General features: G+C 50.5%; 751 protein-coding genes, 11 tRNA genes, 1 other RNA gene and 8 pseudogenes. 272 read left to right on the forward strand and 499 right to left on the reverse strand.

The genetic code is table 11. The features are described 5' to 3' along the window. Window positions 1–208 precede the first annotated feature (208 nt). The 3 genes from Pan161_RS25715 to Pan161_RS25725 all read left to right on the forward strand — a co-directional run bounded on the left by Pan161_RS25715 (window position 209) and on the right by Pan161_RS25725 (window position 1,610). Window positions 209–424 (forward strand): carbon storage regulator, encoded by a 216-nt coding sequence (locus Pan161_RS25715; protein WP_145231616.1) that lies wholly within the window; start codon window positions 209–211, stop codon window positions 422–424. A 317-nt stretch (window positions 425–741) separates the two neighbouring features. Further along, window positions 742–1,230 (forward strand): Hsp20/alpha crystallin family protein, encoded by a 489-nt coding sequence (locus Pan161_RS25720; RefSeq protein ID WP_145231617.1) that lies wholly within the window; start codon window positions 742–744, stop codon window positions 1,228–1,230. A gap of 107 nt (window positions 1,231–1,337) precedes the next feature. Continuing rightward, window positions 1,338–1,610, forward strand: coding sequence for a BON domain-containing protein (locus tag Pan161_RS25725; protein WP_145231618.1), 273 nt, complete (start codon window positions 1,338–1,340; stop codon window positions 1,608–1,610). 195 nt (window positions 1,611–1,805) lie between these two features. Here the strand turns inward: Pan161_RS25725 and Pan161_RS30745 are convergent, their stop codons facing one another. From Pan161_RS30745 to Pan161_RS25740, 3 genes and pseudogenes are all read right to left on the reverse strand, one after another. After that, window positions 1,806–2,102 (reverse strand): rhodanese-like domain-containing protein, encoded by a 297-nt coding sequence (locus Pan161_RS30745; protein WP_197995527.1) that lies wholly within the window; start codon window positions 2,100–2,102, stop codon window positions 1,806–1,808. Window positions 2,103–2,163: 61 nt separating this feature from the next. Then, window positions 2,164–3,018 (reverse strand): IS3 family transposase, encoded by an 855-nt coding sequence (locus Pan161_RS25735; RefSeq protein WP_315851553.1) that lies wholly within the window; start codon window positions 3,016–3,018, stop codon window positions 2,164–2,166. A 12-nt stretch (window positions 3,019–3,030) separates the two neighbouring features. Further along, a pseudogene (locus Pan161_RS25740) lies at window positions 3,031–3,630 on the reverse strand (integrase core domain-containing protein); the annotation flags it as partial. An 805-nt stretch (window positions 3,631–4,435) separates the two neighbouring features. Between Pan161_RS25740 and Pan161_RS31485 the strand changes: the two are divergent. From Pan161_RS31485 to Pan161_RS25750, 3 genes and pseudogenes are all read left to right on the forward strand, one after another. Continuing rightward, window positions 4,436–5,350, forward strand: a pseudogene (locus tag Pan161_RS31485) (OprO/OprP family phosphate-selective porin); the annotation flags it as partial. Window positions 5,351–5,426: 76 nt separating this feature from the next. Beyond that, window positions 5,427–5,591: a porin gene (locus tag Pan161_RS31490; RefSeq protein WP_390620759.1), complete on the forward strand. Its 165-nt coding sequence runs from the start codon at window positions 5,427–5,429 to the stop codon at window positions 5,589–5,591. Between the two features lie 133 nt (window positions 5,592–5,724). Further along, complete coding sequence (locus Pan161_RS25750; protein ID WP_145231621.1) at window positions 5,725–6,252, forward strand: Crp/Fnr family transcriptional regulator; 528 nt, start codon at window positions 5,725–5,727, stop codon at window positions 6,250–6,252. 790 nt (window positions 6,253–7,042) lie between these two features. Here Pan161_RS25750 and Pan161_RS30750 read toward each other — a convergent pair. The 5 genes from Pan161_RS30750 to Pan161_RS25770 form a co-directional block, all read right to left on the reverse strand. Then, window positions 7,043–7,192, reverse strand: coding sequence for a hypothetical protein (locus Pan161_RS30750; RefSeq protein ID WP_197995529.1), 150 nt, complete (start codon window positions 7,190–7,192; stop codon window positions 7,043–7,045). A gap of 133 nt (window positions 7,193–7,325) precedes the next feature. Beyond that, on the reverse strand, window positions 7,326–7,514 hold the full coding sequence (locus Pan161_RS25755; protein WP_145231622.1) for a hypothetical protein: 189 nt from the start codon (window positions 7,512–7,514) through the stop codon (window positions 7,326–7,328). Window positions 7,515–7,659: 145 nt separating this feature from the next. Further along, the gene (locus Pan161_RS25760) at window positions 7,660–7,980 is read right to left on the reverse strand and encodes an ArsR/SmtB family transcription factor (RefSeq protein WP_145231623.1); all 321 of its coding nucleotides are present in this window, start codon (window positions 7,978–7,980) and stop codon (window positions 7,660–7,662) included. 73 nt (window positions 7,981–8,053) lie between these two features. Then, the gene (locus Pan161_RS25765) at window positions 8,054–8,998 is read right to left on the reverse strand and encodes a DUF1559 domain-containing protein (RefSeq protein WP_145231624.1); all 945 of its coding nucleotides are present in this window, start codon (window positions 8,996–8,998) and stop codon (window positions 8,054–8,056) included. Window positions 8,999–9,195: 197 nt separating this feature from the next. After that, complete coding sequence (locus tag Pan161_RS25770) at window positions 9,196–10,419, reverse strand: IS4 family transposase (RefSeq protein ID WP_145231625.1); 1,224 nt, start codon at window positions 10,417–10,419, stop codon at window positions 9,196–9,198. A gap of 756 nt (window positions 10,420–11,175) precedes the next feature. Between Pan161_RS25770 and Pan161_RS25775 the strand changes: the two genes are divergently transcribed. Continuing rightward, window positions 11,176–11,973 carry an acetolactate decarboxylase gene (locus tag Pan161_RS25775; protein WP_145231626.1) on the forward strand — a complete coding sequence of 266 codons (798 nt, stop codon included), beginning with the start codon at window positions 11,176–11,178 and terminating at the stop codon, window positions 11,971–11,973. Window positions 11,974–12,551: 578 nt separating this feature from the next. Here Pan161_RS25775 and Pan161_RS25780 read toward each other — a convergent pair. From Pan161_RS25780 to Pan161_RS25790, 3 genes are read right to left on the reverse strand one after another with little or no spacing between them, the layout of a single operon-like run. After that, window positions 12,552–15,623, reverse strand: a complete 3,072-nt coding sequence (locus Pan161_RS25780; protein WP_197995530.1) for a WD40 repeat domain-containing protein — start codon at window positions 15,621–15,623, stop codon at window positions 12,552–12,554. 14 nt (window positions 15,624–15,637) lie between these two features. Next, window positions 15,638–17,008 carry a FecR family protein gene (locus Pan161_RS25785; RefSeq protein WP_145231628.1) on the reverse strand — a complete coding sequence of 457 codons (1,371 nt, stop codon included), beginning with the start codon at window positions 17,006–17,008 and terminating at the stop codon, window positions 15,638–15,640. Then, window positions 17,005–17,550 (reverse strand): sigma-70 family RNA polymerase sigma factor, encoded by a 546-nt coding sequence (locus Pan161_RS25790; RefSeq protein WP_145231629.1) that lies wholly within the window; start codon window positions 17,548–17,550, stop codon window positions 17,005–17,007. The genes Pan161_RS25785 and Pan161_RS25790 overlap by 4 nt, the downstream gene beginning before the upstream one ends. A 475-nt stretch (window positions 17,551–18,025) precedes the next feature. Here Pan161_RS25790 and Pan161_RS25795 point away from each other — a divergent pair, with 475 nt between their 5' ends. Beyond that, entirely contained in the window at window positions 18,026–19,837 is a 1,812-nt protein-coding gene (locus Pan161_RS25795) for a sialidase family protein (protein WP_145231630.1), read from the forward strand. Window positions 19,838–19,957: 120 nt separating this feature from the next. On the opposite strand, the gene Pan161_RS25800 is transcribed toward Pan161_RS25795, so the two are convergent. Together Pan161_RS25800 and Pan161_RS25805 are read right to left on the reverse strand one after the other, a co-directional pair. Further along, entirely contained in the window at window positions 19,958–22,477 is a 2,520-nt protein-coding gene (locus tag Pan161_RS25800) for a DUF1592 domain-containing protein (RefSeq protein WP_145231631.1), read from the reverse strand. 2 nt (window positions 22,478–22,479) lie between these two features. Then, a complete protein-coding gene (locus Pan161_RS25805) occupies window positions 22,480–23,763 on the reverse strand; it encodes a DUF1552 domain-containing protein (RefSeq protein WP_145231632.1) in 1,284 nt (427 codons plus the stop codon). A 468-nt stretch (window positions 23,764–24,231) separates the two neighbouring features. Here Pan161_RS25805 and Pan161_RS25810 point away from each other — a divergent pair, with 468 nt between their 5' ends. Continuing rightward, entirely contained in the window at window positions 24,232–25,206 is a 975-nt protein-coding gene (locus tag Pan161_RS25810; protein WP_232103499.1) for a Gfo/Idh/MocA family protein, read from the forward strand. 348 nt (window positions 25,207–25,554) lie between these two features. Here the strand turns inward: Pan161_RS25810 and Pan161_RS25815 are convergent, their stop codons facing one another. The 9 genes from Pan161_RS25815 to Pan161_RS25855 form a co-directional block, all read right to left on the reverse strand. Beyond that, a complete protein-coding gene (locus tag Pan161_RS25815; RefSeq protein ID WP_197995531.1) occupies window positions 25,555–26,514 on the reverse strand; it encodes an SIMPL domain-containing protein in 960 nt (319 codons plus the stop codon). A 69-nt stretch (window positions 26,515–26,583) separates the two neighbouring features. After that, window positions 26,584–30,006, reverse strand: a complete 3,423-nt coding sequence (locus tag Pan161_RS25820; protein ID WP_145231634.1) for a HEAT repeat domain-containing protein — start codon at window positions 30,004–30,006, stop codon at window positions 26,584–26,586. Beyond that, on the reverse strand, window positions 30,003–31,412 hold the full coding sequence (locus Pan161_RS25825; protein ID WP_197995532.1) for a multiheme c-type cytochrome: 1,410 nt from the start codon (window positions 31,410–31,412) through the stop codon (window positions 30,003–30,005). Before Pan161_RS25825 ends, Pan161_RS25820 begins: the two co-directional genes overlap by 4 nt. 106 nt (window positions 31,413–31,518) lie before the next feature. Next, window positions 31,519–32,343: a DUF4159 domain-containing protein gene (locus Pan161_RS25830; RefSeq protein WP_145231636.1), complete on the reverse strand. Its 825-nt coding sequence runs from the start codon at window positions 32,341–32,343 to the stop codon at window positions 31,519–31,521. 71 nt (window positions 32,344–32,414) lie between these two features. Beyond that, a complete protein-coding gene (locus tag Pan161_RS25835) occupies window positions 32,415–35,291 on the reverse strand; it encodes a hypothetical protein (RefSeq protein WP_145231637.1) in 2,877 nt (958 codons plus the stop codon). Between the two features lie 214 nt (window positions 35,292–35,505). Then, a complete protein-coding gene (locus Pan161_RS25840) occupies window positions 35,506–37,812 on the reverse strand; it encodes a vWA domain-containing protein (RefSeq protein WP_145231638.1) in 2,307 nt (768 codons plus the stop codon). A 54-nt stretch (window positions 37,813–37,866) separates the two neighbouring features. After that, window positions 37,867–39,978: a vWA domain-containing protein gene (locus Pan161_RS25845; RefSeq protein WP_197995533.1), complete on the reverse strand. Its 2,112-nt coding sequence runs from the start codon at window positions 39,976–39,978 to the stop codon at window positions 37,867–37,869. Between the two features lie 70 nt (window positions 39,979–40,048). Continuing rightward, window positions 40,049–40,960, reverse strand: a complete 912-nt coding sequence (locus Pan161_RS25850; protein ID WP_145231640.1) for a DUF58 domain-containing protein — start codon at window positions 40,958–40,960, stop codon at window positions 40,049–40,051. Window positions 40,961–41,004: 44 nt separating this feature from the next. Then, a complete protein-coding gene (locus tag Pan161_RS25855; RefSeq protein ID WP_232103500.1) occupies window positions 41,005–42,012 on the reverse strand; it encodes an AAA family ATPase in 1,008 nt (335 codons plus the stop codon). A 620-nt stretch (window positions 42,013–42,632) separates the two neighbouring features. Here Pan161_RS25855 and Pan161_RS31495 point away from each other — a divergent pair. The 6 genes and pseudogenes from Pan161_RS31495 to Pan161_RS25880 form a co-directional block, all read left to right on the forward strand. Then, window positions 42,633–42,753 (forward strand): annotated as a pseudogene (locus Pan161_RS31495) (transposase); the annotation flags it as partial. A 273-nt stretch (window positions 42,754–43,026) separates the two neighbouring features. Further along, window positions 43,027–44,388: a hypothetical protein gene (locus Pan161_RS25860; RefSeq protein ID WP_145231641.1), complete on the forward strand. Its 1,362-nt coding sequence runs from the start codon at window positions 43,027–43,029 to the stop codon at window positions 44,386–44,388. Further along, the gene (locus tag Pan161_RS25865; protein WP_145231642.1) at window positions 44,385–46,973 is read left to right on the forward strand and encodes a GAP1-N2 domain-containing protein; all 2,589 of its coding nucleotides are present in this window, start codon (window positions 44,385–44,387) and stop codon (window positions 46,971–46,973) included. Before Pan161_RS25860 ends, Pan161_RS25865 begins: the two co-directional genes overlap by 4 nt. A 58-nt stretch (window positions 46,974–47,031) precedes the next feature. Further along, complete coding sequence (locus Pan161_RS25870; protein WP_145231643.1) at window positions 47,032–49,962, forward strand: coiled-coil domain-containing protein; 2,931 nt, start codon at window positions 47,032–47,034, stop codon at window positions 49,960–49,962. 46 nt (window positions 49,963–50,008) lie between these two features. Continuing rightward, window positions 50,009–50,845: a GYF domain-containing protein gene (locus Pan161_RS25875; RefSeq protein WP_145231644.1), complete on the forward strand. Its 837-nt coding sequence runs from the start codon at window positions 50,009–50,011 to the stop codon at window positions 50,843–50,845. A 64-nt stretch (window positions 50,846–50,909) separates the two neighbouring features. Next, window positions 50,910–51,776 carry a MotA/TolQ/ExbB proton channel family protein gene (locus Pan161_RS25880; RefSeq protein WP_232103501.1) on the forward strand — a complete coding sequence of 289 codons (867 nt, stop codon included), beginning with the start codon at window positions 50,910–50,912 and terminating at the stop codon, window positions 51,774–51,776. Window positions 51,777–51,784: 8 nt separating this feature from the next. Here Pan161_RS25880 and Pan161_RS25885 read toward each other — a convergent pair whose 3' ends face one another. The 10 genes and pseudogenes from Pan161_RS25885 to Pan161_RS31500 all read right to left on the reverse strand — a co-directional run. After that, on the reverse strand, window positions 51,785–52,681 hold the full coding sequence (locus Pan161_RS25885) for a hypothetical protein (protein ID WP_145231645.1): 897 nt from the start codon (window positions 52,679–52,681) through the stop codon (window positions 51,785–51,787). Further along, window positions 52,681–53,481 carry a hypothetical protein gene (locus Pan161_RS25890; protein ID WP_145231646.1) on the reverse strand — a complete coding sequence of 267 codons (801 nt, stop codon included), beginning with the start codon at window positions 53,479–53,481 and terminating at the stop codon, window positions 52,681–52,683. Before Pan161_RS25890 ends, Pan161_RS25885 begins: the two co-directional genes overlap by 1 nt. A gap of 80 nt (window positions 53,482–53,561) precedes the next feature. After that, window positions 53,562–54,764 (reverse strand): VWA domain-containing protein, encoded by a 1,203-nt coding sequence (locus Pan161_RS25895; RefSeq protein WP_145231647.1) that lies wholly within the window; start codon window positions 54,762–54,764, stop codon window positions 53,562–53,564. Window positions 54,765–55,223: 459 nt separating this feature from the next. Beyond that, complete coding sequence (gene tkt, locus Pan161_RS25900; protein WP_145231648.1) at window positions 55,224–57,248, reverse strand: transketolase; 2,025 nt, start codon at window positions 57,246–57,248, stop codon at window positions 55,224–55,226. 94 nt (window positions 57,249–57,342) lie between these two features. Further along, entirely contained in the window at window positions 57,343–58,983 is a 1,641-nt protein-coding gene (pgi, locus tag Pan161_RS25905) for a glucose-6-phosphate isomerase (RefSeq protein WP_145231649.1), read from the reverse strand. A 225-nt stretch (window positions 58,984–59,208) separates the two neighbouring features. Further along, window positions 59,209–60,795, reverse strand: a complete 1,587-nt coding sequence (gene malQ / locus Pan161_RS25915; protein WP_145231650.1) for a 4-alpha-glucanotransferase — start codon at window positions 60,793–60,795, stop codon at window positions 59,209–59,211. 108 nt (window positions 60,796–60,903) lie between these two features. Further along, complete coding sequence (locus Pan161_RS25920; protein WP_145231651.1) at window positions 60,904–61,509, reverse strand: histidine phosphatase family protein; 606 nt, start codon at window positions 61,507–61,509, stop codon at window positions 60,904–60,906. A 32-nt stretch (window positions 61,510–61,541) separates the two neighbouring features. Next, window positions 61,542–61,979 (reverse strand): cation-transporting P-type ATPase, encoded by a 438-nt coding sequence (locus Pan161_RS25925; RefSeq protein WP_145231652.1) that lies wholly within the window; start codon window positions 61,977–61,979, stop codon window positions 61,542–61,544. 152 nt (window positions 61,980–62,131) lie between these two features. Next, window positions 62,132–62,356, reverse strand: a complete 225-nt coding sequence (locus Pan161_RS25930) for a hypothetical protein (protein ID WP_145231653.1) — start codon at window positions 62,354–62,356, stop codon at window positions 62,132–62,134. A 167-nt stretch (window positions 62,357–62,523) separates the two neighbouring features. After that, window positions 62,524–62,841 (reverse strand): annotated as a pseudogene (locus Pan161_RS31500) (phosphoketolase family protein); the annotation flags it as partial. Window positions 62,842–63,203: 362 nt separating this feature from the next. Here Pan161_RS31500 and Pan161_RS31260 point away from each other — a divergent pair. The 6 genes from Pan161_RS31260 (at window position 63,204) to Pan161_RS25960 (ending at window position 69,886) form a co-directional block, all read left to right on the forward strand. Continuing rightward, window positions 63,204–63,335, forward strand: coding sequence for a hypothetical protein (locus Pan161_RS31260; protein WP_261342932.1), 132 nt, complete (start codon window positions 63,204–63,206; stop codon window positions 63,333–63,335). A gap of 216 nt (window positions 63,336–63,551) precedes the next feature. Next, window positions 63,552–64,475 carry a DUF1559 domain-containing protein gene (locus tag Pan161_RS25940; RefSeq protein ID WP_197995535.1) on the forward strand — a complete coding sequence of 308 codons (924 nt, stop codon included), beginning with the start codon at window positions 63,552–63,554 and terminating at the stop codon, window positions 64,473–64,475. 111 nt (window positions 64,476–64,586) lie between these two features. Then, window positions 64,587–65,555, forward strand: coding sequence for a DUF1559 family PulG-like putative transporter (locus tag Pan161_RS25945; protein ID WP_145231655.1), 969 nt, complete (start codon window positions 64,587–64,589; stop codon window positions 65,553–65,555). Window position 65,556: 1 nt separating this feature from the next. Then, window positions 65,557–67,185, forward strand: a complete 1,629-nt coding sequence (locus Pan161_RS25950) for a DUF1549 domain-containing protein (RefSeq protein ID WP_145231656.1) — start codon at window positions 65,557–65,559, stop codon at window positions 67,183–67,185. 17 nt (window positions 67,186–67,202) lie between these two features. Further along, window positions 67,203–68,495: a DUF1501 domain-containing protein gene (locus tag Pan161_RS25955; protein WP_145231657.1), complete on the forward strand. Its 1,293-nt coding sequence runs from the start codon at window positions 67,203–67,205 to the stop codon at window positions 68,493–68,495. After that, on the forward strand, window positions 68,492–69,886 hold the full coding sequence (locus Pan161_RS25960; RefSeq protein WP_145231658.1) for an EF-hand domain-containing protein: 1,395 nt from the start codon (window positions 68,492–68,494) through the stop codon (window positions 69,884–69,886). The genes Pan161_RS25955 and Pan161_RS25960 overlap by 4 nt, the downstream gene beginning before the upstream one ends. Before the next feature lie 69 nt (window positions 69,887–69,955). Here the strand turns inward: Pan161_RS25960 and Pan161_RS25965 are convergent, their stop codons facing one another. Next, entirely contained in the window at window positions 69,956–71,326 is a 1,371-nt protein-coding gene (locus Pan161_RS25965) for a Gfo/Idh/MocA family protein (protein ID WP_145231659.1), read from the reverse strand. A gap of 470 nt (window positions 71,327–71,796) precedes the next feature. Here Pan161_RS25965 and Pan161_RS25970 point away from each other — a divergent pair, with 470 nt between their 5' ends. Next, a complete protein-coding gene (locus Pan161_RS25970; protein ID WP_390620760.1) occupies window positions 71,797–73,170 on the forward strand; it encodes an efflux RND transporter periplasmic adaptor subunit in 1,374 nt (457 codons plus the stop codon). Continuing rightward, window positions 73,167–76,346, forward strand: coding sequence for an efflux RND transporter permease subunit (locus Pan161_RS25975; RefSeq protein WP_145231661.1), 3,180 nt, complete (start codon window positions 73,167–73,169; stop codon window positions 76,344–76,346). Before Pan161_RS25970 ends, Pan161_RS25975 begins: the two co-directional genes overlap by 4 nt. Before the next feature lie 53 nt (window positions 76,347–76,399). On the opposite strand, the pseudogene Pan161_RS31505 reads toward Pan161_RS25975, so the two are convergent. Next, window positions 76,400–78,467: pseudogene (locus Pan161_RS31505) on the reverse strand (FAD-dependent oxidoreductase). 305 nt (window positions 78,468–78,772) lie between these two features. Between Pan161_RS31505 and tal the strand changes: the two are divergent. Together tal and Pan161_RS25990 are read left to right on the forward strand one after the other, a co-directional pair. After that, complete coding sequence (gene tal / locus Pan161_RS25985; RefSeq protein WP_145231662.1) at window positions 78,773–79,858, forward strand: transaldolase; 1,086 nt, start codon at window positions 78,773–78,775, stop codon at window positions 79,856–79,858. 248 nt (window positions 79,859–80,106) lie between these two features. Beyond that, window positions 80,107–80,541, forward strand: coding sequence for a carboxypeptidase regulatory-like domain-containing protein (locus Pan161_RS25990; protein WP_145231663.1), 435 nt, complete (start codon window positions 80,107–80,109; stop codon window positions 80,539–80,541). 41 nt (window positions 80,542–80,582) lie between these two features. On the opposite strand, the gene Pan161_RS25995 is transcribed toward Pan161_RS25990, so the two are convergent. From Pan161_RS25995 to Pan161_RS26010, 4 genes are all read right to left on the reverse strand, one after another. Beyond that, a complete protein-coding gene (locus Pan161_RS25995; RefSeq protein WP_197995536.1) occupies window positions 80,583–82,688 on the reverse strand; it encodes a glycosyltransferase family 39 protein in 2,106 nt (701 codons plus the stop codon). A gap of 127 nt (window positions 82,689–82,815) precedes the next feature. Next, window positions 82,816–83,682 (reverse strand): DUF1559 domain-containing protein, encoded by an 867-nt coding sequence (locus Pan161_RS26000; protein ID WP_145231665.1) that lies wholly within the window; start codon window positions 83,680–83,682, stop codon window positions 82,816–82,818. A gap of 523 nt (window positions 83,683–84,205) precedes the next feature. Beyond that, a complete protein-coding gene (locus Pan161_RS26005) occupies window positions 84,206–86,686 on the reverse strand; it encodes an ATP-binding protein (protein ID WP_145231666.1) in 2,481 nt (826 codons plus the stop codon). 517 nt (window positions 86,687–87,203) lie between these two features. After that, window positions 87,204–87,422, reverse strand: a complete 219-nt coding sequence (locus Pan161_RS26010; protein WP_145231667.1) for a hypothetical protein — start codon at window positions 87,420–87,422, stop codon at window positions 87,204–87,206. A gap of 346 nt (window positions 87,423–87,768) precedes the next feature. Here Pan161_RS26010 and Pan161_RS26015 point away from each other — a divergent pair, with 346 nt between their 5' ends. Both Pan161_RS26015 and Pan161_RS26020 read left to right on the forward strand, forming a co-directional pair. After that, on the forward strand, window positions 87,769–88,527 hold the full coding sequence (locus Pan161_RS26015) for an HNH endonuclease (protein ID WP_145231668.1): 759 nt from the start codon (window positions 87,769–87,771) through the stop codon (window positions 88,525–88,527). 98 nt (window positions 88,528–88,625) lie between these two features. Further along, window positions 88,626–89,900, forward strand: coding sequence for a sialidase family protein (locus tag Pan161_RS26020; protein WP_145231669.1), 1,275 nt, complete (start codon window positions 88,626–88,628; stop codon window positions 89,898–89,900). 12 nt (window positions 89,901–89,912) lie between these two features. Here Pan161_RS26020 and Pan161_RS26025 read toward each other — a convergent pair whose 3' ends face one another. From Pan161_RS26025 to Pan161_RS26045, 5 genes are all read right to left on the reverse strand, one after another. After that, window positions 89,913–94,184 carry a M56 family metallopeptidase gene (locus Pan161_RS26025; protein WP_145231670.1) on the reverse strand — a complete coding sequence of 1,424 codons (4,272 nt, stop codon included), beginning with the start codon at window positions 94,182–94,184 and terminating at the stop codon, window positions 89,913–89,915. 51 nt (window positions 94,185–94,235) lie between these two features. Further along, window positions 94,236–94,625, reverse strand: a complete 390-nt coding sequence (locus Pan161_RS26030) for a BlaI/MecI/CopY family transcriptional regulator (protein ID WP_145231671.1) — start codon at window positions 94,623–94,625, stop codon at window positions 94,236–94,238. Between the two features lie 90 nt (window positions 94,626–94,715). Next, entirely contained in the window at window positions 94,716–95,534 is an 819-nt protein-coding gene (locus tag Pan161_RS26035) for a glycerophosphodiester phosphodiesterase (protein ID WP_145231672.1), read from the reverse strand. Window positions 95,535–95,615: 81 nt separating this feature from the next. Continuing rightward, window positions 95,616–97,100 carry a DUF1501 domain-containing protein gene (locus Pan161_RS26040; RefSeq protein ID WP_145231673.1) on the reverse strand — a complete coding sequence of 495 codons (1,485 nt, stop codon included), beginning with the start codon at window positions 97,098–97,100 and terminating at the stop codon, window positions 95,616–95,618. A gap of 7 nt (window positions 97,101–97,107) precedes the next feature. After that, window positions 97,108–99,888, reverse strand: a complete 2,781-nt coding sequence (locus tag Pan161_RS26045) for a PSD1 and planctomycete cytochrome C domain-containing protein (RefSeq protein ID WP_145231674.1) — start codon at window positions 99,886–99,888, stop codon at window positions 97,108–97,110. A 355-nt stretch (window positions 99,889–100,243) separates the two neighbouring features. On the opposite strand from Pan161_RS26045, the gene Pan161_RS26050 reads away from it, so the two are divergent. From Pan161_RS26050 to Pan161_RS26060, 3 genes are all read left to right on the forward strand, one after another. Next, window positions 100,244–101,401: a hypothetical protein gene (locus Pan161_RS26050; RefSeq protein WP_145231675.1), complete on the forward strand. Its 1,158-nt coding sequence runs from the start codon at window positions 100,244–100,246 to the stop codon at window positions 101,399–101,401. A 199-nt stretch (window positions 101,402–101,600) separates the two neighbouring features. Further along, window positions 101,601–102,725, forward strand: coding sequence for an Ig-like domain-containing protein (locus Pan161_RS26055; protein ID WP_145231676.1), 1,125 nt, complete (start codon window positions 101,601–101,603; stop codon window positions 102,723–102,725). Between the two features lie 29 nt (window positions 102,726–102,754). Further along, on the forward strand, window positions 102,755–104,185 hold the full coding sequence (locus tag Pan161_RS26060) for a sulfatase (protein ID WP_145231677.1): 1,431 nt from the start codon (window positions 102,755–102,757) through the stop codon (window positions 104,183–104,185). Window positions 104,186–104,200: 15 nt separating this feature from the next. Here Pan161_RS26060 and Pan161_RS26065 read toward each other — a convergent pair whose 3' ends face one another. The 4 genes from Pan161_RS26065 to mntR form a co-directional block, all read right to left on the reverse strand. Beyond that, window positions 104,201–105,601, reverse strand: a complete 1,401-nt coding sequence (locus tag Pan161_RS26065) for a DUF1501 domain-containing protein (RefSeq protein WP_145231678.1) — start codon at window positions 105,599–105,601, stop codon at window positions 104,201–104,203. A 291-nt stretch (window positions 105,602–105,892) separates the two neighbouring features. Continuing rightward, window positions 105,893–106,897: an amidohydrolase family protein gene (locus Pan161_RS26070; protein WP_197995537.1), complete on the reverse strand. Its 1,005-nt coding sequence runs from the start codon at window positions 106,895–106,897 to the stop codon at window positions 105,893–105,895. A gap of 35 nt (window positions 106,898–106,932) precedes the next feature. Continuing rightward, window positions 106,933–108,405, reverse strand: coding sequence for a sulfatase (locus Pan161_RS26075; protein WP_145231679.1), 1,473 nt, complete (start codon window positions 108,403–108,405; stop codon window positions 106,933–106,935). A gap of 129 nt (window positions 108,406–108,534) precedes the next feature. Then, window positions 108,535–108,954 (reverse strand): manganese-binding transcriptional regulator MntR, encoded by a 420-nt coding sequence (gene mntR / locus Pan161_RS26080; RefSeq protein WP_145231680.1) that lies wholly within the window; start codon window positions 108,952–108,954, stop codon window positions 108,535–108,537. Window positions 108,955–109,224: 270 nt separating this feature from the next. Here mntR and Pan161_RS26085 point away from each other — a divergent pair, with 270 nt between their 5' ends. Continuing rightward, entirely contained in the window at window positions 109,225–111,426 is a 2,202-nt protein-coding gene (locus tag Pan161_RS26085; RefSeq protein WP_145231681.1) for a hypothetical protein, read from the forward strand. Between the two features lie 86 nt (window positions 111,427–111,512). Here Pan161_RS26085 and Pan161_RS26090 read toward each other — a convergent pair whose 3' ends face one another. The 5 genes from Pan161_RS26090 to Pan161_RS26110 form a co-directional block, all read right to left on the reverse strand. Further along, window positions 111,513–112,205, reverse strand: coding sequence for an ABC transporter ATP-binding protein (locus tag Pan161_RS26090; RefSeq protein ID WP_145231682.1), 693 nt, complete (start codon window positions 112,203–112,205; stop codon window positions 111,513–111,515). Between the two features lie 3 nt (window positions 112,206–112,208). After that, a complete protein-coding gene (locus Pan161_RS26095) occupies window positions 112,209–113,426 on the reverse strand; it encodes an ABC transporter permease (protein ID WP_145231683.1) in 1,218 nt (405 codons plus the stop codon). A gap of 30 nt (window positions 113,427–113,456) precedes the next feature. Further along, window positions 113,457–114,248 (reverse strand): hypothetical protein, encoded by a 792-nt coding sequence (locus Pan161_RS26100; protein ID WP_145231684.1) that lies wholly within the window; start codon window positions 114,246–114,248, stop codon window positions 113,457–113,459. Between the two features lie 191 nt (window positions 114,249–114,439). Continuing rightward, window positions 114,440–114,832 (reverse strand): hypothetical protein, encoded by a 393-nt coding sequence (locus Pan161_RS26105; RefSeq protein WP_145231685.1) that lies wholly within the window; start codon window positions 114,830–114,832, stop codon window positions 114,440–114,442. A 484-nt stretch (window positions 114,833–115,316) separates the two neighbouring features. After that, entirely contained in the window at window positions 115,317–117,584 is a 2,268-nt protein-coding gene (locus tag Pan161_RS26110) for an RNA polymerase sigma factor (RefSeq protein WP_145231686.1), read from the reverse strand. A 397-nt stretch (window positions 117,585–117,981) separates the two neighbouring features. Here Pan161_RS26110 and Pan161_RS26115 point away from each other — a divergent pair, with 397 nt between their 5' ends. Next, on the forward strand, window positions 117,982–118,755 hold the full coding sequence (locus Pan161_RS26115; protein ID WP_145231687.1) for an SdiA-regulated domain-containing protein: 774 nt from the start codon (window positions 117,982–117,984) through the stop codon (window positions 118,753–118,755). A 21-nt stretch (window positions 118,756–118,776) separates the two neighbouring features. Here the strand turns inward: Pan161_RS26115 and Pan161_RS26120 are convergent, their stop codons facing one another. After that, window positions 118,777–119,892 (reverse strand): alpha/beta hydrolase family protein, encoded by a 1,116-nt coding sequence (locus Pan161_RS26120; RefSeq protein WP_145231688.1) that lies wholly within the window; start codon window positions 119,890–119,892, stop codon window positions 118,777–118,779. A gap of 285 nt (window positions 119,893–120,177) precedes the next feature. On the opposite strand from Pan161_RS26120, the gene Pan161_RS30755 reads away from it, so the two are divergent. The 3 genes from Pan161_RS30755 (at window position 120,178) to Pan161_RS26130 (ending at window position 122,129) form a co-directional block, all read left to right on the forward strand. Then, window positions 120,178–120,330, forward strand: coding sequence for a hypothetical protein (locus tag Pan161_RS30755; RefSeq protein ID WP_197995538.1), 153 nt, complete (start codon window positions 120,178–120,180; stop codon window positions 120,328–120,330). A gap of 402 nt (window positions 120,331–120,732) precedes the next feature. Then, window positions 120,733–121,815: a DUF1559 domain-containing protein gene (locus Pan161_RS26125; protein ID WP_145231689.1), complete on the forward strand. Its 1,083-nt coding sequence runs from the start codon at window positions 120,733–120,735 to the stop codon at window positions 121,813–121,815. After that, a complete protein-coding gene (locus Pan161_RS26130) occupies window positions 121,815–122,129 on the forward strand; it encodes a hypothetical protein (protein ID WP_145231690.1) in 315 nt (104 codons plus the stop codon). Before Pan161_RS26125 ends, Pan161_RS26130 begins: the two co-directional genes overlap by 1 nt. A 71-nt stretch (window positions 122,130–122,200) precedes the next feature. On the opposite strand, the gene Pan161_RS26135 is transcribed toward Pan161_RS26130, so the two are convergent. From Pan161_RS26135 to Pan161_RS26145, 3 genes are all read right to left on the reverse strand, one after another. Beyond that, a complete protein-coding gene (locus tag Pan161_RS26135; RefSeq protein WP_145231691.1) occupies window positions 122,201–122,470 on the reverse strand; it encodes a hypothetical protein in 270 nt (89 codons plus the stop codon). Between the two features lie 131 nt (window positions 122,471–122,601). Continuing rightward, window positions 122,602–124,905, reverse strand: a complete 2,304-nt coding sequence (locus Pan161_RS26140; protein WP_145231692.1) for a M56 family metallopeptidase — start codon at window positions 124,903–124,905, stop codon at window positions 122,602–122,604. A gap of 2 nt (window positions 124,906–124,907) precedes the next feature. Beyond that, complete coding sequence (locus tag Pan161_RS26145; protein ID WP_145231693.1) at window positions 124,908–125,279, reverse strand: BlaI/MecI/CopY family transcriptional regulator; 372 nt, start codon at window positions 125,277–125,279, stop codon at window positions 124,908–124,910. A 708-nt stretch (window positions 125,280–125,987) separates the two neighbouring features. On the opposite strand from Pan161_RS26145, the gene Pan161_RS26150 reads away from it, so the two are divergent. Beyond that, window positions 125,988–127,709 (forward strand): SulP family inorganic anion transporter, encoded by a 1,722-nt coding sequence (locus tag Pan161_RS26150; RefSeq protein ID WP_145231694.1) that lies wholly within the window; start codon window positions 125,988–125,990, stop codon window positions 127,707–127,709. 51 nt (window positions 127,710–127,760) lie between these two features. On the opposite strand, the gene Pan161_RS26155 is transcribed toward Pan161_RS26150, so the two are convergent. Further along, window positions 127,761–128,210, reverse strand: coding sequence for a YaiI/YqxD family protein (locus tag Pan161_RS26155; RefSeq protein ID WP_145231695.1), 450 nt, complete (start codon window positions 128,208–128,210; stop codon window positions 127,761–127,763). Window positions 128,211–128,504: 294 nt separating this feature from the next. Between Pan161_RS26155 and Pan161_RS26160 the strand changes: the two genes are divergently transcribed. The 3 genes from Pan161_RS26160 (at window position 128,505) to Pan161_RS26170 (ending at window position 131,753) form a co-directional block, all read left to right on the forward strand. Then, complete coding sequence (locus tag Pan161_RS26160; RefSeq protein WP_145231696.1) at window positions 128,505–128,924, forward strand: peptidase associated/transthyretin-like domain-containing protein; 420 nt, start codon at window positions 128,505–128,507, stop codon at window positions 128,922–128,924. Window positions 128,925–129,341: 417 nt separating this feature from the next. Beyond that, the gene (locus tag Pan161_RS26165; RefSeq protein WP_145231697.1) at window positions 129,342–130,322 is read left to right on the forward strand and encodes a DUF1559 domain-containing protein; all 981 of its coding nucleotides are present in this window, start codon (window positions 129,342–129,344) and stop codon (window positions 130,320–130,322) included. A gap of 459 nt (window positions 130,323–130,781) precedes the next feature. Then, a complete protein-coding gene (locus Pan161_RS26170) occupies window positions 130,782–131,753 on the forward strand; it encodes a DUF1559 domain-containing protein (RefSeq protein WP_145231698.1) in 972 nt (323 codons plus the stop codon). A gap of 313 nt (window positions 131,754–132,066) precedes the next feature. Here Pan161_RS26170 and Pan161_RS26175 read toward each other — a convergent pair whose 3' ends face one another. From Pan161_RS26175 to Pan161_RS26185, 3 genes are all read right to left on the reverse strand, one after another. Continuing rightward, window positions 132,067–133,449, reverse strand: a complete 1,383-nt coding sequence (locus Pan161_RS26175; RefSeq protein ID WP_145231699.1) for a tetratricopeptide repeat protein — start codon at window positions 133,447–133,449, stop codon at window positions 132,067–132,069. Next, window positions 133,446–134,747, reverse strand: a complete 1,302-nt coding sequence (locus Pan161_RS26180; protein WP_145231700.1) for an FG-GAP repeat domain-containing protein — start codon at window positions 134,745–134,747, stop codon at window positions 133,446–133,448. Before Pan161_RS26180 ends, Pan161_RS26175 begins: the two co-directional genes overlap by 4 nt. A 407-nt stretch (window positions 134,748–135,154) precedes the next feature. Then, the gene (locus Pan161_RS26185) at window positions 135,155–135,613 is read right to left on the reverse strand and encodes a hypothetical protein (RefSeq protein ID WP_145231701.1); all 459 of its coding nucleotides are present in this window, start codon (window positions 135,611–135,613) and stop codon (window positions 135,155–135,157) included. A gap of 157 nt (window positions 135,614–135,770) precedes the next feature. Here Pan161_RS26185 and Pan161_RS30760 point away from each other — a divergent pair, with 157 nt between their 5' ends. Further along, window positions 135,771–135,947, forward strand: coding sequence for a hypothetical protein (locus Pan161_RS30760; protein ID WP_197995539.1), 177 nt, complete (start codon window positions 135,771–135,773; stop codon window positions 135,945–135,947). 56 nt (window positions 135,948–136,003) lie between these two features. On the opposite strand, the gene Pan161_RS26190 is transcribed toward Pan161_RS30760, so the two are convergent. From Pan161_RS26190 to Pan161_RS26220, 7 genes are all read right to left on the reverse strand, one after another. Then, window positions 136,004–136,825: a phosphatidylinositol-specific phospholipase C/glycerophosphodiester phosphodiesterase family protein gene (locus tag Pan161_RS26190; RefSeq protein ID WP_145231702.1), complete on the reverse strand. Its 822-nt coding sequence runs from the start codon at window positions 136,823–136,825 to the stop codon at window positions 136,004–136,006. A 413-nt stretch (window positions 136,826–137,238) separates the two neighbouring features. Continuing rightward, window positions 137,239–137,312: transfer RNA gene (locus Pan161_RS26195), tRNA-Arg, on the reverse strand. Window positions 137,313–137,633: 321 nt separating this feature from the next. Then, entirely contained in the window at window positions 137,634–138,035 is a 402-nt protein-coding gene (locus Pan161_RS26200; protein WP_197995540.1) for a hypothetical protein, read from the reverse strand. Window positions 138,036–138,524: 489 nt separating this feature from the next. Then, window positions 138,525–138,815 (reverse strand): hypothetical protein, encoded by a 291-nt coding sequence (locus tag Pan161_RS26205; RefSeq protein WP_145231703.1) that lies wholly within the window; start codon window positions 138,813–138,815, stop codon window positions 138,525–138,527. Window positions 138,816–139,142: 327 nt separating this feature from the next. Continuing rightward, on the reverse strand, window positions 139,143–140,075 hold the full coding sequence (locus Pan161_RS26210; RefSeq protein WP_145231704.1) for a fumarylacetoacetate hydrolase family protein: 933 nt from the start codon (window positions 140,073–140,075) through the stop codon (window positions 139,143–139,145). Window positions 140,076–140,217: 142 nt separating this feature from the next. After that, window positions 140,218–142,446, reverse strand: a complete 2,229-nt coding sequence (locus Pan161_RS26215) for an ABC transporter permease (RefSeq protein WP_145231705.1) — start codon at window positions 142,444–142,446, stop codon at window positions 140,218–140,220. A 5-nt stretch (window positions 142,447–142,451) separates the two neighbouring features. Beyond that, entirely contained in the window at window positions 142,452–143,576 is a 1,125-nt protein-coding gene (locus Pan161_RS26220) for an HlyD family secretion protein (protein ID WP_197995541.1), read from the reverse strand. Between the two features lie 600 nt (window positions 143,577–144,176). On the opposite strand from Pan161_RS26220, the gene Pan161_RS31305 reads away from it, so the two are divergent. Together Pan161_RS31305 and Pan161_RS26230 are read left to right on the forward strand one after the other, a co-directional pair. Further along, on the forward strand, window positions 144,177–144,749 hold the full coding sequence (locus Pan161_RS31305) for a type II secretion system protein (RefSeq protein ID WP_315851554.1): 573 nt from the start codon (window positions 144,177–144,179) through the stop codon (window positions 144,747–144,749). Between the two features lie 486 nt (window positions 144,750–145,235). Beyond that, the gene (locus tag Pan161_RS26230; RefSeq protein ID WP_145231708.1) at window positions 145,236–146,072 is read left to right on the forward strand and encodes an OmpA/MotB family protein; all 837 of its coding nucleotides are present in this window, start codon (window positions 145,236–145,238) and stop codon (window positions 146,070–146,072) included. Between the two features lie 77 nt (window positions 146,073–146,149). On the opposite strand, the gene Pan161_RS26235 is transcribed toward Pan161_RS26230, so the two are convergent. Further along, entirely contained in the window at window positions 146,150–146,785 is a 636-nt protein-coding gene (locus tag Pan161_RS26235; protein ID WP_145231709.1) for a MarC family protein, read from the reverse strand. A gap of 33 nt (window positions 146,786–146,818) precedes the next feature. Continuing rightward, window positions 146,819–148,216 (reverse strand): sulfatase, encoded by a 1,398-nt coding sequence (locus Pan161_RS26240; protein WP_197995542.1) that lies wholly within the window; start codon window positions 148,214–148,216, stop codon window positions 146,819–146,821. A 195-nt stretch (window positions 148,217–148,411) separates the two neighbouring features. Here Pan161_RS26240 and Pan161_RS26245 point away from each other — a divergent pair, with 195 nt between their 5' ends. Further along, the gene (locus tag Pan161_RS26245; RefSeq protein WP_145231710.1) at window positions 148,412–149,395 is read left to right on the forward strand and encodes a Gfo/Idh/MocA family protein; all 984 of its coding nucleotides are present in this window, start codon (window positions 148,412–148,414) and stop codon (window positions 149,393–149,395) included. Between the two features lie 16 nt (window positions 149,396–149,411). Here Pan161_RS26245 and Pan161_RS26250 read toward each other — a convergent pair whose 3' ends face one another. Then, window positions 149,412–150,647 carry a lactate racemase domain-containing protein gene (locus tag Pan161_RS26250; protein WP_145231711.1) on the reverse strand — a complete coding sequence of 412 codons (1,236 nt, stop codon included), beginning with the start codon at window positions 150,645–150,647 and terminating at the stop codon, window positions 149,412–149,414. A 239-nt stretch (window positions 150,648–150,886) separates the two neighbouring features. Here Pan161_RS26250 and Pan161_RS26255 point away from each other — a divergent pair, with 239 nt between their 5' ends. The 4 genes from Pan161_RS26255 (at window position 150,887) to Pan161_RS26270 (ending at window position 155,410) form a co-directional block, all read left to right on the forward strand. Further along, window positions 150,887–151,474 carry an RNA polymerase sigma factor gene (locus Pan161_RS26255; protein WP_145231712.1) on the forward strand — a complete coding sequence of 196 codons (588 nt, stop codon included), beginning with the start codon at window positions 150,887–150,889 and terminating at the stop codon, window positions 151,472–151,474. Between the two features lie 127 nt (window positions 151,475–151,601). Next, entirely contained in the window at window positions 151,602–152,156 is a 555-nt protein-coding gene (locus tag Pan161_RS26260; protein WP_145231713.1) for a PspA/IM30 family protein, read from the forward strand. Window positions 152,157–152,597: 441 nt separating this feature from the next. Further along, the gene (locus Pan161_RS26265) at window positions 152,598–154,133 is read left to right on the forward strand and encodes a hypothetical protein (RefSeq protein ID WP_145231714.1); all 1,536 of its coding nucleotides are present in this window, start codon (window positions 152,598–152,600) and stop codon (window positions 154,131–154,133) included. A gap of 218 nt (window positions 154,134–154,351) precedes the next feature. Beyond that, window positions 154,352–155,410: a BPSS1187 family protein gene (locus Pan161_RS26270; RefSeq protein ID WP_145231715.1), complete on the forward strand. Its 1,059-nt coding sequence runs from the start codon at window positions 154,352–154,354 to the stop codon at window positions 155,408–155,410. Between the two features lie 60 nt (window positions 155,411–155,470). Here Pan161_RS26270 and Pan161_RS26275 read toward each other — a convergent pair whose 3' ends face one another. Then, a complete protein-coding gene (locus Pan161_RS26275) occupies window positions 155,471–156,295 on the reverse strand; it encodes a class I SAM-dependent methyltransferase (protein ID WP_145231716.1) in 825 nt (274 codons plus the stop codon). A gap of 440 nt (window positions 156,296–156,735) precedes the next feature. Here Pan161_RS26275 and Pan161_RS26280 point away from each other — a divergent pair, with 440 nt between their 5' ends. The 4 genes from Pan161_RS26280 to Pan161_RS26295 all read left to right on the forward strand — a co-directional run bounded on the left by Pan161_RS26280 (window position 156,736) and on the right by Pan161_RS26295 (window position 160,368). Beyond that, window positions 156,736–157,263 (forward strand): sigma-70 family RNA polymerase sigma factor, encoded by a 528-nt coding sequence (locus tag Pan161_RS26280; RefSeq protein WP_145231717.1) that lies wholly within the window; start codon window positions 156,736–156,738, stop codon window positions 157,261–157,263. Further along, entirely contained in the window at window positions 157,263–158,567 is a 1,305-nt protein-coding gene (locus tag Pan161_RS26285) for a FecR domain-containing protein (RefSeq protein WP_145231718.1), read from the forward strand. Before Pan161_RS26280 ends, Pan161_RS26285 begins: the two co-directional genes overlap by 1 nt. Window positions 158,568–158,753: 186 nt before the next feature. Continuing rightward, complete coding sequence (locus tag Pan161_RS26290) at window positions 158,754–159,752, forward strand: DUF1559 domain-containing protein (RefSeq protein ID WP_145231719.1); 999 nt, start codon at window positions 158,754–158,756, stop codon at window positions 159,750–159,752. 211 nt (window positions 159,753–159,963) lie between these two features. Then, entirely contained in the window at window positions 159,964–160,368 is a 405-nt protein-coding gene (locus Pan161_RS26295; protein WP_145231720.1) for a transthyretin-like family protein, read from the forward strand. 1,112 nt (window positions 160,369–161,480) lie between these two features. Here Pan161_RS26295 and Pan161_RS31510 read toward each other — a convergent pair. Further along, window positions 161,481–161,712 (reverse strand): annotated as a pseudogene (locus tag Pan161_RS31510) (reverse transcriptase domain-containing protein); the annotation flags it as partial. A 179-nt stretch (window positions 161,713–161,891) separates the two neighbouring features. Next, the gene (locus Pan161_RS26310; RefSeq protein WP_145231722.1) at window positions 161,892–163,259 is read right to left on the reverse strand and encodes a hypothetical protein; all 1,368 of its coding nucleotides are present in this window, start codon (window positions 163,257–163,259) and stop codon (window positions 161,892–161,894) included. 386 nt (window positions 163,260–163,645) lie between these two features. On the opposite strand from Pan161_RS26310, the gene Pan161_RS26315 reads away from it, so the two are divergent. From Pan161_RS26315 to Pan161_RS26335, 5 genes are all read left to right on the forward strand, one after another. Then, window positions 163,646–164,467, forward strand: coding sequence for a sugar phosphate isomerase/epimerase family protein (locus tag Pan161_RS26315; protein ID WP_145231723.1), 822 nt, complete (start codon window positions 163,646–163,648; stop codon window positions 164,465–164,467). A 559-nt stretch (window positions 164,468–165,026) separates the two neighbouring features. Continuing rightward, the gene (locus Pan161_RS26320) at window positions 165,027–165,281 is read left to right on the forward strand and encodes a hypothetical protein (RefSeq protein WP_197995544.1); all 255 of its coding nucleotides are present in this window, start codon (window positions 165,027–165,029) and stop codon (window positions 165,279–165,281) included. A gap of 246 nt (window positions 165,282–165,527) precedes the next feature. Then, window positions 165,528–167,429 (forward strand): transglutaminase-like domain-containing protein, encoded by a 1,902-nt coding sequence (locus Pan161_RS26325; RefSeq protein WP_145231724.1) that lies wholly within the window; start codon window positions 165,528–165,530, stop codon window positions 167,427–167,429. A gap of 204 nt (window positions 167,430–167,633) precedes the next feature. After that, entirely contained in the window at window positions 167,634–168,986 is a 1,353-nt protein-coding gene (gene hflX / locus Pan161_RS26330) for a GTPase HflX (RefSeq protein ID WP_145231725.1), read from the forward strand. Window positions 168,987–169,158: 172 nt separating this feature from the next. Continuing rightward, complete coding sequence (locus Pan161_RS26335; protein WP_145231726.1) at window positions 169,159–171,345, forward strand: tetratricopeptide repeat protein; 2,187 nt, start codon at window positions 169,159–169,161, stop codon at window positions 171,343–171,345. Window positions 171,346–171,394: 49 nt separating this feature from the next. Here the strand turns inward: Pan161_RS26335 and Pan161_RS26340 are convergent, their stop codons facing one another. After that, window positions 171,395–172,378 (reverse strand): ParB/RepB/Spo0J family partition protein, encoded by a 984-nt coding sequence (locus tag Pan161_RS26340; RefSeq protein WP_145231727.1) that lies wholly within the window; start codon window positions 172,376–172,378, stop codon window positions 171,395–171,397. A 367-nt stretch (window positions 172,379–172,745) separates the two neighbouring features. Next, window positions 172,746–174,563 carry a glycosyltransferase family 39 protein gene (locus tag Pan161_RS26345; RefSeq protein WP_145231728.1) on the reverse strand — a complete coding sequence of 606 codons (1,818 nt, stop codon included), beginning with the start codon at window positions 174,561–174,563 and terminating at the stop codon, window positions 172,746–172,748. A 397-nt stretch (window positions 174,564–174,960) separates the two neighbouring features. Between Pan161_RS26345 and Pan161_RS26350 the strand changes: the two genes are divergently transcribed. Continuing rightward, window positions 174,961–175,278: a tetratricopeptide repeat protein gene (locus Pan161_RS26350; protein WP_145231729.1), complete on the forward strand. Its 318-nt coding sequence runs from the start codon at window positions 174,961–174,963 to the stop codon at window positions 175,276–175,278. A gap of 87 nt (window positions 175,279–175,365) precedes the next feature. Here Pan161_RS26350 and Pan161_RS26355 read toward each other — a convergent pair whose 3' ends face one another. The 22 genes from Pan161_RS26355 to Pan161_RS26460 all read right to left on the reverse strand — a co-directional run bounded on the left by Pan161_RS26355 (window position 175,366) and on the right by Pan161_RS26460 (window position 206,554). Then, window positions 175,366–176,190, reverse strand: coding sequence for a hypothetical protein (locus Pan161_RS26355; protein ID WP_145231730.1), 825 nt, complete (start codon window positions 176,188–176,190; stop codon window positions 175,366–175,368). 90 nt (window positions 176,191–176,280) lie between these two features. Then, window positions 176,281–176,886: an ATP-dependent Clp endopeptidase proteolytic subunit ClpP gene (clpP, locus tag Pan161_RS26360; RefSeq protein WP_145231731.1), complete on the reverse strand. Its 606-nt coding sequence runs from the start codon at window positions 176,884–176,886 to the stop codon at window positions 176,281–176,283. A gap of 78 nt (window positions 176,887–176,964) precedes the next feature. Then, window positions 176,965–177,591: a ClpP family protease gene (locus Pan161_RS26365; protein ID WP_145231732.1), complete on the reverse strand. Its 627-nt coding sequence runs from the start codon at window positions 177,589–177,591 to the stop codon at window positions 176,965–176,967. A 475-nt stretch (window positions 177,592–178,066) separates the two neighbouring features. Beyond that, window positions 178,067–179,152, reverse strand: coding sequence for a DUF1559 family PulG-like putative transporter (locus tag Pan161_RS26370; RefSeq protein ID WP_145231733.1), 1,086 nt, complete (start codon window positions 179,150–179,152; stop codon window positions 178,067–178,069). Between the two features lie 149 nt (window positions 179,153–179,301). Next, window positions 179,302–180,384, reverse strand: coding sequence for a DUF1559 family PulG-like putative transporter (locus Pan161_RS26375; protein ID WP_145231734.1), 1,083 nt, complete (start codon window positions 180,382–180,384; stop codon window positions 179,302–179,304). A gap of 291 nt (window positions 180,385–180,675) precedes the next feature. Further along, window positions 180,676–185,397, reverse strand: a complete 4,722-nt coding sequence (locus tag Pan161_RS26380) for a hypothetical protein (RefSeq protein ID WP_145231735.1) — start codon at window positions 185,395–185,397, stop codon at window positions 180,676–180,678. 82 nt (window positions 185,398–185,479) lie between these two features. Continuing rightward, the gene (locus tag Pan161_RS26385) at window positions 185,480–186,997 is read right to left on the reverse strand and encodes a prepilin-type N-terminal cleavage/methylation domain-containing protein (protein ID WP_145231736.1); all 1,518 of its coding nucleotides are present in this window, start codon (window positions 186,995–186,997) and stop codon (window positions 185,480–185,482) included. A 56-nt stretch (window positions 186,998–187,053) separates the two neighbouring features. Next, on the reverse strand, window positions 187,054–188,370 hold the full coding sequence (locus tag Pan161_RS26390) for a type IV pilus modification PilV family protein (protein WP_145231737.1): 1,317 nt from the start codon (window positions 188,368–188,370) through the stop codon (window positions 187,054–187,056). After that, window positions 188,367–189,692 (reverse strand): pilus assembly FimT family protein, encoded by a 1,326-nt coding sequence (locus tag Pan161_RS26395; protein WP_145231738.1) that lies wholly within the window; start codon window positions 189,690–189,692, stop codon window positions 188,367–188,369. Before Pan161_RS26395 ends, Pan161_RS26390 begins: the two co-directional genes overlap by 4 nt. Window positions 189,693–189,696: 4 nt before the next feature. After that, the gene (locus Pan161_RS26400; protein ID WP_145231739.1) at window positions 189,697–190,779 is read right to left on the reverse strand and encodes a type II secretion system protein; all 1,083 of its coding nucleotides are present in this window, start codon (window positions 190,777–190,779) and stop codon (window positions 189,697–189,699) included. Window positions 190,780–190,819: 40 nt separating this feature from the next. Beyond that, the gene (locus Pan161_RS26405; RefSeq protein ID WP_145231740.1) at window positions 190,820–191,695 is read right to left on the reverse strand and encodes a type II secretion system protein; all 876 of its coding nucleotides are present in this window, start codon (window positions 191,693–191,695) and stop codon (window positions 190,820–190,822) included. 240 nt (window positions 191,696–191,935) lie between these two features. Continuing rightward, on the reverse strand, window positions 191,936–193,201 hold the full coding sequence (locus Pan161_RS26410; protein ID WP_145231741.1) for a type II secretion system F family protein: 1,266 nt from the start codon (window positions 193,199–193,201) through the stop codon (window positions 191,936–191,938). 67 nt (window positions 193,202–193,268) lie between these two features. Further along, window positions 193,269–194,975: a GspE/PulE family protein gene (locus tag Pan161_RS26415; RefSeq protein ID WP_145231742.1), complete on the reverse strand. Its 1,707-nt coding sequence runs from the start codon at window positions 194,973–194,975 to the stop codon at window positions 193,269–193,271. Between the two features lie 75 nt (window positions 194,976–195,050). Beyond that, window positions 195,051–196,169, reverse strand: coding sequence for a type IV pilus twitching motility protein PilT (locus tag Pan161_RS26420; RefSeq protein ID WP_145231743.1), 1,119 nt, complete (start codon window positions 196,167–196,169; stop codon window positions 195,051–195,053). Between the two features lie 398 nt (window positions 196,170–196,567). Continuing rightward, on the reverse strand, window positions 196,568–198,271 hold the full coding sequence (locus Pan161_RS26425; RefSeq protein ID WP_145231744.1) for a GspE/PulE family protein: 1,704 nt from the start codon (window positions 198,269–198,271) through the stop codon (window positions 196,568–196,570). A gap of 464 nt (window positions 198,272–198,735) precedes the next feature. Then, on the reverse strand, window positions 198,736–199,911 hold the full coding sequence (locus Pan161_RS26430; protein ID WP_145231745.1) for an aminotransferase class V-fold PLP-dependent enzyme: 1,176 nt from the start codon (window positions 199,909–199,911) through the stop codon (window positions 198,736–198,738). Window positions 199,912–199,938: 27 nt separating this feature from the next. Next, a complete protein-coding gene (gene moaA, locus Pan161_RS26435; protein WP_145231746.1) occupies window positions 199,939–200,940 on the reverse strand; it encodes a GTP 3',8-cyclase MoaA in 1,002 nt (333 codons plus the stop codon). A 93-nt stretch (window positions 200,941–201,033) separates the two neighbouring features. Beyond that, on the reverse strand, window positions 201,034–201,468 hold the full coding sequence (locus Pan161_RS26440; protein WP_145231747.1) for a molybdenum cofactor biosynthesis protein MoaE: 435 nt from the start codon (window positions 201,466–201,468) through the stop codon (window positions 201,034–201,036). A 36-nt stretch (window positions 201,469–201,504) separates the two neighbouring features. After that, a complete protein-coding gene (locus tag Pan161_RS26445) occupies window positions 201,505–201,759 on the reverse strand; it encodes a MoaD/ThiS family protein (RefSeq protein WP_145231748.1) in 255 nt (84 codons plus the stop codon). Beyond that, window positions 201,756–204,737: an anaerobic glycerol-3-phosphate dehydrogenase subunit C gene (locus Pan161_RS26450; RefSeq protein WP_145231749.1), complete on the reverse strand. Its 2,982-nt coding sequence runs from the start codon at window positions 204,735–204,737 to the stop codon at window positions 201,756–201,758. The genes Pan161_RS26445 and Pan161_RS26450 overlap by 4 nt, the downstream gene beginning before the upstream one ends. A gap of 231 nt (window positions 204,738–204,968) precedes the next feature. Beyond that, entirely contained in the window at window positions 204,969–206,003 is a 1,035-nt protein-coding gene (locus Pan161_RS26455; protein WP_145231750.1) for an alpha/beta hydrolase family protein, read from the reverse strand. Between the two features lie 38 nt (window positions 206,004–206,041). Next, window positions 206,042–206,554, reverse strand: a complete 513-nt coding sequence (locus Pan161_RS26460) for a hypothetical protein (protein WP_232103503.1) — start codon at window positions 206,552–206,554, stop codon at window positions 206,042–206,044. A gap of 108 nt (window positions 206,555–206,662) precedes the next feature. Between Pan161_RS26460 and mazG the strand changes: the two genes are divergently transcribed. After that, window positions 206,663–207,601, forward strand: a complete 939-nt coding sequence (gene mazG, locus Pan161_RS26465; protein ID WP_145231751.1) for a nucleoside triphosphate pyrophosphohydrolase — start codon at window positions 206,663–206,665, stop codon at window positions 207,599–207,601. Window positions 207,602–207,631: 30 nt separating this feature from the next. Here the strand turns inward: mazG and Pan161_RS26470 are convergent, their stop codons facing one another. From Pan161_RS26470 to Pan161_RS26485, 4 genes are all read right to left on the reverse strand, one after another. Next, window positions 207,632–208,588, reverse strand: coding sequence for an ornithine cyclodeaminase family protein (locus Pan161_RS26470; protein ID WP_145231752.1), 957 nt, complete (start codon window positions 208,586–208,588; stop codon window positions 207,632–207,634). Window positions 208,589–208,757: 169 nt separating this feature from the next. Further along, the gene (locus Pan161_RS26475; protein WP_145231753.1) at window positions 208,758–209,714 is read right to left on the reverse strand and encodes a GNAT family N-acetyltransferase; all 957 of its coding nucleotides are present in this window, start codon (window positions 209,712–209,714) and stop codon (window positions 208,758–208,760) included. Window positions 209,715–209,815: 101 nt separating this feature from the next. Next, window positions 209,816–210,769, reverse strand: coding sequence for a transketolase family protein (locus Pan161_RS26480; protein ID WP_145231754.1), 954 nt, complete (start codon window positions 210,767–210,769; stop codon window positions 209,816–209,818). 114 nt (window positions 210,770–210,883) lie between these two features. Next, the gene (locus Pan161_RS26485; RefSeq protein ID WP_145231755.1) at window positions 210,884–211,726 is read right to left on the reverse strand and encodes a transketolase; all 843 of its coding nucleotides are present in this window, start codon (window positions 211,724–211,726) and stop codon (window positions 210,884–210,886) included. Window positions 211,727–212,197: 471 nt separating this feature from the next. Between Pan161_RS26485 and Pan161_RS26490 the strand changes: the two genes are divergently transcribed. Next, window positions 212,198–212,620, forward strand: a complete 423-nt coding sequence (locus tag Pan161_RS26490) for a hypothetical protein (RefSeq protein WP_145231756.1) — start codon at window positions 212,198–212,200, stop codon at window positions 212,618–212,620. Window positions 212,621–212,629: 9 nt separating this feature from the next. Here Pan161_RS26490 and Pan161_RS26495 read toward each other — a convergent pair whose 3' ends face one another. Both Pan161_RS26495 and Pan161_RS26500 read right to left on the reverse strand, forming a co-directional pair. After that, complete coding sequence (locus Pan161_RS26495; protein ID WP_145231757.1) at window positions 212,630–214,225, reverse strand: sulfatase family protein; 1,596 nt, start codon at window positions 214,223–214,225, stop codon at window positions 212,630–212,632. A gap of 113 nt (window positions 214,226–214,338) precedes the next feature. Then, entirely contained in the window at window positions 214,339–215,046 is a 708-nt protein-coding gene (locus tag Pan161_RS26500; protein ID WP_145231758.1) for an LON peptidase substrate-binding domain-containing protein, read from the reverse strand. Window positions 215,047–215,180: 134 nt separating this feature from the next. Between Pan161_RS26500 and nth the strand changes: the two genes are divergently transcribed. Beyond that, complete coding sequence (gene nth, locus Pan161_RS26505; protein ID WP_232103505.1) at window positions 215,181–215,882, forward strand: endonuclease III; 702 nt, start codon at window positions 215,181–215,183, stop codon at window positions 215,880–215,882. 138 nt (window positions 215,883–216,020) lie between these two features. Next, a complete protein-coding gene (gene dcd, locus Pan161_RS26510) occupies window positions 216,021–216,590 on the forward strand; it encodes a dCTP deaminase (RefSeq protein WP_145231759.1) in 570 nt (189 codons plus the stop codon). Between the two features lie 92 nt (window positions 216,591–216,682). Here dcd and Pan161_RS26515 read toward each other — a convergent pair whose 3' ends face one another. The 3 genes from Pan161_RS26515 to Pan161_RS26525 all read right to left on the reverse strand — a co-directional run bounded on the left by Pan161_RS26515 (window position 216,683) and on the right by Pan161_RS26525 (window position 221,472). Then, window positions 216,683–217,705 (reverse strand): 2-oxoacid:ferredoxin oxidoreductase subunit beta, encoded by a 1,023-nt coding sequence (locus Pan161_RS26515; RefSeq protein ID WP_197995546.1) that lies wholly within the window; start codon window positions 217,703–217,705, stop codon window positions 216,683–216,685. Window positions 217,706–217,783: 78 nt separating this feature from the next. Beyond that, the gene (locus Pan161_RS26520) at window positions 217,784–219,652 is read right to left on the reverse strand and encodes a 2-oxoacid:acceptor oxidoreductase subunit alpha (protein ID WP_145231760.1); all 1,869 of its coding nucleotides are present in this window, start codon (window positions 219,650–219,652) and stop codon (window positions 217,784–217,786) included. A gap of 734 nt (window positions 219,653–220,386) precedes the next feature. After that, window positions 220,387–221,472: a class I SAM-dependent methyltransferase gene (locus Pan161_RS26525; protein WP_145231761.1), complete on the reverse strand. Its 1,086-nt coding sequence runs from the start codon at window positions 221,470–221,472 to the stop codon at window positions 220,387–220,389. Window positions 221,473–221,733: 261 nt separating this feature from the next. On the opposite strand from Pan161_RS26525, the gene Pan161_RS26530 reads away from it, so the two are divergent. Genes Pan161_RS26530 through Pan161_RS26540 form a run of 3 tightly spaced genes read left to right on the forward strand, consistent with a single transcriptional unit; the run spans window position 221,734 to window position 224,735 of the window. After that, window positions 221,734–223,104, forward strand: a complete 1,371-nt coding sequence (locus Pan161_RS26530; RefSeq protein ID WP_145231762.1) for a DUF1501 domain-containing protein — start codon at window positions 221,734–221,736, stop codon at window positions 223,102–223,104. Between the two features lie 27 nt (window positions 223,105–223,131). Further along, window positions 223,132–223,722, forward strand: coding sequence for a leucine-rich repeat domain-containing protein (locus Pan161_RS26535; protein ID WP_145231763.1), 591 nt, complete (start codon window positions 223,132–223,134; stop codon window positions 223,720–223,722). A 5-nt stretch (window positions 223,723–223,727) separates the two neighbouring features. Next, on the forward strand, window positions 223,728–224,735 hold the full coding sequence (locus tag Pan161_RS26540; protein WP_145231764.1) for a hypothetical protein: 1,008 nt from the start codon (window positions 223,728–223,730) through the stop codon (window positions 224,733–224,735). 36 nt (window positions 224,736–224,771) lie between these two features. Here Pan161_RS26540 and Pan161_RS26545 read toward each other — a convergent pair whose 3' ends face one another. After that, a complete protein-coding gene (locus Pan161_RS26545) occupies window positions 224,772–225,050 on the reverse strand; it encodes a transcriptional repressor (RefSeq protein ID WP_145231765.1) in 279 nt (92 codons plus the stop codon). 157 nt (window positions 225,051–225,207) lie between these two features. On the opposite strand from Pan161_RS26545, the gene Pan161_RS26550 reads away from it, so the two are divergent. Both Pan161_RS26550 and Pan161_RS26555 read left to right on the forward strand, forming a co-directional pair. Beyond that, entirely contained in the window at window positions 225,208–226,251 is a 1,044-nt protein-coding gene (locus tag Pan161_RS26550; protein ID WP_145231766.1) for a hypothetical protein, read from the forward strand. Between the two features lie 165 nt (window positions 226,252–226,416). After that, on the forward strand, window positions 226,417–226,893 hold the full coding sequence (locus tag Pan161_RS26555; protein ID WP_145231767.1) for a hypothetical protein: 477 nt from the start codon (window positions 226,417–226,419) through the stop codon (window positions 226,891–226,893). Between the two features lie 31 nt (window positions 226,894–226,924). On the opposite strand, the gene Pan161_RS26560 is transcribed toward Pan161_RS26555, so the two are convergent. Continuing rightward, complete coding sequence (locus Pan161_RS26560) at window positions 226,925–228,025, reverse strand: alkene reductase (protein ID WP_145231768.1); 1,101 nt, start codon at window positions 228,023–228,025, stop codon at window positions 226,925–226,927. A 315-nt stretch (window positions 228,026–228,340) separates the two neighbouring features. Between Pan161_RS26560 and Pan161_RS26565 the strand changes: the two genes are divergently transcribed. Both Pan161_RS26565 and Pan161_RS26570 read left to right on the forward strand, forming a co-directional pair. Continuing rightward, a complete protein-coding gene (locus Pan161_RS26565) occupies window positions 228,341–229,318 on the forward strand; it encodes a YihY/virulence factor BrkB family protein (protein ID WP_145231769.1) in 978 nt (325 codons plus the stop codon). 53 nt (window positions 229,319–229,371) lie between these two features. After that, window positions 229,372–229,797, forward strand: coding sequence for a DUF4112 domain-containing protein (locus Pan161_RS26570; protein WP_145231770.1), 426 nt, complete (start codon window positions 229,372–229,374; stop codon window positions 229,795–229,797). Between the two features lie 45 nt (window positions 229,798–229,842). Here Pan161_RS26570 and Pan161_RS26575 read toward each other — a convergent pair whose 3' ends face one another. The 4 genes from Pan161_RS26575 to Pan161_RS26590 all read right to left on the reverse strand — a co-directional run bounded on the left by Pan161_RS26575 (window position 229,843) and on the right by Pan161_RS26590 (window position 233,692). Continuing rightward, entirely contained in the window at window positions 229,843–230,298 is a 456-nt protein-coding gene (locus tag Pan161_RS26575) for a hypothetical protein (protein ID WP_145231771.1), read from the reverse strand. Window positions 230,299–230,350: 52 nt separating this feature from the next. Further along, window positions 230,351–231,295, reverse strand: coding sequence for a DUF1559 domain-containing protein (locus Pan161_RS26580; RefSeq protein ID WP_145231772.1), 945 nt, complete (start codon window positions 231,293–231,295; stop codon window positions 230,351–230,353). A 103-nt stretch (window positions 231,296–231,398) separates the two neighbouring features. Then, a complete protein-coding gene (locus Pan161_RS26585) occupies window positions 231,399–232,127 on the reverse strand; it encodes a GntR family transcriptional regulator (RefSeq protein ID WP_197995548.1) in 729 nt (242 codons plus the stop codon). A gap of 152 nt (window positions 232,128–232,279) precedes the next feature. After that, entirely contained in the window at window positions 232,280–233,692 is a 1,413-nt protein-coding gene (locus Pan161_RS26590) for a sulfatase (RefSeq protein ID WP_232103506.1), read from the reverse strand. A 276-nt stretch (window positions 233,693–233,968) separates the two neighbouring features. On the opposite strand from Pan161_RS26590, the gene Pan161_RS26595 reads away from it, so the two are divergent. Further along, window positions 233,969–234,664, forward strand: coding sequence for an SGNH/GDSL hydrolase family protein (locus tag Pan161_RS26595; protein ID WP_145231775.1), 696 nt, complete (start codon window positions 233,969–233,971; stop codon window positions 234,662–234,664). A gap of 38 nt (window positions 234,665–234,702) precedes the next feature. Next, a complete protein-coding gene (locus tag Pan161_RS26600; protein ID WP_145231776.1) occupies window positions 234,703–235,140 on the forward strand; it encodes a nucleoside deaminase in 438 nt (145 codons plus the stop codon). A gap of 305 nt (window positions 235,141–235,445) precedes the next feature. Here Pan161_RS26600 and Pan161_RS26605 read toward each other — a convergent pair whose 3' ends face one another. The 4 genes from Pan161_RS26605 to Pan161_RS26620 form a co-directional block, all read right to left on the reverse strand. Then, a complete protein-coding gene (locus Pan161_RS26605; RefSeq protein ID WP_145231777.1) occupies window positions 235,446–235,991 on the reverse strand; it encodes a hypothetical protein in 546 nt (181 codons plus the stop codon). Window positions 235,992–236,067: 76 nt separating this feature from the next. Then, window positions 236,068–238,248: a sialate O-acetylesterase gene (locus tag Pan161_RS26610; protein ID WP_145231778.1), complete on the reverse strand. Its 2,181-nt coding sequence runs from the start codon at window positions 238,246–238,248 to the stop codon at window positions 236,068–236,070. A 246-nt stretch (window positions 238,249–238,494) separates the two neighbouring features. After that, entirely contained in the window at window positions 238,495–242,874 is a 4,380-nt protein-coding gene (locus Pan161_RS26615) for a carboxypeptidase regulatory-like domain-containing protein (protein ID WP_145231779.1), read from the reverse strand. Window positions 242,875–242,905: 31 nt separating this feature from the next. Beyond that, entirely contained in the window at window positions 242,906–243,310 is a 405-nt protein-coding gene (locus Pan161_RS26620; protein WP_197995550.1) for a BlaI/MecI/CopY family transcriptional regulator, read from the reverse strand. A gap of 231 nt (window positions 243,311–243,541) precedes the next feature. On the opposite strand from Pan161_RS26620, the gene Pan161_RS26625 reads away from it, so the two are divergent. Beyond that, window positions 243,542–243,769, forward strand: coding sequence for a hypothetical protein (locus Pan161_RS26625; RefSeq protein WP_145231781.1), 228 nt, complete (start codon window positions 243,542–243,544; stop codon window positions 243,767–243,769). A gap of 264 nt (window positions 243,770–244,033) precedes the next feature. Here Pan161_RS26625 and Pan161_RS26630 read toward each other — a convergent pair whose 3' ends face one another. Then, window positions 244,034–245,428, reverse strand: a complete 1,395-nt coding sequence (locus tag Pan161_RS26630) for an alkaline phosphatase family protein (RefSeq protein WP_145231782.1) — start codon at window positions 245,426–245,428, stop codon at window positions 244,034–244,036. Between the two features lie 630 nt (window positions 245,429–246,058). Between Pan161_RS26630 and Pan161_RS26635 the strand changes: the two genes are divergently transcribed. Further along, window positions 246,059–246,517, forward strand: coding sequence for a hypothetical protein (locus tag Pan161_RS26635; protein ID WP_145231783.1), 459 nt, complete (start codon window positions 246,059–246,061; stop codon window positions 246,515–246,517). A 442-nt stretch (window positions 246,518–246,959) separates the two neighbouring features. Here Pan161_RS26635 and Pan161_RS30765 read toward each other — a convergent pair whose 3' ends face one another. The 4 genes from Pan161_RS30765 to Pan161_RS26650 form a co-directional block, all read right to left on the reverse strand. Further along, entirely contained in the window at window positions 246,960–247,136 is a 177-nt protein-coding gene (locus tag Pan161_RS30765) for a hypothetical protein (RefSeq protein ID WP_197995551.1), read from the reverse strand. Between the two features lie 114 nt (window positions 247,137–247,250). Beyond that, on the reverse strand, window positions 247,251–247,835 hold the full coding sequence (locus tag Pan161_RS26640) for a heme-binding protein (protein WP_145231784.1): 585 nt from the start codon (window positions 247,833–247,835) through the stop codon (window positions 247,251–247,253). Between the two features lie 41 nt (window positions 247,836–247,876). Continuing rightward, window positions 247,877–249,064, reverse strand: a complete 1,188-nt coding sequence (locus tag Pan161_RS26645; RefSeq protein WP_145231785.1) for a hypothetical protein — start codon at window positions 249,062–249,064, stop codon at window positions 247,877–247,879. A gap of 378 nt (window positions 249,065–249,442) precedes the next feature. Beyond that, window positions 249,443–250,900 (reverse strand): carbohydrate porin, encoded by a 1,458-nt coding sequence (locus tag Pan161_RS26650; protein ID WP_197994246.1) that lies wholly within the window; start codon window positions 250,898–250,900, stop codon window positions 249,443–249,445. 547 nt (window positions 250,901–251,447) lie between these two features. Here Pan161_RS26650 and pcp point away from each other — a divergent pair. After that, a complete protein-coding gene (pcp, locus tag Pan161_RS26655) occupies window positions 251,448–252,116 on the forward strand; it encodes a pyroglutamyl-peptidase I (RefSeq protein ID WP_145231787.1) in 669 nt (222 codons plus the stop codon). Between the two features lie 752 nt (window positions 252,117–252,868). On the opposite strand, the gene Pan161_RS26660 is transcribed toward pcp, so the two are convergent. The 4 genes from Pan161_RS26660 to Pan161_RS26675 form a co-directional block, all read right to left on the reverse strand. Beyond that, a tRNA-Pro gene (locus tag Pan161_RS26660) sits at window positions 252,869–252,943 on the reverse strand. Window positions 252,944–253,063: 120 nt separating this feature from the next. After that, window positions 253,064–254,557 (reverse strand): DUF1501 domain-containing protein, encoded by a 1,494-nt coding sequence (locus tag Pan161_RS26665; protein WP_145231788.1) that lies wholly within the window; start codon window positions 254,555–254,557, stop codon window positions 253,064–253,066. 13 nt (window positions 254,558–254,570) lie between these two features. Further along, entirely contained in the window at window positions 254,571–257,474 is a 2,904-nt protein-coding gene (locus tag Pan161_RS26670) for a DUF1553 domain-containing protein (protein WP_145231789.1), read from the reverse strand. 64 nt (window positions 257,475–257,538) lie between these two features. Next, window positions 257,539–258,234 (reverse strand): GntR family transcriptional regulator, encoded by a 696-nt coding sequence (locus Pan161_RS26675; protein WP_145231790.1) that lies wholly within the window; start codon window positions 258,232–258,234, stop codon window positions 257,539–257,541. A gap of 307 nt (window positions 258,235–258,541) precedes the next feature. Here Pan161_RS26675 and Pan161_RS26680 point away from each other — a divergent pair, with 307 nt between their 5' ends. Next, window positions 258,542–259,555, forward strand: a complete 1,014-nt coding sequence (locus tag Pan161_RS26680) for an alpha/beta hydrolase (protein ID WP_145231791.1) — start codon at window positions 258,542–258,544, stop codon at window positions 259,553–259,555. A gap of 85 nt (window positions 259,556–259,640) precedes the next feature. On the opposite strand, the gene Pan161_RS26685 is transcribed toward Pan161_RS26680, so the two are convergent. Beyond that, on the reverse strand, window positions 259,641–260,183 hold the full coding sequence (locus Pan161_RS26685; RefSeq protein WP_145231792.1) for a hypothetical protein: 543 nt from the start codon (window positions 260,181–260,183) through the stop codon (window positions 259,641–259,643). A gap of 21 nt (window positions 260,184–260,204) precedes the next feature. After that, window positions 260,205–261,350 carry a glutamate 5-kinase gene (gene proB / locus Pan161_RS26690; protein ID WP_145231793.1) on the reverse strand — a complete coding sequence of 382 codons (1,146 nt, stop codon included), beginning with the start codon at window positions 261,348–261,350 and terminating at the stop codon, window positions 260,205–260,207. Window positions 261,351–261,636: 286 nt separating this feature from the next. Here proB and Pan161_RS26695 point away from each other — a divergent pair, with 286 nt between their 5' ends. Beyond that, the gene (locus Pan161_RS26695; RefSeq protein WP_145231794.1) at window positions 261,637–263,232 is read left to right on the forward strand and encodes an amidophosphoribosyltransferase; all 1,596 of its coding nucleotides are present in this window, start codon (window positions 261,637–261,639) and stop codon (window positions 263,230–263,232) included. A gap of 38 nt (window positions 263,233–263,270) precedes the next feature. Next, the gene (locus Pan161_RS26700; protein WP_145231795.1) at window positions 263,271–263,672 is read left to right on the forward strand and encodes an acyl-CoA thioesterase; all 402 of its coding nucleotides are present in this window, start codon (window positions 263,271–263,273) and stop codon (window positions 263,670–263,672) included. A 128-nt stretch (window positions 263,673–263,800) separates the two neighbouring features. On the opposite strand, the gene Pan161_RS26705 is transcribed toward Pan161_RS26700, so the two are convergent. Both Pan161_RS26705 and Pan161_RS26710 read right to left on the reverse strand, forming a co-directional pair. Further along, on the reverse strand, window positions 263,801–264,790 hold the full coding sequence (locus tag Pan161_RS26705) for an acyl-CoA desaturase (RefSeq protein WP_145231796.1): 990 nt from the start codon (window positions 264,788–264,790) through the stop codon (window positions 263,801–263,803). A 280-nt stretch (window positions 264,791–265,070) separates the two neighbouring features. Beyond that, on the reverse strand, window positions 265,071–265,601 hold the full coding sequence (locus tag Pan161_RS26710; RefSeq protein ID WP_145231797.1) for a hypothetical protein: 531 nt from the start codon (window positions 265,599–265,601) through the stop codon (window positions 265,071–265,073). Between the two features lie 255 nt (window positions 265,602–265,856). On the opposite strand from Pan161_RS26710, the gene Pan161_RS26715 reads away from it, so the two are divergent. Next, window positions 265,857–266,168, forward strand: coding sequence for an ABC transporter (locus tag Pan161_RS26715; protein WP_145231798.1), 312 nt, complete (start codon window positions 265,857–265,859; stop codon window positions 266,166–266,168). A 73-nt stretch (window positions 266,169–266,241) separates the two neighbouring features. Here the strand turns inward: Pan161_RS26715 and Pan161_RS26720 are convergent, their stop codons facing one another. Continuing rightward, complete coding sequence (locus Pan161_RS26720; RefSeq protein ID WP_145231799.1) at window positions 266,242–267,819, reverse strand: hypothetical protein; 1,578 nt, start codon at window positions 267,817–267,819, stop codon at window positions 266,242–266,244. 371 nt (window positions 267,820–268,190) lie between these two features. Between Pan161_RS26720 and Pan161_RS26725 the strand changes: the two genes are divergently transcribed. Beyond that, entirely contained in the window at window positions 268,191–269,285 is a 1,095-nt protein-coding gene (locus Pan161_RS26725; protein ID WP_145231800.1) for a class I SAM-dependent methyltransferase, read from the forward strand. An 11-nt stretch (window positions 269,286–269,296) separates the two neighbouring features. Here the strand turns inward: Pan161_RS26725 and Pan161_RS26730 are convergent, their stop codons facing one another. The 6 genes from Pan161_RS26730 to Pan161_RS26755 form a co-directional block, all read right to left on the reverse strand. Continuing rightward, window positions 269,297–269,689, reverse strand: a complete 393-nt coding sequence (locus Pan161_RS26730) for a hypothetical protein (protein WP_145231801.1) — start codon at window positions 269,687–269,689, stop codon at window positions 269,297–269,299. Then, entirely contained in the window at window positions 269,686–271,323 is a 1,638-nt protein-coding gene (locus tag Pan161_RS26735) for a HEAT repeat domain-containing protein (RefSeq protein WP_145231802.1), read from the reverse strand. Before Pan161_RS26735 ends, Pan161_RS26730 begins: the two co-directional genes overlap by 4 nt. Before the next feature lie 248 nt (window positions 271,324–271,571). Further along, complete coding sequence (locus tag Pan161_RS26740; protein WP_145231803.1) at window positions 271,572–272,408, reverse strand: sugar phosphate isomerase/epimerase family protein; 837 nt, start codon at window positions 272,406–272,408, stop codon at window positions 271,572–271,574. A gap of 181 nt (window positions 272,409–272,589) precedes the next feature. Beyond that, window positions 272,590–273,249 carry a 3-keto-disaccharide hydrolase gene (locus Pan161_RS26745; protein WP_145231804.1) on the reverse strand — a complete coding sequence of 220 codons (660 nt, stop codon included), beginning with the start codon at window positions 273,247–273,249 and terminating at the stop codon, window positions 272,590–272,592. Window positions 273,250–273,457: 208 nt separating this feature from the next. After that, window positions 273,458–275,332, reverse strand: a complete 1,875-nt coding sequence (locus Pan161_RS26750) for a vWA domain-containing protein (protein ID WP_232103508.1) — start codon at window positions 275,330–275,332, stop codon at window positions 273,458–273,460. A gap of 198 nt (window positions 275,333–275,530) precedes the next feature. Further along, window positions 275,531–277,453: a vWA domain-containing protein gene (locus Pan161_RS26755; protein WP_145231806.1), complete on the reverse strand. Its 1,923-nt coding sequence runs from the start codon at window positions 277,451–277,453 to the stop codon at window positions 275,531–275,533. A 432-nt stretch (window positions 277,454–277,885) separates the two neighbouring features. On the opposite strand from Pan161_RS26755, the gene Pan161_RS26760 reads away from it, so the two are divergent. Then, window positions 277,886–278,461: a DUF456 domain-containing protein gene (locus tag Pan161_RS26760; RefSeq protein WP_145231807.1), complete on the forward strand. Its 576-nt coding sequence runs from the start codon at window positions 277,886–277,888 to the stop codon at window positions 278,459–278,461. A 206-nt stretch (window positions 278,462–278,667) separates the two neighbouring features. Here the strand turns inward: Pan161_RS26760 and Pan161_RS26765 are convergent, their stop codons facing one another. The 3 genes from Pan161_RS26765 to Pan161_RS26775 all read right to left on the reverse strand — a co-directional run bounded on the left by Pan161_RS26765 (window position 278,668) and on the right by Pan161_RS26775 (window position 280,756). Further along, a complete protein-coding gene (locus Pan161_RS26765) occupies window positions 278,668–279,081 on the reverse strand; it encodes a hypothetical protein (protein ID WP_145231808.1) in 414 nt (137 codons plus the stop codon). 163 nt (window positions 279,082–279,244) lie between these two features. Further along, window positions 279,245–280,177 (reverse strand): DUF1559 domain-containing protein, encoded by a 933-nt coding sequence (locus Pan161_RS26770; protein ID WP_145231809.1) that lies wholly within the window; start codon window positions 280,175–280,177, stop codon window positions 279,245–279,247. 399 nt (window positions 280,178–280,576) lie between these two features. Then, window positions 280,577–280,756, reverse strand: a complete 180-nt coding sequence (locus tag Pan161_RS26775; protein ID WP_145231810.1) for a hypothetical protein — start codon at window positions 280,754–280,756, stop codon at window positions 280,577–280,579. 211 nt (window positions 280,757–280,967) lie between these two features. Here Pan161_RS26775 and Pan161_RS26780 point away from each other — a divergent pair, with 211 nt between their 5' ends. The 6 genes from Pan161_RS26780 to Pan161_RS26805 all read left to right on the forward strand — a co-directional run bounded on the left by Pan161_RS26780 (window position 280,968) and on the right by Pan161_RS26805 (window position 286,058). Beyond that, window positions 280,968–281,387, forward strand: coding sequence for a MarR family winged helix-turn-helix transcriptional regulator (locus tag Pan161_RS26780; RefSeq protein WP_145231811.1), 420 nt, complete (start codon window positions 280,968–280,970; stop codon window positions 281,385–281,387). A 181-nt stretch (window positions 281,388–281,568) separates the two neighbouring features. After that, entirely contained in the window at window positions 281,569–282,537 is a 969-nt protein-coding gene (locus Pan161_RS26785; RefSeq protein WP_145231812.1) for an alpha/beta hydrolase, read from the forward strand. Between the two features lie 123 nt (window positions 282,538–282,660). Continuing rightward, on the forward strand, window positions 282,661–283,281 hold the full coding sequence (locus tag Pan161_RS26790; protein ID WP_232103510.1) for an HAD family hydrolase: 621 nt from the start codon (window positions 282,661–282,663) through the stop codon (window positions 283,279–283,281). Further along, entirely contained in the window at window positions 283,227–284,930 is a 1,704-nt protein-coding gene (gene istA / locus Pan161_RS26795) for an IS21 family transposase (protein ID WP_145223926.1), read from the forward strand. Before Pan161_RS26790 ends, istA begins: the two co-directional genes overlap by 55 nt. Further along, window positions 284,848–285,558 (forward strand): IS21-like element helper ATPase IstB, encoded by a 711-nt coding sequence (gene istB / locus Pan161_RS26800; protein ID WP_145223927.1) that lies wholly within the window; start codon window positions 284,848–284,850, stop codon window positions 285,556–285,558. Before istA ends, istB begins: the two co-directional genes overlap by 83 nt. A gap of 62 nt (window positions 285,559–285,620) precedes the next feature. Beyond that, window positions 285,621–286,058: an HAD-IA family hydrolase gene (locus Pan161_RS26805; RefSeq protein ID WP_232103512.1), complete on the forward strand. Its 438-nt coding sequence runs from the start codon at window positions 285,621–285,623 to the stop codon at window positions 286,056–286,058. Between the two features lie 51 nt (window positions 286,059–286,109). On the opposite strand, the gene Pan161_RS26810 is transcribed toward Pan161_RS26805, so the two are convergent. From Pan161_RS26810 to Pan161_RS26825, 4 genes are all read right to left on the reverse strand, one after another. Next, window positions 286,110–287,714, reverse strand: a complete 1,605-nt coding sequence (locus Pan161_RS26810; protein WP_145231813.1) for a response regulator receiver domain — start codon at window positions 287,712–287,714, stop codon at window positions 286,110–286,112. Window positions 287,715–287,740: 26 nt separating this feature from the next. Further along, the gene (locus tag Pan161_RS26815) at window positions 287,741–290,689 is read right to left on the reverse strand and encodes an ATP-binding protein (RefSeq protein ID WP_145231814.1); all 2,949 of its coding nucleotides are present in this window, start codon (window positions 290,687–290,689) and stop codon (window positions 287,741–287,743) included. Next, the gene (locus Pan161_RS26820; RefSeq protein ID WP_145231815.1) at window positions 290,689–291,768 is read right to left on the reverse strand and encodes a DNA cytosine methyltransferase; all 1,080 of its coding nucleotides are present in this window, start codon (window positions 291,766–291,768) and stop codon (window positions 290,689–290,691) included. The genes Pan161_RS26815 and Pan161_RS26820 overlap by 1 nt, the downstream gene beginning before the upstream one ends. Before the next feature lie 175 nt (window positions 291,769–291,943). Then, entirely contained in the window at window positions 291,944–292,357 is a 414-nt protein-coding gene (locus tag Pan161_RS26825; RefSeq protein WP_145231816.1) for a very short patch repair endonuclease, read from the reverse strand. A gap of 225 nt (window positions 292,358–292,582) precedes the next feature. Here Pan161_RS26825 and hrpA point away from each other — a divergent pair, with 225 nt between their 5' ends. Continuing rightward, entirely contained in the window at window positions 292,583–296,599 is a 4,017-nt protein-coding gene (gene hrpA, locus Pan161_RS26830; RefSeq protein WP_145231817.1) for an ATP-dependent RNA helicase HrpA, read from the forward strand. Window positions 296,600–296,902: 303 nt separating this feature from the next. Here the strand turns inward: hrpA and Pan161_RS26835 are convergent, their stop codons facing one another. From Pan161_RS26835 to hpnE, 4 genes are all read right to left on the reverse strand, one after another. Continuing rightward, entirely contained in the window at window positions 296,903–297,133 is a 231-nt protein-coding gene (locus tag Pan161_RS26835; RefSeq protein WP_145231818.1) for a hypothetical protein, read from the reverse strand. A gap of 67 nt (window positions 297,134–297,200) precedes the next feature. Continuing rightward, complete coding sequence (locus tag Pan161_RS30770; protein WP_197995553.1) at window positions 297,201–297,338, reverse strand: hypothetical protein; 138 nt, start codon at window positions 297,336–297,338, stop codon at window positions 297,201–297,203. Window positions 297,339–297,518: 180 nt separating this feature from the next. Next, window positions 297,519–298,577, reverse strand: a complete 1,059-nt coding sequence (locus Pan161_RS26840; protein WP_145231819.1) for a potassium channel family protein — start codon at window positions 298,575–298,577, stop codon at window positions 297,519–297,521. A 10-nt stretch (window positions 298,578–298,587) separates the two neighbouring features. After that, the gene (gene hpnE, locus Pan161_RS26845) at window positions 298,588–300,045 is read right to left on the reverse strand and encodes a hydroxysqualene dehydroxylase HpnE (RefSeq protein WP_197995554.1); all 1,458 of its coding nucleotides are present in this window, start codon (window positions 300,043–300,045) and stop codon (window positions 298,588–298,590) included. A gap of 252 nt (window positions 300,046–300,297) precedes the next feature. Here hpnE and Pan161_RS26850 point away from each other — a divergent pair, with 252 nt between their 5' ends. The 4 genes from Pan161_RS26850 to Pan161_RS26865 all read left to right on the forward strand — a co-directional run bounded on the left by Pan161_RS26850 (window position 300,298) and on the right by Pan161_RS26865 (window position 304,657). Further along, on the forward strand, window positions 300,298–301,056 hold the full coding sequence (locus Pan161_RS26850; protein ID WP_145231821.1) for a ComF family protein: 759 nt from the start codon (window positions 300,298–300,300) through the stop codon (window positions 301,054–301,056). Between the two features lie 72 nt (window positions 301,057–301,128). Then, complete coding sequence (locus tag Pan161_RS26855; protein WP_145231822.1) at window positions 301,129–302,316, forward strand: DUF502 domain-containing protein; 1,188 nt, start codon at window positions 301,129–301,131, stop codon at window positions 302,314–302,316. A gap of 81 nt (window positions 302,317–302,397) precedes the next feature. Further along, window positions 302,398–303,354, forward strand: a complete 957-nt coding sequence (hemC, locus tag Pan161_RS26860) for a hydroxymethylbilane synthase (RefSeq protein ID WP_145231823.1) — start codon at window positions 302,398–302,400, stop codon at window positions 303,352–303,354. A gap of 181 nt (window positions 303,355–303,535) precedes the next feature. After that, window positions 303,536–304,657 carry a citrate/2-methylcitrate synthase gene (locus tag Pan161_RS26865; protein WP_145231824.1) on the forward strand — a complete coding sequence of 374 codons (1,122 nt, stop codon included), beginning with the start codon at window positions 303,536–303,538 and terminating at the stop codon, window positions 304,655–304,657. On the opposite strand, the gene Pan161_RS26870 is transcribed toward Pan161_RS26865, so the two are convergent. Then, window positions 304,646–306,922, reverse strand: a complete 2,277-nt coding sequence (locus Pan161_RS26870) for an efflux RND transporter permease subunit (protein ID WP_145231825.1) — start codon at window positions 306,920–306,922, stop codon at window positions 304,646–304,648. The genes Pan161_RS26865 and Pan161_RS26870 overlap by 12 nt on opposite strands. Window positions 306,923–307,387: 465 nt before the next feature. On the opposite strand from Pan161_RS26870, the gene Pan161_RS26875 reads away from it, so the two are divergent. From Pan161_RS26875 to Pan161_RS26890, 4 genes are all read left to right on the forward strand, one after another. Next, window positions 307,388–308,752: a glycosyltransferase family 39 protein gene (locus Pan161_RS26875; protein ID WP_145231826.1), complete on the forward strand. Its 1,365-nt coding sequence runs from the start codon at window positions 307,388–307,390 to the stop codon at window positions 308,750–308,752. Window positions 308,753–308,992: 240 nt separating this feature from the next. Next, the gene (locus Pan161_RS26880) at window positions 308,993–312,049 is read left to right on the forward strand and encodes an LPS-assembly protein LptD (protein WP_145231827.1); all 3,057 of its coding nucleotides are present in this window, start codon (window positions 308,993–308,995) and stop codon (window positions 312,047–312,049) included. A gap of 11 nt (window positions 312,050–312,060) precedes the next feature. Further along, window positions 312,061–312,495, forward strand: a complete 435-nt coding sequence (locus tag Pan161_RS26885; protein WP_197995556.1) for a diacylglycerol kinase family protein — start codon at window positions 312,061–312,063, stop codon at window positions 312,493–312,495. 319 nt (window positions 312,496–312,814) lie between these two features. Beyond that, window positions 312,815–314,047, forward strand: a complete 1,233-nt coding sequence (locus Pan161_RS26890) for an alpha/beta hydrolase family protein (protein ID WP_232103515.1) — start codon at window positions 312,815–312,817, stop codon at window positions 314,045–314,047. A gap of 9 nt (window positions 314,048–314,056) precedes the next feature. On the opposite strand, the gene Pan161_RS26895 is transcribed toward Pan161_RS26890, so the two are convergent. Both Pan161_RS26895 and Pan161_RS26900 read right to left on the reverse strand, forming a co-directional pair. After that, a complete protein-coding gene (locus tag Pan161_RS26895) occupies window positions 314,057–315,985 on the reverse strand; it encodes a DEAD/DEAH box helicase (protein ID WP_145231830.1) in 1,929 nt (642 codons plus the stop codon). Window positions 315,986–316,049: 64 nt separating this feature from the next. After that, window positions 316,050–316,622 carry a hypothetical protein gene (locus Pan161_RS26900; RefSeq protein ID WP_145231831.1) on the reverse strand — a complete coding sequence of 191 codons (573 nt, stop codon included), beginning with the start codon at window positions 316,620–316,622 and terminating at the stop codon, window positions 316,050–316,052. Between the two features lie 309 nt (window positions 316,623–316,931). On the opposite strand from Pan161_RS26900, the gene Pan161_RS26905 reads away from it, so the two are divergent. From Pan161_RS26905 to Pan161_RS26925, 5 genes are all read left to right on the forward strand, one after another. Continuing rightward, window positions 316,932–318,233, forward strand: a complete 1,302-nt coding sequence (locus Pan161_RS26905) for a phenylacetate--CoA ligase family protein (RefSeq protein WP_145231832.1) — start codon at window positions 316,932–316,934, stop codon at window positions 318,231–318,233. 39 nt (window positions 318,234–318,272) lie between these two features. Then, window positions 318,273–319,751: a sulfatase-like hydrolase/transferase gene (locus Pan161_RS26910; protein WP_145231833.1), complete on the forward strand. Its 1,479-nt coding sequence runs from the start codon at window positions 318,273–318,275 to the stop codon at window positions 319,749–319,751. Between the two features lie 121 nt (window positions 319,752–319,872). Further along, entirely contained in the window at window positions 319,873–321,132 is a 1,260-nt protein-coding gene (locus tag Pan161_RS26915; RefSeq protein WP_145231834.1) for an outer membrane protein assembly factor BamB family protein, read from the forward strand. A 92-nt stretch (window positions 321,133–321,224) separates the two neighbouring features. Then, window positions 321,225–322,820 (forward strand): CehA/McbA family metallohydrolase domain-containing protein, encoded by a 1,596-nt coding sequence (locus Pan161_RS26920; RefSeq protein WP_145231835.1) that lies wholly within the window; start codon window positions 321,225–321,227, stop codon window positions 322,818–322,820. A gap of 48 nt (window positions 322,821–322,868) precedes the next feature. Beyond that, window positions 322,869–324,083, forward strand: coding sequence for an SGNH/GDSL hydrolase family protein (locus tag Pan161_RS26925; protein ID WP_145231836.1), 1,215 nt, complete (start codon window positions 322,869–322,871; stop codon window positions 324,081–324,083). A 12-nt stretch (window positions 324,084–324,095) separates the two neighbouring features. Here Pan161_RS26925 and Pan161_RS26930 read toward each other — a convergent pair whose 3' ends face one another. Both Pan161_RS26930 and Pan161_RS26935 read right to left on the reverse strand, forming a co-directional pair. Beyond that, the gene (locus Pan161_RS26930) at window positions 324,096–325,565 is read right to left on the reverse strand and encodes an arylsulfatase (RefSeq protein ID WP_145231837.1); all 1,470 of its coding nucleotides are present in this window, start codon (window positions 325,563–325,565) and stop codon (window positions 324,096–324,098) included. A 117-nt stretch (window positions 325,566–325,682) separates the two neighbouring features. Further along, entirely contained in the window at window positions 325,683–326,600 is a 918-nt protein-coding gene (locus Pan161_RS26935; protein WP_145231838.1) for a metallophosphoesterase family protein, read from the reverse strand. Window positions 326,601–326,780: 180 nt separating this feature from the next. Here Pan161_RS26935 and Pan161_RS26940 point away from each other — a divergent pair, with 180 nt between their 5' ends. From Pan161_RS26940 to Pan161_RS26970, 7 genes are all read left to right on the forward strand, one after another. Next, window positions 326,781–327,089 carry an ArsR/SmtB family transcription factor gene (locus Pan161_RS26940; RefSeq protein ID WP_145231839.1) on the forward strand — a complete coding sequence of 103 codons (309 nt, stop codon included), beginning with the start codon at window positions 326,781–326,783 and terminating at the stop codon, window positions 327,087–327,089. A 50-nt stretch (window positions 327,090–327,139) separates the two neighbouring features. Then, entirely contained in the window at window positions 327,140–327,670 is a 531-nt protein-coding gene (locus Pan161_RS26945; protein WP_197995557.1) for a rhodanese-like domain-containing protein, read from the forward strand. Between the two features lie 142 nt (window positions 327,671–327,812). Continuing rightward, window positions 327,813–328,349: a tetratricopeptide repeat protein gene (locus Pan161_RS26950; protein ID WP_145231840.1), complete on the forward strand. Its 537-nt coding sequence runs from the start codon at window positions 327,813–327,815 to the stop codon at window positions 328,347–328,349. Window positions 328,350–328,432: 83 nt separating this feature from the next. Beyond that, window positions 328,433–329,317 (forward strand): M28 family peptidase, encoded by an 885-nt coding sequence (locus Pan161_RS26955; RefSeq protein ID WP_145231841.1) that lies wholly within the window; start codon window positions 328,433–328,435, stop codon window positions 329,315–329,317. Between the two features lie 46 nt (window positions 329,318–329,363). Beyond that, the gene (locus Pan161_RS26960; protein WP_145231842.1) at window positions 329,364–330,128 is read left to right on the forward strand and encodes a DUF480 domain-containing protein; all 765 of its coding nucleotides are present in this window, start codon (window positions 329,364–329,366) and stop codon (window positions 330,126–330,128) included. Between the two features lie 37 nt (window positions 330,129–330,165). Beyond that, a complete protein-coding gene (locus tag Pan161_RS26965; RefSeq protein WP_145231843.1) occupies window positions 330,166–331,575 on the forward strand; it encodes a sulfatase family protein in 1,410 nt (469 codons plus the stop codon). 161 nt (window positions 331,576–331,736) lie between these two features. After that, window positions 331,737–334,016, forward strand: a complete 2,280-nt coding sequence (locus tag Pan161_RS26970; RefSeq protein ID WP_145231844.1) for a hypothetical protein — start codon at window positions 331,737–331,739, stop codon at window positions 334,014–334,016. 95 nt (window positions 334,017–334,111) lie between these two features. Here Pan161_RS26970 and Pan161_RS26975 read toward each other — a convergent pair whose 3' ends face one another. After that, on the reverse strand, window positions 334,112–335,359 hold the full coding sequence (locus Pan161_RS26975) for a coiled-coil domain-containing protein (RefSeq protein WP_145231845.1): 1,248 nt from the start codon (window positions 335,357–335,359) through the stop codon (window positions 334,112–334,114). Between the two features lie 306 nt (window positions 335,360–335,665). Between Pan161_RS26975 and Pan161_RS26980 the strand changes: the two genes are divergently transcribed. Together Pan161_RS26980 and Pan161_RS26985 are read left to right on the forward strand one after the other, a co-directional pair. Next, window positions 335,666–336,127 carry a GNAT family N-acetyltransferase gene (locus tag Pan161_RS26980; protein ID WP_145231846.1) on the forward strand — a complete coding sequence of 154 codons (462 nt, stop codon included), beginning with the start codon at window positions 335,666–335,668 and terminating at the stop codon, window positions 336,125–336,127. Between the two features lie 91 nt (window positions 336,128–336,218). Next, a complete protein-coding gene (locus Pan161_RS26985; protein ID WP_145231847.1) occupies window positions 336,219–336,944 on the forward strand; it encodes a creatininase family protein in 726 nt (241 codons plus the stop codon). Window positions 336,945–336,975: 31 nt separating this feature from the next. On the opposite strand, the gene Pan161_RS26990 is transcribed toward Pan161_RS26985, so the two are convergent. Then, window positions 336,976–338,052, reverse strand: coding sequence for a prenyltransferase/squalene oxidase repeat-containing protein (locus Pan161_RS26990; RefSeq protein WP_232103517.1), 1,077 nt, complete (start codon window positions 338,050–338,052; stop codon window positions 336,976–336,978). Window positions 338,053–338,440: 388 nt separating this feature from the next. Between Pan161_RS26990 and Pan161_RS26995 the strand changes: the two genes are divergently transcribed. The 6 genes from Pan161_RS26995 to Pan161_RS27020 all read left to right on the forward strand — a co-directional run bounded on the left by Pan161_RS26995 (window position 338,441) and on the right by Pan161_RS27020 (window position 343,819). After that, a complete protein-coding gene (locus Pan161_RS26995) occupies window positions 338,441–339,343 on the forward strand; it encodes an RDD family protein (RefSeq protein ID WP_145231849.1) in 903 nt (300 codons plus the stop codon). Next, window positions 339,330–340,418 (forward strand): stage II sporulation protein M, encoded by a 1,089-nt coding sequence (locus Pan161_RS27000; protein ID WP_145231850.1) that lies wholly within the window; start codon window positions 339,330–339,332, stop codon window positions 340,416–340,418. The genes Pan161_RS26995 and Pan161_RS27000 overlap by 14 nt, the downstream gene beginning before the upstream one ends. Then, window positions 340,415–341,335, forward strand: a complete 921-nt coding sequence (locus Pan161_RS27005; protein WP_145231851.1) for a hypothetical protein — start codon at window positions 340,415–340,417, stop codon at window positions 341,333–341,335. Before Pan161_RS27000 ends, Pan161_RS27005 begins: the two co-directional genes overlap by 4 nt. Beyond that, window positions 341,332–342,126: a DUF4129 domain-containing protein gene (locus Pan161_RS27010; RefSeq protein WP_145231852.1), complete on the forward strand. Its 795-nt coding sequence runs from the start codon at window positions 341,332–341,334 to the stop codon at window positions 342,124–342,126. The genes Pan161_RS27005 and Pan161_RS27010 overlap by 4 nt, the downstream gene beginning before the upstream one ends. Then, on the forward strand, window positions 342,098–343,372 hold the full coding sequence (locus tag Pan161_RS27015) for a DUF4350 domain-containing protein (protein WP_145231853.1): 1,275 nt from the start codon (window positions 342,098–342,100) through the stop codon (window positions 343,370–343,372). The genes Pan161_RS27010 and Pan161_RS27015 overlap by 29 nt, the downstream gene beginning before the upstream one ends. A 114-nt stretch (window positions 343,373–343,486) precedes the next feature. After that, the gene (locus tag Pan161_RS27020; protein WP_145231854.1) at window positions 343,487–343,819 is read left to right on the forward strand and encodes a Rieske (2Fe-2S) protein; all 333 of its coding nucleotides are present in this window, start codon (window positions 343,487–343,489) and stop codon (window positions 343,817–343,819) included. A gap of 10 nt (window positions 343,820–343,829) precedes the next feature. On the opposite strand, the gene Pan161_RS27025 is transcribed toward Pan161_RS27020, so the two are convergent. The 3 genes from Pan161_RS27025 to Pan161_RS27035 all read right to left on the reverse strand — a co-directional run bounded on the left by Pan161_RS27025 (window position 343,830) and on the right by Pan161_RS27035 (window position 356,466). Beyond that, window positions 343,830–344,513, reverse strand: coding sequence for a metal-dependent hydrolase (locus Pan161_RS27025; protein WP_145231855.1), 684 nt, complete (start codon window positions 344,511–344,513; stop codon window positions 343,830–343,832). A gap of 75 nt (window positions 344,514–344,588) precedes the next feature. Then, window positions 344,589–352,799 (reverse strand): hypothetical protein, encoded by an 8,211-nt coding sequence (locus Pan161_RS27030; RefSeq protein WP_145231856.1) that lies wholly within the window; start codon window positions 352,797–352,799, stop codon window positions 344,589–344,591. Window positions 352,800–352,962: 163 nt separating this feature from the next. Then, complete coding sequence (locus Pan161_RS27035; protein WP_145231857.1) at window positions 352,963–356,466, reverse strand: hypothetical protein; 3,504 nt, start codon at window positions 356,464–356,466, stop codon at window positions 352,963–352,965. Between the two features lie 534 nt (window positions 356,467–357,000). Between Pan161_RS27035 and Pan161_RS27040 the strand changes: the two genes are divergently transcribed. Then, window positions 357,001–358,422: a hypothetical protein gene (locus tag Pan161_RS27040; RefSeq protein WP_145231858.1), complete on the forward strand. Its 1,422-nt coding sequence runs from the start codon at window positions 357,001–357,003 to the stop codon at window positions 358,420–358,422. 14 nt (window positions 358,423–358,436) lie between these two features. Here the strand turns inward: Pan161_RS27040 and Pan161_RS27045 are convergent, their stop codons facing one another. The 5 genes from Pan161_RS27045 to Pan161_RS27065 all read right to left on the reverse strand — a co-directional run bounded on the left by Pan161_RS27045 (window position 358,437) and on the right by Pan161_RS27065 (window position 364,863). Continuing rightward, window positions 358,437–359,972 (reverse strand): HTTM domain-containing protein, encoded by a 1,536-nt coding sequence (locus Pan161_RS27045; RefSeq protein WP_145231859.1) that lies wholly within the window; start codon window positions 359,970–359,972, stop codon window positions 358,437–358,439. A gap of 58 nt (window positions 359,973–360,030) precedes the next feature. After that, entirely contained in the window at window positions 360,031–360,705 is a 675-nt protein-coding gene (locus Pan161_RS27050) for a hypothetical protein (RefSeq protein ID WP_145231860.1), read from the reverse strand. Window positions 360,706–360,910: 205 nt separating this feature from the next. After that, window positions 360,911–362,440 (reverse strand): uroporphyrinogen-III C-methyltransferase, encoded by a 1,530-nt coding sequence (gene cobA / locus Pan161_RS27055; protein ID WP_145231861.1) that lies wholly within the window; start codon window positions 362,438–362,440, stop codon window positions 360,911–360,913. 184 nt (window positions 362,441–362,624) lie between these two features. Then, entirely contained in the window at window positions 362,625–363,872 is a 1,248-nt protein-coding gene (locus Pan161_RS27060; RefSeq protein ID WP_145231862.1) for a DUF1207 domain-containing protein, read from the reverse strand. Window positions 363,873–364,200: 328 nt separating this feature from the next. Next, window positions 364,201–364,863 carry a hypothetical protein gene (locus tag Pan161_RS27065; protein WP_145231863.1) on the reverse strand — a complete coding sequence of 221 codons (663 nt, stop codon included), beginning with the start codon at window positions 364,861–364,863 and terminating at the stop codon, window positions 364,201–364,203. 339 nt (window positions 364,864–365,202) lie between these two features. On the opposite strand from Pan161_RS27065, the gene Pan161_RS27070 reads away from it, so the two are divergent. The 3 genes from Pan161_RS27070 to Pan161_RS27080 all read left to right on the forward strand — a co-directional run bounded on the left by Pan161_RS27070 (window position 365,203) and on the right by Pan161_RS27080 (window position 368,073). Continuing rightward, window positions 365,203–366,099, forward strand: coding sequence for an ABC transporter permease (locus Pan161_RS27070; protein WP_145231864.1), 897 nt, complete (start codon window positions 365,203–365,205; stop codon window positions 366,097–366,099). A 55-nt stretch (window positions 366,100–366,154) separates the two neighbouring features. After that, entirely contained in the window at window positions 366,155–367,504 is a 1,350-nt protein-coding gene (trkA, locus tag Pan161_RS27075) for a Trk system potassium transporter TrkA (RefSeq protein ID WP_145231865.1), read from the forward strand. Window positions 367,505–367,668: 164 nt separating this feature from the next. Continuing rightward, on the forward strand, window positions 367,669–368,073 hold the full coding sequence (locus Pan161_RS27080) for a PilZ domain-containing protein (protein WP_145231866.1): 405 nt from the start codon (window positions 367,669–367,671) through the stop codon (window positions 368,071–368,073). Window positions 368,074–368,077: 4 nt separating this feature from the next. Here the strand turns inward: Pan161_RS27080 and Pan161_RS27085 are convergent, their stop codons facing one another. The 5 genes from Pan161_RS27085 to Pan161_RS27105 all read right to left on the reverse strand — a co-directional run bounded on the left by Pan161_RS27085 (window position 368,078) and on the right by Pan161_RS27105 (window position 374,782). Next, entirely contained in the window at window positions 368,078–368,830 is a 753-nt protein-coding gene (locus Pan161_RS27085; protein ID WP_145231867.1) for an SDR family NAD(P)-dependent oxidoreductase, read from the reverse strand. Between the two features lie 116 nt (window positions 368,831–368,946). Next, on the reverse strand, window positions 368,947–371,097 hold the full coding sequence (locus Pan161_RS27090; protein ID WP_145231868.1) for a DUF1549 and DUF1553 domain-containing protein: 2,151 nt from the start codon (window positions 371,095–371,097) through the stop codon (window positions 368,947–368,949). After that, entirely contained in the window at window positions 371,090–371,656 is a 567-nt protein-coding gene (locus Pan161_RS27095; protein WP_145231869.1) for a sigma-70 family RNA polymerase sigma factor, read from the reverse strand. The genes Pan161_RS27090 and Pan161_RS27095 overlap by 8 nt, the downstream gene beginning before the upstream one ends. A 135-nt stretch (window positions 371,657–371,791) precedes the next feature. Further along, complete coding sequence (locus Pan161_RS27100) at window positions 371,792–373,066, reverse strand: DUF1501 domain-containing protein (RefSeq protein WP_145231870.1); 1,275 nt, start codon at window positions 373,064–373,066, stop codon at window positions 371,792–371,794. Between the two features lie 69 nt (window positions 373,067–373,135). Further along, window positions 373,136–374,782 carry a DUF1549 domain-containing protein gene (locus Pan161_RS27105; protein WP_145231871.1) on the reverse strand — a complete coding sequence of 549 codons (1,647 nt, stop codon included), beginning with the start codon at window positions 374,780–374,782 and terminating at the stop codon, window positions 373,136–373,138. Between the two features lie 429 nt (window positions 374,783–375,211). Here Pan161_RS27105 and Pan161_RS27110 point away from each other — a divergent pair, with 429 nt between their 5' ends. Beyond that, a complete protein-coding gene (locus Pan161_RS27110) occupies window positions 375,212–376,006 on the forward strand; it encodes an SDR family NAD(P)-dependent oxidoreductase (protein WP_145231872.1) in 795 nt (264 codons plus the stop codon). Between the two features lie 4 nt (window positions 376,007–376,010). On the opposite strand, the gene Pan161_RS27115 is transcribed toward Pan161_RS27110, so the two are convergent. Then, entirely contained in the window at window positions 376,011–376,628 is a 618-nt protein-coding gene (locus Pan161_RS27115) for a PilZ domain-containing protein (RefSeq protein WP_145231873.1), read from the reverse strand. A gap of 516 nt (window positions 376,629–377,144) precedes the next feature. Between Pan161_RS27115 and Pan161_RS27120 the strand changes: the two genes are divergently transcribed. The 7 genes from Pan161_RS27120 (at window position 377,145) to Pan161_RS27150 (ending at window position 383,375) form a co-directional block, all read left to right on the forward strand. Continuing rightward, the gene (locus tag Pan161_RS27120; RefSeq protein WP_145231874.1) at window positions 377,145–377,633 is read left to right on the forward strand and encodes a 3-hydroxyacyl-ACP dehydratase FabZ family protein; all 489 of its coding nucleotides are present in this window, start codon (window positions 377,145–377,147) and stop codon (window positions 377,631–377,633) included. Between the two features lie 76 nt (window positions 377,634–377,709). Continuing rightward, window positions 377,710–378,462, forward strand: a complete 753-nt coding sequence (gene fabG, locus Pan161_RS27125; protein ID WP_145231875.1) for a 3-oxoacyl-[acyl-carrier-protein] reductase — start codon at window positions 377,710–377,712, stop codon at window positions 378,460–378,462. A 197-nt stretch (window positions 378,463–378,659) separates the two neighbouring features. After that, window positions 378,660–379,046, forward strand: a complete 387-nt coding sequence (locus Pan161_RS27130) for an acyl carrier protein (RefSeq protein ID WP_145231876.1) — start codon at window positions 378,660–378,662, stop codon at window positions 379,044–379,046. Between the two features lie 157 nt (window positions 379,047–379,203). After that, window positions 379,204–379,692 (forward strand): 3-hydroxyacyl-ACP dehydratase FabZ family protein, encoded by a 489-nt coding sequence (locus Pan161_RS27135; protein ID WP_145231877.1) that lies wholly within the window; start codon window positions 379,204–379,206, stop codon window positions 379,690–379,692. 177 nt (window positions 379,693–379,869) lie between these two features. Next, window positions 379,870–381,153: a beta-ketoacyl-ACP synthase II gene (gene fabF / locus Pan161_RS27140; protein ID WP_145231878.1), complete on the forward strand. Its 1,284-nt coding sequence runs from the start codon at window positions 379,870–379,872 to the stop codon at window positions 381,151–381,153. Window positions 381,154–381,560: 407 nt separating this feature from the next. Further along, a complete protein-coding gene (locus tag Pan161_RS27145; protein ID WP_197995558.1) occupies window positions 381,561–382,601 on the forward strand; it encodes an alpha/beta hydrolase in 1,041 nt (346 codons plus the stop codon). 354 nt (window positions 382,602–382,955) lie between these two features. After that, window positions 382,956–383,375, forward strand: a complete 420-nt coding sequence (locus Pan161_RS27150) for a response regulator (RefSeq protein ID WP_145231880.1) — start codon at window positions 382,956–382,958, stop codon at window positions 383,373–383,375. Window positions 383,376–383,463: 88 nt separating this feature from the next. On the opposite strand, the gene Pan161_RS27155 is transcribed toward Pan161_RS27150, so the two are convergent. After that, window positions 383,464–383,880, reverse strand: a complete 417-nt coding sequence (locus Pan161_RS27155) for a transposase (RefSeq protein WP_197995936.1) — start codon at window positions 383,878–383,880, stop codon at window positions 383,464–383,466. After that, complete coding sequence (locus tag Pan161_RS27160) at window positions 383,877–384,314, reverse strand: transposase (protein ID WP_145226021.1); 438 nt, start codon at window positions 384,312–384,314, stop codon at window positions 383,877–383,879. The genes Pan161_RS27155 and Pan161_RS27160 overlap by 4 nt, the downstream gene beginning before the upstream one ends. Before the next feature lie 362 nt (window positions 384,315–384,676). Between Pan161_RS27160 and Pan161_RS27165 the strand changes: the two genes are divergently transcribed. Both Pan161_RS27165 and Pan161_RS27170 read left to right on the forward strand, forming a co-directional pair. Further along, complete coding sequence (locus Pan161_RS27165; RefSeq protein WP_145231881.1) at window positions 384,677–386,017, forward strand: metallophosphoesterase family protein; 1,341 nt, start codon at window positions 384,677–384,679, stop codon at window positions 386,015–386,017. Next, window positions 386,014–390,255 (forward strand): DUF4332 domain-containing protein, encoded by a 4,242-nt coding sequence (locus Pan161_RS27170; RefSeq protein ID WP_145231882.1) that lies wholly within the window; start codon window positions 386,014–386,016, stop codon window positions 390,253–390,255. The genes Pan161_RS27165 and Pan161_RS27170 overlap by 4 nt, the downstream gene beginning before the upstream one ends. 25 nt (window positions 390,256–390,280) lie before the next feature. Here the strand turns inward: Pan161_RS27170 and Pan161_RS27175 are convergent, their stop codons facing one another. From Pan161_RS27175 to Pan161_RS27200, 6 genes are all read right to left on the reverse strand, one after another. Beyond that, window positions 390,281–391,519 (reverse strand): CinA family nicotinamide mononucleotide deamidase-related protein, encoded by a 1,239-nt coding sequence (locus Pan161_RS27175; protein ID WP_232103519.1) that lies wholly within the window; start codon window positions 391,517–391,519, stop codon window positions 390,281–390,283. A 69-nt stretch (window positions 391,520–391,588) separates the two neighbouring features. Then, window positions 391,589–392,680: a glycosyltransferase family 4 protein gene (locus Pan161_RS27180; RefSeq protein ID WP_145231883.1), complete on the reverse strand. Its 1,092-nt coding sequence runs from the start codon at window positions 392,678–392,680 to the stop codon at window positions 391,589–391,591. Between the two features lie 67 nt (window positions 392,681–392,747). Beyond that, entirely contained in the window at window positions 392,748–393,449 is a 702-nt protein-coding gene (locus Pan161_RS27185; protein WP_145231884.1) for a hypothetical protein, read from the reverse strand. A gap of 67 nt (window positions 393,450–393,516) precedes the next feature. Then, window positions 393,517–394,566: a flotillin-like protein FloA gene (gene floA, locus Pan161_RS27190; protein WP_145231885.1), complete on the reverse strand. Its 1,050-nt coding sequence runs from the start codon at window positions 394,564–394,566 to the stop codon at window positions 393,517–393,519. Between the two features lie 233 nt (window positions 394,567–394,799). After that, entirely contained in the window at window positions 394,800–395,396 is a 597-nt protein-coding gene (locus Pan161_RS27195) for an NfeD family protein (RefSeq protein ID WP_145231886.1), read from the reverse strand. 1,134 nt (window positions 395,397–396,530) lie between these two features. Beyond that, window positions 396,531–397,592, reverse strand: a complete 1,062-nt coding sequence (locus Pan161_RS27200) for a 3-keto-disaccharide hydrolase (protein ID WP_145231887.1) — start codon at window positions 397,590–397,592, stop codon at window positions 396,531–396,533. Window positions 397,593–397,954: 362 nt separating this feature from the next. On the opposite strand from Pan161_RS27200, the gene Pan161_RS27205 reads away from it, so the two are divergent. From Pan161_RS27205 to Pan161_RS27230, 6 genes are all read left to right on the forward strand, one after another. Further along, window positions 397,955–398,197, forward strand: a complete 243-nt coding sequence (locus Pan161_RS27205) for a DUF3311 domain-containing protein (protein ID WP_145231888.1) — start codon at window positions 397,955–397,957, stop codon at window positions 398,195–398,197. Continuing rightward, entirely contained in the window at window positions 398,197–400,203 is a 2,007-nt protein-coding gene (locus tag Pan161_RS27210; RefSeq protein WP_145231889.1) for a sodium:solute symporter family protein, read from the forward strand. The genes Pan161_RS27205 and Pan161_RS27210 overlap by 1 nt, the downstream gene beginning before the upstream one ends. A gap of 103 nt (window positions 400,204–400,306) precedes the next feature. Next, window positions 400,307–400,738: an acyl-CoA thioesterase gene (locus tag Pan161_RS27215; protein ID WP_145231890.1), complete on the forward strand. Its 432-nt coding sequence runs from the start codon at window positions 400,307–400,309 to the stop codon at window positions 400,736–400,738. A 20-nt stretch (window positions 400,739–400,758) separates the two neighbouring features. Beyond that, complete coding sequence (locus Pan161_RS27220) at window positions 400,759–401,451, forward strand: ABC transporter ATP-binding protein (RefSeq protein WP_145231891.1); 693 nt, start codon at window positions 400,759–400,761, stop codon at window positions 401,449–401,451. Window positions 401,452–401,485: 34 nt separating this feature from the next. Further along, complete coding sequence (locus Pan161_RS27225) at window positions 401,486–404,992, forward strand: ABC transporter permease (RefSeq protein ID WP_145231892.1); 3,507 nt, start codon at window positions 401,486–401,488, stop codon at window positions 404,990–404,992. 147 nt (window positions 404,993–405,139) lie between these two features. Then, window positions 405,140–405,697 carry a hypothetical protein gene (locus Pan161_RS27230; protein WP_145231893.1) on the forward strand — a complete coding sequence of 186 codons (558 nt, stop codon included), beginning with the start codon at window positions 405,140–405,142 and terminating at the stop codon, window positions 405,695–405,697. Window positions 405,698–405,797: 100 nt separating this feature from the next. Here Pan161_RS27230 and Pan161_RS27235 read toward each other — a convergent pair whose 3' ends face one another. The 5 genes from Pan161_RS27235 to Pan161_RS27255 all read right to left on the reverse strand — a co-directional run bounded on the left by Pan161_RS27235 (window position 405,798) and on the right by Pan161_RS27255 (window position 411,605). Continuing rightward, complete coding sequence (locus tag Pan161_RS27235) at window positions 405,798–406,829, reverse strand: tetratricopeptide repeat protein (protein WP_145231894.1); 1,032 nt, start codon at window positions 406,827–406,829, stop codon at window positions 405,798–405,800. Window positions 406,830–407,895: 1,066 nt separating this feature from the next. Beyond that, window positions 407,896–408,369 (reverse strand): NIF family HAD-type phosphatase, encoded by a 474-nt coding sequence (locus tag Pan161_RS27240; protein ID WP_145231895.1) that lies wholly within the window; start codon window positions 408,367–408,369, stop codon window positions 407,896–407,898. A 649-nt stretch (window positions 408,370–409,018) separates the two neighbouring features. Continuing rightward, window positions 409,019–409,216 carry a 30S ribosomal protein S21 gene (rpsU, locus tag Pan161_RS27245; protein WP_081459387.1) on the reverse strand — a complete coding sequence of 66 codons (198 nt, stop codon included), beginning with the start codon at window positions 409,214–409,216 and terminating at the stop codon, window positions 409,019–409,021. Between the two features lie 232 nt (window positions 409,217–409,448). Beyond that, on the reverse strand, window positions 409,449–410,357 hold the full coding sequence (gene thyX / locus Pan161_RS27250; protein WP_145231896.1) for an FAD-dependent thymidylate synthase: 909 nt from the start codon (window positions 410,355–410,357) through the stop codon (window positions 409,449–409,451). Between the two features lie 183 nt (window positions 410,358–410,540). Further along, window positions 410,541–411,605 carry a Gfo/Idh/MocA family protein gene (locus Pan161_RS27255; RefSeq protein ID WP_145231897.1) on the reverse strand — a complete coding sequence of 355 codons (1,065 nt, stop codon included), beginning with the start codon at window positions 411,603–411,605 and terminating at the stop codon, window positions 410,541–410,543. A gap of 329 nt (window positions 411,606–411,934) precedes the next feature. Here Pan161_RS27255 and Pan161_RS27260 point away from each other — a divergent pair, with 329 nt between their 5' ends. Genes Pan161_RS27260 through Pan161_RS27275 form a run of 4 tightly spaced genes read left to right on the forward strand, consistent with a single transcriptional unit; the run spans window position 411,935 to window position 414,389 of the window. After that, window positions 411,935–412,279, forward strand: coding sequence for a hypothetical protein (locus tag Pan161_RS27260; RefSeq protein WP_145231898.1), 345 nt, complete (start codon window positions 411,935–411,937; stop codon window positions 412,277–412,279). Further along, on the forward strand, window positions 412,276–413,334 hold the full coding sequence (locus tag Pan161_RS27265) for a Gfo/Idh/MocA family protein (protein WP_145231899.1): 1,059 nt from the start codon (window positions 412,276–412,278) through the stop codon (window positions 413,332–413,334). Before Pan161_RS27260 ends, Pan161_RS27265 begins: the two co-directional genes overlap by 4 nt. Before the next feature lie 59 nt (window positions 413,335–413,393). After that, a complete protein-coding gene (locus tag Pan161_RS27270; RefSeq protein ID WP_145231900.1) occupies window positions 413,394–414,062 on the forward strand; it encodes a transposase in 669 nt (222 codons plus the stop codon). A 33-nt stretch (window positions 414,063–414,095) separates the two neighbouring features. Further along, window positions 414,096–414,389 (forward strand): hypothetical protein, encoded by a 294-nt coding sequence (locus Pan161_RS27275; RefSeq protein WP_145231901.1) that lies wholly within the window; start codon window positions 414,096–414,098, stop codon window positions 414,387–414,389. A gap of 123 nt (window positions 414,390–414,512) precedes the next feature. Here the strand turns inward: Pan161_RS27275 and Pan161_RS27280 are convergent, their stop codons facing one another. The 7 genes from Pan161_RS27280 to miaA form a co-directional block, all read right to left on the reverse strand. After that, window positions 414,513–416,138, reverse strand: coding sequence for a response regulator (locus tag Pan161_RS27280; RefSeq protein WP_145231902.1), 1,626 nt, complete (start codon window positions 416,136–416,138; stop codon window positions 414,513–414,515). 232 nt (window positions 416,139–416,370) lie between these two features. After that, window positions 416,371–417,279, reverse strand: coding sequence for a leucine-rich repeat domain-containing protein (locus tag Pan161_RS27285; RefSeq protein WP_145231903.1), 909 nt, complete (start codon window positions 417,277–417,279; stop codon window positions 416,371–416,373). Between the two features lie 16 nt (window positions 417,280–417,295). Continuing rightward, on the reverse strand, window positions 417,296–418,069 hold the full coding sequence (locus tag Pan161_RS27290) for an SDR family NAD(P)-dependent oxidoreductase (RefSeq protein WP_145231904.1): 774 nt from the start codon (window positions 418,067–418,069) through the stop codon (window positions 417,296–417,298). A 26-nt stretch (window positions 418,070–418,095) separates the two neighbouring features. Continuing rightward, complete coding sequence (gene nadB / locus Pan161_RS27295) at window positions 418,096–419,715, reverse strand: L-aspartate oxidase (RefSeq protein ID WP_145231905.1); 1,620 nt, start codon at window positions 419,713–419,715, stop codon at window positions 418,096–418,098. Between the two features lie 68 nt (window positions 419,716–419,783). Next, on the reverse strand, window positions 419,784–420,581 hold the full coding sequence (locus Pan161_RS27300; RefSeq protein ID WP_145231906.1) for an SDR family oxidoreductase: 798 nt from the start codon (window positions 420,579–420,581) through the stop codon (window positions 419,784–419,786). Window positions 420,582–420,654: 73 nt separating this feature from the next. Then, window positions 420,655–421,503, reverse strand: coding sequence for a menaquinone biosynthesis family protein (locus Pan161_RS27305; RefSeq protein ID WP_145231907.1), 849 nt, complete (start codon window positions 421,501–421,503; stop codon window positions 420,655–420,657). Between the two features lie 440 nt (window positions 421,504–421,943). Then, on the reverse strand, window positions 421,944–422,882 hold the full coding sequence (gene miaA, locus Pan161_RS27310) for a tRNA (adenosine(37)-N6)-dimethylallyltransferase MiaA (protein WP_145231908.1): 939 nt from the start codon (window positions 422,880–422,882) through the stop codon (window positions 421,944–421,946). A 176-nt stretch (window positions 422,883–423,058) separates the two neighbouring features. Between miaA and Pan161_RS27315 the strand changes: the two genes are divergently transcribed. Further along, window positions 423,059–423,505 carry an SRPBCC family protein gene (locus Pan161_RS27315; RefSeq protein ID WP_145231909.1) on the forward strand — a complete coding sequence of 149 codons (447 nt, stop codon included), beginning with the start codon at window positions 423,059–423,061 and terminating at the stop codon, window positions 423,503–423,505. A gap of 18 nt (window positions 423,506–423,523) precedes the next feature. On the opposite strand, the gene Pan161_RS27320 is transcribed toward Pan161_RS27315, so the two are convergent. After that, entirely contained in the window at window positions 423,524–425,152 is a 1,629-nt protein-coding gene (locus Pan161_RS27320; protein ID WP_197995559.1) for a flagellar hook-basal body protein, read from the reverse strand. A gap of 524 nt (window positions 425,153–425,676) precedes the next feature. Between Pan161_RS27320 and Pan161_RS27325 the strand changes: the two genes are divergently transcribed. Together Pan161_RS27325 and Pan161_RS27330 are read left to right on the forward strand one after the other, a co-directional pair. After that, window positions 425,677–426,957, forward strand: coding sequence for a lactate racemase domain-containing protein (locus tag Pan161_RS27325; RefSeq protein ID WP_145231911.1), 1,281 nt, complete (start codon window positions 425,677–425,679; stop codon window positions 426,955–426,957). 28 nt (window positions 426,958–426,985) lie between these two features. Continuing rightward, entirely contained in the window at window positions 426,986–427,717 is a 732-nt protein-coding gene (locus Pan161_RS27330; protein ID WP_145231912.1) for an RraA family protein, read from the forward strand. 460 nt (window positions 427,718–428,177) lie between these two features. Here Pan161_RS27330 and Pan161_RS27335 read toward each other — a convergent pair whose 3' ends face one another. Continuing rightward, a complete protein-coding gene (locus tag Pan161_RS27335) occupies window positions 428,178–430,181 on the reverse strand; it encodes a sigma-54-dependent Fis family transcriptional regulator (RefSeq protein WP_232103520.1) in 2,004 nt (667 codons plus the stop codon). 453 nt (window positions 430,182–430,634) lie between these two features. Between Pan161_RS27335 and Pan161_RS27340 the strand changes: the two genes are divergently transcribed. Next, window positions 430,635–430,925 carry a putative quinol monooxygenase gene (locus Pan161_RS27340; RefSeq protein WP_145231914.1) on the forward strand — a complete coding sequence of 97 codons (291 nt, stop codon included), beginning with the start codon at window positions 430,635–430,637 and terminating at the stop codon, window positions 430,923–430,925. 105 nt (window positions 430,926–431,030) lie between these two features. Beyond that, entirely contained in the window at window positions 431,031–432,722 is a 1,692-nt protein-coding gene (gene ilvD, locus Pan161_RS27345; RefSeq protein WP_145231915.1) for a dihydroxy-acid dehydratase, read from the forward strand. Window positions 432,723–432,797: 75 nt separating this feature from the next. On the opposite strand, the gene Pan161_RS27350 is transcribed toward ilvD, so the two are convergent. Together Pan161_RS27350 and ispD are read right to left on the reverse strand one after the other, a co-directional pair. Next, on the reverse strand, window positions 432,798–433,355 hold the full coding sequence (locus Pan161_RS27350) for a hypothetical protein (protein WP_145231916.1): 558 nt from the start codon (window positions 433,353–433,355) through the stop codon (window positions 432,798–432,800). 298 nt (window positions 433,356–433,653) lie between these two features. Beyond that, window positions 433,654–434,424, reverse strand: coding sequence for a 2-C-methyl-D-erythritol 4-phosphate cytidylyltransferase (gene ispD, locus Pan161_RS27355; protein ID WP_145231917.1), 771 nt, complete (start codon window positions 434,422–434,424; stop codon window positions 433,654–433,656). A 482-nt stretch (window positions 434,425–434,906) separates the two neighbouring features. On the opposite strand from ispD, the gene Pan161_RS27360 reads away from it, so the two are divergent. After that, window positions 434,907–436,406 (forward strand): sigma-54 interaction domain-containing protein, encoded by a 1,500-nt coding sequence (locus tag Pan161_RS27360; protein ID WP_145231918.1) that lies wholly within the window; start codon window positions 434,907–434,909, stop codon window positions 436,404–436,406. Between the two features lie 51 nt (window positions 436,407–436,457). Here Pan161_RS27360 and Pan161_RS27365 read toward each other — a convergent pair whose 3' ends face one another. After that, a complete protein-coding gene (locus tag Pan161_RS27365; protein ID WP_197995560.1) occupies window positions 436,458–437,030 on the reverse strand; it encodes a VOC family protein in 573 nt (190 codons plus the stop codon). Window positions 437,031–437,318: 288 nt separating this feature from the next. Here Pan161_RS27365 and Pan161_RS27370 point away from each other — a divergent pair, with 288 nt between their 5' ends. The 3 genes from Pan161_RS27370 to Pan161_RS27380 are packed head-to-tail and all read left to right on the forward strand — an operon-like array spanning window position 437,319 to window position 440,204. Continuing rightward, window positions 437,319–438,245: a TolB family protein gene (locus Pan161_RS27370; RefSeq protein ID WP_145231920.1), complete on the forward strand. Its 927-nt coding sequence runs from the start codon at window positions 437,319–437,321 to the stop codon at window positions 438,243–438,245. Window positions 438,246–438,290: 45 nt separating this feature from the next. Further along, window positions 438,291–439,238 (forward strand): TolB family protein, encoded by a 948-nt coding sequence (locus Pan161_RS27375; RefSeq protein ID WP_145231921.1) that lies wholly within the window; start codon window positions 438,291–438,293, stop codon window positions 439,236–439,238. Window positions 439,239–439,268: 30 nt separating this feature from the next. Then, on the forward strand, window positions 439,269–440,204 hold the full coding sequence (locus Pan161_RS27380; RefSeq protein WP_232103521.1) for a TolB-like translocation protein: 936 nt from the start codon (window positions 439,269–439,271) through the stop codon (window positions 440,202–440,204). Here Pan161_RS27380 and Pan161_RS27385 read toward each other — a convergent pair. Then, window positions 440,185–443,508, reverse strand: a complete 3,324-nt coding sequence (locus tag Pan161_RS27385) for a M56 family metallopeptidase (RefSeq protein ID WP_145231922.1) — start codon at window positions 443,506–443,508, stop codon at window positions 440,185–440,187. The two genes, Pan161_RS27380 and Pan161_RS27385, sit on opposite strands and share 20 nt — an antisense overlap. Beyond that, on the reverse strand, window positions 443,495–443,887 hold the full coding sequence (locus tag Pan161_RS27390; RefSeq protein ID WP_145231923.1) for a BlaI/MecI/CopY family transcriptional regulator: 393 nt from the start codon (window positions 443,885–443,887) through the stop codon (window positions 443,495–443,497). Before Pan161_RS27390 ends, Pan161_RS27385 begins: the two co-directional genes overlap by 14 nt. Before the next feature lie 307 nt (window positions 443,888–444,194). Here Pan161_RS27390 and Pan161_RS27395 point away from each other — a divergent pair, with 307 nt between their 5' ends. Together Pan161_RS27395 and Pan161_RS27400 are read left to right on the forward strand one after the other, a co-directional pair. Further along, window positions 444,195–444,737 (forward strand): DUF2617 family protein, encoded by a 543-nt coding sequence (locus tag Pan161_RS27395; protein ID WP_145231924.1) that lies wholly within the window; start codon window positions 444,195–444,197, stop codon window positions 444,735–444,737. 47 nt (window positions 444,738–444,784) lie between these two features. After that, window positions 444,785–445,477: a pilus assembly protein gene (locus tag Pan161_RS27400; RefSeq protein WP_145231925.1), complete on the forward strand. Its 693-nt coding sequence runs from the start codon at window positions 444,785–444,787 to the stop codon at window positions 445,475–445,477. 23 nt (window positions 445,478–445,500) lie between these two features. Here Pan161_RS27400 and Pan161_RS27405 read toward each other — a convergent pair whose 3' ends face one another. Both Pan161_RS27405 and Pan161_RS27410 read right to left on the reverse strand, forming a co-directional pair. Continuing rightward, the gene (locus tag Pan161_RS27405) at window positions 445,501–446,265 is read right to left on the reverse strand and encodes a CPBP family intramembrane glutamic endopeptidase (protein WP_145231926.1); all 765 of its coding nucleotides are present in this window, start codon (window positions 446,263–446,265) and stop codon (window positions 445,501–445,503) included. Further along, window positions 446,262–447,545: an HD-GYP domain-containing protein gene (locus Pan161_RS27410; protein WP_145231927.1), complete on the reverse strand. Its 1,284-nt coding sequence runs from the start codon at window positions 447,543–447,545 to the stop codon at window positions 446,262–446,264. The genes Pan161_RS27405 and Pan161_RS27410 overlap by 4 nt, the downstream gene beginning before the upstream one ends. Before the next feature lie 520 nt (window positions 447,546–448,065). Between Pan161_RS27410 and epsC the strand changes: the two genes are divergently transcribed. Then, window positions 448,066–449,001 (forward strand): serine O-acetyltransferase EpsC, encoded by a 936-nt coding sequence (gene epsC, locus Pan161_RS27415; protein ID WP_145231928.1) that lies wholly within the window; start codon window positions 448,066–448,068, stop codon window positions 448,999–449,001. 225 nt (window positions 449,002–449,226) lie between these two features. Here epsC and Pan161_RS27420 read toward each other — a convergent pair whose 3' ends face one another. Further along, the gene (locus Pan161_RS27420) at window positions 449,227–450,060 is read right to left on the reverse strand and encodes an FHA domain-containing protein (RefSeq protein WP_145231929.1); all 834 of its coding nucleotides are present in this window, start codon (window positions 450,058–450,060) and stop codon (window positions 449,227–449,229) included. Between the two features lie 375 nt (window positions 450,061–450,435). Further along, complete coding sequence (locus Pan161_RS27425; RefSeq protein ID WP_145231930.1) at window positions 450,436–451,533, reverse strand: hypothetical protein; 1,098 nt, start codon at window positions 451,531–451,533, stop codon at window positions 450,436–450,438. Between the two features lie 219 nt (window positions 451,534–451,752). Here Pan161_RS27425 and bioD point away from each other — a divergent pair, with 219 nt between their 5' ends. Together bioD and Pan161_RS27435 are read left to right on the forward strand one after the other, a co-directional pair. Then, a complete protein-coding gene (bioD, locus tag Pan161_RS27430; protein ID WP_145231931.1) occupies window positions 451,753–452,478 on the forward strand; it encodes a dethiobiotin synthase in 726 nt (241 codons plus the stop codon). Between the two features lie 120 nt (window positions 452,479–452,598). Next, complete coding sequence (locus Pan161_RS27435; RefSeq protein WP_145231932.1) at window positions 452,599–454,215, forward strand: hypothetical protein; 1,617 nt, start codon at window positions 452,599–452,601, stop codon at window positions 454,213–454,215. Between the two features lie 202 nt (window positions 454,216–454,417). Here the strand turns inward: Pan161_RS27435 and Pan161_RS27440 are convergent, their stop codons facing one another. Then, window positions 454,418–455,929, reverse strand: a complete 1,512-nt coding sequence (locus Pan161_RS27440; RefSeq protein ID WP_145231933.1) for a Do family serine endopeptidase — start codon at window positions 455,927–455,929, stop codon at window positions 454,418–454,420. Window positions 455,930–456,460: 531 nt separating this feature from the next. Here Pan161_RS27440 and rnc point away from each other — a divergent pair. Then, window positions 456,461–457,204 carry a ribonuclease III gene (gene rnc / locus Pan161_RS27445; RefSeq protein ID WP_145231934.1) on the forward strand — a complete coding sequence of 248 codons (744 nt, stop codon included), beginning with the start codon at window positions 456,461–456,463 and terminating at the stop codon, window positions 457,202–457,204. 519 nt (window positions 457,205–457,723) lie between these two features. Here the strand turns inward: rnc and Pan161_RS27450 are convergent. Continuing rightward, complete coding sequence (locus Pan161_RS27450) at window positions 457,724–459,019, reverse strand: transglutaminase-like domain-containing protein (protein ID WP_197995561.1); 1,296 nt, start codon at window positions 459,017–459,019, stop codon at window positions 457,724–457,726. A gap of 399 nt (window positions 459,020–459,418) precedes the next feature. After that, window positions 459,419–459,868: a hypothetical protein gene (locus Pan161_RS27455; protein ID WP_145231936.1), complete on the reverse strand. Its 450-nt coding sequence runs from the start codon at window positions 459,866–459,868 to the stop codon at window positions 459,419–459,421. 652 nt (window positions 459,869–460,520) lie between these two features. On the opposite strand from Pan161_RS27455, the gene Pan161_RS27460 reads away from it, so the two are divergent. From Pan161_RS27460 to Pan161_RS27475, 4 genes are all read left to right on the forward strand, one after another. Further along, window positions 460,521–461,708, forward strand: coding sequence for a BON domain-containing protein (locus Pan161_RS27460; RefSeq protein WP_145231937.1), 1,188 nt, complete (start codon window positions 460,521–460,523; stop codon window positions 461,706–461,708). Between the two features lie 197 nt (window positions 461,709–461,905). Then, window positions 461,906–462,634 carry a hypothetical protein gene (locus Pan161_RS27465; protein ID WP_232103522.1) on the forward strand — a complete coding sequence of 243 codons (729 nt, stop codon included), beginning with the start codon at window positions 461,906–461,908 and terminating at the stop codon, window positions 462,632–462,634. 294 nt (window positions 462,635–462,928) lie between these two features. Further along, window positions 462,929–463,366 carry a hypothetical protein gene (locus tag Pan161_RS27470; RefSeq protein WP_145231938.1) on the forward strand — a complete coding sequence of 146 codons (438 nt, stop codon included), beginning with the start codon at window positions 462,929–462,931 and terminating at the stop codon, window positions 463,364–463,366. Between the two features lie 44 nt (window positions 463,367–463,410). Then, the gene (locus tag Pan161_RS27475; RefSeq protein ID WP_145231939.1) at window positions 463,411–464,187 is read left to right on the forward strand and encodes an SDR family NAD(P)-dependent oxidoreductase; all 777 of its coding nucleotides are present in this window, start codon (window positions 463,411–463,413) and stop codon (window positions 464,185–464,187) included. Between the two features lie 45 nt (window positions 464,188–464,232). Here the strand turns inward: Pan161_RS27475 and Pan161_RS27480 are convergent, their stop codons facing one another. The 48 genes and pseudogenes from Pan161_RS27480 to Pan161_RS27715 form a co-directional block, all read right to left on the reverse strand. Continuing rightward, complete coding sequence (locus Pan161_RS27480) at window positions 464,233–465,720, reverse strand: PcfJ domain-containing protein (protein WP_197995562.1); 1,488 nt, start codon at window positions 465,718–465,720, stop codon at window positions 464,233–464,235. 245 nt (window positions 465,721–465,965) lie between these two features. Then, window positions 465,966–467,294, reverse strand: coding sequence for a dienelactone hydrolase family protein (locus Pan161_RS27485; protein WP_145231941.1), 1,329 nt, complete (start codon window positions 467,292–467,294; stop codon window positions 465,966–465,968). A gap of 176 nt (window positions 467,295–467,470) precedes the next feature. Beyond that, window positions 467,471–468,064, reverse strand: a complete 594-nt coding sequence (locus Pan161_RS27490) for a putative metallopeptidase (protein WP_145231942.1) — start codon at window positions 468,062–468,064, stop codon at window positions 467,471–467,473. Between the two features lie 310 nt (window positions 468,065–468,374). Further along, window positions 468,375–469,088: a bL17 family ribosomal protein gene (locus tag Pan161_RS27495; protein ID WP_145231943.1), complete on the reverse strand. Its 714-nt coding sequence runs from the start codon at window positions 469,086–469,088 to the stop codon at window positions 468,375–468,377. Between the two features lie 80 nt (window positions 469,089–469,168). After that, window positions 469,169–470,185 carry a DNA-directed RNA polymerase subunit alpha gene (locus Pan161_RS27500; RefSeq protein WP_197995563.1) on the reverse strand — a complete coding sequence of 339 codons (1,017 nt, stop codon included), beginning with the start codon at window positions 470,183–470,185 and terminating at the stop codon, window positions 469,169–469,171. 122 nt (window positions 470,186–470,307) lie between these two features. Further along, window positions 470,308–470,688 (reverse strand): 30S ribosomal protein S11, encoded by a 381-nt coding sequence (gene rpsK, locus Pan161_RS27505; protein ID WP_145231944.1) that lies wholly within the window; start codon window positions 470,686–470,688, stop codon window positions 470,308–470,310. A gap of 145 nt (window positions 470,689–470,833) precedes the next feature. Beyond that, on the reverse strand, window positions 470,834–471,217 hold the full coding sequence (gene rpsM, locus Pan161_RS27510; protein WP_145231945.1) for a 30S ribosomal protein S13: 384 nt from the start codon (window positions 471,215–471,217) through the stop codon (window positions 470,834–470,836). A gap of 63 nt (window positions 471,218–471,280) precedes the next feature. Continuing rightward, the gene (gene rpmJ / locus Pan161_RS27515; protein ID WP_002649734.1) at window positions 471,281–471,397 is read right to left on the reverse strand and encodes a 50S ribosomal protein L36; all 117 of its coding nucleotides are present in this window, start codon (window positions 471,395–471,397) and stop codon (window positions 471,281–471,283) included. A gap of 258 nt (window positions 471,398–471,655) precedes the next feature. After that, complete coding sequence (secY, locus tag Pan161_RS27520; protein ID WP_145231946.1) at window positions 471,656–473,020, reverse strand: preprotein translocase subunit SecY; 1,365 nt, start codon at window positions 473,018–473,020, stop codon at window positions 471,656–471,658. 127 nt (window positions 473,021–473,147) lie between these two features. Beyond that, window positions 473,148–473,600 carry a 50S ribosomal protein L15 gene (gene rplO / locus Pan161_RS27525; RefSeq protein WP_145231947.1) on the reverse strand — a complete coding sequence of 151 codons (453 nt, stop codon included), beginning with the start codon at window positions 473,598–473,600 and terminating at the stop codon, window positions 473,148–473,150. Beyond that, window positions 473,600–474,079: a 30S ribosomal protein S5 gene (gene rpsE / locus Pan161_RS27530; RefSeq protein ID WP_145231948.1), complete on the reverse strand. Its 480-nt coding sequence runs from the start codon at window positions 474,077–474,079 to the stop codon at window positions 473,600–473,602. Before rpsE ends, rplO begins: the two co-directional genes overlap by 1 nt. A gap of 36 nt (window positions 474,080–474,115) precedes the next feature. Next, a complete protein-coding gene (gene rplR / locus Pan161_RS27535) occupies window positions 474,116–474,481 on the reverse strand; it encodes a 50S ribosomal protein L18 (RefSeq protein WP_002649729.1) in 366 nt (121 codons plus the stop codon). A gap of 82 nt (window positions 474,482–474,563) precedes the next feature. Then, the gene (rplF, locus tag Pan161_RS27540; RefSeq protein ID WP_145231949.1) at window positions 474,564–475,109 is read right to left on the reverse strand and encodes a 50S ribosomal protein L6; all 546 of its coding nucleotides are present in this window, start codon (window positions 475,107–475,109) and stop codon (window positions 474,564–474,566) included. A 65-nt stretch (window positions 475,110–475,174) separates the two neighbouring features. Further along, window positions 475,175–475,570, reverse strand: a complete 396-nt coding sequence (gene rpsH, locus Pan161_RS27545; RefSeq protein WP_145231950.1) for a 30S ribosomal protein S8 — start codon at window positions 475,568–475,570, stop codon at window positions 475,175–475,177. Window positions 475,571–475,654: 84 nt separating this feature from the next. Next, window positions 475,655–476,200, reverse strand: a complete 546-nt coding sequence (gene rplE, locus Pan161_RS27550; protein ID WP_145231951.1) for a 50S ribosomal protein L5 — start codon at window positions 476,198–476,200, stop codon at window positions 475,655–475,657. A gap of 64 nt (window positions 476,201–476,264) precedes the next feature. Continuing rightward, a complete protein-coding gene (rplX, locus tag Pan161_RS27555) occupies window positions 476,265–476,618 on the reverse strand; it encodes a 50S ribosomal protein L24 (RefSeq protein WP_145231952.1) in 354 nt (117 codons plus the stop codon). Window positions 476,619–476,620: 2 nt separating this feature from the next. Further along, entirely contained in the window at window positions 476,621–476,989 is a 369-nt protein-coding gene (gene rplN, locus Pan161_RS27560; RefSeq protein ID WP_002649723.1) for a 50S ribosomal protein L14, read from the reverse strand. 110 nt (window positions 476,990–477,099) lie between these two features. Next, window positions 477,100–477,333, reverse strand: a pseudogene (gene rpsQ, locus Pan161_RS27565) (30S ribosomal protein S17); the annotation flags it as partial. 22 nt (window positions 477,334–477,355) lie between these two features. Then, entirely contained in the window at window positions 477,356–477,565 is a 210-nt protein-coding gene (rpmC, locus tag Pan161_RS27570; RefSeq protein ID WP_002649721.1) for a 50S ribosomal protein L29, read from the reverse strand. Between the two features lie 90 nt (window positions 477,566–477,655). Continuing rightward, the gene (gene rplP / locus Pan161_RS27575; RefSeq protein ID WP_145231954.1) at window positions 477,656–478,075 is read right to left on the reverse strand and encodes a 50S ribosomal protein L16; all 420 of its coding nucleotides are present in this window, start codon (window positions 478,073–478,075) and stop codon (window positions 477,656–477,658) included. Further along, window positions 478,014–478,715, reverse strand: a complete 702-nt coding sequence (rpsC, locus tag Pan161_RS27580; RefSeq protein ID WP_145231955.1) for a 30S ribosomal protein S3 — start codon at window positions 478,713–478,715, stop codon at window positions 478,014–478,016. Before rpsC ends, rplP begins: the two co-directional genes overlap by 62 nt. Before the next feature lie 79 nt (window positions 478,716–478,794). Beyond that, entirely contained in the window at window positions 478,795–479,139 is a 345-nt protein-coding gene (gene rplV / locus Pan161_RS27585) for a 50S ribosomal protein L22 (RefSeq protein WP_145231956.1), read from the reverse strand. 80 nt (window positions 479,140–479,219) lie between these two features. Then, a complete protein-coding gene (gene rpsS / locus Pan161_RS27590; protein WP_002649717.1) occupies window positions 479,220–479,486 on the reverse strand; it encodes a 30S ribosomal protein S19 in 267 nt (88 codons plus the stop codon). A 62-nt stretch (window positions 479,487–479,548) separates the two neighbouring features. After that, window positions 479,549–480,406 (reverse strand): 50S ribosomal protein L2, encoded by an 858-nt coding sequence (gene rplB / locus Pan161_RS27595; protein WP_145231957.1) that lies wholly within the window; start codon window positions 480,404–480,406, stop codon window positions 479,549–479,551. A gap of 80 nt (window positions 480,407–480,486) precedes the next feature. Beyond that, window positions 480,487–480,795 (reverse strand): 50S ribosomal protein L23, encoded by a 309-nt coding sequence (gene rplW, locus Pan161_RS27600; RefSeq protein WP_145231958.1) that lies wholly within the window; start codon window positions 480,793–480,795, stop codon window positions 480,487–480,489. A 52-nt stretch (window positions 480,796–480,847) separates the two neighbouring features. Beyond that, the gene (gene rplD, locus Pan161_RS27605) at window positions 480,848–481,477 is read right to left on the reverse strand and encodes a 50S ribosomal protein L4 (RefSeq protein ID WP_145231959.1); all 630 of its coding nucleotides are present in this window, start codon (window positions 481,475–481,477) and stop codon (window positions 480,848–480,850) included. A 54-nt stretch (window positions 481,478–481,531) separates the two neighbouring features. Then, window positions 481,532–482,221 carry a 50S ribosomal protein L3 gene (rplC, locus tag Pan161_RS27610; protein WP_145231960.1) on the reverse strand — a complete coding sequence of 230 codons (690 nt, stop codon included), beginning with the start codon at window positions 482,219–482,221 and terminating at the stop codon, window positions 481,532–481,534. A 161-nt stretch (window positions 482,222–482,382) separates the two neighbouring features. Continuing rightward, window positions 482,383–482,715: a 30S ribosomal protein S10 gene (gene rpsJ / locus Pan161_RS27615; protein WP_145044987.1), complete on the reverse strand. Its 333-nt coding sequence runs from the start codon at window positions 482,713–482,715 to the stop codon at window positions 482,383–482,385. A gap of 272 nt (window positions 482,716–482,987) precedes the next feature. After that, the gene (gene fusA / locus Pan161_RS27620) at window positions 482,988–485,087 is read right to left on the reverse strand and encodes an elongation factor G (RefSeq protein ID WP_145231961.1); all 2,100 of its coding nucleotides are present in this window, start codon (window positions 485,085–485,087) and stop codon (window positions 482,988–482,990) included. Window positions 485,088–485,278: 191 nt separating this feature from the next. Next, window positions 485,279–485,758 (reverse strand): 30S ribosomal protein S7, encoded by a 480-nt coding sequence (gene rpsG / locus Pan161_RS27625; RefSeq protein WP_145231962.1) that lies wholly within the window; start codon window positions 485,756–485,758, stop codon window positions 485,279–485,281. A 90-nt stretch (window positions 485,759–485,848) separates the two neighbouring features. Next, window positions 485,849–486,220 (reverse strand): 30S ribosomal protein S12, encoded by a 372-nt coding sequence (rpsL, locus tag Pan161_RS27630; protein WP_002649821.1) that lies wholly within the window; start codon window positions 486,218–486,220, stop codon window positions 485,849–485,851. Window positions 486,221–486,448: 228 nt separating this feature from the next. Next, a complete protein-coding gene (gene rpoC / locus Pan161_RS27635) occupies window positions 486,449–490,810 on the reverse strand; it encodes a DNA-directed RNA polymerase subunit beta' (RefSeq protein WP_145231963.1) in 4,362 nt (1,453 codons plus the stop codon). Between the two features lie 98 nt (window positions 490,811–490,908). Beyond that, window positions 490,909–494,625, reverse strand: coding sequence for a DNA-directed RNA polymerase subunit beta (gene rpoB, locus Pan161_RS27640; RefSeq protein ID WP_145231964.1), 3,717 nt, complete (start codon window positions 494,623–494,625; stop codon window positions 490,909–490,911). A gap of 527 nt (window positions 494,626–495,152) precedes the next feature. Then, a complete protein-coding gene (gene rplL / locus Pan161_RS27645) occupies window positions 495,153–495,563 on the reverse strand; it encodes a 50S ribosomal protein L7/L12 (RefSeq protein ID WP_145231965.1) in 411 nt (136 codons plus the stop codon). 134 nt (window positions 495,564–495,697) lie between these two features. After that, complete coding sequence (gene rplJ / locus Pan161_RS27650; protein WP_145231966.1) at window positions 495,698–496,216, reverse strand: 50S ribosomal protein L10; 519 nt, start codon at window positions 496,214–496,216, stop codon at window positions 495,698–495,700. Between the two features lie 75 nt (window positions 496,217–496,291). Next, complete coding sequence (gene rplA, locus Pan161_RS27655) at window positions 496,292–496,996, reverse strand: 50S ribosomal protein L1 (RefSeq protein WP_145231967.1); 705 nt, start codon at window positions 496,994–496,996, stop codon at window positions 496,292–496,294. A 95-nt stretch (window positions 496,997–497,091) separates the two neighbouring features. Then, on the reverse strand, window positions 497,092–497,517 hold the full coding sequence (gene rplK / locus Pan161_RS27660) for a 50S ribosomal protein L11 (protein ID WP_145231968.1): 426 nt from the start codon (window positions 497,515–497,517) through the stop codon (window positions 497,092–497,094). Between the two features lie 69 nt (window positions 497,518–497,586). After that, window positions 497,587–498,171, reverse strand: a complete 585-nt coding sequence (nusG, locus tag Pan161_RS27665; protein ID WP_145231969.1) for a transcription termination/antitermination protein NusG — start codon at window positions 498,169–498,171, stop codon at window positions 497,587–497,589. 175 nt (window positions 498,172–498,346) lie between these two features. Next, window positions 498,347–498,778, reverse strand: a complete 432-nt coding sequence (secE, locus tag Pan161_RS27670; RefSeq protein WP_145231970.1) for a preprotein translocase subunit SecE — start codon at window positions 498,776–498,778, stop codon at window positions 498,347–498,349. A 128-nt stretch (window positions 498,779–498,906) separates the two neighbouring features. Continuing rightward, a tRNA-Trp gene (locus Pan161_RS27675) sits at window positions 498,907–498,979 on the reverse strand. Between the two features lie 89 nt (window positions 498,980–499,068). After that, a complete protein-coding gene (rpmG, locus tag Pan161_RS27680; RefSeq protein WP_145231971.1) occupies window positions 499,069–499,224 on the reverse strand; it encodes a 50S ribosomal protein L33 in 156 nt (51 codons plus the stop codon). 116 nt (window positions 499,225–499,340) lie between these two features. After that, complete coding sequence (gene tuf, locus Pan161_RS27685; protein ID WP_145231972.1) at window positions 499,341–500,537, reverse strand: elongation factor Tu; 1,197 nt, start codon at window positions 500,535–500,537, stop codon at window positions 499,341–499,343. Window positions 500,538–500,689: 152 nt separating this feature from the next. Further along, window positions 500,690–500,762, reverse strand: a tRNA-Thr gene (locus Pan161_RS27690). A gap of 38 nt (window positions 500,763–500,800) precedes the next feature. Next, window positions 500,801–500,871 (reverse strand) — tRNA-Gly (locus Pan161_RS27695). Window positions 500,872–500,909: 38 nt separating this feature from the next. Continuing rightward, window positions 500,910–500,991 (reverse strand) — tRNA-Tyr (locus Pan161_RS27700). 82 nt (window positions 500,992–501,073) lie between these two features. Continuing rightward, a tRNA-Thr gene (locus Pan161_RS27705) sits at window positions 501,074–501,146 on the reverse strand. 464 nt (window positions 501,147–501,610) lie between these two features. Further along, window positions 501,611–501,670: pseudogene (locus Pan161_RS31515) on the reverse strand (hypothetical protein); the annotation flags it as partial. Next, complete coding sequence (locus Pan161_RS27715; protein ID WP_145231973.1) at window positions 501,669–503,339, reverse strand: sigma-70 family RNA polymerase sigma factor; 1,671 nt, start codon at window positions 503,337–503,339, stop codon at window positions 501,669–501,671. The pseudogene Pan161_RS31515 and the gene Pan161_RS27715, both read right to left, overlap by 2 nt. 686 nt (window positions 503,340–504,025) lie before the next feature. Between Pan161_RS27715 and Pan161_RS27720 the strand changes: the two genes are divergently transcribed. Together Pan161_RS27720 and Pan161_RS27725 are read left to right on the forward strand one after the other, a co-directional pair. Beyond that, the gene (locus tag Pan161_RS27720; RefSeq protein WP_145231974.1) at window positions 504,026–505,630 is read left to right on the forward strand and encodes a DUF1549 domain-containing protein; all 1,605 of its coding nucleotides are present in this window, start codon (window positions 504,026–504,028) and stop codon (window positions 505,628–505,630) included. Window positions 505,631–505,657: 27 nt separating this feature from the next. Next, complete coding sequence (locus Pan161_RS27725) at window positions 505,658–506,941, forward strand: DUF1501 domain-containing protein (RefSeq protein ID WP_145231975.1); 1,284 nt, start codon at window positions 505,658–505,660, stop codon at window positions 506,939–506,941. A 218-nt stretch (window positions 506,942–507,159) separates the two neighbouring features. Here the strand turns inward: Pan161_RS27725 and Pan161_RS27730 are convergent, their stop codons facing one another. Together Pan161_RS27730 and Pan161_RS27735 are read right to left on the reverse strand one after the other, a co-directional pair. Further along, window positions 507,160–507,579 carry a DUF6795 domain-containing protein gene (locus Pan161_RS27730; protein ID WP_145231976.1) on the reverse strand — a complete coding sequence of 140 codons (420 nt, stop codon included), beginning with the start codon at window positions 507,577–507,579 and terminating at the stop codon, window positions 507,160–507,162. Between the two features lie 14 nt (window positions 507,580–507,593). After that, entirely contained in the window at window positions 507,594–508,577 is a 984-nt protein-coding gene (locus Pan161_RS27735; protein WP_145231977.1) for a DUF1559 domain-containing protein, read from the reverse strand. A 487-nt stretch (window positions 508,578–509,064) separates the two neighbouring features. On the opposite strand from Pan161_RS27735, the gene Pan161_RS27740 reads away from it, so the two are divergent. The 6 genes from Pan161_RS27740 to Pan161_RS27765 all read left to right on the forward strand — a co-directional run bounded on the left by Pan161_RS27740 (window position 509,065) and on the right by Pan161_RS27765 (window position 516,994). Next, window positions 509,065–511,134 carry a hypothetical protein gene (locus Pan161_RS27740; RefSeq protein WP_145231978.1) on the forward strand — a complete coding sequence of 690 codons (2,070 nt, stop codon included), beginning with the start codon at window positions 509,065–509,067 and terminating at the stop codon, window positions 511,132–511,134. Window positions 511,135–511,172: 38 nt separating this feature from the next. Next, window positions 511,173–512,063: a DUF4974 domain-containing protein gene (locus Pan161_RS27745; protein WP_145231979.1), complete on the forward strand. Its 891-nt coding sequence runs from the start codon at window positions 511,173–511,175 to the stop codon at window positions 512,061–512,063. Between the two features lie 96 nt (window positions 512,064–512,159). Then, on the forward strand, window positions 512,160–512,459 hold the full coding sequence (locus tag Pan161_RS27750) for a (2Fe-2S)-binding protein (RefSeq protein ID WP_145231980.1): 300 nt from the start codon (window positions 512,160–512,162) through the stop codon (window positions 512,457–512,459). Between the two features lie 34 nt (window positions 512,460–512,493). Next, window positions 512,494–513,246: an ABC transporter ATP-binding protein gene (locus tag Pan161_RS27755; protein WP_145231981.1), complete on the forward strand. Its 753-nt coding sequence runs from the start codon at window positions 512,494–512,496 to the stop codon at window positions 513,244–513,246. Beyond that, on the forward strand, window positions 513,246–515,630 hold the full coding sequence (locus tag Pan161_RS27760) for an ABC transporter permease (RefSeq protein ID WP_145231982.1): 2,385 nt from the start codon (window positions 513,246–513,248) through the stop codon (window positions 515,628–515,630). Before Pan161_RS27755 ends, Pan161_RS27760 begins: the two co-directional genes overlap by 1 nt. 2 nt (window positions 515,631–515,632) lie before the next feature. Then, entirely contained in the window at window positions 515,633–516,994 is a 1,362-nt protein-coding gene (locus tag Pan161_RS27765) for an efflux RND transporter periplasmic adaptor subunit (RefSeq protein ID WP_145231983.1), read from the forward strand. A 24-nt stretch (window positions 516,995–517,018) separates the two neighbouring features. Here the strand turns inward: Pan161_RS27765 and Pan161_RS27770 are convergent, their stop codons facing one another. The 10 genes from Pan161_RS27770 to Pan161_RS27815 all read right to left on the reverse strand — a co-directional run bounded on the left by Pan161_RS27770 (window position 517,019) and on the right by Pan161_RS27815 (window position 527,412). Beyond that, the gene (locus Pan161_RS27770) at window positions 517,019–517,618 is read right to left on the reverse strand and encodes an Hsp20/alpha crystallin family protein (RefSeq protein ID WP_145231984.1); all 600 of its coding nucleotides are present in this window, start codon (window positions 517,616–517,618) and stop codon (window positions 517,019–517,021) included. A gap of 262 nt (window positions 517,619–517,880) precedes the next feature. After that, complete coding sequence (gene nqrM, locus Pan161_RS27775; RefSeq protein WP_197995564.1) at window positions 517,881–518,114, reverse strand: (Na+)-NQR maturation NqrM; 234 nt, start codon at window positions 518,112–518,114, stop codon at window positions 517,881–517,883. Next, on the reverse strand, window positions 518,111–519,190 hold the full coding sequence (locus tag Pan161_RS27780; protein WP_232103523.1) for an FAD:protein FMN transferase: 1,080 nt from the start codon (window positions 519,188–519,190) through the stop codon (window positions 518,111–518,113). Before Pan161_RS27780 ends, nqrM begins: the two co-directional genes overlap by 4 nt. Continuing rightward, window positions 519,177–520,400 carry an NADH:ubiquinone reductase (Na(+)-transporting) subunit F gene (gene nqrF, locus Pan161_RS27785; RefSeq protein ID WP_145231985.1) on the reverse strand — a complete coding sequence of 408 codons (1,224 nt, stop codon included), beginning with the start codon at window positions 520,398–520,400 and terminating at the stop codon, window positions 519,177–519,179. The genes Pan161_RS27780 and nqrF overlap by 14 nt, the downstream gene beginning before the upstream one ends. Before the next feature lie 45 nt (window positions 520,401–520,445). Further along, on the reverse strand, window positions 520,446–521,057 hold the full coding sequence (gene nqrE, locus Pan161_RS27790) for an NADH:ubiquinone reductase (Na(+)-transporting) subunit E (RefSeq protein WP_145231986.1): 612 nt from the start codon (window positions 521,055–521,057) through the stop codon (window positions 520,446–520,448). Window position 521,058: 1 nt separating this feature from the next. After that, complete coding sequence (locus Pan161_RS27795; protein WP_145231987.1) at window positions 521,059–521,682, reverse strand: NADH:ubiquinone reductase (Na(+)-transporting) subunit D; 624 nt, start codon at window positions 521,680–521,682, stop codon at window positions 521,059–521,061. Window positions 521,683–521,684: 2 nt separating this feature from the next. Beyond that, on the reverse strand, window positions 521,685–522,485 hold the full coding sequence (locus tag Pan161_RS27800) for a Na(+)-translocating NADH-quinone reductase subunit C (protein ID WP_145231988.1): 801 nt from the start codon (window positions 522,483–522,485) through the stop codon (window positions 521,685–521,687). Continuing rightward, window positions 522,475–523,719 (reverse strand): NADH:ubiquinone reductase (Na(+)-transporting) subunit B, encoded by a 1,245-nt coding sequence (locus tag Pan161_RS27805; RefSeq protein ID WP_145231989.1) that lies wholly within the window; start codon window positions 523,717–523,719, stop codon window positions 522,475–522,477. Before Pan161_RS27805 ends, Pan161_RS27800 begins: the two co-directional genes overlap by 11 nt. A 220-nt stretch (window positions 523,720–523,939) precedes the next feature. After that, window positions 523,940–525,286: a Na(+)-translocating NADH-quinone reductase subunit A gene (locus tag Pan161_RS27810; protein ID WP_145231990.1), complete on the reverse strand. Its 1,347-nt coding sequence runs from the start codon at window positions 525,284–525,286 to the stop codon at window positions 523,940–523,942. A gap of 443 nt (window positions 525,287–525,729) precedes the next feature. Then, a complete protein-coding gene (locus tag Pan161_RS27815) occupies window positions 525,730–527,412 on the reverse strand; it encodes a family 16 glycoside hydrolase (RefSeq protein ID WP_145231991.1) in 1,683 nt (560 codons plus the stop codon). 101 nt (window positions 527,413–527,513) lie between these two features. Between Pan161_RS27815 and Pan161_RS30775 the strand changes: the two genes are divergently transcribed. Next, window positions 527,514–527,651, forward strand: a complete 138-nt coding sequence (locus Pan161_RS30775; RefSeq protein WP_197995565.1) for a hypothetical protein — start codon at window positions 527,514–527,516, stop codon at window positions 527,649–527,651. Here Pan161_RS30775 and Pan161_RS27820 read toward each other — a convergent pair. Then, entirely contained in the window at window positions 527,639–529,111 is a 1,473-nt protein-coding gene (locus Pan161_RS27820) for a sulfatase-like hydrolase/transferase (protein ID WP_145231992.1), read from the reverse strand. The two genes, Pan161_RS30775 and Pan161_RS27820, sit on opposite strands and share 13 nt — an antisense overlap. A gap of 457 nt (window positions 529,112–529,568) precedes the next feature. Between Pan161_RS27820 and Pan161_RS27825 the strand changes: the two genes are divergently transcribed. Next, window positions 529,569–530,597, forward strand: a complete 1,029-nt coding sequence (locus Pan161_RS27825) for an ROK family protein (RefSeq protein ID WP_145231993.1) — start codon at window positions 529,569–529,571, stop codon at window positions 530,595–530,597. A 52-nt stretch (window positions 530,598–530,649) separates the two neighbouring features. Further along, a complete protein-coding gene (lepA, locus tag Pan161_RS27830) occupies window positions 530,650–532,458 on the forward strand; it encodes a translation elongation factor 4 (protein WP_145231994.1) in 1,809 nt (602 codons plus the stop codon). A 42-nt stretch (window positions 532,459–532,500) separates the two neighbouring features. Here lepA and Pan161_RS27835 read toward each other — a convergent pair whose 3' ends face one another. The 6 genes from Pan161_RS27835 to Pan161_RS27860 form a co-directional block, all read right to left on the reverse strand. Continuing rightward, window positions 532,501–532,848, reverse strand: a complete 348-nt coding sequence (locus Pan161_RS27835; protein ID WP_145231995.1) for an amidohydrolase — start codon at window positions 532,846–532,848, stop codon at window positions 532,501–532,503. Window positions 532,849–533,005: 157 nt separating this feature from the next. Beyond that, window positions 533,006–533,701: a hypothetical protein gene (locus tag Pan161_RS27840; RefSeq protein WP_145231996.1), complete on the reverse strand. Its 696-nt coding sequence runs from the start codon at window positions 533,699–533,701 to the stop codon at window positions 533,006–533,008. 68 nt (window positions 533,702–533,769) lie between these two features. After that, window positions 533,770–534,462, reverse strand: a complete 693-nt coding sequence (locus Pan161_RS27845) for a hypothetical protein (RefSeq protein WP_145231997.1) — start codon at window positions 534,460–534,462, stop codon at window positions 533,770–533,772. Window positions 534,463–534,559: 97 nt separating this feature from the next. Continuing rightward, the gene (locus tag Pan161_RS31170) at window positions 534,560–535,051 is read right to left on the reverse strand and encodes a DUF2752 domain-containing protein (RefSeq protein ID WP_145231998.1); all 492 of its coding nucleotides are present in this window, start codon (window positions 535,049–535,051) and stop codon (window positions 534,560–534,562) included. 96 nt (window positions 535,052–535,147) lie between these two features. After that, window positions 535,148–535,987 carry a diaminopimelate epimerase gene (dapF, locus tag Pan161_RS27855; RefSeq protein ID WP_145231999.1) on the reverse strand — a complete coding sequence of 280 codons (840 nt, stop codon included), beginning with the start codon at window positions 535,985–535,987 and terminating at the stop codon, window positions 535,148–535,150. Between the two features lie 69 nt (window positions 535,988–536,056). Beyond that, window positions 536,057–537,076: a 3'-5' exoribonuclease YhaM family protein gene (locus tag Pan161_RS27860; RefSeq protein ID WP_145232000.1), complete on the reverse strand. Its 1,020-nt coding sequence runs from the start codon at window positions 537,074–537,076 to the stop codon at window positions 536,057–536,059. Between the two features lie 443 nt (window positions 537,077–537,519). On the opposite strand from Pan161_RS27860, the gene Pan161_RS27865 reads away from it, so the two are divergent. The 5 genes from Pan161_RS27865 to Pan161_RS27885 all read left to right on the forward strand — a co-directional run bounded on the left by Pan161_RS27865 (window position 537,520) and on the right by Pan161_RS27885 (window position 541,746). Next, window positions 537,520–537,852, forward strand: coding sequence for a HesB/IscA family protein (locus Pan161_RS27865; protein WP_145232001.1), 333 nt, complete (start codon window positions 537,520–537,522; stop codon window positions 537,850–537,852). Between the two features lie 381 nt (window positions 537,853–538,233). Further along, window positions 538,234–539,016, forward strand: a complete 783-nt coding sequence (locus Pan161_RS27870) for an SDR family NAD(P)-dependent oxidoreductase (RefSeq protein WP_145232002.1) — start codon at window positions 538,234–538,236, stop codon at window positions 539,014–539,016. A gap of 262 nt (window positions 539,017–539,278) precedes the next feature. Then, window positions 539,279–540,166, forward strand: coding sequence for a DUF6677 family protein (locus Pan161_RS27875; protein ID WP_145232003.1), 888 nt, complete (start codon window positions 539,279–539,281; stop codon window positions 540,164–540,166). A gap of 70 nt (window positions 540,167–540,236) precedes the next feature. Continuing rightward, a complete protein-coding gene (locus Pan161_RS27880) occupies window positions 540,237–540,443 on the forward strand; it encodes a hypothetical protein (RefSeq protein ID WP_145232004.1) in 207 nt (68 codons plus the stop codon). 199 nt (window positions 540,444–540,642) lie between these two features. Further along, the gene (locus tag Pan161_RS27885) at window positions 540,643–541,746 is read left to right on the forward strand and encodes a beta-ketoacyl-[acyl-carrier-protein] synthase family protein (protein WP_145232005.1); all 1,104 of its coding nucleotides are present in this window, start codon (window positions 540,643–540,645) and stop codon (window positions 541,744–541,746) included. 3 nt (window positions 541,747–541,749) lie between these two features. Here the strand turns inward: Pan161_RS27885 and lptB are convergent, their stop codons facing one another. The 15 genes from lptB to Pan161_RS27965 form a co-directional block, all read right to left on the reverse strand. Next, a complete protein-coding gene (gene lptB, locus Pan161_RS27890; protein WP_145232006.1) occupies window positions 541,750–542,532 on the reverse strand; it encodes an LPS export ABC transporter ATP-binding protein in 783 nt (260 codons plus the stop codon). A 117-nt stretch (window positions 542,533–542,649) separates the two neighbouring features. Next, window positions 542,650–544,512 carry a signal peptidase I gene (gene lepB / locus Pan161_RS27895; protein WP_145232007.1) on the reverse strand — a complete coding sequence of 621 codons (1,863 nt, stop codon included), beginning with the start codon at window positions 544,510–544,512 and terminating at the stop codon, window positions 542,650–542,652. Between the two features lie 134 nt (window positions 544,513–544,646). Further along, window positions 544,647–546,395 carry a signal peptidase I gene (gene lepB, locus Pan161_RS27900; protein ID WP_145232008.1) on the reverse strand — a complete coding sequence of 583 codons (1,749 nt, stop codon included), beginning with the start codon at window positions 546,393–546,395 and terminating at the stop codon, window positions 544,647–544,649. Window positions 546,396–546,626: 231 nt separating this feature from the next. After that, window positions 546,627–547,271, reverse strand: coding sequence for a cytochrome c oxidase subunit 3 (locus Pan161_RS27905; protein ID WP_145232009.1), 645 nt, complete (start codon window positions 547,269–547,271; stop codon window positions 546,627–546,629). A gap of 105 nt (window positions 547,272–547,376) precedes the next feature. Next, window positions 547,377–547,925 carry a cytochrome C oxidase subunit IV family protein gene (locus Pan161_RS27910; protein WP_145232010.1) on the reverse strand — a complete coding sequence of 183 codons (549 nt, stop codon included), beginning with the start codon at window positions 547,923–547,925 and terminating at the stop codon, window positions 547,377–547,379. Between the two features lie 89 nt (window positions 547,926–548,014). Next, a complete protein-coding gene (locus tag Pan161_RS31175; protein WP_232103525.1) occupies window positions 548,015–549,097 on the reverse strand; it encodes a cytochrome c oxidase subunit 3 in 1,083 nt (360 codons plus the stop codon). Beyond that, the gene (locus Pan161_RS27925) at window positions 549,097–550,815 is read right to left on the reverse strand and encodes a cytochrome c oxidase subunit I (protein WP_145232011.1); all 1,719 of its coding nucleotides are present in this window, start codon (window positions 550,813–550,815) and stop codon (window positions 549,097–549,099) included. Before Pan161_RS27925 ends, Pan161_RS31175 begins: the two co-directional genes overlap by 1 nt. A gap of 109 nt (window positions 550,816–550,924) precedes the next feature. Further along, the gene (gene coxB / locus Pan161_RS27930; RefSeq protein ID WP_232103526.1) at window positions 550,925–551,923 is read right to left on the reverse strand and encodes a cytochrome c oxidase subunit II; all 999 of its coding nucleotides are present in this window, start codon (window positions 551,921–551,923) and stop codon (window positions 550,925–550,927) included. Window positions 551,924–552,022: 99 nt separating this feature from the next. Then, window positions 552,023–552,826: an SCO family protein gene (locus Pan161_RS27935; protein WP_232103527.1), complete on the reverse strand. Its 804-nt coding sequence runs from the start codon at window positions 552,824–552,826 to the stop codon at window positions 552,023–552,025. A 50-nt stretch (window positions 552,827–552,876) separates the two neighbouring features. Next, a complete protein-coding gene (locus Pan161_RS27940) occupies window positions 552,877–553,206 on the reverse strand; it encodes a hypothetical protein (RefSeq protein WP_145232014.1) in 330 nt (109 codons plus the stop codon). 50 nt (window positions 553,207–553,256) lie between these two features. Beyond that, window positions 553,257–554,498: a quinol:cytochrome C oxidoreductase gene (locus Pan161_RS27945; protein WP_145232015.1), complete on the reverse strand. Its 1,242-nt coding sequence runs from the start codon at window positions 554,496–554,498 to the stop codon at window positions 553,257–553,259. A gap of 60 nt (window positions 554,499–554,558) precedes the next feature. Beyond that, window positions 554,559–555,926, reverse strand: a complete 1,368-nt coding sequence (locus Pan161_RS27950) for a quinol:electron acceptor oxidoreductase subunit ActD (RefSeq protein WP_145232016.1) — start codon at window positions 555,924–555,926, stop codon at window positions 554,559–554,561. A 64-nt stretch (window positions 555,927–555,990) separates the two neighbouring features. Beyond that, window positions 555,991–557,409 carry an NrfD/PsrC family molybdoenzyme membrane anchor subunit gene (nrfD, locus tag Pan161_RS27955; protein ID WP_145232017.1) on the reverse strand — a complete coding sequence of 473 codons (1,419 nt, stop codon included), beginning with the start codon at window positions 557,407–557,409 and terminating at the stop codon, window positions 555,991–555,993. Window positions 557,410–557,499: 90 nt separating this feature from the next. Then, entirely contained in the window at window positions 557,500–560,595 is a 3,096-nt protein-coding gene (locus Pan161_RS27960; protein ID WP_145232018.1) for a TAT-variant-translocated molybdopterin oxidoreductase, read from the reverse strand. A gap of 11 nt (window positions 560,596–560,606) precedes the next feature. Then, window positions 560,607–561,290: a cytochrome c3 family protein gene (locus tag Pan161_RS27965; protein ID WP_145232019.1), complete on the reverse strand. Its 684-nt coding sequence runs from the start codon at window positions 561,288–561,290 to the stop codon at window positions 560,607–560,609. A 643-nt stretch (window positions 561,291–561,933) separates the two neighbouring features. Here Pan161_RS27965 and Pan161_RS27970 point away from each other — a divergent pair. After that, window positions 561,934–562,950 (forward strand): DUF1559 domain-containing protein, encoded by a 1,017-nt coding sequence (locus tag Pan161_RS27970; RefSeq protein ID WP_145232947.1) that lies wholly within the window; start codon window positions 561,934–561,936, stop codon window positions 562,948–562,950. Window positions 562,951–563,133: 183 nt separating this feature from the next. Further along, a complete protein-coding gene (locus Pan161_RS27975) occupies window positions 563,134–564,126 on the forward strand; it encodes a Gfo/Idh/MocA family protein (RefSeq protein WP_145232020.1) in 993 nt (330 codons plus the stop codon). A 206-nt stretch (window positions 564,127–564,332) separates the two neighbouring features. Here Pan161_RS27975 and infC read toward each other — a convergent pair whose 3' ends face one another. Next, complete coding sequence (gene infC, locus Pan161_RS27980; RefSeq protein WP_145232021.1) at window positions 564,333–564,839, reverse strand: translation initiation factor IF-3; 507 nt, start codon at window positions 564,837–564,839, stop codon at window positions 564,333–564,335. Between the two features lie 419 nt (window positions 564,840–565,258). Next, the gene (locus Pan161_RS27985) at window positions 565,259–567,811 is read right to left on the reverse strand and encodes a TolC family protein (RefSeq protein WP_232103528.1); all 2,553 of its coding nucleotides are present in this window, start codon (window positions 567,809–567,811) and stop codon (window positions 565,259–565,261) included. A 498-nt stretch (window positions 567,812–568,309) separates the two neighbouring features. Between Pan161_RS27985 and Pan161_RS27990 the strand changes: the two genes are divergently transcribed. Further along, window positions 568,310–570,367 (forward strand): efflux RND transporter periplasmic adaptor subunit, encoded by a 2,058-nt coding sequence (locus Pan161_RS27990; protein WP_145232022.1) that lies wholly within the window; start codon window positions 568,310–568,312, stop codon window positions 570,365–570,367. A 12-nt stretch (window positions 570,368–570,379) separates the two neighbouring features. Here Pan161_RS27990 and Pan161_RS27995 read toward each other — a convergent pair whose 3' ends face one another. After that, entirely contained in the window at window positions 570,380–571,627 is a 1,248-nt protein-coding gene (locus Pan161_RS27995) for an FG-GAP repeat domain-containing protein (protein WP_145232023.1), read from the reverse strand. Window positions 571,628–571,976: 349 nt separating this feature from the next. Between Pan161_RS27995 and Pan161_RS28000 the strand changes: the two genes are divergently transcribed. Continuing rightward, window positions 571,977–572,417 (forward strand): hypothetical protein, encoded by a 441-nt coding sequence (locus tag Pan161_RS28000; RefSeq protein WP_145232024.1) that lies wholly within the window; start codon window positions 571,977–571,979, stop codon window positions 572,415–572,417. 82 nt (window positions 572,418–572,499) lie between these two features. Then, window positions 572,500–573,621, forward strand: coding sequence for a hypothetical protein (locus Pan161_RS28005; protein WP_145232025.1), 1,122 nt, complete (start codon window positions 572,500–572,502; stop codon window positions 573,619–573,621). A gap of 27 nt (window positions 573,622–573,648) precedes the next feature. Here Pan161_RS28005 and Pan161_RS28010 read toward each other — a convergent pair whose 3' ends face one another. The 3 genes from Pan161_RS28010 to Pan161_RS28020 all read right to left on the reverse strand — a co-directional run bounded on the left by Pan161_RS28010 (window position 573,649) and on the right by Pan161_RS28020 (window position 575,731). Then, entirely contained in the window at window positions 573,649–574,005 is a 357-nt protein-coding gene (locus Pan161_RS28010; RefSeq protein ID WP_145232026.1) for a hypothetical protein, read from the reverse strand. Window positions 574,006–574,017: 12 nt separating this feature from the next. Next, a complete protein-coding gene (locus tag Pan161_RS28015; RefSeq protein ID WP_145232027.1) occupies window positions 574,018–574,923 on the reverse strand; it encodes a DUF58 domain-containing protein in 906 nt (301 codons plus the stop codon). A 100-nt stretch (window positions 574,924–575,023) separates the two neighbouring features. Continuing rightward, window positions 575,024–575,731 carry a 3-keto-disaccharide hydrolase gene (locus Pan161_RS28020; protein ID WP_145232028.1) on the reverse strand — a complete coding sequence of 236 codons (708 nt, stop codon included), beginning with the start codon at window positions 575,729–575,731 and terminating at the stop codon, window positions 575,024–575,026. A gap of 275 nt (window positions 575,732–576,006) precedes the next feature. On the opposite strand from Pan161_RS28020, the gene Pan161_RS28025 reads away from it, so the two are divergent. Beyond that, the gene (locus Pan161_RS28025) at window positions 576,007–577,482 is read left to right on the forward strand and encodes a sulfatase family protein (RefSeq protein WP_145232029.1); all 1,476 of its coding nucleotides are present in this window, start codon (window positions 576,007–576,009) and stop codon (window positions 577,480–577,482) included. Window positions 577,483–577,793: 311 nt separating this feature from the next. Further along, window positions 577,794–577,867 (forward strand) — tRNA-Met (locus Pan161_RS28030). A gap of 1,263 nt (window positions 577,868–579,130) precedes the next feature. Here Pan161_RS28030 and Pan161_RS28035 read toward each other — a convergent pair. The 4 genes from Pan161_RS28035 to Pan161_RS28050 form a co-directional block, all read right to left on the reverse strand. Continuing rightward, window positions 579,131–580,633: a sulfatase gene (locus tag Pan161_RS28035; protein ID WP_145232950.1), complete on the reverse strand. Its 1,503-nt coding sequence runs from the start codon at window positions 580,631–580,633 to the stop codon at window positions 579,131–579,133. A 164-nt stretch (window positions 580,634–580,797) separates the two neighbouring features. After that, complete coding sequence (locus tag Pan161_RS28040) at window positions 580,798–586,605, reverse strand: right-handed parallel beta-helix repeat-containing protein (RefSeq protein WP_145232030.1); 5,808 nt, start codon at window positions 586,603–586,605, stop codon at window positions 580,798–580,800. Window positions 586,606–586,738: 133 nt separating this feature from the next. Further along, the gene (locus Pan161_RS28045; protein ID WP_145232031.1) at window positions 586,739–587,827 is read right to left on the reverse strand and encodes a choice-of-anchor Q domain-containing protein; all 1,089 of its coding nucleotides are present in this window, start codon (window positions 587,825–587,827) and stop codon (window positions 586,739–586,741) included. 607 nt (window positions 587,828–588,434) lie between these two features. Next, window positions 588,435–589,112: a hypothetical protein gene (locus Pan161_RS28050; RefSeq protein ID WP_145232032.1), complete on the reverse strand. Its 678-nt coding sequence runs from the start codon at window positions 589,110–589,112 to the stop codon at window positions 588,435–588,437. Between the two features lie 988 nt (window positions 589,113–590,100). Here Pan161_RS28050 and Pan161_RS28055 point away from each other — a divergent pair. After that, window positions 590,101–590,865, forward strand: coding sequence for a TerC family protein (locus tag Pan161_RS28055; RefSeq protein ID WP_145232033.1), 765 nt, complete (start codon window positions 590,101–590,103; stop codon window positions 590,863–590,865). A gap of 31 nt (window positions 590,866–590,896) precedes the next feature. On the opposite strand, the gene Pan161_RS28060 is transcribed toward Pan161_RS28055, so the two are convergent. From Pan161_RS28060 to Pan161_RS28115, 12 genes are all read right to left on the reverse strand, one after another. Then, entirely contained in the window at window positions 590,897–591,937 is a 1,041-nt protein-coding gene (locus Pan161_RS28060; protein ID WP_232103530.1) for a ThuA domain-containing protein, read from the reverse strand. A 216-nt stretch (window positions 591,938–592,153) separates the two neighbouring features. Further along, window positions 592,154–592,681 (reverse strand): peroxiredoxin, encoded by a 528-nt coding sequence (locus Pan161_RS28065; RefSeq protein WP_145232034.1) that lies wholly within the window; start codon window positions 592,679–592,681, stop codon window positions 592,154–592,156. A 101-nt stretch (window positions 592,682–592,782) separates the two neighbouring features. Continuing rightward, complete coding sequence (locus Pan161_RS28070; protein WP_145232035.1) at window positions 592,783–594,000, reverse strand: NHL repeat-containing protein; 1,218 nt, start codon at window positions 593,998–594,000, stop codon at window positions 592,783–592,785. Window positions 594,001–594,085: 85 nt separating this feature from the next. Further along, a complete protein-coding gene (locus Pan161_RS28075) occupies window positions 594,086–595,123 on the reverse strand; it encodes a cytochrome-c peroxidase (protein ID WP_145232036.1) in 1,038 nt (345 codons plus the stop codon). Between the two features lie 249 nt (window positions 595,124–595,372). Continuing rightward, window positions 595,373–597,055 carry a hypothetical protein gene (locus Pan161_RS28080; RefSeq protein WP_145232037.1) on the reverse strand — a complete coding sequence of 561 codons (1,683 nt, stop codon included), beginning with the start codon at window positions 597,053–597,055 and terminating at the stop codon, window positions 595,373–595,375. Between the two features lie 89 nt (window positions 597,056–597,144). Then, complete coding sequence (locus Pan161_RS28085; RefSeq protein ID WP_145232038.1) at window positions 597,145–598,887, reverse strand: YfhO family protein; 1,743 nt, start codon at window positions 598,885–598,887, stop codon at window positions 597,145–597,147. An 82-nt stretch (window positions 598,888–598,969) separates the two neighbouring features. Continuing rightward, a complete protein-coding gene (locus Pan161_RS28090; protein ID WP_232103531.1) occupies window positions 598,970–600,670 on the reverse strand; it encodes a hypothetical protein in 1,701 nt (566 codons plus the stop codon). Between the two features lie 72 nt (window positions 600,671–600,742). Next, window positions 600,743–602,434 carry a hypothetical protein gene (locus Pan161_RS28095; RefSeq protein WP_145232039.1) on the reverse strand — a complete coding sequence of 564 codons (1,692 nt, stop codon included), beginning with the start codon at window positions 602,432–602,434 and terminating at the stop codon, window positions 600,743–600,745. 51 nt (window positions 602,435–602,485) lie between these two features. Next, on the reverse strand, window positions 602,486–604,222 hold the full coding sequence (locus tag Pan161_RS28100; RefSeq protein WP_145232040.1) for a hypothetical protein: 1,737 nt from the start codon (window positions 604,220–604,222) through the stop codon (window positions 602,486–602,488). 51 nt (window positions 604,223–604,273) lie between these two features. Beyond that, window positions 604,274–605,926 (reverse strand): hypothetical protein, encoded by a 1,653-nt coding sequence (locus Pan161_RS28105; protein ID WP_145232041.1) that lies wholly within the window; start codon window positions 605,924–605,926, stop codon window positions 604,274–604,276. Between the two features lie 5 nt (window positions 605,927–605,931). Beyond that, window positions 605,932–606,837, reverse strand: coding sequence for an ABC transporter ATP-binding protein (locus Pan161_RS28110; protein WP_145232042.1), 906 nt, complete (start codon window positions 606,835–606,837; stop codon window positions 605,932–605,934). After that, entirely contained in the window at window positions 606,834–607,232 is a 399-nt protein-coding gene (locus Pan161_RS28115) for a GntR family transcriptional regulator (RefSeq protein ID WP_145232043.1), read from the reverse strand. Before Pan161_RS28115 ends, Pan161_RS28110 begins: the two co-directional genes overlap by 4 nt. A gap of 222 nt (window positions 607,233–607,454) precedes the next feature. On the opposite strand from Pan161_RS28115, the gene Pan161_RS28120 reads away from it, so the two are divergent. After that, window positions 607,455–608,924, forward strand: a complete 1,470-nt coding sequence (locus Pan161_RS28120; protein WP_145232044.1) for a sulfatase — start codon at window positions 607,455–607,457, stop codon at window positions 608,922–608,924. A 302-nt stretch (window positions 608,925–609,226) separates the two neighbouring features. On the opposite strand, the gene Pan161_RS28125 is transcribed toward Pan161_RS28120, so the two are convergent. Next, window positions 609,227–610,600 (reverse strand): DUF1501 domain-containing protein, encoded by a 1,374-nt coding sequence (locus tag Pan161_RS28125; protein WP_145232045.1) that lies wholly within the window; start codon window positions 610,598–610,600, stop codon window positions 609,227–609,229. 625 nt (window positions 610,601–611,225) lie between these two features. Between Pan161_RS28125 and ilvB the strand changes: the two genes are divergently transcribed. The 4 genes from ilvB (at window position 611,226) to Pan161_RS28145 (ending at window position 616,478) form a co-directional block, all read left to right on the forward strand. Beyond that, window positions 611,226–613,007 (forward strand): biosynthetic-type acetolactate synthase large subunit, encoded by a 1,782-nt coding sequence (gene ilvB, locus Pan161_RS28130; protein WP_145232046.1) that lies wholly within the window; start codon window positions 611,226–611,228, stop codon window positions 613,005–613,007. Window positions 613,008–613,240: 233 nt separating this feature from the next. Beyond that, a complete protein-coding gene (locus Pan161_RS28135; RefSeq protein WP_145232047.1) occupies window positions 613,241–613,435 on the forward strand; it encodes a hypothetical protein in 195 nt (64 codons plus the stop codon). A gap of 100 nt (window positions 613,436–613,535) precedes the next feature. Next, complete coding sequence (locus Pan161_RS28140) at window positions 613,536–614,969, forward strand: hypothetical protein (RefSeq protein WP_145232048.1); 1,434 nt, start codon at window positions 613,536–613,538, stop codon at window positions 614,967–614,969. A 114-nt stretch (window positions 614,970–615,083) separates the two neighbouring features. Continuing rightward, on the forward strand, window positions 615,084–616,478 hold the full coding sequence (locus Pan161_RS28145; RefSeq protein WP_145232049.1) for a glutamate decarboxylase: 1,395 nt from the start codon (window positions 615,084–615,086) through the stop codon (window positions 616,476–616,478). 15 nt (window positions 616,479–616,493) lie between these two features. On the opposite strand, the gene Pan161_RS28150 is transcribed toward Pan161_RS28145, so the two are convergent. After that, window positions 616,494–616,907, reverse strand: coding sequence for a carboxypeptidase-like regulatory domain-containing protein (locus tag Pan161_RS28150; RefSeq protein WP_145232050.1), 414 nt, complete (start codon window positions 616,905–616,907; stop codon window positions 616,494–616,496). Window positions 616,908–617,028: 121 nt separating this feature from the next. Then, window positions 617,029–618,039: a DUF1559 domain-containing protein gene (locus Pan161_RS28155; RefSeq protein WP_145232051.1), complete on the reverse strand. Its 1,011-nt coding sequence runs from the start codon at window positions 618,037–618,039 to the stop codon at window positions 617,029–617,031. 624 nt (window positions 618,040–618,663) lie between these two features. Here Pan161_RS28155 and Pan161_RS28160 point away from each other — a divergent pair. Further along, window positions 618,664–619,446, forward strand: a complete 783-nt coding sequence (locus Pan161_RS28160; protein WP_145232052.1) for a 3-keto-disaccharide hydrolase — start codon at window positions 618,664–618,666, stop codon at window positions 619,444–619,446. A gap of 6 nt (window positions 619,447–619,452) precedes the next feature. On the opposite strand, the gene Pan161_RS28165 is transcribed toward Pan161_RS28160, so the two are convergent. Then, window positions 619,453–621,018, reverse strand: coding sequence for an alkaline phosphatase D family protein (locus Pan161_RS28165; protein ID WP_232103532.1), 1,566 nt, complete (start codon window positions 621,016–621,018; stop codon window positions 619,453–619,455). Between the two features lie 241 nt (window positions 621,019–621,259). Between Pan161_RS28165 and Pan161_RS28170 the strand changes: the two genes are divergently transcribed. Beyond that, window positions 621,260–622,042, forward strand: coding sequence for an SGNH/GDSL hydrolase family protein (locus Pan161_RS28170; protein ID WP_197995567.1), 783 nt, complete (start codon window positions 621,260–621,262; stop codon window positions 622,040–622,042). A gap of 30 nt (window positions 622,043–622,072) precedes the next feature. Here the strand turns inward: Pan161_RS28170 and Pan161_RS28175 are convergent, their stop codons facing one another. Together Pan161_RS28175 and Pan161_RS28180 are read right to left on the reverse strand one after the other, a co-directional pair. Then, window positions 622,073–623,188 carry a WD40/YVTN/BNR-like repeat-containing protein gene (locus tag Pan161_RS28175; protein WP_145232054.1) on the reverse strand — a complete coding sequence of 372 codons (1,116 nt, stop codon included), beginning with the start codon at window positions 623,186–623,188 and terminating at the stop codon, window positions 622,073–622,075. 53 nt (window positions 623,189–623,241) lie between these two features. Further along, window positions 623,242–623,511, reverse strand: coding sequence for a MoaD/ThiS family protein (locus tag Pan161_RS28180; RefSeq protein ID WP_145232958.1), 270 nt, complete (start codon window positions 623,509–623,511; stop codon window positions 623,242–623,244). A gap of 209 nt (window positions 623,512–623,720) precedes the next feature. Here Pan161_RS28180 and Pan161_RS28185 point away from each other — a divergent pair, with 209 nt between their 5' ends. Further along, window positions 623,721–626,102, forward strand: coding sequence for a peroxiredoxin family protein (locus Pan161_RS28185; protein WP_145232055.1), 2,382 nt, complete (start codon window positions 623,721–623,723; stop codon window positions 626,100–626,102). A gap of 21 nt (window positions 626,103–626,123) precedes the next feature. Here the strand turns inward: Pan161_RS28185 and Pan161_RS28190 are convergent, their stop codons facing one another. The 3 genes from Pan161_RS28190 to Pan161_RS28200 form a co-directional block, all read right to left on the reverse strand. Beyond that, entirely contained in the window at window positions 626,124–626,681 is a 558-nt protein-coding gene (locus Pan161_RS28190; RefSeq protein WP_197995569.1) for a hypothetical protein, read from the reverse strand. Then, window positions 626,678–627,226, reverse strand: a complete 549-nt coding sequence (locus Pan161_RS28195) for a pyridoxamine 5'-phosphate oxidase family protein (protein ID WP_145232056.1) — start codon at window positions 627,224–627,226, stop codon at window positions 626,678–626,680. The genes Pan161_RS28190 and Pan161_RS28195 overlap by 4 nt, the downstream gene beginning before the upstream one ends. Before the next feature lie 137 nt (window positions 627,227–627,363). Continuing rightward, window positions 627,364–628,101, reverse strand: coding sequence for an AraC family transcriptional regulator (locus Pan161_RS28200; protein WP_145232057.1), 738 nt, complete (start codon window positions 628,099–628,101; stop codon window positions 627,364–627,366). A gap of 184 nt (window positions 628,102–628,285) precedes the next feature. On the opposite strand from Pan161_RS28200, the gene Pan161_RS28205 reads away from it, so the two are divergent. From Pan161_RS28205 to Pan161_RS28215, 3 genes are all read left to right on the forward strand, one after another. Next, window positions 628,286–629,578, forward strand: a complete 1,293-nt coding sequence (locus tag Pan161_RS28205; RefSeq protein WP_145232058.1) for a Gfo/Idh/MocA family protein — start codon at window positions 628,286–628,288, stop codon at window positions 629,576–629,578. Between the two features lie 71 nt (window positions 629,579–629,649). After that, window positions 629,650–632,211, forward strand: coding sequence for a family 16 glycoside hydrolase (locus Pan161_RS28210; protein WP_145232059.1), 2,562 nt, complete (start codon window positions 629,650–629,652; stop codon window positions 632,209–632,211). A 131-nt stretch (window positions 632,212–632,342) separates the two neighbouring features. Further along, window positions 632,343–634,424 carry an ATP-dependent helicase gene (locus Pan161_RS28215; RefSeq protein WP_145232060.1) on the forward strand — a complete coding sequence of 694 codons (2,082 nt, stop codon included), beginning with the start codon at window positions 632,343–632,345 and terminating at the stop codon, window positions 634,422–634,424. An 8-nt stretch (window positions 634,425–634,432) separates the two neighbouring features. On the opposite strand, the gene Pan161_RS28220 is transcribed toward Pan161_RS28215, so the two are convergent. Further along, window positions 634,433–635,779, reverse strand: a complete 1,347-nt coding sequence (locus tag Pan161_RS28220; protein WP_145232061.1) for a THUMP domain-containing class I SAM-dependent RNA methyltransferase — start codon at window positions 635,777–635,779, stop codon at window positions 634,433–634,435. A 135-nt stretch (window positions 635,780–635,914) separates the two neighbouring features. Here Pan161_RS28220 and Pan161_RS28225 point away from each other — a divergent pair, with 135 nt between their 5' ends. The 3 genes from Pan161_RS28225 (at window position 635,915) to Pan161_RS28235 (ending at window position 639,246) form a co-directional block, all read left to right on the forward strand. After that, window positions 635,915–636,916 carry a sugar phosphate isomerase/epimerase family protein gene (locus Pan161_RS28225; protein WP_145232062.1) on the forward strand — a complete coding sequence of 334 codons (1,002 nt, stop codon included), beginning with the start codon at window positions 635,915–635,917 and terminating at the stop codon, window positions 636,914–636,916. Between the two features lie 153 nt (window positions 636,917–637,069). Continuing rightward, window positions 637,070–637,489: a vWA domain-containing protein gene (locus tag Pan161_RS28230; protein ID WP_232103533.1), complete on the forward strand. Its 420-nt coding sequence runs from the start codon at window positions 637,070–637,072 to the stop codon at window positions 637,487–637,489. Window positions 637,490–637,638: 149 nt separating this feature from the next. Next, complete coding sequence (locus Pan161_RS28235) at window positions 637,639–639,246, forward strand: arylsulfatase (protein WP_145232063.1); 1,608 nt, start codon at window positions 637,639–637,641, stop codon at window positions 639,244–639,246. A 186-nt stretch (window positions 639,247–639,432) separates the two neighbouring features. Here the strand turns inward: Pan161_RS28235 and Pan161_RS28240 are convergent, their stop codons facing one another. Further along, window positions 639,433–641,607: a cation:dicarboxylate symporter family transporter gene (locus Pan161_RS28240; RefSeq protein WP_145232064.1), complete on the reverse strand. Its 2,175-nt coding sequence runs from the start codon at window positions 641,605–641,607 to the stop codon at window positions 639,433–639,435. A gap of 224 nt (window positions 641,608–641,831) precedes the next feature. Between Pan161_RS28240 and Pan161_RS28245 the strand changes: the two genes are divergently transcribed. Beyond that, window positions 641,832–642,407: a class I SAM-dependent methyltransferase gene (locus tag Pan161_RS28245; protein ID WP_145232065.1), complete on the forward strand. Its 576-nt coding sequence runs from the start codon at window positions 641,832–641,834 to the stop codon at window positions 642,405–642,407. A 70-nt stretch (window positions 642,408–642,477) separates the two neighbouring features. On the opposite strand, the gene carB is transcribed toward Pan161_RS28245, so the two are convergent. Beyond that, window positions 642,478–645,732: a carbamoyl-phosphate synthase large subunit gene (carB, locus tag Pan161_RS28250; RefSeq protein WP_145232066.1), complete on the reverse strand. Its 3,255-nt coding sequence runs from the start codon at window positions 645,730–645,732 to the stop codon at window positions 642,478–642,480. A gap of 702 nt (window positions 645,733–646,434) precedes the next feature. Here carB and amt (Pan161_RS28255) point away from each other — a divergent pair. Continuing rightward, the gene (gene amt, locus Pan161_RS28255; RefSeq protein ID WP_145232067.1) at window positions 646,435–649,086 is read left to right on the forward strand and encodes an ammonium transporter; all 2,652 of its coding nucleotides are present in this window, start codon (window positions 646,435–646,437) and stop codon (window positions 649,084–649,086) included. A gap of 121 nt (window positions 649,087–649,207) precedes the next feature. On the opposite strand, the gene Pan161_RS28260 is transcribed toward amt (Pan161_RS28255), so the two are convergent. The 6 genes from Pan161_RS28260 to Pan161_RS28285 form a co-directional block, all read right to left on the reverse strand. Continuing rightward, the gene (locus tag Pan161_RS28260; RefSeq protein WP_145232068.1) at window positions 649,208–649,666 is read right to left on the reverse strand and encodes a DTW domain-containing protein; all 459 of its coding nucleotides are present in this window, start codon (window positions 649,664–649,666) and stop codon (window positions 649,208–649,210) included. Window positions 649,667–649,750: 84 nt separating this feature from the next. Further along, the gene (locus tag Pan161_RS28265) at window positions 649,751–649,942 is read right to left on the reverse strand and encodes a hypothetical protein (RefSeq protein ID WP_232103534.1); all 192 of its coding nucleotides are present in this window, start codon (window positions 649,940–649,942) and stop codon (window positions 649,751–649,753) included. 82 nt (window positions 649,943–650,024) lie between these two features. Continuing rightward, window positions 650,025–652,274, reverse strand: coding sequence for a BatA domain-containing protein (locus Pan161_RS28270; protein ID WP_145232069.1), 2,250 nt, complete (start codon window positions 652,272–652,274; stop codon window positions 650,025–650,027). A 21-nt stretch (window positions 652,275–652,295) separates the two neighbouring features. Then, the gene (locus Pan161_RS28275) at window positions 652,296–653,201 is read right to left on the reverse strand and encodes a DUF58 domain-containing protein (RefSeq protein ID WP_145232070.1); all 906 of its coding nucleotides are present in this window, start codon (window positions 653,199–653,201) and stop codon (window positions 652,296–652,298) included. Next, window positions 653,158–654,228 (reverse strand): AAA family ATPase, encoded by a 1,071-nt coding sequence (locus tag Pan161_RS28280; RefSeq protein ID WP_145232966.1) that lies wholly within the window; start codon window positions 654,226–654,228, stop codon window positions 653,158–653,160. Before Pan161_RS28280 ends, Pan161_RS28275 begins: the two co-directional genes overlap by 44 nt. A 125-nt stretch (window positions 654,229–654,353) precedes the next feature. After that, complete coding sequence (locus Pan161_RS28285; protein ID WP_145232071.1) at window positions 654,354–656,462, reverse strand: alpha/beta hydrolase family protein; 2,109 nt, start codon at window positions 656,460–656,462, stop codon at window positions 654,354–654,356. A gap of 360 nt (window positions 656,463–656,822) precedes the next feature. Between Pan161_RS28285 and Pan161_RS28290 the strand changes: the two genes are divergently transcribed. From Pan161_RS28290 to pyk, 3 genes are all read left to right on the forward strand, one after another. Continuing rightward, the gene (locus Pan161_RS28290; protein ID WP_145232072.1) at window positions 656,823–657,776 is read left to right on the forward strand and encodes an AAA family ATPase; all 954 of its coding nucleotides are present in this window, start codon (window positions 656,823–656,825) and stop codon (window positions 657,774–657,776) included. A 201-nt stretch (window positions 657,777–657,977) separates the two neighbouring features. After that, complete coding sequence (locus Pan161_RS28295) at window positions 657,978–660,617, forward strand: DUF255 domain-containing protein (RefSeq protein ID WP_145232073.1); 2,640 nt, start codon at window positions 657,978–657,980, stop codon at window positions 660,615–660,617. Between the two features lie 69 nt (window positions 660,618–660,686). Continuing rightward, on the forward strand, window positions 660,687–662,156 hold the full coding sequence (gene pyk / locus Pan161_RS28300; RefSeq protein WP_145232074.1) for a pyruvate kinase: 1,470 nt from the start codon (window positions 660,687–660,689) through the stop codon (window positions 662,154–662,156). Window positions 662,157–662,268: 112 nt separating this feature from the next. Here the strand turns inward: pyk and Pan161_RS28305 are convergent, their stop codons facing one another. Both Pan161_RS28305 and Pan161_RS30780 read right to left on the reverse strand, forming a co-directional pair. Then, complete coding sequence (locus tag Pan161_RS28305; RefSeq protein ID WP_145232075.1) at window positions 662,269–663,369, reverse strand: tyrosine-type recombinase/integrase; 1,101 nt, start codon at window positions 663,367–663,369, stop codon at window positions 662,269–662,271. Further along, window positions 663,350–663,544, reverse strand: coding sequence for a hypothetical protein (locus Pan161_RS30780; protein WP_197995570.1), 195 nt, complete (start codon window positions 663,542–663,544; stop codon window positions 663,350–663,352). Before Pan161_RS30780 ends, Pan161_RS28305 begins: the two co-directional genes overlap by 20 nt. Window positions 663,545–663,850: 306 nt before the next feature. Between Pan161_RS30780 and Pan161_RS28310 the strand changes: the two genes are divergently transcribed. Beyond that, the gene (locus Pan161_RS28310; RefSeq protein ID WP_145232076.1) at window positions 663,851–664,174 is read left to right on the forward strand and encodes a hypothetical protein; all 324 of its coding nucleotides are present in this window, start codon (window positions 663,851–663,853) and stop codon (window positions 664,172–664,174) included. A gap of 179 nt (window positions 664,175–664,353) precedes the next feature. On the opposite strand, the gene Pan161_RS31180 is transcribed toward Pan161_RS28310, so the two are convergent. Further along, window positions 664,354–664,605, reverse strand: a complete 252-nt coding sequence (locus tag Pan161_RS31180) for a hypothetical protein (RefSeq protein ID WP_232103536.1) — start codon at window positions 664,603–664,605, stop codon at window positions 664,354–664,356. Window positions 664,606–664,942: 337 nt separating this feature from the next. Between Pan161_RS31180 and Pan161_RS28315 the strand changes: the two genes are divergently transcribed. Continuing rightward, entirely contained in the window at window positions 664,943–665,356 is a 414-nt protein-coding gene (locus Pan161_RS28315) for a hypothetical protein (RefSeq protein WP_145232077.1), read from the forward strand. A gap of 2 nt (window positions 665,357–665,358) precedes the next feature. Here the strand turns inward: Pan161_RS28315 and Pan161_RS28320 are convergent, their stop codons facing one another. Then, a complete protein-coding gene (locus Pan161_RS28320) occupies window positions 665,359–666,063 on the reverse strand; it encodes a hypothetical protein (RefSeq protein ID WP_145232078.1) in 705 nt (234 codons plus the stop codon). 126 nt (window positions 666,064–666,189) lie between these two features. Between Pan161_RS28320 and Pan161_RS28325 the strand changes: the two genes are divergently transcribed. Then, window positions 666,190–666,507: a hypothetical protein gene (locus tag Pan161_RS28325; RefSeq protein ID WP_145232079.1), complete on the forward strand. Its 318-nt coding sequence runs from the start codon at window positions 666,190–666,192 to the stop codon at window positions 666,505–666,507. Further along, entirely contained in the window at window positions 666,508–667,296 is a 789-nt protein-coding gene (locus Pan161_RS28330) for a hypothetical protein (protein WP_145232080.1), read from the forward strand. A 17-nt stretch (window positions 667,297–667,313) separates the two neighbouring features. Here Pan161_RS28330 and Pan161_RS28335 read toward each other — a convergent pair whose 3' ends face one another. The 23 genes from Pan161_RS28335 to Pan161_RS28440 form a co-directional block, all read right to left on the reverse strand. Continuing rightward, on the reverse strand, window positions 667,314–668,186 hold the full coding sequence (locus tag Pan161_RS28335; protein WP_145232081.1) for a DNA-methyltransferase: 873 nt from the start codon (window positions 668,184–668,186) through the stop codon (window positions 667,314–667,316). Between the two features lie 59 nt (window positions 668,187–668,245). After that, window positions 668,246–668,782, reverse strand: coding sequence for a hypothetical protein (locus Pan161_RS28340; protein WP_145232082.1), 537 nt, complete (start codon window positions 668,780–668,782; stop codon window positions 668,246–668,248). Further along, window positions 668,761–670,095: a glycosyltransferase family 4 protein gene (locus Pan161_RS28345; RefSeq protein ID WP_145232083.1), complete on the reverse strand. Its 1,335-nt coding sequence runs from the start codon at window positions 670,093–670,095 to the stop codon at window positions 668,761–668,763. Before Pan161_RS28345 ends, Pan161_RS28340 begins: the two co-directional genes overlap by 22 nt. Then, a complete protein-coding gene (locus Pan161_RS28350; RefSeq protein WP_145232084.1) occupies window positions 670,092–671,003 on the reverse strand; it encodes a hypothetical protein in 912 nt (303 codons plus the stop codon). The genes Pan161_RS28345 and Pan161_RS28350 overlap by 4 nt, the downstream gene beginning before the upstream one ends. Before the next feature lie 123 nt (window positions 671,004–671,126). Further along, complete coding sequence (locus Pan161_RS28355) at window positions 671,127–671,924, reverse strand: hypothetical protein (protein ID WP_145232085.1); 798 nt, start codon at window positions 671,922–671,924, stop codon at window positions 671,127–671,129. Beyond that, window positions 671,921–674,446 (reverse strand): hypothetical protein, encoded by a 2,526-nt coding sequence (locus Pan161_RS28360; RefSeq protein ID WP_145232086.1) that lies wholly within the window; start codon window positions 674,444–674,446, stop codon window positions 671,921–671,923. Before Pan161_RS28360 ends, Pan161_RS28355 begins: the two co-directional genes overlap by 4 nt. Window positions 674,447–674,454: 8 nt before the next feature. Continuing rightward, window positions 674,455–675,402, reverse strand: coding sequence for a hypothetical protein (locus Pan161_RS28365; RefSeq protein WP_145232087.1), 948 nt, complete (start codon window positions 675,400–675,402; stop codon window positions 674,455–674,457). A 1-nt stretch (window position 675,403) separates the two neighbouring features. Then, complete coding sequence (locus Pan161_RS28370) at window positions 675,404–677,410, reverse strand: phage tail tape measure protein (RefSeq protein ID WP_145232088.1); 2,007 nt, start codon at window positions 677,408–677,410, stop codon at window positions 675,404–675,406. A 16-nt stretch (window positions 677,411–677,426) separates the two neighbouring features. Further along, window positions 677,427–677,636, reverse strand: a complete 210-nt coding sequence (locus Pan161_RS28375; protein WP_145232089.1) for a hypothetical protein — start codon at window positions 677,634–677,636, stop codon at window positions 677,427–677,429. Between the two features lie 41 nt (window positions 677,637–677,677). Continuing rightward, a complete protein-coding gene (locus tag Pan161_RS28380) occupies window positions 677,678–678,154 on the reverse strand; it encodes a hypothetical protein (protein ID WP_145232090.1) in 477 nt (158 codons plus the stop codon). 3 nt (window positions 678,155–678,157) lie between these two features. Continuing rightward, window positions 678,158–678,289 carry a hypothetical protein gene (locus tag Pan161_RS31270; protein WP_261342935.1) on the reverse strand — a complete coding sequence of 44 codons (132 nt, stop codon included), beginning with the start codon at window positions 678,287–678,289 and terminating at the stop codon, window positions 678,158–678,160. A 19-nt stretch (window positions 678,290–678,308) separates the two neighbouring features. Continuing rightward, window positions 678,309–678,746, reverse strand: coding sequence for a hypothetical protein (locus tag Pan161_RS28385; RefSeq protein WP_145232091.1), 438 nt, complete (start codon window positions 678,744–678,746; stop codon window positions 678,309–678,311). Between the two features lie 9 nt (window positions 678,747–678,755). After that, on the reverse strand, window positions 678,756–679,259 hold the full coding sequence (locus tag Pan161_RS28390; protein ID WP_145232092.1) for a hypothetical protein: 504 nt from the start codon (window positions 679,257–679,259) through the stop codon (window positions 678,756–678,758). Continuing rightward, complete coding sequence (locus Pan161_RS28395) at window positions 679,256–679,678, reverse strand: hypothetical protein (RefSeq protein ID WP_145232093.1); 423 nt, start codon at window positions 679,676–679,678, stop codon at window positions 679,256–679,258. Before Pan161_RS28395 ends, Pan161_RS28390 begins: the two co-directional genes overlap by 4 nt. Continuing rightward, complete coding sequence (locus Pan161_RS28400) at window positions 679,675–680,061, reverse strand: hypothetical protein (protein WP_145232094.1); 387 nt, start codon at window positions 680,059–680,061, stop codon at window positions 679,675–679,677. Before Pan161_RS28400 ends, Pan161_RS28395 begins: the two co-directional genes overlap by 4 nt. Then, window positions 680,061–681,014 (reverse strand): major capsid protein, encoded by a 954-nt coding sequence (locus tag Pan161_RS28405; protein ID WP_145232095.1) that lies wholly within the window; start codon window positions 681,012–681,014, stop codon window positions 680,061–680,063. The genes Pan161_RS28400 and Pan161_RS28405 overlap by 1 nt, the downstream gene beginning before the upstream one ends. A gap of 58 nt (window positions 681,015–681,072) precedes the next feature. After that, on the reverse strand, window positions 681,073–682,224 hold the full coding sequence (locus Pan161_RS28410) for a hypothetical protein (RefSeq protein ID WP_145232096.1): 1,152 nt from the start codon (window positions 682,222–682,224) through the stop codon (window positions 681,073–681,075). After that, window positions 682,217–683,626: a phage portal protein gene (locus Pan161_RS28415; protein ID WP_145232097.1), complete on the reverse strand. Its 1,410-nt coding sequence runs from the start codon at window positions 683,624–683,626 to the stop codon at window positions 682,217–682,219. The genes Pan161_RS28410 and Pan161_RS28415 overlap by 8 nt, the downstream gene beginning before the upstream one ends. A gap of 516 nt (window positions 683,627–684,142) precedes the next feature. Further along, window positions 684,143–686,239, reverse strand: coding sequence for a terminase gpA endonuclease subunit (locus tag Pan161_RS28420; RefSeq protein ID WP_145232098.1), 2,097 nt, complete (start codon window positions 686,237–686,239; stop codon window positions 684,143–684,145). A 31-nt stretch (window positions 686,240–686,270) separates the two neighbouring features. Continuing rightward, complete coding sequence (locus Pan161_RS28425) at window positions 686,271–686,690, reverse strand: hypothetical protein (protein WP_145232099.1); 420 nt, start codon at window positions 686,688–686,690, stop codon at window positions 686,271–686,273. A gap of 2 nt (window positions 686,691–686,692) precedes the next feature. Then, entirely contained in the window at window positions 686,693–687,322 is a 630-nt protein-coding gene (locus Pan161_RS28430) for a hypothetical protein (RefSeq protein ID WP_145232100.1), read from the reverse strand. 108 nt (window positions 687,323–687,430) lie between these two features. Next, entirely contained in the window at window positions 687,431–688,018 is a 588-nt protein-coding gene (locus Pan161_RS28435) for a hypothetical protein (RefSeq protein WP_145232101.1), read from the reverse strand. Then, the gene (locus Pan161_RS28440) at window positions 688,015–688,287 is read right to left on the reverse strand and encodes a hypothetical protein (RefSeq protein WP_145232102.1); all 273 of its coding nucleotides are present in this window, start codon (window positions 688,285–688,287) and stop codon (window positions 688,015–688,017) included. The genes Pan161_RS28435 and Pan161_RS28440 overlap by 4 nt, the downstream gene beginning before the upstream one ends. A gap of 173 nt (window positions 688,288–688,460) precedes the next feature. Here Pan161_RS28440 and Pan161_RS28445 point away from each other — a divergent pair, with 173 nt between their 5' ends. Beyond that, entirely contained in the window at window positions 688,461–689,336 is an 876-nt protein-coding gene (locus Pan161_RS28445; RefSeq protein ID WP_145232103.1) for a TIR domain-containing protein, read from the forward strand. Between the two features lie 78 nt (window positions 689,337–689,414). Here the strand turns inward: Pan161_RS28445 and Pan161_RS28450 are convergent, their stop codons facing one another. The 19 genes from Pan161_RS28450 to Pan161_RS28535 all read right to left on the reverse strand — a co-directional run bounded on the left by Pan161_RS28450 (window position 689,415) and on the right by Pan161_RS28535 (window position 699,645). Next, window positions 689,415–689,621, reverse strand: coding sequence for a hypothetical protein (locus Pan161_RS28450; protein WP_145232104.1), 207 nt, complete (start codon window positions 689,619–689,621; stop codon window positions 689,415–689,417). Beyond that, window positions 689,618–689,980 carry a PDDEXK family nuclease gene (locus Pan161_RS28455; RefSeq protein WP_197995571.1) on the reverse strand — a complete coding sequence of 121 codons (363 nt, stop codon included), beginning with the start codon at window positions 689,978–689,980 and terminating at the stop codon, window positions 689,618–689,620. The genes Pan161_RS28450 and Pan161_RS28455 overlap by 4 nt, the downstream gene beginning before the upstream one ends. Beyond that, window positions 689,971–690,432 (reverse strand): single-stranded DNA-binding protein, encoded by a 462-nt coding sequence (gene ssb / locus Pan161_RS28460; RefSeq protein WP_232103537.1) that lies wholly within the window; start codon window positions 690,430–690,432, stop codon window positions 689,971–689,973. Before ssb ends, Pan161_RS28455 begins: the two co-directional genes overlap by 10 nt. A gap of 3 nt (window positions 690,433–690,435) precedes the next feature. After that, on the reverse strand, window positions 690,436–691,182 hold the full coding sequence (locus Pan161_RS28465) for a bifunctional DNA primase/polymerase (RefSeq protein WP_145232105.1): 747 nt from the start codon (window positions 691,180–691,182) through the stop codon (window positions 690,436–690,438). A gap of 286 nt (window positions 691,183–691,468) precedes the next feature. Then, a complete protein-coding gene (locus Pan161_RS28470) occupies window positions 691,469–693,208 on the reverse strand; it encodes a putative quorum-sensing-regulated virulence factor (protein ID WP_145232106.1) in 1,740 nt (579 codons plus the stop codon). A gap of 80 nt (window positions 693,209–693,288) precedes the next feature. Beyond that, complete coding sequence (locus Pan161_RS28475) at window positions 693,289–694,155, reverse strand: phosphoadenosine phosphosulfate reductase domain-containing protein (protein ID WP_197995572.1); 867 nt, start codon at window positions 694,153–694,155, stop codon at window positions 693,289–693,291. After that, on the reverse strand, window positions 694,152–695,192 hold the full coding sequence (locus Pan161_RS28480) for a hypothetical protein (RefSeq protein WP_232103538.1): 1,041 nt from the start codon (window positions 695,190–695,192) through the stop codon (window positions 694,152–694,154). The genes Pan161_RS28475 and Pan161_RS28480 overlap by 4 nt, the downstream gene beginning before the upstream one ends. Before the next feature lie 16 nt (window positions 695,193–695,208). Next, window positions 695,209–695,937, reverse strand: a complete 729-nt coding sequence (locus tag Pan161_RS28485) for an ERF family protein (protein WP_197995573.1) — start codon at window positions 695,935–695,937, stop codon at window positions 695,209–695,211. Between the two features lie 11 nt (window positions 695,938–695,948). Continuing rightward, complete coding sequence (locus Pan161_RS28490; protein WP_145232109.1) at window positions 695,949–696,257, reverse strand: hypothetical protein; 309 nt, start codon at window positions 696,255–696,257, stop codon at window positions 695,949–695,951. Continuing rightward, a complete protein-coding gene (locus Pan161_RS28495) occupies window positions 696,241–696,846 on the reverse strand; it encodes an HD domain-containing protein (protein ID WP_145232110.1) in 606 nt (201 codons plus the stop codon). Before Pan161_RS28495 ends, Pan161_RS28490 begins: the two co-directional genes overlap by 17 nt. A gap of 10 nt (window positions 696,847–696,856) precedes the next feature. Next, complete coding sequence (locus Pan161_RS28500; protein ID WP_145232111.1) at window positions 696,857–697,042, reverse strand: hypothetical protein; 186 nt, start codon at window positions 697,040–697,042, stop codon at window positions 696,857–696,859. A gap of 86 nt (window positions 697,043–697,128) precedes the next feature. Next, window positions 697,129–697,201 (reverse strand) — tRNA-Ala (locus Pan161_RS28505). Window positions 697,202–697,228: 27 nt separating this feature from the next. After that, window positions 697,229–697,501 carry a hypothetical protein gene (locus Pan161_RS28510; protein ID WP_145232112.1) on the reverse strand — a complete coding sequence of 91 codons (273 nt, stop codon included), beginning with the start codon at window positions 697,499–697,501 and terminating at the stop codon, window positions 697,229–697,231. A gap of 12 nt (window positions 697,502–697,513) precedes the next feature. Continuing rightward, entirely contained in the window at window positions 697,514–697,744 is a 231-nt protein-coding gene (locus tag Pan161_RS28515; RefSeq protein ID WP_145232113.1) for a hypothetical protein, read from the reverse strand. After that, window positions 697,741–698,124, reverse strand: a complete 384-nt coding sequence (locus tag Pan161_RS28520; protein ID WP_145232114.1) for a hypothetical protein — start codon at window positions 698,122–698,124, stop codon at window positions 697,741–697,743. Before Pan161_RS28520 ends, Pan161_RS28515 begins: the two co-directional genes overlap by 4 nt. Before the next feature lie 21 nt (window positions 698,125–698,145). Then, window positions 698,146–698,901, reverse strand: a complete 756-nt coding sequence (locus Pan161_RS28525) for a hypothetical protein (RefSeq protein ID WP_145232115.1) — start codon at window positions 698,899–698,901, stop codon at window positions 698,146–698,148. Then, a complete protein-coding gene (locus tag Pan161_RS30785; RefSeq protein WP_197995574.1) occupies window positions 698,894–699,067 on the reverse strand; it encodes a hypothetical protein in 174 nt (57 codons plus the stop codon). Before Pan161_RS30785 ends, Pan161_RS28525 begins: the two co-directional genes overlap by 8 nt. Beyond that, complete coding sequence (locus Pan161_RS28530) at window positions 699,064–699,384, reverse strand: hypothetical protein (protein ID WP_145232116.1); 321 nt, start codon at window positions 699,382–699,384, stop codon at window positions 699,064–699,066. The genes Pan161_RS30785 and Pan161_RS28530 overlap by 4 nt, the downstream gene beginning before the upstream one ends. Before the next feature lie 3 nt (window positions 699,385–699,387). Further along, a complete protein-coding gene (locus Pan161_RS28535; protein ID WP_145232117.1) occupies window positions 699,388–699,645 on the reverse strand; it encodes a helix-turn-helix domain-containing protein in 258 nt (85 codons plus the stop codon). Between the two features lie 434 nt (window positions 699,646–700,079). Here Pan161_RS28535 and Pan161_RS28540 point away from each other — a divergent pair, with 434 nt between their 5' ends. The 7 genes from Pan161_RS28540 to Pan161_RS28570 all read left to right on the forward strand — a co-directional run bounded on the left by Pan161_RS28540 (window position 700,080) and on the right by Pan161_RS28570 (window position 708,758). Further along, window positions 700,080–701,390 carry a PQQ-binding-like beta-propeller repeat protein gene (locus Pan161_RS28540; protein ID WP_145232118.1) on the forward strand — a complete coding sequence of 437 codons (1,311 nt, stop codon included), beginning with the start codon at window positions 700,080–700,082 and terminating at the stop codon, window positions 701,388–701,390. Between the two features lie 504 nt (window positions 701,391–701,894). Next, complete coding sequence (locus Pan161_RS28545; protein ID WP_145232119.1) at window positions 701,895–702,881, forward strand: DUF1559 domain-containing protein; 987 nt, start codon at window positions 701,895–701,897, stop codon at window positions 702,879–702,881. A 196-nt stretch (window positions 702,882–703,077) separates the two neighbouring features. Beyond that, on the forward strand, window positions 703,078–703,488 hold the full coding sequence (locus tag Pan161_RS28550) for a hypothetical protein (protein WP_232103539.1): 411 nt from the start codon (window positions 703,078–703,080) through the stop codon (window positions 703,486–703,488). Window positions 703,489–703,709: 221 nt separating this feature from the next. Next, the gene (locus Pan161_RS28555; protein WP_145232120.1) at window positions 703,710–704,780 is read left to right on the forward strand and encodes an Ldh family oxidoreductase; all 1,071 of its coding nucleotides are present in this window, start codon (window positions 703,710–703,712) and stop codon (window positions 704,778–704,780) included. Between the two features lie 41 nt (window positions 704,781–704,821). Next, entirely contained in the window at window positions 704,822–705,463 is a 642-nt protein-coding gene (locus tag Pan161_RS28560; protein ID WP_232103540.1) for a thioredoxin family protein, read from the forward strand. A 45-nt stretch (window positions 705,464–705,508) separates the two neighbouring features. After that, complete coding sequence (locus tag Pan161_RS28565) at window positions 705,509–706,432, forward strand: DNA-methyltransferase (protein ID WP_232103541.1); 924 nt, start codon at window positions 705,509–705,511, stop codon at window positions 706,430–706,432. A 367-nt stretch (window positions 706,433–706,799) separates the two neighbouring features. Then, window positions 706,800–708,758 carry a preprotein translocase subunit SecA gene (locus Pan161_RS28570; protein WP_145232122.1) on the forward strand — a complete coding sequence of 653 codons (1,959 nt, stop codon included), beginning with the start codon at window positions 706,800–706,802 and terminating at the stop codon, window positions 708,756–708,758. Between the two features lie 15 nt (window positions 708,759–708,773). Here the strand turns inward: Pan161_RS28570 and Pan161_RS28575 are convergent, their stop codons facing one another. The 5 genes from Pan161_RS28575 to Pan161_RS28595 form a co-directional block, all read right to left on the reverse strand. After that, entirely contained in the window at window positions 708,774–711,113 is a 2,340-nt protein-coding gene (locus Pan161_RS28575; protein WP_145232123.1) for an efflux RND transporter permease subunit, read from the reverse strand. Window positions 711,114–711,293: 180 nt separating this feature from the next. Continuing rightward, a complete protein-coding gene (locus tag Pan161_RS28580) occupies window positions 711,294–712,253 on the reverse strand; it encodes an ABC transporter permease (protein ID WP_232103542.1) in 960 nt (319 codons plus the stop codon). Next, entirely contained in the window at window positions 712,250–713,755 is a 1,506-nt protein-coding gene (locus tag Pan161_RS28585; protein ID WP_145232124.1) for a sugar ABC transporter ATP-binding protein, read from the reverse strand. Before Pan161_RS28585 ends, Pan161_RS28580 begins: the two co-directional genes overlap by 4 nt. 3 nt (window positions 713,756–713,758) lie before the next feature. Continuing rightward, the gene (locus tag Pan161_RS28590; RefSeq protein WP_145232125.1) at window positions 713,759–714,724 is read right to left on the reverse strand and encodes a sugar ABC transporter substrate-binding protein; all 966 of its coding nucleotides are present in this window, start codon (window positions 714,722–714,724) and stop codon (window positions 713,759–713,761) included. A gap of 148 nt (window positions 714,725–714,872) precedes the next feature. Then, window positions 714,873–716,792, reverse strand: coding sequence for a polysaccharide biosynthesis protein (locus tag Pan161_RS28595; RefSeq protein ID WP_145232126.1), 1,920 nt, complete (start codon window positions 716,790–716,792; stop codon window positions 714,873–714,875). Window positions 716,793–717,269: 477 nt separating this feature from the next. Here Pan161_RS28595 and Pan161_RS28600 point away from each other — a divergent pair, with 477 nt between their 5' ends. From Pan161_RS28600 to Pan161_RS28635, 8 genes are all read left to right on the forward strand, one after another. Beyond that, window positions 717,270–717,875 (forward strand): anthranilate synthase component II, encoded by a 606-nt coding sequence (locus Pan161_RS28600; protein WP_145232127.1) that lies wholly within the window; start codon window positions 717,270–717,272, stop codon window positions 717,873–717,875. A gap of 13 nt (window positions 717,876–717,888) precedes the next feature. Next, window positions 717,889–719,103, forward strand: coding sequence for a molybdopterin molybdotransferase MoeA (locus tag Pan161_RS28605; protein ID WP_145232128.1), 1,215 nt, complete (start codon window positions 717,889–717,891; stop codon window positions 719,101–719,103). Window positions 719,104–719,337: 234 nt separating this feature from the next. Further along, a complete protein-coding gene (gene lnt, locus Pan161_RS28610; RefSeq protein ID WP_145232129.1) occupies window positions 719,338–721,230 on the forward strand; it encodes an apolipoprotein N-acyltransferase in 1,893 nt (630 codons plus the stop codon). Between the two features lie 302 nt (window positions 721,231–721,532). Next, complete coding sequence (locus tag Pan161_RS28615) at window positions 721,533–723,017, forward strand: DUF4339 domain-containing protein (protein WP_197995575.1); 1,485 nt, start codon at window positions 721,533–721,535, stop codon at window positions 723,015–723,017. A gap of 99 nt (window positions 723,018–723,116) precedes the next feature. Then, window positions 723,117–723,521, forward strand: a complete 405-nt coding sequence (locus Pan161_RS28620) for a hypothetical protein (protein WP_145232131.1) — start codon at window positions 723,117–723,119, stop codon at window positions 723,519–723,521. An 88-nt stretch (window positions 723,522–723,609) separates the two neighbouring features. Then, window positions 723,610–724,017, forward strand: coding sequence for a hypothetical protein (locus Pan161_RS28625; RefSeq protein WP_145232132.1), 408 nt, complete (start codon window positions 723,610–723,612; stop codon window positions 724,015–724,017). Window positions 724,018–724,266: 249 nt separating this feature from the next. Then, window positions 724,267–725,346 carry a DUF1559 domain-containing protein gene (locus tag Pan161_RS28630; protein WP_145232133.1) on the forward strand — a complete coding sequence of 360 codons (1,080 nt, stop codon included), beginning with the start codon at window positions 724,267–724,269 and terminating at the stop codon, window positions 725,344–725,346. 117 nt (window positions 725,347–725,463) lie between these two features. Next, window positions 725,464–725,781, forward strand: a complete 318-nt coding sequence (locus Pan161_RS28635; RefSeq protein ID WP_145232134.1) for a hypothetical protein — start codon at window positions 725,464–725,466, stop codon at window positions 725,779–725,781. 15 nt (window positions 725,782–725,796) lie between these two features. Here Pan161_RS28635 and Pan161_RS28640 read toward each other — a convergent pair whose 3' ends face one another. Together Pan161_RS28640 and Pan161_RS28645 are read right to left on the reverse strand one after the other, a co-directional pair. Further along, on the reverse strand, window positions 725,797–726,252 hold the full coding sequence (locus Pan161_RS28640; RefSeq protein ID WP_145232135.1) for a hypothetical protein: 456 nt from the start codon (window positions 726,250–726,252) through the stop codon (window positions 725,797–725,799). Between the two features lie 43 nt (window positions 726,253–726,295). After that, window positions 726,296–727,483 carry a ribonuclease D gene (locus Pan161_RS28645; RefSeq protein WP_145232136.1) on the reverse strand — a complete coding sequence of 396 codons (1,188 nt, stop codon included), beginning with the start codon at window positions 727,481–727,483 and terminating at the stop codon, window positions 726,296–726,298. A gap of 346 nt (window positions 727,484–727,829) precedes the next feature. Here Pan161_RS28645 and Pan161_RS28650 point away from each other — a divergent pair, with 346 nt between their 5' ends. After that, window positions 727,830–728,546, forward strand: coding sequence for an OmpA/MotB family protein (locus Pan161_RS28650; RefSeq protein ID WP_145232137.1), 717 nt, complete (start codon window positions 727,830–727,832; stop codon window positions 728,544–728,546). 49 nt (window positions 728,547–728,595) lie between these two features. Here the strand turns inward: Pan161_RS28650 and Pan161_RS28655 are convergent, their stop codons facing one another. The 3 genes from Pan161_RS28655 to eno all read right to left on the reverse strand — a co-directional run bounded on the left by Pan161_RS28655 (window position 728,596) and on the right by eno (window position 731,352). Then, complete coding sequence (locus tag Pan161_RS28655) at window positions 728,596–728,928, reverse strand: hypothetical protein (RefSeq protein WP_145232138.1); 333 nt, start codon at window positions 728,926–728,928, stop codon at window positions 728,596–728,598. A 323-nt stretch (window positions 728,929–729,251) separates the two neighbouring features. After that, window positions 729,252–729,842, reverse strand: a complete 591-nt coding sequence (locus tag Pan161_RS28660) for an FtsB/FtsL family cell division protein (protein ID WP_145232139.1) — start codon at window positions 729,840–729,842, stop codon at window positions 729,252–729,254. A gap of 235 nt (window positions 729,843–730,077) precedes the next feature. Continuing rightward, entirely contained in the window at window positions 730,078–731,352 is a 1,275-nt protein-coding gene (gene eno, locus Pan161_RS28665; protein ID WP_145232140.1) for a phosphopyruvate hydratase, read from the reverse strand. 554 nt (window positions 731,353–731,906) lie between these two features. Here eno and Pan161_RS28670 point away from each other — a divergent pair. The 7 genes from Pan161_RS28670 (at window position 731,907) to Pan161_RS28700 (ending at window position 738,668) form a co-directional block, all read left to right on the forward strand. Further along, entirely contained in the window at window positions 731,907–732,908 is a 1,002-nt protein-coding gene (locus Pan161_RS28670) for a phosphatidylserine decarboxylase (RefSeq protein WP_145232141.1), read from the forward strand. After that, window positions 732,889–733,779: a CDP-diacylglycerol--serine O-phosphatidyltransferase gene (pssA, locus tag Pan161_RS28675; RefSeq protein WP_145232142.1), complete on the forward strand. Its 891-nt coding sequence runs from the start codon at window positions 732,889–732,891 to the stop codon at window positions 733,777–733,779. Before Pan161_RS28670 ends, pssA begins: the two co-directional genes overlap by 20 nt. Before the next feature lie 54 nt (window positions 733,780–733,833). Then, on the forward strand, window positions 733,834–734,451 hold the full coding sequence (locus Pan161_RS28680) for a riboflavin synthase (RefSeq protein ID WP_145232143.1): 618 nt from the start codon (window positions 733,834–733,836) through the stop codon (window positions 734,449–734,451). Further along, a complete protein-coding gene (gene rsmA / locus Pan161_RS28685) occupies window positions 734,438–735,358 on the forward strand; it encodes a 16S rRNA (adenine(1518)-N(6)/adenine(1519)-N(6))-dimethyltransferase RsmA (protein WP_145232144.1) in 921 nt (306 codons plus the stop codon). Before Pan161_RS28680 ends, rsmA begins: the two co-directional genes overlap by 14 nt. Window positions 735,359–735,470: 112 nt before the next feature. Further along, complete coding sequence (gene guaB, locus Pan161_RS28690) at window positions 735,471–736,955, forward strand: IMP dehydrogenase (protein ID WP_145232145.1); 1,485 nt, start codon at window positions 735,471–735,473, stop codon at window positions 736,953–736,955. Then, the gene (locus Pan161_RS28695; protein WP_145232146.1) at window positions 736,894–738,117 is read left to right on the forward strand and encodes a hypothetical protein; all 1,224 of its coding nucleotides are present in this window, start codon (window positions 736,894–736,896) and stop codon (window positions 738,115–738,117) included. The genes guaB and Pan161_RS28695 overlap by 62 nt, the downstream gene beginning before the upstream one ends. A gap of 146 nt (window positions 738,118–738,263) precedes the next feature. Continuing rightward, window positions 738,264–738,668, forward strand: a complete 405-nt coding sequence (locus Pan161_RS28700) for a hypothetical protein (RefSeq protein ID WP_145232147.1) — start codon at window positions 738,264–738,266, stop codon at window positions 738,666–738,668. Window positions 738,669–738,684: 16 nt separating this feature from the next. On the opposite strand, the gene Pan161_RS28705 is transcribed toward Pan161_RS28700, so the two are convergent. The 3 genes from Pan161_RS28705 to Pan161_RS28715 all read right to left on the reverse strand — a co-directional run bounded on the left by Pan161_RS28705 (window position 738,685) and on the right by Pan161_RS28715 (window position 742,351). After that, the gene (locus Pan161_RS28705) at window positions 738,685–739,806 is read right to left on the reverse strand and encodes a glycosyltransferase family 4 protein (RefSeq protein ID WP_145232148.1); all 1,122 of its coding nucleotides are present in this window, start codon (window positions 739,804–739,806) and stop codon (window positions 738,685–738,687) included. Window positions 739,807–739,809: 3 nt separating this feature from the next. After that, window positions 739,810–740,784 (reverse strand): sugar phosphate isomerase/epimerase family protein, encoded by a 975-nt coding sequence (locus Pan161_RS28710; RefSeq protein WP_145232149.1) that lies wholly within the window; start codon window positions 740,782–740,784, stop codon window positions 739,810–739,812. A gap of 70 nt (window positions 740,785–740,854) precedes the next feature. Continuing rightward, window positions 740,855–742,351, reverse strand: a complete 1,497-nt coding sequence (locus tag Pan161_RS28715) for a hypothetical protein (protein ID WP_145232150.1) — start codon at window positions 742,349–742,351, stop codon at window positions 740,855–740,857. A gap of 363 nt (window positions 742,352–742,714) precedes the next feature. Here Pan161_RS28715 and Pan161_RS28720 point away from each other — a divergent pair, with 363 nt between their 5' ends. The 4 genes from Pan161_RS28720 (at window position 742,715) to Pan161_RS28735 (ending at window position 748,784) form a co-directional block, all read left to right on the forward strand. Then, on the forward strand, window positions 742,715–743,722 hold the full coding sequence (locus Pan161_RS28720; RefSeq protein WP_197995576.1) for a CNNM domain-containing protein: 1,008 nt from the start codon (window positions 742,715–742,717) through the stop codon (window positions 743,720–743,722). A gap of 218 nt (window positions 743,723–743,940) precedes the next feature. Continuing rightward, window positions 743,941–745,986: a methionine--tRNA ligase gene (metG, locus tag Pan161_RS28725; RefSeq protein ID WP_145232152.1), complete on the forward strand. Its 2,046-nt coding sequence runs from the start codon at window positions 743,941–743,943 to the stop codon at window positions 745,984–745,986. 529 nt (window positions 745,987–746,515) lie between these two features. Beyond that, entirely contained in the window at window positions 746,516–747,037 is a 522-nt protein-coding gene (locus Pan161_RS28730) for a type II secretion system protein (protein ID WP_145232153.1), read from the forward strand. A gap of 235 nt (window positions 747,038–747,272) precedes the next feature. Then, the gene (locus Pan161_RS28735) at window positions 747,273–748,784 is read left to right on the forward strand and encodes a sulfatase-like hydrolase/transferase (RefSeq protein WP_145232154.1); all 1,512 of its coding nucleotides are present in this window, start codon (window positions 747,273–747,275) and stop codon (window positions 748,782–748,784) included. A gap of 88 nt (window positions 748,785–748,872) precedes the next feature. Here the strand turns inward: Pan161_RS28735 and Pan161_RS28740 are convergent, their stop codons facing one another. Next, the gene (locus tag Pan161_RS28740; RefSeq protein ID WP_232103543.1) at window positions 748,873–751,338 is read right to left on the reverse strand and encodes a DUF1549 domain-containing protein; all 2,466 of its coding nucleotides are present in this window, start codon (window positions 751,336–751,338) and stop codon (window positions 748,873–748,875) included. Window positions 751,339–751,897: 559 nt separating this feature from the next. Here Pan161_RS28740 and Pan161_RS28745 point away from each other — a divergent pair. The 4 genes from Pan161_RS28745 to Pan161_RS28760 all read left to right on the forward strand — a co-directional run bounded on the left by Pan161_RS28745 (window position 751,898) and on the right by Pan161_RS28760 (window position 758,273). Then, window positions 751,898–753,244: a DUF1501 domain-containing protein gene (locus Pan161_RS28745; protein ID WP_145232156.1), complete on the forward strand. Its 1,347-nt coding sequence runs from the start codon at window positions 751,898–751,900 to the stop codon at window positions 753,242–753,244. A gap of 114 nt (window positions 753,245–753,358) precedes the next feature. Then, entirely contained in the window at window positions 753,359–755,542 is a 2,184-nt protein-coding gene (locus tag Pan161_RS28750; protein ID WP_145232157.1) for a COG1470 family protein, read from the forward strand. A 161-nt stretch (window positions 755,543–755,703) separates the two neighbouring features. Continuing rightward, the gene (locus Pan161_RS28755; protein ID WP_145232158.1) at window positions 755,704–756,927 is read left to right on the forward strand and encodes a DUF1570 domain-containing protein; all 1,224 of its coding nucleotides are present in this window, start codon (window positions 755,704–755,706) and stop codon (window positions 756,925–756,927) included. Window positions 756,928–757,061: 134 nt separating this feature from the next. Beyond that, window positions 757,062–758,273: an AI-2E family transporter gene (locus Pan161_RS28760; RefSeq protein ID WP_145232159.1), complete on the forward strand. Its 1,212-nt coding sequence runs from the start codon at window positions 757,062–757,064 to the stop codon at window positions 758,271–758,273. 113 nt (window positions 758,274–758,386) lie between these two features. Here the strand turns inward: Pan161_RS28760 and Pan161_RS28765 are convergent, their stop codons facing one another. The 3 genes from Pan161_RS28765 to Pan161_RS28775 form a co-directional block, all read right to left on the reverse strand. Continuing rightward, window positions 758,387–759,829 carry a right-handed parallel beta-helix repeat-containing protein gene (locus Pan161_RS28765; RefSeq protein WP_145232160.1) on the reverse strand — a complete coding sequence of 481 codons (1,443 nt, stop codon included), beginning with the start codon at window positions 759,827–759,829 and terminating at the stop codon, window positions 758,387–758,389. A 189-nt stretch (window positions 759,830–760,018) separates the two neighbouring features. Further along, window positions 760,019–761,173: a ribosome small subunit-dependent GTPase A gene (gene rsgA / locus Pan161_RS28770; RefSeq protein WP_145232161.1), complete on the reverse strand. Its 1,155-nt coding sequence runs from the start codon at window positions 761,171–761,173 to the stop codon at window positions 760,019–760,021. A 34-nt stretch (window positions 761,174–761,207) separates the two neighbouring features. After that, the gene (locus Pan161_RS28775) at window positions 761,208–761,714 is read right to left on the reverse strand and encodes an FHA domain-containing protein (protein ID WP_145232162.1); all 507 of its coding nucleotides are present in this window, start codon (window positions 761,712–761,714) and stop codon (window positions 761,208–761,210) included. Between the two features lie 173 nt (window positions 761,715–761,887). Here Pan161_RS28775 and rnpB point away from each other — a divergent pair. Both rnpB and Pan161_RS28785 read left to right on the forward strand, forming a co-directional pair. After that, an RNA gene (gene rnpB / locus Pan161_RS28780) (RNase P RNA component class A) lies at window positions 761,888–762,265 on the forward strand. Between the two features lie 290 nt (window positions 762,266–762,555). Then, entirely contained in the window at window positions 762,556–763,017 is a 462-nt protein-coding gene (locus Pan161_RS28785) for a hypothetical protein (RefSeq protein ID WP_145232163.1), read from the forward strand. A 186-nt stretch (window positions 763,018–763,203) separates the two neighbouring features. On the opposite strand, the gene Pan161_RS28790 is transcribed toward Pan161_RS28785, so the two are convergent. From Pan161_RS28790 to Pan161_RS28800, 3 genes are all read right to left on the reverse strand, one after another. Further along, entirely contained in the window at window positions 763,204–765,237 is a 2,034-nt protein-coding gene (locus Pan161_RS28790; RefSeq protein ID WP_145232164.1) for an FG-GAP repeat domain-containing protein, read from the reverse strand. Between the two features lie 33 nt (window positions 765,238–765,270). Beyond that, a complete protein-coding gene (locus Pan161_RS28795) occupies window positions 765,271–765,684 on the reverse strand; it encodes a transthyretin-like family protein (RefSeq protein ID WP_145232165.1) in 414 nt (137 codons plus the stop codon). A gap of 93 nt (window positions 765,685–765,777) precedes the next feature. Further along, the gene (locus Pan161_RS28800) at window positions 765,778–766,719 is read right to left on the reverse strand and encodes a DUF1559 domain-containing protein (RefSeq protein WP_145232166.1); all 942 of its coding nucleotides are present in this window, start codon (window positions 766,717–766,719) and stop codon (window positions 765,778–765,780) included. Between the two features lie 439 nt (window positions 766,720–767,158). Between Pan161_RS28800 and Pan161_RS28805 the strand changes: the two genes are divergently transcribed. Continuing rightward, a complete protein-coding gene (locus Pan161_RS28805; RefSeq protein ID WP_197995577.1) occupies window positions 767,159–767,854 on the forward strand; it encodes a GntR family transcriptional regulator in 696 nt (231 codons plus the stop codon). Window positions 767,855–767,931: 77 nt separating this feature from the next. Here Pan161_RS28805 and Pan161_RS30790 read toward each other — a convergent pair. Further along, window positions 767,932–768,011, reverse strand: a tRNA-Leu gene (locus Pan161_RS30790). 86 nt (window positions 768,012–768,097) lie between these two features. Here Pan161_RS30790 and Pan161_RS28810 point away from each other — a divergent pair. From Pan161_RS28810 to Pan161_RS28825, 4 genes are read left to right on the forward strand one after another with little or no spacing between them, the layout of a single operon-like run. Then, window positions 768,098–768,400: a hypothetical protein gene (locus tag Pan161_RS28810; protein ID WP_145232168.1), complete on the forward strand. Its 303-nt coding sequence runs from the start codon at window positions 768,098–768,100 to the stop codon at window positions 768,398–768,400. Continuing rightward, on the forward strand, window positions 768,397–768,819 hold the full coding sequence (locus Pan161_RS28815) for a hypothetical protein (RefSeq protein WP_145232169.1): 423 nt from the start codon (window positions 768,397–768,399) through the stop codon (window positions 768,817–768,819). The genes Pan161_RS28810 and Pan161_RS28815 overlap by 4 nt, the downstream gene beginning before the upstream one ends. Before the next feature lie 15 nt (window positions 768,820–768,834). Further along, complete coding sequence (locus tag Pan161_RS28820) at window positions 768,835–769,065, forward strand: hypothetical protein (protein ID WP_145232170.1); 231 nt, start codon at window positions 768,835–768,837, stop codon at window positions 769,063–769,065. Further along, window positions 769,062–769,382: a hypothetical protein gene (locus Pan161_RS28825; protein ID WP_145232171.1), complete on the forward strand. Its 321-nt coding sequence runs from the start codon at window positions 769,062–769,064 to the stop codon at window positions 769,380–769,382. Before Pan161_RS28820 ends, Pan161_RS28825 begins: the two co-directional genes overlap by 4 nt. A 10-nt stretch (window positions 769,383–769,392) precedes the next feature. On the opposite strand, the gene Pan161_RS28830 is transcribed toward Pan161_RS28825, so the two are convergent. The 59 genes from Pan161_RS28830 to Pan161_RS29115 all read right to left on the reverse strand — a co-directional run bounded on the left by Pan161_RS28830 (window position 769,393) and on the right by Pan161_RS29115 (window position 816,007). Next, window positions 769,393–770,088, reverse strand: a complete 696-nt coding sequence (locus Pan161_RS28830; RefSeq protein ID WP_145232172.1) for a hypothetical protein — start codon at window positions 770,086–770,088, stop codon at window positions 769,393–769,395. Further along, complete coding sequence (locus Pan161_RS28835; protein WP_145232173.1) at window positions 770,088–771,794, reverse strand: glycosyltransferase; 1,707 nt, start codon at window positions 771,792–771,794, stop codon at window positions 770,088–770,090. The genes Pan161_RS28830 and Pan161_RS28835 overlap by 1 nt, the downstream gene beginning before the upstream one ends. A gap of 4 nt (window positions 771,795–771,798) precedes the next feature. Then, window positions 771,799–772,821: a hypothetical protein gene (locus Pan161_RS28840; RefSeq protein WP_145232174.1), complete on the reverse strand. Its 1,023-nt coding sequence runs from the start codon at window positions 772,819–772,821 to the stop codon at window positions 771,799–771,801. Further along, window positions 772,821–773,618 (reverse strand): hypothetical protein, encoded by a 798-nt coding sequence (locus Pan161_RS28845; RefSeq protein WP_145232175.1) that lies wholly within the window; start codon window positions 773,616–773,618, stop codon window positions 772,821–772,823. Before Pan161_RS28845 ends, Pan161_RS28840 begins: the two co-directional genes overlap by 1 nt. Beyond that, entirely contained in the window at window positions 773,615–776,119 is a 2,505-nt protein-coding gene (locus Pan161_RS28850) for a hypothetical protein (RefSeq protein WP_145232176.1), read from the reverse strand. The genes Pan161_RS28845 and Pan161_RS28850 overlap by 4 nt, the downstream gene beginning before the upstream one ends. An 8-nt stretch (window positions 776,120–776,127) precedes the next feature. Next, window positions 776,128–777,069, reverse strand: a complete 942-nt coding sequence (locus tag Pan161_RS28855) for a hypothetical protein (protein ID WP_145232177.1) — start codon at window positions 777,067–777,069, stop codon at window positions 776,128–776,130. 1 nt (window position 777,070) lies between these two features. Beyond that, on the reverse strand, window positions 777,071–779,407 hold the full coding sequence (locus Pan161_RS28860; protein ID WP_197995578.1) for a phage tail tape measure protein: 2,337 nt from the start codon (window positions 779,405–779,407) through the stop codon (window positions 777,071–777,073). A 31-nt stretch (window positions 779,408–779,438) separates the two neighbouring features. Next, window positions 779,439–779,642 (reverse strand): hypothetical protein, encoded by a 204-nt coding sequence (locus Pan161_RS28865; RefSeq protein WP_145232179.1) that lies wholly within the window; start codon window positions 779,640–779,642, stop codon window positions 779,439–779,441. A 38-nt stretch (window positions 779,643–779,680) separates the two neighbouring features. Continuing rightward, entirely contained in the window at window positions 779,681–780,169 is a 489-nt protein-coding gene (locus Pan161_RS28870) for a hypothetical protein (RefSeq protein WP_145232180.1), read from the reverse strand. A 49-nt stretch (window positions 780,170–780,218) separates the two neighbouring features. After that, window positions 780,219–780,383 (reverse strand): hypothetical protein, encoded by a 165-nt coding sequence (locus Pan161_RS30795; RefSeq protein WP_197995579.1) that lies wholly within the window; start codon window positions 780,381–780,383, stop codon window positions 780,219–780,221. A gap of 79 nt (window positions 780,384–780,462) precedes the next feature. Continuing rightward, a complete protein-coding gene (locus tag Pan161_RS28875; RefSeq protein ID WP_145232181.1) occupies window positions 780,463–780,906 on the reverse strand; it encodes a hypothetical protein in 444 nt (147 codons plus the stop codon). Between the two features lie 4 nt (window positions 780,907–780,910). Beyond that, window positions 780,911–781,423 carry a hypothetical protein gene (locus Pan161_RS28880; protein ID WP_145232182.1) on the reverse strand — a complete coding sequence of 171 codons (513 nt, stop codon included), beginning with the start codon at window positions 781,421–781,423 and terminating at the stop codon, window positions 780,911–780,913. Beyond that, window positions 781,420–781,839 (reverse strand): hypothetical protein, encoded by a 420-nt coding sequence (locus tag Pan161_RS28885; protein ID WP_145232183.1) that lies wholly within the window; start codon window positions 781,837–781,839, stop codon window positions 781,420–781,422. Before Pan161_RS28885 ends, Pan161_RS28880 begins: the two co-directional genes overlap by 4 nt. Further along, window positions 781,836–782,219 (reverse strand): hypothetical protein, encoded by a 384-nt coding sequence (locus tag Pan161_RS28890; protein WP_197995580.1) that lies wholly within the window; start codon window positions 782,217–782,219, stop codon window positions 781,836–781,838. The genes Pan161_RS28885 and Pan161_RS28890 overlap by 4 nt, the downstream gene beginning before the upstream one ends. After that, on the reverse strand, window positions 782,219–782,884 hold the full coding sequence (locus Pan161_RS28895) for a DUF2190 family protein (RefSeq protein ID WP_145232185.1): 666 nt from the start codon (window positions 782,882–782,884) through the stop codon (window positions 782,219–782,221). The genes Pan161_RS28890 and Pan161_RS28895 overlap by 1 nt, the downstream gene beginning before the upstream one ends. Window positions 782,885–782,967: 83 nt before the next feature. Next, entirely contained in the window at window positions 782,968–785,136 is a 2,169-nt protein-coding gene (locus Pan161_RS28900; protein ID WP_145232186.1) for a phage major capsid protein, read from the reverse strand. Then, window positions 785,063–786,628 carry a phage portal protein gene (locus Pan161_RS28905; protein WP_145232187.1) on the reverse strand — a complete coding sequence of 522 codons (1,566 nt, stop codon included), beginning with the start codon at window positions 786,626–786,628 and terminating at the stop codon, window positions 785,063–785,065. Before Pan161_RS28905 ends, Pan161_RS28900 begins: the two co-directional genes overlap by 74 nt. After that, window positions 786,629–786,823: a hypothetical protein gene (locus Pan161_RS28910; protein ID WP_145232188.1), complete on the reverse strand. Its 195-nt coding sequence runs from the start codon at window positions 786,821–786,823 to the stop codon at window positions 786,629–786,631. 234 nt (window positions 786,824–787,057) lie between these two features. Continuing rightward, a complete protein-coding gene (locus Pan161_RS31550; protein WP_449267341.1) occupies window positions 787,058–787,135 on the reverse strand; it encodes a hypothetical protein in 78 nt (25 codons plus the stop codon). 100 nt (window positions 787,136–787,235) lie between these two features. Further along, the gene (locus tag Pan161_RS28915) at window positions 787,236–789,365 is read right to left on the reverse strand and encodes a terminase gpA endonuclease subunit (RefSeq protein ID WP_145232189.1); all 2,130 of its coding nucleotides are present in this window, start codon (window positions 789,363–789,365) and stop codon (window positions 787,236–787,238) included. 115 nt (window positions 789,366–789,480) lie between these two features. Further along, window positions 789,481–789,768 carry a hypothetical protein gene (locus Pan161_RS28920; protein WP_232103544.1) on the reverse strand — a complete coding sequence of 96 codons (288 nt, stop codon included), beginning with the start codon at window positions 789,766–789,768 and terminating at the stop codon, window positions 789,481–789,483. A gap of 592 nt (window positions 789,769–790,360) precedes the next feature. Beyond that, window positions 790,361–790,834, reverse strand: a complete 474-nt coding sequence (locus Pan161_RS28925; RefSeq protein ID WP_145232191.1) for a hypothetical protein — start codon at window positions 790,832–790,834, stop codon at window positions 790,361–790,363. Window positions 790,835–790,994: 160 nt separating this feature from the next. After that, window positions 790,995–791,255, reverse strand: coding sequence for a hypothetical protein (locus Pan161_RS28930; protein ID WP_145232192.1), 261 nt, complete (start codon window positions 791,253–791,255; stop codon window positions 790,995–790,997). Window positions 791,256–791,271: 16 nt separating this feature from the next. Continuing rightward, the gene (locus Pan161_RS28935) at window positions 791,272–792,192 is read right to left on the reverse strand and encodes a trypsin-like peptidase domain-containing protein (RefSeq protein WP_145232193.1); all 921 of its coding nucleotides are present in this window, start codon (window positions 792,190–792,192) and stop codon (window positions 791,272–791,274) included. Beyond that, window positions 792,186–792,560 carry a hypothetical protein gene (locus Pan161_RS28940; RefSeq protein WP_145232194.1) on the reverse strand — a complete coding sequence of 125 codons (375 nt, stop codon included), beginning with the start codon at window positions 792,558–792,560 and terminating at the stop codon, window positions 792,186–792,188. Before Pan161_RS28940 ends, Pan161_RS28935 begins: the two co-directional genes overlap by 7 nt. Further along, the gene (locus Pan161_RS28945; protein ID WP_145232195.1) at window positions 792,560–792,880 is read right to left on the reverse strand and encodes a hypothetical protein; all 321 of its coding nucleotides are present in this window, start codon (window positions 792,878–792,880) and stop codon (window positions 792,560–792,562) included. The genes Pan161_RS28940 and Pan161_RS28945 overlap by 1 nt, the downstream gene beginning before the upstream one ends. 167 nt (window positions 792,881–793,047) lie before the next feature. Further along, window positions 793,048–793,506, reverse strand: coding sequence for a hypothetical protein (locus tag Pan161_RS28950; RefSeq protein WP_145232196.1), 459 nt, complete (start codon window positions 793,504–793,506; stop codon window positions 793,048–793,050). Between the two features lie 175 nt (window positions 793,507–793,681). Next, window positions 793,682–794,596, reverse strand: coding sequence for an ArdC family protein (locus Pan161_RS28955; protein ID WP_145232197.1), 915 nt, complete (start codon window positions 794,594–794,596; stop codon window positions 793,682–793,684). Window positions 794,597–794,763: 167 nt separating this feature from the next. After that, window positions 794,764–795,123, reverse strand: a complete 360-nt coding sequence (locus Pan161_RS28960; RefSeq protein ID WP_145232198.1) for a hypothetical protein — start codon at window positions 795,121–795,123, stop codon at window positions 794,764–794,766. 57 nt (window positions 795,124–795,180) lie between these two features. Beyond that, window positions 795,181–795,486: a hypothetical protein gene (locus Pan161_RS28965; protein WP_145232199.1), complete on the reverse strand. Its 306-nt coding sequence runs from the start codon at window positions 795,484–795,486 to the stop codon at window positions 795,181–795,183. Between the two features lie 232 nt (window positions 795,487–795,718). Further along, window positions 795,719–796,252, reverse strand: coding sequence for a hypothetical protein (locus tag Pan161_RS28970; protein WP_145232200.1), 534 nt, complete (start codon window positions 796,250–796,252; stop codon window positions 795,719–795,721). Window positions 796,253–796,318: 66 nt separating this feature from the next. Beyond that, window positions 796,319–796,837 carry a hypothetical protein gene (locus Pan161_RS28975; RefSeq protein WP_145232201.1) on the reverse strand — a complete coding sequence of 173 codons (519 nt, stop codon included), beginning with the start codon at window positions 796,835–796,837 and terminating at the stop codon, window positions 796,319–796,321. A gap of 2 nt (window positions 796,838–796,839) precedes the next feature. Further along, the gene (locus tag Pan161_RS28980; RefSeq protein WP_145232202.1) at window positions 796,840–797,937 is read right to left on the reverse strand and encodes a helix-turn-helix domain-containing protein; all 1,098 of its coding nucleotides are present in this window, start codon (window positions 797,935–797,937) and stop codon (window positions 796,840–796,842) included. A gap of 206 nt (window positions 797,938–798,143) precedes the next feature. Beyond that, the gene (locus tag Pan161_RS28985) at window positions 798,144–798,368 is read right to left on the reverse strand and encodes a hypothetical protein (protein WP_145232203.1); all 225 of its coding nucleotides are present in this window, start codon (window positions 798,366–798,368) and stop codon (window positions 798,144–798,146) included. Window positions 798,369–798,371: 3 nt separating this feature from the next. Continuing rightward, the gene (locus Pan161_RS28990; protein ID WP_232103545.1) at window positions 798,372–798,851 is read right to left on the reverse strand and encodes a hypothetical protein; all 480 of its coding nucleotides are present in this window, start codon (window positions 798,849–798,851) and stop codon (window positions 798,372–798,374) included. 10 nt (window positions 798,852–798,861) lie between these two features. Next, window positions 798,862–799,656, reverse strand: coding sequence for a FliA/WhiG family RNA polymerase sigma factor (locus Pan161_RS28995; RefSeq protein WP_145232205.1), 795 nt, complete (start codon window positions 799,654–799,656; stop codon window positions 798,862–798,864). Window positions 799,657–799,682: 26 nt separating this feature from the next. Further along, window positions 799,683–799,949: a hypothetical protein gene (locus tag Pan161_RS29000; RefSeq protein WP_145232206.1), complete on the reverse strand. Its 267-nt coding sequence runs from the start codon at window positions 799,947–799,949 to the stop codon at window positions 799,683–799,685. Continuing rightward, on the reverse strand, window positions 799,936–800,118 hold the full coding sequence (locus tag Pan161_RS29005; RefSeq protein ID WP_145232207.1) for a hypothetical protein: 183 nt from the start codon (window positions 800,116–800,118) through the stop codon (window positions 799,936–799,938). Before Pan161_RS29005 ends, Pan161_RS29000 begins: the two co-directional genes overlap by 14 nt. Window positions 800,119–800,156: 38 nt before the next feature. Further along, complete coding sequence (locus Pan161_RS29010; RefSeq protein ID WP_145232208.1) at window positions 800,157–800,711, reverse strand: 5' nucleotidase, NT5C type; 555 nt, start codon at window positions 800,709–800,711, stop codon at window positions 800,157–800,159. Window positions 800,712–800,715: 4 nt separating this feature from the next. Further along, a complete protein-coding gene (locus Pan161_RS29015; protein WP_145232209.1) occupies window positions 800,716–801,012 on the reverse strand; it encodes a hypothetical protein in 297 nt (98 codons plus the stop codon). Further along, window positions 801,006–801,299, reverse strand: coding sequence for a hypothetical protein (locus tag Pan161_RS29020; protein ID WP_145232210.1), 294 nt, complete (start codon window positions 801,297–801,299; stop codon window positions 801,006–801,008). The genes Pan161_RS29015 and Pan161_RS29020 overlap by 7 nt, the downstream gene beginning before the upstream one ends. A 14-nt stretch (window positions 801,300–801,313) precedes the next feature. Next, complete coding sequence (locus Pan161_RS29025) at window positions 801,314–802,948, reverse strand: ParB/RepB/Spo0J family partition protein (protein ID WP_145232211.1); 1,635 nt, start codon at window positions 802,946–802,948, stop codon at window positions 801,314–801,316. Further along, on the reverse strand, window positions 802,945–804,219 hold the full coding sequence (locus Pan161_RS29030; RefSeq protein ID WP_145232212.1) for a helix-turn-helix domain-containing protein: 1,275 nt from the start codon (window positions 804,217–804,219) through the stop codon (window positions 802,945–802,947). The genes Pan161_RS29025 and Pan161_RS29030 overlap by 4 nt, the downstream gene beginning before the upstream one ends. Continuing rightward, on the reverse strand, window positions 804,191–804,427 hold the full coding sequence (locus Pan161_RS29035) for a carbon storage regulator (protein WP_145232213.1): 237 nt from the start codon (window positions 804,425–804,427) through the stop codon (window positions 804,191–804,193). Before Pan161_RS29035 ends, Pan161_RS29030 begins: the two co-directional genes overlap by 29 nt. A gap of 52 nt (window positions 804,428–804,479) precedes the next feature. Beyond that, entirely contained in the window at window positions 804,480–804,710 is a 231-nt protein-coding gene (locus Pan161_RS29040; RefSeq protein ID WP_145232214.1) for a hypothetical protein, read from the reverse strand. Between the two features lie 40 nt (window positions 804,711–804,750). Beyond that, window positions 804,751–805,110 carry a hypothetical protein gene (locus Pan161_RS29045; protein WP_145232215.1) on the reverse strand — a complete coding sequence of 120 codons (360 nt, stop codon included), beginning with the start codon at window positions 805,108–805,110 and terminating at the stop codon, window positions 804,751–804,753. Next, on the reverse strand, window positions 805,107–805,763 hold the full coding sequence (locus Pan161_RS29050) for a LexA family protein (protein WP_145232216.1): 657 nt from the start codon (window positions 805,761–805,763) through the stop codon (window positions 805,107–805,109). Before Pan161_RS29050 ends, Pan161_RS29045 begins: the two co-directional genes overlap by 4 nt. 21 nt (window positions 805,764–805,784) lie before the next feature. Continuing rightward, window positions 805,785–805,994, reverse strand: a complete 210-nt coding sequence (locus Pan161_RS29055; RefSeq protein WP_145232217.1) for a hypothetical protein — start codon at window positions 805,992–805,994, stop codon at window positions 805,785–805,787. Window positions 805,995–806,463: 469 nt separating this feature from the next. Beyond that, complete coding sequence (locus tag Pan161_RS29060; protein WP_145232218.1) at window positions 806,464–806,700, reverse strand: hypothetical protein; 237 nt, start codon at window positions 806,698–806,700, stop codon at window positions 806,464–806,466. Between the two features lie 108 nt (window positions 806,701–806,808). Then, window positions 806,809–807,348 (reverse strand): hypothetical protein, encoded by a 540-nt coding sequence (locus tag Pan161_RS29065; protein WP_145232219.1) that lies wholly within the window; start codon window positions 807,346–807,348, stop codon window positions 806,809–806,811. A 31-nt stretch (window positions 807,349–807,379) separates the two neighbouring features. After that, entirely contained in the window at window positions 807,380–807,994 is a 615-nt protein-coding gene (locus tag Pan161_RS29070; protein ID WP_145232220.1) for a hypothetical protein, read from the reverse strand. Between the two features lies 1 nt (window position 807,995). After that, window positions 807,996–809,039, reverse strand: a complete 1,044-nt coding sequence (locus tag Pan161_RS29075; RefSeq protein ID WP_145232221.1) for a tyrosine-type recombinase/integrase — start codon at window positions 809,037–809,039, stop codon at window positions 807,996–807,998. A gap of 745 nt (window positions 809,040–809,784) precedes the next feature. Next, window positions 809,785–809,869, reverse strand: a tRNA-Leu gene (locus Pan161_RS29080). Window positions 809,870–810,123: 254 nt separating this feature from the next. Continuing rightward, entirely contained in the window at window positions 810,124–810,840 is a 717-nt protein-coding gene (locus Pan161_RS29085) for a DUF6891 domain-containing protein (RefSeq protein ID WP_197995582.1), read from the reverse strand. Beyond that, complete coding sequence (locus tag Pan161_RS29090; RefSeq protein WP_145232222.1) at window positions 810,837–811,352, reverse strand: protein-tyrosine phosphatase family protein; 516 nt, start codon at window positions 811,350–811,352, stop codon at window positions 810,837–810,839. The genes Pan161_RS29085 and Pan161_RS29090 overlap by 4 nt, the downstream gene beginning before the upstream one ends. A gap of 29 nt (window positions 811,353–811,381) precedes the next feature. Then, window positions 811,382–812,029 (reverse strand): DUF6304 family protein, encoded by a 648-nt coding sequence (locus Pan161_RS29095; protein WP_145232223.1) that lies wholly within the window; start codon window positions 812,027–812,029, stop codon window positions 811,382–811,384. Then, complete coding sequence (locus Pan161_RS29100) at window positions 811,993–812,571, reverse strand: hypothetical protein (protein WP_145232224.1); 579 nt, start codon at window positions 812,569–812,571, stop codon at window positions 811,993–811,995. The genes Pan161_RS29095 and Pan161_RS29100 overlap by 37 nt, the downstream gene beginning before the upstream one ends. Beyond that, the gene (locus Pan161_RS29105) at window positions 812,568–812,807 is read right to left on the reverse strand and encodes a hypothetical protein (RefSeq protein ID WP_145232225.1); all 240 of its coding nucleotides are present in this window, start codon (window positions 812,805–812,807) and stop codon (window positions 812,568–812,570) included. Before Pan161_RS29105 ends, Pan161_RS29100 begins: the two co-directional genes overlap by 4 nt. 1,298 nt (window positions 812,808–814,105) lie before the next feature. Further along, window positions 814,106–816,007, reverse strand: coding sequence for a carbon starvation CstA family protein (locus Pan161_RS29115; RefSeq protein ID WP_145232227.1), 1,902 nt, complete (start codon window positions 816,005–816,007; stop codon window positions 814,106–814,108). A 665-nt stretch (window positions 816,008–816,672) separates the two neighbouring features. Between Pan161_RS29115 and csrA the strand changes: the two genes are divergently transcribed. Beyond that, window positions 816,673–816,903 carry a carbon storage regulator CsrA gene (gene csrA, locus Pan161_RS29120; protein WP_145232228.1) on the forward strand — a complete coding sequence of 77 codons (231 nt, stop codon included), beginning with the start codon at window positions 816,673–816,675 and terminating at the stop codon, window positions 816,901–816,903. Between the two features lie 145 nt (window positions 816,904–817,048). Here the strand turns inward: csrA and Pan161_RS29125 are convergent, their stop codons facing one another. After that, entirely contained in the window at window positions 817,049–817,744 is a 696-nt protein-coding gene (locus Pan161_RS29125; protein WP_232103546.1) for a class I SAM-dependent methyltransferase, read from the reverse strand. Between the two features lie 125 nt (window positions 817,745–817,869). Beyond that, on the reverse strand, window positions 817,870–820,410 hold the full coding sequence (locus Pan161_RS29130; protein WP_145232229.1) for an ATP-dependent Clp protease ATP-binding subunit: 2,541 nt from the start codon (window positions 820,408–820,410) through the stop codon (window positions 817,870–817,872). A gap of 608 nt (window positions 820,411–821,018) precedes the next feature. On the opposite strand from Pan161_RS29130, the gene Pan161_RS29135 reads away from it, so the two are divergent. Further along, window positions 821,019–822,581, forward strand: a complete 1,563-nt coding sequence (locus tag Pan161_RS29135) for a thiamine phosphate synthase (protein ID WP_145232230.1) — start codon at window positions 821,019–821,021, stop codon at window positions 822,579–822,581. Between the two features lie 34 nt (window positions 822,582–822,615). After that, entirely contained in the window at window positions 822,616–823,683 is a 1,068-nt protein-coding gene (locus Pan161_RS29140) for a tRNA dihydrouridine synthase (protein WP_145232231.1), read from the forward strand. A 145-nt stretch (window positions 823,684–823,828) separates the two neighbouring features. Here Pan161_RS29140 and Pan161_RS29145 read toward each other — a convergent pair whose 3' ends face one another. Beyond that, on the reverse strand, window positions 823,829–824,245 hold the full coding sequence (locus tag Pan161_RS29145) for a transposase (RefSeq protein WP_197995936.1): 417 nt from the start codon (window positions 824,243–824,245) through the stop codon (window positions 823,829–823,831). Next, window positions 824,242–824,679 (reverse strand): transposase, encoded by a 438-nt coding sequence (locus tag Pan161_RS29150; RefSeq protein ID WP_145226021.1) that lies wholly within the window; start codon window positions 824,677–824,679, stop codon window positions 824,242–824,244. The genes Pan161_RS29145 and Pan161_RS29150 overlap by 4 nt, the downstream gene beginning before the upstream one ends. Window positions 824,680–824,850: 171 nt before the next feature. Between Pan161_RS29150 and amt (Pan161_RS29155) the strand changes: the two genes are divergently transcribed. After that, window positions 824,851–827,841, forward strand: a complete 2,991-nt coding sequence (gene amt / locus Pan161_RS29155; RefSeq protein WP_145232232.1) for an ammonium transporter — start codon at window positions 824,851–824,853, stop codon at window positions 827,839–827,841. A gap of 7 nt (window positions 827,842–827,848) precedes the next feature. Here amt (Pan161_RS29155) and Pan161_RS29160 read toward each other — a convergent pair whose 3' ends face one another. Next, complete coding sequence (locus Pan161_RS29160) at window positions 827,849–829,384, reverse strand: YifB family Mg chelatase-like AAA ATPase (RefSeq protein WP_145232233.1); 1,536 nt, start codon at window positions 829,382–829,384, stop codon at window positions 827,849–827,851. 301 nt (window positions 829,385–829,685) lie between these two features. On the opposite strand from Pan161_RS29160, the gene Pan161_RS31520 reads away from it, so the two are divergent. Then, window positions 829,686–829,784 (forward strand): 50S ribosomal protein bL37, encoded by a 99-nt coding sequence (locus Pan161_RS31520; RefSeq protein ID WP_002645378.1) that lies wholly within the window; start codon window positions 829,686–829,688, stop codon window positions 829,782–829,784. 178 nt (window positions 829,785–829,962) lie between these two features. Here Pan161_RS31520 and Pan161_RS29165 read toward each other — a convergent pair whose 3' ends face one another. The 12 genes from Pan161_RS29165 to Pan161_RS30805 all read right to left on the reverse strand — a co-directional run bounded on the left by Pan161_RS29165 (window position 829,963) and on the right by Pan161_RS30805 (window position 839,659). After that, on the reverse strand, window positions 829,963–830,607 hold the full coding sequence (locus Pan161_RS29165) for an RNA polymerase sigma factor (RefSeq protein ID WP_145232234.1): 645 nt from the start codon (window positions 830,605–830,607) through the stop codon (window positions 829,963–829,965). A gap of 30 nt (window positions 830,608–830,637) precedes the next feature. Further along, entirely contained in the window at window positions 830,638–831,564 is a 927-nt protein-coding gene (locus Pan161_RS29170; protein ID WP_145232235.1) for a hypothetical protein, read from the reverse strand. Continuing rightward, window positions 831,561–833,594, reverse strand: coding sequence for a serine/threonine protein kinase (locus Pan161_RS29175; protein WP_197995583.1), 2,034 nt, complete (start codon window positions 833,592–833,594; stop codon window positions 831,561–831,563). Before Pan161_RS29175 ends, Pan161_RS29170 begins: the two co-directional genes overlap by 4 nt. Before the next feature lie 108 nt (window positions 833,595–833,702). After that, window positions 833,703–833,927, reverse strand: a complete 225-nt coding sequence (locus Pan161_RS29180) for a PLDc N-terminal domain-containing protein (protein ID WP_145232237.1) — start codon at window positions 833,925–833,927, stop codon at window positions 833,703–833,705. Window positions 833,928–834,145: 218 nt separating this feature from the next. Further along, window positions 834,146–834,370, reverse strand: coding sequence for a PLDc N-terminal domain-containing protein (locus tag Pan161_RS29185; RefSeq protein ID WP_145232238.1), 225 nt, complete (start codon window positions 834,368–834,370; stop codon window positions 834,146–834,148). Window positions 834,371–834,425: 55 nt separating this feature from the next. Beyond that, on the reverse strand, window positions 834,426–835,088 hold the full coding sequence (locus Pan161_RS29190) for an FHA domain-containing protein (protein ID WP_145232239.1): 663 nt from the start codon (window positions 835,086–835,088) through the stop codon (window positions 834,426–834,428). A gap of 219 nt (window positions 835,089–835,307) precedes the next feature. Further along, a complete protein-coding gene (locus Pan161_RS29195; RefSeq protein WP_232103547.1) occupies window positions 835,308–836,114 on the reverse strand; it encodes a hypothetical protein in 807 nt (268 codons plus the stop codon). Between the two features lie 204 nt (window positions 836,115–836,318). Beyond that, window positions 836,319–837,401 (reverse strand): dipeptidase, encoded by a 1,083-nt coding sequence (locus Pan161_RS29200; RefSeq protein ID WP_002645371.1) that lies wholly within the window; start codon window positions 837,399–837,401, stop codon window positions 836,319–836,321. A 79-nt stretch (window positions 837,402–837,480) separates the two neighbouring features. Further along, on the reverse strand, window positions 837,481–837,963 hold the full coding sequence (locus tag Pan161_RS29205; protein WP_232103548.1) for a DUF423 domain-containing protein: 483 nt from the start codon (window positions 837,961–837,963) through the stop codon (window positions 837,481–837,483). Window positions 837,964–838,015: 52 nt separating this feature from the next. Next, window positions 838,016–838,597: a DJ-1/PfpI family protein gene (locus tag Pan161_RS29210; protein ID WP_145232240.1), complete on the reverse strand. Its 582-nt coding sequence runs from the start codon at window positions 838,595–838,597 to the stop codon at window positions 838,016–838,018. 24 nt (window positions 838,598–838,621) lie between these two features. Continuing rightward, entirely contained in the window at window positions 838,622–839,500 is an 879-nt protein-coding gene (locus tag Pan161_RS29215) for a sulfite exporter TauE/SafE family protein (RefSeq protein ID WP_145232241.1), read from the reverse strand. Between the two features lie 12 nt (window positions 839,501–839,512). Next, on the reverse strand, window positions 839,513–839,659 hold the full coding sequence (locus tag Pan161_RS30805) for a hypothetical protein (RefSeq protein ID WP_187781903.1): 147 nt from the start codon (window positions 839,657–839,659) through the stop codon (window positions 839,513–839,515). 183 nt (window positions 839,660–839,842) lie between these two features. On the opposite strand from Pan161_RS30805, the gene dprA reads away from it, so the two are divergent. Genes dprA through Pan161_RS29235 form a run of 4 tightly spaced genes read left to right on the forward strand, consistent with a single transcriptional unit; the run spans window position 839,843 to window position 843,257 of the window. Next, window positions 839,843–840,973, forward strand: a complete 1,131-nt coding sequence (gene dprA, locus Pan161_RS29220) for a DNA-processing protein DprA (RefSeq protein WP_145232242.1) — start codon at window positions 839,843–839,845, stop codon at window positions 840,971–840,973. A 41-nt stretch (window positions 840,974–841,014) separates the two neighbouring features. Beyond that, window positions 841,015–841,692, forward strand: coding sequence for a class I SAM-dependent methyltransferase (locus tag Pan161_RS29225; RefSeq protein WP_145232243.1), 678 nt, complete (start codon window positions 841,015–841,017; stop codon window positions 841,690–841,692). 5 nt (window positions 841,693–841,697) lie between these two features. Continuing rightward, the gene (locus tag Pan161_RS29230) at window positions 841,698–842,522 is read left to right on the forward strand and encodes a ferritin-like domain-containing protein (protein WP_145232244.1); all 825 of its coding nucleotides are present in this window, start codon (window positions 841,698–841,700) and stop codon (window positions 842,520–842,522) included. A gap of 18 nt (window positions 842,523–842,540) precedes the next feature. Continuing rightward, a complete protein-coding gene (locus tag Pan161_RS29235; RefSeq protein ID WP_145232245.1) occupies window positions 842,541–843,257 on the forward strand; it encodes an HAD family hydrolase in 717 nt (238 codons plus the stop codon). 643 nt (window positions 843,258–843,900) lie between these two features. Here the strand turns inward: Pan161_RS29235 and Pan161_RS29240 are convergent. Then, complete coding sequence (locus tag Pan161_RS29240; protein WP_232103549.1) at window positions 843,901–845,385, reverse strand: sulfatase family protein; 1,485 nt, start codon at window positions 845,383–845,385, stop codon at window positions 843,901–843,903. 80 nt (window positions 845,386–845,465) lie between these two features. Continuing rightward, window positions 845,466–848,600 carry a PVC-type heme-binding CxxCH protein gene (locus tag Pan161_RS29245; RefSeq protein ID WP_145232247.1) on the reverse strand — a complete coding sequence of 1,045 codons (3,135 nt, stop codon included), beginning with the start codon at window positions 848,598–848,600 and terminating at the stop codon, window positions 845,466–845,468. A 438-nt stretch (window positions 848,601–849,038) separates the two neighbouring features. On the opposite strand from Pan161_RS29245, the gene Pan161_RS29250 reads away from it, so the two are divergent. The 6 genes from Pan161_RS29250 (at window position 849,039) to Pan161_RS29275 (ending at window position 854,659) form a co-directional block, all read left to right on the forward strand. Further along, window positions 849,039–849,422 carry a LexA family protein gene (locus Pan161_RS29250; protein ID WP_145232248.1) on the forward strand — a complete coding sequence of 128 codons (384 nt, stop codon included), beginning with the start codon at window positions 849,039–849,041 and terminating at the stop codon, window positions 849,420–849,422. A 92-nt stretch (window positions 849,423–849,514) separates the two neighbouring features. Continuing rightward, window positions 849,515–850,195, forward strand: a complete 681-nt coding sequence (locus Pan161_RS29255) for a hypothetical protein (RefSeq protein ID WP_145232249.1) — start codon at window positions 849,515–849,517, stop codon at window positions 850,193–850,195. Between the two features lie 59 nt (window positions 850,196–850,254). After that, window positions 850,255–851,352, forward strand: a complete 1,098-nt coding sequence (locus Pan161_RS29260; RefSeq protein ID WP_145232250.1) for a hypothetical protein — start codon at window positions 850,255–850,257, stop codon at window positions 851,350–851,352. Window positions 851,353–851,501: 149 nt separating this feature from the next. Continuing rightward, window positions 851,502–852,875 carry a Gfo/Idh/MocA family protein gene (locus tag Pan161_RS29265; protein WP_145232251.1) on the forward strand — a complete coding sequence of 458 codons (1,374 nt, stop codon included), beginning with the start codon at window positions 851,502–851,504 and terminating at the stop codon, window positions 852,873–852,875. A gap of 197 nt (window positions 852,876–853,072) precedes the next feature. Further along, on the forward strand, window positions 853,073–853,618 hold the full coding sequence (locus Pan161_RS29270) for a hypothetical protein (protein ID WP_145232252.1): 546 nt from the start codon (window positions 853,073–853,075) through the stop codon (window positions 853,616–853,618). 288 nt (window positions 853,619–853,906) lie between these two features. After that, window positions 853,907–854,659: a zinc metalloprotease gene (locus Pan161_RS29275; protein WP_145232253.1), complete on the forward strand. Its 753-nt coding sequence runs from the start codon at window positions 853,907–853,909 to the stop codon at window positions 854,657–854,659. A gap of 56 nt (window positions 854,660–854,715) precedes the next feature. Here the strand turns inward: Pan161_RS29275 and Pan161_RS29280 are convergent, their stop codons facing one another. Genes Pan161_RS29280 through Pan161_RS30810 form a run of 9 tightly spaced genes read right to left on the reverse strand, consistent with a single transcriptional unit; the run spans window position 854,716 to window position 867,719 of the window. Then, complete coding sequence (locus Pan161_RS29280) at window positions 854,716–855,360, reverse strand: class I SAM-dependent methyltransferase (RefSeq protein WP_145232254.1); 645 nt, start codon at window positions 855,358–855,360, stop codon at window positions 854,716–854,718. Then, window positions 855,360–855,848, reverse strand: a complete 489-nt coding sequence (locus Pan161_RS29285) for a class I SAM-dependent methyltransferase (RefSeq protein WP_145232255.1) — start codon at window positions 855,846–855,848, stop codon at window positions 855,360–855,362. Before Pan161_RS29285 ends, Pan161_RS29280 begins: the two co-directional genes overlap by 1 nt. Further along, on the reverse strand, window positions 855,845–857,743 hold the full coding sequence (locus Pan161_RS29290) for a hypothetical protein (protein WP_145232256.1): 1,899 nt from the start codon (window positions 857,741–857,743) through the stop codon (window positions 855,845–855,847). The genes Pan161_RS29285 and Pan161_RS29290 overlap by 4 nt, the downstream gene beginning before the upstream one ends. Then, entirely contained in the window at window positions 857,740–858,768 is a 1,029-nt protein-coding gene (locus tag Pan161_RS29295; RefSeq protein WP_145232257.1) for a hypothetical protein, read from the reverse strand. Before Pan161_RS29295 ends, Pan161_RS29290 begins: the two co-directional genes overlap by 4 nt. Then, window positions 858,768–860,102 (reverse strand): hypothetical protein, encoded by a 1,335-nt coding sequence (locus Pan161_RS29300; protein ID WP_145232258.1) that lies wholly within the window; start codon window positions 860,100–860,102, stop codon window positions 858,768–858,770. The genes Pan161_RS29295 and Pan161_RS29300 overlap by 1 nt, the downstream gene beginning before the upstream one ends. Next, the gene (locus Pan161_RS29305; RefSeq protein WP_145232259.1) at window positions 860,102–862,183 is read right to left on the reverse strand and encodes a hypothetical protein; all 2,082 of its coding nucleotides are present in this window, start codon (window positions 862,181–862,183) and stop codon (window positions 860,102–860,104) included. The genes Pan161_RS29300 and Pan161_RS29305 overlap by 1 nt, the downstream gene beginning before the upstream one ends. An 8-nt stretch (window positions 862,184–862,191) precedes the next feature. Beyond that, window positions 862,192–865,062, reverse strand: coding sequence for a hypothetical protein (locus Pan161_RS29310; RefSeq protein WP_145232260.1), 2,871 nt, complete (start codon window positions 865,060–865,062; stop codon window positions 862,192–862,194). A 12-nt stretch (window positions 865,063–865,074) separates the two neighbouring features. Next, on the reverse strand, window positions 865,075–865,785 hold the full coding sequence (locus tag Pan161_RS29315) for a hypothetical protein (RefSeq protein ID WP_145232261.1): 711 nt from the start codon (window positions 865,783–865,785) through the stop codon (window positions 865,075–865,077). Then, a complete protein-coding gene (locus Pan161_RS30810) occupies window positions 865,782–867,719 on the reverse strand; it encodes a coiled-coil domain-containing protein (protein ID WP_197995584.1) in 1,938 nt (645 codons plus the stop codon). Before Pan161_RS30810 ends, Pan161_RS29315 begins: the two co-directional genes overlap by 4 nt. 21 nt (window positions 867,720–867,740) lie before the next feature. Between Pan161_RS30810 and Pan161_RS29330 the strand changes: the two genes are divergently transcribed. Next, entirely contained in the window at window positions 867,741–868,019 is a 279-nt protein-coding gene (locus Pan161_RS29330; RefSeq protein ID WP_145232263.1) for a hypothetical protein, read from the forward strand. Between the two features lie 223 nt (window positions 868,020–868,242). Here Pan161_RS29330 and Pan161_RS29335 read toward each other — a convergent pair whose 3' ends face one another. The 13 genes from Pan161_RS29335 to Pan161_RS29390 all read right to left on the reverse strand — a co-directional run bounded on the left by Pan161_RS29335 (window position 868,243) and on the right by Pan161_RS29390 (window position 878,134). Then, a complete protein-coding gene (locus tag Pan161_RS29335) occupies window positions 868,243–868,605 on the reverse strand; it encodes a hypothetical protein (RefSeq protein WP_145232264.1) in 363 nt (120 codons plus the stop codon). A gap of 20 nt (window positions 868,606–868,625) precedes the next feature. Further along, window positions 868,626–869,030, reverse strand: a complete 405-nt coding sequence (locus Pan161_RS29340; RefSeq protein ID WP_145232265.1) for a hypothetical protein — start codon at window positions 869,028–869,030, stop codon at window positions 868,626–868,628. A 54-nt stretch (window positions 869,031–869,084) separates the two neighbouring features. Next, entirely contained in the window at window positions 869,085–869,984 is a 900-nt protein-coding gene (locus Pan161_RS29345; RefSeq protein WP_145232266.1) for a phage tail tube protein, read from the reverse strand. 10 nt (window positions 869,985–869,994) lie between these two features. After that, window positions 869,995–870,453 (reverse strand): phage virion morphogenesis protein, encoded by a 459-nt coding sequence (locus tag Pan161_RS29350; protein ID WP_145232267.1) that lies wholly within the window; start codon window positions 870,451–870,453, stop codon window positions 869,995–869,997. Continuing rightward, a complete protein-coding gene (locus Pan161_RS30815) occupies window positions 870,390–870,659 on the reverse strand; it encodes a hypothetical protein (RefSeq protein WP_197995585.1) in 270 nt (89 codons plus the stop codon). Before Pan161_RS30815 ends, Pan161_RS29350 begins: the two co-directional genes overlap by 64 nt. Further along, a complete protein-coding gene (locus Pan161_RS29355) occupies window positions 870,656–871,108 on the reverse strand; it encodes a hypothetical protein (RefSeq protein ID WP_145232268.1) in 453 nt (150 codons plus the stop codon). Before Pan161_RS29355 ends, Pan161_RS30815 begins: the two co-directional genes overlap by 4 nt. Next, window positions 871,105–871,446: a hypothetical protein gene (locus tag Pan161_RS29360; protein WP_145232269.1), complete on the reverse strand. Its 342-nt coding sequence runs from the start codon at window positions 871,444–871,446 to the stop codon at window positions 871,105–871,107. The genes Pan161_RS29355 and Pan161_RS29360 overlap by 4 nt, the downstream gene beginning before the upstream one ends. Then, window positions 871,446–872,108, reverse strand: a complete 663-nt coding sequence (locus Pan161_RS29365) for a head-tail connector protein (RefSeq protein WP_145232270.1) — start codon at window positions 872,106–872,108, stop codon at window positions 871,446–871,448. Before Pan161_RS29365 ends, Pan161_RS29360 begins: the two co-directional genes overlap by 1 nt. A gap of 123 nt (window positions 872,109–872,231) precedes the next feature. Further along, complete coding sequence (locus Pan161_RS29370; RefSeq protein ID WP_145232271.1) at window positions 872,232–872,744, reverse strand: hypothetical protein; 513 nt, start codon at window positions 872,742–872,744, stop codon at window positions 872,232–872,234. A gap of 81 nt (window positions 872,745–872,825) precedes the next feature. After that, window positions 872,826–874,100: a phage major capsid protein gene (locus Pan161_RS29375; protein WP_145232272.1), complete on the reverse strand. Its 1,275-nt coding sequence runs from the start codon at window positions 874,098–874,100 to the stop codon at window positions 872,826–872,828. A gap of 89 nt (window positions 874,101–874,189) precedes the next feature. Then, a complete protein-coding gene (locus Pan161_RS29380) occupies window positions 874,190–875,593 on the reverse strand; it encodes a hypothetical protein (protein WP_145232273.1) in 1,404 nt (467 codons plus the stop codon). 335 nt (window positions 875,594–875,928) lie between these two features. Beyond that, window positions 875,929–876,615, reverse strand: coding sequence for a YkgJ family cysteine cluster protein (locus Pan161_RS29385; protein WP_145232274.1), 687 nt, complete (start codon window positions 876,613–876,615; stop codon window positions 875,929–875,931). Window positions 876,616–876,832: 217 nt separating this feature from the next. Then, a complete protein-coding gene (locus Pan161_RS29390; protein WP_145232275.1) occupies window positions 876,833–878,134 on the reverse strand; it encodes an aminotransferase-like domain-containing protein in 1,302 nt (433 codons plus the stop codon). A 342-nt stretch (window positions 878,135–878,476) separates the two neighbouring features. On the opposite strand from Pan161_RS29390, the gene Pan161_RS29395 reads away from it, so the two are divergent. Then, window positions 878,477–879,994 (forward strand): sodium:solute symporter family transporter, encoded by a 1,518-nt coding sequence (locus Pan161_RS29395; protein WP_232103550.1) that lies wholly within the window; start codon window positions 878,477–878,479, stop codon window positions 879,992–879,994. Window positions 879,995–880,030: 36 nt separating this feature from the next. Here Pan161_RS29395 and Pan161_RS29400 read toward each other — a convergent pair whose 3' ends face one another. Together Pan161_RS29400 and Pan161_RS29405 are read right to left on the reverse strand one after the other, a co-directional pair. Continuing rightward, the gene (locus Pan161_RS29400; RefSeq protein ID WP_145232276.1) at window positions 880,031–881,470 is read right to left on the reverse strand and encodes a phage portal protein; all 1,440 of its coding nucleotides are present in this window, start codon (window positions 881,468–881,470) and stop codon (window positions 880,031–880,033) included. Between the two features lie 51 nt (window positions 881,471–881,521). Further along, entirely contained in the window at window positions 881,522–883,204 is a 1,683-nt protein-coding gene (locus Pan161_RS29405; protein ID WP_145232277.1) for a hypothetical protein, read from the reverse strand. Window positions 883,205–883,542: 338 nt separating this feature from the next. Between Pan161_RS29405 and Pan161_RS29410 the strand changes: the two genes are divergently transcribed. Then, on the forward strand, window positions 883,543–884,397 hold the full coding sequence (locus Pan161_RS29410) for an alpha/beta hydrolase family protein (RefSeq protein ID WP_145232278.1): 855 nt from the start codon (window positions 883,543–883,545) through the stop codon (window positions 884,395–884,397). A gap of 23 nt (window positions 884,398–884,420) precedes the next feature. Here Pan161_RS29410 and asnS read toward each other — a convergent pair whose 3' ends face one another. Next, entirely contained in the window at window positions 884,421–885,812 is a 1,392-nt protein-coding gene (gene asnS, locus Pan161_RS29415; RefSeq protein WP_145232279.1) for an asparagine--tRNA ligase, read from the reverse strand. A gap of 533 nt (window positions 885,813–886,345) precedes the next feature. On the opposite strand from asnS, the gene Pan161_RS29420 reads away from it, so the two are divergent. Together Pan161_RS29420 and Pan161_RS29425 are read left to right on the forward strand one after the other, a co-directional pair. Beyond that, on the forward strand, window positions 886,346–886,900 hold the full coding sequence (locus tag Pan161_RS29420; protein WP_145232280.1) for a hypothetical protein: 555 nt from the start codon (window positions 886,346–886,348) through the stop codon (window positions 886,898–886,900). Window positions 886,901–887,002: 102 nt separating this feature from the next. Next, window positions 887,003–887,917: a hypothetical protein gene (locus Pan161_RS29425; RefSeq protein ID WP_145232281.1), complete on the forward strand. Its 915-nt coding sequence runs from the start codon at window positions 887,003–887,005 to the stop codon at window positions 887,915–887,917. 17 nt (window positions 887,918–887,934) lie between these two features. Here the strand turns inward: Pan161_RS29425 and Pan161_RS29430 are convergent, their stop codons facing one another. Continuing rightward, window positions 887,935–888,951, reverse strand: a complete 1,017-nt coding sequence (locus Pan161_RS29430) for an alpha/beta hydrolase (protein WP_145232282.1) — start codon at window positions 888,949–888,951, stop codon at window positions 887,935–887,937. 204 nt (window positions 888,952–889,155) lie between these two features. On the opposite strand from Pan161_RS29430, the gene Pan161_RS29435 reads away from it, so the two are divergent. Beyond that, window positions 889,156–890,265 carry a protein-glutamate methylesterase/protein-glutamine glutaminase gene (locus Pan161_RS29435; protein WP_145232283.1) on the forward strand — a complete coding sequence of 370 codons (1,110 nt, stop codon included), beginning with the start codon at window positions 889,156–889,158 and terminating at the stop codon, window positions 890,263–890,265. A 619-nt stretch (window positions 890,266–890,884) separates the two neighbouring features. After that, complete coding sequence (locus Pan161_RS29440) at window positions 890,885–893,344, forward strand: ATP-binding protein (RefSeq protein WP_145232284.1); 2,460 nt, start codon at window positions 890,885–890,887, stop codon at window positions 893,342–893,344. Here the strand turns inward: Pan161_RS29440 and Pan161_RS29445 are convergent, their stop codons facing one another. The 3 genes from Pan161_RS29445 to Pan161_RS29455 all read right to left on the reverse strand — a co-directional run bounded on the left by Pan161_RS29445 (window position 893,345) and on the right by Pan161_RS29455 (window position 896,853). Then, complete coding sequence (locus tag Pan161_RS29445) at window positions 893,345–894,325, reverse strand: L-threonylcarbamoyladenylate synthase (RefSeq protein ID WP_232103551.1); 981 nt, start codon at window positions 894,323–894,325, stop codon at window positions 893,345–893,347. It lies immediately after the preceding gene. Window positions 894,326–894,516: 191 nt separating this feature from the next. Continuing rightward, a complete protein-coding gene (locus tag Pan161_RS31525; RefSeq protein ID WP_197995587.1) occupies window positions 894,517–895,698 on the reverse strand; it encodes a S41 family peptidase in 1,182 nt (393 codons plus the stop codon). Between the two features lie 930 nt (window positions 895,699–896,628). Further along, window positions 896,629–896,853: a carbon storage regulator gene (locus Pan161_RS29455; protein WP_145232286.1), complete on the reverse strand. Its 225-nt coding sequence runs from the start codon at window positions 896,851–896,853 to the stop codon at window positions 896,629–896,631. Window positions 896,854–897,915: 1,062 nt separating this feature from the next. Here Pan161_RS29455 and Pan161_RS29460 point away from each other — a divergent pair. Both Pan161_RS29460 and Pan161_RS29465 read left to right on the forward strand, forming a co-directional pair. Next, on the forward strand, window positions 897,916–899,208 hold the full coding sequence (locus Pan161_RS29460; RefSeq protein WP_145232287.1) for a hypothetical protein: 1,293 nt from the start codon (window positions 897,916–897,918) through the stop codon (window positions 899,206–899,208). A 161-nt stretch (window positions 899,209–899,369) separates the two neighbouring features. Further along, complete coding sequence (locus Pan161_RS29465) at window positions 899,370–900,215, forward strand: hypothetical protein (RefSeq protein ID WP_145232288.1); 846 nt, start codon at window positions 899,370–899,372, stop codon at window positions 900,213–900,215. Here Pan161_RS29465 and Pan161_RS29470 read toward each other — a convergent pair. Then, entirely contained in the window at window positions 900,207–900,920 is a 714-nt protein-coding gene (locus Pan161_RS29470) for a class I SAM-dependent methyltransferase (protein WP_145232289.1), read from the reverse strand. The genes Pan161_RS29465 and Pan161_RS29470 overlap by 9 nt on opposite strands. 1,270 nt (window positions 900,921–902,190) lie before the next feature. Here Pan161_RS29470 and Pan161_RS29475 point away from each other — a divergent pair. From Pan161_RS29475 to Pan161_RS29495, 5 genes are all read left to right on the forward strand, one after another. Beyond that, complete coding sequence (locus Pan161_RS29475) at window positions 902,191–902,607, forward strand: ExbD/TolR family protein (RefSeq protein ID WP_145232290.1); 417 nt, start codon at window positions 902,191–902,193, stop codon at window positions 902,605–902,607. A gap of 1 nt (window position 902,608) precedes the next feature. Further along, entirely contained in the window at window positions 902,609–904,858 is a 2,250-nt protein-coding gene (locus Pan161_RS29480; RefSeq protein WP_145232291.1) for a prenyltransferase/squalene oxidase repeat-containing protein, read from the forward strand. A 131-nt stretch (window positions 904,859–904,989) separates the two neighbouring features. Then, window positions 904,990–906,504 (forward strand): carboxypeptidase M32, encoded by a 1,515-nt coding sequence (locus Pan161_RS29485; RefSeq protein ID WP_145232292.1) that lies wholly within the window; start codon window positions 904,990–904,992, stop codon window positions 906,502–906,504. Between the two features lie 47 nt (window positions 906,505–906,551). After that, entirely contained in the window at window positions 906,552–907,100 is a 549-nt protein-coding gene (locus Pan161_RS29490) for a TlpA family protein disulfide reductase (protein WP_232103552.1), read from the forward strand. A gap of 70 nt (window positions 907,101–907,170) precedes the next feature. After that, window positions 907,171–907,986, forward strand: a complete 816-nt coding sequence (locus Pan161_RS29495; RefSeq protein WP_197995588.1) for an alpha/beta fold hydrolase — start codon at window positions 907,171–907,173, stop codon at window positions 907,984–907,986. The last annotated feature ends 235 nt before the right edge of the window (window positions 907,987–908,221 follow it).

A 908,221-nucleotide genomic window follows, 5' to 3' on the forward strand; every position in this document is an offset into this window, starting at 1 on the left:
GCCGATTTGTCGAATGAACAAATCCATCAGATGACGCGCGAGGAATTGGTACGAGTGATTCTGGCTGCCAAACTAGATTTTTTGGATCTGGGTGGTCAGCATCGAGTGTCCTGTTTCGATCGCGTCACATTGGAACGACTGGCATATTTAGCTCGTTTTTGTTGTCAGAATCAGATGTCGCGTACATTCAAATCACGGAAAGAAAGCCATGCTTGTTCTAACACGAAAAAAAAATGAACAGATCCAGATTGCTGATGATATTGTATTGACGGTAGCCAGGATACGGGGAGGAAAAGTGAAATTGGGAATAGAATGTCCTCGCAAAATACCGATTCGTCGAAATGAGGTTCCAATAGAAACTTTAGATGAACTTGAGACTTTGCTGGCACTGCAGTTCGGCAAGCAGGAACAGATAACTCTTTAGGTAGTATCTTGCAGATGGATTGATTCTGGTTTTATGCCAGAGGTAAGCAGTGTGCAGAATCTTAGATTTATCGGGAGTTTCCTGAGGTTAGCAGTAGGGTAATCCTGCATTGGCTTTTAGCGGATTTTCTGATTTATACTCAGTCAAGGTTTGTTACGAAGTATCTGAATTTAATGGGAACGCTCTATCAAACTTAAAAGAGACTCGGTATGGCTAAGTCGATTAGGAGAGAATGCATAAACGAAGAGTCATTGTTGTTGATTCAACAGCTTGTTGTATCTTCAAGGTTTACACTAGTTTGAAGGAGGAGAATTACAATGACCACTACACCAGCCGTAAGAGGGACAGCCACAAGACCAGAGCAATCATTAGCAAGGTCTGGTCCGTTTGGGGGGCGGGCGCCATTTTGGGTGCTTCGTAATGAGATGGATAATTTAATGAGTCGTTTTTCCGGTGATGGGAGTCTAACTCAAGCTTTTGATGCGTTGCTCGATATGTCGGAAACCGATGATGAAATCGAAGTTCGGATGGATGTTCCTGGTATTCAACCTGAAGAGATTGAAGTCGAAGTCACTGGAAATACTCTGTTGATCACAGGAGAACGGAAAGAAGAGAAAGAAGAAAAGAGTAAAACCTATCATCGGATAGAACGAACGAGCGGTAGTTTTTCTCGATCCATGACACTTCCTTGTGAAGTGGATAGCGATCAAGTTTTGGCTGAATGTGACAAGGGGGTTTTGACGGTTCTCTTACCCAAGTCTAATTTGAGTAAGCCACACAAAATTACTGTGAAACCCAAATTCTAAAGAATATCTGGAAGTCGCTGTATTAAAGGTGGTGTACCATAGAGGTTCGTCTGTGGTACACCCTTTTATCTCTGTTATTGGATGAAAAATAAAAGACTAAGGAGAGCATGGTGGAACTGCAAAAAGAAACGAGAATCGTTTTGGCTCCCAATCCGGATAATCAACTCGTCGCACGGATCAGGCGGGTTCTACGATTATCGGGGTATGCTGCCTTGTCTCAAATTCGAGTTGCAGTAGAACAAAGAGACGTGCGCCTCGAAGGGCAGGTTCCTACCTATTTCTTAAAGCAGGTTGCCCAGACTCAGGTTCTGTCATTAGAAGAAGTCCAGTTCGTGAGTAATAATTTGGTTGTTGAAGACGGTTACAATAACCATTTTTAATTTTGGCTACACTTTTTTAGGTGTGCTACGAAAAAATGTTTCTTAAATTGTCAGACTTTAGGCCTAAAGGTTGAGTAAGTCGGATGCTGGAACGCACCAGATTTCGTCTTCACCCGTAACATTGGGTGTGTGCCAGCATACTTTGAATGATCTGAAGCGAAAAAAGTACATGCAGTAACCAGAGCCATAAATCGATTATTCAACGAAAGAGAGAAACCCTTGTTGTTTATCTGGTGCATTCGATTCGGAGGGACCATGTTCGATTGGAAGCTGGGCAGCGTTCCAATCGACTTTGCCTGGCTCATAATCGTAGACACTTTGGTAACCCAGTTTCAAAAGACACTGCATTGCCTGCTCTGAATTTTTACATTCAAAATTCAAGCTGTAGACAATGATGGTTTGATTCTTGTCGAGGATTTCTTTCAGAATTTGTTCTTCAAACTGATCACCTTGACATGCCCCCTTTAACCGAATCCAGAGTTTGATATACAATTCAGGTTTTTGACCTTGCCCCCAACCTTGTACCAGTTGGAATGTTAGAGATCCAAGGTAATCATGCCCGGCGCGCCGGGCATGATTTTGTCGCAAACTCCACTGGGGTCTGATTTCCCAATGAGCTATGTGGGCGGTTTTCGTTGTAGTCCAGCCGCCACTGGTCAACTTGTTCTTGAGCATCTGCCAGACTTAAAAACCAATGCTGGTTTAAACATTCCTGGCGAACTCGCCCGTTGAACGATTCAATATATGCATTATCCGTCGGTTTTCCAAGCCGACTGAAATCTAGAGTCACGTTGTTGAAGTAAGCCCACCAGTCCAGACTCTTTGAAATGAACTCGGGGCCGTTATCTACACGGATCGACTGGGGACAGCCTCGATCCTCTTTGACGCGATCCAGAACTGCTACCACATCATCGCCAGTCAGCCGCGTACCGACCTGAATGGCCAGACTCTCACGACTAAAGTTATCGACTAACGTCAGCAGCCGGAATCGCTTCCCGTCAAACAGCTGATCGGCCATGAAGTCCATGCTCCAACTCTCATTGGTGCGGCTGGCTTTCGGTCGCGATACTCGAACCTGACAACTCCGATTCCGTCGTGGACGTTTTCGGCGCATTTGCAAGCCTTCTTCGACATAAAGTCGGTAAACCAGCTTGTGGTTCACTTTCCATCCTTTACGAAGAAGGAGTATATGTAACCGCCGATAACCGTAATGCACACGAGTACTGGCCAGATCACGTAACCGGATTCGTAATTCGGTCCGCTCGTCTCGAACGCTTTTGTAACGGTGGCTGGCACGTGGAAACCGTAAAGCACGACAAGCTCGGCGTTCACTGATTTCATAAGCGTGCTGCAGCCGTTTCACCACTGTTCGACGACGATCAGACTGACATGCCCCCAAGTATGACACCAGTTACATGACTTAGTGTTCGATTGTATCAATGACTGTTCTGTTTGTCTGCTGGAGCGGAGCGGAAGCAGGCAAACAGAACAGTTTTGCCTCCGGTACCGGGGCCCGGTATCCCAGAGAACTGTGTGGTCGAATTGTGTTGTATTCTTTCCGCCAACGTTCTATCAAAACCTTCGCTTCCAATAACGTATCGAAGACTTCTCCATTCAGCAATTCATCTCTTAGCTTTCCATTGAATGATTCAATGTATCCATTCTCCCAGGGACTGCCTGGCTCGATAAACTGCGTCTTCACTTCGATTCTCTGTAACCAGTTGCGAACTTTTTTGGCTGTGAATTCAGGACCATTATCACTTCGAATATGATCAGGAACACCGCGACGTACAAACAGGTCACTTAAACGCTCCAATATGTTTTCACTGTTGAGCCTCCTTTCAACATCAATGGTCAGGCACTCTCTGGTAAATTCATCTAGCATGGTCAACATTCGGAAGGCCCGTCCATCGTGTGTGCGACAATGCACAAAGTCATAAGTCCAGACATGGTCTTTATGCAAGGGGCGAAGCCGGATACACGAGCCATCATTGAACCACAAACGAGTAGAACGGCTTTGGAGACAGGAAGGACTGAAAGTGCCTCTGTAATGAAATCATTAATATTAAGCAATGGACTTAAGATCCATTAGGGGTTTCATATGGAGAGCTCAGAAAGCGAGGTGCCTAAGCCAAGTTGAATAAAATTCATTGGAAAACGCTGAAGAAAATTCTGAAGCACATCAAACCACGCAGGAATCGTTACGCAAAGTCACGGAAAATGTATTTCTGACTGTGACTACTAACACACACTAAATCACTACAGACCTTCCCTTAGCTGTTACATGAAGGGACTACAAATTCTTTAGCCAAAATTCCATTTTCCGATATTTTAGAATTAAATTGTCACCGCCAGCATGTCTTAACCGATATATAGGACAAGGCTTGCCTATCCCACAAACTCATGAGGTAAGTAACACGCGAAACATTGTAACTAAGCTGAAGGCACTATCGTTGCTTTACTTCAAAGAATAAATAGTTAAGGGTTTTGAGGAAAACTGAGTAATGAACGCTAGATATAATTGGCAATACAAACGTCAACCAGCAACTACTATCCGAGATCTTTCAATTCGATTCCCAGTCGTGCTGTGTCTTTTGGCTTTTCTTCTGGCGGATGGTTGGGCTCAAATGCCGTCAGAGGAACAAAGCGAAACTGGAATTCATTCTCAACTCCAGACCCTACAGATGCAGATTGACGAATTGAAGGCTCAACAGGCGATGACGAATCAGTACATCAGTGAGCCGAGCATGTCTGAAGATGATGAATACGACTCAGATTTACCTTCCCTTCTTAACGATGACCTTTCGAACGGTAAAAAATATCCTATGACTCGTCTGACTGGTTTTTTTCAAGCAGACTCAGTCTGGTTTCATCAGGATTCCGGCAACATCCAGGCAGTCGGCGATGTACAAGATGGTGCCGACTTTCGGCGTGCACGTCTAGCAGCAACAGGAGATGCCTGGGAGAACGTCGGATACATGCTTGAGATGGATTTTGCATTCCCAGGACGACCTAGCTTCATGGATGTATGGTTGGAGGTGCGCGAGGCAATAGGAAATAATACCGTGAGAATCGGGCAATATCGACAACCCTTTGGAATGGACGCACTGACCAGTGTGAAGGAACTCACGTTTCTTGAACGGGCTTTACCGTTTGCCTTTACACCGTTCCGACAGGTTGGCGCTATGACCTTTGGGCACTCTGAGAATGAACAAATGACCTGGGCGTTCTCTGGGTTTCGTTTTCCGACAGATACCTATGGAGGAAATGTTGGTGACAGTGGGGGCTATGGTCTGGCCACGCGTCTGACGAAATTGTTAATCGATAATGGTGATGGGGACGGGCTCTTCCACATTGGAGGAGGATTTAGTTTCGGCAATCCGGCCAATAACCTACTCCGATACCGGAATCAACCAGAAATATTTGTATCGGAGACTGGGGGAGCAGCACTTGTCCCAATAGGTGTTCCCACAAATGTGCCTCCCTTTGTGGACACAGGATTGATTCCGACCCAAAAATTTAATCTGTTTAGTGGGGAATTGGCCTTCGCCGTTGGTTCTTTTTATACCCAATCAGAAATAATCTATTCTGTCGTTCAACAACGAAATGGGCAAAACAACTCATTTTCCGGGGCATATGCGCAAGCCGGCTATTTTTTGACGGGAGAATCACGAGCCTATAACCGCAAGGCAGGCGTTTTTGGCCGTGTTGTTCCTTTGGATCCCTACAATAGAAATGGCGGATGTGGAGCATGGGAAATTGCTGGCCGTTGGTCGTATATTGACCTGAACAACAAGAGCATTCAGGGGGGGGCAACTGACGGACCTTACTCTCGGATTAAATTGGTATCTCAACCAGTTTACCAAATTTCAATTCAATTACATCCATGCATTCCTCCAAAGCAGTCCAGCTAGAAATGGACCTATTGTCAACGACAGCAATGCAGATATTTTTGCGATTCGAGCACAAGTTGATTTCTAATAGCTTTACTTTCAACAATATATTCAGCAAGAATTAACAATACACTCCTGTTTGATAATATTACGTGTTCTGACCAACATGTAGTTTGTTTGGTAAGAGGTTATTTAACTATTTCCGACGAGGACATTGCACAATGTACACAACCGTTTTGTCTATCATGCCTCAGTGCGAACTTTTTCGAGGATGCTCCACTCAAAACTATCAGTTGATTGCAGACCTATTACAATTTAGCACCTTCACACCCGAGACTACAATTCTTCAGGCCGGTCATTCAGAACGTGCCTTGTGGGTTGTATTGTCAGGGCAATGCAGGGTTGTTGGCATCACACAGGATGGAGTAGAAATCGAATTGGCTCAACTCAGTCCTTCAAGTATCTTTGGTGAATTGTCATTCTTCGTGCCTGCAGCACATCGAGTATCCGTACTTACCAAAACAGACGTGAAAGTTGCTCAACTTCTGCGTGAAGATTTTGATACTCTCGCTTCGAACAATGTGGAGCTCGCACACCAGCTAACTTGTAATGCTGCCTCAATTCTCGCCAGGCGTTTACATCGTATGGACGAATTAATCTGCCGTACAGTGGTCGAAGCAAGAATCGCCCACCAAAGTGAGTGGCAGGAGTTTTGTCAGCTGATGCACATCACCCCCGAATGCACGTGATAATCTCAGGTCGATATGTAGATTTCAAGAGCCAGTTGAGTTCATATTGTGATGTAATACCCATGTATAAACATAGGATAGAAGAATACGAGTGCGAAGATTTTTAGTCTCAAAAAATATTCGCACTTCGATTAAATCTTTCTGTAATGAAAGAAAAGTGCCCGCCGTTATCCACCCGCTCTAATGGATACGGGAAGGGCGTAACTGAAACACTCACAAATCCCGCTGTACGACGGACACTTTTCCCACGATTTAGCAAACATTGTGCAATTTTAATCGAAGGTATTAGTAACGTTTCCCCACTAAATCTCTTGAGTCCCATTATTAAGTAATCACCTTGGCCGTATCTCGCTCACGGCCCGATTCCAAATATGTGGTAATGGTTTGTATTTCAAATACGTAGCTGCTGTTAGTAATCCACAATCAAATCGACAATAACTTTAGTCTGTTCGTTGCTTGATATTTTTCGATTTTTTCTGTGATGGTTGAATTAAAATTAATCTATATCATTAATGAATGAGCGGACTCGTCGGGTACAAAAAGACTGTCACCGGTTAAGTTCAACGGCCAATTGATCTTTGACAACAAAACCTGGTGAAAAAACTGACGTGAGTCGGAGCAGGTATGCCGTGAAGGATTGTTGGTTGTGACCTTTTAGGAGCGAACGCGCGTACGCTGAGCATGAAGAAATGGCTTGCTTCTCGATTTGATCTACGCGGCAATCCGCTCGTAGGACTTGATCAGCCCACCGAGATGTTCCTCGCAGCGGATCTCATTGAGCTTGATCGTCTCAAATTCCGGGGGCGGCTCGACAGAGCAGGTCATCCAGACCACATTTATCCCGCTTCCATTCTCGGTAGCGGCCGTGTGACAGACCAATCACACGCAGCACTGTTTTCAGTGGGAAATGTTCTCGCGAATATTCGATGGCCTGCAACACTCGAAGTTTTTTGGGCTTCTTGCGGAAGCCGAATTTGTGACAACGTGAAGCGAGTCACTTTCATGATGGTGGTGATCAGACGCAGCAAAGCGATAAGTCGGGCATTGCGACGTCGTAGCGAGATCGCCTTACGTTACAGTTTTTCCAGACTCATATCTAAGACGTCTATGGTGATCACGTCAGACATGGTTTTCGTCAGCCAACCTCGGGCTGTAGATCGAGGGACACCACGTTGAATTGCGACATCGATATTGCCGGTAGATCGAACAAGTTCTTTTAGCCGATGATCATAGCTGCGTTGCTTACGTGTGCTTTTGGACATAGCCTGATTCTTGAAAATCAGGACAACTGTGGGAAGGGATCATCAATCTTTTACGACTTGGGAGACGAGAACTCGCGCCTAAATGTTGGGAATGTCATGACAAACAGCACCGCTTGGTGCTGGAATGGCTCAAATCAATACAGAATCACTCGGCCATTTCAATTCGACAGCAGCCCAAGTCGAGATAGTGGTTTGATTCGTTACAGTTCTGGAACAATTCGGAGTGCAGACGATAATAGATATAGCGGCCTTCACGCCGCGGCGACACGATTTTCGAGTTCTTCAGGATCTGTAAATGGTGTGAAACGGTGACAACCTCTGTCTCCAGAAACTCAGCAATATCGGACACAGTGAATTCGCCTGAACGAAGTAGATTTACGATTCGTAATCTTAAAGGCTCCCCCAGAGCCTTCAGTCGTTCTGCACAATAGTCAGCTTGGAACGTATCGGCATCCAAATATTTCATCCTTAAAGTTCCTGATAATATTCTCTGACGAATTTAACATACTTTACATTTTTTATAGCCCAGAGAATTCAGCTTAAAACTCTCCCACGACCTCACCACCATTACGTGTCGTCAAACTATCATACACATCGACAGACATATTTTCTGACAGAAAATGAACTGAGCCATCAGCGAGGAGATGATGCGCACCTCCGACATGAAAACTGGATGGCCCCCAGTTCTGGCCAATCGAACCGGGAAAGACGCCTCCAGGAAAGTAAGGCTGGTGATTGATCGAGACTGAGGCTCCCGCATATGCTGGGGGTGTGAGATCTAACCATCGAGCCGCGACAGCAGCCGCAGATCCATCAATCCAGACTGCCGCTTTTTCCTCTCGTGTTTCAGCCAGCAAGATGGTATTCGTGGTTCCATCCGTAATGTCACGAAACCTTGTTTTCGACCCGGCGTACATCACACCATCGGCGGGAATAGAACCAGATAACCCGATGACAGTCCTCGCCCCCAGAGCAACATAATTCCTGATAGCAAATTGATTGAAGCCAACGGTCGTGACATAAAGTGGATCGTCGCTGAAAGCAAGCCCTGCATAGCTCGGACACTTGTAATATTCAAGTAGCTCAGATGCAGCACCCTGATTGACCGGATCCAGAGCAGAGACATTGAAATTGATTGTATTATAGAGATTTGCTGCTTCCAGATACGGCAGAAGCAAGCTGGCAAAGCTATGCAGGCGGACGTCAGGATCATTAGGGCCGGTACCAGGATAATCCCAGACACCTTTTCCGAGTCCGCTAGTGCTACTGGGAGGAAATACAGTATGAGCACTTTCATAGTTGTGCAGCGCCAACCCGAGTTGTTTCATATTATTTTTGCACTGACTACGCCGGGCGGCTTCCCGCGCTTGCTGAACTGCAGGAAGTAGTAATGCAATCAAAATCGCAATGATGGCAATCACTACAAGGAGCTCAATCAGGGTAAAACCACGTACATGTCTTTTATGTAAAGCCATTTGTTGCATCGAAAATAAATCCATCAGAGAAAAAAAGGGGGCGGGTCCAATACTGTTCGGCACAAGGGTTGCTTTGGCCGTGCAAAACAACAGCGAAAGACTTTGAGTTATTGTAGAAGTTGCGGAGATGAGATGCGAGTGTTTGAAGCTTGCGAAAACCGGCGCAGCGTTAAGGAAAGCAAACGAGACATGCCAGCGGCCCGCGTTCAGTCGATCTGTTTTTTCAGTTTGGAGATGTGTGACAACAGTTCTTCTTCGTCACACATACCGGTGAAGTACCAGCAGATCATTTCATACGTTCGTAGTGTGGGCTTACGCCCGGTCCACAGACTGATCAGCATGCTGGCGATGATTGCGCAGTAGGTTTGAATTTCTATCCCATTCTGTGAATGGCTCAGCAGATGACGACAGCCCAGCATGTGCTTGAAGAAGCGAAAAAAGATTTCAATCGTCCAGCGATACCGGTATAACAGAGCGATGATTTCCGCGGGAACATCCGTGAGATTGGTCACAAGACGTAGCACGCCATCGCAGGAAGGACCAGTTTTCTTTCCGCCGTAACGAGTTCGTTTCTGGTGGGGAGCCATCTCGATTTGAATCAGTCGCAGCGGATGGTTGGGTTTTAATTTCTTCTGAGCCGATCCCAGTTGAATGTTTTCGTCGCTTAATACACGAGCGGCCCTGTCTGCCTCGCTGAGTTCTCGTTGAGAGACCACATCATAAACACTGTTGTTGCGAATTCGGCAGACGTAACTGCTACCCGCATCAACGATGCGGTTAAACAGTTCGAATTTCGCATAACCACGATCCATGACATAAGTGCGATCTGATTCAACAGCGCGCTCCATTACGGCTCGCTCATCGTATTCTCCGCCTCCTGTTGGTGTGACGTCAATCCGCGTGGGAACATGACGGTCTACTTCGAAGTGCGTATGTAGAGTCCATTTCAACGTACCTGTGTCGCCAGACTGGGAATCCCGAAAGGAGGCCATTGCGATTCGAGGTAATGCGGTGATGACTGTACCGTCAACCAATGTCAGCGTGTGTTTAATATCCTGGAGCCGGCTGTCTTTGGCAATCGGAGCCAGCTTTTCGCCTAGCGCTGCGATGATTGGTTTGAGCCGTTCTGAATCGAAGACGGCCACCGATTCAGAGAGCGAGCCCAGGGATGCCCTTGGGCACTTTAGTTTTTTCTGGACCTTCTTTAATTCGCTGGCCTGCTGTAAACCGCGCAGGGAAGTCACGATGGGATTGAACAGATAAAGCAGAATCAACGTGCAATACTGGTCCATGTGCAGACTACGATTACCTGCCCGGTCACGTTCACATCCGACATCATGCAGTGTTTGCAGCAAGCTGTCGAGCTGACGGAAGTATTTCAGCCCGGTGATATCCTGCTCTTCGATTTCAGCGCGTTTCGCACGTGGCATAACGGATGCCTCTAACAGTCAACGCGCCTTCCTGCGTGCAATTTGACCAATTTACAAACCACGAACATCACAAAACCGACAAAATAAACCTGTTCGCGACACAATTAAAAAGATAGCATAAACCGTGCCGAACACTTTTGGGGCGGGTCAGATGTCAGTAGCGGGTTTATATACAACATTCTGACGATTGTCAGAATAATATACGTAAAAGAGACCAGAGTCAAGCATCTGTTTGACAGAAACAATTTGCCTGTTGATATGAACGGATATCTCAGGTTTGCGCAAGTGAGATCCAGCAGAAGCTGGCTAATAATTCGCATTTACAAGACTTTCCAAACGGTGCGCGTGTTTTTTTACAGAGGGAAACGTTCCCAAGAATATTTATATCATGCCGCGTTTCGTCATACCTGACGACTGCCTGAACACCAACAGCGGGTATGTGTATCGGACATGAAATACAGCTCTTTTCTACATGTGATTTCCAAACGGCATTCTTGATCTCAAAACACTTTTCGACATAACCGCTTTCTGAGAGTAAGTAAATACCGGAGAGGTTCTTGAATAGCAAGAAGATACCTAGGGGATTTCCCTATTGAAGATGAGGCTAATATCCGGTTTTCTAAGGAGTACGGGTTCTGTAACGTGATGCATAACAACAAGGTGTAATTCAGAAGCGGTGATGTGAGTGTTACTAACACTGGGGGGAGGTAATTTCTACTTCATTGATTTTGTAATACTTAATGATTTAATCATATTGTGATTCAACAAATTTTGGGAGATTATGAAATGTGTCGACTAGCACTTATACTTCTTTTCGGGCTTTTCGTTGCGATGATCGGTAGTCTCAAAAGTACGATCGCCGGAGAGACAAAAAAAACGGGCTTAGTTCAATACGGCAAGATGCATGAAGTGATCGGCAAGCAAAAACATCAAGGCCGTGTCAAGTTTTCTGACCTGACCGCGAAGCCACATTTTTATGGAGTTGCAGCACTGGAATCTCTCGCTGGTGAAGCGACCGTTTTTGATGGAAAAGTCATTCTCACGAAGGTGAATTCTGATGGTGCTCTCAGTTCGGAAACACTTTCCCAGAAAACGCAAGCCGCATTACTTGTGGGAGCTTATGTCGAGTCTTGGACTGAGCATTCCGTTACTACGACCGTTAAGTCTGACGATTTAGATTCACTGATTGAACAGACAGCGAAGAAAATAGGTCTCAATACTAATGAACCGTTTATGTTCGTCATTCAGGGTGATTTCCAAAATGTCCGTGCTCATGTGATCAACGGGGCTTGTCCGATACGAGCCCGAATGCAAAAAGAGGATCTCCCTGAGAGAAAGCGACCTTACGAAGCGGATCTCATAAAAATCACAGGAAAGCTTGTTGGAGTCTTCGCTAAGGATTCTGTGGGTGATATCACACACCCCGCGACATCAACCCACTTGCACTTACTCTATAAAGATGATCGGAGTGGTGAGATGCGGACTGGCCATGTTGAGCAAGTCACGTTACAACCAGGTGTGACTCTGATGCTGCCGGAGGAAGTAGCGAAATAGAAGGATTGATCGAAGCTCTGTGATGTCGAATCTGTTCGGATGAATGACGTTTGGTGGGCATATTCGCATCCTTTTAATGGTCCAGAATGACTTTTCTGTTTGTCTGCTGGAGCGGAGCAGAAGCAGACAAACAGAAAACTATGCCTCCGGCAGCCGAGGGGACTCATTTGACTTAACAACCGAGTTGCTCAAAATATTTGTGGCACTTTTGTGGCATTTATTTTTGCCTATAAAGGATTAACTGCTGATACTAGTTCTTGACAGGTGGCAGAATAAGTCTATTATTATAGTCTCATACACATAGGTAGCCCGGCAACAATTCAGCGGTCAGAGAATCCCCCTCTCTCCGCATCCAATGAACAATGGCTCGTAACCTCTTGTAAATAAGTGGTTTGCGAGCCATTGTTTTTTTTGTGCTCCCCTTTTGTCCCGTTTTTGGCCTTGCTCAGAAACTTCTGAGTTGGGGTCACTCGCAGTAACAGGGCCAGTAAAAACATCGCTCCCAAACAGCAAGGTTCATAGGGACTTCCCCCTGAGTTTTGGCCTGTGTATGCTGAAAGGCGAAACGACGGTATGGCTTATTCTCCGCCGATACTCCATACGAAGACTCGTCCCTCTTGTGTGCCAGCGATGATCCGGTTGCTTTTGGACGAGACATTGAGATCTCCAATCGAACGCGTCGGAACATTGAATTCCGACAGACGCTTCAGTGAACCGGCCTCATCAATGAATACCCCATTGCTGAAACGGAGCATGACCAGAAACGGGCTACCCGGAATGAAATCTATATGAGACAAACCATTCCGACGCGTTAAATTGCTCAACTGCTTTCCGGTGGAAGCATTCCACCTGCAGACCTGGCTGTCTGCACCGCACGAAGTAATTTCCGTTCCATCTTCGCTGAATACGGCACCATTGACACTGGTTCGATGTCCCTTAAACTCCACAATCAATTTCCCATTGCTGGAGTCCCAGAGCTGGAAACGTCCAGGGAACTTCCAGCCACGCTCATTGATTGTGCTGGTCAACAGCTGCTTACCATCAGGAGAATATTTAACAAAGCGGACAGCGCTGTCATGGGGTATTGTGAGTCGTGTTTTCCGCGTCGCAAAGTCCCAGACCCTGACGGTCTGATCTTCAGATCCCGACGCGACTTGATTTCCATCAGGCGCAAAAGCGAGCGCCCAGATGCGACCTTTATGGCCATATCGTTTGTCGAGTCGCTTCATCTGATCTAAATCCCAGAAGAACACCCCGCTCCCGAAACCAACCGTGACGGCATTCAATCCATTCGGTGAAAGGGCACCCGCTGAAATTACCTCTTCGTTATCAAGTGATTGAATTAACTTTCCGTTGTTGACATCCCAGATGCAGAGCTGTTTGTCATGACCGCCGGTCACAGCTCGCAGTCCCGATTCATCAAGCGCCGCAAACCGGACATAGCCTTCGTGGCCTGATAGCATGCGAGGCGGTTTCGGGGATTGCCAGCATTTTATAACTTCGCCTGGAACGATCGAAACCAGCAATGACGAACTGTCATCGGCAAACTTTAAGTCGCTGACCGGTCCTCCTGTGAAGACCATGGACAATTCACGGAAATTGATAAGATCAAAGGTCTGAACATATCCGGTGACGGTACCGACTGCTAGAACACGCTGATCCGCATTGAATGCAAGCGATGTAATCCCCTCGTCCGGGAAGGTGTCCTGCCACCTTATCATCTCAGCCATTACGGGATGATCCTGTGATTGAAGCTGAGCGGAGCGCAACGACTCTTTCCAGACCAGTTTACCTGTCTGTGTATCCCAGAGCCTGAGTTCTCCCTGTCGATCACCGCTGACCAGCAAGTGACTGTCCGGGCTGAAAGCCAATGCCTGGACTAAACCGTCATGACCATTCAGAGTCGAGCGTTTGGATTGTTGGGCGACATCCCAGATCACAACAATGCCACCCTCGCCAGCTGTGGCAGCCCAGCGTCCATCAGGTGAGTACGCCGCCGCTCTGACCCGGCCTTTATGCGCTTGTCGAGAAACCGGTGGAGAATCGTTCCCCAGATTGACCCAGACTGCAGTCCCGACTGCGTCGCCTGCCAGTAACTGTTTTCCATCTGGTGCCAGTGACAGCGATGTGATTGCAGATCCAGATCTGGATACCGGAATGCTAGCTGTCAAAGTGGATTTCTTCAAATCCCATACCTCAACTTTGCCAGTATATGTTCCACAGTAAATCTGGTCAGGATCAGCCACAACTGTGGTCATATAGTTCTTGTCGTTCATCGCCTTCGATTCAGGGAAGGTAATTTGTTGTTGCACCAGGCCGGTTTCGATGTCCGTTCTGATGATGTTGTCGGGGCCTTTCACTGAGACAAGTGTCTTGTCGTCTGAACTGAATTTCGGTGCAACCAGGGGGCCGTCGATTTCCTGTTTTTCTAACCACCGGGGCGCAAACAATTGATCGCGGGTGATCACCAGTAAATCCCCCGTCTCTGTTGCGGCAACCCAGAACCGTCCCTCCTGATCGGTCGCAAGCGCAGCCACAGGGGTGTCAAGTTTCACTTTTTCTGTTTGTGCAGGTTTCGTTTGATTCCCGAACGTAAGTGTCCCATTCGCTGTCGCATAAGCAAAATTCTGTGACCGCGAAGCGACGGCAACGGTGGTCATTCTTTGCGAGGGCTTCAGTGTTTTACTTTCAGTAAGGGTCGGCTGAAATGGGGGAGGCATCAAATCTTTTCCCGTGGAAGCCGCGATGACATGCAGGCTGAGATCCGGGAACAGACCAAAGAGACTGTCGTCGTCAGCCGCCTGAACCCACGTATTTTCCGGCAGCTTGACTTCATTCTTGAAAACGAGTGCATTGTTTTTGAAATGATACCAGCGGAGTTTGTCGTCCGTTCCCAGCGTCCAAAGTCGATCCGGCGCGACAAATTTGACTTCAGAGGCAAAGCGGTCCTCTCCATCAATGGCCTGGGAAATTAACTTTCCGGTTTCGACATCCCAGATGAAGAGTCGATTGTCGTGACCTAAACTGGCTAATTTTTTCCCATCGGGCGAGAAGTCGAGTCCCCCGATTGACAATCGGTGCCGCTCCCAGCGTCTGGCTGGTCCCTCAGGTATCGGCTGCAGTACCACAGTTCGGTCCCTGGCTCCATAAGCCAGAACCTGACTGTCAGGCGAAAACGCTACGGACGTCACTCCCAATGGTTCGTGGCACTCTTTGACCACCTGTCCAGACTGCAGATCCCAAATTTGCAACAATGATCCCTCGGCATTGATGTGACGACTGACGGCAGTATATCGTCCATCCGGTGACACACTGAGTTTTTCGATACTTGGAGTAGAATAAACAACAGCATCCTGCTTCCCACCAAAGTAGCCGGGACCGATCCTGGGGGAAGTATCAGTCTGATCAACAGCAACCGGTGGGGACGACGGCACTTTGTTTTCTAATGGAGTTGCAGGAGCGTCTACTACCGTCTCGGAAACAGTGGCCGGGGTGCTGGAAACCGCCACCGTTTGAGGCTGTTCCTTACTGGAACTGACAGCCACCTTCGACTCGTGAGCAGGCGTGGCTGTGTTACTGTCTGTGCGGTTACATCCCTGCAGGGTTAACAGACCGAGGATCAGGGACAGAAACACTTTTGGGTTGCTCAAATAGTTCCTCATGCTCACCTCATGCCATTAGTTGATGGAACATCATTGTGAATTTGGGGAGACGACCTGTTTGCACGTGTGACCCAGATGCGATCGATCATGAAACCATCCGTTTCGCTTTCACCACTGAAAGTGATTTGCAACGGGATACAACCAAGTGCCGGATTGTCTTGCGTATAGGTTTGCAAATGAAATTCAGACAGAGGAATGCTGACCGTTCTCCATTCACCGGGCTGAGTCTGCCAGAGTCGTAAATCAACGTAACAGTAAGTCAAAACTGGCTGGGGATTCTGATAGGTTCGGGCGTGCAAATAGATGTGAAACCAGCCTGGAGGTTGTATTTTAAATCTCAGATGGAGCAGCGAATCATCATGCCAGAAAAACAGGCCTGACGGGACCTGAGGTGACTGGATCTTCTGAACCGTCTGCATATCCTGCCGAACGGAAATCGATCTGACGGCCCCCTGGGAATTATTCGGCAGTGCATGCCTCACCTGTTGCCCCTCCCAGCCGACCGGAAGGCCATTTTCAAAATCGACGCTCCATTCATCCGCGGGACGCGGCCAATCGACTACAGAAAGTGGCCGTGATTCAAATACCGGCAGGAACTGCCCGGTTGACACGAACCGCTTTGATCCGTCAGATTTCCGCGTGACCTGGACTTTGCCTTCCAGGACCGCAACCTCGCTCTGCCCGGGTATTGAGAGCAACTCAAGTTCAGTTCCCAGTACCTGCACTTCCGCATTAGGCAGGAAAAAAGTGAGTGGATTTCCAGGACTTTGTGTCGTGACATTCGCGTTAATGCTGCCCGACGGAACACTGATTCCGCCGGTGGATTGGGGATAAACGACAACCTCTGTTTTCGGTTGCATTCGAATTCTGGTCTGATCTGAAAGCTGTAAAGTTGCCGAACTCCCACGCCCGGTTTGCACGCTATCTCCTGGTTGCAATGATTGAGAATTTCTGATCACCTCTTCTGGAGAAATCCAAAAGGGGGGCTGCTTGTTTCGAACAATTCCAACCCGACCGGAGACGCCGACTATTTTTATGGGTGCATCCTCAACCGATCCATTCCAGTCCAACCAGCCGACGACAACCATCAGCAACATGATCACCGCAAGCGAGACCTGCCACCAGCCCCTCTTGGAACGGATTGGGCGAACTGGAGAAACCTGTTTCTCCGAGGTGGGTAAATCGTCTGGTTCAACGTCATACTGCCAGCGTAATTGAGTCAGTAGCTGGCAGAAGCGAACATACTCTACACGAAATTCTTCATCAACCTGCAATAATTCGATCAGCCGGCGTTCCTGTTCCTCGGTCAGTTCGTTATCTGCCATTGCGTTGAGCAGAATTGACCGTTCTTCTGACTGATTAAACTGAGTCATGAGCGCGCCTCTGCAGACAGGGTCCGTTCGATACACTGACGCAATTTCTCTCGAACTCGCCGTAAGGATTCAGAGACCGCCTTGGAGGTTTTCCCAATCTCGGCCGCTAATGAATTGACGGCACCGTCTGGCTGATATCGGCGGGATATTAATTCCTGCTGAGAGGTAGTTAGTTTTTGCATGCAATTCTGCAGGGCGGCGTTCCGGTGATCGTATTGCTCTGATTCCGTACTGGCAACCTTTGCAAGCTTCTCCAGTAAAACATCATCAAATGTAATCCCCTTGCGGGCCTGTTGTGATCGGTGTGCCAGAACCTGGAGACGAGCTATCGCAAATGCCCAGGCCAGGTAATTAGTGCCCGGCTTATACGTCTCCCGTTTTCGCCACAAAACCACGTTCGTTTCCTGCAGAATGTCATCTGCATCGGTCGAATGCCCCACGAGAGAGTAAATGAATGCATAAATCCTGCGTTGCGATTGAGCAATTAACCGGACATGCTCCCCGGATTCAGTTTCTGCTGCTTGATTGTCATCGTTATTCATACTGATTACCCCGTCTTAAGGGAATAAACTCAGCCTGGAATTTCCCACGACAATTTCTATGGATATTTAAAATTTATCAATAAATCACTGGCTATTACAGATGGAAAGCCAATTAATCCCTAGTGCTTTGTCAAGCTACAAATTGAGGGATGGGGGTGTTGTTTACGTGCTCCGTTGTCGCACTCTCGTAATATCTATCAACCCAAATTTTAAGAATGACACTCCACTAATGTTACTTTTCGCCTTTTCTTCTCACATTCTACCTGGATCAGGAAACGGTTGCAGACTCCATCAGCTCTGCAACCGGAAAGTGTATCTCAAGCTCATCATTCTTAACCTGGCGGTAATTATCAAATAATGAAATGACTTTTGAGTGATGCGAGGTTTATAATAATTACTTTCTCATTCTTCGAGTGGAATCACTTTGGGACTTTCGGTGTATTGAAACAGTATTTTGATTAAGAGGAATTACGTGATGCTCACCCGATTTACATTCGCGCTCCTGCTTACTCTGGCCAGTCAGTCCCAGGCCGCGGAACCGCCACAAATGCTCTTCCAGGGTGAAGGGGTTCACGATGCAGAAGCGACTGGTGGAGCGAGAACGGCTTTTGCCATCATGCGTCTACCCGATGGGAGTTTTGCGTTTTATGATCGGTATCAGCCGGAGAAAGGTCCACTCTCACTACCAGATGTTGAAGGGAAGCTTCACCCATTACGGCCTCACCTGCCAGAAGCAATCGTGGCGAGTAAAAAGATCATGCAAAGCGGGGTACTCAATAACACCCAGGTCGTTCTATCGCAGGATGGTCAGATCAAAAGTCTCCGGGTTCAGAACGAGTCACTGGACAAGGAGTCCGCGAAGAAAGCAGGACTGCCTCGTTACTTGAATACCTGGATTGATCGCGTTGGACCTGCTGGAGCGAGCAAACCCCTCATGACTTGGCGCGGGTACAATGGTTCCCTGATGGAATATCAGGAATTGAACAGTGGCCGGCTTCTGGTTCCTCATGGCAGCCTTATCCCTCATACGCGTGCCGTTCCGCCAACGGGACGGCACGAAACAGTGATTCAGTTCTCCGATGATGGTGGTGATAGCTGGAAATTGAGTAAGAGCAAGTTAATTGCGCCCTGCTATCCGGGGTTTAACGGATCGAACGAAGGCGCTTGTGAACCAGCCTTTGAAGAACTGAAAGACGGTCGAATCTGGATGTTGATGCGAACAACGGCAGGATTCCTCTACGAATCGTTTTCTTCTGACAGGGGCACGACCTGGACACCGGCTCGCGCGAGTCGGTTCAACACTTCCACTGGACCGCCAAATATCATGCGTCACCGCAACGGATGGCTAGTCGTGTGTTGGAACAACTGCGAGATGCCACCGCGTTCTAATGGAGAAGGTGTTTACGGCGGTCGCGACGCGCTGCACATCGCGGTATCCGACGATGAAGGCGAGACCTGGCGCGGATTTCGGGAGATCTATCTGGATCATCGACGCAATGGAAATCCCGAAAAAAATGGCGATCGTGGAACGGCTTATCCGCTAGGCTCTTATACCGACGATGGACGCATCGTGGTTCTAGCTGGTCAAGGGAAAGGGGGACGGAATCCCATCCTGATCGATCCCGAATGGATCGTCGAAACCGAGGCAAGCACCGATTTCACGGATGGATTGAAACAGTGGTCGACTTATACACATCATGGGCCCGCAAAGCGATGGTGGCGAGCACGAGCGCCAGGGGCGGCACTGATCGATCATCCGGATGAAAAAACCAGGAAGTGTCTTCATGTTCGCAAACAAACCGAGCTTCCCGCGGATGGAGCGACCTGGAATTTCCCGAATGGTTGGAAAGGATCTTTGGAAGCTCGAATTAAAGTCCCCGCTGGCTCTCAGGGATCGATCATTTCGTTAAATGATCGGATGTTTGATCCGACAAATGACTTCGGTGAAGAATTAGCAGTGTTTCGTGTATCTTTGAGCGATCTTGATTTGGCGCCAGGAGAATGGAATGTGTTACGTTTTGACTGGGATCTTTCCGCCCAACACTGCCTCTTGAAGATCGATGGAAAAAAGCCCATCGAATTGCCTTTGTGGCATCCTACGTTAAATGGTTTGTCCTATATTCGTTTCCGCGCGACCGCGAAGGAAACTGACCCGCTCGGCTTACTGGTGGAGAAGGTAAAAGTAACTATCACGGCCCCTGCTGCACCAGCCTGTAGTGCCCAGGAACTAAAGTCGCACGAACAACGATACATGAAACAAGTGGTTTCGCGTTGGAAAGATCAGTAGAACGGACATTGCAGTTCAGCCCATTCCGATCTCGGGAGATTTCAATGAGAACGGAACAAACGACGAGACTCAACGTGCGACAGTCTATTTGTACCAGACGACTACTATTTGCTCATTGTTTTATCGCGATCGTAAGATCTGAGAGGTCATAACTTTGATCACGATTGTTTGCAGACCGTACTGTTCGGCTTTCACACGTTCCAGTATGTCTTCGATCTCGTACTGGTCGGACCGTTCCATCTGTCGTCCGGTTGAGTAGGTAAGCAGCTTTTCGATAAGACAGAAGGTGAACTGATCGAGTCGGTTTTCGAGCAGCACATGTTTAAAGCTCGTAAAATCAGTGAATGTTTCGCCAGAAGGCAGTTTGCCTGTCGGATCGACGTTGGGACCAACTCCTTTTCCTTTAGGTTTGGGGTACTTGTCTCGCCACCGGCCGATGGGGTCAAATGATTCAAGTGCGTGACCGTGTGGATCGATATTTCGATGACAGACGTAACAAGTTTGGTCCGTGCTGTGTTTTGCCAGTCTCTCACGAATTGTCGTTGCCCCACTGACATCAGCCTCAATGGCAGGCACTTCGTCCGGCGGCGGCGGCGGGGGTGTTCCGAAGATATTTTCTAGTACCCAGACACCTCGCGTGACTGGAGAGGTATCAACGCCATTGGCGCTGACCGTCAGCACGCCAGCCATGCCTAACAACCCTCCACGCTGTTTGGTCTTAGTGAGCTTGACACGCTGAAAGCCATCATTCAGTCGCAATGTGTCTTTCTCTGGTAACCGATAGAGATTGGCCAATTTCTTGTCAACAAAGGTGTAGTCAGCGTCCAGAAATTTCGCCACCGATTCGTTCTCGTCAAGCAGGGAACGAAAAAACAATCGTGCCTCCTGTTTCATTGATTCCGGCAAATTCTGCGCGTAGTATTCCCACGCAGCTTTTCGTGGCGGAGGCAGATCACCGATTGCTCGAAGATTGAGCCAACTGTCAAGAAAACCATTGACGAATTCATTAGAACGCGGATCTTTCAACAGGCGTCGAACTTGCTTGTTCAATTCATCCTTTTCCTTCAGGCGACCAGAAGCGGCCGCAGCGAACAGTTCTGCATCAGGCGGTGCTGTCCATAAAGCATAGGAAAGACGTGACGCAAGATCATACGGGTGTAACTCGCGTTCATCCTCTGGAGTGATCTCGCTGAGATATAAAAACGAGGGAGAGCAAAGTATCATCTTCAATGTATCAAGAGCCGCCTGACGTGGAGTCGCTTGCTCGGACAATCGCTGCTCGTAAAGCGCTTTGATCCGCCGTTGATCGGATACATTCAAGGGACGCCGATAGGCTTTTTTCGCAAAGATAAAGAGTTGTTCCAGAGCATGGTCTTCCTGAAACCCCTCTTTCCCGAACACCGCGACTTCTTCTTTGCTGCCGACCGGTTCTAAAATCGGACCATGGATTTTGATTTCGCCGATCTTGATATGAGGCAGCTTTCCCTCGCGAAGCAGAGCCTTCCGGCTGACACCGGTATCCGGCTTCTTAAATTCATGTTTATAGCGTTTGTTGACTGAGATGACCGATGCCCGCGACTCATAAGGTCCGTTAGGAAAAATGAAGCGAGGTGTCTGTCCCACTTCAAGCCAGACACGAAATTTTAACCACTCTGGCTGGTTGTCCGGAACAACAGCACTTGCCAGAACCGGTTCGATCGCCTGGGGATAATGAATATGTCCTTTCGTCACATCGCCGGGAACAACGGCCAATTGAAATGGTTCTGAAAAGTCGATGCGAAAAATCTTGGGATCGTAGTGAGTATCGCGGTGCATCGCTTGCGCATGAACTTGAATGTCATAAATTCCTGAGACCGGTACGCCCGCCAGGAAATCTTCGATGTGTCCATAACCACCTTGACGTGTGTCTGTGTTGGGCTGTTCGTAGAGACAGAGATACCGATATTTGAAGACACTTCGATGAGAACCCGACAGTTCTTCATACTGTTTGAAATTGTCAGTAAAGTGCCACGACTTGGGTTTCATCGCAGGTTTTCCAAGCCGAGCCTCGACCAGTCGGGAGGCTGCCTGAAAATACTGATCCAGCAGAAATCCGGAAGTCACCAGCGACTCACCGATATTGTCCATGTGCTGACTGGTCTCTTCTTTCGGAAAGTCCGCAGTTAAACCCAGCGTGTCGACACGACGGTCAAACAGGGTGGCCAGGGTATTTTCATATTCCCGATTGGATAGGCGACGCATGATGGTGCGTGACCCGGTACTTTCAAACTGGTCTCGCGCTTCCTGGATGCTGTCGCGCAATGCCCCGATTAAAACGAGCCTCTCTTTATCGGTCGGCTGATCCGCATCTGCTGGTGGCATTTTCCGAAGTGTGACCTGATCGATAATCCCATCGGCTGTGATCAGTTGCTGCTCAGTTTTGATCGGCAGTGAGAATGATTCAAACTCACGTTCCCCATCAGCAGTCGCGACGTCATGGCATTCAAGACAGAATTTACCTAAGAGTTTGCTGACCACCGGATTATGTTTATGCGGCGGCTCCTCTGCAGAGCAAGGCTGCAGGAAAGAAACGCAGATAGCCAATCCGCAAACGGCGCGAAATGCTCTCATACGGATCGTCTTAATGAACTGCGTATTCATCGTCAGGAGAACCTTCCGGTGCTCGTTCCGAATGATTCCTTCTCAACACCCATTCTCTGAGCAATATCGACGAAGAGATTACACAACGGAACCTTGCCTGGGCCTTTCGAGGGAGCTTTCTTGAATTCGCCAGTCCCATATCCACCTCCAGCCAGAATGATTGGTAAGTCTGAGTTGGTGTGTGAATTCGCATTTCCCATGCCGCTGCCGAACAGTACCGCGGTCGAATCGAGTAGTGTTTGCTCCCCATCTGGTATGCCCGCCAGACGGGTCAAAAATTTCCCAAATTGCTTGAGTTGATATTTCTCAAGCGTGACCAGGTGCGCGACCGACTCGTCGTCATTACCGTGATGTGACAGACCATGATAGGACTTATTAATACCCAGATGCTGTGGCAAAAAGCTGCCGCCAATTTCGAGCGTTGCGATACGCGTTGAATCTGTCTGCAACGCGAGAGCGATCAGCTCGTAGAGCATGGGGAGGTCCTCAACCGTGTTTTTATCGGCCGGCTTGTCGAATGGTGCCTTCGGCTTCGGCTGATCAGCCCAGACCTGGCGAAGCTTCAGTCTTTTTTCGACATCGCGAATGGAACTGAAATACTCATCCAGTTTTGCTTTGTCTTCACTATTGACTCGTTTCGAAAGGGAACGAGCCTCGTCGTGAATCGAATCAAGAATCGACGCTTGCAGTGAATTCTCCTTCACTTTCTGTGCCTGAAGTTGTTTCGAATCCGCTATGAATAATCGATCAAATAGTTCCGCCGGCCCCGTAATTGGTGGAACCCGAACCCCTGACTTCGTCCATGAAAGTTGACAGCCACCGTGGATACCGCCTTCAGACCCGACCGTGAGCGACGGAAAGCGTGTCTGATTTCCGACTTCGTCAGCGATGAATTGATCAATGGTGACGTTGCCATCCGTGCGGTTCTTGGACTCGTGATGCAGCAAACCCGACAGAAACGTATGCACGGCAAAGTGACCACCGCGAAGTCCGTGATCGAGTCCGCGGTAGACTGTGAGCTGATCACGATTCGCTGCAAGAGGCTTGAGCAGCGGCGTTTCTTCAAATCCTTTACCTGCTTTCTCAGGAAAAAAATGCTTCTGTTGAAAACCGAGTAAGTTACCGACGGCGACAAACCTTTGAGCACCTGCACCTGCCCCGCGAGACTCGGTAATCGTTGAATTCCCTGCAAGTGAGCCAGTCATCAGAGATGGCAGACCAGGCAAAGCAAGAGATCCGGCAACGGAACGAATAATGAATCGGCGGCGATTGATTGTATTGTTCATGCGAGCAGTCTGTTCAATGACAAAAGGAAACTTAGAGCCTGATTAAAAGTCTCGGCGTTTGAAAATCGCTTATTGAAGCGATTTTAGTATTTTTATTACGTACGGCGCTTAATCTAGAGCCTGAACCTGACTTCATCATATTACCCGAAACGGTGACGCAACACCATGGATCTTTGTATCAAGATACCCAATAACACCTGTGGTTACAGCAATAAGCCCACCTGAGTGGACTTGAGCCTGTCTAAGGTTCTTTAGCTTTACAACTTCCAGAATCAGTCCTCGTACGAGTCGTTACGAAGAGGGTTCTGTACGGGACGGGTAAAATCATTTATCTTCGCCTGGTTTCTATCCTGAATTAATCGTGTATTTGAGTCTTGATGGTGAAATTAAATATTCTATATAGTAAAGCTCTCAACAAAATCTGCGTCTCGCTGCGGACAACATTTCAATAAATTCTGAGGATAACCGATGACTACAAAGAGTTTTAAGCCGGTGAAAACAGGTGTCATCGGCTTGGGTCGGTTTGGGCGATTGCATGCATTGACGTTATCTCGGCTGGCAGAAGCGGAACTGGTAGGGGTGGTGGCGCGTCGACAGGAGAGCCTTGCTGCTATCAGCAAAGAACTTCCCGATGTGCCAGGGTGGACGAACCTGACTCAAGCGATTGAGGAATCTGATGCAGAGGCATGGGTTGTCGCCTGTACGACGCAGTCACATGTGACTGTCGCACGAGAACTGCTCGAACGTGACAAAGTGGTGCTATTGGAAAAGCCGATTGCAGATAGTCTGGAAGAAGCAGAAAGCCTTGCTCCATTGGTGCGGCCCGATTCCAGTAACCTGATGATTGGACACATCGTATTGTTTAACAGCGAGTATCAACAGTTGCAGGAGGTGGCCCGAGAGCGGGGCCCGATTTCTTATATTGATTGCGTACGACATCGACCGGCGAGCATTGTTGAAAACTTTCCAGGAGAGAACCCATTACATGCGGCGATGGTGCATGACCTCTACGCGACTCAGGTGTTACTCGATCGTGCGGAACCGGATCATTTCAGTGCACAATTTCATCGGACGGCCACAGGTGACATTGATCTGGCTGTGGCACAACTCAAGTGGAACGGAGGTCCGGTGGCATCGTTTGCTGCCTCGTATTTAACTCCCGCAGGAATGCCGCCACGCGGGTTTGACAGAACTGAAGTGTTTGGTGCGGGTTGGTCTGCTCGCATTGAACCTAACCCACGTCCGATCTCTGTCTGGGACAGTGAAGCCTCCTGGCCTCTGGCGTTGGAAGTGCGTGCCAACCCACCCAGCGGAATGATGGCTGAGGAGTTGCGTTGCTTCTGTCGGGTTGTGCGTAACATGGAAGCCGTGCCAACCGGAGCCACCTACTTAGATGCAATGCAGGTACAACGCTGGATGGAAAAACTACATGCGTTTGTCTGACCAACCAGTTACCCCCGCCCCACGCAGAGAAACAAACCACACGGAAATCTACAATCGCCGGTGAAGCAGAAAGGGCATTGCCGAGCCGGGAACAAATCAACCTCCGCTGTCATGTCGGGTTTCCCGAATAAATCATCTGTGAACGCAAGTCTAAGGGAGTTCCAGTTGAACCTATAGATGAAGTTCACCAGAAATAGTAGGCGCCGAGTTCAGGTTATACTGCCTGCTTAAACATTTCGGGGCTCTCATAGCCCAGAGATGAATAAAGCCTCTCCCGGTTCAGCTTCAATCTATCTTGAGTACACTAACATGTATGTGACATTCATTCTGCGATTCATAAACAGGATTTTATTTCTCTTTCAATTCAAAACCAGCCGTCACTGTGACTCGATATTTCAATTGTCCCGGCATCACGCTGACTGCCTGTGATTGACCGTCCTCCGTATTCGCATCAGACCTCATTCTCTGAAGTGCGGCGTAATAAACAGAATTATATCCGTATTCGCTGTTTTCGTCGCTGGCGCTCCCGGAACTCCCGGAGATCGACGTCAGTTTCCCGAGCTCTGCGCCAGATGCATTTGCCAGTCGCAATGCTTGTGACCTTGCTTTTTGATATGCTTCCGACATTGCCTTGTCTTCTTCCTTCTCAGAGATTGAACAGGCGAAGGAAAAGACCGGCTCTCCCGGCTTGGCTTCGCGATCGCCGCCATACATGGAAGCTCCCTCCATCTCTTCCATCAGTTCCTGTTCTTCAGGACTCAGCTTACTGGCTGCTTTCAGGCCGGCCAGGTCGGCCTCTTTGATTTTATTCTGCAGAGGATGCGAAGCTAATAATAATTCCTCGTCCGTCTTTGCCTGCAGTTTCCATTCAGCAGTCAATTGTGCAGAAACGGTAAGAGGCGTAGTGACAATGCCCTTTTTCTTGCCCGATCCATTGCCGCGCCCCCTCATCCTTTGGGCGAGCATCATCTCAATTTGCTGTTGCCTCTCGGATTTTTCTGATGAAACTTTCGGGGAATCGATTTTGATCGATTCTTTGTCGGCTCCCAATACGGCAAGTTGAGCGCGTGTCGCCTCAATGCGGTCTTTAAGACCGGATAACGCTCCCTCCAGAGTGCTTGCTTTGGAAAGGATCTCAACCTGCATCCGCATGACAGCGGGTTTCTTTACGATAATGACCGTGCCAGTTCCAGAAACCGTTCCTTCTCCCGCTTCAAACAGATCGCTTGATCCAAATTGGGGAAATGCAGGTTTTCCACTTACACAGAGAACCAACACGATCAATGTACATATAATACAATTTTTCATAACAGATCTGCTCCTGATGTCTCTTGCTGACATTTTATTAATGAGAGTGTCCTGTGGTTTAAATCGGGATTAACGCAGCCGTTCCATTCCGACTTCATCTCGAATTCGTTTTCTGAAAGCGAGAATCTCCGGACCGGACATAATACGAATCGTCCAGTAAAAATCTTTCAGGTCTTTGTCATAATATCTTCTTTTATCGATATGCTTTTCGTAAATCGTCTTCAACAGAGGCACATAGGTAGTATCGTTTTGATAAGCGATCGCACGGTACACGAGGCGTGTCCACTGTGCATCCTGTTTCGCGTTTTCTTCCCAATAACTAAGGAGAGGGGAGAAGCCTTGTGGATCGTCAAACAGTGTTAAGAGATATCCTGCATAGGCGACCGTCTGTGGATCACTTGAATTCAGCAGAGGAGTCAATATCTGGGAATCTAATTCTTCCGGGGCTTCAGGGATAATAGGTATACCGGCTTTCTCAAATGAACTACTGACGAGAAAACTGCTTTCCAAAGCAAGTTTTTTGTTCGCGACTGAGGAAACTGCCTGGGGTCCCACGGACAAATACGCCAGAGCGATTTGTTGCAGCATCGGATTTTTATCGGTAAGTCTCTGGAGTGCCATTTGAGTCGCCTGTGATTTTGATTGAGAGGCGAGAACAACTTGAAAGGCGACTTCACGGAGGTCATCTGATGTCGATTTGTCTGATAAAATGCGATTGGCAAGTTTATATGCTTCTTCCCGGGAAAGAGAAAATAATGCAACTAAAGCGACGGTTCTCTGCCAATACAACCCAGATAGCGTATGCGGAATCAGATCAGCGACAGCACGATTTTTTGCACCGACAGAGACATCGTCGAGGCTATAATACCGAGTGTTAAAATAGATCTTCCTCATCGACATAATCATGCTATGTGCAAAGGCGGCATCGACATCCCTGCGGGCCAGCAGGTCCCAGAAAGTATTTAACGCACGGTGATCACGAGGCTGGGACATCTCGTTCATGACTTCGTATAAATCGGACAGACTATCGGCTGACTGAGTGATTTCGAGGAAGAGTTGAATTCGATCTTCCCAGAGTAACCAGGGCAGGACACTGGCAATGGTGCTACTGTTTTCGGGGTGTAATTTGAGAATCTCACGTAATTTGGGGATGGCCTGGCGATCCTGTCCCAGGCCAGCTAAAGCACGCGCGCCGGCCAACTGTTCTTCCACAGATTCGTGTTCAATCAACCGTTCCAGTTGCGGGGCAAGATCGAACATCCATGGCTCTCTCATTTTGCCCTGCCTGATCGCAGCAAGCATATTTTCATATTCCCGCGTATGGCTTTCATCCGGATTGTCTGTTGTTAAGGTTTCGTCTGTCGTTTTTTCATCAGGAAGCTCTGGTTGGCTTTCCCCTGCATCCGTTTTGAGAGGCAATTTACCGTTCGTTTCCGGGATAAACGAATCAAAAGGGCTGTTTCCGGTGATGGAATCTGAGGGGGAAAAGGTTTCTGAACTGAGGAGTTTAAAGAGTGCGTTGGCAGCAGCTGTGCGAACGAGGCTGTCTTCATCAGAGAGCAACTGCTGTAACTCATTTTTTACTTCAGACGGGATGAGTGAGCTTAATCCTGTGATAGCAGCAGCCCGAACTTCAGGTTGGTCGTGAGTGCAGAACTTCCGCAGGTAGGGGATCGATTCCACTCCCTGTTTTTCCCCGTGAGAGAGCGATTTTACCACTTCCGCTGCCAACTCGGGATGCCGGGAGGCCGCTTTAGTCAACGGTTCGACAGCCACGATAAGATCAGCGTCGGAAAGTGCAGCAACAGCGCGACTGACAACAAAACTGTCTTCGTCCTCAAGAAGTTTAATCAAAGCCATGTAGACATCGGTATGCAATGCTTTGTCAGGTGAATAATGGCCAACCACTTTAGTGATTGATTCTGCGGATTCTGCCCGAACTCTCCAGCTGGGATGCGAAAGCAGTTTGATCAGAGCCTCGGCGGCTGCATTTCCCTTTGCTTCGCGAAAAAGACGTACTGCGTGCACAACGAGATCCGGATCCTTTTCCTGCGTTACGTATGCAGCGATTTCGGGAACAATCCTGCTGGATGGTTTTTCAGATAATTGTTTCAGCACGGCGGCACGTACATTGGGTTCGGGATCTTTCAATAAACGGATCAGTGCATCGCTGGTGCTGGCGCCTCCTACTTCCGTCAACGTGCGCAAGCTCAGTTCGCGCACCAGCGGTGAAGGATCGCTGAAGAGTTCCAGAAGCAGTTCCTGTTCCTGTGAAGTCGCCCGAGTGGAAAGTTCATCGATGGCATTATGACGAATAGCAACATCGGTCGCCGCCAGACGTTCAATCCCTCCCGGCCATTCCAGGACCAGCTTGTCAGTCGCAACGAGCCGGTAGCGGAGTGCCGTCAATCGTTCACGATCCTCGTCTGATTCTATGGATTTGAGACGGCCGGTAACTTCAGCCAGTAATAACTTACCGAAGCGGGCGAGCCGTTCCCTGATGGCACGCGTTTCATCCGGCGTGGCTGTGAGCATTGATGTGATCATCTTTCGGCAAGAGTCAAGCTCGGAAGAAGTCAGCTCTTTTTTAACCGGTATCGCCTCTGAGTGATCAATGTGCTCGATCCAGGCAGACAGTTTTTTCAATCGTTCAGGGCTGATGGATTTCGGGTCCCAGGGATCAAGCCCTTCCACGGGCGCTTTCCATTCCCGCAGTAATTCGAGAGCTGTCAGTTGTGAAGCAAGTGTTCCTTCAGAGAAAGCGTTCACAACGATGGCGGCTGCGGGATCCGGATAGGGGATCAGCTTCTGAATTGCTGCTTCCCTGAGCACGGCATCGCGATGTTTGAACAGCTTAACCAGACGGATCACGGCAAGGGCATCAGGAGGTCCCGAGGCCAATAATGATTCATCTGGAACGACTGTAGCGCTGCTATAGTGTTCCTGCAGCCATTCGACAAGGTTTTCAGCAGACAGGGCGCCGTCTTTTGATTCGATAACTTGTCCCGTCGGTGTAAGTATGCGTAGAGCGGGAATCGGACCGACGGCGAGTAATCGAGCATCTGCAGGAGTCTTATCGATATCCAGTCGAACCAGTATCCAGCGTCCCAGTTCGGCCTGAACGATTGTTTTTTTGATTTCTGCATTGAGTATTTTACAGTAGGGACAAGATTGACCTTCGATCTTCACAAAGATGGGCATGCCCTTCAGCCGCGCTTGTTGATATCCCTCTGCCAATGACTTGAGCCAGGGTTGCTCCTTGGAATGCTCTTCGGCTTTCTCTACCTGTTTTGTGAGCCCCCTATTCGGTTTCACCGCTTCCAGAACTTTGGACGTGGGTTGCGCGAAAGCTGCGTGAGTGAAAACCACCATACTCCAACTGGTCAATAGAATTTGATATTTCAGGCAGGAAACAACATGTCTCTTAGAACCCTGACTCAGACCCGCTGGACGCGTTTGAACCCTCGAGATCAGCATGTTTCTGATTTTCATGGTTGGGGCTCCGTATTTGATTCAGGGTCCTGTTGGCCATGAATGATTTGACTCCAATATTTCTCGAATTTGAACTCGGGACTGTTCTCGCGGTCATGGCAGTAAATGCATTGATCTTTAGCCAGAAACGGTGTCCTGATCTTCGTATTCCGGGTATGAGCGGCTGAGGGACCGTGACAGCTTTCACAACCAACATTCACCAGATTGAGACTACGCTTAACAGAAACAAAACCGCCGGGTAAACCAAACCCTGTAGTATGGCATCTCTGGCAGTCAGCATCCACGTGTGCTCCCGATCTCCTCAATGTTTTCCAGGCATGCGCATGAGCTGAATGTTCCCAATGTCTGGCATCATCCTGGTGGCATTTCAGACAGGATTCGGTTCCCGAGATTTGATAACCGGGTGGTGGATTGATGGGAAGCGGCGGAGAAAATCCGGTTTGTGCAGCCGTGAAATCCTGTTTGCTGAGTTCCGAGTAAAATTGCTGGAGGTTTTGTTTTTGAATCGCGTCATCTTTAAAGTCCTGATTGACTTCAACCACACGCCCTTTCCAGCGGTCCTGATCGTTTTTGAAAGGAGCCTGCAGATGGACGAGATATTTCCCCTTATTGGTTGCCGCCGCCAAGGTGGCGGGCCCCACTGAAGCAGGAGCAATACTCTGATGGGTGGCGCCCCCCAGAATGACATCTGCCTCAGGCAGGTCGGATGCAAAGCTGCGTAATTCTCTTTCAGGCATATACGCCAGAACGATCAACCAGTCATACTGTTTAACGTATTCATCGGCGATCGCTAAAACCGCATCACGGGGGGAACTGATTTGCAGCCCGGAAACAGCATATAGGGATGAGACAACACCTACGATCAACAGGCGTTTCCCACTGACGTCTATGACGCGATGTGTTTCCACGATGAAATCCCCGTCGCTATCCCGAACGTTGGCCGAGACAAAGGGAATATCAAGTTTTTCCTGAATCGCCTGCAGATAATCGCTTCCCAGCTTCAATTCCGAACCCCCTAAGTTATGGGCGGCAATTCCCATCTTAATTTCCCCCTGGAGAATTGCCTCCAGTTTCGACTGATCATAGGGAGAGGTTCCCCCTGCTGCGCCACCAACATCGACGAGAATAACGTTCGAAGTTTCTTTTTCACTGGCAACAATGGCACCACGACGAAGTAGCCCCCCTGATTGATTTGAAGTACAACCACAGGGAACAATCCAGCCTGCCGTATCACCACTGGCAATCAGCGAAATCGGACGAGGAACTGTGTTTTCAGATTTGTGAGTCGTTTTGCTTTCTTCCCGTTTCAGCCCTTCGACTACAGCAACACCGGCAACAGCAACGATACCAACTCCGACAATGGTCGACAGGATGAACCGATTTCGTTGTGAATGCGAAGAAAACATGCAGAAAACTCTTAGTTTTTTCATTTGAAAAGAGTGCTGGGGAACTATCGCGTTAATTTCTCAGATGCTGGTAAGCTGTTGGCCCGATTTCAGATGGTAAGCAGTTTTAATAGATTAATGAGTATGCGAGAATGTTGACGTTCACCTGAACGCAGTTGGTAATTTCATTTCCGCCACAACAGCAACAACCTTGAGTATGTTCTGTGTCATTTAATCCATCCTGGGAATAAATCACACCCAAGCGACCTTCATACGATACCCCGTTGAGCGGACGTGGTTTTCCATGTTTGGCCACTAATTCTTTGATCTCATAAACGGTATTGAATACGGGGTGATTCATTGCGATCTGGCTCAGGGGATGTTCTGGAAATACCACCGCCATCTCTTTACGGAATGAGCGATCCCACTCACCCGAGGAGCAGCCCGCTGAAGCCAACAGAAGTCCACCTCGTTCAACATAGGTCCTCAAATTTTTACGCTCGGAATCGGTTAACTGAAACACACCTTCGCCAGTCATGATAACCATCGGAAAATTAAAGAGCTCATCCGAACTAAGCTTGACGGCGTGGAATCGTCGACTGGTTGATATAGACGAATCCTTTTCGACTTCAACCAGAAAGTGATCTGAAAAACACTGGCTGCTTTTCACACCAGCATAAACAAGGTTGGCTACCTGAACGATGCTTTCCGATTCCCGCCCGACTTGTTTGGGATCGGGAACTCTCTGCAGCGAACTGCCTGTGATACCATTACGGTTCTCTGTACTGGAACCTGCAGATTGCGCAGAGGAAGTGGTCGTCGAAGACTCCTCTTTGGGAGGGTTGGTATTCTGGGCAGAACCATGTGCAACCCAGGCAACGAGGACCGCTAATAGAATCATGACTCCAAACCATTTTTGATTCGATTTTCCGGAATATTTTTTCATGATCATCGACTGGTTATCCTTCTTATGTTTGAGATCGAAACCATTGGAGAACACAGAATCCTCCAGGTAAATATTTTTTACTGGTCTCCGACTTCATCTGCGATCCGTTGGAAATAGCGTCCGACTTTTCGTCGGTATTTAAGAGGAACCAGCGATTCGCCTGATCCAGAGGCTTTAAATTTTCCGCTGGAGTCGAATGACGATTGATCCTCTTGGTGTAAAAGTGATTCTCCATTTGAGCGACCGGTTGCATTTTGAGAATCGTCACTGGAACTGCCACTGTGCGCTGCAGCATGTTCAATAAAAGGAGAATCACCATAGAGACCAACATTTTGCATTGTACTGCGCTGTGCACTAAAGCCTCCACCAGCACCGGTACCTGCTCCCGTACCAGTTCCTGATCCCGGTCGAAATCCAGTTTCGGCCAACAACTGGCTGATAGTTTTACTGAGACACTCTCCGAGCGCTGGTTGGAATCCTTTGCAAATATTTTGTCCGGCTTGTGCCATCCCATTGCACTGGGATAGAAATTTCTGAAGTATATCGGCTGCTTTTAATGCACCAGCATGTCCCCGCGTTCCAGAGAACTCAGCCAGTCCCTGAGCAGCTTCTGTCATCGCTTCTGTGGCTCCGCTTTTCCGGACTGCTTTGACAAATTTCAATGCGGAGTCTCGCAATTCTTCGAAACGAGGTTCTGCAGGAACCATCTCAATGTGTTCTTCAATGTCAGAGAGTAATTGAATAAGCTCTTTCTGGAGCAGGTTCTGCTCGGATTCGAGATCCCGCATGCGTGCTTTCAGAATCGGATCATCAGTATCCGGTTCTCCCTTGAGTGATTCCAGACGATTTGCCAGATCACGCTGCCGTTGATAAATCTGGACAAACCGGGACTGGTCCTGCATCAGCGGCATAATTTTTGAGAGTGTATCGAGGGGTGCCATCATTTCTGAATCGAGGTGTTCCCGCTGATCGTTAAGTGACTTCAACATCTCCTTCAGCCGTTTTGATGTCAGTTCATTAGTTGCATCCTTGTTCTTAGTGAGTGTTTGTAACTGTTCTGACAGTTTCTTTAATGCTTCAGCCTGTTTCTTCAATTGTGGTGACAGCTCATTGTCAAGCTGATAGGGAAGTTGTTGATCGGCGAGTTTTTTTAGAGTATCTGCTTCTTTCTCTAATAATTTACTCAGTTTTCGCAGTTCCTGGAGAGTTTCCTCTTTTAATCTGGAGTCGGCTGGCAGTTTGTCTATTTTCTTCTGTAGTGTTTCCATTTCCTCTGCTAACGATTCCATGCGGCGGCGTGCCTGCTGGTATTTTGACATAAACATTTGCAGGCCGTTGCGTCTACGTTCCATGCTGTCATATTCTTCCTGTGAGATAATGCGAATTACAACGACTGAACTTTCCGATCCTTTCCCGATAATCTGCGAGGGGTTTGATCCATCCCGATTTCCTGTATTCGGGTCGTTGTCCTCGACGCGAGCGAATAAACGGATTTCATCTCCCGCTGCAAGGCCATATTTTGACAGTGGGAGAAACACAACTTCATGTGCATGAGTGGGAGGGGGCATAGAGACAGGAACTTCCAGGGGAAGGAAGCGAGAATGGTTCAGACTGCGGAATAACTGAATTCGCGAGAGGCCAAAATCATCTTCGGCTGAAATGACAACCGGAACCCTGGCTGAGGGAGTGGCCAGTGAGAGTGACTTGGGTTGTAAGAGACGAACAAAGGGGCGTTCATCGACCAGTACTATCACCGGAACCGTCACTGCGTCCTTTGATTCCTGGCCATCGACATCAGTAACCGTTAAGACGATTTGGCCTGGCTCACGTATCGTAAATTCGCCGTTAGCTTCCTCACTGGCTTTTGCAGATGCAATGAGATCCACTTTCTGTTGTTTGTCTTTGGTCAGGTATTTCAATTTCCCCCCCGAGAGCGGACGATTGCTGAACAAGGTGACTTTCACCTGAGTACCGGGCAGACCAGACAGACCTCCCTGAGGCAATGGACCTTCATATTCTGGAAGTCCCGTATATTCTGGCGCCGTCACCCGGAAACGTGCATCCACGATATTAGGGACAGTGATCACTTCAATATTGTATCTGCGACTTCGCGCGCTATGGGAGCGGACGTAATAAGTGAGCGGAGTTCGAATGTCAGAGATCGTAACTCTCCAGCGATTCCCTCCTTCTGGAAACATGGGTAGAACATCAATGGGAATCATCTTCGACTGATCATCGTATGTGACGTGTCTGTTGAACGGTTCCAGTACGAGTTCCAGATCCTCTGCCGATGTGCCCTTAAGAGTGACATAAATATCGATACCTTCGCCAAAGATGACCTTAGCACCTTCCGGCTCAACCTGGAAATTGATGTGCGAAAAGGGAGGATGATCGCCAGACGGATTCGCAAATCGATTCCACTCGGTTGCCGCCAGTTGAGGTAACAAAAGAGCAAATAAAAGTGGCAGGACCAGCAGGCTGAAAAACGTGATAAATGAGCGTTTCAATGGATCTGTGGGAACAGCCTGTGAGTGATTGGCATGCACAGCCAGATCCGCAGCGCGGCTGACTGCCATTTCTGCTAACGCTTGAGTCATGTCAGGGTTTGTAGAGTAGGAATGGGAGCCATTCCTCATAGAAAGTTCCAGACCGGAACATATCTGTCCCCGTGCGTCCGCGATGTGGTCCAGTCGGGCAGCAATCATCCGGGGGTTACTTTGAAAAGCAGCCTGGAGTAAAACTGTCATTCCCAGAACGCAAAAGGCGGTTAAAGACAGTATCAAGGTGCCGATGCGAAGTGTTGGTGAGAATTCCAGTACCAGATCCATCCAGACGCCTAAGATTAAGCAAATTAATCCCAAAGCCAGTCCCCAGCCGAGACCGGAAGCCCCTTCGATCCAAAGCATACGCCGACGAAGCTTCAAGAGTATTTCGGCTAACATTTGATGAGCCATACCTGTTTCCCTCAAGGCGAACAATATGAACAACAACAGGTGTTATTCAGACTTCCAGATTTTCCCCTGACTGAGCGTCCAAAACGTTGAATTTTATTAGAACATGGCTTTCCGTGCTTCCATTCCTATATTGTATGGCCTCCACCGGGGATCTACAAATCGCGATCTTCGATCTGGCCTGTTTTCGGAGTTTTCTCTGCTGGATTAAACCGATTCAAATCAAACCCCCTGAGCGTCTAAGCCCCCATACAATCCCCCAAATCAGGATGACACTGAGTAATACCCACCAGCGATCCCAGGCAGAAAAACGAACAGTCCGTTGTGGGAGTGAATGAGAAATATGTTCCTGAAATTCCTGGGCGATTTGATCCGGATTAGGGTCTTCAATAACGGCTCCCCCGCTTTCACTCGCGATTCTAGCCATAATATCAGGACGAGCAGTGACCTCAATCTTTTCCAGGAACTGTTGTCTAACATCAAATACAATCGAGGTGGAAGACTTATCTGCCGATGCATCTTTACCTATGACGGAGGAACGGTAGTGACCTTCAGGTAACTGACCGAATAACACCTGATAGACTCCCGGCTCCTCTCCCAGGGGAACTGGCGCCACGGTGTCGAGGGTCTTGCCTGCAGAATCGATCAGTTCTACTTTTGGAACAGCATCTCCGGTGGCATCTTCGCGCATTAACAATAAAGCAGAAACAGATTCATCAGTAGAAAATCTGACCTTTTCTGATCTCAATACCATGTCCTGGCCGGGAACCAAACCGACACTGGAGACAAGCCACCGTAACAGGCTTTGCCAGAGTGAGCCGTAAATGGCGTCGTGCTTCTGGAATTGAGGTGCAAGGAATGCCCAACGCCACATACCTGAGCCTTCAATCGCTACAACTCGTCCTGTGCCATAAGTCTGGTAAGTGACAACTGGTGAGCTTTCGTCTGATTTTTGTGAACGGGCCAGGACGACGGCCAGCGGCTTGGGGCGTTCAGGCGTCGCTGAGGTTGTCAAAGAAGGAAGTTGGTCGAGGATCTTTTCATCACTACCTGCGGACGGCATCAACCAGTTAAGACTCGCACCACGGTCGGTCAGGCTCATGCGAAAGCGGGATTCTCTGGTTTGCGACCAGCGGACCGGCAGCATCTGCCCCAATCCCTGGCTGACGCTGGCGACAGGCGAACCACGATAACAGACTAAAGATCCCCCATCGCGTGAAACCCAGGTCTTCAACCGTTCGACCAGTTCTTCTGACAAGAAACATTCCGAGTCGCGTCCCAGTACAACCACCTGATATTCTGAAAGACGATCCGCGTCATCAATAATAGAACGGGGATCGTTCAGAATCGTTGAGGATTCAATTCTGTGAATGTTGACTTCAGGCGACTTCCCGTCTGTTGAACCGGGCTGAGCCCCCTTTGATTCGAGACTGGATTTTTGCAGTCGTAGTGAACGCTTCAGATACCGGGTTTCCGATAATCTGACAACCGCATCCAGTTCCAGGGATGGGTCGGATGCCAGTGTTCGCATCAGAAATTTTCCATCCCAGTACGGTTTGCCTTCCAGCAGCAGTACACGGATTGGCTCTTGAACAACCCGTAACAGTAAGGTTGCTGAATTATTGGCTGTGGTGGCTTCCTGGGGCATGGGTTTCAGTTGCACTTCGTATCGGTATAGGCCCGCCTGTTTTTGCTGGACCTCAAATTGAACCGTCGCCTCGTCATTAGCTGCAAGTGAGACTTCTTTGTTATCAATTTCCTTACCGTCATACATGAGACTCACGTTTGATTTATCAGTGACTGATCCCCGTTGTTTCAGAACTACAGTGACCGGTACCTGTTGTCCAACAAAAGAAAGCTCCTGTGGTCTGCTCAATGAGACTTCCAGATCTTTCAATTGCGAATCACCACCAAAAGTTTTTGTATAAATGGGAATTGCCATCGCTTTCGTAGTGCGTAAAACATCCAGTAAAGATGTGATGCCGCCTGGCCCGTTGTGGATACCGTCACTCAGTAAAAATAAAGCCTGCCCCTGGGGGCGGTCGTCAGTGATACTGGACGTGATCGCGCCGGTCATATCGGTGTCAACTCCCTCTGGAGAGAGCGCCGCCAGTTCGTTCAGGTCTGCAGGAGTGGCGATGCTGGAGAACTTTCTGATCCGGACATCAAACCGAGATTGCAGGTTGGCTGACAGGACATTCGCAATTTTTATTGCTGATTGATAACGTGTTTCACCTTCTGCAACATCATCAATGTCCATACTGGCGGAATTATCTAACAACAGCGTTAACAATGGTTTACCGGCAGGAGGAGCCACAGGCTCAATCCAGGTTGGATTGAGCAAAATCAGCAGGACTGCACCAATCCCGATTGACGTCAGGCTGATGATGGTGATCCAGCGGTGCTGCGAGAGCGTACCAACTCTGTTCCACCCATACCACATGAGTATGACTGCCGAGACAATCGCCAATGTAATCCACAACGCAGGCGAGATGAAAGGCTCAAATGTGAGGCCACGAAACATTCAGTGTATTATCCTTGAAACTTTTCAATAAACCCGTTCACAACTACGATATCATCATGTACGGAACAGTTTGAGGGCAACCAGTTCTCCCATCAAACACAGCAGGCAGGCGATGGCAAACCAAGTCCAGATCAGGTCGGTTTCGTTACCATCGGTAGATTCAACAGAGTGGAACTGAACCGTACGTTCTCCAGCCAGACGTTGTTGAAATACCTCGGGAGCCAGGCTCCTTAAATCACTTTCCTCCGGTGAAAGAGCAACTGCCATCGCATATTCAGTCTGCTTTTGACGGTTGACCAGATATACCCCCGGATCATTGATTGATTCAGCACTCCAGACAACGCCGAAAGCTTCCTGGTTTAACCTGCCCATGTTCTTTATTTCTGGATTGGGTCCGCTAATTTTTAATCCCTGCAGGCTGCCGCTATCACTGGGAAGATCAACGACAAATGATTCCCCGCAAATACGATCTTCTTTCCCCTGCCTGCGTTGCAGTATGTGATTTTGCACCAGTTCAGCCAACAGGGGAACATAGATCGGAGATTGATGTAAGTTTGAATTACCAAGATCCGCATTGAGTACAGCCAGAGAACCCGCATCAGACGATGTAACAACAAGTAGCGCAGATCGATCACTTAGTGAAGCAAGAATATCATCTTCCAATGCATTTTCTTTGCGACGAGTTGAAAGTCCTCCAGAAAAACGTAACGGTTCAATCGCGGTATTGAGATTGTCCCCGAATATTAAAAACGGGGTTCGATCACGCCGCGGTTCAGTCAATAGCAAATTAAGTCGTGGCTCGCTTGAGGGGGGCGGAAAAAATTCGACTGGCATTTGTAAACCAGTCCCGACTGTTTCAGTCAGCAGACGTAAATTTACCGCATCGATCGGTTCGGAGGCAATGTAAAGTATTCCGCGTCCCCGCCGCAGTAATGCGGCTAGCTGTTTGATTGTATCTTGCGCGAGCCGTCCTGGATGGTTCAGCACGATGACTTCCGCGGAGGCAAGTACCTGAGAATCGAAATCATCTGGATCAAGACGTATCAGTCGCGAACTGCTATGCGTATTTCGCGGTTCCATTGGCAACAGCCCACGTTCTATAAAGTAACTCGATGAAGGCCGCTGTTTTTCTGGCTGCCTGGTGATCAATACATAGGTAGGCGGCTGTCGAATTTCGATAACACACGGACGACTATTGTCAACAGGAAGTGCATCATCAACGCCAACCAGTTGCGCTTTACCAGTTAACCAGCCGGCTGCGCGGGGAATGATTTTATCAGTCAACCTTGTTTTGGAATGAGGCGAACAGACTCCTTCAATCTGATAGATGGCATCTCCCAAAGAAATGTTTACGTGCACCTGTCGCGGCGTTGAAGAATAATTTCCCACGTCGACCTCTAGCAGCAATTCTTGCCCTACTTCTGCCCGACCTTGAGTAGAGACGCGTAATATTGCCAGATTGGATGGTTTTTCTTCAGGCGCAACAGATAACAACTCAATCTCTGTATCTTTTGGCAAAACGGAAAAGTCGGCACTGGACCAGTTCGTCCGCTGAAAATCACTCACAAATACTAATTCGCGTCGAACTTCGTCTCCCTGATTTCCCGAAACTTTATCCAGCAAATCGGCAGACATATTTAAAGCCAGTTGGACATTCAGCTTTTCAGGACGGGGAGAGGCTGCAGCTAATTCTTCCTGTAGTGCAGGAAAATTTGTAGAAGGAGTTCCAAAAACAGCTCGTGATCGAGTTCCTGCCAGAATCAAGTCTGCCTTCAGATCGGCCTGGTATTCCAGTTTTCGGGAAGCCAGTGGACGTCCGCGTTCAAACATTTCAATACCACGAATTCGTGTTGCCATACTTTGGCTGATATCCATGAGAACCACTCTGATCACCTTAGCCTCATCAGGGGCTTTAGCTTTCTCTCTCAGGCCAATCAAGGGTCGCGCCAAGGCAACGGCAAGCAGAATTACAGCAAGTGTCCTTAACGTTAATATAATGAAGTCACGTAATCGATGATGCGTACGCCGCTGTTGGAGTGCGTTTCGTATAAAGCGAATCGTAGAACTCGGTACGCGTATCGGTTTCGGTTGAGTCAACTTATGAATCAACACCGGCAAACCGATGGCCAACGCTCCCAGTAATAAGATCCACGGATGTAGAAACATTTTTAAATCATTCGATGATGGAAATAAATGCATTTTTAAAGCAGAATGAACGATTTGCGGTCCTGTTGTTTTATCCCGTTCGTTCTACAAGGAATTCTCCCAGAGTCTGTAAATAGGGGATCGCCGTCGAAACACGCAGATAATCACAGCCATTTGTCAGTGATAGTGTTCGAACGGAGTCTGAATGAGCCTGAAACCTTTGCTGATAGAGTGACTGGATCTCTGCCGGCGAACAATCGATGCTTCCTTCATTCTCGAGACCTTCAAATCGATATGCCGTACCTGCCGGCAGACGTTCTTCATCAGGATGAATCAGATGAAGTATGATGACTTCTGATTGACGATGCCGAAATAACCGCACTGCAGCAAACAGCTCATCCAGATCATCGACTAGAAAGTCGCTCAGCAACATCAAAACCCCACGCGACTTTGTCTGCTCAAAAAGATCCTGCATTGCCCCGGACATATGGGTTTCTGGGACGGTTTCAATCTGTTCGATCAGTTCCTGAATGTGAGCAACATGCCCTGGTGTACTCCCGGGAGAGAGCGATTCCTGCAATTGATCCGTCATAATTGCCAAACCTACCTGATCCTGTCCGCGACAAATCACATGTGATAATGCCGTCGCCAGGTACTGGGAATATTCCAGCTTCGAGCCAGTCATGTCGGCATCAGTTTTCGACCCGAATTTCATCGAAGCGCTGGCATCGATTGCCAGCGTGCATAGCAGATTTTTTTCATCCTGAAAGAGTCGGACGTATGCCTTGCCGGTTCGCGCCATCACTTTCCAGTCAAGGCGACGCAGGTCTTCTCCATCGGTGTATTCGCGGTAGTCAGCAAATTCGCCAGCGCCTCCCCTTTGGCGGGACTGATGACGCCCACTATATGTTCCCTCAATACGATGCCGTGTTGAGAATCGCATGTGTTCCAATGCCGCTAATGCTTTCAGTTCCAGAAACGGGCTTTTTGAGTCAGTTCTCATGATGGCTACCAGCAATGAAAAAAAGGGACGCAGGGAAGCAGAACTTACTCTCTGGCTGTTTTTAATAACTGTTCGATGACGTCCTGTGTCGTAATACCGTCTCCCACTGCACGGTGATTGATGCAAATCCGATGTCTCAAAACGGGTAAAGCCACTGCGATAATATCAGCTTCGGTGGGTGCAGTTCTTCCCTCAAGTAACGCGTGTGCTTTGGCAGCGACGACCAGATTCTGAGAACCACGGGGCCCCGCGCCCCAGGCTATATAATCTTGAACAAATTGGCTTGCTCGTTCATCCTGTGGCCGGCTGGAACCGCATAAGCGAACGCTGAATTTTGCAACATTATGAGGAACGGGGACAGCCATGACCAGATCTCGCAATTGCAGAAATGAATCACGATCAAAGGCAGCCTCCGGAAGAGAGGGGATTCCCCCTGCCATTTTCATGACAATTTCTTCTTCCTGTTCCGGCAGCGGATATCCGATGCGAATCTCCATCATAAAACGATCTAACTGTGCTTCAGGCAGGGGATAGGTACCTTCCTGTTCGATGGGGTTCTGGGTGGCAATAACGACAAAGGGATCTTCCAGATTATAGGTCTGCCCACCAACCGTGACTTGCTTCTCTGCCATGGCTTCCAGCATAGCTGATTGCGTTTTAGGAGCAGCGCGATTAATTTCATCAGCCAACACCAGATTTGCAAACACTGGACCGGGCCGAAACGTCATGCTTGGGGAATCACCATCGGTGCTCTTCCCCAGTAATTCATATCCTGTAATGTCCGAAGGCATGAGGTCGGGAGTAAATTGGATGCGGGAATATTTCCAGTGAAAAGTGGAAGCCAGCGCCTTAACCATCAAGGTTTTGGCTAAACCTGGAACACCTACCAGTAAAGCATGCGAACCGGTTAAGGCACAGGTTAACAATAAATCGATCGTTTCATCCTGTCCGACGACGACCTGGTGCAGACTCTCCCGAATTGAGCGGACACGATCTACGAATATTCCGACTTGCTCCTGAGCGATTTCGATCGTCATAGCTTGCTCTTTCATCTGTGTGTTCTCTGGATTTAGTAACAGGAATGAGAATTCTAAAGAAACAAACTTGACCAATCCGCTTTATTCATATTGATGCGAAGACATAATAAAACGGTATGAATTTGCAGTCATCGAAATTGATTGATCCTGAATTTTCATGTATCCAGCTCAAAGCTTTTGAAATACCCGAATTACAGGCGTTCGTTCTATAAGGCGAAAAAGAGCTATCGAATATCGAGCACTTCATTGAGTTAATTCTGTACAAAGAAGCAGATCAATGCAAATAAAATCCTGTAAGGCTGCAAGATTCTCTTAATTCAAGCAATCTAGAAACGGACCTGACTGGCTGATCGAGACAAAGACAGGTTCGTGGCTATAACGATGAAAGTCTAAGAACTCCGTACAGCAATGATTTCAACTCTGAACTGCTATTGAGATACCGCCACACCAGACTTTCAATCATCTTGCAGGGTGGCGACCAATTCGCTCGTATTGAAGGTTGACCTTCCCCCCGCTTCTTAATCATTGCAAAATACGAGAAATATTGTTCTGTTGTATTCAGAAAAAGCATCAGATTTATGAAATGAAAACGTAACAGAAAAACGCGACAGAGAAGAACAAATCGCTTTTGCTTTACAGAAACTCCAGTGTCTGAGGCCACTCGCAAGATGGGAATCTTCGAGTAGGCTTTTATACCCCTGGAAAAAGAACTTTGCTGGTATGGGTATCACTGAGTTGCGACGTCTGAAGCAACTTGTATGTGTAGCACTTTATGTGTTTAAGATACTGGAGGCAGCAGTCTATCGTAATCGGAGCAAACTTTTCGGCTCATGCTGCGATACTCGGCTTCAGCCTTTCAGAATCGAAGACGGACACGGATTTCAAAAGTGAAGTGTCTAATCAATCATATACTTGAAATCTGTGCGGTAAACAAATTGATTTACGTACTTCCAACCGGCATAATGTCTATATGTTTGTTGATCATTAAGCGATATTTAGATGCGTTTCAGTCAGAGTATAAGGCAATCCATGCGTTCACCGCAAAAAGAAACTGATCGGCTTGGTTTACGCTCCAGGATCACCTGTCCTCACTGCTGGCAGGAATTTGCCGCTCACGAAACTCACTGGATTGCCGTTCATCCAGACCTGAGTGGCGATCCGATAGCAGGTTCCGATGAGCAACTCCGCTTTCTACCCACCCGGTTTAATGTCAACGGCCAGGCGATTGATATGAATGGAGTGGCCTGTAGTGAGCTTGCCTGTCCTCACTGTCACCTCGTAATCCCTCGCGCGCTGCTCGAGATGAAGCCGCTCTTTTTCTCGATTCTGGGGGCACCCGGATCAGGTAAATCCTATTTCCTTGCCTCCATGATCTGGGGTCTGCGAAATATTCTGAGGCGATCATTTCGACTGGCCTTCTCCGATGCAGACCCGCTGGCAAACCAGCTGCTCAATGAATACGAAGAAAAACTGTTTCTCAATCCTGATTCGAATGAACTTGTAGCGCTCCCGAAAACAGAAAAAGAAGGAGAACTTTACCAGGGGGTCTCGATGGACCAGAGAACCGTCTGGCTGGCCAAACCCTTTGTTTTTTCTCTACAGCCCGACACCGATCACCGGCTCGAAACAAAATCCAGCCAGCTCTCTCGGGCGGTCTGTCTCTATGATAATGCCGGCGAACATTTTCTTCCGGGAGGTTCGAATACGAACAATCATGGTACACAGCATCTGTCTCTCTCCCAGGCTTTATTTTTTCTGTTTGATCCGACACAACATCCCCGGGTACGTTCTCGCTGTTCGGGTAAGTCAGCAGACCCACAAATGAAAGATCATGCCTGGACTCATCGTCAGGACCAGGTTTTATTCGAGGCCGCCAGCCGCATCCGCACGCAAGCCGGAATTCCTCAAAATGCCAAATACAAACGCCCCCTGATTGTAGTCGTAACCAAATATGATGCCTGGTGCTCCCTTATCGGTTGTCCCCCTTTAAATTCCGCCCACCTTGTATATGAATCAGAGGCGGGCGGCTTTTTACTTGACACAGAACGCATCCTCAAAGTCTCTGATAAAATCAGGACGGTACTTTCTGAACTGACGCCGGAATTCATTTCCGCCGCGGAAAGCTTTGCAGAAGATGTCACTTATATTCCTGTCAGTGCACTGGGCACATCGCCTGAGATTGCCCCCCATGGAGGATTTCTCGCCATCCGACCGTCACACATTCGACCGATGTGGACCGAAATCCCCTTCTTATACGGGCTGCATAAAGCGGTTCCCCATCTCATCCCTTCTGCTTCCTCTACTGCCCGCCGGAGTACACCTGGAGTGGATCAGATCAGTGAAACACAGCTACCTGCAGGGACTCGGAACCCCAGGGAGGCCGGTTCATGAGCCAGGAGATTCTTTACACTTCTGCCCCGGAAGGATTAAAGCCCGGCAGTTCCGGCTTTTGCACCGTAGTCAGTACTTCCGGTATGGCACAGAACCTGGCGATGAAGCTGGAGTCCATGAGTGGATATCGGCACGCATTCCCTCCCCACAGTAAAGAAGCGAGATTCAACCCGGTCAATTATTCTCACCTGACTATTCAGGTAGGCGGCCGCAAATATCACGTACTCTCCCGTATTGCTGATGCGGGCCTGGATTATACACAACGCTCAAATAAACTGGCCCATCACGTGGCGCTCGATCAGGCCGATCTCCCCCCGGCGGGACCGGCTGCCCTGCTTGCGACACCAGGATTTTCGAGTATGAAGTGGGATGGCCAGGTTCAACTCATTCCCCGCCGCCTGGAAATGGAATCACCACCCGTGGCGACGGGCCCCTGCCGCGTATGGGAGAATACCATGGGTGACGCTGGCTGGGCGGGTGTGGTTGCCAGCCATTTGCTGACCCGGCCAGACAAAACGATCTCGATTATTTTCCCACGTGGAACAGATACACTGTCTCTGGTTTGTGAAGTCTTTTCTCTGCTGCCGGAAAATCACCGCTGGCAGACTACCTTCAGTACCTACTTCACAAAACTGCCAGCTGGCATGGACTGCCAACTCCGTTTCGTGCTCGATGGTACCAGCGAAGCCACTGCGCTACGACGTCATCCGCATGCCGCGGTGATTGATCTGGCGGCTTCTGCAAAAGTGACGGAAAGCCATCCATTGATCACACTCGCCCGCAGTGGTCAGATTGAGAAACCACGGCCCCCTGTCCCACGAAAACCGGTACCTGTCATCCCCACGCCTCCCCTGACGGGAAATCATCCTTCCGCTCAAGAGGCGACCGAATTTGAGGTGACCACACAGAACCTGGTGGCAAATACTGAGATTGCCGGAACCTATCAGTATGGCAAACCACAGGGGCGTCCAGCAAACGGACAACGGCTTCCGGGAGCACATTTGCCACCTCAGAAGCAAGCCGATTATTCCAGGAAAAAACGCAGAAGTAACCGGCTGTTGAAATGGCTGATGGGCGGCAGTCTATTGCTGATCCTGCTCCTGCTGGCATTTCTGGCAGGATCTCGGTTTGGTAATCACAATCTGCCGGTTCCAACAGATGACGGCGCACAGGATTCCAAACCAGCGTCTGCTGATGCAGAACTGATTCCAGATTTAGGAAAACAACACGCGCAGTCAGAGCCTGATACGACAACTTCGAAAACGACTTCTGCCCCAGCAGGAGCGGAATCATCAGCCACAACAAAAGATATGACATCGGCCCCCGGTTTCAAGACAACAAAACCAGAACCTGAGCCTGCGGCAGCGAAACCCAAAGCGAAAACAGACCCGTTTGAGGATATTGCCAGTAAGGAATATTACCTTCAATTACCGATGTTCGAATCCACAGAAAACAAAGCACTGGCCAAGCTGATACTTGAGCCAGAACAGCAGTTAAAACTGGCTGTGCGGGGAGGGAAACTTCTTTTCAATGGAAATGCCGACTTTAAAATTGTTCCGGAATCAGCCACAAAATCAGAGTCTACCTGGAAAGTCATCAAGTTTTCTGAGAATCCGCTCAATCCAAACAGCGACATCGGAATATTTCAACTGAAGGACGATCTCTTGTCTTTCAAATGGTCTGAGAAAAATAACAAAGATGATTTCATTTTTCAGTTCGCAATTCTCTCTCTGGGAATTGATAAAATCGAGAAAGCTGTTTTGTGTAAGCTGAACACACCACAGCGTAGTATTCCTCTCGAAATGAAAAGCAGTTCCGCAGCAACCGCATTTGCCATGCATGCTGACATCCCGGTTCCAGATGTCCTGAAATCGGTCTCTCAGCATATCTATCTCGAAATCAACAAGATTGATATGAATTCGGAGTTCACTCAGGATATTGTCATCCCTCAGATCCCCCTTCCAATCGTGGATGCCACTTCAGGGCAAGCGAATGCCAGTAAAGATCAATTCACCGTAAAAGTCCTTGCCAGGCCGGCCCCCAATATTACGCACCTGTCCGATAAAAACGCTCCTCGATTCAATATCAACTTTCAATGTATTCGAGACCGCGAACAGAATACACGTCTGGAAGGCAAGTTATATGCTTACCCCTGGTACATTATAAAAACTTATGGCCAGGATGATTTTGCCATTGTTTCTACTGCGACCCCTCAATCCAATGAGACAAATAACTTCTTGTGGAGCTACAAACATAGAAATCATTTAATCAGGGAATTGAAAGATACACAAATTGGGAATAAGACTTTGAATTCGCTGGATCAGAAAATTAAAAAAGAAAAGTCCAAGTTGGAAAAAAACGCAAAAAAAGATGAGAAAGATGAGCAGGAGAAATCCCGAGAACTAATTGCCAAATGGAATAAACAAAAAGAAGAAATCAAAGACCTCATTACCTACTACCCGGAAGAGCTTAAATTCTTTGAAGAAACCTTTAAACCCGGAACGACCGGCTGTCAGATCCATTATCGCCTGTTTCTGAAATTGGATGATCATGAGATCGATTTATATCGTTCACGTGAAAAGTGATTAATCCCAGCCACTGAAACCATCAAATGTCGCTGATAGAGTTGAGATTGCTAACGTAATGAATGAGATACAGCAACTGGTAGAAGAGATCCAGGCGATTCTGGCTGAGCCTGCGCGACCCCAGTTTGAGACAATTGATAGTCTGAACCGAGCGTTGATGGAAATGGTCAATCGCATGAACGGTCGCCTGCGGCGCTGTGATGCATTACTGAGCCAGGGACTGCGGACGGAAGCCATTCAACTGGCAGAGCAGGCCCCTGATGTGCTCACCGCGATTTCGTATCTGGATTTCCCTGAATGGGATGAATGGGCCGGACTGGTGCGCGAAGACGGGTTGAATGCCCCCCCTGAACCGCTGATAGAAATCGCGGCGGAAATCAACCAGTCTTACACCGTTGCATCAGCACTGGAACACCACCTCAATCAGCATCGGGTACTGGCATTGGCGCGGGCTCCCCTGTCAAAACGCCTGATGGTCATGCGAAAGATCAGAAGACTGGACGCCGACAATCCCATCTGGCAGGACGATATTCTGGTATTTGAAAAACAGCGATTCGAACAGATTCGTAATGAAGTTCAAGTGGCGGCGCAGCAGGGAAACGCAGACATCCTGGCGACTCTGGAACAGGAATTGACTTCCACTCCCTGGCAGAAGTCTCCTTCTCAGAAACTGGTATCCAGAACTGTCGCAGCTCACAAACAGAGCCGTATGCTGAAAGCAGAACAGGAACTACGTACACTCGAGCCGAAACTGACCGAAGCGTTTGCAGAACTGGACCTCGAAAAAGCGCGCCCCCTCAGAAGCCGCTGGAATGCTCTTATGCAGATCGCAGGCCCCACTGCAAATGATTCAATTCTGGAAATCCAAAATCTCGTGCAACCGGCGCTGAACTGGCTTGAGGAGACAGACCAGACCCAGGCAGAAGATCAGGCGTACGAACAGGCCGTTTTCAATCTGGAACAGGCGATTACAGACCAGAAACCTGCAGAAGAACTGCAGGCACAGTATCACGAAGCCACGAAAGCGGGACGAAACCTCACGCCGCATTTATATCAGCGTTATACAGACTCTCTGCAGCATCAGGAGACACGTTCACGCAGAAAGTTTTTCCTGCTGGTAAGCGGCACCCTTGTTTCTTTATTGATCGTAGGTCTGTTGCTGGGCTACCTGATTCGGAAGTCGAACCAGGATCAGCAGATTGCCGAGCATGCCGCCACTCTGCACGACCTGGTTCAATCCGGAAAATTGACCCGGGCACAAGAGTACCGAGAACAGTTAAAGCCCCAGCCCTGGATCCTGGAGAGCCCTGAAATCCAGCAGCACTCTGCCAGGCTGGACGAAGCACTGGAGCAGGAACAGGGAAGGAGCAAACAGTTTCAGGCAAAATTGAATCAGATCAGTTCGCGGATCCACCCCCAGATGAACTGGGAAGAAATTGCTCAGGTTGAGTCTGCTGTCCCCCCCGTCAGTCAATTGGCGGTCACTGCGGATGAAAAGGTCCAGCTGGAACGTTTAAAATTGACTCTCGCGCGGGAGCGGTCTGACTTGCAACAGCAGTTTGACAACCAGTTCAAACAGGATCTGAATGTTTTCACTAACCGGATTCAGTCTCTGCCAGAAGAGGAAATGGTCGCCATCAATAATGCACTGACCAGTCTGCATGAACTTCAACAGCGCAACCACATCTCAAAATCACTTAAAAATGATTTGCCCAAACTCAAAGTCATGCTGGAAGACAAACAGGCCATCATGCGGCGCGAAGAGGATCTGCAAAGGCAGTATCAGAACATCAGTCGCTCGATTGGTGATTTCGACCGGTATCAAAAAGGCCTGGAAGAATATATTCTCAAATTCCCTGAGACTTCACACAGCAATGAATTTAAAAAAATCATTCAAAAGGAACTGCCTCTCTGGAAAAAGTTCGTAGAATGGAGGCAGCCCACGCAGGAATGGGAACAGATTCAGATCAGAGAACTCACTCCACAGGCTGCCCGCAAACTGCTTGAAAAAGTCAACACTCTGGAAGCAGCTTCCAAACCGTTACCCGTACCCGTCTCAATTCAACAGCTGCGTCCTGCTGTCACTGCAATCACCGGCCGCGTGGGGGAAAACCAGATCCCCGTCTATCGCCCGCTGCTCGAAATCCTGAAGGGCCCCCTGTATTCAAATCTGAATCTGGTTCTGACTCAGAATAACAAGCGATATTATACCCTCGAAGTCCCTGATGCGCTGGGGAGCCGACTGCTGTTCAAGAAGTTCGATAACATCTCATTGACCCGATCAGACAAATTCTCGATTGACCGGTCTGAAGTTATCATGCCCGAAAAATCACCCGATCAGGACTGGTCCTCTCCGCAAAGCCGATTCACCAGAAGTATCACTGCAAAAGTTCCCGAAGCACTTAATGGCGCATGGGAATCGATTTTTATCACACTTCTCCAGGAACTGTATGCCGACGAAAAGATGGAACCCATCCTCAAGTATCAGCTGCTACGCAGCGTATTGGAACTTGGCTGTAAAGGTAGTCTGCCATTAAAGGAAGTCTTCGCGGATGACTTAATAACATTGTCAGCAGTGAATGTCGATCCTGCAGCCAACTGGATCGACCCGGATGATCCGCGTGCCCTCTTTGCCCGAAAGCAGGTCACCGATAAGCTGAAAGAATTCTCATCGCCTTTAAAAAAGCAGGCAGAGATCGAGAAAGCCTTTGCAAAGCTGGAGCAGATTAAACCCGATGACAGCTACCGGTGGGTTGGCTGGATCAGTCGCAATTCCAAAGGAAAACCCGTGATGCGTATTAACGTCAATCATCCCCCACAAGATACCGGCGAACTCATGGTTATTGTCCCCGATGCTGAACCGGAAAACGTTTATCAGCCAGTGGGTACCATCAATAAGGGAAAGTTCCACCTCAACCCCCCGGTCAGTCCGGAAGCGGCAACCCAGATCTACAAAGCAGGACGCGCTGTTTTTGTGAAATCGAAGTAGCTGACAATGTTGAAACGCTGGTATGAAAAGATGACGGAGAATCAAGGTGGATGAATCGCAATATTATATAAGAAATCGAGGTCGTATTCAGGGACCATTCGATTCACAGACTCTGCAGTCACTGGCACGTCGCGGGCGATTTGCCAGGCATCATGAAATCTCGCATGATCAGAAAACCTGGTTTCTGGCATCCGAATACCCAGAGTTATTTCCCGAACGTCCTGCTCCCAGAGCGACAGTACAGGAAGTCGCTTCTGAGACTCCCCGCCCGGAGCAGGAACACGATGCGATGGCTGACGAACTCATCCAGGAGCCTCAGCACGTGAATTCGCCTGCACCGACTCCCCCTCCAGAGTCAGATGAGCAGAGCCAGTGGTATTATATTTCGAATCAGCAGGAAACGGGCCCCGTTCAATTGTCAGAGTTAATTTCCCTGTTGAGGCAAAACCGGATTGCCCCGGATACCTATGTCTGGAATCCGACTCTACCGGACTGGGTGAACGCCAATACGCTTCCCGAGCTGTTCCCACCTGGACCGACCCATGCTGCAGAGGTAAATAATACAGCTGTCCTTCTCACGAACTGCCCGCAGTGTCATTCCGTCCTGGAGCAGCCAGCCGCCTTCTGCCCGATGTGCGGGGCCAGCCTGCGTCATGCTCCAGATCATCTGGCAGGGACACGACACCAGCGTAACAGCACGACCGCCCTGCTGCTTTCCCTGTTTGCCGGTTCCCTGGGAGTCGACCGTTTCTACCTGGGCTACATCGGACTGGGTTTTTTAAAACTGATCACGCTGGGTGGACTCGGCATCTGGGCTCTGATTGATATCATCTTAATTGCAACAGGTAAACTGAAAGACGCTGATGGAATGCCATTAGAGTAACGGAACAGGATATTCCGCAGATCTTGAACTCTGAGCGCCAGCTGAAATACTAAAGAAAGACATCATGCAACACAGGGCTAACGAAACATCAACACAGCGGCTCTCCTGGGTGAAACAGGACATCGAACAGCGACTGTTATTCAAAGGAGGCAGGCACACACGCGTGAATAATGTTCTCTCTGCCTTGCTGGGTGTATTAATCACCATCCTGGTTTATAGCTGCCTGTATCCGTTCCCGCATTCATCGATCACCGTCATGTTCACGCAACGGGGTCCCATCCCTTATTTTATTGTCTTTTTTTCAGCCTGGTCACTGTCCATCCTGTTCTTTAAGTGGCGGAAACTGAGGTATCAGCAAAGCAGTCTGAAAATCATAGTTGTCCCTCCTGAACACGATTTTATCCTGTCTTCTGCCACCGTAGATCAGGTGATGGACGAGATTCAATCCGCCGTCGACGATCCGAAACAGTTCGTGCTCTTCAACCGGATTGTGGTTGCCCTGTCAAATCTTAGAAACCTGGGACGCGTGACCGACGTCGATGACATTCTGCGTTCACAGGCAGATACCGATGTTTCCTCTATGGATACCAGTTACAGTCTCCTGTCAGGCTTCGTATGGGCGATCCCCGTTCTGGGATTTATCGGGACCGTCATCGGGCTTTCCGACGCCATTGGAGGCTTCGGTTCAGTGCTCCGGTCTGCGGAAGATATGGACAAAGTCAAAGCGGCTCTCCAGGACGTGACTGCGGGCCTGGCCACCGCATTCGAAACCACTCTCGAAGCGTTAGTGGCTGCCCTGGTGATCCAGTTGCTCATTACTTTCATCAGAAAATCAGAAGAAGAATTTCTCGATCAGTGTTCTGAATATTGTACTCAGTATATTGTCAATAAGCTGCGGATCATGCCTTACGAAACCGACTCGGTACGCTAACTTTCTACCTACTGACTGCGCATCACCCGGGAGGTCGCGCCATAAGCCAGCCTCTCTCCTTCAGGCAGCAATACCAGCTCATATTGATTTCCGCGTTTGACCAGTGTTTCCCTGACGAGATTCCACTGGGCATGCGAGTCTGGTGAAACCCAGATGCGAATCAGATGCCGGCCGGGAATACCCCGCGCCTTGAGCCTGGCTGCGACGAGTTGTGGATCCGGATTTTCTGTTGGAATCTTTAATCCGGCTGACAAAACGGGATCAAGAAACCGAATTCCGTTTTCCTCAGAAGATCGAGATTCGGAAGGATGACCGAGATCACAGAGAACGCCCTTTTTCAATATGAAGTTGGCATCAGGGCTTCCCGAATTCTTTTGCGCGGTAGGAAGTTGGGATTCGCGGGCATTTTTCTGGACCACCCCCTGCAACTTGACTGATAGGTTCTGCAGCTCGGTGCGTGCATTCTTTAAATCATCTTTCTGTTGCTCAAGTTGATCAGTGAGCTGATTGATATCCTGTTGCATCACGGCTGTCTCTTCACCGCCCCGGGAATTCGAAAGTACCGTCTGAGACACTTCGAGCCTGGTCTGGCGCACCTCTCGCGAAAGCCTGATGGATTCCTGGCTGGTGAACTGAGCTTTGATCGCTTTCAATCGGGACGTGGTTGTGGTGAGTGTCTCCAGACGTTCGCGCGAACGTTCCAGGTCCTGTTGCAACTGTAACAGCTCGAGATCCAGTTCCGCACGGTTTTCCTGTGGATTGCGCGGAATTTCTCTGCTGCTCATATTGACCAGCACGATCACCAGAATCGCAATAAAGAGAACACCACCGAAAGTATTACAGATGGTGTCCAGCAGCAGTTCCAGGCTGCTTTCTTTGATTTCTGCCGATGCTCGTCGAACCATTAGAAACCTGCTCCTTCTTTAGGATCGATCACGATTTTCTGATCATCGATCGCATCATAACCAAAGGAAATATGCTGCTGGTCCAGCATCTTGAAAATTTCCTGATAAGTCCGTGCCGTCTCCGGTCGTAACACGACCATGCAATAATCGGAAGCAGGGGATAAACGAATCAGCCAGTTCCGAAATTCTTCATAGCTGGCAAACTGCTGAGGCGTCGATTTAACCCCCATACGCGCTACCAGGACCGTCTTCCCGGAAACATCCACCAGCCAATGGGTTTTCGGAGTATTCTTTGCAGGACGAAAAATCAGCCGCTTCCCCTCCTCCAGCTTCTTCAGCTGCTCAGATTTGTGCGCGATTTCATTTTTCAGATCCTCGATTTCTTTTGCTTCCTGTCGACGCTCTGCAGCGCTCTTTCTGATCTCATTAAGCTGTTTTTCCGTTTCTGATTTTTGAGTCGTGACTTCTGCTGCATCTGCGGAAACACGTTGCTGCAGCTCCCGGATTTCAGTTAACGTCTGCTGCAGCGTGGTGGCGTCCTGAAATGCCTCCGGTATGATTTCCTGATTTTCGGCATCAATCTGCTGCTGAAGCAGTTCACTTGCCTGTTGATTTTGAATCAACTGCTGTTTTAACTGCCTGATCAGATCCGCTGTCTCTGCGTGTGCAGATTTGGGATGCCTTTGAATCAGTTCAAGACTCATCAGCAGCGTGACAAATATCACAATCCCGGTTACGGAGGTAATGATATCCTGAAAGGCAAACAGCGAAAATTTATTCTGAGTTCTTCTTCGTCTCATATTGATTTCATATCAGCCTGAAATAATTCTCTGGTTTGTGAACTACCTGCATTCAGTCGGCCTGCTGCTGCAGAGTCCCCTCAGGGAACATACCTGTACGCGCCCCTGTTTTCTTCAGCGATTCGTTTCAACAATGGCTCGCCAGACTTATTTTGAAAGGCAATCGTATGGATTGCTATGTTACCGGTGTTGTTAGTTTTGATAAGATCCGCAATTTTTGAATCGAAAACGCCGTCGGTCATCAGGAAAATGGCATCAGGTGAAAGCGACAACGCGCGCAACAAGGCTGCCTGAGGTTTTGTCCCACCACTCATATGAAATCCGTCAACCCACTTTTCCAACTGTTCCACATTCTCATCTGTGGCTGGCAGTGGACGAGGGGCTGCTTTGGCCGGGAAAAACATGGGATAATCCTGGTCTGAGAAAAAGATGACATAAAAGCTCTGTTTGAGATTCAACTGGCTGATTGATTTCTTCAGTTCCTCTTTGGTCAGTTTCATCGGTGAGCCGGACATGCTACCCGAACAGTCAACGACATACACAAAAACTGGCCCTTTGGCTTCAATTCCAAAAAACCTCGCTGTCCCGACCGAAAAGGAAGGTGGGATATCTGCCGGAGTCATTGCACCCTTAGTAGTTACCGGTGGCGGAGGAAGACTGCTTGAGGACGTTGTTTCCACAGGTGAAGGATCGACTGAAGGCTGAGGCGTTGCCGGTGAAGTTCCTTCAGTTGAATTTGAGGATTCTGACTGAGCCCCCTCTGTCTGTTTATTTCCAGACGTAGCTGAACCCGCTCCCTGACTGCCGGACGAGCTGCCTGACGGACTACCGGAGGGGCCGCTGAGAAACATCCAGTAAATCAGGCACAACAACAGGATCAGAATGAACGCACCGACCAGTACTGCCAGTATCAGTTTCTGACGCCTCTGCTGTATAGCGGCACGGTTGACAGACGAATCGGGAACACGCCTGGGTAATTCCTGCGAGGGACCATCGGTCGTTCGCTGCGGAGATGACTTTTCGATTCTTTCTGATTCGCCTTGAGGGACTGGACGCCTCGCAATGCCTGTAATCTCACGTTGAGACTGCGTTCCTGCTGCCCGGACAGTACTTTCCCGCTGCTTGCGTATCACTGGTAGCTGTTCAATTTGAAGCCAGCTTCCCTGCTCTCCTTCGCGTACCAGATGTCCCGCATCTAACTGCCCCTGACTCTGGAGATAGAGCAGTTCCTCAGTTGAGTAGGGTCCCTCCACGCGATTCTTGATTTTCAGATAAAAGTGCACTATTTAATCCCGCTGTTTCGCAAGTGTGTTTCAAGCCTACTCTGTTTACAGGATACACTTTTTTTGAGATCTTTCTATACAATATGTGGACACAATCAACCTGCTCATCACAAGAACTTACAAAAGCAGCAGAGACACTCACTTACCAGCTGTTTCAGTTCATCATATTGTCGGAGTCCGCCGAAATTTTCTAACTAGTGCTTTGTCAAGCTACAAATTGAGGGTTGGGGGGTGTTATTTACGTGCTCCGTTGTCGCACTCTCGTGATATCTATCAACCCAAATTTTTAAAATGACACTCCACTAGAGCGCATCACATTTAACCATAGCGTCTCTCAATCTATGAACACGTTGCAAATGGCTCTGAAGACGCTACAGAAAACTGGACGCAGTCTAGATTTCATTCAGGTGGCACGTCAGCCAGTGGTGAGACCGACATGCATTATCACTCCTCCTTCGATTACTTCAGCAAAGCGAATGCCCGCTCGCAGACGTTTTCAACGGTAAAGCCATATTCCCGCATCACAGTCTCTCCCGGCGCTGAGGCACCAAAGCCAGTGATGCCAATCGCAGCAGTCTGGGAACCGAAATAAGTCTCCCAGCCTAAAGTCGAACCAGCTTCAATGGCAAGCAGAGGCACACCGGGTAGGACGACCTGATGCCGATACGATTCCGGTTGAGCCGCAAACAGTTCCCAGCAAGGCAGGCTGACGACCCGCGCCCGGACTCCTTCACCGGCAAGCTGCTTTTGTGCTTCCAGCGCCAGGTGGACTTCGGACCCTGTCCCGACCAGGATCAGATCGGGTGTCCCGTTACCATCAGCTTCAGCCAGAACATACCCCCCCTGCGATACACCGGTCGGGAGACTCGGATAGTGTTCCAGGTCGAGGATCGGAAGTTTCTGTCTGGTCAATATCAACGCCACTGGACCATTCCGACGCCCCACAGCAACGCGCCAGGCTTCAACGGTTTCGTTGGCGTCAGCGGGCCGGATGACAAACAGATTGGGAACGGAGCGCAGGCAAAGGAGTTGTTCGATCGGCTGATGGGTCGGGCCATCCTCACCCATACCGATGCTGTCATGAGTGAAGACGTAAATTACGGGCAAGCCGTTAAGCGCCGCCAGCCGCATTGGAGGACGCATATAATCACTGAAAACCAGAAAAGTGGCGCCGTAAGGAATCAGACCCTGATGATATGCCATACCGTTAAGAATGGCGCCCATAGAATGCTCGCGGATGCCGAAATGCATATTGCGTCCCTCCCGCTCATTCGACTGAAAGGTACCAACGCCTTCCATAAATGTTTGTGTGCTGGGTGCGAGGTCAGCAGAACCACCCATTAACTCAGGCAATCGTGGTGCAATTGCGTTAATACATTTTCCCGATGCGGCACGGGTCGCCAGCGCGCCGCTCTCTGCGGTGAAAGTCGGCAGAGACGCGTCCCAGTCTGCAGGCAACATTCCGCCCATGATCCGGTTGAACTCTGCGGCCAGCTCAGGATGCGCTTTGCCGTACGCCGCAATTTTTGCTTCCCATGCGCCTTGCAAGTCCTTTCCCCTGGTGACGGCCTGTCGGAAATGATCCAGGGCCTCAGCGGGAAGATGAAACGCAGGTTCTGCGGGCCAGCCGAGGCGTTCCTTGGTCAACTGCACTTCATCCACTCCCAGTGGCTCACCGTGAGCCGACGCACTGTCCTGCTTGTGCGGGCTGCCATAGCCGATGTGCGTTCTGACAGCAATCAGCGACGGCTGGTCTGTCTGTTCCCGCGCGGCCTGGATCGCTGCTGTTACAGCCTCCAGATCGTTTCCATCCGCAACATGCTGGACGTGCCAGCCGAAGGCAACAAAGCGGGCGCAGCGATCCTCCGTGAAGGCAATCTCCGTGTTCCCTTCGATCGTGATGTGATTGTCGGCATACAGTACAACGAGTTTGCCAAGCCCCAGGTGCCCTGCCAGGGAACCCGCCTCCGAAGCAATACCTTCCATCAGGTCGCCATCACTGGCAAGCACGTATGTGAAATGATCTACGACGGTGTGATCGGGCCGGTTAAATCGCGCCGCCAGATGGGTCTCCGTGATTGCCATCCCGACTGCATTGGCAAATCCCTGTCCCAGTGGTCCGGTCGTTGCTTCCACACCCGGAGTCATACCGTACTCCGGATGCCCCGGGGTTTTGCTTTCCCACTGCCGAAACTGTTTCAATTCATCCAGTGACAAGTCATATCCCGTGACATGCAGCAGCGCATAGAGCAGTGCGCATCCATGGCCGGCCGAAAGCACGAAACGGTCGCGGTCGGGCCAACTTGGATCGGCGGGGTTGATCTGGAGAAAGCGGTCCCACAAAGCATAAGCCATGGCGGCAGATCCCAGCGGCAGACCTGGATGCCCGGATCCCGCTTTCTGTACCATGTCTACCGACAGCAGACGTAACGTATTGACACAAAGCTCGTCCAGAGCTTCTGAAGAAATCGCAGCGGGGGTCATATGTAATTGCCTTTAAAAAGTTCGTTTTTCAAATAATTATATTCATTTCTCACAATCATTGCAGGCGCTGTGACTGATCAAATTTAGAAAGCTCTCAGTTCTTCTTCAGCTTCCTGTAGCGACGAATGAGGCAATTCGTGGAGGAATCGTGATTGAGTTCTGGTTCTGTCTGGCTTTCAAGCTCTGGAGTAATACGCTGGGCCAGCGCCTTGCCGAGCTCGACCCCCCACTGGTCGAACGAGTCGATATTCCAGATGGCGCCCTGGGTGAAAACCGAATGTTCATAGAGTGCGATCAGCTTGCCGAGTATTTCTGGCGTGAGTCGCTCGATAAGAATCGTATTCGACGGGCGGTTGCCTTCGAATACTCGATGCGGTACGAGTCGGTCCGGCGTACCCTCTGCCTGAACCTGCTCGGACGTCTTACCAAAAGCCAGCGCCTCAGCTTGCGCGAAGACATTTGCCAGGAGCATATCATGATGCCTCCCGAGCGGATTGAGTGGTTGCCCGAACGCGATGAAATCGCAGGGGATGAGCCGGGTGCCCTGATGGATTAACTGGTAAAATGAATGCTGGCCGTTAGTGCCCGGTTCACCCCAGTAAACTGGTCCGGTATCATAGTCAACATGGGTCCCATTAAGTGTGACATGTTTGCCACTGCTTTCCATCGTCAGTTGCTGCAGATAGGCCGGGAATCGTTTCAGATACTGTTCGTAGGGCAGAATGGCAACGGTCTGTGCTTTCAAAAAGTTGGTGTTCCAGATGGTCAGCAGCCCTAAGATCACCGGCAGGTTTTCCGCGAACGCTGCCGTGCGGAAGTGCTCGTCCATCTGATGGAACCCGTCCAGCATTGCCAGGAAATGCTCGGAGCCAATCGCCAGCATCGTGGAAAGACCAATTGCCGAGTCCATCGAATAACGTCCACCGACCCAGTCCCAGAACTCGAACATATTTCCGGTGTCGATGCCGAACTCAGACACTTTCTCAGCATTCGTCGAAACGGCGACAAAATGCTTAGCGACTGCTTTAGTATCACCGCCGAGACCTGCGAGTAACCAGTCGCGCGCACTGTGAGCGTTGGTCATCGTCTCGGCTGTGGTAAAGGTTTTCGAGGAAATGATGAAGAGTGTTTCCGCCGGATCAAGATCACGCGTTGCTTCTGCCAGATCGGTACCGTCGACATTGGAGACAAACCGGAAAGTAAGATTGTGATCGCTGTAATACCGGAGCGCTTCGTAAGCCATCACCGGTCCGAGGTCAGAACCGCCGATACCGATATTGATGATGTTACGGATCCGCTGGCCGGTATGACCCAGCCATGCACCGCTTCGAACCCGATGCGAAAAATCAACCATCTTGTCCAGCACGGCGTGAACCTGGGGAACTACGTTTTCACCATCCACGAGGATCGTTGCCCCTTTCGGTGCCCGCAAAGCCACATGCAGAACCGACCGGTTTTCAGTGAGATTGATTTTGTCTCCCCGAAACATGGCGTCAATGTGTGCGCGCAGGCCCGTTTCCTCTGCCAGATCCAGGAGGAGTTTGAAGGTCTCATCGGTGATTCGATTCTTGGAGTAATCGAGATAGAGGCCCAACGCATCAACAGTCAATCGCTCGCCGCGCGCAGGATCGTCGGCAAAGAGCGTCTTGAGATGCAGACCCTGGACCTCCTCATAATGAGCCTCGAGCTTCTTCCAGGCCGCACACTCTGAGAGTAACTGGTCGCCGGTCGTCATAATTGTATTCCTTTTCGTTTCTCGTATTAAGTAGTCAAGTTCATGAGTCGGCATTCGCAAGAGTTTTCGCTCGTGGCAGCCTGATCGAATTTTTCGGGTTCGAGGTCAGCCCTGTCACCGGGAGTTCGTTGATACTGCGCTGAAGTCTTCCGCTGGTAAGTAAATCACAAGTAATACCGTCGAGCCAGAGACTTTGCCCCCGATGGTGGAGTTTTTGAGTCGCTTTCAAAATGTTACCTCCGGATCTGGCTGGGAATCAAGTGCTGGTTGTAAAGCGGGCAGGCGCTGGGACATTGCCGTCATTTCCCGCAACGATTGAAATGCAGACGGGGACAACATCTCTTCTGTGCAGCGCCAGCGCCAATTTCCTTCGCTTTGACCGGGCACGTTCATTCGGGCATCCTCTCCCAGGTTGAGCAAATCCTGCAGCGGCATCACTGCCAGCGCCGCCACGGAAGACCACGCCAGATGCAACAATGCCGCTGTGGCTTCGCTGCTCTCGATCGAGGGACGCTCCAGATACTGAGATACAATTTTTCGTTGATCGTCGCTCAATGTTTCGTACCACCCGCGCGTGGTATTATTGTCATGAGTACCGGTATACACGACGGTATTCGAAACGTAGTTACGAGGAAGGTATGGATTATCAGTTTCACCATCAAAGGCGAACTGGAGAACGCGTGTTCCAGGCAAGTGAAACTGATCGCGAAGTGCACCCACGTCCGGCGTAATAATTCCCAGGTCCTCCGCAATGAATGGCAGACCATCGAGTTCTTGCTGGACCGAACTGAAATAATCACTGCCAGGTCCGGGCACCCATGCACCTGATAAGGCCGTCGCAGCATCTGCCTCTATATGCCAGGCAGCTGCAAATCCACGAAAATGGTCCAGTCTGATCAGATCGACATGAGCCAGTAATGCACGCACGCGGTCGATGCACCATTTGTAGCCAGCCTGACGCATCGCATCCCAGTCATAGACGGGATTGCCCCAGAGTTGGCCATCAGCGCTGAAGTAATCGGGAGGGACACCGGCTACAAATTGCGGCTGTAAATGTTCGTCGAGCAGAAATAGTTCCGGATGAGCCCAGACATCGCTTGAGTCGGGAGAAACAAAAAACGGCAGATCGCCGATCAGACGTACGCCCCTGCTTTCGGCATATTTCTTCAGGCAATTCGCTTGCCGGAAAATCAGGAACTGTGCCAGGCGAATCTGATCGATTTCTTTCGACAAAGTACGCCGCGCCTGCTCCAGGGCAACCGGCTCCCGTCTGACCAGTTCGAGCGGCCAATTGAGGTAACTCGCGCCCTGGTGCATGGTTTGCAGGGCCTGAAATAAAGCAAAATCATCCAGCCAGTGCCGTTCTTGTTGACAGAATTGCTCAAAGGCGGGTTTCAGAACGTGTCCGCGTCTATTGTTAAAGTGGGTCCAGACCGATTTGAGTAATTGATGTTTGAATGTGTTGACAACATCGTAGTCAACGTTGGTTTGTGAAAAAGAGTATCCGGCAGTATCGCTTTCCTCCAGCAGTCCATCCGCGATCAGATCGTCTGGACTGACCAGAAGCCAGTTGCCGGCGAACGAAGACAGGGGTTGATATGGCGAACTTCCGTACCCTGTCGGCCCCAGAGGTAAGATTTGCCACCAGGTTTGACCCGCTTCTTGAAGACGATCAACCCAGCCCCGTGCCTGCGGTCCCAGATCACCGATCCCGTATGGCGAGGGAAGTGAAGTAACATGCAACAATACGCCGGAAGCCCGGTAATCTGGCGGAAACGGAGGTAAACTCGTCCGGAAACTACGTTCGCTCATGTTTTTCCTTATGTCCGGGCTCGAATTCGCGTGCGGCTGATGGTGTTGTTGTGAGATAATCCGCGCAGACCGGCGGCCAGGGTTGTTATACCATAACTGGTGTTTTTCTCAATTGCCTGCGTGATTACAATCGTTCCAGAGCCGGATCACCGGATCTTGCCGGCCATGGTGATACCCCAGAATACTCAATGCTGTTGTGTTGAGAAAAAAGTGTCGGCCGATTGCTGCATTCAGGCCCAGCCAGCGCGCAGCGAGCATAAGCAGAAAATGACCGTGAGAAAAGAGCAAGACGTTACCCTCAACGGTGCGAAGTCGATCAATGACTCGATCAGCTCTGGCGGACACTTCTGCAACCGACTCGCCACCCGGACAACCGTCGCGAAATAGCTCCCAGCCGGGCCGTTGCAGGTCAATTTCTATAGAGGTCATGCCTTCGTAATCGCCATAGTTCCATTCGACGAGATCATCATCCACACCTGCAATCGTACCAAAACCGGACAATTCACATGTATGAGAAGCGCGTTGTAGCGGACTGGTGAATACGCGGGCAAAGGTCTCTGATTTAAGTCGTTCGCCAAGTCGGCGGGCGTTAAGCGCACCGCGTTCCGTCAACGGCAGATCGGTCAAGCCTGTATGTTGGCCTGAGATGCTCCAGGATGTCTCACCATGTCGCGCGAGATAAATCAGAGGTAGCGGTTGAACTTCGTCGCTCATTACAGGATTACCTTCACTTCACATCACTTCGTTCAAAGAAAACGAGTATCGCTTGACGTCCCAATTGTGTTTGCTCCCGTGGCATAAATCATGGCACCGATTTCTCCCTGAGGGACGATTGAACCGGAATAAATCGCATTGTCCGCCTGATGTTCTTCCCAGAACCCGACTACCGCTTTGGTTAATAAGAGAATCAGAATGATAAAAAAGTCCACCCAATGCTGGGCCACCGCTGACAGAACCACGGCTGCTTCGATCATCCAGGGGATTGGTCCCCAGAAATAGCTCAGGAATTGCAGCAGCGGACTGGTTTCTTTTTCGATAATTTCGTTGGGACCATATTGGGCCAACCGTTTCTCCGCCTCGGCTTGTGTGAGGCCCTCCGGCGATGATTCCAGTTTCTGTTCCACTTCCGACAGGGGCAGGGATTTCAGACCGTCGTTTGCCTGGGGTTGCTGGCCTGTTTTCATCCCTCTCTACTTTCTATCGCCGATTTCCTGGACGCTCAGGCAAATAAACACGCACACGTGACTTCAATTAAACACTGATGGCAATGAAACGTGTTGCCGCTGGTTCGCAAATCTGATATTCCGTCGGGTTGAGATAGTGAGTTGACTTCCTGCTATTCTCCAGCGTCGATGGCTGCCGGCGGTTGCGGTGTGTCGGCAGGTTGCTCTGACAAATCCATAGTCATTACATAGACGACCATACCTGCGAGCATCAAAATCACAGCGACATAAGTTCGCCAGTCACGGTGCGCCCCTTTCCAGTAAGATGGATGACCTTGATGATGAGCGTTGCCTTTTGAGTCGCTGTGCTGATCTTGTTTGTGCTTAGATTGATTCATAGGGTCCCTGTTTTCTCGTTTATTGGTTCAGATCCTCTGCATCACATTACATTATCCCGCAGTTTGCTGGGCTCAAAGGTTATTTAAGTGATAATCGTCAGGGATCATAAAAGTATTATATTCCAAATCCTGCTGCCAGAAGACTCATCAAAGCCACACTTTACGGATTAGCCACATTTTGATGATTTGTGTCGGGACAATCTAACAAAGTAGCGTGGCGAGCAGAATCGGTCAGTAGAGCGGCGGTAATGCTGTAAATCCTTGAGCTGCTGTTTCAGGTAGACCCCTTTATCGCCGGTCTGCGGCAGGCGGACGATTACGTCCATTACAAGATGAAAACGGTCTAAATCGTTCAACACAGTCATATCGAAGGGGGTCGTAATTGTCCCCTCTTCTTTATAGCCTCGGACGTGAATGTTGTCGTGATTGGTGCGGCGGTAGATCAGTCGTTGAATCAGCTGGATTGAGCCATCCGACTCGAATAATGCAAACTTGATACTCGACGAGCCACCATTAATCGTCAGGATGAGTTGATCAACTGGTTTAATGGGAAACTCCTTTCTCGTTCAGCATTCAACCGTTTTATCGCTATCATCGTATCCACTTTTGTCTGGAAATGTCGAGCTAATTGTGCAAAGTGAACTTTGACGCCCAATCATTTTTTCTTGGACAACTGAGCGAACGATTAAAGACGCACCACATACCAGCCATAGTAATTGGTTCAAGAATTCCTCAATATAAAATCAAAAATCTGACATCAGTGATTTTTTATGCCCACAATCCCTGCACGCGTCCTGCAATATCCCTGCATAAGATCAAGTCCATATTCAGCCTGAAGTGGATACTCATGACCTGCTCACCCGTCGCTTCCAACAGTCTAAATATTACAGTCTCTGATGTACGGGAAGTCCGGCAACAGATCAGTATTCAGAGAATTCGTCTCTCCGCTGTGAACCACATCGACCTGATTGTTCTGTAGAGCACAGCAACCAGCGTCTATCGGTCACCTCCCCTACAGCCTACCTGTCTGTTTTTTCGACCGAGGATGCGATTCTTTCAACACACTCACCAAACGCTCTCTGTATCAACTGCATATATCACGTGAATTCGCAGTCATGTGGTTTGGCACGGCTGTTGCTACAGAAATTGGCATAACTGGAATGTCTATATGAGCCCCTACAGGAGAACAGACTTCGTGGCTAGAACGTCCACAAGAAAGCAACACGCCGCATTTACGTTGATTGAATTACTTGTTGTGATTGCGATCATTGCCATACTTATTGCGCTGCTTCTGCCAGCAGTACAGCAGGCGCGTGAAGCGGCCCGGCGGATGAGTTGCAAGAACAATCTGAAACAGATTGCGCTGGCGGCTCACAATTACGAATCGGCCTTTCGCGTCATGCCGCCCCGTAGAATTCTGACTAACGGCAACCGTCGGGGCTGGGGACCAGCCATTCTCCCTTATCTGGATCAGGCGAATCTGCAGGGACGCTATGACTTCAACAAAAATTTTTATGATCCTGAGAATGAAGAAAACATTCGAGTTCCGCTTGCCGTTTTCATGTGCCCGTCCGCTCCAGGGCCACGACTGGTTACAGTTATCCAAAGCGGAGTGACATCCGAAGGCATTGCAGGCGACTATTTCGGGCCGAACAGTTTCCGTTCAGACGAATTTGGTGTGACATCGTTGAGTGGGAATAATCAGATTACAGCCATGGATGATCTGCCTCGCACGCGTCGTTTTCGTGATATTACCGATGGCACAACCAATACGATGTTCATCACCGAACAGGCGGGCCGCGCTGACTATTACATTCGTGGCATAAAACAGACTTCCAATGCCGGGCTGAGTCAGGCAACCAGTTGGGGGTCCTGGCCTTCCTATCAGGTCTTTCAGGTGCAGGTCTTTGGCTCGGACGCAGTCACAAGAGACGGACCGGGGGGAACCTGTTCCATTAACTGTAATAACAGCCAGGGAATCTACAGTTTTCATACGGGGGGAGCGCATGCTTCGTTCGTGGATGGCTCGGTGCACATGCTGTCGGAATCGATCGACGCCAATGTTCTGTTTGCTCTGATTACGATTAACGGCGGAGAAGTCATCAACCAGGATTTCTAAAAGGAAGCCTGATATTTGAACCAACGGTAACAATATTCGGAAACGGGCTAACTGCTGCCATCGAATACTCAACAGAGCTTTACACTGCTGTCCTTATTCTCGAGAGAACCTATGCGAGACTGGCTTAATCCCCTTGAAGTCGTCGTTATTACCGTCTGTCTATTAATCCTCTCGGGGCTGCTACTGCCTGAAATGCTCGTGGCGCGGGATACCGCACGAGAACAGTCGTGTCATGATCGGCTGCAGCAAATAGGTTCTGCCTTCCTCCAGTACGAAAAAGTTCACCGCGGCCTGCCTCCTCGACGAAGCGGGTTTAACGATGGAAACCCGTATGGCGGCTGGGGGGGATACATTCTGCCGTATCTGAAGCTGGCGGATCAGGCAGACCAATACGATACCGGCTACGACTTTTTTGATCCCAAAAACAAGGCGATTGTCGAAACACAGTTACCCGTCTTCCTCTGCCCGGCGAGTCCTGCTGAACGATTCGTACAGATTCAGTCCCAGGCTTCAACCAAGTCGCTCAATCCTGATAAAGCGACCGTCTTTACCTGCAAAGCTGCTGCCGTTGATTTCATCACGTCAAATGGCGTGCAGATGGCCCGGAACGGATATGGCATCAACGCGATGGGAAGAGAAGGTCGAATCGGAAACCAGCGTCAGCCAATGACCGACAATAAAGATTTGCCAATAGCGAAGATCACAGACGGCCTCTCCAATACGCTCCTGCTGATCGAACAAGCAGGACGTCCGGCTGCATGGCGAAATAAAACGAAGAAACCAGGGGAGGGACAGTTCGGCATGAGTCCCAATGCCCGCGGTGCCTGGGCGGGCTGGGGTTCGATCTCCTTCGGTGCCGTGAACCCGGAAACAGGCGAACGACCACCGCGGGGCGACAGCACGGACTGCAGCGTCAATTGCAATAACTGGCTTGGCATTTACAGCTTTCATCAGGATGGCGGTAATGTATTGTTTTGTGACGGCAGTGTGCGATTCTTCGGTACAAAACTGGACCCACTGACCTTTGCTTATCTGACAATTCGAGACGATGGGCATCTGATCCAACTTGACGATTTTTAAAATGAACGAACTAAATCATTTAACGCCGCGTATGCACCGGGACGTATCTGTAATCCATCAAAATACCCGAGCCCGCCCGATGATGCGATTGCAGCCTGCCTGGCTGTGCCTGTTCATCGTGGTGTCTGCTGTGACCACCTGCCGCGCAGCGGATATCAGTCCGCTTATGGTCTCCCGTTTGATCGACCAACGTCTGGGAATGGACGCTGCAGATCACAGCCAGTTTGCCAGCGATGCGGAATTTCTGCGACGCGTCACACTGGATCTTGCGGGCCGCATTCCCACAATCATCGAGGTGCATGATTACTTGAGTAACACATCTGAATCGAGACGCATCGAAACCATTGATCGCCTGATGCATTCGGGCGTGCATTATCGAAATATGGCGACATTCTGGCGACGTGCATGGGTCCCTCAAGCCGATACACCCGAATTTGACTCCGTCACAGATGACTTCGAACGTTGGCTGGTGCATCGCCTGCAGAAAGGGACTCGCTACGATGAACTGGTTGTGGAAATTCTGACGCTGGATCATGCCAATAATGTCCCGGCGAGTACGACGCCCATTGGTTTTTATTATGCCAACCTATCCAAGCCGGAAAACCTGGCAGCCAGCGCCACCCGCGCGTTTCTGGGAATCAACCTGGACTGTGCGCAGTGCCACGACCATCCGTTTTCCCGCTGGACCCGCGAGCAGTTCTGGCAGACAGCCGCGTTTTTTGTGGAACCTCAAACAAATGAGAAGTCACAGCCACAACCGCCGAAAGTTCGCATTCCGGATACAAAAATGGAATATGAACCCGCTTTGCTGACAAAAACAAAAATTGAATGGCCAGAAAAACTGGATTCCGTATCACTGCGTTTGATTCTGGTCGACTGGATGAAAGTGAACGAGGAACAGTTACTGGCAAAGAACGCCGTCAATCGACTCTGGGCTCACTACTTCGGAGAAGCCATCATCGAGCCGGTTGATGATCTCAGTCGCGATGAAGTTCAAACCGGTGATCGCGCTCGGTTGTTGAACGATCTCTCTGCAGCATTCATCGCCAGCGGTTACGACCTGGATCTGATGACCGAGGGGATCGTCAGTTCCCATGCATACCGCCTGTCAGCTTCTCCAGCAGGTACCAGTAAAGGGTCAGAATCTGATCCCGATGCCCCCGGTCCTTTCAGAATCACACGTGCCACAGTGCGGGGACTGACAGGCGAGCAACTGTATGACAGTCTGCAGACCGCAGCCAACCGGCCTTCGGAACGCAAGGATGTCGGCGGCGGCTCCGATCGCAGCCAGCGGAGCGAGTTTGCTTCCCGCTTTTACATCGAACGCTCTTTCAGTGCGGAGCGATCCATTTCGCAGGCGCTGACATTGATGAATGGCTCTTTCGTAAACGAACTGACAACGAAACAGGGAAACCTGATGCTGGCATCGCTGCTCAGTTCTCCCTTTATGAGCTTCGACGAACAAATCGATACGGTCTTCATTGCGGTTCTGGGCCGTCACGCGCGAGAGACCGAACTGAAGGTGATCAAACAAAGTTTCAAATCACACACGAATACCACCCGTGAATCACATTTAGGTAATCTGTTCTGGGTACTCATCAATTCTTCCGAGTTCAACACCAACCACTAATTGAGGCGAAGGTTTCTATGCCCAACAAACTTCTTTCACGACGCACTGCCTTACAAAATATGGCGCTGGGGGTCTCTGCCTGGTCCACTTCCAGCTGGTTACCCACGCTGGTAAAAGCGGCTGCAGAAACAGGCAGTCAACCCAAATCGGTGATTCTGATCTGGTTGAACGGCGGCCCGGCGACGATCGACCTGTGGGACTTGAAACCCGGAAATAAGAATGGCGGTCCCTTTCAGGAAATCGAAACACAAGCACCGGGCATGAAGATCAGTGAGCATCTGCCTGCCCTGGCTAAACAGGCGTCTGATTTCTCTATCATTCGATCCATGTCGACCCGCGAAGGGGATCATTCCCGCGCCCGTTTTGTGACGATGACCGGCTACACACCTCAGGGCGCCATCAAGTTTCCCGCGCTTGGTTCATTGGTCGCTAATGAATTCCATGTCGAAAATGATATCCCCTCCAATGATATCCCCTCCTATGTGCACATCGGCGGACGACCGGCTGTTGGCGGAGGAGGTTTTCTGGGGCCACAATTCGCTCCGTTCGTGGTCGGTGGGCGCAGTCGTCGGGGAGGTCCAGACAGCGCCGATCTGAAAGTCGCCGATCTCGCTCCCGCATCTCCCGCGCAGCAGGCAGAACGACTCCAGCTACAAGCGGGCTTGAACTCACTATCGTCCATGCCTGCTTCCCTGGTAACTGACACTCTGGAATCGTCCCGCAATCGGGCACTGAGGTTGATGAACCCCAAGGCGGCGTCGGTGTTCGACCTGGAGCAGGAAGATGCTGCCCTCCGTCAAGCCTACGGCACCGGTTCGTTTGGGCAGGGATGCCTGATGGCGCGTCGCCTGGTGGAACGAGGCGTGAGTTTCGTTGAGGTCTCACTGAATGGCTGGGACACGCATTCCGATAACTTTGAACGCGTGAAGGAACTGTCGCAGCAACTGGATCGTGGCTGTGCCTCTCTGCTGAATGATCTGCGTCAACGCGGATTACTTAAAGACACCCTGATTGTCTGCCAGGGAGAGTTTGGTCGCACACCTCGCATTAACGGTCAGTCCGGTCGAGACCACTGGCCTTCGTCCTGGTCGATGATGCTGGCCGGTGCGGGAATTCGTGGCGGCCAGGTCGTCGGTCAAACGAGCGAAGACGGCACAAAAATCGAATCCAGGCCGACGCGAACAGCGGACCTGATGGCCACCGTCTTCCGTGGGATTGGGCTTGATCCCAGAAAACAAAATATGTCAAACGTGGGCCGACCGATTCGACTGGCAGACCCGGATGGTAAAGCGATTGAGGAGTTGCTATGAGAACCGTTTTATTTGTCATGCTGTCTATCCTGACCACCGGCATGCAAGTGAATGCGGGGCAGGACAAAGCCGAGCAGCAGCCAACGACATTGCTGGCACTAAGTGAAGCCGGACAGACACGCTTGATCGATATCCAGGTGAGCGTAGATCATCTGCCCTACGACAAGTATTGGACAAAGACATTCGACGCTCTCTTCAATTTCGCCGACTGTAATTCCGATGGCGTTCTGAGCGAAGCAGAACTTCGACTCGTTCCTTCTGCACGCGCGGTACGGTTATCGCTGGGCAGCGCCTTTACTCCGCCGGTCGCATCCCTGCAATCTCTTAAAGAAATCGTTGCAGATGAGACGCAGAAGTGTTCCAGGGAACAGCTCAAGCAGTATTATCTGAGCCACGGTGCCGGCAGGTTGCAGATCGGCTCTGGTAAACTCACTAATACAGCAGCAATCACTGCGGCGTTGATTCAGACTCTCGACACAGACAAGGATGGCATACTTTCGCAGGTCGAACTGCAAAACGCGGAAACTGCGCTGCGGCGGCTTGATACCAACGATGATGAACTGATTGGCGTTGGTGAACTCGTCCCTAATGCAACCTATCCCGGAACCTGGGCTGCCAGGGCCCTGCGACCGGCCACAGAAGTTGATCTCTCTTCCACGAACGAGAACAGACTTGTTTTGAAGCAGTTACTGACACGCCCTGCTGATCCTTCGATGGAGAAATCACTCTGGCAGATTAATATCGCCGACCAGCTTGCAGATCAACCTTTGAAAGTTGCTACGAACGCACAATGTAAGAGCTGGAGTGTTCCAGGACCGCAAAAAGAACTCTTTCATGAGTTACGTGAAGAAATTGCTAACGCCGCAGCCGAGCCCCCTGAAGAATCGACGGGAAATAGTTCGCGAAACCGGCGTTCCTCTCGTGCGTGGCTGACTCCGCTGGCCGACCGCGATTCGGATGGAAAACTCTCTCAGCAGGAAATCGATCGCTGGCTGGAACTGCAGAAACAGTTGATTCATGGCCAGCTCCTGATCAGCGTTTATTATGGAGGCGGACTTTTTGAATTACTGGATACCAATCACGATGCTGGACTGTCAATTCGCGAATTAAGAAGTGCCTGGCAAATTTTGGATTCCGCTTCCTGCACTTCAGAAAATCATGCTGATCTCACTCGGGTTCCCAACGTAGTACTGTTCGTTGTAAGCCAGGGCTATCCCCAGAGTCTCGCCAGGACATCTACGCCAGAGGTAGAATGGTTTCGTCTGATGGATCGCAACAGGGATGGAGATGTCTCACGCAGAGAATTTACCGGATCTCCTGCTGCCTTTGATCGACTGGATCAGGACCATGACGGTTTGATCTCACCTGATGAAGCAGGGAAAGCCAACTGAATCCAGACAATGTTTCCCTGATGTGGAATTTCCGGAATCAGTTGATTCTTTCTCCTGCAGCTTCACAGCTTACATCTTAATCTCGTAACCCTTGCGGTTTTCACGCGAGAGAAATGCGTTTGCCTGAGCGTCATCGATAATTTCCCGTTTCACAGGGTTCCAGTTGAGATCGCGTCCTAAACGCATGGAGATATTGGAGAGGTGGCAGATCTCCAGCATGCGGTTGTGCGACCATACATCGGAGATCGGCTGCTTGCGTGAGTTCATGCTCTCGATGAAGTTAGCGGTGTGGTTCGCACTGACCTTACCACCATAAACTTTTTCGATCGCGTCTTCCGGCAGTGGATTGTCTTTCAACGCTTCCACAGGTGCCCCGACGATCTTGCCACGGTTGACGAAGAACCGGCCTTCTGTGCCTTCGAAGAGAATGCCGTTGTCACCATCACTGGTGATAATCATTTCCACGTCATTGGGCATATCGACTTTGATTTTGAATTCCGTGGCGGCATTGTACTGATCGTTGACTGCTGGGAAGCCATCCTTATATTCGACGGGTAATTTGTATTCAAGCGGTGATATTTTGCTGGGACCTGTATCGCTGGCACCGAGTGCCCAGCAGGCGATATCGACATGATGTGCGCCCCAGTCAGTCAATTTTCCACCAGAATACTCATGCCAGTTTCGGAAGGAGTAGTGACAGTTGCTGTAAAGCGGAACGCCTCCGCCGTACCCTTCGCGCATTTCAGGGAGTGCGCGGTAATCCACCTTTGGAGCCGGTCCCAGCCAGAATTCATAGTCCAGTCCTTCTGGGACAGAAGCCACGGGGATAACGGGCGACCCTTCCATTCCATTAATGCCACATGTCACTTTTTTCACTGTGCCGATGCGACCATCGCGGATCAACGCGATCGCCTGCAGGAATCGCTGTCCTGATTCTGACCGCTGCATGGTACCCACCTGGAAGACGCGGCCCGTGTCTTTCACGACTTTTTCAATTAACTTGCCTTCGTCAATCGTCAAAGTCAAAGGTTTTTCACAATAGACGTCTTTGCCAGCGTACATTGCTTCGACTGCTATTTTTGTATGCCAATGGTCGGGCGTGGCGATCATGACCGCATCAATATCTTTTCGATCCAGGACTTTCCGATAGTCCTTGTAAGCGTCTGGCTTCTTGCCCTGTTTCTTTTCCGTTTTTTCGACATTCGCACCAAGCACATTCGCGTCCACATCAGCAAGTGCTGCAAAATCTGCGAACTTAAATGACTTCGAAGTAATTGCCCACCCCTGGTTTCGCAGTCCGATCGTGGCAAAGACCGGGCGGTCATTAGGCGACTGATATCCGAATGCTCGATGTGCCGAAGGGCTGAAAACACTGGCAGCCCCTGCGAAGGCGACTCCCTGGATAAAATTGCGGCGCGTAATTTTTCGAGATGTTGACATCGAGTGATTTCCTCTTGGAGATATTGAGCAGAAGTCCTGTAGATCTAAGTACGATGACACCATTGATGGCGTTGGATGTGCCACCAATGTGGTGAATGTTCAAAATAGGATTCTATGAAAAATAAGTTGTTGAGTACACCGTAAACCGGTCATCGTCAGTACACATGTCGCCTGCAATCTGTTGCTGTTACACGCTTTGGAATCTGCCAAGGATACAACTTTCAGTTATTTTGCCGCAAATTTCAATTTCCTAAGTTGCCTTGCCATTCCCTCAGACATAGACTACATGTGAATCATTCCCATAAAGACTATTAGTCAGGCTTACGGTCTGATGATCCCCCCCGGCGCCGCTCACCAGAATACCATTTACGCGAAGAACCATGACATCCAGCAGGGTACGCCTGCTAACTGGAGACATTGTTACATTGAAAAGTCACCTGAAATTTCAGCAGAGTTTTACGTCAGTCCTCATGCTCAGTTTTTGTGTCGGTCTGATTGGTTGTAACCAGCAGAATTCCGCCCCTGCACCAAAAACGTTACCGGCTGTCACTGTTGCAAAACCAGTCACTAAGCAGATTGTGGAGTGGGATGCCTACACGGGGAGACTCGAAGCGATTGATTTTGTTGAGATCCGGGCACGAGTCAGCGGATATTTGAAAACGACACATTTTGATGAAGGACAAATCGTCGACAAAGGCGACCTGCTTTTCATTATCGACCCGCGCCCCTATCAGGCTGAACTCAACGGAGCTCGTGCCTCACTGAGTCAGGCGAATTCTCAATTGATTCAGGCTAAGGCGCAGCTGGAAGAAGCAAAAGCACAATATCAACAATCAGAAGCGCAACTGGTATTGTCGACCGCACAGTTGAATCGGGCGCGCTCTCTAAAATCGAAAAATGTAACGACGCAGGATGAGCTGGATCAACAGGAAGCGGCCTATCTGCAGGCGAAAGCCGACCACGAAGCCAGCCAGGCCGGAATCAGTTCTGCGAAAGCGACCATCGAAACGGCAAAGGCGGTGATTGAAGCAGCAAAAGCCAAAATCGAAACGGCGCAACTGAACCTGGATTACACGCGAATTTATGCCCCGGTTGCCGGTCGCATCAGTCGTAAAAATGTCTCTGAAGGAAACCTGATCAATGGCGGCACTGCGAATTCGAGTCTGCTGACTACGATTACCTCAGTGAAACCCATCTATTGTAATTTCGACGCCAACGAACAGGATGTATTGAAATACATTCGATCGGCCCAGGCCGGGAAGCGGGCCAGTTCGCGCGAAGCCAAAAACCCTGTCTTCCTGGGTCTGATTGATGAAACAGGCTTTCCTCACAAGGGACATATGGACTTCGTTGACAACCGGTTTGACCCCGACACTGCCAGTATGCGGGCGCGGTGTGTCTTTCCTAATAAAGACCAGGTACTGATTCCGGGGATGTTTGCACGCATCCGTATTCCCGGCAGCGCCGCTTATGATGCGGTTCTGATCCCTGATTCCGCAGTCGGCACTGACCAGTCAGTACAGTACGTCTATCTTGTCGTCAATGATGTCGTCCAGCGTCGTACGGTAAAACTCGGACCGATTGTGGATGGACTGCGTGTGGTACGCGAGGGATTAACCGGCGGCGAATCGCTCATCATCGAAGGTCTGCTGCAGGTGCGACCGGAAACCAGAGTACAATCCCAGGCAGGAGTGATCGAGGTCATCGAAGACGGTTTACCTGACGATTATGAACCGCTGCCTCCCGAGCAATGGATCTCACCCGCCCCCGCACCCACTCCGCACCCTGCTGCGGGGACAGCCAAAGTGACTTCGATTATTGATTCACGAGGTGCTGTCCAGTGAAATTTCCGCACTTCTTCATTGAGCGTCCGATCTTTGCGTCTGTATTATCATTCATGATTGTTCTGATCGGAGCAATCGCTTATACCGCGTTACCGGCGTCCCAGTATCCCAAAGTGGCACCTCCTACCATCGTCGTTCGCGCCAGTTATCCCGGCGCAACTCCCCAGGTCATTGCTGATACCGTTGCCACTCCCATCGAACAGGAAATGAATGGCGTCGACAACATGCTGTACATGGAGTCGTCATCGAGCAGTGATGGCACCATGCAGCTAACGGTCACTTTCAAACTGGGCACAGATCTGGATGATGCTCAGGTGATGGTACAGAACCGTGTTGCGGTAGCCGAATCACGCCTGCCAGAAGCGGTGCGTCAGATTGGTGTAACAACCCGTAAGCAGATTCCCGACATGCTGATGGTGGTGCATTTGAATTCGCCAGATAACAGTCGAGACCAACTCTATATCAGTAACTTCGCCTTTCTGCGGATTCGTGATTCTCTGATGCGACTGGATGGTGTCGGCGACATCCGTGTGGCTGGTGGTAATGAGTATTCGATGCGGATCTGGCTGGATATCGAGAAGATGACGCACGTCGGCCTGACGGTAGGCGATGTGGTACAACAGGTCCGTCAGCAGAACGTACAGGTAGCCGCCGGCGTAATCGGTCAGCCCCCTATCGATGACAGCGGCGCGTTTCAATTGAATGTGACCACACAGGGACGACTGCAGGAAGTCGAAGAATTCGGGCAGATTGTCGTCAAGCGAGGCGACGATGGCCGTGTCACACGTTTGAGTGATGTGGCACGTATTGAACTCGGTGCCCAGGACTATTCGCGCATCAGCTACCTGGACGGCAAACCGGCCGTCGCCATCCTGATCTATCAAAGACCGGGAACGAACGCCGTTGCTGCTGCTGATGAGGTCAAACAGACAATGGCCGGGTTAAAAAAAGACTTTCCAGATGGGGTGGGCTATGAAATTGCCTACAACCCTACCGATTATGTAGAAGAATCAATCGCAGAGGTCTTCGAAACGTTATACATTACGACCATTCTGGTAGTACTAACCGTCTTCCTGTTTCTGCACGGCTGGCGTCCCACAATTATTCCCGTGATTGCGATTCCCATTTCGCTGATCGGCACGTTCGCTGCCATGCAGTTGTTTGGCGTGACACTGAATACACTATCATTGTTTGGTCTCGTGCTTGCCATTGGGATTGTCGTCGATGACGCCATCGTGGTAGTCGAAAATGTGGAGCGGTTGATTGCCGATGGTCTTTCTCCGCGCGAAGCAACTCATAAAGCGATGGATGAAGTCAGTTCAGCTCTCATCGCCACTACCCTGGTATTAATCGCGGTTTTTGTTCCCACCATGTTTGTTCCCAGCCTCAGCGGTCGCTTCTATCAGCAATTCGCACTCACCATCGCGATTTCCACAGCATTCTCAACATTTGTCTCACTGACACTGAGCCCTGCCCTCTGTGCATTGTTGCTCAAACCAAAAGACGCCGAGCGAAACAAAATGGGAAGACTGGTCGACTTACTGTTTGGCTGGTTTTTTCGACTGTTCAATCGATTTTTCGACTTCACCGGTAACATTTATGCCGGCATCATTTCGCGTATCATTCGAGTCTCCAGTGTTTCTCTGATTATTTACGGGGGACTGCTGGTTGCCACCTGGTACAGCTTCGGGATGGTTCCATCCGGATTTATTCCCGCACAGGATCAGGGTTATATTATTGTCAGTATCCGGTTACCTGATGGCGCGTCGCTCGCGCGTACGGATATTGTCACCCAGCGCGTCGCCGCCATTGGCAGCAAGATTGACGGTGTTGCGCACTCCGTCGGAATTGCCGGTCTGTCCGGTTCCACCTTCACGATCAGCTCCAACGCCGCTGTTTCCTTTCTTCCGCTGGAAGATGCCAAGGAGCGGGCGGCAAGGGGACGGGGAATTAATGAGATCATCGCCGACCTGCGTCGTGAAGTGGCATCAGTCAATGAGGCTCAGATTTTTATTATTGCTCCACCTCCTGTCCGTGGAATCGGACGAGGTGGCGGATTCAAAATGTATGTGCAGGACCAGGGGGGAGCCGGTGTGACCGCGTTGAACCAGGTAGCCGAACAAATGGTAACGGAAGCCAATCAGCAACCGGGACTCGTGCAGATTTTCTCAAACTTCCGGGTGAGTGTTCCCCAGATTTATGCTGAAGTGGACCGCACGAAAGCCCAGATGCTCGATATCCCGATCAGCAATGTGTTTGAAGCTCTGGAGGTCTATCTCGGTTCGGTCTATGTGAATGATTTTAACTTTCTCGGACGAACATACCGCGTGACAGCGCAGGCAGAACCGGAGTTCCGTGACGAGCAGGATGACATTCTGCGTTTGCGAACTCGCAGCGCCCGCGGGACAAGTATTCCCCTGGGGGCAGTGGTGGAATTGAAACGTACGTCCGGACCGGACCGTATCGTCCGCTTTAATCTGTTTCCTGCTGCGGACATTAATGGTCAAACAGCTCCGGGTTACAGTACAGGTCAATCACTGGCAACGATGGAACAGCTTGCCGATGAGAACCTGCCACCAGGATTTGGATATGCCTGGACAGAAATCGCTTACCAGGAAAAGCAGGCAGGCAATACGATTCTGTTTCTCTTCCCGCTGGCCGTCCTGTTCGTGTTTCTGACTCTGGCTGCACAGTACGAAAGCTGGCTGCTGCCCCTGGCGATTATTTTGATTGTCCCTCTCTGCCTGCTGTTTGCGATCATTGGTATCTGGTTCCGAGGCATGGATAATAATATTCTGACGCAGATTGGTTTCATCGTATTGGTGGGACTGGCTTGTAAGAATGCGATTCTGATTGTCGAATTCGCAAAGGCGGAAGAAGATGCCGGCAAGGACCGTTTCCAGGCTGCCGTCGATGCCTGCCGGTTGAGATTACGCCCGATTTTAATGACGGCGTTCTCCTTCATTCTGGGTGTGATTCCACTACTGATCGCCACCGGTGCCGGGTTTGAAATGCGGCGTGTGCTCGGAACGGCGGTCTTCAGTGGTATGCTGGGTGTGACTCTGTTCGGCTTGTTTCTCACCCCGGTTTTCTACGTCGTACTGCGACGATTCGCACGAAAACCGACCACGCAGCAACCGGCAAAACTAACCACCACGGGAACGGGCAATGCATAAACGAGTCCCCTCCCAACCGTGTTACGAAGTAGCCCGGTTGAGAGGAATTCGTCTTATTTGACTGGCAGTAACTGGATTGCATCCAGGATGACAAACCCGTTCGTCTCATCATTGGAAATCGTAATCGTGATTTCTGTATTGCCCTTTAATTCGATGATCTCCAGCGGACGAAATAGTTTTCCCTGAGGCAACGCTCTGGTTTGATCGACGATAATTGTTGATTTCTCTGCTCCGGAAGAAACCGTCAGCGGGACATTTTTCGCACGCGTCTCATGAGCAGAGTAAGCCATCAAGAGCTGGTAGCGACCACTGTGCGGAGCCTTAAAACGGAAAATGGCCTTCGCCTTTCCATCACCCTGCCTGGCATCATGAAGATAGCCGCTACCGATGTGGGGTTTGAAATTGGTCGAGTGGTTCCAGTCACCTGAAAGTTCGGCGCTGGTATCGTCCAGAACAATACCAGGCAAAGTCTTCAGATCAATCGAATGCGTAACCTTTGAAGCCTCTGCTGGCGGAGGCAATTCAAGTACCTGTCCCTGTGCCAGAAGTCGATCACGAAGCTGTTTGTAAGGCAGGTCTTGAACGGAAATTGCGTTTCGGGCGGATAATGCGGCAGCAATCCCGGCACTTTGCCCCAGAATCATCCAGGTCGGTTCCACGCGGAGTGAAGAAATGCCGACGTGTGTGCAGGAGAGCGCCACGGGAACAAGCAAGTTGGTACATTCTTTCGATTGAGGCAGAATGGAACGATATGGAACGTGATATGCGTATCCTTGTTTGGGACTGTTTTTCCTGACAGGAAAGATCGTCCCTTCATTAATGACACCCCCGTCTTTTAAGGCGATCCGCTGGCAGTCATGTGAGTCGATTGGGAACGAAGAGACTGCAATGGGGTCTTGCTTTTCAGGTTCTTCCAAAATGTCTTTCTGACTTAGTACGTACAGGCCTCGCATGCGTCGCCCCTCACGAACATACAGCGCAGGAGAGAAATGACCATAATCAGGGAATTCGTCCTTGCAGAGACCCAGTCTGGCATACGATTTCCGGACTGTCTCAGGCACTGCAGGATCGGTGGTGAGAAAATGATAAAACTCCAGCGTGTACTGCTTATGCTTTTCCCAGATGATGGCCCTCGCGGCGGCGTCGGCTTCACTCCAGCCATTGCCGCCACCGACCAGCCCGAGGGAGAATTGTCCGCCGATCGAATTGTTGCCATCAAGCTTTCCACCAGGCAGCGGATAAAGATCCCATCCCAGACGGCCGCCTGATTTTGCAAAACGCCGCATTAGTTCGAAACGGGCGGGATCGTATTTGTCAGGTTTCGGGAAGGGGACTCGGTTATCAGGATTATTCAGTCAGACAGAGTCGAAAGCTGTAAACCATGACATTGGAATCTCCTTCGTCCTCCGGGCCGGCATCAGTCGTGGTGATCAGTGGTAGCATTTTTCCATCGCGGCCAAAGCCATCTATATTCATCCTGCTTTTCGGATAACGCTTACCGGCGAGAGATTCACCAAATTCCGCTTTCCCTTCTCGACCGATCGTCCAGCTGATACCAGCTGCTGCCAGCAGATCACCTTCATAAGTGGCGTCGATAAAAGTTTTAGCAGTGAACGCCCCTTTGCCGGTGTCCAGGCTGGTAATTCGAGTTCCATCCTTCTTAACGGATTGAAGGATATGTTTCGTCAGAACTTTCACATCGGCTTCTTCCAGCATCTGCTTCGTGACACGCAGCGCCACATGTGGTTCGTAAGTCCATTTGGACTGATCTTTGATACTGACCTGATAAGGTAATTCGATCCCTCGGGCAGCATAGTCTTTTTCGATACGCGTGTGCCATTCATCGAACAGCCCCATCACGGTACTGCGGACAGTCTGGTTTGAATCACTGAAGCTCAAACCTCCAGTATTCAAGCCGCCAATATGATCGGTCGGTTCAAGAAGAATCACACTCGCACCTTCTCGTGAGGCTGCAATCGCTGCGCAAAACCCACCCGGCGTCGATCCATAAACCACGACGTCAGCGCTGGTCATATCCCTGGCCGTCTGATCGCGGGCAGAAAGTCCGACTGGCAGTATCTGCAACAGGATAAACAGCGTGCTAAACAGTCGTTTCTTCATTGATCATCATCTCCAATTTGAGCTGGAGTGGAAATTGAGTTGTTGACAGTACGGAATGACACAAAATACTCATTTCAGAAGATTTAGATTTTGAACGATTCAATATACTTATATTTGAGCACTTTTCCCAGTCGATGGAAGTCGAAGAGAAAGTGGAATGGAAGCCATCACGAAATATTGTCGCACCCGCAGAGATGCAGTCCGACTCAGCCTTCCATTAACACAGGGAATTGACGACAATGAGACTTTTAAATGACGGATTAAATCACTTTGCTTGCTTCACCACCAGATTCGGAGGTAATACTATGTCAGCCACTCAACAACTCCACAACCTGGGACAAAGTCTCTGGCTGGATAACATCACGCGTGACCTGCTCACCAGCGGAACTCTGCAGCGTTATATCGATGAACTTTCAGTAACCGGACTCACTTCCAATCCGACAATCTTTCATCAGGCGATCAAAAACAGTCAATCTTACGACAGTTCAATTCAGGAAAAGTTTAAGAACAGCAAGGAAGGCGAGGAACTGTTCTTTGAGGTGGCGATCGAAGACATCACCCAGGCCGCCGATCTGTTCCGGCCGGTCTGGGACCGTACCGATGGTGTGGATGGCTGGGTTTCTCTGGAAGTCTCTCCCCTGCTCGCTTATGACACGGAAAGTACTTTGGCAGCAGCCAAAGATCTGCATGCCCGTGTCGGTCGTCCCAATGTTCTGATTAAAATTCCCGGCACGAAAGAGGGACTTCCCGCGATTGAAGAAGCCACGTTCGCCGGGATTCCCGTGAACGTGACACTGTTGTTTTCCAGTGAGCATTACGTCGCTGCTGCGGAAGCCTATCTGCGTGGTGTCGAACGACGCATTGAAGCGGGGCTCAATCCCGCCGTCGGTTCGGTTGCTTCGCTGTTTATCAGTCGCTGGGACCGTGCCATCGTAGACGACGTACCGGAAACGCTCCACAACCGCCTGGGGATTGCCATCGGACAGAAAGCTTACAAAGCATATCTGGATCTGATCAGCTCACCCCGCTGGCAGCGTGCTTTGAACTTTGGCGCTCGACCACAGCGTCTGCTCTGGGCCAGCACTGGTTCGAAAGATCCCAATGCGTCCGACGTATTATATATTACCTCCCTCGCGTCTCCCTTTACCGTCAACACCATGCCGGAACAGACCCTGCAGGCCTTTGATGATCATGGTGAAGTCGGAGACACACTGTGCGTAGAGGGAGGTGACAGTGAAGCCTTACTCGACGAATTCACACAGGCGAGTGTTGACAATCAGGCGTTAGCCGCCCGGCTCCAGAAAGAGGGAGCTGAGTCTTTCGTCAAATCCTGGAATGAACTGATGGAAGTCATTACAACCAAAAGTGAATCACTCGTTCAGGCAGACTGAGCTACAGGTTCTACATCAAGTCAGTTTAAAACAGAAGTCAGGTCTCTCTCGTGTGCAGAGATCTGACTTTTTTCTTTGCACACTGGTTTGTATATCTTCCCACCTGTTGAAATTCTGATTTCAATATTTTTTCCATGTAAAGGACGGGTGTGCTGTGGATTCAGCAGTCAGATTTCGATAACGTCGTCTGGTCTGTCACAAATCTCAATATTAAATTTTTTCTTACTCTCAGGAAGAAGACGCTCTTAATGAAAATTGATGCTCGGATTCGCGTTGTTGTATTACTGGCATGCGGTATGTTTTTGTTTGATGGTTGCAGCTCCGGACCCGATGATGTCCCGGAAACAGGCACTGTTACCGGAACAGTTACCCTGGATGGCGCTCCGCTCGAAGAAGCTTTGGTTCAATTCCAGCCGGAAAGCGGGCGGATCTCATCAGGTACTACAGATGCTGAAGGAAAATATGAGTTGGATTACACGGGGATACTCAAAGGAGCCAAAATCGGAACACATAAGGTGAGCATCACCACGTTCAAGGCTCCTGAAGAAAATCTGGAAACGAAGGAAGCACAAAAACAGATTCCCAAAGAGAAAGTCCCCGCCCAATACAATCAGGACACCACGCTGACGGCCGAAGTTAACGCCGGTGAAAATACAATCGATTTCGATTTACAGTCAAAATAATCGATCCGACTGAAATAATTCGCTGCTCGCAGCAATGCCACTTAGTTCTGCATTCCACTGCGCCGCCTCGCGATTTCAGCCAGTTGTAATGCGTGCTTCTGGAATGGCTTGCGCCCGGTCTGTTCATAGAACCGGGCCAGTTGTTCCAGACTCCGGGCAGCAGCCTGAAACTCTTCTGCAGTCAGATTTGAATCTGGTGACATCACCAGAGGCTCCAGACCTTGTTCTGCCAGTTCAAACTCGGGGTGCTCTTCCAACAGTTGATTCAAATCTGCCAGTGCCTCGGAATGCTGTTCCAGTCGAATTTTATTTCGGGCGAGATTGTATCGCGCAAAAGAATTCCGTGGATCGAGGCGGAGGGCTTTCTGCCAGAATTGGGCCGCTGTTTCAAACAGATCTACTGTGTTTTCCTGCTGAGACGTTTCAGCGGCTTTCTCATACGCACTCCCCAGATTATTACAGATTTCTGCGTCATCCGGATCCAGTTTGTGAGCCTGTTCCAGATGTTTTATTGCCGCCTGCCACTCCCGGGTCTGCGTTAAGATACTGCCGAGGAAGCGTTGAATCTGCAGATTATCGGGATATTTCTCGGCAAGAGGCAGCAACAGATCGCGTGCTTCGTGAAAACGTTCCAGCTGCATCAGGGCAGACGCCAGTTGAATCGCTTGACCAGTATCATCCGATCCGACCTGTTTTTTCAGTCGGTTCACCTGTTGCAGTATCCGCTGGCGTGACTGTAGAAACTGGTAAAAGGCGGCTTCGTCTTCCGGATAACCAGCCTGTATTCTGCCCGATTGCGGCAGCATGCAGAGTAAAGTCGTCAAGATCACAAACGGCACTGCAGCCAATCTGGGCCAGCGAACTACAACCGGTCTGGACCAGGCAGCCCAAAGCCAGTCAATCCCCACAGCAGCAAACAGCAGCCAAAGCGGAAGCAGTCCCGCGCGAAACCGTCCAAAATTATAAATGAGTAAGATCGAAATGATATGCGCCAGCAGTAACCCGATCGGCAGGAGCAACTGCTTGCGCCGGGGGAAAGAGACGATCAGGCCCAGACATCCCAGCCCGCTGAACAGCCCAAAGGTGGGAAGATACGCCAGCGGCGCAATAAATTCTCGAGTCGTCTGAAAATAGGCACTGTCTGGCACTTCGTAGTCATTCAGCAGAATCTGTAATTTTGTGATTGTCAGCTTCAAAGTTCGCAGAGGATTGGCGGCCGCGTATTTCATGCCCTGCCAGAACCAGTATCGCGAACACGCCGCTGGTGACAACGTGGGTTGTCCTGTTCGCTGGCGGGCCTCTAAGCGAAAGTCTTCATGTTCAAACAGCGGATGTGTGCGAATGAATGGAGGCGGTGAATAATAGCCGTTCGCATCCGGCCCCTGAGCCATATAAAACACTTCACCACCGCCCGTCGTCACCGCAATAAATTCTCCCGTTACCAGGGTATTTCGAATTGCAACAGGAATCAGCACCACCGCGCACGCACAAATTAAGACGAGAACTGATTGATATCGAACCTTCTTCATTACTCGATCGGCGTCTGAACTCTGCCAGAGAAACAGCAACACCGGGAACATCAGCAGGATATGGTTTTCACGAACCAGAACTGCTAATCCGATCGATATACCTGCCAGCCACAACCAGAGCAGATGCTGCTGTTCCCGGAAACGCAGGCACGCATAAAGTATCAACGCCGTAAAAAACGGGCTGAGGAACGTTTTCATCAGCATGACATCATAAAAGACGAGCGGCCCGAATCCGGCTGTCAGGATGCCTGCGATGAGAGCCACTCTTTGACTAAACAGCCTCCGGGCAGAGGCGTAGATTAACAGGCAGGTTCCACTACCCACGCAAGCCTGCAGGGTCAGAATCAGCGCCTCCGGACTGTCAAACAGCCAGTACCAGAAGCCAAGAAAATACGCATATAACGGGCCCTGTGTAAACGCTGCGGTTGCATCTGCCGTCTCCTGGGAGAGATCCAGTCCCCAGTCACGATAGAACTGGTGATCTGTACGATAATGCCCTGACAGGGGAGAATTGAGATACGACACCAGATAAAACAAACGTACGCAGAGCGCCAGACAGTAAATGCCTGCTCCCTGCCACCAGCCTTTCCCTGGCTTCGAATTGTCTTTGCGCTTCAATTCCATTTTTTTGACTGACAGTCTGCTGTTAGAGTCACTGTCTGTAGAGTACGAAAAAGCCCGACTTCTTAAAAATAAGAAGTCGGGCCATTTTAAAAGTCTCTGCTCAGGTTAACCAGTCACCTGATTAGAATTCGCCGAGCACATTTCCATCATTGATGGAAGCAAGATGGTCATAAGTCGTCTTGTCGATATTCTCACTCAGGAAAATGACGCGGCCATCACCCAGCAGGAAATGAGCCCCGCCGACATGCGAACTGCTGAAGCCATATTGTGCGTTCGTCGTTCCATTAATCTGAGTCGACATCAGATACAGCGAAGGATCGGACTCCCGCAGGAACTGAGGCGCACCGTGGATTTGATAGCCAGCACTGGCTCCTGATGAACCAATCCAGACACCGCCAATATTCGCACCCTGGGTGGTCCGTTCGCCTCCCAACATGGTGTTACTTACGCCGTCGGTTAGATCGCGGATGCGGACATCACTGTTACGACCAAAGGCAATAATCGGAGCAGAAGCAGGATACTTCGAACCCACGGTCAGGTAATTAGACTTACCATAACCACCGGAAATATCTGAGTTGGTTCCCCCCATCGGATCGGAAGGGCAGATAAATGCAGGCAGAATCGTTTTCGCGGGACCACTTGTAATGGCAGTCAGTGTATTCCACTTTTTGTCAAACCCTCCATTGGTCTGAATCTGATTATACAGATTCGCCTGATCGATATAAGGAAGAATGAAGGTACCCCAGCCAATGAAATTGTTGTAGTCGCCAGTTCCGGCGCGGCAGTAACCGGGAGGGAAAACCCGCTGCGTATCGTGGTAATTATGAAGCGCTAAACCAATCTGTTTGAAGTTGTTTTTACAACTACTTCTACGGGCAGCTTCACGCGCCTGTTGCACGGCAGGCAATAATAAAGCAATTAAAATGGCAATAATGGCGATCACAACGAGAAGTTCAATTAATGTGAACGCCCTTCTTCGTAGAGTCATTTTCAACTGAGTCTCCATCCATATTAACATCAAAAAACAAAATGGTGGTGCGAGCTACAATGCAAACACCGGATAGATCAATCTGTAAAATCACATTTTTTACTTAGAATTTGTGTAAAAAAGTTTGAATCAGATTTGTAGATGATTTGATAAATATTGATAAATAAGGAAAGGTTAATTTTATATATCTTCAGGAAGCCTGCTCTGTCCATTCTAAAGGCACTGATTTATCTCAACTAATTAAAATGACCTGTTTACACCAGCACAAATAGATACATAATACCCGTAAACCCAGATAAACACTGGCTTTATCTACAGTACCCCGAAGAGGGCGAACTGCTTTAGTCACTCCTCTTAATACGTTCTTAACGCGGATATAGCTGGCGCTGAAATGGAGTTGAGCGGTCAGGAGTCTCCTAATTCACCACGACATAACTATTCGTATGAACAGACATCATCGGCTTCATCAAGGCAGAATTAGACACATCAGATTTCGGGTCGAAGCGCTAGTGGGCTATCTGAGTTAATCCCGAAATCGTGCCGCCTGTTCCTGTCGCTGAGTCTGGAGCGCGTCTGTGGTGACTTCTTCGGAATACCGCCAGACCATCTCAACCATTTGCGCGTGATCAATGGGCTTTGACAAGTAATCATCACAGCCTCCCTGCAGGCAGCGTTCGCGATCTCCCTTCATGGCGTCGGCGGTGAGCGCGATAATCGGTGATTCCAGACCTGCAGCCCGCAGCTCTGAAATCGCCTGTAAGCCATCCATCTTAGGCATCTGCATATCCATCAGGATCACATCAAACGGATCACCCGCATCACGGGCAATCAACGCCATATCGACCCCCTGTTGTCCGTCTTCGGCTGAGGACACAGCCGCTCCTGCTTTCTCCAGGAAATGCTGACTGATATGCCGGACTTCACGTCGGTCATCAACGACCAGTACGCGACAGTTGAGACGATGGACTTTCGGTGCCGGATCTGCACCATCTGTTTTTCTCTCCAGGATGCCAGATTCAATCAGCGGAATCCCTTTGATGGAACCGGCGGGAAGTCGCACTCGGAAAACAGACCCCTGCCCCACCTCACTCTTGACCTTGAGCTGGCCTTTCAGCATCTGTACCAGTCGCTTACTGATCGCCAGCCCGAGTCCGCTGCCTCCATACGCTCTTGTGACCGAAGAATCTCCCTGTGAGAACGGTTTAAACAGACGCTGAATCTGGTCATCACTCATGCCAATCCCTGTGTCCTGCACGGCAAATTCGATGGTCGGCGTCTCAGCATCAGCCAGCAGTCTGATCACCAGTCGCACCTCGCCCTGATCGGTAAATTTGATAGCATTTCCAATCAGATTGATCAGAATCTGACGCAGACGGGTTGCATCGGTCATGATCAATTCGGGCACCTTCCCGGAAAACTTGATATTCAACATCAGGTTCTTTTCGTCAGCCCGTACCTGCATCAGCGCTTGAACGTCCGCAACCAGTTCACGGAGAGGTGCTTCTTTCAGATCGACTTCCAGTTTACCGGCTTCAATCCGTGATAGATCAAGAATATCATTAATCAATTCCAGCAGGTGTTCCCCATTCCGCTTCATGATCATGACGCAGTTCAGATTATCGGGATCATTCAGATGCCCAAGCAGAACATCGGCGTAACCTAAAACAGCAGCCATCGGAGTGCGAATTTCATGACTCATATTCGCCAGAAATTCACTCTTGGCAAGGTTAGCCTGCGATGCCTGCTGTTCGCTATCCCGTAATGTTTCTTCCATCTCTTTACGGGCAGTGATGTCCTGTACGATAGAACTCACTCCCCAAACCTCACCGCTCCTGTGTGTCAACGGGTGATAATTCACCAGCCAGCAGCGTTCTTTTTCACTGGCAGGAGTCGTGCCACGCACTTCCTGATTTTTCACAGCCTTACCTGTCCGGAAGACTTTTTCATAGAGCGGTTTGATCCGGTCTGCAATTCCAGGAACTAAGTCAAAATAGACTTGACCCAGATGCGCTTCTCGGGGTATTCCATTAATGCGGGCCAGCGTATCATTGATCCGCAGATAACGATATTCGCGATCAACCAGCCCCATGCCTACAGGTGCCGTATCGTAAATCAGTTCCAGCTCGCGTTTCTGGCGACTGGACTCAGCTTCGGCTGCACTCAGACTTTCTTCTGCCATCCGCTGCTCATGAATATCACTCACCGTGCCAACCCATTCCAGGATTTGTCCATCCTGATCAAAGACCGGAACGGCTTCTGTAATCACGGGGCGATACGATTCGCTCTTTGCGTGCCAGATATGACCATGAATACGATAACTGGTATGACCATGCTCACGGTAACTACTATGTTTCTCGGTTGGCTTACTCCACAGAGCAGACAGTTCAGCGCGATCTTCAGGCAGCAGGGCTTTCAGCCACCCGTCACCCTGATGGTTTTCCCAGGTCTGCCCGGTGAAACGCTGCCAGGAGATCTGCGGTACAATAAACTTCCCCTGCGGATCAGTGGTCCAGATAATACTGCTGGTACTATTTAAGAAGGCTTCATAGCGGGACTGCATCCAGCGCAGGTCCCTTTCGATTTCCTTCCGCTGCTCGACTTCTTCCAACAGTCGTGTATTGGTTGCTGCGATCGAGGGCAACTGCAACAGACGCGGCATATATTTGATCAGCACAATCACCGCTGCCCAGGAAACAATGGCTGTCGCCAGTTTCAACAATCCCGATATTCGATAAATCGGATACCAGAATATGATCGCCTCGACCAGATGCACTGTGCCACACAACAGGATGAACGCAGCGAATAAGCCAAAAAGCCTGGTATAGGGAATGTCACGCCGTTTAAAAGTGAAATAGAGCAGTACAACAGGGATCGCTGTATAAGCAGACCACGTGCCGACATCGGAAAGTATATGCAGCCAGCCTTCGCCGCTGGTCCAGTTGCCACAATTCCAGCGGGCAGGATAGTCCGACGTATCAAAGAGCTTCGAAAAGAACTCAACCATCCACTCAGCTTTCTCCCCTGTTTACCAGGTACGCTTCCAAACTGACGCTTTTCATTTCAGATACCAACGAAGGGGATTCCACTGTATCCGTTTATTCCCCGACCTGTTCCGTTTCTCAGACACTTAACGTCACTTTCACGATGCTGATTTACCAGGAAGACAGGGTACAATACTCCAGAGTTTCGGCATTATGCCACCATAACCACTCACTGGTTGCATTCTATCTGTAATAGATTTGTGATGAGGTTAGTGTATACAGTCGTTTTAACTTTCTCAATAGTTTAATTTTCCGACGGCAGTGGATGTACGCACTCAATCGGATCGCTGCAAGTCCTTGATAAAACTGGCTCAAACAAGTCTGAAAACAGCCTCTCTGCGTACTGTCAGATTGACTGAGCAAGACCCTTATCGTCAATTATCTCGACCGAGTTTTCCCGAAGTTAGACTGCCTCACCCAGGTCAAACCCGTGTCGATTCAGAGGACAGCCCATTCATCAGGTCCGACAAAATGCCGCAGCTAGTTCCTGCCAATCGGGTAAATCCCCAGGTTCCATTGGATACTTCCCGAAAATTCACGCCCCTCGTCGAGCGAGATATCCTCCATCCGAAAGATGCTCTGAAGCATACACAGCTCAGGATCCGGAAGCCCCTGCTCACTTAACCAACTGGGAGCAGCCGAGCCTTTCAGCCCCAGTCGAGACAGGCCACTCAAATCACACAGGCTTAGCTTGTACATTGTTCTCTGTTCCTGCTCGCGAGTTCTTCAAATCGCCCTCCTGATTGAGCGCAATGATTTGGATACCCACGATACCCACCCCGACCTGACAAAAACCGACAAGTCCACCGCAAATACAACGGCACCGCCCCCCTTCTTCCAGGCCGCTTTTACACTGGCGGGGAAAGTGAACTGGTAGGGGTTTGAATTTGTTTCAGAGTATTGGAATGATTGCTGATTGCCGTATGTTCGATTTTCAACTTCAAAATGATACCTGAATCGATGGTGACAGTCTTGTCCTGGTATTGCTCAGAGCTTTGATTATACTGTAGATTCATCCTGATCACACTTCTGGGGCAATTAGATCATGGCACGTAATTGGACTCGTGACGAACTGATTCTAGCCATGAGCCTTTATTGTCGCTTACCATTTGGGAAGTTTGACAAAGGAAACCCCGATGTCATCCAACTGGCTGATGCCATTGATCGAACACACTCAAGTGTAGCGATGAAACTCTCTAATCTGGCGTCTCTTGATCCGTTCCATCAGGAACGAGGTATCAAAGCACTTCCTAATGCTTCTAAAGCTGACCGACAAATCTGGCAGGAATTCCATTCTGACTGGGAAGGATTAGCGGATGAATGCCTACGACTTGAAATTGAATATCACCTTCAGCCAGTCGAAGATGCTATTGAGGAACAGTCGCTATTTGAAGGCGAAACAGAATCGACTCGCGTGACAAAAGTCCGGCGTGCCCAGCGATTCTTCCGCTCGACAGTTTTGGCATCCTATGAATACCGTTGCTGTATCACTAAAATCGATCTCAAGGAATTGCTCATTGCGAGCCATATCATCCCCTGGAGTGAAGACTCAGCCAAGAGAGCAGACCCCCACAACGGTCTCTGCTTGAACGCGCTCCACGACAAAGCCTTTGATCGTGGCTTGATCACACTGGATGAGGAATACCGCCTGATCTATTCTCGATTACTTAGTGAATCTCTTTCAGTTAATGCAATGAATCAATTCTTCAAGCCATATGAAGGCAAAGCAATTCAATTTCCATTGCGATTCCGTCCAGATCAGAATTGTCTGCGGAGACACAGGGAACACATTTTTCTTACCTGAATCCTACTGTTATTGTAGAATAATACTCTGAACAAAATTCACTCTAAACTTCTGAATTCAGACACTGTGAGAAAAGATACTTCTTAAGAGGCCCAAGTATGACTTCCAATTACCTGACTCGTCGTGATTTCATCCACACTTCCCTTTATTCTCTCGCCGCTGTATCTGCTGCCGGAACGGCTGCGGTGCAGGCCGTGGAATCGAGAGAGTCGCTGATTAGCTCCATCTCCAAAGAAACGCTGTTTCGCAATCGCGATGGTGCAGGTATCACGTGGTTTCATCCACGGGGGTGTATGATTCCGGGGGCGAACGGAAACGCGACGTTTTTTATGAACCTGCAGGAGATCGGGGGTTCCGACTACTTCGGGCCGGTTCACTGGTGTGAATCGAATGATCGCGGGAAGACGTGGACAAAGCCGGCGCCGATTCCTGCGCTGGACCGTGATCCGGTCAAGGGGCATCCAGGTCTGCAGGCGGGCGTCTGTGATGTCACGCCGCAGTATCACCCGCAGACCGGGACCATCCTCTCGCTGGGACATGTCGTCTTTTATCGAGGGCCGCGGTTTGCAAAGGGGGATCAACTGGCCCGCTACCCTGTGTATGCTGTGCGTGACAAAGCAGGGCAATGGTCTGAGCGGAAGATTCTCAAATGGGATGATCCGCGCGGCTCAGAAATCTATACCAACAACTGTGGACAGCGTTTCGTCATGCCGAACGGCGATATTATGATGTCATTTACCTTCGGCGCGAACAAACAACCGCGGATGGTGGCAGGCGTCCACTGTGCTTTTGACGGGTCTGAGCTGACAATCCGCGAAGTCGGACCACCATTACAAAATGAAATCGGGCGTGGCTTGCTGGAACCTTCGATCACGCGGTTCCAGGACAAGTTCTTTATGACCATTCGCGCCGAAGACGGGCACGGCTATGTCGCGGTCAGCCCGGACGGATTGAACTACAAACCGCAGACGGCATGGGCCTTCGACGACGGCACGCCCATCGGCATGTCGACCACGCAACAACACTGGCTCACCCATTCCGACAGTCTGTTCCTGGTCTACACCCGCAAAGATCAGACAAACGCCAACGTCATCCGCTGGCGCTCGCCGCTCTGGGTCGCGCAGGTCGATCCGGAGAAGCTCTGTCTGATTCGCGAAACCGAACAGGTTGTTCTGCCCCTGGTCGGGGATGGCGTGAACGATCCCAACCAGGTCGCACTGATGGGCAACTTCGCTGTCACGAACGTCAGCCCGCAAGAATCGTGCATCACCGTCGGCGAATGGATGCCTCGCAACCAAGCGAAAGGCGACGTGCTGCTCGGCCGGATCAAGTGGAACAAGCCGAATCGTAGTGTACCCGACTTTGTGAGTTAAACCTGATCGCCCCTACTCACTTTTATCTGGTGAATCCAGCAGTTCCACTCGCCAGATGAGCCGTTGCTGTTTCTGAGTGGTTTTGCGATTAAACAGATCCAGCGGCCCCTTCCCCGTACGGGCAATCGAAACTCCTTTGACTGACGGGACTCCGGCAATGGGCACGCGGGGGACCGTCAGTTTCTCTTTGATCGTATCATCAATTTGAAGCTCTGCATCAGACTGACTTTGATCCTGCTGGTTGTCAGCAAGATGCAGGTGCAGATTGTGCTGACCTGCCGACAGTTCCCGGGTGAAATAGTCTGTCTCGACTGGCTGTCCTCCGGAAGCATCGACCGAGAACAGATGCACGCGGGCAGTTTTTCCCTGCGGAACCACACAACTCCAGGCATGCCAGTTTTTGTAGTCGCGACGACCACCGCCGACAACCAGATGCCCCGGTTCTACCTGCAGCGGGACAAACTGATGGGAATGCTCCAGGTCCACCTGGTACAGTGGCTTCCCCTCCACGCTTTCCCGGACCGGGGCAATGAACTGCTTATGGACGCCGTCCCAGTAAATTTTGCGTGGTGCCTGGGTTCCATTGGGTAAAACGCCACAGACAAGATGATCCGGTCTACTGCCATTAAACCCTAAATCCAGATAACCAAATTCTGCCAGTGGCTGCGAAGGGCCTGGCTTGCCGCTCCAACTGGTCGCGTTCGCATAGCCATAAAAGGTGAGCGCGGGCTTGTCTTCTTGTCCGATCTGATACCAGTGCTGGATATATTCAAAGGGACCATGCGTTTCAAAAGCAGAGGTGGTAATGAAATAATCATCGGTCCCCCCCAGGTTATTGAGCATGACATTGCAGTAGGAACCTCGGGAAGAAGCCCAGCCCCCCAGCATTCGAATCAGTGTGCCTTCCGCATCGAAGACAAACGCGGCCCGAGGCGGAAACCGGAGTTTGGGTTTGAGCTCCCAGGTAGCGTCTTTGGGGCGGACTGCACATAACACGATGACGCGTTCGCCCTGCGGTGTGGCAATCGTAGCGATCGGAGATCGTTCAGACTTTTTTGAACTGTTTTTCCCAATCAGGTTCCAGTCGCTCGTAAATTGAAGCGGTGTGGCAGCGTCGAACTGATTCATTTTCAGCAGTCCATTAAGAACGACCATTGAGGGTTGTGTCTGCAGTTTTTTGAGAAGTAGTTTCGGCAAATGACTCAATAGTGCTTCCGGCTTTTCATAGGCGACAGCAACATCAAAGAACTGGTTTTTCTCCTTGGGGGCTTCTTTGGAAATGGTCAGCACAACCACCCGCCCGTCAGCTTCGCGGGGAATGATCAGTCTTTTGCGTTGTACGTAAGCGTCGCGTAATGTGCCTTCTATTTTCACACGCCCCTGAACGGTAATTCGCAGTCGGGAGACCGCCTCCCCGTTGACTTCCAATGGAAGCTGCAGGCGAACGATGCCGTCATCCCCCGTTTTCTCTGAGGCCATTGGCCCAAACCGCTGGGACGCCCAGAGCTGCCAGTCATCAGGAGCGTTTTCAAAGGCGATTTCGTTCACAGTGACGGTGATACCGGGAACCGGTTCAGCGTTTTGATTCACGACAAGAATTTCCCGTGATGAGACCGGCACATATTTTTCCATCGTAATGGTCCGTCGCAGCGTTTTACCGCCTGACAGATCAATTAAGGCGTATCGCCTCGGCCCATCTTCAAAGGAGTTGGGGTAAATCGGCATTTGATACCCATCCGCAGAAACCTTGTAGGATTCACTGTCGTCGGCGGGCAGATTCCGTACCCGGGCAATTCCCTGTGCATCCGTTTTCACACCCAGAAAGGTATCGTTCCCCCATTGATAGCGCTGTTTGACTTCCTCATTGTTATGACGAATAATCTGGTTCGACATCTCTAAGGAGACTATCGCCGGAATGAACAGCTCCCCACTAAAAAATAACCCGTTGGGATTGAATTTGACTGTCGCCCCTTCGATCGGTTGTCCAAGGGGATCGACCACTTTGACGTCCAGTGATGTCGTTGGCGTGCAGGGAAGTTCCACCTCGGTTTTATAAAGACCCTGTGTGAGCGGAAACAGGTGCGGCCAGAACGCGTCGTGCCGCTGGATGGCATTGTCGAGAATCGATTCCTCTCCGGCGTTGTGCCGCTTCAGATAGTTTTTCAATGACTGAACCGTCGGTCGCGTCGACTGATGACCGTCCACCAGCGCAAACAGCTGCACGTGACCGCCGGTCGGCAGGGAGTCGAATTCGAACGTGCCGTCTTCTTTCACATCCGCGGTCTGCTCCCAGGTCCAGCCTCCGCCGATCTTGTGATCCTGACCTTCATTGATATAGAGTTCCACGCAGCCATTTTTGAGTGGCCGCGGCACCGAGTCGTCCAGTCGACCTTCCAGACGGATGCCCGGTTCGAGGATCGCCACAATTGTGCCGTCCTCTTCCACACGTTCTGGACTGGTCACATCAATCAAGCGACTGAACAGAACGGTCCCCTCTTCTTTTCTCGCCACAACCCGCATCCAGCGACGGTCCAGTTCGACGACGGGTGAGGTAAAGTAACCCAGGCGCCGATCGTTCTGTTTGAATTCGCGACCCAGAATGTGCGAGTCTTCCAGCAGGGGATACGCATCGGGCAGTCGGTTTCCTTTCACATCCATCGCTTTGACACGAATGATCCGCCCCGGCTGCAGGACCAGCTTGGGACTGCCGCTGAGTGAATATTGTTTTCCGGCTTTTGCATAGCCCTCCGCTTCAGCAGAAATCTGTGCCCGGGCAGCGCCCTCAGGTACCTGGATGGTCACTTCCCCTTTCTGATTGGTGATCGGAGGATTGATGACAATTTTGAGCTGCATGTCACCTTCGTTATCCTCCCACCAGCCAACACGGACTTTGGCACCTTCAACGGGTTGATCCTTGTCGTCGACAACAGTCACGATTTTAGGTGTTGTCTGCTTCAGGTTGATGTCGGCTTTCCCCGGTTTTCTGACGCGGGACGCGTCAGCTTTCTTCGGATCTGCTTTGAGTTTTTCTTTGTTGTCTTTTGGTTCGGTATTTTTGACTTCTTCCGGCTGATCCGGTTTTTGTGCGATCACCTGGGGACTGAAACGAACAGAGGCAATGCCGACTGACAGCAGCACCGCCAACAACAGGCATGCATAGCAGCGTGAACGTTTCAGCCTGTGAATAGAGCGTGGAGTTTCCAGCCATTTTAACCTGCGGAGCAGGAAACTGCGATCGGCCATTGCAAGTGCCGACGCGCGGGTTTCTGCTCCCTGACGATGCAGCGCCCAGCCAGCCAACAACTGTCGATAGCTTTCAATGTCGTCAATCGAATCTGCGGCCAGCGCATCGGACATGTGCTCACACGCCAGCCGATGCCGTGCAGTCAACCGCCAGACCAGTGGATGAAACCACCAGATTGCAGACACGAGACGTGAAAGCAGGTCCCAGAATAAGTCGAAACTGGCCACATGCGATAATTCATGCATTAGAATCGCGCGGCGTTCTGATTGCGAAAGTTCGTTGATCCAGGATACCGGCAGTAACACCGTCGGTTGAATCAGTCCGATGGTACAGGGTCCTTCTAACTGCGACGAAACGCGCAGCGGTGGTACATGTTTGAGATTGAACTGCGCCGCCAGCGCATCACATTCTGGCTGTAGTGAAGCGGGCGCTGTTTCTGAATAATATAACAGTTTCCTCATGCGTTGAATCTGCCAGCCGATGCGCAGAAGTAACAGCAAACTGATGACGATCCAACAGACCAGCCACCAGGGGAATTCTGATTGAACTGGCGACGATGCCTGCCGGTTTGTAAGAGAACGCGTTCTGATATTAGATTCAACAAGAGTGACTGCCGCCGCTGATCGTTCTGGTTCAGATTGTGTATCTGAAGGAATATCGGCAACCAGTGGTTCTGATGATATCTTCGCGTCAGATTGTTTCGGCTCCGGAGAAATTCCCGGTAAGTTCAGTGGTACAGGTTGCAGGGAAACGGCAGGCTCCGGCTTTACGCTTTCTGAAATGACAGGTGTCTCATTTTCTCTGAAAGTCTCTGTCGAATCTGCGGTTTGTGACTCAACCGGGGGTAAAACCGCCAGACTGGTGACAGGCAGACAGAGACAGGCGAGCGGCATCAACAGCGCCGCTGAAATCAGGCAACGTGAGGTCAAAACAGACCAGCGCGGATTGTGGTTGCGGATCAGCCTCAGCGTCACCCAACCCAGTACCAGTAACAGACTAAGTCGGACCAGTGTGTATATGATGAAAGTGACGTCATCCATTTTCAGGTCCTCAACAAGTTTGAATTTCAAAAGGAAGAAAATCGCTGTCCGTCACGATTCGCCGCGGGCAATCTTCTTGAGCTGTTTGAGTTCTTCAGGACTCAAACGTTCCTTCTCAGCCAGTTCCATCAGCAGTTGGCCCGTGGAACCGCCGGTAAAGACTTCTGCCAGCCGCCGGACTGTCTGTCGCAGTTGTGTTTCGCGTTTGACCTTGGGTGTATACAGATAAGCCCGTCCATTTCGTTTCCGAGACAGCAGTCCCCGCTCGACCATGCCGACGAGCACACTCCGCAGAGTGCCGTTATCAATGTCCCAGCCAAACGATTCCTGCAGCTCAGCCGGTTTTTGAGGTGCGCTATTCCATAACAGTCGCAGCACTTCCAGTTCATTCTGATTGGGTTGATCCATACGAAAGCCTCGCTCCAAAAGGGAAAACGCCATTCCTATCTGTGATTTTTTCACACTTCGAGAGAGACTTCAAGAGCAATATGTGAGTTTTTCACAGTTTTATTTTATTCAACAAAGGACAGCTCAGTCAGACTGAGACTGTTTCAACCGCAGCAGCAGAGACGGCTCGTCGGTATAAATGCGTTCGATACCCTGTTTTAACAGTTGCTTCATGACTGCGGGATCGTTGACGGTCCAGGCGCCTGGTTCGAGACTGGCGGCTTTGATCTGCTGGACTTTCTCGAGAGTGATTCCTTTGAAATGCAGAACGAGTGCTTCGAAGCCACGCTGTTTGGCGATGTTGATGTCGGCTTCGAGATCCGTGTCGGCCCCTCGATCCCAGAAGACAGGGATTTCCGGCGCCAACTGCTTGACCTGCGTCATATAATTCAGGTTCCCATCATTGAAGCCGACCCAGGATTCCATCTTGAGCTGTCTGACCAGCGCGATGGTTTCTCTCACACAGTCTGCTTTGGGTTGAATCGAGACGCGAGTCTTCTGCTGCTGCTTTATCATGTTGAGCACCTCTTTCAACAGCGGCATCTGCTGAGGCGGGCATTCTTTTTTTGTCAGCTGATGTCGTTTACGGAAGTCAGTCGCGACGTCGACCGTTTTGAGTTCCTCAAAAGTCGAGTTAGCGACATCCAGATCCTTATCGCCGACGCGCTGTGTGGTTTTGTCGTGTGTGACGACCAGTTGACCATCCTTGGTCTGGAAGATATCGAGTTCGATCCAGTCTGCACCGACGGCAACTCCACTGCGAAAGGCGGGCATTGTGTTCTCGGGATGCGCTCCCGAATTCCCCCGGTGTGCGGTGACGCCGTTGTGCAGAAATGCAGGTTCCGCAGCAGACAGCAGTGTCGTCAGGGTCAGAGCGAATAGAATGGTAAACGTGGACTTCATCAGTAGAGACTCCCTTAAAATAGCCGAAAACCATGCTATCGGTTGGAGATGAACATCTCAAGAAGAGGCGATGAAATTCACTCAGGCGATGATATCGTGCACAACGTTGGTGGAGAACTGATGGGTCAGGCGTTCGCCCAGCCCGTTGCGTTCGTAAACCAGCCGTTCGTGATCCAGCCCCAGCAGATGCAACACCGTGGCGTGCCAGTCCTGGATGCTGACTCGATTTTCCACCGACGCGTAGCCGACTTCGTCGGTGTTACCGTAGACGAGCCCCTGTTTCACGCCTCCCCCGGCCATCCAGGCGGAGAAACCATACGGGCCATGATCGCGGCCGGCGACATTCATTTTCGCGCTGGAAGTGATCTGAGCGGTGGGCAGGCGGCCGAATTCGCCTCCCCAGAGAACAAGCGTCGAATCGAGCAGACCCCGCTGACGCAGGTCTTTCAACAGTCCGGCGACAGGCAGGTCGGTCTGACCGCAGGCGGACAGCAGCGATTTCTGGATCTTGGAATGATTGTCCCACATCTGGCCTCGAGTATAGAGTTGCACAAAGCGAACCCCCTTCTCGACCAGCCGGCGTGCCAGCAGACAGCGTCTGCCGAAGCTGTCGGTTTCTTTCTGATCGATGCCATACATATTAAGGGTGTCGGATGTCTCTTGTGAGATATCGAGCGTCTCTGTTGCTTCGAGCTGCATGTTAGCGGCCATCTCGTAATTCTGGATGCGGGCTTCCAGTTCCTGCTGACCAGGCCGCTGCTTCTGATGCATACGGTCGAGCTGTTTGAGTAGTTGTTGTTTATTGCGACTGACCTGTTCAGCGTGTGCGTAATCAGGAGCGAGATTGAGCAGCGGCGATCCGGTGGCTTTCATGCGTGTGCCCTGATACAGGGGCGAAAGATAACCGGACATCCAGTTATCCACATTATTGACGGGCAAGCGGTTGCTGGGATCGGCGAGCACCACGTAAGCAGGCAGGTTCTGGTTTTCATTTCCCAGCCCATAGGTAATCCAGGAACCCAAAGCCGGATGGCCCGGGAAAGTCTGCCCGGACTGCATTTTATAAATCGCCGGTTCGTGGTTGGGGTGCACGTTATACATGGAACGCACAATGGTCATCTGGTCGACTTCCTGCGCGATATGCGGCAGGGCATCAGAGACCCAGGCACCTGATTTCCCATGACGTTTGAATGCGAAGGGACTCTGCATCAGTTTACCGGTGCGGTCCGTTTCGAAGACAGCGTTGCCCGTCAGTTCGCGGGGCGCGGTCTGGCCATGATATTTTTTCAAAGCGGGTTTGGGATCGAACAGGTCGACCTGACTGGGACCTCCCTGCATACAGAGATGAATGACTGACGTGGCGCGGGGTTTGAAATGCGGACTCCGGGGCTTCAGGTTTTCCGGGAGACGCTGCGCATGATGTGTTTCTTCGGCTGCGAATGCCTGTGACTGTTGACCCAGCAGCGATGTCAGCGCGACGCCATACAGGCCGTCAGTCATGCGGTCAAAAAATCGACGCCGCGAGATTTCTGACATCAACTCAGGTTGTGCAGTGGAATCAGTCATGATCGTATCAATCGAGGTAAAGAAATTCGGCGGAGTTGAGCAGCACGTGGCAGTATTCGGTAAAACCGTTCTGTGCCGATTCCGATTTTGTACCCTCTTCGGCGGGCAAACTTAATAACTGGATCGAATTCAGGGCCAGTTCGGTTTCTGCAGGTGTCGGAGGGCGCTGGAAGGCGAGCTGGTAGGCCAGTTCGATTCGCTGACGCGGGTCTTCTCCAGCTTCGGCACGCACACGGCGGGCGAAGTGATCGGCCAGATCATGAACCAGTCGATTATTCACCAGCAGCAGCGGTTGCGAAACCACGTTGGAAATTTTGCGTTCGGTACAGTTCGGATTCATTTGAGGCAGGTCGAATACTTCCAGCATTGTGGGCATATCTTTGCGGCGATGTCTTACGTAGATGCTTCTGCGCCAGCCGGCAGAAGTTCTTTTTGACGTCACTAGTCCATCTGCGCGGACTTTAACATCGACGGGCTGACCAAATTGAGTTTCATCGAGCTGGTCGGCGGTGAAGATCAATGCATCGCGGAGTTCTTCGGCTTCAAGTCGTCGCAGCGGCATCCGCGAGATCAACCGATTTTCCGGATCCAACTTCTGATGCAGAGGCGTGACGACTGAGGACTGGCGGTAGGCCTGCGAAGTCATGATCAGCCGCTGCATCTGCTTGATGCTCCAGTCCTCTTTCACAAAGTGGACCGCGAGCCAGTCGAGTAGTTCCGGATGACTGGGAGGCGTTCCCAAAGCACCGAAGTTATCGAGGCTTTCCACAATTCCGGTCCCGAAATGTTTGTTCCAGATTCGATTGACGATCACACGGGACGTCAGCGGATGATCGGGCTGTGTGAGCCAGCGGGCGAATGCGAGTCGGCGACCGGTTTTGGAATTGGTCTGCTGAACCGGTTCCACATGATAGGGAGAAATGCCGTCGGCAATCGCGGACGGAGGGCCGGGTTGCACGAGACGTGTCGGCTGATTCTCATCGCCACGTCGATAAATGTAAGTGGGTGACGGACGGCCGCGATCCCACAGGGCACGAATCATCGGTGGTGTTTTGAGTGAAGACTTCAGCTCTTTGAGCTGTTTCTCCAGTGACTTCTTCTGATCTTTCGCCAGTTTTTTGTCCTTGAGCTTCGCCTCGATTTCGGCAATCTGCTTTTCCAATGGCGCATTGTGCGCATCGATGGCGGTCTGTTCCTGTTGTGGAATCACCGTTAATAATCGACTGCGGGCCCGCTTCCACTGGTTACTGAAGGGTTGCGGCGTCATCCAGTCGTATTCGTCATAGGCACCTTTAAAAATTGCTACGACACGATAGTAGTCCCGCTGCGGAATCGGATCGTACTTGTGGCTATGACAGCGGGCACAGTTCATGGTCAAGCCGAGCACGCCGCGCGAGAGCACATCGATTTCATCGGTGATGACTTCCATCCGGTCCGAAACCCGGTTCACAGGATTGGCCGACGTCCCATCAGGGGCCATGCGCAGAAAACCGGTCGCCACCAGTTTCTCAATCGTTTCGGGTGTCGCGTTCTCCGGGTTGCCGTAATCAACCAGTTCATCGCCGGCCAGTTGCTCGGTAAGGAATACGTCGTATGCTTTGTCTTCCCCAAATGATCGAATCACATAATCACGATAACGCCAGGCATATTTGCGAATCAGGTCGGCGCTCCGTTTGCCTTCGGAGTCGGCATAACCGGCCAGATCGAGCCAGAACTGCCCCCACTTCTCCGCGTAACGGGGAGACTCCAGCAGCCGATCGATGAGCCTTTCATAAGCCTGCGGACGGTCGTCAGCCAGAAACGACTGCACTTCTTCAGGAGTCGGAGGCAGTCCGGTCAGTACATAGGTCGCGCGACGGATGAGCGTGCGCCGGTCGGCTGCCGGTGAATAGGTGAGCTGCTTTGCTTCCAGCTTCCGAAGCAGAAAGGCATCAACCGGGTTTTTGACCAGGGACTGTTGCTTTACCAGCGGCGGTTCAACCTGCTGAGGAGGCTGGAAGGACCAGAACTGGCGATCAGATTTTGTGACCAGCGGATCCTGATCGAGATTAAAATCCTGGGGTTCATCGGTAACAACATTCAATCCCTGCGCGATCCAGTCTTTCACGGACGCTAATTCTTCCGCTGTCATCGGTTCGATACCGGCACGACTGATTTCTGCTTTGGGCGGGCAGTTTTTTTCCACGATGTATTTGACCAGCAGACTCTCATCCGGTTTGCCGGCGATGATGGCTGCGCCCGCGTTGCCTCCCTTCAGCATGTCGGCTTTGGTGCGCAGGTCGAGTCCCCCTTCCTGGTATTCAGGGCCGTGACACATTACGCAACGGCGATAAAGTATCGGCAGCACATCATGCTGGGATATCAGAGCCTTCGAACTGACTTGCGGTTTCTGTTGAAACTTCATCCCCTGCGTTATCCACTTGTGAATCAACTGCAGTTCTTTTTCAGAAAGTGGCTTTGAACCTTCGGGTGGCATCTGACCATCGTGCAGATATTCATAGAGCAGACTTTCATCCGGCTTGCCTGCAACTAAGCCGGCTCCCGATTCGCCTCCCTTGAGCAGCGCAGCGGGAGAGCTCACATCGAATTCTGCTTTGCGATTTTTAGTGTTGTGACATTTCAGACAGTGCGCCTGGAAAATCGGCAGGATCGTGTCTTCATAGATCAGGGGAGAAGATGAAGTGGAGGAGCTCGGTTTTTCTGCAGAGTCAGCCACCTGTGATCCCTGAAAAGAGAACAGCAGACAGTTCAGCAGCAGACAAAAATACTTACGCCGGGAAACGTCCATTGCTGTTGTTTCTCGCGATTGAGGAAGGAATCGTCAGGAGGCTGACAATCAGGTCTGATTGTCCAGTTACTCATGCAGGTAAGTATTCCGATCACGGAGAGCGGCCCGCATCCCGGAATAATGCCATTATAGCCGAATTTGCACTCAGAATGTCAAGCACTTAACGCCAGGTCTGGCAATTCGCTCCCAGGTTTCTGTGCTCCTGGCCTGATTGTTTTCCCGTTGTGAAGAATCGACGCAAAAGCGGCTTCTGCAGACAATCTTGTTGACTATCAAATTTCAGAGAATTACGATTAAAGTCAGTTGGTGGGGAGGGGAGACCCTCGATTTCAAGTTTTTTAAGGGAATCAGTTTGATGATCAGATCAAGACTCATGAAAGGCACCGTCAGTATCCTGGCGCTGATGCTGCTGTTGGCAGGCGATCCGCTGTTGCAGGCGGGCGTGACCAAAGAAGCAGCGAGCAAGTATCTCAAAGATGTGCAAAAAGGAAATCCCGATTTCAAGTCGGTTGGTAAAATCACATTTGGACCCGGCGGATTGCTGGTGGTGGCGGACCCTGCGAAAGCGACAATTACAGTGATCGATACTCATGATGCCGGACCGTTAAAGAAACTGGAACAAAAAGTTCCCAAAGTGGATGTGGCGGTCGCATCCAGCCTGGGTGTCGAGCCCGCACAGATTGACATCGCCGACATGGCCGTCAATTCGCAGAGCGGTAACGTGTATCTTGCCGTCAATCGCAAGACCGACGGACAGGCAGCGATTCTGATGATTGATGCCCAGGGTAAAGTGAAAAACTTTGACCTGTCGGAAGTCGACTATATTCAGGTTGCGCTGCCCGGAGGAAAAGATTCCAAAATCCGCAACATCACCGGCGTCGCTCTGGCCAGTGACCGACTATTGGCGGCGGCACAGTCGAACGAAGAGTTCGCTAACAAGATCTATTCGATTCCCCTGCCACTGACGCATGGAACCTCGGCTGATATTTACAGCGCAGAAACCTATCATGTCGCACACAAAAGATGGGAAACCAAAGCGCCGATTCAGTCGTTTGTACCTTACTCGAACAAAGGCAAAAACTACATCGTCGGTGCCTTTGCCTGCACACCCATCGCCAAGTTCCCCCTCGATGAACTGCAGTCCGGCAGCAAAGTCAAAGGGACCAGCGTAGTGGAACTGGGTTCCGGCAACCGACCACTGGACATGCTGACTTATGAAAGTGACGGCAAGGAATGGCTGTTGACCAATACGTTCCGCTTTCACTGGAAAAAGAGTATGTATGGCCCGAGTAAATGGTGGGGCGTGCGAGTGAATATGGATTACCTGGACGCGGAAGACATCAACGAAGAAGCGGCCCGCCGCGATGTGAAACAGAAAACCGGGCCGAATGGCATCGAAATTGTCGATCAACTGTCCGGCGCTGTGCATATTGACAAGCTGCAGAAGAAAGAAATCGTTGTGCTGCGTGATAACGACGGGCACCTCGATCTGGAAATTACTGAACTGCCATAGCGAGAGACCTCCTCCGGTTCACAGACTCTTTTCTGTTCAGGTTTGGGAATGGAAAAGAGTCTGTTTTTTTCGAGTCAACTGTTGATTGCTCCGGCACTGTATTTTTTGAAGGCATGACTCTCAGATGTTAAAATCATCATCTGCAACTGGCCGCTCATTCAGCCGGCGAATCCTGCAGTTTATAGTCTGTGTTCTCTTAATGGATATACTGGTTTGCGCCGCTGGTATGCCACAGGAAGAGCCATTTCATCTCGCGTTTGAAGCAGATGCGAAAGTTCCTCGATTGTGCCGCGTGGTGGTGACCGCAGAGAGTGTCCGATTCTGGGTATCTCTTATCGATGCGGACGAAGCGCAGTTCCAGCGGGTACTCTCACTAAAGCGGAAGTCGCAAAAAAACCAGAAGCTGCCTGCCATGCTGGGAAATTATCAACTGAAAGAGGATCGTCTGGAGTTCAAACCGGCGTTTCCGCTGGTACGAGGCAACCGCTACCAGGCGACCTTTGATCCCGCTGCATTAAAGCTGGTGACAAAAAAACCGGACCAACGCTTGCAGGCCACCTATGCACTTCCACTGCCCGACAGCAAGCCGCCGCGCGTACTGTCGATCTATCCTTCGGGTAATCAACTGCCCGCCAATCATCTGAAATTTTATATTCAATTCTCCGAGCCGATGCAGCAGGGAGATATCTTCGAACACTTTTCTCTGTTCAACAAAACACAGGGGCAGCTCGTACCCCGCCCGTTTCGTCACACGGAACTCTGGTCACGCAATGGCAAACAGCTGACGCTCTGGTTTCATCCGGGACGCCAGAAAACGGGAGTGAATCTGAATGTCGAACTGGGCGCGATTCTGAATGCCGGGCAGGATTATGAACTGCGAATCAGCCCGAAATGGGCCGCGCTGTCGGGACATCCGCTCGGAAAAGAAGCGAAAAAATCTTTCAAAGCGGTCGCCATGGATGAACACCAGCCAGACATCCACAAATGGAAATTGAATCACCCCACAGCGGGAACACGTGAGCCATTGATTTATGAATTCGATGAGCCCCTTGATTACGCGCTACTCTTCAGCCAGTTTGCTCTTAAAGACATCAACGCGAAGGCGGTTTCGGGAAAGATCGAGGTGGCGAAGAACGAAACCATCTGGCGATTCATCCCCGATTCACCGTGGCAGGCAGGCCGATATCAACTGGCGGTAGGGACGGTGATCGAAGATCTGGCGGGCAACAGTCTCGATCGTCCCTTTGCCATAGATCTTTCCCGACAACAGACGCCATCGAAGTTGGTTGATCGTTCTTATACTATTGTGTTTCCCATTGAATAATTCCAATCTCTTTTGTTTAAGGTTCACTGATGCTGCGCTCTCTGTTTTGTTTCCTGTTTTTCTGCTTGTGCTTACCTCTGAATTATGCAGCCGAAAAGACCAACATCGTGTTCATTCTGGCAGACGACCTGGGCTGGAAAGACCTGGGCTGTTATGGGGGCACACTCGCGGAGACGCCCCACCTGGATCAACTGGCGAAACAGGGGCTGCGATTCACGAATGCCTATTCTCCCGCACCGATCTGCAGTGCATCGCGGGCATCAATACTGACTGGACGCAGTCCTGCACGACTGCATTTTGAATTTGTCACCAAGCCGGCCGGAGTGGAACCGCCCGCACGTCAACTGCAGCCGCCCGCGTACACACGGGACCTGCCTTTGAAAGAAGTGACGATCGCGGAGATACTGCGACAGGCAGATTACCAGACCGGTTTCTTCGGAAAATGGCATGTCTGTGAGCATTACCAGCATTACCTGGGCTGGAGTCCGACGCATGGTCCACAGCAGCAGGGATTTGAGTCGGCGAAAGAGACGTTTGGCAGTCATCCGTATGCAAAGAAATTCGACTGGCAGCCCGGCGACTTCGCGGAGGGAGAATTTCCACCAGATGCGGTGACAGAACATGCGATTGATTTTCTGAAGCAGAAACGCGAGCAGCCTTTTTTTCTGTATCTGTCCTACTTCCATGTACATACGCCGGTCCGCGCGCCGACTGACTGGCTGGTAAAAAAATATCAGAAGCGCGCCGCTGCCGGCTCAGGTGATGAGATACTCCACACACATTATGGCGCGTTCATTGAAACACTGGACGCGTATGTGGGGCAGGTTCTGGCTGCATTGGATCAGCAGGGCTTACGCGAGTCAACGCTGGTCGTTTTCACATCAGATAACGGCGGACATCCTGAATACGCCGACAATGCGCCGCTGCGAGGCAGTAAATGGAATCTGTATGAAGCGGGCATCCGTGTGCCTCTGCTGGTGCGCTGGCCGCAGCATGTTGTGGCTGACTCTGTCTGTTCAATACCTGTGAGCGGCACTGATCTGTTTCCTACCTTTTGTGATGTGGCCCGCGTCGACTGCTCCAACCTGACGCTGGATGGCGAGAGTCTGCTTCCTCTGTTTCACGGGGCAACTGCTGCCTGGCCTGAACGGTCTTTAACGTGGCATTTCCCTTATTACCATCCGGAAAAAGGTTATTTGAACGCGAAGCCCGATATTGGCGTCAATGATACTGTTATCAGCAAAACAAAACCGGTGTCTGCCATTCGCAGAGGGGACTGGAAACTGCTGCAGTTTTATGAAACCGGTCAGAATGAACTGTATGACTTGAAAGAGGACCCGGCAGAGCAGCACGATCTCAGTAATGCTCATCCTGAGAAAGCAGCAAAACTGCAGGCAGAACTCAAGCAAAGTCTGAAAGCACAACAGGCGCGGATGCCTGTCGCTGCAAAAGCAAAGTGAAGTTGAGACAGCGAATTAACCAAGCTCAGCAATCGGAGCGGAAGGACCTTCAACCAGTGGTGTGGGACGTCCGCCCGGTTTGATCCAGTGGCCGTAGGGGTCGATGCCCAGTTTCTTGAAGACGGTGGCCCCCAGGTCTCCGGGGCCCAGTCGACGTTCAGCGATTTCACCGCCGCGACGATCGGTGGCACCAATGACCTGACCGCCGGGCACTCCTGCACCCGCTGCCAGCATCGACATGACGGGAGTCCAGTGTCCGCGGCCATCGGTTTTGGTAATGACGGGACCTCGACCGAATTCACCCAGGACGAGCACCAGCGTCGTATCGAGCAGACCTCGTTCATCGAGATCATTGATCAGTGTCGCAATGCCATGATCGAGAACCGGCAGCATTGGCTTGAGGCCTTTGTTGATGCCGCCCCATTTGACTTCGTCACCGTGATGATCCCAGTGCCCCCAGGCATCGCTCATCGTAATGAAAGTCACCCCCGCTTCGACGAGTCGGCGGGCCAACAGTGACTTCTGGCCGAAGGAATGTTTGCCGTACTTCTCGCGAACCTCTGCTGATTCCCGGTTCACATCAAAGGCTTTGGCGACATTTCCAGAGAGCACCATGTCGTACGCTTCCTGCACATATCGATCCTGCAGGGATAGTTCGGGCGAGAGCTCTGTATGTTTTCGCAGTCGATCAAACTGCTGACGTAATTCTTCGCGATCAGTCAGACGGGCAGTCTGCACTCCTGCAGGCATACCGAACTTTCCGGCTGACTTGACGCCGTCCAGGGGTTCATAACGATGACCGAGATGACCGGCACCATAGATGTCGGCGGCCATGCTGTCGGCTAATGCGACGAAGCCGGGCATGCCGGGCACATTGGGACCACGGAATTTCGCGGCAACGGAACCCATGGAAGGATAGCCGCCGCCATCCCGATTGTCGTTCGTACGACGTGATTTGGGATTGCAGGCCTGGAAAGTCGTCGGTGTATGGTTACTGGTTGATGCATCCATGGAACGGATAATGGCGAACTTGTCCATCATCGCAGCCTGCTCTGGCATATGCTCACAGATTTCAATGCCGCTGACGGAAGTCTGAATTGGATTGAAGGGACCACGGATTTCTTTCGGTGCCTGCGGTTTAAGATCCCACATATCCAGCTGACTGGGTCCACCAGACAACCAGATCATAATCACAGACTTGGCCTGAACCGGATGCGTGAGCTGAGCCTGTGGTGCGGCCAGCGCCTGTCTTTTGAGTAATTCCGGCATCGAGAGCCCGGCGAGACCGGCCATTCCCATCTGCAGAAACCAGCGACGGCTGCCGACGTGCACCAGATCAGAACCAGGAGCGAATGCGGAAAATCCGCTGCCGGACTGGTGATGTTGTCCGTGGGAACTTTTGAGTGGCTGGGACATCCGAATTCTCCCGTAGTGTAATCGAAGGTTCGATTATTTATTTAGGGTTACATAGAAATCAGCTTCTGAAATAAAAAGAAGCGTTTTTCTGTCGTATCCCCTGTGGTGAGCAGCTCAGGCAGGACTTTGAATTAGTATCAGCATACACGAATATGATCGGAAATTACAACGCGAAGTTCCCGGGAATTATTAAGATTCCTCAACAATGTGTCCATTTTTACAGCACCCCAGCGGAATAATTCCTGTAAAACCTGCCAACCGAACAATTCAGGGGGCCAGTTCCGCGTTAACTTAAGTCAGTTTCAGAACTTTGATGGCATTTTCACGATTAATTTTCGCGCGGACCTCAGCCGGCAGTTCCAGTTTTTCGAACAGTTCAAACTGAGGTACGTTCTGCCCTGGTGCGAGATAATCGGTACCGAACAGAATCCGATCCTGGCGACGGATTAAAAACTCCGTGCCGAACTCCAAATCACGGGAGATGGAATTCGCACCGGAACCTGCTGAGAGATCGCCATAAATATTGGGATAACGACTCATCAGATCATCGATGGCGCCTCCCGGTTTGACTTTGTCTTTCGGATAGCCCCCCAGTTCTTTGGGAGTGAGGCCACCGGAAATAGAAGCCCACCAGCCGGGACCATGGCCGATGAAATTCAGTTCGGGAAATGTTTTGAGGGCGTTTTCCAGGCGCTTCAGTCCGGGGACATCTTTGCCGCGAATGGTATCGATATGAAACAGCAGCGGGATGCCGACTTCCTGACAGGCTTCGTAGACGCGCATCATCAGGGGATCATCAAAGTTGAGCCCCACCTTATGTTCTCCGAAGCCTTTCGCGCCCTGATCGACCCAGGCCTGGATCATCCCGACCAGCGCTTTCACACTGCCAGCGTGTGTGGTGCGCGGGTCGACGGAGCAGAAGGGAATCAGCCGATCCGGATGAGCTTTGGCTGCAGCAAGTACTGATTCGGTCGTCTGCAGATACTTGGTCGATTCCGGCGATGTCAAAGGCAACACACAAGATTTTTCAATCTGGTTCTCGTCCATCCACCTGATCAGACCTTCCGCCGTCAGATTCTTTTTCGGATCGGTATAGGTGCCAATGTGCGTATGGACGTCAATGAAACCGGTGCCTGCTTTGATGCTGGGTTCGGCTGCCCGGACTGCTCTGGTAGGCCATTGACCGGCGGTACAACTGAGGCCAGCTAAAACGAGTGATTTGGAAAATTCGCGGCGGGAGAGATTCATATTTCGTTCCAGATAATCATTGGAGGGATCGAGGTGCGTTGATTCCATTAAAACGACCGTCGCAGGAAATACAAGTCTGGGATTCATTTTTGTTTGGGAACGCGACGGCGGTTCTCGAAGGTAATTTGCTTAACACCTTTGGGCGCAACATTCGCCTGTTCGATGCGTTCGTGAAGAATCTGTGCTAATTCGTCGCGTAATTTTTGAGTCTTCGCCTGGTTTGCCAGGTTGTGCATTTCCGCAGGATCAGACTTGTGATCGTAGAGTTCCACCCCTTCACTGCCGTTTTTGCCCCATTCGGTATAACGAAACGTGGGAGTGCGGATACTGTAACCGTTCGCATACTGCGTGAGTGCCGTTTTGCGGGATGCAGCAGTGGCGTCTTTTAAGGTCGGAACCTGGCTGATACCGGAAACCGACGCCGGTGCTTTCAGTCCACACAGGTCGGCGAGTGTGGGATAAAAGTCGACCATTTCTGCAGGAGCAGCAGCGGTCTGCCCTTTGGCGGTGACACCGGGGCCGGCGATAATCAGAGGCACGTGGGTTGCGTTTTCAAACAGTGTCGTTTTCTGCCAGTGTCCATGTTCGCCCATGTGATAGCCGTGATCGGAGGTGAATACAACGATGGTATTTTCATCAAGGCCCGTCTCTTTGAGAGCAGACAGGATATGTCCCAGTTGGGCATCGGCGAAGGTAATCGATGCGTAATAGGCCTGAATCGCCTGGCGGGCCAGCTTGTCGGGCAGATCAACCTGATTTTTTTTGCGGGTGACCGATTTCCGTGCCGACGCGGGAATGGTTTTCAGATATCCGTCCGGGCTCTGTGGTACTTTGATTTGATCGAGGGGATATTTTTCGAAATAATTTTTCGGTGCGACATAGGGGGTATGCGGTCGATACAGGCCTACGGCGAGGAAGAATGGTTCTTTGGATTCCGCGAATTTCTTTAACTGCTGAATCGCGATGTCGGCGGCAATGCCGTCGGTCTGTTCGGCATCGGTTCCCTCCGCAGCCAGCCAGCTGAGTGTGCCCCCAAAACTCCCCGGCACAAGACTGAAGATCTGGTCTTCGTCATCCACATCCCGACCGCGAGGATTGAAAGTCTGATTCCAGGAATAGGGGTCATCGTGTCCGCCAGAGCCAATGTGTTTGGGAACATTATAGTGATATATTTTTCCCACACGGGTCGCAAAGTAACCGTGATTACGAAACATCTGCGACATAGTTATTACATTGGGCACATGTTCCCGAATATAAATTCCATTGCGATGCACGAGCGTCTGATCGGGATACATGCCTGTCATGAACGAGGCTCGGCTGGGACCACATAACGGGAACTGACAGTAGGCGTGCTCAAAGCGAACGCCCTGCTTTGCCAGTTGGTCAATATTGGGAGACTGTACCTGTGTGTGGCCATAACAGCCCAGGTCACAGTTCAGATCGTCGCAGATCAGAAACAGAACATTGGGTTTCGAATCGGCGGCGGAAGCAGGTTGGGTGGTTATGAGAACACAAAACAGAAAACAGAAGATGAATCGACCGAGGCTGTTGATCATGAATGCGCTCCGTTATTAAAGAATGGAATGACATTGTCTGTTCCATCCATGCTAGCAGACCCGGTCCTTGAATTCAGCTAAGAATTTTGCATTGGAGCCAGAAAAAGTGTGATCCTTTTCCGGTAATGATCACCCCTGCACTTTGGCGACGAATGATTCCATGATCGCCAGTGTTTCCGGGCTGACATGATGTTCGATGCCTTCGGAATCTGTCGCAGCCGTCTCTTCGCTGACGCCGAGTGCAATCAGAAAGCTGAGGACGATTTCATGGCGGCGGCGGGAATCTTTCGCAAGGCGCGCGCCCTGTGTGGTCAGTTCGACAGGACTGTAAGGCTCAGTGGTGGCATAGCCATCCCGCTGCAGACGGGCTACGGTACGATTGACGGTCACATGGCTCACAGCAAAGTGTTCCGCCAGATCTTTCACCCGGCAGACGCCCTGCTCTTCTATCATTTCTGCAATCGCTTCTACATAGTCCTCTGCAATTTCGGTTGCATGATCCACACGCGTGCGTTCGTGTTGATTCTTAGGTTGCTGCTTCTTTGCCATCCTGTCTCGCCTTGAGTGTCGTTAGTGATTTCTGGCGTTCCATGGTACCGAGATCCGGGTGAGTTTGACAGCCTTAAAGAAACGGAATTGGATTCGAAGTGCAAGCGAATTCAACTCTTAACACAATGAGCACTTTCCATTGAATGCAGGAACAAAATCACTGCAAACTGAATGAAATTGCGATAAATTCCTGATAACTAATCTTGTTTACAGTAGCTGTTCAACCTAATCTAATGATTTGTACCAGAGTTTTTTTATATCAGGTTTAAAATGATTCCTCGATTCGACTTTTCTGTTCCCGCTGCTGTTTGTTCTGTGTTCCTGCAAAATACTAAGCCAGACCGCAGACGCTGGCAGCCTTTGATTATCTCACGTTTTTTGCTGGGACTGTGTCTCTGTCTGGCAACTTCCTGCGGCAGTTCGACTACCACGGAAAAGAAAAATTTGTCCCCACTGCATGAAGCCATTTCGTCATCTCAGCAATCCAATAACAAGGGTTCTGCCCCCAGCAGACCACGGGAGCGTCCATCCCCGAAAACATCCCGTACTGACAATTCTACAGCAATGCGGCCTGATAAGAATTCGACCGAGCTGGTGTTTAAAATTGTTGCCTTGCATAAGAATGTGAATCAGTTTCTGGATCGGCCGGATAAGAAAATCGATCAGGCGAGCAGTTCAGCGCAAAGATCCCTGGATTCCACACTGCAACAAAACTTCAGTTTTTATCGGCCCGGTTCGGTACGCGTCGATCTGAGACAGAACAGACTCTCACTCAGATCGAACGCAGCGGACATCAGCGATCTGGTACGAAAGATGAATGAGGTCTGCTATCAGATGGTGACGATTGCTCCGTTGGACGAGACGCTCCGCGAAACGCTGGCGGCAGAATCCGGCGAGGACTCCCTGGTAAAACAGGAGCTACACTATTTCATTCACAAAATCAGTCCTGAATATCAGACACAGGTGGACCAGAATTTTCAGATCGGTTCGGAAGCGTTACGACTCATTCTGAATGAACGCTTTAAAAACGAAGTGCCTGAATATGTACCAGGCTCACTGGTGCTGGACCTGGAATACAAAAAGCTGACCTTTGAGGTCATTACCTACCCCAGCCAGAATCTGGGTGTTCAGATCAATAGCCTGTATCAGCTGCCAGTTTCCATTGGAGCCAAACCCTATCGAACCATCGAACAGCGCACAGACCAGCAGCTTAAACCCAGCCAGGTCACCTACGAGATTGTCGGTATCGCTGATTTTCATGAACGCGCCATGGAAGATCAGTACGGTTATAATTTCTGGCGCAGGGATCTGATCAGGACTCTGACGGATCGTCTGGAAACCGGTCTGCCGGGCTATGTACCAGACACCCTGGATGTCAACCTGGTAAAGAAAACCATCACGTTTCAACTGGATCACACCCCTGATCACCGGGTGAGTGACTTCATCAACAATAAATCTGGTGATCAACTTGCAAGCGTGAAGTTTAAGGTACTGGCAGAGCCTGTTCTGGTGGAAGACCCCGGCCCGGTCTACCGGACACCAAACAGACCTATGAAACGTGTTGTGCTGAAGATTTTACTCGTCGAAAAGATGCTCGTAGAGAAATTCAAACGGCCTCAGTCACTACTCGCAACTCAACTACAAGATATCTATCGCCATCTGGATGATTATCTGGGAAGAGGTGTCGACGGATATATCGGAAAGTCAGTCGGAGTTGACTTTGAGGCTATGCAGCTCTCCTTTCTGATTGATCGTGTCCCCCCGGATGACCTGACTAAAATGGTGAATGGGATTCGCTTTCTGGATCTGGATGTCGACCAGGAACTGGTTTCTGTGGAAGATTTTGAGTATGACCCGCAAGCCTCTGAAAAAACCATGTATTTCAGTTTTGTCAATCGGGGACAAAAACTTCCGCAGTTTGACAAGATCACACAGAAGCATGTAGCGGACGGAAACCTGGGGGCAATTGAAGGCTATATTCCGGGTTCCCTGAAGATGGATTATGATCAGGGAACATTTAACATCCGGGTACGTGTGGTAAATGAAGATGCCAGTGATATCGAGGCAGCAACAACATCTTTGGCCAGGATCAAAATTGAATGCAATCACCTGAAAACCATCCTGCCTGAATCAAGTGGTACAGGGAATCCACTGCAGCCTGGGATGACCGCAAAACAGTCAGCTGAACCAGCGCTTGTAAAAGAAAACGTCAAAGTAACCGTAAAATATGGCCTGTATGGCGGTAGAGCCACTGGGAAACCTCAGAAAAGTGCCCGAGATGCGCTCGACGGATTTTCCTGGATTGATCTCAAAACACTGCAGTTCGATGTCGAGAAGAAGGAATTCTCCTTCGAGACCACGGGCCCCTTCAATCGCGGGGCTCTTGAGCGTTCATTGAAACGGCAGAAATTCTATCAGTGCGTCATTTCACATGAGACGCTCACGAAGAAAGAAGAGCCGAAAGAGGAATGATCATTCAGATTCATTTCATTCAAATAATAAAGCGGGCTGGTTCACCAATCTGAACCAGCCCGCTTTTGATTGAAATCAAAAGCAGATTATGCCGTCTTGAGTAACTGATTCTGCTGAGTATCGCAGATGGATCCCTCAGAGAGGGTCAGCGTTTTTCTGGCGCAGTCGGCGGCGGACAGATCATGGGTCACCATGATAATTGTGCGGCCTTCTTCATTGAACTGGGTCAGAAACTCCATCACCTGCTCTTTAGTATCCGGATCAAGGTTCCCCGTCGGTTCGTCGGCCAGAATGATCGACGGATCGTTGGCCAGCATGCGTGCCAGAGCGACGCGCTGCTGCTGACCGACACTCAACTCGGCCGGCTTATGCTGCATACGATCCTGCAGGCCGACTTTGGCCAGCAGAGCTTCTGCTTTTTCCCGCTGTTCACCACGATGTTTCTTCGCCAGCACCATCGGGATCTGCACATTTTCGATCGCCGTCAGATAAGGAATCAGGTTGAACGTCTGAAACACAAAGCCGATCTTGTTCTGCCTGACTTCGGCACGTAGATTGACGGGTAGATCATAGATCGATTCCCCATCCAGCAGAATCCGTCCTTCTGAAGGGGCCGACATCGCGCCCAGCATGGAGAGCAGTGTCGTTTTACCACTGCCACTGGGTCCGATGATGGCGATAAAATCACCGCGGGCAATTTCCAGGCTGGTGGTATCGAGGGCCACCACCTCGTCCTGTTTCTTGCGATACACTTTGCGAACTGCCTCTAATGTTAACATGGATCAGACCTCCTTGAAGCACATACAGGGATCGAGTTTCGCCGCCTGTCGTGCGGGGATATAACTGGCTGCAATCGTCACCAGCACGGCAATCGCTGCAGAGATGAATGCCAGACTGGGAACGGGCAGAACCGAGACATCGGCAAATGCCGGGCCCAGGAACATAGCCAGCACGCTGCCAGTGATATAACCGGTGATGCCGCCTGCGAGTCCCAGCAGAGCCGCTTTTGCCAGGAACAGTTGGGTGACGAAACGGGGTGTAGCTCCCAGCGCCATCAGCGTGCCAATTTCGCGACGGCGTTCCATCACGTTGGCAAAGCTGGCACTGGCCATGCTCGCGCCTCCCACAGCAATCAGAATCGCCAGGAACAGGTACGAGAGATTGGTCATCATGCGATTGATGGAAACCTGGGTCTCCACGACGTTTGCAATCGTGACCACTTTCGTGCCGGGCAGCAGCGACTGCAGATCACCGACCAAACCGTTGGCGATGTCTTCGCAGCAGCCCATGACTTCGATAATGTTCACGACTTCACCCGACTTGGAAAGACGCTGCACGGTATGCAGGTGTGCGAAGACGCGGCTGTCATCCACGGTTCCCGTTTCCGGCAGTGTGGTCAACACTTTGAACTTTTCGCCCAGCAACTCCAGAGAATCGCCGGCGGCCAGTCCATTGCTGGCAGCATAGTCTGAACCAAGAATGACTTCGTCTTCATTCAGATTCTGCAACGCCCGCCGTTCTGCCAAAGCTTCCGGCGCATCCTGATTTTCATCGATCACATTGATTTTGGCTTTACAGCCTTCATGCTTTTTAAAAATCATGCCCCCCTGCCAGGCGGCCATTTTCTGAATTTCTTCCTGAGGCAGGATGCCTGTGAGAATCACATTCTTGCCGTCAATCTCGGTCGGCACACACAGCTTGGGAGAAATGGCTTCCACGCCTGTCAGCCCGGCGAGTGCCAGTTCGGCGACATGCTCTTCGGGAATGGTTTCCGCGTGCATGTCGGCTGAATAGTAATCCTGCAGCGTGACACCTTTGGGCAGAATGAGCACGTTGGCTCCCAGTTTATCGAGCTTTCCAGCGACTTCTTTCTCTGAGAAAATTGTCACATTGCGGATCGCCACTAATGCGGTCACACTCAGCATGATTGCCAGCAGACTGGCAATTAACGCGGTCGGACGTTCCCGCAGCTCTTTCCAGATGATAGATCTCATCGTCATGAGACAGTCTCCTTAATAGAATGTGACGAATTATTTACAGTGCTTACAGCCTTCAACGCCACAGCTTTTCCCGGCCTTTTTCAGTTCGGCAATCAGCTGCTGGCTCGTCACATTTCCGTTGTACATGCCCACCATCACACCGGGAGGCGCCATGAAAACAACCTTCGTATTCTGTCCGTCCTGGGGCACTTCAAGTTCTTTCAGGAAGTCGGCTTCTGCGGCTTCTGCCTGTGAGACGTTGACCACTTCTACGACATTCTGATAGCAGGGAACGGCTTTGAAGTCCTGCACGCCTTGGGGCAATGTTGTACCAGAACCCGGATTCACACACAGCAGGACCATTTTACGGCTCTGCAGAGTCTTCATGCAGCGGCACTTGGCCGGCGAGACGAACGACTGCTGAATGTAGTCAGCGTTGATCTGTTTCACAAACGAACCGGTGATCGCGCCATTAGGAGCCACCGCCAGTGTTAGCGGCATCGGTGCGCGGGAAACGCCATATTCTTCGACCAGCTTGGCTTCCGCCGGATCGCTGGTATTAACGGCGACAAAGGTGGTTGTGTCATTTTTGCCTGACAGGTTCTGCTGCAGAGTACTCCACATGGCCTTGGTGGCATCATCCTGGTTTTTCCAGAACATGATGAACGTATATTTGTTCTCCTTCGCAGCCGCGGCTCGCGAGGTTTCGACTTTACTCAGTGAGGCGACTTTTTGTACTTCCTGGGCAGAACTGACCGATGTCAGCGCCATGACGAAAGCACAGACAACACACAACTGCAACCGGTTATTTTTGAACGAACTGAAATTCGCACGTGTGAACATATTAAGTTTCCCCTGTTTTGTATTAATGATTTGTATTTATTTCAAATGAAAGTCCCAGAGTCGCTTCCCGGAAGGAGACTGACTGACACGGAACATCACTGATCGTAAACGCTGTCTCACGCAATCTTCATACCAGTGACGGGACAGCACGCTGAAATCAGGCGGTGGACCAGCGGGCCCGGAAAGAAAATCTATAAGCGCAAAGGTGCGGTAATCGTTGCTTGTGAAGTATCGATGGCGGTTGTATTTAAAACGGCCAGGCGGCCCGGTAAATGATTCTCGACGATCAGCATATTATGGGTGACTGTCATGCTGCGGAGATTCACGGCGGGTGTGGTTTGCGCAAAAACAATTTCAGAAATATGGCAGACACAGGGACAATTATGCTGCTCATCGTGTTCTGTGGACTCATGGAGATCGTGCAGATGACATGCAGGGGAGCAACACGCAGGACGGCTCGCAACACAGGATTCCTGTGCCGATTCCGCCTGTCCCAGTTCGCCGATCGCAGCCACACCATGTGCCCAGCAGACGGGGCACGGTTGCAGTAAGAGGGCGATCAAAAACAGACGAAGCAGTTTCATCGGATAATTTCACTCAAATCGTAACGACAGAGACTGACTGTGTGTATTCGTCCTGACCCGCGGAGCACGCGCGGAATATTGTGATCAATGTGACCACAAGCCGAATCTCTATGAATACCCTGTTTATCGTCAGCAGCAGTTCGACAGCTTTACTGCAACTTGCTGTTTGATGTGGTCATTTGCTGTTCATTTGGGAACAGATCGTAAGAATTTACATCAACACCCAACCGACTATACGCCCCAGATTGCCCAAACCTGATAACCAAGGAAGTGCCGTAATATTTCAGAGGCCTCATTTACGTCGATTCGGTAGTATGAGATCAACACATCAATGTGCTTCGGAACAGGAACCCCTGCACATAGCCCCCTTGTGTGCAATACTTTATCGTGTTTTTCAATTGGGAGCATGCAAGGACTATGTATTTCCACTCCGATCACGGCAGTCGAGAATTGCCGTGCATTGGGGAAAAGGGTCGCGTTCTGCTTAGGGAGATTCTTGAATCTGTTTCAGCAGCGTGGGAATGGGTACCTGATCGGTGGCACTGGGAGCCCGCAGACCTTTGCGTCCGTAGACGAAGATCACCAAACGCCCCTTGCACATACCTCGATTTTTCCATGCACTGTTGAGTCGGCGTGCTTCTTCCGCATTGCCGCAGCAGAATGCATAAACAGCGCAGAAGCCGTCGAGGTCGCGTAGTACGAAGGGATTCATATAGATTCGCGTGATTAACGCGTCGACAAATTTCAGTTCTGGAACATCAGTTAATCCAAGCTGAATCACAGTTTTCGCAGGCAATCTTTCATTCGGCGTGGGCATCGGGAAGCCGTTGTCATACCGCATGAGATACCAGCCGTCAGGAATTCGTTCTTCGGGCACCGTGATGGTGGCTGACTCGGCTGCGTATTTCCGGATGAGCGCCAGTTCCGAAGGACTCGGTTTGAACACCGGCTTCTGATGGGGAAGGATTTCCGGTACGTCGATTGTTGTGTGGGTTTTCTGCCTGGTTTCTGTTGCCCAGATTGCGTTTGCCGTCAGACCTGCCCCCAGTGCGACTGCCAGACTACTGACCGCCAGGAGCGGCAGCCAGGCGGATCGTGGTAATACGAGCCGTACCTTGACGACTCGTCGCAGCAACAGGAGACTGAAGATGAATCCCATGCCGGCTGTCATCACAAGTTGCGAAGGCAGGCCTTTAGGCGGCACTGGTGGTTTGAAGGCGGCCGGCACCTCGACTCTGACACCTGTGCCGTCCTGTGTGTAACGATAAACAACCGGTTCATTCTTTACCGGTCGCTCGGGCATAATTACTGACTGCAGCATGACCAATGACAAAAGTGCGACAGCCCCCAACATCAAACCGCCAATCAAGATGACGTGATAGCGCCGTGCGACCGGCTTGATGTCGACACTGTCCTCGCTGGAAACAACGTTACCGAATGAAACATCACCCTTGCTCCGTTTTCGCCAGCGTTCAATAAGTTCCCAGACAGCCATACCGGAACATGCGACAAACCAGGACCAGAATAAAATAGTTCCGATTGAGAAACTAAACAGTTCTTCGCGCGGCACACTCGACAGCCAGATTGCAGCAATCACGATGAAAAAAGAGGCCCCGACCAGAAGCTCCCATAAGGACCACTGAGGCCGCTGTTCGGTCAACTGATCCGCGGCAGTCAGTGGTTGGTTGCGCAGCGTCCAGATGCGCCAGGCAAGCCGCACCGCAAGCGTCAGAAATAACATGGCCATCAATCCAAATGCCATAACAAAACCGGGCATTGTCGAGATTATTGCGGGATCTTTTAAAGCCACAAGACCGAATGTAAGCCCGACATACGACAACACAAACAATCGCTGTTTCCAGTCGGCTGGAGGAATCGTCCAGGTCCAGCGTCGGAAGGGATACGTGGGATGAGCGGCATAATCGCGGCCGAAGGCCTGCGCACGCATAAGTTCACGGACCCAAGCCGGCGGTCGTATTAACAGCGCGACCCCGATGACCACGAACAGCAGCAGAATCCAGCCTTTCAGAAACAGAAACAACAATATGTTACCGGCAATCGCCCCGAGCGTTACGGTAAACGGAAGCAGGCCCCCCGGCGCGGACTTGGCGACAGTCACACCCACCCCGCTAATTCCGATCTTCGCCAGTGATGCGGTGAGTGAATTCGACGCGGCCTGTGCCGAATTTTCACCGAAGAACGACGTCACCGCCGCGATGGTCGTCATCACACCGAAGCTTTGGAGTCGCTTTCGGAGCTGTTCCACACCGCGTTGCAGTCGGCGCGACATCGTCGCCTGATTCACCCCCAGCTGATCTGCCACCTGCTGCTGTGTCTTGCCTTGCAGATAGTGCAGGACAATCGGCAACCGCAGATCGTCGCTTAATCCATTGAGAGCCCGGTCGATGAGCGGCTGCATTTCGCTCCACTCGGATGATTCAGTGATGATGGCCGGGGAATTTGCCACGGCCTGTTCCCGACTTGTTCTCCGCCTGCGGGACCGAACAATGTTCAACGATCGGCTTGTCGCCAGTGCGTGCAGCCATCCCGCAATATTCTCTCGCACCGTGTACGCTTTACGGGCTAGCTCCAGAAAACACTCCTGACACAGATCTTCCGCCGTGTGCTTGTCGCCCGTCACGCGCAGGCCGATGCTGTATACCATTCCCGCATACCGATCGATCAATTCTCGGAATGCAGCCGGATCGCCTTCGTGGCAGTATCGGTGCAGCAGCACTTCGTCCGAACTCATTCACCCTCTCCTCAGGTAGTGCTCCTTTATTAGACTTCTCTCAATATATGACACCACCGGCCGAGAAAATATGCAGTCAGACCATTCACAGGTGAGAAAAAAGGCGAATACCATTTGCTGCCAAGACGAAGGAGACTCAAAAAATGCATCATGTAACGCTACAAAGTTTTGAGAAGGGAACAGCATTCATCGGTTCTTCTCAGCCAGATACGCAACAGTGCGTTTTACTTCTGTTTTTCCGAGAACAATGAACTTACCTGTTCCACATTTGGTATCCAGGTGTTTTCAGGCTGAATCAGGATGATTATTTCTGAGATTCGTGTATCATGGGAGGAGGGTAAAACATGATACACGAATCGTAAGATCAGAGTTTTCTATTGCCAAATAGTTCTTTTGAATGTCAAACATGCTGAAACTGGAATTGGAATCCCAATGTTCGATCAAGGACAAGAAAGCCGGGCTGTTGGAGCCCTCAGGTCTGGCGCTCGCGCCGGATGGTTTACTCTGGACCGTCTGTGATGAGAACCGCCGCTTATTTCGGATTGATTTTGAAGGTCGGATTCAGGAATCTCTGAAGATTGGGAATCGAGGACTGGAAGGCATCACCTTTAATGCAGCGGGCCAGATCTGTGTGGTCGATGAGGATGTCAGCAAACTCATCGTTTACGATCCACAAACGGGTGAAGAAATTTCAGATCGACGGCTGAAAGATCTGGAAGGCTTCACTAGCATCGCAGCACATTTCGAAGACATTGACGGTAATGGGCTGGAAGGGATTACCTTTGATTCCTTCCGCAACGAACTGTTACTGCTTAAAGAAGCAGATCCAGGATTACTGATCGCCGTCTCTGCCGATCTGAACCGAATTACGTCTGTTGAGGTTCTCGAAGAGCAAACAGGTTTTACTGCCGAGGGAAAAAAGATGGATTTTTCCGGCATGTGCTTTGATGCGAAGCGCGATCTGCTCTGGATTTTAAGTGAAGAGGCACGCTGCGTATTCACATTCGATCGGCGGCAGAGTCGCGTCGTACAGCGACACTCTCTGAAAAAGGATCAGCAGGGACGTTCGGTTCGTTTTGCAGAAGGGGTCGCCGTAGATGGTGACTCAGAGCGTCTGTATGTGGTCAGTGACGACGATGCGAAGCTCACAGTGTTTCGCATCATCGAATGAGGAACTGTCCCGGAAATCTGATCACAAATGTTTTTCAACAAACGCCCAGGCTGCTTTGTCGTTGAATTCGTGTCCCCCTTCGAAGATGACGTGTTCGAAGCGGTCACCCAGGTTGAGCCGTTCATAAAATGTCGCAGCGCGGGGCGCAATCTGCTTTCCTGTTTCGCGATGGGATGCATTGTCGCGTGATCCCGCCTGAATCTGATGCGCCCGCGGACAGATCAGCGCGACGAGGTCGGCGTCGTTAAACAGCGTCATGCGATTCATGAACCGAAAGTCGGACGGAACCGAAAGTTCCTCTTTGGCATAGCGACCTTCCTGCACGCCGAAGTAACAGCTGGATACAGAGACTTTAATCCGTGGATCGACGGCCGGTGTGACCTGTGCGTAGTATCCGCCATAAGACAGACCCACCATGCCGATCCGGCTGGCATCGACTTCGGGACGTTTGATCAATTCATCAATGGCATACGTGATCTTGGCGATTTCAACGGCGGTGATACTGGTGCCGATGAGTCGCATCCGGTCATCAATCTGCCGACGGATGTCTTTCGGAAATTCATCAGCCCGGAACAGGTGCTGTGGTGCATACACAAGATAGCCCCGTTTCACCGCACCGCGAACCATGTCTCGATAGTTGGCACCGCCATTGAACAGCGCGACTTCAGGCGAACCACCGCCCCCGTGCATGGAGATGATGAGCGGCGTTTTTCCTGTGGCAAATTTCGGGACAATGAAAATCCCTTCGGAATGCACGTGCGGCAGAATCGGGAACATCGCCCGATAGTACACGCCGATGCTGTCTTCACCGATCTGTTTATAAGTGGCAGGCTGATCGGGCCGCTTACCAGGAGGCGGATAACCAATGCTTTCACAAAACGCGGCCCGCAAAGGTTCCGCGGATTTCTCGAAGGCAGCAGCGGAGGAATAATCGGGCTGGAACAGTTGTTCGAATCGCCGGCGGTCCGCGGCAATGGTTTTGATATATTCATCCAGTTCCCGCGCCTGCTCCGTCCGCAACGGATTCGAATCGGCCACGCTCTGATTGAAGTAGTCAGGTTTCACAGGTTCAGATTGTGCACACACCAGTGCAGGAATCAAAATCCAGATCAACGCAAGTAACTGAGCCGCCTTCATACCTCTGTCCTTTCAATGCTGTGTCTGCCATTCAGTATAGAGCCTTTTTTGATATTTTTATTCTAACCAGCTGGATATTCAGCGTCTATCTGCTGCCATTCAGTCAAGATTATCACTGGCTGTAGTTACCCTCTTCCCACAGGTGCCTTTCCGTAAAATAACCGGTGGAGACTGCGCTCTGTTTTCAGGAATACCAGAGGCGGAAGTGCTTCTATTTTAACAGCCTGTATGCTGTAGAACTGTCTTCTCTTTTCTGCTTTTGTTTTTGTGACGGGGAGCTCGATCATGTTGTCTGCTTTAAATGAAAAACTGACGGTGAACAACGGGAACTGGTTGTGGCGATATGTTTTGATACAGGAACGAGATAAGCATGAACCTGGTCGATGTCGAGGCGGGAGCGAAGTGAAGTGCGTCGATCCGCAGTTTATTCGACTGTGAATCAGGAACCAGTGAAAACAGGAGTCTATCATTTTTGCAATTTTCAAGGGGGTTTTATGGTGCTGGAACAAACAGGTTCAGGAACATGCAGTTGAATAAAAACTGGACACGCGCGCGACGCAGATTATAAGAGGGTCGCGATTGGCGCGTGCGGGTCAAGTCGAATTTGTTTCGTGAGGGGGAATCTTTGCAGGAGTGCCCTGTTTTCAGGTTTCCTATTGAGCGTCTGACGATCCGGTTAGATCCCGGGATATTTTTTTCCAGTTTTCGATTGACAGAAATGTAGCATTGGCTACAATAACACGCAAATGTAGCACATGCTACATTTTTTCGCATACCATTTTGTAGCGCTGGCTACTTTTTGAACACGCCGTTTTTGCACTCCTGTTAAGGTTGATCGAGATGAGATACCCGCCCTCCCGACTGTCCCGCCCCGGCTTTACGCTGATTGAACTCCTTGTCGTCATTGCCATTATTGCAACGCTGATTGCCCTGCTGCTGCCGGCGGTACAACAGGCACGTGAAGCGGCGCGACGCAGTCAGTGCAAAAACAATTTGAAGCAGTTAGGTATCGCGCTGCATAATTATCACGATACGCATTCCTGTTTTCCCGCCGGCTATTATTCGTACGGAACCAGTACCGGATCAGGACCTGCCTGGGCAGCCATTGATCCTGACACCTGGGATGCGGCTCCGGGCTGGACCTGGGGGACAATGATTCTCCCCTTCATGGATCAGGCAGTACTCTATAACGCGCTGGACCTGAATCGGCCCTGCTGGGATCTGGCGAACGCCAGTGCCGCGCAGACGAAGCTGCCTGTCTTTCTCTGCCCTACTTCTTCGGGGGGAGATGAACCGTTTCTCGTGCAGGATGCCAGTGGCAGCCCGCTGGTCAAAGGGGGTTCACAGTTGCGGTTTGGTCGTTCGCATTATGTTGCCAGTCATGGTCAGGAATCGTGCTGGGGGGAATGTGGTTCGAGTACGACGGGCGTCGTTTTCACGAACATCTACACCAAGACCACCAAAACGGTCACCATCAATGGCGATGCTTCGAAAGTGGCAGACGGGCCCTTCTTTCGAAATTCGCGCACGCGAATGCGGGATGTGACAGATGGAACGTCCAATACGATTTTCCTGGGCGAACATTCTTCGAAACTGAGTGATAAAACCTGGGTGGGGGTGGTGCCCGGTGCGTATACACACCCCCGGTTCACTTCACCTGAAAATGGTCCAGACGCAGCAGCGACACTGGCATTGATTCATGCAGGCCCTTCCGGCGGCGAACTGGATATCACCGGTTTTCCGATCGTCCACCCTGTCAATTTCCCTACCTACCACGTCGGCCAGATGTATTCGGAGCACACGGGGGGCGGACATGTCTGCATGGGGGACGGTTCAGTGCGGTTCGTTTCTGAAAATATCGATCTGCTGCTATGGGCGGAACTCTCGAGTATTAACGAGGGTGAAGTAACAGGAGAATTTTAATGCGAAATCAAAATACCCTGTTTTTGACAATCTTGCTTCTGCTCACTCTGCTACCTTTGAGTGGTTGTGGCTATCCGGCTGTTTCGCCAAAGACATATGAAATTTCCAAAGCGCTGTACTCGGTCTGTAATCAGAAGAGTACAGACCGTTTGAAAACCGTGCAGACGTTGATAGGCAGTTCCCTCCAGGAAAAGGAGATCAATGAGAAGGAAGCAGGCTGGTTGAATGCGATTGTGGCATCAGCGAATGCAGGAGACTGGGACACTGCGACGCAGGAAGCACGCCGCCTGATGGAAGATCAGACGGGTCGCTGATGTCCTTCGCATTCACCGAGATACAGCGCGAAACTGACTCTGCCATTCTAACGGTTTGACGTTGATATCGGTCAGGAAGCGACAGTTTCTACAGTTTCCGGTTCGGGTTGGGAATCCGGGCTTTCCTTAAGCAGGTTGAGGACGGAAATCAGATGCACCTGACAAACGAGATCTGCGATAAAGAGAGTCGTAAAGATCACCATGAAAACATCTGTGCTACGAGAGGTGAAAATCTCCTGAAGCATCATAGAAATGATCAATACCCCAACCAGGATATAATTTCGTTTACGACCTTTTTTTAAAGACTCAATGTATTGGTCCACTGTCAGTTTCTGTGACATGTTTTCATTCTCCCGCACACTAATGAAACTGTTCAAAACGACTAAAAGATACTTCCCGTATTCTACTCTTTGAACTGCAGTTTTACAGGAGAATCTGAAATGTAATGACGGGAACAGGAACAATGGTTTCTTCACTCTGCTGGTTGACCCGACGGGTTGGGATGGACCAGTGTCGCGGGAAGATCCGGGTGCCCCAATATTTCCGCTTTCATCAGCAGGTATTGAAAACGTTTGGAGTGCAGAGTGGGAGGCAGTGAAATCAACAGTGAGTGCTTACCGCTCAAATCGGCGGCGACACTGATGCGTCTCTGTTCGACGCTGGGAACCTGGAAGTTGATTTTTTTGCCTGAGACCTGTGTCTCCAGAGTTTTGACGCGGGAGATTTCGCTTTGCTTGACCAGAACTTCGAGGCGTACCGCTGTGTGATCTGCTGTGAGGATCGGCCTGAGTTCAAGCGTCATTCCTTCAGCGATGACTTTCAATTCCGGTTTCAGTTCTCCGGATTCCGCTTTATGTACGCCAATGACGAATGGCCTTTGCACCTGATTGACGATGGAGCCTTTCTGGCCATTGAACAACGTGACCTTCGGATTAAAAGCACAATGACTGCGTTCGTCGCTCTGGGCAGCCTGGATCAGTTTGAATTCCTGTTGTTCGTTGATCACTGCCACACTGATGGGAAAATACTCTTCGACCGCGGCACTTGCCTGGACGACCGGACGAGGATTGGTTTTGTCAAGGTGCGGCTGGTGCGGAGCGGCGGTTGTATTTTGGAAGCCAGCCAGACCGGTCCAATTGATGCCAGTTTGTGCCGCAACATCAGAGGCGGTTTCCATGAGAATACTGGCGAAAGTAATCTGACCGCAGCCACTCTGTTCCCAGGCACGGAGTTGTCGACTCAATTCTTCGTGCAGCGAATCCGGCGCATTGACCACGAGACGGTTTTGCTCATCGTAATCTGCAAGTGCCTGTTTCAGTGGTTTCTCACCTGTCTGGTATTTTCGATTTTGAATTTCCAGAAGAAATTTGACGTGCGTCATGAGATACCCGTATGCCTGTTCTTCAGAAAGTGATCGTTCCTCGGAAATCCTGTCGATCACTTTTTTGACCTGATAGATCCGTAAGTCGAGCGGCTCTAAACTTTCGTCGTCATGTGGCGAGAGTGTAGGGAGTTCAGCAAACCAGTTGTGCTGGAGTTCATTTTGAATCTGCATTTGCTGGTTTGCCGGGGTTGTGGAGTCTTTTACATCCGACAGCCCCGTCGCAGTAAAAAGCGCGATGACAATGGTCACAGTGGTTGTCTGTATCGGGTGAACCCGGGTTGTCGCGCTACGGAGCGCTTTGAGGCGGTTGGTGAGCGATCGCTTACGTAACGGGTTTTTCAGAAATCCGAGCATCGAGACCGGCAGGGAGACCCGCCAGCGAGATCCCGTATTCGGCCGCTGGGCCAGGGTCAGCAGGAGTTCGCTGTATTCACGGGCAGAATCGTTCTGAGTGTTATTGCGGTCTTGCTGTTCTTGCCAGCAGAGGACCATCGCATCGCGGGACTGTTCGCGGAGGCTGCCAAAACGAGTGGCTGCCAGCCAGTAGAGGGGATTCCACCAGTGCAGTAATTTCAAACCAAACAAACACCAGTTGACCCACAGGTCCCGCCGCTTAAGATGCGCTAACTCATGGAGCATGATGAGCTGAAGCTGACTGTCGCTCAACTCTGTGAGATCGGTGGGGAGCAGCAGTTTTGGTCGCAGGGCTCCCATCACAGAGGGTTGGGATATTTCGTCGCAGACAATCACTGGAACAGCGCGGCGAAAATGAATCTGCTCACAACAGGTGTTCCAGAGTTGCAAGAGTCGCTGATCTGTGGAAACCGGAAGTCGATTGATTATTCGAGCAAATCGCCAATGAGTGACCAGCATACGAATCAGAATGAAGACAGCACCCACAAACCAGAGTGGTGGCAGGATACGCAAGAACCATTCGAGGAAGGTGATGAGATATTCCTGAAGCGTTTCGGTGAAACTTACTTCAGAGGTTTTCGGTTCGAGGAACTGGATGTCGTTCATGTGAGTCGCGTTCGCGAAAGCCGGAGACGTCGAGTTGGCGTCCCTTACCGGCCACGGTTCAGGCAACGGTTCAGGCGAGTAGATATCTCGGGGCGGCTCAGCAGGCGTAGACTCCTCTATGAATTCAACAAGGAGACTTGTCAGGCTATACGAACTCTCGGGAGCGAAACCATAGGGGACGGCGAGCCGGATGAGGACCAGTGCCCAGAGCAGTCCCATCTGTCCGGCGGTCAGCCATTTTCGCGCGAAGAGGTTCACGAGCAAAACAAGTGCCGCCAGCAGGCCTGCGGTGATCGTGGGGATGATCAAGAGTTCCAGGATTTTATCCGTAATTTCAACATAGAGATCTAAAGCCAACAGGAATCCATTCATGATCAACGTTCCTTGTCATCGAGAATGCGGCGGAGCTCTGCAATTTCTTCTGCAGAGAGTTTGGTATGTTGCATGAAATGCGCGAGCAGTGGCGCCGGTTCACTGGAGAAAACCCGGTCCAGAAAAGCACGGCTGGCCTGCTTGATACAGGCCGAGCGTTTGACGCGGGAGCGATAGACATAGCGGTTGCCCTGCTCTTCAAAGGTGAGCACCTCTTTTTTGACGAGGCGGTGCAGCATGGTTTTGATGGTCTGGGGAGCCCATTCGGCCTGGCCGGAAAGACGAGACACAATCTCCTGGGCGGCGAGCGGCTGGCCGTCCCAGATAATATTCATGACCTGCCATTCGGCGTCGGAAATGGAAACCTGTTTCATATTGAGTTCTCCTCCTTGAATGTTTACAGATGTAATTAACTACAATTGTAAACGGAGTCAAGAGGAGAGTGTACATTCCGTGTGATCGTGACGTTTTTTTGAGTATTCAAATTTCGGTGCAGCGATCTGGAAAGAAGTCAGACCAGACCAGAACGATGGGTTATCCTCACCGGAAGTGTGAATAACCGGTGAAACTGGTGTAAAATCGGAGTTTCTTAAAGGTTCCCGCTTGTGACAGATGGCAGAATGCATTAAAAGAGGTCGTGGATTTGTAAAGAACTGAGGGATAGTACGCCTTCAATTCAAAATGTTGATCCCCTCAACATCCCACCTGATTATCCTGCAACGCGCTCCCTGAGATGGTCCTGCGTCTCGTCGAAAGGTTCTGTTTGAATCTGAACAGTAAATCGTGTCTTATCAGACCTTAAATTGCACATTGGCCGAAATGGTCCGTACGCTCGTTGGCGTACTCACCTGACTTTGACCACCTGCCAATACAGGAATGATGGACCAATAGTTTGTGTTGCTGAATCTTGAGTTTTTTGGATTTGCGAGACAGCAAGCCTGAGATTCAAGTCTGCTTTTGCACTCGAGCGGTCAGTTTCCAGTGCGCCCCGTTTCCGTGTAGGCACGGAGAGTCTGCTGGCGAAGGGTTCGCCTTCCAGGCTGACTGTGCAGATCAACCTTGAGAATGTTATTGGAGTTTAGATGTTAGCGTTTTTTTCGAAGCATACCGCTTCCGTCAAGAATGATGTTCTGTCTGGTTTAACCGTGTCGCTGGCGCTGGTACCGGAAGCGGTTGCCTTTGCGTTTGTCGCAGGAGTTCCTCCCACCGTCGGTCTGTATTCTGCATTCTTTATTGGCTTCGTGAGTGCATTAGCCGGTGGCCGTCCCGGTATGATTTCCGGAGCTACCGGCGCGATGGCTGTTGTCATCGTCTCACTGGTCGCCATGCATGGCATTCAATACCTGTTTCCAGCAGTCATTCTGTGTGGTCTGCTACAGGTAACCGTGGGCGTGCTGCGGCTGGGAAAACTGATTCGACTGGTCCCCCACTCCGTGATGCTGGGATTTGTGAATGGACTGGCCATCGTGATTGGCCTGGCACAGATTGGAAGTTTCAAAACGCTGGGCGTTGATGGCAACATGACATTTCTGTCGGGCCTTCCCATGACAATTATGATCGCACTGGTTGCGCTGACGATGGCAGTGATTGTGCTGCTTCCCAAACTGACCAAAGCGGTTCCCAGTTCGCTGGCCGCGATTATTATGGTCTCCATGATTGCGGTCGGAGTCAATCAATTTGCCCCAGAGAGCTGGATTCCTACCGGGCAGAATAACGTCGTGCAGACTGTGGACGACCTGATGATGAATAATCTGAAAGCGAAGGCGGTTACTGAAGCAAAGCAGGAAGCGATTGCGACTGCTGAAACAGACGCGACAGAACAGCCTGCTGACGCCGCAATTTTAAATGAAACACAGATTGCGACAGCAGTCGCTTCCGTGCAGCCCACCAAAGAGCCTTTACCAATGTTATTCTTCATGGACTCGCGCTATGTCCTGGCGCCGTTTTCCTGGGAAACGTTGATGATCATCTTCCCCTTCTCGCTGATTCTGGCCGGGGTCGGGTTGATTGAATCACTGATGACCCTGACTTTGATTGACGAAATCACCGAGACCCGCGGAAGCGGAAACCGGGAATGCATCGGTCAGGGCGCCGCGAATATTGTCTGTGGACTGTTTGGTGGCATGGGTGGGTGTGCGATGATTGGCCAGTCGCTTATTAACGTTAATTCGGGCGGTCGCGGACGTCTTTCCGGTGTGGTCGGAGCCGTAGGGTTGTTGATGTTCGTGGTGCTGCTCAAACCAGTCATCTCCATGGTTCCTATGGCGGCGCTGGTCGGTGTGATGTTCATGGTGGTGATCGGGACCTTCGAATGGAGTACGTTGCATACCTGGAACAAGGTTCCTAAAAGCGATGTGCTGGTGATGGTACTGGTTGCCGGTTATACGGTCCTGTTCCACAATCTGGCAGTCGCTGTATTGCTGGGAATTATCGTACAGGCGTTGATCTTCGCCTGGCATCATGCGACTCACATGATGGCTGACATTCACTTCGAGGATGATGATAAAAAAGTGTATCAGCTGCATGGCCCGCTGTTCTTTGCCTCGGTCAGCAGTTTTCGCGAACTGCTGGATCCAGTGAATGATCCGCCGATCGTTGCCATCGATTTTTACTTCTCGCGCGTTTACGATCAGTCGGCGATTGAAGCAATCAACAAGATCGCGGAACGGTATCGCCAGGAAGGCAAATGCCTGCACCTGCGAAATCTGAACGCTGACTGCAAACGTATGATCGAACGGGCCGGCGGCCTGGCCGAAGTCGATATTTCTGAAGAGCGCCACTACCACATCACGAAGATGATCTAAGATCATTTTCCACTGAGACAGTAAACGCCCGGACGGTCAGCCTTCCGGGCGTTATTTTTTAGCAGCGGTCAACCAACGATCCAGCTGATTGGCAAATGCCTGACGATCTTTGGCATTGAAGTTCGCCGGACCGCCTGTGATTTGCCCTTCCCCGCGCAGGTCGTCCATCAGATCACGGACCGCGAGTCGTTGGCCAATGTTTTCGGCAGTGTAAAGCGCACCGCGTGGATTGAGTGCCTGTCCGCCTTTCTCCACCACTTGCGCTGCCAGCGGGATATCCGCGGTCACCACGAGATCCCCTTCCTCAGTAAGCTCAACAATACGCTGATCTGCAACATTCAATCCCGCAGGGACCAACAGGCTGTCGACGTACTCGGAGCGCGGAGTGCGCATCGGCTGATTGGCAACCAGGGTGACCTTGATCTGCGTTCGCTTAGCTGCACGAAACAGTAGTTCTTTGATTTCTGCCGGACAGGCATCTGCATCTACCCAGACTTGCATCCGGAACTCTCCTGTTAACTAAATCGATGATTCTCTGTGGTACTTCAATAAATATCGTAGTTTATTTTCATGTTGCAGTCTGCAGAAACGTATTTTCGAAACGATCTTAATTATTTGCATGCGAAAAAAGAGACACATCTGTAGAATCTTGCATCAGAGTTGATTTATTCTGCGAAATTCTCTGCATAATTGATTTTAAAACATACGCATAAGTGTGATTTCATCACTCGTTCCTAATTATAACAAACTGCTTCTCAGGATTGTGCTCGTTCTCATATCGTATCAGGAGTCAAAATGAAGTTTCTCAAGTCGTTCGAAATCGTGAGTCTGTCAATTTTCACTTTGTTTATTGCTGCAGGTTGTGGTGGCGGCGGTGGCAGTGACCAACCCGATCTGGGTACTGTGACTGGGGTAGTCACAATGGATGGTCAACCACTGCCGAATGTAGTAGTTACTTTCAGTCCGGAAAATGGCCGCCCTTCCATCGCCCGTACTGATGAGGCTGGCAACTATGAACTGGGATATACGGCTGAAGCCAAAGGCGCCGTGATCGGCAAGCACAGCGTCAGCATTTCCACACCACAGGAAAATCCGACCCCTCCCGGTCAGGTCTATAAGGATCCCGTTCCTGCCAAATACAATTCCAAAACGACCCTGTCAGCAGATGTGAAGGCCGGAGCCAATACCTATGATTTCCAGCTGGAATCCAAGTAAATAATTTAACATTATTTAGACCGCGGTGATGATATGTATCATCTTCATATAAACTTCACCTAATACAGTGTACTAATACTGTGCACATACGATACCAGCAATGAATCAATGAGTTATTTTTTTGTTGACGCCTCAAAACCCGAACGTTTTCTGGTTATAATTCATTGATACTTCGGTCATAATAGATATGTTCGGGCTCGCCATAAAAATCTCAACCCGTTGTAAGTTAGTAGAGTCTTCTACCCGCCGCTTTACACAGATAATTGAAAGAGACGCTAAAAGTACTGTCCCGCCATTTTAATAATTAATACCAATTTAGTTTCAATGTTTCACGGGTTAGATTAGTTCGAATTTTTATCGATCTTATTCCACTTCAATTACCACTTCATATTTCTTATTCTGGAGGAAACGATACTGATGAGACAAGTTGAACGAAAAGGCACATCATTTTTTAAGTTCGGTTTTACATTGATCGAACTTCTGGTTGTAATCGCCATCATTGCGATCCTGATTGCATTACTCTTGCCAGCAGTACAACAGGCGCGTGAGGCAGCCCGTCGCAGCACATGTAAAAACAACATGAAGCAGATTGGACTGGCGTTACATAACTATCATGAAACACATCGTATTTTCCCGCCAGCTTACATCGATAATACCCCTGCCACAAATACATCACATCTGGCACCGGACAACCTGAATGGTCTGGGCTGGGGAACGATGGTTTTGCCCTTCATGGATCAAGCTCCTTTATACAATCTGATCGGAACACAGACAGGCAGTTTTGCCTACAACTGGCAGGATTCTAATCACGATGGTACAGGAAGTGTTGCAGATGCCATCGCAGCAGCAAAAACCATACTGCCCGCATTCATCTGTCCCACCGACCCGATGGAAGGTATTAATACGGACATGAACAGCTTTGGAAAATCCAATTACATTGCCAGTTCAGCCACCGGTGCCAACGCTAGAGACGGCGTGATGTATGTGAATTCTCCCACCAGAATGAAGACCATCACCGATGGATTGACCAATACGATTTTCATCGTCGAACGCACTACCGAAAATGATGGCAGTACTTCTACAAACTGTGGCGGTTCTCCCTGTAGCTGGAGCGGTGGACTTTGGATTGGGCCTCGTCTGTCGGGCAGTACTGTCGCATGGCACCCGGGTTTGTCTTCACTGGATGTTGGCAACAGCGGCGGTTCTAGTACTACCTACAACATTAATGGTTCAGCTGCGACCTGGGGTAGTTCCTGGATTGCTTCCAGCAGCCATGAAGGTGGAATCCATATCGTTCTCGGCGATGGTAGTGTTCGCTTCCTGTCAGAGAACATCAACCTGGCCACCTATAAGGCCTTGGTAACACCTAACAAAAAGGAAATCATTGGCGAATTTTAATACTGATCGTTACCAACGAATCATTTAAATCACAACGAAGCCCGATCGCCACTTTCAGCAGTGATCGGGCTTTCTTCATAAACCACATCTTACTTAGCTTTCTTTATAATTATGCACCTTTCCCGACCCAGGAAAGTGTCCACCCAGACCAGTCCAGTAGAAACGAAGTTTTCACATCGGATTATTCGTGTTCAACCAGATATACCAGTGTAATATCCACGAAGTTGATTTGTGAACGACGTTGTTCACTGGAAGTTCTGCCTCTGAATTCTCTAAAATTGAACCTGGATGCTTCAGGTGATTAGAGGAACCTACTGGCCCGCCGGTCATTCTTTTCAGTGATGCTGATTTCCTTGGGAGTCTCTTCCCATATTTCTGACTGCGAAGCAAATCCTGTCATTTCAGACACAATCTATTGATCACATTTTATCTTTATTTATTTCATAGAAGGTACAGATCATGAAACGTCTACCATTCGGATTCCGCGTGATTTGGCAGCGTGGTTTCACGCTGATTGAACTACTGGTGGTTATCGCCATCATTGCTATTTTAATTGCGTTGCTCCTGCCGGCAGTGCAGCAGGCTCGTGAAGCGGCCCGTCGCAGCACGTGCAAAAACAACCTGAAACAAATCGGTCTCGCGCTGCATAATTATCATGAGACACACCGTGTATTCCCTCCCGGCTTTATTGATAATGAGCTCGATTTCACAAGCGCAAAAACAGCAGATCCCAGTGCGAACAATAACGGTCTGGGCTGGGGTGGATTCATTCTGCCTTTCATGGATCAGGCGCCGCTCTACAATCAATTGTCTTCCCAGACCAACCAGTTCGGGGAGCATTGGAGTGTCAGCGCTTCCGATCTGGCAAAAACGGTTCTGCCAGCCTACATCTGTCCCTCAGACCCGATGGGCGGCGTAAATACCGACAAAAGCAGCTTTGGAAAATCGAACTACCTTGGCAGTCACGGTACGGCAGCAGCTACTACCAGCAACGGAATTCTGTATGGCAACTCCGCTACAAAAATTCGTGATATTACAGATGGTACCAGCAATACGGTCCTGGTTTCCGAGCGTACCACACAAAATGATGGTTCCAACTCCACAAACTGTGGCGGGACAGCCTGTAACTGGCAGGGTGGATTGTGGATCGGTCCCCGTTATACCTCATCCACTTCAACCTGGCATCCTGGTGTTCTGCATTATGATGTGACCAACTTCGGAGGTGGCAACTCCACTTATCTGATCAATGGCACTTCGGCAAGCTGGGGCGATGACTGGTGTGCATCCAGTTCACATGTTGGCGGAGTGCATATGCTGTTTACAGACGGACGCGTCCGTTTTGTCAGCGAAAACATGAGTAGTGGCGGATCCAACACCACCTACCATAAACTCGTCACCCGCAATGGCGGCGAAGTAGTAGGGGAATTCTAAGGGCGCATCACATTTTACCATAGTGTCTCTCATACTATGAGACTCAGTTCAAATGTCTCTGAAGATACTAAAGTAAAACTGGGCACAGTCTAATAGAACAGGTTTCTATTGATTCAACGAAATCAGGCGGCGCATCAAATTGTTGATGAGCCGCCTTTTTCGATTTGATTCCCTTCGTGGACTCAGGCCAATTGAGACCATGTTGCTGCAACGACAGCACGTCACACTTAACCATAGCGTCTCTCAATCTAATATACTCGGGCCAAACAGCCCTGGAGACGCTACAGTAAAACTGAACACAGTCTGGAGCAGTTTATGATTGATTCAACAATGCGAGTTCTCTACTGGCCCGTCCGTGATTCGGATTGAGCTTGAGACACTTCTGATAAGCTTCTTTCGCAGACGCCTGATCACCGAGCACACGCTTGATTTCTGCATAATAAAACCATGTCTGGGGATCCAGAGGATTCAGTTCCACCGACCGGACAATGGCCTCCTCCGCGGGTTTCAGTTGATTATTCCTAAAATTGATCATGGCAAACAACAGCGCTATTTTCGCCTGGTGGTAGTCGCGTTTTTCCGTATTCTTCTGTTGATCGTAATAATCTGCCAGAGTCTGATGCACTTCAATCGTAGGTGACATCTCCAACACTCTCTGCAATAGAGGAACTGCTTTCTCCATATCTCCTGAAAGCAGGTAAGCACCGGCTTCGAACTGCAGTGTCTCTGCATTTTCGACCCCAAACTCCTTTAATTTCTGTATCAGTTTCAGCATCCGTTCCGGATTCTTTCTCTGGAATTCGACTTCGAGCATACTGATCAGGGTTGCTTTATACTGTGGAATACGGCGTTCGCTCATCAACTCCAGTACCTCGTCCAGTTTTTTCGCGAGGTGATCCATATCATTGCGTTCCAGTAGCTGATTATAGGCTTCCACCTCTTTTTGAATGCCATGTCGTTTGCTGTAAGGTGTCAAAAAGTCGGTATTAAAATTTAACGGGATCTGGTACATCGCACGTTCCAGGCGATCCTCTGCCTGCTTTGCCTCTGCCAGGCGCCCCAGCGATTCCAATGCTTGTGCCTGTAACTGGTTGAAGATCAGTGAATAGGGCGTTGCTGCCAGATTCCGTTCAATATAAGGCAGTGCTTCCTCAGCACGTCCTGACCGGACGAGTAACTTTGCCAGTTGATAATCTGCTGGCGGGAAGCCGTTATTTTTACGAAATATCTCCTCTGCTTTCTCTACATTTTCTTCCCGCAGGTAATTCCTGCCAATGGCATACAGATAATGACGGGGACTGGCAAAGGGAGTGTCTGTCTTAGCTGAGTAGGCTTCCAGCTTTTCATATTCGCGGGTACTGACCTGCATACGTCCCGTGCGTTCCAGACAAAATGCATAACTGGCCTGAGCCAGCGCATCATCAGGATCGATCCTGGCCGCCTGTCGAAAACAATTCTCCGCATATCCATAAAAGCCCTGCCCCAGAAAAGCCTGTCCGAGTCGGATCCACTCTCGGCTGGAACCGGATTCCGCTTCCGCTGCCAGTTCCCGGTAATCAGCCATCAGTAGAGGGTCGATATATTTAGCCTCAGGCAGTACGGGTATCGGGCGGGCCAGTCGTTCCGCGATCAGATATCCACAATATCCCAGCTCCGCTACCAGTAGTATTAGCAAGAGTCGAATCAGCTGAATCATGGCTTGTCCTCCTGCAGATTCAACCAGGCATCAATCCGACCGATCCTTGCGAAAGGCTTCCGTAAATTCAGCCCTCCCGCGACAAGATCTTCTCGACCATCTCCATTGAGATCACCTGTGGCGACAGTGACAAGATGAATGGGATCACTATCAATCTGCCAGGTTTTAAAATTCTGTTTCCCGTCGTTTTCCAGCCAGACCACACTGGCCGTTTCCGGGTCATACCAGTCATTGGTCATGCTCACCAGCACCACATCTAAATCTCCGTCTCCATCGATGTCCCCTGTATCGGCAGCGTAAGTTCCACCCAGATCAGAAATACGATGTGACTCAAATTCCCAGTTGCCTTTATTCTCGAACCACAGGCAGCCATGATATGGTTGTGGGTAAGCGTCAAGATCTTCCAGGTTATCTCCCGCAGGCAGAATCAGATCTTGATCCCCGTCCTGATCAAGGTCAGCGTGGATCAGCCCCGCGCCTCCCAGATCGAGATTGACGGTAAACCAGAGTCGCCTTTTTTTGAACTCACCCTTTCCGAGGTTTTCAAACCCCCACAGTTCTTCTTCATCCTGTGTCACAATTGCTGCGATGTCCAGATCGCCATCACCGTCGTAATCGGCGACGGGCACATGGATGGTACCAGGGGCATTCAAAAGTTCATGATCGCGGAACTGCAGTTCTCCTCGATTCTCCAGCCACAATACAGAACCGCGGCTATAGCCAAACACCGCAACTGCCAGATCCAGATCGCCATCACCGTCGAAGTCACCAGGCTGCACATCAGCCACACGTCGGACATCATTCAGGATCACGTGCTTTTTATAACCGTCTCCCTCACGTTCGTAGAGCTCCACGCGCCCGATCACGCGATCGTCGGGCATGAGATTACCGAGAATCGAAACGATGATATCCTGATCGCCGTCGTCATCGATATCGACCACGGTTGCATGGGCGGGTGCAGCCAGATCCGTGAGCAGAACTTCTTCCCGCCAGGAGGCGGGACCATCCTTTTTAAACAGTGAAATAATACCCCGCCCGGCATCGCAGCCGACGATTTCGTTCTCACCATCGCCATCGAAATCCAGAATCTGCACGTTCGTGATCAGGGGTAACCCCACCGGTGGGGAGCCGACCGTCGCCCGCTCAAATTTCACGGGAGAAGCAGGATAGGTGGTTCCTCCCGAAAAGATTTCCGCGGGTTGTCCCAACGAAGGTAACGTTGGAATCACCAGCCAGGTGACAATCGGAATGGCGATAATCAGGACGACCAGAATGAGCGCGCGGGCTTTCGATGACATATAAATCCATTATAGCTTGCAGTGAGTGAAACCAGAGTCGATTACACAAAAGCAGGGATACCTTGATGTTCCAATCATATAAACCAGACAAAGGCATCGCCATTCACTTACTACGCCAAAAACAGCGGTGGTAAGAGAAAAAACAGTTGAATTCTAACCAATGGATTACTTCAGTCTCTGAATTTTGATGCGGCGTAAGGTGTGAACACCACTCCCCTTTCCAGTTCGGAGCTCGCGCAGGCTGAGTCGCAAAGAAACCGCCCCGCGCAACAAAAAAGACAGATCAGCAACAAAACGCGCTGATCTGCCTTTATCACGATGCAAACCTGACCAGCGTTTGCTGATCCGGTTCGCGGTAGTGCCCGCTACATTATTTAACCAATTGCTCCGCCAATGGCATCCTGTTATTAATTGTGTCCTCTACTGAATCCGGTTCCCCAGTGACCATAATGAATTCCGGAGAAATCATGGTGGCCGTGAGCATGAGAACCAGCTCCGATGTACTGGGTTCCATTGTAATCGCTGTTCGAGTAGGACATGCTTGGTTCCGAGTTGTTGAAGTTCATCGGATCAAAGGGTTTCCAGGTCCCATTGTGTTCGACCAGCCACTGTCCCTGTTTGGTCAAAAACCACCAGGATCCATTGTGGTAACGATACTGTGCGCGGGTAGCATCATCAATATTCAGATGCGCTGTTCCTGCACGTACGACGGGATCGATCTGGGCTACGGACTGATCGGGCAACATCTTGCTGGCTGCATCTACTTGTGCACCAGAAGTGTCAGCCTGTATCTGTGCCGATAAGGCGAGGGGGCTGATTCCCAACACTGCTGCAACGGTCAATACTTTTAAACTGAGCGCATTCATGTGAACACCTTTCTTTCATTCAAGGTATTGTATGATCATTCCTGACCGCGATGATTATCTTAAGAAGCAAACGTCATACCGGCTTTGAAAAGCGAGGTGAATTTACCTGGATCTGACACAGGAGTTTAACCTGTCGCCACAGGCAGGAACTTTTTTGATGAACTTCAACCTGGCGGAAATGATGAAAACAGAATCGGTTACATCACATTCAACGCGAGGGGATATTTCTGTTCCCAGGAACAACATGTTTAACGCCGCTCTCTTCCATTACGATTTGAGTCTGCAGAAATTTGCTCATACCTGCAAATTCCTGCCTGGCCAGCAGGGAGATTGAGAACAGAAAGCCTCCGCCATTCATCAGACCTGATTTGGTTTTTCACATTGAGACGTTTAAGGACTGTCCTGTATTTGCGGTATCAGAAAATCACGCAGCTTTTCAAGCTGGTCGGTATTGATATGATCGACTCGCGCATCAACGAGTTCCTTCCAGAGTTCTTCAGATTCGGGTGTCGCCCAGAATCGAATGCGCCGCCCTGCCGCATGTGCCTGCCTGACAATCTCCCTGAGTTTTTTGCGCTCTGCCTCAGTCATCTTTCCCTTGCCACGATATTGAAAATGTGACGTCCAGCGGTCGCTGATCAGTGGCATCAGTTGTGACGGTTTATCGGAATCCAGATCACTCAGACGACCATCAATCCCTGCATAACGCGGGTTATCAGCTTCGATCATTTCGATGGGCCGATCTCCCGAGATCACGACCTGCACCGGGTGACGAACTGTTTTCCCATCCTGACAGGAAGTGAGAAGTTCCTCATATTCCCGCAGTTGATTCCGCAAAACCTGATAAACGGCTTCTCCATCGGTTTTGATGTCGATCAGCAAAGTGAAGGGCGGAGACTTCTCGTCAGGCTCCCGTTTTTGAACCTGGAAGTATTGCTTCAACGGATCGAGATATAACTTGCGAAGCGTACGATCTTTTGATAACTCATCACGACTATGGCCAACGAGTAATTCCCCATCGACGAGAAAAACATCCGCTTCTACAGACCAGAAGCGATTTTTCAACGCGTCCTGTAGTGGTCGGCTCTGTTTGTAATCATTATGGGCATGCGCTCGATAGAGAGGTGTCTGCTGGAAGCTTTGTGTCAGACCAACCGAAGTATGGCTGACCACAACCAGCAAAATGGTAGAAAAGAACTTCAAGTGATACATTCACCAATCCCGTTATTCACACAGAAACCACATCCCGGCCACAAGCCTACAGGGATCAACCTTTGAGAGTATGTCATGCCAGAGCCAGCCCTCCGACGCCCCGGTAATTTCGGAGCACATGAGACTCAAACCAAGGTACAGGCTAGTAGTCTGTGAAATGATTATCCAGTCATTCCCACTGGATTCATCAATTCTTAACGAGCGGCGATCTCCTGAATCAGCTCAGTTTGAATGAGCTTTTGAACCGACTAAGAAAATGGTCAAGGTTTTGCTTCAAGCTGACACACGTTTTTCTACGCATTCGTAGATCCGAATCAGGAAGATCTTAAAATAAGGGGGGAATGCCAAAGGCCTTCGTCGGGGGGACGAAGGCCTTTGGGTTGTAAGTGGTTTTCTCAGCGTGAGAAACGAAGTACACCCCGCAGGGTTCGAACCTGCAACCTTCGGTTTCGTAAACCGATGCTCTATCCAATTGAGCTAGGGGTGCCTGTCCCGGATGGGAAAGCGTATTTTAGCGAGGGGGTTCTCCCTTTTAAAGTCTTTCGCAAGCTGGATTTGAATCTTTTTACGAGCTGCTGACCAGAATTTCGCTTCTCAACCTGTCGAAAACAGTGATTATGACGCTTAGAGACACACTTTCATCAACGGTTGCTGATCTTTTCAGGTACTGCAATATTCGACAACGAAATCTGAACTTTGGTTCAACGCATCTATAAAAAAAGGCCCTGTTTGTAAAAACAGAGCCTGGAAGACCACTTATTCATGCGATCTTCTCGCGAGATTCCTCCCTTTGAGGGATCATCTGGGATTAGTGATGACCATGATGTCCATGGTGACCGCCACGATGTCCGCCATGTCCTCGGTATCCGCTACGATAACCGCTTCGATTTCTACCATAGTAGCCGCCTCGTCCGTAATTGTATCTGGACCCACCGCTGTAAATCCCAATCCCGAAGGAAGGACTACTGTAATAAAATCCGCCGGAACCATAGGAAGGATAAGAGTACCCGCGGCTGTAACCGTAGCCGCCGTAGCCACTCCCATAGCCGTAACCTGAAGAGCAGCCATAACCGGCATCTGCCTGTTGGGTTGGCATGATTAAAAGGGCTCCCCCCAGAACCATTCCCATACAGACTGCCAGCCTGAGACCTCTTCGCTTTTTGGTTGGAGTTGATTGAGCCTGGTCAACCGTAGCTGATGTGTTTCGCATTGTTTCGCTCCTTGGAAAAATGAACCATAAATGAGTGCAGCAGAATTTAGTAAGCGTCCTCTCTTATTCTCTGTCACTCGAATGCAGTACGGTTGAGATTCCATCATTCATCATCTGTTTCTCCGTCTGCCTTAACTAAAAGAATCGCTATAAGCATGCCAGAATCAGTTATTTGTAATTATGAGACCTTAACCTCTTAAATTTAATAGAGTTAACCGGTGTTGCGTTTTTTACATTTCTGGTAAGCCTTTGAAAACTGTCTCAGAATCGCGGCAGTTGAGATCAATCTGATATCAGTAAAATCTTATTTTCTGGCAGGATCTGCCGGTAAGAATTCAATAAAAAAACAAGTCTCTCACTCAAATGGTCGGGCCGAACCATAAGAATAAGAGACTTGTGAGTATTTGCCTGCGTGAACCTGCTGAGAGGAACCGGCCCGACAAGATCAGCTAATTCCTGATCGTGGCGGATTTATTAAAAAACCAGGGATCAGAATCCATAGTAGAAACCAAACCCGGGTGAATAGTACCCTCCCCTGTAGCCGCGATAGTAGTAGTTGTTGTAACCCCGATTGTATCTGCGGTTATAGTGTCGGTAGTTATTTCGGTATCTGTTGTAACTGTGTCTGTAATTTCGCCGTCCGCGATTATAATCACGTTCAAAATGGCGATAATGGTTTCGCGCCCGTTTCCAGGCTGGTGGTCTGGCTTCTGATGATTCAATGGCGCCTATAAATAAGACACTACATGCCAGCGTGGCAATTGTGAGTGCACGTTTCATGGTCTTGTCTCCTTGATAAGAACCTGCTGCCGGATTGATCCCCGGTTGAATCAATCCGGCAACTGACGATATTTCAATTTTCGTTTCTTACTTCAGGAAAGATGCAACAGGTGTGCCAATCGTAGGGAATTTGAGATTAATGAACTTAAACCGCATGAATGTGCAGAGTTTAGAGTATTAATTATTTTGATCTGCAAATTTATGCAGACTTGATTTGTGGTAGAAACGAAAAAAGTGTGGTCGGAAAGAGAACAATAAAGTCGTTCAACGACCACACTTTTCAAATCTGAACAATCAGATCATCAGTATATATTTATTCGTTTGGCTTCAAGCAACCGGATTGGTTAATACACCAATCTGATCAATCTCTGCTTTCATCACATCACCATTTTTGAGGAACTTATTCTTCGAGGCACCGACACCACTGGGGGTTCCCGTTGAAATCACATCCCCGGGTTCGAGTTGTACAAAACTGGAAATAAATTCGATGATCGCCGCGACCGGGAAAATCATCTCTGCTGTGGAAGCATCCTGTTCGACATTCCCATTGACTGACAATTTCATCTTAAGTGTTTGCGGGTCCGGAATGTCATCCGCTGGTGTGACACAGGGCCCCATCGGACAAAATGTGTCGTGCCATTTACCATGCTGCCAGTCAAAGAAGGTATCTTTCTCTCGCAATGTGCGTCCGGGATTGGGTCGAAATTTCCGATCAGAGATATCGTTAATCACGGTATAGCCGGCGACATAGTCCAGCGCTTCCACTTCAGAAACTCCTTTGCAGGATTTACCGATCACGATTCCGAGTTCGAGTTCCCAGTCAATGTAATCTGGAGAGACTTCCGGTATCTTGACCGGCTGTCCCGGATGAGTGAGTGTCGTCAAAGGGGGTTTCATAAAAACATAAGGGAACGTTTTCTGTCGTTCTTCGGCTTTGCCCCCCCCTTCTTCGATATGCTTGGAATAATTTCCGGCCAGCAGTAACAGCTTGGACGGTTCCGGAACAGGAACCAGCAACTGGACCTCATCGGTCTGGATCGAAAGGGGAAACAGTTCTTCATCCATGGACTGTTTGAGCTGGGTTTCGACGGCCAGAATCAATTCCCGTTGTGCGCCGCCAGGCAGAAATGGCAGCAGCCCCTCTGATTCATCCAGAAGAACTCCCGCCAGCTCTGCAGCAGCACTGAAGGGGATAATGGTATCTTCCGAGTAGAAACCACACGAAATTTGATTTTCAGATTGATAGCGACAAAGTCTCATACTGTTAGGACTCCTGAACGGTGAGATCAAGTGGGAGGTAGCTTCCGGCCCAGCGATTTTCGCCTCGCCTGATGCCATCAAGTTGGGCACGCGTTCTCCTATCCTACCGGAAAGCAGGCGACAGACCAATTCTCAGCAGCGGTTATGAGAGCTGCTTTTGGAATCTCTTTAAACTGATGCCGATGATGGCGATGCAGCAGAGGCTGAGCCCCAGTACATAAGGCAGCAGGTCAGTCAGGTCCGCACCACGCAGCACGATTCCTCTGAGAATCTCCAAGTAGTATGTCACCGGAATTATAAATGTCACCAGATAAATAGGGAGTGGCATCTGAGATCGAGGGAACATGAATCCCGACAGCAGCACAGAAGGAAGCATAATTAGAAATGCAAACTGGATGGCTTGCAGTTGAGTTCGGGCAATCGTGGAGACCAGCATGCCCAGCCCCAGACCACAAATCAGGAACAGTAGCGATAACAGCATTAGTTCCCAGAGATTCCCATGTATGGGGACACCAAAGAAAAAAACCATCAGAGTGAGCACGATTAGCGTTTCAACGAATCCGATCAGGGCATAAGGTGCCAGCTTTCCCAACAGCAGACCGGATTTACTGACGGGAGTTACAAATAGTTGCTCGAGAGTTCCCAACTCCCGTTCCCGGACAATTGCGAACGAGGTCAGAAACAGAGTCACCAGCTGCAAGATAATTCCCACCAGGCCGGGAACAAAGAAATGCGAGCTGTCCAGATCCGGGTTGTAGAGCAACCGTGGTCTGATTTCGACAGGCAGCGCCGGCTGGCCGTCGGCATCGCGGGCAGGTACGACGTTCAGATTTTCTGCAAAGCTTCTGGTCATGCTGGTGGAGAGATTGAATCCCAGCAGATTCGAGGCGTTCAGGGCTGTTGTCGCCACCTGGGAATCGCTGCCATCAATCAGCACCTGTACCGATACCTGCTCCCCTTTTAAGAGACGGTCTGAGTAATCGGGAGGAATTGTCACGCCCACCTTGGCGCGTCCCGACTCGAATGCATTGCGAAAATCTTCATGGTTATATACGTGTTCTACAATTCGAAACGTGCGCGTATTGGCAAACCCATCCTGCAGTTCACGGGAACTGGCGCGGCCATCCAGGTTGAAAATTACCGTCGGGATATTTTCAATCTGTGTATCTATGGCAAAACCGAAAATCAGGGTCTGCAGAACGGGAACGGCAAATACAAACAGCAATGTCGATGGTTCGCGGCGGACATGAGAGAACTCTTTAATCAGGATCGCCCAGAACCCGGCCAGGATCCCCGGATTCATCTGTGCCGATGCTGGCCGCCTCACAGATTGTTTCTGTTCACGCGGTAATTCTTCCTCCATTTGATCCGGAGGTTCTCTCTCCAGCGGTTGCTGACTGGGAGTCACAGTAGTCGGGAAGCTGGCATCCTGATGATTCAGTTCTTCTGCCCGGCTTAAGGTTACAAACACATCTTCCAGAGAAGGTGTGATGTGCCTGACCTGTACGGCTGCGGATTCACCTGAAACCTGCCTGACAAAATCGTGTTCGGAGAGACTCTGATCTGCGAGCACATGAATTGTCTGTCCAAACAGAGTAGCATCCCGGACGCCTTGCATGGTTCGAAAAGTAGTCAGGTAAGTGGCGGGATTCACTGTTTCAATTTCCCAGCGTGCGGTCCCTTCCGGGGTCACGGTTGGTAATTGTTTGAGCTCATCCGGTTTACCACAGACGATCAGACGCGAGTTATAAATATAACCCACGTCACTGCAGCGTTCTGCTTCATCCATATAGTGAGTGGTGACAAACAGGGTCACGCCCTGCCCGGCCAGTTGGAAGAGCAGGTCCCAGAGATCGCGTCGGGCGACCGGGTCGATCCCGGCCGTCGGTTCATCCAGAAACACCACTTCTGGTTCGTGAATCAGCGCGCAACCCAGAGCCAGCCGCTGCTTCCAACCTCCCGACAGATTCCCGGCCAGCTGATCCAGTCGATCCTGCAACGAGGTGAGCTCGATGATTTCCTGAAAGCGCTGATCCAGTTTTTCAGGACTGAGTCCATAAATGCGTCCATAAAATTCAATATTTTCCCGTACGCTCAAATCAGCGTACAGACTGAAGCTCTGCGACATGTAACCAATATGTCGTTTGATCAATTCTGCGTCATGTACAATATCATAACCCAGTACCTGTGCGGAACCAGCAGTCGGCTCAAGCACGCCACACAACATACGGATGATTGTTGATTTCCCGCTGCCGTTGGGTCCCAGTAAACCGAAGATGGCTCCGCGCTGAACTGTAAAGCTGACCTGATCAACGGCCTTTAAAGAGCCGAATGCTCGCGAAAGCTGATCTATCTCTATGACTGTGGTCATGAAATCTATTCCTTCCCATGGAGCCAGACGTCGGCAGCCATCCCGGGACGGAGCAGTTTGTCTTTATCTTTGATTCGGACTTTGATGCGAAACACCTGCTTGGAACGTTCTTCCGGAGTCTGTACATTGCGGGGCACAAACTCAGCCTGGCGGGACACAAAGCTGACGCGACCTTGGAACGTTTTATCGGGATAGCTGTCGATGGTGACATCGACTTTTTGATCGACTTTGATGTCCAGATGATTTTCCGGCACATAACAGCGGACCCAGAGCTGATTCCAGTCCAGGATGGAAACAACGGGCACATTGCTACCCACCAGATCACCGGGCTGCAGAGTGACTGCTTCGATCGTTCCATCGAGTGGAGCAATAATTTTCAATTCTTTGATCTGATCTTCGATGGTCGACAGGAACGCTTCCGCTTTTCTGACACTGGCGGCCGCCTGTTCAATGTCTTCTTTGCGACTTCCGTTTTTCAACAGCTGCAACGCTGCTTCCGCCTGCTTCAGCAGTGCTCTGGCCTCATCAATTTCTTCCTTGCGGGTCCCTTCGTTCAGTAGATCCAGATTTTTCTGCTTGACTTCTTTTTTTGATGCAGAAACCTGCATTTCTGTATTAGCGGTATCCAGCTCATCCGCTGATGCCGATTTCTGTCCAAACAGAGTTTCCACCCGCATCTGTTTGGATTTTGCGAGTCGATATTCCGAATCTGCCAGATGCAGTTCTGCGATGGCTGAGTCGATTTCCTGCTGCCGGGGTCCATTGATCAGCAGTGTCAGGCGGGCCTTCAACTGATCGACTTTGGCTTCGGCTTCGTCGATTTCTTCGGAGCGGAAGCCGGCCACCAGTTCTTCGTGTTGCGCTTTGACTTCAGCCAGCCCCGCGATTGCCTCGGCACGTCGTTCCAGTAAATCGTAGGGCTCAAGTTCGATCAGCAGGTCGCCTTGAGAAACGGATTGCCCTTCTTCAATCAACACCTGTTTCACACGTCCGCCGACACGCGACCCGGGCCTGATATCGTCGGCTTCAATGAAACCAGATACTCGAAGCGGGATATGACGTTTCTGGCTGAACACCAGTGCCACAATCAAAGCTGCACCGACAACAATCAATCCTGCTATTTTCTTCAAGGGGGTTACCTCATGGTTCTCAAGCAAATCGTCTCAGGCAGGGATGCGGCCACATTCCAATGGTCCCTGTGCCATGTTTTCTGAATCGATCAGCGTGCATCTTACTCGAATCCGGGGGTAGACTATAGTAACCCTGCCTGCTCTCCCGGCGCACTGAAGAAAAAGAAGCTCCGAACCTGTAATGGATTGCCTGCACCGCTAATTGAACAACATATGATTCGGTAGACAGAAGGAGATGTGCGAGTTTTCTGCTGAATCAGATTGCACAAGAATCAGGCATGTCCCCAGTCTGGCTGCGGGAGTTTGATGATTCAAAAAATAATATACCGTGAATACGGTTTAGTCAGAATAGCCTTATCTTGTTATTGTGACTCAAGATAAGCCCCTGTAACCAGGTGTCATCAAATCCACAGAACTGGTTTGGCACGTGATTCGCTTTTCAGTAATTCACAATAATCATCAAACAGAAACATTCTCTTAAACAAGTGCCCTTATAACTCCGGGCGTTCAAAGAATGTGCTCGAACCTGTTTGATGAGCATATTGCCAACCTGTTTTAAAAGGAGAGATGGTGTCCCACTTACCATCTAAAAGAAGAGGAATGAGAAGAGGATTCACACTAATCGAACTAATGGTAGCGATTGCAACGATCGCTGTACTGATTGCATTACTCTTACCCGAAATCCAGAAGGCCCAGGATGCCTCACTGAAATCAAGTCAGAAAGATGGCCCCTACTGGGTGTACCGTGAATACGAATACGCGGGTGGCCCTGTGATTTCAGAAATTTCCGGAACATATAAGCATTCGCTTCAGGAAATCCTGGACATGTATGCGATCAATCTGAAAAAACAGCAGAAACAGAATGAGCAGGAACTGGAGCAGATTGCTCAGTTGGAAGAGGCGGGATCCAATATCACTGTCGCTATCGCCCTGAAATCTGCCGAAACAGAAGAAACAAATACGCGTCGCGACCCCGTTGGGCACACCCGTCATACCGATTTTAAAAATCAGAAACTCTCCAGGGAAACAAAGATTGCGAATACCAAACGGGCATTGAAAAACTTTAAATTTGACCTGACCCAGGATACTGCTTCTCTGGTCGCACGACGAAATCTGGTTGATGCAATCGAACAGCTACAGAACGATTTAAAACGACTGGAATCACAAGACTGAACAGAACTTCGGTTCGGCTGACTACTTAATATGACTCTCCAGCAAAACAGGTGGGGCTTGATACGGTTATCAGGTTTCACCTGTTTTTCTTTTTCCGTGTTCCAATATCCCACTTTTCCAACTGTTTTTGTAGATATTTCAAACTTTTAAAAAGCGATCTTTTTTTGTGATGTTGCTCTTGGCAGAAAAATGAAGACGCATTATAAATCCGCCTCTGTTGACTTCTGGATGAGTAAAACTCTCTCACTTCACAATACTCATTCTCAAGCTCAACAGGATATGCAGCCGCATATCATATCTCAAAAAACCTACCATCCCATTCAAAATTGATTTTTATGCCATTCATCTTTCCTTGAATCAGCGTGGCTTTTCAAGGGTGTGTGGATTTTCAGAAATTGACTGATGCCTTCGCTGCAACTCAGGTCTCTGGAATCGCGCTCCCGGAAAACGTGATTCTATTCAGAGATCGATAAAGGAGCACTCAAGATGCCCATCCTTGTACGGGTATGCCTGCTTACCGCAGTTAGTTTGTTTACGATTTCACAGTCAGCCTGTCAGCGTGGACCGAACGCCCAGTTGCGTCAGAGTATGTACCGCTCCCAGCAACTGTATGACCAGAGTATGGAACTGGCCATGCAGCGAGATCAGTTTCAGCAGTCCGCGAATGCGTTGCAGCACGAACGGGATCAGCTGGCCATGCGTGCTCAATCGCTGGAATCCAATCTGAACATCGCCAACAAGCGGCTCGATAATCTGAACTCCGAGCGTTCGGAAATGCAACAGCGATATGTCAGCCTGATGAAAAAAGCCAAAGGCCAACCCAGCCCCCTGGATGGCGAAGCCACCCGTCGTTTTCAGGAACTGGCTGATAAATATCCCGATTTCGAATTCGATCCAAATACAGGCGTCAGCAAATTTCACTCAGACATTCTGTTTTCCTCCGGCAGTGATAACCTGAAGCCTGCCGCTCAGGAAATCCTGAACCAGTTTGCCGCGATTATGAATGACGGAAATGCCAAGCGATTGAATGTTCTGGTTGTGGGACACACAGACGATAAACCGATCTCGAAAGCCAGCACACAGCGTCAGCACCGTACCAACTGGCATCTATCAACGAACCGGGCGAACTCCGTTGTACTCACCCTCTCTAAATTCGGTGTAAATCAGGCTCGCATGGGAGCAGCCGGCTACAGCATGTTCCAGCCGGTTGTGCCTAATCAGAACGATTCGGCTCGACAGAAAAACCGTCGTGTGGAAATTTTTGTTCTCGCACCTGATGCCGTTGTCGCCGGCTGGGATCCGAATCCCACGCTGTTGCATTAGAGTGAACCGACACAGAAACACAGACTCGTTCATAGCGAGTCTGTTTTCATTTCAGGATGCTAATGCTGCCTGAGAAATCAACCGTTTGGTCCGATCTCGAAATAGGTTTTGATCCCACTCAACACACTGTCGACGGCTACCGAAGCCAGAATCAGCCCTCCAATCCGGCTGACCACACTCGCTCCTGCATCTCCGATCAGTTTCTGAATTCGCCCCGCCAGCAACAGGAACCCGAGCGTGATGAGGAGGACAGACACCATTGTCAGTGTGGAGATCAACTGTTGTCCGATGTGAAAACGATGGTTATCAGTAATCAGCACCACAGCCATCATCGCACCGGGAGAAGCGATCGAAGGAATCGCCAGAGGGAAAACGGCTTTATTCTGATGGGCATTGATGTGCGACGATTCTTCAATCTCCACTTCCGGTTTGCTTTCACCAAAAATCATGGTTAAAGCAAACAAAAACAGGACAAGCCCCCCTGCAATCTGAAATGCGGCAAGTGGAATCTCAAGCAGATCGAGCATGATCTGACCACCCACGATGAACAGCAGCAGCACCAGGCCGGCTGTGATGATTGCCTGATACGCAATTTTCCGCTGCACCATCCTGCTCGTACCGGCGGTAACTGCAATGAATACCGGAATCGAACCAATTGGATCAATGACGGCCCAGAGATACACAAAATCTCTGAGAATATCGTCCCATTCCATGCTCTATCTCGTCTTTCCGTTGAATTCTGATTCTCAATCTTCCGGCTTGTACTTTGGATTCAACTCAGTAGGGATCGCTGCCTGAAGGTGTTTCTGCCAGCGATGAAGGGCCTGCGATAATTCCTGTACTTTATCGGGGTGACTGTCAGACAGCTCCTTTGATTCCCCAATATCGAGCCGCGTATTATAGAGTTCCTGATGTCCGTCTTCGAAAAACTCCAGCAGCTTCCAGTCTCCCTGACGAATCACAGAAACGGGCGTTGTACGAAACCGCTGCTGCATGCCCTGGTATTTTTGCAGATAGGCGGGGAAGTGCCAGAACAGACTCCTTGATTCCAGTCGAGTTTGCGGATCTTTCAGCAGCGGCACCAGACTTTCGCCATCTAATAACTCACTTTCCAGAACCGGTATGTTCGTCATTTCCAGAAAGGTCGGATAAAGATCGACATTAATCACAGGTTCATCACTCGCACTCCCAGACTGTGTCACGCCGGGCCACTTAATCAGCAGCGGTACGCGAATCCCCCCTTCATACAACATGCCCTTCGATCCGCGTAACGGTCGCATGCTGGTGGCTGGCCCGTATCCGCCATTATCGGACGTAAAAACAATGATCGTGTTCTGATCAAGCTGCTGTTCCCGCAGAGTTTGCAGAACGCGACCGATACTCTGATCCATGCTGCGAATCATCGCTGCATAGGTGGCATGCTGAGGCAGTTGCCCGGCTGGTTTCGATTTAAAATATGCAAAGTCCTGTTGTTTAGCCTGTAAAGGAGTGTGGACTGCGTAGTGTGTCAGATACAGAAAAAACGGAGACTTCACATTGTCTTTAATGAATCGGCAGGCTTCCGTGGTCAGGCGATCTGTCAGGTATTCCCCCTGCTCTCCATCGCTCAACTGTGGGTTTTTATACGGACTGAAATAACCGCCCCGCGGGCTACCCGAGGGATTCCCGGCGATATTCACCTGAAAGCCCTGCGAAAGCGGGGACTGTCCGAGATGCCATTTCCCCACACTGGCACAATGGTAACCTGCCTGCGAAAGTCGTTCGGCAATCGTCGTAAACCGATCATCTAACACAGTATTATTCTCAGCAGGAATCAGCTTTCGAAATCGGCTCTTGCCACGGGCAGGGTCTCCCACCGTATAGACACCATGCCGCGGCGTATAGAGACCTGACATCAGACAGGCACGACTGGGAGCACAGTTGGGCGCTGCTGAATACGCGGCGGTGAACTTCATTGATTCGCCCGCCAGTCGATCAATGTGAGGCGTCTCGAAGAAATCGCTGCCCATGAAGCCCACATCACGCCAGCCTAGATCGTCAATAAAAAACAGGACAATATTAAGCCTTTGATTCTCGGCATTGGTTTGTGTCAGCATCGAAAGATGCCAGCAGAACAACAGCGCGACCACCAGAGTACGAGGCATCGGATTTCCTTCCAGAATGAAAAGGAGTGGTTTTTCCGGAGTGGTTTGTTTACGATCAATGACTGCTGACTATTCTAAACATCTGCAGGTTCCCTGTCATGGCTGCCGTTGCCTGCAGAAGTAATTCCCGCCGGCTGCGAGCTAAGACCGCTGTAACATATTGAATACCTGAAAACTCCTGTGAGGAAGACTGTCGTGAAGAAAATCAAAGTAGGACAGATTGGGGTGGGGCATCCGCACGCGGGTGGAAAAATGCAGGCGTTTCGTAAATCGGAAGACTACGAAGTCGTCGGCGTGGTCGAACCCGATGAAACGCTGCGCACTTATGCTGCTTCAACAGGTATCTATAAAGACCTGCCATTCCTGACACAGGAACAGTTACTCAACATCGACGGACTGCAGGCAGTCGCCGTGGAGACACTGGTCCCGGATCTGTTGCCGACCGCGGAGACCTGTATAGCGGCTGGTAAACATATTCATCTGGATAAACCCGCGGGCTTATCTCTGCCTCACTTCAAACGCATTCTGGATCAGGCGGCTCAGAAGCATCTGCTGCTGCAGATGGGCTACATGTACCGTTATAATCCGGGCGTCGTTCTTCTGCGCGATCTATTGCAGAAAGGCTGGCTCGGAGAACCGTTTGAAGTGCACACCGTCATCAGTAAAAAAATGGATGCCGCCAGTCGCAAGAATCTGGAATCACAACCGGGAGGCATGATGTTTGAACTGGCCTGCCATGTGATTGATCTGGTCGTACAAATTCTTGGTCGTCCCGATCAGGTCACTCCGTTTGCACAGCATGCCTCTGACATTGATGACACTCTCCAGGATAATATGCTGGCGGTATTCAGTTACCCCCGGGCTCTGGCAACGGTAAAATCGAGTTGCAATGAAGTCCAGGGATTTGATCGACGACATATCGTCGTCTGTGGATCTGAAGGAACCTTCCATCTGCAACCGTTTGGCAGGCCGTCCGCGCGCCTGACGCTTTCCCAGGCGAAAGGGAAGTATCGTAAAGGGCAGCAGGAAATTTCGTTTTCAGGCTATACCCGCTATCAGGATGATGTCGCAGACATGGCGAAGATCATCCGCCGCGAAAAAGACATCGATTTTTCATATCAACATGACTACGACGTTCAGGAAACCGTCTTAAAGTCAGCCAGTCTACCCGTCACCTGATCTGTCAGTGCGTAGATCATCCCTGTTTCAAGTGGCCGTAGGCATATTGCGCGGAGGCGATGACAGACACGGTCTCATCTGACTGCAACAGTCGCTGCACTTCCGCTTCATCTTCCAGCGGAATAACAAACAGGTCTTCCACTTCATCACTGCTGACTTTGCTGAGCAGACAGATCAGCGCCCAGTCTCCCGTCAATGCCATCTGGGTCGCGGCCAGAAGATCTCCCGGCTGACTATCGCGCAGAGGCTTGATCGCATCCAGCGGTTCATGACAGCGGGACAAAATCTGCAGCCCTTCACCCAGCTCGGAGTCGATCTGTGTCAGCAGGACAATACGTCCATCTTGAGTCACCAGATTACGGGCGGTTTCCAGTACGCTGCCCAGTTGATTCCACTGATGGCCGGTGGGGCCATCCTCGACGGCTATAATTACCATCTCTGACTTGTATTCCGGCTCCAGTTTCCAGTACTCATCCAGTAACTGTTTGGCTTTTCTGAAAGTTGCTTCGAGGCTGCCAAATACAATTTCCGCTGTGGTCTGCCCACCGGCGGGGATGACCTGCAGACTGTACTGCAGCCCCAGCATCCAACCTATCTCGTCAATCAGCTGACGCAACGGACGACTTTCCGCAGGAGTCAGTTCGCGATGTGACTGTCCGCGGCTCTTGATAATCGCTTCCTGCGAGGAAAGACCCGGATAGATGGAACTGCCGCCACCTGCATAACCGATTAATGGATCAAAGCCGACTTTTTCAATTGGTAGAATGAAATCCGCTTCGAGCAGATGCCGCGACAGATAGATTCGTTCTCCCCCAGCCGAAGTTCCCAGGTAGCCGACTTCTTCTTTGGAGTCCGGATCATGGATCACCCATGATGCGTGTTCCTGCAGTTCGGAGGTCACTGCTGCTTTTAATTTTTCCTGCAGGGCATTCGATTCTGAACGTGTCTGCAGAATAGTCACATCACCGGCTTCGATTCCACAATCGCAAAAGTAGTCCCAGACCGCATTAATGATTTCGGCAGCAACTGGTGCCTGATAATCGACGGCAATCGTGATTTTATCCCCAGGTACAACCGCCAGATCCAGCGGGGGTAATTCCAGGGGACTGTTTAATACCTGCGTCATCCGGGAAGCAACATTGTCGATGCCGGGAGGTGCCTGGTGATAATAGATCAGCCGCTCGGATGGAATTTCACATTGAAATGTACCGTTAAAGCCATAATTTAATTCTATCTTGACCGTTTCCGTCATCGAAGCTGTTTCATCCCGCTTGACTCGACTTAGTTTCGTACTGATTCAACTGAGAATCGTGTTTTTTACGAATTGGAGAGTTGAATTCCGTTAAAAGTGGACCAACACTGGAATGTTAGCGGTTTAGAGGTGATTTCTACAGGATATCTGATCACAATATTAGAAAGTCACTGCAGATTGCAACGTAAGTTACATTCCGGTTTGAAGGATTTCGCCGGGTTCGCTACAGGAACGTCACCATGACAGAAGACGATCAATTAATGATTCGAATTCAAAGTGGCGAGCTGCGCGCGTTTGATGAACTGGTTGAAAAATATCAGGGCCCGCTGATTGGTTTTTTTTTCAGAAATACCCGGGACTCCCAGCTTTCAGAAGACCTGTCTCAAGAAACATTGCTGCGTGTTTATAACCAGTCGTGGGATTATCTGCCCCAGGGACGATTCCGGGGCTGGATGTATCGGGTAGCCCGCAACCTGCTGATCGATAATATCCGACGCCAGTCACACGATGCGTTGATTAAAGCCTATACAGGTAAGCAGGCAGATGAAGATGATTCACTCAATCGTCTGGCCTGTGAAGTCGTCTCGCCGGAAGAGAAGGCTAATATCAAAGAACTGGCGTTGATTGTCGATGGACTACTGGCAACGATCCCGGAAGATCAACGTTTAACATTTACACTGCATCATTATTCAGAACTGACACTGAATGAAGTCGCAGAGGTCATGGAAACGAATCTGGCCACAGCCAAGAGTCGACTTCGACTGGCCCGGGAAAAACTGCGAGAGAAATTAACACTGATGGGCGTTACAGGCCCTCAAAAAAATTGAGTTACTGTTATAATAGAGAGAATTTCAAAAAGAATTGAACCCGATCGAAGCGATTTACGTTGACTCCCGCGGGCCAGCAAAATCGCTTTCTTTTCACTAACACCTGCAACAGTACGGAGTAGAGGGGATGAGCTATTTCAGTCGGCTCACTGACATTGTTACCTGTAACTTGACTCACCTTCTTAATAATGCGGAAGATCCTGTAACGGAGATCGAACAGATTATTTCTGAGATGAAAGAAGGAATTGCAGGCGCGAATCGCAGTGTGAAAACAGCCTCTTCTAATGAACAGACGATTCAGCAGGAACTGTCTGATTATGAACGTCAGATTTTCCAGTGGAAAGAAGCAGCAAAAAATGCGCTGGCTCTGGGTGATGAAACAGAAGCACGAAACTCTCTGGTTCGCAAACAGGAAGTGGAAGATCTGAAAGCAGGCCTGGAACAGCAACATCAGGCCGCTGTCGCAACCTGCGAGCATTTGACCACGACCCTGCATGCCCTGGAAGCCAGATTAGCAGAAGCTCGACGCAAGCAGCTGGAATTAACGGAACAAGCCGGACTTTCAGAAACATCGTCACAAAATCCCCCGCATGCCACCGATGCTGAATCTCCCATGACTCTCTCCCGCTCAGAACAGATCGATTCGGAACTGGCTGAATTAAAGCGGGAACTGGGCCAGTAGCCGAGGGATCCGAGGTTGTCTGGCTCAAATTGACGAGCAGTGAAGCAGAATACGCTATAACCCGTGTAATCGATTTGTCTTAAGGAACCTTATCCTCAATCAATGTGAACATACGCTTTGTAGCCCGGATTGTTGCTTAAGAATGGATCATTCAACAAGATGGTACTTGCAACCGATCAGTTCTAATTTAGAATTAAATAATAGATAACTGGATGATCGGGAAGTACTTCTTGATCCCAAGTTCCGGTTCGGATCAGAATTTCCGGAGAAGGCTCCGGCAGGGCTGATACGATTCAAAGAATCCGCAAGTTCTTCGCAAAGGCTTTTGTCTGACGGGTTTCAGATTTGATATGACTGAAATTCTCCAGCCAATTGTCCGATGATGATTTACACACATCCTCAATTCCTAATTTACATCAATGATGTCGGAGTCGTGCCACCATGGCCAAAAAATATCTGAACCTCGAAGAAGCAGCCGCCGAGCTGGGCATGGAAAAAGAAGAATTGAACCGCATTCGAGAAGCGGGAGATATTCGTGGTTTTGCCGATAGAGGTGCCTGGAAATTTCGCATGGAAGATGTGGAAGAATTAGGACGTAGCCGCCAGGCAGATTCCGATCCTGCGATTCCCCTGTTCAACAATGAAGATCTGGAAGATGACGACCTGTTCGATTCTGCCATTCTCGACGACGATGGTCTGACTCTGGAATCAGACAGTGTCATTGATGAAGATGAAGTGGGCGAACAGGCAACTGTAATCCGTGGCAGCGTGCACGATGACGATGATGAACCAGTCGAACTCAGCAGTTCCGATAGTGATGTACGACTCGTGGTCGACGATGGTGACGATCTGCAGCTGGACAGTGAGCCGGAACTGGTTGCGGTTGGCGAAGATTCTGACAGTGATGTGCGCCTGACTGAAGATTCCAGTATTGACCTGGGCAGCGACAGTGATGTCAAACTGGTTAACACCGACTCGGAACCGGACTTTGAAATCCTGGATCTGGATACAGGCAGTGACAGTGATGTCAAACTCGTCGCTGACGACTCCAGCCCGATGGGCAGTGAAAGCGATGTCGCTCTGATTGGTGAAGACTTTGATCTGGGCAGCGACAGTGATGTGGCCTTAGTATCTGACGATAGCGATGAATCATCAATCCTCGCAGAAGACAGCGGACTTTCCCTGGCCGAAGACAGCGGCATCTCATTGGCATCCGACAGCGGTATTTCTCTGGCAGGCCCACTGGACAGCGGCATCTCTCTGGAATCGGCTGATGAAAGTGGGATTTCCCTCGTCGGTGACGACGCCAGCGGGCTTTCACTGCAAGATGATGATACTGGCAGTGATATTTCCATCACTGCAGACAGTGGTATCTCACTCGAACCATTTGACGTGGAAGACGCCGATCAAACTTCTCCCATGGTGTCTGCCGGCGCAGGAAAAGATGCGACCATGGAAATTCCAGCGCTGGACGATGACGAAGATTTCGCCGACAGCAGCTTTGACCTGGAAGACACTAATTCCGACACCAGCGTTCTGATGCTGAATGAAGACGGCGATACCGGTGGTTCTTCAGGCTCTGTGATACTGGATTCAGATGATGATGAAGGTGAGTCGGCGATTTTTGATGACGATGAGTTTGCCAGTGATGATGGCATGTCAGACGTCTTCGATGATGAAGATGACTTCGACGATATCTATGATGCGGACGACGATGATTTCGATGACTCCTTCCAGAGTGGTGAAAGCCATGCCGAGTTTGTCGCTCCTGCTTCCTTTGCAGGTGGACGAGGCGCTGCGATGGCGGCCCCCGAAGCGGAATGGGGAGTGGGGACATTCGTGGCATTAGGTATCTCAACACTGTTAATGAGCATCTGCGGCGTGATGATGTACGATCTCATCCGCACAATGTGGCATTATGATGATCCTTCTGCTGTCAGTTCATCCTTGCTGGATATGGTCCGCGGACTGTTTTAAACAACGTCTGCTGTCAATCATTCCAGCTTGAGCTCAGTTGTTTCTCATATCAATCTCCTGCGCTGATATTCTGAACGCTCAGTAACAGCAGACAGTTTTTTTCTGCTTCTCACCAGATGTTAACGCTGTGGTCGGGACTCAGGCGGATCAGGTTTCTATAATGGAAACCATAACGTGATACCCGCCCTGACCACACTGCTTTGAACTGGTGAAAGATTATGTATCAGAAATCCCTGTGTCTCCTCGTTCTGCTCACTCTCGTTATTTCATCCCCCCTGCAGGCGGCTGAGCGTACGCTGCGCTATCGCGATCGCAAACCTCAGGAATACAAGCTGACGGCCCGCGCCAGCAAAATCGACCCCCGCACGAAAGAACATCCGGAGATCGATTATGTCTTCGAAGCGAAAGGTAAGCCACAGGACGTGGAACATGCTGTGGTAGATACCCGCGTCAAACCACGCGGCAAACTGGTAATCTGGCTGATGGGTTACAACAGCCAGCTGTTTGACCGGCTCTCCAGCTACGGCCTGCATGCCATTCAGGTACATTACGCCAACCGCTGGTTCTCCAAAGTCTGTCGCGAAAATCCCGTCGGCGAAACCTGTCGTGGTAATGTCCGTCTGGAAGCAGCAACCGGTGAAGATTACAGCGACCAGGTTTCGATCCCCCACCCAGATGGCATGAAAGAACGGGCATTACAGTTTGTGAAATGGCTGGCAAAAGAAAACCCGCAGGGTCAGTGGAATTATTACCTGACTCCGGATGGGAAAGATCTTCGCTGGGAAGATGTGATCATGGCAGGCAGCTCGCACGGTTCCACAACGGCGGCCCGGTTTGCAAAACATCAGAAGGTCAGTCGCGTGGTCATGTTCTGTGGCCCGCGCGATCAACTGCAGAACTGGCAGATGCTGCCTTCCGCGACTCCCACGAACCGCTACTTCGGTTTTTCGCATGTTCTGGATGGCGGCTGGACTGCCGACCATTACTGCCGCTCCTGGGAATTGATTGGCTTGAATGAATTTGGCCCGATCGTGAATGTAGACAAGGCAAAGCCGCCCTATGGAAATACCCGGCGTCTGATTACCGACTTCGATGTGAAAAACAATACCCGTCGCGCCCATTCCTCTGTGGTCCCTGGGGGCAATGCAGGGAAGAACGCGAAAGGCCAGTACATTCATGAAGCAGTCTGGCGTTACCTGTTTACCGAACCGGTTGACAAAGTAGGAAAGCCAGTGCCCCTGGATCCTGGCTGCGAGAAAAATCAACGAGACAGCTGATGTGTGAAGAAAACCGGATCTTCTGCAGTACCTCATTTTTTTGATGGTTGAATCATTAAGTCAGGCAAAAGGGAGTCGCCCCCAGACCTGGATGACACGGGGGACTCCGGATAATGTTTTGGGGTCTGCGGCATAGTCATAGAGTTGTCTGACAATCTCATCGATCTCCCCTGGAGTAGCGAGCCCGTCTTCGAGAATCGCGTCAGCGATGTTTTCCATGGTGAGGCCATTCAGCTGTTTGACTTCACCATGCATTCCCGTGGGCTGAACGACGGAGACATTCATGTCCTGTAAACCACAATCCCTCAATATGGAAGGTAGCCGTTGCCCGATGTTCGGGTCGCCGCCTCTGTGACGAACGACGGTGTTGTACAAATCAAAGAACTTTTGAAAAGCGGGACTCTCCGGGTAGTTGAATGAACCGCTGAAGTCGATGTCTTCCAGAACCAGGTAACCGGTGGGACGCAGTTGTTTCAGAAATGATCTGACTGCGGAAACCGGATCCTTAAGGTGGGTGAGCAGAAATCGGGAGTAAACCAGATCGTACTCCGGCACCGTTGGAATCTCGCGGGCATCCGAGAGACGGAATTCAATATTCGTGAGCCCCTGCTCTGCTGCTTCCTGGCGGGCGATCGACAGTTTGGTCTCATCAATATCGACGCCAACCACTTTTCCCGCCGGTGCCACGCGGCGGGCCAGTTCGCGAGAGACATCACCACCGCCACAGCCCACATCCAGACAGGCCATCCCTTCAGTCAGATTGACCTGATCAATCAGTCTTGCAGTACTCTCCTGCATGACACGCCCCAGCACGCGAAGGCGCTCCCGCCCCTCGACGCCGCCGCGGATAACATATTGAGTTTTTCTGTTCATAAGCTCACGCATGAATTATCTTTTCTCATTATCGCAACCTGAATTGATGTAACTTTCCTCCCTCCAAGCAGGTAACGTTGAACTCTCAACAAATTCACGTATTATTACTCGATTGGAATTCATATTTTCAATAAAAAAATAGTCACACTCGCCCCGTTAAGTTTCCAGCCAGATCCACCATCTTAAATTCTCTATCTCATTGCCTGCTTCTGAGCTGAACCGACGCTCAAACACCCCACAATCTCACTCCGCATTTTCATATAGCCAACACAGTATTTTACAAAACTGAAAACACACTGCCCTCTTTCGATACGCGTAACTTTATCAAAATGTTAAATAAAGCTGGAAATTTGAAAATATTCTGTAGTCTGCCCCCGATTACTGGAATCTAGTTAGCAGGGGATCTGTATTACAGTGTTTCTACGCGCATCCAATCAGAACTGATTTATCTGATGAACGAAGTCATTTTGAACAATGAATTTTTCCAACAGTTGCTTAAGCATCAGGGGCAGCTGCATGCCTATGTGCTTTCTCTGGTTGGAAACACGTCCGATGCCCACGATTTACTACAAGACGTGAATCAATGTCTGCTGGAGAAACAAAGCAGCTTTACGCTGGGTACGAACTTCCTGGCCTGGTCACGAAAGGTAGCTTTCTTCAAGATTCAGTCATACTGGCGCGATCAGAGCCGAAACCATATACTATACGTCGATGAGCTGCTTAACAGCTTGTCAGAAACCATCGAATGCATGCCTGATTTATATAACGAACAGATAGAAGCACTCAAAACGTGTATTACCCACTTACCGTCAGACAAACAGATACTCATGCAGCAACGATACGGACAGTTTCTGCCTCTGAAACAGATTGCTGAATACTGGGGAAAATCTGAAAAAGCGTTAGGCGTGATGCTGCTGCGTGTCAGACTGCGGCTGCAGGATTGCATCCAGAAATCCATCGCAGCGAGGTCCCGCATCTGATGATTAGAGAAAATTCAACCAGCTGGGAAGACCCACTCCCGAAACTGGTGGCCCTGTATTTCGATAACCAATTGAATGAACGCGAATTGAAGCAGTTGCAAACCCGGTTAAAGAGCGATCCGGAAGCACGCATCTTCTTTGTTCAGTTTTCTACCCTGCAGACTCAACTGGAATGGATCCATACCGACTCATCCTCCCCGCAGGAGATGACACACTTACCAGGGTCGATCTATTCCAGAAAAAAGAACTGGAATCTCATTCTATATGTCACTTGCTGTGTCTGTCTGGTTCTGGGGGGCCTGTTCTCCATGCACCTGATGACACCCGTTGCCCACGTATTTCCGGAACCCGGCAGTGTTTGGAGTTCTGGCAATATCACGACGGAAGAAAAATTGCTGCCCGGTTCTCGCAGGCATTTGTTAAGAGGGGCGATCGAAATTCGCTTCACTTCGGGATCAGTTGTGAATCTGAAGGCTCCCGCGCAGTTTACCACTCACAACTCAAATGAAATCTTCCTGCAAGCAGGAAAGCTGGTAGCTGATGTCCCGGAATCAGGTCACGGGTTTACTGTGGAAACGCAGACGGGAAAGATTATTGACCTGGGTACTTCGTTCTCCGTAAATGTCGGTGCTGAACTGAACACGGAAATCAATGTCTATCGCGGCAAAGTCCAGGCCGCAAGTTCCAAAGAGACAGAACCGCCTCGTGAAATCCTGGCAAATGAAGCGGTTCAGATCGACTCGGTTACGAATTTGATTCAACCCCGGGATTATACCAGCAGTGATTTTATCCCACTCATTTCGCGAGATTATGCGGTAGATCAATTTTCTGATAATGTCATTTTTCAGGAACAACTGCCCGATCAGATTGCGCAGGGCGAATTCCAGGTACTCGAACGGGACGGAACGATTTTTCTGTTCCCAGAAAAACGCGATATTCTGCTCTCGGAGAATTTGCCGGTCTCAATTAGTCAACCGGGCGACTACCGGGCAGAAGAGCAGATTGAAAAAGAAACCGATTTTGTCTCGCGAGGCATGAAAGTGGATTGCTATCGGATTTACTACGATCCCGCCAGCAACCATCGTGAAATGATTCGTGCTGAAGGAGTGGTTCATTTTAATCAGCCCATACTTGGTTTGATCACGACAAAGACACGCCTGCTTGAGACAGACTCTGTCTTGAACCCGCTGTGTGCCGGTGGCAATTGCCCCCCCCATTCAACATCAGGAAGTCGAAGCCCGGGTCGAAGAAGATGGCACGCATCAGGACATATTGAGTCTGTCAGAAGATCGCAAAACACTTAAATTTATTTTACAAACGGGAACCAAATATGTTGACGAATTTCGTGTTCTGGTTGCCAGCCCCTGATTTTATTCAGCAAACGTAACATTTTTTTATCGCTGAAGCTCATTGTTCACACGCTGCATCTGAAAGAGTGTTGTGTGTCATAAATTAGTCATTATCTATTGTTTATTCACAAGGAGACACTTATGAAAATTCCTCGACCTGCAAAACGCCTTCGCGGCTTCACATTAATTGAATTACTTGTTGTGATTGCCATTATTGCAATTTTGATCGCCCTGTTGCTGCCAGCGGTTCAACAGGCGCGAGAAGCAGCCCGCCGATCCCAGTGTAAAAACAATCTGAAACAGATTGGTCTCGCGTTCCAGAACTATCACGACACATTTAACATGTTCCCTCCCGGTTATGTTGACGAGCGGGGTTCAGGTGGAACACTAGCAGATAACGAAGGGCACTGGGCCTGGAGCACAATGATCTTGCCCTATCTCGATCAGGCCCCCCTCTATAACCAGATGAACCCTGGCCCAATCACTCCTTCAACGGCTTTGAATGATGCAGCCATCCGCACCAGCATGCAACAGCCACGCGCCGCCTTCCGCTGCCCCTCCGATACCGGGCCAGCTCTGAACGGAAACGCCGGCCAGGAAATCCAGGCGGATAGTGGAACGAATTTCGGTCTCCCTGTGTCAAACTATATTGCTTCCAATAACAACCGTACCTTGCGGCAGTCTCGTTCATCGAACGGTGCCAACGGTGGTTCAGGGGCGACAGGCGCGTTCTGGCGCGACAGCAATTTACGGTTTCGTGATATCACGGACGGAGCGAGTAATACGATCCTGGTCGGAGAGCGGTCCTATAAAGTGGGAACCGTCGATTTTTATGCAGGAACTCTATACGCGGCTCGTGAATATGGTGGAACGAATGGACCGGAGCAGGCGAGTGGAAACCAGGGACTGATTGCCATCTTTGGCGGCTCGACGTATTCCATCAACCCGACCAACCCGTCAAACGTGGCGACTCGTCAGACCTACAGCAGTCAACATACCGGCGGAGCTCATTTCGGGCTTGGAGATGGTGCGGTACGGTTCATCAGTGAAAACATAAACCTGAATACAGACGATGCCGTCAACAGTACGCTGGAAAGTTTAATCGGGGTTGCCGATGGTCAGATCCTTGGGGAATTCTAACCATCTCCACTGAGGAATCGTCATACCTGTAATTCGGGTTCGATTTGTCAAACGGTCTCGCGTTAGCGGGGGCTTTCGATGATCGACACCCGAATTTTCAATGATGGTGATTTATTTTAGTGTTGCTGACCTGGAAATTGCATGAGCCGTTTTGGTTGAGTACATATATTGCAGTAATAGGATCATTTTCATGATGCTCAGGATTTTAAGTTTGTGCTTGTTGAATAGTTTTACCTGCCTGATATTGTCAGGTTGCGGGAATTCGGGCCCTGAACTTGCTACCGTAACCGGTAACGTCACTCTCGATGGTAAACCCGTACCTGATGCACGGGTTGATTTTTCCCCGCAGGAAGGACGTGCATCGGTCGGTACTACAAATGCTGAAGGCGTTTATGAATTACAGTACTCCCTCGAAAAAGAAGGGGTAGTGGTTGGTTCGCATAATGTCAAAATCACCACGGAACGTGCGACGACAGGGGGTGAAGGAAATGAACCGCTGGTACCCGGCTCCAAAGAACTGCTTCCGTCAGTATATAATTCGAAAAGCCAGCTGACTGCTGAAGTCATACCAGGTGAAAATGTCATTGATTTTTCTCTCCAGAGTCAACCCGACTAACAGGAATCACACAAACAAAAAAGGGCGGCTGACCTTAGATCAAGACGACAGCAATCGATCAAAGGATGGTCGAAGTATAACACTGAGTTTAAGGGAGATCTGATTTTGATCAGCACTGAGAATGTTGATAAAATGCCATGTCAGAGACATGCGGCGGCATGACTTCGCAGCGCTACGCGTGGTATTTTGAAAAATTAATCAATAACTGGGTGTGCAGTAGATACCTTGGCTCTCTCTGGTTAAAAACATCCTTCAATTCAGATAAGACCAGCCAGGATTTTTAAGCATGATTTCATAACTTACCTGATAATGCCCCCACAGCCCCCTTCTTCGCAACGCCGAAATAGAAGCTGGTCTCTAAAAGACCCGAACAGTTTGAACAGGCCACCTAACCTTAACAACGCGCCCACTATTCCTGGGGAAGTCCAACCCTACATTCCGAGCGAATTCTTAATCATGAATAAGGAAACTGAATCAGGTGGCTAATTAACTTCTGTAGATCTTCCGACAGATTTTTTCTCAAATTCGGTTAAGTCTTCGACCCGAGTAAGTGATTCATCAGAAGCCTCCTGAAGCCCCACCAGCAAAGTAGCGCATACCGTAAGACACATTACGAAAAGCCCAAGTAAGAATATTCCAAGAGTACTCATTTAGTTTGGCCCCTTCCTTGTAACATGAGACATCCAAAGGACAGGATGGAAGGAACCCAAATGCCTACAAACATTCCTTCTTCTCTCTGGCCTCCAAACCACAATGAGACTGAGAACAGAAACGAGATGAATGCAGCAAAGATAAACAAGATTTTTCCATATTTTATTCGTTTCACAGTTACTACTATCCTTTTATGAGATTAATTCGACTTTGATATCAGGCATTATTTAATTTGGTCTTCTGAAGAGATTGCCAGGCTGAAAGCCGCTACAAAGACAATCGCAAATACGATTAAACCAAATTTGAAGATATCAAAATCGTTGATGGTTGAACTCCATATTGAAAGATTAAGTCAATACAAATACTTTAGATCGCTCATTGGATTTGCCAAGTGGTGAATCAGGCTACAGAGCTCGGACCGACTGGCAATGGTATGGAACACAACACATCTCCCCGCCGTTCAGTTCGCGATCGAATTCATCGAGCAGGATATTGGATAACAGCGACGAGAGCGGTCCCCCTTGCGGGGTCCTTTCACAGCGAGGGCTGGCGATGCCCCTCCCTGATTCCCGCCCGCAGATTGGCACGGATCAGCTTCAGGATGCGTCGGTCCTTGATCCACTGTTCCAGACGTTCCATCAGGACGTCGTGATTCACGCGATCAAAGAACTTTTCCAGATCCATGACCCAACGCTGGTTTCAGAAATCCCGGAGTTGTTCGACGGTAACACCGTCGATTCCCGGCTCACTTTCGCTAACCGGTTGACAGCGTCATGCCTGACGCACCAAAAAAAGGGCGGCTGATCTGAGATCAACCGCCCTCTCGCAGTTTCAATTTTCAATTACTGAAAACTCTTCTGGCGTCTCGTTGACTAGTTGCTGACACAAGTCTTAGGAGCAGGTGCCGTGCAGGTCTGCGGCTCGGGGCAGCAGGTGGGCACGGGTACCTTGCGGCATACTTGTCTCGGCACACATCGGGTTTTCGTCACGCAAACAGTTCGCGGTACACACTTGGTTCGGGTCACATACCGTGTGCAGCAGACCTGCTCACAGGTAGTGTAAGGAACTTTGCGGGTACAGGTTTTTTGCTCATAGCTGCAGGTAGTGTAAGGAACCTTGCGGGTCCGGCATTCTGAAACCATGGTGCAAGTGGTATAAGGAACCTGTTTGGTCACACATTCTTCTTTCCAGCAGCAGGTCGTGTAAGGAACCTTGCGGGTTCGGCATTCACGTACCATCTGGCAGGTCGTATAAGGAACCTTCTTGGTTCGTGTTTCGCACTCATAACGAACGCAGGTGTACGGTACCTTCTTGGTAATCGTGCAGGGAACTCGCTCACATACTGTGTAAGGAACCCGCTCGGTTTTGCACTCACGTTCGTAAGTTGTGCAGCAGACTTTTCGGGTGACCGTCTTGGGGCACCAGACTCGTCGGCAGATTGTAGTGCCGGGGCACTGTACTTTGACTGTTTTGCAGCAACCGGGTTTATAGATCGGGCAGCAGGAGCTGCAATCGTATTCCCAGGTTCCTGGTTCACAGACACATTTCTCAACAACCGGTCCGGGGCAGTGCTCTGTGGTTGTTTTCCATTCGCCACAGCAGACTTCAACATCATGCCAGGTATGAACGGGTTTGCAGACAGTGCGGCAGACATCCCGGTAGCAGGTTTTGTAATTGGTTTTGTAGATCGTGCAGCACACATCACGGTAGTGTGTTTCACAGATCGGGCGGCGGACGGTGTAGCAGACATCCCGGTAGCAGGTGTTATACACCGGCTTGCAAACTGAGTAGCAGACATCGCGATAGCAGGTGTTATACACCGGGCGACGACGTTTGCAGCACACAGTTTTATAGCAGGTTTTGTAGACAGGTCGGCATACATTATAGCAGACCTCTCGGTAACAGGTCTGATACACGGGCTTGCAGACCGTGTAACATTCATCACGGTAGCAGGTCTTGTACACATTCTTTGAGTATTGCACGGGAACTTTTTCACAGACAGTATCATAGACTGTCTTCTGGCAGGTGTAGTTCTGCTTTTCCCATACGGTTTCAACTACGGTTTTATAGCAGGTACTTGAGCATTCTTTGGCAGCACAGTAATCACCACAAGAAGTACATGCCTCTGTGGGGCAACACTTGTATCTACCTGCTCCCAGGTAACCTGCCTGGGCTTGTTCCCCAAAGCAGGCCATAATCATAGCGGCCGCCAGAAGGGGAATCCAGGTTGCATTCTTCATCGGTCTATTCCTCTACATGAGTTATTCAGCATACAAAATTGAAAACTGGAAACAGTTAGAATCTACTTCGTCATCAAAGTTAGCACTGCTTAACCGATACACCCATTTCCCCACAGCTTACCACCCATCCCGTTCCCCGAAGACACCACAAACCATTCGATCACTACAACCGATACCGGTCTGACGTTTGCCAGGCATGTTCCCCGGTTCTCCTCCAATGATTATGACTGTTATGCCGATAGGAATGATCTAAGTACCTGACTGGTAATCTCCAAAAGCTGCTGGAAGATTTGCGGCTAAGACTCGATCAACGAATGCCTGCCTGTTATCCTCAAATGACTCAAGGAACCTCTAATCTGTGTTCAATAATAAAGTGAGACATTTAAATGAAGTTTGGCATTTGTCAGGAATTGTTTGTTGACTGGGACTGGGAAAAACAATGCGATTTGATCGCTGAAATCGGTTATACGGGGATCGAACTCGCGCCGTTTGCTTTTGCCGAGCGCCCCTCGGACATTTCTGCAGAACAACGGGCATTCCTGAGGAAAACCGCAGAAGACCGTGGGCTGCAAATCTTTGGCCTGCATTGGCTTCTGGCAAAAACAGAAGGCCTGCATCTGACTACCGCGGATGCCGCCGTGCGGAAAAAAACGGCTGATTATCTGGTTGAACTCGGGGAACTGTGTGCCGACCTGGGAGGCGATTTGATGGTCTTCGGTTCTCCTTTCCAGCGAAATGTTGAAGAAGGCATGTCACGCGAGCAGGCTTATGAGAATGCTGCTGAAGTTTTCAGGAACTGTCTGCCAGCCATTGGTGAACGTGGTGTGCGAATCTGTATGGAACCGTTGACAACCAAAGAAACGGATTTTGTGAATACCTGTGCCGAGGCGCTGGAACTGATCGATATGGTCGGAGCTGACAATTTTGTATTGCACCAGGATGTCAAAGCGATGCTCGGCGCAGAAACAGAATCGATCCCGGAACTCATTCACAAATATGACACACGAACCGGTCACTTCCATGTTAATGATTCGAACCTCCTGGGTCCCGGCATGGGAGAGACCGACTACCATCCGATCTTCAAAGCGCTGAAAGAAAGTCGATACGACGGGTGGATCTCGGTGGAAGTTTTTGACTACAAACCCGGCTGTGAATTTATCGCGCGCGAAAGTTTTCGTTACATGAAAGAGGTCTGGGAAAGCGTCTGAACGACTCAAAACAAGCGATGAGGCAAAAATATTTTTGAAAACCTCAAAATAATTCTGCCCCCTTTTTGCTGTTGTTTTGAATTACCACAAGCGTGTTTTATAACAGCGTCTTTTTAAAGACAACGACATTAATGCAAAATCAGAATGATCGATTTTTCCCTATTTTTATAGGGTGAAATCGATCTCTTATTTTATGCATCGCAAACAAAACGCGGTAACAACAACACGCGTTATTTGCATTTTCTTTTTTAAACGCCCTTGACGAGTCAGTTTACAACGAACAGAAAAGATGCTTTTCATAAGAGAATTGGCTTGCAGAATTTTTCGAAATATTTACGATGATGGCCATTAAATAGATGTAAGTCCTTAGTGCGTAATGAGTGTCAATTCAGAATTCGTTTTGGTTGAAAAATCATTCATTTTAATCGGGGACAAACATCGGAGTTTGTCAAGGTTGACAGACTTCAAATTCTTATTCGTTGTGGCAGACCTTTGCCGACTTATAGCCCGGAGCCAGCGGCAAGGCAGCCCTCGTTTAACTCTCAAAGGAGGATTTGCGGTGGCAAAGAAAAAGGCAAAGAAAAAGGCAAAGAAAGCAGCACCTAAAAAGGCAGCATCAAAGAAAGCTGCTCCCAAAAAGAAAGCAGCCCCAAAGAAGAAAGCAGTGAAGAAGAAAGCTGCTCCAAAGAAAAAGGCTGCTCCTAAAAAAGCTGCTAAGAAGAAAGCCGCCCCAAAGAAAAAGGCAGCTGCAAAGAAAAAAGCAGTTAAAAAGAAAGCTGCTCCAAAGAAAAAAGCTGCTAAGAAGAAGAAATAATCTTATTTCTGTTAGCAGCAGGAAACAACAAGCCATAACGAGTAAGAAGCGATCGGTTTTTCGATCGCTTCTTCTATTTACATGACGGTCCATTCAGCGAACGTAAGTTCCAATATTGCACCCGCACAGCATAAGTATTCATTAATACACTTCACCCACTCTTATGCTGGCACCATGACTTGATTTAACGCTACAATCAAATCTCGATTCATTCGTGATTCTGATGAGACGGAAAGTGCCCTTGCCTTGAATCAGCTCAGCACAGAACGGCCTGTAAAACCGAAACGAAAATTGTGGCGTACCCGGTTTAAAGTGGCGCGAAACACATTATGTTTTGCACCACGAATTTCTTATGACGATGTCTGTCAGCCCGCGGTCTCTGAAGAAGAATTACAACATTGGGGCGAATCGATTCTACTCTCCGATTCCACCGCAGTGTTGCATCGCGATGGTACCATAACACGACGCGCTCACAACATGACCGCGCTGTACGCTAATGAATCTCTGGCGCAATGGGATGAAGTCTACCGGTTTCATGATCGTCAGACAGCTCTGCATAAAATTCAGACTGCCAAAGTCTATCTACCTGATGGCAGTGTCAGAAAAGCAAAGAAAGTAGTACAGCCTTACGGCCAGACAGCGGTCAACTTTTATCCGCTCCGCCCCGGTGTCACAGTCGAACTGGAGGAACAGCAGGACTACTTTATCCCGGATCGGATCGCTGCCTGCATGTGGGGACAGGAATACTTTCAGTTCTCCATTCCCTGTCGACGACTTCGCTATACCGTCGCTGTCGCGGAACCGTTTACTCTCCAGTACCGTTTGCATCTCACCGATTTGGAACCACGAACCTGGAAGCACGGATCCTATCAGGTCTATCAGTGGGACCTGCATGATCTGCCCGGCTACGAAACCGATGATGGCACTCCCCATCCGCGCGAGGTACTGCCCTGGGTTGATCTCACTACGCTCACTTCCTGGGAACCCATCAATCGTTTTTATCTGAATGACCTTGAGCCACCTGAAAAGACACCGCCACAAATCCAGAAGCTGTCAGAGGAACTGATTCAGGAGGACCAGACAGAAGAAGAGAAAATTTTCACTGCTTACAAGTACGCGTCAGAGGATGTCCGGTATGGGCGGCATCCGAACGAACTGGCTCTGGAAAAAACACGCGAAGTGGGATCAATGCTGGAAGACATGCGCGGCGACTGCAAAGATAAATCTTCGCTGCTGGTCTCCCTGCTCAGGCACCTGGGAATCGAATCTTCAATCGCCATTCTTCTGACGCGCATGAATGGTTCCGCAGCATTACTGCCCGGTGCGCGTTTCGATCATGCCATCGTCAGTGTTACCACAGCCAGTGGAGAACGCCTGTGGCTGGACCCCGCGGGGGGACCGGTAACCTTCAAAGATATTCCCTATAATGATCAGGGAACACAGGCTCTGCTTCTGAATCGTGAAGCCGGCGAACTTACAACCATTCCGGAAGGTGGTCCCGAGCTGCATCAGATCAATCGTGTTTGTGAAGGGACTCTTGCAAGCGACTGCAGCTATCAATTCACATCGGAAGTCACAACATCCGGTGATACCGCGATGGAGTTTCGTTTAAAATATGTGAACCGTAACGAAGACTATACATCGCTTACTCTGGAAAAAGAACTGGCTGCTTCATGGACGGGTGCCCGCATCGAGGCGCCGCGTTTTCTTGATTTGAAAGAGATTTCACAACCGGTCCGCTACAGCTGCCAAACGACTCTGGACCAATGGGCGCGCCAGATTGAAGACATCATTCTGTTTCGAATTCCCTGGATCGGGTCCATGCAGACTGCCGGTCTGATCAACGTTCAAAAAAGAAATTCTGCCCTGCAGACTCCCAGCCCGATCCGTTTCTCCGACAGCCATCGCATTCAGATCCCCGCTGGATTTTCCGGCTACGGTTTGCCTTACGAACATCATTTTGAATGCAAATGGGGCCATTATCAGGCATCCGTCCGCGTTGAAGATTCGTTCCTGATCTGCGCGAGGCAGGTAGATCATCTGGGTGGCATCGTGTTGCAAAATGAGTATCCGGAGTTCAAAGAATACTGGGAATCCTGCACACGCGCCGACGCGCTGGATATCGTCTTAATGAAACAGGGAATTTAAACACCTCTTTCATTCCACGATCTCAGGCTATCAGTTCCCGATTGTCAATCCAATTCTGAACTTCCAGACAGGAAATGGTGTCAGAGGGAGATAAATAGCCTATTCTCTCAGGAACAACCTGTTAAAATAGAGAGTAGGAGGCAGGGCGCCCGTTTCGCCCGAACATTACTCTCCTCTTTTTATACTAGATAAGGTCATAGCTCCTTGGCGGATCCAAAACGAGAAGAACTACAAGTTAAAGCAAAACGAGCCATACTGGTCTCTGTTGTTTCTCCTTCAAATCACATCGATAAGAATCAGGCCCTCGACGAATTAAAAGGACTTGTGGAAACTGCGGGGGTTAAAGTGGTGGGTACTCTGGTGCAGAACCGGGAGCATCCCCATCCGGCCACCTGTCTGGGAAAAGGGAAACTGGACGAGCTCAAACAAATGGTAAAGCACGTCGATGCGGAGCTTATCATTTTTGATAACAATCTTTCCCCCTCTCAGGGGAGGAATATCGAAGAGGAAACAGGCACGGTCATAGTTGACCGCAGTGAACTGATCCTCGATATCTTTGCGACTCACGCCAAAACTTACGAAGCCAAATTGCAGGTCGAGCTGGCACAGTTGCTTTATTTCCGACCACGTTTGAAACGCTTGTGGACCCACCTGGAACGTATCGAAGGGGGTGTCGGCGCGGGTCGTGGACCTGGTGAAAAGCAGCTGGAAACCGACCGTCGACTGTTAGACAAACGGGTGGCTGAACTGAAGCGCAAACTTTCGGAAGTTGAACGCCGCCGGGAACGAACCGTCTCCAATCGATTCCAGCAGCTGACCGTTTCGCTGGTGGGATATACCAACGCTGGTAAAAGCACGCTGATGAATGCGTTGACGGGCGCGGATGTCTATATCGCGGATCAGCTGTTTGCCACACTCGATACACGCACGCGTCGCTGGGAACTACCACACTGGGGTGAAATATTATTGAGCGATACCGTCGGGTTTGTTCGCGATCTGCCTCACCATCTGGTCGCCTCGTTTAAGTCCACGCTGGAAGAAGCACGACAGGCAGACCTGCTACTACACGTCGTTGACTGCAGTAATCCTGAAGTCGAGCATCATATCAAAACCGTTAACAAGGTTCTGGATGAAATCGAGATCGAACATAAGAACGCCATCCTGGTGTTCAATAAAACGGATAAGGTGGAAGACCGCTCGAAGCTGGATGTGCTGCGTCTGAAATATGACAACGCAATCAGTGTCAGTGCGGTTTCGGGTGAAGGGCTCGATCGACTCTCCCAGGCCGTCATTGATCGTCTGGCCTCGGGCTACGTAATCGTCGAACTGGAAACGCCGGTAGGAAATGGCAAGCTGCTTTCACAACTGGAGGATCATTCTCTGATTCTGTCACGCGCATATTCCCATGATGATAGCCGGGTGACCCTTCAGGCTCGTATCGCCAGACGGTTTCTGCCGATGCTGAAAACCGACCCCGATACCGAGCTCAAAATCCATGATGATGAGCAGGCTGTTCCCGGTGATATGATTCCGGAAGAAAGTGTCAACGAACTCTAAGGACGGTTCCCGACCCGGTACGCTTTCCCCTCCCAGCAAAATTGTGTATTACTGATTCATATAGAAACGTTCTCAGACGTGAATGGAGTGATGACCGCATCGTTCGGAAAATAAAAACTCCGGAATAATATCCACCAGATTTCCAGAGACAGACTGACAAAGCACCAGCGCGATGAAGAAACGATGGATTTACGGCATCATAATTTTTCTGAGTATTACTTCCATCGGTCTGGCGATCGACTGGTGGTCGGCTCTACCTGAAGGCGAACAGGCAACCTATGTCGGTCGACAAACCTGTTTCCAATGCCATCAGAAAGAAGCCGCGGAGTGGAAAGGTTCGGATCACGACCTGGCCATGAATCCGGCCACTCCCGAATTTGTACTCGGGGATTTTGATAATACCGAGCTGGAACACTTCGGCATCACTTCTCATATGACTCATGAGGGGGACAAGTATTTCGTCACCACGCAGGGTCCGGATGGCAAACGGGCGCGGTTTGAAGTCAAGTACGTGATCGGTGTGCGGCCACTTCAACAGTATCTGGCGGAGCTCGAGCGAGGCAGGATTCAGGTGCTCCCGGTGACCTGGGATACGGAAATGAAACGCTGGTATTACGTCAGTCCCGATGAACCGTTTGGTCCTGATGACCCGCTGCACTGGACCGGATCCGCTCAGAACTGGAATCACATGTGCGCGGAATGCCATACGACAAACTGGGCGAAAAATTATGACGTCGCAACCGATGCGCATCACTTCTCTTTTTCAGAGATGCGTGTGAGCTGCGAAGCCTGCCATGGCCCGGGTTCGATACATGTCAAACTGGCCAATTCGCATTCGGTGTTCTGGGATCGTCGTTACGGATATGGTCTGGCAAAACTGAAAGCGAAAGACGCCACCGCGCAACTGGAGAGCTGTGCTCCCTGTCATTCGCATCGACGGCATGTCGCTCCCGGCCATACTCCCCTGGACCGTTTTCACGATCATTATGCCCTCTCCCTGCTGGATGATCATCTCTACCACCCCGATGGCCAGATCAATGAAGAAGTCTACGTCTTTGGTTCCTTCACACAGAGCAAGATGTATCGCAAGGGTGTGCGCTGCACTGACTGCCATAACCCCCATTCGCTGAAGCTCAAGTTTGAAGGTAACAAGCTTTGTACCCAATGTCATCTGGAAGCCAAGTACGATATCCCCAGCCACCATCACCATAAGATGGGTACTAAAGGAGCCGCCTGTGTCGAATGCCATATGCCATCCAAAACGTATATGGGAGTCGACCCGCGACGAGATCACAGCCTGCGGATCCCCCGTCCTGACCTGAGCGTGAAGTTAGGGACTCCCAATGCCTGCAATCAATGTCACACCAAACCTGAAGAGAATGCAGAATGGGCGTCACATAAAGTAGAGGAATGGTATGGTCCGAAGCGACGGGACGACCCACATTATGGAGAGATCCTGGCGGCTGGTCGCGCTGGCAAACAGGAAGCCGAACGGTCGCTCATCAAACTGACCCGCGAAAAAGAGGTCGGTCCGATTGTTCGCGCCACTGCTGTCTCCCTACTGGCGACACGCTACAACACACCCGAAAGCCGCGAGGTCGTCGAACGGGCGTTGAACTCGAAAGAAGAACTGGTACGTCTGGCTGCACTCCAGGGGTTTGAAGGTTGGACTCCGGGTCCCGAACAGGAAGCCAGCGAGATCGGCAAACTGCTGGCAGAAGGACTGACCGATTCTTCGCGCGGCGTGCGGTCTGAGGTCGCCCGCATCCTCTCCGGACTGCCGATCATGCCGGATACCAGCCAGAATCAGAAAGCATTGAAACAGGCGCTGGAAGAATACAAGGCAGGTCTGCTGGCGGATGGAGACCAGTCCGGGTCCCACATGAGCCTGGGGATTCTCTATGCCAATCAGGGAGACATGAAGAAAGCGGAAGCGGAATTCCGAACGGCTATCAAACTCTCACCAGCCGTCGCGGGTCCGCGTTCCAACCTCGCACAATTACTGGAACAACAGGGCAGAGCAGACGAAGTCAAAACGTTACGAACCAAAGAAGCAGAGTTGCTGGCGCGAGACGCGCGACTGCTTCCGGAAAATCCCATGCTGCAATACCGTCTGGGACTGCTCTATTATCTGCTGGGAAGGGAAGACGAAGCGGTCACCGCGCTGACGAAAGCCTGTGATCTGGAACCACAGTCGGCTGACTTCCGCCTGATGCTGACCCTGCTGTATGAGAAACAGCAGCAGTGGAAGCTGGCATGGGAATCAGCGGCAGCGTTAGTTCGACTCCAGCCGAACAACCCGGAGTTTCGTCAGATCTATTTGAATATGTATCAAAAAGCAAACCCGGAAGGCAAGTGACTGCATCCCGGGTTTGCGGCTGGCTGTAAGTAATCGGCTGACGAATCCGTCAGGCTGACTTTCTGAGAACCCCTGTGATCCGCTCGAAGCTCTCATTGGAATCAAAGGGAATCAGGATCTGTCCCGAGTGTTCGGTCTTGAGTTTAATCTCTACCTGGGCTCCCAGGATCTCCCGCAACTGCTGCTGCAGATCCACCAGATGGTTGGTCATCTGCGGGGCTGACGCGGGTTGTTTCGTGTTCTCGAAGGGGACCGTGTCTACATCCCCTTTGAGGATTTTTCGAACCTCGGCTTCAGTCTTGCGAACTGAGAGCGACTCTGACTGAATCTGCTCGCAGACAGCAATCTGCTTCTCGCTATCCAGACTGAGCAGCGTCCGCGCATGACCAGCGGAGATTTTTTCTGCCTGCAGCGCCTGCTTGACAGGTTCCGCCAGGTCGAGCAGACGGATCATATTGTTGACGGTTGAACGATCCAGGCTCAGTCTCTGGGCCAACTGTTCGATAGTACTATCAAATTGCGACAGGTAGTTTTTGAAAGCCTGCGCCTTCTCGAGTACGTTCAGATCTTTCCGCTTGAGGTTCTCCTCAATCGCGACTTCACAGACCTGTCGCTCTTCCAGATTCATCACACGGCAGGGAACCGTTTTCAATCCGGCATCACGGGCCGCCTTCAGACGACGTTCCCCGGCAATCAACTGGTACGCCCCTTCGAAAGGTCGGACGAGCAGTGGCTGCAAGACTCCATGCTGGCGGATACTGCCTTCAAGTTCTTTGATTGAGTCAGCAGCAAAATCCTGCCGAGGCTGGTAAGGATTACGTTCGATCAAATCGATGTCAATCTGATCCTGTTCAGCGGGCACGAATACTTCCTGCGCCTCTGAATCCGGGTTGTCGTTCTGCTGGTCCGAATCGGAGTCACCACCTCGACCAAGTAAAGCGTTCAAGCCGCGACCTAATCTGCGACGGGGTGCGCCGGGAGTTTCTGTGGGATCAATCTGTTGATCTTCTGGATTCTGGTTTTGATCTTCCATGACCTTCTTCTCTTATAATTAAACTGCCTGACAATAACGGAGGGAATACACGGCGCGGGATTCTATTTCGAATTCTGAATTGAAGCAAGAGGGCTTTCGAAATCTTGAGGGGGTGATTTAATAGTGGCTGGTGTTTCACGTGGAACACCCACCTTGCCTGGGTTACTTGTCACGCTTCAACAGCACCAGTCCGAATCAGCTACGGGATGCTAGAGCGCATCACATTTAACCATAGCGTCTCCCAATCTATTATACTCGGTCCAAATGGCCCTGGAGACGCTACAGTAAAACTGGACACAGTCTAATAGAATTGCGCAGTGAATTATCAGAAGCTGCTGTTTCACGTGGAACGCCTGACTTACCAGAGTTACCTGGCGCGATACAGCAATACCGGCTCTGTTTCAGATACGTCGACTGGCGAGGACTGATTTAATCTGACCAGGAGGCTGGGAGAGTAATCGTAAGAATGAACCAGTTCGAAACGGTCCCGTACTGCTGCGAACTGTTTCTGAAAATCCGGATCGGTTGCCGCATGGGGGCCCACAATCAGGTAGGCGGGATTCTGAGCAGAAAGCGAATTCAGAAACTCCAGATCAGCTACCGGACCTGTCAATGGATGTCCCTGAGACTGGATGTTAAAAAACAGAGCAGGCTCCGCATAGGTGTAGAGGATGGCATTCTCGCTTCTGACATCTGACTGGGAGCGGAGATCAGCAAGTATGTTTTGCGCGATCGCCTCCAGGTCGTTACGCGGCTGCCAGGCAACCATCGTCCAGGGCTTGAATACGACGACCAGCAATACCGCCACCGTGACCACACCTACTGCCGGAGTGAAGCGGAAGCGATTCTGGTCTGATTCGGAGGAGGAGAGCAGGTCAAACAACGACCCACCCGCGCGCTGCTCCAACCAGCCAGCGAAGGCAGCAGTACCCAGCCAGGCCGCCATGGTCCAGGGAATCGTCAGACGGGGATAGGGATAGTAAAGCGGTGTTGCCAGCAGCAGTCCACAGAACCAGGCAGCCAGTAACCAGACAGCCAGTTCGCGATTCAATTCCGATTCTGTCACCTGGCTCTGTTCTGTTGACAGAGCGAGCCGAAAAACACCAGAAGCGAAAAACAACTGCAGCAGAATACCGACACTTGCCAGTAGACCAAGCACGGGGCTGATCCCCACGAACGCGGCGAGCAAAATGGGAATCGCGGCAATCAGACCAGACAGGATCAGGTTCCACGTGGAACCCGGAATCTGATTGTCGGTGACACCAGAAGATTGGGTTCCAGACTTCGACATTTTCCAGCGGACAGATACCAGGCAGAGCGCCAGGCAGACCACACCCAGACTGAAGAAACCGGACGTGCCTTCCAGCATTCGATGGTTCTCCCATTGACGCCAGAAGGAATCGAACCAGCCGGAGAACCCGACGACGTAGCGGCTGTGATTGGCAGCGACAACAGAGTACCCGCCCGACTTCTGCAGTCCGATGAGAACGGGAGACCAGACCAGAAACGCGACAATCGCGATGACCAGCCAGCGGAGAAAATATCTGGCAGGCTGCAGTAGCTGGCGGCGGCGAAACAGTAGCCACGGAATCAATCCCGACAGACCAACGGCCAGAGGCAACCAGCCATTGTATTTGATCGACCAGCCAGCCCCCGTCACGATGCCCGCCAGCACGGGCCACTTCCAGTCATCAGCGATGAAGCTTTTCCAGGTCAGGTAGACTGCCAACAGCAGGCAGAAACCCAATCCGACATCGGTGAGCGCGACCCGGCTGTAAAGTAGATGCAGGTCGCTCAGGCTGGCCAGCGTGACTGCGACCAGACCCGCGGCAGGACCAAACCACGCGCGGGCCACCCACCAGGTCAGCAGCACGGTCAATATTCCGAGAAACAGGGACGGCAGGAAGACACCCCAGACGCCACTGCCAAGAAAGATCATCGACCATTCGATCAGGAACGGGAACAACGGCGGGGCATAGAAATGGCGTCCCGGATACGCGCCCCCCTGCTCCGCTGAAAACCACAAATTCGATGCATAGACTCCTTCGTCAAAATGTTCGATCCCGGAATCGGAAAGAAACAGAACCCGCAGCAGGCAGCCCACCAGCAGGATCAAGGCAACCACGATCGTTTCCGACCGGAGGATCGATGTTGTTTTCTGATCTGTCTGCTTGAGTCGCGCCACGTCCTGCTTTCAATATTTATGTCGATAAGGGTTAGACTGTGTCCAGTTTTACTGTCACGTTTCCAGCGGCGTTGGGTCCGCACATAATGGATTGCATGATGCGATCTTAACTGTGATGCGGTCGATCATCCAAGTTTTTAAATTCTACAGGAACTGCGGCTTTATGCCTATCAATTCCACTGATTCGTGAATTATCATGGACAGGACGGTAGCTGCAATCTGAACTGCGAATCGGAGACCGGAAGAAAACCAGGAACACGAGTTGGGATTCTGTTCTGTCTGCCTATAATTCAGTGAGTGATATTATCGAATTTTGGCCTGGAAGACAGCCCTGTCTGATCGGGATCTGCAAACGTCAACAGAACATTTTTGTTATCAGAAGAGAGAGATTAATCAGATGAGTACTCCAGCAAGCCTATATGATGAAGCAGTCAAAACCTATGAGGGTGGTGATGTTGAGCAAGCTGTCGAGAAGCTGAAAGAAGTTCTGGCGATCGATGAAAACTACACCCTGGCCCATTCCGCAATTGCCGTTTACTACCAGAAGCTCGGCAAGTTTGATGAAGCGATCGCTCATGCCACGAAAGTGACCGAACTGGACCCGGATGATTATTTTTCCCACATGCAGCTCTCAGTCATCTGCCAGCGCTGCGGACGGATTCAAGAAGCGGAAGACGCGTTAGCCAAAGCCCACTCAATGGGACAGCGAAAATAACACGGCAGAATCAGATCTGATAAAACACAAAAGCCCTCACCCGAATTTCGAGTGAGGGCTTTTTTTGTATCTCATCTGATGCCAGGTTTACTCGTCGCTGATCACGCGAAAGGGTGACTCATCTTCCGCAGGGAACGCTGGCTGATCCGAGACCTGTTCCTCACGAATTTCTGCAAATGGATTTTCATTTTCAACAGTGATACTGGCAGACTGTTGCTGAATGACAGCTGGCTTTTCATCAAACAAAATTCGCGCCGGTTCTGCCGGCGTAAGCCGCGCTCGGGAGACAGCCTGCTTGACTGGAGAGTCATTTTCGATCTGCGCAATTTTGAGTGACGAGGTCGTATTAAAGCTGCGACCATCGGGAGATTTCATGCGGACAATCAGAGTCAGTTCTGAATTGCGTGGCGTGGTTTGCCAGGGAAGTTCAAACCGGAACCCGGAACCGGCGAAGCCGGAGTACCAGTGGGAACGGACTTCCTGGCTGTCGAAGGTCCATAAACCGACACGGCGATTCTCTTCCGGCTGATTCAAATCCACCAGTTCAAGTTCGAATGCAGCGGGCAGTTTCACCGTTTCCCCATCTGCGTCATGAGGAGTAATGACGGTCGTCCAGAGTTCGTCACCCTGCTTGCTGTCCAGATCAACGCCACCGGTGAGCAGGCTATTGACCTTCACTCCGGTCACCTTGTAAAGGGCTTTGGTCTGCTCGGGCAGCAGGCTGCCGTTGGATGCTTTCGCCAGTTGTTTTGACATCGCTTCAGACTGATGTCGTGCCGAATCCAGCGCGTGCTGCGATTCTTTCAAATCGCGCTGCAAGGCAAAAATACTGTCTTCCTGCTGACGCAGTCGGGCTTCCAGCAAATCAGAATTACCACGACCTCCACACCCCATCAGGGTGAGAATCAACAACAACGACATCCTTGTCGTAAGGTATTGCTTCATCGGAAATCAATCAAAGCAGAAGACGTCTCTTCTGCCCTCCTCTAAATCAGATTACAATTATTCTTTGGTTCCGGGCAGTTGCAGGTGCTCCAGAACATTGTCAATCAGACCATACGATTTGGCTTCCTGGGCGTCCATGAAGTTGTCGCGGTCTGTATCCTGTTCAATTTTTTCGAGCGTCTGACCAGTGTGATGCAGCAGAATCTCATTCAGACGCCGCTTCATCTTCAGTACTTCTTTGGCGTGAATTTCCAGGTCGGTTGCCGTTCCCTGCATTCCGGCGAGTGGCTGGTGAATCATGATGCGGCTGTTCGGTAACGCATTGCGTTTTCCGGCGGCACCCGCAGTCAGCAGCAGGGCACCCATACTGGCAGCCTGCCCGATACAGTAAGTGGCCACATCGCAGGAGATGTACTGCATCGTATCATAGATGGCCATTCCCGCGGTTACGGAACCACCGGGAGAATTGATGTAAAAATGGATGTCTGCTTCGGGATCATCGAACTGGAGGAACAGCAACTGGGCGACCAGACTTTGTGCCACCTGATCGTTGACCTGTGACCCCATCATCACGATGCGGTCCTGCAACAGACGACTATAGATATCCATGGCCCGTTCATCGCGGCCATTTTTTTCGATCACATAAGGAGTAAGGACCGTCATATAACACTCACTTCAATTGATGATAAATTTGATGGTTGATAATCATTCGACAGTCTGCCTGCCGACGTATGTTGTTTTCTATTCTTTGTCTTTATCTTTTTTATCGCGAACCAGCAGTTCATCGACCAGGCCGTATTCAACCGACTCGGGAGCGGTCAAAAAGCGATCGCGCGAGGTATCGAGGGCAATCTGTTCGATTGACTGACCGGTGTGGTTGGCCAGAATCTGGTTTAAAACTTCACGTGTATCGAGGATGTCTTTGGCCTGAATTTCGATGTCGGAAACCTGTCCGCCGACTTCGCCGTAAGGCTGATGGATCATCATTTTGGCGTGGGGCAGAATGTAGCGTTTGCCTTTTTGACCACCGGCGACCAGAATTGCTCCGCCACTGGCTGCCAGACCCACACAGTAGGTGGCAACATCGCATTCGATAAACTGCATCGTATCGTAGATGGCCATGGTGGAGGTCACGGAACCGCCGGGGGAATTGACGTATAAATTGATGTCCTGATGCCGGTTTTCAGACTGCAGATACAACAATTTCATCACGATTAAATTCGCGCTGGCATCGTTGATCACGCTGTCCAGAAAGATGATCCGGTTGTCCAGCAGGAGATCGCCAATCCCCATCTGACGCTGCTGTGAATAACTTCTGGCACGCTGGTTTGCCTGGGTTGGCATCGGCCCGGATAGGGGGTCAAACATGATATGATCCTGAGATGTAATGGTTGCTATAGTGACTCGTGACGAGGTTAATTCTGATTTAACTCTCACATCGTTTTGAACCACCGACTATGGCTGGCCTGTAACAGGCAGTCAAGTGGCAGCTCGATTATTTCTGTTCCCTGACAGGGAGGAAGAGGGCCTGTTTTGACCCGCACGCGTTCGCGCAGGAAGACCCTCCTGTTGATTTGAAAATTATATACCGTTCCTTATCCGATTTCCCTGTGATTCGTCAAGAGACGTTATGCAAAGTTCCCTTTCGCAGCAGTCTCAACATCGCTATCTTTTTCTCTTCAGGAAAGCTTAGGTTCTCAACACCCTGGCAAAAAGCGTACATGCATACAGTATCAGAAATAACGGTAAAAAAACACCAGAGATCCGGAGAGCTCTGGTGTGATCATGTTGAAATCAATCGGTGAGCAAGGCGCTTTACAAGGACTACGGGACCTTGCCTCGATCAGAAAGCGCCCTTCTCTATTTCAGCCTGTCCATAACGCTGACCGGCGGGAGTGAGCAGGCGGGCGTAGATGGCAGGATCGATTTCGGGCGCCAGCGATTTTCCGCTCCCATCGCAGAAGATCACATTCACAGAACCGCCGGGATGATTCGAACTGGGGCGCCAGGCTTGTCCTTTCTTCGCTTTCAGATTAGAGCCGATGCGAGAATCTGTTGAGGTGGTCTTATTCTTCAGATCGAATCCGGCCGGCAGTTTCAGCGATGTGCTGCCACTGGGGTAGACACCCTGCATATCGATGCCGAAACCCAGACTGCCCGTATCCTGGTCGGCCCAGTTCCCGGCCTGCAGATTTTCTGACAGCATTAATGTCTGAGCAAGTCCGTCCCCTTCCGAAATGAAATCCAGAGACATCCGCGAAGTGAACGGTCGCCAGAAGACGCCGCTGGCATACTTGACCGGAATATCGTCTGTCGTCGAGGGATCACCATCCAGCCCTCCATCGCCGGCCGGATGATGACCGATTCCTGTGGAGGCGTTATAACCTACCCCCGTCTTATTATAATTGGCCGTCACATATCCAACATTAACAACATAAGAGAGTGCCCCCTGATCTGTTGCAGACTCGTCACTGGGGCAGGAGAAGACGGGAAAGCGAATCGCGTTCAACGCAGCCAGTTGTTTGATCGCGTCTGAATTCGTATTTGTGTCTGCTGCCAGATTCGCAGTCGCATCCCACCGCTGACGAAAACCGACATTGTCCAGGAAGGGCAGCAGCGTCGTACACCAGGTCAGGTCATCATAACTGGCATTCGCATTCGGTTCATCCTCGGTAGAAATCTGCAGGTAGGGATCGACCAGAAGTGGCAACTCAGAGTTGTTCCCCGAGGAAAAATTGACCGTCGCCAGACCGAGATTTCGCATGTTATTCAGACAAACCAGTTTTCTGGCTGGTCCATGGGAGCTCGGCCCCATCGGCATGATCACCGCCAGCATCAGGAGCGCGATGACGAACAGGACTACCAGCAGTTCGATCTTTGAAAAGCCGTTGCGGTGCAGTCGTGGCTGTCTGGTTCTCTGAATCTGCATAAGATACTCCTTCTCTACCTGAGACGCTGTCACCGTTTCTAAACCCGCCACAAAAAAAGCACCAGAGATCCCAAGATCCCTGGTGCCCACATGTTTGAACCGATTTGAGAACAATGACTCAAATCATGGTTGCAGTCAACTTCATTCGCTTAGAAAGAAGTTCCGTCAACCACAGCCTGGCCATAACGCAGACCAGCGGGAGTGAGCAGACGAGCGTAGACGCCTGCATCCATCTGTGGTGTCAGTGATTTTCCACTACCATCGCAGAAGATCACATTCACGGCACCACTGGGGTGGTTCGAGCTGGGACGCCATGCGGTTCCTTTGGCGGCGGTCAGATTAGAACCAATACGTGAATCGGTTGAGTTCGTTGTGTTCTGCAGATTGAAACCGGCAGGCAGAGCCATGGTGGTGCTGCCGCTGGAGTAGACGCCACCCATATCAATACCAAATCCGAGGCTGCCTGTATCCTGGTCAAACCATTCGCCGGCCTGCAGGTTTTCAGAAAGCATCAGCGTCTGAGTCATACCATCGGCAGCAGAAATGTAGTCCAGAGACATACGTGATGTATGAGGACGCCAGAAGACACCGGTTCCAAATTTAATTGGAATGTCTGCAGTCGTCCCGGAATCGCCATCCAGTCCACCATCGCCAACAGGATGATGACCTACACCTGTGGTTGAGTTGTAACCAATGCCAGTGGAATTGTAATTAGCTGTTACGTAGCCAACATTGACGGCGTAAGACAGTGCTCCCTGGTCCGTAGAGAACTGGTCGTCAGGACAAGTAAACACGGGGAAACGAATCACGTTTAATGAAGCGAGATTCGTGACGGCGGCCGAATCTAGTGTGGCATTAGCGGCTGCACTGGCAGTCGCATCCCAACGCTGACGGAAACCGACGTTATCCAGGAATGGTAACAGCGTGGTACACCATGACAGGTCGTCATTGCTGGCCTGTGCATTGGGTGCAGCGGTTGTGGAAACTTCAATGTTAGGATCCACCAACAGTGGCAACTGAGAATTGGCACCGGAGGAGAAGTTGACGACGGCCAGTCCGACGTTTCGCATGTTGTTCAGACAGGACAGTTTTCGCGCTGCGGCACGGGCACTTTGAATGGCCGGCAGGGTCAGCGACACCAGGATGCCGATAATGGTGATCACCACCAGCAGTTCGATCAGCGTAAACCCTTTACGCTTCTGCAGCTTTTGTTTCATTTTTCGTGTATTCATGTCATTCTCCTCACTTAGAAATACGGTTCAAACAGATTATATATTACTTGTTGCCAAGTATCAAAAACAAACTCAAAAACATCTCGATTCCACAGGAAACCAGAGGATTCCCGGACTAATCCACTCTACAGGAACAGACGTTTCAACCGTCTACTTCCCACAGACTCTACTCACAGGCCCGCGACCAGAGCTGGTAACTTAGGTTACATGTGATTCCCCCTCATTCCTGTGCCTTATCTTACTATTATACCCAATTGTCCTGTTGTAATGATCAGGTAAAACATAAATTCGTTAATCTTCCTGGATCGACTGAATCAAATGGCGATAGCGAACCAGTCGTTTCCAGTTGTCATATTTTTTCGTGGTCGGCTCATAGGCTTCTTCCACACGGGTCCGGTCCACCACAAAGAAGCCACGATAATCGGGAACATGAACCGATTTACCGTGTGCCCGGTCGCCGATCTGCACGACGTCATCATGGGCTGTCAGGCCCGCTCCAGAAGCTTCAAAGTAAGCCACTGACATAAAAACCGTAAACGTGTTACTGCGGGTAGTCATATTTCCCATAATCTTGGACAAAATCCGGTTCCGCGAATGGAAGTCAGCCGGTCCGTTTTCATGATCGGATCGCGTAGCCACTTCAAATAATAATCGAGGATCGTCGACATGCCCACTCGAAATATCCGTTGGCAGCGATCGAAACAGACTATTCTCTCTTAAATCACGAACCCCCGTGGTTGCTGCATTCCGAGATCCAAAGAAGTCGAAGCTGCGGAAGGGGCGTGAACCAGGCGTTCCAGGCAATTCGATATTTGCAATAGGATCAACAGCATCGCGTGATCTAATAAACTCCGCCCACCAGTTACGGGCAGATCCTTCGCTGGTATCGTTGAGACGATGAATTTTATAGGCATTCGTGACATCAGTGTTATACGCCCCACCGTCGAGGACACTGCTTGTCGTTCCCATATCATCAATCAGTGCCGCCAGGACTGAAGGATCTCTGATCGTGTTCGGATTCAACTTACCGGGAACGCGAAAATCTTTGAGTGGATTGGCCAACTGGCGATGAATGCGTGAAGGAACTTCAACATATTCAAATAGTCGGAACCAGAAATTATCGTCGTCATCAGGCCCTGTATTATTTTCGCCATCCGGATTCAGAAATTTCTGAATCCCTGCCGTCTGCACACCATCAAGCACACCAATTCCCGACTGCTGCATCGCACTGTCGACCAGGGCATAAGTCATCAGTCTGCGTCTGGTTTTACCCGCACTGGACGAACCATCCAGGTTACTTCCATTGGGGCCCGTCGCGGAAACGGGTAAGGTCTGCGGTGCCACGATCTCCTGGGTTGGCCCGACTATGGGAATAGAAAACAGTTCCACTGGTGATGAAAAATCGCGATCGAAATGCGGTTGCCAGGCAGTAAAGTTTGTGGTCGTACGTGAATTCTGCTGACCGATCGTATTACGAATATTCCCGGAAGCGATCGTATTCACGGTATCAGACCGTTGATGTAACGGCTGTGACCGTTCCTGGCTTTTCATCGCTCCCCGGTCGAGCTGCGCCTCTGCGGCCGCGGCGGTATCGGATGTCAGATTGAAATCACTTTTGGGAACTGAAATCTCATCTACCAGAATCCAGGGGTTATCACTATCCGGAACAGGAGTCCCGGTTGTCACATAAACATCGCGGCCCAGATGTGCCTTACGGAAGAGTTTGACTTTCACGTCGGTTGCAGTCGCAGCTAACTGAGTTCGTCCCTGGTCAAGGAAACTTCCCGCGCTGGTGGTAATATCAGTGAAGCTGTCATTCAGAACCGTGACGAGAGACTGTGTTGTTGCCTGATCCGTCACCATATCAATTTTGTCACCGGCGGCGATGGCGACGGCGGGAATAATCCGTTCTCCGGCAGCTGTAAAATCGCCGTTCCCGTCCAGGTCGACCCGTAATTCACTGTAGGGATCGCCGCCCCCCGATTCAAATGTATCACCACCACTGGAACTTAACAGAGTAAATAATTCTCCCGCACGCACACTTTTGTTTTTGGGGATGGCATAGCTTACCATGCCTCCGTCTACTTCCAGTCCGAGCATCCATTTTCCACGTGTGCCAAATGAGACCGTGTAAGGACTGTTATTTCGTAGTTCAATGGCGCTAAAAAATCGCTCTTTATCAGTTCCATCAACTTTGTCATCAGGGAACTGCGTCACAGCGTGATCTGTCATCTGATCTTCGCACTGAACCAGAGTAAACTCACTGAGTGTCAGTTCGACAGCTTCCACACCCCAGACCACTTTACGCTGTCCAGTCGCCTGCTCAGCCGAAGTATTCGTAAAAGGATTGTCATCCAACCCCCAGCCATCACCTAAATTAGTATCGTACTCAAAACGGGTCATGACACTATCGGGGTCAAGGCTGTCGACCAGATTCACGGCAAACTGGGCCATTTGCAGCATTTCATCCGAGCTATAATTTCTAGGATATGGATTTGCAACTGTAAATGAATCAGATGATGGTGACGTAAAACAATTCAGGGAATAGAGAAGCGTATAAATATCGCGGGCCATCCGCTGACGGTCATAACGAGCCCAGAATTCCTGTTGTTCATTGGTTGTGGGAGGATAAGCGGGCAGACTGCTGCTGCTCCAACTGGTATTGATGGCAGTCGCAGGTAATAAATCCAGCATGGTATTGCCATTCAGATCTTCTCCTGTATCCAGGGAACCATTACCATTACTGTCTTCGCCCGGATGGGATGTAAGCGGACGATACGAGACTGTACGACCGGTTCCCGTATTTTCTAAAACCAATAACTGGTTCAGATTCAGTTTGGTTTGATGGGGAGTGGAGATTGTCCCTTGTGGTAAGCCAGTTCCCAAAAGCTCCAATAATTCAGGTCGAAATGGATTTGTGGGATAAGGTGGAGGAAATTGATTCGTTATTCCGCTAGTAGAAACAGGTTTCGAAAACTGTTTCAGATCCCAGGCGATGGTCGTAAACCGTTTGCGGCGTTCGTAGTCTGTGCCTCCCGTGGTTCCAAAGTTCCGAGGCATTAAGGAGGCCAGACGGGACGTCACGCCGGAGCTCACAATGTCGGTCCCGGAAAGCTGCAGATGCGCCATCTCTTCCGGACCGAAAGGGTCATCATAGGGGCGCTGGACCTTCTCCATATCCACGACGATTTCATCCGAATCGTCCAGCAGGTAGTAATCTCTGGCCGGATCAGAGGGGTTACCAAACAGCGCGGAAGGCCAGCGGACGGAAGCCGGTGTATTGAATAATTCAGGGCCGGCAATTTCATAATTCACATAATAAGGCCAGGTTGCCGGACCACCAAAGGGAGCCTGCAGATTGGTACGACGGTAGTCCGCTCCCGATCGCCAGGTACGGCCGGCACCGTTATGAGCGAGCGGGTGTTTGAATGAAATCGCACCCGCGCGTGACCCCTGCAGGGAACCACTCTGGTTACTGCCTTCATAACGGTCTCCGTTATCGTCGACCCCACTTTGGCCCGGTCGTGAAAATTCACCGGGTACAAGGTTATCACCAGTAGCATCCCGCTGCGCCGCATACAGACGGTTGGGTTCACCCCAGCGACCATTGATCAGGTCGCGGATATCGGACTTGATGCCGTAGTCAATGGTAGCAGGAACCGTAAAATCGGGGCGCCCGTAATTCAGGAAGAAATATTCCATGTTGGAGAGTTCCGGCCAAGTGGTCGGCTCTGCGCCAAAAAACATGTGATGCTGATTGAAAGCGGTGCCGGCAGGACTGGGAATCCGTGCTGTCAACGCCCACTGTGGATTGATCTCACCGGGAGAAGACAGCCCCTGATGAGAGCGGGACAGGAAAATGAACTGGTTCGAACCAGAGCCCGAGGTATTGTTACCGAAAGTACCGGCAGGGGCATAGTTCAGGTCGATGCTTCCCGGCTGCCGCATATTACCGGCGGTATTCAGATCGATCAGACCGTTGGTGTCATACACGGTGAACGAGAACAGGGGGATGATATAGTCCCCCGGGTTCTGCGGGTCTTCGATCGGTGGAAAATCAAGATCCAGCCAGACCCCTTCCTTAATCGTATCGCCGTCGTTGTCGACGTCGAGGGTATAATCGGTATCCGCGTCACTTGTCCAGACTCCCAACGCCCCCGCAATGTCAAAATCAGTTGTATTAAACCGTGGTGATCCAGAGTCTGTATCCGTATCACGATGAATAAAATGATGCTCATTATGCGGACGGAAAACCCGTTGCGGTGAAATTGTGGCTTCGTTATAGGGATCCGCTATTGGATTTCCACTATTATCACGTAAGTATTGAGGCCGATGAAACGAAGGGATAATGACCAGTTGTACGTCGTTTAAGTTGCCCGGCCAGGTGGGTCCGGGAACATAACCTTTATACGCCAGAAACATGTTGTTAATATCTGGTGAAGTATAGTCAACGTCGGGCTGAGGATAATTATTATGTAAGCTAAGATTTGAAGGAACAGTTAAACTAGCAGAAGGAGAAATATTAACATTTAATAGGTTATTACTATCTGCAGAACCATCGTAATCTTGATCAACGATCAGACCATTTGATCCATCTAAAATCACATTGATTCCCTGGCCATTGAAAGGGCTCTGATCCATGCTTATCACATCAACACCACTCTGGCTTGTTTTTACTGTTCCCAGCATATTGTAGATCATTGAGTGGCGGGGATAATCGCCGCCCCACAGGGCGCTGTTTTTACGGTATTTGTCGGGTCCTTTGATCAGTTGTTCGAGGCCCCAGTTGAACAGGACGTCTGCCTGCAGGCCGGGATCGGCTTCGTTGATGGCGGCATCGGCAAAGTTTTCGGCACTGGTCTGTTCCTGCGCGGACAAGGTGTAGAACACCACCGCCATCAAAGCGAGAATGGCGAGCAGCGCAATCACAACGAGCAGAGTGGACCCGCGCCGCTGGTGAATGATCTGGTTCTGGCAGCTGCCTGTTTTTTGTTTCATTAAAATGGATTTCATTTCCATACCTCCCGAAGTGTCTGATGACCGTGACCCGGACCGGCACTGGGAAAACATTGTTGGGGTTTCAAAATATCAGGAATCACTCCGCCAGCAGATTGCGTAACGGATGAATGATCGTCATTTGTCGTAACTGATCAGATGAGACGTCTATGTATCGAATGGTAATCTGAATCGCTTTTAACGCTTTGGGGTTCGTGGAACCGTCGACGGGCCGGAATGGTGGCGGATCCTCGCCGGTTGCATGATCATTATCCCCGTCGGCATTGTCGAGGTCATACTGGATATGCCAGGTGTCATAAATATTGGTTGCATGGGTCGCATCCGGATTATTATTTTTGTACGCAGGAGTAGCACTCGTGGCGTAGTCCACCGCGATGGTATTCCCGATATCGGTGAACTGACCTAATGCCTCATCGAACAGTTTAATGTCAAAGGCAATTACGTTCGGCAGCACCAGATCTTCAGAACGCCGTAAACCGGACGCATACTGGTTGACGACATTCGTCGTGCGATCCAAAACCAGGGTGGAACCAGAGGGGCTCATTGGATTGGAGCCGCCGGCTGTTGAAGGCGCCTGCGGATACCGGAAATCAATGTCGGATGTTTCCTGGTGGGTAAACCGACCAATAAACTGCGGGTATCCATCAGCATCATCCACATACTCCCGCGGCAATCCCGTAGCATGATTATAACCAAAGCGAAAACGGGTACGCCCCAGTGAAAAATTCGGTGCTTCCAGTGTGGTATTATCCAATGACTCTACACCATGAAAGTTCGCATAAGCGGTTGGGGTGCCGTAACGATAGACGGAAAAATCAAAATCATTCAAGAAATTACCAGAGGTATAAGAATCTAAACCGACGTCGTATAAATTGTTGGCCGGGTCGAAGAATTCCCGTCCCCCCGTGGTCATTGCATTTTCAGCAGTCTGCGGTTGGGTGGAATCGGTGGTTTCCAGATCCAGTGGCTTGCGAATTAACATGGTCCGTCGATAGAGGTTTCCGCCTCTCATGAAATAGCAGACTTCAGCATAAGGAGACACAGAGGTCGTATCGGAGCTGATCCTGGCGTCATCGGTTTCGGGTTGATTGGGATGGGCAATCGATGGCTGTTGTCCAGAAGGTGTCACAGTAGCTCCCAGCACAGACGCTTTCCCGTAATAGGGGGTCGTATCCAGAAGCTTGGCGGTAATGTTGGCATCGACTGTAAACTGAATCAGGTCATCAGAATCGTTATTCGGATCGTTCTCCGAAATGACCAGATATCCTTTTCGATCTGTAAAATCGCTGACTCTGAAAGCGGTTGCCTGCTCAGTGGGGTCAAAGGGTATCACATTCTGAAAAGTTCGTTTATTCAGGTCGGATTGGATGAGTGTGGTCAGCATGCGTGCCCGTTGATCGTTTTCAGAGAGGCCACGCTGGGTGGTAATCGAGTTGGCAGCGATCTGGAAGATCTGGGTAAACATCACCATCATCAACAGAACCAGCGCAACAGATACCAGCAACTCAACGAGCGTAAACCCGCTCTGAGTGATTGCATGGTACTGCCTGCTCTTTCGTCGGGCAGCGAGTTTTCTGTTACCTGCTGAGTATTTCATATTGAATTCTCAATTTCCGTTCGATATGTCATTTCTTTTGAATCGTATCCAGGTGATCAGTTAGAAGGGTCCAGTTTGTTTCCCAAAGCATAAACCTGAACCACATCCGAGCGGACGATCACGCCATCCGCAGTCTCAGCAAGGCCCGCCGAGTTCCGAATATCCTCCGCGATGGGTTGATCCAGGACTACGAGGGCTGCTGTGGCAGTACTGTTTTCTGTGTAGTTCTGAATGCGATACCAGCGCGCGTTTTTGACATCAAAGATGTGCCCCCCCTTCTTGAGGGGCGGCCTGACATGATCAACGGACACGTTCAGAGGAGGTCCTGTAATGTTGTTATTGTAATTCAGTGTGAACTGATAGTTGGGTTCGTCATCCGAACCTTTCCAGCCCAGTTCACCCCGCTCATCGGTGGTTCCATCCTGGTTATCATCTTCGCCAGCAACTCCGGGAGCCCCGTCTGCCCCGGTCGTGTATCTCACAAAATCACTGACGCTGTGTACGACTTCGCTGAGCGGAGAAAAGTCCCGTTTGAAAAATACGACTACATCCACAGAGGCGACCCGGGTAGGCTGGTGCCGTACAGAGAGGAGATAACTGTAACGCTGTTCCTGGATTTCAATACGAACCTTCGACACAATCCCCAATCCGCCTGAATCGACGTAGCGCAAATTATCCGGAAGAGCCGTAAAACCTGTTAGCGTATGGCTGGAAATATTAGCGGGAGGAATCGACGTCAGGGGGCGTACCTGGGCGATTTTTCCCGATTCATCAAAGATCACAATTCGAGACCAGATCCCCTGTGAATAACCGGCGACCGCATTCTGGTCAATTTCTGTCATCAGTTCGGTCGACAGATCTTCCGGATAAAATTCGAGCTCGGTCAGAGAATTCGATTTCGGGATCCCTTCAAACTGAACTCGCCAACTGTCCTGCTGAGAGAAGAAATTCGGTCCCGAGCCCATCGCAGTAAAACCGGCATCGAAACGGATCACCCTCCCGTTTGCAGCCCCCTGGCCATCATTGCCGAAACGTCCCCGATAAGCGGGATCATCTGCGAGCAGATAGCCAATCGGATCTACAATATATTTACGGTTGGTGTAACGGTGCTCATCGCGATTTCCATCATTATCGGGATCGTGCAGTAACCGGTCGGGGAACGCATCGATCATGGCTTCGGCGTTATAACGTAATATGGTCGCGTTGGTCAACTGGGTCGCCTGCGCACTCCGCCTGACGGAGATTGGGAACAGTGTTGCCAGTGGAATCACGCCCAGCCCCATGATCATGACAGACATGAGGACTTCCATCAAAGTCACACCACGACGGCGACTGACAGCGTTCTGGCCGATTGTTTGATAAAGGGATCTCATTTGGCTGTCGCTCCCGTTTCCGCATAATAAAAGACGTCTGGTGGCAATTGCGTTCTGGCATCAATGCCCATGGGAAATGCATTCACGCTACCCGTGCGGGTAAAGATCGTCAGCAGTGAAGGAGTCGTATTCTCCACCACCTCCCATTTTGCCGAACCGTCCGTAAATATCTTCCCCGTATGACGGGGACCATTCAAAGCAGTGCTTAGGAACACGGCAGCATTACCACCGCTGGTGCCGGCTTTTCTGCAGATGTATGTTCTGTCGTAAGGCATATATTGATATGTGCCCCGCGCTGGAAGCTGTACGATAGCCCCTTCGGGATAGTCGGTATTCCTCAGCCAGGAAGATTGAATATTGGCGAGTGTATCAATCACAAAATGAATTTTTCCGCTGCTGGCTTCGCTGCCCATAACCGAACCACGGGGCGAAAACATCAGATCCAACTGGTTGGAATAGAGGCGAAAATCGTCTGAGCCTGGCCAGAGTAATTCGGCGTTATCATCAGCGCCACCACTGAGGTCATCATCGATCCCCGCTTTGCCTGGAGCTCCATCAGGCCCCAGATTTACATGGGCTGTATCAGCGGGAGGCTGCCAACTGGCAGGCAGGAACGAACGGTCCAGGTCGATCCCGGTATCATTGGGCAGTAGAATCGGTTCTTCGCCTGAAAGGACAGCAGGAGGCAATTCCAGCAGATAAGTAGAAGGACCACTTCCGGGAGAGAAGGCCACAACCTCATCCGGTTCTGAAGTTCCCGCATCTCGATAGGGGGTGGTTAACCGCAACAGTTCTGTCCCACCTGAAACTTCCGACCCAGTGACGTCAACCACATACCAGGTCCCGCTGTCATCGCCGGGAATCTTGATGCGTATATTTTCTTTAATCATGCCGCGTGTATAGAGTGTGGCCCAGTCGGTTCCCACACCACTTACATAGTAGATATCCGGAGAGTCAGCGATGTTATCTGAAGGGCTATTGTCGGGCCGCTCCATCTTAATGAGTCCCTGTTGCCAGTAAGGGCTGGGGGCAATATAGACCATACTGGTAACCGCAGTCGGGTTATTAGGGTCGAGCATAAAGCGGACACCCCGGGGTGCTTTGGCATAAATGGCACGATCCCGTGCACCCGCGAGATACGACTGCACCTGGCGAGAGGCACTGCGGGTCAAATCGGTAGAGAGCGCAAAGTTGATCGAAGTGACTGTCATCACAATCAGGATGGCGATGATGGAAATCACGACCAGCAACTCGACGAGCGTAAAGCCGACTCGTTTTGAAGATCGCAGCTTGAACTGATTGTTCCTGTGAAAGGCTGGCATATGCTTACCTTCCTCCGGCTCGTTGATTGTGATTGGTAATATTGTCAAAGACCCCTTCCACGGGTGGTACAGCCGTCGGTTGTGCCAGAACTCCATTGTTGGTGAAGTCATGCGGCTCATACAGTCCGAGGATTCCATCTTCACCAGCAGAAACGATCAGAGGCAGTGAGTAGGTATCCAACACCCCGTATTCGCAGGGAAACAGGCTGGGTAGAGCAGTCGTGTCGTAATAATAACTGGCAGAGTCGTTAAACAGTGTTTGGACCAGGCCGTTCGAACGGGAGTTCTCGTTGGCAAGCCGCCCCAGTGGATCATCTGCATCAACTTCCAGAGGATCCCGTTCGGAAGAGGAAGTGGGCACCGGGGGCAGGCTACTGAAAAATGCGCCTGCGACATCACGCCGAATAGCACCCCCCGCCCCGTAAGGGCGAAACAGGCGTGACGGCCAGTGATAGAACCGCAGAGGCCTTCCCCAGCCATCAATAAACTCTTTCAGTCCGTCACCATCGGTATCAGCAACTTCGGAAGCGTTAAACGCATCTTCTCCTATAGGAGCAATACCCAGTCCGTTAAATTGTGTCAGAACGAAATAGAGATATTCAGAACTGATGCTGAGTCCATCGTCAGAACCGAGACTACCTGCAGTCCCTGCGGTGACACCAGGCTGAGCATCCATGACGTCATTGATTTTTACATTGTCTCCGATAAACTGCGGGAAATTTTCCCGAAAGAGATCTTTGCGAACCAGGATTTCGACAATTGGATCAGTGAGCGAGTAATATTTCTTATTGCCCAGTTCTGAAACAAGCTGTCCCCGTTTACTGCTCAAACGAGGCTGAATCAGTTTGTCAGACCGCTTGGAATCCAGCAGCTTGTGAAAAGCCTGTATCCGCTGGCTCAGCAAACCATTCACCTTGATGATATTCGCCATGGAAGCTTTTTCACGAGCTTTATTGCCGATATTACGTACCACGAACGCTGAGGTGGCAATCAAAAATAACAGGATTGCCACGACCATCATGAGTTCGATGATGGTAAAACCATCTCGGCTGGCTCGAATATCTTGATGAGTCTGAAAACGACGCATGAAAAAACCTGACTTAAAAATACGGGCCCGAGTGACTTAATTATTTCAGCGATCCGCTGGTGAAATTCGTGATATTATCTGCTTCTACAGTGCGTCCTGCAGGGAAGTTTGCATCCTGGGAGTAGTTCCCGCCGGTCCCAAATTGAGAGTCAGCGCCTGGTGAAATAATCTGGAATGATTTGGGCTTGAAAGCCGGCCCCAACGTATCGCCAGGTCTACCCTGATGATACACGTTAGTAACATTCAAACCTAAGGCAGGTATTGAAGGCAATTCTGAAGTACGATAACCGCGTCCGCCGTAACTGCTGAAGTACAGATAAGGCAACTGCTGACTGGGAAACGCATCTTTATATTCGACTGCCGTATCGTTATCGATATCAGTGAAACGTGAGATGTCGAATTCGAAATAAGGCCCCTGACGATTCGTCCCGCCGGAAGCAATCGAAAAAGGGTTGGCAGGATTTTTAGAAAATCCATTTGGCGTTTTCCCCGTCGAATCGAAGACACCTCCCAGGAAAAAGACCAGACATTCTCCCGCATTCAGAATGAACTCATCTGATGTGTCACCATCGTTGTTAATATCTTTACTTAACCCAAAATTAAATTGAGGCCACATCTTGCGAATTAATGCTTTGCTGTGTGCATCCCAAGAGGCACCACCCGCTTCATGCAATTTGATGTAACTGGGCGGATCAATTCCGAAGTCGGTTTTGAAATTGGTAATCGCTGCTTCCAAATTAGCGATTTCCGTGCGAACCTGTGACTGTTGTGCCCTCAGTCGGACAGAGCCGATGGCGGGGACGAGCAGACCGATCAGAATCAGGATAATGACAATCGCGATCATCAGTTCGATTAAGGTGAACGCACGCCTGCTATACTCTGACGCCGAGAGGGTAATTGGCGGCCGACGTTTCATTGTTTACTCCTAACTCTTTACGGAACAACAGTTTGAGACTGGAAAACCCTGTCTGCCAGTGCTTGAGAGCGAAATCAGCAGAGAGTTTTCTACATTATAATAGAGGCAAATTTCATGCCTTGATACCAGCAATAAACGTAACCTGTTGTTATTGTTTACTATATCGCTATTTCACTACGTCACAGACAGGTGATTTCGTGGGAAAAATCTGTATTATTCTGCAACACCCTGTCCAAAACACTACGAAAGATCGTTCAATAGTTTAATTAAGGGCATGAAGAGGGCGATCACGATGAAACCCACAATCAGCCCCAACACGATCACCATGAGTGGTTCGAGCAGACTCACGAGAGCGTCCACGAGCACGGCGACTTCTTCGTCGTACACGTCGGCCACTTTATAAAGCATATTATCGAGTGCACCGGTCTCTTCACCGACGTCCACCATATTGACCACGATATCATCGACGATTCTCGCCTCTCGTAATGGCACCGCCATGGTCTCCCCTTCGCGGATCGCGGCGTAAATGGTATCGAACGCGCGCTGGAAGACCATATTTCCTGCGGTATCGCGGGCAATGATAATCGCTTCCAGAATGGGAACCCCGGAGGCGATCAGCGTACCTAAGGTACGGCAGGTACGTGCCGTCACCGACTTACTGATAATCTTTCCTAATAACGGTATGCGCAGCGAGATCCAGTCGACCACGAACGCCCCCTTCTTATTCTTCTTCACAATCTTGATAAAGATATAAAACGCCAGCGGCACCGCCGGAAAGAGGTAAAAGTAAGAGACGACAATATCACTGATACCCATGAGCATCAGGGTGATACCAGGCAGTTCGGTACCGAAATCCAGGAAGATCTTTTTGAACTTCGGAATGATCCAGTACATGATGAACCCGACGATCAGGCCGGCAACCGTGATCACGGCGACCGGATAGATCATGGCCCCCTGCACCTTTTTCTTCAGACTCTGGGCACGTTCCTTGAACTCAGCCAGGCGTTGCAGAATGATTTCGAGGGCACCACCGGCCTCCCCCGCTTTCACCATGTTGACGTAGAGGTTATCAAAACATTTCGGCTGTTTGGCCATGGCTTCGGAGAGCGTGTTCCCCGATTCAATATCATCAATCACGCCATCCAGCGACGCTTTGAGCGGACCGGGCTTGGCCTGTGCTTCCAGAATTCGCAGACTTCGCAGGATCGGCAGACCGGCATCCTGCAGTGTGGACAGCTGACGGGTAAAGGTACAGAGCTGCTTAGGCCGCACGCCACCAATGGAGAAGCCCCCTTTTTTGGCACTGGCTTTTTTCGCTGCACCGCCGCCCGTTTTTCCGCCGGCTCCTTTTTTCTGTTTCTTTCCGCGACCTTTTTCGGCAATTTTGGTAACAAAAAAGCCCTTCTCTTTAATGAGTGTCTGCGCATCAGCTTCAGAAGGGGCCTCGATCGTGTCTTTCACTTCGAGTCCAGTATTATCCATGGCCTCATATTGATAAACCGGCATGGCGTTACTCCGTCAAAAGTCGTCTTAAAAAATGGTTTGTTTTGTAAATGAGCCTGATGGCTCTCAATTATGCAATGTCTTCCACCACGGTTTCGCGGACCACTTCGTCGATAGTGGTGACGCCGTCAAAAATCAGTTTCAGCCCCGCTTCGCGGAGGGTGGTCATCCCCTGGCTGCGGGCCATGTTGCGTATATCATCAACCGACGCATCTTCGGTAATCAGGTCGCGAATTTCATCGGTGACATCCATAAGTTCATACAGACCGGTACGGCCTTTATAACCCGAGTTATTGCAGGTCGCACAACCTTTGCCGTAATAGAAGCTGTACTGGCGCGCCTGCTCGATCGGGAGCTGCAGTTCCATTAACAGTTCATCGCTGGGTTCAAATTCAGTGCGGCATCCCTTGCAGATTGTACGCACGAGACGTTGTGCCTGAATGGCTTCCACGGTTGCGGTGATCAGGAACTTGGGAATATCCATATCGAGCAGACGGGTAATCGCTGAGGGCGCGTCGTTGGTATGCAGGGTGCTGAATACCAGGTGGCCTGTCAGCGCCGACTGAACGGCGATTTCTGCTGTTTCGAAATCGCGAATTTCGCCGATCAGAATCTGGTCGGGATCGTGACGCAAAATCGCACGCAGAACGGTAGCAAAGGTGACTTGAATATCGGGATTGACGGGAACCTGAATCAAACCATCGATATCGTATTCGATAGGGTCTTCAGTCGTAATAATTTTTTCTTCGATGACGTTGAGTTCATTTAAAGCGGAATACAGCGTTGTCGTCTTGCCACTTCCCGTTGGCCCCGTCACCAGTACAATTCCGTTGGGGCGGTGAATCATTTCACGAAAGCGTGACAGGGTGGTGGGATCCATGCCGATCTTATTGAGGTCCAGCTGCACCACGGTCCGGTCGAGCACCCGCATAACAACCGCTTCGCCAAACAGGGTCGGCAGCACACTGACCCGCAGGTCAACCGGGTTACCGCCCACGTTGAGTTCGATACGACCATCCTGTGGCATACGGCGTTCTGCGATATCCAGGTCGGCCATAATTTTCACACGCGAGACGATGGCATTGGCCAGGTGGCGTGGTGGCGGCACCATTTCATAGAGCACGCCATCGGCACGCACGCGAATTTTGAATTCGTCTTCGAAAGGTTCCAGGTGGATGTCGCTTGCCTGATCTTTGATCGCCAGCAGCATTACCATGTTTAACAGTTTTCGAATGGGAGCGGCGTCGGCAACTTCTTCGGACGAAGAGAGGTCGTAGACATTTTTTGTTTTATGTTCACTCAGCTCGTCTTCCATTGAGCCGATGACATCTTCAATGCTGTCCTGACGCTCCGCGTAGTGTCGGGCAATCGCTTCTTCCACATCTTTCAGATTGGAAACGGCACCCCGGACATCATACCCCAGGAAGTTACGCAGGTCATCCAGTGCGGACACATTCTGGGGATCCGCCATGGCAACGGTGAGCACCCCATCTTTCAGTGACACCGGCATAATTTTGTAGATGGAGGCCATCGTTTCCGGCACGAGTTCGAGCACCTTGGAAGGGATATTGGTCTCTTCCAGCTCGATGACGGGCATACCCCACTGCTCAGCGAGCGCCTGGGTGACTTGTTCATCAGTCACCAGCCCCATGCGGATGCCGACCTGACCGATGACCTCACCCGGGCTCTGCTTCTGCTCTTCCAGGATATCCCATAACTGATCTTCTGAGATATATCCCAGATCGACCATGATTTGACCAAGGCGTCTCGCTGCCATGTATGCCTACCTTTTCAGTTTGATTATTCTTTCCGAAATGACTGACGCGACCTGGTGCTTCCCTGCTCCCGATCATTAATCTTCAAAATCATCATCATCCTCTTCGTCGTCATCTTCGAGCAGTCCCTTCTTGGCCATGGCGATTTTGGCTTTGAGCTCGCCGGGATTATTCGACCGCATGACGACATCTTTTTCCTCGCAGAGCCCATCGCGCCAGAGATTAAACAGCGCGTCATCCAATAACTGCATACCGTACTTACGTCCGGTCTGAATACTGGAGTTGATACGATAGGTTTTGGCTTCACGAATCAGGTTGGCAATCGCCGGCGTTACTACCAGCATCTCATACGCAGCCACCAGCCCTTTTGGTTTTTTCGGCATGAGAGCCTGACTGAGAATGCCGATAATAGACGAGGAAAGCTGAGTTCGAATCTGGTCCTGCTGACTGGTGGGAAACACGTCGATAATACGGTCGACAGTCCCCTGAGCCCCGGTTGTATGCAGTGTCCCAAACACGATGTGTCCGGTTTCCGCAGCAGTAATCGCAGCGGAAATCGTTTCCAGGTCACGCATTTCCCCCACCAGAATCACATCGGGGTCCTGCCGCAGAGCACGCCGCAAGGCTTCGGGGAATGTGGGGACATCGACGCCAATTTCCCGCTGGTTGATCGTGGATTTATTATGCTGATGATAATATTCAATGGGGTCTTCCATCGTGATGATATGATGGTCCATCGTATTATTCATGTGATTAATCATACTGGCCAGACTGGTTGTCTTACCACTACCCGTTGGTCCCGTCACCAGAAACAGACCGCGCGGGCGTTCGAGCAGATCTGAAATCACCGAAGGCAAACCCAGCTGCTCGAATGTCAGAAACTCGTTGGGAATTCGTCGCAACACCATGCCGATCTGGCCGCGCTGTTTGAAAACCGAAACCCGGAAGCGAGCTTTATCACCAAAGGCAAACCCGAAGTCAGTCCCCCCGACTTCCTGCAGTTCCTGCTGGTTTCGTTCGGGTGTGATACTCTTCATCAGGGCGACAGTATCATCGGGCTCCAGGCTTTTGGTTTCCAGACGCACCATGTGTCCGCCCATGCGAACAACGGGGGGCTGGCCTGTGGTGATATGCAGGTCACTCACCTTTTCTTTAACGACCGTCTCCAGCAATTTGTCAATCTGAACTGTTGCCATCCAAAGTACTTTCTGAAAACTCTTTGACTGAAAAGTGAGCGATCACCGAAAGTTCACGGGAACGACGATTTACGCCAGAAGTCTGGATCATTCTTTGGTTTGAGTTATTCCATTTCCCAGAACGAATCAGCTCCTGGATCTTTGTCCCTGAACAACCGGGTCTAACAAGAATTTAGTGAAACGAAAATCAGTAAAATTAAGGAAATAAAGATAAGACGATTTAGAAATGTAGTATGAAATCAGGCCGCTTTTGGCGTGCCTGGCTTAATTATCCGGTATTCTGCAGCAAAACTCAACAAATGCACGAAAATAGATCAAACTCTTCACATGAAAGCAGAAGCTGTTTTTTCCCCCGTTTCACCTGAAGAATCCAATCGAAGTCGCTTTTTCTCCCCTGTTTATGATCCTTCCAGACCTTTTGCCAGCTTCATTGCTTCCGACAGAGTTGTGATGCCCTGCAGAGCTTTCTCGGCAGCATCCTCAGCCAGCGATTTCATGCCGTGAAGCCGGGCCTGTCTCCTGATGTTCTGTGCGGCCTCACTGCGAAAAGTCATTTCACGTATAGAGGAATTCATCATCATCAGCTCAAACACCGCTTTACGCCCCTTGTAACCAGTGTGTGAACACGTGTTGCACCCCTTACCTCGATGATGAATGGCATTTTCGAGCTGACTTTCGGTAAATCCGAGGTACTCGAGTTCCCCCGGATCAGGGACATAAGTCTCCACACACTTTCCACAAACGACACGTACCAAACGTTGCGCCATGACTGCCATCACACTGGAAGCAACGAGGAACGGCTGTACCCCCATATCAATCAAACGTGTAATAGAACCGGGCGCATCGTTCGTGTGTAGCGTACTGAATACCAAGTGTCCTGTCAAAGATGCCTGGATCGCCATCTCCGCTGTTTCTTTGTCTCGAATTTCACCTACCAGAATCACATTCGGAGCCTGTCGCAACATCGCACGAATAATGCGTGAAAAATCGAGTCCAATATTATGCTTCACTTCCACCTGATTGATACCGGGTAGATAGTACTCGACAGGGTCTTCAGCCGTGATGATCTTGCGGTCTGGCCGGTTCAGTTCACCGAGAGCACTGTACAAAGTGGTCGTTTTTCCGGACCCCGTGGGACCGGTCACCAGAAAGATGCCGTTTGGCCGACGAATGATCGTCTGGAAGCGGCGATAATTTTCTTCCGAAAAACCGAGGTTACGAATCCCGACTTTGATGTTATCGCGGTCCAGGATACGCATGACCACAGCCTGGCCATGATTGGTTGGCAGAATACTGACACGCAGGTCATAGTCCTTGCCGGCAATCGTCGTTTTAATTCGACCATCCTGAGGACGCCGTTTTTCGGCGATGTCCATAGTCGCCATAATCTTGAAACGGGAGACCAGTGCCATCAGCAGGCGGCGGGGTGGGCTGTCGCGTTCTATCAGTACACCATCAATGCGGTAGCGGATACGAATCCGGTCTTCGAAAGGTTCGACATGAATATCACTGGCCCGCATATTAACGGCTTCACTGATGATCAGGTTCGCCAGCCGAATCACAGGGGCACTGTCGTCTTCTTCCGCAACATTATTTGAGCTGGCAAGTTCGGTGGCGGTGATATCGATGGCCGTTTCCGTAAACTCCTTTAACATCGTATCGACCGACTCGGTTTCACTCTGACCATAATGCCGATTAATGGCGGCCTGAATCGATTCAATGGGAGCCATGACTACGTCAATATCACGGTTAATAATGAACCGCAGTTTATCGAGTACTTCGTATTTCATCGGATCATGCAGGGCAATCTGCAGCGAATCCCCATCCATTCGCACGGGAATCACGGTATTTTCCCGCGCCATGGATTCCGGAACGAGTTCGATTACCGACTGAGGGATTTCGAAGCCTTCCAGTTCGACAAACTCATATCCATACATGGACGCCTGGGCCTGCGCAATGACTTCGGCTCCTACATATCCCAGTTTGACAAGTGCTTCTCCGGGGGAAATTCCCATGGAACCGGCCAGACTCGAGGCTTCATCCAGCTGCGCCGGACCAAGAAACCCATCATCTACTAACTGTTGCATCCAATCATCGGCCATTCAATTTCTCCACGGAATAGAATCAGTTTTAAACTGCGAGGACTCTGTTTTTCCCATAACATACAGTTGGAATCAAGACTCCGGTCAAATCTGGTTTATGAAAATTATATGAACTCCCAGTGGCATTCCACCATCCAGCAGATCTAAATCCTGCTGAATCCGTTCGTCATACCCGCATCAACGGAGCGGACTGCTTTCTACTTTTCCAATACGCGATTGGGGAAATAAGAGGTTAGATATGTCGAGCGAGAATTGTTCAAGGTGTCTGGAGCTGATAGAGCGACTTCCCCGGAACACGTTTTGAATCGAGTTGACGGGAAAACTCTATAATCAACCAGAACAGGCTATTTTAATTTTGTAGTAGACGTTGAAGGGTGTCAAGGATGTAAATCACGATACTGATAATACTTGAGAGAGTTTTCACATTCTCCCTTTCCAGCAGGTTCACTGCTGGTCCAGAAGTCTCAGCCCGAAAAAGAGAGTGCCATCTCCTGCATGGCCGCTACGGTTGTGTTAATTTGCTCCACTGTTGTAAAAGGCCCGGGACTAAAGCGAAGTGTTCCCCCGGCTTCTTTTGAGCCAATACAAGCGTGAATTCGAGGGGCACAGTGTAAACCTGCCCGGATCTGAATCCCGAAATTCTCATCCAGAATGGAGGCCAGTACCTGTGGTTCAGCGGATTCACTAATCAGACTGACCACCCCTACCCGTTCTTCGGCCGCTCGGGGTCCGGTCATCAGAAAACCGGGGAGTTGCTGTAGACCTTCCAGCAGTTGTGCTGTCAATTGCTGCTCATGCTGGCGGAGTGCAGAGATCCCCTGTTCGAGCACGTACTCAAGGGAAGCACGCAATCCAATCAGCCCCGGGGCGTTGTGATTCCCTGATTCGAATTTTTCAGGTATGGAATCTGGTTGTGTTTCTTCTTCGCTACGTGTGCCGGTTCCCCCCTGGCGAAAGCTTTCCACCTGATCGGCCAGTTCCGCACGCAGATACACCAGGCCAGTTCCCAGCGGGCCCAGCAAACCCTTATGGCCGGGACATGCCAGGAAATCAACAGGCATCTGGGATACATCCAGAGGCAGATGACCGGCTGTCTGAGCGGCATCGACCAGAAAAAGTACGCCCGCCTGGCCTGCGATTTCCCCAACTTCATTCACGGGTTGAATGGTGCCCGTCACGTTTGAAGCATGATTGAGCATGATGAGCCGCGTGTTTTTTCGAATGGCCTCCCGAAATGCCATCGGTTCGACCAGACCAGCCTGATCTGCGGGAATGATGGTAGTCTCCAGTCCCCAGCGGTCTTTCAATGTCTGCAGCGGCCGCAGTACCGAATTGTGTTCCACGTCCGATGTGATGACATGATCTCCGGGCTTCAGCACGCCATGAATAATTGTATTCAGGCTGTCTGTCCCGTTGAAGGTGAAAGCGACTTCTTCAGGACGTGCTGCCCCCAGCAGTCTGGCAGCGAGTTTTCGACATTGATCGATAGAGGTCTGCAGTTCGATTGATTTCCGATAGGCTCCACGACCGACGGCGGCACCTATGTTTCGATTGTAATCATCCATCGCAGTGTAAACGGAATCTGGCTTGGGAAAGCTGGTGGCTGCGTTATCCAGATAAATCAACGACTGCTCATTCATGGTTCAAACTCAATCCACTTTCAGATTTCAACCACCGATGGAATACATCGGGCGATCCGGCTGAATGAATCGTGCTGTGTTGATTTCATGCCCTTCTTTTTTCGCGGTAATACTGCTGTGTACCGCCGCGATAATTTCCGCATCGGGGGCGTTCGCATGAAACAGCCCGCGGATATCCGTTTCCTCCAGACTGAACAGACAGTTGCGCAACTTCCCGTCGGCGGTTAACCGAAAACGATTGCAACTCATGCAGAAGGGGGCACTGATTGAGGAGATAAACCCAATCCGTCCGACACCATCCTCGAAAATAAAATTCGAAGCGGGGGCACTCTTATCAGGCTGTTCCTGCGGTACCAGTGGCATGATCCCCTGTGAAAGGATCTCCTGAATTTCATGAGCGAACAGTACTTTTTCGCGTTCCCATTGATTATCCGCATCCAGTGGCATGAACTCAATGAAGCGAATTTCGGCACCCGTTTCCCGGGCGAGTTTTCCGAAGGGAACGATTTCTTCTTCCGTCAGATTGCGAATGGAAACCGCATTGATTTTCACGGGATCAAAACCGGCGTCATGGGCAGACTGAATCCCCGCCAGGACTTTATCGTAATCATCGCGGCGGGTGATCTGTTTAAACTTGGCGGCATTCAGCGCATCCAGACTGATGTTGATCCGTCTCAAGCCGGCATCATAGAGTTGTTGTGCCTGTTGTGGCAGCAGGATACCGTTCGTGGTAATGCCGATATCCTTAATTCCCGGAATGTCGGCAATCATTTTCACCAGCTCGGGAATATTTTTTCGAACCAGAGGCTCTCCACCGGTCAGTCGAATTTTGTCGACCCCCAGTGGTACTACCAGTCGGATGAAGCGAACGATCTCCTCGAATGACATAATCTTACTGCGATGCACGAACTGCACATCTTCGGAAGGCATGCAATAAAAGCAGCGAATGTTACAGCGATCCGTTACGCTGATGCGAAGATTATTATGCACACGTCCAAAGGTATCTATCAGTTGAGTCAGATTTTCCATCAATGCCTCTTACGATCAAGGTGGGAAGTACGGCCTGCTGTCTTCCGCCGGTTCTTTACTCCTATTATAGTCAGTCTCAGACCGGAACCTGCTTTATTTTGCTTTGATTTCCGGATGTTCCCATTCGGTTGTGCCATCGGACCAGTTTTCCTTTTTCCAGATGGGCACAATCTCTTTGAGCCGATCAATTAGAAAATGCCCTGCTGCGAAGGCTTCCTTGCGATGCGCGGAACTGACGGCGATGGCCACACTGATTTCCCCCAGGGTCAGGTGCCCGACCCGATGTTCGATGGCAATCGCGTGCACGTCCCACTGGTCGCGTGCTTCGTCGATTAATTGCTGCATCATCTGGTCAGCCATCTCCGGATAGGCTTCATAGTCTAATGCCACAGTCTGTTTACCTGCGGTCATTTCCCGCACGGTCCCCATAAACAGAACCACGGCACCACATTCATTAGAGCGCACCTGCTCGGTGATGGCGGCGTAGTCAATGGGTTGATCTGTGATGGAAATGGAGTCTGTTTTCATGATCGGTAACCAAAATACCTGTTTGTAAGATTCACTTCAGCCACCACTGACGGGGGGAAAGCAGGCGACTTCCTGTGTTTCCGTCAGCAACTGGTCTTCTCCGGCGTAGGCATTATCAACGGCAATTAAGAGCCGTCCACTTAATGGCTGTAACTGCGGAACCTGTTCGGCGATGGCCTGACGCAGACGGGCGACCGTTGTTTCTCCCCCCACCTGGACCGAAATCAAATCGCTGTTTGCCAGTTCGCGGGCGCGGGCGAATAACCTGACCTGAATCTGCTGGGCTGTCATGACACTACCAGTTTTTTCTTTTGCGGCTGCAAAGCCCGTCCCAGTTCAGGCATCAGTCCATAAGAGAGTGCCAGCAGTTTGAGAGGGTGAATGGTGGGAATCCGGCTTTCCTGTTCCATCTGCATTTTGCAACTGCTGCATTCAGTCACACCCGCTTGAACGTTTGTTATTTTCATGTGATCGATCAGCTCCCGACCGATCTGCCTGGAGGTTTCAAAGGTGTCGCGGGCCAGACCGTAGGTCCCGGCCATGCCCGAACAACCTTTTTCAATTGTATTCACCCGCAGCTCAGGAATCAAAGCGAGAAGCGCATTTAAAGCCGAACGGGACGATAAAGCCTTGATATGACAGGGTGTATGGTAGTCCAACTCCAGATCCAGGCCCCCAAAATCGGTCCTTAAGCATTGCTCTTCATATCGTTGCCAGAGGAATGCCCCTGCTTCACTGACCTGTTCAGAAATGACCTGGCTGTCTTCGCCGGGCACCAGCATCGGATACTCCTGTTTCAGACAGATTGCCGCTGCAGGTTCTGTGCAGATAATCTGATGCCCTTCTTTGGCAAATTCTGCGAGGATTTTGATATTCTCTTGCGCAACGCTGCGTGCCGCGATTAAATCACCGGCGGAAACCATCGCCATCCCCGATGCCAGCTGCTGCGGAGGGACGTACACGGGAATCTGATTGTGCTGCAAGACCGCCAGCATCGCGTGGGCCAGTTCGGGATCGTGGTAGTTGGCGTAATAGTCGACAAAAAAGATGACCAGATTCGGGTCACTGCCTGGTCGCGGTCGTTTCAAATATTTCTTGGGGACTGATCTCAAAAATGACCGCCGCGAAAAGAAAGGCAGCTTGCGATCGCGGTGAATGCCCATCATTTTTTCCATGAGCCAGCGCGCGGAGGAATTATTGATCGCCCAGTTCGCCGCCATCGAAAGTGTACTGCCAAATGCGCCGAAAGAATGAGCCCTCGACAAGATCCAGTCGGTATGATCCAGCCCGTTCGCAGAAACATACGCTGCTTTGGCTTCGATTGCCATCTGAGGAATATTGACGGTTGAAGGACAGTCCAGTTGACATTGCTTGCAGTTGAAACAGGTGTCGGCGAGATGTTTGGTTTCTGCTGAGGAGAGTTCATTGGGGTGCAGTGCACCAGAGAGCAGTCCGCGGAAGAGATTCGCTTTAGCACGGGGGGAAGCCTCTTCCTCAGGGGCAATCCGAAAGACCGGACACATCCGCGAGCCGGCGTCCTGTCGACGGCAGGAACCACAACCATTACAGCGCGATGCCTCGTCCTGCAGCTCCTGTGGTGTCCAGGCAAGCTGAAGATCAACCAGTTCAGGAAACTTATCAGGAACCGGTCTTAAGTTTCGAATGGTCACATGCGGATCATCGTTGATAATCTTGCCCGGGTTGAGCAGATTGTGCGGATCAAATATATCTTTGACCTCACGAAATACACGATACAGATCACCGTATTGAGAGCGAATAAAGGCAGTTCGCGCCAGTCCGTCGCCATGTTCACCGCTGATCGTGCCATTCAGAGCGAATACCGTCTGGTAGAGTTCGCGGGCAATGGTTTCCAGAATGGGTGCGTTACGATCTGTCAACGCCGGTAAAAAGGGACGCAAGTGAATCTGCCCGGAGGCGGCATGGGCATATAATGTCGCAGTGACCTGATGTTTCTGAAAGACTTTTTGTGCTTTTTGCGAGAACTCATACAGGCATTCGGGGGGAACGGCGATATCTTCGACGAACGGCTGAGGCCGAGATTCACCAGGAAGACGACTGAGCGAGGGAACGACTTTTTGCGGCAGTGACCAGAGAAAATCCACTTCGTCCGGCTGATTGGACTCCATGGCGACGACCACACGGGAATTAATATTCTTCACTGCGAGGATCACGTTATGCAGTCGCTGTTGCACCTGAGCATCACTGAAGCCGACCTGCTCAACCAGCAGCGCCGCTTCCGCCGCGGGAGAAATCAGCGATGCGAACCGCGGGTCTGCGTCGCGTGCCAGTGACAGCAGACGCCGATCCAGCAGGTCACAGGCCGAAGGCTGCTCGTGAATAATCGTCTGCACAGCCTTGATGGCAGAGGCCAGATCTCCGAACAGCAGCAGCGTCACACCCCGATGCGCGGGCAACGGTGAGACATGCACCAGCGCTGAAGAAAACAGAGCCAGAGTGCCTTCCGATCCAACCAGCATCCGCGCCAGATTCAAATTTTGTCGACTTCTAATCCCTTTGAGGAAATACCCACTGCAGTTGGGAATCCCGGACCGCTGTTTTTCCTGAATCAAGGCGGCATGATCGGTCAGCAGTTTGGAGAGTTTGCTCAAAATCGTACGCTTGGCCTGTTCGCCACGTGCTTCGGGAGTCGGCTCGTTCAGGAGTGATGTCCCGGACCCCATTGGAAACGGCTGGTTCAGAATCGACAGACTTTCATTTCCCACTTCGAAGCAGGTTCCATCTGCAAGAATCAATTCCAGTCGATTGACATAGTCGCGGGTCGAGCCAACACGAATCGCCCTTGAACCGGCAGCGTCGATCGCCAGCATACTGCCCAGCGTCGTCACTTCCGTATTGGAGGGATCCGGAGGAAAATAGAGCCCCTGCGTTTTCAGAAAACGATTGAGCTGTGCGTGCACCACACCTGGTTGCACGTGGACCAGATTATCGCTGATCAACTCAAAAGCGTTCATGTAGCGTGCGCAGTCAATCACAATCCCACAGCCGACTGCATCGCCAACCAGACCAGTCCCTGCTCCGCGTGGAATCATGGGGACATTCATTTCAGAGGCATAGCGGGCAATCGAGATCAGATCGTTGCGATCACGGGGAGAGGCAATACACAGCGGCGGAACCTGGTACAGGCTGGCATCGCTGGCGTAAATTGACAACGCAACGGGATCGCATCGTACATCACCTGCAATCAGACTGGAAAGATCTTCTGCAATTCGTTGCTGTTGACGGTCCAAAGTTACTGGCTCTCAGGTTGAAATATTCGCACGCAGATCAAAAGTTTTTGAGGCAGGTTCCATTGTATGCGATTGAAGTACCCGGTTTGAATACTCAATCGACCGAATCAGGCTTCGAGCCGTTGATTCCATTGCCGCTGTGAAAGAACCCCTATAATACACGCAGCCCACAACATTTATCCATCCTACCTGTTCGACACTGCTTCACCAGCAAGTCAGACTCCAGTCGCTTCAACGCGCTTCAGCAGACTTCTTGCCGAAACCAGAGGTATCGCGTGACTGTGTTGAGAGCCACTCGCAGGCAGGTTCCGGTAAGCCTTCATGGCCTCCCTGAAAAATTGTCACACGTGCTTTACCCGATTTTCGTCTGAGATGAATGTCGCGACCGTAGGTTTTATCAGTCGCCTGATCGGAGGGCTGAGGATCTTTCAGGGCACCCAGGTCCCACAACTGTTCTATTTCTGCCTCAGTCACAGGGGCCGTCTCGTTCTTTTTCGACAGTACGTTAAAGGCATTAATTGTATGTGCGAAGGGAACCGAACCGGTTTGGCCATCCGTCACACCGGCATTGAGATCCAGGGGTAATTCCGTCGCATTTCCGATCCAGAAGAGAGGAGAACGATCGCGGTATTCGACATCAATGGCTTCAGAGGTGCCCGGCTTGTCAGTCAATGATTTTAAAATCATGCGTGCATAATTCTGCGGCACGCCGTCTTTGAGATGAAAGCGGTACCACTCCGCCAGATCGCTGATGCCGACCCAGGCGGAAGCCGCCGAGAAACGATCAGGATGATGACCGGCCATCAACATCGTCATGTGTCCGCCTCCTGAAGAACCGGCCAGGTAAATGCGTGACTGATCCACATCGTAATGTTTGATGACATAATCAATGGCATCCAGAATATCCTGTCGCGCCAGTCGAGAACCACAGGCTTCGGGCTGCTGATTGACGCCCCGAAAGTCAGGGTGCAGGTAAATCCAGCCGCGCTGTTGGGCTTCTTTCAGCCACTTTGCATTGTTCTGCTTATAATTGCCACTCCAGGAATGCAGAAAGACAAACAGCGGTGTCGGAGTTGTTTTCGCAGCAGCGGGAGCCCAGAGCATAGAGGGTTGCATGCTGTCATCCAGACTGCTGTTGACTTTGATGAGCTCCAGCCTGGCCGGATTCTGTTTCACCTCAGAGACTTTTTCCGCTGCTGACAGACATTCCGAATTTAAGCAAATCATTCCTGCTACGAAGAGGGAGAGCAATACGAATTTTGACATGGATGCGGTTTCCTCAGTTCTTTGATATGACACAGTACTTATTTCTCTTCCTGCGACTCTGGTTTCTGGTCGGCATATTCAATTCGGCCCCAGAGGTTTCCGCCGACCTTACCATGCTGCCAGGTACCGGCATAGCGGCCTTCGAAAAACATTACGCGCGAGGTGAAGGTCCCCAGTCCGGGGATGGTCATGTTGGTCAGAGAGATGACGGGGGTGTCACCTGCCCAGAAAACATTCAGAGGCATCGGGACATTGACATCATTATCGCCGTACTTGATACGGGCGGTAATCAGCCACTGGTCTCCCTGCAGTTTTTTCATGGAAGCGATTTCATAACGTTCTTCGCGGGGTGGTTTGCCGTTCTGTTTTCCATCGACGCTGAAATGCCCGACCAGCGTTGCACCGCTCATCTGCTGTTCCAGTTTTTGTTCCAGTTCCGCCTGACCAGTTGTACCTGAACCCTTCTCATCCGCCTGTTGGGCCGCAGAGACTGCTACAGATGTCAGCAGCAGCACACAGACAGTCAAAAAACGATTCTTGAGAAAACTCATGATTTCGGCCTCTCATTTTCTTTGTGAATTTTCAGAACGAAGTAAATTCGCTACGATACCTTAATCCTACACGATAACTGCTCAGAGGTGAATCAACCGGTCGAACATATGACAGAATCAGATCATCAATCACAGCCTGCCGGCCCCATCGGGTCGGGAGCCCCCTTGCCGGGAACTCCCCCTGATTATAGCATCTTAACCCCTGCTTTTGAAAAGCTTTGCGATGTAATCGCCCGTCTGCGTTCACCGGAGGGCTGCCCGTGGGATCGGGAGCAGACGCTGGAATCCATCAAGCCTTATACGCTGGAAGAGACCTACGAACTGCTGGAAGCCATCGATTCCGGCAACGACGAACACATAATCGAAGAGCTGGGTGACCTGTTGCTGCAGATTGTACTCGATGCACAGATTGCCGCCGATGAAGGTCGATTTGATCTAACGCATGTTGTCGATCGACTGACTCAGAAAATGATCGAACGCCATCCGCATGTGTTCGGCAACGTCGCTGCCGAGACACCCGATGAGGTGCGGCGCAACTGGGACCAGATCAAAGAGCAGGAAAAACAGCGAAGTTCGATCTTTGATGGCCTGCCTGCAGCGCTACCGGCATTGGCCCGGGCGTCACGCGTGGCAGAGAAAGCGGCCAAGGTCGGCTACGATTTCCCGCAGCGTGATATGCTGTTTGATAAACTGCGCGAAGAAATCCAGGAACTGGCAGACGAAATTTTCCCCGATGGTCAGATTCCTCATACACCGGCAACGGTTGAGGCAGACATTGTCGCTGATACGGAACTCTCGGACCCTGAACTGCGGGCGCGGGTGGAAGGGGAACTGGGAGACATCCTGTTTGTGGTCGCGAATATCGCCCGCCGCTGGAAGATCAACCCCGAGGAAGCGCTCCGCAAAAGCAACAGCAAGTTTCAACAGCGTGTACAGAAAATCGAACAGGAACTGGAGCGAGCCGGTGGTTCCATTCAGAATGCATCACTGCAGGAAATGGAGCAGATCTACCAGGCGGTGAAGTTACAGGAAAAGCAGGACTCCTGAAACTTTGACCTGCCAGCAGCAATCAGGAGACTAAAAAGGCAGGTCAACGCCCAGCCCTTCTTCGAGAGCCAGCTCATAAACTTTGACGCCCATGGCGACATCTTCGACCGCCAGTCCGACGGATTTAAACAGGGTGACCTGATCATCGGTGGCCCGGCCGGTTTCGCGTTCTGCAACAATCTCACACAGGTTATGCATTAACCGCCAGTCGGTAATGCCTTCGTCGACGGGCTGCATGAAGTCGCCTGCTTCAATTTTGCATTGTTCAATGTCGTCGCAAACAATCACGTCGGCCCGTTTAATGGTTGTACGGTCGATTTCCCGTCGCGTGCGGTGATTGGATCCGATCACATTGAGGTGCGTACCTTCATCAAGCACACGCCCGTCAAACAGGGGGGCTTTACTGCTGGTGGCGCAGATAACAATATCTTTTTCCGCAGCCGTTTCATCGGGAGAGTGTGAGGCGGTGACTTCAACATCACATAATTCGGTCATTTCTTCGGCGAAGCGGCTGCAGTTCTCGAAGTTGCGTGAGTAGACTGAAACAAATTCGATTTTTCTGGTTAAACAGATCGCCTGTAACTGAGTGCGTGCCTGAAGCCCGGTGCCAAACAGGCCAACCACTTTGGAATCGGGTCGCGCCATATATTCGGTTGCCACCCCACTGGCAGCACCGGTGCGAAGCTGACCGAGAAAATCTCCTTCGATCAAAGCCTGCATTTCGCCAGTCTGCTGATCATAGATGGCAACGTGGAACTGGGCAGCATCTTTGGTGGTCGTGTAGGCTTTCCAACCAACATAACCCAGATATTCACTGGCAGCTGACATGGTATGCAGCATGATCCCGGGCGCTTTGACTCGTTGCCGGGGCTCATTTTTTGCGCGACCGGCGGCCAGTTCCTTGAAGACCTTATGTGTGATCAGGATGGATTTCTCCATGTCCATGAGAGAACGAACGTCGTCTTCGGTGATATACAGTGCCGCCATGTACGGTTACCTTTGCAAGTGTAGCCTGTGTTCAGGATTACTGTAGCGTCATCTGAGTCGAGTATTATAGATCGAGAGGCGCTATGATTACATGTGATGCGTTTTAAAAATCACTGGTGCACATCGATGATGTCGTCCACAAAAGACGACGTCACCATCTTATTACACGCTAACGTGAAACCAGTTGATATACAATACCAGTATCAACCTGATAGTAGCCAACCGCTTCCGCAACATTCCAGGCAACTGTATTAGTCTCATCGACGTGCAGTTCGAGCTTGGTGATCAGTTCATCCTGCAGTCGGCGGGCGATCTCCAGCAGTAACGACTGACCATACCCTTTGCCGCGTTCCTCTTGCTTCACGAAGACATCGGTCAGTCCGATCACGCGTTCTTCCCATTTGGGTATGTAGAGATCCAGGCCGACGATGGTAGCAGAGGCGACTGCCGGCTCACCTGTTTTGGAAGCAAGTTCAAAATGCAGCGTTTCAAGTCGTCCCAATCGGGTGAGCCACCACCAGTTGGGTGCCTGGAAATCATCGGAAATGTTCAACTGCATTTTCCGGCGGATCGTCACCAGATGAAATTTGATGGGCGGTTTCTGGCCGAGCAGATCTCGCTGATAGATGCGGGTTGAACCAATCGATTCATAACCCAGGCTTTTGAAGAAGGGATCCGCCAGTGGATCAGACAGTAGAAAACCAGAAGGACGAGTGCCCCCATACAGGCCCACCAGATATGGGGATCGCTGTCCGGAAGGTCCCGCAGTAATATCGGTCGCGCCTTTGGATTTGAGGTACTCTACTGCCCTTCGCACGAGTTCGCGACCGATTCCCTGGCGACGGTGATCCGGGTGCACAATAACAGCACAAATCACGCCTTTGGCATAATCCAGCGCCGAGCCTGCCTCATTGGCTCCAAAACCGGCAAGAATAAACCCGACCCTCTCGCCGTTCTCTTCCGCAATGATCAGACCATCGGGATCGAAGTAGGGTTGTGAGAAAATCAAAACTTCGAAGGCATCGTTGCTGAGACATTCCGCGGCTCCTCTACCCAGTCCTGCAGTATGCCATAATTTCAGCAGCTGCGGTGGGTCAGTATTATGAAACGCGCGAAACTCAGTCACAAAGCTCTCTCACAAAATGTGAACGGGACTTAGAATCAGATATTCTGAAACAGGAATAGAAAAAGCCCTCTTGCGAAATCCCAAGAGGGCTTGTTGATTCCTTATTTTACTTTTTTAACAGCTTCGATAATAGCGGCAGCGGTCAGACCGTATTTGTCCAGCAGCCCCTGGGGATCTCCACTTTCTGCAAAACAGTCACCCACGTTGACGTAAGCCATGGGAACCGGATTGGCCTGCGAAACCGCCATGGCAACAGCAGAACCGAGTCCCCCGTGTGAGAGGTGCTCTTCTGCAACGACAATCGCACGGGTTTCATGGGCTGCTTTCTGAATGGCTTCCACATCCAGTGGTTTGACAGTATGCATGTCGATAACACGTACACTGACTCCTTCTTCAGCCAGCTTGGTAGCAGCATCGATCGCACCAGCGACCATCAGGCCATTCGCGATAATCGTGACATCGTCACCTTCACGAACCGTATTTGCTTTACCAATTTCGAAGGTATCACCCTCGGTATAAATTTCGGATACTTTAGGACGTCCCAGACGCAGATAAACAGGTCCATCGTACTCCAGCATGGCAGCGGTTGCCGCTTTAGTGGAAACAGCATCGGCGGTGACAATCACCACCATGCCCGGCAGACTGCAGGCCAGCGAGACATCTTCGATACCCATCTGTGAAGGACCATCTTCGCCGATGGAAATACCGGCGTGGGTTCCCACCAGTTTCACGTTCATATGCGGGAACGAAATTGACATTCTGATCTGGTCGTAAGCATTACACAGCAGAAAGGCGGCAAAGCTGGCGACCACCGGGATATGTCCCGTTGAAGCCAGGCCCCCGGCCACACTGACCATGTTGCTTTCTGCAATCCCGACATTAAAGGCCCGTTCCGGATAGGCGTGGGCAAAGACTTCTGTTCGGGTGGAGTTCCCGACGTCACCGTCTACCGTCACGATTCCCGGATATTTATCACCCAGCTCTTTTAATGCATCACCAAACGCATCGCGGGTGGCTTGTCCAATTTTCAATCCACTCAGTTCGCCTAAATACATAATGATCAGTCTCTTTTTGTATATGTTAACTTTAGATGTTATTTGTTTCGATCCTCCAGCGGTGTTCGACTGTCCGGAACCGATTCCGTTCAGGGACACCTGCTGGCATAGGTTCTAAGCAAGAAACGCCAGAGCTTTTTCTGCCAGTTCCGGTGAAAGCGGCTTACCGTGATAGTTCACATCGCCGGTCTCTTCCAGGATCGGAAGAATTCCATACCCTTTTTTCGTCTTTGAAATAATTGCTTTGGGACGATCTGTGACGTTGGCTGCATTTTCCAGGGCTTCCACTACCGCTGCCTGGTCGTTGCCTTCAATTGTCTGTACGTACCAGCCAAAAGCGGCAATTTTTTCTTCAAAGGATCCCAGATCGAGTACATCATGAGTCGCGCCGGTCTGCTGATATCCGTTCTGATCGATGATGGCAGTCAGGTTGCCCAGTTTGTACTTTTCGGCAGCCGCTAATGCTTCCCAGACCTGGCCTTCTCCCATTTCCCCGTCACCGATGACGACGAAGACGTTGGAACCATTGTCGTTCAAACGTGCGCCGAGGGCCTGCCCGATTCCCAGTGAAAGTCCCTGCCCCAGTGAGCCTGTCGAGGCTTCAATCCCGGGCAGACGTTTCATGTTAGGGTGACCTTCAAACGGGCTGCCCAGTTTGCGGAGGGTCATCACATCGTCTTCAGAGAAGTAACCTGCTTCTGCCATAGCTGCGTACAGCACGGGAACGGCGTGGCCTTTACTCAGAATGAATCGATCACGGGCTTCCCAGGTCGGGTTTTCGGGATCATATTTCATGAAACCACCAAACCAGAGTGCGTTCACAACTTCCACAGCAGACAGACTGCTGCTGGGATGTCCGCTGCCGGCTTCAGTGGTCATACGGATGATCAGACGACGAAGGACTTTACCTTTTTCCTTCAACTCTTCCAATGATAAGGCATTTGCTTGAGCAGCCACTGTGTTTCCTTCAATTCTTCAAGACAGACAAAAAAGTCGCCCTGTTCCCATCCGACTTACTTCCTTCAGTTTGTAATTATGACGAACTGATTGTACATGACTGAAGAAGTGCGGTGCCGAAACCGGGTAACCGTAGATTTGAGCGGCGACAGCATTCACGCGCCACCAGGCGCAACTTAAGCGCGTCGATATATTAAGCGTATGCTAACGAGCAAAGCTGCCAGCGACAACCATTCCGGCAGGAGAAACCGGTTTGACAAACTGGAAAAAGGGCTTACCTGACCCGATTTTTCGCTAAATTCACAAATCTCTCCCTGAACTTTCATCCGGGTAACACTCTGTCTCTGTTTTAGCGAAATACACAACTGTTTACACAAATTACCTTTAAAGCCTGAGACACTTCACGCATAATAGAAATTATTCCACCAGCCAGATCATCGTAGATCCTGTCAAAAGTGAGGCTCTCAAGTCATGCCTGAAAAACCGTTTACAGACCAGGAACTTCTGGCCTACCTGGATGAAAATCTCTCGGTCGCGCTGATGTCTCAGATTGAAGACGCGCTGCGGCATTCTGATTCACTGCGGGTCCGACTGGCTTCGCTGTCACGACAGCGGAACGAGGGCGTGCATTCGGTGGGAGAAATCTGGAGACGCAATCGGTTGAGCTGCCCTTCCCGCAGCCAGCTGGGAGGTTATCTACTCGAAACATTGTCACCCGAGTATCACGAATTTATCGATTTCCATTTAACGGAAACCGGTTGTCGCTACTGCGAGGCGAATCTGGAAGACCTGAAAGCAGGGCTCTCTGCTGCGTCTCAGGATTCGAATCGACGTCGCCAGAAATACTTCCAGTCTTCCGCCGGTTATCTGTCCGCTGACAAAGACGAGCAATAACCAGCGCCGTCAGTCAAGCGGCTGCGACTCAAAGTCGGTTTCATTGACCCAGCCTGCTTTGATTTTTTCACCCTGCATAAAGCGTTCATAAAAGCTGCGTGTACGTGGATCGGAGTACTGATAGTTCTCGAAGATCGAACCGTTCCCCAGTACCCGCGGATCTTTTTGTGCCGTCAATTCGTCCTGCAACTGTTTTTTCAGTGAATTCTTCACCCCCTGATGGGCGGGCAGTGTTGCCAGGTTCTGCATGCATTCCGGGTCCTCGCTGATGGCATACAGTTCTTCTGCTGGTCGTCTGCCGAACGCCCACTGCCAGAAGTCTGCCTGTTTTCCGTCGCGACGCAGCTGCAGGATGACCGATTTGGTCGGGCTGCCATCACAGTTCAGATAACCGGTTTCAGGATTGCCGGCCGGCCAGCGACCGGGTTCGTCATTTTTGAGATAGAGCATCCCCTGCTTGACGATGCCTCGAATCGGATATCCCTGATCATGAGGTCTGCCGATATCGTGACGTTCTTTACCAATCAGAACATGGTCGCGCTCTGGATTAACAATGCCCGATTTTTCTGACTGGAAAATATCCGACAGACTACGTCCGGTGATCGGCTGCATGCCCGCATCTTCAGTGGTCAAACCCGCGACTTCCAGAAACGTCGGCGCGAAATCGATGAAACTGACATAATCTTCGATCACCCGGTTACCGGTGGGAATCCCCTGCTTCCACATGATGGCCAGCGGCAGATGGTTGGAACGTTCATACTCCTGTCCCTTCACTCGGGGGAACGGCATCCCGTTATCGGCGGTCAAGACCACCAACGTATTATCCAGTTCGCCACGTTGTTCCAGCAGATTCAGCATGCGCACCAGATGCTGGTCGAAGTGTTCAATTTCATAGGCATAGTCGAGCATATCCGTGCGAATGGTTTCGTTATCAGGCCAGTAAGCGGGAACACGATCGATGTCGGTAAGCTTCTTGCCAGCTTTCTTTATACCCGCGCCGTACTCATATCTACGATGCGGTTCGAATCCGCCATACCAGAAACACCACGGCTTTTCTTTTGCACTTTGTTTGAGAAACAGCTCAAAGTTGGCGGCGTAATCGATGGGTGAGATCCCGCTGGCTGGTGGCTTCGTCTTTTTCTGATTAAAAGCGGGTCCTGCCAGATTGCGGCGTTTGCCGTTCGCATCGACGGCGACACCGGGAGCCCAGCCTTTCGCCGTCTTCCCCACTGCATAACCGGCATCCGCCAGTGATTCGACGTAGGTTTTAAATTCCGGAGGGAAAAACGCCATATGATTGCCGGCTTCCTTAAGCTGCCAGGAATTGCGGCCGGTCAGAATACAGGCCCGTGAGGGCGCGCACTTGGCATTCGGCGTATACGCGTTGTTGAAGAGCAGTCCTTCTCGCGCCACCCGATCGAAGCCGGGCGTCTTGACCCAGGAACAGCCATATGCGCCCATATGAGGAAACGAGGCATCGTCGGCAATACAGAACAGAATATTCGGACGTTTTTTCGCTGCCGCTTTGGACTCTGCTCTGGTTACACCGGTGCAGAGCATTCCGAAAAGTAACAGGTATATTACTGCGGTCAAACGGTTCTTCATTTCAACTATTCTCCGGTAGAGCTATCCAGGGTGGAAGCAGTGACGGCTGTAAGATCGATCAATTATCTTACGCGACCAGAGATGCAGTCTCAAGAAAGAAAGGCCCGCGCGGCTCAGTTACAACTGAAGTCAGTCGAAAGTACACAGGCGACAGGGTTCTGCTGCCGTTCGCGGTGCCTGTTTTTGAGGAAGCTCAACAGGAGATCACTGCGGAGGTCGACATCCCTTTCATTCAGGAGCATCTGGCTCAACGCCGGCTCCAGCCTGATCGTACCGGCCAGCGTATCACAAAGTGTTCCCAGGCTGACCTCACAATGCAACTGGTGATAATACATCGGATTGGAAGCGTGATCCATATAGATGCGGGAATAAAGTTCCAGCAGTTCCAGTTGACGATGGTCGCGGTGAATGACAGGCTGATCAGCATAATAATCTGTTTTCAGATCGAGCAGCGCTTTCTGATAAGGCAGCGTTGAATTCTGCAACACCACCATCTGTGCGCGACACAGACCCTGCAGCAGAATCGAACGGGCTCCCGACTGCAACTGGTAGGGTGCTTGAACAGAAGCGACGCAAACGGTGCGAATCTTGGACTCGGGGGAAAGTTCCGTGCCCGTAGCAGGACACGTCTGCTTGAGATCGACGGCGATGAATCCATGGGCATTCAGGGCATCATCGATCAACTGGCAGTCAGCGGGATCGGTGAGGCGGAGTGGAATCACCGCATGCGGCAGGAGTACGCAATCTTCCAGCTTCAAGACGGGAACCATTCCGGTGACGGTCTTTAACTGCTGCTCGATTACTGCGTTGTCTGTTAGCATTATTTATATTCCAATTCCATACATTGAAAAACCATTCCGAGTCCCCCATACTGAGTCTGTTCTTGAATCTCAGCTGGCGGGTCAAATCATGTCCGTCAGAGTAGCACCTCAATTTGGGAATTGTCACGCAGAATATGGCTAAAAATAAATCGCAAATCGCAGCCGGTTCCGGTTATAGCGACTCACTTGATGACAAAAAGAAACATGCCCGCAAAATCGCGAGGGGGCTGGCACGACTGTTCCCGGAACCCGAATGTGCGTTGATTCATGATTCGCCGTTTCAACTGCTTGTCGCAACCATTCTCTCAGCACAATGCACTGACGAACGCGTGAATGCGACTACGCCGACCCTGTTCAAAAAATATCCGACTGCGGAAAAACTCGCGGCCAGTAAACAGGAAGATGTTGAAAAGATTGTGTACCCGCTCGGGTTCTTCCGTGCCAAAGCAACGAACATCCGTAAGATGGCCCTGGCGATCACAGAAGAACACAACGGCGCGATTCCCCGCACACTCAAAGAACTGGTGGCGTTACCCGGTGTCGGCCGCAAAACTGCCAATGTGGTTCTGGGAACCGCATTTGGAATTCCGAGTGGCGTCGTTGTTGATACGCACGTCAAACGCATCTGCAATATCTTCGGGCTGACCACCAGTAAAAACCCGGAGATCATTGAACGCGACCTGATGGAAGTCCTGCCGAAAAAAGAATGGATCGACTTTTCCCATCGCGTCATCCTGCACGGTCGCGCCACCTGCGTGGCCCGCAGACCCCGCTGCACGGAATGCAGTCTGCTGAAGATCTGCCCGCGGATCGGGTTGAAGCCGCTGGTGGAGTGAACGCTTTTCACCAGTGGAGTGCTGGTACTTGGCTCTGTTTCCGAAAAGGTTTGCCCGAACTGTTGAAAGCCGGTGCGCGTCGGTTTATGGTTCCAGTATGCAGAGTCTTTTTCCAACCTTCACAATAATGAGAAGCCAATGATCCTGACCGGGAAAGAAATTGAATCACGCCTGGGAACAGATATTGTCATTGAACCCTACCATAAAAAATATCTGAACCCCAACAGCTATAACCTCTGCCTGCATAACGAGTTGATGGTCTACGAGGAAATCGTACTGGATATGGCCCGCCCGAATCGGCTGGGAAAATATGTCATCCCTGAAGAAGGCATGGTGCTCTACCCCGGTCAACTCTACCTGGGTCGAACCATCGAACGGACCGAAACGCACAATCTGGTGCCGCTGCTCGAGGGACGCTCTTCAATCGGACGGCTGGGAATTTCCGTACACGCTACTGCAGGCGTGGGCGATATCGGTTTTTGCGGTTACTGGACGCTGGAAATCACGGTAGCGCAGCCGGTACGCGTTTATGCGGGTGTTGCGATCTGCCAGATCATTTACAATACACCGATTGGGGAAATCGTCGAATATAACAGCGACAAGTATCAGAATAACAAAGGTATTCAACCCAGTCTGCTGTTCAAAGAACTGGATCCGGCAGAGTCTCGCCAGATGCGGCTCTCCTTCGGCGAAGAAGTATCCCAATAATCTGTTTTCACTGATCACAGAGTTGATTGAACAACAAAAAAGGCGTTACAGAATTCACTGTAACGCCTTTTTTTATTTGAGATTTGATCCGCTTACACGGTCCAGGTATCACCGGTGTTAAACAGTGCTTCCAGATCTCCTTCGCCGTTACGTTCGGTGGCAGCCTCCACCTGCTGATAGACGGCTTCGTTGTAGGTGGGCTGATCAACGGCTCGGAAGACACCCATCGGTTCCGGCATTTCCGGATACCGCATGCTGGCCAGCAGAAACGCCAGGTTCATATCTTCTGACTTTTCATCGTGGAACAGCAGATCGTCTTCCGTGACTCCTTTACCCAGTTCGACCACTTCCGGCTGGTCGTGACTGTTGAGGCGAACGCCTTTATCGCGATTTTTACCAAAGATCAATGGCTTGCCATGCTCGAGGAAAATCACATTCTCTTCCTTTTCCCCTTTTTTGGAGGCAAATGCAAACGCACCGGAGTTGAACACATTACAGTCCTGGTAGACTTCCACGAAAGCAGACCCTTTGTGATGTGCGGCACGCTCCAGTATGCTGGCCAGGTGCTTCACATCGACATCGACAGAGCGGGCGACGAATGTGGCCCGGGCACCGATGGCAACCGACAGTGGATTCAAGGGACGGTCGACCGAACCGAAGGGCGTACTTTTCGTTTTGGTTCCCGTAGGACTGGTAGGCGAGTACTGACCCTTGGTCAAACCGTAAATCTGATTATTGAACATAATCACTTTGAGATCCACGTTGCGACGCAGTACGTGCATGAAGTGATTCCCGCCAATCGACAGCGAATCACCATCACCGGTGATCACCCAGACCTGCAGATCGGGGTTCGCCAGTTTGACGCCGGTCGCAATCGCAGGAGCCCGTCCGTGAATACTATGCATGCCGTAAGTGTCCATGTAATACGGAAAACGGCTGGAGCAGCCAATCCCGGAAACGAACACGAACTTCTCTTTAGGAATACCCAAAGTCGGCAGGACTTTTTTCATCTGGGCGAGAATGGAGTAATCACCGCAGCGTGGGCACCAGCGAATTTCCTGATCACTGGCAAAATCTTTTGGCGAGAGGACAGGTAGTGGGATATCAACGCTCATTTATTTCTATCCTTAAACGCAATTGCAGTTTCTTAAAATGGTAGATTATTAATTTGAAAACCAGAGGGAACCGTAAAATTATTTCTCGTCAAGCATCTCTCTGATTTTCTGTTTGACTTCACTGATCAGGAATGGCTTACCCTGGACCTTATTCAGGCCAACCGCATCAGCCAGATAAGTACCGCGAATGATCATACGTAATTGTCCGGTATTCAACTCGGGAATCAGGACTTTCTTATATCGCTTGATCAGATCGCCCAGATTTTTCGGGAACGGATTCAGATAGCGGATATGGGCATGCGCCACCGACAAACCTTCCTGAACCGACTGTTTCACCGCTGTGCGGACCGCACCGTAAGTCCCCCCCCAGCTGATCACCAGCAGGTCGCCGGATTCAGGACCTTCGACGGTCTGTTCGGGAATGAAGTCGGCAATCCCGGCAATTTTTTCTGCCCGGAGTGTCGTCATGAACTGGTGATTTTCGGGTGAGTAATTCACGTTGCCGGTCACGTCCGATTTTTCCAGACCGCCGACACGATGTTCGCAGCCGGGTGTGCCGGGAATGACCCACGGACGAGTTTTCTTTTCATTCCGCAGGTAGGGCATGAATTCCCCATCCGTTTGCGTATTTTTCTGGACGATCGGAATTGGTTTGAGTGACGAGACATCAGGAATTTTCCAGGGCTCGGCACCGTTGGCGATATAACCATCGCTGAGTAAGAGTACGGGCGTCATGAATTCCACCGCGATCCGCAGTGCTTCCTGTGCCATCTCGAAGCAGTCTGCTGGTGTCGCAGGTGCGATGAGAGGCATCGGGCAGTCACCGTTGCGGCCGAACATGCACATATACAGGTCCGACTGCTCTGTTTTGGTAGGTAGACCCGTGCTGGGTCCGCCGCGTTGTACATCAACCACAACCAGCGGCAATTCCATAATCGCAGCCAGTCCCATACCTTCACCTTTTAAAGCGATGCCGGGACCACTGCTGGCGGTAATCGCCAGATCGCCGGCGAAAGCAGCACCAACGACACTGGTAATCGCGGCGATTTCATCTTCCGCCTGAAAGGTGACCACGTTGAAATTTTTCAGTTTGGAAAGTTCGTGCAAAATGTCACTGGCGGGAGTAATTGGATAACCGCTGTAGAAGAGTTGCTTGCCAGCCAGTTTGGCTGCCGTCACAAAGCCGAATGCCAGTGCTTCGTTGCCGGTCACCTTGCGGTAATTACCCGGTGGCAGATCCGCGGGATCAACGCGGTAATGCACGGTAATCGCTTCGGTAGTGATGCCATAGTTATAACCGGCGTGCAACGCTTTGAGGTTCGCTTCTACCAGTTCGGGTTTCTTGGCGAATTTGGATTTGACCCATTCTTCGGTCGGTGTGGCATCACGCTGATAGAGCCAGTACACCAGGCCCATCGCGAAAAAGTTTTTGCAGCGTTCGGCTTCGCGTGGTGAGAGTCCCAGTTCCGCGACAGCATCACGCGTCAGGCTGGTCATGGGCACTTTCTGAAGCTGGTAGGCAGCCAGTGCTTCTTCGTCGTCGAGCGGATTACTGTCGTAGCCGGCTTTCGACAAGTTGCTTTTTTCAAAGGCGTCTTCATTGACGATCAGCGTACCGCCACGTTTCAGGTCTGCCACGTTGGTTTTCAAGGCAGCAGGGTTCATGGCAACCAGTGTATCGACTTCGTCACCGGGTGTGAAAATATCGCTGCTTGAGAAACAGATCTGGAAGCCACTCACTCCCCCCAGCGTACCGGCGGGTGCGCGGATTTCTGCGGGGAAGTCAGGTAATGTTTTCACATCGTTACCGAAGACAGCAGACACATTCGTGAACTGCGTGCCGGCCAGCTGCATTCCATCGCCACTATCACCACAAAAACGAATAACAACAGCATCCAGTTGTTCGCTGATCTTGCCATTAGCACCAGACACATCAGTGGTCGACATTCTTTTATTTACTCCCCGGTAGTCGCCTGGGTTCAGGCGGTACAATCTCAGTTGAATGAAAAAAATATTTTAATGGTCTGTCTTCTCGGCGATCGCAACTGCCGTCCGATTACAGAGACGGGTTTGCTGGTCTGGCCCTGTTTCTCGATAACGAAAAACCAGACGCTTCATCACTGACAAGTTGAAACCGTGGAAAACGCGATGTGCTCTCTCAGACATGGTTCGGGACTGAATTGCTTCAGACCCCGCAGAAGGAGGGAAAGACGCAGGAGTAGGCCACACTTGGTTTTCACAATTTACATGCATCATTTCGTCTGTCGGGCGATTCCTTTCAATCCCTTGCGAGCATTGAAGTTCCGGCTCCAGACATCCGTGCTTTCCATCACGGCCTGCTTACCATCACTCCTTTGAACGGCAAACTCAACGTAACAGATTTATTCCTTATAATCGGCATTTTTGCACTATATTCAACAGTTGGAAAGGCCTTAAACATCACATTCTTTGCTGATTCTTCAGATTTTCTCTCATGAGATGCGGCAGACCTTCACTCATATTAAATTATAGGCAGCCTTTCCTGTCATCCAAACTATTTTATACCCTGATGTCCTGTTTTAATTCCCTGGCTGATTTCAGACCAAGGTCAGCGATACAACTTGTCCTAAGTCCAATGAAAACAGGGAGTAAAAACCAATTGGTTCCCACTCCCTGTAGAGACACGGTTCACAACAACCTGTTCAACTCATTTTCGTCATTGTGTAAAAATAATTCATAATATCGTGAGGCAGCTCCTGAACATCAATATTATTGAAGCCAGCCTCTTCCAGCATCGAACAGGCCAGTTCTTTGCCCCAGCAGGTTCCCAGCCCCGCGCCTCCCTGGGCCAGAGAGACGGTCATGCAATGCATGGTCGAGATCGTATAGAACATCGGCCCCAGTGGATTTGCAATATTCTGCTCCACATTACTGGAGGCGGCGATATCCTGCATGAGAAAGGTTCCCCCCGGTTTCAGAGCCGTATTGACCTGGCTCAATACCTGGTCCGGTTTAGCCTGATCGTGAATCACATCGAAGGCGGTAATCAGATCAAAAGTATTGGTCAGATTCATCTGAGAAACATCCTGCACCTGGAAAGTCACGTTGGTCACGCCCCGTTTTGCGGCTGAGGCTTGTGCCCGGCCGATCGATTCTTCTGAGATATCGAAACCGGTAAAGCGACTTTGAGGAAAAGTCGCGGCCATTTCAATCAGCGCCAGCCCACTGCCACAACCGATATCCAGCACTTCAATGCCTGCGTTCAGTTTCTCTTCGAGTCCGGGTACCAGTGGCAGAATATGTTCGAACAGGCCACACACAACCGAGTTATAACTCTCTTCGGCCATGACTTCGTGGAAGCGGGCGAACTCGGAATAAGGGACTCCGCCCCCTTCACTGAAGCAGTCTACGATCTGATCTTCCACGGAGCCGAGCACGGAAAACCACTGCATTGTCGTGGCAAAGTTATTCGAACCAGCGGCCCGCGTCAGCAGGGCGGCATGCTCAGCAGGCAGAAAATAAGTCTTCAAAACCGGGTCGTATTCCATAATTCCGCCTGTGACCATCGCCCCCAGCCACTCGCGGATATAGCGTTCATTCATGCCGGACTGCTCTGCGATGGCCTCGCTGGTGGCATGCTCCATCTCACTCATGATGTCAAACAGCCGGGCCCGGTGACCGATTGAGAGCATGAATGACAACGCACTGTGATTGACGATCTGCAGCAGTTTCTGGCCGAACTCGTCTGTCCGCTCCGCGTCAATATTCAGATTACAGTTGTTACACATTGTGAATCCCTTTCTTACTGATTCCGTTGATCTAATTGGTTCTGATTTCCAGTCCGCGGGAAGCCCGACAATCCCGCGGATAAATTACTGAGCGAAAAAGTCGACCGAATGTTACCTGTTTTTTTGAAAAACACGAGACTGGATCCAACTTTGTCCACCAGATGCATAAAGAATCTCTTGTGCGATAGACTTACACAGGCATCGAGTGCTAAAATAGCGTCTCTTCCGATCCGGAACACATCCGCACACAGGAGGCCGCTGATGCCAGGCAGATTATCAGACCGTCGTCTATCGCGCCGCGAATTGTTACGCGTGGGCGCACTGGGTACCGCCGGTCTCACCCTGCCTCAACTGCTGGCATCACAAGCGGCGCGCGCCGCAGACTCGGTGAATGGTCCCGCAGCGAAAGCCGATGCCTGCATCATCCTGTTTTTGAATGGCGGCCCCAGTCATCTCGACATGTGGGACATGAAACCTTCCGGTCCGATTGAAATTCGCGGCGAATTCAATCCCATCGCCAGTTCGCTGGAGGGGGTCCAGGTCTGCGAACATCTGCCACTACTCGCGCAGCAAATGCATCACACGACTTTAATTCGTTCGATGAATCACAGCGTTAACAATTCCCATGCGGCTGCCGTCTATGCCGCACTCACCGGACACGATCGCGGCGAACAGGGAGGCGTCGCAAAACCCGATGATCATCCCTGCCCGGGAGCCGTGCTCGCCAAACTGCGACCGACGCCCCACGGTTCGCTGCCCTATATCTCACTTCCCTACAAAACCAAAGAAGGTGCCGCCGGCCCGCTGCAGCCCGGTTTTCTGGCCGGCTTCATGGGCGCGACCTACGATCCGTTCTGGGTACTCGATGATCCCAATCAACCGAATTTTCATGTCCGCAATCTGGCGCTGCCGGACGGCCTGGCCATGGATCGCATGAACGATCGTCGCAGCCTGCTCTCATCACTCGACCACGGATTAGACCTCGATTCGAATCAGACGCTGGCCTCGATGAACGATTTCCAGAGACAGGCGTTTGACCTGTTAACATCCAATAATGCCCAGCAGGCATTCAAACTGAGCGAAGAACCAGACTCTGTCCGCGACCGTTACGGCCGCAACATCTACGGACAGAGTGTGCTGCTGGCGCGACGACTGATTGAAGCCAATACACGTGTCGTCACCATGTCGTGGGCGCCGCATGCGAATGCCACCTGGGACACACACGGTCAGAACTTCAACAAACTGAAAAACGAGCTGCTGCCGCAATTCGACGCCGCCTGCAGCAGTCTGATCGCCGACCTCGCTGAACGGGGAATGTTACAGCGCACGCTGGTTGCCGTGCTGGGCGATTTCGGCCGCACACCGAAGATCAATAATAACGCCGGTCGCGACCACTGGAATTCGTGTTATTCAATCATGCTGGCCGGCGGCGGGATCAAGCCCGGCTTCGTCCTGGGAGCCAGCGACCGCTCGGGCGCGGTTCCCACGCACAGTCCCGTCTCCCCCGGCGACATCGTCGCCACCATGTATCGCCTGCTGGGCATCGACCACCAGCATCTGATCTACGACACACTCAACCGCCCACACACGGTTGTCCCCGAAGCCCGACTTGTACCGGAAATTATGGCGTGAGTAAGTTTGTATTAGTCGGAGTGAGCAATGATAAATGGCATGATCACCTGGGATTACTCAAAACGGACGTCCCTGGTCTTCCTGTTTGTCTCACTGGTCGCAGGTCTGCTCTCCTGCAGTTCTGAAACTTCCACACAGGTTTCGAAAGAGGCCTCCCTCAAACAACTGCAGCAGTTGAAAGCCGAATTGTCGTTCAATGCGCAGAGACAACTGATCGCCATTGATCTCTCTGAACGCGATCTCGCGGATGCGGATCTACCCGATTTCTCGCCGTTTGTGGAACTGCGTGAATTCCATGCCATTTACACATCACTTCGCGGCCAGTGTCTCTCCTCACTCAGTCAGTGCCCAAAACTCGAAGTGCTCAACCTGTATGCGGCACCGATTGAAGACACATACTTAAACCACCTGTACGGTGCCGCCACTCTCAAAAAAGTCAATCTGACAGGATCCAGCGTTTCAGATAAAAGTATCTCTATCATTAAATCCTGGAAAAATCTGGAAGAACTGGAACTCGGAGATACCAGATTCACCCTTGAGGCAATCGAAAAATTACACAGAGAACTACCGGAAATTGAAATTTACCCAACGCCGTCCTCTTTACCTGCAGGCCTGTGAGCAAAATGGCTTCGACTCGCTCACCCCGTTTCCGCAAGTTTTTAATCCTGGCAGGGATCACGCTTGTCTGTCTCTGTAGCTTCATTGCCTGGCAGATCATGAAACCCAGATATCTGTTATCAGGTGTTACCAGATCATGCTTCAATGCAGAGTATATCGCGCCTGAAACCTTACTGGCCGTTGGAAATCGAAAGCTTTATGAATTCAAAGGCCAGAACTATTCAGAGTCAACGATTTTGTACGCTTCGGAAACGCGGTTATTTTCTCTGGGGATACACCGCGATTCGCCCGTGAAAGTCATCGTTGGTGATTTAGAGGGTCGGATTCACTTCCCAGAGACTGATCTGGCTCCAGTGAAAGCCATTGGGGGGGTTGTCTTTGCCTGTGGCATTAAAAGTTCCCGGGATTCCTCTGAATGCACCATCATCGCCGCAGGACATGACGGCGTCCAGGATATGGGATGGGGAGGAAATGTTCGCCTGATTCGATACAACGGCAAAACACTTGAACTCGGGAAGAACTACGAATTCGAATGGACGCCAAAGAGCTTGTGTATCGCCCGCAAAAGCAACACGATCATTGTCGGCTGTGCGTCTAAAGAAGTCATACACATTGACCTGGATACTGATGTGCGCAAAACGATTCGAGTGGAAGGAGGTGTAATCAACTGCGTTTTGTCGCACGATGAAAATCTGCTCGCGGTCGACGAATACGAGTCTGTGACTGTACGGCGTGTTGCGGACCTTGAAGAAGTCATCGCAAGTATCCCCATTCAAAAAAACGAGCAGAGGGTTCACACCTGTATCCGCTGGCATCCGACACAACCAGAAGTGCTGATGATCGCGGAAGCCGGCGTTGGTATTAAACTGCTCAATGTTTCCAGCCAGGAAATTCAGATCATCAAAAACCCGGACATCACAGAGCCAACCACGATCTGGTTTTCAGAACACGATCACACTTTCAACCTCGTGGAGAGAGACTGGCGTTTTGTGACGATGAAACTGGATAAATGATAATTAAGATTGATTACCTGGTCAGACCTCTCCGTCTCAATCCACATTTTTCCGATAGACGAAATTCATAGTGTCGAGTTGTAACAACATGCTCAGTTCGACCAGCATGTACAGGGTGCGGTAGATGGTTGCCCGCGCACAGCGCCTCTGCTCTGCCTGCTGCGCTTGCATCGCTTCAACCAGTTCCTCGGCGGTAAACTCGTCCGGCTGTCGGGCGACTGCCTGGGCTACCAGCAAACGTTCCCGGGTCAACCTGTGGTTTTGAGAAATTTCGTGCGTCTCAAAGCGTGCCTGCAGTTCATCTTTAAAGCTCATGCTTCTCTGCCGTCACCAGATCGCAAAAAGTGGAGAAAAATAACCACGTGTTAGACACGGATGGACCGCCGCAGTTATAATGAAAAGTAATCCATGCCTCGCGCGATTCCAGACTGATCCATATTGAGAATATCTGTTTACAGACATTTGGAACATCATGATCAAATACAAAATCCCCCACTCCCTGTGTTTCTTATGCTTCGTTCTCATCCTCTGGTTCAGCATTGACTCGTCTTCCGTGCGAGCAGCAGATGAGCAGTCGAGCAATAATTCGTCGGAGACAAAAGAAGATGCTCCGTTGCGACAGCAGGAAAAACAGTTCCGCTGGAAATTTGAGCCGGGTAAAAAATATTTCTGGTCGTCTATGTTCGAAACCAACTTCACTGTGCCTCAGGGGGATGCTGTCGTGAAAGCCGCCGGAGGGTCCACACTCGATTTTGAAATCCTGGTACTTGATCGAACCGGGGATCAGAATCTGACCAAACTGAAAGTTTCCCTGGTGGGAGTACGTGCCCACAGTACCATTCCGGAAATGGAGTTCGATTACGATTCGTCGAAAAAAATCGATGAAGCAGAGCAGAATGAGATTTATCAACTAACTGCTAAAATGTTTTCTGCGATTATCACGGAATTTAAACTGGAATGTCTGGTTGATGCACGTGGCGTGGTCAAAGATGTGAGCTATGACAAAATTTTGATGACGAAACTGGAAACGTTACCGAATTCTCAGTCGCTCACCGCATTGTTGACTGCTAAAGGATTGAATTCCTTATTCTATGGCGGGTTGATTCCTTTTCCTGAGGAACCATTGCAAAAAGGAGACTTCTGGGGTCAATCCTATTTTGGTCAAGCCGGCGGATTGGGCACAATAAAAATTGAGTTCATACCCCGCTATGCAGGTCCCGTAAAACGGGAAAACAAACAATGGGAACAATTTGATGTTGAGTTAAAAATGCATTTGCTCAGATCTTTTCAACAACTGCCTGTCAAAATAAAAAAACGAACTTCGACCGGCGTCTTTTACTTTGACCCGCAATCGCAAATCGTACGCAGTAGCGAGTGGGAGTTGAAGTTCGATCTCGTCTTAAATGACGGTGCCGCTAAGGGACAATTTAACTTTAAGGGAAACTCGCGCTTTGGTTTTGCTGAGGAACGAAATAAAATAAAAGCCAAAGCCACTGAAGCAGAAAACCAGAAATGAACCAGGTATGGTCTACCGTGCAGAGATTACAGCCGGTGCAGATTCAATTTATGTCTACTGCTCCCGATATCCCTTGAGATTGAGATTAACCTGTAGCAGCGAGTCATTACGTTAAATTTTTTCAGATTGATCTGACAACAATGAAACTCACCAAGGCGTTTCGCGATGTCCAATACGATTCCTGGATTTGCTGAATTCGCACAGCAGCCTGATATATCCCATCAGGAACTGGTGTCCCGACTGGAAAACAGTTCCGGCCTGGGTGTCTCTCTAATGGATCCGAGCGAACTATATAACTTTCCTGACAGCCATCTGCCAAGCGAGTCTGCGCTGGTATTTCTGGTTTCAGACTATCCGCGCAGCAAAAACGCGACTTACCTGGTTGACGGTCTGGACTTTGCGCCGGAAGCAGACATTGACTTGCCACTTCGCAGCCGGGATCGTCTTGAGCTGATCCTGTTGCTCATCGAGTCGCTGTTCGAGAACTACAATATTTCCCGGCTCTGTATTGCCTTTAGTGACATGGATCAGATTGAAGCGGTCATCAAAACCGGTCAAGCCGATCTGCGTAAGACAATTTTAGAGGATTGCGAATCCAATATCATGCCCCCCTGCTCAATCTATGACATCGTGGCAGATTGAGCGGTTCAATAATATTGAAGCGTGAAGCCCTTCATGCCTCTTCTGCGACGGGGAAATCGGTATAACCTTTGGCACCGTTGGGGCTGTACCAGTCCTGCATTTCGGCTTCAGGCGCGAGTTCCAGGCCTTCCGCGAACCGGTGGACCAGATCCGGGTTGCTGATAAAGGGACGGCCGAAGGCGATCATGTCGGCATCACCGGCGGCGATGGCTGCTTCGGCTGATTCCTGTGTGTAACCGCAGTTGCCGATCAAAGGGTGGTGAAAGACCTTACGAAACTCGGCAAGCGTCATCGGCTCACCCAGTTCGTGAAAGCCGAAACCCAGGCCATCCATGACGTGCAGATAAGCCAGGCCGAACTGATCCAGCTGAGAGGCGACGTAAGTAAACTGCTCCCGATAGTCGGGGGAGCCCATGTCGTTGAAATTTCCATTAGGGGAAAGCCGCACGCCTACACGATTTGCCGGCCAGACTTCGGTCACCGCAGAGACCACTTCGCCCAGCAGACGATACCGGTTCTCCACGCTGCCGCCATACGCGTCATCGCGGTGATTGGTTTTCGACTGCAGGAAGGTGTCGAGCAGATAGCCGTTGGCCGAGTGGACTTCGATGCCATCAAAGCCAGCCCGTTTCGCCCGTTCGGCCGCCTGTTTGTAGTCGGCGACGATAACCGGCAGCTCTTTGGTTTCCAGTGCGCGGGGGACTTCGTGTGGTTCTTTGCCTTTAGGCGTATGAATATATTCCGCGTCGATGGGAATGGCTGAGGGCGCGACGTGCTTCTCTCCGTTATGGAAACTGGGATGCGAGGCCCGCCCACAGTGCCAAAGCTGCAGAAAGATTTTCCCCCCCTGCTCATGGACGGCGGCGGGAATCTGCTTCCAGGCCGCTTCCATTTCGTCCGTATAAATGCCGGGACTTTCATTCCAGCCATTCGCCTGCGGGGAGATTGTGGTTGCTTCCGTTAGAATCAGACCGGCAGCGGAGCGCTGTTTATAATATTCTGCCATCAAAGCAATGGGAACTCGCTCTGTTCCTGCGCGAGACCGCGTCAGGGGAGCCATGGCGATCCGGTTGGGCAGTCTGAAATCACCAATTGTGACAGGCGTAAACAACTGGGGTGAAGTCGTGGTCATAACAGATTTCCTGGATGAAGTCAGTTCAGAATGAGCGCTCATACAATGCTTAAGTCCGGCTGGTCAGTGTAGTTCACCATACCCGTGGAATAAAAGGTTACGGCACCCGGTTTATTCTGAGGTGCGTCGGTTCGCAGTGGTACGGGCAGATCCGGGGAGATTTACGAAACTGGCAGTTTAGAGACCAGACCGCGGGCTGAGACGTCGATGTTCAGGTCTATTTCCACTTCCAAACGCCTCGAATAGGTCACTGGCATGTGAATTGCTTTTAAGCAGGCCGTACCCGTTGCATCGTATTTTGAGGATCGAAGCCCCATGAAAATCAGTCGCCTGCGAAATGTGTTGAAACAGACCGGCTCTGAATTCATGTCCGACGAATGCATGGGCAGCGGTGCGGCGATTGCGTATTACATGATCTTTTCACTCCCCCCCTTACTGGCAATCGTATTCGCAGTGGCGACTCAATTCTCATCACCCGAAAGAGTGACGACGGTCATCAATTCCCAGCTGGGGTTACCTGTCGAGCAAAATAATGTTGAGACAGACGGCAGTTCGTCCTCATCCGCGTTTAATCTGACCAGTGTTGCCGAGCGTGCTCAGCCTGGACCTAAACCGGAACACCCCTGGTGGTCGCGCATCCTGGGAATAGGGATTCTCGTATTTTCTGCCAGTGGCGTGCTGGCCCAGTTGCAGGGTGCCTTGAACAAAGCCTGGAATGTCGAACCCGATCCCCGTCAAAGCGGAATGATGTCCTTTCTCAAAAAAAGATTGATCTCCCTGGGGATGCTGGTCGTTATCGGACTGCTGTTACTCGTTTCCCTGGTGCTGACCACGTTTGTGGATGAGTTCACCCGCTGGATTCAGGATGGCGAACTCACCGCTGGCATGCTCACAGTGATGATGGTCATTAATAGCATCTTGACTTTAGGGCTGGCGACCTTATTATTTGCCGCCACGTTTAAAGTCCTGCCTGATGCACAAATTAGCTGGCGCGATGTCTTTGTGGGAGCAGGCGTGACAGCGTTCCTGTTTGTGATCGGAAAAACCGGTATCGGCTGGTATCTGCAGGTTTCGGAGGCAGGGTCCAGCTGGGGAAGCGCTGCGACGTCCATGATTGGAATTCTGATCTGGGTTTACTACTCGTCCCTGATCATATTACTGGGAGCCGAATTCACACAAAACTGGGCCATCGAATTCGGCAGCGGCCTCAAGCCGGCTCCGGGTGCCATTCTGGTCACCGAAGAAAAAAACTATCACCGCACAGAAAGTGAAGTTCTGCTTCACAAAAGTTGATTCCGTGTAATCGTTATCCCCTCCCTGATGACCCGTATTGAAAGGCATGTATCATGATTCAGAAAGTAAAACGCAAACAGTCGTCCCCCGTCAAACCCATTGTTCTGCCCGCGCGGGACAGTGCTTACCGCGCAGAACGCGCCGATCGCTTTGCACAGTTTGAAAAGCTGACCCGTTTTCTGGATGATGCCATCAAAGTGCCGGGAACCAACATGCGAATCGGCTGGGATTCCCTGATAGGAATTGTGCCCGGCCTGGGAGATGTGGTTTCGACTGCCTTATCCGGCTACCTGATTTATCAGGCAAAACAGCTGGGTGCCTCTAAATGGGTGTTGACCCGTATGGCGGGCAATGTGGGACTGGACTTTTTGATCGGCGCCGTCCCCGTCGTGGGAGATGTCTTTGACGCCTTCTTCAAATCGAACCGTCGCAATTCCCAACTGTTGAAAAAACACCTGGATCGACGCAACGCCGGTTGATTTCCACTGTCGGAACAGAATTGCTTCACTCTACAGAAAATCGACCTATTTCAGTTCGAGATCATAGGCCCCTGGCGGGGCGTCAGCTTTGACTTCGATCCGCAGTTCGGTGGTGGCAGGGTCGCTGTATTTTTTATCGAAGGTCGGCAGTTTGACTTTAGGAGCACCACTACCCGGTGGCGGCGTGTAAGGGAAAACAACGACTTTATACCAGCCGGGGGGCGCCCCGTTTTTTGCAGCGGCAATCAATTCGTATTTCCCCGTGTCATCAGCGGCCCCGCCCGGTTGATATGGAGCTGTGTTCCCCTGCTCCGCGTCAGGTCGAAAAGAGATGCCGACTTTCGGCAGTGGTTCACCATTCACACGGACCATTCCCGATACGGGAACCAGCGTGGGACCCGCCTCCTGCGAACTGCAACTGCTGAGACAGCAGGCGGTCATCAGCAGGCACAGCTCACTCAGAAGACGGTTCCCGAACCGCCGATGATACCAGTCAGTCATCTTATATATCTCCTGCATTTATTTTTACACAATCAAATTGTTGTCGAGTTTTTTAAAACTCTCCGAGTATTTCTCCGCCATTCGTACTCGACAGGTCCCGGTACGTTGCCAGATCGATGTTGTCTGAAATGAAACGTACTGCGCCGTCGGCCATCAGAAAATGACCGCCGCCTGTATGCTGGCTGGCAAAGCTGTGCACGACATCCCAGGGCAGCGTCAGGGGAGATCGCGAGTTGTAGGTATTTAACGGGACGGCACAACTGGCATTACATTCGGCGGCGTTCATCCAGCTCCAGCCGGGACGAAAGCTGGCCGCCATTGCTTCATTCGCCACCGATTCCCCCACAACGGTCGTATTACTGGCGCCATCGGTAATATCTCTGAGGCGTCTGAATTTCCGATAACTGAGCGCGAAAAACAGCCCGTTATTGCTTTCAAAAGAATCACCACCCACGGTGATAATGTTGTTGGTGTAAGCGCCCCACTGCCAGTCGCTCCCCATGACACCTTTGTAATCGGTGCGTGCGACATTGGTACCTCCCGTTGTATAGGGAGTTGATTCAGTGATCACCGCCGGCGCCGGATCGCTGGGGCAGAGGAAGACGGGAACGACTGTCGCCAGATGCCCGCTGTCCAACATCGTTTTATTACCCGGATCGCATTCGTTATAGAGCGAAGCCTGGTCGATATAAGGCAGAATCCGTACCATCCAGCCCCAGGACTTTGAGGTCTGGGTATGGCCTCCAACTTTGGCTGTATCTCCGTAGCCACCGTACAGATTGACGGGAAATCCAGTAAAGGCATCGTGATAATTGTGCAATGCCAACCCGAGCTGTTTCAGGTTATTTCGGCACGTGCTGCGCCGGGCGGCTTCGCGCGCCTGCTGTACCGCTGGCAGAAGCAGTGCAATCAATATGGCAATGATTGCGATCACAACAAGTAGTTCGATCAAGGTAAAACCGGTCTGACGGACCGGAAGACGGGATCTGGCCTGCATAGGACACCTCCTTAATAATAAGCTCTATTTCACCTGTTAATCATAGCGTTTATGAATCACTGTGTCAGAAACCACGGGAGCGTCTGCTGTTTCTGAGATCAATTTATTTCCGGGTCGCAGTGTAAGTTTGAATGTTGTTCCAGTAGTTGGCTTTAAATCGTCCAGTGCTGTAATCATCGAGCAACAGCTCCAGTACGGACATGATTTGAGAGACCATTGATTTTCGTGCTGCATCAGGATCATGTTGTCGGATCGCGCGCAGCACGGTTCCATGTTCCCGACAGACACGCGAGACCATCAGCGGTATCGGCTCCGGAGTCACTTCGAAGAACATGTCCATAATATGTAAGTTACTGACCAGCTTTTCAGCCGACTGATTTCGGGCAGCGTGTACCACCGCCATATGAAAATCGAGGTCAACCTGCTGCCACTCTTTCATGAGAGTGCCTTCCAGCTTCGTCAGTCCCTCGGCGCGGATCTGCCTGGCCAGTTGCAGCATCCGACGATGGACGGCAGTAATCACTTCAATCGCCTGGGGGGTGGCTTCCAGAGCCGCTTTTTCGGCCGCAAAACCTTCCAGCGCGGATCGCAGTTCGCACCATTCCCGGATTTCGTCGCGACTGGGGAGTTTGACGAAGGTCCCCACCCGGGGAACCTGGCAGAGAATGCCTTCGCTTTCCAGTTGTAAGATGGCTTCGCGGACTGGTACCCTGCTGATGCCCAGCTCTTTCGCCAGCTTCAGTTCTTCCAGGCGGTTTCCCGCGGTTAATTCACGGTGTTGAATTTTATTTCGGATGTGAAAATAAGCTTTTTCTCGCAATGTCGTGAGCATTTTGGCCTCCACGCGAAAAACGGACGCTGTGTATACACAGAGTATACACATAAATAATTGCGCATAACATCACAATTTTTAAATAAATGGCAGTTTATGAATAAATGATCAGAATTGCGTTACTGGAATTTTGTCAGTATCTGACGAAGATCTCAGTTTTGCGGATTGGGGACCGGCAGTTGTGCACCGACCTGTTTGAGATGCTCCTGCAGCCGCCGTTCAAGCCGGGCGGTGAGTTCCGGGTACGTCTTTGAAATATCGCTGGTCTCACTCAGGTCGTCAGCCAGGTTGTAGAGTTCATCGTGGCCGTCTTCATAATAATGGATCAGCTTATACTCGCCGACACGAATGGCTGAATAAGGAACGCCGATGAACACGTTGTAATGTGGATAATGCCAGTAAAGGGCTTCGCGGTTGAGTGTCGCGGCGGGGTCTTTCAGCAGGGGAACCAGGGAGAGTCCGTCGACGCTCTGATTGTGGGCCGCGTTGCCTTTAACGCCGGTGATGTTCAAAATCGTCGGATAAAAGTCCATGGTGATGACAGGTTCCTGACAGACAGAGCCTGCGGGAGTGACGCCAGGCCAGAGCACGATGGCAGGCACGCGGGTCCCCCCTTCCCAGTGTTGCCCCTTCTCGCCGCGGAGGGGATCGTTATTACTGGTTTTGCGGCGGACTCCGCCATTATCGGATGTAAAAACAATCAGCGTGCGGTCCGCGATGCCACTCTCTTTCAGTTGGGCACGGACGCGGCCGATGGCTTCATCGACGCTTTGAATCATGGCGGCGTACTCGGGATTTTTGTGCCGTTTACCGGCGGGTAAGCCTTTATACTTCTTTACCAGATCGGGGCGGCCCTGAATGGGGGAGTGCACGGAATAGAACGAACAATACAGAAAGAAAGGTTTATCCTGCTGCCCGCGGATGAGTGCGACCGCTTCGTCGGCCATGCGATCGGTGAGATAACGATCCTGCCGCTGTGCTTCCGTCAGACTGCTGTCCCACTTCATCGCATCACCGCCATAGGGGAAGTGATAACTGCGGGGCAGACCACGATTCGTCCCGCTGATGTTGACGTCAAAGCCATGATCCTGCGGAAGATTCCCGCGGCCGCCCAGATGCCATTTGCCGACATGAAACGTCTGATAGCCGGCTGTGCGCAAGGCCTCGGGCAGCGTCGTGTATTTCTGATCCAGATGTTTTTTCCATCCGGGCGGCTTCAAAGGGAAATCGGTGTAGGACTTGGCCCAGCCGGGAATCCAGTCGGTCAGATGTGTGCGTGCGGGATACATGCCGGTCAGGAGCGCACCCCGGGTTGGCGAACAGGCATTACAGGCGGAATAGTTCTGCGTGAACTTCATCCCCTCAGCAGCGAGTTGATCGATGTTCGGACTCTGGTAGAAGTCACTGCCATAACAGCCCAGATCGGTCCAGCCCAGATCATCAACGAGGAAGAAGACCACGTTCCAGGGCTTTTGGTCTGCGGCGTGTGACGTTCCTGGGACAGCAAACATCGACGATAACAGGAGCACAGCCTGTAAAACCAGTAACAGCATGCGATACATCATCAGTTCTTTTCTCACTCCTGGTTGGAACTCAGAGATCAGACTTGAACACAACATGATCTGACCTATCGTAACAGGTTTGAGATGCGGAAGCATTCGATAAACAACTTAAAAGCGATGAATGGACAACAGTTGCAGTAGTGAATTATCAAATTTCGGAAAGAGTTGACAAAGTGAATTGGTCGTATTGGAATTGTCGGTGACATGCTGTTTCGGTTAGCATGACGGATGTCAGAGTCACCCGCCGAATGATTATGTTCCCTTCGAAAGTCAACTACCATGCTCCAGAACTGTTTCCTGTTTCTGTTCTCCTGTCTCTGCCTGGTCCCGATAAAAGCGACTGCCGCGACGGTGATTAACGCGGGTGTGGGTGGAAACCGGAGTTCACAACTCCTGAAGCGACTGGACCGCGATGTGCTGGCGAAAAAGCCGACGACGGTGGTGCTGATGGTGGGCACGAATGACCGGCTCAACTCGGGCGGGTTCATCGACATTCAAACCTATCGGAAGAATGTGGAATCGCTGATCGATCAGATCGAAGCAGCCGGCGCAAAAGTTTTGCTGATGACACCTCCCACGTGTCTTCCCGAGCTGCTGTTCAATCGACATGACCGTAAGAAGTATGACGATCAATCACCGATTGAGCGGATGCAGGAAGTACGAAGCGTGCTGCTGGATTTGGCCCAACAGAAACACGTGGGCCTGCTGGATTTCCACGAATATCTGATCCAACACAAGATTGCCGACGATCAGAAAACGAGCATGCTCCGCAACCCGGCGAACAGTGGCGTGAAGGATGGCGTGCATCTGATTCCCGCGGGATACGAGCTGCTGGCAAAGCTGGTCGCCGAGAAGCTTCAAGCAGGTGAATTTGATACGACGACGGTTGTCTGTTTCGGAGACAGTTTGACCAAAGGTTCTGCGAAAGCGAATTACCCGGCGTCTCTGCAGACGATTCTGAATACCGGGAAGTGACAACAGGTCAGCTGGCATAGTTAAAAGGAGTACACACGATGGATGAGTTCATGCAGGCGGCGATTGAAGAAGCCGAAAAAGGACACGATGCAGGAGGCGTACCCATCGGGTCGGTGCTGGTTCACGAAGGCAAAATCATCGGCCGCGGACACAACCAGCGACAGCAGAAAGGAAGCGCGATTCTGCATGGCGAGATGTCGGCATTGGAAGATGCAGGCCGGCAGCCGGCCCACGTGTATCGTAACTGTGTGATTTACACAACGCTCTCCCCCTGCCCGATGTGCAGCGGCGCGATTCGCCTGTACCAGATCCCCCGCGTCGTCATCGGCGAGAACCAGACCTTCCTGGGTGACGAACGCCTGCTGAAATCGAGCGGCATCGAAATCGAAGTCCTGCAGGACCCACACTGCATTCAACTGATGGAAGAGTTCATCGCCGCCCACCCCGAGATGTGGAACGAAGATATCGGGGAGTGATACACGGGTAAAATTTTCTTAGCAGCTCTGATGACGATACTACAGACCTGCTTTTCTGTGCGATTCCCTGGCAATCATGGAAATGTGTCATTGGAAGGAAGAGCATCTTCACAAGCTTTATAGAGATTTGCAAAAACCGGGGCTAATGGTGAACTCCTTGCAGTCGACTGTGTGACAGAAGATTGAACGCCGATTTGTGAATCAACAAGATCAGCCGCACGGCGTTAGCCGCGGTTCCTGTCCACTTCATTTGGCCTGCATAACTTGATTGCCTTTTACAAAGTCTCATTCGAATTGAGAAGCAATTACCAGGACTGAATCATCTCATCACCGCGATCAAGTACTTCGCGAATGGCAGTTACCAGTTCATCGAGGGTATGAAGGCTTGTCGTTGAAAACCCGAATGATTGTGGTTCCTTCTGCCGGGAAGCAATTGCCGGTCTGACAACAGCGAACTGAAAACTCGGCTCTAATTGATCGACGTGCAGATCGCTGATCAGGTCCACGTCCCGTGCCACCTTACAGGCTGGGACATCAAAGAATTGCGCGATCGCTTCTCTTAGCTCGAGTAACAGCGAGGTATCTTCGCATGGTCTGGCTGACAGAAACTGTTCGTCGGTTGAATCCCATGAGGCGAGTAAATTGCCACGGACTTTCTTTATCGTGGCAGAATGCCTGGCAAAGTCCCGGCTGCCCAGCAGAACCGCGGCAAAGAATGTGCAGAAGGCAGGTATCGAGGCCCCCACCAGCCGTGCGATCCAGGGCCCATCTGTAATAAAGAGTGAGACCACAAATCCGATCACGAACGGCACAACAGCCAACAGTCCGGAAAATATCAAGAGGAATCGCATTGATCAGTCATCTCCCCCACTGAGTACGCCGAACGGGATCAGGACTATTTTACATAACAATGCAAAGGCAGCCTCTCTACTGAGTCTGCACCAGCACACGTAATCGCTTCACTTCGTATTGTGAGGCGTTGGACATGAAGGTCCAGTCGCGGGTTTTTCCGGTACTGTTGCCGATGCCGACGTCTGCGCCGGGTCCGCTTTTCCACTGGTTGATGGCGAAGATCGTCTGCTTCGCCTCATAGTTGTGGACCTGCATGCAGCCGTAACCGTCTGAAGGCTCGGATGGTTCATCGCCGAAATCCCAGAGGGTCGCACTGGCGTTGGGGATGTTCTTCGCATTCAATGGGCCGTAGTTGCTCGGCCAGAATTCGATGTTGCCGCCGGGCAGACCTTTACCCGTCACGATACCGGGCACATTGGAAACCACATTGAGATTATTCACCTTCGTTTGAAAGCTGGCTTTGCTCTCAAACGTGGGCACAGCAATTTTAGTGATATCAGTGGTGAAGGCGTCCATGGAGACATACACGTATTGCGTTTCTTCACCGATCTTCTGCAGCTCCAGGAAGTAGGCGATGCGGCCATAGGGCGTGGTAAAATCCTGACTCGAATTGAAAGTGTAATTGATTTTGCTGCCCAGATTTTTCAAATCAAGATCGTAGACCAGTGTGTACTCTTTGGATTCTTCGACTTTGAGTGACATCCAGTCGCGCTGGGGCACATCGCCTGCCCGGAAGGGAGTCGCTGGCAGACCTTCTTTGTTGGACAGATTGGGTTCTGCCAGTTTATTCCAGCCGAACCGCATGGCGGCGGCCTGCTTGACTTTGGGAGAAGACAGAATCACCGAGTCCCCTTCAATGACAGCTTCGGCGGGAACGAAGTCGGTTTCTTCGCCGATGATTTCGAACCAGTTGAGCGGTTTACCATCGCGCGAGACGAGTCCGCTGCCGACATGATCGAAGGTCACACGCAGTTTGGCGCCTTCTTTCTTAAGCGATTTGAAGACCGGCCCGGAATGCACAAGGCCTTTCTGGCCGTATGTGTTTGCCAGCGCGATCAGTGCCAGACGATCGCCGACGTCCTGCTTGTTGGTGGGATGGATGTCCTTCAAATCGCCGATATCATGAATCACGACCTGCCCGGTATGGGGAATCTCCAGCGCCTTGTTCTGCGCTTCCCAGAAGACAGGCAGAATACTGGGCGATTCGCTACCGTACTGAAAGGGAGCGATCTGAACGTAAAGGAAAGGAAATTCTCCCTGGTTCCAGACTTCGCGCCAGCCGCCGATGAGGGCTTTCATTTTTTCATAGTAAAGCATGCCTTCGCCGTGATTGGATTCGCCTTGATACCAGATGGCACCACGAATGGCGAACGGAACGAGGGGATGAATCATACCGTTATAAAGCGTGGTGGGAGAACTGCGACTGGTGAGCGGCTGAATGGCCGTGGGATACGCAGGAGGCGGCGCGAGCGGCGTTTCCGCTTTCAATGCCGTTTTTGCTTCCGCCGTCCAGTTTTCCAGGCCTTTCAGATAATTTCCCAGAGTAGCCTGATAGGCGGCGGTTGCGGGGTTGGTGAGTTGCACCTGTTTCTCGATGTCGGCCAGCGCGGGAACTTGCGCAAATCCTACAGGGGGCGTCCAGGGTTCGATGCGAGTGCCGCCCCAGGAAGAATTGATCAGCCCGATCGGGACATTAAGTTCCCTGTGTAATTTGAGACCGAAGAAATAACCGGCTCCGGTATAGCTGCCTACGGTTTCGGGCGAACAGACGGTCCAGGCGGCATCGACGTCATCTTGTGGAAAGCCATGGGGAACCTTGGGAATTTTGATGTGACGAATCAGCGGGTAGTTGGCGGCCGCCTGTTCCTGTTCGAAATTGTTGCTGCGGGAAACGGGCCATTCCATGTTGGACTGTCCCGAGCAGAGCCAGACTTCGCCGATCAGCACGTCTGAAATTGTGACCGTGTTTTTTTCTCTGACCATGAGCGTTATCGGATCGCCGATCTGCTGAGGTGGCATTTTCACCATCCACTCGCCTGCAGCGTTGGCAACTGTAGAAGTAATAGAAGTGCCCAGTTTCACCGAGACCTCATTCCCCGGATCGGCCCAGCCCCAGACCGGAAGGGGCTGCCCACGCTGCAGAACCATGTGATCCCCAAAGATATGGGGGAGACGGACTTCCGCCTGGGTCTGTGCGGTCACACAAAACAGAACAAAGCAGGTCACAGCGAACAGTGAGATGCGATTTGATTTCATCAGGGTTTCAATTCGTTTGGAGTAATACGTGAGTAGCTGGCAGGAAACAAAGAATGAGGAATGAATCCTGCTCTCTATTAAAATGATCACCAAATTTTGCACACGACGCAAGGGAAATGCCTGAGATTCACAACTATCGCTCAATACCAAAGCAATCTGCGCGACGGTGTTTCAGTGAGACGGAAGATATCGGCTGGCGCTCTGCCGGACCTGATACAGGGGGAATTGGGCAACAGTACTTCTGTTTCAATCACCAAGTGGTTTGAGGCGCAGTGTGAGGGTTACCTCATCGGGATAGCGCCCGTCCGGTCCGGAGCTAAGCAATTCGACCTTCTGACGCTGCGTTTGAAATCCCGGATAGGACGCGGTGAGTTCATAGATGCCCGGTGGTCCTGCAAACGAATACCTCTCATTCTGCTGGCTGTGAAGGGAGATTGTTCCCGAGCTGTTTTGCAGTTCAAGATCACAGCCTGGCAGCGGGACCCCATTCTGGGTGAAGACGTTGATCACTCGTAATGCCATATTCCTGGACGGATTTTTAATGTCGTTGGGAGTCAGGTTCAGGGATTTCGTTTCCTGCGCTTTGAGCGAGACCGGAAACGATTCAGTGGGATTTCGAATATCCTGTCTGGTTAAAAAATAGTTGCCCGCGGGAATATTGCCAGCCGTAAAGTTCCCCTTTTGATCAGGGTAGATGTGTGTCAGCAGCTGTTTATCCTCGCTCCATAATTTGAGCGAAGTGCAACCACCCGGGCCACAGAGCGATTCGTCCAGCTTACCCTGCAAGGATGACACACCTTCTGGTAATGGCAGCGTGACAGTGGAGTTCAACGATTCGGGAGTGACGCTGATTTTCTTTCGCACCGCAGGATAACCGGGACGCTGGGCGACTAATTCGTATTCGCCCGGCGGGACCAGATTGAAGACATAAGGTTCACTATTATTCTGGCGTGGTGCCAGGATGCCCGTATCCAGGCCGAATGTCCAGACGGGGTTGTAAGTCTGAAGCGTCAGGCGCAGGTTTTCGGTCGCCTTTGGCGTACATTTCACCGTGAGCGTGCCGATTTTCTGTTCGATGGTGCCGAGATCCTGATCTTTTGCAAGCAACTGGAACGAGTCGACGCGAACCCATTTATCATGCATTCCCGGGACCGCGTAATACAGAGTTCGTTCGGCGGGACCTGCTCCATAGAATTGAAATCCTCCATCGCCGCCGGTGATGGTAAACGCACGAAAGATGCCAAAATTCGGGTTCTCGCCGGCAAGCAGTAGACGCGTGTTTGATAAGGGGGCTCCGTTGACTTTCAACCGTCCTGTCAATTCGGGACGACCACCTAGATTGAGTATGCTGGTCTTACCATTTTCAGGCAGAATGGCCTGACGCACGACGCCATTCGAATTCCCTTCGTCGGCTCGTAGCACGTAACAGAGTTGTTCGGGCAGATGCGCGACTGAGTACTGGCCTTTTTCATCGGTGATCACGGTGGCTAAACGTCCCGCATCACTGGTGGCACTACCGCTGTAGCCAAAACTGTCTTGAAAGAATAAGGTCACGTTTGGTTCCGGCTGGCCTGCGTCATCAGTAACCAGTCCCTGTACCGTACCGCCACGTTTGAGAGTCACCTTGATATCAGGAATCGGAGTGGCTGTAAGGTCGATCGCTTTGACAATCGCAAAGACATAGTCCGGGTGAGTAACTTTCAGGGATTCCCTACCGGCGTCAAGGTGGGTCAGGGTGAATTTTCCATCAACGGTTTTTGCAGATCCTTCCTCTGTTGTAAAAGCCCCTAATGCCGGTGGCATGACGCCTCTGGATTTGGAGAGGGGAATCACGGTGGCTCCGTTGATCGGCTGACCTTGTGCATTCACAACAGTTCCAGAAAGAGAAACCCCCGCTGTCAGTTTGACCTGGATCGGTTTCCCCTGGTTTTCATCGGTATTGATCGGTTCGCTCAGGGTTTGTGCAAAACCGTTCGCAGCGACTTCAATCCTGTAAATTCCAGGTCCATTCACTTCCACTGCGAATTTCCCGTTTAAATTATTGACGTCCTCCCAGCGGGAGCTCTGTACAAAATTAGGACCACGTAATGTCCTGATCTTGATCGCACGAACCTGGTATTTTTTGACTGGCAGAGAGCTATCGCCGCGGACGACCGTGCCTTGCAGTTTTGGTTTTCCTTTCACCACCACATTGAGAGTGATATTTTCAGACGGAGCGGAGACATCGTGCGCCCCTTGCAACTCGAAATTGGGGGACTGGATATCGAGTTTATATTTACCACGCTGAATGGGATCGATCCGAAATTCTGTCTTCCCTGGCCTGATATAGACGCTGCCACTCCGCTGCGGGTCATCTGAATTTGCGAAGATCCAGAAACCACGATATTGCTGAGGGTCGCCAGTAAAGTTGATCTTGCCGGAAATTGAGACCAGCGAGGCGGGTGAAGGATAATGGAGCTTTAAGGAGAGAGGTTGCTCCTGCTTCAACAGAGTGGTTGAGTTGAGCATCGGCTTTCTCGTAAATGTGCTCCCCCCCGCAGGTACAGACACCGTGACGTTGTAGACATCATCCACGATGTGAGGCAGAGTAAAGGTACCATCCTTGCTGATCTCATAACCAGAGGGAGATCTGCCGAAGGTCCACCAGTCGGGCAGCGCAATGATCTTCCACCCGGCCGGAGGTTTGCCGTCCGAGCAGAGGACTTTACCTTTTACTTCGATTCCCTTGCGCTGTACCAGTTTCCGTTTGACGATTTTTTCAGGATCGTCGAGTTTGATCACCAGTCTCGCAAAGCCATACTTCGACGAGGAGGTCGCAATCTGGTATTCGAACTCAGACGGTTTCAAGCCCAGTGTCACCTGGCCTGTGCGATCGGTGGAGACGGTTTCCGGACTGAAACCACTTGTGTCTGTCAAAGATTTGGCATGAACGGTGACATCAGGCACAAGTTTACCCTGCTCATCCACGGTTTCGATACGCAACTGGCAGGCACGTTCGAGTGTGATATTCTCTACCGTATGTGAATTGGATGAGAGAATGACGCGCGGACAATCTGTGCTTCGTTCAACCCCCACCCACCGCAGCGACTTGATCATCATCCGGTGCTCTCCCGGCTTTTGGATCTTCGAAAACAGATAATATCCTTCCTGATCCGTTTTTGTCTGAATCAGACGCCCGCCATTCTGGTGCAGGAGTATGACCTCGGCATCGGTCACAGGCGCGCCAGATTGATCTACAATGCGTCCACTGAGGATGCCTTGCGAGACAGGTGATTCTTTTTTGACACTTTTCGGTTGCGCTGAAGGCTCTGATTTCTGGTTCGGTTTCTGCTTCGCCTTCGTTGCCGCCGTCTGATTCGATTTTGGTTCCTGCTCTGTTTTCGCCGACGGTGCTTTGTCCTGTTTCACTTCCGGATCAACTGCCGCTTGAGAACGATCCATCCGCGACATGGGCAGCAGCAAGATGCCAGCAAGGATGATGGTTGCAAAACCGGCAAACCCCAACCTGGCAGACCGGGGAACAGGACGCGAAATAATCCGTCGCACACGCTGTGCCAGCGGCTTACGCGGTTCGAGAATTCCAATCAGTTGCAAGCTGAGCTTATCTGGAAACGAGGTCAGAGCCGCGATATCCAGTAACGTAGACGAATACTGGTGTGATTGCACCTGGAGTGTCACCAGCACAGTTTCATCCACGGCCTGTTCGCGTAAGCGTCTGAGCATGCTATGAGCAATCCACACCAGTGGATTATAAAAATAAAGAATCAGCAGCAAAGTCTGTAGACAGTTCAACTGCAGATCGTAGCGTTTCCAGTGCGCGAGTTCGTGCACGAAGACCTGCCGCAGCTGATCGTGGTTAAGTTGATCCAGCAGGTGACGAGGCAGGATGATCGTCGGTTTCCAGAGTCCACAAATTGCCGGACTGCCGACCTGATCAGAGATTTTCAGTTGTACAACATGTTGTTTGAGACCAGACAGCTGACAGCAATCATTGAGCAGGTTGACCAGTTCAGACGGTGCACCATCTGCTCGTTTGACAAGATACCGAACCTGGCGTGTGCGACGGACGACGAAAACACACAAGACTACCACGACCGATAACCAGGCCAGTAACAGCATTGCTGTGGGGTTGAGCCGTTGATAGGGAACGGGAGTTGCTTCGCGAGGTTCTGCAACTGGCAGAGGTGGAACCGGTGTGACGCTGGAAGCCATTGAGGGAAATTCAGCGGGCTCTGGTGCGACATCGGGAATCACAACCGGAACAGGCGGTCGTTCTGTTGAAACAGGTGCTGTTGGTGTGGTCTGTAGTTTGAAAGATTCAGTCGATTCGACGTTCACCACGGCGGGGGAAGATTCGACTGGAGAATTTGCGGGAATGTAGTCCGTTAACCAGTACGCGGCGCTGGCAGGAGAGTAAAGCGTGACTGGTAGAATAAGCTTGAGCAATACCAGAGACCAGAGCCAATACCGGGTGACGGCGCGCACTCTATGGCGCAGGCATAAATCGACCAGCAGCAAAACGACCACCAGGACACAGACCTGCGCAAACATCGCACTGCTGAAACTCCAGAATCTCTCGCCATAGTGATTGAGCAGTGTAATGATCTCATTCAATGGTTCAGCCATGTCTCTGACTCCCAATCTTAAAATGTGTTGCTTACTCAGGCTTGCGATCGGCACGTTTGATGATCTTGCGGAGTTGCTGAATCTCTTCGGTAGTGAGTTCTTCTTCGTCGACGATGAACTGCAGCATGGGAGTCAAAGCACCATTAAAGGCGCGACTGAGCAAACGCTTCAACTCACCACGTTTCGCATTGTCGGGGCTGATAGCCGAGCTGAACAGGTTCAGGTTCCGGATCGACTTCCTGGTTAACAGCCCCTTGGTCACCATGCGATCCATCGTGGTCTTTACCGTGCTGTAAGCCCAGGCGTAAGATTCCGCCAACGCTTCCTGGACCGTTCCCGCGGCACAGGGTTCGTGCTCCCAGACCACGTTCATAATGACCCATTCCACGTCGGTCATGGTTGTGGACGGCTGATTCGATTTTGCTTTTTTGCCCATCAGTTTCTCCTCATATTCGACACATGCCGACATTACACTACATTTGTCGAACTGTCAAGAAAATGTTTTCCAGATTATCAGAAAATAAATCAGAGCATCCGAAGCAGGATCGTACGGATCAACGCGCGGACGACTTCAAAAATTAATCCTCTGATAATCGGAATTGAACAATTTCGAGAATAATGGACCTGCGTAGAGAATTTGTAAGCGAACTTAGAGGACAATGATTCCATGAATGAACCTGTTGCACCGGAAATGGCTGGCATTGCCTGTTTGTGTCTTGGATTAGCGCTGATCATCTGCGCGACCTGGTACCCTCAATTTCTTCTCTACCGCATGCATGCAGACCGAGTGGCCAGACATTGTGGAGAAGCAGCCACTAAGAAATTATTTCAATTGATTGGCATCGTTTCTGTCGGGTTCAGTATCAAACACTTCCTTGGTGCCTGGTTTTCATGAATCACCGGCCGTCTGGTAATTGATCTCTGCTTTGTGGGTTTGTAAACCATCACAGAGCGGATTCAGAAAGGCGGGTACGTAAAAATATCGCAAACAAATCGCGATTCGAACGTGCGACCTCTACTTCCCGAACTTATTGATTGCATATACAGCTTCTTGTGGTCAAAAGCCTGGCAGGCGATCACCTCGTTCAAAACGGTTGAGGGACCGTCGTGTAGTGGAATTCGGCCGCGGTCTGCGGTGCGTGATCAAGAAACATGCTCTTCAGTCGCTGGTCTGCATTGCTTCCAACAGTGGTTTACTGTCGACATCAGGGTATTTGAGGCCCAGTAGTCTGGCGATGGTGGGAGCGATCACGGTATTGTCTACAGCGGGAAGTTTTATTCCTGTTCGGATGCCAGCACCAGCCAGGATGCACATGGCGTTCATCTTCGGAAGTTTTGCCAGAAACCCATGAGAGCCAAGCGACGTTCGCGCTTCTTCATACGTGGTAACAAGGGTATCTCCTGTCACGGAACCCGAAACAGCGTATCCCTCTTTCGCGACCAAAATGGCGTCGGGGACCTGGTTGTATTCACGCGGGTGCGGGAATCCGACTTCGTCGAAGCGATCTGGCAAGAGAACGTCGGCAACGCCTTCTTTTCCAACGAACATTTTCTTGAAATCAGCAGCTGCCCGAGCAGCCTCAGCTGGATTAGTGCAGTACACAAGACCAATGCCACCTTCTGGAATGACATGCACCTGTGCCTGCGTCAGCTTTCCATCTTCGACCTTCAACAAACCTGCCTCTCGCAGTAAAACGTTGGGCCGAATCGCTTTGGGTGTGAGCGTAAAACCATGATCAGCCACCAGAATAATCGTCGTCTTTTCACGAATTCCAGCATCATCGATCGCGTCTATAATTCGAGACACACACATGTCTGCATATGCGTTGGCGGTGTAGCCCGCTTGTGACTGTGGCCCCCGCCTGTGATGGGTCGCATCATTATTCAGCAGATGGATAAGCATCAGATGTGGTTTTCGTTCACGAATTAAGTGACACGCTGCTTCAGTCCAGACATAATCCAACCCGACGATGCTGGCTTTCCGAAAAGAGGCGTGTGTCTCGTCTTTCAAGAGCCCCTTTTCAATCAGTTCTGTTCGTAATCGGGGCGTTGTATAATCAAGGGCATTGGGAACATCAGGAAACTGGTCATCAAATGACTTTGAATTGCGAGTACATGGCCAGTTCACTTCAGCGGTTCTCAGCCCTGCGGCATGAGCCACATCCACCACGGTGGGAACTTTCACAAGATCACTCTGGTCGCGATGTGAATCAATCTTTACTGGCACTCCAATTCCGCCACGCACCAGAACCCCATTTGCAAGTACACCATGCCGACCGGGTTTCATGCCTGTCACCAGAGTTGTGTGGTTGGGCCAGGTGACAGAAGGATCAGAAACTTTCATTCCACCATCCACGATACAGCCTTCGCGCGCGAGTCGACGAATTGTTGGCAATGGTACTTTAGGATCATCAACAAGATAGGCTGCTAACCCGTCAATGCTGATCACAACCACGTGATGTTGCGCATCGGCTGCTTGAGCCACAGTCAGAGTGTTTAGACAGACCAGAGCAACAACAATCAGACAGTAGAACCGACAATAACTATAACGCATGCAAGCTTTCTCCCAGGCGATTGGTCTATTGAAATATCACCTTCACCAGCGTTCGATCAGTACTTTGACTTACTATAACGTATCGAAGACTGCCCCATTGAGCAATTTATCTCTCAGTTTTCAGTTGAAGGATTCGGTGTAGCCGTTTTTTCAGGGACTCCCCCAATGCACAAACAGCTAACTCAGGCGTTCCAGAACACTTTCACTGTTCAGCCTACATTCGACATCGATGCACAGGTACTTTCGTGGTAGTGCTGTAGCGACGTTCTAAAGATGCTCCGGTTTTTTCACCACAGAGGGGAATAAATGATTTTGATTTCGAACACGGCAATCACGAATTCACCCTGGGTAGACCACGATGAGTATTGTGTGATTCAGCAGACCTACGCGAAAACGAAGAATAAAGTTACATATTGAAAATCTAATTTTGCTTGGTATTATTTATAGCATGCTGGCATTATTTCCAGCATCTATGTGTGATATGAAGCAGCTGGGCATCATAACAGAACTAAAACCGGTTATTTTGTGCGTATTTGTTCCATATCGGTGTCATATCAGAACAAGGCCGTGCAGGTTAATAACAAGTTATTTGGCACGATCACGAATACTCACACAGATCGGAGCGTCTCGATGAAACTAACGATGATTCTATTGCTTGCCGCCATTGCGACGCCCGCCATTTCCCACGGTCAAGAGAAACCTGCTAAAGTGGATTTCGTCGCTGCTCTCAAGCTCAAAGAGTTTGCGCAACTCAAACGCCTTTACATCGCTCTCGAGCATATGGAGTTTCCGAATCCAGAAAACCGGATACGAACCTGGAAGCAGCACAACACCGAAGGAATTGCTGGTGAATCTGATCCCGGCCTCGGAATTACGATCGATGCAGACGAATGGACGCTCGAACGAGTAAAGAGTATCTGGAAGATCAACTGGAAGGATTACGATTTGTCGACTGTCGCCGTGATCACGAAACGTGGCAAACAGATTCAATTTGTCGACATGACCGGCGACAATGTCGACAAGGTGAAGGATTTGCCGATTCGACGTGGCGATGCGGTGATCTTTCTTAAGAAAGAATTGGCCAAATAATATTGGCATGAACGCGAAGCCGCCGATCGCGCGTATTCAAATGGAGCATCAACCGCGGCGGCCGGGTTATGCCAGACGTTATCCAATAAACTCATTTGTTTCTTCAGACGTCCTGTAATTCGACCGTTAAACGGTTTCGCGTCACTTCGATCTGATCTGGATTTGATTCATGTCAGTCCGACCGCTCAATTGTGTTCGCGAAACTTGTTGAATCCAGGACAGCAATCGAAAACGAATAATATAGCAAACTTCTTATGTACTCTCAAAACTCATAGGTTTTCGTGGGACCTGGCTTAATTAGACGAATCGCATTCCTGACAAATCTATTAATATTTCAATCACAGTACGCGCGCTTCTTGCAAATTTAGTCTGAAAACGCTCCTGGTTCACTAACATACAACAACAGTCGGTTGAGAATGGATATCATCAATTGATTTCAAAACTAGATTGTCAAAGTACTTAACGCGCGACTGAATAAATTGTCCATACGTGGTTTTTCGTTTTTGTCAGCTGCCCAGTAGAGAAAATCAAGTGTGTAACCGCTTACGTTATCACCACATACCGCATCGACCAATGAGCATAATTTCCAACCATTGCTGTCTTTAATCTCCTTCGCCATTAATAACTTCTTGGCTATATATGCTGAGGATCTAAAACGCGAAAATGTAATTTTGAGTACTAGGTTTCTGAAGCAAATTCATGCGACTTTTGAAGATCGAGAAACCTTATCCGATTATGGTTTGACGTTAGATTTCTGCTTGCCTAACATCGTTCCAAAGGCTTGTGCAGCAAGTTGCGCGAGGGAGTCGTCTTCCGGTCCTTCGACAGAACCTGCAACACCCACCCCTCCAACAACAACATTGCCGACCTTAAGGGGAACTCCCCCCATCAAAAAAAGTGCCTTCTGCGCATGCGGGAGTTGCCCATCATCTCCGTCATCACTTTTGATGGTTTTGAGAACATCGCTTGTGGATGCCTTAAAATTCACTGCTGTCCAGGCTTTGCGAGTCGCACCGGTAATGAACTGTTCGGTGCCCAAGTCGGTCCGGAGAACAACGAGTGGAATTCCCGCCTCATCAACAACGGTCACGGCGAGATGATCGACTCCCTTCTTTTTACCTTCTGCGATAGCGAGGCGCGCAATTATCAATGCCGCTTCAAACGTCACGCTTTGTTTCTCGGTCGTCGCCGATGTCACGCTTTTAGGAGGAGTAACTGACTTAGACGTTTGGGATTTCGCGCAACCCCAAATACTCATCATCACTATGCCGATGACCGGTACTTTAAGCATTCGCAGGCACATAATAATAATTACCATTCCCTCGCGCGTACGCTATCTAAAAAGTGAAACTCATAAACTTAATTGCGGCGGCGCTGTCTAATGCGAATAGCGCCGTCGATTGAACCTGTCTGTTCAAGAGTTGCTGGTCCGGTACCGCTCTTGGGATCGGTTCGCCACGGCCATTCAGTCGAATTAAAGGGCGACATCGTTGGGAGAATCGGAGTCATCCCCCTTTTTTGGCATTGCTCTTCAATGGCACGTCGTGCGCCACCACCAAGCAATTCATAGTCCATGAGATAGTAATTCCCAAAGTACACCATTCCCAGTGACCTGTCAGCAATGACCCGCGTTAACAGGCTTAGCATTTGCTCTTCTGAGGTTACGAATTCCGTTGTCTCAAAGAGGATTAAACGGCGATGAATCGATTCTTTGCCCATGTATTGCACAAGAATGCTAAACAAAATGTTGTTCTGGCGAGTGACATACATTGTATTCGTGGCGGCGTGAACTTTATTCCAATCATCACCCAGCATTTTTTTCCATTGATCAAGGACCGTCATCCAATGCGAGACCTGCTCATCAGCGGCAAACCAGATTGCCTTCTCAGCCAACGGCTTGAACTTCTTCGCAAAGTCATCAAGATCTTCGAGAGTAAAGGTGCCGTTTTTAAGAGAATTATCCATGAAATCAAGATTGTTCTGTAATATTGCGCGTAAGACTTCCCGTTGATCGTCAGTGACTTCCAGAGAATCTAAAGAACCCACTGCTGTCTTTATCTTGCCTCGATACATTTGCATTGGTACGCGCCATTCACCACGTGATGGATTGGTGATGTAAGGTACGGTAAGCTGATAGATGGCCATCGCACTGTGACCGCAGGACTTTACATACTGATAAACAATCGAAGGTGATGGTGCGACAAGTGGCTCTTTTCCAGGACGATAAAGGGTCATTTCCCCACCGCCACCTGTGAAACGGGCGATGATAATCGGCGTTCGGGAAAGGATGTTCTTCTGAAACTTTTTTAAGGCACTGGCGTAGATGGGCATCATTGCCTTGTCGAGGGAGAGAACATTGTTCGAGGCGACTTGCCCCGCTGTTGCATGTTGAGAGCTAGAATTAGGCTGTCTTGTTTTGGCAGGTGAAAGAAGTTCTATGTACTCAGGCAGCTCTTGAGCACGTACTGCTGAGCAACAACAAAACAATCCTACAAGGATGATACCGGAAAGAAATCTGAACGACATTTGTAGACAATTTGTTTTCATGTTACCTCCTGAAGCATACAAAATGAGCCCTAAAACACTAAACTAAAACCTCCTCGTCTAGTCCTTTGCCTAGTTGACATTCGACAAGGTCAAATGTCAACTATTTTTCCAGTGTTTTCAGGACTCCACAGACATTGGATGCATCACTTTTCAATATGAAAATTCATGTAAAACTCTGAAACTGGTTCGCATCTAGTAACGCTGAAACGTTCATGTTCACTACTGACCAGATTCATAAATTTGATGATGTTCGAAAAACAAAGCCGGTAATAGCAAGAACTCATTGAATGATCGCCGCTTCAAGACGATGAAACAAAATCCAAGAGAATAAGTACGGTCTAAGAAACTTCGCTACAGGCCAGTGTGACAATAGGCATGTCAAAATAAGAGCAAAGCACGAAAAGTGAGTGCGAACACGTCAGAAGCACTGGGATTGGCTGCCGGGGTGCTGATATAGGTCAGGTTTTGTTGGAAAAAGAGATTCTTGCACAGTTTCATTTGATAATACCAGGTATAGATCTCTTCCTGAGGCCCGAGACCTAAAGTCGGATCATCGTTCATTTTCCCATAAGCAAAGGCAAAGCCTATCGAATCTTCATCACGTGTGGGAAGCGGGCCAAAATAGGTAAGACCAGCTCCAACGTACCGGTGCGTTTCAATGAATGCGGAATTGGTCGCTGCGAGTTGCAGGAAGGCGACAAGTCCATCCGGACTCTCACCCGGCCGCTCGTAAAAGAGTCGCTGCGAAGCAAAAAAGTAGCCTCCATCAGCACCATTCACGTTACCAATTGAGGCCGCCAGTGTCCCGGTTTGATACCAACCACCGATACCCATTTTGCCAGGTTTATTATCGAAACCGAGAGTCCAATTGATGCCGGTTTCGGCAACATGGAGGTAGTGACCATCGAAACGGGGTCCAGTCAGGCCCGTTTTACGCCCCGTGGCCAAACTACCATCGTAGAATCCATATTGCACATAGAAATGATTATTGGGAGTAAACGAAGCCACAACTCCTGTGGCTGAATCGTAATACCCGGGCATAATTCCAAGTTGAGTTGGGCTGACATAAAGCGGTGTCAACATCGCCCCTGAAAGACCTGGTATATTCAGGTCCTGTTCGGGATAGGGTATCGATCGCAATACATTGTTGAAATCATAAGTCGGAACTGACTTGCCAAAACGCAAGATCAGCCGGTCGTCGAGAAGAGCCTGACGGTACCAAAGCTGGTAAAGCTCCACACGCGAGTCAGGCGGCCCCGCGTCCAGTGAATTATAGCCCATGACGGTAGCAGCGTTATTATTCACCGGGTCACCAAAATAGAATAGGACCTCGGTTCCGATCATGCCTCCCTTCCAATTGAAGGCTTTTTCTGTGTCGAGCGAGAAATCAAGAACGGTGAGAGTATTTCCACTCCATTTTCCTGGGGTATTTCCGCCGGAGACCTGCCCGTTGGCATCAGTGATATGCAGACCTCCAAATCGAAAGCCATTCTCGTTGATCCCCAACCAATCGCCCAATTCACCAGACCCAGTAGTAATGTTGACAGCCGCTGGGTTACCACTGATCGCAGTTGGCAAGGTCACCGACTGCGATGCCATCGAATTATAGTCGATGGTGTGGTTGTTGAATGGTAGCACATCTTCATTTGTATTTGTTACCGGTGGCGCTGGTGGAATATCAACACGAAATTTATCGTCTAACGAAACATTCTCGTCACTTTGACTTCTGGGAAGTGTTTGAGAATAAGCAGAGCAGACAAAAGTGGACAAAGTTATTAGCGTTGTGCAGAGGAATACGCTCCAAAACCTGTTCTGTACTGCCCGAATCCTTTTCATTTTCAACCCTTGGCATAAAAGCCACAATGATATTAAACGTTTTATTATTATCGTCTGTACAACATCGTACACCATAGAATCTTTAGTGAGTTTCAATAAACCATCAAAGATTTCCCTAACCTGTTTTTAAGTAAATAGTAACGTCCGATATCGCTTCTTGAGGTGCTATTTTTCCAAAGTAAAACGGTAGTCGGTTGAGAATTGATAGGATCGCCCTGTTGGCGATTCCGCCACCGACAACCTCTGAAGGTGTGAATTGAACAAGTCGACTAGGGGAAAACGTGGCTCTTAATTGAAGTATGCGCGCCGAAATGAGTTTTCCGTCCGCTGTGGCGCAGTTGGACGCCGCCGATCCTTGCCCTCCCAGCCGCAAGAGGGGGCCGCAAACTGGCCAGATACTGGACTCGGGGAGGGCGTAATATTATGATAGGTAGTGAAAGATGCTTAGGGTGTTTTCAGGCTCAACCCAAATGGGAAATCCCGGATTATACGTATCAATGTGAAAGCGGTTCATCGTTCCATGGCCACGTACTAAAAGGGAATTGCTATGCCAAGAGTACTTTTAACAGGATTTGATACGTTTGGAGCCATACCCGTAAATCCTGCAGGAAAAGTTGCCCGATCTCTTGATGGCAAAAAAATCAATGGAGCCACAGTGATCGCTAGAATTGCTCCGGGCGTGTTTTTTAAATCCATTGACTTTGTGAAATCAGCTATTTCAGAAGTGAAGCCGGATATTGTTATTATGCTGGGAGAATATGGGGGCCGTTCCATGATTTCAGTAGAGCGGATCGCGAATAACCTGAATGATTCCACTCGATATGGCTTAACCGATAACGAAGGTGGCTCCATGCAAGATCGATTGACAGTCCCCGATGGACCAGTTGGCTATTTCACAACGTTACCAATCCGCGCGATGGTAAAAGCCATGCGTAAAGCCGGAATTCCTGCTGACATCTCAGACACGCCGGGGACGTTTGTCTGTAATCATTTGATGTATGGAATCCTGCATTATATTACAATTGCAGATCTTCCCATCCGCGCCGGATGGATTCATCTCCCGCATCTCCCCAGTGTGGCCGCCATGGAGTCTAATCTCGGCGCCCCTAGCATGTCTGTAGAAACAGCAGTTACCGGACTGTCTGCCGGGATTGAATCTATTTTGAATCATAAAGAAGATATTCTCGATCCCATTGCATCGGCTTGGCAAATCTGAACTTAAAACGAAAAATTGAAGTCCATCGCGGTTTAGGTACTGGAGACGTTCGGTTTGGTATGTCACTTGCAGAATTATGACGTACATTCCAGAAAATATATCTGAGAACTGAATGGGCGGAAAACTTTAATACAGTTCCGTTTTTCAGCAAACATCGATGACTCGGCTCAGAGTTGATAGTGGACAGAAATGAGATTCATGTGCGTTTTGCGGAAAACACCATATGCTCTCCAACTCGCCCACCGTTGCGACGAGTTACCCAGAGTCTTCGGTGGCCATTCAGGCAGATTCGAACAGGCTACCGCTGTACCGAAAACCCGTTGGAAACCCTTTTGATTGATGATTTGCTCCGTAAAAACACCCTTTTAGCTGGCGCATCATCATGGCCTGACATGACTACATTTGATCTACGCTGAATCTCATACCGAGCTGTCGAGAAGGAACAACCGGTAACCTTCGTCCCTTCCTGATTCGACCAACTATGTGCCAATCGATGCTGATTTCTTAATAAGTCCTAGCCAGATATCAGCCAGGCGGCGGACAGCATCCTGAGAAGCCCTCAGGAGCGATTTAGGGGCAGGATGTAAGAGAAGAGTTCAGGAGGCGGGAGCAGCGATTCTGGGCGGCTCAGAGCGTTGTAATTTTGCATGGAAAATTACAGAATAACGGACCACTTAACGGACCAGGGCGATCCGAAGAATAACGGACCAAAAAGCGTTTTTGTAAGTCGTTAATATAAAACAACTTAAAAGTCGGGGCGACACGATTCGAACGTGCGACCTCTGCGTCCCAAACGCAGCGCTCTAGCCAAGCTGAGCTACGCCCCGCAACTTAATCAGAGGCACAGTTTAGAGAGACACGATGAAGCCGTCAATGGTTCTCTGTGTTCTCTTCCAAAAATATGTAACCTCTACTGATGCAAGCAGATATTTAAACCATCATCAGCATTAAGCGAGGATTTCTTTAATCAAATTTCCATGAACGTCGGTCAGGCGGCGATCGAGGCCATTATTATAGTAGGTCAGCTTATCATGCTGGAAACCGAGCAGATGCAGGGCGGTCGCGTAAAAATCCCAGACGGTGGTCGGATTGAGCTCGGCCCGGCGACCAAACTCGTCAGTGGCACCATAGCTGGTGCCCCCTTTAATACCGGCCCCCATCATCCAGCAGGTGAAGCCATCCGGATTGTGATCGCGGCCGAGCGTCCCCGATTGATGTGTGGGCATACGTCCGAATTCTGTGGTCCAGAGCACGAGCGTTTCGTCTAACAGGCCACGCTGTTTCAGATCGGTAAGCAGCGCCGCCGTCGGTTGATCAAAGATGGGACAGTGTCGTTCGTAGTCGGCTTTGAGCGTTTTGTGAGCGTCCCAGTTCAACAGGCCATCCACGCCTGATGCCCGCGAGGAACAGTAAAGATTCAGATAGCGCACGCCCCGCTCCAGGAACCGTCGCGCCAGCAGACAGTTGCGCGCGTAGGACGCTTTCAGCTTATTGGGGTCTCCCGTGCCATACTGTTCGTGAATCGACTTGGGTTCGGAAGCGAGGTTCGAGACTTCGGGTGCCGACAACTGCATGCGGGCCGCAAGTTCGTAGGCTTCGATCCGCGCCTGCAGATCGGTGTTGCCCGGCCGCTGTTCGGCGTGTTTCTGATCGAGGAACTTTAAGAACGCACGCGTGGCTTTCTCTTCTTTGGGTGAAATCCCTTCGGGAATTTTCAGATTGCGAATGGGAGACTGCGCATTCATCACGATCGCCTGATGCTGGGCGGGGAGGAAGCCGTTGCTCCAGTTGGCTTTGCCGTTTGGGGGTTCGCCGCGAATATCGGGAATGGCGATGTAGGCGGGCAGGTTTTCATTTTCACTGCCCAGCGCATAACCGAGCCAGGCACCCGCGCTGGGATAACCTTCAGTATCGTGGCCGGTATTCATGAACACACAACCGGGACCGTGGGTGTTGGTTTTGGTGGTCATCGAATGAATGAAGGCGATGTCATCGACATGGCGAGACATGTGAGGCAGCATGGTCGTACACATTTTGCCCGTCTCTCCCTGGGGTTTGAACGCCCAGGGGCTTTTCATGAGGTTGCCGTTTTTCCCCTGAAAGCTGACGAAGTTTTCTTCGCCGGGCAGCGGCTTGCCATGATATTTTTCGAGGCTGGGTTTGTGCTCCCATAAATCCATATGCGAGGCGGCACCGGGGCAGAAGATCTGCAGGACCCGTTTGGCTTTCGGGGGGAAATGGGTTTCATCGACGCCGGGCTGCCAGTCTTTGTTCTGCTTTGAATTGCCCGATTTGGAATTCGCGGCTGACAGATCGTTGAGCAGCAGGTTCGTCAGTCCGAGACCGGCCATGCCTGTATAGACGCTGGAAAAAAACGAACGGCGGGAATGCACCTGTTGTAACAGGCGTCGCGTCGTGAATTGGTCAAACGGATTCAACATATGGTTCACCAGTTCAATCGAGATAAATCAGTTCGTTGGAATTAATCATGGCCCGACACAGGGCTTCCAGGCCACTGGCGGCGATGAGCGCGCGGGCGGCCTGTTGTTCTTCAGATCGAGGACTACGGGAATACAGTAATTGGAACACGCGATCAATCTGTTGATCAACATTCTCCGCGCCCGCCTCCTGCCTGAGACGTTCGGCGAGAAAGCGGGAGAGATCGAGCGTGAATTGATGGTTCATGAGCGTCAGTGCCTGTAGCGGCGTGGTCGTCGCGTTTCGTCGGGGAGCGGCAAAGGCATTATCGGGACAGTCGAAATCGGTTAACAGATCGACGCGGGCCGCGCGGGCATTCTGATGATAGACGGCGCGACGGTAGGTTTCCGGGCCGAACTGTTCGAGGGGCACATAGGTGGCGACGTTGTCCTGCAGATATTCATATAAACGAAAACCGCGGCCGCCCATTTTGAGGTCCAGTTTTCCGGTGACGGATAACAGCGTGTCACGAATCTCTTCTCCCGACAGGCGACGGGGCGGAAATCTCCAGAGCAGGCGGGAATCGGAATCGATGCGGGCAGCGTCTTCGCGGAAGGTGCTGCCCTGCTGATAGGTTTCCGAGAGCATGATCTGTTTATGGATATCTTTGAGACGCCAGCCGTTATTCTGAACCTGAAGCGCGAGCCAGTCGAGCAGCTCGGGATGACTGGGCTTGGTTCCCATGTAGCCGAAGTCACTGGGCGTGGAGACGATGCCGGTTCCAAAATGGTAATACCAGAGCCGATTGGCGAGCACGCGCGGCGTAAGCGGGTTCTCTTTGGAAACGATCCAGCGGGCCAGTTCCAGACGACGTTGACCTTGCGGTGCATTGGCGTCGAGCTTATAGCCTTCTGTCACTTTATTGAGTGTGGTCATGCTGGCAGGGACGACGGTCTCCCCTTTACGCTGCGGGTTACCGCCCACAAAGATGTGAAAAGGTCCATTGACCTGACTGTGGTTACCCACCCACCAGGAGGGGGGATTGGGAATGGCGGCCAGTTGTTGATCAACGTGTCTGATTTGTTTATTGAATTCATTGAGCTGGCTGCGTTCTTCGACCGTGACTTCCAGATCGTAGAATCGTTTGCGGCGGTGAGACGTACTGACGGGTTTGCGATTGCGGGAGGAAGCGACTTCCTGCCAGGTTTTGCCATCGGTGGAAACTTCGAGTTTGTATTCCGCCAGAAAGGTGGCTTTGTAGTTGCTCATAGCGGCGCCGGAGCGATCGCTGGAGAAGCGCACCCGATTGATAGTCTGTGGCTCAGCGAGTTCGATGGTCAGATCGGGGCTGCCGGCAATCCAGCAGGCACCGATTTTCCCGTCGATGGTCAAGCCAACATCATAGGCTCCGGCAAAGTCGCCGGCGACGCGACTGTTGGCGCCGGTGGCTTTGCCGCCGTTTTTCGCGAGCGCGACATTCTGTGGCGTTTCGCCGGCAGACCAGACTTCAAATTCATCGACGCGATATCCGGTCATGGCGCGGGGATTGGTATCGAGTCCCTGCGAAGTGAGCCGCACAAATTTGGCTGTGACGGGGGAAAACGATTCTTCCACTCCTGTTCGTTTTGCTGGTTCGCGGGTCCACTCTTTTTCGTACTCGGCGGCTTTCGCCTGGGCTCGTTTCTGAATGGCGTTTTCGATTTCGCTTTTCTGTTTCAGCAGTTCAGCTTTTTCTTTTTGCAGTGGCTGGCGTTTCTGGAGTTGCTCCTGACGGTCTTCCGGACTGGCGATCACGCGGCTGCCATGCCTGACGCCGGCGAAGGTCGCATAGAGACTGTAATAATCCTGTTGTTTAATGGGATCGAATTTATGATTGTGACAGCGACTGCAACCAACGGTCAGCCCGAGGAAGGCTTCGCCTGTGGTACGAATCATATCGTCAATCGTGTTCGCACGAATCTGGGCGGCCTGCACCGGGTCCTGATTACCGACGTTGTCATAGGGACCACAGACGAGGAATGTACTGCCGACGACAACATCGGGGTCATTTTTGCCGATCACATCACCGGCCAGGTGTTCGATGACCATCTGATCGAAAGGTTTGTCTGCATTGAATGACCGGATAATATAATCACGGAACGGCCAGACATTATCAATGATCACATTGCGTTCGAAGCCATTACTCTCGCCGAAGCGAACGACATCCAGCCAGTGGCGGCCCCAGTGTTCGCCGTAACGGGGTGAGTCGAGCAGTCGATCGATGAGTCGTTCGTAAGCATCAGGAGCTGGATCTTTTTCGAAGGCGGCAACTTCTTCGGGCGAGGGAGGCAGACCCGTCAGATTATAGGTGGCCCGTCTGATCAGTTCGCGTTTTGTGGCGCGCAGTGACGGCTTGAGATTTTTCTCTTGCAGCTTTGCGAAGATGAACTGGTCGATGGGGCTGTTCTGCCAGTGGTCGGGAGCGGCTTTGCTTTCGGGGGGAACTGCATTTGCCAGAGGTTGCAGAGACCACCAGCTGAGATCGGCTTTGGATTTTTCCTGAAGTATGAGGCTGTCGGGCCAGGCGGCTCCCTCTTTGACCCAGCGGGTGAGCAACGCGACCTGTTCTTTCGCGAGAGGCGGACCTTCTTTGGGCATGGCGGCTTTGCCGGTATCGGGGCTGGTGTGAACCACATCCAGCAGATAGCTTTCTTCAGGCTTGCCGGGCGTGAGGTAGCCTGCGTCTTTGATCGACTGCAGCGTGGCGAGGGAGAGATCCCCTTTTTCGTTGCCCGGGTTGTGGCAGCGGATGCAGTGATTGACGAGCAGCGGCGCGATTTCGTTTCCGAAATCGACCTTGGGTGTTGAGTCCGGTGTTGTTTCTGCCGCTGTGAGCAGCAGGCTGAGACACGCCGAACAGAGTGCGATCAGACAAAGTCGGGATACAGGAGATTGAGTCACTGAGCCAGTCCTTCAAATTTACTGTCGTTCACCAGAGGATGATTAAGGAAATATAGTACGCGGTTTATGTCTCCTGGCGCTGAAACAGATCGCGTTCCAGCCAGACAGGAGTCTGCTGCAGATGTTCGTGCATGGCTTTGGCGGCTTTGTCGGGATTCCCCTTGATCAAAGCCTGCACGATGCGCAAGTGCTCTGCATTCTCTTCCATATGCTCAAAATCTTTGACATTCTGTCGTTTACTGTGGCGGACCTGTCTTAATGTCTGATGGAGTACCCGGTAGCGGTTAATTTCCAATGCCAGCCGCTCGCTGCCACAGGCACGGTAAATGAGTTCGTGCAGGTAGTCGTCCCACTGTTGTGTTCTTTCAGACCACTCGATGGTTCTTTTTGCAGATGCCAGCTCACGGAAGGTCTGCTCAAGCTGCGCCAGCTCGTGCGGCGTGATATGCCCGCAGGCACAGCGGGTGGCTTCGCTTTCCAGAATGCGGCGGACCTGGCAGATTTCATGCAGTTCCTTCACGCCGAAATTACGGAGCACGGCACCACGATTCGGAAAGATTTCCACGATGCCGATGCCTTCGAGTTCCACCAATGCTTCACGAACCGGGGTAGCGCTGACATCCCATTCCCGGGCGAGTGACTGAACCGTCATGCGCTGATTGGGCTGGTATTCCCCCTGAAAGAACTTGCTGAGCACCTGCTGCACCAGCGTCTGTCTGCGGGAACCATGAGTAATCTGTCGGGTGACAACGGTCGCCATGATTGTTTGCTCATTCTCTTAAAACAGGGGAAACATCAACTCGTTCAGGATTATATATAATTTAAGCGTATTCAATACAATAAAGCAAGCGTTGTCTACTTTTCTGCATTCCCTCTACTACGACGTCAGACGGTCCTCGGGAGGGTTGTATTTTGCAATTTGGGCTGCCCCCCATCGATCGGGCATTGGCAGGGCCCGCAGAATTATTTCGAATTTATGCAAAAGATCAGGGAAACCGATCGACTCAATCAGGGTTTATTGGATTACACAAGTGCTTCCATATTATCTTAACCAGTGAGGGTTGGTGATGCGTTATTTTGTATCACGTATTTTGATGGGACTGTTTCTACTGGGACTCGTGACATGTCTGATCCCCGAGCCCCAAAAGAGTTCCGCCCAAAATCAGAAGGGAAAAAAAGAAGTCCCGATTCTGTCGAATATCGCGCCTCTGCCTAAAGATTTGAAGATTGTGGAGGACATTGAGTATCGCCCTGGTGACCGCCGCGCCTGGAAACTGAATCTGGTGATGCCTCGTGAACGTGGTGAAAAACCGCGTCCGGCTATTATCTTTGTGCACGGTGGCGGGTGGTCGAGTGGCGACAAAGGTCGTGGAATCTTCAAGAGTGGCCCTGTGGAATACGCGAGCCTGGGTTATGTCTGTATCAGTGTTAATTATCGTCTTTCGGATGAAGATCCGTTCCCCGCCTGCCTGCAAGATGTGAAGTGTGCCGTACGCTGGTTGCGGGCGCATGCGGAAAAATATAATGTCGATCCTGACCGCATTGGCGGGTTTGGAAATTCCGCGGGAGCGCACCTCGTCAGCCTGTTGGGACTGGTAAATAAGAATCAAAATCTGGAAGGTGATGGTCCGTGGCAGGATCAATCCAGCCTGCTCAATGCCGTATGTGTCTCCGCGATCCCGTCCGATTTTGTCAACTGGCCCGGTGGAGCCAGGAATAAGCGAACACTCTTCCAACTGCTCAACTCAAGTGAAACAAGTCTGGAAGAACTGGCAATTCAAGCGTCTCCGATCACCTATGTGAATAAGCAGGCCCCCCCCTTCCTGGTCTTTCAGGGAGCCGGCGATCGGCTTGTGGATGTCTCCCAGGCAGACAGTTTTGTCGCCGCTTTGAAAACTGCGGGTGCTGTGGATATCACCTATCAGCGATATCCAAAAGCGAATCATGATGTCTTTACCAGCCATCGTCGCGAAACCTACCCGGAGATGGAAGCCTTCTTTGATCGCGTGCTGATGAATTCCCCTGCCAAGATAAAACCGACAGGCGGGGCTTATCGCAAAACAATTCCTGCGGCCAGCTAAAGCACATCACATTTAACCATAACGTCTCCCAATCTATGATACTCGGTCCAAATGGCTTTGGAGACGCTACAGTAAAACTGGCCCGTTATTGGACTGAAAACGTTCTCAGACGATCTCCCGTAATTGGATTCAGGCGGGTGACTTCCGTGACTTTCCACTCGCCTCCCATTTTCAGCCATCTCAGTTCCCAGCGCGTGGGCTGCTTGCCGGAAACTCCTGCATACATGGCGGTTCCATTGGCGCGGAAGTGCATGATCGCGATAGAATCTTCCGACTTCATTTCCGTTGAGACATCGGTAATTCTGAGATCATCGTTCAGCGTCACCAGTGACAGAGCGAGTTTCACCATATCCTGCAACTGGTTCGCCCGGGGGCTGATATAATCCAGTGTCTTCTCTTGCTCTTTGTGCTGAAAGGCATCGATCAGGCTATAGAGGTCGGCTTCCACACGCTCACGTGGTGTGACGATATTCTGTTCGAGCGCATAAAACCCAACCGTTACCAGAACCATGATCAGGCTGCCGATCAGAAATTTCCCCAGACGCCGCTGATACCATAATATAAACAGGATCGCGGCAATCGCGGAGCAAACGACCATTGGCGGGATCGCGGTTTCAGTAAACCACATGTGTCAGTCCTCTTACAGTTCCTACAACGCAGGATGGTTTTCCAGAACCGCCAGATTATCCCGATGAATCACTTCGGAGTACGGGACGGCTCCCAGTATGGTGGCAATCTGATCCGAACGTCGCATCACTATCTTTGCCAGATCGTTTGAATTGTAATTACTCAGCCCGCGGGCGAATTCTTCTCCCGAAGGGCTGACCAGCGTGACGACTTCACCACTCTCGAAAGTGCCATCAATCGAACGAATGCCAATCGCCAGCAGAGATTTTCCCCCTTCTCGAATGGCTTTGGTCGCTCCCTCGTCCAGATGAAACTTACCTTTAGGGCGAATCGTATATCCAATCCAGCGTTTCCAGGCAGAAACGGAAGCCCCCTGCGCCAGAAAGAGTGTGCCGACATCATCACCGTTGAGGATTTGATCCAGAATCCCTTCCTGCGTGCCATTGGCGATAATAACATTTTCTCCCACTGCAGTCGCGGAATGCACCGCCTGCAGTTTGGATTTCATCCCGCCGGTGCCGAGCGAACTGCTGTCATCGGTGGCGAGGGACAATAACTCAGGTGTCCAGTCCTGGACCTGCGAAATGCGGGCGCTGTCCGGAGATTTTGGATCGCCGTCATACAGGCCGTCGACAATAGACAGAATCACGAGCAGTGGCTTCTTGACCAGGCTGGTAACCATCGCGGCGAGATGGTCGTTATCGCCGAACTTGATCTCTTTGATACTGACGGTGTCGTTTTCATTGACGATAGGTACCGCACCGTATTCGAACAGAGTATGTATGGTGTTACGTACATTGAGGTAGCGGGTGCGATGCTTGAAATCATTGGCTGTCACCAGCAGTTGCGCCGCATGGTAGCCGTGCTTCTGCAGGCAGCGATCATAGCGACGGATCAGATGGGCCTGCCCGACGGCGGCGGACGCCTGCAGGTGCCCCAGATCTTTGGGTCGCTCTTTTAAGCCCAGCAGTCCCATGCCGGCACCGATGGCACCACTGGATACGACCACCACTTTGCGGCCAGTCTGCTTGACGCGGTGAATCTGTTCCGCCAGTGACTCTATGCGTGCGGGGTTAAGTGTATCGTCCGCGCAAGACAGAACGTTTGTTCCAATTTTAATCACCAGCGTTTCCGCTGTATCGATCACTTCACGTCTGGTTCGACTCACAGTCCGCACTTTTTCCGGGAATCACTAAAAATTTTCAAAGAGGCACTCCCCACCGGGTCCCTATTTCTTAATATTTATATAATATAGAAGTCAGTGGCTGCAGCATAGACACAGAACAAAGCGAGTTTGGCAGGAAAACAGGGGCGATTTTCACTGAAATCGTCTCATTTTTCGTTATTACGCCTGATTTTGTTTGTCTCTCCTCGACAGTCCTGAAACAATTTACCGCATAGTTCACCCGGTTCACACTGATTTTGAAACCCTTATTCACGAACTAAGGCATTTTATGTCGGAACTATACCACGAATGTGGCGTTGCAGCTGTCTACCATCTTCCTAACCGGGAAACCAGTCCGCTGGCCCCGCTGGGATCTCCTGAGAAAACTTCACAACTCATTTCCCGTCTACTGCTGGATATTCAGAATCGCGGTCAGCTGGCGGCTGGAATGACAACATTCAACCCGGCCCGGAACCAATTGATCGATACACATAAAGATGTCGGTACCGTTACCGAAGTCTTCCAGCTGAATCACCAGCAGACATTTAACGCGCTGATGAAGAAGTATGAAGGTCCCGCTGCGATCGGACATGTGCGCTATGCCACCTGTGGTAAAGATGACCGCAGCTATGCCCAGCCTTTCGAACGACATCATATTCAGAAATCCAAATGGTTCAGTTTTGGCTTTAACGGCCAACTGGCCAATTATCAGGATCTGTGTAAAGAAGTGCTGACCGAGTCTGATTTTCACCTGGCGCGGGAAACGGACACCGAAATCCTGATGCATCTGCTTTCGCAGGAACTCTCCAAAGAGAATCCGGGTGAGTTGCATGAAATTCTGGGCACACTCAGCAAACGGCTGGACGGCGCCTATAATATTGTTTTTCTGGACGCGCTGGGCAACATGTTTGTCTCGCGGGATCCCGTTGGTATTCGTCCGCTGTGTTATGCATTTGATGGTTCACTGTTTGCGGCTGCTTCGGAAAGTGTCGCGCTGGCAAACATGGGATTTGATGAAGATCAGATCGAAAGCCTGGCTCCCGGCTCCGCAGTCATCATCAAGGATGGCGAACTCTCGATCCACGAATATGCCAAGCCCACACAGAAAGCACACTGCTTTTTCGAATGGATTTACTTTGCGAACGTCTGCAGTACGTTGGATGACCAGAGCGTTTATATCACTCGTAAACGTCTGGGCGAAGAACTGGCTGAACAGGAAACGGTGCCCATTGATGACGACACGATTGTCGTTCCGGTGCCCGACACGGCCAAAGCAGCCGCCGACAGTATGGCCTATCACTTGAGTGTGCCCTGCCTGGAAGGCCTGATTCGTAACCGCTATATTGGTCGTACCTTTATCGAAGGCGCGAATCGCGGCGACAAAGTCCGGGCGAAATACACGCCGCTGCCTGAAGTTCTGGAAGGCAAACGCGTACTGCTGGTGGAAGACACCATAGTGCGTTCGACAACGATGAAAGCGTTAATCAGCCAGTTGAAAGAACGGGGACGTGCGAAAGAAATTCACGTGCGTGTTGCCTGTCCGCCGATCATCGGCCCCTGTTTTTACGGGATCGACATGTCGACCATCAACGAGCTGTTTGCCCCCCGATTCCTGGAGGGTGGCGAAATGAATCCCGAAGTGGAAAAAGCGATGGCCGCTGCCATTGGCGCCGACAGTCTGAAGTATCTGCCGAAAGAGTCGATCGCCCGTGCCGTTGGTCTGCCCGGAACATCACTCTGCCAGGCCTGTATCGACTCCACCTACCCCACCGAAGCGGGTCGTAAACTGTATCAGATCGCCGTCGATAATTCTCAGAACGAGGACAGCGGTTCCGATTCTCAAAGGACTTACGATGTCACTCCCCCTACGCCGGTTCGCTCCTGACGGTCTGATCAGAATTCAATAAAGGAATCCACGGTCCTATGTCTGCCTCGCATGAGATAGAAATCCGCGTCCGCTACAACGAAACCGACGCGATGGGTTTTCTGCATCATGGTAATTACTTCACCTATTTTGAAATGGGTCGCACGGAACTCTTCCGATCTCAAGGTGGCAACTATCGCGAGATGGAAGAGAAAGGCTACCTGCTGGTGGTCGCGAAGATCGAATGCAAATACCGGCTGCCGGCCCGCTATGACGATGTGTTGACGCTGCGAACCACGCTCTCCCGCGTTACCGGCGCCAAGCTGGAACACAAATATGAACTGTTTCGTGACGGCGCGAGTGTTGCTGTCGCTCACAGCGTTATTGCCTGTGTGGACCGCGAAGGAAATATCCAACGCATGCCCGCGGCGATGGAGCAACTGGGTACCGAGAGTGAGTAGGTCTCTTCCATAGCTCAACACAGGTGCAACACCAGCACAAAGCTCCCGCTGCATCGAAAGCAGGCTGCGGTTCTATGTGTCCGCACTACGATCAGGTTATCGAATGTGATGCGGGGGCACTCAGTCTGTCAGTTCTTCACGGTCTGCTGTTGTTTTGCAAATTGGGGCGGCTTGACTGCTGACTCTTTGTCGTTGGGCGGAATCGTCTTGACGACTTTCCAGGCCAGACCCAGTTTTTCGAGGACGAGAATCGCACCGTAGGTCATATCGAGTTCCCACCATTTGTGACCGTTCTTTGCCATCCGCTGGTACTTGTGATGGTTGTTGTGCCAGCCTTCGCCGTAGGTCATCAAAGCAACCCACCACAGGTTTTTGCTGTCGTCGGTCGTTTCATAATTGCGATAGCCCCAGATGTGGGTAGCCGAATTGACGAACCAGGTTGCGTGCAGCACGTAGAACAGACGCACGAACATACCGTAAACGACCATGCTGATCGCAGTTTCTCTGCCACCCAGCCAGTAACCGATGCCATATAAAATAGCGCCCAGGCCGATGTGCCAGAACAGAAATGTTTTCTGCAGGAACCGCATGAACGGGTCTTTGAGCAGATCAGGGGCGAACCGCTGATGGGTGCTCTGAATTTCTTCAGAGCTGTGATAGGGAACCAGCCAGAGAATGTGGCTCCACCAGCGACCGTCGCGCGGCGAATGCGGATCGCCGGGCTGATCGCTGTGCAGATGATGTTTCCGGTGATTGGCGACCCATTGAATGGGAGGTCCCTGCCCGGCCAGTAAACCGATCAGGCCGATCGCACGGCTCATGAAGGAATACGTCTGAAAGCTGCCATGGGTGAGCAGGCGATGATAGCCCATGCAGATCCCGATGCAGCCGGTCAACCAGCCGAGGAAGATGCAGGTCAGCAGACCGGTCCAGGTAAAGTAAAAGGGAGCGGCCAGCAGTCCCAGGTGAATGGCGACGACCCAGCCGATATTTGCCCAGTCGGTGGTCGCATATTTACCTGGCAGTGATGTCTCAGGTTCGGGCGTCTCAGCAGCTGCGTTTTCAGGAAGAAGTGGGTCCGTTTCCGGAATTGGCGCGAGTGTCTGCTGTGAATTCATATTTAATAGCCCGATGCGATCAATGTCTGAAAGTAAATAAAAAGTCGGCAGATTTTACGGGGATCGACGAATTGTGTCTATAGCGGTGGGGGCGATTGGGGAAAGAAGGGAGATTTCTTAAGACGGGTGTACAGAAGCAGATACGATTTTCAGAGCAACAGAAGCGACTATCGGTCCTCATTGATTCATGAGCGAATGACATCTTCAACGTTCACGTCAAAAGTAAACTCTCTTTCTGGCGGAAGTTCGGAATTCAACTGCATGCGTCAATTTTCTTTGCTCACGGATCAATATGGGCTGCCCTGTAAGACGGCTGTGTCTGTAGCTCGCGCAGCTTCCTGATTTCGGGTATCAACTGCTGCTTGTAGATCCCCTCTATGGTAATCGCGCGTTTGATGACTTCATGCTTGGAATTTTGTGCCAGCAGAATGACTCCCAACGGAATCGTATCGTTCAAATATCCCTTCAAGACTTCGAGCTGTTCTTCAGGCAGTTCTGCAAGATCAATCTGGTAACAGGCGATGGGCTGACTGTAAACCAGGCGGAGCATATCAGGATCGCGCGAGTACTCGTACTCGTATCCGTATTCGTGCATTGCCGAACTGATACACCAGCTGGCTCTGGCGCTGATCAGAACCAGCCTGCCTTCTTCCAGGTACTGATGAATGTCTGCCAGCGAATACGGGGTCCATATGATCCGATTTGATTTGGCGGGAAACGGAACCAGAAAAGAAAGTAGGACCAAAGCCAGTGTCACCAGTGTACCTGCGGCGAGGTGAGTCAGATGAATATTTTTTCTTTGACGGTACATTCCTGTCGCTCCTTTCGTTAAGAACATTTAATCTGAACCTGCTTGCAGAAAAGAGTTTGCGTCGTCATGATAACCGGCACAGTAAGTTAACGGGGATCTCCGGTTCATTGAAATCCACTGAAATTTTATGAACCTGGTAGGAATGCGAACCATCCTTTCGTTATAATGACTCTTCAGCCAGTCTTGAGCCCTTTCGACGGGCAAACAGGGTCCGATACTTACTCGCCTTCTATCAATCTGACCGTGGGAACGACTATGAAATTTCAACTTGTACTTCAATTTAATGGAGCCGTAATCTCTGATTACGATTCACTCGTTGATCTGGAATCAGTACTCATCGATCAAATCCAGGTGGACGGAAAGACCATCGTTGACGGTCATGATTTCGGCAGTTCGGAAATGAACCTGTTTATGACCGTTGATGATCCGGCAAAAGTATTGAGTCAGATCCGGACGCAGATTGAACATCCGCTGATGAACCGTTTCAAAGCCGGTTATCGCCCTGTATCTGAAGATGGATTTCATGCAATCTGGCCTGAATCGCTGCATGAGTTCTCGATCAAATGAGACGGGAGTCGCTGCTCAGATTACCCGTGGTCACAGTGAACCGTCAACGCGGTCTGCTCGCTTGAGCAAAACCTTAATTCCCGCAGATCTCAAATTCGAGATTCGGATATTTCTCGCGTGCTTCCAGGGAGAGTGGTACTGGTTTTTGAATCGCGATATCACACCATTTCAATCGGGAGAGCTGGGGCAGCTTAGTGAGCAGCGCCAGTCGTGCGTCCGTCAGAGTCGTCGGATCCCGGATTTCGATCTGCTCGACATGAGACAACCAGGGAAGCAGATGGGCTGACTCGTCACCAAAGTTCAATGCATAGACATCCAGGCTTTTGAGAGCCGGCATTTTTGCGAGTTGTAATAATGTTTCCTGGTTCAGATTCAGGTTTTTACAGTAAAAACTTTCGAGTTGCTTGAGTTGGGTGATTGGCTGCAGCGCATAGGCATCAGGCAGTGTGATCGGAACTTGACAGTGCTCCAGGTTCGTAAAGCTGCCCAGCAGACTGAGCGCCTGGCGGGCCTCTTCCCCGGTCAGATGAGTTCCCGTATCCCAGCCAAATGTCAGATCTCTCATCCCAGGCAGATCGCTGGCCAGTTTCTCCAGCAGATAAAGCATCTCATCCGTGGATCCCGAAGGGATCTTGAGGGAAGTGAGCTGGGGAGCGAGTACGAACGCATCCGCCAGTTTCTTTCTGGGGAAGATACTGCGGATCACCCACTTATTCAGCTTCTGATGATCCCCGGTTTTCAAAAACTTGACGAGCACATCCTGCTTGACTGTTCCGCAGTCGACTTCTAAAGACACCAGTTGTGAGCAGCCTGCAAGTTTCATCCAGAACGGTGTGACATCTTTAGATGGCAGAGCAATACATAACTTCAAATCTTCCAGGTAGGGTAGATCCAGAACTTTTTCTGCGACGGAGTAATTGATTTTTTTCTTGCCGAAATGCAGATGCAATCGTCGTAAACCGTCTATTTGAGCAATCTGCTCCAGGGCTGTTTCATCCAGATGTGAATGCAGGATTTCCAGATTCTGAAGTCTGGAAAGTTTGCGAAGTGCCTGATAACCCCGTTCGTTAATGCGACAGTAAGAGAACTTGACTCCCGTCAGTTTTTTAATTCCTTCAACTGCTTCGATACATTCTCCCAGTTCCGGGTTGGACTGGTCGCGCGTGCCATAAAACCAGACACGGACAGGGAAGGGCAATTGATTGATCAGGGGGACTGCTTTTTGAAGTGCTTCCGCATGCTGATAGGTTTTTTTTCCGTCGACGATCTTCTCTGGATTTCCCACCCAGATGGAGAACGGTTCGCCATTCCGGGGGAACCAGAGTGTCAGTTTTTGATCGCGGATCTGCTGAAATAAATGATTTAAAGCAGGGTCGTGCCATGGTGCCTGTGAATCGTTGTTGGCATTCACCGGTCGCAGGCCACTCAATTGAGGAACCCGACTGGCAATCACCTGATTAATTTCATCCAGCCGACGACCAGTCTTTTGTAAATCGGTATGTGTATGATGTTGAATGGAAGGGGTGGCATCAGTCAGCGCCTGTTTATCAGCGACCACAGAATGTGTTCGATCTGTGTTGATCAGAACCCCCCCAATGCCCGCCACTGCCACCAGCACTGCCACAACCGGAATCACCAATTGTCGAAACATCCGTATTCTCCTACTGTCAACATCTGGTTCCTGAAACCGATGCATGCCCCTCGTAAGCCGTGCTTCTCGTGATGGAGTTGCCCAATCCACCTCCTGAGCTAAACACTTCACTAACTTATTGTACAGAACAAAACAGGTGTTGTCCGCTTTCAGATTTACAATTTTTTAGTTCCGATCAGTCCACTGACAGGTCACTTTCCCTATGTCATAGCGTGTTAAGAGGTTATCGCATTTCGTTATCAGTCACCACAACTGAGTAATTTCCCTCCTGTTTCGTGATTTTTTTCAAAAAACCGGTAACAGTCGGGCGGAATGTTCGCTTGGTAGTTCAGGCAGGGTTTTCTCACTCACTATTGGAAAGGGCTGACAATATGACAACTGACACGGCTTTCACATTCGGCTGGGAAACGACGGCTCACTTTGAGTGCCGTCTGCAAGAGATGATTAATCAAGGAAGCCTGACTTTGATGCTTTCGATAGGTTACCGAACCGGTTTATTCGAAGTGCTGGGAACACTGGACGCGGCGAGCTGTGAAGAAATTGCAGAGCGTGCCGGCCTGAAACCACAGTATGTCAAGGACTGGCTGGAAGTAATGACGACAGGCGGGATTCTGGAGCATGATTCGCTCTTCCAGACTTACCGTCTGCCTGCTGAGCAAGCTGCGTTGTTGCTGCAACGTGGAAGAACGCATTCTTACGCAACCAGTGTGCAATGGGTGTCCCTGTCTGGCAAGCTTGAGGATGAGATTGTGACCTGCTTCCGCGAAGGAGGTCCGCTGCCTTCGGACCTGTTTACTCAACTGCAGTCACAGCTTGCGGAAGATAATTCCGTTTCGATCATGAACGGTCTGTTTCAACATGTATTGCCCCTTGTTCCCAGTCTGATCATGCAGTTGTGTGAAGGCCGTGATGTATTGGACCTGGGTTGTGGATGTGGTAATACGCTGATCGAACTGGCCCGCATGTTTCCTGCCAGTCGTTTTTCAGGCTATGACAGTTCTTCGACTCTGATTGAGAAAGCCCGACGAACTGCAGAGGAAGAGCAGATTGAGAATGTAACTTTTATTCAGCGCGAACTGTCAGAAATTCACGCGATTGATGCCTTTGATCTGGTTACGGCTTTTGATGTACTGCAGGATCAGGCTCAGCCGTTTCGTATTCTGGACCAGGTCTTGACCGCCTTGCGACCGGAAGGACTTTTTCTGATGCAGGATCTGGCGCGCTCTCGAAGCAGAGAGATCAACCTGCAGAATCCGCTGTCTACTCTGATGTTCTCCCTGTCCTGTCTGCGGAGCATGGTAAACGCAGAGCAGGATCAGACTGCCGATGGTTCCCGCTGGTGTCAGGAAATCGCGTTGCAGACATTACAGGAGGCAGGCTTCACTTCGATCGACGTTCATACGCTGCCCCATGATCTGGTCAATGACTATTATGTCGCCAGAAAACCACCGAGGCCTGTCGCCTGAAATTGTCCCGTTTACTTCCGGAACAGTCGTTCTTCCAGCAGTTCATAATAGCGGGCATCGGCTCCCGCCTGACTGGTACAGGCATGCAGGATTGCGGGATCAATGAAGACCATGGCTGGCTGTTCCTGACAGTGCGTGGTAGAGGCTCTCAGCAGGTAGTTGATATCAGCACGGTTCAGGCGATGCGTTTTACACAAATCGTAAAATAGTCCCTGGGGGGTATCCGTATTTGCTTTGCGCTGCAGCTGCAGGTTTTCCCAGAGATACAAGACGAGCCAGACCACGCCAATCACGATGGTCCCCGAAATCAGCAGCCAGTTTTCCTGCAGCAGACTCCGATTGCGAAACGCCCGGGAAACTTCGTCGGTATGTCCTGCCAGCAGGAACCAGAAATCGATGTTCATGTTTCGCTTGTCCCTTCCACCTGATTCAGATCGGGTTGTTCCTGCGTCAGCGGTCTCTGCAGTGCTTTAACGACGATTTCCCGGATGCGCGAATTTTCATCATTCACCAGTGTTGCCAATGACTGTCGCGCGGCGGAATTCGAGATGGTGGCTAGAATTTCCGCACTGGTTCTGCGAACCAGATCATCGGAATCTTCCAGCAGCGCCGCCAGTGCGGGTACTACCTGATCATGTAATTTCAAAGCATGGGCACAACGGGCCGCCTTGATACGCCGTTTCCGCAGTGGGTGTGACATGGCGCGGCTCAAATCGACGATGCACCGCGGATTCAGTTTCTGCAGCAGCTTTCCCACCGAGGGACAGACCTGAGAATTGAATTCTTCAAAATGTTCGAGGACATACTCGACGTCAAAACTGGCCAGTTCCTGCCGCGCTGCTTCACGGACTTCTTCTACCGGACTGTCAATTTTATTAATCAGCAGATTCATGGCATCCGGGACATGCTGCGACCGGAGCTGGCAGGTAGCCCAGGCCTGCTGAATGGGATCTTCCGAATCCAGACTTTCCAGGACCATTTCCGTGACTTCGGCGGTATCCAGGTTCCGCAGCATATCGATGGCGGCTTCTTTTGCGGCAGGCGTCCCATGCTGTAGCATCCATTTTTGGGCCTGTTTTTTGCTGGCGATATCGAGGTTGAGCAGGCTGATCAATCGAATCAAAGCGACCTGCAGAACCTGGGGTATGCGACTGAAATCCTGGCGATCGGCACGGAGCCAGATCACCTGATCAATCTGCCTGAAATTCGAGTGCTGCAAGTCGGTCGTTTTTTCCGGCAGCCAGCGCAACAGATGGGCGATGAATTCGGGGTCGTCGCGCGTTGAGATCGCTTCCAGCGCTTTCGCATTCGGATAATTCACTTCCGTAAAGTCACAAATGAGCTGCATGACGCCGATGTGTTTACTTTGTTTCAGTACCTGTTCCACCAGTCGCCGGATATCTTCGTGCGAGTTCCAGAGTACCTTTCTGATGGCAGGATCTTCGACATTGCCCAGAATCAGCAGGCTTTCCATGATTTCTTCAGGACGATCGAATTCCTGCAGATGTTCGGTTGCTGCGACGAGTGCGTTGAGATTGTCACGCCTGATCTCTTTTGCATTTTTCAGGAACGCACGGGAGTAGACGGAATCGACCGAGGGATTCAGAAAGTATTCGTAGAGCCTGCCTACCAGGTAACGGAGGGTTTGTGATGTCAGATCCGGCTGATGATTAACCAGCCGTTTATTTTCAAACAAAGAGATGATTGAGGAGATCTGTTTAAAATCACTGGTAAGACGGACAAATTCCAGACCGCAGTACTGCAGTTCGCGATTGCCGTGCAGCAGGCATTGCCGAATGGCAGCATCGAGTGCATTCGAATGAGTCTCCAGCAGTTTACGGATACCGGCAGTATGGGTGGGGTACCGCCGAATCACTTCGACCAGTCCGCGTGAACTCTGCTGCTGCAGTAAAGCGAAGACGGCCTGCTCGCGAATTTCCGGATTTTCGACGTCGAGAGCCAGAATCAATGCGTTTACTGCATGAGAATTTCGGCTCTGCGCAAGAACGTCAAAAGTTTTAGAGATTGATGAAGCCATGCCGACATGAGATCGTATAAAGAGTGCCTGGATCTACAAAAGCAGAAACAATCATATTCCTCGGGTGATGACTGCCACATCATTCTCCCGACATGACTGAAAATCCTCTGCTATTGCCCGCTATCTCTATATCGTATGCAGGTACAGTAGAACTCAAGTTTCCCTGCTCTAACGCGACTATCCGGAATAATCGCTACAATCCAGTGAGAATACATTAAACCGTGCCTGTCGGGTTGTAGCGATGCTGTTCAGCCAGCCTGGATGAGGTCCGTCAGAAACGCGTACGACTCACGGACGACATCTGGAGCCATGTGACTGTGACGGCTCAATTCGACGTGCAGGCCGCCGGGATATTCTATCTGTCGCAGCCCTTGAATGACATCCGGAAAATCGATGTCGCCTGCGCCGAACCTCAGATGATCGTGTTCTCCCTGGACCATGTCTTCAATATGGATATTGAAGATCCGATCTTTCCAGGGCGCCAGAGACTGGCTGATCGGCAGCTCTCCCATACACTGCAGATGTCCGATATCAACGGTCAGGCCGAAACTGGGATGACTGACGCGTTCATTCAACTCTGCGAAGTCCTGCAGCGTTTCAATCAGCATGCCCGGTTCCGGCTCAAACGCCAGCCGGACTTCTTTCTCAGCGGCATACGCGATGAGTTCGCGGCAGCCTGCTGCCAGTCGGTCCAAAGCGGCTTCACGAGGCAGGTCTTCTTTCAGCTGACCCGCCCAGAAAGAAACCGCATCGGATTTGAGAAAAGCAGCCAGGTCAACGCAGCGCTTCAGAAAATCGACACGTCGGACGCGGGCCTTTGGATCGGCGGTCAATAAGGTTGGCTCATGTTTCTCTCGCGGATCCAGCAGGAACCGGGCACCAGTTTCGATGACCGAAGATAGCTGAAACTTCTGGAGCAGCGACTGCATTTCCTGCAGCCGGCAATCCAGATCGGCAGCGTAAGGATTCAGACAGTAATGATCGATGGTCAGCGCCACCGACTGATAACCGGTCTCTGCCAGTAGACGGATGGCGTCATCCCAGCGATGAAAGGCCAGACCATTCGTGTTGTATCCCGGTTTCACAATTCGATTTCTTTATGCTGTAACAAGAACGCATCACGTTTCACCATAGCGTCTCCCAGCCTATTATGCGCAACCTAAATGGCCTTGGAGAAGCTACAGTAAAACGAGACACAGTCAAAGAGAAGAAAAAAGCCCTCGATCTTCAAGATGAGGGCTCAAAGTTCCATCTGTGCCACCAGGCTCAGTCAGCCAGTGGTTTGACACGGATATTTTTGTAATACACGACGCTTTTGGGATCATGGGCCTGCAGTGCAAAGCTCCCTTTTTCACCCAGTGAAGGAGAGCCGGTCGCACCTTCCGGCTCGGTGTAATCGACGACCGTTTGATCATTGATTTTAACAATGACATGACGACCGTTGACGATAATATGCTGAGTCCACCATTCGTTATCTTTGGCGGGTGTTTTAAACAGTTTGACCCGGTTATAGAGACTGCCGGTTTTGACAGGATCTTTGTGACTCACGTTGACCTGTGATTCATATCCCTGTGTCGGCCAGCCTTCTTCCTGGAATTTAGTGTGGAAGAAAATACCCGAGTTGCTGCCCGGAGTCGTTTTCACATCTGCTTTGAACTCAAAGTTTTTGTACTCTTTGTTGGTGAAGAGATGCGAGCGTTTCCCCGTGACTTCGATCACGCCATCTTTCACTTCAAAGGGTCCCCCTTCGGCGACAGTCCAGCCAGTGAGATCTTTACCGTTAAACAACTCGACCCAGCCCTCTTCAGTTTCAGCGGTCTTCTCACCTGAGTAGGCACTGCTGTTTCCAATCAGGGACGAGACGAGCAGCGCCGCCATCAGTCCGGTACATACATTAAAACAGTTGCTAGCGCGGTATTGGTTCATCGTGTAGATCACTCCTCGGTGTCATCAGTAATAATACGGTTTTTGTGTCGCCTTTGATTGAGCGTTGGCTGAGTTCACAGCAGCAATTCGGAATACCATATATGCTACGCGGCGACTGAACCGGTTAAAAGCAAACAGGGCACTTCCCGGCATATTTTCCGGAAAGTGCCCTGTCTTGTATTAAGGACATTAAGTAATTCGCCGTGGTTTACAGCTTGGGAATTTTGATATCTTTTCCGACTTTGTCGTATCGCGGATCACGAAATCCTTCTTTGAAATACATTCCAAACCCCTGTCCTAGCTCATACTGAGCCCGTTGTGCCCAGGGGGTTCCCGCGTGCTCTTTCATTACAAGTTTGTACTGTGCTTCCGCCTTCTTCAACTGCTTATCCAGCTCTTCGGTGCTGACCTTTGTCAGCTTGACCTGCTCTGGATCGGGAGGCAGCATTTTTTTACGTCGATAGACATTCCAGACATTACTTTTTTTCTCTTTAAGTTCCGGCATATTTTTCGCGTGCTGATCCATGGCCAGACAGTACTGAAACAGACGTACGCGATAGGCCAGACATTGTGCCAGCGCCAGGTCGTAGGCGGCACGCCAGCGGGATGATTTTTCCTGCGCCCGTAGCGGCTCAACGGATTCCAGAATACCGACGGCGAGCTGCAGCAGCCCCATGGCGCGGATCGCCTTGGGAACTTCTTTACTGCCGACTTCATAAAACTCTTTCTGCTTGATTGGATAATAGAGCTCTCTGATGTTTAATTGTTTATCCAGATGTGGATTGAGTGTGGCAATCACCTTCCAGATGGAAGTACGAAACTTACTGGCGCTGCGTTCTGCATCGTAATCACGACGAGCCAGCAGGAGCGGTTGATACTCTTTCATATCCTGGAAACGGAATTGCCGATCAGCGGTACTGCCGGCGCCTCCCAGTTCCCCTTCTTTTCCGGGCAGGACGAAGAAGATCCCCCCGGTTTCACGGGCGATACGCACCTGTTCGTAAGGTCCGAAGCCCGCAGAGAATGCGTCCCAGCGACCATGCAGACCATCGTACTGCAATGCTTCAGGAAACGCGGTTTCCGGACCACGATTGATCCGAATCCAGTGTCTTAGATTATAGACCGGATCTCTCCAGATCTGGCGGGCATAAGGATAGCCGAAGACCGATTCCCGCCCGAGGATGTAAATGGGCGTTTTGAGGCGTTTGGCACGGGTAATGACGTCTTCCACCTTGCTGCCATCATCGCCTGATTCATCGGTGACCAGGACGAGACAGAGCCGACGATCGGTTTTCCGGGCCATAAGGGCGTACTTATCGAGTGTGGCGGAAACGGTCTCACACATGTTTTCCAGACCGGTTTCATCGGTCGGAATTTTGTTAATTGCGTCCTGAACTTCTTTCAGGTCGGTCGTGGGTTTGGGCGTGTGGACATGGACTGTGGCGCCATAACTCAGAATGGATGTCAGCAGTGTCTGATCCCGATCACGGGTTTTTGATTCCTGTTTGGCAGCGATCCCCAGTTCGCCGTAAATTTTATTGAAGTTATCTCGGATTTCTTTCTGGTCGTCTTTCATACTGCCCGACTCATCGAACAGCCAGACAACCATAATTTTTTCTTCCCGCATGATGCGGATCAGTTCTTTGGAAATCCGGCTCATGGCTGACCCGTAGCCTGCTACGACAGCCCCCACTTCACCGGTGACTTCACCCACTCCCAGGTCCTGGCCGAGGATGTCATCGCCGGGCGCTGTGATCTCGCCCGCGTTGATTTTGATTTCAGGTTCTTTCAGGCTTTCTGATGTCTCGATCTTCTGTGAAGAAACGGCAGGCGCTGTGGAAGCCCCGACGTTAGTGGAAACCATCCCGCCAGACGTCACACTCAGGTTCTCGGAAACTTCCAGATTGGTTTCCAGCACCTGTTCGAACTCAGCGTGATCACGTTCCTCGTCGAAGATCGTTTCGATCGCCACTTCCGGCTGACTGTCTGTCAGTTGATGGTGTATCAACCCCATCCCCAGCAGAATCACCGCGTGTACAATTAAAGAGGTGAAGAAAGCGGAATAATCTCGCGCCTGAGCCATCTGTAATAACCCCCCGGTCATTTTTATAGCAAACTGCTATTGAAAACGAGTGCCTGTTTTGTCTCAACAAATATTGAAAAGTTGCTGATCCGGTTTCGAAAAATGATATGAATATAAAATACCGGTCTGCGCTGAATATTCCTGTCAGACCAGTCGCTAAACTGATTGTATTATTAGAGATCGTGGTATTCAACAAGGTCAGATTTTGAGTGGCTGGTTCCCATTGACGCCCCGTTTCTTCAACGCCTCTTTTCTCTTACGTTGTTCTTCTTCGAAACGTGGGTTTGGTTTGCGAACGCGATTTCCCTGGGGATCCAGGTTCAGCTTCATTTCCTGCCATGACCAGCCCAAAGGTTTGTCCAGCTCTTTGGCCGCCAGATAGGCCCAGGGAGTGCCAGGATGTTCGTCGATCAGGCCGTTCAAAATCTCCTGAGCCTGTTTGCCCAGTTTTCGCACGGTGGGACTGGACCGCACATCTTCTGCGGGCACCAGTCGCCAGGCGTTATTCTCTTTTTTCTCAAATGTTTTCGGGCTGCTCTTCATATCTGCCAATATGGTATTGTATCCAAAAGCCCGCACGCGTGCTGCCAGTACACGTCCCAGAGCCAGGTCGTAATTGGCCCGCCAGCGGGGTTCGCTGATCTTGGGACGATCTTTCAGCCCCTGTTCCAGAAGCACCTGCAGCTCATTGAGCCCGTAGTCGAGTTCGGAAACAGGTTTTTGTGCAACCGTGATCGCCTGTCGTAACGCATTATCGGTATTGGCCGGGAATTCCAGTGTGAGGGTCGGAATCCTCCGTTTTGAGTTGCGGGTGGCAGTCGCCGCCATGACCAGAGCCCGCTTTGCCATATTTTTATTGATACTATTCTCGTAATCACGAATGGAAATATAGTCGGGGTGATAGGCCCGCATGTCGGCTGGTTCAAATTTGGGTCCACTGGTTTCTTCAGTGATGAAATAGATCCCATTGGTTTCTGCACACAGACGTGTCAACGCATAAGGACCATAGCCAGAAGAGATCTCCTTGATGTCATAGCTGCTCTGTCCCCAGAAAGGCAATTTAATACGTTCTGCCGCGACCGTTTCCGGTCCGGTTTCAGAAACAGCGGGAACAAAGACTCCTGGTTCGATTTCGAAATTGACAGTCACTTCACGCTGGCCGAAGGGGGCTGCATTTCCGACGACATAACATTTAATCCCTTCACGTTTAGTCGCTGAAATAGCATCTTCCAGATTGGTTTTGTCATCGGTGCCCGCTTCGTCCGTCACCACAATCACCATCATGTTACGACGGCCCTGCTTTTTATAAGAGCGATAGCGTTTGGCGATCTGAGTGACGGCTGAAAACACATTTTCGTTACCGGTTGTATCTTCTTTAATCGATCGGATCTGCGAGACAACTTCTTTGACGTCGCTGACCGGATCTTTCGTGATGAACTGGGTCGTGTCACCGAAGGCGGCGACCGCGGTTCTCAGTGAGCTATCGTCTTCCGCTGCATCCAGCAGCCCCAGTTGCTTGTAGACGTTTTCAAACCGGTCGGCGATCTCATTACGTCGCTTGCTGACGGAAGGAGAAACATCAAACAGCCAGACGACCAGCAGTTTCTTTTCCTTGGCAGCGGCTGCGATTTCGAGTGTCAGGCGGTCGATCGCGCCGGCGACTCCGCCATCGGGTCGGTCGGTTTCCCCAGAGACTTCAACCGCAGCCATCAGTTCTTCTTTGGCGGGTTGAGTCATCAGGTCATCAATGATGGGCTCGGGGGCTTCTATTTCCGTTTCGAGCTGTTCCTGCATCGCCTGCTGCTGTTCGACTGATGTCTGTGGCGCCGCAGCCATGGACTGGGTCATCAGTGCGGTATCACCCGCGGAGCCGACAACGTCCTGGATCGTGGGATCAAGTTTAAACGAATTATCATCAAGCTCTTCAATCGAAGAGATGATCGCGTTTTCAGAATCAAGCAGCGTGATGCGCGTGAAGCTTGCCAGCATGAACAGGATGAGCAAGTGAACCCCCAGACTGATCAGCCAGGCGGGAACTTCCTTCAGGTTCAACCAGTTGTGAGGTTCAACGTCTACAATTTCTTCGACATGAACTTCCCGGGTGGAATTGACAACACTCACGGCCTGCTCCTTTAGGATTAGACAAATACTTTAGCCTGTTCTCCATTTCACACAGAAACAGCGAACAGAATTCGTAGTGAACATGACGGGCTGATAAAACCCGCGCATTACATCAGACGACATTGATGATTATAAGAATTGTCGTCCGGAAATGGTTCCTCAAATCTACGATTTTACCCCTGAAATCAGACAAATACAATCATTGGCCGCTCAAGCTGACGTAATAAGTGTACCCTTGGACACATTTTTCTGACATACAGGGGAAAAAGACGCTACTTAATAACCGCAGAAAACGGCTCAACATTCGTCATTTTTTTACATTCTCTAATATTTCACAACGATTTACGAAGAACGATTACCAATACCAGGTGAAATCAATAAACTGACGTCGCAGAGACCCTGGTATGTTTTCTTCCTGCAGGTACCCAATTCATGTCATTTGAGTGGCTCACAGACTGGCTCCCCTTCACGTTTTACTACCTGATGGTGCTGCTGCTGTTTCTGGCGAACCTGACTTCGTGGGTATCAATCCTGTTTCTGGTCCCCGGTAACTGGATCATGGTATTCCTGTCGGCCCTGTTTTATCTGTTTATGCCGGGCCGGGACGAGCATGGCATTTCGCTGACCGTACTGGTGATTGCCATCGCGCTGGCCGGACTGGGCGAAGTCGTGGAAGCGCTGGGCAGTTCGGCGGGTGCTGCGAAAAAAGGGGCCAGCCGCCGTGCCATGATACTGGCTCTGCTGGGGACGTTCATCGCCAGTGTCATCGGGGCGACCGTCGCGACTCCGCTGCTGCCTCCTTTGGGAACCATCGGCGGTGCAATCTTTGGCGGCGCACTGGGTGCTTTTGCCGGTGCGTATCTGGGTGAAGTCTGGAAAGGCAATCAGGAAGTCAACCGCATGCACATCAGCACCGCGGCGTTTGTAGGTCGCCTGCTGGGTGTCGTCGGCAAACTGGCGATCGGCGTTGTCATCCTGGTGATGCTCACAATCGACTCTCTCTTCTAGAGCGCATCACATTTCACCATAGCGTCTGACAATTTATTATACTCGGTCCAAATGGCCCTGGAGACGCGACAATAAAACTGGACACAGTCTGAGCAGGTCGCAATTCTGTCTTGTGTGCGTAAAAAAAGTGCTCTCCTTCCAAAAAAAGAGAGCACCCTTTTAAGCCAGTTCATTGTTCAGGAACTGTCAAACATCTCGAGGTCAAACTACTCGAGATCAAATTTAATTTCGTTGTCGCCTTCTTTCACGACGGCAGTCAAACCGGATGACTTCTGCATATTGTACTTCGTCGGAATAAATGAGGGCTCCATGGACGCTTCCGGATCTTCCGCAGAAATGCCTTCCATATCACGTTCGGAAATGATGGTTACTTTATGCGTGCCGGGAAACGCGCCATCGCCTTCTTCATAGGTGGTCAACTGAAAGCTGCCATCGGGTTGAATCTTACCGTGTGCAATCTGCTCTCCCGAGTCGGGGAAGAACACAACTTCGCCGGTTTCCAGAGGCTTACCTTCATAGGTGACGATACCTTTGACAGGTGCCGTCGGTTTCTTATCGATCTGCTCACCACAGCCTGTCATGATTGACAGCAGGAGCAAAACCGAACACAGGGATATCATATTTAACTTCATTTTGGAGCTTTACCAGAGAATAAATTGTGAATGAAAAGACCAGGCACGGCACAGTGAAATCGCCTAAAGTGGTCCCCGTTGATACGGAATTCAAACAGTGAGGAACTGCCTGTTTCAGACAGTCCCCCTGATTGAATTGGTTGAGTTCGATTTAATATTCGCCGAGGACTTCTCCGGTCGAGCGAGTGGCCAGACCTTTGAGCGTGTCCAGGTTCATGCTGGCAGACAGAAACTGCACGCGTCCGTCACAGAACAGCAGATGCGCGCCGCCGACATGGGCACTTCTCCAGGAAACACCATACTGACTGTGTGTGCTGGATCCAATCGGGTACTGAGTGGCCTTGGTATCAATCATCAGGAAGCCATCGCCGCCGGTATTACCACCGTACACATAAGTGGCCCAGGTCCAGGTCACCATGTCATCAAAGCCGGTGTTGTTGCCCCAGCCATTCAAACCCGAAGAGAGTTCACCCAGCAGGAACGTGTTGGATGTCCCATCGGTAATATCTCGCATACGAGTTTTCGATTTGGGATAGAGCACCCCCGAAGTGGTGTAGTTGTGAGTTGACGTGGAAAAACCGGACTGCAGCCCGACATCTACCGAACCGCCATTTCCCCGATAATGCAGCCCGCCATGTTGGGCGGGAACAGTGGAGTGCGTGGGAGCCGTTGAACCCAGTTCGGAAGACGGGCAGAGAATCACCTGAATGGGTGTGGTAAACTCCTGACGCGATCCAATGGAAGCGGAACGCCAGGGAGTGATCTCGTTAATCTCGCCTGTGATGGAAGAGATGCTGTTATAAAGCGGAGCCTGATCAATGTAAGGCAGAATCCGGGCGACCCAGCCAGTCTGATATCCACCCTTTTGAAAGTAACCGGTGGGCATCATCAGGAAATTATCATGATAATTATGGAATGCCAGTCCCAGTTGTTTCAGATTGTTACGGCACTGAGACCGTCGGGCGGCTTCCCTGGCCTGCTGTACTGCAGGCAACAGGAGGGCGATCAGGATTGCAATAATCGCGATTACCACCAGCAGTTCGATCAGTGTAAAGCCACGTCGCTTCTGTGTGTTTAGATTCATGTCACTCTCTCAACTAAATAAAACAAATAAAGAAGATCGAAATCTCGATTTCGGTCACCCGACAGGGGCATTGACCAAAACACGGAAATACTCAAATAGAAAACAGACGGTCTCTCTGAATGACCGACTTACATAGATATATTAAGTTATTACTACTCATATTATTAAATATTTTTTACAATACAATATTAATATATTGATAAATAAATTATATCTACTGGACTTACGTCAAAATATCACATCGCAATAGCTTTATATGTAACAAGATACAGACACGATCCGTTCTTGATGTATTACCAGCACAATCGGACAAAAGGGCCTTAAGAGCCAGCACCCCACACCACGCATTCAACCCACATTGACATGGCAAATCAAAAGAAAACGGGGATTGAAAACCATTCAACCGGCGTCTTTCAGATCAAAAGAGAACTCACTGGCGTCCTCTTTCACTTCAAGCTCGAGCGGGCTGGACTGGCTGTCGCGAAACTTCGCCGGGATCGCGGGCGAGACTTTCTTTATCGCAGCTGTCTGCCCTGGCTGGGGAGGGACAGGATCCATTTCAGGAGGCAGGATGGTCACACTGTATTTGCCCCGCGCGACATTCGGGATGCTGACGAAACCTTCCTCTGTCAGCGCGTCCCTGTTCTTGGATCATCATAAATCTGGTCCCCTCACGCGTTGCACTCCCCTTCTCGAGTTGCACTCTCTGAAAGAAATCTGCAAACTGAACCAGACGAAAGTCTCCGATACCTGACTTGAAGAACGCTCCCTCAGAGAAGGACCAGTGCGGATGACCGTTGATGATACGATTTCCATGCGATTAAGACGGGCTTACCTGACGATGCATCGCGCGGCGCAGGCGCACTTTGCTGAATTTGGTGTGACCGTCGATCAATACGTGCTGCTGTCGGTGTTGGCTGATGCAGAAGGCATCATCCAGACCGAGCTTAGCGAACGCATGTCATCCGATGCCAATACGATCGGTGCCATGTTGAGACTGCTGGAACAGAAACAGCTGGTCCGCCGCGAAGCCAGCGAAACAGATCGCCGGGCACAACGCGTCTATTTAACAACCATCGGGAAACGGCTGCAGAAAAAACTGGTCAGGCACTCCAGCCAGATCCATCAGACCCTGGAAGCAGCCCTCACGCCCCGTAAGAAACAGACCCTGATGAAGGGCCTCGAAGAAATCACCCAGGCTCTGCAATAGACCCAATCAGAGGCAACTCCTGCAAAATCATTCACAAAAAATGGGAGAAACCGCGAAACTTCCCCCAGCCGACCGGGTTCTATCTGACATAATACGTATACGTGTTATTTCGATCGTTTTGTATTCCACGCCTTCAAACGGGCGTCGTAATAAACCAGTCCGAGCACTTCAGGAGACCCGCATGACGCCGCTTTTACTCAGAACCTTGATCGTGTGCCTGGCATTCACTGTTTGCCTGGGAGAACTGAGCTTCGCACAACGGCCCCGCCCCAACAGGCCATTCCGGGCGAGACAGAATCTGATTGAACACCGTGACCTGGAATATGCAAACGTCGATGGCTCGTCCCTGCTGCTGGATCTGTATCTGCCCCGCGATGTCAAGAACCCGCCACTGGTGGTCTGGATTCATGGCGGCGGCTGGCGGAGTGGCAACAAAGGACGGGGCGGCAAGTTTGTGCCGCTGCTGACCGATGCCGGTTACGCCTGTGCCAGCATCAATTACCGCCGCAGCGGCGAAGCGAAGTTCCCGGCCCAGATCAACGACTGTAAAGCCGCCCTCCGCTGGCTGCGGGCGCATGCGAAGAAATATGGATACGATGCCACACACATCGGCGTCGGCGGCGCTTCCGCAGGCGGGCACCTGGTCGCGTTACTGGGAACCAGTGGCGGGGTCAAAGATCTGGAAGGCAACGTTGGCAAACACCTCGACCAGTCCAGTAGAGTACAGGCCGTGTGTGACATGTGGGGGCCGACCGACTTTCTGCAGATGGACAAACATGCGATTCCCGGCTCGCGGCTCAAACACAATGATCCCCGTTCCCCCGAATCACTGCTGATTGGCGGCCCGATTCTGGAACACAAGGACCGCGTCGCACGGGCCAACCCGATCACCTACATCGACCAACAGGATCCCCCCTTCCTGATCATCCACGGCTCCAAAGACCCCGCGGTCCCCGTGCATCAAAGCATCATCCTGGAACAGGCGCTTAAGAAAAATAAGGTGCCCGCACAACTGCACATCGTCGAAAACGCCGGTCACGGCGGCCCGGAATTCAACGCGCCGAAAATCAACAAGATGATCGTCGAATTCTTCGATCAGCAGTTGAAGCAGCCCAAAAAAGGACCTGAAAAACGACAGCAGAAAAAATAACGGTCTCGTGGCAGCTGCGGAATGCTCTGGAACCAGGCGGCGGATGCTGTCATACTGACTGCTGACGATTGAGGCTGTTGTCTCAACTGAACCCATTTCGTCATTTCTCCAAAGGATTTCAGAATGACGTCTGCTCCGGAACCTGACCATACCGTTGATGCCGCATCCAGTCGGCGGAATTTTCTCACCGCTACCGCCGGCATTGCCGCTGGTCTGTTGCCCGCTACTCTTTCTGCAGAGGAACCCACCATGCCCTCGGTCTCCACCCGCCCCAAATGTCTATTCTTTGATGTCAACGAAACACTGCTCGACCTGGATGCGATGAAAGAGAGTGTCGCGGCAGCGCTGGGAGGTCGTCCCGACCTGCTGCCGCTGTGGTTCACGACGATGCTGCAGTATTCGCTGGTGGCAACCGTCGGCGATCACTACGACGATTTCGGCGTGATCGGCGCTGCCACACTGCAGATGGTGGCCCGCAATCATGACATCGATCTTTCAGACGACGCGGCAAAGCAGGCGCTCGCACCGATCCGCTCTCTGCCGGCCCATCCCGATGTGAGACCGGCCCTCGAATGGAGATTGGCGTGCAAAGCGGACCCACTTTGGGGGAGTTATTGGCGCGTAAAATGGACCCATCGTAGCAAGTTCCTGATACTGGAGGCTTTTGACCTTCAGTTTCGGGGTGAAGGATGCTTACGGTGGACGATTACGGACGTATACGGCGTGCTCATCGCGACGGGATGAGCATCCGGGAAATCGCTCGGACATTTCATCATTCACGGCGAAAGATCCGCGAAGTATTACACGGTGCAGGGCAACCGCAACAATATTCGCAGCGCCAGACTCAGGCGGCTCCCCGACTGGGCCCCTTCCATGAGACCATCCGACAGATTCTCGCCGATGATGAATCGCAACCACCCAAACAGCGGCACACAGCACAACGAATCTTTGAGCGACTGCGGGACGAGCACGGCTATCTCGGCGGTTACGATGCAGTTTGTCGATTCGTGCGGAAGCACCGAACCAATAAACGTGAAACATTCATCCCGCTTGATCACCAACCGGGCCAACGGCTGGAAGCCGACTTCGGCAAGATTTATGTCGATTTTCCCGACGGACGACGACGGGTTTCAGTGTTGATTCTGGTCTGGTCGTATTCCAACGCCCCCTTTGTGATCGCTCTACCGACGGAACGGACCGAAGCGATTCTGGAAGGCATGGTGCAGGCGTTCGAGTATTTTGATCGCGTTCCCAAAGAAGTCTGGTGGGACAACCCGAAAACGGTAGCCGACGCGGTGCTCAGCGGGCGGAGTCGCAAAATCAACCAACGTTATGCAGCCCTGGCAAGTCATTATGTCTTTGAACCACTGTTCTGCCTGCCGGCCAGCGGGAACGAAAAACCGGTCGTTGAGAATCGCGTGAAGACGTTGCAGCGGAAATGGTCGACTCCGGTTCCCAAGATGGAAGATTTCGAGGAACTCAACAACTATCTTCGGCAATGCTGCCTCCAGGAACAGCAGCGTCTCAGTAGTGGTAAGACAGAAACCATCGGCACACGATTGGAACAGGACAAACAAAACGCCGCCGGGTTGCCCAGGCACCGCTTTGATCCGTGCATCCGCCGGGAAGTAAAGGTCAACAAGTATCAGTTCGCCCGGTTTGAGAACGTGGATTACAGCGTGCCGCGACAGTGTGCGTTTCAGACGGTGAGCGTCAAAGGTTACGTTGACCGTGTGGAAATGGTCTTTAAGGGAACTGTGGTGGCAACCCATCAAAGAAGCTATGAGAAAGGGTGTCAGATTCTTAACCCGTTGCATTACCTCGCAGCTTTGGGGCGGCGACCGGCTGCGTTAGATCATTCCAACGTCTACCGTCAGTGGAAGCTACCGCCGGTGTTTGACGAACTTCGCGAACGGCTGGAAAACCGGCATGGCTTATGTGCGGGAGCAAAACAATATGTACGAGTGCTACAGCTATTGTCCGCACATCCAGTCCAGCGCGTCCAGAAAACCATCGAACAGTTGCGTGGCCCCGAAGGAGCGGATGCCGACCGGATCATTCGCCGGGTCAAACGCAGTACCGCGCATGCCCGCAATCAGCCTGATTTCTCTCCGGCAACTCTGAGCAAAGAAGAATTGAGTCGTCCGGAGGTCTTGTCGGTACAGGTTCCCTGTCCGAGCCTGAACCATTTTGATTTGTTTCTTTCTACGTCAACACAAGGAGATCATCGTGCCCCCACAAACAATACAGAAGAAAAACGATCCGAATCTACTGCTGCAGAGCAATCTCAAGCAGTTAAGGTTACCGGCCATGAATGCGGAGTTCGAGAAGTTGGCCCACGAAGCGGCCAACTCAAATCAGACGTTCGAGCAATATCTGCTGCAGTTGACTGAACTGGAAGTGGCGGCACGGTCCACGAATGCGCTGACCAGCCGGATCAAACAGGCTCAGTTCCCAGTGGAAAAAGGGCTGGAAGATTACGACTTCGCGGCCATGAAATCAGTCAACAAACAGAAGGTGTTGGAGCTGGCCCGTGGTGAATGGGTCCGGCAACATACCAATCTCTGTCTGCTTGGTCAGCCGGGAACGGGCAAAACCCATCTGGCGATTGCACTGGGCCTGGCCGCCTGTCGTGAAGGAATCCGAACGAAATTCTTCACCGCTGCGGCACTCGTCAATCAACTGGAAACCGCGCAACAGCAATACAGTCTGGAGCGTCTCCTGAACAGGCTCGACAAGCTCGATCTGCTGATTGTCGACGAGCTGGGTTATCTGTCTTTCAGCCGTGCTGGTGCGGAACTACTGTTCCAGGTGTTTGCTGATCGTTATGAAAGACGAAGTCTGCTGATCACCAGCAACCTCGCCTTCAGCGACTGGGGCCAGATCTTTCAGGGCGAACGGATGACGGCAGCACTTTTGGATCGATTAACGCACCATTGTGAAATATTTGAGATGAATGGTGAAAGCTATCGGTTCAAAGAGTCGATGAAACAAAAGAAGCCACCTCGCAAAAAAGCCTGAGTCGCTTCCACACTTTGGCATACTGACCACCACGTTACCCCACGTGGTTAACCCAACCCCAGGTGGGTCCCATTTCCGCGCCAAAGTGGGTCCGCTTTACACGCCAATCTCCACTCGAACAGTTAAAAGAAGCGGGCTACCGCATGGTGACACTGACCAATTCCTCACAGGCGGGCGTCGATGCGCAAATGAAAAACGCCGGACTGACGGATCTGTTCGAAGACCGCCTGAGTGTGGAAAACGTGCAGATGTTCAAACCGCACAGCCACGTTTACAAATGGGCGTCGCGCAAAATGAACGTGCCTCCGGAAGACTGCATGCTGGTCGCCGCCCATGGCTGGGACATCGCCGGTGCCCTCTGGGCCGGCTGGCGCGGCGCCTTCGTCGCCCGCCCCGGCGCCCAACTCTACCCCCTGGCAAAGCAACCTGAAATCAACCAGCCAGATATGAAACAGGTGGCAGCTGAGCTACTGCAATTGGGCGGAGAATGTTGTTCGTAATCCAGAAATGCTAGAAGCATAGCTGTAACTAGAGAATCATTTTTTAAATGATTAGCCATTTCCATGTAACCTTTGCCATTCAAATTCATCTAGTCCAACTCTAGAGAGTTGCGACATTATTCGATGAACTAATCTCTGGGCAAATACAGGACGCAGTTCAGCAATCCAAATGAGTTTAGTGTTTCCACTCGGTGTAAAAAACCATTTATCACCTTCTTTTTGGGGTATTATACACGCCGTCTCGTTAGAACCAAAATTAAAGACTTTTGTTGCAAACGGTTCATGTCGAAAACTTAGGCAGATATTTTTGTTATCATCATTTATTACCAATTCAAATGGTTGATTCGGCTTTATAGATTCCTTGAATTTCCCAAATATAAATGGATTTTTTTTATTTGGTTCTAAGCGAACACAATCACACAAAGGTTGAAGGCATACGTAATAGTCTTCAGTCGTTTTGGTTCTTAAAATTGATCCTAGTTTTATTTGAGGGATTACTGTTCTCAATTGAGAGTTAATTTCGGTTCTGAGTGACGATATACGGCTTAATTCTAAATATCTTTCTCTTCCTACTTGGGTATCTTGATGAAATAATGGATAGATTCGTTTGTACAAAGTTTTTGTCTTTTTCCACAGTGTTTCATCAAAAACATTTGTGTCTAATGAGGTGATCACATCCTCTTTTTTTAATTCAATAAATTTTTGCTCTTCAAACTCCGCAGTTTCTTTGATAAGTAATTTATCGCATGGGTACACCCCATCTGTGATATACTCTGTTAAGACTTCCTGACCTACAGATTTCTCTATTAATGAGGAATAATCAAAAGTCGCTTTAAGCTCATCTGCTATTAATTCAATCAGATACCTTGATGCCTCTTCTTGATTATGGAGCAATATTCTGTGAGCTATAAAAGCGCCATCAAGTTCTTTTCTAAAACGCTGAAGAACATGCTGAGCGTTTTCTCGAACTTGGTGAATTGCAGCCATAACAGAATTTGGTACAAGTCCACCAGCAAATTCAGCAAAAGTTTGAATGATAACATTCGGCAATTCTTTTTCGCTTATGCCTTGAGGATCTTCTCCATCTTTCTTCATAACGAATTTTACTCGAATATTATTACAGCCTAGTACTACTTTATCTCCATCGATCTCTTCTAAAATCTTTATTTTATCTCGAACCGATTCATAAGGAATCGTGAGATCACCCTCTCCTGTATAGATAACGAATAATCGCAATCTCCCACCACGATTGCTGTCCTCTTGTATCAGGTCTTTTATGATAGTTTGCGCTATTTCGCCATCATCTCCGTTAATTTGCCAGTCAAGTATTACAACATCTGCATTTTGAGCAACGTTCTTTGTGTACTTAACTGGATCTTCGTTGTGAGCGGGGGCTAATACAGCACATACTTGACCATTATTCGCAAATGAATCAATAAGTATCTTTGCATCTAATCCATGTTTTTTTGATGGTGGCCTTGAATTCTGATTTTCATCATCAGTACCGCCAATATTTCCACGTGGTGATGGATCTATTATTTCTGAATTAGATTCCGCCTCAGACTCTGGTTCCCTTAAGTAAGATTCATCGTCCAACACAACAACTGTTTGAAGAAATTCGGAAACTATTTCATTCGTGATATCTGAAAAACTCATGTTGTATTCTTTCGACATAAAATCATCTATTTCTTGTCCCTGTGCCTTATCCGGAATACAACTCCTTTACCTCGTTGAGGGGGATCAAGTGTAATCTCATAGCCAATACGATCAAAAGTTTGCTTGCAAACGTGTAATCCCATCCCTTGTCCAGATGGTTTTCGAGTAAAACCGAGATCAAAAATTCGTTCTACATCTCTTTTATGGATTCCAGGTCCAGTGTCTGAGAGAAGGATATCTTCACCATCCATGTCCAGATAAATATTTCTTTCACCTCGTCTATCACTTAGCCAAAAACATGAGTTATCTACTAAGTTAACAAAACATGGAAAAATCGAAGATGGATATTCAAATAAGATATGTTTTCTGAATGCGAGAGAGGCAACTAATTTAATTTGATGCCGATCGAATCTTTGTGAAAACAGATCCTGAAGATACTTGTTTATCTCGCTACCACTAATATCAATTTTCTTTCTATTCAGTCTGCGTGTTAACGGAGTAAAAAGAGTCAAATAGCCATCCAAATGATCAAAATTAGTTCTTATCTCAGAATATAATTTTGCTAGAGCTTGGTTTGAGTCTGCCCACCTCTTCAATTTTCTAAGTGATTCGCGCAAGCCACGTACACAACTTCTAAACTCATGGTGAATCACTCCTAAGGCCATTCCTAACTGAAGTAATTCGTTCTGCGAAGCAAGACTCTCTTTTAATTCGACAAGCTCTTCCTCTAGTACTTCAGTCAGTTCGTCAGCCGAAGGACTATTAGGTAAAAATAAAGAGCTTATTTCTGTAACTAACTGTTTAAGCTTATCTATTTCTGGTTCTACACACTCGCGAAATTCATTATCCCAATTGACTTGAAGTGTCTTAATTTGAGAATCGGTCAATTTAGCAAATTCAGTACTGGAAGCTTGGTCTAAGACTCTAGACGTTGATTCAGAAATATTATTAAAATGAAAAATAGATTGCTCATTCACGCGTGATTGAAGACAATTAAGTTCATCATGTGAGCTGGTTATCAGATCGTTGGCAATTTCCTTGTACTCTGTTGTTTTCCCTTCTAATCCCAGTGTAATAAGATCACTTTTACTAATTGTCTGACCTTCGTAATTCAGTACATCAGATATATAAAGTTCTATTTCATGTTCTGCCGGTAAAAATAATTCATTTTCCAAACGCTCCCATTCAGTTTCAAAAGATTTGAAATCGTGTGCCAATTCCTTGGATAGCCCAACCCCTTGTGGTTTAGTGATCCTCAACGAAGCTTTTATTTGAGCCAGCATATTCCTCGACTCTTTCAGAATACGCGCTATCTCTGTTTTTTGATCAGACCGCTTTCTTTTAAGTTTAGTTGTCTCGTTTTTAATTTCGGATTTTAAATCATCAATTGAAGTCTGAGGAAAGTCGTTGTTTATATGTAAGAAAAACGTCTCTAGTTGGTGAGCTAGTTCATTGCGTTTTCGCTTTGCCTTTTTTTCTCTCTCTCTCTTGATAATATCTTTCTGTTTTATCTCTTTTTTTAATGCATCAAATATTTCTGAATTTATTCCCCCTTCTCTGAAAAAATCTGCAGCAAGTTGAATGAAAAAATTCTTTAATATTCCTCTAAATTCACGATACGCTTTATTCTCACGAAATCCTTCGCGACCAGCTTTTTCAACTAGGTTTTGATTGTTCGATTTTGTTAATTCAATTGCTCCAAAAATTCTTCTATAGGAGAAAAAATAATAACCCATTCCCTTGGTTCTACGTTTTTCAATATCTAGAAAGTCATAATCTGAATCACCGTAAGGTAGAATTCTAATACCATCCCGATATATATAAATTCCTCCTATGGTATTTAATTTGGAACTAATGAGTGCAAATTCATCTGACGGAAGAATCGACTCTGAAGGGCTTCCTTGAACATAAGCAAAATTAATATTAAAGGGCCCACAACTTGTCTTTTTTTTCGATGAGTTATTCCAGCCTGTTTCATAATCTAATGGTGCTTGCCCGTATATACGTACCTTCCCTTTAAAATGACCATATTGATCAAACCGTCCTATAAATTGATGATCAGCATTTCGAGCTTCATCTTCTGTAAAGAATTGGTTAGGTCCTATTAGTTCTTTGATAGCTCCTTCGTTGGAATGTTGACGGAACTCTGCTATCAACGGTACTTTCCTACGAGATGAACTCATAGTGTTAGTAAAACCTATTAACATCTTCACAAGTGTTGATGAGGGCTCAACGCTATCTAATGCGATATCTTCTTTAATTATTGAATCTGCTGGTTTGATATAAAAATGAGTCCCATGGTCATTTGATGCATTGAAAGTCGGGCCAACTGGAAGAAAGTTAATACATTCCTGAGGATCAAAGTCAAACTTGGACATTAATGAGAGGATTCTTTGCACTTCCTTGGAATCCTTATCAGGTGCGATAGTTTCCAGATTAACGGCAGATTCTGAAACCATTGAAGATACGTCTTCTACGGTAGGTAATGTACTTCCCTCAAATTCACGAATAGGAATTTCCACATCAACAAGGTCAATTTGTGGAAGTGAGAAGACATCCCAGTTTATATATGCAGCAACTAATTTTTGTGACCTATTTTTTCCTTCTATTTGTTTGGCACGAGTTAAGATAAACACCTGTGGGCCTAAGGCTGCAACGGCAAGTCGTCCAATTCCTTTTTCACCTAAAACGGCTCGAGCTTTTTGTTCGGGATCAACAAGAGATGAAGCATTTTCTATTAATTTACTCTCTGTTCCCAATGTCAACCAATTCGATTCGAATTCGTCTTTAGACATTCCGAGACCATCATCACGTAATACGAACAGGTCGTCATATTCATAATAATCTACGACCACATTTTTAGCGTAAGCATCGTGAGCGTTTTTAAAAAGCTCGCTGATTGCAGTCGGAATTCCTGCGATTTGTTGACGTCCCAGCATGTCAACAGTTCTAGCGCGAACTTTTATTTTCGCCATTAGAGTCCTTCTTTCACAGCTTGACGATGATACCGTCGATAGTGGCTAATAATTGCTTTCCCAATTCTCTCAGCAAGAAGTGCAGGTACAGCATTCCCGATATGTCGCGACATGGATTGAAGAGAACCATGAAAAATAAAATCGTCAGGAAATGTTTGGAGTGATGCTGCTTCTCGAACACTAATTGCTCTGTCCTGCACAGGATGTCCAAATCTTCCGTTGGATATTGTTATACATTTAGTGGTAAGAGCCGATGCTGGTCGATCCCACCAAAGTCGACCGTAAACATCAGTATGTCCTTCATGTTCTTTATGACATTCTAGCAATAAATTCTTAGGCCAATTTCTGCGATCACCTCCAGCCGGAGTCTGTTGTAAACGAGTTAAATTTTGAAGTGATAAACCACGTGCTCTGTGGTTTGGAACATCTTGGTGCTCCTCACCGGCAGTAATCGCAGGAAAGTGCTCAATCCAATCTCTGACAGTAGAGAATTCCGGATTTTGTGTTCCTTCTCCATGTGTTGCCTCTGGAATGGAAATATCTCCCAGTCGGCTACCAATAAGAAGCAGTCTCTGTCTTCTTTGAGGAACCCCATAATCTTGTGAGTTAACAACACGATCATCAAATGAATATTTTAGTGATTCTAAAAGCTTGATAAATCGAGAAAAAGGACCAGACCTTTTAGATACTTTTTGAAGACCAGGAACATTTTCTACAAATACATATTCTGGCAAAAAAAACTTCAGAAATCGATGAAACTCATCCAGCAGTGATGCGTCGTGATCTTTAGTGATACGTTGAACTTTATTTCGATTCTGTTGAGAGAAAGGCTGACAAGGAGCACATGCAGAAAATAGAAGCGGGTATTTACGATTAACTGATACGTAACTCTCTAAATCTTTTGGTACTACATTGCGGATGTCTTCACAAATAAAATCAGATCGTGGAAAGTTCCTTCGATAGGTAATTTCTGCGTCGGACGCATTATCAATTCCAAGAAGAATTTTCATACCAGCGGATTTCAAACCACAACTGGTTCCCCCACATCCTGAAAAAAAATCTACGACTCTGATCTTCATAAAATACCGCCCTTTTGTCCACGTGCATAGTTTGCATCTAACCGTATATTTTGGATCGGCGAATGTCACAAGTCTACACTATGTAGATGTTTTTAAAACATCCATTAGAAATAACAGCTGGTGATATCAGCTGTAAGAAATTACCTAAATTACAATTTATGACAAAGAAATAAGTTCATGCCTTCTCAATACTTAGTCTTTTTTTTAGTTTTTTTTGCAGGGTATCAGGTTTTTGAGTTTCACACTCCCAAATAACAATAACTTTCCAACCCTCAGATTTAAGGAGCTTAGTATTTCTTGCATCCCTTTTTTTATTTTTCTCTAGTTTATCGTCCCAAAACTCCCTATTAGTAATTGGACGGCGTCCCTTAGGACAATCATGACCATGCCAAAAACAGCCATGAACAAAGATTGCCGCATGATATTTGGGAAGTACAATATCAGGTTTACCAGGTAAATCTTTGCGATGCAGACGAAATCGATATCCAGTAGAGTGTAACAATTTTCGAACGATTTTCTCAGGTTTTGTATCCTTTGAACGAACTCGGCTCATGAGTTTTGATCTTTTAATTTTAGAATAGTGATCCATGAATAAATCTGCTTATTTCGCTGTAATTTACTTTTAAACAGTTCATACTTATCTGTTTGTCTATCAGAAATTGTATTTAATCAATCATATACTTCCTATGTAATCTCCTACCCTCATTTCCCACAAAACCCGGTGGAAACCCTATGCGCTGCCGAACTTTCGCTGCATAATGCGGGTCCTTATGCTCACAATAGTGCGTTTCCCCGTTTTTTCTGTTGATGTCTGATGTCCCGCGGTGATGTGAATTCGGCTGCTGCTGACGCTGGTGCTGCCAGTGAGGCGGCTACTGCTGCGCTGTCGGAACTGCCGGCTTTGATCGCGCGTGCGATGGCCGGGGACCAGTTTCGGCTGTCACAACGACTGCGGTCGATTAAGCAGGCACAGAAAAGTAAAAAGCCGTTCGATAAGAATCTGCAGCGGCTGCGGGAGGAACTGGAGAAGTCGCTGGCCCGCCGCGAAGAACGGCGCAAACTCTGCCCCAAAATCACCTTTGACCAGAGTCTGCCGATCCATGAGGAACTGGAGTCGATCCAGAAAACGATTGAAGAGAATCAGGTGGTGATCGTCTGCGGGGAGACCGGATCGGGGAAATCGACGCAGCTGCCTAAGCTGTTACTGTCGATGGGACGCGGGATCAGCGGCATCATCGGGCATACACAGCCCCGCCGCATCGCGGCCCGCTCGGTCGCCGCCCGTATCTCAGAGGAACTGGGCCGTGAACAGGGAACCGCGTGTGGCTTCAAAATTCGCTTCACCGATACGACGAACCCGAACACCTATATCAAACTGATGACCGACGGCATCATGCTGGCGGAAACCCAGACTGACAGTTTCCTCAATCAGTACGACACGATCATCATCGACGAAGCCCACGAACGCTCGTTGAACATTGACTTCCTGCTTGGCTTCCTCAAACGCCTGCTGCCGAAACGCAGAGACCTGCGGGTGATCATCACCTCGGCGACGATTGACGCGGAACGCTTCAGCGAACATTTTGCCAGCCGCCAGGGACCCGCGCCGATTCTGAATGTCTCGGGGCGCACGTATCCGGTCGAGATCCGCTATCGTCCCTTTGATGACGAACCGGCTGGTAAAGAGACGGGCAAAGAAACTGGCAAGTCCCATCATAATTCATCCCAGAACAATTCACGCGACGAACAGTCGCAACTGGCGGATGCGGTCAACGAACTGGCGGCCATTGATGACGGCGACATCCTGATTTTTGTCGCAACCGAATGGGATATTCGTGAGACGGCCAAACTGTTGCGGGGTCGATCGATCATCGGTGATGACGGCGGACGACAGACTGAGATTGTGCCCCTCTACGGGCGACTGTCGACGGCAGAACAGAACAAGGTCTTTCGCCCTTCCTCGTATCGGCGGATTGTGATTGCGACCAACGTGGCGGAATCGTCGATCACGGTGCCCGGCATCCGCTACGTGATTGATACGGGGCTGGCACGCATCAGCCGTTATTCCAGTCGATCACAGGTCCAGCGACTGCCGATCGAAGCGGTCTCGCAGGCGTCCGCCAATCAGCGAGCCGGTCGCTGCGGTCGTGTCGCACCGGGGATCTGTATCCGACTCTACAGCGAAGCCGATTACAACGGTCGGGATGAATTCACATCACCGGAAATTCTGCGGACCAACCTGGCGTCGGTCATTTTGCAGACGCTGAATATGCGGCTGGGGGCAATTGAAGAGTTCCCGTTTCTCGATCCCCCGAAGCCCACGGCAATCCGCGATGGCTACAGCACACTGTATGAACTGGGAGCGATTGACGAACAGAATCGGCTGACGGACATTGGTCGCAAAATCAGTCGCCTGCCGGTCGACCCGCGGATCGCACGCATGATTCTGGCCGCACACGACGAAAACTGTCTGCACGAAATTCTGATCATCGCCGCGGCACTCGAACTGCAGGACCCGCGGGAACGGCCGATTGAAAAACAGCAGGCCGCCGACGAAGCCCACGAGCAGTTTCGCGACCCCGATTCGGATTTCCTCAGCTTTCTCAAACTGTGGGACTTCTATCACAAGCTGAAAGAAGAGCAGTCACACAGCCGCTTGCGACGCGCGTGTGTGCAGAATTTTCTGTCATACAATCGGCTGCGAGAGTGGGCAGACATCTTTCGTCAACTCAGACAACTGGTGGAAGAGAGCGGGATCAAACCGCATCCGCGGAAAGACGATTCGGCGGCCATTCACCGGGCGCTGCTGCCGGGCCTGTTGTCGAACATCGCCATGCGTTCGGATACACACGAATACACGGGGGCGGGACAGCAGAAGTATTTTCTCTGGCCGGGCTCGGGGATTTTTGAGAAGAAGCCCAAGTGGATCATTTCCGCCGAGCTGATCGAAACGAGTAAACGCTACGCGCGGACCGTCGCGAAGATTTCGCCGAACTGGATTGAGCCGGCGGCACCGCACCTGGTGAAGAAGAGCTGGAGCGATCCCCGCTGGAACGGCGAAGCGGGCTCGGCGGTGGCGACAGAAAAAGTGACACTGTTCGGCCTGACCATCGTACCCCGCCGCCCCGTGCATTATGGGAAAATCGATCCGGAACATTCGCGGACTCTGCTGCTGCAGTACGGACTCGTCGAAGGGGACATTAATATCAACGTCGACTTTCTGGCACACAATCAAAAATTCATCGAAGATCTGGAACAGCAGCAGGCCCGCTCGCGGCGTTACGATTTGATTCCTTCTCAGGAACAGCAGTTCGCCTACTATGACCAGCGGATTCCGGAAGACGTGTATGATGGTGTGAGTCTGAAGAAGTGGTGGAAGGTCGCCAGCCGCAAAACGCCGACGCTGTTGAATATGCGACTGGAAGATTTCTTCGATACGCAGTCGGAAGAGATCGACGAAGGCGAATTCCCGGACGCGATCAACATGGGCAAGATGCAGTTCCCACTGGAATATCATCTGGAGCCGGGTGCCGAAGAAGACGGCGTCACCGTTTCGATTCCGCAGGAGAGTTTGAATCAACTGTCGCCACAACGCCTGGGCTGGCTGGTGCCGGGACTGCTGGAAGAAAAAGTGGCCGCGATGATCAAGGCGCTGCCCAAAGCGGTTCGCCGGATGCTGGTGCCGGCACCTGAGACGGCAAAACAGGTTGTCAGTAAGCTGGAGTTCGGCAAGGGTTCGTTTGAAGAGACGGTGGCTGAGATGCTGTCACAGATTTCAGGCGAACGAATTACCGCCGACCAGTTTGAGATCCAGCGCCTGCCACAGCATCTGCAGATGAATATTCGCGTGCTGGACCAGGGAGGCGACGCGATCGCCGTCAATCGGAATTTGACTCAACTGCGTCAGGAGTACGGTTCGAAAGCCGCCAGCAGTTTCACGGCACTTTCGGATGATCACTGGAGCCAGTCTGGCTTGACGGACTGGACGTTCGGTGATTTTCCGGCAGAAGTGCAAATTCAGCACGATCAACTTTCGCTCACCGGTTTTCCCAGTTTAGTGGATGAACAGACGACAGTAGCCCTCTGCCTGCGGGATACGCCGGAGCGGGCCGCCTACGAAACGCGGTTTGGATTGCGGCGGTTATTTGTCTTGTCGGAACACAAACGACTGAAAGCCCAGATCGAACACTTACCCGATCTGAACCGGATCTCATTGTACGCGACCGCGATCGGCGGGATCAATTTGCGGGAACAACTGGTCGAACTGCTGGCAGAACGGACCCTGTTTGGCAGGAAAGAACAACTGCCGCGGAACGAGGCTCAGTATCGTCAACTTGTGAAGGAGTGGCGGAACCAGATTCCGGTTGCAGCGCAGGACCTGGCGAGTCTGCTGCCGGGACTGTTTGAGCAGTATCATAAGATGAAGGTGACCCTCGATAAGACGAAGGTGCCTGCCTGGAGTGAGCCTTTGCATGACATGCGGGCGCAGCTGAATGCGATGATCAACGCCCGGTTCCTGGTAAGTACGCCTTACCCGTGGCTGCAGCAGTTTCCGCGTTATCTGCAGGGCATGGAGATGCGATTGAGCAAGCTGGGGGGAACCGGTCTGAAGAAAGACATTACGAACATCCGCAGTATTTCACGCTACTTCGAATTGTATTCACAGCGGGCAAAGCAGCATCACGAGCGGGAGATTGTGGATCCGCAGTTGATCAAATTCCGCTGGATGCTGGAGGAATTACGCGTGTCGCTGTTTGCCCAGAAGCTGGGCACGGCTTTGAAAGTCTCGCCGAAAATTCTGGATCAGCAGTGGGCGGCGGTGCGGGACTGATTTTTTGCTCCCACGAGAAGATAGCGAGCGCCAGACCTGATTGCTGCCTGACCGTAAATTGTATGCAGAAGCTGTGACCTCCTGCTCACTATGCGCGGCCAGAATTGCATTCGAGATTACCCTTACACCTTCTTTCGTGCTTTCGTGTCATTTCGTGTTTTTCGTGGTAGGTAATTCTGATTTGAATGTCTGCTCTGTCAGTTTCCTGTTGTCTGCGACAACCCCGAATTGCGTTCGGGGCTATCCCCTGATCTGTTTTCAGTGGTTTGGGATATTCATCTGCAGATACTGGAGGCACTTCTTTTATAATGTGGATGAACCAGGTAAGAAGGCGTTGATCACAGGCACTGTCGGACGAGCCGACAGATGGTACCCGGCAGAGATTGTTTTTCTACCACGAAAAACACGAAACCACACAAAAATGAATTGAGTTTGTTGTATCAGACGGGGCAGAACGAAACTGATGGCAAATGCCGTGTTGAACGAGCCGCCAAAGGGAACTGGTGCTTTATTATGATAGGTATTGCGCTGCATTTTAGTTCTTTTGCAGGAGGCTTGATTTCATGTGGGAGGGTAAATCTTATGGAGGGGCGTGAGGGGATCAAGTGGATTTTGAGAACGGGTTGGCGATCTGTGTTGATACGGGTCCGATGCTGGGATGAGCAGTGCCGGGGCCGGGGTGAAAGGCTGCGATGTGTGGCGACCCGCAGGCATACATCACGAACTGGTAACGTTTCATGCAGTGCAAATCTGGAAAAAACAGGCTCATTTGTAGTGAAGATCAAGAACAAGTGTCGCGTGTTTCAGTGCACTGTAAACTGGGCACGCGCGCGACTCAAAACAGCGTTTATCGCCGTTGGCACGGCGGGGTCAAGTGCAGTTTGAGCAGTTGAGGTGACCGGTTTGTCAGCGGTGCGGTTTATACAGGTGCTTCTTCGAACTCGTTGAATTCATCCATGAGCGAGTTGATGGCAACGGACGAGCCGAGAACATAGATGCTGTCGCCGGCGTTGAGGATGGACGAACTCGGAGGTGGCATCTGAGGCTGCTGACCGGGTCGACAGATGCCGACGATCATGATGCCTTTAGTGCTGAAGTCGGTTTCGTGTAATTTTTTGCTGCAGTAAGGATTGCTGTCTGTGATCTGGAGGTCGGCGACTTCAAAGCCACCAACGTGTTTGCTGGCAACTTCGACGAAATCTTCGACAGCGGGATGAATCATGAAGCGGGCAATTTTGACAGCACCGCTGCGGAACGGACTGACAACACGGTTAGCGCCGGCGTGCCGGATTTTATCGCCGGCTTTGTCATCACTGGCGCGGGCGATGATCTGGAATTCTGGATTGAGCATGCGGGCGGTGAGCACGACGTAGACGTTATCGGCGTCGCTGGGCAGAGCGGCTGCCAGTGACTTGGCGTTTTCAATGCCTGCGTTTTGCAGGACAAAGTCATCGGTGGCATCACCATGAATATACAACCAGCCTTTATCTTCGCAGGTCAACCGCAGACGTTCTTCATCTTTGTCGATGACGACGAATAGTTTTTCACGTTCGTAAAGGTATTCACAGATGGAGGCGCCCATACGACCGATGCCACACACGATGTAATGGCCTTCCAGATTCGAGATTGCTTTCTGCATGCGACGTTTCTCCAGGATTGAACTCATCTGCTGACGAACGATCCATTGACCAAGCTGGGAGACAGAGTAAGTAAAAATCCCCAGACCAAACATGAGGTAGAAGATGATAAACAGCTTGCCATTGTCGGACAGTGAAACGGGATCTTCATAGCCGACGGTGGTTGCTGTAATGACGATCATATACAGGCTGTTGAGCCACGAGGCACCTTCAATCCAGCGAATGCCCACCGTCCCGAAAATGGTAAAGCCGATCAGCAGCACGACGATGCGAACAAACTGCGCAACCGATTGCTTCTGCTGTTTCGTCTGATTCTGGGGTACGATGAAATGAAAAACCATGCGTGAGAGTTTACAGCCTGAACAGTATTTTAGATAGAAAACTCGCTTCGGCAGGAGGTAATAAAATGGATTCGGGCTTCTTCAGATCGGCGAGCAGAAACTCGGCTGCCTGAATTCCGCTGCGAACGGCGCCTTCCATAGTGGCAGGCCAGCCAGTGGAAGTCCAGTCTCCTGCCAGATACAACCCGTCGACTTCCGTACGCTGAGACGGGCGGAGTTGTTCCACGCCGGGCTGAACGGAAAAGACGGCCTGATGCTCGGTGACCATGCGGCTGTGCAGCAGTTCTGCCGAGTTCGCTTCCGGCCAGATCATCGCCAGTTCAGCGACGACTTCACTGATGATCTCTGACTGCGAACGTCCCTGCCGTGCAGACCCTGTCAGTTCATGGCTGGCGGAGATGACGATCTGGTAGTAGTAGCCTGCATCTGTCTTCGCGTCCTGCATCAGGCGACTGCGGTTGAACATCCACTGCGAGAGCGTGTCTACGAAGACGGCATGCGGGAGGCTGGTGATCTCGCGATCGAACCAGAGATGGACGCTGGTGATGGGCGCGGATTCGAGCTGTTGAATGCGGGTCATTTTTTCGCGCCCCGGAAACTCTGCAGGCAAGAGATCAACAACCCGCTGGTGAGGAACGGCGAGTACGACCCGCGGACAGTCGATTTCGGTTCCGTCGCGTAATTGAATTCCGGTGACCTGCTGCCCGTCGATCCGGATGTTTTCGACACCAGCCTGCAGGGATATTTTTGTGCCACGCTGTTTGAGATAGTCCTGAATGACCGTGCCATACAAGTGTTCGAGGGGAACGGTGGGAATCAATACCTGCCAGCTGTCGCGTGCTCTGAGAAAGCCATCGACGAAGACCTTCCGGGCATGGGAAAGGCTGATTCGATCAAGGCTTTCGCTCAAAGCGCTGACGAGGACCACATTCCAGAAACGATTTATGACAGTGGAAGCTTGACCGTGTTCGGCGAGCCAGCCAGCGATGGTGGGTTCCTTGTCGGGATCAATTTTTGCAAGCGCCAATTGCTTGAGACCGCGGGCGAGCTGGATTTTTTCAGGCCAGGAAAGATAGGAGAGACCGCCGAACGCAGGCAGCAGATGCAGGGGGGCAGGCAGCAGTGGGTTGGCGGCAAAGCGATTGACTTTGAGATTTCGGCCCTTCGAATCGGGGCCGATAGAATCGGGGCCGATGAAATAGAGTTCTGACGCGCGCTGGAAGGAATTGGCAATACCGACGGTTTCACAGAAGCGGTTGAATTCAACACAGCAACCCATGCTGACATGCTGGCAGTTATCGATAAGCTGTTCCGACTGCTTGTCGGCGAAGGAACTGGCACGGCCGCCTAATCGGGGACGCGACTCATACAGGGAGACGGGGATCTCGCGATCTGCGAGTGTGACTGCACAGGCCAGTCCGGCCAGACCGCCTCCGATGATGACAACTTCTGACTGACTGGTTCTCAACGGATCATCCTGACGAACTCTACTGATATATTAAGAAAACGAGTCTGGCCTGAACATTGGATCTGTATTTTCTGACGCGGCTGACCTAGACTATGTACAGTTTTACTGTAGCTTCTCCAGAAGCATCTGGACCGAGTCTCATAATTGGCCCGAGTCTAATATTACGAGAGGTGCTAAAATAAAATGTGCTGCGATCCAGTATGTGAGGATATCGAAAAATCAATCTGATCCTAGTGGTGACTCTACGAAAACATGAAATATCCGGGGATTGAGCGACTACAGCGTTTTTCAACACGCTGGCTGCAGACGGGACGCAACTTTCTGTATCCGCCCCGCTGTACTCTGTGTGGCATTGAAGCCGTATGTACCGGCGTGAGTTGTGGAGAACAGATTGAAGAAATTGTGCCTGTGCTCTCTCGGGTCTGTCAGCGGTGCGGCGCTCCAGTGGGCCCGCATCTGGAGACTTCCGGAGGCTGTATTGATTGTCGAAGTGAGAAATTCGAGTTTGAGCGGGCGGTCGCGCTGGGGAAATATGAAGGTGCGTTACAGGAATTCATTCTCAATCTGAAGCAGAACCATGGCGCGTATCTGGGGGGTGGGCTGGCGAATCTGCTGTATTATCGGAATCAGGATTTCTTTGAGCAACTGGGGGTAGAACTGGTTGTTCCGGTCCCATTGCACTGGACATCCCGTCTGCGTCGCTCCCATAATCCGGCCAGTATCATCGCAGAGGCCCTGTCACACCGCTTGCAAGCGAAATACAGCGGGAATATACTCGCCAAACGAAAGAAGACTCCCCCACAGACCAGTTTGTCTCCTCAGAAGCGGAGAACGAATCTACGAGACGCCTTTCATGTCCGTAGGCCCGGTCGGGTTAGTGACTTACGAATATTACTGGTTGATGATGTCATGACGACAGGATCAACTGCGAATGCTGCGACTCGTGCCCTTCTGCAGGCAGGTGCCAGCAAAATCAACGTTGCAGTCATAGCCAGAGCGCCGCGTATATGACTATAGAAAATCAAATCTCCACACGAGACGGTTGCTGTCAGCGTGGATACAACAGACAAGGTAAGTACCTCGATGGATGCGAGTACCACTCCTCCTGATAATAATCCTGCTCAGAAGCCGGAGAAAAGAAAGATTGGCAGAAACCATCGATTTTTTCTGCGCGGGCTGGCCATCAGTCTGCCTCCAATTCTGACGCTGGTGATTGTGATCTGGGTCGCCGGGATTGTGAACGACTACATTATCACGCCGACAACGACCACGGTGCGATACTGTATTGCGTACTTCACAGACGATTCTCAGCCCCGTGATAATTTTGTGGAAATGGAAAACCTGCCCCCGCTGGAATACTGCCGCAAAGATTATCTGATCAGCAGAAAAGATGTGGACAAGATCAGAGCGCTCGAGTTGGAAGCCGGATCTCAACCTGTCAACCGAAATAAGCTCAGCGCTTACGCCTGGGTCCCCTTTGGCGATCGTGCGGTCAAGTATGTCGATTATCGTGAAGTCGCCAAGCGCATCCGTGAATCGGATATGCCGACGACCGCGATGGGCCTGTATATGGAACTGGCAACGACTCGCTGGTTTAAAAGTCTGTTTCACTTAAGTGCCGTGGCAGTCGCATTGACCATTGTCGCGCTGTACTTCCTGGGACGTTTCGTGACCGCGCGCATTGGTGCCTGGATGGTCGTGAAATTTGAGCAGGGTGTGCTGGCAAAACTGCCTGTCGTGAGCAATGTGTATTCTTCGGTCAAACAGGTCACCGACTTTTTCTTCAGTGAACGAACCGTGGATTACAGTCGCGTAGTGGCAGTAGAATATCCCAGGCGGGGTATCTGGTCGCTGGGTTTTGTCACCGGCGACAGTATGCTGGAGATGACGGTCACGGCCGGAGAGCCTCTGGTGGCGATCCTGATCCCGACCTCCCCGATGCCTGTGACCGGCTATACGATGAGTGTGCCTAAAAGTGAAATCGTCGATTTAAATATTACCGTGGATCAGGCCTTCCAGTTCTGCCTGTCCTGTGGTGTTCTAGTGCCGCCACAGCAGCGGGTCACTGATGACCTGCTGCGGGAAGAGCTGGGAAAGCGTCTGCTGGGAGATCGTAAGCTGGCGGGATTCAAAGTCCAGATTGCTCCTCCGATCCCAACCACACAGACGTCGACAATTGAGAGCGAACACACAACAACAAAGGAAAAGCCGGAAGATCCTAATGGTTCCGAGTCTGAAACTCCGAACCAGCCACCCGAGGATTCCAAGTAATCTGAGCCTCTGGTGCATAACCGGCATGGCGACTGAGCCGCTAATCGAACGTAATTTTGAGTAGAAGTGGAAAGTGGAGTGATGGACCAGAGGTCTGAAGAACGTCCTTTACGGATTGCAACCCGTGCCAGCAACCTGGCGCTATGGCAAGCCTACTACGTTTCAGATCTGCTGAAAAAGCAGACCAGTGAACGTCCGATTGAAATCGTGCACATCACATCGGAAGGGGACCGCGATCTGACGTCGCCTCTCTCAGAATTCGGGGGACTGGGTGTCTTTACCCGCGAAGTACAGAAAGCAGTGCTGGATGGTCGCGCCGATTTAGCCGTCCACAGTCTAAAAGATCTGCCTACAGAACAGGCGCCCGGATTACAGCTGGCGGGCATCCCGGAACGGGGACCTCTCTACGATGTACTGATTTTCCCACAGGGGTCAGATGCAGTAACGAGCATTGCCGCATTGCCTGCTGCAGCGAGGATTGGCACTGGCAGTCTGCGAAGACGCGCACAACTGCTGCATCAGCGCAACGATCTGCAGATGCTGGAAGTGCGCGGCAATGTGGAAACCCGTCTCAAAAAACTGGACTCAGGGGAATACGATGCGCTCTGCCTGGCAGAAGCCGGTATGGTACGACTGGAGTTGCTCGAACAGCGGGCTTCCCTGCTGCTGCAGCCTCCGGAAGTCTATCCGGCGGTAGGACAGGGCGCACTGGGAATCGAATGTCGGACGGATGACAGTGAAACGGCAGTGTTGCTGACCGGCTTGTCTGATCCGTCCACGCAGGCGGCAACAACTGCGGAACGGAGCCTGCTGGCATTTCTGCGTGCTGGCTGCCATGCACCCATTGGAAGTCTGTCTCAGGTGTCAGACGACCAGTTGACTCTGGAAGCGGTCGTGTTGAGTGCCGATGGACAGGAACGGATTTGTGCTTCGGTCACCGGCTCATTTTCCGAAGCTGAGGAAATCGGCGTGAAGGTCGCTCAAGCGCTGCTGGCAGACGGTGCAGGTCGGTTGATTTCGGGAACAGAAGATTCCTGAATCTCCTGCCAGCAGTTCACTGGTGGATGTCAAGCCTGAAAAAGACCTGTAAATTATTTCCCTATTCTTAAATAAATCGCTGTGTATCATATGTCGATTCTGCGGGGCAGATGCGTTATACTCTGAGCATAAATGGACTGCCTCTCAATAACGTAATCAGGAAGTGCGGAAGGATCGAGACATGGAACGTCACCCTTATCGCCCCGGCTTATCCGGGATCGTTGCTACTGAGACTGAGATCTCTCAGACTCAAGAAGGACTTACTTATCGGGGTTATCCGATTGATGAACTGGCACGAGGAGCGGCCTTCATCGAAGTTGCCTACCTGCTGTTGCACGGCGAACTACCCAGCCATGAGCAACTGGCTGATTTTCAGACACTGCTGATTGAAACCGGCTCGCTGCCTCAACCTGTCATGGTGGCGGTTCAGGCAATCCCCCCCCACATCGACATGATGGAAGTGATTCGCAGTGGCGTGAGCCTGCTGGCGCACTTTGATCCGCAGATGGAGTATGGCGTATTCCAGTCGGAAGTTTCTAACGCTCAATACCTGCTGGCGATGCTGCCTCAGCTGATTGCGTATCGTTATCACCAGGTGCGCGGCTCCCGTCTGATAGAACCAAACTTTCATCACTCTTACGCAGGCAGCTTCTGGTATATGCTGAAAGGGGATGAACCTACGCAGCTGGAAGAAGAGGCGTTTAATGCGGCTCTGATTATCAATGCGGACTACGGATTGTCCCCCTCGACTTTTGCCGCACGGGTTGTGGCGTCGACGGGCAGCCCGCTGTACTCTGCGGTCTGTTCGGCCATCGGTTCCATTAATGGTCAGCTACACTGCAGTTGCGGAACGGGCGTGCTGGATGTACTGCAGGAAGCGATGCAATCGGGTAATGCCGAGGAATGGGTTTGTCAGGAAATCACCAAGGGACGGCGTGTTCTCGGATTTGAAAACTCGCATCACAAGCCCCGCGACCCCCGTTCTGCGGTTCTGAAATCATATTGTGTTCAGCTGGCAGACGCGTTGGGACAGAACGAGATGGAAAACGCTGCTGATACCATCGAAGAGATCATGGGAAAAATCCAAAAGGTACATCCCCGGGTGGAATGGTATGCCAGTCGTCTGCTGCATTATCTGGGTTTCGAACCGGAATTGTTTACTCCGATTTTTTCTGTTTCGCGGCTTATTGGCTGGGTCGCTCATATTATTGAGCAGAGTGAGAATAATCACCTGTATCAGCCGCTGTCTCGATATGTGGGCATGGACCAGCGTAAATACAAGCCACTTCCCTTACGCAGCTGATTTAACCTTGTCTTTATAGAACAGTCGCAAGAGGATTGGCAGCAGAACCAGCGACCCCAGCATGCCGCCGACCATGGCAACGCTGACCAGTGCACCGAAATAGATCAACGGAATAAAGTGTGAAAGCGTAAGCACGCTGAAGCCAGCCACCAGCGCACAGGTGGCAAAGATGATGGCCCGGCCCACCCCACGGTGAGTCCGCCGAATCGCATCAACGACCGATGCACCCCGTGAACGTTCCCGTAGAAAGCCGGTGATAAAGTGAATGCTGGAATCGGTCGTTAAACCCATCGAAACACTGGCAATCATGGCGGTGCCAATATTGAGGGGTAAATTGAACCAGCCCATTGCACCGACGACCAGTATGATGGGAAATAGATTGGGAATCATGGAGATAATGCCGATTTTAAGGCTGCGAAAGGCAACCGTCATCATTGCCAGAATGCTGGCCCCCGCGAGTAGAAAGCTGAAGAGCTGATCGTTCAGCAAGCTGTCGATCAGATAGGCCAGCAGGATAAAAATGCCCGCTGCCTTGCCGGATTCGGCGGTTTCCACATCAGAACTATCTGTTTTTTCTGTGACTTTCGAACCGGGGAAATGTTTTTTTGCCAGCGCATCGACTTTATCGATGAGCGAGAGCTTTTCTTCTGCAGACTGACGTTCGAGAGCCCGCAGCACAATTCGCATTCTCCCTTTTTCGGAGTTATACAGACTGCTTTCAAAATCGGGCTGGAGAGTTTTGATGGAATCGAGTTTGGACTGAAGCGGATCAGAGGCGAATGGAATTTTCGGGATAAAATCCAGCGTATCGGTAATCGAAATGACTTTGGTCAACTGCTGCTTGCCTGGCGGATTGACCTGTTGCAGATCGCTGGCCAGTGCGCGGACCCGATCCAGGTAGTCATCATTCAACTGAGGAGGAGCCGGGAAGTTGACTTCCCAGGTCGAGGCACCGCCCAGTCGCGTTTCCACAAAATTGAGGGCCTTGACAATATCACTGGAGTCGCGAAAGTTCTTACTGAAATCGGTTTCCACTGTCAGGCGAGAGAAGCCAGCTGCGGCAAACAGGACGAGCAGAACAGTTCCCGAGAGAATCAATCGAGGGTACTGCTCTGTTCCCAGACAGACTTTTTTAAGGATGCGTTCCAGCCCCTGTTCGGAAGAATGTTTGAGGGGTGCACTGAGATAACCCAGGGAAATTCCGCCTGGCAGTAAAACCGTTGCTGCGATCAGCACCATCATAGTACCAATGGCCATCATAATTCCGAAGCTGCGAACAGGTGCAATCTCACTGGAGAGCAGCGATGCGAATCCAGCGGCTGTAGTAGCACAGGTCCAGAAAATCGCGGGCAGAAGTTCGACCATCGTCTGGCGAATGGCCCGTGGTCGCGAGATATTATTGCGCTGCAGTTCCTGGAAGTGGACTGCGACGTGCGCCACTGTTGCGATGCCGATAATCGTCACCAGTGAATTGAGCATAGAGCTGACCATACTGAGCTGAAAGTGTCCCAGCACGAGAATGGCTTCGGTCCAGAGAATCGAGCAGATCACTACCAGTAACGGCAGCATGACCCACCGCAGGCGTCGAAACAATAGAAACAGAACCAGCGCCAGCAGATTCAGCGAAACTTTGAACAGGATGTTGCCGTCTTCTTCAACATAGCGGAACATATCGTGTACCTGCACGGGTTCGCCGACGACATAGGCTTGAGGCGAGTGTCCCTCAGCCAGTTGACGAATGCGACGGAATGTTTCTCCACGGGAAACCGGAGAATCCTCTTCGGGTAGCAGCCTGAGCACGATAGCTGTGGTCTGATTATCATCGCCAATCAAGACCCCGCGGAAGAGCTCGGTCATCTCATCCTGTTTTCTTCTAATCAGGGCGCGGAGAAAGAAGTTGAGTTTAGGAGGCGAGAGTGCATCAGCGAGATTCTGGGTAACTTCCGCATTCACGCCAGGAACTTTACTGAGATCCTGCGAGAACCTGCGGACTTCGAGGAGCCCTTCTGGCTCGAGCAGTTCGGGGGTGGTATACGCGACGAAGACAAATTCATCACCGCCGAACAATCTCTTACTTTCAAGATAATCGAGCAGGTGTGGATCATCTTTCGAATAGAGTGATTCGATCGACTGTTCAAAAGAGAGCTGAGAAGCAGGGTAGATGGCCAGTCCGGTCAGGACCATGAAAATCAGCAGCAAAATCCAGCGCAGCTTGTAGAGATAATCTACCAACGATTCCAGCCAGCGCTGCGGGTGACTACTCATAAGGAAAGACCATATCCTGCTGCCTGTCTGGCATTCAATACATAACTACGCGGCCCGTTGCTATGATACAGGAATACTTCCGATGTTCACGCAACCCATCTACTCTAGTCGAACTATAGCCCACAGAAGCCATGATTTCATAACAAAGTGTACGTTTTTTACAACGTGTTGATTTTTTTCACCCTGCATACTTCAGAACCATCAGCATCGATATTTCCAGATATCTGGATCATTCCGCGCCGCACTCTTGCACAGTCCCTATAGCCGGCAGAAATCTCATAAAACCCCATCTCATGTCTGGAGTGTCCCCTTGTTTCTGACGTACGAGACCTGCATACTTGATTGCAGTCTCCTCCCGGTTAACTGCCGTGTCAGCTTAGCCTTGGGAATCAAAGTGCCAGCTTTGCAAAACGCAAAAATCTAGCGGCCTGACTCAGAAACCGCTGTCTACGCCTCTTTGGATTGATGTCTGTGACAAAACCCGGATTCTTAACGACCACCCTGCTGCTGGTTCTGTTTCTGGCCAGCGGTCTGCGTCTGACGATGGTGGTGCTGCAGAGCGATCAACTGCAGGAAGACCGGGATGCCTACATCGCGATTGCCCGGAACCTGGCTGCGGGACATGGTTTCACGTCGAGTCGGGTAGCGGAGGGACCAGATGTCGAGCCGACTGCGTTTCGTCCTCCCTTATATCCCTGCCTGCTGGCAGCCCTCTATTATGTGAAAGCGGGGGCTCTGGGCGTAGGGCTGATGCAGGTGCTACTGGGGGCACTCACCGTCTGGTTCACATGGAAAACGGGTCTGCGATTACGAATGCGTGTCGGGGCGCTGGTCGCTGCAGCAATCGTGGCAACCGATCCTGTATTGCTGCAATATACGTCGTATGCGATGACCGAAGTGCTGTCTGCATTCCTCACCAGCCTGTTGCTCTATATGCTGGTATGCCAACTGACAGAGGAACCGGGTCAGCCAGAGCCCCAAAATAAGGCTTCAAAAACTTTCGTGACGGGCCTGGTCTGGGGACTGGCAATTCTGTGCCGACCGACTTATCTCGCTTTTTTCGGACTCTGGTTTCTGGCTCGTCTGTGTGGACCGGTCTTGAAACGCGTCCTCAAAACGCAGCCTGCCGGTTTTGCGAACCGTCATTTGACTTATCTTTCCGCGGGAATTCTGATTGCTGTTTCCCCCTGGCTGATACGAAACCTGATGGTTTTTCACGCCCCCATTCTGACCACGACACATGGCGGATATACGTTGTTGCTGGGAAATAATCCTGTGTTCTATCAGGAAGTGGTACTACAACCCTGGGGCACAGTCTGGTCTGGCGAGAGTCTGGACGCCTGGCAGAAAAGCCTGGAACGTGATCTCGAGAATACAGTCCCCCCCATCAAGAGTGAGCAGGAACGTGATCGCTGGATGTATCAACGAGCGAAAGCCAATATCGCAGCTGAGCCCTCTCTGTTTGTCCAGTCTTGTCTACTCAGATTGAGACGCTTCTGGAATTTCAGCCCATTAAATAGCCACCTGGTTGAGTCGAAACCTCTGATCGGCTGGGGGATCGCTGGTTACTATCTCCTGATCCTGACTGGCACTTTGGGAGGCTGCCTGCTGTTAATCTGGAAGAGAGAGCCAGCCTGGGGGTCTTTATTCTGGCTCATCGTCAGCTTCACGGTGGTCCATATTTTCTATTGGACCAACATGAGAATGCGGGCACCACTGGTGCCGGCGATTGCCTTGCTGAGTGTTTATGGCTGGTCAAAATCTGCTGATTTTCTGAAATTCCGGAAACCAACTGAGACAAGGGAACACGACATCCGCAACACGTTATAAATCAATAGTTTACAACACTTTATTGAGTTGTTCCGTGGCAGCGATTGTTATTGACACTCTTTCAGAAATCGACCTATAATCCGCGCCCATTTATCCCGGTCCAGTGGACGGAGTTAAGTCAACTGACCTCAATTCGTTACACTCTGTCTACTGAAGCGTCAGTACCAGAGCGTGTTCCTTTCCCTACCATTTCCCTTCAACAGAAGATTGACCTACCCGGTTATCACTTCAGGAGTGCCCGTGTCGGGCGAGATCAATTCCGTTACCCGGTATGTTTCGCATCGCATCTGGCAGGTAATTGTTTTCTTAACATTGCTTGGCGGACCGGTGACGATTGCGCCTGCTCAAACCAGTTTCTTCGGCGCCCCCAAAGCATCCTATGAAGAACCGGAATACGAGCCTTCGGAAAAAGAGCCGATCGCAATCACTGCGGAGTATTCGCAACAATGGGAAGAAGATTTTGTCAGCGTCTCGATCCTGAAAGGGAACTGTCGTATCAAGCAGGGTGATGCCACTCTGCAATCGAGGCAGATGGTGATCTGGCATCGAAAAACGCGTCAGGCCGATCGTATCTCGGTTTACATGGAAGGCGAAGTTCGCGTCGATCTGCCCGGAGAATCCAAAACAGAAAACAGCCTGCTGGTCAATCTGGTCACGCAGAACGGTCTGAACCGGAACTTCAGACGTCCCACTCAAACTACAACTGCTCCCGATGATCCTGTTTTGAATCGCGCGATCGAACGACGAGGAATTCCTCACGATCATCAACTGAAACGCGCCCAGTTTATTGTCGAGAAGCCACCTCTGGAAGGTCCTGAATTAAGCCCGATTCCCGCGCAGGAAACGATAACCGATTTTCGCAGAATTCAACTCTTTCCCCGCAGCGCAGTCCCCTACAACGTCCAGGGTTTTCCTTCGACTCACACCGTCCCACCGGAACAGATCTGGGTCATCACCGGCGGAGTGAACCTACTGATCGATGGTGTGGAGGATCAGGAAATGATTGACATGTCCGCCGACCGGATCATTATCTGGACGGACGGACGCAATACTCAGAACTTCAACTCCGAAATCAGACAGTCCAAAGAATTACCCTTTGAAATCTATCTCGAAGGAAACATAGAAATTCGTCAGGGCACCTACTTCCTCAAAGCGAACCGTGCCTTTTACGATGCCCGGGAAGAACGGGCCGTCATGCTGGACGCGGAACTGAAAACCCATCTGCCTGAACTGGATGAAGATGTCAGGGTCCGAGCCAGCCAGATTCGTATGCTCTCGAAAGGCGCTTATCTGGCACAGAATGCATGGGCTACCGGCAGCCAATTCGGAAAACCGGGATACAAAATGCAATCTTCAGACGTCTTTATCGAAGACCGTTATACGACTCCCTGGCTGGGATCGGGAGCCCAAGAACTTGACCCGATTACAGGTCAGCCACTGCCTAACAAACGCGCGTGGATGACGAGTTCCAACAACACCTTCGAGATCGGCAACGTACCACTGTTCTATCTGCCTTATGTCACCAGCCCGGTGGAAGATATTTATTTTCCGATCACCGGTTTGCGATTTGGAAACGACCGCATCTTCGGTTTCCAGGTTGAAACGGAATGGGATATGTTCAAATTGCTGGGTCTGGAACGACCAGCGGGTACAAAATGGGAAGGTCAGGTTGACTACTATTCGTATCGGGGAGTCGGGATTGGGCAGTCTGGCAATTACCAGGGAGACAACCTGTTTGGCTTTGACAATATCTTCAGTGGAAATGCAGAAGCCTTTTACATTCATGACAGTGGCACAGACAACCTGGGTCTGGACCGTCGCGATCTTGTTCCGTCTACCAAAGATCGTTTTTTCCTGAATCATCAGCACCGACAGACTTCTCCCTTTGGCATGACGCTGACCAGCGAAGCCGGTCTGTTTTCTGATCGAAACTTTCAACAGGAATATTTTCAATCTGATTTCAATAACCGTAAAGATGTGGAAACACTGTTGCATCTCAAGCAACAGCAGGACAACTGGTCCTGGTCGGTCATTGGCAGAACCAAGCTGAATGGATACGAAAACACGACAGACTGGCTGCCCAAAGCAGATCTGTTCCTGCTGGGTGAACCGCTGTTTGGAAACCTGGTGAACTGGACTTCGCATTCCTCTGTGGGTTATGGAAAACTGAAACCGGGTTCTGCGCCATACAATCCCCAACAGGATGTCTTTACTCCCCTGCCCTTCATTGCCGATTCACAGGGGCTGGTGGCGATGACCCGTAATCAGTTGGAAGCGCCATTCAATCTAGGGCCTGTTATTCTGACACCGTATGTGATGGGTGAAGCAGCTTACTGGGAACAAGGCCTGCAACAGCAGCAGATCGACCGCCTCTACGGTTCTGCCGGCCTGCGCGGCAGTATTATGGCAGAGCGTATTTTCCCGGATGTCTACAGTCCTTATTTCAATTTGAATGGCCTGGCCCATAAGATGGTGCTGGAAGCAGATTACTCTTACAGCGATGCCAGCGAAAATCTGTCCGGGATCGCCCAATACAATGAATTTGATGACAACGCTCAGGAAATGTTCCGTGAGCGACTGGTAATCAACACCTTTGGTGGAGTTCTGCCACCTCAGTTTGACCCACGATTTTATGCCGTTCGTACAGGAGCCGGCCGTGGGGTCACAGACCCTTATTACGAACTGGTTGATGATCAACAGGTACTTCGGATGGCGTGGCGGCATCGACTGCAGACCAAAACGGGTCCACCGGATCAGTTGCGGACCAAAGACTGGATGACTTTGGACCTGGAAGCATCTTATTTCCCGGATGCAGATCGAGACAACTTTGGCGAAGACTTCGGCCTGCTGGGTGGACATTATAAATGGTTCCTCGGAGATCGAACCACGATGGCAGCCAATGCCTACTACGATGTCTTTGACGGGGGACAACAACTCTGGGACGTGTCGCTTACCAGCCAGCGCACCAATAGACTGTCCGTCAATGTAGCGTTGCAGCAGATAAAAGGTGGTGCCGATCTGGATAGCCAGATTTTATCAGCCGGACTCAATTATGTAATGAGCCAGAAATGGAGCGCGGGTGTCAGTACTGCTTATGACCTGGGTGAAAATGTCAATCGCGGACAGATCTTATCCCTCACCCGGACTGGTGCCGATTTTATCACGAGTCTGGGCATGTCTTATAACCAGAGCACAGGAAACGCTGGTATTGGTTTGACAATCATGCCACGATTTGGAAATTTTGGTGGCGGACCTTCTGATTTATCTTCAATACTAGGTAACACTGCTACACAATAGGAATTGGGATCGTGATCAAATCACAGAATACTCAAGCTGAACCTTTTCAACGGCAATCGACCGCCGCAGCGGAATCAGAAAAATTACGTCCCGAATGGAGACAGCGTCTGATTGATGTTGAAAGTGGTATCAAATTTGGCATCAGGCTGGACAGCACCTTCTTTATCCACTTTTTTGCTGGCAGTGCCGTCATCGCTGCTGCGACTTTATTGGGTTTATCTGCGACGCACTGGGCCATTCTGATTCTGTCTATGACAAGCGTGCTCTGCGCCCAGATGTTCAATCAGGTTTTGAAATCGATCTGGAGCATCCTCGGCAAACATCTGCCTGCAGAGTCTCAAAACACATTCAAAGCGGGTACGGCAGCGGTCGGTGTCAGCATCATCGGTTCGATTATTACAATCGCCATCGTTTTTGGATCGGCCCTGTATCGCCTGTTGTTTTAGACTGTGCTCAGGTTCCTGGAGCAGCTACAGCGACCTTAGAATTCAGTAAATACCTGAAAGAAGCGATTCTAATTCAAAAGATGCACCCGGTTCCTGAAACTATTCGCATGCAACCGGTATCCCCGTCAGAAGAACCGTGTCGATTAATCTGATGCAGCAACTTTTCTCAGTCAGGGAAAAGCATTCAAAACAGTTCTACGCTTGCGTCTGCCGTTTCTGTCTTTAATAATCATGGTACACCTTCCCTTCCATCATTTGATTAACGACAGGTACGGCCATGCAGATTGCTCACAACTTCAAAGTTCTCATGATACTCCTGATGACTGCTCTCCCAGTCACTGGATTGATGGCCGCGGGCGATGTCATTCAACCTGATCCCCGTCTTCCGAAAACAACGCCCTGGGATTTGAAGGCACTCAGCATAGCACCTGAATTCGATTGGATCGATGAGAAATCACCGGTCAGATCATTGACGTATCAGGGACTGGAATATCGTGGCAAACCGACTAAGGTGTTTGCCTTTTATGCATCCCCGGCGACACTCAATCCTGAAGAACCCAAAGATAAGAAGTATCCCGGCATTGTATTGATTCATGGCGGGGGTGGAACGGCCTTTCGGGAGTGGGCCGAGTTATGGGCCCAGAAAGGGTATGCCGCCATTTCCATGGACCTGGCAGGTTCTCAACCTGTAGATGGAAAAAATCCGCATGATCGCAAGCATCGAAACCGACTTGAAGCGGGGGGCCCTGATCAGTCTTATAAAGAGAAATTCGAAGCGGTAAAAGATGACCAGTCGGAACACTGGTGTTACCATGCCCCTGCAAATGCTATTCTGGCACATTCTCTGATCCGCTCTTTCCCGGGAGTCGACAAAGATCACACCGCTGTCACGGGGATTTCCTGGGGTGGTTATCTGACCTGCATCGTCGCCGGACTTGATAACCGCTTCGATGCTGCTGTTCCCGTTTACGGTTGTGGTTTTCTGAATGACCATTCTGTTTTTGAATCATCCATCAATAAATTACCCCCCGCAGACAGCCAGCGCTGGATGCAGCTCTATGATCCGGGCCAATATCTGCAAGCCGTTCAAATGCCGATCCTGTTTGTGAATGGCACAAATGACTTTGCTTACTGGCTGAGTGCCTATCAGAATAGTTATGAAGCCGTACCGGAATCCACGCCGCGGAATATTCGCATTCAAGTCAAAATGGGACACAGCCATCCGGCAGGCTGGAAGCCTGTTGAAATCGCTCGATTTGTCGATCAGTATCTGAAAAAACAAACTCCGCTGCCAGTAGTTCAAAACCCCGCCATCAAAGAGGGAAAAGTCACAGCGGAACTGGCTAAGCCTGTTAAAATAAAAACCGCAGTACTCAACTACACAACTGATGCCGGACCGAACCATGAACGAAAATGGCAATCCATTCCCCTGGAAGTGGATGGAACCAGGATCACAGGCCCTGCTCTTCCCGCTGATACGAAAATCTGGTTCATCAATGTCACTGATGAGTCAGACGCCATGACATCCAGTCCGCTGGTCTCAAAGCAATAGCAGGTTCAATCAGGCGGCGGATTTCCCGGGAACCTGGGGGGCGATTTTTTTCGTCACGTCCCCCTTTTTCTGTTTGAGGTCAAACAGCCCGAATATTTCGGAAGCGGTCAGACTCCGCGATTCACAAGTGGTATCGCCGTCTCCCAGAATGGAACGGAAGAGTTCACGTTTCTGTTCAAGGACCATGTCGATCCGTTCTTCAATCGTATTATTACAGACGAATTTAGTTACGATGACCTGTGTTTTCTGTCCAATACGATGTGCCCGGTTGATAGCCTGATCCTCAATCGCCGGATTCCACCAGCGATCAAACAGGAAGACGTAACCAGCAAACTGCAGATTCAAACCGACGGCCCCGGTACCATAACTCATCAACAGCAGGTGTGAATCCGGATCATGCTTGAACTGATCCAGGATCGGCTCGCGCTGCTTTGTGGGAATCCCGCCATGATAAACGAGTGTCCCAAACCGCTCTAAACGTTTCGCCATAAAGTCCAGGGGTTTCGTCCACTGGCTGAATAAAATGGCTTTGCCACCGCTGGCAGCAATTTCTTCCATGTCGGCTTCCAGGCGGTCCAGCTTACAACTGTCCCCGGTCACCGGATCGAAGTTGGTGATCTGTTTGAGTCGTAAAACCAGCTCAAATACATGTTGTACGGTGATGGAATCTCCCATCTCATTCAGCTGGATCACACCATCTTTTTCAGCCGTATCGTAGGCATGTTGTTGCGCCGGATTAAGGTCCAGGTACGCGGGACGGTCCAGCCGCGGAGGCAGATCGGTCATCACCAGATCTTTGGTGCGACGCAAAATAAATTCTTTGGAGAGTACCTGTAACTGCCGCAAATCCGGAGTGGCTCGGGGCGGAACGATTTCCATCCATTCAAATAACGACGACATTTCCTCGTGCCGGTTTTCGATCGGTGTTCCCGTGAGTGCCCAGCTCCGTTTACGGGGAATAGAACGGGCGGCTTCTGCTGTGCGGGATTCGCGGTTTTTAATGCGTTGCGCTTCATCGAGAACGACCAGATCAAAGCGAGGAATATTCTCTTCTCCCATCGTTTCAAAGTCGCGGGACATCGACTCATAATTGGCGATCAGGATGGGCGTATTCGGCATTTCCCAGATCATGCGTCGCCGCGCCGTATCGCCCTGCACTACGGTCACCGGTAATTCTTCTGCCCAGAATTTAAATTCACGCTGCCAGTTGGGGATCAGGGGTTTGGGACAGACCAGCAGGATTCGGCGCACCTGCCCGCTACGCAAAAGCAGTCGCACGCCGGTGATGGTCTGCATCGTTTTCCCCAGTCCCATTTCATCCGCCAGTAAAGCCGACTTCTGCGAGAACAGCCAGGCGATTCCCTCGTACTGATAGGGGAATGGCTCGAAAGGCATGATCAGTTCCTGACCGGCCAGCCACGACTGCAGCGGAGGTTGAAGCAGATAAAACAGGCGATCTTCCAGCGAAAGTGCATTCGCAGGCGGTTTGAGCCGCGTGCTTTTTTTGCGTTCACCCGGTTCCTTGCTGGCGGCTTTGGGGCCTTCAATCTGACTCAGTTCCCCTTCGCTTTCTTTCTCCTGTTTGGGAGGCATGAATTCCAATCCGTCAGGAAAGGTCATCCCAAATGTTTTGACGCGCGGCCTGGTCGGTTTCCACTTGGGTTGCAGTCCTGCTTTCTCAAGTAATGCCAGTGTCGTCGTTTCGAGATTGAATTTGCGGGTGAGCGCACCATTCATCCCTGAAGCAAAAACCGCGGCCGTCATAGCCAGAGAAGTCGATTCACTGCTGACCTGTTGTTTAATCTGCCAGCGATCTGCGTCTGTGATGACTGCCTGCGCAGAATTCTCAACGGGAGGAAGAAAATGAGGCCCACCGGAATGACCGGTTGACGGTTCTATCTGTTGTTGACTCTGAATGTCTGGCTCTGAAAAATCCACGTATTGACCTGTTGGAGAAGAAAGTCTGATCAGCTTGTTTCAATACCATAGTTTGAACGGCGGTTTAACGGGATGATCCCATTTTCACTGCTTCGCTTAAGGCTTCACGCACTCGCTCAAATGGTTCGCCCAGATCGGCATCCGTCGGTATATTTCGGCTGGTACTCTCAATGGCCGATTTTCCGGTCTGGTGTCCCGCATCAAACCGTAACCGGTTCTTCCCGATCTGCTCGCTGATGAAGGCGGAATTTTCTTCAACGATCTGCTCGACATCAGTCAGAATCGCCACCGGTATGGAAATATGATTCTGCAGTTCAATCGCCAGTTCCTGTTCGATCAGAATCAGGTTCGGTTTGACATTCATTTTTTCAACCAGAGTTTGACCGATCACCTCTCCCAGTAGAAAGGGAAGCAGGGTCGGACCATACAATACTTCCTGAGTTCTATTTGCTTTGACAGGAGTTGTGCATTGAAATTCCAGCGGCCTGCCAAAGTGATTTGTGACCAGCAAGCCGCCGATCAATGAGCCATCGGGACATTCAATCGTAGTCAGGAATCCCAGTTTCAACTCTTTACTACCGCCATCCGTCCCCATAAAGTCCTCGTCTCCTGATGTCATTTCTTCTGTTGTCGTCAATGATCAGACGATCCTGATTCTCACCTGAACCGTATCTCTTTCGATAATCAGGACAGCCTACTGTATCGATATCATCGTCCTTCATAATTTCTGACTTGAGTGCTTGTTGTAATGGTCGTGTTAGATAGTTTCACTTCAATAACCCTTTAAATAACAAATGGTTCCAGAATGGGGAACGTTTGAATTCCAGCAGATATTTTCTACCGTGGATTGCTCTTTAGGTTGGAAATTCATTCAAGTTGCGACAGAATAAGGGAGAACCCTGAATCTCCACTATTGATCCCCCCAGACAACTGAGCTAATACGAACATGAATGTACCAGAAACCGAGCCGGAAAACCTGAATCAGAAGGATCTCCAGGCACGCCAACTGCAACGCCTGCAACACCTTCTGAAAGAAGTCTCTGCAACCAATGTGTTCTGGCAAAAGAAATGGGAAACAGCAGGCGTCGATGTCAATTCAATTCAGAGTCTCTCTGACCTGCAGAAAATGCCGGTCACCACCAAATCGGAACTGGTAGAAGATCATCTGGCCCACGCGCCTTACGGTACAAATCTGACTTATCCCGTCGAAAATTACACACGCATGCATCAGACATCGGGAACCACCGGTTCACCCATGCGCTGGCTGGATACGAAAGCCAGTTGGGACTGGTTTGGCGAATGCTGGGCACAGATCTATCGTATGGTCGGTCTGTACCCGGAAGACCGACTGTTCTTCCCTTTTTCGTTCGGCCCTTTCGTTGGATTCTGGGCTGCCTTTGAAGGTGCAACACGTCGAGGCAATTTCTGTCTGGCTGGCGGAGGTACAGGCAGCGAAGCCCGACTGCAAATGATTCTGGACAATCGTATTACTGCCGTCTGTTGTACGCCCACTTATGCATTACGACTGGCGGAAGTAGCAGAGGCAGAGAACATCAATCTCGCCGCCAGCCGAGTGCGGGCGCTGGTCGTTGCCGGCGAACCGGGCGGAAACATTGAAGCGACCAAACTCCGCATCGGTCAGGCCTGGGGAGCACGGGTCTTCGATCACTGGGGCATGACGGAAATCGGGGCACTGGGAATTGAACCGCTGGAAAGTCCGGGCAGCCTGAATATTCTTGAAACGGAATGTATCGCTGAAATCGTCAATTCAGAGACACTGGAACCAGTGACACCGGGAGAACAGGGAGAATTGATTATCACCAATTTGGGGCGGATCGGCTCTCCTTTAATTCGTTACCGCACGGGAGATCTGGTCTCGGAAGATACTTCCCCCTGCCCTTCCGGACGTAATTTGCTGCGTTTGAAGGGAGGCATTCTTGGACGCGCGGATGACATGGTAATCATTCGCGGCAACAATGTTTTTCCGTCCAGCCTGGAAGCGATTCTGCGTACATTCGATCGAATTGCCGAGTACCGGATCGAAGTCCGCACCATTCGTGCGATGCAGCATATGAAAATCGAACTGGAGCCGACTGATGCGGCTGCAACGGAGCCACATCTCTTGATTCGAGATGTCAGCCACGCGATCAAGGATCGACTGAACTTCAACGCGGAAGTGATCACCGTCGCCCCCGGTGCCTTACCCCGTTTCGAACTCAAAGGCCGACGCTTCTTCAAAATAGACTGATACTACTTTTGCGAAGCTCATCTAATACAGGAATAAACCATGAAAGCTCACCTGCGAACTCCATTGATCCTATTTCTGATCTTTTCCTGCTATTTCATATCACTCTGTCGTACTTCGCACGCTACAGAAAAAGCCGCACGTCCCAATATCCTGTTTCTCTTCAGTGATGATCAAAGGGCTGACGCTGTCTCGGCCTATGACAACCCCCACATTCAGACTCCGAATCTGGATCAGCTGGTAAAATCGGGATTCAGTTTTCGTAATGCGTTCTGCATGGGATCAATTCACGGTGCCGTCTGCCAGCCGAGTCGCGCCATGTTGAACAGTGGTCGCTCGCTGTACCATGTTCCCATGGATCTGAAAGGGGTCATCACACTACCCCAGTTATTGAAGCAGGCGGGATACGAAACCTTTGGCACTGGTAAATGGCACAATCACCGAGATTCATTTCAGAAAAGCTTTACGACAGGAACCGCGGCTTTCATGGGTGGCATGTCGAATCATCTGGAAGTACCTGTGGTCGACCTGAAAGAGGGCAAGTTTGAAAACAAGCGAACGGGTAAGAAGTTTTCGAGCGAACTCTTTGTCGATGCCGCCGTCGATTTTTTAAAGCAGCAGCCTGCAGAGAAACCCTTTTATGCCTACGTGGCATTCACGGCGCCGCATGATCCGCGAATGCCGCCGGAATCTGCGATGAAGGCTTATGAAAACAGCCAGCCTCCGCTCCCCAAAAACTTCATGCCGCAGCATCCCTTTAACAATGGCTGGTTAACCGGCCGGGATGAATCACTAACCGGCTGGCCACGACAACCGGAAATCGTACGTGAACAGCTCGCGGAATATTACGGCATGATCACCCACATGGACGCACAGATCGGCCGCATCCTGCAAACATTGAAAGAGAGAAAACTCGAGAAGAATACGATTGTCATTTTCTCATCTGATCATGGTCTGGCATTGGGAAGTCACGGTTTACTGGGAAAACAGAACCTGTATGAGCACAGCATGAAAGCACCGTTGATTTTTAAAGGGCCCGGAATTCCTGAAAACCAATCCAGCGATGCCCTGGTTTACCTGTATGACATTTTCCCGACGGTCTGCGATTTGACTCAGATCCAGGTTCCATCAGGTGTGGAAGGTTCCGACCTGGCTCTTCTCTGGCGTGGAAAAACAGATCGAGTTCGTGACTCACTGTTTACCACTTACGAAGATCTGATGCGAGCTGTTCGCGATGAGCGTTGGAAACTGATTCGGTATCCTCAGATTAATAAGACCCAACTGTTTGATCTCAAAGAGGATCCGCACGAACTTCAGGATCTGTCCGAACATCCGGATCAGAAAGAGCGCATCGCAAAAATGCTGGTAGAGTTGAAGCGCTGGCAGAAAAAAACAGACGATAAACAATCGCTCACATCTAAGTATCCCAAACCGGAAGCCATCGATCTGACGGGACGAAAACGGAAACCCGACCAGCACCAACCTGACTGGATCGTGAAAAAATACTTCGATTCTGAATGAAATCTGTTTTCTCCCCGTGCTATAATCGGTTTTCTCACCATGTAGTAGAGTCCAACCCTAAATTTGAATTGCTTGCCTAAATCGGTTCACAAAAAGATTCACACTGTCTGAGGTAATTATAATGAAAGCTTTACTGGCAACCCTTACTCTATCCCTGTTCATCGCCTCGACGACTCTTGCCGGTAACTGGCCAGGCTGGCGTGGCCCCTCTTCCAACGGCGTCGCAGAAGGTTCCGGTTATCCCGTGTCCTGGGACAGTTCCAAAAATATACTCTGGGAAGTCGATTTGCCGGGTAACAGTGGTTCGACTCCCGTGATCTGGGGGGACGATCTCTTTCTTACCACCACAATGGAAGGAAGAAACGAAGTCCTCTGCCTGGACAAGAATTCGGGAAAGAAAAAATGGTCAACTGATTTCGGCACTGAACGCGCTGGCAAACACAGGAAAGGGAGTGGCAGCAGCCCGTCCCCTGCCGCCGATGACCAGTTTGTTTTCGCTTATTTTAAAAGTGGTGACCTCGCCTGCCTGAACCGGGAAGGAAAAATCGTCTGGCAGAAAAACCTGCAGAATATTTATGGCGAAGACACCCTCGGGTGGGACTTGGGAACGTCCCCGGTTCTGACTGACAACCTGGTGGTTATCGCCTGTATTCAGAGCGACAACTCTTACATCGTGGCTTTCGATAAAGCGACGGGAAAAGAAGCCTGGAAACAGACCCGTAATCTGGATGCACCGGAAGAAGCGAATCAGAGTTACACAACACCCGTTGTCGTCAAACAGGATGGCAAAGAAGTTATTTACGTCCTGGGAGCCGACCATGTCACTGCCCATGATGCTCAGACCGGAAAACAGATCTGGCAGGTGGGTGGTTTGAACCCGGGTCAGTTCAAAAACTACCGCTCGATCTCTTCACCTGTCGTCAGCGATGGCTATCTGATTGCCCCTTATGCCCGGGGCGGTTCCTTGACCGGAATCAAACTGGGGGGCAGTGGCGATGTGACTAAATCTCATGTTGCCTGGACCAACGAAGAAAAAGGAGAGTTCTCAGACGTCCCGACTCCCGCTGCTGTCAACGGCCGCTTTTATATCTGTTCGGATAAAGGAGATGTCCTTTGCTTAGACGTCAAAACCGGCAAAAAGATCTGGGGGGATCGACTTCCCCGCAACCGAAATAAATTCAGCGCCTCTCCGATCCTCGCTGATGGACACATCTATGTGACCCGCGAAGATGGCACAACATTTGTGCTCGATCAGGGAGATCAGTTCAAACTGGTTTCTGAAAATCCGCTGGAAGGATTCGTGCTGGCTACTCCCATCTTTTCTGATGGAAAAATCTACTTGAAGATGACCGACAAAATTTACTGCATCGGTAAAAAATAGTCGGCCAGGATCATTCGTCGTCATGAGGGACAGGCATTTCTCCTGTCCCTCTTTTTCGAGCCTGCCCTTGACTAAATGAAGCTAAGAAAATCATGAACGATTCTCAAAAAGTCAATCGGCGAACTTTTCTGGGCGAATCTGTGGCGGCAACCGTACTCTCGGGTATCCGTGTCGATTCAGAACTGCAGGGAAGTGAGTCCGATCATCGTCTCCAGTTGTTCTGGGGTGATCTGCATAACCATAATGCGGTCGGCTATGCGAAAGGCTCTCTGGAACGTTCTATCGAACTGGCTAAAGAGCACTTGGATTTCTTTGCATTCACCGGTCATGCATCATGGCATGATATGCCGAAAATGCCCGGTGACCGTCATATGAAATGGGTGAATGGCTTTGAAGTCCATTCGAATCACTGGGCGAAAACGCGGCGTCTGATGCAGGATGCTAACTCAGACCAGTTCGTCGCCTTTCTGGGTTACGAATGGCATTCCAGCCAGTTCGGCGATTACTGCATGATCTTTCCTGAAGACCAGCCGGAGCTGTTCCTCCCCAATCATGTGGAAAAACTTCTGGACTTCGCGGAGAGTCAACAGGCACTGGCGATCCCTCATCATGTGGGATACAAACAGGGTTGGCGCGGAGCGAACTTCAAACACTACCGCGCAGCAGCGTCTCCTGTGGTCGAAGTCTTTTCGGAACATGGCTGTACGGAAACGGATCGCTCTCCTTACCCGATGATCCGTCACAGTATCGGCGGGCGTTCTGCTGCGAATATGATTGTACCTCAACTGCAAAAAGGCATGCGTTTCGGCTTTGTCGCTTCCACAGACGATCATCTGGGATATCCGGGCGCCTATGGAGAAGGAGTTGTGGGAGTCTGGGCGAAAGACCTCTCTTCCCCATCATTGATGGAAGCCATTCGTGCCCGTCGCACCTATGCGGCGACGGGAGACCGAATTGCTCTGGAAGTTTCTCTGAATGGTCAGCCCATGGGAAGTGATGTGCCAGCAACATCTGACCGGCAGATTGACGTTCGCGTGCAGGGAGAAGACGCGATTTCCATGGTCGAACTGATCCGCAATGGACAGGTCATTCAGCGATACTTCCCGGAAGACCATCTCGAAGACAAACCGATTCTGCCTGGCAAAGTCAAGTGCCGTCTGCAATATGGCTGGGGTCCGTGGGCCGACCTGGCAATGGGCCGTACCTGTTTGTGGGATATGAACATTAAACTGGAGCAGGGACGATTCACCCGTGCCATCCCCTGCTTTCAGTCGGCACCCTTCAGCGAAAAGCTGCGTGACAAACTGACCGTCATCTCTCCGCAGGAACTGAAACTGGATTCCAATACAACGCGCGTCAAATGCTACGGTGAAGATCCCACCAAAGCGGTCGTCTGCGAAATTGAAGGAAATTCTGACTCAGTCCTCACGTTACAAATTCGCAAACCTTATGAGAAAACGATCAGCGCCCGCCTGGGAGATCTGATCGATGACAACGTAGTTGAATTTACAGGCGTGTTTACCAGTGAAAGTTATATTCTGCATCGGCTGGTCGGGCAGAGTGAATATTCAGCAAAAATCCGCTGGAATGATCAGCAGAGAGACACCAGTTCCACCGACTGGTACTACGTACGCGTCACTCAACATAACGGCCAGCTCGCCTGGTCCAGTCCTATCTGGGTTGGATAACTTAATTCGAAACCATTCCCCTGCTTCACTACTTTTGATGGACCTGAGATGAAAACACGACTTACATTCAGAATGCTGATAGCATTCGTTTTGTTAACTCCACTCCACTTTACCTCCGCCGGCGAAGCAAAACCTGAGACGGAACCGGAAACTAATACGGAAGCGAAAGACCCGCTCCGGTTGGTTTTGCCTCCTATCATTTACGCAGTTCCTGGAATAGAAACCAGTGTCTATTTCGATAACGTTTCGCTGACAATCAATCCTGCAAATTATGTTTTCGATGTGCATTGCAACCGAGGTCACCTGCAGCAGGAGCGCTGGACTTACACTCCTGATGAGAAAGAGATTGGCGACTATAAATTCACGTTGAACGTCATTGACCAGAATAATGAGATTATCGCCAGCCAGGACTCAAGATTACGCGTGGTCCCCACTGCCGCTGGCAAAGACAAGCCGGTCAGCTTGCTGATGATTGGCGACAGTCTGACACATAACTCAATCTATCCCCGTCATGTCCGCCAGCTCAGTCAGAACTTTCAGGGTCCCAATTTGAAACTGATTGGTTCCCACAATCCGAATAAGGATGAAGGAGTTCAGCATGAAGGTTATGGTGGCTGGACCGCTGTCCGTTTTGCAACTCACTTTAAAGAGAATGCCCGCCAGGGAAATTACCGCGAACGAGGCAGTCCGTTTCTGTATGCAGGAGAAGACGGAAAACCCAAACTCGATTTTCCCCGCTACTGTAAAGAATTCAATGATGGAAATGCCCCGGATCTGGTCACAATCTTCCTCGGGCCGAATGACGTTTATTCAGCCACCGATGAAACCATTGGTGAGCGTACCGATACAATGGTAAATCACCTCGATATTCTGGTAAAGATGATACACGACTTCAGCCCGAAAACCAAAATTGGTCTAATGCTACCCGTCCCCCCTGCGGCGACACAGGATGCCTTTGGCACAACCAAAGGTCGCGGTCAGACACGCTGGCAGTACAAGAGAAACCAACACTATGTTGTTGAGCGAATGGCAAAACATTTTGGTGACAAAACAGATCAGCAGATTTTCCTGGTACCAACACATATCAATCTGGATTGTGTCCACAATTACCCTGCAGTCAAAGTTCCCTGGAATGCGCAAACCACAGAAGAGACAGTACGCCAGAATAACGCCGTTCACCCGGCAGCAAATGGCTATCACCAGATTGGCAATAGTCTGTTCTGCTGGATCAAGGAAGTTTCGAAACAAGAGGACGCGAAGTAATCCCCTGTTAAGTTACTGCTGATCCAACGCCGGAAAGGGAAACATTTTGGAAGGTGTGCGCCCCGTTTTCATAATCGTTTTGATACGGGCCACCACTTCCGGATGTTGATCTGCAACGTCATGCTGTTCGCCGGGATCTGCTTTGAGGTTGTAAAGTTCAATCTTCATTTGAGGCTTTTTCTTGAGCAGATTCTGACGAATGCCTTTCCAGTCACCCATATGCACCGCCTGCTGCCCGGTGTAGGCGGGGAATTCCCAATACAGGTATTCATGCTGTTTTTGCTGATCAGGGTGCCCCTCCAGCGTCGGTACGAAGCTGATGCCATCAATGTCTGCAGGTGCTTTCGTTCCCGTCAGGTCTGCGATGGTTGGCATGACATCCCAGAATGCTGACAGATGATCGGTGACCTGTCCCGCTGGAAAATGCCCAGGCCAGCGCGCGATCAGAGGCACGCGAATCCCACCTTCGTACAGGCTGCCTTTAAACCCGCGCCAAGGTCCTGCTGACTGGAAGAATTCCGAATCCGAGCCTCCCAGCCGATTGTAAGTCGGACCGTTATCTGATGTGAAGAAGACTACTGTGTTGTCATCCAGCTTGAGTTCTTTTAACAGAGACATGATCTGTCCCACCCCGTCATCCATCTGCGTAATCATAGCTGCATAGCCGGCCCGGGGATGCGGATGTTTGATATAGCCCTTATGCTTGTAGTCTTCTTCAGGGATTTTACCCCGGTATTCTGCAACATACTTTTCCGGTGACTGGATAGCCAGATGGGGTATCGCGAACGGCAGATACAGAAAGAAAGGGTCCTTCTGATGTTCGCGAATGAAGGCCAGTCCATTCTCTACAAATTGATCCTGCGAGTGAGTCTCGCCGTATAACGTTCGATCATTTCCAGGCAGAGTTTCTTTAGTATGATTCCGCCATAAAAAAACAGGGTAGTGATTGTGCGCGTGCACCTGGCAGTTAAAACCGTAAAACAGATCGAACCCCTGTTTATTCGGATCACCGGTGGTTCCAAAATGCCCCAGCCCCCACTTGCCCATCGCGCCGGTTGCATAGTCATTCTGCTTGAGCATTTCGGCGATCGTGACTTCCGCATCGGGAATCGGATGCTGGCCGGGAAAACTCCAGCCCTGTTCCTCTTTCATATTCTGTACATATTCGGGCTTACCGTTATTCCGTACATGAGCATGACCGGGATGTTTGCCTGTCAGCAGGTTACATCGGGAGGGGGCACAGACCGCGTTTCCAGAATAGAACTGCGTAAAGCGAATGCCCTCTTCGGCAATCTGATCGATGTTTGGGGTTTTGATCCACTTCTGACCATAACACCCTAACTCGTTGTAACCCAGGTCATCCGCGATAATGAAAATAACATTCGGTTCCCGCTGAAACGCAGCCGCGTCACTTTCAGTGATTACGCTCAAAAAACTGAGACAGAAAATAGAAACGAAGAAATGTCTGGCAAAGCGGCGCATCGCTGGCTCCTGGATGGATCGATCAAGTGTGGTGTGAAATCCAGACTCCATCTTATACAGACCGGACCGGAGATCGCAACATTATCCGGTACTACGGAACGATATCCCACTGGTTTTTCAGGACCAGCGGTAATCCTTCTGTTTACGAAAGCCATTCAGTATCAGTGAACCATCTTCATAAACATCCAGCGTACTGTAACCATTATTGTCCAGGCCTGAGCCTTCCACCATGGCGACCATGGTGCAGTAATGGATACCTTTGATTTCTGAATATTTATTGCGATGACTGTGCCCCTGAAAGACCGCAGTGACTTTACCTGACTGTTCCAGAACCTTACGAACTTCTGAAGAATTTTTAACGGCGTGGGAATCCGTATCTTTCAGATCAAGAGGTTGATGGGCGAAAACAATCGCAGGATACGCAGTTTGCTTCAGATCAGCCTGCAGCCAGGCCAGTTCTTCTGGCGGGATATTTGCATCGGTCCACGTGAAGTTCTTCCGACCGTATGGAGTGCCATCACTTTTGAAACAGGAGTCCAGAACGACAAAATGAAATCCGTTCTGGTCGAAAGAGTAGAACGATTTTTTCTGCCCGACTCCCTGCAGAAACTCGGCTTTTTTCAACTGATCGACGCAATGATTTCCCAAAACATAATATTTCGGGAAAGGTATCGCCGAAATCGCATTGACCACCGTCTGCAAATGTGTTTTTTCCTGCTCCAGTGATTTTCCGGAATCGATCAGGTCACCTTGAAAGACAACAAAATCGGGGCGATCACTGTCAAACTGCGTGGCGGCTTCCTTTAACTTGGTCAGCGTCTCACGATAATAACGCGAGCCGACAGGAGGCTTGTCTGCATAATGCAGGTCCGTGACCAGCCCGATTCGTACCGCGCCGCGTTTGGTTGTATCGAGGTCTCCCAACGCCGTACGACTCCAGGGTGAAAGAGTCAGGCCCGACAGGATCAGTGCACCATTTTTCAGGAACGCACGTCTTGTCAGGGATTCGACCGGGGACTGAGACTCCTGTTTCATATTGCGACCTCTTAGATACGACATGTGAGTTATCGACATAAGTCTTTATTGTGACAGATATTTATGAAGATACAATATCCAGTCGCTGAATTTCAACTCTCTCTGTTTTCTATGAAAATGAAAAAACCCTCATTGACATGTCGTAACATCACGATATTATATATATGAGGTCAATGAATTATGAAACTGAAAGAAACACCCGAATATAATGGAACTGCGTTAGAACAGGCTGCCGAGTGCCTGAAGGTTTTGGCGCACCCCGCCCGAATCCGCATCGTGCAATTATTGCTGCGCGGCCGTTATACAGTTGGAGAACTTGCTGAAGATTGCGGGATTCCCAGTAACGTCGCATCAGAACATTTACGACTGATGCAGCGTTGCGGTTTTTTCGTCAGCGAACGCGAAGGCAGAAACGTCTATTACCAGATTGCAGAACCTCATCTGAACAAGATTATGGACTGTATCGAAGGCCGATTTTTTCAAAGTTGAGTTTTTTTGAAACATCATATCGTAAAATTGCGACATAACGAGGCATTAAAATGGCAGAAATCAAAACAATTAAACCAGACGCCCTGGCAAAAACACAGCAGGACAAAGAAGTTCATCTGGTCGATGTCCGTACGCCAGCCGAATTCCGTGAAGTCCATGCCCCCATCGCCGTTAATATTCCACTGGACCAATTGACTGCGGAACAAATCAAAGGTCTGGTCAATGGAAATGGGGCAGATCCAGTGTATCTGATCTGCCAGAGCGGAAACCGCTCTTCCAAAGGCTGCCAGAAACTGATCGATGCCGGTTTCGATAATGTCGTCAGTGTTGAAGGAGGCACTAAAGCCTGGGAAGCCGAAGGTCTGCCTGTGAACCGGGGTAAAAAGACGATCTCACTGGAACGACAGGTACGTATTGCCGCCGGGTTCCTGGTGCTGACAGGAGCAGTGTTAGGTATGTTTGTGAACCCCTGGTTCAGCGGACTCTCAGCGTTCGTTGGCGCAGGTCTGATGTTCGCTGGAATTACCGACACGTGTGGAATGGCCATGATTCTGGCAAAAATGCCCTGGAACCGTACATGATGACCGAAAGCACCGACGTGAGATAAGCATTCGATGAATTTATAGAACTCAGAAAATATCACCATAGATGCAATAGAAAAACCTCTGCCTGTTCCGGTAAGATACAGGCAGAGGTTTTTTCTTTTATTTTCAGGTTTTTCCTATGGTATTTCTGCCTGCTTCCCGCCCCAAACGGTACCTCGATGCCGCGGAAGGTTTTCTGATGCTTGAGATGCCAGAACAGGCTCTGCGAGAGTTATCCCGCATTACCCTATCGGATCGAGATTCAGAAAAATACTATCGACTGCTGGGGCAGGCCCAGCAACTGGCGACCCACTACCAGGAAGCTTTAGACGCCTATCAGCATGCTTATGATAAAGATTCAGAAAACCTGACAACCCTGATGGGTATGGCCTGGTGCTTTAAACGGACCGACCAGTTGTCAGCCGCAATCTCAATCATGGAAGAAGCATATCAACATCATGCTGACGAACCCATCGTGCTGTATAACCTTTCCTGCTATTTCGCCCTGGCAGGAGATAAGACAAAAGCACTTTCCTGGCTGGGACGTTCACTGCGGATGGAATCTGGATTAATAAAATTAATCCATGAGGAACCAGACTTCGATTCTCTGCGGAGTGACAAAGACTTCCAGTTCGTAGTAGAATCTGCTGAGGATAAATCGTCTCAGAATACGTAGCATGATTTCGACCACCAGAGTAAACCGGTCAGTAAGATCCGTTTTGCTTCCCCTGGTCGCTAAGGGAATCGAAAGTCATCAATATGGATATTGACACCCGCCGCCTGAAACAACACTGCGATGAACTGTGTAAAGTGATCCGTCCTGCAGAAAGTGAAGCACTGGAGACAGCCCGTCTGTATGTCATCGGGGAACTGGAATCAGCAGGCTGGCAGGTGGTGCGGCACCCGTTTCAAGCTCAGGATTCCCTGTTGACTCAGTGGTCAGGCCAGAATCTGATCGCCCGACATCCCGATCTGACGATACCCGACAAACCATTGTTCTGTGTCGGTGCTCACCTCGATACCCGCCCTGAATCACCCGGAGCCGATGACAATACAAGTGCTGTCGCTGCCTTGCTGGAAATGGCACGGTTGCTTCCCGGTGCTTCAAGTTCTGAAAATCAGTGGAGTATCGAGCTGGTCGCCTTTGATCTGGAAGAAAACGGGATGCTGGGAGGTGCCGAGCATGCACAATTTCGTTCACAGCAACAAACTGATCTCTGGGGCATGGTCTCACTGGAAATGCTGGGATACTGCGATCACACTCCCGGTAGCCAGACGCTGCCACATGAACTGGTGGGCCTGTATCCGGATACCGGTGATTTCATTGCCGTTGTCGGTAATCAGAACTCGACCAGCCTGATAGCCGCATTTCAAAATGGAATGCAAACTGTTCCAGAGCTGCCGGTAGAAGTCCTGCAGGTTCCGCAAAACGGTGAAATGCTGCAGGCCACCCGCTTGAGCGATCATAGCCCGTTCTGGGACGCTGGCTATCCGGCGTTGATGATTACCGACACCAGCTTTCTACGGAACCCCCACTACCACCAGCCGACTGATACGGTTGATACACTCGACTTTGAATTTCTGGGAAAAGTTTCACAAGGCTGCCTGGAATCGACAAAATGGATCCTGGCAAACGGCTATTGATTTCTTTGACTTACCTTTCAGCGCAACAGGGAATAATTGATCGAATATGAATGACACTACTCAGGAAGAAAAAGAGCTTCTCCATGTTACAGAACTGTCCCGACAGCAACGACGTGTCATTGGCGTGTTGTTGGAGAAAGCATTTACCACACCAGATCAGTATCCGCTTACCTTGAAAGCAGTCACCACAGGCTGTAATCAGAAGAGCAATCGGGACCCCGTTTCAAACTACAGCGAATCTCAGGTTTATGAAACGCTGGATTCATTGCGGGAAATGGGACTCGTGGCGGTAGTTCATTCAGACAGTGGTCGCACGGAACGTTATCGCCACTACATGCGTCGCCGGTTTGAATTCACAGAACCCCAACTGGCGATCCTGACTGAGCTCTGGCTGCGTGGCCGACAGACCATGGGAGAATTACGTAGCCGCGCCAGCCGCATGGTACCCATCGAAACACTGGATGAGTTACGCACCGAATTTAAAGGACTTCTGGATCAGAAGTATGTACAATCTAATGGAAGCATCGAACGTCGTGGAATTGAAGTCGATCATAACTGGTACCAGGAGCGTGAAGGCAAGACACTGGGATTTGATGCTTCTGCAGAAGAGGAACCTGCCGCGATGGAGAAGGATTCATCCCCCTCAACTGCTACCAAAACCGCTGCACCTGATCTCTCTGGATTTTCTGCGGTCATTGAACAGCTACAGCATGATAATCAGACTCTGAGACGGGAGATAGATACTCTCACCCAATCGCTGGATGAGTTAAAACAGCAACTGATTGAACTGAAACAGGAACTGGGTAGTTAATCACTGAAAAGATAATGCCATCTCAAATCGAGTCGCCATGATCAAGCCATTTTATGTAGCCTCATATCTGTTGCTGATCTTAATTACCTTGTCTGACCTCTCACTAACCCAGGCTGCCGACCGACCTAATCTGATTTCAATTGTGACCGACGATCAGGGTCGCTGGGCCATGGGACTGTATGGGAACCAGCAGATCCATACTCCACACATGGACCAGATTGGAAAACAGGGCGCGGTCTTTACTAATGCATTCGTAGCTACCCCTGTCTGCTCTCCCAGTCGGGCGACTTTTCTCTCCGGCAGATTCCCAACGGAGTTGAAAATTACGGACTGGATTTCTCCTGAGGAAGCTCAAAACGGAACCGGTCTCACAGCGATGACCTGGCCGGAAGTTTTAGAGCAACATGGATACCAGACCGCCTTGATCGGTAAATGGCATCTGGGAGAACAGAAACAGTTTCATCCGCATGAAAAGGGGTTTGGACATTTCATGGGATTTCTTGCAGGAGGCACGCGCCCCATGGATCCCACGCTGGAATTGAATGGAAAAACGGAGAAACGGAAAGGCTCCCTGCCCGATCTGCTGGTGGATGATGCGATCGATTTTATCCGCAAATCTAAAGACAAACCATTTGCCCTCTGCCTGCATTTCAGAGCCCCGCATACCCCCTATGGCCCGGTTCCCAAACAGGATTCAGCACATTACGAGGGGATGGAGATTGATGTGCCCATCACTGAGGGAGCCATACTAGAACAGATTCGGCAGAAAAACAAAGAATATTATGCCAGTGTTTCTTCGGTCGATCGGAATATCGGTCGGCTGCTGGAGGTACTCGATCAGTTGCAACTCGCAGAGAATACACTGGTCATCTTCACCAGTGACCATGGTTATAACAATGGTCGCCACGGAGTCAGTACCAAAGGAAATGGGCACTGGATTGCAGGCGGAGTGACCGGTCCCAAGCGACCTAACATGTGGGACACTTCCATCCAGGTGCCACTGGTCATGCGCTGGCCCGCCGTGATCAAGCCGGGGACCCAATTCGACGAAATGGTATCGAATATTGACATGTTCAAGTTCGTTTTAGGTGCGTTGAAAATTCCACAGCCGGCGAATCTGAAGCTGCATGGAATCGACTATTCCCCTTTACTGTTCGGCCAACCCGTTCCCATCAGAAAAGTACTGTTCGGTCAATATGATTTGCATAACAATGGACTAGCCTATCTCAGGATGATCAGGACTCCCCAATTGAAGTACGTGAAACACTATCGTGCCAAAAACATGGATGAGTTATACGATCTGGAATCGGACCCCGGAGAGAAAACGAATCTCCTGCATCGCCGCACCAGAAAAAACTGGCAAGAGACTGCTGACCTGTTAGAGAACCAGCTGATCGACTGGCAGAAATCGATTCAGGATCCAATTCTTGAACCTGCTTATGAATAACAAGTTAAGTCATAAAGCAGGAAACAGCTGTCCCCTTCTCTATTTTCAGAAGATTAGTGATTTTTATTTAATATCCATCAACATTTGTATGGAATTCGTATAAAACCAGAATACGAATTCCATTTTTGAGATCACCCGTACTTAACCCTTTGAGGAACAATATGTTTTCTATTTCTCGCATTAGCCTGCTGCTGTGTCTGCTCATGATTTCTGCGGGCTGTCAGAACGCCTCAGATTCAGCAACTGACTCCAAATCCTCTTCGTCCGACGCTTCGACTTCCGATGTGGAGTCTCCCCCAGCTGACGCCAAAACATCCGAAATGGCATCGAAAGAAGCAGGAGATGAGAAAGCAGAAAAAGAAGGTCCCAAGCCTTTTGAATTACCGAAAACGGTCAAAGGAAACTGGGTGCTTATGCTGCCTCGGCAGCAGCAACTGATGCCACTCTATCTTTTCAAAATCACCCCCCCCAGCGAGTCTGCTGCTCCAGAGAAAAAAACCGATAACAAAACAGATGATAAAACGAAAGCAGGTACTGAAGCAGTCACCCTGCTTTCAAGAGGTGCGGAAGTTTTACCGGCTAAGATACTGTCTTCCAAAGCAACCGCTGAAACGGTTGAATTTGAGGAAAGTCTGATTAACGAAGGTGAAGAGGTCATCCGTTTGAGCTTTGAAGGTACTCTCAATAAAGCCGCCATCCTGGGGAACATTTCATTTAATGGTGAAAACTGTGTGCCAGCACTGTTGTTGCCCACACCCGATAAAGATTTTTCAAGCGTTCCGGATAAGCTTCAAGCTCCCGGGTTTCTGGAATTCACGAAAGCGATGCAGTCAGATGATCCTTTCAAGAGTTTGAACGAATTCACAAAAAACGAAAAGATGCAAACCGTTCCCGCGGCTTTGGATGCTTTCACTAGTCTGATCGCATATTCACTCAGTAAGAAAAAAGATGCCAAAACCGTGGAAGAAATTGTCAATCGTTATATTGAAACTGCCGGTATCTGGGGCAGACGACTCCAGGTCAATGCCATGGTCAGCTCAGGCTCAATGCTGGCACGCAGTGAAACTGACGCAAGTATTGCTACCCAATATCTGGACCAGGCACAAAAAGCCATTAAAGAAGGCGTGGCCCCACTGAAAGGCTGGGATCAGGAAATGGCTCTGGCCAGAGCACGAGTAGGGCTCAAATCCAATAATCCCGAGCAGATTAAGGCGGCAGGCAAAATTCTGCAGGAAGAAATCAAAAAGCACCCTCATGATCGTGAACTGCTCACAGAACTGGTCAGCTATGAAAAGACCCATGGCAGTATTGATAAAGCGATCGACCACCTGGGATATCTGGCTGCTTCACCTCTCTCATTCCAGGAGCGACAGTTGATTGCAGCTTCGCGACAGCAGCCGGATCTCGTCAAATTTGAAAATCCGCGTGATACTTTGACAAACCTCTGGAAAAAGAAACATGGTTCAACAGAGGGACTGGATGAATATCTCACAAAATCCTTCCGGCGTTACCTGGACAGTTTCGTTTCCAAGGAAGCAAAAGAAGTTGATTTGAAAAAGGGAAACCGTGTCTCTCTGATTGAGCTGTTCACGGGAGCGTCCTGCCCTCCCTGTGTCGCTGCCGATCTCGCGACAGGGGTGATTGAATCATCATTCCCTCATTCCAAGGTAATCGTTCTACGGTACCACCAGCACATTCCCAGGCCCGACCCCCTGACTAATACTGATTCAGAAGCCCGGTTCATCCTGTACAATCACGGTGGAACCCCTTCGACGAATCTGAACGGGCAGGTGGTTCCAGGAGTTGCCGGTGGTGTCGAACAGGTAGAATCATCCTACAATCAACTTCTTGAGGCTTTGATTCCAGCACTCTCAGAAAACACCGATGTCAAAATCGAATTATCGGCAGTAGCTAAAGATGGAAATCTGGTACTGAAAGCAAACGCCACCGGTACCAAGGATATAAAAGAGCCACTTCGTCTGGTAGCAGTCCTCGCGGAAGAAGAGTTGTCATTTGAAGCCCCCAATGGGATTAACGTGCATGACATGATTGTCCGTTCCATGCTGAGGGAACCGAACGGTTTTCCGGCTGTTGATGGGAAATTGACATTGGATAAGACAATTTCTCTGAATGATTTCAAAGGTCGAATCACAGATTATCTCTCTGCCTTTGAAGAAAAATCAGGTGCCAACTTCACTGGCGCACCACTGGGACTGGACCATCTGGAATTTGTCGTATTTGTGCAAGGCGAGCTTTCGAAAGATATCTTCCAGGTCGCTTCTGTTCCCGTTTCCGGGAAGATTGAATTCAAATCAGCCAAGCCAAAAACTGAAGCCAAACCGGAAACTCCTAAACCAGCGACCACACCTAAACCAGCAGTCAAGGCTGAAAAGCCGGAAGCGAAGCCGGAAGCGAAGCCGGAAGCGAAGAAAGACAAATAATTTTTCTTTCACTAGCGATAACTGATACGAAAAAACAGGGCATGGATCATCCATGCCCTGTTTTTTGTTCAAGCCACTTTCAGCCAGGAGACTGTTCACTCTTCCTCAGCGGGCGGTGTGGGAACCAGATTCTTTTCCACAATGCCGCTGTCAGATTCTTCATTAAAAACGGGCTCACCATCCAGAATCAGTTTCGTTGTCCGCGAGGGAGTCGGCTCGCGTTGAATTCGACGAAACTGGGCAGGTAGCTTCCCAATGCGGGTGTCACGCTGATCCATGATGACTCGTGCCGCTTCCCGAACTTCGGCATCACTCAACCGGTTCAGATTCCCCAACTGGGCCAGGGGTTCGAGAATCCGGGTTGCTTTGGCAACAGTGCTCTCCATCAAAATCACGTCCAGCAGTTCACGTCGCATACCCTGCATTGAAGCCACCTGCTCTTTCACCCGGTCCTGCAGGTCACCGAGCACTTCCAGCGTTTCCACAGCATCAACCACGCGCCCTGTCTCGGCCAGAAGTTTGGTCTGAATCGTCATCAGCGACTGCAGATTCTCACCAGCGATTGCCACGTTCAGTTTCTCATCAGTTAATGTTTCCTGCAGTGAAACCAGTTGCTGTGCACTTTTCTGTGCAGCAGCCAGTGGTGCTGTCTGGGCAACCAGGCTGTCCTGAAGGGCAATCATCTTCTGGCTGTTTTCACGAGCCACTTCCAACTGCTGCGACTGATCGACGATCTGCTGTTTGAACTGCTGGAACTCACGGAATGCAGTTTGAGCATCTTTGATCCCGCTGCTCTGATCCACAGCCAGCTTCTGGATCTTAAACATCTCTTCTAAAGTGGAATGGGTCACTTTATTCTGAGCATTCTGTGAAGCCAACTGATCCTGCATTGCCAGCATTTCATCGAGCGTACTGCGGGCCTGCGACGTGATCTCTGCCTGTTCCAGGACCTGCTTCTGGAACTGATTGATCTTCTGGAAAGAAGCCAGTGCTTTTTCGGTCTGATTTGACTCTTTATCAATAAGCAGTCTCAAGTCCCGGATTTCCCCGATGGCGGACTTGGCTTCTGCCAACTGTTTCGCCTGAGAGTTGAGCACAGTCAACAGATTATTGACCTGCCAGGCACTGGTTTTCGCACCGACCAGCTTATCCATATCCTGTTGGACTGCTACCAGTTCAGTCTGCAGATGACCGATCTGACTCAACATTGGTCGTGCGACCATAAAATACATACCCAACAGGCCTGTCGCGACACCGACTGCTAAAAAGGTCCAGGTATTCTGGACAGTCGAGATGCGGGCGTTGGTATCCAATCGATATTGTCGTTCCCCTGAACTTCTCAAGGCTCTATCTCCCAGCGTGATGATTAAACATGGACGTAAAATAGGCACATCCTGTGAGGTTTAGCCATGCATCCTTGCAAAACCATTTATGCTGTAATACCTAATATCGCCATTTTCACAAAATGAGTTGCTTCTTTATTTGATAAATGCACAAACAATTCAGAAAATCTTAGCCCCAACAATAAAAATCTAATCCCGACTGGAGTAGAGTTAATTGAACACAAACTGTTTGATATCAATGACAATGACGGTTTCAGCGATTCGCTGTAACACACTCAGAATGTACTGGAAGGGCAGGTTCCTCTTATGTTGAACATCCATATCGATCGGGCAACCCCGGAAGACTGTGACATCATTGCTGATTTTAATATCCAGTTGGCTCTCGAGACGGAGTCAAAACATCTGGACCGGGAACTGGTCAGAACTGGTGTGCTGGAATCTCTGGGAGATGTAAGAGGGTGCCAATACTATGTAGCCCGTTATCAAAATACAGTCGTTGGTCAGATCATGTTCACACGGGAATGGAGTGACTGGCGTAACGGTGAATTCTGGTGGTTTCAGAGCGTCTATGTCTCTCCCGACTATCGACGTCAGGGTGTATTTCAGCAACTGTCGCAACACGTACAGTCGCTGGCGGAATCCAATCCGGATGTCGTGGGTCTCCGACTTTATGTTGAATTAGAAAATGAACGCGCTCAATCCACTTACCGGCAATTGGGCTTTTGTTTCCCCGGTTATCATGTGATGGAAAAAATGCTGGACCGTTGACATCTTCATCCTGTGCACGGCATATTGTCTGTAAAAATAAATCGTATCTCGAACGCCGCTTTCTTTCTCAACTTTATACTCAGGTCGAACCATGTCTGATACTTCTTATACAAGAGAAATACTGCTCCATAAGCATACCCGTCGTGAATTTCGCGAGCGGATGCAAGCCGGTGAATTAAAAGCATGTATCATTCCCGTAGCCGCCACCGAACAACATCTGGAACATCTGGCGATGGAACATGACTGGCGGAGTGTAATGCTCGTAGCGACCGAAGCCGCCCGCCTGCTCTCGCCGGAAGTAATAGTTGCCCCTTCGATGAATATCGGTATCAGCGAGCATCATATGCGGCACCCGGGTACACTGTCTGCCCTCCCGGGCAGCTGGTTGAGCGTCTTATTTGATACAATTCGCAGCATGCATCATGCGGGATTCACGAATATTCTTGTTTTAAACGGGCATGGCGGGAACATTGCCCCCTGCCTGGGAATGTGGGGACAGTACCAGCAACGACTTGAAATCAACCTGCACTTCGAGTCTTACTGGAATCTGCTGCCAGAAGAAGTCGCATTGGCAAACTTAAAAACGAAACGCTGGCCGGGACACGCTCAGGAATTTGAAACAGCGTTCGCGATGGCTGCCTTCCCGGAAAATGTTCGCCAGGATGCCATGCAGGAGCAGGATGATAAAGAACCCCTGGAAGCCACTGCAACAGCGGGCCAAAATATGATTGACGAGATTGTAAAGCAGGTGGCGAAATATGTGGCTGGTATGATCGATGGATCAAATACAGCCGTGATTCCCCCGTTTCATACCTGATGCATGAAACGGGGCAACTCGATTTCCAGTTTTATTTAGCAGGCTGACAGTAGGACAAAGCCAGTAAAGCATAAGCGGTTGCCAGATTCGGATCTGATTCATACCAGCGTTTCTGCTTATTCGACCAGCTGCCATTCTCCTGCTGCAGACTGGCCAGTTGCTCAATCAGTTCAGCCCTCCAGTTGTGTTGCGTGCCCTCAGCATCTTTGAACTGATCCACTTTCATCGTATCCAGGGCTTTGGCAAACGTATGAAAGTAATAGAACAGTCCCATCTGATCCATACCGGGATTTTCTTTCAGTGTGTAATGACGACGAATCCACTCATTGGCTGCTTTGACCCGTTTATCATCTTCATTCACTCCGGCGTAGATCATACTCTTCAAACCGGCATAAGTCATGCTGCCGTACGAACGCAGACCCCCATCGGGTGTTTTTCCAGCCTGCGACGTTCCACCCGCTGCAGGGGTGTAGTAAAAACCGCCGTCATCGATTTTGGACGCGAACGGAGTCGTATTAAATTCTGATTCCAGGTTTTGAGTTCGCGATACGAAAATCAGGGCTTTCTGAATTGCTGGATCATCTGCCTTTGCCCCCGCTTTATTTAAGGCTTCGATCAGGAATTGCGTATTAGATAAATCAGGACGTGAATGCCCGCCGTAACCGGCTCCGCCGTAAGCAGTATCTGAGCTCTCAATCCCTTCGCCTTCATCCCACTGTAAGCCTCTTAAGAATTTCTCGGCGTTCTTAATCGTACTGTCATATCGTCCGTCTTTGTTGGCAGCATGAAAAGCCATGATTGAGATACAGGTTTCATAGTTACGATGATTGCTTTTTTCATAGTATATTCCCCCATCCTTCTGGACATACCCTTCCAGTCGCTTCAGTGCTTTTGCGACCACCGGGTCACTGGCGGGAACACCACTCTCCAGAAGTGCCGTTGTTACCAGCGCACTGATCCCGGGCACAGTCTCAGTGGTCCAGAGCCCATCTTCCAGCTGGCTGTTCTTCAGGAAGTTGACTCCCTGCTTCTGGATTTTTTTCAATTCCTGTTGCCTGGCAGCAGGAAGCAAAGATTCCGCGGCCTGACCGGTGACAACACAAGCCATCAACAAGGGTATCCAGCAACTGATAGCCCTCAGATTTAGATTAAAAGCTGGCATTAACGTTTCCTCTCTCTTTCACAATCGATTTATCAAATTTGAAATGGATACCATCAATCGCGAACTACACCTCGGTAAAAGAGAACAGTTTTCCAGCTTCTCCATAGCATTCGAGATAATTCAAGCGGATGATACTCCACGTGTTTGCCCGTCAAGTACAGCTTAATTATATCCACTGGGAAGACTGCAAGAAAACCGTGAATTCCTGTTTTGATAAAAATTCATCTTTGTGTAGATAACGATACTGCCTATGTCCTATAATCAATGAGCCTTCCCGGGGCATCAAAGCGTTCCTGTTTCTCCATTTCCCAGCAAGATCCAGCAGCAGTCTGATATGGCATCGACGATCACCTTAGAAGAGACCAATCCCGACACAGCCGATTTCCCTGAGACTTTTATTCCCGGTGAAAAAAAGATTCTCGGCTTGGAAATGCAGGTGGAAACCCCGGAAAACGTCTTGTTGTCCTATCAGCTCGCGGGACCTTCGCAACGTTACGTTGCATACCTGATTGATTTCCTGATTCGGACGATCATGTTAATCGCGATTTTCATGTTTTTCATCGCCCCCATGATGGGACTGCTGATGCCCGGCGCGATGCTGGGGCTGTTCTTTGTCATCATGTTTCTTAACACCTGGGGCTATTACACCATCTCGGAAACGTTCTTCAAAGGCAAATCCATAGGTAAACATGTCTGTGGTTTGCGCGTGATTCGCGAAGGGGGATATCCAATTACCTTCTGGCCTTCGCTGTTGAGAAATCTGGCTCGCAGTGCCGATTCTATTATTTTGTACGGAGTTGGCATTACATCCATGTTGATGACGCAGCGTTTCCAGAGACTGGGAGATCTGGTAGCTGGCACGGTTGTGATTCAGGAACGTTCTCTCACCCTGCCGAGAAAACCGATCATATTAAACAAGATTAAACCCCTTGATAAAAATGACATTGGCAGTTTTCTTCCTCGTGATGAAGTTCTATCGCTGATTGATGAGTTTATTGGCCGGAGGCATGTACTGACTTACGAACGGGGGCATGCATTGGCAGCACAGATGGCACAGCGGCTGGCAAAACGGCTGCATTACTCCGGAGATGAGAAAAAAGTATCACAGTACCCAATGGCTTTTCTGGCTTCCGTATATAAGACATTCAGTTTTGGTCAGATCGAGGAAGAGCAGGAACTGCTGGACGAATACAAAAGACGATCTGATTCACAGGGGGATATTTATGAAGAAACATAAATTTATCCACCAACGCCGCCCCCAATGGAAAAAATTTGAACAGTTTCTCAGACAGGTATCCAGCAGATCACTTTCAAAGCTTCCCGCGGATAAGATCTCTACTTTTTCCCAGCTGCTTCGTGAAATTTCACACGATCTGGCTACGATTCGCTCACGTGGCTGGGGTCATGAGTTGACTTCCTATCTGAACGATCTGGTAGCCCGCGGTCATAATCTGTTTTACAGCGCTCCCCCAACAAATTTTGCCCGGTTTTATCGATATCTGGCAGCCGATTTCCCGCGATTATTTCGAGCGAACATCGGATACTTTCTGATTGCCAGCCTGTTGTTTTTCCTGCCGATGGGAGTCAGCTGGTGTGTCGTTCAAAACAAGCCCGAACTGGCATCACGTGTTATTCCAGAAGAATATCTGTCTCAATTCGACAATATGTATGGTGAAGAGGGTGGACTCAATTCTGATACAGAAAACACTACTGAGGGCAATACGGATTCGGAGGAATCAGAAGATTCTGAAACCGATTCTTTTGGCGATCAGCGTGCAACCATGGCTGGTTTTTATATCAATCATAATGTCGGCATTGCGCTCAAATGCTTTGCTTTAGGCGTCCTGCTGGGTCTCGGCACGGTTTACACACTGTTGTTTAACGGAATATTCCTGGGAGCGGTTTCGGGATATATAATCAGCCAGGGCAACGGAGACCGTTTTTTAAGTTTTGTCATTTCTCATGGTTCATTTGAATTAACGGCAATTGCTGTCGCCGGAGGCGCGGGGCTGATGCTGGGAAATGCTATCATCCATCCTGGACAGCGTACCCGTTTCCAGTCGCTTCAGGTGCGAGGCCTGGAGGCAGTTCAAATCGCAGGAGGAGCCGCCGCGATGCTGGTCGTCGCCGCCATGATTGAAGCATTCTGGTCTCCTGCTGATATTCCAAATATCGTGAAATATTCTGTCGGCAGTGGACTCTGGCTGATTGTGTTTCTTTATCTCACTTTCGCCGGACTACAGTCAGACAGACGTCTCCCGTCACAGCACAGTTTAAGTAACTCACCACAGCAAGGAGATCAGCATCGATGAGATTTCATCGAATGAATGTGGCGCTGGTCCCCAGAAATGCGTTTAACTGCCTGGACCTGGCAGTACGTTTTTATGGACGTTTCCTGATTCCCCTGCTCAAGCTGTGGGCAGTGTTTGCCTTACCCGCCTGCCTGCTGGTGTATCTGCTCAGTTATTATTTCCTGATTGAGATGAAAACGGCCATCACTGTTGCTTATTTTTTTTCCAGCCCCCTGGGTGTACTGCTCACATGGAATTCTGCCTTATTCAGTTTTGGTGAAACCCAGGGGTTCGGAAGTTTGAGACGGCAATTTCAGCCCGGAATGATTCCACTTATGCTGCGCTGTCTGTTTGACCGGGCTCTGCTCTTTATCGGTCCGGCGCTCCTGTTCTATACCGATTTCTTTTTGACGATTATGCTGGGAATTTTCTACCTGTTTATTCCAGGCATCTGGCTGGTAATACGTAACGGATTTCGTGTGGAACAGGCTTCACTGAAACAGATCGGAATTGCAGGGCAGCAAGAGAACTCGCATGATCACCGGACCAAAGATCTGATTTCCTCACATTTCAGCACTTTATTCTGGCGCGGCGCCTGGACTTTTTTCTTCTGCTATATCTTAACTTGTGTCCTGTTCATCACATTCGATTACCTCTGTTATACACTGCTGGATTTTAACATTCTGATTGGGCAGATGCCTTACGCGTTTGATCCGGACAATATCGGCGACCCCATCTCAAATGCTCTACTTCTGATTAGTACCGATCCTCGAGTTTTAACGGTCTTTACCGGCTTCATCCTGCTGATATATCCGATTGGGAGACTCGCCTGGTTTTTTACCTATATTGATCTACGGGTTCGCTACGACTGTTGGGATATGGAATTACGAATGGCTGAGGTATCACAGCGACTCACCAGAAAAGAGGCAGCATTATGAACTGTCACTCGATTTCTGTCCCCAGCATCTTTCAGATTCTGGTACTGGTTTCCGTGTGCCTGTCGGGGAACATGGCACCTTTATTTTCTCAGGCTCCTGAAGAAGACTCGATTGATCTTTCCTCACCAGATCAGATCATGCTGAAACAGGATATGAAAGACATCCTAAGCCGGACTGAGTTTCGCCACCTGACGAGGGAACGCGATATCACAAAAGATGCGCCTTTTGAATTTGATGAGTTGTTTAATCAAGAGACTGAAACTGAGCTAAGAGAGCCTTCTAATCCAGCCTTCAGTGCATTGCTGGGAAACGTGATGCAGTTTCTGGCCTACGTCAGTGTCGTTGTCACTTGTGGTCTGATTCTTTACCTGCTGATTCGATCCCTGATGGGACTGGAACGGAAAAAGAAAGCGACCCCCACCGAAGCCAATCCGGATCTGCAAGGCAGTCTCACTCTGGAAGAAATTATCTCGCCTGCAGAACGGGAATCTTCAATCTACCTGCAACGTGCCAAAGTGTTGGCACAGGAGGGTGATTATCATAACGCCATTATCCAACTGCTCTATGGCTCAATGAGCTACATCGAGCGGTCAGGCTGGATCCGTTTTCGAAAGGGTTTAACATACCGAGATTATATCCGGGCGGCCCGGCCACACGGGTTACCCTGCGATTCGTTGCGGCAGATGATCCGTACCTATGAACCCTTGGGATTTGGTCGACGTAAAGCCACCCGCGAACACTTTGAAAGTACCTTGAAACATTATGAATCAGCCTTCCAGAAACAAGCGTGAGCGAAGAAACGCCGGCTGGATCTGGCTGTTCTTCCTGTGTCTGCTCATCCCCCTGCATCTCTGGTTTCCAGAACTGGGGACGGGTGCGCTCGACGATTCGTACAGCGCGTCAGCCAGTGGAAAGAAAGCGTTTTTTCTGTTGCTCGAACAGGAGTCTTACAATACAGAACGAAACCGTGTTCCGATCTCTGTGTTTCTGCAGTCTTTGGATTACGACGAAACTCTCTGCCTGCTGGGCCCTGCTCGCTATCCCAGCCCCCAGGAATGGTCAGCAATCCTGTCATGGGTCGAAGATGGCGGGCACCTGGTAATCACAGCAAATCAGGCGCACCCGGAATTCGAAATCGATGCTCTGAATATCAGTACCAAATACCTGGATGAAACAGAACGGGAAAATCTGCCGGTTGTAGAATCGAAAAAAAAAGGAAAGAAAGAAAAAGACAAGGTCGAAAAAGACGATCTTGATTCTTCTGATCTGCTTGCACTTCTGGAAGACGAACATAGTCTCTTGGATGGACAGGCCACGACTGTATTTCCGGATGCTCCCTCAATCATCTGGCAGACGAACGCCCAGGTAATCTCCGAATCAGATCAGGAACTCATTTCCGTGGGTGAAACACAACAGGCAATCCTACAGAAACATGGTTTGGGTGAGATCGTTGTCGCAGCTTCCTCCAAAATCTTTTCAAACCAGTCAATGATTGATGGCGGCAGTGTTCCCGCATTTCGGCTGCTCGAATCGGCCGGAGCACCAGATTTTTTCGTTGTTGATGAATCCTTAAACGCATCAGGGACCTCAAAAGTGGTTGCCTTACTGATTGACCCCACTTTCCGCCCGTTGACAATTCAACTGCTGATCACGTTACTGATTTTCGGCTGGTGGCATAGCACGCGTTTTGGTCCCATCCTCTCTTCTCATATCCTGCCACGCCATAACATTGTTTCCCACACAGATAACGTCGGGAACTTACATTTCAAAAATGGAAATGGCCGCGCCCTGTTATATTCATACCTGAAACAGTTGTTTACCGAACTCCACCTGAGACGTTTTCGCGGTAAAGAGAATCGCGTGATCGATCCGATTGCGCGGCGGATGAAAACAGATCCGGATGAGATTACTGCCTTCCTGAAGCAGGCATCCGAGCTTGCGAAATCCAAAAAGATTAAACGGCGTCAAATGGGCGACCTGATTCACAGACTGGCGGAAATTCGACAGGCTGCCCGGCATGGGAAACAGCAGGGCTAACCTGAAACGAGTCCGGTTTATCTCGAACGAAAGACAGACTATAATTCTCGCTCTGACCGACCCAGGAAACCTGGTAGTTCACTTCGAATCAGATGTCTCAAGAAAGTAAATACTGTGATCACTTATCATACTATTGCGAAAATCGGTTCGATCCCGGAAGGAGAAGGGCGGGCTTTTCATGTGGAAGGGCTGATGATTGCCGTCTTCCTCAAAGAGGGACAATACACGGCGATCAATGACTTCTGCCCGCATCAGGGTGCGCCCCTCTCAACTGGTTATGTGGATGAACAGGGAGCCGTCACCTGCCCGTGGCATGCCTGGCGATTCTGTATCAAAGAGGGAACCTGGCTGGATAATCCGAAATCCAAACTGCAGGTGCCCGTCTACCCGGTGCGCATTGAAGGCGATGAAATACAGGTCGGCCTGGAATTGGAGAAGCAGGAATAAATCATACTCTTTAGAGCGAGCAGGAACCACCTGGCTCCAGTACCACAGGTTCCGCTGTAGTCTGTTTTCGAATCTGAGCAGCCCAGGCGGAGGCATCCTGTTCTATGAGAGGCCAGGTATTGTAATGCGTAGGCAGTACACGCTTCGGCTGAATCAGTTTTGTTGCCTTCACTGAGTCTGCCGGCCCCATGGTGAAATTATCGCCGATGGGAAGAATCGCTACATCAATGCCTTCTTCACCGATCAGTTTCATGTCATAAAACAAACCGGTATCCGCTGCAAAGTAAATGGTTCCCTCCTCTAATTTCAGCAGGATCCCGCAGGGACTTCCTCCGTTACTTCCGTCGGGGAGCATGGAACCATGATGAGCAATCGTCAGCTTCACTATCCCAAAATCATATTGGTGCGCACCGCCGATGTGCTGCGGATGCGCATTTTCAACCCCCTGTTTGCCCAGCCACTCGATGATCTCGAAATTGGCAATCACCAGCGCTCCGGTACGTTTGGCGATGTCAATGGTATCGCCGACATGGTCACCATGCCCGTGACTGACAATAATCACATCGGCTTCAACGGTTGCGGCCTCCCGCGTACCACTGGGATTTCCGGTAAAAAAGGGATCCAGCAGGATTGTTTTACCGGCGGTTTCAATCTGAAAAGATGAATGCCCCAGCCAGGTGATTTTTGTAGCCATAACTGCCTCTGAGATTGGAATGTTGCTTGTAGTTGGTTTACTTAACAGCAAGATATAACAGATCAACAATCAATTTCAAGCGGTTCGCTTTACATACTGACATGCCAGGCAAACAGCACCAATCAGAAAGCAGGCCATGGCAAAGCCGGCAATGCCACCAGCCAGGAATAACCAGCCGACTAAACCAATCAGAACCAGTGTGATTCCCAGCCGCCTTTGTGCTGCCTCAGACCGAACGATTCGAGGCAATCCCCAGAACAAAGCAACCAAGATAACAATCCAGACGACAGTCCAGATCAGTGCGGAACCAAATTGCAGTGTATTATCGGGCCGCACATCTAAGGCCAGGCGAGGTTGACCACTGATTTTGGTAAACTCCAGTTTGTGACCCTGTAGCGGAATATCAAACTTCAATGAAATCCCCCCTGCCTGGGACCAGCCAGCCAGTTGATTCTGCTGAGGTTCTCTGATTTGATTTTGTTTTTTGCCAGGATATTTGTTACGTCGTATTGTCAAATCTTCCCACTCTTTGGCATCGCTACCAAATTTGATATCGGGTGTATAAGCATCTGCCAACGACTCATCGACATCGTTCAACTGATTCCAGATATTACTTTCTTTCCGATCAGCCATCGCATTGTTGGATGCCTCCCGTCTGAGGAACTTCGATTTCCATTCCATGGTAACAGTCACTGGATTCTGTGGATCGAGAGTCTTGGCCTGTTTCGCGATCACTTCTGCTTCTGTATAGTGACGCTGATCAACCAGTTCATTAAATTTGTCTACCAGTTCTTCCAGTTTCCGCGATTTAACTGCTGGAGCTCGACCTTTCTCTTGTAAACCAGGTAGATCGGTATTCTTTCTATCCAAGGATTGCATCGACGATGATTGCAGTTGATCAGTCGTATTCTGCAGGCTCTGCTGGCGTCGGAGCGCACGGCTATCCAGTTTGTACTCAATCGAGTCAACCGGTTGGGGCAGATTTTTTGAACCGAGGTTTCGAATGGTATGACTCTTTACACTCGCTGGTTCACCCAGCGGAATCGACGGTGGACCGGGTCTTCCAATGGGAGTTCCTGTTTCCGGCATACCCCATTGTGTTGACTGATTCTGAGATCTGTTGGCTTCGAACAGTGCCGTGTTATTTCCGATGACCAGCTGATTAAATGTTTCTTCCGAATCGAAATCAGCCTGACTGTCTGCTCTCCCATCCTTGGATTCTCCCAGAAGTTTTTCTTTCTGGGCCTGTCGCTGCTGTTCCTTTGACTGGATTTCGCTGATCTGCTGCCAGAGCCGCTGTCCCTGCTGTCCCTGTTGCGAACTGGAATCCAGCTTGAGTTCCAGTTGCTTCAGATTGCTGATCGCACGGCTGCGAACGCGATCACTTTTACTGCTGTTGTAGACTGAATACAGGTTCTCCACATCTTTCACCATATTGGTCAACGATGTATCTTCCTGAGCCTGATGAGATTCAACGGGGGTCATATTGGTGCGAGGATCATCCAGCCGAGCGGTAGCAGAATAATCGTCGGGGATATACACATTCCATCTGGTCTGTGCGACGGGAATTCCATATTCCGCATTTTCCGCAGGCACCACGACCTGAGGCGGCTGCAGATCAATCACATCTGCCTGCCAACGGAACGAGTCTCGTGGTAAGGGTTTGGATAACCGCCCTGTGAGAATCAGGTTCACTGAAAACGAAAGATCGGCGGCACTGGTTTTGGGAAGCGCCAGCAGATAAACCTGATGTTCAGAACCCGATTTTTCTTTTTTCTGTTTTAAGAGTACCGGTGCCACGGGCACCTCTTTGACGAATGCACTCAGGATTTGCGATTTCTCCGGGATCCGGATCGCCAGAAACTGACGAGATCGATTCCGAATCCGATATGCGGCGTGCGTTTTCCAGCTGCCATCATGCGCCAGCACGGTTGTCAGTTCCGAGAGGTTCACAGCAGCAGCAGCCCCCTGATCAGATTGAAACTGTTGAATCTGAAACTGAGGAGGTTTGGCAGTCCCGATAATGCGTGCCAGTTCCATTGCCTGGTTAGCGAGGGCATCATTAATCTTTAAAGGCATTTCTTCTCGACTGACTGAAACAATACTCTCCGGGTTCAACAATGAGAGTCGGGCCCAGGAATGATTTACCAGCATCAGATAATGCTGCTGTGTTTCCAGTTCCGTGGTTTGTGGATCCACCAGCCCACTGGCGTCCATCACGCGCACCCGGGGAATTTCGATCTGCTGCGACGCGGGAGGTGACTGTGTGGATTCTGCCGTGATGAAGTAAGAGCCTTCTACTGAGTTCTGTAAATGAATGGTCCATTGAACGACAGCGTCACCAATCACTCGTTTATCAATCTGACGAATGCCATCCCCGCGAAAATCAAGATGCTCACCTAGCCCGAGGGGAGTCGTAAATGACAAGATATCTGTCGCCGCCCCCTGAATCGACCAGCGGATCCCGACAGTATGACTGACCGAGACATTACCGACCGTGGTCATCACCAGAGAATTCGCTGTTATGGAAGGTTGAGCCGGCGAGAGCTCCAGTTTAATCCACTCAGGCAGTTCCGCAGTAGAACGAAACACAAATTGAGGTAAACGAGACTGCTGCATCTTCATCCCTGCTGGCAGATCTTCTGCAGAAATGGCACGCCAGTCCTGAAGTTCAGGCACACGAGCTATCAGCGAATCATCACACCAGATCGCCAGATCGCTGCGCACCGCAGAGACTTCCAACGGCGTCAGAATCATAATCTCCGCTTCACGCTGACTGGCATCCCGGGGAATGACACCTTCGCAGACAATCTCTACCTTGTCTGTTTTGAGCTCTGCAAATTCAACGACCAGTACCCGCATATCATCTGCATTTTGTTCGATCACATACCAGTCATCCATGCCTGGTGCGTTTACATTCAACACCAGATAGGATTCGGGCAATTCCAGAACAAACGTGGATTCCGGAATCCCTTTCAGCTGGTATCGAATTCGACTGGAAAGACTCATTTTGCGAGGAGAGACAAAAACAGCATGTTCTGCAATTGCCTGCTTATCGGATTGACGTCGTGACAGGGAGAACCCCAGCGACAGAGGTCGACGAGAGAAACGATAAGCCCACTGTGGCTTCAATGCCAGCCCATCGACTTTCCAATCCGTAGTTGAGGTCTCTGGATTGACAAACTGTGCAGAATCAATCTGAATCGCGCCGCTGATTTTTTCAGGGCGTATCTGAAACTGGGACTGAGCGTATACGCCAACGGTTCCATTTTCATTCGTCACATTTTCAGGAACAATTTGAGGCAGTTCCAGTGTGCGGGACTGTTTCCCTACTGATAGTGATTGAAACGCAATCAATTTAATGCTGGTCGTCTCTTTGATATCACGTCGCAAAAATACTTTGATCTGACGTGCTTCACCACTGCCCATGATCTCCCAGCCTCCGACATCAGGTCCTGTGATGGATTGAACACGCAGGTCCTCCGAAATCTTCAAAGTCGCCTGATTGATCTGACCCTGTCGAACCCGGTAGTGATGTTTACTCTGCAATTGCACTCCGGCGTCCTGAAGAAGGACAGCCTGTGTTGTCTGGCACTGGACGATCCCCTGAATGGCTCCCCGCTCTTCGGCTGGTCTCCAGGCAATCTGGATGTCGCCGCCCTGATCAATGGGCAGTTCCAGAGTCGCTTTATCTGCTGTTCTCACTTTTCGATACGTTGTACGAATTCCAGTCACGCTGAGCTCTGCATCCGGAGTGGGCAGGTTGACTGTCAATCGACCGCTGGCCACAGGTTGAAGATTCATCTGGAAACTGCCTGCAGATCCGGTCTGTTGTGCGGGGAGATCAAATTCCAGATCCAGTAGATGCAACCCCGGTTTGGCAACCACGATGGAATAAAAATGTTCCGCTACTGATTTCGTGGCACTGAACTGGTTTAACGGATGAGTCAGCAAGGTCGCTGTTTTTCCATCTAAGGTGGCGTTACTGAGAGCCGCTTTTCCCAGTGGTAGTGGAAGCGTGACGGGCTGAACTCCCGTGGTATGAATGACCAGTCTGCCCGTAATATGTACCACTGCCTGCCCTGGTTCTGCACCCGGTTTGATTTCGGCAGCATATAATGCCTGACTGATTGCACCGAGGGAGTCTGCCCCCTGCTGGAGTGGCTGGTCGGGATGGGCAGCATTCCAGAGGCGTTTGAATTCCTCGCGCGGCAAAAAGATCCGTTGCGAATCCAGAGGATCCGTGCCTGCTTCGTAAGGGATGATCAGATTCTGGGGTGGCTTTGGCAGACTGACAATCGGCTTTTGTTGAGCAACAATGCCACTGGGTTTATTCTGCGCATACACGGCTGGGGAATCACAGAAAATAAATCCCATCAAAATAAGAGATGCAACTGTCGCCTGTTTCGTGGAAGGTACTTTAATCGCGCCTTTAAATTCCCGTTTAAGGGTTCGAACCATCCATTCAAAACCCCAGCACAGACCTGCCAGTAAGGTGCCAGAAAACAGCCCATCCAGTACGGGCTGAAAACGGACAGGAAGCAGAGAACTGCAGGCGACAGGCAATAGAATTCCCGCCAACAGAACCAGCAGTCTTTTATAACAGGTTAATTTTCGCAGCAACCAGCCTGCCCAAAACACACCGAACATCACAGCCAGAAAGAGTTTCTGACTCGACCGAGCCTGCTGCAAGGAAACCTGTAGCGACAAGGGCTGCTCCTGAGGTTCACCATAATATTGAAATGCCATCGAACGGAATCCCTCTGGCTGTGGGAGTGAAGCAATCACGGACAGGCGTCCGCCCAATGCCCGCTCGGGATTAGCAATACTCAGCTTACCCAGAGCTTCTTTTTTGGCAGTCTCCCCAGCGGAACGTGTTGGTTGGTCAACCGGTTTGCCCTGCATGGATGAATCTGGTACTGGCGTGACATTGATGCGAGGAGACTGAGAGGATTCAGACCGCTGGAAAACTTTATCCCCTTCAATTCTGCGTTTTGATTTTGCGAGTAACCGCTGGTTGGCCTGCCCCAGCATTTCAGAATCTGCTGGCTCAGCCTCATTATTCAACCTAGCATCGGAACCTGCACGGGATGTGGCTTCATCCTGGACATTAAAATCGAAATCCACGCCAAGCGGCACAGCGTCATTCCGGAATCGGACATTGGTCCCATCTTGCTGTTTCGTCCCCTCAGTTTCTGCTAAATAAAAGTACCCCCTTCCGGATCCAGGTTGATGATAATTGGATATCGCAATACTGGCCTGGTTGAATGCCCCTGGTTTGCTTTCCACACTACTAAGGGGGTGTAATGCAGGTGAGACCAGATCGAAAACCAGCCACAATACACAGAATCCCGCGAGCAGCGTGATGACGGCACTAAATCCACCTTTGCGAAACGCAAAGATACTGACCAGAATTGTGAATACAATGAAAAAGACAATCATTGACCGATTAAAAACACCGCGAGTAGACAAGAGGCTGATATGCTGGCGAAAATTTTCCAGGATGCCCAGGCGAGGTAAAGCATGCTCAGGCACGAAATCGCCTGAACTTTCTGAGACGAAATAATCGTAAGGATAAAGGATCGACCAGGTCTGACTTAAGACTTTGAGAGGCTGAATCGCACCTGTGCCATCGACAACAGCGATCCGCGGTGGAGACTGTGAGAGCTGATTCGCCCCTTGAGATGTCAAACGATTGGCGTCGTACAATAACTGGAGTGTGTGAACGTTATGTTCCTGCACATCCGAAGTGACCGGAATAATAAACGCATTCTCCGTTTTGCGAACTTCGACGGGAGTTCCCTGGACAAGCGCAGAAAGTAATTGCGCCCCTTCTGGCAAGGAAACCTGCAATGCCTGAATTCCGACTGCAGAAAAATTGAGGACCACTTCATTTTGCACTTCACGGTTCGGACCGATCACACTTTTAAGAGACATGAGTTGCGCAATGGCTGTGGGAACAGCAGTCTGATCAAAGCGGGTTTCCAGAACTTCAATCTGATGTCCGATACCGACAAAACGGTAAGCGGCGACGATTCTTTCTCGAGGCTGGTACGCGATGGGAACTGGTAACTCTGCCGCATCAATGGTCGTCAGCGTCTGTCCTCGAATTCCCGTTGCTTTGATTTTGAGCCGCTGATCCCCCTCGGCTTCGAACGCCACTTCGCCGTACTGTCGGTCTGCAGACATGAGCTGCAGTTGGGGAACATTAACCGTTTCCCCTTTGTTGCGAGGCTGTTCCACGGTCACACTTAGAATCTGTTTACCACTCAGGCGACGATCCATTTTCAAATCCCAGACTCGGACACCATTCTGTGGCTCCTGGGCAACCTGCTCTAAGATTTTCCCCGCTGAATTGATTAATCGAAACTGGAGCCGCTGACTTACATTTTCCGGGAGAGCCACCATCAAAGAACGATAACTGCCTCGCTCGACATTCAGTGTCGTTTCGAAATGTGAAAATAAGGTCGTCGGATCCAGCCTGACATATTGCAGATGATGTGCGACAAGCTGTAACGGTTTTCGCGAAATCGTCAGACTGCCAGAATACTGATTGTCCTGGTACTGATAGCCAAATCGCATCTGTGGAATCTGTTCCTGAAGTGGTTCCAGATTCACCAACTCACTGGGAATCAGATCCCAGTCAGAGTCCGCATTGATGATCAGAGAGCCTTCCAGAATCTTTGCCTGTGGCAATTCCACCTGGGGAATACTCAACAGCTGACTTTCAGATTCAGGGGGCCAGTTTTCCAGATCGCGATGTGCTGTCACGATTACTTTGGCTTCCTGATTCGCGGACAGCGGTTGAGGGAAAGAAAGCCTGACCAGTTTGCTTCCGGCTTCTCTGGAAGACTCCTTCCAGTCGATCGTCTGGTCCTGCAGCGAGGCTCCCAGAATGGTCCATTCTGCCGGAATTTTCATTTGAAATTCGAACATCGGAGCAAACAGACTTTCGACGGTTGTCACCAGCCGCAAATCCATACCCTGTTCGTTAAGGTCTACAACAGTGGAAGCTGCCATTTGCACTTCGGACCGTTTTTCCTGTGTTAACAGAGCGATTTCAAATTTCTGCTGCCAGAAGTCGAAATCCAAGCCGGGATCCGTAGCAGAGCGTTTTCCCATCGGAGTGATTTCCATCGCCTTACGACGGACGTTGTTCGTTTTTTCTACCTGTAGGCGTACACCGGGAGGATATCGAATCAAAACTGAACCGACGTGAGAATTGACTTTTTCAATCAACAGATTGGGAACCTGCCACGCTTCTTCTGCTTCCGTTGTCATCACACCACGACAGATGATCTGCCGTTCGCCTTCGACGGGTTGACGATAATTGAGAGTGATCTCAGTACGACGACGATCATTCAGACTGTCATTGAGCACCCAGGACTCCAGACCGGTAGATTCCACACTGGTGATCTCCAGATTCTGAGGCACACTCAATAACAGTTGATCAAGCGACTGGCCAAAGATGCTGAGCGTAGTCTGCGCCTGCCAGGCCACTTTACCGGGACTGACGGAGACCCCAATCCCACTCCGTGCAAAAATCAGTGAATCATTCGATTGTTCGTGGTTTTGCTCTGTTATCTTCAAGACAACCTGCCCTGTACCCCCGATCGGAAATTCATAAGCCACTACTTTTCCTGCGGTGTCCGAGGGTTTGACTTTTAGTTCATTCACGATCAGATGTTGTTTTTCAGGTAGTTCGATTTTAAATTGACTGGCGACCCCCGGCAGGAGCTGGAACTGAGAGACCTGGTCACTACCCACTGTATTTAAAGGTGCCGAAAGTTGAAGTATGAGCTGATGCGCCCCCGATTGTTGACTGAATAACTGCAGCATGTGCGTTTGGGATGCCGAGCGGGCAATCATCGCTGGTTGCTGATTCAGCTGCGCAGACTCGACTGCCAGTCCACTGAAGGGAAGGTTGATCACTGTCAACTGCTGACGAAACTGTCTGATCGAAATCGTGGCTTTGATTAGCAACTGTCGATCCACAATCGTTGTCTGATAGTCGGCGGCATAAATCAAAGCATTGGACGCGGGTAAATCGACAACTCCTGATCCCTGCTTTGCCTGCTTCTTTAAAGAATCATACTCACTCCGCGATAACAATACACCACTCTTATCTCGGGACATAATCGCATCGAGCTGATCTATGGGCAGATAGACGGCCGTATCAGGCCATTTTTTGAAGTTGGACCGAATGGCTTGTTTTTTCGCAGTCGGATTCTCTGCCGCTATCGACTGTTGATTCAGACCGGATCGCATTACAGAAACGGAAACCATCAGCAGGAAAATACCTGTTATGACTCTCTGTAACAGTATTGTTCGCCTGACAGGAATTGTATTGGCAGCAGAACTTGTTTTATTTAATCTCATGGCGAACCTCATGAAGTGAGTCACTCATAGAAAAACTCTTAATACGCTTACATCATTCAACGGTCAGAATTTACTTCTCTTCATCAGGCTGATCCGTTTCGATTTCATCGAAGACTCCCGGAGGCGGAATCACAGCCGCAGTCGGTCCGCTGGAAGTCACCTGTGTGTCAGTGTGGGATAGTGGTTTAACGGACCGTAGTCCTGCCAGGGAATACAAAATCCAGATTGCGACTAACGCCAGTATTCCAAACCGGGCAACATACAGACCATTCAGAACCATATCTGCATTCGTCAATCCGATCATGGCTAGGATGAACACCAGAAAAATCAGCACGGCGACTTTGTTTTCCCAGGGTGTCTTTCGCATGACCACAGCGATGACAACCAGAGCACTGCTTAAGATCCATGTATAAAATGACAGTTTCCACCAGGACACACTGATCTCACTACTGTCGCCGAGGCGCGTGTAGGTAAAAGTGCGTCCCTCAGTAGGGAAGTCGATTAAAGACCCTGCGGAAGCCCCAATCCAGGAATCAAAGAACGTGCCAGAAATCATGGCCCCCCCCCGTCGAGGAATGATCCCATCCAGGTAAGGTTCATATTCCGGTTGAAAATCATCCGAGACATTCACCAGCGCGTACTGATCGGGTACCCAGATCGCGGTTTTCAACTGTTGAACTACGACGTTCTCCCCTTTGACACCACCAATCCGGGGTAGAGCAAGATTCAAATTACCACCGAAGGAATCCGAAATACGGGGTACTGCTTTCGTAAACAGCAGACTGATCAGGAATGACTGGTCCGAAGCCTGATCTCGGGCGACATTCACGAAATAATTTACCCAGCCTTCTTCATCCTGGCTCTGATCGGCTTTTTCCAGTGGCACAGGCTGACCGGCCACCGTAATACTGAGTGGCTCCATTCCCGCTGGTAACGCGACTTTCAACTGTTGACGTTCACTGGATTTCATAAGATAACGACAGCGATATGTGGACCGTCCTTCTCTGCTCAACACGACTTCCACGAGTGATTTGAGAATGATCGTCTCAACGACTTCCTGGATTTTGTGTCGAGTCGAAGCCAGTTCCAGAGTCACCGGTTGATTGAAATATCGAAACGCCAGAAAGCCATCCTGGGGTAACAGTTTGAGCTCGCGTAAATCAATGGGATCAAGTTGCTCGTCGAGTTCTGAAGTTGTGACAGAGAGCATCTTTGACTTTCGAACAGCTATTTCACCGTAGACTCGTGATAACGGTACCTCACGTGATCGTGAGTCGTCATCACTCTTCTCCAGTCCCAATACTTTCACGGGAGACAACGCGATTTCTTTGAGGGAGATATCGCCGTCCGCGGCTTCAGAGGTTTTCTTTTTCTCGGCTTTTTCTTTTGCGTTTTCCTGTCCCTCTGTGTCTTCTGCCACGTTTGCTTCCACGATTGGACTTGTCACCATCGCCTGCAATCCGGGAGTAATATCGTAGCGTACCTCCAGAGCAAAGGGTCCTTGCACACTCCGTTGTGTTGTCACGGTCCAGACCACCCAGCCATCGACGGACTGTTCTGCCCGACTTTTCTGCTTAATGGAGGGGGCAGGTGCAGGAGAGAGTGAGCGAATCTGAACCAGATCGGCAATCGCTTCAGGAACCGCAAGACGGAACGTGTCGATTCCTGCATACTGAACCTGATAATTGATCCTGGTGGTGACTTCAGCAATCTGCTCTTTCACATCGACACTGGTTGCGACATCAGCGACCAGTCGCGTCGGCCGTATGCGGATCTGAACCGGAATCTCGACTGGACGACGGTTGTAATCCCACATGGAGGCCAGGGAAAGACTTCCAGACTGAAGACGGTTTGAGGTTGTCGACGGTTGCGCTCCAACGACATCCGGATTGCTGATAATCAATTCCATAGCTTCAGGAGCAAAGATGGCAACCTGTCCTGTTTCCCGTTCAACATTGACAGGCTCAAGTAAGGGGACTTTCACCGTCGATTCCTGATCGGCTTTTTTAAAGTCTTGATGTGCGCGAATCTGTACTTTGAGTTTCCCCTGATATTTCTGTTGTAAGGCGATCGTCAACAGCCGTGACTGCTTATCAAAGTTGTATTCTTTCAAGCCTGCCACATTGACGGAGTCGATCTCCAGTTGTTCTGGAACTTTTAACTGAAACGAGAAAATGCCAGCACGCTGAATATCGTAGGTCAGTTGAGCCCCCAATCGGATTTCATCTTCTCCGAAACTGCATTCACTCAATTGAATCACAAAAATCCGGGCTTCCAGAGGCTGTACTTTGATCTGCAAACGCGCAGAGGGGTTGAAGAATCGATAGTAGATTGCATCAGGTCTCTGAATACTCTCCGCAATCCCTGCATTTTCACTACGTGTGACACCCGATGTCTCGGTCACAGTAAAAGTCATGCTTTCTCCCGGGGTGATGGCTATCTGGCCGCTTTCCCGAATGACATCCAAAGCATGGATTCCATACGTCGTGGAATCGGACAATCCCAGAATTTGAAATGGTTCTTCAGGGATTTCTTTTTCGGTGTGAATCTGAATGGATGCTCCACTCTGTAATTTATTGAGAAACTCAATCAGCACCACCTGTCGATCCGTTTTTTTCTCCACCTTCCAGCTTTTGATTTTGGTATTAGATGAAGACAGATCCAGAATGCGGTCATTCAGGGGTACGGCAATGCGTGCCGACTGCATATCTCCCCTGAGTACATCGTATTTCAAGGTTGTCTGAGTATGAACCAGGCCATCTCGAATGGAGACCAGAGTTGAGTTTTCGACGCTGGCTAACAGATCCATTTCCGGCTTTGAACTTTCGCGGGGATACCACAGAGCACTGATCTGACCGGTGGCCCCCAGTGTCGATTTCACGCGTGTTGCATCGGCGGGTGACTTGGCTGGCAGCCTTACCAGTTGCGGAGTAATTTTAACCGTCTGATCCGATTCGGGAATCAACAGTTCCAGTGTGGTAATTCCGACAGTGGGACAGACAAATTGAAAACTCCGCCCCTCAGGAGAATTCTTGACCCGGGTCAGCAGTTCAATCTGTATATGATGCTCTCCCTTTTCTGAGAGCAACAATGTATAACTGCCCTTCCCGGTTCCTCTCAAAAATACTTTTGATTTCTGAGAGTTGACCTTTCCAATGGCGGCATCACCAAATTGCAGTGGCACTTCCACCCAGGGATCCCCCAGGACCTGGATTGTCAGATCACATTGAATCCGGGCGACGTTCTCTTCAACCTCTGCCCGGTAACTGGAGCTGGTAATCACGGCTTTCGCAGGAAAATTGAAACTTTTATCAGAGCCTGGACCCGCTGACTTTGACCAGAGTTCCAGGTACTCGAGATAAGGCATGAAGATTGTAGCGTCTGATTTGTCGAACACATCCTTGATATTTTTGAAAGGAACATAAATCAGACGATCCCAGTCATCCTGATCCTTGGCGGCCGGCTTGACTGCTTCAACAGCCGACTGCGCCAAGGAAACAATCGGCGAGCCCAGACAGAAACAGGCAACTAAAGAAAACAGCATAAAACGAGGTGCGCGTCTCAGATATCGCATATAACCCACCCTTAGCCTGTAACCAGGTTTATTGTAGTGTCTCCAAAACCACTTAGACCGTGCTTTACAGTGTTGAAGACTCAAAAGTTTAAATCATTGCCATTCCGTACATTGATTTGTACCCTAAGCAATTTTGAGAACGAACGGCAAACAGGACATTCACGTAAAAAGCGTCAAATCCAGAGTTTATATAATTCAGTATAGTTTTTTTGGATCATTGTCTGGAAGATAGGACGTAAGTGAGAGACAGGAAATTGCGAAAATATTTAAAAAAACTCCGAAATAAGATTATGAAACAGGAGCCCATCATGACCGGAGGACTCCTGCTTGATGCTGTGCTATGACTGGTCTCTCACCACAAAATCGCCCCCCCTTATCTTTAGCCATGCCTGTGTGTGCGTAAGCTGGAATTCTATCAGAATCAATCGCTCATACTTGCCTGATTCCCGAAAGCTGTTTAAGTTAAAGATTCGGCTTTAACCTGAGAGGGACCATTACCATCAGACCTTCGTATCACTGCCAGGAATCAATAACATGCTTTCTCCACTGCCTCGTCGCTCTTTACTTCTCGCTCTGCTGTTCATGGTCAGCCTGTTCAATGGCCCCGAACAACGAGTGTGCGCGGGGAACTTAAAGATAGTGACGTTCAACGAAGATGTTACACCCAGGCTGGGTATGCCGGTCGCTTATGCCCCGGCCCGGAAAATAGTGACCCCTCTTTATGCAAGGGGAGTGGTCCTGCTTTCTGATGAACAACCGGTCGTTTTATGTGCCGTCGATGCCATCGGAATCGGAAATCAAGGTTATGACACGTGGCGTGAAAGGCTTGCCGAAGCCGCTGGAACCACGCCGGAACGTGTTGCCGTTCATTCTTTGCATCAACACGATGCCCCCCGGATCGATTTTGCGACAGGCAAAATCATGGAAGACCAGGGTCTCGGTGGAAAAAACTACGACAACAAATATGGCAGACAGTGTATTACACAGGTTGCCAATGTCATTCGATCAGGATTGAAAAGCCCTCAAACCGTCACTCACTTTGGAATCGGGAAAGCGAAGGTAGAACAGGTCGCTTCCAATCGCCGTTTACTGGGGGCAGATGGCAAAGTCCGTTTGATGCGCTGGAGTAAATCAAAATCTCCCGACGCGATCAATGCCCCTGAAGGAGTGATTGATCCCTGGCTCAAGTGCCTGTGTTTCTGGAACCACAATCAACCCATTGCTGTGCTGAATTATTACGCCACACACCCTCAGAGTTATTATGGTAAGGGTGACGTGAATTATGAATTTGTAGGAATGGCGCGCGAAGCCAGAAACAAAGCCTTGCCGGGAACATTAAACGTTTATTTTAACGGCGCCGCAGGAAATATCGCTGCGGGCAAATATAATGATGGTTCTACCAAAATGAGGCCCATTCTTGCACAGCGCGTTGAGCGCGCCATGGAGAGTGCGTTTAAGAATCAGGAAAAAGCGGAGATCTCTTCTGCTGACTTGCACTGGAAAACAGAAATGACCGCGTTGCCGGTCTCTACACATCTGGATCCGAAACTGCTACAGGCTACGATAAATGACAAAAAGAAAACGCCAAAGGAACGATCGAGTGCTGCATTTCGGCTTGTCTGGTACCAACGTGCCTCACAGGGTCATCAGATTCCAATCACCTGCCTGCACTTGAAATCCGCATCCATCCTGCATCTGCCAGGCGAACTGTTTATCGAATATCAGTTACAAGCCCAGAAATTCGCTCCGCATCAAACCGTCTGCATGGCCGCCTATGGGGATTACGGCCCCGGTTACATCTGCACCGAAATCGCCTACTCACAGGGCGGATACGAATCGAGCCCCCGTGCCAGCAAGGTTGCGCCGGAAGTTGAGTTAGTCCTCACAGAAGTGATTCGTAAACTGGTTGTATCTCCGGATCATAACAAACCGGAGAATGCGAAAACGGAGAATTAGCAGTAACTATACCGTTAATTTGCGACGGGAGACAACTTGGGAAGCAGTGTGATGGAACGCCTCAGCACTTCCTTGCCCTTCGATTTGATCGAGACGTAGTAATTGCCGGGCTCCAGTATTTCAGAAGGATAAATCTGAAAGGTTGCCCGCATATTTTCACGCGGCGCGATCTGCCCGGTTCGCTGTACAATGCGACCATTCTCTTCACAAAAATGACAGTCAATCCAGATATCTTCATGAGGTGGATTGAGCGCACATTGCACGAGAATCATCTCACCCGCTTTAAACTCCTGCTTGCGATCTATGATCCATCCGCCTGCCAATTGGGTACCGACGTCAACCGAAAGAAACTTATCTTTCACCCGCATGATCTGTTCCGGCCCCATTACTTGCGCGACCAGTTCAGGATCCACTTCGTGTAAAGTCATCTTACCTTCCGCCCGTCTCAGCCCATACAGGTCCTGTTGATGTTCAACATAGATACTGAGAACCAACACAGCAGAAATTCCGGTTGCCCAGGCAGCAGGAGACTTCCAGACTGCCAGTGATTGAGGGCGAAATCGTTCAACAAGTTGACGGAATTCCGCCGACAACTGATAAACCCAGCCCCCTTTTCGGTACAGCCTGCGAAAGCGGGCAGAAATCCATTGAACATCACCTGTGTTGAGGAAGCAGAAATAAATCGATATGGATACCATGGGAAAAATATACAGTCCCAGTGAAAAAGTAGTTCCAATATGAAACGCGGTCCCCATCGCAATACCAATAATCCGACCCCATTTACGCCAGACAACGAATACAAAGGCAATTTCCCAAATCATCGCGATATATGACATCACCGATAATAAGATCGGATACAGTGTCATCAATTCTCCTACCGGGTGAGGGTTATTGTAGCGCGACATTGCCCAGTAACTGATCTGGTCGCCTTCCAGGTATCCGGGAGTATGCATCTTGGTGATGGCTGCCCCGAAGTAGACCAGACAGATCAGGATCTGCATCAATCTTTGTGGCCAGACTTCAAACTGAGGTAATTCGTATTTCGTATACTGAGGCCACGACTGTTTCTGTTTTCTGTTTTTTAACCAGCTATCGACAGACCAGATGGCACCACAGTGAGAAAGAGAAAGCAGGAACAAAGCATGCGTCGCAATCACTGAATACTTCGTCGCCATGCTGATGCAGTCCATGAAACAGAAATAAGTATAGAGGATCGTAGAAGCAATTAATGAAAACCGCGTCATCCAGCCAATGCTACTGCAGAACAGGAAAAAACCGAGTACAGCAAACAGACCAACGACAACCGTTCCGGGTAATATCGGCAGATAATTATAGTATTGAAAAATATCTGCCAGCGGTGCCGGTGCCCCATCAGCCGAGAATAATTCACGTGAATAAGACCAGCGGGTACAGACTGTTCCCAGCAGGATCATGGGCAGCAGCATTCGCACTATCGCCAGTCCGTAAGGTACCTCTTTGGCAAAAAAGAAATTCTGGAAGCGATCGCGAAAAGAATGATTAGCAGTTGAAATCACTTCTGGGGCATCCATGCTTGAAATCCTGTATGATGTAGCGATTCGAAACGGAAAGAACTCTCGGAAATTCGGCTTAATTACCTACGGGCGAAGCGAGGTGAACGGGAAGATTCGGATCGTGCTGTTGTGGTGGTGCGGTTGCCTCGATCTGACTGCCAATCGTTGCTGCGAAAAACGGACGACCACGATTCATTTCCGCTACCAGACGCGGGTTGTCATTGATCTGTAGAGTCACCTGTCGCGTGAGCCAGGGAACATATGTCTGTGCTACGACCCCTTCGGGAGTAATCACCCTGCGCAACCGATAATAGTTCTGAAAATCTTTGGGCTCTTCGTAACGCTGATCCCAGACCATATCAGGCAGATTATATTTTTTGCACCAGGTTTCTTCGATACAGAGAATTCGCAGCATTGGTTCATGCTCTGTCTTATCGAGTGTGTTCATCGCCATCCGAACCCAGGCATCGCCGGTGGTATCGTAGTGGCGTCTCCCCAGCTTTCCGTAAGGATAAAAATCACCCCAGGGACCGGGAGATAACTCGTAATACTTACCACTGATGCCTTCACCGACGATATGCGTACGAACCGAATAGGCAGACCAGCCACAGAACATATCCCAGACAATATAATACATGCCTGGATGACTGCCGGTTCGATAAGTAAAGGTATGACAGAAGATACCAAACAATAATATGCCGACATAACTGGCTATGGTCAGATAGCTGAGTCCACGTTTGATAAATCGCATCAGTTTAGCCTTCCCTGGCCTGACAATGTGATCAATGATTCAGAATTTTACGTGCAGGAAATCTGGATTTCATTGACTCAGAGTTCAAATTGAAGTTCTGAGTCCTTTCCTTCTCAATTCCCGGGTGGGCAATATCGTAAATATTTCAATTCAGGTCAATAGCAACCTTTATGTCCGATTTAGGTTGCCTTCCCGATGCATGTTTTCAGGATGTTCGTGATGCATATTCCTGAATTGCCTCGAAAATCCCATCCCAATGGTAGTCTTTCGCCTCAGCGTCAATCTGCAATCCTGCTTCCAGAGCTGCCTGGCTCGTGACCGGGCTGATACTGACCAGTTTGATTGTTTTTCCCAGTTGTGCTCGTGCCGCATCCGTTAACAGCCGTTCAAAATTTCGGGCAATCGAAGGGCTGCTTAATCCCACCCAGTCGACTTCACCAGATTCCAGCAAACTCAGACTTTCTTCATTCCAGGCGGAGACATCATGATTTTCATAAACCACAATTTTCTCAACTGTTGCTGAAACTTCGGCCAGTTCGGTCTGTAATACCTCGCGTCCTCTGTTGGCTCCGGCCCAGAGTAATTTCTGCTGGGCCGCCAATGGCTTAAGGGCTTCTGCGAGGGCTTCTGCCCGATACTGAGGAGGTGTCAAATCAGCCCGCAGTCGGTATGCCAGAAGTGCCTCCGCCGTAGACGGACCGATTGTAGCAATTTTTAAATGGGCAAGCTGCCTGGAATCAAAGCCCAGATCCCATAAACGATCCATAAAATACCGCACGCCATTGGCACTGGTAAAGACCAGCCATTGATAGTGATCGAGTCGCGAGATTGCCTGATCGACGGGAGCCCAGTCTGCAGGTTTGCTGATCTCAATCGTGGGTAACAACACCGGTTGTGCGCCCAGGCGTATTGCCTGCCGAATTTCGGATTCGGACTGATCTTCGGAACGGGTAATCCCAATCCGCAGCCCGAACAGGGGTTTTTGTTCAAACCACGCAATATGATCCCGCAGAGTGACACACTCGCCAATCACAATCAGTGACGGCGCAACCAGCTTGGCTTTCTGCACAGATTCGGGTAAATCCTGCAATCTGCTTTGAACTGTTTTTTGAAAAGGTGTCGTACCACGACTAATGGCGGCGGCCGGTGTTTCACCTGATTTGCCTGCCTGAATTAGTGAACTCACGATATGTTTGAGATTATGCAACCCCATATAAAATACCAGAGTTCCGGGAAAGCGGCTCAGCGCTTCATAGTCCAGAGAAGAATCAGGTTTTGTAGGATCTTCGTGTCCTGTGATCAAGGCAACCGCTGATGCATGCGCACGATGCGTAACTGAGATGCCCGCATAGCCGGCAGCTGCTGTTGCCGCGGTGATCCCTGGAACGATTTCGAACTCGATACCGGCGTCACGCAATGCCGCCGCTTCCTCGCTGCCCCGACCAAAAATAAAAGGGTCTCCCCCTTTTAATCGTACTACAGTCTTTCCTTCTCGGGCAGCGGCAATTAAACGTTGGTTAATTTCGTCCTGTTTCAGAACACGACGATTTTCACAACCTTCGGCTACCCGACAGCTACGCTCCACTTCGGAAGAGACATGTTCCAGCAGAAGTGGATTTACCAGCCCGTCATACAGGATCAGATCGGCCTGCTTAAGGCATTCGATGCCTTTAATGGTAATCAAACCGGGATCCCCGGGACCTGCACCGACTAAATAGACTTTCCCCAGGGTCATCAGCTTTGTATCACTCCACAAGACTAAAACGCTTCAATATAGATGTAAAGCGATATTATAGCAGAGTTTTCAAGGATGGCGAGCAGCAGCGACCGCCTGCTGTGGAAGTCAGATATTTCTCAAGTCATTGAGATTTAAGTGGTCCCTGATCGTCATTGAAACAACACAGTGATAAACACGATCGTTAGAAATCATACCAGGTACCAAAACCCACAAACTGTTCTGAGTTGTTAAAAAACGCGTATTGCATGGTTTTTCCATCCAGGTACTGCAGACCGATTCGAAACAGATGATTGTTTCGATCGCCACGCCATTGCCAGCCCACCATGATGTTCACATTCCCGCCCCAGTTCACTTCCTCGCGCAAATAACCGTTGATAGCCCAGAAGGGAGCCCCGAAAATCCCGGAATGTTCAACAGGACTGAACTCGGCCCCAAACTGAAGTTCCCAGGGTTGTGCACCACCATCCGTATTAAAGGCATAACCAATTTCGGCATAGAGCCTTAAATCGGGATCGGGAAAATAACCACCGCCCAGGACAAACGCATCCCGTACATAATTGATTCTCTGAAAACCGGGATTCCGCTCGATATATTCATCTCCAGCGTGGGCACTCGTATGGTAATAGGCAAACTTCGCCTGATAGGCACCTCGTCTCCAGGTTAATGGAACACCGACACGGAAATCGGTCGCATCCAGATCCATTTCCTCTTCCATATTTAAACGTGGAGGACCTGCACCTTCAATATCCAACTGCCAGCCTTCCAGTACTCCATCAGTTATGGAGCCATATCTTAAGATACCAACCCGTGCCCCCGCTTCCAGTTCCATCTGCCAGCCGATGTCTTTTTCATGCAGGATAGCCAGTGCCAATCGAGATTCCTTCGGTCCTGCCAGATAAGATTTATAAAGCAGGTCGGTGGGTAAGACTGTCCATCCCCAGCAGCTTTCGGCACATAATTGTTCAATGGAATCGGTATAAGTTCCCTCGGGATCGGTCATGGTACCAAACTCAGGGTATTCAGAGCTCTCCGGATACAATTCATATGTAGAAGGAAACACTGGTTGAGAAGAATTGATCTGCTGAATCTGGTTCGGCAGTAAATCAGATTCTCTTCTAGACTGGGAATAGAGGGGGGGTAAATTTCGGGTGATATCCTGCTGTCTGCCAGCGGTTCTTACTGGTTCGTTGTGATGCAATGGGATTCCCAGCTGAATCGGATTCTGTTGCCGATTCGTATATTGATTCTCAAGGTAAAGCTGCGCCTGGCTTGGCCCCTGATTGGGTTGCTGAAGTCCGGCTGCATGCGGAGAAGGAGCCATAAATGGCTGTGAACTGGCAAACTGTTGCGCTTCTAGATTGGCACAGACAGCGCTAACCAGCACCCCCCACAGGAAGCGTTGTAATGATATTGGAATAAATAACCTCACCTGCGAGGCTCCTTATTGTGAACCGCAGCAGTAAGTTGCTGTGACTGAAATGGTAAGTGAGAGGAGTAGATAAGTTGCGCATTGAGAGAGGAGTTCTACCAAGGGGTAGATGAGAAATGCGGGCGAAGTATAGCGACAATCCCATCAGGCGAAAAGGGGAATTCATTATCAACTGAGCGTTTTAAATCGACCTGATTTAAGAACGAACACACGGCTCAAGATATGAATATCAAATCACTTACGAGCCGTGCTTATCGATGTTGACCGCTTTGGTATTGCAAAGAACTTAGTGAGAAATCTCACATTTTAATCCAGAACTTGCGTATTATTATTTGATATGTAGAGTATTTTTTTCGTTGAGCTGCAAAGTTTGTCCTTGCGAGAGATGTTTGACAACCACCCCCTGATCAGAAAAGAAACGGATCTGAACCGGATAGTTAAAGTCGTGCGATTCACTGGGTCGTAACCGGTAGGGACCATTCCAAGGCATTGATGGGCCTTTCATTTCATATAAAACAGGCGTCTTCGACCGATTGATGATCAGAGCGGGGCTAACTTGTGTTCCTTCCAAAATCGTAAAGAAACAGGAATTATGTACTGGATTTCGCTCTACAAACCAGTGATTTCGCACTTCATTCCTCCAGGCTGCTTCTGCAGCTTCATCCACTTCTTTCAACCGGTCAAAGCGACTGTACTCTTCCAGAAGTAATTCAGCGATTTTGGCAGTTTTCGATTTGGGATACTTACGAATGACTTCTTTTGCAACCCGCCTCTGTTGAGACAGCACGAGCTTCTCAACTCCCTTTAACATCTCCTGAGCATCTATCTCCTGCTGTTGAGGTGACAGCTCTTGCGTATTGGCCTCTGGAGTAAAGGGATCATTCTGTGCTGACGCAGTCTGGGTCATCACACTCAAAAACATCATTAATCCCAGCATAAGAGGACTGGAATAATTACGATTCACGAGAGAAATACAGATTAGTTTGTTCATTACTCATACCTTCAGATTCAGCAAGACTGATAACAGAGCCCTTTCCCAAAGTTTACACGCCAAATGCGCGTCGCACTGCATTCTCCCTGAATTCCGATGCATTTTCCCAACAGAATTTTAAGTGAATCTGGATTATTTCTTTAAACATCAGCTTGTGAATGTTCTTTATAAGCTCCTTATTCCAAACAGTTTAACACACATCTTTAGTTTACTTGTTCAGAATGACCGGCTGGAGAAGACTTCTCGGCGAGAATCGAATAAAATACAGTTCGATAACCGGAATGTTAAGAACTACAGTGATTTACCAGAGATTGATTCGCGTAGAAAGTATTTCATCTAATGGCAAGTAATCCCCGTCCCCATTACGGGCGAGTCTGGATCACCTTTCTCCGTAATTCCCTGATTCGTGAAATGACATTCCGTGGTAATCTGCTGATTACTGTCGTCACACGCGGATTCTGGTTTGCGGCCCAGCTGATTTTATTTGATATCATTTATCGGAATGTCAACTCCATCAATGACTGGACCCGAGATGAGTACTTTGCCTTCATGGCGACGGGCATGCTGATCAACGCTTTCGTAGAAACGTTCTTCATGCCTAACTGTGCCAATTTCAGTGAATTGATTCGAAATGGAAATCTGGACTTTGTACTGTTAAAACCAATCGACACTCAATTCCTGGTTTCTTTCGAGAAAGTAAACCTGGCGATGTTAAACCAGGTGTTGCTAGCGGGAGCGCTCCTGGTTTACTCTCTATTGGAAACAGTTCATCTGGAAACTGCCATCCAACTCTTTCAGGAACTGGTCCATGCAGGAGCATGGCTGACGATTCTCAGTTTCTGCTTCCTGGGCGCCGGCCAGATCTTAATGTATTGCCTGCTCCTGGCTGTGGGAGTGGCTTTTTTTTACAGCCTGATGATCGCCTTGGCCAGCAGCAGTATCTGGTTCGGCCGCAATCAGGGACTATATGATTTCTGGTTTTACATTACGGTCTTTGCACGTTATCCACGGAGTATCTACAGTGGTTCCCCGACTGGTGAAATTTTGCAGTTTGCTTTCTCATATATCATTCCCATTCTGCTCGTTGTAACCGTACCCGCGCGCCAGTTGCTTTCCAAAGCACTTGAGCCATCCTGGATCACCCTGGTTTCGGTCTCTATCACACTGCTGATGTTATTTCTTTCACGTTATATCTTCAAATGGTCTTTAAACAGCTATCGCAGCGCAAGCAGCTGAGATCCTGTCTTGCTGGTTAGGCCTGTCCATAAAACAGAAGTCTGTTGAGTTTTATATGAATATCGTAATTATGGGTGCAGGAACCGTGGGCACATTTGTTGCCGACACTCTTTGTGCCGCGCAACACAATGTCACGATCATTGATAAATCACGAGCCGCTCTGGAGTTGATTGAAGAGCGGGTCGACGTACAGACAATCTGTGGTTCTGCCTGTGATTCAGCCATTCTATTTCAGGCAGGAGTACTGGGAGCCGACATCTGTCTGGCAGTGACCAGCCAGGATGAAGTTAATATGGTAGGAGCCAGTCTGGCCAAAGCCATGGGGGCACGACGTTGTGTTGCTCGTGTCTTTAACCATGCCTATCTGAATTTGAGTACGTTCGACTACCAGCGGCATTTCAACATTGACCGACTGCTGAGTCTGGAATATCTGACGGCCCTGGAACTGGCCAAGGAAATCGGTGAACCCGGTATGTTTGCCGTCGAAAACTTTGCGCGGGGTGAAGTGGTCATTCAGGTTCTGGATGTACAACCGGGTGTGAAAGCCGATGGCATTGAGCTGAAAAATCTCAAGCTTCCCAGTGGAGTTCGCGTCGGGTTGATCTCCGACGGCAACAATACTTCCATTGCAGGCGCCGATAATATTATTCAAGCCGGCCAGATCGTCACGCTCATTGGCACACAGGAAAATATCGACCAGGTACATCGTATGTTCCAGCACAAGCGCGCCTTGAAATTTCGGGTAATTATTGCCGGCGGTGGAAATATTGGCTTCAACCTCGCACGAATTCTACAGAAGAAAGAGTACTCCGTAACCATCCTGGAAGCAGACCCTCAACGCTGCGACTTTCTCTCTCGACACCTGGACTCCACTACGGTGCTTCATGCCGATGCGACACGTCGTACGGAGATGGAAGAAGCGCGAGTGGGGAAAGCAGATGTCTTCATCGCTGCAACCGGTCGTGATGAGGACAACATCGTGTGTGGTGTGGAAGCCAAAGAACTCGGCGCGGATCGTATTATGAGTATCGTCAGACGTCCGGACTATGCAAACGTATTGGAAAAACTGGGGATCGATGTCGCTGTCAGCCCCCGGGAAGTCATCACACGACAGATTATGGGAATGGTTCAGACAGGGCCGATCATCAGTCACTCTGAAATTGGAGGAGGCAACTCCGCCATTCTGGAAGTAGAAGTCAGAAAAAATTCCCCCATCACACAAGCCCGACTCAAAGATCTCAAACTGAGGCAGGCGCTCATTGCTGCAGTAGTCAAAGAAGATTGTGTCAAAGTCCCCGGTGCTGATGACCAGATCCAGGCAGGTGATACTGTCATTTTGCTGTGTGAACAGGACAATCTGAATGAAATCCTGCCACTTTTCAAACCGGTAAAGCCGCAAAACTGATATAGTCAGACTCGCGGCGGAAATCCTCACTTTTTTTGTGACTCCCCAACCCGCTGATTCATCTCATGACCTATACTTGACTTGCAGAGCATCTTCCGATTTACATCTCATACCACCTGATGTATCAGGACTGGTATGAGGAAGACAGACAGCAGGAATAGTTCATGACTGACCGGAGAAAATCCACCAACAGACGTTCGGGTGAAGAGCGACGGCTACACCAGAGACTGCAGGCAGGTCCTGAAATTCGCCTGCTACGCTCTGGAGAAAACGGCGGCAGTGAACCACTCAATGCAGTCTTATATGATGTCTCACTCGATGGGATTCGTATTCTGCTGGATCTACCGCTTTCCATCGGGGAAACACTTCTGATCCAGGTGCATCACTCGGGCGAACATCTTTTCAACTCAACAGTGAAAGTCATGTGGCAGAAATTGACTGTACTGGGTCAGTATACCACTGGATGCGAAATGTGTGTCTCTCTCACAGCCAAACAGTCGAGAACCCTGAAGTCATATCTGGAGCATAATCCGGGCCCCCTTGCAGCAACACTCCATTATAAAACATAAATATTCAGCCGACGGTATAGCCACCATCAACGACAATTTCCTGGCCATAAATATTTCGGGCAGCATCAGAAGCCAGAAATACAGCGACCTCGGCGATCTCTTCAGGTTGACTGAATTTTCCTGGAATCAACCTTGAGCTTACTGTCTGTGCCACTGCGTTGAGTTGCTCAGGATCCAGTCCGACAGAATCCCATAAAGGAGTTGCTACCGGGCCCGGGGCGATCGAATTGACCCGGATTCCCCGAGGTCCCAGTTCCGCTGCCAATGTCTGCGCCAAAGACTTTAAAGCAGCCTTCGAAGCGGAATAAGCAGCCAGACCAGGAAAGCCAACCTGGGTCAGAAAGGTTGTAATAAAAATGATGGCTGCCTTCTCATTGAGAACAGGCAGAAATGTGCGAACCGTCTGCAATGCCCCATGAAAATTGACCTCAAATGTCTCGTCAATCGCATCACGAGATGAGTCCTCTATCGGGATGACTCGAGCCAGACCTGCATTGGGAACCAGAATATCGACACGGCCAAATCGTCGTTCGGTTGCAGAGGACAACCGCTTCAGGTCAGCAGCGCTGGTTACATCACCATCTACAATCAGCGTGCGGGCGGGATAACGGGATTCCAGCTCTTCAAGAGGTTCCACTCTCCGGGCAAACGCTACGACTTTTGCCCCTTCGGTCAGATAATATTCGGCGATGGAATGGCCGATTCCGCTGCTTGCCCCCGTGACGACAGCAACTTTGTTAAATAAACGATCGGACATCGAACTCACCTGCTCTGTCGCTTTAGTTTCCAGAATTGAAAATAACTGCAGCGATCAGCTATATCAGTTCCGGAATGAATCTGCAAGCGGTGAAAATTACTTAAACTCTATCCAGGCTAATGAATCAGTATGAATTCATTTGAATTCAGATAAGCCCAGTAGATGTCCTGATAGCTTTGCTGAATGGCAGTCTGAGGAGGGACATTTTGATTGGTTAAATATCGGGTTCGTTCTTTCACAAGACGCTTTAACTCAGCCAGTTCTTTCGATGAGGGATAACGTGTCAATGCAGCCAGACTCAGTTTTTTAATCCTGTTATCTGGACTGCGTTCTTTCAGCACCGATGCAAGAATGCTTCCTTCCTGTTTCACATCCAGGCTGTTCCTCACCAGTTGACCATTCATCATGGTTAAAGCCTGGGTGATCGTCCCGTCAAATGTAGTTGTCTCATCATTCTCTTCATTCTCATGCGTGTAGACAAACTGCTGTAGCCACTGATCACGCTTCTGCATCTTGCTCCAGGCGTTGGAGTAGTCGGTGACAACCAACGCAGGATTTGCTGTCACTTGCAGCGAGTCATATAACTGCTCTGCAGTCATTTGCTTGACATACATACGACTGAAATTGGGAGTACTACCATCATCCGGATTATCAGACTCGTTATCTGAAGCGAATTGACTGCTCAGGCGATAGGCGTCTGACAGACAGATCCACTCAATCAACTGCTTAATATCATACCCACTGTCAACAAACTGGTGAGCCAGCTCGTTTAACAATTCAGGATGCGTTGGTGAATTATGATAGCCCATGTCGTCCACAGGTCTGGTGAATCCATAGCCAAAAAAGTGTGCCCACATGCGATTCACCATCGCGCGGGCCAGCTGTTGATCGTCTCCTGATGTCATCAGTTTTGCCAGTTCCTGTCTCCGGTTGATATTGGGAGCATCGGAAACTTTCACCCCGGCATATTCAGGATACGCAGGTTGCATCAGTCCCTGGCGTGTCTCATAAAAGGTTGTCCCCCCTTTGGTGAGAGAAACCAAAGCTAATTGAGACGCCTGCTTTTCCCCGGCCTTGGGCGGCATTTTTTTACGAACGACTTTTGTCTGTTTGAAGAAACTGTTGATTTCCCAGAACTGGCTCTGGGTGGCGTCATTAAAGGGGTGATTATGACATTGGGTACATTGAATCTGTGTACCCAGAAACAGACGTGTGGTGATCGCGGTTGCTGGCACCGCTTCATTGTTCAAATGTGCCAGCAGGAAATTAGTCGCACCATTGGTATCGGCGTCACCTTCTGCGGAAACCAGATCAAAAACGATATCGCTCCAGGGGCGATTGTCCGCAAAACTCTGAACCAGAAAATCCTGCAAGGCACGTCGATTGATATCACGCGACATCGTGCGGCCAATTAACAGTCGTGTCCAGATTGTGGACCAGTTCGTCACGTAACTCGGGCTGGCAGTCAACTTCTGAATCAGTTGCTGATGTTTATCTGGTTGTTTCGATTTCAAAAACTGTTCCGCTTCAGCAGTCGTTGGAATGCGACCGATTACATCAAGATAGACGCGTCTAACCCATTCTTCATCCGTCGCAAAGGGTGAAGCCTCAATATTCGCGGCTTTCCAGCCATCCTGAATTCGGTCGTTGATAAACGTCACAATGGCTTCATCTGGCGCTGATGCAGGCAGCGCTTCTACGGGAGGCACCCGTTCCGGCTTCATGGCAACCAATGGTTGATTTCCAGTCGATTGCAGACGGTCATTCTGTTGCGCCTGCAGCATGGGGTGCTTTGAGGCTTCGATCTGAAATGAGCGGTGTAGGTTATTCTGTGCAGCCAGTTGTGTTTCAACGGCATTTCCCGCAGCAACTGGTTCCTTCTGATCAGCTGGGTTTTCGACAACGACCGGTTGTTGTGACTGCCGAAACCAGGCAGTCCAGACGAACAGAATGAAACCCAGCGCACAAGCTGCCGTCAGCCCGGGCACCAGATATTTTCTACGCAGAGCGGGTGTAGAGGGGGTGGTTTCGGGCAGATCAGTTTCAGAAACGGGAGTCGCTTCGGGAATCTGTTCTTCTGCCCCCTGAGCCTGATCCCAGTGCAGTGTGCCATGCAGGTGAGAATAATTCAAATAGAACTGCATTGCATCGGGGTCGGAAAGCACGATTTCTTCCAGACGTGCCTGTTCCGACAAAGAAAGGCGCTCTTCGCACAACGCTTCCATAAGCAAGGAAAGCTCAGCTAATTTTACTTCTTTCTTACTCATGACTATAGGACTCTGAAGCGATATAACGGTTGATACATTCAAATAGAGTACGTCTGACGCGGCCCAGTGACTGATACACGGAGTTGGCCGGGCGTCCCAGGTCACCAGCCAGGTCTTTGCCCTGGTTATCACCCTGATAGCGTCTTTGAATCAACTCTCGGTCTTTCTTTCGCAATTTACTGAGACAATGGGTTAATGCTGTCCGTCGTAACTCGAAAACATCCTGATTTTCTTCAACGGCTTCTGCCACCTGTGAAACGAATTCATCGCTAAACTGATGCTTGTCCCTGCCCCGTTTTTTTCTGAATTTCAGGATCTCGAAATGTGCAATCTGGCAGGCCCAGGCAAAAAAATTGGTTCCGACCTCAAACTGCTGGGCCTTTTTCCAGATGATCAGATTGGTATTCTGCAATATTTCTTCCGCCTCAGATGGATAGGGTACCATCGAGAGAATATACAGATAAATCCGTCGCTGGTGCTTTGTGAACAAGGCGATAAATTCGCGGCCCTGTTCCGAAGCAGTTTCCAGAAACACAGGTTGATCAGTCGAACTTGTCAATGTAGTTCCAATTCATTACTTCAATGCAGATTGACTTAACCTGTTCGCAGCCGAGAGTAAAACAGCGGAAGCCCTGTTTGAGCATCCGCTGTTTTCTGGCTCCAAAAATTGTCTTTCGTTTACACGCGAATGGAATTAACCAATCAGTTCTTTAATTGGAGTTCCACCATTGGCCAGTTTCATAGGACGACCACGTTTCGAAGTGTGCACGATGTCCAGAGGAATCCCCAGGGAGTGAGCAACGGTTGCCCAGAGATCGCCAGGCAGATAACTCTTACCTTCGATACCAATACCATCCGCATCGGTTTTACCAACAGCCTGACCGTTTTTCATTCCACCACCACCCACCATGGCAGTCCAGCTGGCAGCCCAGTGGTCACGTCCCACATTCTGGTTGATCCGCGGTGTGCGGCCGAATTCGCCCATACAGACGATTGTGACATCATCCAGCATTGCACGCTGCTTCAAGTCTTGGACCAGGGCAGCAATCCCCATATCCAGCTGTGGCAGGTTTTGATCTTTCAACGAATTAAAAACTCCCTGATGCAAATCCCAGCTTCCGACTGAGGCAGAGACTTCCACAAAAGGAACACCGACTTCTACCAGACGACGGGCCAGCAACAGACCCTGGCCGAAGTTACCGGTACCATAGGCTTCTTTCAAAGCAGCTGGTTCCTGATCGACCTTAAATGCTTCCATCTGCTTGGAGGTCATCAGGTTGACAGCCTTCTTGTAGATGTCTTTATGGGAGTTGGCAGATTCCCCACGTTTAGATTTAATGAAACCAGACTCCAGCACCTGCAGCATATCGAGACGCTGTCCCAGTCGCTGCTGTTCTGTCGTATTGATTTCAGCGTTCTGAATCGTACCATTACTGGAGACGACGAACGGTGAGTTGGACATTCCCAGAAATCCCGCACTTCCCCGGCTGCCACCGATCGAAATGAAAGAAGGAATATCCAGTTCTTTGCGGCGAGCGCCCAGTTCATAACTGACAACCGAACCAAATGTAGGATGCACCACTGTGGGGTTAGGCACGTAGGCTGAGTGCATATAATAAGTACCACGGGCATGATCCGCTTCACGTGTACTCATGGAACGAATCAGGGACAGGTTGTCCATGACCTGAGCAGTCTTAGGCATGTGTTCCGAAATCTGCATGTCACCCTTGGTGCTGATTGGCTTAAATTCACCACCATTTTTTGAACCTGGTTTCAGGTCCCAGATATCAATTGTAGGAGGTCCACCGGCCATCCAGATCAGGATGCAGGCTTTCTGCTGCTTTTTAACCTGACTGGCATTCGCTTCCAGATGCGACAGAAAGTGCATCGTAGGGATCGCAGTCGCTGCTCCTGCGACATGCTTCATAAAGTGGCGACGCGTCATTCCGTAAGGATTCAGAATAGTCATTGTAAAGGCCTCTTTTGTTGATTTTTGTGATAAAGGTTGTGTTTCGCTTAATCGATGTCAGCGACAGATTTAGTGATTGAATACAAATTCGTTGGAGTTCAATAGTGCCCAGTACAGGTCCTGGTAGGCAGCCAGTTTATTGGGTGTACCGGAAATCAGCCGCTGTGCACTGTTGATTTCCCGACGATCCGGGTAACGGCTTAATGTGGAAAGGAACAATTTGCGAATCTTAACCTGATCGTTACCCTTCTCGGTTAATAGTTGATTTAAATAACTTCCACGCTCTGCACTGATCGCATTTTTGGTCAAATCACCATTCATCATCATCAATGCCTGGGGAATTGTTCCGTTGAACGTTGTTGAGTCATCGCCTGAGTCATTATCGAATGCGACCATAAACTGGCCCATCCACTGACGTCGCTGTTCTTCAGCCCGTTCCCAGTTTGACTGCCCTGATTTATGAGCGCCCGTCGCAACGATCAGCGAGTCATAAAGCTGTTCAGCCGTCATATTCTTGATATACATATGCGAGAAGAGAGGGGTTTCTCCTCGCTCAGGACTGTCAATTTCATTATTGCGACTGAACTGACTGGTCAGATTGTAAGCCTCAGTATTACAAATCCAGCGTGCCAGTTGTTTGAGGTCGTAATCTTTCTTCACAAGCTCTTCGGCCATTTTATTTAACAGTTCAGGATGCGATGCCGGGTTGTGAGGACCCATGTCATCAACGGGACGGGTAAAACCATATCCCATAAAATAGCCCCACATCCGGTTGACAATCGCTGTCGCGATCAGAGGTTTATCCCCCTGTACGATCAGTTTTGAAAATTCTTTACGACGCTCGACGCCACTTTGCGGATCGACTTTTTGATCTTCAAAGATCGGGTAGGCAACCTGCATCAGCCCGGAACGTTTTTCATAATAGACAGGCCCGTTAAAACCAGTCGCTACGACTTCGGAATAATCATCAATCTGTCGACCCGTTTTGGGATCGGTTTTGCGGTGGTTGATCCGACGCATTTGACGAAAGAAACTGTTATATTCCCAGAACTGATTCTGTTTCCAGTCATTGAACGGATGGTTGTGACACTGAGTACACTGCACCTGAATCCCGAGAAAGAGACGTGTCGTGGCGGCAGTGACCTGCACGGCTTCGTCATTATTCTGCATCTGTGCCAGCAGATAGTTCACGGCACCGTTTTCTTCAAAGTGACCTTCCGCAGTTACCAGATCCTGTACGATTTCATCCCAGGGTCGGTTCTTTGCAAAAGCCTCCCGCAGAAACTTTTGCATTCCATTGCGACTCACTCGTCGAGGAGTACGGCGACCAATGAGCAGGTTTGTCCACACATTCGTAAAGTTCTGTACGTATGCGGGATCTTCCAGCAGTTTATCGATCATTTTGGATCGCTTGGCAGGATCACGATCTTTATTAAATTGCTCTACCAGTTCTGCGGAAGGAATTTGACCAATCAGATCGAGATGAACTCGACGCAACCATTCTTCATCAGAAGCAACGGGCGAAGGTTCTACCTCATTATCTTCCCATCCCTGACGAATACGTCCATTGATGTAGTCAATAAAGGGATCAAATGCGCCTGTAGAAAAAGCTTTCGCTCTGCTTTCCGGAGGTGCAGCATCCGCTCTGGATACCCAGCTACCGACACAGATCAACATGGTTAAAACAACACTGAGTTGTTTAGAATAACGACGCATTATCTTGTTCTCCACTATATTCAAAATGATAGAACGAATAGTCTGCCAGACTTCTTAAGCAAATCGAACTCACAGCGAAAATTGCGAAAGGAAGACGGCTTCGCTACTGTATTAACCGACTCAAATATGAAAACATTCGAGAGTCTCTGGGTATTATCTCTATTTTATTGCAATTAGATGACTATAGGATACCCGATTTTATATATTTTCCAATGATAATATCAACGATTTCATATGCATCCGCACGAATACCTGAAACCACACAATCCATGTAACCACATGTGCATACTGACTTTACGACCTATCGCATCCTGAATAATCCGAAAATTCATTAAACAACTCATTACGTAACGAATCCGCTTACTCAAAAAATATACATAATTACACGCTATTCTCACTATCCCAACTCAGGAAATAGAAAAGAAGTTGATGAAGAACCAATATCAGTTTGAGGATCAGGTTGTGGTCATCACCGGGGCTGGAAACGGAATTGGCCGCGCCACGGCAATCATGATGGCAGAATCAGGTGCCCATGTCTTCGCTGGCGACCTGAACCACCTGCCTGAGAATCAGAAAACATTCTCACAGCTGGGGATCACGGAAGTGATGTGCGATGTTCGCCAGGAAGCAGACATCCAGACATTGATTGAGCAGGCGATCCATCAATATGGCCGCATCGACGTCCTGGTTAATAATGCAGGAATCGGCATGGTCAAACCGATTCATCAGGTAACAGAAGAAGAATGGGATGCCTGTATTGACACGAATCTGAAAGGCACTTTTCTGGGATGCAAACACGCAATCCGTTATATGCTAACGACAGGAGGAGGATCTATCGTCAATACTGCCAGCAATGCAGGCCTGCTGCCTCGCGCCCATGACCCGGTTTATTCCATCAGTAAACATGCCGTTGTCGCGTTGACTGAAAGCCTGGGACTTTGCCACGGTAAAGATAATATCCGGATCAACTGTGTCTGTCCGGGACCGGTCGGGGAAACGGGAATGATGAATGCAGACATTTCCAGCGCCGCTGATCCGGAAGGACTGACTCAATCCATGATCCGTGCCAGCCCGATCGCAGCAGCAAACAAACGCATGATCAGCCCTGGGGAAGTGGCGTCAGCCATTTGTTACCTGGCCAGCAAAGATGCTTTAATGGTAACGGGAACTGCAATTCGCATCGATGGCGGCAAATCCCTTGGTGTTCCCCCGCAGGGAAGCTGATAGCCTATCCTACATAGCAGGAAGGGGCGTACTCTTTCAGGTGAGCCACCTGCTCATTCGAAAGAGGGCACTGCAGTTTGCAGTCGATGCGCCAGAACTCCTGATCCAGAGCCGTCGAACGCACTACTGTAGCGGAAACATTCAGTACAAAGTTGAGACTTGCGTCTTCTACAGTCAGCTGCAATTCATCACGCTGCTGAAATGCCGAACGGGAAGCAAATGAGATTCCATTCTGACTGACGTTGATCGCATAACCCTTTTGCGCCGGATGGGAGCCCGCTTCGACAGGCCGATGATCACCCTTATTGAGGGCCAGAACAATGGCATCACTGGTGTGTCTTGGGTAGGCTCGACGATCAAAAGACGGAGAATCTCCAGCGGAATGATCGTTTGCTTCAGGTTCATTTTTTGAGACTTGCCCAGAGTTTGTTGCAGCTCGTACCTTATTCAGCAGGGAATTCCAGGTTCTACCCGATGCAGATCTATGGGTCTTCAAAGAGAGCCCAGACTGTTGACGGCACTTTCGAAAGGAAATCGAATGAGTTTCGGAAGTGCCGGGGGTCGTCTCCCCGGTGATCTCAGAAACGTCAACTCCGGGCCGTGCATCAAGTACCATATTCATTTAACCAAACCTGTCGTTAGAGAGCTCAAGTATCCATATACACAGTTCACTGGGGTTGCAAACTGCAAAAACAGCTGTTTAAACCTATGTCAGGAATGGCAGACTGTCAAAAAGATCCTTCAAAAACTAACTACTCCCGGAGTAATACAGTCCATGATCGTTTCCAGTGCCCTCGGTGGGCTTCATCAATCCCAACTCAACAAATACTCATAAACTGTTTCCATACAAACACTTACTTCACTATTATTTAAAACGTAGAAAATTCGCATGATTTCAGGATGGACAGTAACGCCACTAGCTTGAGAAACGGGTATCGGGCAATTATACTGCCACGTTTCCAATGACTCTCAAGAATCGAATGAAGTTTAGTCGGTTCGATCATCGATAGGGGTTTCTGTATCAAACCGGTTTGACCACCGCCAGGGAAATTGAGAACCTTGCCTGCCAGCATTGGTTCTTAATCACCGGTTAATCTGATTACAGCCTTTTCCAGACAGGTAGCGAGATTATACAGGCATGCGTTTTTCGCTCGTCGATCAAATTATAGAATTGGAGAAAGGGAAGTCGATTACGGCTATCAAAAACCTTTCTCTATCCGAAGAATATCTTCAGGACCATTTTCCGGGCTTTGCTGTAATGCCGGGAGTGTTAATGGTGGAATCGATCGTTCAGGCCGGTGCCTGGCTGATGCGGTATACCAACGATTTTCAATACAGTACCATTCTGCTGAAGCAGACCAAGGCCATCCGCTTTAACAGCTTTGTCACGCCAGGAAAGCAACTGCGTGTCTCTCTGAGTATTCAGAAATGGGAAGACAATCTGTGTACATTGAAAGCGTCCAGTCAGGTGGAAGGGGAAGCCGCAGTCAGTGGTCGGATTGTTCTGGAACAGTTTAATCTGGGCGATAAGAATCCTTCAATGACTGAAACCGATGCCGCACGGATTCAAGATCTGCAAACTCAGTTTCGACAGCTCTGGAATCCCAGCAGACAAACCGCTTCCTGAATCAGGCTGTTCTGCATGAGCGTTGACTTACACAGTAATTACGAACTTAAAATAGAAAACTAGATTGGAAACTGGAATGAAACTGGAAGGAAGAATAGCGTTGGTAACCGGTGGTAGCCGCGGTATTGGAAAAGCCGTTGTGCAAGCCCTGGCCCGTGAAGGGGCAAAGGTTGCCTTTGTGTATCGTTCCAGTGCGGAAGCCGCAGAACAGATCGTCAAAGATCTCGCAGATGAGAACTGTGAAGCATTTGCCATTCAGGCAGATGTCGCGAGTAAAGCGGAAGCAGATGCGGTCGTAGAACAGGTCATGGAAAAGTGGGAAAAAATTGACATCCTGGTCAATAACGCCGGCATTATCCGAGATGGTCTGCTGGCAACCATGTCCGCCGAAGACTGGCAGGCCGTGATCGACACCAACCTGACCAGCGTGTTCAATTTCTGTCAGGCGGTCACGCGTCCGATGATGTCGAAACGTTATGGTCGAATTATCAACATGTCCAGTGTGGCTGCTCACTTCGGAAATTCCGGCCAGACAAACTACGCTGCCAGTAAAGGGGGAATTATCGGGTTCACTCGTTGTCTGGCGACCGAGCTGGCCAAACGCGGTGTGACTGTCAATGCAGTTGCTCCCGGATTTATTGAAACGGACATGACCGTCGATGTCCGCAATGCTGCCGGCGATCAGATTAAAAAACATATTCCCTCGCGACGTCTGGGGCTTCCTGAAGATATTTCCAATGCGGTATTATTCTTTGCCACAGACGAGTCTTCCTATGTCACCGGCCAGACACTGGCTGTTGACGGCGGATTAACATTAGGTGGAATTTAAGTAAGTAATTCGAAGCGGCTCGTCGTCGTTTGGAAAAATACATTTTTGTTATGTGTGATCGGTAGTCTTCAGAATTGGGTCAATTCTTCTTATCGCATCACAAGAACTGTCAAAACTATTCTTCTCGCCGGATAGTTTTAAATCAGGCTGGGTCGGCGGGACTTATCGACCAGCAGGTCGAACCAAGGAGTAATAAAATGCCAACTAGAGATGAAATCTTCGATTCCGTTCGTGAAACACTGGTTGATGCGCTCGGACTGGATGATGACGAAGTAGTACCAGAAGCCACCCTGATGGGTGACCTGGGTGCTGAATCAATCGACTTCCTCGATATCGCATTCCGTCTGGAAAAAGCGTTCGATATTAAAATCCCCCGTGGTGAACTGTTTCCGGAAAATATTGCTTCTTCCGATTCAGGTTTTGTCAAAGACGGTGAATTCACTGAAGCAGGGATCGCAGAACTCCGTACCAAGATGCCTCATGCAGACATCGATTCCTTTGCAGAGAATCCTAAAGTCGAAAACATGCAGGATCTGTTTACCGTCGATATGCTGGTTAACTTCCTCGAAGCACGACTGGCTTAATCGGCAGATTCTCTTAACCAGATAGATACTACGACTGTCACAGCTCACTAAGGTGAGCTGTGCAGTTTTGCTCCCTGTCTGGTATTCGATCTGCGCCGCCAGTGGACTCCTGCGAGTTCTCTGCGGATTCAAATTACGAACGAAAAGGTGTTTCAAAATGCGATGGTTCTGGATAGATCGCTTTATTGAATTTGAAAGCGGTTCTTATGCCAAAAGTGTGAAAAATGTGACACTGGCAGAAGAGCATCTGCACGACCACTTCCCCGGTTTTCCTGTCATGCCCGGCTCCCTGATGATTGAGGGACTAGCACAGACCGGAGGCATTCTGCTGGGAGAGATCAATGATTTTGAACACATCGTCATTCTGGCCAAAGTGCCCCAAATGACTTTTCACAGCTGGGCCTGCCCGGGTGACCAGTTGATTTATACAGCGAAAATTACCAATGCCGGCGAAGAGGGGGGCGCTGTCGATGTGACTGCGATGGTCGGAGACCGCCTGGTTGCGGAGGGAAGTATCATATTTGTCCACCTCGATCAGAGTGATTCGGAGTTTGGAGCCATCGATCAGAAAAACTTTGTGTTTTCGATGAATCTGCTGGGAATCCTGGATGTCGGGAAAGCTGGAACTGGCGAAGATCAGGCGTGAGACAGCGATTTTTGAAAGCTTGCTATAGAGGCCTTGATTCAAATTGAACTACAATGATAATTCAGGTATTCAAAAAACGCAGACTTAAACTGGCGGCTAATCACATTTGAACAGTCCACTTGGACCTGAGATTTGCCTGCTGTTACAAAATCAAATTTAAAACAAGAGTTCGATGCTATGAACCGCCGCGTTGTGATCACTGGAATTGGCGCTATTACCCCCCTGGGAAAAACCGTGGAAGATACCTGGAAAGCACTCCAGGAATCGAAATGTGGCATTTCCAACATCACTCACTTTGATGCTTCGAATTTTCCGACACGCTTTGCTGCGGAAGTCCATGACTTCCACCTGGAAGACTATGTCGACAATCTGGATCGCTTTGAGCATTCGGGGCGCAATATCCGCTATGCCATTGGTGCAGCGACACAGGCAGTTCAAGATTCCGGGATTCTGGATGATGATTTTGATCCTTCCACATTTGGTGTCTACCTGGGAGCCGGCGAAGGGCAGCAGGACTTCTACACTTTCATGAAGATCATTGCTCAGGCTCAAAACGATGGTGAAGTCGATCTGGAAAAATTCACCAAAGTCGGGCTGGAGCAGCTCAATCCGCGTTTCGAACTTGAACAGGAACCCAATATGGCTGCCGGCCATCTGGCCAGCCTGTTTAATGCACAAGGTCCCAACCTGAACTGTCTGACTGCCTGTGCCGCTTCCAGTCAGGCAATTGGCGAAGCATCAGAACTGATTCGTCGTGGTGATGTCGATATCATGCTCTCCGGTGGCGCACACAGCATGATCCATCCTTTCGGTGTCACTGGCTTCAGCCTGCTGACCGCTCTTTCAACACATAACGAAGATCCCGCTAAGTCATCGCGCCCCTTCGATCGCAACCGGGACGGATTCGTACTCGGCGAAGGTGCGGGCATGATGATTCTGGAAGATCTGGAACGAGCCCAGAAACGTGGTGCAAAAATTTACGGCGAACTGGTCGGTTACGGTTCCACCGCAGACGCGTATCGCGTCACCGACATTCACCCCGAGGGTCGTGGCGCCATTAAGTGCATTAAAATGGCAATGAATCACGCCCAGATCAATCAGGATGAGATTCATTATATCAACGCTCACGGAACCAGTACCGCCGTCAATGATCGTGTAGAAACAAGAGCAATCAAAGGCGCACTGGGTGACGCCGCCTATAAGACTCCTGTCTCCAGCATCAAAAGCATGATGGGACACCTGATTGCTGCCGCTGGCAGTGTGGAAGCCATCACCTGCCTGATGGCAATTCGTGACAATGTCGTCCCGCCGACCATTAATTACGAAACCCCCGATCCAGATTGTGACCTGGATTATATTCCGAATGAAGCACGTCAGAAAAATGTGACGACGACTCTATCCAACAGTTTTGGATTTGGCGGACAGAACATTGCCCTGATCTTTTCAGAATTCAAAGACTAAACTGGATTGAACCATACTGTCACCACGACATTATGGCTCAATTCCCTTCTGAAGCCTGAAAGCCATCCATTCATCTGATCGCAGGCCGTATAATTCTCACATATGCGGCCTTATCATTCTGAGGCAGGGGGAAGTCTGCGTCCACGCAAGCTCAATCGTTCTGCGCCGCTCCTAACTGCTCAATACGGGTCCTGGAGGATATCTGTTTTTTTATTGAGAACACCCCAGACTCGCGAAATTGATCAAGGCGCTCAATCGAGAACCGAGTAAACTATGCGAGTGTGGTTTCAGCGGAAATACACAAAATGAACATCTTCGTCGTTCCCGAAATCAAGTGTCTACATCCTTCATTGAATACAGAGTCTGTCTAAGAACTGATGGACTCAGTTACCACCAGGGAGACAGCAGTGAGTTGGTTGCTTTGGTGCGTGTTGATCGCAATCGCAGTCGAAATTATCATTCAGTACTGTATCATGCGCGCAGCCTACCCGGTGCTGTTTGCGCCAATGCCTGATCGTTTCAATCTGATTGGTACACTCGCTCAACTACCCGAAAACGACGATCACATTCAGATCAGAGATGTGACGTTTCCCACAACGGACGGTCTGACACTCCACGGTTTTATTGCCACTCCAGCAGGAACTCTGCCTAAAGGTGTGATACTCTTCTGTCATCCGTTTAAATCCACAGGGCGAATCGCACTCTTTCAATGCCAAGGATTACTGGAAGCAGGCTTTGCGGTCTTTTCATTTGACTTCCGCAACCATGGCGAAAGTGATAACGATGTCCGTTATCAGTCAATTCACTGGCTCTCACAGTATGAACTCAATGATGCCAGGTCAGCCATTAAATACCTGCGTACTCAACCAGAACTTTCGCATCTGCCGCTGGGCATGCTGGGCATGAGCCGTGGGGCGGGTACTGCGCTCGCGGTTGCTGCTAAAGCTCCTGAAATCCAGTTTGTTGCCTGTGAAGGTGCCTTTCTGAACGAGGAACTCTTTCTGGATCACGCGATTCGCTGGGGAGAACGTTTCCTGCCGCGTCTGTTTATTCAAATAGTACCTACGTCAGAAGTCATCCGCGCATTTCGAATTATGATCTGGTATTCACAACGTCGGCAGGGTTGCCGATACATCAATCTGAAACCGCGCGTCAAAGATTTGAAGAATCGAAACCTGTTGTTTTTCACTGGCGAAAAAGATCAGAGTGTTGTTCCCCGGATGACACAGTTGATTGTGAAACGGATCCACAATACCCACATCACTGTCTGCTCTTTACCAGGCGCCATTCACAATGCAGGCCGTTTCGCTCAGCTGGAAAAATTTGATGCGGCATTAATTGACTTTTTTTCACAAATGATCGAAAACGGCTCCGAGGAGAAAGAACTCGGATTTCCAGAGCCGTTGATGGGGCCTGCTGACCCTGTCCCCAGTAAACGGTCCGCCTGATCTGAATCGTTCCAGGCTACGATTCTTCTGATCAAACTACAGACACGAACCGGACTTCTCGATCAATCTTGAATTTGCAACTCGCATTGATATTACTGCCTATTTGACAGCGAGTGCATGGGGAATGTACGAATTCATCAAGGTCCCCCTGTTTCCCCCGAGTCCTGAGAACAACCCTATCTATCACATATTAAACGACTTATCACCAGAATCATTTTTCTTAACGACAATGGTATCTGATTTGCTTAACCTGAAGTAAACAAAACGCTATTTGCACGATTCCCGTTTCGAACTAAGGTTAACATAAATGTCCGCTGCTGCGGTAACCTTCCGGATTACTTGGTGAGATGACATATGGTTATTGCCAGATCACAGGCTCCTTATCAGCTACTGATTGCCGATGATGATTCCGGGTTTCGCGCGGTGCTTAAGGAAGTATTGGCTCCTTATTTCAGACTGTTTGAGGCTGAATCGGGCGAGGAAGCCGTAGAACTGGTTGAGCGGATCTCTGTCGATATCGTTCTGCTTGACATGCATATGGACATACTTACCGGTCTGGAAGCCATGCGGCTGATGAAACAGATCAATGCCATGCTCCCCTGTATTTTGATCACCGCCGATGCGACTGACGAATTACGGCAGGATGCTTCCGAAGCGAAAGCCTACGAAGTACTGTCTAAACCTGTCAAACGTCAGGAGTTAGTGGCCACGGTTTCGCACGCGCTGGTCGATACCTACCATGACCCGGATGTGACCCACTGGCTGGGAAACTAGACTGTGTCCAGTTTTACTGTAGCGTCTCCAGGGCCATTTGGACCGAGTATCATAGATTGAGAGACGCTATGGTTAAATGTGATGCGCTCTAGAGGTGGTCCGAAAACCGTTTAATAATGGTGAACAGGCAGGCCAGCTTTACAAAGCCTGTGTAAAGGTGATTGTGGTACTCCCATCGTGTCACCACTCGCCGATAATTATGTAACCAGGAGATCGTCCTCTCAACAATCCAACGTCGCTTGTAACGTCGGAGCTTGCGACCATCTTGGCTTTTCTGCTTTCGGTTTTTGATGTCCCGGTGGGGACAAATAAAATCGATATTCTGCTCAGCCAAACAGTCTCGCAATTTTTGTGAATCTCCCGCTTTATCGTAAATCAATCGCTGAGGATGTCGTTTTTTCAATGTCATTTTTGCAATCAACGGTTCGACCAGAATTGCTTCATTACGGTTGGCTGATTCCGTCTCGACTGCTAGGGGAATCCCCTGGGCGTCCACGCAAATCATAATCTTAGTTCCTTTGCCACGGCGTGTCGGTCCAACCTGTTTACCCCTTTTTTTGCCGAAGCAAATGTGCCATCGGCAAAGGTTTCTGTCAGGTCTAATATCTCCGATTCTTCCAAGGCTCTCAATAATCGTTCTAATGCTTGATCGAACAGACCTGACTCCGACCATTCCTTCAAACGGTCGTGACAGGTCGATTTTGGAGGATACCTCTCTGGTAAATCTTTCCAGCGGGCTCCTGTCCGAAGTATCCACATTATACCATTGAAACAGGCTCTGGGTTTTGCTTTGGGACGTCCACCCTGGGGCGCCGGAGGTTCCCAAGGGAATAAATCCTCAATTAAACTCCATTGTTTATCGGTTAATTCTACAGTTGGGTCCGTCCTGGATCCCGTGTCGACGAGCCGGCTTAGCTCTGTACGGGATCGTGTGGGCATGATAAAGCCTCCTTTCAGAGAGCAGAATCATGCAAATCTCAGGCCAGACTGTTCACCCTTTTCTTAGTTTTCGGATACCCTCTAGAGCGCAGCATACTTTAGTATAGCGCCTCTCGTACTATAATTCTCTGTCAAAATGCCTCTGAATATGCCGATTCTGCTGTACGGACCTACGCCTGACTTCTGAATTTTCAGCCACGGTACAGAGACATTTTCTACAGACTCCACTTTTCTTAAACTGCGGAGTGAAGTACACTTCCAGACAAAATTGCAATTCTTAAAAGCATCACTGCCACCTGCATCCCGGGTCACATTGTGGAACAATTGACGTCAGCAGGCTGAGCGGCGGAAAGGAGTCTGCCATGCCATTTGTACCAACCCGGTTTATACATGCCAGTAATCTGCGTCTGGACCATCAGGCGCAAGGGGTCGGCGCAGTTTCCATTGAGTCTCAAACAATCCTCGAAGATTGTACGCTTGAGACGTTTTCCCACTTGATCGACGCCTGCCGGGAACAGGAAATTGACTTTCTACTCCTGAGCGGCAACTCCTTTATTGCCGATGACTTCAGCATCCGTGCCCGTATCGCATTAATCGAAGGCTTTCAAAAACTGGCCGCGGATCAGATTCAGGTTTTCATCGTTCCTGGACAACACGATCCTCTGAGCGCCTGGGATCTGCAGTACAACTGGCCTGCTAACATCACTTTCCTTTCACCTCAGGACCGTGATGTTATTGATATTCTGCGCGAGGACAAAACTATTGCCACCCTGCAGATTCTGGGATCTGCCAACCATAAATTTTCACAGCCTTTGAAACTGAATCAACGCAATCAACTGTTTAACAAACAGGAAGAACGTGCCCTCTCCATTGGACTGATTGTCGCGAATTTACCAATAGAGCCCCGTGATGCGGTGGGCAATTCAACACAGGCCATTCCGCTTTCACTGTCTGATGAATTTCTACCTGAAGAATGGCGATCGGAAGAATCCAATGAGGTGACCGTGGATTATCTGGCGCTCTGCAAAGGCACACAGAGACATACATTCGAAATGCACCCCGGTGTGGCCCACCATCCGGGAACAGCACAGGGGCTCAATTTCGGCGAGTACGAACAAAACGGCGTTACCCTGGTCACAGTGGGAACGGAAGCGCAACTGGAACAGCGGACACTGCGACTGGCGTCTGTCCGCTGGCTGGTACTGAAACTGAACCTGCAGCCGGAAATAAACCGATCTCAACTGATTCAACTGATGCAGGAATCGCTCCAGTCCCAAAACCGAGGCAGCTACGAAAAGTTGTGGATGATACGCTGGCAGTTCCAGGGATCAGGTGAACTGTTCGACTCGCTCAGAAGTTTCAAACATCAGAGCAGCCTGAGTAACGAACTGGCGCTCGTCGTCAAAGATCGACTGCCGGTCTGCATTGAACAATCGTTTTACCTGCAAACAGACAACAGAGAGCACCGTGGGACGCAATCTACTTTGTCTCAACTGTTTCAGGCTCAACTGGACACGTTCAAGTCAGAAACAGAACTTCCGCTTAAGCAGTTACTCACACAAGCAACTCACCTGGATCAAAACTGGTTGCAGCGACTGGATTCGCTCACCGAACAGTTGGACGATCAGCAGATCTTCAACGCAGCCACCCACAATGGACAGACATGGCTTGATGTTTCATTGGATGAGGAAGTACAAGTATGAAAATTACCAGAATCCATGTAAACCAGTTTGGGAACTGGCAGGACCTGAATCTTGCTTCACTTGAGCCGGGAATCAATGTGTTCTATGGCCCGAATGAAACGGGAAAATCCACGCTGATGCGAATGATTCGGGGTATCCTCTACGGTTTTCAATCCGACGAATTGCGCGAGCGTTCACGTGTTCCCGATGCCGTACCCTGGTCTGCGCTGTTGGATATCCGCCATCAGGGACAATTCTATGAAATTCAGAGACAAACAACTGCGAACGGACGAGGTCATTTCTCTTTCCAGAGTCAGACCAGGGGAATTTCGGGCACTGATCTCTTAACCTCACTCCAGGCGGGAGTGAATGAAAGCGTTTATGAAAATGTATTCGCCATCGGGTTGAATGAACTTCAGGAGTTGGGAACTCTGCACGGCGATCAGGTTGCCCAGCATATCTATGGTTTGACACTCGGGCCGGAAGGTCAGGCGATCCTGGATGCATCCAAACAGGTCAGGCTGTCCCGGCAGTCACTGTTAAGCCGCGATTCCAAAAACGGAAAATTACCAGACCTGTTCCAACAGTTGGATGAAATCAATGCAAAAATCTCAGACCTGGAACAGCGGTCACAACGCTTTTTCAATCTATCCAACGACCTGCAGAAAATCCAGGCCGAGTCGGACAGTCTGAAAAAACGGAAATCCGGGCTTCAGTATCAGATCCGGGGACATCGTTTCCTGGATCGGGTCTGGAAACCGTGGCAGGAAGTACAAGACCTGCAGCAGCAATTGAAGCGATTGCCCGTCGTCCACGATTTCCCTGAAGATGGCGTGAACCTTCTGAATGAATACGACCGGGAAATCAAACAGGTTGAATCAAAGCTGATCGAGATCAAAGCAGAACTCAGCGGTCTGCGTAAACAAATCGAGCAGGCGGAAATCGACAATGCATTATTAAACTTTGCGCCCAATATCCAGAGTCTGGTGGATCAGAAACCATGGATGACGGATCTGGAGCAGCAGCACAAATCAGGTATCACCCGGGTACAGGAACTGGAGTCAACTCTTAAAAACTACCTGAGTCAGAATCTGGAACTGGGTCATATGACTCATATTAAAACCACTCCTGATAATAACCTGCGGCTGGTCGAAGCTGCCCGTGAATACGGTGTGGCCGGGAGGAAGCGAAAAAATACACACCGACGCTATAAAAAACTCTCACGTAAATATCAGCAGACACTGGCCAGTCTGCAGGAACAGTCTTCACGACTTCTCAACGGACACTCCACTGAACTAGAACTTAAGCGTGCCCGGGAACGTATGAAGCATCTCGAACGACTCAGCCAGTTACGGCTGAGAGAGTCGGAGTTTGTCATCCGCCAGGAAGCAGTCAAAGAACAGCTGGAACGCCTGCAGTCCCACTCACGTCTGCCCGGCTGGGCGAAGAAGACACTGTTCGGTTTCGCGCTGGCAGGAGCTTGCCTGGTACTCGCCGGCTTCTGGCGAGGAGTCTCCGACGCGAAGCTGGTGGGGCTGATTTTCTGCCTGAGCGGTCTCTTCCTGGGAGGCATCACCTGGGCCATTAAAAAACATTTCGAACTCGATGTACTGGACCAGGCTGAGGAACTGCAGGACGAAAGCTGGGCCCTTGATGTCCACCTGCGCGAAACGCGCCAGGAAATTGATCGTATCATGGAAGATGAATACTTCGCATTGAAATCTCTCTCGGAAGGGCACTCCCTCAGCAGTCATCGACAACGGGAGACTGTACCGGCGTTGAATTTCAATGATGAAAATATTCTGCGTACCGATCTGTTGCACGAACTGGCTCTCAAAATTGCTGAACTGGAACAGTTGAATGTGGCTCAGGAACGCGCCCAGAAAACCCGCCAATTACTGGTCAAATTGAGAAACCGCTCACAGGAAATCCAGCGAAACTTCAGCAGCAAGCGGCATGAGTGGTGCGAATGTCTGAAACAACTGGGGCTGACCGAAACACTTAAAGTGGATGACGCGTTCCGGATGTGGCATCAGGTTTCACAGGCAAACTTCTACCGGAATCAGCTGGAACAGGAACAACAGAAAATCAAACCCTGTGGTGATCTAGTCAATATGTATTTTAAACGCGTCCGCGAATTAGGTTTGCGCATGAATCGCAGTCAGCAGAAATCGGACACACCATTTGAACAGGTTACTGCATGGGAACGAGAACTCGAAACACTTTCAGGCCAGCGTGAAGCACGCATGAGGTTGATAAAAGAAGAACAGCGGCTGCGCCAGGAAGCAGACTCCCTGAAATTAAAGCTGGAGGAAATCAACCATCTGCGTTCAACGCTTCTCATCCAGGGTGGCGCTACGAGTCGCGAAGATTTTGTGAAACGGGCCGCATCGCTGACAAAACGTATTGAGATCGAAAAGACCCTGTTGACGGCGCAGCGGGAATTAGAGCGAGCCAGTCAGACTGAACAGGAAATGGCGATTGTGGAAGATGATCTGCTGGTTTTCGATGCAGATGCGAATGCCGAGCAATTGGACATGTTGAATCTGGAACTGGAAGACATCGAACAGGATCTGGTCACGGCTGCGGAAAACATGGGGCGTCTGAAACAGGATTACCAGAATGCCAAAACTGATCGCAGCGCGGTCCAACTGAGATTTCAGCGCGAGCAGATACGCGAACAGATCAGACAGGCCAGTGAAGAATGGTTTACGACGGAGCTTTCAGCGGTCGGTCTTCAGAAACTGCAGTCAGAATTTGAACGTACCAGTCAGCCGGAAACACTCGCGATTGCCTCTGATTACCTGAGGCAGTTAACCAATGGGAAATACTCTAATATCTGGACTCCCCTGGGCGAACAATATCCCAAAGTCGATGACAACGAAGGGCATACTCTCACAGTCAGCGAACTGAGTAGTGGCACGCGAGAACAGCTCTTCCTGGCAATCCGGCTGGCAATGGTCGAGCGTTTCCGTAACAACGGTGTGGAACTTCCCATGGTCCTGGATGACGTGCTTGTCAATTTCGACCAGAACCGGACACAGGCGGCCATTGAAACCCTGATCTCTGTCGCAAAGAAAGGGCAGCAGATTCTGTTTTTCACCTGCCATCTCCATTTGACCCGTCTGTTTGAAGAACAGGGAACACATCCAGTGTGGCTCACAGATGAGAGCACGACACAGGAAACGTCCTCTCCAGAAATCTCAAAGTCGGCTGTTCAGTCTGAACTTCAGCTGCAATCTGCTTCTTCAACCCAGTCCCCTGCAGCCGTTCTGGATGCCCCGTTAATAGCAGATCCGGTTTATCAGCTGGAGTGGTCATCCCCGATTGACAAGCTGTATTCTCTAAACCAGTTCCATCTTCAAAATCTGAATCAGGCAGGGATTCATTCGATTGCACAGCTCCTGTCTCAATCGGCAGACCAACTGGCTACACAGTTACCTGATGAAATCTCTGCAGGGCTGATATTTGAATGGCAGAGTCAAGCCAGACTGGCGGCCTGCATTCGAGGAATCAAACCGCAACAGGCTGCGTTTCTCGTCCAGTGTGGGATCACAGAGCCCGGCGATATCACCAGCATGTCATACCCTGAACTCTGGTCGCTCATTGATTCCAGTCTTCCCCCAGAGACGTCAAGTGAGACGACCATCAGCGAAATACTCGTGCAACAATGGGTTCAATCAGCGCACCAGTCGCGGAAGTTTCACCCACAAAAACCGGCTTTATCAGAGCAGACAACACGAGAGCCTGAACCACAGGAACGACGTGAATATCGCAGAGATGGTTCGCATACCGAGTCCGGTAACGCAAAGCCTGTTACGCCGCCCTTTTACCTGAATCGTTCCATGCCTGTGGAGCAGGCCCCGTCCATCGGACCGAAAACCGCACATCGCCTGGAAAAAGTGGGGATCTTCTCAGTCAGTGATTTTCTGGAATGCAACCCGGGAAACGTCGCGAACCAATTAAATGTCACTCACATAAAAGAACGCACCATTCGCGTCTGGAAAAAACAGACAAAGCTTGTCTGTTGTATTCCCGGACTGCGTGGTCACGATGCACAGATCCTGGTCGCCTGCGGATTTCATGAACCAGATCAAATTGCCCGCACTTCGCCTCAAGAGTTATATGGCAAAGTAAAATCGTTCGTCAAAACCAGCGAAGGACAGCAGATCATTCGCGGCGGAAAGAAGCCGGACTTCAAGGAAATTACCGACTGGATTCAATGGTCGCAAAAAGCCCGAAAGCTGCATGCTGCCTGATAAGGCTTGAATTGCAGATCACGTTTTACTGCAAGATCAAATTTCGTCTTAACAGATTGAGCGCGGCTTTTGTGACGCGGCTTTTGGCAATCGCCCGATTGACTGTCAGGCCAATTTCTTCCACCCATTCTGTCTCTCGATTCGCCAGGGCAACATAAGCCTGGGGAACCTGATCCGGGTCCTGCCAGGACTGTTGAGGGTCGAGCAGGATCGCTAAGGCATAGTCACTGTCAAATTTTTCTCTCGTCGCCTGCGCAATCTGGGCCGCTCCTTCTGCATCAAAAGCGACCGTCTCCTGCTCTGAGTTTGAGTCCAGGTATTTGTTGGTCGACTGTAATCGGGAAACAATTCCACCTGCATACCAGTCGGCGGAACCATTGACTTCCGTCAGCCGATACGACAGCAGCCCTCCCGTGCCACATTCACAGGTTGCCAGTGATTGCTGTTTCTGGCTGAGCAGCAGCATCACGATATGTTCCAGTTCTTCGTCTTCATACCCAAAGATAAATTCTCCGAGTCGCTCCTGGATCAAAGTGTGCGTCTCTGAAATTTTCTGCTCACACTCTTCCAGAGAACTCCCAGCAGCTTTAATCCGCAGGGTAATGGTGGCTTCATGAGCCGTGATTCCCACTTCCGGATCTCGACCTCGGCTTGTGATATCGCCCAGCAATTCTTCTGTTTTTGATTCCCCCACTCCAAAGCAGTTGATCCTGGCAAAGCGAATCATATTTGTGCCATGAGTCAACCGGGGTAATACCGACTGATAAAACATCGGCTTCATTTCTGAGGGAACGCCCGGCATCGCGGCAATCAGGCAAACCGATTTCCCATCAATGCGGGGGACTTCCATCCAGATTCCCGGAGCGGTGCCATGTTCATTCTGAATCGGTTCTGCCCCTTGGGGAAACATGGCCTGGATTCGATTCCGCTCGGGCATTTCACGCGAGCGTTGCTGAAACATCGCCTCAATGATCTCCATCGACTTTTCATCCAGCACGAGATCTGCCTGTGTTAATTCTGCCAGAGCCTGACGAGTCAGGTCATCCAGAGTAGGCCCCAGCCCTCCTGTAATGAGAACCAGATCAGAACGCTCTGCTGAAAGGCGAAACTGGATGGCGATTTCATCCAGATTGTCGGCGATTGTCGTGTGAAAATGAGTGGAGATGCCAACCGCGGCCAGTTCTGTACTCAGCCACTGACTGTTGGTATCGAGTTTTTCTCCGTTGGTCAGCTCACTGCCAATCGCAATTATTTCTGCTTGCATTCCTGTATCCAGTAACGAGATGGGAGAATCACTGTTCCGGCAGCGATGCACTGTTTCTTTTCGTAGCGATCAGACCGGAACCTGCAATGCCAGTTTATACTGTTCTACAGTTTTCTCAACCATGGTCTCCACCCGGAATTCCTGCCGAACCAGTTCCCGGGCCGATTCTCCCATCGCCCGCGCTTTCAATGGGTCGTCCAGCAGCTTCAGGATACTGCTTGCCAGTATTTCGCTGTTTGATGGAGGAATCACCAGCCCGGTTTCCCCATCGCGGATCACAGAATAGATCCCGCCCACCCCGGTCGCGATCACCGGCTTGGCCAATGCCATCGCTTCCAGCATGATCGTCCCCAGCCCCTGTCTGAGGGAAGCCAGACAGAAAATGTCCATCGCCTCCAGAGAGATGGAAAAGTCGTAGAGATTAGGAACAAAGGTCACGTTTTCAGAAATTTCCAGATCACGAACCAGGTGCCGCAAATTACTTTCCTCCGGACCTGCCCCCGAAACCAAAAACTGGACATGTGGATTCACTTCCAGAACGCGACTGGCTGCTCCCAGAAAATACGGCAACCCTTTAATGGCCTCCAGCGGGCCTGCTGTACCAACCACAGGCTCGTGATCGCGGGACAGGACAGGTACATGCTGAGACTGCTCAGGCACATCCACGCCACTGGAAATCACCAGTACAAAATCATCTGGCAAACCGGTACGGGCTATCAGATCTTTTTTGACTGACTCGCTGACCGTAATAATCCCTTTGCACCACCGCATATCAATCCGCAGACGCTCATCACTCTGCAGATAGTCATTCACAGTCAACAGAAAGGGACGTTTCAGCTTGCGGGCCAGCCATTGTCCCTGTGGCAAAACATGCCGCGACTGAATATGAATCAGATCGGGCCGCTTCTTTTCCAGCTCCTGTTTCACGAGATGTAAAATCAGATGCCCCAGTATCGGCACATTCAGGTTCCGATACTCCTTAATATCCAGCTTCGCGCGCATACTGGGATCGACTTTCGTCGCATTGGGACAAATGACCCTGGTTTCGATACCATACGCGGCCGTGTATTGTGCCAGTCTCAAAGTGTATGCTGAGGTACCTCTCACCTCAAAAGGCCCTGCAAATAATAACACTTTGAGAGGAGAATCTGCTTTGCTCATTTGCATATTTCCAGCGCTGCAACAGAGGCAGTAAAGATCAAAGTGATATGCGGCGTTAGATTCATGTTCAAGAACGGCGACGGGACAGAGGCGGGGAGAGAATCTCGTTCAGAATAATGGCCTGTTGAAATGATTGGCGGTTACGCAATAAATCACGAATTTGTCTGCTTCCACCTCGTTTCCCATCAGAGGCGTGCCGCGTTTCACTTTCTCGTGAGCCAAAGAGTTCCGACTGAGGGCGAATGCCATCTTCATCGAGTTTGCTGTTAATACTGCTTTGCAGATGTTTCTTCTGACGCTTCTCGATCCGCGCACGCATCGAGCCTCCTAATCGCTTCTGACGGGCCTCTTCCTGCTGCTCTGCGCGTTCCCGGGCTGAAACATGAACCTTGGGTTCTTTCACAGTTTTTTGCTGGGATGCCATTTTTTTGGCCTGCTGAGCGCGACGTCCCTGTGGCTGCGAATTCTGTTTTTCCCGGCGGCGTCTGGGGGGAGGTTGCTGAACGCTGGTTGTTGCCTGGACATCGTCTTCGAAGAAATCGACTTCGACTGGTTTCTTCTTTTTCTCTGCCTGGGGATTCATTGCATCCTGCAGAAATTTTTCCAGCTCTTTCTGCAGCGCAGCTTTCTTTTTGACTTTGCCCGGTTGCGGTTTATTTTTTTCCTTGGCAATATTGCTGAAGGCACTCACGGCACTGATTAACAGGAATATGACCCCGACAATCACACCGACAATATCATCGCCAGCTGCCAGTATTGGAAATTCCATCACTTGATTCCTGTCTTAAAATCCGGTCCGAAAATTCATCTCATTCCACAAACATCCGGGAAGTTGCTTAATTAGCAGGAGACATTTCCCGCTCGGGAGTTGCTATGGCGTCACGCATCTTCGTATCAGCCTGAACGTTTTTCAGTTCATAGTAGTCCATCAGGCCCATTTTCTTATTACGAAACGCGCTGGCAATAGCCTGCGGAACCTTGGCTTCCGCTAATACCACTTTCGCCCGGTTTTCCTGGGTCAACGCGACCATTTCCTGCTCACGCGCTTTTTGTTCCGCACGACGCTGTTCTGCTTTGGCCTGAGCCACACGCATTTCTGCTTCCGCATGATCTGCCTGTAATCGGGCACCTATATTTTCGCCCACATCAACGTCAGCAATATCAATCGAAACAATCGTGTAAGCCGTCTGTTTCTCTAATCCTTCATTCAAGACGATCTGCGTGATTTTATCCGGGTTTTCCAGGACCTTTTTATAGGAATCAGTGGAACCGATGGCCTGCACAATCCCCTGGCCGACGCGGGCGATCACAGTCTCTTCGGTGGCCCCACCGACCAGCTGTTTCAGGTTCGTCCGCACGGTGACACGGGCCCGAACATTCAACTGAATTCCATCGCCGGCCACGGCATCCAGAGTGCTGTTCGTCTTACGGGAATCCGGACAGTCGATGACCTTGGGATACACGCTCGTCCGGACCGCATCCAGAATATCGCGCCCGGCAAGATCAATCGCCTGTGCCGACTGCCAGTCCAGATCAATTTTGGCCCGTTGGGCGGCGATCAATGCTCGAATCACATTCGGCACATTTCCCCCCGCGAGATAATGTGCTTCCAGATCCCGCGTGGAGATATCGTAGGTACGGGTGACCCCCGCTTGAATCGCCATAATTTTACTGCGAACGATAATTGTGGGATTCACTTTTCGAATCGTCATCATCACCAGATTCGGAAACGAGATCCTGGCATTCGTCATTTTGCACTGAATCCACAACCCGGCAAAACGTGCGAAGACTGCGAAAAACACCAACGTGCCGAGAAATACGACAGCGCCGACAATCCAGATATATGTGGAGCTATCTTCGGCAGCGAAAAGATTCAAGTCGTTCATTCCTGTTTTCCAATCCTAAGAATATCTAGAGTGCATCACATTTAACCATAGCGTCACTCAATCTATTATACTCGGTTCAAACGGCTCTGGAGACACTACAGTAAAACTGGACACAGTCTAGATCCAGGTGATGTTCAGAAACAGCTGTAACCAACTATTAAAACCTGTTACTCCATCGTGACTTGCTTATTGTAAAGTAAATTTCGTTCAGCATCCAGAGACGACCTTCAGATTCAGCTGTCCGGTACTTCAAAGTCGAGTGATTCATCAGCCATGCTCTTATCGGAGGCAGCTGATTCGTCTCCCGACTTCGTCTCATCGACAACTGGCTGTTTGACAACCTTGACGACCAGTCTGGTCCCTTCCACTGCGATAATTTCAACGTCCACCTGCGAATCCACGATCATTCCCTGGCTTTCGCAGTGATGTCTTTCATGATTAACGAGCACGAACCCGCTGGGGTTCAAAAGAGTTTGCGTTTTTCCAATCTTTCCAATCAACGACCGCAAATGTGCGGTTTCCTCTTGGAAACCTGTAACCTCATCCAGCGTGGGAACTTCGTGAATTACCTTTTTCCCCCAGGCCGTATTGGGGAAGAAGCGGACGGCAAACCCCAGAGTCGTCGGAATCAGCACAATCACACTCGCAATATAAGTCCACCACAAGCCCGGGCTCGACCCCCACCAGGCCATCCAGGCTGCCCAGACAGAAGCCGCCAGACTGGTTAAAGCCAGAACAGCTATGAGTCCGCCAGAGGGGAGAAAAATCTCGGCGACCAGCATCATCAACGCGACTGCCAAAGCAAGAATTGCTATGAGTGAATAATCCATCAGGTCTACAGACTTTCCGTGCGCTGTCCTTTCCCACCTTGGTTTCAAACCGGAAAAGTACAATAGTTCGAGTGAATTCAAACAGTCATTTCTATTCGTATACTCGTACAGGACGGCAGCTTATGACGCCGCAGCTTTATTGTACCGGTTCCCATCAGCAAGGCAAGATGCGAACGGAAAAACCTCACCAGAGGGAGGAAACGAGATGTGAAAACGTCAAAACTGAGTGATTCCCGATACGCTGCAGCGGGATATTTTCGACGCTAGACTGTGTCCAGTTTTACTGTAGCGTCTCCAGTTCCATTTGGACCGAGTATATTAGATTGACAGACGCTATGGTTAAATGTAATGCGATCTAGAACGATTCCAGACAGTCTGCCAGAACCAAGTGACGAGACAATTAACACGCGGTCAGGTGCACTGGCAAGTCTTGTACTTCAGTCTTTAGATAGATTGCATACAAGCTGAAAGTTGTGACAAGTCCTGCTGGCTCTAGTTGCTTCACTGATCGTCTTTTTCAGAATACATGACTCTTTCTGATTTGTCTGTTTCCATGAAAAAGAATCTACCTGCAAACCAAAGGCCTGTTGAGTGATGATTCAATTTACTCACTCGCCTTGTGTTGCCACGTGGTAGTGGGTTCATTTTATCTAACCCCGTGTGTATTGGCCTGAATGGACTATTTGTCATCTGAGCGCTATAATTTATGCATGCAATTACACTTAATAATCAGTTGGTTAACTATGTGTTTGTCAGCCCTGATGTTTCTGCTTTTATGTACCGTTCATCAGGATGAGATACCATTTCGCATTACGTTTTTAATTTTATTTATATTTGCTCTCAGTTTCTTCGAACTATTCAGCGAACCACCTTCGGAGTCAAGGCTACTAAGGAGAATTGCAACTTGTGTAATCATGGCAATCTCATTGATTTACTTCACATACCAGTTTTTTATCAAATAGCCCTGCAGTCCACGTACGACAAGCCAAAACTGAAGAGTGAAGTATGTTCGTTGCAGTCTTTTTGTAAAGCGAATGGCCACGATCAGTCAAAACATATTGATGATTAAGGAAAGCTGCGAACGGAAAATCTGGTTTTGTATCGGTTCTTCCGCAGATTAATTCCCTTCCCGAATTACGGGTCGCAGGCCAGAGACTGGCATGGCGTGCAATATACGGGGTCTGGCTGGTTACTCAAATCCACGATCCAGATATTCCGAAAGCGGACGGGATTGGTATGATCCTGCAGCTTGATCGGAAACAAGTCGGGACCTTCCTGCTTGCCTCCGCCGGTTTTTGCGATGATGGAGTAATCCTGGTGAACGGGAACACCATTCAGTAGTACCGTAATGAAGGCGTTTTTGATCTTTTCACCTTGCGCATCGAATTTAGGAGCCACGAAAGCGATGTCATAAGTCTGCCAGCTGAGAGGAGGGAAACACATATTTACATCACCACGCTTTTGCTTGTACAGCCCGCCACACTCATTCTCGACCCCTTCCAGGCCAAACGAATCGAGGATCTGGACTTCATAGCGGCTCTGCAGATAAACACCGCTGTTACTGCGTGCCTGTCCGGTAGCATAAGGCATATAAGGCAGGCGAAACTCCAGATGCAGACGGAAACTGCGATAGGTATTCTTGAATTCGGTTCCCTCTTTTAACAGGCCTTCCTCTGTGATTTCAGCGTCTTTGAGCATATCGGTCGAAGTGCCATCAAACAGCACGGTCGATCCAGGGGGTGGCGTGGCTCCCAGTGTGATGCTGCGGCGCTGAGTTTTCAATAACTGACCGAGCAGATGTCCTGCCTCGTCCCGAACATCGACAACACCTCCGTGCAACACCTGTATCTGAAAATCACCACCGGTCAGGAATAACACATCTCCTTGCCGAGCCCCTTCCAGCTCGACTCGTGCAGAACGGTCCCACCCATTTCCAGGCAGTCCGCCATGATAGAGTGATGCAACAAAATGACCATCACCACGGGCAACAACCTGCAAACCCAACGCTGCTGCACCACACCAGGAACAGTCATTGCCGATCTGGCCATAGTATTCACCCTGATACTGAAAGTCCTCGTCGGCTTGATCGATCTCGAGGATCGCAAATTTTTTATCCCCTTTGGGAGCCTGTGCAAATGCTGTCGAAGTCAGCAGAAATTGAAACGCAAATAAACCGACCAGTGCAAGACGAAACATCTATCCCCCAAGTTCTCTAATAGCCTTAACCCGAAATGACCAACAATTCTGTGCAAACCACCATTCTGGGGAGACTTCCCGGCATTTGCAAGTCTGGATTCATCCTTTGAATCTTAAGACTCTTCCCCGCCTGCGATACACGAATTTTTGTAAATCAACGTTAACACTCAACATCGGTTCTCCTTGAGATCAGCAGGTTTATTGACACAATACTAACCGGTATGTTGTGACTCTTCGGAGAATTTGTCACAATAGGACCCCAATGCGATTCAGCGAATTCTGATTCCCGCCCATGCCCGTACTTTCATCTGGTAATAGCAAACCCACCTGAAGTGACTCTGTCGATATAGAAAAGATGACTTATGAGATACACCATTTATGGCTTGGTTGTCCTGCTTATCATCATTCACCAGGATAACTGGTTGTGGGACGACAAACGTCTCATCTGGGGCTTCATGCCGATCACCCTGCTGTATCAGGCGGGTATCTCCGTCGGCGCTGCGATTGTCTGGTTCCTGGCCACCAAGTTTGCCTGGCCTCATCACTTGGAAGAAGTTACACAAGAACCACCTGCACAGGCTCAGGAAACAGGAGATAAAGAATAATGATCCAGCTGGTAATTATCGGAATCTATTTATCGCTACTGTTGTTTCTGGGCGTCTTCTCCAGTCGGCTGTTTAAAGGAACCAGTAAAGATTACATGCTGGCCAGCCACTCGATCGGCCCCTTTCTGCTGTTGATGTCTATTTTCGGAACCACGATGACCGCCTTCGCGCTCGTCGGCTCCAGTGGAGAAGCCTATAAAGAAGGCGTCGGCGTCTACGGGATGCTGGCCTCTTCCAGTGGTATCATTCACTCACTCTGTTTCTTCCTGCTGGGAATCAAACTCTGGTCCTGGGGTTATAAATACGGTTACACCACCCAGATCCAGTTTTTCCGGGACCGCCTGGAAAGTGACCGGATTGGAATCATTCTGTTCCCCATCCTGGTCGGACTGGTTATTCCCTACCTGCTGATCGGCGTGATGTCATCTGGTGTGGTCATCAGCAGTATCACAGAAGGTGCATTTGAAAGTTCCTTCGCTGCCTACGACTACGGCGTGCCTCCCTGGCTCGGTTCTCTGGTCATCAGCCTGGTGGTGTTGATCTACGTCTTCTTTGGAGGGATGCGGGGCACTGCCTGGGCGAATACCTTCCAGACAATCGTGTTTATGGTGCTGGGCGTCGTTACGTTCGTAGTGATTTCAAACAAGCTGGGTGGGCTCGATGCTGCCAGCCATGCCGTACTGGAAAAGAATCCGTCCAAGTTAATGCGTGCCGTCGATCCAGCGGACCGGGAGCGTTATGCTGAGCGTTATCAGACCTGGACTTTGATCGCCAAATACAACTATGCCCGTCGGATACTCAAGACTTTGAAACTAAGCGACGAGCAGACTGCGGAAGCTTACAAAGAATTCAAACCACGGTTTCCCAACTGGCAAACCACCGCGGAAGCCGTCTACGCCGCTAAAAACGAGCTCTATAAACTCACCAACGAACAGGTGAATAAAGCCCTGCTGACACAGGACGACCGCGTCATGCCTGATCCCTTTCCTGAAAAATGGAAACAGGGTTTGATGGCGCATCATGATCTTCGCGAATACCCGCGTAGAGACAACGCCGAAGATGAAAAGGCGCAGCTGATCTTTGCAGAGAACATTGGTCACCCCGAGCATGACCTCGATCCCAATGATCCTTCCAAAGGGAAAAAATGGAGTATCAAAAAAGCACTCGGCGTTTACCGCGCCAGCAGCTGGGCACCGGATGCACCACACCCGATGAGCAAGCTGGTCTTCTTCACTTACTTCTTCGTGCCTCTCTCGGTCGGCATGTTCCCGCATCTGTTTCAGCACTGGCTCACAGCACGCAGCGCGGCGACATTCAAACTGCCCGTCGTCGCACACCCGCTCTTCATTATGATTGTCTGGGTTCCCTGTGTGCTGGTCGGCGTCTGGGCGACGTCTGCCATGTTCAATGGTGCCCCACTCTTCCCGCCACACTTCCCGGCGAATGCGGTGCTGGCAGCAATGGTGAAAAAGATGACCTCACCTGTCCTGGCCGGCTTCCTGACAGCGGGAATTCTGGCGGCCATCATGTCGTCACTCGACAGTCAGTTCCTCTGTATCGGCACCATGTTTACCGAAGACATTGTCGTGCATTACGGCGGAAAAGATCGATTTACCGATAAGCAGGTTGTCTTCATGGCCCGCATGTTTATTATTGTGATTGTGGCAATCACCTACGGCTTCAGTCTGCTGGAACCGAGGCGGGTCTTCACGCTGGGGGTCTGGTGTTTCAGTGGATTCTCCAGTCTGTTTCCGATTATCTTTGCCGCCGTCTACTGGAAACGGCTCACAAAAGCAGGCGTTTACGCGGGTGTGATCGTGGCCGCCGGATCATGGCTGTATCTGTTTAGAGAAGCTCAATTCGCTTTAAATCCTGATTACACTTTTCTGGGTATGATGCCTGTAGCAACGATGGTCGTTGCGTCGGCAACGGCGATGACCCTGGTTTCCCTGGTCACACCACCACCCAGTAAAGAAACTCTGGTTCGCTTCTTTCCAGAAGACTAAGTCAGAATAACTACGTTAAGATTATTTGAAATACAGCAGGCTGTGACGAACACCAGACAAACGTTCCACAGCCTGTTGTTGAATCATTTCTATAGAGCCGCGCATGTCCTGTACTTTTAAAACAACCCGCCGTGTCGAATTCCATGAGACAGATATGGCTGGCATCGTCCACTTTGCCAACTTTTACAAGTACATGGAACAGGCCGAACACGAATACTTCCGTTCGCTGGGTCTGACGATTGTGGATAAACAGGCGGACGGCTCCATCATCGGCTGGCCGCGGGTTTCCGCCCAATGCTCGTTTGAATCACCCGCCTATTACGGTGACCTGCTCGAGATCCGTTTAAACATAGAGCGGATCGGCGTGAAATCACTGACAATGGAATATGATCTCTGGCGTGGTAAAACGAAAATCGCCAGAGGACGTATGAAAACGGTCTGCTGTCAGTTCACACACGGCAGTCCCATGCAATCCATCGCAATCCCCGAGTGGATGCTGCTGAAATTTGAAGCATCGATGGATCAGGCTGAATAAACTGTTAAGCAGGGATCAATATGAATGACGCGCAACAGCAACTGATTGTCCGCGACTTAACCAAAGAATTCTCGCTCGCGGGAGAATCACTGCCGATCCTCAATGGCGTGAACCTGAGCCTCAATCGCGGAGGAGCCCTGGCAATCACGGGGCCTTCGGGTTCGGGAAAAAGCACTCTGCTCTACATTATCGGCGTGCTCGATCAACCAACGTCAGGTGAAATCATTCAGTTCGGACAGAACCCGTTTGAACTGAAAGCCAAACAGCAGGCAGAGTTTCGCAATCAGAACATCGGTTTTATCTTTCAGGACCATCACCTGATGCCTCAGTTCTCGGTTCTGGAAAATGTTCTGATCCCGACCATGGTCTATCAGGGCACCACCAGCGATGCCGAAGAACGTGCCCGCCATCTGCTCGAACGCGTCGGGCTCTCGGATCGTCTCAATCACAGACCCGCCCAGATTTCCGGCGGGGAACGCCAGCGCGTAGCCGTTTGCCGCGCCTTGATTAATAACCCACGCCTGCTGCTGGCCGATGAACCCACGGGAAACCTCGACCGCGTCAATACAGAATCGATCGGCAAACTGCTGCTGGAAATCAATCAGGAACAGAACACGATCCTGATCTGTGTCACACACAGCCGCGAACTGGCCGTCCTGTTTCCGCAGCATCAGCGGTTGCGCGACGGATCGCTCGTGACAGAAACAGCCTGAAATTCCAATTCCAATCTTCGCAAGAGTTCATCCCATGAATCAAGCGCGATTCGTCATCAAAAGTCTGAGCTATCACTGGCGCACCAATCTCGCGGTTCTCCTGGGGGTCATCGCTGCCACTGCAGTCATTGGGGGCGCCCTCATCGTCGGCGACTCCGTACGGGCCAGCTTAAGACAAATGACTCTCGACCGTCTGGGCAAAATTGATTTCGTCGTCTCCGGCCATCGCTTCTTCCGCGAACAACTGGCCGAGGATCTCACCGAATCTACCGACCTCCCTAAGCAAATCAAGACCATCGCCCCTGCGCTGGTCCTGCGAGGCAGCCTGGAAAAAAATCGGGACGATCAACGCCTGCGCGTCGGCCAGGTCAATATTTTTGGTACCGACGAACGACTCTGGTCACTGCTCGAACATCCGGATCTCCCGCCGCCACAAGACGACCAGGCCATCCTCAACGCCCGCGTCGCTGAACAGTTACAGGCCGCGGTCGGCGATGAAATCACACTCTGGATTGAACTCCCGTCCGCGATTCCCCGCGACTCCCTGCTGGGCGAACGTGAAGAACAGTCGGTCGAAATCACTCTCACCGTCAGCACGATCCTTGACTCCGAATCCAAAGCCGGACGGCTGGCGCTGCTCCCCAATCAGCAGTTGCCCCTTGATCTGTTTATCTCCCTCAAGACACTCCAGGCGGCATTAGACCTCGACGAAATTGTCGCCTCGCGACGCAATCCTAAATCGCAACCGGCACGTGTGAACGCCCTCTTTTTCAACTCCGAGAGTTCAGACGCCGTTTCTCCCGCCGTTCTGGAAACCGCCCAACAACTGGAATCCGTTTTAAAGAGCTCCCTGAAGCTGGAAGACCTCAACCTCAAGATTGCGTCTAATAAAGACTACCAGTATCTCTCGCTCGAAAGCGATCAGATGATTCTCGATCCGCAGATCGAACAGGCGGGCATGGCGGCAGCGAAGGCACTGAGCCTGCGCACGTCCCCCGTGTTGGTCTACATCGCCAACGAAATCAAACCTGTGAATAAAGGACCGGCTGATCTCAAAGAACAATATTCGATGTATTCGATAGTCGCGGGACTCGAATTCTCTCAGCAGCCCCCCTTTGGTCCCTTTAAATTCATCGGAGCAAAGCCGGAACTCCCCATAAAAGAGAACGACATCGTCCTCAACGAATGGCTGGCCAAAGACCTGAATGTCAAAGTCGGCGATGAAGTGCGTATGAAATATCATGTCGTCGGTTCCCGGGGAGAACTACCCGAAACCGAACAAACTTTCAACGTGCGTGGCATTATTCAACTCGATGGAACTCCCGCAGCCGACCGCAAGCTGACCCCCGAGATGGAAGGCATCACCGATGCCGATACCTTCGGTGACTGGAAACAGCCCTTCCCTATGCAGCTGAACCGTGTCACCGACAGCGATGAAGATTACTGGGACAAATACAAGGCCACCCCCAAAGCCTTCGTCTCACTCGGAACGGCGCAGTCATTATGGAACAGCCGCTATGGCAGTCTGACCTCTCTGCGGTTCACTCCACTGCCCGGTAAAACGCTGGAAGAAACCGCGCCCCGGTATGCGACAGAATTACTCAATAATATCGACGTCTTTAAAATGGGCCTCACCGTACAACCCATCAAGCTGCTCGGTCTGGCAGCCGCCAGTGGAACCACCGATTTCAGCGGGCTGTTTATTGGTTTCAGCTTTTTCATCATCCTCTCGGCCATCATTTTAATTCGCCTGCTGTTCAAGCTCGGCATCGACCGGCGTGTTTCATCTATCGGCCTCCTCTCCGCTATCGGCTTTACCCCGCAGCAGGTCAGACAGATCATCTTTAAAGAAGCCTTCGTCGTGATTTTCACAGGGGGAATTCTGGGAATCCTTGCTGCCATCGGTTATGCCTCATTGATGTTATACGGCCTCAAGACCTGGTGGATCGGCGCGATCGGCACCCGCTTCCTGTTTCTGGATTTGACAGCAACCAGCCTCGTCATCGGCTTTCTGATCGCGGTCCTGTTCTCAAGCTTCGTCATCTGGAAATCGATGTCGGAACTCAAACAGATCTCCATCCGCAGCCTGCTCGCTGGCGTGAACTCCGCGGAAACAGAGAACGTCAAAGAAACCCGTCGCGTCGGCTATACCTATAAAATTTCCCTCGGCCTGGCGATGGTCCTGGTTTTGGCAACCGTCTCGGGGGTCATTCCCCGGCAGGAAGCCTTCTCCGGATTTTCCTGGCAGACCGTCTCCTTCTTTCTGGTCGGTACTCTTTCGCTGGTCGCCAGCCTCAACTTGCTGTCCAGCAGACTCAGGCAGACTTCCACAAATCCCATCAAAGGCGCAGGAACAGGAACCCTTATCAAACTCGGCATCCGCAATGCCGGTCGCTTTCGTCAGCGGAGTGTGTTGACGACCGCACTCATCGCCTCGGCGACATTCGTACTCGTCTCTGTCGCCGCCGGTCATCGTAATCCCGCGGTGGAAAGTCCCGACAAAGATTCCGGCAACGGGGGATTCACTCTCATCGCCGAATCCACGTCTCCCCTGATCTACGATCTGAATACCGAAGCAGGTCGTAGCAAAATGCTGGTCAATGTTCCCGACGATGCAGATACAACCCAGCTCCTGAAACAGATGCACGCGATTCCCTTCCGCGTCAAACCGGGTGAGAACGCCAGCTGCCTGAATATTTACCAGACCAGCGTTCCCACGATCCTCGGCGTACCGCAGGAAATGATCGAACGCGGTGGCTTCAAGTTCGCAGACACGCCGACTGACAATCCCTGGAAACTCCTCAACGAACCTCAACAAGATGGCTCCATCCCCGCGCTGGGCGATATGAATACGCTGATGTACAGCCTGCATAAAGGCATCGGCAAGACCGTGGGCATCCCTTCCGACGAACGTCCCGAACATCAATTGAAAATCAAAGGCATGCTGGATGGCAGTATCTTTCAAGGCGTGCTGCTCATTTCAGAACAGCATTTCCAGACTCTGTTTCCCGAGCAGGCAGGCTTCGAATATTTTCTGATTGAAGTCCCCCCCGCTCAGGCAGGCAAGCTCGCCGGCGTTCTGGAAACAGGGTTGACCGAATACGGGTTCGACGCCGACCTCGTTGCCAATCGACTCGCTGACTTCCTCGCCGTGCAGAATACCTACCTCTCAACCTTCCAGACTTTGGGAGGTCTGGGTCTGTTGCTCGGAACTCTCGGCCTGGCGACCGTGATGTTACGTAATGTGGTCGAACGTCGCAGCGAGCTGGCCCTGTTGCGGGCCATTGGCATGACGGGCAGTGATGTCGCGATCATCGTCCTGTCCGAGAATGCGTTTCTCCTGCTCTGGGGACTGCTTTCCGGAACCGTCTCCGCCCTGCTGGCGATGCTGCCACATCTGCTGTCTACCGGCGCGGATCTCCCCTGGGAGAGCGGCCTGATGATTCTGCTGGCGGTCCTGCTGACAGGCATGCTGGCGGCGCTGCTGGCGGTCGCTGACGCCGTCCGGGCACCGATACTGGCGACATTACGTGCTCCATAAGAGTTTGTATACAACCGCATTTCAGTCATTCACACAAAATTCCATGATTGTCGGGTGCTGGAATTTCACAAACTTACTATCATAATTACAGAGTTGTCTCGCCAATAGAATTGATCCCTCCCCTCCAATATTTCAGGAGTTTGAAGAATGTCGAAATGGACGATTGTCTTAATCTTTGTTGCCTGTGCTGCACTCTCCTGGGGAACCTATGTGCCTCTCGTGCATATCGCCGCCCAGAAGCTGCACAGTAACCTCCGCGCCTTCCTGTTCGTAGGTATGGCTTACTTTCTCGTCGCCGTTCTGATTCCCTGCTTCTTCATCTTCGTGCTGGATAAAGACCCGACCGCCAAAGCGGGCGTGAACTTCAATACCGGCCCGATCCTCTGGGGCATCCTCGCCGGTACCGCCGGCGCAATGGGAGCATTGTGTGTCATCTTCGCGGTGACCACTGGCGGTAAAGGGGCCGCCATCTATGTCGCGCCGCTCGTCTTCGCAGGTGCTCCCATCGTTAATACCATCGCCACCATTACCGTATTCCACCCGACCAAAACACTGCCCGACCTCCGCTTCTTCCTGGGACTGGGCCTCGCCGCCGCCGGAGCAGCCATGGTCATGATCTATAAACCCGTCGATAAACCACATGCGGTTCCCGCTGCGGTCGAGCAACTTATCGAACCGGCAGCCAACGACGCCGGCACTACATAGTCGTCTGTCCCAATTCTCATTGAACAGAGCCAACAAACATCAAACCTCTTCCGATTATCAAATCGGAAGAGGTTTTTTTATTCTCTACTACCAGATGAATCTATCGCAGCGTTTTGGGAATCTGGTTGTCATTGATTGCTTTTGACCATTCCGCCAGCCGGTCTTTTCCCAGTACCCAGAAGTTGCCGCACAGAGTCAGGTATTCCAGCACGACTTCCTTCTGATCCTTTTCCAGCAAAGCTTTTGCCAGACCGAAATCAGGGCCGAACGAATTCAGTTGAGGCGATCCTTTTGTCTTCCCCGCTTTGATCAGATACTGCTTCGCTGCATCCACATCGCCTTCCGCCAGCGCGATCTCACCAAGAATGATATTTCCATAATGTTCGTTATTGCCACTGTTCCAGTCTGAGCCGATCTGATTCAACATCAACTCTGCATACTCTTTTGCTTTCTCCGTGTCGCCTGCCACCAGAGCCGCCTGCGCGAGACTCTTTAACAGCACATCTTTAGCCTGATTGGCTGACAGCTGATAAGCGATCTCCAGCTGTTCCAATGCCTGCGTAGCTGCCTCTTTCTGCACTTTAAGCGATGAACTACTCTGCATGTCCAGCGAATACAACTGCCCGAGCTTCCGGGCCCATTGGGGATTATCCGCATCCAGTTTCTGTGCTTTTTTCAATGACTTCTTCGCCAGTTCCCGATCAGGTAACAGAAAATAGTTGGCGGAGTGCCCCAGCAGTGTCAGATTGTCCGGCTGCGCTTTGAGTTGTTTTTCCCAGGCTTGTTTTCCACGGGTATAAGCCGACCCATCGAGAACCATATCCAGTTGTCCGAACGGCGTTCCCAGTACCCCTGCTTCCGGCTTATTCTCAATCAACCACAACACATTCTTCTGTTTCGCCTTTCGCGCTGCGGTATCGGTATACTGCTTCGCAAAATAATAACCCAACAGTTGCGTCCGGGCTTCGATATTCTTCGGATTCTCCTGGACTTTTTTTTCCACTGTCGCCGCCTGATCCGGCGTCATTCTGCGTCCCTCAATCGCCAGCATCGTCACGTCAGCGGCTTGCAAAACGGAACAGAGGCCACACATCAACCCCATAACGATGGCTGTTAAAAATCGATTTCTCACGTGAATCTACCTTTCCTGATTCAGCATTTCACTGAATCCCAAATACCAACAAATTCGTCTGGCCTGCTTTTCTCGAAGTCTCATTGTAGCAGTCTGTCACGGGGATAGATAAACAAATTGTTATTCCGCTGCAGATTTTGAACTTGACCCCGCCGCGCCAACAGCGATAAACGCTGTTCTGTGTCGCGCGCGTGCCCAGTTTACAGAGCATCGAAACACGCGCCACTTGTTCTTGATCTTCACCATAAAACAGCCTGTTTTTTCCAGATTTGCACTGCCTGAAACCGCACCAGTTCCCGATGTATGCCTGCGGGTCGCCACACATCGCAGTCCTTCATCCCAGCACCGCCACTGATCACACCAGCATCGGCTCCGGATCAACCCATATCGCCACATGATTCTATTTATCCCCCTTGACGCCCCCACACCTCTCCCTAATATTTTCCTTCACAACAATGAAAGGAAACCTCAAACCACCAGGTTAACATCAAACATGCAAGAGAATGCACATCAAGATTGAAACCACTTAAGATTGAAATCCCGGGTGCCATCTGTCGGCTTGCCCGACAGTGCCTCTGCTCAGGGCCTCCTTACCCGGTTCACCAGACATTATAAATGAAGGGCCTCCAGTATCTGCAGATGAATATCCAGAACCACTGTCATAAGATCAGGGGGGGTAGCCCCGAATGTCATTCGGGGTTGTTGCAGACAACAGGAAACTGTCAGTGAAAGTATTCGAACGATTAGAGAATTTCCGACACAGGCTTCTGTAGGGTGCGGACCCATGTGTCCGCCCGACTGGTGAAAATCGAACTGGGTTCATACTCAGAACGGGACCATTAAAAACGTCGCAGTGCGACAAGGCAAAACTCGTCGATACCGCGGGCAAACAAATGGGTTTGCCCCTACACGAAATGATCGCTTGCACTGTCAGTTTCCTGCTCGCTACGCTCGGCCCGGATATGCATCCGGGCCCACCCTTTCTTTTTTATTTTCGTGACCTTTCGTATTTTTCGTGGTAGCAATAAAACTGAGTTATTCATTCTACCAAACCCGAATGGCACTTTTATTCCACTTCCTGCTGATGGGAATTCTGGGGGTCTGCATTACCACAAAGTCGCCGTTCAATTACCTGTTGAACCCGATAAAGTTCCCGATCAGTGTCAAGGTACGGTGATTCGAATTGATCAATGGCAATCCACTGCGAACGTTGGTTTTCCATAATGTAGTCAGGATTATCGTCGACGATCAGACATTCGCTTGGTGAGGTATCGGGTATGTTGTTGAGGTCTTTCAGCTTGCGATCCCAGTCTATGAATGGCACATTACTGAGCCAGGGCGTAGCCAGATCGTGAACTACAAGATTGTAGATAACTTCATGGCATCGACCGTCATTGACAGCAGTGTACACGTAGCTGCGTTGGAATCGTTGTCGACAGAATTCCAGGAATTCGGCGAGACCGGGACGAGCAAATTGACTGATCGCATTGGAGATTAATGTTCCTTCGAGATCGAGAGCGATCACTGTTTCGTCTGTCATGGTTCGTTGCACTAACTGAAAGTAATGGTTGGCGTGAATTGATGTCTGCTGGATTAAAAATAGTGCCGGGACCGTTGATCTGCGCTTCCAGGCTGATTCTCTGCGTGTAGTAAAGCAGCAACCATTTCGACTGCTACCAGCATCCCGGAACCAGTCACCCGAATCAAATATTTTTTCGTGTAGTTTCGTGCCGTTCGTGGTAGAAAAAAATCAGACAGGTACGATATTTTCAGATCCGCGCCGGGTGCCACAGTTGGCTTGTCCAACTGTGGCGGAGTAACCAACCCCTAAAGTGGGTAAGCCCGGATGCACATCCGGGCCGAGCGCAGCGAGCAGGAGGTCGCAGATCATTCAGCCAAACCAGAACCAGTATCCCTACCAGTTTGAAGTAACCCGCCCAGTCTCAATGAGAAACTCATATTCAACCCAGACAAAGCAGGTTTCTCCCACAACCTCCTGTTGTCTGCGACAACCTCGAATTACATTCGAGGCCACCCAGTCATTAATTTATCGTTGAAAAATCGTTCGTGTCCTTTCGTGTTTTTCGTGGTAGAAAAATTCAGACAGATACGATGTTTCATCTCCGCGCATAAAAAAACGCAGCCTGATACAGACTGCGTTTTGATATCTTCGATCGGTGTCTCAGTGACTACTGGTTACTCTGCAGACGAGACAGGCGGGCGCGACGCTCAGCACGGCGTCGGTTTCTACGGTTTTCATCGCTGGGCTTTTCGTAATATTCACGACGCCGCATCTCTTTTTTGATACCAGCGTGCTCAACAATCTTGCGGAACCGTTTAACTGCCTCCTGAATTGATTCGTTTTCTCGTAACCGAAGCTTAACCACTCAAATCACCTTTTCTTCTTCCTGATTTCAATAAAAGTTGTAACCATAACCAATTGAATATACATCGTCTCATCAGTGATGAGAATTCAGACGTTTTCACCTGTAGCAGGTCTGTGAACAGACCTCGCGCTATCGAGTTGGAACGACAAAGATAACAAAACAGGTCGGTTCTGCAAAGCCAACGGCATAAATACTCTTTGATTTTCACATCAAAGTGCACACATACACACTATCAATCAGCTTTCAAAATCCCCAGTCGCTGCAGTTTAGACTGGCATTCATCCCGCTCGCGGCTCCGTTTCAGGGATTTCCAGGTCTCATCCTGTACTTCCAGAAACGCTTCTTCCGTAAACGGGGGCACCAGCGATTTTTCAGCCGCATTGGTCATCAGACGTGCCAGCACTTCTTTATCCAGTCGCGTCAGGAACATGGCTCCCTGACGATAGTCTTCAAAGGCTTCCCAGACGACTGGAAACAATGGCTTCACAATCGCTTCACCTATCGCCCGTGAGTACTCCTGAATCTCCCATTGTGCATGGGAGTCCATCCGTAAACTCAAGAAATGAATCAGGTTATGTAAATCAATTTTCCAGTAGGCTTCGGTGTAAGTCGCCAGGGGCAGGTCTTTTCGTGCCTGCTCGCGGGCCACGCCTGCTTCCAGCCGGGCTTCGTAAACATCGCGGGCCTGCTTCTGAAAAGCGGTCTCTTCTTCGGTCAGTTTGGTCCCTAAATCCTCAGCAAGCGGGGCATCACTGCCCTGTCGATTCGAGGCCGCCTGGGTTCGCCATTCGCCCGGTAAAGTTGTCTGAGCTGAATCGATGGCGACGGAATAGCGGGTACTGTATTCGTTCACATTGGCTGTCCGGTGACGAATCCACTGTCGCCAGCAATCCATCGGAACCCGAACCAGAAACTTGAGTTCGGCCATTTCGAAGGGCGTACTGTGACGATGCCGCATCAGATAGCGAATCAGTGTACGGTCATCAGAAACCCGTTTGGTTCCTTCCCCATAACTGACACGGGCTGCCTGAACAATCGAACTGTCATCGCCCATGACATCTACGAGACACACAAAACCATCATTGAGAACCGGGATTTTTTTCCAGCGCAGTTCTTCAACGAGTTCAGACCGCTCCGTCATTGGGAACACTCCCCGAATGCGTTAAAAATGAAGTAGATTGGAATACCAGACGCGGCGGCAGAAACGATCATTCCGCCACAGCACATTTATAGTCAACCGTGCTCTCAAACGACACCGTACCGGTAGCCTCGTCTGTCAAAATCAATAAAATCGCCTGCAATTCCCGTCGTTTCCCGCTTCCGATCAAGCCAGACTCGACCGGGAAGTAATGTCCACCGTGCGGTTTTCGCGAGATGACTTTAACGCGGCCAGCAGAATTTCGGTCACATGCCGGGCCGTCGCCGCATTGGATAATGGCGGCTGAATCCCCATCCGGATACAGGCAGCCCAATGCTGATGCGAATTCTGCACCGGGTAATTCGACAGATCAACAATTTCCTCAACCAGTGGCGCATCTTCATCCACCTGGGAACTGGGACAGTAATACCGCAGCGATTCGGCCTGACGACTGCTGACCAGCTTGCCTTCAGTCCCATGCACCGAGAACTCATAGGTTCGGGCGGCATCACACCAGCCGGTCTGCGCCGTTCCCAGGGCACCACTTGCAAATTCCAGGATCATCGACGCCGTATCTTCCAGTTTCGTCGGTTTGGCCACGGTCGTCAATTTCGCTGTGATCGACTTCACCGCGCCGGCCACTCCCACCAGATTGGCAATCGCATACACGCCCATGTCAAACAGCGCCCCGACATCCGCTTTGTCTGCATCGAAAAACCACAAATCATCCGCCGGTTTCTCCTCCAGGATCTGTTGAATGCCTGCGTAATAGACTTCCGGCCCCCCATGACTGGCCCGCGCCTGGGCAGACGAAATGGTTCCCAGTTTTCCGTCTTGAATATAATTACGACTGGCCAGCACATGCGGATTCGACATATAAGGCAGCGCCAGCACGGTCTGATTGTGGTTGTCAGTCGCTTCCACAAATGCGTCTGCTTCATCCATCGACGTGCTTAACGGCTTCTGCATGTAAACGTGCTTGCCCGCTTTGATCGCTTTAATACCCCATTCCACATGCAGGGGATGCGGCAGCGCGATCGCCACCGCATTCACTTCTTCATCGTCGATGACGGCCTGATAATCGTGGGTCGAACGTGGCACATGAAATTTCCGACACAGCACATCCAGCCGCGACTGCTTCCGCCCGGACAGCATCACGACTTCACAGTTTTCCACCGTCTGCAGTTCCGGCAGATGCATCTTGGCGGCAATCCCACCCGCACCAATAATTCCGACTTTCAAGTATTCCATCAATGTCTCTCCTGCTGGTTTGCTGTCATTTCTTCAACAACCTCAGTGTCGCTATTTTAGTGAATGCTGTAAAGTCTCTGTTTGAACCCGACCAGAACAGACATTCAAAGAGATTGTCTACCACGAAAGTCACCAAAGAATCGAATGAGCAACAGGTTAAAAAGGTGTCAGGAACCTTATATTTAAGGTTCCTGACACCTTTTTAACTTTCCGGGTTGAGATTTCGAAATATTCTTCTTCCACTTTGAACTGTCGCCTCCCTCGCGGTAGAATCAGATCTGCAAAAAAGGTGACAGACAAGACAATATCAACAGTTTCAGGGAACTGCCATGCGAGAATTTCATCATGTCGGCGTGATTACCGATGATCCACAGCCTGGCGAAATTTATGTTCCGGAAACAAAAGTCTTCGTCACCAATCCCAACGAGCATCCCTACAAAATTGAATACCTGCGGTTCGAAGCCGACACCCCGGTGACCGGTCCTGTCCGCAACCAGCCACACATCGCCTTTAAAGTCCTGGATATCGAACAGGAAATTGCAGGCCTCGAAGTGCTGCTCGGGCCCTTCCAGGCGATGGAAAATCTGAAAGTCGTCTTTGTGCTGATCGATGGCGCCGTGTATGAATTCATGGAGTTCACCGAAGGTTCTGAATTTGGAGAGTTTGAGCAATGAGTCAACCACTTCGCACTAATCGTTTTTGCCTGAGCCTGCTTCTGCTGGTTTTATTCTGCACTCCGGTTTCCAGTCCTGCGGAAGAACCGAAAACACTCCGCATCGGCATCATCGGTCTGGATACATCGCATTCCAGCAACTTCTCCAAAATTCTGAATGATCCCCAGACAAAATTTGATGCGTTCAAACACTGCAAAGTCGTCGCCGCTTATCCTCAAGGGAGCCGTACGATTAAAGAGAGCCTGGAGAGCGTTCCTGAAATTACGAAAGCGGTAAAAAAGCAGGGCGTCGAAATCGTTCCCAGTATCGAAGCCTTACTGGAGAAAGTGGATGCTGTTCTGCTGGAAAGCAATGATGGTCGGGTGCATCTGGAACAGGCGCTGCCGGTCTTGAAAGTGGGCAAGCCGTTGTTTGTCGACAAACCGATCGCCGGTGATCTGACCGATGTGATTGCCATCTATGCAGCCGCAGAACATTTCAAGACGCCGGTCTTCAGCTCTTCTTCACTGCGCTATACGGATGGAGCCAAAAAAATTAATAGCGGGGTGATCGGCGAGATTATCGGCTGCGATGCGTATAGTCCCTGTCCGGTAGAAAGCACACACCCCGACTTTTACTGGTACGGCATTCACGGGGTTGAGACCCTGTACACGATCATGGGCCCTGGTTGTGAGACGGTAGTACGCGTCGCAACTCCCGAGACAGATCTGGCCATCGGCACCTGGAAAACAGGTCGCATTGGCACGTTTCGTGGTCGTCGTAAAGCCGACAATGGCTATCAGGGCGGCTATGGCGGCACGGCATTCGGCACGAAAGGCATCGCACAGATCGGCAGTTTCAGCGGTTATGAACCGCTGCTGGTCGAAGTCATCAAATTCTTCCGCACGGGCAAAGCACCTGTTACGCCGGCAGAGTCGATCGAAATCTACACGTTCATGTCAGCCGCTGATCTGAGTAAACAGAAAGCGGGCACCCCGGTCAGACTCGCCGATGTCGAGAGCCAGGCAAGGGAAGCCGCTAAGAAAAAGCTGGCCCCGTATCTGCAGACTCCCTAAAAAGGTGTCAGGAACCTTATATTGACAGTCAAGTCAGATTACGCTAAAAGTATTTGATTATGGGACGACCAAAACGCGCTGCACAGGCGGGATATCTTTATCATGTGCTGAATCGGGCGAATGCCCGGATGACGATCTTTGAGACGGACGAAGACTACTCCGCGTTTGAGCGGATTTTGTCGGAGGCCGTCGAGCGGTTCGAGATGCGGCTGCTCAGCTATTGCATCATGCCCAATCATTGGCACCTGGTCGTGCATCCCAGTGAAGACGGCCAACTCTCCCGCTTCACAGGCTGGCTCACACTGACCCATACCCAGCGCTGGCACGCTCATCGCCAGAGCACCGGCTCCGGTCACGTCTACCAGGGGCGGTTCAAATCATTGCCGATCCAGGATGACGAACATTTCTATACAGTCTGTCGGTATGTTGAGCGGAATGCCTTAACGGCAAATTTGGTGAAGCGGGCCGAAGACTGGCGGTGGGGGAGCCTGTATCACTGGAAACAGGGAACAACCGAACCACAGCCTCTCTTATCTCCCTGGCCGCAGAGACGCAAACCGGGCTGGACGGAGTATGTCAATCAGCGGCTGACCGAGCGAGAGCAGCAGGCTCTGACACGTAGTATCCAGCGCGGCGCCCCCTTCGGCGATGAGCAGTGGACCGAAAACACGGTCAGACAACTGGATCTGGGAAGTACAATCAAACCGAGAGGCAGACCCCGGAGTTAAAAAGGTGTCACTTTTTTTGAGCTTCGATAGGGGTTGTTTTTAATAAAAAAGATTACATCAAAAGAAGAAGCTACTAAATATGCTGTCAATTATTTAGAGCAAAAAGGATATGACTACGCTAAATGTCTTCTTGCAGTCAAACTACCTCGAAGAATAAATCAATTATGGGCTGGTTTAATAGAGGGTGAATGCAATCTTGAAACTGATATATGGCAAGTTTCTTTTCTTTATACAGACTTAGAACCAGATGTAATATCTACTGCTAATGAATTTAGCGTTTTTGTTGAAAGTGAAAATGGTAATTGTGGAATATTTTTTAATATGTAAATGCCGCACGAATCTGGCGTGTTGCGCCGAGTTAAAAAGGTGTCAGGAACCTTAAATTTAAGGTTCCTGACACCTTTTTAACCTTTGTACCAATAAGCCATGAGCTACCTCGATGGTGCGTGGTTAAACCAGCATCTCAGCTTCACAGAAATCCGCAACCATGCTGACCAGTTTTCTGCGATCAATGGGCTTCGTCAGGTGATCATCGCAGCCGACACTGATGCATTTTTCCCGATCTCCTTCCATGGCATTGGCGGTCAGAGAAATAATCGGTCCGGGATACCCCTGCTCGCGAAGGAGTCGGGTCGCACTATAGCCATCCAGAATTGGCATCTGCATATCCATCAGGACCACATCATACAGCAACCCGATTTCCAGCGCCCGCATTGCAGCCTTGCGGGCAGCTTCACCATTTTCAGCAACCGTCACTTCCGCTCCGGATTTCTTCAGAATAAAACTGATCAGTTTCTGGTTATCAGGGCCATCCTCAGCCAGCAGGATCTTTTTCCCTTTGAGTGCAAACGCCTGTTCTTCAGGTAGGGCAGCAGAACCCGATTCGTGCGCCGTGTGAGCTTTTCTCTCAGGCAATTCCTGCAGTAGCTGAACGCCTTCCAGGTTACCTGTACTCACGGTGGCACTGAACCGGGATCCCTGGTTCAATTCACTGGTCGCAGAAATATCACCACCCAGAACATCAGTCAGACGTTTGCAGATGGTCAGCCCCAGTCCCGTTCCACCATATTTCCGGGTGGTTGAGGAATCGGCCTGAGAAAAAGGACGGAACAGACTGGCCATCTGTGACTCCGTCATTCCGATCCCCTGGTCTATCACGGTAAACTGAACCTGCGGTTCTCCACCAGGATTTTCCAGAAAAGAGGTTTCCAGGCGAATCGTGCCTACTTCCGTGAATTTAATCGCATTGCCGATCAGGTTGATCAGGATCTGTCGGATGCGGGTCGGGTCGGAATGAATCTCTGCAGGCAGCGGGAACTGATAGCCGGCTTCCAGTTTCAACCCTTTGGCTTCTGCTCTGACCTGAACCAGTTCCAGCACCTCTTCCACAATCGTCTGTGGGGAGCAGCAAATCGATTCGACATCCAGTTTGCCTGCCTCAATTTTTGACAGATCCAGAATATCGTTGATCAACTCCATCAAGTGCCCGCCGTTGCGTTTGATGGTATCCAGCGAATCGGAAATCAGCTCGGGCAGTTGCAGTGACTTCGCTTCCAGCTCCAGGATTTCCGTATAACCCAGAATGGCTGTCATCGGCGTACGGATCTCATGACTCATATTTGCCAGGAAGGCACTTTTAGAACGATTAGCAGCCTCGGCCTGTTTACGCAGTGATTTCTGTTCGCGCAGCAGCTCCAGCGCACGAATCGCGTTCCGCACGCGGGCCTTGATTTCGGAATCGGTGGCCGGCTTGGGAATGTAATCGAAGGCGCCTTCCTCAAAAGCGCGGGTAATCCCTTTACCATCGTTCTGGGACGTCACCATTATCACGGCGACTTCGTCCACCTTAAAGTTCGCGCGCACTTCACGCAGCACTGCAAACCCATCCAAGACTGGCATTTCCACATCCAGCAACACCAGATCTGGTTTCAGCGCATGAACTTTTTGCCGACCTTCTTCCCCATCGGAGGCTGTGTAAAGTTCGTACCCATCCTGCAGAAGGGCCTTAGAAAGAATTCTGCGAACAACGTCAGAATCATCGACGATTAATATTTTAGGGGGCTGATTACTGCTCATATTATTTTCTGTCTATGCCTGTTATTGACAGTTTTTAAACTGGGTAAGTTTACCTAAAGCTAGGTCAGAGAATGAAGTTGAGTTTGATGACTGCAGGGTTTTCCCCCATTTTAAAAATGAAACTTCTGGCGCAGGTTCCGATTAAACGAGTTACGACAGATTTCTCAGAAAGTTCAGTGTGTGAGATTAACCACACACACCTTCAGGTATATCCCGACAACTTTCGATTCGTTCAGTCGTCAGAGACGCGTAATGCGGGAATTTCCTGTTTAAGCGAATCTACGACGTCGTCGGAAACGCTGGTATTGCTCAGGCTCAATTCTTTCAGTTTGGAAGTGACGGTCAGGTATGCCACGCCGGCATCGGTCACCGCAGTATGATCCAGCATCAGCACTTCCAGATGCGGCAAACGGGCCAGCATTTTCAGTCCCGTATCAGTAATCTGCGTCCCATCCAGGTGTAAGATTTCCAGATTGCGGCATTCGGAAAGTACTGCAGCCGTACGATCAGTGATACTGCAATTCGATAAGATCAGTACCTTTAAGGTTTCTTTTGTTGATATCTGGTTCAGCACTTCCAGTTCGTCTTCCTGAAAAGTGGAACCTGCCAGACTGATGCTTTCCAGATACTGTTTATTTAACAACGACGCCAGAGTCGATTTCTCAAGCTGACAGTTCTCGATTGACAGATGTTTTAACTGGGGAATTTGCATCAGAGCAACTGCCCGATTTTGATCAATCTGAAAACCTGATAAATAGAGTTCTTCCAGCTTGTGAAACTCCGGTAACAGAGCAAACAGCGCATCGATCTCCTCGAGGCTGCTTTCAGGCTGCTGCTGCCAATTCATCCAGGTCACAGAACGATGATAATTTAAAAAGGGCTTGGGAATAAAAGCGGGACCTGGCATTGTACCATAATCGTGAACAGCGATTTCCCCCGCTTCATTCTCATCGAAGACCAGCAACTGCGCCTTCTGCTTCTGGAAGGCGGAAACATTTGAATGAAATCGCATGACCAGGAAGATCGACCAGACGACTAAAACGCAAATTGCAATAAGAGCGGCGATCAGACCACGGTGGAGGAGAATCCGTCTGTTTTTTTTGTTATTGGGAACAGGCTCGGTTTCGACATCGGCACTCATTCACACCTCAACTCACTCAGCGGGCCGTCCATCCGCCATCGACGGTGACCATGCTGCCCGTCATATAACTCGACGCATCACTGGCCAGAAAGATCGCCGCGCCCTGGATCTCTTCCATCCGCGCCCAGCGGTTCATCGCGACCGCGCCCACGATGAATTTCTTGATCTCTTCCGTTTCCGCAAATGGTTCATTCATCGGCGTCAGAAACGGTCCCGGGCAGATCGCGTTACAGGTGATTCCGTATTCACACAGTTCCAGTCCCAGTGCCCGCGTCATCTGCACCATGGCGCCTTTGCTGGCAGTGTAAGGCGTGCGGTTCGACATGCCCACCAGTCCCAGAGTGCTGGCCAGGTTGATAATCTTTCCGTATTTCGCTGCTTTCATATGCGGTACGACAGATCGCACGCACAACCAGGGACCCGTGACATTCACATTCTGCACATCCTGAAACTCTTCAAGTGTGAGTTCATCAATCGGGCCACGAATATTAATGCCCGCATTATTGATCAGAATATCAATCTTGCCGAACTCGGAGATCGCCCGCTCGGTCATCGCGGTCACCTGTTCCGCATCGGTCACATCGGCGGCCATCCCGAGGACTCTGTTTCCGTAGTCAGACTGAATTTGAGCCGCCGTCGCTTCAACTTCAGCCTGGTTGCGACTGGTGAGCAGTAAATTCGCGCCCGCAGATGCCAGACCTTCCGCCATCGCCGCACCCAGGCCTTTGGAACCTCCGGTAATAATGGCGACACGACCAGTTAAATCGAACAGTTTGATTCCAGGCAGCATGGATCATCCTTCCTCAGACAAGTGGTTCAACGGGTTGAAATGACGGAAATATGTTTCTGAAACGCACGGTCGGTCTCCGGGTAATCGCTGCGATAATGCACGCCGCGACTTTCACGACGTTCAATCGCCGAGGTGATCATCAGTTGTGAAACCAGCAGCATGTTCTGCAGCTCCCAGCCATTCAATGTTTTGAATTCGCGATCGACCACATACCGGTTCCAGAAATCGACTTTGTCCTTCGCATTTTTTAATGTATTGGCACTGCGGGTAATGCCCACATCGCGCCACATCAGGCTGGCCAGCGAATTCCGCAGGTCCTTGCTGTTTAAATCTTCGTCGGAACGTTTTTCGACATCCCAGTCTGGCAGCAAAGAAGCCGAATACTGGTCCGGCTGATTCAACGCTGCCTGTGATGCACCACGCCCCGCAGCAGCGCCAAAGATCAAGCCTTCCAGCAAACTGTTCGATGCCAGCCGGTTACTGCCGTGCAGACCGGTGGAAGTCACTTCGCCCGCCGCCCACAGATTCGGCACCGATGTCTGTGCCTGCAGGTCGGTTTTCACGCCCCCAATCATATAATGCGCACCCGGTCGAACGGGGATCTGATCTTTCGAGAGATCCAGCCCGAAGCTCGCACAAACTTTGCTGATGTTGGGAAACCGCTCTTTGACCAGCGATTTCTCCAGATGCGTCAGATCGAGATACACGCAGGAATGGCTGGTTTCCAGCATGCGTGCGGTAATCGCCCGGCTCACAATATCGCGGTGCGCCAGCTCCAGATCGGGATGGTAGTCGGACATGAACCGCACGCCATTGCAGTCGCGCAGATAAGCGCCTTCGCCGCGTACCGCTTCAGAAATCAGATAGCGGGCACCGCCGGCAATGTAGAGAACTGTGGGATGGAACTGCATGAACTCCATGTCCTGCAGCAGTGCGCCGGCGCGAAATGCCAGAGCATGTCCATCGCCGGTCGCCAGGGGAGGATTCGTCGTTTCGCGAAACAGACAGCCCGCGCCCCCGGTTGCTAAAATCACCTGTTTGGCCCAGATCAGCGATTTGCCATGGTAGCGGTTCCAGATCACCGCGCCCCGGCATTTGCCGTTCTCTGTCACCAGGTCGATGGTCGGTGTTTTCGTCCAGGTCTGAATGGAAGGTCGACTTTGCACTGCCAGGACCAGCGCCCGCATCAGTTCTTTGCCCGTGGCATCTCCCAGCGCATGGGCCACGCGACGATGACTGTGCCCCCCCTCTTTGGTGAGCGCGATCTTGCCGTCTTCGGTATCGAAGTCGGCTCCCAGTTCCACCAGTTCCTGAATATGCCGCGGCGCTTCGCGACACACAAATTCCACCAGCGCCTCATCACACAGATTCTTGCCGGCCGCCAGCGTATCCTGGATATGATTGGTGATGTTATCCAGCGGGTCGAGCACACCCGCGATGCCACCCTGGGCATACGCGCTGTTTGACTGCGAGACTTTGCCTTTGTTGACGATGATCGTTTCCAGCCGCGGGTCAATCTCCAGCGCCGCCCGAGAACCGGCAATTCCACCACCAATGATCAGCACATCGGTAAAGATATGAGGAATGCGTTTCGGGTTGATACGAGCAAGATAGCGCTGACCAGGTTCAATGGAAATCGGATCCAAGTCTCAGTGCTCCTTAAGCTCGTTTTGCCGAGACCGGCGGCTTCAGCAACCGCGCCGTCTCACTGCGATCAGATTGTCATGCAGGAAAATCCGCCATCGACGGCGACATTCGTTCCCGTCACAAAACTGCCGGCCTTGCCCGCTGCCAGCAGCAGCACGGCACCCGCCAGTTCTTCAGGATCACCAAATCGATTGGCGGGCGTATGATTCATAATACTCGCGACTCGCTCTGGTGTCAGCACTTTTCGATTCTGTTCTGCAGGAAAGAAGCCGGGAGAAAGGGCATTCACGCGAATACTCCGTTCCGCCCATTCGCGGGCCAGGTTCTGCGTCAGATTCAAAACCGCTGCTTTGGAAGCAGAATAAGTAAACACGCGCGACAGCGGCGTGATGGCACTCATGGAAGCGATGTTGATAATTGAACCCGCGACATCGTTGTCCAGCATCGACTGGCCAAACACCTGGCAGGCCACTTTGACACTCAGCAGATTCACGCGGAAGATCTGCTCCCACTCTTCATCGCTGATTTCCAGGAACGGCGTCGCCGCATTAATGCCCGCGCCGTTGACGAGGATATCAGTCGTGCGTCCATTCGCTTTCAGGTGCGCGACCAGCGCTTCCAGGTCTTCACGACTGGTGGAATCGGCTTTGAAAAATTCCGCAGTACCCTGCAGTTCTTCAATCATCTTTACACGGCCGGCCCCGTTTACCGCATTACGGCCGACAATTACCACATGGGCGCCCGCCTGTGCCAGGGTATCGGCGATCGCACCACCCAGCACGCCGGTTCCACCGATGACCACTGCAGTTTTTCCCGACAGGCCAAACAGGCTCTGCAAATATCCGGATGAGCTGGATTCACTCATCACATACCACCTTCTCTATATTTTGAACCAACGCCAGTCCGCAAGATGTTTCTCGTGGACTGGCATTGTAGTCTTAACCAATGAATTCCAGTTTGACCGGGTTAGGGATAATGCCCGCTTCGTAACCCCGCTTCAGCAACTCCGCGACGGCTTCCCGCCCCTTTTCGCCGAAGTCCAGGGTCCAGTCGTTGACATACATGCCCACGAATTCGTCAGCGCTGTCCCGGTTCAGATCGCGACCGTATTGTAAAGCATGGTCGAGCGCTTCATCCCGGTGTTCCAGGCCATATTCGATGCTGCGCTTCAGAATGGCGGTGACTTCTTCCATCATCTCCTGGCCCATATCTTTGCGAATCGCATTCGCACCCAGGGGCAAAGGCAGACCGGTTTCCTCGAACCACCACTGGCCCAGATCGACGACCAGTTTCAATCCCTGATTACCATACGTCAGCTGGCCTTCATGGATGATCAGACCCGCGTCGAACTTGCCCTGCTCGACCAGGTTCAGGATCTCGTCGAAAGGATGCTCTTCGTATTCGAAATCATCGCCCAGCAGTAATTTCAGAGCCAGAAAGGCAGTCGTCAGCTTACCGGGAATGGCGATTTTTTTGCCCCGCAGATCGTCAATGCTCCACTCTTCGCGAGCGACAACCATCGGACCATATTTGTCACCCATCGAGGCACCACACGAGCAGATCGCGTAGGTATCTGTCAGGTAAGCATAACCATGCAGACTGACAGCCGTCAGCTCCAGTTCGGCATTGAAGGCCCGCTGATTGAGCGATTCAATATCCTGTAACTCGTGAGTAAATCGATACTTACCAGTTTCGATCTTGTCGTTGGCCAGAGCATGAAACATAAAGGCATCGTCCGGATCGGGACTGTGGCCTACCTGAATTAATACTTTTTCATCTGTCATCATGGATCACACACAATAAATGGAGTCTTGGTGAATATACAAACGATTGATCGCCGGCGGAAACACCAGCTTCAACAGCAGACTATCTAAGCTCAAAAGCGTTGCAGAACACTATAGAGAGTTCCCCGCCACTTAGCCACCTTGCAGCAAGAACAACTTCCAAAGCGAACCACCCGTGCCCGCAAAACACGTACTGTGATTCAATTTATTGAAACCATACACCCAAAGATGTATATTCATACACATCATATCGGTTTTATTTACTACCACGAAAAAGCGCGAAATTTAAGACTGAAAATTCACACCTTTGAGATCAGGCAGAAGATTGATCTTACTTACGGTAACAGGAGAAATAGAAATTTTGATTTGAAGCTACTCTATGTGTTACAGGCTACCAATCGAATTTTTTCGTGTAGTTTCGTACTTTTCGTGGTAGCAAAAAATCACTCATATTCGAGTATCTTTTGCAGTAAGTCAGTCGGGCTGTCTTCAGGATGAACATCAATTTCGCGGCACTCGGTGATGTTGCGAAAGAACGTATGCTGGCGTTTGGCGAAGCGCCGCGTCTGCTGTTTCAGCATCTCGACTGCCCGGTCCCAGGACCACACACCTTCCAGGTAATCGATCAGCTCTTTATAACCCAGCGCCTGCCGAGCCGTGCGACCCATGGGGACTTCAGCGGCGAGTAGCTGTTTGACTTCGTCCAGCAAGCCCTCTTCCAGCATCTGATCGACGCGCAAATTGATGCGGTCATACAGCCACTCCCGGTCCGGCAGTAACCAGAAGACGTGCGCCGGGCATTCCTCTGGAGTCAGAACATCTTCCGCATGTTGAGACGATAGAGGAACCCCGGTCACATGATACACTTCCAGCGCCCGGGCGACGCGGCGGACATCGTTGAAATGATATTTCTCTGCAGAAACCGGATCGACTGCCGCCAGTCGCTGATGCAGGGCTGCATTCCCTTCTGTCTCTGCGAAGGACTCCAGTTCGCTGCGATAATCCCAGTCTGCAGAAGGTCCATTGAAGACACCGCGCAAAATCGCCCGCAAATACAGACCCGTTCCACCGACAAACAGCGGCGTTTTTCCCCGGGCGACGATCTCTCGGCAACACGCTTCCGCCTCCGTAAAGTATTCGGCGACGCTGTATTTTTCATGAGGATCAATCAAATCCAGCAGATGATGGGGCACCCGTTCGCGCTCGGCGGCAGACGCTTTCGCAGTTCCGATATTCATGCCTCGATACAACGACATCGAGTCCATTGCCAGGATTTCGGCGTTCAAATGTTCTGCCAGCAACAGGCTGAGCTCAGTCTTACCACACGCCGTGGGACCTGCCAGAAACCAGCACTGTTGAAGAATTTCCCGGGGAAACTGCATGTTTAATCAACTTGGAGACACGAGTCTCCCCTCACGAAAATGGGGGACTCTCTGTTTGCGGGGACTCGTCATCCGAGCCCTTTTCAGCTAGGATACACAAGGAACTGCGACACATTCACGATTCCTGACTGTCATAGAGTATATTTATCCGCGTCGAATGTCGAAAGAGAGACACCATGGCGAGCTTTGAAGCCAGCGTTCAACTGAATGCCACACCGCAGGAAATGTTCGATTTCCTGATTGATACCGAGAATATCCTGAAGATCAGCCCCCCCGATACCGGTCTGTCATTCACGAAAAAACCGGATAAGCTGTACCTGGGTGCCATCCTGGAATTTCAGATTCAAGGCTTCGGCCAGGTTCAGGAAGGAACGCACGAAATCATCGTGTTTGAAGAACCCACGCTGTTCACAGAAAAACAGATCTCGGGCCCGCTCAAATCATACACTCACGAACACCATATCGTGTCCAATGGTGATAACCAGATCACGCTCATCGATCGTCTGGAGTTCGAGCCACCAGGCGGCCTGCTCGGCTTTCTGATTACCAAATCCAAACTACTTGATCTGTTTGACGAAGGCTTCTATCAGCGACATCAGACTCTGAAGAAACTGTTTCCCTGAGCTACGAACCGCACTCGCTCATTTAATAATCGAACGGTTACCCTGCTGCAGTTGCTGACCTTGCGGCCGCGCGATCCGTTCTGCCGGTAGACCCAGGTCCGCCTGCACCGGTTTATCGGGCTCTGTCAGATAAACCGTTTTCAAAGCATCCAGACGCTCTTTGATGAGGGACAGCTGCGCCAGTTCTTCGGTGATCGAGACATTCGATGCTTCCAGAACACCAGAGCGCACCAGACCGGCTCCCTTTGCTCCCGGCGTCAGAACCCGCGCGACACCCGCACGCGGGGTCGTGGTAAACAGACAGGATTCTCGTGGAAACAGTTCACTCGCATCGGTGAAGCAGGCAATTTGCAGTTCGCCCACAGTCAATTCATCCGCGGCGTCTGCCAGCAATGCGGTCACGATACCCGTTTCCGAAATCTGAATGGAGTGTGCTTCGGTCGGCAGCTTGATCTCAGGCACGATCAGATAATTGTGCTGCGAACCGCGAATACATAACCGGCGGTCGGCATCAAACATCAGCCGTCCCGTGCGGGTATATGCGGTGGTCTCACCCAGTCGCACCTGCAGAAAACCCTGCCCCTCGATGGCAATATCCAGTTCGCGCCCCGTCTTCAGCAGTTCGCCACTCGTCTGAGAAATCCGCGTCTGCAGGACCTGGCTTCCCATACCAACGGCAATCGGCGGCTCGGTATCCGATTCTTCACTCGCCGGCGTTTTGACATACTCGTAAGGCAGCGATTCGAATTCCACGTACAGTCGTTTAAAACCAATCGTTCCGGCGTTTGCGATATTATTGACAATCACATCCCGCGAGAGACGCAACGCATCGACCGTCGGACGCAGACGTTGCTGCAGTTCGTCCCGGTCCGCCTGGGAAGAAAACCCGATGAACCCGGACTGGTCTGGTAATACTTTCTGTGTTGAAGAGACTGGCTGCTGAGGCAGTGGCGCTTCAAAGTGCGGCTCCAGTTGCACCCACTTGTCTTGCGTGCCGCGCAGGGCACCTTTGGGCTGCAGCAGTTTGCGAATGGAAAGCAAATCGGAGGCCACTTTGTGAGGCACTCCCCGCAACTCTTCAAACCAGATCTGTAATTCTTCGTCTGTCGCGTCGGGAAGATGCTCGCGAATAATGGAACGCGTCATCTTGTCATCACGTGCATCAGAACGTTTTTGTGAATCCGCCAGCGGCTCTGCATTCAAAGGGGGCATCAAAGGACCCGGTGTCTGCAGAAAATCCTGGATTGGTTTTGCCAGAATCAGCGGTTCCGGATCAGCCTGTTCTCTCACATCGTCTGAAGACTCAGTTTCCACCGTGCCCGGCGTACGCAACAGCGGGCCATTCACGGCTGTATCATCCGATACCAGTTCCGCTGCTTCTTCAGTCAGATCTTCGGTTTCCGCCAGCGCCAGTTCTACAGGACCCAGTGAGGTTTCCGTCAGCAAACTTCCTTCCTGAAACTCAGCTTCTGAATTCGCAGGCTCAGCAGCGATTCCGTGCGCTCCCTGCGGCAGTGTGAGGGCGACAGGAGTTCCTCCTTCAACCAGACCCAGATCCTTCAGATACAGGATTCCCTGAATAAACAGCACACCGCTTAATACACAAACGGAAACAGCAAAAATGATCCGCTCAAAGTTTTTTCTCATATCCTGCTTCCTTGCAGTAACAAGGTTCGACATCCGGTTTCGACCTGCTGATTTCTGGATCGCATCACATTTAACCATAGCGTCTCTCAAACTATGATACTCGGCTCAAATAGCCCTGGAGACGCTTTAGTCAAACTGGACACAGTCTAGTGGAATGTTTTTTTTAATTTGGGTTGATAGCTATTACGAGAGTGCGACATCGGAACACGTAAACAACACCCCCCACCCTCAATTCGTAGCTTGACAATGCATTAGAGCAAAACAGAATCGTTAAGTTATCGGAATTAACGGTTTAGGACAAGACTTTTCTCCGCCCTGCGCAGGCCATCTGAATCGATCGCGCTGTTCTGAACTATTCTGACGGGTGAGAGCCCGCGAATGTAGCGTAATCCGCCATGAATGACATACAATAACAGACTCTTCACATTAAACCCGTACACTGTTATTAAAGTGGAGAGACTGTCGATGTGTCGCCCTCCCCGATTTTCGAGTGACCTGACTCCCAGATAAACCAAAGCGCTGCCATGAATATGACACTCCCCAAAGTTTACCGAGTCCGCCAGAACTTCCCGTCCTCACGGATCGAAAACGTGGCCGAAACGGTTCGTACTGAACTGGCAAAACTTAATCTGGAGAAAACAGTCAAACCGGGAGAGTCCGTCGCGGTTACCGTCGGTAGTCGGGGCATCGCCAATATCTCTCTGATTATCAAGACCACCATTGACTATCTGAAAACAATCGAAGCGGTCCCGTTCATCGTGCCCGCCATGGGCAGCCATGGAGGCGGGACAGCGGAAGGGCAGGCTGAAGTCATTGCCGCTTATGGAATTACAGCGGAAACAATGGGTGTGGAAATTCGCTCATCCATGGAAACGGTCATCGTCGATACCACCTCGCACGGCATTCCCGTCCATTTCGACAAACATGCGTACGAAGCCGACCACGTCTTGATTTGTGGCCGCGTGAAGCCGCACACCCGCTTTGTCGGCGATATCGAATCCGGCCTGCATAAGATGATGCTCATCGGCCTGGGCAAACATGAAGGCGCCAAAATTTATCACCGCGCGATCGAAGACATCAGCTTCGAAGAAATCATCAACGCCGTCGCGAAATCGATTTTGCAGAAATGTTCGGTCGTCGCCGGGCTGGCGATTGTGGAAAACTCCTACGATCAGACCGCCCTCATCGAAGCCGTCCCACCTGAACAGTTTTACGAACGGGAAAAAGCGCTGCTCAACATCGCCCGCGACTGGCTGCCTCGCCTTCCGTTTCCGCAGACTGACCTGCTGATCGTCGATCGCATTGGGAAAAACATCAGTGGTTCGGGCATGGATGCCTGTGTCATCGGGCGCAAGTTTAACGACCACGCCGCCACCGAGCGTGACACGGTCTCCGTCAAACGTATTATGATTCGCAGCCTCACCGAAGAAACGCACGGCAATGCCTGTGGCATCGGCCTGGCTGAATTCACCAACGAGCGCACTGTCACCAGTGTGGACTGGAAAATCACCCGGATTAACGCTAATACTGGTAGTCACCCGACCGCCGCCATGGTACCGCTGGCCTACCCGACCGACCGCGAAGCCATTGAGGCGGCCCTGCAAACCATCGGACTGGTTTCCCCCGAAGCCAGTCGCATCGTACAGATTTTTGATACACTCGAATTGAGTGAAGTCATCGTCAGTGAAACGTACCTGGAGGAAATCAACAGCCGCGACGATCTGGAAATCATTGCCGGACCGTTCGAACTGGCCTTCGATGCGGAACAGAATCTGACACCCGTTTTTAATGAACCACAACACTAAATCATTTAACATCAACAGAAAGAACGACATGTCCACCGAAGGCCTCTCTGCTGCCGCCCTTGAAGAACTAGCCAAGTACGATACACCCACCGTCTGCAACGTGATCGAACTCTGGAACATTCGCCCCCGCAATACCGGCTACATGAATGATTCCATCAAAGCCTGCTTCCCCAAGATGCCTCCGATGGTCGGCTATGCATTGACATCCACTTTCCGCAGCATGGCGCCTCCCCGCAGCGGTGATGTCTATTCCGGCCTCGATGCCCAGGTCGCTGCTTTTGAATCGCTGCCCGGTGCCCCCGTTGTCGTCTATCAAGACATCGATGAACCCACGGCGTCCGCCACTTTCGGCGAAGTCATGTGCTCTACCTACAAAGCCTATGGCGCAAAAGGCATCATCACTTCGGGTGCAGGCCGCGATCTGGATCAGGTCGAAGCGCTCGACTTCCCCGCCTTCACGAATGGCACCAACTGTGCCCACGGTTACTGCCACACACTGCAGGTGAATGTCCCCGTGTCCGTTGGCGGCATCCCCATTTACCCCGGCGATCTGCTGCACGGCGATCTGAATGGCGTCACCACGATCCCGACCGAAATCGCCTCCGAAGTCGCCGACGCCTGCAAAGACCTGATGAAAGCCGAAGACATCGTGCTCGACTATCTCAAAACCGGCAACCTGACAGCAGAAGGGCTCGGCGAAGCCCGTAAAGAACTCGTAGCCGAAATCGCCAAACTCGGTAAACGACTCCGCGGTGAATAGTTGATCTTCAAGTCAAAGTGATTCAGTAGGAAAAGCCGGCTCTTTCGGGATGTCGGCTTTTTTTGTGGAACGTGGACTGCGATCATTGTTCGGACACACAGGTAGCACTCGCGCAAACTGTTATATAACCAGAGCGCATCACATTTAACCATAGCGTCTCACAATCTATGATACTCGGTCCAAATGGCCCTGGAGACGCTACAGTAAAGCTGGACACAGTCTAAAGCTTCTGGTTGTACCGGATGCAATCCGGGATTGCCACAGGAAACTGACAGTGAACATGTTCGAACGACAGGCGTTTTACCAACCCGTTTGCAGTAGGGCAAACTCATGGGTTTAACCTTACTCGGATTCATCGCTGGTACTGTCAATTTCCTGCTCGCTACGCTGGGCCCGGATTAGATCCGGGCCCACTCACTGTTTTTCATTTCGTGTCGTTTCGTGATTTTCGTGGTAGAACTCACTCCTCGTCGTCGGCACCTTCGTTGGCTTCGTGCATGTCCAGCTGGCCCATTTTGCGGTACAGGTTCGACCGATGCAGGCCCAGGCATTTCGCGGTCTCGCTCATGTTGCCGCCCACGCGTTTGATCGTGCGACGGATGTATTCCTGCTGGAAGCGACGCGAGGCTTCTTTCAGACTCAGGTCGGCGGACATGTCGACCACCGAATCGCGGGACGGACTCAGAATGAACGCCAGGTCTTCCACTTCCACCCGATCGCCGGCACACAGGAACGCGACCCGCTCCATCAGGTTCCGCAGCTCGCGAACATTGCCGGGCCAGAGATGGGCCTGCAGCCGTTTTTTGGCTTCCGCAGAAACTTTCAATAAGCGACGATTCGCCTGGGAGCAGAACTGTGTCAGGAAAAACTCGGCCAGTAGAATCACATCTTCCGGACGATCGCGCAACGGGGGCAGATCCAGTGTGACCACGCTCAACCGGTAATACAGGTCCTCGCGGAACTTCTTATCGCGGACCGCATCCGCCAGCTTCGCATTCGTGGCAGCCACGACGCGCACATTGATGGGAATCGTTTCCGAACCACCCACGCGAGTGACGACCTTCTGTTCCAGCACGCGCAACAGCTTGGCCTGGCCTCCCGGGCTCATGTCGCCGATTTCATCCAGAAAGAGTGTGCCCCCTTCCGCCAGTTCGAACTTGCCGGCCCGTGTCTCGTGGGCATCGGTGAAGGCCCCTTTCTCGTGGCCGAACAACTCGCTTTCGAGCAGTGTTTCGGTCAGAGCCGCACAGTTGACCGCGATGAACGGCGTATTCGCTCGCGGCCCCTGGTAATGCAGGGACTGGCTGACCACTTCTTTCCCGGTTCCGCTTTCCCCCAGAATCAAGACAGGCAGATCCGTGCTCGCCAGACGTTCAATCGTGGAACGCAGTGCCGTGATCGCAGAACTCTTACCAATGACCTGCACTTTCTGTTTGGCCTGTTCTGTCAGTTGATCTCGACTGCGGGACAGCTGTTCGATTTCGCGGGTATTCTCCAGCGCGGTTGCCGCCTGCACACCCAGTTCTTCCAGGCTCTGGGCATCGGCGTCATCGTAGTCGGCTTTGCCCTTCTCCTTATTCATGACCTCAAACGCACCAATCAGTTCGCCGGCGTTATTCCGTAGAGGGACACACAACAGGTTATGGGTGCGGAAGCCGCTCGACTTATCCACACTGGGATCAAACCGCTCGTCGTTGTAGGCATCATCTACGCAAATTGTTTTGCCACTGCGAATCACATCACCGACAATCCCCACATCATCGGGCAGCCGCAGCGTGTTGCCTTCCACTCCCAGCGCGGGACAGGCCACAACCTGCTTGTGTTCCCGGTCCCAGATGAAAATACTGGAACGCTCGCTCTCCAGCAGACGTGTCGCTTCTTTGGCGATCAGTTCCAGCAGAGGCTGAGTTTCGCGGGCTGAGGAAAAACTGGAGGCGATGTGCAATGTTGTCTGCAGGCGTTTGATACGGCGCAGATGCTTCTCCCGCTGCTCCACGATCGACAATGCATAACCCAGTGCGCGGGCCGCAATGATCGCTTCACTCAGTGAGGCCGCAGTCAGGTCTCTGCCACCCACCAGCAGAATCGTACTCGGCCGGACATCCCCCAGTGGTGCCGCCATGAACGACCAGTCGGCCCGGTTCTCATCGACACACAGTCCGGCGGCATCGCGGTCCAAGGCCTCATCACACAGAGTTGAAGGAAAGCCACCGGCCGCGTTACGACCGAATTCGAACAAGGTTTCCCATTCCGGCGTCCGTTCAATCAGGGTGCACCACTGACACGAAAGTTCAGTCGCCAGCTGAGGCAGAAACTGCCGCACATAGTCATCGCCTGATCCCTGCCGCGTCGCTTCTTCCAGCAAACGGTCGCACATCTGAACCAGGGACGCTTCCGCATCATATTTGGAAAATAAAGGTAGTCGCTTCCAGTCTAACCACTCCGCAGTTCCGATCTTACTCACCTGGTACTCCCTCAGTATGAATCAAAAGAGCCATATATCAGATTCAACAGGCAGACTTCTGTCATCCATTCGCCTCTGCCCCTTGTCGGAATGATAACAGACAAAAGGCGACCCGTCATCCAAGTGTGGACTCGTTTTGCACATTTTTCGGCCCCTTTTGACAAAGGCCCCCTGTAGACTATGAGACCGTCAGCCTCAACCCAGACCGTGATTTCCGCAAACAACTCGCAATACCCGCAGTCTCACCCTGAGATTGAATCATTTGAACAGATCCGGCATTACTGATTTTATGACCGTTGCCAGAGATTTGCTGTTCCCTGCGGTTTAAGAATCCTGCTTTACTGTCACTTCGGACTTCAGAGTGTTACTGTATTGGGATAACCGGAGCTCAAAATCCAGCTTCGTATTTTGCATTGTCACAATCTGTATCTTCCTGCATTCAAGAGAACAATTATGTTTTGTCTCAATGTTATTCTCACATTAAAAAACGCCTCTGACGAACAGGAAATTCAGGGACTGCTGACCGAAGCATGTCGCCTGTCTCGCACCGAACCTGGCTGCCTGCGGTTTGACGTCTATCACTCCGAAGGCGAACCAGCCACGTTTGTGCTTGTCGAACACTGGGAAAGTGAAGACGCCTGGAAGACCCATCGCGAAGCCGAAGCCTACACTCAGATTTACCAGCCCCAAATTCTGCCTCGTGTCGAACGAGTCCCTTATCGCATGAAAATGCTGCTGGAATAACCGGCTGATTTTCATCAGAGATAACGCCTGAATGATCCTCAGACCCGTTATTCATCCCCCCACTCAAACCATAGATAGTGAAATTACTTTAGAGGAAACACGTCGATGCCATCCGATTCGCAACCCATTTTGAACAAGTACAGCTCCCGTATCACACAGCCCCGTTCCCAGGGTGCCTCGCAAGCCATGCTCTATGCCACCGGCATGACCGAAGCGGATATGGACAAAGCCCAGGTCGGGATCTCCAGCGTCTGGTACGAAGGCAACTCCTGCAACATGCACCTCAATAAACTGGCTGCGAAGGTCAAAGAGGGCGTCGAAGCCGCCGGCCTGGTCGGGATGCGATTCAATACGATTGGCGTGAGCGACGGGATTTCCATGGGAACCGACGGCATGTCTTATTCATTGCAGTCCCGCGACCTGATCGCTGACAGTATTGAAACCGTGACCTGTGCCCAGTGGTACGATGCCAACGTTTCGCTGCCTGGCTGTGATAAGAACATGCCCGGCTGTCTGATCGCCATGGGTCGCTTCAACCGCCCCTCGATCATGGTTTACGGGGGAACCATCGCCCCCGGTTGTCTGAATAACGAAAAGCTGGACATTGTCTCCGCGTTCCAGTCTTACGGCGAATACCTGGCCGGTACCATCACAGATGAAACCCGGAAAGAAATCGTACAGAAAAGCTGTCCCGGAGCGGGTGCCTGCGGCGGCATGTATACCGCCAACACCATGTCCTCTGCCATCGAAGCTTTGGGCATGTCACTCCCTTACAGTTCATCCATTCCCGCGGAACACCCCGATAAACTCGACGAGTGTATCCGCGCCGGTGCCGCCATTAAGAAGCTGCTGGAACTGGATCTGAAACCCCGTGATATCATGACCCGCGAAGCCTTCGAAAATGCGATGGTCCTGATTGTCGCTCTGGGCGGTTCCACCAACGCCGTACTGCATATGCTGGCCATCGCCCGTTCCGTCGATCTGGAACTGACGATCGATGATTTCCAGGCCGTCAGCGACCGCATCCCCCTGCTGGCCGATTTCAAACCCAGTGGTAAATATGTGATGGCCGACCTGCAGGAACAAGGGGGTACCCCCGCGGTCCTCAAATACCTGCTGGAAAAAGGTTTCATCAACGGCGACTGCATGACCGTCACCGGAAAAACACTGGCCGAAAACCTGGCTGAACTGCCGGGCCTTAAAGCAGGCCAGGACATTATCCATACGGTGGAAAACCCGATCAAGCCCACGGGCCACCTGCAAATCCTCAAAGGCAACCTGGCTCCTACCGGCGCGGTCGCCAAGATCACCGGCAAGGAAGGCCTCGTCTTTGAAGGGACCGCCAACGTCTTCGATTCTGAAGAGGATATGCTCAAGGCCCTCGAAGATAAGAAGATTCAAAAAGGCGATGTGATCATCATCCGCTACGAAGGCCCTAAAGGGGGACCGGGCATGCCTGAGATGCTGACCCCGACCTCTGCTATCATGGGAGCCGGCCTGGGTAAAGATGTCGCTCTGCTGACCGACGGACGGTTCTCGGGGGGATCGCATGGCTTCATCGTGGGACACATCACCCCCGAAGCACAGGATGGTGGACCGATCGCGCTGGTCAAAACCGGCGATAAAGTCATCATCGACGCCGACAAAAATCGCCTGGATATGGACGTCAGCGATGCAGAAATCGCAGAACGTCGCAAAGCCTGGACGGCCCCTCCGTTCAAATACACGCGTGGCACGCTTTACAAATATATCAAGAACGTGAAATCCGCTTCCGAAGGCTGTGTCACCGACGAGTAAACAGCGAAATAGAAACGAAAACAGCCCGGAATCAGAAACTGGTTCCGGGCTGTTTTTTTAATTGAGGGTTATCGGTTATTCGTCTTTGGGAGCATCTGCTTCTTTTTCAGGCTCCTTCGTTTTTGCCGGCTCTTCAGTGGCAGCGGTCTCTGCGACCTGATTCTGCGATGCGACTTCCTGTTTGTTCTTCTGCACCAGTTCTTCCATACTCTTTTTGGAGATCCGGGCCATGCCATTGACGGTGTCTCCTTCAGGCAGCGTGTCATAGGTCACCACCAGATCCTCATCATTCACCAGGACCCGCAAGTGGTAGGTTTTAAAAATACCATTCCACTTGTAATGGTAGAGCCGCAAGATGGCCCCGGATTCATCTAACTCCGTAGCCGGGCTGCCCTGAATTGTCTCTTCAAACTGGGAGAAAGGGAACTCTCCGGCATTCCCTGCTGCATCCATGGAGGCCCCCAGGCTTTCGAAAGTTTTCGCCTGGGACGATTTGGCCCGCCATTCGAGTAAAACCACAGCCAGCAGGATCGCGATAAACACCCATGAGATCAAACGGCGTTGTGTCGAAACCTTTTTCTTCGGCTTTGATGCGGGTTCAGAAGTTTCTGCGGATTCCGGGGTCGAACTCATGCTGGCTTCCTTTAGACTGTGTCCAGTTTTACTGTAGCGTCTCCAGGTACATTTGGACCGAGTATAACAGGTTGAGAGACGCTATGATTAAATGTGACGCGTTCTAGTACAGAGATAGATTGCTGACCTGTCATCAACGCAATTAAGAAGCGGTTTCGCTCAAGTTGACTGGGCCTGCTCCTCAGAGCACATCAGGAGCCAGCCACAAGAGCTACACACCAGATTAACCTTCCTGCCCCTGAACCTCAAACAGGAGTTGGCAGATTCACCAGAGTTTCATCGATTTCTGTCCGGGTGATTAAAAGATCCCCCGGGGTTCCTCATCGGCAAATGGATGCAGCGCCTGGATGCCTTTGGGTTTAGGCAACGCATTGACCAGTGCTTCTGCCATCCGGAAGTCCGCTGCGGTTGTAATTTTCTGATTTAAAGGGGAACCTTCGACGATTTTGACCTCATGCCCCAGATGCTCGACCAGTTGCGCTTCGTCGGTCGCCTGAAAATCGCCGCGCTGTGCATACGCGTCTAACAGCAGTTGCCGCTTGAAGACCTGTGGTGTCTGCGCCGCCCAGAGGTCCGTGCGATCGACGGTTTCCTGAATCATCAGATCCTTGCCGGCCCGTTTGAGTGTACTGGAAACGCGGACAGCAGGGATCACGGCATCATGTTTTTCCGCAGCAGAAAAGATTTCGCCCACCCATTTATCCGTAATCAAGGGACGGGCCGCATCGTGGATGGCAACATAATCAATGCCTGATTTGACCCGCGCCAATGCGTTTTGCACCGAGTCCGCCCGTTCTGCGCCCCCGGCGACGATTTCAATTTCCATAAAGGCCAGGTTGGGACGAAACTTCTGCTTGAACCACTCGATATCCTCAGCCGAGACCGTAATGATCAGCTGCTTCACATCCTCCCGGTTCGAAAAGATCTCTGCAGAACGCACCCAGACCGCGCGCCCCTTCAAATCCATGAACGGTTTTTTCTGAGGCCCGGTACCGAGGACCGCTGCTCCCTTCGATCGAAATCGTGAACTCTTGCCGGCTGCTGCTAAGATGACTGCGAAGCTCGCCACTGTATTTCCCTCTCGTTAACCTGTGCCCCGTGCTGCTGACATGCCCTCTCAATCCTCTGAAGGCACATCGATTCTTCACACTCTGTTTCTGAAGTTTAACAAGCCGGAATTCCGCATCCAATAGCACGCACTCGCGAATTCCATTCTGCCTGACGAATGCGTTCCCAGGCGTATAGAACTTCGCCGAAATCATGTTGATCTAAATCAACACACCACACCACTGATGTTTTTTCACCACATCATCTGTGCCGTTTTTTCGCCATCCCAAATTTCTTATCTAACCGCAACTCACTACCAACATTCAACTTAACTCGCAAGTGACTGAGAACCTTTACAGTCTGGCACTCTATTTGTTTAAAAACAGAAGCACTTCGATAACCAGACTGGTCAGACAGATTCACTTCCCCGTACTTGATGGCCTCTGATCGATCCTCCTTGAGAAACCACTTTGTCACTTTGAATTTGAAATAGAGAAAGCCATTATGGAACTCCCGACACTGATTCTGGTAACACGCGACACAGTGATTCAGCAGCAGATCCTTGCTCATTTCAAAAAAACCTTTCAGCTCTCGATCTGCAGCAGCCTCGAAGACTGCTACGAACAATGTCGTGGACAGGAGATTGACTCCATCCTGGTCGATCTGCGGTTTCTCCTGTCGGGCGGACATCAGGAAGATCATCTGCTCGATATGATTCAGTCTGCTGCCCCTGATACAGAAATCATCCTGCTCACCGAGGAAGAGTGTCCCGAAATCCTGGAACGGCGGACCGCCTGCACTTCCATGATGCACATTAAAGGGTTCGCCAGCGAAGCAGAACTGCTGCTGGAAATCGACTCCTGCCTGAATCCCGACGAGAAGGTCGTTGTGACTCAGACACTGGTGATGAATGCGGCTCATGGATCTTCGACTGCTGGTTCCACACCCGAAAAGAAAACGATGGCAAAGCGTCCTTCCACTTCGAACGGCAGTCGTGAATCAACAGAGGCAGCCAACGAGCATGGCATTACCCGTCGCTTCGAAACCAATTCACATGAAATGAAGCTCATGCTGAATGAACTGGAAATCGCCGCGCAGCATGATGTGACCGTCCTGCTGATCGGGGAAACCGGTGCCGGTAAAACCTATCTCTCCCGTCTGATCCATGATGTTTCTCCACGCCGGAACGAACCGTTTCTGAATGTGGCTTGTGGAGCGTTGCCGAACGATCTGATTGAAAGTGAACTGTTCGGACACGTACGTGGTGCCTTCACCAGTGCCCATGCAGACAAAGACGGTAAGTTCCTGGCTGCAGGTCGTGGCACTGTTTTGCTGGACGAAATTGATGTGCTGGGTCCCGAGCAGCAGGTCAAACTGTTACGCGTGATTGAGACCGGGGAATTCGAACCGATTGGATCGAATAAAACCCACGTCAATCAGGCCCGACTGGTTGTCGCCAGTAATATGGATCTGCAGCCACTTGTCGAACAGGGCAAGTTTCGGCCTGACTTGTACTATCGATTGAACATGTTGAAATTCGATGTACTGCCCCTGCGACGACGTAAGTCAGATATTATCGTGCTGGCGAATGATTTCGTGCATCAGATGTCAATCAAACATAATATTCCCGTCGATCGCATTGATGAAGAGTTTATGGAAGCTTTGCACACGTATCCGTGGCCCGGGAATGTCCGGGAACTGGAAAACGTGATCCGCCGCTCGGTCATCTACTGCCGCGAAGGAGTCTTACGCAAAGAGAACCTGCCATCGCATATCCTGATGGGACTGGTTGGCCCGACCAATGACCCGTCCGTCGTGTTGAATCACAAACAGAACGATTCGGAACGCCTGGGTGACCAGGTGGCAGTTACAGAGAAAGATCTGATCGAACAGGCTCTGTTCAAAAACAATTACAGCCGCACGAACACCGCTAAAACACTGGGCATCAGTCGTGTGACCCTGTATAACAAAATGAAGAAGTATGGCATGAACACAAAAAAATGATGACACCCATAGGGAGTGTCATCATGAAATGTGTCGGCTCTGATCAACGTGCTACTTCTTAGGGCCCACCAGTTCGATGAGGTTCCCATCGGGGTCACGCAGCAATGTCAGATAAATGCCTTTCGGAAAGCCTTCTGGCAGAGCAATCGGGCCTTTGGCAATCGGTTCAACACCGAACGCCTTGGCTCGTGCCAGAGCAACGGTGGTGTCCTTGACATAGATCGTCAGATAACTCACTCCCAGGGAAGAGTGGATAAACGCGTTATCTACTTTCTTACCCGGTGCCTCTTTAAACTGCATCAATTTCACGTTCGTTGCCGTGCTGTCATTTTCCAGCACCAGTGGGTACACCTTGAATGCCAGGTTGTCCGACAGTCCTGAGTCGGCTCCCATCTGCGGAGTCACTTCGAATGGCTCCCGTGCTTTGAGCCCGAGTGCGTCCTTGTAAAACGCAAGTGATTTGTCGATGTCGCTGACCACGATTCCGAAATCGACGGTCGACTTGGCGAACTCGGCATCGGGAACAGTTTTGCTGCTGGCGGACAAAGCTGCTAATCCACTGACCACAAATACAATAAAAGTCGTGCAGATCAGCTCGCGGTTCACAAAACTGGGGTTCTTCATTGACATACTCCTGAATGAAACTGGAAAAGGCACTTTTTCATCTACAAAACAGGCCTTGTTCACATCAGGCTACTTTGATCAGATTCAGACCTCAACCCGAGCTCATCAGTTATCTCAAAAGTATTTAAAATCGCGACTTAGTTCATTAATTGATCTTGTGAAATTGAGATCCGTCAGTCTCTGAATATTCCACCCGCACTTTTTTCTTTTATCCCAGTCTGCAAAATGCTATAACAGCTAAACAGGAGAACTCTGGCTTAATATACATTAACGATCAAAGGATTCGAAATGAAATCAGTTGTGTACGCCGCAATGATCTGCACCACAGTCACCGTGATGCAGAGTCTTACTCTCGGTCGGCTCAACGCGGACGAAAAACCCAAGGTCAACCGCACCCGGTTTTACATCGCCAGCCCGGAAGGCAAAGACCCGAAACAATATTACGTTTCAGAAGACTACTATAATACTGGCTCCCCCACCTTCTCGCCCGATGGTTCGAAACTGGCACACGACTGCTGGAAATCTCAGGACGGCGAAACTTTTTCCAACGTGAAAATCATGGTCGCCAACGCGGATGGCTCTGATCCAAAAATCATCGGGGCCGGCGCCATGCCCAGCTTTTCTCCCGGTGGCAACCGGATTGTCTTCTCGCAACCCTCCCCTTCCGGAGTCGCGATCATGAACGCGGACGGCAGCAATCGTACGCTGATTGAATCGGGAGCCTGGGGTGCCCAATGGTCGCCCGACGGTAAAAAAATTGCCTACCGCGCTTATACGTCCGGCAAAGCCAATCTCAGGATCTATGATCTGATTGAAGATACCAAGTTCGATGTCTTCCCTGCAGGCGAAAGTCCTTACTCCAGCATCTCCTGGAACATGACCTGGTCACCCGACAGTAACTGGGTCTGCTTTCTGGGACGCAATGCTGCCGATCAGATGTATGAAGTCGTCACCGTCAATACCGCCGGCATGCAGGAAGGCTATAAGGTCCATTACCGCAGCAAAGTCTCACCCTACCAGGATATGGCCTGGCATCCTCAGGGAGACATGATCGTCTTCGGTTCCGACACCAAACCGCGACAACTGCTCAAGTTTAACCCGGCGGAAGACAAACCGCCCGAACCCCTGGACATTACAGTCGATGGCAATATCAACGGCGATGTCACCTTTACTCCGGATGGACAACATCTGTTGTTCAATGCCCGCGATAAATAGACAATCCTGTTCAATACGATTAACCCCAGTCAGCAGGGACGACGGATGAGTTTTTTCTTACATATCGTCAGTTGCCTATTTCTCGGAACGTTATTATTCAGCGGCCTGAGTAGCATGCCAGCCACCGCCGATGAACGCGCGACAGAACCTGCCCGCGTTCGTTTTTATAAAATACCTGCAGAAGGAGGCGACCCCGCATTATTCCTGGTTCCCGGAGAATTCGATACTGCTGGATCTCCCGCCTTCTCCGCCGACGGTCAGAAACTGCTGTTCGATGGCTGGAATTCACAGGCTGGCGAAACATCAATCCAGGCAAAAATCATCATGGTCAACGCTGACGGCAGCGATCTGAAAATTCTAGGTCCCGGCGCCATGCCCAGCTGGTCACCCGGCGGAAATCGGATTGCGTTTTCCCAGCGCGCTCCGTACGGCGTCGCCACTATGCACGCCGATGGCTCTCAACGAACACTCATTGACGAAGGAGGCTGGGGCGCGCAGTGGTCACCGGATGGCAGAAAAATTGCCTATAGTTTTCCGATCAAAGGCAGAGGGAACATCCGCATTTATGATTTGATTGAGGGCACGAAAACCGATCTCTTCCCCCCAGGCGAAAGCCCTTACACCAGCGTCTACTGGAATATGGCCTGGTCACCCGACAGTCAGTGGCTCTGTTTCAAAGGCTGCAAAGCATCAGACAGAACCTTCGATGTCGCCACCATCAACGTCGCAGGGAAACAAGCCGGCTTTAAAGTGCATTACCATCACAAGACGGCCCCCTATGCAGATTTTGCCTGGCATCCGGTCGGTGAAATGATTGTTTTCTGCCCCCAGACAATGCCGCGGCAGCTGCTCCAGTTCAACCCCGCAGACGACAAACCGCCGGAACCTGTCGACGTCAATTTCGAAGCCACTCTCAAAGGAGATGTCAGCTTTACCCCGGACGGCGGTCAACTGCTGTTTAGTCTGAATCCACCAATTAAAACTGCAAATTAAAGCCTTACACTTTCGAGACAAGGATGCAACATGCGCATGTTCAAACCAGTCAGCTTATTCATTCTGAGTGCAGTTCTGTTACTGACCTTCAACCTGTCCCCCCTCACCGCCGACGAACAAGATGCAAGCGTCAAACGCGTGCGATTCTATACCGCGCCATCAGAAGGAGGTGAAGCGAAACTCTTTCTCGTCCCCGGCGATTACTATACCGCCGGCTCACCCACGTTCTCCCCAGACGGCCAGAAACTGGCCTTTGACGGCAGGAAATCACAAGATGGCGAGAACTTTTCTGACGGCAAAATCATTGCTGTCAATGCTGACGGCACGAACATCGCAGCCATCGGCTCCGGTGTCATGCCCAGCTGGTCGCCCGCCGGTAATCGGCTTGCCTTCTCACAAATCTCTCCATCCGGGGCCGCCCTGATGCACGCCGACGGTTCACACCGCGAAATGATCGAAGAAGGAGGCTGGGGCGCACAATGGTCGCCCGACGGTAAAAAGATTGCCTATACCTTCCGCTCAGGAAACAAAGCCAATATCCGTGTCTACGATCTGATCGAGGGCACAAAAACAGATCTCTTCCCGGCAGGAGAAAGCCCCTACACGTCGATTTACTGGAACATGACCTGGTCGCCCGACAGTAACTGGCTCTGTTTCAAAGGTCGCAACGCGAACGAATCCACTTACGAAATTGCCACCTTGAATGCCGCCGGCAAACAACAGGGCTACAAAGTCCACTACTCGAACAAAGCAGCCCCCTACGCCGACATCGCCTGGCATCCCTCGGGCGAAAAAATCGTCTTCGCCGCCGGAGCCCAGCCACGACAGCTGATGCAGTTCAACCCAGCAGAAGACAAACCGCCCGCCCCTATCGACATCAAACTGAACGGTACCATCATCGGCGATGTGTGCTTCACTCCCGACGGTCAAAGCCTGCTGTTCAACGTCAGCGGGACGGGGGAGTGAATTGATTTCTGAAAGGTTCTGTCATCGTGATTTTCTCACTTGGTGAAACTAACAGAAAAAAACGAGTCCGCTTCTTTCCCTGACTGATTAATTCGTATGGCATTAACGGTGTTTCCTGGCCCGTTAACTGATCTGTAACGTCAACCAGCATTGCATTCCCTTTCGGTATGGTCATGCTCTTGAGATTCGCTAATGGGTCTTCAGCCTGATCTGCATTGATCACCATTGAAATCTGTATCTGATCCTTCGATTTAATCACGGGTCGGAATTGAATTCGACAGTCAGATTGAATTTTTTCGTGAATTCGACTGCTGAAATCAAATTCCGCTGACTGGCGGTTGAATAATGCCAATTTAATACCAAACTGATTCAGGTCAATTAAACCGGGCTGCTTGACTAAATGCCGGATCATCTCTGATTCTGGTGCATTCAAGAGCATTCCCTGATTGAGATCTTCCGTTTGAATTTTATCCGACAATCGCTTCAACTCAGCTGAACCAGAAGTATTCCAGTATTGATACCATTTTTGTATATCATCTGTAGAAAACAGATTGAACTCAACAGGGACCATCTGGTCCTGAAAGTTCCTGATTCTAGTCAGCAGGTCTGCGATCTGATCGTGGGTCGAACGCTTCGCTCGAATGATCAGTGAGAGGGTCTTGCTATAGGGCCGGATCGAGCACCCCGTTTTCCGGAGGTCTCCCCATACCTCTGGTGTGACTTTCAGTTGAATAAGTTCAATCAACGGTTCGAATCGGGGCTGATCTGCTTTAACCTGTTGTTTCTGTGAATCTACGATCACATGTCGTCGAATCGGCAACACCAGATCCCCGACAAGGTACGAAATTGTAACCAGACTGTCTTTAAACTGGGATTCATCCAGTTGTATCTTCCCTGAAACACCGGCTTCGCTATTTACACCTTCTCCCATCCTGAGCCGTTCAGCTAGCGACTCCTGCTCCACGCTTTCCTGCTCAGCCTGCAACATGACCAGCAAGACCTCGGGCTCTTCGTCTGCTTTAGACTCAACCCGAAACCCACCGGCAAGCAGTGTTTCTCCCGCCTTTAATAACATCGCATCCTTATAGTGTTGCTGACTGATCAGGGGAACCTGTCGCTCTTCCCCATTATCGCCTGCTTTGATCCGAGTCTCACCGTCAATCTGATAAAAGGTCAGTTTATAATTGAGCATGTCGCGTCGAACATCACCGGTTTGATCGGAGATTCCCGATTGCAGATCGATACTGACGCCATAACCTCCCTCCCCAGTGTTCCACCAGAGGGAGTTGGCATCCATCCCTTTGAGCAGTCTAATTTTGCTGGCAATCGTCGCCGACTGCTTTGGCTCCAGAATCACCGAAGGAACAAATACCACTTTCGCATGTGGCGTCGACAGAAATCTCAACATCAAATCTCGACTGCGCTCCAGATCCAGTACATCACAGACCAGATCGTCATAGCTGACCTGCTCCGGTTCATTCCAGATCACGTTCCGTAAATCCAGATACATCTTCTTCACGGTCTGTTTGCGGGTAAACACTTTCATTGACTTGCGTTTCAGCAGATAATCCTGCAGCACACGCTGGGAAACAGAAACGAGAGTGGGCGTGATTTTAAGATTCGTGAATTCACTCTCTCTCAGTTTCACCAGTGCCTGCTCAACTCGCCGGTGGTACTCCGGGTCGGCAGAATTGATATTCAGTTGATCCTGGTCGATGATGAACCAGGTATTAATTTTTCTGATATAATATTGCTTCCGTTCATCCCGCAGCGGTATTTGCAATGTTTCAAAATAGAAGGGATGTAATCCAACAAGCTCATTCCGCTTTCTGTCTGGTTCCTGTTCAGGCAGTTCCGCGATCTGCATTTTGATCTGCTCAATCAAAAAATCTTTTGCCCGCATGACACCAACTACGTTTCTCGCCCTGTCCATCAAATCTTTAATCGTATGTGTGCGTCTTTTGCTGATTTGAGCGACCAGATCAGGGATATCAATTTCACTGGATAGATATGGCACTTCGCTTGAATCGGTCTTACGCTTATCTACATCCGAAACCCCTGGTGTCTGCGTTTGCTTTTTTGAGTCTACAGTTGGAGTTATCTCAGATTGAACTTCTTCCGCCTCTGTACTCTCTTCAGCCTGATCCGCAGCCGACACCACAAACGCGGCGCCCGGCAGCACCACTGCTGCCAGCGTTACAAAAATCATCCAGCACCACCAGGGGGTTCGCTTCTGACATCCTTGTCCGAGTCGCATAATTCGCTCCAGTCGTTTTGAAGTAATTTCCACCGGACGCACGCCCGGCACTACGGGGACCGCTGTTAACGTCTGCTTCAACTCCAGAATCTCCAGCAGGCAGGCGGCATACTGTCTGGGGTCGCAGTTCAGTTCGGCGAGCACTTCCTCATCACAGCATTGTTCGATTTCGAATTTCAAGCGGCGGCCCGTGAACCAGACCAGCGGATGAAACCACCACACCACCGACGCCAGCAGTTGCAGCAGACCAATCCACAGATCGCCTCGGCGGATATGAATCAGTTCGTGCGCCAGCACCGGCTCCAGTTCTGCCAGTGAGCGTCCCTCTAAAATCGCGGTCGGAAGAATGATTGTCGGACGCAACAGGCCAATCACCGCCGGTCCCATCCGACTGTGAGTAATCAGCAGCCGCACACGGCGTTTCAATTTTAATTCTGCACACAGTCGTTCTAATAACCGATTCAACTCCGGATGCGATTGTTCTCCCGCCCGTCGAATGATGTGCCAGCAGCGCAGATAGCGCACCAGCATTACAGTCGCAATCAGAACACCCACTGTCACCCAGACCCTCACGCCGATCTCCTGCCAGGAATCGCGAACCGGAGGCCGCATGATGTTTTCAGCAGTGGATTTCACAGGAATCGCAGCAGTATCTAAATGGACAGGAGTCTGCCGCGAAGTTTCGTTCTCATGGATCGTCACCTTAAAATCCGGGTTTACTGTGACGTCGGGCAGTTTTCTCATGTCGTCTCCGGTCAGCAGACGAATGGACTCGGTGCGCGTCAGCAACTCCGGTTTCGCTGGCGGCAGATCGGGTGAAACTTCGGCAGGCAATCCCGTTTGAATCCAGCAGAACAGGCCAGTGGTACTGTTCCAGACAGGAGGTGTGATAAATTTCAGCAGCACGATCAACCAGAGCAGACATGTCAAATGCGAACGCCTGAAACGCACCAGTCGACAGATCAGATAAACCATCAGCACCAGCACCGAGCATTGCCAGAACTGCTGCCACACCAGCGAGAATATAGAAACGTCAGTCGGCTGCATCGCGTTCCTCCGTCAACTGGTCCAGTAAAGACTTCAACGCATCCAGATCTGCACGACTGACCTGACGATCTTCGATCAGATGTTGCATCAGCGGGAACGTCTCGCCGGCAAACAGTCGGTCTACCAGATCATCGACGGTTTCGCGAATCACCGTGCGTGGCTTGACGCGGGGTGAATACACGCGGGTTCGCCCGTCAAGTTTGACGTTCACATACCCCTTCTTCTCCAGACGGCGCAGATAGGTCTGGACGGTCGTGAAATCAATTCCACGCAATGCGGGAAACGATTCGAATACTTCGCGGACCGTCGCGTGTTTCAGCTCCCATAAGGCGCGGGCGATTTCCATTTCCCCCTTGGATAATGCGGGCCGTTCTGTCATCCCTGCTCCTTCAAGTACAAGTGTAATTGCGACAGTTTAATTACATTTGTACTTGAGTCAATCGCAGTCTGAAATAATTTGATTTTTGGCGAGTGGATTCCCTCCCAAAGTCAATTCCAAAATCAGCGTTCTGAAAAATAGGGAGGGAGTTGGAAATTCTTAGCAAACCATGTTTGGAATTGGTTTCCTGATCGCTTAGAATCGAGGGATGATTCAAAGCAGAGGCGATTCTGTTTTAAGAACGCATAATAAACTTGGATCATAAGTATTTACGAGATACCAATTTCCATTTATTGGATTTACGATAATGAATGTCCGATCCGCCCGACCGAAGGTTAATGATCTAATCTTTCGCTTGATAGGGCGTTCCATACACCCGGAACTTTATACGACTTGCGCCACGGCAGAAATCAAACAGAAGAACTTCTCCGCGGTCTTAAAAGTTTGTGAAACCGGTCATATTGCCTGTATTCAGCACAAGGGAAAATCAGTTTGTGAGATTCTGACCTCGTTTCAGAATCCACTCCCCAGCCAGAAACGCTTACTGGAAAAGCCGGTGCGGGGCTGTCGTTCTGATTCCGTGCAGCTTGAATCGGACCTGTATTACCAGGTCAGCTATCAACTGGAAGAACTGGATTACACCATCTTTAAAAATGTCCATGAAGAATATTTGATGGACGCGCAGCGTGCCGACCTGGCATACCACTTTATTTCAGAAAGCCGCCTGACACCGGGGGCCTTGAGCATTATCGACTATGAAGCCAACCAGACCAGTTTACTGATTCATGCGTTTCACACCTTTCCGGATGAACTGGCTGTGGTAAAAACGCAATCTCTGTTTGAGTTTTAAGCAAAGATTTTTTTGATCAACGTCATGGAAGACGGGAAACCGAAATCATGACCGACTATTACAAATTAACAATGCGAACTCTTGTACTCGGCAGTTGCCTGTTGGCGCTGGCTGCCCTGGAAACTTCTCCCGCGATCGCCGCGCGGCCGATTTCTGTTTCCCGCTATCACAGCCCGTCTGCATCGTCAGTCTATCGACGTTCTCCGCGGTACTCGAGTTATCGCTATTCGACGGGCTACTCGCGAAACTATTCGAATTACCGCTCCACGTACTACGGATATGGCGCCCGCCGTTATAACTACCGCTATCGACCTTATGCCGCGGTCGCCGGGTATCGCTATTACCGCCCCGGCTATTATGGCATCAACCACTATCCCGCCGGCGTCGGATATTCCTGGGCGGGCAGTTCGTTCTACCGCCGACCAGTCTGTAATTCCTGGAGCGCATACTCGTCCTGCTACTGTTCGCCGTACTCGGGCAATGTCATCTCGAATTATGTCCCTTACTACGGGAATTACACGCCTTACATGGGCAGCTATACCCCACTCTGGGGCAGTTATATGCCGTACGGAGGATCCTACTTCGCTGCTCCCGGATCGTACTATGGTTATGCCAATTCAGGATTTTACGGCTACTACTGCGGTGTCTGGCCTTATCGCCCGACTTTGTACGGCAGTATTGTGTTCCAGTCCGGCTGGAATACCGGCTATGGGCGTGGCAGCTACTATCGATTCTGGTAGGTTCTGACACAGGCTCTGAGAACTCAGACCGTCGTTTCGAGCATCACACCGACAATAATATCGTAGGTCGCGTGCGCACCGACGGTGATCCCAAAGCCCCGCAGAAAAAACAGGCCGGCAAAGAACAGTCCCGCAACCGTACGAAATGTAAAACTGAAGACGGAGAACTGGTCGCCCGAGGCACCCACATAATGTGCCAGCGAAAAGATCAGGCTGGTCGAGATGATTGCCATAATCGCAGAGGAGCGGACTTCCAGCAGCATCCCGCGAAAGATCAGATAACAGATCGGCAGTAACAGCAGGCGAAACATGACCTCTTCATAGACACCCGCACCCACAAAACTGACGACCCGCGAAGCGGACTCGCGTTCAATAAACATCAATGTCGGTTGAGGCAGCTGCTGAAATACCAGATCCTGCATCTGCCCTAAGACAATCAGGCAAAAGGCAAACAGCAGGCTTTCTGCAAACATGCCGACCAATGTTTCACCCGAGATCTTCCAGGGATGTTTACAGAAGACATGCCATAACAGCAGCGTGACCACGATCAGCGAAGGCAGCAGAAAGGTCTGCGTAAAACCGAGTTGCGAGAGCCCGCTGCGCATCCAGTAATCTGCGCCGTTACGGAGCAGTTCCGGCTGGTTGCCCCCCATGGAGAGTACACCCCATTCGTAAATCAACAGTAACGGCGCCAGAAACACCAGACAGGCCAGAGGCTGTCGTGCTTCACGCCAGTACGTGCTCTCGGTAAGAGCCAGCTCGCTTTGCGAGTTGTTTTTTTGCGTCATGACTCAGAATGGTTTTCAGTCAGGTTGGCGGGTTCAGTAGTAGAAGAATCCATCGAAAAATGTGGTGGTGGTATCGGCTCGTGAGCTTCATCCCGACGTTGTTGCTGGAATCGTTTGAGCGTGAACGGGTCGTTGTGCCGATCGGTTTCTACCAGCACGTCTAACAGGCTTTCATCCACAGCAGACAGGAACTGGTCGACAACTGTCTCATCCCACTCCCCGCGACGGGATTCCCGAAAGAGTTGCAGCGCCGCTGCGAAGGCAACTTCTTCACGTTCATAAGTCCGGATGCCGTCCGCCGTCAGTTCACGTTCGATATTCTTTAATTCCAGAAAGCGACAGACCACGGCCAGTCGACGTGAATATTCACCCAATGCAGAAGTATGCAGCCCCCGGGGATAGCCTGTTCCATCCAGACGCTCATGATGCTGTGAAATGATTTCCGTCAGGTAAGAGTCGCCTGGAAATCCACGCAGTCCGCCCAGCAACGCCGCACCAAGCACGGGATGTCCCTGCTCGATTTCTGTCTGGTTCGTTTTTAACTGGTCGCTGCGAACATTTTTCTGCGGCTTAAGCATCTGCCAGCCCAGATCATGTAACAGGCCGGCAATCATCAGCAGTTCACAACTTTCCTGCCAGGCAGTCATCTTGCGACTGACGAAGAAAATTAATCGTGCGGTTTCCAGCCCCCTCAGGTACACAGACAAATCGGCATCCTGTCTCTGCAGATTGATCGATTCCTGAATATCACTGAGTGAGGCGAACAGGAATTCGCCCGGCTGATGCAGGTGTGCGTCATCATTTTTGATTTTGCGGATCAGATTCAACAGCAGATTCGGACTGCAGTACGTTTTCGTCCAGATATCCTGAGTTGCCAGTTTCAATTGTTTGACATAATGCTCTGTCGTTTGCGAAAGCAGCAACTGCTGGCGGAGATACCGTTGTTCTTCACGCAGGTAATCCAGAATGCGCGTCAGGATCGGTTGCTGTGTTTGAGTAACAGGATGTGTGGGGCGTGCGTCCAGATACAGGCGGCAGCGGAGCAGTATGACCTGCACGCGGGCCTGGAGCTGAATCAAAGCTTTGTGCTGCGGCGCAATCTTTAATTCCTGATTCTGCTGGTTCAACTCGCGATAGGAAATCCGCAATGCGCGTAATGCGTCGGAATCGGCAGCCAGCAGTTCCGGGCTGTCCGCACAGGAGCGCAGCAATGTCCAGTCATCACGCTCCTGTCGAACAGGAGGCGTCAGCCAGCGCAACAGTCGGGTAGAGTTCGTCACGATTCATCCCTGTCGGAAAAAGCTTGGCACACTACGTAGTGGGAACCCGACAGATCAGAGTCCCTCACTCTGTTTTCTATCGGCGTATTGTGAGAGAGGGATTGAACCGATTGAGGAAATTCAGGTTGGGTAAATTACCGAAGCGAATACGCCTATCCCGTTTCTAAAATGGCACTTAGAGTATTTCTACACAATATCAGGGCAGCGGAGCTGAACAGAACCAGACAGAAGGCGGGCAAGCTGCTCCCCGTATGAACGACGTATTCTTTGCGACGGCAGTCAGGAATATCAGAATTGCTCAATTTCCAGTCATTCAGACGCCGATTTGAAACTAGAGAAGGCATTTTTTCCGTTGTCTACTTGTAGACTTTTCGTCGGCAAGCATAGAATTCAGGAAAGAAACCCGTCAATTGAGGCAAGATACAGAACTTTTAATGATCAAGGCTTGTCTTGATCTCAGGCGCTGACCACAGGTCACAGCATTTACACCCATTTCCCGATGACAAGCAGGTAAATTCTCATGGCTACGGATTTCCGGCAAAAAGAGCGGCTCCCTGAACTGACAGATCGTATCGTCGAAACCTATCATGAAATTGGTACGATTCATCATTTAGGCCATTGCCCGCTTCCCAGCCAGGACGCCGTCATTGAAGCGGCTCAGGAACTGAAAGACGTCATTTTTCCGGGATACAGTCGTCGTCAGAATCTGCATCTGGGCAATGTAACCTACCATGTAGGAAACATCATCGATTCCCTGCATGATATCCTGACTCTGCAAATCGGTCGTGCATTAAGGCATCAGCATGTGCAGAGACATGGTGCCGACTGCGAGAAGCTCAACCAGATTGATTTCGAAGCCGAAGGTCAGCAGAAGACAATCCAGTTTCTGGAAATGATTCCGGAAATCAGGCGTGCCCTCTCCACTGACGTTCAGGCGGCATTGGACGGTGACCCGGCTGCGACCTGCTTTGATGAAATCATCTTCTGCTATCCCGGGCTGGAAGCGATTACCATTTACCGGATCGCCCATGAATTGTACAAACTACAAGTCCCCATCATCCCTCGCATGCTGTCGGAATGGGCGCATGCACAAACCGGAATTGATATCCACCCGGGTGCCACCATCGGACATTCGTTCTTTATCGATCACGGTACCGGTGTCGTGATTGGGGAAACCTGCGAGATCGCGGAAAACGTGAAAGTCTACCAGGGGGTCACCCTCGGGGCATTGAGTTTCCCCAAAGACTCTGAAGGTCGCATCATTCGTGATCAGAAGCGGCATCCCACCATTGAAAAGGGTGTGGTGATTTATGCCAATGCCACGATTCTGGGAGGCGATACCGTGATTGGCCAGGATGCCGTCATCGGCGCAAGTGTCTCGCTGATGAAAAGCGTGCTGCCCAATACGATTGTCACCATCGAAAAACCGTCGCTCCGGTTTCGCGAAGCTTCCTGATCCGAGGCAACGTTTCAGGATTTCCCAGGTAATTCATCAATCAGACTCCCCCCGTTCGTCTATCGTAATCCGGACCGGGTCGCCTTGAATGCACTCCCCACACGCAGTCATAACCTGCCAGTCATCCAGCGAACTGACTGTTCCCGGTTCTGTACGGGCGTAAAAAAATCCTGTGTGAATCAGAAGTCTGATCGCACACAGGACTGGTTAATGTCTTTGGCTGGTTCAGGCAATCGCCCGCTGAGGGCCGTCATCTGCATCGCGATCCCGTTTGATCGATCCCACATGGTCCAGTGTCCGGTCCAGTTGTGAGGCCAGTTTCTCCTGGGTTTCCAGTAACGAAGCGGCAGCCACTTCGTATTGCTTTTCGCGGCTGGATAACTGATCGGCCCGCTGATGCAGTTCTTCTGAGAAACGTGTCAGATCCTGCATCATGGATTCGAGATCTGCTAACAGGACCAGTTGTTCCTGCTCAGAAAGTGACTCCTGCTGGAATTCCTGTTCTTCCTGCTCCTCGTTCAACTGATGAAGCTGAGACAGCAAGGCAGCGGCCCCCTGTTCTCGACGTGATTCATATTTCTCAATCAGATGAAAATCCTGTTCGATCAGGTCAACAAGTTCGGACGCAGACAGGTCCTGCAGAGTAGTTTCTTTGGTCATAGAGTGATCTCTTTTTTTATCTGGAGTGATTGGTGCGCTCGTCTGAAGCGGCGAGCCAGATAAGCCAGCAGTGGAAATGCTCGTTGCTGTATGTGGTCTGGACTGACAAAATACAAATTCGATGGGCCCGATTGTGATCAGATCGCCATCGGACAGTTCTGAGGTACGCAGTGGGATCCCGTTCAATAACAGTTGGGGTTGAGAAACCATGGCTTCGATCCGGGGCACTTCGTCTTCGACATGGATTATGGAATGCAGTATCGGCATCTCTCGACCGGTGATCTGAAGACCACAGCAGGAACCTGCTCCAATCGTCAGACGGCCACCTGACACAGGCCGTACGGGAAAACTGGTTTTTCCCTTTTTGATTTCCAGTGAATACCGGGGTGAAGATTCCATGACCACAGACTTTTCAACCTCATGTTGAGACAGGAACGTTTTAATTCCTCAGTACCCTTTTTTCAGGGCCACACAACACTGAATCGACCGTCTATTGAGGACAGCATGAGAAAACGTTCCAGTTACTTTAGCATCAAAAACCGTTGATGATTGTCACTACGACAACAGCCAGAGTTTGTAGTGATTAGTAAAAATAGGAAGCGCAAACCACACCCCGCCACTGTCAATACAGGCAAATCGCACAGCTTTTTCCCGTCAGAGGTTTTGTAGATCCTTGTTAATAAAGGAAACACCTCAAGCCGCCTCGAATTCGCAATTCCAGGCGGCTTTGTGGACCTGTCAAAACAGCGGTACCAATGCGTTCAGTTGCTGGATTCAGTCGATTTTCGTGCCCGGGAGTTTACGCTCCGTCGGAGGTGGCAAATCGGGTTCAGGCGCAGCCGGCCGAGCAGGAGGCGGTTTGTAACCTTCGCACGTCAACTTAAGATTCCCCCCCAGGGGAACCCGGAACTCGGAATTCCCATCCAAAGCAGACCAGCCGGCCATCACATCTTTCTGATCCGCATATTCCCGCGCCACCAGGTACGTATCATAACTGTCTGACCAGACTCGAAAATTCAGATAGAAGATCCGCGGATTGATCTTCTGCAGTTCCTGACGAAACAGAGCCGATGATTTACGCAGGCGCTCTGAAGTATCCCCGCGGCCATCGCGTAATTCCAGTACGAGATAAGGTACTCCCCCTACGGGTTTCAGTTTAATCCTCCAGTCACGATTGCCGACATTCTTCTTCTCGAACACGTTGACCAGTTTGTCGCAATCGATCGCCTGCTCCGGCGCCGTCACGAGCCGACTCTGAGCGATCGCCGTCAGAGCCAGGTTCTGTAACAGGGGAATATCAACACGCATAATCCGACCGTGTCGGCAGACATAATCGATGGCCCGGGCCTCTTTTGGTGCATCGCGAGGATTCGGTAGATTCACAATCTTGGCATTCGGCGTGGGCCCCGGATCCGGAGTTTTTGCCAGTTTGGCTTTGATGTCTGCCAACTCCGTCTCTTTGGTGACAATGCTTTGTTCGAGTGATTTGACCTGCTTATCGCGTTCGGCAATATCTTTCTTCAATTTCTCGATATTCACCTGGATCTCTTTTAATTTCTCCAGCTCTTTCTTCAGCTTTTCTGCCAGTTTTTTCTGCTCATCCGGATTGACCGTCTTTTTATCGGCAGTCAATTCTTTCACGGTTTCCAGCTGCTCTTTCTCAAGCTTCAATAACTCATCCAGCTCGGCGACCTTCTGATCAGCGCGTTCCATATCCTCTTCGGTAATAGCACTTTTAATACGATTGACCGCTTCTCCTACGCCCAGCTGAGTTACCGTCAGCATAATTACGAGGATCCCCACCACATTGGTCATCGTATCCAGCAGGGAATCCAGACTCGCACCGCTGGATGAACTTTTTTTACGTTTCATGACTCGTTCTGAATTCTATGGAATTGCGTCGGTTTGCTTGAAAAGGGGGTTTCAAAAGATCAGTCTGTCTACAGAAGCCTGCATTTTCCGGCTACGTCATGGCTGCAGTACACAGTTTCCTCTGTATAATCATAAAAGCGATGCAGGCCTGATCGCAAGCAGGGACAAACGGTTGTTCCGTAAAAGTCATAATTGCCTGATCGGTTTGAGGAATGGAATGTGGACGTTTTTTCATTAAAAATCCCCGGATTAATGGTCGTCGGTACCGATACGGATGTCGGCAAGACCTATATCACCGCCGCCATTGCCCGCCAGCTGGTGGCAGAAGGTGTGCAAACCGGGACATACAAACCAGCCTGCAGCGGCAGTCTGCAAGACGAGGAGACCGGCACACATTACTGGCCTGATGTCAAGCAGTTGTCTGAAGCCATACAGACGTCTGTCCCCATGGAGCGGATCTGCCCTCAACGTTTTCATGCGCCCCTGGCACCCCCTGTCGCTGCTGCCAGTGAGGGCCAACAGGTCAACGAACCGCTTCTGCTGGAAGGGGCACAATGGTGGCAGGATCAGGTAGAGTTCCTGCTGGTAGAAGGGGTGGGAGGCGTCCTCTGCCCCCTTTCAGAACACATGCTGATTGTTGATTTCGCGGCTCAGCTCAAACTGCCTCTGCTGATTGTGGCACGTGCGGGACTGGGAACAATCAATCACAGTCTGCTGACAATTGAGGCCTTGCAGAATCGCGGGCTTCGTATCGCAGGACTGATCCTGAATGATGTCGATCCGACTCTCAGTGATGAGTCGCGTCTGTCAAACGCTGCCGGGATACAACAATGGACAAGCGTGCCCGTTTTGTCTTTTGTCCCCTTTGAATGGCAGTCGAACTTGCTTCACTATCAGACTCAGGCCAGAATAGACTGGATACAATTAGCACAGGATTCTCGCTGAATCGTCCTCCCGTGTACCAGATTTGCTCAGTCTGCTCGCCGGATCCCGCCCGCGGATGCTCCAGCGCCGGTCCTGCCTCCACGACAGCCCTAACTTATCAGAATTTAACCGGAGAAATGGATGAGTATTGAAGTGAATTGCCCCTCATGCGGGGGCTCCATCCAAATCGAAGCCGTCTCAGAAATCGTCGCGTGCCCGCTATGCCAGATGCATCTGCAGGTCGACCCCGAATCCAATGAACCTGTTCTGGTTTCAGAAGAAAATCTGGAAGAGGAAGCGAACGCCGTTGAAGCCGTTGATCCCGAACCAGTTACCAACGCGAGTGAACTGGACGAAAGCCAGCCGACACCCCCTGAGGCAGGCATCGCAGCGCCGGACGAACCAGGTTCCTCAGAAAACGAGAGCGATTCCGCTTCCCCGTTTTCGTTTCTTCCCGGTGGCATCGAAAATAAAAGCAGTAAAAAACAACCCGATCGACCGGCTACGAATTTCTCATTTCTACCTGGCGGTAGTGCTGAGTCCGAATCGGAAACAGCGGAACCGGACGTTGCAGAACCAAAAGCAGAAGGAGAAGCCGTCGACACTGCAGGAGCGACGACGACCGACATCGAACCATCGGAGGAAACAGTTGAAGTTCCAGACACGACAGGCGGGGCTGCTGATTCAACGGACGCAGAGCCAGAAATGGAAGCGGTCGCATCTGAGGAGGCAGCCACTGCAGAATCGGACGAAGCAGAACCTGCCATAGAAGAAAGCACGAGCGGAATTGCCGACCCTGGAACTTCACCAGTGGACCAGCCAGAGCAGCCTGCCGGAAACGCTCTTGAGGAAGTCGCCGCTGAATCAACTGAAACAGAAACCAACACAGAAACCACCGGGCCGGTCTCTGCTTCTCAGGAAGCGGCAGCCCAGCCAACCCCACCCAGCTACCGCAGAGAAAAAGTAGTCTCCAAACGGGTATTCACGCTGACGCTGACCTATGCCATCGCAGTCACCGCCATGCTTGCGATGCTGCTGTATGCCAAATATCAGGGTGATCCCCATCAGCTGGAAAGTCTACCCGATCTCAAGCCACCCATCAAAAATGATGAGATCGCGCTCCAGCTGGTCCCTGAAAATGCGACCCTGCCTCCCGGTCATGTCTTACAACTGGGGGGCCCGGGACGACGTTTTGGAAATGTTCTGGTGACGCCACTCCGTGTAACACGTGGCCCCCTGGAATTCGAACATTACACAGGTGACACCAGCCTGACACGCGAACCAACGGGGGATGTACTCAAGCTCTACCTGAAATTCGAAAATGTCTCAGACGACCAGACCTTCGAACCTCTCGATCAGAAACTGCTGCTCACCCGCGTCTCCGGCAACGACCCCGAAGCAAAGTTACGTGCCAACAATTTTCTGAGCAGCCTGGAGCAGAAACAGACTGACGGTAACCGGGTACTGCTGTATGACATGCCCCCCTCCTGGGAATGGAATATTAAAGGGCAGAATATCAACCAGGAAAAGAAGCCTCAGGAACTGAAACCAGGGGAAAGTTTCGAAACTTTTGTCGCCACTAACGAACAGGGTATTGACGATTTACAAGGGGAGCTCGTCTGGCGGCTGCAGATCCGCAAAGGCTACAATCCCCAATCTTATCAAGGGGTGACCACTCTGATTGAAGTTGTATTTAACAGCAGTCAGATTCAAACCGACATGATCTCCGGCAGCAAAGACCCACAACCAACCACCTGATGGATCTGCTCGCGAGTGCGACGCGCATTAAAAAACGTCTCGGCAGTATTTCAGCAATACCACCGAGACGTCACGCGGAACCGCATACGATGCGGTGAGGAATTTCTTATGAGGACAATCTTTCCGCTGTGGGGCTGGCACAAGCCTTAGTGATAAGACTTGCACCAGATACCCCTTTCAGGAGAGTACACTATCCTGAAATCTACTTCTGGACCACAACAAAGCGGGCACCGCTGTGATTTCTCACCAGCAGCAGAACACTGTCTTTGCCTTTTGCTTCTTTCAATCCCTGATTGAATTGTTCCATGGTAGAGACTTCAGTTGTCCCGAGTTTTTCGATGATCATACCTTTCGTCAGACCCGCTTCTTCAGCAGCACTTCCAGGTTCGACAGAAGTAATCACGACTCCTGTCACGTCATTGGAATATCCTAACTGATTAGCCAGTTCTTCGGTTAAAGGCTGAACTTCGAGTTTCAGTTCATTGACACTGGTTTTCTGTTTCTCTTTGCTGGAACCTTCCAGAGGCTTTTCATCCTTGGCGACAGAGAAACTGTTGGGCATGGCTTTCATGGTCAGATCTTTGTTGACGTGTTTACCGTCTCTCAAGATTTCCATGACATAGGTCTTACCCACAACCAGTTGCTCGACAATACCCTGCAGATTCCGCGGACCGGAAACTTCCTTACCTGCCAGTTTCAGGATGATATCACCCGTCTGTAAACCGGCTGCTGCTGCAGGAGACTGTTCCATGACCTGGGTAATGATGGCACCCTGCCCCACTTTGATATCGAAGGACTTCGACAGATCATTGCTGATCGGCTGAATGCCTACACCCAGGAATGCACGTTCGACTTTCCCATTATCAATCAGCTGACCGGAGACCCAGCGAGCCATGTTGACAGGAATCGCAAATCCCACACCATCATATCCGCCACTGCGGCTGGAGATAGCAGTGTTAATCCCGATGACTTCGCCACGCAGGTTCAACAGGGGGCCACCACTATTACCAGGGTTGATCGCTGCATCCGTCTGCAGATAGTCTTCACGGTCGTTAATTCCGGGACCTCGGCTTTTCGCACTGATGATCCCATTGGTCACACTCATACCAATTCCGAAGGGGTTACCAATCGCCAGGACCCAGTCACCGATTTCCATTTTGGAACTGTCACCCAGGGGAATCGCCTGCAGGTCGGGTGCATCGATGTGAATCACAGCTACGTCAGAACGGGGGTCGGTACGAATATCACTGGCAGTGAATTCACGACCATCATTCAGAGTCACTTTGACAACGTCGGCACCATTCACAACGTGCGAGTTGGTCATGATCAGGCCACTCTTATTGATAATGAACCCGGAACCGGTTCCCATCCGACGAGGCGCCCGTCTTGGTTGATTTTGATTCTGAAACTGCTTGAACATCTCTTTGAACCGGGGATCATTTTCGAAGAGTTCCTGTAACGGTGAATTATCACCAAACGGCATAACTCTCTGACCTGAGACTTCAGACGTCTTGCTCACGGTCTCAATAGAAACAATCGCGGGCATCGCCCGACGACTGATATCGCGAAATACATTCGATAACTCATGGATATTGGCTGCAGTCGGCGGATCGGCACTCTTATCTTTCTGAGCGACTCCGACCGCGGCGCCAACCAGACATGCGCTAGCGATAATAGCGAACATCCAGTTTCGATTTCCTGTTAACGCTTTCATTAAACTTACCCTCCTACAGTGTATGGCTTGCAGTTATGACTCGGGCCATCTCAATTGTAAAATTACTACTAAATAGTAAATAGGAAATGTGACTCAAACCCCAAATATGACTCTTTCAAAATGACGCTGATGGAAAAACTTGCGGCGATCCCACCTTTCCAATTTAGAAAATACAGGATCCTGATGTGTACACATCGTTCAACTTTTGCTCATTTGATTAAGCGGCTGGTCTGCCCTTACTACGAGAGTCGCCCGCAGATGTGTTGGGAATGCTTAAAAAAAATGATGAGTTTTACGGTTCTGCCACTCAGCACCAGGCGTCATTCTGGCAGGGTTTTTCCTGTAAACCTGAATATTTTTCGACCATTTCCACGAAACAGGACTTTTTCGTTGTCTTCAAATCGACGCTAATGTTAATATCTCTCTATACTTAGCGAAGGTCAGTCAAAATTCTCCGCGGGCCCTTTCTTTAGAATTCTTCGATTGACTCATTGCTATTCCTCGATGACATCATTACCAGGGGAGGCGTGTATGCAATACGATCTCAGCCCCGCGGAGATCGATCAACTGCTTGAAGAATGTCAACAAAACCTGGGATACCGCTTTGTTGACTGTGAGTTGTTGAAATCCTGCCTGACACATACATCCGCCGCCAAAACCCGCATGGATTCCAACGAACGCCTGGAATTCCTGGGTGATGCGATCCTCGGCTCGATTGTCTGCGAAAAACTGTTTGATCAATTCCCCAATGCCCCTGAAGGTGAACTGACACGCATCAAGTCGGCAGTCGTCAGTCGTAACACCTGTACCCGACTGGCGCGTGAAAAAGGCCTCGACCGCTTTATCTTTGTCGGCAAAGGACTTGCCATGACAGAGACCCTGCCTGAATCTCTGCTCGCCGGGATGTTTGAAGCGCTCATCGCCGGGATCTATCTGGATGGCGGCGTTGAACCAGTACATCAGTTTCTGGATCCACTCGTCGAACGTGAAAATTCGAAAGCCTCCCGCTCAGTCCATGGCTACAACTATAAAAGCCTGTTACAGCAATACTCACAAAAGAAGTTTTCCCAGACCCCCATTTACGAAGTTCTGGACGAAAAAGGGCCGGATCATTCCAAGTTCTTCAAAGTGACCGCGATTATAGGCGAGCACAAATATGAACCCGCCTGGGGCTCTACTAAAAAGGAAGCCGAACAAAGAGCCGCCTATAATGCCCTGCGCGAAAATGAAGAAGATGAAGAATGGGAACTACCTGCGCTGCCAGATCAGAACTGATTCACTGCAGCATGGCATGTCATCAATCCGGTTTTTATCTCGCTTCAGCATGCGCTGCTGATAAAGCAGATACGACTCACTGAAAATACCAGGGGCTGTAAATAGAAAGGGCCGAGAGAATACGGGAATTCTCTCGGCTCTAAGATGGGGATGATGTTTTGGAATGGCCCAGGGTGGGCAGACCCGCCTCCACGGGTCGGTGGGATTGTCTCTCTCTTCTCTCTTGAATCTTGAAGTCTCTCAACTCTTCAAAACTCTTTGGGTCTCTCTCTTTACCCGAAGCAAGAATAAAGCAGCATTCGTGCCAATCACTTTGGAAGTGATACCTGTTTTTGGAAATCGACTCTTAAACACTATTAAAACAGGCATTTAGAATCAGTCGATTTTTGAAGTTATTTTTCAGCCTCATCAAGTTTGCAATTTTTGCAATGAGAAAACCGCAAAAGGGTCCTCTAAAATGTAAGACTTACAAGGCCGGGAACACCTGTGACACGCTTCGGAAAAAGGAAACCTGGCAGATCAGGGAGTCGCAGGGATGCTAACGTCCAGGACTTTGATAGACAGCTTACCCACCGACTGCAGGATAGGCAGGAAGATCTCCAGCGGAGCAGGTGCCGTCTCCGTGAGGCTGGAAGCTGACATTTTCAGATGGCCTCCCCCGATGCCCCCTTTCCCCAGGGTTGCATCCAGGGGAATCCAGCGTTGGTCCAGAAAGACCTCAACCCACATATGCCCGACAAAGCTGGAAACAGCAGGGATATAAACAAAACCGACGACGACTCGTGAAGGCAGTTTCTGTGCCCGTAACATAGCCGCCAGCAAAACCGCATGTTCCGTACAATCCCCTTCCATATTTCGGGCCACCTCGGAGGCTGATGCCAGAGCCGTCGAAAAATTCTTCTTCTTCAGGTTACGATACACAAAATTCTCAAGCAGTCTGGCCTGCTTCCAGGGATCGGTTTCCGACTGAACGGCTGTTGCGGCATACTTTACGATTTGTGGATCATCCGACTGGAGAAACTGGGAAGGACTCAAATACTCCGCATCCACTTTACTTTCGGGAAACTCTTTCGGCACTGCCGCCCGGAAAACTGTCACCTCAGCCTGATGCTCGTTCCGTCGCTTAACCTGTTGCAGATCGCTGCTCGGAAAAAGCTTGGCAGGGTCGCCTTCGGGCAGGGAAATCTGGTAGACAACTTTCTCTGTATTATGCATGTTCTTGACAGCATCAGTCTTAATCAGCCCCTGCACCGAGAAATCCAGTTGCTTGTCTGTTTTTTTTCTCAATGCCTCTGCTTCAGTCGCTTGAAAGCCCACCATGGTGGCTCCCAGAAAATCAGCCGATTCTTTGATGATTGCACCACCGTCATTGACGTATAAATCAAAGTTCACCCCCGGCATCACTGATTTTTGCATCACCACATGCAGGCATTGATCAGAGGAGCCATCAGGCAATTCAATGGTTTCATACTTTTTTGCGCTCAGCGTCACTTCCGTCACCTGATTATGTTCCGGCAGCAGAATGGAAAATGACTGCGTCTCTCCCGGCTTCAGAGGCGATTTCCGAAAGACTCGTTCTAAGTAGCTGGGCGAGTGATAAGTAGGCTGCCACTTCAATTTTGACTGCCGCACCTGATTGGCGACACTCGTATCAATCTTTAACTCACCGTTTTCAACAGTCCCCTGGGAAATCGTGGGATCAGCTGGCGGGTTTTTGATGCTGAACTGATAGGAAAGCAGATCACCATTCGGGCTTTCTCTGGTCTGCATCAGGAGTTCCAGACTCAGTGGTTTTCCGAATCGCTTCAGTTCCATATGCGAATCCTGCTGGAAAATAACAACCTGGGAGCCCTTTTCTTCAATGACTCGGTACCGGGAATGACTAAAACCCACTCGCTGGTCGTTGATATAGAATACTTTCCAGCTGTCTTCGTCTGATATCGGCTGGGATGCTTTAACTGTTACCTTCTCTTCAGAAGCCGGATTTTCTGAACAGGCAGCGAAGAGAGCCAGAAGACAGAGCGTGCTTCGCTGGCATGTTATCATGACGAACTGCCACATCCATTTTCGAGGAATTTTTAACTCCATTTTCCGAAAGCCTTATCGCACAAGGATCGATTCACTCAGTTAAGCTACCCAAAGAAAAACCCCACAATTCATACTTGAATGGTGGGGGTATTGTAGAACGAGTTCAGTGAGTCTGAAAACAGGTATTTAGTCCAGATCCTCGTCATCATCTACGACCTCATCAATTTCTTCTACTTCATCATCGACCACATCGACATCATCTTCCTCGACTTTGGCGACTTCCTCTGTCTCAACATCATCAGCATCATCTACGGGAACTTTGGGGGCTACGACTTCTCCATCCAGAGTTTCTTTAATTGGTTGAATGAAGTAGAGCTTCTTTGCGTTTTTGGCCCGCAGTTGTTCGATCCGTTCGACGGCAGCATCTCGCTGGTCATAGGAAAAACGCGATTCCTCTTTCATACTGCCCGTAAAGACACCCCAGAATAAGCGGCGACGCGCTTCAGCCTTGGCGGCCTTCTTTTTACGGGTCGCCTTCTTCTTAGGGGCTTTTTTCTTAGGAGATGTTTTTGAGACCGCTTCAGCGGCTTCCGCCTGACGACGCATTTCCAGACGACTGGGAGACTTTCGAGCCATTGTGTATTCTTTGGTTAAATAGAAGTCTATTAGTTAGTTGATATAGGAACACCCTCGGGCATTGAGCCTGAATCCAGTCAGGAAACACCGTCCCCAGCACCTCTCACTGGGAGAATCGCGGTACTGTCGGCGCAAATCGCTTGCTGGATGCGTGCTAGCATAACATTTCATTTCTGGAATGACTACGCGCAGGGAAGTTCTCAATCCCCGAAGAATGTTTTTTTTTACATATCCTGCTGAGAAAAACCGCTTGATTCCCTTACAAAATCGGCACCATCTCTGACCAGCTCAGAACCATTTCTGACTGCATTACAGCAGAGAGTGCTCTTTTGGACACATCATTTTCAGGATCTCCCTGCCCTTCGTCCCTGAAGCCCTTCTAATAGTGCACAGAAAAGAATTCGTCGTAAACAACTGAAAACATGAGACTTAACGCATTTCACACCTTTTGGTCACAAGAACATTTAACCAATTTCTTCGAAATAATCAGAATAACTTGTTTAACCGGACCCAGATGACCGATCAATCAGGATAGCAATCTCATTGTTTTGTTTGCGCAGCAGGAATGACTCACCGTGTAAACCAGACGATAGATATGGCTCGGATGTAATGGACGAAAACACAAAAAACTCAATTGGGAACGGAGTTGTTCATGAAACGGTATCGTAAGTGGGTCTTGACGCTGGGGATCATGGCGGTGACTCCCGGTATCACAATGGCCGGACCCTTAGATTTCTTCTCAAAGAAATCTGAACAGTCTAGTTCGACCGCTGTATCGGGCAAAGTTACTAACAATCAGAAAGTGGCGAATGAAATCGCAGACGCTCTGAGATCGGCCCGGTTAACCGGTTACAACATGGAAATCGAGTATAATAAGGGTGTCGCCGTCCTGTCGGGTAAAATCCCAACGGCCGCTCAAAAAACTCAGGCCACCAGATTGATCTCACGCATCGACGGTGTCTCACGGGTCGACAATCGCCTGGAAGTCACTGAAGTCGCTACAAATTCTGCTCCTGCCAGGGGACCAGAACCACAGAAATCCAGCTTGAACCCATTCCGCAGAACCAATGAAATCACTCAGGCTTCTGCGGCTGATCCTTTCCTGAAAGGCTCATTAAAACAGGCTCAATTTGAACAATCTGTTGAAAACCGACGTTCTAACATCGAAACGGTTGCCTATCAGGCTCCTGCACCTCGCAGTGCTGCCCCCAGCAACCAGCAGATGGCAGAACAGCTTGCCAAAGCATTAGGGCCCGCCCTGGCTTCGGCTCATGAAGTTGAAATTCGCTACAAAAACGGAACTGCAATCCTGCAGGGATCCATTGGTTCCCCCCAGGAAAAACAGATGGCAACCCAGATTGCTCAACGCGTTCCCGGAGTCCGGGCTGTGGAAAATAACCTGCAGTTGATGCAGGCTGCTCCTCAGCAGACTTCAATGATTCAGCCAACCAACTACATGAACTACCAGGCTCCACACCCTGGTCCTGCGGGACCTCCCGCGATGGGACCTCCTCCAGGACATCCTGCCATGGGCGGTCATCCAGGTATGGCTCCTCAACCAGGAATGGGACCGGGACCAACAAGCCAGGTTTACAACAGTCCTCATCTGCCAGAATCAGCCTGGCCGACCTATGCCAACTATCCTAACTATGCACAGGTAGCTTACCCAAGTGAGTACTCTGCCAGTGCCTTCCCTTACATCGGACCTTTCTATCCCTACCCACAGGTACCACTGGGATGGAGAGAGGCTCAACTGGAATGGGATGACGGATCATGGAAGTTAAACTTCCGCCCTCGGACAAGCCGCTGGTGGTGGTTCATGAATCCTAAGAACTGGTAATCGACCAGTGTTAAAATAGACTGCACACGGATGCCTTTCAGGAAAATCACTTCCTGGAAGGCATTTTTTATACCTCAGAACCGGACAAACTGACGGCGAACTGCCTGCAAAAGGTGTAAAACAGATTTTATCCGTTAAATCGTCAAAATCGTCAAATTCTCACAAGGTTATCTGACAAAGCGTCCGATAAGAAGAATATGGAATCATGTTTCGACAATTACAGGCAGGATGCCGACCGTCTGACCATGACATCTCCTTACCAGAGCAAATCGCTCGCTAACACTGAAAACGAAGTCACGCCACATATCATGACAACGTTAAAATCACCCGGAGGAAGAAGGATGTTCAAAATCGGGAAGCAATTCAGCCGTGCTTTGCTTTTGGGCTGTGCCTGCTTGTTAACACTCAACACCAGTGGCTGTACGCTGGTCAAAGGCTTCATTGAAGTGACCTATGCCGGATCTGTATTCTGGCGTACCACTCCTCTGATTCCTGTGACTGCCTACTGGTCACAGTTAATCGAAGACACCTACTGGGAAGAAGAACGCTACAACAAAGCGATGATTCTCGATCCCGTAGAAGGAGAACACGCTCCCCTGTTCTGTCTTGATCCTCCCAGCCCGGATGAAGTCATTCGTGCTCTGCCGGACAAAACCGGCGGCGGAGTCTGGTTCCTGGCAGAAACCACTCGCAACAACGTCCGCATGGTTGTCGAACCGATTGTGGACCGAATCGGCGAATGTCGTTTCTATCCCATGGTCGGACCAGCTCGTCAGCACCACTGTCACTACAAGTGCACCGTGTACTACGACAAAACAATCCGCTCTGACTGGCCTGTACCATTCTCTCACAATGACCAGACCAAAGAAGTGGTCTACATCGACCACGACCACCTGATCCGCTGTGCCGGTCCTCAGTCTGAATAATCTTCAGTCACTGAGCCTCGCACTCAGATCAGCAATCTGAATATATAAGCCTACCCACCAGCAAAGCCGATGATTCTAACCGGGTGAAAGAATCGTCGGCTTTTGCATGCGCGGTGAGTTAAACTCGCTTTCAAATCAGAAATTGCCTCTCTTCTTTTCCATCACACTGGTCAGTGAAACGGACCTCTGTTTACAATAGTCTTTCAGCAGGCACGCTTGAACAACGGCCAAGGCAGCGACGCGCCGGACCCCGTAATCAGTCAATGACGACAGTATGATCAAAGAGAGAACAGTATGGCGAAATCTCCTTACAGCCTGAAAGTCGGGCGTGTCTACATTCACAAAAAATGCAAACAGGGAACCCAGGTGAACGGCGCCGACTTCGAAGGTTTATGCAATCCCTTCAAACTCTGCCTCGGAACCGTCTGTGCCTCTTGTGGCGGACCGCGTGGTTTAAAAACCTTCTATTGGGAAGACACCAAAGAACCACTGGATACCTACCGCAAGCGGCTCCGCACAAAAGTCCCCGCGATCTATACGTACTGGTGGCTCTGGATCTCCCCTCTGATTGGCCTGATTGCCGGCTCCTTCATCGGCCCCCTGTTCCTGAAAAAGAGCACGCTGCCCATCGTCGCCGGTTCTGCCGCCGTCGGCTCGCTGATCATGTTCCTCATCGTCGGCCCGCAGGTCCTGATGCTCGTCGCGCCGAAAAAATATTATAAACTGCGTTAAGTTTTTCCGATTGATTTGCCTCCCAGAAAACGGAACTTCACACCATGACGACAGACGCCACCTTCAATCCCCGACGTTTCCAGAACCGAGTTGCTTTGGTCACCGGCGGCTCGCGCGGCATCGGCCGGGCCTGTTGTCTGAGACTCGCTCAGGAAGGCGCTCGCGTCGCCGTCAGCTATCGCAGCGGAAAAGCGGACGCCGCAGAAACGCTCAGGCAGATCGAAGCCCTGGGAGGTAGCGGCATGATCGTTCAAAGTGATGTCTCTGTCGAAGCCGAAGTCGATCGCATGGTCAGTGAGGTCGAAGCGCAGCTGGGTGACATCGAATTGCTGGTCAATAACTCGGGCACGTTCATCTATCAGTCCCATGAAGAGCTCGACCTGGCAGCCTGGCAGCAGATGCTGGATGTGAATCTGACCGGCACTTTCCTGGTCACCTGGCGTGTCAAACCGGGCATGCTCAAACGCCAGTTCGGCAGGATCGTCAACCTGAGTTCCCTCTCCGGCCTGCAGCCCCGCCCCAAGTCCATCGCCTATGCCGTCAGCAAAGCAGGTGTGATCTCTTTCACCCAAAGCATTGCCACCGCCTGGGCCCGGGACAACATCCGCGTGAATGCGATCGCCCCCGGTCTGATCGAAACGGAGATCCTCTCCACCGTGAATCAGGAGGACCTGGAAAAAATCATCGAAGCCACCCCGATCCCCCGCATGGGCACTCCCGAAGAAGTCGCAGCGATCGTCACCTTCCTGCTCGCCGAAGAAAGTAATTTCACCACCGGTCAAACCATGGTCCTCTCCGGCGGCCGCTGCATGCTGCCTTGAAGTTAGGGAGACAATAACACGAGTATCAGTCACCCCTTACGCATGTCAGCAAACTGACACATCCCTTTTTACCTTACTTATCAACCAGAGATCCACAGTTCGCTGTTCTTCTTTCGTCGCGCTCCGATTCTGTTTCCCCCTTGCCTGCACCAGTTCGCACTTTCGTGGATCGACTTCCAGAGTCAGGCAGTGCTGATCATTTCGCGTCAGTCGGAATATTGCAGAGGTCCCTTTCGCACAGTAATTCGCATATCCCGCCACACAATGCCGCATCATTTTGCCCTCATACTGCAGCGCCAGTCCGGTAGTCAGTTCGCGCACATTCCATTGGTTCAACTCCTCCGACCAACCCCAGTCCCAGCCATGGCCTTGCCATCGCACTGTAGCAAAATGGGAATAATACCCCCCGAATATGATTCTCCTGCGAAACTCCTGCGCAGACTGGCAGATCGCCTCGAAAGTGCGTCCTTTCCAGTTAAATTTACTCTGCAGCGCTTCCTGGGTGAGAAATTCATGCATCGACCAGTCCAGGATTCGCTCACCCAGATCAGCCGAAAGTAGATCACGGTGACGAATCAGCCAGTTAACCGTTTCATACCAGAAAGTTAGTTGGTTCTCGCCTCCGTCTTCGGTGGGATCAATGGCAAACGCCGGATGCAGCGCCAGCCACTTCCAGATTTGCACATCACCGCCGAGTCGGCGTACCTCTGCGTACAGGCAGGCCAGAACAGGAGTTCGAGGTGCCTCAGGGAATTCATGCCAGGGGACATCAAACAGATACTGCTGCATTTTTCGCAGCGGCTTTCCCGGAACCAGCCGCAGGCTTCCTCCCAGTCCCAAAATGATCAACCAGCGCTGCCACTTGAACCGTCTCTCGGCCGCTTCCTGTATATTATCCCAGGCATCAATCAGAAACTCCGGCACCGGGTAGTTTACAAACAGGTGATTGATCAGAGATGCTTTACTCTGCCCTGTCCATGACTCCGCCGACCGGATCCAGAAAGGTCTGAAAAAGACGACCAGCGAGAGCCAGCTCAATGATTCTGAAGTCTGGTCCAACACTGGTCGCGCAGCCAGGCGCCGGATCGTTGCGGGAAGCTCTGTCTCGGGAACCAGGGACTCCACCTGATTGATCATAGTCTGACTTACGTCACGCCCCACCTCGTCCGTCAGCGATTCCAGGTTCTCCGCCAGTTGAGACAGATCGGTTCTGGCCAGGTTAACCTTCTCATCCCCCGAATCAGACGCCGCATCTACCAGAGCGGTGGACGGGCGGGGAATCAGCAATTCAATGGGTCGCTTCCACTGCGATTCCAGCGCCTGTCGAAAATGAAAATAGAACCGATCCTCGGCGAGACAGGGATCGTAGTAATATTCCCAGTCATCAGCGTTTTCATCAATCCCGAGGAAATCTTCAACACAAGGCGCATTCCGAGCGATTTTAAACTCAGATGCCTGTCGGTGCAGTTTGCTGAGACAACCAGACTGTTTTCGATACGGGAGGCGACGGCGGAAACGGGTTAATCTTGGCATCTCATTACCTCCCCTAAACCGAAAGACAGATAGAGCTGTGCTGTTGGGCAACGTTTCGTTACACGGACACATCAGACCGGAATAAGTTCACCAACAGGCAAACGACAGACACACCAGTCACACGGGAACTCCTCGAATGCGGTGTACCGATTTAGCTCGAGATGCCAGCCGACTGCATCGTTACCTGCGCCTATCTTGCAAACGTCCTGCAGTCTCTGGATGGCTTCACGAGCGAAATCAAGGCCTTAATCCAAAGTCCGTCCCAACCAGCGATCGAACCAGGCGAAAGTAAACCTCCGGGCGACTCCCGGATAACTGTGTCCGCCGGGAAAGGAGAACCAGCTGAAACAATCGCCGGCACCCAGTTCGCTCAGCATCCCGGGGATGCGCTCGGGGGCAATGCGGTGCTGCGTCTCATAATACTCCAGAGTCTGGTCATAGCCGAGACGCTCCTGCCTGGCCTTCAGCGCGCTGGGAAGCCCTTCCACATCCTGCCAGTTCAGATATACCTCAAACGCTTTCAGGCACTTCGGAAAGATTTTATGGCGATAGAATTCCTGTTCGCTGGAGATAATCAGTAAGGGCCGCGGCGCGACCATCATCATCAAGCTGTCGAAGTCGACCGGAATCGGCTTCGACTGATCATCGATGTAGGGTCGAAATTTCTTGATATAAATATAAGGGCCACTATTGGGATAAAACCCGAAGCGTCGTTTTAATGTCTCACTTTTCGAGGGGGGGTCTCCCTCTTTCCAGGGCTGCCAGCTGGATGCTTTTCGGGACCAGGCAGTTACATGTCGATGCCAGTCCAGCACGCCGCCATTACTGATCGTGGCTGTGATCCGGGGCTCGAATGCTGCAGCGAACAGAGCCGTATGTCCTCCCAGGGACCAGCCGATTGCACCGATCTGTTTGCCATCAACAAAATCAAGCGTCTGGAGAAAATCGACGCTACGCATGATGTCCCACGTATTTTTGCCGACAATCGACCATTCAGGATGCTTCAGATAAAACCCGCGGGTATCCATGACCCGTTCTCCCGGCTTGATTCGCTCGCCGTCTGTCAGCAGGTCGATGCTTAAGGTCACAAAACCATGTCGTGCTAATTCGAGACCCGAGGCGACACCAATTTTGGGATCACGGGGCGGATCCTGGGGCCGGCGGCCGGCCAGTCCGATGGTGCTGTCTTTCCCAGCCCCGAATGTGGTACTGTGAATACAGATAATCGCAGGTGTAGGTCGCTTTCGTGCCTCATCAGGCACTAACAGCCAGGCGGTTACTCGATCATCGGGCTCTGTCTGAAAACTCACATGATAACGCGTGATTCCCTCTTCCTGCGCAACCTGCTTCATCTCAGGTCGCAGCTCGGGAATCTCTGTTGGAAAGTCACCCAGCAGATCGAGCCAATGGCGTTCAATCACTTTTCTGCGTTCAAGCCACGATGTCGCTGCCGGCTCTGAAACAGATTGAGACGCTTTTTCGTCCTCTGCCCAAACGCTCGTGTTTGAACACAGCAGTATTCCAACAGAAACAAACAACAGGATCGCGGACAATAAGAGACGGGAACGCTTCATAGTTGGACTCCTGATCTTGGATCGTGCGGATGCAGATCGAAATCGTATTGCAGAGATAGTGAAGTAGGGACTCGAAGACAGATCAATATTTTCACATACCTGATACCTGTTCGCAACAACCTTCGCATCGACTGAAAACGGATCGCTCGATTTTGGCCAACAGTCCAGCGATGGCGTTACGCGATCCGCGACTCATCCACGGGAATCAGCTTCGGAATCGGGATCTGCAGGCCTACGACGCCACCATGTTTTTTCTGCAGCGTGGAGAAGCGGCATTTGAGAAAAGAATAGAGCTCGGGTGGTGGGTTCAGCTTCAGATACTGTTTCACCATCACCGCCATGTGAGCGTCGTACTCTTTCTGGCTGTGGGAGTGCACATGGTAATGGCCTTCCAGGCGGCGGATGTCGCCGTCGAAGGCGGGGCTGATGTGATACAGCTCATGCACCACGGTGATCAGTTTTTCCTCTAAGGAATGATTCAGAAAACGCGGCAGGTAAAATGTCAGGATGTATAACATCTCCTGCTGGTCCTGATAGATCCGTTGCACCGTCCATTTGCGACCATAGCGGGTAGTCTGAAGATCGCCGTTCTCGAATCGGAGTGGCGTTAATTTCGCCTGCATGCCATAGGGCACATTGCGGCGGGCCTGCGCAAAGGCAACCGCGATGCGGTCCATGTCGACGTGATGAAATTCAGGCAACCGACGCGAAATGTCACGGCACAAATGGTACATGGCGTGACTGAAATTAAAGGGCTTCTTCGTTGACATGTCGAGCCAGAATCCTTTCCGCTACAACGATACAACAATGCTGGAGTGCAAGCGTCTAACCATAGTATCTCCCAATCTATTCTACTCGATCCCAATGGCACTGGAGACGCTGCAGTAAAACTGGACACAGTCCAGGTCGGTTCATGGACTTGATTCACTTTTTAAACGCAGGCAGTTGGTCAGCCTGACTGGCTATGTTACCGGTACGTAAAAAAAGCTAAGAGTATTTTCGATCTTTTGAAATACTCTTAGCTTGTAAATATTAGCGAGAACCGGAATTTCCGCATAGCCGAATTCGGCCGACGAAGGTTTACGCCTCTTTTTCTTTGTCTTCTTCAGCAGCTTCCGCACTGGCTTCAGGAGCTTCATCTGCGGCTGCAGTATCATCTGCTTCGGTTTCAGCAGCAGGTTCTTCACTCTCTGTTTCATCAGCAGGTGCTTCTGTGGTGGCGGTTTCAGCATCGCTATCGAGTGTCGTACTGCGTTTGACAGGTTTCACACGATCGCGTTCGCCTACGAATTCGATAATGGCCTGCTCGCCGGCATCACCCAGACGAACGGTTGCCAGACGTACGATGCGGGTGTAACCGCCAGTACGTTCTTCAAAGCGTTCTGACAGTTCATTAAATAGAATGTCAACGGCTTCATTATCACGCAGGTCGGCAAATGCCCGACGACGGTAAGTCAATGCGGGAGCAATCGCCTGGTTCCACTGGTTCCACTGCTCTGACTCACGCCAGGTCTTCCACTCGCTGGAATTCTTCTCAGCATCAGTCGCATACTGAGTTGCGTTTTCCAGATGAGGCTGAGCCTTCTTGCCGAGCGTGATCAGCTTTTCCATGAAAGGACGCAGCTCTTTGGCTTTCTGAACGGTCGTAGTAATTCGACCCGGAACCTTAGGTGCGTTTTCAGCTTCCTCATCAATCCGGATGGTCTTAATGAGGCTCACCGCCATATTGCGGAACATAGCCTTACGGTGTGATGCATTGCGGCCTAATTTTCGGCCTCTCATTCGGTGTCGCATGACTTAACTCTGAATTATTCTGATTGCTGAGAGTAAAAGACTCGTTGATTCTATTCTGTCAACACGGAAATCAATTGTGATTAACGCGATTGTGAGGAAGAGCTGGGGATCTTCATTCCCAGACGCAGGCCAATCTGGTTCAGTCTTTCACGAACTTCAACCAGGGTGGTTTCCCCAAAGTTACGAACATGTAATAAATGATCTTCTGATTTTCCAACCAGGTCGCGGACAGTGTTGATCCCTTCCGATTCCAGACAGTTGGTCGCACGTACGGACAGGTTCAGCTCGGCCAGGCTCTGGTTGAGTTTTTCTTCCAGTTCCAGGTCGATTGGCGCGTAACCGGTCGTATCCAGCATTCCCTTGAGACCACCTTCGGGCGGCATTTCCGGGCCGGGCTCGCGGTAAGTAATAAAGGGGTTGAGGTGCTTACGGAGAATCTTGGAGGCTTCTACCAGAGCCATATCAGGCTTGACAGTTCCGTTGGTCCAGATTTCCAGGATCAGTTTGTCGTAGTTGGTACGCTGACCAACACGGGTATCTTCAATTTTATAACGCACACGCACGACAGGTGAGAATGTGGCATCCAGAGGAATCACGCCGACTTCTGTTTCATGCTGAGCATGTTCTGAAGCAGGAGAATATCCGCGGCCGTTTTCGATGGTCAGTTCCATGTTGAGGGGAACATCATCAGTCATGGTGGCAATCACCAGATCTTTGTTGATGACTTCAACCTGATCGTCGGTAATGACATCAGCGCCCGTCACAACGCCCCGCTCATGCCTTTCGATTCGCAGAGTCTTGGAGGTCGAGCTGGAATTCTTGACGATCAGCGACTTCAGATTCAGACAGATCTCGGTGATGTCTTCTACGACACCGGGGATCGTTGTAAATTCGTGCTGCACACCCTGGATTTTCACGCGGGTTACCGAGCTGCCTTCCAGGCTGGAAAGCAGGATTCGTCGCAGACTGTTGGCAATGGTTGCACCGAATCCACGTTCGAATGGTTCGGCTACAAACATACCATAAGTTGATGTCATTGAGTCCCGATCAGGGATGACACGGCTTGGTAATTCCAGTCCTCGCCAACGGATTCGCATTGAAATAATCTCCAAAGAACACAGTCATTTAGAACATGATGTTAAATCGATGTTCCAGTTATTATAAATCCAAATGTGTTGCGGCAGCCAAAGCGGCTCGCGATATTACCAGAAGTGCTGGTTCAGACACGTCGTTTTTTCGGGGGACGACAGCCATTGTGTGGCAGCGGGGTGATATCTTCGATCGCACGGATCGAGATGCCTGCTGACTGCAAACCGGTGATGGCACTTTCCCGTCCGGAACCTGGTCCCTTGACGCGAATTTCCATTTCTTTCACACCGAATTTGGATGCTTTTTCGGCACAGATTTCTGCGGCCCGCTGGGCAGCAAACGGAGTGCTCTTGCGGCTGCCTTTGAACCCGGAAGTTCCTGCAGTTGCCCAGCAGAGCACGTCACCGTTTAAATCGGTAATCGTAACGGTGGTGTTATTAAACGTTGCTTTGATGTAAGCAATCGCTTTTGTGATGTGACGTTTCACTTTTTTTCGTTTGACTTTAGCCACTCTGCTACTCCTGATGTTTCTGTCAGTATGGATTCAGAAACTGAAACTCATTATGTGTGATGTTTTAATATCGAGTCGTCGCAACTGACAACGACTTCTGTATGATCTCTTTCTCTTCTCAACGCAGACGACAGAACCCCTAGGTTTAACGGGCGTCCTTAACACCTTTTTTACCGGCAACGGTCTTCTTACCACCTTTGCGGGTACGGGCGTTGGTTTGTGTATTCTGTCCGCGAACCGGAAGTCCACGTCGATGACGAATGCCCCGATACGACTGAATGTCTCGCAGTCGGGCAATGTCCTGCTGGGTAGCACGACGCAACTGACCCTCTACGGAATAATCCGTATCCAGCATGTTCACAATCCGGCTCAACTCATCGTCGGTCAGATCTTTTGCTTTCAACTGAGGATTGATATTTAATTTGTGGCAGATATCAAGCGATGTCACTTTACCGATACCATACAGGTAGGTCAGGGAAACATATACAGGTTTGTCGTTCGGAATATCAACACCGAGGATACGTGGCATTTTTAGTTCACTCCGCTGGATTTAAAAACTGAAGTCAAATCAATGAAACTGAATTCGAGACGATTAACCCTGACGCTGCTTATGGCGCGGGTTGGAAGAGCAGATCACATAGACGCGCCCTTTTCGCCGAATGACTTTACAGTTTTCACAAATCCGCTTAACACTGGCTCGGACTTTCATCGTACTACGACTTCTCTATCTAACTTTGGTTCACGATATAATCGAGCTGACAAGAGGCGAAAATCAGGTTCCCGCTGAATGTAACTCGTGTAAATTTAATTAATTGCGCCCATAAAATGAGCAAACTCCGGCTTCGTAACAAACCTGTACAATTTCCGAAGCGGAGCGAATCAGGAAATTATAAACGCCGCGAACGTGAATCGACAAGCGAAACGCACCTTTTTTGGTGAATTTCGCCATGACTCACCCGTTTAACCTTTACAGATCGCTCTCAAGTAAGCCTGAATAGTTTCGCATTACCAGATGACTGTCAATTTTATTGACCAAATCCAATACCACGGAAACCACAATCAGCAATCCGGTTCCACCGTAAAAACTCGCCACCAGGAAGTCGACCCCTAACCAGGTGGACACCAGTGTGGGAATAATTGCTACCAGTGACAGGAACGCGGCACCAACATAGGTAATACGAACCATCACCTGCTCCAGATAGGCGGCTGTTCGAGCCCCGGGACGATAGCCGGGGATAAACGAACCATAATCTTTCAGGTTTTCTGCCATATCTTTGGGATTAAAGGTAATCGCCGTCCAGAAGTAGCAGAAGAAGTAAATCAAAACCACATAAGACATTGTGTAAACAAAACCACGACTCATCGGCTGGAACGCTTCATCGAGCATCGCCCAGAATTGTGAGGTGGAAAAGTACTGACTTAAGCCGTGGAATAAAAAGTAAGGGAACATCAGCAGACTGGAAGCAAAAATGATTGGCATTACACCAGCCTGATTAACGCGTAATGGCAGTGATTGTCGCTGACCACCGGAGACCCGGCGACCACGTACATGCTTGGCGGACTGAATCGGAATACGACGCTGCCCCTGGGTAATGGCTATCACCCAGACCACCACAAAGACGAACACCAGCGCCAGAATCAGCAGGCGATCGATCCCCGTATCGGTTCCCAGAGCGATCCCATTTTTAAATGCCGGCTCAATCAGACTCAAACCAGCTTGAGGCATCCGGGCCAGAATACCCGCCATGATCAGCAGACTGATCCCGTTACCAATGCCGTAAGCATCGATCTGCTCACCAATCCACATCAGGAAGACCGTTCCCGTCGTCATGGTGATGGTTGCCACGATCTGGTAATACAATCCCTGGTATCCATCCAGAATCAGGCTGGAACCAGAGCCAAAGCCACCGGCCAGTGTACGAATCCAGAAAAAGCTCTGTACCAGGCAGATTACCACCGTTGCATAACGTGTATATTCATTAATCTTCTTCCGGCCCGCTTCTCCCTCTTTCTGGAGGCGCTCCAGGGGCGGATAAACCGTCCCCATCAACTGGAAGATAATGGAAGCAGAGATATAAGGCATAATGCCCAGACCAAAGATGGTACTCTGGCCAATATTGGAAGCGGAGAACAGGGAAATGACCTGTATTACCTGTCCGATGCCCCCCTGCTGGCTTTGTAAGTTTTCCAGCGTTTCAGTAAGTTGGGCCTGATTGACGAAAGGCAAAGCAATCCAGAAACCCATCCGATAGATGGCCAGCAGCCCCAGCGTCAGTACAATTTTTTTACGAAGCTCGGGAATTTTGAACAGAACTAATAATTTACCGAGCATAAGTAGCGGTCCTTTGTGTCATAATTCAGCAGGCATTGATTGAACTTTGCTTCGGATTTTAACGGATCCTGAAGAAAAGGGGAATCGTATTCTTAACTGCTGAGATCAAGTCCTTGAATGAAATTTCTTATGACAAAACGCGACTGACAGTTCCGCCAGCTGCCTGAATCTTGGATTCAGCAGATGCAGAAAACAGGTGAGCGGATACGGTAAACTTTTTGGTCAGGTCTCCGTTACCCAGGATTTTCACCTGGTCGAAACGACCTTTGGCCAGACCTTTTTCAGCCAGCACTTCAGGGGTAATTTCTGCCCCCGCTTCAAATGCCTGCTCTAAAGTAGCCACATTCACAACCGCGACTTTTTTCGCGAACTGTTTGTTATTGAAACCTCGTTTCGCAACCCGCATTGCCAGAGGAGTCTGTCCCCCCTCAAAGCTGGTACGACGAGAAGAACCAGAGCGGCTTCCGTAACCGTTTTCACCACGGCTGGAAGTTTTACCATGACCTGAGCCAGGTCCACGACCGACACGCTTCTTCTTCTTATGCTTTTTAATTCCGCGATGGACGTCATCAATAATCATTAGACTTCTACTCCTCTCAAACGTGCAATATCATCCCGGGTTCGCAGTTTTGAGAGTCCATCGATGGTCGCTTTCACGACATTGATTGGATTATTGGAACCACGACTCTTTGTATAAATATCAGTAATGCCGGCAGCTTCAACTACGGCTCGAACTCCAGCACCGGCAATAATACCTGTACCAGGACGAGCGGGTAACAGCAGCACACGGGCAGAACCAAATCGGCCCACCACTTCGTGGGGAACCGTATTTTCAATAATGTTCGTCTTGATCATACTGCGGTTGGCCTGTTTAACAGCTTTATCGACTGCCAGTGGCACTTCGATGGCTTTGCCATATCCCCAGCCCACACGACCTTCTTTATCGCCGACAACAACCAGAGCTGTGAAACTGAATCGACGTCCCCCTTTGACCACGCAGGCACAACGGCGGATTTGAATGACTGTTTCCGGTGTTTGCTTTGAACCATCTTTTGACACGGTATCTTCTCCAACCCGTATTGAGTGTTGTCTCTATTAAAAATCCAGACCGGCTTTGCGGGCAGAATCAGCCAGGGCAGCAACTCGCCCGTGGTAACGGTAAGGGCCACGATCAAAGGCGACTTCTTTAATCCCCTTTTCAACGGCCCGTTCGCCAATCAGCTTACCGACTTTTTCTGCAGCGGCAATGTTTCCACCATTTTCAATCTCACCAGCCAGACTCTTGTCCTTCGTGCTGGCGGAGACCAGTGTCACACCCGCTGTATCATCAATCAGCTGAGCGTAGATATGATTATTGCTTCGATAAACAGATAACCGTAAACGACCTGTTTTACGTACCGTATTGCGAATGCGGAACGAACGTCGTTGTTTCTGCTTTTTCAGTGTTTTTTCTAGTTTCATTTTACCGTCATCTTTTCAAAAACAGTATCACCTGAATCTCAGGCCGCTGACTGAATGCTCAAACAGGCAGGTGAAGATTGTACTAGCTTGCAAAAGCCTTACCAGCTTTACGTCGTACATATTCACCCTCATAACGAATCCCTTTACCCTTGTAAGGTTCAGGAGGACGTACGCTACGAATATTAGCTGCAAACTGACCTACTGCATGCTTGTCGGCACTGGTCAACACAATATTGGTACTGTTTGGTAATTCACAGATGACTCCCTGTGGAACTTCCAGTACGATTGTGTTGGCAAATCCGACCTGCAGGCTCAACTTGTTACCATTCAGAGAGGCCTGGTAACCAACACCCTGAATTTCCAGTTTGCGTACAAATGGAGTTTCCACACCCTGAACCATGTTGGCGATTAACGCCCGGGTCAAACCATGCAGGGCACGACTCTGACGGGTTTCATCGGGACGAGTTACATTGATTTCATTCGTTTCCGAATCAAGTTCAACATTCATTGAGGGATGAAAAACAAAGGACAGATCACCATGTTTTCCTTTGACGGAAATTGCGGTGTTGTCAACTTTGATCTCCACTCCGGCAGGAACGGGAACTGGCTTTTTACCGATTCGAGACATAACTTCAAATTCCAGTTAAATAAAGGCGGCAGAACAAGGTTCGACAGCCTGGATAAACATCTATATTACCAGATGGTGCAGAGTAATTCGCCACCGACACCCTGTTGTTTTGCTTCACGATTGCTCAGAACACCCTTGCTGGTCGAAAGAATGCTGACACCCAGACCCTGCAGAACTTCCGGCATGGATCGCAGGTCCTGATAAGTGCGTCGACCTGGTTTACTTTCACGATAGATCTTCTGAATCACGCGTTCCCCGTTGGGACCATATTTCAGATTCACCCGTAAAGTATTCTGGGGACTGTTTTCGAGTACTTCAAAGTCCCAGACGTAACCTTCACGCTGCAAGGCACCTGCAATGGCAACCTTGATCTTGGATGCAGGAATATCAACAAAAGGCCGTTCAATCTGCAGTGCATTACGAATTCGTGTCAGCATGTCTGCAATAGGGTCTGTCATCATTAGCTGGCTACCCTCACTATAATTCTCCGACTATCTACCATTCAGGTGATACTGTTATTACTTGTATAGACAATTCAAAACGGGTTATTTACGAAACGGCATGCCCAGCTCTTTTAACAGCAGAAGACCTTCTTCATTGTTAGAAGCCGAAGTGACGATCGTAATATTCATACCCTGTGTATTTTTTACGGAATCGGGATCAATTTCCAGGAAGACCAGTGATTCATTCAGGCCCAGGCTGTAGTTTCCCTTACCATCGAAGGCTTTGGGGTTGATCCCGCGGAAGTCGCGAACACGTGGCAGAGCCAGTGAAATCAGACGTTCCAGGAATTCATACATCCGGTTTCCACGCAGGGTGACCCGGCAACCGATTTCCTGACCTTCGCGTAACTTAAAACCGGCAACTGACTGACGGGCACGCGTAATCTGCGATTTCTGGCCTGCCAGTAATGTCATGTGATCAGCGGCTTCGGTCAGACGTTTCCGGTCCTGATTGGCTGCACCGATCCCCATGCTGATCACCACTTTTTCAATCTGTGGCAGTGAATGCACATTGGTACGGCCCAACTTTTCTTTCAGGGCAGGTACAATCTCTTCACGATATTGTTTTAATAATGTTGGTATTGCCATTGTTTTGCTTCAGACTGGCCGAACTCTCGGAACAATCTTCCTTACTGAAAACTACAAAATCTGATTATTGTTTCTGGTATTTTGCCTTCGCAGGACTGATTGTTCCCAGCGACGCACTACACTTCTTACAAAATCGCTCCTTGCTGCCATCGGCTGCATAGCGATAACCAACACGTGATCCTGAACTGCAGGCTTCACAATAAAACTTCACGTTCGAAATATCGATCGGCATTTCCACTTCAAGACGTCCTCCCTGAGGACTCTTGGGATGGCCACGTTTCACGTGCTTGAAAACCCGATTTACATTTTCCACGGTCAGCTTTTTACCGCCGGCAACCACCTGCAGTACTCGCCTGGGAGTATCGCCGGCATCTGCTCCGGTGATTACAATCACTGAATCGCCACGTCGTATCTTCATTCTCAGACTACCTCGTTTGCCAGGCTAATAATTTTCATGTATTTGCGTTCACGAAGCTCTCGAGCTACTGCGCCAAAAATACGTGTTCCTCGAGGATTACCCTCGCCATCGATTAAAACCATTGCATTCCGGTCGAACCTGACATAGCTGCCATCATCACGACGGCAGGGGTATCTGGTTCGAACAATCACGCCACGTAATACCTGACCTTTTTTGATGTTACTGCCAGCCAGAGTTTTCTGGATACTGACGACAATCACGTCGCCTACTTCAGCAGTTCGTCGCCCGGTTCCGCCTAGCACTTTAATGCAGCGCGCAACTTTGGCACCCGAATTATCACATACATCCAGATCGGTTTGCATCTGAATCATGGCTTTGCCTGTTCCTTATCAACCAAAAGATGAGGTCTACCTGATCTTTGTCTTTGTACTATTAAATGGACCCGAAATCGCAGTCAGACTGAATGGAATCAGTCCTGTTTCTTCTCGACGATCCGGATCAAATCCCAACGCTTTGTTTTGGAGCGGGGGCGGCTTTCGATAATTTCGACAGTATCCCCTTCCTGTGCTTCATTCTTCTCATCATGCACGTGGCAGACAGTCCGGCCACGAACGGTTTTGCCGTAAAGTGGATGACGGTATCGTCTCTGAATTTCGACTCGTAATGTCTTGTCCATTTTCGAACTGGCTACAGTGCCTGTCAGTATTTTTCGCATTTTCTTACCTTAACGAGCCTGCTTAAGCATTATTCTGCTGACTTAATTCACGTTCACGACGGATTGTCTGAATTCGGGCAATCTCACGTCGAAGCCGCTTAATGTTACTAGGTGCATCAAGCCGCTCCGTTGCTGCCTGGAACCGCAACTGAAACAACTCTTTTTGTGTTTCCTGCAGAGCGAAAGACAATTGCTCGTCATTCATCTCGCGTAATTCACTCGCTTTGGTCATCAGTAAAACCCAATGATGTTTTTCGGTCTGTCAGTTCTAGACTGACAGCTCCGAAGTGATGTAATTGATAATAACCAGTAATCAACCAGCTTAAATGGAAGGCCGACGTTCAATCAGCCTCACATTCACTGGCAACTTGTGTGCAACACGCGCGAAACAGCGTTTGGCTGCTTCATGCGAAACGCCTGCCAGTTCGAACAACACAGTGCCCGGCTTAATGACGGCTACCCAGTGATCCGGTTCCCCTTTTCCCTTACCCATACGGGTTTCCAGAGGTCGGGATGTAACCGACTTCTGGGGGAAGATCCGGATGTAAAGTTTACCTTCACCTCGAACATATTGTGTGGCTGCAATTCGGCATGCTTCAATGGTTTGTGCTGTTATGTGCCCAGGGTCCAGAGATTGTAAGCCCCATTCACCAAAGGCAACAGTGTTACCACGTGTCGCATTACCTTTTATGCGTCCTCTTTGGCTTTTGCGGTGCTTGACCCGCTTTGGCATCAGAGCCATCGCGATTCTCCTCATCTGAATAATCACCAAGGTCGATCCAAACTTTCACTCCAATAACTCCGAAGGTGGTGTGTGCCTCGCGGAATCCGTAGTCAACATGACGTTGCAGAGTCGAGAGTGGAATTGAGCCCCGGCTTGCTTTTTCACGCCGTGACATTTCTGCTCCACCCAATCGACCGGAAAGCTCGATTTTAATTCCATGAACGCCCGTTTCCATTACCTGGTCCAGGGCACGTTTAATAGTTCGGCGGAAGCTACCACGCTTCGATAACTGCTGAGCAATATCTTCCGCAACCAATGCTGCACTTTGCAGAGCATTCTCTACTTCAATAATCTTCAGTTCCATCCGGCGACCGGTCAGATCTTCTAATTCCGCTTTCAACCGGTCCACTTCCTGCCCTTTACGACCAATAATGATCCCCGGGCGGGCTGTGAATAAATGCACGACAACCTGGTCACGAGTTCTTTCGATCTCCACCTTGGGAATGCCGGCAAATTTGTATTTGGTATGAATAAAGTTTCGTACTTTCTGATCTTCAACCAGCAGTGCCCCAAAATCTTTCTTGGAGGCATACCAACGACTTCTCCAGTCTTCTACCACGCCGACTCGAAATCCGGTTGGTCGAACTTTTTGCCCCATGATACAGGTTATCCTTTAAGTATTTCTGATTGAGTTTCAGTGATTTGTGACAACAGTTTAGTTAAAAGTCAGGTCAGTTCTAAGGCAGCTCAGGAGCTTCGATAGCAACATGAATGTGTGCCATCCGACGACGAATCGTGTAGGCCATCCCTCGGGCACGGGGCTGAATGCGTTTGAACATCGGACCGCCATCAACGCGGGCTTCGGTGATCTTCAAAGCTTCAACATTACGAGCACCCTTGTCTTCAGCATTCGCCATCGCACTCTTGATGACCTTTTCAAGAAAACGTGCTCCACGGTTTGGAATAAACTTCAACGAATCCAAACCTTCTGAAGCAGTCATACCTCGAACCAGGTCTGCAAAAGGACGAACCTTTGTTGCTGAAATTCGTGCAAATCGATGCATTGCTCGAACTTGCCCCATGACAATTACTCCACTTCAACTATTGCATAATTCTATCGGTTATCGGCTATCACAGCCGCAACAACAACAAACACAAACGCTTATTTCTTCTTCATCGTATGTCCACGGAAGTTACGAGTCAGCGAGAATTCTCCCAGCTTATGACCGACCATTTCTTCCGTCACATACACATTTAAGTGAGCGCGCCCGTTATGCACCAGGAATGTATGACCTACAAACTCCGGAGCAATCGTTGAAGCACGAGCCCATGTCTTGATCGGTGTCTTTTTACCCGATTCGTTCAACTTCTCAATCTTCTTAAGAAGCTTAACGTCAACATATGGCCCTTTTTTCAGAGAGCGACCCATAAAACTTGTCCTCAATTATCGAAAACAGATAGTTATACTGTAAATTAAAATCAAAACGGAAATCAGAGCTTCAGCTGACCATAACGACGTGACTTGCGACGTCGAATAATGGCCTTTGATGATGCCTTTTTCCTCTTTCTTGTTTTTCCACCTTTGGCGAGCTTACCAGTCGGGCTACAGGGATGACGACCGCCTGAGTTGCGACCTTCACCACCACCCATCGGGTGAGCAACCGGGTTCATACAAGTACCACGGACATGAGGACGACGCCCCAGCCAGCGTTTACGACCTGCTTTACCCAGGACAATCTTTGTATGCTCCGAGTTTCCAATCTCACCCATTGTGGCCCGGCAGGAACTGGGAATACGACGAACTTCGCCGGAAGGCAGAGTCACCTGTGCCCAGTTATCCTCACGAGCATTCAACACAGCAGAGGTACCAGCACTACGACAGAGCTGACCACCACGACCAGGTTGCATTTCCACATTATGAATTGTTGAACCCAGGGGAATGCTTGACAGAGGCATGCAGTTCCCGACATTTGGTTCTACTTTTTCTCCACTGACAACGGTATCACCGGCTTTCAAGCCTTCCGGAGCCAGAATGTATCGCTTTTCACCATCGACATAGTGCAACAGTGCAATCCGAGCTGAACGATTCGGATCATACTCAACCCCATTCACCTTGGCTGGCACACCATCTTTGTTACGACGAAAGTCAATCAGGCGATACATCCGCTTATGTCCGCCACCGCGGTGACGGGAAGTAATCACGCCCTGGTTATTCCGCCCACCTTTTTTCTTATACCGTACCAGCAGGGATTTCTCAGGAGCTTTTTTACGATCTGTAATCGCTGCAAAATCGCTCACCGATGCACCGCGCCGACCTGGCGTTACTGGCTTGTAGAATCGGATTCCCATAATTTAGTTCCTCAATAACTTTTTTGGCTTCAAAACCAGATCACGATATGTTTTGACTGACACCCTACACAAAATAAGGCTTAAAAGAATGAAATACGATCATCCTCATGCAGTTCCACAATCGCCTTCTTCCATGATTTTGTATAACCAACTTTATATTTATGTCGCCGTGGCTTTCCGCCTCGATTCTGTGTGCGAACACCAACGACTCGCACATTCCACAATTCAGACACAGCTTTTTTAATATCTGTTTTCGTGGCAGATTTATCGACCACAAACGTGTATGCATTGAAAGACTCAGACAGGTGAGTCCCTTTTTCTGTCACCAATGGCCGGATGACGACCTGATACGGCTCCAGTTGAACGCCTTTTTTTAAACCATCCGACATAACAACTAACCTTAATACTCAAACTGGATGACTAAACTGAAAACCCTGTAAACTAACCTTCAACCCGACCGAGCAGCCGATCCAGGGCTGACTTGGTCAGAACCATCTGCCGCTGATGCAGAACATCATAAGCATTCAGGTCGCTTGCAGGTGAAACCTGTACCCCTGCAATATTGCGAGCAGATTTCCATACTACAGGATCATGCCCTTCAACAGTCAGCAGACAACTGGTGCTGGATAAACCCAGAGCCTTCAGCACGCCTACGACTTCTTTTGTCTTTGGAACCTGCAACGCCAGTTCATCAATCAGCGTCACCTGCTCATCTTCAAATTTACTTAATATCGCCATACGGGTTGCCAGCTTGACCGCCTTCTTAGGCAAGCGATAGCTCCAGTCTTTCGGAGTTTTCGCAAAAGTGTGACCACCGCCCCGTCGCACAGGAGTTCGGGCTGCACCAGCACGGGCACGCCCAGTCCCTTTCTGACGATACAGCTTCTTGGTACTGCCAACGACCATACCACGGCTCTTTGTCTTGGAAGAACCAATTCGTTTGTTCGCCTCATACATCACGACGACATCGTGCAGTAACTGGCGATTGATTCCATTGGCTAATTCCGTGGACTCAAATTCATATTTGCCCACTTCTTTGCCAGCTTTATCTTGAATTGCAACAGAAATCATTTCGACACCATATATATAAGGCAGAACTACCTAAGTACTTCAAACACTCAAAAACTAATACTTGTTAGTACGACGAATCACCAGATCGCCCCCATTCGGGCCTGGCACGGCACCCCGGACCAGAAGAACGCCGTTCTCCTCATCAACCCGGACCACTTTCAAATGTCTGACAGTAATCTGCTTGCCACCATATCGACCACCCATTCGCGTCCCCTTCATAACACGGGAAGGATCCGCACTCTGACCAATAGAACCACCATGACGGTGAACTCGTTTCACACCGTGAGTAGCTCGTTGACCCGAGAAATTATGTCTTTTCATCACACCGGCGAAACCGCGACCCTTGCTGGTACCAATCACATCAATGAATGGCACATCAGCGAAGACGGAAACCGTCAACTCGCCGCCGACTTCGCAACCATGGTCTTCACCATCCGTGCGAAACTCTTTTACAAACCGCTTTGGCTCGCAACCTGCTTTTTCCACTACAGCCACACCGGACTCCGCACGCTTCTTCTGACGCTTGCTATCCAGTGCCGCCACATGGCCACGCTCACTACGAGCGGCTAACCGGCGTGGTTTATCTCCAAAACCAACCTGAACCGCTTCGTAACCATCCGTGTCCAAAGTACGCACCTGGAGCACATGGCAAGGACCAGCCTGAATCACAGTGACAGGGACCATAATCCCGTCATCATAAATTTGCGTCATCCCGACCTTTTTACCCAGCAGACCGACAGGCATACTCATCACCCTTAAACAACGGGAACAAAGCTTCCACGAACACCGCCAGTTTAGACAGCAGGAAGCATAGCACCACCAGCCAAAAGCTGGATCCCTAACCAATCAAGCGACATCGGCACGAAACCGACAGCGCGAGCATCATAACGAAAACCGATAATAGACTAGTTTCCGCCAGCGGACGCCTTAATTTTAATATCAACACCAGCAGGCAACGACAATTTATTCAAAGCATCAATTGTCTTGCCGGTTGGAGACAAAATATCAACCAAACGCTTATGAGTCCGAATTTCAAACTGCTCGCGAGATTTCTTATCGATGTGCGGTCCTTTCAGAACCGTATATCGCTCAACTCTCGTTGGCAATGGAATAGGGCCATGCACGATCGCACCGGTTCGCTTCGCCGTATCAACAATATCTGCTGCCGACTGATCCAAAACGGAGTGATCATAAGCTTCCATGCGAATTCTAATTCGCTCTTGACTCGCAACGGCCACCAATAATTTCCTTCGCTAAAATTAGACTCTTACCCCGCTTAGACAATTTTCTCGCACGGGGAAGCGAGCAATACTAATGAGACCTTCACCGCTTGTCAACAACCCCACCAAAGCTTAAAACGCTTTTTTTGAAATTCTGACTTCTTTACCAGGAAAGCACACCAGATGCTGTTCATCTGAATTCCGCAATGCAGTTTTCAGTTTCGCAGAGGAGACAAGTTACACTCTCCCCCACTGGATACCAAGCGTCCAACCCTATGATTTTTCAAAAATTATCCAATCATCTCTTTTAAGACACTTGGAGGAGCTGGCGCGTACTTCAATGGCTCCATTGAAAACGAGGCACGTCCCTGCGACAGGCTGCGAATCTGGGTAGAATAACCAAACAACTGCGACAGAGGTGATTCGACCTCCATCACACACAGATCCCCCCGCCATTCACTATTCAGAACGCTCGCATTCCGAGAACTGAGATCCGCCTGGATATTTCCCCGAAACTCATCGGGCGTTACAACTTCCATCTTCATAATAGGTTCCAGCAACTGCATCTTCGCATCCATAATGCAACCATGCAACGCCTCGGAAACAGCAGCCTCAACGGCAGCCTCATTCGTCTCCCCTTCGCGGGCATGCGCTTCGAGCACGGTGAACTGCACATTCATCAGAGGAAACCCAACCTGCCCGCCGCCATCAACGCCCATCCGCAAGGTATCCATCATCACCTTGACCAGACCAGGATCCAAATCTTCCGGCTTCAATTTACTGATAATCGAAATCGGCGATTCTCCCTTAAAAGGCTCCAGACGCAACTTCACATTGAAATACAGGTTCCCATTTGCTGCCGGACGATTGAACTCAACCCTTTTTTCAACCGCCGCTGAAACCGTTTCGCGATAACTGACGCGCGGCTTATGCACGCGCACACTTAAATTGAATTCTTTCTGCATCCGGTTCCGCAACACCTCCAGATGCAATTCCCCCATGCCCGACACAATCGTCTGGCCAGTCTCTTCGTTGGGGATCGCCTTGAATGTCGGGTCCTGCCGAGACAGTTTCACCAAAGTCTCTTCCAGCTTTTTCCGATCCGCACTCGACTCCGGCTCCACCGCCATCGAAATAACGGTCTCGGGAAACGAAATACTTTCCAGCAAAATCGGATGTTTAATATCACAGAGCGTGTCGCCCGTGACCGCATCTTTCGGCCCGATCACTCCGGCAATATCACCGGCGTCAATACTGTCTGTTTCAACCTTTTCCCGTGCGTCAGCATGCACACGCCAGAGCTGACTGATTAACTCTTTCTTACCAGTACGTGCATTGAGTAACCGCGTACCGCTCTTCAACTGACCCGAGTAAACACGGATAAAACATAAATCGCCATGCTTATCGGTCTGAATCTTGAAGACCAGCCCACACACGGGCTCATCCACTGAAGTCGCCCGCGATTCCGGTTCACCGGCATCACCACCCCGCTTTTTCGGCTGTGGATTAATCCCTTCGACAGGAGGCCGATCCAGCGGGCTGGGCAGGAATTCACCCACGGCATCCAGCACCGGCTGTACGCCGATAAAATTCAGGGAAGAACCACAAAATGTTGGCTGCAGATCACCCCGCAATGTCGCCTCCCTCAACAGACGCAACAGATCTGCTTCCGGAATATCTTCGGTTTCGTAATACTGCTCCAGCACCTTCTCGTCCAGCTCGGCGACAGCTTCCAGCATTTTATTCCGCCACTCCTGCGCCTGCTCCAGATACTCATCAGCAATTTCACGAACTTCGAAGCTGGACCCCATAGAACCCTTGTCGTAATAGAGTGATTTCATTTTGACCAGATCAATCACCCCCTCAAACGAGACACCTGTGGAAGTGGAACCTTCCCCGATCGGAATCTGCAGCGCCACAGGATTGGCTCGCAGGCGGCGCTTAATCTCTTCAAATGTACGGTTAAAGCTGGCACCGATGCGATCCATTTTATTAATAAAACAGATGCGGGGCACATTGTATTTATCCGCCTGCCGCCAGACTGTTTCGCTCTGGGCTTCCACCCCTTCCATTGCGCTGAACACAACGACGGCACCATCCAGCACCCGCAGGCTGCGCTCTACCTCGGCTGTAAAATCGACGTGCCCTGGCGTGTCAATAATGTTGATCGAATACCCTTTCCAGTGACAGGTAATCGCAGCCGAATAGATGGTAATTCCCCGCTTCGCTTCTTCTTCATCGAAGTCTGTCGCGGTTGTACCTTCATCGACCCCACCGGGCCTGTGCACAACGCCTGCGTAATACAGAATTCGCTCGGTGGTCGTGGTCTTACCGGCATCAATGTGAGCGATAATCCCGATATTTCTGATATGATCTATTGAAGCTGACATCTTACCCTCTAACCCCATTCACAAAAGTGCCAACATGCACACCAGACAGCAACGCATCACTTCTGCCTGAAACTCATCGCACACAAACCAGATGTTACATCTTACGTCTTCCCCCGGGATCAAAAAAAAAGACGCACAAAGTAATGGCGCGAGAGCCTTACCAGTGCGTCTTAATGATCGATTAACTTGCCTTAGCGTGAGAAGGCGAAGTGAGCAAATGCTTTGTTCGCTTCAGCCATGCGATGGATATTCTCACGGGTAGTCATGGCTGTCCCCTCTTTTTTGTGGGCTGACATAATTTCATCTGCCAGACGAACTTCCATGGGACGGCCCTTCTTGCCACGAATTGCGGCCAGAAGCCAGCGAATCGCCAGGGTCTGCTGACGCTTGGGATTCACGGGAGTTGGAACCTGATAAGTCGCACCACCGACGCGTTTGGACCGGACTTCTACACTGGGCTTTACATTTTCTACAGCCTGCGTGAAGACTTCGATCGGCTCAACATCGGGAACCTTTTCTCTGATACGCTCCAAAGCATCATAGAAAACGTTTTGAGCAACGCTCTTTTTACCATCGTGCATCAGGCAGTTAACAAACTTGGAAGCCAACATCGAATTGAACCGTGGATCTGGTTTCAACTGAGACACACTGGCTGTAAACTTCTTGCCCATTCCAACTTTTCCTCTGACAGTAATTTCAGCGTTCTTGCAGAATGCTGACTAAATGATATCAAATATTAAATGAATGAATTTAAACCAGGCCTACTTAGGACGCTTGGTACCGTAACGACTGCGTGCCTGACGACGATCATTCACACCCAGTGTATCCAGAACACCGCGGATGACCTTATAGCGAACACCCGGCAAGTCGCGAACACGACCACCACGCACGAGCACAATCGAGTGCTCCTGCAGGTTATGCCCTTCACCAGGAATATAAGCCGTCAGCTCTTTCCCGTTGGAAAGACGCACACGAGCCACTTTACGCAAGGCGGAGTTCGGCTTTTTCGGCGTGACGGTTTTTACCTGCAGACAGACACCACGCTTCTGCGGACAACCTTCCAGCAGAGGAGTTTTACTCTTGGAGATCTGTTTTTTTCTTGGCTTACGAATCAACTGATTAATCGTTGGCATCTGAAACAATCCATCTTCGTTCAAAACTTGAACTACAATAAACACTTCTATTTACATGCAGCCATCGAAACAAATGACCACGTTATTCGCATCTTTTCCGTACCTCCCACCGGAGACAGGAACGGGACAATGTATCCAGCCCGAACGCATCCGTCAAGTCTCACACCTGATCCAATTTTTGATCAAAGACAATCGACTGATCCGCAATATCGTTCGGACTGCTACACCTTATTCATCATACGGATTCGGACTGGGTGGCGTATTTTCCACTGAGGGATCAACGCCTCCCTGCCCATAGTCTTCGACTTCCTGACCGCCCCCCAGAGGAACCGGTTTATCAGGCGTGACTTCGTTCAACAGACTCATACGAGCTGCCAGAATCCGTTCTTTTTCTGCTTTCAGTTCTTCCAGAGCTTCCGGACGAATTCGCACTTCTGCAGTCTGATGCTGGTAGAAACCAGTTCCTGCCGGCACGAGGTGGCCCAGAATCACGTTTTCCTTCAGACCTACCAGATAGTCAACCCGACCTGCCAGAGCAGCTTCGGTCAGCACCTTGGTGGTTTCCTGGAAACTGGCAGCCGAGATAAAGCTTTCGCTTTGTACGGAAGCTTTGGTAATCCCCAGCAACTGCGAGCTGGCAGACGCCGGTCGCGGCTTGGTGAAGCTGGCGGGACCCTGCCCTGCCAGTTCTACCTGGGCATTCACTTCTTCGATGGTCGCCAGCGGAACCAGGTCGCCTGGCTGGAAATCGGTATCACCCGAATCCACAACCTTAACACAGGCACTGGTCTCTTCGTTGATCTGCTGGAAGGTCAGCTTGTCGAGCACGATGCCCGGCAGCAGATTGGTATCACCCACATCTTCCACCATCACCTTGCTCAACATGCGGGAAATAATAATTTCCAGATGCTTGTCGTCGATCGTCACACGCTGTGCACGATAGACGTTCTGAATTTCATGCAGCAGGTACTGCTGGACGGCTTCGGTACCACTCACACGCAAAATATCGTGAGGCACCAGAGGACCACGCACCAGAGCGTCGCCAGCTTTTACCAGGTCGCCCGCGTGAACCAGCAGATGCTTACCGTGAGGAATCACGTGTTCCACTTCGGTTCCGTCTTCACCACGAACAATCACGATTCGCTTACCACGTTTCTTTTCTGGAACGAATTCGACTTCACCGTCGATTTCAGCCAGAACGGAGGGGTCTTTCGGACGACGTGCTTCAAACAGCTCCGTCACACGAGGCAGACCACCGGTAATATCCTGGGTACCGGAAGATTCACGTGGGTTCTTCGCCACCACGGTTCCCGCGGTGATTTGTTGCCCTTCATCCACTTCGATACTGGCTTTTTCAGGCAGGTAATAGAAGTCGAGAATTTTCCCGGTACCGTCTTCGATGATAATCTGCGGATGCAGCTCACCTTTATGTTCAATGATCGAACGGCGGACGTGACCACTGGGGTCCTTATCCGTACGAATAGTCTTACCTTCGACACACTCTTCATACCGGACACGACCACCCACTTCAGCCAGGATCGAGATGGAGTGAGGGTCCCATTGACAGATCACCTGACCTTCGGACAGCTCATCACCTTCATTGACCATCAGAGTGGCACCGTTGGGAATGGTGTACCGTTCAAGTTCACGACCTTTTGGATCGTTAATCAAAACTTCACCATTTCGCGTCAGGACCACGCTCAGACCTTCACTGTTGACAACAGATCGGATGCGGGCAAAGCTCACCTTACCGGCACGACGGGTGCGGATTTCGTTTTCTTCCACTTCACGGGAAGCGGTTCCACCAATGTGGAACGTACGCATTGTCAGCTGAGTACCAGGTTCACCCACACTCTGTGCAGCGATAATCCCGACAGCCAGCCCCTCTTCGACCAGCGAACCGGTCGACAGGTCCATCCCGTAGCACAGCCGACAGAGGCCCAGAGACGATTCACAGGTCATCGGGCTGCGTACCTGAATTTTCTCCAGACCCATTTCCTCGATGCGACGGGCAATCTCGACTGTGATCAGTTCATTCTCACGGACAATCACTTCGTCGGTAATCGGGTCGACAATGTTCGTACGACTGACACGACCACGGATCGCATCGGTCAGACTCATTTCGACCTTCTCACCACGATAGACCACCCCACGGGTCATACCCTGAGCCGTTCCACAGTCATGTTCAGTCACAACCACGTTCTGACAGATATCTGCCAGCTTACGTGTCAGGTAACCAGAGTCTGCCGTTTTCAGAGCGGTATCCGCCAGACCTTTTCGTGCACCGTGGGTTGAGCTGAAGTACTCGAGCACAGTCAGACCTTCTCGGAAGTTCGCCTTAATGGGAGTTTCAATAATTTCCCCACTCGGCTTGGCCATCAGACCACGCATACCACCCAGCTGACGCATCTGTTCGATACCACCACGAGCACCGGAGTTTGACATCAGATAGATCGGGTTCACGTACTTGCCGTTTTCACGGTAGTCATTTTCCAGCTCATGCATCATGGAGGTCGTAATCAACTCGCGGGCATGAGTCCAGGTATCGAGCACCTGGTTATATCGCTCTTCCGCAGTAATCAGACCACGGTCATACAGTTTATTTTTCTGCAGGACAGTCTTTTCAGAATCTCCAATCACCTTGGCCTTGTTCGGCGCGGTCTTCAGGTCGCTGGTTGCGAAGGACAGACCACTCAAGGTTGATTCACGGAAACCGGTTTCTTTCATCTTGTCGAGCAGGTTAATCGTTTCCCGCCGTCCCAGTTCCAGATAACAGTCGGAAATCACGTTGGACAGATCGCGACCTTTCATGGTGAGATTATAAAACGCCATCTTCCTGGGCAGAATATCATTGAAAATCACACGGCCCACGGTCGTCTCAATCAAACCACCCATCTTGAAATCATCTGCCCCGTCACCTTTAATCCGCTTATCAGAAGGCATACGCACTTTGATAATGGCATGGCGATCAAGTGCGCGCTGCTGGAAGGCGGCGTGTACTTCGCTGACACCGGAGAAAGTCATCCCTTCCCCCTTCCGCTCTGCCTTTTTGAGCGTCAGGTAATAGCAACCCATCACGATATCCTGTGAAGGACGAATAATGGGAGCACCATCAGAAGGACTGAAGATATTGTTTGTCGCCAGCATCAGCGTGGTCGCTTCCACCTGGGCTTCAATAGAGAGTGGCAGGTGAACCGCCATCTGGTCACCATCGAAGTCGGCATTGAACCCACCACAAACCAGCGGATGCACACGAATCGCGTTTCCTTCTACCAGAATCGGTTCAAATGCCTGAATCCCCATACGGTGTAAAGTCGGAGCACGGTTCAGCAATACAGGGTGATTCTGAATGACTTCATCGAGAATATCCCAGACGTCCTCATCCTTACGTTCCAGCATGCGTTTGGCAGATTTGATCGTATCAGCATGGCCGCTGTCTTTCAGACGACGAATAATGAAGGGCTGAAACAGTTCCAACGCAATCTTCTTGGGCAGACCACACTGATGCAGTTTCAGCTCGGGACCTACCACGATCACACTTCGTGCCGAATAGTCAACACGTTTACCCAGCAGGTTTTCACGAAAACGTCCCTGCTTACCTTTGATCATGTCAGTCAGAGACTTCAAAGGCCGATTGGAAGACCCCAGGACCGGACGCTTGCAGCGGTTATTATCAAACAACGCATCGACCGACTGCTGCAGCATGCGTTTTTCGTTCCGCACAATAACTTCAGGTGCATTCAGGTCAACCAGTTTTTTCAATCGGTTGTTTCGGTTTATAATTCGACGATACAGGTCGTTCAGGTCGCTGGTGGCAAAGTTGCCTGAATCCAGCAGTACCAGAGGACGCAGATCGGGAGGAATCACGGGAATCACTTCCAATACCATCCATTCCGGACGGTTGTCACTGTCACGCAACGACTCAACAATTTTCAGCCGCTTGATGTAATCCTTGCGTTTCTGCTGACTGTTGGTCTCAAACAGATCTTTTCGCAGTTGCACGGACAACTCGACCAGGTTCAGGCTCATCAATAGTTTCTTGATGGCTTCTGCACCCATTTCGATTTCGAAGGCACCGGGACCATACTTAGCCTGATTCTGGCGCGCTTCTTCTTCGGTCATGGTCTGGCACATTTCCAGAGGCGTATCCCCCGGATCGGTGACCACATAATCCTGGAAGTAAACGACCTTCTCAAGGGCGGTCGTCTTCATGTTCAGCAACGCACCCAGACGGCTGGGCATGGATTTGAAAAACCAGATATGCACGATTGGCGCAGCAAGTTCAATGTGCCCCATACGCTTTCTACGGACGCGACTGTGAGTCACTTTCACACCACAACGGTCGCAGATCATCCCTTTGTACTTCATGCCCCGGTATTTTCCGCAGGCACATTCCCAGTCTTTTTCAGGACCAAAAATCCGCTCACAGAACAGACCATCCCGTTCGGGGCGGTAGGTTCGATAGTTAATGGTTTCCGGCTTCTTGACTTCGCCGAATGACCAACTCCGAATATCATGAGGACTGGCCAGCCCAATTTTCACTGAACCGTAATCGTTAATTCGCTCGTAAGCTGTCTGTGCAACACTCACTGTGCACGCTCCTTATTTTCTGAACTAATTATGATCAGACATTGATCCTGAAAAAGAAAACTCTACGTTTGACGCAATTCCCCAATCCTGGGAACGCGTTAACCAGGATTCTTTTCCAGTTGTAGATTCAAACCAAGTCCACGGATTTCGTTGTTTAGTACGTCAAAGCTGGCTGGCGTACCGGCTTCCAATGTATTCTCGCCATTCACCATTGATTCATAAATCTTGGTACGGCCTTCGACATCATCACTCTTCACAGTCAGTAATTCCTGCAGAATGTATGCGGCACCGTAAGCTTCCAAAGCCCAGACTTCCATTTCCCCGAATCGCTGACCACCGAACCGGGCTTTACCACCCAGAGGCTGCTGTGTAATCAATGAGTAAGGGCCAGTCGAACGGGCATGTACCTTGTCGTCCACCAGGTGGTGAAGTTTCAGCATGTAAATCTGACCTACAGTCGTTTTCTGCTCGTAGGCTTCACCCGTACGACCATCAAACAACTGTGCTTTTCCATCCTTAGGCAGACCGGCCGTTTCCAGGAAATCCTGAATCTGTGATTCCATTGCCCCGTCAAAGACGGGACAGACAGCCCGGAAGCCGTGCTTCTCAGCGGCCCAGCCCAAGTGCGTTTCCAGAATCTGACCCACGTTCATACGACTGGGAACCCCCAGCGGATTCAACATGATGTCAATCGGAGTACCATCTTCAGTAAACGGCATGTCTTCGATCGGCAGAACCTTGGAGATTACCCCTTTGTTACCGTGACGACCAGCCATCTTGTCACCGACAGAGATCTGGCGTTTTGAAGCAACATAAACCTTGACCATCTGCAACACGCCGTTTGGCAGTTCTTCGCCACGTTTCATGCTGTTTACACGCTGGTCACAGGTTTCGATCACGTCTTCCACATTCGACCACAGCTCTTCGATCACAGCACGACAGTCTGCTTTTTTCTGCGGGCTGCGAATATCCATGTCATCCAGGTGAGACAGGAAATCATGTGCATACTGCGAGACGAATTTGTCTTCCGGAATTTCACGAACCTTGCGACCATCATCATCCGTCATAGGCTGTCCCAAAGCGTTTTCGAATGCCTTAAGGAATTCGCGGAACTCTTCAGCAATCTGATGATCACCTTCTTCTTCGACCTTCTTCAGCTCTTCGTCATACTGCTTGCGCTCGTAATCGGTCAGGCTCATGCGACGGGCGAATTTTTCTGTGTGAATCACGATCCCTTCCACACCACTGGATGCTTCCAGAGATTCGTTTTTAACGTCTTCACCAGCACGTCCGAAAATGGCGTGCAGCAGTTTTTCTTCCGGTGTCAGCTCAGCTTTGGCTTTAGGTGATACTTTACCCACCAGAATATCACCCTGGCGGACACGGGTACCGACCTTGATGATGCCGTCTTCACTGATATGACGCAGCGCCTTTTCACTGACGTTGGGAATATCACGAGTGAATTCTTCACGCCCCAGTTTGGTTTCGCGAATTTCCACATCAAATTCATCGATATGAATCGAAGTATAAACGTCTTCTTTCACCAGGCGTTCCGAAAGGATAATCGCGTCTTCAAAGTTGTAACCATCCCATGACATGAAGCCGACCAGCACATTACGGCCTAATGCCAGCAATCCGTCAGCGGCAGCGGCACTGTGACAGAGAATCTGCCCTTTCTTCACCTGATCGCCAACACTAACAGCGGGCGTCTGGTTCAGACAGGTTCGCTCGTTAAGACCTTCATATTTCCGCAGACGATATTTCTTGCCGTTGACTTCAACAACATTGCCATCCACGTAAGTCACTTTACCGGCTTTTTCAGCACGGACGACCATCCCGGAGTTCTGGGCTACCGCAACTTCCATCCCGGTTCCCACCAGCGGTGGTTCGGCGATCAGCAGAGGCACAGCCTGGCGTTGCATGTTAGAACCCATCAAGGCACGGTTCGCATCGTCGTGTTCCAGGAACGGAATCAATCCGGCCGAGATCCCCACCATCTGAGCGGGGTCCACGTCGATGTAATCAACATCGCCGGCCGCAATCCAGACCACGTCATCACGGTGACGAGCCATCACACGGTCTTCAATAAACTTTCCATTTTCCACGGGCGTGTCGGCAGGAGCCACATGGACCTCTGCTTCTTCATCGGCACGCATCCAGTGCACTTCATCGGTCAACTTACCATTTTTCACCTGACGATAAGGTGTGACCAGGAAGCCGTAATCATCTACCTTCGAGAAAATGCTCAAACTGGAAATCAGACCAATGTTAGTACCTTCCGGCGTTTCAATCGGGCAGATGCGTCCATAGTGAGAAATATGCACATCGCGAACTTCGAAGCCGGCACGTTTCCGGTTCAAACCACCTGGTCCCAACGCAGACAGACGCCGTTCGTGAGTCAACATGGACAGCGGGTTCGTCTGGTCAACCACCTGCGACAGCTCACTGCGACCAAAGAAGAAATCGATGGCTGCCGAGACACTTTTGGGGTTAATCAGCGTGCGGGGAGACATTTCCTCAACATCTTTTTGAGTCATGCGTTCCTGTACGGTACGACGCAGCTTCAGGAAACCCTTGCGGATTTCATCGGAAGCCAGTTCGTCGATCGTACGCAGACGACGGTTACCAAGGTTATCGATATCATCCACGTAGGCGGACGATTCCCCCACGCGTAACCGCACGAGATAGCGAATGGAATTGATAAAGTCTTCCGGACGCAAAGTCATTTCCGTATCGGGAACGTCCTGCTTGAATTTACGATTGATACGGAATCGACCAACACGCCCCAGGCGATAACGGTTCACGTCAAAGAATTTTTCTTTGAACAGGTCAATCGCACGCTCCAGTTGAGGAGGGTTACCAGGACGTAAGCGGGAATAAATTCGCAGCAGCGCCTCTTCGTGACTGGCAGTCGGATCTTCGGCAATACTCTGCAGTACGAGTACGTCAGTGATATCTTCCACGATCTCAACTGTTTTCAATCCTGTGTCGACGATCTCATCGATCATTTCTTCAGTGATTGTCCCACAGCAATCCAGAATAATTTCGCCACAACGATCATGACCAGCTGGATAGATAATGTCTTCTGCGACAATCTTACCGAGCAGTTTTTCCATCGCGTTACTGGATGAAATTTTTTCCGATTTCGTATCATAGAACAGCTTCACCAGATCGGTATCAGAGGAATAATCTTTGGACATGGCCCGCAGCAGGGTCATGGCAGAAAATTTACCACTCTGGTCAATTCGTACTCCCAGTGTATCCTTCTTGCTGACAACCAGCTCAATCCAGCTGCCTCGCTCGGGAATGACACGACAGGAATATTCTTTCTTTTCACCCGGCTCAGAACTCAGCACAAAGTCAACACCAGGTGAACGGTGCAACTGACTGACGATACAACGCTCAGCCCCGTTGATGATGAATTCACCACCGCCGATCATCACGGGCAAATCGCCCAGATAAACTTCCTCTTCAATCGGCTGCTCTTTCACCAGTCGCAGCCAGACCCGGAAGGGGCGACCATAGGTCATACGCAGCTGACGACATTCAGTGGGAGTATAGCGGGGCTTGCCCAGTTCATACTTAACGTATTCCAACTGGTACTGTCCCTGATAGCTCTCGATCGGAAATATTTCGCGAAGAATTTCTTCCAGGCCCTGATTTTTTCGCTCGCGAGGCGATTTGTCAGCCTGAAGAAAACTCGCATAGGACGAAGTCTGAATTTGTGTTAAATCAGACAACTCAAAACTATGTTCAATCTTACCAAAGTTTTTGACAGAATGAGTGGGAATAGTTCGCTGTGCTGGAATCGGCATTAAGATGTTCTTTTCTACTTACCTGGTGCCAGATATGGAATTACTCTGCAGAGTTGACGCGGGAGGACTGACAGAGCACAAACCAAGAATAGCGAGGAGCCGCAGCGCGCACCTCGAGAGAATACAGCCCCGAATGCTGCATTAAAAGCGAATCGCTTGAATAAATTAAAGCCTGATAAATCGCTCAATACTACTTTGCTATTCAAAAGAGAGTGCAATGAGTCGATTGCTTAGACCATATGGGACTGAAACGATGACTGATCGAAGCAGATAAACTTACGGAAACAAAAATAGGAAGCAGTATCAACACGTAACGAAAACAAGCTTCTGTCATACAGTCACTCAACATTACTTTCGAACACAACCCGACAGAATCGCGCGCCCCTACTCATAAGCATTGTAAACGGTGTAACAGAACACTTCAATCATACGCAGAAAAAAACCATATGTACATACAAACAGAAATCTAACCTGTGCCAAATTATTTCGGCACAGGTCAGATCCAGATGGCTTTTTTCAGTGATTGACTACTTAACTTCAGCAGTACCGCCGGCTTCTTTGATTTCCTTAACCATTGCTTCAGCATCTTCTTTGGAAATGCCTTCTTTCAATGGTTTGGGAGCACCTTCTACCAGGTCTTTTGCTTCTTTCAGTCCCAGGCCTGTGGCGGCACGGACGATCTTAATTACTGGAATCTTACTGTCGCCAAACCCAGTCAGGATGACGTCAAATTCTGTCTTTTCTTCTGCAGCTGCAGCACCACCACCGTCACCTTGAGGTGCCATCATGACAGCGCCACCGGCGGCAGCTTTAATACCGTGAACTTCGTCGAGGTATTCAGCCAGATCTTTAGCCTGGAGCAATGTCAATCCAGCAATTTTGTCACCCAGTTCTTTGGTTTCTTCACCAAATTCAGTTGTTGCTTCGGCTGTCGCCATCTTCTCTTTCCTTTCGCACGAATGCGTAAAATAAAATCTCTCAACAATGTAAATTGAATCAACGCTGCTTTGCCTCAGCAGCCGTTGCTGCAAATCTTGACAAACGCCTCATAATCCCCGAACAAATCAGCGAATTATGATTCTTCCCCTTCAGAGATTGTCTTAATTTGCCCTGCAAGGGTCCCACCAGGACCTTTGATTGCCCCTGCCAACTGTGCACCCGGTCCAAGGATCCGGGAGACAATTTCGCCGATCAATTCCATTCGACCAGGGCTCTTACTCAACTTTGTAACATCTTCCGATGAAAGTGCTGTTCCCTCTGTCACACCACCTTTAATCTCCAGCGTGCTGATGTCGGAAGCCCACCTGGTCATCTCTTTGGAGAGGGCGACGATGTCTTCCCCGCCCCAGACCAGAGTAGAAGGTCCTTTCAGAACATCATCCAGGCCTTCAACGCCAATATTGGCCAAAGCACGGCGTGCCAGAGAATTTTTCACGGTCAGGGCTGCAATCCCCTTTTCCTGCAGCTTGATACGAAAACCGTTGTCAGTTATCGCATCCACTTTTGCAGAATCTACTACGACGAAGTCGCGGACTTCGCTGATCTGAGATTGAATCTCGGAGATGATCATTTCTTTTACAATTTTACTCATTAGATCTCTTCCAGCTTATGAAACGCCGAAAACTGTTTCTTTGTTTTGATGATGATTTCCAGATGACCGCTGCGATTAGAGAGCAACTGAAATCCCAGGGCTCATTGTCGCTGAAATAGCAACATTTCGCACATATGCCCCCTTCACGGATGAAGGCCGCAGAGAATCCAGAAACTTCAGCATTGCCTGAATATTCTCTACCAGCTGACTCTCATCAAACGAGAGCTTACCGACCCGGCAATGCACGTTTCCACCAGCATCCACGCGGAACTCAACCTTACCCGCTTTGTAATCCTGAACTGCAGTACCCACATCCTGAGTCACAGTACCAGCACGAGGAGATGGCATCAGACCACGAGGCCCCAGTACACGCCCCAGTGGACCAACCACACCCATCATGTCGGGAGTCGCGATGGCCACATCGAAATCGAGCCAGCCACCTTTAATTTTTTCTGCCAGATCTTTACCACCGACTGCATCTGCACCGGCGGCTTCAGCAGCTTCGGCGTTGGCCCCCTGAGCAAACACAACCACCCGCTGGGTCTTACCGATACCGTGTGGCAGATTAATTGAACCACGCACCAGCTGATCCGCCTGGCGAGGATCAACACCCAGCCGCACAGCCAGCTCAACAGTCTGATCCATTTTAACAGGCTTGATTTTCGCGGGCAGATCGCCTTCGAGAGACTTCAGAACTCCGACAGCCTCTTCCAGACCGACCGTACCGACACCAGCCAGTTTTTCGTTGTAAAACTTAATACGCTTGGATTGTTTTCCCATGACTCTCTATCCGACTAAACGTGAGATGGATTTATAAATTTTCGCCTGCATTAAAGCGTGAACCCTTCCTGACAGAAGGCATTCAGCAGACCAGTTTATTTTTCGACTTCAAGGCCCATGCTGCGAGCAGTACCGGCGATAATCTTGGCAGCCTGATCAATGTCGGGAGCATTCAGATCCTCGAACTTGGTCTTGGCAATCTCCTTCAACTGGGCCACAGTCACAGTACCGACCTTATTCTTCTTGGGATTGCCTGAACCTTTCGCAATCTGAGCAGCCTGCTTCAGCAACACAGCAGCCGGCGGACTCTTCAGAATAAAGTCAAACGAACGATCGTTGTAGACACTGATCACAACAGGAATTGTGGTCCCGGCCATATCCTTAGTACGTTCGTTGAACTGCTGCACGAACTGACCAATATTGACACCGTGAGGCCCCAGGGCTGTACCAACAGGCGGAGCCGGAGTCGCTGCGCCACCGGGAATCTGAACTTTTACTTCTGTAACAAGCTGCTTAGCCATTCGACCGACTTTCAAAACACTTTATAAATAGATGAATCTTTACCGTTTAACACAGAGCCGGACGGCTCGTTAAACTTTTTCAATTTGCCAGTACTCCAACTCCGTCGGAGTCGGACGACTGAATATTTCAATCAGGACGGTTACTTTGCCACTGGCTTCATCAACCGCGTCGATGGTTCCCTCAAACCCTTCGAAGGTGGCATCCTTCACCTTGACCACATCACCCACTTGAAAATCCAGTTTAATTTTGACCGGAGTCTCTTCTTTTGACTCTTCGCGTCCCAGCATGCGGGCAATTTCATGCTCCTGCATGGGAATCGGCTTACCTGCAGCCCCGGTAAAGTCCCCGACTCCATTCGTGGAACGCACCAGATACCAACTGTCATCATTCAGTTCGACCTGGATCATCAGATAACCGGGATACAGTTTTCGCTCAAAGACCCGTTTTTTTCCGCCTTTTGTTTCTACTACCTTTTCGGTGGGGATAATAATTTCCCCGAAATATTCTTCCAATCCATCCCGTTTAATACCACGTAGCAGCGCGTCTCGAATGGATTTCTCCCGGTTGCTCTGCACCTTCAGTACGTACCAGAGGCGCTTTTCTGAGCCCTCCAGACTTTCAGAGGTCGGTTCAGAACCAGAATCATTACTCATGAGACACCTTTAATAGGGCTTTTGAAACCGACAAAAACCCTGTTTGACGCTAACACTGCAATCCAGAAGACCGCAAAAAACAGGAATCGCTCATAATGAGCAGAAAGAACGATTTATTCAAGAAACAGAGATCATAAATCTCTGTAATTCACTGAAAGGCCGACTCGCTTCGTCATCAAATCTGCAAAAAGTTGATCAATCTGAAGAACCATTGCCAGAGCACGTCAAAGGCCAACAGCAAAAACGCTAAAAAAAACATAATCACGATCACAACCGTAGTAGACCGCCACAACTGATCCCAGGTCGCCCAGGTCACCTTGCCAATTTCCGCCTCTACCGAGATCAGAAAGTCAGCAAAACGGGGGAAATTGACCACCCGATACGACAGCCACGCAGAAACCACGACGACCGCCACAGCAATCCCCTTCTGCATCCCAGCAGACATCCCCAGCGGCAGCACGTTATAAAGTGAATAAGCGCCGAAAATGGAAATCGCCACCAGGCCAAGTGCAGTCAACTGACGGACCAGTCGCCCTTGATTCCTCTTATACAATCCGCCACTAACCAGAGTAGCCGAGAATGCTTGTTCCGCTTTGGATTTAGCCATGAGACCAGTTTACTAAAATATTTAAGAACAGAGGCGAATCAAAAGACCGCAAACCTGCTTTTTACCACGCCAGCGACACTAGACTCCACACTCCAATGCCTGCCCTGACAGCAAATGCAACACCAAAACACGGGCGGAGGGAATTGAACCCCCAACCGCTGGATTTGGAATCCAGTGCTCTGCCAATTGAGCTACACCCGTCTACCAGTCTGAACCAGCCAGATACTTTGACAACCGGAAGCAACCCTAAAAACCGACACCAGTCACAAAATCCCCGACCAGCAAGACTTTTACTTCTTGCGAGACTCTTTGTGCAGAGTATGACGCCGCAGCTTTGAGCAATACTTCATCAATGAAAGCCGCTCAGTGCCACGAGTTTCCTTACTGACCCGATAATTTCGCATGCCGGTCTCAGTACATTCTAACCACACATATTCACGTGCCATAACAGCCCTCAGTCCCGATGGACATCAAAACATAAATCAAATATTACTGGAAGGTGTCCACCCCATAAAAAACAGAGTGGACACCATTTATTCAATATCGAAAGCATCGCTTTCAACTACTCAACAATTTTGGTAACCACACCAGAACCAACAGTACGACCACCTTCGCGAATCGCGAAGCGGCTACCTTCAGACATGGCGATTGGCTTACCAAGTTCCACTTCGACTTCAACATTATCGCCTGGCATACACATTTCTGCACCGCCACGCAATGTTGTGGAACCAGTCACGTCAGTTGTACGGAAGTAGAACTGAGGACGATACCCGTTGAAGAACGGAGTATGACGACCACCCTCTTCTTTGCTCAGTACGTAAACCTGACCTTCGAACTTGGTGTGCGGAGGAATCGAACCCTTGGCAGCCAGAACCTGACCACGCTCGACGTCTTCCTTCTTAGTACCACGCAGCAGGATACCCACGTTGTCACCAGCCATACCCTCATTCAGAGTCTTCTGGAACATTTCCACGCCGGTACAGGTTGTTTCCTGCGTATCACGCAGACCAACGATTTCCACTTTGTCGCCAACAGTGATCTTACCCTGTTCGATACGACCAGTAACCACAGTACCACGACCAGCGATCGAGAACACGTCTTCAATCGCCATCAGGAATGGCTTGTCTGCTTCACGCTCAGGAGCTTTAATATCGCTATCCAGAGCATCCATCAACTCACCAATACAGGCATTGAATTTTTCATCACCAGGATGATCCAGGGCACCTTTAGCGTTTCCACGTACGATCGTAATTTCATCGCCGTCGAAACCGTACTTGGTCAGTAACTCGCGAATTTCCATCTCAACCAGTTCGAGCAACTCTTCGTCATCGACCAGGTCACACTTATTCAGAAAGACAACCAGCGAGGGCACATCCACCTGGCGCGCCAGCAGAATGTGTTCACGCGTCTGAGGCATCGGGCCGTCAGCAGCAGAAACCACCAGAATCGCACCATCCATCTGGGCAGCACCGGTGATCATGTTTTTGATATAGTCGGCGTGACCAGGACAGTCGATATGAGCGTAGTGACGAGTTTCGCTTTCGTACTCCACGTGACTCACAGCAATTGTCACAGTCTTGGTATCGTCACGAACGGTTCCCCCCTTCGCAACATCAGCATAACTCTTCATCTGGGCAAGACCCTTCTCGCTCTGTACCGCCAGCAAAGCTGTTGTCAGAGTTGTCTTACCATGGTCGATGTGTCCAATCGTACCTACGTTTACGTGCGGCTTTGTTCGCTCAAAGACTTCCTTAGCCATCTCTCTTTAAAACCCCTTTTTTAAACCTGACACAATGCCAGACCTAAACAATAAAACCAACAAAACAAATAGCGAGGTAAAAACAGGAGTCACCCCTCGCACGCAAGAGGCACACACCTCCTGATATTCACTTTATATAAATCAACTCAAAAAGCTGCTGATGGGACTTGAACCCATGACCTCGTCCTTACCAAGGACGCGCTCTACCAACTGAGCCACAGCAGCATTTTTTGATACACATTTCAAACGCATTGTCATTAAAAAGCGGGTGAAGGGAATCGAACCCTCACAACCAGCTTGGAAGGCTGGGGCTCTACCGTTGAGCTACACCCGCACAACATCGCGACTCAGTCAAACTCCAAAATTTATCATTGGGGGAAGCAGGATTCGAACCTGCGAAGGCGTAGCCATCAGATTTACAGTCTGACCCCTTTGGCCGCTCGGGAATTCCCCCCAACCAGCCGAAGCTGGAATACTTAAACCGAATACCACAAACACTTTATAATAATATCGACCTGTGGCAATCCAGGCAAAAGAGCTAGCGGTGGGAATCGAACCCACAACCTTCGGTTTACAAAACCGATGCTCTGCCGATTGAGCTACGCTAGCCTGCTGACCTGAAAACTAAGCTAACAGGCTTCAAGCCTCATGCAACCTGAACAAACTCGCCTGGCTAAAGAGGTACTTTCCCCGCCGAAACTCAGTAAGCAGCTCAATATAGCAATCAGGCACTTGCTTGCAAGTGTGAACGCCTGGCTGATTAGAAAAATTGTTATCTTTTCTTAATGCTGTATGCCTATACGGCCTAAGATTTTCCATCTCGAAACAATCTGTTTTTCTATCCTCGCAACCGGTCTTTTTTTCGAGGAAAAACCAACGTTAAACGTTTCGTATGCTAAGTTCAATGAGCCAAACAGTAAAGGGCTGCTTTTCAGAGAAGAAAAACCGACCAGAGGTTCGGACTGACACAAAAAAAGCAGGCATGGCTCACAACAGCCATGCCTGCCTAAGGGGAGAACTCACTAAACTGATCCGATCAGACCGGATCAGCAGAGCCTGCTTTTATATCTAAATTACTTTTTCGATATCCATTTCTCCGCATCAAACTTAGCCCCTAAACCCGTAAACAGGTTATATCCCCGGAATCTCCACCCGTTCCACCTGAGTGATCCGTCTGAGCTTTTTCAGGGCTCTGGACTCCAGCTGCCTGATCCGTTCTTTGGTCACGCCGAAACGGTTCCCGACCTGTTCCAGTGTCTGCGGTTCGTTGCGGGCATTCAATCCGTAACGATAAATCAGAATATCTTTCTCGCGCCCATCCAGTTGATCCAGAATGCTCATGATCACAGCATGTTGTTTCTGGTTAATCAACTCTTCACGATACTGACTCTCCCGTTCGTCGGTCGACTGGAAGAATAACTCTTCGTTCCCAGTCCGAAACCGGTCCAGCACTTTATATTCGGCTGGAATGGAACGGGCGTAGTTCTTCATGATCGCCCAGCTGGCGTAGGTGGAGAACTTGTTCCCTTTCGTATAATCAAATTTTTCAATCGCACGGATCAGCGACATGTTGCCGTCACTCACCATTTCGAAGAAGTTACCTCCCGGGCGAATGTGACGCTTGGCGATCGAAACTACCAGGCGCAAGTTACTGCGGATCAGGAAGTTCTTCACATCCGTGCTCTCGTCGAGCAGCTTTTCGATTTGATCCATATCCCGGGCTTTGGGACGATTCGGATCCAGGTGCTCCTGGATCTGAAATGCCTTGTATTTCAGGAAATTCAGCTTCCGGAAGTAGTAAGCCTCTTCTTCCCGCGTTAACAGTGGGATGGAATACAGACTTGCCAGATAAGGCGGCAGGCCAGGTGGCGTGCGGACCTTTTCATTGGCTTTATCAACTTCTGGAGGAGGTCCCAGAATAACCTTGTCGGCATTGGCCTGCTCGAATTCATCGCTGTGCATGAAGTCGATGGTCTGTGCATGCAGACGGACTGCCCGCGCTTCGGATATAATCCGGTAGATACTGGCTTTGGTACGACAATAACGTCGCGCCAGTTTCTCTACAGGAATCCCCCGACGGAATGTATTGTAGATATCCCGTTTCTGCTGATCAGTAATTTTCTCTGGAGCGTTTGGAAAGATTGCCAATTCAGGGTTCTCCCGATCAAAGTTTTTCAACGTGTATCGAATCGTTTCTGGAGAGCGATTCATATGCCTGGCGATGCGGCGACTGATCTCGGCAGGGCACCCGCCATACCGGGCCAGACGTCGTGCACGACGCAGGATCTCTTCACGGTCTTCATCACTCAACTGACTGAAATTCATGCTGCGGGTAATATGCCCGCGGTTTTTCTGGAGAAAGCGATCGACGGACGATTTCAGAAAACCGACACGCTTGCGACCGTTAAACCGGAACCGGCGACTCACCAGCCCCTTGTCTCTCCAGCGATCGACGGTTTTGGTTGATATATTGAATTGCTTACTTAAGTCCTGCACCGTGAGGACTTCTTCAGAGACATCTTCGACCTCTATCTCGGCGCTGTCGGACAGATCTTCGATGAAACAACGCACATCATGCAGTACGTCCCCCCCCGAGACTACGAGATCGGGATACAGCTCAGAACGGTAAGTCGTAATCTGTCGACAAAGCTCTGGATAAGAATATTCCTGGTCCTGTTCGACTTCTGACAGTAGTTCTTCTGCCCGCGTGATCTGAGCCAGCTTGACTTCGCGTGGAGCGTACTTTACCTGTTGCTCCGCCAGCTGCTTGATTGCCGGATTGTTGTATTTTGAACTGATCATGATTCCCCACCCTCTTTATATGACTGTTCCTGGTGACCATCGTGTCCTTCACGTCATTCGTCTCCAGGCTCTGTCACTAACTACGCAATATAAGACGAATTTGAGAAGGAAAAGTTCACACGTAAATAATTTTAGTCAAACAAACCAAGATTGCATCAAAATAACCTGCCCTCTTCAGGCACGCCTGCAACAGAAACACCATAAACCATTTAAATACATACACTTACTACAGAACATGACAATTTGACGGGAGATCGATCTAGACTGGTTTTCCTATACCTTTGCACTAAATTCAGCGAGATTTTGATTCCGGAAACAACAAAATGTGTGAGATACCTCACATTTACCACACGACACCCCAGACCCCAATAGGTATACAAACACTACAAAGCACGCTCGATACCAAAGTATAACTATTCGCATATCCAGAACCATTATCGCGATCTACTGATAGACGCCTGGATCTCGCTGAAGAAATATCTTTTGCCTGCGTGATCCGAATGCAGCAAAATCTATTTACCTTCAATCACAACCCTGTAACATAAAGATAGGGTCTTCGGTCAGTTCGCTTATCTTCTGAACTCATCACTCGAGGCTCCTGTTCTGAATATACGCTGAAATCTTCGGTTGTATTTGATGCAATAGCATCCAGATCGTCGTAATCCCTATCTCAAGCAGGTTACTCCATGTTGAAGCGTCGCTCCTCTTCTCAATGGATCATTCTGGTTGCTTTGTTTTGCCTGATTATTTCAGTCACTTCGTCAGCAGCACCGAAAAAAAAAGCGGCACCAAAAACGCCGCCGTTGAATTTACCGCCGCTAAAAACCCAGGAGCAGAAAATGCAGTTACTGGGTTACATCAGACAGACCATGCCCACCCGCCGCATCGCGCAGCGGATCAATTTCAGTTCTGCGGATCTGGATCAGGCACTGGAACAGGAACTGGGACCAGCCACAGAGGAACTGGCACAGACGATTGATGATGAAACCTTCATTAGAAGAGCGTCGCTGGATCTGACCGGACAATTACCTGCGCCGGAAAAAATTGAAGCCTTTATCAAAGACCAGAGTCGGGGCAAACGCAGTGCGCTCATCGATGAATTACTGGAATCGCCGGCCTATGGCCGGAAGTGGGCACGCTACTGGACCTCGGTCATTTTTTATGAAAGCGAAGCGAACAAAAGGCGCGTTGACCCGCAGGCGCTGGAGGACTGGCTGGCAGAACAATTCAATAAGGGTGCTCCCTGGGATTACATCACTGTGATGCTGATCTCGGCAACCCCTGAGCGGAATAAGGCAGTTCGTAACGACTATGGCCAGGATTTCGGCCCGAATAATTTTGTACTCGCCTGCGAAAACAAGTCGACCGAACTCGCTTCTCAGACTGCCCGGATTTTCATGGGCATCAGCATCAAATGTGCCGAATGCCACGACCATCCCTTCGACAACTGGAAACGGGAACAGTTTCACGAACTGGCTGCCTTTTTTCATCCCTACACTTACAAAATGCCCGATCAGGATGACCCCAAGATACAGACTGCGGTACAACCCCGCTTTTTACTGGGTGAAAAGCCACATGAAAAAATGAAGTCCGATGCGCGCCGGGTCTCCATTGCTGCCTTTCTGGCATATAACCCGAAAAATTACTGGTTCGCCCGCGCTTACGTGAATCGTATCTGGAGCGAACTCATCGGCGATGGTTTCTACGATGTCGACAGCCTGGGACCTGACAGTGAGGTCATTCACAAACCGGTCGTGAATCGCATTGCCGCCAACTTCCGCTACAAAGACTTCGACCCCAAATGGGTGTTTCGACTGATTATGAATTCCCGGATCTATCAGCGTGAGATGCGTACCAGCAGCTCTGCTGCGGACCTGTTTACCGCGGTCAGACCCTCACGTCTGCGTCCCGATGTGATCGCCGATTCTGTCGAAAACCTGATCGGAGAAGATCAGTCCGTCCGCAAGGAAATTATGCAGACCTTTGATATGAACCCCTCACTCCCGCAGGATGGGCTGGAAGGCAGCATTCAACAGGCACTGCTGATGATGAACAATCAGCAACTGCAGGAAAAACTTTCCCAGAGCGGACTGAAACAGCAGTTGTTAAAGATGTCTTCTAATACGGAACTGGTTCAGTCACTGTTTTTGCATGTACTGGCCCGACATGCGACAGAGCCGGAACTGGAGCGAAATCTCAGCTATCTGCGTGAGTCAGAAAAACGCGAAGAAGCCGTTGATGACCTGCTCTGGGTTCTGCTCAATTCCACTGAGTTTCGCACAAAACGTTAATGGTTTTTCGATCACAGGAATTTTCATATGCAGACAGATGCGCTCTTACATCTGAATCTTAATTATCGTGGTGGAGTGTCGCGCCGAAATTTCCTGCAGGCAGCCGCTCTGGGTATTGGCGGCTCGTCTCTGCTCTCTCAGTTTCGTTTGCATGCAGAGGATCTCAAAAAAGAGGGCCGCTCCTGCATCCTGCTCTGGCTCGCAGGCGCTCCCAGCCAGATGGAAACCTGGGACCCTAAACCGGGCACACCCAATGGCGGAGAAACGAAAAAGATTCAGACGCAGACTTCCGGAGTCGAAATCGCGCACTACTGGCCTAAAATCGCTGCCGCGATGAATGAGATCGCTGTCATCCGCGCCATGACCGGCAAAGAAGCCGCCCACGAACGAGGTACCTACCACCTGCATACCGGACATCGCATGCTGGGAATTGAAAAGTTCCCTCATTTTGGATCGGTCGTCGCTCGCGAGCTGGGGGATCCTCAATCAGACATTCCGAACTTCGTCAGCATCGGTCAGACATTGAGTTCCGGTTTTCTGGGAGTCCAGGTGGCCCCGTTCATTATCGATCGCCCGGGCATGTTACCGGATAATGTTACGAATACCACGCCTGATTTGCGCCAGCGCAGAAGACTCGCCTTGCTTAGCCAGCAGGAGCATGAGTTCGCGCAGGCGGGAGCAGCCGCGCTGGTGAAAGAACAGAGTGAGCTCTATCAGAAAGCCAACCTGATGATGACTTCACCGCGGCTGAAAGCGTTTCAATTCGACGATGAACCCGCTGCCATGCAGGAAGCCTATGGAAAATCTCAGACCGGACAGGGTCTGCTGGTGGCCCGTCGGCTGGTCGAAGCAGGAGTCCCGTTTGTGGAGGTTCGCAGCACAGGTTGGGACATGCACAGCAGTGTGTTCAGCAGTATGACACGCCGCGCGCCCGAAGTGGATCAAGGGCTGTCTCAACTCCTGCTGGACCTGAAACAACGCGGACTGCTGGAAAAAACACTGGTGCTCTGCATGGGCGAATTCGGCCGGACCCCCAAGATCAACGCTCGTTCTCCTGCCCCCGGTCGTGATCACTGGGTCAGAAATTTCAACCTGCTGATGGCCGGCGCTGGTATCAAAGGCGGTCAGGTTATCGGCAAAACGGATGACAATGGTCAGGAAATCATCGAGGACCCGGTTCAGGTCGACGACCTGTTTCGTTCCATGTGTAAAGCCATGCGAATGGACGCTGACATGGAACTGCACACCCCCGTCGGACGCCCTGTCAGGCTGGTTGACGGGGGTGCCGTCATTAATGGACTCTTCGGTTAAACTGCCACAGAATCAACCGGATATAGCTGAAAGAAATCACTCCCGCAGAAAAGACGAACAGCACCTGAAGCGCATCACATTAAACCATAGTGCCTCTCATACTATGATACACGACCCAAATGTCCCTGGAGACGCTTCAGGCAAACTGGTCTCAGGACGCGCACCCTTTATGCAATGAGGAACGAGAGTCCGACAGAAAGACTCGCAAAGCGGAGCAATTAGCGGGACTTCAACTCAAATTGAAAATCGTTGGAACCTTCTGCTTTGACGTTGGCCGTCTCACCTGTATTGGGACGGGTGTATTTATCGGGCAGCAATCCAGTGGAATCGGCGTCCATTACCGCAAATCGCACTTTGTGTATCCCGGGAACAGCACCAGAAGCATCCTGATTATACATCAAACTGAATTTTCCTTCCGCATTGGTGGTGCCTCTTGATGTGGCTTGCTCCGCTACTTCCGGTTGAAAGATGACAGAAATGTTCTCTACAGGTTTCCCATCCAGAGTCACCGTCCCGGTCACTTCAGTTAACTCGGGCAGCGTCTCTCCGCCACCCGAACAACCGGAAATCGAGACGAACAAGAAAACAGCACACATCGCCATTGAAACGGAGTGACATAGAGCGCATATTATTTTCATTTTCTTCCTTTGGCTTACCATTCGCCCAGCACATTTCCATCGGCGATACTGACTAGATTGAGCAATGTTGGTTCATTCGTGTTTTCACTGACAAATCGCACTCCGCCATCGCCCAGCAGTACATGACAGCCGCCTTCATGTTTGCTGCCTGGTGTCCAGGCAAATGGCAAGGGAGTTGTCGAGTTATAAGGTTTGTTAATTCCATAGTTCATATTCAGCCAGAACGTATTGGTCCAGGTTCCCCAGTAAGGACCATAGTTCGAACTGTATTTCTCCATTGATGTTTCGCACATGAAGATGGTATTTGTTGCCCCATCGGTGAGATCTCTCATCCTGGCTGAACCGTTTGTTCCGAAAGAAGATCGCAGGTTGCGGGCATTATTTGCATGTCCCCAGAACAACTCCCGGTTCTTACTGTTATCCTCCCAGGCACGAGCAATGACCCCGTAACTGGTTCGATAATAGTCGACGGTGTAATAATGACTGGTCGTACTGGAATTGGTACCTGGTGAATCAGCGGAATCTGAAGGACAGGCATAAATATTGAGGCGTTGTTTTTTAATCACTGCCATATTCGAAGCGGCCGCGGTCGCACTCGGAGGTGTCACATCGGCATGCGCAGACAATCCCATCGGCTGAGAAAAATTCAGCTTGTTATACAAGTTTGCCTGATCGAGATAAGGTAGAATCAGCAGGTGTGCGGTGATGTTTTTGACATTGTTCGACATGGTATCCGGGCTCACCAGCAGGTTTCCATGTTGACATCCGGGATTGATCGTCGCTGGCGGGAATGTCGAATGCGTATCATGATAATTATGCATCGCCAGACCAATTTGTTTCATATTGTTTTTACAGGTGCTGCGGCGTGCCGCTTCCCGCGCCTGTTGAACAGCCGGCAGTAACAAGGCGATCAAAATCGCAATAATGGCAATCACGACCAGCAACTCAATAAGAGTGAAGCCGCGAGAACGATGAGGCTTAGTCTGAAATCTGAGCACGATACCTCTCCCCAATAAAAATATGATTAGAAAATTAAATATACAAACGATTACAACACTCTGGTCATGCGTCCCGATTCAGGAAATGCGTAAAATCACTCAGGATTTGCTCTCCACCTTAAAATATGCCCTGCGGTCAGACTAATGTCTGAATTCCTGAGTTGGCGAAAAAGAAACATTTTTCCACTGATGAATGACACTCTGGTTGGCAGAGACGATAATCAGATGACTTTCAAACCGATATTTGTCTACTGAATTTAAGATCAGTGTAGCAAAGAGAGAAATTCCTGATTCAGAGCACGATGAACCTGATCAAACCCTGAATTTATAAACTCGTGTTAATCGAAATCTAGCCTCAAAAAGACTTGGCACCACTGTATCTCTCAACGTATGATAAACAGATGAGCTGCGCCTTAGCGGAAGTTTTTTTCCGCTTTACTCCTGATTATAAATGACTTTAAAGAAAATACTCCAGACAGGCTGATCCATGTCGAGCATTGCTGTCCCTTGTCCTCACTGCAAAAAAAAACTCAAGCTCCGCGATAAAAGCCTGCTCGGGAAAAAGGTAAAATGCCCCAACTGTAAACAGGCTTTTGTTTTGACCCTTCCTTCCAAAACCCCGGCCACCAGTGAACATCCTGTTCCGGCTGCGTCTGCTCAAAATCCGCCCGCTTCCGATCCACCAATTAAACAGGATACTCCCCCAACGCCAGAACCCGCCGGGCAGGAAAAGGAGATCAGAATTGAATTGGCACAACCTACAACGCCCGTCGTCGGTACGTCGGCCAAATGGGTTCCCGACGATCCCTTATCACCGCCTTCAGCTGTACCGGAGCCTGCCTCAGAGCCATCGTCTGGTTTTCCTCAGATTGATACCTCAGCACCGCCTGCTGTGAATACCACTCCTGCTCCCAGCGTTGATGCTGGAACTTCCAGTTCCGCATTTCCTGATATTGCCGTCGAGTCCACTGAAAATGCAGGCGTTGCGCGGATGCGTGAGTTACGCCGCAAAAATGCGAAACGTAGAAACGTGACGATTGCCAGCATCGTGGTTGTCCTGCTCCTGATTGGAGGCGGGGCCTACTTTGCCTGGGACAAGGTCGAAGAAACAATCGTATCCAAGCCGGTTAAACCGGCGCCGGCGCCCGTTGCCGCAACCAGCCCGACGGTTGCCTCAACGCAGCAATACACGCCCCCATCAAAAGTAGCGCCCAGCCCGACAAAGGGCGAACCGATTCGCCTCTTATACGTTCCTGCAGGGACACGGATCCTGATCCACCTGCATCCCGCGGCGCTCTGGGCACCCGGCTCGCAGGGCGAAGAATTTCGAGCCTGCCTCGGTCCAGTCGGTATCTGGGCCGAACAGAAAATCAAAGAAATCTGTCTGACTGGACCGGCGCAGATTCAAGAGCTGACGTTCTGCCTGATCCTGGGCTCTCCCGGAGCGCCTCCCGAATATGCTGCAGTCATCAGGACCACCGAACCTTTCAAACGTTCTGAACTGATTGCACAATTCGACGGTCAGCGACTGGATGACTACAGTTTTCCGGTCTACTCGGGTGACAAATATTCTTCGATGATCGTCGATGATCATACCTATGTCATTGGACCACCAGGAAATTTCAGTGCGGCAGAGATGGCAGAATCGCGCGAATATGACAGCAGTACCTCACCGGGCATTGAATCGACCCTCAAACAGACAGACCGGGATCGTCACCTGACAATCGTGTTTGACCCTGATGAAGTGCGTCGGCAACAGGACGTATTGCTCCCGGAAAAAGCGCATCCCTTCCTGAACGAGTTTCTGGACTGGATCGGCGAAGATGTCGAAGCCGTAGCCTGGAGCATGCATCTGGGTGCGGATGATTTTTATTCAGAATGGATTTTCCGTAACTCGACGATGATTCGTCCCGGTAAACTCGCGATGAACCTCAAAGAACAACTCGATGCGCTTCCCGAGGAAATGCTGGAAGGCGTACGCAAAATGAATCCGGGAACCCTAGGCAGTCGCAAGGTCATCGGCCGCTTTCCCGCGATGCTCAAAGCCTTCAGCATGGCCAATCAAGAGCAGTCGGGAGAACGCTATGCCCAGCTGGTCAGTACTCTGCCGGAACGCGCTGCACCAAACCTGGCGCTGGCCAGCCTGTTAACCTGGGATGAATCGACGCGCACTGACTTCTCAGTCAAAGCCAAACCCAGGCCGACCGGCCCGCAACTGCCGGATAAAGTGGTGGACCGGCTGAAGCTGAAACTTGAAGTCGACTTCAAACGGATGCCTCTTGAAGAAGTCCTGGCTTATATCGCCGATGAAACCAAAACCAGGATCATTCTGGATGGAGCGGGTTTAAAACTGGTCGGTTACACTCAGAATATGCGACAGACCATGAACCTCGGTACGGTTACCGCATTGGAGACCATCCAGGCCATCTTCAATGTCAAAGACCAGGACCAGATGTGCCTGATCATTGATGAAAATGCGAAAACGGCGACCGTGACCAGTAAACCGTTTGCACAGCAGAATAATCTGAAAATGTATGAGTTTCCGCCTGCAAACTAATCAGGCGCTATCTGAAATCCCGTCACAGGTGATTGCTGATGGATATCACCACCTTTCAATGCCCTCACTGCCAGACCGCACTTCGCATGCGCAACAGGCAGATTGAAGGCACTACTTTTCCCTGCCCCGACTGCCAGCAGCAACTCCGCTTAACGTCGACCCCGGATGGCGAACTCGCCGTTTCCATTATCGAGCCGGAGCCCGAACCCGCGGGCCCTTCGCCACTGAAAATCAAAGCTCGCACTACCTGGAAGCAGCTGCAGAAAGGTGGCTCATATCTTTTGGCGAGCCCCGTACTGATGGCCTGGCTTGTCGCGGGTACCGGCGCCCTGGTCCTGATATTGCTGATCATATTCGATGATCAGCCTGCCGCTGTAATCGCAGTCAATCAGCAACGGGAGACAGAAACCGTTCCTGCCGCCGCAGAGACAGAAACCACTGCGATCCCGGCAGTTGAGTCACCGGTTGCTGAAGCTGTTCCTGAGTTGCCGGTAAAGAATAATCCGAATCTGCCAGAACAGATAGCTCCAGCGCAACCAGCCGACGCTTCAGCCGAACACCAGGTTTTAGTCGCTGTCAAACCGGAGAACCTGCCTCCACTGATCGCGTCAAAGCCGCAACCTGCCGCTCCGCCCGCGGCTCCTCAGACGGATGTGACACTCGCATTACAGATACCCATCCTGGAATTTCGCCAGACGGATGAAATTCCCCTGAAGACAATGATCTCTCAATTTGAGGAAATGCTCGATACCGAGTTCAATCTGGCAGCCAATGTCAAAAACGACCCACGTCTGCTGGAAACCCCGATCACGCTTTCCAGCAAAAACACAACGCTCTCACATTTATTAGAGCAGATATTGAGCGAAGTAGCCCTGACATTTACAGTGAAATCAAATAAGATTTACATAGAGAGGGCTGCTGCACCCTGAATGAACCACCTGACGCTGGTCGTATCCTTTTTGGTCGATCGCGTCTCCGCTTTTAACTGAACCGGGTTGCCGGCTCATACGAAATTAGTATCTATCGTGAAACTCGACGACAAAGTCTGTTACTGTTTTCATATCAGTAAACGAAAAATCATCAATCACCTGCGGATTCATCGTCCGCGGCGTGCCAGTCAGCTAAGTGACTGTGGGGGTGCCGGTACCGGCTGTGGCTGGTGTGTTCCTTACCTGAAGCGCTACTTCGCCGAATATGAGAAATCGGATCTCTCCGAAGCAGGTGAATTGTCATCGAACGAAACGGAAGTCATCTCAGCAGAAGAATACGCGCGGCAACGAGACCAGTACATTGAAAGCGGAAAAGGGAAACCCCCTGCCAGATAATCGCATTTAACCTCTACTGCTTCGAGATCACAACATGGCGGCTTCTGATACCGACGCACTCCCTTCTCTGCAAAATCAAGAGCGTTCTATCCTGCTCTCCCTGAAATCCATCTCCAAAACTTATGTCACGGGCGATGTCTCTGTCCCCGTGTTACACAATGTCGATCTCGATATTCTCGCCGGTGAATTTCTGGTGATCGTCGGCCCTTCGGGTTCTGGTAAAAGCACGCTGTTAAATATCGTGGGAGGCATCGATGTCTCTACGACAGGTGACGTCTTTTTTCAGCAGCAGAATCTTTCCGAATTCAGTGAGCAGCAGCTGACACGTTATCGCCGCGAAAATATCGGTTTTGTCTTTCAATTCTACAACCTGGTCCCCACTCTGACGGCACGGGAAAACGTGATTGTGGCAGCCGATATCAGTGCCGATCCCATGTCACCTGACGACGCGCTGGAACTGGTTGGACTGGCGGATCGGGCCAATCATTTCCCCGCACAGCTCTCAGGCGGTGAACAGCAGCGGGTTGCGATTGCCCGCGCGCTGGTCAAAAAACCGGAACTGCTGTTGTGCGACGAACCCACGGGGGCACTCGATCTTTCAACGGGTCGCAAGATTCTGGAAGTGCTTGGTAATCTGAATCGGGAGCTGGGCAAGACTGTCGTCATTATTACTCACAACTCCGCCATCGGGAAAATGGCACAACGTGTGATTCGCATCGGTTCCGGTACCATTGCTGAAACCAGCATCAATCCACAGCCCATTCCGGCAAATCAGGTCACCTGGTAATGAAAGTTCTGCATCGAAAATTAATGCGGGAGTTGTTCGCGGCCAAAGGTGTGCTGGTCGCGATCATCAGCATCATTGCCGTTGGCATCGGTTGCTTTATCGCCATGTCGTCAACCTATGACAATCTTGAGTACTCCCGCCAGAGCTATTATCGACTCTGCCAGATGGCCGACTTCTCGGTCGAGCTGAAAAAAGTTCCCGTGGGTGATCTGGCCACACTGACTGATGTGCCCGGCGTAACCAGTATTCTGCCTCGTATTGTGTTTGAAGTCACCGCTTCCCTGGAAGGTGTCGAAAAACCACTCTCCGGACAGGCGGTCTCCCTGCCTGCCCACGAAAACGCACCGATTAATCGCATTGTGATCAAGCAGGGCGGCTATTTCACCGATCAGCGTCAGGAAGAAGTCATCGTCAATGATGCATTCGCCCGCGCCCACAATCTGCATCCGGGTGACCATATTCAGCTGATTCTGAACAATCGCCTGCAAGACCTGCTGATTGTCGGCACCGCCATCAGTTCGGAATTCGTCTACCTGATCGGACCGGGGGGGCTGGTTCCGGAACCAGAAACCTACGGCGTGTTTTACCTGAAACATGAATACGCAGAAGATGTATTTGGCTTTCAAGGTGCCGCCAATCAGATTCTGGGGCACCTGGCGCCCGAGTTTCAAAGCCCGGATCGGGTCCGTCTGATTCTCGACCAGTTGGAACTGAATCTCGACGACTACGGCGTATTCTCCACAACGCCATTGGCACAGCAGTCATCCCACTGGTTTCTCAAAAGTGAAATTGATGGGCTCAAAGTCAGTGCAACGATCCTGCCCACCATCTTCCTGATTGTCGCTGCCCTGGCGCTGAACCTGTTAATGTCCCGCATGGCAGAACAGCAGCGGACCATCGTGGGGACCCTGAAAGCGCTGGGCTATTCCAACCAGGAAATCTTCCTGCACTTCATCCAGTTTGGACTGCTGATCGGAATCGCGGGCGGCCTGCTGGGAATCCTGATCGGCTATTCGCTGGCCGGCGCGATGACAGCTCAGTATCGTAACTTCTTTGAATTCCCTTCTCTGGTCAACCAGATGTACCCGCGAGTCATTCTGCTGGGCATGCTGATCAGCATCTTCTTTGCCGTGCTGGGAACATTTCGCGGCGTCCGTTCGGTCGTGCGACTTTCACCGGCGGAAGCGATGCGGCCCAAACCTCCCCTGCGGGCCCGGCGGATTTTACTGGAAAAAATCCATGCATTCTGGAACGCGCTCGACTTTCGCTGGCAACTCGTGCTGCGCGACATCTTTCGCAATCGCACGCGAACACTGGGAGGTCTACTTTCAGCAACGGTCGGTGCCATGCTGCTGCTGGTGACTTTTTCCATGTACGACTCTGCCTTTGCGCTACTCAATTTTCAATATGACAAACTGCTGTTGAGCGACATCGATCTCAGTTTCAAAGACGATCATGACTATGCTGCCCTGTTTGAATCACAGCAGCTGGCCGGCGTCGATTATGCTGAGCCTCTATTCCATATTGGTTGTACGCTCAAAAACGGGATCCACGAAAAGAAGGCCGGCATCACTGGCATCACACGGACCGCTCAGTTGACAATTCCTCGCGATACCGCGGGCAACCGCGTCGAAGTTCCAGAGACAGGAATTCTGGTCACACGCAAACTGGCCGACATTCTAAAGATTCAGGCGGGGGACTCCCTGGAAATGATTCCCGTCACCGGCGATCGTATCGCCAGGCAGGTACCCGTCATGAAAATCATCGACAGTTACCTGGGACTTTCCGTTTATGCGAACTTTGATTACCTGAATCGAGTGATGGGGGAAACCCGGACCCTGACCAGCGTGCAGTTGAAGACGGATCCCCGCCCGGCGGTCACCCGACAGATTTATCGACAGGTCAAACAGATTCCCGCCATTCAGTCGGTTACTTCCATTCGCGATCAGAAAGAGAAACTGCAGGAAGTGCTCGTGGATCAGATGATTGTGATGATCGTAGTTGTCATCGTGTTTTCGTGCCTGATTTTCTTCGGCAGCATCCTGAATGCCTCTCTCATCTCACTTTCAGAACGACAGCAGGAAATCGCCACGCTGCGTGTGCTGGGTTATACTCCCGCGGAAGTCGGTTCGATTTTTCTGAGAGAAAGTTTTAGTGTGAACCTGCCTGGAATTCTGTTAGGGTTGCCCGCCGGTTACTGGGCATCAAAAGGCATTAACATCGCTTATGATACGGAACTGTTTCGGATGCCTTTTACCATCGACGCCATGAGTTGGGTTTATACGGTTCTGTTGGGAATAATTTTCACGCTGATCTCACACTGGCCGGTGCAGAAAGCCATCCGTAACATGGACTGGCTCACCGCGCTCAATGTAAAGGAATAAACATGTCCCGCAAATCTATTATCATCACAGTGGTCCTGCTCATCGGACTGGGAGCCTTGTATCTCCTCTCCGATGCGCCGCTACCGGTGGATGTGACTGTTGCTGAAACGGGTGAAGTCAAGGCCTTCATTGAGGAACGGGCCAAGACCAGCCTGCCCCGCATCTATCGCATCGCCATGCCTTTAAACGGTCGCGTGTTACCCATCACCGTGGAAGAAGATGAAAAAGTTTCTGAAGGCCAGATCGTGGCCTCCATGGATACGTCCGACCTGGATGCGGAAGTAGCCAAAGCCCAGTATCGTGTGGAGCAGTTCGCGCGGAAGATCGTCGAGCAGTCTGATACGCGACTGGAAGATAACTCGCTGGTGCAGTTTGATGAATTCCTGAAGTCGATGGATCTGACCGTGGAAGCCGCCAGTAAACAGCAGGATGCCAGTAAAGCCAAATGGCAGTACGCCCGGGATGAATTCGACCGCAAATATCAGCTCTTCAAGAGAAGTGCACTGTCGGAAAGCGAGCTCAATGAAGCCGACCTGTTTAAAAAACAGAGTGAAATCGACTATCAGAAAGACATCTTAACCTGGCGCTCCCTGCAGGCCATCCAGAGCGCGATGCAGATCGGCAAGATCTCGATTCTGAAATACAAAGAGAAAAAAGAACTCTCGACGGCAGTTCTGCAGGAAGAACAAAAAGAAGCGCAGTCCCAACTGGATCAACTGCTGCGCGATCAGAAACGGGCGACGATGCGCAGCCCGGTGGACGGGACGATCCTGACGAGAAACTATTCCAACGAACGCACACTTGCCGCCGGTGATATTTTACTCGAAATCGGACGTCTGCAGGATCTGGAAGTCGAGGTGGATGTCCTTTCACAGTACGTCGGAGACATTCAGATCGGCTCACTCGTCGATATTGAAGGCCCCGCAATCGGCAAGCAGTCCGTGCGTGGCAAAGTCAAACGGATCTATCCCAAAGGCTTTACCAAAGTCTCTTCGCTGGGAGTCGAACAGCAGCGCGTGAAAGTGATCGTCAGCTTTGACCAGAGCTTGTGGAAGCAGTTGAAAGAACAGCAGCGGAGCCTGGGCACCGATTATCGGGTTCGGGTGAAAATCTACACGGAAATTAAACAGGATGTCGTCAAAGTTTCCCGGTCGGCACTGTTTCGCAATGCTTCCGGTCAGTGGCAGGCGTACGTGGTGCGCAACAACAAAGCGATTCTAACCGATGTAAAGACCGGCGTGATGAACGATTTTGACGCCGAAATCGAAAAGGGCATTCAGTCAGGAGAACGAGTAATTATCGCCCCCAGTATGAACCTGCAGCCGGGAGAATCCGTCGAGCCGCAGGTCATCAGGGAGCTATAAGAACACCTCACCACGAAAGCCCGATTAAAATCCGGTGCCGGCGGCACTGCTGATGGGAATCTGTCGCGGTTTTTCAGTGGATGACTTTTCCAGCACGACACTCAGGATACCATTCTGTACCGAGGCAGTCACTTTATCCGGATCGACGGCAACCGGCATGGGAACCGATCGACGAAACTGACCGGAAGGACGCTCACTGATGCGAACTGTCTGCCCGGCGGTGGTGGTCGTTCCCGTACTGCGGCTGCCTGTAATCGTCAGCATATTGCCAGCCAGTGTGATGTTGATTTCTTCGGCTGTCACGCCCGGCAGATCAAAGGAAACCTGCACCTCATCCTCCAGTTCCAGGATATCCACACGCGGCATCCAGACTGCTTCGTTGCCAAACAGTCCCAGTTTATCCAACGCACGTTCCCCCTGCTCAACGGCAACGCCCAGCAGTTTGTCGAATTCGGAGCGGAGTCGATCAATGGAATTGGGGATCCCTGAAGACTCAGATTTCCGGCTCTGATCAGCTCGCGACTCTGTCTGCTGCTGCGTCTGTTCGCAGGCTTCTTCCGTAGAGCAGGTCGCTTCTTCTGTAGAAACATGCACGGGTTCGGGCTGTTGATCGTCCATCGACATCGCTGGCTCCTCTCGAGAACTTATGGTCTCGTTTATTTTTGAATACACTGTATATTTGCAGTGGATGCTGACTCAGACATAAAGCATGCTGCACCGCTGCCTGTATTGTCTCACATCTGATTCGCTCTGCCAGTGGAAATCTTGAAATTTTCCCGGCGAAAGTCACAAGCAGCACAGAAAACACGTCAAAGTGTCGTAATCGAAAGAAGGAACTGACTCTGTCAGACTGCCTTAAGCAGGCGCGAAGTCCCCAGAAGAATGGTTACTTCTCTTCGTCGCTGGGACAGGAACCAGCGGCAGACATCTGGTCGGCCTGTTTCTGTTTTTTATCTGCGATTGAGCAGCCTCCGCATTCGGAACAGCCATCCATACCTTCGAGGTTGGCAATACCGCCACAGGAGCCTTTGATACAGCGGTTACTGAAAATCACGCCGACAGCCATCCCCAGAAAAGCGATCGCAAAGATACCGAGAGCAAACAGGACTGTAGACATCATTTTTCGTTTACCTCTCCAAATATGTGTTGCCACTGCGGGGAGTATCGCTCCCTGAAGCCGGTTTCGGTTTTCACAATGAAATAAGCGGCGATTTTCCGTTCTGCACACCAATTATACCCCTCTTCGCCCCCTAATACCATCAGGCAAGTTGCAAGGGCATCACAGTTCATGCAATTTTCCCCGACGACGGTCACCGAAGCCAGGGCATGTTTGACCGGTTGCCCCGTGCGGGGATCAATGGTATGGGAATAGCTGACGCCATCCACTTCAAAAAAATTGCGATAGTTGCCGGAAGTCGCCATCGACAGGTTGTCCAGCGGGAAGACATGCTGCACGACCCGTTGTTCGCTGATCGGCTTCTCAATCCCGACTTTCCAGGGTTGGCCCTGCTGATTGATCCCGCGGGATCGCATTTCGCCGCCGATTTCGACCAGATAGTTCTCAATTGACTTCGATTCCAGATATTCGCCTACTTCATCGACGGCATATCCTTTGGCGATCGCTGACAGATCGAGGTACACGTCCGGAATCGTCTTCTTCAACGTCGGCGGTTGATGCTGCGTCTGAATATGGTGATACCCCACACTCTTGCGCGCTGCTTCGATTTGACTCTTTTCCGGTATGGTTCTCTTCCCCGGATCAGGGCCGAAGTGCCATAAATTGACCAGCGGTCCCACTGTCATATCAAAGGCACCGTCACTGTCTTCGCTGAGTTTCAGCCCGGCATTCACGACTTGTACCAGCGCCGCAGAAACAGGTAACCACTCATCCGCGGTGGCCTGATTAAACTGTGACAGTTCCGACGTTTTGATATATGTCGACATCTGCTGATTGACCGTTTTCAGCAGCTGATCGACGTCCTGCTGGATCTGTTGTTTGTCGACGACATCAGCAGTATCTGAGCAGACCGTAATATGATACGAGGTCCCCATGGTGGGCCCCTCGATCTGTAATTTCTGCAGCGATTTGGAGGCGGACGCGTTCTGCTCGGATTGGCAGGCCACGCCTGTTGTACATAACAGCAGCAACAGTGTGAGATGCCAGACCGGAACGGATTTCGTCTTAACCGAAGTCATCGTATCTGATGTTCTCGGGTTCAACACCCAGATCATCCAGCATGTTTCGTACAGCGGAAAGCATCATTGGCGGACCACAGATGTAGTATTCACAGTCTTCCGGTGCAGGATGTTTGCTCAGATATTCATTGAGGAGTACCTGGTGAATGAATCCTTCCAGTCCGGTCCAGTTATCTTCCGGCATCGGATCAGAAAGCGCGATGTGCATTTTGAAGTTCGGAAATTCTTTTTCAATTGCGCGGAACTCATCTTCATAGAACATTTCCCGCATACTGCGGGCACCATACCAGTAAGAGACTTTCCGGTGCGTTTTGCGTTCTTTGAAGAGTTCGTAGATATGCGATCGCAGCGGAGCCATACCGGCACCACCACCGATGTAGATCATTTCGGCTTCGGTGTCTGCGATGAAGAATTCCCCGTAAGGACCGGAAATCGTCACTTCATCACCGGGCTTTAAATTGAAGATATAGGAAGACATTTTACCAGGAGGTGTGCCATCGGGTGAGCGTGGTGGCGGGGAAGCGACACGCACGTTCAACATGATGATCCCTTTTTCGCCGGGATAGTTGGCCATGGAATAGGCGCGAATCGTTTCATCATCCACTTTGGATTCAAAACGCCACAGATTGAACTTATCCCAGTCCTCTTTGTATTCATCAGGAATATCAAATTCACTGTATTTCAGATGATGCGGCGGTGCTTCGATCTGGATGAACCCGCCAGCTTTAAAGGCAACGTCTTCGCCTTCGGGTAGTTCCAGTACCAGTTCTTTAATGAACGTGGCAACGTTGTCATTGGATTTGACTTTGCAGACCCACTTTTTGGTTTCGAAGACTTCAGGTGGTACTTCGATATCCATGTCTGTCTTGACTGGCACCTGACAGGAAAGGCGGCAACCTTCGCGGACTTCACGGTTATTGAAGTGGGACCGTTCGGTGGCCAGAATATCGCCGCCACCGTGTAGAACTTTCACTTCACACTGGGCACAGGTTCCACCACCGCCACAGGCCGAGGACACAAAGATCTGATTTTCAGCCAGCGCATTTAAAAGTTTTCCACCCGCGGGGACTTCAATCTTTTTCTGCTCATTGACCGTGATCGTGACATTCCCGGAGGCCACCAGCTTTGATTTTGCAATCAGAATAATGGCGACCAGGGCAAGCACGATGCCCGTGAACATAATAACGCCAAAGAGAATTTCTATAACCATGATGAAACGTTGACCGCTCTAAAAAGTCAGTAATCTAGTGAAGTCTTACAGTTGGATACCGGAGAATGCCATAAAGGCCATTGCCATCAGGCCCACGGTAATAAACGTAATACCCAGTCCGCGTAATCCCGGTGGTACGTCACTGTATTTCAGTTTTTCGCGAATGCCTGCGAGTGCCACAATCGCCAGTGCCCAGCCGACACCGGAACCAAAACCAAACACGCAGCTTTCAGGGAAGTTGTAGTCCCGCTCAACCATGAACAGGGTCCCCCCCAGGATCGCACAGTTCACGGTAATCAGCGGGAGGAAAATCCCCAGTGAGTTGTAAAGTGCCGGAAAGTAGCGGTCCAGAGTCATTTCCAGGATCTGCACCATTGCCGCAATCACGCCGATATAGCAGATCAGACCGACAAACGTCAGGTCCACATTCGGATAACCGGCCCAGGCCAGCGCCCCTTTCTTCAGCAGATGCTGAAAGATGATATTATTGACGGGCACGGTGATGGTCTGAATCACAACCACAGCGATCCCCAATCCCAAAGCCGTTTTTACGTTTTTGGAAACCGCCAGGAAGGTACACATCCCGAGGAAGAAGGCCAAAGCCAGATTCTCAACAAAGAGACATTTAATAAACAGGCTCAGATAATGTTCCCACATGTTATGCCTCCTCCATCTGTTCGGTCTTCATTGTTCTGAGAATCCAGATTGCAAAACCGATAATAAAAAATGCGCTGGGGGGCAGTAACATCAGGCCATTGGCATCATACCAGCCACCGTCACGACTTAGTTTCAAAAGTTGAATTCCAAACAGGCTACCGGAACCGAAGAGTTCGCGGAAGAAGGCCACCAGCATCAGGACTGCTGAATAACCCAGGCCGTTGCCGATCCCGTCCAGAAAGCTGATGCCGGGTTCGTTTTTCATCGCGAAACCTTCAGCACGACCCATTACGATACAGTTGGTGATAATCAGGCCGACGAACACAGAGAGCTGCTTGCTGATTCCGAACGCGAATGCTTTCAGGAACTGGTCGACCAGAATCACCAGCGACGCGATGACGGTCATCTGCACGATGATCCGGATGCTGCTGGGGATCTGCAGTCGAATCGAAGCGACCGCCGCATTCGAGCAGGCCGTCACCAGAGTGACCGCAATACTCATCACCAGAGCCGTTTCCATTTTGGTAGTCACCGCTAAAGCTGAACAGATTCCCAGAATCTGCAAAGCAATGGGATTGTTATTCAAAATGGGCCCGATCAGGACATCTTTTTGTTTTGAATTCATTGTTATTTTTCCTCCTTTTCTCGAACGCGTTCGAGATAAGGCTTAAACCCTAAATCACCCAGCCAGAACTCCAGCAGGTGTGTGACGCCGCGCGAAGTAATTGTCGCTCCGGACAGGCCATCGACTTCATGAATGGCATTTGGAGACTCCGGATTAACCGTTCCCTTAATCACTTCGAGATCAGGCTGAAAGTCGTTCTGGTAGGCTTCTTTGCCAATCCATTGTGATTTCCACTTGGGGTTATCGACTTCACCACCCAACCCCGGTGTTTCGCCATGCTCATAGAAGGTCAGACCGGCGACAGTAGACAGGTCTGTTTCAAGAGCCAGAAAGCCCCAGAGTGTTGACCAGAGCCCCTTGCCCCGAATCGGCAATACATATTGTGACAGTTTTCCATTCTCATCATTGATGAGATACACCCAGGAATAGTTTTCGCGGCGTTTAATACCGGCCAGATCCTGCGCGGAATCCAGTTTCATACTCATCTTGGGATTATCGGCAGCGGCCTTCTGGTCATATTCTTGCGGATCAGGAAACAGGGCTTTGTCGTCAGTGACGACTTCACCAGTGTTCAGATCGACAATAATGCCTTTGACCCGCTCATCGTAAATTTTTCGAACATCAGCTCCATCCCCGGGCTTAATCAGACCGGCTGCGGAGAGAATGTTTTTTTTACGCTCATTTTCTTTATTCAGATCCTGGCGACCGCGCAATCCGACCGCGGCCCCGGAAACGAGAATTGAACAGACCACACATAATGCGGCCGACACCATAAATGTGAATCCTATTGAATCACGCGACATTTCGCGCCAACCTTCTTTTAATGTTTGCTTGAACAACGTAGTAGTCAATCAGAGGTGCAAAGACATTCCCGAACAGAATGGCCAGCATAATACCCTCTGGATACGCCGGATTGACAACCCGAACCAGGATCGTCATACCACCAATCAAAATTCCATAATACCAGCGACCGATATCGGTCATCGCTGCGGATACCGGATCAGTTGCCATAAAGACCAGACCAAAGGCCAGTCCTCCAACCACCAGATGCCATTGTGGCGGCATCGCGAACATGGCATTTGTATTACTGCCGATCATATACAGCAGCAGTGAGAGACCCATTGAACCAACGAGCACGCCTGCCATCACCCGCCAGGATCCGATACCAGCCAGAATCAGGAAAACGGCGCCCAGCAGGCAGGCAAATGTGGAAGTTTCTCCCATCGAGCCCTGAATCTGTCCCATGAAGGCCTGCATCCAGGAGATTCCCAGCCCACCATCAGCGACTGAATCGGTCACCGCTTTCATGCCCACTTCGGGAGTCGCGACTGCCATCTGGCCAAGTGAAGTGGCACCACTGAAGCCATCGACGGCGGTCCAGACAGTGTCTCCCACAATCTGAGCCGGATAAGCGAAGTATAAAAACGCACGTGCGGTTAATGCCGGGTTGAGGAAGTTCTTACCGGTTCCCCCGAAGATCTCTTTACCGACGACCACACCAAAGCTGATGCCCAAAGCGACCTGCCAGAGCGGAATTGTCGGAGGCAGCGTCAGCGGAAACAACATCCCGGTGACCAGGAAGCCTTCGTTGATTTCATGGCGGCGAATGATACAGAACAGGCCTTCCCAGGCACCACCGACGGCCATACAGACAATATAGACCGGCAGGAAGTAGAGGGCACCGTGAACCAGGTTGGAAACCAGGCTGCTGGCCGCGGGAGCCACGCCGATCGCTGACATGATGGAGCCACGCCAGCCGGGTACCGTGTCAATTCCCATGGCACTCATCGCCGCATTTGCCTGATAGCCCGTGTTGTACAGCGCCATAAAGACACACGGGAGCAAGGCCACGATCACCATACTCATCATGCGTTTCAGATCGATCGAATCACGCACATGTGATGCTTCGTGGGTCACTTCACCCGGAGTATACAGAAACGTATCTTGCGCTTCATAGAGTGGGTAAAGCTTCTCGAACTTACCCCCTTTATCGAAGAGGGGGTGTACTTTATCAAGAAGATTTCGTAACGGCTTCATTTCGTGGTTTATCTTTCTTGTTTGATGCCCCCGAAACACAGTCTGCCAGGACACCACCGGCATTGACTATTTATCGATTGTCAAAAGAAGCGAACTGGCTTCACACATGACAACTGGGGTTTACGTCTTTCAATAATTTTTTATCGATCAGGCAAACAGTCACTCACCTGAAGGCCAGCTCATCCCAGTCCTGACGGCCCCTTCCCGGGGAGATCTGGACTTAGCCTTCAATTTCAATCGTTGTCAAACTCTTACGCAATAATGACCCGTAGTTGTATTTGCCTGGGCAGACAAACGTGCATAACGACAGGTCTTCTTCATCAAGCTCCAGGCAGCCCAGCTGTTTTGCCTGTTCGGTATCGTCTGTAATCAAAGCACGCAGGAGGAAAGTTGGCAGGATATCCAGAGGCATCACTTTTTCATAAGTCCCGATGGGAATCATGGCTCGCTTACTGCCTTCGGTAGATGTGGTGAACGCAACCTTTTTGCCCTGCCCGATCCAGGACGACGCGAACACGGGAACGACAGAAAACTTGTTAAAGCCGGGCCCCATCCATCCCAAAAAGTCCCGATGTGTGCCTTCTTTGAGCGCGGTCACCTGCAAAGCATAACGACTGAGATATGCAAACGGTCCCTCTGCTGTACGTCCGGAAAGTGCAGACCCCGAAATCAGGCGATCCATATCGCCTTCCAGATTACCTTCAGTCAGATCGGCAATGCTGGCACCGACAACGGTTCTGACCAGTTTTGGCTCTTTCACAACGGGACCTGCAATTGAGACCACACGTTCGGAAGAAAGCTTTCCGGTGGCAAACAGTTTTCCAATCGCAATCACGTCCTGATAGTTAATGTACCAGACGGTTTTCTTTTCGCTGACGGGATCCAGGAAGTGAATATGTGTGCCAACCAGACCTGCAGGATGAGGGCCACCAAATTCTTCAACGGTCACAAAATCCTGATCTACACCAGGCAGATTCGTTCCGGGGGCCTTACAGAGATACAGCTTACCTGCGGTCAGAGACTTCAAAACCTGCAGGCCCTGCGTGAATGCCCGGGGTTCTTCACTCAATACCACTTCAGGAGGCGGTGCCAGCGGGTTGGTGTCGATCGCAGTCACAAAAATGGAATGTGGTGTTGTTTCCGGCGACGGAACACGGCTGTAAGGCCGGGTTCGCAGACTGGGCCACAGACCGGATTTCAGCAGATTATCCTGCACCTGTTCGCGTGTCAGGCTGGTGAGATCAATATCGCCATATGAAGTGAAAGTCTCTTCTCCGTCACCTTCCACCTCAATGACCATTGACTGAAAGGAGCGTTTGGCACCCCGATTGATTTCGGTGACCTTCCCGGCAACCGGCGCGGTATAGAGCACACCCTCAGTCTTTTTATCGCTGAAAAGTAGCTGGCCTTTTTTGACGGTGTCACCCACTTCAACAACCAGTGTGGGTTTCATACCAATATAATCAGGGCCAATCAGAGCAACTGATCGAACTAACGGCCCGTTTTCGATCAAAGCAGAAGGCACGCCTGCGATTGGCAGATCCAGCCCTTTTTTAATAGTAATCATTGAATTATGAACCTGAATATCACGAGTTTTCTCGTTTGACTCGCCTGATGTGGTTTAAAAAACCATCTGAACGCTGTTCAAAACACGACAGACATTCTGTTGTTCTCTTCATCTTTATAGGCGCAACACCTCTGGTTGCCCCATAATTCGCGGCTATTTTACACAGATCCCCCCTTTTTTGTAGTGAAAGCAAGGTACAAAATAGATCATTTTCGATTCTGCATCAGAATATTTCGATTCATAGTTTAAACTCACAACTTTTACTTTGATTCCCATTAGTGAGAACCAGTAAGGGGAGCGCTCATTTCCCCCTTCACTGGTCCCACTGGGAAATCAGACCACCCTCAGGAGCCTCGTGGCCTGAATAAAAAAACCACCTGAAAGTATCGGCGCTTTCAGGTGGCGGGTAACTGCTGTTATTTCTTACTGTTCTTAATCTCGGCTTACAGCTCGAGCAACTTTACATTTTTATACCAGACTTTATGCCCGTGATCCTGAAATCCCAGATAACCTTTGCGAGGGAAGTCTTTGACGGCGTCTTTGAATTTGTGCGCAGAACCATCGAGTCTTTTACCCGGTTCGGTCCATTCGTCTGCATTCAGCTTCGCAACGACCTTGCCATTGACAGAGACGGAGACATGTGGCCCTTTACAGGTTATCTCGAGATTCGTCCACTCACCCGGCTTGCTGGCACGGTTCACGGAAGGAGCAACCAGGTCATAGATCGCACCGAAGTCGTGCGTGCCAGTTCCGTCTCCTGTGAGTACCTGTGCCTCAAAACCGGTCTGGACCGGATTTTTGAGATCACCCACCCGAAAGAAAATCCCCGAGTTGCATTCTTCCGGCATCTTTACATCGCATTTGAATTTGAAATCGGCGAAGGGCTTGTCATACACGATCAGATAACCGCCTGATTTGTAAGGCACCAGGGCGCCATCTTCAATGGGAGCCGCAATCGGTTTGCCGTTATTACATTTCCAGCCTGAATAATCTTTACCATTGAACAACAGTTTCCAGCCCGCTTCTTTTTCAGCAGCGGTCAGGGTGTTGTCGGAAGCACTGTCGCCTGCATCTGCCAGATCCAGCTTCGCCAGTTTGGTGTGTGCTTCTTTTTCGGCTTTTTCATAGACGCTGGCCAGTGTGACTTCGGCTCCTCCCTGGCGTTTACTTTCATCGGCAGCTTCCATGAAGCTGTAAATCTCGAGTGTTTCCTCGGGACTGACAGGAGCTTTGCCGGAACGGAAAAACTTGGCAATCTCTACCAGCAAAGGCTTATATCCATCGTATCCACCTACTGCGACTTCACCATTTTTTCCCACAGCAGTTCCGCCATAACCTTTGGGAGTCCCTTTGCGAACGCCAGCGAAATGACCTTCCCGTCCGCCAGCCCACTTGCCGGCCACTTCATCGCGGTCGGCGTTGCTGACGGTACGTTTGACAGACTGGCAGCCGGGCCCCATTACGGTAAACAGGGTTTCGACGCCATGAATTCCGTACCAGAACAGATCGGGGTGTGTCGCCTCCAGTGAGCAGGGACTGTGTGTACTGCATTTGGTAATCTTGCCTTCTTCTCCGTTTCTCAGACGCTGTGCCCCTTTGGCAAATCGCAGTGAAGAAGAAGAAAACATCGGCGTATTATATTTCTTAGACAATTCATACAACGCGATGGCATCTGCGAGCGATCCGGCAACCGGCTTATCAATGAAGAGGGGCTTGCCTGCCTGCAACACGGGAATCGCCTGTTCGAGGTGAGGACGACCATCGTTGGTTTCCAGAAATACCACATCGACCTTCTTCAACAGTTCATCAATGGAAGGCACAATTTCCACGCCCATCTCTTTGACCTGTTCGATGTATCCGGGAACCCGATCAACGCTGGATGCGATGTCCGGGCTGCCTTTGGGGTAAGCGGCGACCACACGAATGCCCGCCAGATCACCTTCGGGAGTTCCCGTATTCAGCAATTTCGTAAACGCGATCACATGCGAGGTATCCAGGCCAATGATGCCGGCCTTTAACTCTTTTTTCGATTCAGCGGCGGTTAACGGCCCCGAGCAGACAACCGCCAGTAAGAGTATTGAAAATAGCGATCGGCTCAATAGCCGCATGATAGATCCTGAGTTCATAATGTTCCTCAATCAAGTGTGACAGGTAAGCGGTCAGGGAAACTGGCAGGTAAAACAGACTCGCAATATTAAAATAAGATGAGTCCGCTCTCGATTTCCTTATGAATGTTTATAAATTCGATTATTGCAGACTCAACGCCGCAAATGCAATCAAACAAACCGACTGGGAGGGAAAAAACCGTGTTTCTCCCTCCGAAGTCCAGGCCAATCCACGCTGGCAAGCCGATCAGTCGGCGTAATCTTTGCCGTTCAAACTGTCGACGACCGAATGCTGCCAGCCTGTTAAAGCTGCTTTCATCTTCTTCAGCCTCTGGGGATCCACCTGGGACAGATCCTGTTTTTCTGCAGGATCCTTCACCAGATCATAGAGTGTGTATTTGGGTTTCCCCTGTTTGGTTTCCATTTTCAATAATTTGAAATTGCCGTCTACCAGTGCAGCAGCGCCTGGCAACTCGTCTTTGGAATAATGCGTCTTGAGACTGCCGGCGTCTGCATCCGGCGCGGATCCTTTGGGGTTCGGTTGCCCCGGCTTCTGCTGCTTCTGCAGCGCTAATAATATGTCAGTACTGCGTTTGGGGTGCCCTTTCGCCGGATAGGTCCAGAAACCCATCGGCTTGTCTCGCGCGGTCATCTGACCTTCTATCAAAGGAAGCAGACTGACTCCATCCAGCTGCGGCTGATGCGAAACTTTGGCTCCGGTAATGGCCAGTACGGTGGGATAAATATCAATCGTTCCGCAGGGCACATTCGAGACCTCTGGCTTTTTGATAACGGCCGGCCATTCGATCAGGGAAGGCACGCGGATCCCCCCTTCCCAGAGGTTTCCTTTGAATCCTGCCAGTCCCCCGGTCGCCTGAGCGCGTGCCGCTTCGGTTTTGAACTGCGGTGGCCGCGGGCCGTTATCGCTGGTAAACCAAAGCAGAGTATTTTCCGCCAGTCCCAGATCTCTGAGTTGACCCCGTAAATGTCCCATGGCTCGATCCACGCCGCTGATTTCACCAAAATAGTTCTGGAAGTTGGGTTTCTGGTCTGGATAGAGGTCCTTCAACTCGGGGACCGCTTCATGAGGCGTATGCGGATTCCCAAACCAGATCACTGCCAGAAACGGTTTTTTGTCTTTGTCAGCCTGTTTAATGAAATCCAACGCCGCGTCGACGGTTACGTGTGAGCTTTCCCCTTTAAGCTGTTTGACGACGCCATTATGGCTCATATAAGGATCGTTTTCGTAAAAGTTAGGGCTGGAAACCCATTCATCAAATCCACTGTTCCCGGGTGAAACCGGGCTGTTCGCCTGAACGGAACCCAGATGCCATTTGCCAAAATGACCGGTGGTGTAACCGACTGATTTCACTGCTTCGGCGACGGTGACCTCTTGCGGCCTGAGGGTATGTCCCCAGCTGAAGCAGGCCAGGCGGTTGGGGTGTCTGCCGGTCAGGAAACTGCCTCGCGTGGGGGAACAAACCGGAGCAGCCGCGTAAAAACGGTCCAGTCGCAGGCTGCTGGCAGCCATATCATCCAGATGGGGTGTTTTCAGAATCGGATGCCCCATAAAGCCGGTTTCGCCCCAGCCCTGGTCATCGGTCATACATAAGATGATATTTGGTTTTGAGGAACTTGACTCCGCGGCATGCAGCAGGGAACCCAGCCCCATCAAACAGCAAACCAGCAGGAGCGTGAAGAATCGAAGTTGAAATTTCATTTCAGGCCTCGGAGATGAAGTTGTTTCGTGGAATGCGGGCAGGACTCAACCATTTCATCCTGTCCCAAATCAAGGGGGGCGCCAAGGAATTTTGGTCCCTGCAACGGGAATTTCCTGAAAGTTCCTGGAACGCAGTCAGGCTACCTGCTGAGGAAAAGTCAGCCTCGACCCGTCAGAATTTTGGATCCACTTTCCGGAAACACAATGACTCCTGTCCCAAAATGACGCAGTGGAAAGTCTGTTTTGATCGCTTCTTGATTGCATCATTCCGGTCTGCTCGGCTATACTTCCCGGTGTGCAGCTGACCTTCCTCTGACCTGACTTCGTGTGCTCCCTGTCAAAGCAGGATCGTGTTGCGTCCGGAGACAATTATTGAGGAATGACTCCCGCGTAACTCCTGATCATCTGAATCGACTGCATCCCTATACCAAAACAGAACAGAGGAACACGACCCAACATGAACCCGACAAAACACAATAGTCCTTATTTTGTCGGCGTTGATATTGGTGGGACGAATATCAAAGTCGGCATCGTCGATGATGCTGGAAATTCCCTGGCATTCTGTAAGACGAAAACGCATGTCGACAAAGGGGTTGAAGCCGGGCTGAAGAACATCTACCAGGCAATCACGGATGTGCTGTCAGACTGTCAGTTTACGATGGATGATATCAAAGCCATCGGTATTGCCACTCCGGGAACACAGGACATCCCCGGCGGTAAACTGGTTGATCCTCCCAACCTGCCCACCTGGAAAGGTTTTCCGATCCGCCAGACCGTCAGTGATCACTATTCCGGAAAAAAGACGATCTATCAAAATGATGCCAATGCCGCCGCTTACGGCGAATACTGGATTGGCGGCGCCCGAGAGGCACGCAGCCTGGTGCTCTGGACTCTGGGCACGGGCGTCGGTTGTGGTATTATTATCGATGAGATGATTATTGAAGGCCGTCACTCCCACGGGGGTGAATGCGGGCATATGATTATTCAGATGACCGACGGGCGATTGTGTGATTCGGGACAATATGGAACGCTGGAAGCGTACTCTGGCGGCAAATCGCTGGTACGTCACTGCCAGGAACTATTGGATGCAGGCCGCAGCTCACTGCTCCGCTCGATGATCGAAGGGGGAAAGAAACTGTCTCCCCTGCTGATCTCACAGGCAGCGGAACAGGAGGACGAACTGGCTATGGAATTGATCATGGAATCGGCGATGTGCCTGGGCGTGGGAACGACTACGCTCATGCATACGATTGACCCGGACATGATCCTGTTTGGCGGTGCCGTCACATTCGGAGGCAGGGATTCTGAACTCGGACAACGCTTCATGCAGCGAATTCGAGAAGAAGCCAGACAGCGGGCCTTCAAGGTCCCCTACGAAAACACGATCATCGACTTTGCAGAACTAGGCTCCGATGCAGGTTACATTGGTGTCGCCGGCTGTGCCCGGCTGGCCTGTCGCAAAGAAGAAACGAACGATAAAAACTGATCCGGACTGAACTGTCCCGGATTGTCTTTCATAAGAAAACGAGATTCCATTTATGGCTACAGAGCCCCGTCTGATTCGAAACTTTTCGATCGTTGCTCACATCGATCATGGAAAGAGTACGCTCGCCGATCAGTTACTGCTGCAGACCGGCGCCATCACGCAACGCGAATTCAAAGCACAGATCCTGGACGACCTGCAGATTGAAAAGGAACGCGGAATTACCGTGAAAGCACGCACGGTTGTGATCTACTACGAATACAAAGGGGAGAAGTACGAACTTAACCTGATCGACACGCCCGGCCATGTGGACTTCCATTACGAAGTCTCCCGCAGCCTGGCGGCCTGCGAAGGGGCGCTGCTGCTGGTCGATGCCTTCCAGGGTGTGCAGGCACAGACCGTGGCGAACGCTTACGCCAGCATCAATGCCAACCTGACAATCATTCCGGTGGTCAATAAAATCGACCTGCCGGTCACCCGCATTGATGAAGTGCTGGAAGAAGTCGAAACCGTGATCGGGCTGGACCCCTCCGACGCGCTGATGGTAAGCGCCAAAACCGGTATTGGCGTCAAAGAAGTTCTGGATGCGATCGTCGAACGCATTCCCCCCCCCGATGGACTGGCGGATGGACCACTTAAAGCACTGGTGTTTGACAGCAAGTACGACCATTATCGTGGCGTGGTCACCTATGTGCGCGTGGTGCAGGGAACGATTGAAAAAGGGCAGACCGTTGTTCTCATGCGGGGTGGTACGAAGCTGGATATTATCGACATCGGCCAGTTCACTCCTCATATGAAAGCGGTCAAATCACTGGGGCCAGGCCAGGTAGGCTACCTCGTCAGCGGCGCGAAAGAACTTGATAACGTGCACGTAGGCGACACGATCGCCAATCCGCGGAATCTTCCCGAAGCACCGCTGCCCGGTTATCAGAAACCGCAACAGATGGTGTTCTGCGGCATGTACCCGATTGAAGCGACCGACTTCGAAAAGCTGCGGGACGAATTATCAAAACTGAGCCTGAATGACGCCAGTTTCAGCTTCGTCCCGGAAACCAGTGATGCGCTGGGTTTCGGCTTCCGCTGTGGCTTCCTGGGCATGCTGCATATGGAAATCATTCAGCAGCGACTGGAGCAGGAATTCAATATCGACCTGTTGCAGACCGCGCCGAACGTGACCTATCAAATCCTGGAACAGAACGGCAATATTGTGCTGATCGATAATCCGCAGGATGTTCCCGATGCCAGCCGCATCAAAGAATTCCGTGAACCGGTTGTGCTGGTTACATTTATTCTGCCAGCTGAAAACATCGGCACGATGATGCAGCTGTGTGCGGATCGACGTGGCATCTATAAAAACACAGAGTACCTGGGAACGAATCGCGCGCAGCTGATTTATGAATTGCCTCTCGCAGAGATTGTGTACGATATGTACGACCGCTTGAAGAGCGCGACCCGTGGCTATGGAACGATGGATTATGAAATCCTCGGCTTCCGATCGGCTGACCTGGTGAAGATGGACATCCTCGTCAAAAGCGAAAAAGTCGACGCGTTATCAACCATCGTACACCGTTCGCAGTCGGAACGCCGCGGTCGGGCACTGGTGAAACGCCTGAAGGAAGAGATCTCCAAGCATCAGTTTGAAATCCCGATCCAGGCCGCCATCGGCGGAAAGATCATCGCCCGCGAAACAATCAAAGCGCTGAAAAAGAACGTGACCGCGAAATGTTATGGCGGTGATATCACACGTAAGCGAAAATTGTGGGAAAAACAGAAAGAGGGCAAGAAGCGACTCAAGCAGTTCGGTCAGGTCGAAATTCCACAGAAAGCGTTTCTGGCCGTGCTCGACGCCACCAAGGACGAATAACCGGAGCAGCGTTCGGGTAGTTTATTCCACCTGCCCGGCAGTTTATTCGACTTGCTCAAGCAGTTCTTCCAGTTCTTTCGTGCAGGCTTTCATCGAGATGACGGCCTGCTCGAAGTTCGTATGCATAGAGGCTTCGGGCGCATCGATGGCTAACTGATCAGTCGCTTTGCGGAGCTTACTGATTTTTTTCCTCAGCATTTTCAGGTAAGCGGCGGGATCATCAACGCGTGTTTCCAAAGCCCGTGATGCATCGAACACAGCCCGGACAATGTGGCTCAACTCCGGGAAGTCTTCTACTTCTTCGCTGTGCTTGACAAACGTCCGCACCATCCAGGCATGCGACAGAATAATCTGGCTGCGTTCGACGGCCTGCTCTTTACTTAAAGACATCTCGCATCACTACCCTGAAACTCAACCGCGATTTTCAATGGCACGAGAAACAACACGCGGTATCGTATGTTCGTGCGCTACGCCTTGAAAATTAACGGTTCGCGGAATCAGTTGCAAGAGTCGGGATTGAAAGTCTCGGCCTGAAACAGTTTCCCGTTCAAATCGCCTGTGTGAAATCGTCGCCGTTGTAGTACTCATAAAACAGGCGGCCAATTTCGTCACTTAAGCGTGAGAGATATTCTTTCTTGAACTTGGAAAACGTAATTTCCGAGGTCGCCCGTGGTGCCCGCAGCGGATAGAACGAGGTGATTTCCTTGCTGTAAAGTTTCTCGCCTTCACCATCCTCATCCATTTCATAAACAGTGACCATCCCTTCCGCACGGCCGCGGTAGAGATCAGAACTGTTTTCCTCATACAGGCTGTATTTATGCAGCTCGACATGAATCACATAAGTCACGTCGAACGCTTCGCCAATTTCTTCTGGTTTGTCCCAGTCGGGATTCTCATCCAGCCAGGCACGAATCCGATCCGGATTCACGACTTTGACGCCGTGACTGTGCAGGCGGAATGTGGTGTACTTCGCCAGATCGTTGTGGATCCCGTCAAAATTATACTGCAGTTCAAGAGGGGCATAACAGACGATGGCAACCGTCACATCTTTACCCGTTAACGACTTCTGTGTCTGAGCATCGAAGTCGGGCTCGATCGAAGGGGGACCACCAATCAGATAACCGATGAGAATAAAATAATTACAGCCTGTCAGTGTCGTACAGAGTACACAAATCAGTGCCAGCTTTGTCATAGTCTGAAAAAACTGTTTCACTACAGATTGTTGATACGAAAAAATTGTCATCGTGTGATCCTTCACAACTCCGAAATTAGTTTCTGGTGATCTCAGCTACAGTCGCCTGCCATCAGATCTCAGATCGGATCGCCAGCATGATAATTATAGAAGAAGCGACCAATCTGGTCGGCAATCCGATCCAGATATTTTTTCCTGAAGACCGTTGCCGATTCCTGTTCGATCGATACGGGCATGTGGCTGGGAAACTCCGACGTGTATTCCACATCAAAGATTTCCAGCGCCCGTTTGATTTCGTCAACAGTATTGACTTCGTACGCCGAGATATGTCCGAATGCCTTGCCTCTTAACAGATTGGGGCTGTTTGGTTCGCGATAATCAAACTCGTCAATGTCGACATGGATGATATAGTCGACATCAAAGTTTTCAGCCAGTTCATCGACATCGTTCCAGACGCCGCCGTTATCATCCAGCCAGGTCGCGACTTCCCCGGTATCCATGACTTTAATATTTTCGCGGCGCAGCCGGTACGTTACCTGCTCCAGCAGATCATAATTCAACGACGGATAATCGGAGCGAATCGATTCCGGGGTCGAGCAGACGACCAGGACTTTTTTCTGATCTTCGATCAGATCGATTTTAGTCTGTTTGGTGAATTCGCAGGTTATCAGCGGGTCACCAAAGAACATTTTGCCCGCCATCACATACAGCGAACAGCCGCTGACACTGAATGAAACCAGCAGCAGTAATACGACGGCGCAGTACCGCTGGTGGAACCAGTTTTTGTGGTCGTTCGTCATAATATTTCGCATATTTCAGCCATCCTTGGCTTAAACCGCAGAGAGGTTTCGAGATTGGATCGTTTTGAAGGGACTGGTGATCTCGCCGGGAATCCAGCGAGATCATATGTTAAAAATTCAATCGAAATGCCCACTCGATGACTGTGATCGATACCAGACTACAGATCAACCAGAGCAGACAGGTTTCAGGTTGGGAGACCAGCCAGAGCCTGTGGCGATACACACTGATCCAGGACCAGGGAATCATCACCAGGCAGACTACTGCCAGCACCAGACCAGAAGTATTGGCCTCGGCAGACTGACGGATCTGACCTCGAACAAAATGTGTAAAGGAAGTTGTCATCCCACAACTGGGACAGGGAATGGAGAATCGAGTTTTTATAATGCAAGGTGCAAAAACAGGTTTTTGACGGGTACCAGATCCACCTGAATCCGGTGTCATTTGAGTGGCCACTCCAAAACCTGCGATGAGAAACAGACTCCAGACTATCAGCAGTAAACGCATCCTCCATCCGATGGAAATCCCCGGATGCAGCGTACGCAATGCTGACAGCAAAGAACTGTCTGTCGAATTAGCCGTAGGTTTTAAATTGGAATTCATATTGAGAAATGAGAGAAGCCGTTGTTTATCAGTTCTATTATTTTACTGCAAGACCATTTCAAAAAATAAGTCTTCCGTTCCGGCAGCCCGCCTGAGCTACTGCGGTCCGCTCCAGATCCCCTGATACACTTCGACCGCAGGACCTGTCATAAACACTTCATCTGTATCAGCCCACTCCAGACGTAAATCGCCACCCGGCAAGTGGATAAGTACATTTCTTTCAGACCGGCCAGTCAGCACTCCCGCGACTGCTGAGGCACAGGCGCCTGTGCCACAGGCCTGGGTTTCCCCCGAGCCTCGTTCCCAGACGCGCATCTTCAGCTCGGCTGGTGACACGACTTCAATGAACTCGGCGTTTACCCGCCTGGGGAATGCGGGATGGACTTCCACCTGGGGTCCAATGCCGTGCACCCAGTGATCATTCAATTCGTCAACGAAGGTAATGCAGTGTGGATTTCCCATGGAGACACAGGTCACTTTCAGTGTCTGCCCTCCCACTTCCAGCGGGGCGTTGACCGGGGGATCTCCCGGCAGTAACGTCGGAATCTCGGCGCTGTTCAGAATCGGTTTCCCCATGTTCACTCGCACCTGACCGACCTTCGATCCAGCCAGCTCCAGGTCGAGGCTGAGCACCCCCGCGCCGGTTTCAATTTTTAATGTCTGCTGCTTTGCGATGCCATGATCGTAGACATACTTGGCAACACAACGCACGCCGTTCCCACACATTTCCGACTCACTTCCATCCGCGTTAAACATCCGCATTTGAGCGTCTGCTTTTTCGGAAGGGCAGATCAGAATCAGTCCATCGGAACCGATACCCGTGTGGCGATCACTGACGGCAACCGCCAGACCAGCGATATCCTGTGGTAACGTCTCTTCGAAACAGTTGACGTAAACATAATCGTTGCCGGCCCCGTGCATCTTCGTAAATTTCATTGTCGGTCTTCTATTCTCAAAATAAATACAGTCAGTCTCTGCCTTGGTGCTCTGAGTTTGTTTTCCGGTTTATTCCGTGGACTTCAGTCCCAGAAAGATGCTGCGGCGGAGCGCATTGTCTCGACCGGAGAACTCATCTTCGTTGCCGGGCAGGATATTTTCCAGTGTGGTCGCCATCATATGAAATTTGGCGTCGATGTCATCTGCATAGTGTACCAGTAATGCTTCCGGTGTATGCGGGGCAATCGGCGAACCCCACTCCGGTAAATTCTGATGCGATACAATCATGTGTTCCAGTCGCAGTAAGGTCTCCGGGTTAAGATCCTCAATCCGAGCGGCATGTTCGCGGACCAGATCCCGGCCCAGCAGGATATGCCCGATCAGTCGCCCAGCAGGTGTATAGCGGGAGCCATGCGGACGATATTCCAGTTCGGTCAGTTTACCGATATCGTGCAGAATCGCACCGGCGATAACCAGAGATTTATTCAAAGCAGGCTGCATCTGTTGATAATAGCCCAGGTATTTGTCAGCCAGAAAACAGGCGGTCTTCGTTACCGATAACACGTGCTCCAGATATCCACCTGTGAAGGCGTGATGATTTTTACTGGCGGCGGCTATGGTTTTGATCTGATCCTCATACTGCGCCAGAATCTCCAGCACCAGTTTCTGCAGCGGGATCTCCGTGATCTGCTCCCGTGCAATTCCCGTCAGCTCAGCGAACATGTCTTCACTCGCAAAACGGGAACGCGAATAATACAGCCCCGGATCAAAGCCATCTGCAGTATCATCCGCATTGACAGGCCGGATCCGATCGATGTCCAGTTGGGGGCCATATTTGCTTTCAGCATAGCGGGCACGGACTTTGTAAAATTCTCCCTCAGCCCATTTGGCTTCGCAATCCTCGAACCAGGGAGTGTCGCTCCAGACCATGGCCGTCGCAGTGAGTGCATGATCGCGAAACTGGACACGAAAATACGGCTTTCCATCCCGGGTTGTCGCGCGTTCGCGGGAAACCAGTAACACGAAGCTGTCAGCGAACTGACCGGGTTCCATTTCGCTCAACAGCATTAATGGGTGAGATTGATTCATGCAGAAATCCTCTGGCAAACGAGTCCGAAAATGATACCGTTCATTATTTTAGGCTAGACCCCGGTAGAGTGCAAAACAGTCTGTTCACCAACAGGCAGTAATTCAGGACAAAACAGTCCACTTAATCCTGAGGACCATGCCCCCTGATTATCCCCCGGGATTATCCCCCGGTTTGAGGGAAAATCCCCCGGTAACGGCTGGATTTACCGTAGAATAAAGTGATATAATGCCGTTACTTACAAAAAAGCGTAAGATTCAATCGCTCCCATCAAAAATGCATCTCGGAAAAGATGGCGTTCCTGCTATAATATCAGGAGCGAAAATAAGGTGCATTGGCTCACGGATTTCTGGAGCATTTTTGAGATCCGGGACCTTTTTCGACGATTTCAAATATTCAAAGGTAAAGTTACCCAACTATTTTTTAAAACTGGAGACTTATTTCCATGGCTGTCACAATTACTGAAAATGCTTCCAAAGAACTGAAGCGATATATGGAAGACCAGAAGGTCGCTGAAGGTTCTATGTTAAGAATCGGAATCTCTTCTGGTGGTTGTAGTGGATTCCAATATGATTTCCGCTTCGTAGATGACGTGGATGAAGAAAAAGATAACCTTTCCGAACAACACGGGATCAAAGTCGTCGTCGACAAAAAAAGCGATCTCTATCTGGACGGCACCACTCTGGACTACTACGAAAGCCTCGAAAAACGCGGTTTTACATTCGACAACCCCAACGCGGTCAAATCCTGTGGTTGCGGCAGCAGTTTCTCTGCCTGAGACGGCTACCCCCTCAGCGACAGAGAATCGCGATTGATTGAGACATGGAAAGATTTTGCCGAGGAGCAGATAATGCTCCTCGGTTTTCTTTGTTTTACGGCCGCGCCTGTTTACAGTAATAAGTGATGCGAGCCTCGTTCCCAGAGAACTGGTTACGGAGAATGGGTCAACAGGGAATCAATCCGTCTCAGCGACGTAAAGATATCACTGCAGAGTCACTTGTGTGGAACGCAGAGTGATGCCTTGCAGACAGCTCCCCATCAGCGTGTCTACTTTCGGTAGAGAATTCTGTCGGCATCGGTTTGCAGTTGCAGCAGAAGTCTCTCTGAAGTGCAATTCAGATTATTATTAACGGAACAACAGACTTAAGGAAGTAAAACCATGAAGCTGGAAGGGCGAAATGCGCTCGTAACAGGGGCCTCCCGGGGAATCGGGCGGGGTTGTGCAATAGAAATGGCCAAAGCAGGGGCCAACGTCGCCATCAACTATCGCTCTCACCCTGAAGAAGCGGAAGAAGCGGCTGAAGAAGCACGTTCGTACGGCGTAAAGGCCATCACGATTCAGGCCGATGTCTCCGACCAGAAATCGGTAGAGGCCGCGGTCGCGAAAGTAGCTGAAGAATTTGGCAGTCTGGATCTGTTTGTTTCTAATTCTGCTTACAGTGATCGTGAGCTGATTCTGGAAGCAGACATGGAAGGCTTCCGGCGAACCATCGATGTCACCATGTGGGGTGCCTTCTTTGGTGTGCGTGCCGCAGCTGGCCAGATGAAAAAACAAGGTAATGGCGGTTCCATCGTAGTCATCAGTTCGCCTCACGCGGTCATCGCCATTCCGACTTCCGCGGCTTACAACATGGCCAAAGCAGCCATCGATCATATGGCACGAACTGCTGCCATCGAATTTGCACAGTATAAGATTCGCGTCAACACCGTACATCCCGGTTGGATTGATACCCCCGGGGAACGAAAATTCTTCACCGATGAGCAGCTACAGGCTGGTGCAGAAAATATTCCCTGGAAACGCCTGGGAATGCCTAATGAAGTCGGCAAGCTGGTCACCTTTCTTTCCAGCTCCGATGCAGATTACATGACGGGTGGCACATCGACGATCGATGGTGGGATCAGCCTGCCCTGGTGGTCAAACCGTTCTGAGGGAGGCCAGTAACCCCCCGCAAACGGACTCACATGCCAACCTGATTTCCTGCCGGAGCAGAATCTCTCAACTCCTTATTTCATAAAGACTTCAGGTTGGTCTAGTCCTTTTATCCACCATCAGATACACTATGAGACACCAACGCTGGAGCCTGGGTCTGCGATAAATTTTCGTCTACGCTTCTGATTTGGTCGGGTTACCACTAAGATCAGCCCCTGAAAAGCGAACACCCCAGATACGTTGAACAGCAAAGGTATTCCCTGAGGATCCTGAAATGACTGAGAGTCAGAAAAAAATCGAATTAAAAAATCCGGTAGTTGCCGCGATTCTGGCATTCCTCATTCCAGGTGCAGGACACTTCTATCAGGGAAGAACATTTAAAGCTGCCATCTACTGTTTCTGTATCCTGAGTACTTTCTTCTGCGGCATGGCATTGGGAGACTGGAAGACCGTGTACTATCAGTCCCGGGAGGGAAAACGAAACCTGGGCTATTTTGCACAGGTGGGAGTTGGTCTGCCAGCACTTCCCGCACTGATCCAGACTCGACGGTTTAACAAAATGGCATCCCCTAATAATGTTGCGCGACAGGGCGCTGATGCCAGCTTTTTTGAATCACACCCCTATCGCATGGAACTTCCTCTGGAAGCACCTTTCCAGGGCACCCTGCTGGATCGCGGCAATGATGGTAATAACATCAACGGCAAACTGGACGGTTATATTAAATTGGACACTGTGCCCGGTGAATTTGGACCTGAAGTTTCAGGGACCTTTGAAGGTACCCTGGATAACAAACCGATTGAAACGCTACAACTCGCGGACCCTGTGGGGATCGGGCTACCTCTGGGGGGAGATCAGAACCGTCCTCTCGAATGTGCGGTTGTGCGTGAGATCAATGGGAGACGTACTGATACAGGCCATATTGAAGGCTCAATTCCACGTTCATTCCTGAACTGGTTTGAAATGCCACTCACCGACCATGAGCTGGATGATATCAACAAAAAATTAGGGAAACGGTATGAATTTGCTGTGGTTTTCACCTGGATTGCCGGCCTGTTAAACCTGCTGGCTATCTGGGATGCGTTTGAAGGCCCCGCTTACGGCAGAGGTGATGAAGAAGAATTGAAACCGGATGATAAACAGCCGGAGCCTGTAAAGTCCTGATTCCTCAAATCTCCCTTAACAGTTTGGATTCCAAGTATCCTGTTTTTATTATAAAAGGTGTTATGAGAAAATGACCGTTTCACTACTTTTTGCCAATCAGGTCAATGCGGTAGTGTATCTGATTCCGCTGCTGGCAGTGATCAGTCTGGTCTATAACGCCACGCGGTATGAGATACCGCAAATCATTATTCAACGATCGATCAGGTTTTTTTTCACATCTGTTATAATCATGGGAGCGCTGATGACTTTACTGGCATTGCTTTCGTGGAACCTGTGAACAGGCAGGCACCAGTTTTCTGCACCGGATATATCCCGGATCTCGCCATGCTAAAGTATGCAGCAGAAACTTTTTGACTTGCTAAAAAAACATTCTCATTTATTTATATTCAATTGCACTTTAGGCAAATGTTGCACATACTCAGACGATTGCGGGGTTACGGATTCCCTTTCTGCAATTGCGAGGTTGGGATTATTTTATGCAGACCAATGGATTTGCACTGACAGAAGTCGTAGATCTGGCAGATCACACAGATCTGTTTGAACTATTAGATAATGAAAGTGTCTATACGCTCTCTCACCAGGGTTTCAGCGCGGGTTTTTCCAGCGTGAAAGCGATCAGTCGCTCTACGGGCATCGAAACACGACGCCTGCTGCAGCCGGATCTTTCACCACTGGATATCGCGACTGCGATTGCAGAAAAACTGCAACTGACCGTCGGCTTTGACTGGGCTGACTGTCCGGCAATCCTGCTGTGCCATTCGCATACCCGCAACCAGTCTGCCCGTCAGCTGTGCGATCAGCTCTCTGAAAAACTGGGGGTCCCCTCCGAGCGATTTATCGCCTTAAACTACGGCTGCGTCGGATTTATCGAGCTGCTGAACCGTGCCTCCAGGCTGCTTTTAGACCAGCCCGCCGGCGTGCACATTCCCCTGTTGACCGTCGAAACCCCCGAACACTGGCATGATTCCTCAGACAAGGCATTCTGCGGGATCGTTTCTGCCGGCGCTACTGGCACGACGTTGTGGAGTGGTCCCGGACATACCCTGCTGCATGTCGAAACATCAACCGAATATATTCCTGACGAACGCCGAAAAGCAGATATGCCTCTGTTCTGGACCGAACAGGGAGATATGTACGACTTCCGGGGACAGCCGGAGCATAAACTCGTCATGCATATGGATGGCGAATCCGTGTTTCTGAACGGCGTTGATCTGATGCTCGAAGCCTGTCTGAAGTCGTACGAAGAAGTTTCCGGCACAACGGAACGTATTCTGATTGCCCCCCATCAGCCCAGTGGCAAACTGTTAAAAGCCATGATCGCTGCGGCAAAGCAGATTCCCATTTCCGCCGACTTCCTCAACAATCTGCCGAACTATGGGAATTCGATCTCATCAACGATTCCCACCATTCTGGCGCGGCTGGATGAAGTGGTGGAAAATAACGATCATGCTCCTGTGAATCCCGGAGATCTGATCCTGCTGCCCGCAGCAGGCATCTGCATGGATCGCCTGACAGACTCGATGTGTATTGGTCGTGCGGCATTGAGATGGCAGCCTGGTCGTTACCGGGACGAATCGTAAGATTCACGCAGCCTCGCGATCAGCACCACGTGTACCGAAGGCTTCCCGCCCTTCGATGATCGAACCTTTGTCGAACCGTTTCCCAAAATAGAGGGCTTGGGCAGAAGCATCACTGAGCACGGTTTCCGCGTCTCCGCTGACCAGTACCTGTCCAGCGGAAATGATATAACTGCGGTCGGTAATGGTTAACGTCTCCCGTTCCCGGTGGTCGGTCAGCAGGATCGAAATGCCGTCATCGCGCAGATCAGCGATGATGTCCTGAATGTCATGGATCGTGACCGGGTCAATCCCGGTAAAAGGTTCATCGAGCAGGATCAGTTCGGGAGAACTGCCCAGGCAGCGTGCGATTTCCAGCCGTCGCCTTTCTCCCCCGGACAGTGTGGAAGCAATCTGTTTGCGTTTCGCTGTCAGACCAAACTGGTCCAGCAGTCGGTCAACCGTTTCATGCCTCTGCTTGCGGGTTACATCCAGAAATTCGAGAATGGCATAAATGTTCTGCTCGATTGAAAGTTTCACAAAGACGCTTTCATCCTGAGGCAGGTAGCCCATGCCTTGCCGGGCCCGTTTATACATAGGCCACTTCGTCACGTCATTGCCTTCGAGATACACGCGGCCTTTGGTCGGAGCAACCATCCCACAAGCCATACGGAAGGTGGTCGTTTTGCCGGCTCCGTTCGGGCCGAGCAGCCCGACGATCTCGCCCCGCTCCACGAAGAAGTCGACACCATCCACGGCCCGTTTGCCAGGATAATCTTTCACCAGACCCACACATTCCAGTAATGCCATCGTACTCGTCCTCCTTGACGAAACCGCAATCAAAACTCACGTGAGTGGTGATTCTACTAAATTATGCCATTCGGCTGAATATCGATTTCAAACACATTGTCAAAGTATGATATGAGCTTACCGGATACGTTTCATCCTGGAAAAATTAGGATAAAAGGGGATCGACAGTTTGGCATAAGGATCATCAGGATAAACTCCCGGACGCGTTTGATGGTAGAAAAACCGCTTGAGTGGGCCAGCAGTGGGTGAGTAGCCTCGCCCATCATTCATAAACGGAATTCCATGTGGCCAGTAGATCATAAAAGCCTTCCCGACCAGAGCAGAACGGGGAACAGCATGCCGGTGCTCTGCCTGACGTGAATTCCCCCAGAGCCGACTGTCGGCACTGCGGGCGGAGTTATCACCCAGCACAAAGAACTCCTCATCGGACATTTTATCAAACCGGACCTGCTGGCGGTGATCCTCATACTGTCGACTCCAGGCAGCAGGATCCCAGAGCAGTTCCCATAAGTGCCTGCGATCGCCGGAGTACTCCTGATTCTGATAATACTCATCCGCGCGATAATAAATGTCACGCTGCAGCATGAGATGCGAAACAGTAAATTCGATGCCAACCCCCGTTATACCCGCTGGTGCCAGATCACCCTCGCGGGGTGCTGGTGAAACCGGAGGCTGGTATTGCGTCGCTGTCCCCAGATCCACTTCAGACCCATTCACCCACAGGCAGAGCCTCTGGTCCACATTCGCTAACATGACGGAATAGCCGCCCTTCCCTTTGAGCTCTGTTTCAACCGTGGTCAGCTCAGTTTCGACTGGCTCGGGGTTGGGGAAATCCTCCACAAAATACAGTTTGGCCTGACCGGTTTTGACATCAAAGCGAACCCGAAAATGTCGATCTCCCCGCATGAGTTCAACCAGCAGCTCGCCTGCTTCTGACTGGATCTCGACATCAAAACTGAGTGTCAGATCTCCGACCCAGAATGCGGCGTCGTATGTAAATGCTCCGGAAGAGGACCCACCCGAATAGTTATTGTAAGCTGTGTAATCGCTGATCAGTCGGGACTGGGGGGGAGAAGAGAGCATCGTCTGTGTGAACAGTTCAGGGTTTTCCTGCAGCAATGCCCATTCCGACTGACGGGGTACGATATGCCGATAGCGGAGCCATTCCAGTTTTTCGGCTTTGCCCGCTATGCCTTTGAACTGATAAGCCCGCGTTTCACGATCCAGTTCCCAGGTAGACTGCTTGAGGTCTTCAAAGCGCGTCTCAACCGGTTTGACCTGTTGCATGGGAGACCAGCGCTCAGGCCAGCCATACTCCAGAATTTCGCGCGGCGGGTAATCATCGTCATAGACGAGCTGCTGAACTGTCAGTTGTTTGTTTAAATTGTCTTTGCGGAGAATCTGGAACGGTTCTTTTTCATTTTTACGGGCATAGACGTCCCCACGGGAAATCTGAAGTTCTTCACCAGGCAGTCCGACAAGTCGTTTGATGTAGTTCGTCTGCGAGGCTTCCGGATATTTGAAAACGATCACATCCCAGCGACCGGGATCTCCGTAATCAAAGGGAAACTTATTGACGATAATGCGGTCCCCGGTAAAGGGCATGGCATCCTGCAGGTTCGTGTAGTAACGACAGTTCGGGCAGAAGGCACCGGTTACTTTGTTGTCCGGAAGATAGTACTCGGATTTTTCGACCAGTTCATCGCTGGCTCCCACAGCATACTTCACACCACACTCGGCGCAGTGCAGTTCTTTATGTCGTCCATACAGAGTCGGAGCCATCGATCCTGTAGGAATCACGAACGCTTCGGCTGAGTAGGCGCGAAACACAAAAGCAAATACAAGGGCAATAATGATCGATTCTATCGTATCGCGCATCTCATTGTGGCGACTTTTGCCCTGCTCCGGTTCTGTATTGCTTTTCTCAACCTGCTCATTCGAAACTTTTTTCAGTTTTGCTTTTTCAATTTTTTTGGCCATTGCCGACAACCTGTCAAATCTAAAATGCCCGGACACCTGGTGGATCAAATCGGTGTGTCAGATCTGATCATTCGCTGCGGGCTCTGATTTATGAACTGTTTTCTAAATATTTCTGTAAAATAAATGCGTTTCTACTAGTGAATATAGCGAATTCGGGTGAAATCTGGAATGCGGATGTGACCTATCTGATCACCTATTTTGACCTCGCCCTGCCTCGAAGGTAAATGCACGAGAAACGGCTTGCCCAGCAGGTATTTCTGGTCTACTTTTCCGTCTGCCCAGCTACGGCTGTCGAGCGAAACCGGACTGTTATCGCCCAGCATGAAATAGCTGCTCTGATCCAGCTGGTATGGTTCATCAACCCCATGCAGGGCTTTACCACGCGTATAGTGGATATCGCGAAACAGTTTCACGTTCGTCAGTTGAAAGGTTCCGCCGCGGGCACCAAACTGCAGGGGAATCCGAATCTCCTCACGCTGCTCTGAATTTTTACTGAAGAGCAGAGGCTGGTAGGCCAGTTCTCCATTGATGGCAAACAGAGCCTGTCGATCCATCACCGACATTTCCAGTTTGACGGGCTGCGAGCGAAAGTCGCTGCGCAACGGTCCGGTACGAATCGGCTGTGTTCGATCGTCGATAAACAGATTGATCTGCCTCTGTTTGAAGTCGATGATATTCCGAAAGTGATGCTGACCGTCGAACAATTCAATCACCAGTTCCCCCGCGGGTGACTTCACCTGCAGGTCACACGCAAACAGAAAATCGTGTACGGGAATCGCGGTCTGATTTTCAACTCCGGAGTTATAGGCATATCGATCCAGCACGGGGGCCACATGCGATTTTTCATACAGTAAAGCGACGGCATATCGAAACGCGTCATCTTCTGTCTGGTTCAGCAGTCGATGACAGTCTTCAGCCGGCATTGCTCCTTTGCAGGACAGCCGTTGTTTCAATTCGTCATACTGAATGGCAGCCAGCACCGGTTCCGGTTTTTCGATTTCTTCCGGCCACTTTTCCAGTGGAACTTCTGTCTGATAATGTCCGCCCTGCCTCATCCAATGCTGGTACCTGACCCAGGACCACGCGTCTGCGTCATTGTCATTGCTGTCTGACGCATACACGAAACCAGCGGGCTGTTCCTGCCAGGCTGCTGAGCCCGGCTGTTTTTGTGCCTGCTCTGAATCTGCTTCTACTGGAAAAAAGCGGGGTTGAAAAAAGTCGTCTTCTGAGGGCTCAAACCGATGATCGTGAACCAGCAGCCGAACAGCACGTTGCGTTTTTAAATCTTTGCGTTGGATTTCCCCATTGATATACAAATCCCCGTCTTTGACCTGCACGGCTTCACCCGGTAAACCCACCACCCGTTTGACATACGCCTGGGTTGGCTTCATCGGATTTTGAAATACCGCCACGTCCCACCGCTCGGGGGGCTTGAGGTAGTAAGCGTGTTTAAACACCAGCAACTGGTCACCTTCGTTACGGGGCACCTGAGCCAGATCGATGGAATTGGTATCACAGTTGGGACAAGTTGCATACTGCCCGGCCTGTTGAAATCCCTGTCCGTCCGCGGCTGGGTCCTGTATCCGGTTGGTGGAGACGGAATCATCATAGGCTACGCCATAGGTAAACGAATAATGGCAGCGGGGACAGGTAACCTGCTTATGGTAACCCAAGAGAGAAGGCGCCATCGAGCCTGTCGAAATCATATAACCTTCCGCAGCGAAAGTCCGGAAGAGAATGACGGCGATTGCCAGTGTAGCCACGGACTCCAGCACCAGCCGAAACAGGCTGGATCGCTGCGGCAACTCTTCCGCTTGAATTTCGAGTTGACGGGAAGTGTGTTGCATCGTGACAGACAAATAGAGAAACGGTAGAACCGGCATCCGGTTTCCAGGCGGAATTACGACTGGGAATCTATTTTAGTAAAACCAACAGGGCAGAGGAAATAGCGGTTCACCCACTCCCCCCCTGATCAGAGGGAATAATTGCTGCAGCGTACTTAAGACATTGTATTGCGGTGACTTAGACAGTATCCAGCTTTACGGTAGCGTCTCCAGGCTCATCTGAGATCTGCACAATAAAATGCGAGACGCGCCAGTGAAATGGGATACGAATTATCCTATCGCATAGAACAGCAGCAGCATGCAGATCCAGATCACACCCAGGAAATGCCAGACGACGGCACAGGCATGGACGCCCCAGTTATATTCATGATCATACAGATAGAGATAGGCTTTATAAATTACGAACCCCAGAAATCCGAAGGCGACGAAAAAGTGGAGTGCATGTACTAATACAAATGTAAACAACGCACCATAACTGCTGGGATAATTCGCGGCATTTTTCGTATCTTTGAGGCTCAGCAAAATATCCGAATGCTGTTGTAAGAGGTGAGTCAGTCCAATCGTCTGAATGACAAAAAAAGCGCCTCCCAGCAGAAAGGTCAGGTTCAGGCAGTTACGAAACTGCTGCTGTTTTTCATGCCTGACATAATAGACAGCACGTTGAATGGAAATGCTTCCCAGAATCAGCAGAACCGTACTCAGCCAAAGCGCGGGGGGAATTACGAGATTGACCGGTTCATGTTGCTGCGCCAGATTCGAACGGACGATGACATAAGCCAGCAGTCCGCCGATAAATAAAACGGCTGTACTAAACAGAAAAATGGCCAGCCCAAAATCTCGCTGGCTTAAGCGATCCCGTGAGGTAAATAACAGCGCGAGACGATCTCTCCATCTCTGACTCCGGTCGGCTGGCATGCTCACCTGCTTTTGATCAACAAGCAGAAACGCTGATGATAATTTGATAAAATCCGTTGGCGGATCATCATATTTTCGAGAAGCGACCCGTGAAAGTCTATCTGATTATTTGTCAGACGTTTCTGGCGTGGGCTTTTTGTCTGTTTTCGGCTTTTCGGCGGAGGCGGGCTTCTTTTCAGTCGTTGATTTTTCAGCGGGGACAGCCTGCGTTTCGGGTGCTGGTTTCGCGTCAGTACCGGCATTCACTGCCGGCGCTGCAGGAGCGGCTGCTGCCGGCTCTTTCACTAAAAGTTCAGGAGGCTTATCTTCTGAGTAACCTTTGACGTAGTCATCGTAGGCATGAGAATCCAGTAGAATCATACACAGAAAAAAGGCCGCAAACACGATTGAAAAGAAGAATGCCAGCCGGTTTAACGGTTTATCGTACCAGAGATGCATAAAGATAAAGACGACCAGTGAGGCTTTGGCAGTTGCAATCGCCATCGAGACGATCACATCCAGACGCCCGGTGTCAAACTTGGCTGCTTCCACAGTCACCACAGTCAAAGCCACTAATACCAGAAAAACGCCAATCAAAACCTTGACCGGTACGATATGTACGTGGCAGCTTTGTGTATTTTCTGCGTGAGCATCACTTTCAACATGATCTGACATGATGAATACTTTCGTCTCTTTATCTTGAAACTGCTGAGAAGCGAAGTTGCCTCTCACAAATGTGGTTAAACTCTTGAATTCTTAAAACGCTAATTGATCAGGTACAACAGCGGGAACAGGTAGATCCAGATCAGGTCGACCAAATGCCAGTAGAGTCCGATAAAATCAACCGCGCCGAAGTAATAGGTTGTGAACGCACCATGTACCGTTCTGACAATCAGCCAGCTGATCGCGATCATGCCGCCAATAATATGGATTGCGTGCACACCGGTCATGCAGAAATAAACGCTGAAGAACGTTCGTGCCAGCATGGGCTCGGGAATCTTTTCTTTCTGTGCAGCATATTCGGCTGGTACCGTCTCGTCCAACAGGATTTCTTCATCGGTTGGTTTTTCTGAATGACCCAGTTGATGATAGGCAATACTGGAATACGCTCCGACCTGCATGCCGATCGCCGAGACCAGAAAACAACCAGCCACTGTTGCCAGTGTCTTTTTTCCAGGATTCTTGATGAGCGCCCCAAAAGCGATTCCGGAAATCACAATCACCACCCACAGGACTAATGACATGTAGGAGAGTGTATGTTTGGTTTTTTCGAACAACGATTCATCACTATGATCATCATGGGCTGTAGCTTCAGCGGACTCAGCATTTTCAGTTGCCGTGGCAGTCTTACCATCAGTTGCTGCAACGGGGGCCGACGCTTCATGATGCTCGGGGCTCTGATAGGCTGTCCCTGGCAAAAGATGATGGTGTGCCTTCTCAGTATACTCAAATGATTTCACACCGAGGAAGATAGCAGCACAGGCCAGAGTCGTGACCAGACAGATCAGCAGGCCTCGCGTTTGTCCCAGCTGGGCACAACGCACCCCCCAGGCCATCGTCAGACTGCTGAATAGCAGAACCACGGTATTCGCTGCCCCCAATGTTGTATCCAGAAACTGGCTGGCGTACAGGAATACTTCGGGATGCAATGAACGGTAAACGGCATAAAAGCCGAACAGGCCGCTGAAGAACAGTACTTCGGTGACCAGGAAGATCCAGATACCCAGTTTCCCGGTATCGAACTGTTGCTGGTGAGAATCAAAGTGATGCGCCAACCGGGGATCATGGTGCTCATGATCGTGGCTGTCTGCGTGCTCGTCTGTTGGAGTGGTGGCCGCGGTATTCATTAAGCTTCTTTATCTCCTGATGCGGTCACAGAGTTCTTGTTTGCCCCTTGACATTCAACGGGAACGTAACCTCCGATTTCCTCATTGTAGACAACGGATTCCATGATATAGGGATCACCGGCCAGAGGAGGATGGTCGAAGTTATTGCCTGGTGGTGGTGAAGAGCACTGCCATTCCAGTGAGGCACCGCCCCAGGGATTGGCGGGAGCTCGTTTGCCACGATACACCGAGTAAATCAGAGTGGCGGCCATCAACGCCGAGCTCAGTCCCAGCAGATAAGCGCCACAGGTTGACAGAATATGCAGATTCTGGAATTCTGGCAGGTAAGTGTAATACCGGCGAGGCATCCCCCGTGTTCCGAGCAGGAACTGTGGGAAGAACGTCAGGTTGAACCCGAGGAACACACCCAGACAGGCAATACGTCCCCAGAACTCGCTGAACATCTTGCCGGTAATTTTAGGCCACCAGTGGTGGATGGCAGCGAACAGACCAACCAGCGAGGAGCCCATCATCACATAGTGAAAGTGAGCGACGACAAAGTAGGTATCATGCAGGTGGATGTCGGTTGCCAGAGTTGCCAGGAACAATCCTGTCAGACCACCGATTGAAAAGATGAACAGGAACGCCAGAGCATAGCACATGGCAGTCGTAAAGCGGATCGAACCTTTATACATGGTCGTCAGCCAGTTAAAGACTTTAATCGCGGATGGAATTGAGACACTAAAGGTAATCGCAGAGAACACCACGGCGACCATTTTAGACTGACCGGAGACAAACATATGGTGTCCCCAGACCAGGAAGCCGAAGATGGCAATCGCGATACTACTGTAAGCAATGAAGCGGTAACCAAAAATATGTTTGCGACTGTGAACAGCAATCACTTCACTGACCACACCCATCGCCGGCAGAATCATTACGTAAACTGCAGGGTGTGAATAGAACCAGAAGAAGTGCTGGAATAACACCGGATCTCCGCCCAGAGCAGGATCAAAAATCCCAATTTGGAACGTATTTTCCACAATCAACAACAGGCCGGTAATCCCCAGTACGGGAGTCGCCAGAACCTGAATCAAAGCAGTTGCATACAAGGCCCACAGAAACAGTGGCATCTTGAACCAGGTCATCCCCGGTGGTCGCATGGTGTGGATGGTCACAATGAAATTCAATCCGGTAAAAATCGAACTGAATCCCAGAATAAAGACCCCCAGCAGCGCGGTCCGCACGGCAGTCCCCGTGTAGACACTGTAAGGCGTATAGAAGGTCCAGCCAGTATCCAGTCCCCCCAGCGCCAAAGCTGCCAGGAAGAAAGCGGCACCGAACATCCAGAGGTAAAAGCTACCCAGGTTCATGCGGGGAAAGGCGACATCCTTCGCGCCCAGCATGACGGGGAGAATGATATTTCCAATCGCCGCCGGAACCCCTGGAATGATCACCAGGAAGGTCATGATGGCACCGTGCAGGGTAAACATCTGATTGTAGCCATCCGCACTCAGAAATATTTTTTCAGGACGCAGCAATTCTGTCCGCAGCAGGACGGCAAACAGCCCCCCCAGGAAGAAGGCACCGGTCACACCGATCAGGTACATAATCCCGATGCGCTTGTGATCGAGGGTGAAAAACCAGCTCTTCCAGCCTTTTGTACAATTTAAATAATTCAATTCACGGTATTGAATCGGGAAATCTGATTTTGGATTGGAGGAGTCAACTACTGTTGCCATCTTCCAGCCTCCTGAATAATTTCAAATAAGGTCGGATTAAAAATCCTGAAACACAATTGAGAAACAAATTCTCGCTTTTTTTATTTATTAAATCGAATCACCAGCGCCACTACTTCTGAGCTTTGATGAATTCGATGATCGCAGTAATGTCCTGGTCGGTTAACTGCCCTTTGAAAGTCGGCATGATCGGCCGGAAACCAGCAACCACTGAAGCCTGTGGCTCCAAAATGGATTCACGAATGTAATTCTCATTAACTTCAACCGTTGATCCGTCAGTCAGTTTTTCCTGCTTGCCGAACAGCCCTTTGAAACTCGGTCCGTTTTTGGTAACGCCATCCAGTGAGTGACATTGAATACAGCCTCGAGATTTATAGAAATATTCCCCGGCTTCGACCGCTGTTTTGTTTTTGTGAATATCGGAAGCGTTCTGCAGCCACTTATCAAAATCGCCACGTGTTTCATGCACAATCACCTTGGTGATCATTTCGGAGTGTTTCTGCCCACAGTATTCGGAACACATTAAATTATATTCCAGTGGGTACTTTGTCTTTTCGGATCCTTCAGGAGGAGCGATGGCTTTAAACCATTCCTGCGTGTAGCGACCGGGAACCACATCCATTTTGGTGCGGAACGCCGGAATCCACAGGCTGTGAATCACATCATCCGATGACATGGTAAGAGTGACATTTTCATCCATGGGGATGTGAAGTTCACTTTCGATCCAGCCATTAGGGTATTGGAAAGCCCAGACCCATTTTTTCGCGACCACATTAATTTCATAGGACGAAGCGGGAGGGGTTCGCATATCCAGGTAGGAAGTAAAGCCGATCCAGAACATCACGATAGTCAGCAGAGTCGGTATGACTGACCAGGAAAGTTCCAGTGTCAGATTATGCGTAGCGGTATTGACCGCTTCAACGCCAGGCCGATAACGGTATTTTACCATAAACAGCAGCATCAGTCCGACGATCAGCACGAAGAAAAACGTGCAGACCCACAGAATGAAGAAGTAGACAGAGTCGACATTCTCTGCCACTGTGGAGCCTTGAGCCGGGAACCAGAAACCGGCTTCCGCATTCGCTAATAATTCAGGGATGAATAGTTTCATCTGTATTCACACATTCAACTGTTGAGTGTTAAAATATTCAATGTATTAACCAAATCTGATTAAAACACAAATTCCTTTGACAGAGGGTCCTGATACGGTTCAGGTTCCCCCGGTCGCTTCATGAGTCTGCCCGGGTGCCGCTTCCATTTTTACTCTGCCTTTGCGTCCCCGCCAGTAGGGAATCAAAACCACAGTCAGGATAAAGACGGTTGCAAACCCACCAATTTTCATAATATTTCGTGCCGTCGGAGCGTACCGACCACTGTCTGCATCATAGTGAAAACAGAACAGCAAAAACCGATCAATCGTAGAACCAATTTTACCTTCTGATGCTTCTACTAATGCCAGTTTCAAAGTCTGTTCGGGAAAATAAACTCCATACAGATAGCGGGAAATACGACCATCGGGAGTGCAAACCAGTAAAACAGCCGGATGAGCATATTCTTTCCGCTCCTCGACATACTGATACTGAACTCCCATCGCTTCCGCTAATTTTGTAATCGCTGCCTGCTGACCACACAGAAAATGCCAGCCACCGGATGTGCCTGCACGATCGTATTCCTTGAAGTACTTTTGTTTTGTTAAATTTGCCCGCTGATGAGTCTCTTTCGGATCAATACTGACAGAGACGAAATCATATTGTTGATCTGCCGACCACTCTAATCCTTTTAACCCTCTGACCAGTGCTGTGAGTTGTAAAGAACACAACATCGGACAGTTGGAATAATTCAGTGACAGAATAACGGGACGATCCTTTTTAAAATAATCGGCCAGCGTCACCTGATTTCCGTTACTGTCCTGAAACTGCAGATCCAAAGGTAATTTTGTATCCAGATGCTCGATGACATCCAGCTTCTCAATATCTTTGGGAGCCTGTTCCATACGATCTGCCCGCACTGGCATGCTACTGCATACCCAGAAAAGGAGAACCAGAATGGAAGATGCAAACGGTTTCATGGTGTTTTGGTTTTAACCTGTTTCTGTTTATCCTGTTCTTCCTGAACGGTAAGTTCCATTGCCCGGTCTATGGGCACTGCTACGATTTTTTTATCCTGGTCAATCCAGCGGTATTCCGTTAAGGCAGCAGCCTGGCTGGCGAGAATGCTATCGGAATTCACTTCCGGAACTTCGATCACCTTCTCGACGTTTTGTTTTTTTTCAAACGACATGTCCAGCGCGGCAACCGCGAATACAATGAAAAACGTGATGATGGTCCCAACGGCGCCAACATATGCGATCATCGTTGTATCGAGATCATCATAGGCTGCTTTATGACCCGACATAGTTTATTCTCTTATTCTAGAAGGCGCTGATCCATTTGATCAGACGAAAATTAAATATTGTGAAACTTGAGTGATTCTTCCAGCCGTGGATCCCGGACCGGCATCAGTGATTTTTCACCGGCGAACTTCAGGATTCCCGCGACAAAGATACCACCAACTCCTATTGTACAACACACGTTAATCAGAATCATCTGGAAGGTCACTGCTGACTTCACGCCGTCAAAAGCAATGTTTGGCATGACCAGCCAGAAAATATCAATCCAGTTCATAATCAGCAGGTAAACGGCCCAGAAACAGAGTGCCGCGGGATTACGCTTCATCCAGCGTGACATGAAGAACACAAACGGGATCGCAAAGTGGCCGATGACCAGCGTCAATGAGACCACGCCCCATCCCTGTTCCTGACGAGGCAGAAAGAAACTGGTTTCTTCAGGAATATTGGCGTACCAGATCAACAGGTATTGTGAAATCGCAATATAAGCCCAGAAGCAGTTGAAGGCAAACAGCAACTTACCAACGTCATGCAGATGCTCAACGTTGACGGGCCCTTTTAACAAATTCTTGCTGCGGAGATATACCAGGCTGATGGCCAGGAAGCTGAAAAAGCCTACCAGACCGGCGGCGAAGTAATAAATGCCGAAAATCGTACTGAACCAGTGGGCATCCAGAGACATGAGAAAGTCAATGGCTGCAAAAGACAGCGTGAAGGCATACAACAGCAGCGCGGGGCCACTACGGCGTTCCATCAACAGTGTCAGTTCAGGATCGCCGGTTGCATCCTGGGCAACCGATTTATTCAGGAAATACCGGGCCAGAAAGATCCAGGACCCGAAGTAAATCAGATAACGCAAAGCGAAAAACCCGGTATTGAGATAAGGCGATTTCGCATGCAGCAGATGATCATCGGCAACGGTCTTAGTGTTAGCCCATTGATACAGCGTATCATTTCCCATCAATGTCAGAATGACGATCGGCAGTACCAGTACTGACAGCGGAATCACACCCATGGAAATAAACTCTGACAGGCGACGTAAAACCACACTCCAGCCGGCCCGCGTGAGCTGCTGAATCATCACAAAGAACAAAGCACCCAGTGAGATACTCAGACAGAAAAACGTACTCTGCAGGTAAGAGAAGGCAAACAGATCCCACCCGTTCGTGAATATCATTCCCAGTACGAAAGCGACCGGCAGCAGGACCGAACAGCCCAGCGCCACTTTCATGGGAAGGGGACCCAGCTCAGCCAGGGTTTGAACGGGAATCTTATTGTCAGTATCAGGTGAAGTTTGCATAACGTTTCTTGTTTTTACAACGAGATTAAATTCAACAAGTTGTGTGTCGTAACGACTGACTTATTTTGTAGTTCGAAGTTTCTCTACTTCTTCTTTGCGCAGATCTTTTGCATCGATCTGATGACTTTTCTGCAGGGCTCGCAAATACAGGACGATGGCCCAGCGGTCTTCCGGAGGAATCTGTGCAGCGTAACCGGGCATCTTGCGAACGCCGTTACTGATGGTATGGAATAGACGGCCTACTGGCAGCTTACGAACATTTTCAGTGTGGTAAGACGCAGGGCGAACCCAGGTTCCCTGCTGTAATTCCATGGCACGCAGCGAAACCAGACCATCGCCTTCTCCACCCAGACCATGACAGACTGAACAGTAAATCCTGTAACGCTCTTTTCCACGAGCCATCATTTTATCAGTGACCGGCATGGGAAATTCCGTTACCCATGGGAGCTTCGCCAGTTTATCAACTTCTGCAGCTGCTGCAGCGGGATCCGCTGGCTTGGCATCAGCGGCTTTTTCGTCAGCAGGCTTCTGTTCATCCTGCACGGCAATCGTGATGACATCCTGGTCTTCCGGCAGTACTTTCAGACCATAGTAGAACGGAATATTATCGTCTTTATACTGACCGCGGGGAATGGTTCCCTCGATATGTGGTCGTACTTCACGACCATCGGCAAAGATGCTCGTTGTGTTTTGAGTCTTCAGTTTGGGCTGGAAGTCCATATCGGGAACAATGTGAATACGGGGTGTATTCGTTGTCGTGGATCGTTTGTAGGCGACCAGTGCAGGAGGCATGATTAACAGCACACCCACCAGGCTGAGCCCCAGAACCAGAGAGCGAGGCAGCTTGGGTGATTCCACGTCGGACCAGAAATCTTCGACATGCAGGGGATTCAATGATTTCAGAAATTCACCGGTGTCAATTTCAGAAAATTTCGGATCCGTTGCATCCATACTGATAAAGAACCGGTCATTCGTCACACGGCGAAAAGCCTGTGATTTGAACATCGGATTGTATAGTTTCGGCAACTGGTTCAATCCCAACATTCCCAGAAACGCACCGAAGGCGGACAGCAGAACGGAAAGTTCGAATGTAATAGGGATACTGGCAGGAATACTGAAAAGCGGCTTGCCACTGATTATGAATGGATAATCGACGGCGTTCATCCAGTACTGCATGCCGACGGCAATCGTTCCCCCCATCAGGCCACAGCAGGCCACGATCCAGGGCAGAATCGTCCACTTGATGCCCATCGCTTCATCGATGCCGTGTAGAGGAAAGGGAGTGTGAGTATCCCACTTGCTGTAACCGGCATCGCGAACTTTCTTAGATGCTTCGATCAACGCATGAGGATCATCGAACTCGGCAAGTAACCCGAGTAACTGGGGTTCTGCTTTTATTTTTTCTGGTTGTTCGATTGTGGTCGCCATAATCTTTTTTATTCAAACAAATGAGTTAAGTCGTACCTGACACTGTACTGCCGGCATCAGCCTCTTAATGGGATTCCGGAGGATCAGGCTGATAATCGCCGTGACCATGAGGAGTTTCCATTACACTCTTGACTTCTGCCATCGCCACCATCGGCATGAATTTGCAGAAGAGCAGGAACAATGTCATAAACAGACCGAAACTACCGATCAACATTAACACGTCAACGATGGTTGGTTTGAAGTAACCCCAGCTGGAAGGCAGGAAGTCACGACTCAGTGAAGTCACTGTAATTACGAATCGCTCAAACCACATACCAATATTCACAAAAATACAGACTACAAAAATCATCCAGGGAGTGGTCCGGATTTTCTTGAACCAGAACAGCTGCGGACTGATGACGTTGCAGGTAACCATGATCCAGTAAGCCCATGCATAGGGGCCGAAGGCACGGTTGATGAAGGCAAATGTTTCATAACCATTACCACCATACCAGGCAATGAAAAATTCCATCGCGTAGGCATAACCCACCATCGAACCGGTCGCGATAATCACCTTGGTCATATTTTCCAGATGGCGGTCGGTCAGCAGGTCTTTAATGCCACAGATGGAGCGGGCAGGGATCATCAGTGTCAGCACCATGGCAAAGCCACTGAAAACCGCACCCGCGACGAAGTAAGGCGGAAAGATCGTCGTGTGCCAGCCCGGCAACTGCGATACCGCAAAGTCAAAACTCACGATGGTATGCACACTCAACACCAGGGGTGCTGCCAGAGCGGCCAGCAGCAGGTAAGCCCGTTCATATCGGTGCCAGTGACGGGAGGACCCGTTCCAGCCCAGGGAAAACAGGCCATAAGCAAACTGTTGAATTTTTCCAGTGGCTCGGTCACGCAGCGTGGCGAGGTCGGGAATCATACCCATGTACCAGAACAACAGGGAAACGGTCGCGTAAGTCGAAACAGCGAACACGTCCCAGAGCAGGGGGCTGCGGAAGTTGGGCCACATTGACATCTGGTTAGGAATCGGAAACAGCCAGTAAGCCAGCCAGACACGACCGATGTGAATCCCCGGAAACAGACCGGCACAGACCACAGCAAAAATCGTCATCGCTTCAGCAGCACGGTTAATCCCCGTACGCCAGTCCTGGCGAAACAGAAATAGAATCGCGGAAATCAAAGTACCAGCATGGCCGATACCAACCCAGAACACGAAGTTCACAATCGGCCAACCCCAGAAAACCGGGCTCCGGTTACCCCAGACCCCAACACCGGTGATAATGAGATAACCAACCAGACCAAACAACATTCCCACTAAAGAAGCGGAAAACCCGAGTGCAATATACCACGCTTTGGGAGCCTTACACTCAGCCAGTCGGCAGACAGCTTCGGTGACGGTCCCATAGTCGTGAGTTCCCGTCACAAGCGGAGTTCGCTTACCGGGCACTTCGGTGATTGTGTCAATTGGCTCTGTCGTTACTGAAGCCATGGCTTTTGATATCTTTGCTCAATAAATTCAAACGGATTAGTTAATCTCACTCACACATCGGCAGGAACTACCTGCCTTCCGAACTCGCTGTTAGTGCTTTTCTGCCTTTTTTGCATGATCCGCTTCAGCGTGCTCTTCTGCATGACCGTGTCCGTGACCTTCTGATTTTGGCTGTGCCAGCGAAGGATGCGGATTCAAAATACGGGCCATGTAAGACGTTCTCGGTTTAATATTCAATTCAGACAGCACCGCATAAGAACGCGGATTGGCGTGTGCTTTGGCAACGCGGGTATTCTCGTTAGCCAGGTCACCAAATTCAATCGCATTCGCGGAACAGGCCTGCTGGCAGGCGGTGACGATTTCACCATCTTCAATCGGACGCTGTTCGTTTTTGGCAACGATCTGAACCGACTTGATCCGCTGCACACAATAGGTACATTTTTCCATGACCCCACGATGACGGACGGTCACTTCCGGATTCAACACCAGAGCCTGCAGCTTACCACGAGGCTCTTCATAAATTTTATTGAAGTTGAAGTAGTTGAAGCGACGCACTTTGTAAGGACAGTTGTTGGCACAGTAACGGGTACCGACACAGCGGTTGTAAACCATGTCGTTCAGACCTTCGTCGGTGTGCACTGTCGCGGCAACCGGGCAAACCTGTTCACAGGGAGCCAGTTCACACTGCTGACACAACATCGGTTGAATGGAGACACCTGGGTTATCCACATCATCCCCGGTGAAGTAACGATCGATCCGCAGCCAGTGCATTTCACGACTGTTGATCACCTGCTCGCGACCCACAACCGGAACATTGTTTTCCGCCTGACAGGCAACCGAACAGGCATTACAGCCAATGCATTTGGAGAGGTCGATCGACATCCCCCAGGCCTGACCTTCATAGGACAGCTCCTGGTAGACCGGTTTCCCATCCTTATTTTCATCCCACAAGGAGATCAGATCCGGATGATGAGTGCGGCTTTTGGCAAAATCAGGATCCTCTTCGTACTCAGAGAGATCCCCTTCACGCACCAACTGGCCAACACGACCTTTGATTTCACCCTGGCCGACTGCGTCGATTGCGTGGTGATCCTGAGTAACCGCCAGTTCATAGGTCTTGCCGGTTTTTTCGACTTTCAGACCGGCCTTGAAATCGACGGCCCCTTTAGCCTGCAGAGCAGCAATATTTTCGCCCACCGGCTTCACATCGCGGGCAACATCGCCGCCAACCAGACCAGCGGCAGTGCGTCCGTAACCCAGAGCGACGGCAACTGAATTGGGGGCCTGACCGGGCAACACATAGACGGGCAACTCAATCGACTTACCATCCAGAATCAGCTTGACAACGGAGCCGAACTCAACGCCCAGATCATCGGCGGTTTTCGGAGCCAGAATCGCAGCGTTATCCCAGGTAATTTTAGTGAGGCTGTCAGGGGTTTCCTGTAGCCAGCCACTGTTGGCGAAGCGACCATCGTACAACTGAGGACTGGCATAAAACACCAGTTCCAGATCTTCTTCTCCTGCTTCGACAACTTTGGCAGGAGGCAACTCTTTGACCTTCGGCGAAACGGCTTCCAGCGAACTTCCCTTGAGGAGACCATCGTGCACGACACGTCGCCAGGAAGCATTTACGGCCATCGAATCGAGAGAACCTTTCACGGCCTCTTTGATCAGATCGAGGGCAACCGGATGCCTGTCACCACACAGAATCGCCAGCAGTTCGACTTCCGACTTGCCATCATGCAAAGGCTCAATCAGAGGCTGGCCAACACAGAGCGTTCCATCATAAGAGCGGGAATCGCCCCACTGTTCGAAGGGATGTGTTTTGGGCAGATGCCACTTACACAGCAGTGAAGTTTCGTCTTCATATTCGCCGAGATGAACCGCGTTCGGAACCTTGGACAGCGCGGTCACAAAATCAATATCGCCGGGTGCATTATAAGCAGGATTTCCGCCGAGAATAATCAATGTATCTACTGCACCAGACTGCATTTCGTCGGTCAGTGTCCGTAGTGCTTCGACGGCGGTCAGATCACGGGCCAGCGGCTCTTTGGAGTACTTGACGGCTTCTCCCACGTTGCCCAGCTGTTCGTTCAATTTATGAACGCGTGCCTGCAGTTCCGCGGGCTGACTTGATCCAATGGCGATCAGACTGGAACCCTGATTGGCCACCAGGTCTTCAGCCATGGCGACCAGAACCTTGTCAGCGTAATCGTCGCCAGCGGCTTGCGCCTTCTTGCCTGACAGACCGGCCTGCACCTGTGTTTCCAGCTTGGACAGGAACGGCCCCATATCCACCGAACGGGTAGGCAGACGGTGATCTGCAGAAATTCCTGTTGTAGTAAAGCGGCTTTCTACTACATACAGGCGATTCATTGGCCCGGCAGCAGGATCACGACGGCTCGCCCAGTCCCGCGTATGCTTGAGGGAGGCAGGATGCTCGGAAAGCAGGTCCTCATCCAGGCAGACAATGATATTCGCCTTGGTCAGATCGAATTGCGGACGAACCACTTCTCCGAACGCCAGCTTTGCCCCTGCGTAAACATTATCTCGCGAGCAGGCAGTGTAGTCATACCATTTGGATTTGGGATACAGGTCTGCAAACTTCTCCTGCAACGCTTTGCGGGCAGCGGAAGAACTGACATCAGCCAGCACCCGCAGTTTTGCCCCATCACTCTTTCGCGCCTGACCCAGCACGGTATCGGAATACTCAAAAAAGGTGCCCCAGTCACGGCCGTAACGTGCATTTTCCTTGTACTCAACCACACCGACAGCGCGATCGGGATCGTACAGTGAAAGCGTTTCGGACTGCGCAAACACAGAAGAAGCACCCTGACTCTGGGGAGAGTCGGGATTCCCCTCCACCTTGATGGGTCGACCATCGTAGCAGGTCACCAGCAGACTTTCCGCCTGACCACCCAGTTCCATAAAGGTGGCAAACTTTTGAGGCTCGCCGGGGATCAAACCCTCGGGCCGTGAAACACTGGGAGAAATTTTCTCATCTTCCCAATGACAGCCTGTTACTCCAGCCAGGGCAACAGAGGCACCCATAATCTGCATCCAGCGACGACGCGAAACCCCTTCCGGGTACTCGGAAGCTGCTACTGGAAACTCACGATGTAAAACTTCTTCAAACTCCGGCGCGGAATGCAACTCACCCAGACTTCGCCAATACTTTTTATCCACAACCGAACCCCTTAGCGGTGACACGTAGAACAATTAGATGAAGGATTCAAATTCAGTTCTTTACGAACCTGCTCGCCTACTTCAAGCGGATCCCCCTCAGCCTTCCAGTCAAGCTTCGTCACAAACTCGGGCGGACGAAGATTAGGTTCCGGGTGTCGGTGACATTCCAGACACCAACCCATACTCAACGGCTTAACCTGAGTCACGACATCCATTTTGTCGACGCGACCATGACAGGAAACACAACTCACACCCCGACGGACATGAGCACTATGATTAAAGTAAACGTAGTCAGGCAGGTCATGCACGCGACGCCACTGCATTGATTTCCCCGTCGCCTGACTTTCCCGAATCGGAGCCAGCTTGGAACTGGTAGAGTGAATGGAAACCGTATTCACAACACCATTCGCATCAGCCCCACTGTGGCAATTAAGACAGGTCTTGGTAGGAGGAATCGCAGCATGCCCGGCCACTTCAACGGTATTGTGGCAGTAGCGGCAGTCCAGCTTGAGCTTGCCGGCGTGCAATTTATGACTGAACGGGAGTGGCTGTTCGGGCTGATAGCCGACGTCCGTCGTTTCAGGACTGGCCCCAAAGGCAACCATACCAACCACATACAAGGCGCCAATCGCACCCAGCGCACCCAGCACCGGAACAATTGTATTCACCCATTTAGGAAACAGAAAACGATCCATTTTTGCTTTACCTGATAAGACCTTTCGAGGAAAAAACACCTCATTAGACAGAGACTGCCTTGATTTAAAGATGTGCCATCCGATGGTCAGAGCGGAATTTTCACTTGATTACGTAGAGAAGAACCCCCATCTAATTGGCAAGAATAGAAGTAAGCCGAAAAGTAAGCAATCCATTCCCCCGTGCACAGCATCAAGTTTCTTGGAGTCGGGAGGTCTCAGATTGGAAATTCTCAATTATGGGGAAGACAAGCCCCCTCTCCCAGAACCCCTCAACCCCCCTGCTGCATATCGAGACGGGTAGCTTCAAGCAGAGATTACGGTCCGCATATACAGGAGCAACCCTCCTGCGCGGGCTGAACCTGACATGTGAACTGGACGCCGGGCTATACAAATCCGAGCATTCGCCAATTTACACTAAAAAGATTGTACATCAGGATAATTTGATATAAGATCGAGCCGGGCCCTCATTTCTTTAAATCAAATCCGGACCTCGCTTTGAACCTTCAAAGTGGATGATCTCTTTTTTCCAGTCTCTATACATCAAAGTCATATTTAAAGCAGGCACTCATGCTGAATTTTATTTCTATCACTGCATCTTCTCTAATTTTGATTTTATATTTTTTATCATCCATGGAGAGCAATCATGACCCCACAGAAAAAGCGGACCGGGTTCACCCTGGTCGAGCTGCTGGTGATCATTGCGATGATCACCGTTCTCATTGCACTGCTGCTGCCAGCCGTTCAACAGGCACGCGAATCCGCGAGACAATCGACCTGCAAAGATCAATTGAAACAGATCATCATGGCGCTGCACAATTATCACGACACCCACGGCATGTTTCCCGCGGGCTACTATACCCGCGCCAATCCCGGCATCACCGTTTCCGGCCTGGAAAACCGGGCCACGGGCTTTGTCATGCTGCTGCCGTTTATGAACCAGAGTGCGCTGTATAACCTTTATAACTTTGACATTGGCACGGGAGGTGGCCCTGATCAGACCGGTGGCAGGCAGAAAATTGACCAGGCTTCTTTTTTGAATCAGACCAGGCTGACCGTTTATCAATGCCCATCGGCTTCGCGCGGACTCCTCAACCTCAAGCTTAACCCGCGCGATGGCCATCTGGATTCCTCCGACTCCGGTTCGTCCTATACCAGCAGTTATGCCTTCAGTTCAGGCAACAAATTCGGTAACGCTGACGGTCAATTCTGGGCCGTCTATTCCGGGCCTCCCCGCGCGGACGATATGGGTGTGATGACGCCTAACAGTGGAAATCGCTTTCATGATATCGAAGACGGAATCACCAACACGTTCATCATCGGTGAAGCCGAACTCAATGATTCCAACACGGATTATTCCGGAACGGTCTCGCTAATCGATAACCAGGATGTCGTTGCGCGCCGACACGCTTTCTGGACCGAAGGCATGCACCATTCTCTTCGATCAACATATATGCCTCCGTTTAAATCAATCGAAGACTGTGTCATCTCGTTTGCGCCGGGAGAATGGCGTGATTGTAATTATTCGTTCGGCAGCCCGCATCAGGGTGGTCTGCACATGGGAATGGCTGACGGTTCAATTCGTTTCGTCAGTGAGTACATCTATCTCGCCACCTGGAGATCAATGGGCACCTTGAGCGAACTGACACCGGATACGCTGTGAACACAGCAGAACCGGCGGCAGATTCAATCTGTGAGCCATACGCGAAACCCGGTATGGCTCACAGAATCTTCCCAAAACCCAGGTGAAGCAGGAGAGACTTTACAGACGCGGTGGGTTTCTGCATGATAAAGGTTCGTCTGGTTTCCTCTCTTCTGTTATCTGCATTCTCACTACAGGCATATCATGAGCAAGCGCGTTCGCTGGGGCATTCTAAGTACTGCAAAAATCGGCACCGTCCAGGTCATTCCCGCCATGCAGAAGGGTTCTTTCTGCGAGATCGCCGCGCTGGCCTCCCGCAATCAGGAACAGGCTGAAACAGTCGCCAGCCAACTGGGAATTCCGCGTGCTTATGGCTCTTATGAAGCGCTGCTGGCAGACCCGGAAATCGACGCCATCTATAACCCGCTGCCGAATCACCTGCATGTCCCCTGGTCCATCAAAGCGATCGAAGCAGGCAAACATGTGTTGTGTGAAAAACCGATCGGGCTGTCCTCTGCTGAAGGCCAGCAGCTGCTTGACTGCGCGACTGCTCATCCGGAAATCAAGGTGATGGAAGCTTTCATGTACCGCCATCACCCGCAGTGGCAGTTGACAAAAAAATTGATACAGGAGGGTACGATCGGCGAACTGCGCACAATCCAGTCTTTCTTCTCCTACTTCAACAACGATCCAGGCAACATCCGTAATCAACGCGACATCGGTGGGGGCGGACTGATGGATATTGGCTGCTACCCGATCTCGCTCTCGCGATTTATCTTTGATGAAGAACCGCAGCGAGTCTCCGGCATCGTGGAATTTGACGAACAACTGGGCACGGACCGCCTGGCGTCAGCGATCATGGATTTTGGCAGAGGAACCGCCACGTTCACCTGCTCCACACAGCTCAACCCCTATCAACGGGTTCACATCCATGGCACGACCGGGCGGATCGAAATTGAAATCCCGTTCAACGCCCCCATCGATCGTCCTTGTAAAATCTGGCATCAGACAGGGGCAGACATCAAAGAGAGGGAACTGGAAATCTGCAGCCAGTATACCATACAAGGCGATCTGTTTTCGCAGGCCATCCTCAATCAGTCACCGGTTCCGACTCCGCTGACGGATGCCATCGCGAATATGAAAGTCATCGAAGCAGTACTGGAAAGCAATCGAAGTGGGTCCTGGATTTCGCTGTAGAGAATCTGAGACAGAACGCGACGGAAAACAGCGCGCACAAATAGCCTTTGAGGCAGTTGCTTCATTCACAATCAACAGATTATTCCCGACTGCTGCGTGGCCCGCGATCCGGATCGCACATCCCGATTCACTATCAACTCCGCTTCCCGGAACACTCGGTTCAAAGCCACGGGACACGCTGTGGTCAACCTGGATACAGGCAAAGATCAGCGGGGCGCAAGTACCATGATCATGTTTCGTCCACTGGCCATGGTCGGGGCCTGCTCTACTTTGGCGATCTCGGTAAGCTGCTCCTGGATATCTCCCAGGATGGTTCGACCAAGTTCATGGTGCGCATTTTCGCGCCCCCGGAACATGATATTGAATTTGACCTTATCTTTCTGTTCCAGAAATTTACGGGCACTTTTCAGTTTGAACTCAATATCGTGCTTCCCGATTTTCGGACGCATCCGAATTTCTTTCAGCTGAACCTGATGCTGCTTGGTATTTTTGCTGGTCTTCTTTTTACGCTCGTACTTCAGCTTACCATAATCCATAATCCGACAGACCGGGGGTTTGGCATCCGAGGCGACTTCAACCAGATCCAGGTTGGCGTCCATTGCCAACTTTAAAGCTTCTGCGGTAGGAATCACCCCTAACTGCTCCCCGTCTTGATCAATGACCCGTACCGGACTGATCCGAATCTGGTCATTAAGTCTCTGCGTTGTTTCGATTGCTTGTTTCTCCTTGTAATGTAAAAAAACCGGGTTCCGTGCCTTGAGGGTAAATTGACCTGAACTCAGGGCACACGCATTTCATTATAGCTTGTATGAAAAAAAGAACATCTCAAATGAGATGCTTTGACCACCAACTCGTATCACTATAGAAAACTGATTTAACTATACTGTTCCATCTTAAGTTATATCAATACCGGGAAAGGGGCAAGTTACACTGATACAGTATTTTTAGCGAAAATCTCAGGATTCACACAGATCGCCCGGTTTAACAGAGTGAACAGGTCGGAATAAAACCCCACAATCAGGCTATACTTTGCTGGACAGTTAGAACAGATCACGACTTCCCACCGCTTCTCTCGATCTATTATACTCGGATCAGAATAGCCTGGAGACGCTACCATAAACCTGGACACAGGTTAATTTGACTCTTTCACGGGAAATCGTTTCACTTCGCCAGAAAAGTCCTTCAAATTCCGCTGTTTTGTCTCTGGAATGGGTACTGGTTCCCAACGTGGCCCTGCGTCCCGGTAATCTTTAAAAGGATCCTGACTGCCGGAATGGTCTTTCAGCGGGAATTTCAGAGTCTGATTCTGCAAGGCGGATCGCAGTGTCGGTGTCGAATCAGGTACCTCTTTCAATGGTGAACTCCCCTGCGACTGGTTCTGAGCTGGTAACATTGTAATACCAGCCTGCGGTTCTTGCACTGGCAGAGGATTGAAACCGTCTGCACTCCCGTCCGGCTGGTATCCAGACTCGGGACGAGGGGGAACCATGGATCGGGGTGCAAAATACGCCTCGGGTTTATTCTCTAAACTGGTTCCTTCCAGATTCTGAATTGGTTTTTCTGCACCGGGCGTCTCATTAAAATCGATGGATTGAATCAGTTCTGGATTTCCTGATACGTTCTGCGTCACGCCGGGAACGGCGGGAGGCATGAAGTTGTCAGTCACTGGTTCCGGAGTCGGCTCTACTGATTGCGGAGTTGGCTGCATCGGTTCTACCGGCACCTCACCGGGAGTCAGCAGTTGTGGATAGACCCCCTGGGACAGGGCACCCGTGTATTCAGGAGCATCCGCAATTTTCCGGACATGGCCTCGCAGACGATCGCGTTCGGCAGCATCCATGTAGGCTTTTTCAGGCCAGCCTCCTTCGGCTAGATAAATATTGTTGTATGCCAGCAGCGAACCTTTTTCAAATTGAACGTTCTTGATCGCCAGAGAATATTCCACCAGTGAACGGTAATAGCTGCCATCCGCTTCGGCCTGGCGGCGTTGTGCTTCAAGCAGCAGATCCAGCGTTGCATTATCAGATTCATAGGCAGCCTCAACGGCGGCAACTTCCTGCCGCGCGGCGTGACGTCTGTTGAACGTGGTCTGCAAAACCGCGTAAGCACGATCCACATCAGAAATGGCATTGCTTAAACTTTGTACGATAGCGCGTTCCTGTTCATGCAGAATCGCACGATCCCGGGCCAGCAGCAGTTCAGCCTGTCGCATGGCGGCATGTGCCTGTCGTTTTCCCAATGGGACAGAAAGCTCAATCCCCATCTGCCATTCCTGCAGATTGCCATCGAATAGTGAATTCAATGCACCATCAAACTCACCCACATTTGAACCTTCTGCCAGGAAATTTTTACCAAACCCACGCCAGCGATAGCGACCGATCAGGTCCAGTTCCGGTTTCAGGAAGTTCTTGTTGGCTTCCAGTTCGAGTTCACGTTTTTTAATCTGCCAGCGTTGACGACGAATTTCTGGACGACGTTCCAGGGATTCGACCAGTGTTTCTTCCCAGTTGAATTCGACCTTGGCCAGCGAAGGTTCGTCTGCCGGACGAATTAAACGTCCATCGTTAATGGGAATTCCCATCAGCATGCGCAAACGACGCTCGGCAACATAGACACCATGATTACTTTGAAAGGTTCCACCCTGGCTGCCATTGTTTGTATGCGTTCCATTCAGCAGCCGACCGCTTAATGCATTTTCGACTTCAGCCTGATAGCGGAAATACTGTTCGCGGGCCTGGGCTTCTTTTTCTGCTTCGCCACCACGACGACCATTCTCATACAACGCATGAATTCGACGCCAGGTTTCCAGCGCAGAATCACGGGCCATGATTTTGGCATCCAGATCACGGTAGCCGAAGTAGAGATCCCAGTAAGCATTCTCCACATCACTCACCATATCACGCACGGAGATTTCAAATTCTCCGAGGCTGATATCGGTATTGATGCGGGCGATAATCACACCATTGATCACACCGGGTGTACCACTGGGGCCGGCAATCTGATTGAAACTGATCCCCCCACCCTGCATCAGCGGGTGACGAAACTCCATTTCGATATTGTTCTGGTAGGCATGCGGAAACTGGTTACCTGGTGAGTTATTGGCATCGTAGTCAATGTAATCACGCAGAGTAAATTCGGTTCCGGTCATGGCACGTTTGGTCAACTGTGCCTGGACAACCATCGCATCCTGTCGCAACAGGCGCGTTCCACCACCGAAGAAGACGTTGTTTAATGCTTTATCGTTTTTCTCAAAGTAAGTGCTGGCAGACAGCGTGGTATCGTAGGCACTTAATGCGCCGGCAACACCATAGCGGGGGTCTGCTTCCGTAATCGCAGCATCGTATTTGGTGTGAACCCCGGCAGGCGTATTTAACGCGATTCCGCCCACATCACCCAGAACTTTTGAACTCTGCAATGCCATTTTGACCGCTTCCTGCAGAGACAGATCCCAGTAAACAGGAGTGGCAGAACTGGAAACAGTCGCTGGCATCTGTGTGCCAATGGTATCACCTTCATCAATCTCTTCCACATTGGGATACTCAATCTGAGTCACGGCGCGCTGATAAGTCTCATCGCTTTCCACAAACTCTTCCTGCAATGAATTGCTCAGGAAACGACTGCACCCTGGGCCCAGCAGCACTACTGCGGCAAACAGGAGCATCATCCGGGCTATGAAACAGTTCATCGAATTTCCCTGGTCAGAGGGGACCATTGATTGGAAGGCTATACGCTCTTTCAACTCATCGGCACAGGAACACCTCCTCCCAAAGCGAATTTTCGGCATATTCAGAATATTCCGCACAATCGGATCATCCGCAACCCCACCCCAGTCGCCCCAGCCAGCACACTCAACCCATTCCCACGCATGGTTTGCGTCATTTGTGTTCTGGATACTGGAACCAATCAGTAAAGCTGCGCAATCATTTAAAGTTGTACACTAAATACTTTGGGGAGCCTGACGGCTTTTATGGAGAGCGGTAGAGTAGATCACAGATCGCTGTGATAGACTGTGTCCAGTTTCAGTGTAACGTCTGCAGAGGCATTTGGACCGAGTTCATAGTATACGAGACACTCTGCTAAAATGTGATGCGTTCCAGCATGAAAACAACTTCGGGATCAGACCGGCCTTGTGCGGGATTGATCGTGGTACCACTTTCCCTGACTCCCCACTTTAGTAAACCGTATGACGACTGAAGAATCATCTTCAATTGAGAACCTCTGGCAAGAGATTGAAGAGCTTGTACTGGGACTGGCCCAACTCGCGCGCACCGATATTTCGAGCCAGAAATTTTATTCGGAACTTCTGGACCGCGCTGTAAAAGGTATGTCTGCGCAAGGGGGAGTACTCTGGGTTACTGACGCTGCTGGCAAACTGGAAGCCCGGCAACAGCGGGGCACCCATCCGGAAACCAACGCAGGCGCGTCTCTGGATGAACAGGAAATAGAACAGCATCGCCTGTTGCTGCGGGAAGCATTACACGCACAGCGACCTGCCACCATCGAACCACAGGGACGCTGGTCAGAGCAACATCGGGGCGTCAACCCTCTGGATAATAATCTGATTCTGTGCCCGGTCTCTATCGAAGCGCACCCGTCTCCGCAGATCGGACTGCTGGAAATCGTGCATCACCCTCCCCGCTCATTTTCAGCGCAGGAGGGATACGTCAGATTCATCAGCGCACTATGTGAAATCTCAGATGATTTCTGCCAGCATAGCCAGTTGCAGAAACTGCGCGAACTGGAAACGCTCTGGGAACAGTTCGAACGTTTCTCCGAACACGTTCATCTCCATTTAAATACAGAGCAGACCGCGTTCATCATCGCCAATGAAGGGCGGATCCTGATCGACTGTGACCGTCTGTCCGTTTTGCAGAAAACCGGTAAGTCACACCAGTTAATCTCTGCCAGCGGCGTAGAAGGCATCGAACGCCGCTCGGAAACCGTCCAGCGACTGGAAGCCCTGGTGACTGCGATTCTCTCCCTGAACCGTCCTTACTGGATCATGGAGGCGGAGGAAAAGTACCCGCCTCAAATCGCAGCGCCACTACACGCCTACCTGGATCTCGCCGGTTCCCGGGCTCTGATGATCTTCCCGCTTTCGCATATCATTCAGGAAACCACCGATGATTCTGCCGACGCGAATAGCCATGTTGATAAAAGCCAGCTGACCGTCGGGGCAATTGTAATCGAACAGTTCCACGAAGTCTCGTCCAGCCACACCGTTCTGGAACGGGCCCTGGCGGTCTCTCGGCATGGCGGAACGGCATTATTTAATTCGCTGCAGTTCGAGAGTTTTCCCTTTTATCCGCTATTGAAACACTGGTCGTATTCCCCGCTCAGAAAAAAACAGCTGACGGGCCGCAAGCTGATGATGACGGCATTGATTCTGGCAGTCATCTCAGCCGTGCTGATCCTGACGCCGGCTGACTTCAAAATCGAAGGCACCGGAAGCCTGCAACCCGTTGAACAACAAAACGTATTTGCGACGGCAGACGGCGTTGTCGATGAGATCCTCGTCCGGCAAGGGAAACAGGTTTCCGCAGACAGTACACTGATTACATTGCGCGACTCCGATCTGGAACTGGAATCCAGCCGGGTGCGCGGCGAAATCCAAACCTCGCAGAAAAGGCTCGCTGTTATCGAGGCCTCACTCCTGGAACTGAACCCCACCGATGCCACCGCGCGACAACAGGCCAGTCGTCTGACAGGCGAGCAGGAAGAACTCAACGAGCGACTGAAGAGTCTGGAGGAACAGTCGAAGCTGCTCAAAAATCAGCAGGAGACACTCACGCTCAAAAGCCCCATCAAGGGGGAAGTCCTGACCTGGGACTTACAGGAGAAACTGCTCGCACGCCCCGTACAACGCGGACAACGACTGTTGACGGTCGCCGACCTCAATGGCCCGTGGGTCTTAAAAATGCAAGTACCCGACTCGGAAATCGGTCATGTGCTGGCAGCACAACGGGAGAGCAAGGAACCGTTGTCCGTCTCCTTCCTGCTGCTGACTGATCCCGATCAGACCTATCAGGGAACCATTGAGAAAATTGCCGCGACCGCAGAACCCGATGCAGACGGCAAACCAGTTGTGCAGATCACGGTCAAGCTGGATCATGAAACCATTAAAGGACTCCGTCCCGGCGCTTCGGTTCTTCCCCAGATCGACTGTGGCACGCGATCACTGGGTTATGTCTGGCTCAGGCGATTGTTCGAAACCGTGCAGCGCGAAATCTTTTTCTTTTAATCGGCCACTGCGCTACTTCAACGGGTTCTCATACCAGAACACACCCAGTCCCTTCTTCTGATCCCGCTCTTCACAGGAGAGCACATCCAGATCGCCGTCCGCATCCAGATCGAGCAGCTCAATGCGATCGTATTTAATGCCGCGAGGACCACTGATTTCCTGTGGCTCCCAGTGGAACTGATCCCCCTTGCGGGTACCGCGCATCCAGACCACACCTGATTTAGGTGGCTCCGCATGTTCGCAACTCAGTACCAGATCCAGCAGGCCATCCCCGTTCAAATCACCTGCCGCGACTCCTTTTCCGCCGCCGGTATGATCCGGATAAGGAATGACCTGTTTTTCCCATTTCTGACCGCTCGCATCCAATCTACGAAACCAGAGCACTTCATCCGGTGCGCGTGTAACAACCAGAATGTCCTGCAGACCATCCTGATCCAGGTCGGCCAGATCCGCGAACATCACTTCCCGACCCTGACCGCCGACCCAGTGATTCTTCCATTGCTTCCCCATGATCGCAATGGGGGGGCCCGGATTCTCCAGCCAGCGACAGCCACGCAGTTTTCCTTTACGATCTGTTGTCAGCAGATCCTGATCTCCATCCCCATCCATGTCGACCGCAAACAATGACATGATCCAGCCGGCCTGTGAAAGGGTGATCCACTTATACTTAGACAGATCGCGGGGATCCGCAGTCGGCAAAAACCAGCCGATCTCTGCCCCCGGTCCTTTGCCGGCGGCGACCAGTTCCTCTCCGCCACGCGAATCGAGGCCAATTTTCGCGGGAACGGCGAACATCCACATCATCCGATCCTTCGATGCGGGCAGCACTTCCTGCTTCCAGGGATTTTCAAACGGTTTCACAACAGGAGGCCAGTGCACATAAATGGCACGCGTTTTACCCTCGCAACAACTGACAACCGCCTTTCTCACATTCAGTCGTTCCAGATCAATCCAGGCGGCGTCTTCCACTTGCGGTGTGTTCCCAATGGTCACAAGAGGCCAGGCAGATTTTACCTGGGCAGGACCTGGATTACGATAGATGCGGGTGATGCCTCCTTCTTCCCAGCCGGTCGTAATATCGAGCAGTCCGTCTCTGTCTGCGTCGAACAGCTTCACGCCGTCTGCCCCGCGGGACGACTGGTCTATTATATGACACTCCCAGGCAGCCCCCCGTTCCGCTTCTTCTCCTGCCGCGATTTCAATAGTCAGAAACGTTGTCATAATAGAAATGAGCAGCAGCGATTTTGTAATTGACAGCATGAGAGTCTCCTGAAAACTGACGTGGCGTTATCTTCACTACCAGTATCACAGTCTCAATCCCGGATCGCAAGAACCCTTCGTATCGCAAGGGATATTCCGTGAATCTGAGCCTCTCAGACACGAAATTCTCTGCAGACTTTTACACATCACTCCCTGTTTTCAGGGGTTAAGTATGGGGAACGCCTCCATCGCCGGGATAACCGTGTCATTCGGAATAATCGATAAAGTTTCTCTTCAACGTTAGCCGATCATCCTTAGGTACAGGCGATTGTACGACCGATGATGCGAGCCATGATTGGTACTATTGTGACACAGGATGGTCACATTCAACTGGGGGAGGAAACTGAAAATGCGCGCAGCTTTTGTCTGCATAGTCATGATTCAGCCGCTGATAGTATGCTCGGGCTGCCAGTGTTTCAAGGCCAGCAATGCGTACTATAACCTGATCGATGACATCAGCGACACACAGCTTTATGCAGACCGCTTCTATCGTCCCACCTGGGACCTGACGCGTATCGGCAAGCCAGACTGGTGTCAGTCGCGCTTCAACCGCTGGTGGTGTAAATGCTGCAATGACTGTCGGCCACAACACTATATCAGCGATACTCCGATGACCGACTACAGCAGCCAGCAGTCTTATGATGGCGAGTCTGTGGACGACCTGGTACCTCTTCCTGAACCTTCCATTTTTGTGCCCCCTGATCCGTTTCCTGATGAAACGGGTCTGGAGCCTGCACTCAAGGAGTCCGGCCCGGCGCTGGCACCTGCAGTGAATGCAGCTCCGAACTGATGACAACACAGAGTCGGGCACAAAACCAGACAACACAAGTTGAACGCGGAAAGAAACAGGTTCTCACATGACGAAGATGAGCATGACAAAATTCATTCAGAAAATGACGATTCTGGTGATCGCTGTCACAGGTAGCGTAGCGGTTCCTGTCACCTCTGTATCTGCACAACAACCCCAATCTAACGAACGCGATGGCCAGAGCCCGGCCCTGACGAAGTCGGCTGCCGATCAATATCTTTTAAAAGACGATGATCGGCAGCTGACTGAATTCCAGCAGAAGCATCAGCAGGTCGATCAGGAAATCCGCATTCCTGATGAAGATGAACTGATTACCTTACTCACTAAAGGTTCTTCGTCCCGCTCAGCGAGAAAAGAATGTCTCTCACAGATTCCGCTGGATCAAATGCCGCAAGCTAACCGTACGAATGCCGAACACGTGTTGAAAGATCTCAGCATGTTTCGCGTTTTGCCTAAAATTCATCTCGACGTTAATCATTCGGCGTATGCCTTTTTCATTGCACACCCTGATGTAGTGGTGAGTATCTGGCGCGAAATGAAACTGTCTGAGTTCCAGATGTGGCAGACCGGCCCTTATTCCTATGAAGTGGATGCCGGCGATGGCACTGTGGGAACGCTCGAAGTGATTCACCAGACACCAAAAGAAACGCTTGTACTCTGCTCGGGCGTCTATAAAAGTCCGCTGCTGGCCAAGCCAATCTCGGCCAAAGCCCTGCTGCATCTGCAGACTGAATATTTCCCTGGCGAAGACAAGAAGATCGATTCCATCTCGCATCAGGTATCCATGTACGTCTCCTTCCCTTCACAGACGGTGGAGATGGCGGCCAAGATCCTGGCTCCGGTCAGCAATGCGATCCTGGACCGCAACTTCAAAGAAGTCTCAATCTTTATGCATATGATGTCACTGGCCATGGAACGACAGCCCGGCTGGGTCGAACGGATTGCCGGTCAACTGGAAGGAGTGCTGCCGGTTCGCCGTCCGCAACTGCTGAAAGTCGCTGCCCGCGTCTACATCGATGCCAAACAGCGGGAAGCCGCAGCGGCTGCCCAAAACGGAGCTGAACCCAGCCGCTTCGTGCCACCCAAGCCGATTGATGTCATCTCACAAACCGGAAATCAGATACCACGGCAGCTGCCGCGTGATCTCAAAGTACAACCCGTGAGCCGCGCACAGAGCCCGCAGTAATCGACACAAAACAGAAGAACGCTCCGGTCAACGCCGCGAGCGTTTTTTGTTGCGCGGTCTGAGCACAAAGCCGAACACGGCCATCACGATCAGCAGCGGCACTACAATTTTAGGGCGGACAGCGACGCCCACAACCGCCATGATGATCACCACGAAGACCCACGGGGACACGTTCGCCCAGGCGGCATCGCGGTTTCTGGTCGGCAGCGCCAGCCAGAGGGCAAACATCAACAGTCCCACCCGCATAAAAGCACCGGTGGCCACATCCTGCTGAGCAAACTGATCCGGGGCCGCCAACCAGAACAGATAGGCGGCAATCCCCAGGCAGACCAGAGAGATAATGCCTACCAGAGTCCGGTTGATCGGAATTTTTTCACCTGACATGAGTTTGCTCTATCACTTTCGTCCGGGGCGTGTGCGTTGATTCAGAAAAGCACCAAGGGCTAAATGATACGCGTCCGTCGTACGAAATTTCAGGTAATCCACGTTCACTGATCCACACTGCCGGGCCAGCGTCGCACAGAATTCCTGATACTGCTCCAGATAACGGGCTCGTAACTGATGCGGATCAACCAGTTTGTGATCGCCGCGACGCTCCAGACTGCGAAACTGCGTCGGCTTACTGAACGGGAACTCTTCTTCTTCCGGCGTCACCACCTGGAACAGCAGCACTTCATGACGATCATGCCGCAACTGCTTCAGGGTGGTCGTCAGCGCCTCGGGCTCGTCGAAACAATCCGAAATCAATACGACCAGACTGCGGCGTTTGATCAGCGGTTGCACTTCACGCAGCACGGTCGAAATCGCGGTTTCGTTGCGCGGCCGTGCCTGATCGAGAATATCCAGCATCTGCCCGAAGTTTTTAGGATTGGCGGACGGCTGAATATAATCGCGGCGTTTGCTGTCGAAGGTAATCAGACCGACGGCGTCCCGCTGACGCAGTAACAGGTAGCCGAGTGCTGCAGCAAGCTGACGTGCATAGTCAATCTTACTCAGCGTTTTGCCGGCGTAGGCCATGCTGCCCGAACAGTCGAGCAGCAGATAACAGCGCAGGTTCGTCTCTTCTTCGAATTCTTTGACGTAATACTTTCCGGTCTTCCCGTAAGCCCGCCAGTCGATGTGGCGGATTTCGTCGCCCGGATAATATTGCCGATGCTCTACAAATTCGACGCTCGCACCTTTGAACGGACTCTTATGCTGCCCCATCATAAAACCTTCGACCACCAGCCGCGTGACAACATCCAGTTTGCCAAAGCGGGCCAGCGCCGTCGGGTCATCCAGGGGAGCATCGTGTGAAAGCATGGGGTGAGATTTCGAATTCAGGGGGGTTGAGTTAAAAACAGAAAGCACAGAGAGCGGACTCCCTGTGCTTTCATTTTAGCCGGTATTCACACGAATGTCGCTAATCAAGTTCTTTGATAAACACATTCCGGAAATAAAGTGTGTTGCCATGATTCTGCAATTCGATCTGCCCGGTTTCGTAGATCGGCTTATCGTGTTCCCAGTAATTTTCCAGCGTGACATTATCGGTGACCAGTTTCCCGTTCAGCCAGACACTGACTTTGTCGCCCACCATTTTGATGCGGAACGTGTTCCATTCGCCGACGGGATTGTCGGCGTTCACCAGCGGTTTATCGGGGTTTTCCTTGTTATTGTAGAGTCCGCCCGAACCGACGCCGTTCGCCGCTTTCACAGCCGGATCCCAGATCTGAACCTGTGGTGAACCACGCAGATAGATGCCGCTGTCGCCATCTTTTTTGATCTTCCAGTCGACCAGCATATCGAAATTGCCGTAGTCTTTGGCGGTACACAGGCTCATTCCTTTGCCGTCAAATACAATCACGCCATCCACGACGTTCCAGTGTTCTTTCATTTCGTCGTCGGCTTTTTTCTGTGCTTCAGCCAACTCTTCGGGGCTCATCTTCGCCCGGGTTTTAGGATTGCCGACCAGCCCTTTCCAGCCATTCAGGTCTTTGCCGTTGAACAGCGCCTTGTAGCCTTCGGGAGGTTGATTGAGTTTGCTTTCTTCTGCGGCGGCAACATTGAGGGCAGAAACAGCCAGCAAAACAGCCAGCATCGTCGCGACATGTTTCATGGTAGTCATAGTCATTGCTTTCATTCTGATATCGGTCGGAAGACTTCCCGCACACACCATCGATTGCAGCGCCGGGAAGGACGGTACTCGTCAGGATTTTCTTAATTATCGAAAGGAATTCAGCCCACTTCAAGCCAGTCCCCCCTGATTTCGTCCCTTTCCCGTAAAGTCCCCTGCTTTCCCGGATGTCGATTTGCGATTGCCTGCTATGACGATTAGAATGAAATTGAGATTATGACGACTGTCCTGCAATTGATTCCCGCCTTTTACTCCAGTGAGAAAGTCACACCATGAATCGATGTCTGTTTGGAATCCTCAGCCTGCTGTTGTTGTTCGTATCTGTTGAATCTGTCTCCGCCGCGCCAAAGCAGAAAAACGTCATCATGATCGTGGTCGATGACCAGGGTTTTCAGGCAGGCTGCTACGGAAATAAAGTCATCAAAACGCCGGGCATCGACATGCTGGCGGAATCGGGAACCCGTTTCTCCCGCGCGCACTGCACCACCGCCAGCTGTTCTGCCAGTCGTTCCGTTATTTTGACCGGCCTGTATAATCACGCCACCGGCCATTACGGTCACGCCCACAGTTACAATCACTTCAGCACCTACGCCACGGTGAAGTCGCTCCCCATTATTCTGGAAGAAGCCGGCTACCGCACCTGCTCGATCGGCAAGTATCACGTGGCTCCCGAATATGTCTATCAGTTTCAGGAGTACCGTAACAAAGGGATCCAGGGGAACCGCAACTCCGTAGTGATGGCCGCCAACGCCAAAGAGTTCATCACCGAAGACGACGACCGACCCTTCTTTCTGTACTACTGCAGCAACGACCCGCATCGTGGTGGCGGCCCCGATGGTTATGCCAATTTTAATGACAACCCCGATCGCTACCCCGGTGTCACGCCTGTCAAATACAAGCCCGAACAGATCCAGGTTCCCGCCTGGCTGCCTGATCATCAGGAAGTCAAGGAAGAGCTGGCGGAATACTATCAGGCGATTTCGCGTCTCGACCAGGGCGTCGTTTCACTGATCAACACACTCAAAGAAACCGGTCACTGGGAAGACACGCTGGTCATGTTCCTCAGCGATAATGGCCCTCCGTTCCCGGGAGCGAAGACCAACCTGTATCAGCCGGGTATGAACCTGCCTTTGATCGTCCGCGATCCGACCGTCAAAAATCAGGGAATTGTCACCGATGCCCTGGTCACCTGGGCTGACCTGACACCGACAATTCTGGATTACTGCGATGTCACACCGAAGAAAGTTCCCAAACTGCAAACGGTCGTAAACAACGGCAAGCGCGTGGAAGGCAAAGGCAAGCCGGTGCCTTACACATTCCACGGACGTTCGTTCCTGGAGATCCTCGGCAAAGAACATGCTCCCGAATTTGATGAAAGTTACGCCTCACACACATTTCACGAGATCACCATGTATTATCCGATGCGTGTGATCCTGAGCGGCAACTACAAGTACATCTTCAACATTGCCCATGAACTCCCCTACCCGTTCGCCTCCGATTTATATCGGTCACCCACCTGGCAGGGCGTATTGAAACGGGGTGACAAGATGTATGGACAGCGGACCGTTTATTCGTACCTGCACCGACCCCGGCACGAATTGTATGATTTGAAAGTTGACCCGCATGAATCGAAGAATCTGGCGTTCGAGCCGGAACACCAGGAGACCCTGACTAAAATGCAGGAGAAACTGAAGGCCTGGCAGGAAAAAACCAAAGATCCCTGGGTTTTGAAGTGGGAATACGAGTAAAGCGGCGAAAACCAGGCTGACCAAAGCGTCTCAATGTCCGTTTAGAGCGTGTATAATAGCACGAGAGCCACTCAGGCGACTGGTGATCCCTATTAGCGAAAGATTGACGGCTGATTCAACAATCTTCGCAGGGAATTATGGGAATTTAGACAAAGTTCCTCGACGCCAGCGAGGGACCTGTCTATAATGCCCCCGTACGGTAACGATATTCGCTTACTGTATTTAGGGCTTTTAAACATCTAAATAGTGTCTCACACAGGCGTTATTTGTATCTGAAACTGCTCTTAATCAGTCCATTTATGGACCCATAGCGCGGGGTGGAGCAGCCCGGTAGCTCGCGAGGCTCATAACCTCGAGGTCGCAGGTTCGAATCCTGTCCCCGCCACTTTTAAACCCCGATGTAGTGAACTTGTCACCGCATCGGGGTTTTTGTTTGCGCTGAGGTATTATTTAGAATAAACGCACCGCAACGCTGCGCACTCAACGGCTCCTGCACCTCCGGATTGACATTCCAGTACTCCGCAGCAGTCAGGTAGTAGTAACCAGATCGTTTGAGGTTTCCTATCAGAATGATTCGTTTTGGGTTAGCTTATTAATCACAGGACCAGACTGGGCTACTATAATTTCCGGCAATATGTATCTTCCTTTGTTTCTTGAAAATCAGGAGAGCAATCAACATGAGTATCAGGCCACCGGTCGTAGAGGTTATCGACCCCATTCAGGTGGATGCACTCAGAAAACAGACTCCGCAACAACGATTGTTGATCGCTGCCGGTATGTAGGAAACAGCACGTGTTATGCTGCAGGGAACACTCACTCAGCAACAACCGGAATGGAGTGAAGAAAGACTCAACCGGGAAATCGCCAGACGCATGTGTCATCGAGACATCAGATCGCTCTATGAATGAGTTCAAACCTAATGAGCTGATGCAGTCAGTGGTCGTTTTTCTGGAAAGAGAATCTGTTCCCTACAGGATCGTTGGTTCCATCGCCAGTATTATCTATGGCGAACCTCCTTTTACTAGAGCGCATCACATTTAATCATAGCGTCTCACAATCTAGTATACTCGGTCCAAATGGCCCTGGAGACGCGACAGTAAAACGGGACACAGTCTAATGATGTCGACATACTCGTTGATTTTTAACTGAAAGCAAGATCGATCTGCTTTGTCATCAGTTTTCTCCGCCAGATTATTATGTCTCTCACGATGCTGCCCACGAGGCGATTGCAGCAAGGAAACAGTTTAATATCATATATCTTCCTTCTGGATTTCAAGCTGATCTCACTTTAACCATTGATACAGAGTTTGGTCGGCTGGATACCAGTCAGGGGCGACGCATCTCAAGTCAAGGATTTTTTAACTCCCTGTTTGCTTCACCTGAAAATGTCATCCTGAAGAAACTGATATTCTTCCAGAGAGGTGGTTCTGACAAGCATTTACGTAACTGTGCAAGTATTCTCTTGGTTCAAGGATCTGAAATAGATCAAGAATATCTCCGATACTGGCCTGAAAAGCTCGGAGTAGCTGAGGAATTGAAAATTGTGGCTGATCGTGTAGAGGAAGAACGGGGATAACAGCATACAATAAATCCCACTCCTCAATATATCTGGCCACGAGTTTGGCAAGTGAAACAGGTAGTGCTTGCCTTAAAGCCCTGTTTTCTTTTTCCCAGGGTTCGCATTCCGCGGGCGGGGCTCGGGGTAGTTTGCCAGTTTTTGTTTCAGAATTTTGACGATATCCGGATGGTCGGCTGCCAGATTTTTTGTTTCCTGGGGGTCGGTCTGGTAGTCGTAGAGCTCGTAGACGGCGGGTGCTGTCGGGTTGTTATAGGCGCGCCATTCGACCAGGCGAAAACGCTCCGTGCGGATGGCGCGGCCCAGTTTCTGTTTGGGATAAGCGTGGTATGCATGGTCGCGCACTCGCGCGGCCGGGTTCTTCAGAACAGGAACCAGGCTGACGCCGTCGCTGGGTTGAGGCACTTCGGGAGCAGGCAGACCCGCGAGTTCGGCCAAGGTGGGAAACAGGTCGACGCTTTCCGCAGGCTGCTTTGTCGATGAGCCGGGCAGCGTGACGCCGGGAGCCGCGATGAGTAGTGGGATGCGGTTGGCCTGCTCGTAATTCGTGTGCTTGGTCCAGATGCCCAGGTCGCCCAGATGGAAACCGTGATCGCCCCATAAAAGGACTATGGTGTCGTCCGTCAGCTTGAGCTGATCCAGTTCGCGGAGGACTTTGCCGATCTGGGCGTCGACGAAACTCGTGCTGGCGTAATAGCCGTGAATCAGCTTGCGTTTGAGTTCTTCGCTGAACTGCGCGTTCCGTTCGACTGGTACAGGGCTGTAATTGGTGATCTCCCCGCCGCGCTTGCCGGCGACCGGGGGTGCGTTTGCCGGAAGTTCTTCAAACTGCGGCAGCGGCAGTTGTGCCGGATCGTAAAGATCCCAGTACTTCTTCGGCGCGCTGAAGGGCAGATGCGGTCGCGCGAAACCGGCGACGATGAAAAACGGCGTTCCCTCTTGCTGGCGGCGTTGCTGTGCGGCTTTGAGCCTCTGCATGGTTTCCGCGGCCACGCGTCCGTCGGCATATTTGATGTCGGCCACATCGGGCGATTCATAGGCGGCGCCGCGAGGCAGCGACTTGATGCGGTCGAGTTGCTGATTGGTGAAGTAGGCTTCTTCCCGCGTGAGTTTCCCCCCTTGTGTGCTGGCGGGGTCGAGGTATTCGATCACCTTATCGTGGAAGTGAGGCACACTGAATGACGCGGGATCGCCGTGATTGCCGTGCCCGATGTGAAAGACTTTGCCCAGCGATTCAGTCCGGTAGCCGCCGTGCTTTGCGAAGTATTGCGGCAGCGTGACGGCGTCGGGAACGATCTGTCGCAACTGACTGCCGAGCCCGTATAAACCGGTTGATGTCGAATGTGAGCCGAGCATCAACGTGAACCGCGACGGTGCGCAGACCGCCTGATTGCAGTAGGCCAGATCAAAACGCATCCCGCGTGCCGCAAGGGAATCAATGTTGGGTGTGCGGGCGACCGGATCGCCGTAACAGCCGAGCGCGGGCTTCAAGTCATCCACAAGGATCAACAGAATGTTGGGGCGTTCTGCAGCAGCGACACTGCTCAACAGTAGCGTTAACAGAAAAGCAATCATGGAATGGATACGGCGCAGCGAATTCAAATTCAGCCTCCTGAACGCAGACGGTGATCGAACTTCTCTACTCGTTCGAAACCCGATTCTAACGCATACGCGCCTGGTAAGCGAATATGGATTATATATGACAGCCCGAATCTACCTGTGTTGATCAAAGCTGAGCTTTAAAACGCGGTGAATTCCTGGTCTGCAGTCAGGTCAGCAAAGAACGCATCGGCCTCAGATTCCCAGTCCGCCAGACGTCGTTCGCCGGGGACCAGACTCTCCTGCATGACGCCATCGTCAGCGTGTTCGTAGCCCAGCAGGTGTCCCAGTTCATGCAGGATCACGGTCCTGAGATCGATCTTCCCGAGAGCATTCATGTTTCCAAAAGGCGCTGAAACCAGAGTATAAGGCCCTGTAGCATAGAATTCACTATTGTCGTCGGGGGTGTTATCCACAAACCAGCCATAGCCGGCGGCATTGACGTCGATATAGATTGTACCTTGGACAGTATTGCTTAACACGCCCTCAGGAAGATCAACGATCTCGATATCGACCTGCGCCAGTTTTTCATTTTCTGCTGGTGTCAGCTGCGGATCGAGAGACTCAACGACGCTGTTCAATGTGGTCTCCGCTGATGCCTGTTCGACGGGCCGGGCATTCAACTGTGGTAACAGCGTGGGCTCGACTGTTAAATGTCTGTTCCAGGTATCGGGGAAACCTTGAGAATAATTGACGTTAGATTGTCTGGCTTTACTCTTGCCGTAGTTGTTCACAAGTAGAATCAGATCTCGATAATTAACTCGATCATTCTGGTCATAGTCGGCGAACCAGGCATAGTCGGAATTTGCCTCACTGGGAGTCACCCCATAGACTCTGACCAGTTGGATCAGGTCACGGTAGTTGATCTTGTCGTCATCGTTGAGATCATAAGGATTCGCGAAGACCAGCGTTTCGGGCGCGGGGCCATGTACCTCTTGCGTGGCGATGCTGCCCACCAGCTGGACCTCGGTCTGGTGAACCGTGAACTCAGGACTTTTTGGAATCATGAGCTGACCTGTCAGATCGAGATCGATGCCATCGCTGGCCGTCGATTCAAACCGGATGCGGGCAAACAGTACTCGTTGATCATCTCCCACATCGGTCAGACTGGTTTCGGCAGACAGATTTTCAATGACCCCGGCAAGGTCATTGATCGTCCCAGTCTGATGGACCGTAAAAGCAGCCCCATATTCGATCGCCGTTGCTGTGGTGATTGTGGTGTTGTAACTCAGGTTCATAGCTGCAGACAACACTCCCAGATCATTCGCAGTGGGTGTGCTGATCCAGATTTCGAGCCAGTAACCGCTCCATTCATCGATCCAGGTCAGGTTGTCCGGAAGAGTGGTTTGCTCTCCATTACTTTGAGTGGTCGTCTTTTCGTCGACCATCCGCAACTCAATCTGGGCGAACGTGTGTTGAACTTCGAAGGCACCGATATCGATGGTCTCACCTGCGATGCGTTCAAATCCGGCACCGCGCTGGTCCTCCGTGATGGCTCTGCGATTGATGATCAACGGGTTCGTGTCATCCAGAGCACTATTGTTGCCGCCGTTGATGGCTGCACTTCCTGGTAGAAGCGCATGTGTTTTTGTAACGCCACCATTGTCTCTCAAAACGGGATCGAGCAAACCTGCCACGCTGTCCTGGACGATGCTGTTTGTTTTTTTGACATGGTATATAACTTGCGGGGTCGAAGCAGCCGTATTCCCGGCAACAATCGAATTGGTGATCGTCCCATACAGACCGGGAAACGCATAGATACCGCCCCCGATCCTGGAGGCGGCGTTTCCAGTCAAAGTGGAATTAATGATCTCCCAGTCATAACTCAAATGATCAAAGGCGATGCCACCGCCGACCACGAGAGCAGTATTTCCGGAGAGGGTGCTGTTTTGCAGCACCAGGGATCCCTGAGAATAAATCCCGCCTCCCCAGGACTTCGCGGAATTCTTTTCGAACAGGCTGTTCTGGATCGTCAGGTTATCAGAATAATCGCTGATGGCTCCTCCGTATAAGCTTGCCGAATTATTGAAGAAGGTAGACCCGGTCAGCAGTAAATTATAAGCCCTTAAATAGAGCGCCCCTCCAAAACTCGCACTGTTCTCCGAGAAGTGACTGTCTTCAATGAAAGCAGTGTAATAGGAACGATACAGAGAGAGCCCCGACGAAAAATACACGGCTCCACCGGCGGAGGTGGTCGTATTACCCTGGAAGGTACAGTCCGCAATGCTCAATTCCGTAAAGACAGGAGGAAACGTCGATGAAATCTGATGATAAATTGCACCGCCTGTACTCGAACTGTTTTGTGTGAAGTCAGTTTCACCGACAGTTAAGACCCCCTCATTGATGAATATCCCCCCGCCTAAGGTATCACTGCTGTTTTCTGTAAACGTGCTGGCAGAAACAGTCAGGTCACCATTTTGAGCAACGATCGCTCCTCCCGCATAGGACGTTTGATTTTCTGTAAAATCACATCCCGTGATCGACAGTAAACCCTCGGTACTGTAAATGGCGCCGCCATACCAGTCTGCGCTGTTGCGGACAAAAGTGCTGTTCGTCACTGTCAGATCACCGGCACTGTAGATGGCCCCGCCGTAGCTGCCGCTGTAAAGCGGACCATTTAAAACGCTGGCCTGATTGTCTGCAAACACGACATCGGAAATGGACAATGTTTCCAGACTGTGAATGGCGCCTCCACTTGAGTAGTTGGCGAACCCGTTGGTCAGTGTGAAATCGCTCAACTCTACACTGATGGAAGTCTCAGCATCCCCGTCATCAATCCGAAAGAGACGGCGGGTCCCGTCGCTGCTGAGAGTCAGGTGTGCGGCCCCGTGGCCGATGATGGTGACGTCATCGGTAACCACCAGCTCATTGTAAATCATGAGCGTCTGATCAAAGAGACTGGCATCAAAGGCGATGATATCCGTGGTGGGAGATTCATTTGACAGCTTGATCGCTTCCCGCAAAGACAAGTTGCCGGCAGAATAGTTGCCGTCGTCGGTATCCGTGGCTGAGTCAACGAGAAAATGTAAGGACTCTGATTCGAAAGCACCGATGTCAACAATCCCATCAAATATTCTTGGGAAACCGGTTCCTCGTTGATCATGAATGAGCCCCACGTTTGTAGCTGCGGAATTGTCACCGGCATTAATTGCAGCGCTAAGAGGTAATAATGCATGTGTTTTCGTAGGGCCACCATTGTCTCTCAACACCGGGTCCAGCAAGCCTTCGATGCTGTCCTGGATAATGTTGTTGGTGTCACTTCGCAGGGATAAATTTTGCGGTCGGCCATCTTCAGTCGGATTTCCTGCGATGATACTGTTCTTGATCGTAACCGAAACCCAGGTGCCACTGATACCACCTAAATAAGTCGCTGAATTTCCCGTAATCGTACTGTTGTTAATGACAACTGCCCCAGGTCCCATATTGAGCGTGTAGATGGCACCGCTGGTTTTTGCACTGTTCCCGGAAATTGTTGTGTTGACGATGTCGACGTTACCACAATTCGTGAAAAAGCCACCGCCACAATTGGTTGCCTGATTTTCCCATAACGTGCAGTTGAGGATCAGGAGATCACCTCCACATTCAAAATCGAAAAAACTGCCATTGGCGATTCCGGCACCATACAGTCTCGCAGAGTTATGATCGAAGGAACTATTCTGAACTGTTAATTCAGTCCAGAGGTTGCCTATGCCTCCGCCTGACCGGTCCGAAATATTGCCGGTAAAGGTGCAATGGTCTACAAACGCCTGTCCGAAATCAAATAAGATTCCGGCCCCATTGCCATCGGTCACATTTTCTGAAAAGGTACTGTTCGTCACATTTGCAGTGAAAGTGTAATTTGAATAAGGTGCATCGAAAAAGATTCCGCCTCCTCGATCGGCGCTATTATTTGAAAAGGTGCTGCCTGAGACCGTCAGCAGCGTTTCCAAAGCATAGATCCCACCGCCGTTAAACGCTGAATTTTCAGTGAATATAGATCCCATAACAGTCAGGGAGCCTGCGGCACTATAAATACCCCCGCCTCCATTAAAGATATTCATCGCTGCCTGGTTTTTAGATATTGTGCTGTCGGTGATTGTGAGGTTTTCATAATTGAGAATTGCCCCGCCACTGTCTGCGAATCCGTTTGTCAGAGTCAGGCCGCTCATTTCCACCGTAATCCTGGTTTCAGAATCTCCATCATCAAGATTAAAAATACGGTTTGTATTATTGCCGCTGATCGTGAGTTGATCCGCTCCCAGGCCGATGATGGTGATATTGTCCGAAATCAACAACTCACTGTTTAAAGCGATTGTCTGACCAGCGAGAGCAGACGCAAACGTGATCGTGTCAGCAGTCAAATAGGTATTTGACAGCTTAATCGCTTCCCGCAGTGATAAATGACCGGCTGAATAATCACCGTCATCCAGGTCGTCTGCCGTATCAACTACAAGTTCTAAAGGCTGAAATTCATAAGCACCGATATCAACGAAATCTCCATAGATTCGTTTGAAGACAAAACCTCGTTGATCTTGCGTTAATCCGGCTGTCAGGACAGCCGAATTATTGCCGGCATCAATGGCCGCACTTCCGGTCAGCAATGCGTGCGTTTCTGCAGGTCCCCCATTGTCTCGCAATACCGGATCCAGCAGCCCGTCAAGGCTTGACTGAATAATGTTATTAGATCCTGTATAACTGCCAGAAAACTGGTCCGATGTATTACCCGCCACGATACTGTTTTGAAGCAGGAAAGAACCTGATGTGTCATGTCTATAAATCCCGCCTCCTGAGAAATAGGTGGCTTCATTTCCGATGATCGTACTATTCACCACTGATACCGCAGTATTGACGAAGGTAAATAATGCCCCTCCCTGATGGCTGGCCTGATTATAAGAGAGAGTGCTGTTTTCAATGGATATCGAATCAGCGCCATTGTTGTTGATCGCACCACCTGAAAGAGCGGTATTTTCAGTGAAGGTCGAACTGGATACGTCCAGTGATCCCTTCCCCAGAATGTTAATGGCTCCACCGGCGCCTGCCTTGTTACTGAAAAAAGTGGACTCATTTATTGTCACATCGGCAACAATCAGTTGAATTCCCCCGCCCAGAGATTTCGCTTCATTCTCAGTAAACTGCGAGGCCGTCACTGTCAGATTGCCATTAAACGCATAGATGGCTCCGCCGTTCGCTTCGGAGTAATTCTCGATGAACTGACTCTGATCGATGTGCGCTGAGACCCCGCTGAAATAGATGGCGCCCCCGTATTCTCCGGTTGCATGATTCTGGGAAAAATGGCTTTCGTCGATGCTTAAGGATCCCTCGATACTGTAAATGGCTCCTCCAGAAAACGCATAGTTCGATTCGAAAGTTGTATTGGAAACCGAAACCTGATCTGCCTGACTGAAATAAATCCCGCCACCATACTGAGTGGCCGTATTCCCGGTCAGAGTCGAATCTACGATCGAAAGCATTTCCAGGTTATAAATCGCGCCTCCGTTCTCTGCAGAGCCATTCGTCAGAGTCAGACCACTGATTTCAACATTGATGTCCGAGCTAACGACCCCATCATCAATACGAAAAATCCGACTGTCCGCATTCCCATCCAGCGTCAGTTGATCCGCCCCCAGCCCGGTAATCGTCAGGTCATCAGTTATCTGCAGCTCCGTCGAGAGCACAATCGTCTCACCCGCGAGCGCAGCGTCAAACGAAATCGTATCCGCGCCGGCATTCGCGTTGGCTGCTTCAATTGCATCGCGGAGACTGCCTGCGCCGGAGTCATCCGAATTCACGACCGTGAACGCGGTCAGCAGCGTGCGGTCTTCCAGCGTCTCAATGAGATTGCGGGAGACCAGTGCCTGGGCAGACGGGGTCTGATTTCCAGAGTGCCGATCGCGGCGTAAGCGACGGGAGCGGGAACAACGGTTGCTGAGCTGGCGTTTTAGTGAGGTCAGCCAAAGAGAGTAAAGCATATAATAAAATCCGGTCAGGGATCTGGATGTGATCAGATCTATCGTATCAGTGTGAGATTTAGTAAACGAACTATTTTAAGTCTATTGTAACAGGGCTTGTGAATCAATTCGGTCAGGGAGGGTTAATTTCGGCTCAGAAGACAAGCAGTTCTGTTTCCTCAGTGAGGTCTGAGAAGAACTGATCGGCGTCATCTTCAGCAGAGAAATCGCGATCTGTGGACGTTGGAATTTTCAGGAGATCAGCTTCTGTTTCGTCTCGGCTGCCGACCAGGGAATCCAGGTCATTCAGTATGCCTGTTTCATTGTCCGCTTGATTGACAACCGGGCCGCCGGGCAAGTCAATCAATGCCAGTTGGCTGTCATACGCGAAATCATGGTTCGAGGGGAGATTTAAAGCAGCAAAGAAATTGTCTGGCTGCACGTAGTAGTCGAATTGCAGGTCGCCCTGTACCAGATCGTTGAAGGCCGGAATGTCGCTGGCAGGTTCCGGATTGACCACTGACGCCCGGGAATGACGGCCTCGTTCCCCGTCTGTCGATTCTGTCATGTTCGCGTGAAACTGAATGCGGGCAAACAGTGTATACCGATCATCGCCGACATCGGTGCGAGATGTTTCTGCCGAGAGATTTTCTATCGTCCCGGTATCCTGATTGATGGTTCCCGACTGATTTTGCGCGAAGGCACCGCCATACTCGATACTGACGGCGGTCGCGGCTGAGGTGTTGTAATGCAAATTGAAGCCGGCAGACTGAATTCCCGGATTGGTCGAAGCGGGAGTATTGAGCCAGATTTCGAGCCAGTAATTCCCGGTCTCGTCCAGCCAGATCCGGTTTTCGTGCAGCTGTTCCTGTTCGCCGTTGTTGAGTTTGCGCGAGTTCGAATTAGCAAACCGGAAATCAACCTGGGTGAAGGGGGCCTGCACTTCCAGTGCCCCGATATCGATGGTTCCCTCTTTGATGCGCTGCGAACCCTCGCCGCGCTGGTCTGTGGTAAGTCCCGCTTCTGAGGCTGCCTGATTGCTGCCCGCATCAATGGCCACGCTGCCTGGCAGTAAGGCGTGCGTCTTTGTAGGGCCGCCGTTGTCTCTGAGTATCGGATCCAGCAAGCCTTCAAGAATGTGCTGGATAATATTCGTATTATCAGTAAAACTACCACTGATCTGTTGGGAAATTAATGCTGTATTCCCGGCAATGATACTGTTCGTGATTAAGTTCTGGGACACCAGATGTGAATCTGCAAAAATGCCCCCTCCCGAAGAGACAGCTGAATTTCTGGTGATGGTACTGTTTGTGATTTCGATAATAGTTAGTCTGTTGCGTATATCGTTCGCAAGATCATTCATTAACAGCCCTGTACTGGAGGGAGTCGTGTTTATGAATTCATCTGGGCCTGAATCCGTTAGATTAGATGTCGCCTGAGACACATTGACCAATGGGCCTATATATGGTTCTATAGCTGTGTCACAATTAAAGAAATAACTCAGCGGAAAAATAACTGGAGCGGTGTCAACTGTAAGTCCAGATTGAATGCCGCCGCCGGAGGTCCGCGCAGTGTTTCCTGAGACGGTACTATTCAGTAACTGCAATCGACCATTCAAGTGATAAACTCCACCACCTGAGTATGCAGTATTCTCTGAAAGTGTGCTTTCCCCGATGAAGAGATTACCAGAATTCGAAATGCCACCACCTGAGCCACTGGCGGAGTTACGTGTGAGAGTGCTGCTCAACACGCTTATCTTGCCGCCCGAATTGTAAATCCCGGCCCCCGACCGAGCTATGTTTCCGGATATTGTGCTGTTGATTATGACCACTTCGGGATCATGATCATTGTCATACACATTTTGTGAATCTATAAAGTAAGTAACCATATGATATGTAAGAAAAAGGTTCATAATAACGGTGAAAAATACCTCCCCCGGATCTGATCGCTTCATTTTCCGTGATCGTCATATCTGCCACTGAAAGAAACTCCGAATTATAAATCGCACCACCAAAATCGGCGTATCCATTCGTGAGCGTGAGACCACTGAGCTCAACAGTGATCGTTGTATTTCTGTCTCCATCATCGCTATTAAAAATACGGCTGTCACCGTTTCCGTCAAGAGTGAGCTGATCGGCCCCCAGGCCTGTGATGGTCAGGTCGTCTGAAATCAACAACTCATCTGTGAGCACAATCGTCTGTCCGGCGAGTGAAGCATTGAACGAGATCATGTCGGCACCGGCATTCGCGTTGGCCGGTTCTATCGCATCGCGGAGACTGCCTTCGCCTGAATCGTTCGCGTTGACCACTGTGAACGCGGTCAGCAGCATACGGTCTTCCAGCAACTCGACTGCATGGCGGGGAGTGGCGCGCGCGATGCAGGGGGTGCAGGCGTGTCGATTCCGGTGTTGTCTGATCCGCGCGCACTGTCTGAAACGGCTGCGGTACTGCTGCTGGAGAGTGGTTAACCAGTCGAATAGTAACATGGGGGATTGATTATCCGGCTGTGATTCGCGCTGTCGTAACAATTGGATACCTTCAGTCTAGTGCTCTGTCAAGCTACAAATTGAGGGATGGGGGTGTTGTTTACGTGCTCCGTTGTCGCACTCTCGTGATATCTATCAACCCAAATTTTAAGAATGACACTCCACCAGGAAGATGTATACTACTGTCATCTGGGGCAGATACAAAGAATACTTAAAGAAACTTGCCTGGGATTTATGGTGATTAATGTTCACATCCCACCCACACATTTCATTATAAATGCCTTGAAAACAAGGGGTTTACTGCTCATATCACTGCTGGCCGGTGTTTATCTGAGGGTCTGTCCTGACATTCGGGTAGAATCCACAGTATCTGCTGCGGCGGCCCCGCCTGATATTCAGATTGGTCTGACGCGGTTCGCGATACCTGTTCAAGGAGGTGACTTTGACGCAGATCGGAGCTTTGCTGTCGTGGTTTCTGGTTGAGGGATGTCTGAGCGGAAGCTCTGCCTTGCAATGTTTACGAATTGAAGATCCTCGCGATCGGCGTTCACCAGTCAAGGCGATAAGTCGCGATACCGGTGTGATACTGGCTGAAACTGTACCACTGCGAAACGAGGACGGAATGAACTGTGTCGACCCGCAGTTATTTGAACTGCTCATCGGGAACAGGTGGCAGAGACGGCTGGATCAATGGCGTTTTACCGGGGGACTTTTATGGTGCTCTGCCGCGCAGGTGCGAAATATTTCACTGCTCGTAGAACTGGACACGCGCGCGACACAGTTCAGCGCAGTTTCGAGAATCGCGGCGGCGAGTCAAGCTAAATATTTTAGACTGCTTTTATTCAGTGGTTTCGAGGAAGCAGCAGGAATGTGGCTCAGCCAGACTTATGGATTTTCAGGTAAACGGTGCGAATATCTGAAATTTCAGTCAGCCAAACTGTCATACCAGACGTTCTCCTGCTTTTCAGATTCGAGCGGATGTGTATAATCCGGTACGTGTTGAATTTCACTTTTATGGATTGGACTGAAAATGTTTGAATGGCTGGCCAGCCCGGAAGCCTGGATAGCGCTGGCGACACTGGCGTCGCTGGAGATCGTGCTGGGAATCGACAACATCATTTTCATCTCTATCCTGGTGGGCAGACTGCCGGAAAAAGAACGGGACCTGGCGCGATCGCTGGGACTGGGCCTGGCGATGGTGGCGCGGCTGGTTCTGCTGTTTTCGATCTCGTGGGTCATGGGGCTGACGGAGCCCTGGTTCTCTCTATTCGAGTGGGAATTCTCGGGACGGGATCTGATTCTGGTGGGAGGCGGCCTGTTTCTGCTGGCGAAAGCGACGCATGAAATTCATAACAGCCTGGAAGGTGGTGCGCATGCAGCAACAGCATCGAGCGCAGCGCAGGCCAGTTTTGGTTCGATACTGGTACAGATCGGCGTGCTGGACATCGTGTTTTCGCTGGATTCGGTGATCACTGCGGTCGGGTTGTCGGACCATGTTTCACTGATGGCAGTCGCGATTGTGCTGTCTGTCCTCGTGATGCTGTTTGCTGCCAGGCCGATCGGCGATTTCGTGGATGACCATCCGACGATTAAAATTCTGGCGCTGTCGTTTCTGATCATGGTTGGCGTAACACTGATGGTGGAAGGCTTCGGCGTACATGTGCCCAAAGGGTATATCTATTTCGCGATGGCGTTTTCTGTGGCCGTCGAAATGCTGAATCTGCGGATGCGAAAAAATCAGACCAAACCCGTGCAATTGCATAAACCGATCAGCGAGAGTGACGCCAGTGATTGACTTCACTCTCGCCTGAAAAGTTATCATTGGCTCAGGGTTTTTGCACGGTCGGTTCGTGATCGTTCCATTTGACGTTGGGGATTGGCTGTGTGACTTCACCCGTCGCCGCCCATTCGGTGCCCCGCTGCAAAGTGATCTGGAATCCGGTTCCCTGCAAAGCAGTGACGTCATGGCCTAGAGTGGTATGAAACACGCGACCTTTACCGTAATCGATGGTCATCATGATCGGTTCATGTTCGCCGGTGCCCCGCTGATCGAGTTCGGAATAAGCGGTCGCCAGGATGCTGACATTTTTGGCAGGACCTCGCAGTTTGCCGTAAACTTCGTCAGCGGGATGCATCCACTCCTGGGGGAGTCCTTTCACAATAGGATGCTCGGGCTTACGGACTTTGACAACAACGGGAATCCGTGTGCCGTGTGTACCTCCGCGACCAGCGGTGGTATCTTCGACCCATTCCCCTTCGCGGAGACGCAGCATGGGGCCTGAGTTTTCATCGCGGCCCCCCCAGCCTCCGACGGCGATCATTTCGTTGTAAGCGGGCCAGTCGGAGAATGCGTTGTCGGCGGCGTGCACGACGACGAAGCTGCCTCCCTCGCTGATATACTTTTCGAACGACTGTTTGACTTCTTCGGGCCAGCTTTCGCCGTTGTAGTTACTGACGATCACATCGTACTTACTGAAATCGGGCCGCCACGCTTTCCATTGTTCAGGCGATTCCTGTTTGATGCGGGCGACTGTTTCTTCCCAGCGTTTGAGTTGCTCGACATCGTATTTCTCCTGATCTTTACCGGTCGGTACGCGAGGCTTGCGGGGGATGCCTTCGGGAGTCGTAGAGACCTCCACTTTGAAGCGGCCCGAGTTTTCGAGGATCTTTTTGAGGACCGGCGTCGTCATCTGCCATTGATGGTTGTTCTGACCGTCAATGAGCAGGACCGATAGTTTATCCTGCTGACCCTGGCTCTGGGACTGCTGTTCTTTCTGATCGGCCTGGTTGGAATCCAGACAGGAGACCGAGCAGCAGGCGAGTAAACAGAGTAACGATAATCGGACAAAAAGGGCTGAGCACTTCAACGGATTTCTCCTCGGTTGGATCGGATGCGAATCAGGTTCTGATCATTTTAAGGTAGCAGCAGACAGGCCGAAAGTCACGAAAAATGACGTGATGTATTTCAGATTCACACTCAAACCGCCGGGTTCTATCGACTTATCACCATCGGGCGATAAAAAAAGCAGGAGCCCCGGATGGGAGTCTCCTGCTTAAATTTCGTTTGACGAATGAAAGACGGCTTAGAGAGTATTTTCGCCTTTTTTCCAGTTACAGGGAACGTTTTCGCCTGTCTGGAGTGCGTCGAGAACACGCAGCACTTCTTCAACGTTTCGTCCGACGCTCAGACCGTGAATGGCCAGCCATGAACAGACACCGGTCGGATCGATCAGGAAGATACCACGCAGGGCGATTCCGGCATCTTCTTTGAGCACGCCGTAATCGCGGGAAAGTTTATGAGTGCCATCAGCCAGCATGGGGTATTTCAGATCAGCCAGTTGAGGATCAGCGTCGCACCAGCCTTTGTGGGAGTACTTGCTGTCGGTGCTGGCAGTCAGGACCTGGCAGTTGCGTGATTCAAATTCACCGAGAGAGTCATTGAATGCAATCAACTCTGTAGGACAGACGAACGTGAAGTCCAGCGGATAGAAGAACAGGCAAACCCACTTGCCTTTGAAGTCTTCCAGTTTGTAGTCCTTGAATGAATCAGAGGCGCGATCGTAACCCTGCAGTGCAAAATCAGGAGCGGGTTGCATAACTTGAACTGTCATTAGTCTTTACTTACCTTCAAAATATTGGTGATAAAAATATTGTTTTCAACAGAACGCGGGTTGAGTGAATATCACAGCAACCCGCATTGTGAGCGTCCGTTTTAGAGACCAGCCTTGATGACTGCCAGTGAACCGGGAGATTTTTCAGCATCTTTCCCCTGAGTTCCAAAGACGGTCAGATACAGGTTGCCTTCTTTGTCAAAGGCGATGGCGGCTGGCTTGTCGAGTGAGATCACTTTTTCAGCGGTCACTTTATCGCCGTCGATTTTCAGTTCGAACAGCCCCCCTTTAGTAGCGTCGACCCAGGAGAAATCAGTGGCGTACAGTTTCTTGGTTTTAGGGCTGTAAGCCAGACCAGCGATGTCGCTCAGTCCGGTTTTCAGGCTCTTGGTGAGTTTGCCCGTTTTGGGATCGTAGAACGTCAGCAGGCTATCGCCGGCGACATTGACTTCACCCATCTGGCCGATGACCAGTTCTTTTCCATCAAGAGAAAATGTGATGGCAACGGGAGCATCAACGTTGGTTGCTTCTTTGGTGGCGATGCTGGGTTCCAGCGGACCGGCTTTACCGTCTTTGATCACCGACTTGGCAACCCAGCCTTTGGTGTCATCACCATTACAAGTGATAAAGATTGCTCCACCACCCACGGCAACGCCGTAGAAGTTACCTTCGCCTTTGGCAGATTTGTCGCCCGCTTTGATGGGGCCCAGAGTCTGCACGGCAGTGTCTTCTTTGACCCATTTTTCCAGAGGCTTGTCGCCGACTTTGTAGATACGAACCAGTTCTTCTGCATCGGGACGACTGCCGTCACCTACGACGAGATGATCTTTATCCATGAAAGCAACGCCCAAAGGTCCGATGTTGTATTTGGGACCTTTTCCGTAGACGTCCGTCGGGTAACCGGCGATTTCCAGATCGACGGTTTTACCTTTGGCGTCATAGCGATACACGCCATAGCGGCTGGCAACGAAGACGTGACCTGTGCCATCCTGAACAGCGATACCACTGGGGCTTTCAAGGTTAGTTACCAGAGTCTTTACAGTGACAGCAGGCTTTTTAGGCTCTTCCTTCTTGGGTTCTTCTTTTTTAGGCTCTTCCTTTTTAGGGGCAGGCTTAGTCTCTTTTTTAGGAGATTCTTTTTTGGGCTCCTCTTTTTTAGGAGCATCTTTTTTGGGTTCTTCCTTTTTGACTTCTTTCTTCTCATCGCCTTTTTTGTCACCTTTTTCATCGGCGGCCAGGTAAGAACTTCCGAGCATCAGGCAGGCTGCGGTCAGGCAGTATGCGGTTGCTTTCAAGATTTGTTGTAAATTCCACTGCATGGTGTTCATCTTCCTTTGAAAAGGGGATTTTCAATTAGTTTTGCGTCTCGTCTTCATGCATGAGACATCCGCCGAGAGTGTTGATTCAGGGTAGCTCAGGTTCTTTATGCTCAGGATAATTCGAACTGGATAAACCTTCTTTCATGAAGGTCACCAGGTCATCCACTTCCTGAGGGGTTAAATTCAGTTTGAAGATTTCTTCATCGAGAAACTCGTTGGGAATACCACCTTTATTATAGTGATCTACAACTTCTTTCAAAGTCTTCAGGCTGCCATCGTGCATATAAGGAGCAGATCGGGCGATATCACGCACGGTCGGGGTTTTGAAGCTGCCATGATCTCCCCCCAGATTACTGATGGTTTTGCGTCCGGCGTCCGGTTCTTTTGCATCCATGCCCACGCCGACATTATGAAAAGCGTGGTCAGTAAATGTGGGACCGGAATGACACGAGCTACAGGCAGCCTTTCCAAAAAACAGCTGCATGCCCCGTTGTGCAGATTCCGAGAGGGCTTTCTTGTCGCCCGCTTTAAAGCGATCGTAGGGAGCATCGCCACATAAAATCGTACGCTCATAAGTGGCGATGGCTTTCGCGACGGTTTCTTCAGTCGCATCAGAGCCAAAGATTTTCTGGAACTGTTTTTTATAGCCGGGGATGGCGTTGATCCGTTCGATGGCTTCTTTGGTCGTTAAATTCATTTCGATGGGATTCGCAATCGGTCCCAGCGCCTGTTCTTCCAGAGATCCGGCGCGGCCGTCCCAGAAATGAAACTTGTTGTAGGCAGCGTTGATCACCGTGGGGGAGTTGCGGCCTCCCTTCTGGCCTTTGAAGCCGGTCGCAAACTGGTCGGCGTTGCTGTAACCTTTAGTCGGCGAATGACAGCTGGCACAGGAAATGGTATTGTCCCGCGAGAGCCGTTTGTCAAAATACAGCTGTTTGCCCAACGCGATTTTTTCGACAGTGGGCGGGTTGTCTTCCGGAAATTCGATCGGAGGCAGACCGAGGGGAACCTTGATGACCGGTTCTTCAGCCTGGCTCAGGGAACCAGTGAAACCGGCAACCAGCGTGATCACGATCCCTGCTGACAGGATCCGCGCAAATTTCTGATAGGTTGCAGACGCCATGAATTCTCCTCAATTGAACGACTCAGATAGCTGATACAGGTCGACAGGATGCCGTATGCTTGCATACACTTTCAGAATTGTGCACGCTGACTCATCAGCTCTGAAACAGGTAAGCTGCCTTAACTGTTTATTTTTAGTTGCTGAGCTCAGGACTGCAAGTCACTATCGAGAGGGAATTGCTTTGAAAGTAAGAATTTCACAGGATTTAGGGTGGCACGCTCATGTTGTAATCGCTTGGGAATGACGGAGTTACCGATGCCGGTTCCACGAGAGCGCCAGTGGTATCGTGGCAAGGGGCGCAAAAGCAAGCGCAAACAACGAGAGGAAAAAGACGTACAGACAGAAAGTCAGAACCTCTGCCGGCCCCGTCGGTGCAGGAAATTTCAGCCAGATCGCAGCCAGAGAACCGACCAGCCACAGTCCGCCGACGATCGCTGCCGTTGATACTTTCGTCAATCCCCTGCGACAGGCGGTGACAAAAGCGGTCACCACGCCGACAAAGATCAGGAACGCCAGCGCCAGGAAAAACGCCATTTGGTAATAGAGATTGTTGGGGGAATGGGAAACTCGATCGGTTGAATTGACAATGAAGACAAACAGACCGAAGCAGCCAATAATACTGCCGATCACCAGATAATAAAACCAGGAGCGTCCGGTCCAGAGTACGGAACTCACATTCGCAGCAATCGTCCAGAAACAGGCCAGAGAATACGCGGTGTAAACGAACCAGTAGAGTAGCACTCTGGAGGTTACAATCGAAGCCTGGTCTCCCTGAAGCATGCCGGGGGCGACGAATACCAGCATATTCAACATCAATCCCGCCTGTATCAGCAGACTTGCATAGAGTACTGTTTTGACCAGGTTTCCGAACAATGCGACCACGAAGTCACGGTCTGATAACGGAGTGACCGCCAGAAAGCCTTTCATTTCCGTTCTGCCCGGTCCGCATGTTCCTTCGCCGGCAACAAGCCCGACTACAAGCGCAGCAATGATCGAAAACATCAAATAGATTTGCATAAAGCCTTCGGTCATATTAATCGGATGTGAACCGTTGGCGTTTCGCAGGACCGTATTGAGAACCAGAACGGCGACACCAAACATTCCTCCACCCATGATGACCGCGCGCTGACAGCTGTCGCGCCAGTGCAGACGGGCGAGTGCCGCCCGGTGTGAATCTAACGTCGTAAGACTGCTGGAGCTTGCACCAGTCGTCAGGCTGTCCCACCAGTTGCGGGTCTGTGTCCATTGTGGACTGGGTAAAGCAGTACCGGAACGGAGACTGGAAAAAGCGCGTGTTCCCTGATACCAGGCGGCCAGACTCACCAGTTGCATCAACGCGAATTCGCCGAGCGTCACATGACTCCAGGGAACGGCATCCGCTTTGAATCCATCGGGAAAGTAGCGTGACAGGAACCACCAGAACAGCGCCACGATAATTCCCATACTCAAAATGATGCGTGTATAACTGGGCGCATTCAGAGTCCAGAAAATCGCGTGTCCCGTCAGAACCAGAGTAACCAGAAACAGCACTGGACCTAAAACGGGCCAGTAATCGGAGAGCCAGCGTTCATCAAAAAACAGAGCCCGGTAGGCACCATTCGTTGCCAGTTGTAAGACAACCACCAGCCCCACCATCGCCAGCATCAACCAGGTGGCAATGGCCCGGGAAGAGATCGGTAAGCCGCGACAAAACGTCTGACAACCTGCCAGGGCCCGCACGGTGATACTGAGAAAAAGAACCCAGGAAATCCCCAGATAAGTAAAGTGCAGGCTAAACATTTCCTGGTCATTATAAGGAATGCGATACCCCTGCAAATGCATCAGAATTCTGATCATCAGAGGCACGATCACGAGCGTAGCCACGCCGATTGAAGCGCCCGGCCAGGCACGTTTACAAAAACTTTTTGTCGTCGCAATCAAGGCGGATGACATCAGAAGTACCTCAGTTCTATTTAACCAGACACACCGAACATCAGTGTTGCCTTTTCCACATTTAAAAACCAAATCTCATTCAAGTGAGACTACCGATGCCGGTTCCATGACAGTGCCAGAGGAATCGTGGCAAACGGCGCGAGGACCAGGGCACCCAGGGCTGAAAAAACACAAAACTCCCCACACATCGTCCGAAACGGGTAATGTGGAGCCATGCTCAGCAAAGTCACCAGCACTCCCATGACAGCAAATGACCAGAGCAAACCCGCCCCAAGGAACCGGGCTTTTGAGATCAATTGCCTGCGACGGGCAGCCATGTAGGCGGCGAGAGTGCCTCCCAGAATCAGAAAATATAAAATCAGCAACATGCTGATGATGACCCATTCCGCCAGATACTGACGAGGAAAAAATGCTTCCAGCAAGCTAATCATCATGCTGTAGAAAAACAGACCACCAAAGCAGACTCCGATCGCAGAGACGATAAACCAGGTACGTCCTGTCCAGAGTACGGAAACTATATTCGCAGCGATGATCCAGAATCCGATCAATGTCACCAGCGTATGACACAAAAATCCATTTCCTCCGAATAAATACAACAGCATATCACTCAAGCTGTTTGATCCATTCCCCAGAAAACCGGTTACCTGCAGTACGCTCAACGTGTCTACTCCATAAAGTACTGCAGTGACGATCAGACTCAGCAGCAGAGCCGATTGAACGATCAGAATGGACCAGCCCAACACTTTGACCATGTTCGAGAACAGTGTGGCATTAAAATCAGGATCCGTCACCGGAGCCATTGCCAGACAGCGTTTCATTTCCGTGCGTCCCGTGCTGCAAATCCCCAGCCCCAATATCGCTCCTGCAGTGACAGCAGCGGCCAAGGTGAGAATAGTTGACATGGCTACAAAACCTTCCAAGACATCTCGCAGAGCTGTCGGCTCTGAATTGAGCCGTGTCCCAATCAAAAGGTTGAACATCAACAACAACAGGCCGAATACTCCTCCCCCGACAATAACAGACTGCTGACACGAATCGCGCCAATGCAAACGGGACAGCGATGATCGCGGCGAGAAGGGAACCACTGACTGCTCGGGAATCGCTCCGGTGAGCAGCGCATTCCACCAGACCTTCATCCTTTCCCAGGCAGGGCTGGGAACCGCGGTACCGGCACGGACCTCTGCAAAGGCACGTGTCCCCTGATACCAGGCCGCGAGGCAGGTCAGTTGCATGGTCACAAGCTCACCCAGCGTCACGCGACTCCAGGGAACGATATCTGACTTGAATCCGTTCGGGTAATACCGGGAAACAAACCAGACCAGCATTCCCATCGTCAAAGAGACTCCCAGAAATGTTTTAGTAAAGCTGGGAGCATGCATGCTCCAGAACAGGCAATGTCCCACCAGAATCAGGGTAACCAGAAATAAGAGCGGTCCCAATAAAGGCCAATAATTGGTAAGCCAGTGCTCATCAAAAAACAGCAGCCGATAGAGACCATTGGTCAGTAGTTGCAGCACCACCACGAACCCCGCCATTGCCAGCATCAGCCAGGTGGCAATGGAAGCAGAAGAAACCGGCAGACCCAGACAGTATTTTTCGCTGCCAGAGAATGCATGCAGACAGACACCCAGAAAAAAGACCCAGGAGACCCCCAGATAGGCAAAATGAAAGTCAAAGTAATTCTGCTCCATCTGATCCGATTGTAATCCGTTGAACTTTAAAATAAGCACAATCGACAGGGGTCCCATCACCAGCGCCCCGACGGCGAGAACCGCGCCGAACCAGGCACGTTTACAAAACTGTTTGGTGGTCGCATAAAAGATGGATGACATCAGTGGTACCTCATTTTTCAACGAATTTCATGGCTTAAGACAAGCCTTTTTTTCTTAGCAGAGTGATCCTGTTTCAGTTGAATTACCGATGCCGGTTCCACGTCAGCGCCAGTGGAATCGTCGCGAACGGAGCCAGGACCAAAGCACACAGCGACGCGCAGAACAGTAATAACCCCCAATTGACACTGCGATAGTATTGAAAGCGTTCCAGCATCCAGGTCAGAGCTCCGACAAGGCTTGTGAGCCAGAATACCAGCGCCACGATCGCGACTGTCTGTGAGATCAGTTTCCGGCGGAGGGCCGTTATATAAGCGGCGATGGTTCCACCACAAATCAACAGAGGCGGTAACAACAGCAGCACGATTGTCATGTAGTGATAGAGCATCGAATTACGAAACAGAGTATCTCCGAGATTCATCAGAATGATATAAAAGACTATCCCCCCGAAGAAGACGCCGATCGCCGTAAAATAAAACCAGGAACGACCGGTCCAGAAGACAGAAATCATATTGGCCGCGATGACCCAGAAACCGATGACCAGTAAAAACACAGGTAATATCGAACTTCCTCCCCGAATGACCGAAGAGAACAACACCTGAAATACCTCAGCTCCATGCCAGATCCCGGCGATGATCAGGCTGAGCGTGAGCGCAACGACGATACCCATAAATGTCAGTCCCAGTGTTTTGAGCAGATTGCGGAACAGGGTCGAATTCAGATCGCGATCGACAAGCGGCGCTTTGGCAAGGAACTGCTTCATTTCAGTTCGTCCGCTACCCGTGGTCCCCTCTCCCATGAGGACGGCAACGATAATGGCTGCAATCAGACCAAACAACATTGAGGAAATCGAAAAAACTTCTACCAGTTGACTGAAATTATTCTGGTTGGTTCGGGAGGGATCAAAGTTGGCGATGACCAGCACATTGATCACCAGCATGGTCAGTCCAAATCCCACTCCGGCAAGTAACGCCGCCCGCTGACAGGAATCGCGCCAATGCAATCGGGCCAGAGCCGCTTTCCGCGAGAGAGGCACAATCGGCTGCTCTGGGATGGAACCCGTCAGTAACCCCTTCCACCAGACCTGAAGCTGTTCCCACTGGGGGCTGGGCAGCGCTGTCCCATTCCGCACATGGGCAAAGGCACGGGTCCCCTGGTACCAGGCAGCGACGCCGAGGCTCTGCATCAGAATAAATTCACCCAGCGTGACGGTACGCCAGGGTACGATTTCCTCGTTATATCCATTGGGGAAGTAGCGGGAAATAAACCACCAGAACAGCGCGACTACCACGGCTGACCAGAAAATGCATTTTGTCAGGCTGGGTGCGTGCAGGCTCCAGTAAGCGGCGTGTCCCACCAGGATCAAGGTCACCATAAACAACAGTGGTCCCAATAGAGGCCAGTAGTCCGCCAGCCAGCGATCGTCGAAAAACAGAACGCGATACAGACCATTGGTCACCAGTTGTAATGCGACCACCAGCCCCACCATCGAGAGCATCATCCAGGTGGCAATCGAAGTCGAAGAGACAGGCAGACCCAGACAGAATTTCTCACTGCCGGTGAGCGCTTGCAGACAGACACCAATAAAAAAAATGTATGAAACACCCAGGTAAGCAAAATGGTAATCAAACACATTCTGCTCAAGATGTTCGAGACGCAATCCCTGCACTTGCATGATAATCCGGGAGATCAGGGGTCCCAGCACCAGGGCTCCCACCGCCAGCAATGCTCCGAGCCTGGCACGTTTACAGTAATTTCGGGTCGTCATTAAGAAGGCAGATGACATCAGGGACACCTCTTTATTTCATTAAGCCTCAAACCAACAAACCACACACATCTCATTCCATTCAGAAAACAGTCAGCGATGACGATTCCAGGAGATCGCTAAAGGAATCGTGGCGAAGGGCGCGAAGATCAACGCCAACAGAACCGTCAATCCTAAAAAACCGATCCAGTGATCCGGCATTGTCGGCTGTTGAGACATCCAGAGCTCGAACAGAACCAGTCCAGTCAGGCTGAAATACAATGCCACTTGTCTGGTTCGCTTTTGAATTAAACAACGTTTGCTGGCATCCAGGTAAGCGCCGATGGTGGCACTGATGATCACCAGCGAATAAACCAGGAAAATGATTGTTCCGAATGCCTGCAACGCTCGATAGCTCCCAGTGGCTTGCAGTATTTGCTCGATTATCACGTAAGCAATATTGCCCACGATCACAACGCCCACAACCGTATTGCAGAGCCACTGGCGGCCGGTCCAGCAGAGTGAGAGTAAATTCGCAGCCAGAATCCAGAACCCAATCATCGCGACACTGGAATAAATCAGATTTTGCTGGAGCCATTCATTCAAGTCATATTTTGTGTGAAATATCTCTGTCCCCTGTATCATCAAAAAACCAGCGTAACTGAGCAGCAGCGCCAGTTGAATCAGGGCCATTACAAGCAGGAGCGTTTTCGCCATATTCCCGAACATCGTCGCGGACAACTCCCTGTCCGACAGCGGCGTCATCGCCAGAAAGCGATTCATTTCCGTATTACCGGTTCCGGCGAGGCTGCCTGCCAGCATAATCACCACACCAATCGCCGCGATGCCGGAGAGCACCAGCGTTGTGATCTGAAATGTTCCCGAAAGCTCCAGCAGGTGATTCAACTCAGGACTGCTGGAATCATACATCGCAACGGAAGCCAGATTCACAATCAGGACTGCGACACCAAATAAAACCCCGCCCACAATGACGGCCCGCTGACAGGAGCCACTCCAGTGCAGGCGTGCGAGTGTCATTCTCCGTGAAAGCGGAACCGACATCCGTTCGGGAATCCTGCCGGTGATCAATGCGGTCCACCAGAGTTGCGCCTGATCCCACTGTGGCGACGGCGTTGCGGCGCCATTACGAATGTTCGCAAAAGCGCGAACTCCCCCCAGCCAGGCAACCAGACTGACCAACTGCAGCGTGACGAATTCCCCCAGCGTCACATGGCTCCAGGGAACGATTCCTCTGACAAAACCGTTTGGATAATAACGGGCGACGAACCAGAAAAACAGCAACCCAAAAGCCGTCCCCCAGCCTGCGACTTTCAGAAAACCGGGCGCGTGCATACTCCAGAAACAGTGATAACCGACCATCACCAGCGTGCAAAGAAACAACAGCGGCCCCAACACGGGCCAATAGTCGGCGAGCCAGTGTTCGTCAAAAAACACCAGCCGATACAGGCCATTCGTGACCAGGCTGAGCAGGACCACGATCCCCACTGAGGAAAACATCAGACCGCTGGCGATCCGGGCGGAGGAAAGCGGCAGGCCTCGAATCATCAGCTGCGAACCATGTAGCGCATGCAGACAGACGGCAATAAAGGTCACCCAGGAGGCAGCCAGAAACGAAAAGTGAAAATGAAACGGTTTCACACTGCCGGAGTCTGTCGGCCCCTCCAGAAGGTAGATCAGTTCACGCAACGAGAGCGGCCCGAGCACGAGCAGACAAACCGCCAGCACCGCCGCCAGCCAGGCGCGTTTCGTAAATGTTTTTGTAACGACAAAGAGCAGATGTGTCATAATTTCACCGCACACTCATTGATCCAGATTTACAATTGAAAAAGCCATATATCACCGATGCCGATTCCACGACACAGCCAGCGGAATTGTCGCGCAAGGAGTGACCAGTAAAGTCAGAAGTACGAAAACAAAAAATCGCATACTGTTAATTCCCGCTGCACGAAAGAAGAAATTTGAATTCCAGATACGGTAAAACACGGAATCATATTCATCACCCCTAAGAGAACTGCAGAACCATACTGCGGTCAGCAAAAACAAAACCGCCATCAGAACACCGGTTAATGTAATCAGTTTTTTTCGATATGCGATTAAATAAGCGACAACTGTCCCTGCTAATATAAAAGTGGAGAGCATCATGGCCAATCCGTAAAGCAAGCCGGTAATGGATTCAGATTGAATGCAGGCACCGATCAGAATTAAGGCAAAACACAATCCGCCAAACAGGGAAAGCACAGTTAAATAGAACCAGGTACGCCCCGTCCAGAAAATCGATACCATGGTGGAAGAGACACCCCATAAAATTGTCGCCGAGAGAAACAGAAAAGACACTGACTGTTCTGGCATCCTGCTGACATAAGACTCTAAAAACAGCATATTCAATGGGGCTGCATTGAAATCAAAATAATGCAGTACGACGATATGACTGAGCAGACAACCCAGCACCAGACTGGTCCAGACCAGGCAGACCGTCTTGACTAAATTTCGCATCAAAATAGCAGAAAAATCTCGATCTGACAGCGGAACGGCACTCAGGTAACGTTTCAGTTCTATGCGGCCGGGTTTGTGAATCCCATCGCCCAGCAAAAACCCCATGAGCAGCGCCGCAAGTAAAATCAATGTATTGGTTACCACTGAGATGCTTTGGATATAACTCCAGAAAGCAGCCGTCTGACCGCCAGGCACATAAGACAGCTTGAATAACAGAAAACTCAGAAACACTCCCCCCGCGCCAAAATATAATCCCCCGATCATCACCGTACGGCGACAGGAATCGCGCCACTGCAATTGTGACAGCGAGCGTTGTTGCGAACTGAATTCTACCGGACGATCAATATGTATTCCCGATGAAAGGGTATTCCAACAGACCATCAGCTTCGACCACTGCAGGCTGGGTTCAGCCGTCCCCGCTCGAACTTTCTCAAATGCACGAGTTCCCTGGTACCAGGCCGCGATGTTAATAACCAGCAAGGTTGACCAGTCCAAAAGAGTGACATGATTCCAAGGCACAACCGGTTCTTGAAAACCGTTTGGAAAATAGCGTGAGGCAAACCACCAGCAAAGCGCAGCGACGAAACTGATACTGAAGAAACTCCCGGTTATACTGGGGGCAAACCTGCTCCAGAATAAAGAATGTCCTACCAGAACAAGTGTGACTAAAAACAATAATGGCCCCAGTAACGGCCAATATTCGCTCAGCCAGTTTTGATCGAAAAAGAAGACGCGATACAGCCCATTCGTAACCAGATTAAGGATCAATACCAGCCCGACCGTCAACAGGATCAAGCCGCTGACAATCGCAGTTGAAGAAACTGGCAATCGCAGCACGATTTTCTCACATCCCTGCAGGGCATGGACGCAAATTGCGATAAAAAAGATCCACGACAATCCCAGAAACGCAAAATGATACTGAAACGGATCAGTGGAGATACCATAAGCCCCCAGTTCTTTAATCGACATCAATCCACGAAAAACGAGCGGCACGAACACCAGCACGCTGACAGCCAGCACCGCCGCCAGCCAGGCGCGTTTCGTAAATGTTTTTGTAACGACAAAGAGCAAATGTGTCATAATTTCACCACAAACTCATTGATCCAGATTTATAATTGAAAAAGCCCTATATCACCGATGCCGATTCCACGAGACCGCCAGCGGGATCGTCGCGAAGGGGAGCACGGTGAATACCAGCAAGGATGATTGAAACAGCTTCGTAGGTAATTCGTTGTAGCTCCAGAAATTCCAGTAGAAGGCAGGAACGATTAGACAAAACAACGCTGCCAGCCAGATGACCTGCACACCGATCAGCCTGGCACGGTAAGCTTGAATGTAAGCGATTACAGTGGCAGACCAACTCAGTCCGACAAAGAGTAGCAGGAGAACAAAGCCGAACACTGGATAAAAAATACCAAATATTGAAGCAACTAATAATAGCGGAAGTAATAGAATCAGGTTCCCAGCGAAACACGTAGAATTAAGCCAAAACAAAGAGATACTATTTGCAACAAAGATCCAGTATGCCAGAAGAGCGTAACCGGCAGTGATTAACAATTCACTTTTTGATTCAAAGGTCACTACAGATTGCCAGCACTGTCTGATGACATCCGTCCCTTGTGATAGCACAAAGGCGATATAACTGCCTCCCAGTCCCAGAATCACCACAAACAATAAAGAAAGGATCACACATTTCAGAATACAACGTAGCAGGACAGCAGAGAGTTCCCGATCAGAAAGAGGCACGCCTGCCAGATAACCTTTCATTTGAGAGTAATTTCGCGTCGAAAGGGAATTGATCAAGCCCCCGAACAAGATCACGATAGCAGCCTGTATCGAAAATAATGCGGAAAGACCAAACATGGGGCTCATGTTAGGATCCAGTTCAACCTTCCCCTGACTCGCGTGATACAAGTAACTGGACAGATTGATAAAAAAAACAAGACAGCCCAACAAAGCGATGATCAGAGTCAACGTGCGACACGAGTCGAGCCAATACAGTCGTGACACCGCACTCCATGCAGAAGGAAAGCCAATGTTCTCTTTTCTCAAAGTCCGATGTTTGAAACTGCTCAAAAATGCTGTGACCCGTTCCCACATCCAGCTGTGCACTGTGGTTCCGCAGCGTACACTGGCAAAAGATCGCACCGCCACAATCCAGGCTATAACATTCACCAGTAACATCGTAGCCAACTCTGACAACGTCACTTGAGTCCAGGGAAACAGCGGGCCGTTTAACCCCTGCGGAAAGTAGCGGGTCAATAACCAGTACAGCATCCCCAGTCCAAATCCGCTCCAGAACAGAATCCGAATGAAACCGATTGGCTGCAAATTCCAGTAAGCGGAATGGACGACCATCACCAGCGTCATCAGGAACAGGGTCGGTCCTGTAACAGGCCAATATTCTCGCAGCCAGTTTTCATCAAAATACAACAGGCGGTAAAACACATTAGTCAGCAGATAGCAGACCAATGTGATACCCATGGTAGACAGGATCGGTCCGCTGACTATTTCTACCGACCGAACGGGCATTTGAGGCATCATTCTCTGTATCTGTTGCAATTCGCCAAAACATAAGCCCAGAAACAGGAACCACGAAACGCCGAGAAAGAGGAGATGTATCTCTGACGACTGATACAAAGCATACGGAAACAGGCCGAACACCACCCGGCACAATAACCCTAGAACCAATGGTGCCAGCACCAGAAATCCTGCCAGTACCAGCCCAATTGGCCAGAGTAATCGTAATGAATATTTTGTAACCCGTAACAGACCGTCTGTCATGGTTCTCAATCCTTCTCTAAAGCACGCTGTGCCGATTTCATGCGGGCGACGAATATTTCTTCCAGTGTCGGTGCGGTCTGATCCAGGATCTCGGCTTCCAGCTGTTCCAGCTCTGTTTCCAGTTCCTGTTTCTGACCGTTACAGACGATCTTCCACTCTCTGCCCGAGCCCGACCACATCAGTGCGCCGGTCAACTGCGGGAAATAAGGCTGCGGTTCCAGGAAGCGGATCGTCAACTGGTAATGCGAGACGAGCACTTCATCCAGTGGGCTTGTGAGTAACAGTTTGCCCTGATCGAGAATCGCGATGCGATCAGAGACGCGCTGCACTTCATCTAACAGATGCGAGGAAAACAGAACGGTCCGCCCTTCATCGACGACCGTACGAATGATGGCGTCCAGAATGTCTTTACGAACCACCGGATCCAGTCCGGACGACGGTTCGTCCAGCACGAGCAGCGGCGGTCGATGGGCCAGCGCAACGAGCAGGCCGGCCCGCGCCAGTTGGCCGCGTGACAGTGTCGGCACTTTCTGATTCAATGACAGCTCAAACATCATTCTCAGTTCTTCTGCGTAGACCGGATCCCATTTCGGATAGAAGGCCCGCGTGAATTCAATCAGTTCGCGTACCGTCATCCAGGCCGGGAGGTCGCGGTTTTCCGAGAGATGTCCGATCCTTCCCAATACGCCAGGCGGGTCAGCCACCGGGTCCAGACCAAATACGCGCACACTCCCCTGCTGCGGCTTCAAAAAGCCCAGCACATGTTTTAACAACGTGGTTTTGCCGGCTCCATTTTCGCCGACCAGTCCGAACACACAGCCTTCAGGCACAGACAGACTGACGTCGGACAACGCCTGTTTCTTGCCGAAGTGACGACTTAAATTGCTGACTTCAATGACATGTTCGCTCATTTTACGACCTCTTGATGTGAATCAAATTTCTGGCTCCGCTGACGGAGTAATTTCAACAGGGTCTCTTCATCTACGCCCAGTTGACGCGATTCGGTCAGCAGGGCATCCATGCGTTCGTTGAGGATGCGGCGTTTTTCTTTATTAGACAGGGGAGAAACGCCATTAGATATGAAAACTCCAGCGCCGCGCTTCGAGATCACGACACCCTCGGCTTCCAGCTCGCGATAGGCCCGCGCAACCGTATTGGGGGTAATCGTCAGCTGCTGCGCCAGCCCGCGGACGGACGGCAATTGCTCGTGGGCTTCGAGACGACCGGAGGCCACCAGAAACTTGACCTGGTTCACGACCTGCTGGTAATAAGGCGTGCCATCCGCTTCGGATAATTGAATCTGCATTGGAAAAACCTCATTTAGAATTGTATCAACACAGTAATACAATTTACAGACACTGTCAATCAAATTATTTGTTTATTCACCTCGGTGTTTTTTCACAAAATTTATTTATTCCGCAAATCACAGCCTCAGCAAATCGATGCTTGCGGAATCGGGCTGCTCACTCCAAAATGACATATGGTTGCTCTGACATTATCTGCATTCTTACTCTGAAAGCCTTCGCTCATGATTTTTACTGGCAGACGTCGCTCCCCGCTGGCAGTTGTGTTGCTCCTGATCTTCTGCCCTGCTCTCGGTTTACCAACTGAGGCAGCTGAAAAACCGAACGTGCTGTTTATCGGCGCGGACGACCTGCGCTGTGATCTGGCCTGTTATGGACATCCGCTGGTGAAGACACCGCATCTGGATCAACTGGCGGCGGAAGGCGTGTTGTTCAAACGGGCCTACTGCCAGCAGGCGCTGTGCAACCCTTCGCGGGCGTCGCTGATGACGGGACGGCGTCCTGATACACTTGAGATCTGGGATCTGCCCACACACTTTCGTGAAGTCGATGCGGACATTGTCACGCTGCCGCAGCTGTTCAAGCAGCAAGGTTATTTCACGCAGAACATCGGCAAAATTTTTCATAACTGGCGGCAGAAGATCGAAGGTGACCCCGCTTCCTGGAGCGTGCCCGCCGTCATGCATTTTGCGCGGCACGATGATGACCAGCCGCTGTTAAACGATAACCGGGAACTGCCGGTCAACCTTGCAAAAGCACCGCGATCCGAAAGTCGCGACGTACCTGATTCGGCTTACTTTGATGGTCGCATCGCCGATCTCGCCGTAAAAGCACTGCAGGAAGTCAAGAAGAAACAGCAGCCGTTCTTTCTGGCAGTCGGCTTCTGGAAACCGCATCTACCGTTCAATCCACCTAAGAAATACTGGGATCTGTATGACGACAGCCCGATCACGGTTCCCGATAATCCTCAGCCTCCGAAAAACGCACCGGATGTTGCGCTGCATGACAGTCGAGAAATTTTGAGAGCCGTGGATGGAAAGCTGACGGATGCGCAGATCATTGAACTGCGAACCGGTTACCTGGCGGGCATCAGTTACCTGGACGCGCAGATTGGCAAAGTACTGGCGGAACTGGATCGCCTGGGACTGCGCGAGAATACCATCATTGTGTTCTGGTCGGATCATGGCTTTCACCTGGGCGAACATGGTCTGTGGTGCAAAACATCCAACTTCGAAAACGATGCACGCGTGCCTTTGATGATCGCGACGCCTCAAATGCAGCAGGCGGGTAAGACAGCAGAAGCGCTGGTCGAGCTGCTCGACATGTATCCGACACTGGTCGAATTATGCGATCTCCCCTCCCCCGGAAAACTGGAGGGCAAAAGCCTGGTGCCTGTCTTGAATGATCCGACACAGTCAGTCAAGCCAGCCGCCTTTACGCAGCATCCGCGGCCCGCGTATTACAGAAAACAACCTGAAAACATGGGTGTTTCCGTCCGCACGCCCCGCTATCGCTACACCGAATGGCGGAATTTTAAAACGGGTAAGGTCATCGCACGTGAACTGTACGATCACACAAGCGATCCGGGAGAGAATACGAACATCATCAATGAGCCTACCGATCGAGCCGATTTTCAGACAGCGGTCAAACTACTGGAAGCACAGTTTCCGCGCAAGCCGGGTGGGAAAGATTGAGAGCTGTATTCGTGTTGTGTATCAAGTGTCCGCTCTAAATACTCGCCAACAGTGCTCGAATAATAACACCATACGAAAAAACTATGGGTGAGCCCGAATGCAATTCGGGCCGAACGCAGCGAGCAGGAGGTTATGGTGAGAACATACGATTGATATCAGCACCGCCGATGGATTTCCTGTTTGAGTCAGGTGATCCTTAAACCCAAATAATGTTTACTCTGCGACCTCCTGTTGCCTGTGGCAATCCCGGATTACATCCGGGACCACCCCTAATTGAATATGCTTTCATCAGCAGGAATGCATCAACTCAATTCAACAATTGGTTTTCCACTGGGGAGAATGGGCATGGGGCGGCCGCTGTGGTCGAGGAATTCATGGGCCTGGTCGATGCCCAGGAAACGATAGACGGTCGACAGCAGATCGTTGGGATCGAGCTTGTTATCCTTGGCGTACGCGCCGTTGGCTGTAGTGGAGCCAATGACCTGTCCCATTTGCATGCCGCCACCGGAGACCAGGACCGACATCGCGCCGGGCCAGTGGTCACGACCGGGCTGCATGACTTTGGAGCGTGTCCCTTTCTGCGGGTTGATGCGGGGCGTACGACCGAATTCGCCGCTGACGATGACCATCACTTTTTCGTCCAGGCCACGCTCATAGATATCTTCAATCAGGGCAGAGACCGCACGGTCGAAGATCGGCAGTCGTCCGCGCAGGTCATCATAGAGGTGACCATTGACTGCGTGGATATCCCAGTTACCCGCGCAACCTGTGACACCTGGGTTCTGCATCTGCATCGTGACAAAACTGCTGCCTGCTTCGACCAGGCGGCGAGCCAGCAGGGCGCGTTGTCCCCATTTGTGACGTCCATATTTATCACGGGTCGCATCGCTCTCCTGAGTAATGTCAAACGCATCGCGAGATTTATCACTGGTCAGCATATCGAGAGCGCGGCTGTTAAATTTGTCGATGGACTGCAGGGAACCGTTCTGATCCAGATCGCGGCGCATGTTGTCGAAAGAGGTCAACAGCGTCACGCGGTCATCCAGACGGTCTTTCAGTTTATCGTCCAGGGTAAGATTGGGGACGCGATAGTTTTTCGCATTCGGATCGGAGCCAACAACGAAGGGGAGCGCTGAATCGCCCAGGTACGCACTGCCACCGCCGTACACATTTGGTTGATTTCCGATATAATTCGGGATGCCGATATTCACATGATCGCGCATTCTGGAAACGATGGGACCAATCGTCGGAAATTGCGAAGTGCGTTCCAGTGGTCGTAAGGGATCGCGGCCGGACAGAAAGCGACCGGCACCGCCAGCATGATTCGCGAAGCCATGCGAAATGGATCGGATCAGCGTGAAGCGATCGGCCACCTTCGCATGCAGGGGAAGCTGCTCGCAGATATCCATGCCCGGCACATTCGTATGAATCGGATTGAATTCACCCCGATATTCAACCGGCGCTTCGGGTTTCATGTCATACGTTTCCATATGACTGGGACCGCCTTGCAGCCAGATGAGAATCACTGAGGTATCCGGGGTGGCTCCCGAAGTCGATGCAGCCGCCCTGAGCCGCAACAGGTCCGCCAGACCCAGACCTCCCAGGGTTAGAAAACCAGCCTGGAGAAAGGATCGCCGTGAAAGCGTCGCCTGCATCAGATTCGCTGGATCATTCATGTTCAATACCTCAGCTTGCTGATATCGGGAAGGAAGTTCAGGTGGGGTGTAGGCAGACTCGCTTTGCTGCCCATTATTACTGGTCGGTAAAGCCACCAGACAAACTCATTTCAAAGTCTGCTTATATATCATATCAAATCAAATTCCTGCTCACAAACCTTTCCTGCCAAAACAGCGTGGTCCGTTCAAATCATGATAAGCCCAACCTCATAACCAACCAATATCAATATACTTAAATGCGTTCGAATTTCGTCGAAGATCGAATACTCTGACTGCTGTCGACCTGACTACTGGACACAACGTGTTAATCTGCACAATCGAAACAGCCTCTGTAACCTGTTTGCCGAGGCTGATTAACGGGCCTGTCTCTCGACGAATATTGGATTCTGGACAGGAAATGACTCGTTATTGTCTCTGGGAGAAGATAGAATTGATCACCAACCAAGTGATTGATTACCAGAACGAACATTCGGCGTACGAGGTGCGTCTACGTATTTGTCTGTTGTGGTAACAGCAAAATAGCGATCTGCCAGCAGCCGGATATGAGCCGGTGACAGCGATGTCTGGTCGATTCCGTCATTAATTTTGAGACAATTAGAGATTATCGAAACAGAAGGGTGAAACAGTGGCCACTGCCAACGAAAAAAACACGCAAACGAAGACAATCAATGGCGCTGAGATACTGGTTCAGGCATTGGTGCGGCAGGGCGTGAAAACCATCTTTGCTTATCCCGGTGGTTGCAGCATGCCGTTGCACCAGGCTTTGATGAAATACAAAGACGATATCCGCACACTTCTGCCTCGCCACGAACAGGGGGGCGGCTTCGCTGCACAGGGGATTGCCCGCACGACCGGAGAAGTCGGTGTCTGCATGGCAACCAGCGGTCCTGGTGCCACCAACCTGGTAACAGCACTGGCGGATGCCAAGCTGGATTCGATTCCCATGGTGGCGATCACCGGCCAGGTACCTCAAGCCGTCATTGGTAGCGACGCATTTCAGGAAACTCCCATGGTGGAAATTTCCCGCGCGATTACCAAACATCATTACATGGTCACCGATGTCAAAGACGTAGCCCGCATCGTGAAGGAAGCATTCTTCATCGCGAATACAGGTCGCCCCGGTCCCGTGCTGATCGACTTCCCGAAAGACTGTCAGCTGGCGACACTGGATGCAGAACCCGATTACAATCCCGACACTTACCTGCCCGGCTATCGCCCTGAAATGCGTAAAGCAGCTCCGGAACAGATTAAGCAGATTCTGGCAGCCATCAAACGCTCCAAGAAACCAGTTCTCTACGTTGGTGGCGGCGCTATTATTTCGGATGCTTCCGAAGAACTGGTCAAGTTCGCCCGCCGAACCAATATTCCTGTCACCACTACAGTTATGGGTCTGGGCGTGTTCCCCGGAGAAGATCCCCTGAGTCTGGATATGCTGGGCATGCACGGGACCGTCTATGCGAACTACGCCGTCAACGAAGCAGACCTGCTGCTCGCATTCGGAGTACGTTTTGATGACCGTGTGACTGGTAAGCTCGAAGAGTTTGCCAAACATGGAAAAATTGTGCATGTCGACATCGACCCTTCCGAGTTGCAGAAAAACAAGGAAGCGCATATTCCGATTAATGCCGACCTGAAACATGTCCTCGCTTCGCTCAACGAAGCGATTACCGATGACGACCTGCCGCAGGTCGACGACTGGCTGACACAGTGTAAAGAGTGGAAAGAGAAATACCCGCTGAAATATCCTGAGTTGGGTGATGTCATGTCGCAGCAGTATGCGATTCACGAACTCTGGCAGCAGTCCAAAGACAGAGACCCCTACATCACCGTAGGCGTGGGACAGCACCAGATGTGGGCGGCTCAGTTCTATAAATTCAACAAACCACGCCACTGGCTCAGCAGTTCCGGACTGGGGACGATGGGCTTCGGACTGCCCGCTGCCATGGGTGTCCAGGCACAGTTCCCCAATGACCTGGTGGTCGACATCGACGGTGATGGCTCGATGCTGATGAATATTCAGGAACTGGCGACACTGCATACGGAGAATCTGCCTGTCAAAATCCTGTTACTCAACAACCAGCACCTGGGCATGGTAGTGCAATGGGAAGACCGCTTCATGGCAGGTCGTCGGGCTCATACTTATCTGGGTCCCGTGCATCATCCCGAGTGGGAAGGGAAGGGCTCCGGCGAGCATGCTGAAGACACCTATCCTGACTTTGTCTCCATCGCCAAAGGTTTTGGACTGCAGGCGAAACAGGTGCGTTCGAAAGCAGAATACCCGGCCGCTCTCGCAGAGATGCTGGCCTCTGATCAGCCTTACCTGCTGGATGTCATCTGTACCTATCAGGAACATGTATTACCGATGATTCCCAGTGGCGGTACTGTGAACGACATTATCACTGAATAATCTTTACCATTTAATGAATTTCAAATACCGGGCCCCTCAATCACAGATTGACGGGGCTCGTGTTTTTAGACTGTGTCCAGTTTTACTGTAGCGTCTCCAGAGCCATTTGGATCGAGTATAATAGCTTGAGAGACGCTATGGTTAAATGTGATGCGATCTAGGAATTCGAAAACAAAACCCGGGCCTGATCTGAAACAACGAGAATGAATCTGATAATTTCAGGAGGAACAAATATGTTATTGGCAGCACAAATCCCACAGGAATCAGGCTACCTGGTCGGTTGGGGATCACTGGCATTGATCAATGCGGGCCTGGCGCAAGGAAAAAATCGCAGCGGGCTGGCCTGGTTTCTACTCTCTTTACTGCTGGGTCCGATTGCCACTTTTATTCTCGTCGCATTCTGCAACAAATTGCCCGGGGTCCCTTAAAGTCAAAAAAAATCTCTCCGCCGGGGTGGAGAAACATTCTGGCAGGCCGATAAGATATCAAATAATAGAGAGTATTTTTCTGCTTCAGAGCGAGGAAACCATGAGCCAGCAGAGACAGATCGGCGTGACGGTCTTACCGGAATACCTGCAGCACGAGGGAGTCGAGACAGTTCTCGACAATCTGATGAAGCGTGCAGGCGTCACGGCAGTTTCCACTTCGCCTTATGTAATGCAACTGGCTGACGAGCAGACGGGAGTTCGCGAGCCCCCCGCTGATGCTGGTGCGGGAGAAGTTCGCCTGCTGGATCGACCGCTGTGGGAAGGTAAACGGGAACTGTGGGTCAAAACCTCACCCAGCTTCGTTCCCGATGAATCGCTATATTCAGGTCTGCGCTATCAGCCAGCACGCGCGGATGAGCTCACTCACAGCGCAGGCCACGTCGTAGCAGACTTTATTGAAGCGGCACAGGCGCGGGGACTGGAAGTTTATTTCCAGGTCCAGGCTGCGATTCCCCCCGGGTATCGTGTGCAGTTTGGCGGCCCTGTCGAAGAAGATATCCCCCGCTTGCCCGATGGTTCATTGCCGCGCAGACGAGTCGCCAATAACGGCAGCCTGGCCAGTCCGCATATCATCGAATACCAGCACGCGTTGATTCGCGACTTGCTCCGCCAATATCCTGATATCGACGGGCTGCGTTTTGACTGGCCCGAGTATCCACCTTACTTTCTGGACTCTGCGTTTTTCGATTTCAGTGACCACGCACGCCAGGCTGCGGGCCGTCTGGGTTACGACTTTGAAAATATGCAGTCCGACTCGCAGGCATTGTATCAGAAACTCAATGGCGGTCTGACGAATTACGATCTGGAAAACTGGCTCTCAGAAGATAATCAGGCTGCGAATTTCCCGGTCTGGCTGAACGACCATTATCCTGGAGCCTCTGAAATGCTGCTGATGAAAGCTCAGCTTTCTAAAGAGCTGCTGGCGGGCTTTCGAAAAACAATGGACGACTGTGGGAAACCGGGTGTCGAACTGGCACCCAGTGCGTTTCCTCCCCCCTGGTCCATTCTGTCGGGCATGAATTATTCGCTGGCAGCAAAGTACTGTAACTCGGTGAGCGTGAAACTGTACGGGATGCACTGGTCGATGATGCTGCGTTCGTACGGCGATCAGATGCTGGCAGCGAATCCTGGTATTTCCGAGTCGCTGCTGGTCCGAGCGTTGTTCAAATTTCTTGACATCACAGACTGGGCGCACCCCACACGCCTGGCTGACGTTTCTTACCCGGGCCCCGCGCAACCCCACATCGCAGGTCCACTGGCACAGGAACGGAAAATTCTGGCTGCCAGAAAGCTGGCACGTCCCATGCCCATTTATGCACTCGCGCACGGTTATGGTCCTACAGAAGATTTTCGAACTCGGATGCAAGCGGCAACCGACATCAGCCCGGATGGTGTCTGGATTAACCGATACTGCTACCTGAACGACGACAAACTGGACATCATTGGACAGTGCGCCGTCGGCTGCAATACATAAAGTTTGCAGAAAAACAGATCCCACAAGTGATCTTCATTCAAATTTCAGCGCCAGACAGTAGGATAGCAGTACACACTTTCGCATCCGTACTGATCAACCAGGAGGGCACTGTTCATGCTGCACGGCCAGAAAAATCTGCATCCATCTGACCCCGAATCCTTTATCACTCCCGCTTATGGGGGACGTTTCATTGAGGAGCCTGTCCCCAAATACGAAATGCCCGGTGCAGGCCTGCCTCCCAAGGTGGCTTACAACCTGATTCGTGATGAACTGATTCTGGATGGTAACTCGCGGCTGAACCTGGCAACCTTTGTCACCACCTGGATGGAAGACGAAGCCCGACAGCTGATGTCAGAAACGTTCGACAAGAACATGATCGACAAAGATGAATATCCGCAGACAGCGGAGATTGAACTCCGCTGCACCAACATGCTCTCGAAGCTCTGGAATTCACCCTCAGAAGAAAATGCCGTCGGTTGTTCAACAATCGGGTCCAGTGAAGCAGCGATGCTGGGTGGGATGGCTCTCAAATGGAACTGGCGGAAACGCAGAGAAGCCGCAGGTAAACCCGCTGACAAACCGAACATGGTGATGGGCATCAATGTGCAGGTCTGCTGGGAAAAATTCTGTCGCTACTGGGAAATCGAACCACGGTTTGTGCCGATGGAAGGGGACCGCTACTGCCTGACTGCTGAAGAAGCCCTGAAGCTGGTCGACGAAAATACGATTGGTGTCGTCGTGATTATGGGCAGTACGTTTGATGGTCGCTATGAGAACGTCAAAGAAGTCAACGACGCACTGGTCAAACTCAATACCGAAACCGGCTGGGAAGTTCCCATTCATGTGGATGCCGCTTCGGGTGGATTTGTCGCGCCGTTTCTGCAACCGGATCTGGAGTGGGATTTCCGACTGCCGCTGGTGAAATCGATCAATACATCCGGGCATAAATTCGGGCTGGTGTATCCCGGCGTGGGCTGGATCATCTGGCGTGAGAAAGCAGAACTGCCGGAAGAACTGATTTTCCACTGCAATTATCTGGGAGGCGATCTGCCCAACTTCGCATTGAATTTTTCCCGCCCCGGAAATCAGGTGGTGGCGCAATATTATAATTTCTTACGGCTGGGCCACGAAGGTTATCGCGACATTCACCAGACATCCCAGGATGTCGCTTTGCATCTGTCAGCAGGCATCGCGAAACTCGGCCCGTTCGATCTGATCTCGGACGGGAGTGACATTCCGGTGTTTGCGTTTACCACCAATGAAACCGCCAATTTCAGCGTGTACGACATTTCGAATAAAGTACGTGAACGGGGCTGGCTGGTTCCCGCTTATACCTTCCCCAAAAACCGTGACGATCTCGCCGTATTACGCTGTGTCTGTAAAGAGGGATTCACGCGCGATATGGCGGAGATGCTGCTGAAAGATCTGCAGCACGCGATTGATTATTTTGCCGCTCATCCCCAGCACACACCACAGACCGAAGCCGAGGGTTCCGGTTTTCACCATTAAACTGTCGCTGATTTTTTAATTGAGTTCGAACGTAAACTCGTTGCTGCCTGCATTGATTTCTGCTTTCAACGGACTGTTTTGCAGACTGCGATACTGCGCAGGGATATTGGGGTACTCTTTTTGGGGAGCCGGGTTGTCGGGGGTTCCCTCTGGTGGCGTCACCGTCACAGTGTAACTGCCGAGCACGACATCAGAGAGTTCCGTCTGCCCGGAATCGTCGAGTAACCCCATCGCTCCCTCACCTTTACCGTCCATCATCAGTCGGAGTTCTGCTTCTGAGACGGGGGCACCATCGTGTGTCACGGTGACAGTGATGTCTGCACGCTGCTTGTCTTCTTCACTGCTTCCGCCGCAGCCGACCAGTATTAAACTAAAACCAGGCAGCAGGGAGAACAGAAGTAATCGCTTAAAATAATTCTGAATGAACATTTCAGGATGAATCCAATTATAATCAATTAATATAGTTCAAAACACAGCACAGACCCCGTATATCTTACGAACAGGGTCTGTGCCTTCCTTCACGTTTTAAGACAGCGATACTGATTTGAGATTAAAACTCGCCCAGCACCTGACCGTCATTTTTCGATGCCAGATTCGCCAGGGTACTGAAATCAATGTTTTCAGAGACAAAGCGGACCGCTCCATCAGTCAGCAGCACATGGGTTCCGCCGGTATGAAAGGAGTTCAGAACCGTATTGGCACCATAGGGTGCACTGGCTTCAGTCGGTGCGCCGGAAGTCCAGAAACTGTTAATCGAATACATGACAGTCGTCGTTCCAGACCCCCAGGCAGAGCCAGAACCGAGTGAAGGCATTTTTGAAGTGGTTCCGATTCCGCTCCAGCCGCCATAGTAATTGGAGCGACAGTCTTTACCATTCACCTGGCCAGACTGCTCTGCCACGATCATAGTATTCGAAGTACCGTCCGTCACGTCACGAATCCGGAAACTGTCATTGGGTGCCAGCAGTCCATTGTTACAGAATGTGCCATTCCCATAGCCGGCTCCCGTAACAGAGCACGAGCCTGTGCTGCTGCCAGGTGCTGGAGTGGCACCGGCGATCCCGACGTAATCCATTGTCTGCCCCTGGTCATAGTTATTCATGCCATTCTCGTTGGATGTATTGGAAAAAGGACTGGACGGGCAGTTATACACGGGGACACGCAATGTTTTTAAAACCTCGTTGGTTCCCGTACCAGTACCGTAGCCATACGAGCCACCGCTATTCTCTGACATGAAGCCCCCTACCGTGGTGCTGATATCAAAGTTCATCAGGTTATAAGCGGGTGCCTGATCCAGGTAGGGGAGAATCGGGGCGCGCCAGTTCGGGCGAATGCGTCCGAACTGTTCGCCGATCGGGAAGCGAAGAAAATTATCGTGGTAGTTGTGCAGCGCCAGACCGATCTGTTTCAGTTGATTTTTACAAGTGCTGCGCCGGGCGGCTTCCCGCGCCTGCTGAACTGCCGGTAGGAGTAATGCAATCAAAATCGCGATAATCGCAATCACGACCAGCAATTCAATCAACGTGAAACCACGTATACGTAATTTGTGCCTGCTCAACATGGACGTTTCCTTCAATAAATACGGAATGACGAGAGTTCGTTTCTTTAGCGGGAAGTAGGTATGAAAGAGGGTGGGATATTCAGGGGAGCAACCAGTCTCTTCTCTATCTGTATCTCAACTCAAAAATATCGACTCTCTACTTTTCACAATGAGGTGAGAATAAAACCAGTGCTAACGATCATGCAGAAACTGCAACCGGATCAATTAGCTGACATATCAAGTATGCGAATCTCATGCCTAACCAGATTACCCGGACGACGCAACGATTCTGTTGATCACTAAAAAAAGAGCTTCAATGTGCTGCTTTAAAATCGAGACTGACGCCAGTATTTTTTTTCACTAACCAAAAACAGCTGATTTATTTCAACTTAGCGAATTCCCACTCTCACTTCATAAATCACTAAAACTACGCACTTTTCTTTTTCGATTTAAAAAATATTAATGAATCGGTTCTGCCTGTTGTGTGTCTGTCTGGTCCAGATTGCACAGTAAAGTGGCAACCTTAAACCGCAACTCGACTTCCGTTCAGAATCGCTTCTAATCGATTTCCCTGTTTGTGCTACTATCAGAATTATCACATAATATAACTTTGATATCACGCTCCCGATTTCATGAGGATTCACTATGCGCTTCACCAGTCCTGCTCCCACTCTCTGTTCTCTCCTGTTTCTGCCCCTGCTCTGCTCAACGGTATGGGCCGACGTGGGCATTGGCGCCAAACCGCCCACTGATGCAGAAATCCTGCTGGACGGCAGCCGGGAAATGCTGGATCAGAAATGGACTTACTGGGAAGGCCCCCGGTTCAGTTCCTCGCTGCCGATCAAATGGAAAGTGGTAGACGATCCTATTGACGCAGGTACGGTCGTCATGTCAGATGACCCGGCTGCGGCGGGGGGCAAATACGGAACCGCCGACATCGTCACCAAAAAGAAATATCGTGACTTCCGCCTGCACGTGGAATTTCTAGTCACGAAGCCGGGAGGCAACAGTGGTGTTTATCTGCAGAACCGCTTCGAAATCCAGGTTCTGGATGGTGATAAAACGAAGCACGGCATGGCTGCGGTCATCAACGAAACCGAGTCACCCTACCACGCTTATAACGGCACGGGAAAATGGAACGCCTATGACATCACATTTCGGGCAGCCCGGTTCAAAGATGGTAAGCTCGTTGAAAAACCTTTAGTCTCAATGTATTTCAACGGGAAAAAAGTCCACGAAAACATCACCATCAACAAAGTCTGGGGAGGCGCGAACTCCGGCCTGGATGGAGGCAATGATAACGGTTTCGGCATCACCGACACCCCCGGCGGTATTAAACTCCAGTGTGAAGGCCACGACGTCCGCTACCGCAATATCTGGATTCGACCCCTCGATCTGAAAACGCCCGACACCGACTTTAAAGAATAACGGCCACTATTTGTCCGCTTTCTTACTGCTGTTTTGAGGAACGTCATGCTGGTACAGCAGCTTGCCTTTTTCATCGTGAAACAGAAAGGACAGGGTCGCTGGATCTTTTTTATCAGCGGGTGTGACTCTCACCAGCAGAAATCCGCCCGATCGCGGGTCCTGTAGATAAGGCTGTTTGATCAGCCCTTTGGGGTCCGTTGATTTCGGGTCGCCCGATTTGCGGCCCAGCCGTGAATTCGCATCGACCAGTGCCCCACTGGAAAATTCCTCGAAACCACTTGGATCGATGGCATGATACTGCCAGTGACGATCTCCACACACGATGAAAAAGTTCTGCTGATCCAGTCCGTTCTCTTTGAGCCAGTTGAAGAACTCATCCCGCTCATGTCGGAATCCGCCGATATCACAGTGATTGTCGGTCTTGCGCAGATCGTCGGGGCCAATCATCGGTGTCGGCGAGACCAGTAGTTTGAAAGTCGCGTTACTCTCTTTGAGCGTTTTCTTCAACCACGCTTTCTGTTCGTCACCCCAGATCGATTTCTCGGGGCCATCTTCCATGGCATTGGGACTGCGATACATGCGGTTTTCCGGTAGCCAGATCTGCAAATTTTTATTCACCCGATGCGTGCGATACGTTTTTGCGGCGGTGTCTTTCATGGGCGCAACGGGCAGTTGTTCCAGCATCATCGCACGACCTTCTGCCGGAGTCGGATGATGATTCCCGGTGTTATCGCCATCATCAATACGGTAATCGTGATCGTCAATTTCCCAGTAGGCAGGTACCATGGCAAACAGATCCTGATAGCGGGGCTGCACAAACTGTTCATGCCATTTCTGCCGCATTTCGGGAATGGTTTCCGCGCGAGGCTTATCAGGTGTGTCGTAATAAACATTATCACCTGTGCCAATAAAGAAGTCAGGCTTCAACTTGAGAATCGTCTCCAACGCAGGATAACCCAGGTGCTTGTCCGGACCGGAATAAGGCTGCGGGAGCTTCGTGTTGTTTTCTTCGAGATGCTGTTTTTGATCGATTCGATCATCACCATGAAACTTGGCATAGTTCATTCCAGTCACCACGACAAAATCGACAGGCGTCGCTTTGTTGGCTCCGGGCAGCGTTTTGAACCGGGCTGTGGGACCATCGTGCAGCTTGTCCTCTGTTTCGCCGATCTGTGTCTTGCACTCATACTCGGTGCCGGACATGAGACCATTAAACGCGGCCCGCGCAATAAAGTCATGATCAGCAACTGCTTTCACAACCTGGGTATCAACATGTTTGGAAACAGTCTTCACCTCTGTGTAAGGGCTGAGTGAGAATTTGATAACTCCCGGCATCCCCGGCACATCACGATCGACCAGCTTGTCCGTTCTGGTGAGACGCACCTGGATCAGAGCCGTATCAGAAGTAACCTCTCCGGTCATGATGCCCATCCCGGCCAGCGGCAAAGCCGTTTCGCCCGTACCGGGATTTGCCGCAGCTTCCCCCGGTTCCACAACGGCCGATGTGACTTCCGGCTTTGGTTTTTCACAGCCGAACACAAATATTAAACAGCAGAGACAGTAAATTCTCATGTGAGCACTTCCTTGAATTCCAGACTTCGATACGTTTCCTGTTCCCATTCTATTGATTCTCTCTTCCGACCCCAACACAAAACTTCTGCGATTTATCGTATTCCTGTGATACCGGGTTTTTTAAATTTCCTCAGCAAATCAACTTGCTGTTCTGCTTACAATCTCGCCAGAATAGAACAGACGCGACTGACCGATGTTCTGGTTATTTCTGCAGACACCCTTTTATAATAGAAGACGCATCATGAAATCCATCAAACTGCTCGTCTTGTTCTCCGCCTGCCTGCTCGCGGGTTCATCTGCTGTTTTCGCCGAGGAACAGGCTTCCGATGCCTGGAAAAAACTGGTCCGCTCTCCCCGGTTCAATAAGCGACCCGCCTTTCAATTTGTGGAAAATGACCCCAAATTGCCCAATGCCTTTCTGTACGGCGATTCGATTTCCATCGCCTATACCGATGCCACCCGCGATGCCCTCAAGGGGAAAGCCAATGTGTATCGCCTGTACTGTAATGGAGGTGATTCATCCTCTGTCATTACCAAAATGAAAACCATGCATGACACAATGCGCAATCCCAAACTTGCCGGCCACTGGGATTTTGACTGGGATGTGATCCACTTCAATGTTGGCCTGCATGACCTGAAATATATGAACGGAAAAAAACTGGACCGCGTAAATGGCAAACAGGTGACTTCTACTGCAGACTACGAAAAGAACCTGCGTGCGATAATCGCATACCTGAAAGAACTGGCTCCCCAAGCAAAACTGATTTTTGTGACTACGACCCCCGTCCCTGCAGGCGAAGCAGGCCGCATTGATGGTGACGCTGCCAAATACAACGAGGTTGCGTTGAAAGTTCTGAAAGATTATCCCGAGATCGGCGTCAACGATCTGTATGCGTTTACCAAACCACATCACGCTGAATGGTGGTCCAAACCGGGCAACGTGCATTTTAACTCGAAAGGCGCCACAGCGCAGGGCAAAGAATCCGCCCGCGTGATCGCACAGGAACTGAAGAAACGGGATTAGTCCTTCTCGTTTTATGAAGAGCAACTGCCATTAACTCTTTACAAAACGGACACAATGGATGGGAGGCAGGCTGGTGGAGATCGTCTGCCAGCTGTCGCCACCATCTTCGGTGATCCAGAAGTTGCCAGTGGTCGAACCGACGGCCAGGCACTCGCCGGTTTCATCGATGTCCAGCGCATGTCGATAGACGATGTCGTAGCTGTGTTCTCCCGGTAAGCCGTTCGAGAGGACTTCAGAAGTCGAGCCGCCATCCGTCGTGCGGGAAATCACGAACCGTCCATCGACGGGGATGCGGCACTCATCTTTCACGCCGGGTGCAAACCATGCCGTCTCTGGACGCTGCGGATGGACGGCGACCGCGAACCCGAACACGGAAGGTTGAATCCCCGTGACTTCCTGCCACGACTGCGCCCCATCGGTCGTTTTAAACACACCGTTATGATGCTGAATCCAGAAGTGGTCCGGCTGCGTGGGTGATTGCACCATGCGATGCGCATCCTGAATATTCGGATCGTGCGCCAGATCCGGAGGCATATACTCGGCTCGCAACCCCTCCGCCTTGCAGGTCCAGCTCATGCCATCATCTTCAGTGACCCACACTCCACCACAGGAAATCGCGACCGCAACATTCTGACTGTTTTCCGGATGCACACAGATCGAATGGATGCCCGGATCATCCTTGCCGCCACCAAACCATTTCAAGCGTTCGGGCAGATCCCACAACGAATCTACCAGCTGCCAGCTGGAACCGCGATCATCCGAACGAAACAGGCCGCCGGGAATCGTCCCGCACCAGAGACGATTCGGCTGATCAGCGCCACCTGGTTCCAGCGACCAGATTTCACTCAGACTGGCCGGTTTCGGTTCTGCATTTTCGGTAAACGGATCGGCTGCTTTTTTGGCCCCTTCAGGGTAAACGGGTACGGTACACTCTTCCCAGCTCTCCCCCGCATCCGAACTGCGATGCAACTTGACCCCAAAGTGGCCATGATTCAGCGCAGCGTACGTCGTGTGATCCCGCGGATCATGCAGGACCATCGAGACATTCTCACCGGGAAAGTCATGGCGCTGGATTTTCCAGCCATCTGAATTGCGTTCGAGTTGAAACAGACCTTTACGGGTCGCAATCTGAACCTGAGAACTCATCGCGAATGCCTTTAGAAAGGTTGATGACAGAAATGTAACGAACGGGAAAACTGTTAACCGCCGGAAAGTGCCTGCATCACATAAATCTCACTGTCGGGTGAGATGGAATCACTTAAATTGACCCGGTCGACAATCGTCTGGCCGTCCACGAAAATCACCATATGCTGACGCAGTCGGCTCTGATCATCGAGAATATAACCGCGTAGCTGCTGCTGTGTTTCAAACACCGCTTCCAATGCTTCCCGCACCGTAGTGCCGGACACAGTCTCTTCCGGACAACTGAGATGACGTTCCAGGTTGGCAGTAAATACGACTCGGACCATATTCGTCATATCCTACACTGTACATATTTCGGAGGCAATCAAAATCGGATTGGCTTTCGAAACCAGCTGAACCGGAATTCTGATTTTACGATCCGAAAATACTCCGTGGTATCGACATTCCTCAAGCAGCCTCGGTAAAATAACAGATTCTACATCGAGTTTCTCCCACAGATGAATCACAATCCTCATTCTCATAAAAGTTGACTCACATGCACAACTTCCTGCCCGAGATCATGCGTAGAAACTGCTCTTTTATTATCGTGACGGCCTGCCTGCTCTGTTTGCCGCTGACGACGGTCCACAGTGCGGACAAATCTGCCGACACTGAGAAAACAGAATCAAAATCAGCCGAGCAAACTCTGGCCGGCCACTCTTATCATGGGGAAGTTTTCAATGAAGGTCCACGACGTCAAGCCTACCTGATGGGGGGCACCGGGGATGTGCACTTTGATGTGACGGTGAAGAATCCGGCCGCACAGAAGTTTCTCGACCAGGCGCTGGGGCAACTGCACGGATTCTGGTATCTGGAAGCCGAACGTTCCTTCCGACACGCCGCGAATTTAGACCCCGACTGTGCGATGGCCTTCTGGGGTGCGGCGATGTGTAATCTGAAAAATGAGAAGCGCGCGAAAGGCTTTATCGAAGAAGCCAACAAACGACTCGACAAAGCCAGCCCGCGCGAAAAGCAGTACATCAAAGCGCTCACAGCCTACATCAACGCGGATAAGAAAAAATCCAAAGAGCGTAACGAAGCCTATACCAAAGCGCTGGAAGATCTGATCCTCGCGTACCCCGATGATCTGGAAGCCAAGGCGTTTCTGGCCGTGCACCTGTATAACACGCGTTCTGCCAGCACCAGCTACATCGCGGCCGAAGCGCTGCTGCAGGACATCTTCGCAAAGAACCCGATGCACCCGGCTCACCACTACCGCATTCATTTGTGGGATCATCGCAAACCGGAACAGGCGCTGACGTCGGCTGCAAACTGCGGACAGTCTTCCCCCGGTATCGCTCACATGTGGCATATGCCCGGTCATATCTATTCGCGATTAAACCGCTATGAAGATGCGGTCTGGCAGCAGGAAGCCTCGGCCCGCGTCGATCACGCACACATGATGCGCGACGCTGTCATGCCTGACCAGATTCACAACTACGCCCACAACAACGAATGGCTGATCCGCAACCTGATCTTTATCGGTCGTGTCCACGATGCCCTGGCGCTCGCCAAAAACATGACCGAACTGCCTCAGCATCCCAAATATAATACCTTCAAAAAACGGGGCAGTGCGAAATACGGACGGATGCGTCTACTGCAGGTGCTGCGGACATACGAACTGTGGGACGAATTGATCGCTTTGAGCCAGACTCCATATTTAGAACCGACCGATGAGGAAGAAGAACAGATCAACCGCCTGCGGTATCTGGGACTGGCGTATTACCAGACAAAAAATATCAAACAGGGTGATACTCAGTTGGCTCAACTGAAAAAGCGACTGGATGAAGTCTCTGCAGAACGCAAACGAACCGTTGAAAAAGCACAAACAACAGCAAAATCCCGTCTGACCGCTGAACCACTGGTCGCACTCAGACCAGACGAAAGTCGTGCCTCTATCATTGATGAAGCGAAAAAAACAGCGGCAAAACCGTATTTCTCACGCGTTCGCAAACTGGAACAGAGCATCAAAGCCCTGGAAGGACATCAGGCGATTGCACAGGGTGATCTCAAACCGGGTTATGAGCTGCTGAAGAAAGCGGGCGGCGCGAATCAAGTTTATCTACTCGCCGTACAATGGAAATCAGGCGACCGAAAAAAAGCAGAGAAAGCGTTACGCAAACTGCTTGGCTCACATAAGAATGAAGTTCACCCGCAGGCGACACTGGTGGAACTGCTCTGGCAAGCCGGTGATAAAGCGGCTGCGAAAAAAGAATTCGAAAAGCTGCAGAAGATCTCCGCCTCCATCGACCTGGATATGCCGCTCTTCACCAGACTGGCGCCAATCGCTGCCGAACTGAAATTCAAACCGGACTGGCGCATTGAAAAGACAGCCGCCACCGATGTAGGCAACCGTCCCGTCCTGAGTACGCTGGGTCCCTTCCGCTGGAAACCCAGCCCTGCTCCGACCTGGGAGTTGAAAGACGCGACCGGCAAAGTGCGCCGCTCTGATGAATTTAGTGGCAAACCTCATGTGCTGATCTTCTATCTGGGTTTCAGCTGTCTGCATTGTGCCGAGCAGTTGCAGGCGTTCGCTCCCATGGTGCAGGAATTCGAACAGGCCGGCTTCCCACTTATGGCGATCAGCACAGACGACCAGGAAGGATTGAAAACGTCGATCAAAAACTATGATAAAGGAGATCTGCCCATCCCGCTGTTTTCCAATGACAAGCTCGATGTCTTCAAGTCATTCCACGTCTATGACGACTTCGAAAACCAGCCCCTGCATGGCACCTTCGTCATCGACGGCAAAGGCAACGTCGTCTGGCAGGACATCAGCTACGAACCCTTCATGGACCCGAAATTCGTGTTAAAAGAAGCCCAACGACTGCTGCCGAAAAAAGCGGAACGGCCAGGGTTTATTCTGGATGTATTTTGAACAATGGATGACACGAAAGGCTTATTCAACCAGTGAATAAACGGCGAAGATGCGACAAGGTCCTGGTTCGCATCCTTTGAATGCACCTTGTGACAGAAGTAATTTCGCTTCATCAAATGTTTCGATCAGACAATGACGATTTACTGGGATCGTTTCTGCCATATGATTACATGATAGATAAGAGCATTCCGGCGCATTTTCCTGGGAGAACGAAACGATATCGTATCCTTCGAGTACCTTCTTTGCAGGAACCTGCACATCCGTGACAAACGACTGTTCCGGTTTGAAAAGTTCCCATTCTAGATTGTCTTCGTGACACTGGTATGCGTAGGCTTCATAGTAGAACATTTTTGTTCCTACCAGGTCCAGTCCCTGCTCTTTGGCTAAGGTTCTGAGGTCCTCCGGCGAATTAAACATCCAGAACCCATTATGTTTCCAGTAATCAATGTAATACGCAAAATGATCTGAAATACAGTTACTGACGGAGTAGATATCTTCTACCTGATAATTCTTTAGAAAGTCCGGTTTGCTTTCGACCCGCTTGGCCATATACCCGACGGGAATCATGTCAAGCATCATTCACCATCCAGAATATTCGTCGGAATGTCGTCCAGGCTCTGCTGGTTTTTGTCGTGCCAGTACTGGTGGATGCCGGCTTCTCCCTGTTTGCTGGCCCAGTTGATGAGCTGTTCGCGTTCCTCGACGTAATCGAAAAAGGGAACCGCCATGCCGCAGGATGTCTGTACCAGATCGACGCTCAGGTCGAACACCTGCCGGGCACCGGGGATGGAGGGAAAGTGAGCGAACAGCTCGTCCCAGTCAGCATCATAAGGATGAATGACGCGTGCCTGCCCATAGAGCCTCAGGATCAAAGGCTTGCCGGTAAACGCGCAGAACATGACCGTCATGCGTCCGTCTTGCTGAATATGGGCCGATGTCTCATTGCCGCTGCCCGTCACGTTCAACCAGATCACACGATTCGGCCCCAGCACACGAAATGAATCCATTCCCTTCGGCGACACATTAATGCGACTGTCGGCGGTCGCGGTACCAACAAAGAACAGCTTTTGTGCGGCGATGAATTTGATATGCTGTTCTTCGAGTTCGGGTATTTGTTTTCCCATGTTCTGGATGCTCTTACTTTGAATACTAAATCAGAAAGTCGGCAGGCAGCTGAAACAGTCGCGGCAATCATAGCAGAGGGACAAGAACCGGGCAAAATCGGTTCGAGAAAATTAACGACATGCAAACGGATCAGTGGCTATTGATACTTGCGGCGGTAAACGGTCGGGCTGACACCAGTCTGCGATTTAAAGACTTTAGAAAAATGACTGTGATCGTAAAATCCGGTCTGATTGGCGATTTGTGAAATCGTGTCGGTCGTCGATGTCAGCAGTCGACAGGCGGCCTGAACGCGAATGTGGCTGATATAACTGGCCGGGCTCGTATCAAACAGCTTGCGAAACCGTCGCTGAAACTGACTGGTGGACAGTCCCATCAAGGCCGCCAGTTCCGACACGGTGATTTCGCGCTGAAAATGATCGTTTATAAAATCGAAGACGCGCTGCATTTCCAAATAAGGGGCAATCGCCAGCCCAGCGCGGCGGAAGTCGCGCATCATTCCCACAATACCCGCCACTTTGCCGCGCACATCAAACAACGGTTCCTTAATAACCTGGAACCAGGTCGTCGTCCCTTCGCCGCCCGTCACCGGATGTACCAGATCGACCAGTGGTTCCCCTGTCTCCATCACCCGCCGATCTTCCCGGCGATACGCTTCGGCCTGATCGGGGGCATGTATGTCAAAGTCCGTCTTGCCGATCAGCGTTTCACCCGATTCCACCTTGAGCCAGCTTAACAGCGCCGCATTATGATTGATGAACCGTCCCTGTTCGTCTTTCACCACCAGGTACACATCAGGCAGATGTTCCAACAGGCGGCAGGTCTGCGCGATACCGGGGACTTTTTTGAAAAACTGCTGTTGTAACGAAACATTCATAATAAATTATCAGGACCAGAAATGCGTCAAATATACACAATTTCGCCTCGAATTTCCAAGACGCCCCCCGTCCCGTCGATTACAATTTATGAAACCAGGCAGACACTGGTTTCACCAACCCGCTATAATCATTGATTCATATACCAGCCGACTCTTTCCCCCCCAGGCTAACGAGGAGAAACAGATGACGAAGAAAAGTGCTCTCAATCGTCGTGACTTCATGAAGACGGCGGCCGCCGCAAGTACCGTATTCACAGCGCCGACCATTATCCCGGCAACGGCGCTCGGCTTGAACGGGACCGTGGCTCCCAGCGAACGGATTATTCTGGGAGGGATCGGCATTCGCAGACGTGGCGGTTATGTGTTGAGCCACATGCTTGAGCAGCCCGATGTCCGATTCGTCGCTATCGCCGATGTTCGCGCTGATCAACGCAAGACCGTCAAAGAGATGGCCGACAAACAGAACGGCGACCAGAAATGCGACACCTATCGCGACTTCCGCGAACTGCTGACCCGCGATGATATCGACGCCGTCCTGATTGCCACGGGTGACCGCTGGCATGCGACCGCTTCCATGATGGCAGCCGAAGCCGGCAAAGATGTCTACTCGGAAAAACCTTGTGCGATCTCCATTGAGCTGGCACGACGACTGCAGGAAACGATTCAGCGGACCGGTCGCGTCTTCCAGGCGGGTACACAACGCCGCAACGTTTCCAACTTCGGGCATGCCGCCAAACTCGCGCAGACCGGACAGCTGGGGAAAATCCATACCGTCCACGCTTCGATCTATCAACTGATTGATCGTCACGACTGGCTGCCTGCGGAACCCGAGCCCGATCCGGAAGTCGTCGACTGGAACATGTGGCTCGGCCCTGCACCCTGGCGTCCTTATAACCATGCGTATGTGGATGGTGCCTGGCGAGGTCATTACGACTTCGACTCCGGTGCGAAGCTGCTCGACTGGGGTGCACACACGCTGGATATCTGCCAGTGGGCACTCGAAGCCGACAATACGATGCCCGTGACCTACGAACCCAAAGATGTCCCCAATGATAACGTCATCGAATGTGTTTACGAGAACGGCATCAAGCTTGTCATGCGACGCAATGGCTGGCTGGGACTGGGGACCTGTCCCGTTCGTTTTGAAGGAGAAGCTGGCTGGGTCGAAACGGGTGACTCCGGACAGACCGCCGTCTCTTCGAATGAACTGCGGGCTTCACTCCCTTCGCCCAGTTCGATTCCAGGAACCTCGCCCAAGTTTCATGTGCGTGACTTCTTTAACTGTGTGAAAACCCGCTCCAAGCCAGCGGCCAACGAAGATGTCATGGCCCGCTCGCACATCGCCTGTCATGCAGCCGCGATTGCCTGGAAACTGGGACGCAAAGTGCAATTCGATCCGGTAACGGAAGAATTTGTGAACGACGAGGAAGCCAACCGCATGCGAAGCCGTGCGATCCGCGAGCCGTGGACCGTTTGACCTGCGTCTTGTTTCAACAACGAATATGAATCTTTCCGATAACGTCTTCTTCCCCTGAGGATTTTGTGCTCATGTCAATCTGTCGATTTCCCGTTTTCATTTTGTGCGCTGCCGGCCTGCTGTTCGCGCCGACAATGATTTTTGCCACTGAGAATGCCACCCCTGATAAAAATGCTCCCGAAGCCGCCCGCCTGGTGAAGGTACTCAACTCCGACGCGGATACCTACGACAAGGCGATGGCCTGTCGTCGACTGGCCGCCATTGGTGATGCTTCGGCGGCAACCGCAATCGCCAAATTCCTGGGCGATGAAAAACTGGCGACCTATGCCCGTTCCGCTCTGGAAAACATCCCCGACCAAGCTGCTGGCAAAGCGCTGCGGGACGCATTGAAAACCGTCAAAGGTAATCTGCTGGTCGGCGTGATCAACTCGATCTCCAAACGAAAAGACAAACGGGCAGTTAAAGATCTGTCTCCGCTCCTCTCAGCCAAGAACACAAACGTCGCGATCGCCGCCGCCCATGCGCTCGGCGAGATTGGTACCCCCGAAGCTGCACAGGCTCTGCAGGCGGCACTCGGAAAAGGAGATGCAAAACTGCAGCGGGAAGTCGGTTTTGCCTGCCTGATGTGTGCGAAATCACTGGCGGAAGCGAAAGACAGCAAAACCGCTGTCGCATTAACCACCGCCGTCCGCAATGCGAAACTGCCTGAAAACATCAAGCTGGCAGCGACCCAACAGGCGATCGTCCTGCAGGGCAAAGCGGGCTTGGAATTACTGACAGAACAACTCAAATCAGGCGATTTGCAGCGATTCCGCGCCGGTCTGCAGGCCGCTCAGAAACTGGGAAAAATATCCACGTCCACTCTTATCGAAACCTACCCGAGGTTACCTGAAGAGCGCAAAGCATTATTGGTTGCTGCAATGGGGACCATCCACGATCCGGTAGCCCTCCCCACGGTCATCAAAGCCACCTCCGGCGATTCTCAGGAACTGAAACTACAGGCGATATTTGCCTTAGGGGAACTGTCGCCTGCTGCGAATGACAAATTAAAGACCCAGGCGCTGGACAACCTGCTGGCACTGGTTAAACAGAAAGACGCCGACCTCGCGGGAGCGGCGGAATCGGTGATTGTCAAACTGAATTCCAGCCAGCCTTCTGCTAAGATCGAAAAACAGATTGATGCCAATATCCGCAAACTGCTGGAAAGTGAAACACGCGAACAACAGTTGGCGGGCATCAAGCTGGCAGGCGCCTGTCGTCTCAGCTCAAGTACTCCAGTCCTGCTGCAGCTGGTGAATCATTCGAACCCGGAAGTAAAGCAGACCGCCATTTCCGCTTTAGGCGGCACCACATCCCTCAACGATCTTCCCACGTTAATTAAGCTCGCCCTCACATCCGGTCCCGACTCTCCTGCCAGCCAGGCACTCATCGCCGCCTGTTCGCGGCTGCCGCTGGAAGAGACAGCACAGGCACTGGCCGGCGCCATGGCGGGAGCGACGAATGATCAGAAACTGATTCTGCTGGACCAGCTGGCGGCCATCGGAGGCAAGACGGCTCTGGACACCGTTGTGGCAGCTGCCCGCTCGAATGACGACGCGCTGCAGAATAAAGCGACCGACCTGCTGGGTAAATGGGTCACCATCGATGTCGCACCGCCATTATTGGAACTGGCGAAAACACTGGAGAACAACAAATACAAAATCCGCTCCCTGCGTGGTTACATACGCGTGGCCCGGCAGTTGAATATGACGCCGGAAGCGCGGCTGGAAGTCTGCCGCAATACCCTGGCGATTGCCGAACGCAACGATGAAAAGAAGCTGGTGTTCGAAGTGCTCCGCCGCAACCCGACGCCGCAGGCCGTCAACTACACGGTCTCGCTGCTCAAAGACAAAACGTTAAACGTACCTGCAAGCGGCACAATTGTCTCCTGGGCTGAACAGGGAACTCCCATTGACAACGATCTGCTGGCCGATGCGTTACAGCGCGTCATCGCTTCCACATCGAATAAAAGTCTCAAACAGCGAGCCAGCCAGCAACATAAACGAATTTCAGCACAGGCAAAACAGAGCGATAAAGAACTCGGCTTTCAGTCGTTGTTCGATGGAAAAACATTCAGCGGCTGGCACGGCAACGAAGAGATCTTCCATATTGAAAATGGTGAAATTATCGCGGGCAGCCTGACCGAAAAGGTTGAACGCAATGAGTTTCTCCGCTCTAACAAAGAATACGACGATTTTGAACTCAAGCTTGAATTCAAACTGCTGGGCGAGAAAACCAATGCCGGCGTACAGATTCGGACCGCGGAAATTCCCGATCACCACGAAGTCAGCGGTTACCAGGCGGACCTGGGAACCGGTTACTGGGGCTGCCTGTATGATGAATCCCGCCGTAAAAAGATTCTGGCAGGGCCTCCCGCAGAACTGCGTGATCTGCCGGTTCGTATGAACGACTGGAATAACTATCGCATTCGCTGTGAAGGTCCCCGCATTCGTATCTGGATCAACGATGTACAGACAGTCGACTTCACCGAAGCAGATCCCCAGATTCCGTTGAAAGGCATCATCGCGCTGCAGATTCATGGAAACCTGGTAAATGAAGCGCATTACCGCAATGTCCGAGTGAGAGAACTGTAATCGCCTCCTGAATCGCAGGAAAAACAGTCGTTCAGCAACATTTTTGATTTCCGCCCCTTGCGGTCACCGTCTGTCTGGCGAAAATAGAAAGAAAGCAGATCCGCAATTCTTTCGACCTCGGCGAGGCATGGATGTCAGAAATCCCCCCACAACTGGAAGACCTTTTCAAACAGCTTAATCCGGAGCAGCAGGCGGCGGCCTGTCACGATTCGGGTCCCCTGTTGATTATCGCCGGTGCGGGGACGGGCAAAACAACCACGCTTTCGCATCGAGTCGCATACCTGATTTCCCAAGGCATCGACCCCAGCCGAATTCTGCTGCTCACCTTTTCCCGTCGCGCCGCGAATGAGATGGTGCGGCGCGTCGATGCGCTGCTGCGTGCAATGGGCGCGGGTCGCGAGAATTCCGCCTCTGCCCGTTCGCGGAGCATCTGGGGAGGAACGTTTCACTCAACGGCGGCACGACTGCTGCGACGTTACGGTCAGGCCATTGGTCTGCCCGATGATTTCACGATCATTGACCGCAGTGATGCCGAAGATTTAATGAGCGCCCTCCGCAGCGAACTCGACCTGGGCAATAACGGCAAAAAGTTTCCCCGCAAAGGGACACTATTGGAAATTTACAGTCGCTGTGTGAATACCTGCTCCAAACTGGACCCAATTCTCGAACGGCATTATCCCTGGTGTCTGGAACATACCGATGAATTGAAGAAGCTGTTTCAGGCGTTTGTAGACCGCAAAGAGAAACAGAATATCCTCGACTACGACGACCTGCTGCTGTTCTGGCATGCGCTCGCCGCTGATCCCGCGGGAGGCAAACTGCTGCGAGGCCAGTTCGAAGCCGTGCTCGTGGACGAATATCAGGACACGAACATTCTGCAGTCGGGCATTCTGAAAAACCTCTGTCCGGACGGTAAGGGACTGACGGTCGTCGGCGACGATGCACAGTCGATCTATTCCTTCCGGGCCGCGACCGTGCGGAACATTCTGGATTTCCCGCAGGAATACGAGGGAACAACGCTCGTCACGCTGGAAGAAAACTATCGCAGCACACAACCCATCCTGCAGGCGACGAATCAGATTATTGACGAAGCCCACGAACGCCACGAGAAAAACCTGTGGTCGTCCAAAATCAGCGGCGAAGCGCCCTGTCTGGTCGACTGCAGTGACAACAACGAACAGGCCGACTTCGTCGTGCAGCAGGTACTCGAACACCGGGAAGCCGGGATTCCCCTGAATCAACAGGCGGTGCTGTTCCGGGCTTCACACCACAGTCTTTCGCTGGAAGTGGAACTGGCGCGTCGGAATATCGCCTATCACAAATATGGCGGCTTGAAGTTTATTGAAACGGCACACGTCAAAGACCTGATGGCGTATCTGCGACTGGCGGAAAATCCCCGCGATGCGGTCTCGGGGCTACGAGTACTGACGTTACTGCCGGGCATTGGCCAGAAAAAGGCACAACAGTTGATCAATCTGCTGGCGGAATCTCAGTTCCGCTTTGATGCCTGGTCGGAATTCAAACCGCCGGCGGCGACCGTTGAGCATTGGCCTCTGTTCGTGCGACTAATGAAAAACCTGAGTTCCCCGCAATCAGAAAAGCGGGGCATCTCGGCAGAAGTCCATCAGGTGCGCACGTTTTATAGCCCCCTGCTCGACCAGCAGTACGACAACGCCACATCGCGTCAGCGGGATCTGGAACAGCTGGAACAGGTTGCCAGCCGCTTCAGCAGCCGCATGAGCTTCCTGGAAGAGATTACCCTTGACCCACCCAGTTCCACGCAGGATGTCTCAGCAGCCAGCGGCGCGGATGACGATGATTTCCTGGTATTGAGTACAATTCACTCATCCAAAGGTCTGGAGTGGGATGCGGTCTATGTGCTGCAGGCCGCCGACGGCAGTATTCCGTCAGAGATGTCGCTGGAAAGCGAAGACGAAATCGATGAAGAACGACGCCTGTTTTATGTCGCGTTGACACGGGCGAAAAACTGGCTGTATGTCTGTTTTCCCCACCGACAGTATTTCCAGAACCGCCGCTGGAACCAGGCACACAGTTATGCCCAGTTGACGCGGTTTGTTTCTCCAAAGACGATCCCTCTGTTCCAGCGACGCCCGGCGTTCAGCGCCGATGCTTTGGATACGCCTCAGGAAGCGGAAATCGAAACGACGGCGGAAGACATTCGCAAGAATATCCGCAACATGTGGTCCGCCTGAGGTCCGCGTTATTCTTGCCTGTCGTTTGTTTCTTCGCGCGTCGCAGAATCCTCAGCTGAGGCTGACTCAGTCGATTCTGTAGGAGCCGGATTTTCGCTGACTGCTTCAGAGGGAGTGACGTTCGGCTCGGAGGCGGTTTCCTCGTCCCGCGTTTCATCAGCGTCATCTGAATTTTCTGTTGATTCTGATTGTTTACCAGCCGCTTGTTCCCAGGGTGATTTTTTGCGTGGCGGCGGAGGGCCGGGAAACTGATAGTAGATGCATTCAATCCGACCGTTATACAGTTTGCGGCGGCGGGCTTTCTGTTCGTAAATGCGTTCGAAGCCCGGGTGTGAGGTAATTACATAAATCGACCACATCTCCAGTGGCGCGAATACGCGTTTCATTTCGCGGTAAATGACTTCGGCATCTGCTTTATCGCCCAGCCGTTCACCATAGGGAGGGTTGGTAATGATACAGCCATACTTGCGGGGCGTGCTGAATTCCGCAAGGGGCTGATCCTGGAAATGAATGAACTCTTCCATGCCGGCCTGCTGCGCATGGTAGCGGGCCATGCTGATCATGGCAGGGTCAATATCGTATCCCTGCAGTCGATAGTCGATGTCCGTTCGCGCGAGCGACCGGGCTTCCTCGCGGGCCGCCTCCCACATCTCGGGCGGCAGCTGCTGCCAGCCTTCTGCAGCGAACTCGCGATTGATGCCGGGCGCCGTGTTGGTACCGATCAAGGCTGCTTCGATGGGAATCGTACCTGTACCGCAACAGGGGTCGACAAACGGCCGTTCACGATTCCAGTAGCTGAGCTGGACCAGACCTGCCGCTAATGTTTCTTTAATCTGCGCGCCGGCAGCCAGCTTGCGATAACCGCGTTTATGCAGACCCGGTCCGGTAGTGTCGATGCAGACGGACGCCTTGTCTTTCAGAATGGAGAGACTAACCGAGTACAGCGGACCATCTTCAGGAAACCAGTCTTTGATGTAGTGATCTTTGAGACGTTCGGCAATTGCTTTCTTGACTAGCTTCTGGCAGTTCTTGGGACTGTTGATTTTGGAACGGACGGCTGTGGCCCTGACAGGAAACCGGGCCGAGGGGGGCAGCCAGCGTTCCCATTCGATGTCGCGAATTTCGTCGAACAGGTCATCAAAGTCGAGCGCCGTGAATTCGCCTAGACTGAGTAGCACCCGGTCAGCACTGCGGAGCCAGAGATTGCAGTGGCAGATCGCGGCGAGATCGCCTTGAAAGGTAATGCGGCCGTTTTCAATGGTCTGCTCTTCGTACCCCAGTTGTTTCAATTCGCGCGAAACCACGGCTTCCAGACCAAAAGCAGAAGTGGCAACGAGGGTGAGCGGCTCGGACATATTCAACGGGGATCTCTTTCGATGTCAGTAAAACAGGTAAATCTGCTAGAAAAAGGGTCAGCATCAGTTCATACTACTATAAAATAGCTTTCCTCGAAATCTACAGGACAACGGATCATAAAGAAGGTTTTCAACATGCGGAATACTCCCTCCCCCTATAATCGGCTTCCCCGCCGTGATTTTCTGAAACAAACCGCCGCGCAGGTATTAACGGGTACAGCAGTCGCCGGCATACTGCAGGCTCAACACGAGCTGCTCGCAGGTGAAGATGCAAAGGCGAAATCAAAACCGGCAGCCGGTTATCAGCTGGGTGCTTTCACCAAGAGCTTCCAGGACATGCCCATCCCCGAGGTCTGTAAAGCCTTCAAGTCGATCGGTCTGGACGGACTCGATCTGACCGTGCGGCCCAAAGGACACATCCTGCCCGAAAACGCGGAGAAAGAACTGCCGCAGGCCTGTGCGGCGGCGAAAGACGCGGGCGTGAAAATCCTGTTTCTGACGACCATGATCGACGAGCCCGATAAAAACGCCGAACGCATTCTGGCGACCGCGCAGGAACAGGGGATCGATCGTGTCAAGATCGGCTACTACCGCTATCAGACCTTTGGCACACTGGCGCAGCAGTTGAAAGAGACCACAAAAAAGATCGGCAAGGTTGCGAAGCTGTGTCAGAAATATGAAATCCTGCCCTGCGTGCATGTGCACTCAAATGCGTTTCTGCCTTCGCATGGCACACAACTTTATCAGTTGATTCAGGATTATTCGCCTCAGGAAGTGGGGGCATATGTGGATATGCTGCACATGGTCAAAGAGGGGAGTGGCGACGGCTGGCGGCAGGGACTTGATCTGCTGGCCCCCTGGATCGCGCTGTGTGCGGTCAAGAATTTCTCCTGGGAACGGGGCGACGGTCGCGACAAGCATGGTCATCAGAAATGGGAAGTCAAAACGGTTCCTGTCGCTGATGGAATTTCTCCCATTCCCGACTATGTCGCCGCACTGCGGAAGCTGGGTTATGAAGGGACCTTCTCCTTGCACAGTGAATACAAAGGGCGTCACAGCTGGAAAGAACTGTCAACCCAGGAATGCCTGGATCAGACGGCCGTCGATGCGAAGTATTTCCGCTCGCTGTGGTCGTAAACAGAATCAAGAGATTGAAACGGTTCGGTGCTAGCTGCCGGTGATTTGCGGGCCTGTGTTTGGTTACCGGTGGCTAGCGCCATACCGTTTGGAATGGCGTGCCGTTTTTTTATTGAGGAAACAGGACGATTCGTGGATTGATGGAGAGAAAAAGTGGATGCATCGATGCAGAAATCCAGAGAAGAATTTGAATACTGGCTTGCTTCAATGGATGACTTTCTCGAAATGTTCATGTCTGAATTTCCAGAAGAAGAACAATGTCTTCTGGATTATTCTCCTGAATCGTTGGAGGTAGTTGAAAAATGGATCCTCTCAAATTATGAGGACACCAGGGCAGCACTTAAAATATCCGAAATTCAGCGTGTGAATAATGCTGCCTGTTATGTTGGTGAAGTTTTTCGAAAGTCTCATGGTGGTAAGTGGAGCATCCGTTTGGATGATCCGAAATTTGCTTTTTATGCACTTCCCGTATTAACCGATGGAAAGAAAACGGAATGTCCGTTATCTCTGGTGACGGCTTCAACAAATCGCAGGACGGGAACATATTTAAGAATGGTACTTGAAAATTATTGATCTACGGATCTCAAGTAATCTACTGAATTCTGTCAGTCAATTTTATTTCACCAACTGAGCGGTAAGGCGCTAGCCGCCGGTTGTGTGTGTGACAGAGCTGTTGAAGATACCGGTGGCTAGCGTCTTGCCGTTTGGGATGAGGGCTGTTTATGGTTCGGATAATCTTTGCTGCTCTGGTTGTCTGCCTGGCTACTTTCACCGCGCAGGCCGCTGACAAACCTAACATCATTCTGATCATGGTCGATGATATGGGCTTCTCGGATATCGGCTGTTATGGCGGCGAAATTGAAACGCCGAATATCGATGCACTGGCCGCTGGAGGCGTGCGGTTTTCCCAGTTTTATAATTCGGGTCGCTGCTGTCCCACGCGGGCCACGTTGATGACGGGCCTGCATCCCCATCAGACGGGAATTGGCTGGATGACCAACCCGCCCGGCGATACCCGCGGCTATTCCAAACCGCCCGCGTATCAGGGCTATCTGAACCACAACTGCGTCACCCTGGCGGAAGTGTTGAATCCGGCCGGTTATGCGACCCTGATGACGGGCAAATGGCATCTGGGCTTTAATGCAAAAGAGCGCTGGCCGCTGCAACGCGGGTTCGAAAAGTTTTTCGGCTGCGTTTCCGGGGCGACCCGGTTCTTTCACCCCGTCGCACCGCGAGGTATGACATTCGGAATTGAAGACATCGAAACCCCTCCGAGTACCACAGACCGCCGCTTCTACACCACCGATGCGTACACGGACTATGCGATTCGCTTTCTCAGCGAACATCAACAGGCAAAAGAGACGCAGAACAAACCCTTCTTTCTATACCTCGCTTACACCGCGCCGCATTGGCCTTTGCAGGCACATGAAGAGGAAATCAGGAAGTATCGCGGCAAGTACAAGATCGGCTGGGATGAACTCCGCCAACAGCGACTGGCAAAACAGAAAGCGCTGGGACTGTTGCCGGCGGGTACAAAACTGTCGCCCCGCGACACTGCGGTTCCCGCCTGGGAAACTCTGAGTGAAAAAAAACAGGATGAGATGGATCTTAAAATGGCCATCTATGCGGCGATGGTGGATCGCGTGGATCAGAACATCGGCAAACTGGTCAGCTCACTCAAGTCGAGCGGGCAGTACGAGAATACGCTGATCCTGTTTCTCTCGGACAATGGTGGCTGTGCCGAGGGGGGCGTACTGGGACGCGGCGAATTTTACGATGTGGAAATACGCAATCTCGACCACAGCAACAGCTATGGCAAAGCGTGGGCCAATGCGTCGAATACGCCGTTTCGCCTGTATAAACATTTCGCCCATGAAGGGGGCACGTCGACACCGTTCATCATGCATTGGCCGGCGGGGATTAAACCTGAGAAACGCTGGATCACAGAACCGGCGCAGCTGATTGACATTATGCCGACACTGATTGAGGTGGCAGAGGCGAAGTATCCGGAGACATTCAACGGAAATCCAATACCGGCCCTGGATGGCATTTCGCTGCGACCAGTGATGCAGGGAGAACCGCTCAACCGGAGTGAGCCGATTTTTATCGAGCACGAAAGCAATGCCTTTGTCAGAGCCGGCGACTGGAAGCTGGTAGGTCGTGGCGTTTCGCCGGCGAAAGGTTATCAGCCACAGAAGTGGGAACTCTATGATCTCAAGACGGACCGCACCGAATTGAATAACCTGGCGAAACGCAGGCGGGTGATCGTAGACGATCTGGTTCAGAAGTGGGAAGCCTGGGCAAAACGTGTGGGCGTGTATCCCAAGTGATTTCTGCTACCACGAAAAACACGAAAACATACGAATGAGACGGGCTGAGATTTAGATTCGAAGGATTGTTCTAATACAACGTTTTTTCTGACAGTTTCCTGCTCGCTGGCGCTCGACCCGAATTACATTCGGGCCTGCCCAATTTCATAGTGGCCACCATTTGGAACGCCTCTACTTCTCTTCACGTTAATCCACCCAGTGCAGGACGTTGCGGATGATGGACCAGCGTGGGGGGGGAGGGTCGATGATTTCGCCGAGGATCCAGTATTTGTAGAGGGTGTCGAAGACGCCTTCTTTCTTTTTGAGTTCGAGCCAGACTTCCATGAATTCTTCGAATTCGATGTCGTGGGCACCCAGGTAATACATGGGGACGCGAATATTTTTCTTGAAGGGATTGATCACTGAGAATTTCGGATAGAGCAGCGTCCAGGCGGCTCCCGTTTCTGCACTGGTGACCAGCAGATCGGCGTGAGAGGCGTTGCCTTCAAAGAAGTCTTCTTCCGAATTGATGGAAACAAAGGTGGCATTGGGAAAATATTCGTGGGCTTTTTCGTCGTAGAAACTGTTGGCGACGACCGCGATTTTCAGATCGGCGGAATGGCGTAATTTGTCGAACTCCAGGAAATCGACTTTGCGGAAGTCAGGCAGGACCAGTGCCAGCGTCACATCCATGTAAGAATCGGCAACGGGGAACGCGGTGGCCCGTTCGATCGTCCCTTCCAGACCGGACATGGCCAGATCGAAATGATCCTGATTCAGCTGACTGACCAGTGTTTGCGGGGTAAAGGGAACGAATTCGATATCAACTCCCAGGTCGAGTGCCAATCGATGGGCCATATCGATGTCGAGGCCGACCAGTTGTCCGCGATCATTGAAGTAGGAAAAGGGAAGCCGCTTGGCGTCGAAGCCCAGCCGAATGGTCCCCCGGCGGCGGATGCGATTGATGCGGGTTTCGGCGGACTGAATGGGATCGGGGTTGGGCGCGGATTCTTTTAGTACGATCTCTTTGACGCCGGGAAAGAGCAGCTGGCGATCGGCGATCAGTGCCTTGGACTGGTAGACATCCTTGAAAGTGTAGTTGAGTACCGCATGAATGCTGGCAATGACAACACCCGCGACACACAATGAAAACAGCGACCACGAGATGAACCGCTTCCATTGAATCTTCAGCGTGCCGGAAAGCGAAGCAGCGGCGAGGATCGCGAAGGAAAACAGGTAAACTGAACGCAGGGCATCCCCCAGACGGGTGGTGTAGATGCCGACCGCAAGATAAAGCTGGAAAATATCGTGGGGAATGTGCATCAGGTCGAGCAGCCAGGGAATGGTGACGGCTGGCTTGGCGAAGGAACCGGCCATTCCCAGCGAGAGGAAGCGGGGATATTCTTCGGGCAGCATACTGGCGCCATAAAACCAGGCGGAAAAGGGAATAAAAATCAACCCGATAATCCGCCCCAGATCGGGAAAAGGAAAGACGAGCGGAATGAGGACATCAGGTGAGCCTCCCGTTTCATCTTTTTCCAGATGATAGCGATCCAGAATTTCGCGGGCCGCTTCGACGATGAGAGGCAGAACGGCAAAGGTGCTGCCCAGCACAAACGAGGCGATGACCGCAGTCTGTGAGACTTTGAGCGCATCCCAGTAGCGCACCGGAGTGCAGACAGAGATCAGCATCGGGAGAATGCCGACCGCCAGCAGGAGCGTGGCGGCAGAAAAGGTGATGAGGTAAGCCTGTAGCAGTCCGAATTTTTCAAAGGGGAGCGTGCCCATGGCATAAGAGACGATAGCAAATATCCCGATGGGCGAAACATGGACGATCATACGATTGAGCCGCATCAAAGCGTTGACGGCGACGGACAAGGGTTCAAGCAGGCGTTCGCGTTTGGGAATGCCACTGATGGCGATGCCCATACCAATCGAAAACAGTACGACGGCAGGAACCGCATTATTGGCGAGTGAGAAAAAAGGATTTGAGGGGATGAACAGGTCATAGAGGCTTTCGGTCTTCGGTCCATCAATGATACTGGTACTGAAGAATGCGCCTTTCTGCCAGAAGGGAAAGGAGAGCGACATCAAGCAGACACTAAACAACCCGATACACCAGAGAATCAGCAGCAGCACGATGACAGTAAACGCCATGTTGCGAGTCTGTCGGATTGAGATGCGGCCCAGATTTAAAATCAGCGAGAGTGTGATGTAAGGTAAAACCGTCATCTGCAGCAGACCGATGAAGACATCGCCGACCGCTTTCAGGGGGGAACACAGGTCGCCAAAAAAGAGTCCGCACATGATCCCCAGCCCCAGACTCGTTAGAATCCAAGTGGTCAAGCCGGGCTTAAAATGTGACAGAGTAACTTTTCCCATTCGCCAGATCCTTGAGCACACAGGTATCAGGATTTTGAAAATGATCCTGTCTTAGCGCAAATCTCGATACTTGTCGTGGATAAATTCTTGCCGGAAGTGTATGGTTCCCTTGAAGATACCGTTCCTAACGTAACCTTCACAGTGAGTCCGGACAATCATTGTATTCCTCCGAATCTGGATTCTTAACAGAAAACCCTTTCTATCACCAGACTTATCGAATCAGCATGTCCTTTTCCATCACGTATCATAGTCAGCAGTTCAGTTTTGACACGACGCCTGCACTGTTTTCTCCCAAAGGCCTGGATCGAGGAACCGAGGCGATGCTCTCCACGGTCACTTTTGCGGCGGGTGAACGAGTGCTGGATCTGGGCTGTGGATGTGGCGTGGTGGGAATCCTGGCTGCAAGCATAGTCGGTGCGGAAAATGTCGTGATGACAGACGTCGATGCAGACGCAATACTCATCTCACAAAGGAACGCGGAACGCAATGCCGCCCGAAGCGTGACGGTTCTACAGAGCGATGGTTTTCGCGATCATGGGGAAACCGACTTCGACTGGATCCTCTCTAACCCGCCATACCATGAAGACTTTTCCGTCGCCAAGAATTTCATTATGAAGGGATTCAACCGGTTGAAGATCGGCGGAAAGCTGGTGATGGTCACACGTCGACGGCTGTGGTACCAGAAGAAACTGACCAGCATTTTCGGCGGGACCGAAGTGCATGAAATTGACGGTTACTTTGTGTTTCATGCCGAGAAACGCCGCGACAGTTATGCGGCGCGGAAGCGCCGCAACCGGTAAAGAATCTGTGAAACAAGCTGACGGAAATTCAGGGAACATCCGGAGAAAGATAATCCCTGATACCCGTGAATCACATATCGGCCATCCAGTCCTGCAGGGCACGGACCTGGGGAGTCGCATCTTCGGCGAGTGCTTCCAGCGCTTTGACGACCGCCAGACAGCCGGGGATCGTGGTGACGCAGGTGACGCCGTACGAAACGGAAGCTGAACGGATTTTACCTTCGTCGGTTCGTGATCCTTTGCCGCTGGGCGTGTTGAAGATGAACTGCACTTCCTGGTTGGCCATCATGTCCAGCAGGTTCGGTCGTCCTTCTTTCAGCTTCTTGACAGTCGCCACTTCAAGGCCTGCTTCTTTGAGGACACGGGCAGTGCCTGACGTCGAAACAATTTTGAAACCCAGTTCGATCAACCGTCGCGCCGGTTCGATGATCATGTCCTTGTAGACATCAGCCATACTGATGAAGACCGTGCCTTCGGAAGGCAGGCTGGTGCTGGCAGCGAGCTGACTTTTGGCAAACGCCATTGCGAAACCATCCGAGATGCCCATAACTTCTCCGGTCGAACGCATTTCGGGTCCGAGGATAATATCAACGCCGAGGAAGCGGGAGAACGGGAACACACTTTCCTTGACGGAAGTATGTTTGGGTACGGGTTCTTTTGTGATTCCCTGTTCAAGCAGCGAAACTCCCGCCATCACTTTAGCGGCGATGCGCGGCAGGGAAATTCCAGTCGCTTTGGAAACAAACGGCGATGTCCGGCTGGCACGGGGATTGACTTCCAGGATGTAGACCTTGTATTCGTCATCGGTCTTTTTGACAGCGAACTGAATATTCATCAGCCCTCTGACTTTGAGCTCGCGTGCGAGGGCGTGTGTGGCGCGTTTGATTTCATTGATGACCGATTCAGGGAGTGAGTGTGGCGGAAGCACACAGGCCGAGTCACCGGAATGCACGCCGGCTTCTTCGATATGTTCCATCACACCACCGACCAGAGTGGTAATGCCATCCGAGATGGCGTCGACGTCGACTTCGATCGCATCTTCCAGGAAGCGGTCGACGAGAACCGGATGATCGGGAGAAGCATTGACGGCTTCATTCATGTACCGCACGAGCGATTCTTCATCGTAGCAGATTTCCATGGCGCGACCGCCGAGTACATAGCTGGGACGAACGAGAATCGGATAACCGATTTTGTTAGCGACGTTGCGTGCGCTTTCGGTATCTGTGGCGATGCCGTTGGGAGGCTGATGCAGTTCGAGCTTTTCGAGAATCGCCTGAAAACGTTCACGGTCTTCAGCGGCGTCGATCATTTCAGGGCTGGTACCGATAATGTTGACACCGGCGGCTTCGAGACCACGCGCCAGGTTGAGTGGCGTCTGTCCGCCAAACTGCACGATCACACCATCGGGCTTCATGCGGTCACAGATATTCAAGACGTCTTCAGTGGTCAATGGTTCGAAGAACAGATGGTCCGAAGTGTCATAGTCGGTCGAAACGGTTTCGGGGTTCGAGTTGACCATGATGCTTTCGATACCGAGTTCCTGCAAAGCGAAGGAGGCCTGGCAACAACAGTAATCGAATTCAATCCCCTGCCCGATACGGTTCGGTCCGCCGCCCAGAATCATGATGCGGCGTTTGTGATCGGGATTCGCAGGAGTTTCGTCTTCCTGCTCATAAGTGGAATAGAAGTAAGGTGTAAAGGCTTCGAATTCCGCGGCACAGGTATCGACCTGCTTAAATGTTGCTTCAATACCGAGCCCTTTGCGATACTGGCGGACATCCATTTCGGTTGAATCAAGCCAGAAGGCGAGCTGTTTATCCGAATAGCCGGCCTGCTTGGCTTTTTTCATGGCGGCATAGTCCATGTCCTCCAGGCGGGAAAGCTGACGCATTTCGTCTTCCAGTTCCACCAGTTGCCGGATGTGATTGAGGAACCAGGGATCGATGTCGCTGAGCTCGTGAATCTGCTCGGTTGTCATTCCCAGTTTGAACGCGTAACGAATATAGAAAACTCGATCTTCGTTGGGAACCGAAAGTTTGGACTGGATCGTATCCTTCGAAGGTTGTTTGGGAGTCCCCCACAGATCTTTCTTTCCGCCTCCCAGTCCAAAGTGACCGATTTCCAGGCCACGCAGTGCTTTCTGCAGTGATTCTTTGAAAGTACGGCCGATGGACATGGTTTCGCCGACCGATTTCATCTGCACGGTCAGAACCGGGTCAGCATCCGGAAATTTTTCGAATGTCCAGCGGGGGATTTTGGTGACGACGTAGTCGATGGTTGGCTCGAAACAGGCAAAGGTTTCGCGTGTGATGTCGTTTCGAATTTCGTCGAGTCGATAACCGACGGCCAGCTTCGCGGCAATTTTAGCGATCGGGAAGCCGGTTGCTTTGGAAGCCAGCGCACTGGAGCGGCTGACGCGGGGGTTCATTTCGATAATCGTCATGCGTCCCGTATCGGGATTGATGGCAAACTGGACATTGGAGCCCCCGGTTTCGACACCGATCTCGCGCATACAGGAGATCGTGGCATCCCGCATCCTCTGGTATTCTTTATCGGTCAGTGTTTGTGCCGGCGCGACCGTGATGGAGTCACCGGTATGCACGCCCATGGGGTCGAAGTTTTCGATGGCGCAGATGATGACAACATTGTCAGCCTGATCGCGCATGACTTCCATCTCGTATTCTTTCCAGCCGAGGATGGATTCTTCGAGCAGCACTTCATTGACAGGTGACAAGGCCAGACCACTACGGACTTTTTCATCGAACTCTTCGCGATTGTACGCCACACCGCCCCCGGTTCCCCCGAGTGTGTAGCTGGCACGAATGATGATCGGCAGGCCGATATCTTTCATGGCTACGTTGGCTTCTTCCATGTTATGCACAACGGAGCTGCGGGGGCAGTCGAGGCCGATTTTGGTCATTGCTTCTTTGAACTGATCGCGGCTTTCCGCTTTGGCGATAACTGCTTCTTTGGCACCGATGAGTTCCACGCCCAGTTGATCGAGAATGCCACGCCGGGCAAGATCCATCGCGGCGTTCAAACCGGTTTGACCACCGAGGGTCGGCAGCAGGGCATCGGGTTTTTCGATCTCGATGACTTTCTGAATGTACTGCCAGGTAATTGGTTCGATATAAGTGCGATGTGCTGTTTCCGGATCAGTCATGATCGTGGCCGGGTTCGAATTTACCAGTACGACCTCATAACCATCTTCTCGCAGTGCCTTACAGGCCTGGGTTCCGGAATAGTCAAATTCACAAGCCTGGCCGATCACAATGGGGCCGGAACCAATGATCAATATTTTATGAATGTCGTCGCGTCTGGGCACTTTCTCGGATCACTTTCACAGCAAATGTACATTATTTTCTGGCTCTGAGACCTTTCTCTGCGCAAATCTTCCCAACGTTAACAAGCACACCAGAATAATCAAGCAAGGCAGACCAGAAAGTACCAGAACCGGCTTTGAAACGTCGTCAATCTGAAATCACACCGGTATGAACAATGCCTGACACTGACAGCAGTGAGATTCTCAAGCCAGTTCCACCAACCTGGATACTTTTGTACGGTAATATTATGAGCCAGCATTGCCTTTAGTAACATGCATCGCGAGCTGCAGCAATAATTCCTTTTATTGCTTCCTTTCAGAACAATAAAACCGGATGCACGCTTTAAGCCGGTCGCAATGGCCTGATCTGTAGCCGATGCATTTCTCTAAGTGATGATTTAGAAACTCTTTGTTTTAAGGGAGGGATTTTACCCCTCTCTTTCGTTCATCAATACAGGATAAAACCTTCCCCTCCTTATGGATAAAGGGATTTCACGCATATTGCTCTGTCGGGTGAACAGGTAATGTGATTTTGTTGATCTACGACACATGTTGACAAAAAAGAACATAAACTTTTTCTGAATGAAACGATGCTCTGTTTTATTCCCAAAACTGAAAATCTTCCCTGAGTGTGTGCGTGAGAACACGTCCGGAAATTCAGGAAGTTTAAGATAAACTGCTTCGTCAGATACATGAGTCGAAATCATGGAACTCCATCAACAAATTGACATCCTCTGGATTTTAGTCTGCAGTATTTTTGTCCTGTTTATGCAGGCGGGTTTCTGCTGTCTGGAATCTGGTCTTTCGCGCTCTAAAAACAGCATCCACGTCGCCATAAAAAATATTGTCGATGTAAGTATTGTGGGAATTCTGTACTGGATTTTCGGATTCGGGCTGATGTTTGGTACGACCACCGGTGGTTTGATCGGCACCACTCATTTTCCGTTCACGAATTCAGGTTCCGATATATTTCTATCCGCGTTTTTCCTGTTTCAACTGATGCTGTGTGCGACAGCCGCCACAATCGCTTCGGGTGCCTCTGCCGAACGAATGCGTTTTACCGCTTATTTGATTCTTTCGATCGTTCTGGGGGGAATCATCTATCCAGTGTTTGGACACTGGGCCTGGACCAGTCATTTTGCGGGAAAAGCGCCCGGCTGGCTGGAGTCACTGGGATTCCGGGATTTCAGCGGTTCGACAGTCGTGCATTCCCTGGGCGCATGGGCTGCGCTGGCATCGATCATGATTATCGGGCCTCGTATTGGAAAATTCGATAAACGGGCCGGTTCAAAAAAATTACGAGGTCACAATCTGACGCTGGCCACGACCGGGGTCTTTGTTCTCTGGATGGGCTGGTTTGGATTTAACGGCGGAAGTGAATTTGGTTTTACATCACATGTACCACAGATCTTTATTAATACTTTTCTGGCTTCTGCCTGTGGTGCCGTCACTATGCTGGTGTGGCAGTTCTATCAGCGGAAACAGATCGAAATCGAAAACATTCTGAATGGTCTGCTGGCAGGTCTGGTCGCCAGCAGTGCCAGCTGTGATGCGGTCTCACCGGCATCAGCCGTGGTGATTGGAATTATCGCTGCGATCGTCATGGAAGCGGGTGTCTGGGTTCTGGAGCGATTCCAGCTTGATGACACGATCGGAGTCATTCCCGTACATGGTTTTGCTGGTGTCTGGGGCACACTGGCAGTCGCATTGTTTCTTCCTGCAGAACTCCTGTCGCATTCCCGATGGGAACAGTTTCTGATCCAGGCATTGGGTTGTGCCGTCTGCTTCATCTGGTGCTTTTCTTTCTGCTGGGTCACTTTACGGGTCATCAGCCAATTTGTTCGACTGCGTGCGACCAAAGATGAAGAAAAACTCGGTCTGAATATGGCAGAGCATGGTGCCACTTCTGAAATGTATGACTTGTTGAACCTGATGGAACTGCATATTCAAGGCGATTCCGATCTGGAAGATGATATGGACGAATACAGCGATGTCAGCCTGATTGCAAAACAATACAACCGTGTTTCGCAAGTACGGGATCTGGCCTTAAATGAGCTGAAAGACCGGACGGAAAATCTGGAATTGACCCGCCACGAACTGGAAGAAAAAGCAGCACGCTTGAAACAGGCCAATTCAGACGCAGAAGCAGCATCACGGGCCAAGAGTGAATTTCTGGCAAACATGAGTCATGAAATCCGTACGCCAATGACAGCCGTCCTGGGATACACCGATTTGCTGATTGAAGAAAGCTGGGGACGTCCGGGCAGCATTCAATTACTGGATGTGATTAAACGCAACGGGAATTATCTGCTGGAACTGATCAATGATATCCTCGACCTCTCGAAAATTGAATCTGGAAATCTGACCATCGAAACCATTCAATTTTCTCTGCTGGAAAAACTGAAAGAAATTCAGTCTCTAATGAAAGTCCGGGCCGAACACCGGGGGTTACACTTCAAGCTGACATTTGACGGTACAATCCCCATTCAGATTCAGAGTGATCCAACGCGGCTCAAACAGATTCTGATCAATCTGATTGGAAACGCGATCAAATTCTCGCCGGATGGTGGCAAAGTTTTAGTGGAAACAACGTTTTTGAACACCGCTACGGATAATCCACTGCTGGAATTCAAAATCCACGATACGGGGATCGGCATGACCGCCGAGCAGATCGCCATGCTGTATCAGCCATTCGTCCAGGCAGATTCTTCTACCACACGCAAGTTTGGAGGGACTGGATTGGGGCTGGCTATCAGCAAGCGTCTGGCTGAAATGCTGGGTGGTAATCTGACATGTGAAAGTGTGCCCGGTGAAGGGACCGTCTTCACACTGACCATTGGTATTGGTAAACCGGACCCACTGAAGTTTCATGAAAATCCACAGTTAGACTTCAAACAGATTCCAGTGATCCAGCGGGATCCGGGACTGTCTGATGTTGATTCAGAAACCATGATTACGGGAACCTGTTCGGTACTGCTGGCGGAAGACGGTGTTGATAACCAGCGTCTGATTTCCACGCTGTTAAAAAAAGAAAAAGCCCATGTAGTGCTGGCTGAAAACGGTGACATTGCAGTCCGCAGGACGTTGGATGCCGCACAACAGGGTAAACCATTTGATGTCATTCTGATGGATATGTCGATGCCGGTTCTGGATGGATATGGGGCAACCAGAAAACTGCGTGAACTGGGAATCAAAACTCCCATCATTGCTTTGACCGCGCATGCCATGACCGGGGATCGGCAGAAATGTATGGACGCCGGCTGCACGGATTACGCGACCAAACCGGTTAACCGCGAGAAGCTCCGCAATATCGTGCTGAAGCATCAATGTCTCACTGAGACAGAGCCTGTGGCTTAGATCGCACCACATTTAACTATAGCGTCTCTCAATCTATTAAACTCGGTCCAAATGGACCTGGAGACGATACAGTAAGTAAAAGTGAACGCCGGCTCGTCTTTCGCGTGAAAATTCTTGCGAATTACGTCAGCTGATCGCGATTCAGTTCCAGAAAGCGATCTGCCCAGTAGTACCCTTCCAGCAGTCCCGTTGTATCCAGGCCCATCAGATAGTACGCGATATAAATCGCTTCGATGGTGGCTAGCCCGGTCGTGGGATCTTCGAACTGTTTGGAGACGCGGGGGTAAGCCGTTTTCCAGTCAGGCAGGCTGCGTACGGGCAGCTCCTGGTAATCGGGTTCCATTTTCTCTGCCAGCCGCCAGGTTCCATCCAGAACCAGCAGGCCGGAGCCTGCGTCCGCCGGACTGATCAGCGGGCCTTCCAGCCCCAGGCGTACATATCCCTGAATGCTGTCGGCTTCCTTACGGGGGTACTTCCAGAAGACAAATTCTTCATGAGTACGCAGCGGTTGCACGGTGCATTTACTTTTGCGTTCTTTGGGGTGTACCACGATGACTGTGGGAGGATGTGAGCCGGTCACTGCTTCGGTCTTATCATCTAATGTGCCCGCATTTGCATTTCAGGCGCAGTTTGTGAATGGATAGAGATTACACAGGAAACCGGTTCAGGAAGCTTCCTGGACTTTTTTGATCAGCTCTTCCTGGGCGGCAATTTCCTGTTCGAGATTTTTGACTTCCTGGGGATCGTCCATCTGCTCTTTGGCACCGGTTAATCTCTGTCGCAGTTTCTGAATTTTCTGACGGGCTACGTCAATCTGTTTTTTCTGCTTCTTATTCAGGCTCATTGGGGGCTGCATTTCCTCTTCTTCAGGATAGGAATCACGTTTGGGACGGGTCAGTATATCAGAACGGAATAGAAAATTACAGACTCGCTGTCCGTTAGCGCAGGAAAAACAGGCTCAGACAGGAGATCAGCATGACCGCCAGAAACGTCAACGCGCCGGCAGAAAACCGCCAGAGCAATAACTGTTCGACCACGATCAGAGCCAGCACTGTCAGCAACAGGTTTTCAGCCAGCCCTGCCTGTGAACTGCGTTCTTCCGGCACTTCTGCCAGCTGACTTTCAGTTCCTTCCGGCCGACGAAAATATTGAGGTGGAACAACCTGTGGTCCAATATGATTCAAATTACTTTCCTGCGGAGAAACATTCACCGCATAGAGCGTATTTTCTGTCGCAGCCGACTCCCAGTCCAGTTCATAGATTCCCGAGAGCAAAGTCTGCTGGAAGGTAATCGTGCGGGACTCATCCTTGCTGTCGAGGACACTTCTGAGTGGATACTTTTCCTGGTCGGGCGCGACCATCTGGGGAGTGAGTGTCAGCTGGTTTTCCTGAGTCATGATTTCCAGAGGCTGCCCCACCCGGACCTCGCGACTGCCCCATTTGCCCGTCGCGACGTATAGCACGAGTTCATTCACCATCGGCGGAAAACTGGGCCAGATTGCCCACGTCCCCCAGAGCCGATCGAGCGAGGTGGTAATCAGAATCACTTTTCCCCGCCCGAGTGAACCTTCGAGAATTGCCGGATCATTCGTATCATAATTCAAAATCAGCCGCGTATCGGGATCGGGGGGAAGTTCTGTTTGAAAGTATTCGTAGATATGCGTGGTTTCCAGACCGGCGTCAGGATTTCCCTTGAAGATTTCAATGACAGGATGCTGATACTGCAGAGGATCAAACTCAAACAGTGTGGTATGCTTGCGGGCATCCCCTCGACGGTCCCGTAATTTCAGGGATAACAGCCCCTGCTCTGGTTGGAAGATCGTCTGGTTATAATTCTTGACGTTCACCTGCTCGCCGAGGCTGAAGATCAACCCGCCTCCGCGTCTGACATAATGCTTTAAGAGATCGCGTTCATGATCGGTAAACAGCGCGACATCACAGATGACGACCGCGTCGTACAGGCTCAGCTCGGTGGTCGCCAGTTCGCCTTCATTGATCACATGCGGTTTGATAATTCCCTGCCAGGGTTGCTCCTGCAGCGAGGGAGATAAAGCCAGTTCCAGAAAATCTGTCGCGCGGCCCATGGCTTCGGTCGAACGCCTGCCATTGACCAGCAGAACATTGATTTCTTTTTTGACCGGCATGACCTTCCAGCGATGGTTGTCCAACGGCAGTCGATCATCGGCAAGTCGGACTTCCAGTCGATGATCGCCAACACGGGTAAACTGGTGGGTAAAATCCGCTTGTGTGTCGGTACTCGCCGGCAGGTTCACCTGCTTCTGATTGACCAGTTGCTGGTCCACATACAACTGTAGATTGACATTATCCTGATTCAGAAGACCAAAATTATGCAGGGTGACACTCAATCGAACCGGCTGATTCAATGTGGCAAATAATGACTTGCTGTTAAAATCGACGATGGCAAGATTCGATTCTTCCGTGGCGCCCACATCTTTGAGAATCAGCGTCGCTTTTTTTGATAATGCTTCCATCAAGGACAGGATGCGTGAATTTCCCTGCTCCGCCATCTGAGGGGACCAGCTCTCCGCCTGGAAATCGCTGATGACAATCACCTCTTTATGCGCCAGTTCCTGTGCCTGTCCCAGAAATTCCAGCGCCGCCTGCAGCGCCTGCCCTGCATTACCAAATTCCTGTGTCGGTTGCAGTTTCGAAAGTTCCTCGAGAACATAGGCCTGCTGCCGAGAAGGACGGGAAATCAGTTTCTGTGGTGAAGCGCTGGAAATCTGAATCAGTTGAAACGCGTCTCCCTGCCTGGAAGCTGACACAATCGACCGCGCAATTTCTTTGGCCTCCTCAAACAGGGACTCTTCCTCTCCCTGCCAGCGCATGCTGAAGGAAGTATCCACGACCAGAATCCGATGAACGGGTGCCGCAGCTTCAAAAAAGGCACCTTGCAGTGACCAGTAGGGGCGTGAAAATGCAACCGCCAGCAGCAGCAGGATCAGACACCTGACAAGCAGAATCAACAGTTGCTCGAAGCGCACCCGCCGGGAATATTTCCGGGTCGCCGCCAGCAGAAACTTCATGGCCGCCCATTCGGTTTCGATGAACTTCCGCTTATGCAGCAAATGGATCAGGATGGGAACTCCAGCCGCCAGCAGTCCCATCAGCAGCCAGGGACTGGCAAATCCAAATGCGAATACGGGCTGAAAATACAATGCGTTCATGAAATTTCGAATCAATGTAATCTAAGAGCCCACCCGTGATTGACGGTGTGAGAGGAAAGTTGACAGCGCCAGATCCAGAGTCTGATCGGTACGAACCAGTCCGTAATCCATATTCAGATCGCGACAGCCACGCTGCGCTGCTTTCAGAAATTTTTCAAACTCTGCCTGGTAGGCTTTTTTGAGTGAGCGTGGTTCCGCCATCTGTTCCGGCTGATTTTCCAGTCCGCGAAAAAGGACCGGTTCCTGAAAGGGGAAGTCCTGTTCCGCGGGATCAATCACCTGTAGCAGGCTGACATCATGTTTGCGGTGACGGAAATGTTTTAACCCCAGCATGACCGAATCGAGATCATCAAACAGATCGCTGATGATAATAATCAGACTGCGGCGGTTGATGCGTTCCGCCAGTTCGTGAAAGACCTTGCCCAGCCCAGATTCACCCGACGCTTCCGTATGTTCCAGGGTGTGATAAATCTGTTTCAGATGGGTGGGCTGACTGGCCGGCCTGAGAAAATCGACCACATGATCATTGACCGTACACAAACCGGCGGCATCCTGCTGTTTGAGAACCACATAAGCCAAAGCGGCTGCGACCAGACGGGCGTATTCCCACTTGGAGAGCGCAGTTCCCTCGGAACGGTACCGCATGGATTCACTACAGTCGAGCAGCAGATAGCAGGTAAAATTGGTTTCGGCTTCAAACTGCTTAAGATAGTAACGATCCGATTTCGCATACACTTTCCAGTCAACGTAGCGCAGGTCATCGCCGGTCGCATATTCCCGATGCTGTGCAAACTCGGCGGAAAAACCATGAAAGGGGCTTTTGTGTGCGCCCGAAACATAACCTTCCACAATCTGTCGCGCCGCCAGATCCAGATTCTGAACTTTAGCGAGCGTCTGCGGATCTAAATACTTGCGGTAATCGTCCATCAAGTTTTTCCTGAGAGGAGTCGACCGGGATGAGTTGAATCAGTCGATCCACGATTTTATCGGGAGTCATCCCCTCGGCTTCCGCATTGAAGTTGGTGATGATGCGATGCCTGAGCACGGGATGCGCGACAGCGCGGATATCGTCGGTGCTCACATACATCCGCCCGTGCAGAATTGCGCGGGCTTTTGCACCCAGTACCAGATTCTGGCTGGCGCGGGGGCCGGCCCCCCAGCTGACAAACTCGCGAATAAACTCAGGGACTTCTTCCGCCTGGGTATCGCTGCCGGGAATGATTCGTGTCATGCGGGCGAACTGCATCGCATATCGAATCACATGATCGGCGACTGGCACTTTGCGTACGAGTGACTGAAAGGACAACAGCTCATCCAGATCGAGTACTTTTTTCACCGAGTAAGATTCATCAGAAGTCGTCTGTCTGACAATCGCAAACTCTTCTTCTTCACTGGGATACTGAACGTTGATCTCGAACATGAAACGGTCGAGCTGTGCTTCCGGCAGGGGATAGGTTCCTTCCTGCTCGATCGGGTTTTGAGTCGCCAGTACAAAAAATGGAACCGGGAGTTTATGTTTTCGTCCGCCGGCCGTCACCTGATGTTCCTGCATCGCTTCCAGCAGGGCGGCCTGTGTTTTGGGAGGCGTGCGGTTGATTTCGTCTGCCAACACGACGTTCGAAAATATCGGGCCGGGCAGAAATTTGAAATCACGATTGCCCGTACTCTTATCTTCCTGAATCACGTCGGTACCGGTAATGTCGGCCGGCATGAGATCGGGGGTGAACTGAACGCGATTAAAGGAAAGATTAAGAGTATCCGCCAGCGTATGGACGATCAGCGTTTTCGCAAGCCCGGGAACGCCGACTAACAGGCTGTGCCCGCCTGCCAGCAGGGAGATTAATAATTCTTCGACCACTTGCTGCTGGCCGATAATCACCCGATTTACTTCCTGCAGGAGTCGCTGATATCCCTGGTGTAGTTTTTCAACGGATTCCAGATCGGAAGTTTCCATCGTAGGATCGCTGCTCACAATGATGCCAGTTTCTTGTTCAGAGAAAAGAATGAAGCCCGCCGGTGTTGACTTATACTATTGTGACGGGCGGACCCGGGTAGATGCAAGGCTGTTGCCAGGAGTTCTCAGCTGTCAGCGCCTTTTGCCCCCCAGGGAGCGATTTGAGTAAGGCCTTTACTCCCTTTCAGTTCAGCATAGCAGTCTGGCATATCAAAGACGGTCAATACGTTCGGAACCAGCGTGGATAAAGGCCACTCGTAATGCTCAGTTTCTGCAATATCGCTGAACGAGGTCAGTGCATTTTTCAATGTGATCTGTTTTACGTGCGGCGAGAACAGGGCAGCGAATGTCGCCGGCAATGCGCCCCAGCCGCGACCGATCAGATGGATATCGGTATGTCCGTTGGCTGCCATCCAGTCGAGGACTCTGAGCACGTCAAATGTTTTCTGACCGACATATGGATCATCCAGCATAACTGCATGGGCCGCGTAAAAGTAATCGCTGCCATACGGAGTGAAGAAGGAATTCGCATTCGTGGTGTCCGGCATCGATTCCCCGACTCCACGCACATCACAAGTATATAAAATGCGTTTTTTGTACTGACTGGCAGTTTTCAGAAGTGGCTCTTCCCGTAATTCTGCATCGGAAGAGACATGGGAGATATACAGAGTCGCCTGTTTGCCGGCGTCTTGAGGCGGCCTGGAATAAAGTTTCTCATCAGACACACGATAGACGATTGCCTGAATGCCCGGTTCTGTTTCCACGGCATAAGCGATGGTATTTTTCAGCGGATAATTTTTGCCACCCCGGTTTCTGAGGATGCGATAATCGGGTGTTCCCTCGATATGTTTTAAACGCAATGTTTCCGCGACCGCCGACTGCAGGGCAGCGCCCGTTTTTGGTTTTCGCTCCGCCGCCAGTGCTTTCGAATGCTCTGCCGTAAAAACATACAGAGGTTTGGAACCGATGTCCGCGACAGAACCTTTCGGCGTACACCACAGTGTTTCATCTTTCTCGATCACCAGTTTCGGTTCCTGGGATTCGCTGGAAACACCGGTCGCCTGGTTAAACCATTCATACATGGCTTCGCGATTTTCCTGCGAGTAGCCATGATAAGTGGGACCCACGAACAGCGACACGTTGTCTTCATGGCCCAGCAGTTTATAGAGTCGCTTCAGCCTCAGATACGCTTCCCGCGCGCCCCGCACATCAAAAAAGTCGCGTTCTTTACTGAGAATGCGAACCGGTTTGGGTGCCTGTGCTGCCAGGAAGTCGGCGTGATCCAGTTCCAGCGCCAGCGCTTTAGGCGGACACTGTTCTGTATCAGCGGGGAGTTCGTTCTCCATGTTGCGGCGGAAGGTGGTGACGAAACAACTGGGAGCCGCCATTGTCCAGCGTGGCTCGACACCACACAGCCAGGTGGTCATGGTCCCGCCTCCCGAATTGCCGGTGACACCGACCTGGTTTGGATCGACTTCTTTGCGGGTCAGCAGATAATCGAGAGCACGGATTCCGTCCCAGGCGCGCCACATCGCCAGATTTTCACCGACCAGAAACTGCTGATTCCCGCCATGCAGATGTTCGCGGACGCCGACACCGACCGTGGATTTGAGATCGTCCCCGCTGTATTGAACCCGTTCCCCCTGGCCGATGGGATCGAAAATTAATACGACGTAGCCTTTGCGGGCGAGCCCTTGAGAGAATGACTGGTAAGCGGTCTCTGCTTTCCCGTTGTGCGAATGTCCGCAGGTTCCCACGACGCCGGGCGCGGGTTTGGTGATGCCTTTGGGAACGTACAGATTCGCAGTGACCAGAAATCCGGGACGGCTTTCGAAGATCACATTTTCGATCGTATAGGTATCACGGTCGGTTGTCCTGGTGATTCGCGCGTTGAGCGGAGTGCGTTCGGGTTCAGGGCCGAACGATTCGCGAATGCGTTTTTGCACCGAAGCCACATAGTCTTCAGCGTCTGCTTTGGTTTTTAAAGCGTCAAGACGCTGAATGGTTTTGGCTTCCTGTTGCCGGACACGTTCGACAAAGTATTCCTGCACCATTCGCGGGAAGCGGTTTAATGTCTCTATTTTTTGATCTGCAGCCGCAGGGGCCGCTACCAGTTCATGAAGTACCAGATGATCTAACAGACTCAGGCCAGCCAGGCTGATCCCTCCTGACTGTAGAAAAGACCGTCGTGTGAGAGAGGCGAACTGGTCGATCGACTGATTTGGGCCCGACATGCAGTATAATCCTGATGAATTGATAATTTATGATGATATCGAAATGAAGGGGCATTCGCGTTGTCAGCCAGTGAAAGGACTGAACACGATGACAAAGCACCTGAATTTCATAAATGATTGCCAGCAGCAGTGATTGTTATCAAAATTTGGTTTTCTTTACAATCGGCTTCTCTATAATGAAACTCTGTCAGACAATTGTACAGAAATATTTTCTCTGTTTTTATATAATTCCATATCCCCACGAAACCGGTTAGACTGTCAGTTGAAATCAATGTGGGAATCCTGTATTTCTGAACGTTGATGCTCCGACTGTGATCTCCGTGATATCAGCAACAATGCTCATCAGAAAATGGATCTTTAATGGAAGTCAGCTCCCAGCAAGAAACCACCAGCCTGGTTAAGACACTGCATGACAACATCTCCAGCGTTCTCATTGGCAAACCGGATGTGGTACAGCTGGCGATTGTCACTCTACTGGCTGAAGGTCATGTGCTGATTGAAGATGCTCCCGGCGTCGGTAAAACGTCACTCGCGAAGGCGATTGCCAAGAGCCTCGACTGCAACTACACACGAGTGCAGTTCACTCCGGATATGCTCCCCTCTGATATCCTGGGATCCAATGTCTTTCTACCAAGTCTGGGCGAGTTCGAATTCCGTAAAGGACCGATCTTCTCCAATGTACTGCTGGCAGATGAAATCAACCGTACGCCCCCCCGTACTCAAAGTGCGCTGCTGGAAGCCATGAATGAAGGTCAGGTCAGTGTGGAAGGTCAGACGATTACCCTTTCGCCCCCCTTCTTCGTACTGGCGACGCAGAACCCTTACGAGTTCGAAGGAACCTATCCTCTACCGGAAAACCAGCTCGACCGCTTTATGATGTGTATTGATATCGGTTACCCGGATCGTTCCATCGAGCGTGAAGTTCTGATTCAACATCGCAATGGTGAACCTGTGGAGACCCTGCAGTCTGTCCTGTCGCTGAAACAACTGCGTGAAATGCAACAGGCAGTGCGAAATGTCCGAGTCGACGACTCTCTGACGGACTATATATTGGAAATCGTGGATGTGACCCGCAACCACCCCGAGTTGACACTGGGCGTCAGCACCCGTGGGGCAATCACATTCTCGCATGCGGTTCAGGGGAAAGCGTTTACAGAAGGGCGAGATTATGTCATCCCGGATGATATCAAACAGTTGGCAGTACCGGTGTTAGCACATCGAGTGATTACCCGTTCTCTGGTTCGTGAAAGCCAGCGGAACCGCGCCACGGAGATCATTCGCCAGATTCTTCAACAGATCCCGGTTCCTGCCTGAAACCGGTGATCTGGCTTCAGACATTGCTGCGATGATGTGCTGAATTTCGATTCTTCTGTTATTATTAAATAGTCGACTGGACGGGTATCGGATAAGATAATGTTACCCACCGCTGGATCAGCCGAAAACCTGCTGGCCGGTGCAGACTGAAATGTAAAACGGGCATAGAGATATCTGCCCGCCCTCCGAAGGAATCATAAAATGGATTTGCATAAAAATATGAAATGGTGGATTGTTCTGCTGCTGACCATCTTATTGTTTGTTTCCAACTGGAAACCAGCGAACCTGTCTGCCGGTGAAAAATCTGCCGGCGAAGATTCGAAAACCAAAACACCCGCATCCGAAAAGACGAAAAACAAAGCCATGTTTACCAACCGTCTTTCCAAAGAGACCAGCCCGTATCTGCTGTTACACCAGCATAACCCTGTCGACTGGTATCCCTGGGGACAGGAAGCATTTGAGAAAGCGAAGCAAGAAAACAAAATCATTTTTCTGTCTGTGGGATACAGCAGTTGCTACTGGTGCCACGTGATGGAACGGCTGGTTTTTGAGAATCCCGAAATCGCGAAGTACATGAACGAGAACTTTGTAAATATCAAAGTTGATCGGGAAGAACGGCCTGACATCGACGATATTTACATGACCTCCTTGAGCGTCTACTATCACCTGATCGGTGCACCTGATAATGGAGGCTGGCCACTTTCGATGTTTTTAACGCCCGATCGCGAACCCTTCGCTGGTGGCACGTATTTCCCACCCACTGACCAGGGCGGTCAGATGAGCTTTCCCCGCGTCTTACAGAAAGTAAATGAGCTGTGGAGCGGTGATAAAGCCAAGGTTCAGCAGAGCGCCACGATCATCGCTAAAGAGGTCGCCCGGCTGCAGAAAGAGGAAGCTGCTTCGGAAACGATTTCCATCGAAGACAGACTGGTTAAAGCGGGCGTGCGTTCCATCAATGCCAGTTTTGACGCGGAGTTTGGCGGAATCGACTTTTCTGAAGTCAGTCCGAATGGACCGAAATTCCCCACGTCTTCCAAGCTGGTATTACTGCAGTATGATATTGAATCACCGGTGGCAGAAAGTACGGCAGCGGAATCAGCGAAAGTACTGTATCAGACACTGGACGCGATGGCCAATGGTGGAATCTATGATCATCTGGGAGGCGGATTTCACCGTTACAGTACCGATCGCTACTGGCATGTGCCCCACTTTGAAAAGATGCTCTACGACAACGGGCAGCTGGCTTCACTATATGCACAGGCATATGAGCAGACGGGCAACGAACAATATAAACAGGTCACCCAAGGTATCATCGATTTTGTGTTACGCGAGCTGACCGACCCACAGGGAGGATTTTACTCTGCTTTGGATGCGGAAACGGATGGCGTGGAAGGCGAACATTACGCCTGGTCTCAGGAAGAACTGAAAAAGATCCTGGGAGAAGGCTACCCCCTGTTCGCAGAATTTTATGGATTGAACGAACCGGTTCGCTTTGAACACGGATACGTGCTGCATCGCGTGACCACACTCAAGGCTCTGGCTGAAAAACAGAAGATGACTCCGGAAGCGCTGGAGACACAACTGGCGACGATGCGCGACAAACTGCATGTCGTGCGTGATCAACGTCAGCCGCTGTTGAAAGATGATAAAATCCTGACCAGCTGGAATGGTCTGATGATCACCGGCATGGCAAACGCAGGCCGGATCCTGAAACATCCCGAATATACGGCAGCCGCCGAAAAAGCGGCCCAGTTTATTCTCGAGGAGATGCGTGACGATCAGGGGCACCTGTATCGCAGCTATCGCGCCAATCAGGCACGACTGAATGCGTATCTGGATGACTATGCCTTTCTGGTTCAGGGGCTGCTCGCACTGTATGAAGCGACCGGGAAACAGCAGTGGCTGGATCAGGCGCAGGCATTGACTGACCTGCAGATCAAATTGTTCTGGGATCAGAAAGAACATGGCTTCTTTTTTACCACGCATGATCACGAACAGCTCATTGCCCGCACTAAAAATGCTTACGACGCCGCGATTCCCTCCGGTAACAGTATCAGTACACGCAACCTGATTCAGTTGTCTCGACTGACCGGTGACCCGCAATATCGACAGTATGCAGATCAGACGCTGCAACTGTTTGGCCGCGTGATCAAGCGCTATCCGAATCGCTGTGCCCAGTTGATACAGGCCGTGGGTGAATTTCTGGAAACTCCTGCTGATCAGAAACAATCCGCGACTTCCACTCCAGCAATGGAACCAGCATTCAGTCTGGGTTCTCTCGATCAGTTCGAACAAAAATCAGATCAACTGGCAAGCGTCACACCGGGACTGGAACTGCTCGCACTTGCCAGTCTGGGCCAGATCAACCCCAAGCAAAAACTGGTCTCTGCAAAAGCCTATCTCTCTGTTGATAAACTGCCGGCGGGAAAAACCTGTCAGGTCGCGATTGTACTCACAATCGAAGAGGGCTGGCATATCAATGCGAATCCCGCCAAGCCTGACTTCATGGTACCGACAACGTTTACAGTGAAATCGAATCAAGAGATCAAGCTGTCGCAAATCAAATATCCGGCTGGCCACGCATTTACTGTCGAAGGGTTTGATGAAGCACTGCAGGTTTACGAGAAACAGGCCATCATCCGCGGCACACTTACAATCCCCGCTGCAGCAGCGGGCAAGGCAGAACAGCTCGAACTCAATGTCAAGTATCAGGCTTGCAATGACAAAACATGCATTCGCCCGACAACAGTCAGTCTGAAAGGTAGTTTTCAGGTTGCTAAACCTGGAGAACCAGTCAAACAGGTGAATCAGAAATGGTTTAAGGTGGATGAAAAAAACTGAGCACATCTGCATTCAAGCAGGTCCCTGCGCACGCTTCGATCTGCTTTCAGAAAATTCTTTTTAAGGTTCATGATGAACGACAAACACTACGCAGAACATCCGCTGGTAAAAACAAAAATTATCGCGACAGTCGGACCCGCTTCCGATTCGCGGGAAATGCTTCAGAAACTGATTATTGCGGGGGTGGATCTGTTTCGTCTGAACTTTGCGCACGGCAAACATGACTGCCTGGCGGAGATTGTGAAGAATATCCATGAGATCTCGGCTGAAATGGAAAAGCCGATTGGAATTTTAGGCGACCTGTCTGGCCCTAAGATTCGCCTGGGTGTCCTACCAGATGGTGAAATCACATGTCGACAGGACATGCGATTTCGCTTTATCAGGGGACTGGAAACTGATAATCCCCAGGAATTGACGTGCACTTACGAGTCGCTGATCAGCGACTTGCGCGTCGGTGATCCGGTTCTGCTGGCGGATGGAATGGTCGCCATGAGAGTGGTCGAAAAATCTCCAGATCACGAATTCGTCGAGTGTGTAGTGGAACGCGAAGGGATTATCCGCAGCAAGCAGGGAGTCAATCTGCCGGGCGTGCAGTTGAGTACCCCCTGTCTGACAGAGAAGGATCTGAAAGATCTGGCCTGGGCCGTCAAACATGGCCTGGATTATATCGGACTCAGCTTTGTACGCTCCGCCGACGATATCAGTCAGCTGAAAGAAGAGATTGAAAAGCTGAATCCGGTTGACGCACCACATGTCATTGCCAAAATTGAAAAGATCGAAGCGGTCAGTGATATCGAACAGATCCTCAAGCAGACAGATGCCGTCATGGTGGCCCGTGGTGATCTGGGAGTGGAAGTGGATATCGAACGTGTGCCCATCATCCAGAAACGGCTCATTCATCTCTGCAATCAATATCGCATCCCGGTGATCACTGCCACTCAGATGCTGGACAGCATGCAGTTCAATACTTTCCCGACCCGGGCGGAAGCCAGCGATGTTGCCAATGCGGTGCTGGATGGCAGCGATGCCGTGATGCTTTCGGGCGAAACGGCCGTGGGTGTGAGCCCATTGGCAGCAGTGGAAATGATGAGCCGCATCGTGCGTGAAGCGGCCCGCATCCTGTCTTCCAATCTGCATTCTGAAGAAGCGACCAGTAATCGCCGACTGTATGCTCGCGAAGTCACCGAAGCCGTGACGATGGGGGCCGGGATTACAGCCGAAAAACTGGATGCCGACCTGATGGTGACCTGCACGCACGAAGGTAAAACTGCGATGGCATTATCAAAACAAAGACGAACCGTCCCCACGGTAGCGCTGACGGATCGTCCGGCAACGGCGCGACGGATGACTTTATACTGGGGCGTGACCTCACTGCTGACTGACGTTGTTGAAAAGTCACCGTCCAAGATTTTGAAATTCATCGACAACTATGGCAAAAAACATGGGTTCCTGACAACGGGAAGTCAGATTGTCCTGATCTCCGGAACTGACTGGACTTCGCAGGGACATGATATGCTTTTGGTTCACGAAGTGAAATAGACGCACCAATGCCAATATGGCCTATTTTCGACTATACATCTCGATTATCTTGGCTATTTATAGAGTTGCCAGAAAAGGCGTTTTTAGCCACGCGTTAGCCACCGTGCAAAATTCAGCCGATCATCTTGCTGACTGCGTTGGTCGCGTCTGATCGCTGGGAAGGCATCGCATGCGCGTATGTCTGAAGCGTCGTGGCCGTGTTTCCGTGCCCCAGCGTTGCCGAAATGACGGTTATCGGAACACCACTGCTGATTGCGAGCGTCGCGAACGTGTGTCTGACATGATGAAAACCACGGTGCTGGACCCCTGCCTTACTGAGAATGTTGGTCCATATCTTTTGAAAGTTGATATAGCCAACAGAGGCGCCATTCCTCCCCAGGAATACATATTCACTGCCCGCATGCCCTGACTTCACGAGTTGCTTCCGCTGCTCAATCAGTGCGGTCACAGTGGCATCAGATATGTCTACCGTTCTTATGCTGCTTTTTGTCTTTGGTGGTATGATCTTTTTTTTGCCACCGGCATTCGAGAGCTGTTGTTTTACGTGAATTTTTGCGTTGTCCAGATCCACGTTTTCCCAGAACAGCCCAAACACTTCACCTGGTCTCATTCCAGTGGTCAAAGCGACAAACACGAGATTGTAGAACCGATGCCCCTTCAAATACTTCAACAACGCCTGCACTTCTTCAACTGTGAAAGGGTTGGCTTTCGCGTAGGAGTGCTTCGGCTTTCGGATCGGCCCGCATGGGTTTTCCCGTATCATTCGAAAAGCATAAGCGCGAACCATTGCAGAATTCAGGTACTCGTAAGCCATTTGAACAGAACGACCACCTACGCCATTGTCCCTCAGCCTGTCAATCATATTCTGCACATCCATTGGCGACAGTTTCACGAGGTGCTTTCTGCCGATCAAGGGTATGACATGATTCTGCATAATGTTTGTTGCGGATAAAAACATATTCTCAGAGTTCTCCCGTTGAACGTTTTCAAGCCACGACTTGAGATACTTGCCAACGGTTTCAGTTCCAGATGAAACAAACCCACTTTCGACTTCCTCGTGCAATTTCCGTAAGTTGGAGTTTGCATCAGACCGGTTTCTTGAAGTCTTAGTTTTGCGTTTCCGCTTCCCGTCTTGATAGTAAGTGACCTGGGCAACCCATTTGCCGGTTTTCGCATTCTTAAAAACCGTTCCTTCACCGTTGCTCCGCTTCATCTTCTTTTATCTTTCCGATATGAGATAAGAAGTCTGATACGTAGATGTAGCTGTTCTTAGGCTCAACACCTATGTATGGAATCCTGTATTTTCGGATCCAGTCGCAAATCGTTTTTTCTGGGCGCTTCCACATATGCGACCAAAAATCGATGCCGTAAAGACCCGTTTCTGGCATTTGCCATCCTGGTACGCAATTCAAGTGCTCGCTATTTTGGTACGTATTATCAATTCCACTTGATTTTTGGGACGTACTTTCCCTAGAATCATTGCTAGGCATGATTTTGAACTCCGTTTCGATAGCTGGAGTAATTCATATTTGCCCTAAATTGCCCTCAGGGAGTTGCACCTTCCTGGGGGTTTATTTTTTGGGCTGTCTGAAACAATTTGTCGCGTTGCTTTCTCAATCGCTCATAATTGCCCCCTTCAAACAGAAAAGGCCCACACGACGTGTGTATGGCACGTCAGTGCAGGCCTTTTCCACATGCGACAACAGTCGCTTTGCTCCATTTGTATTCATATTAAAGTCTCCATACACGACTTTATGTACTGCACCAATGTAGTACATGTGGCAGTACATTTTCAAGGTCAAATTGTGCATTTTGGAAAAACCGTTTATCCTCTTTTTATGAATGCAAAACGCAAATTGAAAAGAAGCCAAGACGCCACTGTTACATTTCGACTCAAATCCAAGGAGAAAGAGCGATTTGAAAAGGCAGTAGAGGCAGAAGACAAATATAACGCCGAAGTGTTGCGCGAGCTTATGCGCGAATATGCTGATAAAATTCTTGGACGTGAAGAACATTAGTAAATCTCTCATACTTCTCAATTGCGACTTTGTTAAATCCCTAGCATAAATTCTGTTGAAGTCGTCGAACCGGTCAATACCTACTTTATCTACTGGTATTTCGCGATTACTCACAGAATTAATCGATATTCAGTTGCTCTGCCACCACCCCAAGGTACAAGTCCACTAATTGAACTTGATCATTTCACAGTTCCCCTGAATGGCATCAACAGCGGGTGACGATCCACGATATGAAACCGGCCTCCGATCTCTTCAATTAAGTGATGGCGTTCCAGGATCATCAACGACACCCGTGTTCGTCGCGGATTTGAGTTGAAGTAGAGGCAGGTGTTCTCAAGCGTGGGCCAGTGCTGACAGTCCGCATGAAAGAGCCTGATGTAATCGAACAGCAAAAACTGTCGGTGACTGATTCGACGAAATAGATAGTTCATTGGATACCTCTGCGCGCACGGCGAAACAGTTAATCGTCCCTGGAATGAGAACCCGGATTCACTACGGGCAAAAGAAAACGCGGATTAAAAATCAATCGCGACCACCTTCAGCGGGTCGCACGCGGCTGGCACCGGCCAGACATGGGAGTAGGCTTGTGTACAACAGGATATCAAAAAAAGGAGTGAGTGCAAGTGATCAATTATTAAAAACCGAACGTGTTCAGCTAAATATATTTGTTGTTTATTTGATTAAATCGACACTTAAAATGAACTTGTTTACACTTCACACGTTACTTTATTCGAACAATAAACCAATAGACATTCCGGAGGTGTATTTATGGAAAACCAAGAGAAAGAGGCCCTGAAAGAAGATGAGTTACTCCAGTCAATAGATGATGAGATACTTCAGTCAATAAGAGGCTATCATCAAGCAACATATGAATACTTTAGGCACCTCTCGTCGTTATCGACTTTGGCAATTATTATTATAGCAGCATTTATGGAAAAGGTATTTGTAAACCCAGTTGGAAAAACTAATATAGCAATTGCCATATTTTGTTTTCTGTTAACTATAATATCATCAGTAATAGCCTACACCATTCATCTTTCTTTATATCCGATAATCGAAAGAAAAAAGTTTGAACTTGGAGACAAGCTCGGATATGGAATGGGGTTGTTTTTTTCTTGGGCTGGCTTTCTTTTTGGAATGATATTCGTAACCGTTTTTTTGATTCAAAATATTCTAAATTGAATTCACTCCATAACCCCCCGATACTTCGGCACCGCCACCCGCTCATACTTGCAATTGCTTTCAGCCCGCTTGATGTTGTCTGATAGGTCGTGACCACCGCCCAGGATAATCACAACAACGCCGTCAGCCTTCATCAGGTTTTTGACAATCGCATCCTCACGGGCTTCGTCGGCTTTCTTGTCGATCACCACAGAGCCATCGGCCTGCACTGGGTTTGCCGCTTCCATCGCTTTTGAGTCTTCCGCTGGCAAGAGCGTTTTCAGCTCACCGGTCATGACCAGCCTGGCAGCCGCGCCGGCTTCCAGCAGGTTCAGATGGTGCTGTGCCTTAACCAGTCGGTCAATCGGATCGTCTGAGGGCTGCCGTGTCGCCTCGTAGTTCTTCATCGTGTTGATGAACTTCAGCGCCCCCTTGTGATTCTTCTCGGTCAGGCCTTCGACGTAGACGGCATTCAGGTCATGTTTCTTGATCAGCCTCCGGAGCAGCTCAGCCTGCTCTTTTTGAATCGCTTTCACATCGTCAAGGAATGACAGATATTCCTTATCAATCTGATCGTCGGATTGGGACTTCCCAATTTCGGTTCGCAGGTCGGCAGCGAAATCATCACGCGAAACGTAGTGCCAATTCAAAATATGAATGATTTTGGTAGGCTCGGCGTGTGTTTGGAGTGGGAGCAACAGAAAGATCAGCGGGAAAAGTCGGCTCATGATTCCTCCGATTTTACCTTGAAAACCATCGCAAATATGAATGTGTGAAAACAGCTATTGACAGAAATCCCATTAAGTGGATAATAGGCTGCATTACATACACTCCAGTTTAGACAAGGCATATAAATGTTACCGAATCTTACTCATTTACAATTCTTCGTCTTATCTGTACTTTTGGATGGCCAAAAATCGGGTCGCGAAGTTCGCGACTTACTGGCAACAAAACATGGCCAAAAAAAAACACTTGCAGCATTCTACCAGCTCATGTCTCGATTGGAAGAATCTGGAATGGTTAAGGGATGGTATGAGTCAAAGCATGTTGAGGGAGTGACCATAAAAGAGCGCCGGTATGAGATTCTTGGTTCTGGAATCAAGGCAGTCGAAGTTCAAGAATCATTTTATAGTAATGTGAGCTCGGAGTTGAACTTTGGAGGTGCCACCTAGATGAATACCGACGGATCGACTATCTATCAAACGATAAGAAACCACTTCCTACCGGATGGAAGCGCTATTTATGGTGGTTTTTATATCTATTGTTTTTTTTATCTTTGTTCATGTTGGTATTCATCCTCGATACCAAAAATCGAATCGCTGGGGATTTGGGCAGGCCAGTGCGTCGGAATGCATTACTCGTATAACATACTAGACAAGTATGAATGCAACAACAAAGCATACTATGTGCCAAAAAAGAAGCAGTTTGAATGTGTAGTGCAGCTTTTTAAGGCGATTTTCAACATAAATAACTTTTTATGGCTGATGATCACCTTTTCTGTATTAAGCATCTTTGCTGAGGCAAATTCGATCAGCTCCTTACCGTTTATCATTGGTAGCTTTTTTAAACGATGCTTGTTACTGGCTTGCAGCCTTGTTGTTATTATGTTGTGCCGGTCTTTTTATATTGAGTATAAAGATAACTCCAAAGAAGTTGATTCAGATGACCCCATCGTCTTTGGCTGGCCTTACTTCTGGGATCTCCTGAAATACAGTTTGCCCAAAAGAATCAGAGAGAAACTTTATACTCCTGCACATCTCGATCTACTCAACGACTATAATGAATCAAGGGTCTATCGAAAAAAGTATGAGAGAATATATTTGAATTTCTGCTTTGGTCTAAATACATTATGGCTGTATTTAGACTGCGTATGGCGATTAGTTGTCGAAAAATCTTATGGCCTTGTCCTGTTTCTGCTTCCTGAAGAAGTTCGAGAGTGGTGGTCACGTCTGAATCTCTGATTTTCAGTCGTACACAATCACTCCCGTTGAAACCTCAGTAGCTCGCCCCGCTGGGCTGCCTCGATTCTCCGGGCAGCAATCTCGCAATATTCCTCGGACGCTTCAAAACCGATAGCTCCCCGGCCTTCTAATACCGATGCAACCAGCGTCGTTCCCGATCCACAGAACGGGTCGAATGCCAGCCCGCCAGCGGGAACGCATTGCACCAGGCGTTGCATCAACGGCGTGGGCTTGCCGGTCATATGATGTTTATCAACCTGTTTCACGCCGATTGAATACGAACCTGGAAACGGTCCCCGGTCTTTCAGTTTCGGCACTTTGCCCTTCGAGCCCCACGGGATGTATTCGCACTGATGGCGGAAGTAACCTTTGTGGGGAGCGCGAGCGCCGCCGCCCTTGTCCCAGCTGATCAGACCTTTGTAACAAAATCCGCCCGCCTGCAGCGCATCAATCACCGTCGCCAGTTGTCGCCAGTCGGTGAAGACCAGGCCATAGGCAGCATCTTTGCACGCCCTGAGTGCCTGGCCGATCCACAACGAGCACCAATACTTGAACGAGCGTTGGTCCCGGAAGTCACCGCCGAAGGACGGACGCCCGAGCGTGTTGCTGTTGTGGCAATATTTATCAGTCGGGTCGGCACCGACAGCACTGCCCGCAGCCCCGGAGCAATACGGCGGATCTGTGATCAGTGCATCAATCACGTTAGCTGGTAGCTTACTGCTCAGCTCCAGCGTGTCACCGTTATAAATGGCAATACCGTTCGATTCATAATACGGTTTGCCCAAACTCAACTTAACCGATTCAAGTTGACGATACTTCCCAAGTGTTAATCCATTTCCTGTAATCACAACAATCCTTTTGCAGAAACACTGCGTGTTGTGACCTCGCATACAGGTCGCTTCCGTAGTTAGAGAACGTCGGTTGTTCGCGCAACCGGCGTTCTCGCTTTTCAAATCCAAAAGTCAGAATCAAAACGCTGGCTGACCAGCGCCCGCAATTCTGCAGTCCACTCAATCTGTTGTTTCACCCGCTCGTATTCTGGGCTATACCCGGAGACATTCAAACGGGGTATCTCGGGCACTGGTTGCCCCACAAACGGCAGCTTCAATACCTCCCGGTCTAATTCATTAACTCGCAAAACATAGGCAGCGTGACGCGTGTATTCGGCCTGCCTGGGCATCCACTCCAGGTGCGTTCGCGTGAATTGGTCGAACGTCTCTGTCACGCCCAACTGCAGACAGTAATACAGATAAAATGACTCCCACCGTGCAAACGGTTCCCGAACACACGTAATAATTTCATAGCCCTGACATTCAGCAGGCAGCATGTATCGGTGTCGTTCGATCACATCCCCGTCCGGGCAGCGTTCGTCCGGCTTCGCATAGTCGGCAAACCCGTAGTGCTCGGTCAGCCAGTGGCTCAAGGCCATGCCTGCGCACTTCGGTGCGTGCATGAAAACCATTTTCAGGCTGTGGTTGACCAGCATTTCAGCAACCCTTTCAAAGTCTTCAAGAATCCACGTTTTTCAACTGTCACCTGTTTGGGCTTCAGGGCATCCCTGATCACCGATTCGTAAGCCAAGACCATTCTGGCTGGTGAGAACTGATTCCAGGCCAGACGCCGCGCCCGTTCAATCACTGGCCCGCTGTCGGAAACTGCTGCCTGCACCGCATGCCTCAACCACCATTCCGAAGGATTGCTTGGAATGCCATACGTCAGCTGACCGTGTTTGCGCTCCAATTCGGGAATCATGCCCACCGGAGTTGAAACCACCGGACAGCCCGCAAGCCAGCCTTCCGCCGCCACCAACGGTCCGCCCTCATTGGGGGCTGCTGTCACCACACAATCCAGGGCAGACAGAACCGTTCCCACGTCTTCAACGCGTGGCAGAAACGTGACCCGGTCACCGCACAGCTGTTTCACTTCAGGAATGATCTTTTCACTTTGCCAGCCCTCGCCCACATAAACGGCATGATAGCTTGCCCCCAGTACAGAAACCGCTTTTGCAGTTGCCAGCGGGTTTTTGTCGTAAGCCAGTCGACCAATATAACCAATGGCTTTGACATCCGGCCCGATGCCCCATGCACGCCGTACTTCGTCACGGTCTCGGGCTGGAGCACAACGGGAGAATTCAACGCCGTTATAAATGACCTTCACAGGCTGCTCTATCACGTCCAGGTAACACTTAGCAGCCGCCTCCGATACCGCCACCGGAATATGTGTTGAACCATGCGAGATACTGACGGCAAGGTTTTTGCGAGTCCATTCGCATTGACCGTGTGAAACAACCAGCATGGGTTTGGCATCCCAGTCGGCTGATTCAATTTCTGGGTTACTTTCCACGTATCCCCAGAGATTGACCACGTCAGAAGAATCAAGAACCGCCTGGCAGGCATTCGGCACGATGGTCACCAGTCCCTCAAAAATGGGATTCTCCGTTGTGCAATAAATCGGGCAGTGCTGCAGAACACGTTTGGCAGTTTCGATGTCGAACACATCAGCGTTTCCGATGGCAACACCCGACCATTCAAAACCGTGTTTCACCTGAGCGTTCATCATCGTCAGCAGCAGTCGCGTCACACCCCCCATCGCCAGGTTGGGCATGCAATACCCCAGACGAATTGTTTCACCCAGACCAGCAGCGGGCTTGGGTTCTGGTTTGGGAACGTTTCCCCAGCCCTCACAGGTCGACCGCTGGTTGATCACGCGCCGTACTTCGTCACCGTGTCGGGAGCAAAAATAATTTCGCCGCTGTGGACACCGCTGGCAGAGTTGCTGCTTTTCATTAGTCGTTATCATTCTATGTCCTGGTCTGTTCTTTTGACGTGTTTTACATCGATGTAAGGGGGAGCGAAGTAGTCTTCCAGATCGAAGCTCTCTCCCTCAGTGGTTGCGTCTCTCTCCGGTTTCAGCGGGTAAATTACGCCTGATTTTGGTGTGCCGTAGCCGTCGGGTATTACCGGTTCAACATCTGCTACTCGCAACGGTGGCAGGTCGTAAGGGATGATATTTTCAAAACGGTATGATTCGTTAAAGCCAATCGGACATGTGAAATCGTCAGGAGCCTTGTAGACTCCCGGCCATGTGCCGCTTCCAAGTGATGTATTACTAAGCGTGTTTAACAGGTCGACGATTGGCGGTGGTCCATCGCTGATCACATACGCTGTTTGTCCCAGGCCAGCAGCGTATGCGTCACGCTCTTCAATGGTCTCAAACTGAACGGTTTCGACGTGTACCGTATCGATAAAACTTGCAGTCTGGATAATATCCAGGCTGATTCTCCAGGCACCAGGCGTGGCCACATTACCATCCTCGATGATCGGTGAAAGAAAATGAATCAGTGCGTGGTGTTGTCTTTGGAATAATGTCCACGATGGCAGCAGCGGGGAGAAACCGCCAGGTACGTAAAACGGAATCGGGCCACCGTACGTGCCGACCAGTTCTTCGCGATCAACCTCATAATCGGCTGCCCAGTCGGGCCAGCCCTCAGGAGATGAAGAACTCCTGGGAACCGGGTACTGCAAATCGTTTTCCGCTTCAAAATTACAGTTGAGCAGGGAGCCGTCCGCCTTTTTGGGGATCTTCTGGTAAATCGAATAAAATGTAACTGGTGAAGTTCCAGAAGCATTTACTGCAAAAGGCGTTTCTCCAATTGATACGCCAGTCGTGAGGTAATCGTGATAGAGCCAGCTTTTGAAAGTTGGCACTGTCAATTCCCAGATCGTTTCTGAGTTCTGCAGTTTCGCGGCGCAACGGTGACAGTCAAACTGCCGACGTGGACACCGCTTCTGTATCAGCGACATGGCGCAATTTGAACCCACTATCTCTCCTTATAAATTCGGCGTTCCATCGCCATTGTAGTCTCGGCATTCGTTGAGGTCTGACACGTATCCGACGCCAGGAAACCAGTGCCCCGTGCCAATCGATCCCGCAGCAACTGCATCATTCACAGTGTTGTCGTCACCATCCCACTCTCCAATCAGGGGAATCGGATAATGGATTTTCTCAACGCGACGACTATCTCCCCAGAGAGTTTCACACACATGAACCTCGAAGATAGCTGCGGAAGGAATGTCAACCTCGAAGTTATCGAATGACATGCCAGACAGATCTCCCATGAACTCTATCAACCATCGTCCTGGGTAAACCGTAACAGCTACATTACCACTGCCGATGACAGGCAGCTTTTCAAGTGCAGTTACGATGTTTTCGCTGGTTGCGTTTTGGGCCAGCAGGGAGATCGGGTCTGTTTCGTCACCATTCAGAGCCAGTTTTATGTCTCCAGCTATATTGTCGCCAACAAATGTAACCAGCTGCTTATGGTTACCGTATGGCTCATAGTGAGTGACAGCTACAGGAATTGGTAAGTCACCATCGACTTTGACCGTAAACTCCTGGCCATTTCTTTCATCACCATCAAGGTCATAACTGCCTGTTGCATACTTTTTAATGATGTAGTTTGAATAAGGCTGGAGCGTGACATAACGGATCGGGGGGCGCACTCCTTCCGTTTTCAGATGCTTCTGATCAGGCAGCTTTTCAAAATTGCGTTTATACCAGGCTACCATCGATTCCAAAGTATTTTTGAAATCGGCAGTGACCTGGTAGTTACTGAAACGTTCCGTCATATAGCGAGTGTCCCGTTGATCGAAGTTCGGTCGCTATGGAATTGTCCGCCTGTACGTTCCACATCTTCCAGCCCCACATCCTGACCGATCCAGAGCTGCCCCCCACGTTGTGTGATTGTCTTCAGGTAAGCCGCCTCTTTCGGTCCTTTCGCAACGCCCACATTTCCCGAGAGTACCAGCAGGCTTGCGGTATTTGCTGAGTTTTCACCAATGATCTGAACAGCGTACTCTCCGTCTCTACCGCTGCCCGAATTCAGGACCTCAATGGTAGGGCTGGAATCCATCACATCGATGTTGATCAGCTGGGAATTGCTGTCGATGATGATTTCAGCTGCTGTCACTTTCAGGTGTCGATCACGATATTCGATATTTCCGTTTTCGTCCCGTCGCGGTAGCCCCATCTGGGTTGCCGTCGCTGTGTAGTGCAGCAGTGCCAGCGTCAAATCTGACTGATCAAGACCGTACAGAATGTCGTCACCATCGGGAACAAGAACAGAGTCTGCGTTCACCGGCTTTTCAAGGGTGTCCCAATTCCCGTCTGTGTTCCAGTCGTTAGGCCCGCTGCTCTCGGCAATCACCGTTTTTGTCAGAATCGTTTGCGTCGTCTGCACATCAACAGTGGGATCGCCGCCACCTTTGACGGTCTCTTCAGTGACTCCGAATATCACCACGATCGGGTCGATATCAAGCCCGGCTTTGGAGCCGGCAAATGTAATGACAACATCACTGCCAGGTAGAGCGCCGCCGCTGCAGGATACGTTGCCGGCACCGATGCCTGGCAGAGCTTCTAAAGCGGTTTCGATTTCTTCCGCTGTCGAATCGTAATCGAGCAGGTCCGTATCAACGCCGTCAAAACTCAGTGCGAATGTTCCGGAGCCCGGCCCGCCTGCAATGCTGAGCGTCTGGACTTCGCTGGTACCTCCTGCACCATTTAAGACTTTTGTAGTAAATTTATTTACTACTGTTGCATTACTGTCCATCACGACAGTCATTCCTGTGTCCTGATTAGCAAGGTCTCCGATGAATTCAATTAAAATTGCCTTGCTGTATGATTCATCCGACAGGGTAACCTGCACGTTGCCAGCACCTACTGTTGATAGCCCCTCCAGTGCAGTCACAATCTGTGCTGCGGTTGATGAAAAGTCGAGGTCGTCTGTAGATTCACCACCTACAGTCAGATAAAACGAACTCAACCCAGTTAACCAGTCGGATGACCAGCCAATTGTCCCTGGATTGGTCTTGCTGTATGTACCTCCTGCCAGTCCCGTGCTGTCTACGGTCACGGCCACAGTCCCGCCGTTTATTCCAATGCCCGTACTTAAATTGATTGAAACGTTATCCCCATCAGACAATTGCCCGCTTCCCGTTGTTCCGTTTGCGCTAACTGTACCTCTTACAGCAACACAATTGACATACCGTCCTGAACTGTAGCTGGCAAGCTCTGCTTCTATCAACTCCTGGAGTTCCGCAATAGTGACATCGTATGGGATATCGTCTAAGTCCATGATTGTTGTTGAGTCTACCACGATCAACACGTCAAAGGTTCCGCTGGAAACGCTGCCATTTCCAGTGAGTCTGAAATTTGTAGCAAGTGAGGATGAAGTACTTGAAACTATATCTGTCAACCAACGCTCGTTCACCCCGTTGCCACCTGGTGTCGTCTCGGCGATGGAAGCCGCCAACACACCAGTCAGGTTAGAGCCGTCAACCATAATCTGGTCAACGTCCGTACCTCGTAACGTTCCAACAAACTCAACCACCCAGGGACCTGATCCAGAGACAGAGACGTTGCCGGCACCAATCCCGAGGAGGGCTTCCAATTCTGATTCAATCGTTGCCGCCGATGCGTTGTAAGCTATCGGGTCGGTTGTCTGCCCGTCGAATGTCAGAGCGAATGTCCCACCGCTGCAGCTGGCCAGCGTGATTGTCTGTTGTTCGTTGGTCGCTTCCAGGAGAGTATCATCATAATCCAATAAGGAAACGTCTGTGTCTGCCAGATTGCCCTTGAACTCGATGGTCCACGGTCCGCCATCAACACCAGTCACATCGACGTCGCCAACTTCGATATTAGACAGCGCTTCCAGTTCGGTCTGGACCGTCGCTGCACTGGCATCATAGGCAATTGGGTCTGTGGTCTGTCCGTTGAATGTCAGGGTAAAGGTTCCGCCTGTAATCGTGCCTTGCATAGTCACAAGCTGTTTTTCGTTGGTTCCATCGCCAATCAGAATCGTAACGAAATAAGGCATGCCAGGCGTTTCAGATTCCAGCGTAAAACTACCATCGCCATTATCTGAGATATCAACCTGAGCAAATTCAGGCACTGTATCGGTAGTGGCTGCCCAGAGATTTACGAATGCTGCCGCAACATTCTTTCGAATCGGCCCAGACGGGAATTCATAAGTGATCGATTTACCACCAATCGTAGCCGTCATGATCTGACCACCTTCGATGTCGATGGGCAACGCGTATTTCTCAGACTGTGCCACAGCGGGAGCCCCGCCAACCCATACTTTCAACGTCATGCTCTCACCTATTTAAATGGTAGTTCTGAAAAATCTGTTTGGATGTCATCTGTGAACCGCAGCAGGTGCAGTCGGGATACATCAAACCGGCCTTTTCGGTCTGTCTTGAGTTCGATCAAAGCGCCGTCCTTGTCGAGGAATGCTTTATCTGTGACGTACTCTGCTGGATTCCCAGTGGTGATTCGCCTTTTCACCTTTTCGTAGACTTTGCTGTTCGAAATAGTGACATCAGCTGGGTCAATGCCTGGGGGAATGTAAGTTTGCCCGGTATCAATCGTGGCTATCTCATTGAAGCCCATGCTGTAACGGATATCGTCATGCGTGCGAGGGTCAAAGCGAATCCGAAAAGTCAGAGCGTAAAATTCGTACCCGTTTTCATAATCCAGATCAGGGGAACCAATCCCCTCGATTCTCAATGTTCGTTTATCAAATTCGCGGTCTCGAATTGTGATCGGATACTTATTGACAGTGCCATCATAATCCCACATCCAGTCGGGGTATTGTGCGACATTTTTTTTGACGGTGATGTCGAGAAAAGGAATACGACGATAGCCCACAACCAAGTCACCAGCTGTGTTCAAGCGGGGGTTTCCCTCACCATCAAAAAACGTCGGCACCTGCTCGGGAGAACTGACGATATCAATAACGGCCGCCCTGTTGAGGGGATTCGGTTCCCGGTCTTTATGCTGAATGTTCGTGGAATATTTGACGGTAACATCAAAGTCCGCTGTGTCATCAACCCGCCTAACGGTAACATGATTGCAAAGTGCTGCTGTATCACGCTTATGCTTGTCTCCCAGATCGGGACACTTTGGATAAGAGCGAATTACAGTGGAGTCCACTGCCACTGATGCCAGCGAACAGGCATAGACTTCCGTATAATTTCTGGACGGACCTTCCTTGAATTCATAGCTGTCTTCAAAAGCCAGTTCCCAGCTGATAACACTATTAGCCACTTCAGCTACTCCTCAAAACTTCGACCTGTTGACCGTTTGACAGTGCTGTCAGAATGCGTTTCAGAGTCGTCAATTGATCCTCTTGAACTGTTTTTTCACCGGTCATATTGATCAGCTTGGCCAGCGTGTCGATGCCTTCCTTAGATCGCAGGTCACCTGAACCACCGCTGATTGACTGGCTTGCTTCTTTTAACGATCCCCCAGGGGCATTTGCTGCCTTTGCGGCCTGTTCGGTTTTGGTTTCCCCGTTCTTGGTTTTCTCAGCAGAATCGGATAACTCATTGCTGGCTTCACGCATCGCATCAGCCAGGGCAGTTTGTGCAGCCGCTAATTCATCGTTGGCTTTCTGCTTTGCATCAGCTTCGGACTGCTGTTGATTTGCAATCCGCCCCTGGGCATCCCCGTCAACGGCCTGATTCGCTCCACTGCGTGTATTTTCAATTTCGCGAAGATTCTTTTCAGACCCTTGGTTCCGATTTGCGATACTGGCATTTGTGGCGTTGTCGATCTCTTCAGAAGTTAAATTAGCACCAGTTGCTTCCTTTGCCCGAAATCGAAACTCGCCCGTGCTGGGGAGTACTTTCATTAGTGCTGGGTTGAGAACCTTGAGCATGTTCATCGTATGGCCGATCCCATTGATGATGCTCCCGCCGACCACAGACCAGACTTTCTGGACTCTGTTCATTACGGTGTCCCAGGCATCGCCGAAAAACTGAGTTACTGATTCCCAGTTGCTTCGCAGATTTGCCCATGAATCAATGAAGTACTTGGACGCATCGTCGATGGTGCCATACCAGATATTGAGAAAATAGGCCTTCCATTCACCGACTTTCGCCATCAGCTGGTTGGTTCCGGCCAGGAATGCAACTTTGATCCCCAGCCAGAGGATTTCCGCCGCTTTCTTATAGTCTCCCGCTGCCATCGCATTTTTGATGGCAGCGAACACTTTGCTGACGGTGCCCCCCAGTCCAGAGAACTGGTCTTTGATCCAGGCAATGGCCTTGCCTCCTACGCCTGTGTAATAAAGCAGAGCGCCAGCCCCACCGACCACAGCCGCCGTCAGCAAGCCCACCGGAGACAGAACAGCGCCGATTACAGTACCGGCCAGGGCCATCATGGTAGTGAGACCACCAATGGCAGCACCTGCAAAAATTGCCATTCCTCCCAATGTCAGGAACGCAGCACCTGCAACTAGCAGAACAACTCCCCCCAGGGCAACGTATTTGACCAGCTCTTGATTTTTCTCAATGAATCCACCGAACAGCTCAACCCCTTTATTGACCTGCATCAGTAATGGAGTGACCACCGGCAACAGCACGTTCCCGATTTTGCCGGCAACGTTCTCAATCTGTGCTGCCAGTGCTTTTTTCTGATTAGCCCAACTGTCAGCCGACCGGATTGCATCTCCCTGTGCTGCTGTGGTACCTCGCAGAATGATATTAAACCGGGCTTGTGCCTTTTCGGCTTCCGTTGCTGTTTTTGGATCCAGTTTCATATTCAGCAGCTCTTGATTCACAGCAGCCTGAGAAACAATCACACCATACTTTTTCATGACTTCACCACTGCCGGTTAAAGCAGCTTGAAGATCACGCAAGGTGTCGGTGTCCTGCATGTTGTTGAAGGATGCCAGATCCACCGATAGTTGAGTAATCTGTTTACTCATGTTGGTGGCAGCGTCTTCCTCAAAGCCCATCGGAACCAGCAGGTCCTGATTCGATGCCATAAAGTCAGCGATTTGCCGTTCAGAACGTCCTACCTGTTTTCCATATTCGTCCCCCCATGCTTTCACCGCTTTTGAGTTTTCCCCGAAAACGACGTTAAACTTGTTCATGGTTTCCTGCAGATCAGAGCCTGCTTTGATAGCCAGTCCGAAGGGAGCCAGGACAGCAGAACCGAACGCAGCCATTTTGACGCCAATACCAGCGGTAAATTTACCGAAGGCATTCAGCCGCTGCTTTGCTGCGTCCAGTCCTTTACGCAGCTTGGCATCCTTTGTGAACAATTCCACAAAGGCTTTGCCCGCTCTAATTGCTCCCTGCGTCGCCAAAACTGATTCCCATTGCATTGGCCATCATATGGATAGCCTGTCTCCCCGTTTTCTTGCGGGGGGTTTCATCCTTGAAGTCTTTGACGGTGAACCATTTGTCTTTTGGTCGCCACATGGCAATGTTGTAAATGGCTGCCATCACGCTTTTTAAACTCTGCCCATCTGCCTTTCGTTTCCCTTCATGCATCCACAGCAGCTCACGCAGGGAATAGGGCAGCGGGTCAATACCTAGCTGACCGGCAATGCCGTAGACGATTCGCCACGGATCGAATCCAGAATCAGTTTCTCGAATTCTTCGCCGTCGATGGCTGCGTCCAGTTCCTGCAGATTCATCTCCGTCTCTTTCTGCATCACTGTCAGCACTTTCTGTTTGGCCCTCTTCAGTCTGCCCCTCACCTGGGGCGGGAAAAAATCCGTGATTGCCTCATCTAACGCGTTAAAGGCAGATTCCGCCGCTTCATGGTCCAGGGTCAGAAACAGATCATCTACGCTTAAACCGTCCTCAGGAGGCGTTGCCGTTGCATACAGAACTTGCCCCAGCCGTTCAGGATCGTCAACCAGGCTGACCATCAGATTGTTGGCTGATTCCGGGTTTTTCAGAGCAGCCAGCAAATCAACCTCGGTGTCGCGTTTGACTTTTCGGGCAACACCGAGGGTAATTTCGATAGTCCATACACGTTCTTTGGTATCTGTGAAGCTTGCCAAGAATTATTGCTCCTTCTGTTTTTCAGCAGGCTGCTGAGGTTTCTTTTTAACAACGCCTTTCACCACAGCCGTGATTTCTTTGGGCTTTCCATCCACCATCACGCGCTGTTTCAGTTTTTGACCAGGTTTCAGCATTCAGTAACAAACCTTTCTGTTATGAGGAAATTTCAACCCAGGCTGGATCGTCATCTGCTTCCGATGCAGGTTCAACGACGATATCAATCATTGAGTCTTCTTCCAGCGGTTGATTCATGGGGAAGTCGGTAACGTGGCAGTCGTACTGCATGCCCTCGCTTCCAGCTTCATCAATGGGTCCAGTCATGGCAGCCACACCGATGATTGACTTGTTAAGGTGAGCATCCCGCAGCATTACAAAAACGGGATCTGCTTTCTTGTAAACGAGCGAGAAAGTAACCTGGGTGACAAATTGCCCCATCGTTGTCCGCTCGTATTTGTTTTTCCGAACTTTGCGTTTCGTTTTGTTGGCAGCATGCGGAACGTTAACATCACCGACGTCGCCACACTCGGTCCAGGTACCTTCCCCCATTCCCGCTTCATCAAAATACAAGTTCATTTCTAAACCGGTTGTCATTACGCTCCTTTACCTGGTTACTGAGTCACGCCAAAATTCGTCCAGTTTTGGGGCTGCCTCTTCCAATGAAGGTCCCATGAATGGACGGGGTTCAATTCGTTTTCCGTTCGACGTTCCACCATATTCCAGAACGTCAGCAATTCCTGACTTGGCCTTTGCAGGTCCAATTACAACGTCGTTGTCTTTGCCAACGGCAAAAAACAACAGGTATTTCAAAGGCGACTTCGCATCGCGAAGCCGTGGTGGCTCATACGGGTCTGACGGCTTCAATGGCCGCTTTGGACGGGGCAACCCCAGTCTTTTTGCCCGCTCTACCCGTTCCTGATAAGTCTGTTTCTCTTCGTCGGTCAGTTCAGAAACGCGTTTCTGCCGAGCCTTGCGAAGTTTCCGCTTCGATATCAGCCGAATTAAACCACCGGCTTTGAAGGCGATTTTACGGCCCGCCTTCTTGACCTCTTTAATGACAGCGTCAGAACTGAATTCCAGACCTTTAACGCTGAATCCGACTCTCATTGAATGATCGTGTACCTGTTCTGGATCACAGACACCAACATGCTTTCCGAGTTCAGCATGTCATAGCTGTAAGGTGTTTTGAGTGTTGACTGAACCCAGCTCGCCCCTACTGGTCTCAATCCCCGCAGAAACTTTCTGACTGTCCTGGGAAGTGCTTGCAGAGGTTTCACAACATCGGGCTCTGTCGATGTCACTGGACGAATCACAGCCACGTCAACGACAAACGTGAACAGGTCACGCCCCCGTGTTTTCGGCTCTGAATCCTCATCTCTGGGCAGCACAACCGCTGTTAAAACACGAGTATTTTCAATGCTTTTCTTGAGGACATAAGAAACCTGAGCGTCAAACTCTTCACCAAAATCATGACCGGCAATCTCGCTGGCCAGAACTTCTGCAATATCATCAACTGAAACTGTCAAACTGGCTCCTCTGAAATCAGTTTTGTATGAATTCGCAGCATGGTTCGGCCCGCATCCATGAACCGATATTCCTGCTCGTCATCACCGAACGGCAATACCTGATGAACCCGAGAGACACCACCAATTACCCGAGTAATCAAATCGTTTCGTTTCGGCAAAACCGTTACGCCGTCAATCACCAGCAACTCAGCTTTCACAAGCCAGTCAACGCTGGTTTTTCGGATCGGGAAGCCGTCCCGATCAATCACACGCCAAGTAGTAGAACCCTGCGTCCCCTTCAGGTCCTCAATCGTGTTGCCGCCCTGCGTGTAGGTCAGGCTGGTTGCCGTTAAAGACAAACCAGCCTGAAGCCCCACAGCAAGAACGTTTTCAATGACGCTCATTATTCTTCAGCAGCCAGCAGTGCTTCCGTGTTGATAATTGAGTCAGTACAGATAATCGGAATGCCATCAACCTCCGTTGGCCGTGCAGCGGGAGTTCCAGACGGGTTGGTTGCCGTTCGGGACTCTCGTAGTTGACGCAGGCTGCGTCGATTCATCACGATTAAATTAGGCTGTTTACTGGACGGGAACTTTTCCAGCCCCTTGTAAATCAGGTCATCAGTCAGGCCTTTGCCATCATCTTCGGTGAGATTGACAATCCGGCCCACTGAATGGATTGACCCGATTTGAAGACCCAACCAGGCAAGAATCGCAGTCACATAAGCGTGATAATGCTTACCATCGGCGTCATCAACCTCCTGGGTGCTGGTCTCACCAATAGTGATATTGCCTTCCATACCAGTGATCAGCGTGCAGTCAGTTCCCTCATCATTGGTACGAATCAAGTAAACGCTACTGGCAGTGTCGGCAGTCGTTCCGCCAGCATCGACCACCATTGGATCGTCCAGATCGTCCAGCGTTTCCGCATCAGCCAGACCAACAAAGCCATCTGATTTATTACCCGTCCCGTAGATAATCTGTTTTTCAGCAGTTGCAAAAGCAGATTTCAGGCTGCGTCGATTCTTGCGAGCAACATAGGCAAGAGGTCCGCCTTTTTTCCAGATCGAAGCAGCAGCCACGTCCGTCCGCGTTGATGCGTCAAGAACCTTTAAGTCAATCGTGACGATTTCATCACCGGAAACGCTGTGTTCAATACCAGCATTAATATCACGGAAACCAACAACAGGCGCCCCGGTTTCTTTGGGGTATTTGTGTTTATCGCCATCGCTGGCCGTTTCTGCAGCCAATGCAGCCAGCAACGGTGCATCGTCCAGCAGATCTGTGATCTCAACATCAGCCAGGTTTTCGTCATTAACCTTGCCGATATCCGTTAAAGTTTCATAAGTATCAGCCACTCTACATCACTCCTTTGATTGAATTCGTCTTCAAAAATACAGACCCGAGACGATTTGTTTATTTAAACCGGTGCAACGCCTGAAACGCGTCGTACTTCCCCTTTGCCCCCTTGCCGCTGCTCTTTTTCTCACCAGCCTGGCCCGATTCCAGCGGGGTATCCTCGCCCAGATCGATTGAAGCGATTTTTTCATTCAACTCTTCAATCTGTTTGTCTTTGGCTGCCAGCTTTCCGCCCAGAACATCAACATGGGCTTCCAGTGCTTCAGAGTACGATTTGCCTTCACCGAGCCATTTCACCCCGTGTTCAGCGCCGAACTTGGAAACATACTTATTCAATTCAGCAGTGTACTGAGAACGGATTTCATCGGCGTTGACTTCCGGTTTGGACGGTGCTTCAGTTTCGTTTGCCATTTCTTCAGGCTCTCCTTTTGAAACGATTTTCAAGTTATGGTTGTCGAGATAACGATCCACGTAGGCAGAGAGCCTGTCAGGATCAATTCCAAAATCAAATTGAGAAGGCTTTTCAGAGCCTTCGATTTTGAACGCGTAATTCAGCAGCAGTTCAGCGTTCTGGGGGATTTCCTGGCCCCGGTGAAACAAGCCGTCAGGATTGGCTGCTGGATCGTCAACAATGTCAGCACCATAGAGTTTTGACAGTCGACAATGTTCATAGTTCTTTTCGTTGTCGGAATCAGGGCTTTCAAATTCGCCGGAGTCCTCGTTTTTATGTTCGACGTGAAACAGCTCTTCTGCTTTTCGGTCTTGCATGAACACGATTGAGGAACCAAATTTATCAGGGTCCTCTTCGGCAAAATCCATCACATAATTAGCCAGGTCTCCGTCAGGCGTATTGTGTGCCGACTTTGAAAAGTGCAGATCAGCAAATGTCTGATCGCCTTTCATGTAGGCGTTTTTGATGTTACCGAGAAACTTTCCCAGTCCGTCAGCAGACAATCCGGGATGTGTGAAACGGGCTTTCAACCCAGCTTTCCCAGCTGCGTTGATTGCGTCATGAACCTGCTGGAGAAACTCAGCATCACACCACATCTCGTGTCCGAGTGCTTCCCCACGGGTAATCACGCTGAAATCGCTGATCAGCCCCGCGCCATTATCACCGCCTTCACGGTCAACGCTACCAACGGCACCACGCTGTACCTTGGAACGCAGTCTGTTGACCGGCTTGCTCAGGATTTCAGAAACGTCAGGCATCTTTTTCCACCACTTCTACAGTCTGAGGTACGATTCCAAAATCCAACGGAACGCCCATCTTTTCTGCAAACTTGAAAGCTTTCGCGGTCAGCTTAATGTTGTCTTCAAAACTTTTGTTTCCACGACGTTTGCAGATGTCATACGGATTATCAAAACCGCCTGTTACTGCAGCTTTGTCTCCGTTGATTTCCTTGAGTGGGTCCCACCAAGGCATCCCGTTAGGCACCCACTCCCAGAACTGTTTTTTTAGCCTGATTCCAGACGGAAGCTTGATTTCGTTATGGATCACGCCCCATTGAAGTTGACCAACAATCCACCAATCACGGAGTGACCTGTTGCGTTGCCGCTTCGTTACGCATGACCTGTCGTAGTGCTGCCATGCTGCCTTGCTACCAAAAAAGTTGGTGAAACTTTCGTCATAAAATGAAAACGGGATGTCTAACGACTTTAGAGTGACTGCAATCACCGAGTTCAAAAACCCGGTTGTGTTAACGCCCGGTGCGTCCGACTTTAAAAACTCTGCTCGGTCACCTGGGTCCAAGTCCAACATGACCGGACCTGCCCCGAAGTCTACTTGGTACTTTCGCTCATCAACTTCGGTTTCTTCATCATCATCTTCAGTCTGAGTCGGACCACCGAAGCCTTCTGTTGCTTCGCGAAATATCGCCATTGCAAACAGTTGCTCAACCTTCAGTTTCGCCAGGCCTAAATCAAAACCTTCATCAACGTCTTGCAAATCAGTCAGCCCGGCCAGAATCGGCGAAACCCCTCGTACTTGGTCATACCGATCATAATAGCCGTGCAAATACAGGTTTTTCGCCTTTACTGTGCGGTCAAATTCGTACCCGTTTCCGCCTTTGCCACGGTTAAAGATTGCGAAATCTAAGGCTCTGCCAGCCTTGTTTGTGCGGACACCATGCACCCAGGTATCGTTTTTGTTTGGTTTGGGATGATTGCGAATACGGTCGCCTTCTGCCCCTTGAGAGTGCCCCGTGTTTAATCGCAGGATGCCTACATCGTTGTCTACCAGGGAGCGAATTTCAGCAATTCGCATAAACATATCTAAGTCATGACGGCCTGCAATGTCGCAGTTGGTCTTTTTGGATCGCTCTTTGACAAACTCTTCAACTTCATTATTAAAACCCTCATCCTCAGTTTTGCACTGAAAAGAAAACTGAGTCGTGTAATCCAGGTGTTTGCGAATCATCCACCCAGCAATGGCAAAGTTGCGATGAACTTCGTTTGCTGTGCTGATTACTTTTCGGCGTGCAGACTTGCCCAGAACGGCATCTTCAGACTTGATCGGACCCGACCGAGACTTGCGTTTGTTCTTCGGTTCGGCTGCATCATAGCCGAAGTAAGAACGAACCCGATTGACACCGCTGCTCAATCCTTTAAGCAAAGCTTACGCACCCCCCAGGTTGATCGTAGATACCACAGGTCGCCTCGTGCGTGTGGTCTTATCAGCTTGGTTCAGTTCCCGCAGGCGCTTTCGCAATTCGGACGGGGTAACCATCTGAGTTGTTACCCCGTCCGTTGTCACGCTCTTCACACCAGCATCGAGTATCGCCTTTATGTTTTCTTCACTCATGAAAACCAAACTACCACAGATTGAAAATTATGTAAGACCGTTAAATCGGGTTCCGATTTTCCAAGAGTGGTCACACAACGTGTTCATAGAACTTGTCAATGCGACGCTGGCTGCAGTTGAGGCACTTTGTGTTTTTCCACCGGACAAAGTTAAACGGCTTTCCATCTGGAGCGATGCCGCTATATTCCAGTGTGCGGATGTTTGAATACTCCTCTCTTTCTGTGGATTGGCACTTTGCACAGCGAGAAATTACAACGTCATGAACTGGCGCTGTCTCAGTCTTGCTGCCTTTTGGTCGTCCTCTACCTTTTTTCGTTTTGGTTGCTGTCATAGATAACTCACCCTTTTACGTCGCTTGCGTTTCGATTTTCTTGCTGCTGGCTTTCCGAGGAGTGAAGCCCCCTCGATGCTGGCTGCCACGATTGCCATGTTGGTGGTATCAAGCCAGTGGTTGTCTGGCCGGCCAGGGTTCAGAGCCCATTCATTGACCTTCCGTCCTCTGGCCTCGACTTCAATTGCATACTCTGCTCTTAAATGCTCTGCATATAAATCATGCCCCCCTTTCTTGTTGTGAAGTGTCATTGATCCAGGCGAGCCGTAAGGCACAAGTAGCCGCCTGTGTAAAAACGTTTTCACGCTGTTAGTGTCCCAGATCACATGCCTTTGGCCTCGCTCCTCACTGGGCAGCATGCGCCATGGCACCGTTGTGTCGGTCGGTCTGAATTCCCCCTTTTGCGGTTTAATTGAAAGCAGTGGATAATCGGAAGCCTTCACACCCTTACCGAATGCGGGGTAGAGTTTGCTGGAAAATTCATTTTCCCGACAAACCTTTTTGACAGCTGCAGTGCTTTCGCCCCAGGCAGCGTCGATCAAAGTAGTACCAAGCCGAAACTCTTCTCCTTTTTTGTTGGTATAAATCCGACTGTGAAACAGCAGGACACAGGCGTTGATTGCTTCCTCAAGTTGTTTTTCCAAACCCAGGCCTGGATGCTTCTGCTGAATGGTGGGCTTGATGTCCTTCAGTGAAAAGAACTGCTTGCGTTGATCGGGGTAACAGCCGCTGTCGATGTTGAAAATATCGAACTGGTCAGAAACCGCCAAGATGGTGTAGAACAGCACCTTCTGTTGAATATCAATCCCCATTACCAGCTTGCGGCATTCCGGAGGAACTTCATATCGTTCAAACTCATTACATTTGTCAGCAATTGCCCGCACAGACAACAAGATGAAACTATCAGAACCCGCCCGCTGGGGATTGTTCTGGTATTCGGTTTCAAATACGTCTTCGCCATCATCAATCAGAGCGTTGTAGGCGTGCTGTATCGCGCTGATTTCGTTCTCTGCATCAAAGCAGTAATACCAGGAAACAACGCATCCCTCGTTCATTTCGTCGAAGTTCTGACGGTAAAACTCGGTCGCCTCTTGTTCTGCCCGCTTTTTATCCCCTGGCATCTCAGGGTTATACGAGTTGCGGAGTCTCGCGTATTTGTCCTTCCAAAGATCGTCGTGACGTTTGGCCCAACTCTTGATCATTGCCACCTTCACACCCTGCCATTCTGGGTGTTTGATCGGGTCTAGCAGCTGATCAATTAAGTCTCCCTCTTCGATGACAGTAGCATTCATCACACACGCCAGTGTGGAGTTGTGCCCGCCTAACTTTAAAACCGCCTTCTGTATTAACTTGAGTCTGCTTTTAACCTGAGTCGGTGACGCCGCTGAAACATCGGTCTGTGGATCGTCGATAATTGCCAGGTCGGGACGTTGCTTCACACCGTCAGAACGTTTGTGAGACAGGCCACGAATCCGGCCCGTCAATCCTCTGGCCTGAATAATGGCCCCGCCGCTGTCGCTCAGCTTGTCATTAACAAAAACACTGGGAAGCACCACCTTATCGGCGTTCCACTTAATGTGGGTCAATTCGCCACCAACGGTCTGAGTGCTGCACCGCTGGAATTTGTTGTCTAACTCGACAATCGGAAAACAGGCTTCCGGGAAGTCTTCATACAGTAAATCGTTGGTCAGTAACTCGGTTTTTATCGAGTCGATATTTTCAGCTGCTGCTGTTTCGTCGGCACCAACGATCACAACAAAGCGCCGATGGCCATACAGGGTAGCCCAGAGGGCTGCATTTTCGCTGATTGTTGTTTTCGCGAATCCACGATAAACGGCGTTTAGATATCGACCACCGGACAGAATCGCCGTTTCAATCGCCTCAATCGCTTGTTTGTGGTCCTCACTGAAGGGATTCAGCCCCGTCGAGTGAGGGAAATACGTAACCAGGAACAAAAGCAGGTCAAACCGGCAAGCTTCCTTTCTTGCCGGGTCAACCACCGCAGGGGGAAGCCCGATTTCAGCAGCAGCCTCGGAACGCTCGCGGGAACGCTTGCCCGCTGTTGCCCTATGGCGTTCGCCTGCTGATTTCATGTCCGTAGGCAAACCCAAACTTCCCCTTCATTCACACAGCAGGTTTCGCAGTCTCCGCCGCTTTCAGTCGTTCGATTCGATCCAGTAGCAATCGTCGCTTATCCGGGTCTTTAAACTTTTCTTCCAGCAGCTTTGTGAAGACCTCTTCCAGTTCCGCCTGCCGTTGGTCCGGGTTATTGAATGCCAGCATCAATTGCCTGATCAACTTGTCGACATAGCCCCGATCATTTTTCATCAGAGCATCGGGTAGCTGAGGCAGCAGTTTGAAGCCTGCAGCCGTCATCGAACTCGACAGGGCTGTCAGGTTTTCCAGCGTTTCACCGATGAACCCGCTGTCGCTTCCACCGGAAACCCCGAGATCAGCTTTCTTTTTCTTCAGAAACTGCCCCGCAAAATAGAGCCCCGCTAGAATCAGCACAGCAAATAGCGGGTTCACATCAATCAAATCCATAATCAGTCCTTTGCTTTGTAACCAAGAAAGAAGACAAACAGGCCACCAACCACCAACAGTAAAGTGGGCAGTGATCCATCAAGCAGGCGTTTCGTTGCTGCAGCTTTATTCCCCAGGTCGATTAAATCAGGAATCGGCCCCAGTAGAGACTGCCGTTTTTCATCCAGCTTTCGCTCGTATGGTTGAACCTGATTGTCAGGCTCGCACTGACCACGCCAGCAACGTCGACGGGACGTTCGCTGGATTGAATCTGCTATCGCTGGCCCGGATCGGGGAATATTGGAACCACTGGCCTTATAGACGACAGTTCCATCAGGGCGCTGCACTGCGATGGCTGGTAAATCGGGAATGGCCTCGGAAAACGTTTCCCGATAATGCGGGTCGGATTCGGTATACGTGTTGAAAATCGTCTGATTAGACAGCGTCACCAACCGCTGGTCAGTCTCAAACGCGTTCACCAGCATCGATTCCTGGGGGCTGTTCTGCCATGAATCATGCAAAAAGAGGGACGTAAACCACTTGTTTCCATCCTCAGGCAGATCAATTACACGCTCTTGAACGTCAGCATAAGCAGCCATCCCCAGCGCCAGCACAAACACACCAAAAAACAGCACCTTCAGATTAGATTTCAACGTCATCACTCCAATGTAAAAGAAAGTCACGGTTGCTGAACCAAGCCAGCAGCACGATAGAAGCCGCCCAGGGCAGCACAATGAGAAAGTTAAACGCAAGTTCCAGCATTAAAGCTTTGGTTTTCGCGGAGGAGGATCGAAAACCGGAGTCACCGCCCATTGATGGCCGCTGTTGTGCCATTCATTCAGGAACCCCTGTCGAGTCCAGCGACTGATGTTATGCGGGTCGTTGTTGTCCAGAATCCACGCGTATTGATCATCGAGACCGACCAGGCAGACCATATGAGCCCCGCCCATGATCGTTACACAAGCACCACGTCGGGTTCTGATACACCATTCCAGGAATTCAACATCCCCGTTGCGGGTTTCCGCAAAACTGACACCTGCTGCGTTCAGTTTTTGATTGAATGAGTCGGGATACTCACCACCGTTGAAAGTCTTGCGCCACCAGTCAGCCAGTTCTGGACGGCCCTGCCAACGCAACAGCATCACCATTGAGGCATGAACGCAGGAGCCTTCACCGTAGGGAGCCCAGTTTTGCTGGCGATATCCGTCTGGAATATCAACCACCGGCTGAACATCCTGAAACGGGGGAGTCGGAACGAACCGCAATTCAGCCTGAGCGCCACCGCCGCCCATCATAAGCAGCAGAACAACCGCAGCAGCTGCCAGGAATCCATAGTCATCATCATTCATTTAGCCCCCATGGCGCCACTGATGGCATTTATCAAAAGTGCGAGAAGTGCTGCGAAAACAGCAGCTATCACTGACTTGACTCGGGTGCTGAACCCCTCCAGAATTGCAACACGCGTACCAATACCAGGGTATTCGTGATTCCCGGAGAGGGCCTGTTCATGACGATTAACAACCTCAAAGAGCGTTTTGCTCTGCTCTCTGATCTCAGCCGTTAATGCAGCCAGTTGAACTTCAACAGCTGTAATCCGGTCCGCTTCCTCTTTGGTCATACCACCCGCTTTATGCTCAATCCGTAAAAATGAATACCCGATTTCAAAGCTACCACAGGTTGAAAATTATGTAAGACCGTTAAATCGGATTCCGATTTTCCTGATTGCTAAATTGGTGCTGTTTTGTGAGAATGTCCACAGGCAGTCACATACATTTTTTGAAAGATTGATAAATGAAAACAAAAGTATTTCTTAGTTGGGGTGGCGCTACTAGCCGTGATATTGCCAAAGAAACGAAGCGATGGATGGAGTCAGTTATCCAAGCTGTAGACCCATTCTATTCAGATCGCAACATTGAAAGTGGGAGCTATTTCCCTGCTGAACTTATTAAGCCTCTGGAAGCTACCAATATTGGGGTGCTCTGTCTGACTAAAGAATGCCTGAATAATAAATGGGTACATTTTGAAACAGGAAATTTATTTAAAGGGGATACAAAATCAAGGGTCCATACCTTGTTGTTTGGTCTTGAAAGTTCGCAAGTTGAATCTCCGTTATCTTTCTTTCAGCATAAAAATTTTGAGAAGCAGAAATTCAAAGAATTCATGGAAGTGATTAACGAAGACACCGGTGAATTAAAATTAGACCCCAATAGGTTTAATGAGTACTTTGACCGAGAATGGCCATTATACGAAGAGAACATAAATAATATCCTTAAGCAAGATAGTGGTTCCTGTGATATTAAGCCGCGTCCACAATCAGACATGATTGAAGAAATATTAGAATTGGTTAGGTCTACTCAAAGAAATATATCCGCGGAAAAATATGAACAGAGATATAAGTATCTTGTAGCCCAATTGCTTTTTCTTGTTAATAAGATGGGTAAGCATGTGCCACGAGACATTGGTCCTGACTTTTTGAATGCTTATTATGGTTTGCTTTCCAGGGTGAGAACTGAACAATCATTTATAAATAAAGACAACTATGTTGTTCTTGATAAATTGGTGAAGGATTTCCCATCGTTGGAAATGCAAATATTATTAGAGGAACAACTTGAAAAGGACCTTGAGACAAAAGAACTCGAAAAACTAAACGATGAATCTAGTGCTTAGGTTTACTGATTTTTAAGTTTAATAAAGAAGGAAAGACACACACAAAAACCGACAGTTCCCTAGTTACTCAGCAGTTTGCTATATCTCAAAAAGGACCCGTTGACCAGGCAGGTCATTGCGTCGTCCTTCTGTTGCCCGAGCTTTTGCCTGTTCAAACCGGTCAATGCTTTCCTGTAAGCTTGGACGATTTACTTTCCGTTTGACTTCATCGCTGAACGCGTCCAGGTCTTCAGCACCATACCCCAGATACGCTGCTGCCATTGCTGCTGCCCGTTTGTTGCTCATGTTTTGAACCTCCAATTCAATAGGTCAATCACCTGCTCACAGCATTGCACAGGCTGCTTACGCAGGTCCTGCGTTGTAAAATGCAGCACACGCCATCCGAGCATCGTTGCTGCGTTGCCCTTCTCACAGTCTCGCTGAATCCCCACACCTGACGAATGCCCGGTCTTACCCTTCAGGAACGTCCCGCCTTGTATCTCCACAGCCACCCTTTGTTTCAACCAGGCAAAATCAAGCCGCCACTTTCGCGTTGGGTGAAACTGAACCTCCCGCTCTGGCGGAGGCAAACCGGTTACCTCCCGCCAGATTTTCAGGAAGACTGATTCCAGGTCGGGTTTCTTCTTTGCTTTCTTCAGTCCCACGGCATCTCCTCGTTATCCATTGACGGCTGACGATGAACATCGAAGCCGCTACCATCGTCGGCTGGCTGCTGCTGGTACTGCTGTTGTTGAGGCTGGCCCTGCTGACCGCCACCATTACCAGAGCCCAACATGGTCATGTTTTCCCCGACCACCTTCAGCTTGCTGCGTCTCTGTCCGGACTCTTTATCGTCCCATTGATCCAGCTGCAGACGGCCTTCAATCAGAACGGGACGCCCTTTGGTGAGGTATTCGCTGGCGACTTCTGCCGAACGTCCCCACAGCGTTACATCAACGAACGTGGTCTCCTCTTTGCGGGAATTGGAGTTTTTATCGAACCAGCTACGATTCACGGCCAGCCCGATTTCATTTACGGCTGTACCGCCTGGCGTATACCTCACCTGAGGATCACGAGTCAAATTGCCTACCAGAATCACTTTGTTAAAACTTGCCACAGATCATGCCTTCCTAAAAACAGACTTCAGTTTGTGTAACAACTCTTTTTCATTCCACGGCGGTTGAGCGTTGGTGTCGTTCCAACGATGAAGCACCGCCCAGGCTTCCAGTTCATCCATGCCCGATTCTTTCAAGTAACAGACAACCTTGTACGTTTCGTTGTGACCGTTCTGGCCACTGACTGCATAAATTCGTTTTACATAGGCTTCACCGTCCCGAATCTTTTTATCAAACTCCGTTGAGCAGGTTTCTGACTTCGGTTTCGGAATCCAGGACAGATTGAACAACGGCAGGTTTTCCGGCCTGAACTGTTCAGCCCCGCTGTGAAACCGGTAGTGTTTTCCATTGACCACAGAGGGAGGGGCAACGACATAACCACCGTCGCCTCTGATGTCATAGCCGTCTGATTGGCAGGTCTTGACAGACTGCCCAGGGTGACGATAGAAAAAATGAAAGCCTTTTGGAGTCTCCACAACAACAGGTGTTTTGCATTCATTCCAGAAACGGTTCGCCGCTTCCATTGTGTCACAGTCGATCACAGCAACCCCGCTGATTGCTCCAGTAACAATGCCGATGTTCTCCCAGACTGGGCAGCCCAGTATTTCTTTTACAGTCATTCGTCGATTCTGCAGCGGTTGCCAGGCGAAGTCCCGAGGGGGCTGTTTTGAACTGCTCAACGGCAGTACCGCCAGACCAAAGTGGGCTGAATACTTTACCGCTTGCGAAATAACCTTGTCTCTGTGATTCATTCAATCCGTTGCCTTTATTACTGCGCGTAACCGGAGCTAAGACTTTAATAGTCAAAGTCCTTTTTCAACGTTTTCACTTCGATTCAGACGGGTCTTTGCTCCACATTTCACGCCCACTCAGGGACGCCGTTTCTGTCCAGGTCGCAACACCAGGACTCCACGGTCACCGTCGGATACTACGTTCGCAGTGTGCTGCTAAATCACACACATCGAAGCTATTTCAACTCACTGCCAATTCGGGCTGTATGCCGCTGGTTGAAAACTTACGGCCTGTATTCGCGTCTAATCACACTCGGGACATCGTCCGCTTATTGATCTGATTCGTGATGATGTCGCCAGCCTGGGCCTGTGTGAGCCCGTCTGTGGCATATCCAAACCGAGACAGCACATTGATTTGTTTTTCAGTAGCAGGCGCGTTCATTCCCCCTCGCCTGCTGACTTCTTTCCGGAGGGCTTTCTGCAATGAGCCCCCTTTGCATTTCTCAATTGCCCAGTTCAGGTAGTAATCAGGCAGATCCTTAATTGGCTCGCCTTGGAACTTCCCGAATGGCATCTCTGTGATTTCTTTTTTGACGCCTTTCAGCTCGCGCTTGGCAACGCCGTTACCGTCCGCTACCTGACTGGTTGAATAGCGCACTTCCCCTTTGATCCTGGCCAGCCGGTCTGCCGCTTCTTTTTCTATTCGCTGTTGTTCCAGGTACCGCTGTTTCGCTGCGTCGTTTTCCTCTGAAATCTGCCGTTCCGCTTTGGCCAGTTCCTCGACCATGTCGGTCGGTCCTTTGTTTTTCATGGCGTTCTGATTGGCCCGCTGTATCACTTCATCAGGTTTTCCGCTGGCCAATAGATGAGCCGTTGAGGCAACCGGAGGTAGCCCTGTAACGCCCACCAGGTCAATAATCATGCAATTCGGTTTGAGGCTCGCAGCAATCGCAGCACGGCGTTCCTCGGCTGTCAGCAGCCCGTCCAGAACTCCCCTCAACGGACGGCATCCACGCCCCTTCATCTGTTCTGCAAGTGACCGGCTTTTCGTTGGTCGGAAAACAGCAACAGCCTCGATTCCCGGATCGTTGTAACCTTCACGGCACAAACCGCAGACAGATAAAAACTGAAACTGCCCGGTTTGATGCTGGCTGTATCGCTCTTCTTTCAATTCGTCGCCAGCTGAACCGTCCAGGGCCTGCGCTGCGCCCGGTCGAAATTCGTTGATTGTGTGAGCAACAGCCCGAGCCATTTTCACGGTAGGGCTGAAGATGATTGTGCGACGGTCTTCAACCAGATCCATCATCGGTCTGACCATCGACAGTAACGCTTCACGTTGCCGGAGGGCTTCGTCCAACTCCTCAATATCAAAATCCCCGTTGACCTCTTTTATGTTCTGGAAGTCAACACCCTCGACTGATACGAATCGCTGATCAAAGGGAACGCACCAACCGTCCCGAATGGCGTTTTTCTCTTCGCCAAACATCTTGTAATCCAATGCCACATCGGGAAACAGCCTGCGCAGAGAGATCCCGTCTCCCCGTTCTGGAGTTGCCGACAACCCGAGCCTTTTGCTTTCGGGGTTGTTTTCAAACCAGTCAATAATGTGTTTGCAGGAAGGCAACGAATACGCGTATCGATGGCATTCATCGATAATCACCAACCAGTGTTTTTCATAACTGAATTTATACAGACGCGAACAGCCGCCCTTTTCTGCCAGTGTTGCCCGACTGGCTACGGTAACCCTGGGCGTTCCGTAACCGCCGAAGGCAACACTTCCGTCCGTCCCCATTTCCAGCCCGACAGGGATACGTAGAAAATCTCCCAGTTCAGACCGAAACTGATTCACCAACTGACGTTCATGAGCCAGCACCATTACATAATGATCACTGGAACGACGAAGCCAACGTTCAGCAGCCATCGCTCCCATGAACGTTTTCCCGCCGCCTGTAAAACACCGGGCGATTGCCCCCGGTGAACCATCATCAATCAGGTCGTAGAAATTACCTATCGCCTCGGCTTGATAATCCCGAGGCGTAAATTTCAACGGACCTTTTATCTGAGGTTTTACAGATTGATCATCCTGAAACAGAAACTGCTGCACGTCACACCACCACAGGTTTAATACTACTCACACAGTCCATAGCTACTGCTACACATCCCAGCCGCCGCTTCTACTTCGACAATTGGGAGCATTGGCTGCTTTCCTCCAAAAGCCGTCTTTGACCATCTGACAACGTCATCAATCCAGTTAATTCTCATTCCAGGGACGCAGGGAGCAAAAAAAGTTCTGCGGACACGTTGTTCCCATTCACGTACCTTGTCGATCATTTCAGGGAAACGTGCATTCCACTCCCTGACATCTGCTTTGCTTGCATTGATACAGGGGGCGCATCCGACACGGTTAAACCCCATCCTGTAAAGTGGGTTTACCTCTTCTCCCGCTTTTTTCAGCACCGAAAAACATTCCTGTTTTGTCCAGCAGCGAATGGGGTAATGAATCTGGCACTTAAAATAATCGTCCCATTTCCCTTCAGGGGTATTCTTCCTGGCATCTGATTCATCACAACGAACACCAGTGTATCGCTCAAACTCAATACCTTTGTCCCTCAGATTTTCATTACACCAACGCCGCTGGGGAGCAAGCTTCAGATGCTCAGTGCAGAATTGTGCCTTGCGAGATGGAAACCTTTGTTTGATGTACGCTAGTCGGTCGAATGTCAGAACGTCGTTATCATCAAACTCTTGCCTTCGATCTCGTGTCTTTCCCGGCCTTGTGCCACGTGTTCCGAGATCCTTAATCAATGGAGTGACTTGAACAACTGGAAAAACGGTCTCGCTAAACTGCCTTATAAATTCAGTAGTGACTGGGTGCTCATGGCCACCAACATCAGAATTCATTGCGATAATATCTTCATCACCGAATTTCTGACGCATCCACCAAAGGCACGCCTGGCTATCTACACCTCCTGAAAAGCCAATTACATGCTTCACGCTGTTGCCTCCAATCCCTCTCTCAGTGCCTCTGATTGATCTTTATTCAGAGCCCCGGTCTGATAGCACCGTTCACACTTCTTGCCGCCACAATGCCCGCAGACTGCGACCGGTTTCCGGTATTTGATGGTATTCATCAGGTTTGTGTAGCAGGTCATGATGTCCTGCATTGCGTTAGGGTTGTACCAGGCGCCGCCCGGCCCGTCCGGCAATTCGTGGATTGCTTTCTTGAGAGCCGTAGCGCGTTTCTGAACTTCGTTGAACGCAGCCTGCATTTCCTTCACGTGGTATTCAGTGACCACATCTTCAGGAATAACCGGATCGTCAACCGGCTCCATTCCGCCCCATTCCGCAGGATCAAAGGAGTCACCGCCAGACGGTTTGCCCCGTCCCATTGCCCGGTCATATTCGTCTTTCTGATTGTCAGCTGGCAACTCGGCAATTTCCATCACCTTCTTTTTGGTAATCTCTTTGCCGTTCAGGATTTCCGGTTTCACTTCAGGCCCGATGTTCTCAACCAGCGTGTCAACGGCTTCGGTGAATTTCTCATCTCTTCTAACCTGTTTTGGACTTTTGCCGACTTCTTCAGCGATAACGACTTCGGTTTTCTTCGAGTGGTCACTGTGACCACTCGAGACATTGCCACTGGAACCGCCTGGCTTCAGATTTTTGCTTTTGTCTTTCTTCTCTGCCTGATATCGTTTGCCGATCAGGTAAGACTTCTGCTTTTCATCCAGGTTCCGCCGTCCGAGCTGATTGGAAATAATCCAATTGTGAGCCTCCTCCCGGCTGGCGAATTCCTTCAACAGAACGCGTGGTGGTGCAATCTGCTTGCGCTGCTCGCCGTCCATGTTCCACCACACGTCGTGTCGGTTGTGCCCGTCAATCAGGATCTCTTCTGACTTCCATACAACAACCGGTTCGCGAAACTCACCATCGCTGATGATGTTCGCCTTGAGCCGTCGCAATTCATCGTCGGTCAGCCCAGGACACAGGCACTTGAATTCGTCGTCAATTTTTACGTCGTCTATATGCATTCGATAATTTTCCTATTCAAAACGCGTCCGCAGCATCAGCAGCAGCGCGGGCAATGCCCAGAACCGTTTCAGGTTTGAACAGACCGAAATTCAATTTGTCTTTGATGGATGCCAGCACGAACGAAGCAATTTCAGGATTCTTGACCGTTTCGGTTGTGTGACCAGGTGCCACAAAATCGAGAACCAGGTCAGCATCTTCTTTAGACTGGCAGTTGGCAGCCTTCAGGAATGCGTTGACCTTTTGAGAGTCGGTCTTTTCACCCTGGGTTTGTTGCTGCGCAGGTTGGCGTTGCTGTTGTTGCTGGGTTTGCTGTTGATTCGCAGGCTGCTGTGTCTTCTGATGATGGTTCACAGCAGCTTCGCCATCATCGTCATCACCATCAGGAGCCACGCCCACCATTGCTGCCAGTGCATAGCGCCTGGCGTAAGTGATAGCGGAGCCAATCCCCTGACAGTCCAGCTTTTTCACCGGCATTGTGATTGTTGACTCGATCCACTGCCCGGTCTTATGCAAAAGCGTTGTTGTCACCTTCACAGACTGTCCGTCAAACTCTGGTGACTGAACTACACTCAGACCGTTTTCTGTCAGCGGAATTTTGCATACTGCCCACACGCTTTTGAGTGTGGCATAGTTATGTTTAAAGTGAGGGTTGGCATTGACTCCCTCCTTTGCAGCATTGGCAATGCCCGCTTGAGCCTTTGCCAGTGCTGCTGAAAGTTCGGTTACAGTATCAGACTTGTTCAAAACGTAGCCTTTCAGATTACAAAATGGACGTTATGACCGATCAGTTCGGACAATGGTGGTACTGGCTGCTGTGCAGCCTCTAATCGCTTCTGCACATTCATTCCAGCTTCGCGGAATTTACCAGCCATCTCGTAACAGTAGTCGCGTACTGATTCGAGAACCTCTTCGTCAGTGGTGTTGTGCATGTCCACGCTTAAAACGGGTTTCAGGAAATGCACGTCAAAGAAAACACTTTCCTTGCGAGGCTCTGAACCGCAGTCCTGAAGCACTTTATCCAGGCAGGGCCCAACGGTATTGACCAGGCTAAATTTGTTCGTCAAAGTGTTCATCTTCTTCGTAGAATTCGTCGTCTTGGTCATAGTCATATCTTCCTTCTGTGAGTTCGTGGAAACGGATTAAAAACGAGCGTTTTGCCGTAGCCGGGTCGATTCGTCTGATTGTTGTATCAAGCGGAGTCGGCAGACTTGGCAGATAGTGTGGTGGATTAAACAGGTCGCGAAATTCGGTTGCTTGGACCTGCATGTCTGCTGTGTGAACCGGGTTTGCAGATTCCCGCATTAAATAATGAGAAACGCCGTATTTTTCCAGAATCAAACACAGCAGAACACTTTCGTATTCAGCCAGGTGATTGACTCCGTGCATAAGCAGCAACTTCTTGACCGGCGCTGAAATATCCCCGATGTAAGCTTCAGCAGCATCATGCAGCAGCGCGGGCAGGGCAAACCGTGGATGAACAATGCGGCTGACAATGACACTGTGCTGTGCCACGCTATAAGGCACTTCCATCGCTCCAGCAAACCGATTGATCAGACTTAGATGGTGGGCAATATCGTTGATATCGATTTGCGTTGAGTCGATATTGGTGAGATTGAACTCCACACCTGAATTAGTAATAGTGATACAAGTCACGGTTTTCCCCTTAATGTTGTGCCAAATAAAGCAGGTGTTTTTTGATGCGTGTTAAATTACGAATGGCCTGGCAGATCGTTTCGATTCGATCCTGCATGCCAAAAGACATATCAACACCGAGACTCTGGATTTCTTCTCCGATCACCTCAAGTTGATCTAAATCAGTTTGTAAAATCTGTTCTTCAGCTTGACTCATTTCATTGCGTCCCTTCTCTTTTTGCTTGTCTCTGCGCGTACCTTCCACGCAGTTGAAAATGTGGTGATTAAAAAGCGTCCCTCAAATACCCCTGACGGGATTCGAACCCGCAACCTACAGCTCCGCTAAACTGTCCTCTGCCAATTGAGATACAGGGGTTACCATGGCATCACTCAGGAGAACATTTTATTGCGATGCCATCTTTATTTTTCGCCCGGCCAGGTCTCCGCATGGTCTGGCCTCACTGGGTCGCCTGTCTGCTTTGGTTTTCGATTTTGCTGAATCGTACAGATAGAAAATGTGCTTCCCGTCTCTGGTGTGATATCCGCCGTAACCCAGCGAGGTGCATTCATCCTGCAGCTGCTTAAGTTCGATGAAACAGCCGATACTGCCTGCCGTGAAGATGACAATTAATACCAGAGCAGTGACCACGCCCAATCCTTTAAAGAAATCTTTCAAAGCGTACCTCTTTCATTTCGTTAAAACGTAGTAAGTAATTGCAGCCATCCAGGCAGCTGCAAACGCAAAGGTCAGACTCCACCGTGCCTGGCAATGGCGATTGATCGCCGTTGTGATTCCATACCAGGGATCGGATATAAACCGAGAACCATACAGTTCCTCACGAGTGAGCCAGTAATCCACCCTGGCATCCTTCCGACTGACCTCCTCCAGCCATTCGATAAAGCGGTCAATGTGATTCACGGCAAAACACCTGTTTCTCCGTGCGCTTTCAAAGTGGAAAGCAGATCGCGGGCCTTTTCGACAATTTCCCCAGGAATATCATCAATTGAAGCGGCATGCCTTTTTTCGAACCGGTCAATGATGATTGCCAGAATTTCTGCTTCAGAAAAACCAGTATCAAAATTCAGCATGCAGACAGGCGGATAATCTTGTGGTTCTCCAAGGTCTGCAGCATGCAGTGGATTTCTGATTATGTATGAAGATGGAACCCCTCCCGCTTGGTGGTTGCAGGCAGTGATATGCCCCAGCCAAAAATCATGAGAAGAGTCTCCTGTTTTGTGGTATTCCACAACTCGATCTTGCATTGTTATCACTCCAGAAATATTAAGATTAACAGTCAATCGACAACTCTCTGCCGCTACTTACGACTTCTGAAACTTGAGGTAATCCAGACCGATCACCAGAAGACGCCGTCCGTACTTCCGGGTTGGAAGTCCTTTCTGACGCATGGTGTTGATAGAAGACTTGCTGACACCAGCGGCATCCGCAATCTGGTCAAGAGTGTAAGCCCGGTCCGGTTCGATTTTGCAAACAGCTTTCTGCGGAAGTTCATCCGAGATAACCTGCGTTGTCGGAAGCCGCACAGGGCCAACCTGCGGCATCCCTCGACGAGCCCGGTTCATCGCATCTTGAAGAAACGCCTTACCTGCAAATGGCACCGTCACCCCTATCGATCCCGGCTTTTTTCCCTTCTGATGGACAGCATGAATAATAATCAGACCAGTGTAACTATCAAACGATACCAGGCGATGATTGATCGGTCCTCCCGACAGGTTGAACCGTTTGATAACACTGCTGATGCCAACCGATGCCTGATTTGTGTCGAAAAACTTTATAGCACCTGGAGTACCTGAAGAGACTTTTTTCATCCCCAGTGCGTTCAGTTCTTCTGAGTAATAAAAACAGACATGTGTTTTGGGTCCAAGATCATATTTCAGCTTTGCTGCCTTATTGAAACGCAGGGCACTGCCCTTGGAAATGGCTGCCAGTGGAGAAGAGGACCACACGACTTCCCGACCTTTCCGTTTGTATGTGGCATCTCTCAAATCACTACTGCCGTCTTCTTGCGGCTTATACAATTCAAAAGTAAGCCGGTTTTCATCAGTTAATTCAGTCATTGTTCTTGCTCCTTTGGATAAACTCGATACTGTCGCGCCGGTCCAGATCCAGCCAGACTGGGCCAGCCCCTAAATCAATCTCGATAATTTCAACTTTTGATCTCTCCACCTCCCTTCCATCAAACCCAAACAGCCAGCCGACCAGGCGTTTCAGAAAACCGATCATGCGGGCACCGCCCTCGCGGCTATGGCATTAGACCGGTTGGCTGTGTTCATCAGCCCCAGCTGAGTGTGAAACCGCCCGCTGACGATCTTTGCCCGCAAATGAAAATCCTCTTCAGAGACAACAGCAGAAAACACGTCGTCAAAATCGAATGACAGCGGTTCGCCGTCCACATCGACATTCACATAGAACGCCGTTTTCCCAACCACAGCCCCATCAACGATGGAGCCGTCGAACAGGATGCACCGCACTCGGTCACCGGTTTTTAATGGCGAACCTGGCTTTGCGTCTCTGGCTTGTGTGTGATCAATATTTTGCATTAGTTAATCCTTTGCTCTCTCAATTAAATTCAGGACTGAACGGGCACAGACAACCCGTTTTCCGTTGCCTGTTTCGCCGCCATCGGCAACTGGAAACTTGCCGCCTCTCAATCGACCGTCTTCGCAACATCGCCTCACGGTATTAGCATGAATGCCGAGTATCGATGCTGCTTTCTTGATGCTTAGAAGACCGTCACAGCCGAACTTGTACCCATAGTCTTCATCAGACCCGGCCAGCTGCTCTGTTGTTTTTGTCACCATCGCTTCACTTTCAAATCTGTTGTTTTGCGTTTGAAGTGAGGCCAATGTAATCGATATTTTCCAGGCGCCTACCCTTGTTTGATGCCTGAAATAAAGGGTTTTTTAGTCATCCGACGATACCCGCCGATTTCCGCTCATATCCGCTAAGATCACTTTTAAACCGCCGATTTCCCCTTTAAAACTTTTGTGTTTTTTGAATTTTGTTTTTCGGCAGCTGGTTGATTGGTGGTAAATGATGCGATACTTATAGAATTAGCCACGCTGTTAGCCACCGAAAAGTAATCAATGGTGACCTATGTGATTTTCGACAACGTGTTTTTTGTTTTCAGCTTGTTAGCAGTGGTTTGCTATGGTGAGCTATGTAGAAATCAGCGTGGGCATGCTTTTGGTCCACGAAGTAAAATAATTCTTTCCATTCAACCCTTGAGGTAATTATGGTCGGCACACGAGAATTGCTCGCGTTCGTACTCTGTTTCAGCTTCGTATCGCAGCAGGCTTTCTGTGACGACTGGCCTCAATGGGGAGGACCGCAGCACGATCTGGTCTGGCGGGAAACAGGAATTGTGAAAACTCTGCCCACGTCCGGCGTGCTGCCCCGTGTCTGGTCGACGCCCATCGGAGAGGGTTACGCGGGACCTGCTGTCGCAGAAGTGAATTCGCGCTGGTGCGTATTTGTAACGGATCGCATTTTCAAACAACGGGTCAGCTTTGAACGAGTTTTATGTCTCGACGCAGAGTCCGGTAAAATCATCTGGAAATATGAGTACCCCGTCGAGTACTCGGTCAGCTATCCTGCCGGGCCCCGTTCGACGCCTGTCATCAACGATGGTCGTGTTTATACCGTCGGTGCGCAGGGACACCTGCTCTGCCTGGATGCAAAGAACGGGAAGGTACTCTGGGGCAAGAATTTTGTATCCGAGTATGGAACGCAACTCCCCACCTGGGGCATGGTCGCTGCACCGCTGGTGGAAGGCGACCAGTTGATTACACTGGTCGGAGGACAGAAGAATTCACTCGTAGTCAGTTTTGACAAGAAAACCGGGAAAGAGCTGTGGCGTTCGCTGGAAGATGCAGCCGTGGGATATGCGCCCCCTGTCATCTTTGAATTTGGCGGTCAGCGGGAACTGATCGTCTGGCATCCGACGGCGGTTTCGGCGATCAACCCCGAGAATGGAAAACTGATCTGGGAGGTCCCGTATGGCGTGCGCTACGGTTTGAGTATCGCCACGCCTCGCAAGGTGGGAAATCGGTTATTTGTCGCCAGCTTTTATAATGGCCCGCGGATGATTGAAGTCTCGCCGGATGGCAATCAGGCAAAAATTGTCTGGTCGGGCAAGAGTGACAATGAAATCAATACCGATGGGCTACACCCGATTATGATGACCCCCGTCTTCAACGGGAAGAATATTTATGGTGTCGGCAGTTACGGACAGTTGAGAGGCCTGGATGCAAGTAACGGAAAACGACTGTGGGAAACGGAACAGGCCACAGGCAAAGGCCGCTGGTGGAATGCGTTTATCATCCCCCATGAAGACCGCTATTTTCTGCACAATGAACAAGGCGATCTGATTATCGCGAATCTGACTCCCGCGGGTTACGAAGAACTGAGCCGGGCGAAACTGATCGAACCAACGCGGCGGGTCCAGCGGCGGATGACGATCTGGTCGCATCCTGCGTTCGCCATGAAAAGCGTTTTCGCCCGTAACGACAAAGAAATCATCCGCGTCGATTTGTCTGCGAAATAAAAAACACCTTTGTATACTTTATCGCGGTTTTTTGCTGGTCTTCTCTCTGATCTGTCATCTGGAAATCCCACTGATGTCACGCTGAATTCCCTGGATTCATCGGCATGTATCTCATTTACACGATTGAATTTAGCGATTATTTCTTTTGAATAAATTCCCAAAAAACGGTTCGGCTGCTCTGAATTGTTGTTGCGTGAACATAAGCAAGGGCTTATATTCTTAGCATTACTTATTAAGAATAGTTACCTACCTTCCCCCCCAGATTCATCACAGGGCTCCAGGCTCCCCGCTAGAGCGCATCACATTTAACCATAGCGTCTCACAATCTATGATACTCGGTCCAAATGGCCCTGGAGACGCGACAGTAAAACGGGACACAGTCTAGACACCTTCCAGATACACCAGTCATGACAGGGAAATGCACTGAATGTCCCTGCACGCTACGTGAGCTATTGCTTTTATTTCCTTCCCCATAATCACTCCTTTTAACGAAGAGGCATCCTAATGAACCCGCCAATCCAAACAAAACGAGGATTTACTTTAATTGAACTGCTGGTCGTCATCGCCATTATTGCAATTCTAATCGCTCTGTTACTTCCTGCAGTTCAACAGGCCCGGGAAGCGGCAAGACGGAGCACCTGTAAAAATAATATGAAGCAGATCGGCCTCGCATTACATAACTACCATGAAACCTATAGTACGTTTCCCGTTGGTGCCCTGCCCGGAAATCGTCCCAACTGGCGCTACGGTTTACTCCCCAGCATCGACCAGGCGCCCCTTTTCAATCAATTGAATGTTTCTGGGCACTGGGCTTCCGGCTGTAATTCGTCGAGCTCATACGGTCAACAGGCAACTAACACAAATTTGATTATCGTGGGAATCAAGATCCCTGTCTTTCAGTGTCCTTCCAGTCCGCTGGATCCTAACAATCCTTCAGGCAGCATGTGCAATTACGATCGACTGCAATGCCATGATTATGTCGGCATCAGCGGTGCGACTCCTGACCCCGCCGGTCGCTCCAACGTCTGCTCTACGGCGGCTAACTATGGCGTGTATTGCAATAACGGATTACTGGTCCCCGGCAAGAACTACCGTTTCCGCGATGTGACAGACGGAACATCGAACACAATTATCGTTGCGGAACAATCTGGAAGTGTTTCCGGAAATGACTGGCGTACTAACTATCACGGCGGTTGGCGCGGCTGGTCCTCCACGGGTGATGTTGTGAGTCGAACCGGCGCGCATCACGTCGCAGGTGTGACCACGGTTGCCTTTTCCATCAACGCGAAATCAGGTCAGGCCGGCGGCAACACCGTTCCCCGCTCAAGTAGTGCCTACTCCGGGAATACCATTATCAATTCTTATCACACCGGTGGAATCCATACGTTGCTGGCAGATGGGGGCGTCCGCTTTGTTTCCGAGAATCTTGATTTTCTGACGTTGAAACAACTTTGTGTACGTGATGATGGACAGGTCATCGGAGAATTCTAGAACACATCGCATTTACCTGTAGCAGCTCTCTGGCTGACGGGAATCCATCCTGCAACCCAGGGACGCTGTTGTCAGGAGGCGTCAGTTTAAAACACACCATTGATCAGCACAGGCATTTTCCCTCTATTCCAGCACGAATCAGAGAACGATGATTACTGTCTAATAACACCGGGTACAGTTGACTAAAGGTTTCATCATGAAGTCGAGTTTAAAATATTGTGGCGTTCTCTCTGGATTCATCTTTTTGATTGCAGGTTGCGGGGGGGAGCCAGAAATCCCCACGGGTCAGGTCAAAGGCAAAGTGAGCTATGAAGGTGCGCCAGTCTCTGAGGGAGTGATTTCCTTTTATTCCTCCGAACTGGGTGTCGGCGCTTCGGCTGATCTGTCAGAAGAAGGGCTTTACACGATTACAGATCCATTAAAAACGGGAAAATATGCAGTCACAATCCTGCCCCCGCCTGAAGCACCGCCCCAGGATGCCATCCCGGTCTCGACCAAAAAAGAATACAAAAATATCCCCTTGAAATACCGCGATCCGAATAAAAGCGAATTAACCTTCGAAATCAGTGAAGGGGATAATTCGTTTGACGTAAATATGACGAATTAGACCCACCAGGACAGTGAATCGAGGGAGTTGCCGACAGGTCGGGGCTCCTGGGCAGGATCTGTGCGTTCATTTCAGTGGTTGAATATTCTTGAAGGCAAGCAGGACCGAAGTCGAATCAGGCTGGAATTGGCGAGTGGTTATTATATGATGAAGGCATAAGTTTCCTCCCGCATTCATGATGATGCACGCGGGTACTGCCTCCTAATTAAAGAGCCATTAATATGTCGTCGGATCATTTTGCACCGCCTCAGGATCGATCCCAGGAAGTTCAGATTCCTCTGGAACCACTGAAGGAACTGCTGGTCAAACTGTTTGTTCGGATGGGTATGTTTGAGGTCGAAGCAGAAATTGCTGCCGACCGTTTGATTGAAGCCGATCTGCGCGGCATTCACTCTCATGGCAGTCGCACGGCTGAACGCTATCTCGATTCGATGGACATGGGTGACATCGACCCCCGGGCTCAGATTCTGACACTCAAAGAAACGCCGGCCATCGCGGTGCTGGACGGCAGCAAATCGATGGGACACGTCGCAGCAACCCGGGCCATGGAACTGGCGATTAAAAAAGCGGGAGAAGTCGGAACCGGAACCGTCGTAGTTAAGAACAGCCATCATTTTGGCGCTGCTGCCGTGTATGTCCTGATGGCTGTGAGAGCAGGTATGATTGGTTACTGCACCACCAACACGGGGAGAGCGACGGTGGCCGCCCATGGGAGTACGCAGGGTGCTACCGCCAATAATGCGATTGCCTGGGGTGTGCCGACACGCGAAGGTGCCCCGTTTGTACTGGATATGGCGTGCGCGAAAACATCCTGGGGGAAACTGGATACACAGACCATGTATGGTCTGCCGGTTCCACCCGGATATGCTCTCGACAGTGAAGGCAAAGAAACAACGGATTCATCTGCAGTAAAAACCTTGCTGCCCGCAGCAGGTCCGCGTGGCTATGGACTGGCAATGGTCAGTTCGATTCTGACAGGTGCCCTGGCAGGCGGTAAGCTGCCGATCAATAAAACTAAACCACCGGAAATCGAAGGTTCGGAACATTTCTTTTATGTGATCGATCTGAAACAGTTTGTCGAAGAAGACCAGTTTCATAATGAACTTGATTCCGCGATCAAATGCATTCACCAGTTAAGTACAGTCAACGAAAACGAACCGGTCCGCTTACCGGGAGAGAGTGAGTGGGAGCAGACCCAGCGTTCATTAGGTGAAGGGCTGCTGGTACACCGTGATCATGCGAACCAGTTAAAAGAGCTGGCTGAGCGAATTCGTTTTGATGTCCCCTGGTAAAATAACGACTGATTTTTTCCCGGCTATTTTTGAGGTTGATAATGATGTCTGCTTCACGACAGATATTTTTTCTGCTGGCTGTCTTTGCCTGCTGTTTGTTCTTAAATGAGTCCCCACTTTGCGCCGGTAAATATAATCCCGTGCTGACCGTGGGAGACAAAGCACCGACGTGGGAGAAGCTGCCGGCGACGGATGGCAAGTCGTACTCGAGTGCATCGTTTCAGGATAAAGACGTACTGGTAATCGCCTTCACCTGTAACAGCTGCCCTTATGCGGTTGATTATGAAGGCCGCTTGAACCAACTGGCGCAAAAGTATTCTGCCAAAGATTCCCCCGTGGCTGTGATCGCCGTAAATGTGAATCTGGTGCCCGCAGACAGTCTGGAAAAAATGAAAGAACAGTCGACGGAAAAGAAATTTGTGTTTCCGTATCTGTTTGATCAGAGCCAGAAGATAGGGCAGGAGTTTGGCGCAACGCGAACCCCGGAATTTTTTGTCTTAAATAAAGAACGAAAGATTGTGTATATGGGCGCCATGGACGATGCGACCGACGCCAGTAAAGTCAAACAGGACTACGTTTCGGAGGCGATCGCAGCGGCATTAAACGGGAAACAGCCAGAAACGACAGAAACCATTGCGATCGGCTGTAATGTTCGTTACAAACGCATTCGCAGAAAAAAATAATTCACCCGCCCTTCCTCCGTCGCGACTGTTTCTCCAATGACGAAAATGAACCAGATATATATTCAGGATTGCATCTCAGGCATGCAGGAACTGGAAGCGGAGTCGATTGATCTGGCATTTGCAGATCCGCCATTCAATATCGGTTACGAATACGATCAGTATGAAGACCGGCTCGAGAGTGAGCAGTATCTGGACTGGTGTAAGCTCTGGCTGTCGGAAGTGGTGCGGCTGTTGAAACCGGATGGCACTTTCTGGCTGGCGATTGGAGATGAATATGCAGCTGAGTTGAAAGTCATGATGCAGCGTGAACTGGGCCTGACGTGTCGCAGCTGGGTCATCTGGTATTATACGTTTGGTGTGAACTGCAAAAATAAATTCAGTCGCTCTCACGCGCACCTGTTTTATATGGTAAAAGATTCGAAGCAGTTTACCTTCAATGCCGACGACCCGGCGATTCGCATTCCTTCTGCACGTCAGCTGGTGTATGGCGATAAACGCGCGAATCCCAAAGGCCGCCTGCCCGATGATACCTGGATTTTAAGGCCGCAGGACATTCCCGAAAGTTTCCAGGGGGAGGAAGATACTTGGTACTTCCCGCGGATCAATGGCACGTTCAAAGAGCGTCAGGGCTGGCATGGCTGTCAGATGCCCGAACAACTGCTGGGTCGCATCATTCGTGCCTGCTCTCATCCGGACGAAGTCGTACTGGATCCTTTTTCAGGGAGCGGCACAACGCTGGCGGTTGCGAAGAAACTGCAGCGGCAGTTTGTGGGCTTCGAACTTTCGGAGGAATACGGAGCGCGCGCCCGACAACGACTGGCTGAGATCGAACCCGGACAGCCTCTGGATGGCGCGGAGAATCCCCTGGTCAGTGCGCCTGCGACTAAAAACGGAAAGCGTCTGGAAGATCGCCAGGGGAAAACAGCCACATCCAAACGCGCAACACCCCGTAAAAACACTCAGACCTGAACTGGCCCTGAGGCAAAAACCTCACCGCTCATCCCAGCGACTCTTCACGCTGGTGCGCGGATCCACGGGAACCAGCAGATTCCCCACTCTGATACCCGTCGCGATCCTGATCCCCGCTGTCCAGCGGCATGAAAGATGCGTTTTTCTTTATTTACTTCGAGATGAACTGATTCCGTGCTCCAGATTCCTAAATTGTTGCCTGAACGCCACATTGGTGTGATGGAACAGTTTCAAAAAAGCCACATCTAAGCGGTTTTAGAGACTTACTTTCGCCAGTGGGATAAAAAGGATCGAATCAGTACTGCAATTCAGTTAAAATAAACAGGTCCAATCTCTCTTTTCTATTGTCAGGATTGTAACAGCTATCGTGGCCAATTTTCTCACCTCACTGACAAATCGAATTCGTGGTTTTTTGCTGACAGGCGAAAATGAAATTCCGTCTCTCTGGTGGGATATGATTGACCAGATCCAGAGCCTGCGGGACGGATACCATTCCGCGAGCGAATCCCAGCTGTTTGATGAATGGCATTCACTGCGTTATCGGGTTCAGAGTGGAGAATCGCTGACGAATCTTCTACCAGAAGCTTTTGCGCTCGTCAGCGAGCAGATGCAGCGGCATCTGGGAATCACCCCTTATCCGGTACAGTATCTGGGTGCCTTCGCCATGCATGAAGGTGCCATTGCCGAGATGCAGACAGGGGAAGGTAAAACCCTGACGGCGGCACTGGTACTCTGCCTGAATGCATTGCCCGAAGCCGGCATCCATATCGCAACCGCCAATGATTATCTGGCAGAACGCGATGCGGCATGGTTGAGCCCCGTGTATCACTCGCTGGGGATGACCGTCGGAGTGATCACTTCAGATTCTTCAAAGTCCGAGCGAAGGGATGCTTATGATTGTGATATCACTTATAGCACCGCGCGGGAATTCGGGTTTGATTACCTGCGGGACCTGTTGAGTATCCCCAACCATAAAATGTCGATCAACACACGCCGTCAGCAGTTATTCGGTCGGCAGCCTGACAAAACAGCAAAGTTGCTGGTCAATCCCCGCGCCCCCTATATGGTCATCATTGACGAAGCCGACAGTATTCTGATTGATGAAGCACGTACGCCCCTGATAATCGGTCAGCAGGACAGTGGGGATGAATCCCAGTTGAAAAGCGTGTGTCAATGGGGTGCTTCACACACAACCAGACTGACTGCAGACGAGCACTACATTGATCATGGCCCGCAACGCGGTATGGAACTGACAGAAGCAGGCCGACGCATTGTACGTGAGATGCTACTGGAGCAGGGGGCCCCCGCTTCCCTGGATACGGGAACCGCCTACCTCGCTTCCGAGCGGGCTTTACGTGTGCAAAACTACTTCCACAACGGACGCGAATATGTGGTCCACGAGGGAAAGGTGGCGATTGTTGATGAATTCACCGGTCGCATCGCAGAAGGGCGCATGTGGCAGAACGGGATCCATCAGGCGATTGAAGCCAAAGAGGGCCTGGAAATCACGACTCCCACCAAAATCGGCGCACAAACTACCGTGCAGGAACTGTTTGCCCGCTATCCCCGGATGGCAGGTATGACGGGTACCGCTGAATCCGCGACCAGCGAACTGAAAAAAGTCTTCTCGACTCCCGTCATCAGCATTCCCACCAATCGCCCCTCCCGACGTGAGCTGCACCCGGAGCAGATTTTTATGACAGCGGAAGAGAAATGGAAGGCCGTCGTACAGGAGACCGCAGAGATGCATCGCCTGGGCAGACCTGTTCTGATTGGTACACGATCGGTGAACCTGTCGAATGAGCTCTCCGCTCTGCTGCTGCAGAAGGGACTGGAGCATGAAGTCCTGCATGCTTTAAATCATGAAAATGAAGCAGCCATCATCAAAGAGGCAGGTCAGCCAGGCCGAATCACCGTCGCGACCAATATGGCGGGTCGCGGGACTGATATTCTGCTGGGTGAAGAAGTCTCGGAGCGCGGCGGGCTGCATGTGATCTGCTCTGAACTCCATGAATCGGCGCGGATTGACCGGCAGCTTACAGGCCGGGCCGCACGCCAGGGAGATCCTGGCAGCGCACGGATCTTTGTTTCACTGGAGGATGACATTCTGAGAGCCGGCCTGGACTCCGAAGCAGTTGAAGAACTCACCGCAAAGTTTCAAGGCGGCATTCATGATCGGAAAACCGTACTGCGTGCCTTTTATCTGGCACAGCAGCGGATCGAAAAACGTCATGAGCTACAGCGAATTGAACTGGTCAAGCGAATCCAGGAACGCCGCGAGATGCTGCATAAGATGGGACAGCACGCGAACCTGGATGCACTTTAAGAATGAACTCCGAGTTCACTCTGTGGAATAAGTGGTTGCTCTGATTTCCATGCCTTTGGGAAATCGTTCTCTGGCAAACTGCAGATGTTTTACGAATGGCTGAACCAGCATTGCCGGCAGGAAGAGTAAATCTCCAATCAGGGCAGTTGTCAGCAGAGCCAGCATCATCCAGGCAAAGCGTTGTGTCGGAATGAAATCACTGAAGGCAAAGACCAGTAGACCCAGTCCACAGATAAAGGTGGTGTGAATCATCGCACGACCGCAGTGTTTCATAGCAGATCGAACCGCCTGTTCGCTGCTCTGGTTCAATCCCTTTTCACGACGAAACCATGAGAGAAAATGCAAGGTGTCGTCGATGGCAATTCCCAGCGCAACACTGGCCGTCATGACGGCACCGATATCGAGGGGAATATCCAGCCAGCCCATAATCCCGAACACAACCACAATCGGAAAAATGTTAGGCAGCATGCTGAGCAGGCCGGTCACTATACTGCGCTGGACGATGATAATCATCAGCGCTACCAGTATAAATGCAGTCAGAAAGCTCCAGGTGAGATCCTGCAAAATCAACTGTTGTACGGTATGAATCAGCGGCATGATTCCGGTGTAGTACGCAGTCAGATGCACGCCTTGAGCTTCATATTCCTGCAAGGCAGGCTGCAAGGTTGACTTGAGAGTAGCCAGGGCGGCACCGTAATCCACTTTTCCCAATGCAGGGACGCGGGCACTGATCCGCCATGATTCTCTGCCGCCGTTATCAGACAGATAGACAGAGCTGATCACCGCATCGCGATTCTCCTGTAATTTTTTATTCGTCACCACTTTTCGGAAGATCGATTCGAAGCCTTTATGCTCAACCGGATTGGGTCCAAATGTCGCTGCCGACATGGTACCGGTATAGCCGTCGATATTATCGATGGTCTGTTCAATTTCGTCGATGATTCGCAAACGCTGCAGAAACGTTTTTTTGCAGTCTTTATCGAATTCGATAATCACCTCGACCGGAATCAGCGGTCCCATGCGATCTTCGTTAAACTGATAATCGCTGAGCACCTGACTTCCGGGTGGAAACAGAGAGGGTACATCGACGGAGGAACGGATTGAGAGCAATCCATACGCCGAGACTGCCATCAGCAGAACCAGAGAGAGGAAGACAGGGGCGGAATATTGTTCTAACAAGCGAGGAATGTTTTCCAGCCATGCCGAGATGCGTGTGAAATAGCGGGGAGTGTGGCTGGTTTGTCCTTCGCGGTTCATTTTTAAGATCTGTTGAGGCGGCCAGAGTTGCATGGCTCCGGGCAGCAACAGCAACAGCACACCCAGGGTAATCAGTAAGCCGACGGAGGCGATCAGACCAAACAGCGCGATCGGACTGATCTGGCTGACCATCAGTGAACCCAGACCCACTGCGGTCGTTACTGCTGCCAGCAGGCAGGGATACCAGCCTTTGGCAAATCCATTGCGAACGGCGGCTTCTGCTTCTGCTTTAGATTTTGCGTTGGTGGAGAATAATTCGTCGTAGTAGTAATTCACCAAATGCACACCGGCAGAAATCGTAAGCACAAAAACCAGTGAAGGTGTAATGATCAGCACGGCATCCAGCGAATACCCCATGTAATAGACCATCGCCAGTACCAGTCCCTGACCGAAGAGTCCGGCCAGTAGAATCGTACCAGTCAGCATCCAGGAGCGAATGCAGAACCAGCACAATACTGTTGCCAGTACGGCTGACAGGGCGCCAAACAGGTTGACACTATGGATGCTTGCCTGATCGATGGCGACCCCGTCCACGGGAGGTCCGGTAATATGAAATTCTTCACGGGGGAGCTGGCAGACTTCTTCCGCCACATCCAGAACATGATTAATGGACTGCGTCCGTAATTCATTACCCCGATAAGTTAAAATAATGACGGCACAGCTGTCTTCGAGATTTTTCCCGACCAGTACACCCTGCAGCCGCTCCAGAGCTTCTTCACGCGGCAGTTTGAGGGGAGGCGCTGTCAGAGAATTAAGAGTGCCAGCGCCACTGACAATGCGGTCGAACAGCGTTTCGTGCGTTTCGCCAAAATCGGTGGCGCGCGCTGCGTTGATCTGCTTTTCAAATTCGATTAATCGCGGATCATCGACGGTGCAACCCGGCCAGCTGATGAGAATCAGATCGTTACTCTCAAAATCTTTGGAGAACTGATCGTAATTCTGTCTGGATTGCATGAAGTCAGGTGCCCACTTCTCCGGGGCAATCGACATGCTTTCCACGCTTTTGTGGGCACCATAAATCAGAAATGGTGTGATCAGAACGAGTAAGACAACCGTGATGAGGTAACGGCGAATATAATGCGGTTTTGAAACTGTCATGGCGACGATCTTTGTGTAAGGGGCAAAACACAATCACAGGTACTACAGGGCGATCCCAGCCCATCCGTACACGGCAAGTCTAGCTCACGACTTGGCACTCGTCATAAAAAATGACAACCTTTTTGCAGACTTCTTCGCCTACTTAATCACTACAATCCACACAAAGAAATGATTCTCTAATCAAACCGCCTGTCGATTGCGTCGCACATCGATATAGACGGCAATGAGAATCACTGCCCCTTTTACTATGTATTGCAGTGAGTAATGAATGCCAGCCTGATTAAGACCTTTATCAAGTATACCGATGATAATAGCACCGATCAAGGTTCCAAATATAGTGCCCCGCCCACCGGTAAAGCTGGTGCCCCCCACAACGACTGCCGCGATCGCAGTCAACTCAAACATTTCGCCTGAAGCGGGTTCTGCAGAGTACAGTTGGGAAGTGTGAATCAGGCCCGCAACTCCTGCCAGTACAGAGCAAATCAGGTAGACCATCACTTCCACACGGACGACCGGTATACCTGTATAGAGGGCGGCTTCACGATTGCCGCCCAGCGCATAAATATGCTGGCCGAAGCGGGTACGATGCAGAAGCAGAGCCATCAGCACAAACAGTGTTAGCATGATGACCACGGGGAAAGGCACTACGCCAAAAAGTCGCCCATTGCCGATCTCCAGCAAGATAGTTTGCTGATCTCCAATCGAGATGGGCAGGCCACTGTTAAAACGGAGCGCACAACCGCGGGCAATCAGCATGGAAGCCAGGGTGATAATAAATGGTGGCATTGCCGTTTTCGCAGCAGCGATGCCATGAAAGATTCCAAAGAGCGCAGCCACTCCCAGTCCGGCCAATATTGAAATCAGTAGATAGAATCCATTTTGCGTATCTCCGGAAATGGCCGAGAGACAGTACACGGTTGTGGTTCCGACCAGAGCCACCATCGCACCGACGGACAGATCGATCCCGCCGATCAGAATAACCAGCGTCATGCCCAGCGCGAGAATCGTATTGACGGAAATCTGTTGTGTCAGATCCAGCATATTTTCCGGCGCTAAAAATGTAGGAACCCAGATGCGAAACAGCAGCAGCAAAATAATAATCGCCGCCAGCAGGGGCACCATTTGTCTGACTACCTTCACGCTTCCCCTCCTGTCAGCTTCTGCATCATCTGTGTTGCGGTGATTTTCTCAGCCGGATAAACGCCCGTCAGTCGCCCCGCCTGAAACGTACCGACCTGATGTGAAATATTCAGGACCTCATCCAGGTCCGATGAAATCAGAATCAACGCCATGCCCTGCCTGACCAGTTCGCCAATCAGGCGATACAGGTCTTCGCGAGCGCCGACGTCGATGCCCCGCGTGGGCTCATCGAGGATTAAGATCTTCGGCGGCTCTTCCATCCAGCGACCGACGAGTACTTTCTGTTGATTGCCACCCGAGAGATCACGGACAGGCTGTTCGGGATCGGACAGACGCACGCCAAAGCCTTTTACAGTGCGGTCCACGATTTCATTTCGGCTCTGTTCATCAAAGCGCAAACCGTGGATCCATTTCTTCAGCCAGGGCAGTGTGATATTAAACGCGACAGACTGCTCAGTGATCAGTCCCTGGTGTTTCCGGTCTTCGGGAACCAGAACCAGCCCCTGCCTTAAAGCATCGCGGGGACTGTTGATCTGCACTGCTTTTCCATCGATGAAAATGGTTCCTTCAAGAATCCGATCCACGCCGAACAGGGCGCGGGCCAGTTCAGTCCGGCCGGCTCCCACCAGGCCGGAGAGCCCCAGCACCTCGCCATAGCGTAATTCGAACGAAACATCGTGCACACAGGCTGAGCTGAGACCGGTAACTTTCAATGCGAATTCACCCGGTTCATATGGCGGGCGCGGGAAATGCTCTTTGATGTCGCGTCCCACCATCCATTCAATCAGGGTCGCCGGTGCGATCTCTCCGGTTTTCGCAGTCCCCACAGTCTTGCCATCCCGCAAGACTGTGATCCGATCGGAGAGTCGCGTGATCTCTTCCATGCGATGCGAAATATAGATGATGCCGACCCCCTGTGCTTTTAACTGGCGCAGGGTGGTAAAAAGAGCTTCGACTTCCGTTTCGGACAGAGAGGACGTCGGCTCGTCCAGAATTAAAACCCGCGCCTCCTGTGAAAGCGCCCGGGCGATTTCCACCAGTTGCTGATGTGCCGTACTGAGTTGAGATACGACTGCTGTGACATCCCTGATTTCCGTGAGTCCCAGTCTCGACAGCAAAGCTCCCGCCTGTCGATTCATTTCCCGCCGCTGCAGTAATCCATACCGGACCGGTTCCCGACCAAGAAATATATTTTCTGCCACAGTGAGATTAGGGGCCAACGAGAGTTCCTGGTGAATCAGGCGAATTTTGAGTTGATCGGCGTCTGAAACATGGCGGAGTTCCACCCGTTTCTCGCCGCACCAGATTTCGCCGGCATCGGGCTGGTAGATGCCCCCCAGAATTTTGATCAGCGTACTTTTGCCGGCTCCGTTTTCTCCCAGCAGGGTATGAATCTCTCCGGGTTCTACGGCAAAGCTGACATCGTCCAGAGCCGTTACGCTTCCAAAGCGTCTGGTAATTCCCTGAAGTCGAAGAAGTGGGGCGGCACGGACGACAGACATGATTTAATGAGACTCCAGATACTGCTCCGCATTTTCTGCTGTGATCAGTTCCACGCGCACCTTTACTTCTTTGTCTACCGATTCACCTTTGAGGTGTGCCAGCATTTTTTCTGCTGCGATCTTACCAATCTCCTGCGGAAACTGTGCAGACGTCGAATGCAGTTTCCCTGCCTGGATGGCCTTGATCCCGGCCTGAGATCCATCGACGGTCACGATGGTCACCCGATCCAGTTTATTGGCTGAGTCGAGCGCAGAAATCACGCCGAGCGCATTGGGATCATTGATGGCAAACACGGCATCCAGATCGGGGTAGCGGCCGATCAGATCGCGCATCACAGGGCGTGCGCCTTCCGTCGTTCCCTGGGCTTCCTGGACATCCAGAATTTTCATCTCTGGATGTTGTTCCAGTTCCGTTTTAAACCCTTCGACCCGATCAATGCAGGCTTTGTTGACCGACAGATGCAATACGACCAGTCTGGCTTTGGGGTTCACTTTTGCCAGTGCCTGGGCCGCCAGTTCGCCGGCGCGAACATTATCGGAAGCCACCGTGCAGACAATCAGCTCTTCATCCGCTTTTTTCACCGGCGCATCGACAATGATGATAGGTACTTTTTTTCGACTGGCTTCGAGCAAGGATCCTTTGAGGCCTTCCCAGTTGACCGGATTCACAAAAATGCCGGCTGCTCCCTGGAGAATCAGATCCGAAAGATCGTTCTTCTGTTTGAGGGAATTGAACTGCGCATCCAGGATGACCAGGCGATCGCCGTTGGCTTCAAGTTCATTTTTCAGGCCTTTGCCCAGATCAACAAAAAACGGATTGTTCATGGTCTGAAAAGAGGCGCCGAACAGCCTGCCTGTGGTTGCCGCCGATTCCGCCTGGGATGAATCGGAATCGGAGCCATCGTTGCAACCAGTAATGCAAATCGTCAGCAGAATAAGCGGGATCAGAAACCGTAGCGCGCTGTTCATAACCAACCTTCGTTTCCGTGGAAGCCTGAAATTTCCCCATAAAACGATCACTTCTCATCATCTTATAACTAACAAATTCCCTCGGCGATGAAAAGCGCAGGCAGCAAAACAGGTCATACGCTGCATTCGAACAAGACGCGGCAGGTAATTACGCAGCGCGTTTGAACGTATCCGAAGCAGGTTTGTTGGAAGAAGGATGAAATTCCGGCAGGATGCGTTGTATCTCAGCGAGGATCAGCGGTGTAGGCTGTTCTGTAAGGCGGGAGAGTCTCTCATAGGCGTCATGAATAAAATTTTCGCTGAAGCTGACTTTTTCGGCGACCATAATTTTGGGATGGCATGTGGGCAGATGTTTTTCGCCGTCGACATGCAGTTCTTCGTAAAGCTTTTCACCTGGTCGGAGCCCGGTGAATTCGATCTCAATATCTTCGCCCAGTTTGAGCCCGGAGAGGTGGACCAGGTCGGCTGCCAGGTCGGTAATACGGACCGGTTCACCCATATCGAGGACAAAGATTTCACCGCCACGCCCCATGGCGCCTGCCTGAATCACCAGTTGAGAGGCTTCCGGGATGGTCATGAAGAACCGCTGCATACGTTCGTCGGTGACCGTAATCGGGCCTCCATTCTGAATCTGCTGCGTGAAGATCGGCACCACACTGCCGGCAGAGCCCAGCACGTTTCCAAAGCGGACCGTAACGAAGTGACATTTTGAACGGGCGGCCAGCGATTGCACATAAAGTTCGGCAATCCGTTTGTTCGCGCCCATGACATTGGTAGGATTCACGGCTTTGTCAGAAGAGATCATCACAAAAGAGCCGACTGCGAATTCCTCTGCCAGGTCTGCCAGATGCTTGGTTGCCAGGGCAATATTTTTGACGGCTTCGCCTGGATTGCTTTCCATGAGCGGAACATGTTTGTAAGCGGCAGCATGGAACAGAATATCGGGCTTAAATTCCTGCATGACGGCCCGAATTCGTTTGGCATCATTGATATCGGCGATCACCACATCAAAACGGCCGGCATATCCCAGTTTGTTTAATTCGCGTTCCAGATAAAACTGACTGTTCTCGGAACGGTCGACGAGGATCAGTCTTCGAGGTGAAAACTGCAGGAGTTGACGACAGATTTCTGAGCCGATACTGCCTGCGCTGCCTGTGACCATCAACACGCGATCATCCATCCAGTTACGGATGTTAGGCATATCGAGTTCCACCGCTTCTCTGCCCAGCAGGTCTTCGATACAGACGGGCCGCGGCTTCATTTCGACTTTGCCCGAGAGCAGTTGCTGATAGCTGGGGAGAACCTGTACGCGAATCTCAGCAGAGTTTCCTGCCTCGACCAGTTGTCGAATCGTTTTGCCCGGAAATTCATCCGCCGGCAACAGGATATCGGAAACTTCATATCTTTCTGCAAGGTCACACATTTCCTGGAGTGACCCGAGGACAGGAATATTATTGATCCGTGTACCGATGCGACTGGCGTGATCATCCAGAAAACCCACGACCCGCAAGCAGGAATTTTTATTACGCTCAATGATGCGAAGCAGCGCAGCACCGGATTCGTTGGCCCCGATGATAAAGGTTGGCTTGCAGTTTTCCTGCTGTCTCAGAATACGACCACTATCCTGCACCATGCGAATGGCGGCACAGAATCCACAAACGACAAGGATGGTGGAACCCCAGTCGATCAGAAATACGGAACGGGGCAACATAAACTGAGGAAAGGCAAGATAGTCAACCATTACCAGCGCCGCGGAACTGATACTCGCCGCCCTGGCCAGATTGAAGACATCCCGCGTCGTGATATAACGACTGCGGATTTTATACACGCCCGTGCCCCAGAAGGTGATTGTTTTCAATCCAACCGCCCAGAAGACCGTGGAACGAAACATGCGAAATCCATGATCGCCCAGAACGCCATCGGTATTCAGTGAGCCTTCAAAACGCAGCCAGAAAGCCACGTAGTAAATCGCACAAAAGATCGGCAAAAACACCACCATCCAAAAGAGCTGGCGACGCGTGACGGAATGATTCCGCAGCCATTTCGATTTCGGTATGGAGTTCAACATAAATCCTCAGAGGAGCCCTTTCTGACAGCAAATGAGTACGGCCAGAAACTATAAAACTAGTAACCGGGTCATAAATGAATTGACCACTTAAGGCACGGGGTCATAACAATTTTTGCCATTTTTCGTCAACATCAAAATTCTTAAGAACAAAGCAGTTCAAAACTTGTCTTCTTTTTCAGAAGAGGAACCGGAACTGCGGGCTGAAATGAAACCTCTGCCTCAAGTCGCTTTTCCTCAAACAGTTGATTATGATAGGCCCCAGTCAAGCCGTTTACCTGCCTCAACCTGGACCGTAGCCATTTTTTTCTGAAGCGGCTCCAGAGACTTTTGGACCGAGTAGCATAGTACGAGAGACGCTATGGTAAAATGTGATGTGTTCTCGTGTCTGTCTCCTCTCTCAGACTGAAAATCAGTTCCCTGAACGGATCGGGATACGACGGCCGTGAAACTGTAAATACTTTACTGATAAGGTGTAACGTGATATTCGTCCTCGATAACTACGATTCATTTACCTATAATCTGGTACAACGGTTCGGTGAAATCGATCCCCGCCTGAAGATGGAGGTCGCCCGGAACGATCAGACCACGATCGCAGAAATTGAAGCGGCTGCGCCGGAAAAAATCATCATTTCCCCTGGTCCCTGTACACCGGGTGAAGCCGGGCTTTCCAAGGAAATCATCGGGTATTTCGCCGGTAAGATACCGATCCTGGGTGTTTGCCTGGGTCATCAGTGTATTGCGGAAGTCTTCGGAGCCCAGGTCGTTCGCGCACAACGCCTGATGCATGGAAAAGTCTCACTGGTCCATCATAACGGGACGGGCGTTTTTCAGAATCTTCCCTCTCCGTTCCAGGCGACACGCTACCACAGCCTGATTGTTCCGGAAGAATCCTGTCCGGAAGAACTGGAGATCTGTGCCTGGGTTGAAGAAGAGGGTCATCCCAAAGAAGTCATGGGGTTGAAGCATCGAGATTTTTCGGTACACGGCGTCCAGTTTCACCCCGAAAGTTTCCTGACAATGGAAGGCCTGACGTTACTGAAAAACTTCCTGCAGCTTCCGGCAGAACAACTCAGCAATACTTAAGGAGCACACGCGCATGCTATCAGCTCAAGATGCATTTCAACTGATTCTGGAGACCGTGAAACCGGCACCTTCCGAGCAGCGTTCGCTTTTCGACGCCTGGCATTGTGTCCTGGCAGAGGGCACGGTCAGCGATCTGAATATCCCCCCGTTTGACAAAGCACTGATGGACGGGTTTGCTGTAAATAGTGCCGATTTTCAGAACGGAAAAACCACGCTGCAGATCCAGGAAACCATTTTTGCCGGTTCGGTTCCCACGATTTCGTTGCAGGCAGGTCAGACATCACAGATCATGACAGGCGCTCCTCTGCCTGAGGGAGCGGATGCCGTCGTGCAGATTGAGCATTGCCAGATTGATGAAGCAGCCCGCTCTGTTAAGATCGATACAGGCCCGGTTTCGCCGGGTAAGAACATGCTTCCCCAATCGTCAGTGCTCAAAGAGGGTTCACCTGTGCTCGCGGCCGGCACTGTGCTGCGTCCACAGGAGATAGGCGCTCTTGCAGAAACCGGCAGCCCCTCCGTCAGGGTAAGACGTGCGCCCACGGTAGCGATACTGGCGACGGGAGATGAACTTGTCGCGCCGGAGGAAAGCCCGCAGCCGGGACAGATCCGCAACTCCAATGAGGTCATGTTGCACGCGCAGATTCTGCAGGCTGATGCGATACCACAACCGCTGGGCATTGCCCGTGATGAACGGAACCAGTTGCGGTCCAAAATTCAGGAAGGCTTGAAAAGTGATTTTCTGCTGCTGTCAGGAGGGGTTTCCGCGGGAGAACGGGACCTGGTTCCCTCCGAACTGGAGCAGGCAGGAGTGAAACAGGTATTTCATAAAGTCAATTTGAAACCGGGAAAACCCCTCTGGTTTGGGGTCCTGGAACGGGCTGACGGGGACCCCTGCTACATTTTTGGATTACCTGGAAACCCTGTCAGCAGCATGGTTTGCTTCGAATTATTTGTAAAAACGGCAATCCGCCAGTTCATGGGCTTTCCTGCCCCACGACCTCGTGCCTTGCAGGCGCGGCTCAGTGATGACTTCCATTCCAGCGGGAATCGGCCCACGTATCAGCCGGCCCAACTGGAATGGGAAGCTGGTGAAGCAGTTGTTTCTCCTTTGAAGACAATGGGTTCTGCCGATCTGCATTCCACCGTTCAAGCCAATTCGGTGGCTTTGTTCTCAACAGGGAATCAACATTATCAGGCAGGATTGAACATTGACGTTTTTTTGTGGTAGCTGCGACAGTTTCCTCCCTGATTGATCTACTCTTAAATCGCTAATTTCATTAAAAATCACGCCAATCAGACCAAAAAGGTGGCGATCCCTGCCATTGCCCCCATTCAGGATTAAGAAAACAACGTATTACAAAATAAAAAAACCGGACCGGTTTCGAGGAAACAGGATGTATCCCTGGCTGAAAGGATTGTTGAATCCACTTTTGGCTGTGACCGAATTCCAAGGATGGAAATCATGAGCTTAACGACATCGACATTCGATAAATCTTCCTCTGATGAATCTGTGCTGGAACCCCATCCTGTGTCTGAGCAATTCCCCTCACCACCGAAAGAGCCTGCCAACCAGCCTCTGGGTAAGGACGTTCAAAACATCATTAACACGGCACGGACTTCTCCGGCGGCGGCGCGGGGCGCATTTTTTGTTTCGCTGCTGACAGCCGTTCTGATGTGGGCCAGTTTTACACCGGTGGATTTTGGTCCGCTGGGCTGGGTCTGTCTGATCCCGCTGTTACTGCTGGTGCGCATTCCCCGCAAAACACGACTGATGTATACGGCCATTTATACGGGCGGTCTGCTGTTTACCGTTACAGCGTTTCAGTGGATGCGACTGGGTGACCCGACGATGTATGTCGCCTGGATCGCGCTGGCGATTTATGTGGCCTGCTACTTCCCCTTGTTTGTTTTACTGTCACGCATCGCCGTGCATAAATTTCAGATTCCCCTGCCTGTGGCAGCGCCGGTTGTCTGGGTGGGTCTGGAATACATCCGGGCCTATCTGCTGACCGGGTTCTCCTGGTACTACATCGGCCATACTCAGTATCGCTGGATCGAACTGATTCAGATCAGTGACCTCACCGGCGCTTATGGTGTCAGTTTTATCGTCGTGATGATGGCAGCCTGTTTTGCCAGCCTGTTACCCAACTCTCTGTTGATTCGATTGAAACTGTTTCCGATGAAGCTGACGGAAGAAGATCAGAAACTGGAAGAGATCGGCGGGAAACAGATCCTCCAGACAGCCGTTTGCCTGAGTCTGTTCTTTGCGGTGCTCGGTTATGGTTATGTCCGTCGCTCGCAGGCAGAATTTCAGGATGGCCCGCGCACTGCTTTGATTCAGGCGAATTTTCCCTCCTCGGTCAAACATAATCCGAATGAATGGCAAGCGATCTTCCTGAAACACCTGGAGCTGATGGGAGCAGCCGTACGTGATCAACCAGACCTGATTGTCTGGCCGGAAACGATGTTCCGCTGGCCTTTACTGGAAAGCAATGGCAAAACGGTTGAAGAACTGGATAAGGTAGCACCGCAAATTCCGCTTGAGAAATGGAAAGATCCGTCTGTTCGCAAGGTCCTGACAAATATGAGTCAGGAAGCCAACGCGGCGCTGGTGATTGGAGCGGATGTCATTGCCGCCGGTGATTCGAAGGTAGAGCAATACAATTCTGCTGTTTTTGTACGCCCTGATTATGGCGTGCACGGTCGTTATGATAAAATTCACCGTGTGCCTTTCGGGGAATACATGCCTCTGAAAGATGCACTGCCTTTTCTGCAGGTTTTCTCGCCTTATGGTGCCTCGTTTGGAATTGAACCGGGCAAACATGCTGCCAACTTTCAATATAAAGACTGGAACTTCGCACCGCTGATCTGTTTTGAAGATACCGTGCCGCACCTGGTTCGCTCCATGCTCAAACCAGCGGCAACTCCGAATACAGCAAGCAAACCCGTAGACTGCCTGGTCAATCTGACCAACGATGGCTGGTTTCATGGTTCGAGTGAACTGGATCAGCATCTGATTACTTCGGCATTCCGTTGTGTTGAAAACCGGACCCCCATGGTCCGAGCCGTTAACACAGGGGTCTCCGCGATCATCGATGGTGACGGTATGATCGTCGAGCCGGATTTATTCCTGGACTGGGATAACCAGAGACGGAGCACACTGGTGAATCCGAAAACAGGACGCTGGAACAAGTCATTGAATGCGGTGATCGTCGATTCGGTTCCACTGGATAACCGCAGCAGTCTTTACACCAGGTGCGGCGACTGGTTCGCGGGTGCCTGTTGTTTCTGTGTCCTGTTTCTGTTCTTCATGACCGTGCTCACCTGGAAACGAACCTCTGCTGAAGTGTCGTGATCAGCCAGGCGTTGTGTTCATCCCAGCCGGCAGTATGTGATCGTCCGTCTCCTGTGACTTCGACATTTGTCTCGAATTTGCACTCTGATGCAGGTGAACCCGGCTGCTGCCTGGCCTGAATGAACCGATCTGCATGGTTCTGCTTTGTTTTTGCGTGTTTTTAAAAAAATAGCGTGGAAATCAATAGATATGCGCCCTACCCTGGCGACTAAAATAAGAGGCAGGGCGCGCTGGTGAGTGTGTCTCTATCCGAATTTTAAAACACCCTCTCAATTCAAGCGGACGAAGATAGTTAAATCAAAATGGCACGGGACAGCTGGTACTTTAAGCGTACAACCGAAACCGAAGGTCCAATTTCATTTGAAGAATTATTTGCCATGGCACAACAGGGCGAATTGACTCCTCAAATGGAAATCCGCAGTGGTGAAACCGGTAACTGGTTTCCTGCTGAGGATATGGGGGGCCTGTTCGATTCCTCATCCAGTGGCGAACTGCCTTCGCTGGATGATTTTTCCATCGTGGACTCCACGTTTGGAGTCGAAGCAGAATCAGAGATGCCGAACCTGGATGGTTTTTCGATTGTCGAAGAAGAAGACAAGCTCTCGAGCGAACTGGAATCTCAGCTGCCCCGATATGCCACGCTGGAAGCAGTGCGGAGTAAGCATCAGAAGATTCAATGGTATTGTCGCGTACTGAATCATGAACTGGGACCGATGTCGGCCGACGACCTGATGCAGATGTTGTTCGATGGTGAGCTGGCCCCGAATGATGATGTCAAATCTTCTGCAGAACCGGAGTGGGTGCCCGCGCGAACGGTGGTATTCCTGAGTTCATCGGGCAGTGACCTGGATGTCATCGATTCAGAAGAGGATTCAATCGAAGAGCTTGTCCCGGCATCAGGTGAGGCCGTTTCAGAGCAACTGGCGGCAACCGAAGAAGTCGTTGAACCAGAGAAACCGGCAGAGCCTCCCCCGCCACCAATTCTGAAAGTCCGTTCCAAACAAAAGTGGTACTGCAAGCTGGGAGGGATGGGTTACGGACCGATTGAAGCGCACAAGATCAAGATGTGGGCCGAGCAGGACCGCGTCGAACCGACCGACCTGCTGAAGCTGGGCCGCAGAGGGGAATGGTTTGAAGCCTGGCAGATCGAAGCCTTACAGCTGAAGAAACCGGTCCCGAAAAAAACCGAAGCGGAAGTCGCTTCAGACAGTACGCCTGCAGAGACAGAATCGACGTCGACTCCCGCTAATGCTGTCGCTCCCGGAGCTGCAGCGTCTCTATCAATGCCACCAGGTTCCGCAGCTCCGATGGCAGCAATTCCTCCAGCGGCACGACCTAAACCAAAAATTCAAGTGCAGCGATCGAATCCCCTGGAGGCATTGGGGCCTTTGATGGATCCCAAAATATTGGGTGGTGTGGGCGGTGTCATTGCCATTGTCGCGATTTTCTTTTTTGTTCCTCTGGGCGATTTATTTGCTCCCAGCGGGAAGGACGAGTTTGCCAGGTTCCAGACTTTCTATCAGGAATATCAGGCGTTGCAGACAAAGCAGGCGGGCCCCGCCGAATACACCAGCCTGAAAAACAAAACCAATACCGAACTGGGGCCGATCATTAAAGATCTGGAAAGCACTGCCAGTTCAGACTACCCTGCCTTGCAGCAACTGCTCTGGGCGGGTCGGGATTATCTCCCCAAGATGCTGGAGAATCCGGGACCCGAATCTGCTCGAGATCAGGAAAAATTTGAAAAGTGCCTGAAGGAAGCGGAACGACTGATTAATCAGAAGTAAGAACAAAGGATACTGAGCATTTCCAGCATCTTATTCGTTCCCGCTCTGTCAGTTGGATTTGATTGAAAGAAGAGATGACAAAAAGAATTGAAAATCAACATGAACCCCAGTAGCACTCACATTCAAAAACGGTTTCCATTCTTAGCATCACTTTGCCTGCTGATATTGGTGGTACTCAATTGCGGCATAATTATTGACGATCAAAATCCGGAGTATGTCAAAATTAATGCGGTCTATAAGGAATTTCTGAAGCTGCAAAAGCAGAAAGCCAGCGAACAGGAGTGGGAAGAATTTAAATCCAAAGTGCGTCAAAAGCTGAGTCCTGTCATTAAAAAACTGGAAAAAACTGCAGATTCTAAACACCTTGCGTTACAAAACATGCTATGGGCTACCAGAGACTACTTACCGCTTATGCTGGACGATGCCCGTCTCAAGAAAAGTATCAACCAATTCAAATTTGAAACTTGTATGGCGGAGGCTAAAAGGTTGTTAAATCAGAAGTGATCGCAAAAGCCTTTTCTGCTTGAGACTGCGCGGACGAATTGATTTATTAAATCATATCCTTTTGACACTTTCCCCGGTTAAGAAAAAAATGGATACTGACTCTCCCCTCCCTGCCCGTAAAAAACGATTTCCTTTCATGATCGTACTGGCAGTGCTGGCGATGGTTGTCGGTTATACACTACTGGTGATCGAGGGACGCAATCTGGAATACAAAAAGATCAAAGCCGTTCATCTGGAATTTCTGGAACTCCAGAAACAGAATGCCAGTAATGCCGAATGGCAGGCATTTAAACAAAGTGTCCACAACAGAATCGATCCCGTCATCAAAGAACTGGAGCAGGCTGCGACATCTGGCCACCCTGATCTTAAATTGCTGTTCTGGGCAAGCGTAGACCACATGTACCCAATGCTGGATAACGCGCGTGTCAGTAAAAGCAGAGATCAGGAACTGTTTGAAAAGCGTCTGAGTCAAGCGGAAGCATACGTTTTTAAATAACCCTAATTATTATATTTCTCCTTTTCTTGAGAATTGCTAGAATCTTATCCTCAGTCGAATCAGTAATTTCCGAAATTGACTGCTGTTCTCGAGTCTTAGTGGATGCTAAGATGAACTGTTGAGCGACAGTGGAACTGATACCTTCCTGAATCCCCCCTGAAATTATATTTAACTTTCCTACCGGGTATAAGCCGCTCACAAAGCCCGCCTCAATCCTGCAAAAAATTCCTGCAAACTGGAGAGCCTGTCATGAATGCTCAGCGTACGTTTCGTCACCATCGTGGTTTCACCCTGATTGAACTACTGGTTGTGATCGCCATTATCGCAATTTTAATCGCCTTGTTACTGCCTGCGGTTCAACAGGCCCGTGAAGCAGCCCGCCGCAGTGCGTGCAAAAACAACCTGAAGCAACTCGGGCTGGCGATGCACAACTATTTCGAATCCCACTCTGTCTTTCCACGTGCGAACTTCGAAAAACAGCATGACTCCACCTATGGATATGGAAACTATTCGTACTTCTCATTCTCAGCCCAGACCATGCTGCTGCCGTTCATGGACCAGGCTAACCTTTACAACCAGTTCAACTTTTCATTAGCACCGAATCAGGCCCCCAATGATACAGTCAAGCGCGCCGTCATTCCGGCTTTTCTGTGCCCTTCTGATACACGTGGTATCCAGAATGGTGGCGGATATGGATCTGGTCCGGGAAACAGCTACGCTGTCTGTGCCGGTCCCTCGGTTTTCTGGTTTGGTTTTGGTCCCTCAACCAACACCACCCCACAAAACATGCAGCATCAGGTCGGGATGTTCAACTATCGTAAAGCGATCCGCATCCGTGATCTGACAGACGGCAGTTCCAACGTCATTGCAGCCGGCGAGCAGCTGATGGGCGATGGTAATAACGATGCCTCTCTGATCGGAGAGGGCGATACGATCCGTGCTGGTACAAGAGGAAGTACTGCCAGTTCTTTCCCTAACTACAACGATGTCAAAAACTGGGGCGCCTCCTGCCTGGCGAAAAAGAATTCGCTTCCGGCATCTCCTGCCCCCCGTGGTGATACTGGTTCAAACTGGGTTTACGGCAATGGTGGACTGACCGTGTTCAATACGCTGCTTAACCCGAACTCCAAGTATCCCAACTGTGTCACCTGTTCCGGCTGTGGTACGAATGATGCCCCGGGCCTGTTTCCTGCCCGCAGTCGTCATGTGGGTGGTGTGCATGTTTTGATGGGCGACGGTGCCACCCGGTTTATCAGTGCCAACATTGATAATGCCACCTGGCAGAACCTGGGCGGCATTCAGGACGGAAATGTTCTGGGAGAATTCTAAACATTCCCGTCTTTTCCTACTCAAGAGTTTGATTCAATAGCAGCATGGGAGTTTTGACTCTCATGCTGTTTTTCCGCACAAGGCTGATCCCTTACCTGATATTTGAAAGCAAGATACATGAAATCACTTTTCGCGCTCCTGGCGGGTCTGGCGCTGATGTTACCTGTGATGACAGGCTGTTCCGGCGAGGCAGAACCAGAGGTTCCGACTTCCGCAGCCATCATTGGCTCCATGAAATCGAATCTGCAAGTCGTCGTTGATACCGGCGAGGGGGGTAGCGGACTGGATGTGCTGCGTTCCGACTTTGAAGAGCTGCAGAAACAGGCGCCTGAAAAAGCTGCTGCTGTCGAAAAGGATTATGAATCACTGATGAAAGCCGCCAAGCCAGAAGATCGGAAAACGCTGGCTGCCAAAATTATTGCCGGATTAGAGTAACCAATCCGCGTCGCGTCAGCCCTCCCGCGGGGATGCTGCTGGTTTGTTCTTCCACCAGATCAGCAATCGTGGGGATTGTTGATCGCTGTTGAGGATCCCTTCGACCTGGATAAACCGGTCATCTTTGATGCGATAAACAAAAGACTGCGGTGCTGGCGATTTCCTGCCTTTATTCGGGCCTTCCACAACTTCCAGATCGTAATAGATAAAGAGCCGGGCATCGCTCATGCGCTGCAGGCGGTATTTTGCCTGGTGTTGATGGACGCGTCGTCCCAGTCTGTCATAGACGGTGACTTTTGAAAGCTGGCGGGTGAGCTCCTGCTCGACACGCAGCGGGGAGCCTTTTGCATCCTGATCATTGCGGACCCAGATACCGGCGATGGCCGCATAGTCTTCCTCCGGTGCCGGTTCTGCCGCCGTACTCACCGCTGTCCACAGCAAAATAACTGCCAACCCTGCAACAGACTTCATCAGAAACCTCCCTGTCTTGCGCTGAGAGCCTGGTGACTGGCTTTCAGCTGAGTCGTTCGAAATGCAGAGGATGATCGGATTCCGGATCAGCCACCCGCATTGAGATTTTACCATCGAGAACATCGGTCAACAAATCGCCACAGACCTCTGCACGCCAGCCTGCCATCAGCCGCGGACGTTCTTCAGAGATTTCTTTGTAAACGTGGTAGCGCACCAGGTGTCTCAAGTCGGCTGAAGTTCCCACAAGGGTCTGTGAAACATTCATTTCGGCACAGCGATTTGCCAGCGCGATTCCCAGCAGTTTGCCGATGACTTGTTCATCCTGGTTCTGTTGTGTATTGGGGTTTTCCATGAGTTGAGGCAGCTGATCGTTGGGTGTCTGTTGTGCTTTCGCAATCCGCTGCACTACTTCCGGCGCCAGTTTGAACATATTCTTGCGGTTCAGATCCCGTGTCGCTGTCAGATCCTGAGGCGTCGTTGGTTTGCGGCGTGCGAGTTCAATTAACAGGTCATCGCGGAGAATCCTGCGTGCCGGCTGATTCTTTTCCTGAGCCACTTCATCACGCCAGTCAAACAGTTCCCGCACAATCGCCAGTTCACGCGGTTTCAATTTGTGTAAACCCGAGACGCGTCGCCAGTTTTCCCGATGGAATTCGGAATCCACTTCGTCGATCATCCGTTGAAACTCGGCTTCGGCCCAGTCGAGCCGTCCCAGTTCGATTAATTCTTTTTCCTGTATTTTCCAGATCTTGAGTACGAACTTGACGTCATCCAGTGCATATTTGATCTGCTGTTGAGTGAGCGGACGCCGTCGCCAGTCGGTTCGAGTCTCTTTACTGCCCGCTTTTTCATTCAGCACACGCGCCACCAGTGCAGTGTACGCGATCGGAAAGCTCCGTGAACGCAGGCCTTCCGCGACCTGGAGATCAATCAGCTTTTGAGGCTTCTTCCCGGAAAAGTGCCGACAGAAACGAACTTCTTCACGACCGCCATGCACGACAACGGTTGTGGTATCATTCGTCATGATATCCCACCAGGGGGATAAATCATCCATTTCATAAGGGTCGACGGCGACAGCCTGACCGTTGACGGCAAACTGTAATAGTGACAGTTCCGGCCGATAGGTGAACTCCGAAACAAATTCGGTATCGAATGCAACGATGCCCGCGTCCAGGATTTGATCACATAACGCGATAAACTCGGACTGCTGCACGATGAGGGGGCTCGACATCCTTTGACCACTTCCTATTCTTTGACCCGAAGCTCAGAACTTCGTCTGACATGATTGCGCTGACTTGCTCGTTCCTGCTTAAACCCTAATGTTGTAGATATTTATTGTATTCGTCAATGAACTCAGGCACTTTTTGTGCGTGTGTCAATTATTGTCAGAAACCCGTCATTGGCGTTCACCCGGGTTAAAAAACCTGTTGAAGTCAGCTGGTTTGGAAAAAACCGGGTAAGTTTCGTCGGCTTCTCTGTCGATTCTGTTAACAGGAGGCCCTGCCGCTCAACTCCGAGCGGCAGAATCTGCCGATTGTTAGCCTACTTTAGAAAAACCGCTCCAGGAGCAGATTGTCATGGAAGACGATGCCCCACCAGGAGTCCCGGAGTGGGTGGTGACCTACGGCGATATGATGTCACTGCTGCTTACCTTCTTCATCATGCTGGTTTCGTTGAGCGAAATCGTGAATGATGAAAAATACCGGGCGATCCTGGAATCCATTCAGACATACACGGGGTATCGGACCGGTCCGATCTCGCCGCCGGGAAAATATTTCCCGATGAATTCGCTGGTCGAACAGATGAGCATGCTGGGTGCCTACACAGACAGCCCCGAACGTGGTCGCGGGGGGATCAAAACCCGCTCCCTGGAAGGTGATGATGTGCGCGTCTACCGGACTCGCGAAGGGGTGCCCGTACCAGTGGGGAGAACCCTGTATTACAACCAGATCGATATCGATCTGGATCCCAAACGCCGGGAAAAACTGGATCAGATGATTCCGGAACTGGCCGGGAAACCAAACAAAATCGAACTCCGCTCGCACACATCTGTCAAACCACTGCCAGCCGACGCACCCATTCACGACAAGCTGGTTCTGACTTATCAGCGGGGACGGAATGTGATGCTGTATCTGATTCAGAAAGGGATCGAGCCGAAACGGATTCGTATCACAGCCGCGGCTGACTATGAGCCCCCTTTGCAGACCGGTGATGAAAAGTCGGAGCAGATGGATCGCCTGGATGTGTTACTTCTGGATGCCTTCGTGAACGACTATGTCGGCCCCAGAAAGTAACAGATCATAACAGGCTTGGTTTGCTGAGTTTTATTCTACTACTCTGCCATTACTCTGCCATCAGATCTTCGACCAGATGTTCACGACGCCGGGCAGCCACATCCTGCATTTTGAGGATATGCGGTGCGGAAACTTCGACGTGGGCTTCATCCAGGCGTCTGTTGACAGCGGGAGCCAGTGGTACAAACATCGATGAAACACGGACGTTCATACTGTTCTCTTCTGATTCAGACATTTCCTGATCCTTTATTTTCATTTCTTCTAATACGACAGGGTTCCAAGTTTCTTTCCGCTGGTCCGCTGAGACATAGTGGGTTCGTGCCCAGCTTCTCAATCTCAACTCTTTAGCCAGAGAGATCGTACTATCCAACTCCTTGCTCATACCGCGATATCCTCTTTGATGAATCTTCTTAGGCACGTCTCATTTCACAGGCGCGTCTCGTTTCGAACAGCCTCGATCCCGAGGAACCTGAACACAGGCTTCAATGTGACTATTAGTCAGATCGTCTGGAAGCTTACATCAGCCAAAATAATTTTGTTTTCGTCCACAGGCATTGAGTGAGATTCTCTGCTGCAGGCAGCTATTGCAGACACAACCCGAAGAACAAGGTTGTTGGGAAGAATAGTCAGGATCACAATTAAGAGACCATGCGACAAAACCGGACAAAACACTACAGCCAGTCTCGACGCTTACAACCAGCACAATCAGCACTCTTCTTCCGGGTTTTCATCGCTGATCCGATATCGTGAATGCAGTACCGAAAACAGATTTCGTGTCGTTCTGGTCACGGTCTCCAACTGTGGCGTCTGGGATTCGTGCAGAAACGTGAACGCTAACACGATGATCACCGCCGCTGTCAACAGGATGGAAGACCGCACTTTCTGATTTTCACTCAGCACTCCCAGCATGGGAATATACCACGCGCGACTCGTGACAGATGCTTTCTGGTTTGGATTCCACTGGGGAACATCCAAAGCATGATCCGGCTCAACGGCAATGCGCTCTTCTCCCGGACTGGTGGCATCAAAGTCGACTCGGGCGACTTCAGAACGGAATTCCGGATCGTTCTCCAGCGAATGGGCAATCTCTTTCAGGTATTCCACCTGATTTTCCAGCGAAACCAGCTGCACCTGGTTGGTCAGATACTCATTACGCAAATTCAGATAGGACAGATAACGGGGCGCCAGAACCACCGCCGCAAACAGGCTGGCTGCGATGAATAGCAGGATCCAGAATGTGAGTGAGATCATCCAGCCGATACTGGATTCGTCATTCTGATTCTGATTGACTGACACAATAAACACGCCCGATTTGAACAGGGGAAAACAGCAGATAAAAAACAACGGCATTCTCTTTAATCAAAATCGACCACGACAGGCAGGCTTCTTCATCCACTGTGAAACTGTAAGGGTTATCCGCTTTGCTTCAAACCTGACGATTGACGAACAGGGCTTGAGTAAACGGGCGTAAAAAAACTCCCCTCTGAACTGAATCAGAGAGGAGTCTTACATGATCTGAACCTGGCAGCGATCAGGAAATTGTGCCACCAAAGGTTGCTTCTGTTCCGAGAATTTCTTCAATTCTCAGCAACTGATTGTACTTGCAGATCCGGTCTGTCCGGCTGGCAGAACCGGTCTTGATCTGACCGGTGCAGAGTGCAACTGCGAGGTCGGCGATGGTCGTATCTTCTGTTTCGCCGGAACGATGGCTCATGACGGCGGTGTAACCATTGCGGCCGGCCAGTTGAACGGCTTCGATGGTTTCAGAGAGCGTACCAATCTGGTTGACTTTCACGAGGATGCTGTTGGCAATGCCTTCATCAATCCCACGCTGCAGACGTTTGGGGTTGGTGACAAACAGGTCGTCACCCACCAGCTGCACTTTATCACCGACGCGGTCGGTCAGCAGTTTCCAGCCATCCCAGTCATCTTCTGCCAGACCGTCTTCGATTGAGCAGATGGGGTACTTGTCGACCCATGAGGCCAGGAAGTCGACCATGCCGGCGGAATCAAACTCGCGGCCTTCCACGGTGTAGACGCCGGTCTCTGAGTTGTAGAATTCGGTCGAAGCAGCATCCAGCGCGATCTTAACCTGATCGCCGGCTTTGTAACCTGCTTTTTCAATCGCTGTCAGAATGACATCGATGGCGTCTTCACTGTTGGGCAGATCGGGAGCAAATCCCCCTTCGTCACCGACGGCAGTGCTCAAACCTTTGGAAGAAAGTACTTTCTTCAGCGAATGGAAAATTTCCGTTCCGCAACGCAGAGAATCACTGAAGTTGTCGAAGCCCAGAGGCATGACCATGAATTCCTGCAGGTCGATGCCGTTGCTGGCGTGCTCACCACCGTTGATGATGTTCATCATCGGAGCGGGCAGACGGTTGGCACCCACGCCCCCCAGGTAACGGAACAGAGGCAGATCAGAAGCGTGAGCTGCTGCATGGGCAGCTGCCAGCGAGCAGGCCAGGATCGCATTGGCACCCAGGCGCGATTTGTTTTCGGTTCCATCCAGATCCAGCATGACCCGGTCAATCAGTAATTGATCACAGACATCCAGGTCGACGAGTACATCCGCGATTTCTGTGTTTACGTTATGGACAGCCTGCTGTACCCCTTTGCCCAGAAAGCGATCTTTTTTATCTGTATCACGCAGTTCACAGGCTTCATGCATGCCTGTGCTGGCACCACTGGGTACAGCGGCGCGTCCGACAGTTCCGTCTTCCAGTTCGATATCCACTTCCACAGTGGGGTTCCCGCGGCTGTCTAGAATTTCACGGGCATGAACGGAACTAATGGCAATACTCATCGTTAGTGTTTCCTCAAATACTTGTATGAAATGAACTCGAGCAGTTGATTGTGCAATACATCAACATTGTTCGATACAAAGGCTCTCAGAGAAGCATCTTTTTAGCAGAAACAGGGTTTAAGCTCAAATGACTGGGTTTAGATTGTATGAATCTTTCAGGGAGCCAATATGTACCTCTAACAAAGAGTCCGAGCAGGCCGCAACCAAGCTAAGGAGCCTGCTTAAACGACGAAACCCCTTAAATTGAAAAGCTTTCCGATCAATGTGTGTCTCTGAAAAAAGCTGTCAGACTGGACTGTTTTTTTCGATTCGGGGATTTGTAATCGAGTAATACGGATTATTCGCGGCGGGTGGGAATCCCGAATCTCGTCAGGCACTCTGATACTTGTTAGACTGTTCTATTCTGGTCTCAAGCTGAAATACAGCCTGCCGCCTTCATTCAAAACAACATTAAATTCTGACCCGTTCGAAACCGTTTTCCGATGAGTTCTACTTCACAACACAATCACCCACCCACATCTGAACCGTCCTATCCCCCCTTGAAGGTGGAAGACATGGACCCTCAGTTGACTACAATCCAGCCGGGTGGCGGGATCATTATCAATCTGGAGATGCTCTGGGGACGCTGGCGACGATTCTGGCTGAAGACATTTCGGCGGGGCTACGTGCAGCAGATGCAGAGCAAGCGTAAAGGCGATTTCAATCCCTGTCCGCATGATGTACTCGACCCGCGTGATCTGAAGTATCATGAAAATCAGGGCGGATATTACTGGGAAACAGCAGACGATCCTTTTGCTTATCGCAGTCGACTCCCTTTCGCGCGGGAAGGACTGGCGGAACTGATCGTGCTCTCCACCCTGTTCTTCGGCGGTGCGGCTTTGGCTGCAGGACTGCTGCTGTCCTTCCAGGCATCGGGCCTGGTCGCGATCTTCGGCTGGCTGCTGGCGTTTGTGCTGTTCCTGCTCGGCCTGGAAATCGTCTGGTTCTTCCGCAATCCGAATCGGAAGATTCCCGCTGGTGAAGGAGTGATTGTCTCACCCGCTGACGGAACCTTTGATACGATCGAAGAAATCGAACATCATGAATACATAGGCGGCCCGGCAATTGAAATCGGCATTTTCCTGTCGATCTTCAATGTGCACATCAACCGCATCCCGGTCGCGGGTAAGATTATCAAACTCGCTTACAAGCCGGGTAAATGTCTGAACGCGCTGCGACCGGAATCCACGCGTGAAAACGAACGTCTGGAAGTCTACCTGCAAATGCCGGCACCAACGAACCGGCCGATGCTGGTGCAGCAGATCACCGGTGCGATTGCCCGTCGCATTGTCTGCCGCATCAAGCCGGGCGATGAATTAGATAAGGGTCAGCAGTTTGGGATGATTAAACTGGGTTCACGGACGGTGATTGTATTTCCTAAGGAACCGGGCCTGGAAATCCTGACAAAACCGGGTGACAAGCTACAGGCAGGATCAACGATTCTGGCAAAATACACGGATGCTGCAGCGCAAGTGACAACAACGGGGGAGGCATCCAATGATGACAAAGAAGCGTAAACTGATCGCCGTGCTGCCGACACTGCTGACACTGGGAAATGCGGCCTGCGGATTTGGGGCGATCACCTACGCGGCAAAAGTCGGTCCGGAATATCTGGGACAGGCTGCCAATGGCGGTGGCCTGACCCGCATGCTGGGTTCTTCGCCTGGCCTGTATAATTCGTTTGAAAATCAGCATCTGTTTATCGCCGCGCTGTTGATCTTTATCGCGATGCTGTTCGATGCGCTGGACGGGAGCGCCGCCCGCTGGGCCAATCAGACCAGTGAATTTGGTGCCCAGCTCGACAGCCTGTGTGACGCGATCAGCTTTGGAGTCGCGCCCGCATTTCTGATGCTGCAAATGGTGCAGTTTCGCACGAATTATCATCCCCGTTTATTATGGGTCATTGCGCTGCTGTTTGCCGTCTGTACGATCCTGAGACTGGCCCGCTTTAATGTGGAAACAGAAGAAGAAGACACGCACGAGGGATTCAGCGGACTCCCCTCTCCCGCGGCTGCAGGGGTTGTGGCTTCTTTTCTCATCGCCATGCGGGGAGTCTATAAACTGGCAGAGACGGAACACGATACACTGGCAAAGTCGATGGCTGACTGGCTGATTCCCGCGGTCGCCTGGTCGCTGCCCTGGATCACCCTGGCCGTCGCGGCGTTAATGGTCTCGCGAATTCGTTATGCGCATGTTTTTAATCAACTGTTCAGAGGTCAGCGCAGCCGACGGCATGTCCTGCAACTGGTATTTTCGATCGCGTTGGTCTTTCTGGTTCAGGAGTTAGCCATCCCCGTCCTGTTCTGTTATTTCGCGTTTTCGTCTCCAATTCGTGCTTTTTGGGAAGAAGTTGTCTCTGGACGACTATACAAATCGAAACAAATTTGAGAAACTGGAACGTTTAACTCCCCCTTTAGTCGAACCTTGAAGGTACTGTCGCCGATGTTTACGGGACTGGTCGAGGGTCGAGGTACCGTTCATCTACTGGAGAAGAACGGCTCCGCCATCGATTTAACGCTTGCGATTCCGGAATGGATTACGAATGATGCCCACCTGGGAGACAGTGTGGCTATCAACGGATGCTGCCTGACGGTCGTTGAAATCGAAGTCGGCTTCCTGAAATTTCAGGCAGGTGCGGAAACCCTTGCCAAAACCAATCTGGGCCTGTTGTCTCCAGACGATCAGGTCAATCTGGAACGCCCCCTGGCAGCCAACGGTCGTCTGGGTGGGCATTTTGTCCAGGGTCACGTAGATGGTGTGGGTACGATCAAATCGATCGACAGGGATGGGGAGTGGATCACCATGTGGTTCGATGTACCGGAAGCATTAGCTCTGCAGATGGTCGCGAAAGGATCGGTCACGATTGACGGGATCAGCCTGACGATTGTGGAAAGCCAGCCGGCGTCATTCAGTATCGCTTTGATACCGCATACGCTGGGAGTGACCACCCTGGGCCAGAAACAGGTGGGCAGCGTTGTGAATATCGAAACGGACATCCTCGGGAAGTATGTACAGAAACTGATTCCCATAACATCAGATGGTTTCAATGAAAGAAGATGAAAGGCAGACTCGATCTTATTTAATGCAGCTCTTCGAGCGGCATGGCTTTAACCCGCGCTCTGATCTGGGCCAGAACTTTCTGATCGATCTGAATATCATCGAATACGTCGTTGAACATGGTCATATCCAGCCCAACGATATTGTCCTTGAAGTCGGCACCGGCACGGGAGGCATGACCACCTTCATGGCGCAACAGGCAGCGCATGTGATCACGGTGGAATACGACCGCAACATGCACACCCTGGCGCAGGAAGCGACTCAGAAATACGACAATATCACGCTGCTGAACTGTGATGCGTTAAAAAATAAAAACCATATGTCCCCGATCGTACTCGATGAAATTGCCGCTCAGTTGGAAGCGCATCCGGGCAGTCAGCTCAAGCTGGTGGCGAACCTGCCTTACAATGTGGCAACGCCGATCATCTCGAATATCGTGGCCTCCGATCTGCCCTGGAATCGCATGGTCGTGACGATTCAGTACGAACTCGGGTTGAAGATGGCCTGTAAGCCATCGTCGTCCAATTACGGTGCCCTGTCGGTCTGGTTACAGTCACAGTGTTTTGTGAAGCTGTTGAAGAAACTGGGGCCGACGGTCTTCTGGCCGCGTCCCGGAGTCGATTCGGCCATCGTCCAGCTCACACCCAACCCGCCCCTCAAACAGAAGATTGGCGACCGGGTCTTCTTTCAGGACTTTCTCCGCAGAGTTTTTCAACATCGCCGTAAACTGATGCGAAGTACCCTGGTCGGGATGTACAGCAAACAGCTACCCAAAGCGGACGTCGATTCGATACTACTGACGCATGGGATTGATAAAGAAAAAGTACGGGCCGAAGAGCTGAATATTCTTGAATTGATCGAACTGGCCAACTCGTTTCAGGAACAGATCGCACAGCAGGCAAACGGGTAAAAAAATTGCCTGCCTGTCAGGCAGTGTCTAAAATGCGTTCATCAAAATCACTTTGAAATAAATCACACATCAACAGCAAAAACATTCAAGCGTCGTGTTAAGGAGAGGAACAATGGAAGATCGCATTATCTGTCAGGGAATTACGTTTGATGACGTCTTACTGCAACCCGCATTCAGTGAAGTAATGCCATCGGAAGTCAGTGTAGCCACACAGCTTACCAGAAATATTCCTCTGAATCTTCCGATCATCAGCAGTCCCATGGACACAGTCACCGAAAGTGACATGGCGATTGGTATGGCCCAGGAGGGGGGCATCGGCATTATTCACAAAAACATGACGGCCGATCAGCAGGCAATGCTCGTCGATGTTGTGAAGCGAAGTGAACATGGGGTCATTGTCGATCCTGTCACCCTGCCACCGGAAGCCACGGTCGCCGAAGCTGCCGAAATCATGAAACGCAGGAACATCGGCGGTGTCCCAGTCACGAAAAATGGGAAACTTGTAGGAATTTTAACGAGTCGGGACCTGAGATTTTTAGACACGCCTGACAAGTCTATTTCCGAGGTTATGACGAAAGATAAGCTTGTAACGGCTAAAGAAGATACAACGCTTGAAGCGGCTCAGCGGATATTATTGGAAAATAAGGTCGAGAAACTTCTGCTGGTTGACGAAAATTATCAACTGAAGGGGCTTATTACAATTAAGGACATCGACAAGACGATGCAGTTCCCTCTGGCCTCCAAAGATTCACGAGGTCGGCTGCGAGTGGGAGCTGCCGTTGGTGTACACGATTATGAACGAGCTGCTTTACTGATTGAAAAAGGGGTTGATCTCCTGGTTGTTGACAGTGCACATGGCCATTCGGGCAATGTGATCCAGACCGTGAGAGAAATCAAAAATCGATGGGACATCGATGTGGTTGCCGGTAATGTGGCGACAGAACAGGGTGCCCGTGACCTGGCAGATGCTGGCGCAGACGCCGTCAAGGTCGGCATTGGTCCTGGTTCAATCTGTACGACACGAATTATTTCCGGCGTCGGTGTGCCTCAATTAACGGCCATTTCCAATGCTGCCAAGGCATTGAAAGGGTCGGGAGTTCCGGTCATCGCGGATGGAGGCATTCGTTACAGTGGAGATATTGCCAAGGCACTGGCAGCGGGTGCTCATACGGTGATGTTGGGAGGTTTGCTCGCAGGTCTGGATGAGAGTCCAGGCGAATTGATTCTATATCAGGGACGCAGTTTCAAGCGTTATCGTGGCATGGGATCAATGGGAGCGATGGTTAAAGGTAGTAGCGAACGCTACCGACAAAGTTCAGTTAATCAAGATGGAAAGGACACTGCTAAAAAACTCGTTCCGGAAGGAGTGGAAGGTCGCGTGCCTTATAAAGGCCCGCTGCAGAATCTGCTCTATCAGCTTGTAGGAGGACTACGGGCCGGCATGGGTTATCTGGGTGTCCAGTCTATCGCGGAAATGCGTACCGAAGCCAGATTCATTCAGGTCTCAGCAGCAACGGTCAGGGAGAACCATCCGCATGATATTGCAGTTACTCAAGAAGCACCAAATTACACAGCCGAACATTCGCCCATGGAATAGTCGCCGCCTGCGGTGGCTGTTGACCGTGGCGATCGCGCTGGGATCAAGCCCCTACTCATTTGCTGGTGAGCCTGCGACATCCATCGATCCGTTTCTTTCTCAGTCCCATTCGACAGCACAAACCTGGGAAGAACTCAAAAGCCGCTCTCCCGAACAACGCTGGGAATCGCTGGCGAAAGAGACCAAACGCGATCTGAAAAAACAGGAACGCAAAGAACGGCGCGAACAACGCAAGATAGGCAGAAGCAATGAAGAACTGGAACTGGTTCCAGTGTTCCGCCAGATTCCCGACGACATGCCGGAAACACCGGCTGCCACAGATACATTCAACACCGCTCCAGCTGTGTCCAGTGGAACCGGTTTAAGCACACCGGTGAGTCCACCAGTCATACCCGGAGTGGAACCTTATAAAACGATAGGCCTGGAACAGAATCCGACTCTACCAGCCACAACGGCAAAAAATCTGGAATTCAAAGGGCCGGCGCCCGTCAGTCAGCCCCAGCAGATTGTACCGGTCTTCCCGGATACGGTGACCGCTGGTTCGGCTTACATCAATTCTCAAAATACGTACGAACCCGCTGATCCCGTGCCGGGACTGGATCCCAATTCTCCGGATTTCCTGGAAGATGAAACACCACATATGTTAAAGAAGATTGCCGGTATCAATCCGTTCTTCAACTATGAACCCGATCCGGAAATTGCCAAAAACGAACCCTGTCGCAACCTGTGCCCGCGACCGGATGGCAAACCCTGTAAAACTTCCGATGAACAGGGGGAACACATCCTGGCCTGTCCCCGTGAATTTCAGTTGAGCCACGAACCGTATTCGGGTCGAAATTTCAAGGAAAGTATCTATACCTGGGAAGCTTCTGATCTGAACTACAACCCACTCTACTTCGAAGATCCGAATCTGGAACGCTATGGTTACTCACGCCGTGATCTGGTACAGCCATTTGTCTCCATCGGTCGGTTCACCGGTCAGTTGCTCGCGTTGCCTTACCAGATGAGCATCGACCCCGTGAAGAAAAAAGTGTATCCACTGGGATTCTATCGTCCGGGTGAACCCAACATTCCCAAACGCATCAACGGGGTCCCCTGGAACACCAAAGCAGCTCTTACAGAAGGACTTACAGCGACCGGCCTGATCTTCCTGCTACCTTGATGATTCTGACCGGAATCATTCTGCAGCAGTGGTTGCTGAACGACGATCAATTCGATACTCTCTAAACACACCTTGGTCAATCAGATCAGGGTGTGTTTTTGTTATTTCCCACTGATCCTGAGCTTTTGAGAGTGAACTTCAGCACCATGTCTCGCGATTCTGTCAACAATGTTTCTTCTGCTTCCCGCGATCTAGCCAACGATATTATCCAGCGTGTGGCCAAGTTAGTCAGCGAAGCAGAAGCGGAAACCAAACCGCTGGAACTGGATCCTTATCGTGGGCAGTTATTTGAATTATTTGTGATGGCGGATGCCGCCGGCTTTGTTTCGGAAGAAGCTGAGATTGATCTGACCGCTGATAATCTCTGTCGAGAGCTGGCCAGTCACTGGGGTCTGGCGTCCGCAACCCAGAGTGCAGTGGAATCCCAGGCCAAACTGCCCCCCGAACAACTCAGCAAAATGCGAATCCTCTGGTCAGTATTACGACTATGGATGGAATGGGATTACGCCTGGAAGCGCTGGGAGGAATTCCATCCCAATGACCGCTCCTGAAATCGGTCTTTCAATCTCAGCCGATCAATTCCTGCCAGAAGGCTGTCAAACGCTCTCCCGCCTGCGCGCTGGTGAACTGTTCCCATGCCCGCAGCCGCGCTGCCTGCGCCAGATTCAGACTGAGACCGGGTTCATTTACCATCCGAGACATTGCTTCAGCTAACGCATCTGCATTACCGGGGGGCACCAGCAATGCAGAGATTTCGTGTGTCACGATTTCTTCCGTCCCCCCCACGTCTGTCGCGACGATCGGCAATCCGCTGGCAATCGCTTCCAGCAGCACTCGCCCGAGGGGTTCCTGTTTCGCGGGATGCACGAGCAGATCAGCTTCATTCATGAGGTACTTGATATCCTCGCGGTACCCGAGTCGATGCAGCCGACCTTTCAAACCAGGCCGCCCAAAAGCAACGTTGAGTGCCAGATCAAAGTCGATGCTTTCCTGCTTCTGTGAATGACGCTCACCCACCAGCAGAAAATGCGTCCGTTGATCACCCCGTTCTGCCAGCAGTCGGGCCGCTTCCGCCAGCACATCCTGTCCTTTTCGCAAACCAATTTGACCGATTGTCAGACAGAGTTTTGTCTCTGGTTGCAGCCCCAGTTCCTGTTTCAAAGCCCCCGTTGCCGGTCGTGGCTGAAAGCGTTCGACATCGACGCCGTTATAGCAGACGGTGACCCGTTCCGAATCAAGTCCCCGACTGATGTGAAAATCACGCGTTGCCACTGAGACTGCCGCCAGTCTCTGGTTCTGGTTCAAGTCGTGAATCGCGGCGCGACTGAGTTTGATGATATCCCGCAGGTGCCCCGAACAGGGAACCGGAATCTGATCGACGAGTGCCCCTGTCAGCCGCGACATTGAGAGACTGTTGGCATGCAGCAGATCAAAATCACGAGATGTCATGACCGGAATGATCTGTTCCGCGATGGCATCCCGCGACAGTCGCTGGCCCAGATCATCGTGAAACAAAACGGGATGACATTCGATACCCGTCTGTTCCAGCGCAGACTGCAGCAGACTTTCGGGAGGACAGAAAGCGGTGAAGGTGAAGGATTTCCCATGCAGACGTGAGAGTACCGCCAGCATTGAGTGTTCGCCTCCATTCAACGAGCCGAACTCAAACAGAAGGGCAATATGTTTCACGAATCAGTCCGCTTTGCCCGGTTGATCGAGTCTGGCCTCGAGCACGGCTGCTTTAGTTTTTTGCAGTCCGGTCTTCGCGACTTCCAGTGGATCCTGCTGCCAGTAATCGCGGTTGAACAGTTCCAGCGATAACGTTCCGCGGAAACCGGCCCGATGAATCATCCGAAAAATGTCAGTCAGTGGTGCGACGCCATCGCCGGGATAAACGCGATGGGAATCGTTAATGGTCTCACGCGGTGGATCGGCGGGATAGTCATTCACATGAAAGACCTGGATGGCAGAACCACTGAGCAGACCGAGGCCCGCGAAGTCGGAGCCCCCTTTATAGATATGATAGACATCGGGCAGCAGACACGCTTGGGGATGTCCGCTCTCGATGGCGACGAACATCGACTCTCCCAGTCGCGAAAGAGAACTGGAGAAGCCCCAGACTTCGACCTGCGGAATGACATCCATCTGGTCTCCCAGTTCCAGTAACGCGCGATACCGTTTTGCGGCTGCGAACAGATTTAAATCGGTCTGTTTGGTGGCGCCGGTGGGAGGGGCTGCCATGCGGATGCCGCCAATCTGGCGGAGGGTGTCCATATCCCGCTTCGCGACTTCCAGTCCCTCATTTCGTGTGGCTTCATCGTCGACGATCCACTGGGCAAAGCCGATTGCGCTTTCGACGGTCAGACCTGCATCGTCAATGCGTTTCTTGAGGTCTGACAGCGAACCACCGGTTTTCACATATTCGTCGATGTCGCGCAGCCAGGGTTCAATCGAATCGTAGCCTGCTTTGGAAGTCAGGTCGACCTGTTCGACAATTCCCAGCTTCTGACCACGAATGGTGCTGGTGTTGAAGCAGTAGCCGAAGGGTTCCGCAGCAGTGCGCGTGCGGTTCGTACCCGCTGTTGCTGTGGAGGGTACAGCGATCCCAGCTGCCAGGAGACCGCCGGCGGCCGCCAGCATTTCGCGTCGGTTGAGGTTGGTTTGCATTCGGGTGGTTCCGGTGGGCTGTTTAAGCGGGTTGGTTATTCTTTAAAGCTACCGGATGCGCAGACCATTTTCAACCTGTTCCCATGCCCCGATCAAACGCTTCCAGGTCCCGCTGGAACAGGCTGAGCACTTTCTGCTGCGTTTCCCGGTTGATTTTCCAATTGGGATTATCCACGGTATAGCGATTACAGTGATCCACAATCAGCCGATACAGAAATTTGAATAAATGTCGGGGCACGCGCAACTGGGCAAACTGTCCAATCAGTTCCTGTTCGGAGATTGAATCATCGAACAGATCTTTAATAGACAGATTGGAGCCGGGTTCGATGGCACAGGCCCGCACGCGATCGCAGGCAACGTCGTACAGCGACTCACCGGTCCAGTCCAGTGATGTGACCAAATTCTGCTTATCCAGTCGCGAACGTTCGTAGAATTCTTTTTCTTCGCGCTGCAGATAGTACACCACATCAGAAGGGAGCAACAGCTTGAAAGCGATGCCGGGATGTTTGAGCAGTTTGTTATCGAACATTGGCCAGAGCAGATCCCGCATGCGTTCCGCCGAGCCGTTGACCAGATGAGGTTCATCGACCCGGTCGACCAGAATCACAATATTTGTGAATCCCATTTTTTTGAGGATGGTTTGAAATTTGGTGAGCAGTTCGTACCGGTCATCGCTGCGGTCCCGATAGGGGATCGGCTGACCGGCGAGTTCCCGCCGTTCGATGCGCGAAAGAATTTTTCGCAGTGCGTTAGGCAGATGATCGAAGACGCGCACTTCGCGCGTCACGCGCCAGGCCTTCCAGAGCAGTGTGGTCTGTCGCCACAACCAGGGTGCCCAGCCGACAAACATGATCAGCCAGATCCACCACTTGCTGAAATCTTTCCAGTTCCCCAGATAGAACACCAGGCCGACTGTCACGGCGGTGACCAGAAAACCCAGGGCTCGTTCCCATTCGGTTTTCCAGGAGGAGAATTTCAATTTTTTCCGCAGTCGATTCCAGCGTTGAACGGCTGGCATGTCGAGGCTGTTATCATAGAATGCCGCCAGCAGCAGCAGGTCCCGTTTTTCCAGGTGCGTCAGATTCGCCACCTGTGCTTTGGAAACGGATTTGATGTTGTTATCAGCAGATTCGTCTGGCTCAATCATCTCACCGATTAATTGGGTCACGCCGAGCGACAGAATCGCATCCATATGATCCCATAACCGCCAGTGTGAAAGCAGACGCTCGGGACGGCGATTGCGTCCTGAATAGCGTTCGCGGAAGCAGTCCAGGAAGGGATTGAAATCGTCATATTCAATCACCAGCACGCGATTCTCGGGATGGTTGGCATTATGCTTCTGCAGTTGCTCAATCATCTGCATGCGGATGGCGGTCTTACCCGCCCCTTTTTCGCCAAATACGACCGACGTGGACGGGTTGGTCGGATTGGAAAATATTTTGTCCCAGACCGGATGATGCGTTCCGTTGAGACAGAATTCCTTGAAGACATGATCGCTTTGCGCGTCTTCCTGCCCGAAAGGATTCTCTTTAATTCCGTGATGCTCCAGAAACTGCTGAACTTTCATAGATTTCTACTTATTTAAACAGAACCAGATTAACTCTTTATAATGTAGCCACTTAAGGCAGTTTCACGACTGCCACCTGACTTCAAAATCCTTCCAGAATCGGAGCGGCAGGCGTTCTGGCTGAATTTATGTCAAAATGAGAAGTCTAGGTAATCGTGTTGTTACTAAAACATAGGTCATCATTTGCAAAAATGGTAGTCACTGCATTCTGAGAGCGGGAAAATAGTATCTGATTTTCAGGACGGTTCCTTAGAGCACCTCTTGCAAGTTGCGTCTGGTTTCAAGAGAATTCATGCCGGTCGGAGAGTGCCTCCGTCGTCAAAGCGTTCCTGTTTCAATTTCTACTGAAGGTTGTACTCTACGTTGAACTGGCTTCCTCTTCTTGGTGCAGTGGCTTTGTTTGCCATTGGCTTGCGTCTGTCGGCTTTGTTCAGTGGATCAGAAACCGGCTTTTATCGTGTTAGTTTTCTGCGGTTGAACATCGACGCGAACGACGGGGATCCCATCGCCAAGCGTCTCTGCTGGTATGCACAAAACCCGAGCTATTTCGTCGCGACGACTTTGATCGGGAATAATCTGGCCAATGATCTGACGACGATTGCCATTTCGATTGGAATCGCAGAGGTCTTTCAGCAGTCGGGTGGCTCAGCCGAGATCGTCACTACGATCCTCTTCACGCCGATCATCTTTATCTTTGGTGAAATGGTTCCCAAAAATCTATACTACCGTTCGCCTTCGATGTTACTGAAACGCTACAGTCACTGGTTCGATTTCTTTTATCGCGCGTTCTGGCTGATCAGCACCCCGCTGGTCGTGATCACACGGTACCTGGAACGCTTTTCGCCTGATCGCAGTAAGCCGGCACAACTGGTTCTGGGGCGACAACGCCTGGTGAAGGTGCTGGAAGAAGGTCACCTGGAAGGCCTGTTGAGTAATTCACAGAAACACCTGGTACGCGGCATGTTCAATACCGCCGCCCAGTCCGTGAAGAAACTACTGATCCCACAGAATGAAATAACCGGAGTGACTCGTACGACAGACGCAGCGGAAATCATTGAATTAGCGCAGCGGAACCAGCTCTCGTTCATTCCGATTCGCGCCCGGGGCAACTCCAGTGAGTGGACTTCGTACCTTAAACTGGTCGATTTGATCACCTCACCTGCACCGATTATTCCAGCCGTATATAACATGCCACGCCTGCAGTCTGATTTCAGTATGCTGGAATCTCTCTATATATTGAGAAACTCCTCTTCGGCCTATGGAGCGATCTTCGAAAACGACAAGCAGCTGGGGATCGTCAGTCAGCTGGATCTGGTGAAAGCCCTGTGTTCTTCAAATGGCCCGCTGATGATGACCCGCACGGCCCTCTAATCGGCTGATTTTCACTGTTTTTGGCTGGATTGCGAGATCAGGCCGTGGGACGTACAATCAACGCCCGTTGAGATACCTAAGCTCAAACGGTCACGAAATTTGTATCCGCGGACGTTCACAGGCAAGCGATGTGAGAGAACCCTGCCGCATTTTCCGTGTCTGAATAGAAGTATATTTATTAATCTGCCTGACCAGAATTTACCTTTTTCGGAATTATTATGACCCAACGTCGCATCTTAGTCACCGCGGCCCTGCCTTATGCCAACGGTGACATTCACATCGGCCATCTCGTGGAATACATCCAGACTGATATCTGGGTGCGATTCCAGAAACTGCGCGGCCACGCCTGCCGCTTCTTCTGTGCTGACGATACGCATGGAACAGCGATTATGATCCGCGCCCGCCAGGAAGGCCGATCGGAAGAAGCGCTGATCGCTGATGTCCAGCAAAAACACATTACTGACTTCGCCGGTTTCAATATTGAATTCGATAATTACGGCAGCACCAACAGCGAACAGAATCGCAAACTGTGTTATGAAATCTGGGAAGCGTTACGGGCCGCCGGACTGGTCGTTGAGAAAGAAGTGACTCAGCTGTTCGACGTGCAGGAAAATACGTTTCTGGCCGATCGCTTTGTAAAAGGGACCTGTCCCAAATGTAAAGCCCCCGATCAGTACGGCGACAACTGCGATAAATGCGGGAGCACCTACACGCCCGCCGACCTGACTGATCCGATCAGTACGCTGTCGAATACCACGCCTGAATTGCGTACCGCCAGCCATCTGTTTGTCCGCATTGAAGATCTGCACGGCTTCCTCGATGAATGGACACAGTCGGGCGAACATCTGCAGTCCGAAGTCGCCAACTATCTGAAAGGGCACTTCCTGGGTGACCCGCTGCGCGACTGGGATATCTCCCGCCCCGCGCCTTACTTCGGATTTGAAATTCCGGACAGTCCCGGTAACTACTGGTATGTCTGGTTTGACGCCCCCATCGGTTATATCGCTTCGACTTTGGAATGGTGTGAAAAGCACGGCGAAGACTTCGACCAGTGGTGGAAGAACCCCGAAACCGAAGTGCATCACTTCATCGGCAAAGACATCACCTATTTTCATACGTTGTTCTGGCCCGCGATGCTGAAGACAGCGGGTTTCAACCTGCCCGAGAAGGTCCATATTCACGGCTTCCTGACCGTGGATGGCGAAAAAATGTCCAAATCCAAAGGGACATTCGTCAAAGCGGCGACCTATCTGAACCACCTCGACCCGGCCTGCCTGCGTTACTATTACGCGTCCAAACTGGGATCGAGACTGGACGACCTGGACCTGAACCTGGATGAATTCATTCAGAAAGTGAATTCCGACCTGGTCGGCAAGGTGGTCAATCTGGCCAGCCGCTCGGCGAAGTTCGTCGCGAATACGGGTCTGTCTGCTGCTTATCCGGAGGACGGCGGTCTGTTCGCGCACGCCGCCAGCCGCAGCGATGCGATTGCCGCCGCTTACGAAGTCTGCGATTACAACGGCGCGATGCGAGAAATTCTCGCGCTGGCGGATCGGGCCAATAAGTATGTCGAAGATCAGAAGCCGTGGGAACTCCGCAAGGAGGAAAGCCGCCAGGCAGAGCTACAGAATATCTGTACGATCTCGTTAAATCTGTTTCGGCAGATTGTAATCTACCTGACCCCGGTGCTGCCGCAGCTCTCGCAGCAAACCGGAGAACTGTTGAACGATCCGATTGTGAACTGGGATCAGGCACAGACGCCCCTCGCGGGAACGGCCGTCAATAAATTCCAGCATATGTTTAAACGAATAGAAGAAAAACAGGTACAAGCCATGACTGAAGAAGCAAGAGAAGATGTTGCCGCTGCTGAAAGTGAAGCAGCAGCCTCACAGTGGAACGACAGCGGAACAGCCCTTGAGCAGGAGCCGATGTCGGAAGAATGCACGATTGATGACTTCGTCAAAGTCGATCTGCGTGTTGCCCGGATTGTGGATGCGAACTCGGTTCCCGAAGCGGATAAGCTGCTGCAGCTGACACTGAGTCTGGGAGGCGATGAACGCCGCAATGTGTTTGCCGGCATCAAGAGCGCGTATAACCCGGAAGATCTGGTCGGCCGACTGGTGATCTGCTGTGCGAATCTCAAGCCCCGCAAAATGCGGTTTGGCACGAGTGAAGGCATGGTGCTGGCCTCCGGACCGGGCGGGAAGGACGTCTTTCTGCTCTCCCCGGACGAAGGAGCGGTGCCCGGTCAACGCGTGCATTAACAGTGAAAACTTCCTCTATCTAACGATCAAAAAGCCACCAGGGTTCATTCTGGTGGCTTTTTGCATTGATTCAATCACTTTCTGGAGGGAACCTGACCCCCGCATAACCGACCCACCCCTTAAGATTGATCTTACCAGTCTAATCGATGATCATAACGCGTCGACGTAATTGATTGAAATGATCCACTCTTGATCAGTGATTTCACCGCATTTTGGACAAGGTTTTGCCCGCAAATCAACACAACCATTGCAACCCTCACAAAGCACGTCGTCAGGCGTTTATTCTTCTGAAATTCAATTGACTCGCTTGATAAAAAACATAAGTTTTGGGTGGCCACTCAGTCGGTGTCCCCTCTGATCGGGCCAATGACAGAGGATCTGATACGATAGTTAGTTTTTATTCCAGCACAAATCTGATCCTGTAACAAACTGAGGTTACCTGTTCCAGCGCGAACTCAATGAGGAACACCTCGAATCATTTAAATCAACACGAAGTGAATCGCACATTCGTAAATCTCGGAGAAGGACAATGACTAAAGCAACACTACAGCAGAATCGACGGGCTGGTTTTACGCTCGTTGAAGTTATGATCGTGGTCGTAATTCTTGGAATTCTGGCTGCAACCGTTTTACCACAGTTTATTTCAACTAACGATGATGCCAAAGAATCAGTACTCGTTCAGGACCTGCAGACTCTGCGAAGCCAGATTCAGGTTTATAAATTCCAGCATGATGGAAAATATCCTGCAGACGGTTCGACCGATACGGATGATTTCCGTGATTCATTGTTGCTTTCCAGCGATAAAGATGGAACCACCGGTGCCGTTGGAACGAAACCACTGGGTCCCTACCTGATTGGTAGTGTGCCTCCCAACCCATTCACTGGTGGTCGTGGCATCATGATTGTCACCGATGTTGCTGCTACAACTCCAGATGAATCCGCCAAAGATGGAACAGAAACTGTTGGCTGGATCTACAATCCTGCAACAGGTCTGATCAAAGGTAACAACTCAGGCAACGCCGCTGACGGCAGAGCCCTCGACACTCTATAATCTTCCGCCTCAGCCTGGCCTCAAAATCTGGCTGAGGGCTTGAATTTAAAATTGTAAACCTGATTCAGCCCCTTGCATGAGCTTTGTGCAAGGGGCTGTTTTTATGTAATTGAAGGCGTAGTGTTGCTTTTCTGATGACTTTGCTTTTAAGTATTCAATAAGAGCAAATCTCAACCGCTGTCGTTCTGCTACACAAAAAAAGTGGCAGATGATAGATTCAGAAAGGCAAACGACCATGCGAAGCTTCCCTCTTGCGCTGGCTTTACTGACCAGTCTCTTTCTTACGAACGGGTTCACAGCAGCGGCTCAGACGGCTGCATCAACGTCTCTCGCGCGACCCAACATCATCGTGGTGCTCTGCGATGACCTGGGCTACGGCGACCTGGCCTGCTACGGTCATACAGTCATTCAAAGCCCGAATATCGATCGCTTTGCGAAAGATGGACTGAAACTGACCAGCTGTTATGCCGCACATCCCAACTGTTCCCCATCGCGAACCGGACTGATGACCGGCCGCACTCCGTTCCGCGTGGGCGTTTATAACTGGATTCCCATGCTCTCGCCCATGCATGTCCGCAAACGGGAAATTACCATCGCGACTTTACTGCGCCAGGCCGGTTACGCGACCTGCCACGTCGGCAAATGGCATCTCAATGGGATGTTCAACATGGTGGGACAGCCACAGCCTTCCGATCACGGATTCGATCACTGGTTCTCCACACAGAACAACGCCCTGCCCACACACGAGAACCCGTTTAACTTCGTGCGCAACGCCAAACCAGTTGGCCCGCTGCAAGGTTACGCGTCGCAACTGGTGGCTGACGAAGCAGAGCAGTGGCTGACAAAACTGCGTGATAAAGAAAAGCCATTCTTCATGTTTGTCTGTTTTCATGAGCCCCACGAACCAATCGCCAGTGCTGAGCGTTTTCGTAAGCTGTATACCGCGCCCGAAGGTTCCACCCTGCCCGCGCATCACGGCAATGTCACGCAGATGGACGATGCCTTTGGTCGCATTCTGAAAACACTGGAGGACCAGAGGTTGCGGGAAAACACACTGATCATCTTCACCAGCGACAACGGACCGGCCATCACCAGACGGCATCCCCATGGTTCTGCAGGCCCACTGCGGGATAAAAAAGGGGCAACGTACGAAGGGGGAATTCGTGTGCCCGGCATCATTCAGTGGCCCGATCATGTCCAACCGGGAACGACCAGTGATGTTCCCGTATGCGGTGTCGATATCCTGCCGACCCTGTGTGCAGTAGCGGACATCCCGGCACCGGCTGATCGCGTGCTGGATGGAACCAACATTCTTCCACTGCTGGAAGGCAAACCGATCCAGCGGGAAAAGCCGCTCTACTGGCAGTTCAACCGTGCCAAAAACGATGCCAAAGTCGCGATCCGTGATGGTGAATGGAAACTGCTGGCGAAGCTAAATGTCCCCAGCCCCAAACCATCCGGCGGAATCACAGCGGAAGAAATCGACGCCGTCAAAAATGCGAAGCTGGAAGGGTTCGAACTGTATCACATCCAGAGTGATATCGCTGAGACCACCGACCGTGCCGAAAGCGAACCGGAAATCCTGGAAAAAATGAAACAGCAGATGCAGGAGATTTTTGCAGAAGTCCAGGCGGAAGCGCCCCGCTGGCCTGAGTGGGAATTTGCCCGCTACGAAGGGAAAATCCTCTCCGAATATTACCGCAAACAGGAAGCAGCAGAGAAACAGAAAAAGAAGAAGCAGCCTTAATCACAATTGAGACTGTTCTGTTACCGGATAAAAAAACAGCCCGTTTCCAGTTTATAGAAACGGGCTGTGTCTGTTTCAGAAACCTGTATTAATGGTTGAACAGGAATTCGCGGCTGTTGCTGATAGCCCACATCACATCCTGGTAACCTTCGCGTTTATCTTTGGAGGTCTTCACGATCTGATCACAGTGGGCCAGTTCCTGTTTCGTCGGATAACGGCTGAAGGCGGCCAGATACATTTCGGTGAAGACTTCATGATCGGGGGCCTTGGCTTTTAACAGTGATTCGATCCGTCCATTCTTCGTCGCCAGCTTGGTGTTAATCAATTGGCCGTTAGCCACCTGCAGCACCTGCGCCAGGTTCGGTTGACTGGCGCGTTCGCATTCACAGGTAATCACACGCTTGGGACGTCCCAGCGTATCCAGGAAGTAAGAACTGTAATTCGGGTCCGGCAATTCGATCGCCCGGGTTCCCTGCGGAACACCACGAAAGCGTTCCTGGGCACCGGTCAGATCATCCAGCGCATCCAGCATGACTTCCGCCGGCAGTCGCTTGACGTTGTAATGCGTATAAAAGCGGGTGTTCGCCACATTTTGCGGTAACGGTTCTGATGAGAGTTGATACGCGCGGGAATTCATAATCACCCGCATCAGTTCTCTGAGGTTATAGCCTGAATCGACAAAATGGTCGGCTAAAGCATTCAGGAGTTCCGGGTTTGAAGCCGGGTTGGTCTCCCGCATGTCATCAATGGGTTCAATAAATCCGGTTCCCATATAGTAGGACCAGAAGCGGTTGACCATGTTCTTGGAGAACAGGCGATTTTCGGGGGAAGTAATCCAGCGTGCCAGAGGACGTCGGAAATCGCGATACGAAGTACTATCGATGGGCTCACCCATCAGCGGAGTCGGCTCCATCGTCTTCCTGGTGCGCGGATGCCGAATCGATCCGCTGCTTTTCACTTTGACAACCGTATCCGCTCCCAGGGCCCCGAAATCGACGCTCCCTTTATTACCGACCCGCGTGAAGAAAGCAGCCAGGCTGTAATAGTCTTTCTGGCTGTAGACCTCGAAGGGGTGGTGATGGCACTTGGCACACTGCAGGCGAACCCCCAGGAAAATCTGAGACGTGGCTTCTGCCAGGTCTTCCGGTTTGGATGCGATTTTAAAATAGTTGGCCGGACCGTTCTCGTAGATCGATCCCTGTGCTGTGATAATCTCGTTGACGAATTCGTTGACCGGTTTGTTTTCCCGCAGTGACTGGCGAATCCAGTTGGAGAAAGCCCACATCCCGCCATCGCCCACTTTATTTCGGTTATTTCGCAGCAGGTCGCCCCACTTCATGCCCCAGTAGGCACTCCAGGGCTCCACATAGACATCCCGGGCCGGTTCGCCTGTCAGGCCGAGCAATTCATCAATCAGCTGACTGCGCTTATCGGGGGCTTTCGAAGCCAGAAACGTTTTGACTTTTTCCGGTTCGGGCAGCGTTCCAATGGTATCGATGAAGGCGCGGCGGATGAAAACTTCGTCGCTGCACAGCGGCGATGGCTCCAGCCCCAGTTCGTTGAATCGTTGTTTCACATGCTCGTCGATGAAGTTATTCGGCTTGAATTCTGCCAGATCAACTTCGTTTTTATACGGCGAAATGACAGTCGAGATCTTTGCCTGGCCCATATAACGCACCATGACAGCGGTCTGGCCGGCGCCGACAATTTCCACTTTTCCCCGCGGCGTCACCGTCGCGATATTTTCAATCAGGCTGTCATACTGCGCCCGTGCGGTGACATCCTGTTTCGTGCCATCACTGTATTCGGCAATGACGCGGAGCTGCTGGATATCTCCCTGCTGGTAACGGCGCGACATGGGGGTTAACTGCATGCCAACCACTTTTGGTTCTTTATCATCAATTTCAGTGACTGCTTCAGAAATCCAGGTTTCCATGATGCGGTATTCATAGGAGTCTTTAGCGAAACGACGCCCTCCGCCATGCGCGATTGCCATGGAGGCCTTCTGCAGAATCAGACTGTTTTCAGGCTGTAAGATGGAGACACGACGCTGTCGGTCATCACGGGCCATTTCCGGATAATCCTGTTCGGGAGCATAACCAAACAGGGAAAGCTTGAAGCCCCCTTTACCGAACTGGCTGGCATGACAGCCGCCCAGGCTGCAGCCTCCCTTATTCAACACAGGAACCACATCCCTGACGAAGCTGGCATTTTTGCCATTCGCGCGGGGTTTGATCTCTACATTAATTTCTGACTTCTGACCGGCGTGAGCAACTTGAATTTTTCCCTTACCAAATGCCAGCGGACGCACGAGTCCTTCCGCGTTGACTTCCAGCAGAGCGGGAGTGAGGCTGGTAAAGTCTGACTGATGCGTCAGATCGCCGACGATCTTGCCGTTCTCTTCTACGGGAACCTGGATCTGAAAAAAATCCAGCAATCCGTCGAGCACGATCTGTTGCGGCGCGACCTGCAGACTGTTCTCTGCGGCACGCGCTCCATTCTGCATCAGAACCGTGGCGACAAAGAATGTGAGAATCAGGATTCGATGTGACATCAGGTTTCTTTTCTTCATTGGTTTGCAGTCGAACATGAGATCAACTTTCTTAAGCGGGTCGCATTTCATCAGAGCTGATTCTTTGACAGTGAATCATACTCACAGCACAAAATACGTCGTCGCAGAAAAACCTTTAACAGGCAGGGTGGCAGGTTGAGTGTGGTATCAGGTGGGAAGCGAATGGCTTAACATAAAACGCCATTTATACTTAAATATACTAATAAAATGACGCGAAAGCAAAAAAAACTCGGTGTTTTCATCATTTTTTTCAGGCAGGCGCAGACACAAACAATAACTGTCATGTTTACACTACTGTACTGGAAAGTCGTCCGCTTACTTCATTTTATCGTTCTATTTTGAAGCGATCAAGGAGTGATTTTTTTGAATGGCAAATTCGATCTCATTAATTTCCGACCGGAAAGCCGATTTAATGTTTGCCTACCTTACATAAACGGTTACAATTATGATAGTTACTTAAGAAACCAACAACCCAGATAAAACATCCCTCCCTCATTAATTCCTGCAATATCAGGACCCTGCCACACTAAAGGAGTTTCCGATGCTGAAACTATTCCCGCAAAAAGTTTCGAACTGCGAAACTGGAAGCCGACGTCAATTTCTCCTGGAAGTTGGTGCGCTCAGTGCATTTGGAATCACCCTCGATTCCCTGCTGCGTGGTCAGGCTCATGCTTCCGAAAGCGAGTCTGCAGCGCTGAAAGATCCTTCCAACGACACCAACTGTATTCTGATCTGGACACGTGGCGGTACGAGCCACCACGATACCTTCGATCCCAAGCCGAACGCCTCGGCTGATGTGCGTGGCGATTTTTCCGCCATCAGCACTGCCCTGCCCGGTTATCAATTTACCGATCAGCTGCCGCTGTTCGCCAAACATGCCAATGAATTCTCCATCATGCGGAACCTGAATCCGCAGAACGGCTCGCACTCGACGGCTGACGCCTTCATGCTTTCAGGACATAAATTTAATCCTTCGGTGACCTACCCCTGCTATGGTGCGGTTGTCGCCAAGACCAAAGGCTTCAAAACCAACATTCCACCGCACATTCAGATTGGAAACCATGTCGACCGTCGCTTTAACGGCGGCCTGGGTGGTTATCTGGGTCTGCAGTACAATCCGTTTGAAATTCCCGGCGATCCCAACGCGAAAAACTTTACCGTGCGTGATATCTCTCCGCCATCCGGGATTACCATTGATCGCATGAAGCGTCGTCAACAGGCTCTGCAGGCGATTGATACGCTGCAGCGTCAGGCAGAGCATAATCAGAATTCGTTTGAAGCATCTGACGCGCATTATAAAAATGCATTCAGCATGATTACTTCGGCTGATACACAGAAAGCGTTTGACCTGAGCCAGGAATCAGACAAGACACGCGATGATTACGGGCGTCACTACCTGGGACAAAGCTGTCTTCTGGCCCGGCGTCTGATTGAATCGGGTTCACGTTTTGTGACCGTCAGCAGTGGTGGCTGGGATACCCACACCAATAACTTCAAATCGCTGCGTGGTTCTCTGCCTCCCTTTGACCGGGCTTTGACCTCACTGGTTCTGGACCTCAAACAACGGGGCATGCTGAACAACACCCTGGTCGTCTGGCTGACCGACTTTGGTCGTACTCCGGTGATCAACTCGGCCGCTGGTCGTGACCACTGGTCGACCGCTTCGACCATGATGATGATCGGTGCGGGCACTCCTGCAGGTCAGATCATTGGCGCGACCGATGAAACCGGTTCGCGTCCGGTGGGTAAAGAATATTACCCCGCCGACGTCGCCGCTTCGATTTACACCAAACTGGGTGTCAACCTGGATCATTACTTTGTTTCACCCGAAGATGGTCGCCCCCTGATCGTCTGCGACGGACAACCGATTCCTGAGCTGATGGGTTAATTCCCTGCGGCTTCACTCACCCGAAAACCAACAGTGGCGGCCCCTGGGAACGTATGAGTCCAAGGGGCGTCTCTGCTGATCAGGCACTCTTATTGATCTAATCAGGACTGTTCGATGCGTTGCATACTTTACTCACTACTGACCATAAGCCTGTTCGTCATCACCCCCGCCAGGCTCAAAGCCGCCGATGACAAGCAGACACCGCCCCCTGCAAAAATTGGTTTCCGACAGCTGGTGACGTTCAAACCCGCAGCCGTCCAGCAGGGTGACAAACGCAAGATTCAGTTGCACGCCAGCTATACTCTGGATAATACCCACTCGGTCTTTTTTGATCAGCCTGGTATCAAGATGACCTTTGCCGAGCCGAAGCCCAAAGCGGCCCCAAGGCGTGGTCGTGGATCAGCGGGAACTCCTTTTGCATTTGATATCGAAGTCCCGAAAGATCAAGCCGCACGCGTCTATGAATGCCGCGTGGCAACCGATCAGGCGGTCTCCAGTGTCACGCATTTGCTGGTCACACCCTACCCTGTCATCGAAGAAGAGGAAAAGAAAGACAACAACACGTTTGACACCGCGCAGGAAATCACGGTTCCCTCAACCGTCTGTGGTATCGTTGAGAAGTCTGAAGACATGGACTGCTTTAAATTCAAAGGGAAAAAGGGGCAGCAGATTACGCTGGAAGTTTATGCCCAGCGCGTCACGGAAGCCATTCACACCATGCAGACTTCCAATGTGTACCTGATGGATTCGATCCTGACATTATATGGCCCTCAGAAACAGATTATTGCTCAGAACGATAACTTCATCAAATCGGATTCGCTGATTTCTTTCAAATTGCCAGCCGATGGTGAGTATGTCTTCGAAATCCGTGATACCCGCTATGTGGGTTCCGGCAAATATGCCTACTGCATTGAAGTCAGCGATGGTCCTTACGCGACTCATACCATGCCCCTGGCAGTTCAGAAGGGAAAAGAGACGGAAGTTGCTCTCGAAGGTTATGCATTACAGGGACATACCAAAGCCAGCTTCTCTGCGAAAGAGACCAAAGAAACGGGCTGGGCCAAACGGACATTTAACACACCGGCCGGCAAGACCAATGCCGTCTGGACGCTGATCAGTGAGCATCCTCAGGCGGTTGCCGCTGACACGAATACCTCGATGAAAACCGCCTTTCCGCTGACGTTCCCGATGGGAGTCAGTGGCCAGATCACGGAAGCCGAGCAGACACAGTTCTTCTCCTTCAAAGCAAAAAAAGGGCAATACTATTCTTTCCAGCTGATGTCGAACCGCATCGACCTGCCGCTGGATTGCGTGATGGAAGTTCTCGACTCCAAAGGTAAAGCGAATCGGGTCTTTGTGAACGGCGGTGCGAATGTCGAAGCCGACGATGGTCTGCAGATGAAAGACGTTGACTTCCACTTTCTGGCTCCTGCAGACGGCGAGTATTACGTAACACTCCGTGATCTGCACGACCGGGGCGGCGATCGTTTTGCCTATCATCTGACGGCTGAATTGAGTGGCCCTGATTTTCAAGTCGGTGGCGAATACTATTATGCCCAGATTGCACCGGGGACGAACATGATGTGGTTCGCACGCGTCAAACGCCTGAATGGTTTTGATGGTCCGATTGAATTGAATATCGAAGGGCTACCCAAGGGGGTCACCTTTGAACCGGTTACACTGCCGTCTGGAGTGAATGACTGTGGCCTGATTCTGAAAGCAGGGAAAGATGCTCCCATCAACGCTTCGCTGGTCAAGATCTCTGGCAAAGCCAAAGTAAAAGGCCCTGATGGCAAAGAGCAGGAAATCGTCCGCGCAGGTCGCATCACCTGTGAAATTCAGTCGCGTGGTGGCGGACAGGCACGCTGGCCGATCAACACCTCGATTGTAGGTGTGACGAAGCCACTGGACATCCTTGAAGTGACCGCGACTCCCAGCGAAATCGTGTTGAAACCGGGTGAATCTGCTGAGATCAAAGTGAAGGTTAAACGCAGCGAAGCTTATAAAGATCCCATAGTACTGGCGACCGCCTTCGAGTATTTCCGTTCCAAATTCGGTCAGCAGCTGCCGCCCGGCGTTACACTTTCCAAGAAAAGCAAAACCCGTCTGGCCGGCGAGACACTGGAAGGGACTTTGATTATTGAAGCCTCCAAAAAGGCAACGCCTGTCAAACGTTTTCCGTTCGCCGCGATGGCACGGGTGGGAATCACTTTTTCGATTACTACAAATTATGCATCGAATGTGATTTATCTGACGATCACCGATGAGGATGCCAAAGACAAGCTGGCGAAAAAATAGGGATCGACTTCAACCCTGCTCTCCTCTATTCTGGAAGTATCAAACTGTGTCCAGTTTGACTGTAGCGTCTGCAAGACCAGTTGGGACGAGTAACTTAGAGTGAGAGACGCTATGGTTACATGTGATGCGCTCTCGATTCCTTTCTGCGCAGAAAGACCAATATGGCCCGGAGAGATTTGAACATTCCACTTTCGCTGCTGAGCGTAAGTTCTCTCCTGCGCACGATAATCTACTGTCTGAGTCTGTGCTGTCTTTCTGATGGCGGCCTGGTTTCTGCTCAGAGTCCCACCAAAACGGAGAAGACCGCCCCCCCTCTGTTTGAATTCACGTTTACGGATGACATGAAACGGGAACAGACCCTCGAAGCCGCCCAGATTCTGCAGGCCCAGGATGGAGGTGTCGTGATGCTGACCCGCGACGGCCGACTGTTGACGGCGACGCCTGAGCAACTCAAAAGCAAACGGCCTCTGGATCGCGAGTTCACCCCCCTGGATGCGAGTGAACTCGAAAAGCAGTTAAAAGCCGAATTCGGCGATGATTTCACCGTCACTCAGACCAAACATTTCACCATCTGCAGCCAGGCGGGCAAACGCTATTCGCAGTGGTGCGGTTATCTGTTCGAACGCCTCTATATGGTCCTGCATAACTACTGGGATGACAAGGCGCATCCACTGCATGAGCCGGAAGTCCCATTGATCGCGGTCATCTTCAAGGATCGCGCGAACTTCGAACAGTACGCGAGCCAGCTGCTGGGCGACGGTGCCGCCGCCACGCACGGCTTCTATTCGATTCAATCGAACCGGATGGTGCTCTACGACCTGACAGCAGCTCCGAATGAACGCCCGGCTTACACAGACGCCGACATTCTGTTCAAACTGCGCAAGTCGCCGTTCAATGTCGCCACCGTCATCCATGAATGCACGCATCAGATCGCATTTAATGTGGGACTGCATACTCGTTTCGCCGATAACCCGCTCTGGCTCACCGAAGGCATGGCGACGTATTTTGAAACCCCCGACCTGAAAAGCAAAACCGGCTGGCGAACCGTGGGCAAACCGAATCCCTGGCGATTAAGACAGTTTCAGGATTACGCGCGTTCCCGCAGACCAGCCGACTCGCTGCAGACACTGATCTCCTCTGACCAGCGGTTCCAGGAAGCCGAGTCCCTGCTCGACACCTATGCGGAAGCCTGGGCCTTCACTTACTTCCTGATCAAAACCAAACGTCGGCTCTATGAAGAGTATCTGCACCTGATCGCGGCCCGCCAGCCGCTAATCTGGTCTACTCCCGCAGCACGACTCAAAGACTTTCAGTCTGTCTTTGGCGAGGATCTGAACCAGCTCGATCAGCAATTTCTCAGATACATGCGACAAATCAGCCGTTAACGGCATTTTTCTCTTTGCAGTTTCTCTGTTTCCCAGTATCGTGCGCATACGCCGTTTGAAGTCAGCGACGTTTTCCGGCGCGCCGACCCAACGTCACGAACAGAAAAAGTACCAATCCGCAAAGGGCATCTTTCATGTCAACTCCCCTGCAACCATCGGATGAGCAAGCCAAGGTCATCACAGGCTGTCTGTTGCTGCTGTCCATCATCGCGCTGGCAGGTGTATTTTACATTACCCAGGCAGTTCTGATCCCGTTTGTGATTGCGATTTTCATCGCAACGATCGTCACTCCCATGGTCGACCTGCTGGTTTTGAAATGGAAACTGCCTCAGATCATCGCGATTTCTCTGACGCTGCTGCTGGTATTATCTTTCGGCTTTTTAATCTGCATGACCCTGATTTATTCCACACAGCAGGTGATCTACAAAGCAGAAACTCAATACAGCGAAAAGTTCGGCATCTTTATCAACTCTGCCTTTGAGGCCGCCAAAGAAGCCGATGATCTCCCCGAGACACAACCAGTAGAGGAAAAAGCGGAACCACAGTTTCAAGACATTGACCAGAAAGAGCCCAGTCCGGAAGTACCTCCTGTCATTAAAGCTGACGCCTCTGAACCGCTGGTTGCCGAAAAACCGGAGACCGGCTGGTTCCAGAAAATGGGCATTGATCTGGATACGCTCAAAAAAGCAACCATTGACTATATGCGAGACTCATTAAAATCGATCGCCGTCAGCACCATGCAGTCAGCGCTGAACTTTACCACGACCTCCTTTTTTGTGGCAATTTTCGTAATCTTTCTACTGGCGGGACGCAACCCGAATGCGGTCGTGAAAAATGTGATCTACTTTGAGATTGAACAGAAAATTCGCAGCTATATTTCGACGAAACTCGTGCTGTCAATGATTACAGCCATCCTCGTCGGATTCACTTTGAAACTGTTTGGGCTGGAACTCGCGCTGGTATTTGCGATCCTGACCTTTCTGCTGAACTTCATTCCGTCTGTCGGTTCGGTAATCGCGACGCTGTTGCCGCTGCCGGTTGCGTTTGCACAGTTCTCTGACAGTCCCTGGACGATTGCCGGCGTAATTCTGATTCCAGGCGCGATTCAAATGACCATCGGCAACGGGATCGAACCTAAACTGATGGGGGAAGGCCTGCAACTGCATCCGGTAACCGTCCTGCTGGCCCTTTCCTTCTGGACCCTGCTCTGGGGGCCCATCGGTGCGATTCTGGCGGTCCCGATCACCGCTGCGATCCGCATTGTCCTGATGCGATTCGAATCCGGACGGACCGCCGGCAACCTGCTGGCCGGCATCCTGCCCGGGGAATCGACGACGGTGGCGTGAGCACGAGAAAACCTGCTCTCTTATATTTTCTACCACGAAAAACACGAAACCTCACGAAAGAAATGGCTAAGCCGCGATGCAATCCGGGGTTGGCGCAGCGAGCAGGAGGCCGCTTAATACACGGTCATGGTATTTGAGACTTCCGTACCCGGGCCGACATCGATACTGCCCGAAACCAGGTTATCGGTGATCTGAATCTCCTGGCCACCGGTAACGCGGATCGCGAAATTTTTCTCGCCTTCGGTAATCAGGCAGTCGGAAATGCGGGACTGCTTGACGTTTGACAGCAGGATGCCACCGTTCTGACATTGTCGGATTGAACAGTTCGTGATGTTCATTCTCGCGCAGTTTTCCAGGATCAGACCGGCGGGAACGCCCCGGGTCGCCAGAATATTCAGCGCGTTGAGCGTGCAATCGGTGCAGTCTTTGAAAACGTTCGCATCTTTGGTTTTTGCCCGGTAATCAGGGTTGCGGTCCAGCAGATTGGATCCGAGCACAATATGAGACGAATCTTCCACCAGCAGATTGTGTTCGTACGCCTGCCAGAGTGTATTGCCGGTAATCGTGATGCCGCGGGCATGCTTGAGGTGAATATTGACGGCGACATCACTCATGGAATTGTCGGCGATCGCGAAGTTACCCACCTTGCGGGGATCTTCGGGACCGTTGCCGATAAAGCGGACGTTGGCAGAATCGGGTGCGTCGTTGGTATGCTGAATCGTACAGCCGAAGATGGCGCCTTCGCGCAGTGAGCCTTTAGAAATGTCGAACAGGATATTGGCCGTCGGCTCTGTTTCCTGTCCCATGTTACCTTCAATGTCGCAGTTGCCGATTTGAATATTGCGGATCTCACTCTCGCGAACCACAATTCCGCCCTGTTTGTTGTAGCTGATATGCGAATCGGAAATGTTGATCTGATGCAGGTTCAGCTTTTCCAGATAAATGCCGACCCCTTCATTTTCATACAGATGACAATTATCAATAGAGACATTGCGGTTCCGTTCATACAAATGAATTCCGTGCAGCGCCTTGCGTACTACCAGGCGAGTGATGTTGATCTGCATGGTTTTCGACGCCGCCACTCCGATTGCTTCCGGATGTTTGCCGACGATTTCGATGCCGTCGATCATCGGCGTCCGTTCCTTTTCCCAGACAACCGGCTGGACGGTTTTCGGACTCGCGGTTCCGTTATGTGTGCCAATAAAATGAAACGCAGGGCCCGCGCCTTCCATTAGAATCGTCGCCGTGCCATCACCGGAAATGGATGTCGGTCCGACCTTCGTCAAATCGATGACGACCGGTTTGGTGAAGCGATACTGGCCCGAGGGAAATCGCAGCGAGCCGACCGAAGCGTCAACTAACTTCTGAATGGCGGCGGAGTCATCGGTGATGCCATCTCCTTTGACACCTAATTCCAATACGGTTTTGCTGGCATTGACGCGGGAAGACTCGGGCTGCGAAGTCGTCTGGGACTGGGATGCAGCAGGAGGAATCAGGTACAGACCCATTAGTACCACGGCCACCACACACACGGGAACGAGAGTTTTCGATTTCATCGGAACGGCTTTCCATCGGGAGAAGTTCAGGCAGGAATTCGCGGACGCTGCAAGCAGCGCGATACTTAACGTTACTTAAAAAGCAGCTCTGAGTCTAAGCCAGACGGGAAGGAGGATCAACGGCTGAGCGAAGAATTTTGCGATTGAACGCTGTGCGCTGGCGTCACTCACAAGGCCTGACATCACTTCTTACTGATGATAAACGGGGCGTGGCTCGTCGCCGGCGATAATTTTGAGATAACTCTGATAACGCTGACGGGAAATGAAATCATGGGCGACGGCGCGTTTCACGCCACAATCGGTTTCATGCGTGTGCGAGCAATCCGGAAAGCGGCACTGGGTCACAAACGGGATGAAGTCGCGGAAGAAGCCTTCGACTTCTGCGGGGATCACATCCCACAGCTCCAGCTGACGAATCCCCGGAGTGTCGACCACCCAGCCGCCGGTGGAAATTTCGAGCAGGACGGCGAAACGGGTGGTGTGCCGCCCCTTACGATTTTCCTGGCTGATTTCAGCCGTCTCCAGCAGCAGCCGCTCATCGATCTGGTTGAGCAACGATGACTTCCCCACGCCACTCTGGCCAGAAAATACACTCTGTTTGCCTTTGAGCAGCGATCGCAGCCGCGGGATGCCAGTTCCCTCTGTCACGCTGGTTAACACGATGTCGTACCCCATCTGTGCATACACGCCGATCAACGGCTGGAAGTCGACTGGATCAACCAGGTCGATTTTATTGATGCAGATGATGGAGTGGATGTTACCTTTTTCGGAACTGATCAGGAAGCGGTCAATCAGTGAGGGTTTGAGCGGCGGATCGTCGGCGGAGACCACGATCACCGCCTGGTCAATATTGCTGACAAGGATATGTTCGCGACGTTTACTGCCCCGCGAGAGGTAGGAGCGTCGCGGCTCAACGCGTTCGATGACCGCCTGGTGTTCATCGCCTTCGGGTCGGATCAGCACATGGTCGCCGGCGACGACAGCATTGCGGTCATCGCGGGACATGGTGCGCACCAGCCGCCTGATGGTACATTCATAGCGCGTGCCATCTTCCACCTGCACAACCGAGTTCAAGCCCTGTGAGCGGATTACGCGGCCCGGGATGCAGTTCTGTTCGTCAATGTCGATGACGATCTCGGTGCCATCCTCGGTTTCATGCTCGACCCCCATTACGGTGCGATGGCGGGTGAGATCACCTTTGCCCGTCAGTCGCTCGCTGGCATCCCGGTACTGCGAATCGACCTGCTCGTCGATCTGATGGCTGGCGAGTTTATTCTTCCGAACCTTTTTCTGACGGTTCTTTTTGAACGCAACCCGGATTTTTTTTCCTTTTTTCTTAGCCACTACAGTACTGGTTCCATCGCCTGCTGATCAAAATTCATGCTGAACTGTCCTGCTCATCATCCTGATCGATGAGAAATTTCAATCCGAGTTCATCGTCGGTCATCTGAGATTCATCTTCCGGCAGCTCAATCTTGGCAGGTTTGTTTGCCGGTGGTGCCATCGGACGCTCCGGACGTTTTTCCCGCTTGACAAGACCCGCTTTTTCCATCAGGCTCATTTCGAACGGGTTATCTTCTTCCGGTGGCGGTTCATCGGACTGGGGTGTGTAATTGATATCAAAATCGTGTTTGGCAATCGAGAGTCGATCTCCCGGCAGCAGCCACTTGATATCGCAACGGTCACCATTGACTTTGATCCCGTTGCGGCTGTTCATATCACGGACGCGCCAGTAACCGTTGAGGAATTCCAGCTGGCAATGATGTGAAGATATATTGGGAAACTGCAGTGTGATGTCACATTTACTGCGGCGGCCAATCAATAAGACTTCAGACAGCAGCGGAATCGGGTCGCCGCCTCCACACGGGTTTAGTTCACCTAACATTCTGACTTCCTGGTGCCTCTGCTACATATTGTTTACCAAAAGATCATGAAGTGCCCGCATGGCTTTAATCTATACTGCTGGCCACACATTATAAAGCCCTTCTCTTGAGAAAAGTCAGATTTTGGGGATAGTTCAAGGGGACGACTTACTCTATACTGGATGATTCAATAGCGGGAGTCGGCTGAGTGGTCGCTGCGGATTCTTCGGAATTCGTGGAGGAAAGTCCGGGCTCCACAGGGCACGGTGGTGGGTAACGCCCACCGTCCGCGAGGACAGGGAAAGTGCAACAGAAAGCAAACCGCCGGGCCAGTTCGCTGGCCAGGTAAGGGTGAAACGGTGCGGTAAGAGCGCACCAGCAGGCCGGGTGACCGGTCTGGCTAGGTAAACCCCACCGGGTGCAAGACCAAGCAGGGAGCAGTTCTGGTTCGCCAGAACACGGATCGGCCCGATCCGTTATGACTTCCGGGTCGGTCGCGCGAGGCAGCAGGCAACTGCTGTCCCAGATAAATGGCCACTCTCGACATAACCCGGCTTACAGGCTTACTCCCGCTTATTGATTTTCCTCCCACACCCCACCCAAAACATCACTTCGACAACACGTCCGACGACAACATGTAGTCATATTGATTGTAATAAATTCTACAATATTGCATTTTTGACAACACGTCGAATCAATAGCACGACACGTCAATATTTTTTATCTCCTAATATAACATAGACTTAGAGACATTCCGCATTTTTATGGCACGGTAGCTGCATTAGTACTCTTTCATCAACAACAAGTGAATCACTTGAAAACAAAAAAGCCACTTTTAAAAACTTAAAACCATTAAGGGAGATAATGATGAAAAATTTCACACTCGCAATCGCAGCTATGGCAGCCGTTACTTTGGTCAGCAGCACTTCATTTGCTGCCACTCCGTTCTGCGGCACCAGCAGCTACTACAATTCAAAGTACAACACACCGACAACTTACAATTCACGGTATGATTCACGGTACAATTCCACAGCGAGCCGGAACTGGAATAACAATTCCTATTCAAGCTACAACAGCAGCTACCTGAATACCCGACCGTTGTTCACTCCGTACAATCCTGCTGTGAATCGTTACAACAGCTCTTACACCGGGCTGTTCAATACATACCGTCCTGTGACGAACTACACTTCGTCTTACTACAACAACAAGTACAGTAACTACAAAAACGACTACAAGTACAACAATGATCGTCACGATCGCTTTGACCATGATCGATACGACCACGGCCGGAATGATCGCAACCACAACGGACGTCACAATCGCTAAGTCGATTTGAAAAGGTAAACCATCCCTCTCTGGTCGGGTTTTACCCGGCCAGGGGTTTTTAATAAATCATGCATGCAAAACGGACCCGCGCCACCCTGGTTGCGGGTCTGTTTCTGTTTCCCAACTGTGGATCCGACATCGAGCCGGCAGCGCGAGACGGGTGCCACACATCCCCAGTCAATCCCATCAGTATGGGAGAGTGGAGATCGACAGTGTTTCGCGCGGGTAATAGTGGATCGTTCCATTTTCGGTTCCCACGAATAAATCGATCACGCCACGACCAAAGTCAACCGGCGCGGGAGAGCAGGAATGAATGCCCAACCCGATTCGTTTTCCATGAAAATCGAGCTGTTTGACATAATCAAAGACCGGTTCAGCGTTACTGCCGATGTTACGTAAAAACAGTACCGAAGCCTGTCGCGTCAGTAAATAACCACTGGGCAGATAGGATATCTTCGAAGCAGGGAACGACAGGCCACGGGATGCGCCGATCAAGAGATCAATTTTCCCATCCTGATCCCAATCATGGGCCACCAGCTTGGCGCGTCCGGTCTGGCCGGCGGCTTCATCCACATTGGCGGTAATCGGCGAACCATCTTTTAACTTCAATAATTCGCCACGCTCAACATTCTGATTGTCGATCCGCCAGAACTGTCGTAACAGGTTCTGCTCGTCCAGGGCAATCAGACAGAGACGATCCTGGATGCCCCAGTCTGTGATGGCTGGCTGACTTCGCCAGGCGAGATGCATCTGCAGGCCATCACAATACAGGGGCTTCGGCTCTGAGAACGCAATTGCGGTGCCCGACGGCTCCTGCAGTAACAGCATGTAATCTGCCATGATGCTGTTCAAAATCACGTCCAGTCGCCCGTCGCCGTTCCAGTCATAAAGGGTCGGGCAGGTATAGCCCCACATCCCCTCGCCGGGCCCCTGGATCGAACCGCGGTAACCGGCTTTGATGTCCAGCGGTTTGCCTCCCACTGAAACCGACTGAGGCTGATCGAACTCGACACACGTCTGATCGCCGATATTTTTGACAAACAAGAGTTGCCCCGCGTCATTACCCACAATCAGATCCGTCAGACCATCGCCGTCCACATCTCCCGGACTGATGACAGGCAATTCTCCCAGACAGAGGTGTGCGTCTTCTCTCATCACGGGATGGGGTGATTCATAAATCGGTGAACCATTCGAAGTGAGCTGGCCGGAACAGGGGTAGAACCAGACCCGCCCCGTGTCACCGACGATCAGATGAGAACGTCCCGTTTCCGGATCAGGAACGGCACACAGATTCGCATTAATCACGGGATGCCGTAATCCGACATGGTTCTGGTCGTTGACCAGTTTTTGCAGGGAGAGGCTGCCGGTCTGCGGATCGATCTCGAAGTAGCGGAACACACCCAGTTTTTCACTGGTCACCAGTGCCGGCGGCTGGTCTGCTCCCGGATTGACAATCGCCATGCCTCCCAGGTTAAACAGGAATTCTCCGGGCCCCTGCCCCACACGTGAAACGGTTTCCACATGTTTCAGGTTCAATGAATCAAATTTGGCGTGGTACAACTGGCGACGTGTAATATTGCCGCGCCAGAAACCGGCACCATCGTAAGGAATGTAAGAAGCCGCATGATGATCGCCGGGCGGACGGTAACTGTTTCCATCGGCTATCGAAAAATAAACGTTGAAGTGTCCCTGCGAGTCAATAAACCCGGCCAGTGCCCGCCCCATGCCGCCAGGCAGATCCAGCTCTGGTGAGAGCGCCTGCTGCTGAAATTCTTTTTTATCGCGATCAAATCTGCAGAGGCGAATTTTCTTTCCCGCTGCAAACAGGCCGTAGATCGTTTTATCGGGACCTGTAAAAACCGTCCCGTTCAACGCGGAGCCTGTGATTTTGACCGGCTTCCCATAGCGGGGCGCGCCATGGTCGTCAAAGCCTCGAAACGGAAACAGCCTGTCGGGGAATACAAACAGGTCATAAGGACCCGATCCAAACACATCGGCTGCACCCACGACGATGGATCGATAATCTTCCCCCCTGCCAAGTTGCCCGTACTGCCGTTTTTTGGAAACGGGAATCGGCTGCGCGGGAGTAAAATAACCTGCGTCTGGAGCGGCCGCTGGTCTCTGATCGCCTCCTGCAGTTGATTTCAGTTCGCGGTCCCAAATGGAAAAGCACAGTAATACGAGTAAGGCTGAAGTGATAAACTTTGATGTCCACGGCATAAGTCGTTCCTTGCTGCGTATCTGAATTTCACTTTACCTGGTTTGCAGGTCAAAACTGATATCGTTCTCTCCTGCTTTGACGTCTGCCTTCAGAATCGAATTTTTTCGATATTTTTCCGGCACCACTTCCTTTACCTTCGGGGCCTCCGGATCGGAATCATCAACGGGAGGAGTACTGATGATGACAGTATGCTGGCCCACCTTCGCCCCCATGGTGGGATACACATACATCAATTCATATCGTCCATCCTTGTCCGTCAGAGATTGCGAGCCGCGACCTTCCTCAGGGGTATACTGCACCAGCACTCCTGCCAGTGGCGCGCTGTCCAACGTGACCAGTCCTTTCACGCGGCCCAGATCCGGTTGATCATCCGGCCGGGAACTGCATGCGGAAATGAACAGGCTCGGCAGGAGGACGAACAGAGCTGTTTTCAATCTTCTTCTCATAGATGCGCCTGCTGTGATTGAGATTGTTTTTGTACGAGAGTGATTGTGAACGCCAAACCAGTGAAGTGAATTTCTGCAGCACTGGCTCGTCGATTACTCGATGTTGGCAATTTTACCATCATTTCCTGTCGCAATCGCAGACAGTTTGTCCTGGTCCATATTCTCACTGATAAACTGAACCCGTCCATCAATGAATAAAAAGTGAGCGCCGCCGGTATGCTGACTGGCAAACGCATTCACGGAGCCGCCGTTCACGGCGTAAGACGATCCGGTCGGTGCCAACTGCCCGACCACATTGGCTGCGCGGACATCAGGGGCAATCCCCACCCAGACAGCTCCATAGTATTCCCCTGCGACCTGGGTGGTTAAGGTTCCGTCAATATCGCGTCGATACTTTTCGCCAATCGCAAAGGTGTTGCTCGAACCATCGATAAAATCGCGCAACCGCGTTACATGTTTTGTTCCGTCAACAAAAATGGCTTTGAAACCTGTCGTAGCATCAACTCCGGTCCAGTCGATGCCTGCGACACCCGCATAGTTTGATTTGGCATGTCCTCCGGAAACGCGGCCTGGATTAATCGACGGATCGGTTGCCGTCGGGCAGATGTAAACGGGAATGGCTGTCTTTTGCAAATCGGCACTGCCCACCGTCGTAGCGGCCTGTGTTCCGGAAGGAACGCTGCACACAGCCTGTTTAATCTGGCCGACACCGAGTTGATTATACAGATTCGACTGATCAATAAACGGCAGGATAAAAGCGCCCCAGCCCCAGCCATTATTAGCAGCATCCACCGACGAGCAACTGTTGCTCGGATCGCCACAGTATCCGGGAGGAAACACACGATGCGTTTCATGATAATTGTGAATTGCCAGGCCCAGTTGTTTCAGATTGTTTTTGCAGGTACTGCGGCGGGCGGCTTCCCGCGCCTGTTGGACGGCCGGTAACAGGAGCGCAATCAGAATGGCAATGATGGCAATCACCACCAGTAACTCAATCAGGGTAAAGCCACGAACTCTGACGTGATGACGTTGCATGAGACTCGTCCTTTCGCATTCTAGAAATGCATGTTCGGCAGAAGTGTGGGGATGCTGAATCGCAAAGAATGGGGCTCTGATTCTTACCTGGATACTTCTGCCAGAATCAAGGCAAGCAGTAAGCCATCATTAAAGTCTATAGACTTTGTCACGCCATTCAAAGAAAAATCCTTAGATTTTTCTGTACGATATACACCCTGACACATCATGACTTCCTGTGATAAAATCATATTATTGGCTGGGAACATCTAAGTATCAGACGTTTCAGGCAGAGAATGACAACGGACTTTTTCCGCATCTGACAGTCTGACGCAGTAAAAATGTAAACAAAATACCTGTCAACAAGCGACTTTCTCAGTATCATGGGTACCAATGAAAAGTTTGATGGTTATTGCTGATGGGAAATACCCGACTCAGCCAGCTCAGGTTCAGAGAGTTAATGCGAAAGCCGACTTCAGAAAAAAATCAGTCCGAGATCGCTTATGAAGTATTGCGACAGAAACTGTTAAACAGAGAGTTTGCGCCGGGTGCCCGCGTGCGTTATGGCCCTTTGGGGGACGAAATCGGCATGAGCGCCACACCCGTGCGCGAAGCGATCGGGCGACTGGCCAGCGAAGGACTGATCGAACTGGTGCCGCAACTGGGCGCCGTCGTGAAACGGCCGACCCTGACGGACACAACCGAGCTGTACGAAATGCGGGAAGCCATCGAACCTTATGCCGCCGCGAAGGCTTCGCAACTGATCGCTGCCCGGCAGCTAAAATCGTTGCAGACGACCGTCAATACGATGAAAAAGCTGCACGACTCGATGATAGCAGGCAAAAAACGGGGACAGGATATTGCTGCCCGGTTCGACAAGTCTGACCTGAAGTTTCACCAGACAATCATGAACGCGGTCAACAACCAGCGGATGCTGACCGTCATCGGCGACTTTCATTTGCTGACAGAAATTATCGGTGCGGCACGGCACAGTTACAGCCAGGAAGTCTTGAAGATGACCATTGACGATCACACGGCGATTCTCAAGGGACTCAACAGGCGAAACGCGGAACAGACCAGTAAGGCGATGCTGGCCCACATTCAAAACAGCCGCCGACTCACATTAAGTCGGCTCCAGGACGAATGCTCGAAATAATCCAGCCCCCTGTTATTTCAGGACCACAATAAAAAAAGGACTCAGAGCCGAAATGCTCTGAGTCCTTTTTTATTCAATGCCCAAGAGAGGATTCGAACCTCCACATCCATTACAGATACTAGAACCTGAATCTAGTCACATGACCCATTCTCCCGGCATTTCCCAGCCTGAATTATTTCCTGAGAAATATTATTCTGGGCCGAAAACAGTTGATCAGTGCGCCCGCTTTGGTAGGCTGTCAGGATGAAAAGCATCATCCTGATTTTGCTGATTTTCGCGGGCTGCTCTGAACATTCGGCGCGGGCCGTCCCCCTGGATGCCAGCCCGGAAGTAGATCCGGAAACAGGCGGACTGAGCTGGTCCGTCATCGACCGCATGGAAGAGCATTTCGGCGATCGCGTATCAATTGAGGACCTGGGAGAATTCGACGATGGCGAGCATTACCAGGTAATTCATTCTGGCATCCCTTACCTGGTCGTGTATGATGTCGAGCTGGACAAAATCAAATCAGTTTCCAAAGCAGGCACGCAGGGAGAAGACCGTTGAAAAAGAATCAGAAAGCGGGCTGTGCGTTTCTGGGTGGTGGCTGTCTCGTAATATTCTGCATCGGCGGCGGCATCCTCTTGGTTTTAGCAATCGGAATCAGCAATATGGAATCACCCCAGAATGCAAACCCACAGCCAGCGACTGCCGAAAAATCTGATTACACCTGGAAAGAAGATCACAGCATCCCAGGAATCAAGCGCAGCCTGGTGGTCTTTCTGGACGGGAAAGTGTCAGAGGAACGACTGAGAGAAATTGCCCTGGAACTGAAGTCCAAAGAAACCCGATCCTATGAAAGAACATTCATTGTTTACCTGCTGCCTGGCATGAAAGAAAATGAAGGGGCCTGGGCGACAACACACTTTGACCCAGATTTAAAGATTGACATTTTGGATTTCATGGCACCGCCTGACCAGAACTGAAAGAATTGCATTAACATGCTGGAACCAGAAACTGACCGAATCATGCTTGAAGAGTCGAAGACAGTCAGTCTCACCACTGATGGTGATTCAAAAACGCTGCTGGATTTGATGTCCCTGAATGGCAGAAGAATTTCAGATGTGCGGATTGACCCGCTGGCAAATGGCAAGTTTGAAGTCCAGATCCAACTGGCAGAAGAATCGCTGCCAGTCTTTGAGACTCTTAATCAACAGGGTGACAGAGTATGAGCGATGAAAAACAAAACTGCATCCCCTGCATTGGTGGCCCGACCCCTGGGAAATGGGAGCCCGGCGAACAGCTATACCTTCATGTCGAAAATGATCATGGCGAACGTTTCACCTATCACCGAAAATCCTATGTTCTCTACGGGAATGGGGTTTATGCTTACGTTGATCCGGAAACGAGCACCGAAGAGGCTGCCCAGCAAGCATGGGAAGCCTACGGCGAGAAAATTCTTTCCATCAGCAAAGACCTGAGCAGTGGAGAAATACGGACCCGTTTAGATGATCTTGCACGCGTCCAGAAAATCAGCATCTACCAGTAAGCGGTCGTTTTTACTTCGATTCGTCCAGAATCATCTGATACAGATCGTTGTAGGATTCTTCGGTCGGGTAGTTGTGATACCCGTGACCGCCCTGTTTCTTGATCACTTCGAAGCGTTCTTTCCATTCGGCCTTGTGCTCACCAGCCAGCCATTTGACAGGCCAGTAAATCAGCCGATCCATCGGAAACCCCTGCTCGCGCCACCAGTCGATTGACAATGTGCTGTAAACAATAAATTTAAGTCGAGGATATTCCTTCAGCACTTTTATCAGTTCGGCTTTACGGTTGGCTCTCCATGCTCTAGCGGTCTCGATATCCCAGTTCTGATCGTACAGGTGATACCACAGACCCGCGCCTAACACCTGATACTGCCAGCGAGGCTCTGCTGCGAATCCGTTTTTCTGCCACCATTCCGGCTTTGATACAACTTCTTCTTTATTCAAGCTGACATTTGAAACCATGTATTGATACCGGCAGTCGGCATGATCGTCGAGCAGTTCCCGCAGATTATTGTACTTCGTCTCTCCGAACTTCCCCCGCAGATCGACCATACGAAACCGCTCGTCAGCATCGCCGTTGATCAGATGGATTTTACTGCCATCGAAATCCGGCTTGGCAATTTTCGCCGCATCGGCCAGCGTGTTCTCATGCCGCAGTTTCAACAGCATGTAAATGTGACAGACCCCAGTGAGTAAGATGTCTTGCATTATTCCCCGCTTTTCAATTTGCGATTCGCTGCCAGAATGCCCCGCTCATAAAAGCCTTTGAACAAAGCCCAACCCTTTTCCATCCATCTGAAGGTTGGTTGATCTTTCCAAGGCTTGTCCGCATGCGCGAAGTGGAGCAGCTTCACATGATCCCAGTTCAGTTCAAAATAATCGTGATGCAGACACCAGTGACTGATATTCCAGTTGATATCTACGAAGTTCACCTCGTCCGGCCGTTGAGTGCCCCAGTAGTCATTCATCGGCACCTGGTCGCCAAAGGCAATCCGTTCGCCTTTGTAACTGCGTGCGTACTCCTGACATTCCTGGTAGACCTGCTCGGACCGCTCGAATACGAACCACCCCGCGTTGAACGGGTACACGCCCGAGGGGCGATACTTGTTAATGTGGTCGGGCTCGTGTCCGATAGCGGATTGCATCATCGTCACCGACAGCGGCCTCAGGTTGATCAGATCCCGCAGACTGCTGAGGCAGAGCACATCCACATCGGTGTAACACATCGGCCCTCTATGTGGCAGTCGCCACACCAGAAACTTATTCAGGTTCCATGCCATACGGGGGGAGTCGGTCGAGCTACGGTCGAATTCGAAATGTCCGAGCAGTTCCTTCGGATACCAGTCAACGTGAATTCCCATTGCGTTGACGATATCTTTTTGCTTCTGCGAAATCGGTTCGTACTCCACGACCGTAAAGCAGAATTCAATCTCGCCCTTTTCTTTCATCGACTGAATGAGACCGATAAATCCGGGAATGAAGTTCTCAGTCAATGTCGTCACGAACCTGTGCGGCTTGATAATGAACCAGCTGGGGGAGCCTCTTTCATCGGGGGCGGTGTGGTAGATCTTCAACCCTCTGCGTCTGGCAAAGCGTGTGACCGCAACTTTCACGCCGTAGGTCAGGCTCTCTATGTCGCGTGTTGGCCACTCTTCCAGAGGTACTGGCTGATGTCCGGTCACGTCCAGGTCATAGCTGTTAATGAAGTCGTGACCGCAGAACAGCCCGCCCGGTTTCACCTTGTCGTACCATAATTCCAGATCGTCTGAGATACCGTAGAAGCTGTGGTCAGCGTCAATATAGACGGCATCCAGTGAAGCGTCTTTGAACTTGTGCGAGGCATCCATGCTTGACATCTCGTGGAACTCAGCGCGGGGGACGTCCTGTCGCTGATCGAACCCGATGTCGACCAGGTGAATTTTCTCCCCCTGCCAGTGCTTCATGATCTGCTGTGAGAAGTTGCATTGAAATACACCGACTTCGGCAATCTCACCAGTTAGACCAAGTTGATTCAAATAGATGCCCAGTTCATTACGGTACCTGAATGAAGGCATCACGAATGGCTTCGTGCTGGCGTCCATCGGCTTCTTGCCGGACCGCTCCAGAGTGTCGGCAGTAAATTCACCGACTTCATCCTTATGAACGAAGTCCGTGTATTTCCCTGCTGGCCGTTTGGCTGGCTTTTGCGGTGCTGGTTTCTTTTCGGGAGCAGATTTCTGGATCGCCACTTCAGGGGCTTCGATTTTAATTTCATTCCCCCAACCTTCACAGGTCGGACGACTCTTGATTATCGTGCTGATCTCATTGCCGTGTTTTCCGCAAAAGTAATTCCGCTTGTATGGCTTCCCAGTTTTTGGGTTTTTCAATGTGCAGGTCTGGCAGAGCTGCTGTTTCTGTCCGGTTGTCAGTGTCATGATTCTATTCTACGTCCTGGTCGGATCGCTTAACGTGTTTTACATCGATGTAGGGAGGAGCAAAGTAGTCTTCTAAATCAAAGCTCTCGCCCTCAGTGATCGCGTCTCTGTCTGGCTTCAGCGGGTAAATTATCCCTGATTTGGGTGTGCCGTAACCTTCCGGTATTACCGGGTCAACTTCCGACACTCGTAGTGGCGGCAGATCGTAAGGAATGATGTTCAAGAACCGATACGTCACACCGGATGCAATCGGGCAGGTGAAATTGTCAGGGGCTTTGTAGATTCCCGGCCAGGTGCCGGAGCCCAGTGCAGTGGCAGCAGAGGTATTCAGCAGATCGACAATCGGCGGCGGTCCGTCGTCGGTTGCGTATGCCCTTTCACCCAAACCGGCAACGTATGCGTCACGCTCTTCAATGGTCTCAAACTGGACGGTTGAGGCATGCACTGTATCAATGAAGTTTGCAACTTGGGTGACATCGAGATCAATCCGCCATGCTCCCGGCGTGGTCACGTTTCCATCCTCGATAATCGGTGTCAGGAAGTGAATCAACGCATCGTGCTGGCGGCGAAATGATGTCCAGCTTGGCAATGGAGGGTCGAACCCACCAGGCACATAAAACGGAATCGAACCACCATAGGAGCCGACCAGTTCCTCGCGGTCAATCCCGTAATCACCAACCCAGTCGGGCCAGCCTGCAGAAGATGTTGAACTCGATGGAACCGTGTATGCGAGGATGTTCTCCGCTTCAAAATTGCAGTTGAGCAGCGAACCATCTGCTTTCTTCGGAATCGTCTGGTAGATCGAATAAATGACTATCGGAGACGAACCGGGTTCATTCACGACAAACGGGGTTTCTCCTATGGAAGCGTCACCATCGTAGTTATGATACAGCCAGTCTTTGAACGTCGGCACCGTCAGCTCCCAGACCGTTTCTGAGTTCTGCAGCTTGGCCGCACAGCGATGGCAGTCAAACAGCCGCCGCGGGCAGCGTTTCTGAATCAGTGACATGGCACAACTGGTATTCATTAGAGCTCCGGGGTCCCATCGCCGTTGAAGTCGCGGCACTCGTTAAGGTTCGACATATACCCGACTCCGGGAAACCAGTTCGCGGTTCCGAAGGAGCCGGCAGCCACGGCGTCGTTGATCGCGTCATCATCGCCGTCCCATTCACCAATCAGTGGTATCGGGTAATGGAGTTTTTCGACGCGTCGGCTGTCATTCCAGCGGGTTTCGAGGACATGTGTTTCAAAGACTGCCGCTTCTGGCCGATCCACTACAAACGGCTCGAATGACTGCCCGGCCAGGTCTCCGATAAATTCAATCAGCCAGCGGCCCGGATAGACGGTCACGGCCACATTATTCCTGCCGATCGACGGCAGCTTCTCAAGAGCAGCGGTAATATTCTCACTGGTCGCATTTTGGGACAGCAGCGAGATCGGGTCTGTTTCGTTCCCGCCCAAAACCAGTTTTATTTCCCCGGAAATAATATCGCCCTTGAACGACACCAGCTGCTTGTGATTGCCGTAGGGTTCCAGGTGCATGACCGCCACGGGGACCGGGTTATCCCCATCGACCATCACGGCGTACTCCTGATTAGATCTCAGATCGCCATCATAATCATAGCTGTCTGAAGGGTACCGCTTGACGATGTAAGTCGAGTAAGGCTGGAGCGTGCAGTACCGGATCGGTGGGCGCACGCCTTCCGGCTTCAGATGTTTCTGATCAGGCAGCTTTTCGAAGTTACGCTTGTACCAGGCCACCATTCCTTCCAGTGAATTCTTGAAACTGGGGGTGACCTGGTAGTTACTGAAACGTTCTGTCATAACGTGAGTACCCCGTCAATGGTGGCTCGGTCAGCGTGGAATTGTCCGCCCGTGCGTTCCACGTCTTCCAGCCCGACATCCTGACCAACCCAGATCTGACCGCCGCGCTGCGTGATCGTCTTCAGGTAGGCCGCCTCTTTCGGTCCATCCGCAACACCCACGTTGCCCGACAACACCAGCAGCGTTGCCGTATTCGCAGAGTTTTCCCCGATGATCGAAACGGCATACGGTGTGTTTTGACCAGAGCCTGAATTCAGCACCTTGATCACCGGGCTGGAATCCAATATGTCGATGTTGATCAACTGCGAATTGCTATCGATGATGATTTCAGTGAAACTGGCCTTCAGGGCTCTGGCCCGATATTCGATATTGCCATCATCATTTCGACGCGGCAGTCCCATTTCCGTTTGGCTGGCTGTGAATTGCAGCGTAAAAGTTAAGCCAGTCTGATCCAGGCCATACAGAATGTTGTCCCCATCCGGAATCAAAACGTCATCGGTATTAACGGGCACGGTTCCGGTATCCCAGTTTTCCGGCGTATTCCAGTCATTAGGACCACTGCTCGCAACGGTTGTTTCATGCTGAATGGTTGACTGAACTGTGGAGACATTAACTGTCGCCGCTTCTCCACCTTCCTGTGTGGTTTCAACTGCCCCCTGATTTTTGACCATTAAGTCTGCATTGCTGCCGCCCAGCCCACCTGTGAATGTTACGTCGATTGCGGTGTCAGGAAACGGACCGCCCGAGCAGGTGACATTGCCCGTGCCAATCGTAGAGACTGCTTCGAGGATGTCCTCCAATTCAGAAGCCGTCTGGTCGTAGTCGATTTCCTGGCTGTAACCTGTTCCAAATTTAAGGCTGAACTTCCCCGAACCAGGAGAACCAGATATGCTGATACGCTGCACTTCGGCTGTGCCTGCTGCACCTGTTAGGTATCGATTCATACTTATGCTGTTAGCACCTGACACGATCAGTCCAACTGATAGCCCAGTCGCCTGATTGCCTAAGTCACCAATGAAAGTTAGACGGAAACCTGACGACAAAGTGACTCCGTCTGTGATGGATTCAATCTGCACGTTACCAGATCCGACAGAACTTAATGCCTCGATTTTCTCCTGAATCGCGGCCTCCGTCGTGCTGTAAGACATCAACTCCGTGTACTCACCATTAACCCCAATAGCCCAGTCGCCTGTGCTGGGTGTAATGGCCCCGGCTGAAGGTGATCTGGTGTATAAAGTAGAGTATGCACCGCCAGTCAATCCGCTACTGTCTGCAGTAAAGGTTAATGCACCCGAACCAAGCGGAGTCAGCACAGTCAAGTAGAAATTATCGCCTTCACTTAGCTGGTGGCCGGCCGATCCCGTCCCCACGAGGATTGTGCGTGCGAAATTATCACTAACAATTGATTCCAGGTTCGCATCTAAAAGCAATTGAAATTCATACGCGGTCACATCGTAAGGGATATTGGTCATCGTTAAAACATTACTGCCGCCGATATCCATACTGAAGTCAAACGTGCCCCCTGATACGCTGGAATTACCGCTGATTCTCATGAAACCATTGGTTCCGTTGGTTTCAAACATATGCCAGACTTCATTTCCACCACCACCGCCTGCCGTCTGTTCTGCGATCGTCACGTCATCCATCAGGCCGCCTGTGAGATTCGCCCCGTTGACCACAATCTGACTGGCGTTCGTTCCCGCCAGATTATTTTGAAACGCCAGAGTGTAAGGCCCGCCGTCAGAACCAGAGACCGCAATATCATCCACGGCAATGTCCGAAAGTGTCTCCAAAGCAGTCTTCAGGTCCGCCGCTGAAATGTTGTACGCCAGGTTCGATGATGGCGTACCATCTTCGCCGTACTGCACGGTAAAGGTGCCGCCTGTCGGAGAACCCAGATCAATCACCTGTTCCTCTGCAGCCACAACCAGGTTGTCGGGATTCGCCCCGATCGTGGAGACGTTGACCCCGGCCAGGTCGCCAATGAATTCCACGGTCCATGGTCCTCCATCAGCACCGGTCACATCAATCTCACCCACTTCAATGGTTGAGAGAGCTTCCAGGGCAGCTTTCACCGTAGCGGCAGACGCATCAGGTGCAATGCCCGTTGTGACCTGGCCTTCATAGGCCAGCGTGAATGTACCACCCGTGGGGTTATTACCAATCGTGATGGTCTGTTTCTCGTTCGTACCACTCCCAATGATGAAAGAAACAATAAAGGGTTTCCCCGCGCTTGCTGACTCCATAGTAAGCGTAAAAGAACCATCACCGATGGCTGCTGCTTCAATCTCCTGAAATTCAGGAATCGTAGAACCATTCCATAGACTAGCAAAACTGCTGGCCACTTGCGCTGCACTGGCGACAGTGGGAACCGTGTATGTAATGCTTCCGCTGCCCATTGTTGCTTTTACGATCATCCCCGGCTGGATATCTTCCGGAATCGTGACTGTGTCCACTTGCGCGTCAGCGGTTGCCCCGCCGATCCATACTTTTAAAGCCATGTTCTCACCTATTTAAATGGTAGATCTGTGAAATCAGTTTGAACGTCGTCCGTGAATCGCAGCAGATGTAGACGGGACGTATCAAATTTGCCCTTGCGATCCTGCTTAATTTCGATCAGGGTGCCGTTCTTGTCCAGAAACGCCTCTTCCGTGATGTACTCTGCAGGATCTCCGGTTGTGATACGGCGTTTAATTTTCGTGGTCACCTTGCTGTTGGAGATCGTGACGTCTCCAGGATCGATGCCTGGCGGGATGTAGGTACTCACGACCTCGACAACTTCATTGAAGCCCTGGCTGTAACGGATATCGTCGTGCGTGCGCGGGTCAAAGCGAATCCGGAAAGTCAGTGCATAAAATTCGTACCCGTTCTCATACACCAGGTCAGGGGCATCGATCCCCTCGATTCTCAATGTTCGTTTTTCGAAGTATTTGTCGCGTATTGTGATCGGGTGTTTGTTGACCGTGCCGTCATAATCCCACATCCAGTCCGGGTACTTCGGGACGTTCTTTTTGACCGTAATGTCCAGGAAGGGGATCCGGCGATAGCCCACGATCAAATCACCGGCTGTGTTTAAGCGTGGTTTGCCTTCCCCGTCAAAGAACGTCGGCACCTGCTCCGGAGAACTGACGATGTCGATCACCGCTGGTCTGTTGAGCGGGTTTTCTTCCCGGTCTTTATGTTGAATGTTGGTGGAATATTTGACGGTCACAATAAAGTCCGCCGTATCATCGACCCTGGCGACAGTCACGGAAATGCAACGCGCGGCCGTGTCCCGTTTGTGCTTGTCTCCCAGGTCCGGACATTTCGAATAAGAGCGGATCACGGTGGAGTCGGTTGCCACCGATGCCAGGCTGCAGGAATAGACTTCCGTGTAAGCTCGTGCCGGTCCTTCCTTGATTTCGTAACTGTCTTCAAACGCCAGTTCCCAGCTGATTACACTGTTTGCCACGTTAGCTGCTCCTTACCACTTCGACAGAATTGTCTCTTTGTAGCAGAGACACCACTTTTTTCAGTTGTGCGAGTTGTTCCTTGGCTGTCACTTCCCCCCCATTCAGATTGATCAGCCTGGTAAGCGTATCGATGCCCTCTTTGGTTCGCAGGTCTCCGGATCCACCACCGATGGCCTTGCCCGCTTTGGCGACCGCTCCATTGGGCCCCGTCGCAGACGATGCGGCCGCCGCCGCTGCCGCCGCCTGTTTCTGTTTCTCTTCAGAGCTCGTGGCAGCCGCGGCACTTTCTTTGTTAAGCAGGTCTTTCAGTTCCTGCTGGGCAGCGGCCATGGCATCCGCGGCTTTTTTCTGTGACGCCTCGAGCTCTTTTTGTCGAGCGTCCTGCCGTTGCTGAGACATCTCCCCTGCAGTCTCATGCGAACCCTGCTGGCCCTGGCGAATGCCCTGCCGGTTTGCCCTGGCCCGCTGATCACGATCGGCAATACTGGCGTTCGTGGCACTGTCAATTTCATCTGAGGTTTTATAAGCGCCGGTGAATTCTTTCGCCCGGAACCGAAACTCGCCTGTATCGGGAAGCACACTCGCCATTGCCGGATTGAGAACCTTGAGCGTGTTCATCATATGGCCGATGCCATTGATGATGGTGCCACCGACGACAGACCAGACTTTCTGGACTTTATTCATGACCATGTCCCAGGAGTCTCCCAGGAACTGAGTCATCGTCGTCCAGGCATCCTGAATCCCCGCCCAGGAATCAATGAAGTATCCTGATGCATCATCGATCGCCCCATACCAGATGTCGAGGAAGAAGGTTTTCCATTCGCTGAGTTTCGAATTAATGGCGTTCTGTCCGGTCAGCCAGGCGATTTCGAGGCCCTTCCACAGGATGTTGCCGGCCTTCTCAAAGTCGCCAGACAGCATGGCATCCTTGATACCACCGAAGACTTCCCCGGCGATTTCAGCCAGACCACCGAACTTGTCCGAGAGAAACGAAATGGTCTTTCCACCAATGCCCGAATAATAAACCAGGGCAGCGGCGGCGCTCAGTACAGCAGCGGTGATCAGCACGAAGGGAGAGAACACGAAGGGAGAGAACAGGATGCCTAACACCGTACCTGCTGCACTGAGCATTGTTACCAGCCCGCCAATAGCGAAACTGGCGACGGATGCCGCCAGGCCCAGGGAAATCAATGCGCCACCAGTAGCAATCAAACCAGCTGCCACCGCTGAAGCCACGACTACGATTCCTTTGTTTGCTTTGATCCACTCAAGGGCTTGTGTGGCAGCTCCAGTCAGCATGACCAGGAGACTTCTGAGCGGCTCTTCCAGATCCTCACCAATGGCGATTGCCACCCCTTCGACGGCAGACCTGAACTTCAACCAATCCCCCTCCAGGTTGTCATCCATAACACCGGCCATGGCAGCAGCAGCACCTTCAGCCTTAGCCATCTTGCCGCGCATTTCATCGACGCCGACATTCAGCCGGGATAGAATCAGGGCTGATTTACCTGCCCGTTTTCCGAAGATGTCCATCATTAACGCGAGCCGGTCATCCGGTCGCATGTTTTGAGTGGCCCGGCCCAGGTCCTGCATGATGTCCAGAACCGGTCTGATGTTCCCCTCAGCGTCTGAAACCTGAACCCCCAGGGAAGTGATCTTATCCTGATCGGCGGCCAGGGTAGCCAGGATCTCCTTCATATCCGTGCCGGCAGTGGTCGCCTTCACTATGTTATTGCCCAGCAGCCCGATCGCTGTAGACATTTCTTCCAGACTCTGACCGGCTGCATATGCAACGGGAGCGACGTATTTAAACGTTTCCCCCATCATCTCGACCGTGGCGTTGGCACTGGTCGCCGTTTTGGCAATGACATCGGACACACGCCCGATCTCATCCGCCGTCATGCTGAATGCGCTACTGACATCAGAGGCGATATCCGCCGCTATCCCCAGATCCAGCGCACCGGCTCGCGCAAGATTCAGCACTGACGGGATGCCGGCGATGATCTCTTTGGTATCAAAACCGGCCATGCCGAGGTACTTCATGCCCTCGGCAACTTGACTGGCTGAGAATGATGTCGAGCTCCCCAGGTCCTTAGCAACCTGGTTCAGATCTGCGAAGTCTTCTGCAGAGGCCTGGGTGACTGCCCGGACGGCAGACATCTGTGTCGTAAACTGAGCATAGATGGGAATGGCAGCCACCACTGGTGCCATTAAGGCGATACCACTGGCGGCCAGTCCCATTCCTCTTTTACGCGAAAACGCACTGAAGGAATCCAGCTGTTTCCGTGCAGATGCCAGGCCTTTGCGCAAAGCAGAATCTTTCGTGAACAGTTCCACGAAAGCCTTTCCCGCTCTGATTGACCCGGCACTACCTACCATAGAATTGACCAAACACCTTATCGAATTCTGCGACTACTTCCTTCCCCGTTCGCGGTTGCCGCCGTTTCGGCTTGCCTTTAAACTCCTGTTCTTTGAACCATTTGTTCTTAGGCTTCCAGGATGCGATGTTGTAAACAGTGGCCATGACCGACCGTAGCTGATAGCCGTCATGGTCACTCTTCCCTGCATTCATCCACAGCAGCTGACGTAAGGTAAGTGGCCAAAGGTCGGTTATTCCGATGCCGAGGACACCGACGATACGCCAGACTGTCTCCCAGCCATCTGCTGCCTCAGTCTTTCGTCCATCTCGGGACTGTCGATGTCCGCTTCCACTTTCTGATACATCTGTTCCATCCGCTCTTCCTGCAGTGCCATCGATTTCGCGAAGAGTTTCTTCAGCTGCGCCCTCAGGCGCGGCGGGAAAAAATCGATCACCGCATCCATGAACGCCTGGTAGGCTTCCTCTGCCTTCTCGGAATCCAATGCGGAAAACAGACCGTCTATCGTCAGGCCTTCCGTTTCCGGAGTCGCCAGTGTGTAGATGATCTGTCCCAGCTGAAACGGGTCATCGCCCAGGCTGGCCATAAAGAGCATCGCCTCTTTCGGATCCTTCAAATGCGACAGCAGGTCGATATCCAGATCCTGTTTCAGTTTGTGGGCCGTTCCGAAATTGACGGATATGGTCCACTTCTCTCCATTCGTATCAGTAAAACTTGACACTCTCATCTCTCCTTAAAAGTGCTGATTTAAAATTGCCTCAACGACTGGTCTACTTCGACTCAGTCGCTTTCGGCGGTTCCTGTTTTCCCTTTGCTGCTGATTCAGGCAATTCCTGTTCAGCCTGTGGTGGGTCATAGTCTTTGGGGTCTTTCGGCTTGACCACCCTCGCTTTGAAGGGGACTCGCTTCCCATCAACCCACACGTATTGCTGCATTACATCTCCCGGTTTCATGGCATCCCTTTCGATTTGACTGCCGTATTAAATGAACTCGATCTACAAGCGATTCGCAGAATTATGATCCAGAGATTTCAACGCGTACTGGATCTACAGCCGAACCCGAAGCCGGCTTGAGCGTGACATCAAATGTCATGTCCTCTTCCAGGGCCTGGCTCTCCGGGAAGTCGGAAACCACGGCATCAAACTGCCAGCCCTCACTGCCGGCAGCAGCAATCAACCCTGACATCACTGCCACAGCGATGATTGACTTGTTCGCGTGGGCATCACGCAACATTTCAAATCCAGCGTCGCCAGCTCGATAGGTCACCGTGAATGTCACTTCCAGCACACCCTGCCCCAGCGTTGTCCGTTCGTGCGTATGCTTCCGGATCTTGCGTTGTGACTGATTCCAGCTGTGAGCAACATTCACGTCCCCCACATCCTCGTACAGCGTCCAGGTGCCTTCGCCAGCCATTCCAGCGGGGTCGAGATACAGACCAGCTTCTAAACCAATTGTCATGGAACTATTCTCCTACTTTGTCTTTCCAGTAATCGTCGAGTTGAGGCGCTGCATCTTCGAGCGATGGTTGAGCAAAAGGACGCGCCGCAATCCGTCTGCCGTTCGACACACCACCATGTTCGAGCACTCCCGCAATTCCCGATTTCGCCCGCTTTGGGCCGATCACAGAGTTGAAGTCTTTAGTGACCGCGAATTCGACCAGGTATTTCAGGGGCGATTCTTTGTAAGTCAGCCGTGGAGGCTCACCGGGATCAGATGGTTTCTTGGGCCGTTTCGGCTTCGGCTTTCTGAGCCGTTTGGCTATCTTGATTTTGAGCTTGTAGGATTCCTTTTCCTTCTCCGACATTTCGCCCAGACGCTTCATGCGCTGGACTTTGAACTTCCGCCTGATGATGGTTTTGACCAGACCGCCGGCCCAGTATGCAAACCGACGCCGTGCCTTAGTCGTTTGCTTCAGCACCTTCTCAGACTGGAAGACGGCACCGGTCACTTTGAACTGTGCAATGGGTTCACTCATGTCGTCACCTCATATTCATTGTGGATGACGGTCATCAGCACGCGCAGCCTCTTCAGCGAGTCGTAACTGTATGTAGTGTTCAAAGTTGACAGTCGCCAGCTGGCGCCGTCCTGCTTTCGTCGGTCCAGGTAGTCACGCACAGTGCGTGGTTGCACCAGCTTTGCTAAGATCTCATCTGGCGTCAGACCTGCTGGAGCGGGCTGCATGACCGCCACATCAACCGTAAACGTGACTTTATTGCTCTTTCTGTTGAGGACTTCAGTGGTTTCCTCCCTGGGCAGCACGATGGCCTTCAGTTCGGTGACATTCTCCAGCGCATCATCAATCGTGTATTCCACAGTGGAAACGAAATCACCGTCGAACTCAGTGTTGAGTTCCACCGCGATCGCCTTTGCAATTGTGTCGACACTGCTCATGAATTACTCACTAATTTGGTATGGACCCGTAACATGGTTTTTGTGATCTCTTCGGTGTATCGCCAGTGCTTTTCGTCGCCCTCCATGGACAGCACTTTGTAAGTAAACGTCTTTGCCCCAATCGTCTGCTCGATCAGATCCCCGACTTCCGGGAGAACTGTCACGTCATTCAGTACCAGGTCTGCCGCTGTGATCAGCCAGTCGACGCTGGTATGGGTCATTGTGAAACCGTCCGTGTCCTGAACGTCCTGCTCTGATTCTCCCGTCGCTGCGGAGAGCGGAACAAAGGCGTCAGCCCGGCGATACACAACAGATTGCGACGCGTGGGCTTTGGTCTGTGCCGCCACCCACTTCGCCGCTTTATCAAACAGGTTCACCATCAGGTTTGATGCGCCCAGGTTCCGGAGTAACCGATCGGGGACCAGACCCCGGCCACCATACATTTCAGCCGCACCGTCTCACCAACGGCATTGGCTTCGATGTATTCACCAGCAGAGCCAGCAACACCGGTCGACGGCAGCCCGATCACATCGGTGCCGGCAGCTTTGGGTCGCAACATCTGGGCAGCCCCGACATAGAAATCAAATTCCAGCCCAGGGACGGCAGCCGGAAGCGTGGCAACTACCGCACCAGCAGCACCGACTGAGGAAATCGTCTTTCCGGCGTCGGCAACCGTCAGCGTGGTATCTTCCGTAATCGTCATCACACCGCTGTTAGTGAGCGATGGAATGAGTTCAACCCGACAGGTCGTGTCTGCCGCCTCCTGGTCCCCCACGAACTTACCATAGGGCGTGGCACCAGCTGCAGACATCTGCCAGCCGGTCCCATCGTCCAGGCGGTATGCCAACTCGCCATCCACGGTGGCAGCGCCGGTTACCTTCGGGACCTCCCAAACGCCTTCCGTGTCGATCGAGCCCTTCTGATCGGCGGCCAGGTCGGAGGGTACAAACCCGAACCGCTTGCCCACCAGCACTTCCGTGCCGGCAGACGTCGCCTCGGTGGGCGTGTATTTGACATACCGCCCTTCAGTCTTAAACGTTCCCATAATTTCAACCTCAAAATTAGAGTAAAAATTTCAGTGCAAAATATTTCCCAGGAAATAAAACCCGGCTTGTGTTCAGATGACGATTACTCGCCGTCGTTACGCTGTGCCGCTTTCGGGTCGACGAACGCCACACCGAAGTCCCAGAAACTGCGCCACTCCATGCCCAGCGTGTTGAAGTTTCCGTTCCCGCCTTCCACCGTGGGGCGACGCTTGCCCTGCAGGTAAGCGATCTGAATCGCCGGGGCACTGTCCGGATTGCCGAACAGGAACCACTTCTTCGCACTGGCATTCGGAATCGCAGCATTGCTCAGCCAGGGCGTGGAAACAGGCTCAAATTTGCCGGCGTGCGGGTTCTCATTCGTCTTCGGCTTGTTGGCCGTAGTGGTTTCATTGACCTTGGTTTCTTTGTAGATCGCTTCCGCCGTCACCTTCAGGGCATTGGGACAGAGCAGGAGCTCCGGCGTAATGCCGATCGGCAGCCCTTTGGAATCAACCTGGTTCAGAAATGCCGCTTCCGCAGCCGTCAGCGCATCGATACTGAGCGCAGAGGCAGCAGTCGCCAGCAGGTTGTTGTTGCTGGTGTGGAAGAAGTTCCCCGCATTACCCAGCAGGAGCGTATAAACGGCCCGCTGCAGTGCATTGGAGCCGCCACGACCGAAGACGCTGACCAGGTCTTTAAACACACCCAGATCATCGTTGATCATGTCTTCGCGAGTCAGAGCAATCATTCTCGCCTTGGTGCCGACCTTGTTGGTGTAGGTATCTTCGGACATGCTGCCATGTTCGATTTCACCATTTTTCCCGAGGTCGACCAGCTCACCATCTGCCGTGACGCGATGCCGCGTGTGGACTTTAAAGTCCATGTGATCCGTCTGATTACAGAACTTTTCCACCACGCTGATGACGGTGTTGTAAGCCTTCAACAGGTACTTGTTGGCCACGTTGCCCAGCACACCAGACAGAGACAGCGTCGACGTTCCGCCGGCACGGATCATCATGTCAGCCTTGAGAGCGGCTTCAATCATGGCATCCGTTACCCGGCCATTGCCGGCATGACCGCCGCTGGCTTGGATGACTTCAACCATCAAGGTCCGAAGACTCACATCACGCAGCACATCGACAGCAGCATTCATCGTCTTTTCGTCGAACAGTTTCCCGGCTTCGTCCTCTTTCAGGAAGCCGCTGTTCATCGACAGCGCCGCTTCAATCACCAGAGCTTCTGCAGGTGCATCAGCGGCACCGGATTTCCGCGGCTTGGGACGCGAAGCACGCAGCATGGTGATTTCGGTTTTTTCGAGTGTCCAGTTATCTTTGATCGCCTGGGCAGCGATGTCAGAGTGACCTTCACAGAGTTCCTTGATCCCGTCGATGCGTTCCATTTCCGCAGCCGAACTGGCGCGAATGCTCTCCAGGTACTCATCGGTCTTCGCCTGCAGCAGGACAGCGGGATCCGGTTCATCATCAGCAGACTTCTTTTTGCCAGGCTCTGTTTTCAATGCCAGCTGAGCATTATCAAACGTCGCCTGCAGATCCTTCAGCTGATCGTCGGTCAATTCATGATCCTCACCAAACGTGGCCAGAATCCATTTTTCAAACTCGTTCATGTTCGAAATTCCTTTGGTTTTAGCGACCGTGGCCGCAAGTCTTACTTCCGTGTCGTCATCCGAACCCAGGGTTACGAACGACAACTCTTTCAATTGCGCCTGCCGTGCAACAAGCACGGGGCCGCTAAACGTCTGCCCGTTGACGGTGACATTCCGCCCCTGGGGCACCATCTCCACTTTCAGCGCTTTGGCGCCGATCGAGACCTGCCAGGGGAATCCGTTTTTACTGGCGCTGATCACTTCCTTTGAATCAGCGTTATCAACTGAGATCACGCCGGATGCTTCCAGCGTCCGGAAGTTGTTCCGGATCTCAGTGGTGTGTCCAATGTTTCGCTTCGCTTCATGTTCCCGCAGCACGGGCCGGGACTTGGCAGTAACCTGCAGCCCTTTCAGATCGACCACTACCGGATACTTGATGCCGGATAGAATCAACTTCCCGCCGCCGTAACATTTCATGTCAAACGTCGGCGGCTTCGCCGGATCATCGGTAGGTGTAATGACTGGGCTCACATCGTCGGCAGCCTCGATAAAGAAGTCCTTCAGAGACGCCGCGACGGATGCCCGGATCTGGAAGTCACTCTTCCTGGTCTGCGCCTTCTTCATCATCCGATTCTTCCGGCGTTTCCGTTTCTGTTGTCGGCTTACCATCGTTCATTACCCCTTCGGTATTGATGTTGTTGTCGCGAATAAACGCCTGCTCTTCCGCAACCTGTTTCAGCTCAGTCCGCCAGTCTTTATTTTCTTTGGCGTATTCGGCTTTGTAGGTTGTGGTTTTGTTTTCCAGTTTGGTCTTCTGGGCATTGGCGGACTTTTGCGGGTCGACATGTTCCGTGCCGTCCCAGTTCCAGCCGTAGTCATCGAGATAATCGAGCGAAATATATGTTGAGAAAAACGCACTGATCTGATTCCGCAGCTTCTTTTTCTTCACTGTGCTGGACCAGTGGGGATCTTCGCCCCAGGCCATGGAAGCCTCGACCATCCACTCTTCCAGGAGCTGGTCCATGATGGACTCTTCCACCCGGTTAATTTCGATGCGGAGTGACTTGTAATAGGTCTGATGATCCATGCGGCCCGAGGCGTAGTTGTAATCAGACGAATTGGCAGCCGCGATGTTGAACGGCATGTTAATGCAGCGGGCAATTTCATTGATGACGGCATCCTTGAACATCGGGTAATTCGTCACCGGCTGTTCCGGCTTGAATTGTCGCATGTCGTACCCTTCCGGCAGGAAGAGCATCATGTTCCGCTCAATGTCGATGATGTCCATGGGCTCGACATCTTCATTCGGATTAACGTGCGGCCCCGTGCTGGTGGCCACTGCAGCCATGTCGGCGGCTGTCTCAGCGGCAGAGACAACGGCTAGTGTGTAGCGTCTTAACTGTGCAAACAGCGGCAGAGATGTCGCGATCTCACAAACGCCCCGTTTCTGGTTCGACCGTTCTTCATCGTACAAATGGACGATGTAGCGGGCCGGGATGGATTCATACTCAAGAGTGCTGGTAACCGCCGACCGACTGAGGACGTTGTCTTTCACGACATCGTAAGTAACCGGGTTGTCGTATTCGTCAAAGTGGATCCCGTCGACCGAATCATTTTCATCCAGATTGTAATTGAAACCAGGCGATGTAACCTGCTCTGCAGCCAGCGGACTCAACGCCAGTTTAACTGCGTGTTTGACTTTGGGATTTGTGACCAGCATCCCGAAGCCTTCCCCGTCGATCACTTTGGACATCTTGATCGTGTGCAGTTTTCGCGCCAGCTTGACGCGCCGGGACCACTTGTGGAACTCTTTCTCCAGCCAGGCATCAACTCTCAAGTTACCGGTCCGGATCTGCAGCCGGGGACCTGTGCCGATGGTGTCATTTGCGTAAGTCCGGACGATTCCTTTCGCGTAAGAGTTCGCTTCCAGGACTTCATAGCGGGCACGGTTCCGGAGTGTGCGCCGCACGTGCGGGTTGGTCGCCTCGTGAACGCTCAGCCCGTCCGCATTGACCCAGTGCTTTTGATTATGCACGGTTGTTTCCGCAGCATCATAACGGGCATTCACAGCCATCGCATTATTGCGCAGACGTCGACGGGGACGCTGCACCGGCGTGCTGAGAGGTCTGCCATGATGATCTACTAAAACGGGCGTGATCAATTAAGGGGCTCCTGGGTGACGCAGTTGAGTGAAAGCGATTCCCCGCGTTTTGCCGGTCGCGGCATTTTTGGCGGCCAGGTATTTGTCAGCTTCAATCTGCTCTTTGAGGCTATGCTGCGTGAAATTCACGCCGTCAAAGTTTCCGCTCTTGGGCTGCTGTGCCGACTCTTCAATCGATTCTGATAAATCTGTCATGGGTCACCTCTGGTCAATAAAAAAATCGAACTCAGGCGAGCCAATAAAAAAAGGCCACGCGGGGTTGTGGGCCCCACATGGCCTTTTCTATTCGCTGGGATCACTCACAATGATCAGTCGTGAGTGTCGCCTGTTGTTCGATTGATGCCGTATTTTTCAAAAACATCCCCAGTGAGTCCACTGGAATCAGAATTATTTCTCAGGAAATAATCTGAAAACTGCTACATATAGCACTTACTTCGGAATCTCCTCAAAAGTGTAGTACTTTCGCCCGCAATTCTGACAGATCCGCTCCCGCCTGATTCGCTTCATTACGGGTGTCGTTCGCCAGACTTCGTTTCGCCGGCAGCCGCAGTCGGGACACGGAATACCTCTCTCCTGTTCATCGTCAACTTCACCGTCAGTAATTAACTCATCGTCCACGGGCCGCCCTCCTTTCACGCTGCCGTTCTGACATAGACTTCCGGTTCCGCTTCTTTTTCGGCTTGTCGTGCGCTTCCGGAATCAAACCTTTTAACGTCGCCCCCTGCATGGATGCTCCCACAGCACACCCCACCAGGCCGTCGAACATGTGATTGTCAAATAATCCGACTTTCAGGCTCCAGTGTGTTCGCGTTTTCCCTGCCGACTCATAAGTCACATCGGTTCCATATTCCGCCGTCAGCTGCTCCAGCAGCATGCGGTGTTGGACGGCAGCTGTCTTCACCTGGTAGATCGTCAGGGCACCTGAGTCGTTTTTGTCGACTTCAAATCGATTCGCGACGAAAGTCTTCCACCAGTCCGTGTCATACACAGCCGTGCGAACAGACGACTTGCTGGGATTGATCCGCCAGTGATCGCCTCTTTTCTCACCAGGCTTCGGTCTGGTCGCAGGATCATTCAGCTCACGAGTCTTGATACCAACCCCCTTACTGGGCAGCAGAATAGACGCGTGTTTGGACCGCCGACAGAAATCGTGGACAACCTTCTGTTCCCAGCCTTCGTCGATCAGGCCTTTACTGATGCGATGCACGCCGCCGGCTTCCGATCGCCATTCCCGATCGAGCAGTTGCAGAGTCAGTTCTTCCAGCCCGTTCAACAAGGCGGCCTCGAGCCCGGTCCCCGGTTTCTTCATCTGCATCGTGATGCGAGCGGATGCCAGTGTGGTGTAACGGGTCTTTTGATCCGGCCAGACACCGTAGTCAATAATGGTTCCCGTGAAATCATCGGCCCAGGCACAGACCATATACCAGAGCACTTTTTTACTAAGGTCGATAAACGAGGTCAGCATGGTAGCATCTGCAGGTACCACGCTACGCTTCAGGTTGATCATGCGTTTGGCCAGAACATCCGGATCCAGCGAGGAGACGCTTTCATCCTGGCCGTCCTGGGGATCGTTCTGGCATTCCGCATAAAACATTTCCTCGTTTGTGAGGAACTGATTCATGGCGTGCTGGATTGCCGAGATTTCCCCGTTCTTTGTCTTGAACCTTTCCGGCCAGCTGGCGACGGCCCCCTTGTCCATCGCTTTTCGGTGTTTCTCGTAAAACTTCGTAGCCTCGCGACCGTCGCCGCCGTTCACCAGGCTTTCCACCTGGATCGCCCGGTATTCTTCCCAGAGTTTCAGGTCGTCCGGAAACGATTCCAGCATCCTGGTCGTCTCGCCATGGAACTCCGGATGCGTCTCCCGATCGAGCAGCCGGCACGCCAGGTCCCCGTCTTTAATTTTCGTGCAGGGAATCACAATGCCCAGCTGGTCATCAGGACCGGCCATCATTTTAATGTCGGCAGTGATGATGTCTTCGCGGTCTTTACACTGGGGAGGCGACTTTGCGGACTCGCGTGTCTGGGGATCGTCCAGCAGTACGAGAGTCGGACGCGCAATTGAACCGTCCATCCTTTCAAACTGCCGGCCCCGCAGCTCTCCCTCAATCCCGGTCACGTCGACAATAGAACTGTTTGCCTGGGCATAATCCACGGGGATCATCGCCAGGACAATCTGAGACTTACCCCATTCGATCATTGTGGGTTCGCCCTGGAACTTCTGACCAGGAGCGCGACGGGCTTCCCCTTTGATATGCCGGATCGGCACGCAGACTTCGGGGTAGTCTTCCAGGAGCAGCTGATTGAATCGCAGCGTCGACTTGATGTTTTTGATCAGCCGGTCTGCAGACTTTTGGGACGCACCGACCAGAACGGTGTAGGGAGACAGCCCGTTGAGGATCGCCCAGAGCACACCCCAGCGGGCAATCGTCGTCTTGCCGGATCCGCGTGGCATCGCGAAAGCGAAATCAATGCCGTGTCGTGCGGACTGCTCAATTCGGTCAATGACTTTTATATGGTTGGGAGACCACTTCAGGCTGAACGCTTTGCCGCCGTAGGTCTCACACATATATGCCAGGCTGCCGGCGGCCCGTTCGCGTCGCTCAGGCTTCAGCGGCCCCGCGTCAAACAGATCTCCGAACTGCTCATATACATCCTGCGAATGAGCGCGCTGAACAGACTGGTACTTCCTCGCCCGGTCGGCTTCACGATCCGCATAAGAGGCATTTTGTGAAACCATCTATCAACCATTCGACATGCCATACAACACCAAGTGTTCACCGCCCAGCCCGCCACTACGTTGCGCAAGTAAAGATACCTCAAATACCGGTAGTTCCCATTGGCCTGTTCTTCCTTCAGGTGTCCAGGAAGGACCCGCAAAGCCCAGGATGCACCAGCCAGAGCCCGCAGCCCCCAGACGCCGCCTGATTGGCCGGGGCCGCACCCATGCGATTCATCGGCACTTCCGGACACACCAACGTATCAAGATCTTCAGGTCGATACCCGATCACTGAAGCAGCTTCATCCAGCCTCTGCCGCTTCGACCTGTCATCCAGACCAGCCGCATTGAATGCACGAAACTGATTCATAAGAGAACTCGCCTCTTCGATATCGACAGCAGACCTGGACTTCACTTGGCTCATAGGCTGAAACACCCGGTCTAGCATTTCGGGGGTATTATGCCTCAATCTTGGTCGGGTTTCGCCCTCATTTATATCGAACACTAAAAGTGATTCAGGGAAATAATCAACCTTGGACACTTTCAGGCAATTGATACATCTACCAAACTTGCACACAGCCACAGCCTGCTGAGACCTGATACGCCACAACCTGCCACACTTCGGACAATGAACGTTCTGTTTGACGTCGCTGGGAGATTCGATGGATGAAAGCAGGTCCTGATAAATGAACGGGTTCTGATACACTTCATTACAGACTTCATTCATGATGTCCCAAAATTCAGCCTGTTTACCCTGACTGGCGATCTTTCTCAAAGCCATCTGGAACGTGAATGTATAATCCTTCCGCTTTTCGTCTTCTGGGCTCGTCACCATTAAGCGTCGCAGGATCTCATATTTTATGTCCGTATCATTGATATCCAGAAACCGATCCAGAGCTTGTTTACCCGGCGTATCCTTTGAATTAAACAATCTACTCCCCCTCTCCCATGCACATATAAAACAGCAACAACATCCACTCTTCGCAATCGTCGTCAGTCACCCTGGCCGTCTTTCTTTATTTCAGAATAATCTCATACTGAGTATTCGTATCTTTGAATTCCGGAACGGGGACTGACACCGGCTGCTTATCTAACGCCTCGGCAATGAACCAGCCGGCACCACCAAGCCCACTGGCCATGCCGGCAGCGACGATCGCAGCCTTTGCAAGCGATGCCATGGTTGACGGTGTCTGCTGCTGCTGATCCTGTGCGGGAGGGTAATAATGGTTTGTACTGTTGTTGTCACCGACGTTGATCATCTCATCATCCTCAGCTGACATTGGCTGGTACTCCTCTCCATATGTGGATTTGTGAGCGGCTGCCCGCGTGCGATCGACCCAGGCGTCTTCAGCTCGCAGATTCCGATCCAGGGACGACACTGTCGCTGCCTGGGTCGCCAGCCTCAGCCCCGACGTCTTCTTCAGAATGTTCTGAAACGTGTTCAGAGAGGATTCCGTCGATTGTGCTTCCGATTGCTCCGTAGTTTCCAAGTGCCACCGCCTGTCTGATCTGATTGTTTCGCTCGACAATCTTTTTAGTTGCGTCGACTAGGTTCATTGAGAAGCCCCGTAAAAAACGCCAGTGCCCGCTCTCTCAGGGCACTGGCTGATCGTGGGCCAGATTACGCCGCTGGTGGCGCCTGACCCGTTACTACTCCTTTACTTCGAGGACCTTCTTTACCGCCGAAGACTCGGTGGCTTGCAGTTCGTCAAACTTCTTAACAGAAGTCAGTCGGGCCAGGTTGTTAGCGTTCTGGATATTGCCACCCGACTCAGTCATCAGCAGTTGATGCATTTGCGATCCCTGCTGAATAATATTGGTCGCAACAATTCCGGGGTCTAATTCCGCCATGGTTTCTCCTTCGTCCTCACCGGACAAATCTACTACTAAAATATCATCGCCGTCTGGCATACATCAGCCTCACTGTTTAACGGCCAGGAAAATAAATCTTGATGGGTTCACCAAGAGGGTACGTTTTTGTATTCTCGTGTTCGACGCCTTTTTCGTCTTTCCATGTCGTGGGGTTTCCATCGGCATCGACAACCCAGACAGGTATCTGAGTATTCTTCAGCTGGTCTAATTGCTCACGCAGTCGGGACACTTCGCCCTGCAGAGCATTGACTTGTGCGGTGTTGTCAGGCACCGGTTCCAGCTGGGGCTGGGGTTGGGGCTGGATCGGACGAGAAGGCAACACTACGGTTCTTTGTGGTGAACAGTTACAGCATGGGAAGACCCGGTATCGCTGCTTAACCTGCAGTCTGACCAGATTCGCTGGTGTGCACAGAGTCATTTTGCCATCTTCAACAACACTGCTGATCACCCCGACCACTTTGCCGTCAACAACAACCGGACCGCCGGAGTCGCCTTTCTGCACTGGATCTCTAACACCCCTCAAGTTATTCCGGATATAAATACTTGACGGGAGCCCCCTCAAGTTATAAACGCCGTTCGAATAGCCGTAGGCCGTTGCCCTGACCCCGCTGTCTGGAAACAAGCCAGACAGCTGCATACATTTATTCGAAGGGATCTGCCGTGTTTCGATAATAGCAAAGTCGATGTTCTGCCCCGTCGCCTTGTCATATCGCTGTTCTTTGTGCTTTACGATCGCCTCCCACCACCTGCCACCGTAACCAACGTGGATTTTTTCAACGTCTGTCACAACATGGGCGGCTGTGATATAGACCGACTTCCCGTCAGAATTACCGATGTACGTGCATGTCCCAGTGCCGAAGAACTGACGACAGCTGTTCTGGTCACATTGTCTCTCAGTCGTTCGCACGGCCAACACCTGAGCCTGCAGAACAGAAGCCATTAACAACACAATAAACAGAGTGATGAGTCTTACCATGAGATATACCTGTCCCAAAATAACAAAACCAAGTGCCACGGATTCTTCGGACGTTTGCCATCGTGCCAGGCAAACGCCAGGCCACCGAACAGCCGCACGCGGCGGTAATAGATGCCGGCCACGAATTTCCCCAGGTCGCAGGCCCGCAGATTGCGATAGAACTGCTGATCGGCCCGCTTCCGGTCTTTCGAGCAGCCGCCCAGGTAATACGCCCAGTCATGAAAATGACAGGCTGGCTTAAGGTCCACGCCGCCGAATTCGTCAGGGGCACAGTTGCAACCGTTCGAGACAAACGTATCAATCGGAACGAAGCCCTCCATTTTCAGGAAGAGTGCTTCCGGAAGATCGGCGCTTGTGATCTCAGTCATCAGCATCCCCCCTCCAGCCCCTTGATTTTCAGACTATGCTCAACCAGAGTTTCACCGTGCTGGACCTGCACCGTCTCCACGTCCTTGATACGACCGTGAAGAATATCATGATCTTTCTCGTTGTCGCTCTTCAGCGATTCCAGAGACGACGCCATTGCCGTTGTCGAGGCAGCGGAAGAGGACGTGTTTTTTTCGACGTCGATAATATACTTCAATGTCCAGGCAGCGATTGCCAGGACGATGGCCCCGATTCCACTGATGATCGACAACCCGACCATCACAACCAGCTGCCATTCTTCAGGACCGAACTTTTCAAACATCCCTGTGATACTCCGCGCATAAAAAAAAGGCCTGCAGTGCCTGACAGGGGTGCGTAGAACACACCTGCCAGACACCGCAGACCTTTAATACAAAAAGCCCTGTAGTCGAAAACTCGACCACTCGTGCGGTTTAGTTGGTTACATGATTGCAATCGGCCAAAGTGGGGTCAAGTCCAATGTCTGTTAACATAGTTTTCAATTTCATCCCAATGATTACCGACTTGCCCAGTAATTGGATTTGAGTACTTGGTTGTAACATCAATACCATACGCTTTACCGTCTTTCTCTGAAATCCCAAATACATACCTATTAAGATTGGTATTTGGCTCATTCATTCTGGTTACGGGATTTGGTTCGTGCCTGACCATCTCAACTGCTAAAAGGAGCTGGTCCTTTTGAAATTCTCCATAACAACTATTTTCAATAGGGATGCCACTAGCGGCAAAATACATCAGATTTTCGCTTACAGACAGACTTTGAGCAATTCCGGACATTTGGCCCGGTTCAATATGTTTTATCTTATCTTGAGAGACATTTTCTACAACAAAATTAAGATTGTCGGCATCAACAAGGAATCCATTCCTGGATAAGTTTAATTCAGTATTACCTGGGTTCCGCAAAGCCATTTCATTCACCTTTCAATTTATCGCTAGTAAAGATTACCTGTTGAAAGATTCCCAATGATCTCCAGAAGGTTCGAGATAGAAATTACTGGAACTGGTGCTTATAATCAAGCTGACCTGATCAGGTAAGCCCCTTCCGGTTCCGGTTTCGCAGCCTTTCCCGGTTGGGGCGTTTTCTTTACGCGTTCTGCAGGAACTTCTGCTGATCGCAAGTCTCGACGGTTTCTGCCAGCTCCCCGCCCAGGATAAAATCAGCCGCTTTGTTGCTCCATTTGGCGACGGTAAAAATCAACTGCTTATCCGCCTTCAACCGCTCCAGCCAGCTCTCCAGGTAAGAAGCCGTTTCGTCAATGCGGTTCGGGATCCGCAGTTCATTGCAGACATAACAGCCGGCGATTTCCGCGAACAGTTCCCCGACAGCATATACCCGCTTTTTCAGATCCTCAGACGTGAACCCGACGCGGCGTTCTGTCCAGTGTGACAGTTCGTGAAACAGCACGGAATAATAATCGGCAGCCGCATCAAAGCGGGCTTTCTCGGGGATCGTGACGGCATCCGCTTTGAAATCATAATAGGCACTCTCACCACCCACATTGATTTCCGCACCGGTCGCAACGGCCACAGCTTCCGCCAGTGGCTCATCATCCCATTCCTGAACGTAGTCACCAGGTTCTGCAGAGACACGCCAGCGGTCAACCTTGTCCCCGTCGACCTGCTCCGCATTGAACACGGTGTAACGTTTCAGGAAGCAGTAGCCGCCGGCTTCCCCCTCTTCCGTGTCGTCTGTCTCTTCAGATTCCTGTGACACAAAACTGTAGAAGACAATCCGTGTCCCCTTCTCCCCTTTGCGGACCTGGCAGCCCCGCTCCTGCCATTGTTTGTACGTCCCCCACCAGCGGGACTGGAAACCCTGTTCAATGGCCGTCAGATCGACCAGCCAGGTATTCACGCCTCGATAGCGTTTCTTACTGTCGACGTTCACCGGCGTGCCGGCGTTGGGATCGCAGATCCAGGGCTTTCTCCAGGGGAGCGTCCCCGACTCAATTGCTTTGATCAGTCTATTGTTGATTTCCTCGCGCAGATCGGTTTTCATTTTCGCAGCCTTTCATAGATTTAATTCGCAGCCTTTTAAAACTGTCCCCGTCTCGCAAACGGGAACAGACACACATTCTCTCAGTACGTAAAAAAAGCCAGGTACGCTGTTGTAAGGTTTAACCCCTTTTCACACGAAAGGAATTTGCAGCGCACCTGGCAGGGTAATTATACCACAGCTTCCGCAGGTGCTGCCAGCTTCATGATGCACAGCTCGTTTTTGCTTTTGATTCCCAGCCGTTTCATTTCGTCCTTCAGCTGGTCGTCTATCGTTTTCGGAATCCGCAGATTAAACCGGACCTCTTCCTGATTCTGCAGCCCCTGTTTGAGCTGTTTAATTTCCTCATGCTCTGGCGAGTCCATGAACTCGACTCGCTCCGGAACTTCCGTGAAGAGTTTGCCGAACAGCCCCCCCACGCCGAACAGCTGGTTATGAAACGCCATCCAGTCACCACACTGGGGCGCCAGTTCCCGCGCTGTGTCGATCATTTTTTTGTACTTCTGTTTTTTGGTCAGTTTTGCGGTCATTGTTTCACCTGTTCAGAGTAGAGAAAAAGGAGGGGCGCTTTCCCGCCCCTCTGGGTTTCAGAGGATTTCGATGTCTGAGTGAATCAGCTCGAAGTACATGGCTTCCTGCCCTAACAGCTTGCCGATGGCGACGACTTTGGTTTTTGCCAGTTCGACGCTGTCAGCATCGATGGCAACCGAAACACTGATGTTTTTGTCAACATACAGTGTTTCGCCGTCTTTCCAGTAACCGGTTCCCACGGAACCGACAGTACAGCCACCGAAGGTGGAGTACAGGTCTTCGATGATGCCATCGATGACTGACTGAGGGAAATCATTCCCGTCGTTGTCAGCCAGTGGCAAGTAAGTCATGAAGCGTTTCATCGTTTTTCCTTTCGTGTGAAAAAGTGTTGTTAAACCTTACACAGGTAATAGTACCAAAATTTGGTACTACGTCAACTCTCTTTTCAGGAAAAACGGAAATTATTTCCCAGGAAATAAAAAAGCGGGACAGTGTATCTGTCCCGCTTTCAGGTGTTTCTAAACCACATTAGTGAACCTCACCACGAACGTCTCATAAATCTCCCTGATCGCAGGCGCGATGCCCGCCATTGCATCATGGCAGATGCACTGAAAGTCCAGAGTTCGGCCCTGGTGGAAGCCCTAGTGCTGTATCTACACCAGTACTGTTTCTCAGATCCTCAAGCAGCGAGTCAGCCGACATCGCCCGCCCGATCATCTGTTCCGATGCTGACCTGGCGTGCTCCACAGTCTTGGCACGAAAAACGATTACGGAAGGAACACCATCCCCTATCGCACGAGAGCAAAGAGCACGCATGTAGAAACGGTTAAATTCTCCTTCAGCCAGCATTTGATGTGCGTTACTTCGCATGACAGGAGGCTTACTTAATTTGCCAGACTTCAGTTGGCGAGGCTTCTCGTGTGAATTGAGGCGGCTAACAATAGCTGCCGCCAAAGTGTCATCGTCACCGCTTCTAGCCGCCTCTCGAATAAGATCCGGATACTCAGCGATTCCATTTTCATTGAGATTTGTACTCAAGTACAAGGCTGATGAAGCGACATCATGCTCAATTTCTTCTAGCATAAGCCTTCGGGTCCGTTCATCCAGATGCTTATATTCCAGTCCCATTAGTACACTCCCTCTTATTCAAGCCAGAAACGAACCACACATCAAGCCCCGAATGCACTCTTTACCCTACTCTTCAGGTGGTGGGGTTGGTCTATACTCAGTGTCTTGCATACGCTCATCTACATCGATAGACAAGTCCAAACCTAGCTCTATTTCAACGCCTGCCTTATTGTTATCGTTGTAACTATCCACATCGGTTTTCAACTGAACTGCATCTGAGACGATTTGACCTCTTCTGTATTGTACGGATGCCCTGACCTCATCTGGATCTGCTGTTTCGAGATCACACCAAAAGAACTGTTGTTTCTTGAGGCCTGTTGGTGACTCCGTTATTACGGGGTAGCAATGTTTTTTCCGAACTCGCCTTCCCTGTAAGTCTCTATAATATTCTTCCCTGAGCGATGCCCCAATGCGACGTGCAAGCATTTTTTCCTGAGCATTGTTGCTATACTCAGCTCTTCCTGACTGGAGTGCCCATCTTGCAATCTTCCACAATTGCGTGGGCCACTCATTGCCAAGGTCACGCCATTCTTGCACAATCTGCTGGTCTAGGTCTTTAGTGTTTTTAGGTGTTCTTACTTGCATCTTTAATCCTTAATACTCAAACAATGTCCCCACCCATCAGTCATACATTCTGATGTCACGATATCACGAACCTTTACCAGCAAAGGCCTATGTGTTGAATAGCTTAACTCCCCTCGATGCTGAAGCTGCCCAACAATTATTCCAGGATGAATCCTGATACGATTAGCAAATTGATTAATCTTGACTCTGCTATAAAGCGGAGAGGTCCGGGACACAAAGTCATCCAACACTTCTGATGGTATTAGCGTAGAAGCAGCTTCCCTATCCGCCCTGAGCTCTATTTGATCCAACTCCGCTAAAGAGCGTCGCTTCTCTCCAACTAAATCAATGTCTACGGTGTTTGAATCTTTATGTTTAACGTGAGACAACTCGTGAGTCAGAGTATGCCAGAAACTATCGATCCTGTCGTAACGTAATGAGAGGGCAATGACCGGAGAGTTTTCATCTAACCACAAAGCCGCCCCATCAATCCGAGTTTTTTTTAATTGCTGAACTATTACAAAACGGATGCCCATTTCGCTTAATACTCGTGAAACTTTACGAGTCTCTTCTGGCCAAGCAGCTAATTGGCGGAGTTTTTCAACACCTTTGTTAAATGCACTTTGGGAAAATTCTGCCGCAGGCAAGAGCTTCGCAAGTTGTTTCGCTCTAAAACACCAAGCCCTCTGTGGAGCATTCAGGAATGCTTCTTGTACACTTCTTCTAGTTGAAACATTTATTTGAGGCTCAGAATTTAAATCTCGCACCCCAAAGAAAGAGCAAAGTTCTTGTTCAAGTTCATCAACAGTTTCAGATTTTCGTATCCAATTTCTGCCTTCCATCTCTTTCACCGGCGCCACATCAAATAAACGTGCTCTTGCAGAAACTGCAGGATCTGATTTCACAAGTGAGAGGCGATAAGCATTCTCTGTCCTCATCCACATCTCGGGATCATCGCCAAACGCAAAGGCCAATCCAGTAGCTGTTTCTGGTGTTATAGATTTCTTTCCAGTAATGATTTCGTTTATTGTTTGCAAAGGGCGACCTAATATTTTGGACAAATCATCCTGTGTCCATCCTTTGTCTGCGAGCTTCGTCTTGATAATCTCTCCAGGCGTCATTTGATTCTCTCTTCAGATTCTGGCCAAACTGAGTGTATAGTAATGCATCCGTCCGTATATTGTCAATACCAGCTTTTCAGTGATTGGCTGATATTGCTGATGTATGCATTAAAAATAGCGTAATCATAGTAAGGGACGATAGCAAAACAGCGACCTTATTTCTATGCCAATCACCCTGTTCACCAGAAAGATAGTCGCATTATCACTCATATCCACACCTCAATGATATTCGGATCATCTTCCGGAAACCGGGGAAGGCACACCAGCCCTTCGGGCAGTTGCTCCCGGACCGCTTCCAGCGTCTCTGCCGTCCAGTGATCGCCGGTCGGAACGACATCACGATCGACTTCAAACCGCCTGCACACATACACGCCAGGCAGATCAGCAGTCCCCGGCCCGTACACACAGTATTGATTCATTGACTCAGTCATGGCTCACTTCCCCTTCGGACCAGGCAACAGCAGTTGAGTCGGTTCCGTAGCCGTCTTGTCGTATCGCTCCGCAATCAGCGGCGTCATAATTTCGGCCATGGTCTGCTTTGACCAGGGGTCGACAATGTGAGCCATGAATTCATGTTCAAACTCGAACAGTCCGGACTCGACGTTTTCCAGCTTGGAGAGGATCGAAATATACAAGGCACGGAACGACGATCGCAGGTCCTGCTCATAAGCAGCATACGCCTGACCTTCTGTCCGCTCTTTCCCCTTATCCGTGAAACGGTACTTGTTCGCGTTCGGATCCGGATAGTTGAACTGAAAGCGGATCATGCGGTTGCGAATCACAAATTCGACTTTCCAGAAATCCCGGCTTTCTGTCCGGGAAACGGCATCGCAATCATATCGACGCAAAACCCGGCTGATGTCGTCCATCGACTTCTCATAACTGACTGATGTTTTTTCTGCGTATCTGCCCACTTGATTGACCTCAATTCAAAAATTCAGAACGGCGTTGACGCAACTGTTGTTTCAAACGCCCGACAATATCCTTATGCATCTGACTGATGCGTGATTCAGTGAGCCCCAGTTGTTTACCAACTTGGCTCATACTCAGATTTTCGTAGTAGTACAGGATGATCAGCAGCCGCTCCTGGCGATTCAGGCCACGCGTCACCAGCTGCATCAGATCGCGGCTCTGCATTGGTCCGGTCGGATCCTCGCTCCGCAGATCTTCCAGAATGTCACCCACACTTTTATCCTTTTGCCCGCCTGACTCCTGCAGTCGCTTCTGCAGACTCTGCTGGTAAACGGCAGACGCCTTTCTCTTCAGCTTCCGGAACGCGTCCGGAGACAGATTCATTTTCTCGGCAATCTCTGCCTCAGTGCCTGGTCGGCCCTGCTCTTCCTCAACGGCCCGCTCCGCGGCTGCCAGTTTGCTGGCCGTCCCCCGCACGAGCCGCGGCACCCAGTCCATCGATCGCAGCTCGTCCAGCATCGCGCCCCGGATCCGCAGTACACAGTACGTCTCAAACTTGATGCCCCGCTCCAGGTTGAATTTATTGATGGCATCGATCAGACCAAACACACCCGCCGTGACCAGATCATTCAGGTCCACCCCATCCGGTAATGTGTCCCACAGCCTGCCGGCGTGATATCTCACCAGCGGTGTGTACCGTTCGATCAGTCGATTCCTCAGTACCATGTTTTTCGGATCCTGTTTGAACGCCTTCCAGACTTCCGCGATCTCGACCGAGTCGGTCCCACCACGCTTCCTCTTGCCCATGACATCATCCCTGACAAATAAAAAAATCAGAACATCTGCTGCTGCAGTTTGGGAAGCGGTTCCCCGACCAGGTACATGGTTTTCGGATCGTAGACCGGCGACCGTTTGGCCGGCGGCCGCTTCGCGTTGATCTGGTCTCCCATCGGACCGTTACAGACCAGCACAATCGTTTTCAGTTTCACGTTGAACAGAGGGCTGCCGGCACGGCTCGTGTTGTGAACCTCGACGAAGCCCGTGTCTTTGCATTCGCAATTGATGTTACATTTTTTTCTGATACATTCATTCCGGTACATCACTTTTCCTTTCCAGCTTGATCCTGCGGACCTTGCCATGCCCGTTGAACAGGATGACGCAGCGCCGCCGGTTGCGGCCCTTGCCTTTTTTAGGCTTGATCTTGATGACACACGACATCGAAACCACCACGCCTTCCCCGTCTTTCAAATCCAGTGAGATCCGTCCCATAAACCTTCCCTGCCCTGTGATTATTTCCTGGGAAATATTCAGCGAACTTTGTAATACCTCAGTTGTGCCCGCACGCTCTCCAGCTGACGGCTGCAGTGAAACCGTTTTTTGTTCCAGACCTGCGGAAACAGGACTGCTGTTCCGCCCGCCGCCCGGAACCGCTCACAGTTGCCGTCGTGATCGTCGATCAACAGCACGCCCCGCCGCGCCAGATGGTGCTTGTCGACAGTCATGTGCACCCGGTCGACGTAACCAGGCAGATACTGTTTCAGCCAGCGGATTTTCCCGGTCGCTGCATGCTCACAGTTTGCGGGACTGGTCAGAATGCCGATCTCGGCCCGGCTGTCCGCGAACAGTGCCAGCAGATCCCGCATCGCGGGGAGCGGATCCAGATTCGCCCACCAGTCAGACCCGTGCCGGCTGACCAGGTTCCACATGCGGTCGACGTCGACCTGCAGGGCCTGCTCTGTCGTCGCCCCTTCCGGCCAGCGTGATTCCTCATGGAAGCGATCCCGCTGCAGCAGATCACAGATCCCGCCGAACCAGTCGACCAGCACCCCATCCATATCAAAATAAACCCGATTCATTTTCATTCACTCAATTCCTTTTCAGATCATTGATCGCATCAACCGCTTCCTGGCCCTGAATAATCCAGTCGCCTGGATACTGGATGTAAGCGTCTGCCACATCACCGTGTCCGCAGCAGGCATTCATTACTCCGAACAATTCACCCAGGCAGCCATCGTGCCCCTCTGGCGTATCACAGAGACCACATTCACCACAGGGACGTTCTTTCCACGCCTCGACAGGCTGGCCGGTATCAACGTAGATCCAGACGCCCTGGTCGTAGTGATAACAAATCGCATGCCCTCGCCACTTCCCCCCTGCTACCATTCTTCCAGCTCCTTTTTGGTCAATCCCTTCTTGGGGTCGACGAGACCCAGTATCTGCAGTTTGGTCATCGTGGCATGCAACCGCTTCAACGACTCGCAGACTTCATCCAGCGAATAAAATTGTTCTTCCAGTTCCGGGCAACGCTGAACCGCACTGATAAACTTGGCCGAACAGCTGGGCAGCGGAACCGCCGCATCCAGTACGGCACGAATCGCAGCCTGGTCCCACTGATCCAGTAACACATCGCCGTGCGAAACATGCTCACGCTGACACTCTTTCACGCCCACGATTGGAAATCCTTTCACACAAACTGTGGTAGCTTTGTTTTAGCCAGTGCCTTCGGGCAGCTGGCCGGTTCCTGTTTTTTGTCCTCGCCCTTTTCAAACTCCAGACGCAGCTGACTCTCCATCTCCAGAATGCGGTCAATCAGCTCGCCCCGCTTCAGGTCCTCGAGTCCGTCCTGGGGGAACTTCCATTCCTTCGACAGTTCAAGCAGTTGCGGCTTCGTGTGCAGTTGCAGAAAGTCCTCTGTGAGTTCCCACTCTGTTTCAATGTCGATCGCCAGTTCTTTCGCGATCTCTCCAATCTGCGAATGGTCAAACGCATTGTGCCCGATCGGTATCAGGATGTACTGGGCAAGCGTCGTTGCTGCCAGGTCTTTACTGCTGGATTGAACCGACCCCAGGCCTTCCCACGAATTGGCACGGAGCCTGTATCGTTCGCCTTTGATTTTTCCGCCCCAGGTCTTCACGCTCGACCTCAGGTGTTCGCCGCGAAAATCATTAACGCCGTTATCCATCGTGATGGAATAGAACAACAGCAGTTTGAACAGAAACCCGTCTGATGGTTTGCGATGATCTAACTGTTCGCTGATCTTTTGCTGATACCAGGCACACTTCCAGTCGGCATACTTACGGCCCAGCTGTTCCTTTCGTTTTTTCGCCGCCTGTCGTTCTGCATGATCGATGTCGGCCTGGACGTCTTCAGGCGATCGCGTATCCTGAACTTCACGCTCAACAGGCTGGATGCCGTCCTCATCGTCATCATTGAACAGACTTCCATTTTTCCTGGTTGACTTGCTACCGGAACCGCTAGACTCCATGAATTGTTTCTGTTCGGCTTTCGCTTTCTCCTGCAGTTCATGAAACAGGTCTGTATTGAAAGCCCGCTCGATCGGTGCCCCCCAGGCGTTTCTGAATTCTTCAACCTGCAGCTCTTTTTTCAAATCGTCAGTAACTGAAAAATTAGCCTCGTGCACGGACACAGTGACGGCATGCAACGCCTCTTCCAAAGCCTCACGGAAATCCATTGGCCCCAGCACATAGCCTTCAGCGTAATTGTTGCGTATTTCCTCGATTGTATCCGGCAGAGCCTCAAACACTTGCGGGTACTTTGCCCAGGGAACCAGGTCACGCGCGAACGTTGGCGGAATCTCACCATCAACCAGTTTCTGCTGCCACTCTTCCGGCAGCTTGAGCAGCCGGATCCGGTTGGCTATATGAGCCTGCGAAGTTTTATAACGCGTCGCCAGCTTCTGCTGTGTGAGCCCAGTCTCTTCCAGCAGGTTCAGCCAGGTATAGGCTTCCTCAATCGGGTTCAGATCCTCGCGAAACAGATTTTCCGACGCCTGCTTTTCCAGCGAATCAACATCACCCGACTCGATGATGCGGCAGGGAATCGTGTTGAGCTTCGCTTTTTTGCTGGCCCGGTATCGCCGCTCGCCGGCAATGATCTCGAAGCAATCAGCATCATTCGGATGCACACGCACGAGGATCGGCTGCAGCACGCCATGCTGCTTGATGTTCGCAGCCAGTTGGGCGATGCCTTCCTTACTGAAAACTTTCCGCGCGTTGGTTTTGGATGGCTTGAGTACATCGATTTCGATCAGCTCAATATTCAGATTCAAATCGGTATCAGCGGCATCGGTCGCGTTCATGAATTTGCCCTTTCGGTTGCTGTGGTGGTTGGTGGAAGCGTGGCCTCAGGAATCGCTTTCCTGGCCCATTCGTCATCCTCGTGAGTGAAGCAGGCCTGAACCGGCTTCTTGATATTCGTGCCGTACAGATGGCCCAGGAGCGAAGAGAACAGCCCTCCGCGATTCTTGGCTTCCTTGTACCGGCTGGCATAACTGGCCAGTCGGAAAAAATCTTCCTGGGCAGACTCGCTGTGCTTACAGACTCCCTGTGCAAGAGCGATCCGATAGAGTTCCTGAACTTCGTGTGGATCCTTCAGGTCGTCGTCGGAGATCTCCCGACCGCCCCAGTTGACCCGCGCCCGGGGAGGCGGTTTCGAACTGTTCTCGGACTTCGCCACTCTCCTCAAAGAAAATTCATCTAATCCCACATGTTCATGGCTATGGATCATGGAGGTTTTTATTAATGCTTCTTTCTCCATGTATGTTTCATGTACATGTAGGGGCGATGGCCCCGGTTTGGCCCCGGTTTGGCCCCGGTTCAGAGGAGGTTGGCCCCGGTTTGGCACCGGTTCAGAGTCCGTTTCGGCGCCGAACTCAGCAGATGGCCCCGGTTCAGAGTCGCTGCCTGAGACGATGGCCCCGGTTTGGCCCCGGTTGACAGCCGGATCGTGAGGCGATGGCCCCGGTTTGTGAGACGTTGGCCCCGGTTCGGAAGCGCTGGCCCCGGTTTCAGCGGGCAGATCGTCTGCCGGACTGGTAAACATGCGCTTTGTGAATTGACCCACCGCTCCCGCCATCCGTGACAGCCAGGAGCACTTATCAACTCCAGCTTGAGCGGTGGGATCAACCTCATTCTCAGTGGCCCGGTTTTCCTGCTGATCGAACAGCAGCCGTTGCCGATCGTTCTGTTTTGGTTCCGGTTTCGCTTCCGACTTTGCCGGCTTGGCTTTGATGTAACCGTACAGATTGTGAGTCGCTGCGGGTGCATCCAGGAGCATGCTCATATCAAAGTGATAGACAGAGCTTTTGCCGTTGGATCGATCGATCCACAGAATGCCGTAGCGTTCCAGGTACAGTAGCCGGCGTTTGACCGTCCGGACACCCAGACCGGCCAGCTTCGCGATCTCGCGTTGACCGACGCCACGTGCCGGCGTGTAACTCCCCAGCTGAGCGCAGAGCGTCGCCAGTGCATAGGCCAGCTTGCGGTCTGTTTCTTCCAGGGGAAGTTTTTCGCACAAACTGCGGATCAGATCGTCATCGATTTCAATGAGATACTTCTGCTGTTTCTTCATCCCGGCCCCTCTCTACCATCTCAACTTCGACACCAGCGGCTGCAGCTTGTGCCTGAATCGCTCTCCAGACTTCCCGCCTGTAGATCTTGAACTCGGGAGCGAAACTGAAACCAAGCCGGACCTTGTCCCCGCGAATCTCGACGACCATCAGGGAGCCGACTCCGGGAATATCGATCGCCTCATTTTTTTTGCGACTTAAAACGAGCATGATAAAAATTCCTTCCTTAGAAATATTGAGAATTGAAAATCCATTAAAACGATCAGCGATCGAGGGTCTCGACCACCTTGATGTATTCGAGAGGCACCGGCCCCATTACATTGTTTAGCAGAATGGTGGGGATGCCGCTGAGTGGCCAGGCAGCGGAACGGGTGGTGGTCTCAATCACCGTGCCCATGTCGTATTCAACAGCGGTGCCGATTTTGTACCGCTCATTCCAGGCCTCGCAGAGCTGCGAGGCGGCCCGTGTTTCAAGTTCCTGTCTCGTTTCCACAGTTTGTATCTCCTTAATTACTGGATAATAAAAGCCGCATCTATTGCGGGCAGATGTCCGGCCTGCAGTTGGCCGGCTTAGAGACCGGGTCGGTCTTGGATGTTTGCGTTTCGATCAGATGGACCAGCTCCTGCAGGACCGGTTTGTGATTGCACCACCAGGTCAGGTCAATGCCGCGGTACTCGATGTCGGTTTCATCGAAGCGAAACCAGTCATCCCAGGTATGAGTTTGGCTGTCGTTACCGATAATGAGAACACGGCACGTCATGCCAATGCTGACAAGCTTATCCCCCAGGAGAAGGTTGCAGATTCGCTTCGAATCGCTCACATAAAAGAAAAGGACATTGAAATCCACGTCGTGCCCGATGAGCACCGCTTTGAAATTCCGCTCCGTGATCATGCCTCTCTCCTTCCAGCTGATTGAGTGCCGGCTTCCCTGAGACGGTAGATTTCCGTGCCCATCAGTTCGATGGTTTTCTCCATGCAGCGGAGCAGGATTTCGTTTGGCCCTGGCTGCTGTGCCTGGTCGAGGTCGGAACGAACATCGCGGCGAAGTACTCCCAGTGATGCCGGGGCAATCACTTCCAGGGCGGCGACTCGCTTATCGTCCTCGATATCCACCACACCGATATACAGCTCACCGATCGTCGCCGCTTCACCAGGTGCCAGCCGGATGTACTGAAACTCATCAGCCGGTTTGACCTCGCCGGTCTGGCTGCCTGGCAGACTATCATTTGCTGTCGTTTGCTGCCGGGCTTCGCCCTTTGTATCGTTCTGAATTCTGCCGGGCGGCACGTAGTAGTTGCTCACAACATACGTGGGCCGATCATCGGGCAGGTAATAGCCTCGCCTGGTCTCAAATCGCCGCAGCAGTCCTTTATCCACCAGCTTGGTGATAAAGTTGCTGACACTCTGTGAGTGAGTGAAACCCAGGTGAACCGCCAGTTCTTTCAATGTCGGCACCATGCCATTTTTTTGTGCGTGAAACGCGCAGATAAATTCAAATACCTGCTGCTGCTTTGGCGTGATTCTGACTTCCGGTTTGTCCAACATCGTGACTCCGTTCTGTTGTTTTTATTTCACTGGTATCCAAGGTTTTTGCGAGTTTTGCCGTCGATATTCGACCACCTCAGCCGCCACGTCGTCTGTACTCAAACCAAAGACAGCAGCCAGCAACGCCACTGAGATCCAGCAGGCGACTTGCCCTTCGTCCATTTCGCCCGGTTCATCATTGAGAGCGATCCAGCGTATGCCATGGTTCAACCGTTTTCCTTTCCACCTCATGACCGGTCCCATTCTGGCGGAAACAGCTCGTGCGTATTCCTGACCTTGAATTCTGTTTCATAATCCCTGCGATGCTCCACGCTTTCGACCTGGAAGCCAAAGCACAACCAGGCGTCGCAGAGCCCGCGAAACCACTCTGCCCTCAGCTGCTCAGGACCAGCATGAATCGTGATCTGGCTCACCGCCAGTGAGGCTCTGGATTTCAAGTTAAAACGCAATACGTGTTGATAACATTGAGCAACGTCGTTCATGGCCCTGCCTTTCCAATGTGGAAGCGAAATATCGCTTCCGTGTGTTTTTAAAATGACTTCCAAAAAAGTGCCGGTCTATTCCCGGCTGTCAGCCGTTTGTACTGCCGTCCCGGTTTGGCTTTCGCCGTTACGCCATTCCTGACGCCCTGGCATCCCAGTTCACGCTGGGGCACCTGCAGTGCCGCCTTTATCGTCGACTGCAGCGACGGTATTAAAAGTCAATCCGGGCATTCTGCCGACAGTGGACCAGCTGGCCTGAGTGCCGACATGGCAGCGGTTTCTAAGACTTCCGGAACCTTATCGATTTCACGCACAGTCACAGATCGGTCGTCATGCACGTGCAACTCGTGAGACTGGCCGTCCTGGATGATGGTCTTCGTGCCATCTTGCAGAACAATTTCAACTTGTGTTGAGTTGTAATCGCAGTGTGCTTCAACAGTCACAGTAGTAGTCATTTCAGCTCCTTTGAAAAAACGATTGATTGAAAGTGCTGGGATCACGGCTCCCAGCGGGCCGGCGTTAAACTTGGACCTGCTGTCCTGGGTAGTCGGCCCTACCCACCTTCAAGGTTTTACGGTTCGCGGCTTACGATAGACGGCCGCTTCAGTCACGCGGTAGCGCTGGACACTGTCGACGTACCTGTTGGCATCCTGTTCGACGTCTTCCAGATACTCGTTTGCCAGAGCTTCGTCAAAGAAATAACGCGTCGACCGCAGTTCCTGGTCTGGCTTCCAACGGTTCACAACGCGGACACGAATCAGCCTTTCGAGGCTGAACGGCTCCCCCTGGGGGAGAAGTTCCCAGCACAGTTCACGACCATCATCAGATCCAGTCGCCAATTCGTTCCCCTCAACCCATTCAAACGGCTGCTGATCTGGTATCACCGGTTCAATGTTCGCAAGGCGGATTCCGCACTGGACGCCTTCAAGCCAGACGCAGGCACAGGCACTGATAATGCTGGCAGTACTGCGGGTGACCGCTTCGCCATCGGGTTCCCCGCTACGTTTTTTCTTCCAGTACTTCACACGGGTGCCGACTGAATATGTTTTATTGAATTCATCGCAGGCGCGATTGGCATTCTGAATTTGTGTTTCAAGCGACATCTGAAAATCCTTTTAGTGAGACAATCCGCTGTCAGCGGCCTGCCGGCACGATCGCCGGCAGGCCTGGGCTTGTGCCTGCCCTATCAAAATAAAAAACGGGAGGGCCGGGACTGAATGAGCAAACGCACAACGGAATGAATGGTTGTTTGTTGACTCCCCGACCAGTCGGCAACGAGCCGACTCCCGTAGACTGTGAAAACCCGTGCGAGCGCCTCCCCAGGTCCTCGCACGGGCTGCAACTGCGGGTAACATCCCCCGCAGAAAATGAAAGAGAGCCCGCGCGGGAAACCACCCTCGTAATCCCCACGCGGGTCGCGGTCGCAGGGAACGTCCCCGCAGGCAAATGTGAAACCGCCCTGATGTCAGGTTCAATTGCATCAGGGCGGAACTGGCAGGCAAACGGGCCGGTCAGCCTGACATGGTTGCGTTGTGTGAAAAACCCTGCTGATGCCTCTACTTCACCAGCAGGGACCCGACAGACAAGAGGGCCGTCCGGCCTGCCTGGATTCGAATGTGTGAAAGTCGCACGGGGGGAGTAAAAGCCAACACCCCCCGCGCGTGAATCGGCGCGGCAGTGCGACACAAGAGAGGTCAGCACTGCGGCAGGCTGGTTTGTGTTAGGGTAGCCTGTGCGCCGATGGATCATGTTATGCTCCCTCATTGAAAATACGGATTTGAGGACCAGAGACGTGAGGCAGCACCATCTGCCCCAGCAACTCGCTGGCCTGACGATCTGTATCTGAGACCCGCTTGGCTCGATAGTGAGTCAGCATTGTCTTGGAGCCTGGGGCATGTCCCAGGCGTTTCGTCGCCACTTCGTCGCTGATGCCCTCGGCAATAATGGTGGCAGCCGTGGAACGAAGGTGTTTTGACTTCACCCGCTGATCTTCCGGAATGCCGGCCTCACGCTGCATGCGGGTCATCGTGTTGGAGAAGTGTTCGAACGAAAGCGGTTTACCGGTCTTGCCGTTGATCCAGGGCAACAACGGTTCCCCCTCTTTCGATGGCAGCTTCGCCAGGATGTCGACCACCGCCATCGAACCCAGGGGGATTCTCAGAGAGTTGCGGGTTTTGTGATATTTGGCTGGCAGGAACAGTTCTCGTTTCCCCAGCAGCTCGCGATCCTCGGGCCGTTGAATCAGCAGCAGGCCCCGCCGCCTGAGACCTGTCACCAGTCCCAACACTAAGGCGGCTCGCCAGAACTCGGCAGGCGTGCAACCATCGATCATGGGTGACCGAGCATTCTGAGATGCTTCGCTGAATTGCTGGATCTGCTCGACGGTAACAACCTGGGGGTCGGTTTCGTCGACGGTCAGCAATTCGCAGTAGGGCGGAAACTCGATGTGACCGTAATTTCTGCGCCCGGGGCCGCGTGCTTCTTTAGGGCCTGCCTTTCCGAGGCAGGTATTGAGAAACCCGATTTCATTGTTCAAAGAAATATTGCTGAGCGGCTTTCCTCGCGGACGGTCATCCTTCCGCTTTGCGAGGTATGCTTCAAGATGCTGATCGGTAATCTCATTGAGGCGCAGATTGATCAGGTTGCAGTACAGAGTGAACCGGTCAAGAACACGTTTCACATTACTGATGTAAACTGCATTTTTGCCGTGCACACTCAGGCTCTGGATGTACTGCAGGACATAAACTGCCCAGTGAATTCCGCTGTCATCGGTTAAAACTCTACGCTGCTGCATGCTTTTCTCCTTGAAAAACAAACAGCGATGAACTCAAAACTCTCCGTAGCTCATCATCGCTGGTGACCGATCACAGCAATCGCGAGAGGCGGCAAAAGAAAGCGGGCGCGCAGAATCACCCCTGGCGAGAACCGAAGTCTTCACCAGGGGTGTCAGCAAATATGCACGCGTCAGGTCGAAGCAGCGCATAAAAAAATCCCCGTTACTTGCCGGCCACACTCCTCAACATCAATTGGAGCAGGGCGATGGTCAAAGTTAATTGATCACCACCCACGGCAGAAACGAGAATGTTCGGATCTGAATTGTGGTAACAGGCTGACTCAGCCCGCATGGTGATGTATTCATAAACTTGTGGCAAGGACGATCCTAGCGGGCGATTTAAAATTGTCAATCCAGAAATGAATATTTTTCAAAGGAGGGATTTAACTGTAATGACGCGGAGGGGAAACGATTCTCTGCAGTGTTTTTGACATTGATGCCGAAGATAGGGAAGCGTAAAGCAGGCACACTGAGACAAACAGGCGCATAAAAAAAGACGACTGCCCCACTCCCCGGAGGGGTGAGGCGCGCCGCCTGTTTCGTCTACATGGTTGCCACAAATCTAATACATCACCAGAAATGGAGGGCCTTACGGTTGTCCTCCTACCGTGCAGACAATTACAGAAATCTTTTTTGCAGCGACTCTCAGTGATGAATCTCAGCCAATTTGGCTAGAATTTTTTTACCACATCAAGTCGTAACATATTGCCCAAGAGAGGATTCGAACCTCCACATCCATTACAGATACTAGAACCTGAATCTAGCGCGTCTGCCAATTCCGCCACTTGGGCTTTTTACTGATCCCTTTTGATATTATTAACTTACGTCAATTCTATATCAACCGTGTGAGACAGAATTTCTGGCTGAGAAACCGGTAAAGTCTGCTTCCGGCTCTGCTCCGCCTCACGGGGAAGCAGGTATATTATAGACTTTGGTCCCCTATTTCCAGTCTTACGCCCCGCAAATTTAGGACAACTGCCTGCAGAACGGGGAGCAGGAACCGATTATGCGGGTGATTGCCAGCCCCGGTTTCTCAGCGTTTGAGTCAATTGAGAGACCGCTTCTGCCAGACCATGCCGGGTACGCGGAGTTGATCGTTAAATGTGCCCTGCCATTCGACTTCCAGTCCGCCCTGCTCCAGCTCTTCCCGGATGATGTTTCCGATCTCTGCACCTTTTGTCTTTTCATCTTTGGGGTCAACAGGGCCAAAGGCCAGATAAAGGGGCAGTCCATCCACAGCGCGTTCCAGATCCTGATTATGGTAGAAGCAGTAGCCAATCACCGTTTCCGGATGGGGATGCTCTGCCAGATAGACCTGGAAGATGTCATACCCGTCGGTTTGTGTGTTGCCTGCGTTCTCCAGTGTGATGAGCCCCCGTTTTTTCATGCCGGCAAACGCCTGATCCAGACGATCACAGTCGGTCACGGCAGGCCAGTTTTTCTGTTCCGCGCGGTGTGCAGCCAGCCGGGCATCGATGGCAGCGGCGACCTGGGTTTCGTCAAGATCGCCGGGGGCATCCATCTCTTCGCAGAAAACGCGCATCAGATCGGTTTTATCATAGAAACCCGAACGAACCAGCCAGTCCATTTCAGTGAGTGCTTCCGCATCCAATCCCATCTGAGAAACCTTTTGCTTAAGAATCGGTACTTTCAGCAACTGTTTTTTCTCAACCGGCGGTGGTGTGACGGCTGTCTGATTTTGTGCAGAATCACAACCGGACTGGAGCAGGCAGGCGATGAGCAACAGGTTCCCTAATTTCATGGCTGCTTATCTTTCCCTGTCAGCTGTTTTTCATGCTTCATGACCCAGTTGTACTGCTCGGGAGTATCCGGCACCGTGACGCGTCGCTGTTTTGAGATTAACTCGAATGCCTCTGATGTCGTCAGGCCGTGCTGCAGCAATATGCCCGCCGCCGTCATCCCGGCCCGCCCGATGCCCGCGCGGCAATGCACGACCGTGTGACTGCCAGCCAGAATACCCTGATACAGGGCCCGGGTGAAGTCCGCAAACGCTTCGATGGACGCAGGCAGACAACGATCCGCGACGGGAAACGATGTAAACAACATGCCGTGCTGTTCTGCGAGTTGGGGTTCGTCTTCCAGACCGACCTCGATAGCTTCTTCGTGTTCCAGCAACGAAACAATATGCGAGATTCCCAGCCGCGCGATCCCGGCGAATTCGTCGTCGATCCATTCCCCGGGAACCGGCCTGGCCATCACCGACAGCGAGCCGGCGCCGATCGTCTGGATGGGGTAGATGGTTGGTTGGAACATTAGCTTGCCTGTCTCATTAATCAAAATCACTAACCACGATATCCCGTACCCGGAACCCGACGTTCAAATTCGTCACACAACCAGGTTTCCTGTACCTGACGTTCGAAATGATCGTGAATGTGAAAGAACTCCTCTTTCGACTTCACCTGCAGGTATTCCTGTTTCAGATTTCGAAAGCACATCATGCACCCAAATACCCCATTTCCGTAGGGGCTATAGTCGGAATAAAGACAGTTGATACAAGCCTGGATAAAGAGTCCATCCGGCAATTGCTTCTGGATCTTCAGCAATTTATCTTCCATATCCTCCAACCTTCCGGAAGAGACATATTTAATAGCGTTGTATTCCAGAGCAATCTGAAATCCCTCTTTATCAATTCCCCCACGGTCGTTTGGCTTACCCAATTCAAAATGAACTGAAAGATCAACTTTGATCAGTTGATTTCGATCATTGACTAATACAGGAATTATGAACTCAAAATCACAGTCAACCAGACTGTCCTGATGAATTAGAAAACGATCCGGCAGGCAAACTGATTGTACCGGTTCCATGTCGTCGAACATTTTTCCCACAAATTCCCAGCCATCCAGATTGATGCGGATGTCGGCACCATCGTTGGTCATGGTGCCGACGATGGTGCCTATGCGGTCGGTGTATCTGAATTCTGTTTTTTCCATAAGGTCAAATCACTACTGTTGGCGGAGACTAGAAAATGGCCACACCATGAAAAGCCACAGGCTCTCAGATGTTCCGAATCAATTTTGCAACAACGGCTGGCCGCACCTGCGATCAATGGCGACTGACAGTCAGAGCAGAAGTATAAATCATAAACGGGCCAGTCAGGTGAATGCATTTCTATACTTTCTCCAAACTGATTGCCCCATGGCAGACCGCCACCGTTGATACCACAGGTCTGGATCCATTCGGAAGCAAGAGGGCCAATCCCCTGACACAACAGCTGCTGCGGCTTGAACCAGTCACCTGTCTCATCATAATCCCGGGCTACTTTTTCGCCTGTCTGACAATCGATCACGCCTCGTCCCTGCGATGAAATTACGAGAAGATGGGGACTGTTTTTGGAAAAGCCCAGGTCGGTTAACCCGCCAACAGCCATACTGACCACTCTTTCCCAGCCAACGGGGGATTCCGCCTCTCGAATCTGATCGAGCAGTGCAATGAGCCGTGCTCTGTTGGGATCTTGCTTTTTAAAAAAGATCATTGTGTCCCTCTGGTTCTCAACAGCAATTCAATCAAGAGTTTTAAATATATGAAATCAATTCTGTGTGTCAGCTGCTTTTGTTTTTTCGAAATCTGGTACTGTAATAACAATGATATCTGCCACGAACCGGCCTGAGCAATGATCAGTCCCTTGGCAAACAGCAGGATCACCAGAAACAGGAAGACTTTAAGGTAAATCAGGCGTTTGCTGTTGAGATCAACCATGATTGACAACATTTAATAATTTCATCGAAATATGATATTAAAAGTCTGGTATCAACTGAGGATGACACGTTACTTCAATGGGATCAATGAAATATTCGCCGATGTTATGAATGTATATTCATATCCCCGAATTATATTCGGCCCCACCCATTTTTTTTTTCGTGTCATTTCGTGTTTTTCGTGGTAGAAGATTCCAGTTCGAACGTTTCACCGGTTTCCATTGCGAGGCGAAACTGGTGTGTACCGCCCCTGTTGCATGACAGGTTGGTGACTTGAAACTTTAATCTGCGATTGCCCTGACAGTTTCCTGTTGTCTGCGACAACCCCGGATTGCATCCGGGGGCACCCTTTCTTTTTCATGAGCTGTAATGAGTCAGCTGCGGTTTCTGCAGATCGGGAGACAACCGGAACTAACGCTTAATGGCTAATCGGGAACCAGCCTACGGCGAATGGCACAGGCACCTTTCTATTCATTTTTTTAGCATTCTGTGGTTCGGGATTTTCATCTGTGGGGTATGGGAGACGATCTTTATAATTTGATGTGAACCAGGTAGTGATGCTGTTTACGTAATCACTGTCGGGGCAAGCCAACTGTGCCACACGCATGTCTGGTTTTGTAAGACACATTGCAATTAATTTTGAGGTTTCCGTGTCACAGCCCGGCTTGTCCGGCCGTATCGAATGGATATAGGAATCCCGGTTCTGGATTGTACGTGGTAGCTGCGACCTCCTGCTCGCTGCGCTCGGCCCGAATTACATTCGGGCTTACCCCTGCATCAGGAGCGGGAACTGGTTTTTCGGGCAGCGTCAGGCAAGCGAGCTGTGCCACCGGCATGAGAGGGCGTTGAGTAATGTACGTTGTTTTGGTGTTCAATCTGCTTTTCTATCCGGGGTGTCTGGTGACTGTGATACCGTTGCATGGTGAAATATTTTCTATAGAGGCGTGGGGGCGTCAAGGGGGATGGGAGGAAAAGATGTGGCGATATAGGTTGATACAGGACCGATATGGTGCGACGCCGGGACGGTTTCGGAGTGAAAGCCTGCGAAGTGCGTCGACCCGCAGGCATACACTGGGAACTGGTGCGGTTATGCAAACTGATTATCTGGAAAAAAGGGGTGTGAATCGGGTGCACACAACGAACAAGTGTCGCGTGTTTCAGTGCACTGTAAACTGGGCACGCGCGCGACTCAGAACAACGCTTATCTCCGTTGGCGTGACCGAGTCAAGTTCATTTTTTTCAGTCGCGCAAAATCAAAGCCCGGCTCCTGTTATGAAAGCAGCCGGGCTTTATGAACTGATTCAGCCGGAATTAATTCGAACCGCCTGCCGAAGCAGCAGCGGCAGTCTGACGTGTGCGGGGCAATTCCGGCAGTTGCTGTTCGAGATGCCCTTTGGACCTCGACCAGACGAGCAGGCCTTCGACCATCATCCAGATCTGGAGTCCGATTACTACAATTCCGAACAGGAACAGATGCCATTCATCGGCGCTATAGGCCCAGCCCGAGCTGCTGTTGAACATGTTCCAGAGCATGGCCCAGGCGGGCATGATGAGCATGACGATCATGGGAACCAAGGCAAATATGATGGGTTTATTCCGGCGACGGAGGTAGAACACGATGACCATAAACGCCAGGCCGGCGAGCAGTTGGTTGGTGGCGCCGAACAGAGGCCAGAGAATCAGGCCGCCACTCCCCGGACCTGCTGCAGCACTTTTAGGCAGCATGGCAACCATGCCACCGAGGAAGACAGCCAGTCCGGTGGCCGCATATTTGTTGGTGAGTGGCTTGATATGAACGGTGGCCGCCAGTTCCTGAATGACGTAACGCTGCAGACGCGTCGCGGTATCGAGTGTGGTGGCGGCAAAGCTGGCAACGAGGACGGCGATGATGCTGATGCCCAGTTTCATGGGAATCCCAATCGCGCCCAGAAAGTTCGCCCCCCCCAGAACGAACGCACCGATTTTGTCTTTCAGTTTAAACGCGGCCCAGCCATCTGCTGCTTTCCCGTTATAGAGGGTTTCCCAGGCAGCGAGTCCGGTGAGTTGGGTTCCCGTGGAGGTATCAATGGTGGGCTGATAAGTATAAGCGGCTCCCGAACCGACGCGGGAGAAATCTCCCATACCGACGCCGGCACAACAGGCGAGAATCACGATGACCGCCAGACCTCCTTCGAGGAGCATGGCACCGTAGCCGACGTACTGGGCATCGAGTTCGGATTCCACCTGCTTGCTGCTGGTTCCGCTGCTGACGAGACAGTGGAATCCGCTACAGGCGCCACAGGCAATGGTGATGAACAGGAACGGCCAGATCGGGGGCGCATCTGCGGGGATATTCGTGGCGACCGCGGGGGCACTGCCAACCAGATCTGCCTGGCCCGTCGCTCCGGCAACGATGGCTCCGATCAGCAGCAGTCCCAATGCGAGGACCAGCTGGTGACTGTTAATGAAATCGCGGGGTTGCAGCAGCAGCCAGACGGGCAGAACCGAGGCGATGGCACAATATCCCAGCAATACGAAGGTCCAGAGAATGACGGTATTGGGGAATGGTCCCATGACGGGGATCTCCAACATAGCTGCGATATTAACGGGCCAGTAATACGCGCCCAGATAAATCGAAGCGTAGACTATCGCCAACGCGACCAGCGAGGGCACGAGCAGGCTCGCATTCTGTTTATAGACCATCAGGCCGATGACAATGGCGATGGGCATGGTGATCCAGACGGGGATCACTGTTTCCGGATAATCAGCGAAAATGGTAGCGATGACCAGTCCAAAAATCGCGAGCACGACTGTCAAAGCCAGCAGCAGAATCAGCAGGAACAGGATACGGGTGCGTGGGGCAATCAGTCGCCCTGCTACTTCGCCAACAGTTTGTCCGCGGTTGCGCAACGAGACGACCAGCGCGCCGAAATCGTGAACGGCGCCGATGAAAATCGAACCGACCAGAACCCACACGAGTGCAGGCAGCCAGCCCCAGAAGACAGCAATCGCAGGGCCCACAATGGGGCCAGTGCCGGCGATACTGGTGAAGTGATGGCCGAAGATGACTTCTTTTTTGGTGGGAACAAAATCGATATCGTCCCGCAACTGTTTACTGGGAACTTCCGCGTCTCCATCGACGTTAAAGATTTTCTGAGACAGCCATTTCCCATAAGTGTGGTAGGCAATGATGTAACCTACAAAAGCTCCTGCGGCGATCAACAGTGTGGCCATTCGTGTTTTACTCCAGCATTTCTCAATAAATCAGCTGTATTGATAGATGATTTCAGGGCTCCGAACCGGTTTGAAGTCGATGCGGACGTGAATTTCGTGTCTGATTTTGCACTGAAGAGGGGCTCCCTGCCAACAGGAAGTCTTAAATCAGAGCGCTTAGTACAGATTATCCAACTGCCTCTGGAATCGCAAATCAATCGGTCCTGCTGGCAGCCAGGCCGCACTCATAAACACACATTTACATAAACATTCATGCACTGTCCCACCCGCACGCAGGCCGCAGACTCGGCACAATCGGTAAACTTGATGGATCCCGCAAACCAGCACCCATCTTTTGGCAGCAGCGTTATTTATCCCATCTTAGCAAAGATTATCTGTGAGAATGGGTCGATGTAGTTAGTACCCACGAGGAGCTCAGTAAATGAAGCAGGGATGTGGGTCATTGCCGGTAAGAGAATTATGCATGAAAACGCATCCGGTCTCTGGTCAGTCTGAGAAATCGGAATTGTCCGGGATCGAATTCTTGAAGTCGGTCTGATTTGTCTTATTTACATACGAATATACAACGGGTGACAAACTTTAATTCAAATCAATAAGAGGTTTGTCGCCTCTTCAGATATCACCTCATTGGCCCAGAACTAAGATCTACGGAAGGAGTATTCACGATGCTTGTATTGTCGAGACAACGCGACGAGAGCATCATCATCGGTGACAATATTGTCATTACAATTGTCGATATCCGGGGTGATAAAGTACGGTTAGGAATTCAGGCACCAACAGAAATTCCAGTGCACCGTCAAGAAGTATACGATGCGATTCAACGAGAGAACGCGATGAAAGAATCGGAAGCGCATCGTCCTGCGGCGAAGTCGCCATCAAAAAATGCCAGCGAATGATTTCTTTGCCTGAAAGTCATTCCACTGTTGGGGATAGCAGTGACTGGTGAAACTACAATTAAAGAGTAATTGAATGAGTCGCGAAGGGAGGTCGATAATGATGTCGGCCTCCCTTTGTTTTAGTTTGCGGGTAAAAATATTGCTGTCACAATCTGAGTGAAACCGTCCAGTGGCGATCGGATGTGATTTGCGCTGCTGTCGTAGTCCAGTCACAACTGCTGAGCAGTTCTCTGACTTCATTCAGCGTCAGAGCGGCGTGCAGGGAATCTTGAAACATCTGACGCTGATGCAGATTCGCGTCAGCCGCGTAACATGTTACCAGCCGATCCAGTTCTGTAAGCGAATCGGGCCGAAGCAGATCACGCAGGAAGAGAAAGCCTCCCGGCTTCAGAACGCGTTTGATTTCAGCGAAGACAGACTGCGGTTCGGGAATATGGTGGATGAGACTGTTGCAAATCATGCCATCAAAACTCTGATTTTCACAGGGGAGCTGCTTGGCATCCGCGTGTTCCAGGAGTATCGTTTCGGCCAAACCAGCGCGCTGAATATTTTGCTGGGCTATCTTAAGCATTTCCGCGGCGAGATCAGTGGCGATGATCTGCAGTTGAGGAATGTGACGACAGATCTCAATGGGTATGAGCGCCGTTCCGGTTCCCAGGTCGAGAATTCGGATCGGCTGCGTATTGCCAGCAATCGTCTGTTGTTGCTGGCAGGCAATGATTAAGGGCAGCAAAGATGCTGCGAACTGCTGATTAACCTCGCTGTGATCCATGGCGTCATAGTCGACGGCTTCTTCGCGGGTGTCCATGACTTCAGGTTCGAGTTGTCGTGGAATCATCATACATTCCTGCAGTGAAACTGAGAGATTTCAACTATGACGAAAAAAAAACGACGATAAAAAAAGAGCCCTCACTCACTGAGAGAGAGGGCTCTTTACGATTTTCCATCATGAATGGCGGACGATGATTACTCCCCTTCGGAAGTACCGCTGTCCCCGTCCACTGAGCCGACGGTTGCCAGCTCTTCTGTTTCTGCTTCGTAAGAACCATCGAATTCGAGCTGTTTCTTATCGCCGACTTCGCTGACCTTGACGAGCACTTTATTCTTACCTTCAAAGGCACCACGCAGCAGCTCTTCTGCCAACGGGTCTTCGATGTAACGTTCGACAGAACGACGCAGCGGACGTGCACCGTAATCGAGTTCGCCACCTTCGGAACCTTTGTCGATGATAAATTCGCGAGTTTCGTCGGTCAGTTCGAGGGTAACACCCTGTTCTTTCAGACGGCTGCGGACTTTGCCCAGTTCGATATCCACAATCTGCTTCAGTTCTTCGCGGGTCAGTTTGCGGAACACAACGACTTCGTCGAGACGTCCCAGAAACTCCGGTTTGAACTCTTTCTGCAGGTCGTGCATCAGATTTCGTTTCATGGCATCATAACTGGTGTCATCGTCGGCTTTACGGAACCCGAAGGCATCCCCGTGAGCCATTCCCTGAGCACCGGCGTTGGTAGTCATGATCAGCACGACATTCTTGAAGTCAACCTTGCGACCGAAGCTGTCGGTCAGGTGGCCTTCTTCCATAATCTGCAGCAACATGTTGAAGACATCGGGGTGTGCCTTTTCGATTTCGTCCAGCAGCACGACGGCGTAAGGACGACGACGGATTTTCTCGGTCAACTGACCGCCTTCTTCGAAGCCAACATATCCTGGAGGGGCACCAATCAGACGACTGACGTTGTGCTTCTCCATGTATTCACTCATGTCGATCTGAATCAGAGCAGACTCATCGCCGAACATGAATTCAGCCAGTGTTTTGGCCAGCAATGTTTTACCGACACCAGTGGGGCCGGAGAACAGAAAGGCCCCCATTGGTCGCTTGGGATCTTTCAATCCACTGCGGCTGCGGCGGACGGCTTTGGAAACCTGCTTGATGGCTTCGTCCTGGCTGATGACCCGCTGATGCAGTTCATCTTCCATATTCAGCAGACGGACGGTGTCTTCGCTGGAGAGTCGAGTCAGAGGAACGCCGGTAATTTTCGCGACGACTTCTGCAACCACTTCCGCATCGACGACGCCATCGACTTCTTTTGATTTTTCACGCCACTCCTGAGTCAGCGACTCTTTGCGTTTCTTCAGTTTATCAGCCTGATCCCGCAGGTTGGCAGCCAGTTCAAAGTCCTGGTTGGCAACCGCTTCTTCTTTCGACTGGTTCAGGCGTTCTGATTCTTCTTCCAGCTCTTTGAGATCGGGAGGACGGACCATGGATTTCAGACGGATGCGAGCGCCCGCTTCGTCGATAACATCGATGGCTTTGTCTGGCAGACAACGGCCGGTGATGTACCGGGAAGAGAGTTCGACCGCTTTTTCCAGCGCATCATCGGTGATCTGTACCTTGTGGTGCTCTTCGTAGCGCTCGCGCAGGCCACGAAGAATTTCGACTGTCTGTGAGTCTGTCGGTGGTTCTACCATGACGTTCTGGAACCGTCGTTCCAGGGCGCTGTCTTTTTCAATGTATTTACGGTACTCATCGAGAGTGGTTGCACCGATACACTGCAGTTCGCCACGGCTCAGAGCTGGTTTCAATACATTGGACGCGTCGATCGCTCCTTCTGCACCGCCGGCCCCGACGAGGGTGTGTAATTCGTCGATGAACAGGATCGTATTTTTGGCACGACGGACTTCGTTCATGACGGCTTTAATGCGTTCTTCGAACTGGCCGCGGTATTTCGTACCGGCAACCATCATCGCCAGATCGAGTACCACGATGCGACGATCGCGAAGCAAGTCTGGAACTTCGCCGTTGACGACCATCTGGGCAAAGCCTTCGACGATCGCCGTTTTACCAACGCCGGCTTCCCCTAAGAGAACCGGATTGTTTTTCTGACGACGGCAGAGAATCTGAATGACACGTTCGATTTCTTTGGAACGACCGATCACCGGATCCAGTTTTTTCTGCTTGGCGAGTTCGGTCAGATCGCGACCGAAGCTGTCCAGCGCGGGTGTTTTACTTTTGCCGGCTTTCTGAGTGCCTGTTCCCGGAGTCCGTTCGCCTGCTTCGCCCCCTTCCAGGCCATGACCCAGAAGGTTGAGAACTTCTTCGCGAACTTCTTCGAGTTTCAGCCCCAGATTCATCAGAACCTGAGCGGCGACGCCATCCTGCTCACGCAGTAGACCCAGCAGCAGATGCTCTGTTCCCACATAGTTGTGGTTCAGATTGCGTGCCTCTTCCATGGCGTATTCGATGACTTTTTTCGCACGCGGCGTCTGAGGCAGCTTGCCCATCGTGACCATGTCCGGCCCGGACTGCACAATCTTCTCGACTTCCAGGCGGATTTTTCTCAGATCCACATCCAGATTTTTCAGCACATTGGCTGCGACACCTGAACCCTCTTTGACTAATCCCAGAAGGATATGTTCGGTCCCGATATATTCGTGATTGAACCGCTGGGCCTCCTGATTGGCCAGCTGCATCACTTTTCGAGCTCGATCTGTAAACCGCTCGTACATAACTTGTTTCTCCTATGGCCCGTACATCCCGGGCTCTTATGGATGAACACTGTGAATCTGAGCTGAAACCAGCGGCTTCAATTCCAGACCCACTTCTCCCAACCTGTTTATGAAATTTGAATTGTCGTTATATTGTCTGTTGAAAATTTAAAAACGTCGCAACGGCATGTGTACATTCAGTTACGGCATTCTCAATTGATTCGCTACCGTACTTTGAAAAAGAAAGGTTCCAAGGAATAATACGTTACTCACCAAAAAACGTCGAGGATTTTCCCAAAACAACTGAAAGAACAACTGAGGAAGTGACTGAAATATCACAACTTACTGAAATATTATACCCATTTTAACAACCGAAATTTCACTGGCCTGTACTAAACCGGGACAGGGAGTCTGATTCATAGTGGAAAACAAACAAAATCACCACCCTGCCAAAGCCTTAAAATCGACACAATCCACAAGGCCAGCATTTTCAATTCTAGTCCCCAACCCGTAATGTAGCAAGATAAGCCTTTGAACGGTTACTCTATTTAGATGAAGACTGGGATGTCACCAGTCGGTAACATTCTATTTCTTTAGGCTTCTCGCAGTACAGAAACAGTACCATTTCCATGCATCATTTACTGACCGCCGGAGCACAACGGGCTTTAATTCAGGCAGAAAGGATTGCCAGCAGTTCAGCTGAGGCGGAACCGGCACTCGCCCCTCTGCTGGCTGCGCTGGCTCTGGAAGAATCGCGGGCTGCTGAAATCATGTTGGCGCATCAGGTTGACCTGGCCTTGATATTACAGGAATTCCAGTTGCCACTGCCTCAGGATCCAGCCATATCCCCCCTGGACTCACCAGATCAACCACTGGAAATGTCTCAGGCATTGCAACAATATCCTGATTTTAGAGAGGTGTTAAATCACGCGATGCAGCAGGCGAGCCGCTCGGACATCCCTACTGAAATCGGGAGTGAGCATCTGCTGTGGGGCCTGCTGGCATCTGCGGGACAAGAATCTGAATGGCTCCACAGGAAAGGATGCCTTTCAGCAGAAAAGCTGGATGAGTCGATCAATGATGTTTTTCGACAGACAGCCGAACCGATCAATGTCGATTTTGCTCTGCGAACGGTTGCTGCTACAACCGGGGATCAGACAAACACACTGCGAACGATTGATGCCGCCGCCAATCGCCTGCGGGAAGGTTTACGAGTCATCGAGGATTTCCTCCGCTTTTCTCTGGATGATGCTCATTTAATGAGTCTGCTGAAATCGACGCGGCATCAGCTGACAGACGCCCTCAGGTTTATCGGCACTGACGCTTTGATTTCCAGCCGTGATACTCTCAACGATGTCGGTACTTCAGTCAGCACGACATCCGAATTCGATCGTTCTTCGCTGGAACATCTACTGCAGGCCAATCTGAAACGGGTTCAGGAAGCAGCGCGAACCCTGGAAGAATTCAGCAAACTGATTTCGTCGGAAGCGGCTGCTATTTTTAAACAGATGCGTTATGCCAGTTATACGCTGGAAAAAACCATCTTGACCTGCATCGCCAGCCAACGCAGACTGGAAAACAGTCGGCTCTATCTGCTGGTTTCGGAAAGCCTGTGTCATCATGGCGCGGGTCCGGCGATTCGAGAGTCACTGGCTGCGGGTGTGGATCTCGTCCAGATTCGTGAAAAATCAATGACTGACCGCAAGTTAATGGTACATGGAAAACGTGTACGGGAATGGACCCGCGAAGCAGGGGCGATGTTGATTATGAATGACCGCCCGGATCTGGCCATCGCCATTGATGCAGATGGCGTGCACGTCGGTCAGGACGAATTGCCCGTGCGGGAAGTACGTCAGATTGTAGGCCCCCGGAGACTGATTGGTGTCTCGACCCATAATATAGAACAGGCGCGACAGGCGGTGCTGGACGGTGCTGATTACATTGGAGTCGGCCCCACGTTTCCGACTGCCACCAAGAATTTTGCCGAACATGAATACGCGGGACTGGATTTCGTCAAGCAGGTCGCCGCTGAAATCACGTTGCCCTGGTTTGCTATCGGAGGCATCCAGGCCGATAATCTAAAGCAGGTGCTGGAAGCAGGTGCAACCCGAGTCGCGGTGAGCAGTGTTATTTGCAGCCACGAGCAGCCGGGGCAGATCACCCGCGAATTACTGGAACCGTTCTCGAACTGATCTGATTGGATCAATAGAAAACCCGAAACTCTTTATGTCAGTTAATACTTTACAACCTGTTTCTCTGGGCCCCTATCAGTTGGAGTCTCCCCTGTATCAAGCGGCACTTAGCGGATACAGCGATTATCCCATGCGCGTCATCGCCTCCCGACTCGGCGCTGCTTACACACTTTGTGAAGTGATGATTGATCGCATGATCATTCAATCCAAACAGGGGAAACAACATTCGATGATGTACTGTCATCGGGATGAATTTCCCGTCGGTGGTCAGCTGATGGGATCCGAGCCGGAAGAATTTGGACCGGCTGCCCGCAGGCTGGTCGATGCGGGTTTTCATGTGATCGACATCAACTTCGGATGCCCGGTCAAAAAAGTAATGAGTCGCTGTCGTGGAGGATATCATTTAAGCCAGCCAGAAGTTGCGCTGGATATCGTTTCCCGTGTACGGGATAGCGTACCTGCAGAGATACCAGTCACTTTAAAAATGCGAAGAGGTATCGATGACACCAGTGAATCAGCAGACAATTTCTTTGAGATCTTCGATGGCGCTTATGCACGGGGGCTGTCTGCCATTACCGTACACGGGCGTACCGTCCATCAGAAGTATGTTGGACCGAGTAACTGGGAGTTTCTCAAACGGGTCAAACAACATGCGGGTGAGAAAACCGTAATTGGGAGTGGAGACCTGTTTTCGCCGCAGTCCTGTCTGGACATGTTGCGAGTGACGGGTGTGGATGGTGTTTCGATAGCGCGCGGCGCGATTGGTAACCCGTGGATCTTTCAACAGACGGCAGACCTGCTGCAGGGCAAATCGATCTCCCCTCCCGATGTCAGGGAGCAGCGTGAAGTCATTGCCGCGCATTTTGAACTGGCGCTTGAGTTTTACGGTGAGAAAAAAGTCTGCAATACCATGCGGAAGTTCGGTATTTTCTATTCCGAGCTGCATCCACAACAGACTGAAGTCAAGAAAGCCTTTATCGCTGTTAAATCAGCTGCGAACTGGTTAAATGTACTTGATCAGTGGTATGCTGAAAATGCACCGGGTCGCTTCCCGCCGGTCGAAAAGCCCAATCCGCTCTCGCTGGAAACGCCAACTGTTTGATCAGACTGCACCGAATCCCACGGGCCAACTACAACGACTCTGACGGTTATTCTACCTGTCTGGCAACACGCTTGAATCAAGCCCCCGAACATTCGAGAATAGAGGGGTTTCACTCAATTTTTTTTTGACTGCTGCTTTTCACAACCTAGAGGTGGTCCGAAAACCGTTTAATAATGGTGAACAGGCAGGCCAGCTTTACAAAGCCTGTGTAAAGGTGATTGTGGTACTCCCATCGTGTCACCACTCGCCGATAATTATGTAACCAGGAGATCGTCCTCTCAACAATCCAACGTCGCTTGTAACGTCGGAGCTTGCGACCATCTTGGCTTTTCTGCTTTCGGTTTTTGATGTCCCGGTGGGGACAAATAAAATCGATATTCTGCTCAGCCAAACAGTCTCGCAATTTTTGTGAATCTCCCGCTTTATCGTAAATCAATCGCTGAGGATGTCGTTTTTTCAATGTCATTTTTGCAATCAACGGTTCGACCAGAATTGCTTCATTACGGTTGGCTGATTCCGTCTCGACTGCTAGGGGAATCCCCTGGGCGTCCACGCAAATCATAATCTTAGTTCCTTTGCCACGGCGTGTCGGTCCAACCTGTTTACCCCTTTTTTTGCCGAAGCAAATGTGCCATCGGCAAAGGTTTCTGTCAGGTCTAATATCTCCGATTCTTCCAAGGCTCTCAATAATCGTTCTAATGCTTGATCGAACAGACCTGACTCCGACCATTCCTTCAAACGGTCGTGACAGGTCGATTTTGGAGGATACCTCTCTGGTAAATCTTTCCAGCGGGCTCCTGTCCGAAGTATCCACATTATACCATTGAAACAGGCTCTGGGTTTTGCTTTGGGACGTCCACCCTGGGGCGCCGGAGGTTCCCAAGGGAATAAATCCTCAATTAAACTCCATTGTTTATCGGTTAATTCTACAGTTGGGTCCGTCCTGGATCCCGTGTCGACGAGCCGGCTTAGCTCTGTACGGGATCGTGTGGGCATGATAAAGCCTCCTTTCAGAGAGCAGAATCATGCAAATCTCAGGCCAGACTGTTCACCCTTTTCTTAGTTTTCGGATACCCTCTAGAGTTAGGCAGCGTATGTTTCAAAAAATCAACCAGTCGATTTTTGCGTTTCTCGGCTGGATAGCGACCCTGACAGGCTTTTCGTCTCATGTCTCATGAGTTAACCACAAATACCATCTGGGTACTGACGTGTACCAGCCTCGTTTTTCTGATGCAGGCTGGTTTCTGTTGCCTGGAATCCGGCCTCTCTCGGTCCAAAAACAGCATCAATGTGGCCACGAAAAACATCGTGGATTTCTTCATTGGTGTCTTTATTTTCTGGCTGTTCGGCTTTGGCTTAATGTTCGGGCAGTCTTATGGCGGCTGGATTGGCACAACTCAGTTTGCTTTTGAAGACACAAGTAATGCGCATTGGCCAACCGTTGTATTCCTATTTCAGCTGGTATTCTGCAGTACCGCGATGACTATTTCTTCGGGTGCTGTGGCAGAACGAATGCGGTTTCGCGCCTACCTGCTGCTGGCCGTTGGAATCGGTGCCTTCGCCTATCCTCTGTTTGGTCACTGGGCATGGGCTCGGGATGCAGCAGGGGCTCCTGCGGGCTGGCTCGGAAAACTGGGGTTTCTCGATTTTGCCGGTTCCAGTGTTGTACACTCTGTCGGTGCCTGGTCTGCTCTGGCAGCGGTCCTGATTCTGGGTCCACGAACAGGTCGTTTCTCTGGAAATAAAAACAAACAACCTTTCTCATCCAGCAACCTGCCCATGGCGGCTCTGGGATTTTTAATTCTCTGGTTTGGATGGTTCGGATTTAACGGAGGCAGCACACTCGCCTTAAACGGGGAGGTGCCTTCGATTATTTTAAATACCATCCTCGCCGGTATCTCGGGTGGGATGTGCGCTTTACTCTGGGAATTAATTGTCTCAAAACAGATTTCCGTTGAAAAAGTCTTTAATGGCTCACTGGCTGGACTTGTTGCCATCACAGCCTCCTGCAATGCCGTCAATTACCCCAGCGCCATTCTCATAGGCTTTATCGCTGGCATTGTGATGCTGACCTCGCTTTCGCTCCTGGAAAATCGTTTTAAAATCGATGATGTCGTCGGAGCGATTCCCGTACACGGTTTTGCCGGTGCGTGGGGGACGCTCGCGGTTGCATTATTTGCTGATACAAGCCTGTTTCAAAGTGGCGCTTCACGCGCCTCTCAATTAGGAACTCAGGCTCTGGGAGTGGGGGTCTGTTTCGTCTGGAGTTTCGGCAGCATCTGGCTTTTCATGAAACTGGTGAATTGTTTCATGTCGATCCGTGTTACCGCATCGGATGAAAAAATCGGACTGAATGTTGCCGAACATGGGGCTTCCACGGAATTGCACAGTCTGCTGGAAACCATGATTGCTCATGAAAAGGGAAACAATCAGTCACGGGCGGATGTCGACAATTTCACCGAAGCAGGAATCGTCGGCTATCAATACAACCGGGTACTGGACGCACAGGAAATTCTTCTGTCAAATGTCAAAGACCGTGAAGTTCGTTACCGATCGATCATGGATAATGTCATGGATGCGATTATCACGATTGATCTTGAGGGTAAGATTGAAGAATTCAATCGGGGAGCCGAGTATCTGTTTGGCTACCATAACCACGAAGCAATCGGACAAGGCATCGATCTCCTGATCCCTCCCCTGCATCAGAAAATTCAACATGAGTATTCGAGTGGCGAGTTGAATCCACAACTGGTACGCGCCATCGGTTCGCGTCAGGAAATTGTTGCCCAGCGCAACGACGGGTCTACCTTTCCCGCTGAACTGGCTGTCAGTTCTGTCATCCTGGCAGACCGCGAAATATTTACCGGTATTATTCAGGATATCAGCGAGCGCAAAGATTACGAACGATCATTAAACGAAGCCCGCAAACGGGCAGAAGCAGCCAGTGAAGCCAAAAGTGAATTCCTGGCCAATATGAGCCACGAGATCCGCACCCCCATGACGGCGATTTTGGGATTCACTGATATCCTGCTGAACAATCTGAAAAAACAGGAAGATATTGAATCTGCGAACATCGTGAAACGGAATGGAGAATATCTGATCGGCGTGATCAACGATATTCTTGATCTGTCTAAAATCGAAGCACGCAAAGTCGAACTGGAACAGGTACGCGTCAATACCATTGAATTGATCCGCGACATCGCCGCTTTAATGCAGATTAAAGCTGACCTGAAAGGGCTTAAATTAGTTGTCTCTTTTGAAAATCCGATCCCCGAAACCATCGTGACAGACCCGACCCGACTGAGACAGATTCTGATTAATCTCCTGGGAAATGCCATTAAGTTTACTGAAAACGGATACGTTGAACTACGAACCAGAACCATCAACCTGCAAGATGAATTTTCCCAGTTACAGTTTGATGTGATTGATACCGGGATCGGGATTTCTGAAACGGCACTCGCGCAGATATATCATCCATTCACTCAGGCAGATAATTCAACAACCCGAAAATATGGCGGTACAGGTCTGGGACTGGCAATTTCCAAACGACTCGTGGAAATGCTGGGAGGGCGTATTCATGTCACCAGTTCAATAGGATCGGGAAGCACTTTCACCATCTCCGTCAACACGGGAACACTGGAGGGTGTGCGACTCCGCCAAATAGATGAAATTTCCATCAAGAGTGCTGCGACTGAATGCAATCAGGAAATATCAGACAACATTAACAATACGATTTCGTCCAGCCGCGTTCTGGTCGTTGAAGATGGGCTGGACAATCAACGACTGATTTCATTTCTGTTGAAAAAGGAAGGGATGCACGTCGATCTGGCAGATAACGGGCAGTTGGGTTACGAGAAAACCATGGCTGCTCTTGAGTCGGGGGAGCCTTATGATTTTGTCCTGATGGACATGCAGATGCCTGTCATGGATGGTTATACTGCCACCAGCAAACTGAGAAAAGCGGGTTATACCGGCCCCATCATTGCCTTGACGGCTCATGCGATGAAAAATGATATGGATAAATGCCTGAGTGCCGGCTGCAATGCTTATGCCACCAAGCCGGTTGACAAACGGAAGCTACTGGAAACCATAGCCCGCCTTTCTGCGCCAGCAGGCCCTGCCGAGCCGACATCGGAAGCAGCAAATTCTGACAGTTAAACCGACCTCAGGACCAGAACTGTCGATCAAGAGTGCGGTAATTGATGGCTTCGCTGATGTGCGCCGCAGTGATCTGATCGGAATGATCCAGGTCTGCAATGGTCCGGCTAATACGCAATATTTTATCATGCGCCCGAGCGGAGAGACCCATTTCTTCCATCGCGGATTTGAGAAGTCCTTCCGCGTCCGTCGCCAGTTGGGTGTGCTTTCTTAACTGTCGGGGCGTCATGCGCCCATTATGCGAGGTCGGCTCATTCGCAAACCGTTGTGCCTGAATCTCGCGAGCATCCAGTACCTGTTCGCGCATGGTCGCACTATTGGTTCCCGTTGACTGGTTGGAAAGTTCTCGAAATGGAACCGGGGGCACTTCAATATGAATGTCAATTCGATCGAGTAAGGGACCACTGATCTTGGAAAGATAGCGTTCAATCTGCATGGGATTACAGGAACACTTCCGGCGCGGATCAGACAGATAGCCGCAGGGACAGGGATTCATGGCGGATATCAACATCACATTCGCCGGGAACGTCACACTGCCGATCGCCCGCGAGATCGTCACTTCTCCCCCTTCTAACGGCTGTCGCAAGACTTCCAGTGTCCGCCGATTGAACTCAGGTAACTCATCCAGAAACAGTAAGCCATTATGCGCCAGGCTGATTTCACCGGGCGCAGGCGTCGACCCTCCTCCTACCAGTCCTGCTTCACTGATGGTATGATGGGGCGTACGAAACTGGCGGAGCATCACCAGCGACTGATTGCTGGGGAGCCGCCCCATTGCACTGTAAATGCGTGTTGTCTCCAGACTCTCTTCTTGAGAAAGTCGCGGCAGAATGGTACTGATCCGCGAAGCCAGCAGCGTCTTTCCCGTTCCAGGCGACCCAATCATCAATAAATGATGCATGCCGGCGGCAGCGACAGTGATCGCCCGCTTCGCGTATTCCTGTCCTTTCACATCACTATAGTCGATATCGTAGCGACCATGCTCTTCCAGGGCATTTTCCCAGCAGAATTCAACCGCTTCGATTGGCAGATTGCCTGTATAAAAGCCGACCGCTTCCGCCAGTGTGCCGACCGCGAAGACATCCAGACCGTCCACGACGGCTGCTTCTTCTGCATTCTGAACGGGAACCAGCAAACCCTGTTTGCCCTGCTCACGCGCCGAGAGCGCCATTGAGAGTGCGCCGCGCACTGGACGAATTGTGCCATCCAATGCCAGTTCACCCACTGCAGCGTAATCCTGAAAGCGATCTGAAGCCAACTGCCCGCTGGCTGTCAACAGCCCCAACGCGATGGGCAGATCAAATGAAGCGGCGTCTTTGGGAAGGTCGGCAGGAGAAAGATTGATGACGATACGATCAATGGGGCGATTGTAGCCGCTGTTGACCAGAGCCCGCTCAATCCGATGTGTACTCTCTTTGACGGCTGCTTCTGCCAGACCAACCAGAATTGTCTTAGGCATCGCCCCGGGAGAGATATCGACTTCCACTTCCACAGGCTTGGCATCGATGCCAAACAGCGAGTAGGTATAAAGCTTGGCCAGCATGATGATCTTCTTCAGTTAAACCGACGTCGTGTTTGTCCAGTATCCGGTTGATCTCATCCATGCTAACTCGAAGCAGAACAACAGTCCACATGCCGAGGACCTTACAATTTAATTTTGAGCCCAAAAATTTGCACAAAAGTAGAAGAAATCCTCTCCAGAGCGGTGTTTTTTGATTGAATGGCTTTTTTTCAGGAAAGCGTTCGACTAGAATACCCGACCCGATACCGATATATTCTGCAGACCTCATCAGTCAACGTATGGTCTCGATAAGCAATATCTGAAGACCCTAAAGGATAAAGTCATGGCTAAAACACAGCGTAAACTGAAAAAAGCAAATCACGGTCGCCGTCCTGCCAGTGCCAAAGCACGCAAAGCAAAACGCAAGCACATCAAGTTCTAGAGCGAATCACATTTCACTATAGCGTCTTTCACTCTAATCTACTCGGTTCAAACGGACCTGGAGACGCTACAGTAAAACTGGATACAGTTTAAGCTGATGTGGTAGCTGACCTGAGAAGAATAAAACCTCGTCCTGTGATGATCAGGCGAGGTTTTTTGCTGCGCGGTTTCGTTTTCACTTAATTCAGTCCCAGCCCTGTGAAATCAACATCTTGAATCTGAGCAGTTTTGATGGCGTCTTTCAGTTTACCAACCACGAAGTGCTTGTGGTTCGCGACTGACTGTTCTGTGAGCTGCAGTTGCAGTGCGACTTCTTTATTTGCTTTTCCTGAAACAAAGAGCTGTTCGATACACTGCAGTCGCTCGAACTCGCCGTTCTTAATCCAGGAATCAATCAGCGTCTGCAGACTTATACAGATGATCTGCTCTTCCTTGGATTTGCGTTCCTTGCTGCGTGCCAGGCTGGATGCCACCCGCGTATGTCCGGCTGGTTCACGATGATTTACCCGCGCGCCATTTTCATCCGGGAACAGGGGGATCGTCGGGCGTCGTCCCTGCTTGCGTAATAAGTCGGTCAGCTTATGAGAGGCGATGGCAAACAGAAATGATTCTAACGGCGTCCCGGGATCGTAATTGGGCAGGCTGATCAGAAATCCCAAGAATGTTTCCTGAACCACATCTTCGCTGCTTGAGAGATTCCGTAAGCGGCTGTTGACAAATGCCAGCAACCGACCTTCATATCGGGCGATCAGTTCGGACCAGGCTTCCGAATCACCGGCTTTGATTTGTGAGACCAGCAGCTGGTCGGCTTCGTCGATCGGCATAAGTCCATCACAGACTGATTAGAAGAAGAATTAGTGAGACGACTGGATTGTAGCCTGATCCGACTCGGTTCTCAAATAGACGGCGACTCCCACACACACCAATGTGATCAGACCAAAAACACCGCCCAGCCAGAGGCTACGCTCATTCCCAATGTTCTGCTTCCATCTGGTTAGAAACTGATGTCTCACCACAGGCGTGTTTTCAATTTCCACATACGCCCGGAACATATTCTGCTTGAAAGATTCTCCTGACTTCAACACATCACCAAAATCATGTTCTACAGTCTGGAAGTAAGGACGGCGGTAGGCAGTCTGTCGAAACAGGTCCGAGTTCAGTTCCCACACATTGCTTTTCAACCAGGGTTCTCGCATCATGAGATTGGTCTGCATCTGCTGCCTTGCTTTCGACAAAGCATCCTGAAGTGCTTCCTCGCGGGTCGCAAACAGCCCGGACTGAAACACCGGGCGGCTGTTGTTGATCAAATTATTTTCCTGTAGCACCGCTGATTTGACTCCCTCAACCACCCATTCCGGTAATTCAGCATCCATCTGTTGCGAAGCAGTGACCTTTAATTCCAGGTGATCCATTTTTTGAGAAGCAAAAGGCTTGGGGGCCACGAGAGGCTGATTCTCGGCAATTCGCTCCTGTCCCACAGCCCGAGGGAATTCGGCTTGAATGCCTTTCATTTTCGGTTCAAGACGGACAGGATACTCAACGTCCTGCGGCGAGACTGCGGTTGCTTCCTGGACAATTCGCGTTGCTGACGTAGAACCTAACCTAGCATAATAGATACCGAGAAGTGCCAGAAAAAAGAACCCCATTACTGCCAGTCCGCCCAGGGTTAAGAGCAGCGAAACTTTCTGCTGAGAGAGATAACGAACAACAGCTACTACCACCAGAATGATAACCGGGACCACAACCACTAAAATTAACAGTTCGATTACTCCTATCATCATCGTGTCCCCCCTTTCATTTCAATATAGCGTTGTTCGGGTGGTATCCAGCTGGCAGAGAGCTGCACGACACTGGAAATAATGGCTGCCCAGCACAAAGCCGGGATCATCGGAAACGCCCAGATGGCTGTAATGATATATGCGGTAAAGACGGTAATCAGCACAGATAAGACTCGGAATTTTCGGGGACGAAATGAATCGGCGTGCCACCACCAGCGACGGAAACAGAACAGAACTCCGAAGAAGATAACATAGCTGAACAGGCTGGGTTGCCCATTCACCAGAACCAGTGAATTCGGGCCGACGGCATCAAACAGTGGTCTCAACCCCAGGTAATCCTCGCGAGCGGAACCGATTGTGGTCATCAGGACTTCTGTCTGCAGCAGGTAGATCACTGCGCCGACAACAGCTCCGGTGGTCAGCCAGATAATGCGGCGGGTGCTCTGATCATAAGGCTTACCTTCGGTCAGTTTCGCGACTGCTAAGACACTCCAGGCAGCAACAAGCGTCCCGCAGATTAGCAGGCAGAACGGTGCGTAGTTATATCCTCCCATGACACCTCGAGACATATCGCCCATTGCTCCCTGAAAAAAAGAACCATCGGTAAAACAGACCAGTCCCACGACGATCACCAGCGTACAGAACGCTGCTTTGATCATTGAGACCGAGAGATTGTAGAGCCGCGTCCGGTGCGAAATCGCGCGGGGAGTGCGCGGTGTTAATACACGGGAATAATACGGTTTCTGCCGTTGCTGGTTATATGTCTGCCGGCGGTGTGCTTCTGCTTTCTTTCGTTCTTCTTCTTTTTTTATGATTCGCGTCTTATCCAGATGGGATTCACGATATTGATTAAAGGTCTGCGTCTCGTGCGTCTTCTGTTTTTTATCCCATAGATTACTGATCGGCGGAGGCCCCTTCACAATCGCTGCAATTCCTTTGGTAAAAAACAGTCGCCCGAACATACCCGTCATGACAACGGCTCCACAGAAAAGCATTATGAGAGGGAGACCAAGAATAAATTGTTTAAAACCGGCCCCCTGACTGGCCATCGTGGCTCCCATCAGTCCGATGAGAAGAAACAGAATCAGCATCGGTGTCAGCGTCGGCAGAGAGTTCACTTCCCTTTTGACATACGTAGTGTCTTCGTGCCTGGAATCAACAGTCGTTTCATCATAAACGCCTGCAGGCGGACTCGGATGTACGTCAAATGAATTTTCCGGGATTTCGATTGAAGAATTCCGCTGGAAGATCGCGCGTTCAAATTCCTGTTTGAATGTTTTGATATCACCGATTCGTTTTTGAGGATCTTTTTCCAAGGCACGTCCCATGACCGCCTGCAAATGTACTGGTAAACGGCTCAGGTCTGGTTTTTCTGACAGATGCTTCATCAGAATTTCCGCCGTCGATTCCCCATCGAAGGGAACCACACCGGTGATCATTTCATAAACCATCACACCCACCGCATACACGTCGACTTCTTTGCCGTAGCGGCCGCGGGCAACTTCGGGAGCCATGTAATAGACGGTCCCTACACTTTGAGTATTCGCACTCCGCCGACTATGCGTGATGAATTTGGATAAGCCGACATCACCAATTTTAATCGTCTCTCCATCGCGGAAGACATTGGAAGGTTTCAGATCCCGATGCACGAGACCGCGGCTGTGCAGGTAAGACAATCCTTCTGAAATACCCGACAGCCAGTAGCGGACCTGTTCCATCGGCATACCCTGCGGATACTGATGAAGCGCCTTGTCCAGACCCTGACCGGAAACAAATTCCATGACCACCCAGTGGTCACCGTCCCGGTCTGTTTTGACATCGAAAATGGTCACAAGGTTGGGATGCTTCAGATTCAGGCACTGCGTCACGCCACGTAACTCAATATCCATATTCTGCTGCAGCAGCTTCAAGGCGACCTCTTTACCCGAGTCACTCAGTGCATAGTACACCTCACCAAATCCGCCCCGGTCGATGGCGCGCTTGATCGTAAATCCTTCTAAAGGTTTCGATTCTGGTGCAAAGGTGAATTTCATGTTCCATTCCATCCGTTAAACAACATGACAGTTGTACGGTTTACGATTCAACTCTCAACTATTTTTATAACGTTCTTAAAGTGTCCTTGGATCATTTTTTTCCTGAGATTACTGCCCCATCTGTTTAATCCGTTCCGGTCGACGAATGAAATAGTAAAGCAGTGCCCCTATCCCGTTTAATAAGACAATGACTAACACCCAGATAATTTTGTCATTACCGGTTGATGGTTCATATTTCACACAGTCAATCAGCATCCAGATCCAGAGTACAAATAACAGCAGGCTCAGAGCCATTGAAATTAAAAAAAACAGTAAACCAAGGAGTGACATCATAATTCCAATTTCCATCATGGCACGTATTCATTTGCGCGAGTAAAAACCCCTGTTTGAATAAAGCGATAATATCCCAGCAAAAACTAAGCTCTGAACCACTCACCAGCGAACCCGGGGTTAAAATAGATCCCCTGGAAACAGGCTCTTCATTTGTAGTAATCTTTCTTTTCCATCAATATCGCCTCTGAGTAACGTCAGGCTAATCATTACTTGTAAATTTAATGGCCAAATTCTTCGATCCGCTGAGGACGACGTATAAAGTAATAGAGTAAAGATCCTAAAATTCCGAGAAACACCATCAAAAGTATCCAGATCACTTTATCATTTCCTGTCGATGGTTCGTTTTGCAGACAATCGACAAGCATCCAGATCCATATCACCAACTGAAAGATCACGAGAGCGACAATCCCGAGGATCAGTAGTCCGAATAACATTGAATCCATAAATTTCACTTTCTAAATGGCAAACTGATTAGTGCGAGTTAAACCCCATGTTAACTTAACTGACGACCTCCCAGCGAAAACGCAGCTCAGGTCCGGTTACCAGGGAACCCGGGGTTAAAACGGCTCCCTCAGAAACAGTTATCTGATTCACATCGATTTTCAACCTGGAACGACACAAGACCTGATTTCCCTGGCGATACAGAATCACCGTTCCCGGCCAGTGGGGGCAGACAACATGATTTTCACTGCTCGCTCCCAGCAGACAGGTTTCCGCCATCAGCACGACGCCATCCAGTCGCTGTTGCGGTTGATGGTGGCTCGTGAATTCGAGGCAGGCGGAAGCACTCAAGGCGGTCGGCTGTCGAAATGTGAGCACTGTATCTGTATTCAGTCTAAACGCCGCCAGATCCGTGAGCAAGACACGATCATTGACAGCACGTTGATTACAGAAAACAGGGGCCTGCGCTTCCAGAAAATAATTCTCTCCGGAACGGGTGATCGACGCATGGTGCCGAGACAGATTGGCCAGTAATGCTAAATCAGCCCATTGAGAACTCAGGCTGCTCGCCACTCCTGTTTCTCCCGGTCCACCAATTCTCAACGTCTCTGGTAAATAGACCAGGTACGTTCCAACTCCGTCAATCCACAACAGATAACTCATGCCAGCGAAAGATTTCGCAGCCTGATCCTGCCTGGATGATGAAGTGAAGAAGCCCAAGGTAATTCTCCTGAGTCAGAAAGAGAGAGGCACAAGCTGTTAAACGATACACTCTTAATTTTAACGAATAATCTTAGTAAGTGGTTGCTTAGAATCTGTTTTTGCCAGGGATCGCTTAATTTTAATCTGGAGAAGAAACTGGCAAGGGGCAGGCAGCCCTGCTCGAATACAAGAACCACCTGCCACCACTCGCGCCAATACGCTCGTCTCTCAGTCTTTTTACTGAACCGCGACACGATCGCCTGATTTTGATTTGAAGTATTCATCCATCTGTTTGACGACATCCCGCTTTTCTTCCACTTTGGTATCAACGGGAATCAGACCTGTGAATTTTCCTTCTGCGTCCAGCATCTTTTCTTTGACATCCAGCTGCTTGTTCAGGTCCTTAATCAGACTCTTGGCTCGTGTCAGCTGAGAATTATCAATTTCCAGATTGCTCACGGTTTCCGCTGCCTGAACCGATTTCAGACGTGCTTCCAGTTGCTCGATCTGTACTTCCATGTCCATCTTGGCGGAAAGCATATTTTCCAGCTTCTCGCGATTGGCATCCAAGGCCTTCTGGCGCGCCTTCAAAATCTGCTCGTTTCGCTTCACAGTATCGGTCGCGACTTTATAACGATCGAAGCGTTGTGCCAGGTCGCTGCGGATATCATCTTTACTGTAGGTCCGGCTGGCGTACACAAATTCCGTCTCGTTGGATTCCAGGTCCGAACGCAGAGTAAACATCGCATCTTTCTGCTGTTTCATTGCGAGTTCTGTTTCCTGCATCTCACTCTGCAGTGTTTCGACATCCACCTGCTGCTCTGCAATCACGTGCATGCACCGACGAATGTCAGGCACCAGATCCTCCACCATTTTACGAGCTCGATCGACTTCAAAATCAACGGGGACTTCCGACTTGACCGCCTGCCTGACAGAATTGCCGGCTGTTTTCACATAACTCACCACATCGCGGCCAAAGACGAAGGTTCCCAGCGTGGCCAGCACTGCAGCACCTATTACAAATTTTTTACACATGAATATCATTGTCCAGACTCCCTCTTACAACAACAAATGTTCGATTCGGAACAGTAGGCCAAACCGATCGGCCACGTCACAGGGAGTTATTCGCCGCTCATTTCAGGTTCTTGAAAGTTTTTCACAAAGTTTGCCGGAAAAACAAAAAAACGCCGTATCCCATTGATAAACAACAGGATACAGCGAACAAAACATCTAGAATATCTGATATTCTCAGCTCTCTGGTAATGCCTTCAGGAAGAAATCCACAAAGTTCTGCGACATGATGCCTTTGATGTCTTCAGAACTGTATCCCCGTTTTTCCAGAATCCCGGCGAACATCCCCAGATCGGCGATCGTATCCAGATCGTGGGGCGTCTGTTCTTTCCCGAATCCGCCGTCCAGGTCCGTTCCCAGGCCGCAATGCTTTGCATTTCCTGCCAACTGGCAGATGTGATCGGTATGATTGGCAATATCTTCCACTGAAGTGGTTTTGGGATCAGAAACCCCAATCGTCCAGCCCGGTTTGATCATCCAGTTATCAAAGGCACAACCGATTACGGCACCGCGTTCGATCAACGCTTTGATCTGCTCATCCGTCAGTTGACGGTCGGCATTCACCAGAGACCGGCAGTTGTGGTGGCTGGCAAGCACTGGTCCCTGGAAGATTTCCAGCGACTCCCAGAATGACTGATCGGCGAGGTGTGTCACATCCAGCAGCATACCCACCCGATCCATCTCTTTCAGCAGCGCGGGCCCCTGCTCTTTGAGCCCCCCTTCACTGCCTGTTCCAAAACAGTAGGGACCGGGACCATAATGGGCGGGTCCTAAGATTCGCAGACCGGCATCAAACCAGTCACCAATCTGTTCGGGAGACAGAATCGGCGGTGCCCCTTCCATACTCAGGATGAAACCAATGGGAATCGTACTTCCTTCCGCGCGGGCAGCTGTTTCATTGGCTTCCCATTCAGCGATATGACTGGCGAGTGTGCTGCTGTCGGGAATCTCTCTTAAGACGCCTTTCGCTACCATCGCCCGGTAATAAGCCAACTGCCCCATGGCCACACCATAGGCGGCTTCTCTCGATTGATAATGCGTCAACGCCGCGTCTTTGCGATGCAGTCGAGGCAGCAGCGTGGAGATCGTCATTCCCACGCCCCCCTGACGCAGGGCATGCCAGGAAACCGTTGCTTCGCCGGGAATTATATTTTCAAACTGACGTTCAAACTTGCGAATGTCACTGACAGGTAATTCCAGATCCCGGTTCCATTCGCAGGCATTCCAGGCCATATCAAGGTGTGCATCAAAAATCAGCATAAGTTTCTCTATTCTGAAAAGAAGGTGGGAATGATCTCATTCGATCATTGTATATTATGATGGTTCTGCAAATCAGGTATCAGGTAGAGGCAGGAGTTTCGGGACCTGACACATCAGTGGAATTTCCGCCACAGGAACAGATTCCCGCAGCAAAAGAAAACCAGCCCACAATGAGCAGTGTCCCGCCAATCGGCGCAATGGCCCCCCAGAAAGTCTGACCGCTGAGCGTCAAAACGTAAAGACTTCCGGAGAAAAAAATGATCCCCAGCAAAAAACACCAGCCGGCTGTATTCAACAGCTTTTTCTTCTGCGAAGTCAATCCGGCAAATCCGACCAGCAACAAAGCAATGGAGTGGTACATCTGGTATTGCGCGCCGGTCTTGAAATCGTTCAGATATTTCTCAGCCGCGGGTACTTCTACCCCCGAAACCGTTTTTACCTGTCCGGCATATTTCTCAGCAAAATATCCATCGACGCCATGGGCACCGAAGGCACCGATAATGACAGCCAGTCCGCCCAACGCTGCACCAATCGTCGACCAGTTAATAGAACAACACGACATCCAAGTCTCTCCCCGATTAAAATGTGATACCAAAACTACGGTTTCACGAATATTATAACTCGATTTTGGTTCCCAGCACTTCCAGAAACGCAGCCAGCCACTGCGGATGGGCGGGCCAGGCGGGCGCGGAAACCAGATTCCCATCTACGTGAACGCCATCAATGGGAGTTTCCACAAACGTGCCTCCGGCGAGAGTCACCTCGGGGGCGCACGCCGGGTACGCCGTACAGCTTTTGTCTTTCAACACACCGGCGGCGGCCAGCAACTGCAAGCCATGGCAGATGGCGGCGATCGGCTTGCCTGCGGTCGCAAATTGCCGGGCGATCTCAAGCACGCGCTCATTCAGGCGAATGTATTCCGGTGCCCGTCCGCCGGGAATCAGCAAAGCAGTATAGTCGTCTGCATTCACTTCAGCGAAAGTGGCATTCAGAGTGAAGTTGTGCCCCCGCTTTTCGGAATAGGTCTGATCGCCTTCAAAATCGTGAATCGAAGTCCGGATGATCTCGCCCGCTTTTTTATCGGGACAGACCACATCGACCTGGTATCCCACCATCGTTAATGCCTGGAACGGGACCATGATTTCATAGTCCTCTACGTAGTCACCCGTTAAAAACAGGATGGATTTTTTTGCCATTGTCTCATCTCCTCTGATGATGTTTTAACCTGCCAGCAGAAACACCAGCCGCGTCCCAATCATAAGAGCCACAGAGAGTAATAACCAGCCAAACTGCCGTCTCAACTGCAACCCTTTGAGTCGGGCGTTCAGGTCCGATCCCAGCCGGGCGCCTACCGTTCCCCCGAGCAGGAGTGCGATTACTATCATGATACTGATATTGCCATGCCAGGCGTGCGCGATCGTTGACTGGAATGCCACGATCCAGACGATCACCAGGCTGCAGGTGATCGCCCGATGGGTGGGAATTCCCAGACCAAAAATCAGTATCGGAAATAACAGGATGCCTCCACTGATCCCCAGAAGACCGGAGACGAGCCCCAGACCCAGACCAAACCACGCAATGACTGGAATCGAAAGCGGCGCTTCAACCAAACCGGGAAATTGAACTACTGGTGGTATCTGGAATCGATCTGTAAACAGCGTTCCGCTCAATTCTGAATCATCGCGGCGGGCACTACGTAATGAAAGTATCCCCAGCCCGGTTAACATCAGGAAATAGGCAATCAGCACCACCAAATCCGCGACAATAATGTTTCTTCCATTAAGCATGACAGCAGCAGATGATTTCGCGTGTTCCAGAATCCCCGTCCCGGCAATGACACCTAATAACAATCCCCCCGTAATCACCAGTGGGAAAAACAGATCTCGTCCTTTAATCTTCCGCGCCAGCAGCGATGTCGTCGCAGGTCCCAGTACCTGGCAGGCACTGGCGCCGACAGCCAGTTCCATGGGAATTCCCAGCACAATATTCAGAATGGGGACCAGCAGAAATCCGCCGCCCACTCCGAACATTCCCGCCAGAAAGCCAATCAGCCCTCCCGCAGTGGAAATCAGAAAAAAGTCAAACCATCCAAAACCCATAACGCCGTCGCCTCAGATCTGATAATCAGGGAAAATATAATCGTCGTCTGAGTTGTTGTTCGAGCGATCCTGCCATTGATTGAAGATCCAGTTCACAATCACGCCCCATAAAACGGGAATGATGATGCAGGCAATGATGAAGAAGATCTTGTCCAGCATGTGTTTGACCTTAACGGAGTTCAGAATGGTGTGCTTCGTGTTTAGAGGCTGCAGGCGGCTGCTGTCAAGTGTGAACAGTCGCTTCCCCGGGAATGACAGCCGATCTTAGTTGTTTTTTCATACCTTTTCTGAGAACATGTACGTTCGTGAATCACAGCATCCATCCATGAAGGTCCTGCAATTATGGGCGAGCCAATACAGGAATCCGATCAGCCACTGCTTGAGCTGATTCAGTTAAATCTGATCCGGGGAGTCGGCCCGCGGATTCGCCGGACGTTACTGGATCAGTTTGGTAGCCCGGCTGAAATCTTGAACGCCCCCCGTCAGGAATTGCTCAATGTCCCGGGCATCGGGACCAAACTGGCCGACGCCATCATTTATCGTGAAGCAAAATCGACTGCGGCAGACGAACTCCGACGCTGTCGCGAATCTGGTTATCAGATCTTATTTGAGGATTCAGCAGAGTACCCATCGCTCCTGAGAGAAATGCCCGATCCGCCTTCCCTGCTTTACTGTAAAGGAAGCCTGTTGCCGGAAGACGAACTGGCGGTCGCAATCGTCGGCTCACGCAAATGCACTCATTATGGACTGCAGCAGGCAGAAAAGATCGCCGCTGCGCTGGCGCGGGCCGGGATTACTATTGTCAGTGGTCTCGCCCGAGGGATTGACCAGGCAGCTCACACCGGCGCGCTCAAAGCAGGGGGGCGCACGATTGCCGTCATGGCGACCGGGCTGGCTCATATTTACCCTCCCGAACACCGGGATCTGGCGGATTCCGTCGCCCGTCAAGGCGCAATCGTCACCGAGTTTTGTCTGGATCAGGCGCCGGTCGCTGGCCTGTTTCCTCAGCGTAATCGCATCATCAGCGGATTTTCCATGGGCGTTGTCTTGATCGAAGCAGGTCGCAAAAGTGGTGCCCTGCACACTGCGCGGCATGCTTACGAACAGGGGCGTGAAGTCTTTGCCGTCCCTGGTCGCATTGATCATCCCGCCAGTGCCGGCTGTCATGACCTGATTCGCGACGGTGCCATGCTCGTCCGGGATGTGGAAGACATCCTGGAAGGACTGGGCCCGGCGAAGACACCTGTCATGACAGCACAAAACCGGGAAGTCCATACGCCACGCGAACTCTCGTTAAGCGAATTTGAACGTGATATTCTGAATCTGGTCACACTGGAACCACAGCATCTCAACGAAATTGTTCAGTCGAGCCATCTCGATTCCTCGCGCATTCTTTCCACTCTCACAATTCTGGAAATGCGCAAAGTGGTCAAACGCCTGCCCGGTGGGTATCTGGTCCGCGCCATGGGTTGATTACGATTCCCAAAAGCAGCAATTCTTATTAACATCTCAAGATGAATTCTCCATCCGAAGCAAGCACCGCCGGCCAGGCCGTCTATTCCAAACGTATTTTATCGATCTATGATCTCTGGGTCCTGGGTATCTCCAACTCTCTGATCTGGAAGTGTCGTACCCGACACATCTTGAGCTGGATGAACCAGAGTCTGACCGCCAATCATCTGGATGTGGGAGTCGGCACCGGTTACTATCTGGAACATTGCACGTTTCCAGATTTGAACGTCAGACTGGGCCTGCTCGACCTGAATTCAAACAGCCTCGCAGCCGCCACCAGTCGGGCCGGCAGATATAAACCCGAAAGTTATCAGGCAGACATCCTGCAGCCCCTGCCCGACCAGCCAAAACGATTCGACTCGGTCAGTCTGAACTATCTCCTGCATTGTCTACCCGGTGATCTAACTACAAAATCAATTCTGTTTGATCATCTTAATCAATGGTTGAACCCGGGAGCCATTATCTCGGGCTCGACCATTCTGGCAGAAGGAATTCCTCGCAGCCTGCCCGCCCGCAAATTAATGAACTTCTACAATGAGAAAAAGATCTTCACTAACGCAGCAGACAGTCGGGATGAGTTACAATCTCGGCTCCAGAGTCGTTATACTGACGTGGAACTGAAAGTGACGGGCTGTGTGGCCCTGTTTCGTGCCCGCTACACTCCTTCAACAACAAATTGAGCAGTATGGAAATTCGCGAATTTGCAGAACGGGTGCTCCTCAGTGATTCACTGGAAGAGAAATTAAAACCCGCTCCCCCGATTTTAACCGACGACTGTCCGGGAGATTCGCTGCGCATCAAAGAACCGACGCGCCCGGCCAATTTGCAGTTCGCCGCCCCCCGCACGGCTCCCGCCATGCCGAAACCTGCAGCATTGGTGGAGCAGGAAAAGCGGGCGCTCGCCCACCACATCATGGCGAACCATGAACTGCAGGCGCTGGAAGTGATGGCCTATGTCCTGTGTGCTTTCCCCGAGGCGCCTGCTGAATTTCGTCAGGGCATGTGCGCCATCATGGCAGACGAACAACGACACACCCGCATGCATAAAGAACGGGCTGCGGTACTGGGACTGGAGTTTGGCAGTCTACCCGTAAACTGTTATATCTGGAAGAAGGCTCTCAGTTATGAAAGCCTACTCGATTACCTGGCCGGCCTGCCTCTGACATTTGAAGGTCGCAACCTGGATCATACAGGCGAATTCGAACAGTACTTTCTAGATGCCGGAGATCAACGCAGTGCTGCTTTGATGAAGGTCGTCTATCGCGATGAAATTCAGCACGTTGCCTTTGGATTGCACTGGCTGCGACAGTTAAAACCCGACCATCTCTCGGACTGGGAAGCCTACGAACAGCATCTGCACTGGCCCATCCGTGCTGCTCTTTCCGTGGGTGATACCTTCAACAGGGAAGCACGCAGGGAGACCGGCATGACAGACGAATTCATTGATCGGCTTTACCAGGCAGCTCACTCCGATCAGCCACCCAACCAGAAACCGAAAAACCTCGATTGAGATGGCGGGGACTCCAGTATGAATCAACAAGGTCAAGTCCGCTGGAACAAGGTGATTTTCGTTGACTGGCATGGCGTACTCTCACTCGATCCTTTCTGGATGTCCATCATTCACAATGAAGAGCATCCACTCCACTCATCGCTCTCGGAAGCAGTCAGGTATCTCTTTGCGGAAAACGATTCCTTAGTCCGAGACTGGATGCGGGGAAACATCACCACCAGCCAGATTGTCGACAGACTGCAGATTGAAGCGAATCCAGAGTTCCCGCCTGATTATCTCGCGCGAAAATCAGTGGATGACTGCCAACTGATGCGGGTCAACAGTCAATTGATCCCGCTGTTACAGTCAGCACAGCAGACAGGTACAGCCATCGTGCTGGCGACCGACAACATGGATTGTTTTCATGATGCGATTCTACGGGCAAGACAGCAGTCACCGCGATTGAAAGAAACAAAAACAACGTCATTCTTCACAACAGCCAGACTGTTCGATGATGTACTCTGCTCCAGCACACAACGTATCTTGAAAAGCGAAGATCCCCGACGCTTCTTTGAACACTGGCTCTCATCACATACCCTTGATTTCAGCGATGCCCTGTTGCTGGATGACTTGGAAAAAAACTGCAGAGAGTTTCAAGCAGCTGGTGGCACTGCAATTCAGTGGAAGAGTGATTTTTTAGAAGTAGAGGCAGGTAAGTTTCATTCAGAATTGAAAAGCTGGCTTCAGATCTCTTAATAGTAGCAATTTCTCTTCATTCCTGTTGCTTCGCCACCGCGAGTCAAATTAGACTGTATCAAGTTTTACTATCGTGTCTCCAGGGTCATTTAGGCCGAGTATCATAGATTGTTAAGACGCACAGGTGGAATTTGATGCGATCTAGAATTCAGATTATCGAGTAATCGTCTGAGAACGCGGTGTCTATTATGTGGCCCTTTTCAAAGCCTGAAAAAAATCGAGCATTTAACGGTATCTGCCCTGACTGCGGGAAAGATCTTGATGCTGTTCAACAAATCTGCAGAAACGAACTGCCGGTTCTCACATGCATGAATTGTTCAAAAACCTTTGATTATTCATACGATCCTGGACACGTTTTCCTGGAAGTGCAATCACAGCGAAGAGAATGTCGATTTTCACCAATGAAACAACGGCTGCGTAAAGCTCAAATCAAAAACCCCAGACTCATTTGAACACGCTATTGGGTTGTCTACGAATTAGCAAACGGCGTTATCGTTTTTTACGACAGCGCTAACAAACAATATGATGTGCAAATTACAGAGAATCACATTGTCACAGTCGGCAACATGCAATGCGTAATCAATTTTTTGACCGAAAACATCTACCTATACCAATTAACGGAAAACGATTAGAAGCTTTGAGATTACTTACTCTGCTTCTTGCCCCGTTTTTTCCGTTTGACTTCGAGGCTGGGATGCTTTGGACCGCCGCCTAAGTAGGGATGTTTCTCAAGCTCATCCCCCTGCCCCAACTCGCGGGGATCGTGGGTGGCTACCAGTTGCTGTTGCAGTTCATTTGCCAGTTTCGCTTTGATCTTCTCGTACATCGGAGAGGCGGCAACGTTCTGCAACTGATCCGGATCATTCCGCAGATCATACAGTTCTTCCGCCGGCAGCTTTCCAAATGCCAGATCATACAGTCGACGATGAGTTGCATCCTTGTTTTTATTTTCGACCATATAGGTCTTGGTCGGACCATTGTCACAGTCTCCATACCAGGTACCTGGAATGGCCGCGTGTTGATAATCGGGTGTGCCCGCCGGCCAGCGATCGGGTCGGATGTTGTGAATGTAAAGAAAGTCATCGGTACGAATGGCACGACAGGGATAGCCCCCCATGTCGGGTGCTTCCTGGGAAGGCACATGCCGCTCCTTACCAAAGATAACTTCGTCCCTGTTGTCAGTGATTCGGCCTGATTTTGAATTCGTCAAGACAGGCATCAGGCTGCGACCGGTCACATCCGTCGGAATTTTCACTCCCGCTGCCTCATAATAGGTGGGCGCCAGATCAATCAGGCTGACAAAATCGGTGACTGAGCGACCGGCCTTGATTTTTTCAGGCCAGCGGGCTGCGAGAGGCACGCGCGTACCCGTATCATACAGACAACTTTTCCCACGCGGGAACGGCATACCGTGATCGCCGGTCATAAATATGATCGTGTTATCGAGTTCGCCTTTTTCTTCGAGTGACTTCATCGCGTCACCTACCAGTTTATCAAAACGCTGTACTTCAAAGTAATAGTCGGCGACATCACTGCGAACGACCGATGCATCCGGAAAGCAGGCAGGCAGTTTGATCTGGAAGAGATCCATCCCACTCTGCACCCCGGTACCTGCCTCATAAGGACGATGCGGATCACTGCTGCCCAGCCAGAAGCAGAAAGGTTCGCCTTGTTTCTGATGCTGTAGAAAATCCTGAAAACTCTTAAAGCGTTTTCCCGCCAGTTCGCGGCCGGTGGTTTCGGTACGTCCCGGCCCCCAGGCTTTGCCGGTGTAGCCGACCTGATAACCGTGTGCCTTGAGAATTTCCGGATATGTTTCGAACTTGTCAGGAAAAATGCAATGCAGGTTCGCCCCCGCTTCGAGCTGCCAATGATATTTACCGGTCAGAATTGCCCCGCGCGAAGGGGTGCAGGAAGGCGAGGAGACATACGCATTTTGAAACAGCACACCCTCGCGGGCCAGCCGATCAAACGTAGGCGTTTTCACAACCGGATCGCCATAAGCTCCTGCATGCGGCCAACCCCAGTCATCGGCAATCGCGAACAGAATATTAGGTCGCTTCTGCTCTTCCGATGCCTGAGTGTGTGAAACAATGCAAAGGGTAATTATGAAGATGCAGCAGGACATTATTCGTGCTACACAAGTACTATTAAACATAGCGCACCCTTAACGGCTGGAATCAGAGGAATCGGGACATTGATTCCACTTTACTTGCGATTCTGCAGGTACGCAAGCAAATCCCGGATTTCCTGCTGAGTCAGACGCTGCTCCAGTCCTTTAGGCATGATCGAAGTCGGCGACTCTTTCATGACTTCAATCTGATCACGGGCGATCCGTACTTCGGACAGATCCGCGGTTCTGAGGTAGACGGTATCCGTCGATTCGCGACTGATGACGCCCGTATAAATACGTCCGGCATCCGTCACTACCAGATAGGAACGATAGCCACGCGCAAAGCTGGCGCTGGGAAGTGCAATCGCTTCCAGTAAATCTGTTCCGGTACGAATAGCACCAATTTTTGTCAGATCGGGCCCCACTTTTCCGCCGGAATCTTCGACCGCATGACAACCCGAGCAGGCTGCTTTCTTACCGAAGAAGATTTTGCGTCCTTCTTCCAGCCGTCCCTCTGTGAGCAGAGGCTTGAGAGATTCCAGGTGCGCCTTCTGCTGTGCCAGATCCACGCCCAGTTTCTTCAACAGCGGTGTCGCTGCCTGCTGAACCGATTCGGGATACTTCTGTAACAGGCTCGCCAGTTCATCCGCCGACAAGTTCGTCGCAGCGGAAGAACCATTCAAGCCCGTAATCAAAGCCAGCCCCACAGCCTCATCGACGCTTTTCGCATAAGCTCTTAACAGAACCGGCAGCGCGAGGGGCCCGGGTGCGTCCAGTTGTTTTGATAACTGGATTAATTGATTGGCAGATTGTGGCAATCCTGACAGTGCTCTTGCCGCCGCCAGACGATCCAGAGGCGGATACTCTTCATTCATTCGAGACATGAGAAAATTGAACGTACTCTGATCGATGCTTTTTAAATGGGAACCGACAGCGGAAAATGCTTCAATTCGCAGAGAAGCCGGCTGTTTCACATCCAGTGCTAAAGACGTTAACTGTTCATTGAGATCAGGCTGATCATGAGTCTGAGCAATGCGGACGACGAAAATCTGTAATTCAGGTTCAGCCGTCTTCAAAATCTGCCCCAGTGCAGAACGCCAGGCGACAGGAAACTCTTTCAACGTAGAACGCTGAATGACTTCCAGTAGAATCGTCTTTGCAGGCTCTGATGTTTCATCACTCGTCAGTGACTGAGCAATCAGTGATTGCACTTCGGGATCAGCAGACTGCGCGACCAGAAAACCCCGCAGTACCGCAGCCCGCTCCGAACTCAGCTCCGCTTCGCTCAACCAGGTTTTCAACAGCGTCATAGTTTCGCCGGCCCACCCCTCATGTTCTCCGATTATCGTCAGAGCCTCTTTCTGCAAAGCCGGATCATCGGTGTCCAGCAGGGGGGTTACCAGTTCCCGAGTCAGATTACCCGAGTTCATCTGGTCCAGAGCAATCAACGCCGCGCGGCGGACAGCCGGACTGGAATCATCCAGGCCAGAGAGAACCAGATCGCGATTGTCGATACGAATCAATGCATAGATGAGAGCATGCTCCAGCGTTCGATCTGGAGTCCCGGATTTGATTACATTGAATAGAGATTTCACTACCGACTGCAACTGTTCATCCGAAACAGAGTCACGTCGCCCTGCCTCACAAATGCGCCCCAAGGCAGTTGCCGCGGTACGTTGTACGGGGGGTTTGTTCTGTTTCAATAACGCGATTAACTGATCAACTGATTGCGAATTTCGCAACGTCCCCAGCGCTTTCGCTGCCGTCATCTGCACACTCTCCGAGGATGCCAGACCGTTTTGAATTGCAGTTACTGCTTTACCTGTTCCAATGCGCGATAATGTCCAGACCGCATTGCGTTTACTGGTATCATTATAAAAGGAACCGCTGGGTGATTCGATTACTTTTGCAAGCTGAGGCACAGCCAGATCGCCAACACGGGCCAGTTCTTCGATGGCCTTCTGCTGCACAAAGGGACGTGTGTCGTTCAACAACTGCAGCTTGCGAGGGGGTGACAATGATTTCCAGTCCAGAGTTAGACCATAAGGATCTTTCAGCGCCGGTGTGCCTGTCTTACGAATACGATAGATGGCTCCATGAATGTCTGGCTTGGAAATCTGAGATTGGGGACAACCAATGCGGAACCAGCCACCAGTGTTAATCACCAGCAGGCTGCCATCAGCGTCTTCGATGATATCAGTGGGATGAAAGTCGGGATCATCTGAAACCAGAAAGTCTTCTTCTTTGGTTTCAAATGTGGCTCCGTTACGTATCAGCTGGGAGCGTATGACTTTGTGAGTATTAAATATCGTCGTGAAAATATTGCCTTGATATTCTGGTCCGAACTGCGATCCCCGATAGCGTAACATGCCGGAAACGGCGACGTGACCAAAGCGGGTGATCGGTCCCAACAGTTCTCCCGTGCGTTTGAATTCAGCGACACAATCCTCAAAGTGAGGATAGACGCCTCCTTCCAGCCAGTGCACCAGACAGTCCACGCGGGGACGGTTCATTAAAATATTTACCGAACCAATCATTTCCCCTTCGGGAGTGAAATCGATCTCGACGGGATTATCCATACCGCCACCACAATGCACCTCGATATCGGAGCCATCGGGGTTACAGGAAAAGATCCGGGCGGCCAATCCTTTGCTGGTGACCTTGCCTGACTTATCTTTGAATTCGTGACCGTGTCTGCCATCACACCAGTAGAGCCGTCCTTCCGGCCCACGAAAACATCCGTGGATACTAGCCGCATTACCAGAGAAGCCGAACGAATCGACGATAATCTTCCGCTCATCCGCCACGCCGTCGTCGTCGTGATCCGTCAGCTTCCAGATATTGGGAGGACTGGCAACATAGAGTGATCCCTCGTGCCAGAGTGCGCCCATCGGCAGGGTCAACTTATCCGCGAATACCGTACTCTGATCAAAGCGTCCGTCGCCATCCCGATCCACGAGCATGCGAATCATACTTTTCGGTTCTTTAATCAACTGGGGAGCACGCGTGTTTTCTCCCGAACTTTCTGCAATGAACAGCCGCCCGCGATCATCAAAACCTGCCATCATTGGATATTTTGTCAGTTCACTGTTAGTGACCCGTTCGATACTGAAACCATCCGGAACGCGGGGCAGATCTTCCGCCGTCGTTTTCTCTATTGGAAAAAACAGAACAAGAATCACGATAACAAAACCATTCAAGAGCGATTTGTACTTCGGCAAAAGATTCACAGCAGTCACCTTTATCAGGCAAGAAATAAGTCAATGGATGACGATACCCAGGTAAGCTCTCAGCGAGGACCTGACATTGTAAACAAAGTAAAGAATGCACACAAACAGCATTCTGAAGAATTCATAAGATTCCCAACTGTACAAAACAGAGACTGATCGCGTTCGAATTTGATGATATGAATTGAACTGCAATTGAGAGTGGATTTCTCATGTCCTGATATCACGGAATGTTCGCACCTTGAAAAAATAAAATAAATCACATCTTATTCCGGCAGTTCCAGGCGGCATCTTTCGCAAAAAAACCGTTTTCGTCGCGAACTGGCGGAATCGATCATTTCGCGGTTTTGATGCCTGCGGTGAAAATTTCTGACCGCTTTTTTCCCGCTATAATTCCTACGTAACGCACAGCACTTCACCAGTACACAAGGGAGTTTTCAAATGCAGACAACAGACATTTCGACGCGAAAAACACTGACCGAAAAACAAGAGGCCATCTACTCATTTATCAAACAGGAAATCACGCAACAACGTCTATCGCCTACAGTGCGGGAAATTGCAGAACAATTCGGCATTCGATCATCAAATGGAGTGATGTGTCATCTCCGCGCGCTGGAACGAAAAGGCTGGATTAAACGGGATCACTACCTGTCACGTGGCATTACTCTGATTGCAGAACCGGTCACACAGATGATCACACTCACTCCAGGTGAAGCCGGTTGTATCGGAGAAATCTATCTCGGATGTGTCGGCGTGAAAGATCGCAGTGTCACGCTGGAACTGATTGCACCTGACACGATGGGAGAAGTTCGCAAAGATCCTTGAGTAATTCTGCATTATAGAAAATGCCCTGAAGTCAAATCATGCCTTAAAACCTGGCTGGCAAAACATATTTCATACCTGGAGGATTTATCAGCATGGATCAAAACCCGGAATCAAACGAGACAGATGAACTTCTGCCTTTTAACAGAGACTCAAGAGCTGGATCTGAGAACGTAGCATCCGCATCAGAAATTCCAGAGGCACTAAAAAACAGTTATACCAATCTGCTGACGATCGAAGATGAATACGAAGGTCTGACATCAGGAGAAGCTTCAACCGATGTACAGCAATGCAATGAACTGTTGACGAACCAGGAACAGCAGATGCAACGGCTGGCTCGCAAATTGAACCAGGAAAACTCGAAGCTGGAACGATTGAAGGGCGATCTGGAAGAAGCAGAGGTCTGCCAGGCAATGGCACAATCTTATGAAGCGGCGATCGCAGGCTGGCGTGAAATGATCCAGGTTTTTGAATCGTTTCATCAGTCTAACATTCACAGTCAGCCGGCATTTTCATTGGCAGAGCAGACTTGGGAAGACCTGAAACATGTGGAACAACAGGCTTTAACCGAACTGGAAAATGAGACTACATGGGAAGTAATCCATACTCCCTATGGCTCAACAACCATTCCGAAGCAGGAAGGCCTGCTGCCAGATGAGATCAAGATCGAAATCCTGGGTGATTATCTGCCTGTCTCTATTAGAACAGAAACAGCACGCCTTGCTTTAACCCAGTGTCAACAGGGAACAGCCACTTATGCAGTGAGCTGCCTCTAAACTTCTTGAACTGACACATTCTAAATCACATTTAATTATTTCACAGGGAAAGTACGTCCATGGAAAACCAGTTTTCAGAAACCGATATTGATGAAATTACCTGCCGCACTATCAACGGTCAACTTGCCGAATGGGGTATTGATTTCTCGCAGTCGCGCGTGGCACAACTCGGGCACACTCAAATCGAACAGCTACAGTCCTGGATCAATGCTGGTGTGGAAGCTGACGAAGCATATCGGGCTGAGTTTGCCGCGCTGCCAGATTTTATGGAGAGTGAATTGCTGGAAATGAAAGGAGAATTAGCATCCGGCTCTCGGGAAGAAATCATAGAACAGGCAATCAATGCCTGTGAAGCAGAAGTACCGATCACTGAAAACCCATATCTGCTTGATACCACGGGCTGGCAGTTGTGGCGCAAAGCCTATTGTTACTGGTATCACGGCGAGTCTCTTGATTTTCTGGAAGAAGAGGCTGCAATAGAATCCAGCAGTGAAATTGCATTGCCGCAGTTGGCAATGACACAGGAGTTGGCTGAATTAATTACTCATTTCACTCAAGCAGACGATTCACTGAAACAGCTTCGATTCAAACTCAAACAGACAAAACGGGAACGAAATGCCAGTCGTAATAAACTGATGATGTTTCTCAAACAGAATTGTCACTCGACTGAAGCAGCAGTAACCATCATAAAACATCCATCACAAGCAGTAAGCAGCCCAAAATCGGAGCAGAGTGAACCAGTTAATCAATCATCTGAGTTACGCGAACCAATCAGCATTATACGCATACCTGTTGCCGGTCCGGAAACAAACCGTGTCGAAGTTTTTCTGCAACAGATCGGCGACGGAACCTGGCGGGCCGGCCATTTCTGGTCTGTGGAAAGCAATTCACAAACCGGACAGATTTCACGTGGTAGTCAGTCTCCTGAACGAAGACAAACGACCTTTTCCACGGATACCTCTGCGCTGATAAATGAAACACTGATACTCAGCAGAAAGCTCAGTAGCGACCCTGAGATTCAAACTCAAATCGTCGACTATCTGAATCTTCTGGAAGAATATCCAGGTCAACTGGATCTCTGCAGTAACTGTCATCAGCACTGGCTCAGTGAAGAGCTGGACCTTTCAGGATGTTGTCCACAGTGTTCCAATGACTGATCTTCTGCGAGCCAGTTTCAATCGGAGCAGAATTCTTTCGAGTCTCTCATTTTCTCTTGCCTTGCCTACTGAATCTTGCCATAGTTTAAGATAGTTTATAAAAGCGGATCCCGGATTTCAGGCCATTTATTCAGAGGTGGAGGCTTCCTGTGCAAGATCAACCCGAAAAAGCAGACCAGACTCAATCTACTATAAGCCGCAGACGGTTTCTGGCAACTTCTGCATCGGCAGCCGCCGCGATTGGATTCGGTGCGCCCGCCATTGTGCGGGGAACCAACCTGAATGAAAAGCTCAACATTGCTATTATTGGTTCTGGGGGACGGGGCGGCAGCAATCTCCGTTCGGTCTCTTCAGAAAATATTACGGTTCTGTGTGATGTGAATGAACAAAATCTGTTTCGCGCCTCACAGAGTCATCCCAAAGCAAAACAGTTCAAAGATTTTCGCAAAGTTTACGATCATCCGGATCAGTTTGACGCTGTTGTCGTGAGTACCTGCGAACACACTCATGCTTTCGCGACGCTACCGGCGCTGCAGATGAAAAAACATGTATACTGTGAAAAGCCTCTGACCCACAGTGTCTGGGAAGCGCGCGTCATTCGAGAAGCGGCTCGAAAGGCGAATGTCGCCACTCAAATGGGTACTCAGATCCATGCGGGAGATAATTACCGTCGGGTTGTTGAACTGATTCAGTCCGGCGCCATCGGCCCGGTTCAGGAAGCTCACGTCTGGGTGTCACGAGCCTGGGGCTGGCATCCTTCGGAAGAAGCCGCGCGTGCAGCAAAAGATCTTGTCTACTCGGAAAAACGACCAAGCCATTCCGATGAGATTCCTCAAGGACTGGACTGGGATCTCTGGTTAGGACCAGCTCCAGAACGCCCTTTCAATAATATTTATTTCCCGGGGCCCAAATGGTACCGCTGGTGGGATTTTGGGAATGGTACCATGTCAGACCTGGGCAGCCACTGGATCGACTTGCCTTTCTGGGCACTGAATCTGGATTACCCACTCACAATTGAAGCGGAAGGACCGCCGATCCAGAAAGAAATCGCACCAGCTTCGATGCAGGCCATTTATGAATATGGTCAGCGTGGCGAGATGCCCCCCGTCACTGTGGGCTGGTACCAGGGAACAAACAAGCCTCAAATCTGGAAAGATGGTAAAATTCCCCAGTGGTCTAACGGCGTTTTATTCGTCGGTGAGAAAGGCATGCTCCTTTCCGATTACAGTAAGCATGTATTGCTACCTGAAAAAGAATTCGCCGACTTCAAACGCCCGGAGCCATTCATTCCAAAATCTCTGGGACATCACGCAGAATGGATTCATGCCTGCAAAACCGGGGCACCGACAACCTGCAATTTCGAATACGCGGGCCTGCTCACTGAAGCCAATCACCTCGGTAATGTCGCCTATCGTACAGGTAAAAAACTGCACTGGGACACCCAGACGATGAAGGCCACGAACGCTCCTGAATCGGACCAGTATATTCGACGTGAATATCGTAAGGGCTGGGAATTAAGCTAGCTTTGAATATTAATTCAATGTGTCATAATGAATTTGAAAACGCATCAGATTCCTAAGAAAACCTAAAGGCTAACCCGGGTATTACTGCTCTCGATTTTCATCTTGTAGTTCTGACTGCAGCATTATTGCGGACCTGCACGACAACACTTTTTTTAACTATTTCATTTCAGTTTTTTGATTGCCGGAAACAACTCAGAATGGATGATCAAACTTCCAGTCTCTGGCAACTCCCTCAGTATTTGCAATCATTGATTCAGTCTGAACTCAATGAAGGGGAGAAGATCATCTGGGTCGGAACTCCGATTCCCAGACGTTTTTGTTTGCGATCAATAGGCCTTGTATTGTTTGGTATTCCCTGGACAGCTTTTGCACTATTCTGGATTGCAGGCGCGGCTGGATTTAAACTTCCTGATTTTCAAAAAGGCTTCGATTTCTTTCCTCTGTTTGGAATCCCCTTCGTCCTGATTGGCCTGGGTATGCTGAGTTCACCACTCTGGATGCTAAGAAAAGCCCGGAATACAGCCTATATCTTAACCTCAAACCGGGCGGTTATCTTAACCGGTGGGATGAAAACAGATATCCGATCATTCGAACCAGAGCATCTTGGAAAATTGCATCGAAAACAATGGAAAGACGGCTCTGGGGACCTCATATTTGATAAAGAATTCCGCTTTGAGAAAGAACAACTCACAACGACAGCACGACCTCGGCTTTCTGGCAATTCAGAATGTAAAACAAGTTGAAGATCTTATAAGACAACTGCTAGCAGATTCGAAATAAAGCAGTACCTGATCAGAACTGGATTGTGAATCAATTCCCAATGTTGATCCGAAATACTCTGGCAAACCAGATTTATTCTGGAACTCAATTTACGTGAAATAAAATCAGTTAATTACCGCGAACAGAAGTGTTATACACAATTTATTTAACTGCCAATGAAAAACTGATGTAGTTGTAGCCCGCTTTTGAAAGTCCAGAGTGAATCCGCTATCTCTAAGATGAGTCTTGCGTAAGTTGAAAGACATTTCTCCATGTTTGGATGGTTTCGCTCAAAACCAGTTTGTCCTGTATCAGCAGAAGAAAAAGCATGGATTGAAAATCGTTTTTCATGGTTGATCGGCGAATTCGGGATGCAGAGACTCACAAAAGGAACTCTCATACTACCTACCACTGATTTTTTTCCGGAAGAGTATCATCGAACGGCTGACGAGATTCAGAAAATCATGGATCTTGTTGCTGAATACATGAACGTTTCCCCTTCCATTTTACGACTTAATTTCTATGAAGATTTTCGCCCTGAAATAGAAGGTATGTGGACCGCAGGCTCGGTAGGCATGTATTCTGAATCGGCCAGGAAATTTGATATCTGGCTGGAAATTCATAGCCTCGAAAATCCACTCACCGTCATTGCTACGCTCGCACATGAAATCGGACACGTGCTACTACTGGGACAACGACGTATTTCGCATATTGAGGAAGATCACGAACCGTTAACCGATCTTTTGACTGTATATCTGGGACTAGGTTTGTTTTCAGCTAACGCTGTCATGCAGGAACATTATTGGAACGATGGCCCCCTATCAGGTTGGAGCATGGGGCGACAAGGGTACCTGAGTATGGAGATGTTCGGTTATGCATTTGCTCTGTTTGGAATTGCACGTGGAGAAATTGCTCCAAAATGGCTCTCGCAATTAAGATTAGATGTACGATCAGCATGCAAGCAGGGAATGCGATATATCACAGAAACGGGAGACTGTAGTTGCGAGTTTGTAACTCCGCGATAGGACACACTTCGTTTTTAGAAGCGCAAAATCAGCTCAATCAGTAGAGTCGTACAATACTATTTCTGCGTCGCGATCACAATTCCGCCCTTGACCTCTGCTGCCTGTTCATCATCGAGTAAACCCACCCCGGCCCAGTTCGTCAGATGCACGATCTCTCCATGTGGGGAAAACAGATCAATGTAATCACTCAGGCGGTTATAGATTACGCCATCATCAGCACACCGCCCAGTGAAGTCCGTACAGATCTGCAGGACGAACAGCCCGCCCGGTCGTATGAATTCCATGATTTTCGGGACGTGCTCTGAAACATTCACCCCGGTTGATGGGCAGACCTCGTGTAATTCCCGATGAAACCAGCTCATTCCTCGGCAGTAGATCAGATCGAAATACCCTGTATCGAAGTGGTACGGTAGATCCGATGCGCTGGCGTTGATGAAAACCGCCGTTGAACCGCGTGCATTCGCCCCCCTAACGCCTTCGGCGGACAGTTCGACACCGAACACGTTTAATCCGAAACTGGACAGCAGGGACGCATGCAGGCCCTTGCCGCAACCCAGATCCAGTACTCTATCACCGGGCTTTAAATCGAACCGGTCAATCAGATGTTCCTGCAGCCAGCCCCGTTCCCGTTCTGGGCTGTAATCAAAATCGCTGGTGGCGTACTTCCGATCATAATGGCCAATGTTTCGAATCTCTGGCATTACGCATAATCCTTTTTAAACAGAGCGATCAAACGCTCCTGGCTGGAATCTTTCACGATATCGAGACGAGCGGGACAGCGTCCCACCAGATCGATAAACTTTCGCACGCTGATCGGATCTTGAACGTGACCAGGGCAGGCCCCGGTAGTCCACATGTACGGCACACTGATGATCGCGGTTTCGCAACTGCTGAAGATCTTGTCCACGAACGGAATCAGCACCCTCGTTTCAAAATGCTCTAATACCTGCAGGCAGGTAATCACGTCGGCAGCCCGGTCGCATTCCAGCCAGTCCACCTGGATGCATTCGACGCCGTCCATCTCCGGGAACGACTGATCGTTGACGGCAATCCTTCGGTCGAATTCACCCCACTGAGCAACCGGCGTGTCAGCACACCCCACATCGAGAAGGGTGCCGCCGAACGGTTCGAGCCACTGCTTGACGATCTGATAGTAGTTCAACTCCTTGCGTTCATCCCAGTAGCTCATACAGGTGAATCCTCCCGTCTACCTGAGAAATATTCTTTCAGTTCCTTGCGCAGCTGCGGCTTGTCGCTGTTCCAGCACCACAGACCGTTATCATCAATGGCAACATCAGAGCTGCAGAACTGATTCCGTTTCAAAATATCGATGCGTGTTTCATAACCCCGATTCTCTCGAGAGCCGTGCCACAGGTGCCGGATCTTTCCGGAGACCACGCCCACGTCCGAATTGATGATGTTTAACTGGTGTTGTTTCCATGCGGCGAATTCAGCAGAGGGACGCTGCAGGCTGGCGAACTGTCTTTCAATCCATGTGTTATCTGGAACCAGCGAGGCGATGAATCGAGTATCGGAACTGCCGAGAATTTCCCGGTCATAAATTCCATTCGGAATGGCATCGAGCCGCGCCGCGATCGCCCCGCCTGGCGGACCATAATCGCGAATCCCCAGGCGGTTCTTTTCTGCCCAGCTGTGAAACCGCCGTACCACTGACGACTGATCCGGTCCCAGATAATCGATGTACTGAAACAACTGCAGTACCTGGTGTTTTTCAAGCAGCTGTTTTGCCTCTTCAAACCAGTTGCGATTATTGAACAGCAGATCGGCATCGATCCAGGCAACCGCGTCCACGTCTTCCGGAAGCGACTGAATCCCGATATTGATCAACCACTCTTTCTGCCACATCAGGTTGGTTTCATCGCCATGGATTTTGATAGAATCCTCGAATTCGAATTGGCCGTTGAAACTCAGCTCTACCAGCGTGACAGGATGTTCGATCTCCCGCAGAAACCTTCGGCAGTTCTCGACAGGGGCTCTGTAACCACAGGGGTTGAAATGGCAGGAGACGATTGCCATATTCCTGATCGGTGCATACCGACCCGTTCTGATGGTTGGCTTGGATAGTTCGTCGTCGTTCCGTTGCTCGAAGTAACCCGCCACCTGCCCGTGCATCTCCAACTTGTTACTACACCACTCCCAGAGTCCGTCTGAATTGATCCTGACATCGGTATCGGGGTTGAAGTCATGGTCGAGCAGATAGTTCGCCCGTTCGACATACCGCCGATTCTCACGCGTGCCGTGCCACAGGTGTCTGATTGTGATCGGCAGGTGTCCGACGCGACGCTTCACCAGTTGCTGCTGCTTTCGAGCCCAGGCATTAAATGCTCGCTCATGCGCAGGCGTGATACGCTTTTTAAATCCGAAGATAGATTCCAGCCAGGTGTGCATCATATATGAATCACCGCCGCCGATAATGTTCAGATCGTAAAGGGGGAACAGTTCGCGCCTGGCCGCCCAGGCATAACCTGATTTGTATGTGCTGGTCTTGAGGTTGCGCAGCTTCTGGAAGACTTCACCGGGATGTGTCTCAATGACGATACCTGCTGAGTCGGTCATTTCCACCGATTGAAACAACTGAATCACGGACAACTGCTGCAACATCGCTTTCGCCTGGGCGGCCCAGTCGTCTTCCAGAAACAGCACATCAGCATCTATCCACGCGATCGACGTGAACCGCTCCGGTAGTGACTCGACCAGAATATTGAGCAACCGTTCCTTCTGCCACATTACGTTGTCCTCATTGCCTGTAGTGTGTAAGGCATCGGGAATCACAAACTCCCCTGTAAAGGACAGCTCGATCGTGAACAGTTCCGCGCCTTTCAGCTGCTCGCGAAAATGAAAATAATTTCGCTTGATCGAATCGTAATTACAGGGATTGAAGTAGCAGGCCACAACGGCCAGTTCTCCAGTGTGATCGGGCAGCGGTTGCTCTGCATTTCCCCAGCCCTCACACGTGGAACGGAATTTGATAATTCGTCGGATTTCATCACCGTGCTTCCGGCAGAAATAGTTGCGTTTGAATTCGCAGACTTCACAGAGTTGTTGTTTTGCTTCGGGTGTCATTCTACGTCCTGGTCAGATCTTGGTACGTGTTTTACATCGATGTAGGGAGGGGCGAAGTAGTCTTCCAGATCAAAACTCTCGCCCTCAGTGGTTGCGTCTCTGTCTGGCTTCAGCGGGTAAATCACTCCTGACTTTGGCTGTCCGTAACCCTCTGGAATCACCGGGTCCACACTTGCCACTCGTAGCGGCGGCAGATCGTAAGGAATGATATTCAAAAACCGATACGTCACCCCGGATGCAATCGGGCAGGTGAAATCGTCAGGGGCTTTGTAGACTCCCGGCCATGTGCCTGAACCCAGAGCGGTGGCAGCGGAGGTATTCAACAAATCGACAGACGGCGGGTCATCGATAACCGAATATGCCCGCTCGCCCAGCCCTGCAATATATGCGTCCCGGTCTTCAATGCTGCCGAAAACAACAGTTGAGGTCTGCACTGTATCAATAAAGTTTGCCGTCTGAATGATGTCCAGACTGATTCTCCATGCTCCCGGAGTCACCACATTACTATCTTCAAGAATCAGCGTGAGAAAGTGTATTAATGCGTCATGGTGCCGGGTAAACGATGTCCACGATGGCAACGGGGGATCGAACCCACCAGGCACATAAAATGGAATCGAACTACCATAGGATCCGACTAATTCTTCGCGGTCGATGCCGTAATCAGACACCCAGTCAGGCCACTCTGCATCAGATGCTGAACTCGATGGAACTGTATATGCCAGATTGCTATCCGCTTCAAAATTGCAGTTGAGCAGCGAGCCATCTGCTTTCTTCGGAATCTTCTGGTAGATCGAATACATGACTATCGACGATGAACCGGGTTCATTCTCGACAAACGGGGTTTCGCCTATAGAAGCGTCACCATCGTAGTTATGATACAGCCAGTCTTTGAAAGTCGGCACCGTCAGCTCCCAGACTGTCTCTGAGTTCTGTAACTTCGCCGCACAGCGATGGCAATCGAACTGCCGACGCGGGCACTGCTTCTGAATCAGGCTCATCGAGCAATTACAGTTAGAGTTTGACATCAGAGTTCCGGGCTCCCGTCACCGTTGTAGTCGCGACACTCATTCACGTCAGATACCCAACCTTCACCTGGGAACCACTGGGCAGTTCCCAGCGAGCCCGGTGCGACTGCGTCATTCACAGTGTTGTCGTCACCATCCCACTCACCAATCAGCGGAATAGGGTAATGCACTTCGGCATCCATTTCAGCATCCGCAAGATCAGTTTTAAATACATACACATCAAAGACCGCAGCTTCCGGGATATCCACTTCGAACTCGTCGAACACCTGCCCCGCCAGTTTACCCGCGAATTCAATCAGCCAGCGTCCCGGCCAGATAGATACCTTCAGATCTTCCGCATCGATACCGGGCAATTCCCCGATTTTCTCCGCAAGATAGGCAGGTGTCAGTACGCTAGATGTAAGACTGATTTTGGATGTCTCTGAGTCCCCCATCGCCAGCTTGATCGACCCATTAACATCATCACCCACAAACGAGACCCACATCTTGTCATTGCCGCCAGTGTCTTTATGAAGCACAGATACGGGCACCGGATTGTCACCATCAACGCGGACAGCGTACTTCTGCCCGGATCTCAGATCGCCATCGTAATCGTAGCTGTCGGACTCGTAAGTTCTCACCACATAATTTGAATATGGTTCCTTCGTGATAAAATGAATCGGCGGCGGTACTGCGAGTTGATTCGCCGGAGCGACGAACGCGAACAGATTCTCCGTGCTGTCCTTGTCCTCTTTTTTCACGCCTGTAGTGAGTTTGTAGATCCCGTGAACATTCCACCCGAGCAGCTGGTGCTGGATCTGGAACCGGCTAGCTTTGGTCAGATCGTTGGGGAGCTTCAGGTGCCCCGCTGGATCACCGACCAACTGCTGCACGATGCCTGTGCCGTAAAGCTTCTCCAGACCGTCGAGGGTCGCGTCTGACAGCCTGCTGTTCGGGTCCCTGACGAATCTGCCGAAGATCTTTTCGTTGTCGCTCTCATCGCCTTCGTAGCGCACGAATGCGGGAGTGTAGGTCATTCGCCCCTGATACCCTTTGCCAATTGAGGCAGGGCCTGTGAAAGCGTAGTTAATGCCGTTGGTGACATACTTCGGGACGTTCCCGTCTTCGCCGGGGGTTTCATTCTGACCGGGTGCGGTGATCCCGACCGGCAAACGGATCTCGTGCACCAGGTGATCATCATTCAGATTACGGATTCCCACGACTTCGACAAGTGAACGGGGAGGAATCAACAGGTCTTTGTCTTTGCGGCGGCTGTCTTTATCGACGATCATATCGTCGCCCACATTCAAGCAGGTGAACCACTGGCCGGGACTGTCTTGGGAAGAATCAAACATTATGTCCCTTTCGTGTTGACCTGTTCGGTTTTATCAACGGTGCCGTTGTGTTTGGTGATCATGTCTTTTAAGGCGAGATTTCTTTGCCTCTGGTCAAAGTCCGGCACCACCACATTTACTTCTGAGTTACGGGAGACGATGGTGGTCATGCCGCCTGAATCAGTGCGCTGGATGGCCACCTGTTGAATGGCGCCATCCAGTTCGATTTTCTTCAGCCCCGCGTAGACTCCCGATCCAGAATCTTCTGATTTAATCTTGATGTTCTCCACATCGATCGCGGCGAGAGCCTGTTTCTCCAGCTCTTCGGTTTCGTTATTGTCGAGCACCTCAATCAGCTGAAAGTAATCATTAACAAAAAAAGCTGTCTTGAGTTCATACACTGCCTGATAAGCCTGCACGATTTCGTTTTTGATCACGACTTTCGTATCAGTTCCACCGGGAAGTTTACGGGGGTTGTCTTTCAATCCACTGGGCAGCGGTGCGGGCTTTGTGCGGTATTTGGCTTTCAGTTCTTCGGTGTGCGTAAAGCGAGCCGGTTCCCCGACCAAATTCTTTAGAGGGGTAGCAATCTTTATGTGCAAATCCGCAGCGTCGGTATAGGTCTCGTCTTCGAAGGTATGGTGTTGTACCAGCGGTTGATTGAATTTAATGATGCCCAACTCAGGCATTACACTGAATTGACTCACTTCGATGGTGTGCAGCTTCTCATCCGCAGTCAGTGTGTTGGTCAGGCTCTGCGGGTCGAAGTATTTCCCGCTGATTTCAGGAGGTCGGCGAATCAGTTTCTGGGAATAGGAGTCGATTGCCAGTTCTGCACGGGTCTCAAAAATCGGCAGGATCTGCTCGAAGTCTTCGAGGATGTAATTACCTTTCCTGCCGGTGCGGGGGTTGACCTGCTGCGGTCCGGGGAGCACAGGCTTGGACCCCGCAAACAATTCGCGGCGTGCTTCGGAATACTTTTCCTGCAGTTTGTCATATTTCTTATCGCCTGGACGGCCCCCATCGTTGACCAGTTCCCCCAGCTGAGCACCCAGATCATCGTACTTCTTGCGCAGCACCTCTTTTTCAGCCGTGCCCGCAGGATACTTCAGGCGGTAGCACTTATAAACAGTCTCAACAGCAAGGGCGTATTGATCCTTCCGCTTTTTGTATTCAGCATCAGATGGTTTTTTGTCGTACTTGATTTCGTCGAATTTGCTGCGAATCATCGACAATGTCGGGGGGGGAGAGATACTCCAGTCTAGTACGCCTTCTTCGTTCTTGGGTGTGTAGCTCAGATGATAGAGGGGTCGCCAGTCACCGTCTAAATCCAGTCCAACCGGTTCGAGTTCCCAAAGTGCTTCATGCATGGAGATCCCACCGAGTACCGTGACGGAATCCGGTGTTTCCGGCAGGTTCGCTTCAAAGCCACTTGACATCAGGTCCTCAGTGGGCAGCAGTGCCCCTTCACCGTACTTGCGAATTCGCACCCGATCATCCCAGCCTAAGCAGACACGATAGCCCAGAAGCGTCACCAGTTCGTTTAAAGCCTGTGCCGGGGGGATGCGGTCCCAGTGTACTTCAGGAAAAATCTGATTGCGATACGGGAGTGCCTGTTTCTTTTCCAGATCCAGCAGGTCGCGGGTGTCGTAGTTCTTTTCTCCCATCGCTTCCAGGCACATGTCAGCCAGTTCACGCGGCGTTTTCTTTTTGCGGGGTTCGATCACGCCATTTTTCTTGACGTTCCAGTGACCCGAGAAGCTGCCGTACTTCCACTTCCAGCGTCGGTCATAGACCGGAATCGTCCAGTTAATCGAAGTTGCCGAGCGCCTGACATTCGCTTTGTCAGGTCGGCAGCCCTGCAGGAGGATCTGCGTGTGGCCTGTGCGGGCATCGTTCGTGTATTCGTCGAACTGAAACAGCAGATATCCGTCTGGCTCAATCGGCGTGTAATCGGGGTCACTGGCATCGAGTGTCTGAGGAGCCATTTCGATCTGACACACGTCAGGCGTAATGCCGTGCGAGCGCGAATAGTTCGCACTGACGATCTGCTGAATGCCCGGATAAATGACAGAGCCGATACCCTGATCAAAGTTGCTCATGACGGTCCTTAGCTGACGGCGGTGATAGTGACGGTGTAATTAGATCCCAGATGCAGTGTGCTCAGGTCACTTACGTTGTGCATCACAATCACTGGATCACCAATCGCTTTTGAGTCGTCGTAGACCTCGGACTCTTCAGAGTATTTGTTGATCACAGTCACGGTCTTTGCGCGGCGATCCTGGTTGAAGTTCAGCACTGCTTCCCCGGCAATGTCGATCTGCGATGCCGTGCCGGTCGAGTTGTAATTCAACCCACCATCAACGATGTTGAGATTCGCATGAGCCCCTGCGTAAATCGTGGTTGTGCCTGCAGTCTGTTCGAAGGTAGTTGTCGCGGAGTTCAAAGTCAGTTCCCCACCACTCTTAACCACATCGGTGAATGACACACCAGAGCCGCAGAAGACGATCGTATCATTCGCAGCATCGTCGAAGAATGCCTGTCGTAAGGTCGCCACGGTTGAGACCTCAGCGGGGTAGTAAGCAATACCGACGTGCCCCCGGTTGACATTGACCACATTACTGGCATGCGTTCCGAGCAGCAGAATCGCAGGGGTATTACCGTCTGGGCTGTCTCCGGAATTGGTAATCAGAGCAGTCGTCTGAACGGTGCCGAGATTGATTTTAAGACGTTCCGATCCATCGCCCTGCTTGTCACCGATGTTGAGCAGAGTGGCCCCGATCTTTAAGTATTGGTCGCGGTACTCGGAATATGAAGTTGTGCCGCCTGTGTTCGTGCGAGGCAGGCCGATATCGCCCGTAAAGGTCTGTTCGATGATCAGGGCAGCCAGCGTGACAGCGGACTGGTCGAGGCCATAGAGGATGCTGACACTTGATTCACTGATATAAACCGTATCGCCCGTTTCAGGCACCGTGTTCGTGCTCCAGTTGCCTGCCACATCCCAGCAGTTCGGGCCGGAATTGGCTGTTGTTTCAGTCTGAAGAATTGGTGCCGTTGTCGTCGTGACTGTCATGTAAGGAGCTGTTCCACCTTCCTGAGTTGTCTCAACAGACCCCTGATTTTTAACCATCGACGATAAGTCTGTACCTGTCAGATTGCCCCCAAAGGTCACGTCAATGAATGAGTCTGGGAACGGACCGCCCGAGCAGGTGACATTGCCCGTGCCAATCGTAGAGACTGCTTCAAAGATGTCCTCCAGTTCAGAAGCGGTCTGATTGTAGGCAATCGCCTGACTGATTCCTGTACCATAAAAGATACTGAACTCACCAGAACCGGGAGAGCCGGAAATACTGATACGCTGTACTTCGGCTGTGCCTGCTGCGCCTGCCCAGTTCTTTACCCAATAGCCAATGACGCCGCTGCCGGACAAAGCTACCGTCAAATCGGTTGCCTGATTCGCCAGATCGCCCTGAAAGGTAAGTCTGATTCCATGATACCAGTCAGTGTAGAGGTATTCGACGTTTACATTCCCCTCCCCAATAGAAGACAATGCCTCAAGTGCCGTCTTGACCTGTGTCGCTGTTGCATTATTAGCCAATGCTGTAGTTGCCTCGCCATTGATAAAGATATTCCATGTGCCAGCGTGCCAGTCTGAGTAGAGTTCTACAAATTCTGTGAACTCGGATTCGGTGTAACTTCCACCGCCAGTCAGGTTGCCAGAGTCAATCGACGCACTGAAGCTGTCTGCCCCGATGTAGTTCCTGATATAAAGATGCCAAGTCGCCCCACTGGTCAAGTCATGCCCCGCTGAAGACGACGCACCTACAACCCTGATGAGTTTCCCATATGAAGAAAAATCATTTGCAGCAATATTGGTGTCGATCAGACCTTGAAATCCTGCAATTGTGACATCGTAGGGAATGTCAGTCATATTCAGCAATGTGTCTGCCGATCCAGCCCCACTGGGAGTCAGTTCAACCGACAGATCAAATGTGCCGCCAGAAACATCTGTGTCACCAGTGATTCTGAAATGTCCCTCTTCATTGTTGGGGTCATTCTCCCAGATCGTCCAGACTTCATTACCACCGCCACCGCCTGCCGTCTGTTCTGCGATCGTCACGTCATCCATCAGACCACCTGTGAGATTCGCCCCATTAACCACAAAGCTGTCTGCGTTCACGCCCACGAATGAACCCTGGAAGGTCAGCGTAAATGGCCCGCCGTCAGACCCTGAAACGCCCACGTCATCAACGGCAATTCCGGTCAGTGATTCAATGGCGGTCTTGAGGTTTGCGGCTGAAATGTTGTACGCGAGATTCGATGATGGTGTGCCTGATTCACCATACTGAATGGTAAACGTGCCGCCTGTCGCGCCGCCCAGGTCAACCACCTGAGTCTCTGCGGCTACGGTTAAGCTGTCACCGTTTGCCCCGATTTCAGAGACGTTTTCGCCCGCCAGATCGCCTACAAACTCAATGGTGTAAGGCCCACCGTCTGAGCCGGTCACCGTGGCATTGCCAGAACCAACCGTACTCAATCCGGTAAATGCAGTTTGTACTGTTGCTGCTGATGCGTTGTATGCAAGTCCGCTGGTAATCTGACCGCCGAACGCCAGCGTAAAAGTACCTCCTGTCGGAGTACCCACAATTGTGAAAATTTGGATCTCGTTGGTGCCGCCTGTCATGCTGAACGAGACCACGAACGGCTTGCCAGCGGTATCTGCAGTCAGCGTAAAAGTACCTGCAGCCGTTCCAACTGCCGCCGTAATCTCTGCAAACTCCGAAACCGTGGAAGCATTCCAGAGACTGACGAACGCTGCAGCAACGCTGGTTGCCGTCGCATCAGCGAGCACTGTATAAGATAGTGGCTGCAGACCGATCATGGCAGTGATTACCATCCCTTCTGAAACTTCATCGGGAATCGTGATCGTAACAACGCGGGCAGTTGTAGGAGCACCGCCGTTCCATTCGTGTGAAGCCATAATGATAATCCTTTATGCAGTTGGGAACGCCTGATTGCGTTCGAATGTGTAGTTCCAGTGAATGGGATATTCCAGTCCGACCCCGTTTTTACGTCGGACGGTTCCCTGGTTGATTTGTCTGCGGTCTACATGTTCGTAATCGGGGTAGAGGGGTACATTGGGAGTCGGGTATGCCCCGAGCCCAACCTTCATGCCCGATTGCACAATCGTGATGGGAGAGGTCTCTGTGAGTTGCTGGCGCTGGTAGTAGCCGGTGATCGTCGGGAGCAGTCCGAACCTCGGACCTCCTGAGCCCGTTGTGTTAAAAGACTCCTCGTACTTGAGGACCTGCGGGGCATCGAGATTGATCTCCTGAAACGATACGTCGGCTTCTACACTGATGGCATAACTGCGGAAGGTGGTCAGTTCCCCGTTGCCAGTGTTGGGGAAGTGCGGCAGAACTGTGACACGAGTCCCGGTCAAAGTGTTGGCGCTGATCAGTTGATGCATCACCATCGATCCCTTTTTCCAGACCAGGTCTTGCCCCTGAATGGAATACGCTGCAAGCAGGGCAGCGAATGCTTCCACCAGTTCGGAATCTGAATCGGCCTGAAGAAATCCCGTGATATCCCACTTCTCGGTATAGCCGTAGATGAATCCATCTTCCGCTTCCAGACCGGCGCGGGAGATAATGCAATTGGCCTCATTGTCTGGGCGATCGTCGTCGCCATACGATAGGATCATTGATAGCTCTTCTGCTGTAACTGGAATTGCGCGAACTGCTGTTGCATATCTGTATGACTCTTTTCCATTTCGGCTTGCATTGCCTTTATGCCGCTCAGAGTAGCCATGCTCTGCTGGTGGATGGCATCTACTGCGTCCGCGTTGGCCTGACGAATATCATTAGCGCTATTCCCCAATCCGGTTACCAGATCGGTAAACATGAGCTTTAGTTCGGCCTCGAACTTCACGCGTGCCTGAGTGACCTGATCGAGGTTGTTCGCACTTGAAGTCACTGACTGACCGGCCACCCCTTCCAGCTTTTTACCTTCGATCAGCTTCTGACGGTTCTCATCGGCTCGCTCCTGGGCATCTGCGATGTCGTTTTTGGTTTGGCGTGACCCGAAGACTTCCGTGAAGGTGTCTGCCCCCTTCAGCTTGCTGCCTTTTTTCGAGTAATAGTTGGTGATCTGATCCTGACCGACACCCGCTTCTTTCATGATATTGATGTCGCGTAGAGTCAGCTCTTTACCGGACTTGATCTTTTCCGCAACTCCGATGGCATGTTTCTGCAGGCCGGGATTGAGTTCGCCCAACTTGGCGTTTAATCCTTTCTCTTCCAGACGCTTCTGCTCCTGAAGAGTGACCAGCCTTTCCCGGTCCGCCTTCAGGGCTGCTTCGGTTGCCTGGTTCTGAGATCGGATGATATTGAGTCGGTTGACTTCAGCATCGTAGAGCCGTTTCTGCGCTGACTCCCGATCGTTCAGAAGCCTTAACGCAAGATCATTGCTCGCCAGGCGATTATGATTCAGGCGGTTCTCTTCGTTAATACGGCGATCTGCCAGCTCTGCTTCTGCGAGCTGGATTTCACGCACTGCTTCCAGCCTGACGCGTTCCGCGTTCTGAAGCCCGGTTTCATTACGGGCTATCCCCTTGGCTTCACTGACGCGATTGCTTGATGACAATAGCTGACTCTGCAGGCCGAGGCGTGTGGTCTCTTCTTTGGTGTAGCGGTCGCGATCCCTGATCAGGGCTTCGCGCTTCTTCTCTGCTTCAGCCGTTTTCTTTACGGCTTCCGCTGCATCACTTGAGGCTTTCCTTAAATCAAGAATAGCACCGCTGGCTCGACCGCTGTTTTCCCCAAAATCGTAAAAGACCCCAAGGACGGTTTTTGCACCATCGTGTAATGCTAATCCCAAGGCCGCTAACCCAATCCCCACGGCAGCCATCTTTCCCACTATGGCAGCACCAGCCAGCACAGACCCGCCACCAACGGCACCAGCGCCTACCCCGCCGGCAGCGCCTGCGACAGCTCCACCAACAACTCCACCGCCAGCACGCCCAGCCGCCGCACCTCCTGCCTGCCCCGCGACACCGCCCACTACTTGAGTTGCACCTACTCTTAGGTTGCTGGCTGCCAGCAGGTTATTGTGTGCTGTCTGGGCTTTCGTCGCGGCACTCAATGCAATCAGGGCCTCGCGACCCTTCCACCAGACATCAGTAGCTCCCTTGAAGACGCGAACCCCTTTCTGGATCATCTCGAAGTTTTTGGCGAACTTCTCAAAGTTTTCTTCGGAGACCAGCCCGAGCTTGGCCATGCCCTCTGCCATGTCAGCCATACCCTGGATGGCTTCCACAGCAGATTCATTTGCCTTTTGGTTGGATTCAATCCTGGTACGATCGTACTCTTTTAGTTTTTTTGCAAAGAGCTTTCTTCTTTTATCGTACGCTTCCATGTCCTTTGCGTACTGCTCAATTCTTTTATCAGACTCGTCTTTCGCATCCTTGGTCATGCCTTTCTCATTGCGAGAATTCATGTCACGGGTTCGCTTGGCGGCAACCTCGGCTTGAGATGCGGCAGAAATCGCTTGAAGTGAGAATTGTTCTGCGATAGTCTGGTTCTTTGGGTCTCCCGCTAATTTCAGGGAGATAATCACATTTCTTTGCACGTCAACCATTATTTTCCTCTGAGCGATGCTATGTCAGAAAAGACCATCGAACTAGTTTTTGGTACTCTTGGAATTCCCATAGTCATCCTTGCCATCTGGCTGATGGTCAAATACGGTGGATTAGAAACCCCCAAGCAGGTCAAGGAACGCGAACAACGCGAAGCAGAAGAATTCGAAGCCATGCCCCCCGAAGTCCAGCAACTCCACATCCATGCAAAGAACAAAGTCGCGGAGTTCAATTTCAACCTGATCGTATTTCTCATCACTTCCATCGCCTCTGGCTACCTGATTTATCTGTGTGTTAGATGATCCGCCCGATAGCCCCCACCCACAAAGCAGCAACAGCCAGAGCCGATCGCATCAAGCAGGCTGAGCAGCAACTCAAAGCCGCAGAGAAGCACGCCCTCAAAGAGAACTTGGCATATGGGGCCATCTTCTTAATTGTGTGCACAGGCTGCATCCTTTTGGGGAAATTCATATCAGTAATCGTTAGACAGATGTGATTGTTTGGAATGCATCGGGGGCGTCAAGATCACATACCCTTCCCGGTCATCATCATTGAGAACAACTGAAACTGCTTTTGTTCTGCTGCGGAGTCTGCCATATCCTGAAGTATCGCGGCATTGTGTCTCACAATATCATCGTCGGGGAAGTTGCCGGTGGCCTTGCACTCTCTCCAATGCTGGTAGGCTTTCTGGTTCTTAAGGCTCAATGTCTTGGGGTTCTCAGGAGTCCCCTTCGGGCAGCCCTTCGGATGCTTGGGATTGTGACAGGGGGCCGGTAAAACACGCTCTACAGGTTCGCCGCGAAACGTCTGCAGCTCCCCTGTATCCTCGCTGTAGATGTACTTCAAACAGTGTTCACAGGACCGGAAGGCAACTTCGGGGTGGAGCATGATCAGCCCCACCCCTTCGATTAGTTTTTTGCGTCTTCTTCCTCAGGTGAGGTAGTGCCAAGCAGTTTGTCGAAGTCGATTTCTTCTTCTATCTTCGTTTCTTCGTCCGACGTATCCAACTGCATCACTATGTTGAATAGCCGCTCGACGATATTCCTCTTGAGGTGCACGAGTGTGTCTTGATTGATCGGCAGAGGCTTTCCGTCTTCTTCCAAGTCCCAACTGACAACCTGCTTTACAATCACGGCGTGGATCCGACGTGTCTTCTCTGCAGCAGATAACAAGTCCCATGAACTCAGTATCTCCCGGATTTTGTCACTTAGCATGACCCGGAACGCAAACCGGACAGGCCCGTGCATATTGGGCACTCCACTGATCAGGGCATCTTCCGTGTATCCGTCCGCAATGTAATTCTTGGCTACCATCTGAATCTTTCTAGTTTTAAATTAAGAATGGTGAATTAAAGAAGTCGTTATATTTTAAGCTGAGTGAGCGTTGGTGATGATCAGCGGCTTGGTTGTGCCCGAACTGCGAACCATTCCTTCCAGCGGAAGTCTGGTTACGTCCCTGCCCTGGTTGGTCGGTGTTTTATTGGGATACTGCACTGCTGCCATGGCGAACGTCAGAACGTCTCCGGATGCAGCGTCATTCGTAAACACGGCTGTTGCTGCTGCCCCGTCAAGGGCCTGTGCTACGAGGTCAGTATTATCCGTATCCCATGGATGGTCTGTTGCCAGAGAGATCATACGGTCCACCATAGGGATGTCGTAACGCGTCAAACCGTTCTCAAACAGTTCAGTATTTAGCTGGTTCTGAATAGTCAGATTGAAGCTGTTAAACAACCTGGTATCACCCTGCAGAGTGAGCACCCCATCTTTCATGATGTACGGTTTTTCGGTGGGCATTGTGAGAGCCGGGAAAGAGCCAGCAGCACCAGTCGTTTCCGTTTCTGCTTCGATATCCAGATCCAGAAAGAGCATCTGCCCCTGAGTGCCGTTGAAGCTCGCTCGGGCAATGCGGCAGCCCGAGTAGGTATAAACCTTTGCTCCACGATCGATCATCATGACAAACTCAGGCAGGGAGTCAGCAAGTGCGAATACATTGGTGCTTTCTGCCGATCCAGTAATATAGGGCAGCAGGGTATCCAGAGCCAGTCGCGAGCAGGGAACTTTGATAGACCCGGAAACCCGCTTGAGTCCTTCGCGAGTCCGTTCCTTATTGTGTTCGACGGTGCCCCGCATCCCATTGGTTTCGATGATCTCCGCTTCTTCGTGCAGAGTCTCGGGGAGCACAATTTCGAGCGGAATAGAACTCGTGTCAAACGGCAGAGCACTGTCGATCGCGACTTGCCCCAAAGTACCAATGGATGGTGTGGTCATGGTATCACCTTTATAATTTACTGATCTGATTAACGATGGAATCGGCGGTCAATTCCGCTGCTGTGTCTAAAACTTCTTCACTGAATCCCATGAACGGTCTGGCCGGGATGTTCTTTTTCTTCGAGCCATCCTGATGGACTCCCGCATATTCAACAGTAGCCCCCAGAGTAAAGCCTTCACCTGTCACTCCTTCGATATGGTCTGCTCCCTGATATCCAACACTGTCCTGTAGTTTCCCGAAGTCGATTAACGGTTTTGGATCTGGATTGTGTCCCGGTGGTCTTGGTCTCTTCAACGGGGCCCATGCCGAGCCATCCGGTGCAGTGCTCGTCTGAAACCCTTCCACCAGATCAGTCTTTGTCGCACTCAAAGCAGCCTGCATGGCATCGGGCACATCCGGCTTGCTTACGGTGTCGGCAATTCCTTGGAGGAATCCGTTGAGGTCTGTTGAGTCGATGGTTTCAGGCATCGCTGCTTGTCCTTTACGGTAACTACTTTAAACCCTGACAGCTTCCGCACTCCAACAGCGGTATAAGCTTTGTTGTCAGTGCTGATCTGGTCAGCATATTGTTTGACGGCTTCGGTTTCTTTGTCCGTTTTGAACCGAAGCGCGCCGTAGGTATTGGTGCTGACTTTGATAAACTCTGCGTCTTTAACTTCAATCTCGTGTGTCATGTTCTCGCTTCCCAACTGATAAACCACAGGGTTATCCCTGCGTGATATTCTCCTGCCTCAAACCACGATGGATCTACGACCGCACCGGGGGCAACGTAACTGTTTACGACTGAAGACACTCCGCTTAACCGGGGGGTGCGGAATGACTTCACGATCTCTTCGTACCAGGTTAGGTACTTGTCCCTGTTTAAAGTCTGGTCCTGATCGTCGGCGTCGACGATAAACACTCCCACCTGATATTCAATCTGGTCTCTTAAATTCGTTCCCTTGGCAGGATTGTGTTTTGGTGTTCCGGATGCAATTAAAATGGCCGGAAAGTCAGCTGGATGAAAGTTTCGCGTGGAAGGAACCTTTTGAACGTACACCGATGCGTCTGGAATATCCGTCAGATCCAGCCCTTGGATCTGGGTTTGTACTGCGGTCAGGATGCTTTCGAGGATGGCTGTCATTTCTGCCTCCGGCAAATACATCGCCAATGGGTGCGGAGTCTTACGCGGGATACTGACATCACGGTCCAGACCACACTGCTTGAATCGGTAATCGTATCGCCGGTTTCAATCTCAGCCCCGGCTAACAAGACGTTGGGGATGTTCCAGACAATGCCTTCGTGTGCTGTAGTAGCGAGACCGCGCGCGATGTCGTCCCGCGAGATGTCTCGCATCCAGGCGTGAGAAACGGTAACTGTTGCGGTGGTGTCGTTGTTTACCCCGCGTTTTGTGGTCAGAGTGACTGATTCCGTATCGGGCATTTTGAGGTATAGTCTGTCCAACTGCTGTGTTGTCACCATCAGATCACCACCTGCTTGTAACGAGACAGTGAGCTTTTAACCGAATCCAGCATCTTGGCTTGATCTTCCGCACCTGCGATGGTGTAGCTGTAGTCCTCAATCGATTCGGATTCCAGCGGTCCCTGCAGGCTGCGAGACTGGAGCATGGACGTAACGAGCTTATTCGCGGCGAATGTGATATCAGTCGGCACTGTTGCCCAGCCAGCCACATACACCACTTTGATATTCCCCAGTCCGAGTCCCGGGGCGCTCGCCAACTGACCGCGTAAACGGGAGTAGGGTCGCGGCCATGCTTTGCCGATCCGGTACAGAATCCCGCTTTTGCTGACTTCGGTTGCGGTCGCGTCGTCCTTTCGCAGAACATAATCGGTTCCCTCGACCAACAGAGTAGAGGCGGGGAAAGCATCCGTGCCATCCCCATAATAGCCGTCTGAATCTTCGTTGACTGAGGTGATGGATTGGACGGGGGTTTGATTGAGCACAATCACCTGGTCGCCCGAGCCGCTGTAATACTCTGTGTATGTCGCCTGTTCGATTTCCCGACCCAAATACCCTTTGATGATCGCATCGGCCTGGGGAATCAATAAATCAATCACAGCATCCAGCGAGGTGTCACTGATACTTAAGAGTGTTTTGATTGTGGCTTTAGTAGTAAGCGACATTGGAAATCATAACTCCGAATAATTATTTGAAATCAACCATCAGAACTTGCCGATTGAGTTTAATTGCGATTCACTGGTACTCTTTCTGTACACCATTTACCGTCATGAGAAATGTTATAATGACTATGCAATGGAAGACTGTTGAATTTCATTGACATAACCAGCTCCCTGTAGAATGTAAAAACCCGCTCCTAATTGCGAATTAGAACCCACATCAGTCACATTAAATGAAACAAAAGTGAATCCATTATCTGTGTCCAGGTCTTTGGCCATCACTTCAATAGCGATCAATGCCTGATTCTCCGCCCCATCAATAGAATCCGTATCAAAACTGGCTGCGTCCGATTGCTCCACAAGCGTAAACTGACCAGTGGTATCAATATCGGTAGCACCGACTTTATGTCGAATCCGCCTGAAATTAAGTGACTTGGATGATCCAGAAGTCGCAGCAGTATGCTGTTGCGCAGAGATCACCGGGTCATCGCCTGCAGTACCGATGGATGCCAGCAACACAAAAAGGCAACGATCGTAATTCTGGAGATTGATCCTGTCGCCTATATTCACATCCGCCGACAAGTCAACGGGCATAAAAGCAGGAATGATATCGTGACCTTCTAAAAATTCTTTATTGAACATGTAATGAGTTCCTTGCTGATCGAGATTGTATTAAAAAATTAGACCTGCAGTGTAAATTAACTACTCACTGCAACAGGAAAACTATGCACGAGTCGCCAGAGTGACAAAGCTTGATTGGGTGGCAGTTCCCTTATAGGGAGTTAATGGCTGAGTCTCCCATGGTTTGCCATCAATCCGCATAATAAATCGCAGCGCCAGTTGATCCGTCAGAAACTCAACATGCATGGATTCTGCCTGCTCAATGCCTCCTTTACTGATTGTGATGTAGTCATCCAGGCTGGCCAGAAGAATGTCTCCCTCTGTTCCCAGTGTTTCGTTGAACTCTGTTGGAATCACAGGACGTCCCATCAAAGTCGCATAAGAAGCTCCCGAAAGACCGGCTGGTGGCATGTAGACCAATTGTCCGCCGGCAGTCGAAACCCCCAGACTCATCTGATGCAGTTGAGGTTCTGTATCCTGATTAATAAACCAGGCGGAATTCATACGTGAGGATGCTTTCATGCGGCTCCACATTTGCAAAATATTTTCTGCCAAAATGGTATTCGCAGCCTGACCAGATTCTTTCGAAACTGTAACTCTTGCGGAAGATTGCATCACTCCCAGTGGTTTTCCGACACCATTCCCGTTGAAAATAGACTCTCCTAACATAAATTCCATTTCCTCGGTCACTTTTTTGTTTACATAAGACTCGAGAGCCATTCCATTATCGTTGATTAACTCTTCTGTCAGATAAACTAACACTGCCAACTTGTTAAGTTTCAGTGTCGTTTCTCCAAGCTTCGGTGTGGAACCTGTTAACGGGTCACCTTCCCCAACCCAATAAGCACGCAATCCACCTGAACGAGAGCCGTCCAATCGGCTTGTTTCTGAGTCTGTCGGGAACGTCATATTATTTCCAGCAACCCGATAATGATCTGTGCGACTGAAAATGTCGTTCTGATAAATTCGAGTCAGAATTTCTTGATGAAACTCTGGTAAAACGGCAATTCCTCCATCAGCCCCTACAATTTCTGACATTCCCTGAATTGATTTGCACATTCCCCAGGATTTCTTAGTCTTAGCGATCACTTCGCTACGATCTTTAAAACCGCAGCGGATGAAATCTCCAAAGGATTGAAATTCTGAAAATGGTTTGTAACCACTGGGAAACGCTCTTACCTGTTGCCCAGAGTAGGTTTTTTTATAAGCCTGCTGGTCACTATGATTTTTTTCTGTTTCCCAATAACCTGCCAGGCGTCCCTGTTCATCACGATGAATGCCACTCATATCTGGATCATTTAATTGATCTACACTTTTAGTGAGATTTTCAATGTTTGATGAGAGAGACTTTACTTTTTCTTCGAGTGTTTCAGACATAAAATGCCCCTTCTGCTTATATGTTTTTGACTAAGTGTTTCACATCGGCTCTAAGCACCGACTTCCAATTCATACCAATTGCGACCACATCAGGTTTGGGGTAGCAGATTGGATACTTGCTGCTGTAAATTCTTTACTACGCGTGAGAGTTCTTCTACATTATCCAACAATTGATTCTCCTCGCTGTGTATTTTCTGTTGAGACAACAGGTTTGTTCGAATCAATACATCTGCAATTTGTTGGCATTGATGGTCCGAAAACTCCTGGGCCTTTAAAGCTGATTCAGAATAATTTTTTGATCCGATTCGCTTCAATCGATAAGCAATCTCACCCATTCCAGGAAAATTGACCAAATGAAAATTGGAATCTGATTTAATACGCTTGCCCAGCACTTCCATATTTTCATCCTTAAGCTCCAACTGGGTATAGTTATCTGCAAACGTCTTCTCCAATTTTGTCTGTTCACTCGCTAAAGTCAGGAGCAGCTTTTCCAGAAATGACTCAATGCGTTCATTTTCGAGTACTGCTGCTGTAGATCTCACATGATCTTTCAAATCTAAGAAACAACACGAAATTGATTTTAAAATCTGAGCCCCCAGCGGAACTGACATTACCAGATCGGAATCGCTCTCCGGATTTGAAATTGATATCTTTTGTGATTGATCACTGCTATATTCACGAGAATTGGAATCGAGTACCCGTTGGTCACCTAACAGTTTGGGCAATTTTGATAACTGATGCATATTGTCTTCAGGCACCTTAATTTGAGCTTGCATTTCATCAACTTCATGCTCTTTCTCCATTGAATGATTAGTATCCTTTAACGTCCAACCAGGGATTTGATGTTTTTTCTGAGGAAGCACCGTTCTCAGTGATTTTAATAGAGGCTCTACTATTTTGTGGCCTTCAATCGTTCCTCGATCAAGGGTTCTTGCGATGGCATCTGGATTGACACCCAATGCACCCCAGGACCATTCAATCAATTCCCATTGCTTCAATACAATTCCGATTCCAGAATTTGCTGTTTTCCTGGTCGAAGTTTTAATTGGCAGAGCACGTACAGAGGTTGCTCTGACTAACCCCTCGGAGATCAGGTGAAATATCTGCAATGACTCTAGGGATTTAGAAGTGAAGTAAGACGTCGCAGAAATTTTTTCCTGGTCTACTTCGATTGCCAGACGACCATCCGGATGCTGACATTTTGCGATGGGACGTGTAATTTCACCTAAACCATGTTCCCAGAGAACAATTGGATTATTGCGGAAATTTTCAAGTTGCACTCCAGCAGGTTCAATGACATCACCTTCACGGTCCTCGCGAGGTGTGTTGATGATTGCTCGGGCAGACATCAGCCTCTCATCGATCATTGGCTGTGTCTGACATGCCAGTGAAAGTTCAGAAGCTTTTCCAGCAATTTTGCAGAATGATCCAAAATCCTGCTGCCGGTGTTTGAGAATTAATTCTAATGAATTTGAAGTCTGATTTATATCCACTGTTCGCCCCGTTGAGAAACATATCATGTTTGCGACAGGGCAGTGTTTTAAGATTCGGCACGCACGGGTCAAGACACGAAAAAAATAATTTTGTCTTTTTGATGCGTGATGAACTGCTCAATTTTCAGTAAGAAAACTGAGATCAGATGAATCTGGTTCTCTCTGGGAGGTTCGGTGAATCTGGTGACGGAAAGGTAACTCTCAACCTGATTAAGAATAGACCATTCTGGGACACAAGTAACACTTATAGAATCCGCAGGAGACTTTAATTTTAGAATTTAGAGCATGAATGACTTAGTGAGTGAAAAGTATTCTCAGTATATAGCATTCAAGAATTATGCTGCTTTTGAGATTGGTTCAGCATCACCAAGCGACTGATCCTGATTTGTTTTGCTGATTTGACCGGAAGAAATACGGTTTGAATAGATGATATTGATAAACTCTGGGAAAGAGTTCCATGGACCAGGATTCTGGTTCCATACAACCGCGATTTTCTTAAAGAAAGTCATTTCATATTTTGCGACCACCAAGCTCTGAATCGTTTCGTTTGGCTCTAAATCCGCAGGAGTCCACTGACGTGGGCAAAGATCGTATGCAGGTTCACCATTCCTACCATTTGTTGGAATCTCATACAAAATTGCCAGTTCACTGTCATCATTCAGTTTCGCAGGAAAACTACGGCAGGTATGCGGACGCGAATGGTAAATACTGCAACGCCCTAAACCTTTTGGGTGTTCTTCATCAGGCAAACACTCCATGAGAAAACGACACTTCGTGGTTCCCGGAAACGAAACACTTGGGATATGCTTCAGGCAAATAACAAATGGTACATCTGGTGCATCTTCAAAAAAGAAATGAGGTGCTAAATTTCGGGAAATCAGGCCCTCCGAGTCTTCCCATCGACATGCGAAGTCCCAAAAGTTTTTATTCTGGTAATGAGTAAATTGATGAATATCCGCACCAGAGATTGGTACTGCAAAAGAGCGACAACATCCGGAATGACAGGATTCACAAATACCCATTTGACTTCTTATTTTGACAGGAACTCCGTACGGTAATGAATTATGATTTGAGTCACTGCCCTGAAACGACTTTCAAATGGCAAAAAATAATTTGGGAATCAAACCATAAAACCCTGCCTGAATTATCGTCACAACCATCAAAGTCGCTTGAGTGCTTTCCTGAATTCGAGAAATACATCAGGGGTTCTTGATACATAGTATTCTTACACAACTCTTTTTATAGATAGGATTTGACTGCGTTTGCCAGCCTTTTCATCCCCTCTTGAATTCCCTGAGTGTTCTGCACACCAAAAGTAAGTCGCATATGATTTTTTTGTATGGCAGGCTGCTCATTGCAACCGAGCCAATGGTCATATGCATAGCAGAGCTCACCTGGTACATACATGACTTTATCTTCATGGATCGCTTTCTGAAAAAGCGAACTTTGAAACCCCGTTTCTATCGAGTCGGGCAAAGTCATCCAGACATAAAGCCCACCTCCCGGATGGATCCAATGCACATCCTTAAGTTTTGAGAAATACATCTCAGCGGCATCCAGCATACAATCTCGTTTTTCGCGATACACGGATCTTAAATATTCCACGTGGTCATAATATAAATTTTCACGAAGTGCGTTAGCTAAGATATGCTGACTCATATTAGTAGAGCCAAAATCATCATTTCCCTTTTTATCTGAGATTGCCTCACAGACCCGTTTCGACGCTACTCCAAATCCGACTCTCAACCCGGGAGCAAAGCTTTTCGAAAACGTTTGCGTAAGAATGACAGTTTCACCCGTCTGGTCGAAACTCCTGATACTGGGCAGAACCGGGCCATCATAACAGAGTTCTCGATATGCCAGATCTTCTAAAATATGAATTCGATGCTGTTTTGACCATTTTTGAGCAACTTCTACTACCTGCTTTCGCCGTTCAATCGAAAGAGATATCCCAGATGGATTCTCATAATCACTAACCAGATAGATCAATTTCACTCTATTTAACTGACCTTGAGCCTCCAGACTTTCGAGGGTAGCATCCAGAGAATCCATCCGCATCCCGGATTCATCTGTTTCAACAGAAATGATTCTGGCTCCTAATCCCTGTAATACACCTAGAAACACGAAATATGTTGGAGCGGCAACCAGGCAAATATCTCCCGGATCAAGTAACACTTCGCCTAATAATGACAGGTATTGCTGTGAACCGGTTGTGACTATGAAATTGTCTACAGTCATCCCCAGTTCCTCCGCTGACTTTTGTTCCAGATTGGTTAAATGAGTGAGGAGCAATTTTCTAAGTGATAATGAACCTGCGGTTGTTCCGTATTGAAGCGATTCCCTGGCAGATCCCGGATCTGAAAACAGGGAATCAAAAGCGCTTTTAGTAATTGAAACAGGCAGACTGTTCTGATCGACTAACCCAGCCGCCAGAGAAAGTACTCCCGGATTTTCGACTCCCTGTTGCATCAGATAACTGATCGGTAAATCGTGGCTCCAGGTTCTTTTCTTGCTGAACTGAATTTCTTTTGAATCAGTCATTTTATTGTTCGTCTTGTAGTTCTAGAGGATACAATGTCCGGCTACGACTAAACAACCGAACGAGTTATTACCCAATTAGCATAATTGAGGGTAAGGAGATTTACTACGAACTTCGATCGAACAGAATTGAATTACGGAGTCCCAATCAGCATACTGGATAAATAAATTGATATTAATGTTTCTCGAAGTCAAATAATTATCGACAGATGCAGCTCCTGAATCTCCATTCACTCAGTAGGAAACAGACTTTTGAAACCACTTTTTTTCATATTGCCCCTGTTAGTATTTAGTTTGTTTGAGAGTCCTCTCTGTGCGGCTGAAACGTCCCCCGAGCCTTTGTCTGTGAATACGGGATTACATCCTCTCGACTGGGTGATCATCGCCATCTATGCAATCTCAACCATCTTTTTGGGATGGTACTTCAGTCGAGGACAGGAAGATACGTCAGAATACTTTGTCGGTAGCGGGCAGATGAATCCCATATTAATTGGTGTTTCATTATTTGCCACTTTGCTCAGCACAATCACTTATCTCTCAACACCTGGTGAAATCCTGGGGAAAGGGCCAGTATATCTGATTAAAGATCTCGCGATGCCCTTCATTTTTCTCATCGTAGGATTTGTAATGATTCCAGTCTATATGAGACAGCGAGTCACCAGCGCCTATGAACTGCTGGAAGAAAAACTGGGGTTGGGAATTCGACTGCTCGGAGCAATTATGTTTGTCAGTTTGCGACTGATCTGGATGTCGTTACTGGTTTATCTGACAGCCAAAGCGATTACGACCATGCTCAACGTGGGTGAAGAATGGATTCCCTATATCGTTTTGGGAACAGGTCTCGTTGCAATCATTTATACTTCGCTGGGTGGATTGCGTGCAGTCGTGATAACAGATTTAATTCAGACAATCTTGTTGTTTGGAGGCGCGTTGCTGGTTATCGCGACAATTACTTACCATCTGGACGGTTTTGGCTGGTTTCCAACTCAATGGGATCAACACTGGGACACTCAACCGTTTTTCAGCTTTGATCCAGCGACGCGCGTGACCTACGTAGGAACGTTTCTTTCGATAATGGTCTGGTATGTCGCGACTGCATGTGGCGACCAGGTTTCTGTACAACGTTTTATGTCTACCAAAGATGCGAGTGCTGCCAGAAAATCCCTGGCAGTTCAGTTAAGCGTTTCTGTTGTAGTCTCATTAACCTTAGCTATGGTTGGCTTCGCTTTACTGGGTTACTTCAAAGAATTTCCAAATGAAATTCCCGCAGGAATTGATCTTAAAAAAGATGCTGACAAATTCTTCCCACACTATATTGCCTATCATCTTCCAGTCGGCATATCTGGATGCGTGGTTTCAGCCATGTTTGCCGCCGCCATGTCCAGTATCGATTCCGGTGTGAACTCTATTACAGCAGTTGTCATGACAGACTTCCTGGATCGGTTTGACAAATCTCCACGGACAGAAAAGGGACACGTTTTCACTGCACGGCTACTGGCATTTGGGATTGGTACCATCGTAGTTTTATCCAGCTCTGTAATGGGAAGTATCCCGGGAAATATAACAGCAGTAACGAACAAAACTGCAAATTTATTGACGACACCAATCTTCTGCCTGTTTTTCTTTGCTCTATTCGTTCCCTATTCCAGACCAGCAGGAGTAATTGTCGGGGCGATTCTGGGTACGACAACCGCCATCTTAATTGCATTCTCTGGACCAATCTTTATGGGTCCCAACGAACCCGACCCGATCAGCTTTCAATGGATTGCTCCCGCAGCTGTTACAGTGAATATTGCCAGCGGTTGTCTGGTCAGTTATCTGATTGCCAGTTTTCAAAGCAGAAACCGACTCCCCCGTAGCTAAGGTATTGATCGCCGTTTACCTTGAATCTTCACTCTTTCAGGTAATTTCAACAGACTTCGTATTATTCTTTGAAGCTCTCCCTTTCTGCAGACTGGGAGCTCCCACATCATAATCAAGCTGGTCTGATTGTTCGGTTTGCGGAATTTTAGGATCAGCCTGGCTGACCAGTTGTTCGCCCCCCCGCTCTGGTCCCAGAGGAGGCAGCCCCCTGATCGCTCTCATTTCATCGACTTTAATAATTTTGGCACGGATATCTGTTGCCAGACGTTTTTCAAGCAAATCCGGGTCATCAATGTGAGTTGCCTCAATTTCTACAGTCAGGTTTTTTCCAAATTGTGGGGCCAGATGCTCAGTATCATCTTCTGCCAATAAGTCCAGGATTGGTTGAACGGTGAGACAGATAAACTGTTTCAGGCTTGCATAAAAAGCCGCATAACTTCCTCCATCCGAGATACCGGCTGCAATTCCTGGAACGCCATGCAAAGCAAGAATTGCATCCCTGAATTGTGTGAAAGAAGAATTGTAATCCATTTCTCGGGGAGTCGCAGTCAGAGAAACGACCTGTTCTCCCGTGGTAAATATTGCCTTTCCTGTATTTTCTGTACCTCCATACTTCTGCTCAAACATCGCTGCTGCCGCTTCGAGTTCTTCCCTGGTAGGGTTCATATCTTTCCCACAGGTAACAACAATCGAAGGATCTGCCCCGTTATTCATTTGTGCCCAGCGAGCAGAATCAATCTGATTGGCTGAATCAACCCATCTCGCTCCTGCACTCACCGGAGACTGTCCATCATCCTTATAAACAGGATGGGGCCAACTCGATATTTGGAGTTGCGAAATTGGAATCACATTTCCTACTACTTGACGAAACATACTCGTTTCTGTAAATGAATTACCATATGACTCATTAAAATATCTGAGAGAGGACGCCTGGATTTTATACCCTCCTTCCGGAAATTCATGATTTGGAGGTACAGGGGTAGCAATCGCAGTTGGAATAACATATCTCTGGACCGTTTTACCGAATTGATTGGGCACATTCCAGACAATGCTAGTCCCTGTCAACTGAAGCTGTAAGACACGTTCATAGCGAAACGATGCACCAGATTGAGTTGGGTTCGGATGCTTTAAAATTTTACAAATCGGGTGTTCGTTTGAGAGAGGTTCTGAATCGCCGAATTCACCCGCATACAAACTTTTGAACTGGGAATATCCGCCTTTATTTTGATTTTTTTCTTTTTTTCTATTCTGTCTAGAACCATTTGCTGAATCATCATAAACCAAAACAGATGCCTGCATTGCTTGCAGACAAATTGCCCTGATCGCAACAAAAGTCCATCCAGTATACTGATCGGATTCCCTTCTATGCTCACTACTCCATGACCCTGGCTGCCCCGCTCCTAACACCGCACGTAAAGCAACAGCAAACCGATTTGATTTGAAGCGTGTTGTCAGTTGTTTTAATGGATTCCACATTCGAAGTCTTTTCCAATCTGAGTAAATTGTTTGATGAGCGTAATTTGGTTTTCAGGCAACAATCAACTGACGACGATGCTGATGCCTCAGTGCATACAGACAGTAGACAACAGCATCTGCACGATCTGGTGACCGCCCTAAAATTTCATGTAGCGTTTTCCCGTTGTAATTCGCATCTGAGCCCCGTCGTCCCTTGGGGGTGATATAGAATTTTTCGCCATCATGGCCCGAGTATATTTTTTCGGGCGCAACAAGTTCAGCTTTCAACCTTTGATTATCAGGCAGAGCAAATGGCATCATGCGGAAGTCACCCGCAGGGTCAAGGCGTCTTCCCGCTTCACCGTAGAGTTCGGCGCGTTTGTTGGCGTACTTCTTGGGGTCAACATCAGAGGATGCATTTCCGCGGATCTCGATGACATTCACCCGCTGTTTCTTCAGTGGATCTCCCACCGCATTTCCGTAGCCTCCTCCCCAATCAATGGCAAGCGGAATTACTCCCTGTTTTAAATCGACACCATAAGCGATCGCCGTTTCCAGCGCCCAGCACATCGTCTGTTGGGTATCAGAAAACTGACATTCATGAACTGCCCGAATCCCATATCTCCCCCCCACTGCTAACACCGAAGTATCGCCATGCCGGGAAGCTGCGACATCCAATCCAAAACCCTCTACCGGCAAAATCTGGTCTAACAGTTTCAAGGCAAATATGTGGGATTGCTCTTGAGCTCTTAAATAAAGGCGATTCCAACGAGTCCAGAATTGAACAGGCTCAACCAACCAGTCTGGTAAAATAACCTGTTTATCAGGATCCTGATCGGGGAATTTTCCCAAAGCATACACATTACGTATGAGAGGATCTGCATCATTCAGAAGTGCCATAAATTCGTCATAGCAGGTTTGCCCTGGAATACGAGGCTGAGCTAGTTCAAAATCGTCTGCAGCAATTGAACTTCCATGCGAATAAAAGGTACCGGCGATTTCAATACCACCAATCGGCGCAACGGGTTGCTCAAGACACTTTTCTTTCACATTTGTGCATTCCCAGCCACTGACCGTGATACAACGAGTTTTGCCATACTGATCTAGAATCGTCTGAGTTTGATCGGGATCCACAATCGGAAAAGAATCCCGAAATGCACCGGACAGGGTTGACGGATTAGATAGCGCCAGAAATTTTTTGGCCTGTGTGTTTGCCAGTTTATATTTATCTTCCAAATTGGGGGCAGTCGCTTCATCAAACCAGAAAAGCACATGTGGTGAATGTGCACCACGAAAGCCTTCAATATGCTGCGGATTCGCTAGTGAAATAGAATGCTGATTGGTATCAAACACACCTGAAGTCAAAAGCTTCCCCGGCGGTTTGAATCGCATTTTTCGCCACCATTTATCAACTTCACCAAATGCAACTTTTTGAGCTGTTCTCACAGAATCTCTTGTAATTATGATTTTTGCATCATCCCAGATATGAAAATAGGCACAACAGGCGATTCCCGCCGCAGCACCTTTTCCACAACCGGTATTTCCCTTTACAAATACTCGGCGAATCGTGAGATCAAATAACGATTTGAGAATATCCCACTGCCAGTCATCAAGAATTACTTCAGGCCATTGTATTTCGACGTAAGGGCGGATCTGCCCAGCTTGAGCTTGGCGAATTGCTGCTTCAATTTCTGAATCATCCTGCTGTAGTCCGTGGATACGTTGAAGCTGTTCAAGCTCAATCAGCGTTTCCATCTGAACGGATTCCAGATCATTCACTTTTGCATTGCAAGACCGCAGAAGCAAATACTTCGCCGATCATTCCTCGTATTCAGGATTTTATGGGAGCTTTCATGAACGAAACTTCAAAGACTTCCCATTCAATCTCAGGTAGTTTCATTTAAAATTGAATTCATATCCTTGCTATTGGCGTGGGAGAGTCAAGATAATCCGGGAATCAGGTGTCGATTCCGAGTGAACACTTAACACTTATTCAATGCTGCTGAACTGAGACGGACTTTGCGCAAAGAATGGTCTTCGAATGAACTCTTGAACAATGCCGTTTCCAAGAAAACAAATTCTGGAGAGACTAAATGAAAACTACTATATCTTGTGTATTTCTGGTTCTGACGCTGCTCCCCGGACATTCGGCTTGTGCGGAGGAAAAAGTTAATATTATTCCAGATGTTGTCTATGGTCACAAATTTGGAATGGCATTGACGTTTGACGTTTTTAAACCTCAGAATCCCAATGGAGCGGGCGTGTTATTCATGGTAAGTGGCGGCTGGTACTCAAGATGGACGGAACCTCAAAACATGCTGGGTTGGTTTAATTCACTATTAGAAGAAGGATTTACCGTATTCTGCGTCAGGCATGGAAGCAGCCCAAAATTCAAAATCCCGGAAGTGGTAGAAGACGTTCGACGCAGTGTCCGTTTCATTCGACAGCATGCACAGGAATATGGCGTTAATCCGAACCAACTCGGAGTCTGGGGAGGAAGTGCGGGCGGACATCTTTCTTTAGTACTCGGGACGACATCTGATCAAGGGGACCCTAATGCAAAAGACCCGATTTTAAAAATCAGTGACCAGGTAGCAGCAGTCGCCGCTTATTACCCACCGACAGATATACGAGAATTTGTGGATAACAAATCACCCTATTATCATCGCTTCCCGGCTCTGCAGTTTGAAGCGGATCTGGCAGATGACTTTTCTCCTCTGCTTCACGTCACGCCAGATGATCCGCCAACACTGTTGATACATGGAGACCAGGATAAACTGGTCCCGATCAGCCACAGTAAGAATATCATGAAGCAGTTCGAGGAACAAAATGTTCCAGCTGAACTGATTGTGATTAAGGACGCCGCTCACGGCTTTAAAGGTGAAGACCAAAACCGTGCCAGTAAGGCAGTTGTTAATTGGTTTAAGCAGTATTTGTTAAGCCCTTAAAGAATTTTGACCACCTGGTTTTCCTAAAACTCTGCATTTTTAGGAGTTCTGGGAAATGGTATGCAGTCTCTGATGTTTGTCATCGACGTAATTAGCTGAATGAGGCGTTCGAAGCCCAGCCCGAAGCCTGAATGTGGTACCGTTCCATATTTTCGTAGATCGGTGTACCACCAGTATTCTTCTGGATTCAAGCCACCTTCTTTCATTCTATCTATCAGGATATCGTAGCGTTCCTCCCGTTGACTACCGCCGATGATTTCTCCAACTCCCGGAACAAGCACGTCCATTGCACAAACTGTTTTGCCATCATCGTTGCAGCGCATATAAAATGGTTTAATTGTTTTAGGATAGTTATAGACGATCACAGGCTGCTTAAAATGTTCTTCCGTCAGGAACCGTTCATGCTCAGACTGCATATCACTGCCCCATTCAATGGGAAAATCAAATTTTTTTCCGCTGGACTTTACTATCTCAATTGCTTCAGTATACGGAATGCGGATAAATTCATTTTCCGTGATATTCCGCAAGGTCTCGAGAGTTGTTTTATCGATCCTTTGATTAAAGAATTCCATATCCTCTGCACAATTTTTCAGAACATCACCGATAACGGTTCTTACAAAACTCTCTGCAAGCGCCATATTATCCTGCAAATCGTAGAAGGGCATCTCGGGCTCAATCATCCAGAATTCAGCTAAATGACGAGTCGTGTTTGAATTCTCAGCCCTAAAAGTGGGGCCAAATGTGTAACATTCACCAATGGATGTGGCAAATATTTCTGCCTCCAATTGCCCAGAGACAGTCAGGGATGCTGCTTTTCCAAAAAAGTCCTGCGAAAAATCGATCTCTGTCTGGACTTGAGCCAGTCGATTTAAATTGAGAGTTGTCACCTGAAACATCTCTCCTGCTCCTTCACAATCACTGGTAGTGATGATGGGGGTTTGGATGTAGACGAAACCCCGCGACTGAAAGAAACGATGAATGGCAGTTGCCGCTTCATTCCTGACTCTTGTAATTGCGCCAAAAGTATTTGTGCGTGGACGTAAATGAGCAATTTCTCTCAAAAACTCAAAACTGTGCCGTTTTTTCTGTAGGGGGTACGTTTCGGGATCAGCAGTGCCATAGAGATAGAATGACTCTGCATGTAATTCAATTCTCTGATTTTTTCCAGGTGATTCAATCACTTTACCTGTCACCGATAGGCTGCTACCGGTGGAGACATCTTTAATCAGTTTTTCATAGTCCGGAACATTTTGATCAATCACAATCTGCAAGTTGGACATACAACTGCCATCATTCAATTCAACAAAAGAAAATCCGCATTTGGAATCTCGACGCGTACGAACCCAGCCACAAACCTTAATCGTTTCTCCTGGTTGAGAAGTATGCAGCGCCGACCTTATTTTTGTTCGAATCATTGAAGAGACACTTTCCCGAATTGAATTTAAATCGTTAAAAACACTTTTACGACATGGGTTTAAGTATATTAAGCACTCAGTTTATTTTATGTCTTCCTTTTTAATTTGCATACTGGATTCTGTAAACTGTAATCCTGAAGAGATCAGGACATGGAATCTGGAATTGTGACATACTGATGGATCATTTACTTCCATCGGCTCTCGTAGTATCGAAAGATGGGATGAATCTTTTGAACAAAACAGTTTTTCTCATGTCAGACCAACAGATCAAAAGCAGGAACTCGCTTTTGAACAGTTTTTTCCAATACTTGTACAGACATCACTGAATGTGACTTCAGATCAGGTAAATCAGAATTTCAACTGGCCTGATCATCAAGGAAAATTACTCGTATTTGCTAAGATTCCAGACTCGTTGTTTCCGGAGACACCTGAAATATTTAAGAAAGAGGGTCTGATTTTATATTCACTTGATCTTCCATTGTCTGATCGCGGCAGTTAAGTACTCTAAAATATCTTGAGGAAACAGGTGAATCTTGAGAGGATCATTAATTTTTGCCAGCTTTGCGTTGAAGAAAGATACGCGAGAGAAAAAAACACACCTGCTTCGCTTTGCCTGTATTGGAATCGTGTTCTGTATCCTCTACTCTTCCTGGTTTACCAGTTCTAGGGTTGGTGCGCCTGGTCTGGATTTTTTTACTAAAATTATCTGGCTCAATTTCTGGCTGGTAACATTGGCTGGGATTGGATTCTTCTCCACGGCAATCACAGAAGAAAAAGAAGAAGAGACGCTGCCCCTCTTAAAGTTGGCCGGGATCAATGCCCTTGCACTATTAGCTGGTAAATCCAGCGTAAGGGCATTGCGTGTGATTTTGCTTTTAATGGGACAGCTTCCTTTTTTGCTGCTTTCAGTTTCATTAGGAGGAATCACTCCACTACAAATATATGCAACACTTGCTGCCATGATTGGGTATATTATTCTGATTTCTAACTTTGCCTTACTCTGCTCTGTCTATGCGAAAAGATCTGGCGAAGCGATTGCCCTCGTGCTTACTGCACTTTTTTTCTACTTCATTTTTCCAACACTTTAATATCATCTCACGATCAATCTTCAAGCACGTGGATACCTCTCTTTAACCGACTCTATTTCCAGTAGCAGCAGGTATTTATATGAAATCAGTCAGGAACATTCTGTGATTGAACAAATCAAGCACATTCTGACAACAGGGTTTTCAGACTCTATTCTGAGCTCACAAGTCATCAGTAACGTTTCATTGGGAATTTTGTTCTTTATTACAGCCTGGTTCGTATTTGATTTTTATACTGATAGGACAACTATCAAAGAATCCAGAAGTAGAAAAAAACAATCACTGAAACGCTTAATGAATTTACGGCCTGGAACCAATCCATTTGTCTGGAAAGAGTACCAGTTCTCTGGTGGTGGTATGAAAGCAAGTCTGCTGAAACTGGTTCTGTATCCAACTTTGGTTCTCATCGTGGTAGGCGGAGGAATATTAGTCGCTCAATTTACCACTTCTAACTCAATTCAGATATTCACATGGAAGGAGTTGGTAAGTGCCTCTTTCTTGTTGCTGCTCGTAAGCTTTGTTATAGAGTGCACAATCTTTACTTCACGGATCTTTCGAGAAGAGCGTATTCAAAAAATGATTCCACTCCTGTCTATTCTGCCATGTTCACTGTTTCGGATCGCCTATGAGAAAATTGGTGGGATCTTACTTTCCCTGATACCGGTTAGTCTCAGTATCACCATGGTAATGTTAATCGTGCCAGAAAGTATAACTTATCTTACTAGCTCTGGACTATACTCACTGGTTCCTCTGATAATCATCCAGTTCTGCGTATTTTTACATTTATTAACTTACTATTCACTAGTGGTACGTTGGGGAGCACTGGCGTTAGCTATTGGCACATTTATCCTTGTGGAATTTTGCGCAACACCACTTTTACATCTTTTCTATCTCATGTTTAAAGAAACGATCGGAGAAGCTGGTATACTTTTGCCTGCGTTTTATTTGAGCCTGATTTGCTGCTTTATTCTGCAAATCCTGATCGCGGGGCGCTTACATCAAATTGCTGCAGAAGCATGAAATGCTCCCCAAACAATTTATATGCGAGAATATATCTGTTTCATTTTCTGTCCCGCAGCTTGTACTGCCTCAAAAGCACGATCGTATAAATCCGATCGTCTGAAAAAGCCATGGATCATATCTTCATAATTTAAATGTTCCACATTCACAGCAGATTTTCGCAACATTTCGACATACTGAACCGCCTCAGAATAAAGTGGATCATACCCGGCGGTAATTACGAGCGCGTCTGGCATTCCAGCCAGATCTTTACAGCGGAGTGGTGAAGCATAGATTTCCCTACCTGCAGATTCGTCGGGCAGATACTGATCCCAAAACCATTCCATCGCTCGTTTTGTCAGAAAGTAATTAGTACCAAAACTCTGGTATGATTCTGTATCAAACTGGTAGTTTGTCACAGGGTAAACCAGTAGCTGATAAACCAGATCCAACGATTTTGACTGTCTTGCTTTTAGCGCAACTGCAGTTGCAAGGTTTCCACCGGCACTATCACCGCCAACGGCTATTTGGTTACGATCAATGCCTAGTTCACTGGCATGTGCTGAAATCCACTCAGTGGCTGAATAAGCATCCTCAAATGGAACGGGGTAGGTGAACTCCGGTGCCATACGATAATCCACTGAAATCACTTTACAGCCTGCGGTGCCGGCCAAATCCTGACATAAGCCATCATAGGCATCTAAGGTACCCATCACCCAGCCTCCACCATGGAAGAAAACAAGGGCAGGCAATTCGACCCTCCCCATTGTGTCAACTTCAGGTGGCGTATAGATTCGAATTGGTATTTCCGTAGCATTCACCGGAATTAGTCGATCCTTAATGCTGCTGGATGGAATATGAGGATCTGGAGATGGGGTGAGCGTACTCCGTATGAATTCCGGAGTCATCTCTTCGAAGGATGGTAAGTCTACTTTTGAAACTTCTTCCAGATATTGGGCTACTTGAGGATGAACCGACATGGGTGTTCCTAAATTGGAGTATGCTCGCTGGGCAAACCAGTGAACATGAAAATACGCATTAAAAATATTTCTCATCGACAGTCCGATTATAACGAACGAAGGAACTGTTCCAGCATCTGTCACCGATTAGTTTTCAAAAAAAGAATGACAATTTCACCGGTGTGAATTATCTGACCTATCCTATTATAGAGTGATCAGGTTTCAACAAAACCAGCAACTCTACGATCCCTTTCCTATACGTCAAACCTATTTGAGTTTGTTAAACACAAGGAAGTTACCATGTCATCTGCCCCTATCCGCGTTCTAGTAGTCGACGATTCAGCAGTCATTCGTGGTTTGATTTCCAAAGCACTTGAGCAAGATCCTGATATTTTAGTTGCCGGTACAGCAATGAATGGGGAATGCGCGCTGAGCTGGATGAAGTCACATCCCGTTGACGTCGTAATATTAGATGTCGAAATGCCTGTGATGGATGGATTGACAGCACTCAAGGAAATTCAAAAACGATTTCCCGATATCCCAGTCATAATGGCAAGTGGCTTAACATCTAAAGGTGCAGAAACGACCGTTAAAGCGCTTTCTCTGGGTGCTGTCGGATGTGTAGCAAAGCCACAAACTTCCAGTGCCGCTGAAAGCATTCGTGTGCTCTCCCAGGAACTGGTCATGATGATTAAAGGTGTTGGTTCAAAGAGCACAAAGCTCAGAAAAACTATACCCACTTCTGAAATTCATGTCACGAATCAGTATAAAACAAACAAAACTAATACACAAAAAAAGACTTTATTCAGTAAAAACATCAAATTTTATAAACAGCCGGAGGTCCTTGTTATTGGAACCAGCACGGGTGGGCCAAAAGCACTGGCCGAACTATTACCGCAGATTCCAATTGACCTACCAATCCCGATTCTCATAGTACAACATATGCCTCCAGGATTTACAGAAATCCTGGCCGCACATATTCAGAAGGACAGCGGTCGAACAACTGTTGAAGCCAAACATAACGAACCACTCGAGTCGCACAAAACATATGTTGCCCCAGGTGGCAGTCATCTTCTCATTGGCGAACAAAATGGACAAAAAGTTACACTAATAAGTCAAGATCCACCTGAGCATTTTTGCAGACCTTCTGTGAACCCGTTATTCCGGTCAGCTGCAGAACATTTTGGATGTGCTACACTAGCTGTTATGCTAACTGGAATGGGAGAGGATGGAATTGAAGGCAGTTTCGATATCGCGCGTTCTGGTGGTACGATCATTGCGCAAGACGAAGCATCAAGTGTAGTCTGGGGAATGCCTGCTGCTGTCGTCGGTTCTGGACTGGCCGATAAAGTTCTGCCACTCAGCGAAATAGCGGCAGAAATCAGATCCCACTGTCTTGTGCGAGCCTGAATACAAATTGCATGCTTTGACTTCAACGGTTCAACTGCCAGAATATCGTCATAATCGTCAACCCTGTAATGACCCGGGAATCATTGACAATCGATTTAAAAGTCGATTTTCTATTTCTTGTAGGGATTACCTCAAGAACAATACGATAACTTATACTGACCTGATAACAACTATATCTAGTTTAGTGCTAGCTGGAAATTATCAGACTCACGACTAAGTTACCTCTCAAGAGCAAGCAACTTTGAATCTATCTGGTTGAAATTGAGGCCGATACGATCTGACTCCTGTGTTTATATTTTGCCGAATAAAATCTCGGACTCGGATCACTCCAGTATTTCAATTGGAAAACCAGATTTTTGTTGACCGCCAGTATCGTTCACCCCCCTCTGAACGGTGCTGGCGTTTTTTATTTCATCGAGATCTAATCGATTGAAAAATCCTCATATCAGCATCGAATTCGATACGTGGCTTGGCTGTTACGATCACTTCAACCTGCAATCATCATATTTTCCCAAATCAAATTCCATTTTTTCGTGATGATATATAGATCTTAAATCATCACGATTTTTTTTAGCATACAGTTTTAAGGAGGGGTTTACCTCTACTCTGGTATGTAGAAGTGAAGGCTTTTCCGCAGACCGGTTGTCTGATTGTATATACTCCCGCATCATTCCTCATTCTGTATCCAAGTCACATAATTCGTTTCTCCAGCAAAGCAATGAAAACCTCTAAGTCATTTCCTATCATTTCTTCCAAATTGCGCAAATGGTCGATCTCAGATCGCCTCAAATTTGCCTTTGGCCTACTTGTGTTGATTCAGGTTATCAGTGGGATGGTAACCTGGTTCCAGATTTCACTCATAAATCAGGACATATCGCAACTGGTAAATGTAGATGAACCTCTCGAAGAAGCCATTCTCGAAATGGAGATCAAAGCCGGAGAAATCGCCCGCGCAGTACTAGATTACGTTCGTGACAGAGACCAGAAACATCTCTCAAAACTGATTAATTCTCGAGATGGATTCACTGATAATTATTTACGTTATCAGAGACTGGCAAAATCGAATGATGAACTGCTATTAAGAAATAAGATCTCGTCGCTTTATGAAAAATATAATCAGATGGCCTCACAAATTATCGACCTATCTGATAGACGAGATGTTGCTCTAAATGTTTTTATAAACCACGTCAGTATAATCAATCAGTTGATAGACCGCGAGCGACTGAAGTCAAATGACGATCAGTCTGATGAGGGAATTAAAAAAGCAGAAGCAACCCATAAAATGGAAAAATACCTGAATATCGCTTTCGGCTCGATAGAAGAATATATTGTAAAACGGAATCAAACATTACTTTCACGTATTTTCGACGCGGAACAGAAATTTAAGCTGTTTGAAGCCCAATATCTCGATATTATTTCGAATCGCATAGAGCTTAAGAGGATAAAGATAATTGATGAAAAATTTTCGCAGGCAACTGCTTACGGAAATCAAGTCGTCAAAATCACTGATGAAATCGATGACTTATTAAGCACTTTTGAACAGAATCTGGACTCGATTGATGCTTTACTACAGAATCAGGCTCACACTCTCGTACATTTAAAAACTGTAAAAACGACTCATCATGCGGATTCGTCTATCCAATCAGCTAAATTGGTAATCGGGATCTTAGCATGTTTGGGAACATTTTTCGGCCTGTTACTTGTCTGGATGATTTCGCGTGGAATTGTCTCTCCAATCCTGCAACTATCACAGAGTGCAGAACTTATAGCATCAGGTAATGTGGACCACCGAATCTCTATTGATTCACAAGACGAAATCGGAAAACTCGCTGAAGCTTTTAATCGCATGGTCGAAGACCTGGTCATTGCACAACAGGACGCGGAAAAAGCAAGTCAGATTAAGAGTTCATTTCTGGCAAATATGAGTCATGAAATACGAACACCAATGACAGCAATTCTGGGTTTTGCGGAAATTATGAGACAGCACAATGATGACCCAGAAATGAATCGACATATTGATACGATTAAGAAAAACGGTGAGTACCTACTGGAATTGATCAACGACATTCTTGACGTTTCAAAAATTGAAGCCGACAAACTGGAAGTGGAAGCTATTCATTGCTCACTGATTGAGTTACTGGATGATGTAAAAACGTTAATGGAAATCCGAGCAATCGACCGGGGACTTGATCTCACTGTCTTGATTGATGGATCCATTCCCCGCTGGATTCAGAGCGACCCTGTCAGAATTCGTCAAATTCTGATTAACCTGTTGAGCAACGCTATCAAGTTCACCAGACAAGGTCAGGTACAACTGATTGTCGCAGCATCATCGATTGATACTGACGAACCCGTGATCCAATTTGATGTGATTGATTCCGGCATTGGAATGACGGGCGAACAGATCTCGCGTCTGTTCAAGCCTTTCATGCAGGCAGATTCCTCTACTACACGGCAATATGGAGGAACAGGGCTGGGCCTGACAATCTGCAAGCGTCTGACCCATATTCTAGGTGGAGAAATCTCTGTTAAAAGTGAATATGGTAACGGAACTACTTTCTCAGTGACTGTCAAAACGGGGCGATGTCAGGAAAAGGAACTTGTCGACCAAAGAACGTTTGAAACTGAATGTAAAAGTACATTAAATCAAACTACTGAATCTAACTTCGCGGAGATGAATTACAACATCTTGTTGGCTGAAGACGGAATCGATAATCAGAAACTGATCAGTTACTTATTAAAAAAATCTGGTAATACTGTTACAATAGCCGAAAATGGCTTGATTGCCATCAAGAAAGCTCTGGATGCTTTGGAAGCCAGCTCGCCGTACGATGCTATTCTCATGGACATGCAGATGCCAGAACTGGATGGATTTGCAGCCACAAAACAACTCCGATCACAGGGTTATCTTTATCCTGTTATTGCCTTGACGGCTCATACGATGAGTGGTGCCCGTGAAGAATGCCTGGCAGCAGGCTGTGACAGTTACGCAACAAAACCGATTCAAAGGGATCAGTTTTTTGCAACACTGAACCAGTGCATTCTAGACTATCGAAAACATGAGGCTACAATCTTTTAATTAAGATGCCGCTGCTCGTTCGAGACGGTTATTGATTGTTCTTCCCAGCCCCGTCTCTGGTAGCCTTAATGCAACTATCTGATCAATTCCCGATACATCTAATTTTCTGAGTGCTGCAAAGAAATTGGCAGCAGCTATACTCAGGTCTCCCGAAGGAGATAAAATCTGTTGAGCTGAAAACTCGCAATTTCTGAATTCTGTTTGCTCAAGAGGGTAGAGACTCAAGACGCCAAGTGCCCCAGCTTCAGGCAGTTGTTCCGGATGATCAACGATGACTAATCGAGTTCTTGGAGCATAATGCTTTGGCAACATCCCTGGACTGACTTGTGAATTCGCTTCGGCATAATCTTTGATTTCTGCCAACCGAATCTCTCCGATACATGCTTGTATTTCTTCGAGTGAAATTCCCCCAGGCCTGAGCAGAACTGGATCCTCACCCGTACACTGAATGACTGTGGATTCCACTCCAACGGTACAAGGTCCACCATCCAGAATTAGTTTGATTTCGTCGCCGAGCTGCTCAGCGACATCGACAGCTCGCGTTGGACTGAGGCGTCCAAATTTATTAGCGCTGGGTGCCGCAATTGGCAATTGAGTTAATTCCAGTAATCTTCTGGCAACTGGGTGAGCAGGAATACGAATGGCAACTGAATCCAGTCCAGACGTTACCAGATCGGGAACGACTTTTTTTTTCGGTAACACCAGTGTCAAAGGACCTGGCCAGAACGTAGATGCCAGTTTTTCTGCCGTTAATGAAAATTCCGAAGTGAGTTCATCCAGTTGATCAGTGTTCGCAATATGTACTATTAAAGGATCAAAGTGCGGTCTTTGTTTAACAGCAAATATTTGTGCTACTGCTCTGGTATTCAGTGCATTGGCCCCAAGTCCATATACCGTTTCTGTGGCAAAAGCTACCAGCTCTCCATTTTGAATCAGATTGGCAGCTGCCTGGATATTTCGCGAAATTTCACATTTCATCATAAATCTCAAATTGGTTAATTGAATAATCGATTCTGGGTATCCGGATATTAATAAAAAAACTCTCGCATCTTACAAGCTTTGATACCCGGGGCAACCGGAAAAGCAATTTGCTTTGTATCAAATCCAGTAGAATACGAGAGTCTTTATTTTATCAGGAACAAGTTAATACTTGATTATCTAGAAACTTCAAATTAACCCGAAAACTGAAATTGTGCTGGGCGGACTTGTTGTCTGCCAGACACATTATTAACAAGTTCGCCTGGTTTATGGCTTAAAATAGTGCTTACACCAGCCTCCAGGTCCCTGTCGACGGGTCCTATTTCTTCCAGTTCACGTGCGCTCATCTTCACGGTCACGTCCGGATTTACTCCGACACCCGCCATCTCTCGTCCCGTTGGAGAATAAAACTTGGCTGTGGTTAACCAGAAAGTTCCGGCAACCGATTGCAGTGGAAAATGAGTCTGTACGGTGCCCTTCCCATAAGTTTTTCTACCAACAATCAGCCCTCGTCGATTTTCCTGAACAGCAGCAGCAAATATTTCACTGGCACTTGCACTATCACCATCGACTAAAACAACAAGTGGCATTTTCCAGGTTTGATCATGTGTCGCTGACTCCATCGTATTATCACTCTGGTTCCGTCCCCGTGTTGAAACGATTTTACCAGAGGGGACAAATCGATTTGAAATCGAAATGGCCTCAGTCAGTAATCCACCCGGATTCCCTCTCAAATCGAATACCAGGGACTTCATTCCCTGTTGATGCAGGCTCCATAAAGCTCGATCTAATTCCTGAACGGCACCTTCTCCAAATTTTTCAAGCCGGATGAGTCCAATCTTTTGTTGTGCATCAACCATTTTGACTTCACTGATATTTGTAATACGAATTGCCTGACGATTCAGATTCACTCGGGCGTTTCTATCCTCTCTACGAACATCAATGACAACCGAGGAACCAGTTGGACCGGTAATCAGATTTGCAACCTCGTCCAGAGAAAGTCCAGCTAAGTTTCTCTGATTGACTCCAACGATCACATCTCCTCTTTGCAGTCCTGCTTTTTGTGCTGCTCCTCCATTCAATGTTCTCAGGATGACAGCTCCATCCTGATGCGTCTTCAGCTGAACACCCACGCCTACAACCCTATTTTCGCCCGCATCAACGCGGGGACCTGAGGAACTGGGCGTAAATTCAAAACGGGAGTGTTTATCCAGAGCCTCCAGGGAGCCATACGCAAATTCATAAATCACACCCGTTGCCTGCATTCTCAATTGACTACCTGCTATGTCAGCGGCCTGACGCATTACAGTCACTGAGTCCTGTGCATTTTGAGCAGGATTCTGGTTCATCAGCTGCTGCCAGCTTTGCTGAGCCATACGAATCTGTTCTGGTGATGCTGCAACTCGATTGGCATTAATGAAATTCTGATTTTCCACTGAAAAAATAAGATTTTGAAGTGATTTTCTGGTTCTAACATCGTAAGAAGGCGGCTGGACATGATGTGAATCGATCATTCGGTTCACCTCCAGGTAAAACGAGTAAGCTCTTTGTGAATCCAGATTCTGTAATGTACCGATTACTGAGGGACTGGAGTATCGTTGAGAAATTTTATTTCTAAGTTCCTGATTTGGATCAACAGGATACTGCTTTGGAAATTCTGTTTCATATCGATCTCGATCATACTGCGGCATACTCCTCTGTTGCAGTTCTCTAATCAGCTCGCGCAATTTTTGACTGTCGATGTTGTCATCGAATCTCTCACGACTTTGACGTCTCTGACCGGCATCGAATCGATCTCCAGAGAACGAGTTGTATTGGTTTCCAGGACGCTCATTAATTTGAGATTCTTCCGACAACAGCTGCTTCAGTCTGAGTTCATAGTCATCAAATCGATTTTCATCAGAAACAGGACGAAACCGTTGATGACGTCGACTGTTTTTGTAAGAAGGTGCGAGTGAATCCTGACCATAATTGAGTCGGTCGCGTTCAAAGGCATGCCCAGAATCATTTTGATTGAACTGCTTCTGATATGGGTCATATTCTGCAGCGTGTGAAAGAGTAGTGCATCCTGACAGAAAAACAGCTGTCAATAGAATCACTATACTCCAGACAAAAAGTCGAGCAGAATTAATAGTTTCAGTCTGTGTATAGTTGAATTGTGATCGGTTCATGATCCCCTCCGATATCAACCGCAATGCGGTTATTAAGTCCGGCCTATCAACTTCCTCTATGATGGCTTAACGGAATTCTTAAATAGAAATATTTAACGGCTCACATAGTATGCCCCGTTCCAACAATTCAGTTTGCTATGCACATTGTGCACTCAATCCTTGTTTTCTTTGTGCCGAGTCCGGCGACTCCACTGCCTCCGTTTGCTTTTCAGTTTCCAGTAGCTCACCGCGAATGACTCGAATATCACCAGGAGCATCAATACCAATTTTGATTGCCCCTTTACCTGTCTTTAATATCTTGATAACGATATTGTCACCAATTTGAATTACTTCATCTCGTTTTCTAGTTAATACCAACATTCCAAACCCTCCTGTTATTGCTGATCATCAATAGTCATCACATAAAAGAATCATAATGATGTCATCTAGTTATTGTTTAAGTGGCTGATCAGAAGTTATAGCATTCATCGTGCCAAATACATTTCCCTCAGACAACATAACCCTTATGCTCCTATAATTATTACACTTACAAATTTCCGGCCACACAAACAGATGATTCAAACCTATACTCAAAAGTGTAACATTGACAACATAAATCTAAACGTGCCCATAATTACAATGGACCAAATCATTTGTCGTCCATTTTATGATTACACTAATATTTGATTCGTGCGCGAAACAACCCAAAAACACACCCTGACCAACAAACTCCGCCATGGCCGCCCGAAGCTCCAAGTTGTTGATGGTAATCTCGGTTTGAATGACGAATCAAGAACTATTAAGACCAACGGATGATTACATCTGAGCATGGTCTTGACGTAAATTCTAAAACCAGTAAACTTCGCCGCCTGATATGTTGGTTCAGAACGATTAGATTCTTCTTTTCCTAAAGGGTTTCTTCCCCGGCAACCGCTTACACATCGTTTTGAAGTTTTAGTTTTTGATAGGGCCCCATTGTTTCGAGCGTTTTTTTCATGCTCGGTCTTTACACAACATCGACTAAGTGATCGTCAAGGAATCCACTTGTTGGTCAAGCCGTAGAATTCACGAGAAAGGATTGTGTGAATGTATTCCCGCTTCCGCCACACTATTAGTAATCACAAGCTTCGGAAGGACTTCAAGTCCTTTGGTCCCCAGATGATGGTTATACTTCTGGTATCAGGCCTCACACTAACCTGTTTAAATCAAACCGCCCAAGCGCAATCACCCAACGATGGAAACAGCAAATTAGTCAATGATTTGCTTCGCCTGTTAGAGAAATCTGAACTAGCGACTCGTGATCGGGAATACAAACCTTCTGGTTTATACCTACCCCCCGCTCCGCAGTTGAATTCATCACGGATTAATATCAATGAAGTCCGCAAGACACTGGATGAATTCTCCAAAGACAGTTCGGCTCTTGCCCTCAGCTTGAATCGAGTTATGTATCAAGTTCCTGGCGTTAGAGAGTACGTTGCAGATGTTCTCAAAGTAAGAGCACGTGCTTCAATCCTGGTAGATCGAGTAAACCGCACCAGTGATTTAAATCAAATTGCTGCTGAATATGGGGAAATTGATCAACTCTGGAGAGTCGTCTCATTGCAATTGGAAAACGTACGCGGACTGGACCGGGAGTCTCAGAGTCTGATTGCAAGAATGAATCTGGCAGACCGTAAGCTGGGCGATTTACTTCAGACTGGACCTCAGCTGAAACGAACGGAACTACTGACTCAAACCTCTGCACTTTCAAACGCTCTGGGAATCCTAGTAGAAGATATTGAGATTGAGCTTTCGCGTGAGCCTCAGAAATTTGAGCTGGTGAGAGCAGGCCAAGAGGTAGAGCAACGAATGATTCAGGTTTCCAATTTGATCATCGATCGACAAAGCTATGATGTAATCAAACGCGAGTATCTGGCTTTTCGTGACTCCTGGAATTCGTTTGCAACTCGGCTGCGACCCTATCACAATCGGATTTTAAGTCGTGGCATTCAACGAGTCGTACAACAGGACCGCTCCATCCAGGAATTATTATGGTTACCCCAAGATGGAGCGAATATGCAGGAAATCGCTCACTTGACAGAAGCGCTCAAACGTGATGTTGATGAATTTTATCGTAGAGCAACACTGCGGTTGTTAATCAGCCTGCCACCTGCAAATTATATTGCGACTTCCGACGAATTTTATGGAACTGTCGAAAACCTGATTGATACGGTCAACCATAATGAATCCACGAATAATCTGATTACCTCTTTCTCTTATATTGAACAATCATGGAAAGATTTCTCGGCTATGTTTCACACGGTTGAAAGCCCCGCCGCTCTTCAACTTCTGGACAAGGTTGACAATTCAATCAATACGTTGCGGATTTCCCTGCGAATCGAACAGCCCTCAGAAAGTATTGATCTGGCGAAACTGATTGTTGCTCTGGAAACTCAGAGCACTCAGCTCTCTGTGATTGCTGAGCAGTGGCTCGCAACAGAGTCTCCTTCTTTTAGACAATCTACTCAGAATTCCATTCGAGACTTTTCTAACACTGCCCATGAACTACATCGGCTCATCCTGATGCAGCCAGCATCAACTGCTCTGGTCCGATCAAAAAGTTCAGAATTGTTTGAAAGCTGGTTCCAGGTTCACGATAAAATTTCACGATGTGAAACTCGTGAAAAATACCAACTTCAGGAAACTGCAGTTCGTATTACACAGATGCTGATGGATCTGCGTTATGCAACCAAATAAAAACTAATACACCGCATCACTTACAAGGCCTTCCTTTCAGGAGGGCCTTGTGCATGCGCGGTGCTTTACAGTCAAAGAATGATCATTAAAATCATATTGTATTTTATGAAACAGCGTCTCACCTGTCAGAACATACTCATTCGAGAAAACTCAATTTAAGTATGAATGCCACAAACTCTTCTGGAGATTCGCCTTTCGATGACCATCATTCAGGTTTCAGAAATCAGAATGAAACTGACTGGATCGATTTTCTTTTCGCTTATTTTGAAGCATTGCAGCGGTTTATTCGCATTCCGTTAGTTAACATCCAGTCAGATCGCCAACACAAAATCAGAACACGTAGTACACTGTTTCTTCCAGCTGCTGGTATCAGCTTAGCGATTCTTTTGACGGTTCTGTTAATAATCGTCCAGTTTTTTTGGCCATTATATATAGCCATCCTCATGATCGGCTCACTGGAATTGCTCTGCCTACGTACATTTACACCTGAGGCAATCCCTCAAAGTCGCGAATTACTCATCCCTTCGTCGTCAGCGGGTTCCTCAAGCAACATTTTTGTTTTGACCATTACACTGATGCTACTAAGAATGGGCCTTCTTTATCATTTGCTCGCAGACTCTGTTACATTCCTGGAACCATGCATTTTAATTGTCATCTCAATTTCATTAGGAATCTGGTTTATCCCCTTCTCTATCTGCTTTGTTGAAGCAAATGATGATTCAGCGCGATGGGCAAATCCCAAATATCCATTAACAACTAAACAGCTCAGTTATGCCAGTACAATATTAATTCCATTACTTCTGGCAGGAACCTGGTTTTCTCCAGTACGTTTTTTGCTGGGTTTATTCGCTGCTGCATTATTAATTTACTGGATCATTCGAAAGTTGGAAGACTACCATATTGAGATATCTGATGTGCACATAGAAGGTCTCTCTTCGTTGTTTCAGATTATCTTTTTACTGATCTGCAGCATTGACTTTTCATTTCTAAAAAAATTATCAGAATAGACCAGCATCTCTGACAAATTCGTCTTTTCTTTGCCTTATTTCAGCTCGCATCAATCCGTTATCAAACTCTTTAAACCATTTTATCTGAAAGCCATTGCGATCGAGCAATGCTGAAGGATTAGTCAACTTCATTGTTTGAATGTCAGCGGCTAATCTGAAGAATAAATACATTGTTTTCACCCATGCGATCGCGCGGCACCGTTGAAATCGATTTCCAGTAACCTGAAAATCCGCATATAACCAGTGAGCATCCCGAGTACAGGCTGAGGCAATCTTTGATACAACGTTATTCAGAGTTGCCCCGTTGAAGACGTCAAGGAAGAAATTAGTTACTACCAAATCATAATTTTGATCGGGCATCACATCGAGAGATAAATCAAGGTGGTAAAATACCATTCTCTCTAAGCCGGGAAATACATTCATTTGGAACTGTTTTTGAGCGAGATCTAACATTTTTTTACTGGAATCGATGTAATGAATCTCTTCACAGTCACAGTGTTTCAGAAATTGAGCCAGGAAGGTTCCATTCCCTTCTCCAATCAGAGCGGCTTTTTTAATCGCTGGCAGGTCGGAAAGAAACGCGGTTCTACAAACCTGCATCTGATCCCCAAAAACAATTTTTTCCAATCGCTCAAACCAGGGAGCAACTCGGTCAAAATTCATATCTGGAAGCTCAAAAAGATACAGGGTGTGAGTAATGCGCAATCGGCTAACACTGGTTTAAGACGATAATTTATCGAACTCCGATCAAGCATTAATAATATCAAACTGCTTGAGACCATCGATAGTTCGAACACTGGCAGGGAACTCATAGGGATCACACAACTACAGATGACTATCTGGAAGAGGAAGAAACCCGCCAGCAAATATGGGACTTGAAATATTAGATCCGGATGTCTTGTAAAAAACGATACTTCGCCGGCTTGTCTGTCAGTTTGATATTCCCAACGAGAGATACAAAGACAGTTTAGTGTGCATAAAACGAGAAAACTAAAAAATGACCAGATAAAGCTATAATCCCAAGCATGGATCTGTGTCCATATGAAGAAGTGAGTTGCTACTGAAAAAAACAAACCCACCAGAAGCTCTCTGGGGAGAACACCCCTGCCAAATCCGGGAAGATAAAAACAACTCAGGAAGTAAATTGACAGAACAAAAAATAAGCTAAAGCCCCAAACCAGTTCAGTTGTTGTCAGGGAGTAAAATAAACAAATCGCCGAGATGAATGCCAGTATAACCCAACAGACAAATAATGGCGGGAAGTATTCCGAAGTAAAACGGTGCCGCGGCGTTTTATCAGGGACATCAGGTATACGTAAACTATCCAGCAACCGGTCTCCCAAATAGGCTAACCATGTAACACTGAATAAGATAAAATAATGCGAGAAATCAATTTTTGTGGAGTACAATACTGAAAAACACCAAAGCCAGGCGATTGCTACGAACGGTGCATCTAAGCTTAGTGAATTGAAGAGTAAAAGAATTTTACCTGGAAATTGGCTGACATGACTGAAGCTGAGAGAGATTGATCCTAAATAAGGTAACCTCTCGGTAGAAACATTTTCGATCGTCCTGTTTATGAATTTACTTAACATCTGACAAGAAAATAACTTCTGACTATATTGGCCGATATAAATATTCCGGAACACCGCATAATTTATTGACTGCGCGCTTGTTAAGATTCGTAATAATGTTATTAAAGCCAACGGGGCACAGTTTCCATAGTGATAAAATGTACTAAACCTGTGTGGAAGCTGGAATATTATCAGATGTTGAAACAGATACGAATCTTTGAATAGAGTATAATCCTGTCTTTCAGAAAGAATGCAGCTGTAGCATTCCATTAAATCGACGGAGTTTCAACGACATATATAATCGGTCCGTATCATAAGCGAGACACGATCCCCCACGCCAATTCCAAAAATATTTTACTTGTGGAATTGTGGTATATGAATTCAGTTTCAGGATATTAAGAATGCCCTTAAAAACGGGAACCGTCGAAGAGCCGAAGCTCGATTTGACTCCAATGATTGATATTGTTTTCTTACTGATTATTTTCTTTATGGTTGGTACTCAGTTTACAGAGATGGAACGCCAGTACGATATTAAGCTTCCCACTGTAACTGATGCGAAACCTTTATCAAATCTGCCCGATGACATCATTGTAAATGTACAACAAGATGGTGAAATTTCGATTAACGGTGAGAAGAAAAGTTTGGCCGAACTGGAATCTCTCCTGAAAACATCCATTCAAATTTTCCCGGGACAATCTGTAGTAATCAGGGGAGATTCAACAGGACCTTATCAAAATGTGATGAATATCCTGGAGATCTGCCATCGTGTAAAAATACGTTCTGTCTCTTTGGCAAATCGATTAAGAGACGATTCATAACATGAATAATCGCATTCATAATTTGATCGAAAAGGTCCTGGCTGGTCGAGATATTACCTTCGATCAGATTCTATGGGGATTTTTAATTTTAGCAGCGGTCTTTGCATCAATACATCTGCTTTCGATGCTGGTCACGCGCTGGGGTGATCGAAATGCCTCATCGAAAGCGCTATTATTTTCAATCATCGTTCATTTGTCTTTATCACTCGGAGTTGTAACCTTCTGGCCGGAGCATGCGCCAAACTCACTGGCTAAAACAGAACCGGTACAGGAAAAAGATGATATCACACTCAATTTGACAGAGAGTACAGAAACGATAAAAAATAAGCAGTCAGGCAACTCACCTGTCTGGGAAAAACTGGCACCTCCCCAAAAACAGGAATTATCCCGCATCGATTTGAGTCGGCCGGAGTTTACTCCCCTGTCTGCTCCACCAGAAAAAGAACAACCTCCGGAAATATCAGAAATGCCCATGCCGGATGTTGTTTCGAAATCTGATTTACCGGTCGCTCCATCGAAAGTAAACATAGAAAGTGTCAGTCAGAAACGCATACAGTCTCAGGCACCTCTGGAAATTACAGATACAACTGCTGAGTCACGATCAGAAGTCTCAGTACCTTCGACATCTAATACTCGCAGTAAAATGATCCGTAGTGGTCAGTTCAACCAGCAACTGGAACGTCAATCGACTCCAGGAGCCGTTGATCGCATACAGCCTTCATTCAGTGCCCAGAATAAAACTATGGCGTTAAATGCCCAAACCGATCCTCAGTCAGTTTTAGAACGAAATGCAACAGATTCGAGGTTGTCGAAGAGAACTGGCCCTGCCCCATCAAATCTGAAAATGAATACGACAGGAGTGGAAACCACTGAACCCAGTGAAACAAGTTCAAACGTCGCACCGACAGAACCTCGTTTTGCCAGAAGAAAAACGCGTACAAAGCGATCTGTATCAGATGGGACGATTCAGCGTTCCGCACCTCAAACACCTGCGGGACAAGCCAACCCTGACTCGGATCGTATGCTTGCAGAAAGAAGTGCACTGCCACTCACGATGAGTCGAAAAGGACCTCAACCCGATGCATTTCGACCTAACTTTGATGCTGTTTCTAACCGGACTAAAGCAAATATTCCTGCAACATACAGGCTGAGGAATCTGTCAAAGAGGAAAGAAATTGCCCAAAAGTTTGGAGGCACAGAAGAATCGGAACGGGCGGTCGAATCGAGTTTGAAGTGGTTAGCCAATCATCAGGAACGGGCGGGATACTGGGATGCAAATCGGTTTGGCGCAGGTAAAGTCAAAATTGATGAACAGGGAATCGATCGGCGCAATGCAGGAGTGCAGGCAGATGCAGGTCTCACAGCTCTTTCAATCTTAGCATTTCTAGGTGCTGGTTACACACAGGAAGAAGGTCTGTATGCTGACAATTTGAATCGCGCGATTCAGTGGATGGTAAAACAACAGAATTCCAATGGTTTTCTGGGTGGAAATGCAACTCATTATGCCCGTATGTACTCACATGCTATGGCTACCTATGCGCTGGCAGAAGCTTATGGCTTACAGAATGATCCGAAGTCAAATCCGCAGTTGCGAGAAAGTATAGCTCGGGCTGTCGCTTATATTGTTGAGAATCAGAACCCATATGATGGTGGCTGGCGTTATGTCAAAGGCCAGAAAAGCGATATGAGCATGTTTGGCTGGCAATTAATGGCTTTGAAGAGTGCTGAAATTGCCGGCATTCCTATTCCCTCTGATTCCAAACAGTTGATGGTTAAATTTCTCAAAGATCGCAGCATGGGAAAGAATGATGGTTTAGCCACCTATCGCCTGGTTGAACCCGCTACCCCCCCCACTCCGGCGATGACAGCAGAGTCCCTGTTCTGCAAGCAGATGCTGGGAATCCGCCGAGATAATCCCTCGTGTCGTGAAGCCGTGCAGTTTATTTCTGAACGGCCTCCGCGTCGTTCGGAACACAACCTCTACTACTGGTACTATGGAACGCTGGCCATGTATCAATATGGTGGAAATCCATGGCGGGAATGGAATGAAGACTTGAGAGAACTCTTGATTTCAGAACAAATCACTCAAGGCGAAAATACGGGTAGTTGGGATCCGCGACCACCTTGGGGGCCATATGGTGGGCGACTCTACGCAACGACCTTGAGCACACTCTGTCTGGAAGTCTACTATCGGTTCTTACCACTCTACCAGATGGGAGGCCGTTATGATGATGAAGGCACCCCGAACTGACCTGTAAAAATACTGATTGAAAAATAGGGCAATATCTCTATTTCACTTTTTCGAGCTGGCATCCATCTAAGTAAGAAATAAGTTAATTGAATTACCGAAATGAAACACCTAGCGACAGAATATATTGATCAATGAATACTTCTACAAAAGCATATGAGCAACTTCTTATCAGACTTAAACAGGCATCATTATTGGCCTCCTGCTCAGCGGTTCTGGAATGGGATGAGCAGACCTGCCTGCCTCCCGAAGGTGCTGAACATCGTGCCAATCAACTAGCATTAATGGCTGGACTGGTTCATGAGCAAGCTACCAATACTGAAATTGGAGATCTCTTGGAAGAACTGGAGTCAAATTCTGCATGGGATGAAGATTCCTACGAACAGGCCAATATCAGAGAATCACGTCATGAATACGACCGCGTGACAAAACTCCCGCGTCGTCTGGTGGAAGAGCTTTCCAGGGTTGGAACGCTTTCTCATCATGCCTGGGTGGCGGCACGAAAACAAAACAGCTTCAACGACTTCTTACCCTGGTTGGAACAGATGATTGACCTGAAACGCGAGCAGGCATCAGCAATCGGATTTGAAGGAAATCAGGCCTATGATGCCTTGCTAGACGAATATGAACCAGGTGCAACTTCTGAGTTGATCGAGCAGGCATTTCTCCCATTACGAAAAGAACTGGTCAAACTGGTTGCAGAGATTCAGAACTCGGGAGTGACACCTGATATTTCAATTCTGACTAGAAGCTACCCTATCGATAAACAACGGGAGTTCAGCCTCGACGCCGCAGAAAAAATTGGATTTAATTTTGAAGCCGGTCGGCTGGATATCGCAGCACACCCCTTTTGCAGTGGGATCGGCCCTGGAGATTGTCGCCTGACAACACGATATGACGAACATCACTTTCCCGGTGCATTTTTTGGAACACTCCATGAAGCAGGGCATGGAATCTATGAACAAGGTCTGAGAAAGGAATTCTTTGGCACTCCTGCCGGAAACTCAACATCATTGGGAATTCACGAATCGCAGTCGCGGATGTGGGAGAATCTGATTGGACGTAGTCGAGCGTTCTGGAATGTGTTCTATCAACCGGCGCAGGAAATGTTTCCCGAAGCATTATCGACTGTCAAGATCGATGATTTTTATCGAGCGATTAATGATGTCCGCCCGTCATTTATACGCGTTGAAGCGGATGAAGTGACTTACAATCTACATATCATGTTACGTTTCGAATTAGAAAAGGCTCTGATCTCGGGAGATTTAAGTCCCGTTGATTTAGAGGCAGCCTGGAACGAAAAATTTAAGGAGTACTTTAATCTCACACCAGACACACCTGCACATGGATGCCTGCAAGATGTCCATTGGAGCGCTGGATTGATTGGGTATTTTCCTACTTACGCTTTGGGAAACATGTATGCTGCTCACTTCTATCAGACTGCAGAAAACGAGCTGGGTGATCTGAATCATTTGATTGAGGCCAGAGATTTTTCTTCACTCAAAAACTGGCTCAACCAGAATATTCATAGACACGGTAAGCGGTATCGTGCTAATCGACTGGTCGAAGTTGTCACTGGAAATACGCTTTCTCATTTACCTTTAATGAATCAACTTAAACAGAAATATAGCGAACTCTATAATCTGTAATCGATTAAAGAATTGTGCTGGAAAACAACTCAATGTCAAATCAGAGTATGAAAAAAGATTTCACGATCGCGCTCCTAATGGTTGTGGCTGGAATGATTCTATTCACTGTCTGGCTAGGCTATGGCTTGAATGGCAATCGCCGAGCCTCTCAAAATCTGCCACTGTTAACTGTGGGAGAAACGGCCCCTCCGCTGAAGGCTGAGGGATGGGTAAATGGCAATCCCCATCAGGATAACTTTCTTGAAGGAAAAGTCATCGTCGTTGATGCATGGGCAACATGGTGTGGCCCCTGCCGAGTGGAAGCGCCGCATATGGTTGAAGTTTATAATAAATTCAAGGATCAGAAGGTTGCTTTTATCGGCCTCACTTCTGACAGGGAAGATCTGCTTCCCAAGATTAAGGAATGGTTATCTGAAACAGGAATTACCTGGCCTAATGGCTACGGAGCCGTTGATTCTCTGAACGCTTTCAAGGCAGAGTTCATTCCTCAAGTGTGGGTGATCGGCATTGATGGAAAAATTGTCTGGAATGAGAATTCGAGATCTAGCGAATCTCTTGAAGAGGGAATACAGCGGGCTTTGAATCAGAGTAATTAATCAGAAAGGACTTCTTCATTCAATTAAGCTTACAATTGATTCTGGAATGATGAAACCGAAAGACTGTAATATGAATCAGAAACTGGTGGAGCAGAATGTAAATGGAATCCGTATGCGGACGCTGATCGCTGGATCTGGGCCTCCCCTGCTCCTGGTACATGGATTTCCTCTAAGCCACGAGATGTGGCTTCCACAAATCATGCATTTTCAATCCCGTTATACTGTAATCGCTCCCGATCTACGCGGATTTGGCGATACAGATATTTCTACCGGGGTTGTAACTATGGAACAGCATGCTCGGGATCTAAACTCTCTTTTGCAGGCTTTGAAAATTGAAGACCCTGTTTCCTATTGCGGACTCTCCATGGGTGGCTATATCGCCTGGGAATTCTGGAAGCATTTCGCTGATCGATTGCATGCCTTGATTCTGTGTGATACTCGAGCGGATGCGGACTCTGATGAAGGAGTCAATAATCGCCTGAAGATGGCTGATCTCGTTCTCAGGCATGGTCCGGAAGCGATTTCAACAGCTATGATACCGAACCTGATCAGTGAATCCAGTCAACAAAGGCAACCACATCTTTCCAAGAACCTTGTTTCTATGATTGAAGCGACGAACAGAGAGGGAATTGCCGCCAGCCAGAAAGGTATGGCAGCACGTTCCGATTTTTCCAATCAGATCAAAAACATTCGAATTCCGACTTTGTTCATCGGAGGGAGTGAAGATCGCTTAACTCCCCCTGAGGTAATGAATTGGATGAGTTCTCAAGTTCCGGAATCAAAATATTCCGAAGTGAGTAATGTAGGACACATGGCTCCAATGGAAGCTCCAGAAGCAGTGAATCAGATGATGGATGACTTTCTTACCGCCGGGGCGAATGCCTGATATTATCTTGTGGAAAAGCCTTTAAGACTGTGTCCAGTTTTACTGTAGCGTCTCCAGATCCGTTTGAACCGAGTATATTAGATTGAGTGACGCTATGGTCAAATGTGATGGAGATTGGCGTGTAAAGCGGACCCACTTTGGCGCGGAAATGGGACCCACCTGGGGTTGGGTTAACCACGTGGGGTAACGTGGTGGTCAGTATGCCAAAGTGTGGAAGCGACTCAGGCTTTTTTGC

Source organism: Gimesia algae, assembly GCF_007746795.1.
In the GTDB taxonomy this organism is placed as follows: domain Bacteria; phylum Planctomycetota; class Planctomycetia; order Planctomycetales; family Planctomycetaceae; genus Gimesia; species Gimesia algae.

Coding starts and splice junctions, on each gene's coding strand:
- Pan161_RS29360 (WP_145232269.1), bottom strand. CDS start 871,446: ATGGTGACAACACAGCAGTTGGACAGACTATACCTCAAAATGCCCGAT.
- nrfD (WP_145232017.1), bottom strand. CDS start 557,409: ATGGCTTCAGTAACGACAGAGCCAATTGACACAATCACCGAAGTGCCC.
- Pan161_RS28950 (WP_145232196.1), bottom strand. CDS start 793,506: ATGGCTTTGCGGAACCCAGGTAATACTGAATTAAACTTATCCAGGAAT.
- Pan161_RS27845 (WP_145231997.1), bottom strand. CDS start 534,462: ATGCGAAATATTATGACGAACGACCACAAAAACTGGTTCCACCAGCGG.
- Pan161_RS30755 (WP_197995538.1), top strand. CDS start 120,178: ATGTTGTCTGCTTTAAATGAAAAACTGACGGTGAACAACGGGAACTGG.
- Pan161_RS28755 (WP_145232158.1), top strand. CDS start 755,704: ATGGCCCGGAGAGATTTGAACATTCCACTTTCGCTGCTGAGCGTAAGT.
- Pan161_RS29295 (WP_145232257.1), bottom strand. CDS start 858,768: ATGTCAAACTCTAACTGTAATTGCTCGATGAGCCTGATTCAGAAGCAG.
- Pan161_RS27090 (WP_145231868.1), bottom strand. CDS start 371,097: ATGAGTAAGAAAGAAGTAAAATTAGCTGAGCTTTCCTTGCTTATGGAA.
- Pan161_RS25970 (WP_390620760.1), top strand. CDS start 71,797: ATGCTCAGTTTTTGTGTCGGTCTGATTGGTTGTAACCAGCAGAATTCC.
- Pan161_RS29140 (WP_145232231.1), top strand. CDS start 822,616: ATGTCAGTTAATACTTTACAACCTGTTTCTCTGGGCCCCTATCAGTTG.
- Pan161_RS27255 (WP_145231897.1), bottom strand. CDS start 411,605: ATGGAATACTTGAAAGTCGGAATTATTGGTGCGGGTGGGATTGCCGCC.
- Pan161_RS26050 (WP_145231675.1), top strand. CDS start 100,244: ATGATCAGATCAAGACTCATGAAAGGCACCGTCAGTATCCTGGCGCTG.
- Pan161_RS26965 (WP_145231843.1), top strand. CDS start 330,166: ATGATCAAGCCATTTTATGTAGCCTCATATCTGTTGCTGATCTTAATT.
- tuf (WP_145231972.1), bottom strand. CDS start 500,537: ATGGCTAAGGAAGTCTTTGAGCGAACAAAGCCGCACGTAAACGTAGGT.
- Pan161_RS25720 (WP_145231617.1), top strand. CDS start 742: ATGACCACTACACCAGCCGTAAGAGGGACAGCCACAAGACCAGAGCAA.
- Pan161_RS26745 (WP_145231804.1), bottom strand. CDS start 273,249: ATGAACCAATACCGCGCTAGCAACTGTTTTAATGTATGTACCGGACTG.
- Pan161_RS26285 (WP_145231718.1), top strand. CDS start 157,263: ATGATTAGAGAAAATTCAACCAGCTGGGAAGACCCACTCCCGAAACTG.
- Pan161_RS28465 (WP_145232105.1), bottom strand. CDS start 691,182: ATGAATCACAGAGACAAGGTTATTTCGCAAGCGGTAAAGTATTCAGCC.
- Pan161_RS25785 (WP_145231628.1), bottom strand. CDS start 17,008: ATGACTCAGTTTAATCAGTCAGAAGAACGGTCAATTCTGCTCAACGCA.
- ilvD (WP_145231915.1), top strand. CDS start 431,031: ATGCCATCCGATTCGCAACCCATTTTGAACAAGTACAGCTCCCGTATC.
- epsC (WP_145231928.1), top strand. CDS start 448,066: ATGGCTACGGATTTCCGGCAAAAAGAGCGGCTCCCTGAACTGACAGAT.
- lnt (WP_145232129.1), top strand. CDS start 719,338: ATGAGCTTAACGACATCGACATTCGATAAATCTTCCTCTGATGAATCT.
- Pan161_RS27940 (WP_145232014.1), bottom strand. CDS start 553,206: ATGTCGGGTCATAAAGCAGCCTATGATGATCTCGATACAACGATGATC.
- Pan161_RS28775 (WP_145232162.1), bottom strand. CDS start 761,714: ATGTTAGGTGAACTAAACCCGTGTGGAGGCGGCGACCCGATTCCGCTG.
- Pan161_RS27105 (WP_145231871.1), bottom strand. CDS start 374,782: ATGCGTCGTTATTCTAAACAACTCAGTGTTGTTTTAACCATGTTGATC.
- Pan161_RS28375 (WP_145232089.1), bottom strand. CDS start 677,636: ATGCATGAAGGGAAACGAAAGGCAGATGGGCAGAGTTTAAAAAGCGTG.
- Pan161_RS28750 (WP_145232157.1), top strand. CDS start 753,359: ATGCGTTGCATACTTTACTCACTACTGACCATAAGCCTGTTCGTCATC.
- Pan161_RS26555 (WP_145231767.1), top strand. CDS start 226,417: ATGTCCAATACGATTCCTGGATTTGCTGAATTCGCACAGCAGCCTGAT.
- Pan161_RS26190 (WP_145231702.1), bottom strand. CDS start 136,825: ATGTATCACTTGAAGTTCTTTTCTACCATTTTGCTGGTTGTGGTCAGC.
- Pan161_RS26035 (WP_145231672.1), bottom strand. CDS start 95,534: ATGAAGTCCACGTTTACCATTCTATTCGCTCTGACCCTGACGACACTG.
- secE (WP_145231970.1), bottom strand. CDS start 498,778: ATGGCTAAATCCAAAGCGGAACAAGCATTCTCGGCTACTCTGGTTAGT.
- Pan161_RS27730 (WP_145231976.1), bottom strand. CDS start 507,579: ATGAAAATAATATGCGCTCTATGTCACTCCGTTTCAATGGCGATGTGT.
- Pan161_RS26250 (WP_145231711.1), bottom strand. CDS start 150,647: ATGACGGAAACGGTCAAGATAGAATTAAATTATGGCTTTAACGGTACA.
- Pan161_RS29200 (WP_002645371.1), bottom strand. CDS start 837,401: ATGCTGATTTTTGATGCACACCTTGATATGGCCTGGAATGCCTGCGAA.
- Pan161_RS28135 (WP_145232047.1), top strand. CDS start 613,241: ATGTTATTGGCAGCACAAATCCCACAGGAATCAGGCTACCTGGTCGGT.
- Pan161_RS28080 (WP_145232037.1), bottom strand. CDS start 597,055: ATGTCATCCGCCTTGATTGCGACGACAAAAAGTTTTTGTAAACGTGCC.
- Pan161_RS27420 (WP_145231929.1), bottom strand. CDS start 450,060: ATGGAATCTTCACCCCGGTATTCACTGGAAATCAAAAAGGGAAAAACC.
- lepA (WP_145231994.1), top strand. CDS start 530,650: ATGGCTACAGAGCCCCGTCTGATTCGAAACTTTTCGATCGTTGCTCAC.
- Pan161_RS28165 (WP_232103532.1), bottom strand. CDS start 621,018: ATGAGAATTTACTGTCTCTGCTGTTTAATATTTGTGTTCGGCTGTGAA.
- Pan161_RS28820 (WP_145232170.1), top strand. CDS start 768,835: ATGCTGGAACCAGAAACTGACCGAATCATGCTTGAAGAGTCGAAGACA.
- Pan161_RS28075 (WP_145232036.1), bottom strand. CDS start 595,123: ATGGCGTCTGCAACCTATCAGAAATTTGCGCGGATCCTGTCAGCAGGG.
- Pan161_RS29105 (WP_145232225.1), bottom strand. CDS start 812,807: ATGTTGTCAATCATGGTTGATCTCAACAGCAAACGCCTGATTTACCTT.
- Pan161_RS26000 (WP_145231665.1), bottom strand. CDS start 83,682: ATGACTCTACGAAGAAGGGCGTTCACATTAATTGAACTTCTCGTTGTG.
- Pan161_RS27825 (WP_145231993.1), top strand. CDS start 529,569: ATGAACCCGACAAAACACAATAGTCCTTATTTTGTCGGCGTTGATATT.
- hrpA (WP_145231817.1), top strand. CDS start 292,583: ATGTCCCGCGGTGATGTGAATTCGGCTGCTGCTGACGCTGGTGCTGCC.
- Pan161_RS25840 (WP_145231638.1), bottom strand. CDS start 37,812: ATGTTTCGTGGCCTCACATTTGAGCCTTTCATCTCGCCTGCGTTGTGG.
- Pan161_RS28710 (WP_145232149.1), bottom strand. CDS start 740,784: ATGCAAACCAACCTCAACCGACGCGAAATGCTGGCGGCCGCCGGCGGT.
- Pan161_RS26260 (WP_145231713.1), top strand. CDS start 151,602: ATGAGCTATTTCAGTCGGCTCACTGACATTGTTACCTGTAACTTGACT.
- Pan161_RS28960 (WP_145232198.1), bottom strand. CDS start 795,123: ATGACCGCAAAACTGACCAAAAAACAGAAGTACAAAAAAATGATCGAC.
- Pan161_RS28210 (WP_145232059.1), top strand. CDS start 629,650: ATGTCAATCTGTCGATTTCCCGTTTTCATTTTGTGCGCTGCCGGCCTG.
- Pan161_RS29250 (WP_145232248.1), top strand. CDS start 849,039: ATGCAGACAACAGACATTTCGACGCGAAAAACACTGACCGAAAAACAA.
- Pan161_RS29235 (WP_145232245.1), top strand. CDS start 842,541: ATGAATCAACAAGGTCAAGTCCGCTGGAACAAGGTGATTTTCGTTGAC.
- Pan161_RS28360 (WP_145232086.1), bottom strand. CDS start 674,446: ATGACGTTGAAAGTATGGGTTGGCGGGGCTCCCGCTGTGGCACAGTCT.
- Pan161_RS25760 (WP_145231623.1), bottom strand. CDS start 7,980: ATGAAATATTTGGATGCCGATACGTTCCAAGCTGACTATTGTGCAGAA.
- Pan161_RS26855 (WP_145231822.1), top strand. CDS start 301,129: ATGGATGCGAGTACCACTCCTCCTGATAATAATCCTGCTCAGAAGCCG.
- clpP (WP_145231731.1), bottom strand. CDS start 176,886: ATGACGGTCCTTACTCCTTATGTGATCGAAAAAAATGGCCGCGATGAA.
- Pan161_RS28340 (WP_145232082.1), bottom strand. CDS start 668,782: ATGCTGGTCAACCACAGCCTGAAAATGGTTTTCATGCACGCACCGAAG.
- Pan161_RS29150 (WP_145226021.1), bottom strand. CDS start 824,679: ATGCCCACACGATCCCGTACAGAGCTAAGCCGGCTCGTCGACACGGGA.
- Pan161_RS26620 (WP_197995550.1), bottom strand. CDS start 243,310: ATGGGCAAAAAAGCAAAATCGAATCAGCCGTCCACAACCATGACCGAC.
- Pan161_RS29175 (WP_197995583.1), bottom strand. CDS start 833,594: ATGAAATTCACCTTTGCACCAGAATCGAAACCTTTAGAAGGATTTACG.
- Pan161_RS28090 (WP_232103531.1), bottom strand. CDS start 600,670: ATGTCATCTGCCTTCTTAATGACGACCCGAAATTACTGTAAACGTGCC.
- Pan161_RS27840 (WP_145231996.1), bottom strand. CDS start 533,701: ATGACAATTTTTTCGTATCAACAATCTGTAGTGAAACAGTTTTTTCAG.
- Pan161_RS30785 (WP_197995574.1), bottom strand. CDS start 699,067: ATGATCGGTTTTCTGAAACGCCTGGTCGGCTGGCTGTTTGGGTTTGAT.
- Pan161_RS25850 (WP_145231640.1), bottom strand. CDS start 40,960: ATGAGAACTGACTCAAAAAGCCCGTTTCTGGAACTGAAAGCATTAGCG.
- rpsL (WP_002649821.1), bottom strand. CDS start 486,220: ATGCCAACGATTAATCAGTTGATTCGTAAGCCAAGAAAAAAACAGATC.
- Pan161_RS26010 (WP_145231667.1), bottom strand. CDS start 87,422: ATGTACAAGCTAAGCCTGTGTGATTTGAGTGGCCTGTCTCGACTGGGG.
- Pan161_RS26810 (WP_145231813.1), bottom strand. CDS start 287,714: ATGAGTTTTTCAGATATCACGAATGAAATAGTTTCCGAATTTCTTCAA.
- Pan161_RS29305 (WP_145232259.1), bottom strand. CDS start 862,183: ATGAGCAACTTTGATCAGGGTATCGGCTCTGTCATTTATCCGGGCATT.
- Pan161_RS28155 (WP_145232051.1), bottom strand. CDS start 618,039: ATGTTGAGCAGGCACAAATTACGTATACGTGGTTTCACGTTGATTGAA.
- Pan161_RS26115 (WP_145231687.1), top strand. CDS start 117,982: ATGTCAAACATGCTGAAACTGGAATTGGAATCCCAATGTTCGATCAAG.
- nqrM (WP_197995564.1), bottom strand. CDS start 518,114: ATGATGTCTACAGTCCTGTTTGCTCTCGGTATCTTTGCGATCGCTTTT.
- Pan161_RS25960 (WP_145231658.1), top strand. CDS start 68,492: ATGAGAACCGTTTTATTTGTCATGCTGTCTATCCTGACCACCGGCATG.
- Pan161_RS29270 (WP_145232252.1), top strand. CDS start 853,073: ATGGATGATCAAACTTCCAGTCTCTGGCAACTCCCTCAGTATTTGCAA.
- Pan161_RS29410 (WP_145232278.1), top strand. CDS start 883,543: ATGAAAACTACTATATCTTGTGTATTTCTGGTTCTGACGCTGCTCCCC.
- Pan161_RS28440 (WP_145232102.1), bottom strand. CDS start 688,287: ATGACCAAAGAGGAAGCGGACCGGATTACAGCTGTTGAAGTTCAACTG.
- Pan161_RS27005 (WP_145231851.1), top strand. CDS start 340,415: ATGAGATTTCATCGAATGAATGTGGCGCTGGTCCCCAGAAATGCGTTT.
- Pan161_RS29090 (WP_145232222.1), bottom strand. CDS start 811,352: ATGTTCCAACCAACCATCTACCCCATCCAGACGATCGGCGCCGGCTCG.
- Pan161_RS28955 (WP_145232197.1), bottom strand. CDS start 794,596: ATGAAAACCGATCTGCGCGAGGAAATCAACAATAGACTGATCAAAGCA.
- Pan161_RS31260 (WP_261342932.1), top strand. CDS start 63,204: ATGACCTGCTCACCCGTCGCTTCCAACAGTCTAAATATTACAGTCTCT.
- Pan161_RS27875 (WP_145232003.1), top strand. CDS start 539,279: ATGACTGAGAGTCAGAAAAAAATCGAATTAAAAAATCCGGTAGTTGCC.
- rplO (WP_145231947.1), bottom strand. CDS start 473,600: ATGATTATTGATGACGTCCATCGCGGAATTAAAAAGCATAAGAAGAAG.
- Pan161_RS26430 (WP_145231745.1), bottom strand. CDS start 199,911: ATGAATGAGCAGTCGTTGATTTATCTGGATAACGCAGCCACCAGCTTT.
- Pan161_RS28910 (WP_145232188.1), bottom strand. CDS start 786,823: ATGACAGATTTATCAGAATCGATTGAAGAGTCGGCACAGCAGCCCAAG.
- Pan161_RS29050 (WP_145232216.1), bottom strand. CDS start 805,763: ATGTTGGACAAACCGGAAGTCAGAATCACGCCAAAGCAGCAGCAGGTA.
- rplJ (WP_145231966.1), bottom strand. CDS start 496,216: ATGAGTAAAATTGTAAAAGAAATGATCATCTCCGAGATTCAATCTCAG.
- Pan161_RS29210 (WP_145232240.1), bottom strand. CDS start 838,597: ATGGCAAAAAAATCCATCCTGTTTTTAACGGGTGACTACGTAGAGGAC.
- Pan161_RS28480 (WP_232103538.1), bottom strand. CDS start 695,192: ATGCATATAGACGACGTAAAAATTGACGACGAATTCAAGTGCCTGTGT.
- Pan161_RS26835 (WP_145231818.1), bottom strand. CDS start 297,133: ATGCAGCGCAATACCTATCATAATAAAGCACCAGTTCCCTTTGGCGGC.
- Pan161_RS26215 (WP_145231705.1), bottom strand. CDS start 142,446: ATGACCACAGTCATAGAGATAGATCAGCTTTCGCGAGCATTCGGCTCT.
- Pan161_RS27230 (WP_145231893.1), top strand. CDS start 405,140: ATGTCGAAATGGACGATTGTCTTAATCTTTGTTGCCTGTGCTGCACTC.
- Pan161_RS26985 (WP_145231847.1), top strand. CDS start 336,219: ATGTCTGATACTTCTTATACAAGAGAAATACTGCTCCATAAGCATACC.
- Pan161_RS29135 (WP_145232230.1), top strand. CDS start 821,019: ATGCATCATTTACTGACCGCCGGAGCACAACGGGCTTTAATTCAGGCA.
- Pan161_RS25750 (WP_145231621.1), top strand. CDS start 5,725: ATGTACACAACCGTTTTGTCTATCATGCCTCAGTGCGAACTTTTTCGA.
- Pan161_RS27475 (WP_145231939.1), top strand. CDS start 463,411: ATGACGACAGACGCCACCTTCAATCCCCGACGTTTCCAGAACCGAGTT.
- Pan161_RS28330 (WP_145232080.1), top strand. CDS start 666,508: ATGAATACCGACGGATCGACTATCTATCAAACGATAAGAAACCACTTC.
- Pan161_RS28790 (WP_145232164.1), bottom strand. CDS start 765,237: ATGCCGTGGACATCAAAGTTTATCACTTCAGCCTTACTCGTATTACTG.
- Pan161_RS26790 (WP_232103510.1), top strand. CDS start 282,661: ATGACGTCTGCTCCGGAACCTGACCATACCGTTGATGCCGCATCCAGT.
- Pan161_RS28875 (WP_145232181.1), bottom strand. CDS start 780,906: ATGACAATTGGTTTAGAAGCTGGTCTGTATCTCGACCCCGCTGGAATG.
- Pan161_RS27215 (WP_145231890.1), top strand. CDS start 400,307: ATGTCCTGTACTTTTAAAACAACCCGCCGTGTCGAATTCCATGAGACA.
- Pan161_RS26270 (WP_145231715.1), top strand. CDS start 154,352: ATGTATCAGAAATCCCTGTGTCTCCTCGTTCTGCTCACTCTCGTTATT.
- Pan161_RS26600 (WP_145231776.1), top strand. CDS start 234,703: ATGGATGAGTTCATGCAGGCGGCGATTGAAGAAGCCGAAAAAGGACAC.
- Pan161_RS27180 (WP_145231883.1), bottom strand. CDS start 392,680: ATGAGCAAAGCAGATTCTCCTCTCAAAGTGTTATTATTTGCAGGGCCT.
- Pan161_RS28190 (WP_197995569.1), bottom strand. CDS start 626,681: ATGATGCTTGACATGATTCCCGTCGGGTATATGGCCAAGCGGGTCGAA.
- Pan161_RS28070 (WP_145232035.1), bottom strand. CDS start 594,000: ATGCAGTGGAATTTACAACAAATCTTGAAAGCAACCGCATACTGCCTG.
- Pan161_RS26365 (WP_145231732.1), bottom strand. CDS start 177,591: ATGTTTGACCCCCTATCCGGGCCGATGCCAACCCAGGCAAACCAGCGT.
- Pan161_RS28215 (WP_145232060.1), top strand. CDS start 632,343: ATGTCAGAAATCCCCCCACAACTGGAAGACCTTTTCAAACAGCTTAAT.
- Pan161_RS26890 (WP_232103515.1), top strand. CDS start 312,815: ATGACTGCTCTCCCAGTCACTGGATTGATGGCCGCGGGCGATGTCATT.
- Pan161_RS25815 (WP_197995531.1), bottom strand. CDS start 26,514: ATGAAAAATTGTATTATATGTACATTGATCGTGTTGGTTCTCTGTGTA.
- Pan161_RS27460 (WP_145231937.1), top strand. CDS start 460,521: ATGAAACGGTATCGTAAGTGGGTCTTGACGCTGGGGATCATGGCGGTG.
- Pan161_RS25945 (WP_145231655.1), top strand. CDS start 64,587: ATGCGAGACTGGCTTAATCCCCTTGAAGTCGTCGTTATTACCGTCTGT.
- Pan161_RS28745 (WP_145232156.1), top strand. CDS start 751,898: ATGCTGAAACTATTCCCGCAAAAAGTTTCGAACTGCGAAACTGGAAGC.
- dapF (WP_145231999.1), bottom strand. CDS start 535,987: ATGAAATTTACGAAGATGCACGGGGCCGGCAACGATTATGTTTACGTC.
- Pan161_RS27425 (WP_145231930.1), bottom strand. CDS start 451,533: ATGAAACGTAAAAAAAGTTCATCCAGCGGTGCGAGTCTGGATTCCCTG.
- Pan161_RS28900 (WP_145232186.1), bottom strand. CDS start 785,136: ATGGTAAGCCGACAACAGAAACGGAAACGCCGGAAGAATCGGATGATG.
- Pan161_RS29475 (WP_145232290.1), top strand. CDS start 902,191: ATGCCCTTAAAAACGGGAACCGTCGAAGAGCCGAAGCTCGATTTGACT.
- Pan161_RS27170 (WP_145231882.1), top strand. CDS start 386,014: ATGAAAATTACCAGAATCCATGTAAACCAGTTTGGGAACTGGCAGGAC.
- Pan161_RS25810 (WP_232103499.1), top strand. CDS start 24,232: ATGACTACAAAGAGTTTTAAGCCGGTGAAAACAGGTGTCATCGGCTTG.
- Pan161_RS25755 (WP_145231622.1), bottom strand. CDS start 7,514: ATGTCCAAAAGCACACGTAAGCAACGCAGCTATGATCATCGGCTAAAA.
- Pan161_RS27265 (WP_145231899.1), top strand. CDS start 412,276: ATGAGTCAACCACTTCGCACTAATCGTTTTTGCCTGAGCCTGCTTCTG.
- Pan161_RS28295 (WP_145232073.1), top strand. CDS start 657,978: ATGGATTTGCATAAAAATATGAAATGGTGGATTGTTCTGCTGCTGACC.
- secY (WP_145231946.1), bottom strand. CDS start 473,020: ATGCTCGGTAAATTATTAGTTCTGTTCAAAATTCCCGAGCTTCGTAAA.
- Pan161_RS28150 (WP_145232050.1), bottom strand. CDS start 616,907: ATGTTCATTCAGAATTATTTTAAGCGATTACTTCTGTTCTCCCTGCTG.
- Pan161_RS29015 (WP_145232209.1), bottom strand. CDS start 801,012: ATGGTAGCAGGGGGGAAGTGGCGAGGGCATGCGATTTGTTATCACTAC.
- Pan161_RS26030 (WP_145231671.1), bottom strand. CDS start 94,625: ATGGCGTTTTCCCTTTTGGAGCGAGGCTTTCGTATGGATCAACCCAAT.
- Pan161_RS29065 (WP_145232219.1), bottom strand. CDS start 807,348: ATGTCGCTTGAAACACAAATTCAGAATGCCAATCGCGCCTGCGATGAA.
- Pan161_RS28670 (WP_145232141.1), top strand. CDS start 731,907: ATGGACCCTCAGTTGACTACAATCCAGCCGGGTGGCGGGATCATTATC.
- Pan161_RS27135 (WP_145231877.1), top strand. CDS start 379,204: ATGCGATGGTTCTGGATAGATCGCTTTATTGAATTTGAAAGCGGTTCT.
- rplF (WP_145231949.1), bottom strand. CDS start 475,109: ATGTCTCGAATCGGTAAAAAGCCAGTTCCCGTTCCTGCCGGAGTGGAG.
- Pan161_RS26870 (WP_145231825.1), bottom strand. CDS start 306,922: ATGAGTAGTCACCCGCAGCGCTGGCTGGAATCGTTGGTAGATTATCTC.
- Pan161_RS26040 (WP_145231673.1), bottom strand. CDS start 97,100: ATGACTGATTCCACTGCACAACCTGAGTTGATGTCAGAAATCTCGCGG.
- lepB (WP_145232008.1), bottom strand. CDS start 546,395: ATGCCGGTTCTACCGTTTCTCTATTTGTCTGTCACGATGCAACACACT.
- Pan161_RS26910 (WP_145231833.1), top strand. CDS start 318,273: ATGAAAGCTCACCTGCGAACTCCATTGATCCTATTTCTGATCTTTTCC.
- Pan161_RS29370 (WP_145232271.1), bottom strand. CDS start 872,744: ATGTTCAATAAAGAATTTTTAGAAGGTCACGATATCATTCCTGCTTTT.
- Pan161_RS27035 (WP_145231857.1), bottom strand. CDS start 356,466: ATGCGATATCTGAGACGCGCACCTCGTTTTATGCTGTTTTCTTTAGTT.
- Pan161_RS26580 (WP_145231772.1), bottom strand. CDS start 231,295: ATGCAGGCCAGATCCCGTCTTCCGGTCCGTCAGACCGGTTTTACCTTG.
- Pan161_RS29160 (WP_145232233.1), bottom strand. CDS start 829,384: ATGCTGGCCAAGCTTTATACCTACTCGCTGTTTGGCATCGATGCCAAG.
- Pan161_RS26415 (WP_145231742.1), bottom strand. CDS start 194,975: ATGGCAGCGAGACGCCTTGGTCAAATCATGGTCGATCTGGGATATATC.
- Pan161_RS27990 (WP_145232022.1), top strand. CDS start 568,310: ATGACGACTGAAGAATCATCTTCAATTGAGAACCTCTGGCAAGAGATT.
- Pan161_RS29290 (WP_145232256.1), bottom strand. CDS start 857,743: ATGACACCCGAAGCAAAACAACAACTCTGTGAAGTCTGCGAATTCAAA.
- Pan161_RS30770 (WP_197995553.1), bottom strand. CDS start 297,338: ATGAAACGTTACCAGTTCGTGATGTATGCCTGCGGGTCGCCACACATC.
- Pan161_RS27340 (WP_145231914.1), top strand. CDS start 430,635: ATGTTTTGTCTCAATGTTATTCTCACATTAAAAAACGCCTCTGACGAA.
- Pan161_RS27080 (WP_145231866.1), top strand. CDS start 367,669: ATGACTGACCGGAGAAAATCCACCAACAGACGTTCGGGTGAAGAGCGA.
- Pan161_RS28895 (WP_145232185.1), bottom strand. CDS start 782,884: ATGGGAACGTTTAAGACTGAAGGGCGGTATGTCAAATACACGCCCACC.
- Pan161_RS27480 (WP_197995562.1), bottom strand. CDS start 465,720: ATGCCAAGATTAACCCGTTTCCGCCGTCGCCTCCCGTATCGAAAACAG.
- Pan161_RS26725 (WP_145231800.1), top strand. CDS start 268,191: ATGACAACTGACACGGCTTTCACATTCGGCTGGGAAACGACGGCTCAC.
- Pan161_RS28545 (WP_145232119.1), top strand. CDS start 701,895: ATGAACCCGCCAATCCAAACAAAACGAGGATTTACTTTAATTGAACTG.
- Pan161_RS26340 (WP_145231727.1), bottom strand. CDS start 172,378: ATGGAAGATCAAAACCAGAATCCAGAAGATCAACAGATTGATCCCACA.
- Pan161_RS27770 (WP_145231984.1), bottom strand. CDS start 517,618: ATGTCGATGGACGATCAACAGCCCGAACCCGTGCATGTTTCTACAGAA.
- rpmG (WP_145231971.1), bottom strand. CDS start 499,224: ATGGCACGTGAATATGTGTGGTTAGAATGTACTGAGACCGGCATGCGA.
- Pan161_RS26930 (WP_145231837.1), bottom strand. CDS start 325,565: ATGCGCCGCTTTGCCAGACATTTCTTCGTTTCTATTTTCTGTCTCAGT.
- Pan161_RS28305 (WP_145232075.1), bottom strand. CDS start 663,369: ATGAAGCGGAGCAACGGTGAAGGAACGGTTTTTAAGAATGCGAAAACC.
- Pan161_RS28640 (WP_145232135.1), bottom strand. CDS start 726,252: ATGAAGTCTGTTGCAGGGTTGGCAGTTATTTTGCTGTGGACAGCGGTG.
- malQ (WP_145231650.1), bottom strand. CDS start 60,795: ATGAGCGAACGTAGTTTCCGGACGAGTTTACCTCCGTTTCCGCCAGAT.
- Pan161_RS26575 (WP_145231771.1), bottom strand. CDS start 230,298: ATGACTGACTGGTATCATCGGCGGTTCGGGAACCGTCTTCTGAGTGAG.
- Pan161_RS26560 (WP_145231768.1), bottom strand. CDS start 228,025: ATGACCACGACTTCACCCCAGTTGTTTACGCCTGTCACAATTGGTGAT.
- fabF (WP_145231878.1), top strand. CDS start 379,870: ATGAACCGCCGCGTTGTGATCACTGGAATTGGCGCTATTACCCCCCTG.
- Pan161_RS28805 (WP_197995577.1), top strand. CDS start 767,159: ATGCGAAAGCCGACTTCAGAAAAAAATCAGTCCGAGATCGCTTATGAA.
- Pan161_RS30805 (WP_187781903.1), bottom strand. CDS start 839,659: ATGCTGGACAAGATCTTCTTCATCATTGCCTGCATCATCATTCCCGTT.
- metG (WP_145232152.1), top strand. CDS start 743,941: ATGACCCAACGTCGCATCTTAGTCACCGCGGCCCTGCCTTATGCCAAC.
- Pan161_RS27800 (WP_145231988.1), bottom strand. CDS start 522,485: ATGTCGCGTGATTCAATAGGATTCACATTTATGGTGTCGGCCGCATTA.
- Pan161_RS28795 (WP_145232165.1), bottom strand. CDS start 765,684: ATGAGAAGAAGATTGAAAACAGCTCTGTTCGTCCTCCTGCCGAGCCTG.
- Pan161_RS28715 (WP_145232150.1), bottom strand. CDS start 742,351: ATGAAAGTTCAGCAGTTTCTGGAGCATCACGGAATTAAAGAGAATCCT.
- Pan161_RS28560 (WP_232103540.1), top strand. CDS start 704,822: ATGATGTCTGCTTCACGACAGATATTTTTTCTGCTGGCTGTCTTTGCC.
- Pan161_RS26135 (WP_145231691.1), bottom strand. CDS start 122,470: ATGTCACAGAAACTGACAGTGGACCAATACATTGAGTCTTTAAAAAAA.
- Pan161_RS28310 (WP_145232076.1), top strand. CDS start 663,851: ATGCGACAACAGTCGCTTTGCTCCATTTGTATTCATATTAAAGTCTCC.
- Pan161_RS26110 (WP_145231686.1), bottom strand. CDS start 117,584: ATGAGTTCGGACGAAGTGCTGCTGCACCGATACTGCCACGAAGGCGAT.
- Pan161_RS26075 (WP_145231679.1), bottom strand. CDS start 108,405: ATGATCAACAGCCTCGGTCGATTCATCTTCTGTTTTCTGTTTTGTGTT.
- nth (WP_232103505.1), top strand. CDS start 215,181: ATGGCTAAAAATAAATCGCAAATCGCAGCCGGTTCCGGTTATAGCGAC.
- Pan161_RS26400 (WP_145231739.1), bottom strand. CDS start 190,779: ATGCGTCGTTTTCAGACTCATCAAGATATTCGAGCCAGCCGAGATGGT.
- Pan161_RS26310 (WP_145231722.1), bottom strand. CDS start 163,259: ATGAAGAATGCAACCTGGATTCCCCTTCTGGCGGCCGCTATGATTATG.
- Pan161_RS29355 (WP_145232268.1), bottom strand. CDS start 871,108: ATGACAGCCATCCTCGAAAGCATCCTGACCGCAGTACAAACCCAGATC.
- Pan161_RS27810 (WP_145231990.1), bottom strand. CDS start 525,286: ATGATTACTATTAAAAAAGGGCTGGATCTGCCAATCGCAGGCGTGCCT.
- moaA (WP_145231746.1), bottom strand. CDS start 200,940: ATGGAAAATCTGACTCAACTGATAGATACCTTTGGACGTGTGCATAAT.
- Pan161_RS26680 (WP_145231791.1), top strand. CDS start 258,542: ATGCGTTATTTTGTATCACGTATTTTGATGGGACTGTTTCTACTGGGA.
- Pan161_RS26470 (WP_145231752.1), bottom strand. CDS start 208,588: ATGGCGGCACTGTATATCACCGAAGACGACGTTCGTTCTCTCATGGAC.
- Pan161_RS27760 (WP_145231982.1), top strand. CDS start 513,246: ATGAAAGTTCTGCATCGAAAATTAATGCGGGAGTTGTTCGCGGCCAAA.
- Pan161_RS26085 (WP_145231681.1), top strand. CDS start 109,225: ATGATTCCTCGATTCGACTTTTCTGTTCCCGCTGCTGTTTGTTCTGTG.
- Pan161_RS28845 (WP_145232175.1), bottom strand. CDS start 773,618: ATGACAGAACGTTTCAGTAACTACCAGGTCACCCCCAGTTTCAAGAAT.
- Pan161_RS26905 (WP_145231832.1), top strand. CDS start 316,932: ATGAATGTACCAGAAACCGAGCCGGAAAACCTGAATCAGAAGGATCTC.
- Pan161_RS28970 (WP_145232200.1), bottom strand. CDS start 796,252: ATGGGACTGGAATATAAGCATCTGGATGAACGGACCCGAAGGCTTATG.
- Pan161_RS31180 (WP_232103536.1), bottom strand. CDS start 664,605: ATGAACTATCTATTTCGTCGAATCAGTCACCGACAGTTTTTGCTGTTC.
- Pan161_RS27835 (WP_145231995.1), bottom strand. CDS start 532,848: ATGTCTTTAAGTAAAGAGCAGGCCGTCGAACGCAGCCAGATTATTCTG.
- Pan161_RS26455 (WP_145231750.1), bottom strand. CDS start 206,003: ATGTCAAAATTCGTATTGCTCTCCCTCTTCGTAGCAGGAATGATTTGC.
- Pan161_RS28730 (WP_145232153.1), top strand. CDS start 746,516: ATGACTAAAGCAACACTACAGCAGAATCGACGGGCTGGTTTTACGCTC.
- Pan161_RS26100 (WP_145231684.1), bottom strand. CDS start 114,248: ATGTTCACACGTGCGAATTTCAGTTCGTTCAAAAATAACCGGTTGCAG.
- Pan161_RS28500 (WP_145232111.1), bottom strand. CDS start 697,042: ATGAGTCAAGCTGAAGAACAGATTTTACAAACTGATTTAGATCAACTT.
- Pan161_RS28880 (WP_145232182.1), bottom strand. CDS start 781,423: ATGAGTGAACCCATTGCACAGTTCAAAGTGACCGGTGCCGTCTTCCAG.
- Pan161_RS26170 (WP_145231698.1), top strand. CDS start 130,782: ATGAAACGTCTACCATTCGGATTCCGCGTGATTTGGCAGCGTGGTTTC.
- Pan161_RS27485 (WP_145231941.1), bottom strand. CDS start 467,294: ATGAAGCGTTCCCGTCTCTTATTGTCCGCGATCCTGTTGTTTGTTTCT.
- fusA (WP_145231961.1), bottom strand. CDS start 485,087: ATGTCAGCTTCAATAGATCATATCAGAAATATCGGGATTATCGCTCAC.
- Pan161_RS26825 (WP_145231816.1), bottom strand. CDS start 292,357: ATGGATCACTATTCTAAAATTAAAAGATCAAAACTCATGAGCCGAGTT.
- Pan161_RS28390 (WP_145232092.1), bottom strand. CDS start 679,259: ATGAGAGTCGGATTCAGCGTTAAAGGTCTGGAATTCAGTTCTGACGCT.
- Pan161_RS26645 (WP_145231785.1), bottom strand. CDS start 249,064: ATGAAAACAAATTGTCTACAAATGTCGTTCAGATTTCTTTCCGGTATC.
- Pan161_RS26785 (WP_145231812.1), top strand. CDS start 281,569: ATGACGCCGCTTTTACTCAGAACCTTGATCGTGTGCCTGGCATTCACT.
- Pan161_RS29240 (WP_232103549.1), bottom strand. CDS start 845,385: ATGTCCTGCTGCATCTTCATAATTACCCTTTGCATTGTTTCACACACT.
- Pan161_RS27465 (WP_232103522.1), top strand. CDS start 461,906: ATGGAATCATGTTTCGACAATTACAGGCAGGATGCCGACCGTCTGACC.
- Pan161_RS27370 (WP_145231920.1), top strand. CDS start 437,319: ATGAAATCAGTTGTGTACGCCGCAATGATCTGCACCACAGTCACCGTG.
- Pan161_RS28035 (WP_145232950.1), bottom strand. CDS start 580,633: ATGATTGCTTTTCTGTTAACGCTACTGTTGAGCAGTGTCGCTGCTGCA.
- Pan161_RS25865 (WP_145231642.1), top strand. CDS start 44,385: ATGAGCCAGGAGATTCTTTACACTTCTGCCCCGGAAGGATTAAAGCCC.
- mazG (WP_145231751.1), top strand. CDS start 206,663: ATGACAGAATCAGATCATCAATCACAGCCTGCCGGCCCCATCGGGTCG.
- Pan161_RS25765 (WP_145231624.1), bottom strand. CDS start 8,998: ATGCAACAAATGGCTTTACATAAAAGACATGTACGTGGTTTTACCCTG.
- Pan161_RS26265 (WP_145231714.1), top strand. CDS start 152,598: ATGGCCAAAAAATATCTGAACCTCGAAGAAGCAGCCGCCGAGCTGGGC.
- Pan161_RS27880 (WP_145232004.1), top strand. CDS start 540,237: ATGACCGTTTCACTACTTTTTGCCAATCAGGTCAATGCGGTAGTGTAT.
- Pan161_RS26630 (WP_145231782.1), bottom strand. CDS start 245,428: ATGCGTTATAGTTATTGTCGGTTCTACTGTCTGATTGTTGTTGCTCTG.
- Pan161_RS29315 (WP_145232261.1), bottom strand. CDS start 865,785: ATGATCCTATCGTATGGCGACGACGATCGCCCAGACAATGAGGCCAAT.
- Pan161_RS27375 (WP_145231921.1), top strand. CDS start 438,291: ATGAGTTTTTTCTTACATATCGTCAGTTGCCTATTTCTCGGAACGTTA.
- Pan161_RS26650 (WP_197994246.1), bottom strand. CDS start 250,900: ATGAAAAGGATTCGGGCAGTACAGAACAGGTTTTGGAGCGTATTCCTC.
- Pan161_RS26070 (WP_197995537.1), bottom strand. CDS start 106,897: ATGGAATCAACGCACCTCGATCCCTCCAATGATTATCTGGAACGAAAT.
- Pan161_RS29010 (WP_145232208.1), bottom strand. CDS start 800,711: ATGAAAATGAATCGGGTTTATTTTGATATGGATGGGGTGCTGGTCGAC.
- Pan161_RS25855 (WP_232103500.1), bottom strand. CDS start 42,012: ATGAAAGAGCAAGCTATGACGATCGAAATCGCTCAGGAGCAAGTCGGA.
- Pan161_RS30765 (WP_197995551.1), bottom strand. CDS start 247,136: ATGGCGAAGGAGATTAAAGACAGCAATGGTTGGAAATTATGCTCATTG.
- rplA (WP_145231967.1), bottom strand. CDS start 496,996: ATGGGAAAACAATCCAAGCGTATTAAGTTTTACAACGAAAAACTGGCT.
- Pan161_RS28120 (WP_145232044.1), top strand. CDS start 607,455: ATGATTTTTACTGGCAGACGTCGCTCCCCGCTGGCAGTTGTGTTGCTC.
- Pan161_RS26675 (WP_145231790.1), bottom strand. CDS start 258,234: ATGGCGACCGTTGTCACCCGACAGATTACTCATGGTTCCCGCAGACAG.
- Pan161_RS26175 (WP_145231699.1), bottom strand. CDS start 133,449: ATGATTCAGCTGATTCGACTCTTGCTAATACTACTGGTAGCGGAGCTG.
- Pan161_RS29030 (WP_145232212.1), bottom strand. CDS start 804,219: ATGAAGAAACAGCAGAAGTATCTCATTGAAATCGATGACGATCTGATC.
- Pan161_RS28535 (WP_145232117.1), bottom strand. CDS start 699,645: ATGGTGACAAAAACAACAGAGCAGCTGGCCGGGTCTGATGAAGACTAT.
- Pan161_RS29465 (WP_145232288.1), top strand. CDS start 899,370: ATGAATGCCACAAACTCTTCTGGAGATTCGCCTTTCGATGACCATCAT.
- Pan161_RS27885 (WP_145232005.1), top strand. CDS start 540,643: ATGCAGACCAATGGATTTGCACTGACAGAAGTCGTAGATCTGGCAGAT.
- Pan161_RS26060 (WP_145231677.1), top strand. CDS start 102,755: ATGCTGCGCTCTCTGTTTTGTTTCCTGTTTTTCTGCTTGTGCTTACCT.
- Pan161_RS26150 (WP_145231694.1), top strand. CDS start 125,988: ATGTTAGCGTTTTTTTCGAAGCATACCGCTTCCGTCAAGAATGATGTT.
- Pan161_RS26315 (WP_145231723.1), top strand. CDS start 163,646: ATGAAGTTTGGCATTTGTCAGGAATTGTTTGTTGACTGGGACTGGGAA.
- Pan161_RS29445 (WP_232103551.1), bottom strand. CDS start 894,325: ATGATGAAATGTGAAATTTCGCGAAATATCCAGGCAGCTGCCAATCTG.
- Pan161_RS29310 (WP_145232260.1), bottom strand. CDS start 865,062: ATGGCTTCACACGAATGGAACGGCGGTGCTCCTACAACTGCCCGCGTT.
- Pan161_RS28220 (WP_145232061.1), bottom strand. CDS start 635,779: ATGTCCGAGCCGCTCACCCTCGTTGCCACTTCTGCTTTTGGTCTGGAA.
- Pan161_RS28225 (WP_145232062.1), top strand. CDS start 635,915: ATGCGGAATACTCCCTCCCCCTATAATCGGCTTCCCCGCCGTGATTTT.
- rplP (WP_145231954.1), bottom strand. CDS start 478,075: ATGGCTCTGATGCCAAAGCGGGTCAAGCACCGCAAAAGCCAAAGAGGA.
- Pan161_RS28800 (WP_145232166.1), bottom strand. CDS start 766,719: ATGCAACGTCATCACGTCAGAGTTCGTGGCTTTACCCTGATTGAGTTA.
- dprA (WP_145232242.1), top strand. CDS start 839,843: ATGGGCGAGCCAATACAGGAATCCGATCAGCCACTGCTTGAGCTGATT.
- Pan161_RS28335 (WP_145232081.1), bottom strand. CDS start 668,186: ATGCGAGGTCACAACACGCAGTGTTTCTGCAAAAGGATTGTTGTGATT.
- Pan161_RS28575 (WP_145232123.1), bottom strand. CDS start 711,113: ATGACAGTTTCAAAACCGCATTATATTCGCCGTTACCTCATCACGGTT.
- Pan161_RS29025 (WP_145232211.1), bottom strand. CDS start 802,948: ATGAACGCGACCGATGCCGCTGATACCGATTTGAATCTGAATATTGAG.
- Pan161_RS28825 (WP_145232171.1), top strand. CDS start 769,062: ATGAGCGATGAAAAACAAAACTGCATCCCCTGCATTGGTGGCCCGACC.
- Pan161_RS26385 (WP_145231736.1), bottom strand. CDS start 186,997: ATGAAATACTCAGCAGGTAACAGAAAACTCGCTGCCCGACGAAAGAGC.
- Pan161_RS26525 (WP_145231761.1), bottom strand. CDS start 221,472: ATGTGTAACAACTGTAATCTGAATATTGACGCGGAGCGGACAGACGAG.
- Pan161_RS28320 (WP_145232078.1), bottom strand. CDS start 666,063: ATGAGCCGACTTTTCCCGCTGATCTTTCTGTTGCTCCCACTCCAAACA.
- Pan161_RS29330 (WP_145232263.1), top strand. CDS start 867,741: ATGTCAGAAAAGACCATCGAACTAGTTTTTGGTACTCTTGGAATTCCC.
- Pan161_RS28605 (WP_145232128.1), top strand. CDS start 717,889: ATGCTATCAGCTCAAGATGCATTTCAACTGATTCTGGAGACCGTGAAA.
- Pan161_RS27455 (WP_145231936.1), bottom strand. CDS start 459,868: ATGGCTCGAAAGTCTCCCAGTCGTCTGGAAATGCGTCGTCAGGCGGAA.
- Pan161_RS29085 (WP_197995582.1), bottom strand. CDS start 810,840: ATGAAATTAGGGAACCTGTTGCTCATCGCCTGCCTGCTCCAGTCCGGT.
- Pan161_RS29125 (WP_232103546.1), bottom strand. CDS start 817,744: ATGATGATTCCACGACAACTCGAACCTGAAGTCATGGACACCCGCGAA.
- Pan161_RS27000 (WP_145231850.1), top strand. CDS start 339,330: ATGAAGAAACATAAATTTATCCACCAACGCCGCCCCCAATGGAAAAAA.
- Pan161_RS29345 (WP_145232266.1), bottom strand. CDS start 869,984: ATGACCACACCATCCATTGGTACTTTGGGGCAAGTCGCGATCGACAGT.
- Pan161_RS27780 (WP_232103523.1), bottom strand. CDS start 519,190: ATGACTTCGGTTAAGACGAAATCCGTTCCGGTCTGGCATCTCACACTG.
- Pan161_RS26980 (WP_145231846.1), top strand. CDS start 335,666: ATGTTGAACATCCATATCGATCGGGCAACCCCGGAAGACTGTGACATC.
- Pan161_RS29195 (WP_232103547.1), bottom strand. CDS start 836,114: ATGATATTCATGTGTAAAAAATTTGTAATAGGTGCTGCAGTGCTGGCC.
- Pan161_RS25990 (WP_145231663.1), top strand. CDS start 80,107: ATGAAAATTGATGCTCGGATTCGCGTTGTTGTATTACTGGCATGCGGT.
- Pan161_RS28345 (WP_145232083.1), bottom strand. CDS start 670,095: ATGATAACGACTAATGAAAAGCAGCAACTCTGCCAGCGGTGTCCACAG.
- Pan161_RS28085 (WP_145232038.1), bottom strand. CDS start 598,887: ATGTCATCCATCTTTTATGCGACCACCAAACAGTTTTGTAAACGTGCC.
- Pan161_RS28985 (WP_145232203.1), bottom strand. CDS start 798,368: ATGACTGAGTCAATGAATCAATACTGTGTGTACGGGCCGGGGACTGCT.
- Pan161_RS31550 (WP_449267341.1), bottom strand. CDS start 787,135: ATGAAGCGAATCAGGCGGGAGCGGATCTGTCAGAATTGCGGGCGAAAG.
- Pan161_RS26370 (WP_145231733.1), bottom strand. CDS start 179,152: ATGCAGATTCAGAGAACCAGACAGCCACGACTGCACCGCAACGGCTTT.
- lptB (WP_145232006.1), bottom strand. CDS start 542,532: ATGGCATTACTGGAATGTGTGGGTCTGGTGAAAGATTATCCTGGCAAA.
- Pan161_RS26770 (WP_145231809.1), bottom strand. CDS start 280,177: ATGAATCTAAACACACAGAAGCGACGTGGCTTTACACTGATCGAACTG.
- Pan161_RS26850 (WP_145231821.1), top strand. CDS start 300,298: ATGAAATATCCGGGGATTGAGCGACTACAGCGTTTTTCAACACGCTGG.
- Pan161_RS27435 (WP_145231932.1), top strand. CDS start 452,599: ATGAGTATTGAAGTGAATTGCCCCTCATGCGGGGGCTCCATCCAAATC.
- Pan161_RS26350 (WP_145231729.1), top strand. CDS start 174,961: ATGAGTACTCCAGCAAGCCTATATGATGAAGCAGTCAAAACCTATGAG.
- Pan161_RS26210 (WP_145231704.1), bottom strand. CDS start 140,075: ATGAGACTTTGTCGCTATCAATCTGAAAATCAAATTTCGTGTGGTTTC.
- eno (WP_145232140.1), bottom strand. CDS start 731,352: ATGAGTATTGCCATTAGTTCCGTTCATGCCCGTGAAATTCTAGACAGC.
- Pan161_RS27305 (WP_145231907.1), bottom strand. CDS start 421,503: ATGATGACAGATGAAAAAGTATTAATTCAGGTAGGCCACAGTCCCGAT.
- Pan161_RS28270 (WP_145232069.1), bottom strand. CDS start 652,274: ATGAACGCATTGTATTTTCAGCCCGTATTCGCATTTGGATTTGCCAGT.
- Pan161_RS28000 (WP_145232024.1), top strand. CDS start 571,977: ATGCGCGCAGCTTTTGTCTGCATAGTCATGATTCAGCCGCTGATAGTA.
- Pan161_RS26565 (WP_145231769.1), top strand. CDS start 228,341: ATGAAAATCAGTCGCCTGCGAAATGTGTTGAAACAGACCGGCTCTGAA.
- Pan161_RS27150 (WP_145231880.1), top strand. CDS start 382,956: ATGGTTATTGCCAGATCACAGGCTCCTTATCAGCTACTGATTGCCGAT.
- Pan161_RS25950 (WP_145231656.1), top strand. CDS start 65,557: ATGAACGAACTAAATCATTTAACGCCGCGTATGCACCGGGACGTATCT.
- Pan161_RS25920 (WP_145231651.1), bottom strand. CDS start 61,509: ATGAGCGACGAAGTTCAACCGCTACCTCTGATTTATCTCGCGCGACAT.
- Pan161_RS26105 (WP_145231685.1), bottom strand. CDS start 114,832: ATGAAACTGCTTCGTCTGTTTTTGATCGCCCTCTTACTGCAACCGTGC.
- pssA (WP_145232142.1), top strand. CDS start 732,889: ATGATGACAAAGAAGCGTAAACTGATCGCCGTGCTGCCGACACTGCTG.
- Pan161_RS28735 (WP_145232154.1), top strand. CDS start 747,273: ATGCGAAGCTTCCCTCTTGCGCTGGCTTTACTGACCAGTCTCTTTCTT.
- floA (WP_145231885.1), bottom strand. CDS start 394,566: ATGAACGACTTGAATCTTTTCGCTGCCGAAGATAGCTCCACATATATC.
- hemC (WP_145231823.1), top strand. CDS start 302,398: ATGGACCAGAGGTCTGAAGAACGTCCTTTACGGATTGCAACCCGTGCC.
- Pan161_RS26230 (WP_145231708.1), top strand. CDS start 145,236: ATGCCCATCCTTGTACGGGTATGCCTGCTTACCGCAGTTAGTTTGTTT.
- Pan161_RS27165 (WP_145231881.1), top strand. CDS start 384,677: ATGCCATTTGTACCAACCCGGTTTATACATGCCAGTAATCTGCGTCTG.
- Pan161_RS25925 (WP_145231652.1), bottom strand. CDS start 61,979: ATGAAAACAGGCCAGCAACCCCAGGCAAACGACGGTCTGAAATCCCTG.
- Pan161_RS27380 (WP_232103521.1), top strand. CDS start 439,269: ATGCGCATGTTCAAACCAGTCAGCTTATTCATTCTGAGTGCAGTTCTG.
- Pan161_RS28850 (WP_145232176.1), bottom strand. CDS start 776,119: ATGGCTTTAAAAGTATGGATCGGCGGGGCAACCGCTGACGCGCAAGTG.
- rplB (WP_145231957.1), bottom strand. CDS start 480,406: ATGGGAATCCGATTCTACAAGCCAGTAACGCCAGGTCGGCGCGGTGCA.
- Pan161_RS28175 (WP_145232054.1), bottom strand. CDS start 623,188: ATGAGTTCTCAGGTTCAGATTGCGACCCGTAAAGGTCTGTTTCAACTC.
- Pan161_RS29460 (WP_145232287.1), top strand. CDS start 897,916: ATGTATCAAGTTCCTGGCGTTAGAGAGTACGTTGCAGATGTTCTCAAA.
- Pan161_RS29170 (WP_145232235.1), bottom strand. CDS start 831,564: ATGATGATAGGAGTAATCGAACTGTTAATTTTAGTGGTTGTGGTCCCG.
- Pan161_RS27500 (WP_197995563.1), bottom strand. CDS start 470,185: ATGCGAATCCGTTGGCGAGGACTGGAATTACCAAGCCGTGTCATCCCT.
- Pan161_RS25880 (WP_232103501.1), top strand. CDS start 50,910: ATGCAACACAGGGCTAACGAAACATCAACACAGCGGCTCTCCTGGGTG.
- Pan161_RS27720 (WP_145231974.1), top strand. CDS start 504,026: ATGTTGAAGCGTCGCTCCTCTTCTCAATGGATCATTCTGGTTGCTTTG.
- Pan161_RS27385 (WP_145231922.1), bottom strand. CDS start 443,508: ATGCAGCCGACTGACGTTTCTATATTCTCGCTGGTGTGGCAGCAGTTC.
- Pan161_RS31305 (WP_315851554.1), top strand. CDS start 144,177: ATGAGAAGAGGATTCACACTAATCGAACTAATGGTAGCGATTGCAACG.
- Pan161_RS27985 (WP_232103528.1), bottom strand. CDS start 567,811: ATGAACTGTTTCATAGCCCGGATGATGCTCCTGTTTGCCGCAGTAGTG.
- Pan161_RS26240 (WP_197995542.1), bottom strand. CDS start 148,216: ATGCCTCGTACTCTGGTGGTCGCGCTGTTGTTCTGCTGGCATCTTTCG.
- Pan161_RS28915 (WP_145232189.1), bottom strand. CDS start 789,365: ATGGTTTCACAAAATGCCTCTTATGCGGATCGTGAAGCCGACCGGGCG.
- Pan161_RS27030 (WP_145231856.1), bottom strand. CDS start 352,799: ATGGTTTCCGTTTCTGTAATGCGATCCGGTCTGAATCAACAGTCGATA.
- Pan161_RS27390 (WP_145231923.1), bottom strand. CDS start 443,887: ATGACAGAACGGCCCGCATTATCCAAGGGGGAAATGGAAATCGCCCGC.
- Pan161_RS26925 (WP_145231836.1), top strand. CDS start 322,869: ATGAAAACACGACTTACATTCAGAATGCTGATAGCATTCGTTTTGTTA.
- fabG (WP_145231875.1), top strand. CDS start 377,710: ATGAAACTGGAAGGAAGAATAGCGTTGGTAACCGGTGGTAGCCGCGGT.
- Pan161_RS28965 (WP_145232199.1), bottom strand. CDS start 795,486: ATGAAACGCTTCATGACTTACTTGCCACTGGCTGACAACGACGGGAAT.
- Pan161_RS29455 (WP_145232286.1), bottom strand. CDS start 896,853: ATGTTGGTATTAACTAGAAAACGAGATGAAGTAATTCAAATTGGTGAC.
- Pan161_RS26640 (WP_145231784.1), bottom strand. CDS start 247,835: ATGGTAATTATTATTATGTGCCTGCGAATGCTTAAAGTACCGGTCATC.
- Pan161_RS28655 (WP_145232138.1), bottom strand. CDS start 728,928: ATGAGCAAGGAGTTGGATAGTACGATCTCTCTGGCTAAAGAGTTGAGA.
- Pan161_RS29495 (WP_197995588.1), top strand. CDS start 907,171: ATGAATCAGAAACTGGTGGAGCAGAATGTAAATGGAATCCGTATGCGG.
- Pan161_RS29405 (WP_145232277.1), bottom strand. CDS start 883,204: ATGGAAACGCTGATTGAGCTTGAACAGCTTCAACGTATCCACGGACTA.
- Pan161_RS26995 (WP_145231849.1), top strand. CDS start 338,441: ATGGCATCGACGATCACCTTAGAAGAGACCAATCCCGACACAGCCGAT.
- Pan161_RS26255 (WP_145231712.1), top strand. CDS start 150,887: ATGACAGAAGACGATCAATTAATGATTCGAATTCAAAGTGGCGAGCTG.
- Pan161_RS25820 (WP_145231634.1), bottom strand. CDS start 30,006: ATGAAAATCAGAAACATGCTGATCTCGAGGGTTCAAACGCGTCCAGCG.
- Pan161_RS28530 (WP_145232116.1), bottom strand. CDS start 699,384: ATGCAAAATATTGATCACACACAAGCCAGAGACGCAAAGCCAGGTTCG.
- Pan161_RS27490 (WP_145231942.1), bottom strand. CDS start 468,064: ATGTCAACGAAGAAGCCCTTTAATTTCAGTCACGCCATGTACCATTTG.
- Pan161_RS26665 (WP_145231788.1), bottom strand. CDS start 254,557: ATGTTGAATCCGTTTGACCAATTCACGACGCGACGCCTGTTACAACAG.
- Pan161_RS28065 (WP_145232034.1), bottom strand. CDS start 592,681: ATGACAGTTCAAGTTATGCAACCCGCTCCTGATTTTGCACTGCAGGGT.
- Pan161_RS26610 (WP_145231778.1), bottom strand. CDS start 238,248: ATGAAATCAAATCGCATCTCACTGTTCGCTGTGACCTGCTTTGTTCTG.
- Pan161_RS28890 (WP_197995580.1), bottom strand. CDS start 782,219: ATGGTGAACCTGTTTGATAAAGCGGCGAAGTGGGTGGCGGCACAGACC.
- Pan161_RS29285 (WP_145232255.1), bottom strand. CDS start 855,848: ATGAGCTACTGGGATGAACGCAAGGAGTTGAACTACTATCAGATCGTC.
- Pan161_RS28840 (WP_145232174.1), bottom strand. CDS start 772,821: ATGAATACCAGTTGTGCCATGTCACTGATTCAGAAACGCTGCCCGCGG.
- Pan161_RS27395 (WP_145231924.1), top strand. CDS start 444,195: ATGAATGTCCGATCCGCCCGACCGAAGGTTAATGATCTAATCTTTCGC.
- Pan161_RS27015 (WP_145231853.1), top strand. CDS start 342,098: ATGAATCAGCCTTCCAGAAACAAGCGTGAGCGAAGAAACGCCGGCTGG.
- Pan161_RS25845 (WP_197995533.1), bottom strand. CDS start 39,978: ATGTTTCTACATCCGTGGATCTTATTACTGGGAGCGTTGGCCATCGGT.
- nusG (WP_145231969.1), bottom strand. CDS start 498,171: ATGAGTAATGATTCTGGTTCTGAACCGACCTCTGAAAGTCTGGAGGGC.
- Pan161_RS25890 (WP_145231646.1), bottom strand. CDS start 53,481: ATGAGACGAAGAAGAACTCAGAATAAATTTTCGCTGTTTGCCTTTCAG.
- Pan161_RS28920 (WP_232103544.1), bottom strand. CDS start 789,768: ATGAGCCAAGTGAAGTCCAGGTCTGCTGTCGATATCGAAGAGGCGAGT.
- Pan161_RS31170 (WP_145231998.1), bottom strand. CDS start 535,051: ATGAATTCCAATTTAAAACCTACGGCTAATTCGACAGACAGTTCTTTG.
- Pan161_RS27025 (WP_145231855.1), bottom strand. CDS start 344,513: ATGGCTACAAAAATCACCTGGCTGGGGCATTCATCTTTTCAGATTGAA.
- Pan161_RS29260 (WP_145232250.1), top strand. CDS start 850,255: ATGGAAAACCAGTTTTCAGAAACCGATATTGATGAAATTACCTGCCGC.
- Pan161_RS28355 (WP_145232085.1), bottom strand. CDS start 671,924: ATGACGGAACGTTTCAGTAACTACCAGGTCACTGCCGATTTCAAAAAT.
- Pan161_RS27965 (WP_145232019.1), bottom strand. CDS start 561,290: ATGGATCGTTTTCTGTTTCCTAAATGGGTGAATACAATTGTTCCGGTG.
- Pan161_RS27950 (WP_145232016.1), bottom strand. CDS start 555,926: ATGGCGACCACAATCGAACAACCAGAAAAAATAAAAGCAGAACCCCAG.
- Pan161_RS28810 (WP_145232168.1), top strand. CDS start 768,098: ATGAAAAGCATCATCCTGATTTTGCTGATTTTCGCGGGCTGCTCTGAA.
- Pan161_RS28290 (WP_145232072.1), top strand. CDS start 656,823: ATGGAAGTCAGCTCCCAGCAAGAAACCACCAGCCTGGTTAAGACACTG.
- Pan161_RS30815 (WP_197995585.1), bottom strand. CDS start 870,659: ATGACACACGAGATTGAAGTTAAAGACGCAGAGTTTATCAAAGTCAGC.
- Pan161_RS27120 (WP_145231874.1), top strand. CDS start 377,145: ATGCGTTTTTCGCTCGTCGATCAAATTATAGAATTGGAGAAAGGGAAG.
- Pan161_RS28110 (WP_145232042.1), bottom strand. CDS start 606,837: ATGAGCGAACATGTCATTGAAGTCAGCAATTTAAGTCGTCACTTCGGC.
- Pan161_RS26715 (WP_145231798.1), top strand. CDS start 265,857: ATGAAATTTCAACTTGTACTTCAATTTAATGGAGCCGTAATCTCTGAT.
- pcp (WP_145231787.1), top strand. CDS start 251,448: ATGCCAAGAGTACTTTTAACAGGATTTGATACGTTTGGAGCCATACCC.
- Pan161_RS27470 (WP_145231938.1), top strand. CDS start 462,929: ATGGCGAAATCTCCTTACAGCCTGAAAGTCGGGCGTGTCTACATTCAC.
- Pan161_RS26025 (WP_145231670.1), bottom strand. CDS start 94,184: ATGGATGACGTCACTTTCATCATATACACACTGGTCCGACTTAGTCTG.
- Pan161_RS26420 (WP_145231743.1), bottom strand. CDS start 196,169: ATGGCAACAGTTCAGATTGACAAATTGCTGGAGACGGTCGTTAAAGAA.
- istB (WP_145223927.1), top strand. CDS start 284,848: ATGAATGCGGAGTTCGAGAAGTTGGCCCACGAAGCGGCCAACTCAAAT.
- Pan161_RS28015 (WP_145232027.1), bottom strand. CDS start 574,923: ATGCTTTCACACGATGCTCCCCTGGATGACCCGACGGCGCTGGCCCGC.
- pgi (WP_145231649.1), bottom strand. CDS start 58,983: ATGACGACCGGCGACCAGTTACTCTCAGAGTGTGCGGCCTGGAAGAAG.
- Pan161_RS26750 (WP_232103508.1), bottom strand. CDS start 275,332: ATGGCTCAGGCGCGAGATTATTCCGCTTTCTTCACCTCTTTAATTGTA.
- Pan161_RS27870 (WP_145232002.1), top strand. CDS start 538,234: ATGAAGCTGGAAGGGCGAAATGCGCTCGTAACAGGGGCCTCCCGGGGA.
- Pan161_RS25825 (WP_197995532.1), bottom strand. CDS start 31,412: ATGTTTTCTTCGCATTCACAACGAAATCGGTTCATCCTGTCGACCATT.
- Pan161_RS29480 (WP_145232291.1), top strand. CDS start 902,609: ATGAATAATCGCATTCATAATTTGATCGAAAAGGTCCTGGCTGGTCGA.
- rplR (WP_002649729.1), bottom strand. CDS start 474,481: ATGAAACTAGAAAAAACACTGAAAAAGCAGAAACAACGACGTTCGTTC.
- Pan161_RS27865 (WP_145232001.1), top strand. CDS start 537,520: ATGGCTGTCACAATTACTGAAAATGCTTCCAAAGAACTGAAGCGATAT.
- Pan161_RS28835 (WP_145232173.1), bottom strand. CDS start 771,794: ATGACACTGACAACCGGACAGAAACAGCAGCTCTGCCAGACCTGCACA.
- Pan161_RS26955 (WP_145231841.1), top strand. CDS start 328,433: ATGGATATTGACACCCGCCGCCTGAAACAACACTGCGATGAACTGTGT.
- rpsC (WP_145231955.1), bottom strand. CDS start 478,715: ATGGGGCAAAAAGTTCGACCAACCGGATTTCGAGTCGGCGTGGTAGAA.
- Pan161_RS29400 (WP_145232276.1), bottom strand. CDS start 881,470: ATGTGGAATCCATTAAAACAACTGACAACACGCTTCAAATCAAATCGG.
- Pan161_RS26445 (WP_145231748.1), bottom strand. CDS start 201,759: ATGACAGCCCAGCAGATTCAGGTCAGGTTATTCGCCCGCGCCCGCGAA.
- Pan161_RS25795 (WP_145231630.1), top strand. CDS start 18,026: ATGCTCACCCGATTTACATTCGCGCTCCTGCTTACTCTGGCCAGTCAG.
- Pan161_RS29180 (WP_145232237.1), bottom strand. CDS start 833,927: ATGATGTCACTCCTTGGTTTACTGTTTTTTTTAATTTCAATGGCTCTG.
- rplV (WP_145231956.1), bottom strand. CDS start 479,139: ATGGGGCAAGTTCGAGCAATGCATCGATTTGCACGAATTTCAGCAACA.
- Pan161_RS26590 (WP_232103506.1), bottom strand. CDS start 233,692: ATGATGTATCGCATGCTGTTACTGGTTTTACAGGCTGTGCTCCTGTTA.
- Pan161_RS28630 (WP_145232133.1), top strand. CDS start 724,267: ATGAATGCTCAGCGTACGTTTCGTCACCATCGTGGTTTCACCCTGATT.
- Pan161_RS27995 (WP_145232023.1), bottom strand. CDS start 571,627: ATGCTGTCAATTACAAAATCGCTGCTGCTCATTTCTATTATGACAACG.
- Pan161_RS26120 (WP_145231688.1), bottom strand. CDS start 119,892: ATGAAGGCGGCTCAGTTACTTGCGTTGATCTGGATTTTGATTCCTGCA.
- Pan161_RS26005 (WP_145231666.1), bottom strand. CDS start 86,686: ATGGTTGAGTTCTTTTCGAAGCTCTTTGATACGTCGGACTATCCTGCC.
- Pan161_RS29225 (WP_145232243.1), top strand. CDS start 841,015: ATGAATTCTCCATCCGAAGCAAGCACCGCCGGCCAGGCCGTCTATTCC.
- Pan161_RS27205 (WP_145231888.1), top strand. CDS start 397,955: ATGAGATACACCATTTATGGCTTGGTTGTCCTGCTTATCATCATTCAC.
- Pan161_RS28325 (WP_145232079.1), top strand. CDS start 666,190: ATGTTACCGAATCTTACTCATTTACAATTCTTCGTCTTATCTGTACTT.
- Pan161_RS26280 (WP_145231717.1), top strand. CDS start 156,736: ATGAACGAAGTCATTTTGAACAATGAATTTTTCCAACAGTTGCTTAAG.
- Pan161_RS28620 (WP_145232131.1), top strand. CDS start 723,117: ATGAACCCCAGTAGCACTCACATTCAAAAACGGTTTCCATTCTTAGCA.
- Pan161_RS26695 (WP_145231794.1), top strand. CDS start 261,637: ATGTCGGAACTATACCACGAATGTGGCGTTGCAGCTGTCTACCATCTT.
- Pan161_RS26960 (WP_145231842.1), top strand. CDS start 329,364: ATGAATGACACTACTCAGGAAGAAAAAGAGCTTCTCCATGTTACAGAA.
- Pan161_RS29375 (WP_145232272.1), bottom strand. CDS start 874,100: ATGTCTGAAACACTCGAAGAAAAAGTAAAGTCTCTCTCATCAAACATT.
- Pan161_RS26375 (WP_145231734.1), bottom strand. CDS start 180,384: ATGAATACACGAAAAATGAAACAAAAGCTGCAGAAGCGTAAAGGGTTT.
- Pan161_RS26065 (WP_145231678.1), bottom strand. CDS start 105,601: ATGTCCCAGCCACTCAAAAGTTCCCACGGACAACATCACCAGTCCGGC.
- Pan161_RS28095 (WP_145232039.1), bottom strand. CDS start 602,434: ATGACACATCTGCTCTTTGTCGTTACAAAAACATTTACGAAACGCGCC.
- Pan161_RS30795 (WP_197995579.1), bottom strand. CDS start 780,383: ATGCAGCAATACGTGTGGGTTGATGGGAAGCGAGTCCCCTTCAAAGCG.
- rpsS (WP_002649717.1), bottom strand. CDS start 479,486: ATGGGTCGCTCTCTGAAAAAAGGGCCATATGTTGACGTTAAGCTTCTT.
- Pan161_RS28240 (WP_145232064.1), bottom strand. CDS start 641,607: ATGGGAAAAGTTACTCTGTCACATTTTAAGCCCGGCTTGACCACTTGG.
- Pan161_RS29075 (WP_145232221.1), bottom strand. CDS start 809,039: ATGCAGCAGCGTAGAGTTTTAACCGATGACAGCGGAATTCACTGGGCA.
- Pan161_RS26490 (WP_145231756.1), top strand. CDS start 212,198: ATGCCTGAAAAACCGTTTACAGACCAGGAACTTCTGGCCTACCTGGAT.
- Pan161_RS27270 (WP_145231900.1), top strand. CDS start 413,394: ATGGGACGACCAAAACGCGCTGCACAGGCGGGATATCTTTATCATGTG.
- Pan161_RS26625 (WP_145231781.1), top strand. CDS start 243,542: ATGAATGAACCTGTTGCACCGGAAATGGCTGGCATTGCCTGTTTGTGT.
- Pan161_RS27330 (WP_145231912.1), top strand. CDS start 426,986: ATGTCCACCGAAGGCCTCTCTGCTGCCGCCCTTGAAGAACTAGCCAAG.
- trkA (WP_145231865.1), top strand. CDS start 366,155: ATGAATATCGTAATTATGGGTGCAGGAACCGTGGGCACATTTGTTGCC.
- Pan161_RS28935 (WP_145232193.1), bottom strand. CDS start 792,192: ATGGTAAGACTCATCACTCTGTTTATTGTGTTGTTAATGGCTTCTGTT.
- Pan161_RS29215 (WP_145232241.1), bottom strand. CDS start 839,500: ATGGGTTTTGGATGGTTTGACTTTTTTCTGATTTCCACTGCGGGAGGG.
- Pan161_RS26705 (WP_145231796.1), bottom strand. CDS start 264,790: ATGAATTCACAGCAGACACTCGCGCCAATTCCGGAAACGGACCCACTT.
- Pan161_RS27160 (WP_145226021.1), bottom strand. CDS start 384,314: ATGCCCACACGATCCCGTACAGAGCTAAGCCGGCTCGTCGACACGGGA.
- Pan161_RS27175 (WP_232103519.1), bottom strand. CDS start 391,519: ATGCAAGCAGAAATAATTGCGATTGGCAGTGAGCTGACCAACGGAGAA.
- Pan161_RS29385 (WP_145232274.1), bottom strand. CDS start 876,615: ATGGGTATTTGTGAATCCTGTCATTCCGGATGTTGTCGCTCTTTTGCA.
- Pan161_RS26865 (WP_145231824.1), top strand. CDS start 303,536: ATGGAACGTCACCCTTATCGCCCCGGCTTATCCGGGATCGTTGCTACT.
- tkt (WP_145231648.1), bottom strand. CDS start 57,248: ATGACCCCCGCTGCGATTTCTTCAGAAGCTCTGGACGAGCTTTGTGTC.
- Pan161_RS27795 (WP_145231987.1), bottom strand. CDS start 521,682: ATGAATTCAAAACAAAAAGATGTCCTGATCGGGCCCATTTTGAATAAC.
- Pan161_RS25885 (WP_145231645.1), bottom strand. CDS start 52,681: ATGGTTCGACGAGCATCGGCAGAAATCAAAGAAAGCAGCCTGGAACTG.
- Pan161_RS29035 (WP_145232213.1), bottom strand. CDS start 804,427: ATGCTCGTTTTAAGTCGCAAAAAAAATGAGGCGATCGATATTCCCGGA.
- Pan161_RS28275 (WP_145232070.1), bottom strand. CDS start 653,201: ATGGACGATTACCGCAAGTATTTAGATCCGCAGACGCTCGCTAAAGTT.
- Pan161_RS26145 (WP_145231693.1), bottom strand. CDS start 125,279: ATGAAACAGGTTTCCATTTCCGACGCCGAATGGCAGGTCATGAATATT.
- Pan161_RS31525 (WP_197995587.1), bottom strand. CDS start 895,698: ATGGCTCAGCAAAGCTGGCAGCAGCTGATGAACCAGAATCCTGCTCAA.
- Pan161_RS25715 (WP_145231616.1), top strand. CDS start 209: ATGCTTGTTCTAACACGAAAAAAAAATGAACAGATCCAGATTGCTGAT.
- mntR (WP_145231680.1), bottom strand. CDS start 108,954: ATGGCAAAGAAGCAGCAACCTAAGAATCAACACGAACGCACGCGTGTG.
- pyk (WP_145232074.1), top strand. CDS start 660,687: ATGATGAACGACAAACACTACGCAGAACATCCGCTGGTAAAAACAAAA.
- Pan161_RS27935 (WP_232103527.1), bottom strand. CDS start 552,826: ATGCCAGTGCGGGCAGATCGTATGGAACAGGCTCCCAAAGATATTGAG.
- Pan161_RS27040 (WP_145231858.1), top strand. CDS start 357,001: ATGCTTTCTCCACTGCCTCGTCGCTCTTTACTTCTCGCTCTGCTGTTC.
- Pan161_RS28785 (WP_145232163.1), top strand. CDS start 762,556: ATGATGAAAAATTTCACACTCGCAATCGCAGCTATGGCAGCCGTTACT.
- Pan161_RS31270 (WP_261342935.1), bottom strand. CDS start 678,289: ATGCTGAAACCTGGTCAAAAACTGAAACAGCGCGTGATGGTGGATGGA.
- Pan161_RS26920 (WP_145231835.1), top strand. CDS start 321,225: ATGAACGATTCTCAAAAAGTCAATCGGCGAACTTTTCTGGGCGAATCT.
- Pan161_RS30810 (WP_197995584.1), bottom strand. CDS start 867,719: ATGGTTGACGTGCAAAGAAATGTGATTATCTCCCTGAAATTAGCGGGA.
- Pan161_RS28235 (WP_145232063.1), top strand. CDS start 637,639: ATGGTTCGGATAATCTTTGCTGCTCTGGTTGTCTGCCTGGCTACTTTC.
- Pan161_RS28100 (WP_145232040.1), bottom strand. CDS start 604,222: ATGACACATTTGCTCTTTGTCGTTACAAAAACATTTACGAAACGCGCC.
- Pan161_RS27715 (WP_145231973.1), bottom strand. CDS start 503,339: ATGATCAGTTCAAAATACAACAATCCGGCAATCAAGCAGCTGGCGGAG.
- Pan161_RS28385 (WP_145232091.1), bottom strand. CDS start 678,746: ATGACAACCGGTTTAGAAATGAACTTGTATTTTGATGAAGCGGGAATG.
- Pan161_RS29055 (WP_145232217.1), bottom strand. CDS start 805,994: ATGAGGTGGAAAGGAAAACGGTTGAACCATGGCATACGCTGGATCGCT.
- csrA (WP_145232228.1), top strand. CDS start 816,673: ATGCTTGTATTGTCGAGACAACGCGACGAGAGCATCATCATCGGTGAC.
- Pan161_RS27320 (WP_197995559.1), bottom strand. CDS start 425,152: ATGAGAAAAAACTTTGAGCGGATCATTTTTGCTGTTTCCGTTTGTGTA.
- rplE (WP_145231951.1), bottom strand. CDS start 476,200: ATGGCAATACCAACATTATTAAAACAATATCGTGAAGAGATTGTACCT.
- Pan161_RS27765 (WP_145231983.1), top strand. CDS start 515,633: ATGTCCCGCAAATCTATTATCATCACAGTGGTCCTGCTCATCGGACTG.
- Pan161_RS29365 (WP_145232270.1), bottom strand. CDS start 872,108: ATGTCGCTTACTACTAAAGCCACAATCAAAACACTCTTAAGTATCAGT.
- Pan161_RS28435 (WP_145232101.1), bottom strand. CDS start 688,018: ATGAATGATGATGACTATGGATTCCTGGCAGCTGCTGCGGTTGTTCTG.
- Pan161_RS28645 (WP_145232136.1), bottom strand. CDS start 727,483: ATGTCGAGCCCCCTCATCGTGCAGCAGTCCGAGTTTATCGCGTTATGT.
- dcd (WP_145231759.1), top strand. CDS start 216,021: ATGATCCTGACCGGGAAAGAAATTGAATCACGCCTGGGAACAGATATT.
- Pan161_RS26535 (WP_145231763.1), top strand. CDS start 223,132: ATGATAAATGGCATGATCACCTGGGATTACTCAAAACGGACGTCCCTG.
- Pan161_RS26615 (WP_145231779.1), bottom strand. CDS start 242,874: ATGGCTGAACCATTGAATGAGATCATTACACTGCTCAATCACTATGGC.
- Pan161_RS26095 (WP_145231683.1), bottom strand. CDS start 113,426: ATGACGATGAGATCTATCATCTGGAAAGAGCTGCGGGAACGTCCGACC.
- Pan161_RS26380 (WP_145231735.1), bottom strand. CDS start 185,397: ATGAAATCCATTTTAATGAAACAAAAAACAGGCAGCTGCCAGAACCAG.
- Pan161_RS29485 (WP_145232292.1), top strand. CDS start 904,990: ATGAATACTTCTACAAAAGCATATGAGCAACTTCTTATCAGACTTAAA.
- Pan161_RS28245 (WP_145232065.1), top strand. CDS start 641,832: ATGTCCTTTTCCATCACGTATCATAGTCAGCAGTTCAGTTTTGACACG.
- Pan161_RS27745 (WP_145231979.1), top strand. CDS start 511,173: ATGGATATCACCACCTTTCAATGCCCTCACTGCCAGACCGCACTTCGC.
- Pan161_RS27115 (WP_145231873.1), bottom strand. CDS start 376,628: ATGAATATGGTACTTGATGCACGGCCCGGAGTTGACGTTTCTGAGATC.
- Pan161_RS28550 (WP_232103539.1), top strand. CDS start 703,078: ATGAAGTCGAGTTTAAAATATTGTGGCGTTCTCTCTGGATTCATCTTT.
- Pan161_RS28635 (WP_145232134.1), top strand. CDS start 725,464: ATGAAATCACTTTTCGCGCTCCTGGCGGGTCTGGCGCTGATGTTACCT.
- Pan161_RS27050 (WP_145231860.1), bottom strand. CDS start 360,705: ATGCGATTTATCAAACGTGGACTCAGCTATCTGACCATAGCCAGTTAT.
- Pan161_RS27185 (WP_145231884.1), bottom strand. CDS start 393,449: ATGGAATTTCCAATACTGGCAGCTGGCGATGATATTGTCGGTGTGATT.
- Pan161_RS28975 (WP_145232201.1), bottom strand. CDS start 796,837: ATGCAAGTAAGAACACCTAAAAACACTAAAGACCTAGACCAGCAGATT.
- Pan161_RS26125 (WP_145231689.1), top strand. CDS start 120,733: ATGAGATACCCGCCCTCCCGACTGTCCCGCCCCGGCTTTACGCTGATT.
- rplL (WP_145231965.1), bottom strand. CDS start 495,563: ATGGCGACAGCCGAAGCAACAACTGAATTTGGTGAAGAAACCAAAGAA.
- Pan161_RS25770 (WP_145231625.1), bottom strand. CDS start 10,419: ATGCCACGTGCGAAACGCGCTGAAATCGAAGAGCAGGATATCACCGGG.
- rplK (WP_145231968.1), bottom strand. CDS start 497,517: ATGGCTAAGCAGCTTGTTACAGAAGTAAAAGTTCAGATTCCCGGTGGC.
- Pan161_RS26935 (WP_145231838.1), bottom strand. CDS start 326,600: ATGAAACAGGAGTCTCAGTCCCCGGTCGAATCCCTGACAAGACGTGCG.
- Pan161_RS29045 (WP_145232215.1), bottom strand. CDS start 805,110: ATGATCACGGAGCGGAATTTCAAAGCGGTGCTCATCGGGCACGACGTG.
- thyX (WP_145231896.1), bottom strand. CDS start 410,357: ATGACGGAGCGGTCTGAACTCGTTGAAGAACTGCGCTGGAAAAAAATC.
- Pan161_RS28865 (WP_145232179.1), bottom strand. CDS start 779,642: ATGAATGCAGGGAAGAGTGACCATGACGGCTATCAGCTACGGTCGGTC.
- Pan161_RS26990 (WP_232103517.1), bottom strand. CDS start 338,052: ATGGCTTGTGTTGTCACCGGTCAGGCCGCGGAATCTTTGCTTCCTGCT.
- Pan161_RS27350 (WP_145231916.1), bottom strand. CDS start 433,355: ATGAGTTCGACCCCGGAATCCGCAGAAACTTCTGAACCCGCATCAAAG.
- Pan161_RS28830 (WP_145232172.1), bottom strand. CDS start 770,088: ATGCAAGACATCTTACTCACTGGGGTCTGTCACATTTACATGCTGTTG.
- Pan161_RS29070 (WP_145232220.1), bottom strand. CDS start 807,994: ATGATCCATCGGCGCACAGGCTACCCTAACACAAACCAGCCTGCCGCA.
- Pan161_RS28185 (WP_145232055.1), top strand. CDS start 623,721: ATGCACAACTTCCTGCCCGAGATCATGCGTAGAAACTGCTCTTTTATT.
- Pan161_RS28450 (WP_145232104.1), bottom strand. CDS start 689,621: ATGAGCAACAAACGGGCAGCAGCAATGGCAGCAGCGTATCTGGGGTAT.
- Pan161_RS27975 (WP_145232020.1), top strand. CDS start 563,134: ATGAGCAAGCGCGTTCGCTGGGGCATTCTAAGTACTGCAAAAATCGGC.
- Pan161_RS26480 (WP_145231754.1), bottom strand. CDS start 210,769: ATGTATTTAGGCGAACTGAGTGGATTGAAAATTGGACAAGCCACCCGC.
- Pan161_RS26275 (WP_145231716.1), bottom strand. CDS start 156,295: ATGCGTGAGCTTATGAACAGAAAAACTCAATATGTTATCCGCGGCGGC.
- Pan161_RS27240 (WP_145231895.1), bottom strand. CDS start 408,369: ATGACAGACGAAACAGTGATCGCTCTCGATCTCGAAGGAACATTAATC.
- Pan161_RS25805 (WP_145231632.1), bottom strand. CDS start 23,763: ATGAACAATACAATCAATCGCCGCCGATTCATTATTCGTTCCGTTGCC.
- Pan161_RS28540 (WP_145232118.1), top strand. CDS start 700,080: ATGGTCGGCACACGAGAATTGCTCGCGTTCGTACTCTGTTTCAGCTTC.
- Pan161_RS25860 (WP_145231641.1), top strand. CDS start 43,027: ATGCGTTCACCGCAAAAAGAAACTGATCGGCTTGGTTTACGCTCCAGG.
- Pan161_RS26200 (WP_197995540.1), bottom strand. CDS start 138,035: ATGCGAAACACATCAGCTACGGTTGACCAGGCTCAATCAACTCCAACC.
- Pan161_RS27725 (WP_145231975.1), top strand. CDS start 505,658: ATGCAGACAGATGCGCTCTTACATCTGAATCTTAATTATCGTGGTGGA.
- Pan161_RS26395 (WP_145231738.1), bottom strand. CDS start 189,692: ATGCCAGCCTTTCACAGGAACAATCAGTTCAAGCTGCGATCTTCAAAA.
- Pan161_RS27290 (WP_145231904.1), bottom strand. CDS start 418,069: ATGCTGCCTGGAATCAAACTGTTCGATTTAACTGGTCGTGTCGCCATT.
- Pan161_RS26235 (WP_145231709.1), bottom strand. CDS start 146,785: ATGGAATGGGACGATATTCTCAGAGATTTTGTGTATCTCTGGGCCGTC.
- Pan161_RS26440 (WP_145231747.1), bottom strand. CDS start 201,468: ATGAAAACAGACTCCATTTCCATCACAGATCAACCCATTGACTACGCC.
- Pan161_RS26940 (WP_145231839.1), top strand. CDS start 326,781: ATGAAACTGAAAGAAACACCCGAATATAATGGAACTGCGTTAGAACAG.
- Pan161_RS27100 (WP_145231870.1), bottom strand. CDS start 373,066: ATGACTATTCTGAATCCTTACGGAATGACGCGTCGCCACTTTATGAAG.
- Pan161_RS28555 (WP_145232120.1), top strand. CDS start 703,710: ATGTCGTCGGATCATTTTGCACCGCCTCAGGATCGATCCCAGGAAGTT.
- Pan161_RS26500 (WP_145231758.1), bottom strand. CDS start 215,046: ATGCTAACAGACAACGCAGTAATCGAGCAGCAGTTAAAGACCGTCACC.
- Pan161_RS29115 (WP_145232227.1), bottom strand. CDS start 816,007: ATGGCCACACTGTTGATCGCCGCAGGAGCTTTTGTAGGTTACATCATT.
- Pan161_RS29350 (WP_145232267.1), bottom strand. CDS start 870,453: ATGCCTGAAACCATCGACTCAACAGACCTCAACGGATTCCTCCAAGGA.
- Pan161_RS26090 (WP_145231682.1), bottom strand. CDS start 112,205: ATGTTAACATTAGAGGCAGTTCGCAAAGTGTATCGCAAGAAACAGGAC.
- Pan161_RS27200 (WP_145231887.1), bottom strand. CDS start 397,592: ATGTTTCGTCTTGCACTGGTCGGTTTATTTGCGTTTCAATTTCTGCTG.
- Pan161_RS28420 (WP_145232098.1), bottom strand. CDS start 686,239: ATGAAATCAGCAGGCGAACGCCATAGGGCAACAGCGGGCAAGCGTTCC.
- Pan161_RS27195 (WP_145231886.1), bottom strand. CDS start 395,396: ATGGATTATTCACTCATAGCAATTCTTGCTTTGGCAGTCGCGTTGATG.
- rnc (WP_145231934.1), top strand. CDS start 456,461: ATGCAATACGATCTCAGCCCCGCGGAGATCGATCAACTGCTTGAAGAA.
- lepB (WP_145232007.1), bottom strand. CDS start 544,512: ATGGCCAAAAAAATTGAAAAAGCAAAACTGAAAAAAGTTTCGAATGAG.
- Pan161_RS28695 (WP_145232146.1), top strand. CDS start 736,894: ATGATATTGCAGTTACTCAAGAAGCACCAAATTACACAGCCGAACATT.
- Pan161_RS25835 (WP_145231637.1), bottom strand. CDS start 35,291: ATGGCTCATCAAATGTTAGCCGAAATACTCTTGAAGCTTCGTCGGCGT.
- Pan161_RS26780 (WP_145231811.1), top strand. CDS start 280,968: ATGACCGTTGATGATACGATTTCCATGCGATTAAGACGGGCTTACCTG.
- Pan161_RS27085 (WP_145231867.1), bottom strand. CDS start 368,830: ATGTCCGATCGTTTATTTAACAAAGTTGCTGTCGTCACGGGGGCAAGC.
- Pan161_RS26605 (WP_145231777.1), bottom strand. CDS start 235,991: ATGCGATTCCTCTTGATATTTTCCGGACTGTTGGCTGTTGTGCCGTTC.
- rsmA (WP_145232144.1), top strand. CDS start 734,438: ATGAAAGAAGATGAAAGGCAGACTCGATCTTATTTAATGCAGCTCTTC.
- rpsH (WP_145231950.1), bottom strand. CDS start 475,570: ATGATGACAGACCCTATTGCAGACATGCTGACACGAATTCGTAATGCA.
- Pan161_RS28615 (WP_197995575.1), top strand. CDS start 721,533: ATGGCACGGGACAGCTGGTACTTTAAGCGTACAACCGAAACCGAAGGT.
- Pan161_RS25930 (WP_145231653.1), bottom strand. CDS start 62,356: ATGAATCAATCTAAGCACAAACAAGATCAGCACAGCGACTCAAAAGGC.
- Pan161_RS26180 (WP_145231700.1), bottom strand. CDS start 134,747: ATGTCATCGAAAGCCCGCGCGCTCATTCTGGTCGTCCTGATTATCGCC.
- Pan161_RS28115 (WP_145232043.1), bottom strand. CDS start 607,232: ATGCAGATTCAATTATCCGAAGCGGATGGCACGCCTTATTACCAGCAG.
- rpsM (WP_145231945.1), bottom strand. CDS start 471,217: ATGCCACGTATCCTCGGTGTTGATATTCCGAACGACAAACCTGTATAT.
- Pan161_RS25800 (WP_145231631.1), bottom strand. CDS start 22,477: ATGAATACGCAGTTCATTAAGACGATCCGTATGAGAGCATTTCGCGCC.
- Pan161_RS29100 (WP_145232224.1), bottom strand. CDS start 812,571: ATGATCTTTTTTAAAAAGCAAGATCCCAACAGAGCACGGCTCATTGCA.
- Pan161_RS27860 (WP_145232000.1), bottom strand. CDS start 537,076: ATGAATCAATCTCACCCATTAATGCTGTTGAGCGAAATGGAACCCGGT.
- Pan161_RS28945 (WP_145232195.1), bottom strand. CDS start 792,880: ATGTTTGAAAAGTTCGGTCCTGAAGAATGGCAGCTGGTTGTGATGGTC.
- Pan161_RS26685 (WP_145231792.1), bottom strand. CDS start 260,183: ATGTGGTTTACTGAAACCGCGATCCCGCCAATGGTCGTTTGCTCCGCG.
- Pan161_RS27970 (WP_145232947.1), top strand. CDS start 561,934: ATGACCCCACAGAAAAAGCGGACCGGGTTCACCCTGGTCGAGCTGCTG.
- Pan161_RS29390 (WP_145232275.1), bottom strand. CDS start 878,134: ATGACTGATTCAAAAGAAATTCAGTTCAGCAAGAAAAGAACCTGGAGC.
- Pan161_RS28195 (WP_145232056.1), bottom strand. CDS start 627,226: ATGGGAAAACAAATACCCGAACTCGAAGAACAGCATATCAAATTCATC.
- Pan161_RS26460 (WP_232103503.1), bottom strand. CDS start 206,554: ATGAGTTTTCTCAAGAATCGTTTTTTGACTGTCTGTGTGCTGCTGCTG.
- Pan161_RS26390 (WP_145231737.1), bottom strand. CDS start 188,370: ATGAGATCCCTTTATCAAACAATCGGCCAGAACGCTGTCAGTCGCCGT.
- Pan161_RS26815 (WP_145231814.1), bottom strand. CDS start 290,689: ATGGCGAAAATAAAAGTTCGCGCTAGAACTGTTGACATGCTGGGACGT.
- Pan161_RS29255 (WP_145232249.1), top strand. CDS start 849,515: ATGGATCAAAACCCGGAATCAAACGAGACAGATGAACTTCTGCCTTTT.
- Pan161_RS28145 (WP_145232049.1), top strand. CDS start 615,084: ATGCTGCACGGCCAGAAAAATCTGCATCCATCTGACCCCGAATCCTTT.
- Pan161_RS31520 (WP_002645378.1), top strand. CDS start 829,686: ATGGCTAAAACACAGCGTAAACTGAAAAAAGCAAATCACGGTCGCCGT.
- Pan161_RS28055 (WP_145232033.1), top strand. CDS start 590,101: ATGTTTGAATGGCTGGCCAGCCCGGAAGCCTGGATAGCGCTGGCGACA.
- Pan161_RS26055 (WP_145231676.1), top strand. CDS start 101,601: ATGGATATACTGGTTTGCGCCGCTGGTATGCCACAGGAAGAGCCATTT.
- Pan161_RS28140 (WP_145232048.1), top strand. CDS start 613,536: ATGAGCCAGCAGAGACAGATCGGCGTGACGGTCTTACCGGAATACCTG.
- rplW (WP_145231958.1), bottom strand. CDS start 480,795: ATGTCGGATGGTTTAAAAAAAGGCGTTCAACTGGAGCCGTATCAGGTC.
- Pan161_RS28980 (WP_145232202.1), bottom strand. CDS start 797,937: ATGACGCCTGGAGAGATTATCAAGACGAAGCTCGCAGACAAAGGATGG.
- Pan161_RS27300 (WP_145231906.1), bottom strand. CDS start 420,581: ATGAGTGAATCCAGCTCATCCGGATATTTGCAGAGCCTGTTTGGCCTG.
- rplC (WP_145231960.1), bottom strand. CDS start 482,221: ATGCCTGTCGGTCTGCTGGGTAAAAAGGTCGGGATGACGCAAATTTAT.
- Pan161_RS26515 (WP_197995546.1), bottom strand. CDS start 217,705: ATGAGCGTTGATATCCCACTACCTGTCCTCTCGCCAAAAGATTTTGCC.
- Pan161_RS28400 (WP_145232094.1), bottom strand. CDS start 680,061: ATGAGCGTCATTGAAAACGTTCTTGCTGTGGGGCTTCAGGCTGGTTTG.
- Pan161_RS28205 (WP_145232058.1), top strand. CDS start 628,286: ATGACGAAGAAAAGTGCTCTCAATCGTCGTGACTTCATGAAGACGGCG.
- Pan161_RS27315 (WP_145231909.1), top strand. CDS start 423,059: ATGGCGAGCTTTGAAGCCAGCGTTCAACTGAATGCCACACCGCAGGAA.
- Pan161_RS29165 (WP_145232234.1), bottom strand. CDS start 830,607: ATGCCGATCGACGAAGCCGACCAGCTGCTGGTCTCACAAATCAAAGCC.
- Pan161_RS26710 (WP_145231797.1), bottom strand. CDS start 265,601: ATGTACCGTCAAAGAAAAAATATTCATCTGACTCACCTCGCCGCAGGT.
- Pan161_RS25955 (WP_145231657.1), top strand. CDS start 67,203: ATGCCCAACAAACTTCTTTCACGACGCACTGCCTTACAAAATATGGCG.
- Pan161_RS27220 (WP_145231891.1), top strand. CDS start 400,759: ATGAATGACGCGCAACAGCAACTGATTGTCCGCGACTTAACCAAAGAA.
- Pan161_RS26545 (WP_145231765.1), bottom strand. CDS start 225,050: ATGAGCTTTAAAGATGAACTGCAGGCACGCTTTGAGACGCACGAAATT.
- rpsG (WP_145231962.1), bottom strand. CDS start 485,758: ATGGGCAAGAAGTTTACAGCCAGTGTGTCTCAGTTGAAACCAGATCCA.
- Pan161_RS28285 (WP_145232071.1), bottom strand. CDS start 656,462: ATGTCGGGCCCAAATCAGTCGATCGACCAGTTCGCCTCTCTCACACGA.
- Pan161_RS27405 (WP_145231926.1), bottom strand. CDS start 446,265: ATGACGCAAAAAAACAACTCGCAAAGCGAGCTGGCTCTTACCGAGAGC.
- Pan161_RS27110 (WP_145231872.1), top strand. CDS start 375,212: ATGAAGAACCAATATCAGTTTGAGGATCAGGTTGTGGTCATCACCGGG.
- Pan161_RS26585 (WP_197995548.1), bottom strand. CDS start 232,127: ATGCTCACGACATTGCGAGAAAAAGCTTATTTTCACATCCGAAATAAA.
- Pan161_RS27225 (WP_145231892.1), top strand. CDS start 401,486: ATGAATCAAGCGCGATTCGTCATCAAAAGTCTGAGCTATCACTGGCGC.
- Pan161_RS29205 (WP_232103548.1), bottom strand. CDS start 837,963: ATGTCGTGTTGTTCTATTAACTGGTCGACGATTGGTGCAGCGTTGGGC.
- Pan161_RS26550 (WP_145231766.1), top strand. CDS start 225,208: ATGATCAAATACAAAATCCCCCACTCCCTGTGTTTCTTATGCTTCGTT.
- Pan161_RS26820 (WP_145231815.1), bottom strand. CDS start 291,768: ATGAAGATCAGAGTCGTAGATTTTTTTTCAGGATGTGGGGGAACCAGT.
- Pan161_RS28885 (WP_145232183.1), bottom strand. CDS start 781,839: ATGAGCAGTGTCGACACAATTGCAAAGGCGATCGCGGTGGAACTCAAC.
- Pan161_RS28700 (WP_145232147.1), top strand. CDS start 738,264: ATGTCTCGCGATTCTGTCAACAATGTTTCTTCTGCTTCCCGCGATCTA.
- Pan161_RS26495 (WP_145231757.1), bottom strand. CDS start 214,225: ATGAAGAACCGTTTGACCGCAGTAATATACCTGTTACTTTTCGGAATG.
- Pan161_RS28315 (WP_145232077.1), top strand. CDS start 664,943: ATGGAAAACCAAGAGAAAGAGGCCCTGAAAGAAGATGAGTTACTCCAG.
- Pan161_RS29280 (WP_145232254.1), bottom strand. CDS start 855,360: ATGCCAGAGATTCGAAACATTGGCCATTATGATCGGAAGTACGCCACC.
- Pan161_RS29230 (WP_145232244.1), top strand. CDS start 841,698: ATGGAAATTCGCGAATTTGCAGAACGGGTGCTCCTCAGTGATTCACTG.
- Pan161_RS28280 (WP_145232966.1), bottom strand. CDS start 654,228: ATGGAAACTTCCGATCTGGAATCCGTTGAAAAACTACACCAGGGATAT.
- rpoB (WP_145231964.1), bottom strand. CDS start 494,625: ATGCCGATTCCAGCACAGCGAACTATTCCCACTCATTCTGTCAAAAAC.
- Pan161_RS25830 (WP_145231636.1), bottom strand. CDS start 32,343: ATGATCATGAAAAAATATTCCGGAAAATCGAATCAAAAATGGTTTGGA.
- Pan161_RS27400 (WP_145231925.1), top strand. CDS start 444,785: ATGACCGACTATTACAAATTAACAATGCGAACTCTTGTACTCGGCAGT.
- Pan161_RS29435 (WP_145232283.1), top strand. CDS start 889,156: ATGTCATCTGCCCCTATCCGCGTTCTAGTAGTCGACGATTCAGCAGTC.
- Pan161_RS26520 (WP_145231760.1), bottom strand. CDS start 219,652: ATGTCGACCACTGATGTGTCTGGTGCTAATGGCAAGATCAGCGAACAA.
- Pan161_RS26410 (WP_145231741.1), bottom strand. CDS start 193,201: ATGCCGGTTTATCAATATGAGGCCATGGATAATACTGGACTCGAAGTG.
- Pan161_RS28005 (WP_145232025.1), top strand. CDS start 572,500: ATGACAAAATTCATTCAGAAAATGACGATTCTGGTGATCGCTGTCACA.
- Pan161_RS29340 (WP_145232265.1), bottom strand. CDS start 869,030: ATGGTAGCCAAGAATTACATTGCGGACGGATACACGGAAGATGCCCTG.
- rplX (WP_145231952.1), bottom strand. CDS start 476,618: ATGAAGATACGACGTGGCGATTCAGTGATTGTAATCACCGGAGCAGAT.
- Pan161_RS29185 (WP_145232238.1), bottom strand. CDS start 834,370: ATGGATTCAATGTTATTCGGACTACTGATCCTCGGGATTGTCGCTCTC.
- Pan161_RS27440 (WP_145231933.1), bottom strand. CDS start 455,929: ATGAAAGCGTTAACAGGAAATCGAAACTGGATGTTCGCTATTATCGCT.
- Pan161_RS26570 (WP_145231770.1), top strand. CDS start 229,372: ATGATTCAGAAAGTAAAACGCAAACAGTCGTCCCCCGTCAAACCCATT.
- Pan161_RS28565 (WP_232103541.1), top strand. CDS start 705,509: ATGAACCAGATATATATTCAGGATTGCATCTCAGGCATGCAGGAACTG.
- Pan161_RS27365 (WP_197995560.1), bottom strand. CDS start 437,030: ATGAAGAACCCCAGTTTTGTGAACCGCGAGCTGATCTGCACGACTTTT.
- Pan161_RS27360 (WP_145231918.1), top strand. CDS start 434,907: ATGGAACTCCCGACACTGATTCTGGTAACACGCGACACAGTGATTCAG.
- Pan161_RS29060 (WP_145232218.1), bottom strand. CDS start 806,700: ATGACTACTACTGTGACTGTTGAAGCACACTGCGATTACAACTCAACA.
- Pan161_RS26540 (WP_145231764.1), top strand. CDS start 223,728: ATGGCTTCGACTCGCTCACCCCGTTTCCGCAAGTTTTTAATCCTGGCA.
- Pan161_RS28585 (WP_145232124.1), bottom strand. CDS start 713,755: ATGTCTGTCGTCCGTGCCGCCCCACTTCTTCGACTTCAGGGAATTACC.
- Pan161_RS28040 (WP_145232030.1), bottom strand. CDS start 586,605: ATGCTTTACTCTCTTTGGCTGACCTCACTAAAACGCCAGCTCAGCAAC.
- Pan161_RS26205 (WP_145231703.1), bottom strand. CDS start 138,815: ATGAAACGTGCACTCACAATTGCCACGCTGGCATGTAGTGTCTTATTT.
- Pan161_RS28445 (WP_145232103.1), top strand. CDS start 688,461: ATGAAAACAAAAGTATTTCTTAGTTGGGGTGGCGCTACTAGCCGTGAT.
- Pan161_RS27925 (WP_145232011.1), bottom strand. CDS start 550,815: ATGGCAACAGTAGTTGACTCCTCCAATCCAAAATCAGATTTCCCGATT.
- Pan161_RS27280 (WP_145231902.1), bottom strand. CDS start 416,138: ATGAGCAGTAATCAGCCCCCTAAAATATTAATCGTCGATGATTCTGAC.
- Pan161_RS28650 (WP_145232137.1), top strand. CDS start 727,830: ATGGAAGACGATGCCCCACCAGGAGTCCCGGAGTGGGTGGTGACCTAC.
- Pan161_RS28160 (WP_145232052.1), top strand. CDS start 618,664: ATGCGCTTCACCAGTCCTGCTCCCACTCTCTGTTCTCTCCTGTTTCTG.
- Pan161_RS25725 (WP_145231618.1), top strand. CDS start 1,338: ATGGTGGAACTGCAAAAAGAAACGAGAATCGTTTTGGCTCCCAATCCG.
- Pan161_RS27045 (WP_145231859.1), bottom strand. CDS start 359,972: ATGGATGCCCCAGAAGTGATTTCAACTGCTAATCATTCTTTTCGCGAT.
- miaA (WP_145231908.1), bottom strand. CDS start 422,882: ATGCAGTTTCCCCGGGAAATTCTTCAACAGTGCTGGTTTCTGGCAGGT.
- Pan161_RS27070 (WP_145231864.1), top strand. CDS start 365,203: ATGGCAAGTAATCCCCGTCCCCATTACGGGCGAGTCTGGATCACCTTT.
- Pan161_RS30780 (WP_197995570.1), bottom strand. CDS start 663,544: ATGCCAGAAACGGGTCTTTACGGCATCGATTTTTGGTCGCATATGTGG.
- rplD (WP_145231959.1), bottom strand. CDS start 481,477: ATGATTTCTGTTGCAATTCAAGATAAAGCTGGCAAAGAAGTGGGCAAA.
- Pan161_RS27905 (WP_145232009.1), bottom strand. CDS start 547,271: ATGCCAGCCGACCGGAGTCAGAGATGGAGAGATCGTCTCGCGCTGTTA.
- Pan161_RS28010 (WP_145232026.1), bottom strand. CDS start 574,005: ATGTCAGGTGAAAAAATTCCGATCAACCGGACTCTGGTAGGCATTATC.
- Pan161_RS28930 (WP_145232192.1), bottom strand. CDS start 791,255: ATGCCAGACGGCGATGATATTTTAGTAGTAGATTTGTCCGGTGAGGAC.
- Pan161_RS26530 (WP_145231762.1), top strand. CDS start 221,734: ATGCCAGGCAGATTATCAGACCGTCGTCTATCGCGCCGCGAATTGTTA.
- Pan161_RS27260 (WP_145231898.1), top strand. CDS start 411,935: ATGCGAGAATTTCATCATGTCGGCGTGATTACCGATGATCCACAGCCT.
- Pan161_RS29130 (WP_145232229.1), bottom strand. CDS start 820,410: ATGTACGAGCGGTTTACAGATCGAGCTCGAAAAGTGATGCAGCTGGCC.
- nqrE (WP_145231986.1), bottom strand. CDS start 521,057: ATGTGGGAACATTATCTGAGCCTGTTTATTAAATGTCTCTTTGTTGAG.
- Pan161_RS27155 (WP_197995936.1), bottom strand. CDS start 383,880: ATGATTTGCGTGGACGCCCAGGGGATTCCCCTAGCAGTCGAGACGGAA.
- coxB (WP_232103526.1), bottom strand. CDS start 551,923: ATGAAACTATTCATCCCTGAATTATTAGCGAATGCGGAAGCCGGTTTC.
- Pan161_RS28525 (WP_145232115.1), bottom strand. CDS start 698,901: ATGACTGAATTAACTGATGAAAACCGGCTTACTTTTGAATTGTATAAG.
- Pan161_RS26735 (WP_145231802.1), bottom strand. CDS start 271,323: ATGGCTTCATCAATCTCTAAAACTTTTGACGTTCTTGCGCAGAGCCGA.
- Pan161_RS27755 (WP_145231981.1), top strand. CDS start 512,494: ATGGCGGCTTCTGATACCGACGCACTCCCTTCTCTGCAAAATCAAGAG.
- Pan161_RS26185 (WP_145231701.1), bottom strand. CDS start 135,613: ATGAATGCGCTCAGTTTAAAAGTATTGACCGTTGCAGCAGTGTTGGGA.
- Pan161_RS25965 (WP_145231659.1), bottom strand. CDS start 71,326: ATGTCAACATCTCGAAAAATTACGCGCCGCAATTTTATCCAGGGAGTC.
- Pan161_RS27450 (WP_197995561.1), bottom strand. CDS start 459,019: ATGGAACTGAAGCGATTCGGAAAACCACTGAGTCTGGAACTCCTGATG.
- Pan161_RS28025 (WP_145232029.1), top strand. CDS start 576,007: ATGAATCGATGTCTGTTTGGAATCCTCAGCCTGCTGTTGTTGTTCGTA.
- Pan161_RS27285 (WP_145231903.1), bottom strand. CDS start 417,279: ATGAGTGCCGATGTCGAAACCGAGCCTGTTCCCAATAACAAAAAAAAC.
- Pan161_RS27210 (WP_145231889.1), top strand. CDS start 398,197: ATGATCCAGCTGGTAATTATCGGAATCTATTTATCGCTACTGTTGTTT.
- Pan161_RS28760 (WP_145232159.1), top strand. CDS start 757,062: ATGTCAACTCCCCTGCAACCATCGGATGAGCAAGCCAAGGTCATCACA.
- Pan161_RS27065 (WP_145231863.1), bottom strand. CDS start 364,863: ATGAACAAACTAATCTGTATTTCTCTCGTGAATCGTAATTATTCCAGT.
- Pan161_RS30760 (WP_197995539.1), top strand. CDS start 135,771: ATGAACTTCAACCTGGCGGAAATGATGAAAACAGAATCGGTTACATCA.
- Pan161_RS26915 (WP_145231834.1), top strand. CDS start 319,873: ATGAAAGCTTTACTGGCAACCCTTACTCTATCCCTGTTCATCGCCTCG.
- guaB (WP_145232145.1), top strand. CDS start 735,471: ATGGAAGATCGCATTATCTGTCAGGGAATTACGTTTGATGACGTCTTA.
- Pan161_RS30775 (WP_197995565.1), top strand. CDS start 527,514: ATGAATGTTTATAAATTCGATTATTGCAGACTCAACGCCGCAAATGCA.
- Pan161_RS27945 (WP_145232015.1), bottom strand. CDS start 554,498: ATGCAAACTTCACCTGATACTGACAATAAGATTCCCGTTCAAACCCTG.
- Pan161_RS26015 (WP_145231668.1), top strand. CDS start 87,769: ATGGCACGTAATTGGACTCGTGACGAACTGATTCTAGCCATGAGCCTT.
- Pan161_RS29145 (WP_197995936.1), bottom strand. CDS start 824,245: ATGATTTGCGTGGACGCCCAGGGGATTCCCCTAGCAGTCGAGACGGAA.
- Pan161_RS26155 (WP_145231695.1), bottom strand. CDS start 128,210: ATGCAAGTCTGGGTAGATGCAGATGCCTGTCCGGCAGAAATCAAAGAA.
- Pan161_RS27325 (WP_145231911.1), top strand. CDS start 425,677: ATGAATATGACACTCCCCAAAGTTTACCGAGTCCGCCAGAACTTCCCG.
- Pan161_RS29335 (WP_145232264.1), bottom strand. CDS start 868,605: ATGCTCCACCCCGAAGTTGCCTTCCGGTCCTGTGAACACTGTTTGAAG.
- Pan161_RS28625 (WP_145232132.1), top strand. CDS start 723,610: ATGGATACTGACTCTCCCCTCCCTGCCCGTAAAAAACGATTTCCTTTC.
- Pan161_RS26140 (WP_145231692.1), bottom strand. CDS start 124,905: ATGAATGGATTCCTGTTGGCTTTAGATCTCTATGTTGAAATTACGGAT.
- Pan161_RS29490 (WP_232103552.1), top strand. CDS start 906,552: ATGAAAAAAGATTTCACGATCGCGCTCCTAATGGTTGTGGCTGGAATG.
- asnS (WP_145232279.1), bottom strand. CDS start 885,812: ATGATTCGAACAAAAATAAGGTCGGCGCTGCATACTTCTCAACCAGGA.
- cobA (WP_145231861.1), bottom strand. CDS start 362,440: ATGACCCTGGGGAAAGTCTATTTAGTCGGTGCAGGTCCCGGGGATCCC.
- Pan161_RS28105 (WP_145232041.1), bottom strand. CDS start 605,926: ATGACAGACGGTCTGTTACGGGTTACAAAATATTCATTACGATTACTC.
- Pan161_RS26595 (WP_145231775.1), top strand. CDS start 233,969: ATGCTCCAGAACTGTTTCCTGTTTCTGTTCTCCTGTCTCTGCCTGGTC.
- Pan161_RS28590 (WP_145232125.1), bottom strand. CDS start 714,724: ATGAACAGCGCGCTACGGTTTCTGATCCCGCTTATTCTGCTGACGATT.
- Pan161_RS28740 (WP_232103543.1), bottom strand. CDS start 751,338: ATGTCACATCGAATCCTGATTCTCACATTCTTTGTCGCCACGGTTCTG.
- Pan161_RS29300 (WP_145232258.1), bottom strand. CDS start 860,102: ATGTTTGATTCTTCCCAAGACAGTCCCGGCCAGTGGTTCACCTGCTTG.
- Pan161_RS26160 (WP_145231696.1), top strand. CDS start 128,505: ATGAAGTTTCTCAAGTCGTTCGAAATCGTGAGTCTGTCAATTTTCACT.
- Pan161_RS25790 (WP_145231629.1), bottom strand. CDS start 17,550: ATGAATAACGATGACAATCAAGCAGCAGAAACTGAATCCGGGGAGCAT.
- Pan161_RS26165 (WP_145231697.1), top strand. CDS start 129,342: ATGAGACAAGTTGAACGAAAAGGCACATCATTTTTTAAGTTCGGTTTT.
- Pan161_RS27805 (WP_145231989.1), bottom strand. CDS start 523,719: ATGAAGCCGTTACGAAATCTTCTTGATAAAGTACACCCCCTCTTCGAT.
- rpmC (WP_002649721.1), bottom strand. CDS start 477,565: ATGACCAAAGCGAGTGAATTACGCGAGATGAATGACGAGCAATTGTCT.
- Pan161_RS28020 (WP_145232028.1), bottom strand. CDS start 575,731: ATGACTATGACTACCATGAAACATGTCGCGACGATGCTGGCTGTTTTG.
- rpmJ (WP_002649734.1), bottom strand. CDS start 471,397: ATGAAAGTCCGAGCCAGTGTTAAGCGGATTTGTGAAAACTGTAAAGTC.
- Pan161_RS26635 (WP_145231783.1), top strand. CDS start 246,059: ATGAAACTAACGATGATTCTATTGCTTGCCGCCATTGCGACGCCCGCC.
- Pan161_RS28995 (WP_145232205.1), bottom strand. CDS start 799,656: ATGGGCAAGAGGAAGCGTGGTGGGACCGACTCGGTCGAGATCGCGGAA.
- Pan161_RS28595 (WP_145232126.1), bottom strand. CDS start 716,792: ATGTTGAACTCCATACCGAAATCGAAATGGCTGCGGAATCATTCCGTC.
- Pan161_RS29095 (WP_145232223.1), bottom strand. CDS start 812,029: ATGGAAAAAACAGAATTCAGATACACCGACCGCATAGGCACCATCGTC.
- Pan161_RS27815 (WP_145231991.1), bottom strand. CDS start 527,412: ATGAACTCAGGATCTATCATGCGGCTATTGAGCCGATCGCTATTTTCA.
- nqrF (WP_145231985.1), bottom strand. CDS start 520,400: ATGGTTATAGAAATTCTCTTTGGCGTTATTATGTTCACGGGCATCGTG.
- Pan161_RS27740 (WP_145231978.1), top strand. CDS start 509,065: ATGTCGAGCATTGCTGTCCCTTGTCCTCACTGCAAAAAAAAACTCAAG.
- Pan161_RS28680 (WP_145232143.1), top strand. CDS start 733,834: ATGTTTACGGGACTGGTCGAGGGTCGAGGTACCGTTCATCTACTGGAG.
- Pan161_RS26840 (WP_145231819.1), bottom strand. CDS start 298,577: ATGGTTTTTCATTTCATCGTACCCCAGAATCAGACGAAACAGCAGAAG.
- Pan161_RS28265 (WP_232103534.1), bottom strand. CDS start 649,942: ATGCAGCCCCCAATGAGCCTGAATAAGAAGCAGAAAAAACAGATTGAC.
- Pan161_RS28410 (WP_145232096.1), bottom strand. CDS start 682,224: ATGCCTGACGTTTCTGAAATCCTGAGCAAGCCGGTCAACAGACTGCGT.
- Pan161_RS26045 (WP_145231674.1), bottom strand. CDS start 99,888: ATGGACGTTTCCCGGCGTAAGTATTTTTGTCTGCTGCTGAACTGTCTG.
- Pan161_RS28425 (WP_145232099.1), bottom strand. CDS start 686,690: ATGGATTTGATTGATGTGAACCCGCTATTTGCTGTGCTGATTCTAGCG.
- Pan161_RS26335 (WP_145231726.1), top strand. CDS start 169,159: ATGAAGAAACGATGGATTTACGGCATCATAATTTTTCTGAGTATTACT.
- Pan161_RS28200 (WP_145232057.1), bottom strand. CDS start 628,101: ATGAATGTTTCGTTACAACAGCAGTTTTTCAAAAAAGTCCCCGGTATC.
- Pan161_RS26290 (WP_145231719.1), top strand. CDS start 158,754: ATGAAAATTCCTCGACCTGCAAAACGCCTTCGCGGCTTCACATTAATT.
- Pan161_RS26730 (WP_145231801.1), bottom strand. CDS start 269,689: ATGAACATCGATTTCTGGTTCCTGCTGGCAGGACATACCGACGAAGTT.
- Pan161_RS29000 (WP_145232206.1), bottom strand. CDS start 799,949: ATGTACCGGAATGAATGTATCAGAAAAAAATGTAACATCAATTGCGAA.
- Pan161_RS26950 (WP_145231840.1), top strand. CDS start 327,813: ATGGTATTTCTGCCTGCTTCCCGCCCCAAACGGTACCTCGATGCCGCG.
- Pan161_RS29005 (WP_145232207.1), bottom strand. CDS start 800,118: ATGGGACGGATCTCACTGGATTTGAAAGACGGGGAAGGCGTGGTGGTT.
- Pan161_RS28170 (WP_197995567.1), top strand. CDS start 621,260: ATGAAATCCATCAAACTGCTCGTCTTGTTCTCCGCCTGCCTGCTCGCG.
- Pan161_RS26720 (WP_145231799.1), bottom strand. CDS start 267,819: ATGTTTCGACAATTGGTGATTCCGGTTGTGGCAGTGCTGGTGGCAGTG.
- Pan161_RS26425 (WP_145231744.1), bottom strand. CDS start 198,271: ATGGCCGATGATTGGATGCAACAGTTAGTAGATGATGGGTTTCTTGGT.
- Pan161_RS26875 (WP_145231826.1), top strand. CDS start 307,388: ATGTCTGTGACAAAACCCGGATTCTTAACGACCACCCTGCTGCTGGTT.
- amt (WP_145232067.1), top strand. CDS start 646,435: ATGGAACTCCATCAACAAATTGACATCCTCTGGATTTTAGTCTGCAGT.
- Pan161_RS26130 (WP_145231690.1), top strand. CDS start 121,815: ATGCGAAATCAAAATACCCTGTTTTTGACAATCTTGCTTCTGCTCACT.
- Pan161_RS26020 (WP_145231669.1), top strand. CDS start 88,626: ATGACTTCCAATTACCTGACTCGTCGTGATTTCATCCACACTTCCCTT.
- Pan161_RS27910 (WP_145232010.1), bottom strand. CDS start 547,925: ATGTCAGATCATGTTGAAAGTGATGCTCACGCAGAAAATACACAAAGC.
- Pan161_RS27130 (WP_145231876.1), top strand. CDS start 378,660: ATGCCAACTAGAGATGAAATCTTCGATTCCGTTCGTGAAACACTGGTT.
- Pan161_RS28125 (WP_145232045.1), bottom strand. CDS start 610,600: ATGAATGATCCAGCGAATCTGATGCAGGCGACGCTTTCACGGCGATCC.
- Pan161_RS25870 (WP_145231643.1), top strand. CDS start 47,032: ATGAATGAGATACAGCAACTGGTAGAAGAGATCCAGGCGATTCTGGCT.
- Pan161_RS29275 (WP_145232253.1), top strand. CDS start 853,907: ATGTTTGGATGGTTTCGCTCAAAACCAGTTTGTCCTGTATCAGCAGAA.
- Pan161_RS27010 (WP_145231852.1), top strand. CDS start 341,332: ATGAACTGTCACTCGATTTCTGTCCCCAGCATCTTTCAGATTCTGGTA.
- Pan161_RS27820 (WP_145231992.1), bottom strand. CDS start 529,111: ATGAAATTTCAACTTCGATTCTTCACGCTCCTGCTGGTTTGCTGTTTG.
- rplN (WP_002649723.1), bottom strand. CDS start 476,989: ATGATTCAGATGCAAACCGATCTGGATGTATGTGATAATTCGGGTGCC.
- amt (WP_145232232.1), top strand. CDS start 824,851: ATGTCTCATGAGTTAACCACAAATACCATCTGGGTACTGACGTGTACC.
- Pan161_RS28765 (WP_145232160.1), bottom strand. CDS start 759,829: ATGAAATCGAAAACTCTCGTTCCCGTGTGTGTGGTGGCCGTGGTACTA.
- istA (WP_145223926.1), top strand. CDS start 283,227: ATGCTTACGGTGGACGATTACGGACGTATACGGCGTGCTCATCGCGAC.
- tal (WP_145231662.1), top strand. CDS start 78,773: ATGTCAGCCACTCAACAACTCCACAACCTGGGACAAAGTCTCTGGCTG.
- Pan161_RS26700 (WP_145231795.1), top strand. CDS start 263,271: ATGTCTGCCTCGCATGAGATAGAAATCCGCGTCCGCTACAACGAAACC.
- Pan161_RS28940 (WP_145232194.1), bottom strand. CDS start 792,560: ATGACTGAGATCACAAGCGCCGATCTTCCGGAAGCACTCTTCCTGAAA.
- Pan161_RS31175 (WP_232103525.1), bottom strand. CDS start 549,097: ATGAATACCGCGGCCACCACTCCAACAGACGAGCACGCAGACAGCCAC.
- Pan161_RS28180 (WP_145232958.1), bottom strand. CDS start 623,511: ATGGTCCGAGTCGTATTTACTGCCAACCTGGAACGTCATCTCAGTTGT.
- Pan161_RS29430 (WP_145232282.1), bottom strand. CDS start 888,951: ATGAGAAATATTTTTAATGCGTATTTTCATGTTCACTGGTTTGCCCAG.
- Pan161_RS26945 (WP_197995557.1), top strand. CDS start 327,140: ATGGCAGAAATCAAAACAATTAAACCAGACGCCCTGGCAAAAACACAG.
- Pan161_RS26970 (WP_145231844.1), top strand. CDS start 331,737: ATGTTTTCTATTTCTCGCATTAGCCTGCTGCTGTGTCTGCTCATGATT.
- Pan161_RS26760 (WP_145231807.1), top strand. CDS start 277,886: ATGTCATTTGAGTGGCTCACAGACTGGCTCCCCTTCACGTTTTACTAC.
- Pan161_RS27495 (WP_145231943.1), bottom strand. CDS start 469,088: ATGCGACACCGAATGAGAGGCCGAAAATTAGGCCGCAATGCATCACAC.
- Pan161_RS26765 (WP_145231808.1), bottom strand. CDS start 279,081: ATGATATCCCTGTGTTCGGTTTTGCTCCTGCTGTCAATCATGACAGGC.
- Pan161_RS26405 (WP_145231740.1), bottom strand. CDS start 191,695: ATGAAACGTCGGCCGCCAATTACCCTCTCGGCGTCAGAGTATAGCAGG.